842 protein-coding genes, 17 tRNA genes, 6 rRNA genes, 1 other RNA gene, 13 pseudogenes and 1 riboswitch (2 of these 880 cut by a window edge) are annotated in these 903,303 nt (G+C 68.2%); of the genes and pseudogenes, 344 read left to right on the top strand and 535 right to left on the bottom strand.

Annotated elements, in window-relative coordinates; translation table 11 throughout:
* The 4 genes from ACQEVY_RS29585 to ACQEVY_RS29570 all read left to right on the top strand — a co-directional run.
* A protein-coding gene (locus ACQEVY_RS29585) for a hypothetical protein (protein ID WP_432952412.1) crosses the window boundary here: on the top strand, positions 1–236 show its end. It extends 262 nt beyond the left edge of the window; only the last 236 of its 498 coding nucleotides appear in the window; its start codon lies beyond the left edge, outside the window; it ends in the stop codon at positions 234–236.
* Between the two features lie 169 nt (positions 237–405).
* Entirely contained in the window at positions 406–825 is a 420-nt protein-coding gene (locus tag ACQEVY_RS29580) for a VOC family protein (RefSeq protein ID WP_432952411.1), read from the top strand.
* Positions 826–952: 127 nt separating this feature from the next.
* Complete coding sequence (locus ACQEVY_RS29575) at positions 953–1,813, top strand: SAM-dependent methyltransferase (RefSeq protein ID WP_432952410.1); 861 nt, start codon at positions 953–955, stop codon at positions 1,811–1,813.
* Between the two features lie 285 nt (positions 1,814–2,098).
* Positions 2,099–2,845 (top strand): sulfite exporter TauE/SafE family protein, encoded by a 747-nt coding sequence (locus ACQEVY_RS29570; protein ID WP_432955460.1) that lies wholly within the window; start codon positions 2,099–2,101, stop codon positions 2,843–2,845.
* 21 nt (positions 2,846–2,866) lie between these two features.
* On the opposite strand, the gene ACQEVY_RS29565 is transcribed toward ACQEVY_RS29570, so the two are convergent.
* The gene (locus ACQEVY_RS29565; protein WP_432952409.1) at positions 2,867–3,838 is read right to left on the bottom strand and encodes a methyltransferase; all 972 of its coding nucleotides are present in this window, start codon (positions 3,836–3,838) and stop codon (positions 2,867–2,869) included.
* 7 nt (positions 3,839–3,845) lie between these two features.
* Here ACQEVY_RS29565 and ACQEVY_RS29560 point away from each other — a divergent pair, with 7 nt between their 5' ends.
* Together ACQEVY_RS29560 and ACQEVY_RS29555 are read left to right on the top strand one after the other, a co-directional pair.
* Entirely contained in the window at positions 3,846–4,046 is a 201-nt protein-coding gene (locus ACQEVY_RS29560; protein ID WP_432952408.1) for a hypothetical protein, read from the top strand.
* A 94-nt stretch (positions 4,047–4,140) separates the two neighbouring features.
* Positions 4,141–5,112 (top strand): helix-turn-helix domain-containing protein, encoded by a 972-nt coding sequence (locus ACQEVY_RS29555; protein WP_432952407.1) that lies wholly within the window; start codon positions 4,141–4,143, stop codon positions 5,110–5,112.
* Between the two features lie 57 nt (positions 5,113–5,169).
* Here ACQEVY_RS29555 and ACQEVY_RS29550 read toward each other — a convergent pair whose 3' ends face one another.
* From ACQEVY_RS29550 to ACQEVY_RS29530, 5 genes are all read right to left on the bottom strand, one after another.
* A complete protein-coding gene (locus tag ACQEVY_RS29550) occupies positions 5,170–6,006 on the bottom strand; it encodes an MOSC domain-containing protein (protein ID WP_432952406.1) in 837 nt (278 codons plus the stop codon).
* A 57-nt stretch (positions 6,007–6,063) separates the two neighbouring features.
* Positions 6,064–6,828, bottom strand: a complete 765-nt coding sequence (locus tag ACQEVY_RS29545; RefSeq protein ID WP_432952405.1) for an alpha/beta fold hydrolase — start codon at positions 6,826–6,828, stop codon at positions 6,064–6,066.
* A 73-nt stretch (positions 6,829–6,901) separates the two neighbouring features.
* The gene (locus ACQEVY_RS29540; protein ID WP_432952404.1) at positions 6,902–7,354 is read right to left on the bottom strand and encodes a DUF2267 domain-containing protein; all 453 of its coding nucleotides are present in this window, start codon (positions 7,352–7,354) and stop codon (positions 6,902–6,904) included.
* A 297-nt stretch (positions 7,355–7,651) separates the two neighbouring features.
* Positions 7,652–8,071 carry an Hsp20/alpha crystallin family protein gene (locus ACQEVY_RS29535; protein ID WP_328774263.1) on the bottom strand — a complete coding sequence of 140 codons (420 nt, stop codon included), beginning with the start codon at positions 8,069–8,071 and terminating at the stop codon, positions 7,652–7,654.
* A 129-nt stretch (positions 8,072–8,200) separates the two neighbouring features.
* Positions 8,201–9,187 (bottom strand): GlxA family transcriptional regulator, encoded by a 987-nt coding sequence (locus ACQEVY_RS29530; protein WP_432952403.1) that lies wholly within the window; start codon positions 9,185–9,187, stop codon positions 8,201–8,203.
* 186 nt (positions 9,188–9,373) lie between these two features.
* Here ACQEVY_RS29530 and ACQEVY_RS29525 point away from each other — a divergent pair, with 186 nt between their 5' ends.
* Positions 9,374–9,910: a DUF2269 family protein gene (locus tag ACQEVY_RS29525; RefSeq protein WP_432952402.1), complete on the top strand. Its 537-nt coding sequence runs from the start codon at positions 9,374–9,376 to the stop codon at positions 9,908–9,910.
* Between the two features lie 32 nt (positions 9,911–9,942).
* On the opposite strand, the gene ACQEVY_RS29520 is transcribed toward ACQEVY_RS29525, so the two are convergent.
* Both ACQEVY_RS29520 and ACQEVY_RS29515 read right to left on the bottom strand, forming a co-directional pair.
* Positions 9,943–10,302 (bottom strand): VOC family protein, encoded by a 360-nt coding sequence (locus ACQEVY_RS29520; protein WP_432952401.1) that lies wholly within the window; start codon positions 10,300–10,302, stop codon positions 9,943–9,945.
* 51 nt (positions 10,303–10,353) lie between these two features.
* Positions 10,354–11,361 (bottom strand): GlxA family transcriptional regulator, encoded by a 1,008-nt coding sequence (locus ACQEVY_RS29515; RefSeq protein ID WP_432952400.1) that lies wholly within the window; start codon positions 11,359–11,361, stop codon positions 10,354–10,356.
* A 71-nt stretch (positions 11,362–11,432) separates the two neighbouring features.
* Between ACQEVY_RS29515 and ACQEVY_RS29510 the strand changes: the two genes are divergently transcribed.
* Entirely contained in the window at positions 11,433–12,734 is a 1,302-nt protein-coding gene (locus tag ACQEVY_RS29510) for an MFS transporter (RefSeq protein ID WP_432952399.1), read from the top strand.
* Here ACQEVY_RS29510 and ACQEVY_RS29505 read toward each other — a convergent pair.
* On the bottom strand, positions 12,731–14,239 hold the full coding sequence (locus tag ACQEVY_RS29505) for an MFS transporter (protein ID WP_432952398.1): 1,509 nt from the start codon (positions 14,237–14,239) through the stop codon (positions 12,731–12,733). The two genes, ACQEVY_RS29510 and ACQEVY_RS29505, sit on opposite strands and share 4 nt — an antisense overlap.
* A 93-nt stretch (positions 14,240–14,332) precedes the next feature.
* On the bottom strand, positions 14,333–15,718 hold the full coding sequence (locus tag ACQEVY_RS29500) for a DUF445 domain-containing protein (protein WP_432952396.1): 1,386 nt from the start codon (positions 15,716–15,718) through the stop codon (positions 14,333–14,335).
* Positions 15,719–16,117: 399 nt separating this feature from the next.
* Here ACQEVY_RS29500 and ACQEVY_RS29495 point away from each other — a divergent pair, with 399 nt between their 5' ends.
* Positions 16,118–17,452 (top strand): SGNH/GDSL hydrolase family protein, encoded by a 1,335-nt coding sequence (locus ACQEVY_RS29495; RefSeq protein ID WP_432952395.1) that lies wholly within the window; start codon positions 16,118–16,120, stop codon positions 17,450–17,452.
* A 126-nt stretch (positions 17,453–17,578) separates the two neighbouring features.
* Here the strand turns inward: ACQEVY_RS29495 and ACQEVY_RS29490 are convergent, their stop codons facing one another.
* The 4 genes from ACQEVY_RS29490 to ACQEVY_RS29475 are packed head-to-tail and all read right to left on the bottom strand — an operon-like array spanning position 17,579 to position 21,163.
* Positions 17,579–18,475, bottom strand: a complete 897-nt coding sequence (locus ACQEVY_RS29490) for a DUF1707 SHOCT-like domain-containing protein (RefSeq protein ID WP_432952394.1) — start codon at positions 18,473–18,475, stop codon at positions 17,579–17,581.
* Positions 18,476–18,485: 10 nt separating this feature from the next.
* The gene (locus ACQEVY_RS29485) at positions 18,486–19,475 is read right to left on the bottom strand and encodes an ABC transporter ATP-binding protein (RefSeq protein WP_432952393.1); all 990 of its coding nucleotides are present in this window, start codon (positions 19,473–19,475) and stop codon (positions 18,486–18,488) included.
* A 13-nt stretch (positions 19,476–19,488) separates the two neighbouring features.
* A complete protein-coding gene (locus ACQEVY_RS29480; RefSeq protein ID WP_432955459.1) occupies positions 19,489–20,331 on the bottom strand; it encodes an ABC transporter permease in 843 nt (280 codons plus the stop codon).
* 31 nt (positions 20,332–20,362) lie between these two features.
* Positions 20,363–21,163, bottom strand: coding sequence for an ABC transporter permease (locus tag ACQEVY_RS29475; protein ID WP_432952392.1), 801 nt, complete (start codon positions 21,161–21,163; stop codon positions 20,363–20,365).
* A 212-nt stretch (positions 21,164–21,375) separates the two neighbouring features.
* Between ACQEVY_RS29475 and ACQEVY_RS29470 the strand changes: the two genes are divergently transcribed.
* Positions 21,376–23,766, top strand: coding sequence for a transglycosylase domain-containing protein (locus ACQEVY_RS29470; protein WP_432952391.1), 2,391 nt, complete (start codon positions 21,376–21,378; stop codon positions 23,764–23,766).
* Positions 23,767–23,811: 45 nt separating this feature from the next.
* On the opposite strand, the gene ACQEVY_RS29465 is transcribed toward ACQEVY_RS29470, so the two are convergent.
* Both ACQEVY_RS29465 and ACQEVY_RS29460 read right to left on the bottom strand, forming a co-directional pair.
* A complete protein-coding gene (locus ACQEVY_RS29465; protein WP_328828255.1) occupies positions 23,812–24,153 on the bottom strand; it encodes a GroES family chaperonin in 342 nt (113 codons plus the stop codon).
* A gap of 57 nt (positions 24,154–24,210) precedes the next feature.
* On the bottom strand, positions 24,211–24,624 hold the full coding sequence (locus ACQEVY_RS29460) for a DUF3618 domain-containing protein (protein ID WP_432952390.1): 414 nt from the start codon (positions 24,622–24,624) through the stop codon (positions 24,211–24,213).
* 104 nt (positions 24,625–24,728) lie between these two features.
* On the opposite strand from ACQEVY_RS29460, the gene bcp reads away from it, so the two are divergent.
* Together bcp and ACQEVY_RS29450 are read left to right on the top strand one after the other, a co-directional pair.
* Entirely contained in the window at positions 24,729–25,196 is a 468-nt protein-coding gene (gene bcp / locus ACQEVY_RS29455) for a thioredoxin-dependent thiol peroxidase (RefSeq protein ID WP_432952389.1), read from the top strand.
* Between the two features lie 133 nt (positions 25,197–25,329).
* Positions 25,330–25,413: transfer RNA gene (locus ACQEVY_RS29450), tRNA-Leu, on the top strand.
* 62 nt (positions 25,414–25,475) lie between these two features.
* Here ACQEVY_RS29450 and rdgB read toward each other — a convergent pair.
* The 4 genes from rdgB to ACQEVY_RS29430 all read right to left on the bottom strand — a co-directional run bounded on the left by rdgB (position 25,476) and on the right by ACQEVY_RS29430 (position 27,837).
* Complete coding sequence (gene rdgB / locus ACQEVY_RS29445; protein ID WP_432952388.1) at positions 25,476–26,078, bottom strand: RdgB/HAM1 family non-canonical purine NTP pyrophosphatase; 603 nt, start codon at positions 26,076–26,078, stop codon at positions 25,476–25,478.
* Positions 26,079–26,159: 81 nt separating this feature from the next.
* On the bottom strand, positions 26,160–26,564 hold the full coding sequence (locus ACQEVY_RS29440; RefSeq protein WP_432952387.1) for a hypothetical protein: 405 nt from the start codon (positions 26,562–26,564) through the stop codon (positions 26,160–26,162).
* Positions 26,565–26,725: 161 nt separating this feature from the next.
* On the bottom strand, positions 26,726–27,463 hold the full coding sequence (gene rph, locus ACQEVY_RS29435) for a ribonuclease PH (protein ID WP_432952386.1): 738 nt from the start codon (positions 27,461–27,463) through the stop codon (positions 26,726–26,728).
* A 140-nt stretch (positions 27,464–27,603) separates the two neighbouring features.
* Positions 27,604–27,837 carry a glucose PTS transporter subunit EIIB gene (locus ACQEVY_RS29430; protein ID WP_432952385.1) on the bottom strand — a complete coding sequence of 78 codons (234 nt, stop codon included), beginning with the start codon at positions 27,835–27,837 and terminating at the stop codon, positions 27,604–27,606.
* A gap of 322 nt (positions 27,838–28,159) precedes the next feature.
* On the opposite strand from ACQEVY_RS29430, the gene ACQEVY_RS29425 reads away from it, so the two are divergent.
* Complete coding sequence (locus tag ACQEVY_RS29425) at positions 28,160–29,425, top strand: PTS transporter subunit EIIC (RefSeq protein WP_432952384.1); 1,266 nt, start codon at positions 28,160–28,162, stop codon at positions 29,423–29,425.
* Positions 29,426–29,544: 119 nt separating this feature from the next.
* On the opposite strand, the gene ACQEVY_RS29420 is transcribed toward ACQEVY_RS29425, so the two are convergent.
* From ACQEVY_RS29420 to clpS, 8 genes are all read right to left on the bottom strand, one after another.
* Entirely contained in the window at positions 29,545–30,297 is a 753-nt protein-coding gene (locus ACQEVY_RS29420; protein WP_165344311.1) for an MBL fold metallo-hydrolase, read from the bottom strand.
* 677 nt (positions 30,298–30,974) lie between these two features.
* Complete coding sequence (locus ACQEVY_RS29415) at positions 30,975–31,925, bottom strand: PLP-dependent cysteine synthase family protein (RefSeq protein WP_432952383.1); 951 nt, start codon at positions 31,923–31,925, stop codon at positions 30,975–30,977.
* 17 nt (positions 31,926–31,942) lie between these two features.
* Positions 31,943–32,221, bottom strand: coding sequence for a MoaD/ThiS family protein (locus tag ACQEVY_RS29410; protein ID WP_432952382.1), 279 nt, complete (start codon positions 32,219–32,221; stop codon positions 31,943–31,945).
* A gap of 120 nt (positions 32,222–32,341) precedes the next feature.
* The gene (locus ACQEVY_RS29405) at positions 32,342–32,437 is read right to left on the bottom strand and encodes a putative leader peptide (RefSeq protein ID WP_004000920.1); all 96 of its coding nucleotides are present in this window, start codon (positions 32,435–32,437) and stop codon (positions 32,342–32,344) included.
* Positions 32,438–32,516: 79 nt separating this feature from the next.
* A complete protein-coding gene (locus ACQEVY_RS29400; RefSeq protein WP_432952381.1) occupies positions 32,517–32,939 on the bottom strand; it encodes a Mov34/MPN/PAD-1 family protein in 423 nt (140 codons plus the stop codon).
* A gap of 100 nt (positions 32,940–33,039) precedes the next feature.
* Positions 33,040–34,578 (bottom strand): alanine/glycine:cation symporter family protein, encoded by a 1,539-nt coding sequence (locus ACQEVY_RS29395; RefSeq protein WP_432952380.1) that lies wholly within the window; start codon positions 34,576–34,578, stop codon positions 33,040–33,042.
* Positions 34,579–34,848: 270 nt separating this feature from the next.
* Entirely contained in the window at positions 34,849–35,454 is a 606-nt protein-coding gene (locus ACQEVY_RS29390) for a DUF2017 domain-containing protein (protein WP_328771264.1), read from the bottom strand.
* Positions 35,455–35,466: 12 nt separating this feature from the next.
* Positions 35,467–35,784 carry an ATP-dependent Clp protease adapter ClpS gene (gene clpS / locus ACQEVY_RS29385; protein ID WP_328771263.1) on the bottom strand — a complete coding sequence of 106 codons (318 nt, stop codon included), beginning with the start codon at positions 35,782–35,784 and terminating at the stop codon, positions 35,467–35,469.
* Between the two features lie 202 nt (positions 35,785–35,986).
* Between clpS and ACQEVY_RS29380 the strand changes: the two genes are divergently transcribed.
* Both ACQEVY_RS29380 and ACQEVY_RS29375 read left to right on the top strand, forming a co-directional pair.
* Positions 35,987–37,315: a nicotinate phosphoribosyltransferase gene (locus ACQEVY_RS29380; protein ID WP_432952379.1), complete on the top strand. Its 1,329-nt coding sequence runs from the start codon at positions 35,987–35,989 to the stop codon at positions 37,313–37,315.
* Positions 37,316–37,524: 209 nt separating this feature from the next.
* Positions 37,525–38,109, top strand: a complete 585-nt coding sequence (locus tag ACQEVY_RS29375) for a nicotinamidase (RefSeq protein WP_328771261.1) — start codon at positions 37,525–37,527, stop codon at positions 38,107–38,109.
* A gap of 67 nt (positions 38,110–38,176) precedes the next feature.
* Here the strand turns inward: ACQEVY_RS29375 and ACQEVY_RS29370 are convergent.
* Positions 38,177–38,512, bottom strand: a pseudogene (locus ACQEVY_RS29370) (hypothetical protein); the annotation flags it as partial.
* A 489-nt stretch (positions 38,513–39,001) separates the two neighbouring features.
* Between ACQEVY_RS29370 and ACQEVY_RS29365 the strand changes: the two are divergent.
* Positions 39,002–39,259: a hypothetical protein gene (locus ACQEVY_RS29365; protein WP_432952378.1), complete on the top strand. Its 258-nt coding sequence runs from the start codon at positions 39,002–39,004 to the stop codon at positions 39,257–39,259.
* A gap of 33 nt (positions 39,260–39,292) precedes the next feature.
* Here the strand turns inward: ACQEVY_RS29365 and ACQEVY_RS29360 are convergent, their stop codons facing one another.
* From ACQEVY_RS29360 to hppD, 4 genes are all read right to left on the bottom strand, one after another.
* Positions 39,293–39,928, bottom strand: coding sequence for an RDD family protein (locus ACQEVY_RS29360; protein WP_432952377.1), 636 nt, complete (start codon positions 39,926–39,928; stop codon positions 39,293–39,295).
* 144 nt (positions 39,929–40,072) lie between these two features.
* A complete protein-coding gene (locus ACQEVY_RS29355; RefSeq protein WP_432952376.1) occupies positions 40,073–41,677 on the bottom strand; it encodes an RDD family protein in 1,605 nt (534 codons plus the stop codon).
* A 171-nt stretch (positions 41,678–41,848) separates the two neighbouring features.
* Positions 41,849–43,255 (bottom strand): FAD-binding oxidoreductase, encoded by a 1,407-nt coding sequence (locus ACQEVY_RS29350; protein WP_432952375.1) that lies wholly within the window; start codon positions 43,253–43,255, stop codon positions 41,849–41,851.
* 60 nt (positions 43,256–43,315) lie between these two features.
* Positions 43,316–44,461: a 4-hydroxyphenylpyruvate dioxygenase gene (gene hppD, locus ACQEVY_RS29345; protein ID WP_432952374.1), complete on the bottom strand. Its 1,146-nt coding sequence runs from the start codon at positions 44,459–44,461 to the stop codon at positions 43,316–43,318.
* A gap of 124 nt (positions 44,462–44,585) precedes the next feature.
* Here hppD and ACQEVY_RS29340 point away from each other — a divergent pair, with 124 nt between their 5' ends.
* Positions 44,586–45,059, top strand: coding sequence for an Lrp/AsnC family transcriptional regulator (locus tag ACQEVY_RS29340; protein WP_432952372.1), 474 nt, complete (start codon positions 44,586–44,588; stop codon positions 45,057–45,059).
* Between the two features lie 47 nt (positions 45,060–45,106).
* Here the strand turns inward: ACQEVY_RS29340 and ACQEVY_RS29335 are convergent, their stop codons facing one another.
* From ACQEVY_RS29335 to ACQEVY_RS29310, 6 genes are all read right to left on the bottom strand, one after another.
* Positions 45,107–45,898 (bottom strand): S16 family serine protease, encoded by a 792-nt coding sequence (locus ACQEVY_RS29335; protein ID WP_432952370.1) that lies wholly within the window; start codon positions 45,896–45,898, stop codon positions 45,107–45,109.
* Between the two features lie 170 nt (positions 45,899–46,068).
* Entirely contained in the window at positions 46,069–46,716 is a 648-nt protein-coding gene (locus tag ACQEVY_RS29330; protein ID WP_432952369.1) for an IclR family transcriptional regulator, read from the bottom strand.
* A gap of 379 nt (positions 46,717–47,095) precedes the next feature.
* Complete coding sequence (locus ACQEVY_RS29325; RefSeq protein WP_432955457.1) at positions 47,096–48,892, bottom strand: DEAD/DEAH box helicase; 1,797 nt, start codon at positions 48,890–48,892, stop codon at positions 47,096–47,098.
* Between the two features lie 128 nt (positions 48,893–49,020).
* Positions 49,021–49,407 (bottom strand): type II toxin-antitoxin system death-on-curing family toxin, encoded by a 387-nt coding sequence (locus ACQEVY_RS29320; RefSeq protein ID WP_432952368.1) that lies wholly within the window; start codon positions 49,405–49,407, stop codon positions 49,021–49,023.
* Entirely contained in the window at positions 49,404–49,604 is a 201-nt protein-coding gene (locus tag ACQEVY_RS29315) for a hypothetical protein (protein WP_432952367.1), read from the bottom strand. Before ACQEVY_RS29315 ends, ACQEVY_RS29320 begins: the two co-directional genes overlap by 4 nt.
* A gap of 22 nt (positions 49,605–49,626) precedes the next feature.
* Positions 49,627–51,162 carry an MFS transporter gene (locus tag ACQEVY_RS29310; protein ID WP_432952366.1) on the bottom strand — a complete coding sequence of 512 codons (1,536 nt, stop codon included), beginning with the start codon at positions 51,160–51,162 and terminating at the stop codon, positions 49,627–49,629.
* A gap of 229 nt (positions 51,163–51,391) precedes the next feature.
* On the opposite strand from ACQEVY_RS29310, the gene ACQEVY_RS29305 reads away from it, so the two are divergent.
* Positions 51,392–51,466: transfer RNA gene (locus ACQEVY_RS29305), tRNA-Cys, on the top strand.
* 9 nt (positions 51,467–51,475) lie between these two features.
* On the opposite strand, the gene ACQEVY_RS29300 is transcribed toward ACQEVY_RS29305, so the two are convergent.
* The 10 genes from ACQEVY_RS29300 to ACQEVY_RS29255 form a co-directional block, all read right to left on the bottom strand.
* The gene (locus ACQEVY_RS29300; RefSeq protein WP_432952365.1) at positions 51,476–52,135 is read right to left on the bottom strand and encodes an SUKH-4 family immunity protein; all 660 of its coding nucleotides are present in this window, start codon (positions 52,133–52,135) and stop codon (positions 51,476–51,478) included.
* A 200-nt stretch (positions 52,136–52,335) separates the two neighbouring features.
* Positions 52,336–54,648 carry a xanthine dehydrogenase family protein molybdopterin-binding subunit gene (locus ACQEVY_RS29295; RefSeq protein WP_432952364.1) on the bottom strand — a complete coding sequence of 771 codons (2,313 nt, stop codon included), beginning with the start codon at positions 54,646–54,648 and terminating at the stop codon, positions 52,336–52,338.
* Positions 54,645–56,288: a 2Fe-2S iron-sulfur cluster-binding protein gene (locus ACQEVY_RS29290; protein ID WP_432952363.1), complete on the bottom strand. Its 1,644-nt coding sequence runs from the start codon at positions 56,286–56,288 to the stop codon at positions 54,645–54,647. The genes ACQEVY_RS29295 and ACQEVY_RS29290 overlap by 4 nt, the downstream gene beginning before the upstream one ends.
* Positions 56,285–57,178 (bottom strand): FAD binding domain-containing protein, encoded by an 894-nt coding sequence (locus tag ACQEVY_RS29285; protein ID WP_328771245.1) that lies wholly within the window; start codon positions 57,176–57,178, stop codon positions 56,285–56,287. Before ACQEVY_RS29285 ends, ACQEVY_RS29290 begins: the two co-directional genes overlap by 4 nt.
* Positions 57,179–57,455: 277 nt before the next feature.
* On the bottom strand, positions 57,456–59,204 hold the full coding sequence (locus ACQEVY_RS29280; RefSeq protein ID WP_432952361.1) for a beta-N-acetylhexosaminidase: 1,749 nt from the start codon (positions 59,202–59,204) through the stop codon (positions 57,456–57,458).
* A 1-nt stretch (position 59,205) separates the two neighbouring features.
* The gene (locus ACQEVY_RS29275) at positions 59,206–60,072 is read right to left on the bottom strand and encodes a carbohydrate ABC transporter permease (RefSeq protein WP_432952360.1); all 867 of its coding nucleotides are present in this window, start codon (positions 60,070–60,072) and stop codon (positions 59,206–59,208) included.
* Complete coding sequence (locus tag ACQEVY_RS29270; RefSeq protein WP_432952359.1) at positions 60,069–61,127, bottom strand: carbohydrate ABC transporter permease; 1,059 nt, start codon at positions 61,125–61,127, stop codon at positions 60,069–60,071. Before ACQEVY_RS29270 ends, ACQEVY_RS29275 begins: the two co-directional genes overlap by 4 nt.
* Before the next feature lie 5 nt (positions 61,128–61,132).
* Positions 61,133–62,473, bottom strand: coding sequence for an extracellular solute-binding protein (locus ACQEVY_RS29265; protein ID WP_432952358.1), 1,341 nt, complete (start codon positions 62,471–62,473; stop codon positions 61,133–61,135).
* 260 nt (positions 62,474–62,733) lie between these two features.
* Positions 62,734–63,027 carry a DUF3039 domain-containing protein gene (locus ACQEVY_RS29260; RefSeq protein ID WP_165263639.1) on the bottom strand — a complete coding sequence of 98 codons (294 nt, stop codon included), beginning with the start codon at positions 63,025–63,027 and terminating at the stop codon, positions 62,734–62,736.
* 29 nt (positions 63,028–63,056) lie between these two features.
* Positions 63,057–63,629: a YqgE/AlgH family protein gene (locus ACQEVY_RS29255; RefSeq protein WP_328771241.1), complete on the bottom strand. Its 573-nt coding sequence runs from the start codon at positions 63,627–63,629 to the stop codon at positions 63,057–63,059.
* Between the two features lie 290 nt (positions 63,630–63,919).
* Between ACQEVY_RS29255 and murA the strand changes: the two genes are divergently transcribed.
* Complete coding sequence (gene murA, locus ACQEVY_RS29250; RefSeq protein WP_432952357.1) at positions 63,920–65,266, top strand: UDP-N-acetylglucosamine 1-carboxyvinyltransferase; 1,347 nt, start codon at positions 63,920–63,922, stop codon at positions 65,264–65,266.
* Between the two features lie 164 nt (positions 65,267–65,430).
* Here the strand turns inward: murA and ACQEVY_RS29245 are convergent, their stop codons facing one another.
* The 6 genes from ACQEVY_RS29245 to ACQEVY_RS29220 all read right to left on the bottom strand — a co-directional run bounded on the left by ACQEVY_RS29245 (position 65,431) and on the right by ACQEVY_RS29220 (position 73,250).
* Positions 65,431–65,712: an HU family DNA-binding protein gene (locus ACQEVY_RS29245; RefSeq protein ID WP_054220032.1), complete on the bottom strand. Its 282-nt coding sequence runs from the start codon at positions 65,710–65,712 to the stop codon at positions 65,431–65,433.
* Between the two features lie 396 nt (positions 65,713–66,108).
* Positions 66,109–67,542: an NAD-dependent malic enzyme gene (locus tag ACQEVY_RS29240; protein WP_432952356.1), complete on the bottom strand. Its 1,434-nt coding sequence runs from the start codon at positions 67,540–67,542 to the stop codon at positions 66,109–66,111.
* Positions 67,543–67,960: 418 nt separating this feature from the next.
* Positions 67,961–70,489 (bottom strand): HelD family protein, encoded by a 2,529-nt coding sequence (locus tag ACQEVY_RS29235; RefSeq protein WP_432952355.1) that lies wholly within the window; start codon positions 70,487–70,489, stop codon positions 67,961–67,963.
* Positions 70,490–70,571: 82 nt separating this feature from the next.
* A complete protein-coding gene (locus ACQEVY_RS29230; protein ID WP_432952354.1) occupies positions 70,572–71,351 on the bottom strand; it encodes an anti-sigma factor family protein in 780 nt (259 codons plus the stop codon).
* 38 nt (positions 71,352–71,389) lie between these two features.
* Positions 71,390–71,911 carry a sigma-70 family RNA polymerase sigma factor gene (locus ACQEVY_RS29225; RefSeq protein ID WP_010039908.1) on the bottom strand — a complete coding sequence of 174 codons (522 nt, stop codon included), beginning with the start codon at positions 71,909–71,911 and terminating at the stop codon, positions 71,390–71,392.
* A 730-nt stretch (positions 71,912–72,641) separates the two neighbouring features.
* Positions 72,642–73,250 (bottom strand): CGNR zinc finger domain-containing protein, encoded by a 609-nt coding sequence (locus ACQEVY_RS29220; RefSeq protein ID WP_432952353.1) that lies wholly within the window; start codon positions 73,248–73,250, stop codon positions 72,642–72,644.
* 135 nt (positions 73,251–73,385) lie between these two features.
* Between ACQEVY_RS29220 and ACQEVY_RS29215 the strand changes: the two genes are divergently transcribed.
* Complete coding sequence (locus ACQEVY_RS29215) at positions 73,386–73,625, top strand: hypothetical protein (RefSeq protein WP_432952352.1); 240 nt, start codon at positions 73,386–73,388, stop codon at positions 73,623–73,625.
* A complete protein-coding gene (locus ACQEVY_RS29210) occupies positions 73,622–74,017 on the top strand; it encodes a type II toxin-antitoxin system VapC family toxin (protein ID WP_432952351.1) in 396 nt (131 codons plus the stop codon). The genes ACQEVY_RS29215 and ACQEVY_RS29210 overlap by 4 nt, the downstream gene beginning before the upstream one ends.
* Positions 74,018–74,038: 21 nt before the next feature.
* Here ACQEVY_RS29210 and ACQEVY_RS29205 read toward each other — a convergent pair whose 3' ends face one another.
* The 6 genes from ACQEVY_RS29205 to ACQEVY_RS29180 all read right to left on the bottom strand — a co-directional run bounded on the left by ACQEVY_RS29205 (position 74,039) and on the right by ACQEVY_RS29180 (position 82,106).
* Positions 74,039–75,199 carry a uroporphyrinogen-III synthase gene (locus tag ACQEVY_RS29205; RefSeq protein ID WP_432952350.1) on the bottom strand — a complete coding sequence of 387 codons (1,161 nt, stop codon included), beginning with the start codon at positions 75,197–75,199 and terminating at the stop codon, positions 74,039–74,041.
* A gap of 134 nt (positions 75,200–75,333) precedes the next feature.
* The gene (locus ACQEVY_RS29200) at positions 75,334–76,716 is read right to left on the bottom strand and encodes a nitrate/nitrite transporter (RefSeq protein WP_432952349.1); all 1,383 of its coding nucleotides are present in this window, start codon (positions 76,714–76,716) and stop codon (positions 75,334–75,336) included.
* Between the two features lie 321 nt (positions 76,717–77,037).
* On the bottom strand, positions 77,038–78,006 hold the full coding sequence (locus ACQEVY_RS29195) for a hypothetical protein (protein ID WP_432952348.1): 969 nt from the start codon (positions 78,004–78,006) through the stop codon (positions 77,038–77,040).
* A 170-nt stretch (positions 78,007–78,176) separates the two neighbouring features.
* The gene (locus ACQEVY_RS29190) at positions 78,177–80,135 is read right to left on the bottom strand and encodes a zinc ribbon domain-containing protein (RefSeq protein WP_432952347.1); all 1,959 of its coding nucleotides are present in this window, start codon (positions 80,133–80,135) and stop codon (positions 78,177–78,179) included.
* A gap of 286 nt (positions 80,136–80,421) precedes the next feature.
* Positions 80,422–81,462: a hypothetical protein gene (locus tag ACQEVY_RS29185; RefSeq protein WP_432952346.1), complete on the bottom strand. Its 1,041-nt coding sequence runs from the start codon at positions 81,460–81,462 to the stop codon at positions 80,422–80,424.
* Positions 81,450–82,106: a hypothetical protein gene (locus tag ACQEVY_RS29180; RefSeq protein WP_432952345.1), complete on the bottom strand. Its 657-nt coding sequence runs from the start codon at positions 82,104–82,106 to the stop codon at positions 81,450–81,452. The genes ACQEVY_RS29185 and ACQEVY_RS29180 overlap by 13 nt, the downstream gene beginning before the upstream one ends.
* A gap of 587 nt (positions 82,107–82,693) precedes the next feature.
* On the opposite strand from ACQEVY_RS29180, the gene ACQEVY_RS29175 reads away from it, so the two are divergent.
* On the top strand, positions 82,694–82,987 hold the full coding sequence (locus tag ACQEVY_RS29175) for a hypothetical protein (RefSeq protein ID WP_432952344.1): 294 nt from the start codon (positions 82,694–82,696) through the stop codon (positions 82,985–82,987).
* Between the two features lie 317 nt (positions 82,988–83,304).
* On the opposite strand, the gene ACQEVY_RS29170 is transcribed toward ACQEVY_RS29175, so the two are convergent.
* The 5 genes from ACQEVY_RS29170 to ACQEVY_RS29150 all read right to left on the bottom strand — a co-directional run bounded on the left by ACQEVY_RS29170 (position 83,305) and on the right by ACQEVY_RS29150 (position 89,706).
* A complete protein-coding gene (locus ACQEVY_RS29170) occupies positions 83,305–83,526 on the bottom strand; it encodes a hypothetical protein (RefSeq protein ID WP_432952343.1) in 222 nt (73 codons plus the stop codon).
* Positions 83,527–83,555: 29 nt separating this feature from the next.
* On the bottom strand, positions 83,556–85,022 hold the full coding sequence (locus ACQEVY_RS29165) for an acyltransferase family protein (protein WP_432955456.1): 1,467 nt from the start codon (positions 85,020–85,022) through the stop codon (positions 83,556–83,558).
* 221 nt (positions 85,023–85,243) lie between these two features.
* Complete coding sequence (locus tag ACQEVY_RS29160) at positions 85,244–87,463, bottom strand: polysaccharide deacetylase family protein (protein WP_432952342.1); 2,220 nt, start codon at positions 87,461–87,463, stop codon at positions 85,244–85,246.
* The gene (locus ACQEVY_RS29155; protein ID WP_432952341.1) at positions 87,463–88,419 is read right to left on the bottom strand and encodes a hypothetical protein; all 957 of its coding nucleotides are present in this window, start codon (positions 88,417–88,419) and stop codon (positions 87,463–87,465) included. The genes ACQEVY_RS29160 and ACQEVY_RS29155 overlap by 1 nt, the downstream gene beginning before the upstream one ends.
* A 294-nt stretch (positions 88,420–88,713) precedes the next feature.
* Positions 88,714–89,706 (bottom strand): LysR family transcriptional regulator, encoded by a 993-nt coding sequence (locus ACQEVY_RS29150; protein ID WP_432952340.1) that lies wholly within the window; start codon positions 89,704–89,706, stop codon positions 88,714–88,716.
* A 95-nt stretch (positions 89,707–89,801) separates the two neighbouring features.
* Between ACQEVY_RS29150 and ACQEVY_RS29145 the strand changes: the two genes are divergently transcribed.
* Complete coding sequence (locus ACQEVY_RS29145) at positions 89,802–91,184, top strand: MFS transporter (RefSeq protein ID WP_432952339.1); 1,383 nt, start codon at positions 89,802–89,804, stop codon at positions 91,182–91,184.
* A gap of 137 nt (positions 91,185–91,321) precedes the next feature.
* Here the strand turns inward: ACQEVY_RS29145 and ACQEVY_RS29140 are convergent, their stop codons facing one another.
* Entirely contained in the window at positions 91,322–92,734 is a 1,413-nt protein-coding gene (locus tag ACQEVY_RS29140) for a cytochrome P450 (RefSeq protein ID WP_432952338.1), read from the bottom strand.
* 134 nt (positions 92,735–92,868) lie between these two features.
* Here ACQEVY_RS29140 and ACQEVY_RS29135 point away from each other — a divergent pair, with 134 nt between their 5' ends.
* Positions 92,869–93,381, top strand: a complete 513-nt coding sequence (locus tag ACQEVY_RS29135) for a GNAT family N-acetyltransferase (RefSeq protein WP_432952337.1) — start codon at positions 92,869–92,871, stop codon at positions 93,379–93,381.
* Between the two features lie 149 nt (positions 93,382–93,530).
* On the opposite strand, the gene ACQEVY_RS29130 is transcribed toward ACQEVY_RS29135, so the two are convergent.
* The gene (locus ACQEVY_RS29130) at positions 93,531–94,388 is read right to left on the bottom strand and encodes a calcium-binding protein (RefSeq protein ID WP_432952336.1); all 858 of its coding nucleotides are present in this window, start codon (positions 94,386–94,388) and stop codon (positions 93,531–93,533) included.
* A gap of 377 nt (positions 94,389–94,765) precedes the next feature.
* Between ACQEVY_RS29130 and ACQEVY_RS29125 the strand changes: the two genes are divergently transcribed.
* From ACQEVY_RS29125 to ACQEVY_RS29100, 6 genes are read left to right on the top strand one after another with little or no spacing between them, the layout of a single operon-like run.
* A complete protein-coding gene (locus ACQEVY_RS29125) occupies positions 94,766–96,061 on the top strand; it encodes an ABC transporter substrate-binding protein (RefSeq protein WP_432952335.1) in 1,296 nt (431 codons plus the stop codon).
* Positions 96,058–97,023: a carbohydrate ABC transporter permease gene (locus ACQEVY_RS29120; RefSeq protein WP_432952334.1), complete on the top strand. Its 966-nt coding sequence runs from the start codon at positions 96,058–96,060 to the stop codon at positions 97,021–97,023. Before ACQEVY_RS29125 ends, ACQEVY_RS29120 begins: the two co-directional genes overlap by 4 nt.
* On the top strand, positions 97,020–97,844 hold the full coding sequence (locus tag ACQEVY_RS29115) for a carbohydrate ABC transporter permease (protein WP_432952333.1): 825 nt from the start codon (positions 97,020–97,022) through the stop codon (positions 97,842–97,844). The genes ACQEVY_RS29120 and ACQEVY_RS29115 overlap by 4 nt, the downstream gene beginning before the upstream one ends.
* Before the next feature lie 22 nt (positions 97,845–97,866).
* Positions 97,867–100,134: an alpha-xylosidase gene (gene yicI, locus ACQEVY_RS29110; protein ID WP_432952332.1), complete on the top strand. Its 2,268-nt coding sequence runs from the start codon at positions 97,867–97,869 to the stop codon at positions 100,132–100,134.
* Positions 100,134–101,138 (top strand): LacI family DNA-binding transcriptional regulator, encoded by a 1,005-nt coding sequence (locus ACQEVY_RS29105; protein ID WP_432955454.1) that lies wholly within the window; start codon positions 100,134–100,136, stop codon positions 101,136–101,138. The genes yicI and ACQEVY_RS29105 overlap by 1 nt, the downstream gene beginning before the upstream one ends.
* A gap of 60 nt (positions 101,139–101,198) precedes the next feature.
* Positions 101,199–101,432 carry a FitA-like ribbon-helix-helix domain-containing protein gene (locus ACQEVY_RS29100; RefSeq protein WP_432952331.1) on the top strand — a complete coding sequence of 78 codons (234 nt, stop codon included), beginning with the start codon at positions 101,199–101,201 and terminating at the stop codon, positions 101,430–101,432.
* 204 nt (positions 101,433–101,636) lie between these two features.
* Here ACQEVY_RS29100 and ssrA read toward each other — a convergent pair.
* The 5 genes from ssrA to ftsE all read right to left on the bottom strand — a co-directional run bounded on the left by ssrA (position 101,637) and on the right by ftsE (position 105,720).
* Positions 101,637–102,025: a transfer-messenger RNA gene (ssrA, locus tag ACQEVY_RS29095) on the bottom strand.
* 133 nt (positions 102,026–102,158) lie between these two features.
* The gene (smpB, locus tag ACQEVY_RS29090) at positions 102,159–102,692 is read right to left on the bottom strand and encodes an SsrA-binding protein SmpB (RefSeq protein ID WP_432952330.1); all 534 of its coding nucleotides are present in this window, start codon (positions 102,690–102,692) and stop codon (positions 102,159–102,161) included.
* 103 nt (positions 102,693–102,795) lie between these two features.
* Positions 102,796–104,007 (bottom strand): S41 family peptidase, encoded by a 1,212-nt coding sequence (locus ACQEVY_RS29085; RefSeq protein WP_432952329.1) that lies wholly within the window; start codon positions 104,005–104,007, stop codon positions 102,796–102,798.
* A 67-nt stretch (positions 104,008–104,074) separates the two neighbouring features.
* The gene (ftsX, locus tag ACQEVY_RS29080) at positions 104,075–104,992 is read right to left on the bottom strand and encodes a permease-like cell division protein FtsX (protein ID WP_432952328.1); all 918 of its coding nucleotides are present in this window, start codon (positions 104,990–104,992) and stop codon (positions 104,075–104,077) included.
* Between the two features lie 38 nt (positions 104,993–105,030).
* The gene (gene ftsE / locus ACQEVY_RS29075) at positions 105,031–105,720 is read right to left on the bottom strand and encodes a cell division ATP-binding protein FtsE (protein ID WP_033328283.1); all 690 of its coding nucleotides are present in this window, start codon (positions 105,718–105,720) and stop codon (positions 105,031–105,033) included.
* A gap of 258 nt (positions 105,721–105,978) precedes the next feature.
* Here ftsE and ACQEVY_RS29070 point away from each other — a divergent pair, with 258 nt between their 5' ends.
* On the top strand, positions 105,979–106,170 hold the full coding sequence (locus ACQEVY_RS29070) for a hypothetical protein (RefSeq protein ID WP_033328281.1): 192 nt from the start codon (positions 105,979–105,981) through the stop codon (positions 106,168–106,170).
* Between the two features lie 174 nt (positions 106,171–106,344).
* On the opposite strand, the gene ACQEVY_RS29065 is transcribed toward ACQEVY_RS29070, so the two are convergent.
* From ACQEVY_RS29065 to ACQEVY_RS29050, 4 genes are all read right to left on the bottom strand, one after another.
* On the bottom strand, positions 106,345–106,989 hold the full coding sequence (locus tag ACQEVY_RS29065) for a hypothetical protein (RefSeq protein ID WP_432952327.1): 645 nt from the start codon (positions 106,987–106,989) through the stop codon (positions 106,345–106,347).
* A gap of 303 nt (positions 106,990–107,292) precedes the next feature.
* A complete protein-coding gene (gene prfB / locus ACQEVY_RS29060) occupies positions 107,293–108,399 on the bottom strand; it encodes a peptide chain release factor 2 (protein WP_432952326.1) in 1,107 nt (368 codons plus the stop codon).
* 754 nt (positions 108,400–109,153) lie between these two features.
* Positions 109,154–110,386 carry a serine/threonine-protein kinase gene (locus tag ACQEVY_RS29055; RefSeq protein ID WP_432952325.1) on the bottom strand — a complete coding sequence of 411 codons (1,233 nt, stop codon included), beginning with the start codon at positions 110,384–110,386 and terminating at the stop codon, positions 109,154–109,156.
* A 235-nt stretch (positions 110,387–110,621) separates the two neighbouring features.
* Complete coding sequence (locus ACQEVY_RS29050) at positions 110,622–112,331, bottom strand: serine/threonine-protein kinase (protein ID WP_432952324.1); 1,710 nt, start codon at positions 112,329–112,331, stop codon at positions 110,622–110,624.
* Between the two features lie 408 nt (positions 112,332–112,739).
* Here ACQEVY_RS29050 and ACQEVY_RS29045 point away from each other — a divergent pair, with 408 nt between their 5' ends.
* From ACQEVY_RS29045 to ACQEVY_RS29015, 7 genes are all read left to right on the top strand, one after another.
* Positions 112,740–117,338, top strand: coding sequence for an FHA domain-containing protein (locus ACQEVY_RS29045; protein ID WP_432952323.1), 4,599 nt, complete (start codon positions 112,740–112,742; stop codon positions 117,336–117,338).
* Positions 117,339–117,732: 394 nt separating this feature from the next.
* On the top strand, positions 117,733–119,118 hold the full coding sequence (locus ACQEVY_RS29040; RefSeq protein ID WP_432952322.1) for an ABC transporter substrate-binding protein: 1,386 nt from the start codon (positions 117,733–117,735) through the stop codon (positions 119,116–119,118).
* A 27-nt stretch (positions 119,119–119,145) separates the two neighbouring features.
* The gene (locus ACQEVY_RS29035) at positions 119,146–120,486 is read left to right on the top strand and encodes a carbohydrate ABC transporter permease (protein WP_432955452.1); all 1,341 of its coding nucleotides are present in this window, start codon (positions 119,146–119,148) and stop codon (positions 120,484–120,486) included.
* Between the two features lie 116 nt (positions 120,487–120,602).
* Positions 120,603–121,406 (top strand): carbohydrate ABC transporter permease, encoded by an 804-nt coding sequence (locus ACQEVY_RS29030; protein WP_432955450.1) that lies wholly within the window; start codon positions 120,603–120,605, stop codon positions 121,404–121,406.
* A gap of 147 nt (positions 121,407–121,553) precedes the next feature.
* Entirely contained in the window at positions 121,554–123,893 is a 2,340-nt protein-coding gene (locus ACQEVY_RS29025; protein ID WP_432952321.1) for a bifunctional glycosyltransferase/CDP-glycerol:glycerophosphate glycerophosphotransferase, read from the top strand.
* A 60-nt stretch (positions 123,894–123,953) separates the two neighbouring features.
* Positions 123,954–124,898 (top strand): class I SAM-dependent methyltransferase, encoded by a 945-nt coding sequence (locus ACQEVY_RS29020; protein WP_432952320.1) that lies wholly within the window; start codon positions 123,954–123,956, stop codon positions 124,896–124,898.
* A 93-nt stretch (positions 124,899–124,991) separates the two neighbouring features.
* Positions 124,992–126,275 carry a hypothetical protein gene (locus ACQEVY_RS29015; RefSeq protein ID WP_432952319.1) on the top strand — a complete coding sequence of 428 codons (1,284 nt, stop codon included), beginning with the start codon at positions 124,992–124,994 and terminating at the stop codon, positions 126,273–126,275.
* Between the two features lie 48 nt (positions 126,276–126,323).
* Here the strand turns inward: ACQEVY_RS29015 and ACQEVY_RS29010 are convergent, their stop codons facing one another.
* Positions 126,324–126,737, bottom strand: coding sequence for an organic hydroperoxide resistance protein (locus ACQEVY_RS29010; protein WP_432952318.1), 414 nt, complete (start codon positions 126,735–126,737; stop codon positions 126,324–126,326).
* 148 nt (positions 126,738–126,885) lie between these two features.
* Between ACQEVY_RS29010 and ACQEVY_RS29005 the strand changes: the two genes are divergently transcribed.
* From ACQEVY_RS29005 to ACQEVY_RS28985, 5 genes are all read left to right on the top strand, one after another.
* A complete protein-coding gene (locus ACQEVY_RS29005) occupies positions 126,886–127,368 on the top strand; it encodes a MarR family winged helix-turn-helix transcriptional regulator (RefSeq protein ID WP_432952317.1) in 483 nt (160 codons plus the stop codon).
* Between the two features lie 181 nt (positions 127,369–127,549).
* Positions 127,550–129,190: a glycosyltransferase gene (locus ACQEVY_RS29000; RefSeq protein WP_432952316.1), complete on the top strand. Its 1,641-nt coding sequence runs from the start codon at positions 127,550–127,552 to the stop codon at positions 129,188–129,190.
* A 73-nt stretch (positions 129,191–129,263) separates the two neighbouring features.
* The gene (galE, locus tag ACQEVY_RS28995) at positions 129,264–130,244 is read left to right on the top strand and encodes a UDP-glucose 4-epimerase GalE (RefSeq protein ID WP_432952315.1); all 981 of its coding nucleotides are present in this window, start codon (positions 129,264–129,266) and stop codon (positions 130,242–130,244) included.
* Positions 130,245–130,347: 103 nt separating this feature from the next.
* Entirely contained in the window at positions 130,348–131,202 is an 855-nt protein-coding gene (locus ACQEVY_RS28990) for an NAD(P)H-binding protein (RefSeq protein ID WP_432952314.1), read from the top strand.
* Positions 131,203–131,418: 216 nt separating this feature from the next.
* Entirely contained in the window at positions 131,419–132,156 is a 738-nt protein-coding gene (locus ACQEVY_RS28985) for a hypothetical protein (RefSeq protein ID WP_432952313.1), read from the top strand.
* Between the two features lie 86 nt (positions 132,157–132,242).
* Here ACQEVY_RS28985 and ACQEVY_RS28980 read toward each other — a convergent pair whose 3' ends face one another.
* Positions 132,243–132,731 (bottom strand): hypothetical protein, encoded by a 489-nt coding sequence (locus ACQEVY_RS28980; RefSeq protein WP_432952312.1) that lies wholly within the window; start codon positions 132,729–132,731, stop codon positions 132,243–132,245.
* Between the two features lie 222 nt (positions 132,732–132,953).
* On the opposite strand from ACQEVY_RS28980, the gene ACQEVY_RS28975 reads away from it, so the two are divergent.
* Positions 132,954–133,514: a GNAT family N-acetyltransferase gene (locus tag ACQEVY_RS28975; RefSeq protein WP_432952311.1), complete on the top strand. Its 561-nt coding sequence runs from the start codon at positions 132,954–132,956 to the stop codon at positions 133,512–133,514.
* Between the two features lie 10 nt (positions 133,515–133,524).
* Complete coding sequence (locus ACQEVY_RS28970) at positions 133,525–134,307, top strand: phosphotransferase enzyme family protein (protein WP_432952310.1); 783 nt, start codon at positions 133,525–133,527, stop codon at positions 134,305–134,307.
* A gap of 115 nt (positions 134,308–134,422) precedes the next feature.
* On the opposite strand, the gene ACQEVY_RS28965 is transcribed toward ACQEVY_RS28970, so the two are convergent.
* From ACQEVY_RS28965 to ACQEVY_RS28955, 3 genes are all read right to left on the bottom strand, one after another.
* Positions 134,423–134,704, bottom strand: coding sequence for a hypothetical protein (locus ACQEVY_RS28965; protein ID WP_432952309.1), 282 nt, complete (start codon positions 134,702–134,704; stop codon positions 134,423–134,425).
* Positions 134,701–135,057, bottom strand: a complete 357-nt coding sequence (locus ACQEVY_RS28960) for a hypothetical protein (protein WP_432952308.1) — start codon at positions 135,055–135,057, stop codon at positions 134,701–134,703. The genes ACQEVY_RS28965 and ACQEVY_RS28960 overlap by 4 nt, the downstream gene beginning before the upstream one ends.
* 92 nt (positions 135,058–135,149) lie before the next feature.
* Positions 135,150–135,575 (bottom strand): ATP-binding protein, encoded by a 426-nt coding sequence (locus tag ACQEVY_RS28955; protein ID WP_432952307.1) that lies wholly within the window; start codon positions 135,573–135,575, stop codon positions 135,150–135,152.
* Between the two features lie 300 nt (positions 135,576–135,875).
* Between ACQEVY_RS28955 and ACQEVY_RS28950 the strand changes: the two genes are divergently transcribed.
* From ACQEVY_RS28950 to ACQEVY_RS28940, 3 genes are read left to right on the top strand one after another with little or no spacing between them, the layout of a single operon-like run.
* Positions 135,876–136,727, top strand: coding sequence for a Scr1 family TA system antitoxin-like transcriptional regulator (locus ACQEVY_RS28950; protein WP_432952306.1), 852 nt, complete (start codon positions 135,876–135,878; stop codon positions 136,725–136,727).
* Between the two features lie 11 nt (positions 136,728–136,738).
* The gene (locus ACQEVY_RS28945; protein ID WP_432952305.1) at positions 136,739–136,939 is read left to right on the top strand and encodes a DUF397 domain-containing protein; all 201 of its coding nucleotides are present in this window, start codon (positions 136,739–136,741) and stop codon (positions 136,937–136,939) included.
* Positions 136,936–137,622: an ADP-ribosylglycohydrolase family protein gene (locus ACQEVY_RS28940; protein ID WP_432952304.1), complete on the top strand. Its 687-nt coding sequence runs from the start codon at positions 136,936–136,938 to the stop codon at positions 137,620–137,622. Before ACQEVY_RS28945 ends, ACQEVY_RS28940 begins: the two co-directional genes overlap by 4 nt.
* 216 nt (positions 137,623–137,838) lie before the next feature.
* On the opposite strand, the gene secD is transcribed toward ACQEVY_RS28940, so the two are convergent.
* From secD to ACQEVY_RS28920, 4 genes are all read right to left on the bottom strand, one after another.
* The gene (secD, locus tag ACQEVY_RS28935) at positions 137,839–140,127 is read right to left on the bottom strand and encodes a protein translocase subunit SecD (protein ID WP_432952303.1); all 2,289 of its coding nucleotides are present in this window, start codon (positions 140,125–140,127) and stop codon (positions 137,839–137,841) included.
* A gap of 63 nt (positions 140,128–140,190) precedes the next feature.
* On the bottom strand, positions 140,191–140,616 hold the full coding sequence (locus ACQEVY_RS28930) for a hypothetical protein (protein WP_432952302.1): 426 nt from the start codon (positions 140,614–140,616) through the stop codon (positions 140,191–140,193).
* Between the two features lie 85 nt (positions 140,617–140,701).
* On the bottom strand, positions 140,702–141,361 hold the full coding sequence (locus ACQEVY_RS28925) for a response regulator (RefSeq protein WP_033326529.1): 660 nt from the start codon (positions 141,359–141,361) through the stop codon (positions 140,702–140,704).
* Positions 141,354–142,370, bottom strand: a complete 1,017-nt coding sequence (locus tag ACQEVY_RS28920) for a HAMP domain-containing sensor histidine kinase (RefSeq protein ID WP_432952301.1) — start codon at positions 142,368–142,370, stop codon at positions 141,354–141,356. Before ACQEVY_RS28920 ends, ACQEVY_RS28925 begins: the two co-directional genes overlap by 8 nt.
* A 358-nt stretch (positions 142,371–142,728) precedes the next feature.
* Here ACQEVY_RS28920 and ACQEVY_RS28915 point away from each other — a divergent pair, with 358 nt between their 5' ends.
* The 4 genes and pseudogenes from ACQEVY_RS28915 (at position 142,729) to ACQEVY_RS28900 (ending at position 144,413) form a co-directional block, all read left to right on the top strand.
* Positions 142,729–143,058, top strand: a complete 330-nt coding sequence (locus tag ACQEVY_RS28915; protein ID WP_432952300.1) for a TraR/DksA family transcriptional regulator — start codon at positions 142,729–142,731, stop codon at positions 143,056–143,058.
* A 61-nt stretch (positions 143,059–143,119) separates the two neighbouring features.
* Positions 143,120–143,491 (top strand): TraR/DksA family transcriptional regulator, encoded by a 372-nt coding sequence (locus ACQEVY_RS28910; RefSeq protein ID WP_432952299.1) that lies wholly within the window; start codon positions 143,120–143,122, stop codon positions 143,489–143,491.
* Positions 143,492–143,496: 5 nt separating this feature from the next.
* Positions 143,497–143,744, top strand: a pseudogene (locus ACQEVY_RS28905) (hypothetical protein); the annotation flags it as partial.
* Between the two features lie 48 nt (positions 143,745–143,792).
* On the top strand, positions 143,793–144,413 hold the full coding sequence (locus tag ACQEVY_RS28900) for an Rv1733c family protein (RefSeq protein WP_432955448.1): 621 nt from the start codon (positions 143,793–143,795) through the stop codon (positions 144,411–144,413).
* A gap of 347 nt (positions 144,414–144,760) precedes the next feature.
* Here ACQEVY_RS28900 and ACQEVY_RS28895 read toward each other — a convergent pair whose 3' ends face one another.
* On the bottom strand, positions 144,761–144,982 hold the full coding sequence (locus ACQEVY_RS28895; RefSeq protein WP_165345107.1) for a hypothetical protein: 222 nt from the start codon (positions 144,980–144,982) through the stop codon (positions 144,761–144,763).
* Positions 144,983–145,120: 138 nt separating this feature from the next.
* Positions 145,121–145,792 carry a TetR/AcrR family transcriptional regulator gene (locus ACQEVY_RS28890; RefSeq protein ID WP_432952298.1) on the bottom strand — a complete coding sequence of 224 codons (672 nt, stop codon included), beginning with the start codon at positions 145,790–145,792 and terminating at the stop codon, positions 145,121–145,123.
* A 156-nt stretch (positions 145,793–145,948) separates the two neighbouring features.
* Here ACQEVY_RS28890 and ACQEVY_RS28885 point away from each other — a divergent pair, with 156 nt between their 5' ends.
* Positions 145,949–146,881, top strand: coding sequence for an ABC transporter permease (locus ACQEVY_RS28885; protein ID WP_432952297.1), 933 nt, complete (start codon positions 145,949–145,951; stop codon positions 146,879–146,881).
* Positions 146,874–147,683, top strand: coding sequence for an ABC transporter ATP-binding protein (locus ACQEVY_RS28880; RefSeq protein WP_432952296.1), 810 nt, complete (start codon positions 146,874–146,876; stop codon positions 147,681–147,683). Before ACQEVY_RS28885 ends, ACQEVY_RS28880 begins: the two co-directional genes overlap by 8 nt.
* A 42-nt stretch (positions 147,684–147,725) precedes the next feature.
* On the opposite strand, the gene ACQEVY_RS28875 is transcribed toward ACQEVY_RS28880, so the two are convergent.
* The 3 genes from ACQEVY_RS28875 to ACQEVY_RS28865 form a co-directional block, all read right to left on the bottom strand.
* Positions 147,726–148,826: a glycosyltransferase gene (locus tag ACQEVY_RS28875; protein ID WP_432952295.1), complete on the bottom strand. Its 1,101-nt coding sequence runs from the start codon at positions 148,824–148,826 to the stop codon at positions 147,726–147,728.
* A gap of 23 nt (positions 148,827–148,849) precedes the next feature.
* Positions 148,850–151,711 carry a bifunctional glycosyltransferase/CDP-glycerol:glycerophosphate glycerophosphotransferase gene (locus ACQEVY_RS28870; protein ID WP_432952294.1) on the bottom strand — a complete coding sequence of 954 codons (2,862 nt, stop codon included), beginning with the start codon at positions 151,709–151,711 and terminating at the stop codon, positions 148,850–148,852.
* A gap of 96 nt (positions 151,712–151,807) precedes the next feature.
* A complete protein-coding gene (locus ACQEVY_RS28865) occupies positions 151,808–156,748 on the bottom strand; it encodes an NAD-glutamate dehydrogenase (protein ID WP_432952293.1) in 4,941 nt (1,646 codons plus the stop codon).
* Between the two features lie 516 nt (positions 156,749–157,264).
* Between ACQEVY_RS28865 and ACQEVY_RS28860 the strand changes: the two genes are divergently transcribed.
* Complete coding sequence (locus ACQEVY_RS28860; RefSeq protein ID WP_432952292.1) at positions 157,265–157,831, top strand: DJ-1/PfpI family protein; 567 nt, start codon at positions 157,265–157,267, stop codon at positions 157,829–157,831.
* 65 nt (positions 157,832–157,896) lie between these two features.
* Here ACQEVY_RS28860 and ACQEVY_RS28855 read toward each other — a convergent pair whose 3' ends face one another.
* Together ACQEVY_RS28855 and ACQEVY_RS28850 are read right to left on the bottom strand one after the other, a co-directional pair.
* Positions 157,897–158,562, bottom strand: a complete 666-nt coding sequence (locus ACQEVY_RS28855) for an HAD family hydrolase (RefSeq protein WP_432952291.1) — start codon at positions 158,560–158,562, stop codon at positions 157,897–157,899.
* Positions 158,563–158,723: 161 nt separating this feature from the next.
* Positions 158,724–159,239 carry a DUF6912 family protein gene (locus ACQEVY_RS28850; RefSeq protein WP_432952290.1) on the bottom strand — a complete coding sequence of 172 codons (516 nt, stop codon included), beginning with the start codon at positions 159,237–159,239 and terminating at the stop codon, positions 158,724–158,726.
* 323 nt (positions 159,240–159,562) lie between these two features.
* Between ACQEVY_RS28850 and ACQEVY_RS28845 the strand changes: the two genes are divergently transcribed.
* A complete protein-coding gene (locus ACQEVY_RS28845; protein ID WP_432952289.1) occupies positions 159,563–160,111 on the top strand; it encodes an Rv3235 family protein in 549 nt (182 codons plus the stop codon).
* A gap of 339 nt (positions 160,112–160,450) precedes the next feature.
* Here ACQEVY_RS28845 and secA read toward each other — a convergent pair whose 3' ends face one another.
* Positions 160,451–163,303, bottom strand: coding sequence for a preprotein translocase subunit SecA (gene secA, locus ACQEVY_RS28840; RefSeq protein ID WP_432952288.1), 2,853 nt, complete (start codon positions 163,301–163,303; stop codon positions 160,451–160,453).
* A 242-nt stretch (positions 163,304–163,545) separates the two neighbouring features.
* Between secA and ACQEVY_RS28835 the strand changes: the two genes are divergently transcribed.
* Together ACQEVY_RS28835 and ACQEVY_RS28830 are read left to right on the top strand one after the other, a co-directional pair.
* A complete protein-coding gene (locus ACQEVY_RS28835) occupies positions 163,546–164,124 on the top strand; it encodes a GNAT family N-acetyltransferase (protein WP_432952287.1) in 579 nt (192 codons plus the stop codon).
* Positions 164,125–164,296: 172 nt separating this feature from the next.
* Positions 164,297–165,499 (top strand): winged helix-turn-helix domain-containing protein, encoded by a 1,203-nt coding sequence (locus tag ACQEVY_RS28830; RefSeq protein ID WP_432952286.1) that lies wholly within the window; start codon positions 164,297–164,299, stop codon positions 165,497–165,499.
* A gap of 40 nt (positions 165,500–165,539) precedes the next feature.
* On the opposite strand, the gene ACQEVY_RS28825 is transcribed toward ACQEVY_RS28830, so the two are convergent.
* The 7 genes from ACQEVY_RS28825 to mtnA all read right to left on the bottom strand — a co-directional run bounded on the left by ACQEVY_RS28825 (position 165,540) and on the right by mtnA (position 174,161).
* Positions 165,540–166,304, bottom strand: coding sequence for a response regulator (locus ACQEVY_RS28825; protein WP_432952285.1), 765 nt, complete (start codon positions 166,302–166,304; stop codon positions 165,540–165,542).
* A gap of 242 nt (positions 166,305–166,546) precedes the next feature.
* A complete protein-coding gene (gene hpf / locus ACQEVY_RS28820; protein ID WP_432952284.1) occupies positions 166,547–167,239 on the bottom strand; it encodes a ribosome hibernation-promoting factor, HPF/YfiA family in 693 nt (230 codons plus the stop codon).
* Between the two features lie 313 nt (positions 167,240–167,552).
* A complete protein-coding gene (locus ACQEVY_RS28815) occupies positions 167,553–168,320 on the bottom strand; it encodes a ComF family protein (protein WP_432952283.1) in 768 nt (255 codons plus the stop codon).
* A 71-nt stretch (positions 168,321–168,391) separates the two neighbouring features.
* A complete protein-coding gene (locus ACQEVY_RS28810; protein ID WP_432952282.1) occupies positions 168,392–170,230 on the bottom strand; it encodes an LpqB family beta-propeller domain-containing protein in 1,839 nt (612 codons plus the stop codon).
* Positions 170,220–172,316, bottom strand: a complete 2,097-nt coding sequence (mtrB, locus tag ACQEVY_RS28805; RefSeq protein WP_432952281.1) for an MtrAB system histidine kinase MtrB — start codon at positions 172,314–172,316, stop codon at positions 170,220–170,222. The genes ACQEVY_RS28810 and mtrB overlap by 11 nt, the downstream gene beginning before the upstream one ends.
* A gap of 1 nt (position 172,317) precedes the next feature.
* Entirely contained in the window at positions 172,318–173,007 is a 690-nt protein-coding gene (gene mtrA, locus ACQEVY_RS28800; protein ID WP_187822996.1) for a two-component system response regulator MtrA, read from the bottom strand.
* 8 nt (positions 173,008–173,015) lie between these two features.
* The gene (gene mtnA, locus ACQEVY_RS28795; protein WP_432952280.1) at positions 173,016–174,161 is read right to left on the bottom strand and encodes an S-methyl-5-thioribose-1-phosphate isomerase; all 1,146 of its coding nucleotides are present in this window, start codon (positions 174,159–174,161) and stop codon (positions 173,016–173,018) included.
* Positions 174,162–174,301: 140 nt separating this feature from the next.
* Here mtnA and ACQEVY_RS28790 point away from each other — a divergent pair, with 140 nt between their 5' ends.
* The 5 genes from ACQEVY_RS28790 to ACQEVY_RS28770 are packed head-to-tail and all read left to right on the top strand — an operon-like array spanning position 174,302 to position 179,945.
* On the top strand, positions 174,302–175,684 hold the full coding sequence (locus ACQEVY_RS28790; RefSeq protein WP_432952279.1) for a hypothetical protein: 1,383 nt from the start codon (positions 174,302–174,304) through the stop codon (positions 175,682–175,684).
* A gap of 4 nt (positions 175,685–175,688) precedes the next feature.
* The gene (locus ACQEVY_RS28785; RefSeq protein ID WP_432952278.1) at positions 175,689–176,450 is read left to right on the top strand and encodes a DUF4129 domain-containing protein; all 762 of its coding nucleotides are present in this window, start codon (positions 175,689–175,691) and stop codon (positions 176,448–176,450) included.
* On the top strand, positions 176,447–177,646 hold the full coding sequence (locus ACQEVY_RS28780; protein ID WP_432952277.1) for a DUF4350 domain-containing protein: 1,200 nt from the start codon (positions 176,447–176,449) through the stop codon (positions 177,644–177,646). The genes ACQEVY_RS28785 and ACQEVY_RS28780 overlap by 4 nt, the downstream gene beginning before the upstream one ends.
* Entirely contained in the window at positions 177,646–178,635 is a 990-nt protein-coding gene (locus ACQEVY_RS28775; RefSeq protein ID WP_432955447.1) for an AAA family ATPase, read from the top strand. Before ACQEVY_RS28780 ends, ACQEVY_RS28775 begins: the two co-directional genes overlap by 1 nt.
* Positions 178,635–179,945, top strand: a complete 1,311-nt coding sequence (locus tag ACQEVY_RS28770; protein WP_432952276.1) for a DUF58 domain-containing protein — start codon at positions 178,635–178,637, stop codon at positions 179,943–179,945. The genes ACQEVY_RS28775 and ACQEVY_RS28770 overlap by 1 nt, the downstream gene beginning before the upstream one ends.
* A gap of 48 nt (positions 179,946–179,993) precedes the next feature.
* Here ACQEVY_RS28770 and rrf (ACQEVY_RS28765) read toward each other — a convergent pair.
* From rrf (ACQEVY_RS28765) to ACQEVY_RS28750, 4 genes are all read right to left on the bottom strand, one after another.
* A 5S ribosomal RNA gene (gene rrf / locus ACQEVY_RS28765) occupies positions 179,994–180,110 on the bottom strand.
* A 91-nt stretch (positions 180,111–180,201) separates the two neighbouring features.
* Positions 180,202–183,325: ribosomal RNA gene (locus ACQEVY_RS28760) — 23S ribosomal RNA — on the bottom strand.
* Positions 183,326–183,648: 323 nt separating this feature from the next.
* A 16S ribosomal RNA gene (locus tag ACQEVY_RS28755) occupies positions 183,649–185,176 on the bottom strand.
* The 16S, 23S and 5S rRNA genes sit together here, the layout of an rRNA operon.
* A 580-nt stretch (positions 185,177–185,756) precedes the next feature.
* Positions 185,757–186,764 carry a stage II sporulation protein M gene (locus ACQEVY_RS28750; RefSeq protein WP_432952275.1) on the bottom strand — a complete coding sequence of 336 codons (1,008 nt, stop codon included), beginning with the start codon at positions 186,762–186,764 and terminating at the stop codon, positions 185,757–185,759.
* 117 nt (positions 186,765–186,881) lie between these two features.
* Here ACQEVY_RS28750 and ACQEVY_RS28745 point away from each other — a divergent pair, with 117 nt between their 5' ends.
* The gene (locus ACQEVY_RS28745; protein ID WP_432952274.1) at positions 186,882–187,871 is read left to right on the top strand and encodes an RDD family protein; all 990 of its coding nucleotides are present in this window, start codon (positions 186,882–186,884) and stop codon (positions 187,869–187,871) included.
* Positions 187,872–187,891: 20 nt separating this feature from the next.
* On the opposite strand, the gene ACQEVY_RS28740 is transcribed toward ACQEVY_RS28745, so the two are convergent.
* The 9 genes from ACQEVY_RS28740 to ACQEVY_RS28700 all read right to left on the bottom strand — a co-directional run bounded on the left by ACQEVY_RS28740 (position 187,892) and on the right by ACQEVY_RS28700 (position 198,013).
* Positions 187,892–188,506: a hypothetical protein gene (locus tag ACQEVY_RS28740; RefSeq protein ID WP_432952273.1), complete on the bottom strand. Its 615-nt coding sequence runs from the start codon at positions 188,504–188,506 to the stop codon at positions 187,892–187,894.
* 98 nt (positions 188,507–188,604) lie between these two features.
* Positions 188,605–190,062 carry an adenosylhomocysteinase gene (gene ahcY, locus ACQEVY_RS28735; RefSeq protein WP_432952272.1) on the bottom strand — a complete coding sequence of 486 codons (1,458 nt, stop codon included), beginning with the start codon at positions 190,060–190,062 and terminating at the stop codon, positions 188,605–188,607.
* A gap of 409 nt (positions 190,063–190,471) precedes the next feature.
* Entirely contained in the window at positions 190,472–191,449 is a 978-nt protein-coding gene (locus ACQEVY_RS28730; RefSeq protein WP_432952270.1) for a cation diffusion facilitator family transporter, read from the bottom strand.
* Between the two features lie 141 nt (positions 191,450–191,590).
* Positions 191,591–192,742 carry a mannose-6-phosphate isomerase, class I gene (gene manA / locus ACQEVY_RS28725; RefSeq protein ID WP_432952269.1) on the bottom strand — a complete coding sequence of 384 codons (1,152 nt, stop codon included), beginning with the start codon at positions 192,740–192,742 and terminating at the stop codon, positions 191,591–191,593.
* A 69-nt stretch (positions 192,743–192,811) separates the two neighbouring features.
* Positions 192,812–193,939, bottom strand: coding sequence for an SIS domain-containing protein (locus tag ACQEVY_RS28720; protein WP_432952268.1), 1,128 nt, complete (start codon positions 193,937–193,939; stop codon positions 192,812–192,814).
* Between the two features lie 39 nt (positions 193,940–193,978).
* Positions 193,979–194,149 carry a Trm112 family protein gene (locus ACQEVY_RS28715; protein WP_328771134.1) on the bottom strand — a complete coding sequence of 57 codons (171 nt, stop codon included), beginning with the start codon at positions 194,147–194,149 and terminating at the stop codon, positions 193,979–193,981.
* 252 nt (positions 194,150–194,401) lie between these two features.
* Positions 194,402–195,766, bottom strand: coding sequence for a phosphomannomutase/phosphoglucomutase (locus ACQEVY_RS28710; protein ID WP_432952267.1), 1,365 nt, complete (start codon positions 195,764–195,766; stop codon positions 194,402–194,404).
* Between the two features lie 91 nt (positions 195,767–195,857).
* Positions 195,858–197,474, bottom strand: coding sequence for an L-lactate permease (locus ACQEVY_RS28705; protein ID WP_432952266.1), 1,617 nt, complete (start codon positions 197,472–197,474; stop codon positions 195,858–195,860).
* A gap of 167 nt (positions 197,475–197,641) precedes the next feature.
* Complete coding sequence (locus ACQEVY_RS28700; RefSeq protein WP_420907480.1) at positions 197,642–198,013, bottom strand: DUF3499 domain-containing protein; 372 nt, start codon at positions 198,011–198,013, stop codon at positions 197,642–197,644.
* Positions 198,014–198,397: 384 nt separating this feature from the next.
* Between ACQEVY_RS28700 and ACQEVY_RS28695 the strand changes: the two genes are divergently transcribed.
* Positions 198,398–198,859 (top strand): metallopeptidase family protein, encoded by a 462-nt coding sequence (locus ACQEVY_RS28695; RefSeq protein WP_432955446.1) that lies wholly within the window; start codon positions 198,398–198,400, stop codon positions 198,857–198,859.
* A gap of 104 nt (positions 198,860–198,963) precedes the next feature.
* Here the strand turns inward: ACQEVY_RS28695 and ACQEVY_RS28690 are convergent, their stop codons facing one another.
* From ACQEVY_RS28690 to ACQEVY_RS28680, 3 genes are all read right to left on the bottom strand, one after another.
* On the bottom strand, positions 198,964–200,484 hold the full coding sequence (locus tag ACQEVY_RS28690; protein WP_432952265.1) for a DUF5719 family protein: 1,521 nt from the start codon (positions 200,482–200,484) through the stop codon (positions 198,964–198,966).
* Entirely contained in the window at positions 200,481–204,200 is a 3,720-nt protein-coding gene (locus ACQEVY_RS28685) for a glycosyltransferase (protein WP_432952264.1), read from the bottom strand. The genes ACQEVY_RS28690 and ACQEVY_RS28685 overlap by 4 nt, the downstream gene beginning before the upstream one ends.
* Before the next feature lie 179 nt (positions 204,201–204,379).
* Positions 204,380–204,643 carry a WhiB family transcriptional regulator gene (locus tag ACQEVY_RS28680; protein ID WP_119102212.1) on the bottom strand — a complete coding sequence of 88 codons (264 nt, stop codon included), beginning with the start codon at positions 204,641–204,643 and terminating at the stop codon, positions 204,380–204,382.
* Positions 204,644–205,351: 708 nt separating this feature from the next.
* Between ACQEVY_RS28680 and ACQEVY_RS28675 the strand changes: the two genes are divergently transcribed.
* The 4 genes from ACQEVY_RS28675 (at position 205,352) to ACQEVY_RS28660 (ending at position 209,563) form a co-directional block, all read left to right on the top strand.
* Positions 205,352–205,885 (top strand): cysteine dioxygenase, encoded by a 534-nt coding sequence (locus tag ACQEVY_RS28675; protein WP_432952263.1) that lies wholly within the window; start codon positions 205,352–205,354, stop codon positions 205,883–205,885.
* 60 nt (positions 205,886–205,945) lie between these two features.
* On the top strand, positions 205,946–206,905 hold the full coding sequence (gene cofD, locus ACQEVY_RS28670; protein ID WP_432952262.1) for a 2-phospho-L-lactate transferase: 960 nt from the start codon (positions 205,946–205,948) through the stop codon (positions 206,903–206,905).
* A gap of 35 nt (positions 206,906–206,940) precedes the next feature.
* A complete protein-coding gene (locus ACQEVY_RS28665; protein WP_432955445.1) occupies positions 206,941–208,284 on the top strand; it encodes a coenzyme F420-0:L-glutamate ligase in 1,344 nt (447 codons plus the stop codon).
* A 277-nt stretch (positions 208,285–208,561) separates the two neighbouring features.
* Complete coding sequence (locus ACQEVY_RS28660; RefSeq protein WP_432952261.1) at positions 208,562–209,563, top strand: DNA-3-methyladenine glycosylase family protein; 1,002 nt, start codon at positions 208,562–208,564, stop codon at positions 209,561–209,563.
* Positions 209,564–209,993: 430 nt separating this feature from the next.
* On the opposite strand, the gene ACQEVY_RS28655 is transcribed toward ACQEVY_RS28660, so the two are convergent.
* Positions 209,994–211,076, bottom strand: a complete 1,083-nt coding sequence (locus tag ACQEVY_RS28655; RefSeq protein WP_432952260.1) for a sugar phosphate nucleotidyltransferase — start codon at positions 211,074–211,076, stop codon at positions 209,994–209,996.
* Positions 211,077–211,194: 118 nt separating this feature from the next.
* On the bottom strand, positions 211,195–212,679 hold the full coding sequence (locus tag ACQEVY_RS28650; RefSeq protein WP_432955443.1) for a peptidoglycan recognition protein family protein: 1,485 nt from the start codon (positions 212,677–212,679) through the stop codon (positions 211,195–211,197).
* Between the two features lie 111 nt (positions 212,680–212,790).
* Between ACQEVY_RS28650 and ACQEVY_RS28645 the strand changes: the two genes are divergently transcribed.
* The 4 genes from ACQEVY_RS28645 to ACQEVY_RS28630 all read left to right on the top strand — a co-directional run bounded on the left by ACQEVY_RS28645 (position 212,791) and on the right by ACQEVY_RS28630 (position 218,662).
* Positions 212,791–213,546, top strand: coding sequence for a TIGR03089 family protein (locus ACQEVY_RS28645; protein ID WP_432952259.1), 756 nt, complete (start codon positions 212,791–212,793; stop codon positions 213,544–213,546).
* Positions 213,547–213,784: 238 nt separating this feature from the next.
* Entirely contained in the window at positions 213,785–214,939 is a 1,155-nt protein-coding gene (locus tag ACQEVY_RS28640; RefSeq protein WP_432955442.1) for an LCP family protein, read from the top strand.
* A 244-nt stretch (positions 214,940–215,183) separates the two neighbouring features.
* A complete protein-coding gene (locus ACQEVY_RS28635; RefSeq protein ID WP_432952258.1) occupies positions 215,184–216,932 on the top strand; it encodes an LCP family protein in 1,749 nt (582 codons plus the stop codon).
* A 77-nt stretch (positions 216,933–217,009) separates the two neighbouring features.
* Positions 217,010–218,662, top strand: a complete 1,653-nt coding sequence (locus ACQEVY_RS28630; RefSeq protein WP_432952257.1) for an LCP family protein — start codon at positions 217,010–217,012, stop codon at positions 218,660–218,662.
* A gap of 22 nt (positions 218,663–218,684) precedes the next feature.
* Here the strand turns inward: ACQEVY_RS28630 and ACQEVY_RS28625 are convergent, their stop codons facing one another.
* The gene (locus tag ACQEVY_RS28625) at positions 218,685–219,707 is read right to left on the bottom strand and encodes a glycosyltransferase family 2 protein (RefSeq protein WP_432952256.1); all 1,023 of its coding nucleotides are present in this window, start codon (positions 219,705–219,707) and stop codon (positions 218,685–218,687) included.
* 304 nt (positions 219,708–220,011) lie between these two features.
* On the opposite strand from ACQEVY_RS28625, the gene ACQEVY_RS28620 reads away from it, so the two are divergent.
* Together ACQEVY_RS28620 and ACQEVY_RS28615 are read left to right on the top strand one after the other, a co-directional pair.
* Positions 220,012–221,373: an LCP family protein gene (locus ACQEVY_RS28620; protein ID WP_432952255.1), complete on the top strand. Its 1,362-nt coding sequence runs from the start codon at positions 220,012–220,014 to the stop codon at positions 221,371–221,373.
* Positions 221,374–221,598: 225 nt separating this feature from the next.
* The gene (locus ACQEVY_RS28615; RefSeq protein ID WP_432952254.1) at positions 221,599–222,870 is read left to right on the top strand and encodes an LCP family protein; all 1,272 of its coding nucleotides are present in this window, start codon (positions 221,599–221,601) and stop codon (positions 222,868–222,870) included.
* 76 nt (positions 222,871–222,946) lie between these two features.
* On the opposite strand, the gene ACQEVY_RS28610 is transcribed toward ACQEVY_RS28615, so the two are convergent.
* The 3 genes from ACQEVY_RS28610 to ACQEVY_RS28600 all read right to left on the bottom strand — a co-directional run bounded on the left by ACQEVY_RS28610 (position 222,947) and on the right by ACQEVY_RS28600 (position 224,261).
* A complete protein-coding gene (locus ACQEVY_RS28610) occupies positions 222,947–223,312 on the bottom strand; it encodes a four-helix bundle copper-binding protein (RefSeq protein ID WP_328771118.1) in 366 nt (121 codons plus the stop codon).
* A gap of 147 nt (positions 223,313–223,459) precedes the next feature.
* Positions 223,460–223,876 (bottom strand): VOC family protein, encoded by a 417-nt coding sequence (locus ACQEVY_RS28605; RefSeq protein ID WP_328771117.1) that lies wholly within the window; start codon positions 223,874–223,876, stop codon positions 223,460–223,462.
* Positions 223,877–223,886: 10 nt separating this feature from the next.
* Positions 223,887–224,261 (bottom strand): helix-turn-helix transcriptional regulator, encoded by a 375-nt coding sequence (locus ACQEVY_RS28600; protein ID WP_328774249.1) that lies wholly within the window; start codon positions 224,259–224,261, stop codon positions 223,887–223,889.
* A 294-nt stretch (positions 224,262–224,555) separates the two neighbouring features.
* Here ACQEVY_RS28600 and ACQEVY_RS28595 point away from each other — a divergent pair, with 294 nt between their 5' ends.
* Complete coding sequence (locus ACQEVY_RS28595; protein ID WP_432952253.1) at positions 224,556–226,946, top strand: ATP-binding cassette domain-containing protein; 2,391 nt, start codon at positions 224,556–224,558, stop codon at positions 226,944–226,946.
* 88 nt (positions 226,947–227,034) lie between these two features.
* On the opposite strand, the gene ACQEVY_RS28590 is transcribed toward ACQEVY_RS28595, so the two are convergent.
* Together ACQEVY_RS28590 and ACQEVY_RS28585 are read right to left on the bottom strand one after the other, a co-directional pair.
* Positions 227,035–227,697, bottom strand: coding sequence for a response regulator (locus tag ACQEVY_RS28590; protein WP_432952252.1), 663 nt, complete (start codon positions 227,695–227,697; stop codon positions 227,035–227,037).
* On the bottom strand, positions 227,694–228,857 hold the full coding sequence (locus tag ACQEVY_RS28585) for a sensor histidine kinase (protein WP_432952251.1): 1,164 nt from the start codon (positions 228,855–228,857) through the stop codon (positions 227,694–227,696). The genes ACQEVY_RS28590 and ACQEVY_RS28585 overlap by 4 nt, the downstream gene beginning before the upstream one ends.
* Before the next feature lie 713 nt (positions 228,858–229,570).
* On the opposite strand from ACQEVY_RS28585, the gene ACQEVY_RS28580 reads away from it, so the two are divergent.
* Both ACQEVY_RS28580 and ACQEVY_RS28575 read left to right on the top strand, forming a co-directional pair.
* Positions 229,571–231,151 carry an alpha/beta hydrolase gene (locus ACQEVY_RS28580; RefSeq protein WP_432952250.1) on the top strand — a complete coding sequence of 527 codons (1,581 nt, stop codon included), beginning with the start codon at positions 229,571–229,573 and terminating at the stop codon, positions 231,149–231,151.
* A gap of 102 nt (positions 231,152–231,253) precedes the next feature.
* Complete coding sequence (locus ACQEVY_RS28575; protein WP_432952249.1) at positions 231,254–231,865, top strand: DUF998 domain-containing protein; 612 nt, start codon at positions 231,254–231,256, stop codon at positions 231,863–231,865.
* Between the two features lie 54 nt (positions 231,866–231,919).
* Here the strand turns inward: ACQEVY_RS28575 and ACQEVY_RS28570 are convergent, their stop codons facing one another.
* Positions 231,920–233,263: a UDP-glucose dehydrogenase family protein gene (locus ACQEVY_RS28570; protein ID WP_432952248.1), complete on the bottom strand. Its 1,344-nt coding sequence runs from the start codon at positions 233,261–233,263 to the stop codon at positions 231,920–231,922.
* Positions 233,264–233,488: 225 nt separating this feature from the next.
* Between ACQEVY_RS28570 and ACQEVY_RS28565 the strand changes: the two genes are divergently transcribed.
* The 3 genes from ACQEVY_RS28565 to ACQEVY_RS28555 all read left to right on the top strand — a co-directional run bounded on the left by ACQEVY_RS28565 (position 233,489) and on the right by ACQEVY_RS28555 (position 236,409).
* Positions 233,489–234,646, top strand: coding sequence for an acyl-CoA dehydrogenase (locus tag ACQEVY_RS28565; RefSeq protein ID WP_432952247.1), 1,158 nt, complete (start codon positions 233,489–233,491; stop codon positions 234,644–234,646).
* A gap of 115 nt (positions 234,647–234,761) precedes the next feature.
* Entirely contained in the window at positions 234,762–235,397 is a 636-nt protein-coding gene (locus ACQEVY_RS28560) for a hypothetical protein (RefSeq protein ID WP_432952246.1), read from the top strand.
* 76 nt (positions 235,398–235,473) lie between these two features.
* Positions 235,474–236,409 carry a tyrosine-type recombinase/integrase gene (locus tag ACQEVY_RS28555; protein ID WP_432952245.1) on the top strand — a complete coding sequence of 312 codons (936 nt, stop codon included), beginning with the start codon at positions 235,474–235,476 and terminating at the stop codon, positions 236,407–236,409.
* A gap of 58 nt (positions 236,410–236,467) precedes the next feature.
* On the opposite strand, the gene ACQEVY_RS28550 is transcribed toward ACQEVY_RS28555, so the two are convergent.
* The 13 genes from ACQEVY_RS28550 to tsaB form a co-directional block, all read right to left on the bottom strand.
* A complete protein-coding gene (locus ACQEVY_RS28550; RefSeq protein ID WP_432952244.1) occupies positions 236,468–237,796 on the bottom strand; it encodes an RNA polymerase sigma factor in 1,329 nt (442 codons plus the stop codon).
* Positions 237,797–237,858: 62 nt separating this feature from the next.
* Positions 237,859–238,407 (bottom strand): YciI family protein, encoded by a 549-nt coding sequence (locus tag ACQEVY_RS28545; protein ID WP_432952243.1) that lies wholly within the window; start codon positions 238,405–238,407, stop codon positions 237,859–237,861.
* A gap of 37 nt (positions 238,408–238,444) precedes the next feature.
* Positions 238,445–239,434, bottom strand: coding sequence for an LCP family protein (locus ACQEVY_RS28540; protein ID WP_432955440.1), 990 nt, complete (start codon positions 239,432–239,434; stop codon positions 238,445–238,447).
* Positions 239,435–239,721: 287 nt separating this feature from the next.
* A complete protein-coding gene (locus tag ACQEVY_RS28535; protein ID WP_432952242.1) occupies positions 239,722–240,750 on the bottom strand; it encodes a LacI family DNA-binding transcriptional regulator in 1,029 nt (342 codons plus the stop codon).
* A gap of 156 nt (positions 240,751–240,906) precedes the next feature.
* Positions 240,907–243,135 carry a glycoside hydrolase family 3 N-terminal domain-containing protein gene (locus tag ACQEVY_RS28530; protein ID WP_432952241.1) on the bottom strand — a complete coding sequence of 743 codons (2,229 nt, stop codon included), beginning with the start codon at positions 243,133–243,135 and terminating at the stop codon, positions 240,907–240,909.
* 55 nt (positions 243,136–243,190) lie between these two features.
* Positions 243,191–243,955 carry a carbohydrate ABC transporter permease gene (locus ACQEVY_RS28525; protein WP_328774246.1) on the bottom strand — a complete coding sequence of 255 codons (765 nt, stop codon included), beginning with the start codon at positions 243,953–243,955 and terminating at the stop codon, positions 243,191–243,193.
* Positions 243,956–244,113: 158 nt separating this feature from the next.
* Entirely contained in the window at positions 244,114–245,130 is a 1,017-nt protein-coding gene (locus ACQEVY_RS28520; RefSeq protein ID WP_432952240.1) for a carbohydrate ABC transporter permease, read from the bottom strand.
* Between the two features lie 9 nt (positions 245,131–245,139).
* Positions 245,140–246,432 carry an extracellular solute-binding protein gene (locus ACQEVY_RS28515; protein ID WP_432955438.1) on the bottom strand — a complete coding sequence of 431 codons (1,293 nt, stop codon included), beginning with the start codon at positions 246,430–246,432 and terminating at the stop codon, positions 245,140–245,142.
* A 229-nt stretch (positions 246,433–246,661) separates the two neighbouring features.
* Positions 246,662–247,681, bottom strand: coding sequence for a LacI family DNA-binding transcriptional regulator (locus tag ACQEVY_RS28510; RefSeq protein WP_432952239.1), 1,020 nt, complete (start codon positions 247,679–247,681; stop codon positions 246,662–246,664).
* Between the two features lie 199 nt (positions 247,682–247,880).
* Positions 247,881–248,150: a hypothetical protein gene (locus ACQEVY_RS28505; protein WP_432952238.1), complete on the bottom strand. Its 270-nt coding sequence runs from the start codon at positions 248,148–248,150 to the stop codon at positions 247,881–247,883.
* Positions 248,147–249,238 carry a tRNA (adenosine(37)-N6)-threonylcarbamoyltransferase complex transferase subunit TsaD gene (gene tsaD, locus ACQEVY_RS28500; RefSeq protein ID WP_432952237.1) on the bottom strand — a complete coding sequence of 364 codons (1,092 nt, stop codon included), beginning with the start codon at positions 249,236–249,238 and terminating at the stop codon, positions 248,147–248,149. The genes ACQEVY_RS28505 and tsaD overlap by 4 nt, the downstream gene beginning before the upstream one ends.
* On the bottom strand, positions 249,231–249,716 hold the full coding sequence (gene rimI / locus ACQEVY_RS28495) for a ribosomal protein S18-alanine N-acetyltransferase (RefSeq protein WP_432955436.1): 486 nt from the start codon (positions 249,714–249,716) through the stop codon (positions 249,231–249,233). The genes tsaD and rimI overlap by 8 nt, the downstream gene beginning before the upstream one ends.
* 29 nt (positions 249,717–249,745) lie before the next feature.
* The gene (gene tsaB / locus ACQEVY_RS28490; protein ID WP_432952236.1) at positions 249,746–250,399 is read right to left on the bottom strand and encodes a tRNA (adenosine(37)-N6)-threonylcarbamoyltransferase complex dimerization subunit type 1 TsaB; all 654 of its coding nucleotides are present in this window, start codon (positions 250,397–250,399) and stop codon (positions 249,746–249,748) included.
* Positions 250,400–250,522: 123 nt separating this feature from the next.
* Between tsaB and ACQEVY_RS28485 the strand changes: the two genes are divergently transcribed.
* Complete coding sequence (locus tag ACQEVY_RS28485) at positions 250,523–251,077, top strand: hypothetical protein (RefSeq protein WP_432952235.1); 555 nt, start codon at positions 250,523–250,525, stop codon at positions 251,075–251,077.
* 559 nt (positions 251,078–251,636) lie between these two features.
* Here ACQEVY_RS28485 and tsaE read toward each other — a convergent pair.
* From tsaE to alr, 3 genes are all read right to left on the bottom strand, one after another.
* Positions 251,637–252,170, bottom strand: coding sequence for a tRNA (adenosine(37)-N6)-threonylcarbamoyltransferase complex ATPase subunit type 1 TsaE (gene tsaE, locus ACQEVY_RS28480; protein ID WP_432952234.1), 534 nt, complete (start codon positions 252,168–252,170; stop codon positions 251,637–251,639).
* The gene (locus ACQEVY_RS28475; RefSeq protein ID WP_432952233.1) at positions 252,136–253,368 is read right to left on the bottom strand and encodes an alpha/beta fold hydrolase; all 1,233 of its coding nucleotides are present in this window, start codon (positions 253,366–253,368) and stop codon (positions 252,136–252,138) included. Before ACQEVY_RS28475 ends, tsaE begins: the two co-directional genes overlap by 35 nt.
* A gap of 69 nt (positions 253,369–253,437) precedes the next feature.
* Positions 253,438–254,580, bottom strand: a complete 1,143-nt coding sequence (gene alr, locus ACQEVY_RS28470; RefSeq protein WP_432952232.1) for an alanine racemase — start codon at positions 254,578–254,580, stop codon at positions 253,438–253,440.
* 121 nt (positions 254,581–254,701) lie between these two features.
* Here alr and ACQEVY_RS28465 point away from each other — a divergent pair, with 121 nt between their 5' ends.
* Positions 254,702–256,141, top strand: a complete 1,440-nt coding sequence (locus ACQEVY_RS28465; RefSeq protein WP_432952231.1) for an NAD(P)H-hydrate dehydratase — start codon at positions 254,702–254,704, stop codon at positions 256,139–256,141.
* A 30-nt stretch (positions 256,142–256,171) separates the two neighbouring features.
* Here the strand turns inward: ACQEVY_RS28465 and ACQEVY_RS28460 are convergent, their stop codons facing one another.
* Both ACQEVY_RS28460 and ACQEVY_RS28455 read right to left on the bottom strand, forming a co-directional pair.
* Positions 256,172–256,540 carry a holo-ACP synthase gene (locus ACQEVY_RS28460; protein ID WP_432952230.1) on the bottom strand — a complete coding sequence of 123 codons (369 nt, stop codon included), beginning with the start codon at positions 256,538–256,540 and terminating at the stop codon, positions 256,172–256,174.
* Positions 256,541–257,021: 481 nt separating this feature from the next.
* A complete protein-coding gene (locus ACQEVY_RS28455; protein ID WP_432952229.1) occupies positions 257,022–257,246 on the bottom strand; it encodes a hypothetical protein in 225 nt (74 codons plus the stop codon).
* A 173-nt stretch (positions 257,247–257,419) separates the two neighbouring features.
* On the opposite strand from ACQEVY_RS28455, the gene coaA reads away from it, so the two are divergent.
* On the top strand, positions 257,420–258,409 hold the full coding sequence (gene coaA, locus ACQEVY_RS28450; RefSeq protein ID WP_432952228.1) for a type I pantothenate kinase: 990 nt from the start codon (positions 257,420–257,422) through the stop codon (positions 258,407–258,409).
* Between the two features lie 24 nt (positions 258,410–258,433).
* Complete coding sequence (locus ACQEVY_RS28445) at positions 258,434–259,381, top strand: DUF389 domain-containing protein (RefSeq protein ID WP_432952227.1); 948 nt, start codon at positions 258,434–258,436, stop codon at positions 259,379–259,381.
* Here ACQEVY_RS28445 and glmM read toward each other — a convergent pair.
* The 3 genes from glmM to rplM form a co-directional block, all read right to left on the bottom strand.
* Positions 259,378–260,739, bottom strand: a complete 1,362-nt coding sequence (glmM, locus tag ACQEVY_RS28440) for a phosphoglucosamine mutase (RefSeq protein WP_432952226.1) — start codon at positions 260,737–260,739, stop codon at positions 259,378–259,380. The two genes, ACQEVY_RS28445 and glmM, sit on opposite strands and share 4 nt — an antisense overlap.
* 199 nt (positions 260,740–260,938) lie before the next feature.
* Positions 260,939–261,460, bottom strand: a complete 522-nt coding sequence (gene rpsI, locus ACQEVY_RS28435; RefSeq protein WP_432952225.1) for a 30S ribosomal protein S9 — start codon at positions 261,458–261,460, stop codon at positions 260,939–260,941.
* A gap of 41 nt (positions 261,461–261,501) precedes the next feature.
* Positions 261,502–261,945 (bottom strand): 50S ribosomal protein L13, encoded by a 444-nt coding sequence (gene rplM, locus ACQEVY_RS28430; RefSeq protein ID WP_344391399.1) that lies wholly within the window; start codon positions 261,943–261,945, stop codon positions 261,502–261,504.
* 290 nt (positions 261,946–262,235) lie between these two features.
* Between rplM and ACQEVY_RS28425 the strand changes: the two genes are divergently transcribed.
* Entirely contained in the window at positions 262,236–263,105 is an 870-nt protein-coding gene (locus ACQEVY_RS28425) for a hypothetical protein (protein ID WP_432952224.1), read from the top strand.
* 75 nt (positions 263,106–263,180) lie between these two features.
* Here the strand turns inward: ACQEVY_RS28425 and ACQEVY_RS28420 are convergent, their stop codons facing one another.
* The 36 genes from ACQEVY_RS28420 to rpsJ all read right to left on the bottom strand — a co-directional run bounded on the left by ACQEVY_RS28420 (position 263,181) and on the right by rpsJ (position 288,741).
* Complete coding sequence (locus ACQEVY_RS28420; RefSeq protein WP_328771089.1) at positions 263,181–263,942, bottom strand: polyprenol monophosphomannose synthase; 762 nt, start codon at positions 263,940–263,942, stop codon at positions 263,181–263,183.
* A gap of 75 nt (positions 263,943–264,017) precedes the next feature.
* On the bottom strand, positions 264,018–265,910 hold the full coding sequence (locus ACQEVY_RS28415; protein WP_432952223.1) for a glycosyltransferase family 39 protein: 1,893 nt from the start codon (positions 265,908–265,910) through the stop codon (positions 264,018–264,020).
* On the bottom strand, positions 265,907–267,949 hold the full coding sequence (locus tag ACQEVY_RS28410) for a glycosyltransferase family 39 protein (protein WP_432952222.1): 2,043 nt from the start codon (positions 267,947–267,949) through the stop codon (positions 265,907–265,909). Before ACQEVY_RS28410 ends, ACQEVY_RS28415 begins: the two co-directional genes overlap by 4 nt.
* Positions 267,946–269,016 carry a glycoside hydrolase family 26 protein gene (locus tag ACQEVY_RS28405; protein ID WP_432952221.1) on the bottom strand — a complete coding sequence of 357 codons (1,071 nt, stop codon included), beginning with the start codon at positions 269,014–269,016 and terminating at the stop codon, positions 267,946–267,948. The genes ACQEVY_RS28410 and ACQEVY_RS28405 overlap by 4 nt, the downstream gene beginning before the upstream one ends.
* A complete protein-coding gene (locus tag ACQEVY_RS28400; RefSeq protein WP_432952220.1) occupies positions 269,013–270,608 on the bottom strand; it encodes a glycosyltransferase family 2 protein in 1,596 nt (531 codons plus the stop codon). Before ACQEVY_RS28400 ends, ACQEVY_RS28405 begins: the two co-directional genes overlap by 4 nt.
* Before the next feature lie 175 nt (positions 270,609–270,783).
* Entirely contained in the window at positions 270,784–271,644 is an 861-nt protein-coding gene (truA, locus tag ACQEVY_RS28395; protein WP_432952219.1) for a tRNA pseudouridine(38-40) synthase TruA, read from the bottom strand.
* 74 nt (positions 271,645–271,718) lie between these two features.
* Positions 271,719–272,255, bottom strand: coding sequence for a 50S ribosomal protein L17 (gene rplQ, locus ACQEVY_RS28390; protein ID WP_432952218.1), 537 nt, complete (start codon positions 272,253–272,255; stop codon positions 271,719–271,721).
* A 234-nt stretch (positions 272,256–272,489) separates the two neighbouring features.
* Positions 272,490–273,512 carry a DNA-directed RNA polymerase subunit alpha gene (locus tag ACQEVY_RS28385; RefSeq protein WP_003966937.1) on the bottom strand — a complete coding sequence of 341 codons (1,023 nt, stop codon included), beginning with the start codon at positions 273,510–273,512 and terminating at the stop codon, positions 272,490–272,492.
* A gap of 198 nt (positions 273,513–273,710) precedes the next feature.
* On the bottom strand, positions 273,711–274,115 hold the full coding sequence (gene rpsK / locus ACQEVY_RS28380) for a 30S ribosomal protein S11 (protein ID WP_003948617.1): 405 nt from the start codon (positions 274,113–274,115) through the stop codon (positions 273,711–273,713).
* Between the two features lie 68 nt (positions 274,116–274,183).
* Entirely contained in the window at positions 274,184–274,564 is a 381-nt protein-coding gene (rpsM, locus tag ACQEVY_RS28375; RefSeq protein ID WP_119102568.1) for a 30S ribosomal protein S13, read from the bottom strand.
* A gap of 184 nt (positions 274,565–274,748) precedes the next feature.
* Complete coding sequence (rpmJ, locus tag ACQEVY_RS28370; RefSeq protein ID WP_003998809.1) at positions 274,749–274,862, bottom strand: 50S ribosomal protein L36; 114 nt, start codon at positions 274,860–274,862, stop codon at positions 274,749–274,751.
* Positions 274,863–274,920: 58 nt separating this feature from the next.
* Positions 274,921–275,142, bottom strand: coding sequence for a translation initiation factor IF-1 (gene infA / locus ACQEVY_RS28365; protein ID WP_003948620.1), 222 nt, complete (start codon positions 275,140–275,142; stop codon positions 274,921–274,923).
* 445 nt (positions 275,143–275,587) lie between these two features.
* The gene (gene map / locus ACQEVY_RS28360) at positions 275,588–276,424 is read right to left on the bottom strand and encodes a type I methionyl aminopeptidase (protein WP_432952217.1); all 837 of its coding nucleotides are present in this window, start codon (positions 276,422–276,424) and stop codon (positions 275,588–275,590) included.
* A gap of 121 nt (positions 276,425–276,545) precedes the next feature.
* A complete protein-coding gene (locus tag ACQEVY_RS28355; RefSeq protein WP_328771081.1) occupies positions 276,546–277,229 on the bottom strand; it encodes an adenylate kinase in 684 nt (227 codons plus the stop codon).
* Complete coding sequence (gene secY, locus ACQEVY_RS28350) at positions 277,229–278,542, bottom strand: preprotein translocase subunit SecY (protein WP_432952216.1); 1,314 nt, start codon at positions 278,540–278,542, stop codon at positions 277,229–277,231. Before secY ends, ACQEVY_RS28355 begins: the two co-directional genes overlap by 1 nt.
* 245 nt (positions 278,543–278,787) lie before the next feature.
* Complete coding sequence (rplO, locus tag ACQEVY_RS28345; RefSeq protein WP_165337677.1) at positions 278,788–279,243, bottom strand: 50S ribosomal protein L15; 456 nt, start codon at positions 279,241–279,243, stop codon at positions 278,788–278,790.
* A 2-nt stretch (positions 279,244–279,245) separates the two neighbouring features.
* On the bottom strand, positions 279,246–279,428 hold the full coding sequence (rpmD, locus tag ACQEVY_RS28340) for a 50S ribosomal protein L30 (RefSeq protein WP_033319647.1): 183 nt from the start codon (positions 279,426–279,428) through the stop codon (positions 279,246–279,248).
* Positions 279,428–280,036: a 30S ribosomal protein S5 gene (gene rpsE / locus ACQEVY_RS28335; protein WP_005481208.1), complete on the bottom strand. Its 609-nt coding sequence runs from the start codon at positions 280,034–280,036 to the stop codon at positions 279,428–279,430. Before rpsE ends, rpmD begins: the two co-directional genes overlap by 1 nt.
* 39 nt (positions 280,037–280,075) lie before the next feature.
* A complete protein-coding gene (gene rplR, locus ACQEVY_RS28330; protein ID WP_432952215.1) occupies positions 280,076–280,459 on the bottom strand; it encodes a 50S ribosomal protein L18 in 384 nt (127 codons plus the stop codon).
* A gap of 3 nt (positions 280,460–280,462) precedes the next feature.
* A complete protein-coding gene (rplF, locus tag ACQEVY_RS28325) occupies positions 280,463–281,002 on the bottom strand; it encodes a 50S ribosomal protein L6 (RefSeq protein ID WP_432952214.1) in 540 nt (179 codons plus the stop codon).
* Between the two features lie 24 nt (positions 281,003–281,026).
* On the bottom strand, positions 281,027–281,425 hold the full coding sequence (rpsH, locus tag ACQEVY_RS28320; protein WP_015658459.1) for a 30S ribosomal protein S8: 399 nt from the start codon (positions 281,423–281,425) through the stop codon (positions 281,027–281,029).
* Between the two features lie 209 nt (positions 281,426–281,634).
* Positions 281,635–281,820 carry a type Z 30S ribosomal protein S14 gene (locus ACQEVY_RS28315; RefSeq protein ID WP_003956452.1) on the bottom strand — a complete coding sequence of 62 codons (186 nt, stop codon included), beginning with the start codon at positions 281,818–281,820 and terminating at the stop codon, positions 281,635–281,637.
* A 5-nt stretch (positions 281,821–281,825) separates the two neighbouring features.
* Complete coding sequence (gene rplE, locus ACQEVY_RS28310) at positions 281,826–282,383, bottom strand: 50S ribosomal protein L5 (RefSeq protein ID WP_119102577.1); 558 nt, start codon at positions 282,381–282,383, stop codon at positions 281,826–281,828.
* Entirely contained in the window at positions 282,383–282,706 is a 324-nt protein-coding gene (gene rplX / locus ACQEVY_RS28305; RefSeq protein ID WP_053674523.1) for a 50S ribosomal protein L24, read from the bottom strand. Before rplX ends, rplE begins: the two co-directional genes overlap by 1 nt.
* A gap of 2 nt (positions 282,707–282,708) precedes the next feature.
* Complete coding sequence (gene rplN, locus ACQEVY_RS28300; protein ID WP_003998823.1) at positions 282,709–283,077, bottom strand: 50S ribosomal protein L14; 369 nt, start codon at positions 283,075–283,077, stop codon at positions 282,709–282,711.
* A 280-nt stretch (positions 283,078–283,357) separates the two neighbouring features.
* Positions 283,358–283,645, bottom strand: a complete 288-nt coding sequence (rpsQ, locus tag ACQEVY_RS28295; RefSeq protein WP_019526950.1) for a 30S ribosomal protein S17 — start codon at positions 283,643–283,645, stop codon at positions 283,358–283,360.
* A complete protein-coding gene (gene rpmC, locus ACQEVY_RS28290) occupies positions 283,645–283,869 on the bottom strand; it encodes a 50S ribosomal protein L29 (protein ID WP_003974259.1) in 225 nt (74 codons plus the stop codon). The genes rpsQ and rpmC overlap by 1 nt, the downstream gene beginning before the upstream one ends.
* Positions 283,869–284,288, bottom strand: a complete 420-nt coding sequence (gene rplP, locus ACQEVY_RS28285; RefSeq protein WP_328771077.1) for a 50S ribosomal protein L16 — start codon at positions 284,286–284,288, stop codon at positions 283,869–283,871. The genes rpmC and rplP overlap by 1 nt, the downstream gene beginning before the upstream one ends.
* A 5-nt stretch (positions 284,289–284,293) precedes the next feature.
* The gene (rpsC, locus tag ACQEVY_RS28280) at positions 284,294–285,136 is read right to left on the bottom strand and encodes a 30S ribosomal protein S3 (RefSeq protein WP_165261514.1); all 843 of its coding nucleotides are present in this window, start codon (positions 285,134–285,136) and stop codon (positions 284,294–284,296) included.
* Positions 285,136–285,483, bottom strand: a complete 348-nt coding sequence (rplV, locus tag ACQEVY_RS28275; protein ID WP_003974262.1) for a 50S ribosomal protein L22 — start codon at positions 285,481–285,483, stop codon at positions 285,136–285,138. Before rplV ends, rpsC begins: the two co-directional genes overlap by 1 nt.
* A 40-nt stretch (positions 285,484–285,523) precedes the next feature.
* Complete coding sequence (rpsS, locus tag ACQEVY_RS28270; RefSeq protein ID WP_007384069.1) at positions 285,524–285,805, bottom strand: 30S ribosomal protein S19; 282 nt, start codon at positions 285,803–285,805, stop codon at positions 285,524–285,526.
* Between the two features lie 12 nt (positions 285,806–285,817).
* Positions 285,818–286,654: a 50S ribosomal protein L2 gene (gene rplB / locus ACQEVY_RS28265; protein WP_328771076.1), complete on the bottom strand. Its 837-nt coding sequence runs from the start codon at positions 286,652–286,654 to the stop codon at positions 285,818–285,820.
* Between the two features lie 38 nt (positions 286,655–286,692).
* Complete coding sequence (gene rplW, locus ACQEVY_RS28260; RefSeq protein ID WP_165337681.1) at positions 286,693–287,109, bottom strand: 50S ribosomal protein L23; 417 nt, start codon at positions 287,107–287,109, stop codon at positions 286,693–286,695.
* Entirely contained in the window at positions 287,109–287,762 is a 654-nt protein-coding gene (gene rplD / locus ACQEVY_RS28255; protein ID WP_432952213.1) for a 50S ribosomal protein L4, read from the bottom strand. Before rplD ends, rplW begins: the two co-directional genes overlap by 1 nt.
* Before the next feature lie 8 nt (positions 287,763–287,770).
* Entirely contained in the window at positions 287,771–288,415 is a 645-nt protein-coding gene (gene rplC, locus ACQEVY_RS28250; protein ID WP_181659083.1) for a 50S ribosomal protein L3, read from the bottom strand.
* A gap of 17 nt (positions 288,416–288,432) precedes the next feature.
* Positions 288,433–288,741 carry a 30S ribosomal protein S10 gene (rpsJ, locus tag ACQEVY_RS28245; protein ID WP_003948644.1) on the bottom strand — a complete coding sequence of 103 codons (309 nt, stop codon included), beginning with the start codon at positions 288,739–288,741 and terminating at the stop codon, positions 288,433–288,435.
* A gap of 531 nt (positions 288,742–289,272) precedes the next feature.
* On the opposite strand from rpsJ, the gene ACQEVY_RS28240 reads away from it, so the two are divergent.
* Genes ACQEVY_RS28240 through nshR form a run of 3 tightly spaced genes read left to right on the top strand, consistent with a single transcriptional unit; the run spans position 289,273 to position 294,727 of the window.
* Positions 289,273–290,934, top strand: coding sequence for an RNA ligase family protein (locus tag ACQEVY_RS28240; RefSeq protein ID WP_432952212.1), 1,662 nt, complete (start codon positions 289,273–289,275; stop codon positions 290,932–290,934).
* 6 nt (positions 290,935–290,940) lie between these two features.
* Positions 290,941–293,859, top strand: a complete 2,919-nt coding sequence (locus ACQEVY_RS28235; RefSeq protein ID WP_432952211.1) for a poly(A) polymerase — start codon at positions 290,941–290,943, stop codon at positions 293,857–293,859.
* A gap of 58 nt (positions 293,860–293,917) precedes the next feature.
* Positions 293,918–294,727, top strand: coding sequence for an NshR/TsnR family 23S rRNA methyltransferase (gene nshR / locus ACQEVY_RS28230; RefSeq protein ID WP_432952210.1), 810 nt, complete (start codon positions 293,918–293,920; stop codon positions 294,725–294,727).
* A gap of 124 nt (positions 294,728–294,851) precedes the next feature.
* On the opposite strand, the gene tuf is transcribed toward nshR, so the two are convergent.
* The 15 genes from tuf to ACQEVY_RS28155 form a co-directional block, all read right to left on the bottom strand.
* Positions 294,852–296,045, bottom strand: coding sequence for an elongation factor Tu (tuf, locus tag ACQEVY_RS28225; protein ID WP_033319627.1), 1,194 nt, complete (start codon positions 296,043–296,045; stop codon positions 294,852–294,854).
* A gap of 153 nt (positions 296,046–296,198) precedes the next feature.
* Positions 296,199–298,325 carry an elongation factor G gene (fusA, locus tag ACQEVY_RS28220; protein WP_432952209.1) on the bottom strand — a complete coding sequence of 709 codons (2,127 nt, stop codon included), beginning with the start codon at positions 298,323–298,325 and terminating at the stop codon, positions 296,199–296,201.
* A gap of 39 nt (positions 298,326–298,364) precedes the next feature.
* The gene (gene rpsG, locus ACQEVY_RS28215) at positions 298,365–298,835 is read right to left on the bottom strand and encodes a 30S ribosomal protein S7 (RefSeq protein WP_003992340.1); all 471 of its coding nucleotides are present in this window, start codon (positions 298,833–298,835) and stop codon (positions 298,365–298,367) included.
* 2 nt (positions 298,836–298,837) lie between these two features.
* Positions 298,838–299,209, bottom strand: a complete 372-nt coding sequence (gene rpsL / locus ACQEVY_RS28210; RefSeq protein ID WP_003948652.1) for a 30S ribosomal protein S12 — start codon at positions 299,207–299,209, stop codon at positions 298,838–298,840.
* A 253-nt stretch (positions 299,210–299,462) separates the two neighbouring features.
* Positions 299,463–299,930: a DUF1707 and DUF4190 domain-containing protein gene (locus tag ACQEVY_RS28205; RefSeq protein ID WP_432955435.1), complete on the bottom strand. Its 468-nt coding sequence runs from the start codon at positions 299,928–299,930 to the stop codon at positions 299,463–299,465.
* A 271-nt stretch (positions 299,931–300,201) separates the two neighbouring features.
* Entirely contained in the window at positions 300,202–304,101 is a 3,900-nt protein-coding gene (locus ACQEVY_RS28200) for a DNA-directed RNA polymerase subunit beta' (protein WP_432952208.1), read from the bottom strand.
* Between the two features lie 94 nt (positions 304,102–304,195).
* A complete protein-coding gene (gene rpoB / locus ACQEVY_RS28195) occupies positions 304,196–307,684 on the bottom strand; it encodes a DNA-directed RNA polymerase subunit beta (protein WP_432952207.1) in 3,489 nt (1,162 codons plus the stop codon).
* Between the two features lie 630 nt (positions 307,685–308,314).
* On the bottom strand, positions 308,315–308,701 hold the full coding sequence (gene rplL, locus ACQEVY_RS28190; protein WP_165337690.1) for a 50S ribosomal protein L7/L12: 387 nt from the start codon (positions 308,699–308,701) through the stop codon (positions 308,315–308,317).
* 125 nt (positions 308,702–308,826) lie between these two features.
* Positions 308,827–309,369 (bottom strand): 50S ribosomal protein L10, encoded by a 543-nt coding sequence (rplJ, locus tag ACQEVY_RS28185; protein ID WP_432952206.1) that lies wholly within the window; start codon positions 309,367–309,369, stop codon positions 308,827–308,829.
* Between the two features lie 382 nt (positions 309,370–309,751).
* Positions 309,752–310,651: a hypothetical protein gene (locus ACQEVY_RS28180; protein WP_432952205.1), complete on the bottom strand. Its 900-nt coding sequence runs from the start codon at positions 310,649–310,651 to the stop codon at positions 309,752–309,754.
* Positions 310,652–310,813: 162 nt separating this feature from the next.
* Positions 310,814–311,539: a 50S ribosomal protein L1 gene (gene rplA, locus ACQEVY_RS28175; RefSeq protein ID WP_432952204.1), complete on the bottom strand. Its 726-nt coding sequence runs from the start codon at positions 311,537–311,539 to the stop codon at positions 310,814–310,816.
* Positions 311,540–311,636: 97 nt separating this feature from the next.
* A complete protein-coding gene (gene rplK, locus ACQEVY_RS28170) occupies positions 311,637–312,071 on the bottom strand; it encodes a 50S ribosomal protein L11 (RefSeq protein WP_165337694.1) in 435 nt (144 codons plus the stop codon).
* Between the two features lie 191 nt (positions 312,072–312,262).
* Positions 312,263–313,129 (bottom strand): transcription termination/antitermination protein NusG, encoded by an 867-nt coding sequence (nusG, locus tag ACQEVY_RS28165; protein ID WP_432952203.1) that lies wholly within the window; start codon positions 313,127–313,129, stop codon positions 312,263–312,265.
* A 78-nt stretch (positions 313,130–313,207) separates the two neighbouring features.
* Complete coding sequence (gene secE / locus ACQEVY_RS28160; protein ID WP_432952202.1) at positions 313,208–313,495, bottom strand: preprotein translocase subunit SecE; 288 nt, start codon at positions 313,493–313,495, stop codon at positions 313,208–313,210.
* 110 nt (positions 313,496–313,605) lie between these two features.
* Positions 313,606–313,678, bottom strand: a tRNA-Trp gene (locus ACQEVY_RS28155).
* A 202-nt stretch (positions 313,679–313,880) separates the two neighbouring features.
* Here ACQEVY_RS28155 and ACQEVY_RS28150 point away from each other — a divergent pair.
* Together ACQEVY_RS28150 and ACQEVY_RS28145 are read left to right on the top strand one after the other, a co-directional pair.
* The gene (locus tag ACQEVY_RS28150) at positions 313,881–315,107 is read left to right on the top strand and encodes a pyridoxal phosphate-dependent aminotransferase (protein WP_165337696.1); all 1,227 of its coding nucleotides are present in this window, start codon (positions 313,881–313,883) and stop codon (positions 315,105–315,107) included.
* A gap of 158 nt (positions 315,108–315,265) precedes the next feature.
* Positions 315,266–316,282: an adenosine deaminase gene (locus ACQEVY_RS28145; RefSeq protein ID WP_432952201.1), complete on the top strand. Its 1,017-nt coding sequence runs from the start codon at positions 315,266–315,268 to the stop codon at positions 316,280–316,282.
* A gap of 39 nt (positions 316,283–316,321) precedes the next feature.
* Here ACQEVY_RS28145 and ACQEVY_RS28140 read toward each other — a convergent pair whose 3' ends face one another.
* The 9 genes from ACQEVY_RS28140 to ACQEVY_RS28100 form a co-directional block, all read right to left on the bottom strand.
* Positions 316,322–317,425 carry a UDP-N-acetylmuramate dehydrogenase gene (locus tag ACQEVY_RS28140; RefSeq protein WP_432955433.1) on the bottom strand — a complete coding sequence of 368 codons (1,104 nt, stop codon included), beginning with the start codon at positions 317,423–317,425 and terminating at the stop codon, positions 316,322–316,324.
* 15 nt (positions 317,426–317,440) lie between these two features.
* Positions 317,441–317,818: a DUF3291 domain-containing protein gene (locus ACQEVY_RS28135; RefSeq protein WP_432952200.1), complete on the bottom strand. Its 378-nt coding sequence runs from the start codon at positions 317,816–317,818 to the stop codon at positions 317,441–317,443.
* A gap of 94 nt (positions 317,819–317,912) precedes the next feature.
* On the bottom strand, positions 317,913–319,367 hold the full coding sequence (locus ACQEVY_RS28130; RefSeq protein WP_432952199.1) for an MFS transporter: 1,455 nt from the start codon (positions 319,365–319,367) through the stop codon (positions 317,913–317,915).
* Positions 319,368–319,447: 80 nt separating this feature from the next.
* Positions 319,448–320,017: a TetR/AcrR family transcriptional regulator gene (locus ACQEVY_RS28125; protein ID WP_432952198.1), complete on the bottom strand. Its 570-nt coding sequence runs from the start codon at positions 320,015–320,017 to the stop codon at positions 319,448–319,450.
* Between the two features lie 124 nt (positions 320,018–320,141).
* Positions 320,142–320,570, bottom strand: coding sequence for a MaoC family dehydratase (locus ACQEVY_RS28120; protein WP_432952197.1), 429 nt, complete (start codon positions 320,568–320,570; stop codon positions 320,142–320,144).
* 5 nt (positions 320,571–320,575) lie between these two features.
* Positions 320,576–321,028 carry a MaoC family dehydratase N-terminal domain-containing protein gene (locus ACQEVY_RS28115; RefSeq protein WP_033319605.1) on the bottom strand — a complete coding sequence of 151 codons (453 nt, stop codon included), beginning with the start codon at positions 321,026–321,028 and terminating at the stop codon, positions 320,576–320,578.
* 127 nt (positions 321,029–321,155) lie between these two features.
* Positions 321,156–321,320 carry a 50S ribosomal protein L33 gene (gene rpmG / locus ACQEVY_RS28110; protein ID WP_003948671.1) on the bottom strand — a complete coding sequence of 55 codons (165 nt, stop codon included), beginning with the start codon at positions 321,318–321,320 and terminating at the stop codon, positions 321,156–321,158.
* A gap of 89 nt (positions 321,321–321,409) precedes the next feature.
* Positions 321,410–321,482 (bottom strand) — tRNA-Met (locus ACQEVY_RS28105).
* A 44-nt stretch (positions 321,483–321,526) separates the two neighbouring features.
* A tRNA-Thr gene (locus ACQEVY_RS28100) sits at positions 321,527–321,599 on the bottom strand.
* Positions 321,600–321,855: 256 nt separating this feature from the next.
* Between ACQEVY_RS28100 and ACQEVY_RS28095 the strand changes: the two genes are divergently transcribed.
* A complete protein-coding gene (locus ACQEVY_RS28095; protein WP_432952196.1) occupies positions 321,856–323,106 on the top strand; it encodes an amidohydrolase family protein in 1,251 nt (416 codons plus the stop codon).
* A gap of 225 nt (positions 323,107–323,331) precedes the next feature.
* Here the strand turns inward: ACQEVY_RS28095 and ACQEVY_RS28090 are convergent, their stop codons facing one another.
* A complete protein-coding gene (locus tag ACQEVY_RS28090; RefSeq protein ID WP_432952195.1) occupies positions 323,332–324,363 on the bottom strand; it encodes a hypothetical protein in 1,032 nt (343 codons plus the stop codon).
* Between the two features lie 147 nt (positions 324,364–324,510).
* On the opposite strand from ACQEVY_RS28090, the gene ACQEVY_RS28085 reads away from it, so the two are divergent.
* On the top strand, positions 324,511–325,167 hold the full coding sequence (locus ACQEVY_RS28085; RefSeq protein WP_328771055.1) for an SDR family oxidoreductase: 657 nt from the start codon (positions 324,511–324,513) through the stop codon (positions 325,165–325,167).
* 103 nt (positions 325,168–325,270) lie between these two features.
* On the opposite strand, the gene ACQEVY_RS28080 is transcribed toward ACQEVY_RS28085, so the two are convergent.
* Positions 325,271–325,396 (bottom strand): hypothetical protein, encoded by a 126-nt coding sequence (locus ACQEVY_RS28080; RefSeq protein ID WP_432952194.1) that lies wholly within the window; start codon positions 325,394–325,396, stop codon positions 325,271–325,273.
* A gap of 113 nt (positions 325,397–325,509) precedes the next feature.
* Here ACQEVY_RS28080 and ACQEVY_RS28075 point away from each other — a divergent pair.
* A pseudogene (locus ACQEVY_RS28075) lies at positions 325,510–326,139 on the top strand (tyrosine-type recombinase/integrase); the annotation flags it as partial.
* Between the two features lie 82 nt (positions 326,140–326,221).
* Here ACQEVY_RS28075 and ACQEVY_RS28070 read toward each other — a convergent pair.
* Together ACQEVY_RS28070 and ACQEVY_RS28065 are read right to left on the bottom strand one after the other, a co-directional pair.
* Entirely contained in the window at positions 326,222–326,608 is a 387-nt protein-coding gene (locus tag ACQEVY_RS28070) for a hypothetical protein (RefSeq protein ID WP_432952193.1), read from the bottom strand.
* A 202-nt stretch (positions 326,609–326,810) separates the two neighbouring features.
* Positions 326,811–326,892, bottom strand: a tRNA-Tyr gene (locus tag ACQEVY_RS28065).
* 200 nt (positions 326,893–327,092) lie between these two features.
* On the opposite strand from ACQEVY_RS28065, the gene ACQEVY_RS28060 reads away from it, so the two are divergent.
* Entirely contained in the window at positions 327,093–327,581 is a 489-nt protein-coding gene (locus tag ACQEVY_RS28060) for a YajQ family cyclic di-GMP-binding protein (protein ID WP_328771052.1), read from the top strand.
* An 88-nt stretch (positions 327,582–327,669) separates the two neighbouring features.
* On the opposite strand, the gene ACQEVY_RS28055 is transcribed toward ACQEVY_RS28060, so the two are convergent.
* A complete protein-coding gene (locus tag ACQEVY_RS28055) occupies positions 327,670–327,936 on the bottom strand; it encodes a GlsB/YeaQ/YmgE family stress response membrane protein (RefSeq protein ID WP_328771051.1) in 267 nt (88 codons plus the stop codon).
* A gap of 191 nt (positions 327,937–328,127) precedes the next feature.
* On the opposite strand from ACQEVY_RS28055, the gene ACQEVY_RS28050 reads away from it, so the two are divergent.
* Positions 328,128–329,471 carry an APC family permease gene (locus tag ACQEVY_RS28050; RefSeq protein ID WP_432952192.1) on the top strand — a complete coding sequence of 448 codons (1,344 nt, stop codon included), beginning with the start codon at positions 328,128–328,130 and terminating at the stop codon, positions 329,469–329,471.
* 226 nt (positions 329,472–329,697) lie between these two features.
* Here the strand turns inward: ACQEVY_RS28050 and ACQEVY_RS28045 are convergent, their stop codons facing one another.
* The 13 genes from ACQEVY_RS28045 to ACQEVY_RS27985 form a co-directional block, all read right to left on the bottom strand.
* Positions 329,698–330,831 (bottom strand): barstar family protein, encoded by a 1,134-nt coding sequence (locus tag ACQEVY_RS28045; RefSeq protein WP_432952191.1) that lies wholly within the window; start codon positions 330,829–330,831, stop codon positions 329,698–329,700.
* 11 nt (positions 330,832–330,842) lie between these two features.
* On the bottom strand, positions 330,843–331,241 hold the full coding sequence (locus tag ACQEVY_RS28040; RefSeq protein ID WP_432952190.1) for a YccF domain-containing protein: 399 nt from the start codon (positions 331,239–331,241) through the stop codon (positions 330,843–330,845).
* Entirely contained in the window at positions 331,238–332,101 is an 864-nt protein-coding gene (htpX, locus tag ACQEVY_RS28035; protein ID WP_432952189.1) for a zinc metalloprotease HtpX, read from the bottom strand. Before htpX ends, ACQEVY_RS28040 begins: the two co-directional genes overlap by 4 nt.
* Positions 332,102–332,360: 259 nt before the next feature.
* Positions 332,361–333,884, bottom strand: a complete 1,524-nt coding sequence (locus ACQEVY_RS28030) for an NADH-quinone oxidoreductase subunit N (RefSeq protein WP_432952188.1) — start codon at positions 333,882–333,884, stop codon at positions 332,361–332,363.
* Positions 333,881–335,455 (bottom strand): NADH-quinone oxidoreductase subunit M, encoded by a 1,575-nt coding sequence (locus ACQEVY_RS28025; protein ID WP_432952187.1) that lies wholly within the window; start codon positions 335,453–335,455, stop codon positions 333,881–333,883. Before ACQEVY_RS28025 ends, ACQEVY_RS28030 begins: the two co-directional genes overlap by 4 nt.
* A 6-nt stretch (positions 335,456–335,461) precedes the next feature.
* Positions 335,462–337,453, bottom strand: coding sequence for an NADH-quinone oxidoreductase subunit 5 family protein (locus ACQEVY_RS28020; RefSeq protein WP_432952186.1), 1,992 nt, complete (start codon positions 337,451–337,453; stop codon positions 335,462–335,464).
* Complete coding sequence (gene nuoK / locus ACQEVY_RS28015; RefSeq protein WP_432952185.1) at positions 337,450–337,863, bottom strand: NADH-quinone oxidoreductase subunit NuoK; 414 nt, start codon at positions 337,861–337,863, stop codon at positions 337,450–337,452. The genes ACQEVY_RS28020 and nuoK (ACQEVY_RS28015) overlap by 4 nt, the downstream gene beginning before the upstream one ends.
* Positions 337,863–338,543: an NADH-quinone oxidoreductase subunit J family protein gene (locus ACQEVY_RS28010; protein ID WP_432952184.1), complete on the bottom strand. Its 681-nt coding sequence runs from the start codon at positions 338,541–338,543 to the stop codon at positions 337,863–337,865. The genes nuoK (ACQEVY_RS28015) and ACQEVY_RS28010 overlap by 1 nt, the downstream gene beginning before the upstream one ends.
* Positions 338,540–339,169: a 4Fe-4S binding protein gene (locus tag ACQEVY_RS28005; RefSeq protein WP_432952183.1), complete on the bottom strand. Its 630-nt coding sequence runs from the start codon at positions 339,167–339,169 to the stop codon at positions 338,540–338,542. Before ACQEVY_RS28005 ends, ACQEVY_RS28010 begins: the two co-directional genes overlap by 4 nt.
* Positions 339,170–339,171: 2 nt before the next feature.
* Entirely contained in the window at positions 339,172–340,140 is a 969-nt protein-coding gene (locus ACQEVY_RS28000; RefSeq protein WP_033319593.1) for a complex I subunit 1/NuoH family protein, read from the bottom strand.
* A complete protein-coding gene (locus tag ACQEVY_RS27995; protein WP_432952182.1) occupies positions 340,137–341,474 on the bottom strand; it encodes an NADH-quinone oxidoreductase subunit C in 1,338 nt (445 codons plus the stop codon). The genes ACQEVY_RS28000 and ACQEVY_RS27995 overlap by 4 nt, the downstream gene beginning before the upstream one ends.
* Positions 341,471–342,109 carry an NADH-quinone oxidoreductase subunit B gene (locus tag ACQEVY_RS27990; protein WP_432952181.1) on the bottom strand — a complete coding sequence of 213 codons (639 nt, stop codon included), beginning with the start codon at positions 342,107–342,109 and terminating at the stop codon, positions 341,471–341,473. The genes ACQEVY_RS27995 and ACQEVY_RS27990 overlap by 4 nt, the downstream gene beginning before the upstream one ends.
* Positions 342,100–342,522: an NADH-quinone oxidoreductase subunit A gene (locus ACQEVY_RS27985; RefSeq protein WP_432952180.1), complete on the bottom strand. Its 423-nt coding sequence runs from the start codon at positions 342,520–342,522 to the stop codon at positions 342,100–342,102. Before ACQEVY_RS27985 ends, ACQEVY_RS27990 begins: the two co-directional genes overlap by 10 nt.
* Positions 342,523–342,787: 265 nt before the next feature.
* Here ACQEVY_RS27985 and ACQEVY_RS27980 point away from each other — a divergent pair, with 265 nt between their 5' ends.
* The 5 genes from ACQEVY_RS27980 (at position 342,788) to ACQEVY_RS27960 (ending at position 350,063) form a co-directional block, all read left to right on the top strand.
* Positions 342,788–343,984 (top strand): sensor histidine kinase, encoded by a 1,197-nt coding sequence (locus ACQEVY_RS27980; protein ID WP_432952179.1) that lies wholly within the window; start codon positions 342,788–342,790, stop codon positions 343,982–343,984.
* A gap of 277 nt (positions 343,985–344,261) precedes the next feature.
* Positions 344,262–345,635 carry a sensor histidine kinase gene (locus tag ACQEVY_RS27975; protein WP_432952178.1) on the top strand — a complete coding sequence of 458 codons (1,374 nt, stop codon included), beginning with the start codon at positions 344,262–344,264 and terminating at the stop codon, positions 345,633–345,635.
* Between the two features lie 477 nt (positions 345,636–346,112).
* The gene (locus ACQEVY_RS27970) at positions 346,113–346,772 is read left to right on the top strand and encodes a response regulator (RefSeq protein ID WP_432952177.1); all 660 of its coding nucleotides are present in this window, start codon (positions 346,113–346,115) and stop codon (positions 346,770–346,772) included.
* A gap of 287 nt (positions 346,773–347,059) precedes the next feature.
* Positions 347,060–348,991, top strand: a complete 1,932-nt coding sequence (locus ACQEVY_RS27965) for a 2-oxoacid:acceptor oxidoreductase subunit alpha (protein ID WP_432952176.1) — start codon at positions 347,060–347,062, stop codon at positions 348,989–348,991.
* Positions 348,984–350,063 carry a 2-oxoacid:ferredoxin oxidoreductase subunit beta gene (locus ACQEVY_RS27960; RefSeq protein WP_432952175.1) on the top strand — a complete coding sequence of 360 codons (1,080 nt, stop codon included), beginning with the start codon at positions 348,984–348,986 and terminating at the stop codon, positions 350,061–350,063. Before ACQEVY_RS27965 ends, ACQEVY_RS27960 begins: the two co-directional genes overlap by 8 nt.
* Before the next feature lie 96 nt (positions 350,064–350,159).
* Here ACQEVY_RS27960 and ACQEVY_RS27955 read toward each other — a convergent pair whose 3' ends face one another.
* Positions 350,160–350,567 carry a winged helix-turn-helix transcriptional regulator gene (locus ACQEVY_RS27955; RefSeq protein WP_432952174.1) on the bottom strand — a complete coding sequence of 136 codons (408 nt, stop codon included), beginning with the start codon at positions 350,565–350,567 and terminating at the stop codon, positions 350,160–350,162.
* A 90-nt stretch (positions 350,568–350,657) separates the two neighbouring features.
* Here ACQEVY_RS27955 and ACQEVY_RS27950 point away from each other — a divergent pair, with 90 nt between their 5' ends.
* Together ACQEVY_RS27950 and rarD are read left to right on the top strand one after the other, a co-directional pair.
* Entirely contained in the window at positions 350,658–351,512 is an 855-nt protein-coding gene (locus ACQEVY_RS27950; protein WP_432952173.1) for an SDR family oxidoreductase, read from the top strand.
* A gap of 199 nt (positions 351,513–351,711) precedes the next feature.
* Positions 351,712–352,623, top strand: a complete 912-nt coding sequence (gene rarD / locus ACQEVY_RS27945) for an EamA family transporter RarD (RefSeq protein WP_432955431.1) — start codon at positions 351,712–351,714, stop codon at positions 352,621–352,623.
* Between the two features lie 52 nt (positions 352,624–352,675).
* Here rarD and ACQEVY_RS27940 read toward each other — a convergent pair whose 3' ends face one another.
* Together ACQEVY_RS27940 and ACQEVY_RS27935 are read right to left on the bottom strand one after the other, a co-directional pair.
* Positions 352,676–353,899: a 4-hydroxybenzoate 3-monooxygenase gene (locus ACQEVY_RS27940; protein WP_432952172.1), complete on the bottom strand. Its 1,224-nt coding sequence runs from the start codon at positions 353,897–353,899 to the stop codon at positions 352,676–352,678.
* Between the two features lie 49 nt (positions 353,900–353,948).
* Complete coding sequence (locus tag ACQEVY_RS27935) at positions 353,949–355,574, bottom strand: MFS transporter (RefSeq protein ID WP_432952171.1); 1,626 nt, start codon at positions 355,572–355,574, stop codon at positions 353,949–353,951.
* A 182-nt stretch (positions 355,575–355,756) separates the two neighbouring features.
* Between ACQEVY_RS27935 and ACQEVY_RS27930 the strand changes: the two genes are divergently transcribed.
* Positions 355,757–356,221 (top strand): VOC family protein, encoded by a 465-nt coding sequence (locus ACQEVY_RS27930; RefSeq protein ID WP_432952170.1) that lies wholly within the window; start codon positions 355,757–355,759, stop codon positions 356,219–356,221.
* Positions 356,222–356,269: 48 nt separating this feature from the next.
* On the opposite strand, the gene ACQEVY_RS27925 is transcribed toward ACQEVY_RS27930, so the two are convergent.
* From ACQEVY_RS27925 to ACQEVY_RS27900, 6 genes are all read right to left on the bottom strand, one after another.
* Entirely contained in the window at positions 356,270–357,223 is a 954-nt protein-coding gene (locus ACQEVY_RS27925; RefSeq protein ID WP_432952169.1) for an ABC transporter permease, read from the bottom strand.
* Positions 357,210–358,247: an ABC transporter ATP-binding protein gene (locus ACQEVY_RS27920; protein ID WP_432952168.1), complete on the bottom strand. Its 1,038-nt coding sequence runs from the start codon at positions 358,245–358,247 to the stop codon at positions 357,210–357,212. The genes ACQEVY_RS27925 and ACQEVY_RS27920 overlap by 14 nt, the downstream gene beginning before the upstream one ends.
* Positions 358,248–358,323: 76 nt before the next feature.
* The gene (locus tag ACQEVY_RS27915) at positions 358,324–359,550 is read right to left on the bottom strand and encodes a LolA family protein (RefSeq protein WP_432952167.1); all 1,227 of its coding nucleotides are present in this window, start codon (positions 359,548–359,550) and stop codon (positions 358,324–358,326) included.
* A 336-nt stretch (positions 359,551–359,886) separates the two neighbouring features.
* Positions 359,887–360,921, bottom strand: coding sequence for a CHRD domain-containing protein (locus tag ACQEVY_RS27910; protein WP_432952166.1), 1,035 nt, complete (start codon positions 360,919–360,921; stop codon positions 359,887–359,889).
* Between the two features lie 196 nt (positions 360,922–361,117).
* Positions 361,118–362,128 carry a polyprenyl synthetase family protein gene (locus ACQEVY_RS27905; RefSeq protein ID WP_432952165.1) on the bottom strand — a complete coding sequence of 337 codons (1,011 nt, stop codon included), beginning with the start codon at positions 362,126–362,128 and terminating at the stop codon, positions 361,118–361,120.
* A gap of 303 nt (positions 362,129–362,431) precedes the next feature.
* Positions 362,432–363,289 (bottom strand): Cof-type HAD-IIB family hydrolase, encoded by an 858-nt coding sequence (locus ACQEVY_RS27900; protein ID WP_432952164.1) that lies wholly within the window; start codon positions 363,287–363,289, stop codon positions 362,432–362,434.
* 240 nt (positions 363,290–363,529) lie between these two features.
* Between ACQEVY_RS27900 and ACQEVY_RS27895 the strand changes: the two genes are divergently transcribed.
* Together ACQEVY_RS27895 and fahA are read left to right on the top strand one after the other, a co-directional pair.
* Positions 363,530–364,105, top strand: coding sequence for a hypothetical protein (locus ACQEVY_RS27895; RefSeq protein ID WP_432952163.1), 576 nt, complete (start codon positions 363,530–363,532; stop codon positions 364,103–364,105).
* 73 nt (positions 364,106–364,178) lie between these two features.
* Positions 364,179–365,393, top strand: coding sequence for a fumarylacetoacetase (gene fahA / locus ACQEVY_RS27890; protein WP_432952162.1), 1,215 nt, complete (start codon positions 364,179–364,181; stop codon positions 365,391–365,393).
* A 95-nt stretch (positions 365,394–365,488) separates the two neighbouring features.
* Here the strand turns inward: fahA and recQ are convergent, their stop codons facing one another.
* The 15 genes from recQ to ACQEVY_RS27815 form a co-directional block, all read right to left on the bottom strand.
* On the bottom strand, positions 365,489–367,576 hold the full coding sequence (gene recQ / locus ACQEVY_RS27885) for a DNA helicase RecQ (RefSeq protein ID WP_432952161.1): 2,088 nt from the start codon (positions 367,574–367,576) through the stop codon (positions 365,489–365,491).
* Positions 367,577–367,747: 171 nt separating this feature from the next.
* On the bottom strand, positions 367,748–369,397 hold the full coding sequence (gene nuoN, locus ACQEVY_RS27880; RefSeq protein ID WP_165339404.1) for an NADH-quinone oxidoreductase subunit NuoN: 1,650 nt from the start codon (positions 369,395–369,397) through the stop codon (positions 367,748–367,750).
* Complete coding sequence (locus ACQEVY_RS27875) at positions 369,394–370,965, bottom strand: NADH-quinone oxidoreductase subunit M (protein ID WP_432952160.1); 1,572 nt, start codon at positions 370,963–370,965, stop codon at positions 369,394–369,396. Before ACQEVY_RS27875 ends, nuoN begins: the two co-directional genes overlap by 4 nt.
* 5 nt (positions 370,966–370,970) lie before the next feature.
* Positions 370,971–372,917, bottom strand: a complete 1,947-nt coding sequence (nuoL, locus tag ACQEVY_RS27870) for an NADH-quinone oxidoreductase subunit L (RefSeq protein ID WP_432952159.1) — start codon at positions 372,915–372,917, stop codon at positions 370,971–370,973.
* A gap of 14 nt (positions 372,918–372,931) precedes the next feature.
* Positions 372,932–373,231, bottom strand: a complete 300-nt coding sequence (gene nuoK, locus ACQEVY_RS27865) for an NADH-quinone oxidoreductase subunit NuoK (protein WP_033319573.1) — start codon at positions 373,229–373,231, stop codon at positions 372,932–372,934.
* Positions 373,228–374,037: an NADH-quinone oxidoreductase subunit J gene (locus tag ACQEVY_RS27860; RefSeq protein ID WP_432952158.1), complete on the bottom strand. Its 810-nt coding sequence runs from the start codon at positions 374,035–374,037 to the stop codon at positions 373,228–373,230. Before ACQEVY_RS27860 ends, nuoK (ACQEVY_RS27865) begins: the two co-directional genes overlap by 4 nt.
* Positions 374,034–374,675: an NADH-quinone oxidoreductase subunit NuoI gene (gene nuoI / locus ACQEVY_RS27855; RefSeq protein WP_432952157.1), complete on the bottom strand. Its 642-nt coding sequence runs from the start codon at positions 374,673–374,675 to the stop codon at positions 374,034–374,036. Before nuoI ends, ACQEVY_RS27860 begins: the two co-directional genes overlap by 4 nt.
* Positions 374,668–376,065 carry an NADH-quinone oxidoreductase subunit NuoH gene (gene nuoH / locus ACQEVY_RS27850; RefSeq protein WP_432952156.1) on the bottom strand — a complete coding sequence of 466 codons (1,398 nt, stop codon included), beginning with the start codon at positions 376,063–376,065 and terminating at the stop codon, positions 374,668–374,670. Before nuoH ends, nuoI begins: the two co-directional genes overlap by 8 nt.
* A complete protein-coding gene (locus ACQEVY_RS27845) occupies positions 376,062–378,566 on the bottom strand; it encodes an NADH-quinone oxidoreductase subunit G (RefSeq protein ID WP_432952155.1) in 2,505 nt (834 codons plus the stop codon). Before ACQEVY_RS27845 ends, nuoH begins: the two co-directional genes overlap by 4 nt.
* Positions 378,563–379,921, bottom strand: a complete 1,359-nt coding sequence (nuoF, locus tag ACQEVY_RS27840; protein WP_432952154.1) for an NADH-quinone oxidoreductase subunit NuoF — start codon at positions 379,919–379,921, stop codon at positions 378,563–378,565. Before nuoF ends, ACQEVY_RS27845 begins: the two co-directional genes overlap by 4 nt.
* Positions 379,918–380,724, bottom strand: coding sequence for an NADH-quinone oxidoreductase subunit NuoE (gene nuoE, locus ACQEVY_RS27835; RefSeq protein ID WP_432955429.1), 807 nt, complete (start codon positions 380,722–380,724; stop codon positions 379,918–379,920). Before nuoE ends, nuoF begins: the two co-directional genes overlap by 4 nt.
* Before the next feature lie 50 nt (positions 380,725–380,774).
* Entirely contained in the window at positions 380,775–382,097 is a 1,323-nt protein-coding gene (locus tag ACQEVY_RS27830; RefSeq protein ID WP_432952153.1) for an NADH-quinone oxidoreductase subunit D, read from the bottom strand.
* A 52-nt stretch (positions 382,098–382,149) separates the two neighbouring features.
* Positions 382,150–382,893, bottom strand: a complete 744-nt coding sequence (locus ACQEVY_RS27825) for an NADH-quinone oxidoreductase subunit C (protein WP_432952152.1) — start codon at positions 382,891–382,893, stop codon at positions 382,150–382,152.
* Positions 382,890–383,444, bottom strand: a complete 555-nt coding sequence (locus tag ACQEVY_RS27820) for a NuoB/complex I 20 kDa subunit family protein (RefSeq protein ID WP_010041554.1) — start codon at positions 383,442–383,444, stop codon at positions 382,890–382,892. The genes ACQEVY_RS27825 and ACQEVY_RS27820 overlap by 4 nt, the downstream gene beginning before the upstream one ends.
* Positions 383,445–383,476: 32 nt before the next feature.
* Positions 383,477–383,836, bottom strand: coding sequence for an NADH-quinone oxidoreductase subunit A (locus tag ACQEVY_RS27815; protein WP_033319564.1), 360 nt, complete (start codon positions 383,834–383,836; stop codon positions 383,477–383,479).
* An 811-nt stretch (positions 383,837–384,647) separates the two neighbouring features.
* Here ACQEVY_RS27815 and ACQEVY_RS27810 point away from each other — a divergent pair.
* Positions 384,648–385,490, top strand: a complete 843-nt coding sequence (locus tag ACQEVY_RS27810) for a C40 family peptidase (protein ID WP_432952151.1) — start codon at positions 384,648–384,650, stop codon at positions 385,488–385,490.
* Positions 385,491–385,637: 147 nt separating this feature from the next.
* Here ACQEVY_RS27810 and ACQEVY_RS27805 read toward each other — a convergent pair whose 3' ends face one another.
* The gene (locus ACQEVY_RS27805) at positions 385,638–386,942 is read right to left on the bottom strand and encodes a geranylgeranyl reductase family protein (protein WP_432952150.1); all 1,305 of its coding nucleotides are present in this window, start codon (positions 386,940–386,942) and stop codon (positions 385,638–385,640) included.
* A gap of 98 nt (positions 386,943–387,040) precedes the next feature.
* On the opposite strand from ACQEVY_RS27805, the gene ACQEVY_RS27800 reads away from it, so the two are divergent.
* Both ACQEVY_RS27800 and ACQEVY_RS27795 read left to right on the top strand, forming a co-directional pair.
* Complete coding sequence (locus ACQEVY_RS27800; protein ID WP_432952149.1) at positions 387,041–387,547, top strand: GNAT family N-acetyltransferase; 507 nt, start codon at positions 387,041–387,043, stop codon at positions 387,545–387,547.
* A gap of 159 nt (positions 387,548–387,706) precedes the next feature.
* Positions 387,707–388,045 (top strand): PASTA domain-containing protein, encoded by a 339-nt coding sequence (locus ACQEVY_RS27795; protein WP_432952148.1) that lies wholly within the window; start codon positions 387,707–387,709, stop codon positions 388,043–388,045.
* 135 nt (positions 388,046–388,180) lie between these two features.
* On the opposite strand, the gene ACQEVY_RS27790 is transcribed toward ACQEVY_RS27795, so the two are convergent.
* Positions 388,181–388,876 carry a demethylmenaquinone methyltransferase gene (locus tag ACQEVY_RS27790; RefSeq protein WP_432952147.1) on the bottom strand — a complete coding sequence of 232 codons (696 nt, stop codon included), beginning with the start codon at positions 388,874–388,876 and terminating at the stop codon, positions 388,181–388,183.
* A 127-nt stretch (positions 388,877–389,003) separates the two neighbouring features.
* On the opposite strand from ACQEVY_RS27790, the gene ACQEVY_RS27785 reads away from it, so the two are divergent.
* Positions 389,004–390,077 (top strand): hydrolase, encoded by a 1,074-nt coding sequence (locus ACQEVY_RS27785; protein WP_432952146.1) that lies wholly within the window; start codon positions 389,004–389,006, stop codon positions 390,075–390,077.
* 3 nt (positions 390,078–390,080) lie between these two features.
* On the opposite strand, the gene ACQEVY_RS27780 is transcribed toward ACQEVY_RS27785, so the two are convergent.
* The 4 genes from ACQEVY_RS27780 to ACQEVY_RS27765 form a co-directional block, all read right to left on the bottom strand.
* A complete protein-coding gene (locus ACQEVY_RS27780) occupies positions 390,081–390,533 on the bottom strand; it encodes an imidazolonepropionase-like domain-containing protein (protein WP_432952145.1) in 453 nt (150 codons plus the stop codon).
* Positions 390,534–390,550: 17 nt separating this feature from the next.
* On the bottom strand, positions 390,551–391,750 hold the full coding sequence (gene mqnC, locus ACQEVY_RS27775; RefSeq protein ID WP_432952144.1) for a cyclic dehypoxanthinyl futalosine synthase: 1,200 nt from the start codon (positions 391,748–391,750) through the stop codon (positions 390,551–390,553).
* A gap of 70 nt (positions 391,751–391,820) precedes the next feature.
* Positions 391,821–392,486 carry a prepilin peptidase gene (locus ACQEVY_RS27770; RefSeq protein ID WP_432955428.1) on the bottom strand — a complete coding sequence of 222 codons (666 nt, stop codon included), beginning with the start codon at positions 392,484–392,486 and terminating at the stop codon, positions 391,821–391,823.
* A 189-nt stretch (positions 392,487–392,675) separates the two neighbouring features.
* Positions 392,676–395,666 carry a BTAD domain-containing putative transcriptional regulator gene (locus tag ACQEVY_RS27765; protein WP_432952143.1) on the bottom strand — a complete coding sequence of 997 codons (2,991 nt, stop codon included), beginning with the start codon at positions 395,664–395,666 and terminating at the stop codon, positions 392,676–392,678.
* 247 nt (positions 395,667–395,913) lie between these two features.
* On the opposite strand from ACQEVY_RS27765, the gene ACQEVY_RS27760 reads away from it, so the two are divergent.
* The 3 genes from ACQEVY_RS27760 (at position 395,914) to ACQEVY_RS27750 (ending at position 398,574) form a co-directional block, all read left to right on the top strand.
* Positions 395,914–396,549, top strand: coding sequence for a hypothetical protein (locus ACQEVY_RS27760; RefSeq protein ID WP_432952142.1), 636 nt, complete (start codon positions 395,914–395,916; stop codon positions 396,547–396,549).
* Positions 396,550–396,551: 2 nt separating this feature from the next.
* Positions 396,552–397,619: a hypothetical protein gene (locus ACQEVY_RS27755; RefSeq protein ID WP_432952141.1), complete on the top strand. Its 1,068-nt coding sequence runs from the start codon at positions 396,552–396,554 to the stop codon at positions 397,617–397,619.
* Between the two features lie 304 nt (positions 397,620–397,923).
* Complete coding sequence (locus ACQEVY_RS27750; protein ID WP_432952140.1) at positions 397,924–398,574, top strand: hypothetical protein; 651 nt, start codon at positions 397,924–397,926, stop codon at positions 398,572–398,574.
* Positions 398,575–398,635: 61 nt separating this feature from the next.
* Here the strand turns inward: ACQEVY_RS27750 and ACQEVY_RS27745 are convergent, their stop codons facing one another.
* Complete coding sequence (locus ACQEVY_RS27745) at positions 398,636–399,049, bottom strand: ATP-binding protein (protein ID WP_432952139.1); 414 nt, start codon at positions 399,047–399,049, stop codon at positions 398,636–398,638.
* A 238-nt stretch (positions 399,050–399,287) separates the two neighbouring features.
* Between ACQEVY_RS27745 and ACQEVY_RS27740 the strand changes: the two genes are divergently transcribed.
* Together ACQEVY_RS27740 and ACQEVY_RS27735 are read left to right on the top strand one after the other, a co-directional pair.
* Positions 399,288–400,139: a helix-turn-helix domain-containing protein gene (locus ACQEVY_RS27740; RefSeq protein WP_432952138.1), complete on the top strand. Its 852-nt coding sequence runs from the start codon at positions 399,288–399,290 to the stop codon at positions 400,137–400,139.
* 8 nt (positions 400,140–400,147) lie between these two features.
* Positions 400,148–400,351, top strand: coding sequence for a DUF397 domain-containing protein (locus ACQEVY_RS27735; RefSeq protein WP_432952137.1), 204 nt, complete (start codon positions 400,148–400,150; stop codon positions 400,349–400,351).
* Positions 400,352–400,558: 207 nt separating this feature from the next.
* On the opposite strand, the gene ACQEVY_RS27730 is transcribed toward ACQEVY_RS27735, so the two are convergent.
* On the bottom strand, positions 400,559–400,762 hold the full coding sequence (locus tag ACQEVY_RS27730) for a hypothetical protein (RefSeq protein ID WP_432952136.1): 204 nt from the start codon (positions 400,760–400,762) through the stop codon (positions 400,559–400,561).
* Between the two features lie 483 nt (positions 400,763–401,245).
* On the opposite strand from ACQEVY_RS27730, the gene ACQEVY_RS27725 reads away from it, so the two are divergent.
* Together ACQEVY_RS27725 and ACQEVY_RS27720 are read left to right on the top strand one after the other, a co-directional pair.
* On the top strand, positions 401,246–401,878 hold the full coding sequence (locus ACQEVY_RS27725; protein ID WP_432952135.1) for an HAD family hydrolase: 633 nt from the start codon (positions 401,246–401,248) through the stop codon (positions 401,876–401,878).
* Between the two features lie 105 nt (positions 401,879–401,983).
* Positions 401,984–402,307 carry a hypothetical protein gene (locus tag ACQEVY_RS27720; protein WP_432952134.1) on the top strand — a complete coding sequence of 108 codons (324 nt, stop codon included), beginning with the start codon at positions 401,984–401,986 and terminating at the stop codon, positions 402,305–402,307.
* Between the two features lie 4 nt (positions 402,308–402,311).
* Here ACQEVY_RS27720 and ACQEVY_RS27715 read toward each other — a convergent pair whose 3' ends face one another.
* Genes ACQEVY_RS27715 through ACQEVY_RS27675 form a run of 9 tightly spaced genes read right to left on the bottom strand, consistent with a single transcriptional unit; the run spans position 402,312 to position 408,916 of the window.
* Positions 402,312–402,794, bottom strand: a complete 483-nt coding sequence (locus tag ACQEVY_RS27715; protein ID WP_432952133.1) for a TadE/TadG family type IV pilus assembly protein — start codon at positions 402,792–402,794, stop codon at positions 402,312–402,314.
* Positions 402,794–403,231 carry a TadE/TadG family type IV pilus assembly protein gene (locus tag ACQEVY_RS27710; protein WP_432955426.1) on the bottom strand — a complete coding sequence of 146 codons (438 nt, stop codon included), beginning with the start codon at positions 403,229–403,231 and terminating at the stop codon, positions 402,794–402,796. The genes ACQEVY_RS27715 and ACQEVY_RS27710 overlap by 1 nt, the downstream gene beginning before the upstream one ends.
* Before the next feature lie 15 nt (positions 403,232–403,246).
* A complete protein-coding gene (locus ACQEVY_RS27705) occupies positions 403,247–403,696 on the bottom strand; it encodes a TadE family protein (protein WP_432952132.1) in 450 nt (149 codons plus the stop codon).
* A 22-nt stretch (positions 403,697–403,718) separates the two neighbouring features.
* Positions 403,719–403,970, bottom strand: a complete 252-nt coding sequence (locus ACQEVY_RS27700) for a hypothetical protein (RefSeq protein WP_432952131.1) — start codon at positions 403,968–403,970, stop codon at positions 403,719–403,721.
* Positions 403,971–404,012: 42 nt separating this feature from the next.
* Complete coding sequence (locus tag ACQEVY_RS27695) at positions 404,013–404,933, bottom strand: type II secretion system F family protein (RefSeq protein WP_432952130.1); 921 nt, start codon at positions 404,931–404,933, stop codon at positions 404,013–404,015.
* Entirely contained in the window at positions 404,933–405,961 is a 1,029-nt protein-coding gene (locus tag ACQEVY_RS27690) for a type II secretion system F family protein (RefSeq protein WP_432955424.1), read from the bottom strand. The genes ACQEVY_RS27695 and ACQEVY_RS27690 overlap by 1 nt, the downstream gene beginning before the upstream one ends.
* A 44-nt stretch (positions 405,962–406,005) precedes the next feature.
* Positions 406,006–407,316 (bottom strand): CpaF family protein, encoded by a 1,311-nt coding sequence (locus tag ACQEVY_RS27685; protein WP_432952129.1) that lies wholly within the window; start codon positions 407,314–407,316, stop codon positions 406,006–406,008.
* A complete protein-coding gene (locus ACQEVY_RS27680) occupies positions 407,313–408,164 on the bottom strand; it encodes a hypothetical protein (RefSeq protein ID WP_432952128.1) in 852 nt (283 codons plus the stop codon). The genes ACQEVY_RS27685 and ACQEVY_RS27680 overlap by 4 nt, the downstream gene beginning before the upstream one ends.
* 23 nt (positions 408,165–408,187) lie before the next feature.
* On the bottom strand, positions 408,188–408,916 hold the full coding sequence (locus ACQEVY_RS27675; RefSeq protein WP_432952127.1) for a hypothetical protein: 729 nt from the start codon (positions 408,914–408,916) through the stop codon (positions 408,188–408,190).
* Between the two features lie 778 nt (positions 408,917–409,694).
* Between ACQEVY_RS27675 and ACQEVY_RS27670 the strand changes: the two genes are divergently transcribed.
* The gene (locus tag ACQEVY_RS27670) at positions 409,695–410,297 is read left to right on the top strand and encodes a hypothetical protein (protein ID WP_432952126.1); all 603 of its coding nucleotides are present in this window, start codon (positions 409,695–409,697) and stop codon (positions 410,295–410,297) included.
* A 45-nt stretch (positions 410,298–410,342) separates the two neighbouring features.
* On the top strand, positions 410,343–411,086 hold the full coding sequence (locus ACQEVY_RS27665; RefSeq protein WP_432952125.1) for a hypothetical protein: 744 nt from the start codon (positions 410,343–410,345) through the stop codon (positions 411,084–411,086).
* A 91-nt stretch (positions 411,087–411,177) separates the two neighbouring features.
* On the opposite strand, the gene ACQEVY_RS27660 is transcribed toward ACQEVY_RS27665, so the two are convergent.
* Positions 411,178–411,915: a transglycosylase SLT domain-containing protein gene (locus tag ACQEVY_RS27660; RefSeq protein WP_432952124.1), complete on the bottom strand. Its 738-nt coding sequence runs from the start codon at positions 411,913–411,915 to the stop codon at positions 411,178–411,180.
* Between the two features lie 4 nt (positions 411,916–411,919).
* Positions 411,920–412,070, bottom strand: a riboswitch (cyclic di-AMP (ydaO/yuaA leader).
* A gap of 496 nt (positions 412,071–412,566) precedes the next feature.
* Between ACQEVY_RS27660 and ACQEVY_RS27655 the strand changes: the two genes are divergently transcribed.
* Together ACQEVY_RS27655 and ACQEVY_RS27650 are read left to right on the top strand one after the other, a co-directional pair.
* Positions 412,567–413,811, top strand: coding sequence for an FAD-dependent monooxygenase (locus tag ACQEVY_RS27655; RefSeq protein WP_432952123.1), 1,245 nt, complete (start codon positions 412,567–412,569; stop codon positions 413,809–413,811).
* Complete coding sequence (locus ACQEVY_RS27650) at positions 413,811–415,406, top strand: hypothetical protein (protein WP_432952122.1); 1,596 nt, start codon at positions 413,811–413,813, stop codon at positions 415,404–415,406. Before ACQEVY_RS27655 ends, ACQEVY_RS27650 begins: the two co-directional genes overlap by 1 nt.
* Before the next feature lie 145 nt (positions 415,407–415,551).
* Here ACQEVY_RS27650 and ACQEVY_RS27645 read toward each other — a convergent pair whose 3' ends face one another.
* The 3 genes from ACQEVY_RS27645 to ACQEVY_RS27635 all read right to left on the bottom strand — a co-directional run bounded on the left by ACQEVY_RS27645 (position 415,552) and on the right by ACQEVY_RS27635 (position 417,929).
* Positions 415,552–416,607 carry a hypothetical protein gene (locus ACQEVY_RS27645; protein WP_432952121.1) on the bottom strand — a complete coding sequence of 352 codons (1,056 nt, stop codon included), beginning with the start codon at positions 416,605–416,607 and terminating at the stop codon, positions 415,552–415,554.
* A gap of 259 nt (positions 416,608–416,866) precedes the next feature.
* Positions 416,867–417,373 (bottom strand): SMI1/KNR4 family protein, encoded by a 507-nt coding sequence (locus ACQEVY_RS27640; RefSeq protein ID WP_432955422.1) that lies wholly within the window; start codon positions 417,371–417,373, stop codon positions 416,867–416,869.
* Between the two features lie 268 nt (positions 417,374–417,641).
* Positions 417,642–417,929 (bottom strand): winged helix-turn-helix domain-containing protein, encoded by a 288-nt coding sequence (locus ACQEVY_RS27635; protein WP_432952120.1) that lies wholly within the window; start codon positions 417,927–417,929, stop codon positions 417,642–417,644.
* 164 nt (positions 417,930–418,093) lie between these two features.
* Between ACQEVY_RS27635 and ACQEVY_RS27630 the strand changes: the two genes are divergently transcribed.
* The 13 genes from ACQEVY_RS27630 to ACQEVY_RS27570 all read left to right on the top strand — a co-directional run bounded on the left by ACQEVY_RS27630 (position 418,094) and on the right by ACQEVY_RS27570 (position 428,495).
* Positions 418,094–418,390: a hypothetical protein gene (locus ACQEVY_RS27630; protein ID WP_432952119.1), complete on the top strand. Its 297-nt coding sequence runs from the start codon at positions 418,094–418,096 to the stop codon at positions 418,388–418,390.
* A gap of 137 nt (positions 418,391–418,527) precedes the next feature.
* Complete coding sequence (locus tag ACQEVY_RS27625) at positions 418,528–418,755, top strand: hypothetical protein (protein WP_432952118.1); 228 nt, start codon at positions 418,528–418,530, stop codon at positions 418,753–418,755.
* A 264-nt stretch (positions 418,756–419,019) separates the two neighbouring features.
* Positions 419,020–419,676, top strand: a complete 657-nt coding sequence (locus ACQEVY_RS27620; protein ID WP_432952117.1) for a hypothetical protein — start codon at positions 419,020–419,022, stop codon at positions 419,674–419,676.
* A gap of 88 nt (positions 419,677–419,764) precedes the next feature.
* The gene (locus tag ACQEVY_RS27615; protein WP_432952116.1) at positions 419,765–420,928 is read left to right on the top strand and encodes a hypothetical protein; all 1,164 of its coding nucleotides are present in this window, start codon (positions 419,765–419,767) and stop codon (positions 420,926–420,928) included.
* Between the two features lie 138 nt (positions 420,929–421,066).
* A complete protein-coding gene (locus tag ACQEVY_RS27610; protein ID WP_432952115.1) occupies positions 421,067–421,378 on the top strand; it encodes a hypothetical protein in 312 nt (103 codons plus the stop codon).
* A gap of 361 nt (positions 421,379–421,739) precedes the next feature.
* Positions 421,740–422,396 carry a hypothetical protein gene (locus tag ACQEVY_RS27605; protein ID WP_432952114.1) on the top strand — a complete coding sequence of 219 codons (657 nt, stop codon included), beginning with the start codon at positions 421,740–421,742 and terminating at the stop codon, positions 422,394–422,396.
* Positions 422,384–423,418 carry a hypothetical protein gene (locus ACQEVY_RS27600; RefSeq protein ID WP_432952113.1) on the top strand — a complete coding sequence of 345 codons (1,035 nt, stop codon included), beginning with the start codon at positions 422,384–422,386 and terminating at the stop codon, positions 423,416–423,418. Before ACQEVY_RS27605 ends, ACQEVY_RS27600 begins: the two co-directional genes overlap by 13 nt.
* Before the next feature lie 152 nt (positions 423,419–423,570).
* The gene (locus tag ACQEVY_RS27595; protein ID WP_432952112.1) at positions 423,571–424,236 is read left to right on the top strand and encodes a hypothetical protein; all 666 of its coding nucleotides are present in this window, start codon (positions 423,571–423,573) and stop codon (positions 424,234–424,236) included.
* Between the two features lie 291 nt (positions 424,237–424,527).
* Positions 424,528–425,565 (top strand): hypothetical protein, encoded by a 1,038-nt coding sequence (locus ACQEVY_RS27590; RefSeq protein ID WP_432952111.1) that lies wholly within the window; start codon positions 424,528–424,530, stop codon positions 425,563–425,565.
* A gap of 21 nt (positions 425,566–425,586) precedes the next feature.
* Positions 425,587–426,468 carry a hypothetical protein gene (locus ACQEVY_RS27585; RefSeq protein WP_432952110.1) on the top strand — a complete coding sequence of 294 codons (882 nt, stop codon included), beginning with the start codon at positions 425,587–425,589 and terminating at the stop codon, positions 426,466–426,468.
* A 13-nt stretch (positions 426,469–426,481) separates the two neighbouring features.
* A complete protein-coding gene (locus tag ACQEVY_RS27580; RefSeq protein WP_432952109.1) occupies positions 426,482–426,748 on the top strand; it encodes a hypothetical protein in 267 nt (88 codons plus the stop codon).
* A gap of 4 nt (positions 426,749–426,752) precedes the next feature.
* Entirely contained in the window at positions 426,753–427,208 is a 456-nt protein-coding gene (locus ACQEVY_RS27575; protein WP_432952108.1) for an RDD family protein, read from the top strand.
* A gap of 27 nt (positions 427,209–427,235) precedes the next feature.
* A complete protein-coding gene (locus ACQEVY_RS27570) occupies positions 427,236–428,495 on the top strand; it encodes a hypothetical protein (RefSeq protein WP_432952107.1) in 1,260 nt (419 codons plus the stop codon).
* 17 nt (positions 428,496–428,512) lie between these two features.
* On the opposite strand, the gene ACQEVY_RS27565 is transcribed toward ACQEVY_RS27570, so the two are convergent.
* Genes ACQEVY_RS27565 through ACQEVY_RS27555 form a run of 3 tightly spaced genes read right to left on the bottom strand, consistent with a single transcriptional unit; the run spans position 428,513 to position 431,709 of the window.
* On the bottom strand, positions 428,513–429,190 hold the full coding sequence (locus ACQEVY_RS27565) for a hypothetical protein (protein WP_432952106.1): 678 nt from the start codon (positions 429,188–429,190) through the stop codon (positions 428,513–428,515).
* Between the two features lie 53 nt (positions 429,191–429,243).
* Positions 429,244–431,352, bottom strand: coding sequence for a hypothetical protein (locus ACQEVY_RS27560; protein WP_432952105.1), 2,109 nt, complete (start codon positions 431,350–431,352; stop codon positions 429,244–429,246).
* A gap of 39 nt (positions 431,353–431,391) precedes the next feature.
* Complete coding sequence (locus ACQEVY_RS27555) at positions 431,392–431,709, bottom strand: hypothetical protein (RefSeq protein ID WP_432952104.1); 318 nt, start codon at positions 431,707–431,709, stop codon at positions 431,392–431,394.
* Positions 431,710–431,897: 188 nt separating this feature from the next.
* Here ACQEVY_RS27555 and ACQEVY_RS27550 point away from each other — a divergent pair, with 188 nt between their 5' ends.
* Positions 431,898–432,164 (top strand): WXG100 family type VII secretion target, encoded by a 267-nt coding sequence (locus ACQEVY_RS27550; protein ID WP_432952103.1) that lies wholly within the window; start codon positions 431,898–431,900, stop codon positions 432,162–432,164.
* A 126-nt stretch (positions 432,165–432,290) separates the two neighbouring features.
* Here the strand turns inward: ACQEVY_RS27550 and ACQEVY_RS27545 are convergent, their stop codons facing one another.
* The 3 genes from ACQEVY_RS27545 to ACQEVY_RS27535 form a co-directional block, all read right to left on the bottom strand.
* Positions 432,291–436,745, bottom strand: coding sequence for an FtsK/SpoIIIE domain-containing protein (locus tag ACQEVY_RS27545; RefSeq protein ID WP_432952102.1), 4,455 nt, complete (start codon positions 436,743–436,745; stop codon positions 432,291–432,293).
* Positions 436,746–436,903: 158 nt separating this feature from the next.
* Positions 436,904–437,362 (bottom strand): hypothetical protein, encoded by a 459-nt coding sequence (locus ACQEVY_RS27540; protein WP_432952101.1) that lies wholly within the window; start codon positions 437,360–437,362, stop codon positions 436,904–436,906.
* 62 nt (positions 437,363–437,424) lie between these two features.
* On the bottom strand, positions 437,425–439,815 hold the full coding sequence (locus ACQEVY_RS27535) for a protein kinase domain-containing protein (RefSeq protein WP_432952100.1): 2,391 nt from the start codon (positions 439,813–439,815) through the stop codon (positions 437,425–437,427).
* 115 nt (positions 439,816–439,930) lie between these two features.
* On the opposite strand from ACQEVY_RS27535, the gene ACQEVY_RS27530 reads away from it, so the two are divergent.
* Entirely contained in the window at positions 439,931–440,557 is a 627-nt protein-coding gene (locus ACQEVY_RS27530) for a hypothetical protein (RefSeq protein WP_432952099.1), read from the top strand.
* A gap of 18 nt (positions 440,558–440,575) precedes the next feature.
* Here the strand turns inward: ACQEVY_RS27530 and ACQEVY_RS27525 are convergent, their stop codons facing one another.
* Both ACQEVY_RS27525 and ACQEVY_RS27520 read right to left on the bottom strand, forming a co-directional pair.
* A complete protein-coding gene (locus ACQEVY_RS27525; protein ID WP_432952098.1) occupies positions 440,576–442,396 on the bottom strand; it encodes a serine/threonine-protein kinase in 1,821 nt (606 codons plus the stop codon).
* An 80-nt stretch (positions 442,397–442,476) separates the two neighbouring features.
* Positions 442,477–443,325, bottom strand: coding sequence for a menaquinone biosynthetic enzyme MqnA/MqnD family protein (locus tag ACQEVY_RS27520; protein ID WP_432952097.1), 849 nt, complete (start codon positions 443,323–443,325; stop codon positions 442,477–442,479).
* Positions 443,326–443,679: 354 nt separating this feature from the next.
* Between ACQEVY_RS27520 and ACQEVY_RS27515 the strand changes: the two genes are divergently transcribed.
* A complete protein-coding gene (locus ACQEVY_RS27515) occupies positions 443,680–443,883 on the top strand; it encodes a cold-shock protein (protein WP_033319512.1) in 204 nt (67 codons plus the stop codon).
* A gap of 287 nt (positions 443,884–444,170) precedes the next feature.
* Here ACQEVY_RS27515 and ACQEVY_RS27510 read toward each other — a convergent pair whose 3' ends face one another.
* Positions 444,171–446,072 (bottom strand): AMP-dependent synthetase/ligase, encoded by a 1,902-nt coding sequence (locus ACQEVY_RS27510; RefSeq protein ID WP_432952096.1) that lies wholly within the window; start codon positions 446,070–446,072, stop codon positions 444,171–444,173.
* A gap of 395 nt (positions 446,073–446,467) precedes the next feature.
* Between ACQEVY_RS27510 and ACQEVY_RS27505 the strand changes: the two genes are divergently transcribed.
* Positions 446,468–447,391, top strand: a complete 924-nt coding sequence (locus ACQEVY_RS27505) for a MaoC/PaaZ C-terminal domain-containing protein (RefSeq protein ID WP_432952095.1) — start codon at positions 446,468–446,470, stop codon at positions 447,389–447,391.
* Positions 447,392–447,429: 38 nt separating this feature from the next.
* Here the strand turns inward: ACQEVY_RS27505 and ACQEVY_RS27500 are convergent, their stop codons facing one another.
* The 7 genes from ACQEVY_RS27500 to ACQEVY_RS27470 all read right to left on the bottom strand — a co-directional run bounded on the left by ACQEVY_RS27500 (position 447,430) and on the right by ACQEVY_RS27470 (position 452,817).
* Positions 447,430–448,083: a TetR/AcrR family transcriptional regulator gene (locus ACQEVY_RS27500; RefSeq protein WP_432952094.1), complete on the bottom strand. Its 654-nt coding sequence runs from the start codon at positions 448,081–448,083 to the stop codon at positions 447,430–447,432.
* 69 nt (positions 448,084–448,152) lie between these two features.
* On the bottom strand, positions 448,153–448,458 hold the full coding sequence (locus ACQEVY_RS27495; RefSeq protein WP_328770936.1) for a DUF4229 domain-containing protein: 306 nt from the start codon (positions 448,456–448,458) through the stop codon (positions 448,153–448,155).
* 158 nt (positions 448,459–448,616) lie between these two features.
* Positions 448,617–449,150: an N-acetyltransferase family protein gene (locus tag ACQEVY_RS27490; protein WP_432952093.1), complete on the bottom strand. Its 534-nt coding sequence runs from the start codon at positions 449,148–449,150 to the stop codon at positions 448,617–448,619.
* A 112-nt stretch (positions 449,151–449,262) separates the two neighbouring features.
* Positions 449,263–449,913 (bottom strand): UdgX family uracil-DNA binding protein, encoded by a 651-nt coding sequence (locus tag ACQEVY_RS27485; RefSeq protein WP_432952092.1) that lies wholly within the window; start codon positions 449,911–449,913, stop codon positions 449,263–449,265.
* Between the two features lie 471 nt (positions 449,914–450,384).
* Complete coding sequence (mqnE, locus tag ACQEVY_RS27480; RefSeq protein WP_432952091.1) at positions 450,385–451,548, bottom strand: aminofutalosine synthase MqnE; 1,164 nt, start codon at positions 451,546–451,548, stop codon at positions 450,385–450,387.
* A gap of 50 nt (positions 451,549–451,598) precedes the next feature.
* Positions 451,599–452,054, bottom strand: a complete 456-nt coding sequence (locus tag ACQEVY_RS27475; RefSeq protein WP_328770932.1) for an Lrp/AsnC family transcriptional regulator — start codon at positions 452,052–452,054, stop codon at positions 451,599–451,601.
* Between the two features lie 88 nt (positions 452,055–452,142).
* On the bottom strand, positions 452,143–452,817 hold the full coding sequence (locus tag ACQEVY_RS27470; protein ID WP_432952090.1) for a UbiX family flavin prenyltransferase: 675 nt from the start codon (positions 452,815–452,817) through the stop codon (positions 452,143–452,145).
* A 116-nt stretch (positions 452,818–452,933) separates the two neighbouring features.
* Between ACQEVY_RS27470 and ACQEVY_RS27465 the strand changes: the two genes are divergently transcribed.
* Complete coding sequence (locus tag ACQEVY_RS27465) at positions 452,934–453,566, top strand: rhomboid family intramembrane serine protease (protein ID WP_432952089.1); 633 nt, start codon at positions 452,934–452,936, stop codon at positions 453,564–453,566.
* A 114-nt stretch (positions 453,567–453,680) separates the two neighbouring features.
* Here ACQEVY_RS27465 and mqnP read toward each other — a convergent pair whose 3' ends face one another.
* A complete protein-coding gene (mqnP, locus tag ACQEVY_RS27460) occupies positions 453,681–454,583 on the bottom strand; it encodes a menaquinone biosynthesis prenyltransferase MqnP (protein WP_432952088.1) in 903 nt (300 codons plus the stop codon).
* A gap of 67 nt (positions 454,584–454,650) precedes the next feature.
* A complete protein-coding gene (locus ACQEVY_RS27455; RefSeq protein ID WP_328770928.1) occupies positions 454,651–456,111 on the bottom strand; it encodes a menaquinone biosynthesis decarboxylase in 1,461 nt (486 codons plus the stop codon).
* Positions 456,112–456,297: 186 nt separating this feature from the next.
* Between ACQEVY_RS27455 and ACQEVY_RS27450 the strand changes: the two genes are divergently transcribed.
* Complete coding sequence (locus ACQEVY_RS27450) at positions 456,298–456,642, top strand: PLD nuclease N-terminal domain-containing protein (protein ID WP_432952087.1); 345 nt, start codon at positions 456,298–456,300, stop codon at positions 456,640–456,642.
* A 54-nt stretch (positions 456,643–456,696) separates the two neighbouring features.
* On the opposite strand, the gene erm is transcribed toward ACQEVY_RS27450, so the two are convergent.
* Positions 456,697–457,500: a 23S ribosomal RNA methyltransferase Erm gene (gene erm / locus ACQEVY_RS27445; protein WP_432952086.1), complete on the bottom strand. Its 804-nt coding sequence runs from the start codon at positions 457,498–457,500 to the stop codon at positions 456,697–456,699.
* Between the two features lie 242 nt (positions 457,501–457,742).
* Here erm and ACQEVY_RS27440 point away from each other — a divergent pair, with 242 nt between their 5' ends.
* The 5 genes and pseudogenes from ACQEVY_RS27440 to ACQEVY_RS27420 all read left to right on the top strand — a co-directional run bounded on the left by ACQEVY_RS27440 (position 457,743) and on the right by ACQEVY_RS27420 (position 460,767).
* A complete protein-coding gene (locus ACQEVY_RS27440; RefSeq protein WP_432952085.1) occupies positions 457,743–458,201 on the top strand; it encodes a nucleoside deaminase in 459 nt (152 codons plus the stop codon).
* Entirely contained in the window at positions 458,194–459,159 is a 966-nt protein-coding gene (locus tag ACQEVY_RS27435; RefSeq protein WP_432952084.1) for an isopenicillin N synthase family dioxygenase, read from the top strand. Before ACQEVY_RS27440 ends, ACQEVY_RS27435 begins: the two co-directional genes overlap by 8 nt.
* 19 nt (positions 459,160–459,178) lie before the next feature.
* A pseudogene (locus tag ACQEVY_RS27430) lies at positions 459,179–459,316 on the top strand (IS630 family transposase); the annotation flags it as partial.
* Positions 459,317–459,340: 24 nt separating this feature from the next.
* A complete protein-coding gene (locus ACQEVY_RS27425) occupies positions 459,341–459,706 on the top strand; it encodes a MerR family transcriptional regulator (protein ID WP_432955421.1) in 366 nt (121 codons plus the stop codon).
* Positions 459,707–459,753: 47 nt separating this feature from the next.
* On the top strand, positions 459,754–460,767 hold the full coding sequence (locus tag ACQEVY_RS27420) for an NADPH:quinone oxidoreductase family protein (protein WP_432952083.1): 1,014 nt from the start codon (positions 459,754–459,756) through the stop codon (positions 460,765–460,767).
* A 42-nt stretch (positions 460,768–460,809) separates the two neighbouring features.
* Here the strand turns inward: ACQEVY_RS27420 and ACQEVY_RS27415 are convergent, their stop codons facing one another.
* Both ACQEVY_RS27415 and ACQEVY_RS27410 read right to left on the bottom strand, forming a co-directional pair.
* Positions 460,810–461,424 carry a TOPRIM nucleotidyl transferase/hydrolase domain-containing protein gene (locus ACQEVY_RS27415; protein WP_432952082.1) on the bottom strand — a complete coding sequence of 205 codons (615 nt, stop codon included), beginning with the start codon at positions 461,422–461,424 and terminating at the stop codon, positions 460,810–460,812.
* Positions 461,425–461,664: 240 nt separating this feature from the next.
* Entirely contained in the window at positions 461,665–461,892 is a 228-nt protein-coding gene (locus tag ACQEVY_RS27410; protein ID WP_235990170.1) for a hypothetical protein, read from the bottom strand.
* A 141-nt stretch (positions 461,893–462,033) separates the two neighbouring features.
* Between ACQEVY_RS27410 and ACQEVY_RS27405 the strand changes: the two genes are divergently transcribed.
* Positions 462,034–463,050, top strand: a complete 1,017-nt coding sequence (locus ACQEVY_RS27405; RefSeq protein ID WP_432952081.1) for a helix-turn-helix domain-containing protein — start codon at positions 462,034–462,036, stop codon at positions 463,048–463,050.
* Positions 462,992–463,114, top strand: a complete 123-nt coding sequence (locus tag ACQEVY_RS27400; RefSeq protein WP_432955419.1) for a DUF397 domain-containing protein — start codon at positions 462,992–462,994, stop codon at positions 463,112–463,114. Before ACQEVY_RS27405 ends, ACQEVY_RS27400 begins: the two co-directional genes overlap by 59 nt.
* Before the next feature lie 137 nt (positions 463,115–463,251).
* On the opposite strand, the gene ACQEVY_RS27395 is transcribed toward ACQEVY_RS27400, so the two are convergent.
* The 9 genes from ACQEVY_RS27395 to hemL form a co-directional block, all read right to left on the bottom strand.
* Positions 463,252–464,208 carry a CU044_5270 family protein gene (locus tag ACQEVY_RS27395; RefSeq protein WP_432952080.1) on the bottom strand — a complete coding sequence of 319 codons (957 nt, stop codon included), beginning with the start codon at positions 464,206–464,208 and terminating at the stop codon, positions 463,252–463,254.
* A complete protein-coding gene (locus tag ACQEVY_RS27390) occupies positions 464,205–464,819 on the bottom strand; it encodes an RNA polymerase sigma factor (protein WP_432952079.1) in 615 nt (204 codons plus the stop codon). Before ACQEVY_RS27390 ends, ACQEVY_RS27395 begins: the two co-directional genes overlap by 4 nt.
* A gap of 84 nt (positions 464,820–464,903) precedes the next feature.
* Entirely contained in the window at positions 464,904–466,025 is a 1,122-nt protein-coding gene (gene ccsB, locus ACQEVY_RS27385; protein ID WP_432952078.1) for a c-type cytochrome biogenesis protein CcsB, read from the bottom strand.
* Complete coding sequence (gene resB / locus ACQEVY_RS27380) at positions 466,022–467,761, bottom strand: cytochrome c biogenesis protein ResB (RefSeq protein WP_432952077.1); 1,740 nt, start codon at positions 467,759–467,761, stop codon at positions 466,022–466,024. Before resB ends, ccsB begins: the two co-directional genes overlap by 4 nt.
* A 3-nt stretch (positions 467,762–467,764) precedes the next feature.
* Positions 467,765–468,529 (bottom strand): cytochrome c biogenesis CcdA family protein, encoded by a 765-nt coding sequence (locus ACQEVY_RS27375; RefSeq protein ID WP_432952076.1) that lies wholly within the window; start codon positions 468,527–468,529, stop codon positions 467,765–467,767.
* A 6-nt stretch (positions 468,530–468,535) separates the two neighbouring features.
* Positions 468,536–469,177 (bottom strand): TlpA family protein disulfide reductase, encoded by a 642-nt coding sequence (locus ACQEVY_RS27370; RefSeq protein ID WP_432952075.1) that lies wholly within the window; start codon positions 469,175–469,177, stop codon positions 468,536–468,538.
* A gap of 66 nt (positions 469,178–469,243) precedes the next feature.
* Positions 469,244–470,539 (bottom strand): hypothetical protein, encoded by a 1,296-nt coding sequence (locus tag ACQEVY_RS27365; protein WP_432952074.1) that lies wholly within the window; start codon positions 470,537–470,539, stop codon positions 469,244–469,246.
* Positions 470,540–470,697: 158 nt separating this feature from the next.
* Complete coding sequence (locus ACQEVY_RS27360) at positions 470,698–471,372, bottom strand: histidine phosphatase family protein (RefSeq protein WP_432952073.1); 675 nt, start codon at positions 471,370–471,372, stop codon at positions 470,698–470,700.
* On the bottom strand, positions 471,369–472,685 hold the full coding sequence (gene hemL / locus ACQEVY_RS27355; protein ID WP_432952072.1) for a glutamate-1-semialdehyde 2,1-aminomutase: 1,317 nt from the start codon (positions 472,683–472,685) through the stop codon (positions 471,369–471,371). Before hemL ends, ACQEVY_RS27360 begins: the two co-directional genes overlap by 4 nt.
* Positions 472,686–472,832: 147 nt before the next feature.
* Here hemL and ACQEVY_RS27350 point away from each other — a divergent pair, with 147 nt between their 5' ends.
* The 4 genes from ACQEVY_RS27350 to ACQEVY_RS27335 all read left to right on the top strand — a co-directional run bounded on the left by ACQEVY_RS27350 (position 472,833) and on the right by ACQEVY_RS27335 (position 476,251).
* The gene (locus tag ACQEVY_RS27350; protein WP_328770913.1) at positions 472,833–473,492 is read left to right on the top strand and encodes a hypothetical protein; all 660 of its coding nucleotides are present in this window, start codon (positions 472,833–472,835) and stop codon (positions 473,490–473,492) included.
* 242 nt (positions 473,493–473,734) lie between these two features.
* On the top strand, positions 473,735–475,363 hold the full coding sequence (locus ACQEVY_RS27345) for an MFS transporter (RefSeq protein WP_432955418.1): 1,629 nt from the start codon (positions 473,735–473,737) through the stop codon (positions 475,361–475,363).
* An 18-nt stretch (positions 475,364–475,381) separates the two neighbouring features.
* A complete protein-coding gene (locus ACQEVY_RS27340; RefSeq protein ID WP_432952071.1) occupies positions 475,382–475,909 on the top strand; it encodes a hypothetical protein in 528 nt (175 codons plus the stop codon).
* Positions 475,910–476,053: 144 nt separating this feature from the next.
* Positions 476,054–476,251: a hypothetical protein gene (locus ACQEVY_RS27335; RefSeq protein ID WP_031116763.1), complete on the top strand. Its 198-nt coding sequence runs from the start codon at positions 476,054–476,056 to the stop codon at positions 476,249–476,251.
* Positions 476,252–476,360: 109 nt separating this feature from the next.
* Here ACQEVY_RS27335 and ACQEVY_RS27330 read toward each other — a convergent pair whose 3' ends face one another.
* Positions 476,361–477,782 (bottom strand): DUF2252 domain-containing protein, encoded by a 1,422-nt coding sequence (locus ACQEVY_RS27330; protein WP_432952070.1) that lies wholly within the window; start codon positions 477,780–477,782, stop codon positions 476,361–476,363.
* Complete coding sequence (locus ACQEVY_RS27325) at positions 477,779–478,417, bottom strand: potassium channel family protein (RefSeq protein WP_432952069.1); 639 nt, start codon at positions 478,415–478,417, stop codon at positions 477,779–477,781. The genes ACQEVY_RS27330 and ACQEVY_RS27325 overlap by 4 nt, the downstream gene beginning before the upstream one ends.
* A 289-nt stretch (positions 478,418–478,706) precedes the next feature.
* Between ACQEVY_RS27325 and ACQEVY_RS27320 the strand changes: the two genes are divergently transcribed.
* From ACQEVY_RS27320 to ACQEVY_RS27295, 6 genes are all read left to right on the top strand, one after another.
* Entirely contained in the window at positions 478,707–479,366 is a 660-nt protein-coding gene (locus ACQEVY_RS27320; RefSeq protein ID WP_432952068.1) for an HdeD family acid-resistance protein, read from the top strand.
* 115 nt (positions 479,367–479,481) lie between these two features.
* Positions 479,482–480,831 carry a hypothetical protein gene (locus tag ACQEVY_RS27315; protein ID WP_432952067.1) on the top strand — a complete coding sequence of 450 codons (1,350 nt, stop codon included), beginning with the start codon at positions 479,482–479,484 and terminating at the stop codon, positions 480,829–480,831.
* A gap of 3 nt (positions 480,832–480,834) precedes the next feature.
* Positions 480,835–481,698 carry a YhjD/YihY/BrkB family envelope integrity protein gene (locus tag ACQEVY_RS27310; protein ID WP_432952066.1) on the top strand — a complete coding sequence of 288 codons (864 nt, stop codon included), beginning with the start codon at positions 480,835–480,837 and terminating at the stop codon, positions 481,696–481,698.
* A 147-nt stretch (positions 481,699–481,845) separates the two neighbouring features.
* Complete coding sequence (locus tag ACQEVY_RS27305; RefSeq protein WP_432952065.1) at positions 481,846–482,313, top strand: SHOCT domain-containing protein; 468 nt, start codon at positions 481,846–481,848, stop codon at positions 482,311–482,313.
* A gap of 30 nt (positions 482,314–482,343) precedes the next feature.
* A complete protein-coding gene (locus ACQEVY_RS27300; RefSeq protein ID WP_432952064.1) occupies positions 482,344–482,811 on the top strand; it encodes a DUF7144 family membrane protein in 468 nt (155 codons plus the stop codon).
* Positions 482,812–482,832: 21 nt separating this feature from the next.
* Positions 482,833–484,206 carry a diacylglycerol/lipid kinase family protein gene (locus ACQEVY_RS27295; protein WP_432952063.1) on the top strand — a complete coding sequence of 458 codons (1,374 nt, stop codon included), beginning with the start codon at positions 482,833–482,835 and terminating at the stop codon, positions 484,204–484,206.
* A 365-nt stretch (positions 484,207–484,571) separates the two neighbouring features.
* Here ACQEVY_RS27295 and ACQEVY_RS27290 read toward each other — a convergent pair whose 3' ends face one another.
* Positions 484,572–486,974, bottom strand: a complete 2,403-nt coding sequence (locus ACQEVY_RS27290; protein WP_432952062.1) for a non-reducing end alpha-L-arabinofuranosidase family hydrolase — start codon at positions 486,972–486,974, stop codon at positions 484,572–484,574.
* 282 nt (positions 486,975–487,256) lie between these two features.
* Entirely contained in the window at positions 487,257–488,768 is a 1,512-nt protein-coding gene (locus ACQEVY_RS27285) for a sigma-70 family RNA polymerase sigma factor (protein WP_432952061.1), read from the bottom strand.
* Between the two features lie 448 nt (positions 488,769–489,216).
* Here ACQEVY_RS27285 and ACQEVY_RS27280 point away from each other — a divergent pair, with 448 nt between their 5' ends.
* From ACQEVY_RS27280 to ACQEVY_RS27265, 4 genes are all read left to right on the top strand, one after another.
* Positions 489,217–489,528, top strand: a complete 312-nt coding sequence (locus ACQEVY_RS27280) for a trypco2 family protein (RefSeq protein WP_432952060.1) — start codon at positions 489,217–489,219, stop codon at positions 489,526–489,528.
* A gap of 376 nt (positions 489,529–489,904) precedes the next feature.
* A complete protein-coding gene (locus ACQEVY_RS27275) occupies positions 489,905–494,380 on the top strand; it encodes a tetratricopeptide repeat protein (protein ID WP_432952059.1) in 4,476 nt (1,491 codons plus the stop codon).
* 162 nt (positions 494,381–494,542) lie between these two features.
* Positions 494,543–495,319, top strand: coding sequence for a transglutaminase domain-containing protein (locus tag ACQEVY_RS27270; protein WP_432952058.1), 777 nt, complete (start codon positions 494,543–494,545; stop codon positions 495,317–495,319).
* Positions 495,320–495,384: 65 nt separating this feature from the next.
* Positions 495,385–495,588 (top strand): hypothetical protein, encoded by a 204-nt coding sequence (locus ACQEVY_RS27265; RefSeq protein ID WP_328770892.1) that lies wholly within the window; start codon positions 495,385–495,387, stop codon positions 495,586–495,588.
* Positions 495,589–495,608: 20 nt separating this feature from the next.
* Here the strand turns inward: ACQEVY_RS27265 and ACQEVY_RS27260 are convergent, their stop codons facing one another.
* The 3 genes from ACQEVY_RS27260 to ACQEVY_RS27250 all read right to left on the bottom strand — a co-directional run bounded on the left by ACQEVY_RS27260 (position 495,609) and on the right by ACQEVY_RS27250 (position 499,326).
* Positions 495,609–496,826 (bottom strand): MalY/PatB family protein, encoded by a 1,218-nt coding sequence (locus ACQEVY_RS27260; protein ID WP_432952057.1) that lies wholly within the window; start codon positions 496,824–496,826, stop codon positions 495,609–495,611.
* Positions 496,827–497,169: 343 nt separating this feature from the next.
* Positions 497,170–498,615, bottom strand: coding sequence for a HAMP domain-containing sensor histidine kinase (locus ACQEVY_RS27255; RefSeq protein WP_432952056.1), 1,446 nt, complete (start codon positions 498,613–498,615; stop codon positions 497,170–497,172).
* Positions 498,616–499,326 (bottom strand): response regulator transcription factor, encoded by a 711-nt coding sequence (locus ACQEVY_RS27250; RefSeq protein ID WP_432952055.1) that lies wholly within the window; start codon positions 499,324–499,326, stop codon positions 498,616–498,618. It lies immediately after the preceding gene.
* Between the two features lie 213 nt (positions 499,327–499,539).
* Here ACQEVY_RS27250 and ACQEVY_RS27245 point away from each other — a divergent pair, with 213 nt between their 5' ends.
* Complete coding sequence (locus tag ACQEVY_RS27245) at positions 499,540–500,778, top strand: glycosyltransferase family 4 protein (protein ID WP_432952054.1); 1,239 nt, start codon at positions 499,540–499,542, stop codon at positions 500,776–500,778.
* 63 nt (positions 500,779–500,841) lie between these two features.
* Here ACQEVY_RS27245 and ACQEVY_RS27240 read toward each other — a convergent pair whose 3' ends face one another.
* The 3 genes from ACQEVY_RS27240 to ACQEVY_RS27230 form a co-directional block, all read right to left on the bottom strand.
* Complete coding sequence (locus tag ACQEVY_RS27240; RefSeq protein WP_432952053.1) at positions 500,842–501,003, bottom strand: hypothetical protein; 162 nt, start codon at positions 501,001–501,003, stop codon at positions 500,842–500,844.
* Positions 501,003–501,773 carry an SDR family NAD(P)-dependent oxidoreductase gene (locus ACQEVY_RS27235; RefSeq protein WP_432952052.1) on the bottom strand — a complete coding sequence of 257 codons (771 nt, stop codon included), beginning with the start codon at positions 501,771–501,773 and terminating at the stop codon, positions 501,003–501,005. Before ACQEVY_RS27235 ends, ACQEVY_RS27240 begins: the two co-directional genes overlap by 1 nt.
* 149 nt (positions 501,774–501,922) lie before the next feature.
* Positions 501,923–502,288, bottom strand: coding sequence for a hypothetical protein (locus ACQEVY_RS27230; protein WP_432952051.1), 366 nt, complete (start codon positions 502,286–502,288; stop codon positions 501,923–501,925).
* 154 nt (positions 502,289–502,442) lie between these two features.
* On the opposite strand from ACQEVY_RS27230, the gene ACQEVY_RS27225 reads away from it, so the two are divergent.
* Entirely contained in the window at positions 502,443–502,883 is a 441-nt protein-coding gene (locus tag ACQEVY_RS27225) for an ester cyclase (RefSeq protein WP_432952050.1), read from the top strand.
* A gap of 86 nt (positions 502,884–502,969) precedes the next feature.
* Here ACQEVY_RS27225 and ACQEVY_RS27220 read toward each other — a convergent pair whose 3' ends face one another.
* Positions 502,970–503,302, bottom strand: a complete 333-nt coding sequence (locus ACQEVY_RS27220; RefSeq protein WP_432952049.1) for a YnfA family protein — start codon at positions 503,300–503,302, stop codon at positions 502,970–502,972.
* Between the two features lie 97 nt (positions 503,303–503,399).
* Here ACQEVY_RS27220 and ACQEVY_RS27215 point away from each other — a divergent pair, with 97 nt between their 5' ends.
* A complete protein-coding gene (locus tag ACQEVY_RS27215) occupies positions 503,400–503,918 on the top strand; it encodes a MarR family winged helix-turn-helix transcriptional regulator (RefSeq protein WP_432952048.1) in 519 nt (172 codons plus the stop codon).
* Positions 503,919–503,935: 17 nt separating this feature from the next.
* Here ACQEVY_RS27215 and ACQEVY_RS27210 read toward each other — a convergent pair whose 3' ends face one another.
* Positions 503,936–504,343 carry a winged helix-turn-helix transcriptional regulator gene (locus ACQEVY_RS27210; protein ID WP_432952047.1) on the bottom strand — a complete coding sequence of 136 codons (408 nt, stop codon included), beginning with the start codon at positions 504,341–504,343 and terminating at the stop codon, positions 503,936–503,938.
* 137 nt (positions 504,344–504,480) lie between these two features.
* On the opposite strand from ACQEVY_RS27210, the gene ACQEVY_RS27205 reads away from it, so the two are divergent.
* Entirely contained in the window at positions 504,481–505,395 is a 915-nt protein-coding gene (locus ACQEVY_RS27205) for an NADP-dependent oxidoreductase (RefSeq protein WP_432952046.1), read from the top strand.
* 15 nt (positions 505,396–505,410) lie between these two features.
* Here the strand turns inward: ACQEVY_RS27205 and ACQEVY_RS27200 are convergent, their stop codons facing one another.
* Positions 505,411–506,232: an AraC family transcriptional regulator gene (locus tag ACQEVY_RS27200; protein ID WP_432952045.1), complete on the bottom strand. Its 822-nt coding sequence runs from the start codon at positions 506,230–506,232 to the stop codon at positions 505,411–505,413.
* 85 nt (positions 506,233–506,317) lie between these two features.
* Between ACQEVY_RS27200 and ACQEVY_RS27195 the strand changes: the two genes are divergently transcribed.
* Positions 506,318–506,965 carry a TIGR03086 family metal-binding protein gene (locus tag ACQEVY_RS27195; protein ID WP_432952044.1) on the top strand — a complete coding sequence of 216 codons (648 nt, stop codon included), beginning with the start codon at positions 506,318–506,320 and terminating at the stop codon, positions 506,963–506,965.
* A gap of 145 nt (positions 506,966–507,110) precedes the next feature.
* Here ACQEVY_RS27195 and ACQEVY_RS27190 read toward each other — a convergent pair whose 3' ends face one another.
* On the bottom strand, positions 507,111–508,304 hold the full coding sequence (locus tag ACQEVY_RS27190; RefSeq protein ID WP_432952043.1) for an RtcB family protein: 1,194 nt from the start codon (positions 508,302–508,304) through the stop codon (positions 507,111–507,113).
* Positions 508,305–508,474: 170 nt separating this feature from the next.
* Here ACQEVY_RS27190 and ACQEVY_RS27185 point away from each other — a divergent pair, with 170 nt between their 5' ends.
* The 3 genes from ACQEVY_RS27185 to ACQEVY_RS27175 all read left to right on the top strand — a co-directional run bounded on the left by ACQEVY_RS27185 (position 508,475) and on the right by ACQEVY_RS27175 (position 511,973).
* Positions 508,475–509,365 carry a DUF3558 domain-containing protein gene (locus tag ACQEVY_RS27185; protein WP_432952042.1) on the top strand — a complete coding sequence of 297 codons (891 nt, stop codon included), beginning with the start codon at positions 508,475–508,477 and terminating at the stop codon, positions 509,363–509,365.
* A gap of 118 nt (positions 509,366–509,483) precedes the next feature.
* The gene (locus ACQEVY_RS27180; RefSeq protein ID WP_432952041.1) at positions 509,484–510,350 is read left to right on the top strand and encodes a DUF3558 domain-containing protein; all 867 of its coding nucleotides are present in this window, start codon (positions 509,484–509,486) and stop codon (positions 510,348–510,350) included.
* Between the two features lie 237 nt (positions 510,351–510,587).
* Complete coding sequence (locus ACQEVY_RS27175) at positions 510,588–511,973, top strand: DUF2637 domain-containing protein (protein ID WP_432952040.1); 1,386 nt, start codon at positions 510,588–510,590, stop codon at positions 511,971–511,973.
* Between the two features lie 184 nt (positions 511,974–512,157).
* Here ACQEVY_RS27175 and lysS read toward each other — a convergent pair whose 3' ends face one another.
* Positions 512,158–513,903 (bottom strand): lysine--tRNA ligase, encoded by a 1,746-nt coding sequence (gene lysS / locus ACQEVY_RS27170; protein WP_432952039.1) that lies wholly within the window; start codon positions 513,901–513,903, stop codon positions 512,158–512,160.
* A 580-nt stretch (positions 513,904–514,483) separates the two neighbouring features.
* Between lysS and argS the strand changes: the two genes are divergently transcribed.
* Positions 514,484–516,268, top strand: a complete 1,785-nt coding sequence (gene argS / locus ACQEVY_RS27165; protein ID WP_432952038.1) for an arginine--tRNA ligase — start codon at positions 514,484–514,486, stop codon at positions 516,266–516,268.
* A 70-nt stretch (positions 516,269–516,338) separates the two neighbouring features.
* On the opposite strand, the gene ACQEVY_RS27160 is transcribed toward argS, so the two are convergent.
* The gene (locus tag ACQEVY_RS27160) at positions 516,339–516,767 is read right to left on the bottom strand and encodes a peptidoglycan-binding protein (protein ID WP_432952037.1); all 429 of its coding nucleotides are present in this window, start codon (positions 516,765–516,767) and stop codon (positions 516,339–516,341) included.
* Positions 516,768–517,091: 324 nt separating this feature from the next.
* Between ACQEVY_RS27160 and ACQEVY_RS27155 the strand changes: the two genes are divergently transcribed.
* The 4 genes from ACQEVY_RS27155 to ACQEVY_RS27140 all read left to right on the top strand — a co-directional run bounded on the left by ACQEVY_RS27155 (position 517,092) and on the right by ACQEVY_RS27140 (position 520,196).
* Complete coding sequence (locus tag ACQEVY_RS27155) at positions 517,092–517,946, top strand: peptidoglycan-binding protein (protein ID WP_432952036.1); 855 nt, start codon at positions 517,092–517,094, stop codon at positions 517,944–517,946.
* Positions 517,943–518,854, top strand: coding sequence for a helix-turn-helix domain-containing protein (locus ACQEVY_RS27150; RefSeq protein WP_432952035.1), 912 nt, complete (start codon positions 517,943–517,945; stop codon positions 518,852–518,854). The genes ACQEVY_RS27155 and ACQEVY_RS27150 overlap by 4 nt, the downstream gene beginning before the upstream one ends.
* Before the next feature lie 86 nt (positions 518,855–518,940).
* Complete coding sequence (locus ACQEVY_RS27145; protein WP_432955416.1) at positions 518,941–519,192, top strand: hypothetical protein; 252 nt, start codon at positions 518,941–518,943, stop codon at positions 519,190–519,192.
* 77 nt (positions 519,193–519,269) lie between these two features.
* Complete coding sequence (locus tag ACQEVY_RS27140; RefSeq protein ID WP_432952034.1) at positions 519,270–520,196, top strand: phosphotransferase family protein; 927 nt, start codon at positions 519,270–519,272, stop codon at positions 520,194–520,196.
* A gap of 19 nt (positions 520,197–520,215) precedes the next feature.
* Here ACQEVY_RS27140 and ACQEVY_RS27135 read toward each other — a convergent pair whose 3' ends face one another.
* From ACQEVY_RS27135 to ACQEVY_RS27125, 3 genes are all read right to left on the bottom strand, one after another.
* Positions 520,216–521,118: an SAM-dependent methyltransferase gene (locus ACQEVY_RS27135; protein ID WP_432952033.1), complete on the bottom strand. Its 903-nt coding sequence runs from the start codon at positions 521,116–521,118 to the stop codon at positions 520,216–520,218.
* Positions 521,119–521,439: 321 nt separating this feature from the next.
* Complete coding sequence (locus ACQEVY_RS27130) at positions 521,440–522,159, bottom strand: ABC transporter permease (protein ID WP_432952032.1); 720 nt, start codon at positions 522,157–522,159, stop codon at positions 521,440–521,442.
* A 286-nt stretch (positions 522,160–522,445) separates the two neighbouring features.
* Positions 522,446–523,327 carry an ABC transporter ATP-binding protein gene (locus tag ACQEVY_RS27125; protein ID WP_432952031.1) on the bottom strand — a complete coding sequence of 294 codons (882 nt, stop codon included), beginning with the start codon at positions 523,325–523,327 and terminating at the stop codon, positions 522,446–522,448.
* 166 nt (positions 523,328–523,493) lie between these two features.
* Here ACQEVY_RS27125 and ACQEVY_RS27120 point away from each other — a divergent pair, with 166 nt between their 5' ends.
* The 3 genes from ACQEVY_RS27120 to ACQEVY_RS27110 are packed head-to-tail and all read left to right on the top strand — an operon-like array spanning position 523,494 to position 525,477.
* Positions 523,494–523,712 carry a hypothetical protein gene (locus tag ACQEVY_RS27120; RefSeq protein WP_432952030.1) on the top strand — a complete coding sequence of 73 codons (219 nt, stop codon included), beginning with the start codon at positions 523,494–523,496 and terminating at the stop codon, positions 523,710–523,712.
* 22 nt (positions 523,713–523,734) lie between these two features.
* Positions 523,735–524,871 carry a sensor histidine kinase gene (locus ACQEVY_RS27115; protein ID WP_432952029.1) on the top strand — a complete coding sequence of 379 codons (1,137 nt, stop codon included), beginning with the start codon at positions 523,735–523,737 and terminating at the stop codon, positions 524,869–524,871.
* 3 nt (positions 524,872–524,874) lie between these two features.
* Positions 524,875–525,477: a response regulator transcription factor gene (locus ACQEVY_RS27110; protein ID WP_432952028.1), complete on the top strand. Its 603-nt coding sequence runs from the start codon at positions 524,875–524,877 to the stop codon at positions 525,475–525,477.
* Between the two features lie 157 nt (positions 525,478–525,634).
* Here ACQEVY_RS27110 and hemB read toward each other — a convergent pair whose 3' ends face one another.
* Positions 525,635–526,627, bottom strand: coding sequence for a porphobilinogen synthase (hemB, locus tag ACQEVY_RS27105; RefSeq protein WP_432952027.1), 993 nt, complete (start codon positions 526,625–526,627; stop codon positions 525,635–525,637).
* A 187-nt stretch (positions 526,628–526,814) separates the two neighbouring features.
* On the opposite strand from hemB, the gene ACQEVY_RS27100 reads away from it, so the two are divergent.
* Complete coding sequence (locus tag ACQEVY_RS27100; RefSeq protein ID WP_432952026.1) at positions 526,815–528,209, top strand: FAD-binding oxidoreductase; 1,395 nt, start codon at positions 526,815–526,817, stop codon at positions 528,207–528,209.
* A 196-nt stretch (positions 528,210–528,405) separates the two neighbouring features.
* Here ACQEVY_RS27100 and ACQEVY_RS27095 read toward each other — a convergent pair whose 3' ends face one another.
* The 5 genes from ACQEVY_RS27095 to ACQEVY_RS27075 form a co-directional block, all read right to left on the bottom strand.
* Positions 528,406–530,088 (bottom strand): uroporphyrinogen-III synthase, encoded by a 1,683-nt coding sequence (locus ACQEVY_RS27095; RefSeq protein WP_432952025.1) that lies wholly within the window; start codon positions 530,086–530,088, stop codon positions 528,406–528,408.
* On the bottom strand, positions 530,085–531,065 hold the full coding sequence (hemC, locus tag ACQEVY_RS27090; RefSeq protein WP_432952024.1) for a hydroxymethylbilane synthase: 981 nt from the start codon (positions 531,063–531,065) through the stop codon (positions 530,085–530,087). The genes ACQEVY_RS27095 and hemC overlap by 4 nt, the downstream gene beginning before the upstream one ends.
* Positions 531,062–532,777, bottom strand: coding sequence for a glutamyl-tRNA reductase (locus tag ACQEVY_RS27085; RefSeq protein WP_432952023.1), 1,716 nt, complete (start codon positions 532,775–532,777; stop codon positions 531,062–531,064). Before ACQEVY_RS27085 ends, hemC begins: the two co-directional genes overlap by 4 nt.
* Positions 532,774–533,529 (bottom strand): redox-sensing transcriptional repressor Rex, encoded by a 756-nt coding sequence (locus ACQEVY_RS27080; protein ID WP_328770862.1) that lies wholly within the window; start codon positions 533,527–533,529, stop codon positions 532,774–532,776. Before ACQEVY_RS27080 ends, ACQEVY_RS27085 begins: the two co-directional genes overlap by 4 nt.
* 317 nt (positions 533,530–533,846) lie before the next feature.
* The gene (locus tag ACQEVY_RS27075) at positions 533,847–534,146 is read right to left on the bottom strand and encodes a glutaredoxin family protein (protein ID WP_432952022.1); all 300 of its coding nucleotides are present in this window, start codon (positions 534,144–534,146) and stop codon (positions 533,847–533,849) included.
* Between the two features lie 175 nt (positions 534,147–534,321).
* On the opposite strand from ACQEVY_RS27075, the gene ACQEVY_RS27070 reads away from it, so the two are divergent.
* The 3 genes from ACQEVY_RS27070 (at position 534,322) to ACQEVY_RS27060 (ending at position 537,905) form a co-directional block, all read left to right on the top strand.
* Positions 534,322–535,266: an HAD family hydrolase gene (locus ACQEVY_RS27070; protein ID WP_432952021.1), complete on the top strand. Its 945-nt coding sequence runs from the start codon at positions 534,322–534,324 to the stop codon at positions 535,264–535,266.
* 347 nt (positions 535,267–535,613) lie between these two features.
* Positions 535,614–536,393 carry an ECF subfamily RNA polymerase sigma factor, BldN family gene (locus ACQEVY_RS27065; protein WP_432952020.1) on the top strand — a complete coding sequence of 260 codons (780 nt, stop codon included), beginning with the start codon at positions 535,614–535,616 and terminating at the stop codon, positions 536,391–536,393.
* A 267-nt stretch (positions 536,394–536,660) separates the two neighbouring features.
* The gene (locus tag ACQEVY_RS27060) at positions 536,661–537,905 is read left to right on the top strand and encodes a DUF5667 domain-containing protein (RefSeq protein ID WP_432952019.1); all 1,245 of its coding nucleotides are present in this window, start codon (positions 536,661–536,663) and stop codon (positions 537,903–537,905) included.
* An 84-nt stretch (positions 537,906–537,989) separates the two neighbouring features.
* On the opposite strand, the gene ACQEVY_RS27055 is transcribed toward ACQEVY_RS27060, so the two are convergent.
* The 11 genes from ACQEVY_RS27055 to ACQEVY_RS27005 all read right to left on the bottom strand — a co-directional run bounded on the left by ACQEVY_RS27055 (position 537,990) and on the right by ACQEVY_RS27005 (position 550,599).
* A complete protein-coding gene (locus tag ACQEVY_RS27055; RefSeq protein ID WP_432952018.1) occupies positions 537,990–539,054 on the bottom strand; it encodes a lysophospholipid acyltransferase family protein in 1,065 nt (354 codons plus the stop codon).
* A gap of 14 nt (positions 539,055–539,068) precedes the next feature.
* The gene (locus tag ACQEVY_RS27050; protein WP_432952017.1) at positions 539,069–540,130 is read right to left on the bottom strand and encodes an NAD-dependent epimerase/dehydratase family protein; all 1,062 of its coding nucleotides are present in this window, start codon (positions 540,128–540,130) and stop codon (positions 539,069–539,071) included.
* A gap of 443 nt (positions 540,131–540,573) precedes the next feature.
* Positions 540,574–540,672, bottom strand: a complete 99-nt coding sequence (locus ACQEVY_RS27045) for a 30S ribosomal protein bS22 (RefSeq protein ID WP_003948845.1) — start codon at positions 540,670–540,672, stop codon at positions 540,574–540,576.
* A gap of 195 nt (positions 540,673–540,867) precedes the next feature.
* The gene (locus tag ACQEVY_RS27040) at positions 540,868–541,077 is read right to left on the bottom strand and encodes a helix-turn-helix domain-containing protein (RefSeq protein ID WP_093781815.1); all 210 of its coding nucleotides are present in this window, start codon (positions 541,075–541,077) and stop codon (positions 540,868–540,870) included.
* A 129-nt stretch (positions 541,078–541,206) separates the two neighbouring features.
* On the bottom strand, positions 541,207–542,022 hold the full coding sequence (locus ACQEVY_RS27035; RefSeq protein WP_432955414.1) for a phosphatase: 816 nt from the start codon (positions 542,020–542,022) through the stop codon (positions 541,207–541,209).
* Between the two features lie 212 nt (positions 542,023–542,234).
* On the bottom strand, positions 542,235–543,407 hold the full coding sequence (locus ACQEVY_RS27030) for an acetoin utilization protein AcuC (RefSeq protein WP_432952016.1): 1,173 nt from the start codon (positions 543,405–543,407) through the stop codon (positions 542,235–542,237).
* Positions 543,358–544,575 (bottom strand): MFS transporter, encoded by a 1,218-nt coding sequence (locus ACQEVY_RS27025; RefSeq protein ID WP_432952015.1) that lies wholly within the window; start codon positions 544,573–544,575, stop codon positions 543,358–543,360. Before ACQEVY_RS27025 ends, ACQEVY_RS27030 begins: the two co-directional genes overlap by 50 nt.
* Before the next feature lie 139 nt (positions 544,576–544,714).
* Positions 544,715–545,359, bottom strand: coding sequence for an HAD family hydrolase (locus ACQEVY_RS27020; protein WP_432952014.1), 645 nt, complete (start codon positions 545,357–545,359; stop codon positions 544,715–544,717).
* A gap of 61 nt (positions 545,360–545,420) precedes the next feature.
* Positions 545,421–545,537 (bottom strand): 5S ribosomal RNA (gene rrf / locus ACQEVY_RS27015).
* Positions 545,538–545,628: 91 nt separating this feature from the next.
* Positions 545,629–548,752, bottom strand: a 23S ribosomal RNA gene (locus ACQEVY_RS27010).
* Between the two features lie 319 nt (positions 548,753–549,071).
* Positions 549,072–550,599: ribosomal RNA gene (locus tag ACQEVY_RS27005) — 16S ribosomal RNA — on the bottom strand.
* Between the two features lie 755 nt (positions 550,600–551,354).
* Between ACQEVY_RS27005 and trpS the strand changes: the two genes are divergently transcribed.
* Positions 551,355–552,353 (top strand): tryptophan--tRNA ligase, encoded by a 999-nt coding sequence (trpS, locus tag ACQEVY_RS27000; protein WP_432952013.1) that lies wholly within the window; start codon positions 551,355–551,357, stop codon positions 552,351–552,353.
* Between the two features lie 72 nt (positions 552,354–552,425).
* Here the strand turns inward: trpS and proC are convergent, their stop codons facing one another.
* From proC to ACQEVY_RS26970, 6 genes are all read right to left on the bottom strand, one after another.
* Complete coding sequence (gene proC, locus ACQEVY_RS26995) at positions 552,426–553,238, bottom strand: pyrroline-5-carboxylate reductase (RefSeq protein WP_328770851.1); 813 nt, start codon at positions 553,236–553,238, stop codon at positions 552,426–552,428.
* Positions 553,239–553,357: 119 nt separating this feature from the next.
* A complete protein-coding gene (locus ACQEVY_RS26990; RefSeq protein ID WP_432952012.1) occupies positions 553,358–554,155 on the bottom strand; it encodes an ABC transporter permease in 798 nt (265 codons plus the stop codon).
* A complete protein-coding gene (locus ACQEVY_RS26985; RefSeq protein ID WP_432952011.1) occupies positions 554,152–554,985 on the bottom strand; it encodes an ABC transporter ATP-binding protein in 834 nt (277 codons plus the stop codon). The genes ACQEVY_RS26990 and ACQEVY_RS26985 overlap by 4 nt, the downstream gene beginning before the upstream one ends.
* 476 nt (positions 554,986–555,461) lie before the next feature.
* Positions 555,462–556,271: a class I SAM-dependent methyltransferase gene (locus ACQEVY_RS26980; protein ID WP_432952010.1), complete on the bottom strand. Its 810-nt coding sequence runs from the start codon at positions 556,269–556,271 to the stop codon at positions 555,462–555,464.
* Between the two features lie 269 nt (positions 556,272–556,540).
* Entirely contained in the window at positions 556,541–557,074 is a 534-nt protein-coding gene (locus ACQEVY_RS26975) for an EamA/RhaT family transporter (protein ID WP_432952009.1), read from the bottom strand.
* 43 nt (positions 557,075–557,117) lie between these two features.
* Positions 557,118–557,432, bottom strand: coding sequence for an SH3 domain-containing protein (locus ACQEVY_RS26970; protein ID WP_432952008.1), 315 nt, complete (start codon positions 557,430–557,432; stop codon positions 557,118–557,120).
* Between the two features lie 183 nt (positions 557,433–557,615).
* On the opposite strand from ACQEVY_RS26970, the gene ACQEVY_RS26965 reads away from it, so the two are divergent.
* Complete coding sequence (locus ACQEVY_RS26965) at positions 557,616–559,847, top strand: serine/threonine-protein kinase (protein WP_432952007.1); 2,232 nt, start codon at positions 557,616–557,618, stop codon at positions 559,845–559,847.
* Between the two features lie 87 nt (positions 559,848–559,934).
* On the opposite strand, the gene ilvD is transcribed toward ACQEVY_RS26965, so the two are convergent.
* From ilvD to ACQEVY_RS26945, 4 genes are all read right to left on the bottom strand, one after another.
* Positions 559,935–561,788: a dihydroxy-acid dehydratase gene (gene ilvD / locus ACQEVY_RS26960; RefSeq protein WP_432952006.1), complete on the bottom strand. Its 1,854-nt coding sequence runs from the start codon at positions 561,786–561,788 to the stop codon at positions 559,935–559,937.
* A 135-nt stretch (positions 561,789–561,923) separates the two neighbouring features.
* Positions 561,924–562,541, bottom strand: a complete 618-nt coding sequence (locus ACQEVY_RS26955; RefSeq protein ID WP_432952005.1) for a TetR family transcriptional regulator — start codon at positions 562,539–562,541, stop codon at positions 561,924–561,926.
* The gene (locus tag ACQEVY_RS26950; protein WP_328770842.1) at positions 562,538–563,362 is read right to left on the bottom strand and encodes a sugar phosphate isomerase/epimerase family protein; all 825 of its coding nucleotides are present in this window, start codon (positions 563,360–563,362) and stop codon (positions 562,538–562,540) included. The genes ACQEVY_RS26955 and ACQEVY_RS26950 overlap by 4 nt, the downstream gene beginning before the upstream one ends.
* A gap of 171 nt (positions 563,363–563,533) precedes the next feature.
* A complete protein-coding gene (locus tag ACQEVY_RS26945) occupies positions 563,534–564,466 on the bottom strand; it encodes a Ppx/GppA family phosphatase (RefSeq protein ID WP_432952004.1) in 933 nt (310 codons plus the stop codon).
* A gap of 72 nt (positions 564,467–564,538) precedes the next feature.
* On the opposite strand from ACQEVY_RS26945, the gene ACQEVY_RS26940 reads away from it, so the two are divergent.
* On the top strand, positions 564,539–565,453 hold the full coding sequence (locus ACQEVY_RS26940) for a hypothetical protein (RefSeq protein WP_432952003.1): 915 nt from the start codon (positions 564,539–564,541) through the stop codon (positions 565,451–565,453).
* 14 nt (positions 565,454–565,467) lie between these two features.
* Here the strand turns inward: ACQEVY_RS26940 and ACQEVY_RS26935 are convergent, their stop codons facing one another.
* Positions 565,468–567,279 carry a hypothetical protein gene (locus ACQEVY_RS26935; RefSeq protein ID WP_432955413.1) on the bottom strand — a complete coding sequence of 604 codons (1,812 nt, stop codon included), beginning with the start codon at positions 567,277–567,279 and terminating at the stop codon, positions 565,468–565,470.
* Between the two features lie 257 nt (positions 567,280–567,536).
* On the opposite strand from ACQEVY_RS26935, the gene radA reads away from it, so the two are divergent.
* Both radA and disA read left to right on the top strand, forming a co-directional pair.
* The gene (radA, locus tag ACQEVY_RS26930; RefSeq protein ID WP_432952002.1) at positions 567,537–568,946 is read left to right on the top strand and encodes a DNA repair protein RadA; all 1,410 of its coding nucleotides are present in this window, start codon (positions 567,537–567,539) and stop codon (positions 568,944–568,946) included.
* A gap of 81 nt (positions 568,947–569,027) precedes the next feature.
* Positions 569,028–570,152, top strand: coding sequence for a DNA integrity scanning diadenylate cyclase DisA (gene disA, locus ACQEVY_RS26925; protein WP_328770837.1), 1,125 nt, complete (start codon positions 569,028–569,030; stop codon positions 570,150–570,152).
* Positions 570,153–570,206: 54 nt separating this feature from the next.
* Here disA and ACQEVY_RS26920 read toward each other — a convergent pair whose 3' ends face one another.
* A complete protein-coding gene (locus ACQEVY_RS26920) occupies positions 570,207–571,052 on the bottom strand; it encodes a hypothetical protein (protein WP_432952001.1) in 846 nt (281 codons plus the stop codon).
* Between the two features lie 300 nt (positions 571,053–571,352).
* Here ACQEVY_RS26920 and ACQEVY_RS26915 point away from each other — a divergent pair, with 300 nt between their 5' ends.
* Positions 571,353–571,952, top strand: a complete 600-nt coding sequence (locus ACQEVY_RS26915) for a phosphatase PAP2 family protein (protein ID WP_432952000.1) — start codon at positions 571,353–571,355, stop codon at positions 571,950–571,952.
* 36 nt (positions 571,953–571,988) lie between these two features.
* On the opposite strand, the gene ACQEVY_RS26910 is transcribed toward ACQEVY_RS26915, so the two are convergent.
* Together ACQEVY_RS26910 and ACQEVY_RS26905 are read right to left on the bottom strand one after the other, a co-directional pair.
* Entirely contained in the window at positions 571,989–572,648 is a 660-nt protein-coding gene (locus ACQEVY_RS26910) for a response regulator transcription factor (RefSeq protein WP_432955411.1), read from the bottom strand.
* 5 nt (positions 572,649–572,653) lie between these two features.
* A complete protein-coding gene (locus tag ACQEVY_RS26905) occupies positions 572,654–574,210 on the bottom strand; it encodes a sensor histidine kinase (protein ID WP_432951999.1) in 1,557 nt (518 codons plus the stop codon).
* A gap of 729 nt (positions 574,211–574,939) precedes the next feature.
* Here ACQEVY_RS26905 and ACQEVY_RS26900 point away from each other — a divergent pair.
* The 5 genes from ACQEVY_RS26900 (at position 574,940) to cseC (ending at position 579,713) form a co-directional block, all read left to right on the top strand.
* Positions 574,940–575,824 (top strand): A/G-specific adenine glycosylase, encoded by an 885-nt coding sequence (locus ACQEVY_RS26900; RefSeq protein WP_432951998.1) that lies wholly within the window; start codon positions 574,940–574,942, stop codon positions 575,822–575,824.
* Positions 575,825–576,196: 372 nt separating this feature from the next.
* Entirely contained in the window at positions 576,197–576,748 is a 552-nt protein-coding gene (locus tag ACQEVY_RS26895) for a SigE family RNA polymerase sigma factor (RefSeq protein WP_165345478.1), read from the top strand.
* Entirely contained in the window at positions 576,736–577,398 is a 663-nt protein-coding gene (locus tag ACQEVY_RS26890) for a hypothetical protein (RefSeq protein WP_432951997.1), read from the top strand. The genes ACQEVY_RS26895 and ACQEVY_RS26890 overlap by 13 nt, the downstream gene beginning before the upstream one ends.
* Before the next feature lie 136 nt (positions 577,399–577,534).
* Positions 577,535–578,251 carry a two-component system response regulator CseB gene (gene cseB, locus ACQEVY_RS26885; protein WP_432951996.1) on the top strand — a complete coding sequence of 239 codons (717 nt, stop codon included), beginning with the start codon at positions 577,535–577,537 and terminating at the stop codon, positions 578,249–578,251.
* A 16-nt stretch (positions 578,252–578,267) separates the two neighbouring features.
* A complete protein-coding gene (gene cseC, locus ACQEVY_RS26880) occupies positions 578,268–579,713 on the top strand; it encodes a two-component system sensor histidine kinase CseC (RefSeq protein WP_432951995.1) in 1,446 nt (481 codons plus the stop codon).
* 26 nt (positions 579,714–579,739) lie between these two features.
* On the opposite strand, the gene ACQEVY_RS26875 is transcribed toward cseC, so the two are convergent.
* The 3 genes from ACQEVY_RS26875 to ACQEVY_RS26865 form a co-directional block, all read right to left on the bottom strand.
* Positions 579,740–580,186 (bottom strand): VOC family protein, encoded by a 447-nt coding sequence (locus ACQEVY_RS26875; RefSeq protein ID WP_432951994.1) that lies wholly within the window; start codon positions 580,184–580,186, stop codon positions 579,740–579,742.
* Positions 580,187–580,278: 92 nt separating this feature from the next.
* A complete protein-coding gene (locus ACQEVY_RS26870; RefSeq protein WP_432955410.1) occupies positions 580,279–580,737 on the bottom strand; it encodes a helix-turn-helix transcriptional regulator in 459 nt (152 codons plus the stop codon).
* 509 nt (positions 580,738–581,246) lie between these two features.
* Positions 581,247–582,836, bottom strand: a complete 1,590-nt coding sequence (locus tag ACQEVY_RS26865; protein WP_432951993.1) for an MDR family MFS transporter — start codon at positions 582,834–582,836, stop codon at positions 581,247–581,249.
* Between the two features lie 137 nt (positions 582,837–582,973).
* Here ACQEVY_RS26865 and ACQEVY_RS26860 point away from each other — a divergent pair, with 137 nt between their 5' ends.
* Positions 582,974–583,552, top strand: a complete 579-nt coding sequence (locus ACQEVY_RS26860) for a TetR/AcrR family transcriptional regulator (protein WP_432951992.1) — start codon at positions 582,974–582,976, stop codon at positions 583,550–583,552.
* A gap of 16 nt (positions 583,553–583,568) precedes the next feature.
* Here the strand turns inward: ACQEVY_RS26860 and ACQEVY_RS26855 are convergent, their stop codons facing one another.
* Positions 583,569–584,183, bottom strand: coding sequence for a M23 family metallopeptidase (locus ACQEVY_RS26855; RefSeq protein WP_432951991.1), 615 nt, complete (start codon positions 584,181–584,183; stop codon positions 583,569–583,571).
* Positions 584,184–584,998: 815 nt separating this feature from the next.
* Between ACQEVY_RS26855 and ACQEVY_RS26850 the strand changes: the two genes are divergently transcribed.
* Positions 584,999–586,060, top strand: a complete 1,062-nt coding sequence (locus ACQEVY_RS26850) for a PDDEXK nuclease domain-containing protein (RefSeq protein WP_432951990.1) — start codon at positions 584,999–585,001, stop codon at positions 586,058–586,060.
* Between the two features lie 76 nt (positions 586,061–586,136).
* Here ACQEVY_RS26850 and ACQEVY_RS26845 read toward each other — a convergent pair whose 3' ends face one another.
* Positions 586,137–586,625, bottom strand: a complete 489-nt coding sequence (locus tag ACQEVY_RS26845) for a helix-turn-helix domain-containing protein (protein WP_432951989.1) — start codon at positions 586,623–586,625, stop codon at positions 586,137–586,139.
* 163 nt (positions 586,626–586,788) lie between these two features.
* Between ACQEVY_RS26845 and ACQEVY_RS26840 the strand changes: the two are divergent.
* Positions 586,789–587,127: pseudogene (locus tag ACQEVY_RS26840) on the top strand (STAS domain-containing protein); the annotation flags it as partial.
* 141 nt (positions 587,128–587,268) lie between these two features.
* On the opposite strand, the gene ACQEVY_RS26835 reads toward ACQEVY_RS26840, so the two are convergent.
* Positions 587,269–588,771, bottom strand: coding sequence for a carboxylesterase/lipase family protein (locus tag ACQEVY_RS26835; RefSeq protein ID WP_432951988.1), 1,503 nt, complete (start codon positions 588,769–588,771; stop codon positions 587,269–587,271).
* A 119-nt stretch (positions 588,772–588,890) separates the two neighbouring features.
* Between ACQEVY_RS26835 and ACQEVY_RS26830 the strand changes: the two genes are divergently transcribed.
* Positions 588,891–592,019, top strand: a complete 3,129-nt coding sequence (locus ACQEVY_RS26830) for an NACHT domain-containing protein (protein ID WP_432951987.1) — start codon at positions 588,891–588,893, stop codon at positions 592,017–592,019.
* 164 nt (positions 592,020–592,183) lie between these two features.
* The gene (locus tag ACQEVY_RS26825; protein ID WP_432951986.1) at positions 592,184–592,828 is read left to right on the top strand and encodes an HAD family acid phosphatase; all 645 of its coding nucleotides are present in this window, start codon (positions 592,184–592,186) and stop codon (positions 592,826–592,828) included.
* Between the two features lie 99 nt (positions 592,829–592,927).
* Here the strand turns inward: ACQEVY_RS26825 and ACQEVY_RS26820 are convergent, their stop codons facing one another.
* Positions 592,928–595,453 carry an ATP-dependent Clp protease ATP-binding subunit gene (locus tag ACQEVY_RS26820; RefSeq protein ID WP_432951985.1) on the bottom strand — a complete coding sequence of 842 codons (2,526 nt, stop codon included), beginning with the start codon at positions 595,451–595,453 and terminating at the stop codon, positions 592,928–592,930.
* 432 nt (positions 595,454–595,885) lie between these two features.
* Between ACQEVY_RS26820 and ACQEVY_RS26815 the strand changes: the two genes are divergently transcribed.
* Positions 595,886–596,467: an SCO3374 family protein gene (locus ACQEVY_RS26815; protein ID WP_432951984.1), complete on the top strand. Its 582-nt coding sequence runs from the start codon at positions 595,886–595,888 to the stop codon at positions 596,465–596,467.
* Here the strand turns inward: ACQEVY_RS26815 and ACQEVY_RS26810 are convergent.
* The 10 genes from ACQEVY_RS26810 to ACQEVY_RS26765 all read right to left on the bottom strand — a co-directional run bounded on the left by ACQEVY_RS26810 (position 596,446) and on the right by ACQEVY_RS26765 (position 604,334).
* A complete protein-coding gene (locus ACQEVY_RS26810; RefSeq protein ID WP_165338609.1) occupies positions 596,446–596,781 on the bottom strand; it encodes a histone-like nucleoid-structuring protein Lsr2 in 336 nt (111 codons plus the stop codon). The two genes, ACQEVY_RS26815 and ACQEVY_RS26810, sit on opposite strands and share 22 nt — an antisense overlap.
* Positions 596,782–597,019: 238 nt before the next feature.
* Entirely contained in the window at positions 597,020–597,562 is a 543-nt protein-coding gene (locus ACQEVY_RS26805; protein ID WP_328770818.1) for an amino-acid N-acetyltransferase, read from the bottom strand.
* Positions 597,563–597,571: 9 nt separating this feature from the next.
* Positions 597,572–598,006, bottom strand: coding sequence for a BlaI/MecI/CopY family transcriptional regulator (locus ACQEVY_RS26800; RefSeq protein ID WP_432951983.1), 435 nt, complete (start codon positions 598,004–598,006; stop codon positions 597,572–597,574).
* 85 nt (positions 598,007–598,091) lie between these two features.
* Positions 598,092–598,283: a hypothetical protein gene (locus tag ACQEVY_RS26795; protein WP_328770816.1), complete on the bottom strand. Its 192-nt coding sequence runs from the start codon at positions 598,281–598,283 to the stop codon at positions 598,092–598,094.
* A gap of 5 nt (positions 598,284–598,288) precedes the next feature.
* Entirely contained in the window at positions 598,289–598,552 is a 264-nt protein-coding gene (locus tag ACQEVY_RS26790; protein WP_432951982.1) for a hypothetical protein, read from the bottom strand.
* A gap of 328 nt (positions 598,553–598,880) precedes the next feature.
* Positions 598,881–599,678 carry a type III pantothenate kinase gene (locus tag ACQEVY_RS26785; RefSeq protein WP_328770814.1) on the bottom strand — a complete coding sequence of 266 codons (798 nt, stop codon included), beginning with the start codon at positions 599,676–599,678 and terminating at the stop codon, positions 598,881–598,883.
* A gap of 9 nt (positions 599,679–599,687) precedes the next feature.
* Positions 599,688–600,692 (bottom strand): carboxylating nicotinate-nucleotide diphosphorylase, encoded by a 1,005-nt coding sequence (gene nadC / locus ACQEVY_RS26780; protein WP_432951981.1) that lies wholly within the window; start codon positions 600,690–600,692, stop codon positions 599,688–599,690.
* Entirely contained in the window at positions 600,689–602,419 is a 1,731-nt protein-coding gene (locus ACQEVY_RS26775) for an L-aspartate oxidase (RefSeq protein WP_432951980.1), read from the bottom strand. The genes nadC and ACQEVY_RS26775 overlap by 4 nt, the downstream gene beginning before the upstream one ends.
* A complete protein-coding gene (gene panC, locus ACQEVY_RS26770; protein WP_432951979.1) occupies positions 602,416–603,408 on the bottom strand; it encodes a pantoate--beta-alanine ligase in 993 nt (330 codons plus the stop codon). The genes ACQEVY_RS26775 and panC overlap by 4 nt, the downstream gene beginning before the upstream one ends.
* Positions 603,405–604,334, bottom strand: coding sequence for a Rossmann-like and DUF2520 domain-containing protein (locus ACQEVY_RS26765; RefSeq protein WP_432951978.1), 930 nt, complete (start codon positions 604,332–604,334; stop codon positions 603,405–603,407). Before ACQEVY_RS26765 ends, panC begins: the two co-directional genes overlap by 4 nt.
* A gap of 157 nt (positions 604,335–604,491) precedes the next feature.
* Here ACQEVY_RS26765 and ACQEVY_RS26760 point away from each other — a divergent pair, with 157 nt between their 5' ends.
* The gene (locus tag ACQEVY_RS26760) at positions 604,492–605,679 is read left to right on the top strand and encodes a threonine aldolase family protein (RefSeq protein WP_432951977.1); all 1,188 of its coding nucleotides are present in this window, start codon (positions 604,492–604,494) and stop codon (positions 605,677–605,679) included.
* Between the two features lie 45 nt (positions 605,680–605,724).
* Here the strand turns inward: ACQEVY_RS26760 and ACQEVY_RS26755 are convergent, their stop codons facing one another.
* From ACQEVY_RS26755 to ACQEVY_RS26745, 3 genes are all read right to left on the bottom strand, one after another.
* Positions 605,725–606,357 (bottom strand): AAA family ATPase, encoded by a 633-nt coding sequence (locus ACQEVY_RS26755; RefSeq protein ID WP_432951976.1) that lies wholly within the window; start codon positions 606,355–606,357, stop codon positions 605,725–605,727.
* Positions 606,358–606,424: 67 nt separating this feature from the next.
* On the bottom strand, positions 606,425–607,096 hold the full coding sequence (locus ACQEVY_RS26750) for a response regulator (protein ID WP_432951975.1): 672 nt from the start codon (positions 607,094–607,096) through the stop codon (positions 606,425–606,427).
* A gap of 95 nt (positions 607,097–607,191) precedes the next feature.
* Positions 607,192–608,391: a sensor histidine kinase gene (locus tag ACQEVY_RS26745; RefSeq protein ID WP_432951974.1), complete on the bottom strand. Its 1,200-nt coding sequence runs from the start codon at positions 608,389–608,391 to the stop codon at positions 607,192–607,194.
* A 141-nt stretch (positions 608,392–608,532) separates the two neighbouring features.
* Here ACQEVY_RS26745 and ACQEVY_RS26740 point away from each other — a divergent pair, with 141 nt between their 5' ends.
* Complete coding sequence (locus tag ACQEVY_RS26740; protein ID WP_432951973.1) at positions 608,533–609,678, top strand: SAM-dependent methyltransferase; 1,146 nt, start codon at positions 608,533–608,535, stop codon at positions 609,676–609,678.
* Here ACQEVY_RS26740 and ACQEVY_RS26735 read toward each other — a convergent pair.
* Positions 609,643–610,794 (bottom strand): NADH-quinone oxidoreductase subunit D, encoded by a 1,152-nt coding sequence (locus tag ACQEVY_RS26735; protein WP_432951972.1) that lies wholly within the window; start codon positions 610,792–610,794, stop codon positions 609,643–609,645. The genes ACQEVY_RS26740 and ACQEVY_RS26735 overlap by 36 nt on opposite strands.
* Positions 610,795–610,825: 31 nt before the next feature.
* Between ACQEVY_RS26735 and ACQEVY_RS26730 the strand changes: the two genes are divergently transcribed.
* Positions 610,826–611,344, top strand: a complete 519-nt coding sequence (locus ACQEVY_RS26730) for a PH domain-containing protein (protein WP_432951971.1) — start codon at positions 610,826–610,828, stop codon at positions 611,342–611,344.
* The gene (locus tag ACQEVY_RS26725) at positions 611,341–612,684 is read left to right on the top strand and encodes a PH domain-containing protein (protein ID WP_432951970.1); all 1,344 of its coding nucleotides are present in this window, start codon (positions 611,341–611,343) and stop codon (positions 612,682–612,684) included. Before ACQEVY_RS26730 ends, ACQEVY_RS26725 begins: the two co-directional genes overlap by 4 nt.
* A gap of 99 nt (positions 612,685–612,783) precedes the next feature.
* On the opposite strand, the gene ACQEVY_RS26720 is transcribed toward ACQEVY_RS26725, so the two are convergent.
* A complete protein-coding gene (locus ACQEVY_RS26720; RefSeq protein ID WP_432951969.1) occupies positions 612,784–614,547 on the bottom strand; it encodes a hypothetical protein in 1,764 nt (587 codons plus the stop codon).
* Between the two features lie 254 nt (positions 614,548–614,801).
* Here ACQEVY_RS26720 and folP point away from each other — a divergent pair, with 254 nt between their 5' ends.
* From folP to ACQEVY_RS26695, 5 genes are all read left to right on the top strand, one after another.
* Positions 614,802–615,680: a dihydropteroate synthase gene (folP, locus tag ACQEVY_RS26715; RefSeq protein WP_432951968.1), complete on the top strand. Its 879-nt coding sequence runs from the start codon at positions 614,802–614,804 to the stop codon at positions 615,678–615,680.
* A complete protein-coding gene (locus ACQEVY_RS26710) occupies positions 615,677–616,216 on the top strand; it encodes a nuclear transport factor 2 family protein (RefSeq protein WP_432951967.1) in 540 nt (179 codons plus the stop codon). Before folP ends, ACQEVY_RS26710 begins: the two co-directional genes overlap by 4 nt.
* Before the next feature lie 236 nt (positions 616,217–616,452).
* Positions 616,453–616,812: a dihydroneopterin aldolase gene (gene folB / locus ACQEVY_RS26705; RefSeq protein WP_328770798.1), complete on the top strand. Its 360-nt coding sequence runs from the start codon at positions 616,453–616,455 to the stop codon at positions 616,810–616,812.
* Entirely contained in the window at positions 616,809–617,420 is a 612-nt protein-coding gene (folK, locus tag ACQEVY_RS26700; protein WP_432951966.1) for a 2-amino-4-hydroxy-6-hydroxymethyldihydropteridine diphosphokinase, read from the top strand. Before folB ends, folK begins: the two co-directional genes overlap by 4 nt.
* A 58-nt stretch (positions 617,421–617,478) precedes the next feature.
* Positions 617,479–617,964 carry a DUF3180 domain-containing protein gene (locus ACQEVY_RS26695; RefSeq protein ID WP_432951965.1) on the top strand — a complete coding sequence of 162 codons (486 nt, stop codon included), beginning with the start codon at positions 617,479–617,481 and terminating at the stop codon, positions 617,962–617,964.
* Between the two features lie 183 nt (positions 617,965–618,147).
* On the opposite strand, the gene folE is transcribed toward ACQEVY_RS26695, so the two are convergent.
* The 6 genes from folE to dacB all read right to left on the bottom strand — a co-directional run bounded on the left by folE (position 618,148) and on the right by dacB (position 625,939).
* Entirely contained in the window at positions 618,148–618,753 is a 606-nt protein-coding gene (gene folE / locus ACQEVY_RS26690; protein ID WP_432951964.1) for a GTP cyclohydrolase I FolE, read from the bottom strand.
* Between the two features lie 192 nt (positions 618,754–618,945).
* Positions 618,946–620,988, bottom strand: a complete 2,043-nt coding sequence (gene ftsH, locus ACQEVY_RS26685) for an ATP-dependent zinc metalloprotease FtsH (protein WP_432955409.1) — start codon at positions 620,986–620,988, stop codon at positions 618,946–618,948.
* 204 nt (positions 620,989–621,192) lie between these two features.
* Positions 621,193–621,753, bottom strand: coding sequence for a hypoxanthine phosphoribosyltransferase (gene hpt, locus ACQEVY_RS26680; RefSeq protein WP_344387954.1), 561 nt, complete (start codon positions 621,751–621,753; stop codon positions 621,193–621,195).
* A gap of 79 nt (positions 621,754–621,832) precedes the next feature.
* A complete protein-coding gene (tilS, locus tag ACQEVY_RS26675; protein ID WP_432951963.1) occupies positions 621,833–622,894 on the bottom strand; it encodes a tRNA lysidine(34) synthetase TilS in 1,062 nt (353 codons plus the stop codon).
* Between the two features lie 172 nt (positions 622,895–623,066).
* Positions 623,067–624,194 carry a zinc-dependent metalloprotease gene (locus ACQEVY_RS26670; protein WP_432951962.1) on the bottom strand — a complete coding sequence of 376 codons (1,128 nt, stop codon included), beginning with the start codon at positions 624,192–624,194 and terminating at the stop codon, positions 623,067–623,069.
* Positions 624,195–624,379: 185 nt separating this feature from the next.
* Entirely contained in the window at positions 624,380–625,939 is a 1,560-nt protein-coding gene (gene dacB / locus ACQEVY_RS26665; RefSeq protein WP_432951961.1) for a D-alanyl-D-alanine carboxypeptidase/D-alanyl-D-alanine endopeptidase, read from the bottom strand.
* Between the two features lie 79 nt (positions 625,940–626,018).
* On the opposite strand from dacB, the gene ACQEVY_RS26660 reads away from it, so the two are divergent.
* Positions 626,019–626,510 carry an inorganic diphosphatase gene (locus ACQEVY_RS26660; protein ID WP_355780971.1) on the top strand — a complete coding sequence of 164 codons (492 nt, stop codon included), beginning with the start codon at positions 626,019–626,021 and terminating at the stop codon, positions 626,508–626,510.
* Positions 626,511–626,681: 171 nt separating this feature from the next.
* Positions 626,682–628,319 (top strand): threonine/serine ThrE exporter family protein, encoded by a 1,638-nt coding sequence (locus ACQEVY_RS26655; protein ID WP_432951960.1) that lies wholly within the window; start codon positions 626,682–626,684, stop codon positions 628,317–628,319.
* Positions 628,320–628,476: 157 nt separating this feature from the next.
* Here ACQEVY_RS26655 and ACQEVY_RS26650 read toward each other — a convergent pair whose 3' ends face one another.
* The 9 genes and pseudogenes from ACQEVY_RS26650 to ACQEVY_RS26610 form a co-directional block, all read right to left on the bottom strand.
* Entirely contained in the window at positions 628,477–629,460 is a 984-nt protein-coding gene (locus ACQEVY_RS26650) for a DedA family protein (RefSeq protein WP_432955407.1), read from the bottom strand.
* 172 nt (positions 629,461–629,632) lie between these two features.
* The gene (locus ACQEVY_RS26645; RefSeq protein ID WP_432951959.1) at positions 629,633–631,147 is read right to left on the bottom strand and encodes a hypothetical protein; all 1,515 of its coding nucleotides are present in this window, start codon (positions 631,145–631,147) and stop codon (positions 629,633–629,635) included.
* Entirely contained in the window at positions 631,144–631,860 is a 717-nt protein-coding gene (locus ACQEVY_RS26640; RefSeq protein WP_432951958.1) for an ATP-binding cassette domain-containing protein, read from the bottom strand. The genes ACQEVY_RS26645 and ACQEVY_RS26640 overlap by 4 nt, the downstream gene beginning before the upstream one ends.
* A 297-nt stretch (positions 631,861–632,157) precedes the next feature.
* A pseudogene (locus tag ACQEVY_RS26635) lies at positions 632,158–632,904 on the bottom strand (ABC transporter permease).
* A gap of 86 nt (positions 632,905–632,990) precedes the next feature.
* Entirely contained in the window at positions 632,991–633,977 is a 987-nt protein-coding gene (locus ACQEVY_RS26630; RefSeq protein WP_432951957.1) for an ATP-binding cassette domain-containing protein, read from the bottom strand.
* A 119-nt stretch (positions 633,978–634,096) separates the two neighbouring features.
* A complete protein-coding gene (locus ACQEVY_RS26625) occupies positions 634,097–634,738 on the bottom strand; it encodes a PadR family transcriptional regulator (protein WP_432951956.1) in 642 nt (213 codons plus the stop codon).
* Positions 634,739–634,762: 24 nt separating this feature from the next.
* Complete coding sequence (locus ACQEVY_RS26620) at positions 634,763–635,311, bottom strand: DinB family protein (protein WP_432951955.1); 549 nt, start codon at positions 635,309–635,311, stop codon at positions 634,763–634,765.
* Positions 635,312–635,543: 232 nt separating this feature from the next.
* The gene (locus ACQEVY_RS26615; protein ID WP_432951954.1) at positions 635,544–637,004 is read right to left on the bottom strand and encodes an aldehyde dehydrogenase family protein; all 1,461 of its coding nucleotides are present in this window, start codon (positions 637,002–637,004) and stop codon (positions 635,544–635,546) included.
* Positions 637,005–637,130: 126 nt separating this feature from the next.
* Positions 637,131–637,955 (bottom strand): helix-turn-helix domain-containing protein, encoded by an 825-nt coding sequence (locus ACQEVY_RS26610; RefSeq protein ID WP_432955405.1) that lies wholly within the window; start codon positions 637,953–637,955, stop codon positions 637,131–637,133.
* Positions 637,956–638,356: 401 nt separating this feature from the next.
* Here ACQEVY_RS26610 and ACQEVY_RS26605 point away from each other — a divergent pair, with 401 nt between their 5' ends.
* Complete coding sequence (locus tag ACQEVY_RS26605) at positions 638,357–638,854, top strand: ATP-binding protein (protein ID WP_432951953.1); 498 nt, start codon at positions 638,357–638,359, stop codon at positions 638,852–638,854.
* Positions 638,855–638,920: 66 nt separating this feature from the next.
* Here ACQEVY_RS26605 and ACQEVY_RS26600 read toward each other — a convergent pair whose 3' ends face one another.
* From ACQEVY_RS26600 to rpmG (ACQEVY_RS26580), 5 genes are all read right to left on the bottom strand, one after another.
* A complete protein-coding gene (locus ACQEVY_RS26600; RefSeq protein ID WP_165338625.1) occupies positions 638,921–639,142 on the bottom strand; it encodes a DUF397 domain-containing protein in 222 nt (73 codons plus the stop codon).
* A gap of 447 nt (positions 639,143–639,589) precedes the next feature.
* The gene (rpsR, locus tag ACQEVY_RS26595) at positions 639,590–639,823 is read right to left on the bottom strand and encodes a 30S ribosomal protein S18 (protein ID WP_432951952.1); all 234 of its coding nucleotides are present in this window, start codon (positions 639,821–639,823) and stop codon (positions 639,590–639,592) included.
* A 4-nt stretch (positions 639,824–639,827) separates the two neighbouring features.
* Positions 639,828–640,952, bottom strand: coding sequence for a CobW family GTP-binding protein (locus ACQEVY_RS26590; RefSeq protein WP_432951951.1), 1,125 nt, complete (start codon positions 640,950–640,952; stop codon positions 639,828–639,830).
* On the bottom strand, positions 640,952–641,206 hold the full coding sequence (locus ACQEVY_RS26585; RefSeq protein WP_328770779.1) for a type B 50S ribosomal protein L31: 255 nt from the start codon (positions 641,204–641,206) through the stop codon (positions 640,952–640,954). Before ACQEVY_RS26585 ends, ACQEVY_RS26590 begins: the two co-directional genes overlap by 1 nt.
* A gap of 5 nt (positions 641,207–641,211) precedes the next feature.
* The gene (gene rpmG, locus ACQEVY_RS26580) at positions 641,212–641,376 is read right to left on the bottom strand and encodes a 50S ribosomal protein L33 (protein WP_009297985.1); all 165 of its coding nucleotides are present in this window, start codon (positions 641,374–641,376) and stop codon (positions 641,212–641,214) included.
* Positions 641,377–641,447: 71 nt separating this feature from the next.
* Here rpmG (ACQEVY_RS26580) and rpmB point away from each other — a divergent pair, with 71 nt between their 5' ends.
* From rpmB to ACQEVY_RS26565, 3 genes are all read left to right on the top strand, one after another.
* The gene (gene rpmB, locus ACQEVY_RS26575) at positions 641,448–641,684 is read left to right on the top strand and encodes a 50S ribosomal protein L28 (RefSeq protein WP_432951950.1); all 237 of its coding nucleotides are present in this window, start codon (positions 641,448–641,450) and stop codon (positions 641,682–641,684) included.
* A complete protein-coding gene (gene rpsN, locus ACQEVY_RS26570; protein WP_165338561.1) occupies positions 641,684–641,989 on the top strand; it encodes a 30S ribosomal protein S14 in 306 nt (101 codons plus the stop codon). The genes rpmB and rpsN overlap by 1 nt, the downstream gene beginning before the upstream one ends.
* Positions 641,990–642,132: 143 nt before the next feature.
* Positions 642,133–642,651 (top strand): hypothetical protein, encoded by a 519-nt coding sequence (locus ACQEVY_RS26565; protein ID WP_432951949.1) that lies wholly within the window; start codon positions 642,133–642,135, stop codon positions 642,649–642,651.
* Between the two features lie 23 nt (positions 642,652–642,674).
* Here the strand turns inward: ACQEVY_RS26565 and ACQEVY_RS26560 are convergent, their stop codons facing one another.
* On the bottom strand, positions 642,675–643,826 hold the full coding sequence (locus tag ACQEVY_RS26560; RefSeq protein ID WP_432951948.1) for a DUF2786 domain-containing protein: 1,152 nt from the start codon (positions 643,824–643,826) through the stop codon (positions 642,675–642,677).
* A 13-nt stretch (positions 643,827–643,839) separates the two neighbouring features.
* Positions 643,840–644,322, bottom strand: a complete 483-nt coding sequence (locus ACQEVY_RS26555) for a hypothetical protein (RefSeq protein WP_432951947.1) — start codon at positions 644,320–644,322, stop codon at positions 643,840–643,842.
* A 115-nt stretch (positions 644,323–644,437) separates the two neighbouring features.
* Here ACQEVY_RS26555 and ACQEVY_RS26550 point away from each other — a divergent pair, with 115 nt between their 5' ends.
* From ACQEVY_RS26550 to ACQEVY_RS26540, 3 genes are all read left to right on the top strand, one after another.
* Complete coding sequence (locus ACQEVY_RS26550; RefSeq protein WP_432951946.1) at positions 644,438–645,283, top strand: helix-turn-helix domain-containing protein; 846 nt, start codon at positions 644,438–644,440, stop codon at positions 645,281–645,283.
* Positions 645,280–645,537 (top strand): DUF397 domain-containing protein, encoded by a 258-nt coding sequence (locus tag ACQEVY_RS26545; RefSeq protein ID WP_432951945.1) that lies wholly within the window; start codon positions 645,280–645,282, stop codon positions 645,535–645,537. Before ACQEVY_RS26550 ends, ACQEVY_RS26545 begins: the two co-directional genes overlap by 4 nt.
* Before the next feature lie 115 nt (positions 645,538–645,652).
* Positions 645,653–646,249: a TetR/AcrR family transcriptional regulator gene (locus tag ACQEVY_RS26540; RefSeq protein WP_432951944.1), complete on the top strand. Its 597-nt coding sequence runs from the start codon at positions 645,653–645,655 to the stop codon at positions 646,247–646,249.
* On the opposite strand, the gene ACQEVY_RS26535 is transcribed toward ACQEVY_RS26540, so the two are convergent.
* Complete coding sequence (locus ACQEVY_RS26535; RefSeq protein ID WP_432951943.1) at positions 646,246–646,596, bottom strand: hypothetical protein; 351 nt, start codon at positions 646,594–646,596, stop codon at positions 646,246–646,248. The two genes, ACQEVY_RS26540 and ACQEVY_RS26535, sit on opposite strands and share 4 nt — an antisense overlap.
* 22 nt (positions 646,597–646,618) lie before the next feature.
* Positions 646,619–647,068 (bottom strand): hypothetical protein, encoded by a 450-nt coding sequence (locus tag ACQEVY_RS26530; protein WP_432951942.1) that lies wholly within the window; start codon positions 647,066–647,068, stop codon positions 646,619–646,621.
* A gap of 499 nt (positions 647,069–647,567) precedes the next feature.
* Between ACQEVY_RS26530 and ACQEVY_RS26525 the strand changes: the two genes are divergently transcribed.
* Positions 647,568–648,197, top strand: coding sequence for a LysE family translocator (locus tag ACQEVY_RS26525; RefSeq protein ID WP_165338556.1), 630 nt, complete (start codon positions 647,568–647,570; stop codon positions 648,195–648,197).
* A 58-nt stretch (positions 648,198–648,255) separates the two neighbouring features.
* Here the strand turns inward: ACQEVY_RS26525 and ACQEVY_RS26520 are convergent, their stop codons facing one another.
* Complete coding sequence (locus ACQEVY_RS26520; RefSeq protein WP_432951941.1) at positions 648,256–648,621, bottom strand: YybH family protein; 366 nt, start codon at positions 648,619–648,621, stop codon at positions 648,256–648,258.
* 98 nt (positions 648,622–648,719) lie between these two features.
* Here ACQEVY_RS26520 and ACQEVY_RS26515 point away from each other — a divergent pair, with 98 nt between their 5' ends.
* The 3 genes from ACQEVY_RS26515 (at position 648,720) to ACQEVY_RS26505 (ending at position 652,203) form a co-directional block, all read left to right on the top strand.
* On the top strand, positions 648,720–649,601 hold the full coding sequence (locus tag ACQEVY_RS26515; protein WP_432951940.1) for a LysR family transcriptional regulator: 882 nt from the start codon (positions 648,720–648,722) through the stop codon (positions 649,599–649,601).
* Positions 649,602–649,670: 69 nt separating this feature from the next.
* A complete protein-coding gene (locus tag ACQEVY_RS26510; protein WP_432951939.1) occupies positions 649,671–650,405 on the top strand; it encodes a Clp protease N-terminal domain-containing protein in 735 nt (244 codons plus the stop codon).
* A 106-nt stretch (positions 650,406–650,511) separates the two neighbouring features.
* Positions 650,512–652,203, top strand: coding sequence for a bifunctional 3'-5' exonuclease/DNA polymerase (locus ACQEVY_RS26505; RefSeq protein ID WP_432951938.1), 1,692 nt, complete (start codon positions 650,512–650,514; stop codon positions 652,201–652,203).
* Between the two features lie 124 nt (positions 652,204–652,327).
* Here ACQEVY_RS26505 and ACQEVY_RS26500 read toward each other — a convergent pair whose 3' ends face one another.
* A complete protein-coding gene (locus tag ACQEVY_RS26500; protein WP_432955404.1) occupies positions 652,328–653,176 on the bottom strand; it encodes a glycosyltransferase family 2 protein in 849 nt (282 codons plus the stop codon).
* Positions 653,177–653,519: 343 nt separating this feature from the next.
* Here ACQEVY_RS26500 and ACQEVY_RS26495 point away from each other — a divergent pair, with 343 nt between their 5' ends.
* The 10 genes from ACQEVY_RS26495 to ACQEVY_RS26450 all read left to right on the top strand — a co-directional run bounded on the left by ACQEVY_RS26495 (position 653,520) and on the right by ACQEVY_RS26450 (position 667,326).
* Positions 653,520–655,931 (top strand): SpoIIE family protein phosphatase, encoded by a 2,412-nt coding sequence (locus ACQEVY_RS26495; protein WP_432951937.1) that lies wholly within the window; start codon positions 653,520–653,522, stop codon positions 655,929–655,931.
* 134 nt (positions 655,932–656,065) lie between these two features.
* Positions 656,066–656,968, top strand: a complete 903-nt coding sequence (locus ACQEVY_RS26490; protein WP_432955402.1) for a LacI family DNA-binding transcriptional regulator — start codon at positions 656,066–656,068, stop codon at positions 656,966–656,968.
* A 118-nt stretch (positions 656,969–657,086) separates the two neighbouring features.
* Positions 657,087–658,379 (top strand): ABC transporter substrate-binding protein, encoded by a 1,293-nt coding sequence (locus tag ACQEVY_RS26485; protein ID WP_432951936.1) that lies wholly within the window; start codon positions 657,087–657,089, stop codon positions 658,377–658,379.
* A complete protein-coding gene (locus tag ACQEVY_RS26480) occupies positions 658,376–659,350 on the top strand; it encodes a carbohydrate ABC transporter permease (protein WP_432951935.1) in 975 nt (324 codons plus the stop codon). Before ACQEVY_RS26485 ends, ACQEVY_RS26480 begins: the two co-directional genes overlap by 4 nt.
* Positions 659,347–660,174 carry a carbohydrate ABC transporter permease gene (locus tag ACQEVY_RS26475; RefSeq protein ID WP_432951934.1) on the top strand — a complete coding sequence of 276 codons (828 nt, stop codon included), beginning with the start codon at positions 659,347–659,349 and terminating at the stop codon, positions 660,172–660,174. The genes ACQEVY_RS26480 and ACQEVY_RS26475 overlap by 4 nt, the downstream gene beginning before the upstream one ends.
* Positions 660,175–660,306: 132 nt before the next feature.
* Positions 660,307–662,658, top strand: a complete 2,352-nt coding sequence (locus ACQEVY_RS26470) for a hypothetical protein (RefSeq protein WP_432951933.1) — start codon at positions 660,307–660,309, stop codon at positions 662,656–662,658.
* A 5-nt stretch (positions 662,659–662,663) separates the two neighbouring features.
* A complete protein-coding gene (locus ACQEVY_RS26465; protein WP_432951932.1) occupies positions 662,664–665,012 on the top strand; it encodes a hypothetical protein in 2,349 nt (782 codons plus the stop codon).
* 15 nt (positions 665,013–665,027) lie between these two features.
* Positions 665,028–666,638, top strand: a complete 1,611-nt coding sequence (locus tag ACQEVY_RS26460) for an Hsp70 family protein (protein WP_432951931.1) — start codon at positions 665,028–665,030, stop codon at positions 666,636–666,638.
* 44 nt (positions 666,639–666,682) lie between these two features.
* The gene (locus ACQEVY_RS26455; protein ID WP_432951930.1) at positions 666,683–666,934 is read left to right on the top strand and encodes a hypothetical protein; all 252 of its coding nucleotides are present in this window, start codon (positions 666,683–666,685) and stop codon (positions 666,932–666,934) included.
* Positions 666,934–667,326, top strand: a complete 393-nt coding sequence (locus tag ACQEVY_RS26450) for a DNA-binding protein (protein WP_432951929.1) — start codon at positions 666,934–666,936, stop codon at positions 667,324–667,326. Before ACQEVY_RS26455 ends, ACQEVY_RS26450 begins: the two co-directional genes overlap by 1 nt.
* 240 nt (positions 667,327–667,566) lie before the next feature.
* Here ACQEVY_RS26450 and ACQEVY_RS26445 read toward each other — a convergent pair whose 3' ends face one another.
* A complete protein-coding gene (locus tag ACQEVY_RS26445) occupies positions 667,567–668,775 on the bottom strand; it encodes a lipase family protein (RefSeq protein ID WP_432951928.1) in 1,209 nt (402 codons plus the stop codon).
* A gap of 762 nt (positions 668,776–669,537) precedes the next feature.
* Between ACQEVY_RS26445 and ACQEVY_RS26440 the strand changes: the two genes are divergently transcribed.
* Positions 669,538–669,792 carry a hypothetical protein gene (locus ACQEVY_RS26440; RefSeq protein WP_432951927.1) on the top strand — a complete coding sequence of 85 codons (255 nt, stop codon included), beginning with the start codon at positions 669,538–669,540 and terminating at the stop codon, positions 669,790–669,792.
* A 57-nt stretch (positions 669,793–669,849) separates the two neighbouring features.
* On the opposite strand, the gene ACQEVY_RS26435 is transcribed toward ACQEVY_RS26440, so the two are convergent.
* From ACQEVY_RS26435 to ACQEVY_RS26425, 3 genes are all read right to left on the bottom strand, one after another.
* Entirely contained in the window at positions 669,850–670,350 is a 501-nt protein-coding gene (locus ACQEVY_RS26435) for a DinB family protein (RefSeq protein ID WP_432951926.1), read from the bottom strand.
* Between the two features lie 28 nt (positions 670,351–670,378).
* Positions 670,379–671,005: an SAM-dependent methyltransferase gene (locus ACQEVY_RS26430; RefSeq protein ID WP_432951925.1), complete on the bottom strand. Its 627-nt coding sequence runs from the start codon at positions 671,003–671,005 to the stop codon at positions 670,379–670,381.
* A 209-nt stretch (positions 671,006–671,214) separates the two neighbouring features.
* The gene (locus ACQEVY_RS26425) at positions 671,215–671,754 is read right to left on the bottom strand and encodes a tetratricopeptide repeat protein (RefSeq protein WP_432951924.1); all 540 of its coding nucleotides are present in this window, start codon (positions 671,752–671,754) and stop codon (positions 671,215–671,217) included.
* A gap of 6 nt (positions 671,755–671,760) precedes the next feature.
* On the opposite strand from ACQEVY_RS26425, the gene ACQEVY_RS26420 reads away from it, so the two are divergent.
* Together ACQEVY_RS26420 and ACQEVY_RS26415 are read left to right on the top strand one after the other, a co-directional pair.
* Entirely contained in the window at positions 671,761–672,690 is a 930-nt protein-coding gene (locus ACQEVY_RS26420; RefSeq protein ID WP_432951923.1) for a DUF1963 domain-containing protein, read from the top strand.
* A 442-nt stretch (positions 672,691–673,132) separates the two neighbouring features.
* On the top strand, positions 673,133–674,062 hold the full coding sequence (locus ACQEVY_RS26415) for a hypothetical protein (RefSeq protein ID WP_432951922.1): 930 nt from the start codon (positions 673,133–673,135) through the stop codon (positions 674,060–674,062).
* A gap of 64 nt (positions 674,063–674,126) precedes the next feature.
* Here ACQEVY_RS26415 and ACQEVY_RS26410 read toward each other — a convergent pair whose 3' ends face one another.
* Together ACQEVY_RS26410 and ACQEVY_RS26405 are read right to left on the bottom strand one after the other, a co-directional pair.
* Positions 674,127–675,392 carry a hypothetical protein gene (locus tag ACQEVY_RS26410; RefSeq protein ID WP_432951921.1) on the bottom strand — a complete coding sequence of 422 codons (1,266 nt, stop codon included), beginning with the start codon at positions 675,390–675,392 and terminating at the stop codon, positions 674,127–674,129.
* A 70-nt stretch (positions 675,393–675,462) separates the two neighbouring features.
* Positions 675,463–678,216, bottom strand: a complete 2,754-nt coding sequence (locus tag ACQEVY_RS26405; RefSeq protein ID WP_432951920.1) for a hypothetical protein — start codon at positions 678,214–678,216, stop codon at positions 675,463–675,465.
* 1,025 nt (positions 678,217–679,241) lie between these two features.
* Between ACQEVY_RS26405 and ACQEVY_RS26400 the strand changes: the two genes are divergently transcribed.
* Positions 679,242–681,260, top strand: a complete 2,019-nt coding sequence (locus tag ACQEVY_RS26400; protein ID WP_432951919.1) for a hypothetical protein — start codon at positions 679,242–679,244, stop codon at positions 681,258–681,260.
* Positions 681,257–681,730, top strand: coding sequence for a hypothetical protein (locus ACQEVY_RS26395; protein WP_432951918.1), 474 nt, complete (start codon positions 681,257–681,259; stop codon positions 681,728–681,730). Before ACQEVY_RS26400 ends, ACQEVY_RS26395 begins: the two co-directional genes overlap by 4 nt.
* 106 nt (positions 681,731–681,836) lie before the next feature.
* On the opposite strand, the gene ACQEVY_RS26390 is transcribed toward ACQEVY_RS26395, so the two are convergent.
* The gene (locus ACQEVY_RS26390; protein WP_432951917.1) at positions 681,837–682,847 is read right to left on the bottom strand and encodes a tyrosine-type recombinase/integrase; all 1,011 of its coding nucleotides are present in this window, start codon (positions 682,845–682,847) and stop codon (positions 681,837–681,839) included.
* A gap of 467 nt (positions 682,848–683,314) precedes the next feature.
* Here ACQEVY_RS26390 and ACQEVY_RS26385 point away from each other — a divergent pair, with 467 nt between their 5' ends.
* Positions 683,315–684,517 (top strand): caspase family protein, encoded by a 1,203-nt coding sequence (locus ACQEVY_RS26385; RefSeq protein ID WP_432951916.1) that lies wholly within the window; start codon positions 683,315–683,317, stop codon positions 684,515–684,517.
* 23 nt (positions 684,518–684,540) lie between these two features.
* Here ACQEVY_RS26385 and ACQEVY_RS26380 read toward each other — a convergent pair.
* From ACQEVY_RS26380 to ACQEVY_RS26345, 8 genes and pseudogenes are all read right to left on the bottom strand, one after another.
* A pseudogene (locus tag ACQEVY_RS26380) lies at positions 684,541–685,094 on the bottom strand (IS5 family transposase); the annotation flags it as partial.
* Between the two features lie 104 nt (positions 685,095–685,198).
* Entirely contained in the window at positions 685,199–685,663 is a 465-nt protein-coding gene (locus tag ACQEVY_RS26375) for a hypothetical protein (RefSeq protein ID WP_432951915.1), read from the bottom strand.
* A gap of 294 nt (positions 685,664–685,957) precedes the next feature.
* Complete coding sequence (locus ACQEVY_RS26370; protein WP_432951914.1) at positions 685,958–686,971, bottom strand: polysaccharide deacetylase family protein; 1,014 nt, start codon at positions 686,969–686,971, stop codon at positions 685,958–685,960.
* A gap of 495 nt (positions 686,972–687,466) precedes the next feature.
* Complete coding sequence (locus ACQEVY_RS26365; protein ID WP_432951913.1) at positions 687,467–688,681, bottom strand: MFS transporter; 1,215 nt, start codon at positions 688,679–688,681, stop codon at positions 687,467–687,469.
* Between the two features lie 559 nt (positions 688,682–689,240).
* Complete coding sequence (locus tag ACQEVY_RS26360; protein WP_432955400.1) at positions 689,241–689,699, bottom strand: glycine-rich domain-containing protein; 459 nt, start codon at positions 689,697–689,699, stop codon at positions 689,241–689,243.
* Between the two features lie 170 nt (positions 689,700–689,869).
* The gene (locus ACQEVY_RS26355) at positions 689,870–690,079 is read right to left on the bottom strand and encodes a hypothetical protein (protein ID WP_432951912.1); all 210 of its coding nucleotides are present in this window, start codon (positions 690,077–690,079) and stop codon (positions 689,870–689,872) included.
* Complete coding sequence (locus tag ACQEVY_RS26350; protein WP_432951911.1) at positions 690,076–690,390, bottom strand: DUF6415 family natural product biosynthesis protein; 315 nt, start codon at positions 690,388–690,390, stop codon at positions 690,076–690,078. Before ACQEVY_RS26350 ends, ACQEVY_RS26355 begins: the two co-directional genes overlap by 4 nt.
* 62 nt (positions 690,391–690,452) lie before the next feature.
* Positions 690,453–690,662 (bottom strand): hypothetical protein, encoded by a 210-nt coding sequence (locus ACQEVY_RS26345; protein WP_432951910.1) that lies wholly within the window; start codon positions 690,660–690,662, stop codon positions 690,453–690,455.
* Positions 690,663–690,891: 229 nt separating this feature from the next.
* Between ACQEVY_RS26345 and ACQEVY_RS26340 the strand changes: the two genes are divergently transcribed.
* Genes ACQEVY_RS26340 through ACQEVY_RS26330 form a run of 3 tightly spaced genes read left to right on the top strand, consistent with a single transcriptional unit; the run spans position 690,892 to position 692,528 of the window.
* Complete coding sequence (locus tag ACQEVY_RS26340) at positions 690,892–691,152, top strand: hypothetical protein (protein ID WP_432951909.1); 261 nt, start codon at positions 690,892–690,894, stop codon at positions 691,150–691,152.
* Positions 691,124–691,651 carry a DUF6879 family protein gene (locus tag ACQEVY_RS26335; protein ID WP_432951908.1) on the top strand — a complete coding sequence of 176 codons (528 nt, stop codon included), beginning with the start codon at positions 691,124–691,126 and terminating at the stop codon, positions 691,649–691,651. The genes ACQEVY_RS26340 and ACQEVY_RS26335 overlap by 29 nt, the downstream gene beginning before the upstream one ends.
* A 28-nt stretch (positions 691,652–691,679) precedes the next feature.
* Positions 691,680–692,528 carry a helix-turn-helix domain-containing protein gene (locus tag ACQEVY_RS26330; RefSeq protein ID WP_432951907.1) on the top strand — a complete coding sequence of 283 codons (849 nt, stop codon included), beginning with the start codon at positions 691,680–691,682 and terminating at the stop codon, positions 692,526–692,528.
* Positions 692,529–692,586: 58 nt separating this feature from the next.
* Here ACQEVY_RS26330 and ACQEVY_RS26325 read toward each other — a convergent pair whose 3' ends face one another.
* Together ACQEVY_RS26325 and ACQEVY_RS26320 are read right to left on the bottom strand one after the other, a co-directional pair.
* The gene (locus ACQEVY_RS26325; RefSeq protein ID WP_432951906.1) at positions 692,587–693,243 is read right to left on the bottom strand and encodes a DUF4352 domain-containing protein; all 657 of its coding nucleotides are present in this window, start codon (positions 693,241–693,243) and stop codon (positions 692,587–692,589) included.
* 267 nt (positions 693,244–693,510) lie between these two features.
* The gene (locus tag ACQEVY_RS26320; RefSeq protein WP_432951905.1) at positions 693,511–693,978 is read right to left on the bottom strand and encodes a hypothetical protein; all 468 of its coding nucleotides are present in this window, start codon (positions 693,976–693,978) and stop codon (positions 693,511–693,513) included.
* 141 nt (positions 693,979–694,119) lie between these two features.
* Here ACQEVY_RS26320 and ACQEVY_RS26315 point away from each other — a divergent pair, with 141 nt between their 5' ends.
* Positions 694,120–695,205 carry a tyrosine-type recombinase/integrase gene (locus tag ACQEVY_RS26315; RefSeq protein WP_432951903.1) on the top strand — a complete coding sequence of 362 codons (1,086 nt, stop codon included), beginning with the start codon at positions 694,120–694,122 and terminating at the stop codon, positions 695,203–695,205.
* Between the two features lie 88 nt (positions 695,206–695,293).
* Here ACQEVY_RS26315 and ACQEVY_RS26310 read toward each other — a convergent pair.
* The 11 genes from ACQEVY_RS26310 to bldG all read right to left on the bottom strand — a co-directional run bounded on the left by ACQEVY_RS26310 (position 695,294) and on the right by bldG (position 711,902).
* Positions 695,294–695,370: transfer RNA gene (locus tag ACQEVY_RS26310), tRNA-Thr, on the bottom strand.
* A gap of 102 nt (positions 695,371–695,472) precedes the next feature.
* Complete coding sequence (locus tag ACQEVY_RS26305) at positions 695,473–697,143, bottom strand: alpha/beta hydrolase (RefSeq protein ID WP_432951901.1); 1,671 nt, start codon at positions 697,141–697,143, stop codon at positions 695,473–695,475.
* Positions 697,144–697,273: 130 nt separating this feature from the next.
* Positions 697,274–698,479, bottom strand: coding sequence for a DNA polymerase III subunit delta' (locus ACQEVY_RS26300; RefSeq protein WP_432951900.1), 1,206 nt, complete (start codon positions 698,477–698,479; stop codon positions 697,274–697,276).
* A gap of 360 nt (positions 698,480–698,839) precedes the next feature.
* Entirely contained in the window at positions 698,840–702,040 is a 3,201-nt protein-coding gene (gene tmk, locus ACQEVY_RS26295) for a dTMP kinase (RefSeq protein ID WP_432951899.1), read from the bottom strand.
* A 124-nt stretch (positions 702,041–702,164) separates the two neighbouring features.
* Positions 702,165–704,984 (bottom strand): type I DNA topoisomerase, encoded by a 2,820-nt coding sequence (gene topA / locus ACQEVY_RS26290; protein ID WP_432951898.1) that lies wholly within the window; start codon positions 704,982–704,984, stop codon positions 702,165–702,167.
* 343 nt (positions 704,985–705,327) lie between these two features.
* Positions 705,328–705,525, bottom strand: a complete 198-nt coding sequence (locus tag ACQEVY_RS26285) for a hypothetical protein (RefSeq protein ID WP_328770729.1) — start codon at positions 705,523–705,525, stop codon at positions 705,328–705,330.
* Positions 705,526–705,745: 220 nt separating this feature from the next.
* The gene (locus tag ACQEVY_RS26280) at positions 705,746–707,263 is read right to left on the bottom strand and encodes a DUF7059 domain-containing protein (protein WP_432951897.1); all 1,518 of its coding nucleotides are present in this window, start codon (positions 707,261–707,263) and stop codon (positions 705,746–705,748) included.
* A 165-nt stretch (positions 707,264–707,428) separates the two neighbouring features.
* Positions 707,429–708,019 (bottom strand): small secreted protein, encoded by a 591-nt coding sequence (locus ACQEVY_RS26275; RefSeq protein WP_432951896.1) that lies wholly within the window; start codon positions 708,017–708,019, stop codon positions 707,429–707,431.
* A 216-nt stretch (positions 708,020–708,235) separates the two neighbouring features.
* Positions 708,236–710,638 carry a sodium-translocating pyrophosphatase gene (locus tag ACQEVY_RS26270; RefSeq protein WP_432951895.1) on the bottom strand — a complete coding sequence of 801 codons (2,403 nt, stop codon included), beginning with the start codon at positions 710,636–710,638 and terminating at the stop codon, positions 708,236–708,238.
* Positions 710,639–710,973: 335 nt separating this feature from the next.
* Positions 710,974–711,417 (bottom strand): ATP-binding protein, encoded by a 444-nt coding sequence (locus tag ACQEVY_RS26265; protein ID WP_432951894.1) that lies wholly within the window; start codon positions 711,415–711,417, stop codon positions 710,974–710,976.
* A gap of 143 nt (positions 711,418–711,560) precedes the next feature.
* Entirely contained in the window at positions 711,561–711,902 is a 342-nt protein-coding gene (bldG, locus tag ACQEVY_RS26260) for an anti-sigma factor antagonist BldG (protein WP_003975386.1), read from the bottom strand.
* Positions 711,903–711,982: 80 nt separating this feature from the next.
* Here bldG and ACQEVY_RS26255 point away from each other — a divergent pair, with 80 nt between their 5' ends.
* Positions 711,983–714,490 (top strand): DEAD/DEAH box helicase, encoded by a 2,508-nt coding sequence (locus tag ACQEVY_RS26255; protein WP_432951893.1) that lies wholly within the window; start codon positions 711,983–711,985, stop codon positions 714,488–714,490.
* Between the two features lie 222 nt (positions 714,491–714,712).
* On the opposite strand, the gene ACQEVY_RS26250 is transcribed toward ACQEVY_RS26255, so the two are convergent.
* The 6 genes and pseudogenes from ACQEVY_RS26250 to ACQEVY_RS26225 all read right to left on the bottom strand — a co-directional run.
* Positions 714,713–715,165 carry an Rv3654c family TadE-like protein gene (locus tag ACQEVY_RS26250; RefSeq protein ID WP_432951892.1) on the bottom strand — a complete coding sequence of 151 codons (453 nt, stop codon included), beginning with the start codon at positions 715,163–715,165 and terminating at the stop codon, positions 714,713–714,715.
* Entirely contained in the window at positions 715,162–715,572 is a 411-nt protein-coding gene (locus tag ACQEVY_RS26245; RefSeq protein WP_432951891.1) for a TadE family type IV pilus minor pilin, read from the bottom strand. Before ACQEVY_RS26245 ends, ACQEVY_RS26250 begins: the two co-directional genes overlap by 4 nt.
* On the bottom strand, positions 715,559–715,900 hold the full coding sequence (locus tag ACQEVY_RS26240; RefSeq protein WP_432951890.1) for a DUF4244 domain-containing protein: 342 nt from the start codon (positions 715,898–715,900) through the stop codon (positions 715,559–715,561). Before ACQEVY_RS26240 ends, ACQEVY_RS26245 begins: the two co-directional genes overlap by 14 nt.
* A gap of 27 nt (positions 715,901–715,927) precedes the next feature.
* The gene (locus tag ACQEVY_RS26235) at positions 715,928–716,704 is read right to left on the bottom strand and encodes a type II secretion system F family protein (protein ID WP_432951889.1); all 777 of its coding nucleotides are present in this window, start codon (positions 716,702–716,704) and stop codon (positions 715,928–715,930) included.
* Positions 716,701–717,555, bottom strand: coding sequence for a type II secretion system F family protein (locus ACQEVY_RS26230; protein ID WP_432955399.1), 855 nt, complete (start codon positions 717,553–717,555; stop codon positions 716,701–716,703). Before ACQEVY_RS26230 ends, ACQEVY_RS26235 begins: the two co-directional genes overlap by 4 nt.
* 32 nt (positions 717,556–717,587) lie before the next feature.
* Positions 717,588–717,890, bottom strand: a pseudogene (locus ACQEVY_RS26225) (TadA family conjugal transfer-associated ATPase); the annotation flags it as partial.
* Between the two features lie 102 nt (positions 717,891–717,992).
* Between ACQEVY_RS26225 and ACQEVY_RS26220 the strand changes: the two are divergent.
* Together ACQEVY_RS26220 and ACQEVY_RS26215 are read left to right on the top strand one after the other, a co-directional pair.
* Positions 717,993–718,160 (top strand): annotated as a pseudogene (locus tag ACQEVY_RS26220) (helix-turn-helix domain-containing protein); the annotation flags it as partial.
* Between the two features lie 65 nt (positions 718,161–718,225).
* Positions 718,226–719,128, top strand: a complete 903-nt coding sequence (locus ACQEVY_RS26215) for a hypothetical protein (protein ID WP_432951888.1) — start codon at positions 718,226–718,228, stop codon at positions 719,126–719,128.
* Positions 719,129–719,171: 43 nt separating this feature from the next.
* Here the strand turns inward: ACQEVY_RS26215 and ACQEVY_RS26210 are convergent, their stop codons facing one another.
* The 4 genes and pseudogenes from ACQEVY_RS26210 to ssd all read right to left on the bottom strand — a co-directional run bounded on the left by ACQEVY_RS26210 (position 719,172) and on the right by ssd (position 725,406).
* Positions 719,172–721,673 (bottom strand): tyrosine-type recombinase/integrase, encoded by a 2,502-nt coding sequence (locus tag ACQEVY_RS26210; RefSeq protein WP_432951887.1) that lies wholly within the window; start codon positions 721,671–721,673, stop codon positions 719,172–719,174.
* The gene (locus tag ACQEVY_RS26205; RefSeq protein ID WP_432951886.1) at positions 721,670–722,950 is read right to left on the bottom strand and encodes a tyrosine-type recombinase/integrase; all 1,281 of its coding nucleotides are present in this window, start codon (positions 722,948–722,950) and stop codon (positions 721,670–721,672) included. The genes ACQEVY_RS26210 and ACQEVY_RS26205 overlap by 4 nt, the downstream gene beginning before the upstream one ends.
* Before the next feature lie 63 nt (positions 722,951–723,013).
* Positions 723,014–724,171, bottom strand: a pseudogene (locus ACQEVY_RS26200) (TadA family conjugal transfer-associated ATPase); the annotation flags it as partial.
* A 122-nt stretch (positions 724,172–724,293) separates the two neighbouring features.
* Entirely contained in the window at positions 724,294–725,406 is a 1,113-nt protein-coding gene (gene ssd / locus ACQEVY_RS26195; protein WP_432951885.1) for a septum site-determining protein Ssd, read from the bottom strand.
* Positions 725,407–725,967: 561 nt separating this feature from the next.
* On the opposite strand from ssd, the gene ACQEVY_RS26190 reads away from it, so the two are divergent.
* Positions 725,968–726,792: an HAD family hydrolase gene (locus ACQEVY_RS26190; RefSeq protein WP_328770717.1), complete on the top strand. Its 825-nt coding sequence runs from the start codon at positions 725,968–725,970 to the stop codon at positions 726,790–726,792.
* 449 nt (positions 726,793–727,241) lie between these two features.
* Here the strand turns inward: ACQEVY_RS26190 and ACQEVY_RS26185 are convergent, their stop codons facing one another.
* A complete protein-coding gene (locus ACQEVY_RS26185; protein WP_432951884.1) occupies positions 727,242–728,066 on the bottom strand; it encodes an oxidoreductase in 825 nt (274 codons plus the stop codon).
* A gap of 100 nt (positions 728,067–728,166) precedes the next feature.
* Between ACQEVY_RS26185 and ACQEVY_RS26180 the strand changes: the two genes are divergently transcribed.
* On the top strand, positions 728,167–729,147 hold the full coding sequence (locus tag ACQEVY_RS26180; protein WP_432951883.1) for an ATP-binding protein: 981 nt from the start codon (positions 728,167–728,169) through the stop codon (positions 729,145–729,147).
* A 24-nt stretch (positions 729,148–729,171) separates the two neighbouring features.
* Here ACQEVY_RS26180 and ACQEVY_RS26175 read toward each other — a convergent pair whose 3' ends face one another.
* A complete protein-coding gene (locus ACQEVY_RS26175) occupies positions 729,172–730,458 on the bottom strand; it encodes a hypothetical protein (protein WP_432955397.1) in 1,287 nt (428 codons plus the stop codon).
* Between the two features lie 293 nt (positions 730,459–730,751).
* Between ACQEVY_RS26175 and ACQEVY_RS26170 the strand changes: the two genes are divergently transcribed.
* From ACQEVY_RS26170 to ACQEVY_RS26145, 6 genes are all read left to right on the top strand, one after another.
* A complete protein-coding gene (locus ACQEVY_RS26170) occupies positions 730,752–733,259 on the top strand; it encodes a bifunctional SulP family inorganic anion transporter/carbonic anhydrase (RefSeq protein WP_432951882.1) in 2,508 nt (835 codons plus the stop codon).
* Positions 733,260–733,432: 173 nt separating this feature from the next.
* Positions 733,433–735,430 (top strand): acetate--CoA ligase, encoded by a 1,998-nt coding sequence (gene acs, locus ACQEVY_RS26165; protein ID WP_432955396.1) that lies wholly within the window; start codon positions 733,433–733,435, stop codon positions 735,428–735,430.
* 204 nt (positions 735,431–735,634) lie between these two features.
* Positions 735,635–737,044 carry a Na+/H+ antiporter NhaA gene (gene nhaA, locus ACQEVY_RS26160; RefSeq protein WP_432951881.1) on the top strand — a complete coding sequence of 470 codons (1,410 nt, stop codon included), beginning with the start codon at positions 735,635–735,637 and terminating at the stop codon, positions 737,042–737,044.
* Between the two features lie 84 nt (positions 737,045–737,128).
* The gene (locus tag ACQEVY_RS26155) at positions 737,129–737,617 is read left to right on the top strand and encodes a phage holin family protein (RefSeq protein WP_328770712.1); all 489 of its coding nucleotides are present in this window, start codon (positions 737,129–737,131) and stop codon (positions 737,615–737,617) included.
* Complete coding sequence (locus ACQEVY_RS26150) at positions 737,614–738,564, top strand: alpha/beta fold hydrolase (protein WP_432951880.1); 951 nt, start codon at positions 737,614–737,616, stop codon at positions 738,562–738,564. The genes ACQEVY_RS26155 and ACQEVY_RS26150 overlap by 4 nt, the downstream gene beginning before the upstream one ends.
* A gap of 204 nt (positions 738,565–738,768) precedes the next feature.
* Positions 738,769–738,948 carry a hypothetical protein gene (locus ACQEVY_RS26145; RefSeq protein ID WP_078491910.1) on the top strand — a complete coding sequence of 60 codons (180 nt, stop codon included), beginning with the start codon at positions 738,769–738,771 and terminating at the stop codon, positions 738,946–738,948.
* A gap of 21 nt (positions 738,949–738,969) precedes the next feature.
* Here ACQEVY_RS26145 and ACQEVY_RS26140 read toward each other — a convergent pair whose 3' ends face one another.
* The 3 genes from ACQEVY_RS26140 to nth all read right to left on the bottom strand — a co-directional run bounded on the left by ACQEVY_RS26140 (position 738,970) and on the right by nth (position 742,128).
* Positions 738,970–740,169 carry a MarP family serine protease gene (locus tag ACQEVY_RS26140; RefSeq protein WP_432951879.1) on the bottom strand — a complete coding sequence of 400 codons (1,200 nt, stop codon included), beginning with the start codon at positions 740,167–740,169 and terminating at the stop codon, positions 738,970–738,972.
* Between the two features lie 98 nt (positions 740,170–740,267).
* Complete coding sequence (locus ACQEVY_RS26135) at positions 740,268–740,963, bottom strand: NUDIX hydrolase (RefSeq protein ID WP_328770709.1); 696 nt, start codon at positions 740,961–740,963, stop codon at positions 740,268–740,270.
* Positions 740,964–741,015: 52 nt separating this feature from the next.
* Entirely contained in the window at positions 741,016–742,128 is a 1,113-nt protein-coding gene (gene nth, locus ACQEVY_RS26130; RefSeq protein ID WP_432951878.1) for an endonuclease III, read from the bottom strand.
* Positions 742,129–742,379: 251 nt separating this feature from the next.
* Between nth and ACQEVY_RS26125 the strand changes: the two genes are divergently transcribed.
* Positions 742,380–743,054 carry a Crp/Fnr family transcriptional regulator gene (locus ACQEVY_RS26125; RefSeq protein WP_016642758.1) on the top strand — a complete coding sequence of 225 codons (675 nt, stop codon included), beginning with the start codon at positions 742,380–742,382 and terminating at the stop codon, positions 743,052–743,054.
* Positions 743,055–743,302: 248 nt separating this feature from the next.
* On the opposite strand, the gene ACQEVY_RS26120 is transcribed toward ACQEVY_RS26125, so the two are convergent.
* From ACQEVY_RS26120 to ACQEVY_RS26105, 4 genes are all read right to left on the bottom strand, one after another.
* Positions 743,303–744,133, bottom strand: coding sequence for an MBL fold metallo-hydrolase (locus ACQEVY_RS26120; protein ID WP_432951877.1), 831 nt, complete (start codon positions 744,131–744,133; stop codon positions 743,303–743,305).
* A gap of 148 nt (positions 744,134–744,281) precedes the next feature.
* On the bottom strand, positions 744,282–745,151 hold the full coding sequence (locus ACQEVY_RS26115; RefSeq protein ID WP_432951876.1) for an NUDIX hydrolase: 870 nt from the start codon (positions 745,149–745,151) through the stop codon (positions 744,282–744,284).
* A 180-nt stretch (positions 745,152–745,331) separates the two neighbouring features.
* The gene (locus ACQEVY_RS26110; RefSeq protein WP_432951875.1) at positions 745,332–745,799 is read right to left on the bottom strand and encodes a RidA family protein; all 468 of its coding nucleotides are present in this window, start codon (positions 745,797–745,799) and stop codon (positions 745,332–745,334) included.
* Positions 745,796–745,957 (bottom strand): DUF4177 domain-containing protein, encoded by a 162-nt coding sequence (locus ACQEVY_RS26105; protein ID WP_003981536.1) that lies wholly within the window; start codon positions 745,955–745,957, stop codon positions 745,796–745,798. Before ACQEVY_RS26105 ends, ACQEVY_RS26110 begins: the two co-directional genes overlap by 4 nt.
* Before the next feature lie 209 nt (positions 745,958–746,166).
* Between ACQEVY_RS26105 and ACQEVY_RS26100 the strand changes: the two genes are divergently transcribed.
* A complete protein-coding gene (locus ACQEVY_RS26100; protein WP_432951874.1) occupies positions 746,167–747,144 on the top strand; it encodes an ArsA family ATPase in 978 nt (325 codons plus the stop codon).
* A complete protein-coding gene (locus ACQEVY_RS26095; protein ID WP_432951873.1) occupies positions 747,141–748,445 on the top strand; it encodes an ArsA family ATPase in 1,305 nt (434 codons plus the stop codon). The genes ACQEVY_RS26100 and ACQEVY_RS26095 overlap by 4 nt, the downstream gene beginning before the upstream one ends.
* 214 nt (positions 748,446–748,659) lie before the next feature.
* Here the strand turns inward: ACQEVY_RS26095 and wblA are convergent, their stop codons facing one another.
* Positions 748,660–748,998, bottom strand: coding sequence for a transcriptional regulator WblA (gene wblA, locus ACQEVY_RS26090; protein ID WP_033321758.1), 339 nt, complete (start codon positions 748,996–748,998; stop codon positions 748,660–748,662).
* A 408-nt stretch (positions 748,999–749,406) separates the two neighbouring features.
* Here wblA and ACQEVY_RS26085 point away from each other — a divergent pair, with 408 nt between their 5' ends.
* Entirely contained in the window at positions 749,407–751,695 is a 2,289-nt protein-coding gene (locus tag ACQEVY_RS26085) for a transglycosylase domain-containing protein (protein ID WP_432951872.1), read from the top strand.
* 195 nt (positions 751,696–751,890) lie between these two features.
* Here ACQEVY_RS26085 and ACQEVY_RS26080 read toward each other — a convergent pair whose 3' ends face one another.
* Positions 751,891–752,355 (bottom strand): GatB/YqeY domain-containing protein, encoded by a 465-nt coding sequence (locus ACQEVY_RS26080; protein ID WP_432951871.1) that lies wholly within the window; start codon positions 752,353–752,355, stop codon positions 751,891–751,893.
* A 288-nt stretch (positions 752,356–752,643) separates the two neighbouring features.
* Here ACQEVY_RS26080 and ACQEVY_RS26075 point away from each other — a divergent pair, with 288 nt between their 5' ends.
* Together ACQEVY_RS26075 and ACQEVY_RS26070 are read left to right on the top strand one after the other, a co-directional pair.
* The gene (locus ACQEVY_RS26075; RefSeq protein ID WP_432951870.1) at positions 752,644–753,570 is read left to right on the top strand and encodes a metallophosphoesterase; all 927 of its coding nucleotides are present in this window, start codon (positions 752,644–752,646) and stop codon (positions 753,568–753,570) included.
* Between the two features lie 120 nt (positions 753,571–753,690).
* Positions 753,691–753,764 (top strand) — tRNA-Pro (locus tag ACQEVY_RS26070).
* A gap of 77 nt (positions 753,765–753,841) precedes the next feature.
* Here the strand turns inward: ACQEVY_RS26070 and ACQEVY_RS26065 are convergent.
* Positions 753,842–754,527 (bottom strand): annotated as a pseudogene (locus tag ACQEVY_RS26065) (site-specific integrase); the annotation flags it as partial.
* Here ACQEVY_RS26065 and ACQEVY_RS26060 point away from each other — a divergent pair.
* A pseudogene (locus ACQEVY_RS26060) lies at positions 754,526–754,732 on the top strand (NUDIX hydrolase); the annotation flags it as partial. The pseudogenes ACQEVY_RS26065 and ACQEVY_RS26060 overlap by 2 nt on opposite strands.
* Positions 754,733–755,245: 513 nt before the next feature.
* Here ACQEVY_RS26060 and ACQEVY_RS26055 read toward each other — a convergent pair.
* Complete coding sequence (locus ACQEVY_RS26055) at positions 755,246–755,881, bottom strand: hypothetical protein (RefSeq protein WP_432951869.1); 636 nt, start codon at positions 755,879–755,881, stop codon at positions 755,246–755,248.
* 599 nt (positions 755,882–756,480) lie between these two features.
* On the opposite strand from ACQEVY_RS26055, the gene ACQEVY_RS26050 reads away from it, so the two are divergent.
* The 3 genes from ACQEVY_RS26050 (at position 756,481) to ACQEVY_RS26040 (ending at position 760,131) form a co-directional block, all read left to right on the top strand.
* Positions 756,481–756,870, top strand: coding sequence for a hypothetical protein (locus ACQEVY_RS26050; RefSeq protein ID WP_432951868.1), 390 nt, complete (start codon positions 756,481–756,483; stop codon positions 756,868–756,870).
* A 17-nt stretch (positions 756,871–756,887) separates the two neighbouring features.
* Entirely contained in the window at positions 756,888–759,524 is a 2,637-nt protein-coding gene (locus ACQEVY_RS26045; RefSeq protein WP_432951867.1) for a tetratricopeptide repeat protein, read from the top strand.
* A gap of 424 nt (positions 759,525–759,948) precedes the next feature.
* The gene (locus ACQEVY_RS26040; RefSeq protein WP_432951866.1) at positions 759,949–760,131 is read left to right on the top strand and encodes a hypothetical protein; all 183 of its coding nucleotides are present in this window, start codon (positions 759,949–759,951) and stop codon (positions 760,129–760,131) included.
* A gap of 79 nt (positions 760,132–760,210) precedes the next feature.
* Here the strand turns inward: ACQEVY_RS26040 and ACQEVY_RS26035 are convergent, their stop codons facing one another.
* Positions 760,211–761,230 carry a helix-turn-helix transcriptional regulator gene (locus ACQEVY_RS26035; protein ID WP_432951865.1) on the bottom strand — a complete coding sequence of 340 codons (1,020 nt, stop codon included), beginning with the start codon at positions 761,228–761,230 and terminating at the stop codon, positions 760,211–760,213.
* A 288-nt stretch (positions 761,231–761,518) separates the two neighbouring features.
* On the opposite strand from ACQEVY_RS26035, the gene ACQEVY_RS26030 reads away from it, so the two are divergent.
* The 16 genes from ACQEVY_RS26030 to ACQEVY_RS25955 all read left to right on the top strand — a co-directional run bounded on the left by ACQEVY_RS26030 (position 761,519) and on the right by ACQEVY_RS25955 (position 777,007).
* Entirely contained in the window at positions 761,519–761,743 is a 225-nt protein-coding gene (locus tag ACQEVY_RS26030; protein WP_432951864.1) for a hypothetical protein, read from the top strand.
* A gap of 81 nt (positions 761,744–761,824) precedes the next feature.
* Positions 761,825–762,823, top strand: a complete 999-nt coding sequence (locus tag ACQEVY_RS26025) for an LLM class flavin-dependent oxidoreductase (RefSeq protein WP_432951863.1) — start codon at positions 761,825–761,827, stop codon at positions 762,821–762,823.
* A 261-nt stretch (positions 762,824–763,084) separates the two neighbouring features.
* Positions 763,085–764,155, top strand: a complete 1,071-nt coding sequence (gene mpaB, locus ACQEVY_RS26020; RefSeq protein ID WP_432951862.1) for a daptide biosynthesis RiPP recognition protein — start codon at positions 763,085–763,087, stop codon at positions 764,153–764,155.
* Positions 764,155–764,979 carry a daptide-type RiPP biosynthesis methyltransferase gene (gene mpaM, locus ACQEVY_RS26015; RefSeq protein WP_432951861.1) on the top strand — a complete coding sequence of 275 codons (825 nt, stop codon included), beginning with the start codon at positions 764,155–764,157 and terminating at the stop codon, positions 764,977–764,979. The genes mpaB and mpaM overlap by 1 nt, the downstream gene beginning before the upstream one ends.
* The gene (gene mpaD / locus ACQEVY_RS26010) at positions 764,979–766,280 is read left to right on the top strand and encodes a daptide-type RiPP biosynthesis aminotransferase (RefSeq protein WP_432951860.1); all 1,302 of its coding nucleotides are present in this window, start codon (positions 764,979–764,981) and stop codon (positions 766,278–766,280) included. Before mpaM ends, mpaD begins: the two co-directional genes overlap by 1 nt.
* A complete protein-coding gene (gene mpaC / locus ACQEVY_RS26005) occupies positions 766,277–767,479 on the top strand; it encodes a daptide-type RiPP biosynthesis dehydogenase (protein WP_432951859.1) in 1,203 nt (400 codons plus the stop codon). The genes mpaD and mpaC overlap by 4 nt, the downstream gene beginning before the upstream one ends.
* A gap of 90 nt (positions 767,480–767,569) precedes the next feature.
* Positions 767,570–767,716, top strand: a complete 147-nt coding sequence (locus ACQEVY_RS26000) for a daptide-type RiPP (protein WP_432951858.1) — start codon at positions 767,570–767,572, stop codon at positions 767,714–767,716.
* A gap of 68 nt (positions 767,717–767,784) precedes the next feature.
* A complete protein-coding gene (locus ACQEVY_RS25995) occupies positions 767,785–767,931 on the top strand; it encodes a daptide-type RiPP (protein ID WP_165341661.1) in 147 nt (48 codons plus the stop codon).
* Positions 767,932–767,984: 53 nt separating this feature from the next.
* Positions 767,985–768,128, top strand: a complete 144-nt coding sequence (locus ACQEVY_RS25990; protein WP_165341659.1) for a daptide-type RiPP — start codon at positions 767,985–767,987, stop codon at positions 768,126–768,128.
* A 66-nt stretch (positions 768,129–768,194) separates the two neighbouring features.
* Positions 768,195–768,338 carry a daptide-type RiPP gene (locus ACQEVY_RS25985; protein WP_432951857.1) on the top strand — a complete coding sequence of 48 codons (144 nt, stop codon included), beginning with the start codon at positions 768,195–768,197 and terminating at the stop codon, positions 768,336–768,338.
* Positions 768,339–768,492: 154 nt separating this feature from the next.
* Positions 768,493–769,305, top strand: coding sequence for an ABC transporter ATP-binding protein (locus ACQEVY_RS25980; protein WP_432951856.1), 813 nt, complete (start codon positions 768,493–768,495; stop codon positions 769,303–769,305).
* Positions 769,298–770,038: an ABC transporter permease gene (locus ACQEVY_RS25975; RefSeq protein ID WP_432951855.1), complete on the top strand. Its 741-nt coding sequence runs from the start codon at positions 769,298–769,300 to the stop codon at positions 770,036–770,038. The genes ACQEVY_RS25980 and ACQEVY_RS25975 overlap by 8 nt, the downstream gene beginning before the upstream one ends.
* A gap of 230 nt (positions 770,039–770,268) precedes the next feature.
* The gene (gene mpaP / locus ACQEVY_RS25970; protein ID WP_432951854.1) at positions 770,269–771,915 is read left to right on the top strand and encodes a daptide biosynthesis intramembrane metalloprotease; all 1,647 of its coding nucleotides are present in this window, start codon (positions 770,269–770,271) and stop codon (positions 771,913–771,915) included.
* Positions 771,916–771,966: 51 nt separating this feature from the next.
* Entirely contained in the window at positions 771,967–774,732 is a 2,766-nt protein-coding gene (gene lanKC, locus ACQEVY_RS25965) for a class III lanthionine synthetase LanKC (protein WP_432951853.1), read from the top strand.
* A 92-nt stretch (positions 774,733–774,824) separates the two neighbouring features.
* Positions 774,825–775,073 carry a hypothetical protein gene (locus tag ACQEVY_RS25960; RefSeq protein ID WP_432951852.1) on the top strand — a complete coding sequence of 83 codons (249 nt, stop codon included), beginning with the start codon at positions 774,825–774,827 and terminating at the stop codon, positions 775,071–775,073.
* Between the two features lie 293 nt (positions 775,074–775,366).
* Complete coding sequence (locus ACQEVY_RS25955; protein ID WP_432951851.1) at positions 775,367–777,007, top strand: alpha/beta hydrolase; 1,641 nt, start codon at positions 775,367–775,369, stop codon at positions 777,005–777,007.
* A gap of 363 nt (positions 777,008–777,370) precedes the next feature.
* On the opposite strand, the gene ACQEVY_RS25950 is transcribed toward ACQEVY_RS25955, so the two are convergent.
* Entirely contained in the window at positions 777,371–778,039 is a 669-nt protein-coding gene (locus tag ACQEVY_RS25950) for a glycosyltransferase family 32 protein (RefSeq protein ID WP_432951850.1), read from the bottom strand.
* A 347-nt stretch (positions 778,040–778,386) separates the two neighbouring features.
* On the opposite strand from ACQEVY_RS25950, the gene ACQEVY_RS25945 reads away from it, so the two are divergent.
* Entirely contained in the window at positions 778,387–779,142 is a 756-nt protein-coding gene (locus ACQEVY_RS25945; protein ID WP_432951849.1) for a VOC family protein, read from the top strand.
* 78 nt (positions 779,143–779,220) lie between these two features.
* Here the strand turns inward: ACQEVY_RS25945 and ACQEVY_RS25940 are convergent, their stop codons facing one another.
* Entirely contained in the window at positions 779,221–780,312 is a 1,092-nt protein-coding gene (locus ACQEVY_RS25940) for a YihY/virulence factor BrkB family protein (RefSeq protein WP_432951848.1), read from the bottom strand.
* A gap of 152 nt (positions 780,313–780,464) precedes the next feature.
* Between ACQEVY_RS25940 and ACQEVY_RS25935 the strand changes: the two genes are divergently transcribed.
* From ACQEVY_RS25935 to ACQEVY_RS25885, 11 genes are all read left to right on the top strand, one after another.
* Positions 780,465–780,770: a hypothetical protein gene (locus ACQEVY_RS25935; RefSeq protein ID WP_432951847.1), complete on the top strand. Its 306-nt coding sequence runs from the start codon at positions 780,465–780,467 to the stop codon at positions 780,768–780,770.
* 151 nt (positions 780,771–780,921) lie between these two features.
* Positions 780,922–782,595, top strand: a complete 1,674-nt coding sequence (locus tag ACQEVY_RS25930) for an FAD-dependent oxidoreductase (RefSeq protein WP_432951846.1) — start codon at positions 780,922–780,924, stop codon at positions 782,593–782,595.
* Between the two features lie 135 nt (positions 782,596–782,730).
* Positions 782,731–783,183 (top strand): hypothetical protein, encoded by a 453-nt coding sequence (locus tag ACQEVY_RS25925; protein ID WP_432951845.1) that lies wholly within the window; start codon positions 782,731–782,733, stop codon positions 783,181–783,183.
* Between the two features lie 344 nt (positions 783,184–783,527).
* Positions 783,528–784,163: a class F sortase gene (locus ACQEVY_RS25920; protein WP_432951844.1), complete on the top strand. Its 636-nt coding sequence runs from the start codon at positions 783,528–783,530 to the stop codon at positions 784,161–784,163.
* 183 nt (positions 784,164–784,346) lie between these two features.
* The gene (locus ACQEVY_RS25915) at positions 784,347–785,477 is read left to right on the top strand and encodes a SchA/CurD-like domain-containing protein (RefSeq protein ID WP_432951843.1); all 1,131 of its coding nucleotides are present in this window, start codon (positions 784,347–784,349) and stop codon (positions 785,475–785,477) included.
* A gap of 101 nt (positions 785,478–785,578) precedes the next feature.
* A complete protein-coding gene (locus ACQEVY_RS25910) occupies positions 785,579–786,040 on the top strand; it encodes a cupin domain-containing protein (protein ID WP_432951842.1) in 462 nt (153 codons plus the stop codon).
* Positions 786,037–787,302 (top strand): beta-ketoacyl-[acyl-carrier-protein] synthase family protein, encoded by a 1,266-nt coding sequence (locus ACQEVY_RS25905; protein WP_432951841.1) that lies wholly within the window; start codon positions 786,037–786,039, stop codon positions 787,300–787,302. Before ACQEVY_RS25910 ends, ACQEVY_RS25905 begins: the two co-directional genes overlap by 4 nt.
* Complete coding sequence (locus tag ACQEVY_RS25900) at positions 787,299–788,540, top strand: ketosynthase chain-length factor (RefSeq protein ID WP_432951840.1); 1,242 nt, start codon at positions 787,299–787,301, stop codon at positions 788,538–788,540. The genes ACQEVY_RS25905 and ACQEVY_RS25900 overlap by 4 nt, the downstream gene beginning before the upstream one ends.
* 84 nt (positions 788,541–788,624) lie before the next feature.
* Positions 788,625–788,882 (top strand): acyl carrier protein, encoded by a 258-nt coding sequence (locus ACQEVY_RS25895; RefSeq protein WP_432951839.1) that lies wholly within the window; start codon positions 788,625–788,627, stop codon positions 788,880–788,882.
* 1 nt (position 788,883) lies between these two features.
* Positions 788,884–789,363: an SRPBCC family protein gene (locus ACQEVY_RS25890; protein ID WP_432951838.1), complete on the top strand. Its 480-nt coding sequence runs from the start codon at positions 788,884–788,886 to the stop codon at positions 789,361–789,363.
* A 56-nt stretch (positions 789,364–789,419) separates the two neighbouring features.
* Positions 789,420–789,752, top strand: a complete 333-nt coding sequence (locus ACQEVY_RS25885) for a TcmI family type II polyketide cyclase (protein ID WP_328774218.1) — start codon at positions 789,420–789,422, stop codon at positions 789,750–789,752.
* Between the two features lie 84 nt (positions 789,753–789,836).
* Here the strand turns inward: ACQEVY_RS25885 and ACQEVY_RS25880 are convergent, their stop codons facing one another.
* Positions 789,837–790,865: a methyltransferase gene (locus ACQEVY_RS25880; protein ID WP_432951837.1), complete on the bottom strand. Its 1,029-nt coding sequence runs from the start codon at positions 790,863–790,865 to the stop codon at positions 789,837–789,839.
* A gap of 55 nt (positions 790,866–790,920) precedes the next feature.
* Positions 790,921–791,994, bottom strand: coding sequence for a right-handed parallel beta-helix repeat-containing protein (locus ACQEVY_RS25875; RefSeq protein WP_432951836.1), 1,074 nt, complete (start codon positions 791,992–791,994; stop codon positions 790,921–790,923).
* Between the two features lie 210 nt (positions 791,995–792,204).
* Here ACQEVY_RS25875 and ACQEVY_RS25870 point away from each other — a divergent pair, with 210 nt between their 5' ends.
* The 3 genes from ACQEVY_RS25870 (at position 792,205) to ACQEVY_RS25860 (ending at position 794,508) form a co-directional block, all read left to right on the top strand.
* Complete coding sequence (locus tag ACQEVY_RS25870) at positions 792,205–792,915, top strand: hypothetical protein (RefSeq protein WP_432951835.1); 711 nt, start codon at positions 792,205–792,207, stop codon at positions 792,913–792,915.
* Between the two features lie 82 nt (positions 792,916–792,997).
* Positions 792,998–793,612, top strand: a complete 615-nt coding sequence (locus tag ACQEVY_RS25865; RefSeq protein WP_432951834.1) for a sigma-70 family RNA polymerase sigma factor — start codon at positions 792,998–793,000, stop codon at positions 793,610–793,612.
* A gap of 164 nt (positions 793,613–793,776) precedes the next feature.
* A complete protein-coding gene (locus ACQEVY_RS25860; protein ID WP_432955394.1) occupies positions 793,777–794,508 on the top strand; it encodes a DUF1775 domain-containing protein in 732 nt (243 codons plus the stop codon).
* 147 nt (positions 794,509–794,655) lie between these two features.
* Here ACQEVY_RS25860 and ACQEVY_RS25855 read toward each other — a convergent pair whose 3' ends face one another.
* A complete protein-coding gene (locus ACQEVY_RS25855) occupies positions 794,656–795,444 on the bottom strand; it encodes a carbonic anhydrase (RefSeq protein ID WP_432951833.1) in 789 nt (262 codons plus the stop codon).
* Positions 795,445–795,676: 232 nt separating this feature from the next.
* Positions 795,677–796,321 (bottom strand): RsiG family protein, encoded by a 645-nt coding sequence (locus ACQEVY_RS25850; protein WP_432955392.1) that lies wholly within the window; start codon positions 796,319–796,321, stop codon positions 795,677–795,679.
* Positions 796,322–796,499: 178 nt separating this feature from the next.
* Between ACQEVY_RS25850 and dtd the strand changes: the two genes are divergently transcribed.
* Entirely contained in the window at positions 796,500–796,925 is a 426-nt protein-coding gene (dtd, locus tag ACQEVY_RS25845) for a D-aminoacyl-tRNA deacylase (RefSeq protein WP_432951832.1), read from the top strand.
* Between the two features lie 22 nt (positions 796,926–796,947).
* Here dtd and ACQEVY_RS25840 read toward each other — a convergent pair whose 3' ends face one another.
* From ACQEVY_RS25840 to ACQEVY_RS25830, 3 genes are read right to left on the bottom strand one after another with little or no spacing between them, the layout of a single operon-like run.
* Positions 796,948–797,913: a YgfZ/GcvT domain-containing protein gene (locus ACQEVY_RS25840; protein WP_432951831.1), complete on the bottom strand. Its 966-nt coding sequence runs from the start codon at positions 797,911–797,913 to the stop codon at positions 796,948–796,950.
* 34 nt (positions 797,914–797,947) lie between these two features.
* Positions 797,948–798,421: a Fur family transcriptional regulator gene (locus tag ACQEVY_RS25835; RefSeq protein WP_432955390.1), complete on the bottom strand. Its 474-nt coding sequence runs from the start codon at positions 798,419–798,421 to the stop codon at positions 797,948–797,950.
* A gap of 19 nt (positions 798,422–798,440) precedes the next feature.
* Positions 798,441–799,016 carry an FABP family protein gene (locus tag ACQEVY_RS25830; RefSeq protein WP_432951830.1) on the bottom strand — a complete coding sequence of 192 codons (576 nt, stop codon included), beginning with the start codon at positions 799,014–799,016 and terminating at the stop codon, positions 798,441–798,443.
* 293 nt (positions 799,017–799,309) lie between these two features.
* Here ACQEVY_RS25830 and ACQEVY_RS25825 point away from each other — a divergent pair, with 293 nt between their 5' ends.
* Positions 799,310–799,672, top strand: coding sequence for a DsrE family protein (locus ACQEVY_RS25825; RefSeq protein ID WP_432951829.1), 363 nt, complete (start codon positions 799,310–799,312; stop codon positions 799,670–799,672).
* 6 nt (positions 799,673–799,678) lie between these two features.
* On the opposite strand, the gene ACQEVY_RS25820 is transcribed toward ACQEVY_RS25825, so the two are convergent.
* The 9 genes from ACQEVY_RS25820 to ACQEVY_RS25780 all read right to left on the bottom strand — a co-directional run bounded on the left by ACQEVY_RS25820 (position 799,679) and on the right by ACQEVY_RS25780 (position 806,638).
* Entirely contained in the window at positions 799,679–800,062 is a 384-nt protein-coding gene (locus tag ACQEVY_RS25820; RefSeq protein WP_432951828.1) for a VOC family protein, read from the bottom strand.
* 47 nt (positions 800,063–800,109) lie between these two features.
* Complete coding sequence (locus ACQEVY_RS25815; RefSeq protein ID WP_328770673.1) at positions 800,110–800,376, bottom strand: DUF3099 domain-containing protein; 267 nt, start codon at positions 800,374–800,376, stop codon at positions 800,110–800,112.
* A 168-nt stretch (positions 800,377–800,544) separates the two neighbouring features.
* Positions 800,545–800,832 carry a DUF1416 domain-containing protein gene (locus tag ACQEVY_RS25810; RefSeq protein ID WP_190087958.1) on the bottom strand — a complete coding sequence of 96 codons (288 nt, stop codon included), beginning with the start codon at positions 800,830–800,832 and terminating at the stop codon, positions 800,545–800,547.
* A 44-nt stretch (positions 800,833–800,876) separates the two neighbouring features.
* Entirely contained in the window at positions 800,877–801,722 is an 846-nt protein-coding gene (locus ACQEVY_RS25805) for a sulfurtransferase (protein WP_328770672.1), read from the bottom strand.
* Positions 801,723–801,877: 155 nt separating this feature from the next.
* Complete coding sequence (locus tag ACQEVY_RS25800; RefSeq protein ID WP_352376456.1) at positions 801,878–801,961, bottom strand: putative leader peptide; 84 nt, start codon at positions 801,959–801,961, stop codon at positions 801,878–801,880.
* A 269-nt stretch (positions 801,962–802,230) separates the two neighbouring features.
* Positions 802,231–802,980: an LmeA family phospholipid-binding protein gene (locus ACQEVY_RS25795; protein WP_432951827.1), complete on the bottom strand. Its 750-nt coding sequence runs from the start codon at positions 802,978–802,980 to the stop codon at positions 802,231–802,233.
* 558 nt (positions 802,981–803,538) lie between these two features.
* Positions 803,539–804,753: a hypothetical protein gene (locus ACQEVY_RS25790; RefSeq protein ID WP_432951826.1), complete on the bottom strand. Its 1,215-nt coding sequence runs from the start codon at positions 804,751–804,753 to the stop codon at positions 803,539–803,541.
* A 650-nt stretch (positions 804,754–805,403) separates the two neighbouring features.
* A complete protein-coding gene (locus tag ACQEVY_RS25785; RefSeq protein WP_328770670.1) occupies positions 805,404–805,658 on the bottom strand; it encodes a MoaD/ThiS family protein in 255 nt (84 codons plus the stop codon).
* A 68-nt stretch (positions 805,659–805,726) separates the two neighbouring features.
* The gene (locus ACQEVY_RS25780; RefSeq protein ID WP_432951825.1) at positions 805,727–806,638 is read right to left on the bottom strand and encodes an alpha/beta hydrolase; all 912 of its coding nucleotides are present in this window, start codon (positions 806,636–806,638) and stop codon (positions 805,727–805,729) included.
* 269 nt (positions 806,639–806,907) lie between these two features.
* On the opposite strand from ACQEVY_RS25780, the gene ACQEVY_RS25775 reads away from it, so the two are divergent.
* From ACQEVY_RS25775 to ACQEVY_RS25750, 6 genes are all read left to right on the top strand, one after another.
* The gene (locus ACQEVY_RS25775; protein ID WP_432951824.1) at positions 806,908–807,726 is read left to right on the top strand and encodes a response regulator transcription factor; all 819 of its coding nucleotides are present in this window, start codon (positions 806,908–806,910) and stop codon (positions 807,724–807,726) included.
* Between the two features lie 23 nt (positions 807,727–807,749).
* Positions 807,750–808,772, top strand: a complete 1,023-nt coding sequence (locus tag ACQEVY_RS25770; protein ID WP_432951823.1) for a LacI family DNA-binding transcriptional regulator — start codon at positions 807,750–807,752, stop codon at positions 808,770–808,772.
* 234 nt (positions 808,773–809,006) lie between these two features.
* On the top strand, positions 809,007–810,128 hold the full coding sequence (locus ACQEVY_RS25765) for a S1C family serine protease (protein ID WP_432951822.1): 1,122 nt from the start codon (positions 809,007–809,009) through the stop codon (positions 810,126–810,128).
* Between the two features lie 27 nt (positions 810,129–810,155).
* Positions 810,156–810,362: a hypothetical protein gene (locus ACQEVY_RS25760; protein WP_432951821.1), complete on the top strand. Its 207-nt coding sequence runs from the start codon at positions 810,156–810,158 to the stop codon at positions 810,360–810,362.
* Between the two features lie 125 nt (positions 810,363–810,487).
* The gene (locus tag ACQEVY_RS25755) at positions 810,488–811,222 is read left to right on the top strand and encodes a response regulator transcription factor (protein ID WP_165343071.1); all 735 of its coding nucleotides are present in this window, start codon (positions 810,488–810,490) and stop codon (positions 811,220–811,222) included.
* On the top strand, positions 811,219–812,682 hold the full coding sequence (locus tag ACQEVY_RS25750) for a sensor histidine kinase (RefSeq protein ID WP_432951820.1): 1,464 nt from the start codon (positions 811,219–811,221) through the stop codon (positions 812,680–812,682). Before ACQEVY_RS25755 ends, ACQEVY_RS25750 begins: the two co-directional genes overlap by 4 nt.
* A gap of 74 nt (positions 812,683–812,756) precedes the next feature.
* On the opposite strand, the gene ACQEVY_RS25745 is transcribed toward ACQEVY_RS25750, so the two are convergent.
* The gene (locus ACQEVY_RS25745; protein WP_432951819.1) at positions 812,757–813,869 is read right to left on the bottom strand and encodes a CU044_5270 family protein; all 1,113 of its coding nucleotides are present in this window, start codon (positions 813,867–813,869) and stop codon (positions 812,757–812,759) included.
* Positions 813,866–814,543 carry an RNA polymerase sigma factor gene (locus ACQEVY_RS25740; RefSeq protein ID WP_432955389.1) on the bottom strand — a complete coding sequence of 226 codons (678 nt, stop codon included), beginning with the start codon at positions 814,541–814,543 and terminating at the stop codon, positions 813,866–813,868. The genes ACQEVY_RS25745 and ACQEVY_RS25740 overlap by 4 nt, the downstream gene beginning before the upstream one ends.
* 301 nt (positions 814,544–814,844) lie before the next feature.
* Between ACQEVY_RS25740 and ACQEVY_RS25735 the strand changes: the two genes are divergently transcribed.
* The gene (locus tag ACQEVY_RS25735; protein WP_432951818.1) at positions 814,845–816,614 is read left to right on the top strand and encodes an Imm49 family immunity protein; all 1,770 of its coding nucleotides are present in this window, start codon (positions 814,845–814,847) and stop codon (positions 816,612–816,614) included.
* On the opposite strand, the gene ACQEVY_RS25730 is transcribed toward ACQEVY_RS25735, so the two are convergent.
* The 3 genes from ACQEVY_RS25730 to ACQEVY_RS25720 are packed head-to-tail and all read right to left on the bottom strand — an operon-like array spanning position 816,611 to position 817,844.
* Positions 816,611–816,814 carry a DUF397 domain-containing protein gene (locus ACQEVY_RS25730; RefSeq protein WP_432951817.1) on the bottom strand — a complete coding sequence of 68 codons (204 nt, stop codon included), beginning with the start codon at positions 816,812–816,814 and terminating at the stop codon, positions 816,611–816,613. The two genes, ACQEVY_RS25735 and ACQEVY_RS25730, sit on opposite strands and share 4 nt — an antisense overlap.
* Entirely contained in the window at positions 816,811–817,014 is a 204-nt protein-coding gene (locus ACQEVY_RS25725) for a DUF397 domain-containing protein (protein ID WP_432951816.1), read from the bottom strand. The genes ACQEVY_RS25730 and ACQEVY_RS25725 overlap by 4 nt, the downstream gene beginning before the upstream one ends.
* Entirely contained in the window at positions 817,011–817,844 is an 834-nt protein-coding gene (locus tag ACQEVY_RS25720; RefSeq protein WP_432951815.1) for a helix-turn-helix domain-containing protein, read from the bottom strand. The genes ACQEVY_RS25725 and ACQEVY_RS25720 overlap by 4 nt, the downstream gene beginning before the upstream one ends.
* A 137-nt stretch (positions 817,845–817,981) precedes the next feature.
* Between ACQEVY_RS25720 and ACQEVY_RS25715 the strand changes: the two genes are divergently transcribed.
* Positions 817,982–818,194, top strand: coding sequence for a hypothetical protein (locus tag ACQEVY_RS25715; RefSeq protein ID WP_432951814.1), 213 nt, complete (start codon positions 817,982–817,984; stop codon positions 818,192–818,194).
* Positions 818,191–818,505, top strand: a complete 315-nt coding sequence (locus tag ACQEVY_RS25710) for a hypothetical protein (RefSeq protein ID WP_432951813.1) — start codon at positions 818,191–818,193, stop codon at positions 818,503–818,505. The genes ACQEVY_RS25715 and ACQEVY_RS25710 overlap by 4 nt, the downstream gene beginning before the upstream one ends.
* A gap of 260 nt (positions 818,506–818,765) precedes the next feature.
* Here ACQEVY_RS25710 and ACQEVY_RS25705 read toward each other — a convergent pair whose 3' ends face one another.
* A complete protein-coding gene (locus tag ACQEVY_RS25705; RefSeq protein WP_432951812.1) occupies positions 818,766–820,724 on the bottom strand; it encodes a helix-turn-helix domain-containing protein in 1,959 nt (652 codons plus the stop codon).
* Between the two features lie 380 nt (positions 820,725–821,104).
* Here ACQEVY_RS25705 and ACQEVY_RS25700 point away from each other — a divergent pair, with 380 nt between their 5' ends.
* A complete protein-coding gene (locus tag ACQEVY_RS25700; protein ID WP_432951811.1) occupies positions 821,105–821,992 on the top strand; it encodes a hypothetical protein in 888 nt (295 codons plus the stop codon).
* 177 nt (positions 821,993–822,169) lie between these two features.
* Here ACQEVY_RS25700 and ACQEVY_RS25695 read toward each other — a convergent pair whose 3' ends face one another.
* Positions 822,170–823,405: an LmeA family phospholipid-binding protein gene (locus tag ACQEVY_RS25695; protein WP_432951810.1), complete on the bottom strand. Its 1,236-nt coding sequence runs from the start codon at positions 823,403–823,405 to the stop codon at positions 822,170–822,172.
* Between the two features lie 118 nt (positions 823,406–823,523).
* On the bottom strand, positions 823,524–825,350 hold the full coding sequence (locus tag ACQEVY_RS25690; RefSeq protein WP_432951809.1) for a bifunctional metallophosphatase/5'-nucleotidase: 1,827 nt from the start codon (positions 825,348–825,350) through the stop codon (positions 823,524–823,526).
* A gap of 409 nt (positions 825,351–825,759) precedes the next feature.
* On the opposite strand from ACQEVY_RS25690, the gene mshD reads away from it, so the two are divergent.
* A complete protein-coding gene (mshD, locus tag ACQEVY_RS25685; protein WP_432951808.1) occupies positions 825,760–826,686 on the top strand; it encodes a mycothiol synthase in 927 nt (308 codons plus the stop codon).
* A 148-nt stretch (positions 826,687–826,834) separates the two neighbouring features.
* Here mshD and ACQEVY_RS25680 read toward each other — a convergent pair whose 3' ends face one another.
* From ACQEVY_RS25680 to ACQEVY_RS25660, 5 genes are all read right to left on the bottom strand, one after another.
* Positions 826,835–828,403, bottom strand: a complete 1,569-nt coding sequence (locus tag ACQEVY_RS25680) for an ABC transporter permease (RefSeq protein WP_432951807.1) — start codon at positions 828,401–828,403, stop codon at positions 826,835–826,837.
* The gene (locus ACQEVY_RS25675; RefSeq protein ID WP_328770645.1) at positions 828,400–829,278 is read right to left on the bottom strand and encodes an ABC transporter ATP-binding protein; all 879 of its coding nucleotides are present in this window, start codon (positions 829,276–829,278) and stop codon (positions 828,400–828,402) included. The genes ACQEVY_RS25680 and ACQEVY_RS25675 overlap by 4 nt, the downstream gene beginning before the upstream one ends.
* A 64-nt stretch (positions 829,279–829,342) precedes the next feature.
* Positions 829,343–829,522, bottom strand: coding sequence for a hypothetical protein (locus ACQEVY_RS25670; RefSeq protein ID WP_432951806.1), 180 nt, complete (start codon positions 829,520–829,522; stop codon positions 829,343–829,345).
* The gene (locus ACQEVY_RS25665) at positions 829,519–830,361 is read right to left on the bottom strand and encodes a zf-HC2 domain-containing protein (protein WP_432951805.1); all 843 of its coding nucleotides are present in this window, start codon (positions 830,359–830,361) and stop codon (positions 829,519–829,521) included. Before ACQEVY_RS25665 ends, ACQEVY_RS25670 begins: the two co-directional genes overlap by 4 nt.
* Positions 830,358–830,900 (bottom strand): RNA polymerase sigma factor, encoded by a 543-nt coding sequence (locus ACQEVY_RS25660; RefSeq protein WP_328770642.1) that lies wholly within the window; start codon positions 830,898–830,900, stop codon positions 830,358–830,360. Before ACQEVY_RS25660 ends, ACQEVY_RS25665 begins: the two co-directional genes overlap by 4 nt.
* A gap of 147 nt (positions 830,901–831,047) precedes the next feature.
* On the opposite strand from ACQEVY_RS25660, the gene ACQEVY_RS25655 reads away from it, so the two are divergent.
* The 6 genes from ACQEVY_RS25655 to ACQEVY_RS25630 all read left to right on the top strand — a co-directional run bounded on the left by ACQEVY_RS25655 (position 831,048) and on the right by ACQEVY_RS25630 (position 838,819).
* Complete coding sequence (locus ACQEVY_RS25655) at positions 831,048–831,512, top strand: GntR family transcriptional regulator (protein WP_432955388.1); 465 nt, start codon at positions 831,048–831,050, stop codon at positions 831,510–831,512.
* Complete coding sequence (locus ACQEVY_RS25650) at positions 831,509–832,408, top strand: ABC transporter ATP-binding protein (protein ID WP_432951804.1); 900 nt, start codon at positions 831,509–831,511, stop codon at positions 832,406–832,408. Before ACQEVY_RS25655 ends, ACQEVY_RS25650 begins: the two co-directional genes overlap by 4 nt.
* Complete coding sequence (locus ACQEVY_RS25645; protein ID WP_432951803.1) at positions 832,405–833,397, top strand: hypothetical protein; 993 nt, start codon at positions 832,405–832,407, stop codon at positions 833,395–833,397. Before ACQEVY_RS25650 ends, ACQEVY_RS25645 begins: the two co-directional genes overlap by 4 nt.
* A gap of 107 nt (positions 833,398–833,504) precedes the next feature.
* On the top strand, positions 833,505–835,883 hold the full coding sequence (locus ACQEVY_RS25640) for an RNA degradosome polyphosphate kinase (protein ID WP_432951802.1): 2,379 nt from the start codon (positions 833,505–833,507) through the stop codon (positions 835,881–835,883).
* A complete protein-coding gene (locus ACQEVY_RS25635; RefSeq protein ID WP_432951801.1) occupies positions 835,864–836,904 on the top strand; it encodes a CHAD domain-containing protein in 1,041 nt (346 codons plus the stop codon). Before ACQEVY_RS25640 ends, ACQEVY_RS25635 begins: the two co-directional genes overlap by 20 nt.
* A 190-nt stretch (positions 836,905–837,094) precedes the next feature.
* Positions 837,095–838,819 carry a recombinase family protein gene (locus tag ACQEVY_RS25630; protein WP_432951800.1) on the top strand — a complete coding sequence of 575 codons (1,725 nt, stop codon included), beginning with the start codon at positions 837,095–837,097 and terminating at the stop codon, positions 838,817–838,819.
* Positions 838,820–838,930: 111 nt separating this feature from the next.
* Here ACQEVY_RS25630 and ACQEVY_RS25625 read toward each other — a convergent pair whose 3' ends face one another.
* From ACQEVY_RS25625 to ACQEVY_RS25510, 24 genes are all read right to left on the bottom strand, one after another.
* Positions 838,931–839,536 (bottom strand): deoxycytidylate deaminase, encoded by a 606-nt coding sequence (locus ACQEVY_RS25625; RefSeq protein WP_432951799.1) that lies wholly within the window; start codon positions 839,534–839,536, stop codon positions 838,931–838,933.
* A gap of 138 nt (positions 839,537–839,674) precedes the next feature.
* Positions 839,675–840,046 (bottom strand): DUF2493 domain-containing protein, encoded by a 372-nt coding sequence (locus tag ACQEVY_RS25620; RefSeq protein ID WP_432955387.1) that lies wholly within the window; start codon positions 840,044–840,046, stop codon positions 839,675–839,677.
* Positions 840,046–840,306: a hypothetical protein gene (locus ACQEVY_RS25615; protein WP_432951798.1), complete on the bottom strand. Its 261-nt coding sequence runs from the start codon at positions 840,304–840,306 to the stop codon at positions 840,046–840,048. The genes ACQEVY_RS25620 and ACQEVY_RS25615 overlap by 1 nt, the downstream gene beginning before the upstream one ends.
* 11 nt (positions 840,307–840,317) lie before the next feature.
* Positions 840,318–842,108, bottom strand: a complete 1,791-nt coding sequence (locus ACQEVY_RS25610; RefSeq protein ID WP_432951797.1) for a DNA polymerase — start codon at positions 842,106–842,108, stop codon at positions 840,318–840,320.
* 14 nt (positions 842,109–842,122) lie between these two features.
* Positions 842,123–842,461, bottom strand: a complete 339-nt coding sequence (locus ACQEVY_RS25605) for a hypothetical protein (protein ID WP_432951796.1) — start codon at positions 842,459–842,461, stop codon at positions 842,123–842,125.
* A 307-nt stretch (positions 842,462–842,768) separates the two neighbouring features.
* Positions 842,769–843,476 (bottom strand): FAD-dependent thymidylate synthase, encoded by a 708-nt coding sequence (gene thyX, locus ACQEVY_RS25600; protein ID WP_432951795.1) that lies wholly within the window; start codon positions 843,474–843,476, stop codon positions 842,769–842,771.
* A 73-nt stretch (positions 843,477–843,549) separates the two neighbouring features.
* On the bottom strand, positions 843,550–843,996 hold the full coding sequence (locus ACQEVY_RS25595; protein WP_432951794.1) for a hypothetical protein: 447 nt from the start codon (positions 843,994–843,996) through the stop codon (positions 843,550–843,552).
* A gap of 150 nt (positions 843,997–844,146) precedes the next feature.
* Positions 844,147–846,144: a ribonucleoside-triphosphate reductase, adenosylcobalamin-dependent gene (gene nrdJ, locus ACQEVY_RS25590; RefSeq protein WP_432951793.1), complete on the bottom strand. Its 1,998-nt coding sequence runs from the start codon at positions 846,142–846,144 to the stop codon at positions 844,147–844,149.
* Complete coding sequence (locus ACQEVY_RS25585; RefSeq protein ID WP_432951792.1) at positions 846,141–846,692, bottom strand: hypothetical protein; 552 nt, start codon at positions 846,690–846,692, stop codon at positions 846,141–846,143. Before ACQEVY_RS25585 ends, nrdJ begins: the two co-directional genes overlap by 4 nt.
* Positions 846,689–847,498 carry a metallophosphoesterase gene (locus tag ACQEVY_RS25580; protein ID WP_432951791.1) on the bottom strand — a complete coding sequence of 270 codons (810 nt, stop codon included), beginning with the start codon at positions 847,496–847,498 and terminating at the stop codon, positions 846,689–846,691. Before ACQEVY_RS25580 ends, ACQEVY_RS25585 begins: the two co-directional genes overlap by 4 nt.
* Positions 847,495–847,887, bottom strand: a complete 393-nt coding sequence (locus tag ACQEVY_RS25575; protein WP_432951790.1) for a hypothetical protein — start codon at positions 847,885–847,887, stop codon at positions 847,495–847,497. Before ACQEVY_RS25575 ends, ACQEVY_RS25580 begins: the two co-directional genes overlap by 4 nt.
* Positions 847,884–848,492 (bottom strand): RNA ligase family protein, encoded by a 609-nt coding sequence (locus tag ACQEVY_RS25570; protein ID WP_432951789.1) that lies wholly within the window; start codon positions 848,490–848,492, stop codon positions 847,884–847,886. Before ACQEVY_RS25570 ends, ACQEVY_RS25575 begins: the two co-directional genes overlap by 4 nt.
* Positions 848,489–848,875: a hypothetical protein gene (locus ACQEVY_RS25565; RefSeq protein ID WP_432951788.1), complete on the bottom strand. Its 387-nt coding sequence runs from the start codon at positions 848,873–848,875 to the stop codon at positions 848,489–848,491. Before ACQEVY_RS25565 ends, ACQEVY_RS25570 begins: the two co-directional genes overlap by 4 nt.
* Positions 848,872–849,291 (bottom strand): DUF3310 domain-containing protein, encoded by a 420-nt coding sequence (locus tag ACQEVY_RS25560; RefSeq protein ID WP_432951787.1) that lies wholly within the window; start codon positions 849,289–849,291, stop codon positions 848,872–848,874. The genes ACQEVY_RS25565 and ACQEVY_RS25560 overlap by 4 nt, the downstream gene beginning before the upstream one ends.
* Positions 849,288–849,920 (bottom strand): topoisomerase, encoded by a 633-nt coding sequence (locus tag ACQEVY_RS25555; protein WP_432955385.1) that lies wholly within the window; start codon positions 849,918–849,920, stop codon positions 849,288–849,290. The genes ACQEVY_RS25560 and ACQEVY_RS25555 overlap by 4 nt, the downstream gene beginning before the upstream one ends.
* The gene (locus ACQEVY_RS25550) at positions 849,814–850,074 is read right to left on the bottom strand and encodes a hypothetical protein (protein ID WP_432951786.1); all 261 of its coding nucleotides are present in this window, start codon (positions 850,072–850,074) and stop codon (positions 849,814–849,816) included. Before ACQEVY_RS25550 ends, ACQEVY_RS25555 begins: the two co-directional genes overlap by 107 nt.
* Positions 850,075–850,171: 97 nt before the next feature.
* A complete protein-coding gene (locus ACQEVY_RS25545; protein WP_432951785.1) occupies positions 850,172–850,330 on the bottom strand; it encodes a hypothetical protein in 159 nt (52 codons plus the stop codon).
* Positions 850,330–850,620 carry a hypothetical protein gene (locus tag ACQEVY_RS25540; RefSeq protein ID WP_432951784.1) on the bottom strand — a complete coding sequence of 97 codons (291 nt, stop codon included), beginning with the start codon at positions 850,618–850,620 and terminating at the stop codon, positions 850,330–850,332. The genes ACQEVY_RS25545 and ACQEVY_RS25540 overlap by 1 nt, the downstream gene beginning before the upstream one ends.
* Positions 850,621–850,658: 38 nt before the next feature.
* A complete protein-coding gene (locus tag ACQEVY_RS25535; RefSeq protein ID WP_432951783.1) occupies positions 850,659–850,934 on the bottom strand; it encodes a hypothetical protein in 276 nt (91 codons plus the stop codon).
* The gene (locus tag ACQEVY_RS25530; RefSeq protein ID WP_432951782.1) at positions 850,927–851,364 is read right to left on the bottom strand and encodes an endonuclease VII domain-containing protein; all 438 of its coding nucleotides are present in this window, start codon (positions 851,362–851,364) and stop codon (positions 850,927–850,929) included. Before ACQEVY_RS25530 ends, ACQEVY_RS25535 begins: the two co-directional genes overlap by 8 nt.
* Complete coding sequence (locus tag ACQEVY_RS25525) at positions 851,364–851,702, bottom strand: hypothetical protein (RefSeq protein ID WP_432951781.1); 339 nt, start codon at positions 851,700–851,702, stop codon at positions 851,364–851,366. The genes ACQEVY_RS25530 and ACQEVY_RS25525 overlap by 1 nt, the downstream gene beginning before the upstream one ends.
* Before the next feature lie 47 nt (positions 851,703–851,749).
* Complete coding sequence (locus ACQEVY_RS25520) at positions 851,750–852,583, bottom strand: AAA family ATPase (protein WP_432951780.1); 834 nt, start codon at positions 852,581–852,583, stop codon at positions 851,750–851,752.
* 126 nt (positions 852,584–852,709) lie between these two features.
* Positions 852,710–853,471 carry a RecB family exonuclease gene (locus tag ACQEVY_RS25515; RefSeq protein ID WP_432955384.1) on the bottom strand — a complete coding sequence of 254 codons (762 nt, stop codon included), beginning with the start codon at positions 853,469–853,471 and terminating at the stop codon, positions 852,710–852,712.
* Positions 853,472–854,059: 588 nt separating this feature from the next.
* Complete coding sequence (locus ACQEVY_RS25510) at positions 854,060–854,647, bottom strand: hypothetical protein (RefSeq protein ID WP_432951779.1); 588 nt, start codon at positions 854,645–854,647, stop codon at positions 854,060–854,062.
* 393 nt (positions 854,648–855,040) lie between these two features.
* Here ACQEVY_RS25510 and ACQEVY_RS25505 point away from each other — a divergent pair, with 393 nt between their 5' ends.
* From ACQEVY_RS25505 to ACQEVY_RS25365, 29 genes are all read left to right on the top strand, one after another.
* On the top strand, positions 855,041–855,373 hold the full coding sequence (locus tag ACQEVY_RS25505; RefSeq protein WP_432951778.1) for an HNH endonuclease: 333 nt from the start codon (positions 855,041–855,043) through the stop codon (positions 855,371–855,373).
* 22 nt (positions 855,374–855,395) lie between these two features.
* Positions 855,396–855,472 (top strand) — tRNA-Phe (locus ACQEVY_RS25500).
* 5 nt (positions 855,473–855,477) lie between these two features.
* Positions 855,478–855,549: transfer RNA gene (locus ACQEVY_RS25495), tRNA-Asn, on the top strand.
* A 56-nt stretch (positions 855,550–855,605) separates the two neighbouring features.
* A tRNA-Pro gene (locus ACQEVY_RS25490) sits at positions 855,606–855,676 on the top strand.
* A 6-nt stretch (positions 855,677–855,682) separates the two neighbouring features.
* Positions 855,683–855,754: transfer RNA gene (locus ACQEVY_RS25485), tRNA-Gln, on the top strand.
* 4 nt (positions 855,755–855,758) lie between these two features.
* Positions 855,759–855,831: transfer RNA gene (locus tag ACQEVY_RS25480), tRNA-Met, on the top strand.
* 6 nt (positions 855,832–855,837) lie between these two features.
* Positions 855,838–855,910 (top strand) — tRNA-Lys (locus tag ACQEVY_RS25475).
* A 47-nt stretch (positions 855,911–855,957) separates the two neighbouring features.
* Positions 855,958–856,034, top strand: a tRNA-Cys gene (locus ACQEVY_RS25470).
* A 38-nt stretch (positions 856,035–856,072) separates the two neighbouring features.
* Positions 856,073–856,145 (top strand) — tRNA-Pro (locus ACQEVY_RS25465).
* A gap of 114 nt (positions 856,146–856,259) precedes the next feature.
* Positions 856,260–856,439: a hypothetical protein gene (locus ACQEVY_RS25460; RefSeq protein ID WP_432951777.1), complete on the top strand. Its 180-nt coding sequence runs from the start codon at positions 856,260–856,262 to the stop codon at positions 856,437–856,439.
* Positions 856,436–856,861, top strand: a complete 426-nt coding sequence (locus tag ACQEVY_RS25455) for a hypothetical protein (RefSeq protein WP_432951776.1) — start codon at positions 856,436–856,438, stop codon at positions 856,859–856,861. Before ACQEVY_RS25460 ends, ACQEVY_RS25455 begins: the two co-directional genes overlap by 4 nt.
* An 18-nt stretch (positions 856,862–856,879) precedes the next feature.
* Positions 856,880–858,442, top strand: coding sequence for a hypothetical protein (locus ACQEVY_RS25450; RefSeq protein ID WP_432951775.1), 1,563 nt, complete (start codon positions 856,880–856,882; stop codon positions 858,440–858,442).
* Between the two features lie 3 nt (positions 858,443–858,445).
* Positions 858,446–859,873 carry a phage portal protein gene (locus ACQEVY_RS25445; RefSeq protein WP_432951774.1) on the top strand — a complete coding sequence of 476 codons (1,428 nt, stop codon included), beginning with the start codon at positions 858,446–858,448 and terminating at the stop codon, positions 859,871–859,873.
* Positions 859,874–859,942: 69 nt separating this feature from the next.
* On the top strand, positions 859,943–860,524 hold the full coding sequence (locus tag ACQEVY_RS25440; RefSeq protein WP_432951773.1) for a hypothetical protein: 582 nt from the start codon (positions 859,943–859,945) through the stop codon (positions 860,522–860,524).
* Positions 860,525–860,541: 17 nt separating this feature from the next.
* Complete coding sequence (locus tag ACQEVY_RS25435; RefSeq protein WP_432951772.1) at positions 860,542–861,594, top strand: hypothetical protein; 1,053 nt, start codon at positions 860,542–860,544, stop codon at positions 861,592–861,594.
* 34 nt (positions 861,595–861,628) lie between these two features.
* Entirely contained in the window at positions 861,629–862,198 is a 570-nt protein-coding gene (locus ACQEVY_RS25430) for a phage gp6-like head-tail connector protein (RefSeq protein ID WP_432951771.1), read from the top strand.
* Positions 862,191–862,511 carry a phage head completion protein gene (locus ACQEVY_RS25425; protein ID WP_432951770.1) on the top strand — a complete coding sequence of 107 codons (321 nt, stop codon included), beginning with the start codon at positions 862,191–862,193 and terminating at the stop codon, positions 862,509–862,511. Before ACQEVY_RS25430 ends, ACQEVY_RS25425 begins: the two co-directional genes overlap by 8 nt.
* A complete protein-coding gene (locus tag ACQEVY_RS25420; RefSeq protein WP_432951769.1) occupies positions 862,508–862,870 on the top strand; it encodes a hypothetical protein in 363 nt (120 codons plus the stop codon). The genes ACQEVY_RS25425 and ACQEVY_RS25420 overlap by 4 nt, the downstream gene beginning before the upstream one ends.
* A complete protein-coding gene (locus ACQEVY_RS25415) occupies positions 862,867–863,253 on the top strand; it encodes a hypothetical protein (RefSeq protein WP_432951768.1) in 387 nt (128 codons plus the stop codon). Before ACQEVY_RS25420 ends, ACQEVY_RS25415 begins: the two co-directional genes overlap by 4 nt.
* 78 nt (positions 863,254–863,331) lie before the next feature.
* On the top strand, positions 863,332–863,922 hold the full coding sequence (locus ACQEVY_RS25410; RefSeq protein WP_432951767.1) for a hypothetical protein: 591 nt from the start codon (positions 863,332–863,334) through the stop codon (positions 863,920–863,922).
* A gap of 302 nt (positions 863,923–864,224) precedes the next feature.
* On the top strand, positions 864,225–864,530 hold the full coding sequence (locus ACQEVY_RS25405; protein ID WP_432951766.1) for a hypothetical protein: 306 nt from the start codon (positions 864,225–864,227) through the stop codon (positions 864,528–864,530).
* Entirely contained in the window at positions 864,530–864,943 is a 414-nt protein-coding gene (locus tag ACQEVY_RS25400; RefSeq protein ID WP_432951765.1) for a hypothetical protein, read from the top strand. The genes ACQEVY_RS25405 and ACQEVY_RS25400 overlap by 1 nt, the downstream gene beginning before the upstream one ends.
* 9 nt (positions 864,944–864,952) lie before the next feature.
* Positions 864,953–869,680 (top strand): transglycosylase SLT domain-containing protein, encoded by a 4,728-nt coding sequence (locus ACQEVY_RS25395; RefSeq protein ID WP_432951764.1) that lies wholly within the window; start codon positions 864,953–864,955, stop codon positions 869,678–869,680.
* Positions 869,681–869,887: 207 nt separating this feature from the next.
* Positions 869,888–870,688 carry a phage tail domain-containing protein gene (locus tag ACQEVY_RS25390; protein WP_432951763.1) on the top strand — a complete coding sequence of 267 codons (801 nt, stop codon included), beginning with the start codon at positions 869,888–869,890 and terminating at the stop codon, positions 870,686–870,688.
* 9 nt (positions 870,689–870,697) lie between these two features.
* A complete protein-coding gene (locus tag ACQEVY_RS25385) occupies positions 870,698–871,942 on the top strand; it encodes a Gp37-like protein (protein WP_432951762.1) in 1,245 nt (414 codons plus the stop codon).
* A gap of 3 nt (positions 871,943–871,945) precedes the next feature.
* Complete coding sequence (locus ACQEVY_RS25380) at positions 871,946–873,010, top strand: hypothetical protein (protein WP_432951761.1); 1,065 nt, start codon at positions 871,946–871,948, stop codon at positions 873,008–873,010.
* Positions 873,011–873,020: 10 nt separating this feature from the next.
* Positions 873,021–874,598 carry a glycosyl hydrolase family 28-related protein gene (locus tag ACQEVY_RS25375; protein WP_432951760.1) on the top strand — a complete coding sequence of 526 codons (1,578 nt, stop codon included), beginning with the start codon at positions 873,021–873,023 and terminating at the stop codon, positions 874,596–874,598.
* Positions 874,599–874,663: 65 nt separating this feature from the next.
* Entirely contained in the window at positions 874,664–874,948 is a 285-nt protein-coding gene (locus ACQEVY_RS25370; protein ID WP_432951759.1) for a hypothetical protein, read from the top strand.
* Complete coding sequence (locus ACQEVY_RS25365) at positions 874,948–875,853, top strand: peptidoglycan-binding protein (protein WP_432951758.1); 906 nt, start codon at positions 874,948–874,950, stop codon at positions 875,851–875,853. Before ACQEVY_RS25370 ends, ACQEVY_RS25365 begins: the two co-directional genes overlap by 1 nt.
* A 518-nt stretch (positions 875,854–876,371) precedes the next feature.
* Here the strand turns inward: ACQEVY_RS25365 and ACQEVY_RS25360 are convergent.
* The 20 genes from ACQEVY_RS25360 to ACQEVY_RS25265 form a co-directional block, all read right to left on the bottom strand.
* On the bottom strand, positions 876,372–876,527 hold the full coding sequence (locus ACQEVY_RS25360; RefSeq protein WP_432951757.1) for a hypothetical protein: 156 nt from the start codon (positions 876,525–876,527) through the stop codon (positions 876,372–876,374).
* Positions 876,528–876,595: 68 nt separating this feature from the next.
* Complete coding sequence (locus ACQEVY_RS25355; RefSeq protein ID WP_432951756.1) at positions 876,596–876,943, bottom strand: histone-like nucleoid-structuring protein Lsr2; 348 nt, start codon at positions 876,941–876,943, stop codon at positions 876,596–876,598.
* 285 nt (positions 876,944–877,228) lie between these two features.
* Positions 877,229–877,519, bottom strand: a complete 291-nt coding sequence (locus ACQEVY_RS25350) for a hypothetical protein (RefSeq protein ID WP_432951755.1) — start codon at positions 877,517–877,519, stop codon at positions 877,229–877,231.
* Positions 877,516–878,295, bottom strand: a complete 780-nt coding sequence (locus ACQEVY_RS25345) for a hypothetical protein (protein ID WP_432951754.1) — start codon at positions 878,293–878,295, stop codon at positions 877,516–877,518. The genes ACQEVY_RS25350 and ACQEVY_RS25345 overlap by 4 nt, the downstream gene beginning before the upstream one ends.
* Before the next feature lie 15 nt (positions 878,296–878,310).
* The gene (locus tag ACQEVY_RS25340) at positions 878,311–879,783 is read right to left on the bottom strand and encodes a DUF3987 domain-containing protein (protein WP_432951753.1); all 1,473 of its coding nucleotides are present in this window, start codon (positions 879,781–879,783) and stop codon (positions 878,311–878,313) included.
* 107 nt (positions 879,784–879,890) lie between these two features.
* Entirely contained in the window at positions 879,891–880,211 is a 321-nt protein-coding gene (locus ACQEVY_RS25335) for a hypothetical protein (protein ID WP_432951752.1), read from the bottom strand.
* A 4-nt stretch (positions 880,212–880,215) separates the two neighbouring features.
* Positions 880,216–880,734: a hypothetical protein gene (locus ACQEVY_RS25330; RefSeq protein ID WP_432951751.1), complete on the bottom strand. Its 519-nt coding sequence runs from the start codon at positions 880,732–880,734 to the stop codon at positions 880,216–880,218.
* 223 nt (positions 880,735–880,957) lie between these two features.
* Positions 880,958–881,542 carry an Lsr2 family DNA-binding protein gene (locus ACQEVY_RS25325; RefSeq protein WP_432951750.1) on the bottom strand — a complete coding sequence of 195 codons (585 nt, stop codon included), beginning with the start codon at positions 881,540–881,542 and terminating at the stop codon, positions 880,958–880,960.
* A gap of 1,032 nt (positions 881,543–882,574) precedes the next feature.
* Positions 882,575–882,886, bottom strand: a complete 312-nt coding sequence (locus tag ACQEVY_RS25320) for a hypothetical protein (protein ID WP_432951749.1) — start codon at positions 882,884–882,886, stop codon at positions 882,575–882,577.
* A 253-nt stretch (positions 882,887–883,139) separates the two neighbouring features.
* Positions 883,140–883,913, bottom strand: a complete 774-nt coding sequence (locus tag ACQEVY_RS25315) for a hypothetical protein (protein ID WP_432951748.1) — start codon at positions 883,911–883,913, stop codon at positions 883,140–883,142.
* Between the two features lie 15 nt (positions 883,914–883,928).
* Positions 883,929–884,066, bottom strand: coding sequence for a hypothetical protein (locus tag ACQEVY_RS25310; protein WP_432951747.1), 138 nt, complete (start codon positions 884,064–884,066; stop codon positions 883,929–883,931).
* A gap of 186 nt (positions 884,067–884,252) precedes the next feature.
* Positions 884,253–884,621 (bottom strand): hypothetical protein, encoded by a 369-nt coding sequence (locus ACQEVY_RS25305; RefSeq protein WP_432951746.1) that lies wholly within the window; start codon positions 884,619–884,621, stop codon positions 884,253–884,255.
* Complete coding sequence (locus ACQEVY_RS25300) at positions 884,618–884,869, bottom strand: hypothetical protein (RefSeq protein ID WP_432951745.1); 252 nt, start codon at positions 884,867–884,869, stop codon at positions 884,618–884,620. Before ACQEVY_RS25300 ends, ACQEVY_RS25305 begins: the two co-directional genes overlap by 4 nt.
* A 132-nt stretch (positions 884,870–885,001) precedes the next feature.
* The gene (locus ACQEVY_RS25295) at positions 885,002–885,328 is read right to left on the bottom strand and encodes a hypothetical protein (RefSeq protein ID WP_432951744.1); all 327 of its coding nucleotides are present in this window, start codon (positions 885,326–885,328) and stop codon (positions 885,002–885,004) included.
* Between the two features lie 813 nt (positions 885,329–886,141).
* Positions 886,142–886,402, bottom strand: coding sequence for a hypothetical protein (locus tag ACQEVY_RS25290; RefSeq protein ID WP_432951743.1), 261 nt, complete (start codon positions 886,400–886,402; stop codon positions 886,142–886,144).
* A 171-nt stretch (positions 886,403–886,573) separates the two neighbouring features.
* Positions 886,574–886,882: a hypothetical protein gene (locus ACQEVY_RS25285; protein ID WP_432951742.1), complete on the bottom strand. Its 309-nt coding sequence runs from the start codon at positions 886,880–886,882 to the stop codon at positions 886,574–886,576.
* Positions 886,883–888,641: 1,759 nt separating this feature from the next.
* A complete protein-coding gene (locus ACQEVY_RS25280) occupies positions 888,642–889,556 on the bottom strand; it encodes a JmjC domain-containing protein (RefSeq protein ID WP_432951741.1) in 915 nt (304 codons plus the stop codon).
* Positions 889,557–890,097: 541 nt separating this feature from the next.
* On the bottom strand, positions 890,098–890,337 hold the full coding sequence (locus ACQEVY_RS25275) for a DUF397 domain-containing protein (RefSeq protein WP_432951740.1): 240 nt from the start codon (positions 890,335–890,337) through the stop codon (positions 890,098–890,100).
* Between the two features lie 109 nt (positions 890,338–890,446).
* A tRNA-OTHER gene (locus ACQEVY_RS25270) sits at positions 890,447–890,545 on the bottom strand.
* A 1,207-nt stretch (positions 890,546–891,752) separates the two neighbouring features.
* Positions 891,753–892,142: a recombinase family protein gene (locus tag ACQEVY_RS25265; RefSeq protein WP_432951739.1), complete on the bottom strand. Its 390-nt coding sequence runs from the start codon at positions 892,140–892,142 to the stop codon at positions 891,753–891,755.
* Between the two features lie 98 nt (positions 892,143–892,240).
* Between ACQEVY_RS25265 and ACQEVY_RS25260 the strand changes: the two genes are divergently transcribed.
* Both ACQEVY_RS25260 and ACQEVY_RS25255 read left to right on the top strand, forming a co-directional pair.
* Positions 892,241–893,545: an XRE family transcriptional regulator gene (locus tag ACQEVY_RS25260; RefSeq protein WP_432951738.1), complete on the top strand. Its 1,305-nt coding sequence runs from the start codon at positions 892,241–892,243 to the stop codon at positions 893,543–893,545.
* Entirely contained in the window at positions 893,536–894,039 is a 504-nt protein-coding gene (locus tag ACQEVY_RS25255) for a GNAT family N-acetyltransferase (protein WP_432951737.1), read from the top strand. The genes ACQEVY_RS25260 and ACQEVY_RS25255 overlap by 10 nt, the downstream gene beginning before the upstream one ends.
* Positions 894,040–894,490: 451 nt before the next feature.
* Here ACQEVY_RS25255 and ACQEVY_RS25250 read toward each other — a convergent pair whose 3' ends face one another.
* Positions 894,491–894,649, bottom strand: a complete 159-nt coding sequence (locus tag ACQEVY_RS25250) for a hypothetical protein (RefSeq protein WP_432951736.1) — start codon at positions 894,647–894,649, stop codon at positions 894,491–894,493.
* Entirely contained in the window at positions 894,649–895,089 is a 441-nt protein-coding gene (locus ACQEVY_RS25245) for an NUDIX hydrolase (protein ID WP_432951735.1), read from the bottom strand. The genes ACQEVY_RS25250 and ACQEVY_RS25245 overlap by 1 nt, the downstream gene beginning before the upstream one ends.
* A 62-nt stretch (positions 895,090–895,151) precedes the next feature.
* Between ACQEVY_RS25245 and ACQEVY_RS25240 the strand changes: the two are divergent.
* Positions 895,152–895,481 (top strand): annotated as a pseudogene (locus tag ACQEVY_RS25240) (NUDIX hydrolase); the annotation flags it as partial.
* Positions 895,482–895,729: 248 nt separating this feature from the next.
* Here the strand turns inward: ACQEVY_RS25240 and ACQEVY_RS25235 are convergent.
* On the bottom strand, positions 895,730–896,728 hold the full coding sequence (locus ACQEVY_RS25235) for an anion permease (protein WP_432951734.1): 999 nt from the start codon (positions 896,726–896,728) through the stop codon (positions 895,730–895,732).
* Between the two features lie 7 nt (positions 896,729–896,735).
* Entirely contained in the window at positions 896,736–897,356 is a 621-nt protein-coding gene (locus tag ACQEVY_RS25230) for a DUF47 domain-containing protein (protein ID WP_328770634.1), read from the bottom strand.
* 256 nt (positions 897,357–897,612) lie between these two features.
* On the opposite strand from ACQEVY_RS25230, the gene ACQEVY_RS25225 reads away from it, so the two are divergent.
* Positions 897,613–897,969: a metal-sensitive transcriptional regulator gene (locus ACQEVY_RS25225; RefSeq protein ID WP_328770633.1), complete on the top strand. Its 357-nt coding sequence runs from the start codon at positions 897,613–897,615 to the stop codon at positions 897,967–897,969.
* 77 nt (positions 897,970–898,046) lie between these two features.
* Here the strand turns inward: ACQEVY_RS25225 and ACQEVY_RS25220 are convergent, their stop codons facing one another.
* The 6 genes from ACQEVY_RS25220 to pstS all read right to left on the bottom strand — a co-directional run.
* Positions 898,047–898,241, bottom strand: a complete 195-nt coding sequence (locus ACQEVY_RS25220; protein ID WP_432951733.1) for a hypothetical protein — start codon at positions 898,239–898,241, stop codon at positions 898,047–898,049.
* A 132-nt stretch (positions 898,242–898,373) separates the two neighbouring features.
* On the bottom strand, positions 898,374–899,213 hold the full coding sequence (locus ACQEVY_RS25215) for a hypothetical protein (RefSeq protein WP_432951732.1): 840 nt from the start codon (positions 899,211–899,213) through the stop codon (positions 898,374–898,376).
* Between the two features lie 807 nt (positions 899,214–900,020).
* Positions 900,021–900,797: a phosphate ABC transporter ATP-binding protein PstB gene (pstB, locus tag ACQEVY_RS25210; RefSeq protein ID WP_432951731.1), complete on the bottom strand. Its 777-nt coding sequence runs from the start codon at positions 900,795–900,797 to the stop codon at positions 900,021–900,023.
* Positions 900,798–900,847: 50 nt separating this feature from the next.
* Complete coding sequence (pstA, locus tag ACQEVY_RS25205) at positions 900,848–901,903, bottom strand: phosphate ABC transporter permease PstA (protein ID WP_432951730.1); 1,056 nt, start codon at positions 901,901–901,903, stop codon at positions 900,848–900,850.
* Positions 901,900–902,904, bottom strand: a complete 1,005-nt coding sequence (pstC, locus tag ACQEVY_RS25200) for a phosphate ABC transporter permease subunit PstC (RefSeq protein ID WP_432951729.1) — start codon at positions 902,902–902,904, stop codon at positions 901,900–901,902. The genes pstA and pstC overlap by 4 nt, the downstream gene beginning before the upstream one ends.
* Before the next feature lie 105 nt (positions 902,905–903,009).
* Positions 903,010–903,303: the final stretch of a phosphate ABC transporter substrate-binding protein PstS gene (pstS, locus tag ACQEVY_RS25195; RefSeq protein ID WP_432951728.1), read on the bottom strand. It continues 840 nt past the right edge of the window; the window shows 294 of its 1,134 coding nt (coding positions 841–1,134); its start codon lies beyond the right edge, outside the window — the gene reads right to left on this strand; it ends in the stop codon at positions 903,010–903,012.

Here is a 903,303-nt window from a genome sequence, read left to right as displayed (position 1 = left end):
CCATGTTCGTGCCTGGCGCCGGCCTCATCGCCGAGCGCGGCAGCGCTCCGTGGAAGCTCGGCCTCATCCTGCTCGCAGGCCTGAACATCCTGATCTTCCATCGGCGGACCTACCGCAATGTGGCCGACTGGGACATGGAACAGCCGACGCCTGTCGCAGCCCGGCTCGCCGCGGTCGTCTCCCTCACGTCGTGGTCGGGAGTCACGATCGCGGGCAGGCTCCTGGCCTACACCTGACGCCGCCACAGCGGCACACCGCACAGCGACCGCGACCGCCAGTCCTACTGACGCGCTCGGCCTGCTGACCGGCTCGGCCTGCTGCCGCCAACCCCGACCCATTCCGGCGGAGTTGAGCAGCGTTGTGGCTCGATAACGTGAACCCCAACCACGTGAGGAGTCAGAACGCATGAAGCCGAAAACCGTCGTCCTCTCGCTCCCGGTCGCCGACCTCGACCGGTCTCTGCGCTTCTACCGGGACGGACTCGGTCTGTCCACGGAAGGCATCGACGGAGGCGCCATCCTCTTCGAGCTGCCGAACCTGTCGCTCTTTCTGATCGAGCGCGAGGAGTACGGGACGTACACCGACCGTGCCGGTGTCGGCACTCCCGGCGCCGCCGTGCCGGGTGCGTGTGTCATCTCCTGCGCCATCGGCAGCAAGGCGGAAGTCGACGACACCCTCGCCCGAGCCGTGGCGGCGGGCGGGGCGGTTCCCAAGCCCGCGGGCACCTACGACGGGTCGTACATGGGCTACTTCACCGACACCGACGGGCACTTGTGGGAGCTGGTCTTCAACGCCCAGACCCAGTCGGCTCCAACACCGGAGTAACGCCGCAGCGCCCGGGCCCGGGGCGCTCGTAACTGCCGTGCAGCGCCCCGGTGTTGGCCGGGGGCGTAGTGGTGAAAGGTGACTCCCCGTCCTACGTTGGGGGGACGCGGACACCATGGGAGTGGCTATGACTGACGGGTCGACAGACCCTGCGCAGCGGGCGTTGTCCAAGATCGACACTTCGGCGCCGCAGTCGGCGCGGATCTGGAACTACTGGCTGGGCGGCAAGGACAACTACGAGGTAGACCGGGCGGCCGGGGACGCGTTCAAGGAGCTGTTTCCGGGGATCGAGGAGGAGGCCCGGGCCAGCAGGTACTTCCTTGTGCGGGCGGTGCGGTTTCTGGCGGGAGAGCGGGGGATCCGGCAGTTCCTCGATGTCGGGACCGGGCTGCCCACCGTGGACAACACGCATGAGGTGGCGCAGCGGGTGGCCCCCGACGCGCGGGTCGTGTACGTCGACAACGATCCGCTCGTACTGGCCCATGCCCAGGCCCTGCTCACCAGCACCACGCCCGAGGGGAGCACCCTGTACATCGACGCCGATCTGCGGGAACCGGAGCGGATCCTGGAGGCGGCCAGGGAGGCCCTGGACTTCACTCGGCCCGTCGCGTTGATGCTGATGGGCATCCTGGGGCTTGTCGAGGACCACGACGAGGCCTGCTCGATCGTCCGGCGGCTGATGGCGGGGCTGCCGTCCGGCAGTTACCTGGTGCACTACGACGGCGGCAACACCAACGAGGTCTACAACGAGGCCACGCGGCGCTACAACGAGATAAGCGGCGCTCCGTACATCCTCCGCAGCCCCGAGCAGATCGCGCGTTACTACGACGGGCTGGAGCTGGTGGAACCAGGGGTGGTCTCGTGCTCGCGGTGGCGGCTCGACTTCGCTGACGATGGCTGGGGCGGGAGCGGTGGCGGTGATGGCGACGGTGCGGGTGGGCTGCCGCCGGAGGTGAACGAGTACGGCGGTGTTGCGCGCAAGCCCTGACACCGGGGCGTACGACGGCATACGAGGACTCGAGGTCGTACGAGTCCCGAGGTCGTACGAGGTCTCCGGTGACGCGGAGTAGGCGGGGCCGGCTTGCGCGACCATTCGGCGGGCGCCGAAATCTCACCCGTCTAATGTCGGCTGCATGAAGATCTCCTCCGGCCCTGGACGCCGGCGAACAGGACCCATACCGGCGGCCGCGACTGCGACAGCGGCAGTGACTGCAGTAGCGACTGCCGCAGCTGTCATCGCCGTCGGCGGAGCCTCCGCGTGACGCCGGTCGAGATGCTCGCCGTGTTCGGCGCCGGCATGAGCGCTGGTGCCATCAATACCGTGGTCGGTTCCGGGACGCTGATCACCTTTCCCGTTCTGCTCGCCACCGGGCTGTCGCCCGTCACCGCCACCGTTTCCAACGCGCTCGGCCTCGTCCCCGGCGCCATCAGCGGCGTCATCGGCTACCGGAAGGAGCTCGTCGGACAGGGCCGACGCGTTCTGAAACTCGGCGTCGGGGCCGTGCTAGGCGGCGTCACCGGCGCCGTCCTGCTGCTGGCCCTGCCCAGCACCGCGTTCGAGACGATCGTGCCGGTGCTGGTGGGCTTCGCCCTCGTTCTCGTCGTGGTCCAGCCGCTGATCAGCAAGCGGGTCCGCCGCGACGCACCGGGCGACACCAAGCGTCGCGACGGTGGCCCGCTGCTGTTCATCGGTCTGACGCTGGCCAGCGTCTATGGCGGCTACTTCTCCGCCGCCCAGGGAATCATCTACATGTCCCTGATGGGCATCCTCCTCGACGAGAAGATGCAGCGCCTCGTCGCCGTCAAGAACGTACTGGCCGGCATCGTGAACACGGTCGCCGCCCTGTTCTTCCTCTTCGTAGCGGACTTCGACTGGACCGCCGTCGTGCTCATCGCGGCCGGTTCCGCGCTCGGCGGCCAACTCGGAGCCAAGGTGGGCCGCCGCTTCAGCCCCGCGGTGCTGCGAGCGCTGATCGTGACGATCGGAGTCGTCTCCATCGTCCAGCTACTGCTCCGCTGACGGGTCGGGTCGGATCGGGTCTCAGGCGACCGTCGCCTCGATGATCGAGTACGGAGTCGGCGTCGGTACGACCCTGTCGATGCCGACGCCGGCGGCGTTCAGCAGCGACTCGTATTCCGCCTTGGTCCGTTCCATACCGGGACCCATGCCGAGCATCGTGAGGTCGATCATCTTGGCCAGATGGGGTTCGCCGCCGTCCGGCACGATGGTCTCGATGACCAGCACCCGGGCTCCCGGCCCACCCGCCTTGGCCACCGACTGGAGCAGGCGCAGGGCAGAGGCGTCGTCCCAGTCGTGAAGGATGTAGCTGAGTACGTATACGTCCGCGGCGGGCACGCTGTCGAAGAAGTCACCGCCGACGACCTCGACCCGGCCCTCGAGCCCGCGGGCGGCGATGGTGGCCCGCGCCGCCTGCGTCACCGGGGGCAGATCGAAGACGATCCCGCGGCGGTCGGGCAGGTCCTTGATGAGTTCGACCAGCACGCTGCCGTCGGCTCCCCCGATGTCGGCGACGAGCTCGCCCGCGGGCAGCGCGTAGTCGTCGAACATGCCGGTACGAAGGCCCTTGGTGACCGAGGCCATCGCATCGCTGAACTGCTGCGACCGGTCCGGGTTTTCGGTCACCCAGTCGAAGAAGGGCTTGCCGAGGTAGTGGTCGGAGGCGGGCTCGCCCGTCTTCAGCGTGTGGAGCAGATCGCCGAAGGGGGCGTAGTGGGTCTCCATCCACATGAGTGTCGCCGCGTGCATGGAATCGGCGGCGTTGCGGGACAGCGTCGCGCCGATGGGTGCCAGGGACACCTCGTCGCCGTCGAGGGTGAACAGCCCCATCGAAGCGAGGGTGCGCAGCAGACGGCGCAAGTGCTGGACCTGGGCACCGGATCGCTCTGCCAGTTCGCTTACCGTCAGCGGGCCGCCGGCCTCGTCCAGCATCGTCGGCAGGTCCAGCTTGGCGACGACGTAGACGGCCTGGGAGACCTGAAAGCCTCCCGCCATCTGCAACATGACATCTGTCGGCTTCGGTATCGGCATAGGCATCGGCGGATTCATCAGCGCTCTTCTCGTGAAGCCCGTCGGTGACGACGGACTGATCGAACAGTCGACGGTCGGGCGGCGGGACACCGCGGGGCGCACGAGTTTTGTCCGCATTTATGCGGACCGGACCCGGAACCGCCCTGGTTTTGCTCCCCCCGCCGAAGCTTAGGAAGGTCAGCGCAGCACGACCTTGAACCACAGCGGCATCAGGACGGAACATCCGCGCCACGAGACAACGTTGTCGGGGTGCATGGAGGTAGACGATGAACAACGCTGCACCGAAGACCGAGGGGTCGCGCGGGGCGTTCTTACTGGACTCGACCCGCGCGGGCGCCGGGCCGCGCGGGTTCGAGGCCTTACGGCGCGCATGGGAGACGCAGATCGGCGATGTCTTCCGGCTGCCGAGCTTCAGTCCGGCCACGATCGGTGACCTCCGGGTCAAGGGCCGCGCCGCCAAGGTGCGCGACGTGGCCATCTCTGATGTCCGCAGCACGTCGGCCCTGTCGGGCACCCCGGGTGACGATCACGATGCGGTGGTGATGCACGTGGTGCGGCGTGGCAGATGGACGTTGGACGACCTGTCAGATCGCGGCGAACACACGGTTTCCGCCGGGCAGTTCCGCATCCGGCACTTCGGACGCCCCTATGCGTTCGAGACGGCGCCGCATACGACGACGAAGATCCTCGCTCTGCCCGCCGCAAGGCTCAGCCCCGTACTCGGGAACCGGGTCATCACCGGGCCTGCGGACTCACCCGAGGTGCGCCTGCTGGTGGCCCACACGAACATGGTCCACGCGACCATCGCCGACCTCGGCCCGGCCGGTGTGCACGCCGCTCACAGCGCCCTGATCGAGCTGGCCAAGGCGGTGATGCAGGGGCAATTCGACGATGCGGAGCCCCGGTTGGCCCCCGCACTCGCCCAGGCCGCGAAGGACCTGGCCAACAGCCACCTCGCCGACCCCGAACTGTCGCCGGCAATGTTGGCACGTCAACTCAACGTCTCCGTACGGACCTTGCAGCGGGCGTTCGCCGCGTCGGGAGAGTCGGTGTCCGCCTACATCCGCCAACGGCGGCTGGAAGAAGCCCGCCTCGCCCTCACCACCCCGTCCGGCCGGTGGACCATCTCCGAACTCGCCGCCCACTGGCACTTCTCCGACAGCAGCCACTTCATCCGCGCCTTCAAGAAGCAGTACGGCCAGACACCCGCCGAATACGCAGCCACGACCAGGCCCTGACGGTCACCTGTCGGCCGGCCACGCACCCGGCACCCCCTGTCCTCTTTCGCCACCGCGCTACAGCTCAGCCTCGCCCCACAAAGTCACCCGCACCTCGTCGCCCACGGACAGCTTCCCCGGCCGGAGTACGGCGTACTTGGTGCCGAAGGCCACGCCGCCCCCGCCCGAGGCGGCTCGGCGGTAGCTCGCGAGGGTGCGGAGGGGTTCAGGGCCGGTCCTCGTACCGGTTTCCTGGTCGACCAGAGTGACGGCGCAGCGGATGGCGAGCTTGGTGTAGCCGAGTTCCGTATCGGCGATGGCGATCCGGCGGACGCGGTCCTCGGTGTGGGGGTCGTCCCAGCCGCCGATGACGATGTTCGGGCGGAAACGGTCCATGGGGAGCGCATCGCCGCCGCTCTCGGTCAGCCGTCCGTTCAGCAGGTCGAGGGTCGACCGTGACAGGACGTGGACGGCGCTGCTGTCGGCGTAACCGGAGGTGCCGGGGACCTGCCCGTCGGTGACTCGGTCATGCTCGGGCGGTACGCGTACCAGACGGCTCGGCGCACCGAGAACCTCGGACAGCCACGCGGCGGCTTCGTCGCCCTGATCGATCCCCGTGAACGGCGCACCGAACAGGTCCACGTCCCGGCGCGGGCCAGATGCGTCGACGCCGATGTCCAACGCGTACGGGTGACCGGGGGCGCGGAGGCTGAGCCGTTCCCCGTCGGGGCTGATCCCGGGGCGGATCAACGCCAGCCGCGGCCAGCGCCGTTGCGTCCGGTACACGCCTTCCTCGCTGGTGACCATGAAGCTCCGGTCGTGCGCAAGCCCCGCGGACGTCAGCACCGCGTCATGCGCCGAGACGCCGGCGCATCCCTTGATTGGGTAGTACGACAGTTCTACGACTCTGGCCACGCGCTCCCCTTATCTCGTACGCCGTTCATGCCGTACGTCATTCACGCCGTACGTCATTCATTCAGCGCCCCGTGCCAGAAAGCCCCGCACCGCTTCGTACAGCCTCTCCGGCTGATCCAAGTGCACGTCATGCCCCGCGTCCTCGATGACCGCGGTCTCGATCGTCGTCGACGCCGACGCCGACACCGGGCGTCGGGTTCGCATCTCCGCCATCTCCGATGCCGGCATCGTGCCTTGTGCACCGCGTATGACGAAGGTGGGGCAGCGGACTTGTTCCCACTCGGCCCAGTACGAGCGCTGGGCGAGCTCCGCCACCGCGGCCACCATCATGTCCTTGTCCACGAAGGGCACCGGGGACTTGTCCAGCCAACTGGCTATCTCCGTCGGCAGGTTGCGGTTCGGGCCGGACGGGCCCGCCTCGATCAGGATCAGGGTGTCGATGAGGTGCGGGTGGGCCGCCGCGGTGAGGAACGCCGTGTGGCCGCCCAATGACTGGCCCACCAGCGTTACCGGGGCCAGGGACAGGTGCTCGATCACGGCCACAGCGTCCGCCACGTTGGACGCTCTCGTCATGTCCCGTGGGCGGCGCGTACTGGCGGCGTGGCCTCGGGCGTCGTACCTCACCACCCGGTGGCCGTCCACCAGGAGTCGCGCCGCCAGGTCGTCCCACTCCCCCATGTGGCCTGCCAGCCCGTGCAGGAGGAGGAGTGGGGGTGACGGGCTTGACGGGCTGGAGCCGCTTTGGGTGTCGCTGTACGCGATGCGGGTGCCGTCGGGGGTGGTGACGTGGCCGTCCGCCCATGCATCCCTGGGTGAGTCCATCACCGGCATGCACTCCCCCGTCCACTCGCTCCCCAGCGAGTCTGCGCGTGCCCCCTCCGCGTCAACAACTCATTTAGCGGGGCGCCAGCTCAGCTCGGCCGAACAACAAGGCGTACCCCGGCGGAAGTTGGCGCAGGATGCGGACCACGAGGTCGTCGCCCACCGTTGTCGCGAGGACGCTCAGTACTGAGCTGACGTCCCAGCGGGCCGTTGCCGGGGTCGCTCCCTCGATGCGGGCGGCTACGTTGTCCACGAACTCGGCTGCCGTGAGCTGTCGGGTGGCCGGGATCTGGGAGGCGATGACGGTGGCCGCCTCCTCGGGCAGGCGGCGCGCCAGGTCGACGCGTTCGTCGCCGATCACATGGCCGCCGAGGGCGGACAGCACGATGCGGGTGACGCGTTCGGCCTCCGCCGTGGTGGTGTACTGGCCGGATTCCCGTACGGCGTCGATCAGGCGATCCCAGCCGGTCGTGGTCGCGGTTCTCGCCGTCCCGGTCGGTCCCGTCGGTCCCTTCGGCCTGGTCATGGTCGTCCCCATCGATCCCGTCGATCCCATCGATCCCGTCGATCCGGTCGATCCCGTCGATCCGGTCGATCCCGTCGATCCGGTCGATCGCGTCGGCCTCGTCGTCACGGTCGTCATGGTCGTCCCCCTCGTCACGCCTACTTGTCCTCCGTCTCGTCTCAGGGCATGGGCTCCGCCCCGCGGGCGAACCCACGGGGCGGTACGGCCCGCGGCCGTCGCGTTCTGTCAGTTGCCGTCAGTTGCCGTCTGCTGCGGTCAGTTGCCGTCGGCTGCTCAGCCAGCCGGTCAGTCGGCCGCTCAGCTCTTCAGCTGCTTCCGGGAGCTGCCGCCGGAGATCTCGATCCGGCGCGGCTTGGCCTGCTCGGCCACGGGGATGCGCAGGGTCAGGACCCCGGCGTCGTACGAGGCGTCGATGCGCTCCGTGTCGAGGGTTTCGCCGAGGAAGAGCTGGCGGGTGAACGTACCGGTCGGGCGCTCCGTGACGACCGTTTCGGCGCCCTCGGGGGCGGGGGAACGGCGCTCGGCGCGTACGTTCAGCACGTTCCGTTCGACGTCCAGGTCGATCGACTCGGGGTCGATGCCGGGGAGGTCGAAGTGGACGATGAAGTCGTCACCGGACCGGTAGGCGTCCATCGGCATCGCCGCGGGGCGTGCCGAGCTGAAGACCTGCTGGGCGAGCCGGTCGAACTCGCGGAAGGGGTCGGTGCGCATGAGCATCACGGGTCGCTCCTTTCCTGCGGTGGCTGGGTGCGATGCCCTACGACTTCTTATATAACTCCCCGGAGGAAAGTTGACAAGCCCCGACTCAGTCTGAGGCCTGCGGCGCTCTGACCTGCAAGCCCTCCATCAGTTCACGTCCACCGCCGCGCCCTGGAACGCCCTCCGGTACGCCTGCGGACTCGTACCCACCACCCTCTTGAAGCGGTCCCGGAACGCCGTCGGGGAGCCGAAACCCGCCTGCGCGGCGATCCGCTCGACGGGATGCGTGGTGTTCTCCAGGAGGTACTGGGCCCGGCGCACCCGTGCGCGGTGCAGCCACTGCAGCGGCGTCGTGCCGGTCTGCTCGCGGAAGCGGCGGTTGAGGGTGCGGGCGCTGGTGCCCGCGTGGGCGGCGATGTCGTCGAGGGTCAGGTCGTGCTCGGCGTTCTCCTCCAGCCAGCTCAGGAGGGGTTCCAGCGCGCCGCCGGCCGGGGCAGGGGGCTGCGCGTGGACGATGAACTGGGCCTGGCCGCCCTCCCGTTCGAGGGGCATGACGGCGAGGCGGGCCGCGTCCGCGGCGACGGCCGAACCGTAGTCCTTGCGGATCATGTGCAGGCACATGTCGAGGGCGGCGGCGGAGCCGGCCGAGGTGAGGAACTGGCCGTTGTCCACGTACAGGACGTTGGCGTCGACCTCCACGTCCGGGTACAGGTCCGCCAAGTGCGGGGCGGCCAGCCAGTGCGTGGTCGCCCGCAGCCCGTCCAGGAGCCCGGTCGCGGCGAGGATGAACGCGCCCACGCAGACGGAGGCGATCCGGGTGCCGTTCGCGGCGGCCTCGCGCAGCGCCTCCCGTACGCCGGGCGGCAGCGGGACGGTGGGGTCGGCGGTGCCGGGCAGGATGATCGTGTCGGCCTCGGCCAGCGCCTCCAATCCGTACGGCGCCCGCAACGTGAACGAGACCGCGTGCACCGACCCGGATGAGGCGACCGCGCTCACCTCCTCCTGCGGCGCGCAGACCCGCACCCGGTACGCGTCCCGGCCGTCGGGCAACCGGGCGCGCGCGAAGGTGTCGATCGGCGCGGAGAGGTCGAAGGGGATGACCTGATCGAGGGCGAGTACGGCCATGGTGTGCATGGCGAAAGGGTAGGCGGGGCACGGGAATTGGCCAACGGGAGGAGCAGCTGCCAGCCCCCTGTTCAAGGTGCGTAGGCGATACAGAATCCCTGCTGATCAGCGCGTGGAGAGGTGTGGCGAGAATCCGTTGACCCCTGGCAATATCGCCACTTCTCGATGATCCCGTACGCCGCCTACCGTCCTGCCGTGACCAAGTTCCTTCTCTCCGTCCACGTCCTCGCCGCGATCGTCGCCATCGGGCCCGTCACCGTGGCCGCCAGCATGTTCCCGCCCGCCGCACGCCGGGCACTCGCCGAGCCGGGCGACCCGCGGGCGCTGGAGACCGTACGTCTGCTGCACCGGATCTGCCGCGTGTACGCCACCGTCGGCATCGCCGTCCCCGTCTTCGGCTTCGCCACAGGCAGCAGCATGGGCGTACTGGGCGACGCCTGGCTGATCGTCTCGATCGCCCTCACCACGCTCGCGGCCGCCGCCCTCATCGCCCTGGTCCTGCCGCGACAGGAGGCACTCCTCGAAGCGGCGGAGGCCGGCGAAACCGCCGGGGCCGACACCGAGACGGCCGGGTCGGGCGAAGCGTCCACGGACGGCGGGGCGACCACCAAAACAACCCCCGACACCCGCGCCACTGCTCAACTCGCCATGTACACCGGCATCTTCAACCTGCTCTGGGCAACCGTCACCGTCCTCATGATCGTCCGCCCTGGCTCCACCACGGGAGCCTGACCCGGCAGCAACGCCTGCCCCGGACTGCCGGCTCAGCCGCGATGCCCGAGCACATTCACGACGCGCCCGCCCGGGTCCCGTACGAAGAAGCGCCGTACGCCCCACTCCTCGTCCCGGAGGTCTCGTACGATCTCGGCGCCCGACGCGACCACCTCGGCGTACACCGCGTCGACGTCCTCGACCTCGATGCTCAGGTCGGGGACGACCGGCGCGGTGGGCTCCTCGGTGATGAAGATGAGCTGCGCGGTGGGGTTGGAAGGGGAGGCGAGGGTCATGACCCAGCCGAGATTCATGACCTCCTCGAGCCCCAACCGGCCGTAGAAATCACGGTTTTGGGCCATCGACTCCTCGGAGTCGGCCGGAAAGTCGGGGACGATCCTGCGGACGGTCATCGGCCCTGATCAGCTCCTCTCAGATCCACCCTGAGCTCTGCTGCCCAGGCCCTACTCCTCATGCCCCGCGACCGCTCCCCTGAACGTCGCCCGGTACGCCCCCGGTGACACCCCCAGCGCCGTGTGGAAGTGCTGCCGGAGGGACGCGGCCGTGCCGAAGCCTGCCTCCGCCGCGATGCGGTCGACGGTGTGGTCCGTCTGTTCCAGCAGTTCGCGTGCGCGGTCGACGCGGCGTTGGGTGAGCCACTGCATGGGTGTGAGGCCGGTTTCCTCGCGGAAGCGGCGGTTGTACGTGCGAACGCTCATGGCGTCCTGCGCGGCCAGGTCGCGCAGAGTGAGCGGGTCGCCCAGCCTGGCCAGCGCCCACGCGCGCGAGGCGGAGGTGGTCGAGCCCGTCAACTGGGCGTCCGGGACCGGGCGTTGGATGTACTGGGCCTGGCCGCCCTCCCGGTGCGGCGGTACGACGGTGCGGCGGGCCACGTTCGCCGCGATGGCGGCTCCGAAATCCCGGCGGATCATGTGCAGGCACAGGTCGATGCCGGCCGCCTCGCCCGCGGAGGTCAGTACGCGGCCCTCGTCGACGTACAGGACCCCGGGGTCCACGCTCACCGTGGGAAACGTACGCGCGAAGAGGTCCGTCGACATCCAGTGCGTGGTCGCCCGCAGGCCGTCGAGGAGTCCGGCCGCGGCGAGGACGAACGCGCCGGTGCAGATGGAGGCGATACGCGCGCCCCGAGCGCGGTCCAGCGCTTCGGCCAGTTCCGCGCTCAGGCCGCCGGGTTTCAGGTACTCGTCCTCCTCGTGGGACGACGGGACGATCACCGTGTCGGCGGTCGCGAGGGCCTCCGGGCCGTGGGGCGCGTAGATGGGGAAGTCCGCGTCCGTACGGATCATGCCGGGCGTGACGGCGCAGGTTAGGAGCGTGTAGAGCGGCCGGCCGGAGCGTGAGGTCGCGTTGCCGAAGAGCTGGTGGGCCAGGCCCAGCTCCATCGGGAGGACGCCGTCCCGGACGAGGACGGCCACTCGGTGCGTTGCTGCGCTTTCTACCTCCACCGCCATGGCCAGATTCTTGCACATCATGGCCATCTGGCCACTCGTTGCGACGCCCCCGAAAACGGAGGCTCGACGTCATGACCACGAACACGACCCGGACCTCGAAACGCACCCAGACCTCGCCCCGAACCCGGAACCGCACCCCCTGGATCGTCGCCACCGCCGCGGCCCTCGCCATCGTCACCGCCGGGGCCTTCACCACCCTCGCGGGGCTGCTCGTCGGGCCGTTGCACGAGGAGTTCGGGTGGTCGCGGGGCGCGATCGGGCTCGGGACGTTTGTGAGCATGGGGTTGTACGGGGCTACGGCGCCGTTCGCGGCCGCGCTGATGGACCGGTTCGGGATGCGACGGGTCGCGAGCACCGCTCTCGCGCTTGTCGCGGCGGGTGCCGGGCTGACCACGACGATGACCGCGTCCGGCCAATTCGTTCTGTACTGGGGCGTGTTGGTGGGGCTCGGTACGGGTGCCACGGCGACGGCGTTCGCGGCGACGGTCACCGAGCGGTGGTTCGTGGCGCGGCGCGGGCTGGTCACGGGGTTGCTGACGGCGGCCAGCGTGGTGGGGCAGTTCGTGTTCCTGCCGGTGCTGTCGGAGGTGATCGACGCGTACGGCTGGCGGGCCGCCGCGCTGGCCCTGGCCGTGGCGGCGACGGGCGCCCTGCCCCTCGTATGGCTGCTGCTGCGGGACCATCCGGCGGACGTCAACCAACCTCCGTACGGGGCACGGGAGTTCGTACCCAAGCCCGCACCGGTCCCAGGAGCCGCCCGCCGCGCCTTCCGCGTTCTCGCCGACTCTGCCCGCACGGCGCCCTTCTGGCTTCTCGCCGGCACCTTCGCCGTCTGCGGGGCCTCCACCAACGGCGTCATGTGGACCCACTTCGCGCCCGCCGCACACGACCACGGGATGCCGGTGACCGTCGCCGCCTCGCTGCTGTCGCTCATCGGGATCTTCAACGTGGCCGGGACGGTCGGCTCCGGGCTGCTGACCGACCGCCTCGACGCACGCCGGCTGCTCGCCGCGTACTACGCCCTGCGCGGCCTCACCCTCCTCGCGCTGCCGCTGCTCTTCACCGCGACGGTCGGCCCGCCGATCGTCACCTTCGTCATCGTCTTCGGGCTGCTCGACGTGGCGACGGTCCCGCCGACGCTGGCCCTGTGCCGCGCGCACTACGGCTCCGACGCACCGGTCGTCTTCGGCTGGGTCAACGCCGCCCACCAACTGGGCGCCGGACTCGTCGCCTTCCTCGGCGGCGCGGCCCGGGACGCCTTCGGTTCGTACGACCTGGTGTGGGTGGCGGCGGGGGCGCTGTGCGCGATGGGCGCGCTGCTGGCACTCACGATCAGGTGGCCGGCCCAGGACGAACTGACCACCGCGGTCTAGGAGCCGTACCGGACCGCCGTCCCCTGAGCCAGCCCCGTGGTCGCTGTCAGCGGACGGGCGATGTCCTCCAGGGAGCGCCGCTCGGCCCGTATCGCCAGTGCCGCCGCCACGAGCCCCGCCGCGCACATCAGGGCGGCGCCGATCTGGAAGGCGAGGACGGTGTCGGCGACGACGCCCGACTCGGTCAGCTTGGCGAAGAGCAGGGGGCCGCTGATGCCGCCGGCCGCGGTGCCGATGGCGTAGAAGAAGGCGATGGCCATGGCGCGGGTCTCCATCGGGAAGACCTCGGAGACCGTGAGGTACGCACTGGACGCGCCCGCCGAGGCGAAGAACAGCACCACGCACCAGCAGGCCGTCAGAGTCGTCGCGCTGAGCGAGCCCCGGTCGAAGAGCCAGGCCGTGCCGAACAGCAGCAGACCCGAGAGCAGGTACGTCGACGAGATCATCACCCGGCGGCCGACGGTGTCGAAGAGCTTGCCGAGCAGGAGCGGGCCGAGGAAGTTGCCGGCCGCGATGACGGCGAAGTAGTAGCCGGTGTCGGAGGTCGAGACGTCGAAGAACGTGGTGAGGATGGCGCCGAAGCCGAAGGTGATCGCGTTGTAGAGGAACGCCTGGCCGATGAAGAGGGAGAAGCCGAGCACGGCGCGCCGGCGGTACTGGGAGAAGACCGTACGGGCGATGGTGCCGAAGCCGATGCTCTCGCGCTGGCGGATGGTGATCTCCCCTGCGGGGCGCGGGAGTTCGCGGCGGCCGGTGTGCTCCTCGTACTCCTCGGCGACCTGCTCCTCCACCGAGGAGACCAGCCGTTCCGCCTCCTCTTCCCTGCCGTGGATGAGCAGCCAGCGTGGGCTTTCGGGGACGTTGCGGCGGACGAGGAGGATGACCAGGCCGAGGACGACGCCGAGGGCGAAGGTGAGGCGCCAGCCGACGTTGATGGCGAACAGGTCCGTGTTCAGCGCGACGATCGACAGCAGGGAGCCGCCGATCGCGCCGAGCCAGAAGCTGCCGTTGATGATCAGGTCGACCCGGCCGCGGTACTGCGACGGGATCAGCTCGTCGATCGCCGAGTTGATCGCCGCGTACTCTCCGCCGATACCGAAACCGGTGAGGAACCGGAAGGCGAAGAACCACCACGAGTGGAAGGAGACCGAGGTCAGGGCCGTGGCGCCCAGATAGACGGCCAGCGTCACCATGAACAGCTTCTTGCGGCCGAACAGGTCGGTGAGCCGGCCGAAGAACAGCGCGCCCGCGCAGGCCCCGGCGACGTAGAGGGCGGCGGCGATGCCGGTGACCTGCGCGGAGGAGATCGGCAGTCCGCTGCCCTCCTCCGAGAGGCGCCCGGCGATGTTGCCGACGACGGTGACCTCGAGCCCGTCGAGGATCCAGACCGTGCCGAGGCCGATCACCACCGTCCAGTGCCACCGTGACCAGGGGAGGCGGTCGAGGCGGGCAGGGATGGCCGTGGTGACGGTGTTGCTGCTGGCCTGTGGCGCGGTGGCGGACATGGGCTCGGGCTCCCTCCTCGTCGAGCGAACCCGGAACGGGTCCCCGAGGAGGGAGGGGTTACGCCCCCCGAACCAACGCCCAGTTGAGGCCTGTTACGCCCCCAGCGCCCGCGACACCGTATAGATGACCAGCCCCGCCAGCGAGCCCACCACCGTGCCGTTGATCCGGATGAACTGGAGGTCGCGGCCGATGTGTGCCTCGATCTTGCGGGTGGTGTGCTCGGGGTCCCAGCTCGCGACGGTGTCCGTGATGAGGGAGGTGATCTCGTCGCGGTACGTCGTCACCACGTACACCGCCGCGTCCTCGACCCAGCCGTCGATCTTCGACTGGAGGCTCGGCTCGGTGGACATCCGCTGGCCGAGCGACAGCAGCGAGGCCCGTACGCGCAGCCGCAGTTCGCTGCGCTCGTCCTCGGCGGCGGACACGATCATCTGCCGTACGGAGGACCAGGCGGAGGCGATGATGTCCTGCACCTCGCCACGGCCGAGGACCTCGCGCTTGAGGTTCTCCACACGGCCCCGGGTGTCGGTATCGGACTGCAGGTCGGCGGCGAAGTCGGTGAGGAAACGGTCGAGGGCGCCACGGGCCGGGTGGGCGGGCATGTCGCGCATCTCGGTGACGAAGCGCAGCAGTTCCTTGTAGACGCGCTCGCCGACCCGCTTGTCGACGAACCGCGGGGTCCAGCCGGGGGCGCCGCCCTGCACGGCGTCCATCACCTGGTCGTTGTGCAGGACGAGCCAGTCGTGGGCGCGTACGCAGATCAGGTCGACGGCACGTTTGTGGCCGCCTTGGGCGACGATGCCCTCCAGCATCTTCCCGATGCGCGGGGCGATCTCCGCCGAGTCGGCCCGCCGGTTGATCGCCTCCCCCACGATGGCCTGCACATCGGAGTCGCGCAGCACGGCGAGGGCGCCCCGCAGCGCGGTGGACAGTTCCGCGGTGACCCGGTCGGCGTGCTCCGGTTCGGCGAGCCAGGCGCCGAGGCGGCTGCCGATGCCGACGGCGCGCAGTCGTTGCCGTACGACCTCGTGCGACAGGAAGTTCTCGCCGACGAACTCGCCCAGGGAGATGCCCAGTTGGTCCTTCTTGGTCGGAATGATCGCGGTGTGCGGGATGCGCAGCCCGAGGGGATGGCGGAACAGGGCGGTGACGGCGAACCAGTCGGCGAGCGCGCCGACCATGCCCGCCTCGGCCGCCGCCGCGACATACCCGGCCCAGGCACCGGCGCCCGCGTGGGACGCCCATTTGGCGAGTACGTAGATGACGGCGACCAGGAGCAACATGCCGGTGGCCGTGATCTTCATCCGGCGGACGCCGCGGCGCTTCTCCTCGTCGGCGGCGCTGTAGACGCCCATGGCCCGGTTGCTGGTCCGGCCGCCGGTCGTCCCCTTACCGGTCCGGTTAGGGGCGCGGACCGGCTGGGCACTCGGCCCTATGAGCCCGTCACGCTCGACTTCATCCGCTTTCGTACGTTCCATCCACTCCACCGTTCGCAGAACCCGTACCCATTGTCGCTTTCCTGTGCTCCTTTCCCGCGACCGTCCCGATCGTGCTCCCCTCGGATCGGACGTGCTCCCCTCGGACTCGTCGGCGGCTTCGCGCGGCCGCCCGGCCGGACCCCTGGCCGAACCGCCGACCGAACCCCCGAACGAACTCCTGACCGCTCATGGCCGGATTTCCACCGACTTCTGACTGACTTCCGATGACTCCTCCCTTCCTGACCGACTCCTGGAACGGAACAGGAGTTCCCTGCGTCTTCGTTCGGGGGTGCGAGACAGGGCCGGGGGGCCTGTCGGATTCCTCCCCTGCCATGCCTCATCATGAGGTGATCACACCGGAGCCTCGGGCTCCCATTGCCCATAGGAGACCTGCACCGCATGACCAAGCGCCACGGTTGTGCCCTGCTGTCGGCGATCCTCGCCATGATCATGGCCGTTTCCGCGGCCATCTACGTCGGAGTCGGCTTCGACGACGGCGCCGCCCGGGACACGCTGGCGGGCGGACGGGGCCCGCACAACAACCCGGCGGCTCCTGCCTCCGCCGGCGTCTGGGTCGGCACCTGGTCGACGGCCCCGGCCGGTGCCGAACCGGGCACCGAGAGGCACGGCATGGCCGGCCGTTCCGTACGCAACGTCGTGCACGCGGGCGTGGGGGGCACCGCGGCCCGTGTCACCCTGTCGAACCTGTACGGGCAGCAGCCGCTCACCATCACGCACGCCTCGATCGCCGTGGCCGCCACCGCGAACAACGCCGCCGCTGCCGCCGACACCATGCGCCGGCTGACCTTCGGCGGCAGCCCCTCGGTGATAGTGCCGCCCGGGCAGCAGGTCGTCAGCGACGCGGCGCGGCTGGTGATCCCGCACGACACGGACATCCTGGTGACCACGTACTCGCCCACGCCGTCCGGGCCGGTCACCTACCACCCGACGGCGCGGCAGATCTCGTACACCGCGGAGGGCGACCGCACGGAGGACGTCACCGGGGTGCCGTACGCCGCTCAGACGCGGGCCTGGCGCTATGTGACGGCGGTGGACGTGCTGAGCAACGAGTCGGAGGGCACGGTCGTCGTGATCGGCGACTCGCTCACCGACGGCGTGACCTCCAGCATGGGCGAGAACCGGCGCTGGACCGACGCCCTCGCCGACCGCCTGCGCAACCGCGCCCGCGACGACTCGGACGGCCCCCGCTACAGCGTCGTCAACCAGGGCATCAGCGGCAACCGCCTGCTGGCCGGGGGCGGAGGCCGCCCCGCCGGCAACCCGAGCGGCCTGAACCGCTTCGACCGCGACGTCCTCGGCCGCACCAACGTCAAGGCCGTAGTCATCGCCCTCGGCGTCAACGACATCCTGCGCACCCCGCACGTAACGGACGCCGACAAGATCACCACCGGCCTGCGCGAACTGACGCAACGGGCCCACGCCCGCGGCCTACGCGTCATCGGCGCCACCCTCATGCCCTTCCAGGGCCACCGCGGCTACCGCCCGAACCTCGAAGCCACCCGCCAGGCCGTCAACGCCCAGATCCGCTCGGGCGACATCTTCGACGACTACGTCGACTTCGACGAGGCCCTGAGGGACCCCTACAACCCACGCCGCCTCAACCCCCTGTACGACTCGGGCGACCATCTGCACCCGAGCGACCGGGGCTACGAGGAGATGGCGAAGAAGTTCGACTTGGACATGCTGAAGGGGGCGGCTCCGGCGGAGCTGTGAGGCAGGGCTCCAACTCCTGGCGCCTTCCAAAGTCCGGTGCGGTACCGCGCCCCTTAGGGGCGCGGGGAACTGCGCGACCAGCCACGACGGACCCGCAGCCGACATACCGCCTTCTGGGCCGAGCTCTTAGTCCCGCCCGCGGCGCCGCTCGTCACGTTCTTCGTGACGAGCCCGGCGCCGCTCGTCACGCTCCTCGGGACGAGCCGGCCGCCGCTCCTCCAGATGCTGACGCAGCAACTCCCGATGCTGCTCCATCGCATCCCGGTGGATGGACCGAGCCTCGTCCAGCGCGTCCCGGTGCGCGGAGGAGCCGACCTCCAGTTCCCCCTGCTCTCCTCGGCGGCCAGCCTTCCGCTCAAGCTTTTCCTGACGCCGAGCTTCCTTGATCCGCTGCCGCTCCGCGCGGGTCAGCTTCCGCTCAACACCAACGCCGCCCCAGAAGGCGAACCCCGTCACGATCACCCGAGGGGCCCCGGGATCGCCCCGTACACCCTCCTCGCGGTGGTCGAAGCCACCCATGATCCCGATGCCGCGCACGACGACCTCAACGCCAGGCGGCACAACCACCTGCATCCCACCCATGATCGCCACGCAGTTGATGACGACCTCGCGGTCAGCGAAATCCGCCTCGCGCAGATCAATCGTGCCGCCACCCCAGAACGCGAACGCGTTGAACCGCCTCGGCATGGTCCAGCGCCCCTTGCGCTCGAACCCCGACATGATCGCGACGCCCCACTGCGACGAACCCTCACCCCCGACGATCCGCCCCGCCCAGTCACCCGACCCGGACCCGGCGGGCTCCTTGACCATCGACACAGGGGACGGCGGCGTCACCCCGGCGGCAGGCAGATCGCGGGTGATCGGCGCCAATTCCCCGTACGTACGGGCCTTGTACGTCGCGTCGAGCCGTTCCTCGAATTCCTCCATGTCGAGGCGGCCCTCCGCGACGGCCTCCCTGAGCACTTCGGCGACTCGTTCACGATCGGTGTCTGACGCCCGCAATTCGGGGAGTTCTTCGGTCATATACCGAAGCCTACGAGCTTGCCTTCTCCGCGTACATGCGGCTGATGACGGCCTCGATGTCCGGTTCCCGTACCGAGAGGTCGACCAGCGGATACTCGGCGGCGATCCGCGCGACGAGCGGCGCCGCCGACGCCGAGGCCGGGAAGGCGAGCCACTGGCGGGGCCCGTCGATCTTCACCACGCGGGCCGGTTCGACCTCGATGGGCGGAAGTTCGCGTTCCAGGTCGACCACCAGGGTGCGTTCGCTGTCGCCGATCTCGTGGAGTCCGGTGAGCGGGCCGTCGTACATCATGCGCCCGTGGTCGATGACCATCACGCGCGAGCAGAGCTGCTCGATGTCGGAGAGGTCGTGGGTGGTGAGCAGCACGGTCGTCGACCGTTCGGTGTTCAACTCCCGCAGGAACTCCCGCACCCTCGCCTTGCTGATCACATCGAGCCCGATCGTCGGCTCGTCGAGGTAGAGCACCTCGGGGTCGTGCAGCAGCGCCGCCGCGATGTCGCCGCGCATCCGCTGCCCGAGCGAGAGCTGACGCACCGGGACGTCCAACAGGGCGCCCAAATCGAGGAGTTCGACAAGGCGGTCGAGGTTCTCGCGGTAACGGGCGTCCGGGATCCGGTACATGCGGTGCATCAGCTTGTACGAGTCGATCAGCGGGAGGTCCCACCACAGCGTCGTACGCTGCCCGAACACCACCCCGATGCGGTGCGCGAGCCGCGTCCGCTCGCGGGACGGGTCGATGCCGGCGACGCGCAGTCGGCCGCCGCTCGGCGTGAGGATCCCGGTCAGCATCTTGATCGTCGTCGACTTGCCCGCACCGTTCGGCCCGATGTAGCCGACCATCTCGCCGCGCGCCACGGTGAAGGAGATCGAGTCGACGGCGCGTACCTCATGCCGCTCCCGGCGCAGGAAGCCGGTCTTCTTGCGTACGTCGAAGACCTTCTCGACGCGGTCGAGCTCGATGAAACCGTCGGGCACTACACCCGTCACACCGTCTGTCACTGGCTATCTCCCTCTAGCTCCCTGTACTCCGGTACGAACGAAGCCCCGACCGCCACACCAAAGCCGCCACCGCGCAGCACACCCCGGCGGCGAGCGGCGACATGAACGTCACCCATGTCGGCAGGTCGAGCGGATACGGCCGCCCCAGTACGTAGGACGCGGGCAGCCAGTTGACGAAGGCGAGCGGCAGCACGAAGGTCACCCCGCGTACCAGGTCCTTCCCGAACAGCGTCGGGGGGTACTGCAGCAACGTGGTGCCGCCGTACGTGAACGCGTTCTGCACCTGGGCGGCGTCCTGCGCCAGGAACTGGAAAGCCGCGCCCGCAACGAAGATCGCCCCGAAGATCAACGCGCCGCTGACCAGCATCACCGGCACCAGCAACACCTTCGGCGCGGTCCAGTCGACGTCGACGGCGAACAGCGCCCAGCCCAGCACCAGCGACCCCTGGATGATCCGGCCGAACCGTCGCAGCGGGAACTGGTCTGCGGCGACCTGCGCGAGCACCGGTACGGGACGTACAAGCATCGTGTCGAACGACCCGTCGCGTATCCGGGTGCCCAGGACCTCCGACGAGCCGAGCAGCAGGTCCGTGATCCCGAACCCCGTCACGGAGAGGCCGTACAGGAAGGCCACCTCGGGCAGCGTCCAGCCGCCGAGCGAGTCGACCTGCGAGAACATCAGCAGAATCCCGATGAAGTCCAGCCCGGACAGCAGCAGGTTGCCGACGACCGTGACCACGAAGGAGGTGCGGTACGTCATGCCGGCCCGGATCCACATGCCGGCGATCAGCACGTAGGCCCGCAGACCGTCCGCGACCCCGGAGCCGGCCGTGGATGCCGGTATGGATGCCGCCATGGATGTCGTAGCGGCAGGGACCGTGGATTTCTCAGCCACCCTGCACCACCACCCTCCGCGTAGCCGCCGACTGCAGCAGCCGCCCCGCCGCCAGCAGCGCCACCCCCCACACCGCCTGGAATACGTACGCCCCGAGCGCGTCGGCCTCCCCCATCAGGACATCCGCCGGCATCTGGAGCTGCGCGGCCCACGGCAAGGCCTGGACCACGTCGCCGAGCGCGCCCGGGAAGGCGTTCAGCGGGAGTGTCATGCCCGAGCAGAAGATGCCGGTGACCATCAGGGCCTGCGTGACGCCCCTGCCGTCCATCAGCCAGAACACGCTCAGCGCCGCCAGATAGCGGATCCCGAAGCTGACGACCGCCGCGAGCAGCAGGGCGACCAGGAACGCCGCCCAGGTGCCGAAGTCCCGTGGCAGGGCCATCGGGAAGAACAGCGCGCCGAAGACGAACGGGATCACGCCCCGCCCTAAGAACTGGAACAGCATCCGCCCCAAGTCGCTTGCCAGCCACCACAGTTGGAGATCGGCAGGCCGGTACAGATCGATCGCGATCGCACCGGTGCGGATGCGCTCCATCAGCTCGATCTCGAAGCCCCCGCTCTGGATGGCCAGCGCCGCGAACAACGCCTGCCCCAGCCACACATAGGTCACGGCCTGCGCCTGGTCGTACCCGCCGAGATCCGGGCGCTCGTCCCACAGCGCCAGATACGTGTAGACGAGGATCACGCCGAAGACGGTGTTGGTGAACACCCCCGCCGCAGTGGCCACCCGGTACGTCGCGTACCGCCTGAAACTCCCCACCGCGACGGCCGCGTACAACCGCCCCGCGCCCACGACCACACCCCTCCCGCGCACCTGCCCGCCAGACACCGAAGCGCAGGAGCCTAGTCCCAGGGCCGTACCCCGTGCCACGCATTTTCTGTGACCAAACCGTGCGCCTCGTGCCGGGAACGCAACGCACGGTGCAAGAGTCTTCAACAGCGGGCAACAGATAGCTAACGATGGCGTACAGGCACGTACGCCGCGAAACGGGAGTCCGGCACCACATGAACGACCAGCCACAGCCGCAGCCTGAGCCGCAGGCGCCGAGCACCGCGCGCCCGCGGCGGCGCACCGGCTGGCGCCGGCTGCTCCCGACCTGGCGGATGGTGCTCAGCACCTTCATTGGCGCGCTCATGCTGCTCATCGGCCTGTTCGCGCTCGGCTACTTCCTCGTCGAGATCCCCGAGGCGAACGCGGCCGCGACAAAGCAGAGCAACGTCTACCTGTACGCGGACGGCAGCCGCCTCGCCCGCGACGGCGAGGTCAACCGGGAGAACGTCAGCCTCGCCCAGATCTCCAAGGACACCCAGCACGCCGTACTCGCCGCAGAAGACCGGGACTTCTACACCGAGTCCGCCGTCGACCCCCAGGCCATGATCCGCGCCGCCTGGAACACCGTCACCGGCAAGGGAAAACAGTCCGGCTCGACGATCACCCAGCAGTACGTCAAGAACTACTACCTGGCGCAGGACCAGACGGTCACCCGGAAGATCAAGGAATTCTTCATCGCCATCAAGCTCGACCGCGAGGTCAGCAAGGACGAGATCCTCGAGGGCTACCTGAACACCAGCTTCTTCGGCCGCAACGCCTACGGAATCCAGGCCGCCGCCCAGGCCTACTACGGCGTCGACGCCAAGGACCTCACGGCCGCCCAGGGCGCGTACCTCGCCTCGCTCCTCAACGCCCCCAGCGCGTACGACGTGACCGCGCACCCCGAGAACAAACCGGCGGTCGTGGACCGCTGGAACTACGTACTCGACGGCATGGTCAAGAAGAAGTGGCTGACCCCCTTGGAGCGGGCCGGACTGGAGTTCCCGACGCCCAAGGAAGCCAAGGGCTCCGCGGGCCTCTCCGGGCAGCGCGGCTACCTCGTACAGGCCGTCAAGGACTACCTCATCGGCGGCGAGATCATCGACGAGGAAACCCTCGCCACCGGCGGCTTCCGCATCACCACCACCATCCAGAAGGACAAGCAGAACGCCTTCGTCAAAGCCGTCGACGACCAGGTGATGGACCAGCTCGACAAGAAGAACCGCAAGATCGACCGCAACGTCCGCGCCGGCGGCGTCTCCATCGACCCGGCCACCGGCAAGGTCGTCGCGATGTACGGCGGCATCGACTACACCAAGCAGTACGTCAACAACGCCACCCGCCGCGACTACCAGGTCGGCTCCACCTTCAAGCCGTTCGTGTTCACCGCCGCCGTACAGCACGGCTCGACCACGCAGGACGGCCGCCTCATCACCCCTAACACGATCTACGACGGCACCAGCGAGCGGCCCGTCGAAGGCTGGCAGGGCGGCAGGTACGCACCCGAGAACGAGGACCACACCTCGTACGGCCAGATCCCGGTCCGCGAGGCCACCGACAAGTCCGTCAACGCGGTGTACGCACAGATGGCCGTGGACGTCGGCCCCGACAACGTCGTGCAGACCGCCGTCGACCTGGGCATCCCGGCCTCCACCCCCGACCTGACGGCCTCCCCCTCCATCGCCCTCGGCCCCGCCACCGCGAGCGTCCTCGACATGGCCGAGGCCTACGCCACCCTCGCCAACCACGGCAAACACGGCCGCTACTCACTCGTCTCCGACATCACCAAGGACGGCACCGAGAACGCCGTCACCCTGCCCTCCCGCGCCACGGGCGTACGGCAGGCCGTCAGCCGCGAGGCCGCCGACACCACGACAGAGGTCCTACGAGGCGTCGTCGAGGGCGGCACCGCCACCGCCGCCCAGGCCGCGGGCCGCCCCGCCGCCGGCAAGACCGGCACCGCGGAGGAGGACAAGGCAGCCTGGTTCGCCGGCTACACCCCCGACCTCGCCACCGTCGTCGCCATCATGGGCCAGAACCCGAAAACGGGCGCCCACACCCCCCTGTACGGAGCCCTCGGCCAGGCCCGCATCAACGGCGGCGGCTACCCCGCGCAGATCTGGGCCCAGTACACCCAGGACGCCCTCGATGGCACCGAGGTCAAGGACTTCGACCTCCAGGTCCAAGAGGGCGCGGACGAGGAGGAGTTCCCGCCGGAGGACCCCTGGGAGGACCCGCCCTGGGACGGGGGCGAGGAGGACAACGGCGGCACGACGGACGGCATGGACGGCCCCGGCGGACCGGGCGGCTCCGACGGCGGAAACGGCGAGGACGGCGGCACGACCACCGGCGGCGAGGAAACCCCCATCGAGCCACCGTCCCCAACAGCCCCGGACCAGCCGAGCGGCGGCACGACGACCGACGGCGGTACGACGTCCACGGGCGGAACGGACGGAGGAACGCCGACGGTCGGCGGCACGACGGACGGAGGCACGGGGTCGACGGGCGGCGACACGTCTACGGGAGGCGGCGGGGTCACGTCGGGCAGGACGGATGGAGGCGTGACGTTCACGAGGCCCAGATAGCCACGGGCCCATGGCTACTTACGGACCTACGGGCCTACGGGCCGGCTACAGGTACAACCCCGTCGAGTCCTCGGACCCCTCGAACCGGTCCGCCGCCACCGCATGCAGATCCCGTTCGCGCATCAGCACATACGGGACGCCGCGCACCTCGACCTCGGCGCGGTCCTCGGGGTCGAACAGGACACGATCGCCCGGCTCCACGGCCCGTACGTTCTGCCCGACCGCGACGACCTCGGCCCAGGCAAGTCGACGGCCCACCGCCGCGGTCGCCGGAATCAGGATGCCGCCACCGGAACGGCGCTCGCCCTCCGTGGTGTCCTGCCGCACGAGCACTCGATCGTGCAGCATCCGGATGGGCAACTTGTCGTGATGGGTGTTCGCACTCACGCCCTTGAACCTACCTGGCTTTGCGGGGGCCGTACGCGGGAGGGGGCGGGCCGAGGCTCAGCGCTTGCGGCGCCGGGAGCCCAAGGAACCACCGCGCCGAGAGCTCACGGCTCCGCGCCGGGAACCCACGGCGAGCAGCCCGACGACCCCGACCACCACCAGCGCCACCGGCACGATGCGCTCGAGCCGCGGCGCGCCCTCGTCGTTCACCAGCTGGCCCCGCACATCGCTGACCATGCGGTTCACGCCGACGTAGGCGCGGCCGAGGGTGTGGTCGATGTTCGAGACGACCTTGGCCTTCGCGTCGCCGACGATCGTCTTCGGGTGCACCCGCGCGCCGATCTCGTCGAGCGTCTCGGCGAGGGTCTCGCGGCGGCGCTTGATGTCCGCCTCGATCTGCGCCGGAGTTCTGCTGTCCGGCGTGCTCGACGTTTCCGACACCGCGCTGCCTCCAAGGTCGTATGTGGTCATCTGTCCTGGCCGACAGTCTGTCAGCTCCGCTCACCGGACACCCCCCGGGCACCCCCATTACGCTCGGGTCCGTATCCACCACCCCGCAAGGAGACCGAACCGAGATGAGCGAGCGACTCCAGCCCGGCGACACCGCCCCCGCCTTCACCCTCCCCGACGCCGACGGCAACGAGGTCTCCCTGGCCGACCACAAGGGCCGCAAGGTCATCGTCTACTTCTACCCCGCCGCCCTCACCCCCGGCTGCACCAAGCAGGCCTGCGACTTCACGGACAACCTCGACGTCCTGGCATCCGCCGGCTACGACGTCATCGGCATCTCCCCCGACAAGCCGGAGAAGCTGGCCAAGTTCCGCGAAAAGGAGTCCCTCAAGGTCACCCTGGCCGGCGACCCCGACAAGAAGGTCATCGAGTCCTACGGCGCCTACGGCGAAAAGAAGAACTACGGCAAGACCTACATGGGCGTCATCCGCTCCACAATCATCGTGGACGAGGAGGGCAAGGTCGAACGAGCCCTGTACAACGTGCGGGCGGCCGGCCACGTCGCCAAGATCATCAAGGACTTGGGAATCTGAGGAGCCTGCATACTTCCGCACGAGCGGCCCGTACCAGCGTTGTTCACATGGTGCAGAGGGAGACGGGCCAGCGCCAGAACCAGAAGCTGCCGCAGCGCCACAGCCGCCAGCCCGCTACGATGACTGGCGGCTAGCGGCCGTTGCTGAATCGGTATAAGCGAGGGTTTTAGGTGCCCTTGGGAGAAATCCCATGTGGGTTCGAGTCCCACCGGCCGCACGTACACGAAGGGCGCGCACCATCCCGGTGCCGCGCCCTTCGGCGTACTCACCCGCCGGGCGTCAGTCCAACAACTCCCGCAACACCGGCACCAGCCCCCGAAACGCCTTCCCCCTGTGGCTGATCTCGTTCTTCTCCTCCGGGGGCATCTCCGCACACGTCCGCGTATCCCCGTCCGGCTGGAGGATGGGGTCGTAGCCGAAGCCGTGGGTGCCGGCTGGTTCGTGGCGGAGGGTGCCGGGGAGGCGGCCTTCGACTACTCGTTCTGTGCCGTCTGGGAGGGCTAGGGCTGCGGCGCAGGCGAAGTGGGCGGTTCGGTGGGGGTGGGGGATGTCGCTGAGTTGGTCCAGGAGGAGGGTGAGGTTGGCGCGGTCGTCGCCGTGGGAGCCGGACCAGCGGGCGGAGAAGATGCCGGGGGCGCCGCCGAGTACGTCGACGCAGAGGCCGGAGTCGTCGGCGACGGCGGGGTGGCCGGTGGCCTGGGCGAGGGCGTGGGCCTTGAGGAGGGCGTTCTCGGCGAAGGTGACGCCGGTTTCCTTGACGTCGGGGACGTCGGGGTAGGCGTCCGCGCAGACCAGGTCGTAGTGGAGGTCGGCGGCGGCGAGGATCGCCTTGAGCTCGGTGAGCTTTCCGTGGTTGCGGGTGGCGAGGATCAGGCGGGTCATGGCTCTCACAGTAGTCAGGTCATGAGTGGGGGGCGCTCCTCTCGTTCAGGGCGCCCCCCGGTTCCGTAACCCTGGGATCTTCTACGAGGTGCAGACCTTCGTGAGTTCGCCTGCGGCGTCCGTGACCGGGCTGATGTCCGGTGTCTCGTCGCCGTTCTTGATGGATTCGCGGACGTTGGTGACGGCGGTCTGGAGGTCGTCGACGGCCTTGTTGACGTCGGTGTCCTCGGTCTTGTCGCCGATCTCGTTGAGGTTCTTGTCGATGGAGTCGAGCGCTTCGCCGGTCTGCGTCGGGTCGTTCGCCGCGTTTTCGACGGCCTGCTGGAGTTCGGTGACGCTGTCGGCGATGGCGTCGGCGGTCCTGGCGCAGTCCAGCGCCTTGTTGACGGCGTCGCAGCCGGTGGTGAGTCCGGCGGTCAGCGCGACGGCTGCCACTGCGGAGGCGATGGTGATACTGCGACGTCGCGGGCGTCGGCTCGCGGCCATGGAACGGTCCTCCCGTTGCTTTTGCGGGCCTAAGGAGGCCCCGTGTGGTGCGGCGGGGCGTGCAGCGGTGTGCCGTACGCCCGTACTGGTAGGGACGCGGAGACCGCTGCCGTGGTTGCCCGCGGTGCGCGGCCCCTCTCGGTGCGGAATTGACGCGTCCTTTACCTTTCGAGGACCGTATCAAGTGCCTTGCGCTGTACGACAGCGAGTTCTTCGCAGCCTGAAACGGCAAGGTCGAGCAGGGAGTTGAGTTCTTCGCGGGCAAAGGGTTCGGCTTCCGCGGTGCCCTGGACTTCGACGAAGCGGCCGTCGCCGGTGCAGACGACGTTCATGTCGGTGTCGGCGCGTACGTCTTCTTCGTAGCAGAGGTCGAGGAGGGGTACGCCGCCGACGATGCCGACGGATACGGCGCTTACGGTGCCGGTGATGGGCTGGCGGCTGGCCCTGATGAGCTTTTTGGTGCGGGCCCAGGTGATGGCGTCGGCGAGGGCGACGTAGGCGCCGGTGATGGCGGCGGTGCGGGTCCCGCCGTCGGCCTGGAGTACGTCGCAGTCGAGGACGATGGTGTTCTCGCCGAGTTGCTTGTAGTCGATGACGGCGCGCAGGGAGCGGCCGATGAGTCGGCTGATCTCGTGCGTACGGCCGCCGATCTTGCCGCGTACGGATTCGCGGTCGCCGCGGGTGTTGGTGGCGCGGGGCAGCATGGAGTACTCGGCGGTGACCCAGCCTTCGCCGCTGCCTTTGCGCCAGCGCGGGACGCCTTCGGTGACGGAGGCGGTGCAGAAGACCTTGGTGTCGCCGAAGGAGATGAGGACGGAGCCTTCGGCGTGCTTGCTCCAGCCGCGCTCGATGGTGATGGGGCGTAGCTGCTCGGGCGTGCGGCCGTCGATTCGTGACATGGCGTTGAGCCTAGCGGCCTGGAGGGGAGGGGCCGCCTCCGGTAAACGAAAGCGGTCCCTCAGGCCGGCTGGAGCGCGACGGTCCCGCGGGCCGGCTGAAGCGTGAGCGACGCGGCCGGGTCCTGCTGGAGCCCGGTGGCTCACATCATGTCTTCGATGTCCGCCGCGATGGGGTCGGCGTCGGTGCCGATGACGACCTGGATCGCGTTGCCCATCTTGACGACGCCGTGTGCGCCGGCGGCCTTGAGGGCGGCCTCGTCGACCAGGTTCGCGTCCACGACCTCGGTGCGGAGGCGGGTGATGCAGCCCTCGACCTCTTCGATGTTGTCGATGCCGCCGAGTCCGGCGACGATCTTCTCAGCCTTGGTGGCCATGTCGTTCTCCCCTGATCCGGTTGATCCGGCGCGATGTGCCGCGTTGCCGCGTTGTCACTGCGCCGCTGCGCCACATTGCCGCTGCGTCGCAGTAACCCACAGGTCTACACCAGTTTGCAACGGCCGCCAAACACGGGGTTGGCGAGAAAGGAAAAGTGCGGGTTCCTTATCCGCCCTTGACCGTGCTACAACAGGTCTACACCACTGAGTGGTTTAGACCAGGCGGCCGATGGATCATGGGTCGCTCGCATATCGCTCCCATGTCGCTCCGTCGCTCTCACACGGAGACACCACCGTCCCCCCAGGATTCCAGGAGGAAGTTGTGTCCACGGCCAGCGCCGCTCCCGCGGCCGACAAGAAGAAGGGCTCCGGCGCGATGGCTGTCATGCAGCGCATCGGCCGCAGCCTGATGCTGCCGGTCGCCGTCCTGCCCGCAGCCGCGCTCCTGGTGCGCCTCGGCAACGCCGACATGCTCGGCCGCGAGTCGTTCCCCGAGTTCATTACCAAGATCGCCGGCTTTATGTCGGCGGGCGGCAACGCGATCCTCGACAACATGGCACTGCTGTTCGCGGTGGGCATCGCGATCGGGTTCGCCAAGAAGTCGGACGGTTCGACCGCGCTCGCGGCCGTCGTCGGCTACCTGGTCTTCAAGAACGTACTCGCCACGTTCACCGACCCGAACCTGCCGCAGGTGGCCGAGGCCGTCGACGGCAAGGTCGTCATGGTCGACGCGCCCGTGGACGCCAAGGTCCTCGGCGGTGTGGTGATGGGCATCGTCGTCGCCCTGCTGTACCAGAAGTTCTACCGGACCAAGCTGCCGGACTGGGCGGGCTTCTTCGGCGGCCGCCGCCTCGTCCCGATCCTCTCCGCCTTCGCCGGCCTGCTCATCGGCATCGTCTTCGGCTACATCTGGCCGGTCCTGGGCACCGGTTTGCACAACCTCGGCGAGTGGCTGGTCGGTTCGGGCTCTGTGGGCGCGGGCATCTTCGGTGTCGCCAACCGTGCGCTGATCCCGATCGGCATGCACCACCTGCTGAACTCCTTCCCGTGGTTCCAGGCGGGCGAGTACGAGGGCAAGAGCGGTGACATCGCGCGCTTCCTGGCCGGTGACCCGAGCGCCGGCCAGTTCATGACCGGCTTCTTCCCGATCATGATGTTCGCGCTGCCCGCCGCCTGCCTGGCGATCGTGCACTGCGCCCGTCCCGAGCGCCGCAAGGTCGTCGGCGGCATGATGGTCTCGCTGGCGCTGACCTCGTTCGTCACCGGTGTCACCGAGCCGATCGAGTTCACGTTCATGTTCATCGCGCCGGTCCTGTACGCCATCCACGCCGTCCTCACCGGCGTCTCTATGGCGCTGACCTGGGCGCTGGGCATGAAGGACGGCTTCGGCTTCTCGGCGGGCGCGGTCGACTTCTTCCTGAACCTCGGGATCGCGACGAATCCATGGGGCCTGGCCCTGGTGGGCTTGTGCTTCGCGGTGGTCTACTACGTGGTCTTCCGCTTCGCGATCATCAGGTTCAACCTGCCGACTCCGGGCCGCGAGTCGGACGAGGAGCTGGCGGAGCTGCAAAAGGCGGAGGCGAAGTAGGGCTCAGGGCAAGCCTCTGCCCGTACGTACGAGAAGGTCCCCGGAGTCGGACTCCGGGGACCTTCTCGTACGTACGGGCTCTGGATCTCGTATACGAGGATCTCGCATACGTACGGGCTCTAGATCTCGTACGTCACTCGCGGCGTCGCCAGTTCCACCGGACCGGTGTACGTCTCGCGGGCGTCCGCGAGGTTGACCTGGGGGTCCGTCCACGGCGGGATGTGGGTGAGGACGAGGCGGCGGGCGGCGGCGCGGGCGGCGATCTCGCCCGCCTCGCGGCCGTTGAGGTGCAGGTCGGGGATGTTCTCCTTGCCGTGGGTGAACGCGGCCTCGCAGAGGAACAGGTCGGCGTCCCGGGCGAGTTCGACGAGCGGGTCGCAGACGCCCGTGTCCCCGGAGTACGTGAGTGTCCGGCCGCCGTGTTCGACGCGGATGCCGTACGCCTCCACCGGGTGGCTCACCTTCTCGGTGTGCACGGAGAACGGGCCGATCTCGAAGGAGCCCGGCTTGACCGTGTGGAAGTCGAAGACCTCGCTCATGGAGGAGGCGCTGGGGGTGTCGGCGTAGGCGGTGGTGAGGCGGTGCTCGGTGCCTTCGGGGCCGTAGACCGGGATGGGGGCAGCTCGGCCGCCTTCGTGCCGGTAGTAGCGCGCCACGAAGTAGGCGCACATGTCGATGCAGTGGTCGGCGTGCAGATGGCTGAGGTAGATCGCGTCGAGGTCGTAGAGACCGCAGTGGCGCTGCAGCTCGCCTAGGGCACCGTTGCCCATGTCGAGGAGCAGCCGGAAGCCGTCGGCCTCTACGAGGTAGCTCGAGCAGGCCGATTCCGCGGACGGGAACGACCCCGAGCAGCCGACGACGGTGAGCTTCATAAAGCAGAAACCTCCGCTGGCGGGGAGTGAAGTCGGGGGTCGTGCGGTCCGTCGAGCGTAAGGCGCAAAACCTCCGGTCGCTCCTCCATAAGGGGGTCTTGTGGGCGAACTCACCTGCGGCGTCACTGAATCGGGGGTGCTTTCGCCCCTGCCGCCCTTACCCGTCCCATACCAAGGGGCGCTGCCCCTGGGCCCCGCTGGGGCTGCCGCCCCAGACCCCCCTCGGGGCCGCGCCCCAGACCCCGCTCGGGGCTCCGCCCCGGACTCCGGCCATGGGTTGCGCCCCAGACCCCGGCCATGGGTTGCGCCCCTGGACCCGCTCGGGGCTTCGCCCCGGACCCCGTTTCGGGGGCCAGCCCCCGGACCCCCGGTCCTCAAACTCCCCCAGCTACCGCTGGGAGGTGCCCCCAACGGGCTGATTTTGGCCCGGGCTGATGATGGCGCCGCCTCGGTTGAACTCTGCAGCCGAGGCCGGCATTACTCAGCCCGTCCGGCGTTTGAGGACGAGGCCGCTAGGCCGATGCGGGGTCTGGGGCGGCAGCCCCAGCGGGGTCCAGGGGCGGAGCCCCTGGTGGGCTCTGGGCGAAGCCCAGGGGACGATGGGGGTCCCCCCGCTCGAGCGAAGCCGAGAGTGGGGGAGGGTAGGGGCGGCGGGGGCGAAACAACCCCCGCCCCCGCTACGCCCAAAGCTGACCCTGCAGCCTCTCGATGGCCTCCTCCGTCGTCGTCGCCGTGTAGACGCCCGTCGACAGGTACTTCCAGCCGCCGTCGGCGACGACGAAGACGATGTCCGCCGGCTCGCCGGCCTTGACGGCCTTGCGGCCGACGCCGATCGCTGCGTGCAGCGCAGCCCCGGTGGAGACGCCCGCGAAGATCCCCTCCTGCTGCAGCAGCTCCCGCGTGCGCGTCACCGCGTCGGCGGAGCCGACCGAGAAACGCGTGGTCAGGACGGACGCGTCGTACAGCTCGGGGACGAAGCCCTCGTCGAGGTTCCGGAGGCCGTAGACGAGGTCGTCGTAGCGCGGCTCGGCGGCGACGATCTTGACGTCCGGCTTGTGTTCGCGGAGGTAGCGGCCGACGCCCATGAGGGTGCCCGTCGTGCCGAGGCCCGCCACGAAATGGGTGACGGAGGGAAGGTCGGTGAGGATCTCGGGGCCGGTGGTCGCGTAGTGGGCGCCGGCGTTGTCGGGGTTGCCGTACTGGTAGAGCATCACCCAGTCGGGGTGCTCGGCGGACAGCTCCTTGGCGACGCGTACGGCCGTGTTGGAGCCCCCGGCCGCCGGGGACGGGATGATCTCGGCGCCCCACATGGCGAGCAGGTCCCGGCGTTCTTGCGAGGTGTTCTCGGGCATGACGCACACGATGCGGTAGCCCTTGAGCTTGGCGGCCATGGCCAGGGAGATGCCGGTGTTGCCGCTCGTCGGTTCGAGGATGGTGCAGCCGGGCGTGAGGCGGCCGTCCTTCTCCGCCTGCTCGATCATGTGCAGGGCGGGCCGGTCCTTGACCGAACCCGTGGGGTTGCGGTCCTCCAGCTTCGCCCAGATGCGGACGTCGGCGGACGGCGAGAGCCGCGGCAGGCGCACCAGGGGGGTGTTGCCCACCGCGGCCAGCGGGGAGTCGTAGCGCATCAGGGATCAGAGCCCGGTCAGACCATGCCGCCGGCTACCGCCGGCAGAATCGTCACGTTGTCGCCGTCGGTCAGCTTGGTGTTGATGCCGTCGAGGAAGCGGACGTCCTCGTCGTTGAGGTAGACGTTGACGAAGCGGCGCAGCTCGCCGCCGTCCACGATGCGAGCCTGGATGCCCGAGTGGCGGGTCTCGAGGTCGGTGAACAGATCGGCGAGGGTGTCACCGGTGCCCTCCACCGCCTTCTGACCGTCGGTGTACTGGCGGAGGATGGTGGGGATGCGGACCTCGATGGCCATGGTTGCGGGCTCCTGTCGGAAGAAGTCAGGTCGGTGGGCGCGCGACAGCGCGGAATTGCAAGGTGGTACGCGATAAACCGCGCCGCGGCTCTCACAGCAGCCGTACGGCGGCAGGCGGCATCAACAGATGGCGCTGGCGAGTCTGCACAGGTCGACGTGCAGCCGCGCCACGAGCAGCATGCCCGGCGTCTTGTCGCTCACGTCGTGGGAAACCATGGGCTCATCGTATCGATTCCCGGTCCGGGTCCTGGAATGTGATCTCACATCGTGGATGATTTTTGCCCGCATCGCGGGATCAGTAGGCCTGTACGACCTTGACCTCCTCCTCCGTGACCTCGCCCTCGACGATCCGGTACGAGCGGAACTGGAAGTCGCCGAGCCCGTCGGTGTCGGCGGTGGACACCAGCACGTAGTGGGCGCCGGGCTCGTTGGCGTACGAGATGTCGGTGCGGGACGGGTAGGCCTCGGTGGCCGTGTGGGAGTGGTAGATGACGACCGGTTCCTCGTCGCGGTCGTCCAGCTCGCGGTACAGCTTGAGGAGATCGCCGGAGTCGAATTCGTAGAACGTGGGCGACATGGCCGCGTTCAGCATGGGGATGAAGCGCTCGGGGCGGTCCGTGCCCGCCGGGCCCGCGATGACGCCGCAGGCCTCGTCGGGGTGGTCCTTGCGGGCGTGGGCGACGATCTGGTCCACGAGGGCCTGGGTGATGGTGAGCATGCTCGTCAGGATAAGCAGAGGGGCCACCTCGTACCGAGGAGTGGTACGAGGCGGCCCACATGCTGAACTCAATGGCCGCTGAGCTGCGGCGCGGCTCGGATCAGTCGAGCGACTTCGCGGGCTGGGGCTCCTCGGCCACGTCCGGCAGGCCCGCCTTGCGGCGCTTGACGAACTCCAGGAAGGAGTTGAGCTCGCGCTTGACGAAGGGGGTGAGCAGGTAGAGGCCGATGATGTTGAACACCGCCAGCGTGAAGAGCGCCGAGTCGGCCAGGCTGATCAGCGTGTCGAGGGAGAGCAGAGAGCCCGCCACGACGAACACGCTCCACAGGGCCTTGAAGATGGTCTCGCTGGCCTTGCTCTTGCCGAAGAGGTACGTCCACGCCTTGAGGCCGTAGTAGCCCCAGGTCAGGATCGTGGAGAAGGCGAAGAGCAGCACCGCGACGGTCAGCACGTCCGGGAACCAGGGCAATACGGTCGCGAAGGCGTCGGAGGTGATGGTGACGCCGCCGATCTCCTCCGCCTTGCCCTCGCGGGCCTCGAGATAGCTGGGCGGGTTGGCGATGGTGATGGTCAGCGCGGTCATGGTGCAGATGATGACCGTGTCGATGAACGGCTCCAGCAGGGCGACCAGACCCTCGCTCGCCGGGTGCTTGGTCTTGACCGCGGAGTGGGCGATGGGGGCGGAGCCCAGACCGGCCTCGTTGGAGAAGGCGGCACGCTGGAAGCCGACGATCAGGGCGCCGAGCACACCGCCGGTGACACCGGGGGCGTTGAACGCGCCGTCGATGATGTCCTCCACCGCTTGGGGCACCGCGCTGATGTTCCCCACGATGACGACAATGCAGGCCACGATGTACAGGCCGGCCATCGCCGGGACGAGCTTGCTGGTGACCGAGGCGATGGAGCGGATGCCGCCGAGCAGTACGAGGCCGACCAGTGCGGCGACGACCAGGCCGAAGAGGACGGCACCGGCGGAGGAGGCCATGAAGCCGTCCTCGCCGCCGAAGGTCGAAGCGACCTGCGCGTAGCTCTGGTTGGTCTGGAACAGGTTGCCGCCGAACAGGCCGAAGAAGAGGATCATGATGGAGGCCAGTACGGCGAGCACCTTGCCGAACTTGGCGCCCCCCTTACCGAAGCGCTCGGCGAACCCCTTAGGCAGGTAGTGCATCGGTCCGCCGGATACGGTGCCGTCCGCGTGCTCCTCGCGGTACCTCACACCGAGGGTGACCTCGACGAACTTGGTGGCCATACCGAGCAGGCCGCAAAGGATCATCCAGAAGGTGGCGCCGGGGCCGCCGATGGAGACGGCGACGGCGACACCGGCGATGTTGCCGAGGCCGACCGTGCCGGAGACGGCGGCGGTCAGCGCCTGGAAGTGGTTGACCTCACCGGGCGAGCCGTCCTCGTCGTACTTGCCGCGCACGACATCGAAGGCGAGCTTGAACCTGCGTACCTGGATCAGCCCGAACCAGGTGGTGAAGACCAGGCCCGCGATCACGAGCCAGGCGACGATGAGCGGAAGCTCGGTGTCGCCGACGGGCACGGCATAGAAGACGAAATTGCCGACATGCTCGGCGACGGGTTCGAAGAAATCGCTGACGGCGTCGTCGATGGAATTGGTGACGGACTCGAGTGACATGAGGTCTACCTCGGCAGTGCAGGGAACGTGCTGGCGTGACGCAGCAGTTGGGGGGACACGTAAGCAGCGGTGGGGGGACAGGTAAAGGGCCGGTGCGCGCATGGCAAAGGCCGACCCACGAAGGAGTCAGGAAGTCGTATCACGTTCACCACGGGGCCTTGAGTGACCCAAATCACGCAAAGCTGCCCCTGGGGCGCAAACCTCCAGGGGCGGTAACGGGATCGTTATCCGGAATTGAGCGTCTTCTGAGCGAACACCAATTCCTTTGCCTCACGGCATAAGCGTTTCGACGAGCGTCTCCTGGAGCCCGCCCAGCCACAGATACGCCATCACCATCGGCTTGCGCGGATCGTCGTCCGGCAGCCGGTAGAGGAGGTCGGTGTCCTCCTCGTCGACGACGTCGAGCCGGGAGCCGATCGCGAGCCGCAGGTCGTTGAGGGCGCCCAGCCACTGCTGGGACTCCTCCGTCGACAGCTTGAGTACGGCCCCGCCCTCGCCGGCCGAGGCGAGCGCGTCCAGGGAGCGGATCACGGCAAGAGCGTTGTCCCGCTTGCCCGCGCGCAGGTCGTTCTCGGTGAAGCGGCGGAACTCCGCGGAGTACTGGCGCTGCTCCTCGGCCTGCTCGGGCGAGGTGGCCTCTACGTCGGGCCCGCTGTAGGCGTCGGGGAAGAGGCGTTGCAGTACGGGGTCGGCGGGCGGCTCACTGGGGCCCTCCGAGAACAGCTCGGCGAGCGGGTCCTCGGTGGCGTCCTCCGCGGGTCCGGGACCGATGAGCTCCAGGAGCTGAACCGCAAGCGAGCGGATGATGGAGATCTCGACCTCGTCGAGGGCGACGGCCGCGCCGCCGCCGGGGAGCGGTTCGAATTGTCCTGGCATGGAGTGAGTTCGCTACTTCCGGTCCTGCTGGAGGGTGGCCCACAGACCGTAACCGTGCATGGCCTGCACATCGCGCTCCATCTCCTCGCGGGACCCGCTGGAGACGACGGCACGGCCCTTGTGGTGGACGTCGAGCATGAGCTTGGTGGCCTTGTCCTTCGAGTAACCGAAGTACGTCTGGAAAACGTACGTCACATAGCTCATGAGGTTGACCGGGTCGTTGTGCACGATCGTGACCCAGGGGACATCCGGCTCGGGTACGGCGGAGACCTCCTCCGCCGACTCGGTCTTTTCGATCTCTAGAGGTGCGGGAGCCGTCACATGGCCCATGCTGCCACCAGAGGGGGGTACGCGGCCAAACGGCCCCGGCGGGAACGCCGTACGGAAGGCGCCGTGAACCTCACATCGCAGAAATCGTCAGAGTGACGAGATTGGCGGTATCATCCATTGCCATGCTGCATAAACCGGGGGACAACCCCCGGACCCCCGGCCGACCCCGGGGCACCGGAGAGTCACTGCGAGGAGAGCTTTCGTGGGTGTAGCGGAGCTTGGGTTGCCTGTGGACGTCCCGTCGACAGCGCTCTTCACGGATCACTACGAGCTGACCATGCTGCAGGGCGCCCTCGCGGGCGGCACCGCCGAGCGTCGTTCGGTCTTCGAGGTCTTTACGCGGCGGCTGCCCGAGGGACGGCGCTACGGCGTCGTCGCGGGCACCGGGCGAGTCCTTGACGCGGTCGAGAACTTCCGGTTCGACGCGGATGTGCTCGGCTTCCTGCGCGAGCGCCGCGTCGTGGACGAGCCGACCCTCGAGTGGCTGTCCTCGTACCGCTTCAGTGGCGATGTGTGGGGCTATCCCGAGGGCGAGGTCTACTTCCCCGGCTCGCCGATCCTGCGCGTGGAGGGCACCTTCGCGGAATGCGTGCTCCTAGAGACGGTGATCCTGTCGATCCTCAACCACGACTCGGCGATCGCCGCCGCCGCCTCCCGGATGGCCTCGGCCGCGGCCGAGCGGCCGCTGATCGAGATGGGCGCCCGGCGCACCCATGAGCTGGCCGCCGTGGCCGCCTCCCGAGCGGCGTACGTCGGCGGCTTCACGACCACCTCCGACCTGGCCGCGGGCTTCCGCTACGGCATCCCCACCGTCGGCACCAGCGCCCACGCCTTCACGCTGCTGCACGACAGCGAGCGGGACGCTTTCCAGGCCCAGGTGCACTCGCTGGGCCGGGGCACGACGCTGCTGGTGGACACGTACGACGTGGCCGAAGCCGTACGGACGGCCGTCGAGATCGCCGGTCCCGAGCTCGGTGCCGTGCGCATCGACTCCGGTGACCTGCTGCTGGTGGCGCACCGGGTGCGGCAGCAGCTCGACGAGCTGGGCGCCTCCGACACGAAGATCGTCGTGACCTCGGACCTGGACGAGTACGCGATCGCCTCGCTGGCCGCGGCGCCCGTGGACGCGTACGGAGTGGGCACCCAGCTGGTGACGGGATCCGGCCATCCGACGTGTTCGATGGTCTACAAGTTGGTCGCCCGTGCCGAGTCGGCGGATCCGCAGGCTCCGCTCGTGCCGGTGGCGAAGAAGTCGATGGGCGGCAAGACGTCCATCGGCGGCCGGAAGTGGGCCGCGCGGCGACTGGACGAGGAAGGTGTCGCAGAGGCCGAGGTGATCGGCACGGGCACCGTTCCGGCGGAGCTGGCGGACCGTCAGCTGCTGGTGGAGCTGATAAAGGGCGGCGAGGTCGTCGCCCGCGAGGCCCTGGATGTCGTACGGGAACGGCATGCGGCGGCCCGCGCCAATCTGCCGCTGTCCGCGACCCAGCTGTCCCGCGGGGAGGCGGTGATCCCGACCGAGTACGTCTGAGCACGCCCGCGTACGCCCGATGCGTGCGCCTGGGTACGCCCGATTGCGTCCGGCATGTGGGAAGTTCAGGCCAGGGCGTATCCGGCACACAACTCCGGACAGCCTCACCCCGAAGACGAATGAACCGGCGGTGAGGGGGAACAGCAAGGCCAATGCCCGCCCCGGGGCCCCGTATGGGGGTAGGACCTACACAACTTGAGGACACGACCATGCGCCGCGCACTGATCGTCGTCGACGTGCAGAACGACTTCTGCGAGGGAGGCAGCCTCGCCGTGCCCGGAGGGGCAGACGTGGCCGCCGCCATCACGGAGCTGATCGGGCAGGCGCCCGCCGGCTACCGCCATGTCGTGGCCACCCGCGACCACCACATCAACCCGGGCGACCACTTCTCCGAGAACCCCGACTACGAGCACTCCTGGCCCAAACACTGCGTGGCCGGCACGGAGGGCGTGGGCTTCCACCCGAACTTCGCCCCGGCGGTCGCCTCCGGCGCGATCGACGCGGTCTTCGACAAGGGCGCGTACGCCGCGGCGTACAGCGGCTTCGAGGGCGCCGACGAGAACGGCGTCACGCTGGCGGACTGGCTGCGTGCCCGCCAGATCACCGAGGTCGACGTGGTCGGCATCGCCACCGACCACTGCGTCCGCGCCACCGCGCTGGACGCGGCCCGCGAGGGCTTCCGTACGAACGTGCTGCTCGACCTCACGGCCGGAGTGGCCGAGGAGACCACCGAGCGGGCCCTGGAGGAGCTGCGCGAGGCGGGTGTGGAGCTCACCGGGAAGCCCATCGTTTAGCCGGTTCAGCTGGCTTGGCGGGCTTGGCGGGTTTGGCGAGCTTGGGAGCGGCGGGCCTGGAAGCCTGCGCGCCGGGAGCCGTACGCCGCTTCAGGGCGCGGATCGGGCGCCACAGCTCCGTGGTCGTGGCGGTGGTGTCGCCGCCGGGTGGCGTGCGCCATATGAGGCCGTCGGGATGGTGCAGGACCGCGGTGATCTCGTCGGGCGTCGGCGGCTCGGCGTTGCCGCGCAGATAGACCGCCCGCATGCCGAGGTTGCGTACCCGCGTCAGCGCGCGGGCCCGGTTCTGAGCGTGCACGAGTATGCGTACGCAGCCGGTGCCGCCCATGGCGGAGGGGGTGGGCAGATTCAACGCCACCACCACACTGCCGTTCGGCAGCTTGCAGAAACCTCCTACGGCCACATCACACCCCCGTGAGAAACACTGTCAATAAGAGAGCCACAGCAGGCACCTAAACACGATCGGCCGCCAGCCGCCAGAGGCCTCTGGACGATCATGCGCTGACCTGCCGGAACGTCATTTGTTTCGACTTGGTCAAGGCCGTCGCCGTGATCATCGAGGCATTACGAGGCTCCTCTCCGGGCGTGATCTTGATGCCGGTGTCAGTTATCCGCCACGAAGCGCCGCGTGGTTGGTGCAGCGCTCAACCGGCGCGCCGGACCGTCCAGTTGGTGGACTCCATGACTCCGTGCGCCCCCCGTGCAACGGCACCGTGTGTTAGGTCACGCTTACCGCTGGTTCCACTCGGGCAGACAGCCGATAGAGTCGGCTGGCGGCGCGCTGGAGATCAGCGGATTGCCAAGTCGAGACCGTTGTCACCCCCTGATTCGTATCCGCAACCTCCCCCTTGGCGAGAGGCACGGGGGGAGACCCCCGACCCGAGGAACGCTCATGCCTCGTCCGACCGCCGCACAGCTCGCCTACGGCTCCTGCACCGTGATCTTCTCCACCCTCGCCATGCTGCTGCTGTCTCAGACGAGTTCGGGCCCGGGAATCGCGGTGATCGCGCTCTCCGCTCTCGCCCTCGGCCTACTCGTGGCCATGACGGTGCCCGTTCCGAAGAAACCGGCCGCACCGGTCGCCGCGCCCGTCGCCGCCCGGCAGCGTGTCGCCGAATCCGTTCCGGTCGCCAGCGGCAGCGAGCGCTGACCGCGCCGCTCGGCTCACACCGAACCGCCCGACTCAGCCGGTGCTGACCACCACGGTCTTCGCCGGCTTGTCGTGCAGACCCTGCTTGTAGGGCTTGTCGAAGAAGCTCCAGCCGCCCGTGATCGCGGTCCAGATGCAGGCACAGCAGAACGCGAACGGCAGCCACAGGACCAGCGCCCGGGTCAGCGAGTTCTGCCAGGAGGGCGTCGAGCCGTCGTTGAGGTTCGCCACCCGCATACGGAACAGCTTCTTGCCGAGCGTCTGCCCGTCCCTGGCGGTCAGGACGGTGTCGTACGCGACGTAGAGCACCGCGGCGATCACGGACTGGCCGAGGGACTCGCTGTACTGGACGGTCCCGTTCTCCGTGCCGTAGTCGGTGGCGCCGAACGCCCACGCCAGCAGCCATGACACGGCGCCCACCAGGATCATGTCGATGATCCGCGCCAGTACGCGCTTGGGGCTGTCGCCGAGGGGCGGCATCCCGGCGAGGGGTTCGTTGCCGTACGGGCCACCGCCGTAGGGGTCGCCCGCGTACGGCGGGGGTGTGGTCCCCTCGCCCTCCGGGCCCTCCGACGGAGTGCCGTACGGAGAGCCGCCGCCCTCGCCGGGTGGCGGCTGACGCTTCTTGAACGGATCGTCTTCCGGGGGAGGCGGCGGCTCGGTCGTCATACCTCGAGTCGACCGCGAAGCTACCGGCGACGCAATGGGCGGGGAGCCGTCCGGGCTAGCTGCTTCCCAGGGGCCGCGGGCGGGTGGTGCGGGGGTCGCCTCGTGGGTCGGCCCCCGGCTCCACCGGCACCTCAGCCCATTGCGTCAGCCCGCTACGAACGTGTGCGCCGCCTTGTCGTGCCAGCACTGGCGCCACGGGCGGTCGAACAGGCCCCACAGGACACCCAGGACACCGATGCCGAGGAGTCCGGGGACGCTGTAGACGAGCCAGCGGCGCAGGGCCGCGCCGAACGTCGGGGGTTCGCCGCCCTCGATGTCCCGCACCTGGAGACCGCACAGCTTCTTGCCGAGCGTACGGCCCCACTTGGCGGTGGGCAGCGCCTCGTACAGGACACCGAAGAGCAGCATGACGGCGAGGACGATGCCGAGGTACGCGCCCGTCGTGCCGTCCAGCAGCCAGACCGTGACGGTCTCGCCGGACAGCTTGGCCGCGTCGATCTTGTCGTTGACGTGGTCGAGGGCTCTGATGCCCAGCGGCACGGCAGCCGCGCCCGTGACGGCGCCCAGGATCAGCGAGTCCACGAACCGGGCGACCAGCCGCTTGCCGAGCCCGGCGGGACGCGCGGACGCCTGCGCCCGTGCGGCGGCCTGGAACGGGTCCTCGGACACCGGCTTCCAGGGGACGACGGGCGGCTCGTTCTCGGCCCCGGCGAGGCGGTGCACCTGCTGCGCCCAGGAGGGCTGCCCACCGCCGACGCCCGGCGCCATGGGGGTGGACGACTCGGGCGTAGAAGGTGCGGAAGGGGTCGAGGGTGTGGCGGGAGAGGCCGGGGAGTCCGTGGACTGGGCGGGTACGGCAGGGCTCTGCGTACCGGCCGTCGAGGCGGAGGCGCCCTGGGCGAGACCCGTGTGGGCGGCGGCGGTCGGGCTCCCCGCGGCCGGGGCCTCTGTGGCCGGTCCTGTGCCGCCCGCGGTCGGGCCCGGGACCTGCGGGTCGCGCAGCTGCCGCTGCCGCGGTGTGACGGCCCGGAACGCCATCGTGCCCTCGGAAGCGAGAGGGTTACGGGCCTTGGGGACGCCGGAGGCTCCACCGTTGGACCGCGGCGAGCCGGACCCGGGCGAGGCGTCCTGGCGCGCTCCGGACGGCTTCTCCTCCGAGCCCGCGGCCGGTCGCACCCGCCCCGTGGGTCTGCGGAACCGGACGGTGCCGCCGGAAGCCGGAGGCTGCGCGTCCTGGACGTCCCCGGTGTCCCGGGGCTTGTCCTCGATGCGGTCCTCGGACTTGGGCGCGCGGAACGTGACCGTACCGTCGGTGTGCTCGGACCTGCCCTCCGGCTGGGCCGGCTCGGACGGTACGCGCGGGTCGGCTGGCGAACCCCAGGAGACCCGGCGGTCCTGCTCACCGCCGAAACCGGTCTGCCGGGAGCGGTCGGCGCCCCACGCGGCCGCGGGCTCGGGCCTGCTGCCGTGCTGGGCCTCGGCGGGCGAGGGGGCCGCGGCGGGCGGGTCCTCGTCGAAGAAGTGCGGGCCCGTCTCCTCCGTGGCGCCGGGGCCGTTAGCGGTGGCGGCCGGAGCCGCGCGGCCACCGGGTGGCGTCGGCAGCGACTCGCCGGCGGACGGCGCCGGGCGGCTGGTGCCGGGCACCCACGAGGCACCGTTCCAGTACCGGACGTATCCAGGAATGGACGGGTCCGGGTAATACCCTTCGCGGGGCCTGTCGTCGCCGGGGGCCGGGGTTGGGGCGCTCATGTCCGTCGTCCCGTATCTGCTCGGGGGTCGTTTGGGGGATCCACATCTATCAGACCGGAGCAACGGTCACGTCCGGTCCGCCAGTACCTACCCCGTTCGGGCAAGGTTCCGCCACGCCTTCCCGAATACCGGACTGCTCACACACCGGACCGCTCAATATCTGACGGTGGGTCAAAAAACCTTGCCGGGATTGAGGATGCCCAGCGGGTCGAAGGCCGTCTTGATCGCGCGCTGCATCTCCAGGCCCACCGGGCCGATCTCGCGGGCCAGCCATTCCTTCTTCAGGATGCCCACGCCGTGTTCGCCGGTGATGGTGCCGCCGAGTTCCAGGCCGAGGGCCATGATCTCGTCGAAGGACTCGCGGGCGCGGCGGGATTCGTCGGCATCGCCCGCGTCGAAGCAGACGGTGGGGTGGGTGTTGCCGTCGCCGGCGTGGGCGACGACGCCGATGGTCAGCTGGTGCTTCTCGGCGATCCGCTCGACGCCCTCGATCAGATCGCCGAGCCGCGAACGGGGCACGCACACGTCGTCGATCATCGTCACGCCCCGGACCGCTTCCAGCGCGGTGAGGGACAACCGCCGTGCCTGGAGCAGCAGTTCGGACTCGGCGAGGTCGTCGGCCGGGACGACCTGGGTGGCGCCCGCGGCCTCGCACAGGGCGCCGAGCGCGGCGAGATCGGCGGCCGGGTCCGAGGTGTCGAAGCCGGCGAGCAGCAGGGCCTCGGTGGTCTCAGGGAGGCCCATGTTCGCCAGGGCGTTGACGGCCTTCACCGTCGTACGGTCCATCAGTTCGAGGAGGGACGGCACATGCCCGCCCTCCATGATCCGGCACACGGCATCGCAGGCGGCGGACGCTGAGGCGAACTCGGCGGCCAGCACCAGTTGCTGCGGCGGTTGCGGCTTGAGCGCCAGTACGGCCCGTACGACGATGCCGAGCGAGCCCTCCGAGCCCACGAACAGGCGGGTGAGGTCGTACCCGGCGACGCCCTTGGCCGTGCGGCGGCCGGTGGTCATGAGGCGGCCGTCGGCGAGGACGACGTCCAGCCCGAGTACGTACTCGGCGGTGACCCCGTACTTCACACAGCACAGGCCGCCGGAGGCCGTGCCGATGTTGCCGCCGATCGTGCACATCTCCCAGCTGGAGGGGTCCGGCGGGTAGTACAGGCCGTGTTCGTTCACGGCGCGGGACAGCGCGGCGTTGATGACGCCGGGCTCGACGACGGCGATCCGGTCGACCGGGTTGATCTCGAGTATCCGGTCCATCTTGATGAGGGACAGCACGATGCAGCCCTCGGAGGCGTTGGCGCCGCCCGACAGCCCCGTACGGGCGCCCTGTGGGACGACCGGGACGCGCAGCTCGGTGGCGATGCGCATGACGTGCTGGACCTCTTCGACGGTCCGCGGCAGCACGACGGCGGCGGGCGTCCCGGCCTCGCAGAAGCTGGCCATGTCGTTGGCGTACGAGACCGTGACGTCCGGGTCGGTCAGGACCGCCTCGGCCGGCAGCCCCGCGAGCAGACGGTCGAGAAGGTTCCCCGTCACTTCATCGCGAGGGGCTTCGATACGGCTCATGATCACAGCGTCGCATCAAGGGGCACCGGTGTGAACCCCATGAGACGCTCCGCGGTAACCGGCCGGTCAGAGATTGCCCCGCTTCTCCTGCTCCCGCTCGATCGCCTCGAACAGGGCCTTGAAGTTGCCCTTGCCGAAGCCCATCGAGCCATGCCGTTCGATGATCTCGAAGAAGACGGTCGGACGGTCCTGGACCGGCTTGGTGAAGATCTGCAGCAGGTATCCGTCCTCGTCGCGGTCGGCCAGGATCTTCAGCTCTCGCAGGGTCTCGATGGGGACGCGGGTGTCGCCGACCCACTCCCCCAGCGTGTCGTAGTACGAGTCCGGCGTGGCCAGGAACTGGACTCCGGCCGCCCGCATGGTGCGTACCGTCTCGACGATGTCGTTCGTGTTCAGCGCGATGTGCTGGACGCCGGCGCCGCCGTAGAACTCCAGGTACTCGTCGATCTGGGACTTCTTCTTGGCGATGGCGGGCTCGTTGATCGGGAACTTGACCTTGAGCGTGCCGTCCGCGACGACCTTCGACATCAGCGCGCTGTACTCGGTCGCGATGTCGTCGCCCACGAACTCCTTCATGTTCGTGAAGCCCATGACCTTGTTGTAGAAGCCGACCCATTCGTTCATCCGGCCGAGCTCGACGTTGCCGACGCAGTGGTCGATGGCCTGGAACGTGCGATGGGCGGGCGGCTCCACGATCGGGTCGGCGGCCACGAAGCCGGGCAGATACGGGCCGTCGTATCCCGTCCGCTCGACGAGCGTGTGCCGGGTCTGCCCGTACGTGGCGATCGCCGCGAGTACGACGGTGCCGTGCTCGTCCTTCATCTCGTACGGCTCCTCGACCGAGCGGGCGCCGTGCTCGATCGCGTACGCGTACGCCCTGCGCGTGTCCGGGACCTCGATGGCGAGGTCGATCACGCCGTCGCCGTGCTCGGCCACATGCTCGGCGAGGAAGTGGCCCCAGGTGGTGGCGGGCTTGATGACGGAGGTGAGGACGAAGCGCGCCGAACCGTTGGTCAGGACGTACGAGGCGGTCTCGCGGCTGCCGTTCTCCGGTCCGGAGTACGCGACGAGCTTCATGCCGAAGGCGGTGGAGTAGTAGTGCGCCGCCTGTTTGGCGTTGCCCACGGCGAAGACGACCGCGTCCATTCCCTTGACCGGGAACGGGTCTGCGTCGCGCGCGGTACCAGGGGTGTGGTGGATGGTCTCAGTCATGGCGTTACGCTCCCTCCGTTCCGCAAGGTGCGCAATAGTTCGCGTATTCACTGGACAATGTGCGCAGTGAATGGCGCGTACAGTCGGTACTTCTGTACAGGATGACCATCTGCGGAGGCCTCCCATGGGGATCGATCAGCTGGACGGCCGGCTTCTCGTGCTGCTGGCGCGCGAGCCGCGGATCGGGGTGCTGGAGGCGTCCCGGCGGCTGGGTGTCGCCCGCGGGACGGTCCAGGCCCGCCTCGACCGCCTCCAGTCGAACGGCGTCATCCGCGGATTCGGCCCACAAGTGGACCCCGCGGCGCTCGGGTACCCCGTCACGGCGTTCGCGACCCTCCAGATCCGACAGGGCCAAGGCACGGACGTACGCGCCCACTTGGCGACTGTCCCCGAGGTCCTGGAGCTGCACACGACGACGGGCAGCGGCGACATGCTGTGCCGCCTCGTCGCCCGCTCCAACGCCGATCTTCAGCGGGTGATCGACCGGGTCGTGGGCTTCGAGGGCATCGTGCGGGCCGCCACGGCGATCGTCATGGAGAACCCGGTACCGCTGCGGATCATCCCGCTGGTGGAGCAGGCGGCGGAGGATCAGGCGTAGCCGGGCTGGGTGTTCAGCAGCTGGCCAGGCATAGTCGGCCTGGGTGTTCAGCAGCTGGGGACGGAGCCGCGGCCCGTCTCCAGGGCGCGGAGGGATTCGACCGTGCCCTTCAGCGTCGTCACCGGGATCAGCCGCAGCCCCTTGGGCAGCTCCGACTCCGCGTCCGAGCACTCGGCCTTCGGTACGAGGAAGATGGTCGCCCCGTCGCGTTTGGCGGCTTGCGTCTTGAGGGCGACACCGCCGACGGCGCCCACCGTGCCGTCCGCGTCGATGGTGCCGGTACCCGCGATCGTCCGGCCACCGGTCAGGTCGCCACCGCTGCCGTCACCGTCGAGCTTGTCGACGATGCCGAGCGAGAAGAGAAGCCCGGCACTGGGTCCGCCGACGTCGGCGAGCTTCAGGGTGACCTTGATGTCACCGGAGTCCTCGCCGAGGTAGTTCAAGGCGGCCTCGGTGGCGGTGTTCTGGGACTCCCGCATCTCCTCGGCGTTGTACTCCTCGATCTCCTTGACGGTGTCCCCACTCGGATACACGGAGTCCAGCGGCATCACGGCCCGGTCGGTGTCGAACCACCCATCGACCACGTCCACGAGCCGCACATCAGCATCGGGCCCGGTGGCCACGATGGTCGTCATCCGCAACTGCCCACGCGTGTCATGAGTCTCCGCCCCACTGATGGTGATGACGGGCTCCCCCCGGTTCTCCCCCAACACATCAGCGGTCATCCCCGGCTGAGCCACAGCAAACGGCAACGGCACAAAGACCGTCACGGCGAGAAGAGCCACGACGGGCAGAGCGCAGAGGGTAAGGGCCCGGGGACGAGATAGGCGAGAGAGCACGGGATCAATCTAACGTGAGGGGGATTTCCGGCCGTGTGCGCCCCGTAAGGGGCGCGGGGAACGGCGCGACCAGCCACAACGTACTCGCACCCGACATACGGCCCGTGGGGGCCTGGGGGCGCAGCCCCCAGTTTCGGGAAGGGGCGGGGCTGGGGAAAGAAAACCCGCAGCTAGCGCAACGCCTCGGCCACTTCCTTGGCCGCGTCCACAACCCGCGCCCCCACCCTCTCCGGCACGGAATCCGCAAGCATCACAACCCCCACGCTCCCCTCCACCCCGGTAACCCCCAGCAACGGCGCAGCCGCACCACTCGCCCCCGCCTCCAACTCCCCATGCGTAAGCGTGTACCCGGGATCGTCAACGGTCCCCGCAGCCGCCCGCGCCGCAAGAATCGCCTTACCCGCAGCCCCCCGATCCAACGGATGCCGAAACCCCGCCCGATAAGCCACGTGATAATCCGTCCACGTCGGCTCCACCACAGCAACAGCCAACGCTTCCGTCCCATCGACCAGAGTCAGATGCGCCGTAGCGCCAATGTCCTCGGCCAACGACCGCAACGCGGGCAACGCAGCCTCCCGCACCAACGGATGCACCTGCCGCCCCAACCGCAGCACCCCGAGCCCCACCCGGGCACGACCACCCAGATCACGGCGTACAAGCGCATGCTGCTCAAGCGTGGCGAGCAGCCGGTACACAACAGTCCGGTTCACCCCGAGCTTGCTGGACAGCTCGGTGACCGTCAGCCCATGATCGGTGTCGGCGAGCAACTTGAGGACACGCAGTCCTCGGTCGAGCGTCTGAGAGGTCTCCGCGGTCACGACGCCCACTCCTTAGTGGTGAGAGTCGACGGCCCCCTCCGCGGCGGTTGCGTCACCGGTCCCAACGGCGACGCGCTTCAGAGGCCGCCGGTCGGCAAGCGTCCCGGGTACGACCCCGGGCGGGCACCGGCTGCGCTCCGCGGCGGCGCTGCCACGGGGCGTGTGCGTAGCGGGACAGTAGCGACCCGGTTCGCTCAGCGGAAGACTCCGTCCAGAATCCGGTCAGTGTCCAGTGAGAGCGGTGTTGCGTTTGTCCTGGTACGCCCGGCGCACATCACTCCCTGTGCACCACCCCCGCACAACGCGCACACACCAATGCGCCGGTCCCGTACGCAACGAGACCGGCGCCCTGACCCTCGTACACCTGCACGAACATGTGTCACCGCATACGGGTCGCCCACTCCTGCACCTTGGCGATCCGCTGCCTCAACTGCCCCGCCGTCGCCTCCGCGCTCGGCGGCCCGCCGCAGACGCGCCGCAGCTCGGTGTGGATCACGCCGTGCGGTTTGCCGCTCTGGTGGACGTACGCCCCGACCATCGTGTTGAGCTGCTTCCTCAGCTCCAGCAGCTCCTTGTGCGTGACCACCGGCCGCCGCTCGGCGGGGAGTTCGAGGAGGTCGGCCTCGTCGGCGGGCTTCTTGCGGCTGTGCGCGATCTGGCGCGCTTGGCGCTTCTGGAGCAGCATCTGCACCTGATCGGGTTCGAGAAGCCCCGGAATCCCGAGGTAGTCCTGCTCCTCTTCACTCCCCGGATGCGCCTGCATGCCGAACTCGGCGCCGTCGTACAGCACGCGGTCGAAGGTGGCCTCGGACTCCAGCGCCTCGAAGGCGAACTCCTCCTGTTCGCCGGTGTCCTCGTCCTGCTCCTTGTTCGCCTCCTCCATCTCCTTCTCGGATTCGGCGTACGGGTCCTCCTCGCCCTCCTTCTTCGGTTTGTCCAGGGCGTGGTCGCGCTCGACCTCCATCTCGTTGGCGAAGGTGAGGAGGTCGGGGACGGTCGGCAGGAAGACGGAGGCGGTCTCGCCGCGCCGCCGGGACCGTACGAAGCGGCCGACGGCCTGTGCGAAGAAGAGCGGCGTGGAGATGGTGGTCGCGTACACGCCGACGGCCAGCCGGGGCACGTCCACGCCCTCGGAGACCATGCGGACGGCGACCATCCAGCGGTCGTCGCTGTGGCTGAACTCGTCGATCCGCTCGGACGCGCCGGCGTCGTCGGACAGGACGAGGGTCGCCTTGTCGCCCGTGATCTCGCGGATCAGCTTGGCGTACGCCCGTGCCGAGTCCTGGTCGGAGGCGATGACGAGGGCGCCGGCGTCCGGGATGCCCTTCCTCACCTCCGTGAGCCGCTGGTCGGCGGCGCGCAGCACGCTCGGCATCCACTCGCCGCGCGGATCGAGGGCGGTGCGCCAGGCCTGGCTGACGGCGTCCTTGGTCATGGGCTCGCCGAGGCGGGCCGCGATCTCGTCGCCCGCCTTCGTACGCCACCGCATATTGCCGCTGTAGGAGAGGAAGATGACGGGCCGGACCACGCCGTCGCCGAGCGCGCTGCCGTAGCCGTACGTGTAGTCGGCGGCGGACCGCCGGATCCCGTCGTTGCCTTCCTCGTACGCCACGAAGGGGATGGGGTTGGCGTCGGAGCGGAACGGCGTACCCGTGAGCGCGAGGCGGCGGGTCGCGGGCTCGAACGCCTCGAGGCAGGCCTCGCCCCAGGACTTCGAGTCGCCGGCGTGGTGGATCTCGTCGAGGATGACGAGCGTCTTGCGTTGCTCGACACGGTTGCGGTGCAGCATGGGCCGTACGCCCACACCGGCATACGTGACCGCGACCCCCTGGTACTCCTTGCTGAGCGGCCCCGCGCTGTACTCCGGGTCCAGCCTGATCCCTATCCGCGCCGCCGCCTCGGCCCACTGCTTCTTCAGATGCTCGGTCGGCGCGACCACTGTCACCTGCTGCACGACATGGTGGTGCAGCAGCCACGAGGCAAGCGTCAGCGCGAAGGTCGTCTTACCGGCACCGGGCGTGGCAACGGCAAGAAAGTCACGCGGCTGCTCCTGCAGATACTTCTCCATCGCCCCCTGCTGCCAGGCACGCAACTTACTGGCGGTACCCCAAGGGGCACGCCCGGGAAAGGCGGGCGACAGGTGGTGTGAGGAGGGAGTGTTGGCGGTGGTAGTCACGGTCTCCGTGGGGTGGTTGGGCGGCTCGGTGCGTATGAGGGGTGCGTATGACAACCGGGCCACCTTATCGGCGGCCCGGTTGGGGGAACGCGCGGGCTACGCCGCCCGACCCGTGGATGGGATCCACCTCACAGTTCCGCTCGCAGGGCGCGCAGTCGGCCCGCGATCACCCCGATATCACCCTCGGCACCGGACGCCACGTCGATGACCAGGTCGTACGCCACCTCCTGGTCGCATGTCGCGAGGTCCACGCCGTTGGCGGCGAGGAAGGTGGCTGCGGCCAGCCAGGCCGTGCGCTTGTTGCCGTCCACCAAGGGGTGGTTGGCGGCAAGGGCATGAAGGAGCGCGGCGGCCTGCTCGTACAGGTCCTGGTAGGCAGCCGTGCCGAACATGCGGGCGCGCGGCCGGTGCACGGCCGAAGCCAGCAGCCCCGGCTCCCGGGCCTCGGGAGGACGACCGCCGAAGGCGACCTCGGCGATGTCCACGACCTCGGCGACGGTGAGGTGACGGGTCACTCCCCCAACCTCCTCAGCAACTCGGTGTGCTCCTTGGCGATCGGCTCGGCGAGCGAGCGGACGAGCCTGCCCTCCGCGTGCAGATGTTTGCGTACGGCCTCCTCCGCGATCGCTTCGGGCATGCGGCCCTGCGCGTCCGCGAGGTCGTCGAGCGCCTGCCGCAGGGCGGGGTCGAGGCGGAGAGTCAGCTCTTTCATGAGGCGAGGGTAGAGCTCGCGATCACCTGGTTTCGACCGGTTTACGATCACCGCTCCGCAACCGCGTAGTCACCCAAGCCCCCGCCAACGCCACCCCCGCCATCGGCAGAAACACGGCGGCGAACGCGGCCGGTGGTGCGCCCGCGCCAGCGGCCGACGTGGCGGCGTGTGTCACCGTGCCGCCGCCCAGGGCCGCGAATGCTGCCCCGCCCGCTGCCAGCAGAAGGACGTTCGACAGACCGTCGGATATCTGGAGTGCGGCGGAGTTGGCGCCGGCCTCCTGCGGGGCGGAGAGGTGCAGCAGGAGGACGCTGGTGGAAGAAATCACCAGGCCCATCCCGAAGCAGCCGAACGCCCATGTCACCGCCAGCGTCCACACCGGCACCGCATCGATCAGGACGCTCGGAGCGGCGGCGATCGCGGCGGCGACCAGCACCATCCCCAGGCCCATCAGCCCTTCCCGGTACGGCTCCACCCGCGCCCGGGACTGCACGAAGGAGCCCAGCGCCCAGGTCGCCCCGCCCGCCGCGAGCGAGAAACCGGCGAGCGTCGGCGACAACCCCCGCTGCGTGACCAGCATCAGCGGTACGAAGGACTCCGCCGCGATGAACGACCCGGCCGCGACCCCGCGCAACAGCACCACGGACGGCAGCCCGCGCGCCGCCCGGTACGTCCCGCGCGGCAGCAGCCCCAGCACCGCGGGCACCAGTAACGCCGTCCCCGCCACGGCCGGGGCGGCCGACAGCCACCGGGCGCGTTCATCGGACACAGCCTGCGCCGCGTACTGCAGCAGACCCGCGCCCAGCGAGATCCCCAGCGCCAGCCGGATCCGGCGCCGGTCGAAGGGGGCGGCGACGGCACCCTCCGTCGGGCCGGACGCCAGTCGCCGTATCTGCGGCAGGGCGAGCGCCAGCGGGAACACCACCAGGACCGGTATGCCGATGAACACCCAGCGCCAGCCGAGCTGTTCGGTCACCGAACCGGCGGCCAGCGGCCCCACTATGGACGGGATCACCCAGCTCGCCGCGAACGCCGCCATGATCGACGGCCGCAGGTGCTCCGGATACGCCCGCCCCACGACCACGTACAACGCCACGATCACCAGCCCACCGCCGAACCCCTGCACCGCCCGGCCGAGGATGAACAGCCACATCACCCCCGCCGTCCCGGACAGCGCCAGCCCAGCCGCGAACGCCCCGATCCCCGCGGTCAGCGCCGCCAGCGGCCCGTGCCGGTCCGACCACTGCCCGGCCAGCACCATCCCGAACAGGCTTGTCGTGAAGTACGCCGAGAACGCGAACGCGTACAACGAGACCCCGTCGAGCTCCCGCGCCGCCACCGGCATCGCGGTTCCAACCGCGGTCGCCTCGAAGGCGATCAGCAGCACAACGGACACGATCCCGATGCTCAGCGCGCGGTAGGGGCGGCCGAGCACGCTGTCCTCGGCATCGGCATAGGCATCGGCGCCAGTGGTGGCGGTCGCGGTGGCTTCGGGCGGTGCGGCTGGTTCGGCCGCGGTGTCCGCGACGTCGGCGTCGCTCGGTTCCCGGGTGGTCATGGTCGCCAGCGTAAGGGGCACGGCACCCGTTGGCCCCTGTCGCTAGGTGGTGATCGCCTAAGACCTTGGTCGTACGCCCTCGCCCCCCTTTCTTGAGCTTTATGAACGCGGTATGGCAGTCCCATTGCAGCCCTCGTCGATCGCTTGAGCCTCCCCTCACCAGCGGCCTACGGTCGACAACATCGAGTTCGGAACAAGCGATTCGGAAGAAGCGCATCGTTCCCAACCCGGCCGTGTGCCCGAGTGGTTGAGGGGACCGCCTGCAAAGCGGTTTACACCGGTTCGAATCCGGTCACGGCCTCCAGGCCACCGATCACAGCCCCTGCTGCGTCTCCGCGCGACGCAGCAGCCAGAGCGTGAACGCGAGCGTGGATATGTCGGCGTTGAGCGGTCGCAGCCCGGTGTCCGAGGCGGACCACTCGTGGAGCTCTCCGGTGGTGCCGTCGACGAGAAGGTCGGTGTCCTCGACGACGAGACGGTCCGGGCTGCCGAAACAACCAAGGCGACCGAGACGACCGAGGCGGATCAACCGCTCGGCCGCATCCGGGAGTTGGCCCCCAAGGTGCGGAGCCGGGACTTCCTCGGCCGCGTACCGCTCGGCAAGCGTCTGCAGCGGCACGTCCATCTCGAGCTGGAATGTGACGCCGTCCTCCGGAAGACCCGTCTCCCGGAGGAACCGGCGAGTCGGCTCGTGCGTGAGCGTGGCCGGGAAGTCGACGTCCTCGAAGCGCATGATCCCGCCGACGCCGAACTCCTCGTCGAGCAGCCTCGTCGGCAGCTGGAGCCGGAGTCCCGTGCCCGGGTCGGCGATCCGGGTGAGGGAATGGACCAGCGCGGTCATGCGCCAGTACGCCGCCACCTCGCCCCGAACAGCCGTCGCGCCGGCCGCCACCCCCAGCCGACGCCCCGCGCCGCCTCCGCGCTCGTCGTCGGCCAACGCGCAAGCCCCCGTACCGGCGTCAATCGTCCTCATGGCTCCCCCGTACATGTGATCGCACAGTCCATCCCCAGCAGGCCCCAGCCCCGTCCCAGCAGCCGCTCCCCACTGATCGAAAACCATACGCCGCCCCACTGACAACGCCCCAGAACCCAAGCGCCACAAGGCTTCCGGCGCCCATCGCGACACCAGCCACAAACCGTCAACAGCCTCAGACCATCAACAGCCGCAGGCCGTCACTGCCCCGTCGTCACAACGGCCGCCTGGGGCCGGATCGGCAGTCGGTTCACCGGACGCCCCGTCGCCGCTCGCACGGCGGAGGCGATGGCCGCCGGGGTGGTCACCACCGGTACCGCGCTGGCCGACTTCGCTCCGAAGGGGGCGACCACGTCGCGTTCCTCGAGGAGTTTCACGATGCGGATGTCGGGGGTGTCGAGGGCGGTGGGCAGGGCGTAGCCGGTGAGGTCGGGGTGGCGGACCAGGCCGCGTGCGGTGCGCAGGTTCTCGGTGAGGGCGGCGCCCACGCCCTGGGTGACGCCGGCTTCGATACGGGCCCTGAGCTGGGCGGGGTTCAGGATGCGCCCGACGTCCTGGGCGAGCGCCAGTTCGACGACGCGTACGGAGCCCAGCTCGATGTCCACGTCGACGACCGCGCGGATCGCGCAGAAGGCCATGCCCACGAAGGCGTCGCCCTGGCCGGCTTCGTCCAGTGGCTCGGTGGGGTGCGGGCGGCACTGGGCGGTGGCCCACAGTTCCTTGCCGTCCAGGGCCTCCGTGACGGTGGTCGACAGCACGCCGTCGTACGAGGTGATCTTGCCGTCGGTGATCTGGAGCAGCTCCGTGGACATCCCGAACTTGTGCGCAAGGGGCTGCAGAAGTTGCGTACGGACCATCTTCGCGGCCCGTTCGACCGCGCCGCCGGAGACCCAGGTGTGGCGGCCGCGGCAGCCCGGCCCCGCCGGAGGCTGATCGGTGTCTACGGAGGCGACGTGCACCTCTTCGATGCCGAGGGTCTCCTGGACGATCTGCCGGGCCAGCGTGGTGAAGCCCTGGCCGGTCTCCACGGCCGCGCAGAGCACTGTGGCGACGCCGTCGTGGACCTTCACGGTGGCCGTCGAGACCTCGTCCGCGCCCTCGGCGCCGAGCATGTGGACCATGCCCAGGCCGTAGCCGACACCGCGCCGCACCGCGCCCGGTTCACCCGCGCCCTCGGGGCCGCCCGGCAGCAGCCAGTCCTCCTCGGGGGTGTCCTTGGGGAGGGCGGGCAGCGGGAAGTCCCGTACGGCCTGGAGGAGTTCGGCCACAGGGGCCGGGCAGGTCATCGACTGGCCGGTGGGAAGTACGTCCCCTGTAGACATCACATTGCGCATGCGCAGCTCGGCCGGGTCCATGCCCAGTCTCTTCGCGAGCTTGTCCATCTGCGCCTCGTAGGCGGCGCAGACCTGCATGGCGCCCTCGCCGCGCACATGCCCGGAGGGCGGGTTGTTGGTGCGTACGGCCCAGCCCTCGATGAAGGCGTTCGGGACGATGTACGGGCCGCAGGCGAAGGAGACCGCGGCGGCCAGGGCTTCGGACGAGGTGTCCGCGTACGCGCCCGCGTCGAGCAGGATCTGCGCCTCGACCTTCACCAGCCTGCCCTCGGCGTCCGCGTGGTGGCGGTAGCGCAGGAGGGTGGGATGGCGGTGGACGTGTCCGAGGAAGGATTCTTCGCGCGTCGCCGCGAGTTTGACCGGACACCCGGTCTTCAGGGCGAGCAGCCCCAGGGGGAGCTGGAAGCCCTGGTCCTCGCGGTCGGCGGTGGCGCCGGGCACGCCGGTGACGACGACCTTCACGCGCTCCGGTTCGAGGCCGAAGCAGGCGGCGGCGGTGTCGCGGTCGGCGTGCGGGTCGGTGGACGCCAGGTAGAGCTCGACGCCGCCGTCGGGGCGGGGCACGGCGAGGCCGGCCTCGGCGCCGATCGGGGCCGGGTCCTGGCGGCCGATGCGGTACAGGCCTTCGACGACGATCTCGCCGGCCGCCTCTGAGTCGCCGTGCCGCAGCGGGATGTGGCGGATCAGGTTGCCGTCGGGGTGCAGGGGTTCGGCTTCGAAGGCCTGCTCGGGGTCGGTCACCGGGTCGAGTACTTCGTACTCGACGATGACGGCGGCGGCGGCCATCCGCGCGGTGTCCGGGTGGTCGGCGGCGACGGCCGCGATGGGCTCCCCGTGGTGGCGTACGACCTCGGAGGCGAACACCGGGCGGTCGGCCGTACCGCGGCCGTACAACGCGCTGCCCGGTACGTCCTCGTGCGTGACGACGGCCCGTACGCCGACCATCTGGAGCGCGTGGGAGGTGTCGATGGAGACGATGCGCGCGTGCGGGTGCGGGGAGCGCAGCACGGCGGCCCACAGCAGGCCCTCGGCCCACAGGTCGGCCGCGTACGGGAACGTGCCCTCCGTCTTGGCGCAGGCCTCCACGGACGGCAGGGACGCGCCCAGGCCGTGCTGCGGCTCGGGGTCCTGAGCGGGAGCGGCCTCCACGGTGGTCGTGGTGGCGGTTTCGTTGCTCACGCCTGGCCTCCGTCCTGACCGTAGGGCTGCTGACGCGGCGCGGACGCCTCGTACGCCGATGGGTCGACGCTACCCCCGCCGGGGCCCGCCTGGTGCGGGATACGGGCCTCTTCGGCGTCCTGGGCGGCTTCGGCGGACGCGTGCGCCTCGCGTTCGGCGACGACTTCGCGCACGGCGTCGAGGACGCCGCGGTAGCCGGAGCAGCGGCACAGGTTGCCGCTCAGCGCCTTGCGGGTCTCCAGTTCGCTGGGCGCCGGATTGCCCTCCAGGAGGTCGTGCACGGTCATCGCCATCCCAGGGATGCAGAAACCGCACTGCACGGCGCCGCACTTGGCGAGGGCCCGCTGTACGTCCGAGGGCTGCCCGGCGGCGGCCAGGCCCTCGACCGTGCGCACCTCGCTGCCCGCCGTGGTCACGGCGGGCACCAAGCAGGACGCCACGAGCCGGCCGTCGACCTGCACGTTGCAGGCCCCGCACTCACCCTGCGAGCAGCCGTCCTTGGCGCCGGCGAGTCCGAGCCGCTCACGCAGCACGTAGAGGAGCGATTCGCCGATCCAGGCGGCCGTCACGGGCCGGTCGACGCCGTTGACCCGCAGCACGTACGAGGACAGGGGGTGCATCTCGTCGTGCGCAAGCGCACTCGGGGTGTCGCCGTCCTCGGATTCCTCGGCGCTGCCTTCAGGAGTGCCCGCGCCGTCAGCGGACTCCGGAGAATGTTCTGATTCGTCAGGCGCCTCCTGGGGCACCGTTTCGGACTCGGCGCCCGGTTCGTCGGCGTACTCCTGAGAACCGTGCTCCGAAGAATCGTGCTCAGGAGTGCCGTGCTCCGGAGTGGTGCCGTGCCCCTGAGTGTCGTGCTCCGGAGTGCCGTACTCGGGCGACTCCTCCACTGGCTCTTCGCGCTCCACGGAGACGCTCTCCGAAGAGGCGCTCTCCTGTGAATGGCCCTCTACGGAGACGGCGATTTCGTCGGCGTGCTGCCCCGAGACGTCGATGATCTCGGCGGCCTCGGCCGCGCGGGAGGCCGCGGAACTCTCGGCGTGGCGGACGTCCTCGTCCGATGCGAAGAGGTGCTCGGCGGCCTGCGGCTCAGACACGTGCTGCTCGGGCTGCGCCCAGGAATCCTGCGACCAAGGCGCCGCCGCACCGCCGGGCAACGTCGCCGGAGGGCTGCCGCCCCACTGCTCGACCAGGGCCGAGGTCGAGTACTCGCCGGACTCGTCGGGCAGATCACCGTCGGCGACGGGGATGGACCACTCTCCGGTCACGTCGTGTCCGGGAGCGCTCGGGCCGTCCTGTGCGGGCGCTGCGGGCTCCTCGAAGGTCCACTGGCCGGTGGCCCCGGGGCGGTACGAGAAACCGTCGTAAGTGGGCTGCTGCGGCTGTTCGTCGCGCTGTGCGTTCGGATCCGGCCACCGCACTTCCTGCGGCTGCTGCGGCTGCCCCTCCTCGGACTCGATGTGCGGCGGTACGTAGCCATGGCCGGGTGCGGCGAGCGGGGAGTCGGACCGGAGTGCGTCGATGCCCCCTTCGGGGAGCTGGACGAAGGCGGTGGCGCCGTCGTCGTAGTCCCCCTGGGGCAGCGGATCCCAGCGGCTGCCCGGCCGGGGCGTGCCCTCTTCGTGCTGGTCGTCGGTCACGAAAGTGCCCTCCCCAGTGCTCGTCGGGCCAGCGCGGCGACGGTGCGCCGCAGGTGCAGTACAGCGGGTGGCAGTTGCTCCACGGAGCCGTCCTCCGCGGGGGCCGGGTCGGGGATGCAGGCCGCCGCGACGTACTCCCCGAAGGCGTCCCGCGCTTCCGGCACGATCGCCCGGTTGTTGTCCCAGTCGATCAGCGAGGCGACCCACTGCTCGGCCTCCAGGGGCCGCAGCGGCATGGGCGCTATGGCGCCGACGGCGCACCGCACTCCGCGCCGGGCGGGGTCGAGGACGAGCGCCACGGACGCCAAAGCGCGTCCGGGTCCCGTCCGTCCGGTCGCCTTCAGGAAGACCTGTGGGGCGTGCAGCAGCGGCACGCGCACGTACCCGATGAGTTCGCCGGCGCGCAGCATCTCCACCCCGGCGAGCAGATGCGAGACGGGGATCTCACGGCGGGCGCCACCCTGGCCCGCGATGATCAACGTGGCCTCCAGGGCGGCCAGTACCGGAAGCGCGTCTCCCGTAGGGGCGGCCGAGGCGATGTTGCCGCCCAGGGTGCCCGCGTTACGGATCTGCGGCGGGCCCGCGGCTCTCGCGGCGGCCGCGAGCGCCGGGATGAGGGCCGCGAAGTCGGGGCGGCCCATGCGGGCATGCGTGAGTCCCGCGCCGAGCAGCGCGTGGCCGTCCTGGTACTGCCAGCCGCGGATCTCGCTGATCCGGCCGAGGCCGACGAGTGCGGCAGGCCGCATATGCCCGGAATTGACGGAGGTCATGAGGTCCGTGCCGCCGGCCACCGGAACGGCCGCCGGCGTGGCGGCGAGCGCCGCCACGGCCTCGTCCAGAGACGCGGGCAGCGTCACGGTCTGCGCCGCCTGCGGTGCGTGCGTGGTCAAACCGGCTGCCCCTTCCCGCTGTCCCACCTGGTCCCACCTGTGTTGCCGTACGGTACGTGCTGACAGGGCGGACGTGGCAACTCTGGCACATCTTCCCCAGTGCACGATGCGGGGGTCCGCTAGGAGGCTTTCGCACCCGCAACTAGCGGGTTGGTCCGTTTTCGCACGACATCACCGGTCAGGGCGAATTGGCGGACTTCACAGAGCCTTGGGTGCCTTTCGCCCGGGTGCCACCGTTCCAGGGCGGCCGGTTCGCGGCACCCCCTTGAGAGCCGGCTCACACGTTTGGGGGCGCCCCCTCGATCGGGCGTCCGAGCACCCCCGGTCGCCGCTGCCAGGGCAGGGGACCCGTGGGCGGGCGATAGGCCACTCCCAGGGCGTCAAGTCGCTTGTAGTGGGCGGTCATCCGCTGCTCGAAGCCCGCGAAGTCCCGTTTCGCGGGAGCGGGCAGCGCACTCCACGCGACCTCGGCGAAGGCCGCGAGCCGAGGGAACGTCTGATAGTCCACGCGCGCGTGGTCCTCCATCACCTCGGTCCACACGTTGGCCTGCGTGCCGAGGACATGCCGTGCCTGATCAGGGGTCAACTGCGGTGGAACGGGCTCGAAGCGGTAGATGTCCTCAAGGGTGCGTACGTAGCCGATGGGCACCGGTTCGTCGGCGCCGCCGTCCTGGCGGTGGTCCAAGTACACCTGCTGCTCCGGGCACATGACGACGTCGTGGCCCGCCCGTGCGGCCGTAATACCCCCTTGATAGCCACGCCATGACGAAACGGCAGCCCCCGGCGCAAGGCCCAATTTTGTCGTCTCGCCTCCGGGCGCTCTGATCCCCTGTCGACACTCCTCGTCGAGCGGTCGCTTCGCTCCCTCCTCCTCGTCGCTTTCGACAGGGGCGCGCCCTTCGGCTCGACTCCCGCCTTCCAGGATCTCGTCCCAGCCGATCAGACGACGCCCGCGCGCGGTCAGCCAGTTGTCGAAGTGACGGATGAACCACGACTGCAACTCGTCCTCGTCCGCGAGCCCCAGCTCCCTGATTCGCGCCTGCACCGTCGGCGACTGCTTCCACTGTTCCTTGGCGCACTCGTCGCCGCCGACGTGGATGAACTCCGAGGGGAACAGCTCCAGGACCTCCTCGAAGACCTCCTCGTAGAACCGGAGGGTGTTGTCAGTGGGGGCGAGTACGTTCAAGGAGATGCCCCAGTTGTCCCAGACGGAGAGGGAGGTCGTGTCGATGACGTCGGTGTTGCCGAGTTCCGGATACGCGGCGATGGCGGCCTGCGAGTGGCCCGGGATGTCGATCTCGGGGACGACGGAGATATGCCGCTCGGCGGCGTACGCGACGATCTCGCGGATGTCGTCCTGCGTGTAGTAGCCGCCGTGCGGCTTCTCCTCCCAGAAGGGCGAGGCACGATGGCCGAATTTCGTACGCGCCCGCCAGGAGCCGACCTCCGTGAGCTTCGGGTGACGCTTGATCTCGATGCGCCAGCCCTGGTCGTCGGTGAGGTGGAAGTGGAAGACGTTCAGCTTGTGCGCGGCCATCAGGTCGAGATAGCGCAGCACGCCGTCCTTGGGCATGAAGTGCCGTGAGACGTCGAGCATGAGGCCGCGCCAGCGGAAGCGGGGCGCGTCCTCGATCGTGACGTACGGCACGGCCCAGGCGCGGTCGCGCCGGAGCGGTGCCCTGCGGTACGCGTCGGGGCCGAGGAGTTGCCGCAGTGACTGGGCGCCCCAGAACACACCGGCCGCGCTGCCGCCCTCGACGAGGACGCCGGATTCGTCGCTGACGAGGCGGTACTCCTCGGGGCCGAGTGCGGGGTCGAGTTGGAGCCCGATGCCGTCGCCGTTGGTGTCGTCGAGTTCCCGCCCCTCGTGCAGGGGCAGGCCGGTGGCCTCCCGGAGGACGGTGCGCAGCCAGTGGCCGACACCCTCCGTCGCGGTGTCGGCGTAGAGCTGGGAGTGCGCCGTCAGCCGCACCTCGCCGCCAGGACCGGCGACGAGGCTGCGGGGCGCGGGGATCAGTTCACTCACGTCAGTCCTTTACCGCGCCGCCCAGTCCGGAGACCAGCCGTCGCTGTACGAGTACGAAGAAGACCAGCACCGGAATCGTCATCACCGTGGACGCTGCCATGACGCCGCCCCAGTCGGGCTCCTCCGGCTTGTAGAAGACGAGGAGGGCCATCGGCAGAGTCGACTGCGAGGTGTCGCTGATGATGAAGGACTTGGCGAACAGGAAGTCGTTCCAGGTCGAGATGAACGAGAACACACTGGTGGCGACGAGCCCGGGAAAGACCAGAGGGAAAAGGATCTGCCACAGGAATCGCGCCCGGCTCGCTCCGTCGATGTACGCGGCCTCCTCCAGGGCCTCCGGGACCGCCTTCACGAAGCCCCGCAGCATCCAGATGGCGAACGGCAGGGAGAACGCGATGTGCGGCAGGACCAGCGAACCCAGTGTGTTCAGCTGACCGAAGTCCCGCATCAGGAAGAAGAGGGGGATCGTCAGCGCCTCGATGGGCACCATCTGCGCGATGAGGAACATGATCAGCAAGGTCGTGCGGAGACGGAAGCGGAATCGTGTCACCGCGGTCGCCGCGAGGAACGCGATGAGTGCGGAGGCGACGACCACGGCGACCGCGACGGTAAGGCTGTTGAGGAAGTAACGGCCGAATTCCTGCTGCCCGAAGACGCGCCGGAAGGAATCCAGGGACGGGGTGAGCGTCCAGGGACGGGGCTCGGTCGACTCGATCTCGCCGGCCGGTTTGAAGGCGCTCAGCACCATCCAGTAGAGGGGGAACGCGACCACGGCGGCGATCAGCAGAGCCGACGCCTCCGCGGCCAGCCGCCAGGGCCGGCGCACCCGGAACCGTACGGGAAAACGCGACGAACTCAAGGAACTCACAGCTCCTCCCCTTGCCTGCGCAGCAGCCGCAGATAGACGAGTGTGACCGCCAGGAGAATCAGCAGCATCACCACTCCGATCGCCGAGCCGAGGCTGTACTGCGAGGAGGCGAACGCCTTCTGGTACGCGTACACGTTCAGCACGAGGTTCTGTCCGGCGATACCGCCGCCGTTCGTCATGACGTAGATCTGGGTGAAGACCTTGAAGTCCCAGATGACGGACTGGATGGTGACGACCACGAGGATCGGCCGGAGCATCGGCGCGAGCACCGAGCGCCAGATGCGCCACTGCGAGGCACCGTCCAAGGCGGCCGCCTCCAGCACCTCTTCCGGGACGGCGCGGATGCCCGCGTACACCGTGACCATCACGAACGGGAAGGAGCACCAGACGACTTCGAGGAGCACGAGGGCGAAGGCGCTGTAGCGGTCGTACGTCCACGAGTGGTCGCCGAGACCCAGCATGCGGTTGACCGGCCCGAAATCGGGGTCGAACAGGAGCAGCCACACGGTCGAGCCGGTGACCGCGGGCGTGGCCCAGGCGCCGAGCGCGGCCAGCATCAGGGCGAGCCGCGGCACGGCCCGTACGCGCGTCAGCAGCACGGCGAGCGCGCAGCCGACGGCGAGCGTCGACACGACGCAGGCCGCCGCGAACACCATGGTCGCGAGCAGCACTTGCCAGAACTGATCGTCCGCGAAGAGCGTCGCGTAGTTCCCGAACCCCTGGAAGGTCGTCGGTTCCCCACCGCTGACCTGGGCCTGCGTGTACTCGAGGAACGAGATCAGCCCGAGCTGGTAGACGGGGTAGACCAGCAGCCCGCCGAGGACGACGAGGGCGGGCGCGAGATAGAGCCACGGCGTCCATCCACCGCTCCCGCGCCGCCACGTGCGCCCCGGCCGGCCACCACCGCGCGCCGGGCTCCCCGCCACCCGCCGGGCCGGGACCGAAGCCCCGCCGACCGGAGACTTACGGGCCACCCCCACGCCACCGCGCGCCGCACCCCCGGCCGCTGAGCCGTGGCCCGGCGGCGGAGGGCCCGGGAGCGGGTCTTTCGTCATGCGCTTCACCCCGCGGAGCTGAACGCGTCGTTCATCTTCTTCGTCGCGTCCTCAGAAGCCGCCGCCACGTCCTTCTTGCCGCTGATGACCTCCTGGAACATCGTCGGCAGGACGAGCGAGGCGTCGATCTGCGCCCAGGCCGGCGAGGCGGGTACGAACTTGGTGCCGGCGCCGAGCGTCTTCACGAAGGGCTCGACGAACGGCTCCTTCTTCGCGACGTCCGCGCGCACATCCGAGTACGTCGGCAGGAATCCCATCGCGTCGAACAGCTCACCCTGCGTCTTCTTCGACGCGAGCTGCCTCATCAGGTCGACGGCGAGCGTACGGTGCGAAGTGCTCTTCAGTACGCCGATGTTGTTGCCGCCCGCGAAGGCCGGCGCGATCTCGCCCGCCTTCAGACCCGGCAGCGGTACGACGGCGTACTTGCCCTTGACCTTCCCGGCCTCGACCGCCTGGTGGTTGAAGTCACCGCCGATCGCCATGCCCGCCTTGCCGGAGGCGAAGGCCGTGACGGTGTCGTTGCCGCCCATGCTCGCGCACTTGGCGGCCGGACAGTTGTCGTCGCCGAAGAGCGAGGTGTACGCCTTGATGCCCTTCTGGGCCGCCGCGCTGTCGATCGTCGCTGCGTACGAACCGCCCTTGCCCTCGGCGATCTCGCCGCCGTTGGACCAGATGAACGGCATCGCGGCGTACGTGGACGCGCCGCCGACCGCGAGCCCGTACAGATCGGGTTTCGCCTGCCGGATCTCCTTCGCGGTGGCGATCAACTCGCTCTGCGTCTTGGGGACTTCGAGGCCCAGCTCCTTGAAGATGTCGGTGCGGTAGTACAGAGCGCGGACGCCGACGAAGAACGGGGCGCCGTAGATCTTCCCGTCGACCGTCACGGACTGCTTGGCCGTCGGGTCGGTGTCCTTGGCCTCGCTCCAGTCCCCGAACTCCTCGGTGATGTCCGCGAGTCCACCGTCCTTGACGTATCCGGCGGTGTCGGTGTTGCCGTACTCCATGAGGTCCGGCGCGCTCTTGGGATCATTGAAGGCGGCCTTGATCCGCTGGGCGCGGGTCTCGACCGGTATGTACTCGACGTCGACCTTCGTGCCCTCATGGGCCTTCTCAAAGGCGTCCACGGTGGCGTCGACGACCTTCTGCTTCGGCCCGGTGTTGACCTCCTGGAAGAGCCACACGCGCAGCGTCCCGCTCTTCTCGTCCTTGCCGCCGGAACTGTCGGAGGACTGAGGGGCACAGGCGGTCGCGGTGAGAGCGGCGACGACAAGTGCGGCTATGGGGGCGGCTGTTCGGGCGGAACGGCGGGCAGGGAATCTGGCCGGGAGTCTGACGGGGAACTTCATCGGTTTCCTCCGAAAGGGCGAGTGTTGCAACATGCGCAATGCTTGTTTCACTCTGCACAACACGACGGAGGCTAGAAGTTCATGGACATGCAAACAAGACCAACCCAAAGGTCTCTACCACTCTGTGACCGCCGAAAGCGCCCTGTGCAACGGCCCTGGACACACGACGAGGCCGCGGCACCCCGCATTGGGGTACCGCGGCCTCGTTGGGCATGCCGCACTACACGACGTACCGCGGCCTGCCTAAGGGAAAGCGGGCGTTACTTGTCGCCGCCCTTGCCCTGGTCTCCGCCGGAGCCCATGGACTCGTAGATCTCCTTGCACATGGGACACACGGGATACTTCTTCGGATCGCGGCCCGGGACCCACACCTTGCCGCAGAGCGCGACAACAGGCGTGCCGTCCAGCGCGCTCGCCATGATCTTGTCCTTCTGGACGTAATGGGCGAAGCGCTCATGGTCACCGTCACCGTGCGAGGTCTGCGGCGCCGGCTCGACCAGGGTCCCCGTACCAGTCCCGCGCTGAGGCTGGGTCTCAGGCTCAAGAGTGCTCATGACTGCAAGGGTACTGAAGCTCACAGGCATCAGTTGAGCGAAGGGTCGTCCGGGTACGTCGCCACCATCGCCAGCTCGTTGCGCTGCCGGCGGAGCACCTCGCGCCACAGTCGTTCGGGAGACGGGGAGGAGACGTCGCCGGGCTCGGACTCGACGACGTACCAGGCGCCCTCGGTCAGTTCGTCCTCCAACTGGCCCGGGCCCCAGCCGGCGTACCCGGCGAAGATCCGCAGGCTGCCGACGGCCGAGGCGAGCAGTTCCGGCGGGGCCTCCAGGTCCACGAGCCCGATCGCGCCGTGCACCCGGCGCCAGCCGAGCGGTGCGCGCTCCCCCAGGGAGCCGCCGGGGATGACCGCGACGCCGAGCGCCGAGTCGAGCGAGACCGGGCCGCCCTGGAAGACGACTCCGGGCTCCCCGGCGAGGTCCGCCCAGCCCTCGAGGATGTCGCCGACGTCCACCGGGGTGGGGCGGTTGAGGACGACACCCAGGGAACCCTCCTCGTCGTGGTCGAGGAGCAGCACCACAGCGCGGTCGAAGTTCGGGTCCGCCAGGGCGGGAGTGGCCACGAGCAGCCGCCCTGTGAGCGAGGACACCTCGGTCATGCCTGACATGATCCCGCATCTTCCCCCTGGGAGGGGAGGCATTGCCAATGCGGCGGTGAATGCAGCTCAGGGCTCACAGAAGCAGGCGGAGCGCACGCCCCGGGCAGTGACCCCGTGTACCCGCCGGAGAACCGTTCGTGTTGTGGCAAAGCTATGACGGAGCTGAGCCGTACTTGGGCTACCGATACCGGGGTAGGCGCCCATTACGCTTGCTGCTCCGGTTCACGGCCGCCCAGCGAACTTGCCCCTGTGAACCTGCCCCTGTCCAACTTCATCGGAACGCGAGATACATGACCGTCAACGGTTCAGACGACGTCCTGCTTGTCCACGGCGGAACCCCGCTGGAGGGTGAGATCCGTGTCCGTGGTGCGAAGAACCTCGTACCGAAGGCGATGGTCGCCGCCCTGCTCGGCAGTGCTCCGAGCCGGCTGCGCAATGTGCCCGACATCCGTGACGTACGTGTCGTACGCGGGCTGCTGCAGCTGCATGGGGTGACGGTCCGGCCGGGAGAGGAGCCGGGCGAGCTGGTCCTGGACCCGTCGCACGTGGAGAGCGCGAACGTCGCGGACATCGACGCGCACGCGGGCTCCTCGCGCATCCCGATCCTGTTCTGCGGACCGCTGCTGCACCGGCTCGGCCACGCGTTCATCCCGGGCCTGGGCGGCTGTGACATCGGCGGCCGGCCGATCGACTTCCACTTCGAGGTGCTGCGGCAGTTCGGCGCGACGATCGAGAAGCGGGTGGACGGCCAGTACCTGGAGGCTCCGCAGCGGCTGCGCGGTACCAAGATCCGGCTGCCGTACCCGTCCGTGGGCGCGACCGAGCAGGTGCTGCTGACGGCCGTCCTGGCGGAAGGTGTGACGGAGCTCTCGAACGCGGCTGTGGAGCCGGAGATCGAGGACCTGATCTGCGTACTGCAGAAAATGGGCGCGATCATCGCGATGGACACCGACCGCACCATCCGCGTCACGGGCGTGGACAAGCTCGGCGGCTACACCCACGCGGCCCTCCCGGACCGCCTGGAGGCCGCCTCCTGGGCTTCCGCAGCGCTCGCCACCGAAGGCAACATCTACGTCCGCGGCGCCCAGCAGCGCTCGATGATGTCCTTCCTGAACACCTACCGGAAGGTCGGCGGCGCCTTCGAGATCGACGACGAGGGCATCCGCTTCTGGCACCCCGGCGGCCAGCTGAAGTCCATCGCGCTGGAGACGGACGTGGCGCCCGGCTTCCAGACCGACTGGCAGCAGCCGCTCGTCGTCGCCCTGACGCAGGCGACGGGCCTGTCGATCGTCCACGAGACGGTGTACGAGTCCCGCCTCGGCTTCACCTCCGCCCTGAACCAGATGGGCGCGCACATCCAGCTCTACCGCGAGTGCCTCGGCGGCTCCCACTGCCGCTTCGGCCAGCGCAACTTCCTGCACTCCGCGGTCGTCTCGGGCCCGACCAAGCTCCAGGGCGCCGACCTGGTCATCCCCGACCTCCGCGGCGGCTTCTCGTACCTCATCGCCGCGCTGGCCGCCCAGGGCACGTCCCGGGTCCACGGCATCGACCTGATCAACCGCGGCTACGAGAACTTCATGGAGAAGCTCGGAGACCTGGGCGCGAAGGTCGAGCTGCCCGGTAAAGCGCTCGGCTAGGGAAAGCAGCCCGGCCTGGGGGTCCCCCCGCTCGAGCGCAGCCGAGAGTGGGGGAGTTTGAGGCCTCTGTAAGCGCAACAACGTTGGGGCGGCACCCGGAGTCCGGGTGCCGCCCCATTGCGTTGCCTACGTGCCCTACACCCCTCGAGGTATAGACGGCAAGGTCACTGGCCCTTCGCCGCTTCCTTCAGCTTGCTTCCAGCGGAGACCTTCACGCTGTAGCCGGCGGGGATCTGGATCGGGTCGCCGGTCTGCGGGTTGCGCGCGGTGCGAGCGGCACGGTGGGTGCGCTCGAAGGTCAGGAAGCCGGGGATGGTGACCTTCTCGTCGCCCTTGGCGACGATCTCGCCGACGGTCTCGGCGAACGCGGCCAGAACGGCGTCGGCGTCCTTGCGGGTCACCTCGGCGCGGTCGGCCAGCGCGGCCACCAGCTCACTGCGGTTCATGTTGTTACTCCCGTGTTCTTCTTGCCGTTGAGGCGTGCCACGCGGCGGAGCCGCATGATGAGCACCAGCGGAGCCGATGCTGCCAGGGTCCTCGGTCGGTCCCCGGACCCGGGTCCATAGCCAGACCCTCGCGCCCAGAGACGCATCCTGCCCCCACCTGCGGCGGGAAAGCCAATCCGGCACCCCTGGGAGTCACACGAAAAGCGCCACACCCTCGAATCGGTGACGCTCCGTCTGCTCCCGGCAGCAGATCGCAGGGCCTGCAAGGCCTGAGCCTGGCCGACACCCTAGGGGCGGCCAGGGACACCATGTCCCACGACGCGCCGTATCCGGGCCGCCGTGGCGACCATCACAGCGTACGACGCGGCCACTCGGACCGTTCCCGCCGGGGCGGCGTCAGGCCGTCGCGCTGCCCGAGGCCGCCGCGCCCGCCGCCTTCGCCGCGTTGCGTACCGCGCCCGCGACCGCGCCCGCGACCTTGTCGTTGAAGACGCTCGGGATGATGTAGTTCGGGTTGAGCTCGTCCTCGGTCACCACGTCTGCGAGGGCGGTCGCGGCGGCCAGCATCATCTCCGTGTTGACGGTGCGGGACTGGGCGTCCAGGAGGCCGCGGAAGACGCCCGGGAAGACCAGCACGTTGTTGATCTGGTTCGGGAAGTCGGAGCGGCCCGTGGCCACAACCGCCGCCGTCTGGCGGGCGATCGCCGGGTCGACCTCGGGGTCCGGGTTCGCGAGCGCGAAGACGATCGCATCCTCGGCCATCGCCGCCACGTCGTCGCCGTCCAGCACATTGGGCGCCGAAACGCCGATGAACACGTCGGATCCGCGTACGGCTTCCTTCAACGTGCCCGTGACGCCTTCGGGGTTGGTGTTGTCGGCGATCCATCGCAGCGGCGAATCGGGGGCGGCCTGCCTCAGGTCCTCGCGGCCCGCGTGGACGACACCGTGGATGTCGGCGACGACGGCGTGCTTGACGCCCGCCGCGATCAGCAGCTTGAGGATGGCCGTACCGGCCGCGCCCGCACCGGACATGACGACTCGGATGTCGCCGATCGCCTTGCCCGCGACGCGCAGCGCGTTCGTCAGGGCGGCGAGTACGACGATGGCGGTGCCGTGCTGGTCGTCGTGGAAGACGGGGATGTCGAGGGCCTCGCGCAGGCGGGCCTCGATCTCGAAGCAGCGCGGAGCGGAGATGTCCTCGAGGTTGATGCCCGCGAAGCCCGGAGCGATGGCCTTGACGATCTCGACGATCGCGTCCGTGTCCTGGGTGTCCAGGCACAGCGGCCAGGCGTCGATGCCGGCGAAGCGTTTGAAGAGGGCCGCCTTGCCCTCCATGACGGGCAGGGCCGCCTTGGGCCCGATGTTGCCGAGGCCGAGCACCGCCGAACCGTCCGTGACGACCGCGACCGAGTTGCGCTTGATGGTGAGGCGGCGGGCGTCCTCGGGGTTCTCGGCGATCGCCATGCAGACGCGGGCCACACCCGGCGTGTAGATCATCGAGAGGTCGTCACGGTTGCGGATGGGGTGCTTGGACGCCATCTCGATCTTGCCGCCGAGGTGCATCAGGAACGTACGGTCGGAGACCTTGCCGAGCGTGATGCCCTCGATGCCGCGCAGCTTCTCGACGATCTCGTCGGCGTGCGAGGTCGACGTCGCCGCGATGGTGACGTCGATACGGAGCTTCTCGTGGCCGGACGCCGTGACGTCGAGGCCGGTCACCGAGCCTCCGGAGGACTCTACGGCCGAGGTGAGGTGCGAGACGGCGGTTCCGCTCGCGGGCACCTCGAGCCGGACCGTCATCGAGTAGGAGACGCTGGGCGCCGTTGCCATGGCCGACTTCCTCTGCTTTCACCGTGTTCGCTGTGTCGCGTGTATGCCGTCCGATCGTCGCACCTACCGCGGAGTACACGGTAGCCACCCTGGGTTGCGAACGTTTTGTTCGCGCAGGTGGCACGGGGTGCCAGGGAGATTCCGGCGCACTTGGGACACAGAGAAGGGGTCCACGTCACTAGGTGACGTGGACCCCTCTCGGACAAACAATGGCACCGACCCGCCATGCTCGCCTCGCGGCAAGTGGTCGCTCGAAGCGACGAAGGTTGGGCCCGGGGGCTTGGATCGGGTCGGTGCCTCATCCACCGTAACAAAGGATCCCCGCAAGGCAATTCCCGTCCCGCGAGTTGATTTCCGGGCCGGGAGTGCATCTCCGGGCGAAGGAAGGCACCCCGGAGACACCCCTGAGTCTGCGAGGTCAGTCGCGTAGAAGGTCGGGGACTCCGTTCGCGTCGGGCTCGTCGCGGTCCTGGGAGACGACGGTGAGCTGCTGGGTGGCCCGGGTCAGGGCGACGTACAGCACGCGCAGTCCGGCCGGTGACTCGTCGGCGATCTCCGCGGGCGAGACGACGACGGTCGCGTCGTACTCGAGGCCCTTGGCCTCCAGGCTCCCGAGGGCCACGACACGGTCGCCGAGCCCGGCGAGCCAGCGGGCGGCCTCCGCGCGCCGGTTCATGGCGACGACGACGCCGACCGTGCCGTCGACCCGGTCGAGCAGCCGCGCGGCCTCCTCCCGGACGGTCCGTCCAAGCCCGTCCCGTACGACGCTGAAGCGCGGCTCCACGCCCGTCGAGCGCACCGCCGACGGGGACGTCGAGCCGGGCATGGCCAGCGCCAGTACGCGTGCGGCCAGTTCGGCGATCTCGGCCGGGTTGCGGTAGTTGACCGTGAGCTCGAAGCGGCGGCGCGGGCGGGTGCCGAGGGCCTCGTCGCGGGCTTCGGCGGCCTCGTCCGGGTCCGACCACGAGGACTGGGCGGGGTCGCCTACGACCGTCCAGGTGGCGTGCCGGCCGCGGCGGCCGATCATGCGCCACTGCATGGGAGTGAGGTCCTGTGCCTCGTCGACGATGACGTGTGCGTACTCGGTACGTTCCTGAGCCAGCCGTTCGGCGCGCTCGCGCTGTGACTCCTCGCGGACCGGCATCAGCTCCTCCAGGCCGGTGAGTTGATCCAGCGGGTCCGCCTCGCGCTTCTTGCGGGGGCGGGACGGGGTGCCGAGGATCGCCTGGAGCTCGTCGAGCATCGCCACATCGTGTACGGAGAGCCCATCGCGCCCCAGGGAGCGGGCGACACGGCGCACCTCGCCGGGGTTGAGGATCCGCCGGGCCCAGCGCCCGAGCCGCTTCTCGTCGGCCATCGCGGCCAGTACGGCGCGTGGGGTCAGCTCGGGCCACCAGGCGTCCAGGAACGCAATGAAGTCGTCCTCGGAGGAGACGTCCTCGTCGAACGACGACCGCAGCTCGGCGGCCAGCTCCGGGTCGCTGTGCCGGGATCCGGCGCCGGAGCGCTCCCACAGGGCGTCGAGCAGCAGCTTGCGGGCGCGGGGCCGCAACAGGTTGACGGGCGCGGTGCCGGACAGAGCCGTACGCCGGATGCGGTCGAGGTCATCGGCCTCCAGCTCGAGGCGGCGCCCGAAGGCGACGACGCGGAGGCGGGAGGTGGAGACGGTGGGGGCCTGCGGCCCGTCGTCCCCGAAGTCGCGGTCGCCGAGGTCGCCGTCGCCGAAGTCGCGATCGCCGGAGTCGTCGCCGAAAGCAAGCTGTTCCGCGCGCCCGTGGCCGCGCGCCCGCGAGGCTGCTCCGCTGTCACCGTTGCCATTCCGCGCGGAGCGCGAGGACGCGTCGCCGCGCCGGCCGCCCGCGCGCCCGGCACCGCCCACCTCGTCCGCCGCCTCCAGCGCCCCCCGCGCCGCCTTCCGCAGCACCTTCAGCATCCGGTACGAGCCCTTGGCGCGGGCCACCGCCGGAGAGTCGTACAGCGTGGCCTCCGCGCCGTCGACGAGGGAGCCGACCGCGCGGATGGCGACCTGCCCCTCCTCGCCGAGGGACGGCAGGACGCCCTCCGTGTACGCGACGAGCAGCGGGGTCGGCGAGACGATCAGGATGCCGCCCGCGTACCGCCGCCGGTCCTGGTACAGCAGATACGCGGCCCGGTGCAGCGCGACGGCCGTCTTGCCGGTGCCGGGGCCGCCCTCCACGTACGTCACCGAGGCGGCGGGTGCCCGGATGACCTGGTCCTGCTCGGCCTGGATGGAGGCGACGATGTCCCGCATGGTGTGGCTGCGGGCCTGGCCGAGCGCGGCCATCAGCGCGCCGTCGCCGACGACGGGCAGCTTGTGCCCGTCGAGGGAGGCGGTCAGTTCGGGCCGCATCAGGTCGTCCTCGACACCGAGTACGCGACGGCCCTTGGAGCGGATGACCCGGCGGCGTACGACCCGCCCCGGATCGACCGGCGTCGAGCGGTAGAAGGGCGCGGCGGCCGGCGCCCGCCAGTCGATGACCAGCGGGGAGTAGTCCGAGTCGAGGACGCCGATCCGCCCGATGTGCAGCGTTTCCGCGATGTCGGCGGTGTTGTCGGACCGTATGGCGCCCTCGGCGGGCTCGACCGCCGTGTATGCCCCGTCGGGACCCTTCTTGCCGTCCTTGCCGGCCAGCAGGTCGATCCGTCCGAAGAGGAAGTCCTCGAACTCGTTGTTCAGGCGGTTCAGATGGATCCCCGCCCGAAAGACCTGCGCGTCACGCTCGGCCAGCGCGCCCGGCGTGCCGACCTGACCGCGCTTGGCCGCGTCGTTCATCAGGAACTCCGCCTCGTGGATCTTCTCCTCGAGGCGCCGGTAGACCCGGTCCAGGTGTTCCTGTTCGACCCCGATCTCTCGATCCCGTACGGAATCGTGGGCGGATGAGCCGACCGGACCGAGCGCGGCTTCCTGCTGAACCTGAGCGGCCACCGGGCCCCCTTCTGACGTGCATGGCAGCCGTCAACCGTACGCGAAGGGGGCCCTGGAAGCTACGTATGCGCTCCCGGTTTGGTCACGCGTCCACCTGGACCAGACGAGTGCCCTCGAACGTGACGACCTCGAAATGGTCGATCTCGTTCGGCGACATGGCCGCGCCGCCATGCACGTACAGCGGCTTCTGCGCCTTCTCGTTGGTGCTGTTCTCGATGCCGTAACCCCACTTGGGCACGGACCAGGAACTCACCGTCTCCCGATCGCCGTTCTTGCCGACGGCGACGAGGGAGCACTTCTCCGGGCCCTTGAGGTTCTTGAGCTCCAGCACCGCGTGGGTGCCCCAGCCCTTGGTCTCCATGCCGACGGTCGCGCTGACCTTGGTGGTCGGGTCGGTGGCGGAGACCTTGTCCTTCATGTCGTTGAAGAAGGCGTCCTCGGCGGGGCTCGTGGAGTGCGGTGCCGCCGTCACGTTGTTGTTGCTGTCGCCGTCGCCGGTGACCCCGATCGCGGTGACCGGGCCGCCGATGATCAGCGCCGCTGCCGCCGCGACCATGTACATACCGCGCCGCCGCTTCTGAGCACGGCGTTCCGCGACCTCGTCGACCAGCCGGTTGACCAGGCGTGGGCTCGGCTTTGCGGACAGCGATTCGCCGATGGCCGGGGTTCCCTGGGAACCCGGCAGATCCGCGAGGGCGGCCAGCATCGGCTCCATGCCGGCGAGCTCGTCCAGTTGCTGCGCGCACCAGTCGCAGGTCGCGAGGTGCGCCTCGAAGGCGGTGGCCTCGGCGTCGTCGAGGATGCCGAGGGCGTACGCGCCCACGGTCTCGTGCACATCACCCTGACCCTGCGAAGTTTGCATAGGTCCAGGACTACCCGTTCCGTATCCCCCGTATGTACTCATGCCGTCACCCCACGCTCTTCCAGCGCCAGCTTCATCGAACGCAAGGCATAGAAAACCCGGGAGCGCACGGTGCCGCTGGGTATGCCCAGCGTCTCGGCCGCCTCATTGACGGTACGTCCCTTGAAGTACGTCTCGACCAGGACCTCCCGGTGAGCAGGGGTCAGGTCGTCCAGCGCGTCCGACAGTGTCATCAGCCACAACGCCTTGTCGATCTCGTCCTCCGCGGGGATGACCTCCAGCGGCGACGGGTCCACCTCCTGAGGCCGGGCCTGCCGGCTGCGGTGGCCGTCGATGACGATGCGCCGGGCAACCGTCACCAGCCAGGGGCGTACCGAACCGGTAGCTCGGTTGAGCTGACCGGCGTTCTTCCAGGCGCGGATGAGGGTCTCCTGCACCACGTCCTCCGCGCGCTGCCGGTCCCCCGCGACCAGCCGCAGGACATAGGCGAGAAGGGGCCCCGCGTGTTCCCTATACAGCGCACGCATCAGCTCCTCGTCGGGCTCCGAGGGCTGGGACATGCGATGTCGGGCCCTCGGCGGTCGTTCATCGGCCACGGCGGAATCCTTGCGCACGCCTACCTCCGGTGTCCGGGGGTTCCCCCGGTTCAGTCGCTCTCCACCGGGTACGCAGCCGGCCGCCACCCTGTTCAAGATGTGACCCAAGTTTCTTCAACACCCAGGGACCACCCGGACATGGCGCCGCATTCCCGACACTAGGCCTTTACATTCCCGCCACACTGGCAAGATCGCACCGCTGCCCCGAGGACGACAGGAGGAAACACGTTGTTGCCAATGTCACTCCAAGTTGAGGGGCACAAAGGGGACTTAGGGGACGGCGCAGATCGCGCTACGTTCAGGGGGGCGCCCCTTTAGGGGCGCGGGGCTTATCAATTTGCGGCTCCGCCGCGTGGGCGCGACAGGCCACGACAGACCGGCAGCCGCAACGGCGTTCCCCGCGCCCCTGACGGGGCGCCCCGTCAGGGGCGCGGGGAACTGCGCGACAAGCCACGACGGCGCCGCGCCCGAGACACAACTTGTCCTCCCCTTACGGGGGCTCGGGGGCGCAGCCCCAGTCCCGGTCACCCCCACCCCGTTGTGGGGGCTCGGGGGCGCAGCCCCCGGTCCATCATCCGCAGCCCGTTGTAGGGGCCAGGGGCGCAGCCCCAGTTCCGGCTGTCCCCACCCCCGTTGGGGGACCTGGGGGCGCAGCCCCCAGTTTCGGGAAGGGGCGGGGCTGGGGAAAAAACCGTCACGCCCGAGCCAGCGCAGCGCGCCGCCGATGCCGAGCCACCCGCTCCCGGTTCCCACACGTCTCACTGGAACACCACCGACGCCGCCGCCCCCGCGACGTATCGAGGTACACGATGGGACAGTTGTCCCCCTCGCACTGCCGGATGCCCGCCCGGGCGACGGGGTCGGTCAGCAACTCCACGGCATCGCGAGCCACAGCAGCAAGGAGCGCGGCGCACGACGGGGCGCCATCAAGGCCCCGTACAAGAGCCCCCCCGTCATCCCACACCGCACACGGAGCCGGCGGCGCCGCAGCCCGAGCAAGCTCATTGACGCAGGCCAGCGCAATGCCGAAGGCCCGAGACTCCCGCGAGGCCTCCGCGCGCACCAACTGCCCGATATGGCCGCGCAGTTCACGAAAGCCCACCAGCCAGGAAGCGTCGGCCACCGCCAGCGACGTACCCGCCGGAACAAGCCCCGACCCACTGATCCAGGCCCGCAGCGGCTCGACCGAGTCGAACCGTTCCTCCGGATGCGTGGTCGCCAGCAGATCCAGACAGATCCGCCCAGCGTCGAACCGCAGCTCGTACGAGGACGAGACCGGGGCCGCGACTGTGCCCAGTGCCATGTTCCTGTCACCGCCTTGGGGTAACGCCATAAGGGAGTCGGTGAGGGTCGTACCCCTACAGTGCCTCCCCGCGAGCGCGGCCGGAACCCCACGCACCTGGTTGCACCACAACGCTCACGCATGCACAATGCATGCGTGGTGGCTCTGCAGATCCGAGACGTGCCGGACGATGTCCGCGACATACTGGCCGACCGCGCCCAGCAGCTGGGCCAGTCGCTCCAGGCGTATCTTCTGCGCCTCGTCACGGACGAGGCCGCGCGGGCGAACAACATCTCTCTGCTCCGCTCCTTCGAGAACCGCACAGACGGCACACGCGGCACGATGGCCGAGACCGTCGCGGAGATCGAAGCGGCGCGAGAGGAACGTATCCAGTGATCATCGTGGACGCATCGGTGCTGACCATGGCTCTCACCGATGACGACATCGCGGGCAAGGCCGCCCGCTCCCGGCTCATGCGGGACAACCACTGGGCGGCACCGGAGCACCTCGTCGTGGAGACCTTCCACGCGATCCGCGGACGACGGATGGGCACGAAGATCACCCAGGAACGCGCCGACGAGGCGGTGTCCGCCCTGGCGGCGGCCTCGTTGGAGACCATCGACGTGCAGCGACTGCTGCCTCGGATGTGGGAACTGCGTCAGAACGTGTCCGGCTACGACGCCGCCTACATCGCGGCGGCCGAGACGTTCTCCTGCCCTTTGGTCACCGGCGACGCGCGGCTCAGTCGCTGCAACGCCGCCCGGTGCGCGATCGAGGTCATCGGCTGACGCGAAGACCGACCGGCAGCCTCACACGTCCGCGTACTTCGAATCCGCCGCAGGATCAAGCGCAAGCCGATACCCCCGCTTGACCACCGTCTGGATCAACTTCGGCACCCCCAACGCCGTACGCAGCCGAGCCATCGCCGTCTCCACGGCATGCTCATCCCGCCCAGCGCCCGGCAACGCCCGCAGCAGCTCAGCCCGGGACACAACCCACCCCGGCCGCCGCGACAACGCCCGCAGCAGAGACATCCCGGCGGGCGGTACGGGCCGCAGCTCGCCGTCCACCAGCACCGCATGCCCGCGAATCTCCACCCGATGCCCCGAGATCGGCAACGTACGGGCCCGCGAAGGCAGTTCCTGACACAGCAGCTGTACGAGCGGACCGAGCCGGAAGCGCTCCGGCTGAACCGTGTCGATGCCCCGCGCCTGCAACGGCAGCGCGGTCACCGGCCCGACGCAGGCCGCCAGTACATCGTGGTTGAGCGCTGCGAGCAGCTCAGGCAGCAGCCCACGCTCCTCCGCGCGCCCCAGCAGCGAGGCGGCCGCCGGCGCACTGGTGAAGGTCAGCGCGTCCAGCCCGCGGCTGACCGTGGCGTCGAGCAGCCGGTCGACGGGCGCGATGTCCTCCGGCGGCATCCACCGGTAGACGGGCACGCCCACGACCTCCGCACCCGAGTCCCGCAACGCCTCGACAAAGCCGGGCAACGGCTCCCCGTGCAGCTGGATCGCGATCCGCCGCCCGTCGACCCCTTCCTCCAGCAGCCGGTCGAGCACCTCGGCCATGGACTCGGAGGACGGGGACCACTCCTCGGTGAGCCCCTGGGCCCGTACCGCCCCTTTGACCTTGGGCCCGCGGGCAAGCAGTTCGACCCCGCGCAACCGGTCGAGCAGGGCCTCGCCGAGCCCCCAGCCGTCGGCGGCCTCGATCCACCCCCGGAACCCGATCGCGGTGGTGGCGACCACGACGTCCGGCGCCTGGTCGATGAGTTCCTTGGTGGCGGCGAGCAGTTCGCTGTCGTCGGAGAGGGGCACGATACGCAGGGCAGGGGCGTGCAGGACGGCGGCACCGCGCCGCTGGAGCAGGGCACCGAGTTCGTCGGCACGGCGGGCCGCCGTCACGCCGACGGTGAATCCCGCGAGGGGCCCGTGTTCGTGTCGGTCTGGTCGCTGCAGTTCGTCGTGCATCAGCTCTCGCCCCGATGTCGATTCATCCCGCACCGGTCTGTCATCCCGGTCGTACCCGCCGTACATCAGCGGTCGACCGAGCCTGTCAACGGCTCGTGACAGGCTCGGTTCCGCTTGATGTCGGTGGTGTTACGTCACACCTCCGCGTAGCTGAGCTGCGGCTTTGCCTCGGAGGCGGCAGTGGCCTCACTCTTGGCGCCCGCCGGGCGGCGAAGGTATACGGCCCAGGTGACCCCGAAGCAGACCGCGTAGAAGGCGAGGAAGGCCACGAAGGCTCCAGTACCCGATCCCACGCTGAGGAACGACTGCCGGAAGGCGAGGTTGATACCGAGCCCGCCGACCGCGCCGACCGCTCCGATGAGCCCCATGGAGGCACCGGACAGCCGGCGCCCGTACGAAGCCGCTTCCTCACCCTCGAGACCCATGGCGACGGCCTTGGCCTGGAAGATGCCGGGGATCATCTTGTACGTCGAGCCGTTGCCGAGCCCGGTCAGGACGAACAGCGCGATGAAGGCTGTGGTGAAGAGCGCCAGCGACTTCGACATCGAGGCGGAGATGATCACAGTGGTCGCGGCGGCCATGCCGACGAAGTTCCACAGCGTGATCTTCGCCCCGCCGTACTTGTCGGCGAGCCATCCGCCGAAGGGCCGGATCAGCGAGCCGAGCAGCGGACCGATGAAGGTGACGTACGCGGACTCCAGCGGCGTACGCCCGAACTGTGTCTGCAGCACCAGGCCGAACGCGAAGCTGTAGCCGATGAAGGATCCGAACGTCCCGATGTAGAGGAAGGACATGATCCAGGTGTGCGCGTCCTTGACGGCCTCCTTGGCCGCGCCGGTGTCGTTCTTCACGGACGAGATGTTGTCCATGTAGAGGGCGCCGAGGACGGTGGCGAGGACGATGAGGGGGATGTAGATCCCCAGCAGGACACGCGGGCCACCACTGGCCCCGATGACGGCGAGACCGACCAGCTGCACCACGGGTACACCGATGTTGCCGCCGCCCGCGTTCAGGCCCAGCGCCCACCCCTTCTTCCTCAGCGGGAAGAAGGAGTTGATGTTGGTCATGGAGCTGGCGAAGTTACCGCCGCCGACGCCGGCGAGCATGGCGCACACCAGGAACGTACCGAACGACGTCCCCGGCTCCATCACGATGAACGCCGCGATCGTCGGGATGAGCAGCATGCTCGCCGAGACGATCGTCCAGTTCCGCCCGCCGAAGATGGCGACCGCGAAGGTATAGGGGACACGCACGATGGCGCCGACCAGGGTCGCCATCGACACGATGAAGAACTTGTCGGCGGGGGTGAGCCCGTACTCCGGCCCCATGAAGAGCACCATCACCGACCACAGGGTCCAGATCGAGAACCCGATGTGCTCGGACAGCACGGAGAAGAACAGGTTCCGCCGGGCGACCTTCTCGCCGGTCTCTTTCCAGAAGGTCTCGTCCTCCGGATCCCAGTGCTCGATCCAGCGACCTCCCCTGCTCGATGCGGGGGCTGTACTAGGGGCTGTCATGACGCCTCCACGGTTCTCCGGTGCTCAGGTGTGTCGTACGTGGGGATCCGTACGTGGGTGATGAGTCCCGAAGGTAGGGATGGCGCGTTTCCGGCCTGTGCCTGTGAGTGACCGCCCGGGAACTTTGCTCTCACGAGGGGGCGGGGGTGGCGGTGAGGTCGGGAGGGGGGAGGGGTGGGTTCGGTGGGTCTTCGGGTTGCGCCGGGTGGGGTTCGTACGTTGCTGAGTGAGAGTACGTGAGGGGGTGCGGGTGGGTTCAGCAAGCGGAACGCCCCGCCTGGTGGGGCGGGGCGTCAGGCCGATGCTCTCGGTTCAGCCGGTTCAGCGCTGCGGAGGTTGGGGCTGGCCGTAGGGATTGTTCGGCTGGGCGTAGGGCTGAGGCTGGGCGTATGGGCCGGGGGCCGGCTGGACTGGCTGACCCGGTTGACCGCCGTACGGTCCGGGGGCGGGCGCTTGGGCCTGCGGAGCCGCGTACGGCTGCTGAGGTGCGTAGGGCTGCTGCGGTGCGTACGGCTGCTGCTGCGGCTGGTGGGGCTGATGGGGCTGCTGCTGGTAGGGCCCGGGGGCGGAGGGCTGACCGGCGGGCTGCTGACCGGCGAACGGATTGCCCTGCCCCGGATGTCCCGGCTGCCCCTGCATCTGCGGCTGACCCGCGAACGGATTCCCCTGTCCTGGCTGGCCGGCGAACGGATTCCCATGCCCCGGAAGCTGCGACCCCGGAGGCAGATACCGCACCCTCCCCGTCTCATCCGCAACCTGCGCGAACCCGGCGGCCTGCAACCGCGCCGCGAACTTGGCGTTCCGCTTCCGCGTGAAGAGGAACCCGACACCCAGGAGCGCCATAAGGAGCACCCACGTCCCTATGGCGAAGAACACTCCGTCCCCACTGGACCGCGCGACCCCGATGGCCATACCAACGGTGATCCCGATGGCCCCGAACCCCATCCGCTTCTCGGCCATCTTGCCGGTGAGATCGAAGTTGATCCGCGCCTTCAGCAACTCCAGCGCATCAGGCACGAAGGGCGGCAGCGACTTCCCGTTCCCGGCCTGCGGATACTGGGCCCAGTTCTGCGCGGCCCGCATCTGAGCCTGCGGACTGGGATCGGGCACGATGAGCATCCTCAGACCGTTGTTCCCGGCCTGCCGCACGTCGGCGTACTGATACCCGAACTGCTCCGCGACGAAGGCAAGCCGAGCCAGCTTCTTCACGGACGCCATGGCACTGGCGAGCTCAACGGGCTCCCCACTGGCCATGAGCCGAAACATCTTCTGCAACTGCCGCTGACTCACGCCAACCTTCCCCGTACCCATCAGTGACCACCTGTTTGCACACGCACCCTATAGGCCACGGAAGTTGGGGCACAGGGGCGGCCGAGGGCCTGCGCGGGAGGCTTCCGAGCCTGCACGGGAAGGCTCACGCACGTCGGTTCCGCTAGCCGGAATCCAGCTAGCGTCTCTGATCAGCTTAGGGAAACGTAGTCAGGTGCAGCGCCTGGTACGGGTTCCCACCTGGGAGGGGAGGCGTGGGCGTGGAGGTGGAACCCCGCACCCAAGGCTGCTCCGCGTGGCCGGTGTCGGCCGGTGGTGGGTGTGCTGATCGTTGTCACGCCCTGGTTCCGGAGAGCCGCACGCGGCAGTCTGCGGACCGTGTGAGCGTGTCCCTCCGGACGCTGGCCCGCCAGGTCTTGTGGCCTGGTGGGGGAGGGTGTCCGGCGTCGCCTGGGCGTCGGACATGCTGCTTGGTGCCGGGTCGGTCCCGTCTTGGACCGGTCCCGGCCGGTCTGGGCGGCAGCCGGTGTGATGACCGCCTTGGCTTCGAGCCTGTCGGCCACCGAGTGGATCACCATGGCGCCGCTGGCCCGGTCGGTGACCGTCTTGGTCTGGTGGGTCAGGCCGCGTGCGGCGATGCGGCGCCAGGCGCCCTGGTCGCGGTCGCCCTGCCAGGCACAGGAGGGGCAGATCGCCCATTTCCAGCCCGCAACGGTCGGCCGGTCGGGGGCTTTGCGGTGTCGCAGCGGCACCAGGCACTGCGGGCAGTGCTTCGAGGTGTTGCGGGCCGGGACCATCACCACGGCGATGCCGGTCTCGGCGGCCAGGTGCCGCATTCGCTCCACGATCTGCCCGCGTACCGTCTGCGACAGGCGGGTGTTGTGGGTGCGGCCCATGCGCCGGGCCTCCATCGAGCGGAGGTCCTCGACGTAGATGACCGTGGCCCGGGCGGCAATCGCCTGGTCCACCGCCCACCGGGCGGCCGAGCAGGCCAGGGCGTCGTTCAGGTTGGAGCGGCGGTCGGAGACGTGCCGGATCTCGTCGGCGAGAATCTGACGCTTGTCCACGAGAGTACGTCCCTCGCGTTCGCCGATGAGCCGGTCGTACCGGTCGGCCTTCGCGTGCAGGACTTCGCACTGGCGGCGCAGGCGGTGCTGCTTCGACAGGACGCCGGACGCACGGAACGTGCCGCCGGAGCCGAGAGTGGTGATCTTTCCGTCGTCGTGGAGTCGGGTGGCCCCCGCACTGAGCAGGGTGTTCAGTCCCCAGTCCACCCCGAGGGCGACCGTGTGGCCGGTGCGCTGCGTCTTCGGAACGGCGTGGGTGTAGGCGAGGTCGGCATGTACAGCGCCCTGGTGGAGGCGCAGGGTGGGCAGGTGCAGCACCGCGTTCGCCGGGATCGTCGGCGGCAGTGTGATCGGGCAGGCCACCCACGTCCAGTGCGCATACGACTGCGGATCGGGGCGGGTGGGCAGTTGCAGGCGCAGCAGTGCACGGTCCGGTTCATCGGCGCGTTCGATGGTGGCCTGCTGGCCGTCACAGGCCGACAACAGCAGCATCCGGGCAATCCGGGGCGATCCCTCCAGCTCGAACACGTCGACCGGGAGCCGGTCGTGCTTCTTGTGGGAGGCAGAAATCTGCCGGGTGCGGGAGGTGATGATGCTGGACGGCACGTGCTGCCCGCCGGGCACTGCCTCGCGGACGGCATCCCACTCGTCGGCGGTGCGCTTCTTCGGATCCGTAGGCCACGTCTTGAGGACACCGGCGGTCAGGTCGGCCCGCCACTTCGCCGAGCGCAGGGTGCGTCCGGCCTGTTCCTGCGCCATGCGCACGATGCGGTCGTTGGCCTTGGCGCCCGGGGTGACGGTCCAGCCCAGGCGGCGCAGCGCCATCCAGGCATTCGACGGCAGCTTCTGCCCGCCTGCATCCACACCGGAGGCCAGCGCGTTCACGTCGAGGGTGTTCCAGTGCTCGGCCAGCAGATCGGCGACCATGCCGGAGACCAGACCGGCAGCCCAGCCGACCCGCTCGGCCAGCACACCGGCCGACAGGGGCTCGCTGGTCTTCTCCTCCACACCCGTACGCAGCACACCACGGGCGCAGGCGGTGCGGGCCCCCTCCCCCTCACCCAGCGGCAGCCTCCGGCTCACCCATACCCCCCTCCCGCCCACAGTGCTGTCATCCGATCAACGACGCCCCCACCCGAAGGTCACGCACTCGACCCTCGCACCCACATACGACACCCGCACCGAACACCCGACACCATCGGACGAGGCGCGTTGATACGAACCCTGAAGGCGCAAGCGTCCCCGCGCACTACCTGAACGATTGGAAGGTTTGGGACACCCAGAAGCCGCTCCCGGTGTCCCAAACCTTCCAATCACCGACCGCCTGGCCGTTCTCGGGCGGCCAGGCGGTCCGATCCGAGAGCAGCTTTCAGCGGTTGACTGCCTGAATCTCCTGCACGATCACGTCTTGCTGCGCCCCGAACTCTCCATCGGGCAGCGGCTGTTCACCGTTGACGCCGGTACCTACCCAGTGGATCTTCCACGTGACAGTTGCCGTGAGCTTGTACGTGCCGTCACCCGACGAGCGGAGGTACTTCACGCCGCACGGCGGGGTCTCCTCGGCCTTGCCCTTCGCATAGGGCTCACCGATCGAACCGTCCGCGTTGATCTCACACTCACCGGAGGCGGGATACGTGGTGGCGTCATCCGTACCGGGCTCGATCTTCAGCGAGACCGGTTCTGCGGTGGTCGTCGCCTCGATGTCCAGCAGCGGGACGGACGCCGTCACAGACACCGGCTTGAACTCCGCCGCATCCAGCCACGACCACGTCGGAAGGTTCACCTTCGTGGTGCCCTCCGGGGCGAGTTCGACCTTCGTCGACGGCACCTGGATCTCGTTGTAGGCGAGTTGGGCGAGCACCTCGGGAGTGATCGCCTCGGGGACGTCCGCGGGTGGCGGATCACCGTTGTCCACCCAGAACCAGGGCTTGGTGCAGTCGAGAGCGCCAGGGTCGCCCGCACGGCCTTCCGCGACGTACGAGTCCCACCAGTAGCCCTCGCCGGCCTTGTCCTTGTTGAAGTTCTTGTACGGCTCGCCGTTCACGTAACGGTCACGCTGCGAGGCGTCCCATTCATAGCCCGTTGACTCGGACTCCCAAGTCGGCTCCACGTGCTTCTGGAACTGGTCGGGCGTGTACTTAGGGGCGTAATAGCAGGGGGGCGGCGTCCAGTTGGTGTCAGCGGACGTCACAGGGCCTGCGGCTTCTCCGGTGCCGTTCTTGGAGCGGTCGAAGACTACGGCGCCGGCATTCGCGGAGAGATTCCCATTATCGTCGGTGTTGCCGGAAGCGGAGCCGTTGGCATTGTCGCCATAGCCATAGCCAGCGAGCGCCTGCCCCGGGAACACAAGCAGGGCAACGGCTGCCATGGCGACAACAACGGCAGAGTCTCTGCCTTTCAGGGCTGACATACGGAGCTCCCCCTCTGCGACATCAGCTTCTCGGTGACCCAGACGCCTTGCTTGTTGATCCTGAGACGGCTGTTGTACAACACATAGTTTTTGTTCGACTTCGGAGTCACAGCGGTTTTGCCGGTTTTGAGGCTCTTGTTGTAGGCGTTGTTTTGGTCTTCGCAGTAGACGAAACCCGCAGTGCCGTCATCGTTGATCTTCATGTTGGGCTTGAAATAGCGCTTGGCACCAGTGATCCGGTCCTTGTGGTCCACGAATTCCTGGATGAATGTCTCACTGCCCGCCGCCGCCTCCCCTTCGGAGTAGAAGCGGTAAGCCTCGTGCACCGGATCCTGCTCAGCAATCGCCATGTCCACAGCCTTGATGAACTGCTCGCTGTCGCTGAGAACTGCGTCCTTGTCCTTGTCACCGGTCTTCGGCCACTCAAAGGTGTACGTCAGGTCCGACGGCAGCTCGATCTTCGGACGGTCAGCCGCCACCGAAGCCGACGCACTCGGCGACGCCGCCTCCTCACTACCGGTGTCGGCGCCCGCAATCTTGTCGTTGTCCTTGGAACTGTCGCTGTCGCCGCCACAGGCGGACAGCGTCAAGGCCGCAGCGGCGGTCAGCGTGATCGCTGCGAGCAGGGTGGGGCGGCGCTTCACTAACGACTCCCGGTGGGGCGAGGGTTGACATGAGCGGAGTAACGCTATCGATGCAACGGTGGTGACACCAGAGCGAATTACGTCGTCGGCAACTCCGCACCAGCCCCAAAGCACCCATAAGCCCACCAATTGGCAACCACGGGCCTTAGATTGAGTGACCCCCGGGAAGCGGGGCCACTGCCGCCTTGGCCAGTGCAAACCGTAGGACGACGTCGCCCGCACCTGACCCGATCTTCAACGAAGCGGACACAGCTCAGTAACAGACGGAGGCCCCGGTTCACCTCAGGGCTGGCACTTCGCACTCCCCTGTGCGAATCGAGCTTCTCGACAGCCCAGACACCCTGGTCCTTCTGGCGCGACTGGAGGGCGTAGGACAAACCGAACTTCCGTCATGCAGACCACTGACCCAGGATGGCTAATCTGTCTCCCTCCGCCCCCCCGGTGCACCCTGAAGAGTTATAGGGACCCATTGCACGTCGGGGGGGCTACTCTCACCGTTGCCATCCATTCGGCGAACTCGAGACTTGAGAGCGAGGGATCCAGTGCGCATACGAGCAAGGAGCGTCGCGGCTGTCACCGCCATGGGCGTGGCGACCGTGGTCCTAACGGCAGCGCCAGCTTCCGCAGCCAGCGCGGAGTGGGAACGCAGCTGCGGCACCACCTACTACGCCACTGTCACCGAAAACATCGCCTACACCGTCAAGGGCGATCGTGGATCCTGTTCCGGGCATGCATACGTCAAGATCAGGGACGTTACGGGTTGGTATAACTGGAAAAGCGACCCGGACCTTGCTTCAATCTCACGCTACGACGGCTGGAAGATCCTCGAAAGCGCGCACAAGGGCTGCGCAAGTTGCACGCCTATCTACATAAATCCGTGAGTCCTTTCCAACCTCACGGCGATGCTCGCTGGTGACTAACCCGAGCCGAGAAAGCCCCGTCCGGCAGTTACCGGGCGGGGCTCTTTTGTGTTTCGAGGGCAACGACTTCCAAGGTCAGCCGGACTCCAGGGGCTCTACGATACAGCGTGGTTAACTCTGTTATGACCGTCGCCGGGTTGGCGATCCCGACGCGGGCGGCACCTGCATCGCGTAAATGCTGGTCAGCAGCGCGAGTTCTTCTGCGTTCCGGCCGGCGTTTGACGGCTCGGCGCCGAACTCGCCGTTCGGAAGTGGCTGTTAGTGGGACCGGGAGGCAATCACCACGAAGCGCAGATCCTGGAGCGAGCCTCCGCCAGCTCCTCCTCGGTGAAGGCGCCGTGCTCCTCCTGGTGGCGGAGCAAGTCGGCGCCGAGCAGTTGGTGACGTATCTGGCGTGCTACAGCCTCGGCGACATCCCCGGAGACGTTGTCCGTGAGCTTCTTGAGCTCGGTGAGCTGCTCGGTCGGCAGCGTCACTGTGATCCGTGTCGTGTCCGCCATGGCACGAACCTACTGCGATACCGCTGCAGCTACCGCGCCCTGGCCCGCCCCCGCGACCCCGACCCTGACCCAGACCCGGACCGTGGCCCCGAGCCCGACGACCGCCCTCGACCCCCGCCCCTCTTCCCCTTCCCCTTCCCCGCCCTCTTCGCCCCATCCGGCCAAAGCCGAGGCCCCCGCTTGGCAGCCAGGTCCTCCACCCACCCCACACTCACGATCATCAACCCGATCAACGGCCACACCAGGACGAACATCCACAGCGTGTACGTCGTGCTCAACGCGTTGGACAAGCGGTCGTCCATGAACGGGAGTTTGTAGAAGGCGTCCAGTAGCGGGACCGTGGCCATGATCAGGAGGTTGTGCCAGAGGTAGATCGTTACGGCGCGGTTGTTGGACAGGGTGATCAGTTTGTCCCAGTGGACCAGGCGGGCGGGGAGGGTCTGCCAGGACGGGGAGTACTGGAGCAGGATCGCTACGAAGCCCAGGGACCAGGTGGCCTGGGCCAGGGGGATGTCGTTCAGGTTCCAGCCGTCGGGGCCCAGGTGGCCCGAGGCCCACCACAGGCCGAAGGCCATGAAGAGGGAGGCTACGGAGACCACCGCGTAGCGCGGGATCTTCTTCAGTACGCCCTCCTGGTGGGCCATGCCCAGGATCCAGCAGCTGCCGTACACCGCGAAGTCGGTGACCGCGTTGCCCGTTTCGCCGGGGATCGAGACCAGTCCCGTGCCGACCACCGCCGTCAGCGCCAGCGGAGCCAGCAGTGTTGCCCACGGGACCCGGCGGAACGCCCATAGCAGCAGCGGCGAGGCGATCACGAACCACAGGTACGCGCGCAGGTACCACAGCGGGCCTGCCGCCTGGACCGCCCACGTCTGTTCCAGCAGGCCCGACTCGGAGCCGATCTGCCAGGGGTAGGGCGGGGCGCCGATCGGGATGACGTAGTTGACCAGGCCCAGCCAGCCCAGGGCGCCGTCGTCCTTGGACGGGTTCCAGCCGCCCACGAACAGCATCGCGAGCATCACCGCGCTGAACGCCCAGAGCGGCGGCAGGAGTCGGCGGATACGGCCGCGGATCACGCCCCACGCCGGGCGGCTCAGCGAGCGCGCCATCAGGGCGCCGGCCAGCGCGAACATCACGCCCATGGAAGGGAAGACGACCGTCAGCCAGGCCCAGCCGAAGACGTGGTAGGCGACGACTCGGACCAGCGCGATGGAGCGGAGAAGATCGAGATAGCGGTCACGGCCCGAGGGCGGGGACGGTTTGGCCGACGGCGGCTCGGTCTTGGTACGGGACGGGGACTCGGCGGCCGCTACAGACGAGGCCGCCTCGGGCGTACGCCCCGCCGGCCCCGTCGTCCCCGCCCATTCCTCCGGCACCTCCGGCAGCGGCTGGGTCTCATCTGCCCTCTGCTGCGGAATCGCCTGCGTGGCCTGGGGAACCTGGGCAGCCTGGGGAGTCTGCGGGACATGCCCATTCCCGTACCCCTGCCCGGGCATCACCCCGTGCGACTGCCCGTACGCCCCCTCGTACGACTGCCCGTACGCCCCCTCGTGCGGCTGCCCGTTCGACTGCCCGTACGTCTCCTCATACGACGTCCAGTACGGGTTCTCGTACTGCGAGTTCTCGTACTGCGAGTTCCCGTACGGCGAGTCCCCGTACGGCGACGCGTCCGCCCCAGTGCCCTCCCCCGCACCCGCCCCTTCCCCATACCCCGGCGTCATCCCACCGGCCTCCGCTCATCCCCCCGCGCCGCCCGCTGCCCAGGCACCGCACCGGGAACCGACCCACCCGGCGCCGCCCCCACAACCCCGGTACGCCGCAGCTTCTGCCACCGCAGCCGGCCGCCGGTCAGGGCCGTAATCCAGGACTGCAAGAGCACCACGTACATGAGCTGGCGATACAGAAGCTGCTGCAACGGCAGCGAGATCAGGTGTGTCATGCGTTCGCGGTCCAGGCGGAAGGCGTACGCCGCGCAGATCGCCTGGATGGCCAGGACGCCCAGCCAGGCGCCGATCGTCTTGCCCGTGGGGCCGAAGATGAGGCCGTAAAGGAGGAACACGTCGATCAGGGGGGCCAGCAGCGGTGCCACCACCATGAACAGGGAGACCAGCGGCATGCCCACGCGGCCGAAGCGGCCCGAGGGGCCCTTCTCGATGATCGAGCGGCGGTGCTTCCAGATCGCCTGCATCGTCCCGTACGACCAGCGGTAGCGCTGGGACCACAGCTGCTGGACGGATTCGGGGGCTTCGGTCCAGGCGCGGGCGTTCTCCGCGTACACGACCTTCCAGCCGTCGCGATGCATCGCCATCGTGATGTCCGTGTCCTCGGCGAGCGTGTCGTCGCTCATGCCGCCGACGCGTTCCAGGGCCGAGCGGCGGAAGGCACCGACCGCGCCGGGGATGGTCGGCATGCAGCGCAGGATGTCGTACATACGGCGGTCGAGGTTGAAGCCCATCACGTACTCGATGTGCTGCCAGGCGCCGATGAGGGAGTCCTTGTTGCCGACCTTCGCGTTGCCGGCGACGGCGCCGACGCTCGGGTCGGCGAAGGGCTGGACGAGTTCGCCCACCGTGGACGGTTCGAAGACGGTGTCGCCGTCCATCATCACGATGATGTTGTAACGGGCGTTCGCTATACCGCGGTTGAGGGCGGCGGGCTTGCCCGCGTTGAGCTGGCGCACGACGCGTACGTTCGGCAGCCGCAGGCTCTCCACGATGCGGGCCGTGCCGTCACTCGAACCGTCGTCGATGACGATGACCTCGATGGGATGCTCGCTGGCCATCAGCGAACGCACCGTGTTCTCGATGCACTTGGCTTCGTTGTACGCGGGAACCAGCACCGACACCGGTTCGGTGACCGGTCCGCGGGGGCCCCAGCGGAAGCCCTTGCGGCGTACCCGGCGGGCGTGGACCACCGAGAGCAGAAGCATCAGGCCGAAGCGGAGGAAGACCAGGACACCGATGACCGCGAGGCCGACGACGAGGACGCCGGTGATCCGCTCGGAGGCCTGGACCGCGTACACCCAGGCCTTGCCCTTCCACAGCTCGAGGCCGGTGACCTTGGTGTGGGCGCTCTGTGCGCCGAGAGCCTCGGTGAGGTTCTCGAACTCGTACTTCCTGTCCTTCATCTGCGGGATGAACTTGTCGAGCGCGGCCACGGTCTGCGAGCGGTCGCCACCGGAGTCGTGCATCAGGACGATCGCGCCCTTGTCGCCCTTGGGCGTGGCCTTGCGGATGATCTCGTCGACGCCCGGCCTGCGCCAGTCCTCGCTGTCGGTGTTGTTGACGATGGTGATGTAGCCCTTGCTGCCGATGTACTCGGTGACCGGCCAGGACTTGTTGTCCATGGCGTCGGCGAAGGAGGAGTACGGCGGCCGGAAGAGCGAGGAACGGATGCCCGCGGCGCCCGCGAGCGCCAGCTGGTTCTGGGAGAGCTCCCAGTCGATGCGGCGCTGTGACTGGAGGGAGAGATCGGGGTGGTTGAAGGTGTGCAGGCCGATCTCGTGGCCCTCGTCGACCATCCGCTGGACGAGGTCCGGATAGCGCGAGGCCATGGTGCCGGTGATGAAGAACACCGCGTGCGCGTCGTGCTTCTTCAGCACGTCGAGGATCTTGGGCGTCCACTCGGGGTGCGGACCGTCGTCGAAGGTGAGGACGAGACGGCGTTCCGGTACGTCGTCCCGGCCCTCGCCGCCACCGGGGCGCGTGTCGATGACCGGGCCGCCCTTCAGGACCTCCTGGGGCACCCGGTCGTTCGCCGCAGGGGTGTTGACGCGGTAGTCCGCGAGGATCTCGCTGTGGACGAAGCCGCGCAGCATCAGCATCGCCATCAGGGCGACGAGGACGAGCGAGGGCAGCAGATAGCGCAGGGGCAGGCGACGACGACGTACTGCGCCGGAGGCTGGTGCGTCACCGCGACGGCTGGAGCGGAGTGCCATCAGAGGTTGATCTCCGAAGAAGACGGGGCGGGAGGCTGCTCGATGACGTCGATGACGCCGACCGGGTCTACGGGCGTAGCGTCACCGACCGCCGGCGGGGCGGCGACCGGGTCGGTGCCGTCTCCCGGGGGATCGGCCGGGGTCTCGTCCGACGGGGTCGGGTCCGGGTCCGGCGCCGGCGGATCGGCCGGCGGATCGGCGGGCGGATCGGCCGGGGGGTCGTCCGACGCGGTCGGGTCCGGGTCCGGCTTCGTGCTCGGGTCCGTCGGCTCGTCCGACTCCGTGGGCTTGACCGACTTCGTGGGCTTGGGCGACTTGCTCGGCGAGGGGTCGACGTCCGGCAGGGACGACGTACCGTCGGTGGGCTGCTGGTTCAGCCCCGATGTGGGGTTCGCCGGGGCGGACGGTTCCTTGGACGCGGGCGGCAACGACGGGGAGTCGACCTGCCCGGCCGGCTTGTCCTTCTCCTTGCCCGGCACCGGGAGCCACGGAGCGCTGGAGTTGCCCGACATCAGCGTGACGATGATGACGACGGCGTAGACGGCGCAGGCCATGCCGACGGCCATCCCGATACGGCGGTAACGGCGGCTACGCCGACCCGTCTCGTCGACAAAGACCGGACCGTCCGCACCCTCCTGAACGCCCTGACCACCCCGAGGCCTCTTGGCCTGCTGGACCAGCCAGTCCTCCATGTGCGGGCCGACGACGTCGAGCTGGACCGTGACCTCGTCCGGGTCATGGTGATGCTCGGTCGCGTTCTCCGGCAGGGCGAAGAACTGCTGGGTCTCGCCTGCGCGCGGGACGGGGCCCGCCGGCTGCGCGCTGCCTCTGTCCTGCGCGCTGCCTCTGTCCTGCGAGCCATCAACGTCCTGCGCGCTGGCCGTGTCGCTGGCCAGCGCGTCGGCTATGTCCGGCTCGTTGTCGTCGCCGTCTCGACCATCTCGCTGTATGGGCATGGATATATCGCCAGAACCACCATGAAACGAATCCCCCGCATCCACACGGGTCGACGGATAGCCTTCACCCTTGTCCGGCTGGTCGGTATCCGTTCCAGCCGGTTGGGCGTCTTCCCGCCACTTCTCCACGCGCACGTAAATCCCCCCACGGGACCGATCGGGCGCGTACGAGTCCGGGCACTACGTACTTGTTTGTCCGGATCGAGCCCCCACTCGATCCGGGCGCCCCCCTATTACCACACTGCACCCGGCCCATGAATGTAGCGCACATGGGAGTTGTGTGAGTGCCACGTGTCATGCAGATTGCGTCATGACGAGCTCATCGGTGGCCGGAATCCATGCACCGGCAGGACGCCGGAGCCAGCCCTCCGCCTCGGCCAGCTCCGCGGCGGCGGCCTTGAGGGCCTCCAACCCCCGGTGTTGCAGCCCTCTTTTCCACACGAGTGACACAGGCGACAGAGGCACGGGATCGACGAGAGGCCTACGTATCGATTTGGGCATGGCCGGAAAATCCACCACTACGAGGACGGGATTCCGCGTCTTCGCCATGATCCGCTGGAACTCCTGGGTGCCCACGGCGAGCGGCGCGGGCGGCGCGATCTCGATACCGCGACCCTCGAAGAGCTGCCGCGCCAGGTCGGTCCACTCGGGCGTACGGGGGTTGCCGGCGCCGGCGTAGACGTACTCCCCCGCGAGCGCTTCCAGGGGTACAACGTCCAGGTCAGCGAGGTAGTGGTCCTCGGGCAGCAGGACCGCCATCGGCTCGTACCGTACGGGCTGCTGCTCCAGACGCGTACGGATCGCCGGGTCCAGTCCCGCGAACCGGCCGAAGGACGCGTCGAGCCGGCCGGCGAGCAGTTCGGCCGCGGCGCCGGTGAGGCCGCTCTCGAAGCGGGCCATCAGCTCGCAGTCGGGGGCGAGTTCACGGGCTCGCGGCAGGATGCGCTCGCCGACCAGGCCAGGGCTGTTCACATCCACGAGCAGGGGGCGCTGCCCGTCGTCCGCGCCCCGCCCGAACTCGGCCAGCAGCGCGTCCTGCGCCTCCAGCACGCGGCGGGCGTACGGGAGCAGCCGCTGACCGTCGGCGGTGAGGGAGACCCGCCGGGTATTGCGTACAAAAAGGTCCGTCTTCAACTCCCTTTCCAGGCGCCGGATATCGCGACTCAGGGCTTGCTGGGCGACGTACAGCCTGGCTGCGGCGCGGGTGAAGTGCAGCTCTTCGGCGACGGTGAGGAAGGCGCGGAGGAGGCGGGGGTCGACCGCACCGGGACCAGGAGAGGACGGCATCCGCCGAACTTACAACCGAACTCACAACCCAGGTGCGTGAATCGGCCCGAAGCAGGTGTTGGACCGCTGGTCAGGGCACCGACGACGGTTGATCCATGCCGCAACAGTCCCCTGACCGCCGTACGACAGACCGCCGTGCGCCGGAGTGCCGTGCCCCAGACCCCCGTGGGCCAGACCGCCGTACGACGACTCGCCCCACGACCGTCCTCACCGTCACCGCCGACAGCCTGGTGGCCGCCGACTTCGCACCCCGGCGGAAGGCGCCCGGCCCGAGCCGGAAGTCCGGCGCAGCCAACTCCTACCGTCGCCTCTTCACGATCCCGGGCGCCCTCGCCTTCACCATCGGGAATCTGATCGCCCGCCTCCCCATGGGCATGTTCAGCATCAGCGCCGTCATCATGATCGCGGGAGCGCGGGATTCCTACGCCCTCGCCGGCGCCGTCACGGCGACTGGCCTTGCAGCGACGGCGGTCGTCGCGCCCTGGACGGCACGGCTGGTCGACCGTTACGGGCAGGCGCGAATCGCCGTGCCCGCGACGGCGATCGCGGCGCTGGGCTCGCTCGCGCTGCTGCTCTGTGTGCGGTACGGGGCGCCCGACTGGACGCTCTTCGCCGCGTACGCCGCGACGGCCACGACGCCCAACACGGGAGGCATGTCTCGCGCCCGCTGGGCCCACCTACTGAAGGGCGATCCGGCCGGCCTGCACACCGCGAACTCCTTCGAACAGGCCGCGGACGAGCTCTGTTTCATGCTCGGCCCGGTGCTGGCGGCGTTCCTGTGCGGAACGTTCTTCCCGGAGGCGGGCACGTTGGTCGGGGTGGTGCTGCTGCTGACGGGCGTACTGCTCTTCGCGTCCCAGCGGACCACGGAGCCGCCGGTCCGGGGTCGTCCTCGTACGGCCGCCGCATCCCCTCTACGCGCACCCGGCATGCCCCCTCTCCTCATCGGCTTCCTCGCCACCGGCGCCGTCTTCGGGTCGATGGAGGTGGTCACGATCGCGTTTGCGGACGCACAGGGGCACAGGTCGGCGGCGGGCGTGATCATCGCGCTCCAGGCGGCCGGTTCGTGCGCGGCCGGTCTGCTGTACGGGGCGCTGAAGCCGCCGGGTCCGGCCCAGCGGCGCTACCCGTGGACCCTCGCCGCGATGGCCCTCCTCATGTCGGGCCCTCTACTGGCCGCCACGCTCACGGGCTCACTGCTGGTCCTCGCCGGAGCGCTGCTGGTGGCCGGAATGGCGACGGCCCCGACGATGGTCACGGCCATGACCCTGATCCAACACCGCACACCCGAGGGCCGGTTGAACGAGGGGATGACGCTGGCGGTGACGGGTTTGCTGGGCGGGATCGCGTGCGGTTCGGCGGCCGGCGGGTGGGTGGCGGAGCGGGTGTCAGCCGCCGCGGGGTACGGAATCCCGGTCGCCGCGGCGACGGCCGCCCTGCTGATCGCTCTCGCAACAGCGCGACCAGCAGTTCGGTGAACCGCGTGGCCGGATGGTCGATGCGGACGTGGGTGACGCCCTCCGTCCGGCCGTTCCGGTCCAGTTCGCCGAGGTCGCCGAGGTCGCCGAGATCGCCGACAAGGGCGACGCCGCCGCCCGAGCGGGCTAGGGCCGTCCTAAGCCTTCGAGCGGGGTGTGATCCGGCAGCGGACGGGGGCCTTGGGTATCAGGGTGACTGCCGCGCCGAGCGGCACCTCCCCGGTGTCCGTGGCCTCGAACTCGTAGGCCTGGAGGAGTACCGCGAGCCCCAGCACCGACTCCAGCATCGACAGGTGCTGCCCGATGCAGGCGCGCGGTCCGCCCCCGAACGGGAACCAGGCGTAGCGCGGGCGGCCCGCCTCCGCCTCCGGGGTGAAGCGCTCCGGGTCGAAGCGCTCCGGGTCGGGCCAGTAGTCGGGGTGACGCTGGGTGACCCATGGGCTGACCAGGAGGTCGGCGCCGGCCGGTATGCGTACGCCGTCGATCACCGCGTCCGCGACCGCGCGGCGGCCGATGACGGGCGCGGACGGATACAGCCGCATCGCTTCCTTCAGCACCATCGTCAGATACGGCAGCTCCGCCATGTCCGCCGCCGTGGGCGCCCGCCCGCCGGGGCCGCCGAGCACGTGGTCCACCTCGTCCCGTACGCGCTTCTGCTGCTCGGGGTGGCGGGCGAGGAGGTGCAGGGCGAAGGCGAGCGCGGTGGCCGTGGTCTCGTGGCCGGCCAGCAGGAAGATCAGCACCTGTTCGCGGAGTTCGGCGGCGTCGAGGCTGCCGTCCTCGGCGTTCTCGGCACGGACGAGGAGGGTGACCAGGTCTTCGGTGCCGTCGCCCCCGGTGTCGTTCTGCGAGGCATCGCCCCGTCCGTCGCGACGGCTCTCGATGATGGTGTCGCAGAGCGCGAACAGTTCGGCCTGGTGGCGCCCGGCGCGGCGGTTGGCGGGCGTGGGCCAGGTACGAGGCGGCTTGACGGGTGCCATACCCCGCTTCAGTGAGTACTCCTGGAGCAGGGGCATCGTGCGCTCGATCACCTCTGACGCCTTCTCCCCGTCCGTCCCGAACAGGATCCGGCCGACCATGCGGAGTGCGAACCGGCGCATTTCACCGACCAGTTCAAGCGATCCACCGGGCGCCCCGCGCCACGCCTCGGCCACGGCCGCCGCCTCGTCGGCGACCTGGTGCGCATAGCCGTCCACCCGGCGGCGGGTGAACAGCGGCTGGATGAGGCGGCGCTGGCGGAGGTAGGTGTCGTCCTGGCTGGTGAGCAACCCATTGCCGATGGACTCCCGCAGCTCCTCGTAGACGACATTGTCCTTGCGGAAGTCGGCGGCCCGCGTCGCCAGAACCTGTTGCGCGCCCTCGGCCGAGAACACCGCGTAGAGCTCCCGACGCAGCCCCGGCGGCCCGGCGCGGAAGCGCACCACGTCGCCGTACCGGCTCCGCGCCCGCAGATACGCCGCCAGCGGATCGTTCAACAGCTCGCTCATCGAACCGAACAGTGGCGTTCCCGCCACGATCGGCGCTTGCACGCTCGCGATCACGGTCGCCATGATCCGCCGCCTTCCATGGTCGTACGCACGTCCGAACCCCAATAGTCTTGCGGACAAGGCCAGTTGAGGAAGCCCTTATGCGGCGGTTCAAGCGCGCCCCGACGTTGTCAGACCCTCGTCCTAGGGTGACCACCATGGACACCACGGACGCGGGCCAGGTACGGCTGGAACCCTGGGCGGAAGACGACTTCTGGCTGCTCAAGCGGACCAACAGCCCTGAGATGACCGAGCACTTGGGCGGCCCCGAGAGCGAGGAGAAGCTTGCCTCGCGGCACCAGCGCTACCTCGGCATCGAGCGGGGGCAGATGTACCGGGTCCCGCTGGTGGACACCGGCGAGACGGTGGGCTCGATCGGCTTCTGGGAGCGGGTGTGGCGTGACCAGACGGTGTGGGAGACGGGGTGGGGCGTGTTGCCCGAGTTCCAGGGACGGGGGCTCGCGGTGAAGGCCGCTCGCGCGGTGGTGGAGGCGGCGCGGGCCACCGGCGGGCACCGGTACCTTCATGCGTTTCCGAGCGTGGACCATCCCGCGTCGAACGCGGTGTGCCGCCGGGCCGGGTTCGAGCTGCTGGGTGAGGTCGAGTTCGAGTACCCGAAGGGCCACTGGATCATGTCGAACGACTGGCGCGTGGATCTCGGCAGACGCTGACAGGCGCGCTGGGAACCGCCCGGGGAGCTGCGCGAATGACGCGGCAGTTCCCCGGGCGTCGAAACCGGAAGTCAGGCCCGGGCGTCGAAACCCGAAGTCAAAACCGGGCGTCGAACCAGGAAGTCAAACCGGGAGTTGAAGACCGTCCGTCAGTCCTGCACGACGATGTTGTTGCCCGCGCCCCCGGAGAGCGTGTCCGTGTCGGCGCCCCCGTACAGCTCGTCGTCGCCGGAGTTGCCCCACATGAAGTCAGGGCCGCCCTCTCCGTACATGAGGTCGTTGCCCCGGCCGCCCTCCATATGGTCGCCGTCGTCCCCGCCGTACAGCGTGTCGTGGCCGTCGCCGCCCTGCATGCTCTGGTCGCCCCCGGCGCCCCGGAGCAGGTCGTTGCCCGCGCCACCGACGGCGATCACGGCGTCGCCGTTGGCGTAGATCGTGTCGTTGCCCTCGTCCCCGAAGGCGCCCGCGGCCTCGCCCACCGTAATGGTGTCGTCGCCCGCCCCGCCCGAGACGTAGTTGGCGTCGACGCTGCCGAAGCCGGTCAGCTCGTCGTTGCCGGCGCCCAGGTCGATGCTGTTGGTGTAGAAGGCCTGGTCGCTGTTGTTGGTGTAGGTGACGACATCGTCGCTGTCACCGAGGTCCATCACCAGAGCGTCGTACGGGCTCTGGCTGTCCAGCATGACGACCGTGCAGGAGACCTTGGTGTCGTCCGCGCTGTCCGGATGGGCGCAGCCGGTGCCCGCCTCGATCGGGACGCTGTCATCGATGACGAACGTGAGTTGCTCTGCGCCGGTGCGCGACTCGGTGACGGTCACCTGGTTGGTCTGGCCGGCGGCGGCCGTATAGGAGATCTCACGGTCGAAGTTGACTACGGCGGTTGCCGCCGGCGTCGCGGCACCGGCCGTGGTGGCCAGGGCGGTCGGCAGAGCCAGCCCCGCACCGAGAGCCAGCGTCAGCGTGGTGGCCGTACGTAACACGCGGCGGCTGACGAGGTGAGAACGCAACATTTCATGGCCTCCGTGAGGCAAGTCGTGGTCAGTTATGGGCAGTTGAGGTCGGTCGGGCTTCAAAAAGCCCCAACAACCACCTACGACCCCCCAGGCCCACCACTTAGTTGCCCACGGCACAGAAGTTTGAGATCCGTTGAGCCGCAGTTCACCGGAGCTCAGCCGACCCCGCACGACCGAAACCCCCACCTCCACTTCACCCCAATCCAGACGCACCCATTGACGCGTCCCGAGCCCCCACATACCTTGCCCCGTCGAAGCGCTTCGACATCACGCATCGAATCGATTCGACGACCGCTGCGTGATGCCAAACGGACCGGATCAGGACCGGATCAGAACCAGATCAGTGAGCCATCCAACTCCCCTGGAGGCACTGGGTGTTTTCGGCACGAAGGCGTAAGACGGCGGCAGCCGCGGCAGCCCTGAGCGGAGCCCTGCTCCTGGCCTCCTGCGGCGACTCGGACAGCGGGTCTTCCGACGGGAAGACCCTCAGACTGTGGCACTACGAAGCGCCCAACAGCGCGATGGGCGTGGCCTGGAACGAGGCCATCAAGGAGTTCGAGAAGACGCATCCGGGCGTCAAGGTTAAGTTCGAGGAGAAGGGCTTCGAACAGATCCAGAAGACCGCCCCGATGGTCCTCAACTCCGACGATGCCCCCGACCTCATGGAGTACAACAAGGGCAACGCCACGGCCGGCCTCCTCTCCAAGCAGGGCCTCCTCACCGACCTCACCGGCGAAGCCACCAAGCGCGGCTGGGACAAGAAGCTCAGCTCCGGAGTGCGCACCACCAGCCAGTACAGCGCCGAGGGCGTGATGGGTTCCGGCAACTGGTACGGGATCCCCAACTACGCCGAGTACACGATGGTCTTCTACAACAAGGACCTCTTCAAGAAGCACGGCATCGCGGAACCCACCACGCTCGCCGAACTCACCGCCGCCATGGACAAGTTCGTCGACGAGGGCATCACCCCGCTCGCCAACGCCGGCGCCGAGTACGTGGCCCACCAGTACCTCTACCAGCTCGCGCTCACCAAGGCCGACCGCGCCTGGGTCGACAAGTACGAGCTCTACAAGGGCAAGACGGACTTCCACGACGAGGCCTGGACGTACGGCGCGGAGACCTTCGCGGACTGGGTGAAGAAGGGCTACATCAGCAAGAAGTCCAGCGGCACCAAGGCGGAGGACGCGGGCACGGCCTTCATCTCCGGCGAGCACCCCATCCTGTTCTCCGGCAGCTGGTGGTACGGCCGCTTCGCCGAGGAGAACAAGTTCGACTGGGGCACGTTCCTGTGGCCCGAGTCGGACCTGACCCTCGGCTCCGGCGGCAACCTCTGGGTCGTACCCAAGGGCGCCAAGAACAAGGAGCTGGCGTACGACTTCATCGACATCACCATGTCGGAGAAGATCCAGAACCTGCTGGGCAACAAGGGCGGCGTACCGGTGGCCGCCGACGCGTCGGCCATCACGGACCCGAAGGCCAAGAAGCTGATCGGCGACTTCAACACCCTCTCGGAGAAGGACGGCCTGGCCTTCTATCCCGACTGGCCCGTCCCCGGCTTCTACGACGTCCTCGTCTCCGAAACACAGAAGCTGATCACGGGCAGCGGTTCGCCGGACGACTACCTGACGGCACTTCAGGAGGCGTACGACAAGGACGTACCGAAGCAATGACGGTGACCGCCGAACGGGGCGGGCGGGTCGTCGAAAAGCACTCCGGGACCAGGCACCCGCGCCGCCCCCGTGACTCGTACGCCCTCTTCCTGCTCCCCGGAGCGCTCGCCTTCCTCGCGGTCGTCGTCGTGCCGTTCCTGATGAACACGGGGGTGAGCTTCACCGACTGGCAGGGCGTGGGCTCCCCGGAGTGGTCCGGGCTCGCCAACTACCGCGAGCTGATGGACGACAGCGAGTTCTGGGCCTCCTTCCGGCACAGCCTCTTCATGGTCGTCGCCATGGCGGCCGTACCGACGGTCATCGGACTCGTCCTCGCCGCCGCCCTGTTCGACTACGTCGGCAAGCACTTCGGGACGCGGACGGCCGCCGTACTGCGCGCCTGCTTCTACCTCCCGCAGGTGCTGCCGATCGCGGTCGCGGGCATCGTCTGGAGCTGGATCCTGGCTCCGGACAACGGTTCGCTGAACGAGCTCCTCAAGGCCATCGGCCTCGAAAGCCTCCAGCAGGACTGGCTCGGCGACCCCGACTTCGCGCTCTACAGCGTCATGGGCGTCATGGTCTGGGTGCAGATCGGCTTCCCGCTGGTCGTCTTCATGTCCGGACTCCAGCGTGTGGACCCGCAGTTGTACGAGGCCGCCGAGCTGGACGGCGCGGGATGGTGGCGTCGGTTCTGGCACATCACGCTGCCGCAGATCCGCCCCGAGATCTACGTGGTTCTGCTCTGGTGCACGATCGCCGCGCTCAAGGTGTTCGGCGCAGTGTACGTGCTGACCAAGGGCGGGCCCGGCGGGGAGACCAATGTGCCGTCGTACTTCTCCTTCACCACGTTCTTCGAGAAGACGCAGGTCGGTTATGGCGCCGCGATCTCGACCGTACTGACCGTGATCATCCTGGCGCTGGCCCTGATCGGCCTCAAGCTCCAGACCCGCGCGGAGGACGCCGAGGAAGGGCTCATCAGATGACGACAGTCATACGCCGCTATCCCGTCCTCGTCGCCCTGGTCATCGGCGCCCTGTTCATGGTCCTGCCCTTTCTGATCGTCGCGGTCAACGCGGTGAAGTCGCCCGCCGAGTACTCGGCGAACGGCCCCCTCAGCCTCCCCGAAGGCCTCTATCTCGACGGCCTGAAGGACTTCTGGGAGCGCGTCGACTTCGGCCAGAAGCTCGTCAACTCGGTCCTGATCAGCGGGTCGGTCGCGATCGGCGCGGCCGTCCTGTCCGTCCTCAACGCGTACGCGATCGGTATCGGCCGCATCAAGGGCCGTACCTGGGTCCTGGCCTTCTTCGTGCTGGCGAACATGCTGCCGCAGGAGGCGCTGGTCTACCCGATCTACTACCTGAGCAAGGAAGCCGGCATCTACGACACCCGGTTGAGCGTGATCATCGTGTTCACGGTGGTCCAGGCGGCCTTCGGTACGTATCTGCTGTCGTCGATTCTCGGGCAGTTCCCGCGCGAGATCATCGAGGCCGCCCGGATCGACGGGGCGAACAAGTGGCAGGTGCTGTGGCGGATCGTGGTCCCCGTCAGCCGACCGACCATCGGCGTACTGCTGGTCCTCTTCTTCATCTGGACCTGGAACGAGTTCCTGCTGCCGCTGGTCATGCTGATCTCCAACGACAACCAGACCGTCTCGGTCGCACTCGGCGTCCTCCAGGGCCAGCGCCTGATGGACGCCACGATGACGAACGCGGCGGCCCTGCTCGGCGTGCTGCCCGCCATCGTCTTCTTCCTCCTCTTCCAGCGGACGCTCACCCGCGGCATCGCCGTGGGTGCCGTCAAATGACCGTCAACTAAGGGGTGTGCCGGTGAAGTTCAGCGACGGCTACTGGCTGCTGCGCGAGGGCGTGACCGCGGCCCATCCGGTCGAGGTCCTCGATGTCGCCGCCGAGCAGGGCACGTTGGAGATCCACGCGCCGACCCAGCCCATCCGCCACCGTGGCGACCTGCTGAAGGGACCGGTCGTGACGATCAGCGCGCATGCGCCGATGCCCGATGTCATCGGCGTGACGTTCACGCACTTCGAGGGCGAGGAGCCGCGCGGCCCCGAGTTCGAGGTGAACAAAGAGGAGGTTCCGGCGACGGCCTCGTACGACGACGAGTACGCGACCCTCACTTCGGGCGCCCTCTCCGTCAAGGTCTCCCGCGACGGCCCCTGGCACATCGACTTCCTCGCCGACGGCCGCACGCTCACCAGCAGCGGCCGCAAGGGCATGGGCATCATGCGGGACGCCGAGGGCGGCCACTATCTGCGGGAGCAGCTGAACCTCGGGGTGGGCACGCATGTCTTCGGGCTCGGCGAGCGCTTTGGGCCGCTGGTCAAGAACGGCCAGGTCGTCGACATGTGGAACGCCGACGGCGGCACGGCCACGGAACAGGCGTACAAGAACGTGCCGTTCTATCTGACGGACGCGGGCTACGGCGTCTTCGTCGACCATCCAGGCCGGGTGTCGTTCGAGGTCGGCTCTGAGGCGGTGTCACGGGTCCAATTCAGCTCCGAGACACAGCAGTTGACGTACTACGTCATCTACGGGCCGACGCCCAAGGACATCCTGCGCAAGTACACGGCCCTCACCGGCCGTCCGGCTCTCCCGCCCGCCTGGTCGTTCGGGCTGTGGCTGTCGACGTCGTTCACCACCTCCTACGACGAGGAGACGGTCACCTCCTTCATCGAGGGCATGGAGGAGCGCGAACTCCCCCTCTCCGTCTTCCACTTCGACTGCTTCTGGATGCGCGAGTTCAACTGGTGCGACTTCCAGTGGGATCCGCGGGTCTTCCCCGACCCGGAGGGGATGCTGAAGCGGCTCAAGGAACGCGGACTGCACATCAGCGTCTGGATCAATCCCTACATCGCGCAACGCTCCCCGCTGTTCGCGGAGGGACGGGCCCTCGGCCATCTGCTGAAGAAGCCGGACGGCAGCGTCTGGCAGTGGGACCTGTGGCAGCCGGGGATGGCACTGGTCGACTTCACGAGCCCGGCCGCCCGCGACTGGTACGCCTCGAAGCTGGAGGCACTGCTCGCACAGGGCGTCGACTGCTTCAAGACCGACTTCGGCGAACGGGTCCCGCTCGACGTGGCGTACGCGGACGGCGGCGACCCGGAGCGGATGCACAACTACTACACGTACCTCTACAACCGCACCGTCTTCGACGTGCTGCGCAAGCACCGTGGGGAGGGGGAAGCGGTGGTTTTCGCCCGGTCGGCGACGGCCGGCAGCCAGAAGTTCCCCGTCCACTGGGGCGGCGACTGTGAGGCGACGTACGAGTCGATGGCGGAGTCGCTGCGCGGCGGCCTCTCCCTCGGCCTGTCCGGCTTCGGCTACTGGAGCCACGACATCGGCGGCTTCGAAGGCACACCGACACCCGCGCTCTTCAAACGGTGGATCGCCTTCGGCCTCCTGTCCTCGCACAGCAGGCTGCACGGCTCATCGTCGTACCGCGTGCCGTGGCTGTTCGACGAGGAAGCCGTCGACGTACTGCGCCTGTTCACCCGGCTCAAGCTCCGCCTCATGCCGTATCTGTACGAGGCCGCCCGCGCCGCCCACGCGGAAGGGGTGCCGATGATGCGGGCGATGGTCCTGGAGTTCCCTGACGATCCCGGGTGCGCGCATCTGGAGCGTCAGTACATGCTCGGCCCCGATCTGCTGGTCGCGCCGGTGTTCTCCGACGAGGGAGACGTGTCGTACTACGTCCCCGAGGGCACCTGGACCCACTTCCTCAGCGGGCAGACGGTGACCGGGCCGCGCTGGGTGCGCGAGAAGCACGGATTCTCGAGCGTTCCGTTGCTGGTCAGGCCGGGTGCGGTGATTCCGGTCGGGGCCGTCGAGGACCGGCCGGACTATCCGTACGCGGATGGGGTGACCCTGCACGCGTACGGGCTGGAACGCGGCGCGCAGGTCACGGTGCCGGTGGACGGCGTGACCTTCACGGTCGTACGCGAGGGGGACACGCTGCGGGCCTCGTCGAGCGATCCTGCGGCGCCGTGGGGTCTGTCGGCCGGCGGCCGGACGGTGCGGGCGAAGGCCGGGACCGGATTTCTGTCGCTGGAACTGAACTCCCCGGAACAGGAAGGATGATGGTGAAGATCACCGACGTGGCGCGGCACGCGGGGGTCTCCCCCAGCACTGTCTCGTACGCGCTGAGCGGCAAGCGCCCGATCTCGGAGGAGACCCGGCGGCGGATCGAGGACAGCATCCGCGAACTGGGCTACCGGCCGCACGCGGGCGCACGGGCGCTGGCCAGCAGCCGGTCGAACGTGCTCGCGCTGGTGGTGCCGTTGCGGGCGGGCATCCATGTGCCGGTGGTGATGCAGTTCGCGGTGTCCGTGGTGACGACGGCGCGCCGGTACGACCACGATGTACTGCTGCTCACGCAGGAGGAGGGCGAGGACGGCCTGCGCCGGGTCGCCGACACAGCCCTCGTGGACGCACTCATCGTCATGGACGTCCAACTCCACGACCGCCGACTGCCGTTGCTCCGCGCCCTGGACCGCCCCTCGGTCCTGATCGGCTTCCCCGCCAAGCCCGACGGGCTCACCTGCATCGACCTGGACTTCCAGGCGGCGGGCGAGGTCTGCGTCGAGCACCTGGCGGGCCTCGGCCACCGCGTGATCGCCCTGGTGGGCTCCCCGCCCGAGGTGTACGTACGGGAGACGGGCTTCGCCCAGCGAGTAGTACGCGGCTTCACCACGGCAGCGGACCGGCACGGCCTGTCCTCCTCGGTACACCCCTGCGAGGCGGACCCCGCGGCGGCCCGCCAGGTCGCCGAGCAACTCCTGCGAGAACGCCCGGCGTTGACAGGAGTAGTAGTCCACAACGAGCCGGTCGTCGAACCCCTCATCGACGCCTTCGAGCAACTAGGCCTACGCGTCCCCAACGACCTCTCCGTCACAGCAATCTGCCCGGACGAGTTGGCCGCCCGCGTCCGCGTCCCCGTCACCTCGGTCGCCATACCGTCCGCCGAGGTGGGCACCGGAGCGGTGGAGTTGCTGATGAAGAAGCTGGGCGGCACGACCGCGCCGGAGGCAACACTGCTGCCGCCACGGCTGACGGTGCGGGAGAGCACGGGGCGGCGGCCCTGAAGAGAGGCCCACACCAGCGGATGCCAGCAGTTTGCCGGCATCCGCTGCCACACTGCCGGCATGCCATCGATCGTGATCCGGGATGTCCCCGACGACGTTCTGGCCACCCTGAAGAAACGAGCCGCCAAAGAGGGCAAGAGCCTCCAGGCATACATCCTCGAGCTCCTCACCCGCGAGGCGACCACCCCGACCAACACGGAACTGGCCGAACGCATGCGCCACACAGCCGGCCTCGACCTCACCGACACCGACGTGCCCGGTCTCATCGATGCAGAGCGCCAGCGCAGTCCTTGATCGTCAACGGCCACCCGGCGACGGTCAATCCGGCGCTGAAGAGCGACGACACTCATGTCCTCGCCCCGCGCGGTGACAGCCCGCGCCAGGTTCTGGAGGCCGAGGGGGCAGCCCGGAAACGACGAAGGCCCGGTGGTCGTCATGACCACCGGGCCTTCGTCTCACATGGGATGAGGCGGTCTGGGGGGCATGCCCCCCAGACGCTTGTGGAGATGGCGGGAATCGAACCCGCGTCCACCGGTGCAGAATCAGGGCTTCTCCGAGCGCAGTTCGCTGCGATTTTCTCAGCCCCGGAGATCACGCGAACAAGTCTCCGACGGGCTCAGTCACTGTTTGATTTCCCGTCGAACCCCGTGACCGGGCTCGACGGTTTAGTTCCCTAGATTATGCCAGGGTCCGGGTCGGGAACACCCCCGGGCTGACACCCATTAAGGGTCCTTCACTCACTGCTTATTAGGCAGCGAGGGCGAAGGACTGGGAATCGCTCTTGGAATTGGCGATTATTGGTTGCGACATATGGTTAACGAGATCATTGCCGCTTCCTCGGCTCGCTTCCCCTGGTTCGACAGCCGCTGTCGAAACCGATCATCCCCATGTTCATTTTTCAAGCCGGATCTTTCGACCCTCGCACCCTCGGTGAGGTGCAGATGCCATCGTACGTGACCAACGCGCGACGGTGCCACCGTATTCCCGACGGCCGGGCGCCACTCGCCCGCCACCCGTCTGCTACGCGCCCCGCTGCTTCCTCTTCGCCGCCGCGATCGCCCGGTCCGACTCCCGCCGGTCCTGCTTCTCCCGCAGCGTCTGCCGCTTGTCGTACTCCTTCTTGCCCCGGGCGAGCGCGATCTCGGCCTTGGCGCGACCGTCCTTGAAGTACAGGACGAGGGGCACGATCGTGTGCCCCGTCTCCTCGGACTTCGACGCCAGCTTGTCGATCTCCTCGCGGTGCAGGAGCAGCTTGCGCTTGCGGCGCGCGGAGTGGTTGGTCCAGCTGCCCTGGCTGTACTCGGGGATGTGGGCGTTGTGCAGCCACGCCTCGTTCCCGTCGATCTGGACGAAGCCGTCGACCAGCGAGGCGCGGCCCTGGCGCAGCGACTTCACCTCCGTGCCGGTGAGTACGAGCCCGGCCTCGTAGGTGTCGATGATCGCGTAGTCGTGCCGCGCCTTCTTGTTCTGCGCGACGATCTTGCGCTTGCCGTCCTTGGCGTTGCCGGAGGCTCCCCCGCCCTGCTTCGGCTGGGACTCTTTCGGTACGTACATGCCCTTGCTCATAGTGCTGCCATTTTCGCACTAGAGGGGGGTCCCGGGGAAAGCCGATTACCAAGGCCATGACCCGTCGGCCACGAAGGCCGTGCGCGGTCGGCTATGTGGGGTCGCCGAGCCCGCTCAGTACGGCCTCGGCCCGTTCCAGCACGCCTTCCTCGACCTCGAGGTCGGGGCTGATGCCGCTGCCGTCGACGGTGCGCCCGAAGGGAGTGCGGTAGTGCCCGACGGTCAGCTCGGCGACGGAACCGTCCGGGAGTCGGCTCGGCATCTGGACCGAGCCCTTGCCGAAGGTCCTGGAGCCCACGACGACCGCGCGTCCGCGATCTTGCAGGGCGCCGGTGAGGAGCTCTGCCGCGCTCATCGTGCCGCCGTCGACGAGCGCGACCAGGGGTCTGGTGGTGTCGCCGCCCGGCTCAGCGTGCAGGGCGCGCTGCTCGCCGCGTACGTCGTACGTCGCCACCAGGCCGCCGTCGAGGAAGGCGGAGGCGGCGGTGACGGCCTCGGCGACCAGGCCGCCGGAGTTGCCGCGCAGGTCGAGAACGATCCGAGCGCTGGTGGAAGACTCGGCGACAGCGGCTCGTACGAGTTCACCGGAGCCCTTGGTGAAGGCGGCGACCTTGATCACGGTGACGTCGCCGGCGAGTTCCCGTACCGTCACGGACTCCGTGGACAGCCTCGCCCGGCGCACCGTCTCGGTCCACGCGCGCGTGCCGCGTTCCAGACCCAGGGAGACGGCCGTACCGGCGGCGGCGTCGGTGGCGTCGCCCCGGAGTAAGGAGACGACCTCGGTCACCGGCCGGCCGTCGACGCGCTCGCCGTCGATGCTGCGCAGCCGGTCGCCCTTGCGGATCCCGGCGGCGTCCGCGGGCGAACCGTCCCGCACGCGGGCCACCGCGATACGTCCGTCACGCTCGCGCCGGGCGGCCAGGCCGACGCCGGTGTACGCGCCGTCGAGGGCCTCCTCGAACTCCTCGTACTCCCCCGGGGAGTACACCGCGCCCCAGCGGTCGCCGCTGCGGCTCACGGCGCGCTCGGCCGCCTCCACGGGCGACTTGCCGTCGGCCATGGCCTCGGCGGCGGCGTCGGCGACGTCCTCCTGGCGCCCCCCGGAGTCGGCGGACCCCGCAGAGTCGGCGGATCCGGCGGATCCGACCGTCGCTGTACGGGGCCTCTGGGCAGACGATTTCTGGTCGGAGGCGCCGAAGGAGCCGGTCGCGGCACCGGTGGCGAGGACACTCGCGAAGACCAACGTCAGGGCCGCCCCGCGGCGGATACGGCGGGGCGGACAGAACAGGTCGCGGCCGGACATGCCGGTGAGTCTAGGACAACGCAAGGGGCCGTACGCCTCGTTGGCAGTACGGCCCCATTGGCATGCGTCACACCTTCAGGTACTTGCGCAACGCGAAAAACGCGGCAAGCGCGGGCATCAGCAGACTCGTGGCGAGGATGAGCGGCAGCTTGGTGAGGACCGCGTCCCAGCCGATGAAGTTGATGAGGTTCAGCTTCTCGGACAGGGCCAGACCGTGGTCGATGATGAAGTATCTGGCGATCAGCAGGAAGGCACAGGCGACACCACCGCCGATGAGTCCGGCGACGGCGGCCTCCATGATGAACGGCGCCTGGATGTAGAAGCCGGAGGCGCCCACCAGACGCATGATGCCGGTCTCACGGCGGCGGCTGAACGCCGAGACGCGGACCGTGTTGACGATCAGCATCAGCGCGACGACGAGCATCATCGCCATCACCGCGCGGGCCGCCCAGTTCATGCCGTTGAGGAGTTCGAAGAGGTTGTCCAGGTAGCTCTTCTGGTCCTGCACGGACTGCACGCCGTCACGGCCGTCGAAGGCGGTGGCGATGACCTGGTACTTCTCCGGCTCCGTCAGCTTGACGCGGAACGACTCCTGCATCTGGTCCGGCGTGAGCGAGCTGGCCAGCGGGGAGTCGCCGAACTGCTCCTTGTAGTGCTTGTACGCCTGGTCCGCCGTCTCGTGCGCGACGGTGTCGACGACGGACATCTTCTCGAGGTCGCTCTCGATCTGCTTCTTCTGCTCGGTGGTGACCGCTCCCTTGGCGCAGTTGGGGTCGGACTCCGCGTCGCTCTTGTTGCAGAGGTAGATGGAGACGTTGACCTTGTCGTACCAGTAGCCCTTCATCGTGTTGACCTGATCGCTCATCAGGAGCGAGCCGCCGAACAGGGCGAGGGAGAGGGCCACGGAGACGATGACCGCGAAGGTCATCGTCAGATTGCGGCGGAGACCGACACCGATCTCGGACAGAACGAACTGGGCGCGCATGGCGTCTGCTTAAGCCTTTCCGTGAAGCCTGTCGGTCGTCAGTGCTGGTAGCCGTAGACGCCGCGTGCCTGGTCGCGGACGAGGCGGCCCTGCTCCAGCTCGATGACGCGCTTGCGCATCTGGTCCACGATGTTCTGGTCGTGGGTCGCCATCAGGACGGTGGTGCCCGTCCGGTTGATGCGGTCGAGCAGCTTCATGATGCCGACGGAGGTCTGCGGGTCGAGGTTTCCGGTCGGTTCGTCGGCGATGAGCAGCTTCGGCCGGTTGACGAAGGCGCGCGCGATGGCGACGCGCTGCTGCTCACCACCGGAGAGCTCGCCCGGCATCCGGTCCTCCTTGCCGCCGAGCCCGACGAGATCGAGCACCTGGGGCACTGATTTACGGATCTCGCCGCGGGACTTGCCGATGACCTCCTGCGCGAACGCGACGTTCTCGCCGACCGTCTTGTTCGGCAGCAGCCGGAAGTCCTGGAACACCGTCCCCAACTGGCGGCGCATGTGCGGCACTTTCCAGTTGGACAGGCGCGCGAGGTCCTTGCCCAGGACGTGGACCTGGCCGTGGCTGGTGCGCTCCTCACGGAGGATCAGGCGCAGGAAGGTGGACTTTCCGGAGCCGGAGGAGCCCACCAGGAACACGAACTCGCCGCGTTCGACCTCCAGGGAGACATCCCTGAGTGCGGGGCGGGTCTGCTTTGGGTAGACCTTGGAGACGTTGTCGAATCGGATCACGGATGCACCACGAGTCAGCGGGGGTAGGTGAGCGTGACCATACGCGAACCCGGCGGGCGGCTGCAGTCACCGGTCGGGGTTGCGCGAGGCTTGCACGTTTTGTCGTACATGGGAAGGGCTTGAAAGCGCCAGGACCGCGAAGGATAAGGGGACGCGAGCCTAAATCCGGGGAACCTGGCACAGTGGAGGGGAACGTTCTCGTTCCTGAGAGCGTTGAGTGCGTTGTCTACGTGGAACCGGTGCAAGGAGGGCGAGCGCATGACGTACGACCGGTTGGTGTGCGCGAACTGTGCCGCGCCCGTGAATGAAGGCCGCTGCCCTGTCTGTCGTGCCAACAGGGAGCGGCTGCAGCAGGAGAGCCCGTTCGCGGGCCTGAACCCCATGGCGCTCATCGCGCTGCTGGCCGTGCTGATCGCGGCCGTGGCCCTGCTGGCGCACCAGACCGCGTAGCGAGCGGCGAGGTATTTCGTACGGCACATATCAGCTCGTACGGCACATATGGCAAGCGGTATTACGCGTACGACGTGAAGGGCCCGGAGTCCTGGACTGGACTCCGGGCCCTTCTCGCGTTCGTACACCTGCCGTAGGCCGGGACGCCTACGGCAGGTCAGCCGCTGACAGGCGTCAGGCGGCGGCGCCGCGGCCGTTCATGATGCGCGGCAGCATGCGGAAGCCGATACCGCCGGCGATCATCGTGGCCGCACCGACCAGCAGGAAGGTGGTCTCGGCGGCGCCGGTCTCGGCGAGCTCGCCGCCACCGCCGGTGCCCTGAGGGTTGGCGTTCGCGCCCGTGCCGGTACCGCTGCCGGTGTCGGTCAGGCTCTCCTTGCCCTCGCCCTGCTCGACGGGCTGCGAGCCGCCGCCGTCGGGGTCGGTGTCGTTGCCGCCACCGCCGGCGCCGTCACCCGGGTCGGTCGGGTCCTCGGTGGGCTCGTCCGTCGGCTCATCCGTGGGCTCGTCGGTCGGCTCGTCCGTCGGGTCCTCGGTGGGCTCGTCCGTCGGCTCATCCGTGGGCTCGTCGGTCGGCTCGTCCGTCGGGATGTCCGTCGGAATGTCGGTGGGCGGGTCCGTCGGCTCCTCGGTCGGGTCCTTGACACCGAGGCCGACGTCAACGCCGTCCTCGTCGGCGCTCGCGCCGACGTTCAGACCGCCCACCTCGACGCCGACGTCGAGGGCCGAAGCGGCACCCGCGGCGGTCAGCGAAGCGCCGGCGGCGATCACCGCACCGGCGGCCACCCGCGCGACACGGATCCGCGTCTTCTTGGTCATCTGCCTGCTACCCCCAGATAGCTCATCGTCAATGGAGCAGCGCCTGGGGCGACGACATCAGGGACGCTCTCGAAGCCCCCCGGTTCACATGCGCCCCAGAGATTCGCATGCCGCGCGTCAGCCTTCCTGTTCTTCAAAGCATCGTCAAGGTCGTTGCGACCGTGATGTCCAGATCAAGGTCATATGACGGCCGAGACGCAATGTGAGTGTGACGTAAAACCCACCCATTGGGCTGCAGAAAGGGCAACTGCCGTCCATGAGGAGGCAGTTGCCCTGTCGACAAAGCTATGTCCGCGAAGTCGCTTACTTGGACTGCTGCTTGCGCCAGCGAATTCCGGCCTCCAGGAAGCCATCGATCTCGCCATTGAATACGGCCTCGGGGTTGCCCACTTCGTACTCCGTGCGCAGATCCTTGACCATTTGGTACGGGTGCAGGACGTACGAACGCATCTGGTTTCCCCAGGAGTTGCCGCCGTCGCCCTTGAGGGCGTCCATCTTGGCCTGCTCCTCCTGCCGGCGCCGCTCCAGCAGCTTCGCCTGCAGTACGTTCATGGCGGTCGCCTTGTTCTGGATCTGCGAGCGCTCGTTCTGGCAGGAGACGACGATTCCGGTGGGGAGGTGGGTCAACCGCACCGCGGAGTCAGTGGTGTTGACGCCCTGACCGCCGGGCCCTGACGAGCGGTACACATCCACCCGCAGCTCGGACTCGTCGATCTCGATGTGGTCGGTCTTCTCGACGACGGGCAGCACTTCCACGCCCGCGAACGAGGTCTGGCGGCGCCCCTGGTTGTCGAACGGCGAGATCCTGACGAGCCGGTGTGTGCCCTGCTCCACCGACAACGTCCCGTAGGCGTACGGCACCTGGACGGCGAAGGTGGTCGACTTGATGCCGGCCTCTTCCGCGTACGAGGTTTCGTAGACCTCGGTCTTGTAGCCCTGCTGTTCGGCCCAGCGCAGGTACATGCGCTGGAGCTTCTCGGCGAAGTCCGCGGCGTCGACGCCGCCGGCTTCCGCGCGGATGTTGACGAGTGCCTCGCGGGAGTCGTACTCCCCCGACAGCAGCGTCCGGACCTCCATCTCGTCCAACGCCTTCTTGACGGCCGTGAGCTCCGTCTCGGCCTCGGCACGGGTGTCCGGGTCGTCCTCCTCCTCGGCCATCTCGAAAAGCACGCCCAGATCGTCGATCCGGCCGCGCAGGGCTTCCGCCTTGCGGACCTCCGCCTGGAGGTGGCTCAGCTTGCTGGTGATCTTCTGCGCCGCTTCCGGGTCGTCCCACAGGGACGGCGCTGCCGCCTGCTCCTCGAGCACGGCGATATCTGCCCTCAGCGTGTCGAGGTCCAGGACGGCCTCGATCGACTCCATGGTCGCGGAGAGGGACTTGAGCTCTTCGGATACATCGACAACTGCCACGCTCCCCAGCGTACTGGCTCCGCCGAGCGGGGAGGTCGGTGCGCGGCTCCCGAAACCGGGGGCTGCGCCCCCGGGCCCCCTGGCGGGGTGGTTTGTCGGCTGCGGGCCGTCGTGGGTTGCTCGCGCAGTTCCCCGCGCCGCTGGGTGAGTGGGGGCTTGCGCCGTCGTGCGACCCGCGCCCCGTGCGGGCTGGCCAGAGGGCTGCGCCCCCGGCCCCTGGCACGGTCGTATCTCGGCTGCGGGCCGCCGTGCGTTGCTCGCGCCGTTCCCCGCGCCCCTAGGTGGGTGGGGGCTTGCTCCGTCGTACGGCCCAAGCCTCGTGCGACCCGGCCAGGGGCTGCGCCCCCGGGCCCCCCGGCTCGGTCGTGTGTCGGCTGCGGGCCGTCCTGGGTTGCTCGCGCAGTTCCCCGCGCCCCTAGGTGGGTGGGGGCTTGCGCCGTCGTACGGCCCGCGGCCCGTACGGCCCGGCCAGGGGGCTGCGCCCCCGGACCCCCGGCTCGGTCGTGTGTCGGCTGCGGGCCGTCCTGGGTTGCTCGCGCAGTTCCCCGCGCCCCTAGGTGGGTGGGGGCTTGGGCCGTCGTGCGGCCTGCGCCGCCCGGTCCCGCGGCCCGCGCCTCGTTCCGCCCGAGCCCCTCAAGGAGGCCGCAGGCCTCTTTAGGGGCGCGGGGAACTGCGCGATCAGCCACAACGGTCCGCAGCCGCCAATGCACCCCCGACACCCTGCCCAGTGGGCATACCGCCGCGGGGGCGGAGGTTACGGCGTCGCCGGAGCCGAGGCGCCCGGGCCCTGGGGCTTGGCGTCGGCGTTGTCGCCCGTTGTGGCTAGCCATGTGCCGATGCCGACCGCGGCGGCGAGCGCGGCGGCCACCGCGCTGAGCGTGAGGCGGCGGCGTCGGGCCGTGGCTCGGTTGCGGGCGGAGCCGGGGCGGGGGGCGCCGGCGGCGCGGGGTGCGCGGGCGGTGCCGCGGGCGCCGCCCGCCAGTTCGTCCGGCCCGGGCACCCGCATGCTCGTATGCGTGTCCCGGTTCGAGTCGGGCGCCGCCCGCCCCGGCACCAGGGGCACCGCACCCCGCCGTACCTGCTCGACGTCCCGCGGAGCCTCCGGCTCCGCCGGCGCCGCGTCGGATTCCGGCTCCGGCTCGTCCACATCCAGCGGCGGCATCCCCGCCAGTTCCGGCAACTGTTCCCGCAGCCGCGCCGCCAGCTCGGACGCCCGCAACCGCGACGCCGGCGCCTTCGCCAGACACTGCACGAGCAGCTGCCACAGATCGTCGGGAATCCCGGGAAGCGGAACCACCGTCTCGGTGACATGCCGCCGCAGCACCGCCCCCGGGTGACCGCCACCGAACGGCGTGAACCCCGCCAGCAGCTCGTACAGCACGGTCGCCAGCGCGTAGATGTCTACGGCCGCCCGAGGAGGCAGCCCCTCGATGATCTCGGGCGCCAGATAGTCCGGCGTACCGATGATCTTCGTCGCCCGGGTCCGCCGCGGCGAGTCGATGAGCTTGGCCACCCCGAAGTCCGTCAGCAACGCCGGATGCGAGCCGCCGGGACCGAGCGGACCCTGCATGTCCAGCAGTACGTTCTCCGGCTTGACGTCCCGGTGGACGACACCCGCCGCGTGCGCGGCAGCGAGCCCGTCCGCGACATCCGCGACGATCGCGACCGCGGCCTCGGGAGCCATCCGCCGCTCGCGGTCGAGCCGGGTCCGCAGATCCGTGCCCCGTACGAGATCCATGACCAGCGCGAGGTCGTTGCCGTCGACCACCAGGTCACGTACGGAGACGACATGCGGATGATCGAGCCCGAGCAGCGCCGTCCGCTCCTGCACGAAGCGGCCCACCAGCTCCTGGTCGGAGGCGAGGTCCTCACGCAACAGCTTGATGGCGACGGGCCCCTCCGGCCCCTCGCCCAGCCACACCGTGCCGGCGCTGCCCCGCCCCAGAATCTGGTGCGCGGTGTACCGGCTGCCGATCTTCCGTGCCAAGACTGCTCCTACGGACGCGTGTTGTCGCTAAAGCTACGCGCACGGGGGCCCAACCTTCACTCCGGAGACAGAAATCACCCGCCAGGTGTCGACAAATCCCCAGAACCGCACCGCGGTTCCGGGGATTCGGGGAGCAGGAAAGGGGCCTATTCAGTCCTGAACATCACTGAATAGGACTGAACAGGCCCGAAGGGGTCTCAAATGATCTCAACGAACCTGAGACAACAAGAGGGGCCTACTGGCCGGAACCAGTACCCGAGTCCGAAGCCGAGCCGAAGTCCCCCACCCAGTCCGACGCCGTCTGGAACCAGTCCGTGAGCTGCTCCCAGTAGCCCTTGGTCGTCCCGATCCACTCCTGGAGCGGGCTCAGTTCCCAGACCAGCCACCCGGCGACGACCAGGATGATGATCGTGAACAGGCACCCCTTGAGGCACCCGAGCCCGGGAATCTTCATCGGGTTGGCGCTGCGCTGGCGCGGCGGGCGCGGCTCACGCTGCGGCCGGGGCTCGCGAGGCGGCCTCGATGCGGGCTGCTGGGGCGGCGGCGGCGCGGGAGCGTAGCGCTGCGGCTGCTGCTGGGGCTGCCGCTGAGGTGCGTACTGCTGCGGCTGGCCCTGGGGCGGGTAACCCTGCTGAGGTCGCTGCTGGGGCCGCTGTCGCGGCTGCTGCTGCGGGCGGGCGACCTGTCGCTGGGGACGGCGCCGCAGCGGGTCCTGGCCGGGGTCGAGATACGACTGGACCTGTGTCTGCTCGTTGCGGTCGCGGGCCGCGCGCAGCTGGTTCTGCCAGGGGTGCGGGTCCTCCGGGCCGCCGCCGGACGGCGGCTGGTTCGGAGGCATCGGCGGCATCACCGAGGTGGGGTCGGGGCCGCCACCGCGCGGCAGTACGGAGGTGGGGTCGGCGTCTCCGGAGCCGGGGCCGGGGCCGGTGTGCGGCAGGACGCTGGTCGCGCCGTTCGGGTCGTACGAGCCGGCGCCGTGCGGCAGCACCTGGGTGGGGTCGGCGGCGCCGGGCATGCCCGGGACGGTGGCGGGCGCCGGGTCCGGGGCGAGCAGCGCGGCGACGCCCTCGGCGGCGGCGATCTGCGCGGAGTTCGCGTGCACGCCGATGCCCTCGGCGACCGTGCGCAGGCCGCGGGCGAGGTTCTCGGCGCTGGGCCGTTCGTCCGGGTTCTTGCGCAGGCAGCGCTCGATGACCGTCCACAGGGGGTCGGGGATCGTGGAGGGGCGGCGCGGTTCGGCGTTCAGGTGCTGGTGGAGCACCTCGAGGGACGAGCCGCCGGCGAACGGCGGGCGGCCGGTGACCAGCTCGTACAGCATGATTCCGGCGCCGTAGACGTCGACCGCGGACGTCTGCGGGCGGCCCTCGGCGGACTCGGGGGCGACGTACGCGGGTGTGCCGACGAACTCGTGGGTGCGGGTCAGGCCTGGAGAGTCGGCGAGCCGGGCGATGCCGAAGTCGGTCAGCAGCGGATGCATCTGGCCGCCGTCCTGCCGGAGCAGGACGTTCGCGGGCTTCAGGTCGCGGTGGACTACGCCGTCCGCGTGGCTGGAGGCGAGCGCGTCGGCGACCTGGGCGGTGAGGAGGGCGGCGGCGACGGGGCTGAAGGGGCCGTTCTCGCGCAGGTAGCGGTGCAGGTCGGGGCCTTCGACCAGGTCCATGACGAGGGCGAGGAGGTCGCCTTCGACGACGAGGTCGCGTACCCGGACGATGTTCGGGTGGGTGAGGCGGAGCAGGACAGAGCGCTCCCGCAGGAACCGCATCACGACATCCGCGTCGTTGGCGAGCTCCTCCTTGAGGACCTTGATCGCCACGGTCTCGCCGGGCTGGCCCGGAACGGCCGCCTCGGCTCCCGCGGTCTCCCTCTGGCGGGCTCGCCAGACGGTGCCTGTGGCGCCGCGCCCAAGCGGCTCCTCAAGGAGGTACTTGCTCCCTACCGGCCGCACGTCATGCGCTCCCTGCTGCTTGCTTGGCTGGTCCATCACCCTTGCTAAGGGTGTTCCGACCCACTGTAGTGCCGCTGAACTGGCACCGGGTTGTCGTCATCCTGTCGATGCCGTCCTGTGGATTACGTGGGGCGATCCCTTCCGTTTCAGGCAAAGACGCTCACTCCTGGGCGGTTGGTTGCCGGATCTTGGCATGATCGATCTCAAGGGGGCATTGGTCAGGCACTTTTGCGGGCAGAGCCGAGCAATCAAGATCACTTGTTCGTGGGATGCGGGCGCATTGTCAGTGGCAGGTGCGAGGATGCTTCCCGTACTGGCCGACGTGCCCGGTGTGGTGGGGGGAGCTGCGGTGGGGATCGCAGCGGAGCCTCGTCGCGGGCGCCCGCGCAGAAGGGACCGCTGACGGCGATGCAGATCCGGCTGACCGTCGTAGACCCGCTGGGGACGCGCCCCGAGGGGCGTGCCGTGTCCTGCGACGTGCTGGTGACGGCGCCCGCCGGGACCGCGCTCGCAGCGGTGTCCTCCGGACTCGCCTCGGCGGTGGGGGGCGAGGGTCCCGGTGTGCTGTACGCGGGAGCGGAGCGGCTGGACGCGCAGCGCTGCACGCTGGGTGAGCCGCCGCTGATCGACGGGGCGGTGCTGTGCCTCGGCGCTCCGGCGGAGCCCGGCCCCGAGGTCGACGCGGCCGAGGCCCGGCTCCATGTCGTCGCCGGTCCGGACGCGGGCGGCGTCCATCTGCTGCACGGCGGCCGTATCGACATCGGCCGCTCCGCCGACGCGGACGTACCCCTGGACGACCCGGACGTCTCCCGCCTGCACTGCGCCGTCACAGTCGCGGCGGACGGCCGGGTGTCGGTCGCGGACCTCGGCTCCACGAACGGCACAACACTGGACGGCACGCGCGTGGGCGAGCGCCCGGTGCGCTTGGCCCCGGGGGCGCTGCTGCGGGTGGGCGAGTCGGCGTTGCGGCTGGCCCGGGCCGGGGATGCGGAGGCGGTACGGGAGACGGTGCCGGACGGGGAGGGGCATGTACGGGTGCTGGGGGCGCCCGAGGAGCCGCCGCGGCCCAGGGCCGCAGGAACCGTGCCGCACGCGCGCGTGGGGGACGATTCCGGCGCCGGCGATTCCGTCGCCTTAAAGGAGGGCGACACGCACCATGGCTTCGGTACGGCCGGGTGGGGAGCCGCGGAGGACAGCTCCTCCAGGGCGCAGGGGCACGGCTCTGTGGAACCGCCGGTCGCGACCGGTCAGGGCGCGGGGGCGGCACCGGAGGCCGAGAACACCGGGACGGCCGAGGGAACCGGGAGGCCCGGGAGCACCCGGAAGGACACACCGACGAGGGGTACGGCTGTGCCGCCGCGCGGGGCGCGTAAACGCGGCGGGCTCTCGGCATGGGCCCGGCGCCTGGCGGGCGGCCGGGGCGAACAGTCCGGGACATCGGCGTACGAGGAGAGCGCGTACGAGGACGAGTCGGCGCCGCCGCCCGAGCCCGTCGCGGAGGGCGTCCGGGAGCCGGAGCGGTGGCCCGACCCCGCGGCACTGCTCCTGACCGCGCTCGGACCGGGACCCCGGCTGTGGGAGCGCGACCCTGAGCACCCCGAGACGCTCGCGGTGCGGCTCGGTACGGCGGACCGGAGCGCGCCGGACGGTTCTGGCCTGCTGCCCGCGGTGCCGGTGACCACCGGCTTGCGGGAGGTCGGCGCGCTGGGCATCGCCGGGCCGCGTCCCCGCCTCTCCGGGCTCGCACGCGCGGTGGTGGCCCAGCTCGCCGCACTGCACTCCCCCGACACACTGGAGATCGTCCTCCTCAGCGCAGACCGCTCGCGCCCCCTTGAGGACCGCATCACCGAGTGGTCCTGGCTCGGCTGGCTCCCCCACATCCGCCCCGCCCACGGCCAGGACTGCCACCTCCTCATGGCCTACGACCGCGAACAGACCACCTCCCGCACGGAGGAACTCCTCCGCCGCCTGGACGACCACACGACGGATACCGACCGCGGGACAGCACGTCGGCCCTCGTACGCGGTGACCGCGGCTGCGCAGGGGGCTCAGGCCCGCATCACCGCCGCCGCTCCGGATACGACCGGCGCGGTTCCGGCTGCGCGGGGGGCGGGCGACGGCGGCGCGGGGGGCGGGTATGGCGGCTCTAGACCGTCCGCCGATGGCGCCAACGCGGGTCGCCCGTCGGGCGATCAAGGCGCTAGCGGGCGCGCCTACAACGACGCTGCCGCCGACCGGCCCCGGTCGACCGCGGACAGCGCGCACCCAGGTCACCCATCGGGCAACCACGCCAGTGGCGAGCGAGGCTTCCGCGACGGCGCGGGCCGACGTCCCGACCCGTCCGCTGACGGCGCCAACGCGGCCCACCCATCGGGCAGTCAGGGCGCCGACGGGCGCGCCTACAACGACGCTGCCACCGACCGCCCCAGGTCGACCACGGACAACGCCCGCTCAGGCCACCCATCGGGCAACCATGCCGGTAGCGAGCGCGGCTTGGGCGACGGCGCAACCAGCCGCCCTGGGGCAACGGATGCAAGCGCCCACGCGGGTCGCCGGTCGAACGATCCGACCGGCGTCACCCGCGGCGACGGCGCCGGCGGCCGCACCAGCCCGTCCGCCGACGGCTCCTACACCGGCCGCCCATCGGGCAACCACGCCGGTGGCGAGCGCGGTTCCGGCAACGGCACGGGCGCTCGCCCCAGGACGACCGCGGAGGTGGCCCACCCCGATCACCGGCCGGACGTCCGAAGCGGTGCTGGGCGCGACGACACGAGCCATCGCCCCATTCCATCCGCCGAAGGCGCCCACCCAGGAGACCGGTCGGACGACCACGGCTCCGCCTCCGGCTACGGCGGCGGAGCCGCCGAGCGCGCCTCCGATCCGGCCCAGCGCGCCGGCGGCGAGCGCAGCCACGGTTACGACGACGCCCTGGGCCACCGCCCCAAACCGTCCGCCGAAGGCGCCCCTCCGGGACACCAGTCGGGCAACCATGGCAGTGCTGCCCCCGGGATGCCCCTCGACCCGACCACCGCCCCGAACCGACGCGGCGGTGACGAGCCCTACCCCGTCGATGCTGCAGGCGACCACCCCAGGCCAACCCCCGTCGGCGCTCACCCAGGGCACACCCCAAACGACCTCACCGCCCCCGGCAACCCCAACCCCAGCAACGCGCCCGCCGACCCGGCCTCCACACCCGGCCCCAGGCCCCCCGTTCCCACCCGCGACCGCGACGCCACCCACCTGGGAATCCACTTCGGCGGCGGACAAGCCGACGGCACCCCCCGAGGCCGAGCCCGCGACCGTCGCCCCTCCTGGGCCCAGGACGACGAAGGCGGCGACGGCGTCTGGCCCGGGCCGTTCACCGTCGTCGTTGTGGACGGTGACCCAGGGCCCGCTGCCGTGCGGGAAGCCGTGTCGCGGTTGGCTGTTGAGGGGCCTCGGGTGGGGATCCATGTGGTGTGCCTTGCCGAGACGGCGGCCGCTTCGCCCGCCTCGCCGGTGACGGAGACCTACGAGGCGGCCTGTGCGGCTTCTTCCGTGTTCCGGGACTGTGGAGCCGTTGCTCTGCTCAGCGGGGACGTGGCCACGGCGTTGCGGCTGATGCGGGTCGCGCCGGGCGCGCCTGAAGGCGCCGCGCGGACCCAGGCCGCGGAGCTCCCGCGCGGGCCCGTCGGGCATGGCACCGTGGCCGCCGTCGACGCGGTGTCCATGGCCTGGGCCGAGCGGTTCGCACGGGCGCTCGCCCCGCTGCGTACGGACGCCGTCCCCGGCGAGCGGCACGCGCGCGTGTCCGCGCCCTTGCCCCAAGCGGCGCGGCTACTCGATGAGTTGGGGCTGGCCCGGGCCACCCCAGCGTCCCTGATGGCCCGTTGGGCGGACGCCGCCGACGACACGGAGGCGCTCGGCGGTCGCGCGGTGGCCGTGCTCGGCGCCGGGCCACGCGGGCCCGCGAGCGTGGACCTCGCCCAGGAGGGCCCGCATCTGCTGATCGAGGGGCCCTCGGGCAGCGGGCGTACGGAGCTGCTGCGCTCCGTCGCCGCCTCGCTCGCCGCCGCGGAGCGGCCCGACCGGCTGGGCATCGTGCTCATCGACGGATGGGACAGCACCGGTGCCGGCGCCGCCTCGCGCGGTGACGGTCTGCGGGTCTGCACCGATCTGCCCCATGTCACCACGCATCTCGCGGCCCACGACCCGGTCCGTATGCGGGAGTTCGCGCAATCCCTCACCGCCGAGCTGAAGCGGCGGGCCGAACTCCTCGGCCGCCTCGACTTCGCCGAGTGGCACGCCCGGCAGCGGCTCCAGGGCCGCATCGTGGGCCAGCGCTCGGCAAGCACCACAGCGTCCCCCGGAACCGCACCCCCCGGAGCCACAACGCGCTCAGGAGCCCAGACCACCCCAGGCGCCGGCGCCGCAGACCTGGACGCGCCCCCGAGTTCCACCCTCCGCCTGCGCCCCGCCGCGGAGCGGCAGCGGGCGGCGGCGGACGCGGGCCCTCCGCTCCCCCGGCTGGCCGTGATCGTCGACGACCTCGACGCGCTCCTGTCGCCCGCGCTGGGCTCCCCGGGACGCCCGGCCGCCGGTTCCGTCGTACGGGCCCTGGAAGCCGTCGCGCGAAGCGGTCACCGTCTCGGGGTGCATCTGGTGGCGGCCACCGCGGGCGGTCCCCGTAGCGACGAGACGGAGCTGGCCCGGCAGGCGGCCCTGCGTATCGCCCTCGAAGCCCCCTCGTCCGGACCGGAGGATCCCGCCCCGGGACGGGGACGCCTCACCGGCCCCCGCGGCCGGTCGACCCCCTTCCAAGGGGGCCGCGTCACGGGCCGTATCCCCCGTACGTCAACGCTGCGCCCCACGGTCGTCCCCCTCGAGTGGGACCGAATGGGCGACCCGCCCGCCCGCCGCCCCGTACGCGAATTGGGCAACGGCCCGACGGACCTGGCCCTCCTCGCCAGCGCCCTGGAGAGAGCCGCCCGCTCCGTGTCGGCCACGGAGGTGCCCTCGCTGCTCTGACGCAGCGCTGAGCAGCTCCTGAGCTGTTCTGAGGCCCTAAAGTCGCCCTCAAAGCCCCTCTGAAGTCGCCCTCCAAGCCACTGCAGAGGTCGCTCTCGAGCCACCTCCGCAGTCGCCCTCCAGGCCGCCCTCAAAGCCGCTCCGAGGACGCCCCAAAGTCAGCTCCAAGCCCGCAATTCTGTACAGCCCTCAACCACCTAACGACTCCTTACAACCGCACACGACTCACCACAAGACTTCATTCGACTCCATCCCGCATGAGCGCACGTCACGACGCGATTACGATCACGCACTTGACACCGCAGGCGCTCTTGCCGACGCCAAGCAGGCAGGCGTACACCAAGAGCGCACGGGACAGCAGCGCTCGGACGTTCGACGGAGAACGGGGCAAGTCATGCGCAGCACTCTTCGTACACGCAGGCCGATCAGGAAAGGCAGGGCCACAAAGGCCGCAGCCGCCGTCGTCGCGGGGGCGATGGCGCTCGCCCTCACCGCATGTGGCGGCGACGGCAAAGACGACTCAGGAAGCGAAGGCGGCGAGAAGGAAAAAGCGGCCTCCGTGAAGCTCCCCAAGCTCGACGGCCAGAAGCTCGAGGTCGCGGCCGTCTGGACCGGCCCGGAGCAGGAGAACTTCACCAAGGTCCTGGAAGAGTTCGAGAAGCGGACGGGCGCCGACGTCAGCTTCGTACCGACCGGCAACAACACCTCCACCTTCCTGGGCACGAGGATCCAGGGCGGCAAGCCGCCGAACGTGGCATTCCTGCCGCAGGTCGGCGTGCTCCACCAGTTCGCCGACAAGGGCTGGGTCAAGCCGCTGGGCGCCGAGGCGCAGGCGGAGCTCGACAAGAACTTCTCGGCGGGCTGGAAGGACCTGGGCGCGTACAAGGACAAGCAGTACGGCGTCTATGCGAAGGCCGCCAACAAGTCCCTGGTCTGGTACAACACCGCCGCGTTCGAGGCGGCCGGGATCACCGAGGAGCCGAAGACCTGGGACGAGTTCGTCCAGACGGCGCAGACTCTGTCGGACGCGGGTTCGCCCGCGGTGTCCGTCGCCGGGCAGGACGGCTGGACCCTCACCGACTGGTTCGAGAACGTCTATCTCTCGCAGGCCGGACCGGAGAAGTACGACCAGCTCGCCCAGCACAAGATCAAGTGGACGGATCCCTCCGTGAAGGAGGCCCTGACCACGCTGGCCGAACTGTGGGGCAAGGACGAGTTGATCGCGGGCGGCCGGGACGGCGCGCTGCGCACGGAGTTCCCGAAGTCGGTGACGAACACCTTCTCCGGTGACACCCCGGCGGCGATGGTCTTCGAGGCCGACTTCGTCGCGGCGAACATCAACGCCGACACGGACGCCAAGATCGGTACCGACGCCAAGGTCTTCCCGTTCCCGGCGGTCGGCAGCGAGTCGCCGGTAGTCAGCGGCGGTGACGTGGCCGTGGCCCTGAAGGACGACAAGGCCTCGCAGGCCCTGCTGACCTTCCTCGCGTCGACCGACGCGGCCGAGATCTGGGCCGCACAGGGCGGCTTCGTCTCCCCCAACAAGGAGATGGATCTCGAGACATACAAGGACGATGTGACCAAGGACATCGCCGAGGCGCTGCTCGCCGCGGGCGACGACTTCCGCTTCGACATGTCCGACCAGGCTCCCGCCGCGTTCGGCGGCACCCAGGGCCAGGGCGAGTGGAAGGCGCTGCAGGACTTCCTGAAGGACCCGTCGAAGGTGGAGGAGATTCAGCAGCAGCTTGAGACGGCCGCCACCAAGGCGTACGAGGGCTGACGGCAGCCTATGTCGTCCCAGGTGGCGATGGCGGGGGGCTCCACGGGTCCGGTGCCCCCTGCCCGGAAGCGCAAGAGCGTGATGGGCACCCGGCCGTGGGTGGCGGGACTGTTCCTGCTGCCCGCGCTGGTGCTGCTCGGCGCGCTCGTGGTCTACCCGATCGGGTACTCGGTCTGGCGAAGTTTCTACGACGCCGACGGCTCGTCCTTCGTCGGCATGCAGAACTACGGCGACATCTTCACGGACGACGCCACGTTCACCGCCGTCAAGAACACCGCGATCTGGGTCGCGGTCGCCCCCGCCCTGGTCACCGGGCTCGGGCTGATCTTCGCCGTGCTGATGGAGCGGGTGCGCTGGTCGACGGCGTTCAAGCTGGTCATCTTCATGCCGATGGCGATCTCCATGCTCGCGGCGGGCATCATCTTCCGGCTCGTCTACGAGGCGGATCCCGACCAGGGCGTGGCCAACGCCGTGGTCGTGGGGGTGCACGACACCTTCGCCGAATCGTCCGTCTATCCCAACGCGCGCCCGTCGCCGGAGGGTGAACTCGGACTCAAGGCCTCCGGAGGCGGCGCCTTCACGACCACGGACACGGTCAGAGCGGGAGCTCCGGCCCTGCTCCCGCTGGTCGGCATCGCCCCGAACAAGCTGCCCGGCGCTCCCGTGGACGCCAAGCCCGCCGAGTCCGCGGGCGACGAGGTGTCCGGCACGGTCTGGCTGGACTTCAGGCTGGGCGGCGGCGGCCAGAAGGGCGAGATCAACGCCCGCGAGAAGGGCCTCTCGGGCATGAAGGTCGAAGCGGTCAAGGACGGCGAGGTCGTGGCGTCCGCGAAGGCCGCCGACGACGGTTCGTTCCGGCTGCCCGCGGAGGCGGACGGTGCCCAACTCCGGCTGCCCGCCTCGAACTTCTCGGCGCCCTACAACGGCGTCGACTGGCTCGGCCCGAGCCTGGTCACTCCGGCCATCATCGGGGCGTACGCCTGGATGTGGGCCGGTTTCGCGATGGTGCTCATCGCGGCGGGCCTCGCGGGAGTGGACCGCAACCTCCTGGAGGCGGCCCGGGTCGACGGGGCCAACGAGTGGCAGGTGTTCCGCAGGGTCACGGTGCCCCTGCTCATGCCGGTCCTCGTGGTCGTCCTGATCACGTTGATGATCAACGTGATGAAGATCTTCGACCTCATCTTCATCATCGCGCCACAGCCCACCCAGGACGAGGCCAATGTGCTGGCCCTCCAGCTCTACAACGCGGCGTTCACCGGGAGCGGCGACCTCGGCCTCGGCAGCGCGATCGGCATCGTCCTGCTGCTGCTGGTCCTGCCGGTGATGATCGTCAACATCCGCCGACTGCGAAGGGAGCGCCGACGGTGACCGCACCCTCCGTACCCGTGAAAGAACCGAAGGAACCACTGCCGGCGGACGTACCGGACCGGCCCGCCGAGCGTTCGCTCGTCTCCCGGCTCGCGAGCGGCGCGGCCGGCGGCGTGATGCGGATCTTCCTGATCCTGATCGCGCTGATCTGGGTGACGCCGACGGTCGGTCTGCTCGCCTCGTCGTTCCGCGATCCGACGGACATCGCCGAGTCGGGCTGGTGGACCGTCTTCAGCAAACCGGCCCAGCTCACCACCGAGAGCTATTCGACCCTGCTCGGCAAGGAGGAGATCACCGACTCCCTGCTCAACACGATCTGGATCACCGTTCCGGCCACCGCCCTGGTGATCGTCATCGGGGCCATGGCCGCGTACGCGTTCGCCTGGATGGACTTCAAGGGCCGCGACTGGTGGTTCCTGGTCGTGGTGGCGCTGCTCGTGGTGCCGGTGCAGGTCGCCCTGATCCCGCTGTCCTCCCTGTTCGGCGACCTCGGGATCTACGGCAGCATCCTCGGCGTCGTCCTCTTCCATGTGGGCTTCGGCCTGCCGTTCGCGATCTTCCTGTTGCGGAACTTCTTCGCGGAGATCCCCCGTGAACTCCTCGAGGCGGCACGGCTGGACGGCGCGGGCGAGATGCGGCTGTTCGCCACCGTGATCCTGCCGCTGGGCGCACCCGCCATCGCGTCCCTCGGCATCTTCCAGTTCCTGTGGGTGTGGAACGACATGCTGGTGGCACTGGTCTTCTCGGGCGCCGACTCGAAGCCGCTGACGGTCGCGCTGACCGAGCAGACCCGGCAGTTCTCCGGCAACATCGAGACGCTCGCGCCCGGCGCGTTCATCTCGATGGTGATTCCGCTGGCGGTGTTCTTCGCATTCCAGCGGCAGTTCGTGTCCGGTGTGATGGCGGGCGCGGTGAAGTAGCGCTTCCGGACGATCTGTTGAGGGGCGGCCGGTACCCGGCCGCCCCTCATCTCATTCCCGACGTCCCCCATATGCCACATCTGGCGTAACCACGTCACCCCTTCGGCCGTTTCCGGGCAGTCTGCCGCGCCGACCCATGGATGTGACGTGCCCCGGTTCAGTGTCATCGTCCCCGCGTACAAGGTGCAGGCCTACCTGCACGCCTGCCTGGCCTCCGTCCTCGAACAGTCCTATCCGGACCTCGAGTTGATCGCCGTCGACGACTGCTCGCCGGACGCCTGCGGCTCGATCATCGACGAGTTCGCCGCCCGCGACCCACGCGTACGGCCCGTTCACCTCGACGAACACAAGGGCCGCGGTCAGGCCCGTAACGCCGGTCTGGAGCGCGCGAAGGGCGACTACCTGGTCTTCCTGGACGGCTCCGACACCCTCACCCCGCACGCGCTGCACGCGATCGCCGACCGGCTGAAGGAGACCGAAGACCCGGACGTCCTGGTCTACGACTTCGCGCGCACCTTCTGGACGGGCGAAACCGTACGCAACGTCCAGGCGGCGCAGCTCACCGAGCGGGGCCCGGCACCGTTCCGGCTCGACGACCGGCCAGGACTGCTCAAGGTACTCATGGTGGTGGGCAACAAGGCGTACCGCCGGGAGTTCATCGAGCGGGAGGGCTTCACGTTCCCTCCCGGCCACTACGAGGACACCCCCTGGACGTACTCAGTTCTGATGGCCTCCGAGACCATCGCGACGCTCGACCGCGTCTGTGTCCACTACCGCCAACGACGCCAAGGGAGCACAACCGGAACACCCCGCACGACCGGCACCACAGGCACCACCGGCTCCACCGGCCGGGGCCACTTCGACATCTTCGACCAGTACGACCGTGTCTTCGCCCATCTCGACGCCCACCCGGAGCTGGCGCACTGGCGTCCCGTCCTATTCCGCCGCATGGTCGACCACCTCTCGGCCGTGTTCCTCGGACGCGACCGCCTGCCGCGCCGCTCCCGCCCCGAGTTCCTGCGCAGGGCCCGCGCCCACTACGCCCGTTACCGCGTGCCGGGCGCCCGCCTCCCCGCCCGCAACTGGCTGCGACACGTACTCATCCGCCTGGGCAGCCACCGCACGTATCGCACGCTGTGGGCGGCGGCGCAGCTGAAGAGACAGGTGTCGGAAGGCGTCACGGCGGCATTCCACGCCGTACGGGCCATGGCGCTGCGGCTGCACTACCGCGTCCAGCTCCGGCTGCCCGTACGGGCCGACCACGCCGTGTTCTCCAACGGCGACGGACGCGGTTACGGCTGCAACCCGGCGGCGCTCGAGGACGCGTTCCGTACGTACGCCCCCGGCATCCGCACCGCGTGGATCGCGACGCCCGAGCACCACCACACCGTCCCGACCGCGACCCGCAGGCTGACCCCGGACACGGCCGCGTACTGGACGGCGCTCGCCCGCTCCAAGTACCTCGTCAGCAACGTCGACTTCGACCGCAGACTGGTCAAGCGACCGGGTCAGATCCTGGTCCAGACGCAGACGGGCACCCCCCTCAAGCGCATGGGCCTGGATCTCCAGGACCGCCCGGCGGCGGCCCGTGGCACGGACTTCGCCGAGCTGCTGCGCGGCGTCGACCAGTGGGACTACTGCCTGTCCGGCAACCGCCACACCACGCTCGTCTGGGAGCGCGTCTTCCCCTCCGGCTATACGACGCTCGAGTACGGCCAGCCCCGCAACGACGTGTTCCAGCGGGCGACTTCGGCGGACGTGGCCCGGCTGCGCGAGACGCTCGGCATCCCGGAAGGCTCGGTCGCGATCCTGTACGCGCCGACCCACCGCGACTACCGCCGCTCCCAGCCCAGCATGCTCGACCTGGAGCGCATCCTGCGCCAACTCGGCCCGCGCTTCGTGCTGTTGACCCGCGCCCATCCCTCGTACGGGCAGCCGCTGGCCCGCAGCGGCGGCCGGCTGATCGATGTGTCGGGGCATCCGAGCGTCGAGTCCCTGTGCCTGGCCTCGGACGCGCTGATCACCGACTTCTCCTCCCTGATGTTCGACTACGCGAATCTCGACCGGCCGATCGTGATCCACGCGAACGACTGGGCGGCGTACGAGGCGGCCCGTGGCACCTACTTCGATCTGCGCAAGTTCCCGCCGGGAGTCGTCGCGCGCAGCGAGGACGAACTGATCGACATCTTCGCGACCGGCCACTGGCGCGGTTCGCGCTCCGCGCAGCTGAGGGCCGCGTTCCGGGAGCGCTTCTGCCCGTACGACGACGGGCGGGCCGCCGAACGTGTCGTACGCCGGGTGGTGCTCGGCGAGACCGCCGGGCTGCCCGCCGTGGTGCCGCTCGACGAGCGCCATCCGGTGCCGTCGATGGAAGATGGCATTCCGTGGGTGCTCGATTCCACCCGAACCGGGGATTATCCGGCCGCCTCACCACTGGCAACTGTTTCGACATCCGGAGTTTCCGTTCCCGTCGTTGACACCCCCTGAAGCCCTCCGATCCCATCCCTGAACACAGAGAATCCATAGACCCCGCTGTACGGAGTACACATGACCTCCAGCACCACCGAGCTGCCCCGTCCCAGGACCCTGTCGGACGTCAAGGGCTGGTTCCGTGCCGTCGATCAGCAACTGTTCGACTGGTTCCTGTCCCGGCAGCTCGACAGCCAGCAGACCGGCAATCTGCTGGAGCTCGGCGCCTACATGGGAAAGAGCGCCATCTTCATGGGCTCTTACCTGCGTGACGAGGACAAGTTCACGGTGTGCGACCTCTTCGACTCCCCCGCCGAGGACGCGGCCAACAGCAAGGAGATGAACAAGTCCTACTCGACGCTGACCCGGCGGGCCTTCGAGGCCAACTACCTCGCGTTCCACGAGGAGTTGCCCGAGATCATCCAGGCGCCGAGCCAGGTGGTCGCCGACCGTGTCGAGGACAAGAGTTGCCGCTTCGCGCACATCGACGCCTCGCACCTGTACGAGCACGTGAACGCGGATATCGCGGCGGTGCGCGACATCCTGCTGCCCGACGGCGTGGTCGTGCTCGACGACTTCCGCGCCGAGCACTGCCCGGGCGTCGCCGCGGCCACCTGGGGCGCGATTCCCACCTTCGACCTGCGCCCCATTTGCATCACCGGCACCAAGTTCTACGGCACCTGGGGCGACCCCGAGCCGCTGCGCGACGCGCTGCTGGAGTGGCTGGCGGGCCGCGACGACATGTGGCACGAGGTGCAGCAGGTCGCCGGGTACGGGCTGATCCGTATAACCGGTAACAAGGCGACCGAGCCGAAGCAGCCGGTGTCCAAGTACGCGGGCGAAAAGCCGAAGCCGGCCGCCGAGGCCCCCAAGCCCACGCCCGCCCCGAAGCCCGCCTCCGCCACCACGCGGCCCGCCACGGTCAGCGCCGCCAAGCGTCGCCCGAGCGCGGCCAGGCGGCTCGCCAAGGACCTGCTGCCGCCGATCGTCACGAGGGCGATCGTCAAGGCACGCAAGGGCTGAAACCTCTCGGTGGGGCGGGCTGCGGCTCGCCCCACCGTTGTGTGCGGTGGCGGCGGGCTCACCTCAGCAACACCACGTCACTGAAAGAGCCGTATGCCCCGCTTCAAGGCGCGTACCTGGGTGATCGTTCTCGCCGCCGTCTTCGCGCTGCTCCAGCTCGCCAACGACACCGGCCGGGACACTCCCGACACCAGGAACTACCTCTCGTACGCCCTGAGTCTGCGCGGTGACAGCAAGCGCGAGGCCGCTGCCGCCACCATCGACTACGTCTGCGCGAGCCGGCACGCCGAGGCGCGCCGCGAACGGAGCGTCGACGTGGTGCGCTTCCACTCCCCCGGCCCGGTCGGGCGGATCCCCGAGGAGTGCCGGCGCGAGCTGTGGCCGGAGGTGGAACGGCGGCTGCGGAACGGGGAGACGACCGCGCACACGGTGCCGTTCAACTCCCCCCGCTTCATGCGGATCTTCGAGGCGCGGCCCGGATATCCCGCGCTGCTGATGCCCTTCGTCACGGTGTTCGGCGTGACCTGGGGCATCTGGCTGACGAGCGTGTTCGTAGCCGCGGCCGGAGGCGTCCTCGTCTTCCTGATCCTGCGCACCCTGCGCGCCCCGCCCGCCGTGGCCCTCACCGGGCAGGCCCTGTACTACGCCCTGCCGGTCGGCACGACCGCGATGCGCCCCATGACCGAGGGGCTCCAACTGGCCCTGACCTTGGCGGTCTTGTGGGGCTGCGCACTAGCGCTGGACGGCCGAACGCGCGCCGGCGCCACCATGATCGGCGGCTCGCTGCTGCTGCTCTTCACGGTGAAGCACTCGCAGGCGATGTTCCTCGGGCTGTGCTTGGTGGCGGCGTGCGCGGTGATCGCCGTACGGAGGAAGCGAGTTGACCAAGCGCTGCGGGTGATCGCCGTGGTGGCGGGCTGTGCGGCGGTCGGGACCGTGACGGCCGCAGGGCTGCTGAACTACCCCTCCACGAACGAGAGTCTCCAGGACCTGCTCGCCGATCACTTCACGCGACCCGACCGCGCCGAACCCTGGCCGGAGTTCTGGCAACTCGAGTTCAACTTCTGGGCGGAGTGGCTGCGTCGGCAGTTCTTGCAGCCCCTGTTCCTCGTGGCGCTGGCCGCCGGGGCGTGGGGTGTACTGCGGCAACGTCCGGCCTTCGCGGCGTTCCTGATCGCGGCGGCCTTCAGCGGCGTCATCAACCAGGCGGGGCACCCGGACATCACCATCGGCGACCGGCTGATCGTGGTGGCGTGGGTGCTGCCGGTGATCGGGCTGCCGCTGCTGCTGGAGCGGGCGGTTTCGACGATCCCGGCGCTTGAAATGCCGGACGCCCGGCCCGCGTTGGGTGCGGACCGGGCAACAAGCAGGGTTTGACCGGGGGTTACTCGACCGCCCGATTACTCGCCTGCCCGATTAATCGACTTACTCGACGACGAGCTCGACCGGGATGTTGCCGCGGGTGGCGTTGGAGTACGGGCAGACCTGGTGGGCCTGCTCGATCAGCTTGCGGCCGGTCTCGGCGTCCACGGAGTCGGGCAGTTCCACGCGCAGCGTGACCGCGAGGCCGAAGCCCTCGCCCTGCTTGCCGATGCCGACCTCGGCGGTCACCGCGGCCTCGCTGACGTCGACCTTCGCGTTCCGGCCGACCAGGCCGAGGGCGCTGGCAAAGCAGGCGGAGTAGCCCGCGGCGAACAGCTGCTCCGGGTTGGTGCCCTGACCGCTGCCGCCCATCTCCTTCGGGATGCCCAGCTCGAGGTCGAGGCGGCCGTCGTTGGTGAAGGCGCGGCCTTCACGGCCGTGGGTGGCGGTGGCGACAGCGGTGTAGAGCGCGTCCATGGGAGACATCCCTCTCGTCATATGGATCAGAAGCAAGATCGGTCGTGGTGGCGGGCAGGGCCTCTGGGTTGCTCGCCTCACGACCACAAGTAGAGCACACAATTCAGTTGTGCACAATCCAATGGCGTACTCGGGTTATCCTGAAGGCATGACCACTCCGACTCCGACGACCGAGACCCCGACCCCCGAGGACTTCCTCCGTCTCGACCAGCAGATCTGCTTCTCGCTGAACGCCGCCTCGCGCGCCTTCGGCGGCGTGTACCGGGTCGCCCTGAAGGATCTGGGGCTCACGTACCCCCAGTACCTGGTCATGCTCGTGCTGTGGGAGCACGGCGAGCTGCCCGTGAAGAAGCTGGGCGAGCATCTGCGGCTCGACTCCGGAACGCTGTCGCCGCTGCTCAAACGCCTGGAGGCGACCGGTCTCGTACGGCGTGAGCGCAGCGCCCGCGACGAGCGGTCGGTGGTCGTCGGGCTCACGGACGAGGGCGGTGCGCTGCGCGAGAAGGCGCTCGCGGTACCGCGCCGGATCGCCGCCGCGACGAGCTTCGACCTGGACGAGATCCGCGACCTGCGGGCCCGGCTCGACAAGCTCACGGCGGCGCTGGACTCGGCGGAGCTGGAGAGCGACTGACCACTGAGACGCTGCTTCTGAGAGCCGAGACGCAGCTTCTGAGGGCTGAGACGCCGCTTGCGAGGGAGCTTGCGCTCACTGCTGCCCTCTCTCCCCACGGGACAACAAGCACCTCATAACGGAGAATGAGGCGCAAAGCTTCCATTTCTTCCCGTTCGTCCCCGTGGAATCCAGGCACACCATGCGAGCCACGCACCCTCCCCCGTCGCAGGTCTCCGTCATAGTCATCGGCTACGACGACGCCGCCCTTGTGACGGACGCGGTGCGCTCCGCTCTCGTGCAGGGCCCGGCTGTCCGCGAGGTGATAGCCGTCGACGACTGCTCGACGGATGGCAGCCCGGACCTCCTCGACCGGCTCGCGCGCGGCGAACCGCGCCTGAAGGTCGTACGCCGCAAGGTCAACAGCGGCGGCTGCGGCAGCCCCCGCAACGACGGGATCGACGCCGCGACGGCCCCGTACGTGATGTTCCTGGACAGCGACGACGTACTGCCGCCCGGCGCGGTGGACGCGCTGCTCTCCGCCGCCGTCGGTCACGGTACGGAGGTGGCGGCCGGCCTGTGTATCCGCCGCGAGCTGCCGTCCGGACGCGAGATCCCCTGGCGCCCCGAGCTGTACGCGCGTCCCGTCCTCGTCCCCCACCCCTCGCTCCGCACCCGCCTGGTCCACGACACGCTCTGCGTCAACAAGCTGTACCGCACCGGCTTCCTGCGCGAGCACGGCATCCGCTTCCCCGAAGGCCGCTTCCCGTACGAGGACTTCGTGTTCACCGCGCGCGTACTCGCCGCCGGTCCGCGTATCGCGCTGGTCCCCGACCCGGTGTACGTCTGGCAGGTGCGCCGGTCCGCCGAGCGGCTGTCGATCTCGCTGGACCGCGCGGACATGGACAACTGGCGGGCCAGGCTCACGGCCCACGGCATGGCGTACGACACTCTCCTCGGCGCCGGTGAGAAGCGGCTCGCCAGGGCGGCGCGCGCCGCGTTCCTGGACCACAGCCTGCGGATGTACGCGCGCGAGCTGGGGCTGCGCGACTCCGGGTACCGGCGCGAGTGGTGGGCGCTCACGCGCGCGTACCTCGCGGCATTCGACGCGGGTGACTTCGCGGCGGCCCCCGCGCCCGGGCGGGTCGTCGCGCAGGTCGTCCTGGCCTCCGAGGAGCCGCGCGACCTGGACCGCATCAGAGAGCTCGCGTCACGTCCGGCCCGGCTGACGCCGCCGTACGCGCGGGCCGCGGACGGTACGCCGGTGTGGTCCGCCGACTTGCCCCAAGTGGCCTTGGAACACCTGCTGTTCCGGCCTGTACGGCTCCTCCCTGTGGCCGTCGACGCGGAACTGCGGCCACGCGCGCGTGCCACGCGGCTTCGGCTGCGTCTGCATGAGCTGTATGGGCGGATGGGGGAGGCGGGGCCGGAGGGGGTGGAGGTCGAGTTCGTACATCGGGAGGAGGGGCGGGTGGGGCTCGCGGTCAGGGCGGCGCTTGTGCCGGGCGATGGCGCGGACGACTCCGGGGCGAACTCTGGCTTCGGCCCCTCGGTCGGCTGCTGGTGGGCCGAGGTGCCGGTCGACCTCTCCGCGCTCGGCTCGGGCACGTGGGACCTGCGGCTGCGGCTGAGGTTCCGGGACGGTTCGGCCCGCTACACCTCCGCGCACGCAGTCGCCGGGGCTGGGCTGCTGCGTCGTACGGCGGTGTTGAGCGGGCGGCACGGTGTGCTGCTGGTCCAGCCGTACGCGACCCATTCGGGCTCGCTGGCGTTGCGGCTCGCGTCCGGTCGGCGGGGAGTGGCCGCCGTACTGCGGCGACGGCTGAGGCGGCTGCTTCACTGATTGCTCTGATGCAAGACGAGGCCCAGTGACCGACGATGGTCCTACTGACCGACAGACGAGGGGACGGCCGTACATGACCTGGCTGATCACCGGCGGCGCCGGCTACATCGGGGCGCACGTCGTCCGCGCGATGACCGAGGCGGGCGAACAGGCAGTGGTGTACGACGACTTGTCCACCGGGATCGCCGAGCGCGTCCCCGACGGGGTGCCGGTGATCGTCGGCTCGACCCTGGACGCGGATCGCGTGTCCCGCGCACTCACGGACCACGCCGTCACCGGTGTCGTCCACCTGGCGGCGAAGAAGCAGGTCGGCGAGTCGGTCGAGCTGCCGCTGCACTACTACCGCGAGAACGTCGAGGGCCTGCGGGTACTGCTGCAGGCGGTGACGACCGCAGCGGTCCCCTCCTTCGTCTTCTCGTCCTCGGCGGCGGTGTACGGCATGCCGGACGTCGACCTGGTGACGGAGGAGACGCCCTGCGTGCCCATGAGCCCGTACGGCGAGACGAAACTGGCGGGCGAGTGGCTGACCCGCGCCACGGGCCGCGCACACGGCCTCTCGACGGCCTGCCTGCGCTACTTCAACGTGGCGGGCGCGGCGACCCCGGAGCTGGCCGACATCGGCGTCTTCAACATCGTCCCGATGGTCTTCGAAAAGCTGACGGAGGACGCGCCACCCCGGATCTTCGGCGACGACTATCCAACGCCGGACGGCACATGCGTACGCGACTACATCCACGTGGTCGACCTGGCCGAGGCCCACGTAGCAGCAGCCCGCCGCCTGTCCACGTCCCCCGGCACAGACCTGACCCTCAACATCGGCCGCGGGGAAGGCGTTTCGGTCCGCGAAATGATCGACCGCATCAACGACCTCACGGGCTATGACCTGCCCCCGGTCGTCACCCCTCGCCGCCCGGGGGACCCGCCCCGCGTCGTGGCCTCGGCCGCCCGCATCGCCGACGAGCTGGGCTGGAAGGCAAGGTACGACGTGACCGACATGATCACGTCGGCTTGGGAGGGGTGGGTGCGCTTGCATCCGGAGGCACGGCGAGGCTAGATCAGCGCGCACTGTCAGGGTTATGGGCCCTTACGGACCGCGCGCCGGTACTTGTTAGCCTCGATCGTGGCCCCTAGCCCGACGATCCGGTGGACTGTGGATCATGACAGCGACAGCGCCAACAACATTGGTCCTCGCGGGGACAGGCAAGACCGGACGCCGCGTCGTGTCCGGACTCGAAGCGCGTGACGTGCCAGTACGGGTGGGCTCACGGCGCGCCGATCCGCCCTTCGACTGGCAGGACGACACCACGTGGGAACCCGCGCTACGAGGCATGGAAGCGGCCTATGTGGCCTTCTACCCCGACGCGGCGTTCCCCGGCGCGGCCAGGACCGTGGGTTCCTTCGCAAACCTTGCAGTGGCCCGCGGCGTCCGGCGCCTCGTCCTGCTGGCCGACCGCGGTGCCGACGAGGCCGAGCGGTGCGAACAGGCGGTACGGGACTCGGGTGCGGAGTGGACCATCGTACGGGCGGGCTTCATCACGCAGAACTTCAGCGAGGCCTTCCTCGTAGAACTGGTCCGGTCCGGTCTGGTCGCCCTTCCGGCCGGCGACGTCGCGGAACCGTTCACGGACGCGGAGGACATCGCGGAAGTCGCCGTCGCGGCCCTGACCGAGAACGGCCACGCCGGCCGCATCCACGACGTGACCGGCCCACGACTGCTCACCTTCGCCGACGCCATCGCCGAGATAGCGAGCGCGACCCACAGGGACATCCGCTATCTACCGGTCACACCCGACCAGTTCATATCATCCCTGACCGAACGAGGCGTGCCGCCCGAGTACGCAACGCAACTGGCCAACCTGATGACCGAGGTCTTCGACGGCCGCAGGGCCCAGGTGACCGACACCGTAGAGCGCGTTCTCGGCCGCCCGCCCCGCGACTTCGCGGACTATGCCCAGGAGACAGCCACAACTGGTGTCTGGGACGGCCATGCTGCGCCCTCTGGCGAAGCCTGACGCGCTCGGCAAGTCAGAGCACGGCTGAGCCGATCGACGCGAACCGACCCTGAATCCGGCTGAGTTCGATGCCTCTCGGTCGGCCTGGCGATAGGGTCCACACGTGCGTTGATCTTCCGGGCGGCGGCCAAGTGTCGCCGCGGACGGTGCAGGGCGCCCCCGACAGCGGGGCCGCCCCGGCAGGCATACCCGTCACCATCCCACCGGAGATCACACGTGACTGCTCAACAGCCCCTCACTTACGACGCGTTCGTCGAACTCGCCCGCGCCGATTCCGCCGTCGTCGGCATCGTCCTCAAGGGTTCCAAGGCCCACGAGGGCATGACCACCAAGCACTCCGACCACGACCTGTACGTCATCCTCGCCGATGACGCGGCCACGGATCTCACCCGGTTCACAGGCCACCGCACCCCCGAACTCGACCTCGTCATCGTCTCCCTCGCCGAGTTCCGCGCAGCCGGAATGCCCGGCTTCGAGCGCTACGCCCTCGCCCGCGCCCAGGTGGTACTCGACCGGCTCGACGGAAGCATCGCCCAACTCCTGACCGACAAGGCACGTCTCGACACCGATGAAGCCTTCCGGGACTCCCGTGAGTGGCTCGACGCCTATGCCAACTCCCACTACCGCTCCGTCAAAAACGACCGCGACGGCCATTCACTCGCCGCCCACCTGGACGCCGCCGACAGCATTCGCTTCCTGCTGGAGCTGCTCTTCGCTCTCGACCGTCGCCCCCGCCCCTACAACAAGTACCTGGAGTGGGAACTCGCCCGATACCCGCTGCCCGGCTGGGACACCGACATGCTGCTCGGTGCTGTCGCCCACATCTCGGGAACAGGCGACGTGCCCCTGCAACGGCACCTCTTCGCCCGTGTCGAGGCAGCAGCCCGGCGGGCCGGACACGGCGCGGTGCTGGATGCATGGGGCGAGGACCTCGACTTGATGCGGCCGCAGTAGAGGGATGCGGCGGAGGGCGGACTGCGTCCGCTCCAGCACCGTGCTCACAGCAGCCCCGACAAGATCGTCCTACTCATGGACCCGTCTCACCGAGGTGTGACGGATTCCCCGGCCGCCCGTCGCTGGCCGGGCCACATGTCGTCATACGCTGCGTCGAAGAACTGCACCTGCGGCCCGCGCAGCGCAGACACCTCGGCTATCGCACCCCGGGCTGCCTCACCGAGGCGGGCTGCATAACGATAGGCGGCACCCCTCAGTGGCTCACTTCTGGCAGCCAGGTCGATCTCCGCATGAGCCAGCCATAGATCATCGACTAGTTGGTCGAGAACGGGATCGGCCAAACTGTCGCCACTGCCTGAGCGCGCGAACGCCGCCTTCTCCACCTGCGACGCAATGGCTAGGAATTTCAAGACGGCATTCTTGAGCTCCGCGCGGTGCTCGGCCGCTTCCTGCACTTCGACCTGCCGGGTGCTTGCTCGCGAGACGAGATACTGGCCAAACAGCGATCCGCCCGCGCCAAGCACAACACCTGCCAGAGACAACAGCGCCGGCCCCAACGTTCCCCAAGATCCCATAGCTGGAGTCTCTCAACATCGGTTCGCTGCCGTGCGAAGGCGGAGCTTTTCCCGTACCTGTGACCAGCAAGGAGCCTCCAGCGGCCGTTCGGTGGGGAGATAGCGTCCCGTCGGGTGGTGCAGGCCGTGAAGATCTGCGCAGCAGGGCTGGCGTTGGCGAGCACCGTATGGGTTCGCCATAACCGATCGACGCCCTGATCGTGATGGCGTTAGCTGGTCGGCATGCCAGAGCTGCGTACCGATCGTCTCCAGCTCCGCCGGTGGCGGGAGTCCGACCTCGAGCCGTGGGCGGCGATGAACGCCGATCCCGAAGTCCGAGAGCACCTGGGTGAACTGCTGACGCGGGAGCAAAGCGACGCCGCGGTGGCACTCATGCAGGCCGAGTTCGACGAGCGAGGCTTTGGGTGGTGGGCGCTCGAAGCTCGGGAGACCGGTGAGTTCATCGGCCGCGTCGGCTTGGACGAGGTGGACGAGGAGATGCCGTTCGCGGGGGTGGATATCGGGTGGCGGTTGAGGCGTTCGGCGTGGGGGCACGGTTACGCCACCGAGGCTGCCCTGGCGTGCCTGGCCTTCGGCTTCGAGACCCTCGGGCTGCCGGAGATCGTTGCATCGACGACCGCCAATAACCTTCGTTCCCAGGCAGTGATGCGCCGGATCGGCATGACACGGGACCCGGCTGACGACTTCGAGGACCCGAGCGTGCCCGAAGGGCCGCTTCGCCGCTGTGTGCTGTATCGGGCCCCCGCAGAGAAGCCCACGGGCTACACCACGAGGGCTGGCTAGCGTGAACCAAGTGTCGAGCGAGGAAGTGATGCAGGACGGTGCCCACCGCCGGGTGGTTCGGATCGGTGACACTGTCCGCAGGCCGGTCCAGCAGTGGACGCCCACCGTCCACGCATTGCTGCGACACCTGGAGAAGGTTGGCTTCGCCTACGCGCCCCAACCGCTGGGAATCGACGGCGAAGGTCGTGAGGTCCTTACGTACATCGAGGGTGACTCCGGCTCGATGGGTTGGGCCAAGGTCGTGGACGACCAGGACCTGGGCAACTTTGCCCGACTGCTGCGCGAGTACCACGATGCCTGCGAGGGCTTTTCACCTCCACCGGGTGCGAACTGGTCCACGGATGCAGGCGGCAGAGATGCAGGCAGCTCCGACGACGAGGTCGTCTGCCATGGAGACTTCGGCCCCTGGAACGTGGTCTGGCGGGGTAACCAGCCAGTGGGAATCATCGATTGGGACTTCGCTCGCCCGGCACCACGCCTGCGTGACGTGGCATACGCGCTCGAGTACGTCGCCCCGTTCCGCGACGACGCCGAGTGCCTGCGCTGGCTGCACTACCCGGCGCCACCCGACCGCCGTCTGAGGCTGGAGCACTTCTGCAGCGCGTACGGCCTCGACTCGACCGCGGGGATCGTCGACGCCGTCATTGCCAGACAGCAGGACAACGCCGACCTCGTGCGCCGACTGGCCGAGCAGGGGCACGAGCCCCAGGCCACCTGGGCCGCCGACGGGTTCCTGGCCGCACTTGACCGCAAGATCGGCTGGAGCAAGACGCACCGACAACTGCTCGAGTAGCCGATTCACCCGACGCCGACCGCACTTCTCGCTGCCCTGTCCAGCCGTTCATCGGCCTAGACCGACAGGCGTCACCCCGACCCCGGGCCGACATCCGCCTGACCTCGGCCTGGACTCAACCAAGCCAGGTCACCCGCTGGATGTACACCCGCTTGCGGTAGTCGATGATCTGGTACCACACCATGAGCGGACCCATGGCGATCACGCGCAGGCCTTGCGGGTTCGTCACGCTCGCTCCGTCGCCCGGATCCTGGCCCAGTGAGGCGAGTACGACGAGTTCTCTCGCGACTTCCTCGGCGGCTGCGCGTCCTTCGGCCGGCAATTCGCCGACCACCCAGTCCGGGTCCGCGCCGTACTCCCAGGCCCATCCAGGGTCCTGGGGCTCCTGGTCGTTCAAGCCTCGATCTCCCGCTCGGCCTCGCGCAGAATCCTGTTGATCTCCGCCATGGCGACGCGGAACGCGGCTTCGTCGACTGTTTCGTCCTGAGAGACCCGCTCAGCCTCGTGCAGACGAGCCGCTCGTGACGGATCCCTTTCGATCGCCACGAAGACGCCCCAGCGTTTCAGGAAGAGCTGAAGCGGGGCCGTACTCCCGGTCTGGCTGGCTTGGTCGAACGCCCGCCCGGCTTCCAGGTCGAACTGGGGCAGATCCACGAGGCTCACCCGCTTCACCGCCTCACGCAACGCGTCCCTGGTCAGGGGCGGCATCGGGATGATCGGCCCATCGTGATGCACCGGCTGTGCGCTCATCCCTCGATCCCTTCTCGCCGCCCGCTGGTCAGGCCCAGTGTGCTCGTGGTCGTCACGTGCCAGGGTATCCGCGTATGACCACGTCCGGCCCATCATCGGCCGAGGCCGGATGGGCCCGGCGCCCCGAGTTCGAACCAGACGCCCTTCCCTCCCAGGGGAGGGTCGACGGAGTGTGCAGCGTCGGGTTCTGTGCCCCATCTCCCCTCGGTGAGTGCGTCCACGAGCCAGATGCCGCGCCCGCTCTCGCCGTGGCAGCTCTCTCTCAGTACGGGCGGCTGCAGGTCTCCGTCGTAGACGGTGACACGGACCGGAGCGAGCGGTTCACCGACGGCCAGCCGTAACACAGCGGCGGTCCCCTTGGCGTGTACGCAGGCGTTGGTGACGAGTTCGGAGGTGCAGAGGGCTGCGTCGTCGACGAGGTCGCCGAGTTGCTGCGAGCGCAGGACAGAGGCGACGAAGTCGCGGGCGACGCGAGGGGTGGTGTCCAGGGAGGGGCAGAAGAGTGTGTATTCGGGCATGGAGGATCAACTCCGTTGCAGGGATGAGGAAATGGCAGGAGGAGAGGAGAGGAGTAGGCGCCGGTTGGTGTCATTGCCCGTGGGGTCGACTTCGCACGGGTGCGCTTCCAACTGGCCTTGGGCATGGGCGAGTTGAGCAGCCGAACGCTGATGCAACGCAGCGTGTCGGCTTCGGCACTGAAGGTAGGGGACAACCTATAGCCGGAGCAACCTATAGCCACGAATTGGTGACGGCTCTCGTGCCCGTGCCATGCTGGCGCGCGGCAAACTTGTCAGCGGAGCGACCAGGAAGAAGGGACGATGCCGCCAAGGAGCAATCCCACGGCCCGACAAGAGCGCCTGGGTGCCGAACTCCGCAAGATGCGCGAACACGCGGGGATCTCCGCACGCGCCGCTGCCGCGCTGCTCGGGTCGAATCCCATGCACCAGAGTCACGTCGAGACCGGACGCAGCGGCATCAGCGAAGACAGGCTCCGGCGCCTCGCCGCCCACTGCGCGTGCGATGACACCGCGTACGTCGACGCCTTGGTAGCCATGGCTGCCGAGCGCGGAAAGGGCTGGTGGGAGGAGTACCGAGGCATCGTCGCCCCTTCGGGACTGAACCTGGCCGAGCTGGAACAGCACGCCGAGGGTGTCCGGACCTTCCAAATGGCGCACGTACCCGGTCTGTTCCAGACCGAGGATCACATGCGGGCCATGTTCCGTTACGTGTCTCCGGACTGGCCGCAGGAAGACCTGGACGCACACGTCGCGTTCCGCTCTCGACGGCAGCAGATCATCACCGGGGAACATGCCACACCGTACGAGGCGGTCATCCACGAAGCTGCCCTGCGCATCCTCGTGGGCGGCCGCAAGACGACCCGCGCCCAGCTTGAACGCATCCTGGAGCTATCGGACCTGGACAACGTGACCGTTCGCGTCCTGCCCTTCTCCACCGAGGATTTCGCCGGAGCTGGGCACTCCATGCTGTACGTGCACGGCCCGGTGCCTCAGCTCGACACCGTCCAACTGGACACCGCGCACGGCGGCGAGTTCCTCGACAGCGAGCCGCGGCTCAAGCAATACCGGAAGCGCTACGACAGGGTCGTATCCACTGCCCTCGAACCAGGTCCCTCCCGGGACTTCATCACCCAGATCGTCCAGGAACTCTGAAAGGCGCCCCCTTGTCCACTCCTCTCACCTGGCAGAAGTCGTCGTTCTCGGGCGGCGGTTCGGGCGAGGACTGCGTCGAACTCGCCACCGCCGACGACACTGCGATACGCCTCCGCGAAAGCGAACGCCCAACAACCTTCCTCACCACGGCCCCCGCCCCCCTGCGCGCCCTCCTCTCCACCCTCAAGGCCGGCCGCCTCGCCCCACGATGACGCCGATCGACCGCACGTCACGTGCCATCGGAGCCGTCCTCGGCTCCGCCGTCGGAGACGCCCTGGGCGCGCCCTTCGAGTTCGGGCCCGAGGTGGCGTTCTCCGCGCGATTTCCCAAGCCCGGTGGCGGCGGTGAGATGTGCGGAGGAGGCGGCTGGGACCCCGGCGAAGCGACCGACGACACCCAGATGGCCGTGCTCGTCGGGGAGTCGCTCCTGGAGTGTGGTGGGCTCGAACTGGCCGACATCTTCCGGCGGTTCCAGCGGTGGGCGGTGTCCGAGCGGGTGGCTCTGGCCGGGGGCGACCCGCTCGATGCGCTGCCGGGCGCCCTGGATCTCGTACACCCGGATCATCGGGCGCGGTACGCGGTCGTCCTAGCGCCGGACTGGCATCCCGACCAGGCCACCGAGTTCAACGGGGCTGTGTGGCCGTGTCTCGGGTCCGCCGTGTGGGCGCTGCGTACCACCGGTTCGTACGAAGGTGCCGTGCGGGCCGCCGTCGATCTGGGCGGGGACACCGACACCGTGGCGGCGGTCACGGGTGGGCTCGCGGGGGCGGTGTACGGGGCGGACGCCGTCCCGTCGCGGTGGACCGAGCCGTTGCATGTGCCGCTGCCGGGGTTCGACGGGCGGGTGCTGCGGGCGGCGGAGCTGGTGGGGCTGGCGGAGCGGCTGGCTCGGTAGCCGCGGACGCGGAAACGCGGCAACGCCTCGCACGGCTGCTCAGCCGTGCGTTTCCGGCACCGTGATCACACCAGCCCGACCCAGCCCGACAAGATCGTCCTACTCGTGAACCCGTCTCACTGAGTGTGACGGATTCCCGGCCGCCCGTCGCCGGCCGGGTCACATGTCGTCATACGCCGCGTCGAAGACCGCGTTGTTTCCGCCGCATGCGCTGCATCAGGGCGTCTCTGCGCTCTGAGGTCCGCTCGACGGAAGGCGCCCCGGTGGCGGAGTGCTGCGGGAGTGGAGTTCGACGGCCAGCGGCGCTGCGGTGAACATCGAGGAGTAGGTGCCGACGACGATGCCGATGAGCAGGGCGAGGGCGAAGTCGGTCAGGGAGTCCCCGCCCAGCAGGGCGAGCGCACACAGGATGAACGCCGCGCCCATGCCGGTGTTGATGGTGCGCGGGACCGTCTGCAGGATCGCGGTGTTGGTGGCGTGTGCGAAGGGTGTCTTGCGCGGCGCGGCCGCGGTCTTCCTGCCCGGCCACAGTTCCCTGATGCGGTCGAAGACGACGACGGAGTCGTTGACCGAGTAGCCGATGACGGTGAGCAGGGCCGCCAGGAACACCCCGTCGATGGGCTTGCCCAGCCAGGCGAAAATGCCGATGAGGATGAGCGCGTCGTGTGCCATGGCGGCGACCGCTGCGGTGCCGAACGTCCAGCGGAAGCGGACGGCGAGGTAGAGCAGCTGGGCGGCGAGAGCCGCTGCGAGGGCGATGACGGCGCCGCGGCGCAGCTCTGCGCCCAGGCTGGGTCCGATCAGTTCGTCCCGTGTTTTCTCCGCGGTGCCGGCGAGGTCGTCGATCGTCTCGGTGATCCGGGCCTCCTCGGCATTCGAGAGCTCGTCGGTACGCACGGTCAGGGCGCCTTCCCCGGAGGTCTGGACGACGGCGCGAGGGAAGCCCGCGTCGGCCAGGGCATCCCGGGCCCGGTCGGCGGACACCGGTGCGCTGGTGGAGTACTCGATGAGCCGACCGCCGGTGAACTCCACGCCGAAGTTCAGCCCGCGCACCGCGATCCCGGAGGTGGCCAGGACGAGGGCCGCGGCGGACAGGGCCAGCCAGCGGCGCCGGTGGCGCATCAGGTCCGGGCTGCGGCGGGAGATCCAGTCGCGGACGGTGCCGGTGCCGGCGATGCCGGTGAGGCGGGGGCGTTGGCGTACGGCGCGCCGGGTGACGGCGAAGTCGGCAAGGACGCGGGTGATCACCAGGGCGCTGAGCATGGAGGCGAGGACGCCGATGCCCAGGGTGACGCCGAAACCGCGCACGGGGCCGGAGGCGAGGAAGAACAGCAGCCCGGCGGCGATGAGGGTGGTGATGTTGGAGTCGGCGATGGCGCTGAATGCGTTGCGGAATCCGGCCGTCAGGGCGGAGCGCAGGCTCTTGCGGCGGCGGGTGGTGTATTCCTCGCGGGCGCGTTCGAAGACGAGGACGTTGGCGTCGACCGCCATGCCGATGGCGAGGACGAACCCGGCGAGCCCGGGCAGGGTCAACGTGGCACCCAGGGCGGCGAGGGCGGCGTAGGAGATCAGTCCGTAGCAGGCCAGTGCCAGGACGGCCAGCGTGCCCATGAGCCGGTAGACGGCGATGAGGAACAGGGAGGTCAGCACGGTGCCGATGACGGCGGCCTGCGCGCTGGCCCGGATGGCCTGGGCGCCCAGGGTGGGGCCGACGGTGCGCTGTTCGACGGTCTCGACCGGCACCGGAAGTGCACCGCCGTTGACGAGCAGGGCCAGTTCTTGGGCCTCTGACGGGCTGAAGGATCCGGTGATCTGGGTGCTGCCGCCGGTGATGCCGGTGCGACAGGCGACCGAGGGGTCGACCTGCGGGGAGGAGATGACCTTGTCGTCCAGCACGATGGCGACGCGGCGCGTGGGATCGCCGACCGGGGCGCAGGCTGCCGCACCGGTCAGATCCGCCCAGCCGTCCGCGCCCGCGTCTTTGAAGTCGACGCTGACGAACCAACCGCCCACGCCCTGCTGGTCGATCCGCGCTTCGGCGCCGTCGACGTCGGCTCCCGTCAACGCGGAGGCCCCCAGGCGCAGCCGCTGTCCGGATTCGTCGGGCCGGAGGTGTTCCTCCGGCCGCTCGGTCGGTGCCTGTCCCGGTTCGGCGATGCCGAGCACGGGGTGGAAGGTGAGCTGGGCGGTACGGCCCAGGACGTCGGCGGCCTCGCGCGGGTCCTGCACACCGGGCAGTTCGACGATGATCCGGTCGTCCCCGGAACGGGCGATGGAGGGCTCGGCGACGCCGAGTGCGTCGACACGGCGGCGCAGTACCTCCAGGGTGCGATCGGTTGCCGCCGAGTCCGCCTCGGCGGTCGGCGAGTCACGGGTTTCCAGCACGATCTGGGTTCCGCCGCGCAGGTCGAGGCCGAGGCGGACCGGTACGGCTGCGGCGATGTAGAGCGACAGGGCGAGAACAGCGAGGGCGAAGATGGCCCGTACACGCGTGGCGCGCGTCAAGAGTGCCTCCAGCAGGCATACCGCGGCCGCCCCGGGCGGCGCGGGAGAAGACAAGGGGAGATGTCAGAGGCCGGCTGGAGACGGTGGCGCCCGCCCGCTGTGCCGCACGGTGTGCTCATGAGGTCCGGCCGCCTCGGGCGCGGGCGCCGACAGCGCCCCCGGCTCGGGGCGCGGCAGCACGGAGCATCGAGGGACGGGCGTGCCCGCGGTCGGCGGAGCGTGCCGCTCAGCGGTGGTGTCCCGGGATGCTCGCGCCGGGACACCCCAGGTCGTGGTGCACGTGTCGTCGGCGTGCGGGGTGGTACTGCCGCCGCTTCCCTGGGCCACCGCGGGGATCGAAGTCGTTACGCCGCTGGGAGAGGCGGGGGCGGCGGTGCCGAGAATGGTCAGAAGGCCGAGGAGGGCGACCAGTACGGGCAGCAGCCTGCCGGCGGTGTCTGCGCGGCGTGGACAGCCGCATGGAGTGGCGGCGCGACGGGGCTGGGCCATACGCCGCCTCCTTCTCGGGCTCTGGTCGTCATACCCTGATCCGGCACGTGAAACCGGGGGCAAGGTTTCGCGAAGTGCGGGCGGCTCAGGGTTCGATCAGGCCGGCCCGGATGGCATAGCGGGTCAACTCCAGGCGGTCGCGCAGACCGAGCTTGTGCAGCAGGTTCGCCCGATGGCGCTGCACGGTCTTGACACTGATGAACAGCGTCTCCGCGATCTCCTTGGAGGAATGGCCCTCGGCGACGAGTTTGAGGACCTCCTCCTCCCGGGCGGTCAGCACGCGGTCCGGAACCTCCTCGCCCCGGCGGACACGGTCGAGATAGTTGCGGATGAGGGCGGTGACCGCTCCCGGGTAGAGGAACGGCTCGCCGCGCATGGCCGCCCGACACGCGGCGACCAGATCGCGGTCGGCCACTGACTTCAGTACGTAGCCGCAGGCTCCGGCTTTGAGTGCCTCGAAGAAGTACTGCTCGTTGTCGTACATCGTCAGCATCAGGATCCGCAGCTGCGGTTGGCGGGACGACAGTTCCCGTGCGGCCTGCAGTCCCGTCATGCGCGGCATGGCGACATCCAGGACGGCCAGGTCCACTTCGTGCGTGCGGGCCAGGGCGATGGCTTCCGCGCCGTCGCCGGCCTCGGCGACGACCTCAAGGTCTGGTTCACCGTCGAGGATGAGCCGCACCCCGCGGCGGACCAGGGCATGGTCATCGGCGAGCAAGATCCGGATCGGGGCCTGGTCAGCCATGATCGGCGTCCTCTTCCTCTGCGGTGGGCACGGGGTCCTTGGCGGTCTCTGCGGTGGACACGGGGTTCTTGGCGATGGGTGCGGACAGGGCCACGTGCGTGCCACCGGTGGTGCCGGTGTCGATCTCGAGCGTGGCGCCGATGAGCAGGGCGCGTTCGCGCATGCCGCGGATCCCGGCACCTTCCCGGGCGATACCGATGCCTCGGCCGTCGTCACTGATGCCCAGCACCACGGCACCGGCGGTTCGCCACAGCCTCAGCTCGATGCGTTCGGCTTCGGCGTGGCGGGCGACGTTGGTCAGCGCCTCCTGCGCCACCCGGTAGAGCACCAGTTCGATCTGCGGGTCAAGAGGCGGCAGGTCAGCGGCGAAGTGGCGTGTGATCTTCAGCCCTGTGTGGGTGGCGAAGTCGTTGGTCAGTGCTGTCAGCGCGCTGATCAGGCCCAGATCCTCCAGGACGCCGGGGCGCAGCCTGCGCGCGAGCCGGCGTACTTCGTCCAGGCTTTCGCGGGTGGTCTCCTGCACCTGCTGCAGTTCGGCGCGCAGGGGCTCGGGGGCCTGGTCGGCTGCTCGCTTGAGTCCCAGCAGGACCGCGGTCAGGCTCTGCCCGACCTCGTCGTGGAGTTCCTGGGCGATGCGCTGCCGCTCGGATTCCTGGGCGGACAGGGCGCGGGCGCTGCTCGTGGCGCGTTCGGCCTCCAGCCGGTCGAGCATGGCGTTGAAGGTGCGGATCAGCTCGGCCACCCCGCCGTGGCCGGTCACCGGCAGGCGCTGGCCCGGGCGCAGCAGGTCCACCCTGGTCATCAGCCTCGTGAGGCGGTCCAGCGGAGCCAGCCCGATACGCAGCAGGGCGGCGTTGGCCACCAGCATGACGATCAGTCCGCCGACCAGGATCACCGCCTCGGTCAGCAGCACCGGCACCGAGACGGTCACCGGTGCCCACAGCAGCAGCGCGGTGGCCGTACCGAGCACCACGGCGTTGAGCCCGAAGATCCGCCAGAACAACGACACAACCCGTTGAGCCTCCCTCGGAATACGCCCCGTCACCACTATCCGTCAGGCGGGCACGGGTTCCCCTCCGCGCATCACCAGGCTTGCTCGCCGCCCAGGGCCAGCCTGCCTGCGGCGCGATGAGCGTGTCGATGGGGTACAACACCCATCTCCCCTGACGCCTGCATCTCCGAGCCCTCTGTAGATGGGTGCTGTGGCCGATGGTTTCCCCTGACCCGGCGGACCAGGGTGGAGACATGAACCAGACGGCCGCCCCACCAATACGGCCGCAGACAGCTGCGGCACGCAGCCCTACGTGGCCTCCGGGATGCCGCGGACTGGTCCATGGTCACCGCCCCGTTCGAAGGGACTGCTTTCCATGCCACTCGACACCGCCGCGCGCCGCGAATCCGGCCCTGAACGTCTGACGGCGCATGAGGCCCGGCAGCGTCTTGAGCATGAGCGCGCCTCGCGGCTCGTCCAGCTCACCGCGATCGAAGAGGCCGGACCCGAGACGAACGACCACCTCATGGCCGTACAGAAGGACGCCTTGCAGCGCGTACTGAAAGAAATCGACGCCGCCTTCCAGCGCATCGAGGACAGCACGTACGGCATCTGCCAGGACTGTGGCCAGCCCATCCCCGTCGAACGACTGGAGATCCTGCCGTACGCGCGCTGCTGCGTCGGATGCCAGAGCCGAACCACCTGATCGCAGACAGCCGGCGGTATGTGGAACGAGTTCCTTTTCCCGTGTGTGGAGGCATGAGGAAGTGAACAACCAGGTCATCGGCGCCGACAACGCGGGCCTGCGCCCCGAGGATCTCGCCGGGCTCCGCGAGAGCCTGCGTGAGCAGCGACTGTTCCGCGAGGAGCAGCTGCGGCAGATCGCAGCGCCGTCCCAGACGCGGGCCGAGCGGATACGCGGGCGGCAGTCCGCCTCACAGCTCGAGGTCCACGTCAAGCTCGCCGCCTCCGCCCGCATGGTCCTCTCCGATGTGGAAGCGGCACTTCAGCGGATGGTCCAGGGCCGCTACGGCAGGTGCCACCTGTGCGCCCAGCCCATCGCCCTGGCACGCCTGAAGATCGTGCCGCAAGCCCGCTACTGCGGCCGCTGCCACCAGCTCCGAGAAGCAGGACGGTGACGGGTATGTCCGTGTACTTCGCACCCGCCGACGGCCCCACCACCTGGCCGGTGTGCCGACGGTGTCCCGGGATCGCCCTCGACCTGGGATGATCCCGCACCCGCGCCTGGGTGCCCGGCCGCGGGATCATCCTCGACGTCCCCACCATCACCGTCGAGGGCGCCACAGGCTCCCACCCATCCAGCGCGGCACCATCGTCGACCCCGAGGGCACCGCCCGGATGCTGCAGCCTCTTCTGGGCCCTCGCATTCCCCTGCGTCAGCAGGCACCGGCCTCTTCGGCATCGAAGGAGAGAGGCGACGTGACCGACGAGATACCGCAGGCCCAGCCGCCCCCCGCCCCGCGCTCCACCAGACTGTGGCGATGGCGGCGCAGCCCCCTGCGCCGCCCCACCGACCTGGTGCAGGCATGGATCGGGCTTGCCCTGACCCTGGCCGTGCTGGCCGCCACCCCGCCGGCCATGGTGCTGGTGGGCACCATCGTGCACCGCTCCCTGCAGCAGACCGCCGACGAACAGGCCCAGTCACGACACCGCACCCCGGCCGTCCTGCTCCACGACGCCCCCCGCCACCCCGAACCCGGATCGCAGGAAGACCGGCACACCCGCTACCCGGTCAAGGTCCGCTTCACCGACCCCACCGGACACTCCCGAACCGCCACGACCGAAGTACGGCCCGGCCTGCCCGCCAAGAGCACTGTCCAGGTGTGGACCACCGACAGCGGAAAAATCACCGACCCGCCCTGGACCGCCGAGCAGATCCGCAGCCGCGCCCTCGGCTCGGCCGGCGTAGCCGGTGCAGGAGTGCTCCTTGCCGGAGCTCTCGCCTACGCCGCGGCCGCCCGCGCACTGGACCGGCGACGCCTGGCCGACTGGGACAAGGCATGGGCCCAGACCGCACCCCGCTGGACGACATCAACATGACAGCCGCTCCCTGGGGGAATCAGCCGGTGGGAATCATCGACTGGGACTTCGCTCGCCCGGCACCACGCCTGCACGACGTGACCTACGCGCTCGAGTACGTCGCCCCGTTCCGCGACGATGCCGGGTGCCTGCGCCGGCTGCACTACCCGGCGCCGCCCGACCGCCGTCTGAGGCTGGATCACTTCCGCCCGAGAGATCCGCTCCCCCTCGTGCAGACGAGCTGCTCGTGCCGTGGGGCCGGCCGAGCAACTGGTTCTGCAGCCGCGGGCGCAGAGACACGTTCGCCGCGGGCGGGACTGCTGTCCCACTCCGCGGCGAGCGTTGCTGACGAGCCCGTCAGGGTTTCGTCAGAGTTTGTCCATGCGGGTGTAAGGGCTGACGATTCGGGCCTGGCGGGCGCCGAAGTCTACGAGCATCGCGACGCCGTCCTCGACGCCGACGATCGTGCCCAGGCCGAACTGGTCGTGCGACACTCGGTCGCCCAGAGCGAAGTGCTTGGCGACCGGGGCAACCGGAGCTTTGAAGGGACTGGTGGGCAGATGGCGCCGGGGCGCGGAAGGCTTCGTCATCGTGAAACCAGTATGCGCCAGCGCGGGCCCGAGGTGTGAGTCACGGATGACAACGATCCGGCTCCCGGTCTGCAACACGGGCTACCGCACGCCCGGCCACCGCGCGCCCAGCGGCAAGGGCCGCACCGTCTGCAGCGCCTACAGCGCCTTCAGCGCCGCCGCCGTGGCGCGCGTGAGTTTCTCCAGGTAGTCCTTCGGCAGCTTCGGGTCGCGGATCACCACTGAGCGCCAGTAGAGCGGGCCGGAGATGAGGTCTAGGGCCATCTCGTCGTCGATGCCCATACGGACCTCGCCGCGTTGCTCGGCCGCCGCCACGATGCCGCTCGCGACGCCCTCCTGGCCTTCCCGCAGGGCCTTCTGCATGGCCTCCGCGATCTCCGGGTTGCGGGCCGCCTCCGCCTGCAGGTCGGGGATGATCTGCGAGGCCACGGGGTGGCGGAGAGCGCGGGACGTGACCTCGTACAGCAGCCGCAGGTCGCCTTCCAGGGTGCCGGTGTCCGGGTCCGGCAAGCCCTGTACCGCGATCGCCGACACCAGGTCGAGCACCAGGTGCAGCTTGGAACGCCATCGGCGGTAGACCGCCGTCTTGCCTACGCCCGCGCGCCGCGCAATCCCCTCTATGGACATCCGGGCGTAGCCGACTGCGGCGAGTTCCTCGAAGACGGCCGACCGGATGGCTTCCGTCACATCCTCGCGGAGTACGGCCGCCCCGGCGGGAGCCCTTCGGCGCGGCGGCTGGGGGCTCTGGGCGGCTCCGTCGGCATTTCCCTCGGATTTCCCGTCGGGCTTCGTCGTCATGCGGCAGAGCATAAGGGCGTTTCGACGAAACGGTTGCGTTCCGACGGGAGCGTCAGGACGGCTACGTATCGACGAGACGGTTGCGTTTCGACGTCACATCGACCTACGCTCACGTTGCGACGATACGGTCCCGTCGCGACGTAACGCCGCCAAGTGCAAGGAGCGCCCGTGAGCCAGGTCCTCGACATCGCGCCCCCGGCGCCGGCGTCACCCGAAGCCCCACCCGCCGACGACGCCCCCGCAGCACTCGCCGCCCGCTACGGCCTCACCGTCAGCGGCGCCCGCCCCTCGCTCCCCGCGTACGTCCGCCAGTTGTGGGCACGGCGGCACTTCATCACGGCGTTCGCGACGGCCAAGCTCACCGCGCAGTACAGCCAGGCGAAGCTCGGGCAGGTCTGGCAGGTGGCGACGCCCTTGCTGAACGCGACGGTCTACTACTTCATCTTCGGCGTGCTGATGGGCACCAAGCACGACGTGCCGGACTACGTCCCGTTCCTGGTCACGGGCGTGTTCGTGTGGACGTTCACGCAGAGTTCGATCATGGCGGGAACACGGGCGATCTCAGGCAACCTGGGCCTGGTCAGGGCGCTGCACTTCCCGCGGGCCGCGCTCCCGGTGTCGTACGCGCTGCAACAGCTCCAGCAGTTGCTGTTCTCGATGGCGGCGCTGGTCGTGATCCTGCTCTGCTTCGGGGTGCCGGTCGCGGCGTCGTGGCTGCTGGCAGTCCCGGCTTTGGCACTTCAGTTCGTGTTCAACGCGGGCGTGGCGATGATCATGGCGCGGTTGGGGGCGAAGACCCCCGACATCGCGCAGCTGATGCCGTTCGTACTGCGGACCTGGATGTACGTGTCGGGTGTCATGTGGAGCATCGACAGGGTGCTCAGCGCTCACCAGGAGATGCCGCGCGTCGTACTGCTCGCGCTGGAGTGCAATCCGGCCGCGATCTATATCGACCTCATGCGGTTCGCGCTGATCGACAGCTTCAACCACAGCCAGTTGCCGCACCACGTATGGCCGCTCGCGATCGGCTGGGCGCTCCTCGCGGGCGTCGGCGGCTTCATCTACTTCTGGAAGGCCGAGGAGACGTACGGACGTGGCTGAGCACGCGGAGAACCAAACAGAGAAGAACGAGAAGATCCCCACCGTCATCGCCGACCGCGTCGACATCGTCTACCGGGTCAACGGCACCGGCGCCGGCCGCGGCTCCGCCACCGCCGCGCTCAATCGCATCGTGCGCGGCAAGAAGGCGGAGCAGGCGGCGGGCGTACGCAAGGTGCACGCCGTGAAGAGCGTGTCCTTCACCGCGTACAAAGGCGAGGCCATCGGGCTGATCGGCACGAACGGGTCCGGCAAGTCGACCCTGCTCAAGGCGGTCGCGGGGCTGCTGCCCGTGGAGCGCGGCCGTATCTTCACGCACGGCCAGCCCTCCCTCCTCGGCGTGAACGCCGCGCTGATGAACGACCTCACCGGTGAGCGCAACGTTCGCCTCGGAGGGCTCGCCATGGGGATGTCCCGCGAGCAGATCCGCGAGCGGTACGAGGAGATCGTCGACTTCTCGGGGATCAATGAGAAGGGGGACTTCATTACGTTGCCCATGCGCACGTATTCCTCCGGAATGGCGGCGCGGCTCCGGTTCTCGATCGCCGCCGCGAAAGATCACGACGTGCTGATGATCGACGAGGCGCTGGCCACCGGGGATCGCTCCTTCCAGAAGCGGTCCGAGGCCCGGATCCGGGAGCTGCGGAAGCATGCGGGCACGGTGTTCCTGGTCAGCCACAACAACAAGTCGATCCGGGATACGTGCGACCGGGTGCTGTGGCTCGAACGCGGGGAACTCCGCATGGACGGCCCGACCTCTGAAGTACTGGCCGCGTACGAGGAGTTCACCAGCGGGAGGCGGTGACGGAAGCCTCAGGAGCCAGTCCCCCTCAGCGCACCAGGAACCTCAGCGCTCCAGGAACGCGAACAGCTCCTCCCACCGCCGTACGACCTCATCCGCCCCGTATCGCTGAATGTTCGCCCTCGCCGCGTCCCCCATCCGGTCCCGCAGCTCCTTGTCGGACATCAACGTGCCCAGCCTGCGGGCCAGTTCCCCCGTGTTGCCGAGGCGTGCGAGCAGGCCGTCCTCCCCGTCGCGGACGATCTCGCGCACCCCGGGCGCGCAGTCGAACGCCGCGCACGGCAGACCCGTCGCCATCGCCTCCATCAGAGCGAGCGGGAAACCCTCACCCCGCGAGGACTGGACGAAGACCGAACCGCCGCGCAACGCGTCCGCCGCATTGCCCGTACTCCCCATCCACTCAACGCAGTTGTCGAGCCCGAGTGCCGTGCACTGCTTCTTCAGGAGCTCCTCGTCCTCGCCGGAGCCGTAGATCCGCAGGGTCCAGCCGGGGTGGTGCGGAGCGACCTCGGACCAGGTGTCGAGGAGCATGTCGATGCCCTTCTGGTCGTGCAGGCGGCCCATGCTGACGACCACGTTCGCGGTGCGCGGGGAGGGGACGGCGGGCATGAAGGGCAGCGGATTCGGCATGTACGAGACGTTGTTGAGGCCCTGGCCGATCCAGAGGTCGGCGTCCTCGCGGGTCAGGGCGAGCAGGCGGTCGACGTCGCGGTAGTGCTTGAGGACGCGCCGGAAACGTCCGGCCGCCCTGGAGTAGTCGTACGACTCGTGCGTCATGCCGATGACGGTCAGTCCCCGTGTGTCGGCCAGTTCGACCCACTCCATGGCCCACACCTGCGTGACGATGACGACCGCGCCGGGGCGCGACGTCCGGAATAGCGCCGTCAGCCTGGCGGCCTGCTTGCGCATGCTCGCCCGGCGGGCACGGCCGGGGCGGGGCGGCCGTCCGGAGTACAACGTCGTGGTCGGATACGGGAGTTCGCCCAGCTCCTGCTCGACATCGGCCGGAGTGATGCCGACGATGTGCATGCGATGCCCGCGCCCGGTGAACAGCCGGGCCATCTGGTGCGACCAACTCGTCACCCCGCCCAGCTCGTTGACGCTGTTGGAGATGAAGAAGACGTCCCGCTCGGGATACTCCGTCACGCGCGCCTCCACAGGGACCTCCACTAGGACCTCCACTGGGAGAAGAACGGGTCGACGACACTCTGCGCCGCGTTCCCCTTGTCGTACTCGCCGAAGTCCGCGACGAACCGCTCCCGCGCCGCCGCGTACTTGGCCACCTGTTTCTCCAACGACCCGACCACGGCGTGCAGTTCATCCTCGGTGCGCACGACGGGGCCCGGTGCCCGTTCCAGCAGGTCGAAGTAGGTTCCGCGGCCCTCGTACACGTACTCCTCGTAGTCGTACGCGAAGAAGAACATCGGCCGGTCGAGGAGGGCGTAGTCGAACATCACGGACGAGTAGTCGGTGATCAGGCCGTCGGCGAGCGCCAGCAGCGGGGTCACATCGTGATGCGCCGATACGTCGATGACGCGGCCCCGCACGGACGGCGGGAGCACGATGTGGTGGAGGTAATGGGCGCGGACGAGGAGGACATAGCGGTCGCCGAAGGTATCCGCGAAGCGCTCCACGTCGAAGGGCAGCTCGAAGCGGCCCTTGCCGCGTCCGCGGAAGGTGGGCGCGTACAGCAGGACCTTTCTGTCCTCCGGGATGCCCAACTCAGCGGCCAGCGGCGGTCGTTCGGTGGCATGGCGGGCTCGTACGAGCGCGTCGTTGCGCGGGTAGCCCACCCGTAGCAGCGTCTTCTCCTTGAGGCGGAAGGCGCGGGCGAGCGTGCGGACGTCGTGCTCGGTACGGATCAGGAAGTGGTCGAAACGGTCCAGCGTGCGCTGCCGCTCCTCCTGCCCGCGGCGGAACTTGAGCTTCCACTCCGGTTCGTCGAAGCCCATCCGCTTGAGCGCCGAGCCGTGCCAGGTCTGGATGTACGTGGTCTGAGGACGCTTCCTCAGCTTCAGCGGATAGCTCTGGTTGTCGATCCAGAACTCGGCCCGGGCCAGCGCCTGGAGATAGGGCCCCGACCAGCGGCGTACAAGCGTGGCATCGGACGGAAAGCCCGTAGGACTTCCCGTGTACGACCACACCGCCTCGAACTCCAGGCCCTGGCGTCGCATTTCCTCGTAGATGGCCCGCGGGCTGTCGCTGTACTGCCGGCCCAGGTGGCTCTCGAAGACGACGAGGCGTTTCTTCACGGGCAGCCGGCTGAACACCTCGTGGTACAGCCGGATCTTGGTGTCACCGGAGGTCAGCTTCTTGCGCACCGCCTTCGCCTTCCGGTAACCGGACTTGGCGAGCCGGCCGGGCGGCCCCTGCACGCCGCGCGCGACGAACGCGTCCACCTGATCGCGGGACACAAGCCGGAAGCAGAGATGGCCGCGCGCGGAGACCTCGGGCTCGATGTGGTGGGCGGCGAGGCGGGTGAGCCGGGGCCGGACGGGCAACTGGCCCCCGGCCAGGCGGGGTTCGGGGGCGGTGAGCCGGGTTGTGGTGCGGGCGTCGTCGACGTCGAGGTGGAGGCGTACGTCCCATACGGCGTCCACGATGCCCAGCGGACGCAACCCGCGCGCGAGATCCGCCGAAGCCTCCCAGGCGATGGCCTCGCCCTCGTGCCGCAGGGTGGCCACGGGGAAGCGGAAGGTCTGGAATCGCAGGCCCTTGCGGCGGGCGTAGAACTCCAGCTCGGCGGTGAGCCGCGCGCCGGGCGGGACGATGCCGAGCGGGTTGGTGATGCGCCCGGCGAGACGGACCGTGCCGGCCGCTTCCGCGTAGCCGGTCAGGGCGTTGCGCAGGAACATCTTCTCAACCGGCTTGGTGTGGTAGCCGAGTTCGGTGACGTCCATGACCCGGCGCGCGAAGTCGTCGTCCAGGTGCTCGGCGCACCAGTAGATCCGCCCGTCGCGTTCGAGCAGCGGCGAGGAGATCTTGTCGCGGTTGGTGAGCGTGTCCACGGCCAGGAGGAGGTGGTCCCAGTCGCGCTCCCGCAGCAGATAGGCGCAGATGGCGTGGATGGGTTCCACCTCGTCGAACGCGGCACGATCGATCGAGTCGAGGTAGTCACGGGCCAGCGCAGCGAACTCCTGCCGGTAAGCGACGTCCCGGAACGGCAGATCCCGCAGATGCAGCACCAGATCGTGCTTCAGGAACTTGACGTCCTTGTGGAACTTCAGCTCCAACAGGCCCTGTTCCGCGAGCAGTTGGTCGACCCGTCGGTGGATCTCCATCCGTTGCGCGAAGTTGGCGATCTCGTCACGCCGGTTGCTGATCGACTTCGCGGCCGACTTCTCGGCAACGCTCCAGTCGTAGACGCGATTCGGGATCAGGGTGATACGGCGGGCGGCCACGTACGCCTGCGCCGAGAAGAGCAGGTCCTCGTAGTGGATGCCGACGGGGAAGCGCAGGTCCCGCTCCAGCAGGAACTCCCGGCGATAAAGCTTGTTCGTCGACAGGGTGTCGAAGACCAGCAGGTCGGGCAGCTCGGCGATCGACTCCAGGGTGCGGGTGCGCTCGTACAGCCAGGGGTACCACTTGACCTCCTTGCGGCCGCGCGCGTCCACATGTACGCGGACGCACAGCCCGGAGACGAGGTCGGCGCCGGTGGTCTCGGCCGCTTCCAGGAGGTTCCGGCAGGCGTCGCGTTCCAGTACGTCGTCGCTGTCGAGGAAGACGACATACGTACCGCGTGCCTGCGCGAAGCCGTGGTTGCGCGGCGCCCCGCAGCCACCGCTGTTCTCCGGGAGCCGGTAGGCGCGTACGCGATCGGGATGCTCGGCAGCCAGCCGTCGGGCCGTCTCGTACGAGCCGTCCGTGCTGCGGTCGTCCACGATCACGACCTCGACGGCGCGCAGCGTCTGCGCCAGCGCGGAGCGGACGGCCGTGGGCAGGCGGGACGCGTCGTTGTAGACGATGACGACGACGGTGACGTCGGGTACGGCGGGGGTGGCGCCGGGCGGCCGGGACGGATCCAGGTTCACCCCATTGATCCTAAATGTCCCGGTCGCCCCCGTCCTCGTACGTACCGCCGTACGCACCGACGTGCGGACCGCCGCCCGTACCGACGTGCGTCCCACCTACGAATGCGTACGCAACAACGTCCGCATCGTCCGCATCGCCACCGACAGGTTCGCCAGGTCGAAGGACTCCGAGCCCTGGATCTCCTCCAGGGTCGTACGGGCCCGGCCCAGGATCGCCGCGTTCTTCTGCTCCCAGGCCTTGAACCGCTGCTCCGGCGTCGACGTGCCGTTTCCGCAGGCCAGGACGTCGGAGGTGAGCGCCGCATGGGCCGCGTACAGGTCCTCGCGGATGGAGGCGCGGGCCATGGACTGCCAGCGGTCGGCGCGCGGGAGCTCGATGATGCGGTCCATGAGCTGGCTGACGCGGAGGCGGTCGGCGAGGTCGTAGTACACCTCGGCGACGTCCATCGGATCCTTGCCGGTGCGGTCGGCCACCGCGACGACGTCGAGCGTCGGGAAGGCCGCGGAGAACCCGGCGACGCGCTGGGCGAGCTCGTCCGGGACTCCGGCATCCGACAGCTCGTCGAAGATCCGCTGGTACCACTCCAGGTCCGCGCCGCGCAGCAGCTTGGGCAGCTCGGCCCAGACCTGTGCGACTCCCTCGCTGAAGAACTCGATCGTCTCGGCGAGCTGGAGCGGCTGCGGCCGGTTGTTGAGCAGCCAGCGGGTGCCGCGCTCGACGAGTCGGCGGGAGTGCAGGCGGATACGGGTCTGGACGGCCGCGTCGACCCGGTTGTCGATGCTTTCGACCGCGTCCCACACCTCGCTCAGCCCGAAGATCGCGCGGGCCGCGGTCTGCGCCCGGACGATCTCCTCGAGCGAGGCTCCGGTCTCCTCGCGCAGGCGGTGCAGGAAGCTCGTACCGCCCGTGTTGACCGTGTCGTTGACCAGCACGGTCGTGGTGATCTCGCGGTGCAGCGGGTGGTTGTCGATCTGCGTGAGGAACTGTTCGCGCAGCGCGGTCGGGAAGTACGCGTGCAGCAGGCTGCGCAGATACGGGTCGTCGGGCAGCGAGGTGTGCATCAGCTCGTCGGCGACCGTGATCTTCGTGTACGCGAGGAGAACGGCCGTCTCCGGCTGGGTCAGACCGTGCCCGGTGTTGAGGCGCTCCCGGATCTGGCGCTCGGTGGGCATGAACTCCAGGGCCCGGTCGAGGTGACCCTCGCGCACCAGGTGGCGCAGGTAGCGGTGCTGGGCGTGGAGCATGTCCGGGGACTGGGCCTGCGCGTTGGCGAGCGCGACGTTCTGTGCGTAGTTGTTGCGCAGGACGAGTTGGCCGACCTCGTCGGTCATCTCGGCGAGCAGCTTGTTGCGCTGCTTGACGGTCATGTCGCCGTCCGCGACGACCGTGTTGAGCAGGATCTTGATGTTCACCTCGTGGTCGGAGGTGTCCACGCCCGCGCTGTTGTCGATGGCGTCGGTGTTGACCTTGCCGCCGTGCTGCGCGAACTCGATCCGGCCGAGCTGGGTCAGGCCGAGGTTGCCGCCCTCGCCGACGACCCTGACTCGGAGGTCGGCGCCGTCCACGCGGATCGCGTCGTTGGCCTTGTCGCCGACGTCCGCGTGCGTCTCGGTGGACGCCTTCACGTACGTACCGATGCCGCCGTTCCACAACAGGTCGACCGGTGCCTTGAGGATGGCCCGCATCAGGTCGGCCGGGGTCATCTTGGCGACGCGGTCCTCGATGCCGAGGGCCTGGCGGATGTGGCTGTTGAGCGGGATGGACTTGGCGCTGCGCGGGAAGATGCCGCCGCCCTGCGACAGCAGCTCCTTGTTGTAGTCGGCCCAGGAGCTGCGGGGCAGCTCGAACAGGCGGCGGCGCTCGGCGTAGGAGGTGTCCGCGTCCGGGTTCGGGTCGATGACGATGTGCCGGTGGTCGAAGGCGGCGACCAGGCGGATGTGCTCGGACAGCAGCATGCCGTTGCCGAACACGTCGCCGGACATGTCGCCGACGCCGACGACGGTGAAGTCGTCGGTCTGGGTGTTCACGCCCAGCTCCCGGAAGTGCCGCTTCACGGACTCCCAGGCGCCGCGGGCGGTGATGCCCATCTTCTTGTGGTCGTAGCCGGCGCTGCCGCCCGAGGCGAAGGCATCGCCGAGCCAGAAGTTGTAGCTCTGCGCGACCTCGTTGGCGATGTCCGAGAAGGTCGCGGTGCCCTTGTCGGCGGCGACGACCAGGTACGTGTCGTCCTCGTCATGCCGTACGACGTCGGCGGGTGGTACGACCTCACCGGCCACCATGTTGTCGGTGATGTCGAGCAGCGCCGAGATGAACGTCTTGTAGCTGCGGATGCCCTCCGCCAGCCAGGCGTCGCGGTCCACGGACGGGTCCGGCAGCTGCTTGGCGACGAAGCCGCCCTTCGCGCCGACCGGCACGATGACGGTGTTCTTGACCATCTGCGCCTTGACCAGGCCGAGAATCTCGGTCCGGAAGTCCTCACGGCGGTCGGACCAGCGCAGACCACCGCGCGCGACCTTGCCGAACCGCAGGTGGACGCCCTCGACCTTCGGTGAGTACACCCAGATCTCGTACGCCGGACGCGGCGCCGGAAGGTCGGGGATGACCGTCGGGTCGAACTTCATGGAGACGTACTCGTGCGGCTGTCCGCCTCCCGCCTCCTGGAAGAAGTTGGTGCGCAGGGTCGCCTTGATCACGGTCAGGAACGACCGCAGGATCCGGTCCTCGTCGAGGGAGGCGACCTTGTCGAGGGCGGCGTCCAGCTCCTCCAGGAGGGCGTCGGTCAGTTCCGTACCCGCCCGCTGGCGGTCCGGGGACATCCGCGCCTCGAAGAGGGAGACGAGCAGCCGGGTGGTGTGGACGTTGTTGCGGAGGGTGTCCTCCATGTAGTCCTGGCTGAAGGTCGAACCGGCCTGGCGCAGGTACTTCGCGTACGCCCGCAGCACCATCGCCTGCCGCCAGCTCAGCCCTGCGCTCAGGACGAGCGAGTTGAAGCCGTCGTTCTCGGCCTGTCCGGTCCAGGTCGCCGAGAAGGCGTCCTGGAAGCGCTCGCGGGCGTCGTCGGCGAGCGTGTCGCCGCTGCCCTTGGGCGGGGGCACGCGCAGGCCGAAGTCGTAGATCCAGGCGGACGTACGGTCCGAGCAGCGCAGCTCGTACGGGCGCTCGTCGGTGACCTCGACGCCGAGCCGGCTGAGCACCGGCAGGACGGCGGAGAGGGAGACCGGCGCGCCGATGCGGTAGATCTTGAAGCGGCGCTCGCCGGGCCCGGCGCCCACCGGCTCGTACAGGCTGAGCGCGAAGTCCTTGCCGTCGCCGAGCTGCTCCAGGTTGACCAGGTCGGCGACCGCCGTACGCGGGTTGTGGTCGGCCTTGTAGCCCTCGGGGATGGCGTTGCCGTACCGGCGCAGCAGTTCGGCCGCGCGCTCCTCGCCGCACTCGGCGTTCAGCGCCTCGGCGAAACCGTCGGCCCAGGAGCGGGCGGCCTCGGCGAGACGCGCCTCGATGCGCTCCTTGTCGGCGTCGGACAGTTCCGACAGCTCGGTGCCCTGCGGGACGCGGACCACGAAGTGCAGCCGGGACAGGATCGACTCGGTGTTCCAGGCGGTGAAGTCGACGCTGATACCGCCGAGTTCCTCCTTGAGGATGTCGATGATCCTCAGGCGTACGGCCGTGGTGTAGCGGTCGCGCGGCAGGTAGACGAGGGCCGAGTAGTAGCGGCCGTACTCGTCCTGGCGCAGGTAGAGACGAAGCCGCCGGCGCTCCTGGAGGTAGAGCACGGAGGTGACGATGGACCGCAGCTCGTCGACCGGGGTCTGGAACAGCTCGTCGCGCGGGTACGTCTCCAGGATCTGCAGCAGGTCGCGCCCGTCGTGGCTGTTGGGCGAGAAGCCCGCGCCCTTGAGGACTTCCTGGACCTTGCGGCGGATGACCGGCACGCGGCGTACGGACTCGGTGTACGCGGCGGAGGAGAACAAGCCGAGGAAGCGCCGCTCACCGATGACGTTCCCGTTCTCGTCGAACCTCTTCACGCCGATGTAGTCGAGGTAGGACGGCCGGTGCACGGTGGCGCGGCTGTTGGCCTTGGTGAGGATGAGCAGCTTGTGCTCACGGGCCTTGGCGCGGGCGTCGGCGGGGAGCCGGCTGAAGGAGTGCGAGTGGCCGTGGGCGTCGTCGCCGCTGTGGTGCGGGTCCGCGCGCAGTATGCCGAGACCGGTACCGGGGACGGCGGCGAGGGAGTCGTCCTCCGTCAGTTCGTACTCGCGGTAGCCGAGGAAGGTGAAGTGATCGGCGGCCAGCCAGCGCAGCAGCTCGCGGGCCTCCTCGACCTCCTGGTCGCGCAGATCGTCTGCCTTGGGCTCGGCCGGCAGGTCGTCGGCGATACGCAGCGCCGCGTCCCGCATCTTCTCCCAGTCCTCGACGGCCTCGCGAGCGTCGGAGAGCACGCGCAGCAGATCGGCGGTGATCTGCTTCAGATCGGCGCGGTCGGTCTCGCGGTCGATCTCGACGTGGATCCAGGACTCGATGTGGGCGTCGTGCGGCAGGTCTTCGGCGGCGGGCCGGGCGGGCTGGACCTCGATGAGCTTGCCGGTGACATCGCGCCGTACGACGAACTGGGGGTGGATCACGACGTGGATGCCGCGCCCCTGCCGGGACAGTTCATTGGTCACGGAGTCGACGAGGAAGGGCATGTCGTCGGTGACCACTTCGACGACGGAGTGGCTGCAGGTCCAGCCGTTCTCCTCGACGGTCGGGGTGTGGACCCGGACGTTGGCCGTGCCCTGGGGGCGGTTTTCGGCCAGCCGGTAGTGGGAGTAGGCGGCTCCGAAGACATCGACCGGGTCACGGTCGGTGAGGTCCTCCGGGGCGGTGTGCAGGTAGTAGCGCTGGAGGAACGCGAGCACGGTGGCGTGGTCCGGGGTGTCGGTTGTGCCCTCGTCCTGCGCCCTGGTCGGTAGATGCACCCCGGCCGGGCTGTTCTCAGCTACCCGGGCGGCCCGTTCGAGCAGCTCGGCTTTGGCTTCGTCCAGCTTGGTCTGCATTGTCCTCTGGCTCCTGTCGCGCGCCGTTGCGTGACGCCGAAAAACGTGAAGTGACGTAGCGCCGTGACGCGGGGTGTCCGGTCTGCTTCGACGCTATGTCGCGATGAGAGAGGGGCGGGGCGTTATCGGCCATATTCGGCACCGCCGGAGACTGTGAGACTGCTCTCGGTGACTCGTACCGCCCGCGAAGACCAGCGACCGCCCGGCCACGGATGTCGTCCGTGCGGTCCGGGCGCAAAGCGGGAAGACAGACGCTCCCGCGACATATCGCGCTGATCACGTGACAAGGCTATCGCTCCGTATGGGGGGCCCGTCATGGGCCGCATGTGTACAAAAGAGTGGGTGGGATTTTGACAGTCTGCACAGTGCGCGGGGGCTTACGAGCGGGCGCTTGGGGTACCCGAGTCCCTCAGCTCGCTCAGCTCGACGCAAACCCCAGCGCGCAGCCCCCTTGGCAAGGGCCCGACGCGGAGGCACGTTGGGCGGGACGGATCCCGGCGAAGGGAGCGGAGCGCCATGACTGCGAAGATCCTGATCGTCACCGGAGACGCCGCGGAGTCACTGGAGGTGATGTACCCCTACCAGCGCCTGCGCGAAGAGGGCTACGAGGTCCACATCGCCGCCCCCACCCGCAAACAACTCCGCTTCGTCGTCCACGACTTCGAACCCGGCTTCGACACGTACACGGAGAAGCCCGGCTACACCTGGCCCGCCGATCTGGCCTTCTCGGAGGTCGACCCCGGCCAGTACGTGGCCCTGGTGATCCCCGGCGGCCGGGCACCCGAGTACCTCCGCAACGACCTCGAACTCCGCAAGATCCTGAAGTCCTTCTTCGACACGGACAAACCCGTCGCCCAGATCTGCCACGGTCCCCTGCTGACCGCGGCGATCGACGGCCTCCGGGGGCGCCGCGTCACGGCGTACCCGGCGCTCGAGCTGGACATGCAGGCCGCGGGCGCCACCTTCCAGGACGCCGAGGCCGTGGTCGACGGCACCCTGGTCTCGTCGCGCGCCTGGCCGGACCACTCCAGCTGGATGCGGGAGTTCCTTACGGTGCTACGGGCTAAGGCTCCGGTGACCTGACTTCGGCGGGGGCGAGGAGGGCGTCCGTCACGGGCGCCATCACTCCCGTATGCCCATACGCCCCTTCAGGCCGCCAGCCGCTCCGCCTCCACAACCGCTTCCTCCAGGCTGTCCACGACAGGGACCCCTACCGCTTCGAGGCTGGCCCGGCTGTGCGAGCCCCCGGTGTAGAGCACGGCCCGCGCCCCTACGTGCCGGGCCGCTATCGCGTCGTCCGCCGCGTCGCCGATCACGACCGTACGAGCGGGCTCCACGCCGGTCAGCGCCCGCACATGCCGCACCATGTGCTCAGCCTTGCGGCCGCCGGAAGGACCGGTCCGCCCGTCGACCCGTATGAAGTGCGGCTCGATCCCGAAGTCCCGTACGAGCGGGACGAGTTCGTCATGCCGGGCCAGGCTGAGCAGCGACTGGCTGCCGCCGGCCGAAGCCCACTCGGCGAGCAGCCCCGGAACCCCGTCGGTGAGCCCGCAGCCGATCCGGTGCTCCGTGTAGTACCGGTGGAAGGTCTCGTCCATGACCTCCCACTCCGCTTCCGTGGGCAGCCTGCCCATCAGTCGCTCGTAGAACTTCGGCACCGGAACGCAGTACAACTCTCTGTACTGCTCCAGCGTGATCGGCTCAAGGCCCAGCTCGGCGAAGGCCGCGTTGGTGGCCCCGATGACGGCCGTGTTGTCGTGGAACAGGGTCCCGTTCCAGTCCCACACGATGTGCGCTGCGTTGTGCTTCCCCATGCCAAAGAACGTACCCGCCGGCACTGACAACGCCGTAGGCATTTCTTCACCGACGGCCTCGACCCGGTCTCCTCAGTCCCCGAGGCCCGCCAAGTGTCGGGCCAGTCCGGGGCCCCATCGGGTCTCGAATCAGACCGGGGTCCATCCCATCGGGTTTCGGGTCAGTCCCCGAGCCCTACCAGGTTCGGGATCTCCTGCGTGGCGAACCACAGGAGCTCGTGGTCCTCGGCCCCGTCCACGACGAACTGCGCGTCATCGTCGCCCGTGTCCGCCGCGCCCAGCGCGTCCGCCGCCGCCGTGACATCCGCCTCGGCCTCGTCCGAGTCGACGTGCACGGCCGCGGCCTTGGCCAGCTGTACGGGCCCGTCGATCCGCACCTCTCCGAGCGAGCCGGGGTCGAGCCCGCGGTCGGGATCGGCGACGGCGGCTCCCTCCGGGACGTCGAGGGCGACGACGACGCGGCGCCGCAAAGTCCCCGGGTCGAGCGCGAGCAGCCGCAGCGAGGCGAGCGCGGCCCGGTTCAGCGCCGCGTACTCCAACTCCTCGATGTCGTCGGACAGATACCACTCGCGCAACGCGGGCGTGACGGCGTACGCGACGAAGGGCCCGGCCCCGAGCTCGCCCGTCTTGTACGCCTCGGCGAGACCGGAGAGGGTCAGGGGGACGTAGACGCGCATGGCTGGCCGCTTTCGTAGTCGGAGGGCTCCCAGGAGGACTGTCCCGCGCCTCCGGAAGGACCTTCAGGATACGTGCGGGGCGTCCCCTTTCGAGTCGGGTCGACCCCCTCGTGCGACGTCAACCACACCGCGGGGTTCTCACCCTGTCCACCCCAGCCCCGCCAAGGGCCCCGCCCGCCCTCGTCACCCTGATAGGTGAAGTCTCCGGGCGCCACGGCGCGCAGCCAGCGTCCTTGCCGCCGCCCGCTCCGGCCCCGTACAAGATCCCCAACAGCTAGTTACTGCCCGGTATCGACTCGGGCCCAGCGAGCGGGGACAACGCCATGACCAAGGTGATGACCAGGACGAAGCGCAACTCGGGCACCCGCCCGCCCGGCCGCCACGACACCCGCCGCCCCGCCGGAACCACCCCGCGCTCCACACCGGGCAGGGAGACACCGGGCAGCTCACCGCGGAGTGAGAACACGGCGTCCGGCGGGCGCGCCCCTCGCCACAGGGCGCCCGCTCGAGGCCCGCTCAGGACGCCCCCACAGCCGCGTCCCACCGACCTCTTCGCCGACCTCCTACTCGCCGTACTGAGCGGCCAGCGCCCCGTTCACAGCATGCTCCGCCACACGGCAGGCCGCGCGTACGACGAACTGGCCTGGCTAGCCGAACGCGGCCCTCTCCGCACCCGCGGCACCCGCCCGGTCATCCGCGACGTCGGCTACGAGGTCCCCCGCCCCGGCGCAATCGAAGCCTTCGCCCGAATCGGCGCAGGCGACCAACTCCGAGCAATGGCCTTCCGCCTGGAAAAGGGCCAAGACCTCCGCTGGCGCTGCACAGCAGTAGAACTGGGCGGCACGCGCATGCCCCACAGGCACGACAACTAGCGCCCCGTCAGGGACGCGGGGCTGTGACAATATGCGGCTCCGCCGCGCGGGGCGCGATTCAGCGCCCCGTTAGGGGCGCGGGGCTGTGACATGTGCGGCTCCGCCGCGGGGCGCGACAAACCACAACGGGCCCGCAGCGTCACAACGCACCCCTGCCCCCTCAGGGGCGCGGGGCCGTATCAATCTGCGGCTCCGCCGCGCGGGCGCGACAAGCCACGACGCACCCGCAGCTTCAAACCGAGCCCCCGCCCCCCAAAGCCCGAAGGGCCAGGCACCCCAAGGTGCCCGGCCCTTCAAAGCAAACCCCGCTAAACCTGCTGAACCCAGCGGAGCGAACCGTCACTTCTTGCGGCGGCGCCCCTTCTGCTGCTTCCGCCGCTCCGCGCGCGTGAGCCCGTCCGACTCGGAACGCACCGGCTCCCCGTCGCTGGTGAAGTCGCCCTCGACGACACCACCCTCGCCGTCCACGGTCGGCGCGGAGAAGTGCAGCCGGTCCGGCCGCTGCGGAGCGTCGAGCCCCTTGGCGCGGATCTCCGGACGCGCACCCGCGGGCACGGCGTCCTCCTTCTTGTCGAGCGACGGCTTCGCATCCTCGACCGGAACCTCCTCGACCTGCTGCTCGACCTGGACCTCCAGGTTGAACAGGTAGCCGACGGACTCCTCCTTGATGCCGTCCATCATGGCGGTGAACATGTCGAAGCCCTCGCGCTGGTACTCGACCAGCGGGTCCTTCTGGGCCATCGCACGCAGGCCGATGCCCTCCTGGAGGTAGTCCATCTCGTAGAGGTGCTCGCGCCACTTGCGGTCCAGGACCGACAGCACGACCCGGCGCTCCAGCTCCCGCATGATCTCGGAGCCGAGCTGCGCCTCACGGGCCTCGTACTGCTCGTGGATGTCGTCCTTGATGGACTCGGAGATGAACTCGGCGGTGAGACCCGCGCGGTCGCCCACCGTCTCCTCGAGCTCCTCGATGGTGACCTTCACCGGGTAGAGCTGCTTGAAGGCGCCCCACAGCCGGTCCAGGTCCCACTCCTCGGAGAAGCCCTCGGCGGTCTCGGCGTCGATGTAGGCGTCGATCGTGTCGTCCATGAAGTGCTGGATCTGCTCCTGCAGATCCTCGCCCTCCAGGACGCGGCGCCGCTCTCCGTAGATGACCTCGCGCTGCCGGTTGAGGACCTCGTCGTACTTGAGGACGTTCTTCCGGGTCTCGAAGTTCTGCTGCTCGACCTGCGACTGGGCGGAGGCGATCGCGCGCGTGACCATCTTGTTCTCGATCGGAACGTCGTCCGGGACGTTCGCCATCGACATCACGCGCTCGACCATCTGGGCCTTGAACAGCCGCATCAGGTCGTCACCGAGGGACAGGTAGAAGCGGGACTCGCCCGGGTCGCCCTGACGGCCGGAACGACCGCGCAGCTGGTTGTCGATACGACGCGACTCGTGCCGCTCGGTGCCGAGCACGTACAGCCCGCCGAGGTCCGTGACCTCCTCGAACTCGGCCCGCACCGCCTTTTCGGCCCTCTCCAGGGCGGCGGGCAGCGCGGCGGCCCACTCCTCGATGTGCTCCTCGGGGTCGAGGCCACGCTGGCGCAGCTCGGCCTCGGCGAGGTCTTCGGGGTTGCCGCCGAGCTTGATGTCCGTGCCTCGTCCGGCCATGTTCGTGGCAACGGTGACGGCGCCCCTGCGGCCGGCCTGGGCGACGATCGTCGCCTCACGGTCGTGCTGCTTCGCGTTCAGCACCTCGTGCTGGATGCCGCGCTTGCTGAGCTGCTGCGAGAGGTACTCGGACTTCTCGACCGAGGTGGTGCCGACGAGGATCGGCTGGCCCTTCTCGTGCTTCTCGGCGATGTCGTCGACCACCGCGTCGAACTTGGCGACCTCGGTGCGGTAGATCAGGTCCGACTGGTCCTTGCGGATCATCGGCTTGTTGGTCGGGATCGGCACGACACCGAGCTTGTAGATCTGGTGGAACTCGGCGGCCTCGGTCATCGCCGTACCGGTCATGCCGCAGAGCTTGTCGTAGAGGCGGAAGAAGTTCTGCAGGGTGATCGTCGCGAGCGTCTGGTTCTCGTCCTTGATGTCCACCCCTTCCTTCGCCTCGATCGCCTGGTGCATGCCCTCGTTGTAGCGGCGGCCGGCGAGGATACGGCCGGTGTGCTCGTCGACGATCATGACTTCGCCGTCGATGACGACGTAGTCCTTGTCCTTCTTGAAGAGCTCCTTGGCCTTGATGGCGTTGTTCAGGTAGCCCACCAGCGGGGTGTTCACCGACTCGTAGAGGTTGTCGATGCCCAGCCAGTCCTCGACCTTGGTGACGCCGGACTCGTGGATGGCGACGGTGCGCTTCTTCTCGTCGACCTCGTAGTCGCCGGTCTCCTCGATGCCCTTGAGGGTGTTGCCCGCCTCGCCCCTCTTCAGGCGCGTGACCAGCTTGGCGAAGTCGCCGTACCACTTGGTGGCCTGGTCGGCCGGGCCGGAGATGATCAGCGGCGTACGGGCCTCGTCGACGAGGATGGAGTCGACCTCGTCGACGATCGCGAAGTTGTGGCCCCGCTGCACCAGTTCGTCCTTCGACCACGCCATGTTGTCGCGCAGGTAGTCGAACCCGAACTCATTGTTCGTGCCGTACGTGATGTCGCAGTTGTACTGCTCGCGGCGCTGGGCCGGCGTCATGTTGGCCAGGATGCAGCCGACCGACAGGCCCAGGAACTTGTGGACGCGGGCCATCAGCTCGGATTGGCTCTCGGCCAGGTAGTCGTTGACCGTGATCAGGTGCACGCCCTTGCCGGACAGCGCATTGAGATACGCGGGCAGGGTGCCGACCAGGGTCTTGCCCTCACCGGTCTTCATCTCGGCGACGTAGCCCATGTGCAGGGCGGCGCCGCCCATGATCTGCACGTCGAAGTGGCGCTGGCCGAGAACGCGCTTGGCGGCCTCGCGGACGGTCGCGAACGCCTCGGGGAGCAGGTCGTCGAGCGCCTTCTTCAGAACCGCGTCGTGCTTCGACTCGTCGGGCTCGTCGGCGAGCGCCTCGGCGATCCGCTCCTTGTACTCGTCGGTGAGGGCCCGCAGCTCGGCGTCGGAGAGGTCGATGAAGTCCTCTTCGATGGAGTTGACCTGGTCCGCAATGCGGTGCAGTTTGCGCAGGATCTTGCCTTCGCCTGCACGCATGATCTTCGAGAGGACGGACACGGGGGTTTGTCTCCTTGCCGGTCGGGCCGGACGGTCGGGTTCAGCAACAGTTTCAAATCACAGCTTGAGCAACGGCCATCGTAAGCGAGGACCCCACCGCGCCGGGAGGTCTGCCCGTGACAGCCACTAGGACAACGGACGGCAGTTGCGGAAGGTGCCGCACAGGCACAACGAAAAGTAACCGGCCCTTCACGCAGTGCAAAACAATGGCTTCCCTGAGTGAGGCCGAGCAGAATCGGGCAATGGAACCCGTCACTCTGACCTCCGAGCGCCTCCTGCTGCGTTCGGTGGGACCGCACGACACCGACGCCGTGTACGAAGCCTGCCAGGACCCCGAGATCCAGCGCTGGACAACGATCCCGTCGCCCTATCTGCGGGAGCACGCGGTGGGCTTCACGGAGCAGATGGTGCCCGACGGCTGGGCGGACAGCTCGATGTTCACGTTCGGCGTCTTCCTGCCTGCCGCCGGCGAACTCGCCGGCATGCTCGGCATCACGATGCGCTCCCCGGGAGTCGGCGAGATCGGTTTCTGGGCCACGAAGGAACACAGGGGCAACGGCTACGTCACCGAGGCCACTGTCCGCGCGTCCCGTTGGGCGTTCAAGGACATGGCGATCGACCGTGTGGAGTGGCGGGCCGAGGTCGGCAACCGGGGTTCCCGCGCGGTCGCCGAACGCGCCGGCTTCACCATGGAGGGCGTCCTGCGCTCCGGCATCAACAACAAGGGCGTACGCCGCGACTGCTGGATCGGCTCCTTGCTCCCCTCCGACATGGGACTGCCGTCGACAGCGCCGTACCTGCCTGCCCCGCAGCATGCCTGAACCGCCGGGCTGAACGGGCGGGCTGAATCGCCGGGCCGAACGGGCGGGTTGAACGGGCGGGCTGAATCGCCGGTGTCCCGTCGCCCCACTCTCTCCACGTGATCACCACAAGTCAGGGCCGGTTTTCGCAGGTCAGATCCGATTGTCAGTGGCACCGCCTATCGTGCGGGCCATGACGAGTCTCCCTCGCCCCACCGTCGAACTCTCCGCCGACGAGGCCCGCCGAATCGCCCTGCGCGCCCAGGGATTCCTCGGCGCCCCCGACCGCAAGGCCGGCGTGCGCGGGGTGCTGCGGCATCTGGGAGCGGTCCAGCTCGACACGATCTCGGTCCTCGCCCGCTCCCACGAACTCATCCCGTACGCCCGCCTCGGCGCCGTCGGCCGCAAGACGGTGGACAAGGCCTACTGGACCGCGTCATCCCCGGGCACTTCTCCGGCCCGGCCGCACGCCTTCGAGTACTGGTCGCACGCCGCTTGCATCCTCCCCATCGAGGAGTGGCCCCACTTCGCCTTCCGCCGCCGCGCCTACCGCGCCCGCCCGCAGTGGAACCACGAGCTCCCGGACGGCACGTACGACCAGGTCATCAAGCAACTGAAAGCCGAAGGCCCCCTTACGGCCACGGAGTTGGGCGGCGCCAAGAAGACCAGCGAGTGGTGGGATTGGTCGGGCACGAAGGTCGCCGTCGAGCGCGCGCTGATGTACGGCGAGGTGGTGTGCGTGGAACGGCGCGGCTGGAAGCGGGTGTACGACCTCGCCGAGCGCGCCATCCCCGACACGCTGCTCCATGACGAGCTGGACGACACCGAGTGCCTGCGCCGTCTGGTCTGGCTCGCCGGCCAGGCGCTGGGCGTCGGCACGCGCGCGGACATAGCCGACTACCACCGCCTCAAGGGCGAGCAGGTCGACGCGGTGATAGCGGACTCCGGACTGGTCCCGGTGACCGTCTCGGGCTGGGGCAAGCCCGCCTGGGCCGATCCGGCGGCCCTGGAGACCACGCCGCGAGGCCGCCACCGTACGACGCTGCTGTCCCCGTTCGACTCGCTGATCTGGGAACGCGCCCGCACGGAACGGATCTTCGGCTTCACCCACCGCCTGGAGGCCTACGTCCCCAAGCCGAAGCGGGTGCACGGCTACTTCGCAATGCCGGTCCTCGCCGGCGGCCGCCTCGTCGGCCGCGTGGACCCCGCCCGCGAGGGCCGAACGCTCGTGGCCAAGCAGGTGACTTTGGACGGCCCCAAGGCCGTGCCCGCGGTGGCCCAAGCACTCGTCGAGGCAGCAAGCTGGGTGGACTGTGCGGACGTACGCGTGGAGAGGGTGGACGCGCCGGAACTGCGGGAGCCGCTGACGAGAGAGCTGGCACGAGTACTGGCGTGAGTGACCGCATCGCGCCCCTCCAGGGCGCGATGCGAAACGGTCAGCGGATCTCGAGGATCTTCTCCCGCATCGCGTACACCACGGCCTCCATCCTGGAGTGCAACTGCAGCTTCTCCAGGATGTTCCGCACGTGGTTCTTCACGGTGTTCTCGGAGATGAACAACTCCTTGGCGATATCCCGGTTGTTCATCCCGGTCGCGACCAGCTTGAGAACCTCCAGCTCACGATCGGTGAGCCGGGGCGCCGGCACCAGCCGTCGCTCATCCGTGCGCTGGATCATCGACTTGAACTCGGTGAGCAGCTTGGACGCCATCGAGGGGCTGATCTGCGACTGCCCGTCGGCGACGGCACGAATCGCCGTCGCCACCTCGTCCGTGGAGATCTCCTTGAGGAGATAGCCGGTCGCGCCCGCCTTGATCGCGTCGTAGAGGTCGGCCTCCTCATCGCTGATCGTCAGCATGATGATCTTCGCGCTGGGGGCCACCTCCTTGATGGACGTGCACGCCTCGATACCGCCGCGTTTGGGCATCCGTACGTCCATCAGCACGATGTCGGGCAGCAGGTCGGCGGCCTTGTCGACCGCCTCGGCCCCGTCACCCGCCTCCCCGACGACCTGGATGTCCTCCTCGGCGGCGAGCACGATCTCCAGGCCGCGGCGGAAAAGGGCATGGTCGTCCACGACAAGGACCCGGATCGGCTCCTTGCGTGGGGGGCCGGCATTCGGGCCGGAGCCCGCGTCCGGGCCCATGCCGACGACGCCGTCGTCGGCATCTTCGTCCTGCATCGGTCCGAAGCTGTCCGCCATCGTTCCTCCCCCTGAAGGCCGTGGCCTGTGTTCCTGTGCCATCGCCAACCCAAGGCAACGGCCCACCGGTTGGGGCCCGGTTCGGCCATGATTTCATGCCCGGACGACAGTCCGGTGACGCAGCGGGGCGCGAGGGGTCGCATACCGGTGCCCCTGGGGGCGCACGCACACTCGCACGCACGCTCCAGGGGCACCGACTGGTGGTCCCCCGGCCGACGACCGGGGGAACTCATCGGGCGTGGTCAGCCGCCCAGCGTCCCGCCCGTCGAGGGCTTGTGCGCCTGGGCGACCATCGGGTCAGTGCTGAGGTGGATGACGCCGTAGTCGTATGCGTGCCGCCGGTAGACGACACTCGGTTCCTTGGTCTCGGAGTCGACGAAAAGATAGAAGTCATGCCCGACCAGCTCCATCTCGTAGAGAGCCTGGTCGAGGGTCATCGGAGAGGCGACGTGCGTCTTCTCGCGTACGACGAGGGGGCCTTCGCCCTTCACCTCGAGGGAGCCGATCTTCTTGGTCGGCACTCCTTCGGGCTCTTCCTCGTGGACGGCGTTGCCGTTCCCGTTCAGTGTCGCCACACCCGGAACGTGGTCGGGGACCTCAGCTGCCGTGAGCCGACGGGCACCACGGCGCGTGTAGCGCTTGTCGTGCTGCTTGCGCAGCCGGGCTTCGAGCTTGTCCGCCGCCAGGTCCAGTGCCGCATACGCATCGCTGGCCGCCGCCTCCGCCCGGATCACCGGGCCGCGGGAGTGAAGCGTGATCTCCACTCGGTCGGACCGGTCGGCCTGTCGCGGGTTGGGCTCCTTGGACACCTCGACGTCGAGGCTGATCACCTTGGCATCGAGCTTCTGGATCTTCTCCAGCTTCAGCTTCTCGGCCACGTGCTTACGGAACCGCTCTGGCACTTCGGTCTTGCGGCCCTTGACGACGATGTCCACGCAGAACTCCGTTCCCGGATCGCTCCGCAACGGTGCGGAGCAACTCCCTTTTTGCACCAGGCTCCGGTACGTCCCAGAGCCTCGGACTTGGTGACTTCCACCTCCTCCTCCCCCGTGGGCAAGATCTCCACCCCACCGCTGCGGGTGATTGCAGAAACCCGCAGGATGGCAATCCGGTATAGGAGGGACAGCACCCGGCATTCCCTCACAACCGAACATATCTCGCTCGGACGGATGTCGTCACCCTCTACTGCGGTGTACCTCCATTCCAGCGAATGAACCTCTCGCTACCTGCAACGACGCAACTTCCCGATCAGTTCCGGATTATGGCGAACGATGACGGAGACGCGGCGACCACAGCCGCGCTGATCATGTCTCCGGTGCCGTTCGGACCACGCATTTCCGCAGCCGTTTGTGGCCGGTCTCCCGCTTCCGCAAAAGCGGCGCGCAGCGCCCGCGCCGCCTCCGCCAAGGACGCGCCCGTCGTCATCAGGTCGTCGACGAGTACGGCCCGTCCGCCTTCGGCCAGCAACCGGGCGCCCCCGGCGGCCACCTCCAGGGCGCCGGCCAGATTGTCCATCCGCTGCCGGGAGTTGAGCCCCGACTGGTCGGCCACGGCACGCCGCTGCCGCAGCACGGCGAGCACCCGTGCCGGCGTCCCCGCGCGCCGCAGCTCGCCCGCCGCCGCGAGCGCGATCCGCCGCGCCGGGTCATGCCCCCGGGCCCGCACCGCGCGCCGCGCGGAGGGGACGGGAACGAGCAGCACCGGTCCTCCGAGCCCGCCACCGGACGCGAGCGAGGCCCGTACCGCACCCGCGAGCGCCAGTCCCAGCGGCCCTGCGAGCATCAGCGCACCCCGTTCCTTGTGGGCGAGGAGCGCCGCCCGCACTTCGTCCTCGTACGGAGCCGACGCGTGCACCACAGGCAGCCCCGGCGGCTCGGGCATCGGTCGCACCCGGCGCGGCGCGGCCCCCATCAGGGCGGCACGGCACCCCGGGCACAACACCGCACGAGGTCTCCCGCAGCCTCCGCACACGGCCGGCAGCACCAGGTCGGTGAGGTCCTGCCACCACCCGCGCATGCCCACCACTGTGCCAACGCCAGAGCGCTGCGGCCACCCCTGTGGACAAGTCCCTGTGGACAACCGCCTGGCTATCCCGGATAGACCGGCGCCGTCCCCGTCTTGACCACCTTCTGCCACTGCGCACCGGACGAAAGCCGCACAATCCCGTCCTCCGAGTGCGCCACCAGCGGCAGCCGCTCGTCCTCGGAGGCGGCGATCTCCTCCACGCCGGTGAGCGCGGAAGGCGGCGCCCCGACCGGGGTGGAGCCGTCGACCTGGACGTACCGGATCTGCTGCACGCCGCCCTCCTCCTGGCCCACCACGACCAGGCGGCTGTCCCCGGCCCAGGACATGGCCGTGACCTCTTCCAGCTGCGGTGTGACCGAACGCGGGTCGTGGATCGTGACGACAGGCCGCCCATCCGGTCCGTTCTGGCGCTCGATCCGCCCCATGAGCAGCGAGGTCTTGCCGTCCTCCTCGACGATCAACGCGATCCGCACACCGTCCGCGGCCACCCGCACCGCCTCGATCCGCCCCTCGATCCCGGGCGTCCTGACCTCCAGCGGCACACCGCGGCCCTCCTCGAACAGGAGCAGCCGGGAGTTCTTCGGGTCGCGGTCGGCCACCCACAGGTCGCCGCGCACATCCCAGCTGGGCGTCGTCAGCCCGTCGTCCTCCGCCTTGGCCTTGCTCTTCAGCACGGGATCCCCGAGCGAAGCACCGGACGCGAGCGACCCCACGTACAGCGAACGCCCGTCCAGCGAGACCCCGGCCGCGCTCTCCTCGTTCCGCGAGACCGCGGCCGTCCGCAGTGCCGTGTCGCCGGTGCCGAGCGCTCCGGGCACCGGCTCGGCCTCTTGGTCTTCGTCGGCGGGTATCCGTACGAGCCGCTTCTCGCCGTCGATGAAGTACTCGTAGTGGACAGGCTGCCCGGTGCCGTGCGAGGCGATGATCTCGGCGTCGGGCTCATCGATCTCGCACAGCTGTGAGCCGTCGGGGCGCTGCAGTTCGACCTTGTCAATGCCCGTGGGCGTCAGGTCCCTCAGGGTGAAGATGAGCTGGGCCGCCATCTCGGCGCACTGGGTCTGCCCGACGCCCTCGGCCCTCTTGTTCAGCGGCACCCTCAGCCGGTTCTGATCGTCCGGCGCCAGCGTCTTGACGCCCTTCTTGAGTGCCGTTCCCGTGGGGAAGCGCGACCTGACCACCGGCTTGAGCCAGCTCGTGGGCCCGTTCAGCAGTGCCTTGACCATCTGTGTCACGGGGTCGACCTGCTGGCGCACATAGACCGGATCGGCCACGGTTCCGAGCCGGTCGCCGGTCGGCGAGTTCGACGCGAAGTAGTACTTGTTGACGGAGACATAGCGGCGCTGGAAGTCGGAGTTGCCGAGCACCACGCCCTGCGGCGGCACGTCGATGCGCCACTGCTTGCTGCCGTCCGACAGCTTCTGCTCCGTGAGATGCAGCGTCTCCTTGTACGGGCCCTCGGCGGGCTCGTATGCGAACTGCTGGTCCACCTCGGCGACCTTGTCCCCGATCAGCGCGTACGCGTAGTCGCCGGTGGCCTCCCTGCTGCCGCTGTGCTCGGCCAGCGCGGTCGGCCCGTCCGCGAGCACCGTCGTCGAGCGCTCGGGCTGCCAGTCCTTCGAGGCCTCCTCGGTGAGGTACTTGCGCGCCGTGTCGAACTCCGGCTCATCGCTGGTCAGCGCCTCCAGGAAGCCCTGCACGATCTCGAGCGGCTGGGCGTTCTCCCGCGGCGGCATCGCGAAGACCCGGACCGGCGCGTCCGGCCGCTGCGAGGCCTTGACGTCGCGCAGATCCCCGCTGTCCGGCATCGAGGCGCACCCGGCCAGCAGTACGGCTCCACAGCCGACGTACGCCACTACCCGCATCGGACGCCGCCGGCCGCCGCGATCGCCGTCAGCGCCCACGTGATCCCTCCCCTTGCTTCAACTGATCCGGTCCCTCGCCGGTTCCCACGCCCTCCTCGGACGGCGCGTGGCCAGGCTCTTCGCGCTCCCCGGACTCCACGGGCGCGGTCACCGCACGCGCCTCCGCCGCGGGCCGCGGCACCACGCGCGCCCCGCTGCCGGGCAGCGCAGCCGGGTCCACCGCGCCGGCCAGCCTCGGGGCCACCGGCGCCCGCGGCGGCATCGGCGGTACCCCGCGCTCCCCTTGCGACTGCGCCGGCACCGTGGCGAGTTTTTGCGTGCCGCTCAGGGGCAGCCCCGCTTCGTTCAGCCCGCGGTTGCGCCGCGAGTCCTTGGGCTCCAGAGGTATGGGCGAGCCCCGAAGCGGCTCGTCCGCGGTCCGCGGCAACGTCAGCCGGAACTGCGAGCCGCCCCCCGGCTCACCCCACGCCTGCAGCCAGCCGCCGTGCAGCCGCGCGTCCTCCAGGGCGATGGACAGCCCGAGGCCCGTACCACCGGTGGTACGCGCGCGTGCCGGGTCGGCCCTCCAGAAGCGGCTGAACACGCGGGTCGCCTCGCCGGGCTTGAGTCCCACTCCGTAGTCGCGCACGGCGACCGCGACCGCGCCGCCCGCCGCGGCGAGCTTGACGACGACGTCCTTGCCCTCGCCGTGCTCCACGGCGTTGACGACGAGGTTCCGCAGCACCCGCTCCACCCGCCGCGCGTCGGCCTCGGCGACCACCGGCTGATGATCGCCGACGACCTTGATCTGAGTGCCCTTGCGCTCGGCGAGCGGCTCGGCCCCGCTCACCACCCGGCGTACGACCTCGCGCAGGTCTATCGGCTCGGCCTCCAGGGCCGCCGCGCCCGCGTCGAACCGGCTGATCTCCAGCAGATCCGCGAGCAGCGTCTCGAACCGGTCCAGCTGGTCCGCGAGCAGCTCGGCCGACCGCGCGGTCACCGGATCGAAGTCCACGCGCGCGTCATGGATGACGTCAGCGGCCATCCGTACGGTCGTCAGCGGCGTCCGCAGCTCATGAGACACATCGGACACGAACCGCCGCTGCATCCGCGACAGGTCCTCCAGCTGCTGGATCTTCAACTGAAGGTTCTGCGCCATCTTGTTGAAGGCCTCACCGAGCCGCGCGATGTCGTCCTCTCCGGTGACCTTCATACGTTCCTGAAGGCGCCCGGCGGACAGCCGCTCGGCGATGCCCGCGGCCATCCGTACGGGCGTGACGACCTGCCGCACCACGAGCCAGGCGATCGCGCCGAGCAGCACCACGACGAACAGTCCGGCCGTCGCGAGCGTCCCCTTGACCAGGCTGAGCGACTTCTCCTCCTGCGTGAGCGGGAAGAGGTAGTACAGCTGGTACGGCTCGCCGTTCGGGTCGTTCACCTGCTTGCCGATGACCAGCCCCGGCTGGGAGTCCTGGCCGGTCTTGTAGACGATGCGCGTATAACTCTGGGCCGGGAACATGTTCTCGTCGATGCGGCGGCGCAGATCCTCCGGCACGCTCGTCGCCGGATCGACGTCGCCCGACGAACGCGGGCCGCGCCCACCGCTGTCCGCGCCGGCGACCGTGCTGGAGGAGCTGAGCGTGACCACGGCGAAGGCGCCCTGGCCGCCGCTGGCGAGGGACTGCACGAGGTCGCTCAGCCACGCGCTGATGTTCTGGACGGGCCGCTCGTCCGTGCTCGAACCGTCGTCGCCCCCGGCGCTCGCAGCCGCGTCCGCCCGCTGCTTGGCCACGCCGAACCCACCGGTGGCCTGGCTCTCCGCGGCCTTCACCTTGGCGTCCAGCAGGCCGTTGCGCACCTGCCCGATGACGACGAAGCCCAACAGCAGGACCACACCCAGCGACATCAGCAGCGTCGTGACGACGACCTTGAGCTGGATGTTGCGCCGCCACAGCCGCATGACCGGCAGCAGCGGACGCCGCACCCAGCGCATGAAGAGCCGGAGGACCGGGCTGCCCTGGACTCCGCCCTGCAACAGCCAGCCCTCGCTGAACCGAGCCCAGAAGGAGCTCGCGGTCCTCCGGCCGACAGGCCGCGAGCGGCTTCCCGGCTGACCGGGCGCCGAAGCGGCACTGTCCCGGGACATGTCAGCTGGGTCCGGCCTTGTAACCGACGCCACGGACAGTCACCACGATTTCCGGCCGCTCCGGGTCCTTCTCGACCTTGGAGCGAAGCCGCTGTACATGAACATTGACAAGACGGGTGTCCGCCGCGTGCCGGTAGCCCCACACCTGCTCGAGGAGTACCTCACGCGTGAACACCTGCCAGGGCTTCCGGGCCAGCGCCACCAGCAGGTCGAACTCCAGCGGCGTGAGCGCGATCGACTGCCCGTCCCGCTTCACGGAGTGACCGGCCACATCGATGACCAGGTCGCCGATGGCGAGCTGCTCGGGCGCCGGCTCCTCCGACCTCCGCAGCCGCGCCCGGATCCGAGCCACCAGCTCCTTCGGCTTGAACGGCTTCACGATGTAGTCATCAGCGCCCGACTCAAGCCCGACCACCACATCGACGGTGTCGCTCTTCGCCGTGAGCATCACGATCGGCACCCCGGACTCCGCCCTGATCAGACGGCACACCTCGATACCGTCCCGCCCAGGCAGCATCAGATCGAGCAGCACGAGATCGGGCTTGGTCTCACGGAATGCGGCCAGCGCCTTGTCGCCGTCGGCTACGAAAGACGGTTCAAAACCTTCACCACGCAGCACAATGCCGAGCATCTCGGCCAGTGCGGTGTCGTCATCGACGACAAGGACTCGTCCCTTCATGAATGCCATCATCCCATTAACTAAATCGTTACCTGGCGTGACCTGGCACACAGCTCGGCAAGCGCCTCCGCCGTGACGGGCGAAACGGCGCCCTCCTCGGTGACGATCGCCGTCACCAGCTCGGGCGGCGTCACGTCGAACGCCGGGTTGTACGCCTGGGTACCCAGAGGTGCCACCGGAATCCCGCCTCCCGCTTCCGCTCCCGCCACCGGCACCTGTGGTGCGATGAGCTCGGTCACCTCATGACCGGCGCGCTGCTCGACCTCGATGGACGCCCCGTCCGGGGTGTCGGGGTCCACCGTCGTCACCGGCGCCACCACGACGAACGGTACGTGGTGGTACCGGGCCAGCACCGCGAGCGGGTAGCTCCCCACCTTGTTCGCCACCGAACCGTCGGCCGCGATCCGGTCGGCCCCGACCAGCACCGCATCCACCTCCCCCGCCGAGAACAGCGACCCCGCGGCGTTGTCCGTGAGCAGCGTGTACGCCATCCCGTTGCGCGCCGCCTCGTACGCCGTCAGGCGAGCACCCTGCAGCAACGGCCGCGTCTCGTCCACCCACAGCCTCCGCAGCCGCCCAGCCCGGTGCGCGGCGAGCGCGACGGCGAACGCCGTACCCTCCCCGCCGGACACCAGCGCCCCGGTGTTGCAGTGCGTCAGAATCCGGTGGTTGCCCCCGGGCAGCAGCTCGTCGAGCAGCGCGAGACCGTGCTCGGCCATGCGCCTGCTGGCCTCGGCGTCCTCCTGGTGAAGGGCGCGAGCAGCGGCGAGCGCGGCCTCGGCGGCCCGCTTCTGGTCACCGCCGCCGGCGAGGGCGGCACGGTGAGCCGACTGGGCCCTGCGCACGCCATGCATGAGGTTTACCGCGGTGGGCCGTGCGCTCGCGAGCGCGTCGGCGGCGTCATCCACGTCGAACCCGCGCATGGCGGCGAGCGCGACCCCGTACGCCCCGGCGATGCCCAGCAGCGGCGCCCCGCGCACGGCGAGTGTACGGATCGCTTCCACCAGCGCCGGAGGGTCGGTGCACACCAGCTCGACCTCCTCGGCCGGCAGCCGCGTCTGGTCGAGAAGGACCAGTACGGACCCTTCCGGCGGTTCGTCCCACCGGATCGCCGGAATCTCGGTGGGTGCGTTGTCCTCGCGGGAATGCACGTACTGATCGTCCATCCGCCCAGTCTGCCCCTTCCAGGGCGGACAATTGAAGGTGTGCAGCCCATACGGGGGCCGGTCACTTCCCGGCCGCACCGTGGCACGATGGCTGCCAAGCTGCCGCCGCAACCGCGAACGGGCACCGTGAAGGAGCGACGATGAAAGACACTCCGGGCTGGGCATCGCCCGGATCTGCCCCCTCCGACGGAGAGGACGGGCAGGAGCCGAACGCTTCCGGCCCTGCCGAGCCCGCGGACCGGCCCACTGCGCCAGAGCCCACGGACCAGCCGGGACAGCCCGCACCCGACCCGACCGGCCCAGGCACGAAGTGGTCCAAGGAGCAGCCCCCGCCCGCCCAATGGTCCGCGCCCAGCGGCTCCCAGGGCGGCCCGGCCCAGGCCCCGCCGCCTCCGCCCGGCCCCGGCTGGGGCGGACAGCACCCCGGCGGTCCCGGCGGCGGTCCCGGATACGGCGCTCCCGGCGGCCCTGGCGGCTACGGCCCCGGCGGTCACCCCGGGTGGGGAAGCGGCTGGGGCGGCCCTCCGCCCGCCGCCAAGCCCGGCGTGATCCCGCTCCGCCCGCTCGGTGTCGGCGAGATCCTCGACGGCGCCGTGTCGACCATGCGTACGCACTGGCGCACGGTCCTCGGCATCTCGCTGACCGTCGCGGTGTTCACGGAGATCCTCGTGGTCCTGCTCCAGGGCTTCGTCCTGGATGACGCCGCGAGCTCGGACACCCTCAACGACCCGAGCGCCTCCGTCGGCGAACTCACCCGCGCCCTGGGCGACACCCTGCTGGGCTCCAGCGTCATCGTGCTGGTCTCGCTGCTCGGCACCATCGTCGCGACCGCCCTGCTCACGACCGTGACCAGCCGCGCCGTGCTCGGCAAGTCGGTGACCACCGCCGAAGCCTGGCGCGACGCCCGGCCCCAGCTGCCGAAACTCTTCGGCCTTACCTTCCTGCTCCCGCTGATCGGCGTCGCGGTCGTCGCGATAGGCACCCTGCCCGGCGCCCTGATCGCCTACGCCGGCGGTGGCGACGGCGCTGTCGCACTCGCCGTCCTCGGCGGCATGGCCGCGGGTATCGTCGCGATCTGGCTGATGGTCCGCTTCTCGCTGGCCTCGCCCGCCCTGATGCTGGAGAAACAGAGCATCTGGAAGTCCGTGGGCCGCTCCGCGAAGCTGGTCCGCGGCTCCTGGTGGCGGGTCTTCGGCATCCAGCTGCTCGCCACGATCATCGCGAACGTCGTCGCCTCGATCATCGTGATCCCGTTCACCTTCCTCGCCGCCGCCCTGAGCGGCGACGGTGTCAACGGCCTCTTCACCAGCGGCACCGCGGACCTCGGCTGGACCTTCCTCATCGTCAGCGGGATCGGCGCGGTGATCGGGTCGATGCTCACGTTCCCGATCACCGCGGGTGTCGCCGTGCTCCTCTACATCGATCAGCGCATCCGCCGCGAGGCCCTCGACCTCGACCTGGCCCGCGCCGCCGGCGTCCAGGGCTACGGCTCCGACGCCGCCGGCACCACCCCGGGGAGCTGATGCGGTGAGCCCGGCGGGGGGTGTTCTCACAGCGGTGCTCGCGCTGCCGGGCTCCGGCACCGCGGCCGTACTCGTGCTGCCGCGCTCCGCCGACGAACCGCCGGTGACGGTCCCGCGCGACCCCGCACGGGACGCGGCCCGGCGTGAGCTGTCGAAGCGGATGTACCACGAGGACGACCCCAGCTGGTTCCAGCGCGCCCTGGACGCCTTCTGGGAATGGCTCGACAAGCTGTTCAGCGCAGCCTCCGGCGCGACCCCGGGCGGCGCACTCGGCCTCGTCGTCATCGCACTGGCGGCCGCGGCACTGATCGGCGCCCTCTGGTGGCGGCTCGGCACCCCGAGGCGCGGCCCCACCTCGGCCGCCCCACTCTTCGACGACCGGCCCCGCAGCGCCGCCGAGCACCGGGCAGCCGCCGAGAGCCACGCTGCCCAGGGCCACTGGAACCAGGCTGTCCAGGAGCGCATGCGCGCCATCGTCCGCTCCCTGGAGGAACGCGCCCTGCTCGAGCCCCGCCCCGGCCGCACCGCCGACGAGGCAGCCGCCGAGGCAGGCCGTACGCTCCCCTCCCACACGGACCGGCTCAGCGCCGCGGCCCGAGACTTCGACGACGTCACGTATGGCGGACGAACGGCCACATCACAGGCGTACCAGCGCCTCACCGAACTGGACCGCGACGTGGAACGCACCAAGCCCGTCCTCGCGAGCAGCGCCCCGAGCACCCAGAGCACTGCACACAGCACGACGCGCCAGGGGGCCGCCGAATGACCACCGAGGCCACCCCTGCCTCCACCACCTCGGCCTCCCCCACCGCTCGCCAGGTGTGGACCCGCGCGCGCGGTGTTCTGCTCGGGTTCGTGATCCTCCTGGTGGCCGCGATCGCCATCGCCGCGGTCCGCTCCGACGCTCAGCACGGCCGCCTCGACCCTCGCTCCGTCGACGCCAACGGCAGCCGAGCCGTCGCCGAGCTCCTCGCCGACCGCGGCGTGTCCACCCGCGTGGTCAGCACCCTGGAGGACGCGCGCAACGCCGCCGCCCCCGACACCACCCTCCTGGTCGCCGCCCCCGACCTGCTGACCGACCGCCAGCAGACCCGGCTCCACTCGGCATTCGCCGCCTCCGGAGGCCGCACCATCCTCGTCGCGCCCGGCATCCCGTCCGTCGACAGCCTCGCCCCCGGGGTCACCGCCGACCCCACGCCGAGCTACGACACGACGCTCCCGCCCGGCTGCGCCCTGCCTGCCGCCCAGCGAGCGGGCACCGCCGACACCGGCGGCGTCCGCTACACGACGACCGCGCCCGGTGCCGACTCCTGCTACCCCAGCGACGGCATGCCCACCCTGCTGCGCGTCCCGGCACTCGAAGGGGACGGCGACACCGTCGTACTCGGCGCCCCCGACATCCTCCACAACGACCGCCTCGACGAGCAGGGCAACGCCTCGCTCGCCCTCCAACTGCTCGGTTCCCGCCCCCACTTGGTCTGGTACCTCCCCTCGCTCTCCGACGACTCGGCCACCGACGGCGGCGACCGCAGCTTCTTCGACCTGATGCCCTCTGGCTGGCTCTGGGGCAGCCTGCAGCTCTTCATTGCCGCAGTCCTGGCCGCTCTCTGGCGTGCCCGCCGTCTGGGCCCGCTCGTCCCCGAACGGCTCCCCGTAGCGATCCGCGCCTCCGAAACCGTCGAAGGCCGCGCCCGCCTCTACCGCAAGTCCAACGCCCGCGACCGCGCCGCGGCAGCTCTCCGCTCCACCACTCGCACCCGCCTCGCCCCCCTCGTCGGCGTATCCCCCGCCCAGGCGCACGCGCCCGAAGCCCTGCTCCCCGCCCTGTCCACCCGCCTCCACGGCGACGGACAGTCCTCCCCGCACTCCCTTCTCTTCGGCCCGCCGCCCCGCGACGACGCAGCCCTCATCCACCTCGCCGACCAACTCGACGCCCTCGAAAGAGAGGTACGCCGTCCATGATGGACCCGACCACTGACAACGCCGCGGACACCAGGGATCCGGGCGGCGCCCGGGCCTCCCTGGAGGCCCTGCGCGCCGAGATCGCCAAAGCCGTGGTCGGCCAGGACCCCGCCGTGACCGGCCTCGTCGTCGCCCTCCTCTGCCGCGGCCACGTCCTGCTCGAAGGAGTCCCCGGCGTCGCGAAAACGCTGCTCGTACGGGCCCTCGCAGCCGCCCTCGAACTCGACACCAAGCGCGTCCAGTTCACCCCGGACCTGATGCCCAGCGACGTCACGGGCTCCCTCGTCTACGACGCCCGCACCGCCGAGTTCTCCTTCCAGCCCGGCCCGGTCTTCACCAACCTCCTGCTCGCCGACGAGATCAACCGCACCCCGCCCAAGACCCAGTCCTCACTCCTCGAAGCGATGGAGGAGCGCCAGGTCACGGTCGACGGCACCGCGCGCCTCCTCCCCGAGCCCTTCCTGGTCGCCGCAACGCAGAACCCGGTCGAGTACGAGGGCACATACCCCCTCCCCGAAGCCCAGCTGGACCGTTTCCTCCTCAAGCTGACGATCCCGCTGCCCTCCCGCAAGGACGAGATCGACGTCCTCACCCGCCACACCGAGGGCTTCAACCCGCGCGACCTGCGCGCCGCCGGCGTACGCCCCGTAGCCGACCCCGCCGCCCTGGAAGCCGCCCGCGCGGCAGTCGGCAAGACAGCGGTATCCCCCGAAATCACCGGCTACGTAGTGGACATCTGCCGCGCCACCCGCGAATCCCCGTCCCTCGCCCTCGGCGTCTCTCCCCGCGGCGCGACGGCGCTCCTGGCGACCGCCCGCGCATGGGCCTGGCTGACCGGCCGCGACTACGTCATCCCCGATGACGTAAAGGCTCTCGCGCTCCCCACGCTCCGCCACCGGGTCCAACTCCGCCCCGAAGCCGAGATGGAAGGCGTAACCGCCGACTCCGTGATCAACGCGATCCTCGCCCACGTCCCCGTACCGCGCTGATGGCACTCACCGGACGCGCCGCCCTCATCGCGGCCCTCAGCACTCTCCCGGTCGGCATCTGGGCCCCCGGCTGGTCAGGCATCCTCGCCGTGAACATCCCCCTGGCCCTCGCCTGCGCCTGCGACTTCGCCCTGGCCGCCCCCGTACGCCGCCTCGGCCTGACCCGCTCCGGAGACACCTCCGTACGCCTCGGCGAAACTGCCGACGTCACCCTCACGGTCACCAACCCGACCGGCCGCCCCCTACGCGCCCGCGTCCGCGACGCCTGGCCCCCCAGCAGCTGGCAGCCCGGCACGGAAGTCACCGCATCCCGTCACCGACTGACGATTCCCCCGGGCGAACGCCGCCGCATCACGACCCGCCTGCGCCCCACCCGTCGCGGCGACCGCCAGGCAGACCGCGTCACCATCCGCTCATACGGCCCTCTCGGCCTCCTCGCCCGCCAGGGCACCCACAACGTCCCCTGGACCGTACGCGTCCTGCCCCCGTTCACCAGCCGCAAGCATCTCCCGTCAAAACTGGCCCGCCTGCGCGAACTCGACGGCCGCACCAGCGCCCTGACCCGCGGCGAGGGCACCGAATTCGACAGCCTCCGCGAATACGTCCCCGGGGACGACACCCGCTCCATCGACTGGCGCGCCACCGCCCGGCAGACCACGGTCGCTGTACGCACCTGGCGCCCCGAACGCGACCGCCGCATCCTGCTGGTCCTCGACACAGGCCGTACCTCGGCGGGCCGCGTGGGCGACGCCCCACGCCTCGACGCCTCCATGGACGCGGCCCTGCTCCTGGCCGCCCTCGCCTCCCGAGCCGGCGACCGCGTGGACCTCCTCGCGTACGACCGCCGGGTGCGCGCCCAAGTGCAGGGACGAGCCGCGGGCGATGTCCTCCCCTCCCTGGTGAACGCCATGGCCCGCCTCGAACCGGAACTCATCGAGACAGACGCACGCGGCCTCACCGCCACCGCCCTCCGCACAGCCCCACGCCGTTCCCTGATCGTGCTTCTCACCAGCCTCGACGCGGCCCCCATCGAGGAGGGCCTGCTTCCCGTACTCTCCCGCCTCACCCAGCGCCATACAGTCCTGGTTGCCTCAGTGGCCGACCCACACATAGAGCACATGGCCACGGCAAGGGGAAACACAGATGCCGTGTACGAAGCCGCTGCAGCAGCCCAAGCTCAGACAGAACGCCATCGCACCGCCGAACAACTCATCCGCCATGGCGTCACAGTCGTGGACGCGACACCGAACGATCTTCCTCCGGCTTTGGCGGACGCTTATCTGGCCCTCAAAGCAGCGGGACGCCTTTAACGCAAAAATCCCCCGTGCCGAATGGCACGGGGGATTTCTCTACATTTAGTTCGGCGGTGTCCTACTCTCCCACAGGGTCCCCCCTGCAGTACCATCGGCGCTGTAAGGCTTAGCTTCCGGGTTCGGAATGTAACCGGGCGTTTCCCTCACGCTATGACCACCGAAACACTGTGAAACACGCAACCGGCAACCGTCCTGTGGCCCAGGACAGGGGTTGTTCGTGGTTTCAGAACCAACACAGTGGACGCGAGCAGCTGAGGACAAGCCCTCGGCCTATTAGTACCAGTCACCTCCACCCGTTACCGGGCTTCCAGATCTGGCCTATCAACCCAGTAGTCTCCTGGGAGCCTTAACCCCTCATAGGGGGTGGGAGTCCTCATCTCGAAGCAGGCTTCCCGCTTAGATGCTTTCAGCGGTTATCCCTCCCGAACGTAGCCAACCAGCCATGCCCTTGGCAGAACAACTGGCACACCAGAGGTTCGTCCGTCCCGGTCCTCTCGTACTAGGGACAGCCCTTCTCAAGACTCCTACGCGCACAGCGGATAGGGACCGAACTGTCTCACGACGTTCTAAACCCAGCTCGCGTACCGCTTTAATGGGCGAACAGCCCAACCCTTGGGACCGACTCCAGCCCCAGGATGCGACGAGCCGACATCGAGGTGCCAAACCATCCCGTCGATATGGACTCTTGGGGAAGATCAGCCTGTTATCCCCGGGGTACCTTTTATCCGTTGAGCGACGGCGCTTCCACAAGCCACCGCCGGATCACTAGTCCCGACTTTCGTCCCTGCTCGACCCGTCGGTCTCACAGTCAAGCTCCCTTGTGCACTTACACTCACCACCTGATTGCCAACCAGGCTGAGGGAACCTTTGGGCGCCTCCGTTACTCTTTAGGAGGCAACCGCCCCAGTTAAACTACCCATCAGACACTGTCCCCGATCCGGATCACGGACCCGGGTTAGACATCCAGCACGACCAGACTGGTATTTCAACGACGACTCCCCCACCACTGGCGTGGCAAGTTCACAGTCTCCCAGCTATCCTACACAAGCCGAACCGAACACCAATATCAAACTGTAGTAAAGGTCCCGGGGTCTTTCCGTCCTGCTGCGCGAAACGAGCATCTTTACTCGTAGTGCAATTTCACCGGGCCTATGGTTGAGACAGTCGAGAAGTCGTTACGCCATTCGTGCAGGTCGGAACTTACCCGACAAGGAATTTCGCTACCTTAGGATGGTTATAGTTACCACCGCCGTTTACTGGCGCTTAAGTTCTCAGCTTCGCACGCCCGAAAGCGCACTAACCGGTCCCCTTAACGTTCCAGCACCGGGCAGGCGTCAGTCCGTATACCTCGCCTTACGGCTTCGCACGGACCTGTGTTTTTAGTAAACAGTCGCTTCTCGCTGGTCTCTGCGGCCACCCCCAGCTCACCGTGCAAAACGGATCACCAAGAATGGCCCCCCTTCTCCCGAAGTTACGGGGGCATTTTGCCGAGTTCCTTAACCATAGTTCACCCGAACGCCTCGGTATTCTCTACCTGACCACCTGAGTCGGTTTAGGGTACGGGCCGCCATAAAACTCGCTAGAGGCTTTTCTCGACAGCATAGGATCATCCACTTCACCACAATCGGCTCGGCATCAGGTCTCACCCACAAGTGCGACGGATTTGCCTATCGCACGGGCTACACCCTTACCCCGGGACAACCACCGCCCGGGCTGGACTACCTTCCTGCGTCACCCCATCACTCACCTACTACCAGATCGGGTCACCGGCTCCACCACTCCCCTCAACTCCGAAGAGATCAGGGCGGCTTCACGGGCTTAGCATCACTGGATTCGATGTTTGACGCTTCACAGCGGGTACCGGAATATCAACCGGTTCTCCATCGACTACGCCTGTCGGCCTCGCCTTAGGTCCCGACTTACCCTGGGCAGATCAGCTTGACCCAGGAACCCTTAGTCAATCGGCGCACACGTTTCCCACGTGTGAATCGCTACTCATGCCTGCATTCTCACTCGTGAACCGTCCACAACTCGCTTCCGCGGCTGCTTCACCCGGCACACGACGCTCCCCTACCCATCACAGCGGGCGTTGGCCCTCATGCTGCAATGACACGACTTCGGCGGTACGCTTGAGCCCCGCTACATTGTCGGCGCGGAATCACTTGACCAGTGAGCTATTACGCACTCTTTCAAGGGTGGCTGCTTCTAAGCCAACCTCCTGGTTGTCTCTGCGACTCCACATCCTTTCCCACTTAGCGTACGCTTAGGGGCCTTAGTCGATGCTCTGGGCTGTTTCCCTCTCGACCATGGAGCTTATCCCCCACAGTCTCACTGCCGCGCTCTCACTTACCGGCATTCGGAGTTTGGCTAAGGTCAGTAACCCGGTAGGGCCCATCGCCTATCCAGTGCTCTACCTCCGGCAAGAAACACACGACGCTGCACCTAAATGCATTTCGGGGAGAACCAGCTATCACGGAGTTTGATTGGCCTTTCACCCCTAACCACAGGTCATCCCCCAGGTTTTCAACCCTGGTGGGTTCGGCCCTCCACACGGTCTTACCCGCGCTTCAGCCTGCCCATGGCTAGATCACTCCGCTTCGGGTCTTGAGCGCACTACTGAATCGCCCTGTTCGGACTCGCTTTCGCTACGGCTCCCCCACACGGGTTAACCTCGCAACACACCGCAAACTCGCAGGCTCATTCTTCAAAAGGCACGCAGTCACGAGAATGAAGACAAGTCTTCATTCCGACGCTCCCACGGCTTGTAGGCACACGGTTTCAGGTACTATTTCACTCCCCTCCCGGGGTACTTTTCACCATTCCCTCACGGTACTATCCGCTATCGGTCACCAGGGAATATTTAGGCTTAGCGGGTGGTCCCGCCAGATTCACACGGGATTTCTCGGGCCCCGTGCTACTTGGGTGTCTCTCAAACGAGTCGCTGACGTTTCGACTACGGGGGTCTTACCCTCTACGCCGGACCTTTCGCATGTCCTTCGCCTACATCAACGATTTCTGACTCGTCCTGCCGCCGGCAGACGACAGAAGAGAGATCCCACAACCCCGTACACGCAACCCCTGCCGGGTCTCACACGTATACGGTTTAGCCTCATCCGGTTTCGCTCGCCACTACTCCCGGAATCACGGTTGTTTTCTCTTCCTGCGGGTACTGAGATGTTTCACTTCCCCGCGTTCCCTCCACACCGCCTATGTGTTCAGCAGTGGGTGACAGCCCATGACGACTGCCGGGTTTCCCCATTCGGAAACCCCCGGATCAAAGTCTGGTTGACGACTCCCCGGGGACTATCGCGGCCTCCCACGTCCTTCATCGGTTCCTGGTACCAAGGCATCCACCGTGCGCCCTTAAAAACTTGGCCACAGATGCTCGCGTCCACTGTGCAGTTCTCAAACAACGACCAACCACCCACCACCCCGAACCATCCGGTTCGAGTTCACTGGGGCCGGCAACCGAAGGCAACCGGGCTTCCGCCCGTGCCTTCAGACACCCAACAGCGTGCCCGACACCCTCGCCCCTCCTGGTCTGCGGTCCACGCTCCGAAGAGCAGTACTGGCAGCCCGAGTGGGCTGAGTGTGCCGAATAATCAACGTTCCACCCATGAGCTGACCACCGCAGAACATGCGCCTGCGTTGTGGCCCTGGACGCCGACTCCAGTGGAGTGGGCGCCTAGATGCTCCTTAGAAAGGAGGTGATCCAGCCGCACCTTCCGGTACGGCTACCTTGTTACGACTTCGTCCCAATCGCCAGTCCCACCTTCGACCGCTCCCTCCAGACAAGCTGGTTGGGCCACGGGCTTCGGGTGTTACCGACTTTCGTGACGTGACGGGCGGTGTGTACAAGGCCCGGGAACGTATTCACCGCAGCACTGCTGATCTGCGATTACTAGCAACTCCGACTTCATGGGGTCGAGTTGCAGACCCCAATCCGAACTGAGACCGGCTTTTTGAGATTCGCTCCACCTTGCGGTATCGCAGCTCATTGTACCGGCCATTGTAGCACGTGTGCAGCCCAAGACATAAGGGGCATGATGACTTGACGTCGTCCCCACCTTCCTCCGAGTTGACCCCGGCGGTCTCCCGTGAGTCCCCAACCCTCCGAAGAGGTTGCTGGCAACACGGGACAAGGGTTGCGCTCGTTGCGGGACTTAACCCAACATCTCACGACACGAGCTGACGACAGCCATGCACCACCTGTACACCGACCACAAGGGGGCGCCTGTCTCCAGACGTTTCCGGTGTATGTCAAGCCTTGGTAAGGTTCTTCGCGTTGCGTCGAATTAAGCCACATGCTCCGCTGCTTGTGCGGGCCCCCGTCAATTCCTTTGAGTTTTAGCCTTGCGGCCGTACTCCCCAGGCGGGGCACTTAATGCGTTAGCTGCGGCACGGACAACGTGGAATGTTGCCCACACCTAGTGCCCACCGTTTACGGCGTGGACTACCAGGGTATCTAATCCTGTTCGCTCCCCACGCTTTCGCTCCTCAGCGTCAGTATCGGCCCAGAGATCCGCCTTCGCCACCGGTGTTCCTCCTGATATCTGCGCATTTCACCGCTACACCAGGAATTCCGATCTCCCCTACCGAACTCTAGCCTGCCCGTATCGACTGCAGACCCGGGGTTAAGCCCCGGGCTTTCACAACCGACGCGACAAGCCGCCTACGAGCTCTTTACGCCCAATAATTCCGGACAACGCTTGCGCCCTACGTATTACCGCGGCTGCTGGCACGTAGTTAGCCGGCGCTTCTTCTGCAGGTACCGTCACTTTCGCTTCTTCCCTGCTGAAAGGGGTTTACAACCCGAAGGCCGTCATCCCCCACGCGGCGTCGCTGCATCAGGCTTGCGCCCATTGTGCAATATTCCCCACTGCTGCCTCCCGTAGGAGTCTGGGCCGTGTCTCAGTCCCAGTGTGGCCGGTCGCCCTCTCAGGCCGGCTACCCGTCGTCGCCTTGGTGAGCCATTACCTCACCAACAAGCTGATAGGCCGCGGGCTCATCCTTCACCGCCGGAGCTTTTAACCTCCACTCAGGAGAGTGGAAGTGTTATCCGGTATTAGACCCCGTTTCCAGGGCTTGTCCCAGAGTGAAGGGCAGATTGCCCACGTGTTACTCACCCGTTCGCCACTAATCCCCACCGAAGTGGTTCATCGTTCGACTTGCATGTGTTAAGCACGCCGCCAGCGTTCGTCCTGAGCCAGGATCAAACTCTCCGTGAATGTATTCCCGTAATCGGGATGACACCACGAGAGCGGAACCCCCCGCGGAATAAACGGGAAGGGTTCACAGCGTCCTCGCTGTGTTTTCTTCAAAGGAACCTCGTTCCCGACCGAATGGCCGGAGACGGGGTATCAACATATCTGGCGTTGATTTTTGGCACGCTGTTGAGTTCTCAAGGAACGGACGCTTCCTTTGTACTCACCCTCGCAGGCTTTCCTCCGGGCTTCCCTTCGGTGTTTCCAACCTTACCAGAACCCATTTCCGTTCCGTTTCCGGCTCGGAATTCGTTTCGGTGGCCAGTTGGAGGGCCTTGCCTATTCGGTTGCCTTGCGGCTCCCTTTCGGCTGGTCCGACTTTATCAGAAGTTTTCGACCGGCCTGACCGGCCACTCGTTCCTGAATAATCGGGAGGGCTTCGTCGGGAGTGGATCCCAAGAAGCGAGTAGATAGACGCTCACTGTTGCTATCGAAGCTGTCCAGCTCCGCGCAACTGTGTAAATCTACCTCCCCACAGGTCCCGTGTCAACGGCTCCGGCGGGGCGAGATACGAGGCTAACACCTCGGCCGGAGTGCCTGCACATCAGGCTGCGGTCGGTACGGAGGCACTGCGCTCCGTCTCCTCGACGTCGCCCGTGGCGCCGGCGCGTGCCGCGCGACCGCCCAGGATGTACACGTACGCGAGGAAGGCCAGTTCGGCGAGGATGCCGATGGTGATGCGGGCCCAGGTCGGGAGACCGGAGGGGGTGACGAAGCCTTCGATGGCGCCGGAGATGAAGAGGACCAGGGCGAGGCCTATCGCCATGCCCAGGGCGGCACGGCCCTCTTCGGCGAGGGCCGCACGTCGGGAGCGGGGGCCCGGGTCGATCAGAGTCCAGCCGAGGCGTAGACCCGTACCAGCGGCTACGAAGACGGCGGTCAGCTCCAGGAGGCCGTGTGGGAGGACGAGGCCCAGGAAGGTGTCGAGGCGGCCCGCCGACGACATCAGGCCTATGCCCACGCCCAGGTTGAGCATGTTCTGGAAGAGGATCCAGATGACCGGCAGGCACAAGAAGGCGCCGAGAACGAGGCACATGGCTGCGGCTTGGGCGTTGTTCGTCCATACCTGGGCGGCGAAGGAAGCCGCGGGGTGGCTCGAGTAGTACGTCTCGTACTGGCCGCCGGGGCGGGTGAGCTCCCGTAGCTCGCTGGGGGCCGCGATCGAGGACTGGACCTCGGGGTGGGTGCCGATCCACCACCCCAGGATGGCCGCGACCGCGGTGGAGAGGAGTGCTGTGGGGACCCACCAGTGTCGTGAGCGGTAGACCGCGGCGGGGAAACCGTAGGCAAGGAAGTGGGTTACGTCGCGCCAGGAGGCTCGGCGTGTGCCTGTTACGGCACTACGCGCGCGTGCCACGAGTTGGCTGAGGCGGCCGGTGAGTTGGGGGTCGGGTGCGCTGGACTGGATCAGGGAGAGGTGGGTCGCCGTGCGCTGGTACAGGGCGACGAGTTCGTCGGCCTCCGCGCCTGTGAGGCGACGCTGGCGGCGCAGTAGTGCGTCGAGCCGGTCCCACTCGGCGCGGTGGGCGGACACGAAGACGTCGAGGTCCATCGGGTTGGCTGCTCCTCGGCTGTTCGTCGTGTGGTCAGCTTGTCGCACTGCGGCGCGATGTGCCCTCAGCTTGGCAGACTGGCTGTTCTCAGGGCAGTTCGGGGAAGGACGGCGGGCGTGAGTGAGCTTGTGACGGGCGAGGCGGTGGCACTGGAGCTGCGCCCCGCGAAGCTGCCGAGCCGGGCGTTGGCCGTACTGATCGACCTGGTGGCGGCGATGGCCGCGTATATCGCTGTGACGGTGGCACTTGTGGTCTCCACCGCTGGTCTCGATGAGGCGGCGCAGACGGCGGTGTCCATCGCGGCGTTCCTGCTCGTGCTGGTGGGCGGGCCGATCGCGGTGGAGACGCTCAGTCATGGGCGTTCGCTCGGGAAGCTGGCGTGCGGGCTGCGGGTGGTGCGGGACGACGGCGGGCCGATCCGGTTCCGGCATGCGCTGGTGCGTGGGGCGGTCGGTGTGGTCGAGATCCTCATGACGCTCGGGATCGTGGCGTGCATCGCGTCGCTCGTGTCGGCTCGGGGGCGGCGGCTCGGGGATGTGTTCGCGGGGACCCTGGTCGTGCGGGAGCGGATACCTGCCGGGCGTACGCCTTTCGTTCCTCCGCCGCCACCTTGGCTGGCGGGGCGGTTTTCCGGGCTTGATCTGTCCGCGGTTCCGGATGGGCTGTGGCTGGCGGTCCGGCAGTATCTGACGCGGATGCAGCAGTTGGATCCGCAGGTCGGCTGGGCGATGGCGGAGCGGCTCGCGGCGGACGTCGCGGAGCGCACCGGAGCTCCGGCGCCGCAGGGGGTGCCGCCAGCGGCGTATCTGGCGGCCGTGATGCAGGAGCGGCAGGCACGGGAGGCCCGGCGGGCGTTCGGCGGCAGTGAGCCTGTCGGGGGCGGGGCTGGGTCGGCCGACCAAGCCGCCACCCAGATGCCGCCCGCCGCCTCTGCCGCCTATCCGGCGGTGCAGCCGCCGCACTCCGCCTATCCATCGAGCCCGAGCCCGGCGGTTCACCCCTCGGGCTCTGAGTCGACGCCGTCGGCTGGGCAAGGGGCGCCCGCCGCAGCTCCGCGGGATGCCGGGAGTGAGCGCCCCGCCACCGGGTTCGTACCGCCTGCGTGACCTGGACGCCCTGCGGGCGGTCAGGTGAACGACGACGGCGGTGAGTCGAGATCCTCAAGTTCGATGCCGGGTGCGGAGAGCACTACGTCACCGGAGAGGTGGACGGTGTGCTGCTCGCCCGTGTCCAGGGCTGTGACCTGGTATTCGTCCACGGTCAGGGGGTCGTTGTCAGTGGCGTGTGCTTCTCTTTTGATCAGGGCCCAGGACTGGTCGACGGTGCGCGGGGCCAAGACCGGGTCGGTGAAGGCGACGAGGCGTACGCGAGTGGCGGAGGAATCGGGGGTGAGGCGCAGCAGACGCGCGGTGGCGATGAGGAAGGCGGGGGATGTGCCGGTGAAGGCATGGGCGCGGACATTGCCTTCAGTGGCGTGAGTTCCCGTGGGGTCGGTGCGGACCCAGGTGACGCCGTCGAGGGCGGCGCCTCGGACCTGCCAGCTCGCGGCGTGGAGTTCGAGACGGATGGGGCGGCCGAGGTCGTCGAGGGCGAGGTCGACGGAACCGGCCGGGCCGCCGGAGGGGGTGGTCACTTGGGAGACGTAGCGCCAGCCGGAGGGGCCGGGCGCACAGTGGAAGTGCTCTTCAGCGAGGGGGGTGTGGTCGTGCGGATCGTGGAGCGAATATCGGCCGCGGGGCATGGGGGTTCGGTCCTCATCGGGGACAGGCCCCCGCCATGACGGCGAGGGCCTGCTGACATCCGTGCGCCGAGCGGTGGTACCGCTGCTCGGCAGGGTGCTCAGTAGCGGTAGTGGTCCGGCTTGTACGGGCCCTCGACCTCGACACCGATGTAGGAGGCCTGCTCGGGGCGGAGCGTGGTGAGCTTCACGCCGAGTGCGTCGAGGTGGAGGCGGGCGACCTTCTCGTCGAGGTGCTTGGGCAGCACGTAGACGTCGGTCGGGTACTCCGACTGCTTGGTGAACAGCTCGATCTGGGCCAGGGTCTGGTCCGCGAACGAGTTGGACATCACGAAGGACGGGTGTCCGGTGGCGTTGCCCAGGTTCAGCAGGCGGCCCTCGGAGAGGACGATGAGCACCTTGCCGTCGGGGAACGTCCAGGTGTGGACCTGCGGCTTGACCTCGTCCTTGACGATCCCGGGGATCTTCGCGAGGCCGGCCATGTCGATCTCGTTGTCGAAGTGGCCGATGTTGCCCACGATCGCCTGGTGCTTCATCTTGGCCATGTCCGAGGCCATGATGATGTCCTTGTTGCCGGTCGTGGTGATGAAGATGTCGGCCTTGTCGACGACCTCGTCGAGCGTCGTGACCTGGTAGCCGTCCATCGCCGCCTGCAGGGCGCAGATCGGGTCGATCTCGGTGACGATCACGCGGGCGCCCTGTCCGCGCAGGGACTCCGCGCAGCCCTTGCCCACGTCGCCGTAGCCGAAGACGACCGCGGTCTTACCGCCGATGAGGACGTCGGTGGCGCGGTTGATGCCGTCGATCAGGGAGTGGCGGCAGCCGTACTTGTTGTCGAACTTCGACTTGGTGACGGCGTCGTTGACGTTGATCGCCGGGAACAGGAGGGTGCCCTCACGCTGCATCTCGTACAGGCGGTGGACGCCGGTCGTGGTCTCCTCGGTGACGCCGCGGATCTCCGAGGCCAGCTGCGTCCACTTACGGGAGCCGTCCGAAATGGTGCGGTGCAGGAGCTCGAGGATGACGCGGTGCTCGTCGTTCTCGGCGGTGTCGACGGGCGGGACCTTGCCGTCCTTCTCGTACTCGACGCCCTTGTGGACGAGGAGGGTGGCGTCACCGCCGTCGTCCAGGATCATGTTCGGGCCGCCGGTGGGCGCGTTCGGCCAGGTCAGGGCCTGCTCCGTGCACCACCAGTACTCCTCCAGGGTCTCGCCCTTCCAGGCGAAGACCGGGATGCCCTGGGGGTTGTCGGGCGTGCCGTTCGGACCGACCGCGATGGCGGCGGCGGCGTGGTCCTGCGTGGAGAAGATGTTGCAGGAGGCCCAGCGGACCTCGGCGCCCAGGGCGGCGAGAGTCTCGATGAGTACGGCGGTCTGCACGGTCATGTGCAGGGAGCCGGTGATGCGGGCGCCCGCGAGGGGCTGCGCCTCGGCGTACTCCTTGCGGATCGCCATCAGGCCGGGCATCTCGTGCTCGGCGAGGGTGATCTCCTTGCGGCCGAAGTCGGCAAGGGAGAGGTCGGCGACCTTGAAGTCCTGTCGGTTCTCGACAGTCGTCATGCGAGCTGCTCCTCGGATTGGGTCGAGGTGTGTACGGCTGGTCTGCGCGATGGCGAGCATACGAATGCCCGGCGCCTGTGCGCAGCGCAGTCCGTCGGAGGCCCTCTCTCCCTCGGTCGGCCCGCTGGGGCCGCCCGACCGCCATCAGCAGCGACGTCTGGCTCGATGTACGAATCTACACCGATCGGCGCAGCGGACCCCAGTCGGCCTCCGGCCAGATTGAGACAGGGAGATGGAGGCGGAAGGTTCAATCGGGGCCTGAAATCAGCGGTCGTGCGACATCTGCCAGGACGGCGCTGGGCCCGCCGGACAGTTCGGCGGGCCCAGAGTGCGTGTGTGCGTACGAGAGGGGGCGCCCCCTCTCGTACGGAGAACCCGGTGCTCGTACGGAGAATCCGTGCCCGAGGGGTCAGTGCTCGGCCGGTGCCGTCGGGCCTCCCGGGGCTGCCTCGCGGTCTGGGCCCTTGGCTGCTTCGGCTTCGCTGTAGATGTCGGGCTCGAGGTAGATGACCCGGGCGATCGGGACGGCTTCGCGGATGCGGGACTCGGCGGCGTCGATGGCGGCGGCGATCTCGGTGGCCGTGTCGTCGTGCTGGACGGCGATCTTGGCGGCGACCAGGAGTTCCTCGGGGCCGAGGTGGAGCGTGCGCATGTGGATGATGCGGGTGACCGTGCCGCCTTCGACGATGGCGGCCTCGATCTTCTGGACCTCTTCCACGCCGGCGGCCTCGCCGAGGAGGAGCGACTTTGTCTCTGCGGCGAGGACGATCGCGATGAGGATGAGCAGGATGCCGATGCAGAGGGTGCCGATGCCGTCCCAGACGCCGTCGCCCGTGGCCAGCGCCATGCTGACGCCGCCGAGCGCCAGGATCAGACCGACCAGCGCGCCCAGGTCCTCCAGGAGGACGACGGGCAGCTCGGGTGCCTTGGCGTGGCGTACGAACTCCTTCCAGGACTGCTTGCCCCGCACGGTGTTGGACTCCACGATGGCCGTCCGGAAGGAGAACGTCTCGGCGATGATCGCGAAGACGAGGACGCCCACCGGCCAGTACCAGTGGTCGATCTCGTGCGGGTGTTTGATCTTCTCGTAGCCCTCGTAGATCGCGAACATGCCGCCGACCGAGAAGAGGACGATCGAGACGAGGAAGGCGTAGATGTAGCGCTCGCGGCCGTAGCCGAAGGGGTGTTGCGGGGTCGCCTCGCGCTGGGCCTTCTTGCCGCCGAGCAGCAGCAGGCCCTGGTTGCCGGAGTCGGCGAGCGAGTGCACGGACTCGGCGAGCATCGACGAGGAGCCGCTGAAGATGAACGCCACGAACTTCGCTACCGCGATCGCGAGGTTGGCGAGCAGTGCCGCCACGATCGCTTTGGTGCCGCCTGACGCGCTCATGTGTTCCTGAGATCCCTTCGTCTGCCGTCCGGGGCATTCCGCCTGCCGACCGGCTCTGCCCGCCCTTGCGGTGCGCCATTGTTGCAGTCCGGTCCGACAGTGGAGCATCAGCCCGTCGCACTAGCCGTTACGACGGCTGTCTCAGGCCACAACAGTGGCCCGGAAGACCGTGCCGGTCCCGGACACTTCGGCCTTTTCGCCCGCCGGTACGAAGACGGACTGACCGGGGGTGAGGGCGTGCTCGCCCGCCTGTACGGAGCCCGCGGTGCACAGGAGGATCTGCGGGGTGCGGAGGGTGAGTTCGTGGGTCGCGGTGCTCTGCGGCAGGACGTAACGCGAGAGGCGGAACTCGTCGATCGGCGTCTCGTAGACCTCCTCGCCGTCGGGGGATGCCTCGGGGCGCAGTACGCCGGGATCGCTGGCCTCGAAGCGGACGATCCGCAGGAGTTCGGGGACGTCCACGTGCTTGGGGGTGAGGCCGCAGCGCAGGACGTTGTCGGAGTTGGCCATGATCTCGACGCCGAGGCCGTTCAGGTACGCGTGCGGGACGCCGGCGCCGAGGAACAGGGCCTCGCCGGGCTGGAGTCGGACGTGGTTGAGCAGCATCGCGGCGATGACGCCCGGGTCGCCCGGGTAGTGGTGGGCGATTTCGGCGTACGGGGCGTGCGGGCCGCCGAGGCGTGTGCAGGCCGCGGTGGCTTCGGTGACCGTCGTGGCCATCTGCTCGGGGTCCGCGGACAGGACGGCCGTCAGCACCTCGCGCAGGGCGGCGTCCTCGGGGTGGGCGTGCAGCAGGTCGACGTACGGCTTGAGGGAGTCGATCTCCAGGGCCGCGAGCAGGTCCCCGGCCTCGGCCGGGGCCCGGAATCCGCAAAGGCCGTCGAACTCCGTGAGCGCGCAGATCAGTTCGGGCTTGTGGTTGGCGTCCTTGTAGTTGCGGTGCGGGGCGTCGATCGGGACGCCGCGGCGCTCCTCGTCCTCGTAACCCTCCTTGGCCTGGGCCAGGTTGGGGTGCACCTGGAGAGAGAGGGGGGCGCCGGCGGCGAGGATCTTGAGGAGGAACGGCAGGCGCGGGCCGAACTTGGCGACCGTCTCGGCACCCAGTTCGCGCTCGGGGGCCACCTCGATGAGCTCGGTGAGGGGGCCGCGGGCCGTGCGTGAGGGCGCGCCGGGGTGGGCGCCCATCCACATCTCGGCCTGCGGCTCGCCGGTCGGCTCTACGCCCAGGAGCCGCGGGATGGCGGTGGTGGAGCCCCAGGCGTAGGGACGGATGGTGTTGTCGAGGCGGTCCATGGGGTTCCTTCTGCGCTCTCTGTAGTTCTCGCGGTCACGCGTCCACGGTGATCGGCTGCCGGGCAAGCATCAGGCTCCCGCGGTGAGCGCCAGGTAAACAGCGGCGAAATCCGTGATGGCGATCAGTTCCGCGAGGGTCTCCAGGTCGCTGCCGTCCTCGGGTTCGAGTTCGCTGATCGCGGTGTCGTGACTGAGGGCGAGGTCGCGGGCGGCGGGGGCTGCGGTGCGGCCTCCGGCGGGGCGGTCGCGCAGCAGGACCACGCGCGCGTGGAGGGCCTGCGCCTCCTCTACGCGGTCACGGAAGAAGTCGTCGGGGTCGGCGCCGGCTGCCAGCGCACCCGAGAGCAGCACGCTGTGCGCGGCGAGCGCCTCGGGAAGCTCGGCGGTGAGCGCGGGGCGGCCCGCCAGTTCCGCCATCGCGGCGACGAAGCGGCGTCCCGCGGGGCCGGCGGACTGGCCCTCGGTCCAGATGACCGGGAGCGCCTCGGCGAGCTCGGCGGCGAGCGTCTTGGCGGGATTGCTGTACGTCGCGATGGCCGGGCCGCAGCGTTCGGCGACGTGGTCGAGGCGGTCGGCGACCTTCTGCAGGATGTCGGGCGGGGCGGACAGCATGCCCGTACGGTCGAGCAGCGCGAGCAGCGGGGTGAGCAGCGCCCACAGCGAACCGGGGGCCGAGGCGGCGGCCGGTGCCTGCGGCTCGTAGGGGGCGGTCGCCATCGGTACGGCGAGGCCGTGGGCGCCCGTGATCGCCTCGGTCAGCGGGGCGCTGGGCGGGCAGACGGCGACGACGGTGAGGCCGCGTCGGTAGGCCTGCTCGACGAGGATCGACAGGCCGGGTTCGCTGCCGTCGGGCGTGGTGATCAGGAGCAGGTCCACGGGGCCCGCCCAGCCGGGCAGTTCCCAGAGGAGGGCGCCCGCGGCGGGGGCCACGCCTCCCGGGGTGAGCCGGGTGACGGGGCAGGCGGCGCCGGCGAGGGAGCCGAGCAGATCGGCTACGCCGATGGCGGCCAGGCCGGGGCCCGCGGTCAGGATGGCCCTGGGGCGGCCGTCCGGCTTGAGTTCGGCGATTCCTGCCTCGGTGGCGTGCCGGACGGCGGTGCGTACGCGGGCGCCTGCTTCTGCGGCGCCTCGGAGCAGTTCGCGGCGGTCGGCGCGGGCGAGCGCCTCCGGGTCGTCGAGCAGTGATTCGTCGAGCATGTGGGGCAGCCTCCGGGCGCCGGTCGCTGTTGTTGGGGTCTACGCGGGGCGGCGGGCCTCGTCGACCAGGAGGACCGGGATGCCGTCTCGGACCGGGTAGGCCAGGGCGCAGTCCTGTGCCGTGCAGATCAGCTCGGTGTCCTGCTCCTTGAGGGGGGCGTGGCAGGCCGGGCAGGCGAGGATCTCCAGGAGGCCGGTTTCTAGCGGCATTTGGGGTCCCTTCGGGGGTGGGGTGTGGGCGGATGTGGCCTGGTCAGGGTACCGCCGTGTGGGGTGGGTTTTCTTTCCCCAGGCCCGCCCCTTCCCGAAGCTGCGGCTCTGCCCCAGACCCCGGCCGGGGCGGGTGTACGGCGTCGGCTGCTGGCCGGTGGTGGGTCTGTGCCCACCCTCCCCCACTCTCGGCTTCGCTCGAGCGGGGGGACCCCCATCGCCCTGCGGAACGCCTGCCCACAGACCGGGCGCTCAGCCTCTGATGATCGTCAGTGCCTCGTCTCTTACCTTCGTCATCGTTGCCTCGTCGCGGGCCTCTGCGTTCAGGCGGAGGAGGGGTTCTGTGTTGGAGGGGCGGACGTTGAACCACCAGTCGGCGGCGGAGACCGTCAGGCCGTCGAGTTCGTCGAGGGTGACGCCCTCTCGGCCCTCGTACGCGGTCTTGATCGCGGCGAGGCGGGCCTTCTGGTCGTCGACCGTGGAGTTGATCTCGCCAGAGCCGGTGTAGCGGTCGTACTGGGCGACCAGGCCGGACAGCGGGCCCTCCTGGCCGCCGAGGGCTGCGAGGACGTGGAGGGCGGCGAGCATGCCCGTGTCGGCGTTCCAGAAGTCGGCGAAGTAGTAGTGCGCGGAGTGCTCGCCGCCGAAGATGGCGCCGGTCCTGGCCATCTCGGCCTTGATGAAGGAGTGGCCCACGCGCGTGCGTACGGGCGTGCCGCCGTTCTCCCGGACCACCTCCGGTACCGACCACGACGTGATCAGGTTGTGGATGACGGTGCCCTTGCCGCCGTGCTTGGCCAGCTCGCGGGAGGCGACCAGGGCGGTGATCGCGGACGGCGTGATCGGGTCGCCGCGCTCGTCGACCACGAAGCAGCGGTCGGCGTCGCCGTCGAAGGCGATGCCCAGGTCGGCGTCCTCTTCGCGTACGCGCTTCTGGAGGTCGACGATGTTCGCCGGGTCCAGCGGGTTGGCCTCGTGGTTCGGGAACGTGCCGTCCAGCTCGAAGTACATCGGGACGAGGGTGAGGGGCAGGCCGGCGAACACCGTGGGGACCGTATGGCCGCCCATGCCGTTGCCCGCGTCGACGACGACCTTCAGGGGGCGGATGGAGGTCAGGTCGACGAGAGAGCGGAGGTACGCCGCGTAGTCCTCCAACGTGTCGTGCTGCGTGATCGTGCCCGGCGTGGCCGCCCGCTCCGGGGCGCTGGAGTCCGCCCAGGTCTCGACCAGTTCGCGGATCTCGGCGAGGCCGGTGTCCTGGCCGACCGGGGCGGCGCCCGCCCGGCACATCTTGATGCCGTTGTACTGCGCGGGGTTGTGCGAGGCCGTGAACATCGCGCCCGGCAGGCCCAGCGCCCCCGACGCGTAGTACAGCTGGTCCGTCGAGCACAGCCCGATCTCGGTCACGGCGACGCCGCGCGCCGCCGCCCCGCGCGCGAAGGCCCGCGACAGGCCCGGCGACGAGGGCCGCATATCGTGCCCGACCACGATCGCGCTCGCGGCCGTCACCTGCGCGAAGGCCGCACCGAACAGCTCGGCCAGCGGCGTGTCCCACTGGTCCGGGACCACCCCGCGTACGTCATACGCCTTCACGATCTGCGACAGATCAGCAGCCACGGCCGGCCCTCCTGGAGTCCTCATCGATGCCCCAAACTACCCGCCGGGACTGACACTCGCCCGGTCGGTCTCCGAGAGCTTGCACCGGGGCCTACGGAAGCATCCACTCCAGTACGACGGAGCTCTGCCCGACCACGATCAGGCACATGACCAGCAGCAGCCCGAGGCTCCACGGCAGCACCTTGCGCAGCAGGTCCCCTTCGCGGCCCGCGAGGCCGACGGCCGCGCAGGCGATGGTCAGGTTCTGCGGCGAGATCATCTTCCCCAGGACGCCGCCCGAGCTGTTGGCGGCCGCGAGGAGCTCCGGCGAGAGCCCGGACTCCCGTGCGGCGGTGACCTGCAGGGCTCCGAAGAGTGCGTTGGCCGAGGTGTCCGACCCGGAGACCGCGACACCGAACCACCCCAGAACCGGCGACAGGAAGGCGAGCCCCGCGCCGGCCGCCGCTACGAAGTGGCCGATGGTGGCGGCCTGCCCGGAGAGGTTCATGACGTAGGCGAGCGCCAGGACGGATGTCACGGTGAGGATCGCGAACCGCAGCTCATGGACGGTGGCCACCCATTCCTTGACGGCCACGCGCGCGTGCACACCGAGAACGACCGCCGTGCACACCCCGGCGAGCAGCACGAGCGTGCCGCCGGTCGAGACGATCGGCAACGAGAAGACGTTGCCGCTGACGGGCTCCCCGTCCGGGTTCGCGACGTTCAGGAAGGGCCAGTCGAAGGTGCGGGTCGCCTTCGCCAGGAAGTCCTTCACCGCCGGGATCTGGGCCACGGAGAAGATCGCGACGATCAGGGCGTACGGGGCGTAGGCCCGCACCACCTCGGGACGCGGGTCCTCCTCATCCAGGTCCTCACTGCGTACGCCGGTCAGGACAGCCACACGTACGGGCTCGGCGGCGGGCCTGCGCGCCTGGGGGATCGCCACCAGGGCGCCCGCTCCCGCCAGGGCGGCGCCGATGTCGGCGAGTTGGGCGGAGACATAGTTGGAGGCGGCGAACTGGGCCACGGCGAAGGCGACTCCGCACGCCATGGCGGGCACCCAGGTCTCGCGAAGCCCGCGCCGCCCGTCCACCAGACCGACGAGCACAAGCGGCACCACAAGGGCCAGCAGCGGCGTCTGACGGCCCACCACGGAGGCCACCGAGTCCAGGGGCAGTCCGGTGACCTGGGCGAGCGTCACGACCGGCGTGCCCATCGCGCCGAAGGCGACGGGCGCGGTGTTGGCGACCAGCGCGACCACGGCCGCGCGGACGGGTTCAAAACCGAGCGCGACCAGCATCACGGAGCAGATCGCGACGGGTGCGCCGAAGCCCGCGAGGGCCTCCAGGAGCGCGCCGAAGCAGAACGCGACGACGAGGGCCTGGATCCGCGGGTCGTCGGAGAGCCGCCCGAAGGAGCGGCGCAGGATGTCGAAGTGCCGGGTGCGGACGGTCATCCGGTACACCCACAGGGCGTTGACGACGATCCACAGGATGGGGAAGAGGCCGAAGACGGCGCCCTGGGCGGCGCTGGAGAGCGTCTGACCGAAGGGCATGCCGTACGCGAGCGCGGCGACCAGGGCCGCCGCCGCGAGGCCGATCAGTCCGGCCAGGTGGGCCTTCATGCGGACGCCGCCGAGCAGGACCAGGACGAGGACGAGGGGCAGAGCCGCGACTAACGCGGACAGGCCGAGGGAATCGGCCACGGGCTCCAGTTCTTGGACGTACACAGAACCTCCCCGGATTCCGCGATGCGGAAATTGATTTCTCACGGGTGAGGGAATGGTCGTGTCCGCGACAAGCGCTCGTCAATGCCTGTGCAGCATGCACCTACAGCATGGAGTGAAATGCGCACGCGTCAGTGCACCGAGTGAACTTCCCATCAGGGAAAGAGTGTTCAGGAGTCCGGCGAGCGCAGCACCCGCAGGTGGCCGCGGCGTGCGACCTCCATCGGGTCCGCGCCACGCGCTCCGCCGGCCTGCGCCGCACGCTCCTGGGGCCTGGCCGCCTCGCGCACCGCGTTGGCGAGCGCCTCAAGATCGTCACCGCTGGGGCGGGAGGGAGCAGAGCCATCGGCGAGCCGGACGACCTCCCAGCCGCGCGGGGCGGTGAGGCGCTCGGAGTGCTCGGCGCACAGGTCGTAGCAGTGGGGTTCGGCGTAGGTGGCGAGCGGGCCGAGGACTGCGGTCGAGTCGGCGTAGACGTACGTCAGCGTCGCGACGGCGGGGCGGCCGCAAGCGGTGCGCGAACAGCGACGTACAGGGCTCACGACGTTGGACGGTACCGCACTCTTGAGCGGGCCGCGACGGATCTTCTCCAGGTCACCCCACCGTGTCGTCCTGTGACAACGGCCACACGAAAATCCTCACGAGTCCGGCTGACCTGCGCGTACGTTCCTTGCCGAAATACCGGACAGCCCGCACCCGATCACTACTTGGTGCAAACCATGTCAATTGCCGTGAGTTCGACGGTTCGTAGAGATACGGAAACGAGCCCAAGCTTGGCTGGAATGGTCATCAAGCGACATGTCCGGCGACGGCCGCGTGCGGGCGGCGGGACCGGTTCATGGAGGTCGGGCAGCCTCGCGGGGGCGGTCGCGGAGCCGCGTGGAGGCCGGGCACCGCGGGCGTACGGGGACTACGCTTCGTCAGTGATGGACAACCCCGTACCCCCCGTATCGCCCCGCGCCGCCGACCCCAGGCCCCGCCGCCGTGACCGCCACGGCAGGGGTATGCGCGGACCCGTCGCGCCGCCCCAGGTGCCGCTCGCCGCGAGCCGGGCCGAGGTGTTCGCGGATCTGGTGCAGGACTCCGTGGAGCGGCTGGAGCGGCGCTGGCCGCAGCTCGCCGACATCGACTTCGTGATCCTGGAGGTGCCGCGCCTCGAACTGGGGCGGGGCGGGAGCTGGGGTGACGAGGCGGTACCCCTGGGCGGCACGATCGCGGCGCACGACGGCCGGCCCGGACGCGTCGTCGTCTACCGCCGTCCGGTCGAGATCCGCACCAAGGGACGCGACGAGCGCGCCGCCCTGGTCCACGAGGTCGTGGTGGAGCAGGTAGCAGAGCTTCTGGGGCTGACTCCGGAGACGGTGGATCCCCGGTACGGCGAGGACTGACATTCAGCGGACTGGCATCAACCAGAGGACTGGCATCGACAGGGGCAGCGCGTACGAGGCCACGCACAAGTAGCGGCCGAAAATCCCGCACGCGCGCGTGGGCCCTACTTCTGCTCCTGCAGCACCGACAGATCCTGCTCCGCGTCCGGCACCGCCACCATCCCCCGGTCGTCCGGCAGGGTCTGGACCGTGAACATCGGTATGCCGCCCTCGGGGATCTCCAGCGTCCGTGCGGCGTAGACGGGGCCCCCGGAGACGGGCTCGACGGTCAGCGCGTACGAGCCCTCAAGGCCGCTGGGAACGGGCGCCTCGATGTCCTGGGTGGTGCCGCCCTTGACCTTGTACGTCTTGCTCGCGGCAGTGCCGCCCTCGCTGCCGGCGGAGGCCGTGACCTTGACCTCGGCGGCCTCGGTGGGGGCGACCACGGAGAGCGTGGAGCCCTTGGAGCGGTTGTCGGCGGCCGTCGCGCGCGTGCCCACCGGGCGGGTGGCCGGGATGAACGCCGTCTCCTGCTTGTCGCCCTTGCCCCGCACGACCCGCAGCCCCGCCACCACCGGCACGGCCTCCTCGGTCGGCGTCAGCACCAGGGAGCCCGCCTCGCCGCGCGTGACGTCGCCGAGGTCGGCGGCGGCCGTCATTCCGGCCTTCACGTGCAGCGTCTCGTTCCCCGCGGGCGTGATCAGCCCGGACTGCGAGGCCAGTTGCAGCTTCAGGTCGGCGTCCAGGTCGCCGGGCGTGAAGGCGACCAGCCGTACGGATGTCGCGTCCTTGGGAATGCCCGGCAGTACGAGGCTGCCCGCCGGGTCCGCGGAGGCGGCCAGCCAGTCGCCGCCGAGCTTGTCGTCGAGGGCCTGGACGGCGGCGGCGACCCGCCCGCTGCGGACGCTCACGTGCACCGTGAGATCGCTCTGCTGCGCGTCGATCAGCGTGGACAGCAGCACCGGCTCTGTGGAGTGCGGCTGGACCTGAATGCCCTCCCCCGTCGCCGACTTGAGGCTGCCGTCCTTGCCGTACAGCTCGATGTCGACGACGGCTGTGGAGTCGTCGGGGTTGGTGAGGTGCACGTAGTCGGTGCGCTCCTCGGCCGTGCTGGCGCCCGGGAACCAGAAGTCCGTGTCCGGAGCGGTGCAGTTGGCGCCGAGCAGGCCGCGGCCGGTGCCGGATGAGACCTCGGTGGTCTGCTGGACGGTCCAGCCGGGGGCGAAGCCGCCTTCGGCAGTGCCGATCAGCGCGGGCGCGTCGGCACCGGACACCTCGCCGGTGACCGGCTTGCCGGGCTCCTTCGGCGTCAGGAGGGGCTTCTTGGCCCTCTCCTTGTCACTCGCCTTCTCCTTGTCGCCGTTTTCGGAACCGTCCGCCGACTCCTCACCCGCAAGGGCGAGTTCGGCCCTGCCCTTTGCGTCGGCGCCCTCCGTGGCGGGCGTGAACGACGTGTACGCGGTCTCGGCGACATCCGAGGCGCTGGGCTCCGGGCAGAGCAGGCTGGTGCGTTCCACAGGCATCTGGGTGGCCGTCTTCGCCGTCGTGTCCGAGCCGGAGGCCTCCGGCTCGGTGAGTGAGGCGAATCCGGCGACGGCGGCGAGCGCGGCCACGCCGGCGATCAGGGACACGGTGGGGCGGTTCACTGCTGGCTCCCGTCGGGTCGCTCACGGTCGGTGCCGTGCGGCGGCTGCGACTGCTGCTGCGGCTGTTGCTGCTGCTCGGGGTCGTACGACGCCTCGTAGCCCTGGGCGTACGGCTGCTGCGTCGGGTCGTAGGCCGGGGCCCCCGAGCCGTACGCGTACGGGTCGTACTGGCCTGCCTGGTACGGGTCCGTCTGGTACGGCTGCTGCCCATAGGTGCCCGCCTGGTACTGCTGGGCGCCCTGGTACTGATCGCCGTACGTGCCGTAGTCGGAGCCGGTTCCCGCGTACGCCGTCGCTTCCCACTCGCCATAGGGCTGCTGCTGCGGGACGGCGGCCGGGACCGGTGGCTCCTCCGGAGGAGGAGGCGGGGCGTCCGGCGTGAACTGGTCGTCCTGTGCTGTCTGTTCGGCCTCGGCCTGGGCGCGCAGTCGGCGTGCCCTGCGGCCTTCGCCGGCGACGGGCTGGGCGGGGACGACCGGCTCCTCCGGGAGGTCGTCGTCGACGTCGCGGCGGCGGCCGGGCAGGGCGAGCACTACGAGGACGACGGCGAGCGCGCCCTGGGCCCACAGCCAGCCGGTGTGGAGCGCCGGCGGCTCAAAGGTGACGTCCAGCCGGCCGTCACCGGCGGGCAGTTCGAAGCCCTGCGCCCAGCCGTCGAGCGTGGTCCTGGTGAGCGGCTTGCCGTCGAGGGTGGCGGTCCAGCCCTCGTCGGCGGTGTCGGCGAGGCGCAGTACACGCCCTGCCTCGCCGGAGGGGATCGTGGTGTGCACCTCGACGGGTCCGGCGGCGATGGGCTGCGGGTCGCCGGACTCGGGGACGATGGCCGCGCGGGAGACCTGCCGCTCCACACGCCACAGGGCGCTGCCGTCCTGCTGGCTCAGCCGGGTCAGGCCGGGCGTGGCGTCCAGGACGCGGCTGACCTCGCGGGGCGCTCCCTGGTGCACGAGTACGTAGCGCACGGCGAATCCGCCGAGCTGGTCGGTCTGGTCGGCTCCGGAACCGGCCACGAGGTTGGCGACCACGGAGTCGAGTTTCTTGTTCTCGCCGACCGCGGCGGCCAGCTCGGCGTCTCCGAGCCGGGCACCGGAGCCGCGTACGAGTGTGTAGCCGACCCGGGCGGTCGAGTCGCTGTCGAGGACGAGGGTGCGGGCCTGGTCGCGGGTGCCGCTCTCCTCGGCGACGAACGCGGGCACCTGGACGGGGTCACGCCGCTCCAGGGGCCCATCGGCGCCGCCGATCATCCACCCGGCGGCGACCAGCAGCGGGCCCGCGGCGGCGGCGAACGCGATGAGCGCGGCGACCGGCTGACGCCAGCCGAAGCTCTGCTCGGCCACCCGCGAGCGTGCCCCGTCGGCGCCGAGCGCGGCGGCGGCGAGGAGGGCGAGGCCGTAGACGAGCGTGGCGGGCCCGGCCCAGGCGGAACTGTTGGACAGGACGGCGAAAACGAGCCCTACTAGGGCAGCGGCCCAGGCCGTCCAGATTCCCAACTGACGCTCTGTGCGCAGCAGGGCGGCCAGCGCGGCGCACACGATGCCGATGAGCATCAGCCCACTGACGGTGCCGGGGCCACCCGGGCTGCCGCCCAGCAGATCGAGCGCGGACGCCGACCCCTCGCCGAACTCGAGACCGGCCTCCTGGAAGAAGCCGAAGGGCAGCAGCGACAGCGACCAGGGCGCCAGGACCAGCAGCGGAGTGCCGAGCTGCGCCAGGAAACGAAGCCCGTAGGCGACGATTTCACCCCGCCTCACGGCCAGCAGCACGAGGCCGAGGACCAGGGCGATGGGCCACACGATCGGCGTGAAGGCGGTGGCAAGGGTCAGCAGCAACGCATACGCCCAGGTAGCGCGCCAGCTGCCGCGCGCCGTCGTCGAGGCGAAGCCGCTCGCCGCGATGCCCGCGCGCGCGATGAGGGGCAACAGGACGGCGAGGACAGCGGTGCCGATGCGGCCGCCCGCGAGCGCTCCGGTGGCGGCGGGCAGGAAGGCGTACGCGATGGACGCCCAGGCCCGCAGCAGCCGCGACATGACGAGCGGCCGGGAGGCGAAGTACGCGGTGAAGCCGGCCAGCGGCACGGAACCGACGAGCAGGACGGTGACCGCGAGCCCGGTGGAGCCGAACAGCGCACTGGCGAGCAGCGCGACGAGCGCCAGATAGGGCGGCGCGGATTCGGTGCCCCCGGCACCGACGGGGTGCCAGCCGTCCAGGTAGCGCGACCAGAGCGCGGAGGCGTCGGCGGGTGCTGGCAGGAGGGCGCCGCCCGCGAGCGCACCGCCGCCGATCAGTTCACGGCAGGCGATGAGCGAGGCGAAGAGGAGCACGACGAAGAGCACGGGCCCGGGCTTGCGGGCGACGCGCTTGAGCCGGGCGAACTGCTCGATCTCCAGGAAGTCGGCGTCGTCACCGCCGGGCCCGGACTCGACGGCGCCGCCGTGCCGCCCAGCCGCGTTCAGCTCGGGGTCGGAGCTGCCCACGAGGTTGCCCGCGGCCTGCTCGATGGTGGCCCGCACGGTCGCACCCGGCGGCGGGAACAGCGCGCGCAGCTCCCCCTTGTCGACCTGTGGACGACCGCGCCTGCGCCGCCCGGCGATGATCCGCTCGGGCCGCAGCAGCGTCCCCAGAAGACCCCGGATCTCGTCGACGGCCTGTCCGGGAACCTTGCCGACGAGATACGCGACGGTGCGCAGCAGGGTGCCGAGCACGAGCCGCAGCAGCACCCAGGGCAGCACGGCGGTACGGGAGTTGACGAGCAGCGTGTAGACGGCGCCCGCCTTGTCGACCTTGTGCGGGGAGGCGGACGTACGGCCCACACAGTCGACGGTGCGCCGCTCGCGGGAGGCCGCCTCGGCATGACGTACGACCGCTTCGGGGGCGACGAGAACGCGGTGCCCTGCGGCCTGGGCGCGCCAGCACAGGTCGACGTCGTCACGCATCAGGGGCAGCCGCCGGTCGAAGCCCCCGAGCTGCTCGAAGACGTCGCGGCGGATCAGCATGCCGGCCGTGGACACGGACAGCACGGGCCGTACGTGGTCGTGCTGGCCCTGGTCCTGCTCGCGCCGGTCCAGGCCGGTCCAGCGGCGGCCGCTGTTGGCGATGGTGACGCCGACCTCGAGGAGCTGGCGACGGTCGTACCAGCCGCGGAGCTTGGGGCCGACGATCGCGACGTCCTTGCCGAGCTCCTGCTCGTTCTCGACGACCCGGAGGAGCTGGGCCAGGCTGTCGGGCTCGGGGGCGCAGTCGTCGTGCAGGAGCCACAGCCACTGGACGGGCTCGCCGTACGGCAGTTCCGGCATGTCGTACGCGTCGTCGCGCCAGGTCCGCGTCACCGGGTCCCAGCCGCTGGGCCGCTTCAGGTACGGCAGGTCGTCCGGAGTGAGCACGCCAGCCGTGCGGGCGGCCTCCTCGACGGCCTGGCCGAAGCCGGTGCGCCGGGCGAGGTGCAGCACCCGGTCGGCGCCGAGCGCTTCGGTGACCAGCCGGGCGGAGTCGTCCGCGCTCCCGGTGTCGGCCGCCACGGCGTTCTGCACCGGGCGGTCCTGACCGAGCAGCCCGGCGAGGGCGTCGGGCAGCCAGCGGCCACCGTCGTGCGAGACGAGCACGGCGGTGACCACGTGCCGCGGAAACTCGGGGGCGCGGGACGGGTCGAGAGCTGCCGGGCGTGACGGTTCGAACGCTGCGGCTGCGTCGTACTGAGCTGCCGGATGGCTGTGCGCGGACATCGAGGTACGGGCCCCGGTTCGATGGACTGCGGTGGACGCCTGTGCCCTGTGTGGGCACTGGGGTGTCTCGGACGGAGGCCCACACTAACGGCTGGACAAGACCGCGGCCCGCCGCCTGTGGATAACCCACCGGCGACGGGCCGTTCGGTACGAAATCTCCGGACGAGCTGGACGATCTCCTATACGGCTGCCTTCTTCAGGCGGCGCCGTTCACGCTCGGACAGGCCGCCCCAGATGCCGAAGCGTTCGTCGTTGGCGAGGGCGTACTCGAGGCACTCGGAGCGGACCTCGCAGGCGAGGCAGACCTTCTTGGCCTCGCGGGTGGAGCCGCCCTTCTCGGGGAAAAAGGATTCGGGGTCGGTCTGCGCGCAGAGCGCCCGCTCCTGCCAACCGAGCTCCTCGTCGGCCTCGTCGACCAGCAGTTCCTGAAACAGCTCGGTCATGTGCGCCCCTCGTCCGTCTCGCGTCCCCGTGATGCTGCCGTTACCGATTCCGGCTGAACGACACGAGTGAAATTACAAGTGTGCTGCTCCGGGCGAGTCAAGCCGAGATCTGCTATTGGGCCCCTTATTCACTCTGCGGAACCAAGGCCATGCGGAAAGTGTTCAAATCGGCATAAACCCTGACAGCAGGAAGAGACCCAGCCGGGACCGTCGCCCCGCACAGGACCTACACAGGGAAGGACGTCCGGGAGATCGATCTCAGTTCCGTCCGGCACTCGAAGCGAGCTGGATCACATTCCGATCACAGGATCGCAACGAGGTTTGCGTGCCCGGTTGTTGCGCCATGTGTCCCGGCGGACCCCAGAGCAAACCTTTCACCTCCCAGAGGAACCGGAAGGGGTGAAACATCTCGCGCATACGCCGACATAGCGGGCATCGAGTTGACAGTGAAGGGGTGAACCGCTGTCCTTGTGGGCATGCTCGCGAACTTGGCGCTCACCTCGACCCGCACCGCCGGGTCCCTCGGTGCTGCCCACGCTCGCTGTAGCTGTCGCTGTTGTTGTCGCAGCTGTTGAGCCTTCCCAGCGCTCCTGCTGCCGCCAGGTCCATCCGTACCTGGCCGCTGGTCCCCTTCGCCCGTGACTAGGGCGCTCCCAGATCTCCAGCACAGGCCTTCCGGCCTCTTCAGCCGAGGAAACACCGCACTCCATGAACAGCGACAGCGACCTTCAGATCGCCGGCGACATCCTTGAAGTCCCGCATCTCCTCCAGGCGCCGCGCGAGCATCCGTCCACCGTGGCCGAGTTCGTCGGGCTGGCCCGCTCCATCGCCGCCGACCGCTCCCAGTGGGAGCACCTCGTCCAGTACGACGCGACATCCCGGTGGTACCACCGGCTGCGCACCGGCCCCGGTTACGAGGTGTGGCTGCTCTCCTGGGTGCCAGGACAGGGCAGCGGGCTGCACGACCACGGCCCCTCCTCCGGCGTGTTCACGGTGCTGGAGGGCGCACTGACGGAGCGCACGGAGCGCGGCACCCGCGCATTGGGGGTCGGCACTCAACAGGTGTTCGCGCCGGGGTATGTCCACGAGGTGGTCAACGACTCGCTCGAGCCGGCCATAAGCCTGCACGTCTACTACCCCGGGCTGACCGAGATGCCGATGCACACGCACGCCACCCGCTGCGCCGCATCGCGCCCGCAGGAGCACGGGAGCCAGGAGCAGGGGGATGTCGTCAGCGCCTGAGGCAACCGGCTGACGCGACCGCGTGACGCGTTGTCGTACCCGCCTGCAAGACTGAGTCTCATGCGCATTGTGGTTCTGGCAGGCGGCATCGGCGGTGCCCGGTTTCTGCGTGGTCTCAGGCAGGCGGTGCCGGACGCGGAGGTCACCGTCATCGGCAACACCGGGGACGACATCCATCTCTTCGGGCTGAAGGTCTGCCCGGACCTCGACACGGTGATGTACACGCTCGGCGGCGGCATCAACGAAGACCAGGGCTGGGGGCGAGCCGACGAGACCTTCCACCTCAAGGAGGAGCTGGCGGCGTACGGAGTGGGGCCCGAGTGGTTCGGGCTCGGTGACCGGGACTTCGCGACGCACATCGTCCGTACGCAGATGCTGGGCGCCGGCTATCCGCTCAGCGCCGTGACGGAAGCGCTGTGCGACCGGTGGAAGCCGGGGGTCCGGCTGATCCCCATGACCGACGACCGCGTCGAGACACATGTGGCCGTCGAGGTGGACGGCGAGCGCAAGGCCGTTCACTTCCAGGAGTACTGGGTGCGGCTGCGGGCCTCCGTCGAGGCGCATGCGGTGGTGCCCGTCGGCGCGGACCAGGCGAAACCGGCGCCCGGGGTGCTCGAGGCGATCGCCTCGGCCGACGTCGCGATCTTCCCGCCGTCCAATCCCGTCGTGTCCGTGGGCACGATCCTCGCCGTGCCCGGCATACGGGAGGCGATCGCCGACGCCGGGGTGCCGGTGGTCGGCCTCTCCCCCATCGTCGGGGACGCGCCCGTGCGGGGCATGGCCGACAAGGTCCTCGCGGCCATCGGCGTGGAGTCCACGGCCGCCGCGGTCGCCGAGCACTACGGCTCGGGGCTCCTCGACGGCTGGCTCGTCGACACGGTCGACGCCTCCGCCGTGGACCGCGTGGAGTCCGCCGGCATCCGTTGCCGTGCCGTACCCCTCCTGATGACCGATCTGGCAGCGGCGACCCGGATGGCCCGTGAGGCGCTGGCGTTGGCGGAGGAGGTGGGGGGCGCTTGAGCGGCGGGGGTGTTTCGGGGCCGGATGCGCAGGAGTTGGCCGCGGCCGGGGAAGGTCCGGGGCGTGCGGTGCCCGGTTATCGGGTCTGGGCGCTTCCCGGGCTGCCCGAGATTCGTGAGGGGGACGATCTCGCCAAGTTGATCGCCGCTGCCGAGCCGGGGCTGCTCGACGGGGACGTACTGCTCGTCACCTCGAAGATCGTGTCCAAGGCCGAGGGGCGGATCGTCGAGGCCGACGACCGGGAAGCCGCGATCGATGCCGAGACCGTGCGGGTGGTGGCGCGGCGCGGGGCGTTGCGGATTGTCGAGAACCGGCAGGGGCTCGTGATGGCTGCGGCCGGGGTCGACGCCTCCAACACCCCTGCGGGGACCGTGCTGTTGCTGCCCGAGGACCCCGATGCGTCCGCGCGGGCGATACGGGACGGGGTGCGGGACGCGCTGGGCGTCGACGTCGGGGTGCTCGTCACGGACACGTTCGGGCGGCCTTGGCGTACCGGGCTCACCGATGTCGCCATCGGGGCCGCCGGTGTGCGGGTGCTCGACGATCTCCGGGGCGGCACCGACGCGTACGGCAATCCGCTCGGCGCCACCGTCGTCGCCACGGCCGACGAACTCGCCGCCGCGGGCGATCTGGTCAAGGGCAAGGCCGACGGGCTGCCGGTCGCCGTCGTGCGCGGGCTGCCCCACACGGTCATCACGGGCAGCACTGGCATCGATGAAGATGAGGGGGCGCGGGCCATGGTGCGCGGGGCGCGCGACGACATGTTCCGGCTGGGCACCTCCGAGGCCGTACGGGAGGCCGTCACCCAGCGGCGTACCGTACGGGCCTTCACCGACGAGCCCGTCGACCCGGGGGCCGTACGCCGTGCGGTGGCCGCCGCCGTGACCGCGCCGGCGCCGCATCACACGACGCCGTGGCGGTTCGTGCTCCTGGAGTCGGAGGAGTCCCGTACACGGCTTCTCGACGCCATGCGGGACGCGTGGATAGCCGACCTGGAGCGGGACGGGAAGAGCGAGGAGTCCATCGCCAAGCGCGTACGGCGGGGGGATGTCCTGCGCAACGCGCCGTATCTCGTCGTGCCCTGCCTCGTCATGGACGGCTCGCACGCGTACGGCGACGCGCGGCGGGACGGGGCCGAGCGCGAGATGTTCGTGGTCGCCGCGGGGGCTGCCGTGCAGAACTTTCTCGTCGCGCTCGCCGGGGAGCGGCTGGGGTCGGCGTGGGTGTCGTCGACGATGTTCTGCCGGGATGTCGTACGGGACGTGCTGGGGCTGCCGGGTGGGTGGGATCCGATGGGGGCGGTTGCTGTGGGGCATGCGGCGGAGGAGCCTAAGCCGCGGGGTGAGCGGGAGGCGGGGGCGTTTATTGAGGTTCGGTGACGGGTGGGGGTTGGCGTTTGGCGTGCGGGGTCCGGCGCCTGATGCCTGTCGTTTCCGTCTGGCGTCCGGCGTGCGGCCTCTCGACGCCATGCAGGGCGCCTGGATAGGCGACCTGGAGCGGGACGGGAACAGCGATCGGCTTCGGCGGCTGGCGGCTGGCGGTGTCGCCGCGGTCGGGCGCGGACCGTGCGCCGTTTTCGAACCGCGTTGCCAGTGGAGCGCCTAGTCTTTAGGGCGCCTCAGCGCCCCTGCTCCCGATACCCCTAGGACCCCCTCCGTGGCCGGACGTTTCGAGCCCCGACCCACGCGTACGACCGTGCGCGGCGGGCATGTTTCCGGCGCCGGGCGCGTGCCTCGGCAGGTCGCGGCGCCCGGGCGTACGCGTAGCTGGACGCCGCCCGGGCCGCTTGATCTTGGGCTCGTGCTCGGGCCGTTGCGGCGTGGGCCCGCCGATCCGACGTTCCGGGCCATGCCGGACGGGTCCGTATGGCGGGCCAGTCGTACGCCCGCCGGGCCCGGGACCTTGCGGGTTTCCATGCGGGGTGGGGTGGCCGTGGGGGAAGCCTGGGGGCCTGGAGCCGACTGGCTGCTGGAGCAACTTCCTCAGATGCTCGGGGAGTTGGACGATCCCTCCGCCTTCGAGCCGCGGCATCGGCTGGTGGCGCTCGCGCGGCATCGGCGGCCGGGGCTGCGGCTGACGCGTACGGGGCTCGTTATGGAGTCGTTGATTCCGTCGATTCTTGAGCAGAAGGTCACGACGGAGGAGGCGTATCGGGCTTGGCGGCTGCTTGTACGGAAGTACGGCGTGCCGGCGCCTGGGCCTGCGCCCGGGCGCATGTACGTCATGCCGGAGCCGCGGACTTGGGCTCTGATCCCCTCTTGGGAGTGGCATCGGGCCGGGGTGGACAACAAGCGGGCGTCTACGGTTTTGCGGGCGGTTCGGGTGGCTCGGCGGTTGGAGGAAGCGGTGGGGTTCGAGCCGGTTGCTGCGCAGGCTCGGCTTGAGCTTGTGTCCGGGATTGGGCCGTGGACTTCGGCGGAGACCGTGCAGCGGAGTCATGGGGCGGCGGACTCGGTGACCGTGGGGGATCTGCATCTGCCGGGGATTGTGGGGTTTGCGCTGGCGGGCGACCGTGATGCGGATGACTCCGTCATGTTGCGGTTGCTGGAGCCGTATGCGGGGCAGCGGCATCGTGCGGCTCGGCTCATTATGTTGAGCGGCCGCACTCCGCCTCGGCGTCAGCCACGTATGCCCCGCGGGGACATTGGGCGGCTGTGAGTGTTCCGGGTGCGGGTCCGGGTGTTTCGCCCCCGCCGCCCCTACCCGTCCCATCCTCGGGGCTTCGCCCCGAACCCCACCAGGGGCTCCGCCCCTGGACCCCGCTGGGGCTGTGCCCCAGACCCCCATCGGCCTAGCGGCCTCGTCCTCAAACTCCCCCAGCTACCGCTGGGAGGTGCCCCCAGACGGGCTGATTTTGCCCGGGCGGGCGGGAAGGTTCGGGTGGGTGGGGGAACCGCCTGGACGGCCTCGTCCACAAGCGCCCCCAGACGGGCTGGGTTTGCCTGGGGTGGGCGGGAAAGTGCGGGTGGCTGGGTGGCGTGGAGGGTGGGGGGAACCGCCTGGGCGGCCTCGTCCTCAGGCTCCCTCAGCGGCCGCTGGGGCGCCCCCAGACCGGCTGGTCATGCCGGAACTGAGCTCAAAGCAGCGGTCACTGATCCGACGAGAACCGCACCGCCCCCGCCGGCAGTGCCGCATCGCACCACACCCGTACGCCCTCCCTGAGTTCGTTGTCGGGGCCCACCGTTGCGCCGTCGCCCACCACCGCTCCCGTGAGGATCGAGCGCGTGCCTACCTGGGCGCGGGCGCCGATCAGGGAATCCGTGATCACTGCTCCTGGTTCCACCACCGCGCCCGCCAGGATCGTGGAGCCGGAGATCCGCGCGCCCGAGCCGATCACCGCTCCCTCGCCTACCACCGTGCCGCCGGTCAGCTTCGCGTCCGGCGCGACTGTGGCTGTCGGGAGGACCAGGCAGTCGCCGCAGCGGCCGGGGACTGCCGGCGAGGGGGCGCGGCCGAGGACCAGGTCTGCGGAGCCTCGTACGAAGGCTTGGGGGGTGCCCAGGTCCAGCCAGTAGGTCGAGTCGACCATGCCCTGGAGGTGGGCGCCTGAGGAGAGAAGGTCGGGGAACGTTTCGCGTTCTACCGAGACCGGGCGGCCGGACGGGATCGTGTCGATGATCGAGCGGCGGAAGACGTAGGCGCCGGCGTTGATCTGGTCGGTGACGATCTCTTCGGGGGTCTGGGGCTTTTCGAGGAAGGCCTGTACGCGGCCCGAGGTGTCGGTCGGGACCAGGCCGTACGCCCTTGGGTCCTCGACTCGGGTCAGGTGCAGGGAGACGTCCGCGCCCGAGGACTGGTGGGTGGCGACGAGGGCGGGTATGTCGAGGCCGGTGAGTATGTCGCCGTTGAAGATCAGGACGGGGTCGTCGGGGGCGGAGCGGAGACGGGAGGCGACGTTCCGGATGGCGCCGCCCGTGCCGAGGGGCTCGACTTCGGTGACGTACTCGATCTGGAGCCCCAGCGACGAACCATCGCCGAAGTAGGGCTCGAAGACCTCGGCCAGATAGGAGGTCGCGAGCACTATGTGCTCGACCCCGGCCGCTCTGGCTCGCGCCAGCTGGTGCGTGAGGAACGGTACCCCGGCCGCCGGAACCATCGGCTTCGGCGTGTGGACCGTGAGCGGCCGCAGCCGTGTGCCCTTGCCGCCGACCAGGAGGATCGCTTCTGTCACCTGTCGTCTCTGCTTCCCTGTGGGGCCGGCCGAACGTTTGTCGGCCGGCCAGTGTATTCAGCCGTTCGTTGGCCGTGGGGAGCCTCTTGGGTGGCCGTGGGGGGCCGCAGCCCCGACCTCAACGTCCCTGGAAGCGGGCCGAAGTGGTCCTGGCTTGGTGGAGCTTGGCGTACAGCCGTGCGCCCGGGCACTCGGTGGCGAAGCCGTCCCGGTGTCCGGAGATCACGTTCAGTCGCACATTCTTACCTTTTCGGAAGAGGTTGCCACCTCCCGACTTCAGATATGTCTTGCCCGCCGGATTCGCCCCGTAGAGGCCGAGCTTCCACGCGGTGAGTCTGGCCACGCCCTGCACCGCGGCGCTGGGCGGGTTCGTGCCGTTGTAGCTGCCGAGGACGGCGATCCCCATGCTGTTGCTGTTGAACCCGAGCGTGTGCGCGCCCTTGACCGGCTTGGTCACGCCTCCGGCCCGGCCCTCGTAGATGTTTCCGCACTTGTCGACGAGGAAGTTGTACCCGATGTCCCGCCAGCCACTGCTCTTGACGTGGTAGCGGTAGATGCTGCGGATGACCGAAGACGCTTGCGAGCAACGGTAGTTGTTGCCCGAGGCACTGTGGTGCACGAAGGCGGCCCGTACGGACTTGGTGTAGCTGAAGTGCCGCTCGCGCAGGCTCTCGTCCGCGCCCCAGCCGCGGCGGGTGACGATGCGCGGGCGCGGGCCGATGTACGGGTTCGTGGCCGCGCCCTCGGCGGCCTCGATGCCGCGGGTCGCGAGGAAGTCCTCCTGCGTCTGCTTCCGGGTCAGTTCGGGGATGGCGGTGGCGCCGAGCGGTGCGAGGTCGGCGTTGACGGCGGATGCCGCGGCGGACTCGGCGGTGAGTGAGACGGCGTTCGGGGCCTGCAGTTCGGGGCCCTGGGGCGGGGGCTCCTCGCCGGGGTCGACGAGTTCGAGGCGCAGTCCGCTGGGCAGCGGCTGGCTGGTGACGGCCCGTCCGTCTCCTTCGTGGCCCCCTTCGTGTTCGTGCAGCTTGGTCTGTACGCGCACTTCCACGCCGTCCGACTCCCCCACCCACAGCGGTGCCGTTGAGCCTCGTACCCGTCCGGAGGTCCGCTCGTCGGATTCCGGGTCGGCCGCGTGCTCCAGGTTGTGCGTCTCTACGTCCTGCCAGGCGGACCATGTGCCGGTTTCAGCGGAGCGGGTACGGACCTGGACGGTGCCCCGCAGTTCCGTGTCCGGGTCGTCCCAGACGACGCCGACCAGCGAGAAGCGGGGTACGTCGCGCCGGTGCAGCCCCTGCACGGAGGCCGCACCGAGGGAGCGGTCGCTGGAGAGCGGGACGAGGGGGAGCGAGCGGGTGCTGCCGGGGACGGCCGGTGTTTCCGGGCTGGCCGGCCCGGGCACTTCGACGGCCTCCGGTTTCGTGAAGACGGCGGGTCTCGCGACTGCCGCCGATCCATCGGCGTTCACGGATCTCTCCGCGTTCGCGGGTCTCGCGGTGTCCGCCAGAGCGCTGGAGGGGGACGTCAGAGGGAGGGCCAGGGCGGCCGCACACGTCACGGCGATCGAGGAAGCAAGGTATCCACGCATGCCCCTGATCGTGGACATAGTCATACTTATCTGTCCATCCGGGACTTGACGGACCGTCGACCGGCACTCCTCCGAACCGGTGGCCCGGCCTCCCCCGCCCGGCCGAGGGCCCGCGTACGCTTTCCTCTCGTGACCGCCACCGACCGCACCCCTGCCGACCTGCTGCGATCCGCGCTCGCCGCGGACCCCGCGCGCCCCCTGGTGACCTTCTACGACGACGCCACCGGCGAACGGGTCGAACTGTCCGTGGCCACCTTCGCCAATTGGGTGGCCAAGACCGCCAACCTCCTCCAGGACGAGCTGTCCGCCGAGCCCGGCGAGCGGGTCGCGCTGCTGCTGCCCGCGCATTGGCAGACGGCGGTGTGGCTGCTTGCCTGTTCCTCGGTGGGCGTGATCGCGGACGTCGGGGGCGAGGCGGCTGCCGCCGATCATGTGGTCGCGGGGCCCGGCCAGTTCGAGGCGGGGCTCGCCTGCGCGGGCTCGCGGATGGCGTTGTCGCTCGCGCCACTCGGCCGCCGCTTTTCGGCTCCGCCTGCGGGGTACGCCGACTATGCGGTCGAGGTCCCCTCGCAGGGCGACCGGTTCCAGCCGTACGCTCCCGTGGACCCGGAGGCGGCCGCGCTGATCGTGGCCGGGGCGGAGTTCACGGGGGCGGAGGTTGTTGAGCGGGCTCGGGCCGATGCCACGGGATTTGGCCTTACGGGGCCTGGGTCGCGACTGCTGTCGGGGCTGTCTTACGACACGTGGGAGGGGCTCAGCGCCGGGCTGTATGCGCCGCTTGCCACGGGGGCTTCTGTGGTGCTGTGCCGGCATCTGGATCAGCTTGGGGAGGATGCGGTTGCCAAGCGGATCGAGAGTGAACGGGTGACGGCTACGAGGCGGTAGTCGCAGAACGTCTGGGGACTACAGGTCGTATAGCGGCTTTCCGTCCGTCGTGGCTGGTCGCGCAGTTCCCCGCGCCCCTAAAAGACCTGCGACTCCCCTCACCGCCCTCGCAGAGAAGCACCCCTCCCCCATCTGGCCCAGCCCACAGGCCCCCCGCCCCCACCCAGTCCATGGTCGTAAGAGCACGACACGCTCGTACGCCGTGAGGGGTGGAACCGAAGTGAGCGGCAGCCGACGTATGGGACCCGGTCGGGGTGCTTCGCCGACCGGGGCCGGCGGTGTGCGGCGGCGGTGGCTCAGGTATGGGGCTGTGGGGCTGGGGGTCGGGCTGCTCGCTGCTGCGGGGGGTGGGTGGGCCGTGTACGAGAAGCTGGACGGGAACATCACGGCGGACGAGGCTGCCGCGGCCGAGCTCGCTCGGTACGAGAAGGAGCGGCCGACCGCGTTGGTGAAGGACGCGCAGAACATCCTGCTGATCGGGTCCGACTCCCGCGCGGGTGAGGAGAACCGGAAGTACGGGCGGGACTTCGGCATCGAGCGCTCCGACACCGTGATCCTGCTGCATCTCGCGGCGAACCGGCGCAGTGCGACCGCCGTTTCGATACCGCGCGATCTGATGGTGGACGTGCCGGGCTGCCGGCGCCGGGACGGCAGCCGTAGCGAGCCGGCGTTCGCGATGTTCAACTACGCGTTCCAGGCCGGGGGTTCGGCCTGCACGATCCGTACGGTGGAGAAGCTGACGGACATCCGGATCGACCATCACATGGTGGTGGACTTCAGCGGCTTCAAGGACATGGTCGACGCGGTCGACGGCGTCGTGGTCTGCCTCAAGGAACCGATGAACGACCGCGCGGCCAAACTGCGGCTGCCCGCGGGCAAGGTGAAGCTCGATGGCGAGCAGGCCCTCGGCTACGTACGCGCCCGCAAGAGCGTCGGCGACGGCAGCGACACCGAGCGGATGGAGCGCCAGCAGCGGTTCCTGGGCGCGCTGGTCAGCAAGGTCCGCAGCAATGACGTACTGCTGAATCCCGTGAAGCTCTATCCGGTGCTCGACGCGGCGACCTCGTCGCTCACCACGGACCCCGCGCTGGCGAACCTGCGGGGCCTGTACGACCTGGTGCGCGGTCTGCGCGATATCCCCACCGAACGTGTGCAGTTTCTGACGGTGCCGAGGGAGTCGTACCCCAACAACCCCAATCGGGACCAATTGGTAGAAGCCGAGGCGGAGAAACTCTTCGAGCGGCTACGCAGGGACGCTCCGGTCGAAGTTTCGGACAACTCGGGCCGCCAGAACGGCAAATCGGACGGAATGCGGAATGACGGGCCCTCACCGTCCGTAAGCGCCCCACCCACTTTCCGGGGTAACACGGCTGCCGAGGACCCGTGCGGTTAAGCCCCGAACGCGTCTGCGAGTAAAGAGAACGCCAAGCTGGGGAACATTCGTCCAAAAATATGGGGCGGATTGACCGGTTGTAAGACGTGGAATTTGTCACCGGCGTCCCTTGACGGTGATCCGGCCGGATAGTGTGAGCGGTCCGGTGCACCCGGCCATGAGGTCATGCACCTGCTTGAACGAGACCGGGCGCTTTTTGAGGGGAGAAGGCGCCGCGTGGCCCCGACGGAGGACTGACACAACCGTGGACGCGCAAGGCCGAGGGCGGGCGGACAATATCGACCCCGCAGACCAGTGGGTACTCAATCCGAACACCGGTGACTACGAATTGCGACTGGGTCCTTCCACAGCGCAGCCGGCGGTCCCGGGCCCTCGCTCCTCAAGAACCGCGACCGCAGGTACCGCCGCGCCACCGCGCGGCCGTACGGCGCCGGGGCGGGAGTACCGGGGATCGCCGGAGGTGGCGCCGGCGCCCGACGTCGTGCCGGGCCCGCGCAGGCGGCGCCCGCCGCAGGGGCCGCAGCCGAGCCGCCGCAAGGGCAGGCCGCAGAAGCCGAAGGGCAAGAAGATAGCGCTGTGGACCGGCGGCACGATGGCCTTCGCGCTGGTCGCCGTGTCCACCGCGGGCTATGTCTACGTGAAGCACCTCGAGGGCAACGTCTCCACGACGGACGTCGGGAGCGCGGGCGCGGGGAACTTCAGCAAGGACGAGGCCTTCAACATCCTGATCATCGGTACCGACAAGCGCACCGGCAAGGGCAATCAGGGGTACGGCGACACCGGCAACGTCGGGCATGCCGACACCAACATCCTGCTGCATGTCTCCAAGGACCGTACGAACGCGACCGCGATGAGCATTCCGCGCGACCTGATCGTGGACATTCCGGACTGCGAGACCAAGCAGGAGGACGGCTCCACCAAGGTCATCGCCGGCTCGCAGGGCGTCCGCTTCAACACGAGTCTCGGGCAGAGCGGCCGGGACCCGGGCTGCACGATGCGTACGGTCAAGGAGGCCACCGGCATCTCGGTGGACCACTTCATGATGGCCGACTTCAACGCGGTGAAGACGCTGACGTCTGCGGTGGGCGGGGTCGAGGTCTGTCTCACCAAGCCCGTCGACGACCCGGAGTCGAAGCTCAAACTGCCCGCGGGCACGTCGACGGTGGAGGGCGAGCAGGCGCTCGCGTTCGTCCGTACCCGGAAGAGTTTCGGCAACAGCGGTGACCTCGACCGGATCAAGGTGCAGCAGCAGTTCCTGGGTTCGCTCATGCGGAAGATGTCCTCCAGCGACACTCTGACCAGCCCCACGAAGCTGCTGAAGCTGGCGGAGGCCGCCACCAAGGCGCTGACCGTCGACACCGGCATCGGCAAGGTCAGCACGCTCAAGGACGTGGCCCTGGAGCTGAAGAAGGTTCCGCCGAAGAACGTCTCCTTCGTGACCGTGCCGGTGATAGACAACCCGACCGAGCAGGTCAAGGCCACGGTGGTCATCGACGAGACGAAGGGCCCCGAGATCTTCTCGATGATCAAGGACGATGTCTCGCTCACCGAGGTGAAGAAGCAGCAGAAGAAGGAGAAGGACGCGGTCGCCGCCCGCCTCAAGGGGTCCAAGGCCGACCCCGCGGACGTACGCGTACGAATCCTCAACGGCGGCGCGGCGCCCGGCTCCGCGCAGGAAACCCTCACCTACCTGCAGAACGACGAGGGCGTGCTCAAGTCGGAGAACGCGGGTAACGCCGAGACGACCCTGAAGAAGACAACCCTCGAGTACGCTCCCGATCAGGCAGACCAGGCACGCAGGCTCGCCGACATCATGGGCCTGTCCGGGTCGGCCATGAAGCCGGGTGAAAGCGTGACCAACTCCCAGGGGCTACCGGCGATCACGCTGACCCTGGGAGAGGACTTCGAGGGGGCTGGGGAATCCCTCACCGCTCCGTCGACGGCGCCGGATGTGGATAAGTCCACGGCGGACAAAGTCGAGTGCGCCGAGTGACCTGAAGGGCCTGCCATACGTCTACCAAGGCGTATGGCAGGCCTGTTCAGTGGTGCAGGGGTGGGGAGGCAGCGGGCATGACGCAGAGTGGTGTGCGTGGAGAGCCGACGCGACCACGCGTCCAGCAGGCTCAGGAGCTGGGCCGGGACGACAGTCCGCGCGATGACACCGCGCCGGACGGCGGCGGCGACAGCGGGGACGGCGGCGGTGCGGGAGGCAGACGGCGCGGCGGCAGAAGACGGCCACGGGGCAAGCGGGGCATACTCCGCTGGTCCGCGATAACCCTGTCGGTACTGATACTTGGCACGGCCGGCGCCGGATACGTCTACTACTGGCATCTGAACAACAACATCGACAAGGGCGAGCGCAGCAGCGGCGACTCCGACGCCAAGAAGGCGGAGCCGAACGCGGCGGGCCAGACTCCGCTGAACATCCTGCTGATCGGTTCGGACAGCCGTAACTCCGAGGAGAACGTGGAGCTGGGCGGCAGCCGGGATCAGATGGGCAGCAAGCCGCTGGGCGACGTCCAGATGCTCATCCACCTGTCCGCGGGCCGGAAGCACGCCTCGGTGGTGAGCGTTCCGCGCGACACCCGGGTCGACATCCCCGAGTGCGAGGACCCCGAGACCGGCAAGACCTACCCGGCGACCAACGACATCATCAACGTCTCGCTGGCCCGCGGCGGAGCCGGCTGCACGCTCGCCACCTGGGAGAACCTCACCAATGTCTATATCGACCACTGGATGACGATCGACTTCGCGGGCGTGGTGAAGATGGCGGACGCCATCGGCGGTGTCGAGGTCTGTGTGGAGCACAACGTGTGGGACCGGGGCGGCTCCGGTCTCAAGCTGACAAAGGGCAAGCACAAGGTCAAGGGCAAGCAGGCCTTGCAGTGGCTGCGCACCAGGCACGCCTTCGAGAGCGACCTCGGGCGCGCCAAGGCCCAGCACATGTACATGAACTCGATGATCCGCACGCTGAAGAAGCAGAACGTCTTCACCGACGGCGGCCGGCTGATGGGCCTGGCCGAGGCGGCCACGGAATCCCTGAAGGTCTCCGAGGAGATCGGCCAGGTCGATGACCTGTACGGCCTCGGTATGCAGCTCAAGACGGTGCCGACCGACCGCATCACCATGACGACCATGCCGAACGACGTAGACCCGCAGAACCCCAACCACCTGGTGCCGAAGGGCGCGGACGCCGAGCAGGTCTGGTCGATGATCCGCGACGACGTGCCCTTCGACAGCAAGGGCAAGGACGCGAAGAAGAAGCCGGCGAAGGAGCAGGAGCCGGTCTCCGACGACCCTGCCGCCGAGGACGGCGAGATCGGCATCGTGGTGCAGAACGGCACGCGCTCCGACACCCTCGGCCCGGTCGGCGGGCGGGCGAACGCGGTGAGCCAGGCGCTCGTGGAGAAGGGCTTCGGCAGGGCGACGGCGGACGGGACGGTGGCGCTCGCAGAGCCCAAGACGGTCGTCCGCTACCCGAGTGCCGAGTTGGAGGGCGATGCCCAGCGCGTCGCCAAGTCGCTGGGGATTCCGCTGAGTTCGGTGAAGCGGTCGACGGACGTGTCCGGTGTCACGCTCGTCGTGGGCGCCGACTGGCGCGAGGGCACGGCCTATCCGAAGCAGTCCAAGCCCGAGGCCGGGGATGTCCCCGCCTCCGCCGACGCCCTGAACGGCTCGGACAGCGACAAGTGCATGCCCGTGTACGAGCGCTACCGCTGGTAGTTCCCCGGCGCCGCCGCGGTGCTCAGCTCTCCGCGAGTACCGCGGGCCGCCGGGACGCGATGACCTTCCTGGCCAGTGCGCGGGGGCTGGTCAGGAAGCCCCAGCCCCACGACATGTGCATCGTGGCGAGGGCCACGGGGATCTGCAGGCGTGCCTTGAGCGGGAGGCCCTTGCCTGCCGGTACGGAACCGGCGGCGATGGCCGCGAGATAGCCGCCCGGGACGACAAAGCCCCACGGGGTCAGCGCGGCGCCCGCCACCAGGCCCGCCGCTATCCCGCACACCGCCACCGGCGGCGCGAGGTAGCGCAGGTTGATGGAGCCTTCGTGGTAGCGGGCGACGACGTGGCGCCAACGCCCGTAGTCCTTGTACTGCTTGGCGAGCGCGCGCACCGAAGGCCTGGGCCGGTACGACACCTTCAGCTCGGGCGAGAACCAGATCAACCCGCCCGCCTCACGGATCCGGAAGTTCAGCTCCCAGTCCTGGGCGCGGATGAACTCCTCGTTGTAGCCGCCCTGTTGCTCCAGCGCCTCGCGCCGGAAGACGCCGAGGTAGACCGTTTCGGCCGGGCCCGCCTGACCGCCCGTGTGGAAGGCGGCGTTGCCGACGCCGATCTTCGAGGTCATCGCGGCCGCGACGGCACGCTCCCAGTCGTTCTCGCCCTCGGCGTGCATGATGCCGCCGACGTTCTGCGCGCCGGTTTCCTCCAGGAGACGTACGGCCGTGGCGATGTAGTTCGGCGAGAGCATGCCGTGGCCGTCCACGCGGACGACGATCGGATGGCGGGAGGCCTTGATCGCGGCGTTGAGGGCGGCCGGCGTACGGCCCGTCGGGTTCGGGACGGTGTGCACGCGAGGGTCTTCCCGTACGAGTTCGGCGGCGATCTCGTCCGTACGGTCCGAGGAGGGACCGATGGCGATCACGACCTCCATCTCGCCGTCGTACTCCTGGGCGAGGATCGCTTGGACGGCTCCGCGCAGATGCCGCTCCTCGTTGAGGACGGGCATGATCACGGATACGGCGGGGAGGCGCCCGTCGGAATTCACGTGCTGGGGTTCCTTCTCGTCTTTTCGGCAGGGGGTCCGGCCCGCCGCGCAGCGGCTGTCGGGCGCAGCGCCCCCGGGAAATGCGGCATCAGGCCGTACGTTACCGCGAACGGGGGACACCGACGCGCGCCGCCCGGCTTGCTGCGCCGGGCCGCAGATCGTATGGGCCTACCGTTCTCAGCGGTCCCCCACACCCGCCGACGCGGAGGTGTCCCCCTTGCCCACGCCGCCCCGCAGACCCGCTCGCCCGCCGCGGCAGCGCCCAGCGCGGCCGCCCGCTCGGCGCAGGCGGCCGGGGTGGCCCATGAGGGTGGTGACCTCGCTCTCCGTTGCGGTGCTCGCGGCGGCCGGCATCGGGCACGCGGTGGTCTCCGGCGTCGACGCCGACATCGACCGCGTCGACCCCTTCAAGGACATGAAGAACCGGCCCGAGCAGGGCGACGGCATGAACGTCCTGGTCGTCGGCACCGACGGCCGCGAGCGGATCAGCAAGGCGCAGCGCGCGAAGTACCGCCTCGGCGGCGCGCCCTGCCGCTGCACGGACACGATGATGATCGTGCACATCTCGCAGGACCGTAAGCGGGCCAGCGTCGTCAGCCTGCCGCGCGACTCGTACGCCGAGACGCCCGCGCACACCGACCGCACCACCGGCGAACGGCACCGCCCGCACGCCCTCAAGCTCAACGCCGCGTACGCGGAGGGCGGGCCCCAACTGACCGTGCGTACCGTCGAGAACATGACCCGCGTGAAGATCGACCACTACCTGGAGGTCGACTTCACCAGCTTCATCAAGACGGTGGACGAGCTCGGCGGCGTACGGATCTGCACGGTGCGCCCGCTGAAGGACTCGTACACCGGACTGAACCTGCCCGCCGGGACGCACGATCTGAATGGCGGTCAGGCACTTCAGTACGTACGGTCCCGGCATATCGACGGCGCCTCCGACCTCAGCCGGATGCAGCGCCAGCAGCGATTCATGGCCGCGCTGGTCGAGCGGGCCACCTCGACCGGTGTGCTGCTGAACCCGATGAAGTTCCGCGATGTGACGCAGGCCGTGCTCGGATCGGTGCGGGCGGACAAGGGCTTCGGCCCGGACAAACTGGTCGATCTGGGGTGGGCGATGCGGAACTTCTCGCCGTCGTCCTCGGAGTTCGCGACCGTCCCGATCGCGCGGATGGGGTTCCCGGTGAAGGGCATCGGCTCGACACTGAAGTGGGACGCGAAGAAGTCTGAGCGGATCTTCCGTGCGCTGCGCGAGGACCAGCCGCTGGCCCCGCATCACTCCCCTTCCAAGGCCGTACGCGTCGACGTGGCGCCGCAGCAGATCCGCGTCCAGGTCGAGAACGGCACGGCCACGCCGGGCCTCGGCCGCCGCGTCGACGACGCGCTGTCCGCGACGGGCTTCAACACGACGGGCGCCCCGAAGAACGCCCGCGACCGCACCGTCGAGCGCACCCTCATCACGTACGACCCCGGCTGGAACCGTTCCGCCAAGACCTTGGCGGCGGCCCTGCCGGGCAGCCAGTCGCGGGCGGTCAAGGGGCAGGGCCCGACGCTGAAGGTGATCGCGGGCTCGGACTTCCAGCGCGTGACGAAGGTACGGGCGGAGGACGCGCGGCGCGGGGAGGCCGGAGTGGTCACCGGGGACGAGGTGGCGTGTCCGTGAGGCCCCGCCGGCTCGCGAAACGATCGCGCTTGACCGGAAGTGACCGCCCGGCTTGTTCGACCTGACCGGAATATTGCGTTCCGGTCGAGGAGACTGTTCTGTCCTGCCGTTTCTCTTTATGTCAGTCTCTGCAAGGTCCGGTTTGCATCAGCTTTGCAACGGGGGTGGTGTGATTTTCCGTGGACTCTTGTAAGCCGGACAGCTGAGCACTGCACACTGGGGCGCATGAACAATTGGCCCGAGGGATGGCACGGAGACAACGGCGGCGACCGTTACGGCCGCGGCAGCGCGAGCGCCCAGCCCGAGGGCGCCCGCGTGATGCGACAGGTGGGGCGCGGCCCGGGAGTGGGCCCGTCGGCGCCGCCACGGGGCGGGGTTCCACCGCAGCCCACCTACGACGACGGCTACGGGCACCCCGACGACAACTTCAACAGCGACTACAACACCGGCCAGGTGTACGGCTCGCCGGGCGGCGGAGGGCCCGACGGACCGGGGCCCCGCGGCCACCGTCCCGCGCCGAACTGGGGCCGCCGGATCAAGTGGACCGCGATAACCGTGGTCGTACTGCTGGTCGTGGTCTCCATCGGTACGTACTTCTGGGCCGACTCGAAGCTCAAGCGCGAGGTCGACCTGTCCAAGGTGATCGAGCGGCCCGAGGCGGGCGAGGGCACGAACTACCTGATCGTCGGCTCCGACAGCCGCGAGGGCCTGTCCGCCGAGGAGAAGAAGCGGCTCCGTACGGGCTCCGCCGAGGGCAAACGCACGGACTCGATGATGATCCTGCACGTCGGCGACAACGGGAACACGATGATCTCGCTGCCGCGTGACTCGAACGTCGAGATCCCGACGTTCGTCGGTTCCGAGTCCGGAAAGACCTACGAGGGCACCGGCCGCCAGACCAAGCTGAACGCGGCGTACGCGGAGGACGGCCCCGAGCTGCTCGTGCGTACCGTCGAGGCCAACACGGGCCTGCGCATCGACCACTACGCGGAGATCGGCTTCGCCGGCTTCGCGAAGATCGTCGACGCGATCGGCGGCGTGGAGATGACGATCCCCGAGGGCGGCATGAAGGACCCCAAGTCCGGCGCCGACTTCGAGGCGGGCAAGCAGACCCTCAACGGCGAGCAGTCGCTGGCCTTCGTCCGTACGCGGTACGCGCTCAAGGGCAGCGACCTGGACCGGACGAAGAACCAGCAGAAGTTCCTCTCGGCCCTCGCCAGCCAGACGGCGACGCCGTCCACGGTCATGAACCCCTTCAAGCTCTACCCGACCATGGGCGCCGGCCTCGACACCCTCACGGTCGACAAGGACATGTCCCTGTGGAACCTGGCCTCCATGTTCTGGGCCATGAAGGGCGTCACCGGCGGCGAGGGCAAGTCCATGAACATGCCCATCTCCGGCAACGCCGCCAACGGCAACCTCCAGTGGGACGAGGCCAAGCTCAAGACCCTGGTGGAGCAGCTGAAGAACGACGAGAAGGTGACGGTCACGGAGTAAGGGCCCCAAGGGCTCGTACGGCGAAGCCCGCTTCGCAGGCACCTGACGGGTGTCTGGGAAGCGGGCTTTCGCGTGTTCAGGCCGTGGCGCCGGACATCGCGCGGCAGGTCTGCGCGCAGCGGCGACACGCCTCGGCGCAGCGCATCATCTGCGCGTCGTCCGGCATCGCCATACACGCCTCCGCGCACATCTCGCACGCCCGCGCGCACATGGCGCACATCTCGGCCGACATCGGCGACCTGCGCATCATCATGTCCGCGCACATACGGGTCATCTCGGAGCAGTCGATGAGCGCGCGCATGATCTGCATCTGGGCCTGGCCGCCCATCTGCATGCAGGTGCTCATGGTCTCCTCGCACACGTTGTGGCACGTCATGCACGCCTCGACGCAGTCCTGCATCTCCTTGCTCATCGGGCTCATGGTCTCGGGCTGCTGCTGCATGGCTCCTCCTAGAGGGGGCGGGGTCCCAGGGGCGGGTCCCCATGCCCTTCCGTGGTACGCCTGCTGCCCACCGCGCGCCATCCGGCGGACGCCACCAATCCACCACAAAGCCCGCCAAGGCCTCTCAAGAGCACACTTGCCGTGCAGTCACTCCTTGCGCGGCTGGTTGAAACGCAGCATGTTGCCGGCGGGGTCGCGGAAGGCGCAGTCGCGGACGCCGTACGGCTGGTCCATCGGCTCCTGCAGCACCTCGCCGCCCGCGGAGCTGATGCGCTCGAAGGCGGCGTCGACGTCGTCCGTCACGAAGATGACGCCGCGCAGCAGGCCCTTGGCCATCAGCTCCGCCAGGGCTTGTTTGTCGGCCGGTGAGGTGCTCGGGTCGGCGGCGGCCGGTTCCAGGACGATATTCACGTCCGGCTGGGTGGGCGAGCCGACGGTCACCCAGCGCATCCCCTCGAAGCCGACGTCATTGCGTACCTCGAGGCCGAGTACGTCGCGGTAGAAGGCGATCGCCTTGTCGTGGTCGTCGACGGCGATGAAGCATGTGGAGAGTTTGATGTCCATGCCGTTCACGCTACGACCGGGCGGCTGGAGGTGCTTCTCCATTCCTGACCGGTCTGGTGTGGATCTTGGCGATACAGGCCGGGATGGCCGCGCCGTCGTCATGGTTACGGGCCCGGTAGGCGCTCGGGCTCTCACCGACCAGCTCGCTGAAGCGCGAGCTGAACGACCCCAGCGACGTACAGCCGACCGCGAAGCAGACCTCGGTCACCGAGAGGTCGCCGCGCCGCAGCAGCGCCTTGGCGCGCTCGATGCGGCGGGTCATCAGATAGCTGTACGGGGTCTCCCCGTAGGCGGCGCGGAAGCTGCGGGAGAAATGGCCCGCCGACATCAGGGCGTCCCGCGCCAAGGCCGGGACGTCGAGCGGCTCGGCGTAGTCGCGGTCCATACGGTCGCGGGCGCGCCGCAGGCGGACAAGGTCGTCGAGATCCGGCCGTTTCACCCGGCCAGTTTCCCATGGTGGGCGGCCGGACCGGTCAGGAATCGAGAAGCGCGGGCAGCCGGGCCGCTCATAGCCTGTGGATTGCGGCGAACCGTTGCCGTGCACAGCGCCGACGAAGTAGAACCAGACGTACTGCCAGAAAGCCGATCAGATCGAGCCGGGGCGACGCCGACCGAGACCACGTCGACGGCCCGTCCAGCAGAAGCCCCTCACAGGGGTCCAACAGAAGACGGAGACACGATGAACAGGGCCACAAGCACGGGCACGCAGTCGCCTGCGCCGCACGTCGCCGACAGCCACGATCTGATCCGCGTGCACGGCGCGCGCGAGAACAACCTCAAGGACATCAGCGTCGAGCTCCCCAAGCGCCGGCTGACGGTGTTCACCGGCGTCTCCGGCTCGGGCAAGAGCTCGCTGGTCTTCGCCACGATCGCCGCCGAGTCGCAGCGGATGATCAACGAGACGTACAGCGCCTTCCTGCAGGGCTTCATGCCGAACCTGGCCCGGCCCGACGTCGACGTACTCGACGGTCTCACCACCGCGATCATCGTCGACCAGGAGCGGATGGGCGCCAATTCCCGCTCCACGGTCGGCACCGCCACCGACGCCAACGCGCTGCTGCGCATCCTGTTCAGCCGGCTCGGCAAGCCGCACATCGGCTCGCCCCAGGCGTTCTCGTTCAACGTCGCCTCGATCAGCGGGAAGGGCGCCGTCACGATCGAGACCGGTGCCGGCAAGAAGGTGGAGCGGCGCAGCTTCTCGATCACCGGCGGCATGTGCCCGAAGTGCGAGGGCACAGGCCGGGTCACCGACTTCGACCTGACCGCGATGTACGACGACAGCAAGTCGCTGAACGAAGGCCCGTTCAAGGTTCCCGGTTACAGCGCCGACGGCTGGTACGGCCGTATCTACAGCGGCTGCGGCTTCTTCGACCCGGACAAGCCGATCCGCGAGTTCACCGAGCGCGAGCTGCACGACCTGCTCTACAAGGAGCCGACCAAGATCAAGGTCGAGGGCATCAACCTGACGTACGAAGGTCTGATCCTCAAGCTGCAGAAGTCGATGCTGGCCAAGGACCGGGAGGCGATGCAGCCGCACATCCGGGCCTTCGTGGACCGAGCGGTCACCTTCACCGCCTGCCCCGAGTGCGACGGCACCCGGCTCAGCGAAGCGGCCCGGTCCTCGAAGATCAAGGGGATCAGCATCGCCGACGCCTGCGCGATGCAGATCAACGACCTGGCCAAGTGGGTGGGCGGCCTCGACGAACCGTCGGTCGCGCCGCTGCTCGGCACGCTGCGGCACACCCTCGACTCGTTCGTGGAGATCGGCCTCGGCTATCTCTCGCTCGACCGGCCCGCGGGCACGCTGTCGGGCGGCGAGGCCCAGCGTACGAAGATGATCCGCCACCTCGGCTCCTCGCTCACGGACGTCACGTACGTCTTCGACGAGCCCACCATCGGCCTGCACCCGCACGACATCCAGCGGATGAACAACCTGCTGCTGCGGCTGCGGGACAAGGGCAACACCGTGCTCGTCGTGGAGCACAAGCCGGAGACGATCGCGATCGCCGACCATGTCGTGGACCTCGGCCCCGGCGCCGGTACGGCGGGCGGCACCGTCTGCTTCGAGGGCACCGTCGAAGGGCTGCGGGGCAGCGACACCATCACCGGCCGCCATCTCGACGACCGGGCCACCCTCAAGGAGACGGTCCGCAAGCCCACCGGCGCGCTGGAGATCCGCGGCGCGAGCGCGAACAACCTGCAGAACGTCGACGTCGACATCCCGCTCGGCGTACTGACCGTCGTGACCGGCGTCGCCGGCTCCGGCAAGAGTTCGCTCGTACACGGGTCGATCCCGGCCGGCGCGGGCGTGGTGTCGATCGACCAGGGCGCGATCAAGGGCTCGCGACGCAGCAACCCGGCGACGTACACCGGACTGCTCGACCCGATCCGCAAGGCCTTCGCCAAGGCCAACGGCGTGAAACCGGCCCTGTTCAGCTCCAACTCCGAAGGCGCCTGCCCGACTTGTAACGGCGCCGGCGTCATCTACACCGAGCTCGGCGTGATGGCCACCGTCGCCACCCCCTGCGAGGAGTGCGAGGGCAAGCGATTCCAGGCCTCGGTCCTCGAGTACCGCCTCGGCGGCCGCGATATCAGCGAAGTCCTCGCGATGCCCGTGACCGAGGCCGAGGAGTTCTTCAGCACCGGCGAGGCCCGCACTCCGGCCGCGCACAAGATCCTCGACCGCCTCGCCGACGTAGGCCTCGGCTATCTCACCCTCGGCCAGCCCCTCACCACCCTCTCCGGCGGCGAACGCCAACGCCTCAAGCTGGCCACCCACATGTCCGAGAAGGGCGGCACCTACATCCTCGACGAACCCACCACCGGCCTCCACCTCGCCGACGTCGAGCAACTCCTCGGCCTCCTCGACCGCCTGGTCGACTCCGGCAAGTCGGTCATCGTCATCGAACACCACCAGGCGGTCATGGCCCACGCCGACTGGATCATCGACCTGGGGCCGGGCGCGGGCCACGACGGCGGCCGGGTCGTCTTTGAAGGCACTCCGGCCGACCTGGTCGCGGCGCGGTCGACTCTTACAGGGGAGCATCTGGCGGAGTATGTGGGCGGCTGAGGCGGGCCTCCACGGACCACGAACCGCTGCTACCTGATTCAGCGTCAGCCCAGCCCGTTTTCTGTAGGGCACGGCAGGCCGAACGCCCTCACGCCGGGCGGATGAGGCGGGTCTCGTAGGCGAAGACGACGGCCTGGACACGATCGCGCAGTTCCAGCTTCATCAGAATCCGGCTCAGGTGTGTCTTGACGGTGGCTTCCGCGAGGTACAGACGGGCGGCGATCTCGGTGTTCGACAGGCCGCGGCCGACGTGGATGAGCACTTCACGCTCGCGGGAGGTGAGCCGCTGCAGTCGCTCATCCACGTCGGCGCCGCCGTCGCCGGGGAGTTGGTCGGCGAAGTTCTCCAGCAGACGGCGGGTGATCCGAGGGGAGACCACCGCATCGCCCGCGGCGACGCTGCGGATCGCGGTGAGCAGTTCGTCGGGCCGGGCGTTCTTGAGGAGGAAGCCGGATGCGCCGGCCTTGAGAGCGGCGAAGGCGTATTCATCGAGGTCGAACGTGGTGAGGATGAGCACCCGGGTCGTCGGGGAATCCTTGATGATCCGGCGCGTTGCCTCGATGCCGTCGGTTCCGGGCATGCGTACGTCCATCAGAACGACATCGGGGCGCAGTTGCCTTGCGAGCCGGATGGCATCGGCGCCGTCGCCGGCCTCTCCGGCGGGTTCCATGTCCGGTTGGGCCTCCAGGATCATGGTGAACGCCATACGGAGCAGTGATTCGTCGTCGACGAGCAGGACACGGATCGTCATGAGGCGTCGTCCTCGGCTGCGGCGAGCGTGATGTGGGCCGCAACGCGCCAGCCACCGCCCGGGAGAGGGCCGGCCTGGAGGTACCCGCCGTAGGCAGCCGCGCGCTCACGCATGCCTGCGATCCCGTGCCCGGCTGACGGACCGGGGACTCGCGTGGTGTTGCCGTCATCGGTGACCTCGATGGCGACGGCTTCAGGGGAGAAGCGCACCCGCACGTCGGCGCGGGTGCCGGGTGGCGCGTGCTTGAGCGTGTTGGTCAAGGCTTCCTGCACCAGCCGGTAGACGGTGAGTTGTGCGGTGGCGGGGACCGGGTCGGGGTCGCCTTCCAGGCCGAGGCTGGTCCGCAGCCCGGCTGCGCCCATCTGGTCGACGAGGGACTGCAACTGTGCGATGCCGGGCAACGGGTGGCGCTGCGCATCCGGTTCGTCGGCGCGCAGGACGCCGAGGGAGCGCCGCATGTCGGTGAGAGCCTGCCGCCCGGTGTCGGAGATCTGCTGCATGGCGCCGGTCGCTTTGCCGGGTGAGCGGAACTGCGCGAAGACCGCGGCGTCGGCGAGCGCGACCATGGCGGACAGATTGTGGGTGACGATGTCGTGCATCTCGCGGGCGATACGGGCCCGCTCTTCGGCCACGGCGAGCTGGGCCTGTTGGTCCCGTTCACGCTCCAGGCGTACGGCGCGATCCTCCAGGGACGCGAGGTAGACACGTCTGACCCTGATGTTCGTACCCGTGACGGCGACGGCGGTGGCGAGAGCGGTCAGGAAGAGGACGGGGACGAGGAAGCGGCCCTCGGGTGCCCAGCGAGCGGAGGCCAGCAGGATGCCGCCTTCGAGGACGGCTCCGGCCAGCAGCAGGTGCTGCCAGGGAGAGCGCACGGCCACCGTGTACAGGGCGACCAGCAGCGCCACATCGGCCAGCACCGGCTGAACGCCGACGAGCCACTGGCCGAAGGCGGCGGCGGCAACCGCGCCGAACACCGCGAGGGGCGCTCGGCGCCGCCACACCAGGGGCAGGAGCAGCGCCACCGGAAGGATCAGGGATTCCGGGCGGGCCTTGAGATCCAGCCCGGGCCCGACACTCAGGACGAAGAGCAGGGACACCAGCAACGCGTCGAACGCGACGGGTGGGAGCTGGGCCCGCAGCAGTTGTACGGGCCGCACTGAGCGCGCGGAAGCGAAAGCGGCGTTCCTCAAGAGGTGCCCGTCCACTGTCGGCCGGCGAGCCGGGGCACGGCGCCGTGCTGGTGCTGGTGCCGGCGGACGGCGCCCGGGAATGGCACCCCGTTTCCGGAGCGGGAATCCGCCGTCGGTGCCGCCGTCACGGCCACCCCTTTCACCACGCGTCCCGTCGTTCGAGTGCCACCGCGGCCCCGGCGAGGACTACCGCCGCATACAGACAGAACACCGTGAACCCCGCCCCTGGCGCCAACATAGTCGACTCAACTCGCCGCCACGCTAGGCCTCCGGACCCGGCAAGGGCTTGAGCCCACGAGCTGACACCACCTCAGCGGAACTACAACCCCAGGTGGAACGCTCTACGCCCACAGGTGTAGCGAGGCGGGCCGAGCCGGACCGACCGCGTCAACTCGCAGTCGTACACAGGCTTCCCGGACGCCGCTCGCCCGGAGCGGCCAAGTCCGGGAGAAATTGCCGGTCATAGGCCTGCTGAACGGTTGACCGCTCTCCGAAGCACACCGAGACCACGCAGGGTCGGGGAACCGGACCGGGAGCTGACGCGCCGGGCTGACCGAGCGGCCTAGCTTCGGGCACTGGGCGGTGCGGCCCGTGATCCCGACCGGTCGTGGACGCCGCCGGAACAGACGCCGATGCGCCGTGACCAGCCGTCGTGTCCCAGACAACCCAGAGGAGAGTCGATGCGTCGACGAAGGATGGCCATGGCCGGTGCCGCGGTGGCCCTGGCGGGCAGTGCAGTGATCGCCGTGCAGGCGGGTGCCGGTCCGGCCCCGACGAAGGGGGGCAGCCATGCTCCGGACGAGGGGCTGAACCGGTTCCAGCAGCAGAGCGTCGAGTGGCACCGCTGCCGGACCGGCCCGGACGACGCGATCGGCAAGGAACTCGACGACGCGAAGGCCCAGTGCGCCGAGGTCACCGTGCCGTTGGACTACAGCAACCCGGACGGACGGACCATCAAGGTCGCGATGTCCCGGCTGAAGGCCACCGATCCCGAACACCGGAGGGGGACGCTCCTGTACAACCCCGGCGGCCCCGGAGTTCCGGCGATGTACCTCGCGCTGATGGTCAAGCAGGCCGAGCCCACGGTCTCGGCCCGGTACGACCTGATCGGGATGGACCCCCGGTTCGTCGGGCGCAGTACCCCCCTGAACTGCAAGTGGCCCACCGTCAGCATCGGCTCCGCCGGACCTGACCGGCGCACCTTCAACCGGAGCGTGGCCCTCTCCAAAGACCTGGCGGCCCGCTGCGCCGGCCACCGGGATGTGCTGCCCCACGCGTCCACCCGCAACACGGCCCGGGACATGGACGTGATCCGGGCAGCCCTCGGCGAATCGAAACTGTCCTACCTCGGCTCGTCGTACGGCACCTACCTGGGCCAGGTCTACCTGCAGATGTTCCCCCGCCGCGCCGACAGGGTCGTACTCGACAGCGCCTTGAACCCCGACCTCTTCGGCCCCGACCTGTCATCCACGCAGGGCCCGGCCGTGAACGCGACTCTGCGGAACTGGGCAGCCTGGGCGGCCGGCCACCACGACCGCTACCACCTGGGCGCCACCACCGCCGAGGTCATGGCCACCATGGACCGGATCAACCAGGCCGCCACCCGCGGCCCGTTGCGCGTGGGCAGCCACAAGGTCGACAGCCGGCTGCTCCCCCAGATCCTGTGGAGCGTCACCGGTGGGGACAGCGAGCAGGCATACGCCGACTACGCGGCCGACGTCCGGGCCCTGAGCGACGCCGCTCGTGGTCTCGAGGTCACGCCCCCCAAGGCCCTGGATGAGGCCCTGACCGATCTGTCCACCTCTACGGATGCGGACGGAACGTTCAGCGTCCAGACGGCGATCCAGTGCGCGGACCGCGCCGTGTCCCGCGACCCCGAGACCTACTACCGGGACATCCAGGCCCACCGGGCGGACGAGCCGCTGTTCGGACCGCTGACCCGCAACATCAGCCCCTGCTCATTCTGGCCGACCGCCCCGGCGGAACCTCCCACGAAGGTCCACAACGCTGTCCCGGTCCTGATGGTGGGCGCCACCGGCGACCCGGCGGCCGTCTACCCGGGCCAGCAGGTCGCGCACCGGGCCTTGACCGGCTCCCGCCTGGTCACCCTGCGCGGCGCCTTCCGCCACACCGTCTACGCGGGACTCTTCGCCCCCCAGAACAAGTGCATCGACGACACCGTCAACCGCTACCTGATCGACGGCAAACTGCCCAGCACGGATACCACCTGCCCAGTCATGCCATCGCCCAGCGATGGCTGAGCTGGACCAGCGAAACGAACCCGTCGGCGCTCCAGTTGCCGCAGACAATCCCTCCCGTCAATACAAGTTGACAATCCCATGCTGTCAATCTAAGTTGACAGTATGGGGAATCAAGTCCTTCTGGCCTGCGGGGTACTTGCCGGCCCTCTCTTCAGCGCCACGTATCTGCTGGCAGGCGCCACACGGGCGGACTACAAGCCACTGCGACATCCCGTCAGTTCGCTCACCCTCGGCCACGCGAGTTGGGCGCAGACGGTCAGTTTTCTCTGCGCCGGCTTGCTGTCGCTGGCCTTCGCCGCGGGCCTGTGGCAGATCGGGCATTCCCGCTGGGGCGCGCTACTGATCGGCGTATGGGGCATCGGCCTGCTGGGTGCGGGCACCTTCCGGACCGACCCTGTGCGCGGCTACCCTCCCGGCACTCCTGATCAACTCCAGCGCCCCACCCGCGCCGGAGCCCTGCACGATCTGCTCTCCCTCATCGCCTTCCTAGCCCTTGCCGCGGCCTGCCTCGTACTTGCCTCACAAGGCTCACTGGGGTGGACCATCTACTCGATCGCCAGCGCCGTGCTCTTCGCGGCAACCATGATTCTGGCGAATGCCGCGTTCAGCCATAGCCAACGCCTGGCCGCCACAGGCGGGTTGATCCAGCGCGTCTCCATCACGATCGGCTGGACCTGGCTGACGCTGCTCGCCCTCCGGACTTTGCACGCCTGACCGGACCTCGGTAAGTCCGGTCAGGCCCCAGGTGGCCGGGCGTGAACGAGACCGTCAAGCCGACGGACGCCCCATCGCCCGGTACGTCCAGCCGGCCGCGCGCCACACCGCCGGGTCCAGGGCGTTCCGCCCGTCCAGGACAAGGCGGCGCGATACGGCCTCGCCCAGCACCGCCGGGTCCAGTTCCCGGAACTCGCGCCACTCGGTGAGATGCAGGACGACATCGGCGCCCCGTACGGCCTCGATCGCGGAATCGGCGTATCCGAGCGTCGGAAAGAGCCGCTGCGCGTTCGCCATCCCCTTCGGGTCGTACACCGTGACCTGGCCGCCCTGAAGGTGGATCTGCCCGGCGACATTCAGCGCCGGCGAATCCCGTACGTCATCGGAGTCCGGCTTGAACGTGGCGCCCAGCACCGCCACCCGCTTCCCCAGGAACGAGCCGCCCCCCAGCGCCTGACGCGTCAGCTCGACCATCTGCCCGCGCTGCCGCATGTTGATGGAGTCGATCTCGCGCAGGAACGTCAGCGCCTGGTCGGCCCCCAGCTCGCCCGCCCGCGCCATGAACGCCCGGATGTCCTTCGGCAGACAACCGCCGCCGAAACCGATTCCCGCGCGCAGGAACTTCTTCCCGATCCGGTCGTCGTAGCCGATCGCCTCCGCCAGCTTGGCGACGTCGCCGCCCGAGGCCTCGCACATCTCGGCCATGGCGTTGATGAACGAGATCTTGGTGGCGAGGAACGAGTTCGCCGAGGTCTTCACCAGCTCGGCGGTCGGGAAGTCCGTCACCACGAAGGGCGTGCCCTCGGCCAGCGGCGTCGCGTACACCTCGCGCAGCAGCTTCTCCGCGCGCTCGCTGCGCACACCGGCGACGATCCGGTCGGGGTGCAGCGTGTCCTTGACGGCGAAGCCCTCGCGCAGGAACTCGGGGTTCCAGGCGAGTTCGGCGTCCTCGCCCGCGGGCGCGAGTTCGGCCAGCGTACGGGCGAGCCGGTCCGCGGAGCCGACGGGCACCGTCGACTTGCCGACGACCAGGGCGGGGCCCTTCAGATGCGGGGCGAGCGAGGTGAAGGCGGCATCGACGTACGACATGTCACATGCGTACTCGCCATGCTTCTGCGGTGTGTTCACGCATACGAAGTGGATGTCACCGAACTCCGCGACCTCGGCATAGTCCGTCGTGAAGCGCAGCCGCCCGCTGGTGCCCTCGAACCCGGCGACATGCTTGCGCAGCAAGTCCTCCAGACCAGGTTCGTAGATCGGGACCTCGCCCCGCTGAAGCATCTCGATCTTCTCGGGAACGACATCGAGGCCAAGTACCTCGAAGCCGAGTTCGGCCATGGCCGCGGCGTGCGTGGCGCCGAGATAGCCGGTGCCGATCACGGTGATCTTCAGGGCCATGGGTGCTCCAGTAGGTGGCGGGCCGGGTGCGCTGCCTGAGCATAGTCGGGGGTGGCGGGGGCTGGCTGGCGGCTCATCGGGCAACTCTCCCTTGCCGTCCCCGGTTGTTTGTCTGCTCCTGTTTATCTGTCCCGCTGTCGCGAAGCTCACGTATCACTAGCGTGATTGGGCCCCTAAAATTTGAGTTACTTAACGGTAATTAGCGTCCTTGGAGCGTGAGATACCTTGGCCGGATCGGCTGATTTCGACCTGTACCGCCCGTCCGAGGAGCACGACATGCTCCGCGATACGGTCCGCGCCCTCGCGGAGGCGAAGATCGCGCCGTACGCCGCCGCGGTCGACGAGGAATCCCGCTTCCCGCAGGAGGCCCTGGACGCCCTCGTCTCCTCCGATCTGCATGCCGTCCACGTACCGGAGAGCTACGGCGGCGCGGGCGCGGACGCGCTGGCCACCGTGATCGTGATCGAGGAGGTGGCCCGCGTCTGCGCCTCCTCGTCCCTGATACCGGCCGTGAACAAGCTTGGCTCGCTCCCGGTGATCCTCTCCGGCTCGGAGGACCTCAAGAAGAAGTACCTGGGCCCGCTGGCCGCCGGCGACGGGATGTTCTCGTACTGCCTCTCCGAGCCGGACGCGGGCTCGGACGCGGCGGGCATGAAGACGAAGGCGGTGCGGGACGGCGACTCGTACGTCCTCAACGGCGTGAAGCGCTGGATCACGAACGCGGGCGTGAGCGAGTACTACACGGTGATGGCCGTCACCGACCCCACCAAGCGCTCGAAGGGCATCTCGGCCTTCGTCGTGGAGAAGTCGGACGAGGGCGTCTCCTTCGGCGCGCCGGAGAAGAAGCTCGGCATCAAGGGCTCGCCGACGCGCGAGGTGTACCTGGACGACGTCCGCATCCCCGCCGACCGCATGATCGGCGACGAGGGCACGGGCTTCGCGACGGCGATGAAGACCCTGGACCACACCCGCATCACCATCGCCGCCCAGGCCCTCGGCATCGCCCAGGGGGCACTGGACTACGCCAAGGGCTACGTCCAGGAACGCAAGCAGTTCGGCAAGGCGATCGCCGACTTCCAGGGCATCCAGTTCATGCTCGCCGACATGGCCATGAAGATCGAGGCCGCGCGTCAGTTGACGTATGCGGCTGCCGCCAAGTCCGAGCGCGGCGACGCGGATTTGACCTTCCAGGGGGCGGCGGCGAAGTGCTTCGCTTCGGATGTGGCGATGGAGGTCACGGTCGATGCAGTCCAGCTCCTGGGCGGGTACGGGTATACGCGGGACTACCCGGTGGAGCGCATGATGCGGGACGCCAAGATCACGCAGGTGTATGAGGGGACCAACCAGATCCAGCGGATCGTGATGGCGCGCAACCTGCCGTAATCGCTAGTGAGTTGACTGTCGAAGGGCGCCCACCTATTGGGCGCCCTTCACTCTTTCCGGTTAATGGAGACATGAAACATGGCATGAACCGTGTTTCGCGTCTTAATGTTCTGGCGTGGCCGGGGGCTTCCCGGCACACGGTGGCCGTCGTATGCCGCGCTACTTTCGACTTGTGACCAAAGCATCGTCAGGTGGGGAACTGCCCGAAGGATGGCGTCTGGACGGGGACCGACTCGTCCACGAGGCCGAGTTGCATGGCTGGAAACTGACCGTCGTGAGCTTCCTCGATGCGCCATGGGACGGCCCGACAAGCCTCTGCATCGAACCACCTGATGATCCAGACGTCACGGTCGGGACGGATGGCATCACGGCGGAGCTCATGCGATCGATCTCCCTCGCGGAGATCCGCAGGACGGCGAAGGAACTGCGGGCGCGTCTGGGGCACTCGGCTGGCGAGACCGCCGTTGCGGCGGTGCTTCACCGCGTTGAGACAGAGCGGGAATACGCCCTGATGGCGCGTGAGTACGTGCACTTGGTGCAGCAGGGGTACCGCAGCCCCATCACGCGACTGGCGTCTGCGTGGGGGCTGAGTCGGAACACCATCAGCGGCCGCGTGCGGCGGGCGCGTGCCATGGGCTTCCTCGACGGGCCGCCGGGTAAACCCGCGGACCGCCTGACCGACAAGGCCAGGCGGCATCTGGAGGGGGACGATGCATGTGACTCGGAACGGGGCCGGATCGGCGAACGGTGAGCCGCTCGTGGTGGTCTTTGAGCGATGGGCCACTACGAGAGGGGTGGAGAACAGCAGCGTCAAGCAGTATCGGACGATGCTGGACAGGACAGTGGCGCCGTTCTTCGGAGCCGACGGCATCAGAGCCGTTACCTCGTCTCAGATCGAGAAGTGGGTGGAGTGGATGGTCCACTCACGTGGCTACAAGCCCGCCACCATCCGATTCCGCTTCAACATCCTCAGGGGGGTGTTCAGTTGGGCCATGGAGCAGGAGTTGGCCGACACCAACCCGTGCAAGCCAGTGGCTCTCCCTGTCAGCAGCGCTCGTACATACAGGGACCAACGCGCGGAGGTCCACATTCCGAGCACGGAGACCGTACTTGCTGTCATCGCCGCTGCCCCGGAGCGGTACCGGGGGATGCTGTGGCTGATGGCGGGCTGTGGGCTGCGGCTCGGCGAGTCCATGGGGCTCGGCCGTGACCGGATCTCCTTCTCCGACCGGCTGGTCACCGTCGACCGGCAAGTCGCCTGCGACCGGGACACCGGATCGGGACGGTACGGCAGCATGCGGCTGCGTCACGTCAAATGGCGTGAGGACGGGGAGCGCGGCCGTCGCGTCCCGCTGCCCGATGTGGTGGCATTGGCCCTACGCCGTCATCTCAGGGACTATGCCACCTGGGGTGAAGAGGAACTGCTGTTCAGCAACGTGACAGGCACAGGACTGCTTTACACGTACTACTGGTACGGCAGGATCTGGCGTCCCACTCTCGCCGCAGCAGGCGTCGACTATTTCAAGCCGCACAGCCTCAGGCACTTCTATGCTGCCTCCCTGCTCAGCCAAGGGGTGTCGATCACCGAGGTCTCGGCTTGGCTGGGCCACACATCGGTGAGCTTCACCGAGCGGTACTACTCGGACCTGATGCCGGACGCCCCTGACCGCGCGCGGCTTGCGATCGACGGAGCCTTGGGGTCTGGCGAGCAGGATGCTGCCACCCGTGGAATGCCCGGACTCCGCGGAGTGGCGTCCGCGTAGCGAGCCAGTGTGAGCTGCCGAACTGCCAGCCGCGAAGACTGCTTTCCAGAGGGAGCGCTCAGCCGCATTCGTTGGCCCGCGCCAGCAACAACCCCCGCTCCCGCTCATTGCGCGTAAGCGCCGCCGCCCGCTCGAACTCCTCCCGCGCCTCGGCCATACGCCCTACGCGGGCCAGCAGATCGCCGCGCACGCTCGGCAGCAAGTGGTAGTCGCGCAGGGCGGGTTCGGCGGTCAGGGCGTCGACGATGGTGAGGGCCGGTTCGGGGCCCTCGGCCATGGAGACGGCGACCGCGCGGTTCAGTTCGACGACGGGGGACGGTGTGCGGGCGGCGAGGAGGCCGTACAGGGTGGCGATGCGGCTCCAGTCGGTCTCCTCGTACGTGTAGGCGTGGGCGTGGCAGGCGGCGATGGCGGCCTGGAGGACGTACGGGCCCGGACCGCCGCCGGTGGCGACCGACTCGGCGCGGGCGAGGGCGGCGAAACCTCGGCGGATCAGCATGCGGTTCCAGCGGGACCGGTTCTGGTCCGCCAGCAGCACCGGCTCGCCCGACGGCCCGGTACGCGCGGCCGAGCGTGACGCCTGGAGCTCCAACAGCGCGGCCAGACCGTGCACTTCGGGTTCCTTCGGCATCAACTCGGCCAGTACGCGGGCGAGCCGCAACGCGTCCTCGCACAGCGCCGGGCGCAGCCAGTCGTCGCCGGCGGTGGCCGCGTACCCCTCGTTGAAGATCAGGTAGATGACCTCGAGTACGGACCCGAGCCGGGCCTCGCGCTCCGGCCCGTACGGAACCTCGAAGGCGACGCCCTTCGTGGCCAGCGTCCGCTTGGCGCGGACGATGCGCTGGGCGATGGTCGCCTCGGGAACGAGGTAGGCGCGGGCGATCTCGGCGGTGGTCAGTCCACCGAGCAGGCGCAGGGTGAGGGCGATGCGGGCCTCTGCCGAGAGGACGGGGTGGCAGGCGGTGAAGACCAGCCGCAGCAGGTCGTCGTCGATGTCGTCGGGGTCGGATGGTTCGTCGACGTGGCCGTGCGGCGCGGAGGTCTCCAGGTCACGGCCCATCTCCTCCAACTTGCGGGCGTACCGTTCCCGCCGCCGGACGAGATCGATCGCCCGGTGCTTGGCCGTCGCCGTGAGCCAGGCCCCGGGGTTGTCCGGGACGCCGTCGCGCGGCCACTGCTCCAGGGCGGCGACCAGGGCGTCCTGCGCGAGTTCCTCGGCGATTCCGACGTCCCGCACGATGCGGGCGACGCCGGCGATGATGCGGGGCGACTCGATACGGAAGACGGTTTCGATGGTGCGCTGGGCAGCGCCTTCATCGCCGGGAGCGGCGCTGCCGCCGACCGGGCTCGCGGGGTCTGTCGGCTGATCTGTCGACTCTGGTCTCACGCCACACCATCAGACACCCACGAGCCCGTACGGCCAAGCTCAGGCAGACGGATCTTGGTTCATCACCGCCGCCCGCCGAACTCCCACTCGTGCACCTCGATATCGGCGTACCGGTCCGCGGTCAGTACGGCTCGTGCCGTGTCCGAGTCCGGGGCGCAGACCAGTGCTGCCGTGCCCAGCCAGGTGGTGTCGTCGTCGGACAGCAGGGGCCCGTACGCGATCAACTCATCCCGGTTGGGCGGGGCTACGAGGTCGGCGGGCTGCCCCGCGCTGAGACCGAGGACCAGGTAGCGGTTGCCGCCCTCCCGGCCGCCGGGGAAGTCCCACATCGTGCGGCCCAGCAGGTTGCGCCAGCGGCGTAGGAGTACGTCTCGGTATGCGCCGGCCTGGTAGTTGGGCTCGTCGAAGGCGAAGGCGCGGGCGGCTGCGGGGTCCGGCACGTCGACTATGTGGACGCTGCCGGTGGGCGTTTCGCCGTCGGCGGCGAAGGTCGGGCCGCGGGCGATCAGCTGCGTCGCGTAGCCGTCCATGTAGGACCAGTGGTCTTCCTGCAGTTCATGGCGCAGCTTGAGGGAGCCGGGCCGGTCGCGGTGGTAGCAGAAGAACTCCATGCCACAGACTCTCAGGGGCGCGCCCGCCAGAGGCACTTCACCTCAGCGACTCCCACAATTGCGTCGCCTCCGGCTCGTCCGCGATCACTCGGTTGCGGTCGAAGGGGGCCGGGAGTACCGGCATTGTCACCGTTCTGGTGGCGGCCGAGGACAAGCCGTTCAGGCTGCGGCCCAGGCTCATCAGCTCGGTCAGGGAGTCGAGGCCCGTGTCCGTGGTGAGGCTGCCGGTCAAGGTGTCGGCGACGTTGTAGAGCTTGGCCGGGTTGGTGAGGAGGTCGGTGGCGGAGATCTGGTCCAGCAGGGCCTTGACCAAGGTGTGCTGGAGGCCTATGCGGCCGAGGTCGCTGCCGTCGCCTATGCCGTGGCGGGTGCGGGCCAGGGCGAGGGCTTGCTCGCCGTCGAGGTGGTGGGTGCCCGCCTCGAGTTCGAGGTGGCTGTCCTCGTCGGAGATGTCCTCTTCCGTCGTCACCGTGACGCCGCCCAGTGCGTCCACCAGGTCCGCGAAACCGGCGAAGTCGATCTCTATGTAGTGGTCCATGCGGACGTTCGTCAGGGACTCCACCGTCTTGACCGCGCAGACCGGACCGCCCACGGAGTAGGCGCTGTTGAACATCGCGTTGTACGCCACCGACGTCGAACCGCCCGACTCCCGCGGGCAGGCCGGGCGTGTGACGAGCGTGTCGCGCGGGATGCTCACGATCGTCGCGCCCGTGCGGCCCTCGTCGATGTGGACGACCATCGCCGTGTCGGAACGGGCGCCGTCGCCTTCGCCGCCCCCTCCGAGCGTGGCGTTGCGTTCGCCGCTGCGTGAGTCCGAGCCGAGGACCAGGATGTTCAGCGCGCCGCTCGGCAGCGGGGAGGCGGCGCCGTCCGGTGTGACCATGGCGCGCGCGGGGCGGTCGTCGCCGAGCGCGCTGTTGATGTCGACGCTGTCGATGTTGCGGTTCAGGTGCCAGTACGCCCAGGCCGCGCCGGCGAGCGAGGCGACGAGCACGCAACCGAGCGCGATGGACGCGGCCTTGAGCAGCCGTGAGCGCCTGCCGGCACGGCGTCCTACGACGTCGCCGGAGGCGCCTCCGCGCCCGCCGTCGCCGTCGTCGTTCCCACCGCCGCTCCCGGCGTCAGCCCCGCCGCCGGTCCCGCCTTCGCCGTCTCCGCTCACAGAGAGGAACGTAAGTCCGAATTGTTACGGCGAGAAACCCCTAACCGCTTTTACTGAGGAAACTCTCATTTTTCGGTGGTTTTCTCTCAGGCTTTCGAAAGTTTCGCCACGCGCTGGTACATACGCCCCGGCCAGTACGTCTCGCCAGTCGGCTACGCCGAAGGCGCCCCCGTGCTGCTCCGCACCACCAGGCTTGTCGCCAGTTCCACCCTTGTCGCCGTCGTCGGCGGCTCCCCGCGTCCGAGGTCGAGGACGAGCCGGGCCGCCGCCTCGGCCATCTCCGTGAGGGGCTGGCGGACGGTGGTCAGCGGCGGGCCCACCCAGCGGGCGACCGGCAGGTCGTCGAAGCCGACGATGCTGAGGTCCTCGGGTAGGCGGAGCCCCAGCTCGCGGGCGGCTTCGTACAGCCCGAGCGCCTGGAGGTCGTTGCCCGCGAAGACGGCCGTCGGGCGGTCGGGCAGCTTCAGCAGTTCGAGCCCGAGGCGGTAGCCGGCCTCGTGGTGGAAGTCGCCGGTGCGGACCAGTGAGGGGTCGACGGGCAGCCCTGCCGTGTCCAGCGCGGCCCGGTAGCCGTCGAGTCGTGCCCGGCTGCACATCATCCGCGAGGGCCCGCTGATCACGCCGATGCGCCGGTGGCCGAGGTCCACGAGGTGGCGGGTCGCGGCCAGGCCGCCCTGCCAGTTGGTGGCGCCGACGGACGGTACGTCGTCGCCGGGGTCGCCGGCCGGGTCCATCACCACGAACGGGATGGAGCGGCTGGTCAGCAGCGCCCGCTGGGATTCGTCGAGTCCGCTCAGCACGAGGACGACACCGTGCGGGCGGCGGGCCGCGACCTGGTCGGCCCAGGTGCGGCCCGGGGTGAGGCGGCCCGCGCTCTCGGAGAGCACCACGCTCAGTCCCTCGTCCCGCGCGATGTTCTCGACGCCCCGGATGACTTCCAACGCCCAGGCGCTCTCCAGCTCATGGAAGACCAGGTCGATCAGCGGCGACCGGGACGCCTCGGCCCGGCGCCGCCGATAGCCGTGGTGCCGCAGCAGCTCCTCGACCCGCGTACGGGTCGCCGGAGCCACATCGGCGCGGCCGTTGAGCACCTTCGAAACAGTCGGAGCCGAGACTCCCGCCTCGCGGGCGATCTCGGCGAGCGTCGCGGACCGGGCCACGGCGGGATTCGGGTGAGTCATGGGCGCGATCGTATCCCTGCGCACCCTTCTGGCGAAGCCCCTTGACGGCTACACATTCCCGTAATATTCGATACCCAATTCGAAACATTCGGATAGCTTCGGAGGGGGCGGGAAGGACGAGCCTGAACAGGGAAAACGAGGCGCAGCCCGGCCCTCTCACTTCACCCGTACTTCGCACCGCATACGCCGCTCCCTGCCCACGACCCGCTCCGGCCCGGTCAGCGTGACCGGCACCGTATACCGCGCATCCCCCTCGGCGCAGGACGCGGCCAACCGCAGCTCCAGCGCTCCGGGTTCCACGATCCGGTTGCCGTCCGGCCCCGTGTACGCGGCCAGGTCCGCCGGAAACGTGAAATGGACCTCCGCCGACTCTCCCGCCTCCAGCGGCACCCGCGCATAGCCCACCAGTCGGGCCACGGGGCGGGCCACTTTGCCGACCGGGTCGTGGAGATAGAGCTGGACGAGCTCCGCGCCGGGCCGCGTGCCGGTGTTGCGCACCGTCAGACGCAGCGTGGTCTCGCCGTCCGTCGGGAACGCGTCGGCGTCGACCGCCGGCTCCTGCCAGTCGTACGTCGTGTAGGACAGCCCGTGTCCGAACGGGAACAGAGGTGTGGGGTCGAGGCTGCTGGCCTCTCCGCGTTGTCCGAGCGGCGGGGCGAGGTACGTCCAGGGCTGGCCGGCGGGGTCGCGCGGCACGCTCACGGGGAGCCTCCCGGACGGGTTGACCCGCCCCGACAGTACGCCCGCCACCGCGGGCCCTCCCTCCTCGCCCGGGAAGAAGGCCTGAACCACCGCGGCGCACCGGCCCGCCCAGCGTCCGAGTGCATAGGGGCGGCCCGAGAGCACGACCAAGACGACCGGCGTTCCGGATGCCAGCACCTTGTCCAGCAACGCGCCCTGTCCGTCGGGCAGTTCGAGGTCCGCCGCGTCGCAGCCCTCGCCCGACGTGCCGCGCCCGAACAGCCCCGACCGGTCGCCGACCGCGACCACGCACAGCTCGGCGGCCGCGGGATCGTCCACGAACTCCACGTCCGGCAGCTCCGCGCGCAGCGCTTCGAGCAGCGTCGGCACGGCGACCCCCATCGCAACCTCGGGGTGGTCGAGGAGGACGTGGCGGGGGAACGTGTAGCAGCCGAGCATGGCCGCCGGGTCGTCGGCGAGCGGGCCGAGAACCGCGATCCGCCGCGGTTCGGGGGTGAGCGGAAGTGTGCCGTCGTTGGACAGCAGAACGACCGACTCCTCCGCCAACTGCCTTGCCAGTACCCGCATGTGGGGTGGGTCGAGATCGACCGGGGCGGATGGTGACGCGGGCGGCGCCCAGTCGGGATCCAGCAGCCCCAGCTCGCATTTCTGCGTCAGAACGCGCAGCGCCGCCCGGTCCACCAGTTCCTCGTCGAGGGGTCCCGCTCCCATGCACCGGACCGCCGGCAGTTCCACGTCTACTCCCGCAGCGAGCGCGAGCGCCGCGGCTCCCGCCGGGGAGTCCACGAGTTGGTGCGCCGTCTCCAGGAAGGACACGCCGAAGTAGTCGGCGACGACGGTTCCCGTGAACTGCCAGTCGTCCCGGAGGAGTTCGGTGAGCAGCTGACGGTGCGCGTGCGCGGGCAGCCCGTCGATGTCGTTGTACGCCGCCATCACGGACCGTGCGCCGCCGTCCCGTAGGGCCATCTCGAACGGCGGCAGGATGACGTCCGCCAGTTCGCGCGGGCCGATCGACGCGGGCGCGTGGTTGCGGGCGCCGCGCGAGGCGGAGTACCCGGCGAAGTGTTTGAGCGTGGCGACGATGCCCGCCTCCTCGAGGCCCTGTACGTACGCGGTGCCGACGGTCGCCACGAGGTAGGGGTCCTCGCTGATCGACTCCTCCGTGCGGCCCCAGCGCGGATCCCGTACGACGTCGAGAACGGGAGCCAGCCCCTGGTGGATGCCGACCGACTTCATCGAGGCCCCGATCGCCGAGGCCATCTCCTTCACCAGGGCCGGGTCGAAGCTCGCGCCCCAGGCGAGCGGTGTGGGGAAGATCGTGGCCTGCCAGGCGGTGAAGCCGGTGAGGCACTCTTCGTGCGCGAGGGCGGGCAGCCGGAAGCGGTTCGCGCTGCGGACGCGTTCCTGGAGGGAGGCCAGGCGGGCGGCGCCCTCGGCCGGTTCGACCGGTGAGGTGCCGAAGGGGCGGGTCAGCTGGCCGAGGCCGTGTGGGAGCAGCTCGGTGAGGTCCACGTCCTCGGACAGGGCGTGCTGCAGCGGCGCCATGTCCCCGCCCGGGGTCTCGTTCGAGCCGGGCCAGACGCCGTAGAGCTGCGCGATCTTCTCCTGCGGGGTCATGCGGGCGAGCAGGTCGGCGGCGCGGACGCCTGCGGGCAGAGCGGGGTCCTGCCAAGGGTGGATCATGTAACTCCTCACATCCGTAAGGGGATCAAGGGGATTTCGTCCGCCGGGGTTCGGGTCAGCCCTTGGTCGCGCCGAGCGTGATGCCGCCGATCAGCTGGCGTTCGGCGACCGCGTAGAAGGCCAGGGCGGGTGCCATGGCGAGGACCAGGTACGCGAAGATGCGGGCCACATCGGAGGCGTACTGACCCTGGAACTGCTGGATGCCCACCGGGATCGTCCACCACGTGGGTTCGCTGAAGACGAGCAGCGGGAGCAGGAAGTTGTTCCAGCTCCCCACGATGGCGAGGACCGAGACCGTGCCGAGTGCCGGGCGGGCCAGCGGCAGCAGGATGCGCCAGAAGAAGCCGAAGGAGGAGCAGCCGTCGAGCGTGGCGGCCTCCTCCAGTTCCCCCGGTATCTCCCGGAAGAAGCCGCGCAGGATGACGATCGTGATGGGCAGGCCGAAGGCCGCCTGGGGCAGGATCACGCCCCACGGGTTGTCGAGGAGCCCGAAGGAGCGCAGCAGGACGAACAGCGGCAGGATCGCCACCGCGAAGGGGAACATCAGCCCCATGGTGAACAGGGTGAACAGCAACTCCCGTCCCCGGAAGGCGAATCGGGCCAGCGCGTACGCGGCGAGCGCCGCCGCCCCCACCGTCAGTACGGCGGTGGCCAGAGCGATCACGGTGCTGCTGCCGACGGCCCGCCAGAACGCGCCTGAGCCGAGCAGCGACGTGTAGTTCGAGGTCACCCACGGGTCCGGAAGGCCGAAGGTGTTGCTGGAGAGCTGGTCGGTCGATTTGAAGCCGGAGACGAGGGCGTACAGGAGCGGAGTGACCATGAACACTCCGACCAGCCACAGGATCCCGTACACGGGGATGGCGCGGAGCCTTCGGCGGCGTACGACGCTCTTGGGCACGTTCGTCTTCGGTGCGCTCGTCTTCGGCGCGTTCGTCTTCTGCATGTCCGTCTTCTGCATGTCCGTCTTCGCAACCGCGCTCATCGGTTACCTCGCATGGTGGTGATGGCTCCTTCGGTGTCGCGGCGCAGCACGAAGCGCTGGTAGGCGAGGGCGAAGACGAGGCTGATCAGGAACATCGCCACGCTGATGGCGCTGGCGTAGCCCATCTGGTAGCGCTTGAAGCCGTACTGGAAGAGGCTGATGACCATGGTCTCGGAGGCGTGGTCGGGACCGCCCGCCGTGATCACCCACACCAGGTCGAAGAGCTGGATGGCGCCGATCACGGCCAGGAAGACGCTGATCCGCAGCGTCGGCGCGAGCAGCGGCAGCGTGATGTGCCGGAAGCGCTGCCAGGTGCTCGCCCCGTCGATACGCGCCGCCTCGTGCAGCTCGGCCGGGATGCCCTGCAGGCCCGCCAGGTAGAGCATCATGTGGAAGCCGAAGTACTTCCACGTCATCACGAGGAACAGCGTGGGCAGCACGGTGTCCTGGCCCGCGAACCAGTCCCCGCCCAGACCGGCGAGCCCGACCGCACCGAGGACCTTGTCCGCGAGCCCCTCGTCCGGCGCGAAGATCATGCTGAACAGCACGCCGGTGATGACCTCGGACAGGATGTACGGCGCGAAGAACAGCATCCGGTAGACGGCCCGCCCGCGCAGCCTCTGGTTGAGCAGCACGGCCATGGCCAGCGCGAACGGCAGCTGGAGGACGATGGAGAACGCGATGAGCAGGAATCCGCGCCACAGGTCGCCCAGGAAGACCGGGTCGTCGAAGAGCCGCGTGTAGTTGTCGAACCCCACGTTGTCCGTGGGCGTATCGAATCCGCCCCAGTTGAAGAAGCTGATGTAGAACGCGTAGCCCATCGGCACAAGGACGAGCAGGCCGAACAGGACGAGGGCCGGGATCGTGAAGACGAAGGCCGAGAACCAGGCGCGCAGTCGGTGCAGGGCGGACGGCCGGGTCGTCGGTACGGGTGACTCGGGCGCCGCGCCAGGGGACTTGCCGAGCCCCGGCGCGTACGTCGATGTCGATGCGGTCGAGGTGGAGTGAGTCATTGACTGCCGCTAGCCCTCGCTCTTGGCGACCTGCGTGACCGAACGCGTCACCTGCTCGGGCGACTTGGAGCCCGCGATGAGCGCGGCGACGCTGTCGTTGATCTCCTGGCCGACAGCGGGGGCGTAGGCCTGGTCGAGGTAGAGCTGGAAGCCGGTGGACTTGCTGAGCGCGTCCGAGACGGCAATGAGGTTGGGGTCCGTCAGCGCACCCTGCGCGGCCTTGGACACCGGAACCAGACCGGTCTCCTTGACGAGCTTCTCCGCGAACTCCTGCTCCGCGAAGAACTTCAGGAACTCCACCGCGGCGTCCGGCGCCCCCTTGCGCACCGCGTGGCCGTTGCTCCCGCCGAACACGTCGGTGAGCGCGCCCTTGCCGCCCTCCACTTCGGGGAAGGAGAAGAAGCCGAGGTCCTTGCCGAGGCCCTTGCCCGCGTCCTCCTGGACGACCGGCGCCCACTGGCCCATGAGTTCCATGGCTGCCTTGCCGTTGCCCATCGTGGCCGCCTCACCGGTGGGCGTGGAGTAGGCGGCGCCGAGGAAGCCCTTCTGGAAGGGCTTCAGGGCGACGAGTTCCTCGACGTGCGCGCCGGCCTTGACGAAGTCCTCGCCGGTGAAGTCGGCGTCGTCGGCGGCTTTCTGCATCGCGTCGAGGCCGGCGACCCGCATCGAGAGGTACGCCCAGTAGTACATGCCCGGCCACTTCTCCTTGCCGGCCAGCGCGATGGGCGTGATCCCCTCGTCCTTGAGGGCCTTGACGGCGTCGAGGTAGCCGGACCAGGTGGTGGGCGGGGTGGCGATGCCGGCCTGCTTGAAGAGCGCCTTGTTGTACCAGAAGCCGACCATGCCGACGTCGAAGGGGACGGCGTACATCTTGTCGTCCAGCCGGAACGGCGCCACCGAGGCGGGCAGGTAGTCCTTCGTCCAGGAGGAGACCTTGTCCGACAGGTCCTCGACCAGACCGGCGTCGATCTGCTGCTGGAGCACACCGCCGCCCCAGGTGTGGAAGATGTCCGGCAGCTTGCCCGAGGCGGTCTGCGCGGTCATCTTCGACTTGTACGCCTCGTTCTCCAGCGTCACGATCTTGATCTTGACGTCGGGATGCGCGGCCTCGAACTCCTTGGCCCGCTGCGCCCACAGCTTCTTCGCGGGCTGGGTGGTGGTGATGTTCCACCACTCGATCTCGGTCTTGCCGGAGCTGTTTCCACCGCCCGAGGAACCGCACGCGCTCAGGGCGGCGGCCCCCAGGCCGGTCGCCGCGGAGGCCGCCAGGAACCCGCGGCGGGAGAGTGAGGTGTTACCCAACGCTCGCATCGCACACCTTCCGGAAGAGAGCCCGAAAATTATCGGTCGAGTTGCGCACGGAAGTTACGGGCGCGGCGACGGGTATGTCAACGCCCCTGACAAACATCGGAATTATCGAGACCCGGGCGATGCGAGACGGGGTGGATCGAGGCCGGGGGGATCGAGACGGGGTGGATCGAGACCGGGCGGATCGGCAGGCGTCCCAGGTGCTTCAGGAACCTCGGACAGGTCAGGCCAACGGCGCCGTGCTCGCCCGTACGACGAGCTCGGTGGCGAGCTCGACCCGGGGGGACGCGGGCTCTTCGCCCGCGGCAAGGCGCAGCACCGTACGGGTCGCCAACTTGCCCATGTCCGCGAGGGGTTGGCGCACGGTGGTGAGCGGCGGCGCCGACCAGCGGACCTCCGGCAGGTCGTCGAACCCCACGACGCTCATGTCCTCCGGCACCCGGAGCCCTCGGCACCGCAACGCCTCGATCGCGCCGAGCGCCATCTGGTCGCTGGCGGCGAACAGGGCGGTGGGCGGCTCGTCCAGGTCGAGCAGGGCGTTGCAGCCGTCGAAGCCGGACGCGTGGTAGAAGTCGCCCGGCACGATCAGCGCGTCGTCGACCGCGATGTCCGCGCCTTCGAGAGCCGCGCGGTAGCCGTCGAGCCGGGCCCGCGAGCACAGCAACCGCTGGGGCCCGGCGATGAGGCCGATCCTGCGGTGGCCGAGACCGAGCAGGTGTTCCGTCGCGGCCATGCCGCCCGCCCAGTTGGCCGCTCCGACGGTCGGCGCTTCCAGGGACGGCGACCCCGCCGGGTCGACGACGACGAGCGGGACACCGAGCCGCCGCAGCTCCTCGTGCATACGGGGTTCGAGGACGGAGGTCACGAGGATCACCCCGTCCGACGCACGGGCGCGCAGATTGGTCATCCACTGCCGCGCCGAGCCCGACGCGCCGTGGATGGCGGACACCACCGTGCCCACACCCGAGGCGTGCGCGACTTCCTCAACCCCCCGGATGATCTCCACGGCCCAAGGGCTGTCGAGGTCGTTGAAGACCAGGTCGATGAGAACCGCCCGGCCGCCCGGCGGGGAGGACTTGCGCTGGTAGCCATGGTGTCTGAGCAGGTCCTCGATCCGGGCCCGGGTTTCCGGCGACACGTCGGAACGGCCGTTGACGACACGCGACACAGTGGGCACCGAGACCCCGGCCTGCCGGGCGATCTCGGTGATGGTCACCTTGCTCTTGGTGCTCTCCGGGGCCACGCGCCCACCTCCGTTGCCGAAACCTTGCAGCAGTCTTCCGGAAAACCGGGGTCGGCGTGAAGGCTACAGGGGGACCGGGCGGCTTGGGTCAGTCCACCTGGGCGGCGGCGCCTGCGACGAAGGCGCAAACTCCCCGGCCAAGCGGCCACGCCACAGCCGAGTCGCTGTCCCGACGGCTGCCCCGACGACGGTCGGACGATCACCCTCCGCCCTGATCGGCGCCCACACACTCGAACCGCCACCTGTGCACCCCCCGCGTCACCAACGCCCCGTCCGGCTCAGGCAGTTCGGGAAGATCGGCGTCGTACGGAGCATCCCACCAGGTGATGACCAGGACGCGATCCTGCGGCGCCCGGAAGGTCTCCCGGCGCAGGGGTCGCGCCGGGAGGTCCTGCGCCAACGCCCAGGCGAGCAACTCCTCACCCCGGCCAGGAGTGGCGCGGGCCTCCCACATCAGCGCGACCGTCACGAGTACAGGTTCTCCTTGCTCACCTCATGCACATGATCGTGGCCGCTCCCCGGCACATGCGGCTCCGTCACCGGCAACGACGAGTCCGCCGACAGATCCCAGTCGGAGGCAGCCCGGTTCCGCGCCACCATCTCCGCGCCGAGCGCCGCCACCATCGCCCCGTTGTCCGTGCACAACTTCGGCCGCGGCACCCTCAGTTGAAGCCCGGCCGCCTCGCAACGCTCCTGCGCCAGGGCCCGCAGCCTCGAGTTGGCCGCGACCCCTCCGCCGATCATCAAATGCTCGACGCCCTCGTCCTTGCACGCCCGCACGGCCTTACGCGTCAGCACATCCACGACCGCCTCCTGGAAGGAAGCCGCCACATCACGCACCGGAACCTCCTCCCCCGCCGCCCGCTTGGCCTCGATCCAGCGGGCGACCGCCGTCTTCAGCCCCGAGAAGGAGAAGTCGTACGCCGCATCCCGCGGCCCCGTCAGCCCGCGCGGGAACGCGATCGCCTCCGGGTCGCCCTCGCGCGCGTACCGGTCGATCACCGGACCGCCCGGGAAGCCCAGGTCCAGCACCCGCGCGATCTTGTCGAAGGCCTCGCCCGCCGCGTCGTCGATGGTCGCGCCCAGCGGCCGTACGTCGGAGGTGACGTCCGAGGAAAGCAGCAGAGACGAGTGGCCGCCGGACACCAGCAACGCCATGGTCGGCTCCGGCAGCGCTCCGTGCTCCAGCTGGTCGACGCAGATGTGCGAGGCCAGGTGATTGACGCCGTACAGCGGCTTGCCCAGCGCGTACGCGTACGCCTTCGCCGCCGAAACCCCCACCAGCAGCGCGCCCGCGAGCCCCGGACCGGCCGTGACGGCGATCCCGTCCAGGTCCCGCGCACTCACGCCGGCCTCCTTCAGCGCCCGATCGATGGTCGGCACCATCGCCTCCAGGTGCGCACGGGACGCGACCTCCGGGACGACGCCGCCGAAGCGCGCATGCTCGTCGACGCTCGACGCGACCGCGTCCGCGAGCAGCGTGTGGCCGCGGACGATGCCGACGCCGGTCTCGTCACAGGAGGTCTCGATGCCGAGGACGAGTGGTTCGTCAGCCATGGATCTCGGTTCCTTGCACTGAGGTTGAGGGATCTTGCAGACGCATCACGAGCGCGTCGACGTTGCCCGGCTGGTAGTAACCGCGCCGGAAGCCGATCGGCTCGAAGCCGAAGCGCTCGTACAGCTTCTGGGCGCGGATGTTGTCGATCCGGCACTCGAGCATCACTTCGGCGCACTCGAAGGTGGTAGCGGCCCGCAGCAGCTCGGTCAGGATCAGCGCACCGACCCCGGTGCCCCACTGATCACGGGCGACGGCGATGGTCTGTACGTCACCCACGTCCGCGGAGGCGGCAAGTCCCCCGTACCCGACGATCCGCTCACCGTCCGCATCCACCTCCACCGCCACGACATACCGCTTCGTCGCAGTCGGCCCCCGGGAATGGGCCAGCTCGGACCAGAACATCCCCCGCGACCAGGCGTCCTCGGGGAAGAGGGCCTTCTCCAGGTCCAGTACGGGATCGATGTCCCACCAGCGCATCTCGCGCAGCACGGGCGTCGCTACGAGAGTCACTTCGGGGTGACCACCTTGTAGTTCTTGGGCACCTGGGCGTCCGGGCGGCGCAGATACAGCGGCCGGGGAGCGGGGAGTTCCTCGCCCTTGGCCAGCTTCTCGGCCGCGAGGCACGCGAGCGCCGACGCCGAGACGTTCTCGGGCTCGTACACATCCGGGAAGGTGTCCGGGTAGAGCAACGCGCCCGCGCCGACCGCGGGCAGACCCGCGACGGCTTCGGCGATCTCGGCGGGCCGGTCCACGGCGGGCCCGCTGACGCGCGTACGGGAATCCGCGTACCGCGCCCAGTAGACCTCCTTGCGCCGCGCGTCGGTCGCCACGACGAAGGGGCCCTGCATGTCGGCCGCGAACGCGAGACCGTCGAGCGTGCACAGTCCGTACACGGGCACGCCCAGCGCGAGCCCGAAGGTGTCGGCGGTCATCAGGCCGACCCGCAGCCCCGTGTACGGGCCGGGTCCCACGCCCGCGACGATGCCGGTGACGGCGTCCAGCCGCAGCCCGGCCTCGGTGAGCACCCGGTCGACGGCGGGCAGCAGCAACTCCCCGTGCCGGCGGGCGTCCACCTGACTCGACGAGGCGATGACGGACGTCCCGTCATGCAGGGCGACGGTGACGGCGGGGGTGGCGGTATCCAGAGCGAGCAAGAGCACGCGAACAGCCTACGGCGCTCGGGGCGAACGCACCGTCGCCCAGGTCCCATGCGCCCCTGCTGCTACCGTCGCCTCAACTGTCACGTTGACGAACGTATGCCGTACGAGAGGTGGGCACCGAAGGTGGCTAGGAGCAGCTCGGGATTCGTGGCCGGGCTCACGGTGGCGGCGATCGCCGCAGTCGGTTTCCTCGCCTACCAGGCGTCCGCCAATGTGCCGGACACGCTGGGCGCGCCGGATCGGGCGTCGTCGTCGCCCGCGGCCTCCGCCCCATCGCCGCGCGCCGAGCCGAACGCGGCGGCGCTGCCCTCGGCTTCCGGCAGCGGGCGGCGGGTCGTGTACTCGGTGAAGACCGACCGGGTGTGGCTGGTCGCCGCGAACGACAAGGTGACCCGCACGTTCCCGGTCACGCCCGGCACGGTCGACCCGTCACCCGCCGCGTACGCCGTGACCTCGCGGTCCGGCTCCATCACCGGCTCCGACGGAGTCGCCGTCGAACACGTCGTCCGCTTCGCGAACGTGGACGGCACACCGATCGGCTTCAGCGCGGCGGTGGACGGCTCGACGGCCGCACCCGCCCGAGGGAAGAAGCTGGGCGGGATTCGGGAGTCCCGGGCGGATGGGGATGCGATGTGGGAGTTCGCGACGGTCGGAACGAAGGTCGTCGTGGTCGAGTAGCTCGGGGCGCGGGAAGTCGCAGGCCTTTGCTTTAGGGGCGCGGGGCTGTGACATCAGCGGCTCCGCCGCGGGGCGCGACCAGCCACGACGCACCCGCAGCCGCGGCACGACGTGCCGCCCCCCACCCCACGAACCCACCCAGCCGCGGTAGGCGCCTCACCCGCCGGAGGCAGGGGGCGTGGGGGCGCAGCCCTCAGTTTCGGGAAGGGGCGGGGCTGGGGAAAGAAACCCCCTGCTTACGCAGCCTCCCGCTGCCGCCGCCCCTCCGGCGCAGGAGCCCGCGGCGCAGGCGCCGGATCCCGCGGCGGCGTGGACACGACGCGGGCGGCGGCACACGCCGCGAGCAGCTCGCGCACCGACACCGCACCAGCCTCCGCAGGAACCCGCACAGGTTCGCGATCCGACGTCGACATGGCCGCCTCCTGGGGCTCCCGGAGCAGACGTAGTTAGGTAACCCTAACCAGCACCGGTACCCATATGAACACGCCGAACCCACCCCACGCAACCTCTTGCCGACGCCATGTCGGAACGTAACGAAACCCGGCCCTCAAGCCCGCTGTCAGGCCGACAGCACGCTCAGATCCACGGCCGCCCACCGTTCCCCCACCCCGCGGAGCGTCACGTGCCGGACTTCATCCGTCGTATCGCCCACCGCCCGGTGGATGAACACATGCAGCCGCTCCTCGGTCAGCTCCTCGACCTTCCCCTCGCCCCACTCCACGACGATCACCGAATCGGTCAGCGAGACATCGAGGTCGAGGTCCTCCATCTCGTCCAGCCCGCCGCTCAGGCGGTACGCGTCGGCGTGCACGAGCGGCGGCCCGTCGCCGAGGGAGGGGTGGACGCGCGCGATCACGAAGGTGGGGGAGGTGACCGCGCCCCGTACGCCGAGCCCTTCGCCGAGCCCACGGGTCAGTGTCGTCTTGCCCGCGCCGAGTTCCCCGGTGAGCATCACCAGGTCACCGGCGCGCAGAAGCTTGGCCAGGCGGCGGCCCAACTCCTGCATCTGCTCGGGGGAGTTGACGGTCAGCTCGGTGGTGACGTACGGCATCGGGTGATCAGCCGGGCTGTGCGGTGCTGCTGGTGCTTCCATAACCACCCACGGTAGCGCCGGCCGGGACGGCCCCCGCGCGGGTGAGGAGGTCGGCGAGACGGTCCGTGACCACCTCCGGATGCTCCAGCATCACCAGGTGCCCGGCGTCCGGCACGAGCACCAGCTCCGCGTCCGGCAGCAGGTCCGCTATCGCCTCGCTGTGTTCGCTCGGCGTGACCAGGTCCTTGACGCCGGACAGTACGAGGACGGGCAGCTCGGCGAAGTACGCCAGCGCCTCCGTCTTGTCGTGGTCGGTGAACGCCGGATAGAACTCGGCGACCACATCGATCGGCGTGCCCTCGATCAGCCGCTCGGCGAACCGCGCGACCGCCGGGTCGACGTCCCTGGACGCGAACGAGTACCGCTTGATGATCCCGGCGAACAGGTCGGCCGTGGCCCGCCGCCCCTTCTCCACCAGATCGGCCCGCTGCCCCAGAGCCTTCAGTACGCCGGGCAGTACGCGCCGTACCGCGTTGACGCCAGCCACGGGAAGCCCGAAGTTGACCTCGCCGAGCTTGCCCGAGGACGTACCGACGAGTGCGACGCCGACCACCCGCTCGCGGATGAGGTCGGGGTACTGGTCGGCAAGAGCCATCACCGTCATTCCCCCCATCGAGTGGCCGACAAGCACGAGCGGCCCCTCGGGGGCGGCCGCGTCGATCACGGCCTTCAGGTCGCGGCCGAGCTGCTCGATGTCGAGCGGCACATCGTGCTGGACCTGTGCGACACCGCGCCCGGAGCGGCCGTGGCTGCGCTGGTCCCAGTGGACGGTCCGTACGACACCGCGCAGGGCCGCCCGCTGGAAGTGCCAGGAGTCCTGGCTGAGGCAGTAACCGTGACTGAAGACGACGGTGACGGGAGCCGGAGCCTTACGGCCGAACAGTCTGCGGCGGCGGGGGGTGAGCGTGGCGTCCTGCTCCACGTCGTCGATCTCGTAGTAGATCTCCGTGCCGTCGTCCGCGGTCGCCGTGCCGGGCATACCGCGCAGTGCGCCGTACGGGCCTGCCGAGTCGAGGGCGAGGCGGGCCTTCTGGCGCATGCCGCGGCCGACGGTGAGCCGCTCGATCGCGACTCCGGCGGCAGCGCCCGCGGCGACGACGCCTATCGCGGTGCCGACGATGCCCGCCTTGCGCCAGTTCCCGGCGCCCCCCGCGGCGGCGGCCACTGATGCGACGGCCTCCGCCTTGCTCTCGCTCACGTACCGCTCCTCTTCGCAGGTGTGTGGTCCGGGGGCCGTCCCCGGAAAGCTGAGTACCCGTCTTGTGTGTTATTCACTATTCACGTAGACGCGTGGCACGCGGGTTCCGATCCGGGTCACGATTTCGTACGCGATCGTGCCCGCGGCCTGGGCCCAGTCCTCGGCGGTCGGCTCGCCTTCATCGCCAGGGCCGAACAGCACCACGCGTTCCCCCACCGCCGGCTGGTCCCCGCCGAGATCGACGGCGAACTGGTCCATCGCGACCCGCCCCGCAACCGTCCGCCACTTGCCGCCGGCCATGACGGGCCCGGTTCCGGAGGCGTGCCGCGGGATCCCGTCCGCGTACCCCACGGGCACCAGGCCGAGGGTCGTGTCGCCCGGCGTCACATAGTGATGTCCGTAACTGACGCCGTGTCCCGCCGGAACGCGCTTCACCAGCGCGAGCGAGGCCGACAGCGTCATCACCGGCCGCAACCCCAGCTCGGCCGCGGTGCCGAGGGCGGGGCTGGGCGAGATGCCGTACGTCGCGATTCCGGTGCGTACGAGATCGAAGTGGGTCTCCGGGAGGGTGAGCGTGGCGGGTGAGTTGGCGATGTGGCGCACTTCTGGCTGTATGCCCTGTTTCTCCGCGTACGTCACCATCTCGTGGAAGGCGGTGAGTTGGGACCCGATGGAGGGGTGCCCCGGCTCGTCGGCGCAGGCGAAGTGCGACCAGAGGCCGGTGACCCGGACCAGCCCCTCGGCCTCGGCGCGCAGGGCTGCCGCCACCAACTCGGGCCAATCACTTGGCTGACACCCGTTGCGCCCGAGCCCGGTGTCGGCCTTGAGCTGAACCCGAGCCGTACGCCCCGCGGCGCGCGCACCCTCGACGGCTTCGCGCAAGGCCCAGAGCCCACTGACCCCCAGGTCCACATCGGCCTCGACGGCCTCCCGCCACGGGCCTCCCGGCGTCCACAGCCAGCACATGATCCGGCCCGGCAGCCCGGCCTCGCGCAGGGCCAGGGCCTCCTCGGGCGTGGCCGTCCCGAGCCAGGTGGCCCCCGCGTCGAGCGCCGCCCTTGCACACCGCACCGCCCCGTGTCCGTACGCGTCGGATTTCACCACCGCCATCAGGGCGGCATCCGGTGCGCAGGCGCGCAGGGTCCCCACATTGGCCGCCAGAGCGGCCAGATCGATCTCGGCGCGGGCACGCGCGGACGCTGTCTCATTCATTGCGCCCAGTGTCTCAGAGCCCACTGACAGGCCCGCCGAGCCCGTACGTCCGTGAGCAGCGGGCTCGCCCGGGGTGCCGGGTCGCTGCACGCGAGGCCGTCGCGTACGCGAGACTCGGCGTATGCGTAGTGCGTACGGAGTGGAGACGGTACGGGCGGCCGAGCGGGAGTTGATGGCGCGGCTTCCGGAGGGGGCGCTGATGCAGCGGGCGGCGGCCGGACTGGCCGCGGCCTGCGCGGAGTTGATGGGGCGGGTGTACGGCAGCCGGGTCGTGCTCATTGTGGGCAGCGGGGACAACGGCGGAGACGCGCTGTACGCGGGAGCCCGCCTCGCCCGCCGTGGCGCGGGCGTCACGGCCGTACTGCTGTCCCCCGAGCGAACCCATCCCGGCGGCCTGGCCACACTGCGCCGGGCGGGCGGCCGCGTGCACTCCGCCAAGGACAACGCGCCCCTGGAGCGGGCCATCCGTTCCGCCGATCTCGTGGTCGACGGAATCGTCGGGATCGGCGGCAAGGGCGGGCTGCGCCCAGAGGCCGTGCCCTTGGCCGAGTTGGCCGCGTCCTCCCGCGCCGCCGTCGTCGCCGTGGATCTGCCGAGCGGTATCGAGGCCGACACCGGCGAGGTGCGCGGCGCGGCGATCCGTGCCGACCTGACCGTGACCTTCGGCACGCACAAGCCGGGGCTGCTGATCGATCCGGCACGGGAGTACGCGGGTTCGGTACGGCTCGTGGACATCGGGCTCTCGCTGCCCGACGCGGCCGAGGCGGAGGCCCTGCAACATGCCGATGTGGCGGCTCTGTTGCCTGTTCCGGGCGCCGAGAGCGACAAGTACCGGCGGGGGGTCGTGGGGATCGCCGCCGGGTCCTCGCGGTATCCCGGCGCTGCCGTACTCGCGGTGGCGGGCGCGCTGCGGGGCGGAGCCGGGGCCGTACGGTACGTCGGCCCCGCCGGGGACGCCGTGATCGCCCGCTTCCCCGAAACCCTTGTCTCGGACCAGGGGCCGAAGCGGGCCGGGCGGGTGCAGGCCTGGGTCGTGGGGCCGGGGGCCGGTGACGACGCGCAGAGCGTGGCGGAGGTGCTTGCCCAGGACGTGCCCGTCCTCGTGGACGCGGATGGCCTGCGGCTGGCGGACCGTGATCTCGTACGGGGCCGGAAGGCGCCCACGCTGTTGACGCCTCACGCGGGTGAGGCTGCCGCCTTGCTCGGTGTTTCGCGGGAGTCGGTCGAGGGGGCGCGGTTGCACTCCGTGCGGGAGTTGGCGGAGCGGTATGGGGCGGCGGTGTTGCTGAAGGGCTCGACCACGTTGGTGGCTTCGCCTGGGGGCGGGGCGGTTCGGGTCAACGCGACGGGGACGTCGTGGCTGGCCACGGCCGGTAGCGGTGACGTGTTGTCGGGGCTGGCCGGTTCGCTTCTGGCCTCGGGCCTGGGCGCTCTGGACGCCGGGAGTGTCGCGGCGTACCTCCACGGGCTCGCTGGGCGCTTTGCCGCGGATGGGGCGCCGGTGGGCGCGCACGACGTCTTCGAGTCGATCCGCTCGGCGTGGCGGGACGTCATGAGTTGAGGTGGCGCCGACGGGAGCCGCTACGGGCCGCTACCCCTCCGCGATCACCACCGCCGAAGCCACCCCCGCGTCGTGGCTCAGCGACACATGCCATGACCGCACGCCCAGCTCCGCGGCTCGAGCCGCGACCGTGCCCTGCACCCGCAGCCGGGGCTGCCCGCTGTCCTCGACGTACACCTCGGCGTCGGTCCAGTACAGCCCGCTCGGCGCGCCCAGGGCCTTGGCAAGCGCCTCCTTCGCGGCGAAGCGCGCCGCGAGCGATGCGACTCCGCGCCGCTCGCCGCTCGGCAGCCACAACTCCCGCTGGACGAACAGCCGGTCCGCGAGCGCCGGCGTCCGCTCCAGCGATGCCGCGAACCGGTCGATCTCGGCGACATCGATCCCGACTCCGATGATCACCTTGGGCCTCCGGCGGTTGAGCGGTTGGGTTCGTTGTCGGCTGACGGTTCGTTGTGGTTGCTCGCGCCCCGCGGCGGAGCCGCTAATGTCACAGCCCCGCGCCCCTTGGGTGGTTGGTGGGTGCGGGGCCGCGGTCCGGTGCGTCAGCCCGTCGCCAACAGGGCATACGACCCCGTGCTGACACAGGGCGCAGCAGTGCCCAGACAGAACCTACGCGACGGGCATACGACGCACCGGCCCACGTCCCCTCCCGCCGACGGGAAAGTCCAGATTTCGTCGGGGTGCAGGCTTTTTCGGCTCGCTTGCTCGTCGGGGTGCGGCCAGTCGCAGGCTGTTTAGGGGCGCGGGGAACTGCGCGACCAGCCCCAACGCACCCGCAGCCGCGACACGCAGTGTCACCCACCACCCCCTGGCGGGGGCCGGGGGCGCAGCCCCCGTTTCGGGAAGGGGCGGGGCTGGGGAAAAAAACGCAGCCAACCGCTCAGCGGCCCCGCTCAACCCGCTCTATAGCCTCCTGCACCAGCTGCAGGTACTCCACTTCCTCACACCGCGGCTTGCTCCCCATCTCGTACAGGTCGATGCAGTCGTAGAGGTACTCCCCCAAGTCCTCATCCGGCAGATCCACCGCCAGCTCGCTGCTCACCCGCCCCGCGAAGTCCGCGTCGCCGCGCGCCCGTCTCCACCGCACCGCATCACGAATACGCATGGCCACAGCCACCACCCCAAACCCCCAGAAACCGCCGGAAGGCGGCTCGCTCCCGGCTGCCCGGACCGTATCCCCACCGACCCCGCAGGTCCATACTTTCCCCACAAGTAATCCACAGTCAGACGTGACGGACCCCACCCGCCACGGCGCCCCCGGGCCCGTAACAATGGACTGTGATCTCTTCGGTCTCCTCGTCGCCGCGGAGCGCCCACCGGTCCAGGCCGGAGGCGACTCCCTACGTCGACCTCACCCGTGCCGAGTGGAGTGCGCTTCGCGAGAAGACGCCGCTCCCGCTGACCGCCGAGGAGGTCGAGAGACTCCGCGGCCTGGGCGACGTCATCGACCTCGACGAGGTACGGGACATCTATCTGCCGCTGTCCCGGCTGCTGAACCTGTATGTGGGGGCCACGGACGGTCTGCGCGGCGCGCTGAACACCTTCCTCGGCGAGCAGGGCTCGCAGTCCGGTACGCCGTTCGTCATAGGGGTCGCCGGCTCCGTGGCGGTCGGCAAGTCGACCGTCGCGCGTCTTCTCCAGGCTCTGCTGTCCCGCTGGCCCGAGCATCCGCGGGTCGAGCTGGTCACCACGGACGGCTTCCTGCTGCCGACCAAGGAGCTCCAGGCGCGCGGCCTGATGTCGCGGAAGGGCTTCCCGGAGTCGTACGACCGACGTGCCCTGACCCGATTCGTCGCGGACATCAAGGCCGGCAAGGACGAGGTCACCGCGCCCGTCTACTCCCACTTGATCTACGACATCGTGCCGGGCAAGCGGCTCACCGTGCGCCGCCCGGACATCCTGATCGTCGAGGGCCTGAACGTTCTGCAGCCCGCCCTGCCCGGCAAGGACGGCCGCACCCGCGTGGGCCTCGCCGACTACTTCGACTTCAGCGTGTACGTCGACGCCCGGCCCGAGGACATCGAGCACTGGTACCTGAACCGTTTCCGCAAGCTGCGCGAGACGGCCTTCCAGAACCCGTCCTCGTACTTCCGCAAGTACACCCAGGTCTCCGAGGAGGAGGCCCTCGACTACGCCCGGACGATGTGGCGGACCATCAACAAGGTCAATCTGCTGGAGAACGTGGCCCCCACGCGCGGCCGCGCCACCCTCGTCCTGCGCAAGGGCCCCGACCACAAGGTGCAGCGTCTGAGCCTGCGCAAGCTGTAATCAAGCCCGGTTACGCTGCGGGGCATGCTGCATCTGCGCCTGATCACGCCGTCCGACAAGACCGACGACGTGGTCCGCCTGATCGAGGACACCGTCGGCACCACGCATCTCGTCGTGATGCAGGGCGCTGCCCGCAATCCCGCCGGAGATGTCGTGACGTGCGATGTGGCGCGCGAGGCGGGCGACGAACTGCTCGGTGAGCTGCGGGAGTTGGAGATCGACAAGTGCGGCTCCATCGCGATCGAGAACATCGACCTCTCGCTGTCGGAGCGCGCTGACAAGGCGCGCGACGACGCGCCGGGCGAGGGCGCGGACGCGGTCCTGTGGGAGCACCTGGCGGACGCGACCCACGAGGAGTCGACGCTCTCGGTCACGTACATCGCCTTCATCACACTGGCCACGATGATCGCGGCCTGCGGTGTGGTCCTCGACAACGCGATCCTGATCGTGGGCGCGATGGCAGTAGGCCCGGAGTTCGGACCGCTGGCCGGTCTGTGCACGGCACTGGTGCGGCGCACCCCGCGGCTCGCGCTGCGCTCGGCGATCGCGCTGCTCGTGGGCTTCGCCTTCGCCATGGGGGTGACGGTCCTCTTCAGCGACTTCATGGACGCCGTGGGCCTGTTCACGGAGGACCGGCTGGAGAGCGAACGGCCCAACACCGCCTTCGTCTACGCCCCCGACTGGTTCTCCTTCGTCGTGGCCGTCCTCGCCGGTACCGCCGGCACCCTCTCGCTGACCTCCGCCAAGTCGGGCGCCCTCGTCGGCGTCGCGATCTCCGTGACGACCGTCCCGGCCGCCGCCAACGCGGCGGTGGCCCTCAGCTACGGGGACACAAAACAGATGGTGGGCTCCACCGAGCAGCTCCTGCTCAACCTGCTCGGCATCATCCTCGCCGGCACCCTCACGCTGCTCACCCAGGAGTTCTTCTGGGCCAAGCAGCGTGAGCGCAACGCCAAGAAGGCGCAGGCCTAACAGGCCAGCGCGGACTTCACCACATCGGCGAGCCGCTCCGCCACCCTCCGCGCCTGGTCGAGGTCGGCGGCCTCCACCATCACCCGTACCAGCGGCTCCGTACCCGAAGGACGCAGCAACACCCGTCCCGTAGAACCGAGTTCGCGCTCGGCGTCGGCGACCGCGGCGGTCAGTTCGTCGGAGGTGCTGACCCGCGACCTGTCCACGTCCGGCACATTGATCAGTACCTGCGGCAGCCGTTCCATGACGGACGCGAGGTCCCGGAGCGTACGTCCCGTCTGGGCGACCCGGGCCGCCAGCAGCAGGCCGGTCAGGGTGCCGTCGCCGGTGGTCGCGTAATCCGTGATGATCACGTGCCCGGACTGCTCGCCGCCGAGCGCGTAGTCGTGCTTCTTCATCTCCTCCAGTACGTAACGGTCACCAACTGCCGTCTGTACCAAGGAGAGTCCCTCGCGCTCCATGGCCAGCTTGAAGCCCAGGTTGGACATGACCGTTGCGACAACGGTGTCGGAGCGCAGTGCGGAACGCTCCCGCATCGCCAGCGCGAGTACGGCCAGGATCTGGTCCCCGTCGATCTCGGCGCCCGTGTGGTCCACGGCGAGGCAGCGGTCGGCGTCGCCGTCGTGCGCGATGCCCAGGTCGGCGCCGTGCTCGACGACGGCGGCCCGCAGCAGGCCCAGATGCGTGGAGCCGCACCCGTCGTTGATGTTCAGTCCGTCCGGCTCGGCACCGATGGTGACGACCTCGGCGCCGGCCCGGGTGAAGGCCTCGGGCGAGACCTGGGCGGCGGCGCCGTGCGCCTCGTCGAGGACCACCTTCAAACCGTCCAGACGGTTCGGAACCGCCGTGATGAGGTGCGCGACGTACCGCTCGAAGCCCTCGTCGTACGACTTCACACGGCCGACCCCGGCGCCCGTCGGGCGGTCCCAGGGAGCGCCGGTGCGGTGCTCCTCGTACACGGCCTCGATCCGGTCCTCCAGCTCGTCGGCGAGTTTGTGGCCGCCGCGCTCGAAGAACTTGATGCCGTTGTCGGGCATGGCGTTGTGGCTGGCGGAGAGCATCACGCCGAGGTCGGCGCCGAGTGCGCCGGTGAGGTACGCCACGGCCGGCGTCGGCAGCACGCCCACGCGCAGGACGTCCACGCCCGCGCTGGCGAGACCGGCGACCACGGCGGCCTCCAGGAACTCCCCGGACGCCCGCGGGTCCCGCCCGACCACCGCCGTGGGCCGGTGGCCCTCGAAGGTGCCCGCCTCGGCCAGTACGTGCGCCGCCGCGACGGACAGGCCGAGCGCCAGCTCAGCCGTCAGGTCCGCGTTGGCAACACCGCGCACGCCGTCCGTGCCGAAGAGTCGTCCCACTGGTGTCCTCCGAACATGCTCAGAAATTGCGGCTCATGCCGAGTGTCCAGGTAAGGCCTTGATCACGTACATCCTCAGTTCCCAGGCTGACGGACGGTGACGTAAGGCCCTGGTAAATGCCTGCTTGCCGTAAATGCCACGCCCCGGCGGCACGAGAGTGCCGCCGGGGCGGATGCTGCGTGCGGAGCACGCGGTACGACTAGCGCTTGCTGTACTGCGGCGCCTTGCGGGCCTTCTTGAGACCGGCCTTCTTGCGCTCGACCGCACGGTCGTCGCGACGAAGGAATCCGGCCTTCTTCAGGGCGCCACGGTTGTTGTCGACGTCCGCCTCGTTCAGCGCGCGGGCGACTCCGAGACGGAGCGCACCGGCCTGACCGGAGACGCCGCCACCCGAGATGCGGGCGACAACGTCGTAACGGTCGTCGAGCTCGAGCACCTTGAAGGGCTCGTTGACTTCCTGCTGGTGCACCTTGTTGGGGAAGTAGTCCTCAAGGGTGCGACCGTTGATCTTCCACTTGCCGGAGCCCGGAACGATCCGGACGCGGGCGATGGCGTTCTTACGGCGACCCAGTCCGGCGGCCGGCTGCGGCTCGCCGAAGCGGGAAGCCATGGACTCCGAGGTGTACTCGCCCTCGACGGGGGCCTCGGACTCGGTGGTGTACTGCTCGATGTCGACGAGCTCGGTCTCTTCGACCGGCTGCTCGGGAGTGGTCTCGGCCACGATTCTCCTCAGATTCTCTTCAGTCTTAGGGGTGGCCGGACTTACTGCGCGACCTGGGTGATCTCGTACGGCTGCGGCTGCTGCGCGCCGTGCGGGTGCTGGTCACCCTTGTAGACCTTCAGCTTCGAGAGCATCTGTCGGCCCAGGGAGTTCTTCGGGAGCATGCCCTTGACGGCCTTCTCGACGGCCTTCTCGGGGTTCTTGTCCAGCAGCTCGTCGTAACGGACGGAGCGCAGACCACCCGGGTACCCGGAGTGGCGGTAGGCCAGCTTCTGGGTCCGCTTGTTGCCGGACAGGTGGACCTTGTCCGCGTTGATGATGATGACGAAGTCACCAGCGTCGACGTGCGGAGCGTAGATCGGCTTGTGCTTGCCCCGCAGAAGGGTGGCGGCGGTGGTCGCCAGACGGCCGAGAACGACGTCCCGGGCATCGATGACATGCCACTGGCGAGTGATGTCGCCGGGCTTGGGGCTGTACGTACGCACGGTTCGTAGCCTTCGCTTCTTCAGTGAGTGGGTCCTGACAAGGCCACCACGGACGATCACGACAGCCCTGACCGCACGGCGGCGACGCAACCGCATGCAGATCGCTGGTCATCGGCCCCGGTGGACCGGTGTAAGGGCCTCTCACGTGAGAATGAGCAAGCCAATACACATAACGAAGGGCAAGAATAGCTCCGGCGGGCCACACGGGTCAAAACGCGCGAGCGGCCGAGAGTTGGCCCTGTTACTGGTGTGGGACCAGTACACCCCTTGTCCCGTCTAAGATGCGCCCCATGAGCTTTGGGCAGGGGGGACCTCAGTGGGGTCCCGGGGGATCGGGTTCTCAGCAGCCGCAGTGGGGCAGCCAGACCCCCGACTGGGCTGCGCTCGCCGAGGCGTCCGAGTCGCGCAACAGGCGCCGCAGGTGGCTGATGGTGGGCGGTGGCGCGCTGGCCACCGTGGCGATAGGCGCGGCCGTCGCCGTGGCCGTGGTCTCGACCGACGGCAACGGCCAGGCGGCGAACCGGCCTGCCTCCGATCTGCCCGCCACCTCGGACATCCCGCCGGACACCACCGGGCCCGAGCCGACCTTCGCGGAGACCTCGGCGCCGCCGCCGCTGGACCCGAAGGACTTCATCTCCAACGTGAAGAAGGACACGGCTCCGCTCAGCCCGGACATCCTCTTCCCCGGTTCGCGGCTCACGATGGGCGAGAGCCGCTACGAGAAGGGCAAGACCGCATCCACGAAGGACTGCGCGTCGGCCGTTCAGGGCTCGCTCGGCACGGTCCTCACGAAGAACGACTGCACGCGGCTGATGCGCGTCACGTACTCCCTGGACGGTGTGGCGGTGACGGTCGGCGTGGCCGTCTTCGACACCGAGGCCAAGGCGACGAAGGCCAAGAACGACGCCGACAACAAGAGCGTCGTCCAGTCGCTGTCGGGCGACGGAGTTCCCGCGTTCTGCAGCTCGGCGGTCTGCCGCTCGACGACCAACTCGTACGGCCGCTATGCCTACTTCACGGTCGCCGGCTTCACCAACGGCAAGGACGTCACCCAGAAGGACACCAAGGTCTTCTCCACCGGCGACGACCTCGGGGAGTTCACGTTCCGTCAGATCCGCCGCCGTGGCGAGGCGCAGGCCTCGGCCGCGGCCAACGAGTAGCGGTACCGGCAGGCGGGCAACGGGAAAGCGGCGGCCACCCATGGGCGACCGCCGCCAACTGCCCCGTACCGCCCGTTACTTGTGCTTCAGCCGCAGCCGTACGGGCACGACCGCCGACTCCAGCTGCGTACGCAAGGTCATCTTCGAGACGCCCTCGGTGCGCTCCTCGAAGCGGATCGGGATCTCGACGGCGCTGTGACCGGCTCGTACGGCCTTGTACTTGAGCTCGACCTGGAAGCTGTAGCCCGCGCTGTCCAGGGAGTGCAGGTCCACGTCCCGCAGGGTCTGGGCCGACCAGAGGTTGAAGCCGGCCGTGATGTCGCGGATCTTCGTGCCGAGCACGGTGCGCGCGTAGCGGTTGGCGAAGCGGGACAGCAGTACGCGGTGCGCGCCCCAGTCCTCGTCGAGCGAGCCGCCCTGTACGTACCGGCTGCCGACGACCAGGCCGACGCCCGAGGCCACGGCGGTGCCGAGCATCCGTGGGACCGCTTCCACGGGATGGCTGCCGTCGGCGTCCATCTGCACGACGTACTCGGCGCCCTCGTCGACGGCGGCGCTCATGCCCGCCACGTACGCGCGTCCCAGGCCGTCCTTCTCGGTGCGGTGCAGCACGCTCATCCGGGGCCGCCAGGCGGGCTGGTCGGCGTTGTACTTCTCCGCCAGCTCGTCGGCTATTCGCCCGGTGCCATCCGGACTGGAGTCGTCCACTATCTTCAAGTGCAGCCCGCTGAGCGGTAGTTGAAGGACCGCTTCGGCCATTCTCGGCAGGTTGGCCGCCTCGTTGTACGTAGGCATCACCACGGTGACCGCCGCGCCCGCCCCCAGGTCGTACGTCATCTTTTTCCCTCCCCATGTCCCCATACAGGAACCCCTACGGACGCGGGCGTTTCCGGCGTCCGTCCCAAAGCCAGCTCAGGTGTGCACCTTGCGCTTGCCGGCGTCGTCCTTCTCCTCGGTGGAGTCGTCCGTCGCGGCGCGTGTCCTTTCGAGGAGCACGAGCTGGAGACTGTCCAGCTTCCGCGTCTTCGCGGTGCGGAAGCTCTTCTTGATCGCGGTCGCCGACTCCTTCGACATGCCGGTGAACGGATTCCCGTCGTACCCCGTCGCGACGAGCCACAGACGGTCGGCCTTCGCCAGGCACTGCGCGGGATTGGGGCACTCGGCGGCGCCGAACGAGCCCAGCTCCTGCGGCGTGCGGTACATCAGCCAGTCCTTCGGGCGGCCCGCGTCGTTGCGCAACTCGTAGTCCATGGCCCGGCGTTCGGACATCTCACCGCTGAAGACGATGCCGTCGCCCTTCTTCTGCCCGGCCTCGATGATCCGGGCGGCGCCGCGGAAGTCCGGCTCGCCCGCCGCGTTCACCCGGGTCTCACGGATGCCCGGCTGCGCCTGGAAGGCGATCCCGGCGACCGCCGCCGCGGCGAGCACCCAGCCGAAGCCGCGCCGCGCCGCGGCGCCGGAACCGGCCTTCGCCCCGGCGACCGGACCGGCGAGCCGGCACACGGCCACGGCCGCGAGCAGCACCCAGGCGGGCGCCGTGAACAGCAGGTAGCGCGGCAGGAAGAGATGGAGCTGCTCGGCGGTGACGTATGTGGCGAGCGGCGGGAGCACGATCCAGACGGCCAGTGCGAGGGCCCGTTTGCCCGCGAAGAGGAGTCCGAGCGCGCCGAACGCCATCACCGGCACGGCGACCTCCCAGGACCCGAAGAGGTTCTTCGGGAAGAAGATCAGGTCCTTGAGCACGGGGTTGTTCCAGGCGATCTGCCCGCTCTGCCCCGAGCCCGAGACGGCCATGGGTATGACGAAGCACAGACCCAGGGTGCAGGCGGCGGCATACGCCCAGCCCACGATCTTGTCGCCCTCGCGGCGCGCGATGAGGATCATCACCAGATGCGCGCCGAGCACCGCCATCGAAGCCAGATGGCTCCAGCCGATCAGCGGCACCGACAGGGTGTAGGCGACCCACACCTTGAAGGACGGCTCGTCCAGGGCCCGGGCGAGCAGCCAGGTCGACAGCAGCACGGCCGCCACGGCGAAGGCGTACGGCCGGATCTCCTGCCCGTACCGCGTCGCCGCCGGTACGACGGCGAAGGCGAGTCCCGCGAGGATTCCCACCTGGGTGGTGAACAGCCGCCGCCCGAGCAGGGCGAGCAGACCGCAGGACGCCGCCATGGCCACCGCGCCGGGGATCCGCATCGCCGTCGGGGTGTCCCCGGCGACGGCGATCCAGGCGTGCATGAGCACGTAGTACGGCGTGAAGACCACGTCGATGGTGCGGATCAGCATGCTCAGGTCGTGGAACGACAGGGTCGCCGCCCACCAGGTGGCGTGCTCGTCCCGCCACAGCTGCCGCTCGCCGATCCCTCGCCAGATCATGGCGAAGGACAGCACCGTGGGCACCAGGAAGGTCAGCGCACCGGCGAGCCGCGCGCCTTCCGGCTCGTCGGGCTGCTCCTCGTCGGCCTCGGGTTCGGCCTTGGGCTCCTCGGCCTTGGGCTCTTCCGCCTTGGGCGCGCGGTGCCGGGCCGGGGGCGGTTCGACCGGAGCGGGCTCGGGGGTGTAGGTGTCCTGGCCGGGATGGGCGTACGTTCCCGGGGCGGCGTACGTACCGGGGTCGGCGTACTGACCGGGACCCGCGTACCCGCCCTGCGCCGGGTCGGCATAGGCGCCCTGGTTGCCGTAACCGCCCTGGCCACCGGCGTACGAGCCGTGACCCCCGTAGCCGCCCTGACCCGCGTACGGATCATGGTTGCCGTGGGCATCCGGGTATCCGCCGCCGTACGGCGGGGAGGCATTGACGGTCATCGCTTCACCCAAATCCGGTAGGCGCGCTCACCGCTGCTCGTGGTGAAGGGGAGGACGGCGGCCAGCCGGTAGTGGGAGTTGCCCTTCAGGCCCTCCTTGACCGCCTTGAACGTGTCGGGGCTCACCCCGCCGTGCATCACGATCGCGTCGAAGTGCCCCTCACGGACGGCCTGCCGGAAGGCTTCAGGGCCGGAGTACTGCTTCTTGTCCTTCTTGCCCTGATAGTCCATGAAGTAGGAGTTCTGCCACTGCGTCCAGTTCGTCTTGTCACGCAGGTAGTAGCCCGGAACCTCCTGCTCCTCGGCCAGATACTCGCCCTTCTTGTCGACCACCTTGCGCATGTACGCGATCATCTCCGTCGAGTCCGGGAAGCTGTACGCCCGCTGCGCCTGGACCATGCCGAACACCAGCACGAGGGAGTACAGCAGAATCCCGAGCTGCGGATGCCGGAAGTGCGGGCCGACCAGGCGGGCCATGCCGAGTCCGGCCATCGGCGCCGCGAAGAGCAGGCCGAAGCCGACGTGCTTGTAGAGCGAGATCTCGGTCTGGAGGTGGATCTGGTACGCGGGCGCGAGCAGCGCGGTGCCGGTCAGCAGCAGGCCGAGCGAGGCGCGGCGCCAGCGGCCCGGGGTGGTGGTGTCGCCGATCCACGGCATCTCGCCCATCCGGCCGCGTATCACGTACGCGATCGAGCCGCCCAGCGCGGCCAGGAAGACCAGGCCGCCCCACTCCGCGCTGTGCTGGAGCATCGTCGCCGCGGTGTCCTGGCCCTTCGCGCGGTCGGTGGTGGTGGAGCTGATGCCGCCCAGCGGCCCGGAGAAGTAGTAGCCGACGCCGAGCAGCACCACGGTGCCCGCGCCCAGCACCACACCGCGCCACAGCGCGCCGATGCCGCGGTGCCGGTGCGCGGTGACCACCGCGAGGAGTACCAGGGTCGGCAGATAGAGCCCGGAGGCGTACTTCACTCCGAAGGCGAGCGCGGCCGGCGGCGCCGCGAGCAGCACCGCGAAGGCGCCCATCCGGTCGGTGCGCACCACCGCCCAGGCAGCGAGCGCGAGCAGGAAGACCGCGGCGGCGTCGTACGTGGCGAAGTTGCCGAGCACGCTCGTCGACTGGATCACCGAGAACAGCGCGGCCGCTCCGAGTGCGGCACGGAGGTTGAACAGCCGCCGGGTGAGCGAGTAGAGCAGCCCGGTGGAGGCCAGCATGAACGCCAGGCTCACCAGCCGTACGCCGGTCAGCCCGAACTGGCTGTCCACGACCGCCGCGAGCACCGGATACAGCTTGGGGTGGCCGGAGAAGTAGGCCGCGAAGTCGACGGGCAGCTTCGTGCCGTGCAGCAGGTTGGCCAGCTCGTAGTGGCCGGACGCGACATACAGCGCCTCGTCCTGGAAGGCCGTCCCCTTCAGGCGGAGGGACAGCCCGGCCTGCACGAGCAGGATGAACAGCAGCACCGCGCGGCCGAGCAGCTTGCTGCGCCGGGTGTCCACCGACCAGGCCGACTCGGGCACCTCGGGCAGCGTGTACCCCGGCTTCTCCTCCTGCGCCTGAGGTTCCGGCTCGACCGCGGTGAGCTGTGCGTACGGGTCGAAGGGCGCGTAGATCTGGAACGTCGCCTGGTCCAGGTACTTGGACGTCCGGCCGTTGAACCGCCAGGTGCCGGTGTTGGTCAGCTGCCGCCCGCCCGCGGCGCCCTCGTCGTACTCGGGATGGTGCGGGTACACGGGCGGCGGCGCGTTCTGCACGTACTGCCGCAGACTCTCGTTCCCGACCTGCCGCTGCTGCGCCTGGGGGTACGACTGCTGGGCCCCTTGCCCGTACTGCTGCTGCCCCGGCTGCGCGTGTGACTGCTGGTGACCCTGCCCGTACGCCTGCTGGTTCCCCTGCTGCCCGTACGCCTGCTGCTGTCCCTGATACTGCTGCTGATTCCCCTGGTCGTAGGCCTGTTGATTCCCCTGCTCGTACGCGTACGGGCGCTCGTGCCCCCCGCCGCGCAGCTCAGAGTCCTCCGCCCAGGTGGGCGTGCGTCGGTTCGTCATGGCTTGGTCACATCGAATCCGAAGCTGTCGCTCTGGGCCTGCTCCCTGAAGGTCTTCTGGGACAGCGGGCCACTGCTGATGCGCCAGTCGGTCTCCTTGTCGAAGTTGAACCAGACGAACCCGATGACGTCCTTCGCCTTCGCCGTCCCCTTGAAGAGATCCTTGATGTCGGCGGGCTTGCGCTCGCCGGCCTGCGCCGCGGTCTCCGCGATGATGAACGGTTTCTTCGTGAAGGTACGTATCTGGGTCATCGTCGGCCCGTAGAGCTCCGGGTACGTCGAGGGACCCGTGGCCGCGTAATAGCCGATCACGCCGACCCAGTCGACGTACTCGTCACCCGGCCAGTACGGCTCGAGCTTCACCTTCGGCATCGGGTTGATGACGTTCGGGCTCCACACCCAGATGACCTGCGTGGCACCCTCTTCGGCGAACACGTCGTGGATGTGCTTGTACGCGGCGACGAACTCCTCGGCCGTGACCTTCTTGGTGCCCCACGGGTACCAGAAGCCGTTCATCTCGTGCGCCCAGCTGATCGCCACCGGCAGGTTCAGCTTCTTGACGGAGCGCGCGTACTCGCGGATGTACTCGTCCTCCTTGCCGGAGGCGATGTCCTTCAGGGGCGTCTCGAAGGGCTCCCACGCGATGAAGGACACCGCGCCGTAGTCCCAGGAGTTCTTCACCAGACGCGTCTCGTACTGGTCGCCCCAGGCCGAGTAGAACTCGATGAGGTTCGGCTTCTTGCCCGCCTTCTCGGCGAAGTCCTTGACGGCCGTCATCTTGGCGGGCGCCCCGTCGGCGGCCAGCCCCAGGTAGTCCTTGTCCGGCTTCAGCAGCGGTCTGACGTCGAACGGCAGCTCCGGGTTCGCGGACTCGCTCTCCTTCTCCTCGTCGGAGGCGGCGCCTTCGGCCCCTTCGGCAGCGGGCGGCTCCCCCTGGCTGCGCTCGTACTGGTCGCGGCCCTCCTCGGAGAACGTGCTGCATCCGGCGAGCAGCGCACCGGCCAACAGTGCGGCGGCAAGCGCCCGCACGGTCCGGAGCGTGTGGACGGAACGTACGGAGAAAGTCATGCGGTCACTTCCTGCGCTTCCTGGGCACGGGGCTGTACGAGGACGCGGCCGACGACCATCCCGTAGAACAGCCCGGCCGACAGCATCAGCGCGAAGTCCGGCGGATAGAGGGTGAGCATGCGCCAGGCGGCGACGACGATCCAGAGCAGGGCGGTGCCGCCGGTCCAGAAGATCATGCAGTTCCAGTAGCGGCGCATGCCGTTCTTCTTGGCGCCGTCCGAACCCGTGGGCTTCCAGCCCATCGGACGGCCGCGCAGCACGTCCCAGACCGCGAAGACATGCGACCACCCGTACATGATCCGGACGGACCACGCCTCGAGCCGGTACGGCGCCCGGTGCCACAACGGCAGCACCAGCGTCACGTACGCGACACTCGGCAGCACCCACAGCGCGGCCTCGGCCCGCAGCAGATCGGGGCGCAGGATCATCAGCGCGAGCGGGATGACGGGCGCGATGAACGTGGCGAGCGCGGTCTGCAGGTAGTAGAGGAAGCCGGAGACGTAGCAAAGCCGCGTCTTGAACTTCAGGTCCATCTCCCAGAACCGCTTGCTGGTCAGCAGCTCCAGCGAGCCCATGCACCAGCGGTACTGCTGGTTGTGGAAGGCACCGGCCGTGTCCGGGCACACGCCGGCGGACAGCGCGACGGGCACGTAACGCAGCTTCCAGCCCAGCGCCCGCAGATCGAAGCCGGTGTACATGTCCTCGGAGTGCTCGATCAGCGTGATGCCGCCGATCTGCGCCAGGGCCTCACGCCGGTACACGGCGCAGGAGCCCACACAGATGGACCCGTCCTTGTCCTCCCGGGACGTCTGCACGGACCGGTAGAACTGCTCCTGCACGGCGCCGGCCCCGCGCTCGATCCAGTTCTGCCGGTCGACGATGCGGAAGAACTGCGGCGACTGCACGATGCCGATCTTCGGGTCGTCGTCCATGTACGGCAGCAGTTCGTCGAGCAGATCGGCGCGCGGCGCGAAGTCGGCGTCCAGGATCAGGATGTGGTCGCCGTCGGTCTTCTCGAAGGCGTGATTGAGGTTGCCGGCCTTCTTGAACCAGCCCCGGTTGGGCCGCACCACGTAGTTGAACCCGAAGTCGTTCGCCATGGCCCCGACCTCGTCCTCGGCCGCGTCGTCCAGGACGTACGTCTTCACCTCGCCCTGATAGCTGGCCGCGAGCCGGTTCACATGCACCCAGGTGTTGTGCAGCACCTCCAGCGGCTCACCGCACACCGGCAGGAAGATGTCCACGCTCGGGTACACGGCGGGCTGCCACTTGCGGACGAGCCGCTTGTGCCCCTTGAGGTCGAAGTCCTTGCTGAGCCCGTCGAGATACAGCGAGATCAGATAGTCCGCGATGATGAATGCCAGCAGCGGCATCGTCAGCCAGAACCACGGGCTCGACGCCGTGAACAGAAACTGACTCATCGCCAGACACGCGAAACTGATCAGCGAGCCGATCGTCAGCACCCACAGATACCGCCGCGCGTACGAGTACTTCTCCACATCGTCCGGCGGCTGCGGCAGCAGCCCATGACTCTGCGGCGCCCGCCTACGACGTCGGTTCTGTGGAACACGAGCAGTCCCCACTGCACTCATGCACAAACCCCCCGGGCTGGTCAGCCCGCTACCCCCACCCAAGCCCGGCCACAACACATGAAACTCAAAGCCGAGCAGCCGCATCGTAACCGAGTTTCAGTAGGTACACCCGAACATACGTGTTACGCAGGGGTTTCCCTCACCGCCGCAGTGGGCATAAGACGCGCCTTCTCACTCAGCAGCACCCCGCCGTCCCCGGCAACGACCGCCGGTTCCGCGCCTCCTTGTTCCGCGCCGCCAGCAACTCGTCGGCGGGGTACCCGACTTGCTCCAAAGTCAGCCCATGAGGCCGTACGACGTGCACCGCAGAGTCCCGCACCCCGGCGGCGAGCACCTTCCCCGGCCAGTCGGTGCCCCGGTGCCCGTCCCCCACGAACAGCAGCGCCCCGATCAACGACCGCACCATGTTGTGGCAGAAGGCATCGGCCCGCACTGTGGCCGTAATCACCCCGTCCTCCCCGCGCGCCAGGCTCAGCTCCTGAAGCGTACGAATGGTCGTCGCCCCGTCCCGTTTCTTGCAATACGCGGCGAAATCGTGCTCCCCGAGCAGGGGCCGCGCCGCCTCGTTCATGGCATCGACGTCGAGCGGCCAGTCATGCCAGAGGACATGGCTCCGCAACAGCGGATCGACGCCACCCGGGTTATCGGTGACGCGATAGGCGTACCGCCGCCAGACCGCCGAGAACCGCGCGTTGAAGCCGCTGGGCGCCTCCCTGAGAGACCAGACCCGCACATCCTTCGGCAACCGCCCGGCCAGCCGCTTGAGCAGCTTCTCCCGATGCTCGGCCCACAGCCCCTCGGGCAGATCGACATGCGCCACCTGCCCCCGCGCATGCACCCCGGCATCGGTCCGCCCCGCCACGGTCAGCTCGTACGTCGTCTCCCGCGACCGCGTCACCGTACGCAGCGCATCCTCGACCTCCCCCTGCACGGTCCGCCGCCCCCCGGCCTGCTTGGCCCACCCGGAGAACGCGCTCCCGTCATACGACAGATCAAGCCGCACCCGTACGAACCCGGGCTCTACCTCGTCACTCACACCTGGTTCCTTTCAGGGACACGAAAACGGGCCCGCCCCCTCAGGGGCGGACCCGCACGACGCGAGGTGAAACCTCAGGCGTCCTTGGACTCGTCGCCCTCGGCGGCAGCCGGCTTCGCGTCCTCGACGACCTCTTCGGCCTCGGCCTCAGCGGCCTCGTCCTTCTTGAGAACGTCTTCCTTCTTGAAGGCGTCTTCCTTGACGGCACGCTTGGTCGCCGCCTCGGCCTCACCGGTGGCCTCCTGGGCCACGGTCAGCGCCTCCACCAGCTCGATGACAGCCATGGGCGCGTTGTCGCCCCGACGGTTACCGATCTTGGTGATACGGGTGTAGCCACCCGGACGGTTCTCGTACCGCGGGCCGATCTCGGTGAAGAGCGTGTGCACGATGCTCTTGTCCGTGATGACCTGGAGCACCTGGCGGCGGTTGTGAAGGTCGCCCTTCTTCGCCTTGGTGACCAGACGCTCGGCGTAGGGCCGCAGACGGCGGGCCTTCGCCTCGGTGGTCGTGATCCGGCCGTGCTCGAAAAGCGCCTTGGCAAGGTTCGCAAGAAGCAGCTTCTCGTGCGCGGCACTGCCGCCCAGACGGGCACCCTTGGCGGGCTTCGGCATTTCTTTCTCCTTGGTATCTGCCCCGGCCGTATGAGGTACCGAGGTCAGGACCCGGTGAGCGGATGCTCACCGGCAACAACCAGCCCCTCTCGCGAAGAGAGAGGCGGGACCCGCGCCCGTAAGGGGCGAAGCCCCTAAGGGGCGCGGGGCTGTACTCAATTTGCGGCTCCGCCGCGTGGGCGCGACCAGCCACAACGGCCCCGCAGCCTAGAACCGGCAGTCGGTCCCGAGCTCTTAGTACTGCTCGGTCTCGACGAACCCGGCGTCTGCGTCGTCGTCCGCGCCGAAGGCATCCGCGGCGGCGGTCGGGTCGAATCCGGGCGGGCTGTCCTTCAGGGCCAGGCCCATGCCGGCCAGCTTCGCCTTGACCTCGTCGATGGACTTCGCACCGAAGTTGCGAATGTCCAGGAGGTCGGCCTCGGAACGAGCCACGAGCTCACCCACGGAGTGGATGCCCTCGCGCTTGAGGCAGTTGTAGGAGCGGACGGTCAGCTCGAGTTCCTCGATGGGAAGCGCGAGGTCGGCCGCCAGGGCGGCGTCCGTCGGCGACGGACCCATGTCGATGCCCTCGGCGTCGATGTTGAGCTCACGGGCAAGCCCGAACAGCTCAACCAACGTCTTACCGGCGGAAGCCATGGCGTCACGCGGACGCATGGCCTGCTTGGTCTCGACGTCGACGATCAGCTTGTCGAAGTCGGTGCGCTGCTCAACACGCGTGGCCTCGACCTTGTACGTGACCTTGAGGACCGGCGAGTAGATCGAGTCGACCGGGATACGCCCGATCTCCTGACCGACCTGCTTGTTCTGCACGGCGGAGACGTAACCACGGCCACGCTCGACCGTGAGCTCCATCTCCAGCTTGCCCTTGCCGTTGAGCGTGGCAAGAACGAGATCCGGGTTGTGCACCTCGACACCGGCCGGCGGCGCGATGTCGGCGGCGGTCACCAGACCCGGCCCCTGCTTGCGCAGGTACATCACCACAGGCTCGTCGTGCTCACTGCTCACGACCAGCTGCTTGATGTTGAGGATCAGGTCGGTGACGTCCTCCTTGACGCCCGGCACGGTGGTGAACTCGTGCAGGACACCGTCGATACGGATGCTCGTGACAGCAGCACCGGGAATCGACGACAGGAGCGTACGACGCAGGGAGTTGCCGAGGGTGTAACCGAAGCCCGGCTCCAGCGGCTCGATCACGAACCGGGAGCGGAATTCGTCGACGACCTCTTCAGTCAACGAGGGACGCTGAGCGATCAGCATGTGTGGATCCTTTTTTCGTGGACGCCCGCTATTTGACGCCCGACGGAACCGCGCCAACCAGAGCGCGGGTTACTGCAAGGGTACGGGCGATACGGCCCTTTTACGGAGCCGTACCGCCCGGCTGTTACACGTGGGGGCCAACCCCCACACCCCCGGCCGAAAAGCCCGGAGGCGCAGCAAGCCCTTAAGTCGCTGGCGTCAGACGCGACGACGCTTGGGCGGACGGCAGCCGTTGTGCGGGGTGGGCGTGACGTCCTGGATGGAGCCGACCTCAAGACCGGTCGCCTGAAGCGAACGGATGGCGGTCTCACGACCCGAACCCGGGCCCTTGACGAACACATCCACCTTGCGCATGCCGTGCTCCTGCGCGCGACGGGCGGCCGACTCGGCGGCCATCTGCGCGGCGAAGGGAGTCGACTTACGCGAGCCCTTGAAGCCGACGTGGCCGGCGGAGGCCCAGGAGATCACGTTGCCGGTCGGGTCGGTGATCGAAACGATGGTGTTGTTGAACGTGCTCTTGATGTGCGCGTGGCCGTGAGCGACGTTCTTCTTTTCCTTGCGGCGCACCTTCTTGGCAGCGCCCTGACGTCCCTTGGGGGGCATCTATTTCTCCTACGGGGAGGTGGTCGGTCCTACAGCGAAGACCGCTGGACGGCGAAGTCCGCTGCGGACTACTTCTTGCCCGGCTTCTTCTTACCGGCGATGGCGCGACGCGGACCCTTGCGGGTACGGGCGTTGGTGCTGGTGCGCTGACCGTGGACGGGCAGGCCACGACGGTGACGCAGACCCTGGTAGCAGCCGATCTCCACCTTGCGGCGAATGTCGGCCTGAACCTCACGACGGAGGTCACCCTCGGTCTTGATGTTGTTGTCCACGTACTCGCGGATCTTGACCAGCTCCTCCTCGGAGAGGTCGCGAACGCGGGTGTTCGGGTTGACGCCGGTCTCGGCCAGCGTCTTCTGCGAGAGGGTCCGGCCAATGCCGAACACGTAGGTGAGGGCAACCTCCACGCGCTTTTCGCGCGGGATGTCAACACCGGAAACGCGTGCCATTCAATGGCTCCAGTTGTCGTTCGGAGGTCTTCCACAGAACCGGCTCTCAGCCGCCGTACCAGGTACGAACTGAGTCCCCGGCCTCCGACCGGGGGTATCAGGCGATCGCTCGCCCGGGTCCTGCGTATGAACATGTACTACTTGCGTCGCGCGAAGTCTGCGGATGCAGAAGGTTGGTCGTGCGTCAGCCCTGGCGCTGCTTGTGGCGCGGGTTTTCGCAGATGACCATGACCCGACCGTGACGGCGGATCACCCTGCACTTGTCGCAGATCTTCTTGACGCTCGGCTTGACCTTCATTAGGTGAGGTTCTCCGGGTCAGTGCCACCACCCCGCGGGAGCGGGGCACAGGCAAGATCTACTTGTACCGGTAGACGATCCGGCCACGTGTCAGGTCGTACGGAGACAGCTCCACCACGACCCGGTCGTCAGGGAGGATGCGGATGTAGTGCATACGCATCTTGCCGCTGATGTGTGCCAGGACCTGGTGGCCGTTCTGGAGCTCGACCTTGAACATGGCGTTCGGAAGAGACTCGACGACAGTGCCCTCGATCTCGATGGCACCTTGCTTCTTGGCCACGCTTCGCCCTTCGAATCGACTACCTTGATCGGCTCCAACAACCGCATGCAGACATGCGGGTACACAAGAGCCGACGAGTCAGTCTACGTCAGGGCCATCAGAAACACGAATTGAGAGCCTGCCCAAGCAGGAAGATCCTTAAGCGGACGGACGGCGGGCGCCTGTTTTACGGCTCGGCGGGGGCGCCCCTTTAGGGGCGCGGGGCTGTGTCGATTTGCGGCTCCGCGCGATGGGGGTCCCCCCGCTCGAGCGAAGTCGAGAGTGGGGGAGCGACAAGCCACAACGAACCCGCACCGAGCCGCAACCGGTCCCACCCACCAGGCGGTCCCCACCCACCCGTTGTTTCCCGCCCACCTTCTTCTCCCCCGCCCACCCCTCGCGGGGGGCCTGGGGCCGCAGCCCTCAGTTTCGGGAAGGGGCGGGCCTGGGGAAAGAAACCCCTCCGTCACCCCAGCGGATCAGGCGCAGCCACAACCCCATACTCGGCAAGCTTCGCCTTACCCCCGTCCGGAGCCGTCAGCACAAGCGGCCCCGCCTCCGTCAGAGCAACCGAGTGCTCCCAGTGGGACGACCACGTCCCATCCGTGGTGATGACCGTCCAGTCATCCGAGAGAACCTCGGTCTTAGCCGTCCCCAAGGACACCATCGGCTCAATGGCCAGACAGAACCCCGGCACAAGCTTCGGCCCCCGCCCCCGCTTCCGCTCGACATAGTTCAAGAGATGCGGATCCATGTGCATCTCCGTACCGATGCCATGCCCCCCATAGTCCTCAATGATCCCGTACCGCCCACCCCCCGGCTTGGGCTGCCGCCGGATATACGTCTCTATGGCCCGGGACACATCAACAAGCCGATGCCCCACCTTCATCGCAGCGATCCCCGCCCACATCGACTCCTCGGTCACCCGAGAAAGCTCAACGAGCTCGGGCGCATGCCCACTCCCCACAAACGCGGTGTAGGCGGCATCCCCATGCCACCCATCCACAATCGCCCCCGCGTCGATGGAGATGATGTCGCCGTCTTTCAGAACGACGTCGTCACTGGGAATCCCATGAACGACGACCTCGTTCGCGGAGGTGCAGATCGTCGCGGGAAACCCTCCGTACCCCAGAAAGTTCGACTTGGCCCCATGCTCGTCCAGCACCTTGCGAGCAACGTCGTCAAGATCCTTGGTCGTGGCCCCGGGCACGGCCGCTTCACGCGTCGCCTTATGGATGGCGGCAACAACAAGCCCCGCCTCACGCATCTTGGCGATCTGCTCGGGCGTCTTGATCTGCACCATGGGGGGCCTGCGCTCTCCGTCTTCTGTGCCACAAACTGGGCGGCGTCACAAAGTTACGTACACAACAGTACGGCCGCGGTCCCCGGAGGGGGCACCGCGGCCGAACCAACAAGACACACGACTACGCGCTCTCGTCACCCTCAGAGCTCTCGTCGTCCCCACGCTTCAGCGCGTCCATCGCCCGCCGCGTGACCTCGTCCACCTTGCCGAGCGCCGAGATCGTCACGACCAGGCCCTGGGCCCGGTAGTAGTCGATGATCGGCTCGGTCTGCGTGTGGTAGACCTCCAGCCGCTTGCGGACGGTCTCCTCGGAGTCGTCGCCACGCTGGTACAGCTCGCCGCCGCAGACGTCACAGACGTCCTGCTTCTTCGGCGGGCTGTAGATCACGTGGAAGACGTGGCTCGAGTCCTTGCGGCAGGTGCGGCGGCCGGCGATGCGCTTGACCACCTCGTCCTCGGGGACCTCCAGGTCCAGCACCGCGTCCAGCTCCACACCGTCGGCCTTCAGCGCCTGGTCCAGCGCCTCGGCCTGCGAGACGTTCCGCGGGAAGCCGTCCAGCAGGAAGCCGTTCTCGGCGTCCGGCTGCTCCATGCGGTCCCGGGCCATCCCGATCGTGACCTCGTCCGGTACCAGGTTCCCCGCCTCGATGTACGACTTGGCGAGTTTCCCGAGTTCCGTCTTCTGGCTGATGTTGGAGCGGAAGAGGTCGCCCGTGGAGATGTGCGGGATCGACAGATTCTTGGCAAGAAACGCGGCCTGCGTTCCCTTGCCCGCACCAGGGGGCCCAACGAGGACGATTCGCATCAGCGGAGGAACCCTTCGTAATTGCGCTGCTGGAGCTGGCTCTCGATCTGCTTCACCGTCTCCAGACCCACACCCACGATGATCAGGATGCTGGTACCGCCGAACGGGAAGTTCTGGTTTGCCCCGAACCCGGAAAACGCCATCGTCGGGACGAGAGCAATCAGACCCAGGTACAGCGAACCCGGCCAGGTGATCCGGTTGAGTACGTATCCGAGGTACTCAGCGGTCGGTCGGCCAGCCCGGATGCCCGGGATGAAGCCACCATACTTCTTCATGTTGTCCGCGACTTCCTCGGGGTTGAACGAGATCGCCACGTAGAAGAACGCGAAGAAAATGATCAGGAAGAAATAGAGGGTGAGGTGCGCCGGAGCGTCCGTTGCCGCAAGATTCTTCTCGATCCAGGTCTTCCAGCCGGAAGTTCCACCGGCGAACTGAGCGATCAACGCCGGGATGTAGAGCAGCGACGAGGCGAAGATCACAGGGATGATGCCCGCCTGGTTGACCTTCAGCGGGATGTACGTCGACGTGCCGCCGTAGGAGCGGCGGCCGATCATGCGCTTCGCGTACTGGACCGGGATACGGCGCTGGGCCTGCTCGACGAAGACCACGAGCCCGACCATGACGAAGCCGACGGCGACCACGATGCCGAATTCGATCCAGCCGCCGGCGAGGTTGCCCTGCTCCTTGATGGCCCACAGCGCGGAGGGGAAGGTGGCGGCGATCGAGATGAACATCAGGATCGACATGCCGTTGCCGATGCCGCGGTCGGTGATGAGCTCACCGAGCCACATGACGGTGGCCGTACCGGCGGTCATGGTGATGACCATGGTCATCGTCACGAAGATCGACTGGTCGGGCACGATCTGCGTGGCGACGGGGCAGCCCTGGAACAGCGCGCCCGTGCGGGCGGTGGCCACCAGGCCGGTGCCCTGGAGGACGGCCAGTGCCACGGTGAGATAACGGGTGTACTGCGTGATCTTCGCCGTGCCGGCCTGGCCCTCCTTCTTGAGGGCTTCCAGACGCGGGATCACCACGGTCAGCAGCTGCAGAATGATGCTCGCCGTGATGTACGGCATGATGCCGAGCGCGAAGACCGTGATCTGCAGCAGAGCGCCACCGCTGAACATGTTGACCAGGCCCAGCAGGCCCTGGCTCGCGTTGGCGTTGTCGATACAGGTCTGGACGTTCCTGTAGTCCACGCCCGGGATCGGGATATGCGTACCGATCCGGTAGATCACGATGATGCCGAGCGTGAAGAGCAGCTTCTTGCGCAGGTCGGGCGTCTTGAACGCCCGGGCGAACGCGGTGAGCACGGTGCCTCCTGCGACCCCCGCGCAACTGCGTCAGAGGTGACGGTCTTGAGGTTCGACGAGTAAACGGACAGCTAACTAACAGTCAGGAGCCGCCTGAAGTTCCCAGCGGGCACACCAGGCGAAAATGAGCAGTGCTGGCCACCATACCCGCGGCACAGCTTTCCTTGGAACGACCAACCGGGGATGCCCCATTTGTGGGGCATCCCCGGTCGGGTGCGCTCAAGTCATCGAGGCGTCCGTGGAGTTCAGACGAGCTCGGTGACGGTACCGCCGGCGGCGGTGATCTTCTCCTTGGCGGAGCCGGAGGCGGCGTCAACCGTCACCTGCAGCGCCACGGAGATCTCGCCCTGGCCGAGGACCTTGACAAGGCTGTTCTTGCGAACGGCGCCCTTGGCGACCAGATCGGCCACCGTGACCTCGCCGCCCTCGGGGTAGAGGGAGGCCAGCTTGTCGAGGTTCACGACCTGGTACTCGGTCTTGAACGGGTTCCTGAAGCCCTTCAGCTTCGGGAGCCGCATGTGGAGGGGCATCTGCCCACCCTCGAAGCGCTCCGGAACCTGGTAGCGGGCCTTCGTGCCCTTGGTACCACGACCGGCCGTCTTACCCTTCGAGGCCTCACCACGACCGACACGGGTCTTGGCGGTCTTGGCGCCCGGGGCGGGACGGAGGTTGTGGATCTTGAGCGGGTTCTGCTCCGCCATGATCAGTCGACCTCCTCGACCGTCACGAGGTGGCGGACGGTGTGCACCATGCCGCGGAACTCGGGGCGGTCCTCCTTGACGACCACGTCGTTGATCCTCTTCAGACCAAGCGAACGCAGCGTGTCACGGTGGTTCTGCTTACTGCCGATGTACGACTTCGTCTGCGTGATCTTGAGCTGAGCCATTACGCAGCACCAGCCCCGGCACGCGCACGCAGCAGAGCCGCGGGAGCGACGTCCTCGAGGGGCAGACCGCGGCGGGCCGCGATCTCCTCGGGACGCTGCAGACCCTTCAGGGCTGCCACGGTCGCGTGCACGATGTTGATCGCGTTCGACGAGCCGAGCGACTTCGACAGGATGTCGTGAACACCGGCGCACTCGAGCACGGCACGCACCGGGCCACCGGCGATAACACCGGTACCGGGGGAAGCCGGCTTGAGCAGGACGACGCCCGCGGCCTTCTCGCCCGTGATCGGGTGCGGGATGGTGCCCTGGATACGGGGGACCTTGAAGAAGTGCTTCTTGGCCTCCTCGACACCCTTGGCGATGGCGGCCGGCACCTCCTTGGCCTTGCCGTAACCGACACCGACGGTGCCATCGCCATCGCCCACTACGACGAGCGCAGTGAAGCTGAAGCGACGACCACCCTTCACAACCTTGGCGACGCGGTTGATCGCGACGACGCGCTCAACGTACGCGGTCTTCTCGGCGGCAGCTGCGCCGCCGTCACGGCCCTTCCGGTCCCGCCGCTCGCCGCCACCGGCACCGCTTCCGCGGCGCTGGGGTCCAGCCATTGGATTTACCTCTCTCTGTTTCCGCTAGCTACGGCAGGCTCAGAACTTGAGCCCGGCTTCGCGGGCGGCGTCCGCCAGGGCGGCGATGCGCCCGGCGTACTGGTTGCCACCACGGTCGAACACGACGGCCTCGACGCCCGCGGCCTTCGCACGCTCGGCGACCAGGGCGCCGACCTGCTTGGCCTGCGTGGACTTGTCGCCCTCGGCACCGCGGATCGAGGTGTCCAGGGTGGACGCCGACGCAAGGGTGTGCCCCTTGAGGTCGTCGATCACCTGGGCCACGATGTGGCGGTTCGAGCGCGTCACGACCAGGCGGGGACGCTCAGCCGTACCCGAGACCTTCTTACGGATCCGGATGTGACGCCGCTTGATGGCAGCACGCTTGTAGGCGTCGCCCTTGGCGATCTTCTGCCCGTATGCCATGGCTTACTTACCCGCCTTTCCGACCTTGCGGCGGATGACTTCGCCCTCGTACTTGACACCCTTGGCCTTGTACGGGTCGGGCTTGCGCAGCTTGCGGATGTTGGCCGCAACCTCGCCGACCTTCTGCTTGTCGATGCCCTCGACCGAGAACCGCGTCGGGTTCTCGACCTTGAAGGTGATGCCCTCAGGGGCCTCGACCAGGATCGGGTGGCTGTAGCCGAGCGAGAACTCCAGGTTGGAACCCTTGGCCAGGACTCGGTAACCGACACCGCTGATCTCGAGCTTCTTCACGTAACCCGTGGTCACGCCGGTGATCATGTTCGCCACCAGCGTGCGGGACAGGCCGTGCAGGGCCTTGTTCTGACGCTCGTCGTTCGGGCGGGTGACATTGAGAATGCCGTCCTCGCCCTTAGCGATCTCGATCGGTGCCGCAATGGTGTGGGAGAGGGAGCCCTTGGGGCCCTTCACCTGGACCGTACGGCCATCGATGGTGACGTCCACGCCGGCGGGAACCGTGATGGGGAGCTTGCCAATGCGCGACATAGCTGTTTCCTCCGTTCCCTTCCGCTACCAGACGTAGGCGAGGACTTCTCCGCCTACGCCCTTCTTGCCGGCCTGCTTGTCGGTGAGGAGCCCATGGGACGTGGAGATGATCGCCACGCCCAGGCCGCCGAGCACCTTCGGCAGGTTGGTGGACTTCGCGTACACCCGGAGACCGGGCTTGGAGATCCGCTTGATGCCCGCGATGGAGCGCTCACGGTTCGGGCCGAACTTCAGCTCGAGAACGAGGTTCTTGCCGACCTCGGCGTCCTCGACCTTCCAGCCCGTGATGAAGCCCTCCTGCTGGAGGATCTCCGCGATGTGCGACTTGATCTTGCTGTGCGGCATAGCCACGGTGTCGTGGTACGCCGAGTTCGCGTTACGCAGACGCGTCAGCATGTCTGCGATCGGATCAGTCATGGTCATGAATTGGCCTTCGGCCTCTCTCGCCGGGGTTTCCTGGTGCGCCATCCCTCTCCCCGATCCGAGACGGGACGGGTGCGGCGCGGTGGACCTACGGCGTAGTAAGTCGTACGGGCGTCAGGCGCCCAACCCTCCAAGCCTAAGCCATGGAGAGGTGGGCCCCTGACCGAGCCCTTTACTTACCGAGAGTCCTGAAATCCCCTATTTGGGAATTACCAGGAGCTCTTGGTCACGCCCGGCAGCTCGCCACGGTGAGCCATCTCACGAAGGCACACGCGGCAGAGGCCGAACTTGCGGTACACGGAATGCGGACGACCGCAGCGCTGGCAGCGGGTGTACGCGCGCACACCGAACTTGGGCTTGCGGGCAGCCTTAGCGATCAGAGCCTTCTTCGCCATCTCGCTCACGCCTCCTTGAAGGGGAAGCCGAGGTGACGAAGGAGCGCGCGGCCCTCAGCGTCGTTGGTCGCCGTGGTGACCACGGTGATGTCCATACCCCGGACGCGGTCGATCTTGTCCTGGTCGATCTCGTGGAACATGACCTGCTCCGTGAGACCGAAGGTGTAGTTGCCACGGCCGTCGAACTGCTTGGGGGACAGACCACGGAAGTCGCGGATGCGCGGAAGCGCGAGCGACAGGGTGCGGTCCAGGAACTCCCACATGCGGTCGCCACGGAGCGTGACGTGGGCACCGATCGGCTGGCCCTCACGCAGCTTGAACTGCGCGATGGACTTACGGGCCTTGGTGACGGCCGGCTTCTGACCGGTGATCGTGGTGAGGTCGCGGATGGCGCCCTCGATCAGCTTGGAGTCGCGGGCGGCGTCGCCCACACCCATGTTGACCACGATCTTGACGAGGCCGGGGATCTGCATGACGTTCTCGTACTTGAACTCGTCACGCAGCTTGCCCGCGATCTCCTCGCGGTACTTCTGCTTCAGACGCGGGCTGGTGGTGGTAGTCATCAGATGTCCTCACCCGTCCGCTTGGCAACGCGGATCTTGTTGCCTTCGTCGTCGAAGCGGTAACCGACGCGGGTCACGACCTTGTTGCCGTCCTTCTCCACGACCAGCTGGACGTTGGAGACGTGGATCGGCGCCTCGGTGGTGACGATGCCGCCGGCCTGCGAACCGCGAGCCGTCGGACCGGCCTTGGTGTGCTTCTTGACCCGGTTGACACCCTCGACCAGGACACGCTCGTCGCGCGGGTAAGCGGCAATGACCTTGCCCTGCTTGCCCTTGTCCTTACCGGTGATGACCTGGACCAGGTCGCCCTTCTTGATCTTCATGCTTACAGCACCTCCGGCGCGAGCGAGATGATCTTCATGAACTTCTTCTCGCGCAGCTCCCGGCCCACGGGGCCGAAGATGCGGGTGCCGCGAGGGTCGCCGTCGTTCTTGAGAATGACAGCGGCGTTCTCGTCGAAGCGGATGTACGAGCCGTCCGGACGGCGGCGCTCCTTGACGGTGCGAACGATGACCGCCTTGACGACGTCACCCTTCTTCACGTTGCCACCGGGGATCGCGTCCTTGACGGTGGCGACGATGACGTCACCGATGCCCGCGTAGCGGCGACCGGACCCGCCGAGCACACGGATGCAAAGGATCTCCTTAGCACCAGTGTTGTCGGCGACACGCAGCCGCGACTCCTGCTGGATCACGTCTATCTCCTGTTTGTCTGCCGGTTCCCTCCGGGGGTTGAACCGGAGAGCCTGGCGGAACCGTCCTGCGGTTGATTACCGCAGGAATTACTTGTGCCTCAAGAGGCGAAAACCCTCGCTGGGGCTACGGACTTACGGGGCCGAGGGGCTCCCACCCCGCAAGCCCGAGGGCCTGGGGGTGGTGCCCCGTGGGCCCCGCCGGGGCCCTTCGCCCGCCCGGCCCGGGGGCCTGGGGGCGGAGCCCTCAGCGGGGGTCAGCGGGGGTGGAACCCCCGCTTGATTACTTCGCCTTCTCGAGGATCTCGACGACGCGCCAGCGCTTCGTCGCCGACAGCGGACGGGTCTCCATCAGGAGAACCCGGTCGCCAACGCCGGCGGCGTTCTGCTCGTCGTGCGCCTTGAGCTTGTTCGTACGGCGGATGACCTTGCCGTACAGCGCGTGCTTGACGCGGTCCTCGACGGCGACGACGACGGTCTTGTCCATCTTGTCGCTGACGACGAGACCCTCACGGGTCTTGCGGAAGCCGCGCGCGGCCTTCGTCTCTTCAGTCACGTTGTTCTCGCTCATCAGGCGCTCTCCACCGTTTCGATGCCCAGCTCGCGCTCACGCATCAGGGTGTAGATCCGCGCGATGTCCTTACGGACCGCCTTCAGACGGCCGTGGTTCTCGAGCTGACCGGTCGCCGCCTGGAAGCGGAGGTTGAACAGCTCTTCCTTGGCCTCGCGAAGCTTCGCAAGAAGCTCCTCGTTGCCCAGCTCGCGCAGCTCGGACGCCTTGGTACCGGCCGACATCACGCTTCACCTGCCTCGCGCCGGACAATGCGGCACTTCATCGGAAGCTTGTGAGCAGCGCGGGTAAGCGCCTCACGCGCAATCTTCTCGTTCGGGTAGGACAGCTCGAACATCACCCGACCGGGCTTGACGTTCGCGACCCACCACTCCGGGGAGCCCTTACCGGAACCCATGCGGGTCTCGGCGGGCTTCTTCGTGAGGGGACGGTCCGGGTAGATGTTGATCCAGACCTTGCCGCCACGCTTGATGTGGCGGGTCATCGCGATACGAGCGGCCTCGATCTGACGGTTCGTCACGTACGCCGGGGTCAGCGCCTGGATGCCGTACTCGCCGAACGCGACCTCAGTACCACCCTTGGCCATACCACTGCGCTTGGGGTGGTGCTGCTTACGGTGCTTGACCCTACGGGGGATCAGCATGTCGGTCAGCTCTCCTTTCCGGCAGCGCTGGGCTCGGCAGCCGCCGCCGCGGGAGCCTCGGCCTTGGGGGCCTCGGCAGCCGCCGGAGCGGACTGCTGCGGCTTACGGCCGCGACCGCCGCGCTCGCCACCACGGCCACCGCGGGCCGGGCGGTCGGCGCCGCCACCGCGGGCCGGGCGGTTACCCGCACGGGCGGCAGCGTTCTCGGCACGGACCTCGGCGATGTTCTTGACGTCGCCCTTGTAGATCCAGACCTTCACACCGATGCGGCCGAAGGTCGTCTTGGCCTCGAAGAAGCCGTAGTCGACGTTCGCGCGGAGCGTGTGCAGGGGCACGCGGCCCTCGCGGTAGAACTCCGAGCGGGACATCTCGGCGCCGCCGAGACGGCCACCACACTGGATCTTGATGCCCTTGGCGCCGGCCTTCATCGCCGACTGCATGCTCTTACGCATGGCGCGGCGGAAGGAGACACGGGAGGACAGCTGCTCGGCAACGGCCTGAGCAACCAGCTGAGCGTCCGTCTCGGGGTTCTTGACCTCGAGGATGTTCAGCTGGACCTGCTTGCCCGTGAGCTTCTCGAGGTCACCGCGGATGCGGTCGGCCTCGGCGCCACGGCGGCCGATGACGATGCCGGGACGAGCGGTGTGGATGTCCACCCGCACGCGGTCACGGGTGCGCTCGATCTCCACCTTCGAGATACCGGCGCGCTCCATGCCGGACGTCATCATCCGACGGATGGCGACGTCTTCCTTGACGTAGTCCTTGTACAGCTTGTCGGCGTACCAACGCGACTTGAAGTCGGTCGTGACACCGAGCCGGAACCCATGCGGGTTTACCTTCTGGCCCATTACCGGGTTCCTTCCTTGCTGCTGACGACCACGGTGATGTGGCTGGTCCGCTTGCGGATCCGGTAGGCGCGGCCCTGGGCACGCGGACGGAACCGCTTCAGGGTCGGGCCCTCGTCGACGTACGCCTCGGAGATGAAGAGGCTGTCGGCGTCGGTGTGGTCGTAGTTGTGCGCGGCGTTGGCAATGGCGCTGTCCAGCACCTTGCCCACCGGCACGCTCGCGGCCTGCGGGGCGAAACGCAGGACCGCCTGAGCCTCCGTGGCGTCCATGCCACGGATGAGGTCCACCACTCGGCGGGCCTTCATGGGCGTGACGCGGATGTACCGCGCCTGGGCCCTGGCTTCCATGGTTGTCCCTTCAGTGTCTGTCATGGTCATTCACCCCGCCTTAGCGGCGCTTCGACTTCCGGTCGTCCTTGACGTGACCCCGGAAGGTGCGCGTCGGCGAGAACTCGCCGAGCTTGTGGCCGACCATGGACTCGGTGACAAACACCGGGATGTGGGTCTTGCCGTTGTGCACCGCGATCGTGTGGCCCAGCATGGCCGGGACGATCATCGAGCGACGGGACCAGGTCTTGATGACGTTCTTGGAACCGGCTTCGTTCTGGGCGTCCACCTTCTTGATCAGGTGGTCGTCGACGAAGGGCCCCTTCTTGAGACTGCGCGGCATCTAAACCCGCTCCTAGCGCTTCTTGTTCGTCTTGCGGCGGCGGACGATGTACTTGTTCGAGGCCTTCTTGGGCGAACGAGTACGTCCTTCCTTCTGGCCCCAGGGGCTGACCGGGTGGCGACCACCGGAGGTCTTGCCCTCACCACCACCGTGGGGGTGGTCAACCGGGTTCATCGCCACACCGCGAACGGTCGGGCGGACGCCCAGCCAGCGCTTGCGGCCGGCCTTGCCCCAGTTGATGTTGGACTGCTCGGCGTTGCCGACCTCACCGACGGTGGCGCGGCAGCGCACGTCGACCAGGCGGATCTCACCGGACGGCATACGGAGGTGGGCCATCTGGCCCTCCTTCGCGAGCAGCTGCACGGAGGCACCGGCGGAGCGGGCGAACTTGGCGCCGCCACCGGGACGGAGCTCGATCGCGTGGATCGTGGTACCGACCGGGATGTTGCGGAGCGCCAGGTTGTTGCCGGGCTTGATGTCGGCCCCGGGACCGTTCTCCACCCGGTCGCCCTGCCGCAGGTTGCGCGGGGCGAGGATGTAGCGCTTCTCGCCGTCCGCGTAGTGCAGCAGCGCGATGCGCGCGGTGCGGTTGGGGTCGTACTCGATGTGCGCGACCTTCGCCGGCACGCCGTCCTTGTCATGGCGACGGAAGTCGATGACGCGGTAGGCGCGCTTGTGGCCACCACCCTGGTGGCGGACGGTCACACGACCGGAATTGTTACGGCCGCCCTTGCTGTGCAGCGGGCGGACCAGCGACTTCTCCGGCGTGGACCGCGTGACCTCGACGAAGTCGGCGACGCTGGAGCCACGGCGGCCCGGCGTAGTCGGCTTGTACTTGCGGATTCCCATTTCTCAGTCCTCGTCCGATATCGGACCAGGGCACTCCGTTAGGAGGCCTGGCCGAAGATGTCGATACGGTCGCCCTCTGCAAGGGTCACGATCGCGCGCTTGGTGTCGGCACGCTTGCCGAAACCAGTGCGGGTCCGCTTGCGCTTGCCCTGGCGGTTGATCGTGTTGACCCCGGTGACCTTGACCGAGAAGACCGACTGCACGGCCTCCTTGATCTGGGTCTTGTTGGCGCGCGGGTCGACGATGAACGTGTACTTGTTCTCGTCGAGAAGCGCGTAGCTCTTCTCGGAGACGACCGGCTTGATCAGTACGTCACGGGGGTCCGTGTACGACTTGCTCAGCGGAGTCTCGACGGTGTTCTTGCCCTCGGTGGCGTGGCGACGCGCCTTCTTGACGCGCGCCTCCTTGGCCTTCTTGGCGGCCTTCGAGGCGATGGAGGGGTGACGGATAGCCATCAGACCTCGCTCCCTTCAGTGTCGTTGGCCTTCGGGCCGGCGACGAAGGACTCGAAAGCGGCCTGGGTGAAGACCACGTCGTCCGAGACGAGAACGTCGTACGTGTTCAGCTGGCCCGGCTCCAGGATGTGCACCTGGGGCAGGTTGCGGGCGGAGAGCAGCGAGGCCTCGTCCGCGCGGTCGATCACCAGGAGCACGTTCTTGCGCTCCGAGATCTTGCCGAGCAGCGACTTGGCGGCCTTGGTGGAGATCTCGCCCTCGACCACGCCGGTGACGACGTGGATGCGGTTGTTGCGGGCCCGGTCGGTGAGGGCGTGGCGCAGGGCCGCGGCCTTCATCTTCTTCGGGGTCCGCTGCGAGTAGTCACGCGGCACGGGACCGTGCACGACGCCACCACCGGCGAACTGCGGCGCGCGGGTCGAACCCTGACGGGCGCGACCGGTGCCCTTCTGGCGGTAAGGCTTCTTGCCACCACCACGGACTTCGCCGCGGGTCTTGGTCTTGTGCGTGCCCTGGCGGGCAGCGGCCAGCTGCGCGACGACGACCTGGTGAAGCAGCGGAACGCTGACCTTCTCGACGTCGAAGATCTCCGCGGGGAGCTCGACCGTCCCGGTCTTGTCGCCTGCCGGCGAAAGGATGTCAACAGTGCTCATCGGTTACCTCAGGCCCCCTTGGCCGCGGTGCGGACCAGGACGAGGCCGCCGTTCGGACCGGGAACCGCGCCCTTGATGAGCAGCAGACCCTTCTCCGCGTCAACGGCGTGGACGGTCAGGTTCTGGGTGGTGACCCGCTCGTTGCCCATACGACCCGCCATGCGGAGGCCCTTGAACACACGGCCCGGGGTGGCGCAGCCACCGATGGAGCCGGGAGAGCGGTGCTTGCGCTGGGTGCCGTGTCCGGCGCCGAGGCCACGGAAGTTGTGGCGCTTCATGACACCGGCGAAGCCCTTGCCCTTGCTCTTGCCGGTGACGTCGACCTTCACGCCGGCCTCGAAGGTTTCGGCGGTGATCTCCTGCCCGAGCGTGTACTCGCTGGCGTCCGCGGTGCGGATCTCCACGAGGTGACGGCGGGGGGTCACGTCGGCCTTGGCGAAGTGGCCCTTGAGGGGCTTGTTCACCTTGCGCGGGTCGATCTCGCCGAAGGCGATCTGCACGGACTCGTAGCCGTCGGTGTCGTTCGTACGGACCTGGGTGACGACGTTCGGCCCGGCCTTGACGACGGTGACCGGAACAACACGGTTGTTCTCGTCCCACACCTGCGTCATACCGAGCTTCTCGCCCAGGATGCCCTTGATCTGCTTAGCCATTCTCAGATTCACCGGCCTCAGAGCTTGATCTCGATGTCGACACCGGCCGGGAGGTCGAGTCGCATCAGAGAGTCAACGGTCTTGGGCGTCGGGTCGAGGATGTCGATCAGGCGCTTGTGCGTGCGCATCTCGAAGTGCTCGCGCGAGTCCTTGTACTTGTGCGGCGACTTGATGACGCAGTACACGTTCTTCTCAGTGGGCAGCGGCACCGGGCCCGCGACCGACGCACCAGTACGCGTCACCGTCTCGACGATCTTCTTCGCCGAGGAGTCGATGACCTCGTGGTCGTAGGCCTTGAGCCGGATGCGGATCTTCTGTCCCGCCATGGCTACTCCGTAGTCCTGTCTCTCAATAAACGCTCTGGCGACTCGGAAGGTCCGCGTCTCTTTTCTCCGACCCACGCGGTCGGGCGTGTCGCTCCCTCACTGACACAGATATCCACAAGGGATTCCCTGCTAGGGGGTGCGATCATCGACCGCGGATCCGAGGGTGAGACACCCACCGGGCGCCTGGCCGGTACCCCGCTGACACTTCCCGGAAGATTCCCGTACGTCCGCCTCAGCGCTGCCCTGAGAGGCAGTTGAAGCGACGAGTACTGTGGGACTCGCTTCCAGTCCTCCCGGCGGGAGGCGCGCAGCATCGGCACTCAACCGAGCAACCCGGTTAGTCTGCCACACGGGGCGTTGCGCTGGCCAATCGAGCGGTAGAGGGTACCCCCGGAGTGACGTGCGTCAAACACGGGCTCGCACCAAGGGCCGTGTGCGTCACTCGGTAACCGCCGCTAATCCGCTCGCTCCCCGCTCCCCCGCGCTCCTACGCTGATCACGTACGGCGGTTATCACGGGGGAACGTTCATCATGCGTACGCACTATCCACGGACCCGGCATCTGCCCTGGTCGCCCGGCGCCACCGCGGACGACCTCCGGGTCACGGACCTGTCGGGGCTGCGGGGACGCGAGGTCGTCGTCACCGAAAAGCTCGACGGCGAGAACACCACGCTGTACGCCGACGGCCTGCACGCCCGCTCGCTCGACTCGGCGCACCACCCCTCGCGGGCCTGGGTCAAGGCGCTTCAGGGGCGTATCGGTCTTGGCATCCCCGAGGGCTGGCGGGTGTGCGGGGAGAACATGTACGCCCGGCATTCGATCGCGTACGAGGATCTGGAGAGCTGGTTCTACGGCTTCTCGGTGTGGGACGCCGACGGCCGCTGCCTGGACTGGGACCGGACGGTCGCGTATCTGCGCGTGCTCGGCATTCCCGTGCCGCGTGTGCTGTGGCGGGGCGTGTTCGACGAGCGCGCGCTGCGGGCGCTGCGGCTGGATGCCGTGCGGCAGGAGGGATACGTCGTACGGGTCGTCGACGCCTTCGGTGCGCGGGAGTTCGGGCAACGGGTCGCCAAGTGGGTGCGGGCCGGGCATGTGCGGACGGATACGCACTGGATGCACGCGGCCGTCGTGGAGAACGGGCTCGGGGCGAGGGCCGCCCTGTGGACGGTGCGTTCGGGGGCGGCGGTCGACGCGGATGCCTTGACGCATGCGGTGGGGCTGGCCGGTGAGGGGGACCCGGAGGCCGCCGCCCGGCTCGATCTGGTGGGGCGGTCCGGGGACGACCGGCTCGCGGGCGTGCTGGCCGCGCTGCTGCACGGAAAGCAGCGCGCACGGATCGCAGCCAAGATCGCGGCGACGGCGGGCATGCCGCTCGCACGCCGGGTCGCGGACCTCGTCGGGCTGCACCCGGCACTGCACCGGCCGTATCCGGACGAGGACCGGCGGGCCGGCCTGATACGGCTGTCGTATGCCGCCGATCTCGGTCTCCTGCACGCGGTCGCCCGGGCCACGGCGGACACGGACGAGGCACGCGAGCAGGTGGAGTGGTCGGCCCTGCACGCTGAGGACATCGACGGCCTGGACGAGGACGGGCTGCGGGAGGCCTTCGCCGGGCTGCCGGGCGACGCGGCCGTCCGCTGCCGGGCCGAGGCACGCGAGGCGTACGCGCGAGGGCGCATCCACGGTCTCGACGAGGCGGTTGCCGCCACGTGGCGCTGGCGCTCCGGCGACTTCCCGAAGCTGATCCAGACGATCGGCCCCGCGGGCAGCGGCAAGAGCACCTTCGCCCGGGGGCTCCCAGGCGTAGACACGTACATCTCCCTGGACGACCTGCGCGAAGCCCGCGGTTCACGCGCCGACCAGCGTGCGAACGCCGACGTCCTGCGCGAGGGTCTCGACCGGCTGGACACCGCCCTGGCCGCCGGAGGCACTGTGGTGTGGGACGCCACGTCCCTCAACAAGCAGCAGCGCTCGCTCGTCCACGCGATCGCCCACCGCCGCGACGCCCTGCTCACCCACGCCGTGGTCCTGGTCGACGAGGACGAGCTGATACGGCGCAACGCCCACCGCGAGCACCCGGTGCCGCCCGAGGTGCTCACCGCCCAGTTGCGCCGCTTCGGCCCGCCGTACGCGAGCGACACGCACCGCACCTGGTACATCGGAGCGAGCGGGACCATCGAGGAAGAGGTCTGAGGAACGGTGCGTACGAGCGAGGAGATCTACCACCGGGTGCGCTGGGACGCGCGCTTCGACCCGGCCCGCTTCGTGCTGGGAGTCATGCAGCGCGGCGCCGATCCCAAGCGTGTCCCGCTGCCCGCCTTCGTACCGGGCGGCGAGATCCCGTGGCACCGGGTGCTGTTCTTCGAGGCCGACGGCGAGGTGGTGTGGGACCGGACCACGGGCGTGGACCGGATCGACGCGACGGAGGCCGGGCGGGTGCGCGAAGCGCGGCGGCTCCGGGCGCCGTTCTTCACGGCCCGTACGCCGTACGCCTGGGACTGCGCCGACTGGCGGCCCGCGCGCCCACCGCACGGGACCGCACTCGCCCCTGGCCCTGTGCGGGTCCTGACCTGGAACACCCTCTGGGACCGGTACGACGCCGACCGCATCGACAGCGCCCGCCGCAGACCTCTGCTCCTGCGGGCCCTGCGGGACGCCGACGTGGACGTGATCGCGCTGCAGGAGGTCGAGGCGGAGCTGCTGGGCATGCTGCTGCGGGAGCCGTGGGTCCGGGCGGACTGGACGCTCGGCACAGACCCCGGGGCCGGAGACGTGGACGACTGCGGTCTGCTGCTCCTGAGCCGCTTGCCCGTCCGCGAGGCGGCGCACCACGAACTGGCCCCGCACAAAGCGGTGACCGCGCTGGTCGTGGAAACAGGCACAGGCCCCATCGTCGTCGCCGCGACCCACCTCAGCAGCGACCACTCCGAGAACGGCGCCGGCCGCCGCGAAGCCGAACTCGCCCGTATCGCCGAGGGGTTGGCGCCCCTGGAAGACGACCTCGTCCTGATGGGCGACTTCAACGACGGCGGGGACACACCGCAAGTGACCCTCGGCATGCGGGACGCGTGGAGCGAGACGCACGGCGCCGACGACCGGACGCCGACGTTCGATCCGGGCGCCAACCCGTTGGCCGCGGTCTCCTCCCTCACCGGCCGGGCCTCCCGACTGGACCGGGTACTGCTGCGCACGGAGGGCCTGCGCGTACGGCGTGCCGAGCTGTACGGCGACACACCCACGGCCGACGGCCTCCACATCTCCGATCACTACGGAGTACGCGTCGAGTTGACGGCGCACTCGGCGAACTCGGCCGAGACAGGGGCGTACGAGATCCTCGACGCGCGCCCGACGCCCCGTACGGCCCTGGCCTGGATCCCGCCCCAGGAGCTATGGCCGCCCCTCCAGGACATCCGCCGGAACCACGACCCGCAGATCCACCGCTGGCCCCCACACGTGAACGTCCTCTTCGGCTTCGTACCGGAGCACGCCTTCGAGCAGGCGGCATCCGTGCTCGCGGCGGCCAGGACGGCTCCCTTCGACGCCCGGCTGGAGGGCGTGCACTGGTTCGGCCACCGGGATTACGCGACGGTGTGGCTGGACCCGGCGGCGGCCGACGAGGAGCCATGGGCCGAGCTGCACCGCACCCTCGTACGCCACTTCCCCCACTGCCGCGGCCGCCACGCGGCCTTCACCCCGCACCTGAGCCTGGGCCGCACCACCGACCCGAACACCCTGGCCGCCGCCTGCGAGGCCCGACTCACCCCCATGCCGGTCCGGATCGGCGAGCTGGCGCTGCTGTCGCGGCGGGGGGACGAGCCGATGCGGTTGCGGGGGACGGTGACGTTGGGCACGGGAGAGGTGCGGTGGGCGGGGGAGGCCCCGCACCACGGGTACGAGGCTGCCGAGCACTACGGGTACGACGCCGGCGATACGGGCGTGGACTACGAGTTCGGGGACGGGTACGACACCGCCGACATGGACGCAGCCGACGCCGGTGCGGCAGACACCGCCGTTGCCGACGCCGCTGTGGCCGACCGCATCACCCATCGCATCACGCAGGCCCTCCCCAACGGCGTCGTCCACGTCGTCGGCTCCCGGCGCATGGGCTGCGCGCTGCCGGGTGCGGACCTGGATCTGGTGGCGGCACTCCCCGGCACGGTCGAACTCGCCGCAGTACAGGCGAAGTTGACCGAAGCACTGCCCGAGGCGAGCGACGTACGCGAGGTGGTCGGGGCGCGCGTACCCGGCCTGCGGTTGTGGCTGGACGGGCTGGACGTGGACGTGGTCGTCGTGGCCACCGGATCGATGGACCCCACCGAGGCGGTGAACCGCCGGGCCGAGTTGGGCGAGGCGGCGGCGATCGCGCTCAGCGCGGTGAGCGACGCCGACGCACTCCTCGCTTCCGTCGGCAACCACGGACCGGCCTTCGCCCGCCTGGCCAGGCAGGTCAAGGCCTGGGCGAAGGCACGCGGCCTGGATTCGGCACCGTTCGGCGGGCTGCCGGGCCTGGCCTGGTCCGTCCTGGCGGCCCGTACGGTGCGGGAGGCCGGCGAGCTGCCCCCGGCCGATCTCCTACGGCACTTCTTCGCGACGTGGGCGGCCTGGGACTGGCGAGTCCCGGTGGGCGACCCAGGCGAACGGGGCGAACCGTCTCGCCCATCCCTCCCCCTCACGATCACGACACCGTCCGACCCGGTCCGCCCCTGCACGGACCAGGTCACGGCGGGCATGCGAGACCTCATCACCCAAGAGCTGTTCCGTGCCTGGGAGTTGCTGGACGCGACCCCGGACCCGTTCCCCTGGCCCGAGTTGCTGTCCACTCCCCCACTGCACCGCCGCCACGCGGCCTGGGCGGTCGTGGAGTTGGGCCCGGGCGCTGACGCAGGCCGGGTACGGGGCAGGATGCGAGCCCTGCTGACCGACCTGTCGGAAGCAGCCCCGACTACCCACGCCTGGCCCCGCCCCTTCACCACGGCCCCGCTCCGCTACGCCATCGGCCTGGGCCTCAACCCACCGGCTCCGGCCCACCTCGCGGCTGTCGCGGAACGCCGACTGCGCGGCCTGACCGGGGTCACGCTGAGGAGAGTTGAGGGCGGCGAGATCCCGACCCTGCACTGATCTGGGCGTCAGCTTTTCGTCGATATTCGCCGTTACACAGCGCTGTTAGGATCGACACATGAGCGAGCCGGCCACCATCACTTCCCTTTCCGATCCCGCGATGCAGCGAATTCTCGACGTCACCAAGCCGTCGAGAACCAGCATCAAGACGGTATTGATCGAGGACACCGAACCCCTTATGCAATGCCTGGCAGCGGGGGTGGAATTCATCGAGGTGTACAGCAGCGACAGCATTCCGTTCCCGTCCGAACTGCTCGACCTCTGTCAGCAGCGAAAGGTGCCGGTCCGGCTCGTCGAATCGTCGGTCGTCAATCAGCTGTTCAAAGGGGAGCGAAAGGCCAAGACGTTCGGCATCGCACGCGTCCCCCGGCCGGCTCGGTTCCAGGACATCGCGGAGCGCGGCGGTGACGTCGTCGTACTCGACGGTGTGAAGATCGTCGGCAACATCGGCGCGATCGTGCGGACTTCGCTCGCACTGGGGGCCTCGGGAATCGTCCTGGTCGACAGCGACCTCGCCACCATCGCCGACCGGCGCCTGCTGAGGGCCAGCCGCGGCTACGTCTTCTCCCTGCCCGTCGTTCTCGCCAGCCGCGAGGACGCGGCCGCTTTCGTCCGCGACAACGAAATGCCGTTGATGGCCTTCGAAGCGGGCGGCGAACTCACCGTCAAGGACCTCGGCGAAAAGCAGGAACGACTGGCCCTGTTGTTCGGCAGCGAAAAGGGCGGACCCTCCGAATTGTTCAAGAAGACGTCCGCCACAACGGTTTCCATCCCGATGTTCCATTCCACCGAGTCCCTCAATGTCTCGGTCTCGGTCGGTATCGCCCTGCACGAGCGGGCCCAAAGGAATTTCACCGTCAGCCGCTGAGCTGAGTACCGGTAAGCCAAGCACCGGCAAGTCGAAGACGCGCAAACAGCAAAAGGGCCCGTACGACCGAAGTCGTACGGGCCCTTTCAGCAGCTCGCTGAGCTACCAGGTCAAGTCAACAAGCTTACTTGTTGATCTTGGTGACCTGGCCGGCGCCCACGGTCCGGCCACCCTCACGGATGGCGAACTTCAGGCCCTCTTCCATGGCGACGGGCTGGATGAGCTCGACCTTCATCTCAGTGTTGTCGCCCGGCATGACCATCTCCGTACCCTCGGGGAGGGTCACAACACCGGTCACGTCAGTCGTACGGAAGTAGAACTGAGGACGGTAGTTGTTGAAGAACGGCGTGTGACGGCCACCCTCGTCCTTGGACAGGATGTACGCCTGCGCCTCGAACTCGGTGTGCGGGGTGACCGAGCCCGGCTTGATGATGACCTGGCCGCGCTCGACGTCCTCGCGCTTGATACCACGAAGCAGCAGACCGACGTTCTCACCGGCCTGGCCCTCGTCGAGCAGCTTGCGGAACATCTCGATGCCGGTGACCGTGGTGGTGGTCTTCTCCTGCTTGATGCCCACGATGTCAACGGTCTCGTTGACCTTGAGGACACCACGCTCGATACGACCGGTGACGACGGTGCCACGACCGGTGATCGTGAAGACGTCCTCGATCGGCATCAGGAACGGCTTGTCGACGTCACGCTCGGGCTGCGGGATCGCCTCGTCGACGGCCTTCATCAGCTCGAGGACGGAGTTGCCCCACTCCTTGTCGCCCTCGAGAGCCTTGAGCGCCGAGACCTTGACGACCGGCAGGTCGTCGCCCGGGAACTCGTACTCGGAGAGGAGCTCACGAACCTCGAGCTCGACGAGCTCCAGGATCTCCTCGTCGTCCACCATGTCGGCCTTGTTCAGGGCGACGACGATGTAGGGAACGCCGACCTGGCGGGCCAAGAGCACGTGCTCCTTGGTCTGCGGCATCGGGCCGTCGGTCGCGGCGACCACGAGGATGGCGCCGTCCATCTGCGCCGCACCCGTGATCATGTTCTTGATGTAGTCCGCGTGACCGGGGCAGTCGACGTGCGCGTAGTGACGCGTCTCCGTCTGGTACTCGACGTGCGCGATGGAGATGGTGATACCGCGCTGGCGCTCCTCAGGAGCCTTGTCGATCTGGTCGAAGGCCGAGGCCTCGTTCAGGTCCGGGTACGCGTCGTGCAGCACCTTGGTAATGGCGGCCGTGAGGGTCGTCTTACCGTGGTCGATGTGACCGATGGTGCCGATGTTGACGTGCGGCTTAGTCCGCTCGAACTTCGCCTTCGCCACTGGGGTCCTCCTGTGGAGTGGTTCTGTACGCCTTACTCATCGGCGCCAGGTGATCTTTGCTGGAAAGCCGGGGCCCGGGGCACTCCAGCCACGATGGTGACGGAATGCCCCAGCAAGCTCCGGAGTCAAGCCTAAAGCGTGAACTCGGGTGAGTTACTCGCCCTTGGCCTTCGCGATGATCTCCTCGGCGACGTTCCGGGGAACCTCGGCGTAGGAGTCGAACTGCATCGAGTAGCTCGCGCGACCCGATGTCTTGCTGCGGAGGTCGCCGACGTAGCCGAACATCTCCGACAGCGGAACCAGGCCCTTCACAACGCGGGCACCGGCACGCTCCTCCATGGCCTCGATCTGACCACGTCGGGAGTTGATGTCACCGATGACCTCGCCCATGTAGTCCTCGGGCGTGGTGACCTCTACGGCCATCATCGGCTCGAGCAGCACGGGGCTGGCCTTACGCGCGGCCTCCTTGAAGGCCTGCGAACCGGCGATCTTGAACGCGAGCTCGGAGGAGTCGACCTCGTGGTAGGCGCCGTCGATGAGCGTGACGCGAACGCCCGTCATCTCGTAGCCGGCGAGGATGCCGAACTGCATGGCCTCCTGGCAGCCGGCGTCCACCGAAGGGATGTACTCCTTCGGGATGCGACCACCGGTCACCTTGTTCACGAACTCGTACGAGGCGTCGCCGCCCTCGATCGGCTCGACCGCGATCTGCACCTTGGCGAACTGACCCGTACCGCCGGTCTGCTTCTTGTGCGTGTAGTCCACGCGCTCGACGGCCTTGCGGATCGTCTCGCGGTAGGCCACCTGCGGCTTACCGACGTTGGCCTCGACCTTGAACTCGCGCTTCATGCGGTCGACCAGCACCTCGAGGTGCAGTTCGCCCATGCCGCCGATGATGGTCTGGCCGGTCTCCTCGTCCGAGTGGACCTGGAAGGAGGGGTCCTCCTCCGCGAGACGCTGGATGGCGACACCCAGCTTCTCCTGGTCACCCTTGGACTTGGGCTCGATGGCGACCTGGATGACCGGCGCCGGGAAGTCCATGGACTCCAGGATCACCGGCTGCTTGTCGTCGCACAGCGTCTCACCGGTCGTGGTCTGCTTCAGACCCATCACGGCGACGATGTCGCCGGCGCCCACCGCCGCGATCTCCTCACGCTTGTTCGCGTGCATACGGTAGATCTTGCCGATGCGCTCCTTCTTGCCCTTGACCGGGTTCAGCACCGCGGTGCCGGTCTCCAGGCGGCCCGAGTAAACCCGGACGAAGGTGAGCTTGCCCAGGTGCGGGTCGCTCATGATCTTGAACGCGAGGGCGGACAGCGGCTCGTCCTCGGACGGCTTGCGCTTGACGACCAACTCCGGGTCCTTGACGTCGTGGCCCTCGATGGCCTCGACGTCGAGCGGAGTCGGGAGGTAGCGCACGACCGCGTCGAGCAGGGGCTGTACGCCCTTGTTCTTGAACGCGGTGCCACAGAACACCGGGGTGACCGTGGTGTCGTTGGACTTGCCCGAGGCGATGGTGATGCGACGGATCGCGGCGTACAACTGCTCCTCGGTGGGCTCAACGCCCTCCAGGTACAGCTCCATGATCTCTTCGTCGTTCTCCGCGACGGCCTCGAGAAGCTTGCCGCGCCATTCCTCGGCAGCCTCGGCGTGCGTGGCCGGGATGTCGACGGTGTCGTACATCTCGCCCTTCGCCGCCTCGGCGGACCACACGAGCGCCTTCATGCGGACCAGGTCCACAACGCCCTTGAAGTCGGCCTCGGCACCGATCGGCAGCTGCATGACGATCGGCTGGGCGCCCAGACGGTCCGAGATCATGTCCACGCAGCGGTGGAACTCGGCGCCGGTACGGTCCAGCTTGTTGACGAAGCAGATGCGCGGCACGCCGTAACGGTCGGCCTGACGCCACACCGTCTCGGACTGCGGCTCGACGCCGGCGACACCGTCGAACACGGTCACGGCACCGTCGAGTACGCGCAGCGAGCGCTCCACCTCGACGGTGAAGTCGACGTGCCCCGGGGTGTCGATGATGTTGATGGTGTAGTCGTCGTTGTCCAGCGGCCAGTGACAGGTGGTGGCAGCGGAGGTGATCGTGATGCCACGCTCCTGCTCCTGCTCCATCCAGTCCATGGTGGCAGCGCCGTCGTGGACCTCACCGATCTTGTAGGAGACGCCGGTGTAGAACAGGATCCGCTCGGTGGTGGTCGTCTTGCCCGCGTCGATGTGGGCCATGATCCCGATGTTCCGGACCCTGGCCAGGTCAAGTGAAGTGGTAGCCATAAGGCTTCGGTCTTCTCTCGGTCTCGATGTGGGTAGCGACTACCAGCGGTAGTGCGCGAAGGCCTTGTTGGACTCGGCCATCTTGTGGGTGTCCTCGCGCTTCTTGACGGCCGCACCGAGGCCGTTCGAGGCGTCGAGAAGTTCGTTGAGCAGACGCTCGGTCATGGTCTTCTCGCGACGGGCGCGGGAGTAACCGACCAGCCAGCGCAGCGCCAGGGTGTTGGCACGACCGGGCTTGACCTCGATCGGAACCTGGTAGGTGGCGCCACCGACACGGCGGGACTTGACCTCGAGGGTCGGCTTGATGTTCTCCAGCGCGCGCTTCAGCGTGATGATCGGGTCGTTGCCCGTCTTCTCACGCAGACCCTCCATGGCGCCGTACACGATGCGCTCGGCGGTGGAGCGCTTGCCGTTCAGCAGCACCTTGTTGATGAGGGAGGTCACCAGAGGAGAACCGTAGACCGGGTCGATGATGACCGGGCGCTTCGGGGCGGGGCCCTTACGAGGCATTCTTACTTCTCCTTCTTGGCGCCGTAGCGGCTGCGGGCCTGCTTGCGGTTCTTGACACCCTGGGTGTCGAGGGAGCCACGGATGATCTTGTAGCGAACACCCGGCAGGTCCTTCACACGGCCGCCACGCACGAGCACGATGGAGTGCTCCTGCAGGTTGTGTCCCTCACCCGGAATGTAAGCGGTGACTTCGATCCCGCTGGTCAGACGCACACGCGCGACCTTACGCAGGGCCGAGTTCGGCTTCTTCGGGGTGGTCGTGAACACACGCGTGCAGACGCCGCGACGCTGGGGCGAACCCTCGAGTGCGGGCGTCTTGTTCTTCTCGACCTTGTCCTGCCGGCCCTTCCGGACCAGCTGCTGGATCGTAGGCACTACTTCTCCGGTTTCTGTGTGCCGATGGTGAAGCTAACCTGGAACGTCGCCGACCCACGCGGTCGGGTGTGTCGAATGCTGCAGACTCCCGCCGCAAGGCAGAAAGGGCGCAGATTACGGTGGCCGGTGAAGGATCCCGTTGCGGTCTGAAGGCACGCACGGAAGCCAGGGCACACCCCAGGCACAAGGTCTGAGCGTACCTACCTCATACGCTGCGGTCAAAACAAATGGGCGCCGCCCAGGACCTGGGCTGTCAGGCGCCCGACGCCCCCGCCACGATCATGAGCATCAAGAAGAGGCTCCAGCCGGCCACGGACAGCCAGCCGAGGATGAGTCCGGCGATCGCGAAACCGTCACCATTCTCGCCAGTGCGGCGTATCTCGGCGCGTGCCGAATGGCCAAGGATCACGGCGGGCAGGCCCGTGATACCGAGGGTCATCGTGGTGAGCACACCGCAGACCATGGAACCGACCGCCTTGCCGTTCGTGGGCGGCGGCTGGGCGGGCAGGAACGTCCTCGGAACCGGCGGCGCGGCGGCCAGGGGCACCGGCATGGGGCCCTGGGGCAGGTCGGCGACGAGCAGGGCCAGCTCGCCGACCGTACGGGCCTGGTAGGCCCTCGCGATCCGCTTCTCGAGCTCGTCCTGCTGCAGGCGCCCCTCACCGAAGCCCGCTCTGAGCACGTCGACTGCGCGCTCCCGGTCGGCGTGGGAGGCGAGCATCGACGAACTGTTCTGGCCCTGCCAGGGCTGCGGGCTGTTGCCGCCCTGCCACGGCTGCCACTGCGATGGATACGACACGGACACCTCCCCCGGGGCTGAATGCCTCCATCATCCTCTAACGCGCCAATATCGGCATCGGTTCCCTGGCCCGCAATTTCAGTCCCGTAAAAGCACGCAGGCAGGCACCCAGGGCGGGCACGCCGAAGCGCACGCCGAAGGGCGGTCACCCCGTACGAAACGAGGTGACCGCCCTTCAACTCAAGCTGCTCGCTTACTGGTTGTACGGACCGTAGTCGTAGTCCTCCAGCGGAACGGCCTGGCCGGAGCCCGTGCCGAACGGCGAGTAGTCGATGTCGTCGTAGCCGACGGCCGAGTACATCGCGGCCTTGGCCTCCTCGGTCGGCTCGACCCGGATGTTGCGGTAGCGGGACAGGCCCGTACCGGCCGGGATGAGCTTACCGATGATGACGTTCTCCTTGAGGCCGATCAGGGAGTCGGACTTGGCGTTGATCGCCGCGTCCGTGAGGACCCTGGTCGTCTCCTGGAAGGACGCCGCCGACAGCCACGACTCGGTGGCCAGCGAGGCCTTGGTGATACCCATCAGCTGCGGACGGCCGGAGGCCGGGTGGCCGCCTTCCTGGACCACACGACGGTTCTCGGTCTCGAACTTCGAGCGCTCCACGAGCTCGCCGGGCAGCAGCTCGGCGTCGCCGGACTCGATGATCGTCACCCGGCGCAGCATCTGCCGGATGATGATCTCGATGTGCTTGTCGTGGATCGACACACCCTGCGAGTTGTAGACCTTCTGCACCTCGCCGACCAGGTGGACCTGAACGGCCCGCTGACCGAGGATGCGCAGCACGTCGTGCGGGTTGGTGGCACCGTAGGTGAGCTTCTGGCCCACCTCGACGTGGTCGCCCTCCCGCACCTGGAGCTTGGCGCGCTTCGAGATCGGGTACGCCGTCTCGTCGCTGCCGTCGTCCGGGGTCACGACGAGCTTCTTGGTCTTCTCGGTCTCCTCGATCCGTACGCGGCCGGAGGCCTCGGAGATCGGGGCGACACCCTTGGGCGTACGAGCCTCGAAGAGCTCGACGACACGGGGCAGACCCTGGGTGATGTCGTCACCGGCCACACCACCGGTGTGGAAGGTACGCATCGTCAGCTGCGTGCCGGGCTCACCGATGGACTGCGCGGCGATGATGCCGACCGCCTCACCGATGTCGACCAGCTTGCCGGTGGCCAGCGAACGGCCGTAGCACATGGCGCAGGTGCCGACGGCGGACTCGCAGGTCAGGACCGAGCGGGTCTTGACCTCCGCGACACCGTGCCGGACCAGCTCGTCGATGAGCACGTCGCCCAGGTCGGTACCGGCCGGGGCCAGCACCTTGCCGTCGACGACGATGTCCTCGGCGAGGCAGCGCGCGTACACGGACGTCTCGACGTTGTCGTCCTTGAGCAGGTTGCCAGCGGCGTCCCGGGCCGCAATCTGCAGCCTGAGGCCACGGTCGGTGCCGCAGTCCTCCTCGCGGATGATGACGTCCTGCGAGACGTCGACCAGACGACGGGTGAGGTAACCCGAGTCGGCGGTACGCAGAGCGGTGTCCGCCAGACCCTTACGGGCACCGTGCGTGGAGATGAAGTACTCCAGCACGGAGAGACCCTCACGGAACGATGCCTTAATGGGCCGCGGGATGGTCTCGTTCTTGGCGTTCGAAACCAGACCACGCATACCGGCGATCTGACGCATCTGCATCATGTTCCCTCGGGCGCCCGAGTTCACCATCATGAAGATCGGGTTCGTCTTCGGGAAGTTGTCGTTCATCGCCTCGGCGACCTCGTTGGTCGCCTTGGTCCAGATCGCGATGAGCTCCTGCGTGCGCTCGTCCTTGGTGATCAGACCGCGCTCGTACTGCTTCTGGACCTTCTCGTCCTGCGCCTCGTAACCCTTGACGATCTCCTTCTTCGCCTCGGGAACGACGACGTCGGAGATGGCCACGGTGACGCCGGAACGGGTCGCCCAGTAGAAGCCGGCCGCCTTCAGGTTGTCGAGCGTCGCCGCCACGATGACCTTGGGGTAGCGCTCGGCGAGGTCGTTGACGATCTCGGAGAGCTGCTTCTTGCCGACCTCGTAGTCGACGAACGGGTAGTCCTCGGGCAGCAGTTCGTTGAAGAGCGCACGGCCGAGCGTGGTCTTCAGACGGAAGCTGTCACCCTGCTGCCACTCCGGCTCGCCCTCTTCCCGCGCCGGCGGCGTCCAGCCGCGCGGCGGGATGGTGCCGACGGGGAAGCGGATGTCGACCCTCGACTGGAGCGAGAGCTCGCCCGCGTCGAACGCCATGATCGCCTCGGCGGCGGAGCCGAAGGACCGGCCCTCGCCCTTGACGTCCCGCATCTCGCCGTCAGTGGTGAGGAAGAACAGACCGAGGACCATGTCCTGGGTCGGCATCGTCACCGGACGGCCGTCAGCGGGCTTGAGGATGTTGTTCGAGGACAGCATCAGGATGCGGGCCTCGGCCTGCGCCTCCGCGGACAGCGGCAGGTGCACGGCCATCTGGTCACCGTCGAAGTCCGCGTTGAACGCGGTGCAGACGAGCGGGTGGATCTGGATGGCCTTGCCCTCGACCAGCTGCGGCTCGAAGGCCTGGATGCCGAGTCGGTGCAGCGTGGGCGCACGGTTCAGCAGAACCGGGTGCTCCGCGATGACCTCTTCCAGGACGTCGTACACGACCGTGCGGCCGCGCTCGACCATCCTCTTCGCGCTCTTGATGTTCTGCGCGTGGTTCAGGTCAACCAGGCGCTTCATCACGAACGGCTTGAAGAGCTCCAGCGCCATCGCCTTCGGCAGACCGCACTGGTGCAGCTTCAGCTGCGGACCGACGACGATCACGGAACGCGCCGAGTAGTCGACTCGCTTACCGAGCAGGTTCTGACGGAAGCGACCCTGCTTGCCCTTCAGCATGTCGCTGAGGGACTTCAGCGGGCGGTTACCGGGACCGGTCACCGGACGGCCGCGACGGCCGTTGTCGAAGAGGGCGTCAACAGCCTCCTGAAGCATGCGCTTCTCGTTGTTGACGATGATCTCGGGCGCGCCGAGGTCGAGGAGCCTCTTCAGACGGTTGTTGCGGTTGATCACACGGCGGTACAGGTCGTTCAGGTCGGAGGTCGCGAAGCGGCCACCGTCCAGCTGCACCATCGGGCGAAGGTCCGGCGGGATGACCGGGACGCAATCGAGGACCATGCCCTTGGGGCTGTTGGAGGTCTGCAGGAAGGCAGACACGACCTTCAGCCGCTTCAGCGCACGGGTCTTCTTCTGGCCCTTGCCGGTACGGATGATCTCGCGGAGGCGCTCGGCCTCCTCCTCCAGGTCGAAGGACTCCAGGCGCTTCTGCAGGGCAGCCGCACCCATGGAGCCGTCGAAGTACGTGCCGAAGCGGTCACGCAGCTCGCGGTAGAGGAGCTCGTCGCCCTCGAGGTCCTGGACCTTGAGGTTCTTGAAGCGCGTCCACACCTCGTCGAGCCGGTCGATCTCGCGCTGCGCACGGTCACGCAGCTGCTTCATCTCCCGCTCGGCACCTTCGCGCACCTTGCGGCGTACGTCGGCCTTGGCGCCCTCGGCCTCGAGCTCGGCCAGGTCGGTCTCGAGCTTCTTGGCACGGGCCTCCAGGTCGGCGTCGCGACGGTTCTCGACCTGCTGACGCTCCACGGAGACATGCGCCTCCAGGGAGGGCAGATCGCGCGTACGGCGCTCCTCGTCCACGAACGTGATCATGTACGCGGCGAAGTAGATGACCTTCTCGAGGTCCTTCGGGGCGAGGTCGAGCAGGTAGCCCAGCCGCGACGGAACGCCCTTGAAGTACCAGATGTGGGTGACAGGAGCGGCCAGTTCGATGTGGCCCATCCGCTCACGACGCACCTTGGCGCGAGTGACCTCGACGCCGCAGCGCTCGCAGATGATGCCCTTGAACCGGACACGCTTGTACTTGCCGCAGTAGCACTCCCAGTCCCGGGTCGGACCGAAGATCTTCTCGCAGAAGAGTCCGTCCTTTTCGGGCTTGAGCGTGCGGTAGTTGATCGTCTCGGGCTTCTTGACCTCGCCGTGGCTCCACTGACGGATGTCGTCAGCGGTGGCCAGACCGATCCGGAGCTCGTCGAAGAAGTTGACGTCGAGCACTATGCGTCAATCCCTCTCAGGGTTGTAAGTCATGGGGTCTGATACGGGGGTCCTGGGGCCGGCGGCCTTCATGACGAAGGCCGCCGGACTCCCGTCAGACCTCTTCGACGCTGCTCGGCTCACGCCGGGACAGGTCGATGCCAAGCTCCTCCGCAGCGCGGAAGACGTCCTCGTCCGTGTCGCGCATCTCGATGGACATGCCGTCCGAGGACAGCACCTCCACGTTGAGGCACAGGGACTGCATCTCCTTGATGAGCACCTTGAAGGACTCGGGGATGCCGGGCTCGGGGATGTTCTCGCCCTTGACGATGGCCTCGTAGACCTTCACGCGGCCGGTGACGTCGTCGGACTTGATGGTCAGCAGCTCCTGGAGGGCGTATGCGGCGCCGTAAGCCTCCAGCGCCCACACCTCCATCTCGCCGAACCGCTGGCCACCGAACTGGGCCTTACCACCCAGCGGCTGCTGGGTGATCATGGAGTACGGACCGGTCGAGCGGGCGTGGAGCTTGTCGTCGACCAGGTGGTGGAGCTTGAGGATGTACATGTAGCCGATCGAGATCGGCTCCGGGAACGGCTCGCCGGAGCGGCCGTCGAACAGACGCGCCTTGCCGGACGGGAGGACCATACGGTCGCCGTCGCGGTTCGGGACGGTGTGCTCCAGCAGACCGGCCAGCTCGTCCTCGCGGGCACCGTCGAAGACCGGGGTCGCCACGTTCGTACGCGGGTCGACCTGGTCGGCGCCGATGACCTGGAGACGCTGAGCCCACTCGTCGGCGAGTCCGGAGACGTCCCAGCCCTGGCTGGCGAGCCAGCCGAGGTGGATCTCCAGGACCTGTCCCGGGTTCATTCGGGACGGCACACCCAGGGGGTTGAGGATGATGTCGACCGGGGTGCCGTCCTCCAGGAACGGCATGTCCTCGATCGGCAGGATCTTGGAGATGACGCCCTTGTTGCCGTGGCGGCCGGCGAGCTTGTCACCGTCGGTGATCTTGCGCTTCTGCGCCACGTACACGCGCACCAGCTGGTTCACACCGGGGGGCAGCTCGTCGCCCTCCTCGCGGTCGAAGACACGTACGCCGATGACCTTGCCGGTCTCGCCGTGCGGCACCTTCAGCGAGGTGTCACGGACCTCACGGGCCTTCTCACCGAAGATCGCGCGCAGCAGGCGCTCCTCCGGCGTCAGCTCGGTCTCACCCTTGGGGGTCACCTTGCCGACGAGGATGTCGCCCGCGATGACCTCGGCGCCGATGCGGATGATGCCGCGCTCGTCGAGGTCGGCGAGGACCTCCTCGGAGACGTTCGGGATGTCCCGGGTGATCTCCTCGGGGCCGAGCTTGGTGTCACGGGCGTCGACCTCGTGCTCCTCGATGTGGATCGAGGAGAGGACGTCGTCCTGTACGAGGCGCTGCGACAGGATGATCGCGTCCTCGTAGTTGTGGCCTTCCCACGGCATGAAGGCGACGAGCAGGTTCTTGCCCAGCGCCATCTCGCCTTCCTGGGTGGCCGGACCGTCGGCGAGCACTTGGCTCTCCACGACCCGGTCGCCCTCGTGGACGATGACCTTCTGGTTGACCGAGGTGCCCTGGTTGGAACGGGAGAACTTGGCAACCCGGTACGTGGTGTACGTGCCGTCGTCGTTGGCCACGGTGACGTAGTCCGCGGAGACCTCCTGGACCACACCCGCCTTCTCGGCCTTGATGACGTCACCGGCGTCGACGGCGCAGCGGTACTCCATGCCCGTACCGACGAGGGGAGCCTCGGCGGTGATCAGCGGCACGGCCTGACGCATCATGTTCGCGCCCATGAGGGCACGGTTGGCGTCGTCGTGCTCGAGGAACGGGATCATGGCAGTCGCGACCGAGACCATCTGGCGCGGGGAGACGTCCATGTAGTCGACGTCGTCACCGGGGACGTAGTCGACCTCGCCACCACGGCGGCGAACCAGCACGCGGGACTCCTCGAACCGCATGTCGTCCGACAGCGGCGCGTTGGCCTGCGCGATGACGAAGCGGTCCTCCTCGTCGGCGGTCAGGTAGTCGACCTCATCGGTGACGAAACCGTCGGTGACCCGGCGGTAGGGCGTCTCGACGAAGCCGAACGCGTTGACCCGGCCGTACGAGGCGAGCGAGCCGATCAGGCCGATGTTCGGGCCTTCAGGGGTCTCGATCGGGCACATGCGGCCGTAGTGGGACGGGTGCACGTCACGGACCTCGAAGCCGGCCCGCTCACGGGAGAGACCACCCGGGCCAAGAGCCGACAGACGGCGCTTGTGGGTGAGACCCGACAGCGGGTTGTTCTGGTCCATGAACTGCGACAGCTGGCTGGTGCCGAAGAACTCCTTGATGGAGGCGACGACCGGCCGGATGTTGATCAGCGTCTGCGGCGTGATCGCCTCGACGTCCTGAGTCGTCATGCGCTCACGGACAACGCGCTCCATACGCGCCAGACCCGTACGGACCTGGTTCTGGATGAGCTCGCCGACGTTACGCAGACGACGGTTGCCGAAGTGGTCGATGTCGTCGGTCTCGACGACGATCGAGGCGTTGTTGTCGCCCATGACCGTCTCGGTCTCACCGGCGTGCAGCTTCACCAGGTACTTGATCGTCGAGATGATGTCCTCGACGGTCAGGATCCCGGCGTCCAGCGGGGCGTCGCCGCCCAGCTTCTTGTTGACCTTGTAGCGGCCGACCTTGGCGAGGTCGTAACGCTTCGGGTTGAAGTAGAGGTTCTCGAGCAGCGTCTGCGCGGCCTCACGGGTCGGGGGCTCGCCCGGACGCAGCTTGCGGTAGATGTCGAGCAGTGCGTCGTCCTGGCCCTGGGTGTGGTCCTTCTCCAGGGTGGCGCGCATGGACTCGTACTCGCCGAACTCCTCCAGGATCTGCTCGGTCGTCCAACCGAGAGCCTTGAGCAGAACGGTCACGGACTGCTTGCGCTTGCGGTCGATGCGGACACCGACCATGTCGCGCTTGTCGATCTCCATCTCCAGCCAGGCACCCCGGGAGGGGATGACCTTCGCGGAGAAGATGTCCTTGTCGGACGTCTTGTCGATGGAGGAGTCGAAGTAGACACCCGGCGAACGGACCAGCTGCGACACCACGACACGCTCGGTGCCGTTGATGACGAAGGTGCCCTTGTTCGTCATGAGCGGGAAGTCGCCCATGAAGACGGTCTGGGACTTGATCTCGCCGGTCTCGTTGTTGGTGAACTCAGCGGTGACGAAGAGCGGGGCGGCGTACGTGAAGTCGCGCTCCTTGCACTCGTCGATGGAGTTCTTCGGAGGCTCGAAACGGTGGTCGCGGAAGGTCAGCGACATCGACCCGGAGAAGTCCTCAATCGGAGAGATCTCCTCGAAGATCTCCTCCAGGCCGGACTTGGTGGGGACGTCCTGTCCGCTTTCCAGAGCCGCCTCGACACGAGCCTTCCACGCGTCGTTACCGAGCAGCCAGTCGAAGCTCTCGGTTTGCAGCGCAAGAAGGTTCGGAACCTCGAGGGGCTCCTTGATCTTTGCAAAGGAGATGCGCAGCGGGGCAGTGCTGGCGCCGTTGTTCGTATTCGCGGTCGAGGCAGTGCGCGAGGCGGCCAAGAGGGGGTCCTTCCGAGGGCTCGGACTCACTACGCGCGTACCGGTCCCAAGCCGGGCACAGAGACAGACGTTTCCTGATCAGCCAAAGAAGGCCAGGTCAGGTCCGTTTCAATCCACAGTGCTCAAGCGAGGGCATGCCCCTGGTGACGGGCAGGAGGCAGCTAACAGGCAGCGCAAAGGGTCAGTGTAGCCACTAGGCCCACTGATGTCCAGTGCGGGTTTTTGAAGACCCTCGTTGTTCTCAACCCCTGCTGCAAGCCACGCCCTCAATGCACTTCGATGCTTCCCTCTTCGCCGTCGATCCATGCCTCGGATTCGGATCGTTGTGACGACGCGTCCTGAGAATTGCGCGCTGCGTGCGGTTCGTCAAGGCCCCCCATGCCCAAACCGGGTGCTGCCATCGTCACTTGCAGACCGGTCTGCTGCCCGTCACCGAGGCGGCCTGAGGCACAACGAAGATCACCATACTCGCCGCGACCTACAGCGCAAGGCAGCCGCCACGGCACCCCCTCGAACGCCGAAGAGCGACCACCCAACTGGGTGATCGCTCCTCAGTGCGTCCGCGTTACAGCCCTACGGGAGAGCTGTGTCACGGGAAGTCGCCGTGCGGCCGTGGCCGCACTCGGAGACTTACTTGACCTCGACGGAGGCGCCGGCGCCCTTGAGGGACTCGGCGGCCTTGTCGGCGGCGTCCTTGGCGACCTTCTCGAGGACGGGCTTCGGGGCGCCGTCCACGAGGTCCTTGGCCTCCTTCAGACCCAGGGAGGTCAGCTCACGCACGACCTTGATGACCTGGATCTTCTTGTCGCCGGCGCCGGTGAGGATGACGTCGAACTCGTCCTGCTCGGGCTCGGCCTCGGCGGCCGGGGCGGCCGGGCCACCGGCGGCGACGACGGCGGCCGGGGCGGCGGCGGTGACGTCGAACTTGTCCTCGAACGCCTTCACGAACTCGGAGAGCTCGATGAGGGTCATCTCCTCGAACTGCGCGAGCAGGTCTTCCTGGCTGAGCTTCGCCATGATGGGCGATCCTTCCACTAATTCGGCTGGTGCCGGATGTACATGTCGGCGGGCGTACGTTGGGCCCGCTTCGACCGCTGCCTCAGTGCTGCTGCCTTGAGGCCGCGGTCAATGTGCGAGCCGAATTACTCGGCACCGCCCTGCTCGGCCTGCTTGGCACGAAGCGCCTCCGCGGTGCGGACGAACTTCGAGGGAAGCGCCTGGAAGACCGCGGCAGCCTGGGACGGCTTGGCCTTCATGGCGCCTGCCAGCTTGGCGAGCAGAACCTCGCGGGACTCGAGGTCCGCAAGCTTCTTGATCTCGTCGGCGGACAACGCCTTGCCCTCAAGGACACCGCCCTTGATGACGAGAGAGGGGTTGTTCTTGGCAAAGTCACGAAGACCCTTCGCCGCCTCGACCGGGTCACCGGTCACGAAGGCAACAGCGGTCGAGCCCTCGAGGTGCTCGTCCAGGTCGACCCCGGCCTCCTTGGCCGCGATCTGGGTCAGCGTGTTCTTCACCACTCGGTACTGAGCGTTCTCGCCGAGAGAACGGCGGAGCTCCTGGAGCTGCGCCACGGACAGTCCGACGTAAGAAGTCACGACAGCGGCGTTGGAATTACGCAGCTTCGTCGTGATCTCTTCAACGGCTGCGACTTTGTCCTCTGCGACCTTGTTGGACGTCGCCATGAGCCTCGGCCTCCTTCCGGGGTGATGATCCTCGACTGACCTCTCGGTCAGCCGCACGTCGCCGGACCGCCTGAATCAGGCACGCGAGGAAGGGGCTCGTCTCAACATCAAAACGAAACGCCCCGGCGCAGGCGCACGGGGCGTGAACTCGACCGATATCCCTGACGGGATACGGGAGCTCTTCCACAGTCACCTGCGCGGGCCGTCCGCATTTCAGCGGATCCTTCGGCCACCATGTCCTCTTACGAGCACACGGCAACGACCAGCGGTCTTTGGCTTCCGTGGCAGAGTACGCGACCGGCCGAGTGTCAAGCAAATCCGCCGGGAGCGGCCGGCTCACGACCAGCCGGCCGCTCTGGGCACACGCTCACTTGCGGAGCGGTCACGCCGGCGGCTGCTGACCCACCAGGTCCTTGAAGTCCGCGGTGTCGGCGGCCGGAGGCTCCTCGGCGGAGACCTCCACGCCGTAGTCGCTGTAGTACGCCGTGGAGGACATCTCCCCGGTCGCCAGCTTGCCCTTCTCGACCTTCTTCACCAGCAGATCGTCGTCGTCGACCCAGATGTCGACCGTCTCGGTGGTGATCCCGGCCTGCTCCAACTGCCTCTTCAGGTCAGCAAGTTGTCCCTCAGTGAGACTCGAGTTCCGCACCGCGAGATCCGCGACGTCCACCGTCCCCGAGTAGTGCGTGGTCTTCACCCCGCGCACCGTCTCCTCGCCGACCTTCCGCACATCGCCGGAGGCCAGCAGCAGCTTCACCGACTGATTGGGCGTGGTGTTCTGCATCTGGTCCTTGAGATACGCCCCGGAGCCGCCCGCGAGGTCCGCGAGATCGTCGTACGCGTACTTGATCCAGTGCTTGCCGCCCGACTGCGCGGCGAACTGGTCGCCCATCTTCGCGTAGTAGGCGTCCGGCAGATAGCGGGCCTCCATCGATGTGGAGCCCATCTGACGCATCGTGTCGGCCATCGTCCCGCCGGTGTACGTGATCGTCAGATTGCCGGTGAGTCCGTCGGCCCAGCCGAGCGCGCCGTCCGCCTTCATGGACATCATCGAGCCCATGGTCGTCGTGGCCTCGACCTTGGCGGAGTCGGCCTTGTCGGTGGTCGTCTCCACGGAACGCAGGGCCGCTATCGGGCTCACCCGGGTCGGGGCCTTGCCGGCCGCCTTGCCGTCGTCCCCCGAGTCCTTGCCGGAGTCCGAGCCGCTGCAGGCCGCCACCCCCGTCAACGCGGCCACCACCGCGATCGACAGGCCCACGCGGCGCACACTCGTGCTCTTCATTCGTCCCCACCCCTATGTGATTTCTGTGCCAGCACGCTAGCGCAAGCCACTGACACCCGGATCCGTAAAACTACTCAGACCAAAGGGACGGGCCCCGCACCTCGAAAGGTTGCGGGGCCCGCCGACAAGAACGCGTACGCGACTGCCGGTTGAGTCCTGGACTCAGACGGCGGCCGGGTCCTCCTCGACGAGGAGGTTGCGGGTGCGGTTCGGGTCGAGCGGAATGCCGGGGCCCATCGTGGTGGTGATGGCGGCCTTCTTGATGTACCGGCCCTTCGCGGCGGACGGCTTCAGACGGAGGATCTCCTCCAGCGCGGCGCCGTAGTTCTCCACCAGCTTGGTGTCGTCGAAGGACGACTTGCCGATGATGAAGTGCAGGTTCGAGTGCTTGTCGACGCGGAACTCGATCTTGCCGCCCTTGATCTCGGTCACGGCCTTGGCCACGTCCGGGGTCACGGTGCCGGTCTTCGGGTTCGGCATCAGACCACGCGGGCCGAGGACGCGGCCGAGGCGGCCGACCTTGCCCATGAGGTCCGGGGTTGCGACGACGGCGTCGAAGTCCAGACGGCCCTTCGACACCTCGTCGATGAGCTCGTCGGAGCCGACGATGTCGGCGCCCGCGGCAGTCGCAGCCTCGGCACGGTCACCGGTCGCGAAGACCAGGACCCGGGCGGTCTTACCGGTGCCGTGCGGGAGGTTGACGGTGCCACGGACCATCTGGTCGGCCTTGCGCGGGTCGACGCCCAGGCGGAAGGCGACCTCGACGGTGCCGTCGAACTTGGTGGTGGAGGTCTCCTTGGCGAGACGCACGGCCTCGAGCGGGGCGTACAGCTTCTCCCGGTCGATCTTGGCGTCCGCAGCGCGGAGAGACTTGCTGCGCTTGCTCACTGCTGCTCCTGATGTGTTCTGAAGGAGTCGTGGTACGGACCGAGCAGGCCCTTCCACGTGCGGCCTTGCGAGCCGCATGGTTCTACGAAGGTGGGGTTCAGCCCTCGACCGTGATGCCCATGGAACGCGCGGTACCGGCGATGATCTTCGCCGCGGCGTCCAGGTCGTTCGCGTTCAGGTCGGGCATCTTGGTGGTGGCGATCTCGCGGACCTGCGCCTCGGTGATCTTGGCGACCTTGGTCTTGTGCGGCTCGCCGGAGCCCTTCTGCACGCCCGCGGCCTTGAGGATCATCTTGGCGGCCGGCGGCGTCTTGGTGATGAAGGTGAAGGAACGGTCCTCGTAGACCGTGATCTCCACCGGAATCACCGAGCCACGCTGCGACTCGGTCGCGGCGTTGTAGGCCTTGCAGAACTCCATGATGTTGACGCCGTGCTGGCCCAGCGCCGGGCCGACCGGCGGAGCCGGGTTGGCGGCACCGGCCTGGATCTGGAGCTTGATCAGCCCCGTGACCTTCTTCTTCTTGGGAGGCATTCCGGGTCCTCTGCCTTTTCTTGTGTCTTGCCTTGTCATGTTGCCGCGAAGGCAACCGCACCACGATAACGGCCAACGTGGCACAGCCTGAAACCGAGCAGGTCAGGCGACCGTGCGAGCGATCGCCTGACCTGGACGGAAGCGGGTGTTCCAGAAGGTTCCGAGCAGTCGGCCTTCTGGAATCCGGGAAGCTAGTTCTTCTGGATCTGGTCGAAGGACAGCTCGACCGGAGTCTCGCGACCGAAGATCTCGACGAGGCCCTTGACCTTCTTCGAGTCGGCGTTGATCTCGTTGATGGTTGCCTGGAGCGTCGCGAACGGGCCGTCGGTGACGGTGACCGAGTCGCCGACCTCGAAGTCCAGCACCTGGACCTCGACCTTGCGAGCCGGAGTCGGCTTGCCCTCGGCCTCGGCGGCCTCGCGGGCGGCCTTCTCCTCGGCCTCCGGGGCGAGCATCTTGACGATCTCGTCCAGGGTCAGCGGGTACGGGTCGTAGGCGTTGCCCACGAAGCCGGTGACGCCGGGCGTGTTGCGGACGACGCCCCAGGACTCGTTCGTCAGATCCATGCGGACAAGGACGTAACCGGGCAGCTTGTTCTGCCGGACGTTCTTGCGCTCGCCGTTCTTGATCTGGACGATCTCTTCCTCGGGAACCTCGGCCTGGTAGATGAAGTCCTCGACGTTCAGCGAGACGGCGCGCTGCTCCAGGTTGGCCTTTACGCGCTTCTCGTAACCGGCGTAGGTGTGGATGACGTACCACTCGCCGGGCAGCCCGCGGAGCTCCTCGCGGAGGGCGGTGACCGGGTCGACCGGCTCGGGCTCTTCCTCCGCAGCCTCGGCTTCGGCTTCCTCGGGGGCTTCTTCCGCGGCTTCCTCGGCGACGGCCACGTCTTCGCCCGACGCGTCCTCGGCGGCCTCGGTCAGAGCAGCCTCTTCGATGGCCTCAGTGGTGTCGGCGTCCTCGACGTTCTTCTCAGCGTCCGCAGCCTCGACGATGTCGAGCTCGTCCTCAACGGACTCCGCCGACTCGATGGCGTCGTTCAGGTTCGGGTCAGACACGGTGGCTGCTTCTTCCTGGATACATAGGGGTGGAACACGCGAAAGCGGGCGCCGAGTACGGCGCCCTTCGCGCTTGGCTCAGCCGAAGACGTACTTGGCCGCCTTGTCGAGTCCAAAGTCAATCACAGTCACCAGACCGATCATGATGACAACAAAGATGATCACCACGGTGGTGTAGGTCGTCAGCTGGCTGCGAGTCGGCCAGACAACCTTGCGGAGTTCCGCGACGATCTGGCGGTAGAAGAGGGCGAGGCGCTTCAGCGGGCCCTTCTTGGCACGCTTGCCGCCCTTGCGGCCCTTCTTCTTGGACTCCGGCACCTCATCCTGGGCATCAGGCATGTCGATGGAGCCCACGGCGTCCGTCACTCGTCCTCACCTGATTCCGGGTCGTGGCCGTGCCGCGCCCGGTCGAGCCGCACGGCGGGTGCATTGCAGTACGTACATGCGCACACATCCCTGACGAAAGGAGTGTGTAGCAGGGCCGGAGGGACTTGAACCCCCAACCGCTGGTTTTGGAGACCAGTGCTCTACCAATTGAGCTACGACCCTTTGTTTCCCTTCAACGTACCGCATCCGTCCGAGTGCTCGGTGTGCACCCGGTGCGTGCGGCCGGTGAAGGCCAACGAGGTGAGAGTGTACGTGGTCGGCGGCCGGTCGTCGAACAGATAGCGCCCGTACGGGCTTTGGCGGGGCCCGCTCAGTCTGTGAAACCCGTGTGCCGCGGACGTTTCGGGTCTGGAACGATGGGCCCATGAGCGCTGCAACCCCTCCCACCGACCGCCGGGTCTCCGCCCGAGTCGGTGCGATCTCCGAGTCCGCCACCCTCGCCGTGGACGCCAAGGCCAAGGCCCTGAAGGCCGCAGGACGTCCGGTGATCGGCTTCGGCGCCGGTGAGCCCGACTTCCCGACGCCGGACTACATCGTCGAGGCCGCCATCGAGGCGTGCAAGAACCCGAAGTACCACCGCTACACGCCGGCCGGTGGCCTTCCCGAGCTGAAGGCCGCGATCGCCGCCAAGACGCTGCGCGACTCCGGGTACGAGCCCGAGGTCTCGCAGATCCTGGTGACCAACGGCGGCAAGCAGGCCATCTACGAGGCGTTCGCCGCGATCCTCGACCCGGGCGACGAGGTGATCGTCCCGGCTCCGTACTGGACGACGTACCCGGAGTCGATCCGCCTCGCCGGCGGTGTCCCGGTCGAGGTCGTCGCCGACGAGACCACCGGCTATCGCGTCTCGGTCGAGCAGCTGGAGGCGGCCCGTACGGAGAAGACGAAGGTCGTCCTCTTCGTGTCCCCGTCCAACCCGACCGGCGCCGTCTACAACCGCGCCGACACCGAGGCCATCGGCCGCTGGGCCGTCGAGCACGGCCTGTGGGTGATGACGGACGAGATCTACGAACACCTCGTCTACGGAGACGCCGCTTCCGTGTCGCTGCCGGCCCTCCTGCCCGAGCTGCGCGACAAGTGCGTCGTGGTCAACGGCGTGGCGAAGACGTACGCGATGACCGGCTGGCGTGTCGGCTGGATCATCGGCCCGAAGGATGTGGTGAAGGCCGCGACGAACCTCCAGTCGCACGCCACCTCCAATGTGTCGAACGTGGCGCAGATCGCCGCGCTCGCCGCCGTCTCCGGCGACCTGGACGCCGTCGCCAAGATGCGCGAGGCCTTCGACCGGCGCCGCAAGACGATCGTGCGGATGCTGAACGAGATCGACGGCGTCGTCTGCCCCGAGCCCGAGGGCGCCTTCTATGCGTACCCCTCCGTGAAGACCCTCATCGGCAAGGAGATCCGCGGCAAGCGCCCGAAGGATTCGGTCGAGCTGGCCGCCCTGATCCTGGAGGAGGCCGAGGTCGCGGTCGTCCCGGGCGAGGCCTTCGGCACTCCGGGGTACCTGCGGCTTTCGTACGCCCTCGGGGACGAGGACTTGGTCGAGGGTGTCTCCCGGATCCAGAAGCTGCTGGCGGAGGCACGGGCCTGAGTTTTCGTACGTCCTAGGGGCGTCGTTTTTGTTTTCGCGCTCCACGCGCGTGTGCGGGTCGCTTCCCTTCGGGGAGGCGGCCCGCTTCTCAGTGCGAGCAAGACCACGTTCGGGGAAAGAGCTACCGACTCGGCAGCGACGTACGGCAGGATCTTGGGATGCAAGACGTACGTGATGTCTCTGAGTTGCCGAAAGCCCATCTGCACCTGCATTTCACCGGGTCGATGCGGATCACCACCCTGCTGGAACTGGCCGACAAGCATGGGATCCATCTTCCCGACGCGCTGACCAGCGGGGAGCCGCCGAAGCTGCGGGCCACGGACGAGCGGGGCTGGTTCCGTTTCCAGCGGCTGTACGACGCGGCGCGGTCGTGCCTCAGAGAGCCCGAGGACATTCAGCGGCTGGTGCGCGAGGCCGCCGAGGAGGACCTCAGGGACGGCTCCGGCTGGCTGGAGATCCAGGTCGATCCGACCTCGTACGCGCCTCGCCTGGGCGGTCTGATCCCGGCCCTGGAGGTCATCCTGGACGCGGTCGACTCGGCCATGCGCGAGACCGGGCTCGGGATACGGGTCCTGGTGGCCGCGAACCGTATGAAGCACCCACTGGACGCCCGCACGCTGGCCCGGCTGGCCGTGCGGTACGCGGACCGCGGCATCGTCGGCTTCGGGCTCTCCAACGACGAACGCCGGGGCATGGCACGGGACTTCGACCGGGCCTTCGCCATCGCGCGTGACGGCGGGTTGCTGGCCGCTCCGCACGGCGGCGAGCTGACGGGGCCGGCGTCGGTGCGCGACTGCCTGGACGACCTGGACGCGTCGCGGATCGGGCACGGGGTGCGGGCCGCCGAGGACCCGCGTCTGCTCAAGCGGCTCGCGGACCGCGGGATCACGTGTGAGGTGTGCCCGGCGTCGAACGTCGCCCTAGGGGTGTACGAAAAGCCGGAGGACGTCCCCTTGCGCACGCTCTTCGAAGCAGGGGTCCCTATGGCGCTCGGTGCGGACGATCCGCTGCTGTTCGGCTCGCGCCTGGCCGCCCAGTACGAGATCGCGCGCCGTCATCACGGTTTCACGGATGCTGAACTGGCCGAGCTGGCGCGGCAGTCGGTACGGGGGTCGGCTGCGCCTCCGGACGTCAAGAAGAAGTTGCTGTCCGGGATCGACGACTGGCTTGCCTGATCCTTCGGTATGCGCCCCGCCCTGGCGACGGTGGGTCGATCAGAGGTTGACGCCGACCATCACCGGTTCGTTGACCAGTGTGATCCCGAAGGCTGCGTGGACTCCGGCGACGACCTCGCGGGCCAGCGCGAGCAGGTCCTCGGTGGTGGCCTCGCCGCGGTTGGTGAGGGCGAGGGTGTGCTTGGTGGAGATGCGTGCGGGGCCGGTTCCGTAGCCCTTGGTGAAGCCGGACTTGTCGATCAGCCAGGCCGCGGAGGTCTTGGTGTGGCCGTTGCCCGCCGGGTACGCGGGCGGGGTGACGTCCGTGCCCAGACGCGCCCGCACGCGCGCGTGGAACGCCGCGAACTGTTCGTCGGTGAGGATCGGGTTGGTGAAGAAGGACCCTGCCGACCAGGTGTCGTGGTCCTCGGGGTCCAGGACCATGCCTTTGCCGGAGCGCAGCTTGAGGACGGTCTCGCGGGCGTCCGCGAGGGGTACCCGCTCGCCGGCCTCGACGCCCAGGGCGCGGGCGGTCTCGGCGTACTTGATCGGCGCGGAGAGCCCGTCCGCGTCCTCCAGCTGGAAGCGGACGCGCAGGACGACGAAGCGCTCGGGGTCGGCCTTGAAGCGGCTGTGGCGGTACGAGAAGGCGCAGTCGGCGTTCGGAACGGTGACCGTTTCGCGGGCCTTCCGGTCGTATGCGATCACTTCGGTGATCGTCGACGACACTTCCTGGCCGTACGCGCCGACGTTCTGGATGGGTGTCGCGCCTGCGGAGCCGGGGATTCCGGCGAGGCACTCGATGCCTGCGAGGCCCGCCTCGACGGTGCGGGCGACCGCGTCGGTCCATACCTCGCCAGCGGCCAACTCCAGCTTCGTACCGTCGAGTTCGAAGCCGCGGGTGGCGATGCGCAGGGCGGTTCCGGCGAAGCCCTTGTCGCCGATGACCAGGTTGGAGCCGCCGCCGATGAGCAGCAGCGGCGTACCGGTGTCGTCGGCCTCGCGGACGGCGGCGACCACCTCGGCGTCGGTTGACGCGGTGATCAGCCGCGCGGCGGGACCGCCGAGCCGGAAGGTGGTCAGTGGGGCCAGTGGGGCGTCGTGGAGTTCCTGCACGTGCACAAGGGTACGAGAACGGCCCCGCCGGTCAGGGCGGGGCCGTATTCGGTGGGACTCGAGTTACAGGCGCCGGAGCGCGTCCGACCAGTCCAGCGGGAGGTCATCCGTGGTCACCGTCCAGCTGACGAATTTCGCGTCCCGCATCTGAGGGCTGAGCCCTCGGGCGGTCGGCTCATGGGCGCTGGAGCGGGCGAAGGCCTTGAGCGCCGCGGGCGACTCCCAGGCGGACAGCGTCCAGAAGGTCCGCCTCAACGGCGCCGCCTTCAGGGAGGCCCCGTACGCACCCGGCGCCTTGCGCACCTGCTGCCAGACACCCGGCGTCCTGAGGAGGAACTTGAGCGCTCCCCAGAGAGTGCGGGTTTCGAAGCGGGAGGCGAAGACGTGCGCTTCCGTGCGCTCCGGTGGGATGTTCGGCACGGTCCAGGGGAGGGTGGGCATGATCAAACTCCTTCCAGGGTTTGGTTTCCGAACTCACGTGGGTTTGCCATCTGAATCCGTCACGAACCGAAGGTTGGGTTTCCGAACTCAGCTCTCAGCGCGAGGCCGTCTCCAGGACCGGCGCGGGTGCCGCCTCGTCGCCCGGAGTCCGTACCTCGACTGCGCATGGGCGAGCCGGGATGAGCAGTGTCGCGACGCCCGCCATGGCCACGGCGAAGGCGCCGACCCACAGCGCGGGCCTGAGTCCGTCCACGAAGGTCTGGCCGGTCTCGTAGCCACCCTGTGCGGAGAAGATCGAGGCCATCACGGCGATACCGAGCGCGCCGCCGACTTCGCGCAGTGCGTTGTTGGTGCCGGACGCGATCCCCTGTTCCGACCCCCGGACGCTGGACATGACCAGGCTCGAGGCCGGGGCGAAGAAGAGGGACATGCCGATGCCGCTGATGATCAGGGCGGGCAGTTGCCCGGTGAACGAGGTGTCGGTCTCGACGATCGAGGCGAACCAGCCCAGCCCGGCAGCCTGTAGAAACAGGCCCGCGGCGACGACCGGCCGTCCGCCGATCCGGTCGGACAGATAGCCGGCGACCGGCGCGATGAGCATCGGCATGCCGGTCCAGGGCAGCATGCGCAGCCCCGCCTCGGTGGGCGTGTAGCCGAGAACGCCCTGCAGGTACTGACTGAGCAGGAAGATCGAGCCAAACATCCCCAGGAACATCAGCAGGCTGGCCGCGTTGATCCCGGCGAAGGCCCGGTTGCGGAAGAGCCGCATCGGCAGCATGGGGTGCTTGGCATGGATGCCGTGGTACACGAATCCGACGAGAAGGGCCGCGCCCGCGAACAGACCCAGGAGGACGAGTCCGTCGGTCCAGCCGACGACAGGCGCGCGGACCAGTCCGTACACGATGCCGAACAGGCCACCGCTGGCGAGCAGCGTGCCGGTGATGTCGAGCGGTGCACCCGAGCCGTACGACTCCGAGAGGCGCAGCCGGGCGAGCGGCAGCAGGGCCAGGCCGATCGGCACGTTCAGCCAGAAGATCCAGCTCCAGGAGATGTGTTCGGTGAGGCTGCCGCCGATGAGCGGCCCGGACGCGACCGCGAGGCCGTTGACGGCGCCCCAGATCCCGTACGCCATACCGCGTTTGGCGGCGGGCACGGCGGCCGTCAGCAGGGTCAGCGTCAGCGGCATCACGATCGCGGCGCCGACGCCCTGCACCGCGCGAGCGGCGATCAGCGAGTCGATACCGGGCGCCATGGCAGCGGCGGCCGAGGCACCGGTGAAGATCGTGATGCCGACGAGGAAGAGCCGCCGGCGACCGTACCGGTCCCCGAGCGCCGCGCCGAACATCAGCAGCACGGCGAAGGTCAGCGTGTACGCGCTCACCGTCCATTCCAGGTCGTCCATCCCTCCCCCGAAGTCCTCACGGATCGACGGCAGGGCAGTGGTGACGACGAGGTTGTCGAGCGCCGCCATGAACCCGGCGACGCTGGTGATGACGAGGGCCCAGACTGTTCCCCCGCGACGTTCGGTCGGTGCGGTCTTCTGTGACATCGCTCCCCCAACGGCTTGGTTAGTTATTGATGACTAACTTCCACGGGCATAAAAAAGCGAAAGCTTCCCACCGCGTGGTTTCACTTTTGGAGCCGACCCTTGGTACGAGCCTCGGGGTAAAGCCCCTCCCACACCCGGTGTTCGGGCGGAAAGCCCATGGACACCAGGCAGTTGATAAGCATTCCGTAGGCCATGAAGGTCGTGGTTTCGCCCGGGTCGGCGCCGAGCGGCAGCTGTACGGCGTCCCACAGGCGCATCCAGCCGCCTCGCACCGCCTCGCCGAGCTCCCGCTCACCGGCCTGCTCGGCGGCAGCAACGGCGACGTACATCTGCATCTGCATCAGCAATAGTTCCGGACGCGCAGCGATGAGTTCGGTGTACCCATTCGCCATGGAGTCCAGGGCCTCTTCACCCTCCAGCCCCTTGGCGGCCTCCTCGAAGGTGCGGAGAACCTCCTCCATGCAGCGCTCCGCCGCCGCGAGGAAGATCGCCTTCTTGCCCGGGAAGAGCCGGAAGAGATATGGCTGCGAGACCCCCACCCGCTTGGCGATCGCCTCGGTGGACGTGCCGTAGTAGCCGCTCCGGGCGAACTCGCTCATGGCCGCCCGGATGACGCTCTCGCGCCTCTCCTCTGCACTCATCCTGACCACGGGCATTAAGTTAGTGGCCAATCACTACCTACGTCAAGGGGTGTCTTGAGGGCCGTGCTGAGTGCATGAGTAAGGGGCACGCTCAACGGAGGCGTGCCCCTTACTCATGCACTCCTGCATGCCATCAAGCCAGTCGTACGACCGCCCGTGACATCCCCAGGACCTTCTGTCCCGCGCTCATCGCCGTGAGGTCGACGCGCACGGTGTTGTCGTCCAGCTTGGCCCCGACCTTGGCGCTGACCTCGATCGTGGCCCCCTTGTCGTCGTTCGGTACGACCACGGGCTTGGTGAAGCGCACTCCGTACTCGACGACCGCGCCCGGATCGCCCACCCAGTCGGTGACGACCCGGATCGCCTCGGCCATCGTGAACATGCCGTGCGCGATGACATCAGGGAGGCCGACCTCGACCGCGAACTTCTCGTTCCAGTGGATCGGGTTGAAGTCCCCGGAGGCGCCCGCGTACTGCACAAGCGTGGCGCGGGTCACCGGGAAGGTCTGAGCCGGCAGTTCGGTGCCGACCTCGATGTCGTCGTACGCGATATTCGCCGCCATACGTCTCAGCCCTCCTCTGCCGCGCGGGCCACGAGCTTCGTCCAGGCGGTCACCACATGCTCGCCCGCCTCGTCGTGGACCTCACCCCGGATGTCCAGGATGTCGTTGCCCGCCATGGACTTGATCGCCTCGATGGTCGAGACGACCGTCAGTCGATCCCCCGCGCGCACCGGGCGCTTGTAGGCGAACTTCTGGTCGCCGTGCACCACCCGGCTGTAGTCAAGGCCCAGTTGGGGGTCCTGGACGACCTGTCCCGCGGCCTTGAAGGTGATCGCGAACACGAAGGTGGGCGGGGCGATCACATCGGCGTACCCGAGCGCCTTGGCGGCTTCCGGGTCCGTGTAGGCGGGGTTGGGATCCCCCACTGCCTCCGCGAACTCGCGGATCTTCTCCCGGCCGACCTCATAGGGATCGGTGGGCGGGTAGGACCGCCCCACGAAGGACTGGTCGAGCGCCATGGCTCGGTACCTCCTGATGTTCGCTGTGATTGCCCGGAACAAGCATGCGTGACATTCGGCCCGGCGAGCCGACAACGACGCGAGGCCGCCCCCATTAGCTGGGGACGGCCTCGTGTACGAGCCTGTTTTATCGCGTCTCGCGATGCGCGGTGTGCGCATTGCAACGCGGGCAGTGCTTCTTCATCTCAAGACGGTCCGGGTTGTTACGCCGGTTCTTCTTGGTGATGTAGTTCCGCTCCTTGCACTCCACGCAGGCCAGCGTGATCTTCGGGCGGACGTCGGTGGCAGCCACGTGAGTGCTCCTTGACGAACGGATGGGACAGTACAACGCACAGAAGAGTAGCCGATCGAAGGACCGACCCCACAATCGGCTACTGTCAGTAGCGGTGACCGGACTTGAACCGGTGACACAGCGATTATGAGCCGCTTGCTCTACCGACTGAGCTACACCGCTGCGATGCGATCGGACCACCTCACGGCGGAAACCTCACACACCAGAGCCCCAATACGGAATCGAACCGTAGACCTTCTCCTTACCATGGAGACGCTCTGCCGACTGAGCTATTGGGGCGAGCGATGAAGACATTACACGCTCGGCAGCCGTTCGCCCAAATCCGTTTCGCCGTACCTGTCCGCCCCCGTTCCCGGCGTTCTGCGCAGCTCCCAGGAGCTTCACAAGCGCTCCAACAGCCCCCTATGCACGGCGGACCACACCGGTACGACTATTCCGCTCCTCCTCGAAGCGCCCTGCTCGCCACCCTAGGCTCGACTCACGCTGCGTGATCACAGGTTCCCTCTGCGCAGCCGCCCCGAGAGCCAGGAGCACGATGCCCGACAGCCTGCCGCAGCAGCCCCCTCCGTCGTCGGGTTCCTCATCGGGCCGGACCGACGGCTCCGCTCTGCTGCTGTGCGGTGCGCGGCTCACCGACGGCCGGACCGTGGACGTGCGGCTGGGCGGCGGGCGCATCGAGGCGGTCGGCACGGCCGGCAGCCTCAGCATGCACACCGCGCGCGTGGATCTCGCCGGCTACCTGCTCCTGCCGGCCCCCGTGGAGCCGCACGCCCACGGCGACACGGCCCTGTCGGCCGACGGCGACGGTCCGGTCTCGTACGACGACCAGGAGGTCCAGCGCCGCATCACCGAGGCCGCGCTGCTGTACCTCGGGCACGGGGCCACGGCGTTGCGTTCCCATGTACGCATCGGCGACGTTCAGGGGCTCGGCGCGCTGGCGGCGGTGCTCCAGGCGCGGCGCACGTTGCGGGGGCTCGCCGAGCTGACGGCGGTGGCGATGCCGCGGGTGCTGACCGGGCTCGCCGGGGCCGAGGAGCTGGCGATGCTGCGGGACGCGGTGAAAATGGGCGCCTCCGTAGTGGGCGGTTGTCCCGATCTCGACCCCGATCCGACCGGATATGTGGAGGCGGTGCTGGAGGTCGCTTCCGAGCACGGCTGCCCGGTCGATCTGCACACGGACGGTGACGATCCGGCGCGGCTCGCGCGGCTCGCGGCGATGGCGGGCGGGCTACGGCCCGGGGTGACGCTTGGCCCCTGCGGCGGGCTCAGGCGACTGCCCTCGGAGGTTGCGGCGCGGGCCGCGGACCAACTCGCCGCAGCCGGAGTGACCGTCGTCTGCCTGCCCCAGGGCGGCTGCTCGGGCGTCAACCTGCGCGGGACGGCTCCCGTACGAGTACTGCGGGCGGCCGGCGTACGGGTCGTTGCGGGCAGCGGCGCCCTGAGGGACGTATCGAACCCTGTGGGGCGCGGAGATCCGCTGGACGTGGCGTATCTGCTGGCCTCGCGCTACGGGCTCCGGCCCGAGGACGCGTACGACGCGGTGAGTTCGTCGGCGCGAGCGGCGCTCGGGCTGCCCGAGGTGCGGGTGGAGGCCGGATTCCCGGCCGAACTGCTCGCCGTGCGCGGGGACCGGCTGGCGGGGGCGCTGTCGCTGGCGTACAGCCGGATCGTGGTGCACCAGGGGCGGGTGGCGGCACGGACGAATGCGGTGCGGGAGTTCTGCGGCTCGGCTGCGGCTGTGGCGTTGGATCTGCCTCGGCAGGGGCGGGGCGGGGGGCCCTCTTGAGGGTGCACGCGCGCGTGGTGGGGTGATTAGGGTTCACGCGCGCGTGGAGGGTGATTGCGGCCCAGGCGCGCGTGGACATCTTTGAGGTCCACGCGCGCGCGGTCGGTGTTCGGGTACGGGGCTCACGCGTGCGTGGCCGGATGTGAGGTCCACGCGTGCGTGCCGTTGTTCTTGCCTACGCCGGTGGCTTGGGCGCCGACAGGCCTGTTTCGAGGGCTTCTGGGGTCAGAAGCCGCTGCCCAGCATCCCGCCTGTGAACGGGTTGCCGGGGCCCATGAGCTCTCCCGCGGGCACCTCGGTGGCGCCGGACGGGGCGCTGACGTCGGACGCCTTGCCGAAGGTGAGGACGAGCGGGAGTCGGGTGCCCTTCGCGTTGTCCGCGAGGGCGGCGAGGTTGACCGAGACGCGGGTCAGGTCGCCGTTCTTCAGGGAGAAGTTGACGGCGATCTTCTTGTCGGGGGCTTCCTTCAGGTCCTTGTCGGTGGGCAGTTCCGTGCCTGCCGGGAGATCGTCGGCCAGTGGCCGGAGTTTCTTGAAGACACCCGTGAGCAGGTCGCGGAACGAGGCCTTGGCGACGATCTGTTCAGTGCCGTCACTGCCGCCCTTGCTGCTGAAAGTGACCTCGCGTGCGACGACACCGCGTACGGCCTTGAGGATCTTCTGCTGGGTCTTGGTGTCGATCTCCTCGGAACTCGAGGTGCCCTTGCCGGACTTCTCGAGTTCGGAGTTGTCGACCTTGGCCCACTCGCCCTCGAGGACCTTCCTGAGCTCCTTCTCGCTCTCAGGGAGTTCGTCGACCGTGGGGAACGGGACGCCCATCGCCTCGCCGAGCGCCTCCATGTCGGCGCGGTAGTACGTGAAGTCGCCGACGACCCGGAACTCGGCCAGGACACCGTCGGCTCCCGAAACCCGCATGCCCACACCGACGAGGTCCTTCTCCCCCGAGTCGGCGAGCGGCTTCTTCGACTCGACGGACAGTTTGACGCGCAGCCCGGTGAAGAACTTCGCGAACTCGGGCGGCATTTCCTCGCCCCCCTCCGCCTCTGCAGCCAGCTTCGTGAGCGCGGACGGCTTGGCGTGGAGCCCCAACTCGAGGGAGAGCGACTTCTGTTCGCCGAGTTGCTCGACGGCGCGGTCCACCTTCTGCCCGGCGGTGAGGTTCTCGACCGTGCCGCAAGCGGCCGCACCGGCGAACAGTGCGACGGCGCAACCGGCCGCGGTAAGGGGCTTTCGTATGGCAGTCAGGGTTGCGGTCATGGCGAAGACGGTCTCCTTTTGACGCCGCGCGGCGTCGCCCTCGTTATTCAGCGATCGTTGTCGTTGTTCGTTGATCGCTCAGGAGACTCATGAGTTATCCACAGGGTTGTGCGGCGCGTGTCAGTGTCCGGGCGTACGGTCGAAGACATGCGCATTGTCATCGCTGGAGGTCATGGTCAGATCGCGTTGCGGCTGGAGCGGCTGCTCGCCGCGCGCGGTGATGAGGTCGCGGGCATCATCCGCCGCCCCGAGCACGGCGACGATCTGCGGGCGGCCGGCGCCGAGCCGGTCCTGTGCGATCTGGAGTCGGCTTCGGTCGAGGAGGTCGCCGCGCATCTGCAGGGCGCCGACGCCGCCGTCTTCGCGGCCGGCGCGGGCCCGGGCAGCGGCGCGGCCCGCAAGGACACCGTGGACCGGGGTGCTGCCGTCCTCTTCGCGGACGCGGCGGTACGGACCGGGGTGCGGCGGTACGTGATGGTGTCGTCGATGGGCGCGGACCCGTCGCATCCCGGAGACGACGTCTTCGACGTGTACTTGCGCGCCAAGGGCGAAGCCGATGCGTACATACGCGGCTTCAACAGCCTGGACTGGACGATCCTGCGCCCCGGCATGCTGACGAACGACGCCGGCACCGGTCTCGTACGCCTGGAGGCGTCCACCGGTCGCGGACCCATCCCGCGCGATGACGTCGCGGCCGTCATCGCGGAGCTGCTGGACACTCCGGCGACGGCCGGGCTGACGCTGGAGCTGATCAGCGGGTCGGCGCCGGTGTCCGTAGCGGTGAAGTCGGTGGCGGGGAACTGAGGAGGCCAAGTTCCAGGCCCGGCCTAGGTGGTCCAGTGCTGTTCGCTCTCGCCGCAAGGGGCGGCGGCGGGCGTTGGGCCGCTGGTTGCCTGAACACGTCCCTTCAGCCTTTCGCCTGAGCCGAGGAGTTGCCGTGTCCGCCGCCGAGGTTCCCGCCGCGCAGGAGGCCCTGCTGCGGAAGATGTACGAGGTCTTCAGCACCGCTGAACGCGACACGTTCGTCCCGCACTGCCTGTCCCCGGACGTGGACTGGCCGAACGTCGCCGACGGGGTACGCCTGCACGGCCACGACGAGGTACGTGCCTACTTGCGGGGAACTGCGCTCGCGCCACTTCAAGCAAACTCTTGGCCGCCGTACGAGACCAGAGCCCCCGCGGTCGCCGTCTGGTGGGGTTCTTCGGCTGCATGTGCTACGCCGCGGCGCGGCCGGCGGAAGTCATCGGGCTACGGCTCCAGGACTGCGACCTACCGCGCCGCGGGTGGGGCACGCTGCGGCTCAGGGAGACGCGGCCCCGATCGGGCTCAGCGTGGACGGACAGCGGCGAAGCCCACGACACCCGTGGGCTGAAGCACCGGCCGCGAAAGGCGGTCCGACCGGTCCCCATCCCGCCCGAACTGGTCGCGCTGCTGCGGTGGCACGTCACGGCGTACGGCGTGGCCCCGGACGGCCGTCTGTTCCGCACACAGCGCGGCGGGCTGATCCAGGACACCGGTTACGGCGAAGTCTGGGCAGTAGCGCGATCGCGGACCCTGACACCCGCGCACTGCGAATCGTCGATGGCCAAGCGTCCTTATGATCTTCGCCACGCGGCCGTGTCCACATGGCTCAGCTCAGGCGTGGAACCTCAGCTCGTTGCCAAGCGCGCCGGCCACAGTGTCGGCGTCCTCTTCCGGGTGTACGCCAAGTTCCTCAGCGACGGAGACGAGGCCGCGAACGCCAAGATCTCCGCCCGGCTGGGGCAGCACCAGTAGGAGGTTCCTGCACAAAAGCGGGGGAGCGACCGCTCCCGCTGGCGGTTCCCAGACCGCCGGACGGGCTGGCTCCCCCGCGTTGTCAAACTGTCCGCGTCTCGGCGTGGAAGTTTCGGAACATGGCGCGCACGCCGAGGACGATGGCGCTGGCTACGACCAGCAGGGTGCCCGCGAGAATCCAGTAGCCCAGCGACTGGCCTTGCCACAGTGCTGTCCCCACGCCGACGACCGCTCCCAACAGAAGACCGAGAGTGGGGCGCCAGTCTTCCGTGCGGATGACAGGGAAGAACCCTGCGAAGACCGCGAACGCAGAGATCATCGTGGCGGCGAAATACTTACCCGTGCCCGGCGGGGCAGCACAGCGGTTGACGCCCCCGGGGCATGATCCATCCACAAGACCCGATATCCCCCACGCGAGACCCGCCACCGTCACCGCGAATGCCGCGAAGCCCGCCCACTTGAGAATCACACAGGGATCGTAGGGGCCTGCTCGGCCCACGGCCAGGGCCGCGTTCTGCCGGGCGCTCCAGGGGCCCGAGAGCCGTCCACGTCTCGTCCACGCACTTCGAGACGGGGCGTTCGAATGCGAGACAGTACGGCCGTCGCGAGAGCGCATGACAAAGGGCCCTTGGCCTGCGGTTTCCGCAGGCCAAGGGCCCTTTGTTTTCGTGTGGCGGCGCCAGGATTCGAACCTGGGAAGGCTGAGCCGGCAGATTTACAGTCTGCTCCCTTTGGCCGCTCGGGCACACCGCCAGGGGTTGCTGCCCTTGGAACCGCCCTTCGGCGCTGCTCCGTGGCAACGACGTAAACGATACCCGATGCCCAGGGGTGCTTCGCCACCCGATTGATCGGCACTCGGGGGGTGGGGGGTGGCTAGGCTTAAGCGGATGCGGCCGGGACCGAGCCGGGCTCGACGGCCGCCCCACGCACCCCGATACAAGGAGCCACAGGACATGGCCGACTCCAGTTTCGACATCGTCTCGAAGGTCGAGCGGCAGGAGGTCGACAACGCCCTCAACCAGGCCGCCAAGGAAATCTCGCAGCGCTACGACTTCAAAAACGTGGGCGCCTCCATCTCTTGGTCCGGCGAGAAGATCCTGATGGAGGCGAACTCCGAGGAGCGGGTCAAGGCCATCCTCGACGTCTTCCAGTCCAAGCTGATCAAGCGCGGCATCTCGCTGAAGGCCCTGGACGCGGGCGAGCCGCAGCTCTCCGGCAAGGAGTACAAGATCTTCGCCTCCATCGAGGAAGGCATCTCCCAGGAGAACGCCAAGAAAGTGGCGAAGATCATTCGCGATGAGGGGCCGAAGGGCGTGAAGGCGCAGGTTCAGGGCGATGAGCTGCGGGTCAGCTCGAAGAGCCGTGACGACCTGCAGGCCGTAATCGCACTGCTGAAGGGCAAGGACTTCGACTTCGCGCTGCAGTTCGTGAACTACCGGTGAGATCGCGCTCGTTGCGCGTACGGGGAAGGGTGGGCACCGTCGGGTGCCCACCCTTCCCGCCCGCTGGCTGCGGTTTGAGGGTGTGTACTCAGTTGCGCGAGTGGCCGAACAGGATGCGGTAGGCGACCAGCAGGACGAGGGAGCCGCCGATCGCGGCGGCCCAGGTGGCGCCGTCGTAGAAGTCCTTGGTGATCGGGTTGTCCAGCCAGCGGGCGGATATCCAGCCGCCGATGAACGCGCCCGCGACGCCGATGAGCGTCGTGCCGATGAAGCCGCCCGGGTCGCGGCCCGGCAGCAGGAACTTGGCTATGGCGCCGGCCAGCAGCCCCAGAATGATCCAGCTGATGATCCCCATACCGTGAACCTGCCCTTCCGTGCTGTGCCTGTGCTGTGATCTTGCTCTCGCCAGGCTGTGTTCCCGCCGCTGATGTGCTGCTGTTTCGCGGCTTCGCCTGTACTGCGGCTCTTGTCGTTGTTCGTCTGTTGTTGCTGGAGAGGACGCCCCTACGGCGTCGGCCGGTTGCACTGATCAGTAGGGTGCCGCTCATGACACAGTCCGGTTCTGGCCGACCCGGCTCGTCGCCGTCCGGTCCGGGTGCCTCCCGCGCGCGGCAGCCCGGCTCGCCACAGCCCGAGGCGGGGCTACGGCGGACGCTCGGCGTCGGCGACGCCGTGGTCATCGGACTCGGGTCGATGGTCGGGGCCGGAATCTTCGCCGCCCTCGGGCCCGCGGCGCATGCGGCCGGGTCCGGGCTGCTCCTCGGACTGGGCGTCGCCGCTGTCGTGGCGTACTGCAACGCCACTTCGTCGGCGCGCCTCGCCGCCCTCTATCCCGCGTCGGGCGGAACCTATGTGTACGGGCGGGAGCGGCTCGGAGAGTTCTGGGGGTATCTGGCGGGCTGGGCGTTCGTCGTCGGCAAGACCTCCTCGTGTGCGGCGATGGCGCTCACCGTGGGCACGTACGTCTGGCCTGGGCAGGCGCACGCGGTGGCCGTCGGGGCCGTGGTGGCGCTGACCGCCGTGAACTACGGCGGTGTGCAGAAGTCCGCATGGCTGACGCGGGCGATCGTGGCGGTGGTTCTCGCGGTACTCACCTCCGTGGTGGTCGTGTGCCTCTCCTCCGGGGACGCCGATGCCGGGCGGCTCGACGTGGGGGTCTCCGGGGGAGCGGGCGGCGTGCTGCAGGCGGCCGGCCTGCTGTTCTTCGCCTTCGCGGGGTACGCGCGGATCGCGACGCTCGGCGAGGAGGTGCGGGATCCAGCGCGCACCATTCCGCGCGCGATCCCGCTGGCGCTGGGCATCGCGCTGCTGGTGTACGCGGCTGTGGCGGTGGCTGTCCTTTCCGTGCTGGGATCGGGCGGGCTCGGGCAGGCGACGGCGCCGCTGGCCGACGCGGTACGGGCGGCCGGTGTGCCGGGACTCGTCCCGGTCGTACGGGTCGGTGCCGCCGTGGCAGCCCTCGGCTCACTCCTCGCGCTGATCCTGGGTGTGTCGCGGACAACGCTGGCCATGGCCCGCGACCGGCATCTCCCGGGCACGTTGGCCGCCGTGCATCCGCGCTTCCAGGTGCCTCATCGGGCGGAGCTGGCCGTCGGCGCGGTGGTCGCCGCGCTGGCCGCGACGGTGGATGTGAGGGGTGCTATCGGCTTCTCCTCCTTCGGTGTGCTCGTGTACTACGCGATCGCCAACGCCTCGGCTTGGACGCTCAGTTCGGACTTCATGGCGCGCATCGGGCCGGCGGTCGGGGCAGCCGGGTGCGTCACGCTGGCGTTCGCCTTGCCGGGGGTGTCGGTGGGTGTGGGCGCGGGTGTGCTGGGTGTGGGGGCAGCCGCGTATGGAGGGCGGAAGTGGCTTGCCTCGAGGCAGAGCGGGCGGGGCTCCGGCCAGTAGGGCAGCACGGGATGAACGACGCTCGGAGCAGGCGTCGTACAGCGCACGCTACGGAGGTGCGTCCGCGGGCTCGGGGATTGAAGGCTTGCGCCACAGCCTCGAGTTGTGGGCCTCAGTAGCGACACTCGTCATCAATTGTTCGATCTCGGTCATGGGTTCATAGTGCAGGGCGCCACTGACATTCGGGCGGGCTGTGGATACCAGGCTGTGGATAAGTGGTGCGGCGTCAGGCGAGGCGGACCTGGATGCCTTCGGCTGCAAGGAATTCGAGCAGTTCCTCGAAGGTCCAGGGCCGGTTGTCGATACGCGGGGTGAGGCCGAGGCAGGTGCGGGCGACGTCCGCGTCGTGCCAGACCAGGTTGGAGGGCCGGCCGGCTCCCCAGCCGCCGCGGAGGCAGTCGACCAGCGCGTCGAGACCCCAGCCGAAGTAGCCCCCGGGTCCGTTGACCGCCTCTCCGAGTGCGCAGAAGAAGCCGGGCTCGTCGGTGATGTGACGGCCGTCGAGGTGGTACGTGCCGCCGGGCGCGGCGTCGGGTGTCTGCGCGACGTGGTTGTCCCGCACCGTGTCGAGCCAGTAGCGGCGCCCCTCTGTGCCGCACCGCGCCCACGAGTTGGGCTGGGCCGGGCGTCCGTCGTCCCACAGCTGCCAGACCTCCCGGGCAGCGGTCGGCGGCCGCTCGGACCACGGTTCCAGCGTGAGGTCCACCAGGCCGCGGCCGGACGGGATCCAGGCGACGAGCTCGCCTTCGACGGCACACTGAATAGCACGGCCGGATGTGTCGAGACGGATCAGCTTGGCGTGCCCGAGATCCTCCTCCCCCGCGTTCAGTGCCGCACGAAGGGCTCCTTGAGGGGCACAGCCGAGCAGCCGCACGGACGGTTCGGCGAGGTCCGGCCCGCCGTTCTCTACGTACGCCAAATCCCGGCAGCTGCCCCGTGCTTCGTCCTCCGTTCCGAGCAGCCGGTAGCCCGGGGAGAGCGGCGGGCACTGCGGATAGTCGAACGAGTTGTCCGGGGACTGGCGCGCCTCGATCGTGATGTCCAGCAGCGACAGGTCGCGCGCGCATGGGCGGTCGCTGAGGACACGTACGTCCTCCAGGCACCACTCGCCGACCCCGTCGCCTTTCTTGTCGAGGATCTGCAGAGCGAGGAAGCCGAGCGGCGCCGAGCCGTCGGCACGCGCGCGTGCGAGGGCGGTATTCAACTCCCCTTCGGGTGCGCAGCCCAGCAATGCGTACGTCCCGCGCGCAGGAGGAGGCGGATCGCCGAAGAGGTTCTCGGCGTCCGCGCACAGGGCCCAGATCTCGTCGTCTTCGGCCTCGACGTCGTAGGCCGCCAAGGCGTACTTCGGCTGTCGCACCCCGTGCCGCTCTACCAGCGAGACGTCGCGAACGGCTGGTCCGTACGCACGATTTCGCGTCCCAGAGGGACCAGCGAAACGGGGATCAGCTTGAAGTTGGCGATCCCCAGGGGGATGCCGATGATCGTGAGGCACTGCAGGACACCGGTGACGATGTGGGTGAGGGCGAGCCACCAGCCCGCGAGGATCAGCCACAGGATGTTGCCGACGAAAGAGGCCGCGCCCGCACTGGGACGCTCGACCGTCGTATGTCCGAACGGCCACAGGGCGTACACGCCGATACGGAACGCCGCGATGCCAAACGGGATGCCGATGATCGTTATGCACAGCAGCACGCCCGCGAACAAGTAGCCGAGGAACAGCCAGAAGCCGCTCAGTACGAGCCATATGACGTTCAGGATTGTCTTCACTGGTGGTGACCTGCCATCTGCTCGAGCCGGGCAATGCGTTCCGCCATCGGCGGATGCGTGGAGAACAGCCTGGACATCCCCTGGCCCGGACGGAAGGGATTCGCGATCATCATGTGGCTTGCGGTCTCGATGCGCGGCTCGGGGGGCAGCGGAAGCTGCTTCGTGCCCGCTTCGAGCTTGCGCAGGGCGCTCGCCAAGGCCAGCGGGTCGCCGGTGAGCTGGGCGCCGGAGGCGTCGGCTTCGTACTCCCGGGAGCGACTGATGGCGAGCTGGATCAGGGAGGCGGCGAGCGGACCCAGGATCATGATCATCAGCATGCCCAGGAGGCCGGGGCCCTCGTCGTCGTCGGAGCGGCCGATGGGGATCAGCCAGGCGAAGTGGACCAGGAACATGATCACGGAGGCGAGAGCGCCGGCGACCGACGAGATCAGTATGTCGCGGTTGTAGACGTGGCTCAGCTCATGGCTGATGACGCCGCGCAGCTCACGCTCGTTCAGGATCCGCAGGATGCCGTCGGTGCAGCACACAGCAGCATTGCGCGGGTTGCGGCCCGTCGCGAACGCGTTGGGTGCCTCGGTCGGTGAGATGTACAGGCGGGGCATGGGCTGGCGGGCCTGCGTGGAGAGTTCGCGAACCATCCTGTAGAGGGCCGGGGCCTCGAACTCACTCACCGGGCGGGCGCGCATCGCGCGTAGCGCCAACTTGTCGCTGTTCCAGTACGCGTACGCGTTCGTGCCGATCGCTATCAGCAGCGCGACGACGAGGCCCATACGCCCGAAGAGGCTGCCGATGACGATGATGAGTGCGGACAGTCCCCCGAGGAGTACGGCGGTCCTGAGCCCGTTGTGCCGGCGGTGCACGGTACGCCCTCCAAGTTGTGCGGCAGGGGAACCCTTTGCTTGCTGATCTCTGTCACTGACTCCGTGCTTCCACGGTCCAGTGGACCCTCCCTCACTGGTCAACGCCAGGCGGGAAGCCCTAGTTCCCTTGTGCGCGCGGCGGCGAGGGTGGGCCGTCCGGGTGAGTGCGGCAACGCCTGGCACGCGCGCGTGCGGTTCGGGTGCCCCACGCGCGCGTGCCGGATGCCGTCAGCGGCTCAGAAGAGGCGTGTGTCGCGGCTCAGAAAAGGCCGGTGTCCGAGAAGCGCAGGACCAACTGGGGTGCTCCGGAGAGGGCGACTCCCAGGACCGCGGTCAGTGCGATCGCGGCGGTCAGCGGGGCCGGGACGCGATGCCTCTCGGGCTCTCCTTCGGGAGCGCGGAACAGGAGCGTCGTCCACTGGAGGTAGTAGAAGAGCGCGATCACGACGTTGACGGCCATGACCACGGCGAGCCAGCCGAGGCCCGCGTCCACGGCAGCCGAGAAGACGGTGACCTTCGCGAAGAGGCCGATGATGCCCGGCGGCAGGCCCGCGAGGCAGAGCAAGAAGAAGCCCAGTACGAGCGCGGAGAGAGGGCGTGATGCGTACAGGCCGCGGTAGTCGCTGATGCGGTTGAGCGGCTTCGTACGGGCCACGAGGGCGGCGACGGCGAAGGCTCCGAGGTTCACGGCGGCGTACATCAGGGCGTACGCGACGGTGGAGCCGATGGCCTTCTCAGCGTCCTGGGAGTACGCGGCGGCGGCGATCGGCACGAGGAGGTAGCCGGCCTGGCCGACCGAGGACCAGGCGAGCAGCCGTACCGCGCTGTACGCGCGCGTGGACTGCTGCCTCAGGGCGCCCACGTTGCCGATCGTCATGGTGAGCGCGGCCAGGGCGGCGAGCGCCGGGCCCCAGACATCGGCGTACGACGGGAGGGCGATCACTGTGACGAGGATCAGTCCGGAGAAGCCGACCGCCTTGCCGACGACCGACAGGTAGGCGGCGACCGGCAAGGGCGCCCCTACGTAGGTGTCGGGCACCCAGAAGTGGAAGGGCACAGCGGCCGTCTTGAAGGCGAAGCCGACGAGGGTGAGAACGACGCCGGTCTGGACGAGCGTGTGGAGTTGTCCGTCTACGTTCTGGATCTCGGTGGCGATCTGCGTGAGGTACAGGGTGCCTGTAGAGGCGTAGATGAAGCTGACGCCCATGAGGCTCACGGCGGTTGCGGTGACCGAGGACAGGAAGAACTTCAGAGCCGCTTCGGAGGACTTCCTGTCGCCGCGTTTGATGCCGACGAGGGCGAAGGCGGGCAGTGAAGCGACTTCCAGGGCGACGATCAGGGTCGCCAGGTCGCGGGAGGCGGGCAGCAGGGCGGCGCCGGCGGCTGAGGAGAGCAGCAGGAACCAGAACTCCCCTTCGGGGAGTTCCCTGTTGGCGTCCTTCAGGGCGGTGACGGAGAGAAGGGCCGCCAGGAGGGCTCCGCCGAGGACGAGGAACTGGATGACGAGCGTGAACGGGTCCGCCGTGTAGCTGCAGACGTCCGCGTCGCCGGTCAGGCAGAAGGTGGAGCGGTCGCCGTCCAGGAGGGGCAGAAGCATCAGCGTGGACGCGGCGAGTCCAGCGACGGACAGCCAGCCGAGCAGTGCCTTCTTGGCGTCGCCCACGAAGAGGTCGACGACGAGCACCACGAGGCCGACGACCGCCGCGATGGTGGGCGGTGCGATCGCGAGCCAGTCGACGGACTGGACCACGGACTCGGCCAGAGGCTGGGCCAGGTTGCTCATCGGGTGCCTCCTGCGAGGAGCTGCTGCACGGCCGGGTCGGTCAGGCCGAGGAGAGCCTTGGGCCAGAGTCCGGCGACGACGGTGAGGGCGACGAGCGGGGTCCAGGCGGCGAACTCGTACGTCTGGACGTCCGCGAGCCCGGGGCTGTCCTGGGGAACGACGCCCATGCAGACGCGGCGTACCACGATGAGCAGGTACGCGGCGGTGAGCAGGGTGCCGAACGCGGCGATCGCCATGAAGGTCAGGAACGCAGGCCGACTGAGGTCGTCGGCGGGATCGAAGGCGCCGAACAGCGCCAGCATTTCGCCCCAGAACCCGGCGAGGCCCGGCAGCCCGAGCGAGGCGACGGCAGCGAAGGCGAGCAGGCCGCCCAGGCGCGGGGCCTTGCCGTAGAGGGCGGCGCCGGTCTTCTCCGCGAGTGTGTCGAGGTCGGTCGTGCCTGTACGGTCCTTGAGGGCGCCGACCAGGAAGAACAGCAGGCCGGTGATGAGGCCGTGGGCGATGTTGGCGAACAGCGCGCCGTTCACGCCGGTCGGGGTCATGGTCGCGATGCCGAGGAGTACGAAGCCCATGTGGCCGACGGAGGAGTACGCGATGAGGCGCTTGAGGTCGCCCTTCGCGCCCTGCTTGGCGAGGGCTAGGCAGGCGAGGGATCCGTAGATGATCCCGACGACGGCGAAGGCGGCGAGGTAGGGCGCGAAGGTGCGGAAGCCGTCGGGTGTGATCGGCAGCAGAATCCGGACGAACCCGTACGTACCCATCTTCAGCAGGACACCGGCCAGCAGGACGGAGCCGACGGTCGGCGCGGCGGTGTGGGCGTCCGGCAGCCAGCTGTGCAGCGGCCACATCGGCGTCTTGACCGCGAGCCCGATTCCGATCGCCAAAACGGCGATGACCTGCACGGATGCGGTCAGCGACCGGCCGTTGTCAGTGGCGAGTGCCATCATGTCGAACGTGCCGGACTTGAGCCCGACGAGGAGCAGGCCCAACAGCATGACGACGGAACCGAACAGTGTGTAGAGGATGAACTTCCAAGCAGCTTGGGTCCGTTGCTCACCGCCCCAGCGGGCGATGAGGAAGTACATCGGGATGAGCACCATCTCGAACGCGAGGAAGAAGAGCAGAAGGTCGAGGACGGCGAAGGTCGCGAGGGTGCCGGACTCGAGGACGAGCAGCAGCGAGACGAAGGCCTTCGGGGTCGGGCCCGAAGGCATTTTGAAGTAGGAGTACAGCGCGCAGAGGAAGGTCAGCAGCGCGGTCAGGACCAGAAGGGGGAGGGAAATGCCGTCCGTGCCGAGGTGGATCCGCACGTCGAGTGCGGGAATCCAGCTGATGTCCGTCGTGGCCTGCATCTTCGACGGCTGGTCGTGGTCGAAGCCGAGCGCGAGGACGATCGCGGCGATGAGCACGGCGCCGGTGACAGTGACGCCGTGGCGCAGCACGGCCTGCTCGGGGGACTTCCCCTTCAGTCCGGGCGGGGCCGGGAGGAGAGCGGCGGCGGCGCCGAGGAGCGGGCCGACGACGATGAACGCCAGAAGGAACTGCATCACGGACTCGTTGATATCGATCACGCCTGCTCACGCTCCCGTGGCGACTAGGAGGGCGGCGACCGCGAGGACGACGGTGCCGGCGAGCAGCGCGCTCACATAGGTCTGCACATTGCCGGTCTGGGCGCGCCGGACGGCCGCGCCGAGCAGGCGGGGCAGGGCGCCCGCGCCGCGTACGTAGGTGTCGACGACCTCACGGTCGAGGAACCGGACGAGTGTGGCTCCGGACTGGACCGGGCGGACGAAGAGTGCCGCGTAGACGGCGTCGAGGTGGAAGCCGACGGCAGCGTGCCGGTGCAGCGGTCCCAGGAGCAGGCGTCCGGGGTCCGCCGGGTCGGGCGCGGAGGCCACGTTTCCGTACGCGGGCGCGTGGCTGGCGATGGCTTCGGCCTCGACGAGTCCGGCATCCCCCTCGGGGTGGGCAGCGACCGCACCCAGCGGTACGCGGGCCGCGAGCGCCGTGGTGTGCCGCCAGGCGCCGTACGTGACGATGCCGCCGACGAGGGCAACTCCCGTGCCGAGTACGGAGGTGGCGAGGGTCGGGGTCAGGTCGTGCCCGTCGAACCAGTCGGGCAGCAGGCCGGTGGTGAGCCCGAGGGCGAGCGACGGGACGGCGAGTACCCACAGCACTGCGTTCATGGCGAGGGGCTGCCTGCCGTGGTCGGGGGCCTCGGCTCCGTGGCCCCGGAAGGCGAGCAGCCACAGGCGCATCGCGTAAGCGGCGGTGAGCAGGGCCGTGACCAGGCCGGCGACGAGGACGATCCAGCCCGCGGCGCCGGGGATGTTCTCGGCGTGACCGGTGGCGGCGTGCTCGGCGGCGCCCAGGACGGCTTCCTTGGAGAAGAAGCCGCTGAAGGGAGGGATCGCGGCGAGGGCGAGGAGCGCCACGGTCATCGTCCAGTAGGCGTCGGGGACGCGGGCGCGCAGGTCCTTCATGCGGGACATGGCGGCCAGCGAGTTGGTGCCGACGGCGTGGATGATCACGCCTGCGGCGAGGAACAGCAGCGCCTTGAAGGCGCCGTGTGAAAGGAGGTGGAAGACGGCGGCACCGCGGTCGCCGACAGCGAGGGCGCCGGTCATGTAGCCGAGCTGGCCGATCGTCGAGTACGCGAGGACGCGCTTGATGTCGTCCTGGGCGAGCGCGGCGAGCGCCGAGCCGGCCATCGTGACGGCGGCCATGACGGCGAGGACGAGCAGCGCGGCCGAGGAGGCGGCGAAGACCGGAAGGAGCCGGGCGATGAAGTAGACACCGGCGGCGACCATCGTCGCGGCGTGGATCAGCGCGGAGACGGGTGTGGGGCCCGCCATCGCGTCGGGCAGCCAGGTGTGCAGCGGGAACTGCGCCGACTTGCCCGCCACACCGGCGAGGAGCAGCAGGGCGATCAGCGTCGGATGGTCGAGTCCGCCGCTCGCGACCGTGCCAAGGACGGTCCTGATGCGGAAGGAACCGGCGTCGGCGGCGAGCGCGAACAGACCGATCAGAAAGGGGACATCGCCGAGCTTGGTGACCAGGAAGGCCTTCAGGGAGGCGGCGCGTGCTTCCGGGGTCTCCCAGTAGTGGCCGACGAGGAAGTACGAGCAGATGCCCATGATTTCCCAGCCGACCAGGAGCACCATCAGGTCGCCGGAGTAGACGACGAGCAGCATCGCGGAGGTGAAGAGGGAGACGAGAGCGGCGTACGAGGGGTAGCGCGGGTCGTCGCGCAGGTAGCCCGTCGAGTAGATCTGCACGCAGGAGGCGACGACGCCGACGAGGACGGCGACGAGGGCGGCGAAGCCGTCGATGTGCAGGGCGAGTTCGATGGGGACCGAGCCGGTCGGGGTGAGCTCGGTGGCGGCGTCGATGGCCTGGTCGCCGCTCTGGCGTACGGCGATGAGGACGGCGAGCGCCAGGGAGGTCACCGCGGGCAGGACGGCGAGAGGCCGTACGAAACCGGGGGCGGTGCGGCCCAGGAGCAGGCCGGCCGCGGCGCCCAGGAACGGAAGGAGGGGGACGAGGACGGCGAGGGTGGTCGTGGTCACGCGGTGGCCTCAGCCTTCTCGGCCGTCGTGGAAGCGGCGGATCCGGGAGCGTCGTGGCCATCATCGCTGCCGTCGCTGCCGTTGCCGTCACCGGTCTCGGCGGTGTCGCGGAGCTTGTCGATGTCCGAGGTGCCGCGGTTGCGGTAGACGGCGAGGACGATCGCCAGGCCGATGCCGATCTCGGCAGCGGCGATGGCGATGGTGAACAGGGTCAGGGCCTGGCCGGAGTGCAGGGTGTCCTGGGCGGTCTTGCTGAGCCAGACGTCGAAGGCGACCAGGTTGAGGTTGACGGCGTTGAGCATCAGCTCGACGGACATCAGGACCAGGATCGCGTTGCGGCGCGCGAGGACTCCGTACAGGCCCGTGCAGAAGAGGAGGGCGGAGAGCACGGCGGGATAGGCGAGATGCATCAGCGGGCGCCTTCCTTGCCCTGACGCGAGGGCTGCTCGTCGGAGGAGGTGGCCGGGCTCGTACCCGAGGGCCGCTTCCCGGGGGCCGTACTCCCCGTGGGCAGGTTGGAGGCGGCGGCCTTGCGGGAGAGGACGATCGCGCCGACCAGGGCGGCGAGGAGGAGGACGGATAGGGCTTCGAAGGGGAGGACCCAGTTCTGGAAGAGGGCCTTGCCGTTTGCCTCGGTTGAGCCGGCGGCGGCGCCGTCCAGGTCGATCCAGGTCGTCCGGAAGGCGTCGACGACGACCCAGACGAGGGCGGTGGCCGCGGCGATCGCGACGGTCAGGGCGGCCCAGCGGTTGCCGGAATCGGCGTCCGGGGACCGGCCGATGGGGGCCTTGGTGAGCATCAGACCGAAGAGGAGGAGTACGACGACGGAACCGACGTAGATGAGGACCTGCACCCAGGCGATGAACTCGGCGGTGAGCAGGAGATATTCGACGGCGAGGCCGCCGAGCGTCACGACCAGCCACAGGGCGGCGTGGACAAGTTGCTTGGTGGTGACGGTCACGACGGCCGCGCCGAGGGTGACGAGGCCGACGAGGAGGAAGGCGATCTCGACGCCGGTCGGGGAGAGGAAGCCGTTGGTTTCGGCGGCGGTGGTCGTCGCCGTTGATGCGGCGACGGCGGCGAGGCTCACGCTTCTCCCTCCTGCGGCGCGGTCGGCTCCGCCCCGGCTGCCTGTTCGTCTGCCCGGGCTGCCTCTTCCCGGGCTACCTGTTCGGCGGCGAGCTTGTCGGCGGCTTTGCGGGCGGCGGCGAGTTCCTTCGGTTCTTCGGCGGAGGGGTCGAGGGCGGGTGGGGCCGGGACGGTCCACATCCACTCGCGGAGCTTGTCGCGTTCGTGGGTGAGTTCGTGGATGTCGGTCTCCGCGTACTCGAACTCCGGGGACCAGAACAGCGCGTCGAAAGGACACACCTCGATGCAGATACCGCAGTACATGCACAGGGCGAAGTCGATGGCGAAGCGGTCGAGGACGTTACGGCTGCGCTCGCGGCCTCCGGGGGCGGCGGGCGGGACCGTCTCCTTGTGGGAGTCGATGTAGATGCACCAGTCCGGGCACTCGCGGGCGCACAGCATGCAGACCGTGCAGTTCTCCTCGAAGAGGCCGATGACGCCGCGGCTGCGGGGCGGGAGTTCGGGCTGGGCGTCCGGGTACTGCGCCGTGTGCGCGCGCTTCGTCATCGTGCGCAGGGTGACGGCCAGGCCCTTGGCGAGGCCGCTGCCTGGGATGCGAGACCGAGTGGGCGGGAGGGACTCAGCCATGGCTACTGGATCACCACCTTGACGATGCCGGTGAGGGCGATCTGGGCGAGGGAGAGGGGGACGAGGAGGGTCCAGGAGAGTTTCTGGAGCTGGTCCTCGCGGAGACGGGGATAGGTGACGCGGAGCCAGATCACGAGGAAAGCGAGGACCGCGGTCTTCAGCAGGGTCCAGACCCAGCCGAGGCCGTCGGCACCCCACGGGCCGTGCCAGCCGCCCAGGAAAAGGACGGTGGTCAGGCCGCACAGGACGATGATTCCGGCGTACTCGGCGAGGAGGAAGAGAGCGAAACGCAGACCGGTGTACTCGGTGTACGCGCCGAAGATGATCTCCGAGTCGGCGACGGGCATGTCGAAGGGAGGGCGCTGCAGTTCGGCGAGGCCGGCCACGAAGAAGACGAGCGCGCCGACGATCTGCCAGGGCAGCCACCACCACTCGAAGGCGTCGAGGATGCCGGGGAGCGAGACCGTGCCCGCGGCCATCGCGACCGAGGCCGCGGTGAGGAGCATCGGGAGTTCGTAGGCGAGGAGTTGGGCGGCGGTGCGGAGGCCGCCGAGGAGGGAGAACTTGTTGGCCGAGGCCCAGCCCGCCATGAGCGAGCCGAGGACGCCCACGCCCATCACGGCCAGGACGAAGAAGATGCCCGCGTCGATGACCTCGCCGACGGCGCCTTCGCCCGGGCCGATGGGGATGGCGAGGAGGACGAGTAGGTACGGGAGGAGGGCGACGGCGGGGGCCAGCTGGAAGATACGGCGGTCCGCGCCCGCGGGGACCACGTCTTCCTTCTGGGCGAACTTCACGCCGTCCGCGACGAGTTGGGCCCAGCCGTGGAAGCCGCCCGCGTACATGGGGCCGAGGCGGCCCTGCATATGGGCCATCACCTTGTGCTCCGTCTGGCCGACGATCAGCGGGAAGGTGAGGAACACAACGAAGACGATCAGGAGTCGCAGGGCGACGTCGAGCACGTCGTTCACTGCGGGCCTCCTGGGGGGTTGTCGTCGGTGGTGGGCTGGGCTTCGGGGGCGTCGGAGTGTGTCGTCGGTGCTTCCGCGGGCGCCTTAGGAGGCTTGGAAGTCTTCGGTTCGTCGGGTGCCTCGGCAGCCTTGGGAGCGTCGGGCTCGTCGTCCGGTTGCTGCTCGGGCGAGGGTCGCTCTTCAGTGGGCGGCTCCCCGATCCGCGACTCCTCCGTGGGAGGCCCCGTGGGCGGCGTCTGCTCACCGTCATCGAAGGCGGGGCGCGCGTGGTGCCAGGGGGCGTCCGCACTGCGGGCGCGCGCCGGGCGGGCGGGCCGCCCGCCTTCTGGCTGCTGCTCGCCTCCAGGCTGCCGGCCGCCTCCGGGCTGCTGCTCCCCGCCAGCTTCGTCGGCCGGGGCAGCAGCGGACGCCTCGCGCTGCGACGCCGAGCCCTCGCCGACGCTGCGGGCGCGACGCGGCGCCACGGGCGGCGTTTCGGCACCCGATGCCGAGGCGGGCGAGGCCGGAGGAGCACCCGCCGCGCCCGTCTCCGTCCCCTCAGCGCGCTCTGCCCCCTCCGTCCGCTGTGTCGCCGAGCCCTCGCTCACGCTGCGCGCCCGGCGTCCCGCAGGCCTGCCCTCCGCCGCCGTGCCCGTACCCGGACCCGCGGCGGGCGCATCCGAAGCCGGGGCCTGGCTCGCCGAGCCCTCCCCCGCTGTGCGAGTCCGCCGGGCCGGGCGTTCGCCCGCGGCCCGGGCTGCGCCACGGGCAGGGCGGGCCGGGGCAGGCGGGAGTTGGCCCTTCATGGGCCCCCACTCGTTCGGGTCGGGGACGCCGGGTGGCAGCATCTGGCGGCGCTTCGGACCGCCGTGCTCCGACTCCCCCGGTTCCTTCGCGCCGGGCCAGGCCTTGGCGACCCGGGCCGCCAGGACGAAGTCCTTGCGCAGGGGGTGCCCCTCGAAGCCCTCCGGGAGGAGCAGCGGCGCGAGCCCCGGGTGACCCTCGAAGGTGACGCCGAACATCTCGTGGGTCTCGCGTTCATGCCAGGCGGCGCCCGCGTAGATCTCGACGGCGGAAGGGAGTACGGGGGCGTCGTGCGGCACGGTCGTACGTACGAGAAGGCGGCGTACCGGAGCGAGCGCGACCACATGGGCCGCGACGCGGAAGCCCGTGCCGGGCTCGTCGACGGCGCTCAGCCAGTCGAAATACGTGCAGCCCAGTTCGTCGCGCGCGGTCTCCAGGGCGGAGATCCAGGCGGCGGGCGGCACGTCGACGGTCAGGAGCTCGTACGACTCCTCGGCCGTGGCCTCCGTGCCGAAGAGCTCCTCCACCGGGGAGGGCAGCCAGCCGGTCACCGCTCGCCCTCCTCCCCGGCCGGAACCGGCGGCTTCACCAGCCCGCTCTGCAGCGCGCCCGCGGAAGGCCGGGGGCCGGCGGATCCGTAGCGCTGAGATCCGTACTCGGATCCGTACCGCTCCCCCAGCGACTCCCGGGCGATCTTCTCCTGAAGCTTGAGGATGCCCTGGAGCAGTGCTTCGGGCCGGGGCGGGCAGCCGGGGACGTACACGTCGACCGGGATGATCTGGTCGACGCCCTTGGTCACGGAGTACGAGTCCCAGTAGGGCCCGCCGCAGTTGGAGCAGGCGCCGAAGGAGATGACGTACTTGGGCTCCGGCATCTGTTCGTACAGCCGCTTCACCGCAGGCGCCATCTTGTCCGTGACCGTCCCCGAGACCACCATCAGGTCGGCCTGGCGCGGCCCTGGAGCGAACGGAATCACTCCCAGGCGGATGAAGTCGTGCCGGGCCATGGAGGCGGCGATGAACTCGATGGCGCAGCAGGCGAGGCCGAAGTTGAAGACCCACAGGCTGTAGCGGCGGCCCCAGTTCAGGACCACCTTCATCGGCTCGGGGGCGAGACGCGCGAGCGCACCCAGGCGCTTCGGCTCCGGAAGCAGTACAGGCCCCGGCTCGGGCTGGGTCACGTCCATGTGAGGACGCCCTTCTTGTATGCGTACAGCAGTCCCACGGCCAGGAAGCCGAGGAAGATGAACATCTCTACGAGCGTCGTCGCCCCGTAGCCCGGCGCGGCGAAGACCGTAGCCCAGGGGAAGAGGAAGATCGAGTCGACGGCGAAGATCACGTAGAGGAAGGAGTAGACGTAGTAGCGGACCTGGGTGTGGGCCCAGCCCTCGCCGACGGGGTCGACTCCGCACTCGTAGGTCAGGAGTTTTTCGGGCGTCGGGACGACGGGCCGCAGCAGGCGCCCGGCTCCGAAGGCGACGGCGACGAACAGCACGCCGATCACGGCGAGCAGTCCGACGACCGAGTAGGACTGGAAGTAGTCCGCCGCGACCGTGATCCCGGCGGTCCCGGTCCCCGCGCCCCTGGTCGGTTCCGGCACGTCCGCCCCTCGCTCCCTGACCTCGTATGACCGCGTATGACCTCGTGCGCGCCCTGATGTGCGCCGTGCGATGCGCCGTGCTCGACGATCTGTACGCACCGGAGTCTAGGCCCTGCTAAAGAAACGGTAAGCAGCCCGTCACGCCTTGGCATGCGCGGAGGTCGCCGACGGGCGCCCGGCGGGAAGCAGGGGTGGGGTTTTCCCCAGGGGATCCCGGCGGTCCACCTCATGGCGCTCCGGCCTGCGGCCCGGCACGCTAGCCGTTATGACCGAACGCATCATCGCCACCGACACCCGGGACGTCGGCGACCGGCCGCCGCCCGCGCGCTTCGCCTACGACCGGCACACCTGGAAGGAGATCGCGCATCTCCTGGCGAACCTGCCGGTGTCGCTGATCGGTTTCACGTACGTAGTGACGGTCCTGTCCACTGGCGCCTTCCTGACCCTGACGGTGATCGGTCTTCCGCTGCTCGCGGGCGGGCTGATGGGCGCACGTCTGCTGGGCAAGCTGGAGCGGGGCCGGGCCAGGGCGCTGCTGGGAGTACGGGTGGACGAGCCGAGTCCGCTGCCGTGGCGAGGCCGGGGCGGCTTCCTCCCCGCGCTGTGGATGGCGCTGAAGGACCCGGTCGGCTGGCGGACGGTGCTGTACGACTTCATGCGGTTGCCCTGGGGCATCCTCACCTTCACCATCACGCTGACCTCGTTGTTCGTTCTGTGGCCGGTGCTGCCGTTCATCGCGCGCGGGCTCGCCAACGCGGACCGGGCGATGGTCCGCGGACTGCTGTCGCCCTCCGACGAACTGGAGCGGCGCATAGCCGAGTTGGAGTCGGACCGGGGCGTGGTCGTCGACACGGCCGCGGCCGACCTGCGGCGTATCGAGCGGGATCTGCACGACGGAGCGCAGGCACGCCTCGTCAACCTCGCGATGGGGCTCGGTCTGGCCAAGGAGAAGCTCCTGGAGGACCCCGACGCGGCGGCGTCGATGGTCGAGGAGGCGCACGGCGAGGTGAAGATGGCGCTCCAGGAGCTGCGCGACCTGGCTCGTGGCATCCATCCCGCCGTCCTCACCGATCGCGGGCTCGACGCCGCCCTGTCCGCGGTGGCCTCCCGCTGCACGGTCCCGGTCAAGGTGACCGCCGACCTGCCGATGCGCCCCGCCGCGGCCATCGAGGGCATCGCGTACTTCACGGTCTCCGAGCTCCTCCAGAACGTCAGCAAACACAGCGGGGCGCGATCCGCCTCCGTAGACGTCTGGCGCTCGGACAACCGCCTGCTCATACAGGTCTGGGACGACGGCCGCGGCGGCGCCTCCCTCGACGGCGGCACCGGCATGGCGGGCCTCGCGGACCGGCTCGGCGCGGTAGACGGCCTGTTCATCATCGAGTCCCCCGTAGGCGGCCCGACAACGATCACGGCGGAACTCCCGTGGCGGGACCGCACGGAGGAGCCGGCACGGAGGTAGGCGGACGGCTGCGGGCGCGCTCGGGCGGGCGTCTGGGCTACGCGCCGTACGACTGCCTGCCGTACGACTGCGACTGCGACTGCCTGTCGTACGGCACTTCCAGCTGCACGGCCTTCTCCTGCCGTACGCCCCTGCTTGTCGTACGGCTAGGTAGGGAAAACCCCCGCCCCAAGACGCCGACGTACTCCATGGTCGGCGGGCCTGGCACCGAGCAGTGTGGAGCTACGACAGCGGACAACCGGACCGAACAGGAACCGAGTAGAAACGGACGGCAGCCATGGCGACGGAGTACGGACAGGGATACGGGCGAGACGCTGGGCCCGGATTCCTCGGGGAGGGCGTCGAGGGGCGGCGGCACCGGCTCCCGGCCGCACTGCGGGCGCCGTTCGAGGCGCGCAGCTGGAAAGAGTTCGGCTATCTGATGCTGAACCTGCCGGTCAGCATCCTGATGTTCACCTTCGCCGTGACGATGGTGTCGCTGGGCGCGGGCCTGCTGATCACGTTCCTCGGCATACCGGTGCTCGCGGCGGCGCTCGCGGGGTGCCGCGGGTTCGGCGCGCTGGAGCGGGCACGGGCTCGCGGGCTGCTGGGTCTGGACGTCGCGGCGCCGGAGCCGTTGCGGGTCCGGAAGCAGGGCCCGATGGCGTGGATGGGCGCGATGCTCAAGAGCGGGGCGTCCTGGCGGCATCTGCTGTACGCGGTGCTGCACTTCCCGTGGGCCGTGTTCTCGTTCGTGGTGGCGATCAACTTCTGGGCGTACGGCTGGGCCATGCTGACGTATCCGCTGTGGTTCTGGGTCTTCCCGGTATGGGTCGGACAGGACGGGCTTCAGCTGTACGGGGACGAGACGCACCGGATCTACCTGGACAACCCCTTCGAGATAACCGTGACGGCGCTGCTGGGGCTGCTGCTCACGCTGGCCACGCCGTGGATCGTACGGGCGCTGACGCTGGTGGACGGGCTGCTGGTGCGCGGGCTGCTCGGGCCTTCGCGGCTGGCGACGCGGGTCGTGGAGCTGGAGTCGGACCGCGGTGTCGTCATCGACACGGCCGCCGCCGATCTGCGGCGTATCGAGCGGGATCTGCACGACGGGGCGCAGGCGCGGCTGGTCGCACTGGCCATGGACCTGGGGCTGGCCAAGGAGAAGCTGGCGGAGGATCCGGAGGCGGCCGCCCGGATGGTGGGCGAGGCGCACGGCGAGGTGAAGACGGCGCTGCAGGAACTGCGGGACCTGGCTCGTGGCATTCATCCCGCCGTTCTCACCGACCGGGGGCTCGATGCCGCCCTGTCCGCGGTGGCCTCGCGTTGCACGGTGCCGGTTCAGGTCGAGGTGGACCTGCCGTCCCGGCCTGCGCCTGCCATCGAGGGCATCGCGTACTTCACCGCGTCCGAGCTGCTGCAGAACGTCAGCAAGCACTCGCGGGCGACGCGGGCGTACGTCGACGTCTGGCGCGTCGACAACCGCCTGATGCTTCAGGTCGTCGACAACGGTGCCGGCGGAGCGGATGCCTCCGGCGGTTCTGGCCTGGCTGGTCTCGCCGAACGCCTGGACGCGGTGGACGGAATCCTGGTCGTCGACTCTCCGGCCGGCGGGCCGACGCGCGTCACGGCGGAGCTGCCTTGGCGCCATGCGTCCGCCTCCGGCGGTTGAGCAGGGCGCCTACCGGGAGGGTGGGTGGGGTTCATGGGCGGCTGCGGGCCCGTCGTGGCTGATCGCGCAGTTCCCCGCGCCCCTTAAGGGGCGCTCCCCGAGCCGCCAGCCACAACGAACCCGTCACTTACTCACCGGCGGGAGGGGACGTGGGCCGGTGCGTCCTATGCCCGTCGCTTAGCTTCGGTCTGGGCACACCAGCACCCTGTGGAAGCAAGGGGCCGTATGCCCGCCCTGCGACGGGCTGACGCACCGGACCGCGGCCCCGCACCCACCACCCACCCAAGGGGCGCGGGGCTGTGTCAATTTGCGGCTCCGCCGCGTGGGCGCGAGCAACCACAACGCACCCGCACCCGCACCCGACAACCGACAACCGAACCCCCACGAACCCAGACCGCCCAACCACCGGAGGTGAAATGCTGGACCCTTACGCGCAAGCCTGCGCCGACTGGGGGGCCAGAAACCGTGGAGGACAGGGTGCAAGTGGTCATCGCTGAGGATTCGGTGCTGCTCAGGGAGGGCCTGACTCGGCTGCTGACCGACCGGGGGCACGAAGTCGTTGCCGGAGTGGGTGACGGCGAGGCGCTGATCAAGACCATCACCGAACTGGCGGCCCAGGGCACACTGCCGGACGTCGTCGTCGCAGACGTACGGATGCCGCCCACCCACACGGACGAGGGCGTCAAGGCCGCGGTGCAGTTGCGCAAACAGCACCCGGGACTCGGGGTACTCGTGCTCTCGCAGTATGTGGAGGAGCAGTACGCCACAGAACTCCTCGCCGGTTCCAGCCACGGCGTCGGCTACCTGCTCAAGGACCGGGTAGCCGAAGTACGTGAGTTCGTGGACGCGGTCGTACGCGTGGCCCGGGGCGGCACGGCGCTCGACCCGGAGGTGGTGGCCCAGCTGCTCGGCCGCAGCCGGAAGCAGGACGTACTCGCGGGACTCACCCCCCGCGAGAGGGAGGTCCTGGGACTTATGGCCGAGGGACGGACGAACTCCGCGATCGCCCGGCAGCTGGTCGTCAGCGACGGCGCCGTGGAGAAGCACGTCAGCAATATCTTCCTGAAGCTCGGCCTGTCCCAGAGCGACGGCGACCACCGACGGGTCCTGGCGGTCCTGACCTACCTGAACTCGTGATCCGGCCCCACCTGACCCGACAGCGGAACGCCACGTCCGTAGAACAGCGCCCTAGAACCACTCCGCAGAACAACGTCCTAGAACCAAAGGACGAGCCATGAGCGTCCTCAGAAAAAGAGGCCAGAGGGTGAATAAGTCGTGGCAAATCGGGGCGTCCCACGGTCTCAAGGTGGTGTCCATCATGCGAATGGCCGAGGGAAGGCGACCCTTACAGACGTAGGGTTGAAGGTGGGAGCGCTTGCGGGCAGGCCGCTCCCAGACAGCCGCCTCGAGGGAGGTCCAGTTCAGTGACCAGCCAGGTCAGTCCAACCGAACAGGCCGACGGAGCCGTCGTAGGAGAACAGCGCAAACCGGCGGGCGCGGGCGCGAAGGACGTGCGCCGCCTCGACCGGGTGATCATCCGGTTCGCGGGGGACTCGGGTGACGGTATGCAGCTCACCGGCGACCGCTTCACCTCGGAGACGGCGTCGTTCGGCAACGACCTGTCGACGTTGCCGAACTTCCCCGCCGAGATCCGCGCGCCTGCCGGGACCCTGCCGGGCGTCTCGTCGTTCCAGCTGCACTTCGCCGACCACGACATCCTCACCCCGGGCGACGCCCCGAACGTGCTCGTGGCGATGAACCCGGCCGCGCTGAAGGCCAACATCGGCGATGTGCCGCGCGGCGCCGAGGTGATCGTCAACACGGACGAGTTCACCAAGCGCGCGATGGCCAAGGTCGGCTATGCCGCGAGCCCGCTGGAGGACGGCTCCCTGGACGGTTACCACGTCCACCCCGTGCCTCTCACCACGCTGACGGTGGAGGCGCTCAAGGAGTTCGACCTCTCCCGCAAGGAGGCCGAGCGCAGCAAGAACATGTTCGCGCTGGGCCTGCTGAGCTGGATGTACCACCGGCCGACCGAGGGCACCGAGAAGTTCCTGAAATCGAAGTTCGCCAAGAAGCCGGACATCGCAGCGGCCAACATCGCCGCCTTCCGCGCCGGCTGGAACTTCGGCGAGACCACCGAGGACTTCGCGGTCTCGTACGAGGTCGCCCCGGCCACGACGGCGTTCCCGACCGGTACGTACCGGAACATCTCCGGGAACCTGGCCCTGTCGTACGGCCTGATCGCCGCCTCCCGCCAGGCCGACCTGCCGCTCTACCTGGGCTCGTACCCGATCACGCCAGCCTCGGACATCCTGCACGAACTCAGCAAACACAAGAACTTCGGCGTACGGACCTTCCAGGCCGAGGACGAGATCGCGGGCATCGGCGCGGCGCTGGGGGCAGCCTTCGGCGGCTCGCTCGCCGTGACCACGACATCCGGTCCGGGCGTGGCCCTCAAGAGCGAGACCATCGGTCTGGCCGTGAGCCTCGAGCTCCCGCTCCTCGTGATCGACATCCAGCGCGGCGGGCCGTCCACCGGTCTGCCGACCAAGACCGAGCAGGCGGATCTGCTGCAGGCGATGTACGGGCGCAACGGCGAGGCCCCGGTCCCGGTCGTAGCCCCGCGCACACCCGCCGACTGCTTCGACGCGGCTCTGGAGGCCGCCCGGATCGCGGTCACCTACCGCACCCCGGTGTTCCTGCTCTCCGACGGCTACCTGGCCAACGGCTCCGAGCCCTGGCGCATCCCGGACATCGACGAACTCCCGGATCTGCGCACGCAGTTCGCGCAGGGCCCGAACCACACCCTGGACGACGGCACCGAGGTCTTCTGGCCCTACAGACGCGACCCGGCGACCCTCGCCCGCCCATGGGCGATCCCGGGCACGCCCGGCCTGGAGCACCGTATCGGCGGCATCGAGAAGCAGGACGGCACGGGCAACATCTCATACGACCCGGCCAACCACGACTTCATGGTGCGTACGCGCCAGGCGAAGGTCGACGGCATCGACGTCCCGGACATCGAGGTCGACGACCCGCACGGCGCGCGGATGCTCGTACTGGGCTGGGGATCGACGTACGGGCCCATCACCGCGGCCGTACGACGGCTGCGCGCGGCCGGGGAGAGCATCGCGCAGGCCCATCTGCGCCACCTCAACCCGTTCCCGCGGAATCTCGGCGAGGTGCTGGGGCGTTACGACAAGGTGGTGATCCCCGAGATGAACCTCGGTCAGCTCGCCACGCTCGTCCGGGCGAAATACCTGGTGGACGCCCACTCCTACAACCAGGTCAACGGTATGCCGTTCAAGGCTGAGCAGCTCGCCACGGCTCTCAAGGAGGCCATCGATGGCTGAGACGACCACGGAAGGCACGGACACGATCGAGGCGCTTTCCCTTGTGCCCAAGGCCGAGGGCAAGCAGTCCATGAAGGACTTCAAGTCCGATCAGGAAGTGCGCTGGTGCCCCGGCTGCGGCGACTACGCGGTCCTCGCCGCCGTGCAGGGCTTCATGCCCCAACTCGGGCTGGCGAAGGAGAACATCGTCTTCGTCTCGGGCATCGGCTGCTCCTCCCGCTTCCCGTACTACATGAACACGTACGGGATGCACTCCATCCACGGCCGCGCGCCCGCCATCGCAACGGGCCTGGCCTCGTCCCGGCAGGACCTGTCGGTGTGGGTCGTCACCGGTGACGGCGACGCGCTGTCCATCGGCGGCAACCACCTCATCCACGCCCTGCGCCGCAACGTCAACCTCAAGATCCTGCTCTTCAACAACCGGATCTACGGCCTGACGAAGGGCCAGTACTCCCCGACCTCCGAGGTCGGCAAGATCACAAAGTCCACACCGATGGGCTCGCTGGACGCACCCTTCAACCCCGTCTCGCTGGCCATCGGCGCGGAAGCGTCCTTCGTGGCACGCACCGTGGACTCCGACCGCAAACACCTCACCGAGGTCCTGCGCCAGGCCGCCGCCCACCCCGGCACCGCCCTGGTCGAGATCTACCAGAACTGCAACATCTTCAACGACGGCGCCTTCGAAGCCCTCAAGGACAAGCAACAGGCCGAGGAAGCCGTCATCCGTCTCCAGCACGGCCAACCCATCCGCTTCGGAACGGACGGCGCCAAGGGTGTCGTACGGGATCAGCTGACAGGTGACCTGAAGGCCGTCACCGTCACGCCGGAAAACGAGGCACAGATCCTGGTCCACGACGCGCACTCCCCGTCCCCCACGACGGCGTTCGCCCTGTCACGCCTGGCCGACCCCGACACCCTTCACCACACTCCGATCGGCGTCTTCCGGTCGGTGGACCGGCCGGTGTACGACACCCAGATGTCGGACCAGCTGGACACGGCGATCGAGCAGAACGGGAAGGGCGACCTGGCGACGCTGCTGGCGGGCGGGGACACCTGGACTGTCGTGGGCTGAGCGGTAGTTGGGCCTGAGGGCTTGGGCGTTGCGGTACGTGCATGACGTACCGCAAGGGCCAGGCCCTCACGTCACTCGTCGCGGAGCGGAGAGGGCCTACTCCCTGGCGGCGTCATACTCCTCGCGCGCCTTCAGCACCGCGTCCATGCGGCGCGACGTCCAGTCGGCCAGGGCACGCACCTGCTCGGCGGCCTCGCGGCCCAGGTCCGTCAGTGAGTAGTCCACCCTCGGCGGGATCACCGGCTTCGCGTCCCGGTGGACCAGCCCGTCCCGCTCGAGTGTCTGCAAGGTCTGCGTGAGCATCTTCTCGCTGACGCGCCCGATGGCACGGCGCAGTTCGCTGAAGCGATGCGGGCGGTCCAGGAGCTGGATCAGGACTAGGACGCCCCAGCGGCTGGTGACGTGTTCCAGCACGAGGCGATGCGGGCACATCGCCTCGCCCTCGACGTTCCACTTGGTGACGGACGCGTTGACGGGTGTCTTGACGGATGCGCTTACGGCCATGCAAGTACCTTACTTCAAAGTGGGTACTTTCCAATAGTTAGTGCAGCCCCTAGGGTTAGTGCATACCCACCAACAAGGAGCTGCAACATCATGAGCATCGTCGTCACCGGAGCCACCGGACACCTCGGCCGTCTCGTCATCGAAGGCCTGCTGGAGAAGGTCCCGGCCGACCAGATCACGGCTGTCGCCCGCAGCGAGGAGAAGGCCGCCGACTACGCGGCTCGCGGCGTGAAGATAGCCGTCGCCGATTACAGCGCTCCCGAGACCTTCGACAACGTCTTCTCCGCCGGCGACAAGGTGCTGCTCATCTCCGGCAGCGAGATCGGCAACGACCGCGTGGGCCAGCACAAGGTCGTTCTCGAAGCCGCCAAGGCCGCCAGGGTCGCGCTCCTCGCCTACACCAGCGCTCCCGGCAGCCTGACCGCCGCGCTGGCCGACGACCACCGGGGCACCGAGGCCGCGATCCTCGAGTCCGGCGTGACGTACACCCTGCTGCGCAACGGCTGGTACCACGAGAACTACACCGAGAACCTGGCCCCGGTCCTCGAGCACGGCGCCGTCGTCCAGGCCGCCGGCGAGGGCAAGGTCTCCTCGGCCTCCCGCGCGGACTACGCAGCCGCCGCCGTGGCCGTGCTGACGGGCGAGGGCCACGAGAACAAGACGTACGAGCTGGGCGGCGACATCGCCTGGAGCTTCGCCGAGTACGCCGCCGAGGTGGCCAAGCAGTCCGGCAAGGAGATCGCGTACAGCCCCGTATCCGTCGAGGTCTACACGGGCATCCTGACCGGCGTCGGGCTGCCCGAGCCGGTCGCCGCGACCATCGCCGGTGTGGACGCGTCCGTCGAGAAGGGCGAGCTGGTCGTCACCAGCGGCGACCTGTCCCGGCTGATCGGCCGCCCGACCACGCCGATCGCGGACTCGATCGCGCTGGCGCTCAAGGGCTGACCTGCTCGACCTGCCCCGTGGATCCCACCCCCGCTGGTAATGACCGTATCGTGGATACGGCCATGACAGGCGGGGGTGTTCGGCGCTACCGTCGTGAACGGCTGCGCGCTCGCAGCCGCGCGAGAGGGGAGAGGCCGTGCCGGTGGAGTCCAGGGGTGAGCGGCGGATAGGCCTGCTGAACGGCTTCGCGGCGTACGGCATGTGGGGACTCGTCCCCCTCTTCTGGCCGCTCCTCGAGCCCGCCGGAGCGGTCGAGATCCTCGCCCACCGCATGGTCTGGTCGCTCGGGTTCGTCGCGATCGCGCTGCTGGTGATACGGCGCTGGGCCTGGGCCGGCGAACTGCTGCGGCAGCCGCGCAGACTGGGCCTGATCGCGATCGCGGCCACCGTGATCACCGTCAACTGGGGCGTCTACATCTGGGCCGTGAACACCGGCCATGTGGTGGAGGCGTCCCTCGGCTACTTCATCAACCCGCTCGTCACCATCGCGATGGGCGTCCTCCTTCTGAAGGAGCGGCTGCGGCCCGCCCAGTGGGCGGCGGTCGGCATCGGCTTCGCCGCCGTACTCGTGCTGACCATCGGTTACGGGCAGCCGCCGTGGATCTCCCTCTGCCTCGCCTTCTCCTTCGCGACGTACGGTCTGGTGAAGAAGAAGGTCAACCTCAGCGGTCTGGAGTCGCTGGCCGCAGAGACAGCGATTCAGTTCCTGCCCGCGCTCGGCTATCTGCTGTGGCTGGCGGGGCAGGGCGACATGGCGTTCGGAGCCGAGGGCGCCGGGCATGCGGCGCTGCTGGCGGCGACTGGGGTGGTGACGGCGGCGCCGCTCGTCTGCTTCGGGGCGGCGGCGATCCGCGTACCGCTGTCCACGCTCGGGCTGCTCCAGTACCTGGCACCGGTGCTGCAGTTCCTGCTCGGCGTCCTGTACTTCCGCGAGGCCATGCCCGCCGAGCGGTGGGCTGGGTTCGCGCTGGTGTGGGCCGCGCTGTCGCTGCTGACGTGGGACGCGCTGCGGACGTCACACCGGGCGAGACTGACACTGCAGGCGGCGGGGGCCGAGGTGGACGTCCCGGAGATCCAGAGGCCGGCCTCGAGCCCCAGCCCCAGGCTCTGAGGGTCAGTAATCGGCGTCCTTGCCGTCGTCAGTACGTCAGAAATCCAGTACGTCAGTAATCCGCGTCCTTGCCGATATACAGCCCCGCGAACCCGGCAGCGGCGGTGGGCGAGGCGAGGGTCCGTCGCAGCCGGGCCGCGGTGATGCCCGCCCGGAACGGGTCGCCGGACGAGGCGCCGTGGTAGATGTCCGACAGCCACGTCGAGAACTCCTGGTACTGCCACACCCGCCCCAGACAGGCCGCCGAGTAACCGCTGAGCCCGCTCTCGTCGCCCTTGCCGCAGTACGCGACGAGCGCGTCGCCCAGCAGCAGGGCGTCGTGGATCGCGAGGTTCATGCCCTTCGCGCCGATCGGCGCCAGGAGGTGCGCCGCGTCTCCGGCCAGATACAGCCGCCCGTACGCCATCGGCTCCACGACGTAGTTGTGCATGTCCAGAACCCGCTTCTCGATCAGCCGCCCCTCGGTGAGCGGCTGGGCCCCGCCCGCCGAGAGCCGCTCGTGGAGTTCGGCCCAGACGCGTTCGTGGGACCAGTTCTCGGGGTCGTCGCCGGGCGGGCACTCCAGGTAGTAGCGGGTGACCTGCGGGCTGCGGGCCATATGTCCGGCGAAGCCCCGCGGATGGACACCGAAGACGACGCAGTCGTTGGACGGCGGCGCCTCGGCGAGCAACGCCAGCCAGCCGATGCCGTACTCGTGCCGGGCGATGCCGACATGCTCCGGTGGCAGGCACGCCCGGGTGACACCGCGCGCACCGTCGCAGCCCGCGACGGCCGCACAGTCGAGTCGTACGCGCTCACCCGTGTCCGGATCCGTGTACGACACCGAGGGCTGATCCGAGTCGATGGCGCCCAGCTCCACGTCGCGTACGCCAAAACGGATGTCACCGCCCCGCTCATCCGCGTACACGCGCACCAGGTCCGTCACCAACAGCGGCTGGGGATAGGCGAAGTGATGGTGCCCGGACAGGTCGCCGTACCGGAACCTGTGCCGCTCCCCCGCGAACCGGAACTCGCACTCGCTGTGCACCTGGGCGTTCTCCAGCAGCCGGTCGGCAAGGCCACGCCGCTCCAGGGCGCGCACCGCCCACTCCTCCAGGAAGCCCGCGCGAGGCCGCTGCTCGATGAACTCCCTGCTCTCCGCCTCCAGCACCACACAGTCCACGGAGGCGGCACGCAGGATATTGGCGACGGTGAGCCCGGCGGGACCGGCACCCACGACGACGACCGAGGTGCGCTCCGTACGCTCTGTGGAGGTGGGGGCGGTGGTGTCCGTCATGGGGACATTATGTCGGCGGTAACCGCACTGTGCGGCGTGCCGCGCATCCTCAACTCACCGACTTCTGGGCCGGGTTGGCGCCAGTCCCGGCGCTCGCCTCGGCAGTCACTCCGGCCACCCGCCTCCCCCGACCGCCGCGCAGACCGAAGGACGAGAGCAGCGCTCCCAGCGTCACCATCACGACGGGCACGATCAGCGCCGTACGGAACGCGGACAGGGTGGACTCGGGGTCCGAACCCGGGGAGGAGGCCAGGCCATACACCGCCGTCACCGCCGAGATGCCGAGCGCCGCGCCGAACTGGGTCGCAGTGTTCAGCAGGCCGCCCGCCAGGCCCTGCTCGGACTCCGTGACGCCGTCCGTCGCCGCGATCGTGAGCGGACCGTAGGCCAGGGCGAAGGCGATGCCCGATATGAGGAGCGTGGGGAACATCGCGGCGTACGTCCAGTCCATGCCGACCGGCAGGAAGAGCCCGTACGCGACGATCCCCAGGACGAAGCCGCCGAGGATCACCCGGCCGTTGCCGAACCGGTTGACTAGACGGGGCGTGAGCGTCGGCGCCAGAATCGCGTCGCAGCCCATCACCACCAGGGCTATCGCCGTCTGGAGGGACGACCAGCCGCGCAGTTCCTGCAGATAGAGCGTGACGACGAACTGGAAACCGAAGAAGGCCCCGACGAAGAGCAGCGCCCCGAGGTCGGCCCGTACGACCGACGCCTTGCGCAGAATGCCCAGGCGTACGAGGGGCGCAGGGCTGCGGCGTTCGACGACGACGAATGCGGCGACGAGAAGCCCGGCGGCAACGGCTGCCCCGGCCGTCAACTGCCAGCCGTCCAGGCCGTGTTCGAGACGTATGACGGCATACGCAGCGAGCAGCATGGCTCCGGCGGCAGTGACGGCACCGAGGAAGTCGAAGCCCTGGCGACCGGCTGCCGCATGGTGGTCGCTCGCGGCCTGGCGGACAGCTTCGGTCTCGCTGTCGGATGCGGTCTCGCGCTCGACTGCAGTCTCACGGTCGGCAGCGGTCTCGGGGTCGGCTGCGGTCTCGCGGTCGGCTGCGGCTGTTTCTGTCGTACGGGGCTGGGGGCGCCCGTCCGCTACGTCCTGCCGGCCTCCGCCGGTCTGGGCCGGAATCAGGCGCACCGCCGCGATCAGGATCGCCCCCGCGAGCAGTACCGGTGCGAAGAAGACCCAGCGCCAGCCGAGCTGGGTCAGCAGGCCGCCGATGACCAGGCCGAGGGAGAAGCCGCCGGCCCCCGTGCCCGCGAAGACGAGCAGGGCCTTGTTGCGCTGCGGGCCTTCCTCGTACGAGGTCGTGATCAGGGACAACGCGGCCGGAGTCATGAACGCCGCCGAGACGCCCGTGACGAAACGGGCCACGATCAGCATCCAGCCCTCCGTGGCGAAACCGCCGAGCCCCGAGAAAGTGAGGAAGACGGTGAGCCAGAGGAGGAACATCCGGCGTCTGCCCAGGAGGTCGGCCGCCCGACCGCCGAGCAGGGTGAAGCCGGCGTAACCGAGCACGTATGCGCTGATCACCCACGCCGCCGCGTTCGTGGACAGGTCGAGATCGGCCCGGATGGAGGGGATCGCGACGGCCAGCATGGCGACATCGATGCCCTCGAGGAAGATCGTTCCGCAGAGAACGAGCAGCAGGGCCCAGGCGCGGGTGCCCATGGCGGGACTCCTTCGAGAGAGGGCGGCGAGTCACAGGCGGTCACTCGACTGAAGGTCGGTTCTCTCCTGTAGCCACGGCCAGCCTGCGGCAGCTTCCAAGGCTCATCAAACGGATTAGCGAGCTGACTCCACGGCGGGGCAAAAACCCCGTACGAAGCCCTCATCCGTCGTACCGTCCCTCCATGACTCAGTCGCCCACGCCCCTGCACTGGAAGCTCGTCATCGACGCTGCCGACCCGCACGCCCAGGCCGACTTCTGGGCCGCCGCCCTCGGCTACGAAGTCGAGGACAACAGCGCCCTCATCGAACGCCTGCTGGGCTTCGGCGCCGTACCGCCCGAGATCACCGTCGAGTCCCACGGCCACAAGGCCTGGCGCGACCTCATCGCCGTACGGCACCCGGAGGACCCGTACGACAAGGAGAGCGGCACGGGCCTCGGCCGACGGTTCCTCTTCCAGCGCGTTCCGGAGCCGAAGACCGTCAAAAACCGGCTGCACATCGACGTACACACCGAGCCCGGGCGACGCCAGGCCGAGGTCGCGCGACTGACGGACCTGGGAGCGGCCGTAGAGCGCGAGGTGAAGGAACCAGGCGGCGAGTGGGTCATCATGACGGACCCCGAGGGCAACGAATTCTGCGTCCACTGAACGCCCCACCGCCCCACCCATACAAGCCGCCGCTCAGGCGGTGATCGGTCAGGCAGTGATGTCCTTCGTGGTGAACCGCGCCCACGCCGCCGTGCCGAACACCGCCGCGTACAGCCCTTGAAGGCCGAGGTTGCGGAGCAGATCGTCCCAGTACACCGGATCGCGCATCAGGTCCGCGAAGGACAGCCAGTAGTGCGAGAAGAAGTACGGCTGTATCGCGTGGAGTTGGGGTATCTGGTCGAGGATCTGGATGGTGATCAGCAGGCCCACGGTCGTCGCCATCGCCGCTATGCCGCTGCCGGTGAGCGTCGAGATGAACAGGCCGAGCGCCGCTATCCCGATCAGTGACGCGGCGACGATCAGCGCGATCAGAAACGCCCGCCCCAGCCCTTCACCGAAGCTGATCTGCGTGCCGGAGATCGTCGTCAGCTCGCCGAGTGGGAACAGGAAGGCCCCCACGATCAGCGCCGACACGGCCACGACAAGTGTCGCCACGACGCAGAACGCCAGCGTGGTCGCGTACTTGGTGAGCAGCAGCCGCGTACGTCCCGCGGGTGCGACCAGGAGATAGCGCAGCGTGCCGGAGTTCGACTCGCCCGCTATCGCGTCGCCAGCGATGACGCCGATCGCCATCGGCAGGAAGAAGGGCAGCGTCGCGGCCAGCGCCGTGAACACCAGGAACAGTCCGTTGTTGGTGATCTGCGAGACGAACGCCGGTCCCCCGCCGCCTCCGCCCCCTCCCCCACCGTCACTCGTCTCGATCTTCACGGCGATCCCGACGAGCACCGGCACCGCGGCCAGCACTCCCAGCAGCGCGATCGTCCGCCACCGGCGCAGGGTGGTCACCAGCTCGTTGCGCAGCAGGCCGAGGGTCCACAGCGGACTCGGCTTCCGTACGCCGACGACCTCGGCGGTACCGGAGCCGGGGGTGACGTCAGTGACCTCCGAGACCTCAGAGATCCCCGAAACCCCACTGGCCTCGGATGCTTCAGCCCGCGACATCGAAGCCCTCCCCCGTAAGCGCCACGAACGCGTCCTCCAGCGAAGCCCGTTCGAGCCCGAAGCCCCGTACCCGGACACCTGCCGACACCAACGCCGCGTTCACCTCGGCGAGGTCACGGTCGCGGTCGTCCGGAGGCTCGCCGGTCACCCGGTCCTCCTCGACGACGACGTCGGCCACGCCCTGCTCCTTCAGTACGCGGGCCGCATCGCCCGCATCCGGCGTCGTGACGACCAGGCGGCCACGAGCGCCGGCCGCTAGCTCGGCCACCGGGCCCTGGGTGATCAGCCGCCCCTGCGCCATCACCGCAGCGTGCGAGCAGACCTGCTCGATCTCGTCCAGCAGATGCGAGGACAGGAACACGGTCGTACCGTCCGACGCCAACTCCCGTACCAGCGAACGGATTTCGCGCATCCCCTGCGGATCGAGCCCATTGGTCGGCTCGTCCAGGACAAGCAGCCGGCGCGGCTGGAGCAGTGCCGCGGCCAGTCCGAGCCGCTGCTTCATGCCCAGCGAGTAGGCCTTCGCCTTCTTGCTTGCGGCGGCCGTCAGTCCGACCCGGTCGAGGGCTGCCGCGACGCGCGTACGCCGGGTGCGGGGATCGGCGGTCGGGTCGGCGGAGTCGTATCGCAGGAGGTTGTCACGGCCGGACAAGAACCCGTACAGCGCCGGTCCCTCGATCAGCGCCCCCACCTGCGGGAGCACCGTGCGGGTGGCGCGCGGCATGGGCTGTCCCAGGACGCGTGCCGTGCCTGAGGTCGGCTCGATCAGGCCCATCAGCATTCTGATGGTGGTGGTCTTGCCGGAGCCGTTCGGTCCCAGGAAGCCGAAGACGCTGCCCGCCGGTACGGCCAGATCGAGGCCGTCGACGGCAAGTTGCCCGCCGCGGTAGCGCTTGGTGAGCCCACGGGTGGCGATCACCGTGTCCGGTCCGGCATCCGGCCGACTGTCCGGCCCGGAGCCCGATCCCGGACCCGGTCCCGAGTCCGGTCCGGTGTCCGGTTCCGCGGTGGACCGTTCCGCCATCGACTCCCTCAACTCCCTGTTGGCGCCCGGCCAGAATCCTCCGGCCGGGCGCCAACCACCTGTCGTGCTCTGCCTGTTACTTGGCGGCGTTGGCCGCCTTCACCAGTGCGTCCTTCGTGACGGCGCCCGCGTACACCTGGCCGTCGTCCGTGATGAGCGCGTTGACCAGACGGGTCGAGAAGACCGTGCCCGAGCCGAACTTGCCGCTCACCTTCGTGCCCAGCGAGTCGAGGAAGCCGCCCGCGGCGCCGGCCTCCGACGGTATGCCCTCGCCGCCGGTGTCGAACCGGGCGATGGTGGTCCAGCCCTCGCCTATGGTCTTGAGCCCTTCGGCCCCTTCGAACCCTTCGAGCCCTTGGCCCAGGTCCTCTTCGGCCTTCGGGCGCGCGTGCTCCTCGGCCTTCGCCTCGTCACCCTCGGTGACCTTCGCGCCCTTCGGCGGGCTGAAGTCGAACGTGGACGCATCCGGCTTGCTGAAGTCGACCTTGGTGAAGCCGGCGTCCACGACGGCCGCGCCACCGCTCGCCGGTGTCAGCGTGAACTTCAGCGGCATACCGGTCTTGGAGTCCACGGCTATGGTGATCTGACCGACCGTCGAACCGGACTGCTTCGGCTTGATGACCAGCCTGTACGCATCGCGGCCCGCGACCTGGGCGGTGCCGTCGACCTTCACGGACGTCGTGTCGTCGACCGCCTTCAGCGCCTCGTCGGCCATCTCCTTGGGCGTGGTCGGGACGTCCTTCGGCGCCTCTTCCTTCTTGCCCTTGTCCTCGGCGGCACCGGAGGCGTCCTTCATGTGGAAGGCCTCGTTCGACGCGCTGTCGTACGCCCACACCTCGTCGCCGTTGTGGATCAGGCTGTACTCGGCGGCGTCGTCCAGCAGCGACACCTTGTGCTTGTCCGGGCCATCGGTCGCGACCCGCAACGTGTGCGTCCCGGACGCGAGTTCCATGAGCTTGGTCGAAGGATCGGCGGAGGAGCCCTCGTCCTCGGACCCGCCGGCGCCGCCGCCACCCGGAGCGAGGCTGCTCTCCAGACCGCCCAGGTCCGGCAGGCCCAGATTCGTGCTGACCTTCACCGTGCCGGACAGCTGCTGTACGTCGGACGCGGCGATCTTCTCTATGAGTTGCTCAGCGGTGATGTCCGGCAGGTCGGGGTCGCCGGAGCCCGCGAACGCCGGGACCAGCCCGATGGTCGCCGCCGCCAGCCCCACCACCGCGACGGGAACGACGTACCGCGCCGCTTTGCGCCGGCCGGTCCGCAGTTCCTCGCTCGTGTTGTCGTCGGATTCGTACGGTGCCATGTGTGCCCTACCTCCGTCGTCGGCGGCGGCTTACCGTCACGCACTCGTCCACCCCGGCCGCCATTGTCACCCGAACTCCTGTGAAGTGGTGTTTCCAATCAGACCAAATCGGCCGACGAGAAACGTCAGACCTCGGAGCCAACTCTGTGTACTGCTGGGGTATGACGTGAGTGGGCGGCGCCTCCCCCGCCCCGTAGGGGTCGGGAGGGAGACGCCGCCCGTAACGCCGTTCAGAGTCGGTCGGTCACTGCCTCAACAGGCCATGGATCACAGCCTGAACAGGCCGTGAAATCACCGGCTCACCAGCCCTGAGCTGCCGGCTCAACAGCCCGTGGATCACCGGTTGATGAACACGTAGTCCGCCCCGTAAGGCACACCCACGATGGCCCCCTCCTCACAGGACCCGGCAGGAGCCACCCCGCCCACCGTGTTCAGCCGAAGAATCTCGGCCGTACCGGCCAACAGCCCGCGGTGCTTGCCGGACTGAGTGGCCTTGAGGTCCAGCTCCGGGATGTTCTTGTCACCGTTCGGCGTCTTGGAGATCAGCGCACCGGTGACCGCACTGCGGTCGGGCGCGATCCACTGCGGCGTACCGGAGTTGGGCTTCACGAAGAAGTGCGCGATGCCACCGCCGAGTACGGCGCGCACATCACGCTGCGCGAAGGCGGTGGTGCCGTCGTCCGCCTTCTTGCACTCGTAGATCTGCTTGCCCTTGATGACGGAGGCCTGGAAGTTGTGCAGCGCGTTCCTGAAGTCGAAGTCCGTGGTGACCTTGTGGAGTTGGCCGCGGACGGCTCCGCCCGGGAACTCGGCGGTGTGCAGATTGGCGTAGAAACCACCCGGGTTGGACTTCAGCTGGTCGAGCAGCACGGCGTCCTCGACCTTGACCGTGCCGGTGACCGTACGGCCCTTGGCCTTCTTCAGCAGCTTGGTGAAGTCGACCTTGACGCCGCCGTTGACGCCCTTTGCGCCCTGGTGGATGTGGAGCAGGGTCGGCCTGTCGGTGCCGCGCCACTTGACCGCGACGGACACCTTGTCGCCCTTGACCTTCACGAACTGGAGCGCCGCGCCGTCCTTGTCGCCGACGGCAGGGCCGTCCTGGACCGGCACCTCGTTCGCGCCGTTGAGGCTCGCGGCGAGGATGGTGCCGCCGCTGCCACTGCCGCCCGCGAGGCCGCTCTGCACCTCGATGGACTGGCCCCCGTGCTGCGCGTGGTTGGCGCCCTTGCCCTTGGCGTTGCCGTTGGACTGGTTCCCGCTGTCGGCGACCGCCGGGATGACGGCGGCGGCGACACCGGCCGCGGCGACGACCGCGACACCGGAGATGACCAGGCTCTTACGACGCTTCGCGGACGTAATGAATGTCCCCATGATTCTGTTTTCTCCCCGTAACTCAGCTGACACCCCCTGCGTCAGCTTCTGGGCTTTGTTACGGAGTGGATCTGAGTCTGGACTCAATCCAACTATGTGACGTGCATCACTCTGGGTCGAGGCGGTCGAGAAGCTCGAGAAGACCGCAGAAATTGAGGAGATCGAGAGAGGAGATCGAGAAGGGAGCGCGGCAGGGTCAGCCCGCCCGGTGCACCACCGCGTCGCAGAGCTCCACGAGCGCCGCCTTCGCATCGCACTCGGGGAGCGGCGCGAGCGTGGCGCGGGCCTCCTCGGCGTACCGCACGGTGTCGCGGCGGGCCTGCTCCAGGGCCGGGTGGGCGCGCAGGAGGGAGAGCGCCTCGGCATGCCGGGCGTCGTCCGTCAGGTCCGAGTCGAGCAGCTCGGCGAGCGCGATGTCCTCGGCCAGCCCGAGCCGCTCCACGCGCTCGCGCAGCCGCAGCACAGGGAGGGTGGGGATGCCTTCGCGCAGGTCGGTGCCCGGCGTCTTGCCGGACTCGTGCGAATCGCTGGCGATGTCCAGTACGTCGTCGGCGAGCTGGAAGGCGACACCGAGCCGCTCCCCGTACTGCGTGAGCACGTCCACCACGGTCTCGTCGGCGCCCGACATCATCGCGCCGAACCGTCCCGACACGGCGATCAGCGAGCCGGTCTTGCCGCCGATCACGTCCAGGTAGTGGTCGATCGGGTCGCGTCCGTCGCGAGGTCCGGCCGTCTCCAGGATCTGCCCGGTGACCAGGCGCTCGAACGCCTCGGCCTGGATCCGTACCGCCTCCGGCCCGAGGTCGGCCAGGATGTGCGAGGCGCGCGCGAACAGGAAGTCGCCGGTGAGTACCGCTACCGAGTTGCCCCAACGGATGTTCGCGCTGGGCACCCCGCGGCGTACGTCCGCCTCGTCCATCACGTCGTCGTGGTACAGCGTGGCGAGGTGCGTCAGCTCCACGACCACGGCGGAGGGCACGACACCCGGCGCGTACGGGTCCCCGAACTGCGCGGCGAGCATCACGAGCAGCGGCCGGAACCGCTTGCCGCCCGCGCGCACCAGGTGCTGCGCGGCCTCCGTGATGAACGGGACCTCGCTCTTGGTGGCCTCGATCAGGCCTTCCTCGACAGCCGCCAATCCGGCCTGGACATCGGCTTCGAGAGCCTGGTCCCGCACGCTCAGCCCGAACGGCCCGACGACGGTCACGAGGGTCTCCTGTCTGCTGACGCTCTCAAGGGCGGTCTCTGCGTGCTCTTGGTGCTGCTGTGTCTTTGTGTGCTGTTTGCGTTCTATGTGTCGCGCGTGCTGTGAGTGTTTGTCGATGTGTCACTGCTCGCACTCAAGTCAGCGTATCCGGTCGCCTTTCGATCACAGTGAGCGCCCGCCCGTCCAGACCAGGCCCTATCGGATCAATGGCGGTATGTTCCCAGCGACCTGCAACGACAACGAAGCACACGGCACGGAAGGTTCCGCTCCCACCGCCTCGGGATCACCGGCCCGAGGAAGACCTCAGGGCGTACGCCCGCGCACGCGAGGAGCTGCTTCCGTGACGGTCGCCGTAGGGCGGAACAGCCGCTCCAGTACGACCGCGATGCCGTCCTCCTCGTTCGACAGGGTCACCTCGTCGGCCACCGCCTTGAGGCCGGGGTGGGCATTGGCCATCGCTACGCCGTGGGTCGCCCAGTCGAACATGGGGATGTCGTTGGGCATGTCACCGAAAGCGATCGTTGTGGTGCGGCTGAGACCGAGGTGGGCGGCGGCGAGGGCGAGGCCCGTCGCCTTGTTCACTCCACATGGCTGAAGTTCGACGGTGCCGGGGCCGGACATCGTGACGGAGGCGAGGGAACCGACCGCTCCGCGAGCCGCCGACGCCAACTCGTCGTCCGTCAGGCGCGGATGGCGCAGAAGCACCTTGCTGATGGGCTGCGTCCAGAGGTCGTCACGGTGAGGAACCCGAACCGCCGGCAACGTCGGATGCGGCATCTCGTAACCCGGTTCGATCAACGTGAGCCCGTCGACACCGTCCTGGTCCACGGCCGCGTACACGTCCCCGACCTCCGCTTCTATCTTGCCGAGTGCCGTCTCGGCCAACTCCCGGTCGAGGGTCACCGACCACACCATGCGGTGGGCCCCGGCGTCGTACAACTGCGCCCCCTGCCCGCAGACCGCCAGCCCCTGACCGCCCAGGTCCTCGAGCAACGGCTGTACGCGCGGCGCCGGTCGCCCGGTCACGACTATGTGCCGGGCTCCTGCCGTGGCCGCCATCGCCAGCGCGGTCCGTGACCGGTCGGAGAGGGTGTCGTCGCCGCGGAGCAGCGTTCCGTCCAGGTCAGTGGCGATAAGTGAATATGCGATCGGTGCGGCCATGATCAGAGAATACGGACCGAACGGCCCAACGACCCGGCCCGAACCGGACGTCGTCCGAAACCCCGACCATCCCTCACGCCACCACAGTCCGACGGCGATCCCCGCAGGGGCAGACTTGCTCCATGCCGCCGAGTTCCCGGCGTCAACTCCCCTGTGGCGATGCGAACTCGAACTCTTGGAACGGGAGGTGCCCCCGGCCCCTCCCCGCCACTGGCCCGTCTGGACCCTGGAGGAAGGCGTATGACCTCGTTCCAGCAACATCTGCGCACGGCCGCCGCCGAGATCCTGAAACGCTTCCCGGACACACTCAAACCCGAGGTCTACGCCGTCTCCTTCCGCATCTGGCGAATCGACTACGACCCCAGGCAGCCGTACGTCGCGATCGGCTACAACACCGAGAGCCAGTACCGGCGTGAGACCCGGCCGGAGAACCCGGGTGAAGCTCGCTGGAATTACGCCTGCTGGCTGCTGGACGGGTTCGAGATGCTCGGGAATGTTCCTGAGGATCCGGTCGGAAGCCCGCTTTACGTCGACGAGGTGAAGCGGCTCGGCCTCTGGTTCGACGGCGAGGGTGACGACGCGAGCGACGCCCAGTACGAGGCACTGAGCGAGCACTTCGCCAATGCCTGTACAAGCCTCGCCCGCCACCTCCACGACAGTGGCCGGCTCAAGGAGATCCTCGGCCGCCCCGTACCCGTGCAGATCTTCGACATGGACTGCCCGGGCTGGGAGGTAGAGGCCACCCAGGCCGCCAACCCACCCGAACTCGTCGCCGACTTCCTGTCTTGGCAGCGAGCCGCGGCGGGCGAGTCGTAAGCCTCTCGGACGCCCCGCGTGCAACTCCGTCGTAACGTGATCCCCACCCACACGGAAAGCGAGGCAGCACCCCATGCCCCCCTTCGAGGTCCCCGAGGGCGATCCCTTCGGCCCGCACAATCTTCCGTACGGCGTGTTCTCCCCGGCCGGCTCCGAGGAGCGCGGTGTCGGTGTCCGGCTGGGCGACCACGTCCTCGACGTGGGCGGCGCGGCCCGGGCGCTCGGCTCCCCGTACGTCAGGCTGCTCGCCCGCCGCTCGCTCGACCCGCTGCTCGCGGCGGGCCGTACAGCCTGGTCGGACGTGCGACGAGCGATCACGGCGTGGCTGACCGTGCCCGCCCACCGGGAGACCGTCGAACCCCTGATGCACCCGCTCTCCGAAGTCACCCTGCACCTCCCTTTCACGGTCGCGGACTACGTCGACTTCTACGCATCGGAAAACCACGCCCGCAACGTCGGCAAGATCTTCCGCCCCGACGCCGCCGACTCCCTCACCCCCAACTGGAAGCACCTGCCGATCGGTTATCACGGCCGGTCCGGCACCGTGGTGGTGTCCGGCACGGACGTGGTACGCCCCTGTGGCCAGCGCAAAGCACCCACGGACCCCGAGCCGGTCTTCGGGCCGTCCGTCCGCCTGGACATCGAGGCAGAGGTCGGCTTTGTGGTGGGTACGCCCTCCGCCATGGGCTCACGGGTGCCGCTGAGCGACTTCCGCGACCATGTCTTCGGCCTCTGCCTCCTCAACGACTGGTCCGCGCGCGACCTCCAGGCCTGGGAGTACGTCCCCCTCGGCCCCTTCCTCGGCAAGTCCTTCGCCACGTCGGTGTCGGCCTGGATCACGCCACTGGACGCCCTGGACGACGCCCGGGTCGCGCCCCCGTCCCGTACTCACCCCCTGCTCCCCTACCTGGACGACACCTCCGAGGAACCCGGCGGCTACGACCTGCGTATCTCCGTCGCCCTCAACGGCCATGTCATCTCCGAGCCACCCTTCTCCACCATGTACTGGACCGCCGCCCAGCAGTTGGCCCATATGACGGTGAACGGCGCCTCCCTGCGCACCGGTGATCTCTACGGCTCGGGAACAGTGAGCGGAGCCGACGAGCGCGAACGCGGGTCACTGCTGGAGCTGACTTGGAACGGACGCGACACCCTCGAACTACCCGACGGCAAGCGGACGTTCCTCGAGGACGGCGATGTCGTCACGCTGACGGCCTGGGCACCGGGGCCGAACGGAACCCGGGTGGGACTGGGCGAGGTGACAGGGCAAGTCGTACCGAGCGTGTGAGTACCTCTCTCACCCGCCTTGCCTCACCTGGCCAGAGCGTGTGAGTGCCTTGCTCATCCGCTCTGCCTCACCTGGCCGTCCGTCCCACCCGGCCGCTATATCCAGTCGTCCGGCGCGTCCTGCTCATCGGGCTCGCCCCAGTCCTCCGGATCCGGCTCCTGCTCCCCCGAGTCCCCGCCCTCGGCCGCGCCGGCCGGTGACTCGGGCGAGTCCGGAGCCAGGGAGGCAAGCACCCCGAGCACCCCATCCCCGTACGTCGCGAGCTTCTTCTCGCCCACCCCACTGATCGCGCCCAACTCCACGATGGACGTGGGCCCCACCATGGCGATCTCCCGAAGTGTCGCGTCGTGGAAGATGACGTACGCCGGAACTCCCTGCTCCTTGGCCTGCGCGGCACGCCACGTGCGCAGGGCCTCGAAGGTGGGGACCAGCTCCTCGGGCAGCTCGATCGCCGCGGCCTTGGGCTTTCGCTCGCCCCTGGGCGACGCCGACTTCGTGGTCACCGGCTTCTTCGGCTCCTTGCGCAGCGGCACCTCCCGCTCGCGCCGCAGCACCGTGCCGCTCGCCTCGGTCAGCACCAGCGTTCCGTACTCGCCCTCGACCGCGAGCAGCCCCTGCGCCAGCAACTGCCGTACGACACCGCGCCATTCGCCCTCGGGCAGCTCCTCGCCGATGCCGAACACGGACAGCTGGTCGTGGTCGAACTGTATGACCTTGGCGGTTCTGTTCCCGAGCAGAATGTCGACGATTTGGACCGCCCCGAACTTCTGGCCCCGCTCGCGCTGCAACCGCACCACCGTGGACAGCACCTTCTGGGCCGCGACCGTGCCGTCCCAGGTCTCCGGAGGGACCAGGCAGGTGTCGCAGTTCCCGCACGCCGTGGTCTCGGCGTCCTGGCCGAAGTAGGCCAGCAGTTGGGCCCGGCGGCACTGGACCGTCTCGCACAGCGCGAGCATCGCGTCGAGGTGCGCCGCGGCCCGCCGCTGGAACGCCTCGTCGCCCTCACCGGACTGGATCAGCTTGCGCTGCTGTATGACGTCGTTCAGGCCGTACGCCATCCAGGCCGTGGACGGCAGTCCGTCGCGGCCTGCGCGACCCGTCTCCTGGTAGTAGCCCTCGACCGACTTCGGCAGGTCGAGATGGGCGACGAACCGTACGTCCGGCTTGTCGATGCCCATACCGAAGGCGATGGTGGCGCAGACGACCAGGCCCTCCTCGCGCAGGAACCGCGACTGATGCGCCGCGCGCGTGCCCGCGTCCAGGCCCGCGTGGTACGGCACCGCCTCGATGCCGTTGCGACAGAGGAACTCCGCTGTCTTCTCCACGGAGTTGCGCGACAGGCAGTACACGATGCCCGCGTCGCCCGCGTGCTCCTCCTTCAAGAAGGTCAGCAGCTGCTTCTTGGGGTCGGCCTTCGGCACGATCCGGTACTGGATGTTGGGGCGGTCGAAGCTCGCCACGAAGTGGCGGGCGTCCGGCATGCCCAAGCGCTGCGTGATCTCCTGGTGCGTCGCGTCCGTGGCCGTCGCGGTCAGGGCGATCCGCGGTACGTCGGGCCAGCGCTCGCCCAGCAGGGAAAGCGCCAGATAGTCGGGGCGGAAGTCATGGCCCCACTGGGACACGCAGTGCGCCTCGTCGATCGCGAAGACCGAGATCTTGCCGCGGGCGAGGAGGTCGAGCGTCGACTCCAGACGCAGCCGCTCCGGCGCGAGGTAGATCAGGTCGAGCTCGCCTGCCAGGAACTCCGCTTCGACCACGCGCCGCTCGTCGAAGTCCTGCGTGGAGTTCATGAACCCGGCGCGCACGCCGAGCGCCCGCAGCGCGTCCACCTGGTCCTGCATCAGCGCGATCAGGGGCGAGACCACCACACCCGTACCGGGTCTGACCAGGGAAGGGATCTGGTAGCAGAGCGACTTGCCGCCGCCCGTCGGCATGAGGACCACGGCGTCGCCGCCGGCCACCACATGCTCGATGACCGCTTCCTGCTCGCCGCGGAACGCCTCGTACCCGAAGACACGGCGGAGCGTGCCCAGCACCTCGCTCTCCGCGAGCCCCGCGGCCCTGCTCCCGCCGAGCCCCACGGCCTGCCCAGCAAGCCCTGCGGCCTGCCCGGCAAGCTCCGTCACGGCCCCGTCCTCTTCCGTCATCACACCTGTCCCGCCAGTCCCGCCCAGCCCGCTCATTGCTCTGTCCCCCGTCGCACGTCGTGCCTCGACCACTGCGTCCACGATAGGGGTCGCCACTGACAGCCTCAGAGTTATCCACAGGCTGCCTTCAATCACTACTCCCGCCGGACACGCACAAGGCCCCGGCTCCCACGAAGAGAGCCGGGACCCACGCAACGGGTACGCACGTCAGCGCACGAACACTCCCGCCTGTCCTGCCAGATCCAGGAAGTACTGCGGCGCCACACCCAGTACCAGCGTGACCACCACACCGAACGCGATCGCCGTCATCGTCAGCGGTGACGGCACCGCCACCGTCGGTCCTTCCGGCTTCGGCTCGCTGAAGAACATCAGCACGATCACGCGGATGTAGAAGAACGCAGCGATGGCCGACGAGATCACACCGACCACGACGATCGCGCCCGCGCCGCCCTCCGCCGCCGCCTTGAACACGGCGAACTTCCCGGCGAAGCCGGAGGTGAGCGGAATACCGGCGAAGGCCAGCAGGAAGACCGCGAACACCGCCGCCACCAGCGGCGAACGACGTCCGAGCCCCGCCCACTTGGACAGATGCGTGGCCTCGCCGCCCGCGTCCCTCACCAGGGTCACGACCGCGAACGCGCCGATCGTGACGAAGGAGTACGCCCCCAGGTAGAAGAGCACGGACGAGATGCCGTCCGCCGAGGTCGCGATGACACCGGCGAGGATGAAGCCGGCGTGGGCGATCGACGAGTACGCCAGGAGCCGCTTGATGTCGGTCTGCGTGATCGCGACGATCGCGCCGCCCAGCATGGTGACGATCGCGACGGCCCACATCACCGGCCGCCAGTCCCAGCTCAGGCCCGGCAGCACCACGTACAGCAGACGCAGCAGCGCCCCGAAGGCGGCCACCTTGGTGGCGGCGGCCATGAAGCCGGTCACCGGGGTCGGCGCGCCCTGGTACACGTCCGGGGTCCACATGTGGAACGGCACCGCGCCCACCTTGAACAGCAGGCCCATGACGAGCATCGCGGCGCCGATGAGCAGCAGCGCGTCGTTGCCCATGGTCCCGGCGAGCGCCGGTGTGACGTTCTCGATCGAGCCGTCGACGACCTGCGCGATCGTCGCGTACGACACCGAGCCCGCGTAGCCGTACAGCAGGGCGATACCGAAGAGCGTGAACGCGGAGGCGAAGGCGCCGAGCAGGAAGTACTTGACCGCGGCCTCCTGCGACATGATCCGCTTACGGCGGGCCACGGCGCACAGCAGGTAGAGCGGCAGTGAGAAGACTTCCAGGGCGATGAACAGCGTCAACAGGTCATTGGCCGCCGGGAACAGGAGCATTCCGCCGATGGCGAAGAGGAGCAGCGGGAACACCTCGGTCGTGGTGAACCCGGCCTTCACCGCGGCCTTTTCGCTGTCGCTGCCGGGCACGGACGCGGCCTGCGCGGCGAACGAGTCGACCTGGTTGCCGTGCGCCACGGGGTCGAGCCGCCGTTCGGCGAAGGTGAACACGCCGAGCAGACCGGCCAGCAGGATCGTTCCCTGCAGAAAGAGCGCCGGCCCGTCGACGGCGATGGCGCCCATCGCCACGATGCCGGCCTTTGTGGTGCCGTATCCCCTGGTCGCGAGTGCGATGACCGCGGCGAAGGCGGCGGCGAGCGAGACGACGGACAGGAACACCTGGGCGTAGTAACGGGACTTGCGCGGCACGAACGCCTCGAGGAGCACGCCGATGATCGCCGCGCCGATGACGATCAGGGTGGGCGACAACTGCCCGTATTCGATCTTGGGCGCGTCGATCTTCTCGATCGGATCGGCCGCCATTGTCCACAGGCTGTGGACGGCTGTTGCGCTCACTTGGCCGCCTCCACCTCAGGCTTGGGGTCCTGCTTCTGAACGTCGGACATGGTGTGCTCGACCGCCGGGTTGACGATGTCGGTGAGCGGCTTCGGGAAGACGCCCAGGAAGATCAACAGGGCGATCAGCGGGGTGACGACCACCAGTTCCCGCACCTTCAGATCGGGCATGGCCGATACCTCGGGCTTCACCGGGCCCGTCATCGTCCTCTGGTAGAGGACGAGGGTGTAGAGCGCGGCGAGGACGATGCCGAAGGTGGCGATGATCCCGATCACCGGGTAGCGCGTGAACGTGCCGACCAGGACCAGGAATTCACTCACGAAGGGCGCGAGGCCGGGCAGCGAGAGAGTCGCGAGGCTGCCGATCAGGAAGGTGCCGGCGAGTACCGGGGCGACTTTCTGCACTCCTCCGTAGTCGGCGATCAGCCGCGAGCCGCGCCGCGAGATCAGGAAGCCGGCCACCAGCATCAGGGCGGCGGTCGAGATCCCGTGGTTGACCATGTAGAGCGTCGCGCCCGACTGGCCCTGGCTGGTCATCGCGAAGATGCCCATGATGATGAACCCGAAGTGCGAGATCGACGCGTACGCCACCAGCCGCTTGATGTCACGCTGACCGACCGCGAGCAACGCCCCGTAGACGATGCTGATCAGGGCGAGTACGAGAATGACCGGCGTCGCCCACTTCGATGCCTCCGGGAAGAGCTGGAGGCAGAAGCGCAGCATCGCGAAGGTGCCGACCTTGTCGACGACCGCCGTGATCAGTACGGCGACCGGGGCCGTCGACTCCTGCATCGCGTTCGGTAGCCAGGTGTGCAGCGGCCATAGGGGTGCCTTTACGGCGAACGCGAAGAAGAAGCCCAGGAAGAGCCAGCGTTCGGTGCTGGTCGCCATGTCCAGCGTGCCGTTGGCCCGGGCCTCGGCGATCTCCTGGAGCGAGAAGTTTCCGGCCACTACGTAGAGGCCGATTACGGCGGCCAGCATGATCAGGCCGCCGGCCAGGTTGTAGAGGAGGAACTTCACGGCGGCGTACGAGCGTTGGGCCGCCGCCTTCTCGTCCGTGCCCGCGTGGGCGCGGTCTCCGAAGCCGCCGATGAGGAAGTACATCGGGATGAGCATGGCTTCGAAGAAGATGTAGAAGAGGAAGACGTCGGTGGCCTCGAAGGAGAGGATCACCATCGCCTCGACGGCGAGGATCAGGGCGAAGAAGCCCTGGGTGGGACGCCAGCGGCTGCTGCGGGTCTCCAGCGGGTCGGCGTCGTGCCAGCCCGCGAGGATCACGAACGGGATCAGCAGTGCGGTCAGCGCGATCAGCGCCACCCCGATGCCGTCCACACCCAGCTCGTAGCGCACCCCGAAGTCCGCGATCCAGGCGTGGGATTCGGTGAGTTGGTAGCGGTCGCCACCGGGCTCGAAGCGGACCAGGACCACCACGGCGAGTACCAGGGTGGCGAGCGAGACCAGCAGTGCCAGCCATTTGGCGGCGGTGCGGCGCGCGGCCGGCACGGCGGCCGTGGCGATCGCCCCGAGGGCCGGGAGCGCCGCCGTCGCTGTCAGCAGTGGAAAGGACATCGGTATCAGACCGCCCTCATCAGCAGGGTCGCGGCGATGAGGACCGCCGCACCGCCGAACATCGAGACCGCGTACGAGCGCGCGAAGCCGTTCTGCAGCCTGCGCAGCCGTCCGGAGAGGCCGCCCATCGAGGCCGCCGTGCCGTTGACGACCCCGTCGACCAGGGTGTGGTCGACGTACACCAGGGAGCGTGTGAGGTGCTCTCCGCCGCGTACGAGGACGACGTGGTTGAAGTCGTCCTGGAGGAGGTCGCGCCGGGCGGCCCGGGTGAGCAGGGAGCCGCGCGGGGCGACGACGGGCACGGGACGGCGCCCGTACTGGGCGTAGGCGACGCCGACGCCGATGACCATCACGGCCACCGTGGAGAGGGTGACCGTCAGTGCGCTGACCGGCGGGTGCCCGTGCGCGTGGTCGGTGACGGGCTCCAGCCAGTGCACGAACCGGTCGCCGATACCGAAGAACGCGCCCGCGAAGACCGACCCGAAGGCCAGCACGATCATGGGGATCGTCATGGAACTGGGCGACTCGTGCGGATGCGGTTCAGCGTGCTCGCCGTGCGTCTCGGCAGCCGGCTCCACGCTGGGTTCGGCCGGGGACGGCGTCGGAGCGTGCCGCCAGCGCTCCTCTCCGAAGAACGTCATCAGCATCACGCGCGTCATGTAGTACGCGGTGATGGCCGCGCCCAAGAGCGCACAACCCCCGAGGATCCAGCCCTCGGTGCCGCCCTTGGCGAAGGCAGCCTCGATGATCTTGTCCTTGGAGAAGAAGCCGGACAGACCGGGGAAGCCGATGATGGCGAGGTAGCCGAGGCCGAAGGTGACGAAGGTGACCGGCATGTACTTCCTGAGGCCGCCGTACTTCCTCATGTCGACCTCGTCGTTCATGCCGTGCATGACCGAACCGGCGCCGAGGAAGAGCCCGGCCTTGAAGAAGCCATGCGTCACCAGGTGCATGATCGCGAAGGCGTAGCCGATGGGGCCGAGGCCCGCGGCAAGAATCATGTAGCCGATCTGCGACATGGTCGAGCCGGCCAGCGCCTTCTTGATGTCGTCCTTCGCGCAACCGACGATCGCACCGAACAGGAGCGTGACGGCGCCGACGACGGTGACGGCCAGCTGGGCGTCCGGCGCGGCGTTGAAGATCTCGCCGGAGCGCACGATCAGGTACACGCCCGCGGTCACCATCGTCGCGGCGTGGATGAGGGCCGAGACCGGAGTCGGGCCCTCCATCGCGTCCCCGAGCCAGGACTGCAGCGGCACCTGGGCGGACTTGCCGCAGGCGGCGAGCAGCAGCATCAGGCCGATGGCGGTGAGCTTGCCCTCGCTCGTCTCGCCCGTCGCCTCCAGCACGGGCCCGAAGGCGAAGGTGCCGAACCAGGCGAACATCAGCATGATCGCGATCGAGAGGCCCATGTCGCCGACGCGGTTGACCAGGAAGGCCTTCTTCGCGGCCGTGGCAGCGCTGGGCTTGTGCTGCCAGAAGCCGATCAGCAGGTACGAGGCGAGGCCGACGCCCTCCCAGCCGACGTACAGCAGCAGGTAGTTGTCGGCGAGGACGAGCAGCAGCATCGCCGCGAGGAACAGGTTCAGATAGCCGAAGAAGCGGCGGCGCCGCTCGTCGTGCTCCATGTACCCGATCGAGTACACGTGGATCAGCGAGCCGACGCCGCTGATCAGCAGGACGAACGTCATCGACAGCTGGTCGAGCTGGAAGGCGACGTCCGCCTGGAAGCTCTCCACGGGGACCCAGCTGAACAGGTGCTGGGTCATCTCCCGTTCTTCCGCGCCCTTTCCGAGCATGTCGGCGAAGAGGATCGCGCCGATCACGAAGGAGGCGGCCGCGAGGACGGTGCCGATCCAGTGGCCGACGGCATCGAGCCGCCGGCCACCGCACAGCAGTACGGCCGCTCCGAGCAGAGGCGCCGCTACCAGCAGCGCAATCAGGTTCTCCACGATTCAGCGACCCCTCAGAGCTTCATCAGGCTGGCGTCGTCGACCGAGGCCGAGTGGCGGGAACGGAACAGGGACACGATGATCGCGAGCCCGACCACGACCTCCGCGGCGGCGACGACCATCGTGAAGAAGGCGATGATCTGGCCGTCGAGATTGCCGTGCATCCGGGAGAAGGCCACGAGCGCGAGATTGCAGGCGTTGAGCATGAGCTCGACGCACATGAACACCACGATCGCGTTCCGCCTGATCAGGACGCCGGAGGCGCCGATCGTGAACAACAGGGCGGCGAGGTAGAGGTAGTTGACGGGATTCACTTCGTGGCCTCCTCTTCCCGGCCGAGCCGTTCCTCCGCGCGCTGCTCCAGGGCCTTGAGGTCATTGATCGCCTCGTTAGACACATCGCGGATCTGGCCGCGCTCCCGCAGCGTCTTGATGACGGTGAGTTCGGACGCGGTGCCGTCCGGGAGGAGGCCCGCGATGTCCACCGCGTTGTGCCGGGCGTAGACGCCGGGGGCGGGCAGCGGCGGGAGCTGCTTGCCTTCCCGTACGCGCTCCTCGGCCAGCTCGCGCTGGGTCTTGGCCCGCTCGGTGCGCTCCCGGTGCGTGAGCACCATGGCGCCGACGGCGGCCGTGATGAGCAGGGCGCCGGTGAGCTCGAAGGCGAAGACGTACTTCGTGAAGATGAGGGCGGCGAGACCCTCGACGTTCCCACCGGCGTTGGCCTGGCCCAGGCCGTTGAACTCGTTCAGCGAGGCGTTGCCGATTCCCGCGCAGAGCAGGATGCCGAAGCCGAGACCGCACAGGAGGGCCAGCCAGCGCTGCCCCTTGATGGTCTCCTTCAAGGAGTCGGCGGCGGTGACGCCGACGAGCATGACCACGAAGAGGAACAGCATCATGATCGCGCCGGTGTAGACGACGACCTGCACGATGCCCAGGAAGTACGCGCCGTTGGCGAGATAGAACACCGCCAGGATGATCATGGTTCCGGCGAGGCAGAGCGCGCTGTGCACGGCCTTCTTCATGAAGACGGTGCACAGGGCACCGATCACGGCGATGGTGCCGAGGACCCAGAACTGGAAGGCCTCTCCGGTGGAGGTGGTGTAGGCCGCGAGATCCGTCATCGGCCGATCACCTTCTCCGATGCCGGCTCGTCCTCGCCGAAGGTCGAGGCGGCCTCCTGCGGCACCTCGCCCTTGGAGAGGGCCACCTGACGCTCCGTACCCGGAGCGGCCTCCGTGACCAGGCCCCGGTAATAGTCCTGCTCGTCCGTCCCGGGGAAGATCGCGTGCGGAGTGTCGACCATGCCCTCGTCGAGACCGGCGAGCAGCTGCTCCTTGGTGTAGATGAGGTTGGCGCGGCTGCTGTCGGCCAGCTCGAACTCGTTCGTCATCGTCAACGCGCGCGTGGGGCACGCCTCGATGCACAGCCCGCACAGGATGCAGCGGGCGTAGTTGATCTGGTAGACGCGGCCGTACCGCTCGCCCGGGGAGTAGCGCTCCTCCTCGGTGTTGTCCGCGCCCTCCACATAGATGGCATCCGCCGGGCAGGCCCAGGCGCACAGCTCGCAGCCGATGCACTTCTCCAGGCCGTCCGGATGGCGGTTGAGCTGGTGCCGGCCGTGGAATCGCGGGGCGGTGGTCTTCTTCTCTTCGGGGTACTGCTCGGTCAGCCGCTTCTTGAACATGGCCTTGAAGGTCACGCCGAAGCCTGCGACGGGGTTCTGGAAACCGGGTTTGGTCTCCTTCTGCTCATCAGCCATCGGACGCCTCCTTTCCGTCACGAGGTCCATCGGTTCCGTCACTGGCAGTATCGACCCCACCACTGACAATCAACTCCCGCTCCCGGCGCGGGCTTCGCCTCGGCACCGGTGGCAGCGTCTGTCCCGGCAGCGGTGGTACGGGGAATCCGCCCGCCATCGGGTCGAAGGCGGCGGCCTCGGCGGGCGCCTCCTCCGCCTCCTTGGCGGACTTCCGGTCGCGGAACATGTCCACGACGAACGAGAGCAGCAACAGGAAGAGGACCGCTCCGCCGACGTAGAGGGCGATGTCGGCGAAGCCGTAATTCTCGTTGCGCAGCGTCCGTACGGTCGCCACGAGCATCAGCCACACCACGGAGACCGGGATGAGGACCTTCCAGCCGAGCTTCATCAGCTGGTCGTAGCGGACGCGGGGCAGAGTGCCGCGCAGCCAGATGAAGAAGAACAGCAGCAGCTGCACCTTCACCACGAACCAGAGCATCGGCCACCAGCCGTGGTTGGCGCCCTCCCAGAAGGTGCTGACCGGCCATGGGGCCCGCCAGCCGCCCAGGAAGAGCGTCACGGAGACCGCCGAGACCGTCACCATGTTCACGTACTCGGCGAGCATGAACATCGCGAACTTGATGGACGAGTACTCGGTGTTGAAGCCGCCGACCAGGTCGCCCTCGGACTCCGGCATGTCGAACGGCGCGCGGTTGGTCTCGCCGACCATCGTCACGATGTAGATCAGGAACGACACCGGCAGCAGGATGATGTACCAGCGGTCCTGCTGCTGAGCGACGATCTCCGACGTCGACATGGAGCCGGAGTACAGGAACACCGAAGCGAAGGCGGCGCCCATGGCGATCTCGTACGAGATCATCTGCGCGCAGGAGCGCAGACCGCCCAGCAGCGGATAGGTGGATCCAGAACTCCAACCCGCCAGCACGATCCCGTAGATGCCCACCGAGGCGACCGCGAGGATGTAGAGCATCGCGATCGGCAGGTCGGTGAGCTGCATCGTGGTGCGCTGGCCGAAGATCGAGATCTCGTTGCCGGCCGGCCCGAAGGGGATCACCGCGATCGCCATGAAGGCCGGGATCGCGGCGACGATCGGCGCGAGAACGTAGACCACCTTGTCCGCGCGCTTGACGATGACGTCTTCCTTGAGCATCAGCTTCATGCCGTCGGCGAGCGACTGGAGCATGCCCCAGGGGCCGTGCCGGTTGGGGCCGATGCGCAGCTGCATCCAGGCGACGACCTTGCGCTCCCACACGATGGAGAAGAGCACGGTCAACATCAGGAAGGCGAAGCAGAAGACCGCCTTGATGACGACCAGCCACCAGGGGTCGCGGCCGAACATGGAGAGGTCTTCAGCCGCGAGGTACGACGCCGCGGTGAGGTCCGGAGTCATGCCTTCACCTCCTTGGGGGCCTCGGGGGCGAGCGTCGCCGGGCCGATGCGGACGAGGTCACCGGGGATCGCGCCGGTGTCGGAGGCGACGCCTCCTCCGGCGGAGTTCAGCGGGAGCCACACCACGCGGTCGGGCATCTCCGTGATCTGCAGCGGGAATTCGACCACTCCGGAGGGGCCGGTCACGGCCAGCGCGTCGCCTTCCTTGACGCCGGCCTCGGCTGCCGTGGCGGCCGACACGCGCGCGCGTGCGGCATGCCGCGTCCCGGCGAGCGCCTCGTCGCCCTCCTGGAGGCGGCCTTGGTCGAGCAGCAGCCGGTGCCCGGCGAGGACTGCCTCCCCGGCGGCGGGGCGCGGCAGTTGGGCTCCTGTCTCCAGGGGCTCGGTGGCCCGCGCACCGTCCCAGGCGCCGAGCCGGTCGAGCTCCACGCGCGCGGTGCGCAGATCGGGCAGCCCCAGGTGTACGTCCATGGCGTCCGCGAGCATCTGCAGGACGCGTCCGTCGGTCGGTGCCAGCCGGCGGGTCATCTGGTCGGGCTTGAGCGCCGCCTCGAAGGACCGCGCCCGGCCCTCCCAGTTGAGGAAGGTGCCCGCCTTCTCCGCGACGGCGGCGACGGGGAGTACGACATCCGCGTGCTCGGTGACCTCACTGGGGCGCAGTTCGAGCGACACCAGGAAGCCCACTTCGGAAAGTGCCGCACGCGCGCGTGCCGGATCGGGCAGGTCCGCGACCTCGACGCCGGCCACGACGAGCGCGGCCAGCTCACCGGTGGCGGCGGCCTCGACGATCTGGCCGGTGTCACGTCCGTCCCGGAGCGGGAGTTCGGAGACGCCCCAGGCGGCGGCGACCTCGACCCGTGCGCGCGAGTCGGTGGCCGGACGCCCGCCCGGCAGCAGCGAGGGCAGCGCGCCCGCCTCGATGGCGCCGCGCTCCCCGGCCCGGCGCGGGATCCACACCAGTTCGGCACCGGTCGCGGAGGCGGCCCGTACGGCGGCGGTGAGCCCGCCCGCCACGGCGGCCAGCCGCTCCCCTACGACGATCACGGCACCCTCGGCGCGCAAGGCCTCGGAGGCCGTCGCGCCGTCGCCCTCCAGGCCGACGCCGGAGGCGAGGGCGTCCAGCCACTCGGTCTCGGTGCCGGGCGCGGCGGGCAGCAGCGTGCCGCCCGCCTTCTCCAGTCCGCGGGTCGCGTGCGTGGCGAGCGCGAACGTCTTCTGTCCGTGCCCCCGCCAGGCCTTGCGCAGCCGCAGGAAGACGCCGGGCACCTCCTCCTCGGCCTCGATGCCGACGAGCAGGACGGCGGGCGCCTTCTCCAGGGAGGTGTACGTGACGCCCGTACCGTCGAGGTCCCGGCCGTGTCCGGCGACCCGGGCGGCCAGGAAGGCGGCCTCCTCGCCGCTGTGCACGCGCGCGCGGAAGTCGATGTCGTTCGTGTCGAGGGCCACGCGCGCGAACTTGCTGTACGCGTAGGCGTCTTCGACGGTGAGCCGGCCGCCGGTCAGGACACCGGTCCTGGAGCGGGCCGCCAACAGCCCCTCGGCCGCCGCCGCAAGGGCCTCGGGCCACGAGGCGGGCTCCAGCTCACCGGATTCGCCGCGCACCAGAGGCGTCGTCAGACGGTCCCGCTGCTGCGCGTACCGGAAGCCGAACCGTCCCTTGTCGCACATCCACTCCTCGTTGACCTCAGGGTCGGGAGCCGCGAGCCGCCGCATGACCTTGCCGCGCCGGTGGTCGGTACGGGTGGCGCAGCCTCCGGAGCAGTGCTCGCAAACCGAAGGCGAGGAGACGAGGTCGAAGGGGCGCGAGCGGAAGCGGTACGCCGCCGATGTCAGCGCGCCCACCGGGCAGATCTGGATGGTGTTCCCGGAGAAGTACGACTCGAAAGGATCGCCCTCTCCGGTGCCGACCTGCTGGAGTGCGCCCCGTTCGAGCAGCTCGATCATCGGGTCGCCCGCGACCTGGTTGCTGAACCGGGTGCACCGGGCGCACAGCACGCACCGCTCACGGTCGAGCAGCACCTGGGGGGAGATCGGGACGGGCTTCTCGAACGTCCGCTTCTTGCCCTCGAAGCGGGACTCGGCGTTGCCGTGCGACATGGCCTGGTTCTGCAGGGGGCACTCGCCGCCCTTGTCGCAGACCGGGCAGTCCAGCGGGTGGTTGATGAGCAGGAGCTCCATCACACCCTTCTGGGCCTTCTCGGCGACAGGAGAGGTGAGATGGGTCTTGACGACCATCCCGTCCGTGCAGGTGATCGTGCAGGACGCCATGGGCTTGCGCTGGCCCTCGACCTCGACGATGCACTGACGGCAGGCGCCGGCCGGGTCGAGAAGCGGGTGGTCGCAGAAGCGGGGGATCTCGATGCCGAGCTGTTCTGCGGCGCGGATGACCAGGGTGCCCTTGGGCACGCTGATCTCGATGCCGTCGATGGTCAGCGAGACGAGATCTTCCGGCGGAACCGCCGCCTCCCCGCCCCCGGAGGGAGCGCTCGTGGTCACAGTCATGCGTTCACCTCCGCGTGCTTGTCCTTGTCGGCCCAGGCCGTGGACTTGGCCGGGTCGAAGGGGCAGCCCCGGCCCGTGATGTGCTCCTCGTACTCCTCGCGGAAGTACTTGAGGGAGGAGAAGATCGGCGAGGCGGCGCCGTCGCCGAGGGCGCAGAAGGACTTGCCGTTGATGTTGTCGGCGATGTCGTTCAGCTTGTCGAGGTCGGACATGACGCCCTTGCCGGCCTCGATGTCGCGCAGCAACTGCACGAGCCAGTACGTCCCTTCGCGGCAGGGCGTGCACTTGCCGCAGGACTCATGGGCGTAGAACTCCGTCCACCGCGTCACCGCCCGCACGACACACGTCGTCTCGTCGAAGCACTGCAGAGCTTTGGTGCCGAGCATGGAACCCGCGGCACCCACTCCTTCGTAATCAAGAGGGACGTCGAGGTGCTCGTCGGTGAACATCGGGGTCGAAGAGCCGCCCGGCGTCCAGAACTTGAGCCGATGGCCGGGCCGCATCCCGCCGCTCATGTCGAGCAGTTGGCGCAGCGTGATGCCGAGCGGGGCCTCGTACTGGCCGGGACGGGCGACATGGCCGCTGAGCGAGTAGAGCGTGAAGCCCGGGGACTTCTCGCTCCCCATCGATCGGAACCATTCTTTGCCTTTGTGGAGAATCGCGGGAACTGACGCGATCGACTCGACGTTATTCACCACAGTCGGGCACGCGTAGAGCCCCGCGACAGCAGGAAAGGGGGGACGAAGTCGCGGCTGGCCACGGCGGCCCTCGAGCGAGTCGAGCAGTGCGGTCTCCTCACCGCAGATGTACGCGCCCGCGCCCGCGTGCACGGTGACCTGGAGGTCGAGTCCGCTGCCCAGGACGTTCTCGCCGAGGTATCCCGCCGCATACGCCTCCCGTACTGCCTCGTGCAGCCGCCTCAGCACGGGGACAACTTCACCGCGCAGATAGATGAAGGCATGCGAAGAACGGATCGCGTAACAGGCGATCACGATGCCCTCGATGAGGCTATGCGGGTTCGCGAAGAGAAGCGGGATGTCCTTACAGGTGCCCGGTTCTGATTCGTCGGCGTTGACAACTAGATAATGAGGCTTGCCATCACCCTGCGGGATGAACTGCCACTTCATGCCCGTGGGGAATCCCGCGCCGCCGCGTCCGCGCAGACCGGAGTCCTTCACGTACGCGATGAGGTCGTCCGGCGACATGGCCAGCGCCTTGCGGAGCCCCTCGTACCCCTCGTGCCTTCGGTACACGTCCAGCGTCCAGGACTTGTCCTCGTCCCAGAAGGCCGACAGCACGGGTGCGAGCAGCTTCTCCGGGCCGGTGTCTTTGATCTCGGCTGCCAAGGTCATCACTCCCCCTCCTCGGAGACCGGGCCCGCGGGGTGCGCGGGGTCGGAGGCCGAGGTTCGCTGCGGCGCGTCGTGCGAGCTGAGGTGCTCGGCGGGCGGCTGGTCCTGCGGACCGGAGCCCCGCGGGTGCACCACGCGCGCGGGAGTCATCTCGCCCTTTGCCAGCCGGAGGCCGATCAGTGAGGCCGGTCCCGCGCTGCCGCCCGCCTCGACGGCTCCGGGGCGCTCGTCGGGGAAGCCGGCCAGGACCCGTGCGGTCTCCTTGAACGTGCACAAGGGGGCCCCGCGCGTCGGTTCGACCTGTGCACCCGCCCGCAGGTCGTCCACGAGGCGCTTCGCGGTGTCCACGGTCTGGTTATCGAAGAACTCCCAGTTGACCATCACGACCGGGGCGAAATCGCAGGCCGCGTTGCACTCGATGTGCTCCAGGGTGACCTTGCCGTCGTCGGTGGTCTCGCCGTTGCCGACACCGAGGTGGTCCTGGAGGGCCTCGAAGATCGCGTCGCCGCCCATCACCGCGCACAGGGTGTTGGTGCAGACGCCCACCTGATAGTCACCGGAGGGCTTGCGCCGGTACATGGTGTAGAAGGTGGCGACCGCGGTGACCTCGGCCGTGGTCAGGTCCAGCATGTCGGCGCAGAACTGCATGCCGGTGCGCGTCACATGGCCCTCCTCCGACTGCACGAGATGCAGCAACGGCAGGAGGGCGGACCGGGAGTCCGGGTAGCGGGCGATGACCTCGCGCGCGTCGGCCTCGAGCCGGGCTCGAACGTCGTCCGGGTAGTCGGGCGCGGGCAGTTGGGGCATGCCCAGGCTGACACCCTGTGCCTGTACGCCCTGCTCGGAAGGAGTGGTGGTCACCGGTCGACGCCTCCCATCACGGGGTCGATGGACGCGACGGCGACGATGACGTCGGCGACCTGGCCGCCCTCGCACATCGCCGCCATGGCCTGCAGATTGGTGAAGGACGGGTCGCGGTAGTGGACCCGGTAGGGGCGGGTGCCGCCGTCGGACACGACATGCACCCCGAGTTCGCCCTTGGGCGACTCGACGGCGGCGTACGCCTGGCCGGGCGGGACCCTGAAGCCCTCGGTCACCAGCTTGAAGTGGTGGATCAGGGACTCCATGGAGGTGCCCATGATCTGCTTGATGTGGTCGAGGGAGTTGCCCAGTCCGTCCGGGCCGAGGGCCAGCTGTGCGGGCCAGGCGATCTTCTTGTCGGCGACCATGACCGGGCCGGGCTCCAGCCGGTCCAGGCACTGCTCGATGATCCGCAGCGACTGGCGCATCTCCTCCAGGCGGATCAGGAAGCGCCCGTACGCGTCGCAGGTGTCGGCGGTCGGGACGTCGAAGTCGTACGTCTCGTAGCCGCAGTACGGCTGCGCCTTGCGCAGGTCGTGCGGGAGGCCGGCCGAGCGCAGGATCGGGCCGGTGGCGCCGAGGGCCATGCAGCCGGCCAGGTCGAGATAGCCGATGTCCTGCATACGGGCCTTGAAGACGGGGTTCCCGGTGGCGAGCTTGTCGTACTCGGGAAGGTTCTTCTTCATCTTCTTCACGAACTCGCGGATCTGGTCCACCGCGCCCGGAGGCAGGTCCTGGGCGAGGCCGCCGGGCCGGATGTACGCGTGGTTCATGCGCAGGCCGGTGATCAACTCGTAGATGTCGAGAACGAGTTCACGATCACGGAAGCCGTAGATCATGATCGTGGTGGCGCCGAGTTCCATGCCGCCGGTGGCGATGCACACCAGGTGCGAGGAGAGCCGGTTCAGCTCCATCAGGAGCACGCGGATGATGGAGGCGCGGTCGGGGACCTGGTCCTCGATGCCGAGGAGCTTCTCGACGGCGAGGCAGTACCCGGTCTCGTTGAAGAACGAGGTCAGGTAGTCCATGCGCGTCACAAAGGTCGTGCCCTGCGTCCACGTACGGAACTCGAGGTTCTTCTCGATGCCGGTGTGCAGATAACCGATTCCGCAGCGGGCTTCGGTGACCGTCTCGCCGTCGATCTCCAGGATCAGCCGGAGCACGCCGTGGGTGGACGGGTGCTGCGGGCCCATGTTGACGACGATGCGCTCGTCGTCGGCCCGGGCCGCGGTCTGGACGACCTCGTCCCAGTCGCCGCCGGTGACCGTGTAGACGGTGCCTTCCGTGGTCTCGCGGGCGGATGCGGCACTGGTCATCACAGCCTCCCGAAGGGAGTCGTTGAGGGGTGGTGGTCGGGCGACGGGTGGGCGCTCATGAGTAGGACCTCCGCTGGTCCGGGGCGGGGATCTGGGCGCCCTTGTACTCGACGGGGATGCCGCCGAGGGGGTAGTCCTTGCGCTGCGGGAAGCCCTGCCAGTCGTCCGGCATCATGATCCGCGTCAGGGCCGGGTGGCCGTCGAAGACGATGCCGAAGAAGTCGTACGTCTCGCGCTCGTGCCAGTCGTTCGTCGGATAGACGGAGACCAGGGACGGGATGTGCGGATCACCGTCCGGGGCGCTGACTTCGAGGCGGATCAGCCGGTTGTGGGTGATCGAGCGCAGGTGGTAGACGGCATGCAGCTCGCGCCCCTTGTCGCCGGGGTAGTGGACGCCGCTCACCCCCGTGCACAGCTCGAAGCGGAGCGCCGGGTCGTCGCGCAGTGTCTGTGCGACGCGGACCAGGTGCTCGCGCTCGATGTGGAAGGTGATCTCGTCGCGGTCGACGACCGTCTTCTCGATGGCGTTCTCGGGGACGAGGCCCTGTTCCTCCAGGGCGCCCTCCAGCTCGTCGGCGACCTCGTCGAACCAGCCGCCGTACGGCCGGGTGGCGGGCCCGGGCAGCCGGACGGAGCGGACCAGGCCGCCGTAGCCGGAGGTGTCGCCGCCGTTGTCGGCGCCGAACATGCCGCGCTGGACGCGGATTTCCTCGCCCGCCTCGCCTCGCCGGCCGGGGAGGTTGGCGGCGCTGAGGTCCTTCTCGGGGTTGACCCCGTTCGTGCCGTTCGCGTCGCTCACCGCAGCAGGCCCTTCATCTCGATGGTGGGGAGCGCCTTGAGCGCCGCTTCCTCCGCCTCGCGGGCCGCCTCCTCGGCGTTCACGCCGAGCTTCGAGGTCTGGATCTTCTGGTGCAGCTTGAGAATCGCGTCCATCAGCATCTCGGGCCGTGGCGGACAGCCGGGCAGATAGATGTCGACAGGGACGATGTGATCGACGCCCTGCACGATCGCGTAGTTGTTGAACATCCCGCCGGACGACGCACAGACCCCCATGGAGATCACCCACTTGGGGTTCGGCATCTGGTCATAGACCTGCCGCAGCACCGGTGCCATCTTCTGGCTGACGCGTCCGGCGACGATCATCAGGTCGGCCTGGCGCGGTGAGCCGCGGAAGACCTCCATGCCGAAGCGCGCCAGGTCGTAGCGGCCGGCGCCCGTCGTCATCATCTCGATGGCGCAGCAGGCGAGGCCGAAGGTGGCGGGAAAGACGGACGACTTGCGCACCCAGCCGGCGGCCTGCTCGACGGTGGTCAGCAGGAAGCCGCTCGGCAGCTTTTCTTCGAGTCCCATGCTCAGTGGCTCCTCTGTGCCCTATCCGGGGTTCAGTCCCATTCCAGGCCGCCGCGCCGCCATACGTACGCGTACGCGACGAAGACGGTGAGCACGAAGAGCAGCATCTCCACGAGCCCGAATACCCCAAGGGCGTCGAAGGTGACGGCCCAGGGATAGAGGAAGACGATCTCGATATCGAAAATGATGAAGAGCATCGCCGTCAGGTAGTACTTGATGGGGAACCGCCCACCGCCGGCCGGCGTGGGGGTCGGTTCGATACCGCACTCGTAGGCCTCGAGCTTGGCCCGGTTGTACCGCTTTGGACCGATAAGCGTGGCCATGACCACGGAGAAGATCGCAAAGCCTGCCCCGAGGGCTCCCAGTACGAGGATGGGCGCATACGCGTTCACCGCTCCTCGCTCCTCTCAGTCGGCATTGACTGCTTGCGGGGTCCCCCCGGCCGGAGGCTGGGGAGGTTCGTCGGACTTCACCCGCCCCACGAAGCTCACAGGCTCCGTCGGCTTCACGAGACTCGCAAGCCCCGTGCGGCTTCACGAAGATCGCGTACATGTGAAGCAGGTCACAAGCCCAACTGCCACGCATCTTATGCCTGCCGGTCTGTGATCTGCGACACGGGGTACGACAACGCCTTTGTGATCTCCACCACCTGGCATTGGATCATGCAGCCAGAGGCGAGCCGATCTTCACGCAAGAAGCGTCCAAGTGATCACCAGAAGTGACAATTTCGCTCGTTAACGCAGGTCCGGCGGTGCAGCCCTTTACCAAGCGGCGGCACGCACAAGCAAATTGGCCCTGGACATCAACGCTTGGTAGGGGAACTCGTTCACACTTCGGGGGAAGTTGGCTCGCCGGTGTGGACGGGCGTGAGCACGTGCATCCGTTCACGAGCAGAACACGAACTTGAGACCCGAACGAGACACAAGGCTCGTCGCACTCCGGTCAGCACACACGGCGTATCCGCCACAGTGGCCGTTCCGTGACCTGCGTCACACTCGAAGCCTGGGCCGATAAGCGGGGCTTGGCCATCGGTCCCAACGGGTGGTAAGTGGTGGGCAATTCGGACGTAATGCGAAAAGACCTTGCTCACGGGCCAGTTGAGCGGTGTCCGCTTTGCCCGCTACGGCGTCAATAAAGAACGCCACGCCCGGGAATTTGGCGGCCCATTGAACAACTGTGGCGCACCACACGTTTCTTGAAGATATGGAGGAGCCCCTGATACCGGTTGGACTCATGTCCCACACCGCTCACATACCCAGCCACCGGAAGCCCCGGCCTCGCAGCAGTTCGAAGCTCGCGATGCGCGCCGGAGTTGCCGGTGGCGTCCTCAGCACCCTGGCAGTGGGAGCTGCGGCCGGATCGGCGAACGCGTCCGAGCCCGTGACCCAGACGATCGAGCTGCCCACGCTCACGGCCGACCTGTCCGCGACCGTGGCCGAGTCCGCGGCCGCCACCCAGCAGGCCGCGGCCGACTACGAGCTGCTGGCCGAGCGTGACGCGGCCGCCGCCAACGCGGCCAAGCAGGCCAAGGCCGACCTCGCCGAGGCGAAGAAGAAGGCGGAGGCCAAGAAGAAGGCCGAGGCCGAGCGCAGGGCCGCCGCGGAGGCCGCCGCCTCCAGGGCCGCCGAGCGGACCACCCTCAGCTCCTCTGCCTCGTCGAGCTCCGAGACCGATGTCCCGGCCCCGGCCAGCGGCAGCGTCGGTACGGTCATCAGCTTCCTCAAGGCTCAGGTCGGCGACGCCTACGTCATGGGCGCCACCGGCCCCAACGCCTGGGACTGCTCCAGCCTGGTCCAGGCCGCGTTCAAGCAGGTCGGCGTGGACCTCCCGCGCGTCTCGCAGGACCAGTCGACGGTCGGGACCGACGTCCCGCTGTCCGACATCCAGGTCGGCGACATCCTGTACTGGGGCGGCAAGGGCTCGGCGTACCACACGGGTGTCTACATCGGTGGGGGCCAGTACCTGGACGCGGCGAACCCCAGCAAGGGCGTCGTCATCCAGGACCTGTCGGGCTACCCGGCGAGCGGCGCGGTACGCGTCCTCTGACTCCGACTCCGACCGGACCCGGGGGTCCTCTCTGAACCGCTCCGGTCGCGCAACGTGAAGGGCCGCTTCCCCATCGGGGGAAGCGGCCCTCAGCGCGTAGGAGTCGCGCGTGCAGGAGTCACGCCTTGGGTGCGCGTGGGCGGCGGGTCACGCCTTGGGCGCCACCTTGCTCAGCCCGTTGATGATGCGGTCCATCGCGTCGCCGCCCGTCGGGTCCGTCAGGTTGGCGAGCATCTTCAGCGTGAACTTCATCAGCACGGGGTGCGTCAGTCCGCGCTGCGTCGCGATCTTCATGACCTTCGGGTTGCCGATGAGCTTCACGAAGGCGCGCCCGAGGTTGTAGTAGCCGCCGTAGGTGTCCTTGAGGACCTTCGGGTAGCGCTGGAGGGCGAGTTCACGCTGGGCGGGGGTCGCGCGGGCGTGCGCCTGGACGATGACGTCGGCGGCGATCTGGCCGGACTCCATGGCGTACGCGATGCCCTCGCCGTTGAAGGGGTTCACCATGCCGCCCGCGTCGCCGACGAGCAACAGGCCCTTCGTGTAGTGCGGCTGGCGGTTGAAGGCCATGGGGAGGGCGGCGCCGCGGATCGGGATCGTCATGTTGTCCGGGGTGTAACCCCATTCCTCCGGCATCGACGCGCACCAGGCCTTCAGGACCTCACGCCAGTCCAGCTCCTTGAAGGAGGAAGAGGTGTTGAGGACGCCCAGGCCGACGTTCGAGGTGCCGTCTCCCATGCCGAAGATCCAGCCGTAGCCGGGCAGCAGCCGGTCCTCGCCCGGTCCGCGCCGGTCCCACAGCTCCAGCCAGGACTCCAGGTAGTCGTCCTCGTGGCGCGGGGACGTGAAGTACGTACGCACCGCGACGCCCATCGGCCGGTCGTCGCGCCGATGCAGACCCATGGCGAGGGACAGCCGGGTCGAGTTACCGTCGGCCGCCACGACCAGTGGCGCGTGAAACGTGACCTCGCGCTTCTCCTTCGAGTCGACGTCACCGAGCTTCGCGCGCACGCCGGTGATGCGGCCCGTACGGTCGTCGAGGATCGGGGCGCCCACATTGCAGCGCTCGTACAGCCGCGCGCCCGCCTTCTGCGCCTGGCGCGCCAGTTGCTCGTCGAAGTCGTCCCGCTTCCGTACGAGTCCGTAGTCGGGGTATGCGGCGAGATCCGGCCAGTCCAGTTGGAGGCGGACACCGCCGCCGATGATGCGAAGCCCCTTGTTCCGGAGCCAGCCCGCTTCCTCGGAGATGTCGATGCCCATCGAGACAAGCTGCTTGGTCGCGCGGGGCGTCAGCCCGTCACCGCAGACCTTTTCGCGCGGAAACGCCGTCTTCTCGAGGAGCAGGACATCGAGCCCGGCCTTCGCCAGGTAGTACGCGGTGGTGGAACCGGCTGGCCCGGCCCCGACGACGATCACATCAGCGGTGTGTTCGGAGAGGGGCTGGGACTCGGTCACGGCGGGGTCTCCCCAAGACTCGAAATCAACGTGCCGACGGGCACTGGACATGGGCAGTCTATTCAGCGGTACTGATCACCCTGCTGAAGGGCCGCTCCATGAACCGACCTTCCCCCGTGGTACGACTGCGCGTCCCCACCGACGAGGACGCGATCGCCTGGCACCGGATCTTCGACGACCCGGACGTGATGGAGTTCCACGGCGGAAAGCCGGCCGAGCTGTCCGTCTACGAGGAGCTGACCGCGCGGCAGCGCCGGCACGACGCCGAGTACGGCTTCTGCTTCTGGACCATGCTCGACGAGCAGGACGACGTCATCGGCTTCACGGGCGCCCAGCCGTGGCCGCACGACTGGGGCCCGAAGGGCGAGATCGAGATCGGCTGGCGGCTCGGACGGGCGTACTGGGGCAAGGGGTACGTGACCACGGCGGCGTGGAGCACGCTCGACCGGCTGCGGACGGCGGGCGTCCCCAGCGTGGTGGCGATGGTCAACTCCCGCAACGAGCGCTCCATCGCGGTGACCAGACGCCTCGGAATGACTCTCTCCGAGAGGTTCACGTCGCCGAACTCGCAGCAGGTGGGCCACTGCTACCGGCTGGACCTCTGAGACCGGTGACGGCTTCCGGGTCGGCCTGCGAGACCCGTGACGCCCTCCAGGGCCGGGTGTAACGCCTTCCGGGTCGGCCTCCGGGCCGGGTGACGCCTTAGGGCGGCGCCCGGCTTCCGGCGGCGCGCGGCAGGGCTTACTCTTCCGGTACCGCTGGGGGTGACGTCTGTGCGCAAACCACCCGATGTGCGTGTACCGCGGCTCGTCGGCCTGATGGCCGTGGACGCGCGCGAGACGGCCGAGGCGCGTGGCGTGATGCTCGCCGCGCCGGACCGGCCCGACTTCCACCTGACCGTCGTCGACTACGTCGTACGCCAGTACCCGCTGCCCGGCACCGAGGTGCCACGCGGTGCCGTCGTCACTGTGTGGTTCGACTTCGGTGAGGGGGAGGGCGGCGGAGGTTCGGGGGTTCGGGAGCCGCGGCTCCCTCACCCGCCTTCGGGGGGCTTGTACCGCGAACTCGATGAACCGGGCGACCCGTTCGAGGTGTTGCGGTGACAAGCGCGCCGCGGGAGTAAGGCGGTTTCGAAGCTGCGGCTCCGTCGTGGCTTGTCGCGCAGTTCCCCGCGCCCCTAAAAGGAAGGCCTGCGGCCTCCTTCTTAGGGGCGCGGTGCAACACCGAATTTCGCCCGCTCAGCTCTGCTTGAAGCCCCGGTGCAGTGCCACAACCCCGCCCGTGAGGTTCCTCCACGCCACCCTCGACCAGCCGGCCTTGCGCAGGCGTTCGGCCAGTGCGGGCTGGTCGGGCCAGGCGCGGATGGACTCGGCGAGGTAGACGTACGCGTCGGGGTTGGAGGAGACCGTCCTCGCGACCGGGGGCAGCGCGCGCATCAGGTACTCCGTGTATACGGTGCGGAAGGGCGCCCAAGTCGGGTGCGAGAACTCGCAGATCACCACGCGTCCGCCCGGCCTCGTCACCCGGTACAGCTCGCGCAGCGCCGCGTCCGTGTCCTGGACGTTCCGCAGGCCGAAGGAGATCGTCACCGCGTCGAAGGTGTCGTTCTTGAAGGGCAGCCTCGTCGCGTCGCCCGCCGTCAGCGGCAGCCAGGGGTGGTTCCGCTTGCCGACCCGGAGCATCCCGAGCGAGAAGTCGCACGGCACGACGTACGCCCCGGTCCGTACGAAGGGCAGGGACGAGGTGGCCGTACCCGCCGCCAGGTCCAGCACCTTCTGCGCGGGCCGCGCGTCCACCGCCTTGGCGACTTCTTTGCGCCACCGCCGGTCCTGGCCGAGTGACAGCACGTCGTTCGTCAGGTCGTACCGTTCCGCCACGTCGTCGAACATCGAGGCGACTTCGTGCGGCTGCTTGTTCAGGGAAGCGCGGGTCACGCGCCCATTGTGGCAGCCGAGGGCAGAGCCGGGACGCCCGGCCTGCCCGGCCGGGCCCGGATCGACGCCGCCGCCGGTGAGACGTTGCCCGTCCCCCGCCGTACCTCACACGAGAGGTGGATGTGCAATGAAGAGTCTTCTGAAACCGGCTGCCGGGCTTGTCTTCGCGACGGCGCTGACCTGTACGGGGTGCTCCTCGGACCCGTCGCCCTCCCAAGCGGCCCCCACGCTTCCCAGAACGCCCGCACCTCCCGCGGAGACCTCGCCGGACACGCCGGAGTCACCGGATACGCCGTCACAGTCGCCGCCGGAAACCCCCTTACCGGGGCCCGCGTTCGCCCCGTACGTCAGCGCCACCGCGGCCTCCGGCAACGAATCGGCGGGCTCCGCGTCGTCGTACAACCTGGCCTTCGTGATCGCGGGCCGCGGCGGCTGCACGCCGACGTGGGGCAAGTACGGCATCAGCAAGGCGTCGGTGAAGTCCCGGATCTCGGCGCTGAAGTCGTCCGGACGCAGCGTGCGGGTCTCCTTCGGCGGCGCCTCCGGCAAGGAGCTGGCCACGACCTGCAAGAGCGTCCCCAAGCTGGCCGGTGCCTACGCGGCCGCGCTCGACGCCGCCGGTGCGACGGAGGCCGACTTCGACATCGAGGGCCCGCCGTTGTCCGACTCCAAGTCGGTGGCGCTGCGCTCCAAGGCCATCGCCCTGCTCCAGCGGCAACGCCCGGAGATCCGGGTGTCCTTCACGCTGCCCGTGATGCCGCACGGCCTCAACAAGGACAGCCGGGCCGTGCTGAAGTCCGCGAAAGCCGGCGGCGTGAAGGTCTCCGCGGTCAACATCATGACGATGAACTACGGCAGTTCGTACGACGATGACATGGGCACGTACGCGATCAAGGCGGCCAAGGCGACCCACGGCCAGCTCAGGAAGATCTTCGGCCTCTCGCCCGAGGCCGCCTGGAAGGGCCTCGCCCTCACCCCGATGATCGGCGTCAACGACGTCGACAACGAGACGTTCACGGTGTCCGATGCGGCCCAAGTCCGCTCGTTCGCCGAGAAGAAGGACATCGCGTGGGTGTCGATGTGGGCGGCGGCCCGCGACCGCCAGTGCGCACCCGGCAAGGCGAAGCGGAACGTCGCGCAGACGGACTGCAGCGGGGTGAAGCAGCAGGCGGGCGAGTTCGCGAAGGCGTTCTCGAGCTGACCGCTACCTCCGCCGGTGCACCAGCCGCCCCGCGCAAACGGTCGCGACACACGCGCCGGTCTCGTCGAAGACGGCGAGGTCGGCGCGGCCGGTGTCGACGATCGCGGGCCGTCGTGCCGCGCTCACGAGCACGAAGACGTCGTTACGCTCGGCCGCGGCCCGGAGTTCGGCCGTACCGGCGTACTCCTCCAGAACCGCCACCGCGCCGAGCTTCAGCACCGCATGCAGCCGTTCCCGAGGCGTCGGCGCTTCGGGCAGCGGCCCCTCGTGGACGAGGGCGGGCCCGAGCACTCCGGACCACCGCCGTACACGAGCGCCCGGGAAACGTTCCTGGAGGTCCGCTAGCGGCCCCGTCGCCGCAACCCGAGTCCCCTCCACCACGACGGCCCCGTCCTTCACCGGAACGGAGTCGTCCCAGGCGTGACGGAGCTCATCCGCAGCGTGAATCGTCAGCACAGGAAGGCTAGTTGGGGCTAGTTGGAGGCAAGGAGCTTCAGCTCCGGGTGGGCCGTGCCGCCCGCGATCGCCGTGGACGAGATGTGCGACTGGACCCGCTCGTCGACGGGATCGTTCGCCGGGTCGTCGTGCACGACGAGGTGCTCGTATGTCGTCGCGCGCTGGGCCGGGACGCGGCCCGCCTTGCGGATCAGGTCGATGATCTCGAGCCGGTTGGAGCGATGCTTGGCACCGGCCGACGAGACGACGTTCTCCTCCAGCATGATCGAACCGAGGTCGTCCGCCCCGTAGTGCAGCGACAGCTGGCCGACCTCCTTGCCGGTGGTGAGCCAGGACCCCTGGATGTGGGCGATGTTGTCCATGAACAGCCGCGCGATGGCGATCATGCGCAGGTACTCGAAGATCGTCGCCTGTGTACGGCCCTTGAGGTGGTTGTTCTCGGGCTGGTACGTGTACGGGATGAAGGCCCGGAAGCCGCCCGTCCGGTCCTGTACGTCACGGATCATCCGCAGGTGCTCGATGCGCTCGGCGTTGGTCTCGCCCGTACCCATGAGCATGGTGGAGGTGGACTCCACGCCCAGCCGGTGGGCGGTCTCCATGATCTCCAGCCAGCGCTCACCGCTCTCCTTCAGCGGGGCGATCGCCTTGCGCGGCCGCGCGGGCAGCAGTTCGGCACCGGCGCCGGCGAAGGAGTCGAGCCCGGCGGCGTGAATCCGCGAGATGGCCTCTTCCACACTCACCTTGGAGATACGGGCCATGTGCTCGACCTCCGACGCCCCCAGGGAGTGGATGACGAGCTGCGGGTACGCGGCCTTGATGGCGGCGAAGTGCTCCTCGTAGTACTCCACGCCGTAGTCCGGGTGGTGCCCGCCCTGGAACATGATCTGCGTACCGCCGAGTTCGACGGTCTCCGCGCAGCGGCGCAGGATGTCGTCGAGATCGCGCGTCCAGCCCTTGTCGACGGCCTTCGGCGGCGCGTAGAAGGCGCAGAACTTGCAGGCCGTGACGCATACGTTCGTGTAGTTGATGTTGCGCTCGATGATGTACGTCGCGATGTGCTCGGTACCGGCGTACCGGCGGCGGCGTACGGCATCGGCGGCGGCGCCCAGCGCGTGCAGCGGGGCGTCCCGGTAGAGGTCGAGCGCCTCCTCCGGGGTGATCCGCCCACCCTCGGCGGCACGGTCGAGGACGGACTGAAGGTCGGCGTTCTCGGTCACCGGGCGGTCCCTTTCGACAGGGTGTGGACGGACTGATCCAGCGTACGCCAGCCCCTTGCGGCAGTTCGCGTCAGGCCGCGTACGCCCCGATGAGCGTGCCCACAAAGGCACCGCCGATGAGGAAGGGCCCGTACGGCACCGCGGTCTTACGCCCACCCCTGCGCGTAACGACGAGCCCGACCGCGTAGAACCCCGCCAGAAAGAACCCGGCAAAGGCCCCGAGGATGAGCACGGCCCACCCGTACCAGCCGAGGACGGCCCCCAGCCAGATCCCGACCTTCACGTCCCCGAAGGCCACCCAGTTCGGATTGATAAGAAAACAGACAAAGAACCACCCGGCATACGCAAGCCCACCGAGCAGCGCACCGGTCCAGTCACCGCCGTTCTCCGGCACTAGCGCCACAACCCCCAGCAGCCCCAACACGGTGACAGCCACCGGCAGATTCACCACATCGGGCAGCCGATGCACAGAGAAGTCGACGAGGGTAAGCAACACCCCCAGAGGCGCAACCAACAGCCATACGCCCAACTCGGGCCGAGCACCGGTAGCAGCGGCAAGAGCAGCGCAGACAAACGAGGTGGCAACAACAACGAGCGGCGTACTGGGCCCATAAGCCCGCCCCGCACACCGAGCCCACCCGATCCACCCGCTGATGACGTGCCCATCCGGACACTGGCCCCGCCACTCCTCCTCGGGCTCGACGGAAAGCCGATAGGCAGCGCGGGGCACGAGCATCCCGGCGAGCGCACCCCAGAGGGCGGCACCGAGGATCAACACGAGTTCCACGCAAGGCTCCTAGCCGCTACCGCTGTGGGCGGGCGACCCGCCGCCGCAACCGCTGTGGGCAATCGTTCCGCCACCGCTGTGGGCATACGTTCCGCAGGGCGGAACGGGTGGGCACAGCCACAAGCTCTGGGCAACTGCTCACCCAACGGCCGCAACACCACTACGCCAAGAGGGCAGCAACTCATCCAACAAGGCCTCAGTCCGAGGCGGCAGCCCCCGAGCCCCACTCCGCGAAACGAGATCCGCCGCAAGCCGCTGAAGCTGCGCAGCATCCCCGGTGGCATGAGTAGCCCGAAGCAACTCATGCCACAACCGCTCATCCCCAGGCGCGGAGCCAAGCGCAGCGTTCAGCGCCTCAATGGCCTTCCCCGCCCGCCCCTTCTCAAGATGGAACGCCGACAACGCCAGCCCAATATCGGCAACGAGCAAGGGCAGTTGCGCATCAATGATCTCGTGGGTGAGCCACCCATACCGCCCCGCCGGCCGCTCGGCCAACAACGGCCCCCGCACCAACACAAGCGCATCGGTCAGCAACCGCCCCCGCACAGCCCGGCTGTCGACCCCACGCCCCTGAGTCGCCTCGTGGTACAGCGACCGCAGCACATCAAGGTCGGACACCACGGACTTCGCCAGCTTGAGCCGCCCCGTCGAGTCGGTACCGAGCCGCGGCGTACCGTCCGGATCATTGCCCAGCCACGCCCGCAGCCGCTCGACGAGCGCGTCCCGCACATCCTCCGTGACCCCTCGGGGCCACAGCGCGGACGAGAGCACCCGAGGATGGACACCCTCCCGGTGCAGCAGCAGCAACGCCAACGCCTCGTGCAGCAGCGGACTCCGCTCACCGTCCGGCGTATCGAGGCCGATGATCTCGTACGGGCCGACGAGTCGCGCGTACACCGCCGGTCGCCCCTGTTCGCTGATGTCGACGAGGAACGGCGGATCGGCGGCGGGACCGTTCGGCTCGCGCTCGGGGTCCGCCTCGACGAACAGCTCGACGACGGCGCGCTGTTGGGCCACCGGCAGCAGTTGCGCGTCGAGTTCGAGCCCGAGGAGCGGCGCGAGCAGCTTGCCCTCGCCGGTGATCTCCATCTCCCAGGCGGCGCCGGGCAGATCCCCCGACTCCGTACCGACGAGATAGCCGATGCCCAACCGGCTGGCGTCGGAAGCGAGTTCGGCGAGCTTGACCGCGTCCTCGGCGGACGGTTGGGCGGCGAGGAGTACGAGATGTGGGGCCCAACGGGTGTGCTGCGCGGGCCCCGTACGCCCCGTGAGGACGGAGTCGTGACCGGCGGCACCGAGCGCGCCGCGCCGCTGCCGGGTCTCCGCCTCCATGGTCTCGATGAGCGCCTCGATGTCGTCGAGGTGGCGCAGCCGGTTGGGCGCGAGAGGCGTCAGATCCTCCCCGAAGCCGACGAGCGTGATCGTCATGCGGTCGGACCAGCCGTTGGTCGCCAACTCGGCGGCCACGGAGGCAAATACGCCCGCCCGGTCCTCCTCGCTGCCGCTCAGCGAGACGATGCCGGGCACGGACTCCAGGTTGAGCAGCAGCCGCGAGTCGTCCATCGTGCCGAGGCTGACGAGTCCGGGGTACGGGGCTGCCGTGTCGGTGTCCTCGTACCGCTCGGCGTCCGCTCGCGCCAGCATCCAGAACGTCTGGTCCTGCCCGAGCTGCCACGGCACCGGCGGCCTTCCGGCAGGCTGCGCCAGTTGCAGGTGCAAATCTCCGTTGCTCATCCAGGCCGCGTACACGGTCGGCAACGGCCGCGACTCCTCCGCGAGCGAAGCGGCCAGTCCGCGCAACGACCGGTCAAGAAGTCGTACGCCCTCGGGGTCGGCCCCCACGAGCAGCGCGTCCTGCGCATCGGCGGCCGTACCGGTGGGCGTCGGCGGCTCCAGCATGCCGCGCCGCCCCCCGACGGCGGCGAGGGCCGACTGCCACAGGGCCTGACGGCGCCGGCGCCCGAGCGCACCGAGGAGCCCGGCGGCGAGGAGCGGCGCCCCGAGGAGGGCCTGCGGTAGCCCGAAGCCACCGTCGTCGGAGGCGGAGGTGGCGTGCTCGTGCCCCTGCCGGCCTTGGCCCTGCTGTCCTTGGTCCGGAGCGGGCCGCTGCTCGGGAACGGAAATCTGAGCGGTGTCATGATCAACGGCCCCGCTGCCACTGCCACTTCCACTGCCGCCCCGCTGTCCACTCCCCCGCTGTTCCGCGCTCCCGGTCTGGGAGTAGTCGGAGATCTGCTGCTGGACCTCCTTCGACACCTCCGGGGCCTCGTCGGGCATCTCGACGAGGTCGCCGCCGCGGGCGTCGCCGGGCATCTGCAGGATCCAGCCGGGCCGGATGAGGCTGGCCTCGGAGAGCCGCGAACCGTCGGGCTGCGCGCGGTCCTTGTTGAGCTGGTAGATCTCCTTGTACCGCCGCCCGTCCCCGAGGTGCCGCTCGGCGATCTCCCAGAGGGAGTCGTGATGGCGTCCCTCGGGCGGCTGGATCCGGTAGTACTTCGTGTCGCCGCTGTCGGCGGTGCTGCCGCTCTCGGCGGCGTGCGCGGCGTTCGCGGCCTGCTCGGCGAGCGCGGCGGCGGCGCTGGAGGCGGCCTGTTCCTGCTGCCCGAGCAGGCCGGCGGGCGTCTGCTGGGCGGCGGCGACGGTGGGCCGCTGGTTCTCCTGCACCTGCTGCCCGAGCTGCGAGAGCCCGGGCGCGAAGCTGGCCGCGGTAGCGCCGACCAGCAGCAACGCGGCGACGAGCTGCCGCGCGAGCAACTGGCTCGGCCCGGCTCCGGGCACCCGGTTCGGCACTCCGACGCCGGAGAGGGCGGCCTTCATTTCGACGAGTACGCACGCGGTGAACTGGGCCCAGGCGAACCAGACGACAACAGTCAGGACGTTCAGAAAGGTGCCGGCCGTGATCGGCTGCTGCAGCCAGTCCAGACTCGGCATCCCGCTCGGCAGCGGCCACCCCATCTGCGTGGCCAGCGCTCCTGGCACCCCCACCAACAGCACAATCAGGGCAATAAAGGCAAAGAACGCCTTCACGAAGTCCCCGAACGTACGCCGCCGTCGAGGCAATGGCTGCGGCGTCCGATTCCTCGGACCCGGCGAACTGCCCGTCGAGCTGGAAGTGGTGCGTCGCGCCATGGCGGGTGTCCTGATGTCGTGTGTGGAGGGAGGCGTGCGGGGGTGTACTGAGCCTACTGAGATCTTAAGGAGGGTGTCGAAAGCCCGCACCACATCCGGGATGTGAGCCACTTCGCAACTGTCACGTCACACATCTCACGATCCCCACACAATCCCCCATCGCCGCTTCGATACACGCCACTTGCCCCTGATAGCTTCGTTCTCTGTTGCACACGCCAGAGACGCCTGACACAGGGGGAGTTCACCCGTGGCCCGCCGCATCGCGCCCATAGCCGCCACGTTCGCCGCCACGGCGGCGCTACTGCTCACCGCTTGCGGTGGGGGTGACGATTCGTCTTCGACGGATGACATCCAGGGGGCGGATACGGGCTCGAAGAGTCCTTCGGCTTCGGCTTCAGCGGCATCGAACGCGGAGCGCCCCGTCATCAAGCTTCCGGCCAGCTTCCAGGCAAACTTCGAGGGCTGGACGAACAGCGACCCCGAGCTCCAGACCGTCCTCAACGACGGCAAGGAACGCCTCCGCGCTTCGTACGCCGCCATCATCGCCGGTGACCCCGAAGCCGACTCTCTGTCCTTCTACAGCGGGCAGGCAGCGATGAGCACCGGCTCCACCTGGGTCAAGGGCTACAAGGGACTGACGATCACCGGGGAAGTCAAGGTCTACGACCCAGAGGTCACCTACCTGGGCAAGAACAAGACGCGTGCCACGCTCTTCTACTGCGTAGACGAGAGCAAGGGCTACAGCAAGGACCTCAAGACGGGCGAGACCGCGGGAACTCCCGAGGGCGAGTCCCCGAAGGTGCAGTACCGCACCAGCCTCGGGAAGGAAGCGAACGGCGTCTGGAAGACGATGACCGTCGAGACCGAACCGGGAGCGTGCTGATCATGCTGACTCCCCGCAAGACTCTCGGAAGTCTGCTCGCTTCACTGACGCTGGCAGCAGCGCTGGCGCCAGCACCGGCCCTCGCCCTCGGCGAGCCGGGACACGAAGGGGAGACGGGCGCCGACTCCGACGCCAACGGCACCATCTCCGCCTCTGCCCGCAACTCCCGGATCAAGATCACCCAGGTCAGCGGCCCCACCGGAGGCAACACCGGCAACATCTCCTCGACGGACGTGAACTGGGAGCCGCCGCCCTGCTGGTACGAGCCCGCCTTTACGCCCGAGCAGCTCAAGGAGTTCTCGGAGACGAACGGCCAGGGCGACGTCAGCCCCCACGTGGCCTGGTACGGCGAGAAGCTCTGGACGGACCACTACAGGGACCGCCAGGACGCGACCAACTGGCACGACGACGAACTGTCCACCGCCAAGGGCTACGACAACTACAACCTCGGCCAGGACGGCTACTTCTGGCGCGGCGTCGCACCTGACAACACTGACCCAGAGTCATGGGACTGCGATCGCGTCATGTTCTGGCAAGACGCGGGCGAGATCCCCGACGTACCGAACGCTCCCACACCGGAGATCCTCGCCGAGTACGCCTACGACAAGGTGAAGGTCCCCGACACCGAGATCGAACTGAAGCCGGAGGCCAAGTCGACGGTCAACGCGCCCACTTGGGTGTGGCTGGACAAGGGCACGTTCAAGGAGGTCAAGGTCCGCGCCGAGCTGCCCAACACAGGCCTGTGGGCAGAAACGACCGCGAAGCCGATCGCTCTCCACCTGGAGCCGGGCACAGACGACGCAGAGACCTTCCCCTCCTCCGGCGACTGCGCGATCAACGACGACGGCTCCATCGGCACCCCGTACAAGACGGGCGACGCCGGGAAGATCCCACCGTGCGGCATCAGGTACCTACGGGCCACCAACGGCGAACCGTACGAACTGTCCGCCTCGGTGACTTGGGAAATCACCTGGGAAGGCGCGGGCGGCGATGGCGGCGACCTCCCGAACGGCACCTTCGAGACCACCCAGGACATGAACGTCCAGGAAATCCAGTCGATCAACCGCTGATGCATTCCACCTCTTTCCGGTCCGCTGTCCGTCCGCGGCTCACCAAGCCGCGGACGGGGGTGTACCGGCCGTGGTTGTGACACAGCGCGGGAGATCTGCAGCGGTCGCAGATCGACCGACCCCCGGTGTGGCCGCCCGCCAATACGTGCGCGGCGGCCGAACCGAGGTTCTGAGACTCTTCGCAACTGTCATGCCACAGGCCTCACGGCGCCGGCACAGTCCCCAACGCCGCTTCGATACCTGCTACTTGCCCTTGATAGCTTCGTTCTCTATTGCACACGCCTGACACAGGGAGAGTTCGCCCGTGGCCCGCCGCACCGTGCCCACCGCCGCCACGTTCGCCGCAACAGCGGCGCTGCTACTCACCGCCTGCGGTGGGGGTGACGGCACCTCTTCGTCGGATGACGTCAAGGGGACGGATACGGGGGCGAGCAGCCCGCCTGCTTCCGCGTCAGCGTCAACGCCTTCCGAGGCCAAGCGCCCGCAGATCACGCTCCCGAGCTCCTTCCAGCTCCCCTTCGCGAACTGGACCAGCAACGACCCCGACGAGCAGGCCGTCCTCAACGCCAGCAAGGAGGAACTCCGGGCGGGGTACGCGGCCATCATTGCGAACGACCCCGATAGCAAAGCCGTCAGCTACTACCACACCAAAGAGGGACTGTCGCAGGCCCGGGAGTGGATCAAGTCTTACACCGACAAGAACCTCACGGTGATCGGCAAGCTGCCCGTCTTCGACCCCAAGGCCACCATCGGCGACAACAAGACCAGCGCGTCTGTGTCCTACTGCACCGACGAAAGCATGGCGCGCACAAAACACCGCGAGACGGGCAAGGTCGAGGGGAATCCAGCGGGCATGCACCCCGAGGTCTTCTACCTGGTCTCCATGGCCAAGAACGCCCAGGGCGTGTGGCAAACCGTGTCGGTCCGTTCCGAGAGGGGCGGTTGCTCACAGTGAAGCGGCTGCACTTGTCACTGGACACGAACGTCCAGGGAATCCAGTCGGTCAACCGCTGACGCTACGCGGCCCGCAAGTCGCACCACACGTACTTGCCCTTGTCGCCGTCGCGTCGCAACGGATGCCAGCCCCAGTCATCGGCGCAGGCGCGGACGAGTTCGAGACCGCGCCCCGCCTCCGCGTCCACTGCGTGCGCCAACTCCCGTGGAGGCGGCGGCGGTTCAGGGTCGGCGTCCCAGGCCTCGATGCGTAGGACTCCGTCCCGCCAGTGCAGGCGCAGGGACGCGGGCCCTTTCGTATGCCGTACGGAGTTGGAGACGAGCTCGGTTACCAGCAGCTCGGCGACTTCGGTGAGCCGGATCAGCCCGTGGATGGTGAGGATCAGCCGCAAGGTGCGCCGGCAGACGGTGGCGGCTCGAACGTCATGCGGGATGTGAAGCGTGTACCCCCAGGGCTCGTCCATGGGTTTGGGCATGCGTGAACTCCATTTGATGGAAGGAGAGTTGGCGAGAGGGTGCGGCGGTCGACGGGCGATGGCTCGGCCGCAGCCGTCACGGCATGACGGAGCGGTGCACTTTCGGAGCCCCGAGGTTCCGCAGCGTGTGCGACGCGTCACCGACAGTAGAGACCAAAATTGGCTTCTCGCAACCCGCTGCCGTAATCTCACCCCGAACGGGGCACCGTTCCAAGGCCGTTGAGACGAGGAGGAGCCCATGGCACGGAGACGGGAGCCCACCGCACGTCAGATGCGCCTCGGGGCCGAACTACGAAAACTCCGCGAGGCAGCAGGACTCAAGGGTCGCGAGGCCGCAGCGGCACTGGGAACCGACTCGGCACGGCTGAGCCAGATCGAGTCCGGGATCGTAGGCATGAGCGAGAACACCGTCCGTCGGCTTGCCGCCAATTACGCGTGCACGGACCAGGAGTTGGTGGAAGCACTGGCGGCGATGGCGACCGACCGGACGCGCGGCTGGTGGGAGGAGTACCGAGGCCTACTGCCCACGCCATTTCTGGACATCGCCGAAGTGGAGCACCACGCCACGTATCGGTACGACGTCGAGTTCCTGCACGTCCCTGGCCTCCTTCAGACGGAGGACTACGCGCGCGCCGTCTTCTCGTACCGGGTTCCGGAACTCCCCGATACCGACCTGGAGTTGCGCGTCCGCCATCGGATGCAACGGAAGGTCGTCATCGAGAGCCCCGCGGCCATCCCGTACGAAGCGGTGATCCACGAGGCGGCGCTCCGTATCAGGGTCGGCGACCGTGCTGCCGCACGGGCTCAGCTCGCCAGCGTCCTGGAATTCTCCGAAATGGACCACGTCACTGTGCGCGTCATCCCTTTCGACCTGGACGGCTTCGCCGGAGCCTGGAGCGCCATGACGTACGCGGGCGCCAGGGTGCCCAAGCTGGACACTGCGGTACGCGACGCACCCCACGGAACAGCCTTCATCGACTCAGAAGCCCAACTCACCGTCTTTCGAACGCTTTTCCGTAAAGTGGAGACTGTGTCGCTCGAACCCGAGCGTTCGCGCGACTTCATCCACAGGCTGGCGAAGGAACTGTGAGGCGCACCATGACCACCCCTGACAACTGGCAGAAGTCGTCCTTCTCCGGCGGCGGTGACGGCAACTCCTGCGTCGAACTCGCCTCCACCCCCACCATGATCCACCTCCGCGAAAGCGACACCCCCACCACTCAACTCACGACCACCCCCACCCCCCTGGCCAATCTCCTCCACTCCATACGCTCCGGAGCCCTGGCCACACCTTCGACGTAACCGCAACAGGCCCCGGATCAGTCGGCTGCTGTTGGCGAATCCGGGCGACAGTGCGGGCGCATCTCCCGACACCGCCGCCCCCCGGTAGGCAGTCACGGGAATGTGACACTCGCGGGGGTGAGTGTCACATTCCCGCGACCGACCACCTGCCCCGGGAGGACTCGCCAACAGCACCCAGGCGATCCGGGACCTGCGGCACCCGCTCCGTCAGTGCGCGCCGGCGTGAACGCTCACGCCCGCCACGACACCGTCGGCCGAGGCCACGGCAAAGGCGTCGGCGCAGAGGTCGACGTTGACGGGCCCGGCCTGGAGAAGGCCACCGCCGGACACACCGCCTGCGAGGCCGCCGGACACGTTGTCCAAGCCGGCGTCGGAGAGCTCGGCGGTTTCAACCTGGGGGGTGAAGTTCATGGCGCGCGTTTCCCTTCGGATGTGAATTTCGCGATGGCGGAGTTCGCCCGATTCCCAAAAACCGGGAACCATTCCCGGCAACTCACGCCGTGCGCAGGATCAAAGCACGCCTACGAATGCACGGCCAGCCGCTGCCCACCCTTGCGGGACGCATTCCGATGCCCAACTTCACACCCGTGACGACCAACTCACCGAATACACCAACTCCTTCACACACCCGTCCACGCCGGTGCACGCACAACAGTTGCCACCAGGTTTCCAAGCCGGACATCCAACCGCCAAAGCCCCATGCCGCAAAACAGGTGTGACAGCTATTCAGGTTCCGCATGACCTCGCGGTGAATGCTGTGCAGGTTTCCCAGATCTTCCGCCGCAGCCCGACTGTCCGCGCGTCCGGGCGCCGCAGGGCGCAGCCAGTAGTGGGCCGCTCACCATTCGATGACATGAACGACAGCCGGGCTCGTCGCTGTGTTATCCAAGGGCAGTGACGACTTCCAAGACCTCCAGCAGACCCTTCGATGCCGTGCTGTGCGACCTCGACAACGTGATCCGCTTCTTCGACACAACCGAACTGGCACGCCTGGAGCGGGCAGCGGGGCTGACGGAGGGCACAACCGCGAAGGTGGCATTCTCACCGGAGATAGACATGCCCCTGCTCCTGGGCGCGATCACCAAGCAGCAGTGGGTGGAGTCGATCGTGCTCCGTCTCGCCGGAGAGGTGTCGGAGGCCCAAGCGCGCGAGTTGGGTACGGCATTCGCCAAGACGCCGTTCTGGGCCGACGACGTCGTGGTGGACATGCTCCTTCAGGCGCGGCGCCACATGCCCTTGGTGCTGGTGACCAACGCGACCGTGGAACTGGAGGATGAGCTGGCCGGGTTGGGACTGGCGGACCTCGCAGACCACGTCGTCAGTAGCGCACGGGTGGGGGTGGCCAAGCCGGACCGGAAGATCTACGAGATCGCGGCCGAGCGGGCGGGTGTCGCCATGGAGCGGTGTCTGTTCGTGGACGACCTGCCCGAGAACGTCGAAGCCGCAGTCCGGCTTGGGATGACAGGCGTCCACTACCGCGAACCAGCGGACCTGCGTGGGACGTTGGGCTTCCTGCTGGACAGCTGAGCCCGCTCCTCCCGTAGCACTCACGGAGGCGTTCCACGACATCTTCATTGCGGTAGCGGGTAGCTTGCCCGCAGGCGCCACGCACACCACAGGGGGATCGAAGACATGGCCAAGCCCGACCTCGCGCTTCCGCTCAGTGAGCTGGAGGACTACGGGAGCCGACTGCGTGACATCAAGCAGCGTATGAACCACACCAAGAAGCTCTTCGAGTCCTATCGGGACGACGTGGGCGACGGTGGGGTCTACGACAAGCTCGAGGAATTCGAGTCCAACTGGGAGGACGGCCGCGAGGACATCAACCAGCAACTCGATGCCCTGGCCAGCATGTCCGACGCCATTGTCCGCGAGTTCAAGAAGGTCGACGACGACCTGGCGAAGAAGGCCCGCGATGGCGTGAAGACGAAGGAGAAGGGCGGGGGCGACAAGTAGGCCGTCAGCCGACCTCGTTCTCGGCCACCGCTTGGCCGTGGACGACCACGTCTCCGCCGTAGAACATGCCTGTGAAGACCGGGGAGTACGTGAGCTGGACCTCGACCTCCACCTCGTCCGCGTTGGCGGCCACACAATGCGTGGCACCGATGTCCGCGCCGGACATGTCCATCTCGTTGGCGAAAGCCTTCACGCGGGCGTCGCAGTTCTCGAAGTTGATGGGGGCTCCGCCCTCCTGGTTCTGGTACAGAGCTTCGAGATCCACGTCCTGGGCGGCGTAGCGGGCGGCCTGCTCCGCTATGTCGGCTGCGCGTTCGCGTTTCGAGATGGAGAGGCCGCCGTCGATCACGAAGGCCGACAGCGACAGAAACACCAGCGCGAAGATGATGACCGCGCCGGCTCCAGAGCCCCGATCGTCGAGGCGTGCACGGCGCGCGTCCCACCAACCGCGTGCGGCGCACGGGATGCGCCCGCCCATCTCCCCCATCACGCCTTCCTTTTGAAGGGATCCAGCGGTGCCGTGAACGACGCCGTCAGGGTGGTCGGGACGTCCAGGCCGATCATGGCCAGACCTCGCACCTGGCAACTCACCTCGACGGTGAACAGGTCGGCGTCCGCGAAACCGGGGCTCGTCTTGTTCACCGTGACGGGGCCCGAGCAGACATCCTCCAAGTTGGCCTCCGCGGCCTTCCTGGCCTCCGCCATCGCGGGGCCCTCCTCCCGCTGCAGGGACCCGGAGCGTGCCGCATCCCGCGCCGCCCCGTCCAACGCTCCACGACCGTCAACCAGTTGCCCAAAAGCCACCAGGACGAGCAGGAAGAGGATCATCACGGGAGCGAGGATCACGACCTCGACCGTGGACAGCCCACGGTCACGGTCCCCGGAAGCCAGAACCCGCACCCGTGCCCGTACAAACGAGAACATGTCGAAAGAGCGCATCTAGTTCCCGTCATCCTCCACGAACCGCTCCACCGGTCCCGAAGACTCCGCGTGCACCGTCAGATCCAGCCCGGGAAAGACCGACGGCACCTGGGCCGTGATCTCCACGCCCACCGTGTTCTCCTCCGGCTGGAGCATCGTCACGTCGGGCGCGAGGACCAACTGCGGCCCCAGCTGCTCGATATAGCTGTCGACCACGTTCTGCGCCTCGCCCCGCCAGGCGCCCGGCTGCTCGTCGGCCGTCGCGCGCGCTTTCCGCGCGCCCGCCTGCGCCGCCGCCTGGGCCACATGATCGGCGAAGAAGTACAGCGCGAACTGCACCGTCGCGAAGATCATGAAGAAGAGCACGGGCGTGAGCAGCACGAACTCGATCGCGGTCATGCCGGAATCGCCGCGGGCGGAGGCGGCCTCCACCCGGCGGCGCACCCAGCGTCGTACGCTCACCAGCAACCCCGTATGACAGAAGGAGAGTTCAGCAGGTCTTGCCTGCGTCCGCGCCCTCGATGCAGTCGCCCACCTTGTTGGCGCCTTCGCTCAGCGCCTCATTGATGATCGCGGCCACAACGCCGACGATCGCGACGACGACCGCCGAGATGATGACCCACTCCACCGCGGAGGCCCCCCGGTCGAGCTCCCCGGAGCGGGCGCGCTGCACCCTCGCCTGGAGGAAGGTGATCAGGAAGTCCACCCCCGGGATCCCGGTGCTGAAGTTCCGTCCGTTCATGGTGAGTTGTCCTCTCAGTGATCTCGAAAGTAGTGGTCGGCGTCAGACTTGGAACACACGCATCGCGGCCGGAAAGATCAGGAACACGAGGAACCCCGCACACAGCAGCAGCTGTGCCACAAGCATCGACTGCGACTTCTCCCCCGCACTGCCTTCGATATCGGCGAGTTCGCGGTGCCGCATCGTCTCGGCACGCGAAGCGAGGGATTCGCGGACCTTCGCGCCGTCGTCCGCGACGAGCGCCAACGATGCCGAGAGGTCCTTGAGTTCCTCGACGCCCAGCTCCTCGCCGAGCGAACCGAGCGCCTGCCACTGGCTGATGCCGGTGATCCGGGCGTCGGACAGCGCGTTACGGATCCGCTGGGTCGCCCAGCCGTCGGAGATCTCGGCGGCGGCCATCAGGGCCTCCGGGAGACCGCGGCCGCCGGCCAGGCTCATCGACACCAGGTCCAGGTACGCGCCGATCACGCGCCGCAGGTCACGCCGCTTGTCGGCCGCGTCCCGGCGCACCTCCAGATCCGGCAGGAAGAAGAAGAGCACCGCGAAGAGGAGCGCCAGCCAGACCGGGATGATCGGGCTCCTACCCACGCCCAGCGTCCACACCACGGCGAACAGCAGCGGCCCGAAGAACAGACCCGCGGCCCCCAGCAGCACCTTCGTCGCGAGGAACTTCTCCCAACTCCGGTCCAGGACAGCGAGATCGGCCCGCAGCGTCCGCAGCTCCCAGCCCTGCTGCATATAGAACTCGGCGACGCGCTGGCCCACTCCGGCCCGCAGACTGCCCAGCCGCCCGTCGTCGGCGGTGCGATGCGAGGACTCGTACGCCGCGCCCCGCGCCCGCATCGCGTCGATGCGCGCGACCTGGGAAACCGCGCTGCGCTTGGACGGCATCAGGGCCCGTACGAGGACGTAGACGCCCAGGCCGATGGCGGCACCGATCACGATCGGCATGGTCAGGTCCATCAGCGACGCACCCCCTCTTCGGACGGAACCGACGCCTGGCCCGGACCCGACGGTCCCGACGGTGACGGCTGCGACTGGGCAGGCATCCGGGGTCGTACGAACTGGACCGCCGCCTCGTCCCTGACCAGGAACCTTTCCGGCGTCTCGATCGTCGACAGTTTGCGCAGCCACCAGAAGCCGAGCGCGAACAGGGCGCAGACGCAGGCGAGTACGAGCTGTCCGATGGCCGTGCCGTACGGCTCGACGAACTCGCGGTTGAAGATGGACAGTCCAAGCACGAAGGAGATCGAGACGGCGACAACGATCTGTACGGACCGTCGCGTCGAGGCCCGCTGTGCCATGACGCGCTGCCGCATGTCGACCTCCTCGCGCGCCGACTTGGCGAGCGCGCCGAGGACTTGGCGCAGACCCGGGCCGCGCAGCCGTGCGTTGAGGATGAGCGCGGCGACGATGATGTCGGCGGAGGCGTCGTTGATCTCGTCGGCGAGGTGCTGCAGGGCCTCGGGCAGCGGCGTACGGGAGCGGAGCCGGTCGACGAGGGCGTCCAGGTGCGGCCGCAGTACGGGAGCGGACGCTCGCGCGGACGCCGGGATGGCCTGCTCCAGACCGACCGCGCCCGCGATCGTGTCACGCAGCGACTCGGTCCAGGACGCCAGCGCCTCTACGCGGCGCATGGCGGCCTTCTCCTCGGAGGCGCCGCCGAAGAGCTTGTCCCAGAAGAAGACGAGTACGGCGGCGGCGATACCGGCCACCGCCCAGCGGGTGAGCAGCAGGACGACGATTCCGGCGCCCGCCGCGATCGAACCGCGCTGACCGGCGAACTTGATGAGCTCCCCGGCCCTTTCCCCGGACTTGTGCTTCTCGTGCGCGGGCTTGGCGGGCAGCCCCCGCACCGCGACGGCGAACAACGCGAGCCCACCGCCGACGGCGACCCCACACGCCAGCGCGTACAGCACCGTCGTGGAGAAGAGCCCGCCCATGGAGCCGAGCGAACCCAGCGCGGCAAGCTGCACGGCCGACCCCGTCATCTCCCCCGTCGCGTCCATCGCGTACGTCATTTCCGTCATCCCCATCAGCCCCAGTTCCCGGCGGGCCCGCGATACCCGTGCGCGACCAGGTCGTCGAGGCAGGACATGGGCGCATGCGGTACGACCCTGCCGTCGGCCGTCTCGGCGAACACCTCGCTGGACAGGACGCGTCCGTCGACGCCGTTGACCTCACGGATCGAGGTGACCATGCGCTGAAGTCGGCCGCCCGTCTGGTAGTTGTTGCGCCGCTGGATGAACACGACGAAGTTCACGGCGCCCGCCACGAGCATCTGGCTGGCCTCGATGGGCAGCCGCTCGTTGGCCTGGAGCGCGTACGTCGAAATACGGTTGAAGACCTCGCTGGAGCTGTTCGCGTGGATCGTGGACAGCGAACCGTCGTTGCCCTGCGACATCGCGTTCAGCATGGTCACGATCTCGTCGCCGAGGACCTCACCGACGATGACGCGCGAGGGGTTCATACGCAGCGACCGGCGCACCAGCTCGGCCATCGAAATGGCGCCCTGCCCCTCGGAGTTGGGCAGCCGCTCCTCGAACGCGACCACATTCGGGTGCAGGTCGGGGAACTGGTCGAGGCCCAGCTCCAGGGCGCGCTCGACGGTGATGAGGCGCTCGTGCGGCGGGATCTCATTGGCGAGCGCGCGGAGCAAGGTCGTCTTACCGGCGTTCGTCGCGCCCGCGATCATGATGTTCTTACGGGCCCGGACGGCGCAGGCGAGGAAGTGCCCGATCTCGGGTGTGAGCGTCCCGTTGCCGACGAGGTCCGACATGAAGACCTTGCCCATGCGCGCGCGGCGGATGGAGAGGGCCGGGCGCCGGGTGACGTCCATGACGGCGGACAGTCGCGAACCGTCCGGCAGCCGCAGGTCGAGCTGCGGGTTCGCGGAGTCGAAGGGCCGCGAGGAGAGACCGGAGTACGCGCCGAGGATCTGAATGAGCTCGATGAGCTCCTCGTCGTTCTCGGCGACGGGATCGGCCTTGATCTCCTCGCCGTTCGCGTATCCGACGAAGACCTGGTCGTACCCGTTGATGTCGATGTTCTCGACCTCGGGGTTGTCGAGCAGCGGCTGAAGCCGGCCGACCCCGAAGAGCGCGGCGTGCACGGCGGCCGCGTACTGCTCCTCGGTCTCGGCATCCAGCGGCGTACGACCGGAGTTGATCTCCGTACGGGCGTACTCCTCGAGGATCTGGGCGATGACCGCGCGGGCGTACTGCCGCTCGTCCTCGCTGGACATCGGCGTGACGCCGGAGACCTGGTCGAGGCGGCGCTGCTCGGCGATGCGGTCACCGGCCTCCTGCCGGAACCGCTTGACCAGCTGGTGGTCCACCGCGGTCATCGGCCGGCCCCCGCGGTGGGCTGCCCGCCCGACCCGCCGGCCGGTACGGCCCAGGCCGCCCCGAACTGCTGGTAGAGGTCCGCGGTCACCTTGCGCGCCGAGCGGATGAGCAGGGACTTGTCGAGCCGGCCACGCTTGCGTCCGGCCAACTGGTCGGCGCCGGACGGGTCGTCGGCGAGCGTGCCCACCACGCGGGCGCCCGTCTGCGCGGCCACCAGCATGTCGTTGACCTGGTGGACGAGCTTGGCGGAGTCGCCCGGGTCGGCGATGAGGATGACGCCGATGAGCGGGGTGGCGAGGGAGGCCGCGCCGCGGGCGCCGCCGTGCAGCTTGGCGGTGAGGGCGGCGGCCCGGTCGCGTACGCGCGCGATGGCCTCCGGCTCCGTACGGGAGATGAGGAGGACGAGGGCCGCCTGCGAGAACATCTCGACGGCCGGTGTGTCCCCCGCGACCCGGCCGCAGTCGGCTATGACATCGGCGGGCGCGTTCGGCGAGTCGGCGAGATGCGCGAAGGCCCGGCCAAGGGTCGGCCACAGCCCGGCGAGCCCGGCGGCCTGTTCGGCGTTCCCGAGCCCGACCAGCACCTCGAGGCCGCCGCTCAACGGCTGTACGTGGTCCCACAGTTGATCCGGTACGAGTCCCCGGCGCGCGGTGGCGGCGATGGACAGCATGCCGGTGTTGGGGTTCAACGGACCGCCGTGCGCGGCGGCACTGCGGTACACCAGGTCACCGCCGGCCGGATCGGTCTCCGCCAGCAGCACCCGGCGGGGCCAGACCGCGGCGAGGGCGACGGCGGCCGTGGTGACGCCGGGGGAACCCTTGTCGGCGGCGAGAGCAATGAGCGCCATGTCTCTTTTTGTCTCTCTCGCCCTTAGTTGCCGGGCACGAGGACGACGGCGACCTCGCCGGCGGCGGCGGCCTGGGTGAGGGCGGGGACGTCGTCCTGGTCCACGAGCACCGTGATGGCGAGGTTGCCGGTGGTGATGGTGGCGTCGTCGCCGGTGCTCTTTGTGTTCACGCGCGCGTTGTCGACGAGGAGGGTGTCGGTGCCTGTGGCGGTGCCGCCGGACGAGGAGTTGTCGGAGTTGGAGCCGGTGCTGGTCTTGCTGGCCCGGTAGGCGGCGACGGTGTCGCCAACCTTCAGGTTGGCCGGGTACTGGCCCTCCTTGAGGGCGAGGCCTACGGAGGCCTTGCCGGCGGGGAGGGAGGCGGACTTGCCGAACATCTCGCCGACGACGACGGAGCCCCCGTAGATGGTCGACTTGGCCTTGAGCGTCTTGAGGGCGTTGAACTCGGACCACTCGACGTAGTTGACGTCGGAATCCGCATTGACCAATACAGAGGTCACGTTGCTCTTGGAGACGGACTCGCCGGCCTGGATGTCGACGCCCTCCTTCACCTGGATGACCTCAATACGATCCCCGGCGCGCAGCACGAGCATCGTCGCCCCCAGCGCGCCGACCAGGATGAGCAGCACGGCGAGAGCGGCGAGTGCCGGTTTGCGCTCGCGAGGTGGCGTGGGAAGACGCTCACCCATGGCCGGCTGAGCCGGCGCCGCGGAACGGTTGTTACCCGCCCCCGTACGCTCTTGGATCTTCACGCAACCGCTCCCCGTACACCCAAGAAGGTTTCCGTCATTTGGGACACTCCATTCGGCATCGGACGTACCGCCCGACCTGGCCGAATAACCAGCGACTTGAGTGCTGGAATGAGTGTCAAGTCATCGCACCGTATCAGGGGCGCATAAGCCCCTCAAGGCGCGCCAACGATCGCGAACCTCACAGGACTCGACGTTATCCACGCGCAACGAAGGCCGGTTGGTTCCCCGTTGAGTACGGGCCTTGCTGAGCAGGTTTCGCTGTGCGAGCGCGAACGGCGTGACGCCCGCGAGACACGTGATCGCCATGCGGAGGCCACCGTTCCTGCACGAATTACTCACGCGTTAAGGAGCGGGCGGTGTGGGCCGGGGGATGACCTTCCAGGTCGGAGGGCGCCCCGCGACCGCACGCTCGCGCCTCCGGTGACGGTGAGTGTTCAGCCTTGTTGACAGTGTGAGGGGCGGTACCCCAGGATCTGTTGATCGCGTTTCCGCTGGGAGTTCGAGCGGGTCCGCGCACGGGGAACGTCGTCTGCCCGACGAGCAGTTGGGCCTTTCCTGGTGCAACTCCGGTGGCTTGCAGCCCCGTAGAGCACCGGCATCGCAATCGGCACCTCCGACCGCGTAGCGCTGTGTGGCTGTGCCGCGGCTGTGGCTGTCGCTGTGGCTGTTCCGCGTTGTGGCCATGCCGCTGTGGTGCCGTGCCGTTGTGGCGCCGCGCCGCCGTGCTGCCTGCGCGAGTAGATCCCCCCACAATCACAACACCCACAAGGAGCTTGTCTTGCTGCACCAGAAAACCGCCCTGCGCGTCGCCGCGCCCGTCGCCGTTCTCGCGCTCGCGCTGACGGCGTGCGGCGGCGGGGAGGACAAGGCCGACGCGAAGAAGCCCGCCGGCAAGGCGAAGGCGGCGGCGACTCCGGCCGAGGCGGCCTCCGGTGGCGAGATGGCCACGGGCGAGAGCGCCGAGGGCAAGGTCGAGGAAGAGGACGGCAAGGTCACGTACGACATCACCGCCATGAAGGTGGACGTCGGCACCGAGGCCGAGGCTCAGGAACTGGTGCAGGACAAGGCGGAGGCCAAGGGCATGGTGCTCGCGGTCGCGCACCTCAAGTTCACGCACAAGGGCGGCCCGGCCCTGACGTCCGACTCCGACGCGGCCGACGGCACCAGCATCTGGGCGGACGGCAAGCGGGGCACCCTGCTCATCGGCGCCGCCGACGACGCGCCCGGCTGCGAGGACCCGTACGACGTCGAGAGCTGGAAGACGGGCGAGAGCCACACCTTCTGCGACTCGTACCTGATCCCGGCGAACGCCAAGGAGATGGAGGTCCGCTGGGCGGAGGAGGACGGGGAGCCGTTCATCTGGAAGTTCCCCGGCCAGTAGGGCAGTTGCTTCCACCGGCAGCCATCGATAAGGAAAGGAAGAGGAATGAAGAGATCCGCTGCCCTGACCGCCGGCGCCCTCTCCATAGCCGTACTCACCGGCCTGACCGCCTGCGGAGGCGGTGACTCGGAGACGGACGCGGCGGCGGACAAGCCCAAACCTGAGGCCTCGGCCACCCCTTCGAAGGGGCCGAACCCGGCTGATCGCCTGGCGAAGCTCATGGTCACCCAGGCCGAGATAGGCGGTGACTACGAAGTCGCGAAGGCAGACCTGGACCCGGAGTACGCCTTCGCCAAGTCTCAGGACGAGGTCACCCTCGACAAAGAGGTCTGCGCCCCACTGGCGTACGCGATGAACCAGCTCCCGCTGGGCGAACCGCAGGCCTTCCTCACCCATTTCGCGTCGATCAACCCGCTCACCAAACCGTCCAACTACATAACGCTCAACGCCTACGAGGAGGAGGGCAAGGCGGAGTCCGCCATGGCCGGCCTCTCCAAGGCGGTGGACTCCTGCGGCGCCGGCTTCACGGCCAAGGCGAACGGCAACAGCGGCAAGCACGACACCGTCACCGCGGAGAAGACCGATGCGGCAGGCGACGAATCCCTCGCCTTCAAGTCCACGATGACGTTCAGGGGGGTCACGCATACGGTGCACGGCGCGGCCGTACGCAGCGCCGACGTCGTCGCCGTCTACTTCTCAGTGAACGGCTCGGCCATCTCCAAGGGCTACCCCAGCGACACGAAGATCCCGGCGATGATCCTGAAGAAGCAGAACGCGAAGCTCGGTTGACGGGTGTGCGTCGGCCCGGGTACCTGGTACCCGGGCCGGTGTTCTGCTCAGGCCCGATACGGGCCCCGATCCCTCTTGATAAGGGCCGTTCTTAATAAGGGCCGTTGACGTTGTCGATCGAGCCGTATCGGTCGGCGGCGTAGTTGCAGGCGGCCACGATGTTGGCGACCGGGTCGAAGGGGTCCGTCGACGTGCCGGGCACGTGGTAGGCGCTGAAGGTCGGGTCGATGGTCTGCAGGAGGCCCTTGGACGGGGTGCCGGCCGCGGCGTTGGAGTCCCAGTTGTTGATGGCCTGCGGATTCCCGGACGACTCGCGCATGACGTTGCGGTGGATGCCGTCGTACGAGCCCGGAATCCCGTGCTGGGCCATGATGTCCAGGGCTTCCTTGATCCAGCCGTCGAGGTCGTTCGAGTACGTCTTCGCGGCGGCTTGCGTGGCAGCGGCGGGCGCCGCGGACTTGGCGGCCGCCGGGCTCGCGGCCGCCTTCTTCGTACCGACCGTCAGCGTGAGACCCGGCTTGATCATCGACGGGTTGTTCCCGATGACCGCACGGTTGGCCTTGTACAGCCCCTGCCAACCGCCGCTCGTGCCATGCTTCTTGGCGATCTTGGTCAAGGTGTCGCCCTTGGCCACCTTGTGCGTGACGAGCTCTACCTGCGGAGCGGCGGCTTGCGCGACCTGCGTGACCTGCCCCGACGGCTGGGCGGCGTGGGCACCGCTCACCGCCACGAACGGGAGCGCGAGCGCGACGCCACCCGTTCCTACGGGGACGAAGGCGCGGGCGATGCGGCTGACTCTCGTACGGCGGTGCTTACCTCGTGCGGGCATGACGAATTCCTCTCCGGCGCCTGCGAGGTGAGCTGTCGGGTTCGGGCGGGAGCTGCCCGGCCGCGCGGGGAGCGCGACTTCACCCCAAGCCGTTCCGGTTGCCCGGATCGGCGACTTACCTGGGTCCCCCGCTCCTGCCGTAGCGCGTGGACGAATGGGGTTCCGGAGCGGCGGCAGGATTAGGCGTTCCGTCCGGATCGAGACGTGAACGTATGCGAGAGCACACACCCGAAACAAGCCTCGAAATCCCGGTGCGCCCCTTATGAACTCGCTAAAACGAGGGGCAAATCGCCCGATTATTCCGGAACGCGACTCTCAACTTACGTTCTGCAAAGCAGAAGTTGTCGAGGTGCGCCTTCAACGCCCATTCCATCCGCACGTGACCCATTTCACGCGATCAAGTACCACTAAGACTGAACAAAGCGGCAATGTAGGCAACTCGGGCATTGCGCGTTCCTGGGGGCGGTCCGGGGCGGGGCTTGCAGAACCCCTTGCCGGTCGGCCCCTAGGCACGTTGACAGGCGACTGCCGCCATGCTGCGATGAGGCGCTTCCCAGCCGGACCTGCGGACCTGCGCCGCGTCGCATGCCGCTCAGGCACCGGATCGACGGCCACCTGACCGGGCGACGCCCGAAAGCAGAGCGAGGACCCATGCCGCAGCGCGCCGCGACCATCGTCGGCGGCGGAATCGGCGGCCTCGCGGCGGCCATCGCCCTGCACCGCCGGGGCTGGCGCGTCGAAGTCCTGGAACGTGCCCCGGAGTTCACCGAGATCGGCGCCGGCATCTCGCTGTGGCCGAACGCGCTGCACGCGCTTGAGGTGCTCGGCCTGGCCGACGACGTACGGGCACTCGGCGCCGTCGAGGCCGCAGGTGGCGTACGGGACCGCCGGGGCCGCTGGCTGTCCCGTACGGACAACGCGGAGCTGGCGCGCCGCTTCGGCCAACCCCTCGTGGTCCTGCACCGCGCGGACCTGTTGCGGGTGCTCACCGAGGCACTGCCCGCCGACAGCCTGCGGTCGAGCAGCGAGGTGTCCGCGGTCCGCGACGACGGCCACGGTCTGGTCGTCGATCACCGCGGGGGCACAGGGGGCGGGTCCCGGCCCGACGTCGTGGTCGGCGCCGACGGGCTGCGCAGTGCGGTCCGCCGCACCTTGTGGCCTCACGCGGCCGGCCCCAGGTACGCCGGTTACCCGGCCTGGCGCATGGTCACCGAGCCCTTCGCCGAGCCGCCCTCCGAGGGCGCGGCGATCTGGGGCCGTGGAGAGAGGTTCGGCTACACGGCGCTGCCGGGCGGGCGGATGTACTGCTTCGCGACGGCGTCGCTGCCGGAGGGAGCGGCCTCCGGCTCGTCCTCGCCCTCGCTCTCGTCCTCGTCCGAGCACGCCGAACTGCTGCGCCGGTTCGGGTCGTGGCCAGATCCCGTGCCCGCCCTGCTGGCCGCCGTCCCCACGGAGGCGGTGCTCCGGCACGACCTGTACGAGCTTCCGCCGCTGCCCACCTTCGTACGCGGCCGGGTCGCGCTGCTGGGCGACGCGGCCCATGCCATGACCCCCAACCTGGGCCAGGGCGCATGCCAGGCGCTGGAGGATGCGGTCACCCTCGCCCACTGCCTCGACGGCACCCCGGACGTTGGCGCCGCACTCCGCTCGTACGACCTGCTGCGCCGCCCGCGAACCCAGGCAATCACGCGCCGCTCCGCCCGCCTCGGCGCAGTCGGCCAGTTGGCGTGGCCGCCCGCGGTGCTGCTGCGCGACACGGCCGCCCGGCTGACGCCGACGCGGGCGACGCTGCGTTCGATGACGCCGGTGCTCGGCTGGACGGCGCCCGCTGACCCGGCGACCGCGACGAAGAGCGAGAGCAAGAACAAGGGCGAGAGCGAGAGCAAGGGCGACTGATGCCGGACTGGACGTATCACCCGCTGCGCGGCGCGGCCGCCGCTGTCCTCGGCCGTCGCCGTTCGCAGCGCACCGCACTGCGGCTGCTGGCCTCGATCGGCTCCCGTCCCGCCGGCGCACGGCTGATCGCCCGGGGGTTCGGCCACCGCCACCCGCCTGAGCGCCTCGCCGGTGAGATCGCCGGCGTACCCGTGACCGTCCGCCTCGGCATAACCGTCCCGCCCTCGCTCGCCCGCGACACGGTACGGGCCATGCCCCCGCTCGGGGCCGGCGTCGTCGAGGTGTCACCTGTCTCGGCGGCCGATGTGGAGACCGTACGGAAGGCCGCTGCCGGCCGCTCGATCCCGCTGGTCGTCCGCACCGGCGATCCGGAGACCGAGGCCGCCCTCAAGCCGTACGTCGACGGGTTCACGAGCGGCGACGACCCGGACGGCGTCCATGTGTCCGACCCGTACGGTGACAGGTTCACCAGCGGCGACGACCCGCACTTGGTCTACGTGTCCGACCCGTCGGTCACCGCCGCGGCCGCCGCGCTCGAGGAGCCGGGCGCCGTCGTGTTGGCCCGGCCCGAGGTGCTGGTCGAGGCCGGACCCGGCTGGTTCGCACGGGTCACCGAGGCGGCCACGCCCACCGCGCCCCCTCCGCGGCTACGGGACGTCGGCCGCGATCCGCGCCGCTGGCCCGCCTGGTGGTGGGCGCTGCTCGTCGGGCTCGGTATGACGGGCGCCGGACTCGGCGCCGCGGCGATCACACTCGGGCCGGTACTGCTCTGGTACGACCGCGACTACCTCGGCATGACGGTGCATCAACTGCACGCCGCCAACCACCACCTCGTCCACTTCCTCCAGCACGACCGGATCACCATGGCCGGCACGATGGCATCGATCGGCGCCCTCTACACCGGCCTCGCCGTGGGCGGCATCCGACGCGGCTGGCCCTGGGCCCGCGAGGTGTACCTGCTCTCGGGAGCGATCGGCTTCCCCACCTTGTTCTACTTCCTGGCCACCGGCTTCGTAGAACCCCTGCACACGGCCACTGCCCTCGTACTGTTCCCGATGTTCGTGGCCGCGGTCCGCCGCACCCCGCACACACCACGCTGGCACCTGCCCCCCGAGGGCCCGGAACCGGAACGCCGACGGGCCCTGACCGGCCAACTCCTGCTGATCGTCACGGGAGCGGGCCTGTTCATCGGCGGAGCGGTGATCTCGGTGGTGGGCCTGACCGGCGTCTTCGTACCGACCGACCTGACCTTCCTGGGCACGAGCGCGGAGGCGCTGGAAACCCTGAACCCCCGGCTTGTGCCGTTCGTCGCGCACGACCGGGCGGGGCTGGGCGGCGCCCTGATGTCCGCCGCGGTGGCCATCGTCCTGCTCAGCGCGTGGGGGTGGCGGCGGGGCGAGGCGTGGGTGTTCTGGACGCTGACTGCGGCTGCGGCGGCCGGCTTCTTGCCGGCGGTCGTGGTGCACAGCGTGATCCACTACACGGACTTCGTCCACTTGGCGCCGGTCTACTTCGGCATCGCTATTACGGGTACGGGCTTGCTGCTCGCGCGTCCGTACCTTTGCGCCAAGGCGTCGGCGGGGCCAGAGGGCTGACGGTGCGTCTCGGAGAACGCCCTGCCCCAGACACCCCGACCGTCGGCCCAGCCTGAGGGACAGGTCAGGTTCAGCTTTCGCTGGGCCACTCACCCGTCGGCCCACCCGAGCGGCTGGCTCGGCTCTCGCACCCCTAGCGCGGGCACTATCCGACCGGGGCACCGGACGGCAGCCGAACCTCTCCCGTGCCGCCGTCGAGCCGCTCGCGCAGGCACGCGAGCAGGACGCCCATCGGCGCCAGCGCCAAGGGCAGCAGCACAAGCGCCACCGCAACCGGGGTGATGATGACGAGGACGCCGGTGACCCACACGTTGTCCTCGGTGGTGGCCAGCATGAGCAGCCCCGCCCAGTGCGCCACATACGTCCCGAGCCACTTCAGCACGTTGAAGACCACGGCGACCGCGAGCGTGCCCAGCAGGAAGATCCCGGTGGTGTACAGACGTGCCGTACCGGTCAGCGTCCAGGAACGGCGCATCGCCGCCGTTGCCGAGGAGTTGTCCGCCACCCGTACCGCGGTGGCCAGTGAGAAACGGGCCAGAAGGACGCCTCCGAGCGCCCAGATCACGACGGGCAGGATCCGTCCCACCAGGATGAACTGCACGGTCGCGGGATCGTGGTACGTGGGCCACACAACCCCGGGCACCATCTCCAACTCGAGGAGAACCAGGACGAACAGGCCCGCCAGTGCCGGGACGAGGACGCACACCAGGGTCAGCAACTGCACGCGGAACGCGGTCCCGAAGTGCGGACGGCAGCGGCGCCACAGCGCGCGGAGGCCGAGCGCACCTGGGGCCGCGGCAGCGCACGTGCCCGCCACCGCTCGTTCCCGCGCGTACGCGACGGTGACGGCCTGGGCGGTGAGCAGCCATGCGATCAAGACCATGGCGACGAGGAGCAGCAGCGGGAACACGCATAACGCGACGTTGACGAGGCTGTCCTTCTGGTCGGCGTACGCGACATAGGAGTCCTCGGACGCGATGCTGAACTCGGCGTCTCGTCTGGCTTGCAGGAAGAGCCCCCACGACGCAGCGAACGCGCCTGCCACGATCCCCCCTCCGACCAGCAGCGCCACCACGCCGGCCAGAACGGCGGAGCCGAACACCGGGCGCCGGCCACGGCCGGTGATCCGCAGGGCCTTGACCACGACGGAGGTACCGGCCCGACGGTCCTCCGAGCTGATCACTGAACTGTTGCTCGCCATGCCGCACCCTCTCTATTCCTGGGCCCGTAGACGGCGGCGGTGCTCTCCCGGTTCCGCGCAGGCCAGGCAAAATCCTGCCAGAAATTCAGCCGGGAGCTTACTCAGAGCGGAGTAGGCTCCACATTGCGAGCCATTCGGTCTTCTTTGACTGGTACCGCAGATCCGGAACAATACGTGACAGCATTTCGTGCATATACGGGCGATTCATAGGGTTCTGGGGGCGGGTCGTCGGTTCGCCAACAGCAAGGCCTAGAGCGTGTCACACGAAGTCGCCGCTTGGACGGAATTTGTGCTCTGCGACAGGGAGTTCCCAGAGTATCTCTGAGCGTACGTCTCCCTCCAGGACCGCGAGCAAGAAGCTGGTGCAGGTCATCTGGTGGTGTTCCCACTCAGCGCCGCGGCCCTCGTTCACCATCACCGTCCAGGTGTCGGGCTCTTGTCCGAACCGCGCTAACCAGAAGACAAACTCACCATTCTCTGTGGTGGCCCATGGAATGACACGGCTACCCTCTTCTTCCAGCTCACTGGGCTTCTCTTCGCCGTGGCCCCATAGCAACTCAAAGGCTTCCGCGCGCTCTCTTATCTCCGTGAGCAAATCGTAATGCTTGTTTGCACACCCCGGTTCGAGCAGCCAGAGACAGTTATCAAACAGCCCACCCCCATAGGTGTCGATGAGCTCTTTGTAGTCGCGAGGCAGGGATGTCCCAACCTCGTCCTCGATCAGACGCCAGTCCTTCCCCGAAGGCGTTGAGGCAGTGGGAACCAGTCATATCAGCCGCTCAATTGATGCACTCATGCGAATTCAGAAGCCCCAGGGATTCGGGTGCGGCGTGAGGGATGCATCCTCGGACCAGATCAATCGCGCTTCCAAGTCGCTGCCCGGCGTCGCCACAAAGGAGTTGACAGAGCAGGAGCGACGAGACGTCGAAGTCGCTCTCAACCTCTTCTACGGTGAAGAGACATGGTCGTGCTGAATGCGGGCGACGTCCACGTCGAGGCGGCGTGACGGAAGAATGCCGGGGCGGGCGACGCCGTTACTCCTCGCTGTCCTCGGCGGGCTCGTTCGCGTCCGGATACGCGACGAAGGTGCCCTTCGCGGGGAGTGTGACGACGAGGCCGCGGTCGCGGAGTTCGCGGGTGGCGCGGCGAGCGGTCAGGTGGGCGACCCCGTACTCGGCGGCAAGGTCGCGCTCGCCCGGCAGCCGCGCACCAGGTCGCAGCTCCCCTGACTCGATGCGGGCCGCGATGTGGTCCGCCATCTGCATGTAGACGTAGGCAATCTTCGTCGGGTCGATCGGCGACTGCCCTGACTCTCCTGTCATATCGAACAACGTACGACAGCACGTAACTACATGGCTCCTTGGAGCACGGCTAACCGCTATACACCACCCATGTGCACCCTGTACCGTGCTGGTTACTGAACGAGACCCCGGCGACGGAGGCAAGCCGCCCCGGGGCATGGCCGACGCTGAATAGGAGCGCCAGCATGCTGGACCTTACTCTTCGCTTCCTCGCCTGGATGCTGAGCATCTGCACCCCACGCCCCCGAGGCCGCCACCGCCTCGGCTCCGTGCCGCCGCTGCGGTACGTCCCTGCCCCGCCGCCCCGTTTCACCGGCGTGCTCGACGGCAGTGCATCCCGCCTCGTACGCCCTTACGTGCTGGACGCTGCCGAACACCGCCGCCAACGCGAACGCCGCCGCGCCCTCTACCTCGCCACGCTCGGCATCGACGTCGGCCCGACCCGCATCCACGGCATCCGCGTACCGGCGGCCACCCGATGACCCGCCCCGCCATGCGGATGTGCGCCCGCTGCCACCGAACGACAAGCGAACCGGTACTCGTGCACGAGGTACACGCGGCAACTGGTCCCGGCTTCAACGTCTACGCGTGCTCCGAGTGCGCCGACCACTACCCAGCCATGACCGACCCACTGGAACTCGCCGAGACCCCTCGCCGGCGCTCCCGCCTCACCCTGCGCATCTACAAGGTCAACGCCCAAGGCACCATGACCGAGGACCAAGGCAAGGTCGAAGTCCTGACCGCCGCCCGCACCGAACCCGTACCGCGAACGTCGGCCTTCCCACCATGCGAATGCCCGCGCTGTCGGACACAAGCACGCAGCCACGTCGAGGACCTCACCACCTGAACGCCCCGCTTCCGACACCGCAGCGCTTTGCGTCGCGCAGCAACGCGAATCGCTGCAAACACCCCCAACCCACAGCCCCGAACGCTCACCCAGCGTTCGGGGCCGCACTGCACCCAGACACGATCAGGCCACAAGAGCAATCCAGTTGCCCCGATTCATCCCCATCTACCCAGCCATGCAAGGAAGTTCGCTGTGGCGAAACCGTCCGCCCCGCGAATACCGTCGTTGCCCTCGACCGAACCTCTGTCCCACGGGGAGTCCACAGTGAAGCGCCGCCCTTTGCCCGTTGCTGCCGCGCTCGCCGCAACCGCAGCCCTGCTACTGACGGCCTGCGGCAGCGGGGACGGCGGGCCGAAGGACAACGACAAGATCGCGGGAGCCAATCCGGGAGGCTCGGAGGAGTCAGCTTCGCCGAGCGCAAAGGCGCCGGATTCCGCAGAACGACCCAAGGTCACCCTCCCCAAGGACATCACGAACGTCTTCGAGAGCTGGAAGACGGGCGACACGACGAAGGACGCGGTGCTCACCGACATCAGCGAACGCATCAACGCCACGGACGCGGCCATCACGGCCGGCGATCCGAACTCTGCGGCGCTGAAGTTCTACTACGCCGATGAAGCCCTGGTCGACGCCGTGCAGTGGGTCCAGGGCTACAAGAACGACGGCAAGTCGATCACGGGGAAGACTCGCTACTTCAATCCCGAGCTCGAGGTCTTCGACAAGGACACGGCGGCCCTTGCGTACTGCTCGGACGAAAGCAAGGCGTACGACAAGGACCGTAAGACCAACAAGGCCGACGAGACGACCGTGACGAAGAACTCATACGTCACCTACAACGCGCGCGTGCAGAAGAACGAGCAGGGCCTCTGGCAGACCACAAGCCTCCTTTCGGAGAGGGGAAACGCGAAGTGCGCTCCGTGACAGCGCGGAGGTGGTGGCTCGCCGCGGAGGTGGCTGCCACCAGGTTCGTACCCGCTACCTCGTCCGCACGTCACCCCGAGGAACAACCATGGACCTGAACTCGGCCCAGCGCATCGTCGAGGCGGAAGCTGCCCGCACCGGACTCGGCACCGGCCCCAACCGTCGGCTCAGGCTGACCATGCTCATCGGAATGCCCCTGGTTTTTCCGGTGATCGGAATCATGATCCTGGTGCCGAAGTCTCTGATGAACGTGGTTCTTTACGTCTACGAGGCCGGGATCATCGGCTGCCTCCTGCACTATGTCTGGGTCTTCGTGCAGTACCCCCGGTACGACGACCGCCCGCCCTACCTCACCCGGGATCTCGCCATGGGCGGCGGCTTCTTCCTGCCCTCGATGCTCCTCGGTTTCTGGCCGGGCATCTTCGCCGCACCGGCGTGGGCGCTCTTCGTCGGTCTCGCCTTTGTCGTGGAAGGAATCAAGGAGCGTCGTGACCACCGCCGGGCCCCGGCCGGCTTCAACCTGGTCCCGCCGCCCGGCCAGGCCCAACAGCGGGCCCGAAGCGGTGCTGCCCGAACGCTCCCCCCACCCTCGCCCCGACAAAAAAGTCCCTCCATGTCCGCCGCCACCCTGTGGAGCACCGACCTCGGCCCGCTCCACATCGATACGGATGCCAACCCAGGCCTCTGGGAGTACTTCTACCTCCAGATCGACAAGAAGACCTTCAAGGAGTGGCTGGAGGCCTACCTGCCCCATCTGGCCGCCATCCACAACATCGAACTCACCCGCAAACTCCGCAAGTTCCACAAGGATTTCTACGAGCGGACGCTGGTGACTCTCCGGGACAAGCTCCAGGCCGACGAGGCGTTCATTTACCGCCCCGTTCCGCTGACGTACATGCCACTGGTGATGCACGCCACCCGCTTCCACTGCCAGGCCCCTGACGCGGCCTCCTGCGAGGGAATCGCCGCGCTCACGGTGCCGCACCCGGAGATCCCCGAGTGGCAACAGCGCACCAGCAGCGCCGCTTTCGCCTCCCCTTACCTGGGTGGGGACGGGGTCCGGGTCACCCGCTCTTATCCCGCGGACGGCTCCATCATGATGACCTCGGTGACGTACCACTGGCACACCGCGCCCGGCCTCCCCGACGTCTGCCTACGTGGGCACCACGACGATCCGGAAGTGATCGCCGCGGTAATGGAGCCCCTGGACGACTTCGCGCGGACGCTCCGGCTTCCTGGGGCGGCTCATTGAGCGACTCGGTCGGGGTACCTGGTGCCGTTCAGCCTGCCGAGGAAGCCCACTGGATCAACCTGCCTGAGTATGCGCGCATGGACGCGATGAGTACGCCTTCCGATGCCGCGGGCGGTCGGCGTTGATGGGGTAGAGCCCATGACGACGCAGAACGATGCTGTGCAGCTCCCTGCTCCTCACAAGACGTGGTGGAAGGCGCCGCTCGTGACCTCCCTGCCCGGACTGCCGCTCCTCGCCTGGGAGTACAGCCTGTACTGGGCCGACGGCGCCACCAGTGGCTACGGTCTCTTTCTCTACTGGGCCATGGCCCTGTTCGCGCTCGCTTGGGCTCTCCCCCACCGCCGGTCCGTACGGACGTACCGCACGGTGGCGGCGTCGCTCGGGCTCGGGTTCGTGCTTCTGCCCGTAATGCTCGTGCTGCTGCTGGGGGCGGCACTGGCTTCGAGCTGAGCTGAACTGAACTGTCAGAAGCGTTCGACCTCTTCACTGCCCGGTTTGAAGCCGTCCTGCCACGAGTCCCCCCATCGAGGAGTTCCAGATCCGAACGGCCGCCTCACGCCACCACGGAATCCCCGTCGCGCAAGCAATGCCTGAATCCCGGCAAATAGCACCCCACACCCCGCCCCGAACGCGCTTTCCGCGCTCGGGGCCCTCGCGTGCCCAGACACAATCGGGCCACAAGTGCCCTTGCCTTGCCCCGTTTTCTTCCCATCTGCCCAGCCATGCAAGGAAGTTCGCTGTGGCGAAACCGTCCGCCCCGTAGATACCGTCGTTGCTCTTGACTGAACCTATGTCTCACGGGGAGCCCACAGTGAAACGCCGCCCTTTGCCCGTTGCTGCAGCGCTCGCCGCGTCAGCAGCCCTGCTGCTGACGGCCTGCGGCAACGGGGACGAAAAGTCCAGCGAGAACGACAAGATCGCGGGGGCCGACACCGGCGGATCGACGAAGTCGGCTTCGCCCAGTGCGAGCGCGTCGGATGACATCGAACGGCCGGACCTGTCTCTGCCCGACGACGTGAAGGAGGTCTTCGAGGGCTGGAAGACAGGCGATGCGGTCCAAGACGCCGTCCTCTCGGACGCCGGGCGTTCCATGACGGCAGTCGAACGGGCCATCACGGATGGCGACGCCAACTCCCCTGCTCTGACCTTCTATTACGAGGGTGAAGCCCTGGTGGGTGCGGCGAAGTGGGTCCAGACGTTCGTGGACCACAACGCGACGATCAGCGGCACCACGCGCTACTACACACCCGAAGTCAGCCTCTCGGGCGAGAAGACGGCTGCCGTCACGATGTGTGCGGACGAGAGCAAGGTTTTCAACAAGGACCGAAAGACGAAGAAGATCGACAAATCCGCGCCCACGGACGACTCATATGTGTACTACATCAGCCGCCTCGAGCTGAACTCCAAGAAGGTCTGGGTCACCACTGAAGTTGCCTCGAAGAGGGGGAGCGAGAAGTGCACTCCGTGATCACCGCTCGGAAGAGCGCCCTGGCTACACTCACCCTCGCGTTCAGCGTCTTCCTGATCTCGGGAACAGCGCAGGCGGGAATAGGGTTCGGTGGATCCCGCAATGAGGTCGACACCGACAGCGGATCAGACGACCAGACGATCTCGTCTCAGGTCACCTTCGACGTCTCGAAGAACGGCACTGGAAAGTCCACCGGTGCACTTACTGCGGTTGGCGACTATGATCCCCCGGCTTGCTGGTACGAACCGCAGTGGACGCCTGAGGAGTACGAGAAGGAATTCAAGAAGCGCTGGGACGTCGGTCACTTCAGCGGCGCTGCACAGGGATATGCGGGGGAGCAGGCTCGCTACATCGAGGGGAAACCCTACAAGAATTTCAACAAGGACAAGACTGGCGAGGGCATGTTCTGGGGGGCCGTCTACGACTGGGACAGGCTTGAGGGAGACGACTACCTGGCCTGCGGTGGAGCGGACTTCTGGGTTGAGAATGGGGACTTCCCTGACGTCGAAGACGCCATCGACGCAGAGACGCTGGCCATGCTCGCCTACAAGGAGATAAAGGTCCCGGACACGGAAATCTCCCTCGCTCCAGAGAACATCACCAAGGTCAACCTCCCGACCTGGGCCTGGCTCGACAAGGCCGAATTCCACGAGGTGTCTGTCACCGCTTCCCTGAACGTCCCGGGTTGGAACCTCGCCGCCACCACCACCGCCAAACCGGTCTCCCTCAAGCTCGAACCCGGCACAGGCGACGCCACAACTTTCCCCGCCTCCGGCGAATGCGCGATCAACGACGATGGCTCCATCGGCGAGCCTTGGGCCAAAGGCAAGTCCGATGAGACCCCGCCCTGCGGCATCACGTACCTGCGCTCGTCCGGTGAAAACACATACAAGCTCAAGGCCACGGTCACCTGGGAGATCACCTGGGAAGGGACCAATGGCGAAGCCGGAGCGCTTCCTGACGGAACCTTCGGCAGCGAGCAAGACATCACCGTGCAGGAGATCCAGTCCGTCAACAGTTGACGCTGAACTGTGGCCAATGTTGGGGACAGGCGCTCACCCTCATACCCGCGCAAGGCGCTCACGCGCGGGTATGAGAGCACGGCCGACGACCCAGCCCACCCCACTGGCATCATCCTTTTTCTACGAACGCCCACCACCACTGGGAGTGGACAGTGAGCCGCCGCAAGATATCCACTGTTGTCACGCTGATCACAACCACGGCCGTGCTGATTGCGTCATGCAGTGGAAGTAATGAAAAATCTCAAGCTGACGACAATGATGGCAGTCCTGTAGCAACCTCCAGAAACCCATCCCCATCAAATACGAGATCGCTCACCACAATCGACCGACCGAAGATAACCCTACCCCCTGACGTCAGGATGGTCTTCGCTCGCGAAGAGCTGTCCGATCCGGCGCAGAAAGCAGCGCTCAACGACGCAGAGAATTTTCTGCGGTCTATCAACCACGCGACTCTCCGCCAGGATCCGCAGGACCCAGCATACAAGTTCTACAGTTACACCTTGGAAAGTGCCCAGAAATATGCCCACGAAGAGATCAAGAAGCGTGTCAACGGCAAAGCTGGCATCACGGGGCTCCAGATCTTCAGTGGGCACGTGAAGATGCGCAACGACAAGAAGGAGGCCACGGTCTATTTCTGCCGTGATAATTCGAGACTCTACGACGTAAGCATCACGACGGGAAAAGTGTGGCACCGCGAGGAGAGCATCGATGATTACTCTTACCTTCGGATTGAGATGACGCGCTCAGTGCGACAGCAAGACTTGTGGCTAGCCAAGGAAGTTCACGTTGATGAAAAGGTTGCAGAATGCATGGCCTGAGCAGGGAGGAAACTCATGAATAGGCCAACCAACCATGCATCCAAGAGAAAAATGAGCTGCCGCGCGGCGGAGGGCACCGCCTAACCGTCAAGCAAGAAAAAACCCAACGACAAAGATGTAAAAGAAGAATAGGCCAGGCAACACCGGCAGGATGGATAGCTGAATAGATCACATCTAACTGTCCGCGAAAAGTGCCCCTACCGCCACGCTGCTGGAGTTCAGCAGTGAATCACCCAACGATCTCCGCCGCCCGATCGACCCCCTAAAGTGAAGTAGAAAGGGATCATAGCAGTGGGCTTCAAGGGAATGGACGATGTCCAGGCTCCGAAACTGGCCGCCTCCGTTGACGTCTTGGGAGGAACCCTCACCATCCAAGGAGGGCTGATCAGCGGCATTCTCGCGAAATGGGACGCGAAGGCGGAAGGCGTCTCCGATTTCCCCAAGAAGGCGTCATGGGCTCAAGACGAGGCAAAAGACATCCGTCGCCGTCTGGGATTGTCTAAGGACGACCCGGAGGCGGTTCTCACCTTCGCCAGCCTCGCCGGTGCGTTGGAGACGTGGAACGAGTTTAAAGAGGGCACCCTCAAGGACATCAAGACGCCCCTCAAGATCCTCAAGATCCCGACCGCGATCGAAGCTTCGATCCACCTTTACCAGCGGTGGGCCCAGGGACAGAACGTTGCGGGCGCGCGGGCGGTCTGGGAACTCAACAAGTACTTCGGTTCATCGGCCGAGCGCATCAAGGCAAAGCGTGGCGAACTCCTCAAGGAGCTCCTCAAGGACCAGAAGATCCGTAACTGGTACAAGGAGCCCTGGAAGTGGCAGCAGGCGGTGCGGAGAACTGCCATGCGCCTCAAGATCCCGTTCGCCGCAAAGCTCTTCACCAAGGCGCCTGGAGCCGGCTTCCTGGCCCAGCGTGTCTTCCTCCCCTTGAGCATCGTGAGCGGCGTCAAGGAGATGTTCCTCCCAACTCATGGAGGCGCCCAGGGCTGGGTCGACCGCGGCATGGGAGGCGTCCAGGCAGCGGGTGCCGTAGCCGTACTAGGTGGCGCGAGCATGGCCACCGCTCTGGGAGCATCGGCGGCAGTCGCAGCCGCAGTACCCGTCGCGGGCTGGGTCGCTCTTGGCGTGGCCGGTGCCTACTTCCTGGGCAGTTGGGCCTGGGACAAGTGGGGGGACGACATCAAGGACGGTGCCAAGCAGGCTTGGAACGCCACTAAGGAATGGGGCGGCGAGATCAAGGACAAGGGTGCTGAGATCGTCAATGGAGCCAAGAGCGCGGTCACTAACCTAGTCCCCAACACCATCCAAAAATACAAGTTCTGGTAAGCGAGCATCGGACGCACAATCATGCAAAGCCCCGACATTGACATGGACCTTCAGGAGTTCCGCGGAACCCTTGCTGAGGCGCTCGCCGAAGGAGGGACCCAACCTCTCCTAAGGCTCACCGATGAAGAGATCGCCATTCTCGATCCCGACTCATTGAACGAATGTGTCGCCCCCACGCCGCGGATCAGTGAACTCTCCACGCAGGAACGCGAATGGGTCTACGCCACCGCGCTACGATCCCTCGTATCGCGTGAGGCGGTAGAGATCGCCAACATCGACGAACTCGACGCCGTGCTGCGCGCATCGTCCGTGAACTCCGTGCCCGGCGACACGGCCTCCGAGGGCGGTACCGACCCGGCATCCACCCCATCCGGGGTGGACCTCGACATGCGTGTCACCCCCGAGGTAAGCCTCGCGCTGGCCCTGCGGCGAACTGCCGCCCGAGCACTGGCCGTTGAGCAGCACACTTCGAGCGGCATCACTCACATGCTGGTCTACATACATGCCGAGGATCTCTATCTCGTGGAGCGTGTCACCTCCGGTGGCCTCCACATGTTCACTCTCGCCAGTTCGGCCAAGGACGCGGCTGAGATGGTGCAACTCTTCATCGACCCTTTCGAGGTCGCCGACAAGGATGGTCGCGTCCAACAGCTCACTCCGCAGCAGATCAGCGAAGAGAACGTCGGCCGCGCACTCAACGAGGCCATCAACAACGCCCTAGTGGTCGGTCAGACAGTCCTCCTTGCCGACGCTCCCGGCCCACTCCTGACGACGTATGCAACCGATAAGGCCCTGTGGACGGTTTACATCGAGAAGCCGAACGCTGCGACCGGCATTGAAGCGCGCCCCGTCGGCAAGACGACGCTACAAAAGATGATCGCCAAGCTGATCACCCCGAGCTGAGGAAGGCGGAGACATGTCCAGAGAGAGCGATTGCCGTGAGGACGTACGCCTGCTCAAGAAGTACGCGGACGAACTTGAGCGTTCAGTCGACAACGTCCAGAGTCTCTGCGGCACAGACACCTGGAAGGGTCCCAAGAGCGAGCGGTTCCGCAAGGAATGGTCCGGCCACCGGAAGCAGATCAAGGACGCAGTGGCCAACGCCCGCGCCGAAATAGACAAAGCACTCAAGCGCGTGGAGCGGGAAGAGGAAGACAAGAAGAAGACAGGAACCGGGAACTAGCGCCGTGGCCAACCAGCAACGCACTCCCGCTCGCGGCGCAACACCTGCTCAGGCACGCCGGGTCACTGCGGCGGTCATCGACGCGCTCGCCGCCTTGGTGTGCGGCCTCGCGGCCGGAGCTGCAGCTGGCGTGAAGGTGGTCGACGGAGTCGTCGAACTCCGGCCGCAGTCCCCCACAGTGCTGGGAGCAGCACTCGGCGCGGCCATCGGACTCTCCTTTGTCAACCATGTCCTGCTCACGCTGGCGGCTCGGGCCAGCCTCGGAAAGCTGCTCACTGGACTGCGAGTCGTCCGCACGCCCGACGGCGGGCGTCCTCGTCTCTTCCGGCTCATTGGCCGCTGGCTTTTCGGCTTCTACTGGATGGTCGTCTTTGTTCCTATCCATCTGGCAACGGACAGCGATGTTGAGCAGCAGGACTCGGTAGGACTACGTATGGTGCGTCGAGTGACCCGTTCCTAACCTGTTAGTGACGAGAGGCGGAGTCCCTTGAGCGGCTTCAGCTCCTTGCCCCGCGCGCGGCGCCGGGCCATATTCGGCGGCGTCATCGTGATCGTGGCTATTGCCGGATTCGGGATCTATAGCATGGCATCAGATGACAGCACCGATTCACCCTTGAACGTCGACTTTGTGCTCGGCGGAGGGACTGAATCGACCGGCAAGGGTAATCAGTTGGCGGTCCAGGGGAAATTCGGTGGTCTTGGCGCCGCTCCTGATGGCACTGTTTATCTGTTCACTCAAGGGGCAGACGGGATGGTGATGTGGCGGACGGAGAAATCCGGCACCACCGAGCAAATCCCTATCTCCGGTATGGACGGAGTGACGGCAGAGCAAACATCCGTGGCATCCGATGGGTCTGTCTATCTCGCGGCAGATGATCTCTGGAAGGTCAGCCCGGAGGGAAAAGCCGCCAAAGTCATTGACGTATGTGAGGGCAAAGAACCCACACCCCTCGCCACTACGGTCAGCGAGTTCTGCACCGGCCAAGTCACGGGAGTGACGGTTGCCAAGGACGGCGCTGTCTATATCGGCGACCAGGTGAACTGGGGACGCCACGGCTCCTATGTACATAAGGTCGACGGCGACACGATCGAGCTCGTGGCGGGACGCCCGCCCGAGGACGGCGAGTCCTTGAAGCGGTCCAACCTTGCAGTGAGGAACGGCATCAACCCCCCTCCCGGTACCAAGGCGAAGGACGTGTTGGTTCCGGAGGTCACGAACTCGGGTTGGCTCTCGTCCGACAAACAGGGCCTCTATTGGAGGACCGGGTTCGGGATCGTTCGCATCAATCACGATGGCACTCTGAGTCCGTTCGTCGGAGCCAAGTCTCCCAATGAAATCAGCGAGCCGAACGTCCCATTCGACAATGTTGGCCGCGCTCTCGACGCGGCGATCGCACGCAACGCCACCTCCACCGAGCCACGAGGCGACTTGGCCGTCCTTGCGGGACGTGACGAAGTCTATTACTCCGAGGCAGGGGAGGAATATTCACCTCCCTTTACAAAAGCGTACCGTTGGGGAGGATCAGAAACGGCTTCTCAGAAGAAACTCCTGGAGAACTCAGTCGCTGGCAAGCTCATCTATCGAGTGGCTGACGGACAACTGGCCCCCGTGATCGTGGGGGCGCAAGCTATCACAGCCTCTGACGATGCGCTGTACGTTGCAGCGGAATCCAACGACGGGGACAAAGACAATCCTGAGAACTGGAACACGGCAGTAGTGCAGGTGCAACTTCCCAAGAAAAACTAGGCCGAGCGAGCGCCGGTTCACTTAGCCGCTTCATCCAACTTTCGCTGCTGCGCATCAATGATCTTCTGTGGCACAGCAATGAACTTGCTCTCGAACTGACCCGAGGCAGAAATCTTGGTCAACGACGCCCCGTTCTGCACCATCACGTAGCGCATCTTCCGGCCCATTTGGTACTCAAGTGAGAAGTCCACAGCCTTCTCACCGAGCTCGGACTTGTTGACCGCTACTTGGCGAATCTTGTAATCTTCCCCGGAAAGCGTTACCTCGAACCCCGAACCGCAAGAGGAGACGGCGCCTCTCAAGTCCTGCACAGCCTGCTCGGCAGCTGACTCCGACCCGGCGGTTGACAGAACAAGTTGATAGCTCGCTTCCGGGCTCTCGGAACCAGTCGGCGTCTTGACAATACTCCGCAGCGCCAGACGCTCGTCATCCGCCGAAGCCACGGGAGCCATCATTGCAACAATCGGCTGACATGACTTCTTCGCCGCTCGCGCTGACGGGTCGGACTGGACACCGGAGTTGTCGCGGATCGTGTACCCGGGAACGTCCCCCTCGTTCAGTGCTGCTTGCGCTATTTGCGTCTTGGTCAGCGGCTCGTTTTCCGCCGTTCCCTTATCTTCTGCACACGCCGTTGCACTCAACAGAGCCACCGTCACGGCGATGGCCGCGGTAACTCTTTTTTCGAAAATACCCATTGCACGCACCTCAGTTACATCTCTCTCGAGATGAACGGTCTCAGCCCAGCCCATTACCCGTCCTGCCCGGGATAGTCCCGCCCGTCCCTACCTGATGAGAATTCCGGCCAGACCGCGTTGACAACTGCCGGATCTTGCAGCCATTTTCCGTAGGCGGTGCGCTGAGAATTCGTCATGTCGGAAACATCCTTGATTTTACCGTCCTTGTCCAAGAAGTTCCCGTCGCCCTTGGCGTAGTCCTTGGGATCACCCGTGTACTCCTTAGTGGTCTTCTCGCCCTTCTCGCCGTCAGTCACGATTGTTACTTTCTCGATCCTTCCGTGCTCCCGGGCCGCGTCGGCGTTATTCTGGTAGTCGGTCTGCCAAGAGAAATCAGCCGTCGCATCCTTGACTCCCTTGAATTGCTCCTTAAGGCCCTTGGGAGCATCGTTCGGATCGACCTTCGCAAGCTCCTTGATCCACCCAGTAACGATGCCCGATCCCATTCCGTAGGCGACTCCGATGGCTGCACCCTTGACACCCGCCACCCCTGCTCCGCCTGCCGCTCCCAGGGCCACCTCACCAGCTTTATCGATCACCGATGCACGGAAGGTGTTCGTGTCATTGACCCATTTATCGATGTCCATATCGAGTTCGGCCGATGCCGTCTTGAACGTGGTTACATAGAACTGCTGCATCATGCCGCGCTTCATGGAATCATAAGAACCAGCATCCTTTCGGCTCTCGTGAGTTCCGTATGCGTGGTCGAGCTCCTTCTTGTCGTAAGACTGAAAGAGGGCGCTCAGGGTTCCGGCCGCCTTTGGATCACGGGCCGACTCCTCCATGAGTGACCGCCACATACTTGCGGACGCCTCAAGGCCAGGGCGACTGCCATCCTGGCCCTTCATGTAGTCCGCAAGGCTCCATTTGCTGGCATCCTTGAACTTCGCTTCACCTTTGGCGACAATATCGCCTCCCCAAAGGGAATTACCCACCGGTGATGTGACTGCGTGCTCAAGGTCTTTCCAATATGCCGTGATGATGCTCGCGTAGAGAGCCTGAGTCCCGTCGATAGGGTGCATCCCCTTCGTGTCGGATCCGTTCCTGTGCTGATAGTTATCGAATAGAATCCGAGCCGTATTCTTCTCAGCGAGTGACGGGTTCTCCGACTTCAGCTCCACTGTGCCGGCGTTGAGCAAGGCAAAAAATGCTTCCCCGCGCTCTTTCGGCTCGTCCACCTTCCACGGGCCGGTCGGGTAGAGAGCTTTCAGGGCGAACTCATTATTGTGGTCAAACCACTCACCGGAGGCTTCCGGGTTCTGCGCAATGGCGTCGAAGAGTTGCGCGTAGTTGTCTTTGCTCCACTCTCCCTCGCCCAATCCACTGTTTCCGAAGAAGCGGGTCTCGTTGGTCTTCGTGTCCTTATTGAATACTCGGTCCCCAAGGGCCACAAGGAAGTCCTTGTCGTGTGAGCCTCCCTTGAGAAACGGAGTCAGTCGATCTGGACGAAATCCGTCATACTCGTCCATCGCGGAGTCGTCGAACCACTTGTTCCACTCCCGCTGCTTCTCTTTTGCCGTCTTACCTTCAAAAGCAACCTTCGTGTACGTGCCGAATGTATCGGCAATGACTGCCCGGTCCTTCTCCCGCTGGTCCGGGTTATCCTTGTATACGTCGTTGTTGCGGTCGCCCATTTCGTTGGACATCCACATCAGACGCTGCGGACCCAGCGCATTATAGAAAGCCTTTACATAATCCGCATCGGCCTTGTTCGCACGCAGGTCAGCGAACATCTCAGGACTGATGTCGTCCCCGTTGTTCAACTTATCCTTGAACTTGTCACCCAGCTTCTTCCCGTCGGCAAGCGACTTCTTGGTCTGGCCGACCATGCTTTCGTCGATCCGTACCATGCCCTTGTAGCCGTGGCCATATTTTTCATCCTCAGCGATGGAGAGATGATGCCGACGCCTCAGCATGGGAAGCTGATTCTCAGCCCACCCAGCAATGGCAAGCAACTCGGTCAACGGTTCCGTGCCTACCCCGTACCGTTCGAAACTAGACTTGATCCACGTTGCACTGGATTTCAGTTTCTGCTGGTCTTTCTGCAGCGATTGGATAGTCTTTGCCAGGTGTTCTGGATCGATCCCGGAGTATCCGCTACCGCCATCTTTACCGTTTCCCATGAAAGTCTCCCCGTTCTGCGTGAAAATCGATAGCTCAAATCAGTAGCGCAGGTCCATTTGCATCATCTTCGCCTCGGAGAGCGGAACCTTCTCCGGGAGAGAGTCAATCCTCTTCTGCACCGCCGGGATGAGCTTGTCGATCTCCCGGATCATGCGACCGCGGTTGCCTTCGATTTCGTCGTGCCACTTGTTGGCTGTCTTGCCGACCCAGGATTTCTTTTTGTCCCCAACATCCTGAGATGCAGACTTCAGGCACTTTTTCAACTCTTTGACCTCATTCACGAGATCCCCCTTCAATGTCTCAAGGCGGGTTCGATAAGGGTTATCAACCTTCGGCTGCTCGTTCGTGTCCCCCACTGCCCCTCCAGCGTCATGTCAGGCTGTCCTTCGTCAGATTTCCCAAGTTGCTCCTTGTCAAGAATACGGAGCTTTCGATGCTGCGAGCAAGAAGGCTTGGGGCGGATGACGCAGCTCGACCCGTTGCGATAGCATCGGGCCCGGCGGACGGAGGGTTCGTCTAGCTATCGATACACGGGGAGGCAGCCATGGCACAAAAAGGCGCAGATACTACTCGACTTCGGGGTCTTTCCAACACGTTCAAGACCCAGCACGGCAACCTTGACGAACTGATCCGTGCAATCTCGACAGGTACGGGCAACAGTGAGCAATTCTGGAAGGGTGGCCGAGCCAACCGATTCCGGGACGAATGGGACAAGCTGAAGCCGCAGCTCAAGAACTTCCTTCAGTCCCTTGAGAATGCTCGCAAGGAGACGAACGACGCCGCCGACGGCAACGACCGCGTCAACGACTAGTCAAGAGTTAGTCGTAGTTCGGCGCGATCGGTACATCGGGCCTCACTTCGAGCAAATGCATTCGGGCCCGGCAGCTCTAAGGCTGCCGGGCCCGAATGCATTGCTATGCCTTGCGAGCGACTGTTATCAGCCCGGCAGCACCGCCTGCGCCGGCATGGCCTCCCCGCCCTGGACAAAGAGTCCACGACCGGTCGGCCCACCCCCGCTGTTCGAAGGCAGGCGAATGTTGAACATCTCGCCATCCGCCGTACCCTGCGGAGACAGCAGCAGGCCATTGCGCGACCGGCGTGCCTGTACGACGAAGCCCCGGTACTGCGAGGACAAGGTGTCGACAGCACCCGCCGCGATCACACCGAGACCGCCGTCCATACCGCGACGGAGAACTTCCTCCAGCGCCTCGTCGAGCGGCGTATCGTAGATCAACTCCGCATCGTCCACGACGATCACATACGGTCCCCGCGCACTGTCCGTCAGCGCCTCCAGATCGTCACTTGAGCTCTCACTGTCCAGGACGCCGAGCACTCCGGACTCCGAGGACAGTTCTCGCAGCGGCGAACGCCGCGGGGTGATGAGGATGACCTCGGTTTCCCGGCGTAGCAGCGACATGGCCGCGGTCACCAGTGTGCTGGAGCGCCCCGACTTAGGCGGACCCGAAATGACAAAGCCCGGTCCAGATTCCTCCAAATCCATGCCGAGGGGATGCAGTTCGTCTCCGCCGACCGCGAAGAGCGCCCACAGCGACGAGGGCGGAGAGAAGTCGGGCTGCAAGGCCATCGCTTCGGACGCCTTCATGCGTGCAGGAAGCACATCGACGCGGATGGGCCGCTGCTGCGGAGCAGGACGATCGGCGGCCCCCGCCACCACCCGCGCAATCTCCTGGAGTGCGGCCACCTGTGCCTGTCCGCTCGGATTCTCGGCGAGCAGAGCGATCTGGCTCTCCTGCACTCCCTCGTCTGTTGCCTTGAGCGCTCTGCCGGGCGGCACCTCCTTGGGGACGTCCTTCGGGGAGATGCCTGCGAAGGAGTAGTCCGAGGGGTCGGCGAGACGGAGCACGAGCCGTTCGGCAAAGGAACTGGAGATCTCGCCCATGAGACCGCTCCGGTCCGTGGCAAGGACGACCTTGACGCCCACGGCGGCGCCTTCTCGGAACAGCCTCTTCGCCGACTCGACAAGGCGTCCGTAGTCGTAGTTCTCAAAAGCCACGCGGAACGCGTCCCACCCGTCGATCAGTACGACCAGCCACGGCAGACGTTCCGCAGGATCGGCACTTGCACGCTGCTCCGCCGCGCTGGACTGACCCTTCTCCGCGAGGAGCAACTGCCGTCGTGAGACCTCATTGAGGAGTCGGCCGAGAAGCCGGTCGACACGCGCCGTCTGGTCACGGGTCACGACTGCCCCGCAGTGCGGGAGGCCGGTCAGCGGCAGCAGCGCGTTGGCCCCGCAGTCGATGCCGTAGATATGGACGTCGTGCGGCGCGCAGTGATACGCGAGCGATCCCGCGATCGTCCGCAGCGCCGTCGACCTCCCGGAGCGTGGACCACCCGCGATCATTAGGTGCTCCCCGTCGGCCAGGTCGAGCGCGAGTGCGGCGCGCGCCTGCTGGGCCGGCAGGTCGGTTAGTCCGAAGGCCACGGGTCGGATCGTGTCGGCGTCTGGGCCCGCAGCGGGCAGAGCAGGCAGCTCCGATGTCAGCACCTGCGAGGGGATCGGCGGCAACCACGGGCTGCGAGGTGTGGCACAGGCGAGCTGTCGTGCTCCCGCGCCGATCGCATCCACCAGCACGGCCAGGTCGGTGACCATCGTGCCGTCATCTCCGTCGTCCTGCGTGGCTCGCGGCGGCGGATGCCCGTAGGCCACCCAGTCCAGGAGGTTCACTGTGACCTGAGGCGCTGTGTCGAGACCCGGACGACGCCCACCAATACGTGCGGACTGGACGCCGACGAGCGACTGGGCTCCGGACCGTACGTAGCAGCGGCCCGGTGTCGCCTTCGAGATGTTGCCTGAGTCAGGGGCGTCGATGACGTCGCGCGACTCCTCGCCGTTGGTGACGCGCAGCGCAATACGAAGGTTGGTGTTGGCCCGGATGTCCGCGCTGACCACACCTGCCGGGCGCTGCGTGGCAAGCATGAGGTGCACGCCCAGCGATCGGCCACGTCTCGCGATATCCACGAGGCCCGCGATGAAGTCGGGAAGCTCCGCGACGAGCGAGGCGAACTCGTCGATGACGAGCACGAGCCGTGGCATGGGTTCGAGTTCGGGCCGCAGCCTTCGGGCATCGTTGTAGTCCTCGATGTCCTTGGTCTCGGCCTCGAAGAGGATTTCCTCCCGGCGCTTCAACTCCGCAGCGAGCGACGCGAGTGCGCGCTCCGTCAAATGGGCATCGAGGTCACTCACCATCCCGACGGTGTGCGGCAGCCGCGCACAGTCCTGGAAGGCGCTTCCGCCCTTGTAGTCGATGAGGACGAAGTTGAGGGAATCCGGAGTGTTACCCACGGCCAGCGAGGCGATGATGGTTTGCAGCAGCTCCGACTTACCGGCACCTGTCGTGCCCGCGATCAGTGCGTGCGGACCGTCCCGCCGAATGTCCAGGATGAAGGGACCGTCGGCGGCCAGTCCTATCGGCGCCGCCGTGGTCGCCCCGCCCCGCTGCCAGATCGAGGCGATGTCGGCACCGGTTGGGTTCGGCATCTCCAGCAGCTCGAGCAGCCGCGCAGCCGTGGGGAGCGCACTGTCGGCGTCGTCACGGCTCACATCCACCACGGGTGCAAGAGCACGGGCTATACGTTCGCACCAGGCAATGGAGACCTGATCTGCCAGTACGTCGCCGGCGGCCTCGTATCCGTATCCCCGAAGGTGAACCCTGCTCGCCGACTCAGGTGTCCAGCAGATGGCCGTGCGGCATTCTTCCGGCAGAAGCCGCTCATCCTCATCGACGCACAGCGCGAAGATTCCGTGAGCCGGTCCCTCCTGCAGCAGTTGGGGGACACCGGGCACCCTGCGCAGCAACCGCGCGCCGTCAAGGATGAGCAGCACCTGCGGGTCTGGGCGAAGCACATTCAGACCGCCGTTCTCCTTGGCGGCTGCCTGACGCCTGGTGAGTTCCGCGAGGAGCTCGGCAACTCGGCGCGAGATGGACTCCGCATCGGTGCCTATCAAGGCAACGCAATTCTGGCCCTGCTGTGGGCTCGTGTGAGGCAGCCATTGCGCCCAACTCCAGTTCTGCGCCGCGTCCGTCGCGGAGGACAGCACCACTAGGGAGAGGTCACGGGGGCTGTGAAGCACCGCTGCCTGAGCTGCCATCCACCGAGTGCTGGCCACAGCCCGCGGCCGGTCTCCTGCGATGCCGACTACTCCGAGCTCCGCGAAGGGCAGCGTCAGCGGGACGTTGGATACCACCGGAGGCTCCGGTTCGTCCGCGTCCGGGCTGGCGGTACGGGCGTTGGCCAGGTCGATCTCCGCACGGAGATCACTGAAACCGACCCTCAGGTGCATCGCGTCGGGGTCGGTAATCCGCCGTTCCCACAGGCGCCGCCGCGGACCGGTGGCGAACAACAGGAGCTGTCCCGGGTCCGGGTAAGCGTCGCGTCTGCGGCGCTGGTCGTGCTCACTCAGCTGCTCGACCTGGGCTTCATGATCGGCCTTGGCCTTTTTGTACTCCTTCATGGCCGCTCGGTACTTCTTCTTGCCATGACGCCTGTCACTGACCCACTGGCCGACGATCATGATGGGCGACAGAAGGCAGAACAGGAGCATGTAGATCATCTTGGTAACGAAGTACATGCCCACTCCGAAGAAGAGCGGGAGGATCGCGGAAAGGAGCTGGAACCGCTGGGCTTCATCCTTGGTGGGCGGCGCGGGGACAACCAGTCGAGGCTTCGCCCTCGGCGAGGTCAGGCGCGGAGGCCGGTTGTAGGCCAGACCGCCCGCTCCGGCAGGGGAGAGGTGAGCATCGGGTTCGCCGACTTCGGAGAGGCTGAACAACGATTCGCCGGATTTCAGCAGCACGCCCGGCTGCCACTCCTGCGTGCCGGACACCGGCTCGTCGTCCAGGGTGAGTTCGGCGCCATCGCAGGGGGCGATCTCTACACGTCCCTTGACGTCGACGGTCACCCTCGCAGCCATCTGCGCCAGATACGGGTCCTCGACGCAGAGCGTGGCAGTGGGCGCGGAGCCAATCGTGCTGACCCCGGCGGACAGTCGGACCACTCGTCCTGCCCCGGCACCACCGCTGACGGTGACCTCGCACCTGCCGACGGGCTCGCCACTGTCCATGAAGGGGCCTACAGAAGGGTCAGTGGTGAGGCGCACCCCGTCCCTCAGCACACTCCCGATCTTTGCCTCTGGTGCGCAGAACCTGCCGTCCACCCACAGCCCAGCACCAGCAGTCGACCGCTGCCACGAGGGGGCTCGAGCGGGGAGAGGCGTCACCACCCCCTGAGCCGCGAAAGACACAGGGCTGCCCCACCCATGAAGCCGGTCCACCGCCGCCGCCACTTCAGCCGCGGTCGTACCGTCATCAACGTTGATAACCGCGTCCTGTGGTGCGACTCCTTCCCGGACTACGGTCGCCCGCACTCGCATCGGGACGTGTCCCCTCCCCTTCGAATCTTGCCAGTCATGATTTGAAATTGCGTCACTCAGAGCCTAGCCCGCAGTAGTCAGCCATCCAGGTGCAGCATCTGTGCACATATCAGGGAGGGTTCACTAACCACGGAATTGGGATAGATTTCCCATTTCCCCTAATGCTCCGCCGGATTGGCCATCTCCTCCACCGGGACTCTGGGAGCAAACGTGCGCAGGGCCTCAGCCAGACGCTCGCGATCGAGCGCCCACAGGTTGATGTGCCTACTTGCCAGGAAGACCTCGTGATCGACATGCGGTGCCAGGCGGCCAGTCTGCTCCCGGGTCAGGTCGGAGTTGGGACCCGGAAGCGCAGGGGCACCCGCTCGACGGCGAAGGCCCACGTAGCGCATCGGTGTCAACGCAGCGGTGTCTTGCTGCCACAGCACCACCGCTTCGATGTCCCTCCAGGGAACGAAGGCGGTCTGACGCTCGTACCGTGCAGGCGCACCACCCAACGTCACACCTTGATCATCGACGCGGAATGCGACAAGTCGCTTCTTCCACGCGCCGCTGAGGAGCTGAAAAGGCGTCCAGGTGAAGGGGACTTCGTACGATGCCGACGAATCTGCAGACATGACGATCACAATCGCTCGGGTTCGCTGACTACTTACCTGGTAAGCACTGTCTCTGACACATCTCACACCGCAGGCAGAGCGTAGATCTCGTAGCCGTGCGTCACCAGCAGCCGGTTGCCGGATATAGCGACCTGAAATGGTTCCACCGGGTCCTTGTTGTCGTTGTAGACCCAGCGGGGCTTGCCGGTCTTCGCCGCGAGCGCGAAGATGCCGCCTTCGTCCTTGTACGAGGCTCCGTAGAGGGTTGCGCCGGCGCGCAGGAACCTGGTGGGGGCTCTTCTTGCACCGGGGTCCTCGCACAGCCAGATCTTCCTGCCCGTCTTGACGTTGACTGCCCATACACCGTCGTCGTAGTCGCTGACGTACAGCACGCCGTCGATGACCGTGGGATCGTTGAAGCCCCGACGGCCGTTGGGAGACAGCGTCCAGCGGCTCTTGCCGGTTTCCGCATCCAGCGCCGTCAGGTTGTCGCCCGGGAGGAAGACGAGGCCCGAGGCGACAGTGGGTGTCCAACTCCAGTCGTCGCCAAGCTTCTTGGTCCATAGCTGGCTGCCCGTGGCAGTGTCGCGGACGGTGAGGTTGTACTTGGAGTCGGCGTAGACGAAGTACTTTCCGGAGACAGTGCCCTCGACATCCCAGTTGTTGGTACCCCAGTCGCGCATCTGGACCCACGCCGTCTTACGTGTGGTGTGGCTGATGGCGGCAACGCCCATGCGGTAGTCGGTGGCGCTCTTCGCGTCGCTGAAGTCGGTCACCGTGACGTACACGTTCTTCTCGTCGATGGCGATCGTGGCGTCGAGTTTCAGATCCTTGCCGAGGCGACTGCGCCAGGCCTCCTTGCCCGTCCTCACGTCCAGTGCCACGAGTGCGCCGTCGTAGTCGCCGTCGGCCAGGAACAGTTTGCCGCCGGAAAACAGCAGTTGGGCATTCGGCCGGACGACACCAGGGCGGTACCAGCGCTTCTTGCCCGTTTTCACGTCGTACGCCACCAAAGGGTCCCCGCTGATCAGCAGCAGGCCGTCGTGGGTCACCAGCGGAAGGGTGGTGCTGATGCTCTCCTCCGCCACCGACTTGTGCCACAGCGGCTGCGGTGCCGTACCGGCCGGCGGAGTCGTGAAGTCCTCGCCCGCGGGTCCGGCCGAACCGCCCTTGCTGCCCCCTGCGGACGTACCGGGCGAGTCATCGCGCGAAAGCAACCAGGCAGCGCTTCCGCCGACGACCGCGACTCCCGCTACACCGCCCGCCGCCAAGCCCAAGAAGCGGCGCCGGGAGGGGAGAGGGGTGGAGGAGTTCGCGGGACGTGTGCCGAGTTGGACCGTACCTGGCACGGGTGTGTCGGCTGCGTACGGCGACGTCCCGGCCGGTGGTGTGCCGTAACCGGGTGAGGGCAGGCCTGCTGGAGGAGTTCCGTAGCCCGGGACCGGCATGCCCTCGGCGGGATTGCCGTATCCCGGCACGGGCGTGCCCGTACCAGGAGTCCCCGCAGCGGCCGACGACCCGCCCAGCATCGTGGGCGGCCGTCCGAATCCGGGAGCCGGCTGTGCCTCCGGTTCTTCCGGCGCCTCCAGGTCCAGAATCCCCGCCGCGTGCGTCGCGATCGTGGAAGCGACCGCCGACGGCAGCCAGTTCGTCAACAGTCCCTCGACACCGCCGGGCGCCAGGGCCGTCACAATTTCCGCGGGCGCCGGGCGCTGCGCCGGGTCCTTGAGCAGGCAGGCGCGTAGCAGCCCGAGGAGTGACTGCGGGATGCCGGTGAGATCTGGCTCGCCATGAACGACCTGGTAGAGCATCGCGGCGTGCGAGGCCGCGCCCTCGCCGAAGACGTTGCGGCCCGTTGCCGCGAAGGCGAGTACGGCGCCGAGCGAGAAGACGTCTCCGGCGGTCCCGACGTCCTGCCCCAAGGCCTGCTCGGGCGGCATGTAACCGGGCGAGCCGACCACAACTCCCGTCTGCGTCATACGGTTTCCGTCCACCGCCCGCGCGATGCCGAAGTCGATGACGCGGGGACCATCCGCCGCCAACAGGACGTTGGAGGGCTTGAGGTCGCGGTGGATCAGGCCTGCCGCGTGGATCTCCTGGAGCGCGGCGGCAAGGCCCGCGCCCAGTGCGCGGACCGTGTGCTCGGGGAGAGCGCCGTGCGCCTCCACCACGTCGGTGAGGTCGGTGCCCAGTACGTACGAGGTCGCCAGCCACGGCAACGGCGCGTCCGGAGCCGCGTCCACGACCGGTGCCGTATAGCGGCCGGAGACCGCGCGGGCTATCTCCACCTCGTGCTGGAAGCGGCGGCGGAAGTCGCCGTCCGCCGCCAGCTCCGGTCGTACGACCTTCACCGCGACCGTGCGGCCGCCCGGCGAACGGGCGAGGTAGACGCGGCCCATGCCTCCCACGCCGAGCCTCCGCAGCAGCCGATAGCTGCCCAACTCCCGCGGATCGTCCGCCTGCAGTGTCTCCATGGTCGGGCCTTCCCCGTTTCCTCGTCCGCGCGGTAATTTCGTTCACTTGTTTGCAGACACAGTAGTAACGGGAGTGACGGGTGGGAGTGGCCGGGGACGGCAAGGGGGATGGACGGTGAGCGGATCGGCCAGGCCGAAGTGGAGGCGGGCAGCCGGGGCGGCCCTGCGGTACGAGCCTGTGCAGGGGCGGGTGGTGTCGCGGGGGCCGGGGCGCGAGCCGAAGGTGAAGTGGGATGCCGTTCTTCGGTGGGTGATCGCCATCGCCCTCACCCTCGAAATAGCCGGGCTCAGTCTCGTGACGCACTTCTGGGTCCGTAACCACGTGTGGGGCGGACTCGCCCCTGCCTGGCCCGGAGGCCCGTACGGTCTGGCCGCGACCGCCGGCCTCCTCGTGCCCCTCACCATCGCCGCCCTCTTCGTGACGCTGACGCGGGTGAAGTGGCCGCAGGACAAGGTGGGTTCGCTGAAGTGGATCGCCGCTTCGTTGCCCGGCCATGTCATGGCCGCGCTGCTCACCGTGGTGCTCTTCACGGCCATGCGCCCCAGACGCCTTCGCGGTCGCGGTCCCGACTGCTACAGCGAAGGCGGCGCCTGCTGGCTCCGTGAGGAGTATCCGTACATCTGGGCCATCATCTGGGGCACCGCGCTACTCGCGGGCGCGGCCGTGCTCGGCGGGCGTTTCGTGTACCGCCGCCGAAGGGCTGCCATCGGCGGCAACTCTCCTGCTCAGCCCACCACTTGACCTACTCGATCTCTCGACCTACTTGACCTTGTTCATCCGAGCCACCGGATCCCCCGCCTCCTCGTTGTCCGTCTCGTATCTCAGGTCGTCGTCGACCGGGATCAGGCGGACCTCGTGGCGGCCCATTACGCACACCGCGTCCTTGGACTTCTTGGCGACGCTTGTGGCGGTGATCTGTTGCGGGGTGGCCTTTTTGAGGATGAGTACGGTGTCGCAGTGGCCGCCGATCAGGTCGGTCTGGCGGAATGTGGCGAACTGTTCGCCCACGCCGGCCTGGCGGACCGTGACGCGGAACTTGCCCATGGGGAGGGTGCCGTTGAGGGCTACGCCGTCGCCTTCCCAAGTGCCTAGGTAGCGCTTGGGGACGGCCGCTCCGGTGGCCGGTGCGGATGTGGGCGCGGACGCGCTCGGTCTCGCCGCCGTGTCGTCGGCCGCGGGCCCGCCGTCGCCGTCCGAGGCTCCGCCCGGCAGCAGGTCGAAGACGAACACCGAGCCGAACGTCACCGCCGCCAGCGCTCCCGCGACCGCCAGCGCCACCGTGCAACTCAGCTTGCGGCCACGGCCGCCCGCCCCCGGCGCGGACGTCGCGGCCACGGAGACGGTCAGTCTTCCGGGAGCGGAGGGGCCACCAGGGCGCGATTCCAGTCCGGATCCCGGGCCAGGTCCCGAGCCCGAGCCCGAGCCCGTTCCTGGGCTCTCGCCCTCGCGAGGCTCCGGGACATACGTCGGTACGTCCGCCACCTGGGCCGCCGCCCGCCCAGCCCCGTCCCCCATTCCGTACGACGGATCCGGCGGCCCGAACACCCCGGCCGGAGTCGCCGGAGCCGGAGTCGCCGGAGCAGACCCGCTGCCCGCCCCTTCCTCCTTCACCGGCGAAGGCGAAGCAGCATCCACCCCCACCGAAGGACTACTGAACCCCACCACCCCCGAAGGCTCCGCCCCCGTAGCCTCAAGGTTCAGCACCTGGACCGCACTTCGGCTCACCTGTTCCACCAACGACCCTGGCAGCCACCCCGCCGCCACCGCCCGCGCCGCCCCCTCCGGCGCCAGCCGCGCGGCCAGCTCGCCCGGAGACGGACGCCCGCCCGGGTCCTTGGACAGACAGGCCGCGACTACTTCCCGCAACTCCCCGTCCACCGGGCCGAGTTCAGGCTCCTCATGCACCACCTTGTAGAGCAGCGCAGCCGACGAGTCCCCGGGGAACGGAGGCGAACCCGTGGCCGCGTACGCCAATACCGCCCCCAACGAGAAGACATCCGCCGCCCCCGAGGCCCCCTTGCCGAGGATCTGCTCGGGCGACATATAACCGGGCGAGCCCACAGACACCCCTGTGGACGTCAGCGACGCCGTGCCGTCCGTCGCCCGCGCGATGCCGAAGTCGATGAGGAGCGGGCCGTCCAGCGTCAGGAGTACGTTCGAGGGCTTGACGTCGCGATGTACGAGACCCAGGCCGTGCACCGCCGCCAGCGCCTCCGCGAGGCCCGCACCCAGGACTCGTACGGAATGGTCCGGCAGTGGGCCGGCGTCGGCGATGGCCGCGGCGAGCGAAGGGCCGGCGGCGTACGCGGTCGCCACCCAAGGGATCGAGGCATCGGGGTCGGCGTCCAGGACCGGTGCCGTGTACGCGCCGCCCACCCGTCGCGCCGCGTCGACCTCGCGGCGGAAACGGGCGCGGAACTCCTCGTCGAGCGCGAAGTGCGGGTGCACGATCTTGACCGCTACGGTGCGGCCGCCGGCGCTGCGGCCCAGGTAGACCCGGCCCATCCCGCCCGAGCCTAGGCGGCCGAGCAGCCGGTAGGGCCCGACCGTGGTGGGTTCGCCGACATCGAGCGGTTGCATGGCGTGTGCCTCCCCCGGACGCGCTCCACTCCCCACCGGCAAGGGTAGGGACAACCAGCAGGGTAGGCGCTGCTTACGGCTTACGGCTCCAGCAGAGACACCTTCACATCCGCCGGGAAGCCGGTGGTCGGGCCGACGCGGCGGGCGAACTCCGTGACGGCCTCCAACTGGGGCTCGCCGAAACGGAAGTCGAGGGTCGTGAAGTAGTTCTCCAGGACGCTCTCGTCGAAGGCCTCCCAGCGTGCCGCCTGTTCGGCGACCTTGCCGACCTCCTCCAGGGAGAGGTCCCTGGACGCGAGGAAGGCCTCGTGGACCTTGCGCGTGACGACCGGTTCGCGCTCCAGGTACTCGCGTCGCGCCGCCCAGACCGCGAAGACGAACGGCAGGCCCGTCCACTCCTTCCACAGCGCGCCCAGGTCGTGCACGGCGAGCCCGTACTGCGGCCCGTCGAGCAGGTTGGCGCGCAGCGCCGCGTCCCCGATGAGTACGGCGGCCTCGGCCTCCCGCATCATCAGGGCCAGGTCGGGCGGGCACGTGTAGTACGAGGGCTGTACGCCGAACCGGTCGGCCAACAGCAGCTGCGCGAGCCGTACGGACGTGCGCGACGTGGAGCCGAGCGCGACCCTTGCGCCGTCCAGGTCCTCCAGCGGGACCTGGGAGACGATCACGCACGACATCACGGGGCCGTCGCAGCCGACCGCGATGTCGGGGAAGGCGACCAGTTCGTCGGCGTTCTTGAGGAACTCGACGAGCGTGATGGGCCCGATGTCGAGATCGCCACGCACAAGCTGCTCGCTGAGCTGTTCCGGGGTGTCCTTGGTGAGCTCGAAGTCGAGAAGCGTCCCCGTACGAGCGAGCCCCCAGTACAGGGGCAGGCAGTTCAGGAACTGGATGTGGCCGACGCGCGGCCGGGTGCGAGAATTGTCCACATCGCGAGACTAGACCCTTTGGGGTACGGTGCAGGCTTCGGGTCCCGGAGTGGTGGGAGCCATTCCGGAAACCCGCCCGGCCTCTCGTGTCAAGCCCTGTGACACCTGGTCGCCATCCCTACGTCAACCCCTCGGGTGAGCTGCTCAAACCTTTGGGTGACGTGATCTTGACCCCTGTTGCTTTCCGCTGCCTGCATGCTAGGCTCAGCCGCAAGTTGCAGTTTGGTTTCCCTTGCAGTACAGAGCCTGCGGAGCGCATGTGACCGCGGGCTCTCGTCGTTTTCAGACGAATGCAGTTGTTTACACAATCGCTGGTTCTGGAGCAGGGCAACCCTTTGGGCCCAAGGAGGGCTTATGGCTACCGGAACCGTGAAGTGGTTCAACGCCGAAAAGGGCTTTGGCTTCATCGCCCAAGAAGGCGGAGGCCCCGACGTCTTCGTCCACTACTCCGCAATCAACGCGAGCGGCTTCCGCTCCCTCGAAGAGAACCAAGCGGTTACCTTCGACGTCACCCAGGGTCCGAAGGGCCCGCAGGCGGAGAACGTCACACCCGTCTGATCCTTCGGCCTCTAGAGCGGACGCTCTGAGCTCCGGAACGAGTGCAGTACCTAAGGAGCCCCTTCACCTATTCGGTGGCGGGGCTCCTGCCTTTTGCCTCCGGCGGGCGCCTAGTGGGGTGGGTTTTGGGGTTCGTTGGCGGGTGCGGGCTCGTTGTGGCTGGTCGCGCCCACGCGGCGGAGCCGCAAATTGATACAGCCCCGCGCCCCTAAAAAACCTGCGCCTTCCCACGCACATACGAGCCAAAGGCCCCGTTCGCCCTCCGCCGCGCAGCGGCCACGCCCGCCCTACCTCTCGTACAACCCCTCGATCTCCGCCGCGAAGTCCCTTGCGATCGCATCCCGCCGTAGCTTCATCGTCGGCGTCAGGTGCCCGGCCTCCTCGCTGAACCTCCCCGGCAGAATGGCGAAGCGGCGGATCGACTCCGGGCGGGAGACCAGCTTGTTGGCCTCGTGGATGGCGCGTTTGAGGATGGTGTTCAACTCCTCGTCGTCCACCAGGAGTTCGTTGGGCACCGCGTGTTTGTTGTTCATCTGGCGCCAGTGGGTGATGCCTTCGGGGTCGAGGGTGATCACGGCGCTGACGTACGGGCGGCCGTCACCTACGACCATGACGTGGGCTATCAGGGGGTGGGAGCGGAGCCAGTCCTCCAGGGGGGCCGGGGCGACGCTCTTGCCGCCGGCCGTGATCAGGATTTCCTTCTTGCGGCCGGTGATCGTGAGGTAGCCCTCGTCGTCCAGGGTGCCGATGTCGCCCGTCGCGAACCAGCCGTCGGGGGCGGCAGGGGCGACTCCGCCCGCGTGCGGATCCCAGTAACCCCGGAAGACATGGTTGCCGCTCAGCAGGATCTCCCCGTCCGCGGCGATACGGACCCGGGTGCCGGGCAGCGGCCAGCCCACCGTGCCGAGGCGGGGCTTGAGGGGCGGGGTGACCGTGGCAGCCGCCGTCGACTCGGTGAGGCCGTAACCCTCGAAGATCTCTATGCCCGCGCCGGCGAAGAACGCCGCCATCTCGCGGCTGAGCGGGGAGCCGCCGCAGATGGCGTAGCGGACGCGGCCGCCCAGGGCGGCCCGGATGCGGCGGTAGACGAGCGGGTCGTAGAGGGAGCGGGCCGCGCGCAGGGAGCGGCTCGGGCCGGGGCCCAGGCCGTGCTGCTCGGCCTCGATCGCCTCGCCGTACGCGCGGGCGACGCGCGTTGCGCGGTCGAAGGACGAGGCGCGGCCCATGCGTTCGGCGGTCGCGCGGCCCGTGTTGAAGACCTTCTCCAGGACGTACGGGATGGCCACCAGGAACGTCGGCTTGAACGAGGCCAGGTCGGCGAGCAGTTCCTCCGAACCGATGCTGGGCGCATGCCCCAGCCGGACGCGGGCGCGCAGGCAGCCGATCGCGATCATGCGGCCGAAGACGTGGGAGAGGGGGAGGAAGAGGAGGGTGGCCGCCGGTTCGTCGGTGAGGGATCTGAAGGCGGGGTAGAGGAGTTCGATGGCGTTGTCGACCTCGGCGAAGAAGTTGCCGTGGGACAGCGCGCAGCCCTTGGGGCGACCGGTCGTACCCGAGGTGTAGATGATCGTGGCGAGGGTGCCCGGCCCCAACATCCCACGGCGTACGGCGACTTCCGCGTCCGGAACGTTCCTGCCCGACTCGGCGAGCCGCTCCACGTGCCCCTTCTCGAAGACCCACACATGCCGCAGATCCGGGAGCCTCTCCATCTCCGGGCCCAGCGCGGCGGCCTGCGCGGCGCTCTCGACGGCGAGCGCGACGGCCCCGGAGTCCTGGAGGATCCAGCGGGTCTGGAAGAGGGAGGAGGTCGGGTAGATCGGCACGGTCACCAGGCCGGCGGCCCAGGCCGCGAAGTCCAGCAGCGTCCACTCGTACGTCGTACGCGCCATGATGGCGATCCGGTCGCCCGGCATCAGCCCCTCGCCGATCAACCCCTTGGCCAGCGCCAGCACTTCGTCAGCGAACGCGTTCGCCGTCACGTCCAACCAGTCGCCGTCCGGCCCCTTGCGGCTCAGTACGACCTGGGCGGGGGCGTCGCTCGCGTTGTCGAACGGGATGTCCGCGAGCGAACCGTGCGTGATCGGCGCGACGAGCGGCGGCACCGACGCCTCCCGTACGACCCCGTCCAGCCGCTTGAGATCCGGCTCGACGAGGGCTGGTGCAGGGGTGGAGGACTTTCTGGCGGACATGGGGCGGCTCCTCTTCGTCATGCCCGGCGGTCCCCCCGCAAGGCCCCATGGGTGCTACGGGGCTGATCTACCCGGTGTTCAGTGGGAGTGGGTCCATCAACATACGCATTACGACGTACGCGGGTGCCGTGAGCGAACCGTCTTCACCAGCGACGACGCCACCCTCCACACACATTCACAGGCGCCGGGTGCGTCTCGACCACTTTCTGACTTCTGAGTAATCTTACTTTGGAGTAAGCATCACGATCAGATCCAGATCAGAGCCACGACCGGATCCGCGATCAGAGCCCCGATCAGATCTGCGATCAGATCTGCGACCGGATCTGCGACCGGATCCCCACCAGATGCACCACCAGATCCACAACTGCGCCGATCGAGCTGGGAGTTCTTGGACGATGGCCGACCGCCCCATGCGCCCCCTACGCAACGAGACCCTGGCCGCCGCCCCAGCCCTCGCTCCCCTCCTCACCCGCGGCGCGCTCCTCTCCCCCTTCAAGCGGCCCCGGGCAGCCGACGACACGGATCTTCCCCCGACTCGCCTCGTACTCCCCGGAGTTCGCATCGACCTCGCCAAACTCGCCGGGTACGAGCGCGTCTGCGGGTACGGCGTGGGTGCCGACGCGCTGCCGGTGACGTATCCGCATGTGCTGGGGTTTCCGCTGGCCATGCGGTTAATGAGTGAGCGGGCGTTTCCGCTGCCGTTGCTCGGGCTTGTGCACACGTCCGTCGAGATCGTGCAGCGGGAGGGGCTTCCGGCGACCGGGGAGTACGAACTCCAGGCGTACGTCGAGGGGTTGGTGCCCCATCGGCGTGGGACCGAGGCGACGCTCGTCACGGAGGCACGGGCCGGGGGCAGGCTCGTATGGGAGTCGAGGAGTACGTATCTTGCGCGGCATCGGACCTCGCAGGGCACGCGCAGCGCGCAGAGCACGGGCAGTACGCCGCACAGTGCGCAGAGCGCGCGACCTTCTCGGCCCCATCAGCCCCCTCAGCCCCTTCCCGCCATCGCCGAGTGGCGGCTCGGTGGGGATCTCGGGCGGCGATACGGGGCGGCGTCCGGGGATCGGAACCCGATCCATCTGCATCCGGTCACGGCTCGGCTCTTCGGCTTCCGTCGGCCCATCGCGCATGGCATGTGGACCGTGGCGCGCTGCCTGGCTGAGCACGGGGTTCCCGAAGGCGCGTACGTCAAGGCCGAGTTCAGGGCGCCGGTGCTGTTGCCGGGGGTGGTGACGTACGCGGCGAAGGGGGGTGCCTTCGAGCTGCGTGGGGGTGGGGAACGCGTGCACGTCAGGGGCGAGGTGCGGACACTGGCGTGAGGTCGTATCCGGCGTGAGGCGTTGCCTGGCTGGACGCGTTACGGCTTCGGAGGGTTCCAGGCCCGGCCGTCCATGAGGTTTCCGAGGCCCGCCCAGGCGAAGTTCATCAGGGTCGCCGCCGCCTGCTTGGCTGAGACGCCGGGGGTGCTGTTGGCCCAGGCTGCGAGGGACTCGGCCGCTCCGACCAGGGCCTCGGCCAGGCCGGCGACCTCGTTCTCGGCGCGCTCGGGGGGCGGCGGCTCCCGGTTCGCCTCGCGGGCGGCCACCGCTATCAACTGGGTGACGAACGCGACGAGTTCCTCCCGCATCGCGGCGACTTCGGCGGCGAACGGCTCGCCGTGCGTACGGGCCTGGAGGTGCAACACCGCCCAGCCGTCCGGGTTCTGCGCGGTGTGCGTGAAGAACGCCCGCAGGCCTTCCCAGAGTTGGCGGTCGGCGGGCAGACCGGGGTGAACTCCCGCGCGTACGGCGGCCGTCAGGGCGGCGGCCTCGCGGCGGATGCAGGCCGTGAAGAGGTCTTCCTTGGAGTTCAGGTACAGGTACACCAGCGGCTTGGACACGCCCGCCAGATCGGCGATCTCGTCCATCGAAGCGGCCCGGTACCCCCGCTGCCCGAAGGTCCGCACGGCGGCGTCCAGCATCTGCTGTTCACGCACGGCACGCGGCATCCGCTTGTTCTTCACAGCACCCATATGGCTTAGCGTACGGTCCGCCTGGCGGCGAAGGCCGCGTTATGAGGGCCGGGCTTACGAAGGCTGGGTTTACGAAGGCTGGCCCTGTGCGCCGCCGCGGGCCGCGTCGTCCGCGGTGTCCTCCTGGGAACGGTTGCGCTCCAGGTTGGCCTTGGTGCGGTCCACCCGCTCGACGATCTTCGCGGAGGCACGGTCGCGCTCCTTGCGCAGGACCACGAAGCTGATCGGGGCGGAGAGCACGAGGGCGAGCAGGACGATCCACATGCCGTTGGAGTCGCCGAGGCCGCGCGGGGCGATGCCGGAGTAGACGAGGCCCCAGACGACCACGAGGCAGCCCACGAAGATTCCGAGGCGCATCAGCGTGTAGCGGAGCATCTCAATCCACTCTTCCCGTTCGAACGTTCCCAAAGGGCACCCTCCAGTCAAGCATGTTCTGGGTTTGAGCTCGCAGGGGGGCCTGCGGGGGCTCAGCGGGGCCTCCATGGCTTCAAGCTGAGAAGCCTCGGGCGGAGTGGTGCCTCAGGCGGGTGACCTCAGGTGAGGCGGGTGAGTGGCAGCAGCATCGTGATGTCGTCGCGGTCGTCACCGGGGGCTACGCGGATCGCGCCGGGTACGCGGCCGACCTCCTTGTAGCCGCAGGAGGCGTAGAAACGCTCGAGTCCCAGTCCGCCGCGGCAGGTGAGCCGTATCGCGTCGATGCCCTCGAAGCCGGCGGCCGCCTCCGCGGCGGCTGCGAGCAGGTCGCGTCCGTAGCCCTTGCCCTGGTGCTTCGGGTGCACCATCACCGTGTAGAGCCACACCCAGTGCGTCATCAGCCGGTGCGTGTTGAAGGCGAAGAAGGCGGTTGCGGCGATGTCTCCGTCCTCGTCGCGGCCGATCAGCAGCCGCATACGGCCTTCGCTCATCGCGGCCAGGTGCTTGATGAGTTCCGGGCGGATCGCGTCGGGGGCCACGGGTGGTACGAAGCCGACGGCACCGCCTGCGTTGGATACGTCGGCCCAGAGGGTGAGGATGCCGTCGCGGAGGGCGGGGTCTACGGTGGGGTCGAGGGTGAACGTAAGGGGCATGGGGCGAGAGTATCTATTACCGCGTACGAGGCTCAAGGCATTCAGAGGACTCGCGGACGCCCTGCGCGCCAACGGACCGGCGTTCTCCCCTCATTCTCCGCTTGGCCCGCGTTCAGCCCAGTGCCCTTGCCGCCACCTTCAGGTCGGAGACCAGTCCCTGGTACACCGCCTCGCGGTCGTCGGCGCGTAGGGCTGCGGACGGGTGGATGGTGGCGACCACGCGGGTCTGGCGGCCGTGGATCTCCTCCTCCAGGAGGGTTCCGCGTTGCTGCGTGACGCGGAACGAGGAGCCGAGCAGGGCCTTGCCCGCCGTTGCGCCGAGTATGACGATCAACTCCGGGTCCACCAGGGCGAGTTCGGCGGCCAGCCAGGGGCCGCAGGCCGTCATCTCGCGCAGGCTCGGTGCCTTGTGGATACGGCGCTTGCCGGGGCCGGAGCGGGTGAACTTGAAGTGCTTGACCGCGTTCGTGACGTACGTCTGGGTGGGGTCGATGCCTGCCTCGGCCAGAGCGCGGTCGAGCAGGCGGCCCGCGGGGCCGACGAACGGCTTGCCCTGCCGGTCCTCCTGGTCGCCGGGCTGTTCGCCGACGATCAGTACGCGGGCGTCGGTGTCGCCGTTGCCGAATACGGTCTGTGTGGCGTCCCGGTGCAGGGGGCAACCGCGGCAGTCGGCGGCGGCCTTGCGGAGGGCGGCCAGGCCGCCGCGCTCCGGCACGAACGGCTCCGCCGTGTACGCGTCCTCGGGGGCCTTAGTGGTGACCATGCGGCCCGAGTACCCCTGCCGCGCGGTGCCTCACGCGGATTTCTCCCCCACCCCGCCCCTTCCCGTAACAAGGGGCGCTGCCCCTGGACCGCGCTGGGGCTCCGCCCCAGACCCCAATCGGCCTGAACGGCCTCGTCCTCAAACGCCGGACGGGCTGGATTGCCATGCCTCGGCTGAAAAGGTGCCGGTGGGTGGGGGTGGGTGGTGTCGCTGGGGGCGGGTGGGTGAGCGTCGGCCCGAGCGGCCTTGTCGTCTCGCGCTGGACGGGCTGGGGGTGCCTGGGCCCGGCTGAAGAGCGCTGGCGGGTGGAGCGCTGGGGGCCTGGGCTCTGCTGGAGAGCGCAGGGTGCCGTGCGCCCCGTAAGGGGCGCGGGGAACTGCGCGACCAGCCACCAACCACCCGCACCCTCCCGACCACCCCACTTGGCACCCCCGATGGAGCCGGGGGTCAAGAGGGCGGAGCCCTCTTTGATCAGACCCGCATCGGCTGAGGCGACTCGCGACGCGACGCGTCCGGGCCCTCGTACTCGCGGATGATCTCGTACCGCGTGTTCCGTTCCACCGGACGGAACCCGGCGTCCCTGATCAGGTCCAGCAAGTCCTCGCGGGTCAACTTGTTCGGCGTGCCGTAGTTGTCGGCGTCGTGGGTGATCTTGTACTCGACCACCGAGCCGTCCATGTCATCGGCCCCGTGCTGCAACGCCAACTGCGCGGTCTGCACGCCATGCATGACCCAGAAGACCTTGACGTGCGGCACGTTGTCGAAGAGCAGCCGAGAGACCGCGAAGGTCTTCAGGGCTTCCGCACCCGTCGCCATCTGCGTGCGCGCCTGCAGCCGGTTGCGTACCTTGCCGTCCTTCATGTCGACGAAGTCGTGCTGGTAGCGCAACGGGATGAAGACCTGGAAGCCACCCGTCTCGTCCTGCAGTTCACGCAGGCGCAGCACGTGATCAACCCTGTGCCTCGGCTCTTCGATGTGGCCGTACAGCATCGTGCACGGGGTCTTCAGACCCTTCGCATGCGCCAGGCGGTGGATGCGCGACCAGTCCTCCCAGTGCGTGCGGTGGTCGACGATGTGCTGGCGTACCTCCCAGTCGAAGATCTCCGCGCCGCCGCCGGTGAGGGACTCCAGGCCCGCCTCGATCAGCTCGTCCAGGATCTCCGACGCCGACAGGCCCGAGATCGTCTCGAAGTGGTGGATCTCGGTCGCCGTGAAGGCCTTCAGAGAGACGTTCGGCAGCGCCTTCTTCAGCTCCGACAGCGACCGCGGGTAGTAACGCCACGGCAGATTCGGGTGCAGGCCATTGACGATGTGCAGCTCGGTGAGGTTCTCGCCCTCCATCGCCTTGGCGAGCTTCACCGCCTCCTCGATGCGCATCGTGTACGCGTCCTTCTCGCCCGGCTTGCGCTGGAAGGAGCAGTACGCACACGACGCCGTGCATACGTTCGTCATGTTGAGGTGCCGGTTGACGTTGAAGTGGACGACGTCACCGTTCTTACGGGTCCGCACCTCGTGCGCCAGCCCGCCCAGCCAGGCCAGGTCGTCCGACTCGTACAGCGCGATGCCGTCCTCACGGGTGAGCCGTTCACCGGCCCGGACCTTCTCCTCCAGCTCGCGCTTGAGCCCGACGTCCATGCCTTTACCTCTCCTCGAAGACGAACCCTGCCAACCGTACGCCTGAGCCCTTATGCCTCTTCGGGCAGCTCACCCACCCGGTTCTCCCACTTCGTGGAGAGCACGATCGTCGTACGCGTACGGGACACGCCCTTCGTCCCCGACAGCCGCCGGATCGTCTTCTCCAGGCCGTCCACATCCGGCGCCCGGACCTTGAGCATGAACGAGTCGTCGCCCGCGATGAACCAGCAGTCCTCGATCTCGTTCAGGTCCCGCAGCCGGTGCGCGACGTCCTCGTGGTCGGCGGCGTCGGAGAGCGAGATGCCGATCAGGGCGGTGACGCCGAGGCCGAGCGAGGCGGCGTCGACCGTCGCGCGGTAGCCGGTGATGACACCGGCGGCCTCCAGGCGGTTGATGCGGTCGGTGACGCTGGGTCCCGACAGTCCGACGAGGCGTCCCAGCTCCGCGTAGGAGGCCCGGCCGTTCTCCCTCAGGGCCTGGATGAGCTGCCTGTCCACCGCGTCCATGCGATCGATAGCCTTCCGCTGAAGAGTTCTTGAAGTACGAAGTCCTGAAGTGCTGCGTGGGTGCTGCTCGTTGCTCAACCGGTCTTGCTCAGGTGGGGCGTGAGCCGCCGCCCAGTTCGCCCTCCCAGCGGCGGTACAGCGTGTGCTCGACGCCCGCCGCGTCCAGCACCCGCCCGGCGACGAAGTCGACGAGGTCCTGGATGTGGGTGGCGCCCGCGTAGAACGCCGGGGACGCCGGCAGTACGGTCGCGCCCGCGTCGTCCAGGGTTACGAGGTGCCGCAGGGTCTGCCCGTTCAGCGGGGTCTCGCGGACGGCGACGACCAGCTTGCGGCGCTCCTTGAGCGTGACGCTCGCGGCGCGTTGCAGCAGGTCCTTCGAGAGGCCGAGCGCGACCCCGGCGACACAGGCCGTGGACGCGGGCACGATGAGCATGCCTTTCGAGGCGTACGAGCCTGAGGACGGCCCCGCTGCCAGGTCACCGGGACTCCAGTGACGTACGTCCTGGGCCTGGATGTCGAAGGTGCCGGGCTTGCCGTCCGCGCCACGGGCCAGCCATTCGCGCAGGTCCTCGTCCCAGTGGGCGTCCCGGAAGCTGATCCCCGTCTCGTCCAGCAACGTCAACCGCGAAGCCCTGCTGACGATCAGGTCGACGCTGTCCCCTGCATCCAGAAGCGCACGCAGCACAGCAGCGGCATACGGCGTACCGGACGCACCCGAGACCCCCACGATCCAAGGCGTGCGCTGCGTCTGTCCTGGCTTCATGGTGTCGAGCCTATCCGGCGACCCGAAGCGGGAACGGCCCGAGGGGCCCGCCCGTTAATCTGACAGAGCCGGGCGACTGGTGCGTGCGGCACTACGGGTGGACATGGGGGACGGCGATGGCTGGTAAGGACGTCAGTTGGACCCGGAGTGACCGGGGCTGGTCGCAGGGCGAGCGGGCCAAGACGGCTGCCAAGTTGATGGTGGGCTGGGTGGCCTTGCTGTGGCTGCTCGAAGTGGTCGACGTGAGCACGGGTCACTCGCTGGACGGCCTCGGAATCACTCCGCGTACGCCGTCGGAGCTGGTCGACATCGTGCCGGCCTCGTTCATCCATTTCGGCTTCGCCCACCTGGCAGCGAACACGGTTCCGCTGCTCGTCCTCGGCTTTGTCGCGGCCCTCAGCGGGCTGCGCCGTTTCGCCGCCGCGGCCGCGCTGATCATCGTGGCCGACGGGCTCGGCGTCTGGCTGATATCTCCGGCGCACACCAACACCGCCGGGGCCTCCGGCCTGATCTTCGGGCTCTTCGGCTTCCTGGTGATCAGCGGCTTCGTGGAGCGCAGGCCGCTCGGCATCGTGGCCGGGATACTGATCGCGGCGGTCTGGGGCAGCTCGGTCCTCGTGGGCATAGCCCCCACCGACAGCACGGTCAGCTGGCAGGGGCATCTCGTCGGCCTGGTGTCCGGCGTGGCAGCGGCCTTCCTGTTCCGCCGCCGCTCGGCCTCCGGCTCACCCGAAAGGGCCATCCGGTAAGCCGCGTACGGCGCGTATGGCACGTACGGGCGGAACGGTACGAGCCGGTAAGCCGCGTACGAGCGGAACAGTACGAGCTGGCAGGCCGCGTACGGGCAGATCCGTACGAGCCGGTCAGACCGTGAGGCCGCGCACGAGCAGGTCGATCAGGGCGCAGATGAAGAGGCTGATTCCGATGAAGCCGTTCGTCGAGAAGAACGCCCTGTTCACCCGGGACAGGTCGTGCGGCTTCACGATCGAGTGCTCGTAGAGGAACGCGGCGGCGACGATCAGCAGGCCCAGCCAGAAGAAGGCGCCCGCGTCGGTGGCCAGGGCGTACCAGACGAACAGTGCCGTGGTGATGGTGTGGCAGCCGCGGGCGCCCCAGATGGCGGCCGGGATGCCGAAGCGGGCCGGGACCGACATGACGCCGATCTCGCGGTCCGTCTTGACGTCCTGGCAGGCGTAGATCAGGTCGAAGCCGCCGATCCAGATGCCGACCGCGAGGCCGAGGATCACCGCGTCCCAGGACCATTCGCCGGTGATCGCCAGCCAGCCGCCGATCGGGCCCATGGCCTGGGCGAGACCGAGGATGGCCTGCGGGAAGTTCGTGAACCGCTTGCCGTAGGGGTAGACCACCATCGGGATCACGGCGATGGGGGCGAGGGCGAGGCAGAGGGGGTTGAGCAGGGCCGCGGCTCCGAGGAAGAAGACCAGGGCGACCAGCGCGCCCGTCCACGCGTGCCGCACCGTCATCGCGCCGGTGACCAACTCCCGTTGCGCGGTACGGGGGTTACGGGCGTCGATCTCGCGGTCGATGATCCGGTTCGCGGCCATGGCGAACGTACGCAGCCCGACCATCGCGATGGTGACGAGGAGGAGCCGGCCCCAGTGAATGTTCCGGTCGAGCTGGAACATCGCCGTCAACGCGGCGATGTAGGCGAAGGGCAGCGCGAAGACGGAGTGCTCGATCATGACGAGGCGCAGGAACGCCTTCGTACGGCCGGGCTGCGGGATCGCTGCGGATGCGCTGCTCACGAGAGTCCGAACTCCCTTCTGCTGCACGGGCGATACGCGCTGATCACGTTGCTGATCACGTTGCCGCTCACTTGAGTCCGTACTCCTTCCAGCGGCGGTCGACGAGCGCCGCCGTCTCCGGGTCGGACAGCACCATGTCCGGCCAGCCGCCGTCGCGCGTGTAGCCCTCCTCGGGCCACTTCTTCGTCGCGTCGATGCCCGCCTTGCCGCCCCAGAATTGCTGGTAGGAGGCGTGATCGAGGTGGTCGACCGGGCCTTCTACGACCGTGAGATCGCGGGCGTAGTCCGTGTTGCCGAGGGCGCGCCACGCGACCTCGTGCAGATCGTGGACGTCGCAGTCCGAGTCGACGATCACGATCAGCTTGGACAGGGACATCATGTGCGCGCCCCAGATCGCGTGCATCACCTTCTGGGCGTGCTTCGGGTACTTCTTGTCGATCGCGACGATCGCGCAGTTGTGGAAACCGCCCGCCTCGGGGAGGTGGTAGTCCACGATGTCGGGAACGATGATCTTGAGGAGCGGCAGGAAGAACCGCTCCGTTGCCCGGCCGAGAGGTCCGTCCTCGGTCGGAGGGCGGCCGACCACGATCGACTGGAGCAACGGCCGCTTCCGCATCGTCACGCAGTCGATCGTCAGCGCCGGGAACGGTTCCTGCGGGGTGTAGAAGCCGGTGTGGTCGCCGAAGGGCCCCTCCGGGAGCATCTCGCCCGGCTCCAGCCATCCCTCCAGTACGACCTCCGCCTGCGCCGGCACCTGCAACGGCACCGTCTTGCAGTCGACCATCTCGATCCGCTTGCCCTGGAGGAACCCGGCGAAGAGGTACTCGTCGATGTCGCCGGGGAGCGGGGCGGTGGAGGCGTAGGTGACGGCGGGCGGGCATCCGAACGCGATCGCGACCGGGAGCTTCTCGCCCCGGCGCGCGGCCACTTGATAGTGGTTCCGGCTGTCCTTGTGGATCTGCCAGTGCATGCCGATGGTGCGCTTGTCGTGGCGCTGGAGGCGGTACAGCCCGAGGTTGCGGATGCCGCTCTCCGGGTCCTTGGTGTGGGTGAGGCCGAGGTTGAAGAAGGACCCGCCGTCCTTCGGCCAGGTGAAGAGGGCGGGGAGCTGGTCGAGGTCGACGTCGTCGCCCTTGACGACGACCTCCTGCACGGGCGCGTTGTCGGACTTCACCTTCTTCGGCGGTACGTGCGTCATGGCGCCGAGCTTCCCGAAGGCCTCGCGCACGCCGACGAACCCGTGCGGCAGTTCGGGCTTGAGCAGCCCGCCGATCTTCTCGCTGATCTCGCCGTACGACTTCAGGCCGAGCGCCTTGAGCAGGCGGCGGTCGGTCCCGAAGACGTTCATCGCGAGCGGCATGGCCGACCCGCGTACGTTCTCGAAGAGCAGCGCCGGACCGCCCGACTTCTGTACGCGGTCGACGATCTCCCCCACTTCCAGATACGGGTCGACCTCGGCCTTGACGCGCTTGAGGTCACCCTCGCGTTCCAGTGCCCTGAGCAGGGAGCGAAGATCGTCGTAAGCCATGCCGTCAAGTATCGCCGAGGGCAGTCGGAAGCATGCGCGCGCCCCGCGTTCCGGCCGGGGGTCCGGCCCGCCGCGCAGCGGCAATGGGACACAGCGCCCCCCGGGGTAGCACAGCTGCTACGGGCTACCCTGGCCCGGTAACGGGGCCTGGTCCAGCGGCCCCGATCGCAACGCAAGGGAGTGCTCATGCTCAGGGTGCTGATGGTGCTGGTGCCGCTGGGGCTCAGCATCTACGCGTTCATCGACTGCATCAGCACCGATGAGAAGCAGATCCGGTACATCCCGAAGCCGCTCTGGGCCATGCTCGTCCTACTCTTCCCGCTGGTGGGCTCCATCTCCTGGCTGCTGGTGGGCAAGGAGCGCACGCCGCGGCGCCCCGCCGGCGGTGGCCGCCGCGACGGCTGGGTGGCGCCGGACGACAACCCCGAGTTCCTGAAGTCCCTGAAGGACGAGGAACCGAAGGACGAGAAGCACGACGAGAAGCCGGACGAAAAGCTGGACGAAAAGCGAGACGAGGACGGCGAGAAGTGACGCCGGGAGCCGGCGAGAACTGACGGCGAGCTGACCGCGAGCTGACGGCAAGAGCTAACGCTCCTGCCGGAGCCGGTACAGCTCCGCCCACTGCTCCGCGGTAAGGCTCTTCGGCAGGACATGCGGGGCGATCCGGTGGTGGCGCGTCCAGCGGCGGATCCGTTGCCGCGGCAGCTCGGGCGCGGCCGCGGCGAGCATCTCCGGCAGGCCGCGGCCTTTGGCGGTGAACACCCGCTGGACGAAGTCCTGGTAGCGCCGCTGCTCGCGACGGTCGACGAGGGAACGCTCCCGCCGGGACACCGTCATCAGCCCGCCGTCGACACCGGGTCGCGGCCGGAACGCCGCCGCCGGTACGCGTCGTACGAGCCGGAACTCGAACCACGGCCACCACTGCGCCGTCATCATCGTCGCCCCGCCCACACCGGCCCGACGGCGCGCGACCTCCCACTGCACGAGCAGGACGGCGTCGGTCCAGCCGGGGGCGTTGAGGATGCGCCGGAGCATGGCGGTCGTCTGGTGGAAGGGCAGGTTGCCCACCAGGACATGGGGCGTGCTGGGGACCGTATAGCGGAGGAAGTCCGCCCGGACGATGGCGGTCGACGGGCGCGTACGGCGATCGAGGCGGGCCGCGCGCCGGTCGTCGATCTCGATGCCGGTCAGGGGCCTGGCGAGGCCTTGCAGGGGGAGGGTGAGCGCGCCGTCTCCGGCGCCGATCTCGATGATCGGCCCGTCGGTACGGGTCACGAGGCCGACGATGGCGTCGATGACACTCTGATCGACGAGGAAGTTCTGACCGAGCTCGTGACGGCCAGGACGGCCAGGACGCCGGTGTGAGTGCTGATGACGCTGCGTGCGCACAGGATCTCCGCGGCTTCGAAGGGAAGCCGGGCAGCACGGCAGGGGCCGCCCGGCGGGAGGTCTCCGGAGCGGCGGCTGCTCTCGTTACGCGAGATCGTTACGCGTGAGGCGTTACGTCGTGAGAGTGCCCGCCGCTAGAAGCGACGGGTCCTGGTGATTGCTGCGGCTGCGCACATGCCGATCAAGTTACGTCACGCCAAGTACCCCTCGGCAACTCATTTTTCGGTACAACACTGGGGAGCATGGAGCCCATGGATCAGGCACAGGCACGCGCATGGCTCGCCACCGCCGTCCAGGAGGCGCGGGCGGGGCTCGCCGAGGGCGGCATCCCGATCGGCGCCGCGCTCTATGGCACCGACGGGACCGTCCTGGGCCGCGGCCACAACCGTCGCGTCCAGGACGACGACCCGTCCATGCACGCGGAGACGTCCGCCTTCCGCGCGGCCGGCCGGCAGCGGACGTACCGCGGTACGACGATGGTGACGACCCTCTCACCGTGCTGGTACTGCTCCGGCCTGGTGCGCCAGTTCGGCATCTCGCGGGTGGTGATCGGCGAGGCGACAACGTTCCACGGCGGCCACGACTGGCTGGCCGAACACGGCGTGGAGATCGTCCTGTTGAACGACCCCGAGTGCACCGCCCTGATGCACGACTTCATCAAGAACAACCCGGCTCTGTGGAACGAGGACATCGGTGAGTGAGCCCCGCATCCCGACCATCGACCTACGCCCCTGGCTCTCCGGCGACCCCGCGGCCCGCAAGGAGATCGCGCGCACGGTCGACGCGGCCTTGCAGACCGCCGGGTTCCTGCTGGTGACAGGGCACGGCGTGGACCCGGAGCTGCGGACGGCCATCCGGGACTCCGCCCGCGCCTTCTTCCGGCTGCCGGTCGAGGTCAAGCAGCCGTACGCCGCCCAAGTCGGCGGCCGCGGCTGGCTCGGCCCGGGCGCGGAGGCCAACGGCTACGCGGAGGGAACCGAGACCCCACCGGACCTGAAGGAGTCGCTGACGTTCGCGACGCACGAGCCCTTCGAGGACCCGGTCGTGAACGCGGAGTGGTACGCGCCGAACGTCTGGCCCGCGGAGGCCCCCGAGTTGAGGCCGCTCTGCGAGGAGTACCTGGCCCGGATGGCGGCCCTGGAGAACCACCTCCTGAGCCTCCTCGGCGAAGCCCTCGGTCTCGAACCCGCCTTCTTCACCCGTCACATGAGCCACCCCACCTACGGCTTCAACATCAACTGGTATCCGGGCAGGGACGTACTGGGCGTCCCCGAGCCGAACCAGTTCCGCATCGGCCCGCACACCGACTTCGGCACGGTCACGATCCTCGACCGCCAGTCCGGCAAGGGCGGCCTGCAAGTCTTCACAGACGAAGGCGGCTGGGAGAACGCCCCGTACGACCCCGAGGCGTTCACCATCAACATCGGTGACCTAATGGCCCGTTGGACGGGCGACCGCTGGCGCTCGGGCCGCCACCGGGTCCTGCCCCCGCCCGCGGACGCACCCGCCGAGGAGCTGATGTCCCTCGTCTACTTCGGCGAGTGCACACCGGGGACGCTCGTGGAGTCGGTACCGGCGCCGGTCGGGCGGGTGGCGTACGAGCCGGTGGACTCGCACGTATACCTGCGGGAGAAGCTGGACTCGATCACGGTCGGCTGATCACGAAGAAGCGGCAGAGTCGGCCCTTGCCTCCAAAGGCCCAGGCGGCGCCCGCTGCAAGCTCGATGCGGGACAACTGCGCGTGCTGGAGACGGTGTTGGATGCCGGCCCGGCCACCTCCGGCTGGTCCGACCGTAGCGAGTGCTGGAAGGTCGCGGTGTTCCTGGGCGTTGCTTCAGGTATGAAGATCAGCGAAGCTTCCAGAGTCAGCGGTGCGAGTGCGAGATCGTTGCGGCACTACGAGGATGAAGGCTTGATCGTCCCTGGCCGTTTCAGCAATGGGTTCCGCGACTACTGCCAGTCCACTATCGATCGGGTGCTCGTTATCCGCTCGCTGCTGGAGTCCGGGCTGCCTGTGCGGTTGATCAGGGAAGTCCTGCCCCGTCTCACTGACGGATCCGATGCCGGCACCGAAGTGGTGTGCGCGGAGTTCCTGCACGAGGTACAGAGCTTTCGTGATCGGCTCGCTGCTCGCATCGCCGTTCTCAGCGATCAGCAGGCGGCACTGGACTCCTACCTTCGAGAGGCCCGCCGTATTGATCTCTGAACGTTCCCTTGACCTTGACGTAAGTGTCAGATTCCTACGTTCGGTGCATGGAGATCAACGAGCAGCGGCACACCGCTGAGCAGACGGTACGAGCACTGATCCAACGGTCGCACCGGGGACCGAAAGACCTGGCCCTGACGACCGAACAGCGCCGTCCCACTCCGGGGCCCGGCGAGTACCTGATCCGCGTGGGCGCCGCCGGTGTCAACTTCGCTGACGTCATGCAGACGCATGGAAATTACGGTGGAGGCCCGCAGGCGCCCTACGTGGCGGGTTTCGAGGCTGTCGGCGAGATCGTGGGTGTCGGCCCGGACGTCGAGAGTCCTCTCCAACTCGGTACCCACGTCGTCGGCACTGGCCCCGGCGCCTTCGCGCAGTACATGACGATGCCTGCCGCGGGTGTACTCCCCGTGCCTTCCGGCTGGAGCGACGCCGAAGCTCTCGGCCTGGTGCTGAACTGGGTTACCGCGTTGGCGGCACTGAAGACGTTGGGCGAGATCAAGGCTGGTGAGGTAGTCCTCGTACATGCCGCGGCCGGAGGCGTGGGGCAGGCTGCCGTTCGCCTCGCCCGCCACTACGGAGCGCGCGTGATCGCCACGGCGTCACCAGCGAAGCATGACACCGTCCAAGCGCTCGGCGTCGACGAGGTTCTGGACAGTCGACGCCCCGATCTGGCTGAGGAGATCACACGCCTGACCGGCCGTGTCGACCTGGTCCTTGAATCAGTGGGACAGGCCACGTTCAAGGCCAGCCTGTCGGCCACCAAACGCTTCGGACGCATCGTCGTGTTCGGCGCCGCTTCCGGCGATGCCACTCTGACAACGCACGATCTGGTCTTCACCCATCAGGTCCAGGTCAAGGGTCTGCACATCGGTGCGCTGGCGGCCGCAGCACCCTCCCTCTACCAGTCGTTGCTCGTTGAGATCGCAGCCCTCATAACCCACGGCGTGTACCCGCCCGGCACCCCCCACGTCCATCCCCTGGCCGAGGGGCCGGCGGTGCTGCAGCAACTCGAAGCGGGCCAGACCTGCGGCAAGCACGCCCTCGATCCCTGGCGTTAGGAATGCCTGTGATTCACCGTAATACCCCGCAGGCTGAGGCGGTCAGACGCTGGCGAGCAGGCCCTCCAGTGGGGCGGGTACCTGGTCGGGGGCGAGGGCCTCTACTAGGACTCGGCCGTAGTGGATCTTGCGGCCTTTCTTTGTACCTAGGAAGCGGCGCAGCTGCTGGTGAGGGGTGCGGGTCTGTTGGGCGGGTTGTTGGCGGAGGGTTTGTAGGGGGCGCCAGTCGCCTTCTGACTGGATCAGGGCCTCTACTCGGGGTACGCCCAGGGCGCGGATTAGTTCGTCTTCCAGGTCTGCTGTGCAGACGAAGAACTGCTGTGCCGCGCCTGCTCGTTCCAGGCCGCGGGCGTAGTAGCTGCGCTCTCGTTCGTCGCACAGGCCTGTGAGGTTCAGGTTCAGGCCGGGGGGTCCCAGGAGGCCGGCGAAGCGGCCGACGCTCATTGCGCCGCCCATCGGGAGGACGCAGACTCCTTCGGCAGCCAGGTCGCGGCCGCGACTCGCGGCCAGGGCGTCGACCGCTGCTACGTCGCTCGGTCCTTCGAGCAGGACGGCCGCCCGGACCGGTAGTCGCTCGGCCAGTTCGCGTGCGGGGTCGGCGGGGCCACCGGCCGCCCACGCGATGACCGCATCCCGAAACGCCCCCATGTCAGCCATGGGACGAGTGTCCGCCCTATCCGGCCGCGACGGTAGGGAATTACTGCGGGCGGGGGCGGGAGGCGTGGTCGCGGTGTTGGTGGCGACGCAGGAGGACGTCGGCGTCGGTTTCTGCGCTGCGGTTGCCTTGGGCTCGGGCGTCGTCTCGGGTGATGGCGAGCTCCGTGCACGTTGCGCAGCCGGGGGTGGGGACGGGTGGGCGGCTGAGGGCGTCGTCCGACGGAAATGGCTGATGCAGCATCACACCCGCCGCTTCGTACGGTGGTTCGCCGCCCTCAGCGTGGCGTCGATGCGCTCCTCCTGCGTTGCCGGGCGGAGCAGTGCCGGGTCTGCCTCCCACTCGCGGCCGCCGCCGACCGGGCGCAGCATCGCGTACGGGCCCGCCTTGTCGCGGTACTCCCCCACCTTGCGCGTACCCGGGTCGTAGACGAGCGCCCCCGGCCTCAACTGCCCTGCTTCGTCCGCCATTTCCACTCCGTACGTTCTTTGCCATTCGCACCTGCCAGGGGTGCATGACTCGTTACTCTGGGTGAATCAAGCGTTGCGTAGCGGAGCGTGGCGTTTCAACGCCGGACGCGTGCCACTGGCCCACTGTCACGGAGGGAAGTTGTGAGCCGACGTAATGCCGAAGGGGGTTCGGCCGCCACCACCGGGGCCGTTTTCGGGGAGCTGCTCAAGCACTTCCGCGAGGCGGCGGGGCTGACGCAGGAAGGGCTGGCGAAGGAGATCCCTTGCGATCGCTCGCATGTGGCTCGGGTGGAGGCGGGGACGCGGGTCCCGCAGGACACGTTCGCCAAGAAGTGCGATGAAGTCCTGGATACGGGTGGGGTGTTGCTGCGGTTGTGGGGGCGGATTGATTGGTATCCGCAGGTGGAGCATCCGGATTGGTTCAGGCGCAGGGCTGAGATGGATGCGGTGGCCGTTGCCCTGCGGGAGTATCAGGAGCGCGTCGTGCCGGGGCTGTTGCAGACACCGGACTACGCGCGGGCGCTGTTCTCCCGCGTCGCGAGCGGCGACGAGTTGGAGGAGCGCGTTCGGGCCCGGCTGAGCCGACAGCAGCGCTTCCTCGTCGAGGGCGGTCCGCTGTACGTCGTGGTTCTGGACGAGAGCTGTCTACGGAACGTGGTGGGCAGCCCGGCCGTCATGCGTGACCAGTGCGCGCACCTGCTGAGCGTCGGACGGCGCCCCAACATCCGTATCCAGGTCGCCCCGGCAAACATCCCTGAACTCGTCCGCCCCAACGCCCCCTTGTCGTTGATCACGCTGCCCGACGGCCACAGGTGGGTCTACTCGGAATCGCTGGACCGTGGGCATTTCAACGATGATCCAGCCGTCTACACACGCCATGAGCAGACCTATGATGCGCTCAGGGCGGACTCTCTGTCGGCCCATGAGTCTGCCGCTGTGATCGGCGAGACGATGGAAGGATACGGGCGCGATGGACAGGATCGATCTCAGCAGGGCGACCTGGGTCAGGAGCAGCTTCAGCGGCGACAACGGCGGCAACTGCCTGGAAATGGCGACCTGGGTGAAGAGCAGCTACAGCGGCGACAACGGCGGCGACTGCATCGAAGTAGCCCCCGATTTCCCCGCCGTCGTCCCCGTCCGCGACAGCAAAACGCCTGACGGACCGGTCCTGTTGATCAACCGCTCCGCCTGGTCGTCCTTCATCTCAGCCATACGGAACTGACTACGTCCTCTGGCTGGTGGACGTGCAGAGTGCAGGCGTCCCCCTCGGTCCGGCTGGTGCCCTGTTCGATGAACTCGACGAACCCGTCCATGACATGACACCAGCGTGACGCGCGCCCGAGGGGGACCGCACCCATTTCAGGGGCGCTGGCCGACCTTGTCGACGACAGTGCGCTCCAGGATGGCGGTGCGGCTTGTCATCTCGCCCTTCTTGAAGCCGGACTGCATGTCTTCGACCGCGACCCCCCGCTCGCCGAGGAACTCCTTGGTCTTCTTGTCGAAGATCAGCTCGGTCCGCTCCCCATCATCGATCCGGGCCACCGCCACCCCGTGCCGGCCGGCCGCGTCCACCGCGTCGTCGATCACGAAGACGCCGGAGATCTTGGTGGCGGCCCGGTAGAGGGCGGCGGCCTGGGCGGGCGGCATCAGGGACTCGCTGACGAGGTCGCCGACGAGCACGAAGTTGGCCTCGTCCTTGCCGTTGCTGCCTATGCTGACGCTGTTCAGCCACTTGAACATCTTGTCGGGGTCGGTCGGCAGGGTCTGGAGGTGGCGGTAGTTGGTGTTGGACGGGATGCCGGGGGTCTCCTTGTCCAGCGGTTCGTGGTCGGAGCGGCGGTCGGGGTCGTGCAGCATGCCCTGCTGACTGCCATCCACCGACAGCCACACCTCGCGCTGGTGAATCGGCTCGAGCTTGGCGGGCTCTCCATCGTTCTGGACGCTCCAGCCGACCTTGCTCTTGATGTACACGAACTGGTCGTCGCGGATGCCGGTCGGCATATCGGCGTGCTCGGCGGCGAGCGCGATGTCCTCCAGCAGGGCCGCGGCCTCCTGCGAGGCGGGCCGCTCGGAGCGCTCGGTCCGCTCGGTCCGCTCGGTCCGCTCGGACGGCACGGTGAGAGTGACGGTGACGGCGGCGACCGCCGCGACCGCTCCCGCGACCAGGGCAGGGCGCAGCCACCGGGTGCGCGGACGGGCCGTGGTCGTGGCGGTCTGGGTTTCGTCTCGCCGGATCTCGGTCATCAGATGCTCCTTGAGGAGTCGGTGATGGCCCGGCGGAAGGTCTCTCTCGGGAAGTTCCGGGAGTTGGTTCATCGGTTTCCCTCCCTCAGGGGCCTGACCGCTCTGCTGCGGTCACCTCTCATCTGTCCGGCAATTTGCGGCAGTTCCAGTTCTCTGACATGTTTCGCGAGTTTTGTTCTGGCCCGCGAGAGCCGTGACCGCACGGTCCCCACCGGGATACCGAGCGCCTCGGCGGCCGCCGCATAGTCGAGACCGGACCAGACGCACAGGGCCAGCACCTCGCGCTCGGGCCGTCGAAGCTTCGTCAGGGCGGTCCGTACGAGGGCGAGTTGCGCCGAGTCGTCCAGGCGGCCGGCGATCTCGTCGGCGAAGTCGTCCACGACCTCGTCGGACGGCAGGCGGGCCACGGCGGCGGCATGTCTTCGGGCCGCGCGGCGGGTGTTGCGGGTGACGTTGGTGGCGACGCCGAGCAGCCAAGGGCGGAGCGAACCGCCCTCCTCGTCGACCTTGTCGCGCAGCCGCCAGGCGTCCAGGAAGGTCAGCGAGACGATGTCCTGGGCGGTCGTCCACTCCCCCGTGAGGCGAAAGGCATGGTTGTAGACGGAGCGCGCGTACGCGTCGAAGAGCTCACCGAAGGCGTCGTGGTCCCCCGCGCGAATACGCTTCCGCAGATTCGTGTCCACACCCTCTTCCCTGTCCGTACAACGAAGACCGGTTCCATGTGACGTACGTCACGCGGAACCGGTCTCGCGGGTGGTGCGCTGCGCTCAGCCGACGTCGGCGTACGAGTGCTTGCCGCTCACGAAGATGTTCACGCCGTAGTAGTTGAACAGCCAGCAGGCGAAGGCGGCGAGGGCGATGTACGCGGCCTTGCGGCCCTTCCAGCCGGCCGTGGCGCGGGCGTGGAGGTAGCAGGCGTACGCGACCCAGGTGATGAAGGACCAGGTCTCCTTGGGGTCCCAGCCCCAGTAGCGGCCCCAGGCGTCGCCCGCCCAGATGGCGCCCGCGATGATCGTGAAGGTCCACAGGGGGAAGACGGCGGCGTTGACGCGGTAGGAGAACTTGTCGAGAGAGGCGGAGGACGGGAGCCGCTCCAGGACGGAGGTGGCGAAACGGCCCGGCGTGCCGCCGCCCGCCAGCTTGTTCTCGTACGAGTCCTTGAACAGGTACAGGATCGTGGCGACCGCGCCCACGTAGAAGACGGCGCCGCAGAAGATCGCCGTCGATACGTGGATGTAGAGCCAGTACGAGTGGAGGGCGGGAACCAATTGGTCACTGGCGGTGTACAAGACAGTGACGGCTAGTCCGAGATCGAGGAGGACCGAGGTGACCAGGGGGAGGCCGAGCCAGCGGATGTTCTTCTTCAGCGCGAGGAGTGAGAGGTACACGCCTACGGCGACGGTGGAGAAGGTGATGTTGAACTCGTACATGTTGCCCCACGGCGCCCGCTGCACCGAGAGGGCCCGTGCGAGCACTCCGCCGAACTCGATGAGGAAGGCGAGCACGGTGAGCGACACGGCGATACGTCCGTAGAGGTCGCCCTGTTCGTCCCCGCCGTGCGCACCGGGTCCGTCCGGCACGTCCCGCGCACCGGCGGCGGCCCGCGTGACGACCTTGGGCCGCTCCAGTACGGCCGTACCACCGGCCTTCTTCACGGTGACCTCGGGCGCCCCGCCCTTCTTGGCGTCCTTCTTCGCGCCCTTCGCGTCGCTGGTGAGCGCGGCAGCCGTGCGGCTCACCTTGCTGCGGCTGCCGAAGGTCCACTCGGCGATGTAGGCGAAGAAGGCCAGCGTGTAGACGGCCATCGCGGAGTAGATCAGCGTGTTGCTGAGGTTCGCGAGGTTTTCGTTGGTCGCGGCGGCGAGGTCGGTTGCGGCGGCGAGACTCACTTGGGCTCAGCCCCTTCGGCAGGTACGGCTTGGGGGTCGGGGGTGGGGTCGGCGTCTGGATCCGGGGCGCCAGGTGCCGTGTCGTACAGGATGGCCGCCAAGTCCCCCAGTTCCTCCGGGACCTTCGCGGACTCGCTGCGGCCGAGGCCCGCCATTTCGACGACCGTGACGCCGTCGGGGCCGGCGGTGGCGCGGACCCAGACCCGGCGGCGTTGGATGAACAGGGAGGCGGCGAGGCCGAAGATGGCGGTCAGGGCTCCGGCGAGGGCCCAGCCGCTGCCGGGCTGTTGGGTGACCTGGAAGCCGGCCCACTCCTTGATGTCCTTCTCGAAGGTGACCGAGCCGGCGCCGTTCGGGAGCTTCATGGTCTCGCCTGGAAGGAGGCGTTGCTTGAACAGTTCGCCCTTGGAGTCCTTGAACTCCTTCATGTTCTTCGTGTCGAGCTGGTACACGCTCTGCGGGAGGCCCGAGTTGACGCCCAGGTCGCCGTGGTAGGCGGAGAGCGCCAGTACGGGGAAGTCCAGCGCCGGGAACTGGGACTGCATCTGGCCCTGGCCTGCCCCCGCGAAGGTCGGCACGAAGAAGGCGTTGAAGCCGAGCTGTTCCTTCTGGCCCTTGGCGTTGGTGTAGCCGTCGAGGACCTTGATCGCACCGGAGGAGGTGACGTTGGCGTCGAGCGGCAGCATCGGCACGGCCTGGCTGAAGACGACGTCACCCTTGGCGTCGCGGACGGTGACGACGGGGGCGTAACCATGGCTGACGAGGTAGACGTTCGAGCCGTCGATCTTCAGCGGCTCGTTGACCTCGATCGTCCGCGTCTTCTCCTCGCCGTCGGCGCCTTCGCTGTAGTTGACGGCGGCCTCGTAGATGCGCGGGGTGCCCCGGTTGGGCCCTGTCCTCGCGTACGTGCCCTTGAAGTCCTTCAGGGTGAAGCTGAAGGGATTCAGGTTGTCGTTGCTGAAGAGGTTCCCGGACTTGAAGTCGTCGTACTGCGTGAGGGTGTTGGCGAAGCCGTCGCCCTCGATGATCAGCTTGTTGCCCTCGGACTTGAAGAGCTGGCCCCAGGCGAAGGCGATCAGCATCACGATCAGCGCGATGTGGAAGGCGAGGTTGCCGACCTCACGGAGGTAGCCCTTCTCGGCGGCGACGGCGTCACCGGCGGTGTGCGCACGGAAGCGCCGCTTCTTCAGCAGCGTGAGCGCGGCCTCGCGGACCTGCTCGGGCTCGGCCTCGGTACGCCATGTCGTGTAGGCGGGCAGCCGGGTCAGGCGTCGGGGTGCGCCGGGCGGCCGGCCGCGCAACTGGCCGACGAACTGCCAGGTGCGGGGCACGATGCAGCCGATGAGCGAGACGAACAGCAGGATGTAGATCGCCGAGAACCACACGGAGCTGTAGACGTGGAACAGCCCGAGCTTCTCGTAGATCGGCGTCAGCGTCTCGTGATCCTGCGCGAACTTCTCGACCTTCATCTCGTCGGTCCCGCTCTGCGGGATCAGCGAGCCGGGAATCGCGCCGAGCGACAGCAGGAAGAGCAGGAGCAGCGCGACCCGCATGGAGGTGAGCTGCCGCCAGAACCAGCGGGCCCAGCCGATGACGCCCAGCGAGGGCAGGTTGGGCGCGTCCTCGCGGGGGGCGGTGGAGAGCTGCGAGCCGGCGGCGCCGAGCTCGTTGTCGTCCCGTACGGCCGTGTTGTCGTCCTGCGCGGCGGTGCCCTTGCCGGTGTCAGTGGTGCTCATGGATCAGACCCCTACAACGAAGCCGTTGGACCAGACCTGCATCTCCTGCACGAGGCGGTCCCACGCGCCCGTCAGCAGGAGCACTCCGGTCAGGATCATCATGGTGCCGCCGATCCGCATCACCCAGACATAGTGACGTTTGACCCAGCCGAAGGCACCGAGCGCCTTGCGGAAGGCGACCGCGGCAAGCACGAAGGGCAGGCCGAGGCCGAGGCAGTACGCGACGGTCAGTATGGCCCCGCGGCCCGCGCTCGCCTGTTCAAACGACAGGGCCTGCACGGAGGCGAGGGTCGGGCCGATGCAGGGCGTCCAGCCGATCCCGAAGAGCGCGCCGAGGACGGGGGCACCCACCAGACCCGTCACCGGCCGCTTGTGGAACCGGAATTCACGCTGGGTGAGCCAGGGCATCAGGCCCATGAAGAAGATGCCCATGAGGATCATGAGCCCGCCGAGCACTTTGGACAGGGTGCTCTGGTGCTCCAGCAGGGTCGAGCCGAAGTAGCCGAACAGCGCCCCGCCGGACACGAACACGGCGGTGAAGCCGAGTACGAAGAGGGAGGCGCCCACGACCATGCGCCCGCGCCGGGCCTCCGCCAGGTCGGTGCCGGTGACTCCGGTGACGTACGAGAGGTAGCCGGGTACGAGCGGCAGGACGCACGGCGAGAAGAAGGACACGAGCCCGCCGAACATGGCGACCGGCAGGGCGAGGAGCAGGGCCCCGCTGAGGATCGTGGTGTTGGGGTCTGTGGCTGCGGCGAGGAGGGACACGAGCGGTCACTTCTCCGCGAGGATCGGCTTGATCATCTTGCGGAGCGTCTTTTCGCTGAGCGGCTGCAGCGAGCGCGAGGCGATGTTGCCCTCCCGGTCGACGACGATCGTGGTGGGGACCGCCTGCGGGTTGAGCGTGCCCTTTTCGAAGCGGAGCATGAGCTTGCCCGTCGGGTCGTACAGGCTGGGATAGGTGACCCCGTACTCCTTCTCGAAGGCCACCGCGGGTTTGGTGCTGGTGTCGCGGGTGTTGATGCCGACGAACTGTACGCCCTGGTCCTTGAGGTCTTCGGAGACCTTGACGAAGTTCTTGGCCTCCAGGCGGCAGGGGCCGCACCAGGAGCCCCAGACGTTGAGGACGACGATGTCGCCCTTGTAGTCGGCGACATCGAGCTGCTCGCCGTCGATGGTCTTGCCGGACAGCTCGGGGGCCGCTGCTCGCTCGCCCTTCTCTACGGTGGCGATGCCGTCGGTGCCGGTGACGAAGCCGGTGTTGCCCGACCCTCCGGACGTACCCCCGGATCCGCATGCGGTCAGCGCCAGTGCCGCGACGGCGGCCCCGCTGGTGAACAGGGCGGCGCGACTGCGCGTACGACTGGACGGGCGGGTGCGGTTCGAGCGCTGGGGGTCGTGGCTTGCGGCACTCATGTGAAAAGTTTCGCATGTCCGTTCCGGGGATCTTGCGCACCCCCCTCACGGGTGGAAACCCACACGTCAGGCCGCGTTTTCAGACTCTTCCTCGGCCCCGTTCCCGGCGCCCTTCGAGGGGCTCGCGGCGACATCCCCGAGGTAGGCGTTCCAGCCACCCACCGGCTCCTGCCCGACATCCAGCGCCCGAAGCTTCTCGAGCACTTCCGGCTTCTGTACGTCCATCCAGTCCACGAACTGCCGGAACGACACGAGGCGTACGTCCTTTTTGCCGGCCATGTGCTTCAGGGCTCCCTCGACGGCGTCCATATAGATGCCGCCGTTCCAGTCCTCGAAGTGGTTGCCGATGAAGAGGGGTGCGCGATTCGTCTCGTATGCCCGCTTGAATCCGGCGATGTACGCCCCGGTGGCCTGCTTGCGCCAGCCCGGGTAGTTGGCGGGCGGGGCCTTGGTGGAGTTGAGGGACTGGTTGGCGAGGATGTTGTAGTCCATCGAGAGGACCTCGAAGGTGTGGCCGGGGAACGGGATCGACTGGAGCGGCAGATCCCACAGGCCCTGGTTCTTTCCGGGCCACTGCTGGCGGCCGCCGGGCGAGGAGGCGTCGTAGCGCCAGCCGAGTTCGCGGGCGGCGGGCAGCAGGTTCTCCTGGCCGAGCAGACAGGGCGTGCGGCCACCGATGAGTTCCTTCTCGTAGTCGAAGGGCAGCGCGGGCAGATCGGTCCAGCCCGTGTTCGTACGCCATTCCTTGACGAAGGACTTCGCCTGGTCGATTTCGCTGCGCCATTGCTTGGGCGTCCAGTTGGCGACGGTGCCGGTGCCGCCGCAGAAGTGGCCGTTGAAGTGCGTGCCGATCTCATGGCCGTCGAGCCATGCCTGCCGTACGTACTTCAGTGTCGTCTTGATGTGGTCGTCGGTCAGATAACCGATGTCGGAGGCGCCCGGCGCATTGTTCGGCGGAAGGTACTTGCGCTTTTTCGACTCGGGCAGGAGATACAGCCCGGTGAGAAAGAACGTCATGTGTGCGTCGTGCTCTTTGGAGAGGTTCAGGAACCGCTCGAAGAGTCCGTTGCCGACGTCTCCCGCGCCGTCCCAGGAGAACACCACGAACTGCGGCGGGGTCTGGCCGGGTTCGAGGGGTTCGGGCTTGGCGGGCTGGTTGGGCTGCTTGCCGGTGTAGGCGGTGGAGCCGTCGCCTATGGGGCGGTCGGTGCTCCCTTTGCCCTTGTCTTCGCCGGAGTCTTTATCGGAACCTTTGTCACTGCCGAAACCGTTTCCCAATTCGGTACCGCAGCCCGCGAGTCCCACAGCCGCCGCAGCACCGGCTCCGAGTCCCAGCATTCCCCGTCGTGTGATGTGGCGCATTTCCGCCCCGTTCGTCGCGCTGTTCCATGCCGGATGACACCGGATTAGAGGGCGCGACGAACATGGGGGTTGCTGGAAAACGCGTCACAATTACCGTGCGGGACGGGGATGAACTTGTTACAGACGCAATGGAACGAGAGGGCGCGATGAGCCGTCGCCTACGCTCCAAAGGCTTTGTCTTTGCCCTTGACCGGCTTCGCCCCCGCCAGCAGATGCGGAGGTACGAGATCGCGGGCGGGCTCGGTGTAGCCGACGGAGACGATCTTGTCGCCCTGGTAGGTGAAGGTCGTCAGCGAGGCGAGGGTGCACTGGCGCTTGCGCGGGTCGTGCCACAGCCGGCGCCGCTCGACGTAAGAGCGCACGATCCAGATCGGCAACTGGTGCGAGACGCATACCGCTTCATGTCCGCGGGCCGCGTCCTTGGCGGCGTCCAGCGCCCCCATCATCCGTACGACCTGCTCCAGATACGGCTCACCCCAGGACGGCTTGAAGGGGTTGAAGAGATGCTTCCAGTTCTCGGGCCGGCGCAGCGCACCGTCGCCGACGCCGAAGGTCTTGCCCTGGAAGACGTTGCCGGCCTCGATCAGCCGGCGGTCGGTCGCGAGGTCCAGGCCGTGACTCTCGGCGATCGGGGCCGCCGTCTCCCGCGCCCGCTCCAGGGGCGAGGCGACGACATGCGTGATGTCCCGGGGGGCGAGGTGCTCGGCGACCCGCTCGGCCATCCGCAGCCCCAACTCGGACAGGTGGTAGCCGGGCAGACGCCCGTACAGGATCCCGTCCGGGTTGGCGACCTCGCCGTGCCGCACCACGTGTACGACGGTGATGTCACTCATGCTGCCGTGGCCTCCGCTGCTGCCCGTGCCGCCGCCGGAAGGGCGTCGGCGATCCGCTGGACCGCCCGCTCGTCGTGCGCCGTCGAGACGAACCAGGACTCGAAGGACGACGGGGGCAGATAGACGCCCTGCGCGAGCATCGAGTGGAAGAAGGCGGTGAAGCGGTACGACTCCTGTGCCTTCGCGTCCTCGTAGTTCTTGACGGGGCGGTCGGTGAAGAACACGGAGAACATACTGGAGGCGTTCTGCACGCGGTGCGCCACGCCCTCCTTGGTGAGCGCGTCCGACACCAGCGTACGGAGCTGCTCTGACACCGCGTCGACCTTGGCGTACGCCGCGTCGTCGAGAAGCCGCAGCTGGGCGAGCCCGGCGGCGGTGGCGACCGGGTTCCCGGAGAGGGTGCCCGCCTGGTAGACGGGCCCGGCGGGTGCGAGGTGCGCCATGACATCGGCGCGGCCACCGAAGGCGGCGGCCGGGAAGCCGCCGCCCATGACCTTGCCGAAGGTCATGAGATCGGGACGTACACCATCAATGCCGAACCATCCGGACTTGCTGGTACGGAAGCCGGTCATGACCTCGTCCGAGATGTACAGCGCACCGTTTTCCGCACAGGCGTCCTTGAGCCCCTGGTTGAAGCCGGGCTCCGGCGGCACGACGCCCATGTTCCCGGGCGCGGCCTCGGTGATCACGCAGGCGATCTGGCCGGGGTGGGCACGGAAGGCTTCGCGGACGGCGTCGAGATCGTTGTACGGGAGGACGACGGTGTCCCCGGCCTGGGCACCGGTGACGCCGGGGGTGTCGGGCAGCGCGAACGTGGCGAGTCCACTGCCCGCGGCGGCCAGCAGGGCGTCCACATGCCCGTGATAGCAGCCGGCGAACTTGATCACCTTGGCCCGCCCCGTGTACCCGCGGGCGAGACGGATGGCGGACATGGTCGCCTCGGTGCCACTCGAGACGAGCCGAACCTGGGCGACGGGCTCGACCCGGGCGACGATCTCCTCGGCGAGCGCGACCTCGCCCTCACCGGGCGTACCGAAGGACGTACCGCGAGCAACGGCCTCCTGGACCGCCGCGATCACCTCCGGGTGGGAGTGGCCGAGGATCATCGGCCCCCAGGAGCAGACGAGGTCCACGTACTCCCTTCCGTCGGCGTCGGTCAGGTACGGACCGGTGCCGGACACCATGAACCGGGGCGTACCACCCACGGCGCGGAACGCTCGCACGGGAGAGTTCACGCCGCCGGGTGTGACGGCCGCCGCACGGTTGAAAAGAGCATGAGAAACTGGGGCGTCGTATTCGTACGGATAGTTCACACAGCCATGTTGTCAGAGGCCTCGAAGATCCTGCGGACAGGTGTTTCAACGCACGTTTCGGCGCGCGACCGCGGGGGAGGTCACTGACATGATGATCGGGTTGCGTGGCGGGGATGGCGCACCTTAGATAAGCAGTCGGGTGGAGATATGCATCGCGGTGGCGGACTGGGCGAGGGGACCGATGACCTCGGTCCTCGCCGTGCCCGGCGGGGAAGGCACCGGCGCGAGGCTGAAGCGGCGGCCGAGACACGCGAAACCCGCGAGGTACGGCAGACGGAGAGTGAGCCCGAGCCGGGCGAGCGGATCGACGGGCTGAACGGGCTCCGTCGGTTCGACGCCCCACGGGCAGGGAGCAGGAATGGTGGCCGGGTGGGGGTGACGTACAAATACTTCGGGGCTCCGGACGGCGCGACAGCCGCTCGCGTCCCCATCTCCATGCGCCCAGAGGAACTCGGCGGCGACGAGCTCGGCATGAACGGCATGTTCACGAAGATCAAGCCGGAGACGATGGCCGCGATGGTCCTCACCGGCATAGAGGGCGTACCGCTGAACAAGGTCCCGCCGCTCGAACTCGTAGTCCTGCACCCGGACTACGCCGTAGTCAAGCTCCCCATGACGGTCGTAGACCCCCTACGCGGAATAGGCGAGGAGGCAGTCGGCGCGGCAGCCTTCATCTGGTCGACGGTCCCGGACCGGGGCGGCCCGCGGGACGCGTTCAACGTGTACCAACTGCTGCATGAGTGGCAGGACTTCTCGCATCGGTTGCATGAGGCGGGGCATCAGCCTTATTGCCTTGTGTGGCCCTGAGCTGGGGTTTCACTGGTAGCGGGCGGGGTCTTCGGGCCTCGCCTTTTTCAGTGCGTCGGTGAGAGGGTTCGGCACCCGCGTTCCCCACCGGCCGGGCGGCACAGGAGTGCTGACCTTCCCCCGTGGCGGGTGAGGCGCGAGGCGCGTACTTCAGGTGCGATGGGCAGGAGCGGCGGAGTGTGTGCCGGCCACTGCCCGGCCGGCTCCGCCTGCGTACCGGCCGACTCGGCGAGGTGGACACCGTGAAGCAATGGCGGGCGCTGATCGTCCTCGGTACGGCCCAGTTCCTCATGGTCCTGGACACCTCCGTCATGAACGTGTCCATCAGTCAGCTGGTCGAGGACTTCGACACAGAGGTCACCGCCATCCAGGCCGTCATCACTCTGTACGCACTGGTCATGGCGGCGTTCATGATCATCGGCGGCAGGTTGGGGGACATCCTGGGGCGTCGCCGTATGTTCCTTCTGGGTCTCGTCGTCTACGGCGTGGGGTCGGCCCTGACCGCCGTGGCACCCACCCTGTGGGTCCTCACACTGGGCTGGTCCGTCATCGAGGGGCTCGGAGCCGCCATGGTGCTGCCGGCCATGGCCGCCCTCGTCGCGGAGTCGTATCGCGGGAAGGACCGGGCCGTCGCCTACGCGGTGATCGGCGGGCTCGCCGGTGCCGGGATCGCGGTCGGCCCGCTGCTGGGCGGCTGGGTGACGACGTACCTCACCTGGCGGCTGGTCTTCGCCGGCGAGGTCGTGGTCGTCCTGGCCGTCCTGCTGTGCCGCCGGGTGATCGCGGAGTCCCCCCGGACCGGCCCGCCCCCGCGGCTGGACGGCGTCGGCGCCGTGCTCTCCGCGGCCGGACTGGGGCTGGGTGTGCTCGGGGTGCTGCAGAGCAGCACCTGGGGATGGGTGCAGCCCCGCAACCCTCCGTTCACTGTCTTCGGCTTCGCCCCGACGCTGTTCGTCGTCGGCGCGGGGGCGGCCGTCCTGGCCCTCTTCCGGCACTGGGAGCGGCGGCGGGTGCACCAGGGCGCCGACCCCCTCGTGCACCTGTCCCTGCTGGGCAGACCCGTGCTGCGGTCCGGCCTGATGACGCTGCTGAGCCAGAACCTCATCCTGCTGGGGCTGTTCTTCACCATCCCGCTGTACTTGCAGGTGGTCCAGGGATTCGACGCCTTCGAGACGGGGCTGCGCCTGCTCCCCGTGTCCGCCACCATGCTGGTGACCTCCCTTTCCGCGTCCTCGCTGGGACGGGTGTGGGGGCCGCGCCGGGTCGTCCGGCTGGCCCTGGTGACCCTTGCCGCGGCCATCGTGTGGCTGCTGGCCACCATCGACCCGGTCATCGACGACGCGCAGTTCGCCGGAGCCATGGCCCTGCTGGGCGTGGGCGTCGGCCTGCTCGCCTCGCAGCTGGGGAACGTCGTCCAGTCCGGCGTCGGCGAGGAGGAACGCAGTGAGGCCGGAGGACTCCAGTTCACGGCACAGAATCTGGGCTCGGCGCTGGGCACCGCGCTCATCGGGTCTATCCTCATCGGTGCGCTGGCCCACGCCTTCACCACGCAGGTGGCGGACAATCCGCGGCTGTCCGAACAGACCCGTGAGGAAGTCGGTGTCGCCCTCCAGGCGGGGGTCACCTTCGTCTCCACCGATCAGGTGCGCTCGGCGGCCGAGCGTGCCGGGTTGCCATCGTCGGAGGTCGACGCCGTCGCGGACTCCTACGCCTCCGCGCAGCTGGACGGTCTGAAGGCGGCGATCCTTGCCACCGGCGGCATCGCTCTCGCCAGTTTCCTGGTCACTCCGCACCTGCCGACCGCCCGGGACAGCCGTCCGCGGCAGCCGGACACCGATGCTGCGGCCGGGGCGACCGGATCGACGCGCTGAGTCCGGAGGGAGTCACCGGTGTTCAGGACCAGGATCGTCCCGGCCACGGCTCGCGGGGAGCGCCGTGCCGAGCATCGGGCCCGCGCGGACTACACGGGCGGCGTCTACGGATCCATGCTCGCGGCCTCCGTGGTGATCGGCGCCGCCTCCCTGGGCGAGTTCCCGCGCACCGAGCTGGTGCTGCTGCTGTTGCTCACCGGCGTGGTGTTCTGGATCGCGCATGTGCATGCCCAGTTGTTCGGGGCGCGCTTGTCGCAACAGGCTCTGGACCGCCATGTCGTGCTGCACGTGTGCCGTGACGAGTGGCCGATCGTCAAGGCCGCCGTCCCGCCGGCCGCCGCGGTCACCGTCAGCCCGCTCCTGGGCCTGGACGTGCAAGGTGCCCTCTGGCTGGCTCTCTCCGTCTCCGTGGCCGGGCAGGTGGGCTGGTCCGTGGCCGCGGCACGCCGCGCCGGTGCTTCGCGGCGGCTTGTGGCCGCCACCGCATCGGTCAACCTGTTGCTCGGTCTGCTGATCATCTCCTTCAAGATCGTTCTGACGCATTGATCTGTGGCGTCCGTCTTGGTCTGTGGCGTCCGTCGCCGGGCGGCGGTCACCTGTACCGGGTGAGGCCCGAAGGAGCGCGGAAGCGGACGATCGCAGGGAAGGGCGCCGTCCGCCTGTCCCAGGCAGTCGAGGGGAGGACAGCTCGTGCGCTACGAGATCCGAGTCGAAGGCCACCTGTCGGAAACGCTGGCCAAAGCCTTCCCGGAGCTGGGCCACGTGGTGATGTCCGGCCAGACCGTCCTGTTCGGCCCTGTCGTGGACGAGGCGCACCTGTACGGGCTGCTGGCGCGCTGCCAGTCACTGGGACTGCGCGTCTTGGAGATGCGGCAGGTGCCGGAGTGACAGGACCGGGCGGTGTGCGATACCGGATCGCTCGGAGCGCCATGAGCATCCGGCCGGCCCGCTGGACGGCGAACCGTAGCGATCTCGCGTGGTGACCGGGCAGGCGTCCTCAGAGCCGCTCCGCCCTGATCCGACCGGAGCGGCAGGCGGCTTCCAGCGCCTCCGCGTCCCGCTCGTTCTGGTCGGCGTAGGACTGGGCGAACCGAGTGAGCGCGCGGTCGAATCGGTCGCTGCCGCCCAGGTAGGCGGCGAGGGCGAGGGGATCGCCCGAGCGGGCGTGGGCCCGTGCCAGGGATGACCCGCACAGCCGGCCGAAGAGGGAGAGCAGGCGCGGCCCCATGGTCTCCGGCCGTGCGATGCCCTTCCAGTCCCACAGCTGGCGCACATAGAAATCCCTGCCCTGCCCGTCGAGGCCCACGACATGCGTCCAGCCCAGGAAGATGTCGCTGGTGGTCTGCATCAGGCGCTGTCCGGCCACCACCCGGCGGCCCTGGTTGTCGTAGCGCTCACCGCCCGTGTGGGCGGCCAGCACCGACTCCTGGGCCTCCTTGGCCTGCAGCAGCAGGGGATCGTCATCGTCCCTGCCGAGCAGGAGCAGCACCCAGCAGCGCGTACCGACGCTGCCGACGCCCACCACCTTCCGGGCCATGTCCACCAGGTGGTAGTGACGCAACAGGTGCCGGCGTTCGGACGGCAGGGTCCGTGCGTATCCGTCCAGAAGGGTCTGCAGCTCCTTCTCCCGCCCGGCTTCGGACGGGTCGGCCGACAGCTGATCGAGCGGCGTGATCAGCGGTGGGTCCGGGGCGATGCGCCGGCCATCGGCCGTGACGCGGGTGAGCTTCTCGAAGGCCTTCAGGTGCGTCCGCGTGCGGGCCCGCGTCGTGGCCTCGGCCGTACGACGCCTGGCCTCCCTGTCCAGTGACTTGTCGTTCGACGACGCCAGCAGTTCCCGCAGCCGGTCGGCGTCGTCCTGGGCGTACCAGATGTCCAGGGTGCGCATGCCGGCGAACTCGCGCATCCGCTCCCGGTACGCCTCCACGCAGCCCCGCACCGTGCTGTTCTGTTCCTTGAGCGAGAAGCCGTTCGCGCGGGCCACCGTCGCGAAACCGGCCGCCAGCCGCTTGACGTCCCATTCGAACGGCCCGGGCAGCGTCTCGTCGAAGTCGTTGATGTCGAAGACCAGACGGCGCTCCGGCGAGGCGAGCAGCCGGAAGTTCAGGGGGTGGGCGTCCCCGCAGAGCTGTACCTGGAGTCCGGTGTTGGGGAGGGGCGCCAGGTCAGCTGCCATGATCGCGGCCGCTCCCCGGTAGAAGCGGAACGGCGACTCGAGCATGCGGCCGTAGCGGATCGGCACCAACTCTGGTACGCGGTCGGCCGACTGACGCTCAATCACCTCGATCGGGTCCGGTCGCCGCTGCGCCGTCTCGTACCAGCCGTGACACGAGCGCGACGCCCGCCTGCGCGCGTTCCTGCCGTACGCCGCTCGCTCGGCCGGCGACAGGGACGCGGTGAAAGCGCTGGGTACGGTCATGGTCCGGCCTCCCGGTCCGGCGGCGTCCCGGCGTCGGAACGCGGCTGAGCCGACGGTTCTCGGCGCTGCCGGCGCAGCCCCGCCTGGACCGCGCTCGCCAGCACCCGTGCGGCGACGCCCACGAGCAGCAGCCCTCCCGCCATCTGCAGCATCGTCAGCACGCGCCCGGTCTGGGAGCGTGCCGTGATGTCCCCGTAGCCGACGGTGCTGAAGGTGGTGAGAGTGAAGTACAAGGCGTCCGTCCTTGTCATCGGCTCGCTGAAGGAGCCCGGGGTGGAGCGCTCCAGCAGGTAGTAGGCGCCGGCGAAGAGGACCAGGAACAGCGCCAGCGTGGCGGCCAGGGCCTCGACGGCCTTGAGGCGCGGGTGGGGTGAGCGCGCGATGGCCCGCACCTCCCACCCGAACACCAGCAGCACCGCCACCAGACCGCACACGAGCAGCGCGGACGCACCGGCCGTACCGCGCTCGTCCAGGGGCAGCAGGTAGTAGGCGGTGACGAGACCGACGGCGATGAGCACGGCTCGGGCGACGGCGAGGACCGCCGCCCACCGGCGGGGGCGGAGCGGCAGGCGCCGCCGGTGCGCGTCCGGCCCGGACCGGGCGCGGTCCGTCCGGTCGGTGCGCGGATCGCTCATCTCGTGTCTCTTCGTTCCGTTCGGCCGGAAGGCCGATGGGCCGGGGGCCGGGGGCCGGGGGCCGGGCGGGCCTGGGGCCGGGGGCCGGGCGGGCCTGGGGCCGGGGGCCGGGCTCCGGGGGATTCCCACCTCACCGCCACGGAGGCATCGCCGGATCACCCGTGGTGGGTGATCCCGGCACCCGGTGACAGGCGTGAGCCTGGAGCGGTCAGGTCCTCGCACACCGACCCATCACGCTCCGCCCCGTCGGCGGTCCGGAGGCGACCACTCGATCACGCGAGGAGGAGCCATGACCATGCCGCACGGTCCGGCATCGAACACCGGACAGGGACACGAGCCCGACGCGGCGGCCCCCGGCCCGCTGGACGACCCCGCGCAGGCACTGGGGCGGCTCGGCCGTTCATGGACCTGGCTCCTGGGCTCGGCCGTCGCGACGTTGGTGCCGGGCGTCCTGGTACTGGTCTGGCCGGAGGGAACCCTGCACGTCCTGGCCGTCCTCATCGGCCTGTACCTGCTGGTGACCGGGGCGTTCCGGTTCGTGGCCGTCTTCGCGCGGGAGGGGCACGAACGGCTCCCGGGGCTGCTCCTGGCCGTGCTGTACGTGCTGGCCGGGGTGCTGTGCCTGCGGAACCCGCTGCAGACCATCACCGCGCTCTCACTGATCGTCGGGGTCGTCTGGCTGGTGTCCGGCATCCTCACCCTCTACACGGCCCTCGCCACCAAGGACCTGCCGCACCGCGGGGTCGTCCTGGGCGCCGCGGTGCTCGGCATCGTCGCGGGGATCGTGGTGCTCGCCCTGCCGGCCGAGTCGGCCCGCGCCCTGACCCGGCTGCTCGGCCTGTGGCTCGTCCTGCTCGGCCTGGCCGAGGCGGTGGTCGCCCTCGCGTGGCGGGCCGCGCTCCGAAAGACGCACACCACGGGGCCGCACGCCCCCGCCGAGACGGCCTGACACCGCACACCGCACCCCCCGCGGCAGACGCAGCGGACCCGGTCGCTCCCCTCCACACCGTCATCCCGAGCGGCGACCGCCACGGCCGGAGCGGCGCACACGGAAAGGAGCACCCATGAACCCGGCCGCGACGCCGGATTCGCCGGACTCCGGCGGAGCCGCGCACCAGAAACACGTCATGACCGCCGAGGAGCGAGCGGAATACGAGCGACTGCGCCGGCACGCGGCGGTGCGCCACCGACGGGTACGCCGGGCCGGCTCCATCGTCCTCCTCCTGCTGGGCCTGCTGCTCGCGCCCCTGGCCGTGGTCGCGGCCTGGGTCCAGGACACGGTCTCCGACACCGACCGGTACGTGGAGACCGTCGCGCCGCTGGCGTCCGAGCCGCCCGTGCAGGAGGTCGTGATCAACCGGCTCACGGACCGCGTGGTGGCCAACGTGGACGTCAAAGCGGTGACGGACTCGCTCACCAAGGTCCTCCAGGACGCCGGGGCACCACCCCGTGTCGTGGAGGGGGCCGAGTCCCTCGAGGGTCCGCTGCGCAACGCGGTCAGGACCGTCGTGGACCGCACCGTCACCCGCGTGATCACCAGCGACGCCTTCCAGCAGGTGTGGGAGGGCGCCAACCGGCGCTCGCACGCCGCCGTGGTGAACATGCTCACCGGAGAGCGCGAGGGTGCCGTGCGCGCCGAGGGCGACACCGTCCAGCTGAACGTGGGAGAGGTCGTCGACGAGGTTCGGGAACGGCTCGTCGACGCGGGCTTCGACAAGGCGGCCGCCATCCCGGACACGGACAGGACGATCACGCTGTTCCACACCGAGGAACTGGGCAAGGCGCAGGACGCGATGCGGCTGCTGGACATCCTCGGCACCTGGCTGCCCGTCCTGACCGTCGTACTCGCCGCGCTCGCCGTGTGGACCGCTCCGGCACACCGGGTGATGCTGATGATCACCGCGACGGGTGTCGGCGTGATGATGGTGGTGCTGCTCGTCGCACTGGCCGTGGTCCGACGGGTCTATCTGGACTCGGTCCCGCCCACGACGCTGCCCACCGACGCGGCCGCGGCGATCTACGACACGTTCGTCCGGTTCTTGCGCGACAGCACGCGCACCCTGCTGGTCGTCGCGGTGGTCACGGCACTGGTCGCGTACCTGTACGGTCCCGGGCGTCCCGCCCGCGCCGTCCGCACCGCGGCGGTCAGGGGCACGACGGCCGCCGGCCGGGGGCTGCGCCGTGCCGGAGTGCGCACCGGGTCCACCGGACGCTGGCTGGCGGACCACCGGGCATGGACCACCGGTGGCGTCATCGCGGCCGGAGCGCTGGCGCTGGTGCTCTGGAACCACCCCACGGTCGGAGCGGTGGCACTCATTCTGGGCATCGCCCTGGCCGTCATCGTCGTGGCGGCGATCCTCGCGGCCGCCGCGGGCCCGACCGCCGGGCATGAGGACCGGGCGGCGGTCCCGTGAGCCATGGCGAGAAAATCCCGCCCCGCCCCGGCGTCCCGCAGGCGCACGGCGGTGGAGCGGGCCCTGGGGAGCCTGCGGTCCGGTCCGGTGGCCCGGCTGCTTCCCCGCCTGTCGGCGCTCAACGTCGTGGAGGGCTCCGTGAGGCTGGCCGCGCAGGCCTTCATCACCGCGCTCCCGCTGCTGATGACCGTCGCGGCGTTCGCCCCCCAAGGGGTGCAGGACCTGCTGAGCGACTCCCTCCGTGCGGTTCTGGGGGTACGCGGCGACACGCTCGACGAGGTACGCCGTGCCTTCACCGCCACCGGCACACCACGGGACGCCGTCGGAGCTGTGGGCGTGGTGGTGACCCTCGTGTCCGCCACGGCCTTCAGCCGGGCGCTTCAGGCGGTCTGCGAACGGTGCTGGCACCTGCCCCGGACACCGGTGCGGGCCGCGGTCTGGCGCTGGCTGCTCTGGCTGCTCGTCTGGCTGGGCGTCCTCCTGATCCAGGCACCGCTGCGCAGCGGGTTCGGCGGCGGCGCGGTGATCGGAGGGATGCTGTCCCTGCTGTCGGCGACGCTGCTGTGGTGGTGGTCCCAGCATCTGCTGCTGGGCGGCAGGATCGGCTGGCGGAACCTGCTGCCGGGAGCGCTGCTCGCGGGCACAGGCACGGTCGGGCTGAGCTGGGCCGCCGGCCTGTTCGTGCCCACGGCCATGGAGCGCAGTCTGCAGGAGTTCGGGCCGCTGGGGCCCGTCTTCACGTTCCTCTCCTGGTTGATCGCCGTGTTCCTGGTGGCCGTCTCGGGCCTCGCCCTCGGCCAGTACGTCGCCTCCTCCGACTGGTACCGGACAGCGGCCGTCCCCCGCCGTGCACGGGCCGAATCCTGATCCTGCCGCAGGAGCGCATCCGTCGAGTGCCGGGCCGCACGCCCGCAAGGTCACCCGCATCGGGTGAGGCCACCCGGCCCTGGCCGTGCACACGCTGAAGACAGCACACAACGGCGGCCGGGCGAGCGCCCGGGACGGAGACGAGACATGAGCGCGCAGACGTACCTGGCGTACGACTATCCCCTGCTGAGCGTCTTCTGGAGCATGCTCCTGTTCTTCCTGTGGATCATGTGGTTCGTCCTGCTCTTCCGCGTCGTCGTCGACATCTTCCGCGATGACGCGATGAGCGGGTGGGCGAAAGCCGGCTGGCTGGTGCTCACCATCCTGCTGCCCTTCCTGGGCGTCTTCGTCTACGTGATCGCCCGCGGCAAGAACATGGGCCGCCGGGAGATAGCGCAGGCCCGAGCACAGCAGGAGGCCTTCGACGCCCACATCAGGGAGGCCGCAGTCGGCGCGGGCCGGCCCAGCAGCATCGACGAACTCGCCAAGCTGTCCGAGATCCGGGCCCGCGGCGACATCACGGACGAGGAGTTCCGCAGGGCCAAGGATCTGGTCCTGACCGGCCACGGCCCGGCGGAGGACGCCGGCTCCACCGCCCGCACCCACGGTCGCTGAGCATCCGCACACCACGAATCGAGGCGCAAGATGACCGCAACACACACCCGGCCGGAACCTACGGCGAAGCAGGAATGGGCAACCGGCCTGACGGTCTTCGCGGCCGTGATGCTCTTCCTCGTCGGCCTCCTCGACCTCTTCCGGGGCATCATGGCCATCGCCGAGGACGACATCTTCGTCACGACGCGCGATTACGTTTTCGAGTTCGACCTGACCGGCTGGGGCTGGGTCCACCTCGCTCTGGGCGCGGTCGCCGTGATCGTCAGCGTCGGACTGCTCAAGGTCTCGGTATGGGGGCGTGTCGCCGGCGTGGCCATCGCCGGACTCGTCATCATCGCCAACTTCCTCTCCCTGCCGTACTACCCGGTGTGGTCGATCGTGATGATCGCGCTCTCGGGCTTCATCATCTGGGCCCTGTGTGTGGTCCGGCGCGACAACCTCTTCGACCTGTCCGAGGAGCGCCCGCTGTCCGAGGAGCGCCCGCCGCACAAGGTGTGAGGCGCAGGAGAAGGGCCAACGGTGGGACGACACGGCGGGAACACGAGGGGGTCGGGAGAGGCAGGTGCCGCGGCCGTACGCGAGGACAGCGCCGGACGGGCTCGCCTCGCCGTGCTCGCCCTGCTGGGGAGCATCCTGGTGCCGCTCGTGGCCGCCGGTCTGCGGAGCGTGCTGTGGGCCCTGGTCGGCATCGCCGGGCTGGCGCTCGCGGCCGTCGGGGTGTGGTGGACGCTGGCGCACACCGGTGGGCTACGTGCCCTGGGCGCGGCCCTGTCGCTGGCCGCGCCGCTCGCTGTCCTCGCCCTGTTCGCCACGTTCGGCATGCTGGGGCCGGCCTTGGTGTCCCTGGCCCTGTGGGTGCTGGCCCTCACAGCGGCACGTACGGCTCTGGCACCTGGTCACATCGCCTCCGAACAGGCTGTCACCGAGGCGCCCCGCGCCCCCTGGGTCCTCATGAATCCGCGCTCCGGGGGCGGCAAGGTGGACCGTTTCGACCTGGTGGACAAGGCCCGGGCCGCGGGCTGCCGTGTGGTCCTGCTCGACGTGGGCCGGCACCAGGACGTCACCGAACTGGCCCGGCAGGCCGTCACCGAGGGAGCCGATCTGCTGGCGGTGGCGGGCGGCGACGGCACCCAGGCGCTGGTGGCCGAGGTCGCGGCACGCCACGACCTTCCCTTCGTGGTGATTCCCGCCGGTACGCGCAACCACTTCGCCCTCGATCTCGGCCTCGACCGCGACGATCCGGCGGCCGCCCTGGAAGCCCTGACCCACGGCGTCGAACTCCGCATCGACCTCGGGTACGCCGCGGACCGCGTCTTCGTCAACAACGCCTCGTTCGGCACGTACGCGTCCGTCGTCACCGACCCCGCGTACCGGGACGCCAAAGCCCGCACGACCCTGCGCACCCTCCCCGGCCTCCTCACCGGCGAGGACGCGCCCAGGCTGCGGACACGCGCCGACCGGACGTACGTCGACGGACTTCAGGCGCTGCTCGTCAGCAACAATCCCTACGGCCGTGCCGTCGACGCGGCCCATCCGGGGCGCAGGGAGCGGCTGGACTCGGGACTCCTCGGCGTGGTGTGCGTGCGGGTCGCCAGCACCGCTCAGGCGGCGCGCATGGTGCGCGGTCCGCGCTCCGGGGGACTCGTCCGGCTGAGCGCCGGGGAAGTCGTCGTAGAAGCCGACACGGACACCCTCCCGGTCGGCATCGACGGAGAACACGTCGTTCTGCCGTCACCCGTCGTGTGCCGCAGCGCGCCCGGGGCACTCCGGGTCCGCGTGCCACGCCGTCGCCCCCACGCACCGCGGGTCAGCGGCGGGGCGGCCGACTGGCTGCGCGTGGCACGGTTGGCGCTGGGCCGCCTCTCCCCGGGCCGGGGACAAGACGAGCCGTGAATGAGCGGCCCAGGCAGTCCCACGCGTGAGCGATGCGTGAGCGGACGGCCAGGGACTGGCAAGGAAGGCCAGCGCAGGAGGCTTCGGCGCCTCCGCCGGGTCAGCTCAGCCGCTCCGGCTCCCGAGCCCAGCCCATGTGGTCCTGAACTGAGGTTTCATGCACTGCGGCCACGGACTCCACCCGCACGCCGCGCCCTGGCCGGGCTGAATGAGCCGTGGTTGGACCGGATCGCCAAGGCCCGGTGTCCGCGGTGGCGTCGTAGTGCTTCGGTCCGTACCCATGATGAAGGTCCGCGAAAGAGAGGAACCCCAGCCGACGAACGGCTGGGGTTCCTCGACGCGGTGCGTATCGGTCAGCAGGCGGGTCAGCGCTGCAGGGTGAGGACGCCCGGTCGGTACGGCAGGCGGTCGTAGGGGTCGTTCGAGGTGGGCGACTTGCCCTGGTAGAGGAACTGCAGGTTGCAGGGGTCGATGGTCATGGTCTGGTCGGGGTTGTTGCGGACCAGGTCACCGTGGCTGATGTCATTGGTCCAGGTGGCACCGCTGTTGGCCTTGCCGGCGAAAGGGTTGCTCTCGGTGGCTGCCTGCGGGGTCCATGAGCCGTTCAGGCTGGAGGCCGTGAACGAGCGGAAGTAGCGCCCCTTCGCCCCCTTCGCCTCGACGATCATGAGGTACTGATTCTGGCCCTGGACCTTGTAGACCTGTGGGGCCTCGAACAGGTTTGCCTCGGTGTCACTCATGACCGTCGTGTACGACGAGTCGAAGTTGCCCGGGAAGTTCCCGATCGGCATGCTCGCCCGGTAGATCTTGCCGTTGTCACCGGCGAAGAACAGGTACATGTTCTTGTCGTCGGCGATCAGGGTCTGGTCGATCGGGCCGGTGGGCGAGTCGGTGCGGGGGATGCTGCCGGTGAACAGCGGCTGTGGCGAGGACCAGCCGCCCGGGTCGGTGGGGTCGCTCGACGTGCGGTAGATGAAGGGCCACTGGCCCCACTGGTACGCGAGGACCCAGATCTTCTTGGGCGCGAAGTAGAACAGCGTGGGCGCGACCGCGGGCTGGTTCATCGCCTTCTGTCCGGCGGACGCCATGTCCGACCAGTTGGTGAAGGGAGTGAAGGTCATCGAGCCGTACTTCGATCCGTCGAAGTTCGACCCGTAGACCAGGTGCTTGCCGTTGTGCACCACGTTGGTGAAGTCCTTCAGCGAGGCCCACCCGTTCGCCGGCTGCGCCAGGGCACCCGTCGAATTCCACTTGTACGTCGACGGAAGAGCACACGTGCCGCCCGTCGACGCGGGCGTTGTCGGGGTCGGGGTCGACGTCCCGGACAGGCCGGTCCACTTCTGGTTGTTGACGGACGCGCAGGAGTACAGCTGGATCTTGGTGCCGTTGGCCTTGGCCGCCCCGACGGCGTCGAGGCACAGCCCGGACTGGACGCCGGTGATCGTGCCGTTGGTGTTGATGTTCCACTGCTGGCCGGCGCCGCCGTCGCAGTCCCCGATGACCACCGCAGAGCTGTTGCTGGTGCCCTTGGCGTCCAGGCACTTGTTGCCGTAGACCTTCAGCTGCTTGCCGGCGGTGTAGGTCCAGCTTTGGTTGGTCTGTCCGTTGCAGTCCCACAGCTGCGCCTGGGTGCCGTTGACGGTGGTGAAGCCGTTGATGTCGACACAACGGCCGGAGGCCACGCCCTTGATCTCTCTGCTACCGGTACTGGTACCGGTACCGTCGGCCGGCTTGCTCGGGGTGGTGGCCGAGCCGGAATTGAGGGCGTTCACGACGGCGGTGTACGCGGGCTTGGGCTTGCCGTTGTTGTCGAACAGCAGCGCGTTCTCGCCGGTGCGCCAGGAGTCGCTGTCCCGCACGCCCCACACCGTGATGCCGGTGCACCGGGCCACGGACAGGCAGGCCTTGACCGCGTTGGCGTAGTGGGTGGGCGATGCCTGGGCGATGTCCAGCTCGGTGATCTGGACGTCCACGCCCAGGGCGGCGAAGTTGGCCAGGGTGGTCTGGAAGCTCGTCGGCGGGCCGTCCGCTCCGAAGTGGCTCTGGAGCCCGACGCAGTCGATGGGCACGCCGCGGGACTTGAAGTCCTTGACCATTCTGTAGACGCCCTGGGTCTTGGCGTCCGACCAGTTCTCGATGTTGTAGTCGTTGTAACAGAGCTTGGCCGAGGAGTCGGCCGCACGGGCGGTGCGGAACGCTTCCTCGATGAAGCCGTTGCCCAGCACCTTCTGGAACACCGAGCTGCGGAGCTGGCCGCTGGGGCCGTCGGCGAACGCCTCGTTGACCACGTCCCAGGCGTAGATCTCGCCCTTGAAGTGGGTCATCGTGGTGGTGATGTGGCCGTTCATCACGCTGCGCAGCGTGTTCGCGTCGCCGATCGAGCTGACCCAGGACGGGAGCTGCGAGTGCCAGACCGTGGTGTGGCCGCGCACGCGCTGGCCGTTCGCCTTCGCACGGTCGACGATCCGGTCGGCGGGGCCGAAGGTGAAGTTGCCGCGGGACGGCTGGACGGCGTCCCACTTCATCTCGTTCTCCGGGGTGATCATGTTGAACTCCCGGTCGGCGATCGCGGTGTACGCCGAGTCACCGAGTCTGCCGGCGGCCACAGCGGTGCCGAAGTATCTGCCCGAGGGGGCCGCCTCCGTACCCAGTGATGCGGCTCCGGCGGAGTTGGGGAGGATCGTCACGACACCGGCCACCACCGCCGCGGCCGACAGTCCTATCGCCCATGTTCGGCGTCTCCGGCCGAGCCGGTGCAGGCCCTTCATGCTTTTCCTCGGGGGTCGCGGGTGTGTCGCGTCATGGGAGGGACTTTCTTCAGGGGACGTCACAGGGGGCGGGGAGCCTGCCACGCCGGCACGCCATGGTGAGCGGCGGGAAGGGCACCCCACGCAATGGAGGCCTCCGAACCCGCGGTCTCGTAACGGAAAAGTCGCGCCGTCCGGACGAATGCTCAGTGATGCATCTCGCAGGCAAAAAGCGTTACGCCGAGCCCCGCGGTCTGGTCGTCCCTGGAGAAAGGGCGCACCGCCCCGCTCAAGGAGCGGTTCTCAAGCCCAGGCCCTGCGCGCGATGAAGGAAGCCTGGCCGGCGAAGGCCCTCGTGCCGTCGGAGCCGTCCAGCCAGATGCCACCGTCGCGGTGGCGGATGACCGATCCGGGATAGTTGTGCGCGTGCAGGGTCACCGACCCGGCGACCGCCCCGGGGCGCGGACAGAAGGTGGCGTCTTCACGGAACAGTTCGCTGCCGTCGTTGGTGCTCAGCCGTAGCCGCAGCTCACGATGGCGCAGATAGCGGCCGTCGGCGGCGCGGAAGGTGACGCACCGTGTGTCGGCCAGCCCCCGGATGACCGTGAAGGTGACTCGCTGCCGTGTCTGCGCGCTGCTGGACGCAGAGACCCGGCCGAGCGTCGCGAAGTCGCCGGCATACGTGACGTACAGGGCGGGCTGGTCCACGGACTCCAGCGAGTGTGCGCCCAGCGGAACGGTGCCGGCGACGGACGGACTCACCGGGGACGGCGTGGGATTGCCGGCCGTGGGAGCGGCGCTGACGCCGGGTGCCCGCTGCGCCGGTTCGGGCCAGGTCGCGTAGGTGGCGCCTCCGGCGATGAACACTGCGCCGGTGGTGAGGCCCACCAGTGGCTGAGCGGTCACCGCGGAGAGTTTGGCGATCAGCGAGCTGTGCAGACCGCCTGCCCCCGTCGCCGCCGCCGTACCGACGGTGACGTGTGCCGTGGCCAGCCCGGCGGCGCTCGCGGCCGTACCCGACAGCAGGCCCTTGGCGGCCAGCGCGGCGATGAGTCCGGCCGGGACGGCCAGCGGCGCGAGGCTGAGGAGCAGTAGTTCGGCCGGAACCCGTTCTGTCGTCGTCGCCATGCAGACCGGGCAGTCGCGGGTGTGCCGCGCGATCCGCTTGCGCCACACCGATGTACGCAGACCGTCCCAGCCGACGAGGGTCTCGTCCAACTGCGGACAGCGCGGGTCGGCCTCCAGCGCGGCGACGACCGTCCGGCTCAGTTCCAGCTGCTCGCGCATGCGTTGCAGGCGGACTCCGACGTGGGCGACCGTGAGCCCCGTCGCGGCAGCGATGTCGTCACGGCTCAGCGAGCCGGCGCGTTCCTGCCACCACAGCGACAGCAGCACTCGATGGTCCGGGTCGAGCCACCGGCCGGCTTCGACAGCCTGACGGCGCTCGTCGGACACATGCAGACGCAGAATCGTCATGTCCTCAGGTTCAGCGCCGGCATCCGGTATCTCGCGTGCCTCGTCGATGACCGTGGTCCGGCCGGCGAAGGCGCGTTGCCGGGACCAGTGGGTATTGATCTGGCGGAGCGTGATCGACACCAGCCAGGACCGAAAGCTCTCCGGGGAACGCAGGGCAGGCAGGTCACGCACCACGCGCAGCAGGGTTTCCTGGACGACGTCGTCGACGTCGGCATGTCCGCTCAGCGCTCGCCCGACGATGTTGTAGAGCAACGGCAGGTACGCGGCGATCAGCTCCTCGCGCGCCCGATCGTCACCGGCCTGCGCCGCGACAACCAGCCCCGCATGGTCCGCATCCATGAGCCTCATTCCCACCGCCCTCAGGGGAGCGATCCGCCGACCCCGGGCGCCACACCGTAGCGTCGGCAACCGTATGCGGCCAGAGCCTGTGACTTCGGTCACTGGACCGGCCCGCGCCGACTTGGAGGGCCTGCGCCAGACGCCGATACCGCTTTCCAAGCCGCTCGCCCTGTAGGGCCGTCAGGGCACATCCGGGGCACATGAGGCAGCAGGTGCGTGTACGTCCGCAGCGTGCGGCCCGGGTCCGAGTGGCTCGCCGGACTCTACGAAACTTAGGGCAACTCACCAGGGGCGTTCAGTTGCGGCCACCGGCTGCACCGGGTTCAGATCACAGCGTCGCTCCGAGAGAACCTGGCTCACGCACGCCGACTTCCCCTCCCCCTGTGCCCGAGCCTGGCCTCCTGCTACCGTCCGTAGTCTGATTTCAACCCTGAGTGTGAGGTGGGGCGTGACGCAGGATCAGCCCGACGCAGTGCCGCTGGCCGCGGCGATCAGCCAGTTGCGCAAGGAGCTTCAGGAGGCCATGGCGGACGGTGAGGGTCAGCGGCTGCGGTTCGCCGTCGACTCCATTGAGATGGATCTCCAGGTCGCGATCGACACGACCAAGAAGGGCAACGCCTCCCTGTCCCTGTGGCGGGTGCTCTCCCTGGGAGGCGGGCTCGACCACAAGCACGCCACCACGCACCGGCTGACCCTCAGGCTGTCTCCCACGGACACGCTCAACCCGAACTCTCAGACTCTCATCGGCGACGGCGAGTAGCTGGCCCCCGGGACGAGACGGACAAGTCATCGTGAAACCCTGGCCAGGCGATTCCGCGCTGCACCGCACCGTGCTGGTCCATGGGCCAAGAACCGGTGCCGGATACGCGGTCGGACCCGATCTGGTGCTCAGCGCGCAGCATGTCGCCGGCAACCGGGGAACCAACTGCCGGGTACGGCCAATCGGCGGGGATGAGGAACAGGGCTGCGTTGTCTGGGCCGACGAGTCGTTGGACTGCGCGCTGATCAAAGTAGACGCACGGCCCTGGGCTGGGTTGCCGGACCGTGGACGGACCACATGGGCCCGTCTGGTGGGGCTGAGTGCGGTGCGGTGCGCGGCATCGGGATTTCCCTGGGCAGCACAGCAAGCCGGCCCCGTGGCGGGGGACAACGTGGCGGGGCGGCAGCACGAGACGATCCTCGCGGATGTCGTCCCCAGTACGGGGTACGAGCGCAATCGGTACGCCCTGAACGTGATCACGGCCTCCCCCCGGGACCGCGAGCAGACGAGAGAGGGGAAGGCCCTCTCGGCGTGGGCCGGGATGTCCGGGGCGGCACTGCTGTCAGTAGAAGGCCACCACGTCCTCGGCGTGGTCGTGAGCGATCCTCACGCCTATCCCGGCGCACGCATCGAGGCCACCCGGGCCGAAGCGCTCCTGGCCGACGAGGAATTCCGCCGTCTCGTCGGGGCGTCCGCAGACGATCTGGAGGGGCTGCCGCGTCACACGTTCCTCGCCCCGGCTCAGCGGCGGCTGCCTGCGGCTCGTACCGAGGTGGATCTGCTCCTGGCCGCGCACGCGGTCGTGGACTACATCCCGCACATATCGGAAGCAGAAGCATCCGGGCCGGACCCGCTGGATGCACTGACCCACTGGTGCGAGGGCGAGCCCGTCTTCAGAGTCGCCGTACTTACCGGTGACGGCGGAAGCGGCAAGACACGACTGGCCACCGAGTTGTGTCGCACGATGTCTGAGCGTGGTTGGCAGACCGGCTACCTCGACACGGCACGGCCCCAGGCGGGGTGGGAGATCGACGGAGCGACGCTGCTGGTCGTGGATGACGTGGAGTATGCCGCACCAGCAGCGGGGGAGTTACTGCGGCAGCTGGCCGCGCGGCCCGGCGGCCCTCCCGTCCGTGTCCTCCTCGTGGCTCGACGCAGGGCCGGCAGCCACTGGACCATCCAGCTGGGCACGGCGAGCGACGGCGTACTCGAGCGGCACACCGATCTCGAGATCGACCTCAACGCCTTCTGCCTGAGTCCCACCAGCCGACGCCGGCATGTAGCGGAGGCGGCCCGGGCCTTCGCGCGGACTCTGGGCACCGCCGTGCCCGCCTGGCTGCCTGAGGTCGATGATCCTGAGTTCGCCAACCCCTTGCTGACGCACGCGTTGGCACTGCTGACCGTGTGCGGAGAACACGTCGACGTCGGCGGTGACGGCCGGGTGCGCGAGCAGGTCATGCGGACGCTGCTGCACCGTGAGCGCCAGCGCTGGGAAAGCCATCGTGCGGTACTGGGGTTGGGCGAACTCGCCGACCAGCGGGTCCAGTCGGCAGCCGTCATCGTGGTGACACTGACGGCGCCCACCGAGGACGAGGCGGTCGAACTGCTCACGGCAGTCCGCCTGTTCGACGATCTGGGTCCGGGGATCCGGCGTCGGACGGCTACTTGGCTCAGAGATCTCTTTCCGTCCTCGCCGGACGACACGGACGGCCGGATCCGCGGCCCCGCGCTCGACCTCATCGTCGAGGCATTGCTGGCCGAACAGGACCCCGTTTCGACCAAGGATCTGTTGACTCGGCTCTGCACAACGGAGGCCACCACAGGCGACCGGATCGCCCATGCGCTGCAGGTGATCCGGCTCGCCGCCGAGAACCGCGAGGCACCGAGAGAGATTCTCCATCTCTTTCTGGAGCACCACTTGCGCGAACTCGTCCCGCGCACGCTCCAGCCCGGCGGACATCGTCTGGCATCAGCTCTGTCCATGAGCATCGCCTTCACATCCACCCTCGATGGCGTCAGCGCGGCCCTTCTGGACAGTTGCCTGGATGCCGCGAAGCAGCTGCCCCCTCAACGGCCCGGCACGGCAGAACTCGCCGCTACCTTGTACGACATCTATCTGACGTGGCTTGAACATCTCAGCGACAGACTGGCCGAGTTACCCGATAGCGACCTGGTCGATAGCGACTTGGCCGACAAGGCCAAGCCATTCAGACTCGCCGCTTTGCACGAGGCGGGCCTGCGCTACCACGAGGCGGGCCGATGGCGTGACGCCCTGTCCGTCCTGCGTCGCGCCACCGAAGGCTACGAAGAGCTCATGGAGCACAACCCGGAGCGATACCGGGAGCCCTTCGCCACCGCCCTGCAGAACCTGGGCTCGGTCTCCATGAGCTCGCTCAAGGGCAAGGAGCAGTACGCGGAAGCAGCCAGAGTCCTGGAGCGTGCACGCGTTCTCTACGAGCGGCTGGTCGAAGACGATGCCTCGGCGCACAGCCGCCGTCTCGCCGCATGCCTCAACAACCTGTCTCTGTGTCTGCTCCGCCTTGACCGTCATGAAGAGGCAATGGTGTACGGCGGACGCGCCGCGGAGATCTACGAGTGGCTGGCCGCCTCGAGACACGACGAAGACGCCGGCAGCACCGGAGAACTGGCGAACAGCCTCATCGCTCTCAGCATGCTGTACGGGGAGCGCGGCCTTCACGCCAAGGCCGCGGAATGCTGCCGGCGAGCGGTCGACCTGTGCGAGCAGCAGGCCGAGGAAGACGACGCGATCGCCCTCAGACTGGCCGTGGCGCTGACGGAGCTCGGGCGGCACCATGCGGACCTGGGGAGGCCGAGCGACGGAATCGCCTGCAGCCGGCGGGCTGTGGAGATCACTCGAAGCCGGGCCGAGCAACTTCCCGAGCAGTTCCACCATCAACTGGTGGACGCCCTTTCCGTCCTCAACCGCTGCTACGTCAATGCCCGCAGGCCCGGGGAGGCTCTTGAGCACCTTCAGGCGACGATGCCCCTCATCGAGGCCATGGCCGAGACACATCCGTGGCGGTACCTGCCGGCACTCGGTAACGTGCAGGGCCTGCTCGCGGTGGTCTTCGATGCACTCGGCCGGGACACAACCGCTCTGCACTGCGCTGAGCGAGCAGTCGAGGTGTCCAGGCAGCTTTCGGACCAGGACCCGGTGGTGTATCTCCCTGTGCTGGCCGAGGACTTGCGCCGTCTCGCCGATCGATGCCGGGCGGCAGGCAGACTGAGTGAGGCCGTCGACCACGCCCGCCGGTCGGTACAGATCCGACGGCATCTCAGCGACGCCAAACCCGATCGTTACCTGCAGGAGCTCCCGGACAGCCTGCGCACCCTGGCCTGGGTGCTTCGCGACACGGGCATGAGCCCACCCGCAGCGGCGTGCAGCGAACAGGCGGTGGCGATCCTGCGGCATCTGGCCGACAGGGACCCGCTCCGCTTCCGGCATCTGCTCGCGGCCCAGCTGAGCGACCACGGGGTCCACTGCGCCACCGTCGGCCTACGCGAAGAAGCCTTCGACGCGGCTGAGGAAGCGGTAGAACTCTACGAAGCGCTCGCTCAGCGGGACCCGCACCTCCACCGCAGAGACCTCGCCATCTGCCTCGGCAATCTGGGTAACCGTCATCGCCAGTTGGGTGAGGCAAGCAGTGCACTGCCGTACTGCGAAAGGGCCGTTGGGATCTGGGAGGAGCTCTTCACGTATGAGCCTGGGCAGTTCAGGTCCGGCCTGGTCGGCGGCCTGGTGAATCTGAGCGATTGCCTGGCCCAGCTCGGCCGGCACGAGGAAGGCCTCCCGTACTCCGAGAGGGCACTCACCCTGCGCCAGGAAGTCTGTGAGCAGGAGGGGCGTCTCGGAGAGCTGGCCCTTGCCCTGCCGCTGAAAATCCACGGCCGCCTGCTCGCACTCGTCGGCCGCCTCGAGGAGTCGCTCGATGCCGCGATGCGCGTCGCGGAGATCTACCAAGGGGAGTACCGGGCCCGTACGAGCCTGCAGTCCGAGTTCCCAGCCGCGCTGGCCTGGGTCGCAGACCGTCAGGCCCTGCTGGGACAAGAGCGCGAGGCACGCGGGAGCCATCGCTTGGAAGTGACGATCTGGATGGAGCTCGCGCAGCGGGACGCCGGGTTCGCCGGGCAACTGGCGAGCGCCTTCAGACGGTACGCGGACACGATGGAGCGCTTCGGACATGTGGGTGCCGCCCGGCAGCTGCGTGACACAGCTGCCCACCACGACTTGATCGCGCCCAGACGGGCGGAGCAGATGGTCGACCTCGACGACCGCTTCTTCATCGACAGCGGATGGGAGACGGTGGCCGTGGCGATAGCAGCCGCCCAGGGTGGGGACACGGAGGCTGCCACATGGGTGGACGCCTTCCTGGTCAGACGTGCTCAGACGTCCGACTGGACACCGCTGGCCTCCGCGCTTCAGCGCGTACGCCGGGGGGATGGCAACACGGACAGCGATGACCTGTTCGCCGGCCTCGACCCGGATGACACCCTCATCGTGCGTCGCACGCTGGACCTGATACGCCTTCCAGCGAGCGAGCGGCCCGTCTTCACACAGGGCCGAGCGGACGCGGCAGTAGTCACGGCATGGCGGCCGAATATCGAAAGCTTGCTCCTGGCCGCCCAAGGGCAAGCGGAGGAAGACTCGGGCCTGGAAGAATTCCTGACCGAGCTCGACGAGGACCCATTGTGGACACCCCTGGCGGCGCGTATCCGCCGCTTCCTGACTGGCGAGCGTGGTCCGCAACTCCGCACGGGGCTCGATCCATTTGGCCGCGCGGTCATCTCGACCCTGCTCACCCGTGCCGAAGAGTTCATCGCCGAAGCGTAGGGGTTCCGACTGTCAGCGACGCTCTCCCGCAGCGACGCCGGGCTCGGCATGCGCGTTCTACGTCCGTGGCAGAGTGCCTCCGCTCGACACCCGTGCAGAAAGATACGGGTCATGGGACCTTTTCCTCGACGCAAGCGCAGACTGCGCGGTGAAGGGGGAGCGGTGACCAGTCGGTTGTTGATGCCTTGGCGGGGTGCGCACGTGCGGGCGGAAACGGCGGCGGGCGGGGGTGGTTCGACGCGGGCCACCGCCATTCTGGACTGGGATCAGCCCGTCGTGGCGGCGCTCGTGGAGCGCGTACGGCAGCAGGCGGGGGCCGGAGCCGAGGCTCGTGCCGTGCTGCGCGTGGCGCACGGGGTCATCGCGCGGGAGGTGCGGCCCGTGTATTCCGTGGAGGACCGGCATCCGGTCTCGCGGACGCTGCGGTTGGGGCGAGGGTCCTGTAGTCAGCGGATGGGTGTGCTGGAGGCTGTTGCTCGGGCGGTGGGTGTACGGACTCGGGTGCGGGGGCTGATGGTTGACGGGGCCTTCTGGTATCCGCGGTTTCCACGACTCAAGCCCTTCGTTCCGGAGCGGGTACTGCTTGCCTGGCCCGAGTTCCTGATCGGTCGGGAGTGGGTGCCGGTCGGGGAGCTGTTCGACGGGGTGGCTGGAAGCGGCGAGGCCTTCAGTAATCGTGGAGGCGAGACGCTCTTCGATGCGGTGGCGCGGGTCGGCGTGGACTGGAGCGGGTCCGTGAGCTGCGGTGCGCAAGGCGGCATGGCCTGCGATTTGTCCGCCCAAGTCCTCGCCGATCTCGGGTACTTCGACTCTCGTGACGAGCTTTTCGAGCGGCACGGGCAGACGTTGTGCCGCCCGGCTCGCACGTGCTTGGAGCCCGTACTGGGGCGCTGGAGCGCGGGTGCCCGGCTTCTCGCAAGTACGGGTTACCGCCAATAACCGTTCGGCCTCTTTGGTCATCCCGTCTCCTGCGTCTGGGAAGCGGGGATCGTTAGCGTCTCGCCATGACGCGACGTACGCGACGTAAACGGTTCGGGACGCGGCGGATCAAGGCCTTACAGCGGGTGCGGGACCGGGCGCTGCAGCGGCGGGAGGAACGGCGGGCCGGTGGCCGGGTGCGGCGGTTGGGCCGGCGGGCCGAGCGTGCCCGCCCTTGGCTCCAGCTCGTGGCCGACGTCGCCGCCCTCCTCGCACGACTGGTGAGGTAAACCCGTCGATTCGGTAGTGCTCACGCCAGCGCCCGTGCCATCCGTCGCACCGCCTCCGTGAGCAGTTCCCCGGACGTCGCCAGGTTCAGGCGTACGTGTCCTGCGCCGCCCGTGCCGAAGGGGATGCCGGAGTTCAGGGCGACTCGGCCCCGGTCCAGGAAGGCGGATGCCGGGTCGTCGCCGAGGGGCAGGGACCGGCAGTCCAGCCAGGCGAGGTAGGTGGACTCGGAGGGGGCGTAGCCCACAGAGGGCAGATGCTCGGCCAAGAGGTCGGAAAGCAGCCGGCGGTTTTCGTCGAGGCCCAGTAGCAGGGCGTCCAGCCATGGGCCCCCGTCCCGGAGGGCTGCCGTGTGGGCCAGGATGCCCATGTGGCTGGGGCCGTGGCTGACCTCCTCGGGGAGTTCGGCCAGTTCCGCGGCCGCGTCGGGGCCCGCGATGGCCAGGGCCGCCTTCAGGCCCGCCAGGTTCCAGGCCTTGGAGGCGGACATCAGGGAGAAGGCGTTCTCGCCGCCGGGGACCGTCAGGTACGGGACGAAACGGGCGCCCGGCGACACGAGCGGGGCGTGGATCTCGTCGGCCACCACGCGTATGCCGTACGCGTGGGAAAGCCTTGCCACGGTGGTCAGTTCGGCGGTGGTGTGCAGCGTGCCGGTGGGATTGTGCGGGTTGCAGAGCAGGTACGCGGCCCGGCGGCGCCCGCCCTCGGTGACCCGGTCGAAGGCCGACTCCAGTTCCGCGAAGTCCAGGCGGCCGTCCTCGCCCAGCGGGGCCTCGACCACGGTGCGGTCCATGTTCCGTACGAACTGGTAAAACGGCGGATAGACAGGGCAGTTGACGACCACCGGGTCTCCCGGCCCCGTCACCAGCTTCAGCATCTCGACGATGCCCAGCATCACGTCCGGCACGATCGCCGTACGCTCCACGGCGAAGTCGTCCCAGCCCCACCGCTTCCCGGCGAACTCCGCCAGCGCCTCCGCGTACGCCGTCCCGGCCGGATAGCCCGTGTCGCCAAGCGCGATCGCGCCCGTGAGGGCACGTGCGACCGGCTCGGCGAGCGGGACGTCCATCTCGGCCACCCAGAGGGGCAGTACGTCCTCCGGGTAGGCGCGCCATTTCATGCTCGTACGGCGGCGGAGTTCGTCGAGGGAGAGCTGGCCGAGGGGGTTGGGGTGGGCTTCCGGGTGCGCGGGAGCGGCGGGCGCGGCTGGAGTGGCGTCAGGGGTGGTTTTAGGCAGCATGTGGAAGATTCTTCCCCTCTGCGACTCCTTCGTACGCCAGTTCACGCGACCAGCGTCACCGCGCCCACCGCCGGTGTCCGCAGTGTGCGACGGGCCGTGGCGAGGCTGTCACGATGGCGACTATTAGCCCGGCGGGCAGCTGTTGTTTGTCGGGTGCGGGTCCGTTGTGGCTTGTCGCGCAGTTCCCCGCGCCCCTAATTTGCGCGGGCCGTCCGCTTAGTGGGGCGCCCCTCGCTCGGGGGCGACTAATAGCTCGGCGAGCAGCTGTTGCTTGTCGGGTACGAGTCCGTCGTGGCTTGTCGCGCCCGCGCGGCGGAGCCGCAAATTGATACAGCCCGCGCCCCTATGGGGCGCACCCCTCGGCCACCGTGAAGCCGATTGCCGAGCCGCCCCCTTCCCGTCTCCTTGCGAACGGCTCTCCACCATGCGCCGTAGCCACCTCCCGCACGATCGACAGGCCTAGGCCCGAGCCGGGCAGGCTCCTTGCGGCCGGTGCTCTGTAGAAGCGGTCGAAGACTCGCTCAAGGTCCTCTTCTGCGATGCCTGGGCCTCGGTCCAGGACCAGGACCTGGACTCGGACCGACCCGTCGTCTCCCCTCACCTCGATCTCGATCGGGGACGTGCCTTCCCTGTCGAACTTCGCCGCGTTCTCCACCAAGTTGGACAGTGCGCGTTGCAGGGCTGCCGGGCGGCCGTTTACCACCGTCTCGCCAGTTGCCCGTACGACGATCTCCCGGGCCGTTCTCCTTCTCGCCGCTACCGCCACGTCCTCCGCGATGTCCGCGACGGCCACCCGCTGTGGTGGCTCGGTGGCGGGCTGGCCTGCCGCCAAGTCGACCAACTCGTTGACCAGGTCCGTCAGTTCGCGGGACTCGTGGGTCAGGTCCGCTACCAGGTCCTCCCTGGCCGCAGGTGGGAGTTCGTTGATGCGGCGGAGCATCGAGATGTTCGTGCGGAGGGACGTCAAAGGCGTGCGGAGTTCGTGGCCTGCGTCTTGGACCAGGCGGCGTTGGTCTTCCTCGGACTGGGCGAGGCGGCCGAGCATGCGGTCGAAGGAGCGGCCCAGGCGGGCTACCTCGTCGCGGCCCGTCACCGGGACCTGGGTGGCGAGTTGGCCCGTGCGGGCCACGTTCTCGGCTGCGCCCGCGAGGCGGACCAGGCGGGAGGTGATCCGGCGGGCCAGCCACCAGCCGAAGAGGCCCGCGGCGAGCACGACCGCGGACACCAACAGCACGGTCCGCTGCTGGAGTTCGCGCAGCAGGTCCTCCGTACCGGAGAACTCCTGCGCGACCTGCACCGCGCCCCGTCCCTCGCCGAGCGCGACGGTCGCCACCCGGTACACCTCGCCGCCGACCTCGGCATCGCGGTGTTCCACCAGCCGCCCGGCGGTCGATGCCGACGCGATGCGCCGGTCGTCGGCGCCGGCCGGCAGCGGCGGGCTGCCGCGGTCGACGACCGTGCCGTCGGGGCCGAGCACCTGCACGGCCGTGCCGCTCGGCCGGATCAGGTTCTCGCGCGGGCCGTCTTCGGTGCCGGACGCGGCGAAGTCCTCGGGCGTCAGGGCGTCTTGGCGTACCTGGGCGCGCAGGTCCCGGACCACGTTCTCGAACACGGTTCGCTGGTCGACCCGGACGAGCCGGGCGGCAGCGTCGTACGAGAGGAATCCCACGAGTACGGTCACGACCGCGGCGACGAGCGCGAAGGACACCGCGAACCTGGCCCGCAACGAGGACAGCCCCCGCGACCTCGCGAACCACCGCGCCGCCAACCGCCGCCCCGCGGAAGGCACTCAGCCCTCCCTCAGGACGTACCCGACACCCCGCACCGTGTGGATCAGCGCGGGCGCACCCGGCTCGTCGCCGAGCTTGCGCCGCAGATAACCGACGTACACGGCGAGGTTCTTGGAGCCGGGACCGAAGTCGTAACCCCAGATACGGTCGTAGATCGTGGAGTGGTCGAGGACGATGCCGGCGTTGCGGGCGAGGAGTTCCAGGAGGTCGAACTCCGTGCGGGTGAGGTCGATCTCACGCTCCCCGCGCCAGACGCGCCGGGCCGGCGGATCGATGCGCAGCCCCGCCACCGCGACTTGCGCGCCGGGCATGCGTTGCTGTTCCTCGGGTACGCCGACGGCAAGGTCCGTACGTCGCAGCAGTGCCCGCAGTCTGGCGAACACCTCGTCGACGTCGAAGGGTTTGACGACGTAGTCGTCCGCTCCGGCGTCCAGACCGGCGATGCGGTCGGCGGTCTCCACGCGCGCGGTGAGCATCAGGATCGGCGTACGGTCGCCCTCGGCACGCAGCACGCGACACACCTGGAGGCCGTCGATGCCCGGCATCATCACGTCGAGCACGAGGACGTCCGGCGGACTGCGATGGGCCTGCGCGAGGGCCTCCACGCCATCGGCGACGGCCGTCACCTCGTACCCTTCAAGGGTCAGGGCACGTTCCAGGGCGTGGCGGATGGCACGGTCGTCCTCGGCGAGCAGCACGTTGTGGGGCACACGACCAGTCTGCCAAGGCCTGGGATACGTAGTACCTGATGAGCAGGGGTACGACCGGGTCTCTTACCCGGTTCTCACCCCGCTGGGACCGGTGGCTCACCTCGCCCGGCCACTGTCTCCCGGGGACCGGGTCCATCAGAAGGACCCGAGGGCGACCAGAGCCGCGACGGGGAAGGCACGCACGGGATGAAGCGTAGGAAGGCCGCGAAACGCATGAGGATCGTGTTTCTGCTGCACAACGCGTACGCCATCGGGGGCACCGTCCGCACCACACTCAACCTCGCCTCGGCGCTCGCCGACCGGCACAAGGTCACGATCGTGTCGATGTCGCGCCACCGGGACGTGCCGCGCTTCGACGTCGACCCCCGCATCACGCTCGTCCCCCTCGTGGACACGAGGGACGGCAGCGCGGACCTCTCCGACCCCCTGCACGCCGAGCCGGCGACCGACTTCCCCTCCGCCGACAAGCGGTACAAGCAGTACAACCGCCTGACGGACCTGCGCGTACGCGACTATCTGGCGGACTGTGACGCGGACGTCGTCATCGGCACCCGCCCCGGCATCAACGTCTACGTCTCCCGCTTCGCCCCGCCCCGCGCCCTGCGCATCGCCCAGGAACACCTCAGCCACGACGCGCACAGCAAGAAGCTGCGGGCCGTACTGGCCCAGGAATACGGCAGGTTGGACGCACTCGTGACGACGACGAAGGCGGACGCGAAGGTGTACCGGAAGCGGATGCCGCTGCCGGGCGTACGGGTCACATCCGTGCCGAACATCGTGCCCGCGCCGAAGGGCGTGGCACCCTCCACCGGCGACGCGAAGGTCATCGCGGCGGCGGGACGGCTCGTACCCGGCAAGCGGTTCGACCTGCTGATCGAGGCGTTCTCGGCGGTCGCCGCGAAGGAGCCGGAGTGGCGGCTGCGGATCTACGGCGGCGGGGCCCAGAAGGAAAACCTCCAGTCACTCATCGACGGCCTCGGCCTCACCGGCCGCGCCCAGCTCATGGGCCCGCACACCCCCATCGAGGCGGAGTTCGCCCAGTCCTCGCTCGTGGTCAGCGCCTCGGACGCGGAGTCATTCGGGATGACCCTCGTCGAAGCGATGCGCTGCGGCGTACCCGTCATCAGCACGGACTGTCCCCTCGGCCCCGCCGAGATCATCACGTCCGGCGTCAACGGCCGCCTCGTCCCCGTGGGCGACGCCCGCGCCCTCTCGGAAGCGATGCTCGACCTGATCGCGGACGAGTCGGCGCGACGGGAGATGGGGCGGGCGGCGCTGGAGAGCGCGCATCGGTATGACGCGGAGCCGATTGTGGCGCGCTATGAGGGGTTGTTCAGGGAACTGCGGGCTGCTCGGCGCAAGGCCAAGATCGAGGAGTGGAAGCGGAGGGTTCGGCGGGCGGTTCCGGGCCTGGGCGGGCACTCGGAGGGGGCGTCAACTTCTCGCGCTTGACGTCAAGTTCGGGCGCGTGACGTCTACTTCGCGTGCCCGACGTCTACTTCGCGTACCTGACGTCTACTTCGCGTGCGTCACCGCGTAGATCATCACGAACGCCACGATGTGGATGCCGAAGAGGAAGTACGCCAGGTACCACCAGACGTAGCGTTCGTTCTTCTTCTCCTGGGCCAGGCGGCGTTTTTCAGGGGTGTCCGCGGGCGGGTCCTGGGAGTCGGGCATCACAACTCCCTGTGGACCTTCGTGTTGGATGCCTGGGCCCGGGGGCGGACGACCATGAGGTCGATGTTGACGTGGGAGGGGCGGGTGACCGCCCAGGTGATCGTGTCGGCCACGTCGTCGGCGGTCAGCGGCTCGGCCACGCCCTGGTAGACCTTCGCCGCCTTCTCCTCGTCGCCGCCGAAGCGGGTGAGGGCGAACTCGTCCGTCCTCACCATGCCGGGGGCGATCTCGATCACGCGCACCGGGGTGCCGACGATCTCCAGGCGGAGGGTCTCGGCGAGTACGTGCGCGCCGTGCTTGGCAGCGACGTAACCGGCGCCGCCCTCGTACGTGCCATGTCCAGCGGTGGACGAGACGACGACCACCGTGCCGTCGCCGCTCGCGGTCAGGGCGGGGAGCAGGGCCTGGGTGACGTTGAGCGTGCCGAGGACGTTCGTCTCGTACATCTGGCGCCAGTCCGCCGGGTCCCCCGTCGCGACCGGGTCGGCGCCGAGCGCGCCGCCCGCGTTGTTGACCAGCACGCCGATGGTCTTGAAGGCGGTGGCGAACTCGTCGACCGCCGCGCGGTCGGTGACGTCGAGCGCGTACGCCGTCGCCTGGTGGCCCGCCGCCTCGAGCTCCTCCGCCAGCGCCTCGATACGGTCCTTGCGGCGGGCCGTGAGCACCACCCGGTACCCGGCGGCCGCCAGCTGTCGCGCCGTCGCGGCCCCGATTCCGCTGCTCGCGCCGGTGACGACAGCGATACGGGACTTGGCGGCGGGGGCGGTCATGGGCTGCTCCTCGGGCGGGGACGTACGGGCCCGCGCTCGCTCGCGCGAGCCGGCGTTCGAATCCCCGCCAGGATAGGCCGGTGGCCGGCACGGACGTCGAATGCCCCGGCAATGGCCGGCGCCCCCTGAAGCCGCCCCGCCCCGCCCCGTCAGCCCAGCTGTGCCTTCACGTGGTCGATGACCTCGTTGAACTCCTTCGTCGGCGAGAAGTCGATGTATTCGCAGTCCTCGAGGGCTTCCGGGGCGTGCCCGGGCGCCCAGTAGAAGGCCTGTCCGGCCTCGTAGATCTCCTCCCCGCCCTTCGTACGCATCTTCAGCCGGCCCTTGAGCAGGTATCCCCAGTGCGGGCATTGGCAGAGGTCGTCCGGTTGCCCTTTGAGGACGGGCGCCATGTCCGTGCCCTGCGGAAACCGCACGAACGCGACGGACATGTCCCCGCCGATCTCCTGCATGCGCAGCTCCGTGCCGCCGCCTTCGAACGCGACGGGCGTCTCGTTCTGTGTCGTCGCCGTCATGGTTCCTCGCCCTTCTTTAAAGGAGCTCGTCCTTCCAGCTTGGTCCTCATCGGGCTCAGCTGCCTCCTCTGGGCGCGGGCCGGTGACCTGATGCACGGGCCCGGGGACGGTGGGAAAATCGAGGTGGGTGATCCTCTGCGCAGGAGGTGGCTCCATGGGACAGGCACGTGAGGTCATGGACCGGCTCACCGAGGCGGTCACCACACCCCCGGACATCAAGGCCCTCAACGAACTGTTCGCGGCGGACGCGATCGCCGTGACGCCCGACGGCGGAGAGCTCCACGGGCGGGACAACATCGTCGAGTACTGGCGTCAGATGACGGACGCGATCCCGGAGGGCACGTTCGAGTCGGTGCACTCGTACGAGATCGGCAACACCGCCATCGACGAGGGCTTCTTCAGCGGCAGGAACACCGGGCCGATCCACCTGCCCTCCGGCGAGACGCTGCCCGCGACGCAGAGGGAGATCAGGATCCGCGGGATCGACCTCGCCACCATCGACGCGGACGGCCGGATCGCGGACTACCGGCTTTACTTCGACCAGTTGGACTTCCTGGGGCAGCTGGGGCTGCTGCCGGAGGACCTGCCGGCTTGAGGTATTGCCAGCTTGAGGTCTCGTCGGCCTGAGGTCCTGCTGGCCTGGGGACCTTGTCGGCTTGCTGTCCCCGCTGCTTCGGCGGGTCAGCCTCGCGGTGCGTACATGATCACCGCCATGCCCGCGAGGCAGATCAGCGCGCCCGTCACGTCCCAGCGGTCGGGCCGGAAGCCGTCCGCGACCATGCCCCAGGCCAGCGAGCCGGCGACGAAGACTCCGCCGTACGCGGCGAGGATGCGGCCGAAGTTCGCGTCGGGCTGGAGGGTGGCGACGAAGCCGTATGCGCCGAGGGCGATGACGCCCGCGCCGATCCACAGCCAGCCGCGGTGCTCGCGTACGCCCTGCCAGACCAGCCATGCGCCACCGATCTCGAAGAGGGCGGCGAGGGCGAAGAGTGCGGCGGAGCGGGCGACGAGCATGGGGGCAGCTTCGCATGGGGCGGGGGTGTGGCGACGGGCCGATGCCGTCACCTGTTCGCGGGGCTTGTCGGGGGTGCCGGGTGGCATACATCCCCGTATGACCCTGCCCAGGTCCATGTCCACTTCTGGTGTCGCCCCCGGTGCGCGGCGCAGCCGTCTGCTCTCCGAGCTGGCCACCGAGTCGCGCCGCGGCATGGCCCTGTACGCCCTCTTCAACCAGGCCGTCGCCGACCAGCTGAAGCTGCACCCCACGGACCTCCAGTGCCTCAATCTCCTCAGCCTGGAGAGAGGGCCGGTCACGACCGGACGGGTCGCCGAGTTGACGGGGCTGACGACCGGATCGGCGACGCGGCTCGTGGACCGGCTGGAGCGGGCCGGTTATGTCGTACGGCAACGGGATGCCAGCGACCGGCGGCGCGTACTCGTGGCGACCGTGCCGGAGAAGGCCGAGGAGTTCGGCCGGATGTGGCGGCGGCTTAGCGGCGACTGGTACGCCCTCTTCGAGGAACTCGGGGACGACGAACTCGCCCTGCTCATCGGTCACATGAGACGGACGGTGGAGTTCACGGCGACACAGACGGCTCGGCTACGGCGCGGGGAGCTCGACTCGCACTAGGCCGACTCTGGCCGGCTCTAGACCTGCGGAGCCTCCGCGTCGTACCGCTCCCGTGCCTCGATGACCTCCTCGATGTGCCGTTCCGCCCAGGTCTTCACCGCCACGAGGAGGCTGCAGAGGTTCTCGCCGAGCGGGGTGAGTTCGTAGTCGACGCGTACCGGTACGGACGGGGTGACGGTCCGCGCCACGATGCCGTCGCGTTCCAGTGTGCGCAGCGTCTGCGTCAGCATCTTGGGGCTGACGCCCGCGATCTTGCGGCCGAGGTCGCTGTAGCGCTGGGGCCCGGCGGAGAGCGCGGCGACGACGAGGCTGACCCACTTGTCGCTGAGGCGGCCGAGGAGCTGGTTGGTGGGGCAGTTCTTGACGAAGGCGTCGTATTCGATGCGCGCCTGTTCACGCCGCTCGGCCGCTGTCTTGGTCGCCATGGCTCGTCGCCTCCGGGTACCTCTGGGTGACGTACGCACTTTCAGGTGCCTACTTACGAAAAGATAGTAGCTCTTCCTAGGGTTGTCGCAACGGGATGGAAACCCGCACAAATCACCTGTCATTGGGGAGAGTTGTCATGCGTGCAGCAGTGGTTACGGCCTTCGGTGGTCCGGAAGCCGTGGAGATCATCGAGACGGACGTGCCGGAGCCGGCCGCCGGGCAGGTGCGGATCAAGGTCGCGGCCGCCACGCTCAACCCGGTCGACGCGGGAGTGCGCGCGGGAGCATTCGCGGGCCTCTTCGGCAACGCGGGCGAGCGGCACGGTCTGGGCTGGGACGCGGCCGGGACGGTTGACGCGGTCGGCACGACGGCCGGGGCGGCGGGCTGGAGCGTCGGCGACGAGGTGGTCGCGCTCCTGTTCGCCATGGGCGCGTCCCTTGGTACACACGCCGACTACGTGATCGTGGACGCCGCCGCGGTGGCCAAGGCGCCCACGACGGTCGACGCGGTGCACGCCGCCACGCTTCCGCTGAACGCCGTCACCGTCACCCAGGCCCTGGACCTGCTGGACATCCAGAAGGGCCAGAGCCTCCTGGTGACGGGCGCGGCAGGCGCGGTCGGCGGTTACGCCGTCCAGCTCGCCGCCCATCGCGGTATCTCCGTGACCGCCCTGGCCCGGGAGAGCGACGAGGCGCTTGTACGTTCCCTGGGGGCGGCCCACTTCGTGACGTCCGGCGACGTCGAGGCGGGCAGCGTGGACGCGGTGCTCGACGCCGCGATCCTCGGCGAGGCCGCGCTGGAGTGGGTGCGCGACGGCGGCGCGTACGTCGGTGTCATTCCGCAGGGCGCCCCCGCCTCCGTACGCGGGGTGCGGACCGACGCGGTGTCGGTGACCCCCGACGGGGCGCGCCTCGCGGAGCTGGTGGCGCTCCTGGACGAAGGGGTGCTGACGGCTCGAGTTGCCGAGACGTACGCCCTGGACGACGCGGCCAAGGCGCACGCCCGGCTGGCGGAGGGCGGCATCCGGGGACGCATAGTGCTCGTTCCTTGAGTTCCTTGGAGTTCCTTACGGGCTGTGCCCCTGTGCGTACGCCGCCGGGGGCACCCCCACCGTCGCCGTGAAGTCGCGTACGAGGTGGGCCTGGTCGGCATAGCCGAGGTCGGCGGCGAGGGCGGCCCAGTCGATGTCCGACCGGGTGCCGGCCAGTTCCAGGGCCTCGTGGATCCGGTAGCGGAGGATGATCCACTTCGGGCTGACGCCGACGTATGCCGCGAAGAGCCGTTGCAGCGCCCGTACGGACATGCCCTCCGCGCGGGCGAAGTCGGCCACGCGGAGGGTCGAGCGGTCGGTGCGGATGCGGTCGACCAGGGTCATCGCGAGGTCGGCCTTGGGGTCGGGCTGCGGGGCGAGTCCGAGCAGGAACGCGTCGAGGGCCGCGACCCGTGCGTCCTCGTCATCGGGCGTGAGTACGGCCTCGACGGCGCCCGCGGTCGAGAGGGCCGCGGGGAAGACCTCGTCCAACGGCAACCGCCTGCCCGTCCACTCCGTCAGCGCATGCCCCGGCGCGAAGGGCCGGAAGCCGCCTGGCCGGAACTGCACGCCGCACACGCGCCCCCGCCCCTCAAGCTTCTGCGTGAACAACTCCAGGCCGATCCCCGCGACCTCGCCGAACGGCTCACGCCCGGTGAAGGCCTGGAAGACGACGTTCACGGAGGGGTGCGGGACGACCTGGGACTCGTACGGCGTGGGCAGGTCCCAGTCGATCAGCCAGTAGTGCTCCAGATACGGTCGCAGCGGCTCGGCGGGTTCGCGGCGCCGGAAGTGGACGCGTGAGAAGAGCTCGGCGGCGTCGACGATGCCTCGCGTATCACGTCGGGGAGCGGCCATGGCCGGATCGTATGACGTCCGCCACCGCTTGGGGCTGTCGCGTTTCTTCAAGCCGCCGGGGAGGGGGCGTACGTACGGTCGCGTTATGACCCACGAGATCAACCAGATCGACGAGATCAACGAGATCAGTGAGCCCAATGCCGGTGTGCCGTCGCTCGGTGATCTGCTGGGCACGGCCGCCGCCCAGGCCGTTCCCGTCGTACGGGCCATCCCGGACGTGGCCCTCGCCCATCCGACGCCATGCGCCGAATACGACGTGAAGGCACTGGTCAACCACCTCTTCCATGTGGTGGTGGAGTTCCGGGAGCTGGCCGCCAAGAAGCCGGCGGACTTCACCAGTACGCCCGACCGGGTCGGGGCAGGCGACGACTGGCGGGACGGTTTCGCGGAGGCGACGGCTCGACTGGTCGAGGCCTGGTCGCAGCCGGGAGCCGAGGACGGGACGACGGGGGCCATGGAGCTGCCGGCACGGACGGTCGGCTGCCTGGTGCTGCTAGATCTGACGGTGCACATCTGGGACCTGGCACGGGCGACCGGCCAGGAGTACCGGCCGCATCCGGCGGGCACCGGTGTCCTTTCCACGCTCGCCGACACCGTGGCCGAGATGGCACCCACAGCCCGGCAGATGGGCATGTTCGCCGAGCCGCTACCCGCACCGAAGGACGCAAACACCTTCGACCGCCTGCTGACGGAAACGGGCCGCGACCCACACTGGACCCCCACCGGGCGGTAACGGGAGCGGTCCCGGGCGGCCTCTCACCAAAGCCCGGGCCCACGCATCCGAAACGGCGACCGTCACGGCCCGGGGCTGTCGCCGGAAAATGTGACACCTGAGCCATCAGGTGTCACATTTCCCGACGACAGCCCCGCCGGGCGATTCAGCCCTTCACGCACACAACCTGCTTCAGCTTGGCCACGACCTCCACGAGGTCGCGCTGCTGGTCGATGACCTGCTCGATCGGCTTGTACGCGCCCGGGATCTCGTCCACGACGCCGGAGTCCTTGCGGCACTCCACGCCCTGCGTCTGCTGCTCCAGATCCCTTGTCGTGAAGCGACGCTTCGCCGCGTTGCGGCTCATGCGCCGACCCGCGCCGTGCGAGGCCGAGTTGAAGGACTTCTCGTTGCCGAGGCCCTTCACGATGTACGAGCCGGTGCCCATCGAGCCGGGGATGATGCCGTACTCGCCGGAGCCGGCCCGGATCGCGCCCTTACGGGTCACGAGCAGGTCCATGCCCTCGTAGCGTTCCTCGGCCACGTAGTTGTGGTGCGCGCTGATCTCGGGCTCGAAGGTCGGCTTCGCCTTCTTGAACTCCTTGCGGATCACGTCCTTCAGGAGCGCCATCATGAGCGTGCGGTTGTACTTCGCGTACTCCTGCGCCCAGAACAGGTCGTTACGGTACGCGGCCATCTGCGGGGTGTCCGCCACGAAGACTGCGAGGTCACGGTCGACCAAGCCCTGGTTGTGCGGAAGCTTCTGGGCAATGCCGATGTGATGCTCGGCCAGTTCCTTGCCGATGTTCCGGGAACCGGAGTGCAGCATCAGCCAGACAGACCCGGCCTCATCTGTGCAAACTTCAACAAAATGATTCCCCCCGCCGAGGGTCCCCATCTGCTTGGTCGCCCGCTCCTGACGGAACTTCACGGCGTCGGCAACACCGTCGAACCGCCCCCAGAAGTCATCCCACCCCGGAGTACCGAGCCCATACAGCCGCTCCGGGTCAACCGGATCGTCATGCATCCCCCGCCCCACCGGAATAGCCTGCTCAATCTTCGACCGAAGCCGCGACAGATCCCCCGGCAGGTCATTCGCCGTCAGCGACGTCTTGACCGCCGACATTCCGCAGCCGATGTCGACCCCGACAGCAGCCGGGCAGACAGCCCCGCGCATCGCGATGACCGAGCCGACCGTCGCGCCCTTGCCGTAGTGCACGTCCGGCATGACCGCCAGGCCCTTGATCCACGGCAGCGTGGCGACGTTCTGGAGCTGCTGGAGGGCTCCTGCCTCCACTGACGCCGGGTCGGTCCACATGCGGATGGGGACCTTCGCTCCTGGTACCTCTACATACGACATAACGTCCTCAATCCCCCGTAAGGCAAACAAAGTTCGGGCATCGCAAATACCGGGGCCAAGGTCTATGAAAGGGAAGGCGAACCGGCGTTCACGGCCGTGCGTGCGATAGACATTGTGGTCATCGGCCGCCTTCGGGCGGCAAGCGATTAAGCGGAACGAGAGGAGCCCCCGTGCAGCGGAAGGCGTATGTAGTCGGCGTTGCCGCGTTTCTCGCGGCGACGACGGCGCTGGCCGGCTGCACCGGTTCGGACGGCGGTGAGGAGCCGGCGGATTCGAAGCAGGGTGGCTCGGGTTCGGCGGCCGCGTCGGCGGAGCCCGGGCGGTATCGGACGCTGCCGGAGCCGTGTGGTGCCGTCGAGCGGGGCACGCTGGACGCGCTGTTGCCGGGGCTCAAGCAGGTCACGGACAGGGAGCAGCGGGAGAAGGCGTATGAGGGGTCGCCGACGCTGACGTATGACACGGACCGGAAGGTCGGCTGTCGTTGGAGTGCGGAGTCGACGAGTGCGACGGATCGTCTGTGGGTGGACTTCGACCGGGTGACCTCGTACGAGAACGCCGTGAGTGACGACACTCGCGCCTCGGAGCTCTACACGGAGAAGGAAGTGGAGGCGGATCTGCCCGTACCGGCTCCGTCGTCCCCGAGTGCGACGTCCACGGAGTCCCCAAGTGGGGACGAATCCGGCGCATCAGATGAAGCGACAGAGGGTGGCGCGGCAGAGGGTGCGGAGGGCGGCGAGGGCGACGCCGACGGCGACACCGGCTCCCCCACCCCGACCGACGACCCGAGCGGCACCTCGGACGGGACCCCTTCCCCCAGCCTCACCCCCTCCGACCTCCAGCCCCGCACTCTCGACGATCTCGGTGACGAGGCGTTCCTGGACGATGCGCTGAGCGCCTCGCGGCAGCGCACGGTGACTGTGGTGTTTCGCACGTCCAATGTGCTGGTGACGATCCGGTACGACGAGCAGCCGACGAGTACGACGGACGTCCCGAGCAGCGAGGACATGCAGGACAGGGTGCGGGAACTGGCCGATCAGCTCGACGGCACGTTGAACGAGTAGCGGTCGCCGGGGGGCTGTGAGGCTGGGCGGAATGGAAGTCACATCCGCCTCGTAACGCGTACCGTGGCCCCTCGGACCCGACCGCACGCACACAAAACGCGTCTTGAGTGAAGGAACCATGCACCGACCCGCACAGCGACTCCCCCGCATCCTCGTCAGCGCAGCCGTTGTTCCGGTGATGCTCGTCGCCGCAGGCTGCTCCTCGGATTCCGGCTCCGACTCCGGTGACGCAGCGAACAAGGACTCCAGCGCGAAGGCGTCTCCCTCCGCCTCGAAGGCGGCGGTGGTGAAGGAGGCCGCGTACGCGAAGCTGCCCGAGCCGTGCAAGGTGTTCTCGTCGAAGACTCTGGGCGAGCTGGTGCCGGAGGCGTCCAAGTCCGGCAAGGAGGGCAAGTCGGACGACGCGGCGACGCGCGGCAGTTGCTCCTGGGACAGCCTGGAGGACAAGGGCGTGAAGGGCTCCCAGTTCCGCTGGTTGAGCGTGTCCTTGCTGCGCTTCGAGTCGGACCAGACGCGGGGTACGGGCGAGAAGCTGGCGTCGACGTACTACGCCGACCAGGTCCAGGACGCGCGGGCCGAGACCGGCGCGACGAACGCCAAGTCGGAGCCGGTGTCCGGTACGGGCAATGAGGCGACGCAGGTGAGTTACGACCTGAAGAAGAAGGAAGGCACCTTCAAGCAGCAGGTGGTCGTGGCCCGCGCGGAGAACGTCGTCGTGTCGGTCGACTACAACGGCGCGGGTCTCGCGGGTGACAAGGCCCCGAGCGCCGAGGATCTGTCGAAGGCGGCGCTGAAGGCGGCGAAGGAGGCCGTGCAGGCGGTGGTGACCGCCAATCAGGCCGGCGAGTCCGGCGCCGGAGCGGGTTCCGGTTCGGGCGGCAGCGCGAGCCCGAGCAAGAGCCCGAGTCCGAGCAAGAGCGCGAGCGAGAGCCCGGCCAAGGGAACCAAGGCCCCGGCCACCAAGCCCCCGGCGACGAAGAACTGACGAAGGCGGGCGAGCTCGTCTGGACCCGGGAGGGTCCGCCGGCCCCGGGATGGCCCGTCTGGCTCCAACTCGCAGCTCAGCACCGCCTCTTACCGGAGCCTGGCCCGCGCAGGGCCAGGCTCCGGCCGTATACCGAAGCCGTACCGAAGCGGAGGCGACTCCCTTCCGGACACCCGCGAACCGCACACATGTGCCACCCTGTTCCGCGCAACAGGTCTCACAGGGAGGGGAGTACGGGTGGCCGCGCCAATGGAACTCACCAGGACGCACCGGATCCTCATCGGGGTCGTCGTCTTCGGGGCGGTCGTCATCGCCGGTATCGGCTTCGCCGGTTCGTACGCGGCGGTGCGCGAACTCGCGCTGGAGAAGGGCTTCGGGAACTTCAGTTACGTGTTCCCGATCGGCATCGACGCGGGTATCTGCGTCCTGCTGGCCCTGGACCTGCTGCTGACCTGGATCCGCATCCCGTTCCCGCTGCTGCGTCAGACGGCGTGGCTGCTGACGGCGGCGACGATCGCGTTCAACGGCGCGGCCGCCTGGCCGGATCCGCTGGGCGTCGGTATGCACGGCGTCATCCCGATCCTGTTCGTCGTCTCGGTCGAGGCCGCGCGCCACGCGATCGGCCGGATCGCGGACATCACGGCCGACAAGCACATGGAGGGCGTACGCCTCACTCGCTGGCTGCTCTCCCCCATCCCGACGTTCCTCCTCTGGCGCCGGATGAAGCTGTGGGAGCTGCGTTCGTACGACGCGGTGATCAAGCTGGAGCAGGAGCGTCTGGTCTACCGGGCCCGCCTCCGTTCCCGTTACGGCCGCGCCTGGCGCCGTAAGGCTCCGGTGGAGTCGCTGATGCCGCTGCGGCTGGCGCGCTATGGAGTGCCGCTCGCGGAGACGGCTCCGTCCGGTCTCGCGGCGGCGGGCATCGAGCCGGTCCTGCTGCCTCCGGCGCCGCGGCAGCCGGAACGGGAGCTGGAGTCGTCACAGCGGGCCGGGATACCCGGGGCGCCTGCGAGGGAGCAGCGCGGCCCCGAGGCCGACGCCGTTCCGGAGCAAGCCCCGCAGCAAGAGCCGTACGCCCGGCAGCAGGAGCAGGCCCCGGACCCCGACAGCAGCCCCTGGTTCGCGCCCCCGCACCAGGAAGTGGTCTACGAGGGCGGCTACGACCCGTCGTACGAGCCCGAGGAGCGGTACGACGGCGAGCAGTACGACCAGCAGTGGTACGAGGCCCAGCGCCAGGCCCAGGAACAGGGCCAGGCTCCGTACCAGAACCAGGGCCAGGCTCCGTACCAGGGCCAGGAACAGGGCCAAGACCAGGACCAGGCTCAGGAGTACGAGCCCGGCCCCGAGGACACCGGCAGTTGGCGCATCCCGACGGGGCCGGGCGGCCGGACGCGGCAGTTGGGCGAGGGCGGTGGGGCGCCGGAGGGCCCCGAGCCGGACGAGGAATCGTACTACCAGGTCTTCAAGCAGTCGATCAACGGCAGCTACCCCACCCCGCGCCAGTTCAGTGACAACGTCGAGGCGACGTACGGCATCCCCGTCCCGGACCCTGACGCCAAGCGAATGGTCAGCCGCTTCACGAACCGTCACACGGCGGAACTGGAAGAGGACCACATCGCGTAACCGCCGTCGTGCATACGTGGCTGGGGGCGCCCGACCTTGCCGATATGCGGCTACCGCCGCGTGGCACCGGGCGCCCCCAGCGCCCCAAAGGGGCGCGGGGCTGTGTCAATTTGCGGCTCCGCCGCGCGGGCGCGACCAGCCACGACGCACCCGCAGGTGGCGTACCGGACTCCCAGCGGAGCGCTTACGCGCCGAGCAGCTTCCGTACCCGGTCCGCCCCCACCGCGAGCAGCAGTGTGGGCAGTCGGGGTCCGGTGTCACGGCCGACGAGGAGGTGGTAGAGCAGCGCGAAGAACGAGCGCTGGGCTGCCTTGATCTCCGGCGGCAGTTCCTTGGGGGTCGCGTCCGGGGCGAACCCGGCCTGGACCTTGGGCACGCCGTACACGAGGTGCGTCAGGCCGTCGAGGGACCAGTTCGCGTCGAGTCCGTCCAGCAGGAGCCGGAGGGATTCGCGGGCCTGGTCGTCGAGGGACTTCAGCAGTTCGACGTCCGGCTCCTGGCGGACGACGGTGCGCTGCTCGGCCGGTACCTGGGTGTTGATCCAGGCCTCGGCCTTGTCGTACCGCGGCCGTACTTCGTCGAGTGAGGCGAGCGGGTTGGTGGGGTCGAGGTCGCTGAGGATGCGCAGGGCCTGGTCCTCGTGGCCTGCGGTGATGTCGGCGACGGAGGCGAGTGTGCGGTACGGCATGGGCCGCGGGGTCTTCGGGAGTTCGCCCGCGGCGGTCCGTACGGCGCGGGAGTGGGCGGCGATGTCGGCGGGCAGGGCGGAGCCGTCGGCGACCTTGGCGTTGAGCTTGTCCCACTCGTCGTAGAGCCGCTGGATCTCCTGGTCGAAGGCGATCTTGAAGGACTGGTTGGGGCGGCGGCGGGCGTACAACCAGCGCAGGAGCTGGGGCTCCATGATCTTGAGCGCGTCGCCGGGTGTGGGCACGCCGCCCTTCGATGACGACATCTTCGCCATGCCGCTGATCCCGACGAACGCGTACATGGGGCCGATCGGCTGCTTGCCGCCGAAGATGCTGCCGACGATCTGTCCGCCGACCTGGAAGCTGGAGCCAGGCGACGAGTGATCGACACCGGAGGGCTCGAAGACGACGCCCTCGTACGCCCAGCGCATCGGCCAGTCGACCTTCCACACCAGCTTGCCGCGGTTGAACTCGCTCAGCCGGACGGTCTCGGAGAAGCCGCATTCGGTGCAGGTGTACGTCAGCTCGGTGGTGTCGTCGTCGTACGCCGTGACCGTGGTGAGGTCCTTGTTGCAGCCGCCGCAGTAGGGCTTGTACGGGAAGTACCCGGCGGAGCCGGTCCCGTCGTCCTCGGCGGCGGCGCCCGAGCCCTCGGCGGCCTCGAGCTCGGCCTGGTCGACGGGCTTCTGCCCCTGCTGCTTCTTGGGCGGGGCCTTCTTGGTGCGGTACTGGTCGAGGATCGCGTCGATGTCCGCGCGGTGCCGCATGGCGTGCAGGATCTGTTCGCGGTAAGCGCCGCTCGTGTACTGCTCGGTCTGGCTGATGCCGTCGAACTCGACGCCCATCTCGGCCAGGGCCTCGGTCATGGCGGACTTGAAGTGCTCGGCCCAGTTGGGGTGGGGGGAGCCCTTGGGGGCGGGCACGGCGGTGAGGGGGCGGCCGATGTGCTCGGCCCATGACTCATCGATCCCGGGGACGCCGTTCGGCACCTTGCGGTACCGGTCGTAGTCGTCCCAGGAGATGAGGTGCCGGACTTCGTACCCGCGTCGCCGGATCTCGTCGGCGACGAGGTGCGGCGTCATGACCTCGCGCAGGTTCCCCAGGTGGATGGGGCCGGAGGGGGAGAGGCCGGACGCGACGACGACGGGTTTGCCCGGGGTCCGACGCTCCGACTCCTCGATGACCTCATCCGCGTAACGGGAGACCCAGTCGGTGGTCTCGGTGCTCTGACCCACGATCGGCACGTCCTTCTTTCCTCAGGGGTTCCGCCATCGCCCGAGCGCGCTGTTGTCCGCCGGGCTGACCACCCCATTCTCCCAGCTCCACCACCATCCACGAAAACGCCTTTTCATCGCCCCCTCCGCCCTTACCCGTCCCATACCGGGGCCGGCCCCGGGGCCCCGCTGGGGCTGCGCCCCCAGACCCCCTTTCGAGGCTCCGCCCCGGACCCCGTTTCGGGGGCCAGCCCCCGAACCCCCGCTCCTCAAACGCCGGAGGGGCTGAATTGTGCGCGGCGCTCGCTGATGGGCTGAACGTGCGCTGCAATCGCCCGACGGCTGATCTCGCGCGGCCGAGCCTTGTCAGCGTGGGCCCGCATCATTCAGCCCGTCCGGCGTTTGAGGACGAGGCCGCCAGGCCGATAGCGGGGTCTGGGGCGCAGCCCCAGCGGGGTCCAGGGGCGGAGCCCCTTGGTATGGGACGGGTAGGGGCGGCGGGGGCGAAAACAACCCGCCCACCCCCACCCGCGCCCAAAAAAAACCGCTTTACGCCCCATGGGATACTGGCCACATCCACCGAACCCAAGACGAGAACGGCACCCACCCCATGGCCTCGGTCACGTCCCTCACCGCTCACGTCCACCAGCGCCTGGCGGACGCGCTGAACGCCGCCCTCCCCGCGGCGGCGGCCGGCGCAGACACCGACGTCGACCCCCTGCTGCGCCGGAGCGACCGAGCCGACTTCCAGGCCAACGGAATCCTGGCGCTGGCGAAGAAGACGAAGGCCAACCCGCGCGAGCTGGCGAGCGCCGTCGTCGAGCGGGTCGTGACCGGTGATGTGATCAAGGGCATCGAGGTGTCAGGCCCCGGGTTCCTGAACATCACGATCACGGACAAGGCGATCGTCGAGAACCTCGCGCAGCGCGCGGAGGACCCGGTGGCCCGCCTAGGCGTGCCGTACGCCGAGAACCCCGGCACCACGGTCATCGACTACGCCCAGCCGAACGTGGCGAAGGAAATGCACGTAGGCCACCTCCGTTCCGCGGTCATCGGCGACGCCCTGGTCCAGATCCTGGAGTTCGTCGGCGAGACGGTCGTACGCAGGCACCATATCGGCGACTGGGGCACCCAGTTCGGCATGCTCATCCAGTACCTGATCGAGCACCCGCACGAGCTCGATCACAAGGACAGCGAGGTCTCCGGCGAGGAGGCCATGTCGAACCTGAACCGCCTCTACAAGGCGTCCCGTACGCTCTTCGACTCCGACGAGGAGTTCAAGACGCGGGCCCGCCGCAGGGTGGTCGACTTGCAGGCAGGCGACCCGGAGACGCTCGCTCTGTGGCAGAAGTTCGTGGACGAGTCGAAGATCTACTTCTTCTCGGTCTTCGACAAGCTGGACATGGAGATCAAGGACCCGGACATCGTCGGCGAGTCGGGTTACAACGACATGCTGGACGAGACCTGCCGCCTGCTGGAGGAGTCGGGCGTCGCGGTCCGCTCGGAGGGCGCGCTGTGCGTGTTCTTCGACGACATCAAGGGTCCGGACGGCAACCCGGTCCCGCTGATCGTGAAGAAGTCGGACGGCGGCTACGGCTACGCGGCGACCGACCTCTCCGCGATCAGGGACCGCGTCTTCAACCTGAAGGCGAGCACCCTCCTGTACGTGGTGGACGCCCGCCAGTCCCTGCACTTCAGGATGGTCTTCGAGACGGCACGCAGGGCGGGCTGGCTGAACGGCGACACAAAGGCCGTACAGCTGGCGTTCGGCACGGTCCTCGGCAAGGACGGCAAGCCGTTCAAGACGCGTGAGGGCGAGACCGTACGGCTGGTGGACCTGCTGGACGAGGCGATCGACCGCGCCACGGCCGTCGTACGGGAGAAGGACACCCAGGGTCAGCTGTCCGAGGAGGAGATCGCCGAGCGCGGTGCGCAGGTCGGCATCGGCGCGGTGAAGTACGCGGACCTGTCGACGTCCGCGAGCCGCGACTACAAGTTCGACCTGGACCAGATGGTGTCGCTGAACGGCGATACGAGCGTGTACCTGCAGTACGCGTACGCCCGTATCCAGTCGATCCTGCGCAAGGCGGGCTCCACCGAACCGGCCGCGCACCCGGAGCTCGAACTGGCCGACGCGGAGAGGGCCCTGGGCCTGCACATCGACCGGTTCGCGGAGACACTCGCGGAGGCAGCCGCGGAGTACGCGCCGCACAAGCTGACGGCGTACTTGTACCAACTGGCGTCGCTGTACACGTCGTTCTACGACAAGTGCCCGGTCCTGAAGGCGGACACTCCGGCCCAGGTCGAGAACCGTCTGTTCCTGTGCGACGTGACGGCCCGGACGCTGCATCAGGGCATGGCGCTGCTGGGGATCCGGACGCCTGAGCGGCTCTGACCGCGCGACGGTACGAACCGCGGCCCGTCCTCTCCCCCGATGGGAGGGCGGGCCGCGGTGTGTTCAGGTGCTAGGACATGATCCGGTCGGCGAAGTACCTGAACGCGTCTTGGAAGCCTGGTGCGTTCGGGTTGCCGTCGACGGGGCCCTCGTAGCCCCAACCCGAGTGCAGCTGGTGCTGGATGGCCGTCACCGTTTTGGGTCCGGGGTCACCGTCGATCTCGCCGTCGTAGCCGTAGTTGTCCTGGAGGAAGGTCTGGTACTCCTTCCAGCTCTCGACGCCGAGCTTCCCGTCGACCGAGACAGACAGCCAGCGCTGGATGTTGCTGGCCTGCTGTTCGTTCAGGCCGAGGTTGTCGTACGCGGCAGCCTCCGCGCTCGCCACCGTCCTCGTGTCCTGCGCGGGTGCCGCGAAGGCGGTACCCGCGGCGGCCACGCCTCCGGCGGCGATCCCGACGGCGGTGGCGACACTGACGAGCGTCCTGGTCATGGCTCGCATTTCGTTTCCCCTTCCGATGGGCGGAGCCGACCGCACCGACCGGCTCGGCAACGAGACTGCGGGTCGGGAGGCAGGCGTCGCCACAGCTGCCACAGAAGTGACGTCATCGCGGGACGTCACCCACGCCGACCTGCGAGGACGCCGTCCGCCGGGTCGGTACGGCGGGACGACTCCGGCGGGCGGTGACCGATTCCGTACGCGTGCGGGAACCGCCCTCGGGAGGGGTCCGGGGTTCCTGATGCAAGATGCGACGGGGAACGGAACCCGGAACGCGATGAGACGACCCGGACGCACGTCGAGGTCCGCACACGCGAGTGGGGAAACATGCCGCGTTGGAAAGAGCTGCCGACCGAACTTGATCCGCGCGTCCGCCAGTTGGCGGTGCGCCTGCGCCGGCTGAAGGACCACAGCGGGCTGACCATGCGGCAGCTGGCCGCGAAAACGGGGTACAGCGCGAAGTCGTGGGAACGGTACCTGGGCGGCAGAACGCTGCCGCCCCCGGAGGCCGTCGAGGCGCTGGCCCGGATCGGCGGCGACGATCCGACACGGCTGCTCGCACTGCACGAGATCGCCGCCGACGCCTGGGGAGGCAGGCGCGGAGCCACGTCCGTAACCAAAGCGACCCATGCGACGACGGGAACAGCGGAGGCGGCGGAAGCAACCGTGGCCGTGCAGGTGCCGGAGAGCCCGCCGGCCGGGACCAAGAAGACGCGGCGGCGCGTACGTTCACCACGCGTCGCGCTCGTGGCGGGCGCGGTGACGCTGGTGGTGGCCCTCTCCGCGGCGGTCCTGGTGGTCGTACGGCCCCCGGACGGCGTGAGCAGAGCAGCGGCGGCTCCCGTCGCCCCGTCCGCTGCGGCATCGCCGTCGCCGTCGAAGCCCACGTACACCTGCCGGATGGAACGGATCGACGGCCACTGGTACGCGGGCAACAGCCGCACCCAGGACGCCCTCCTGGCGGACGGCTTCGCCGGGCCGAAGGTGGCCGAGGCGCAGTGCCTGCTGCGCCGGGCGGGCATCTCGCCGGGGAAGATCGACGGGATCTACGGTCCGCTGACGCAACGCGCGGTCCAGATCGTCCAGAAGCGGGCCGGGCTGCCCAAGGACGGGCTCGTCGGCCCGCACACCTGGAAAGCCCTCCGGGTCGGCCCGCACGCCTGGAAGGCTCCCCAGCGATGACAGCGGGGACGAAACGGAGTGACACCGGGACGACGCGGACGACACCGTCACCAGAACGCGTACGACTGGCCGCCGCGCTACGGGAGTTGAAGGCACGCACGGGCCTGAGCCTGGCAGGCCTGGCGGAGCGAACCGCGTACAGCAAGTCCTCCTGGGACCGCTACCTGAGCGGCAAAGCGCTGCCGCCACGCCAGGCAGTGCAGGACCTGTGCCGCCTCGCCCGCGAACCGGACGGCCGGTGCCTCGCGCTGTGGGAGATCGCGGAGTCGGGGTGGAGCGGGCGGGCGATGGACGGGGCGGGTGCGGGTCCGCGTACGGGTGCAGGCACAGGTGCGGCTCCGATCCCGGCCCCGGCGCCGAACCTGGACCCGACTGCGGCTCCGGCTCCGAAGGAGGGCATACGTGCTGGTCGCAAGCGTGCGGTCATGGCCGTACTCGCGTCGGTGTGTGCCGTGGCCGTCGCGAGCGTGGCGGCGGCCCTCCTTCTCCCGCCGCGCGAGGAGGCCGAGCCGCCGTCGTCCCGGTCCGCCTCCCCGGCATCGTCGGCCCCCGGACCCCGCTGCCGGGGGAACGCCTGTGAGGCCAAGGACCCGAGGCACATGAAGTGCCGTGACGCGGACTCCCTCGCCGTACGTCGCACGGCCACCGGCGCTTGGGTGGAACTGCACTACAGCGAGAAGTGCGGGGCCAGTTGGGCGCGGACGTGGGGTACGCGCGTCGGTGACCGGCTGGAGATGACGGCGGGCGGTCCCCTCCGCACCGCCGACATCTCGGATGACGTCGACGCGGAGTCGTACGTCATGACGGACATGGCCGCCACCAGGCCCGGAGTTACCCTCCGGGCCTGCCTCTTGGCTGCGTCCGGCGGCGCCAAGCAGTGCGTTAGCGCTCCGCTGGGAGGGCCGTGAATCACCTGCGGGTCCGGTGAGGGCTGGTCGCGCCCCGCGGCGGAGCCGCATATGTCACAGCCCCGCTCCCCTAACGGGGCGCCCATCTGCACCGGAGTTCAGTACAGGCGCTCGCCGAACTCCCCCGCGAAGAGCGCAACTTGGCGTACCTCCACCTCCTGCACCCGGACATCGGCCCCCGCTACCCGGACAGGGACTTCATCGCCCGCGAGATCGTGGGCCATCTCCGTATCGCGGCCGGCCGCCTCCCCGAGGACCCTGACCAGACCCTGCTCGTCTACACCGCCGCTCCCGGTTCCCCGGAGGAGAAGGCAGTGCAAGCCATGGCCAGAGGTTGAAGTGTCTGATCTTGTCCCGAAAGTATTCGATGCTGCATCGCTTTGGATCGCTAGCTGGGAAAGCAGGGAGAGCACCCATGCTGCCACTCGTGGAGACCGGCGAGGAACTTGACGAGGTCGTCGGCGACGAGGCGCTGTTGCGCCCCGCCGTCGCTGACCTGTGTGAACGGCTCGGCCTTGCCGGGCAGCGGATCGTCCGCTTCGAGGAGGGTTCGCTGCCGGTGTACGCCATCGGCGGGGCCCATGTGGTCAAGCTGTATCCCGCCTTCGAGCAGGACGACTGCGTACGGGAGGAGAAGGTGCTGAGCCACCTGTACGGCAGACTCCCGATTCCCACACCGCAGTTGCACTCGGCGGGCGCGTACAAGAACGGCTGGCACTACGTCCTGATGTCCCGCCTGCCCGGCGTGGGCCTCGACCAGGAGTGGCCGCGCATCCCTTCCGCGGAACGGGACCGGATCGTCACGGAGGCCGCCGAGGCCCTCGCGGCGCTGCACTCCGTGGACCCGGCACCGATCGCGACCGCCGTGGGCCCGGCGGACTGGCGCACGCTGATCGCCGGACAGCGGGCGCAGGCGGTCGAGCAGCAGCGGGCCTTCGGCCTCTCGCAGGCGTGGCTGGAACAGATCCCCTGGTTCCTGGACACGGTGCCGCTGCCGCCTCCGCCACGACGCGTGCTCCTGCACACCGAGTTCATGCGCCAGCACCTGATGGTGGACCCCCAAGGCTGGCGCCTGACCGGCCTGTTCGACTTCGAACCGGCCATGATCGGCGACCCGGCGTACGACTTCGCGTCCGTGGGCCTGTTCATGACGAGCTGCGACCCACGCCTGTTCAAGCGGTTCTACGACGCGTACGGCCGCCCCCCGATCAACCCCCGCGTCCTCATGGCGTACGGCCTTCTGCACATCTACAGCAATCTGCCCTACTGCCTCCGCGAACTCCCCGCCCCGCCCAAGCCGACGCTGGACGCGCTCGCGGAGACATGGTTCGGCACGGTCTGATGGCCGGGCTCATCTGTGGTTACGCCTTGCGGCCGGCCGCCCCGTAGACATTGATGTCGGCGTCCGTGACGTCGTTGATGTCCCGATAACGGATCTTCTCGATGTCGTCGAGGTTCTCGAAGTCGGCCGGGTCGATGGTTTCGGGGGCGGGCGCCGGGCTCGGGTGCCAGTGGTGGACGGGGACGACACCGGGCTCGTCGAGCTGGACGCCGGGCGTCTCGGTGAAGAAGCGCTCGACCTCGCCCTTGGTGCGGAGCACGAACGTGAACCCGCGTTCCGTGTACGTCCGTTGCACCGCGCGGATGCTCTCCGCGTTGAGGTCCTCGGTGATGTGGCTGAGCACGAGGCGGCTCCCGGAGGGCAGCGCGTCCATCAGCTCTCGTACGACCGGGTAGGCGTCCTCGTCCTCGACGAAGTGCAGGATCGCGACCAGCGCGAGCGCGACCGGCTCGTCGAAGTCCAGGGTTTTCGCGGCCAGTTCGAGGATCTGCGCGGGGTTCCTGAAGTCCGCGTCGATGTAGTCGGTCCTGCCCTCGGGGCCGCTGGTGAGCAGGGCGCGCGCGTGGGCGAGTACCACCGGGTCGTTGTCGACGTACACGATCCGCGACTCGGGGATGATCCGCTGGGCGATCTGATGGACGTTCTCGCCGGTCGGCAGCCCCGTACCGATGTCGAGGAACTGCCGGATCCCCTCCTCCTGGACCAGCCGGGTCACGGCCCGCCGCATGAAGTCCCGGTTGTGCCGCACATCGAGGTACCCGCGCGGATTGGCCGCGAGCGCCGCAGCCGCCGCGGCGCGGTCGGTCGGGTAGTTGTCCTTGCCCCCGAGGAAGACGTCATAGACGCGCGCAGGGTGCGCCTTGGTCGTGTCGATCCTCTTCCTCAGCTCGGCAGGATCCTGGCTGAGAGCATCACCACTCATGGAGACCTTCCCTCTTCAATTCATCAACCATCAGCTCACCAAATCGGCAACAAGCTAACTCCTGGGGGGACTTGATGGTGCCCGGTCGCTGCGCTCGGCTTGGGCGGGGTTCCGGTGGACCCGCGCCCGAGCCGTGAATGTCGCGCAGGGCCACGGGTTTCGCGAGTACGACTGCTTCTGGCGCGGCCTGCTGCTCGGCGGGCTGCGGCGGACAGCCCTTCAACGCCCCGCACGGCCGTCCCGGTCGCGCCTGGCAGGGGCGACCGGGACGGCTCACGCGCGCCGACGCGGCGCGGTGCGGCGACAGCGGATCAGCGCTGGTCAGCGGCGCGGTTCCCAGCGGAAGAGGCGGGAGGCCAGCGCGACGGCGACGACGACCCAGCTCAGGGTGGGCAGCAGCAGAGGCAGGGAGTCCGCCACCGGAACGCCGCCGTTCCAGGCGTTGAGGACCAGCTCGGTGGCCGAACCGCCGGGGAGCAGCCGCTTGAGCAGGGTGAGCTCCTCGGTGCCGGTGATCCCCACCCAGCTGGCGACTGCGATGGCGCCGAGGCTGACGGGCAGCGTGGTCACCTGGGCGTGCTCGGGGGAGTTCGTCAGCCCCGCCGTGGCCAGTCCCAGGCCGAGCATCATGATCACCGTCGAGAGGACCGCCGCCACCAGGAGGGGAACATTGGTCGGCCCGCCGGCGACCGCGGCCAGCACGATGAGGATCGCGGTCACCTGGACCAGTGCGAGAACGGTGACCGGGAGCATCAGCCCCGAGAGAATGCCGGCGTCGCTCGCCGGGGTGGAGCGCAGCCGCTTGAGAAAGAGGTTCTGACGACGCGAGGCCAAGGTGGTCACCGTGGTGGTGTAGAGCCCGAACGCACCCACGGTGAACATCACCACCGCCGCGATGTACCCGAGGCTGCCCAGGTCCGCAAAGGTTTCGTGCTGGTAGATGAAGTACGCGCTGACCGCCACGGGCATGAGGAAACTGGTGACCAGAACCAGCCGGTTCCGGAAGATCTGGATCAGCTCGCCAAGAGCGATGGAGAACATGGTGAAGGTCCTTTTCTAGGGAAGTTCCGGCGATGGCCTGAGCGGTGCAAGCGAAGTCCGGCGCGGTATCGCGCCCCTAAGGAGGCCGCAGGCCTCTTTCAGGGGCGCGGGGCTGTGACATATGCGGCTCCGCCGCGCGGGCGCGCCCAGCCACGACGGGCCCGCAGCGTCAAACGCACCCCAGCCCCCTCAGGGGCGCGGGGCTGTGACATATGCGGCTCCGCCGCGCGGGCGCGCCCAGCCACAACGAACCCGCAGCTTCAAACCGCCAAACCCAGCGGAGCGCTTAGCTGCCGATGGAGCGAAAGACGTCGTCGAGCCGAGTCGGCCCGGCCTGGAGTTCCCGCAGCTCCACCGCGTTGGTGTGCGCCCAACCGAGCAGGATGTAGAGGTCCTTCGGCAGATCGAAGGTCTGGATGAGGAACGTCCCGTCACTCTCGCGCGTGGCCTGCAGCGGTAGCGCCGGCGCGGGGGCCGGCAGGGAGAAGCGGATGGCGGCCGGCAGAGTCCGCGTCAGCTCGGAGACGGTCCCTTCTTGGTGGAAGGCGCCCTTGTGCATGAGCCCGATGCGATCGGCGCGCTGCTGAGCCTCTTCCAGGTAGTGCGTGGTGAGCACGATGGTGGATCCGTCTTCGCGCAGCTTGTCCACGGCGTCCCACAGAGCGTCCCGGGACTGGATGTCCAGGCCGGTGGTGGGCTCGTCCAGGAAGATCAGCTCAGGCTTCCCGTATACGGCGGTGGCGAAGTCCAGACGTCGCTTCTCACCGCCGGAGAGCTGGGACACCTGAGTGCCGGCCTTGTGCGTGAGGTCGACGATGCTGAGTACGCGTTCGACCCTGTCCCTGCGCTGGGAGAGTTTTCCGATCAGCCGGACCGATTCCCTCACCGTCAGGTCCGGGGAGAATCCGCTCTCCTGCAGCATGATGCCCATCCGGGGCCGCACGGCGCGCCGGTCGCGCGGGCTCTGCCCGAAGACCCGCACGGTGCCCGAGGTGGCCGTGCGGTGGCCTTCGACGGTCTCCAGGGTCGAGGTCTTACCGGCCCCGTTCGTGCCGAGCAGTGCGTAGAGCTCCCCCTTCCGCACCTGGAAGGACAGGTCTTTGACGGCGTGGAAGTCGCCGTAGTTGAGGTTCAGACGTTCAACGTCGATGACGGGTGTCGAGGTCATGCATCGATCTCAGCCGTCATCACGCTCGCCCGGCAGTGGCGTGGCGTCATCACGTCGCCATGACATTCCTGGGGGCAAACCCATGACGCAGTGTCACTGGTGCCACCCACGGAGCCGGAAGAATACTGCGGGGCAGACTCTGCTGTTCGATCACGGAGAGCCGCACATGGACACCGGACCCCTGCGCATTCTGCTGACGGCCAACACGGCCGTCTTCCTTGTGGTCTGCGCGGTTTACTTCCTCCACCACCTCGGCGTCGGTCTCTACCCTGACGGCATGGAGTCCTGGCTCGAGAACAACCAGTGGCTGATGTGGACGGCCGCGGCTCTCACCGTGCCGAGCGCTCTGGCGATCCCGCTGCTCAGCGTGAAGACCCAGCGGTGAGGCCGAAGCGGGGGAACACCTGATGTCCGAGCACCGTGCGGGAACGCGGGAACGGCTGCGCAGACTGAACGTCACCACGATGGTCGCGGTGACCGCTCCCGTAGGGACACTGCTGGTGGCGGTCGATTCCCGGACGTGGTGGCACGCCGTCATCCTGAGCCTGGGCGTGGCCGCGGCGCTGGTGGCTTCCATCCGGTGGACAGCGGACGGCATTCCCCGGGTCGTACTACCGTGCCTGATCATCACCGCGGTGGTGTGGCTCGCCGGGGTGTTGGTGGTGGACGGCCATACGGCGTTCTACGGCATCTCCATCGTGGGACCCCTGTACGCCCCCAAGTTGCCGCGCCACCGCGTCCTGGCCGCCGTCGGGCTGATCGCCTTCGTCGCCGTGGCGGGCGCGGCCAGGCTGTCGGTGTCACCGGCAGATGTGCCCGACACTCTGATCCGCTACGTCCTCGTTCCGGCAGGTGTCACGGTGGTGGTGACGGGCAGCATGTTCGCCGGCCAGGTCTTCTACGACCTCGTCGAGGAACTGGAGCAGTCACGGGAACGCGAAGCGGAGTTGGCCGTCGTCCGGGAACGCGTACGTTTCGCCAGCGATCTGCACGATATTCAGGGCCACACCCTGCATGTGGTGAAACTGAAGGTCATGCTGGCCGAGAAACTGGTGCGCAGCGACATCGGGCGGGCGGAGGAGGAACTCCGGGAGGTGCGCGCCCTGGTCGGCGACACCATCACCCAGACCAAGGAACTCGCCTACGCACAGCGGCGGCTCAACCTGTCCGTGGAGCTGGAGAACGCGAAGAACCTCTTCGAGGCCGCGGGCATCCGCGTACGCGTCAACCGTGAGGCCGACGTCGACGAGCGAGTCAACGGGCTGCTCGGCCAGGTCCTCCGCGAGACGACGACCAACATCCTGCGTCACGCTCAAGCGACGCGGGTGCGGATCACCCTCTCGGAGTCGGGCATCACCATCGTCAACGACGGCGCCCCGGAGGCTCCCCTGCCAGGGCTCAGCGGACTGGCCACCCTCAAGGAACGAGTGGGCGACAACGGAGGCGAACTGACGGTGGAGCAGGAGAACGGGCGCTTCCTCACGGCTGCGGCGTTTCCCTCCCCTCGCTCAACGACGCTGCCCTCCGCGGCGCGGAAGGACTGACCGATGACCACCGTGGTACTCGCCGACGACGAGGCCCTTCTCCGCAAGGCACTGGCGTCGTTGCTGACCCTCGAAGGCGAGATCACCGTGCTCGCCGAAGCGCAGGACGGCGAATCAGCCGTCCAGGCCACGCTTCAGCACAGGCCCGACGTGCTCGTCATCGACCTGGAGATGCCCGGTGTGGACGGACTCGGCGCTGTCGCGGAGATCCGCCGTGCGCGGCCGGACCAGGTGGTCCTCATGCTGACCCGCCATGCCAGGCCCGGGGTGCTCCGCAAAGCCCTGAAACTCGGAGTCCAGGGCTTCGTCAGCAAGTCGGCGGAACCCGCGCACATCACGTCGGTCATCAACACCCTGCACGAGGGCAGGCGTTGGATCGACCCGGACGTCTCCGCACTCGCCCTCGTCGACGACTGCCCCCTCACCGACCGGGAGATCGACGTCCTGCGAGCGACCGGCGCCGGGTACTCCGTCGCCGACATCGCCACCCGCCTCCACCTGGCGGAAGGCACCGTACGCAACTACCTCTCGAACGCCATGCAGAAAACCCAGACCCGAACCCGCCACGAAGCAGCACGCTACGCACGCGAACACGACTGGCTGTAGCGGCGGGCGAGGCTGGCGCGCTACCGCGCCCCGTAAGGGGCGCGGGGCTGTATCGATTTGCGGCTCCGCCGCGTGGGCGCGACCAGCCACGACGCACTCGCAGCCGTCAACGCACAGAACCAACCGAGCTCTCCGAACCGCCAAACCCAGCGGAGCGCTACCGCAACTTCTGCGCAACCTCCGTGGCCCAGTACGTCAGAACGTTCTGAGCCCCCGCCCGCTTGATCCCCGTCAGGGTCTCCAGGATCGCCCGGTCCCGGTCGATCCAGCCCTTCTCGGCGGCGGCCTCGATCATCGAGTACTCGCCGGAGATCTGGTACGCGACCACCGGCACATCCACCGAGTCCGCGACCCGCGCAAGAATGTCCAGGTAAGGCCCCGCCGGCTTGACCATCACCATGTCGGCGCCCTCCTCCAGGTCGAGCGCCAACTCCCGCATGGATTCCCGTACGTTGGCCGGATCCTGCTGATACGTCTTCCGGTCACCCTTCAGCGACGAGGCGACGGCCTCCCTGAACGGCCCGTAGAAGGCGGACGAGTACTTGGCGGTGTACGCGAGGATCGCGACATCCTCCCGCCCGATCTGATCCAACGCGTCCCGGATGACGCCGATCTGACCGTCCATCATCCCGCTGGGCCCCACCACATGCGCCCCCGCGTCGGCCTGCACCTGGGCCATCTCCGCGTAGCGCTCAAGCGTGGCGTCGTTGTCGACGCGGCCCTGCGCGTCGAGGACACCGCAGTGCCCGTGATCCGTCGTCTCGTCGAGGCAGAGGTCGGACATGACGAGGAGTTCGTCGCCGACCTCGGCCCGTACGTCACGCAGGGCGACCTGCAGAATCCCGTCCGGGTCGGTCCCCGGCGTCCCGAGGGCGTCCTTCTTGGACTCCTCCGGAACACCGAACAGCATGATCCCGGAGATCCCGGCCTCCACCGCCTCCAGCGCCGCCTTCTTCAGGCTGTCCCGCGTGTGCTGCACGACTCCGGGCATCGCGGCGATCGGCACCGGCTCGCTGACGCCTTCGCGGATGAACGCGGGGAGGATGAAGTCGGCCGGGTGCAGCCGGGTTTCGGCGACCATGCGGCGCATGGCGGGAGTGGTACGCAGCCGCCGCGGCCGCGTACCGGGGAAGGATCCGTACTTCGTCATGCCCTCTACGCTACGCCCGCCCCAGCACCACCTTTGCCGACGCGGAGTCGGGGATCACCGGGCCGCTTCCAAGCTCCGTTGCCTTCCTCGCGGCCCGCGATCCAGCTCCGCATGCGAACCCCCTACCGCGGGTCCAAGCTGGTGAAAAGGGCCCTCTACGGCTGCCCGCGCTCCCCCGGAGGACGCGATGACCACCGCCGATCACCTCCCCGACCTCTTCGCCCTCTCCGACATCCACGGCCCGGTGCTACGGCCCGACGACCCCGGCTACGCCGACGAGGTCACCGGCTTCAACCTGGCCGCACGGCACACCCCCGACCTGGTCGTGGGGGCGACCGGCGCCGACGACGTGGTGACCGCGATGCGGTGGGCGCACGCCACGGGCACCCCGGTCGCCGTCCAGGCCACCGGGCACGGCGCGAACTTCCCCATCGACAGCGGCCTGTTGATCAACACCGCCCGCATGACCGACGTACGGATCGATCCCCGTGAACGCACCGCGACGATCGCCGCCGGAGCGAAGTGGCGGCACGTCCTGGAGGCGGGCGCCCCGCACGGTCTGGCCGGGCTCAGCGGCTCGTCCACGGACGCGGGCGCCGTCGGCTACACGCTGGGCGGCGGCCTGCCGGTGCTCGGCCGGGCCTACGGGTACGCCGCCGACTACGTACGCTCCTTCGAGGTCGTCACGGCCGACGGAACCCCGCGCGAGACGAACGCCGAGCAGGAGCCGGAGCTGTTCTGGGCGCTGCGCGGCGGCAAGGGCAACGTAGGCGTGGTGACCTCGATGGTCACCGAACTGCTGCCGCTGTCCCGCATCCTCGGCGGCGCAATCTACTGCCCCGGCGAACACGCCGAGCCCCTACTCCACGCCTGGACGGACTGGACCCGCACAGTCCCGAACGAGATGTGCTCGGCGTTCACCCTGCTTCGCCTCCCGCCCCTGCCGGAGATCCCCGAGCCGCTGCGCGGCGGCTTCTGGGCCCGCGTAGCGATCGCCTGGACCGGCGACACGGCCGAGGGCGAACGCCTCATCGCCCCGATGCGCGAGGCCGCGCCCGTGACGGTCGACACGGTGGCGGAGATGGACTACACGTCCATGGACGCCATCTACGCGGACCCACACGACCCGCTCCCCGGCCGGGAGTGCTGCACGCTGCTCCGCGACCTGCCCTCCGACGCGATCCGCACATACCTGGACCACGCCGGCCCCGAGGCGCCCCCCGACTACCCGCTCCTACTGGTCGAACTCCGTCACATGGGCGGCGCGTTGTCCCGCCCCACGGCCATCGAGGACGCGATCTGCGCCCGAGACGCCGAGTACGTCCTGATCTCGGTAGCGGTGATCCCCGACTCCCGAATAGCGACCGCAGCGGAGACAGCCACGTCCGCCCTGCACTCCGCGATGTACCCCTACGGCACAGGCCTGACCATGGTCAACCTCCACGGCCGCCCCGGCGACACCCTGGACCGCTCCCGAGCCTGGACCCCCGAGGTCTACGACCACCTACGCCAAACCAAACAAACCTACGACCCCGAAAACCTCCTCCGCTTCGGCCACACGGTGCCACCGGCAGCGGCGTAAGAGGGGGACACGACCAGCGGCCCCGTAAGGGGCGCGGGGCTGCATCAATTTGCGGCTCCGCCGCGCGGGCGCGACAAGCCACGACGCACCCGCAGCGTCACAACGCACCCCAGCCACCCCAGGGGCGCGGGGAACTGCGCGACAAGCCACAACGAACCCGCAGCTTGAAACTGCCCCCCCCCCCCCAGCGGAGCGATCACGTAGTAGACCGCCGCCGCCGAGCCCCCGGCCTCCGCTCACTGGGCCGCGTAACCGGCCCCCCAGCCTCCACGGCGGCAGCCCTCCGGCGCGAGCCGAAATCGGCAAGCGCCTCCGCCAGCTTGTGAACAGACGGCTCCGGAGCCATCACATCCACCCGCAGCCCATGCTCCTCAGCAGTCTTAGCCGTAGCCGGCCCAATACAAGCGATCACCGTCACGTTATGCGGCTTACCCGCAATCCCGACCAGGTTCCGCACGGTCGACGACGACGTGAACAGCACCGCGTCAAACCCGCCCCCCTTGATCGCCTCCCGAGTCTCCGCCGGCGGAGGCGAGGCCCGCACGGTCCGATACGCCGTGACGTCGTCAACCTCCCAGCCCAGCTCAATAAGACCCGCCACCAACGTCTCCGTGGCGATATCGGCCCGAGGCAGAAACACCCGGTCGATCGGGTCGAAGACCGGATCGTACGGAGGCCAGTCCTCCAGAAGCCCCGCAGCCGACTGCTCCCCCGAAGGCACGAGGTCCGGCTTCACGCCGAAGGCGACGAGCGCCTTCGCCGTCTGCTCGCCCACCGCAGCGACCTTGATGCCGGCGAACGCGCGCGCATCGAGCCCGTACTCCTCGAACTTCTCCCGCACCGCCTTGACGGCGTTCACCGAGGTGAAGGCGATCCACTCGTACCGCCCGGTCACGAGCCCCTTGACCGCCCGCTCCATCTGCTGAGGCGTCCGCGGCGGCTCGACGGCGATCGTCGGCACCTCGTGCGGTACGGCTCCGTAGGACCGCAACTGGTCGGAGAGCGACGCCGCCTGCTCCTTCGTACGCGGCACGAGGACCTTCCAGCCGAACAGCGGCTTGGACTCGAACCACGACAACTGCTCACGCTGGGCAGCGGCGGAATGCTCACCGACCACGGCTATCACCGGCCGCCCGCCCTCAGGCGAGGGCAGCACCTTCGCCTGCTTCAGCGTCTGCGCGATGGTGCCGAGCGTCGCGGACCAGGTCCGCTGCCGAGTGGTCGTACCGGCGATGGTGACGGTCAGCGGCGTATCGGGCTTGCGTCCGGCGGCCACCAGCTCGCTCGCGGCGGCGCCGACGGAGTCGAGGGTCGAGGTGACGACGACGGTCCCGTCGGACGCGCCGACCTCGGACCACAGCCGCTCGGAGGCGGTGGCCGCGTCCACGAACCGCACGTCCGCGCCCTGCGCGTCACGCAGCGGAACACCCGCGTACGCGGGCACTCCGACGGCCGCGGCGATACCGGGTACGACCTCGAAGGGCACGCCCGCGGCGGCGCAGGCCAGCATCTCCTCGGCGGCACAGGTGTCGAGCCCGGGGTCACCGGTGACGGCACGTACCACCCGCCTGCCGCTGCGTGCGGCCTCCATGACAATATGGGCCGCGTCCCTCGACGCGGGGGCACCAGCGGTTGTTGACGCGCCGTCAACTACCGTCAGCTGAGGCGTGTCCGGGCCCGATTCCGTGTCCAGCACGGTCACGCCTTGTCTGGCGTGCGTACGGACGACCTCGAGCACTTCGGGCTCGGCGATCAGGACATCCGCGTTCGCCAGCGCCTGTACGGCGCGCAGTGTGAGCAGTCCCGGATCCCCGGGTCCGGCACCGAGGAAGGTGACGGAGCCGTGTTCCAGGCCGGCGGGAAGGGTGGTGGGGCTCAATGTGCTCGCTCCCCCATCAGACCGGCCGCGCCCTTGGCAAGCATCTCGGCAGCGAGTTCACGGCCGAGCGCCATTGCTTGGTCGTACGTCTCGGGCACGGGACCGGTGGTGGACATCTGCACCAGCGCCGAGCCGTCGGTCGTGCCGACGACGCCGCGCAGGCGCATTTCCTTGACAATCTGCCCGTCGGCCAGAAGGTCGGCCAACGCGCCCACAGGGGCGCTGCAGCCGGCCTCCAGGGAGGCGAGCAGGGACCGCTCGGCGGTCACGGCGGCCCGGGTGACCGGGTCGTCGAGTGCGGCGAGCGCCGCGACCAGTTCCGCGTTGTTCGCGGCGCATTCGATCGCGAGCGCCCCCTGGCCGGGGGCGGGCAAAACCATGTCGACCGAGAGGAACTCGGTCACTTCGTCGATCCGGCCGATCCGGTTGAGCCCGGCGGCGGCCAGTACGACGGCGTCCAGCTCGCCCTTGCGGACGTACCCGATCCGGGTGTCGACGTTCCCCCGGATCGCGACTGTCTCGATGGTCCGCCCGTGGCAGCGCGCGTACGCGTTCAACTGGGCCATGCGCCGCGGCGAGCCGGTGCCCACGCGAGCGCCGTCCGGCAGCTCGGCGAAGCTCAGTCCGTCGCGGGCGACGAGCACGTCCCGCGCGTCCTCGCGCACCGGCACGGCGGCCAGCGCGAGGTCGTCGGGCTGCGCGGTCGGCAGGTCCTTGAGGGAGTGCACGGCGAAGTCGACCTCGCCGCGCAGCAGCGCCTCGCGGAGCGCGGTCACGAAGACGCCCGTGCCGCCGATCTGCGCGAGGTTCTCGCGCGAGACGTCGCCGTACGTGGTGATCTCGACGAGCTCCACGGACCGCCCGGTCACCCGGCTCACGGCGTCAGCCACCTGCCCGGACTGGGCCATGGCGAGCTTGCTGCGCCTCGTCCCCAGCCTCAGGGGGCCGCTCTCCGGCCCCGTTCGCCGCTCAGTCATGCTCGCCCTCGGTTCTTGGCGTTCTCGGTGCTGATGTCATCGGTGGCCCGCGAGACGGAGTCGACCGTCTCCTGGTCCAGGTCGAACAGGGTCCGCAGTGCGTCCGCGTACCCGGCGCCGCCGGGCTCGGCCGCGAGCTGCTTGACCCGTACGGTCGGCGCGTGCAGCAACTTGTCCACCACGCGCCGCACGGTCTGGGTGATCTCGCCCCGCTGCTTCTCGTCGAGCCCGGGCAGCCGTCCGTCGAGCCGTGCGATCTCGCTCGCGACGACATCGGCGGCCATGGTGCGCAGCGCGACGACGGTGGGCGTGATGTGCGCGGCCCGCTGGGCGGCGCCGAAGGCGGCGACCTCGTCGGACACGATCCGCCGGACCATGTCCACGTCCGCCGCCATCGGTACGTCCGCGGAGGCCTCGGCCAGCGACTCGATGTCCACGAGCCGCACGCCGAGCAGCCGGTGCACGGCCGCGTCGATGTCGCGCGGCATGGCGAGGTCGAGCAGCGAGAGCACGGGCGCCGGGCGCGGGGCCTCGACGACGGGCTCGGGCTTACGACGCTCGGGCACCCGCCCGATGGCGGCCGCGGTCGCGGCCAGCGCGGCGATGACAGCGGCGTCGGACTCGGGCGTACGGGCGTCCTGTGCACGTCGGCGGCGGTCGACCGTCGCGTTGTCCACCCAGGCCGCGTGCTGCTCCAGAGCCGCCGCGTCCAGGCCCGCCACGGCGGCCTCCCCCATGACGGAGAAGGCGGCGGCGCCCTGCACGGGCGACAGGTCCAGCGGACAGCCGTCGTCGGTGCCGACGCTGGTGGGCGGCAGGTCCTCGCGTACGACACGGGGGGTGGCCGCGCGCTCCTCGGCGGGCGCTCCCGTACGGCCCTCGACCGCCGCGGCGACCGCCTCTGCGGTCAGGACCAGGCCCGTCGCACCCGTACAGGACACCGCGACATCGGCACGTGTCAGCTCGGCCGGCACCGATTCCATCGGTACCGCGCGGGCCGCCACGTCCGTATCGCCGCCGTCCATCAGGATCTGGGCGAGGCGCTCGGCGCGGTCCAACGTGCGGTTGGCGATGACCACTTCGGCCACCCCGGCGCGCGCGAGCGTCGCCGCGGCCAAGGAGGACATGGAGCCGGCGCCGATCACGAGGGCCCGCTTGCCGACGGCCCAGGCCTGGACGTCCGCGCCCGAGGTCAGCTGCTCCAGGCCGAACGTCACCAGGGACTGCCCCGCCCGGTCTATGCCCGTCTCGGAGTGGGCGCGCTTGCCGACCCTGAGCGCCTGCTGGAACAGGTCGTTCAGCAGCCGCCCCGCCGTGTGCAGCTCCTGCGCGGTGGCGAGCGCGTCCTTGATCTGGCCGAGGATCTGGCCCTCGCCGATCACCATCGAGTCCAGACCACAGGCCACGGAGAACAGGTGGTGAACCGCCCGGTCCTCGTAGTGCACGTACAGATAGGGCGTGAGTTCCTCGAGCCCGACCCCGCTGTGCTGCGCGAGCAGCGTGGAGAGCTCGGCGACGCCCGCGTGGAACTTGTCCACGTCGGCGTACAGCTCGATCCGGTTGCAGGTGGCGAGCACCGCGGCCTCGGTGGCCGGCTCGGCGGCGATGGTGTCCTGCAGCAGCTTGATCTGCGCGTCCGGGGACAGCGCGGCCCGCTCCAGCACGCTGACCGGAGCGCTGCGGTGACTCAGCCCGACGACGAGAAGACTCATGCCGGCATCACGGCGGGGACATCCCCGTCCGGCCCTTCCCTGATCTCCTTGGCCGCCGCGGCCTCGGCCTCGAGCACGGCCTCGGCTTCCTCGCCGGCCTTGCGCTGCTCGTGGAAGGCGAGGATCTGCAGCTCGATGGAGAGATCGACCTTGCGTACGTCGACGCCGTCCGGCACGGAGAGCACGGTCGGCGCGAAGTTCAGGATGGACGTCACACCCGCGGCGACGAGCCGCTCGCAGACCTGCTGGGCGGCGCCCGCGGGGGTCGCGATCACACCGATCGACACACCGTTGTCCTTGATGATCTTCTCGAGATCGTCGGTGTGCTGGACCGGGATCCCGGCGACGGGCTTCCCGGCCATCGCGGGATCGGCGTCGATGAGAGCGGCGACCCGGAAACCGCGCGAGGCGAAACCGCCGTAATTGGCCAGCGCCGCGCCGAGGTTACCGATACCGACGATCACAACCGGCCAGTCCTGGGTGAGGCCCAGCTCGCGGGAGATCTGGTAGACGAGGTACTCGACGTCGTAACCCACACCGCGCGTCCCGTACGAGCCGAGGTACGAGAAGTCCTTGCGCAGCTTCGCGGAGTTGACCCCCGCGGCGGCCGCGAGCTCCTCGGAGGAGACCGTGGGTACCGAGCGCTCCGACAGTGCGGTCAGCGCACGGAGGTACAGCGGAAGCCTGGCGACGGTGGCCTCGGGAATCCCTCGGCTGCGGGTCGCCGGTCGGTGAGTTCGGCCAGTTGCCACGGTGCTCCTGCGGGTAGAGCGGGGCTGCAGGCGGTCACGCGTCCGACCGCCCCGTCGACAGCAGGCTATGTCTTTGTGAATGCATGCACAAAGATGGTGTCCGATTTGCCCGCCCAACGTGACCGGGGTCACGCGACTCCGCCACATGCGTATGGAACCGGCGCAAAGGCACCTTCGTTCCCTGCTTGAAGGGGGCAAAGCCGTACACACTCCTCTACGCTCCCCGCCCCCGAGGCCGAACCGCACCCGATCCTAAGTGACTTTGCGAACCACTTGGAGTGCCCGGAAGGGCCACGGTTCGGTTACGCACACAGTCCTCACCCCGCGAGGGCTTTGCGCAACCGCCCCTCGTCCACCCGCCAGAACGTGTGCTGAGCACCATCCACCAGCACCACCGGGATCTGCTCCCAGTAAGCGCGATGCAGTTCCTCGTCCCGCGTGATGTCCTTCTTCTCCCAGGGCACACCGAGTTCCCCGCAGACTTTCTCGACCACGACCTCGGCGTCCTCGCACAGATGACAGTCGGGCTTCCCGATCAGCGTGACCAGCCGCTCGTGCGGCGCCTTCTTCTCCGTACGGCGGTCAGTACGCCGAAAGATGGGACTCATACGAGCCATTCTCACCCGACACCCGTACCCCGTCAGGTGCGCGGCTTTCCCGCAATTCGGCGTCATCACCGGTGCGCGACCAGTCAGAAACGGCCCGTAGCCGTAACGACACGGTCGCAGAGAGTTCACACCCTTCAAACCTCCCGACTCCGGAAGTAACGCTGAGACTGGCTATGCTCACGCCATGGCCGCTCTCGGATGGCTCACTCCCCGTAGGCGCTCCGCCACGGCGCGGAGCGTGTTGGCAGGCGAGGCCTCGGCGGAGGCAGCGCGCAAGTCCTCCCAGGAACTGGAGGAACTCGCGCACGAAGCCATGCCCGAAACCGCCGCGGAGGAGCCGGAGTTCCCGGTCCTCGGCGACGACAAGGCCGCCGCCTTCTTCGACCTCGACAACACCGTGATGCAGGGCGCCGCGCTGTTCCACTTCGGCCGTGGCCTCTACAAGCGGAAGTTCTTCGAGACCCGCGACCTCTACCGCTTCGCCTGGCAGCAGGCCTGGTTCCGGCTGGCCGGCGTCGAGGACCCCGAGCACATGCAGGACGCGCGCGACTCCGCGCTGTCCATCGTGAAGGGCCACCGGGTCGCCGAGTTGATGTCGATCGGCGAGGAGATCTACGACGAGTACATGGCCGAGCGCATCTGGCCCGGCACCCGCGCCCTCGCCGAGGCCCACCTCGACGCGGGCCAGAAGGTATGGCTCGTCACCGCCGCCCCGGTCGAGATCGCCACGGTGATCGCCCGCCGCCTCGGCCTGACCGGCGCCCTCGGCACGGTCGCCGAATCGATCGACGGCGTCTACACCGGCAAGCTCGTCGGCGAACCCCTGCACGGCCCCGCGAAAGCGGAGGCGGTACGGGCCCTGGCGGCGGCGGAGGGCCTGGACCTGAGCCGCTGCGCCGCGTACAGCGACTCGCACAACGACATCCCGATGCTCTCGCTCGTCGGGCACCCGTACGCGATCAACCCCGACAGCAAGCTGCGTAAGCACGCCCGCACCCTCGACTGGCGCCTGCGCGACTACCGCACCGGCCGCAAGGCGGCGAAGGTCGGCATCCCCGCGGCGGCCGGCGTCGGCGCGGTCGCGGGCGGCACGGCAGCCGCGATCGCCCTGCACCGCCGCCGCCGCTGACACCGGACCCAACCGTCCACAATTGCCCGCGTGTACGAACACGCGGGCAATTCTGCTGTCTTACCCTCACCCCGCCCCCGCCAGTCCCGTTGGCGACAGACGGCCACAACACGCCCCCGGCCTGGCCGGAATGCGAAGCAATTCGATCAACTACCGGTCACTGTGCGGCACTTGATCAGACGCCGATACGTCATAGAAGCGACGGAATCGATGATTTGAGCAACTGGGCGTAGCACTGCCTGTACGAAGCGTTATTCTCCTCAGACGCATGACGGACCTCACACGTCGCTACGACGGGTGAATCATCCGGTACTGCACGTGATGGAAGCTCTGCCTCTGGGAGTCCCGTGTACCCACACGTCGGGGTTGACGCCTCGGGCCTGGCTACGCTCCGCGCGGCGGTCCTCGACCACCTGCGCGGTTTCGTCCCCACCGCGTACGCCGTCCCCGCCCTCGCTGTCTCCGCCGCGCCCCTCAGCCCGTGCTATGCACTGGCCGAGGGCAGCGCGACAGTAGGCAGACGGGGTCGTACGAGCGCGCCGGCCACCACCACCGCCCGCCGCCCTGCCGCGGACAGTGACAGCGCACGGATGATGGACCTCGTGGAGCGCGCCCAGGACGGCGAGGCCGAGGCCTTCGGGCGCCTCTACGACCAGTACAGCGACACGGTGTACCGCTACATCTACTACCGCGTGGGAGGCAAGGCGACCGCGGAAGACCTCACGAGCGAGACCTTTCTGCGGGCCCTGCGGCGCATCGGCACCTTCACCTGGCAGGGCCGCGACTTCGGCGCCTGGCTGGTCACGATCGCCCGCAACCTCGTCGCCGACCACTTCAAGTCGAGCCGCTTCCGCCTGGAAGTGACCACCGGCGAGATGCTCGACGCCAACGAGGTCGAGCGTTCCCCCGAGGACTCCGTCCTGGAGTCCCTGTCGAACGCGGCACTTCTGGACGCCGTACGCCGCCTCAACCCGCAGCAGCAGGAGTGCGTGACCCTGCGCTTCCTCCAGGGCCTCTCGGTCGCCGAGACCGCGCGCGTGATGGGCAAGAACGAGGGTGCGATCAAGACCCTCCAGTACCGGGCCGTGCGCACGCTGGCCCGGCTCCTGCCCGAAGACGCCCGCTGAGAACCCGTATCGCACCTCACCCACCCCCCGCACACCTCCTTACCCTCTGCGACGCTCAACTCACCCTTCGTCGCCGTCTGTTGGTCCCGCGGTCCGATCATCCGTAGTCCGTAACCCAAGTGCCGAGAGGCTCGTTGTGCGGGATACAGGCTCCCTGTGGTCACCTCTGGCCGTCCCCGATCACCCGATCGTGTGGAACCGATCAGAGAGTGCAACCCTCAGGACCCCCTGGGGAGTCGACCGTCATGACGAGAGGAGGTGCCGCCAGTGATCGCGAACGTATCGGCACACCGGCGGGCGAACGCCTTCGCCCAGGCCCTGGAGGAGCAGTCCGACGGGGCCACGGCGGCCGAGCAGTCCGAAGGTCCGGCGGCGGAACCCACGGAGTCGTCCGGCGAGTCCGGTCAGTCCGAGCGGAGCCGGATGCTGTCCCTGGCGACCGGACTCGGCGAGCTGCCCAAGCCGGCGATGGACCCCGAGGTCAAGGTCGTTCAGCGGGCCCAGCTGGTGGCCGCGATGGAGGCCATGCTGCAGGAGGGCACGGCCGCGGGGGGCGACGCGGCGGAACGCTCGGTGCCGGGGCAGAGGGCGCACCGGGGGCGGGGTGCGCATCGGGCGACCGGCCTCGGGAAGTTGCGACCGCGGTCCCGGCTTTCCAAGGGGCTCGCCGCGGGCGGGCTCACCGTGGGGGTGGCGGCGGGAGCGTTCAGCGGCGTCGCCGCCGCCAGCTCCGACGCCCTGCCCGGTGACTCGCTCTACGGGCTCAAGCGCGGCATGGAGGACCTCAAGCGAGGCATGGCCGACGGCGACAACGACCGCGGTCGGCTCTACCTCGACCAGGCCTCCACGCGGCTGAGCGAGGCACGCCGGCTCATCGAGCGCGACCGCTCCGGGCCCCTCGACCACGAGTCCATGGGCGAGATCCGCCGTGCGCTGTCCGGCATGCGCCACGACGCCTCGGAAGGCCACCGGCTGCTGCACGAGGCGTACGAGCGCGACCCCGACTCGCTGGCTCCCATCCAGACCCTCTCGGCCTTCTCCCATTCGCACCGCGACAGGTGGGGCGAGCTGCGCGACCGGCTGCCCGCGCAGCTCGGCGATGTCAGCCGGCAGGTCAGCTCGGTCTTCGACGCCATAGACCTGGAGGTAGATCCGCTGCGCTCGCTGCTGCCGGAGCCCCCCTCACGCGAGGGCACCAGCCGCAGCCCGGACTCCGGCGAGTCCTCCGCCGACTCCTCCGACCGGGACCGCTCGGCCGCCCCCAGCGCCACCGGCAACTCTCCGGGCGGCGGCAACTCCAGCAGCGGCAACCCCGAGCCGTCCACCTCGGACACGGAGGACGACGGCCTGCTGGGCGGCAACACGGGCGGCCTCCTGGAACCGCCCACGGCAGACGCCAGCACGACCCCGTCCGACAACACCACCCCATCGGCCAACCCCGACGTCACGGTCCCGCCGCTGCTCCCGGGGCTCCTCCCCGGGCTGGGAGTGGAGAACGAGAACACGGAGTAGTTTCTGCTGATACGTCGGTGGGGGCGCCCTTTTCGCAAGGGGGCGCCCCCACCGACGTATCCACGCTCCTTCAGAAGCCGACCGTCAGAAGAACACCGACCGCCGCTGCACGAGCAGCTTGTAGAGCGTGTGCTGGATCTGTTCCCTGACCTGGTCCGTCAGGTTGAACATCAGCATGGGATCCTCGGCGGCCTCCGGCGGGTAGCTGTCCGTCGGGATCGGTTCGCCGAACTGGATCGTCCACTTCGTCGGCAGCGGCACCGCACCCAACGGGCCCAGCAGCGGGAACGTCGGCGTGATCGGGAAGTACGGGAAGCCCAGAAGGCGGGCGAGCGTCTTGGCGTTGCCGATCATCGGGTAGATCTCCTCCGCTCCGACGATCGAGCAGGGGATGATCGGCGTGCCCTGGCGCAGGGCCGTCGACACGAAGCCGCCGCGGCCGAAGCGCTGGAGCTTGTAGCGGTCGCTGAACGGTTTGCCGATGCCCTTGAAGCCCTCCGGCATCACACCGACCAACTCGCCGCGCTGCAGCAGCCGTTCCGCGTCCTCCGCGCAGGCGAGCGTGTGACCGGCCTTGCGGGCCAGTTCGTTGACCACCGGCAGCATGAAGACCAGGTCGGCGGCCAGCAGGCGGAGATGGCGGCCGTCGGGGTGGTTGTCGTGCACCCCGACCTGCATCATCAGGCCGTCCAGCGGCAGCGTCCCGGAGTGGTTGGCGACGATCAGCGCCCCGCCGTCGGACGGGATGTTCTCGATGCCCTTCACTTCGACGCGGAAGTACTTCTCGTAGACCGGCCGCAGCATCGACATCAGGACCTGGTCGGTGAGCTCCTGGTCGTAACCGAAGTCGTCGACCTCGTAGTCGCCCGTCAGCCGCCGCCGCAGGAAGGCCAGACCATGCGCGATGCGCTGATCCCAACCACCGCCCTGCCGCTCCGGCTCGGATGCGGTTTCCTCGGGCGTCACCGGCACATCTGTCACAGGAACATCATCCTGCAGAATCGTTCGGCCAGGCAGGGGCTGGACCTCACGTACCCCCGCGGGCTCGCCCTTGAGCCGGCTCCCCGCACCACGGCGCCGCGGCGGCCGGTGTACGGCGCCCCCACGGGACCGGTCGTCGTCGAACGGAATGACCTTGGCGTCCGCCATCGTTGATGCGCTCCTCAGTTGGCGCTCTGCGTCGGGGGGTGGCCACCGCCCAGGAGGGACAGCCCGGCGATCCGGTCGACAGCCCCCGCAAGGGCTTCCGGCGGCAGGAGTCCGGGTCCGCGGCTGCGTGCGAAGTCCGCGAAGGTCTCCGCGGTCGTGTACTTCGGCCGGAAACCCAGCGTCTCGCGCATCTGCTTGGTCGCCACGACCCGGCCATGGGTGAGCAGCCGCAGCTGCTCGGGCGAGAAGTCCGTCATACCCAGCGTACGCACTGCCGTGCCCACCCAGCTGACCGCGGGCAGCGCCAGCGGAACCGTGGGCCGGCCGAGCCTGCGCGCGCACTGCGAGAGCAGCAGGACCCCGTCGCCGGCGATGTTGAACGTCCCGCTGTTGAGCGTCCCGCGCTCCGGCTCGTGCGAGGCGATCCGCAGCACGTCGATCACATCGTCCTCATGCACGAACTGCAGCCGCGGGTCATAGCCGAACACGGTCGGCAGCACGGGCAGCGAGAAGTACGCGGCCAGCGGCGAATCCGCGCTCGGCCCGAGGATGTTCGCGAACCGCAGCACGCACACGGCCACATCGGGCCTACGCCGCGCAAAGCCGCGTACGTACCCCTCGACCTCCACCGTGTCCTTCGCGAAGCCGCCGCTGGGCAGCGACTTGGGCGGCGTCGTCTCCGTGAACACGGCCGGATCCCGGGGCGCCGACCCGTACACGTTCGTACTGGACTTCACGACCAGCCGCTTGACCGCCGGGGACTTCTGGCAGGCGCCGAGCAGCTGCATGGTGCCGATGACGTTGGTCTCCTTGACCGAGGCCCGGCTGCCGCTGCCCAGTGGGGTGCCCGAGACGTCCATGTGCACGACCGTGTCGACGGAGTACTCGGCGAGCAGGCGCGCGATCGTGGGTTGCCTTATGTCGGCCCGTACGAAATCGGCTCCGCCCAGGTGGTGCTCGGGCTGGACCGCGTCCACGGCGACCACCCGGTCCACCTCGGGGTCACGCTGGATCCGCCGTACGAAACGGCCCCCGAGCTGCCGGGCCGCTCCGGTCACGAGCACGATCTTCCCCAAGATCAGCGCCTTCCTTCCAGCCCTAGGTGGCTTCCTGCTCGTACTCTTCGCACTCTGCCGCGTTCCCCGTGGCGGCCCACGTTAGCGGGTAGATGTTGCGCTGTGGTGACCGCTCGATGCACGAAGTCACGACGGACGCGGACGGACGACGAGACCAAGCCAACGACGTTCCACTGGACCCAGCCAACGACATCCCATCGGACGCAGCCAACGACGTTCCGCCGGACGCGATCGGCGACGTACGACCCGAACATGCCGATGTCGTACGACCCGGCCAATCCGACGTCGTACGACCACACCGCACCGACCGGGTATGGCTGTGGCCCCCCACCGATGAGTGGGAGGCCACAGAGCGCCTGCTTTTCGCATCGGCGCGCAACACCGTGGGCACGGCCGTAAGGGCGGGTCCGCCGGGGCGGGTTCACGGCCCTACGACCTACTGCCTACTTCTTGTTGCGACGCTGAACGCGCGTGCGCTTGAGCAGCTTGCGGTGCTTCTTCTTCGCCATCCGCTTACGCCGCTTTTTGATAACAGAGCCCACGACTACCCTCGCTCACTTCTCGGACAACCCCCGCAGCAGCGGGGACAATCACTCGGTGCGGGGCTGCATTGGGGCCCACACGACCTACGGGGGGCCAGCCTACCCCGACAGAGCTCCGAGCTTGTAATCGAGGTGATCCAGGGGGAAACCGGGGACGACCACGAGGGCCGTCACCGGCATCCACCGGAGTCGCCGTCAGGCGGTTTCCACCCCCACGTAGGACTCGCGAAGGTACTCGTGAACCGCTTGCTCCGGGACTCGGAATGACCTCCCGACCCGGATCGCGGGCAGATGACCGCTGTGCACCAGCCGGTACACGGTCATCTTCGACACTCGCATCACCGAGGCGACTTCCGCCACGGTAAGGAACTGAACCTCGTTCAGAGGCCTCTCGCCAGCAGCCATGACACACCTGAACCTTCCGCACTCGACGGTCACCGGCTTCCCCTTCCGGTGACACTTCGTCGTTGCGTGCTCACTCCCCAATGTAGGGGCGGGTGATGCGAGTGGGGAAGAGGGGATGCCATCTGGCAGCTACTGTGACAGACACGCTCGATTGAGTACATAGCGAGTAAGCGGCCGGTAGTAAGCAGACCGCACAGCGTCATCAAGCGGAACGGCGACGGACACCCGCCCCTCCGCCTCCCCGACGAACAGCGCCGGATCGTCCGTATCGCCAAACCCTATGGTGTCGAACCCCAGCTGACCTGCACCGCAGACCCAGCCGTGGTCTCCGATCACGAGTTCCGGGAGGGGCCCGCCGGCTTCCGCGGCGGCCGCCAGCGCCAGTCGAACCGGGAGCGGCGAATGCGAGTGTGCGCCGGTCGCACAACCGGTGGCCTGAGCCCCTGGTTCGCGTACCAGCGCGACACCTTGTACGTAGTCAAGGTTGTGCGTGCGTAGACCGAACCGGGTCGTTATGTCGACACAGCTACCCTGCGCGGGGGTGAGCACGGCACATCCCGCCGCCGACAGGGCGTCCGCGAGAGCGGCGTAGAAACCGAGCAGTCGGTGCGGGTGGCCGGTGCCCAGGAGCACCGGGGAACGGTTACGGGCTGCCACCTGGAGCCGCTCCGCGAAGGCATCAAGAGCCGCCAACGTCCGCTCAGGATCGATCACATCGTGACCGGATGTGTGTCGTGGGTCGCCTGAGACTCCGCACTTGTCAGCCATCAAGGCAATCAAATCCGGCTGTTTCCACGTCCATTCCGGGTCGAGCCCAATCAGCACACGGGGATCCCGAGCCGCGAAGAGCCGATAACTCCGCAGACTCTGCTCCCGCGAGGTAGCCACAGGCCCGGCCAACCGCGCAGCCAGCAGATGCGCACGCAACGCTCCAGCACTCAACACACTCCGATGCTGGCGCATGTGCCACTGGCGCAAGCCGAAAACGCCGAAAGCCCGCACGGTCGGAGTACTGCGCGCTGTGGGCAATCGTTCCGCAGGGCGGAACGGGTGGGCACAGCGACAAGTACCGGGTGCCGGAAAACACGGCCCGACTGCCCGGGGGCTTGGGGCGAAGCCCCAACTTCGGGAAGGGGCGGGCTTGGGGAAGAAAACCCCTACGCCAACAACCCCCGCAGCGGAAACACGGCCCGCCGAGCCGCAACAATCGCCTGGTCAAGCCGGTCGGCAGGGTCGTACCCGTCCTCCCAAGCCTTCCAGGCCACCGGCCACCGCCCATCCGTCATCCGCGCCGGCGCCAACTGCCGCGTACGAGCGAACACTTCCTGCCGCCACTCCTCAGGAATCCCCGCCTCGGGCGCGATCTCCCGCCCCGCGGCAATGGCGACCAGATGCGTCCAGGACCGCGGCACCACATCCACCACCGCGTACCCCCCGCCCCCGAGCGCGACCCACCGCCCCTCGGCATACTCATGCGCCAGGTCATGACAAGCGACCTGCACCGCCCGCTGCGCATCCAGCGAAACGGCCAGATGAGCCAGCGGATCCTCGAAGTGCGTATCGGCCCCGTGCTGAGTCACCAGCACCTGCGGCCGGAAGTCCGCGATCAACTCCGGCACCACGGAGTGAAAGGCCCGCAGCCACCCCGCGTCCCCGGTCCCGGCCGGCAACGCCACGTTCACGGCGGAGCCCTCCGCCGAGTCCGCCCCTGTCTCCTCCGGCCAGCCGGTCTGCGGGAACAACGTCCGAGGATGCTCGTGCAACGAGATCGTCAGCACCCGCGGATCCTCCCAGAACGCGGACTGCACCCCGTCCCCGTGATGCACATCCACATCGATGTACGCGACCCGCTCCGCCCCCAGCTCCAACAGCCGCGCGATCGCCAGCGACGCATCGTTGTAGATGCAGAACCCCGACGCCCCGCCGGGCATCGCATGATGCAGCCCACCCGCGAAGTTCACCGCGTGCGAGACGTCCCCGCGCCACACCGCCTCGGCCGCCCCCACCGACTGCCCGGCGATCAGCGCGGACACCTCGTGCATCCCGGCGAAGGCGGGATCGTCCATGGTCCCCAGGCCGTACGACATGTCCGCCGCCCGAGGATCCACGGAAGCGGCCTTCACCGCCTCGACGTAGTCCGCGCGATGCACGAGCCGCAGCGTCGACTCCCCGGCCGCCTTCGCCGCGACCACGTCCACCTCACGATCGAGCCCGAAGGCATGCACCAGTCGCCGGGTCAACGCCAGCCGGACCGGATCCATCGGGTGATCCGGACCGAAGTCATAGCCCGTTACTGCCTCGTCCCACATCAGCTGTGCGCGGCCGCTCATGCCCGTCACCGTATCGGTCCGGTTGAGGAGCGAACGAACGGGCGTACAGAAGTGTCACCAGCACCAACACCATCGGCACAAGCATCGCCCCGCGATACGACCACGCATCGCCCAGGGCTCCCACGAGGGGCGAACCGATCAAGAAGCCCACATAGTTGAAGATATTCAGCCGAGCGATGGCAGCATCCGCCGCACCGGGGAACAGCCGCCCTGCCGCCGCGAAAGTCTGCGGTACGAGCACGCACAACCCGAGCCCCAGCAACGTAAAGCCGAGCATCCCGACCCACGCCCCAGGCGCCACCGCCACCACCGCGAACCCCACGGCCGCGACGACCGACCCCAGCCGTACGACCGCCACGGCCCCGAACCGCCGCACCCCGAAGTCCCCAATGGCCCGCCCGAGCAGCGTCGTGACCATGTAGACGTTGTACGGCACGGTCGCCAGCTCCTCAGAACTGCCCAGCACGTCCTCCAGATACTTGGCGCTCCAGTTGGAGACGGTCGAGTCCCCGATGTACGCGAAGGTCATCACCAGACACAGCGGCAACAGCAGCTTGAAGGCGACGGGTTGAGCCCCGGCCGCCTCCTTCGGCTCCTCGGCGCCGGGTCCGCCCCCGTCGACGTACCACCGACTCCCCACCAGAGCGACGGGCAACAGCACCACGACGACCGGCAGATACGACACGAACAGGTGCAGATCCCAGTGCGCCCCGACCCACGCGAGCGAGGCCCCGACGATCCCGCCGAGGCTGTACACCGCGTGGAAGCCGAGCATGATGCTGCGCCCGTACGCGTGCTGAAGGCTGACCCCGAGCATGTTCATGGACGCGTCGAGCGCGCCGACGGCCAGCCCGAACGCGGCCAGCGACAACCCGATCTCCCACAGCCCGTCACCGGCTCCGACACCGAGCAGCGCGAGCAGCACGACGGGCTGCGACCAGCGCAGTACGTGACTGGGCGGCACCCGCTTGACCAGCTGCTCCGTGCAGACGCTGCCGACGCCGGCGAGCACCGGCACAGCAGCGAGGAAGGCGGGCAACAGGGCGTCGGATATCCCGTACTGGTCCTGGATCGCGGGAATCCGCGTCACCAGCAGCGCAAAAGCCACACCCTGAGCGAAGAAGCTGAACGCCAACGAAGCCCGGCCGCGCCGCAGCACATCTGTCATGGCGGATCAGCGTACGGGTGCGGCTTACTCGTGGGTAGATAGATCGGAAGATGAATTTTGCTCATCTTCTGAGCAGGTGTCAGGATCCGGATGCTGAGGGGCTTCAGGATCGGTGGGGAGCTTCGCGCTGGAGGGAGCTTCAGGAGATGAGTGCGGGCAGCTCCTGCATCTCGCTGAAGAGTCGGGTAGCGCCCGCGAGCCGCTCGGCGGGCGTCATCGCCGTGAACGCGTACACATCCATGCCCGCCGCGACAGCCGCCCGCACCCCGAGCGGGCTGTCCTCGACGACCACACATCGCTCCGGCCGGACCCCCATCCGCTCGGCCGCGAACAGAAACAGATCCGGCGCCGGCTTCCCCCGCCCCACATCCTGCGAACTGAAGATCCGCGCGTCCTCGAACCACCGCTCGAGCCCGGCCGCCCGATGCCCCACCCGAATCCGCTCATGACTCCCGGAAGACGCCACACAGTACGCAACCCCGTCCGCGGCCAGCTTTTCCAGCACCTCTACGGCCCCGGGGACCGGCCCCAACTCCCGCTCGAATGCGGCGAATACGCGCCCATGGAAGACCTCGTCGAAGTCCTCGGGCAACCGCTGACCAGTCCGTTCCAGTACAAGGTCGTGTACGCGATGCATGGCGGCGCCCATGTAGTCCCGCAGGGAGTCCTCGTACGAGGTCAGGTGCCCGAGCTCGGTGAGATAGGCGGCGAGCAACTTATTGGAAATCGGCTCGCTGTCCACGAGCACGCCGTCGTTGTCGAAGATGACGAGGTCATAGCGCATAACAAAGACTGTAAACGCAGAAAACCCCCTTACCAATGGTAAGGGGGTTTTCTCAATATTTGTTCGGCGGTGTCCTACTCTCCCACAGGGTCCCCCCTGCAGTACCATCGGCGCTGTAAGGCTTAGCTTCCGGGTTCGGAATGTAACCGGGCGTTTCCCTCACGCTATGACCACCGAAACACTATGAAACACTCAACCGGCAACCGTCCTGTGGCCCAGGACAGGGGTTGTTCGTGGTTTCAGAACCAACACAGTGGACGCGAGCAGCTGAGGACAAGCCCTCGGCCTATTAGTACCAGTCACCTCCACCCGTTACCGGGCTTCCAGATCTGGCCTATCAACCCAGTAGTCTCCTGGGAGCCTTAACCCCTCATAGGGGGTGGGAGTCCTCATCTCGAAGCAGGCTTCCCGCTTAGATGCTTTCAGCGGTTATCCCTCCCGAACGTAGCCAACCAGCCATGCCCTTGGCAGAACAACTGGCACACCAGAGGTTCGTCCGTCCCGGTCCTCTCGTACTAGGGACAGCCCTTCTCAAGACTCCTACGCGCACAGCGGATAGGGACCGAACTGTCTCACGACGTTCTAAACCCAGCTCGCGTACCGCTTTAATGGGCGAACAGCCCAACCCTTGGGACCGACTCCAGCCCCAGGATGCGACGAGCCGACATCGAGGTGCCAAACCATCCCGTCGATATGGACTCTTGGGGAAGATCAGCCTGTTATCCCCGGGGTACCTTTTATCCGTTGAGCGACGGCGCTTCCACAAGCCACCGCCGGATCACTAGTCCCGACTTTCGTCCCTGCTCGACCCGTCGGTCTCACAGTCAAGCTCCCTTGTGCACTTACACTCACCACCTGATTGCCAACCAGGCTGAGGGAACCTTTGGGCGCCTCCGTTACTCTTTAGGAGGCAACCGCCCCAGTTAAACTACCCATCAGACACTGTCCCCGATCCGGATCACGGACCCGGGTTAGACATCCAGCACGACCAGACTGGTATTTCAACGACGACTCCCCCACCACTGGCGTGGCAAGTTCACAGTCTCCCAGCTATCCTACACAAGCCGAACCGAACACCAATATCAAACTGTAGTAAAGGTCCCGGGGTCTTTCCGTCCTGCTGCGCGAAACGAGCATCTTTACTCGTAGTGCAATTTCACCGGGCCTATGGTTGAGACAGTCGAGAAGTCGTTACGCCATTCGTGCAGGTCGGAACTTACCCGACAAGGAATTTCGCTACCTTAGGATGGTTATAGTTACCACCGCCGTTTACTGGCGCTTAAGTTCTCAGCTTCGCACGCCCGAAAGCGCACTAACCGGTCCCCTTAACGTTCCAGCACCGGGCAGGCGTCAGTCCGTATACCTCGCCTTACGGCTTCGCACGGACCTGTGTTTTTAGTAAACAGTCGCTTCTCGCTGGTCTCTGCGGCCACCCCCAGCTCACCGTGCAAAACGGATCACCAAGAATGGCCCCCCTTCTCCCGAAGTTACGGGGGCATTTTGCCGAGTTCCTTAACCATAGTTCACCCGAACGCCTCGGTATTCTCTACCTGACCACCTGAGTCGGTTTAGGGTACGGGCCGCCATAAAACTCGCTAGAGGCTTTTCTCGACAGCATAGGATCATCCACTTCACCACAATCGGCTCGGCATCAGGTCTCACCCACAAGTGCGACGGATTTGCCTATCGCACGGGCTACACCCTTACCCCGGGACAACCACCGCCCGGGCTGGACTACCTTCCTGCGTCACCCCATCACTCACCTACTACCAGATCGGGTCACCGGCTCCACCACTCCCCTCAACTCCGAAGAGATCAGGGCGGCTTCACGGGCTTAGCATCACTGGATTCGATGTTTGACGCTTCACAGCGGGTACCGGAATATCAACCGGTTCTCCATCGACTACGCCTGTCGGCCTCGCCTTAGGTCCCGACTTACCCTGGGCAGATCAGCTTGACCCAGGAACCCTTAGTCAATCGGCGCACACGTTTCCCACGTGTGAATCGCTACTCATGCCTGCATTCTCACTCGTGAACCGTCCACAACTCGCTTCCGCGGCTGCTTCACCCGGCACACGACGCTCCCCTACCCATCACAGCGGGCGTTGGCCCTCATGCTGCAATGACACGACTTCGGCGGTACGCTTGAGCCCCGCTACATTGTCGGCGCGGAATCACTTGACCAGTGAGCTATTACGCACTCTTTCAAGGGTGGCTGCTTCTAAGCCAACCTCCTGGTTGTCTCTGCGACTCCACATCCTTTCCCACTTAGCGTACGCTTAGGGGCCTTAGTCGATGCTCTGGGCTGTTTCCCTCTCGACCATGGAGCTTATCCCCCACAGTCTCACTGCCGCGCTCTCACTTACCGGCATTCGGAGTTTGGCTAAGGTCAGTAACCCGGTAGGGCCCATCGCCTATCCAGTGCTCTACCTCCGGCAAGAAACACACGACGCTGCACCTAAATGCATTTCGGGGAGAACCAGCTATCACGGAGTTTGATTGGCCTTTCACCCCTAACCACAGGTCATCCCCCAGGTTTTCAACCCTGGTGGGTTCGGCCCTCCACACGGTCTTACCCGCGCTTCAGCCTGCCCATGGCTAGATCACTCCGCTTCGGGTCTTGAGCGCGCTACTGAATCGCCCTGTTCGGACTCGCTTTCGCTACGGCTCCCCCACACGGGTTAACCTCGCAACACACCGCAAACTCGCAGGCTCATTCTTCAAAAGGCACGCAGTCACGAGAATGAAGACAAGTCTTCATTCCGACGCTCCCACGGCTTGTAGGCACACGGTTTCAGGTACTATTTCACTCCCCTCCCGGGGTACTTTTCACCATTCCCTCACGGTACTATCCGCTATCGGTCACCAGGGAATATTTAGGCTTAGCGGGTGGTCCCGCCAGATTCACACGGGATTTCTCGGGCCCCGTGCTACTTGGGTGTCTCTCAAACGAGTCGCTGACGTTTCGACTACGGGGGTCTTACCCTCTACGCCGGACCTTTCGCATGTCCTTCGCCTACATCAACGATTTCTGACTCGTCCTGCCGCCGGCAGACGACAGAAGAGAGATCCCACAACCCCGTACACGCAACCCCTGCCGGGTCTCACACGTATACGGTTTAGCCTCATCCGGTTTCGCTCGCCACTACTCCCGGAATCACGGTTGTTTTCTCTTCCTGCGGGTACTGAGATGTTTCACTTCCCCGCGTTCCCTCCACACCGCCTATGTGTTCAGCAGTGGGTGACAGCCCATGACGACTGCCGGGTTTCCCCATTCGGAAACCCCCGGATCAAAGTCTGGTTGACGACTCCCCGGGGACTATCGCGGCCTCCCACGTCCTTCATCGGTTCCTGGTACCAAGGCATCCACCGTGCGCCCTTAAAAACTTGGCCACAGATGCTCGCGTCCACTGTGCAGTTCTCAAACAACGACCAACCACCCACCACCCCGAACCATCCGGTTCGAGTTCACTGGGGCCGGCAACCGAAGGCAACCGGGCTTCCGCCCGTGCCTTCAGACACCCAACAGCGTGCCCGACACCCTCGCCCCTCCTGGTCTGCGGTCCACGCTCCGAAGAGCAGTACTGGCAGCCCGAGTGGGCTGAGTGTGCCGAATAATCAACGTTCCACCCATGAGCAACCACCGTCGGACATGCGCCGACGTTATGGCTCTGGACCACCAGACGAGGTCTGGCGGCCAGGTGCTCCTTAGAAAGGAGGTGATCCAGCCGCACCTTCCGGTACGGCTACCTTGTTACGACTTCGTCCCAATCGCCAGTCCCACCTTCGACCGCTCCCTCCAGACAAGCTGGTTGGGCCACGGGCTTCGGGTGTTACCGACTTTCGTGACGTGACGGGCGGTGTGTACAAGGCCCGGGAACGTATTCACCGCAGCACTGCTGATCTGCGATTACTAGCAACTCCGACTTCATGGGGTCGAGTTGCAGACCCCAATCCGAACTGAGACCGGCTTTTTGAGATTCGCTCCACCTTGCGGTATCGCAGCTCATTGTACCGGCCATTGTAGCACGTGTGCAGCCCAAGACATAAGGGGCATGATGACTTGACGTCGTCCCCACCTTCCTCCGAGTTGACCCCGGCGGTCTCCCGTGAGTCCCCAACCCTCCGAAGAGGTTGCTGGCAACACGGGACAAGGGTTGCGCTCGTTGCGGGACTTAACCCAACATCTCACGACACGAGCTGACGACAGCCATGCACCACCTGTACACCGACCACAAGGGGGGCACCATCTCTGATGCTTTCCGGCGTATGTCAAGCCTTGGTAAGGTTCTTCGCGTTGCGTCGAATTAAGCCACATGCTCCGCTGCTTGTGCGGGCCCCCGTCAATTCCTTTGAGTTTTAGCCTTGCGGCCGTACTCCCCAGGCGGGGCACTTAATGCGTTAGCTGCGGCACGGACAACGTGGAATGTTGCCCACACCTAGTGCCCACCGTTTACGGCGTGGACTACCAGGGTATCTAATCCTGTTCGCTCCCCACGCTTTCGCTCCTCAGCGTCAGTATCGGCCCAGAGATCCGCCTTCGCCACCGGTGTTCCTCCTGATATCTGCGCATTTCACCGCTACACCAGGAATTCCGATCTCCCCTACCGAACTCTAGCCTGCCCGTATCGACTGCAGACCCGGGGTTAAGCCCCGGGCTTTCACAACCGACGCGACAAGCCGCCTACGAGCTCTTTACGCCCAATAATTCCGGACAACGCTTGCGCCCTACGTATTACCGCGGCTGCTGGCACGTAGTTAGCCGGCGCTTCTTCTGCAGGTACCGTCACTTGCGCTTCTTCCCTGCTGAAAGGGGTTTACAACCCGAAGGCCGTCATCCCCCACGCGGCGTCGCTGCATCAGGCTTGCGCCCATTGTGCAATATTCCCCACTGCTGCCTCCCGTAGGAGTCTGGGCCGTGTCTCAGTCCCAGTGTGGCCGGTCGCCCTCTCAGGCCGGCTACCCGTCGTCGCCTTGGTGAGCCATTACCTCACCAACAAGCTGATAGGCCGCGGGCTCATCCTTCACCGCCGGAGCTTTTAACCTCCACTCAGGAGAGTGGAAGTGTTATCCGGTATTAGACCCCGTTTCCAGGGCTTGTCCCAGAGTGAAGGGCAGATTGCCCACGTGTTACTCACCCGTTCGCCACTAATCCCCACCGAAGTGGTTCATCGTTCGACTTGCATGTGTTAAGCACGCCGCCAGCGTTCGTCCTGAGCCAGGATCAAACTCTCCGTGAATGTATTCCCGACTGTGCCTAATTAAAGACTGCGGGATGACACCACGAGAGCGGAACCCCCCGCGGAATGAACGGAAGGGTTCACAGCGTCCTCGCTGTGTTTTCTTCAAAGGAACCTCGCCACCAGGAACAATCCCGGTGTCGGGGTATCAACATATCTGGCGTTGATTTTTGGCACGCTGTTGAGTTCTCAAGGAACGGACGCTTCCTTTGTACTCACCCTCGCGGGCTTTCCTCCGGGCTTCCCTTCGGTCTTGCGTTCTCGACTCTACCAGACCCTTTCGGGCCCGATTCCCAGTCGAAAGTGGGCTGTCTTCACGGCTGTTCGGGCCGTTCCGACGAGTGAGACTTTAGCGGAATCTCCGGCCCCGAGCTAATCGGGGTCGCGTCCTTTCGAACGCCGATTCCTCATTCCGTAAACACGCATGAAAACGAGCCGACGACGGATCGTCGTTCGTTAGGTACTTACTGCGGAATGGCCGTCCGGGGACCGACCGGAGTCGGCGCTCACGTCGGACAACTCGGAGAACAGTACGGAGCGGCTTCGGGCGTGTCAACTCGGCGCCGTAGAGCACCCGGGAGGGGTACTCTCGGATCTATGACAACGCATGCGTGCACCCAGCTGTGGTGGGCCGCCTGAGGGCGGCCGAGTTCACGTATGCACTCAACGGCCGCCGCTTCGGCGGCCGTTCTTGTTTCTCCCTCCTGGAGAGCCCGGCCGGCGGGCAGCGGTGGTCCTGACCAGGAGGTAGAGAGATGACGCGGATCTTCAGCGGGGTCAAGCCGACGGGGCATCTGACGCTGGGGAACTACCTGGGGGCCGTACGGCGTTGGGCCGATGTCGATCAGCATCGCGCCGACGCACTGTTCTGTGTCGTCGACCTGCATGCGCTGACCGTGGATCACGATCCAGGGCGGGTGCGCAGGCTCAGTCGGCAGGCGGCCACGCTGTTGTTGGCCTCAGGGCTCGATCCCAAGCTGTGCACCGTGTTCGTACAGAGTCATGTGGATGAGCATGCGCGGCTGTCGTATCTGCTGGAGTGCGTGGCTTCGGACGGCGAGATGCGGCGGATGATCCAGTACAAGGAGAAGGCCGCGCGGGAGCGGACGCGGGGTGGGAGCGTACGGCTGTCGCTGCTGACGTATCCGGTGCTGATGGCGGCGGACATCCTGGCGTACGGGACGGCTGAGGTGCCGGTCGGGGACGACCAGACGCAGCATGTGGAGCTGGCGCGGGATCTGGCGGTGCGGTTCAACCAGCGGTACGGGCAGACGTTCGTGGTGCCTCGGGCCACGCATCCGGTGGTGGCGACGCGGGTGATGAACCTTCAGGAGCCGACGTCGAAGATGGGGAAGTCCGAGGATGTCGGGCCGGGGATCGTGTATCTGCTCGATGAGCCGGAGGTGATCTGGAAGAAGATCATGCGGGCGGTGACCGACAGCGGGCGGGATGTCGTGTACGACCCGGAGGGACGGCCGGGGGTCTCGAATCTGCTGGAGATCCTCGCGGCCTGTGAAAGTGGGAACCCCGAAGGCCTGGCCGGTGTATATGAGTCGTACGGATCTTTGAAGAAGGACACCGCCGACGCTGTGGTCGAGCTCCTCAGGCCCGTACAGGAGAAGCACAGGGAGTTGTGCGCGGACCCTGCGTACGTGGAGGGGGTGTTGCGGGATGGTGCGGAGAAGGCCAGAGAGATGGCGCGGCCGACGGTGGACGCGGCCTACCGGGCGATCGGGTTGCTTTCGCCGGCGTGACGGCTGAGTTGGTCTGAGCGGGCGCCGGGTGTCTGGACGGGCGGGGTCCAGGCCCGGCGCCGGGGGTGGGCGTCAGGTGTTGCTGCCGGAGGCCAGTTCGCGGCCGCGGTCGCGGGCTGCCTCGATTGCGGCGATGAGGGCGGCTCGTACGCCGTGGTTCTCCAGTTCGCGGATGGCGTTGATCGTGGTGCCCGCGGGGGATGTGACGTTCTCGCGGAGTTTCACGGGGTGTTCGCCGCTGTCGCGGAGCATCACGGCGGCGCCGATCGCGGACTGGACGATGAGGTCGTGTGCCTTTTCGCGGGGCAGGCCGAGGAGGATGCCCGCGTCGGTCATGGCCTCGACCAGGTAGAAGAAGTACGCCGGTCCTGAGCCGGAGAGGGCGGTGCAGGCGTCCTGTTGGGACTCGGGGACGCGGAGCGTCTTGCCTACGGCGCCGAAGATCTCCTCGGCGTGGGCGAGGTGTTCGGCGGTGGCGTGGCTGCCGGCGGAGATGACGGACATGGCCTCGTCGACGAGGGCGGGGGTGTTCGTCATGACACGGACGACGGGGGTGCCTTGGGCGAGGCGCTCCTCGAAGAAGGAGGTGGGGATGCCTGCCGCACCGCTTATGACGAGGCGGTCGGCGGGGACGTGTGGGGCCAGTTCGACGAGGAGGGTGCCCATGTCCTGGGGCTTGACCGTGAGGATGAGGGTGTCGGCGGTCTTGGCTGCCTCGGGGTTGGTCACCGGGGTGACGCCGTAGCGGGTGCGGAGCTCTTCGGCTCGCTCCGTGCGGCGTGCGGTGACCAGGAGGTCGGCGGGGGACCAGCCGGCTCGGATCATTCCGCTGAGCAGGGCTTCGCCGATCTTGCCGGTGCCGAGAACTGCGACTTTCTGGGTCATGTTCGGTTGCCCTCCGGGCGGGGGTGGTGCGTCGTCCAGGGCCCATCCTCGCACCGGGGTCGCGGGGTGGGTCGCCGTGTCCGCTGAGCGGGATGGGCGGCACCCCCTGGGCTGGGGCGTCAGGCGGTGCGGCGGCGGAGGGTTGCGGCGCCGAGGGTGAGGACCAGGAGGGCACAGGCGGCGACGATCAGTACGTCTCGGATGAAGTCGGCGGTGACGTCGGTGTGCAGGAGGACTTCGTTCATGCCGTCGACCGCGTACGACATGGGGAGGACGTTGGAGATGCCTTCGAGGACGGGGTGCATGTTGGGACGGGGAGTGAACAGGCCGCAGAGGAGGAGCTGGGGGAAGATCACCGCCGGCATGAACTGCACGGCCTGGAACTCCGAGGAGGCGAAGGCCGAGACGAAGAGACCGAGGGCCGTGCCCAGCAGAGCGTCGAGGAGAGCCACGAGCAGGAGGAGCCAGGCCGAGCCCGTGACGTCGAGACCCAGGGCCCAGACGGCGAGACCGGTGGCGAGGGCGGACTGGACGATGGCGAGGGCGCCGAAGGCGAGGGCGTAGCCCGCGATGAGGTCGGCCTTGCCGAGGGGCATGGCGAGGAGGCGTTCCAGGGTGCCGGAGGTGCGTTCGCGGAGGGTGGCGATAGACGTCACCAGGAACATCGTGATCAGCGGGAAAATGCCGAGGAGGGAGGCGCCGATGTTGTCGAAGGTGCGCTGGCTGCCGTCGAAGACGTAGCGCAGCAGGAACAGCATCACGCACGGGATGAGGATCATCAGCGCGATGGTGCGCGGGTCGTGGCGGAGTTGGCGCAGGACCCGGGCCGCGGTGGCGGTGGTGCGGGAGGCGTTCAGCGCGCTCGTCGGGGCGGGCGCCATGGTCGTGGGCGTACTCGTATTCGTGGTGGTGCTCATCGCGTCGTCTCCTTTGTGCGGCTCGCCGCGACCGCCTCGTCGACCAGGTGCAGGAAGGCTGCCTCGACTGTCTCGGAGTCGGTGCGCTGGCGCAGGGCGTCGGGGGTGTCGTCGGCGAGGATCTCGCCCTCGCGCATGAGGAGGAGGCGGTGGCAGCGCTCGGCCTCGTCCATGACGTGGGAGGAGATCAGGAGGGTGGCGCCGCGTTCTGCGGCGATGGCGTGGAAGAGGTTCCACAGGTCACGGCGGAGTACGGGGTCCAGGCCGACCGTGGGTTCGTCGAGGACCAGGAGTTCGGGGGTGCCGAGGAGGGCCACCGCCAGGGAGACGCGGCTGCGCTGGCCGCCGGAGAGGTTGCCGGCCAGGGCGTCGGCGTGGCTGATGAGGTCGACGTCGGCGATGGCGTGGGTGACGTTCTCGTGCCGTCGCTCGGCGGAGCCGCGGCCGGGGTCCAGGATCGCGGCGAAGTATTCGAGGTTCTGGCGGATCGTCAGGTCGTCGTAGACGGAGGGGGCTTGGGTGACGTAGCCGATGCGGGCGCGGAGGGTGGGGTGGCCGGCGGGGCGGTCGAGGACGTCGAGGGTGCCGGTGACCTTGGCCTGGGTGCCGACGATCGCGCGCATCAGGGTCGACTTGCCGCAGCCGGAAGGACCGAGGAGGCCGGTGACCTCGCCGCGCGGGACGGTGAAGTCGAGACCGCGCAGGACCGTGCGGGGGCCACGGACGACGGTGAGGCCTTCTGCGCGGACGGCGGGGGCGCCTGGTGTGCCGGGTGCCTCGTCGGGGCGGGGTGCTCCCTCGTTGGGTGGCCTGGACGCGTAATTCATCATGTGATGAATAATCCTCGCGGGGGGGTGGGTGCGTCAAGGGGAGGTGTGCGATGGCATGGGGGCGCGTCGAGGTGAGGGCGCGCGTGTGCGTGTGATGCCCGCGGGGGTTAGGGCGCGCGTGGGTGTGAGGCCCGCGTGGTCATGAGGCCCGGTTGGGCGCGACGCCCGCGTGGACATGAGGCCCGGGTGGGCATAAGAGCGCGCGTGGGCGCGAGGGCCCCGTGGGCATGAGGGGAGTCAGAGCGCGGCGCCCGGTGGGCATGGCGGGGGGGGCGGAGTGCGATGGGCCCACGTAGGCGTGAGGGCAGGCGGAGCGCGGGTGGCTCGGGTGGGCATCGCGGGAGGCGGGGCGCGAGTGGGCAGGCGGAGTGCGGGTTATCCGGCAGTTGCCGCTCACCGCCAGGTCGCGATTGTCGGCGGGTCCTTGAGTGCCGGGTGCCGTGCGGTGGGGTTCCAGGCGGGGATGTCAGGTGGGGTCAGGAGGTGCTGGTTGGGGTGGTGGCCAGCAGGAGGATTACGTCGTAGACCTCCTCGACGGTGCCGTCTGGGAAGGCCTTGAGCAGGTGCTGGCGTTCCTCGGCGAGGAAGGCTGCGGTGCGTTCTTCGCCGTTGACGAGGAAGATCGAGTGGCTGCCGATATTCGCGAGGTGGGTGTCGACGGGGACGTGGCGGCTCCAGCGGATCGTGCGGCGGGTGAAGTCGAGGCGGCCGGTGGGGTCGGCGAGTGCGGCACTGACTTCGGGGCCGTTGCCGTTTCGGTCGACCTCGCGGGCGGTGCCGAGGTGGCGCTCGATGCGGGTGGCCTGCTCGGCGATCCACGGGAGTTTCAGGGCGCTGGTGTTCCACCACAGCGCGAGCGAGCCGCCTGGGCGCAGGACGCGGAGTGCCTCCGGAACCGAGCGGGCCGGGTCGGTCCAGTGCCAGGACTGGGCGTAGGTGAGGAAGTCGATGGAGGCGGCGGCCAGGGGAAGGGAGTTGCCGTCGCCACGCAGGAGGGGCACGTCGGGGAGGGTGCGGCGGAACTGAGCTCCCATACCGTCGCCCGGTTCGACCGCGATCACATCGGCGCCACGGCCGTGCAGCAGGGCCGTCGCTATGCCCGTACCGGCGCCGATGTCCGCGACGCGGGAGCCGGCGAGGGGGTGGCCGGCCAGGTCTTCGATCGCGTCGAAGAGGGCGGGCGGGTAGGAGGGACGGTTGGCGGCGTACTGGGCCGCGGCGGCGTTGAAGGAGTGGGCCCGGGTGGCATGGAGGGCGGAAGGCTGTGGCGGGGGCGTCGTGGGCATGTGGCCATGGTGGCCGGGGGTAGGTGGCGGTGACAGTGAGTTTTCAGTGAGAGATGGCCGTGAGTTTCCGGTGAGGGATGGCGGGGCGGTGGTTGGACAGCCAAGTGCTCCGCTGGGTGAGGCGGTTTCGAAGCTGCCGGTCCGTTGTGGCTGGTCGCTCCCCCACTCTCGACTCCGCTCGAGCGGGGGGACCCCCATCGCGGCGGAGCCGCAAATCGATACAGCCGCGCGCCCCTGGAGGGCGCGGTACCGCTCCGCCAGGCGGCTCGCTAAGAACGGCGGCGCTTCTTCGATGGGTTGCCCGTGCGGCGGGTGGTGCGTTTCTCGTGTTGCTTGCGGGCCGTTTCGTATTCCTCGCGGTGGAGTTTTTCGCCGGGGGCCTCTATGAGGGAGCGGAAGAAGTAGGCGAGGAGGGAGCCGATGAAGCCGATGGCCAGGAGGCCGCGGAGGGAGGCCTGGCGTTCGGGGTCGGGGCGGCGGGTGTAGCTGCCCCAGGTGTGGCGGAAGGCCAGCGCGCTGCAGATCGTGAACATCACGACCATGAGGAGCGTGACGAAGCCGCCAGTCTCGGCGATCCGCAGACCCTCGTAGGCGAAGCGGAGGATCAGGCAGGCGGCGGCAGCCGCGGCCAGCGAGCCGGTGGCTGCGGCGATGCGGCGGGCGGCGTAGCCGTGGTCGTGGTTCAGCCAGGTCGTGCCGAAGAAGCGGATGGGTTCGGGGCGGGGGCCGGTGGCAGCCGTGGGGCCCGGGGAACCCTGGGAGCCCGCGGTGGTGGTGTCCGGGGTGCCGTTCTCTGCGCTCACGCGTCTGATTATGGCTCCGGAGTTGCCGCGGGCTCCGCCGGGTTCAGGAGCAGCGCGGTGCTACGTAGCCGTCGCTGCCGGTGTTCACGTACGTATCCGAGATGTACTCGCCGTTCGCGACGTTGTCCCAGATGTTCGACGTGCCGTACGGGCCCGCGACCCGTGTGCCCGGCGTCTGGCAGTGGATGGGCACGCGCGCCCCCTCCGGGAGGACCCGGACGATGCGGTAGCTGGTGCCGGGGCCGCTGCGGACGTTGACCCGGTAGCCGGGCGCGACCGAGTAATAGCGCACGGCCGCGGTGGTGACGTCGTCCGTCTCGTCTCTGCCCGCCACCTCTTCTGCACGGTCAACTGACATGCAAAACCTCCCCCGTTGAGCCCCATGTCTGTCATGGGGTCCCGTTGATTCCCCTAAATCACGTCATGAAACACATGTACACAACTCGCACATGGAGATTAACAAGCCACCTCAGCCCCGTACGAGACATCGACTAGGCTCCGTGCGTCGCGCGCGCGGACGATCAGCACGGGGGTGTTTCCCATGGCGCCACAGCGGGACGCGGGAGCGGGCGCGGAAGCGGAACTTCCCGAGTACGCCGGTCACTACCGGCTCGAGTCCTGCCTGGGTTCGGGTGGCATGGGCGTCGTACATCTGGCCCGGAGCACGTCCGGGATGCGGGTCGCCGTGAAGGTGGTGCATGCCCAGTACGCCAAGGACCGTGAGTTCCGGGGGCGTTTCCGGCAGGAGGTGGCCGCGGCGCGCAAGGTCAGCGGTGCCTTCACCGCGCCGGTCGTCGACGCCGATCCGGAGGCCGAACGGCCCTGGATGGCCACGCTGTTCATCCCGGGTCCGACCCTCGCCGATCAGGTGAAGCGGAACGGGTCCATGCCTCCGGCGCAGTTGCGCCGTCTGATGGCCGGGCTCGCGGAGGCGCTGCGTGACATTCACCGCGTCGGGGTGGTGCACCGGGACCTGAAGCCGAGCAATGTGCTGCTCGCCGAGGACGGACCGAAGGTCATCGACTTCGGTATCTCCCGGCCGAAGGACAGTGAACTGCGCACCGAGACCGGCAAGTTGATCGGTACGCCGCCCTTCATGGCGCCGGAGCAGTTCCGGCGGCCTCGGGAGGTCGGGCCCGCCGCCGACGTTTTCGCGCTCGGGTCGGTGATGGTGCACGCGGCGACCGGGCGTGGACCGTTCGACTCGGACAGCCCGTACATCGTCGCCTACCAGGTCGTGCACGACGAGCCGGACCTGACCGACGTACCGGAAGAGCTCGCGCCGCTCGTACTGCGCTGTCTGGCGAAGGAGCCCGAGGACCGGCCCACGCCCGACGAGTTGATGCGGGAACTGCGGTCGGTGGCGGCCTCGTACGACACGCAGGCGTTCATACCGGGGCAGCGGACGGGGTGGGACGCGCCGGCGCCGAGACCTAAGCCTCGTACGGAACGTACGGAAGAGCCCGTAGGAACCGAAGAAGCGGAACAGGCCCACGAGTTCGCTGCGGGAGCCGGACGGAAAGCAGCAGAACCAGAGGAAGCGGAAGCAGCAGCCCACGAAGCCGGACCGCAGCCCAGAAAGCGCCTCGTCAGACGAGCCGCCCTCGGAGCCGGAGCGCTCGGGCTCGCCGCGCTCGGTGTGCTGGCCTCCGTAACGCTGCTCGATGACGGAGGTGCGGCAACGGCGCCGAAGGGCAACGCGGCGCGGAGCGCACCGGCGCGGTTCAAACCATGGGAAGTGAAGGCAACGTCCGGGGACGGCGGCCAAGGCGCGCCCCAATGCTCGTACGGAGCAGGGAAGTTGCTGTGTGCGCAGACTGGGCTGGTCTTCGCTCTCGATCCTTCTGACGGCCGTCGGTTGTGGCGGCACTCCGTCGCCGACGAGACCTCGAGCGGGCCGCCCCTCCTGTCGGCCGGGCTCGTGCAGGCCTCATTGGACGATCAGGGGCGTCGTACGGCGGCGCTCGACCCCGCCTCCGGCAAGGCCCGCTGGCAGCGGAACCTGCCCGCGCACAACGGCATCGCGAGCGCCGGGGGCATGCTGCTCCTCACGGGCGCCGACGGGACGGTCACCGGGGTGGACGGCGCCTCGGGCGACACGAAGTGGAGCCGTCCGATTCCGGGGCACGCCACGCCGTACTTCACCACGTTCGCCGGGGACCCCCTCGCGTACGCGATGAGCACGTCCGACGACGGGACGAGCACCCACATCACGGCGGTGGATCCGCGGACGGGCGAAGTGCGGTGGGACGCGCGGCTGCAGGGGCAGTTGGAGCTCCTCGGCACGGCGGACGGGCACGCCTTCTTCACCTCGGCAGATGCCCTGTACGGCGAGACGAAGGCCGTCGTCCGTTACACCCCGGACGGCGGAAAGACGCGGCGAGTAGCCCTGCCCGTCGCGCTCTCGGAGGCCCACGGCACCGTGCGCGGAAATGTCGTCCACCTCAGCGGCACCGGCGGAACGCTGGTCGCCGTCGATATGGAAGCGCGCCGGCACCTGTGGCGGCTGGAGACGGGCGCCTCCCGGACCTCAGGTCCCGTGGCCGACGACCGGCATGCGTACGTCAGCGCCCCTGACGGGCGGCTCCTCGCCGCCGACGCCCGCACCGGCAAGCTCCTCGGCCAGACGCCCCCACGGCTCGGCAAGCAATCCGACCGGGTCGCGGGGTCCCTTCCGGAGCCCGTGATCGCCGGCGGTCGCGTGTATGCCAGCGCGCCCGACGGCACCGTGTTCGCCGTCGACGGCGGCGATCCGTCGACCTGGTCGCGTTAGGTACACACAGGAAAGTACGCGAAAGGACCGCCCCCGACGAACAGGAGGCGGCCCTTATTCAGCGTTCAATTAGCGCTCACCTAGGACTCAGCCCAGCATGGACACATCCCGCACAGCGCCCTTGTCCGCGCTCGTCGCCATCGCCGCGTATGCCTTCAGGGCCGCCGAGACCTTTCGGTCGCGGTTCTTCGGGGCGTACGTGCCGTTCAGGGCCGTGCGGCGGGTGGCCAGTTCCTCTTCGGAGACCAGGAGGTCGATCGAGCGGTTCGGGATGTCGATGCGGATGCGGTCGCCGTCCTGGACCAGGGCGATCGTGCCGCCGGAAGCCGCCTCCGGGGAGGCGTGGCCGATCGACAGACCCGAAGTGCCGCCGGAGAAGCGGCCGTCCGTGACCAGGGCGCAGGCCTTGCCGAGGCCGCGGCCCTTCAGGTACGAGGTCGGGTAGAGCATCTCCTGCATGCCGGGGCCGCCCTTGGGGCCCTCGTAGCGGATGACGATCACGTCGCCCTCGGAGATCTGCTTGGCGAGGATCTTCTCGACGGCTTCCTCCTGCGACTCGCAGACCACCGCCGGGCCCTCGAAGGTCCAGATCGACGCGTCGACGCCGGCCGTCTTCACGACGCAGCCGTCCACGGCGAGGTTGCCCTTGAGGACGGCCAGGCCGCCGTCCTTCGAGTACGCGTGGGCGACATCGCGGATGCAGCCGTTCGCCGCGTCCGTGTCGAGGTCCTCCCAGCGCTCGGACTGGGAGAAGGCCTCGGCGGAACGCTTGCAGCCGGGGGCGGCGTGCCACAGCTCCATGGCTTCCTCGGACGCAGAACCGCTGCGGATGTCCCAGGCGTCCAGCCACTCCTTGATGGAGGGGCTGTGGACGGTGTGGACGTCCTCGTTCAGCAGGCCGCCGCGGTAGAGCTCGCCGAGGATCGCGGGGATGCCGCCGGCGCGGTGCACGTCCTCCATGTAGTACGTCCGCGTCGGCGCGACGTTGGGCGCGACCTTCGCGAGGCAGGGGACGCGGCGGGAGACGGCGTCGATGTCGTTCAGGTCGTAGTCGGCCCCGGCCTCCTGGGCGGCGGCCAGCAGGTGCAGGATCGTGTTGGTGGAGCCGCCCATGGCGATGTCGAGGGCCATGGCGTTCTCGAAGGCCGCGTGGGTGGCGATGTTGCGCGGGAGGACGGAGGCGTCGTCCTCGTCGTAGTAGCGCTTGGTCAGCTCGACGACGGTGGCGCCGGCCCGCTCGTACAGCTCCTTGCGGGCCGTGTGCGTGGCGAGCACCGAGCCGTTGCCGGGGAGGGACAGGCCGATGGCCTCGGTCAGGCAGTTCATGGAGTTGGCGGTGAACATGCCGGAGCAGGAACCGCAGGTGGGACAGGCGTTCTCCTCGATACGGAGGATGTCCTCGTCCGAGACCTTGTCGTTGACCGCGTCGGAGATCGCGTCGATCAGGTCGAGCGTACGGACCGTGCCGTCGACCAGCGTCGCGCGGCCGGCCTCCATGGGGCCGCCGGAAACGAAGACCGTCGGGATGTTCAGGCGCAGGGCTGCCATGAGCATGCCCGGGGTGATCTTGTCGCAGTTGGAGATGCAGATCAGGGCGTCGGCGCAGTGGGCTTCCACCATGTACTCGACGCTATCCGCGATCAGGTCGCGGGAGGGGAGGCTGTACAGCATGCCTCCGTGGCCCATCGCGATGCCGTCGTCGACGGCGATCGTGTTGAACTCGCGCGGGATACCTCCGGCCGCCGTGATGGCCTCGCTCACGATCCGGCCGACCGGTGCCAGGTGGGTGTGGCCGGGCACGAACTCGGTGAAGGAGTTGGCGACCGCGATGATGGGCTTCCGGCCGATGTCCGCGCCCGGTACACCGGAGGCGCGCATAAGGGCGCGTGCGCCCGCCATATTGCGGCCGTGGGTGACAGTGCGGGACCTCAGATCGGGCATCGTCGCTCGCTCCTTCAGAGAGTTCTGACAGATTTCGAGCGTACGCCGGTGCTCCGACATCCCGACGGCTCGTCCGGAATACGGGATGTGTGTCTCGGTCGGCGACCGTGACAAAGACTCGTTCGGGGCCCTCGTTCAGGGACCCGTCAGATGCCCCTGAACCACCGGCGCGATCCTCGCGATGACCTGCTCCGGGTCCGCCGACGCCACCGGCTCGATCTTGATCACGTAGCGCATCATCGCGACGCCCACGAGCTGGGCGGCCGCGAGTTCGGTGCGCAGTTCCGCATCCGGTACGTCGAGGCGGCCGGCGATGCGGCGCATCAGTTGCGCGGCGACGAGGCGGCGGAAGACGGCGGCCGCGGTCTCGTTGTTCACCGCCGACCGGACGATCGCGAGGAGCGGCGTACGGGTCACCGGGTTCTCCCAGAGGCCGAAGATGACGCGGGTCATGCGCTCGCCGACCTCGTCGAGGGGGCCTTCGAGGACCACGTCGCGCACCTTCAGGGTGGCGGGCGAGAAGGCGACCTCGACGGCCGCCTCGAAGACCTGCTCCTTGGTGCCGAAGTAGTGGTGCACGAGCGCCGAGTCGACCCCGGCCGTCTTGGCGATGCCGCGTACGGACGTCTTGTCGTAGCCGCGTTCGGAGAACTCCTCGCGGGCCGCCGCCAGGATGCGGTCACGGGTCGCGGGGGCGTCCGCCGACTGCGTACGGGAGGGCCGTCCGCGGCGTCGGGGGGCCGTGTCGGTCATGAGCCGGCGACCCGCAGCGCCGAGGCGAGGTGGAGCCGGGTGAAGGCCAGCGCCTCGGCGAGGTCGGCCTCGCGTTCGGCGCTGGACATGGCGCGGCGGGTGTTGACCTCGATGACGACGTGGCCGTCGAAGCCGCTCAGCGCGAGCCGCTCGAGAAGCTCGGCGCAGGGCTGGTTGCCGCGGCCCGGGACGAGGTGCTCGTCCTTCGCCGAACCCCGGCCGTCGGCGAGATGGACGTGGCCGAGACGGTCGCCCATACGGTCGAGCAACTGCATCGCGTCGGCGCGGGCCGTGGAGGCATGGCTCAGGTCGATCGTGAAGTGGCGGTAGTCGTCCTTCGTCACGTCCCAGTCGGGGGCGTACGCGAGCATCTCGCGGTCGCGGTAACGCCAGGGGTACATGTTTTCGACGGCGAACCGTACGTCCGTCTCGTTGGCCATCCGCCAGATCCCGGTGACGAAGTCGCGGGCGTACTGCCGCTGCCAGCGGAACGGCGGATGCACGACGACCGTCGAAGCGCCGAGCTTCTCGGCGGCGGAGCGGGCGCGCTGGAGCTTGACCCAGGGGTCGGTGGACCAGACGCGCTGGGTGATGAGCAGGCACGGGGCGTGGACAGCCAGGACCGGGATCTGGTGGTAGTCGCTGAGCCTGCGCAGCGCCTCGATGTCCTGGCTGACCGGGTCGGTCCAGACCATGACCTCGACCCCGTCGTACCCGAGGCGCGCTGCGATTTCGAAGGCCGTCGCTGTCGACTCCGGATAGACAGAGGCCGTCGACAGCGCGACCTTCGCATCCGGGATGCGGACCACTGGTTCTGCCACGAAGGACAGAGTACGGGGTGCCTCCGGCGGTTGTGCGGGGGCGGCTCGCGTTGGCCGAAGGGTGCCGGTTCTTGCCGCCGGGTTCGCCTAAACGCCGTTGGGGTTTTCGCCGTGGGCGAGTGCGGGTTCGTTGTGGTTGATCGCGCAGTTCCCCGCGCCCCTATGGGGCGCTTACGTGGGCGCCATTTGATCCAGGCGCCGGAGGATTACGCCCTCCCTGAGAGCCCAGGGGCAGATCTCCAGCGTCTCCACTCCGAACAAGTCCATCGCGCCCTCTGCCACCAACGCGCCTGCCAGGAGTTGGCCTGCTCTGCCCTCGGAGACTCCGGGGAGTTCCGCCCGCTGCTCTGTCGTCATCGTGGCCAGTTGGGGGACCCAGTCCTCCAGGGAGCGGCGTTTTAGTTCGCGTTGTACGTAGAGGCCCTCTGCTGAGCGGGCGGCTCCTGCTATGCGGGCGAGCTGGCGGAAGGTCTTGGAGGTGGCCACTACGTGGTCGGGGGAGCCGAAGCGGGTGAACTCTCCGACCGTGCGGGCGATCTGGGCGCGTACATGGCGACGCAGGGCCTTGACGTCCGCGGGGTCCGGGGGGTCGCCGGGCAGCCAGGCGGCAGTGAGCCGGCCCGCGCCGAGCGGCAGGGACACCGCCGCGTCGGGTTCCTCGTCGATGCCGTACGCGATCTCCAGGGAGCCGCCGCCGATGTCGATGACCAGCAGCTTTCCGGCTGACCAGCCGAACCAGCGGCGCGCGGCGAGGAAGGTGAGCCGGGCCTCCTCCGCGCCGGTGAGGACCTGGAGTTCTACGCCCGTTTCGGTGCGCACCCGCTCCAGTACGTCGTCGGCGTTGGTCGCCTCGCGTACGGCGGAGGTCGCGAACGTCAGGAGGTCCTCGACGCCCTTGTCCTCGGCCGCGTCGAGTGCCTCCCGGACGACGGAGATCAGTTTGTCGACGCCCTCGGGGCCGATCGACCCGCTCTCGTCGAGCAGCTGGGCGAGCCGCAGCTCCGCCTTGTGTGAATGGGCGGGCAACGGGCGCGCGCCAGGGTGTGCATCCACCACCAGGAGGTGCACCGTGTTCGAACCCACGTCGAGGACACCGAGTCTCATGGACGGAACGCTACTGCGAGCCGGGCCCCCTGCTGGTCCCCGGAGCAGTCTTGGGCGACTTACCCTGGACACGTGCCAAAGACGAAAAAGGCGAAGAACGACAAAAGCGCCAAACCGGCAGGCTCGGACACATCGGCCAAGGGTTCTTCGCAGGCGAAGGCAACCGGCAAGACCAAGAAGTCCCCGAAAAAGTCCCCGAAGCTCTTTCCGCAGAGGGCCGCCGTCCCGGCGTCCGAACCGGACGAGAAGGGGCTCGATTTCGCGCGCGCGTGGGTGGAGTTCCCGGATCCGGCCGACGACGAGCAGGTCTTCCGCTGCGATCTGACCTGGCTGACCTCGCGCTGGAACTGCATCTTCGGCAGCGGCTGCCAGGGCATCCAGGCGGGCCGCGCGGACGACGGGTGCTGCACGCTCGGCGCCCATTTCTCGGACGAGGACGACGAGAAGCGCGTAGCAGGGCATGTGGCGAGACTCACGCCGGAGATCTGGCAGAACCACGACGTCGGCGTCGAGACCGGCTGGGTCTCGACGGACGACGAGGGCTCCCGGCAGACCCGCCCCTACCAGGGCTCGTGCATCTTCCAGAACCGGCCCGGATTCGAGGGCGGCGCGGGCTGCTCGCTGCACATCCTGGCGCTGAAGGAGGGCCGCGAGCCCCTGGAGACCAAGCCGGACGTCTGCTGGCAGCTCCCGGTGCGACGGACGTACGACTGGATCGACCGGCCCGACGACACCCGCGTACTCCAGATCTCGATCGGCGAGTACGACCGCCGCGGCTGGGGTCCGGGCGGCCACGACCTGCACTGGTGGTGCACGTCGGCGACGTCCGCGCATGGCTCCGGTGAACCGGTGTACGTCACGTACCGGCCGGAGCTCATCGAGATGATGGGCAAGGCCGCGTACGACCGGCTGGTCGAGCTGTGCGAGGAACGGCTGGCCTCCCGGCTGCCGCTGGTGGCACCGCATCCGGCCGATCCGGTGGATTGAGCCTTCGGTTCGCTTCAGCTGGCTTGAGGGCTCGGGCTGCTGCTGTCACTCGGCGGCGGGGGCGAGCTCTTGGGCTCCGCGGGAGTGGGGGTCGGGTCCGGCTCGGACGCGGGCGGGTCGGTTGGCGTGGGTTCGGGGGGCGAGGGGGGCGGGTCGCTGGGCGTGGGGCCGGGGTCGGACGGCGTGGGAGCGTTTGGGGTCGGGTCTGGAGCAGGGCCTGGGTCCTGGGGTGACGGGCCCGCCGTGCCATAGCCGTTGATCGAGACCGCCGCGCCCGCGGGTGCGATCGACACCCGTGCGCTCCAGGGGCCGTTCGGCTCGCGGAGAGGGTCGACGTACACCTTGATCATGAACGACTCGCCGGGCGACAGCGTTCCCGACGACTGGCTGAAGTAGAGCCAGGAGGCGCCGGTGTGCGCGGACCAGTGGACCGGTGAACCACCGGATGCCCTCAGGGTGATCAGCGTCATGTCGCCGCTGGAATCGGCCTCTACGGAGAGGCCGTTTTTCCGGTCGCCAGAGGCCCCGCCGGTGACTCGGACGGAGACGTCGGACGAACGTTTTCCCTCCCCGGCGCCTTCGCCGATTCCCTTGCTGAGCTGCGGCTCCGGCTTCCCGTCGGCGCGACCCGCGTTCTTGTAGTCGTCCGATTCGGCTGCGCCGTCCGCGTGCTCGCCGCCGAGTGCGGCGGGGCCGTGTGCCTCGCTCGCGGTGATCGGGCGCCCCGGAGAGCCCTCGCCGGTGAGGGGGGCGCCGCGGTAGGCCGCCCACACGGCGAGTACGGGAGCCGCCACCACGGTGACGACGACCGTCGTCGTGACGGCACGCGCGCGAAGGCGGCTACGGCGGGCCGCGTGGACCTTGGGGTCCATCGGGAAACCGCGCCGGTCGAAGCGCGGAGTGGCACCCCGCGCGCGTGGGGCACGCGCCATCGCCCTGGAGAGGGCCGCGCGCGGGGCTTCGAGTACGGGGAGCGCGGCGGGCGTGACGCTCGTGCCGGGCCAGGAGCCGGGGATCGCGCGCTCGGCGGTACGGCGGCAGCGCGGGCAGTCGTCGACGTGTCGGACCAGTTCGCGGCGCACGGGCGTGCTGAGGACCAGCCGGTCTCCGGTGAGCCGGGCGACGCCCGGGCAGGCGCCGGTCTCGACGACGGCGAGGGCCGCACGGGTGCGCTCGATCTCGCAGGCGGCGGCGCCGAGGAGTTCGCGGGCGGCGAGCAGTTCCATACCGAGGACGGCGGCCACCTCCCGGGCGGCGAGCTGGTGCCGTACGGCGAGTTCGAGCGCTTCGCGCTGCTCGGGCGTGGTCCCTGCGGCCTCCGGCCAGGCGAGTAGGGCGAGTTCCCGACGACGACGGTCCTCTTCGGGGTCTTCTACGTCCGATTCGGCGTCCCACGCGCGCGTGCCGCGACGTTTCTGCCCGGCGGGCCCGGTGGCCCCCGTGCCCTGTTTGGCCTGCCGGCCGGACCGCCGATTGCCCTGCCGGTCGGTGTCCTTGTCCGTGCTCTCGGCGAGCTTGCGGAGGCACGCCCAGCGGGCGAGGGCGTACAGCCAGGCCCTGCGCTCGTCGGTGGCCCGCACGCCGCGCGGGCCGCGGCGCTCGGCGAGCGCGAGGGCGTCACCGAGGGCGGCGACCGCCGCGTCGTGGTCGCAGAGCACGGACAGGCAGTACGTGAACAGGCCGTCCAGATACGGCTCGTAGCGCGCGGGCGGGCACTGGGCCGACGTACGGACCGCTGCCCGGCCGGATGCGGCACGGTCGGGTGCGGCACCGTGCGCCGGGAGTGCGCCGGTGGTGTGCGTGGTGGTTTCCGGACTGCGGCTCATCACCCGAGGGACCGTAGGCGCCGGGTGTGGGCCGCTTCCTCCCGCGTGAGCAGTTTTAATCCATACGGGTGAAACGATCCCTCATAAGGGGACAGGAGTGGTTAATTCCGCGGCGCGTTCCGTACGGATTGCGGCCGGTTTGCGACGGGGTGCCCGATCTCGGCGACGAGGCCGGAAGCACGTGGTCATGGGCAGGTTCGACGGCTGCTTCCTGGGCGGGGACGGCGTTGTCAGTGGTGGCGGTTACGGTTTCGTCCATGGCTGCCCGTACGAAGACCGCGAAGGACCGGCCGTCCTACCGCTGCACCGAATGCGGCTGGCAGACGGCCAAGTGGCTCGGCCGCTGCCCCGAGTGCCAGGCCTGGGGGACGGTCGAGGAGTACGGCGCGCCCGCGGTCCGTACGACGACCCCCGGCCGGGTCACGACGTCCGCGGTGCCCATCGGCCAGGTCGACGGCCGCACGGCGACCGCCCGCCCCACCGGCGTACCGGAGCTGGACCGGGTGCTCGGCGGCGGACTGGTGCCGGGCGCGGTCGTGCTCGTCGCGGGCGAGCCGGGCGTCGGCAAGTCCACGCTGCTGCTGGACGTGGCGGCCAAGTCGGCGAGTGACGAACATCGCACGCTCTACATCACCGGCGAGGAGTCCGCGAGCCAGGTCCGCCTCCGCGCCGACCGCATCAAGGCGATCGACGACCACCTGTATCTCGCCGCGGAGACCGATCTGGCCGCCGTGCTCGGCCACTTGGACGCGGTGAAGCCGTCCCTGCTGATCCTCGACTCCGTACAGACCGTGGCCTCTCCGGAGATCGACGGCGCCCCGGGAGGCATGGCCCAGGTCCGCGAGGTGGCCGGAGCCCTGATCCGCGCCTCCAAGGAACGCGGGATGTCCACCCTCCTTGTGGGCCATGTCACCAAGGACGGCGCCATCGCGGGCCCCCGCCTCCTGGAGCACCTCGTGGACGTCGTCCTGAGCTTTGAGGGCGACCGGCACGCGCGCCTCAGGCTCGTACGAGGCGTCAAGAACCGGTACGGCACGACGGACGAGGTCGGCTGCTTCGAACTGCACGACGAGGGCATCACCGGACTCGCCGACCCCAGCGGCCTGTTCCTCACCCGCCGCGCCGAGCCCGTCCCTGGCACCTGCCTGACCGTCACCCTCGAAGGCCGCCGCCCCCTGGTCGCCGAGGTCCAGGCCCTCACCGTCGACTCGCAGATCCCCTCCCCCAGGCGCACGACCTCGGGCCTGGAAACCTCCCGCGTCTCGATGATGCTCGCCGTCCTGGAGCAGCGCGGCCGGATCAGCGCCCTGGGAAAGCGGGACATCTACTCGGCGACGGTCGGCGGCGTGAAGCTCTCCGAGCCGGCCGCGGACCTGGCGATCGCCCTCGCCCTGGCCTCCGCCGCGAGTGACACTCCTCTCCCCAAGAACCTCGTCGCGATCGGCGAAGTGGGCCTCGCGGGCGAGGTCAGACGGGTCACGGGCGTCCAGCGCAGACTCGCCGAAGCGCACCGTCTGGGCTTCACACACGCGCTCGTACCGGGCGATCCCGGCAAGATCCCTGCCGGGATGAAGGTCCTGGAAGTGGCCGACATGGGGGACGCGCTGCGGGTGCTCCCGAGGTCGCGTCGTCGAGAGGCCCCACGGGACGAGGAGGAGCGCCGGTAGACTTTGCCCAGGTCTCGACCGTCCGTACGAACGAAGTATGCGAAACGGGAGCGCCCCAGATCCTGCGACCGGAGGAGTGCAGTGGCAGCCAATGACCGGGCGGCAGCTCCCGGAAAGTCCGGTGGGAGCTCCGGTGCCGATGGGCTGATGCGCGCCTCACTGAGCGCCGTGGCACCCGGCACGGGTCTCCGCGACGGCCTGGAGCGGATTCTCCGCGGCAACACCGGCGGGCTCATCGTGCTCGGCTGGGACAAGACGGTCGAGTCGATGTGCACGGGCGGCTTCGTGCTGGACGTCGAGTTCACGGCGACCCGGCTGCGCGAGCTGTGCAAGCTCGACGGCGGCATCATCGTCGACAAGGACATCACCAAGATCCTGCGGGCGGGCGTGCAGCTGGTGCCCGACCCGACCATCCCCACCGAGGAGACGGGCACCCGGCACCGCACGGCCGACCGGGTCTCCAAGCAGGTCGGCTTCCCCGTCGTCTCCGTCTCCCAGTCCATGCGCCTGATCGCGCTGTACGTGGACGGACAGCGCCGCGTTCTGGAGGACTCGGCGGCGATCCTCTCCCGCGCCAACCAGGCGCTGGCGACGCTGGAGCGCTACAAGCTCCGCCTCGACGAGGTCGCCGGCACGCTCTCCGCCCTCGAGATCGAGGACCTGGTCACCGTCCGGGACGTCTCGGCCGTGGCCCAGCGCCTGGAGATGGTGCGCCGGATCGCCACGGAGATCGCCGAGTACGTGGTCGAGTTGGGCACGGACGGCCGCCTCCTCTCCCTCCAGCTGGACGAGTTGATCGCGGGCGTCGAGCCCGAGCGGGAGCTTGTCGTACGGGACTACGTCCCGGAGCCGACCGCCAAGCGCTCCCGCACGGTCAACGAGGCCCTCTCCGAACTCAATGCGCTCACGCATGCGGAGTTGCTCGAACTGCCTACGGTGGCGCGGGCATTGGGTTACACGGGCGCGCCCGAGACCCTTGACTCCGCGGTGTCGCCGCGCGGCTTCCGGCTTCTTGCCAAGGTGCCGAGGCTGCCGGGCGCGATCATCGACCGGCTGGTCGAGCACTTTGGTGGGTTGCAGAAGCTGCTCGCTGCGAGTGTGGATGACCTGCAGACGGTGGATGGCGTCGGAGAGGCTCGGGCGCGGAGCGTTCGGGAGGGGCTTTCGCGGTTGGCGGAGTCGTCGATTCTCGAACGTTACGTCTGAGGAACCTGGAGTTTCGTACGTCCCTGACGGAGCCTTCCAGGAACGTACGAACCCTCAGTCCTTCGCCAGCACGAACGACGTGCGGGCCGTTGTCAGGCCCGGAACCGTGGCTTCAACCAAGTACGTGCCTGCGGTCGCCGAACCCGCCGGAGGCGTGCCGCACTCGGGGGCGCTGGCCTTGCGGTTCCACTCCAGGGTGCGGGTGACGGTGTCCTGCGCCGGGATGCGGTACAGGACGCTTCCGGCGCCCGTCGGGCAGTCGGAGGAGGACCACATCTCGTCGTCGCCGCCCGCCTGAGTGATCGTCAGCACCGCTTCCTTCGGGCCGAGATCGAGCTTGCAGTCGGTGGCGGAGGAGTTCGTGACGATCAGCTCTACTTTCGGCTGCTCATCGGGGGAGTACGTGTTCTTGACGCTGCGCAGCGTCAACTTGACTGCTCCAGGCGTGCAGTTGGGAAGGCTGGACCCGGCGGGAACCGTATCCCCGGAGACACCGCCGCCCCCTACGCCGGCCGAGCCACCACCGGAACCGCCGCCCGCGCCACCGGAGGAGCCGTCCGCACCACCGGAGCCCGCGGAGTCACCGCCGGAGTCGCCGGACCCGTCGCTCCCTCCATTCCCACCGCTACCGCCGCTGCCCCCGTTCTCCTCGCCCGACTCGTCGCGTCCGCCCGGGGCTTCGCTGATCGCGGGTCCCGAACTGGTGGGGCCGGGCGTGATGGAGGGCGCGGGGTTCTTGCCGTTGGACCCGTTCGCGCCGTTGTTGCCGCCCCCGCCGCCAGAGGTGACGATCCAGGTGATCAGCAACGCCAACAGCGCGACCAAGGACACCAGAACGGCCCTCCGTCGCCAGTAGATGGAGGAGGGAAGCGGCCCGACAGGATTGCGCAGAGATCCCACGGCGCAAACCTTACGAGAGATCGGCGGCTTCGCTGTCCCCACCCGCCGCCGTAAGCCCCAACTTTTCCGGATCATCATCCCGGAGCCAGTGCCTCCGGCGGTTGGGCGGGCGCCTACCGGGTGGGTGGGCTCAGTTCGTTCGCGACTGCGGGTGCGTTGTGGTTGCTCGCGCAGTTCCCCGCGCCCCTGAAGGGGCGCTCCCGGAACCGCAACGCCCCAACGCACCCGTCTTTCGTCAGGTCCAGGTCCCGACGATCGCTGGGTGTGACGGCGTACGGCGTCCGAATACCGTCCGTGACCATGGACTCTGACCTTTACCTAGAGATCAGCGATGCCGCCCACGGCAGCCCGACTTGGGTGCAACACCTGGCCGAATTATGGACGGAGGCCGGACTGCTGCTCTACGGCGTCCTCTTCCTCGTCGCCTGGTGGCGTCGGCGGCGGGGCGAAACGGGGGCGTTCGCGGTTGCGGTGCTTGCGCCTCTGGCTACGGCTGTGGCGTATGTGTGCAGCGAGTTGCTCAAGTCCGTCGTGGATGAGGAACGGCCGTGCCGGGCCGTAGTCGGCGCGACCGCCCCACTCGTCGACTGCCCGCCACACGGCGACTGGTCCTTTCCCAGCAACCACGCCACGATCGCGGGCGCCGCAACAGTGGCGCTGGCGCTTACCTGGCGCGGCATCTTATGGCTGACGGCACCGATGGCCCTGCTCATGGCCTTCTCGCGGGTGTTCGTAGGCGTGCACTACCCGCACGACACGGTGGCGGGCCTGGTCCTTGGCGCACTCGTCGCCGTCGCCTTCGTACATCTGACGGCGCGTCCGGCGGCACGGGTGGCGGAGGCGATGCGGGGGTCGGCGGCGGGGCCGGTGCGGTGGTTCGCGGGGGCCGGTCGGACCTGAAGTGACGTCACTTGTCCCGGCGCCTCCGCTACTCCACTACTCGACCAAGCCAGCCTCGTACGCGACGATCGCCGCCTGGACGCGGTTTCTGACCTCCAGTCGGTCGAGGATCGCGCTCACGTACGCCTTCACCGTGCCCTCGACAAGGTGCAGACGGGCGGCGATCTCGGGGTTCGAGAGGCCGGCTCCGAGCAGGCCGAGGACTTCGCGTTCGCGCGGAGTGAGCTGCGCGACGCGATCACGGGCGGCGGCCTCGCGGCTCAGCCTCCGTCCGGCGCCGAAACCGTCGATCACGTGCCGAGCCACCTTCGGCGAGAGGAACGCTGCACCGTCCGCGACCGCCCGCACCCCCGCGACGAGTTCGTGGGGATCACCCGACTTCAACAGGAATCCCGTGGCACCGCCGCCCAGCGCCCGGGCCACGTACGCGTCCTCTGAGAAGGTCGTCAGGATCGCAACCGCCGTTCCGGGCACGGTCCGTACGATCTCCTCGGCGGCCGCGAGCCCGTCCAGGCGCGGCATACGGATGTCGAGCAGCGCCACGTCGGGCCGGTGCGCCTGCGTCAGCGCGACGGCTTCGCGTCCGTCGGCGGCCTCCGCGACGACCTCGATGCCGCCCCCGCCTCCGGCGTCGAGGATCGCCTTCACACCGGCGCGGACCATCGCCTCGTCGTCGGCCAGGAGTACGCGGATCACCCCGCTCACCGTTCCTTCTCCTCCTTGCGCGTCTGTCCGGCCGTATCGCCTCTGGGGACCACGTCCTTGGCGACCAGCCGCTCCCTGTCGTCGAAGCAGAGCCTGAAGTGCTCGACGGAGACGAAGAGTTCGCTGCTCGCGCGGTAGTAGCGGCAGTCGGTTCCCTTCGGGGCGGCGGGGGCGCGTTCCACCGGTGGGTCGCTCACCGTGCGGTCGGGCAGGACCCGTTCGGCCTCGGCGAGCGCGGTTCCAAGGCGCAGTTCGGCGTAGTCGCCGGGCTTCAGGACCGAGTGGGTCTTCGTGTACGCGTACCAGGCGAAGGCTCCGCCGAGGATCACGGCTCCGACGGCGACGGCACCCGCGAGGGACACGACTACGCGGCGCCGGGCATGCCCGGAGGGGGTGCCCGGCGGTCTCGGTGGGAGGTGCTCGGTGGCCTCCTCACCCGAGGCGACAAGAGCGGCCGATGCGGCAGGTACGTACGCCTCGACCCGGAAACCGTCCCCGTACGGCCCGGCCTCGAACCGGCCTCCGACACCCTCGACCAGCGTCCGCAGCCCCAGCAACCCCGATCCCCCGGACGACGAATCCGCTTCCGTCGGCGCCGCCTCGTTGGCCACGCTCACCTCCGTGCCGTCGGCCTCTCGCCGCACCGTGACGGTGACCGTTGCGCCGGGGGCGTGCCGGGCGGCGTTGGTCAGGGCCTCGCGTACGACCCGGTGGACGATCCGTTCGACGAGCGGCGAGTACGTATCGGCCGTCCCCGTCGCCTCCCAGCGCACCCGGAGGCCGGACTCCGCCGTGCGGGTCACTAGCTCCTCGACGGTCTCGCCGGCCGGGGTCAGCGGGGTCGGCCCGTCGTCGTCCTCTCTCAGGAGGCCGATGATGCGGTGGAGCTGTTCCGTGGCGTCGGAGGCGGCCTCGCGGAGGTCGGCGGCGGCCTTGCGGTGGTGCTCCGCGAGGCCGGGGGCGAGTTGGAGGGCGCCGGCGCGCAGGGCGATCAGGCTCAGTTCATGGCCGAGGGAGTCATGCATGTCCTGGGCGATACGGGCCCGTTCGCGCAGTCGCGCGCGGTCCTCGGCGATGCGTTGTTCCCGCTCCACGTTTTGGCGGCTCTGGCGCCAGTAGCGGCCGCCGAGCCAGGGGAATACGACGCCGAAGTGCAGCGTGGCGATGAGTACGAGCCACTGGGCGGACGGGTCTGCTCCCCGTACCGCGATCTGGAGCGTGCCGATGACGGCGATCGCGCCGAATGCTGTCAGGGCGGGGCGGGTTTGTTGTGCGTGCAGGCCGAGGAGGAGGGCGAAGGTGGCGAGGGCTGGGCCGTAGGAGAGGGTGAGGAGGGCGGGTTCGGAGGCCAGGCTGAGGGCTGCGGTTGCGGCGAAGGCCGTGAGCGGGTGTTTGCGTCGTATCGCTACGGCTGCGGCGAGGGTTGCGGTGCCGGTGAGTTGCTCCGCTGTGGTGCGGGGTTCGTTCAGGCCTATGCGGTCGGCTGTGGCCACCGGGAGGGCCAGGGCTGCCCACAGCAGGGCGTCTGTGGCCCTCCTCCGACGACGTTCCATTGCCCCGACGCTACAAGCGGGCGCAGGGCTGCCGCCCCTGCCGATCGTCAGGGGTCCCCTTCGCGGGGGCTGGGCTGGAGGTTTTTCTTTCCCCAGCCCCGCCCCTTCCCGAAACTGGGGGCTGCGCCCCCAGGCCCCCTGCCTCCGGCGGGGTGGGTGGGTGGGCGCCTACCGCGGGTGGGCGGGGTGCCTACTGGGGTCGTGGGTGACAGTCGTGTCGCGGCTGCGAGTGCGTTGTGGCTGGTCGCGCAGTTCCCCGCGCCCCTAAAAAGCCTGCGACTGCCCGCACCCCCGAAGAGCAAGCGAACCGATATAGCCCGCGCCCAGGAAGGGGCCCGCGCCCCCTACCAGCCCGTGCGGAAAAGCCCGGACCCCCTGCTACCCGCAGCTTCCCGCCGGTGGGAGGGGACGTGGGCCGGTGCGTCCTATGCCCGTCGCTTAGCTTCGGTCTGGGCACAGCTGCGCCCTGTGTCAGCACGGGGCCGTATGCCCTGTTGGCGACGGGCTGACGCACCGGACCGCGGCCCCGCACCCACCACGCACCCAAGGGGCGCGGGGCTGTGTCAATTTGCGGCTCCGCCGCGTGGGCGCGAGCAACCACAACGCACCCGCACCCGCCCAACCGCCGGAGGCACCCCGCGTGGGCGCGACCAGCCACAACGGCGCCGCACCCGAAAACGAACCCATTCCGCCCAACCGCCGGAGGCACGTGGCAGGATCGGGGGCGTCATGACTGCGCCCACCGAAACCCTCCACACCCCCGTCATCCACTGGTTCGAAGAGAACGCCCGCGACCTCCCCTGGCGGCGGCCCGAAGCCGGCCCCTGGGGCGTCATGGTCAGCGAGTTCATGCTGCAGCAGACGCCGGTGAACCGCGTGCTGCCGGTGTACGAGCAGTGGCTCAAGCGCTGGCCCCGGCCCGCCGACCTCGCCGAAGAGTCGCCGGGCGAGGCCGTCCGCGCCTGGGGACGCCTCGGTTACCCGCGGCGCGCGCTGCGGCTGCACGGAGCCGCCACCGCCATAGCGGAGCGCCACGGCGGGGACGTACCCACGGATCACGCGAAGCTGCTCGCCCTGCCGGGCATCGGCGAGTACACGGCCGCGGCCGTGGCCTCCTTCGCGTACGGGCAACGTCACGCCGTCCTCGACACCAACGTCCGCCGCGTGCTCGCACGCGCCGTCACCGGCGTGCAGTACCCGCCGAACGCCACCACCGCCGCCGAACGCAAGCTCGCCCGCGCCCTGTTGCCCGAGGACGAGCACACGGCCTCGCGCTGGGCCGCCGCCTCCATGGAACTCGGCGCACTGATCTGCACGGCGAAGAACGAGAGCTGCGTACGGTGCCCGATCGCGGCCCAGTGCGCCTGGCGGCTGGCCGGCAAGCCCGCGCACGAGGGGCCGCCGCGTCGCGGTCAGACGTACGCGGGTACGGACCGCCAGGTGCGCGGCCGGCTCCTCGCGGTGTTGCGCGAGGCGGTCGGACCGGTTCCGCAGCCGGTCCTCGACCGCGTCTGGAACGAGCCGGTGCAGCGCGCCCGCGCCCTGGACGGCCTGGTCGCGGACGGCCTGGTCGAACCCCTCCCGGGCGGCCTGTACCGACTCCCCCTCACCTGACGGGTACCACCGGCTCCCCCTCACCTGACGGGTACCAACTCTCCCGCCCCACCTGACAGGTACGCCCCTCCCACAGCTGACCCACAGATTCCGGCAGCTTCCGGAGCGCGCATCACAGCACACTGACAGGCAACCGACACCAACGCCGCAGGCAAATCCCCCCAACCCCGCCCCATCCCCCACAGCTCTTTACTCCCGCCCTACTTCCGTTACACAACCGACGGACAGCCGAGCGCTTCTCGCAGGCTCGCTCGGACAGCCTCGTGACAAGCCCTCCGTAGCTTCATAGCCGTACCGCGGACCAGCGGCACACGAAGCAGCGAAACAGCCGACAGCGGGCAGGTCGGAAACGGGGATCGGAGGCGGTTGGACATGGCGCACGGCGAGGTGCTCGAGTTCGAAGAGTACGTACGCACCAGGCAGGACGCGCTGCTGCGCAGTGCCCGCCGGCTGGTGCCGGACCCGATCGATGCCCAGGACCTGCTGCAGACGGCGCTGGTACGGACGTACGGCCGCTGGGACGGCATATCCGACAAGCGGCTCGCCGACGCCTACCTGCGCCGCGTCATGATCAACACGCGTACGGAGTGGTGGCGGGCCCGCAAGCTGGAAGAGGTCCCGACCGAGGCGCTGCCGGACGCGAGCGTGGACGACTCGACCGAGCAGCACGCGGACCGCGCGCTGCTGATGGACATCCTGAAAGTTCTGGCTCCGAAGCAGCGCAGCGTCGTGGTGCTGCGACACTGGGAGCAGATGTCCACGGAAGAGACGGCCGCCGCCCTCGGCATGTCGGCCGGAACGGTCAAGAGCACGCTGCACCGGGCCCTGGCCCGGCTCCGCGAGGAGCTGGAGAGCCGCGGCTTTGAGGGGCGCGCGTTCGTACCGGGCAAGGCGGGTAAGGAGCGGGAGCGTTGCGCGGCCTAGACGCAGGTCCCGGCACGGAGCCCCCACGGGCCCCCGGAGCCCTGAAGGCGGCGATCACGGCAGTGGCTGTGATCGCCGCCCTCGGCCTTTTGGTATCCGCCTGCGCTTCGGGCGGCACCGGTGCCCGCGATGAGGGCCCGGCCCGTTCCGACTCGGTTTCGGTGGGCGCCGTCACGCCCGCGCCCTCGCAGTCCTCGGCCGAGCCGAGCGTGGACGCGGTCCAGCTCCTCAAGGCCGACCCGGAGGTCAGCGCGGCGGTCAAGCGTGATCTGCAGCCGTGTGTCGCCGATGAGTACCCGGTCGACGTGTCGTACGGCAGGCTGACGGGCGGGGCCGTGGACGACATCGTGGTCAACGTGCTGACCTGCGGCGATGCGGTCGGAGTCGGCTCGTATGTGTATCGCGGGCAGGGCGGCGAGTACGAGAACGTCTTCAAGGCCGAGGAGCCGCCGGTCTACGCGGAGATCGACCGGGGCGACCTCGTGGTCACCCAGCAGGTGTACGAGAAGGGCGACCCCGTGGAGTTTCCGTCCGGCGAGGAAGTGATCACGTACAGCTGGATCTCGGGCCACTTCATGGAGCAGGACCGCAATCACAGCGACTACAGCAAGGTGACGGAGAGCGTGCCGCCGTCCCCGGCCGAGGACTGACATCCATAGGAGCGTCTGGCCTTGACTGGAACATGCCCTCTGACCGAAAACTGACCCTGGCTGACGACTGACCCCGCCCCTGACCCGAGAACCGACCCCGACCGACACTCGACCGACGGAGAACTGAGAGCACCGGATGGCAGAGCAGACCCACGTCCTGTTCGTCGAGGACGACGACGTCATCCGCGAGGCCACCCAGCTCGCGCTGGAGCGTGACGGCTTCGTGGTCACCGCCGTGCCCGACGGGCTGGCCGGCCTGGAGGCGTTCCGCGCGGACCAGCCCGACATCGCGCTGCTCGATGTGATGGTGCCGGGCCTGGACGGCGTCTCGCTGTGCCGCCGGATCCGTGACGAGTCCACGGTTCCGGTGATCATGCTGTCGGCCCGCGCCGACTCCATCGATGTCGTACTGGGCCTGGAGGCGGGCGCCGACGACTACGTCACCAAGCCGTTCGACGGGGCCGTTCTGGTCGCCCGTCTCCGTGCGGTGCTGCGGCGCTTCGGGCATGCGAGCGGGCAGCGGGCCGCGGCCGAGGCGGAGGGTTCCTCGTCCGTCGAGGGCGGTGTGCTGTCCTTCGGTGACGGCGATCTGGAGATCGACACGGAGGGCATGGAGGTCCGCAGGGGCGGTGAGCCGGTGGCGCTGACGCCCACCGAGATGCGACTGCTCCTGGAGTTCTCGTCCGCGCCGGGTACGGTCCTGTCGCGCGACAAGCTGCTCGAGCGGGTGTGGGACTACGGCTGGGGCGGCGACACCCGCGTCGTCGACGTCCATGTGCAGCGGCTGCGTACGAAGATCGGCCAGGACCGGATCGAGACGGTCCGCGGTTTCGGCTACAAGTTGAAGGCCTGACCGGATCATGCGGGGCATGCGGGGGACGAGCAAGCGTCCGAACGGGAATCCGAGCGGGAATGCGGGCGACTGCCCGAGCAACAGTCCGGGCGGGATTCCAAGCGGGGATCCGAACGGGAATCCGGAAGGTCGCAGTCCGGAGCGCCGTCGGAGGTTCACGCGACGGCCGATACTGCGTACGGGCCTCAGGTGGAAGTTCAGCGCGGCGATCGCCCTGGTCGGGGCGCTGATGGCCGTCACCCTGAGCGTCGTCGTGCACAACGCCGCCCGGTACTCGGTGCTCTCCAACGCCCGCGACTTGGCGGACACGCGCGTGCAGATCGCGCAGCGGAACTACGAGACGTCCGGGCGGGCCAACTTCCCCGGCATCAAGATCGACGATCCGGACCTGCCGAAGGACCTGCTGGCCAAGGCCGCGGCAGGCCGGCGGGCGACGTACGTGGCGGAGAGCCCCGGCGGGGCGCCCGACATCTGGGCCGCCGTACCGCTCAAGGACGGCCGCATCATGTCGACGCACATGGCCGACCGCAGCGCCACCGTGCTTGACGCCCTCGACAAGGCGCTGCTGATCGGTTCGATCGCGGTCGTCTTCGGCGGCTGCGCGCTCGGCGTCCTCATCGGCGGCCAGCTCTCGCGGCGGCTGCGCAAGGCGGCCACGGCGGCCCGGCAGGTCGCGCGGGGCGAGACGGATGTACGAGTGCGGGACGCCATCGGCGGAGTCGTACGCGACGAGACCGATGACCTCGCGCGGGCGGTGGACGCGATGGCGGACGCGCTCAGCCAGCGCATCGAGGCCGAGCGCCGGGTGACCGCCGACATCGCGCACGAGCTGCGTACGCCGGTGACCGGGCTACTCACGGCGGCCGAGCTGCTGCCGCCGGGCCGGCCGACGGAGCTCGTACGGGACCGGGCGCAGGCGATGCGTACGCTCGTCGAGGACGTTCTGGAGGTGGCGCGGCTGGACAGCGCGTCCGAGCGGGCCGAGTTGCAGGAGATCGCGCTCGGCGAGTTCGTGGCCCGGCGGGTGGCGGCGCGGGACGCGGACATCAAGGTACGGGTCGTGCACGAGTCGCAGGTCATCACCGACCCGCGCCGTCTTGAGCGCGTCCTCATCAACCTGCTGGTCAACGCGGCCAAGCACGGCAGGCCGCCCATCGAGGTCACGGTGGAGGGCCGGGTCATCCGCGTACGCGACCACGGGCCGGGCTTCCCCGAGGAACTGCTCGCCGACGGGCCGAGCCGCTTCCGCACCGGGAGCAAGGACCGGGCGGGCCACGGCCACGGCCTCGGCCTGACCATCGCGGCAGGCCAGGCCCGCGTACTCGGCGCGCGGCTCACCTTCCGCAACGTACGTCCCGTAGGTGCGCCGGAGCACATGCCCGCGGAGGGGGCGGTGGCGGTGCTGTGGCTGCCGGAGCACGCGCCGACGAATACGGGGAGCTATCCGATGCTGCCGGAGTAGGGCGCCGGTGCGGCGCCCCCGGGGCTTCAGCAGCTCCAGTCCTTGTCCAGGTCGAGACCGCCCTCGCGGGGCTGGGTGAACGAGAACCAGTTCCCGGAGTCGTCGCGGAACAGCGCCTCCGTGCCGTACGGCCGCTCCTGGGGTTCCTGGAGAAACTCCACGCCGCGGTCCTTGAGCTTCTTGTAGTCGCCGTGGATGTCGTCGGTGGTCAGCACGCCCGCGCCGAGGGCGCCCTTGGCGACAAGCTTCTTGATCATCTCGGCGGACTCGGGGTCCATCCCTGGCCCGTTCGGCACCATCAGCGTGAGCTCGACGCCGGGCTGATCCGGGGAACCGACGGTGAGCCAGCGCATGCCGCCCTCGCCCATCGTCATGTCCGTACGGACCTCGAGGCCGAGCTTCTCCGTGTAGAACTTCTTCGCCCGGTCCTGGTCGAGGACCCAGACGGTCGAGATGGCGAGACCTTTGATCATGACGTGCTCCTGGGACTGGTGAGTTGCGGACTGCCGGGCCGGGGCTGAGGCAGCGGTTCGTGCTTGTCATGTCACGGTAGGCAGCGGCGCCGTCAGTCCGCTTCTCCAGAATTGCGCTGTGCGTGGGGCTGGGCACTGGATTGCGCGCTGGGCTGTGCGTCGACAGGGGTCGGTCTGAAGCCTCCGGCCCAGTGCATGACGTAGCACCCCGGTATGAGGGCGGTCCCGCGCCCCACGTGCTTCGCCCGGTACTCACTGGGCGTCAGTCCGGTCAGCGCCTTGAAACGGGCCGAGAACGTACCGAGGCTGCTGAAGCCGACGAGGTGGCAGATCTCCGTCACCGACAGATCCGCGGTGCGCAGCAGGTCCTCGGCCCGTTCGATGCGGCGGTGCGTCAGATACTGCCCGGGCGTCTCCCCATACGCATCCTTGAAGGCGCGTATGAAGTGATACCGCGAGTACCCGGCATGCGCGGCCACGGCATCGAGATCGAGCCCGGGCTCCGCCCAGTCCCGATCCATCGCATCCTTGGCCAGCCGCAGCTGCCGCATCTTGTCCATGCGGTCGATGGTGGCACGCGCCACTGACAACGCTCCGCCGCGCGTGTTCCGCCCCCCGCCGCCCTTACCCGTCCCATACCAAGGGGCTCCGCCCCTGGACCCCGCTGGGGCTGCCGCCCCAGACCCCGCATCGGCCTGAACGGCCTCGTCCTCAAACTCCCCCAGCTACCTCCCCCAGCTACCTCTGGGGGTGCCCCCAGAGGGGCCCCCAGACGGGCTGATTGATGCGGGCCTGCGCTGACAAGGCTCGGCCGCGCCAGATCAGCCGTCGGGCGATGGCCGCGCAAGTTCGGCGCTCTGGCGAGCGCCGCGCAAAATCAGCCCCTTGGGGGTCCCCCCAGCGGTAGCTGGGGGAGTTTGAGGACCGGGGGCCCGGGGGCTGGCCCCCGAAACGGGGTCCGGGGCGAAGCCCCGAAAGGGGGTCTGGGGGCGCAGCCCCCAGCGGGGTCCCAGGGGCGGAGCCCCTTGGTATGGGACGGGTAAGGGCGGCGGGGGCGAACTCACACGGCCCCCGCCACCGACGCCCCCTTCGCCCCCACCCCGTCATCCCCCACACCCTCCCCCGCCTCCGGCGCCGCCGCCCCCTTAAGCGGTACCTCCTTCACAAACACCGCCGCCACCAAAGCGACAACAGCCACACCCGCGCCCAACAAGAACGCCGAATGCGTACCGGACGACACCGCATGCTGATACGCGTCCCGCGCCGCCTCCGGCAACCTCGCCATACCCGCCGCGTCCAACTGCGCCGACTGCGAGGTGGCAGCGGACCCCGCCGCCCCGCCCCGCTCGGCCATCACATCCTGGACCCGGCTGTTGAACAGCGCCCCCATGATCGCGACCCCGAAGGACGCCCCGAGCGTACGGAACAGCGTCGTGGACGAGGACGCGACACCCATGTCCTTCATCTCGACGCTGTTCTGCGACACCAGCATGGTGATCTGCATCAGACACCCCATGCCCGCGCCGAGGACCGCCATATACAGACCGGACGTGACCCGCGACGTATCCGTGTCCATCTGCGCGAGCAGAAACAGCCCGATGACCATCAGCCCACTGCCCACGACCGGAAACACCTTGTACCGCCCGGTGTTCGTGGTCACCCGCCCCGCGATCATCGACACGACGAGCATCGCCCCGAGCATCGGCAGCAACAGCAGCCCGGAGTTCGTCGCGGACGCCCCCTGCACGGACTGCTGGTACAACGGCAGGAACAGCGTCGCGCCGAACATCACGAAGCCGACGATGAAGCCGATCACCGACATCAGCGAGAAGTTACGGCTGCGGAAGATGTGCAGCGGCATCACCGGCTCGACGGCCTTGGTCTGCACGAACACGAAGCCCACCAGCGCGGCGACCCCGATCGCGATCAGCTCCATGATCACGGCGGAGCCCCAGGCGTACTCGCTGCCACCCCACGTGGTGACCAGCACGATCGCGGTGATGCCCACGGCCAGCAGCCCGGCCCCCAGATAGTCGATCCGCGCCTGCGCCCGCTTCTTCGGCAGATGCAGTACGGCACTGATGGCGAGAAGCGCCACGGCGCCGAGCGGCAGGTTGATGTAGAAGGACCAGCGCCAGCCCCAGTGGTCGGTGATGGTGCCGCCGACGAGCGGCCCGCCGATCATGGCGAGCGCCATCACGCCGGCCATCATGCCCTGGTACTTGCCGCGCTCGCGGGGCGGTATCAGATCGCCGATGATCGCCATGACACCGACCATCAGACCACCGGCACCGAGCCCCTGAACGGCCCGGAACCCGATCAACTGCATCATGTCCTGGGCCATACCGCTCAGGGCCGACCCGATCAGAAAGAGCACGATCGAGGTCATGAAGATGCCCTTGCGCCCGTACATGTCGCCGAGCTTGCCCCAGATCGGGGTGGAGGCGGCGGTCGCGAGCGTGTACGCGGTAACGACCCACGACAGATGCTCGAGTCCGCCGAGTTCGCCGACGATCGTCGGCATGGCGGTCCCGATGATCATGTTGTCGAGCATCGCGAGCAGCATCGCGATCATCAGCGCGAGCAGCACGACCCGTACGCTCCGGGGTTGCTTGCCCTCGCTGTCCACCACTGCCTCGGTGTCCGCCATGGTCCCCACTCCCTGATGCCCACCCGCCACTAACTTGCCGCCCGGCAAGTTGACTACACTCGGAACGTAGGTGCGGAACTAGCCGGGCGTCAAGTAAGTTTTTCTTTACCCACCACGAACCCCGAGGAGCAGCCACGATGGGCGCCAGCAGGCAGCAACGCGGGCACACCCGCCAGCGCATCCAGGACGTGGCCCTCGAACTCTTCGCCGAGCAGGGCTACGAGAAGACGTCCCTGCGCGAGATCGCGGAGCGGCTGAACGTCACGAAGGCGGCGCTCTACTACCACTTCAAGTCCAAGGAAGACATCCTGATCAGCCTCTTCCAGGATCTGACGCAGCCGATGGACGAGCTGATCGAGTGGGGCAAGCAACAGCCGCGCACCCTCGAGACGAAGCGCGAGATCCTCAACCGCTACAGCGAGGCCCTCACCGACGCGGCCCCGCTCTTCCGCTTCATGCAGGAGAACCAGGCGGCCGTACGCGAACTGCGCTCCGGCGAGGACTTCAAGGAACGCATGCTCCGCATGGTGGACCTGCTCAGGGAGCCGGACGCCACGATGACCGACCAGGTCCGCTGCGTCACGGCCCTGTTCTCCATCCACGCCGGACTGTTCACCCTCAGGGACCTCGAAGGCGACCCCGAGGAGAAGCGCAAGGCCGTCCTGGAGGTCGCCACCGAGCTGATCACCCGGACCCACGAAGCTGAAGGGACCTGAACGCCCCTTCACGTCCTCAGAGGGTTACGCCCTTGGTGCGCAGGAAGCGTACGGGGTCTATCGCGGAGCCGTAGTTGGGGGACGTACGGATCTCGAAGTGCAGGTGCGGACCGCTGGAGTTGCCGGTGTTGCCGGAGAGCGCGATCTGCTGACCGGTCCCGACGATCTGGCCGACCTTCACCTGGACGCGCGACAGGTGGGCGTACTGGGAGTAGGTCCCGTTGCCGTGCTTGACGACGACGGCGTTGCCGTACGCGGGCCCGTCACCGGCGCCGTTGCCGCCCGCCTTGACGACGGTGCCGCCGTGCGTGGCGAAGACCTTGGAGCCGGAGGGGACGGCGAAGTCCTGGCCGGAGTGGGTGGAGTTCCACATGTTGCCGGCCTGGGCGTAGCTGGCGGAAAGCTTGTACTTCTTGACCGGGTCGACCCAGGACGGCTTCGCCGCCTTCTTGACGGCGGCCTTCTGAGCAGCAGCAGCCGGCACCGCCTCAGCGCTCGCCGCACCACCGGCGGCGACCGCGACCCCGGTCCCCAGCGCGACCGACACCCCCAGCCCGGCGGCCAGGACAGCCGCCCGGGCACGGAGCGGGGACGTACCGAGAACGTGGGACTTGGTGATGCGCAGCGACATGGGGACTACCTCCGGGTGACGGGCATGAACACACCCGACGCGCTGTCGATGCGCCGGGCGAGGTCCCTTGGTAACCCGCGATGCCGATGTCCCACAAAGGCCTCATCTACGACCCGAAGTCGTATTTGACGCTGAAACTTCCCCCTTCTTGACACGAACGCTGCCCTGTATTGAATCCTCCGCGTTTCTCGCTGGAAGTCTGGTTTAACCCCACTTCACAGCCTTCCGCTTACGCCCTGACCCCACCCCTCCAAGCCAGACCCGACCGCCTCCGAGACCGCACTACACCCACCGACCCAAAGGTCCGTTTTGCCCCGCACTGCTCCACCACTACTCGCCCTAGTACCGGACAAATCGCCTGTGCGTCATGTCACCGGAGAGCAAGATCCAGAGGCCCTGCGATGTGACGCGCACTACGCATGCGGGGCACGGCGGCCGGCGTTCAGCCGGGCTGGCGTGGCGCCCGCCGCGGTCCAGCCGCAGCTGCCGCAGCCAGGCGAGGTCGCCGTGGCAGCGAACCTGGTCGGCGCACCACCGTTCCTGGTCGGTCACCGCGCCGCCACCACCGGCCGCGTGCAGGGTGACGACGGGGCCGGCGTCGTACCGCGCACCACGCCTTGGCGCACTGCGCGGGTTCTCATCGATGCCTACGACTGCCCGCGGTCATCATTCAGCGAAGCCGACGGCGCCAACTGCCTCTACGCCCCCCACCGGCCTGGCCGCCCTCATACGAACACTCGCACCAACCCAACACGTTCGAGTGACATGAAACGGTTCGCCCCCGCGTAACGATCACCGTGCGCGAGCCTCACCTCATGCACGAGAACGTCGAGGCCAAGCCCGGCCTCCCAGCCCAGCAGAGCGCCTTGCCCTCCTGGTACGGCGACCTGCTCGGCGAGGTCAAGGAGACCGTCGCGGGCGCACGCCTCCGCGCACAGCGGGCCGTGAACACCGAACTGGTCCAGATGTACTGGCAGATCGGCAAGCTCATCCTGGCCCGTCAGGAGCAGGAGGGCTGGGGCGCCAAGGTCGTGGGCCGGCTCGCCGCGGACCTGAAGACGGCCTTCCCGAACCAGCGCGGCTTCTCCCGCCGGAGCCTGATGTACATGCACAAGATGGCCCGCGTCTGGCCGGAGCCAATTGTGCAGCAGCCTGCTGCACAATTGCCGTGGGGTCACATCATGCTCATGCTGGACAGGCTCGACACCCAGGCCGAACTGGACTTCTACGTCACCGAAGCCGTCCGCAACGGCTGGTCCCGAGACCTCCTCAGCCGCTTCATTCACCAAGACCTGCACTTCACCCAGGGCTCCGCCGTGAGCAACTTCGAGGTGACCACCCCGGAGGGCTCGGCCGTCCTCAAGGACCTGGCGCGAGACCCGTACCGCCTCGACTTCCTCGGCCTCGACAAGAACCACACCGAACATGAGCTCGAAGAGGCCATCGTCGCCAACATGGTCCGCTTCCTCACCGAACTCGGCGTCGGCTTCGCCTTCGTCGGCCGCCAGTACCCGGTCCTCATCGGCGGCGAGGAATACCGCATCGACCTGCTCTTCTACCACCTCAAGCTCCACCGCTACTTCGTCTTCGAGCTCAAGACCAAGGACGTACGCCCCGAGCACGTCGGCAAGCTCAACTTCTACGTGAGCGTGGTCGACAAGATGGTCCGCGACGAGCAGCGCGACGACGCGACCATCGGCTTCCTCATCGGCACCCGCCACAACAAGGCCGCCGTCCAACTCGCCCTCGACTCCAGCAACAACCCGCTGGCCGTGACGAACTACTCGACACTCTCCCCGGCCGAGCGCGAACTGGTCCCGACGGAAGACGACTTGAGTCGCGTCGTCCAGGACGCGATCGACTCCGTACAGTCATGAGCGTGCCTGGATGGCCCACACCCGGCGCCGGAGCCGATTGTCCAACAGCTCGTTGGACAATTGCCACGGGGCCACATCACGGCCTCGCTTCACCCGGTCCCCCGGACGCCGCCCCCGGCCCCGCCACCTGCTCCGCCACCGCCCCGATCTTCGCCAGCCGCGCCAGCGTCGGCCTCGACAGGACCTCGCCGATGTCGTGCAGGGCCACGAGCAGCTCGTCGACCCCGTCCAAGGGGGCGTCCTTGCCCGCGTACAGGAGGATCCCGCGGTACTCCTCGGGCGAGATGGTGCGGCCCGGCAGTTCGATCTGTTCCGCTTCCGTGAGGAACAGTGCGGGGACCGAAGTGTCCAGGGCCAGGGCGATGGCGGTCAGTTCGGCTGCGGTGAAGGCGCGGCGGCCGCGTTCGGCCTGGTGGACGGCCTGGCGGCTCCAGGGGCGGTCGAGGTACTGGCCCATCGCCTCGCCCAGTTCCGTCAGCGACAGGCGTCGCGCCTCTCTGAAGCGTGCGATCTGCTTTCCGATGGCCTCTTCGACCCGCACCCGTGCTCCCTCTCCTCGCGTCATCCTCCACACTCCGCTACGTCATCCTCCATGATGACAGCGAAAGTCCACCGTTGACAAGCCTTGCCGACCGACCTACCGTAGTCCCACGCAACTCGTTGTCACTCCACAGAATGACAACACGGTGCCAGCTCATGACGACCCAACGCCGACACAGGAGACCGACGTGCGCGACTTAAACCTGAACTCCATCCCCGCAGGCGGCAATTGCGCCGTCCTCCAGGTCGCCGGCGAGATCGACGTCTATACGGCTCCGACCCTGCGCGAAGGCATCATCGATCTCCTCGACAAGGACGTCGTCCACGTCATCGCGGACATGCGGAACGTGGACTTCCTCGACTCCACCGGCCTGGGCGCCCTCGTGGGCAGCCTCAAACGGCTGCGGACCCACGAGGGCTCACTCCGGCTCGTGATCGACAGCGACCGTATCGTCCGCATCTTCCGGATCACCGGACTCGACCGCGTCTTCTCGATCCACCTCTCGCTCCAGGAGGCGATCACCGCCGACGGACACTGGCGAGCGGCCGTCGAAGGCAGCGGCCGCAACATCGAAGAGTGGTGCCGACAGCACGAGTTGCTCCCGGACTAACCCCCAACGCTGGCACTACCCCAGCGATTCACCCACCAGCGACTGACCACCAAGCGACTAACCCACCAGCGGCAACGCCCCGAACACATGCCCCCGCCAAATCCCCCGCGACGCCTCCTCCGGATACGCCGCCACCGCCGGACTCGTGTCGAAGACCTGGACGAGCCGCTGTTCCAGGTCGTACGCGGGCCAGCCGGGCCCCTCGCCCGAAGCGAAACCCGTCCACGCGGAGCGGAAGCGCGCGGACAGCTCCTCCGCCTCCGGAGGTGGTGTCTCGCCGAGCAGCATCGCGGGCAGACCCCCGTCCAAGGTGCCGAACACCAGCGGCACATCGAGCCCATGGCAGGCGCCCAGCCCTCCGCCCATACCCGGCGCCGCCCACGTCAGCTCGTAGAAGTGCGCACGACCGCCTCCGCCGATCTGCGCCTCGGCCAGCCATAGCGACGGCATACGGAACAGCCAGTCGGAATTGACGAGTTCGTACAGCTCCTCGGGACCGGCGTCCGGGAACGCGGCGCGGTACGCGCCCTCCCTGCCGGGAGCGAACACCTCCAGCGCCACGGCCGCCCGCTCCTCCGTCACCTCACCGAGCATGCCGCCGAGCGCCATGAAGAGGCGGAACTCGTCTCGTGTGTGCCCGACGACGAGATCGATCTCCCGCCCGGCCCCGGAGGCAAGCGCCTGCCACGGATCGACCGGCAGAACGTCTCCGTCGACGACCGGCGCGAGCGGAACCGACGTATGCGCCACCGGCCCCCACCTCTTCAGGGACCCACGCATGGCAGCTCCCACCGCATCTCCCGCCGCGGGCAGCCGACTTGGCGCCACCGTGCCGAAATCGGCGGCGGTCGGCCGTAGACCCAACTCGTCGGCGAAAGCACGGGCGAAGTCGGCCGCGAGCTCGGCGGAGAAGAACGTACCGGGCACACTCTGTGCGACAGCCCGCCGGAACAGCCCGGCCGCGCGCGGCATCGCCAGCAGCGCGGCCACCGACCCGGCCCCCGCCGACTCGCCGAACACGGTGACCTGGTCCGGATCGCCGCCGAACGCCCGGATGTTCTCGCGCACCCACTCCAGCGCGGCGACCTGATCGAGCAGCCCCCGGTTGGCCGGCGCTCCCTCGATGAGCCCGAACCCCTCTATCCCCACGCGGTAGTTGAGCGTCACGACGACCACACCCTCGCGCGCCAGCCGCCCGCCGTCGTACTCGGGCAGACTGGACATCCCGATGCTGTACGCACCCCCGTACAGCCACACCATCACCGGCAGCCCGGCGTCCGAACCCGGGTCGGGTGTCCACACGTTGAGCGTCAGCCAGTCGTCACCGGTGTCCTGGTTCAGCGCGTCCATCCCGAAGGCGGACGCCTGCGGAGGCGGCGGCCCGTACGCCACGGCCTTCCGTACGCCGTCCCAGCCCCGTACGGCCTGGGGCGCCCCGAACCGCAGCGCACCGACGGGCGGCTGAGCGAAGGGGATGCCACGGAACACCGCTAGCCCCGCCTCCCCCTCTCCTCGCAACGCCCCTGCTGTCGTACGGACTTCGGGTTCGTCGGCGCCCATCGCGGCTCCCTCTGTTGGCAGGTCTGGACATCGCGGATCCTCCCGCGAGCGAGCCTGAAGGGCCACTGGGTTTACCAGTTACGCTGATCACCCACCTGCCATGCCCTCGGGGGAGAGACATGGAACCAGCGTCCGTAGGCGTCCGGTTGGCGTCGAGCGTGATCAGCCCGCTCGTCAGGAAGCTGTTCGTGACGGAGGGCCCGGGAGCGGCCCTGGTCGACAAGCCCGTACGCATCTCGGCGTACGTCTCCTTCACCGGCGAGAAACGGTCCCTGACCGAGAAGGACGTCACCAAAGTCGCCGCCGAGCTGGTCAAACGTGCCCTGAAGAGCGGCGAACGCCCCCTCCCCGCCGACGAGGAACAGGCCGTGGTCCACGCCCTGGCCGGCACCCTCCACGCCCTCGGCGACCTCACCATGACGGACGTACAGGCCGTGGAACTGGGCCACGCGGGCCTCGCCCTCCGCCTGCGCCAGGCCGCCGGGAACCCCGACCGCGACCTCGCCTTCGACTCGGCGCTGTTCTACGAACGGCTCCTCGACACGGCCTGCCTGCACATCCTGCACTTCTTCACGCAACGGTCGGCCTTCGTACCCCGCACCCTCGTCGAGCAGACCCGCCGCCAGTCCGAACTCCTGGCGAAAATAGACGAGTTGATCGCCCGAAACCCGCTCCCGGGCAGTGCGGACGCATCCTTCGAGCACCGCTACCTCTCGTACGTAGCGACCAGGCACAGTCAACTCACCATCTACGGCATCGACTTGGCCAACTCCCCTGACCGCTGGCCCCTGGACGCCGCCTACCTCACTCTCCAGGCCCTGCGCCCCACCGACGACCAGGAGCCGGAAGGCGGCGGCTACATCGCCTCGACCGGCAGCCCGCTCCCCGCCGAAGAGGCCTTCGCCGATCACGACCTGGTCCTGCTGCGCGGCGTGGCAGGCTCGGGCAAGACGACGCTGGTGCAGTGGCTCGCCGTGACGGCGGCGCGGGGTGAGCGCGGGGACCGCGTCCCCTTCGTACTGCCGCTGCGTACGCTTGTCCGCCGCGCCGACGGACTGCCCGCGCCCGCCGACTTCCTGGCCGCCGCCCGCGTCCCCCTCCACGGCGCGGCCCCGGACGGCTGGCCGGACCGGGTGCTCACGGCGGGCCGCGGGCTGCTGCTCGTCGACGGCCTCGACGAGATCCCGGAGCCCGACCGCGAACGCACCCGCCACTGGCTGCGCGACCTCCTCGACGCCTACCCGGGCAACCTGTGGCTGGTCACCTCACGCCCCTCGGCCGTACGCAAGGACTGGCTCGCCGCGGACGGCTTCGCCGAACTGGCCCTCGCGCCGATGAGCAGCACGGACGTGGCCGCATTCATCGAACGCTGGCATACGGCGGCCCGTATCGACGCCCCGGACCCGGAACGCCTCACCGCGTACGAGACCTCGCTCATCGAGGCCGTACGCACCAAGCCGGACCTGGGTCGACTCGCCACCAACCCCCTGATGTGCGGCCTCATCTGCGCCCTGCACCGCGACCGGCGCGGCTATCTCCCGCACGGGCGGCAGGAGTTGTACGACGCCGCCCTCTCCATGCTCCTCGCCCGCCGCGACCAAGAGCGCGACATGCTGCCCCGGGATCCGCGCGACGGCATCCAGCTCACCGAACTCCCCCAGATCCAGCTCCTTCAACGCCTCGCCTACTGGCTGATCCGCAACAACCGCCTGGAAATGGACCGCGAACGCGCCGAACGCATCATCGCCGACGCCCTCCCATCCCTGCCGGCCGTGGCGAGCCAGGGAGACGCCCCCGCGATCTACCGCCATCTCCTCATACGAAGCGGCCTGCTGCGCGAACCGGCCCTGGGCACCGTCGAGTTCGTCCACCGCACCTTCCAGGACTACCTCGGCGCGAAGGCGGCGGTGGAGGACGGCGACTTCGGGCTGCTGGTCCGGAACGCGTCCGACTCCCAGTGGTCGGACGTGATCCGGATGGCGGTCGCCCATGCACGGCCTCGCGAACGGGCCGGGTTTCTGCGTGACTTGCTCGCCTCGGCCTCGGGCGACCACATCAGCCCCTGGGCCAGTGCCCGTATCCGGCTCATCGCCCTGGCCTGCCTCGAACACGCCACGGAACTCGACCCGACGGTCCGGGCCGACGTGGAGGAACAGGCGGCCCCGCTGCTTCCGCCGCGTACGACGGAGGAGGCCAAGGAGCTGGCCTCGGTGGGCCCGCTCGTACTGGAGCTGCTGCCCGGCCCAGAGGGCCTGTCCGAGGCGGAGGCCAGGGCGGTGGTGGTCACGGCCTCGCTCGTCGGCACGGACGCGGCGGTCCCGGTCCTGGCCCGCTTCCGCAACCACCCTTCGCTGCCCGTACGTGCTCAACTCACCTGGAGTTGGGATCGGTTCGACACGGAGCAGTACGCCGCCGAGGTCATCGACCACCTCCCCGCCGACGACCTCTACTTCACCACCCACTCGGCCGCCCATCTGCGCGCCCTGCACGCTCTCGGCGGCCGTCCCCACCTCCAACTCGTCGGGGACTTGGAGGAGGCCGAGCTGAGCACCTGGCTCGCGCATGACCAAACGCTCATGCTCGTCATGCAAAAGAACCACAAGCTGGGCAACCTGGACTGCCTTTCAGCGCTGCGCAGCCTCCTTCATCTGGACATCAGTGACTGTCCGGACGTGGAGAGCCTCGCACCCTTGGCCGAAATGCCTCTGCGATGGCTATCTCTGGACCTCATGCCAGGTCTGGAAAAGCCAGATGTGCTCGCACCGCTTTCGGCCTCGGCCACCCTGCGCCGGTTCGATACCGGTGTGCCGCTTCAGAGCGAATCCGTCGACGCCGCACTCCCGGACCTGCCGCTGGAGTATCTGCGATTCACCAAGGACGCCCTCCGGTTCACCGGACTGCGCGGCTTGCGTCATATGCGTTCGGTGAAGGTGCTGAGCCTGGCGGGCATCGTCGAACCACTCAGCCTCGAGGATTACGAAGAGGTCGCGATGCTCCCCGAACTGGAGGAATTGCGACTCAACTGGACCGCTGTGCCCTGGACCGGAGGACCCACGCTGCCGGGTATCAAGCGGCTTTGGCTCACCAATTTCACCGGAAACGAAGATCTCTCAGCGGTACCAACTCTGTTTCCGGGGTTGCATTCGGTCTCATTCCGCCTCGCGTCGGAGGACACCGAAGTGCCGGAGCACACCCTCCAACTCTTCCCGGGCATGCACACGGTCACGAAGACGCACACCGTCCTCTAGCCCAACTCCTCTTCGGCACCCTACAGTTACCAGCCGGTAATGTCATCGCCTCCCTGTGGCCTCACACGCCCGTGACGATGCAGCGCGGCCCATGTACGTCGTAGGACCCGCACCGCCCCTCAATGCTTCGACGCGACGCGACTCAGACGCGAGAGGAACCCCCCATGACAGGAAGAAGCTGGAAGCGACGCCTCGTCGGCGTGACCGCCGCCGCCACGGCCGTCACCGCCGCCCTGGTGACCCCAGTGGCCGCCGCGAGCCCGGCGGCGGCCCCCGCCGCGGCACCGGCCGCAGCCACCACGGCCGCCGCCGCGGACGTCGACTACGACACCTGGCAGAAGGACTGCCAGGCGGTCATGAACGAGGCGTTCCCGTACCTCAAGCAGCGGATCGCGAACACGAAGCCGGGCGAGAAGCAGGCGATCGTCTTCGATATCGACAACACCACGCTGGAGACCGACTTCGGCTTCAGTTACCCGTCCCCGGCCAACGCGCCCGTCCTCGAAGTCGCCAAGTACGCCCAGGACCACGGCGTCGCCCTGTTCTTCGTGACCGCGCGCCCGGACATCATCGGCTCCGTGACCGACTACAACCTCAAGCACCGTGGCTACAAGGTGTCGGGCCTGTACGTCCGCAACTTCGGCGATCTCTTCAGGGACAAAGCCGAGTACAAGACCGCCAAGCGCGCCGAGATCGAGGCCAAGGGCTACACGATCATCGCGAACATAGGCAACACCCCCACCGACCTCTCCGGCGGCCACGCGGAGAAGACGTACAAGCTGCCGGACTACGACGGCCAGCTGTCGTAAGCCACCCGTAGCCCAGCCCGCTATCGGGCATGCGAAGGGGGCCGGTGCTGTGAAAGCACCGGCCCCCTTCTCGGTTCTCTGCGGCTCAACCCCGGAGGGTCAGGCCTCCTTGCTCAGGTTGGGACCAGCCCCACCAGCCGCCTGCTCGATCGGCGGGACGTCCGGCAGTGCCGACTTCTCCTCGCCGCGGAAGGTGAAGGTCTTGGCCTCGCCCTCGCCCTCGGTGTCGACGACCACGATGTGACCGGGACGCAGCTCGCCGAAGAGGATCTTCTCCGACAGGCTGTCCTCGACCTCACGCTGGATCGTGCGACGCAGCGGACGCGCGCCGAGCACGGGGTCGTAACCCTTCTTGGCCAGCAGCTCCTTCGCGGACTGGGAGAGCTCGATGCCCATGTCCCGGTCCTTGAGGCGCTCGTCGACCTTGCCGATCATCAGGTCGACGATCCGCAGGATGTCCTCCTGGGTCAGCTGCGGGAAGACGACGACATCGTCGACGCGGTTGAGGAACTCGGGCCGGAAGTGCTGCTTCAGCTCGTCCGAGACCTTGTTCTTCATGCGCTCGTAGTTGGACTTCTTGTCGCCCGAGGCCGCGAAGCCCAGGTTGAAGCCCTTGGAGATGTCCCGCGTGCCGAGGTTGGTCGTCATGATGATGACCGTGTTCTTGAAGTCCACGACCCGGCCCTGGGAGTCGGTCAGGCGACCGTCCTCCAGGATCTGCAGCAGCGAGTTGAAGATGTCCGGGTGGGCCTTCTCGACCTCGTCGAACAGGACGACCGAGAACGGCTTGCGGCGGACCTTCTCCGTGAGCTGGCCGCCCTCTTCGTAGCCCACGTAACCGGGAGGCGAACCGAAGAGGCGGGAGACCGTGTGCTTCTCGCTGAACTCCGACATGTCGAGGGAGATCAGCGCGTCCTCGTCACCGAAGAGGAACTCGGCGAGCGCCTTGGACAGCTCGGTCTTACCGACACCGGACGGGCCGGCGAAGATGAAGGAACCACCGGGACGCTTCGGGTCCTTCAGACCGGCACGCGTACGACGGATCGCCTTCGAGAGCGCCTTGACGGCGTCCGTCTGGCCGATGACCCGCTTGTGGAGCTCGTCCTCCATGCGCAGCAGGCGGCTCGACTCCTCCTCGGTCAGCTTGAAGACCGGGATGCCCGTGGCGGTCGCGAGGACCTCGGCGATCAGCTCGCCGTCGACCTCGGCGACAACGTCCATGTCGCCGGCCTTCCACTCCTTCTCCCGCTTGGCCTTGGCGGCCAGGAGCTGCTTCTCCTTGTCGCGCAGAGAGGCGGCCTTCTCGAAGTCCTGCGAGTCGATCGCGGACTCCTTGTCGCGGCGCACGCCCGCGATCTTCTCGTCGAACTCGCGGAGGTCCGGCGGAGCGGTCATCCGACGGATACGCATCCGGGAGCCGGCCTCGTCGATCAGGTCGATCGCCTTGTCCGGCAGGAAGCGGTCCGAGATGTACCGGTCGGCCAGCGTCGCGGCCTGGACAAGGGCCTCGTCGGTGATCGAGACGCGGTGGTGCGCCTCGTACCGGTCGCGCAGGCCCTTGAGGATCTCGATGGTGTGCGGCAGCGACGGCTCCGCGACCTGGATGGGCTGGAAGCGGCGCTCGAGCGCGGCGTCCTTCTCCAGGTGCTTGCGGTACTCGTCGAGCGTGGTGGCACCGATGGTCTGGAGCTCACCGCGGGCCAGCATCGGCTTCAGGATCGAAGCGGCGTCGATGGCGCCCTCGGCGGCACCCGCACCGACCAGCGTGTGCAGCTCGTCGATGAACAGGATGATGTCGCCGCGGGTGCGGATCTCCTTGAGCACCTTCTTCAGGCGCTCCTCGAAGTCACCGCGGTAACGGGAGCCGGCGACCAGCGCGCCCAGGTCCAGGGTGTAGAGGTGCTTGTCCTTGAGGGTCTCGGGCACCTCGCCCTTGACGATGGCCTGCGCCAGGCCTTCGACGACGGCGGTCTTGCCGACGCCGGGCTCGCCGATGAGCACGGGGTTGTTCTTCGTACGACGGGACAGCACCTGCATGACCCGCTCGATCTCCTTCTCGCGCCCGATGACCGGGTCGAGCTTGGACTCACGAGCGGCCTGGGTGAGGTTCCGGCCGAACTGGTCGAGGACCAGGGACGTCGAGGGGGTGCCCTCGGCAGGCCCACCTGCGGCGGCGGTCTCCTTGCCCTGGTATCCGGAGAGCAGCTGGATGACCTGTTGCCGCACCCGGTTGAGATCAGCGCCCAGCTTGACCAGGACCTGGGCGGCGACGCCCTCGCCCTCACGGATCAGGCCGAGCAGGATGTGCTCCGTGCCGATGTAGTTGTGGCCCAGCTGAAGGGCCTCGCGGAGCGACAGCTCCAGGACCTTCTTGGCACGGGGGGTGAAGGGGATGTGCCCGGACGGGGCCTGCTGCCCCTGCCCGATGATCTCCTCCACCTGCTGGCGGACCGCCTCGAGCGAAATCCCGAGGCTCTCCAGGGCCTTAGCGGCGACACCCTCACCCTCGTGGATCAGGCCCAGGAGGATGTGCTCGGTGCCGATGTAGTTGTGGTTGAGCATCCGGGCTTCTTCCTGAGCCAGGACGACAACCCGCCGCGCGCGGTCGGTGAACCTCTCGAACATCGTTAATCGCTCCTCAGAGCGGTCAGGCAGTAAGGGGACGCTCCCCTCCCTGTCCTTCCGCAGCTTAGTCCCGCAAGCGGGGACCGCTCATTCCATCTGCCGACACCCGTCCTTGGCCTCCCAATCGCCGAACGCCGACATCTGCTCCAACCCGATGGTGCGAGACGATGTTCCCGCAGGCCAGGCAGATACCCACACCAGCTGTACGCCGATGGCGAACGTGAGATGCCTGAGCCTTGCGTGTCGCCCCTCCCACTAGGGATGTCTTACCCGTACGCACTGACAGTCCATGCCGCGCGCACCCATTCCCTCCGCTATGGGCGAACATCCTTGCGCCGCCGAGCGCTTCCACACGCCCCCGTTTCCTGCACTCGACGTGCACATCCGAACACCCAACGTAACTCGAAGCCTATTTTGACGGTTGCTCCTGGCATGGGCCCCACCGTTCCTCTCCCTCGCCGCCCTCTGGACACCGACGACCAGGTGCGCCATTGGTACGAGAACGAACTGGGCTGGGCGACAGTGCCCGGACCTCCCGTCGAGCTGCTGACGGGCCTGCGCTTCGACGTCCTGGAGGTGCCCGCGGAGGCGGGTCACGCGGCGCTTCGGCATCTGGGCCCCGGCTCTCCGGTGGCCGTACAGGCGGACCGGATGCTGCTTCTGGTGGCCGCGGGAAGCGCGGACGAGCTGCCGGGGCTGCTCGACTGGCTGGAGTGGGGGTCTCTCGCGCTGGATCTCAGGGCGATCGGCGCGGACGGGCGCATCGAGGCGCCGCTGCCACGGCATACAGGGAACGCGCGGGGCAGCGCGGTGGACGGCTCGCAGGGGGCCGCCGTCTGGCTGCGGCCCCCAGAGCCGGACTGCGAGGTGGAGCCTGCGTTGCCGACACTGTCGGCGCTCGGCGGGGGCGGTGGGGGCGCCCCCGATCTCGTACGGCTTGTGGACACGATGGCAACGCAGTGCCACCGGATCCGCCTTCGGCAAGCCCGAACTCAGGCGTTGGCCTTCTCGTAAGCCTCGCGAATGGACGCCGGAACACGGCCACGGTCATTGACCTCGTAACCGTTCTCCTTCGCCCAAGCACGGATCTGCGCGGTGTCCTGACTCCCACCGGAAGCGGCGCGCGCCTTGCCACGCCCCCCGGAAGCGCGGCCTCCGGTACGACGACCGCTCTTCACGTACGGGTCGAGAAGGCCGCGGAGCTTGTCCGCATTGCTGGTGGTGAGATCGATCTCGTACGTCTTGCCGTCCAGAGCGAACGTCACGGTCTCGTCCGCCTCGCCGCCGTCGAGGTCATCGACAAGAAGGACCTGAACCTTCTGTGCCACCGGATTTCCTTTCATCGATAACTTCAGGGCCGAGGGTCCGCGGCGGATGCCGCTGATTCATGCCCCCTGTTATATGCACTACTGCAGTACGTCCGAAAGCAAACCGCTTTTGCTGGAAAAACACAAACCCCTGGGAGAGACCGGGAGAGACCGACCCGACCTGAGAAGACCGAAAACGTACGCGTTTCGGACATAGGGCCCCCGGGCAAGGGGTGCCGGGCGTATTCGAAGTGGACGATCACAGATGCAGAAGCATCCGGCTGTTGCCCAAGGTGTTCGGTTTCACTCGTTCGAGACCGAGGAACTCTGCGACGCCCTCGTCATAGGAACGCAGTAGCTCGGCGTAGACCTCGGGGTCAACGGGAGTCTCACCGATCTCCACGAAGCCGTGCTTCGCGAAGAAGTCGACTTCGAAGGTCAGGCAGAATACCCGGCGAACGCCGAGCCAGCGGGCGGTCTCCACCAACTTCCCCAGCAACTGATGTCCGACGCCGGCGCCCTTGAGCGCGGGATCCACGGCGAGAGTACGGACTTCCGCGAGGTCTTCCCACATCACGTGCAGTGCACCGCAGCCGACCACCTCGGCACTTGCACCGGCATCACGTTCTGCGACCCAGAACTCCTGGATGTCCTCGTAAAGCGTGACCGTGGCTTTGTCGAGCAGGATGCCGCCGCGGACGTAGGCGTCAAGGAGTCGGCGTACGGCGGGGACATCGCTGGTCCTGGCCCGGCGGACAGTGACGGCATTACGGGTGGCGACTTCGGACTGCTCTGCTGGCATGACCGGACGTTATCGCCCGGAGTCGCCCTCGGGGGCGGCGGGGTTCTCGCTTTCGCCGGTCGTCGTTTCGCCGCTCGTCGTTTCCGGGCCTTCCACGATGCGGAGGGCGTCACGCAGTGCCGCGCGCTGTTCCGGCGACATCATGCCGAAGAAGGCGACGAGAGCGGCGGCCGGGTTGTCGCTCCGCGACCAGGCCTCGTTCATCAGGGCGGCCGCGTAGGCGGCGCGGGTGGAGACCGCCTCATATCGATAGGCCCGGCCTTCCGCTTCGCGGCGCACCCAGCCCTTCTGATGGAGATTGTCCAAAACGGTCATCACCGTGGTGTAGGCGATGGACCGTTCCTGCTGAAGATCTTCCAGGACTTCCCGAACGGTCACCGGGCGGTTCCACTTCCACACCCGCGACATGACCGCGTCTTCGAGTTCTCCCAAGGGGCGAGGCACAGCTCTGACCCTAGTGGGACATTCCACTCAAAGCATTACAAACATGGCTTTGATGGATAGTTGTCAACGAAAGGGGCGTACGAGTTCAGGCGTCGGCGTTTCGATCACGGTCGCCGGAAGCCTGGCGGGTGTTCTCGGCACGCGCGAGGGCGGCGTCGACGACCGCGTCTTCCTTGGCCTTGTTGGCGCCGCCCTGGGTCTTCACGATCGTCACGATCAGCGCGGTGAAGAACACAGCCATCACTACCGGGGGCACGAGCGCGGAGACGTAGTCCATGCCTTTCAGAGTAGCCAGGGTGTGGTTGCCAGCTGCTGCGGGGGCTTGCCGGGTGGTGTGGGGGGCTTGCGTCTGGGCGGGAAGACTTCGCCCGGGGTGGGGATGGGGCGGTGCGGCTGCGCCGGCTTGGGGGTGCGCTGCGGCTCGGTTTTCGGCTTCGGCGACGGCGACGGCGACGGCGCGGGCTGAGAGGCGGGCTTCTTCGCCGGCTTCTTCTCGGGGTCCTCGGCGGCGGCACGCGCGCGCGTGCGGGCGTAAGGGGTAGCCATGAGGCCGACGATACGCACTAATCAGACAACCTTCATGGAACGGCTCGCCTCGGGCGGTTGGGTTCATTGTCAGGTGCGGGGCTGTCAGCGGAGTGTTCTTTTCCCCAGCCCCGCCCCTTCCCGGCTGTAACAATTTGCGGCTCCGCCGCGTGGGGGCTGCGCCCCCAGGCCCCTCGCCAGGGGGCGGAGAACACCTCGTGTCGCGGCTGCGAGTGCGTTGTGGCTTGTCGCGCCCGCGCGGCGGAGCCGCAAATCGACACAGCCCCGCGCCCCTACGGGGCGCTTCCGGAGCCCTCAGCCACAGCCGCACCACCCGGGGGAACTCAGCTCACGAACGCGAGACGTTCCGTTCGTAAACCAGCCTTAGCCCGATCAATGTCAGCCACGGCTCGTGTTCGTCGATTACCGAGGACTCGCCCAGGACCATCGGCGCGAGTCCGCCCGTTGCGATGACCGTGACGTCGTCCGGGTCGGTGGCTAGTTCGCGGGCGACCCGGTTCACGACGCCGTCGACCTGGCCGGCGAAACCGTAGATGATGCCCGACTGCATCGCCTCGACCGTGTTCTTGCCGATCACGCTCCGCGGGCGCGCCACCTCGATCTTGCGGAGCTGAGCGCCCCGTACGCCGAGTGCCTCGACCGAGATCTCGATGCCGGGGGCGATGACCCCGCCGACGTACTCCCCGCGCGCACTGACCGCGTCGAAGGTCGTCGCCGTGCCGAAGTCGACGACGATCGCGGGGCCGCCGTAGAGCTCGACGGCGGCGACCGCGTTGATGATGCGGTCCGCGCCGACCTCCTTGGGGTTGTCCATCAGGATCGGTACGCCGGTCTTCACGCCCGGTTCGACGAGGATGGCGGGGACGTCGCCGTAGTAGCGGCGGGTGACTTCGCGGAGCTCGTGCAGGACGGAGGGGACGGTGGCGCAGATGGCGATGCCGTCGATGCCGTCGCCCAGTTCGTCGCCGAGGAGCGGGTGCATGCCCATGAGGCCCTGCAACAGCACGGCCAGCTCGTCGGCCGTGCGGCGCGCGTCCGTCGAGATGCGCCAGTGCTCGACGATGTCGTCGCCGTCGAAGAGGCCGAGGACGGTGTGGGTGTTGCCCACGTCGATGGTCAGCAGCATGACCCGTACCTACTCCGCCGCTCGCAGGTCGAGGCCGATGTCGAGGATCGGCGAGGAGTGGGTGAGGGCGCCCACGGCGAGGTAGTCGACGCCGGTACGCGCGTACGCGGCCGCGTTGTCCAGGGTGAGGCGGCCCGAGGCTTCCAGGTACGCGCGGCCGTCGACGAGGGCGACGGCCTCCTCGCACTGGCTGGGCGTGAAGTTGTCCAGGAGGATCAGGTCGGCGCCCGCGTCCAGGACCTCGCGGAGCTGGTCCAGGGTGTCGACCTCGACCTCGATCGGTACGTCCGGGAACGTCTCCCGTACAGCCTTGAAGGCCTGGGCCACGCCGCCCGCGGCGACCACGTGGTTGTCCTTGACCAGGGCCGCGTCCGAGAGGGACATGCGGTGGTTGACGCCGCCGCCGCAGCGCACCGCGAACTTCTCCAGGGAGCGCAGCCCTGGCGTCGTCTTGCGGGTGTCGCGCACCCGCGCCTTCGTGCCCTCCAGAACGTCCGCCCACGCGCGCGTGGCGGTCGCGATGCCGGAGAGGCGGCACAGGAGGTTCAGGGCGCTTCGCTCGGCCGTCAGGAGGTCGCGGGTGCGGCTGGTGATGCTCAGGAGCTTCTGGCCTGCCGCCACGCGGTCGCCGTCGTCGACATGGCGCTCGACCTCGAACTCGTCCGTGCAGACCACCGAGACGACCGCCTCGGCGATCCTGAGGCCCGCCACGACGCCCGCCTCACGGGCGGTGAAGTCGGCGGTGGAGACGGCCTCTTCGGGGATCGTCGCGACCGTGGTGACGTCCACGCCGTGGTCGAGGTCCTCGTCGATGGCCAGGTGCGCGATGTCCTCCACCTCGACGGGGTCGAGCCCGGCGTCGGCGAGGAGTGCCGCGAGGGCCGGGTCGAGGCCGCACTCCATGGGGTCCGTGTCGTACTCGTCTTCGGCACCTGCGGCACCACAGCCGCAGCCGTCGCCGCAGCCACCGCTGGAGAGGAGGGAAAGATCGGGGGTGCTGCTCACTGCTGTCACTGCTCCTGGGGAGTGCGGGTCGGCCGGGGCTGCCGTGTCGGGGGGAAGTCTGCTGTGTCGGTGGTGTGTACGGCGAGGGTTCGGTCCGGATTCAGCCGTACGACGATGTGGCGGGACCAGTTGTTGTCGTCGCGGTCGGCGTGGTCCTCGCGCCAGTGGCAGCCTCGGGTCTCCTTGCGCAGGCGGGCGGCGGCGACCAGGACGCGGGCCACGCACAGGAGGTTGGTGGACTCCCAGGTGTCGACGCCGGGTTCGGCGGTCTTGCCGTTCTCGGCGAGTGCGTCGCGGGCGTCGGAGTGCAGTTGCTCGAGGCGGTCGGCCGCCCGTTCCAGGGACTCGGCGGAGCGCAGCACCCCGGCGCCGTCGCTCATGACCCGCTGGATCGCGAACCGGGCCTCAGGGTCGAGGAGCGGGTGGACGGGCTGCTCCGGGTAGGCGACCGGCGCGGGCACGCGCGCGTAGAGGCGGTTTTCCTCGCGGCGGGTGGCGATGTCGGCCGCGATGCGCTCGGCGTAGACCAGGCCCTCCAGGAGGGAGTTGGAGGCGAGCCGGTTGGCGCCGTGCACGCCCGTGCAGGCGACCTCCCCGCACGCGTACAGGCCGGGGACGGTCGTACGGCCCTGGGAGTCCGTGCGGACGCCTCCGGAGGCGTAGTGGGCGGCCGGGGCGACCGGGACGGGTTCGGTGACCGGGTCGATGCCGTGGGCGCGGCAGGCGGCGAGGATCGTGGGGAAGCGGTGCTCCCACATGTCGGCGCCGAAGTGCCGGGCGTCCAGGTACATGTGCTCGGCGCCCTGCTCCTGCATGCGGCGCATGATGCCCTTGGCGACGATGTCCCGGGGAGCGAGTTCGGCCAACTCGTGCTGGCCGACCATGAAGCGCACGCCGTCCGCGTCGACGAGGTGGGCGCCCTCGCCCCGTACCGCCTCGGAGACCAGCGGCTGCTGGCCCTCGGCGTCCGGGCCGAGGAAGAGCACCGTGGGGTGGAACTGCACGAACTCCAGGTCGCTGACTTCGGCCCCGGCGCGCAGGGCAAGCGCGACGCCGTCCCCGGTGGACACGGAGGGGTTGGTGGTCGCCGAGAAGACCTGGCCCATGCCGCCGGTGGCGAGGACCACGGCGGGCGCGTGCACGGCTCCCACGCCGTCGTGCTGGCCCTCTCCCATGACATGCAGCGTGACGCCGGCTGTGCGGCCGTCGGCGTCCGTCAGCACGTCCAGGACCAGGGCGTTCTCGATCGTACGCAGCCCACGCGCGCGTACCGCCTCGACAAGGGCCCGGGAGATCTCGGCGCCCGTCGCGTCGCCGCCCGCGTGCGCGATACGGCGGCGGTGGTGGCCGCCCTCGCGGGTGAGCTCCAGGTCGCCCTGCTCGGACTCGTCGAAGTGCGCGCCGGTCGCGATCAGGCGGCGTACGGCGTCGGGGCCCTCGGTGACGAGGAGACGTACGGCCTGCTCGTCGCACAGGCCCGCGCCCGCCACCAGCGTGTCGCCGAGGTGCTGCTCGGGGGTGTCGCCCTCGCCGAGAGCCGCCGCGATGCCGCCCTGCGCCCAGCGCGTGGAGCCGTCGTCGAGCATGGCCTTGGTGACGACGACGGTCCGCAGCCCGGCCGCGTCGCAGCGCAGGGCCGCGGTGAGTCCGGCGACGCCGGAGCCGACGACCACTACGTCAGCGGCGATGAACCAGCCTGGGGCCGGGGCGTGCAGACGTATGCCTGTGCTGGTCACGAGGCGGCTCCGAAGGTCAGCGGAATGTTGTCGATCAGCCGGGTCGTCCCGACCCTGGCGGCGACGGCGAGGATCGCCTCGCCGGTGTAGTCGTCCGGGATCTCGGTGAAGTCGGACGGATCGACCAGCGCCAAGTAGTCCAGGGCGAGCGGGGGGTGCATCCGGGCGGCGTCGTCGAGGACGAGGCGGGCGGCGGCGCGGACCGCGGCGGGGCCGCCCGGCACCGCTTTGGCGACGGCGTGCGCGTCGGCCGCGGCGCGGGACTCACCGAGCGCGCTGAGGGCCTCGGCACGCGCGCGCGTGGTGGGCACTTCGCGGGCACGCGCGCGTAGGGCCTCCTGTGCGGCGTGCCGGTCGCTGCCCGCGAACAGGGCCTGGGAGAGGGCGAGCGCGGTGCGGCGCTCGGCGGCCGAGAGGTAGCGGTTACGGCTGGACAGGGCGAGGCCGTCCTCCTCGCGCACCGTCGGCACGCCGACGATCTCCACCCCGAAGTTCAGATCGCGCACCATGCGGCGGATCAGGGCGAGCTGCTGGGCGTCCTTCTGCCCGTACAGCGCCACATCGGGCCGGGTGAGGTGCAGCAGCTTGGCGACGACGGTGAGCATGCCGTCGAAGTGCCCGGGCCGTGCGGCACCCTCCAAGCGCTCGCCCATGGGGCCCGCGCTGATACGGACCTGGGGCTCGCCACCCGGGTAGACCTCGTCCACGGAGGGGGCGAACACGACGTCCGCGCCCGCCTGTTCGGCGATCTTCACGTCGGCGTCCAAGGTGCGCGGATAGCGGTCGAGGTCCTCGCCCGCGCCGAACTGGAGGGGGTTCACGAAGACCGTGACGACGACGTCTCCGTCGCCGCCCGCGATGCCGCGGGCGGTGCGGATCAGGGTCGCGTGGCCCTCGTGCAGGGCGCCCATGGTCATCACGACGGCACGGCGGCCGGTGCGCACGCGCGCGTGGAGCTCGTCGGCGGTGCGCAGCAGGGCGTTGGTCATCGGGCGTCTCCCTCGGTGCCGTCGGTCCCGTCTGCCAGTACCCCGAGAAGGTCCTCTGCGAGCTCCGGCTTCAGCAATCCGTGGGCGAGGGCCCGGTCGGCGGTCGCGCGGGCCATCGCCAGATAGCCGGCCACGGCCCCCGGCGCGTGCTTGCGCAACTCCGTGATGTGCGCGGCGACCGTGCCCGCGTCACCGCGCGCGACGGGTCCGGTGAGGGCCGCGTCGCCCGACCGGAGGGCATTGTCCAGCGCCGCGCCGAGCAGCGGGCCCAGCATCCGGTCGGGGGCCTCCACGCCCGCCGTACGCAGCAGCTCCATCGACTCGGCGACAAGGGTCACCAGGTGGTTGGCGCCGAGCGCGAGGGCGGCGTGGTAGAGCGGCCGGGCGGCCTCGGCGATCCACTCGGGCTCGCCGCCCATCTCGATGACCAGCGCCTCGGCGGCCAGCCGCAGCTCCTCGGGCGCGGTGACCCCGAAAGAGCACCCGGCAAGCCGCTGCACGTCCACAGGAGTGCCGGTGAACGTCATCGCAGGATGCAGCGCCAACGGCAGCGCACCGGCCCGCAGCGCGGGGTCCAGCACCTTCGCGCCGTACCGCCCGGAGGTGTGCACGAGCAGCTGCCCCGGCCGTACCGCCCCCGTCTCGGCGAGCCCCTCCACCAGCCCCGGCAGGGCATCGTCCGGGACCGTCAGCAGCACGAGCTCGGCCCGCTCCATGACCTGTGCGGGCGTCACCAGCGGTACGTCGGGCAGGAGCTGGGCCGCACGCCGTACGGAGGCGTCGGAGACTCCGGAGACGGCCACCGGCCGATGCCCGGCGAGCTGCAGCGACGCGGCAAGAGCGGGCCCCACGCGGCCGGCACCGACGACGCCGACGGTGAGCCGCGCGGGGCGGTCCTTGGGGTCTGGTTGTGGGACTGTACTCACTCGACGGCGGCCTTCCGTTCCAGTCCGCTCGGGGTACCGGACGATTTCTCGTCATGTTAACGCGATCCGTTCCGGGCCCGTTTTGTTGTCCACAGGCTGTGGGAAATTGTGGGAAATCCACGTGCCCGACCTACAACAGGCCCGGCATGATCCAGGGATGAGCGATACGGCGGAGCAGCGCGAGGCAGAGTCGGCGCAAGAGGGCCCGGCACAGTCGGCCGAGCAGCAGCAGGCGCAGCGCTGGGCTGCCGTGCGAGGAGCCGAACGCACACTGTGGCGGCCCGGTTTCCACGCCACGGTCGGCGAGCGGCTGGCGCGGCTCATGGAGGCGGCACCCCAGGTGTACGACCTGGACCAGCCGGTGGACGTGTTCGGCGACGGGATCGTCGAGACCGTGGAGAAGCGGGTCGCGGGCCTCCTCGGCAAGGAGGCCGCCGCCTTCTTCCCCACCGGAACCATGGCTCAGCAGGTCGCGTTGCGCTGCTGGGCGGGCCGTACCGGCAACCCCGTAGTGGCCCTGCATCCGCTCGCCCACCCCGAGGTGCACGAGCGCGACGCCTTCTCCGCCGTGAGCGGTCTGCGGACCGTCCATCTGACGTACGAGCCCCGGCTGCCGACCGCCGAGGAAATACGGGACTTCGAGGAGCCCTTCGGGGCCTTGATGCTCGAACTGCCTCTCCGGGACGCCGGTTTCATGCTGCCCTCCTGGGAGGAGCTCTCCGAGCTGGTGGACGCGGCTCGGGAGCGCGATGCGGTGGTCCACTTCGACGGGGCGCGTCTGTGGGAGTGCACCCCGCATTTCGGGCGCTCCCTGGAGGAGATCGCAGGCCTCGCGGACAGCGTGTACGTGTCGTTCTACAAGTCCCTGGGAGGGCTGGGCGGCGCGGCGCTCGCGGGCCCGCGGACCCTCGTGGACGAGGCGAAGGCCTGGCGGCACCGGTACGGCGGCCAGGTCTTCCAGCAGTTCCCGACGGCCCTTTCGGCGCTGATCGGCCTGGAGAAGGAGCTGCCCCGGCTGCCGGAATACGTGGCCCACGCGCGCGTGGTCGCCGCGGCGCTGCGTGAGGGCTTCACGGCGGCGGGCGTCCCCTGGAGTCGCGTCCACCCCGAGGAGCCGCACACGCATGAGTTCCGGGTGTGGCTGGCGTACGACCACGAGAAGCTCAACGAGGCCGTCGTACGGCAGGCGGAGGAGACCAAGACGGCACTGTTCCGTCGTTGGTTCCCGGACAGGGTGCCGGGGCTGTCGGTCACGGAGGTGACGGTGGCCGAGGCGGGCCTGGAGTGGACCGCGGAGGACGTCAGGAAGGCCGTAGCCGACTTCGTGGCGCGGCTGCCCGGCTGAGGAGCCTGAACAGCCGGAGCGGGTGCGTCACGGGAGCAGGACCCGTCAGTCGAACCGGATGTGCTTGACCCCGACCCGTATCTGCCGCAGCCGCGTCCGGAACGCGCCCTCCTTGTTCGGCTTGAGGGTCAGCCCGGCCAGTACGGCGATCCGGTCGGCGGTCTTGGGGACCGTCGTGTCGTCCGTCCACAGGTGCTCGGCGAACTCCGGCTCGCGCAGCCTCTCCAGGCAGTGGTCGAGCTGCTCCACCGCCCAACTCTCCCTGCGCAAGGGGGCGCCCTTGCCGGCGACGTACTGGAGGAGGTGGCCGAAGCCGCGCTCGCGGAGCCGCTTCAGGACGGTCTCGCGCTGGGCGAGGAGCGAGAAGTGCCGTACGTCGTGGCCCTTTTCGCGCAGTCGCCCGACGGTCTCGTCGAAGTAGCTGAAGTCCGTGACGGTCATGGGGGCGATCACCACGCCGTCGTGCTTGGTGAGGGCGAGGTCGAGCACCTCGACGACGCCCTGTCGCCAGGACACCAAGTCCTGGAAGTTTCCGCGCAGTTCGGGCGGCAGCGTGCGGCGCAGCCCGAAGCCGATGTGCTCCGGGTCGCAGATGACGCTGCCGGGCAGGCGGCGCTGGATCTCGTGTGCGGTCTGTGTTTTGCCGCCCCCGAAGGGGCCGTTGATCCACAGGAGCATGCGGAGACCTTAGTGGCTGACGGTCACGCCTCGGTCACGTTCGCACAGAACGCCCGCGAGAGCCCGCTCAGCCCTGTCCCCCGGCCCGTACAAGACCCGTCTCGTATGCCAGGACCACGACCTGCACCCGGTCCCGCAGGCCCAGCTTCGTGAGGATGCGCCCCACATGCGTCTTGACCGTCGCCTCCGAGAGGACCAGGCGTGCGGCGATCTCGCCGTTCGACAGGCCCTGCGCGACCAGGATCATCACCTCGCGCTCCCGGTCGGTCAGCCGCTCCAGCTCCTTGTGCTGGGGCTCCTTGCCGCCGCTCGGCAGCATCGGCGCGAACCGGTCGAGGAGGCGGCGGGTCGTGGACGGCGCGACCACCGCGTCGCCGCTGTGCACGGCGCGGATCGCGGCGAGGAGTTCGCCGGGCGGCACATCCTTGAGCATGAAGCCGGAGGCGCCCGCCTTCAGCCCGGAGAAGGCGTACTCGTCGAGGTCGAAGGTGGTCAGGATCAGCACCTTCGGCGGATCGGGCTCCGAGCAGATACGGCGGGTCGTCTCCACGCCGTCCAGCTTCGGCATACGTACGTCCATCAGGACCACGTCCACGGTGGTCGAACGCAGCACCTGGAGGGCCTCGACACCGTCGCCAGCCTCCGCGACGACCTCCATGTCCGGCTGGGCGGCGAGCACCATCCGGAACCCGGTGCGCAGCAGCACCTGGTCGTCGACGAGCATCACGCGGATCGGCATTCCTGGGTCCTCCGGTCGGTTCATGGACGGGCGGTGCGGGTGCGGGCTGTGCGTGGGCGGTCGGTTCGCCGTGCGGTCGGTGGGGCGTGCACGTGTCAATTGGCGGGCTTGAGCGGGAGCAGGGCGCTGATCCGGAAGCCACCGCCCGGGCGCGGCCCCGCGTCCAGGGTGCCGCCGACCATACCGACGCGCTCCCGCATGCCGATCAGGCCGTGTCCCCTGCCGTCGATGCCACCGTCCTCGTACAACTCGTGCGGGGCGCCCTTCCCGTCGTCCTCGACGAGCAGCCCGAGGCCGTCGTCGAAGTAGACCAGGCGCACGCTCGCGCCGACGTTGGGCCCCCCGTGCTTGCGCGTATTGGTGAGCGCCTCCTGGACGATGCGGTACGCGGTGAGCTCGACGCCGCTCGGCAGCGGTCGCGGGGTGCCCTCGATCTTGTAGTCGACGGGGAGACCGGCCGTGCGGACCTCCTCGATGAGGTCGTCGAGCTGGTCGACGTCGGGCTGCGGGACGTATTCGCCGCTCTCCTGGTGCTCGCCGGTGCGCAGCACGCCGAGCAGGCGGCGCATTTCGGCGAGGGCCTGACGGCCCGTTCCCGAGATGGTCTCGAGGGCCTTCTTGGCCTGGTCGGGGGCGGTGTCCAGGACGTACGCGGCCCCGTCCGCCTGCACCACCATCACGGACACGTTGTGCGCGACCACGTCGTGCAGCTCACGGGCGATCCGGGCCCGCTCGGCGGCGACCGCGACCTTGGACTGCGCCTCGCGCTCCCTCTCCAGCCGGTCGGCGCGCTCCTCCAGCTGCGAGAGGTAGGCGCGGCGGGTGCGGACTGAGTCGCCGAGCACCCAGGCGAGCGCGAACGGAACGGTCTGGAAGACCACTATGGCGATGCTGCTCCCGACGCCCTGATCGGCCGGCCAGCGCATTTGTGAGACGGGAGCGGCGCACAGGCCGGCGGTCAGCGCGATCCGGGAGGCCCAGCGGGCGCCGTCCGCCGCAACCGTGTAAATGATCACCAGGAAGGCGAAGTTGGCGGGCAGCGTCCCTGTGTCCGCGATCAGCTGCACCAGGCCGAGCAGCAGCGCCAGGATCAGCATCTTCTCCGGCATACGGCGGCGCAGCGCGACCACCAGGCTCAGGAGGATCATGATCGGAAACGTGACGGCCGGAAGTTCGGCCCCTTGGGCCTCCTCCGTCACCGATCCGCCCAGCACAGAAATCCCGAGCAGGAGGACGGCCCAGAAGCTGTCGACCCACATCGGGTGCCTGCGGAGGAAGTCATAGAGGCGCTGCACGTAACCCAGCGTAGGGAAGGGTGCAGTGTGCAGGGGTCAACCGGAGGGTCGATCCGCGACCACCGTACGTACTCCCCAAGGTGGAGACCTGCTGATTCCCGGCGCCCAAAGCGCGCTTAGCCTGGCGTCGTGGGACAAGCCATGAGACAAGACGCACACGAGGCGGCGGGTGGCCGGCGCGGGTGGCGGCAGGCCGCCGAGGAGGCGCTGTACGGGCCTTCGGGGTTCTATCGGCGGCCTGAGGGGCCCGCGGGTCATTTCCGCACGTCCGTGCACGCGTCGCCGCTGTTCGCGGGCGCCGTGGCCCAGCTCCTGTGCCGGGTCGACGAGGCGCTCGGCCGGCCCGCCGAGCTCGCCTTCGTCGACATGGGCGCGGGCCGCGGCGAACTGGTCACCGGCGTCCTGGAGACCCTTCCCTCCGAAGTGGCCTCCCGCGCGCGCGGGTACGCCGTCGAACGCGCCGACCGGCCCGCCGCTCTCGACCACCGGATCGAGTGGCGCGCAGAGCCTCCGGCGGGGGTCACCGGGCTGCTGTTCGCGAACGAATGGCTGGACAACGTGCCCCTGGACGTGGCCGAGGTGGACGCGGACGGAGTGCCACGACTGGTGCTCGTACGGGAGGACGGCACGGAGTCCCTCGGGGAGCCGGTCTCCGGGGCGGACGCGGAGTGGCTGGCGCGATGGTGGCCGCTTCCTGAAAATCAGCGCCCCGAAGCAAACGAAGCGAATCAGCATCCCGAAGGGCTGCGTGCCGAAATCGGCCTCCCCAGGGACGCCGCCTGGGCATCCGCCGTGGCCACCCTCGACCGGGGTCTCGCCGTAGCCGTCGACTACGCCCACTGCGCGGACGCCCGCCCGCCCTTCGGGACGCTCACCGGCTTCCGCGAGGGGCGTGAGACTGCGCCCGTACCGGACGGGTCCTGCGACATCACCGCGCATGTGGCCCTGGACGCGTGCGCGCTGCCCGGAGCCCGGCTGCTGACCCAGCGGGACGCCCTGCACGCCCTGGGCGTGAGCGGCGGCCGGCCCCCGCTGTCGCTGGCTTCCACGGACCCGATGGCGTACGTACGGGCCCTCGCCGGCGCCGGTGAGGCCGCCGAGCTGACGGCTCCCGGCGGACTCGGCGACTTCGGCTGGCTCGTACAGCCAGTTGGGATTCCGAACCCGCTGCCCGAGCCGATGCCAGATCCGCTGCCCGGCGAAAACAGCCCTCTACGGAGAGCACGGACAGACCGGAGAACCGGAGAAGCCCTACTTGTCGATGTCCCCGACCACGAAGAACAGTGATCCCAGGATCGCCACCATGTCCGCGACCAGCGTCCCCGGCAGCAGTTCCACCAAGGCCTGGATGTTGTTGTACGAGGCCGAGCGCAGCTTCAGCCGGTACGGGGTCTTGTCGCCCTTGCTGACGAGGTAGTAGCCGTTGATGCCGAGCGGGTTCTCGGTCCAGGCGTACGTGTGGCCCTCAGGGGCCTTGAGGACCTTCGGGAGCCGCTGGTTGACCGGACCGGGCGGCAGCTCGGCGAGCCGGTCCAGGCAGGCGTCGGCGAGGTCCAGGGAGTTGTGCGTCTGCTCCAGGAGAACCTCGAACCGGGCCAGACAGTCGCCCTCCTGCCGCGTGACGACCTTCAGGACGTCGCCCAGCTCCCCGTACGCCAGATACGGCTCGTCGCGGCGCAGATCGAAGTCGACGCCGGAGGCGCGGGCGAGGGGACCGCTCACCCCGTAGGCGTGCACCGTCTCCGGGGACATCCGGCCCACGTCGCGCGTGCGCCCGCGGAAGATCTCGTTGCCGAGCACCAGGTTGTCGTACACGTCCATGCGCGAGCGGACGTCCGCGACGGCTGCACGCGCGCGTGCGGCCCATCCGGCGGGGAGGTCCTCCTTGAGGCCGCCGACGCGGTTGAACATGTAGTGCATGCGCCCGCCGGAGATCTCCTCCATGACGGCCTGAAGTTCCTCGCGCTCCCTGAAGGCGTAGAAGACCGGGGTGATTCCGCCCAGCTCGAGCGGGTACGAACCGAGGAACATCAGATGGTTCAGGACGCGGTTCAGCTCCGCGAGGAGCGTGCGCATCCACACCGCGCGGGCCGGGACCTCCATGCCGAGCATGCGTTCCACGGCGAGGACGACACCCAGCTCGTTCGAGAAGGCGGAGAGCCAGTCGTGGCGGTTGGCGAGCACGATGATCTGGCGGTAGTCGCGCGCCTCGAAGAGCTTCTCCGCGCCGCGATGCATATAGCCGATGACCGGCTCCGCATGCTGGATCCGCTCGCCGTCCAGCACGAGCCTGAGGCGCAGTACACCGTGCGTGGACGGGTGCTGGGGGCCGATGTTGAGCACCATGTCGGTGCTCTCCGCGGCGCCGCCGATGCCGACCGTGGTCTCCTTCGTGGGAGTCATGGGAACAGTGTCTCGTACGTACGCTTGCGGAATGGAGACGGGGAGCAGGGGAAACATGGGCACCACCAGGAGCACCGAGTCCGAGCCCGAGCCGGTGTGGACCGGGCTGCCGCCGGGGCTGCTGCGGATGCGCCGGCTGCTGCTCGTGGTCTGGCTGGTTCCGCTGACGCTCGGTACGGGGCTGCCCCTCGGCCTGCTCGTCGGGCCCGGCTGGTCGGCCTTCGCGCTGCTGCCGCTGGCGCTGCTGCTGTGGGGCTGGGCGATGCTGGGCCGCAACTGGCGGTCCTGGCGGTACGCGGAGCGCGCGGACGACCTGCTGATCAGCCGGGGTGTGCTGTGGCGTGAGGAGACGGTCGTGCCGTACGGGCGCATGCAGCTGGTCGAGGTGACCTCGGGTCCCGTAGAGCGGCACTTCGGGCTGGCGAGCGTGCAGCTGCATACGGCCGCAGCGGCGACGGACGCGCGCATCCCGGGCCTCGACCCGGCCGAGGCGGAACGGCTGCGGGACCGGCTCACGGAGCTGGGCGAGGCCAGATCGGCGGGGCTGTGACGACATCAGACATCGGCGACGTCGAGCACGACGTACGCCAGGAGAAGCCCGTGACGGAGCGGCGGCTGCATCCCGTGACGCCACTGCGCCGCGCCTGGGCGCCGATCGCCGTGATCGCCGGCTGGGCGGTGCACGACCCCGACCAGACACAGCGGCAGCTGACCCGGCTGACGACCGGCACCCTGCTGATCGCGATCGCCGTCGTCATTCCGGCCGCCGCCCTGTACGGCTTTCTGACCTGGTGGTTCACCCACTTCGCGGTGACCGACACCGAACTGCGCATCCGTACGGGCCTGTTGTTCCGGCGCTCCGCGCACATCCGGCTCGACCGGCTCCAGGCCGTCGACGTCACCCAGCCGCTGCTGGCCCGCGTCGCGGGCGTCTCCAAACTCAAACTCGACGTCATAGGGACCGACAAGAAGGACGAACTCGCCTTCCTGGGCGAGGACGAAGCCCGCGTTCTACGGGCCGAACTCCTCGCCCGCGCCGCCGGTTTCGCCCCCGAGACGGCACACGAGGTGGGCGAGGCACCGGCCCGGCAGTTGCTGCACGTACCGGCCCGGGTCCTCGCCGTGTCCCTGGTGCTGTCGGGCGCCACCTGGGGGTCCCTGGTCGCCGCGCTCGTCGTACCACCGCTGGTGTGGTGGCTCTCGGGCAGCCTGTGGACGGTCCTCGCGGTCGCACTGCCGCTGCTCGGCGCGGCAGGCGCGAGCAGTGTGGGGCGCTTCGTCGGCGAGTACGACTGGACCGTGGGCGACTCCCCGGACGGGCTCCGTCTCGACCACGGACTCCTCGACCGTACGCACGAGACGGTGCCGCCCGGCCGCGTACAGACCGTCCGCATCGTCGAACCGCTGCTCTGGCGGCGACGGGACTGGGTCCGGGTCGAGCTGGACGTGGCGGGCTCGTCCAACTCCGTGCTCGTACCGGTCGCTCCGCGCGAGGTCGCCGAGTCGGTGATCGCTCGGGTGCTGCCGGGCGTGACGGTGCCGGGCGCGCTGTCGCGACCGCCGCGCCGGGCTCGCTGGTGCATGCCGCTCTGGTGGCGGGGTTACGGACTTGCCGTCACCGACACCGTCTTCGCGTCCCGGCACGGGCTGCTGCGCCGCAGCCTCGCGCTCGTTCCGCACGGCAAGGTCCAGAGCGTACGCATGGAGCAAGGGCCGTGGATGCGCGCCAAAGGGCTGGCCCATGTGCATATCGAGACGGGCGCCAACAATACGGTGACGGCCCAGCTGCGGGACGCCTCGGAGGCGGCGGAGCTGCTGTACGGGCAGGCGGACCGGTCGCGGACGGGGCGGCGGGAGGCCCGGCCGGATCGGTGGATGGCGGGGGCTTGAGCTGTGGACGGCTGAGGGCGCAGTAGACAGGTGAGGGCAGTGGCGCGTTTCGCTGCCACTGCCCTCATGACCTGTTGCCGCACTTATTGCCGCTGACGCTCAGGAAACCGCGCTCCGCAGTTCCGCCACGTCGATCTGCTCGGTCTCGTCGTGCGCGGTCAGGTCGATGACCTGCTGGCCGACGCCCCGGGACTCCTCGTCCGCGGGCTTGAACTGCGCCTCGGACTCGGCCTTGTGGAGAGCGAGCGCCTCCTGGCCCACCACGTCGGCGAGGTCCTCGTTCTGTACGGCCTCCAGGGCGGCCTGGGACGCCTCCTGCTGCGTACCGAAGAAGTCGAAACCGCCCTCTACGGAGGGCCGCCGTACTGGAGAGGCAGGAACGACCGCCACGGCCTTGGGCACGGTGAAGTGCCCGGAGGGAAGGCCGGCCTGGTGGGCGGGCCTCAGATCTGCTGCCTTGGTGGAGGACGCGGCGGGCGCCGGTGCGGCTGCGGTGGCGGGGGTTTCGGCGGGCGTCGGTGCGGCTGTGCGGGCCGGGGACTCGGCGGGCGTCGGGGCGTTCGCGGCGGCCGTGCGCTCATGGCTGCCGACCGCCTGGGGCTTCCCCTGCGTCGCCTCGCCCTCCTTCCCGGCCTCGCCCGTCGTGGGGGCCTTCTTGCGGGAGCCGCCCTTCGGCGAACCGCCTGGCGTGGGCCCGCCCTTGCCGGGGCCGCCCGCCGGGGGCGCGCTCTTCGGCGCACCGGGCTTCGCGGGGGCACTCTTGGCCGCGGCCTTCGCGGGGGCGGCCTTCGGGGACTTGCCGGGCTCGGGCTCGTCGGAGGCCGAACCGCCTTCAGGGGAGCCGCTGTTCGGGGACTCGTTGCCGTCGGGTGTGTCTGCCGCCGGGGCGCTGTCCGTGGGGCTGTCCACCTCGGACGAAGCGGTCGCGTCCTCCGAAGCGTCCAACTCGGACGAACCGGTCGCGTCCTCCGAAGCGTCCAACTCGGACGAACCGGTCGCGTTCTCCGAAGCGTCCGATTCAGGAGCGTCCGATTCAGGAGCGTCCGTAGCGGAATCGTCCTCTGCCGAAACGTCCGTAGCGGATACGCCCGTTGCGGAAGCGTCCTCTGCCAGCGCGTCCTTTGCGGATGCCTCCGTAGCGGATGCGTCCGTCGCCGCCACGGCCTCCGGCGAACTGCCCTCCGCCGAACCGCCCTTCGTCGCTTCGTCCTTCGTAGCCCCGTCCGTCCAAGGCTCGCCCTCGGCCACATCCACGTGCGTGGTGGCCGCCTCTGCCAGCCGGTCCAGCGCCGCGTTGGCCTTCGCGTAGAGCACCGAAGCCGCGGCGCGGGCGGCCGGAGCGGGCTTCTCGGTGGCCTCGGCCACCGGGTCCGCCGAAGCCGCCGCGGGCAGGGCACGAGCCGGAGTCGTCGCCTCTATGGCGAGGCGGCGGCGGCTCTCCAGGACGCTGGCCCGCTCCGTCTCCGCGGTGGCGTACCGCCGCAGCAGGGCGGCGTGTTCGTTACGCAGCCCCTGGAGCTCCGCCCGCTTCTCGCGGAGCCGGTGCTCCAGCTTGGTGCGCAGCTCGCGCGACTCGTCGAGGTCGGTCTCGAGCTCGGCGACCCGCTCCTCGTGGCGCCACTCGTCGCTCGCACGCGCGCGCGTGAGGTCCGCGACGCGTTTGCCCGCGGACACGTCCCAGTGGCGCATGACGACCGCGCCCACGACAGCCGTCGCCGCGGCGCCCGCGGCCAGTCCGCGGAGCACCCACGCGTCCGAGAACAACCAGGGCCCGGCGGCGCAGACGAGCGAGACGCCTGCGATCGCCGAGGGGGGCAGCAGCCGGTGCAGTGGTGGGGAATGACGGTGACGTCCACGTGGCATGGCCAGAAACTTACCGCGCGTAGGCGAATCTTGGAGCCCCGCCCCGTAAAAACCCAGCCACTTCCGGGGATTGACACCACCTCAACACTCAGAGGTCACGCGAAACAGTCACTCCAGTGACAGCGGCACCGCACAGAGGCCCGACAGACGCGCGCGTATGCAAACGCTCCGGCCACCACACGAGGGGGTCACCGCCGGACCCCCTCGGCCCCCGTGGACGAACCGGTCCGACGCCAGAGGCCTACGCTGGGCGTATGACCAAGAACAGCGGGCGAGGCCAAGTGGCAGGGCTCCCGGCATGGGACCGGTGCGCCGTCATGGGGGTCGTGAACGTCACGCCCGACTCCTTCTCGGACGGCGGCCGGTGGTTCGACACGACGGCAGCCGTCAAGCACGGCCTCGACCTGGTCACGGAGGGCGCGGACCTGGTCGACGTGGGCGGCGAGTCCACCCGCCCCGGCGCCACCCGCGTCGACGAGGCCGAGGAACTCAAACGCGTCATCCCGGTCGTACGCGGTCTCGCCTCCGAAGGCGTCACCGTCTCCGTCGACACCATGCGCGCCTCCGTAGCCGAGCGTGCGCTCGCCGCAGGCGCCGCCCTCGTCAACGACGTCAGCGGCGGTCTCGCCGACCCCGCGATGATCCCGGTCGTCGCGGACTCCGGCGCCCCCTTCGTGGTCATGCACTGGCGCGGCTTCCTGGAGGGCGGAAACGTCCAGGGACGGTACGAGGACGTCGTCTCCGAAGTCGTCGACGAGCTGCACGCGCGCGTGGCGGCCGTTCTCGAGGGAGGCATCGCCGCGGACCGCATCGTCGTCGACCCGGGCCTCGGCTTCTCCAAGGAGGCCGAGCACGACCTGACGCTCCTCGCCCACCTCGACCGCCTCCTGGGCCTCGGCCACCCCGTACTGGTCGCCGCGTCCCGGAAGCGGTTCCTCGGCCGCGTACTGGCCGGGCCACAGGGCGCACCGCCGCCCGCCAGGGAACGCGACGCCGCCACCGCCGCCGTCTCCGCGCTCGCCGCCCACCAGGGCGCGTGGGCGGTCCGCGTGCACGAGGTGCGGGCCACCGCCGACGCGGTCCGGGTGGCCAGGGCCGTGGAAAGCGCCCGGGCGGCAGAAGGAGCCCTGTGAGCGCACCCCGCACCGACGTCGAAGAGGTCGCCCGCGTCAACACCGCCTTCTACGAGGCGATGGAACGAGGCGACTTCGAAGAGCTGTCGACGCTCTGGCTCGCCCCCATGGACATCGACGGAGCCGAACACACCGCGGATCCCGAAGACCTGGAGGATGCCGAAACCACCGAAGCCACCGACCGGGGCACCGAGGTCTCCTGCGTCCACCCCGGCTGGCCCGTACTGACCGGCCGCGGCGAAGTGCTCCGCTCGTACGCGCTGATCATGGCGAACACCGAGTACATCCAGTTCTTCCTGACGGATGTGCATGTGTCCGTCATCTCCGACACCGCCCTGGTGACCTGCACCGAGAACATCCTCAGCGGCGGCCCGGCCCCGGAGGACAGCGACGAACTGGGTCCGCTGGTGGGTCAGCTCGTCGTCGCCACGAATGTGTTCCGGCGCACATCCGATGGCTGGAAACTGTGGTCGCACCATGCCTCCCCCGTGTTGGCCGAATCCGGCGAGGAAGAGACCGACGACTCGCCGTCCTGAGTGGGTAGGGGCCAAGTAGTGGTTGGGATCGCGTGGCCCCGGGTATGGGCGGGGACCAGCCCGTGAGCCGCCGGGTCCCTCCAGCCGAACAGCCGATGAAACCTCCTGGCCTGCGCCCCGGCCCGAGCCCCGGTGACGGAGCGTTGTCAGTGCTCGCAGGTAGATTCGACTGTGGCTGGTGTGCCGACCACACATGGCGGTGACCGCTGTTACCGACGACTGCAGGAGTGATTCGCGTGGATCGTGTCGCGCTGCGCGGCCTGAAGGCCCGCGGGCACCACGGTGTCTTCCCCAGGGAACGCGAGGAGGGCCAGACCTTCATCGTGGACCTTTCGCTGGGCCTGGACACCCGGCCGGCCGCTGCCGACGACGACCTGGCGAAGACCGTGCACTACGGCATAGTGGCCGAGGAGGTCGTGGCCGTCGTCGAGGGCGAGCCCGTGGATCTCATCGAGACGCTCGCCGAACGCATCGCTCAGGCGTGTCTGAAACACGACGGGGTCCAGGAGGTCGAGGTCTGCGTCCACAAACCGGACGCGCCGATCACCGTCCCCTTCGACGACGTGACCGTCACCATCACCCGGAGCCGAGTATGACTGCCTCGTTGACCGAGGGTCAGAGCGACCCGACCGTACAGCCGGTGCCCGCCTCCGTCGTGGAACAAGTGGACGCCGCCGACACCACCCTGCACAACCCCAAACGGGCCGTGCTCTCCCTCGGCTCGAACCTCGGCAACCGCCTGGAGACGCTCCAGGGTGCCGTCGACGCCTTGGAGGACACTCCCGGCGTACGCGTCAAGGCGGTCTCTCCGGTGTACGAGACGGAGCCCTGGGGCGTGCAGCCGGACAGCCAGCCGACGTACTTCAACGCGGTCGTCGTCCTGCGCACCACGCTCCCCCCGTCCTCCCTGCTGGAGCGGGCGCACGCGGTCGAGGAGGCCTTCCATCGCGTACGGGACGAGCGTTGGGGCCCCCGCACGATCGACGTGGACATCGTCGCGTACGCCGACATGGTCTCCGACGACCCGGAGCTCACCCTCCCCCACCCGCGCGCGCACGAGCGGGCCTTCGTCCTCGCCCCCTGGCACGACGTGGAGCCGGACGCCCAGCTCCCCGGTGTCGGCCCGGTGGCCGGGCTGCTGGCCGCCGTCCCCCAGGAAGGTGTCGCGCCCCGCGCCGACCTGGAACTACAGCTGCCCGACTAGTCGTTAAGGTCTACCGGATCACCTACCGGACCATCTCCGGCTGCGACGAAGGGGCATCGTGAAAGAGCTGCGCATCAGGACGCTGGCCGGCGTGTTCGTGGTCGCCGGCGTGCTGTCCTGGGCGGGCGCCCGCCTGTGGAACGCGGTGGGCACGCTCCCCCGCGTCCCCCTCGCCGCCCCCATCGTCCTGGCCCTGATCGCAGTGGTCCTCCTGGCCACGGCACTCTCGCTGAGAGCCCGCCTCAAGGCCCAACGCGAACGCCGCCCAGGCGCCACAGGCGTCGACCCCCTGGCAGCGGCCCGAGCGGTGGTTTTCGGCCAAGCCAGCGCCCTGGTAGCCGCCCTGGTAGCCGGCATGTACGGCGGAACAGGCGCCTTCCTCCTGGAGTCCCTGGACATCCCGTCCCGCCGCGACCAAGCGATCTACGCCGGCTTCTCAGTCCTGGCAGGAATCGCAGTAATAGCCGCAGCCTTCTTCCTAGAGCGAGTCTGCAAACTCCCGGAGGACGAAGACACAAACGGCAACGCGGCACCGGCGGCGTAAGGCACGACGAGGGGCCGCGCCCCGTAGGGGCGCGGGGCTGTATCAATCTGCGGCTCCGCCGCGCGGGCGCGCTCAGCGCCCCTTTAGGGGCGCGGGGAACTGCGCGACAAGCCACAACGAACCCGCAGCCCCACACGAACAACAACCAGGCAGACGCGACGGAGCTCTCAGCTCACCCGAGGCTCACCGAGCCAGGATGAGGCTCATCGCCTCGGAACGAGTGGTGGCATCCCGCAACTGCCCACGCACAGCAGACGTCGTCGTCTTCGCCCCCGGCTTACGTATCCCCCGCACCGACATACACATGTGCTCGGCCTCGATGACCACAATGGCGCCCCGCGCCTCAAGAATCCGCATCAGCGAATCGGCGATCTGCGTGGTGAGTCGTTCCTGCACCTGCGGCCGCCGCGCGAACACCTCCACAAGCCGCGCCAGCTTCGACAGCCCGGTGATCTTCCCGGTCTCGGCCGGGATGTACCCGACATGGGCGACCCCATGGAACGGCAGCAGATGATGCTCACACAGCGAGACGATCTCGATGTCCTTCACCAGGACCATCTCGTCATGCCCCAGATCGAACGTCGTCGTCAGCACATCCTCCGGCTCCTGCCGCAACCCGGCCAGCAGCTCCCGGTACGCCCGGGCCACCCGCCCCGGCGTCTCCCGAAGCCCCTCCCGGTCCGGGTCCTCACCGACCGCGATCAGCAACTCTCGTACGGCATTCTCGGCGCGCTTCTCGTCGAACTCGCCGACCTCGCCCTCGCCGTCCAGCCTCACGGGGTCGATCATCTGGTGCCTCGTTCCTGTGCCTCCACGCGTACGGATCACGCGCTGCATGTACGGGCATACGAATATGCCGCGCCCCCCAGGCTAGACCAGGGGGGGCGCGGCATCTGTTCCGGGCCAATTGAGGCCAGTGTCCCGAAGGGACCCCTTGAGGGGTGGTGGTCGGGAGACGGGCGGGAGGACCGGCAGGGTGGGTCAGCTCTCGGGACGATCCTCCGGAGTCGGCTCGGCCACCGGAAGTGCCGCCTCGGCGGCAGGGTTCGACTTCGCGGTGATCGCCGGCGCCGCACCGTTCGCCCCGTTCGTCAGCGACAGCTCCTTGGGGGAGAGCACCGGCGGGCGGGTGGACGGAGTGCGCCTGGAGGAGCCGGTCCACGCGGGGCGGGCCGGACGCTTGACGATGGGGGCGAAGATCTCGGCGATCTGCTCCTTGTTCAGCGTCTCCTTCTCGAGCAGCGCGAGGACCAGGTTGTCGAGGACGTCGCGGTTCTCGACCAGGATCTCCCAGGCCTCGTTGTGCGCCGTCTCGATGAGCTTCTTGACCTCTTCGTCGACGAGCGCGGCGACCTCTTCCGAGTAGTCGCGCTGGTGAGCCATCTCACGTCCGAGGAAGGGCTCGCTGTTGTCGCCGCCGAACTTGATCGCGCCGAGACGCTCGGTCATGCCGTACTGCGTGACCATCGCTCGCGCGGTGGCCGTGGCCTTCTCGATGTCGTTCGCCGCGCCCGTGGTCGGGTCGTGGAAGACGAGCTCTTCGGCCGCGCGTCCGCCCAGCATGTATGCGAGCTGGTCGAGCATCTCGTTGCGCGTGGTCGAGTACTTGTCCTCGTCCGGGAGCACCATCGTGTAGCCGAGAGCACGGCCTCTGGAGAGGATCGTGATCTTGTGGACCGGATCGGAGTTCGGTGAAGCCGCCGCGACCAGGGCGTGACCACCCTCGTGGTACGCGGTGATCTTCTTCTCCTTGTCCGACATGATCCGGGTCCGCTTCTGCGGGCCCGCCACCACACGGTCGATCGCCTCGTCCAGCATGTGGTTGTCGATCAGCTTCTGGTTGCTGCGCGCGGTGAGCAGCGCAGCCTCGTTCAGCACGTTCGACAGGTCGGCGCCGGTGAAGCCCGGCGTACGACGCGCCACTGCGGACAGGTCGACGTCCGGCGCGACCGGCTTGCCCTTCTGGTGAACCTTGAGGATCTCCAGACGGCCCTGCATGTCCGGGCGGTCGACCGCGATCTGGCGGTCGAAACGGCCGGGGCGCAGAAGCGCCGGGTCGAGGATGTCGGGCCGGTTCGTGGCGGCGATGAGAATCACACCGCCCTTCACATCGAAGCCGTCCATCTCGACGAGCAGCTGGTTCAGCGTCTGCTCGCGCTCGTCGTGACCACCGCCGAGACCGGCACCGCGGTGACGGCCCACCGCGTCGATCTCGTCGACGAAGACGATCGCCGGGGCGTTCGCCTTGGCCTGCTCGAACAGGTCACGGACCCGGGAGGCACCGACACCCACGAACATCTCGACGAAGTCGGAACCGGAGATCGAGTAGAAGGGAACGCCCGCCTCACCCGCGACAGCACGCGCGAGTAGCGTCTTACCCGTACCGGGCGGGCCGTACAGCAGTACGCCCTTGGGGATCTTCGCCCCGACGGCCTGGAACTTGGCCGGCTCCTGGAGGAACTCCTTGATCTCGTGGAGCTCCTCGACGGCCTCGTCCGAGCCCGCGACGTCGGAGAACGTCGTCTTCGGGGTGTCCTTGGTGATGAGCTTGGCCTTGGACTTCCCGAAGTTCATGACTCGGGAGCCGCCGCCCTGCATCTGGTTCATCAGGAACAGGAAGACGACCACGATGAGGACGAACGGCAGCAGGGAGAGCAGGATCCCGACGAACGGGTTCTGCTTGGACGGCGAAACGGTGTAGCCGTCCGCGATCTGCTTGTCCTCGTACTTGGTCTGCAATGTGTTGGCGAGATTGGCGCCCTGGTCGCCGATGTAGCTCGCCTGGATCTTTGAGCTGCCCTCGACCTTTTCGCCGTCCTTGAGCTCGACCTTGATGATCTGCTCGTCGCCGGTGGTCAGCTTGGCCGACTCGATCTTGTTGTCACTGATCGCCTGGACGACCTGGCCGGTGTCCACCGTCTTGTAGCCGCCGGACGAGCCGACGACCTGCATCAACACGACCACGGCAAGGACGGCCAGCACGATCCACATGACCGGCCCACGGAAGTATCGCTTCACGTCCATCCATACGGAGCGGTGCCGCCCCGTCCCTCCTGCCATAGTGAGTTTGATAAGACTGTTTTTGACGGTACCCCAGCATTGTCACCCGAAGCCGCACGGTCCGGCTGACAAACCCGTCTACGCATGCTCCAACGGCGCGGAACCCGCAAGGGTTCCCGGACCGTCTTCACACGGAGCGTGGGGTTCGCCACTCTCTACGAGAGTGCCTCAACCACCGTAGACATGAGGCGCGAGCGTACCGACGAACGGCAGATTCCGGTACTTCTCCGCGTAGTCGAGGCCGTAGCCCACGACAAACTCGTTCGGGATGTCGAAGCCGGCCCACTCCACGTCGATCGCGACCTTGGCGGCCTCCGGCTTGCGCAGCAGCGTGCACACCTTGAGCGAGGCGGGCTCGCGCGAGCCGAGGTTGGAGATCAGCCAGGACAGCGTCAGACCGGAGTCGATGATGTCCTCGACGATCAGGACGTGCTTGCCCTTGATGTCGGTGTCGAGGTCCTTCAGGATCCGCACGACGCCGGAGGACTGCGTACCCGCGCCGTACGAGGACACGGCCATCCAGTCCATGGTGACGGGGGTGGACAGAGCGCGCGCCAGGTCCGCCATGACCATCACGGCGCCCTTGAGGACTCCGACGAGCAGCAGGTCCTTGCCCGCGTACTCCGCGTCGATCTTCGCGGCCAGCTCGACCAGCTTCGCGTCGATCTCTTCCTTGGTGATGAGCACCGACTTGAGATCGGTGCCCATGTCTTTCGCGTCCACCCGCATCACTTTCGGTCGTCCCGCATGTATGGCGGCCACTCGGGCCGCCCACGGCCCCCGCAAGGGACCGGCGGAAGGCCCGCATTCAGCCTTGCCGAATCACCAGTCTGCCACCCTGCCGTTGGGCGACGACTTTGCCCGGCAGGTTGATGGCTCCCTGGCCGCGCCAGCCGGTGATCAGCCGGTCGATCTCCTCGATGTGCCGGGCGAACAGTGAACCGGCGGGCGCCCCGGCCTCGATGGCGGCGCGGCGCAGAATCCGGCGGCGCACGGCGGGCGGCAGCGCGTACAGCTTGGCGCATTCCAGGAGGCCGGCGGCGTCCCGCACGGAGGCCTCGGCCTGGCGGGCCCACGCGTCGAGGGCGTCGGCGTCGTCGCGGGACAGCTGTGCCGTACGGGCGAGGGCTTCGACGACGCCCTTGCCGAGCGCCTTCTCCAGGGCGGGCAGGCCCTCGTGGCGCAGGCGTGACCTCGTATAGGCCGGGTCGGAGTTGTGCGGGTCTTCCCAGACGGGGAGCGACTGGACCATGCAGGCCTTGCGGGCGGTGTGCCGGTCGAGCTGCAGGAAGGGGCGGCGGTAGCGGCGGGCGGCTCCCGGGCCTCCGGAGACGGCGGCCATGCCGGACAGGGAGCGGATGCCGGAGCCGCGGGCGAGTCCGAGCAGTACGGTCTCGGCCTGGTCGTCACGGGTGTGGCCGAGCAGGACCGCGGCGGCGCCGTGGCGCTCGGCGGCGGCGTCCAGGGCGGCGTACCGCGCGTCCCGGGCGGCGGCCTCGGGCCCTCCCTCCCGGCCTACGGAGACACCGATGGACTCGACGGGGTCAAGGCCGAGTTCGGTGAGTCTTACGACGACTTCGGCTGCGCGCAGGTCGGAGCCGGGCTGCAGACCGTGGTCAACGGTGATGCCACCGGCGCGGATGCCAAGTTTGGGGGCTTCGAAGGCGAGGGCCGAGGCGAGCGCCATGGAGTCGGCGCCGCCGGAGCATGCCACGAGCACGAGCGGCGGGGGCGACTGCTCGTGCGCGGTGTCGGAGCGCTCAGTGTCGGGTTGGGCGGGCGTGTGGTCGGTGAGGACGTCGTGGAGGATCTCGTGGAGGACGCGGCGGACCGCCAGGCGTATCGCCGCGACCGCTGGATGGGGACCCATGTCCGGTTCCCTTCATGAAATTGTCGGGGGTGAGCCCGATCTTCGGTCACGCAGAGTGCCTAGATGGTGACAGAAACGGGCCGTTCCCCGAGCATTGCACGCCTACCCATGCCCCACGGTCCCTCGGACGGGTGATAGCGGGGGCGCTCACCTGCCCTCGGCCGGATTCAGTTCACGACTCTGCCTTGCGGTGCACCCGCGCAACCCAATCCGCCGGTTTGGAGATCTCCGACTTGGTGGGGAGTGTGTTCGGCGAGGTCCACACGCGGTTGAACCCCTCCATGCCGACCTGGTCCACGACCGCCCGTACGAAACGCTCCCCGTCCCGGTACTGGCGCAGCTTGGCGTCAAGCCCGAGCAGCTTGCGCAGCGCCAGGTCGAGGCGGGAGGCCCCGCGCTGGCGGCGCTGCTGGAACTTCTCGCGGATCTCGGCGACGGACGGGACCACGGCGGGCCCCACGCCGTCCATCACGAAGTCCGCGTGGCCCTCCAGGAGGGACATCACGGCGGTCAACCGGCCGAGGATCTCCCGCTGGGCGGGCGTCTGGACGATCTCGACGAGGGACCGGCCGCCGTCGTCGCCCTCCTCGCCCTCGGGACGGCTGCCGGCGAGGGTCTGCGCGGCCTCCCGGATGCGCTCGAGGACCGTCATGGGGTCGACCTCGGTCTCCTCCAGGAACGACTGGATTTCGCCCTCGAGGTGGTCGCGCAGCCAGGGCACGGCCGTGAACTGCGTCCGGTGCGTCTCCTCGTGCAGACAGACCCAGAGCCTGAAGTCATGGGGCTGTACGTCGAGTTCGCGCTCCACGTGCACGATGTTCGGGGCGACCAGGAGCAGCCTGCCGCCGCCGTTCTCCCCCGCCGGGAGTTCGCGGGTCGCCGGGGCGAAAGTCTCGTACTGGCCGAGCACCCTGGAGGCCAGGAACGACAGGAGCATGCCCAGCTCTACGCCGGTGACCTTGCCGCCGACGGCGCCGAGGACGGCTCCGCCCGGCGAGCTGCCGCGACGTTCCTGCATCTTGTCGAGCAGCGGTTTGAGGATTTCCCGGAACCCAGCGACGTTCGCCCGGACCCAGCCCGGGCGGTCGACGACGAGGATCGGGGTGTCACGCAGGTCCTCGCTGCCCATCTGCGTGTACTCGCGGACGTGCTGCTCCGACTCTTTCGCATGCCGGCGCAGCTCCGCGACGACGGCCCTGGCCTCGTCGCGACTCACCTCTGGGCCCGGCCTTACGAGCCGGGTCGCGGTCGCCACCGCGAGATTCCAGTCGACCATCTCGGCACCACCGATGCTCGTCATGCCCTCAACCGTACGTGAGCGCTGCCGCTGGGTGCAGGGTGTGGGGTTCGTGGGGGTTCCTGGTTGCAGCTCGGCTGCGGGTGCGTTGTGGTTGCTCGCGCCCACGCGGCGGAGCCGCATATGTCACAGCCCCGCGCCCCTGAAAGGAGGGCCTGCGGCCCCCTTTCAGGGGCGCAGCCGCTCCCTCACGCGCCGCAGCCGCAGTTCGCCAGTGCCGAAGCCGCGCCGTCCAGTGCCTTTTGCGTTGCCGCTGGGTCCGTTGGGTGGTCCGTAGACGTCAAGAAAGCGAAGGCCAGTAGGCGGCCCTCGGAGTCCACCACCGTGCCGGCCAAGGCGTGTACGCCCGTCAGCGTGCCCGTCTTTGCTCGTACGACTCCTGTGCCGGGCTGGTCCGTGTAGCGGTTGCGGAGGGTGCCGGTGAAGCCTGCTACTGGGAGGCCGGTGAGGGCGGGGCGGAGTTCGGGGTGGTCGGGGGCGGCTGCCTTGGCGAGGAGGGCGGTGAGGAGGTTCGCGGTGAGGCGGTCGGCTCGGTCCAGGCCGCTGCCGTCTGCGAACTTGACGCCTTCCAGGGGGAGTTCGAGCTTCTTCAGTTGCGTACGGATCGCCGCCGAGGCGCCTTCGAAGCTGGCCTGTTCGCCGGAGGCCAGGGCGGTCTGGCGGGCCAGGGCCTCGGCGATGTCGTTGTCGCTGTTGGTCAGCATGCGCTCGACCAGGGCGGACAGGGGCGGGGACTCGACCTTCGCGAGCGTCTCCGCGCGGCCCGTCGCCTTGGAGGGGCCGGGGGACTTGGTCTTGATGCCGCGGTCCTTCAGGAGGGCCGCGAACTGGCGGGCCGCGTCCGCCGCCGGGTCCCTGCTGCGGTCTGCCGGGCCGGAGGACGAGTCGTCGAGGCGGCCCTCGTCGGTCATCAGGGCGGTGACCGGCGCGAGGTTGGCGTTGTCGGGACCGATGGGGTGCAGCGCGGGGCCGTCGTACAGCGTGGTGTCGTACGAGAGCGTCACCGCGTCCAGCTTGCGGGCCTTGAGTGCGTCGGCGGTCTTGTCGGCGAGCGTACGCAGGCTGGCGTTGCCGTTCGCTTCCTTGCGGGCGGTCAGGGTGGGGTCGCCGCCGCCGACCAGGACGAGTTCCTTGGTGCCGGGTTCGAGGGCTGTGCGGGTCGCGATGCGGTGGTCGGCGCCTGTGGCGGAGAGTGCCGCGACGGCGGTGGCGATCTTCGTGGTGGAGGCCGGTGTCAGCGCCTCGTCGGCGGCCCTGCCGTACAGCTGTTTGCCGGTGGCCACGTCGACGATCGCGGCCGTACGTTCCGAACCCAGCGAAGAGTCGTCGAGCAGAGGGCCGAGGACGTCGCCGAGGGCCTTTTCGGTGGGCGCGGAAACGGAGCCGGTCGTGCCCCCGAGTCCGGCGAGTACAGAGGGGGCGCTGGGTGCGGGACGCGGCGCCTTCGGAGCCGTACCGGATCCGGTGCCGTGATCTGCACCACCTGACCCCTCCCGCGATGCCGCAAAGTCCCGCTCGGCCGTACGCTGACCGCTGGAGTCCCAAGGGCCGGCCGCGGTCACCACGGTTGCCGCGAGTGCGAGGCCGAGGAGGGCGGCGCCCGCCGTGAACTGCACGGTGGTCAACCGTGCGAACCACGGTCGCCTGACGGCTTCCACGGCCCGTACGAGCCACGGCCACACGGCCCGTGCGAACCGCTCCATTTGCGGTCGCGCGGCCCGCCAAGCCTTCAGCTCCGGCACGGACACCAACCCCTTTCGCGATCACACACCTGCGTGAGGGACACTTAACCACCAGACGTATGTGTTGATCATGGAGGAGCCACCGGTGGAGTTCGACGTCACGATCGAGATTCCGAAGGGTTCGCGGAACAAGTACGAGGTGGACCACGAGACCGGTCGGATCCGCCTGGACCGTCGACTCTTCACCTCGACCAGCTACCCGGCCGACTACGGCTTCGTCGAGAACACCCTCGGCGAGGACGGCGACCCGCTGGACGCCCTCGTCATCCTGGACGAGCCGACCTTCCCCGGCTGCCTCATCCAGTGCCGCACGATCGGCATGTTCCGTATGACGGACGAGGCCGGCGGCGACGACAAGCTGCTGTGCGTCCCCGCGCACGACCCGCGCGTGGAGCACCTCCGTGACATCCACCACGTTTCGGAGTTCGACCGTCTGGAGATCCAGCACTTCTTCGAGGTCTACAAGGACCTGGAGCCCGGCAAGTCCGTAGAGGGCGCCAACTGGGTGGGCCGCACGGACGCGGAGGCCGAGATCGAGCGCTCCTACAAGCGGTTCAAGGAGAGCGGCGGCCACTGAGGCCAAGTGATGTACCGGCGGGCCGCGTGACCCAATGGGTGACGCGGCCCGTTCGTGTGTTCTTTCGTGTGTTCTTGCGCTGAGGCGTACATCAGAGATACGGCGTATGGGGGACCCATACGAGAACGGACGTATCAGAAACGGACGTATTGAGAAGTGGGGCGGGAGCTGGTGGCTGAGCCGGACGCGGAGGACCGTAAGCCGCAGTCGGACGAGGCGAGGAGCGCGTTCGCGCCGCCGAGCGGAGTGGCAGCGGCCTTCGAGGACGAGTCGCATACGACGTCGGAGTTCGCGATCCCGGAGGGTCTCGCGCCGCCCGAGCCGCCGTCCGCCGAGCGCGCGGGCTCGGCGTTCAACGCCCCGCGTACGTACCGGGCGCCCGCCTTCACCCCGCCGACCGGCATCCCCGTGGTCAAGCTGACCAAGGAGGTGCCCTGGCAGGACCGGATGCGCACGATGCTGCGTATGCCGGTGGCCGACCGGCCCGTCGCCGAGCCCGTCCAGCGCACGGAGGACGACGGCGGCCCGGCCGTCCCGCGCGTGCTCGACCTGACGCTGCGTATCGGCGAACTGCTGCTCGCGGGCGGCGAGGGCGCCGAGGACGTGGAGGCGGCGATGCTCGCCGTCTGCCGCTCGTACGGCCTGGACCGCTGCGAGCCGAACGTCACCTTCACGCTGCTGTCCATGTCGTACCAGCCGTCCCTGGTGGACGACCCGATCACCGCCTCGCGGACGGTGCGGCGCCGGGCCACCGACTACACGCGGCTCGCGGCCGTGTACCGGCTCGTCGACGACATCAGCGACGACGAGACCGAGGTCTCCCTGGAGGAGGCCTACCGGCGGCTCGCGGAGATACGGCGCAACCGGCACCCCTATCCCGGCTGGGTACTGACCGGCGCCGCCGGGCTCCTCGCGGGGGCGGCCTCCGTGCTCGTCGGCGGTGACGCCATCGTGTTCGTCGCCGCCGCGCTCGGCGCGATGCTCGGCGACCGGCTCGCATGGCTGTGCGCGGGGCGCGGGCTGCCGGAGTTCTACCAGTTCACGGTGGCCGCGATGCCTCCGGCCGCGATCGGCATCGCGCTCACCCTGGCACACGTCGACGTGAAGTCGTCCGCGGTGGTCACCGGTGGGCTCTTCGCGCTGCTGCCCGGGCGGGCGCTGGTCGCGGGCGTCCAGGACGGGCTGACGGGCTTCTACATCACCGCCGCCGCACGCCTGCTGGAGGTCATGTACTTCTACGTGGGCATCGTCACCGGGGTTCTGCTGGCGCTGTACTTCGGGGTGAAGCTGGGCGCGGAGCTGGATCCGGATATCGCCGTGAGCAGCTCCCAGCAGCCCGTGGTGGCGATCGTCGCCTCGATGCTGCTGGCGCTGGCCTTCGCCGTACTGCTCCAGCAGGAACGATCCACCGTCCTGATGGTGACCCTCAACGGTGGCGTGGCCTGGTCGGTGTACGGCGCGATGCACTACGCGGGCGAGTTGTCGCCGGTCGCCTCCACGGCTGTCGCGGCGGGGGTGGTGGGGCTGTTCGGGCAGTTGCTGTCGCGCTTCCGGTTCGCTTCTGCCATGCCGTATACGACGGCGGCGATCGGGCCGTTGCTGCCGGGTTCGGCGACGTACTTCGGGCTGCTGTCCATCGCCCAGAGCGACGTCGACGCCGGCCTTGTCAACCTGTCCAAGGCCGCCGCCCTCGCGATGGCCATCGCGATCGGTGTGAACCTCGGCTCGGAGATCTCCCGGCTGTTCATGCGGCTGCCGGGGGTTTCTACGGAGGGGCGGCGCGCCGCCAAGCGGACGCGAGGGTTCTGACGCCGGGCGCCTTATAGCTCGGGGCTATCGGTTCGCTGGCGACTGCGGGTTCGTCGTGGCTGGTCGCGCCCACGCGGCGGAGCCGCACATCGATACAGCCCCGCGCCCCTTACGGGGGCCTCCGGCCCCCTCAGCGCGCGGAACTGCCCGCGTCCGCTCAGCCCTGCGGGTAGTCCTGCCCCTGGCCGTACGGGTAGCCCTGGCCCTGGGGATATTGCTGGCCCTGCGGGTACTGCTGACCCTGCGGGTACTGCGCGGCGTAAGGCGGCTGGCCCTGCTGCTGCCCGTAGCCCCCCTGGTCCGAGCCGTACGGGGGCTGCTGTTGCGGCTGCTGCTGCGGGTAGCCCTGGCCGCCTTGGGGGCCGTATCCCTGGCCTTGGCCCTGGTGGCCGTATGCGCCCTGGTCCTGGCCCTGATGGCCGTACGTCCTCTGGTCCTGATGGACCGGTGGCACAGCGCGCAGCTGCGTCGTCGCGTCGTCCATCGCGGGCGGTGCCTCCGGAGCCTGCTGCGGGCTCTTCTTCGACTTACCGCGGGCCTTCAGGAGCTCGATGATGATCGGGAGTACGGAGAGGAAGACGATCAGGATGAGGATCGCCTCGATGTTCTTCTTCACGAAGTCGATCTGGCCCAGCCAATGGCCGAGCAGCGTGACGCCCGCGCCCCAGAGGACGCCGCCGATGATGTTGAACGTGAGGAACGAGCGGTACCGCATGCCGCTGACGCCCGCGATGATCGGCGTGAACGTCCGCACGATGGGCACGAAGCGGGCCAGTACGAGGGACTTGGGGCCGTACTTCTCGAAGAAGTCGTGGGCCTTGACCACGTTCTCCTGCTTGAAGAAGCGTGAGTCCGGGCGCTTGAACAGCGCGGGCCCCACCTTCTTGCCGAACATGTAGCCCGCCTGGTCACCGAGGATCGCGGCAACACAGATCAGCACGACGGCCGCCCACAGCGGGAAGTCCAGCGTGCCCTCGGCGATCAGCAGTCCCGCCGTGAACAGCAGCGAGTCACCCGGCAGGAAGAAGCCGATGAGCAGGCCCGACTCGGCGAAGACGATGACCAGGAGGCCCCAGATACCGAACGCGTCGAGGAGATAGTCCGGATCCAACCAGCTTGGTCCAAGGGCAAGCGTCACGATCCGGGCTCCTGAAGGGTGAAGGGAAGATGCAGGCGGTTCTGCTTCGGGCGACTAAAGCTATCAACGCAAAGCGCCTACGCCGGGTTCCACCGACCCTTCCAGGATGCACTGTGAGACAACTGGGACAACCTGGAGGCCGCCCACCGTCCAGCCAACGGTACGGACGTCCAGGTCAGTTGCCAGGCACCTCGTTGAGGAGCTGGTCACGGCGCTCAGCGCGGCCCCTATGGCGGCCGTCATGACCGACCGTGCCGTGAGCATTCCTTCTCCTCGACTCGCTGGTGTGGATTCCTTGCACCGCGTACAGGACGAATGCGACGGCCGCCCCGGCGAGGCAGGACATCACCGCCCAGGGCGGGAGATTGAGCATGCCGAGCCCGATCAGTGACACGCCCAGCACGATGGTGACCACGGACAGCCCCAGGAACACGGAGAACGGATTGTCCTTCTCCGCCGGGAACACGATGCTGATGCACGTGGTCATCACCGCCCCGCCGACGCAGCTGGCCAGAGCCGCCGCGCTGGAGAGAAAGCGGTCCGGGTGGATCGCCGACGTGAGCGCGAGAGCGGGCACGGCGAACACCGTGAGCAGGACCAGCTGCGCCCGTATGAGCCGTGCGTAGACCCGCCAGGCCGACGCCCGAGCGCCGGGCAGCATCCGTAGCGGCTGGGTGGCGGTGAACTGGTACAGGCCGCCGAAGGACAGGGCGGCAAGGCCCCACATCGGGTTCATCGAGGGTTTGGCCAGCAGGAGGTAGCCGAAGACCGCGAGGGCCATCGCGGCGGCGGCAACCGTCTGTGCGCTGCGCAGCAGACACCAGTCATACGGTCCCAGAACGCCTCGCAGCCGCACGCTTCCGGACAGTTTCAGGTAGCGGGACTGGCGAACGTGCTGGTTCGGGGCGAGCGCGAAGACCAGGGCCGTGAGTACGGCCGACAACGCCACCGCGGCGGCCAGGGTCAGCCAGGGCCCGTGCTCGTTCCACGCCCAGGACACCGACGTGATCCACGTGTACTCGGTCCGTTTGTCCAGGTACGCCTCGGAGATGTCCCGGATCATCGGTGTCATCTGCGCGGAGTAGGAGACCAGCAGCGCGAAAAGGACGAGCACGTTGAGGATGCCCGCCATCCGGCTGAGCCCCATCAGCATCCACATCCGGGTCAGCAACTGGTACACAACGGACAGCGCCAGGTAGGTCAGGGCGACCGGCACGATGATCGATGCCGTGATGTATCCGGTCGCGGACGGGCCCAGCAGGATCAGCGCGCTCACTGCGAGGGAGACCAGGCCTGCGGCGGCCACGACGGCCGTCATCGCCGCTTCGTACATGAGGAACGCCGCCGAACGCTCCCGGTTGGTGACCGACAGCTGATAACTGAGCTGGAGCATCCCCTCGGCGTTGATGAACAGCACCTTCACCAGCAGGAACGCGATCTGCACCCACAGCAGCAGCGACACCGTCGAGGTGTTGAACAGCAGCCGCCACACGCGGGCTTCGTCGGCCAGCGGGCGCAGGAAGTAGTACGAGCCGGTGCACATGACGCCCAGCAGCAGCACCGCCACGACCATGACGAACACCCGGACCGGGGTCGATTTCAGGACTCCGGCCCGCAGCACCCGGCGGCGGAAGAAGACGAGGAGCATCTGGGCCAGGACCGCGGACTGCCGCAGCCGTACCGCCGTCATCGCTGGGACGTTTCGAGGTAGTCGAAGACCATGGCGGCCAGCGATCCATGCTCTTCGACCAGGTCCTTCGTCGGCTCGTCGCACACCACGTGGCCCAGGTCGAGGAAGAGGGTGCGGTCGGCCAGGCGTTCCAGTACGGCGAAGTCGTGGGTGCACAGCAGGATCGAGCGGCCCGCGTCGCGAACCCGCCGGAACTCCTTCTCGGCGAGGTGCAGCGCTTCCAGGTCGATGCCGTTGAGGGTCTCGTCGATGACGGTCAGCGGCCGGCGCATGACGAGCGCGGACACCAGCTGCGTCTTCTTGCGCATGCCGTGGGAGTAGTCCTCGATGAGATGGTCGTAGCGACCATCCATGGAGAACCGGCGGAACAGACCGATGGCCTCATCGTGATCGACATCGAGGTCGAACAGCTTGCCCATCATGGAGATGTACTCGCGGGCCGTGAGGAACTCGGGCAGGTAGTCATTGCTGGACAGATACATGCCCAACTGCTTCGCCTCGGGCCGTACGTGCTCATGGCCGCCGATACGGACTGATCCGGCCTGCAGGCGTACGAGGTCGAAGATGTTCCTGATCAGCGTGGACTTGCCGGACCCGTTGGGCCCGACGAGACCGACGATCGCGCCTTCCTCGACCGTGAAGGACACGTCCTGCAGCACGTTGACCGTGCCGTCATAGGAATAGCTGACGTCGTTGACGCGCAGAAGAGCCACCGGCTGTCTCAATTTCGATCCCCCGTTACGACGGGCAAGCGCGCCCGTTCGTCGACTGCACATGGCCCGGACGGTTTGGTCAGAACCGCCGGTTTGTGGCAGCAGTCACCTTAGGCATGGCCTGAACTGCCCGGCAAGATAGTGCCGTTGGGCTGACACCCAGGCAAAAGCCGCAGATGAACCCCGGCGGAATCACGCGCGAACAGCGCCGCGACCCGACCCGTCACGAACGACCGGAGCCCCGAACGCCTTCCGACGACGTCCGGGGCTCCCGCGCGAGACCACACGCTTCCCTGCCTACCGGCTGAGCCGCCCGAACCTCCGTACCGCCAGCGGGAAGAACACCGCCACCAGCGCCACCGGCCAGGCCACCGCCAGCAGTTCGGCGTTCTCAGCGGCCCAGGAGGAGCTGCCCGAGGGGGTGTTGCCGAACAGGCCGCGCACCGCCTCGGCCGTGGCCGACATCGGGTTCCACTCGACGACGGCGCCCAGCCAGGACGGCATGGACTCGGGTGTGGCCAGGGCGTTGGAGAGGAAGGCGACCGGCCAGATCAGGATCTGTACGGCCGTCACCAGCTCCGGCTTGCCCGCGACCATCGCCAGATGGATGCCGATCCACAGCATCGCGAACCGCAGCAGAAGCAGCAGCCCGATCCCGGCGAGCAGCGCCCCGAACGACCCGTGCCAGCGCCAGCCGATCATGAGTCCCACGCTGATCAGCACAAGCAGCGAGACGAACGACTGGAGCATGTCGGCGACCGCACGGCCCACCAGGACCGCGCCGTTGGTCATCGGCATGGACCGGAACCGGTCGATCACGCCCTTGTTGAGGTCCGTGGTCACCGCGACCATCGTGGCGTCGAGGCCGAAGGCCATGGTCATCGCAAGCATGCCGGGCACCAGGAATTAGACGTACTTCCCCTCGATGCCCGCTCCTCCACCGATGAGATAGCTGAACATCAACATCAGCATCACGGGGAAGACGAGGCCCACCACGACCTGCACCGGCTGCCGCGCCCAATGGGCGAGTTCGCGCCGGGTCATGGTCCAGCAGTCGGTGAGGACGTACGTCCACGCACCGTCACGGCTCGTCTCGTACGTCGCCACGCGGCTCTCTTCGTACGTCGTACTCACACGGCCTCCTTCACAGCGTGATCGCGGTGCTCGTCCCCTGTGGATCCCGCGGGGTCGTCTCCCGTGAGGTGCAGGAACACCTCGTCCAGCGTCGGCCGCCGCAGGGCGATGTCCTCCGCCACGATCCCGGCCTCCTCCAGGGCGCGTACGGCCCCGGCGAGTGCCGCCATACGGTCGGTGACCGGGGCGCTGAGGAGGCGACGGTCGGCGTCCACGGAGATGTCGTCCTTGTCGAACGGCAACAGAGCCACGGCGGCACCCAGTTGGCCGCCGTCCCACAGGACCACGTCGATCCGGTCGCCGCCCGTCTTCGCCTTCAGCTCGTCCGCCGTGCCGTCAGCGATGACCCGGCCCCGGTCGACGACCGAGATGCGGTCCGCCAACTGGTCGGCCTCCTCCAGGTACTGCGTGGTGAGCAGTACCGTCGTGCCGCCGCCGACCAGGGAGCGCACCGCGCCCCACACCTCCGCGCGGCCCCGCGGGTCGAGCCCTGTCGTCGGTTCGTCCAGGAAGAGCACCTCCGGCTCGGTGATGAGGGAGGCGGCGAGGTCCAGCCGGCGCCGCATGCCGCCGCTGTACTGCTTCACCGCCTTGCGGCCCGTGTCCGCGAGACCGAAGCGCTCCAGGAGTTCGTCGGCCCGCACGCGCGCGTGCCGGGCGCCCAGGTGGTAGAGGCGCCCGAACATCTCCAGGTTCTGCCGTCCGCCGAGTTCCTCGTCGAGCGCGGCGTGCTGGCCGAGCAGGCCGATGCGTCGCCGTACCCGGCCGGCCTCCCGTACGACGTCGTACCCTGCTACCTCCGCACGCCCCTCGTCCGGCCGCAGCAGCGTGGTCAGCACGCGTACCGCGGTGGTCTTGCCGGCTCCGTTCGGCCCGAGCAGACCGTGCACGGTGCCGCCCCGCACCGCCAGATCCAACCCGTCCAGGGCCGCCTTGTCCCCGTATCGCTTCCGTACGCTCTCGACGACGATCGCGTCGGTCATCCGGCTCCCTTCGATTCAGCTTAGTCAAACTTGACTAGCAGCTTACCGGTGAAGGCTATGCCCGCGCGGAGGTTTAGTCAAACTTGATTAATGCGCCCGGCCAGACAAGCGGACTGAGATCAGCGCGCGTCCCCGGGATGGGACTCCCCCGTCCCGTACGGGTTCTCCTGGTCGTCCGCGAGTACGCCCACGAACGGCTCCCCCTCGCCCGAGAACGTGTACGCCCCGCCCCGGATCCGCTCGATCAGGCCGCGGGTCCACTGGGCACCGGTGTCGGCGGAGGTGACCCAGTAGTTCATGATCTCGCCGATGTGGCCGAGCTGTCCGGGGCCTTCTTCGGGCGTGTAGTACTCGGTGACGCCCTTGCGCCACTCCTCTATGGCGTGCACCCGCTCCTCGAGGAGTTCGAGAACCTCCGCACGGTCCAGGTCGACCATGAAGCCGAGCGCGGCCGTGAGTACGTCCGGCTTCTGGTCGTACGCGGTCAGGTACTGGCGGAGCAGCCCGAGGTATTCCTCGGTGCCCTTCTCCGTGATCTCGTACTCGGTGCGCGGCGGGCCGCCGGCCGTGGAGGGCGCGATCTCGTGCGCGTGCAGCAGCCCTTGCTTCGCCATCTGCTTGAGCGCGTGATAGATCGACCCCGGCTTGGCGTTGGACCACTCGTGCGCGCCCCAGTACTCCAGGTCGTTGCGCACCTGGTAACCGTGGGCGCGCCCGTGCTGCCGGACGGCACCGAGTACGAGAAGACGGATCGCTGACATGGAGCCAGCGTAGAACCGAGCGGTTCAGCTCCAACTCGTGCCCTGCTCCAGGGCGACGAGTTCGAAGGCGGTCTTCCCGTCCAGGGACTCGCGGATGATGTCGGCGTGACCGGCATGCCGGGCCGTCTCGCGGATCAGGTGCAGGCACAGCCAGCGCATGGAGAGCCATTCGTCCTTGGGATTCCAGGACGTCTTCTCCAGCAAGAAGGTGTCATCGAGGCTGGGCACGGCGCGGATGAACGCCTCCGTCTCGGCCGCGACCTTCTCCCAGTACGCGAGTTGCGACTCGAGCGTCTCGTCACCCACGAGCTGGAAGCACTCGTGCCAGTTCGACTCGTCGCGGTGCACCGCGGGGGCCTCCTTCTTGGCCCGCGCGATCCACCCCTGCTCGATCTCGGCAACATGCTTGACCAGCCCCGCGAGCGACAACTCACTGGCGCTGGGCCGCGAAGCCGCCTGCTCGTCCGTCAACCCGAGCACCGCCCGCCGGATGCCTCCGCGCTGCTCGTCCAGAAAGGAGAGCAGCGCCCCGCGCTCATCACCGTGCGCCTCTGCGGAAACGTGAGTGACCATGACCGGCCGCCTTTCGTCGGTACGTCCTCTTGCCTGACACCAACGAAGCTATGGGTTATGTAGGTCAGATTCTGTCCGCGATGCGCTCCGCTGGAAGTGCGGTTTTAGCTGCGGGCTCGTTGTGGCTGGTCGCTCCCCCACTCTCGAATTCGCTCGAGCGGGGGGACCCCCATCGCGGCGGAGCCGCAAATTGATACAGCCCCGCGCCCCTTACGGGGCGCGGTAGCCGCCCTCAGAACGGAAAGAAGCTCCGCCCATGCTGCACCGAGATCCACTTCTGGGTCGTGAACGCCTCGACCGTCGCCTCGCCGTTCAGGCGGCCGATGCCCGAGGACTTTTCGCCGCCGAAGGCGACCAGGGGCTCGTCGTGGACCGTGCCGTCGTTCACGTGGAACATGCCTGAGTCGATCTGCTTGGCGAAGGAGACGCCGCGTTCGATGTTGGCCGTGTGGACGGCGCCGCTCAGGCCGTACGGGGTGTCGTTGACGAGGCGTACGGCCTCCTCCTCGCCGTCGAACGGGATGAGGAGCGCGATCGGGCCGAAGATCTCCTGCTGGAGGATCGCCGCGTCGGCGGGCACGTCCGTCAGGACGCTGGGCTCGACGAGGTTGTCGGTGGTGGAGCCGTGTACGAGCGCGGTGGCACCCTCGGCGATCGCCTGGTCGACGGCGCCCGAAAGGGCGTCCGCCTGCGAGGAGTTGATGACCGGGCCGATGACCGTCTGCGGGTCGCGCGGGTCGCCCGCCTTCAGGGTCTTCACCTTGGCGACGAACTTCTCGGTGAACTCCGCCTCGACCGAGCGGTCCACCAGCACCCGGTTCGCTGCCATGCAGACCTGGCCCTGGTGGACGTACCGGCTGAAGACGGCCGCGTCGACCGCGTAGTCGATGTCGGCGTCCTCGAGGACCACCAGCGCGCTGTTGCCGCCGAGTTCGAGGACGGCGCGCTTGAACTGCGAGGCGCAGACCGTGGCGACGTGTCGGCCCACCTTGTCGGAGCCGGTGAAGGAGATGACCTTGGGGATCGGGTGCTCGATGAAGGCGTCGCCGATCTCCGCGATGTCGGTGATCACGACGTTCAGCAGACCGGCCGGCAGCCCCGCGTCCTCGAAGATCTTCGCGACCAGGGAGCCACCGCAGATCGGGGTGTTCTGGTGCGGCTTGAGGACCACGGCGTTGCCCAGCGCCAGGGCGGGCGCGACGGACTTCAGCGACAGCAGGAAGGGGAAGTTGAAGGGGCTGATCACACCGACGACGCCGGCCGGGACGCGGTAGACGCGGTTCTCCTTGCCGTCGACCGGCGAGGGGATGATCCGGCCCTCGGGGCGCAGCGCCACATGGATCGCCTCGCGCAGGAACTCCTTGGCGAGGTGGAGTTCGAAGCCCGCCTTCAGATGCGTACCGCCGAGCTCGGCGATGATCGTCTCGGCGATCTCCTGCTCGCGGTCCTCGATGATCCGCAGAGCCTTCTCGAACACCCCGCGCCGCGCGTACGCGTTGGTCGCGGCCCATTCCTTCTGGGCGCGAGCGGCCGCCTTGTAGGCCTGATCCACTTCGTCAACCGTGGCTATGGTGATCGACGCCAGCTTCTCGCCGTCGTACGGGTTGAAGTCGATGATGTCCCAGGACCCCGTCCCCGGACGCCACTCTCCGTCGATGTACTGCTGAGCCAGGTCCGTGAAGTAGGACGACATGTGACCCTCAATCCCCGATTCATGGTCAAGGTCTGATCACGCGTCATCGTACTTGTGCCCTAAGGGACTTGGGACACAACTGGGAGAACCTGTGAAACATTCAAGGAAGTGGGCTCTCAGGAAAGCTCAGGAAAGCTGAAGCAGGCCCCGCAGCACGTCCCGGCTCTCGTTCGGCCCCGGACTGTCGTCCTGGAGCTGCTGCATCGCCTTCCCGTACTGCGTGACGTCCTCATGCTTGTCCAGATACAGCGCGCTGGTGAGCTGCTCCAGATAGACCACGTCGGACAGATCGGACTCGGGGAAGGTGAGCACCGTGAAGGCGCCGCTCTCGCCGGCATGTCCGCCGAAGCTGAACGGCATGACCTGAAGCCGTACGTTCGGTCGCTCGGAGATCTCGATCAGGTGCTTGAGCTGACCCCGCATCACTTTCCGGTCGCCGTACGGACGTCGCAGCGCCGCTTCGTCGAGTACGACATGGAAGTCCGGGGCGTTCTCGGACACCAGGTACTTCTGGCGTTCCATGCGCAGTGCCACCCGCTTGTCGATGTCGGAGACGCTGGCGTTTTTCATCCCGCGCTCGACGACCGCGTGCGCGTACGCCTCGGTCTGCAACAGGCCGTGCACGAACTGCACTTCGTACGACCGGATCAGGGAAGCGGCGCCCTCCAGGCCGACGTAGGTCGGGAACCAGGTGGGCAGCACGTCCGAGTAACTGTGCCACCAGCCCGCGACGTTGGCCTCCTTGGCGAGGGAGAGCAGTGAGTTGCGCTCCGTCTCGTCGGTGATGCCGTACAGCGTCAACAGATCCTCGACGTCACGCGTTTTGAAGCTCACCCTCCCCAACTCCATGCGGCTGATCTTCGACTCGGAGGCACGAATCGAGTACCCGGCCGCCTCCCGGGTGATCCCGCGCGACTCCCGCAGCCGCCTGAGTTGCGAGCCGAGCAGCATGCGACGTACCACCGATCCCGACTCTTGCGCACTCACGTTCGTCAGCCTCCCCAACCGTCCTCAGGGGCCGCAGTCTGCCACTAAATCACTCCTCGGTGTACTCGTTCGGTTACACAAACGGCAAGACCTGCGGGGCGGTTGGACAGGAAGTGGCAAGGCGAAGACCGGCCAGAGGGAGGGGGGAAGGAGGGTCGGAGGGGGTTCTGAGAGAGGCCTGAGGGGCGTCAACGGCAAGAAAACGGCAAGAAGATGGCGGAAAAAATGAGCAAGAAGTGGTACGTCAAGGTCCAATTCAGGCGCGTGCACGTGCATCTGCCCTTGCATCTGCCGTAAGCATTCGGAACCATGGTCCCGCGCCACCGCTGCATCGCAACGACCGCGAATTCCCGGGAGTGCCTCGCATGGGGACGAATGGATCGACCATGCTCGAGCCGTTAAGGCAGGGGCTTCCGCCGCTGGATCCCGCGGCCGTGTCCAACGCCGCGTCCTGTGCTCTGCCCGCCCGCTACGAAGCGGTGCGCGACGCACGGAAGTTCACGCGCGGAACTCTGGACGAGTGGGACATAGGCGACCGCTTCGACGACGTCTGCCTGGTGGTCTCGGAACTGGTCACCAACGCGCTGCGGCATGCGCTCCCGTCGGACACCCCGCGCGCACCCGAGCAGGATCCGCCCGTGCGGCTGCACTTGATGCACTGGACCGGAAGACTCGTGTGCGCCGTGCGCGACCCCAGTCACGACAGCCCGGAGGCGCGCGACTCGGACGACTGCTCGGCGGAGTCGGGGCGCGGACTGTTCCTGGTGGACTCGTTCGCGGACAGCTGGGGCTGGCACCCGCTCGCGGGCACGCTCAACGGCAAGGTCGTCTGGGCACTGTTCCGCCTCCATACGGCCGGCTGAGGAACCGCGGCGTTTTTTCGGGCCGCGGTTCTACGCGCGTTACGGTGCGCGAGTGGGCGATCGCCCTCAGTTGCCCGCCACCAGGTGGTCGAACTCGCCGTCCTTGATACCCAGGAGCATGGCCTCGATCTCGGCGCGCGTGTAGACGAGCGCGGGCCCGTCCGGGAAGCGCGAGTTGCGCACCGCCACCTCGCCTCCGGGCAGCCGGGCGAACTCCACGCAGGAGCCCTGGGAGTTGCTGTGCCTGCTCTTCTGCCAGGCCGCCCCATACAGCTCCGTGGCAGCCATGCCGTTGTACACGTCGTGGTCCACAGGTCGCTCCCCGGTGACGCAGTTGGCGTTGTTGGTGCCAGTGGTGCAGTGGTCAATTGACCCGGATCATAGCCCTCTTCACGTGCGGATGCATGGGCAGATGCACGTGCACGCGCGGTGGTCCTGCGGTTACAGCGCCCACGCACGCCTCACACGTTCACAGCCGTACCAGGCGCCTGCCCCGGAGATCGCATGGCATGCGGCCTCCGGCCCCGTACTGGTCTCGTGCCGGTCTCGCACTGGCCTCGCACTGGTCCCGTACTGGTCTCGTACGGGTCGAATCCCTCGTTCTGTAGGAACAGACGTATCTCGCACGGTTTGTGTTCCATTGAACGGTCGCCGAACTGACCGGCCGTCAACGACAGCGGCCCTCCACCCGCGGCAGGAACACCGCTGGTGAAGGGCCGTTGAGACGGCGCGTGACTACCGTGACGCGTACGGCAACAACGCCATCTCCCGTGCGTTCTTGATCGCGCGCGCCAACTGCCGCTGCTGCTGGGAAGAAACCCGGGTGACCCGGCGGCTGCGGATCTTCCCCCGGTCCGAGATGAACTTCCGCAGCAGATCGGTGTCCTTGTAGTCGATGTACGTGATCCCGGCCACGTCCAGGGGGTTGGGACGGGCCTTCTGGGGCTTGCGCTCGGGCTTGCGGGGCATGGGGTCAGACCTCCAGGAGGGTGTCGAAGGCGGGCGGGAGCTGCTTCCAGGCGGTGCGGCCCGCCGCGTACTCCGCCTCGGTCAACAGGCAGGACTCCAGGACCCGTTCAAGGCCCTCGCGGTCCAGGCCCGGGGAGGTGAAGACCAGGTGCTGGCAGCAGTCGCCGTGCTCCGGGTGCCAGTCGAGGGCCGCCGCGGCGCGCCGCACCGGCGGCACCATCTCCCAGGCCGCGTCCGGCAGCGAGGCCAGCCAGGGCCCCGCGTTCTCCACACACAGGGCACCCCCGGCCGCGTCCCAGTGCAGCAGGGTGTCGGGCCGGTCCGCCAGCCAGAACCGCCCGCGACTGCGGGCCGCGGCACAGGTCAGATCCTCCAGCGCCGCATACAGCCGCTCCGGATGGAAAGGACGCCGACGGGTCCATACGAAGGTGGAGACACCGCACTCGTCGGCCTCGGCCGGCAGCAGTGCACAAGCCGGGTGCTGGGCAGCGGCGGCGGCATCCACGTCGAAGCCGGCCAGCGCGGCACCCGCCAAGTCACCGTGGCCGAGCGGGACTTGGCGGGCAGTCGGATGGAGTTGCGCCAGCAGCGCCCGGTCCTCGTCATCGGCCGCCTCGGACTCGACGACGGCGAGCACGGGCGCGTACTCCAGCTGACGCGCGAACGTGTCCGCGATCGTGCGCTGGTCGGTGGCGGCAGCGGCGAGGCCGGCCTCCGCGAGATCGTCGCCGTTGCCGAGATACGGCAGCACCAGCGCGGGGTCGACCGCCGTGATCACGCCGGTGAGCCGGAGCCCGGCGCCCGAGACGACCTCGGCCATCGCCTTGGGCTCGACCGACTCCCACAGCTCCACGACCGCGAGCCGGGTCGTCCCGTCCTCCGCGAGCCGCTCCAGCTCGGGCACCAGGTCCTCGCGCAGCGCACAGCAGGCGCAGTCGTTGACGAGCTGCGCCTCACCGATCGACACCGGCCCGTCGCTGTTGCGGATCGTCCGGACGACCGTGCCCTGTACGGCGGTCGCGAGGTCGTGATGCAGCGCGACGGCCCCCGGCACGTCCGCGAGCAGCCGGTCGACGGCCGCCCTGCGGGCATCGGCGTGCAGTCCGCCGACGATGGCGACGGACAGCATCAGCGGCCCCCGCGCTTCCCGTACCGCTGCTCGAAGCGCTCCACGCGGCCCGCCGTGTCCAGCACGCGGGCCGTGCCCGTGTAGAAGGGGTGGCTGACGTTCGAGATCTCGACGTCGACGACGGGGTACGTGTTGCCGTCCTCCCACTCGATGGTCTTCTCGCTCGTCATGGTCGAGCGGGTCAGGAAGGCGTGGTTGGCGGCACGGTCGCGGAAGACGACAGGGCCGTACGCCGGATGAATCCCCTCACGCATCGGGATCAGCGCTCCTCTCGGAAGTCGACGTGGCGGCCCACCATGGGGTCGTACTTGCGCAGGGTCAGCCGGTCGGGGTCATTACGCCGGTTCTTGCGTGTGACGTACGTGTAGCCGGTCCCGGCCGTGGACCGGAGTTTGATGACCGGACGGAGTTCGTTGCGTGCCATGCGGCTAGTATATGAAAACGGGTCCCGTTTCCAATAACGGGTCGCAAAGCGAACCAGAGAGGTACGTCACCATGTCCGCCCACTGCATGCTGACCGGAGCCCAACCCGGCTTCGGCAACACCATTTCCCACTCCCATCGGCGTACGTCCCGCCGCTTCGACCCCAACATCCAGAGCAAGCGCTACTGGCTGCCGAGCGAGGGCAGGTACGTACGGCTGAAGCTCAGTACGAAGGGGATCAAGACCGTCGACACGATCGGCATCGAGGCGGCCGTGGCCAGGATTCGTGCCCGTGGGGTGAAGGTCTGATGGCAAAGAAGAGCAAGATCGCGAAGAACGAGAAGCGCCAGGAAATCGTCGCGCGGTACGCCGCCCGCCGCGCCGAGCTGAAGGAGATCATCCGCCGGCCGTCCTCCTCGGAGGCCGAAAAGCTCGCCGCCCAGGAGGAACTGCGCAGGCAGCCGCGCGACGCCAGCGCCACGCGCGTACGCAACCGGGACAGCGTGGACGGCCGGCCGCGCGGATACCTGCGCAACTTCGGGCTCTCGCGGGTCAATCTGCGGAAGCAGGCGCACGCGGGCTTTCTGCCCGGTGTGCGCAAATCGTCCTGGTAGACGGCTCCTTACGGTCCTGTCGGTCCTGGGTAGACGGTCCTGGTATACGCACTGGTAGCTTGCGGTCGTTACCAGCTTGCGGTCGATACCGGCTTGTGGTCGTTCGGCGACCCGCTTCTTCGGCCAGACCCTTGGGGGCTTCAGTGACTTCGGCGACCTTCTCGCGCAGGCAGGCGCGGATCGCGTCCGTGGCGGCGGGGCTGGCTGCCGCGCTCGTCCTGACCGGGTGCAGCGGCAGCGATGACAGGGGCGGGGACGAGGCCTCGTCCCCGCAGCCGAGCGCTGCGGCCAGTTCGGCTGACGCCGACGGGGGCTCCGGCGGTGGTTCCGGTGGGGGTGCGGCCGGGGCCGACGGGGTGGAAGGCAGCTGGGTCGCCTCGAAGGAGGGCAAGCTCGTCGCGTTGATGGTCGAGGGTTCGAAGGCCGCGCTGTTCTCGACGGGCGGGTCCGTGTGCAGTGGGACCGCCGGCGGGGCATCGGGCGAGCAGAAGATCGCCCTGAAGTGCACCGACGGCAACAAGGACCGGGCCGCGGGCGTGATCGACTCCGTCAACTCCTCGACCATGAAGGTCACATGGGAGGGGTTCGGCGAGGAGACGTACACGCGGTCGGAGGACGGGAAGTGGCCTGAGGGGCTGCCTACGGCGAGCTTGGGTTCTTGAGTTCTTCCTCCGATGCCTGCTGGTCAGGGAAGTTGCTGATGTCGTCCGACCTGGGCCCGGTCCGCCGCCTCGGCGCCCTGGGTCCAGCCCGCCGCGTCGTTGACGCCGCGCAGGCGGGTCGTGGTGGTCTCCGGGAACATACGGTCCGTTCGGTCGCTGACCGCGGCCTCGCGGGTGGCGAGGACCGGGAGGAGGTCCTCGGTCACCTGGGTTTCGGTGGCGGACTTCAGGCGGGTGGCGATGCGGTGGGCGTACGCCGCCAGGAACGACTGACGGAAGGTCTTCGTACGGCGGCGGCCTGACGCGCGGGCCGCTGCCTCCGCCTTCGTCATCGCGGCGGTGGCCTGCACGAGCAGTGAGGTGTGGAGGAGTTCGACGGCCTCCAGATCCGGCTCGAAGCCGACCACCGTGGAGAAGCCGAGGGCTTCGTTCCACACAGAACGGCAACGGTTCGCGGCGGCGACCGCGTCGAGGAGGGTGGCCTTGGCCGTCTCGTACGGCGGGTCGATCCCGATCCGGCATGCGCCGGGTGCGTCGGCGGATGCGGGGGTGCGCGCCGCGAGCAGGGCCTCGTCGATGCTGTGGCGCGCCATCAGCTCCTGCGCCTTGGCGGTGAGCGCCTCGGCCTCCTCCGGGAAGCCGGTCGCCTCCGCCTTGGCGAGGAGGGCGCGGATTCGGGGGAGTATGCGGGACTCGGGCGCCTGCCGCTCCCCCGGTGTCTTGTGGGTTGGCTTGGCGGTCGGATCCTCGAGTGGTTCGAGGGGCGGTAGGCGGAGGAGCAGCCGGTACAGCTCCAGTACGGCGGTCGCGTACGAGAAGCGGTCAGTACGTTCCGTTCGTACGGTGCTGGGGTCCAGGTCTTCGAGTTGGGCCGACCATCGGCGTCCGCGCGGCTGCTTGTGGCGGGACTCCGCGCTGAGGATCAGGTCGGACACCAGGCGTACGTGCGTCTCGTCCAGCTCGCGTCGCACGATCCGTACGACGTCCGCGGGCTGCCAGCCGCGCCGCCAGGCCGTGGCGATGAACTCCTCGCCGCGCTGGGCGAGTTCGGCGTCCGCCGAGTGGTCGGCGGCGAGCAGGGACGCGCCTGTGTCGAGGGCCGAGTCGGTGTTGGCGTAGAGGGCGGCTTCGAAGGCGCGGTCCACGGTCACGGTGCCGGGCGTACTCGTACTCACGTGTTCGATCGTGTCACGGCTCTTCGGGGTGGAGTGCGCCCCGCAGGAGCAGTGCGTGTACGAGGTGGTCGCGGGACGTCGGCCGGTAACGCCATGTCAGCGGCCAGGTGAGGCCGTTGAGGGCGGGGACCGGGATGTACGAGACGCGGTTCGGGCCGGCGGTGAGACGGGTGACTCCGTCGGGCCACGACCGGTAGGACGTACTGCCGACCGGCACGAGGAAGTAGACCGCGCGCCGCCCGTTCGCCTCCTCGACCACCGGGCCCGGGATGCCGCCGGTCATCCGCGCGAGGCGGTCGGCGAGGGCTCGGCCTTCGTCGCCGTCCACGCGTACGGCGTCGAACTGGACGCCGGCTTTGCGGAGTTGGATGCCTCTGGCGGGGATCCAGTCCGGGATCCCGTCGGGGATTTCGTCAGGGATCTCAGGGTCGGGTTCTGGGATCTCGGGGTCGAGTGGGGGTTCGTCGAGGTTTGCCTCATCACTTTGCGTATTCATGCGGACAGTTTCCGTAGGCGCGGCTAGCGTTTCCATGACTTTGAGTTGCCGGTCGGCCACGGTCGGGAGCGAGTGGGGGCGGGTTGGGACCGGTTGGTTTCGGTTGAGTGCGGAGGTGACCGCAATGGCGCGGGCGGAGAACAAGACGGAAGCGGGCGGTACGGCGCGCATGGTGGCCGCCCTGGCGAAGGCGCTGCGTGAACAACGCGGCCTCTCACAGGAGCAGTTGGGGAAGCTGATCGGGTACACGGCGGCGGCGATCAGCGCGATGGAGACATGCGCGCAACCCGCGAGCGATCAGATGCTCGTCAAGCTGGAGGAGGTGCTTGGGGGTGGGTTGGGGGTTTTCGAGAAGGCGCGGGCGCTGATGCGGTTGGAGAAGTACCCGGCCCGCTTCCGCGGCTTCTCGGAGCTGGAGGCCGAGGCGGTCACGATCTGCTCGTACGAGACGCTGGTCGTCGACGGCCTGTTCCAGACCGAGGAGTACGCGCGGGCGCTGATCGGCGGCAGCTATCCGCCGGTGTCCGAGCAGAAGCGCGAGGAGCTGGTCGAGGCGAGACTGGCCCGCAAGGTCCTCTTCGACCGGGAACCGACCCCGTTGATCGAGCTGATCCTCGAAGAGAGTGTGCTGCGGCGGCCGTTCGCCAGCTGGGAGATCCAGCGCGAGCAGTTGCGGTCGCTCGTCGAGGACGCACAGAGGGACAATGTCTGCGTGCAGGTGCTGTCTCTGGAGCGCGGGCTCCGTGGAACATACGCGGGCGACCGGGGCCCCATGAAGCACGTGGAGACCCAGGACCACCAGCACGTCGTCTATCTGGAGATCGAGGACCAGGGGATTCTGGTCAGCGATCCCCCAGAGGTGTCCCAACTGGCGCACCGCTATGCGAAGATCCGCGCACAGGCACTGAGTCCCGATGAATCGCTGGGCCTCATCGAGAGGTTGGCAGGAGAAGAACGATGACCGGCACCGGAACCCTTCGCTGGTTCAAGTCGAGCTACAGCAATGACAGCGGCGGCGCTTGCCTCGAAGTCGCGTACGACTGGCACAAGTCGTCGTACAGCGACGGCGGCGGTGGCAACTGCGTCGAGATAGCCACCTGCCCCCACGCCACCACCATCCACATCCGCGACTCCAAGAACCCCGGCGGTCCGACCCTCACCGTCACCCGCGACGCCTGGACCCCCCTCCTCACCACCCTGCGCACGAAAATGTGACACTCGCACCCCCATGTGTCACATTTCCGCGCGCACACCCCTACCCCTCTACCCCTCTGGGTGAGCTGCGGCCATTCCGGGCACGGTCCCGCCGTCGTCACGGCAGGCTGCCCGCATGAGCCTCCACGCGCCGCCGGGAGTCGGCACCGTCTACCGAGCCGTACTCGCCACGCTGGCCGAGCACGGCCCGCGCCGTCCGCCCATCGCGGAGATCGCGCGACGGGCCGCCACCAGCCGCCAGTACCTCTACCGAAACTGGCCGGACTCCCAACTCCTCATCCAGAAGGCCTGCGAGTCAGAACTGGCCCGCCTGCTGGACGTGGCAGGCTGCACCGGCGGCACACTGCCCCAGCCCTGCCGCCTACCAGCGCAGATCGTGCACGCGGCCCGGCTGCTACGCGAACACCCCGTAACCCGCGCGACCGCCCGCACCAGCCCCGACCTCCTCCTCGCCGCCCTGACAAGACCGACCACGACACTGCACACCCGAGCCCTGCACTGGCTCCAAGCAGGCCTCTACCTGTGGCGCCCCGGCCCGGACGACGCGGCCCTGGCCCGCACTCTGTTCACCGTGACGGCCCCGTTCGCCCTCGTACCCCCACCATCGGACAACCTCTCCGACCGCCAACTCCTCGACACCCGCCTGACCACGGCCCTGCACTCCTGCCTGGGCCTCGACCCGGCGGCGATGCCGAATTCGCGGAGGTGTTAGTTGCGGACCACACCGCTGGAGTCTGGTGCTCTGCGTTTGGCGTCCACGTGAAACCACTCGATCAAGTGAGTCTCAAACAGCATGGCGGCAAATTCTGGATCCCATCCCGAACTCAAGTCCGGCATTATCCGCTGACTACGGATGAACGTGACCTGGGGAACGGCGTTCATCGTGAAGGTTGCACTGGCCCATACGCCGTCCTCGCGATGCTCAAGAATTAGGTCGTGAAGCGCCCCGGAATCCTCTTCGGAGGAAAGCTGGTTGCGGATCTTCTCTTCCGCGGAACCTTGGAATCTGGCGAGCCACTCTTGTGGTGGTAGTCCATCGTCCGGCTCTTGATCTGCCAAAATCCTGCCTCCTTCTCGAAGGTCACTCCATGAAGGCCGTGATGATGCCTACCGGGCGTCCATCCCGGGAACGGCTGTCCTCTCGCTCCGTAAAGACTACCCGGAACGTTCCGGTGCCGGTGTTGTACCTGACCACCACCTTGCCGTCCTGCGGCCTTCCATAGTTACCGGATTCCAGCGTCTTGTCGATGAACCCGTTCAGGGAAGTGTCGTTGATGGGGTGGCTGTCCTGGATGTGTACGTAGCCGAAATTCGCGTCCCCCTGCCGCAGTGGAATGTCCTCACCTTGTCGCCCAAAGAACGACACTCGGATCCTCCACTTACCTGTCGCCTCCGGTTCCACAGCGTCCCCGAAGTTGACCACTTGAGAACCGGACGTCGACGGAACCGCGTGGGCCGGCGCACTGCTCAACCCAATAACCGTCAGAGAAACAGCGGCCACACTGACAATAAGTTTCCGCAGGCTTCGCACCGACTTCTCCCTCTCAGCTGGTTGACCCGTTTCGAGGGCTAGCCAAGTGGGTTCCCTAAGTGCTTGAAAGGGTGGATCAAGCCCCTGCGTGCATACCGGAACTCATGCATGCGCAACGTTCTGAGAGTTTTAACCTATATGTCCTCTTAGGGGCTATTCGACGCGTTTACCAATTCACGGCCTCGGTCGTTTGAGCTGGCCGTACGCTCAGGTTCAGATTGATGTGTCACTTGAGGTTCCCGTCGTATCCACGCGATGGTCTGACGCCAGCAATGGGGACGGAGCTGGCTCTTTCGCCACCTTGTGATCGATGGGGGCGTTTGCTACGCCTGCCCTCGTTGCGACAGACGAAGGTTCGGTGAGTGATCTCAAGGATTCGATGCCCACCGGGCCGACCCCGAACGTCGCGTGAGGCCGGACCCTAGGGCGGTTCGGGAGGCGTCGTCTCAGCTCGTGAAATTCGGTCGCGCTCCATAGGGGCAGCGAGCAGCATGCGCGCATGGTCGACACATCCCTTTACGCAGCGTTTCTGGTGGCCGCACTCGCGTTGGTTGTGAGTCCAGGGCCCGACATGATGTTCATCGTGGCGATGGGCGGCCGTGGTGGGCCGGTCGCGGGGGTGATGGCGGCGGCCGGGGTGGCGTTCGCGATGCTGGTGCATGCGGTGGCCGCGATGCTGGGGCTCTCGGCCTTGTTCACCGCCCTGCCGACCCTGTACCACGTGCTTCGCTGGGTGGGAGCGGCGTATCTGCTCTACCTCGCGGTCAAGGCGTTCCGGGATCGCTCCGTACCGGTCGAGGAGGGCGGCGCTGTCGGGCCTGGCCGGCGGCGGGCCTTCTGGCAGGGGGCGGTCACCAATCTGCTCAACCCCAAGGTGATCCTCTTCAACGTGGCGTTCCTGCCGCAGTTCGTGAACCCCGAACTCGGCCACGTCATGGGCCAGTTCCTCATCCTCGGCGTCACCCTCGTCGTCATCGGATTCGCCGTCGACGCCTCGGTCGGCCTGCTCTCCGGACGCCTCTCCAACCTGCTGCGCCGCAGTCGGCGGGTGGCCCGGGGGCTGAACATCTTCAGCGGGACGGTCTTCACGGGGCTCGCGGTGCGACTGCTGGTGGCTTCGCCGAAGTAGCAGGCCCGGGCAACAACCGCGAACTTCAGCGCGAAGACGGCGATGTCGCCCGAGGTCTTCAGCGGGTGGGAGGGACGAACTCGGGCTGGTCGAGCAGGCGCAGCCAGCTTCCGTCGGGTTGGCGGCGGACGACCTGGGCTCGGGCGCCGGACCCGTCCTTCGGCGGGGTCGAGGTGAGGGCGATGTCGCCGCTGACCAGCGTTGGCAGCGGTTGTTCCGGCTCGAAGTGGGGGCGGTTGGCCAGCACCTTTTCCCACAGCGCGCGGATCGCTTCCCGTCCCACCGTTTGGTCACCGGGCGGGTAGGCCAGCACTGCGTCCTCTTCGTACAGTGCGGCGACCCCGGCCGCGTCACCGGCGTTGGACCGCTCGACGAACAAGCGGGTGATGTCTTCGGGGCGCATGGCCTTCTCGTACTCCGGCACGGGTACCTCCTGGCGTCGGGCTTCGGCGCTTTCCAGCCTGGTCACCCGCTGTTCAGAAGTCCAACAGATGGTTCTTCTGGAATCTAGAATTCCCAGTCATGGAACTGAGGCAGTTGGAATACTTCGTCGCGGTCGCCGAAGAACAGAGCTTCACTCGGGCGGCCGCGCGGGTACACATCAGCCAGTCCGGCGTCAGCGCCCAGATCCGCCAGTTGGAGCGTGAACTCGGCGCCGAGTTGTTCAACCGGTCAGCGCGCACGGCCACCCTTACTGCCGAGGGAAAGGCCGCGCTGGAACACGCCCGCGCCGCGCTGGCCGCAGCCGGTGCGGTCGGCCAAGCGGTGGGCGAGGTGACCGACCTGATCCGGGGTCGGCTCACGGTTGGGATGGTCATCGGCTGCACCGTCACACCGCTGTTCGACGCTCTCGCCGCCTTCCACCGGGCACATCCCGGTGTGGAGATCTCGCTGCAGGAGGACAACTCCGACCGGCTCGTCGAGGGCGTACGCGCCGGCACCATCGACCTGGCTCTCATCGGGACCGCAGCCCCCACCCCACACGGACTGGACGCGCTGACCATCATCAGCGAGCGGCTCGTCGTGGCAGTTCCGGACGGCCACCCCCTCGCGAAACGGCGGCGGGTCACTCTGCACGACCTGACCGTCCACCCAATCGTCTGCATGCCACCCGGCACAGGCCTGCGCACGGTATTCGACCGTGCCTGTGCTGCACAGTGCCTCCAGCCCGCGATCGCGTTGGAAGCCAGTTCCGCGGATGCCATAGCCGACCTCGCCGCCCGCGGGCTCGGCGTCGCCATCCTCAGCGACTCGATGGCCGCGAATTACGGCGACCGGCTCATCGCCCGCACCATCGATGACGTCGAAACATCAGCGTTGCTCGCCTTGGTCTGGAAGAGCACGCACAGCCCCGCCCTGCGTGAATTGCTCGTGCACAGCCGACAGGCATTCACCGAATCCTGAGGGGGCAGCCGCCCAGACGACTGTCAACTCAGGGTTGACACCCCTCTACTGTCAACCTAAGGTTGACGCATGACCGAGAACTCAGCTGTCACGGCATCCGTACGTCTCGACGACCTCATCGAAGCCATCAGGAAGGTCCACACCGACGCGCTCGACCAGCTCCAGGACGCGGTGATCGCCGCGGATCACCTCGGCGACGTGGCCGATCACCTCATCGGTCACTTCGTGGACCAGGCCCGGCGTTCGGGCGCGTCCTGGACGGAGATCGGCAAGAGCATGGGGGTCACCCGGCAGGCCGCCCAGAAACGGTTCGTACCGAAGGCGGAGTCGGACCTCGACCCCAACCAGGGCTTCAGCCGCTTTACGCCACGGGCCAGGAACGTGGTGGTCATCTCCCAGAACGAGGCCAAGAACGCGGGCAACGACCTGATCCGCCCCGAGCACCTGATCCTCGGCCTGATCGCCGAGCCGGAGGGCCTCGGGGCAAAGGCCATCACCGCACAGGGCGTCACCCTGGACGCCGTACGCGAGGCCGCGACCGCCGCCCTGCCGCCGCGCGCCGATGACGTACCCGCGCTCATCCCCTACGACAGCAACGTCAAGAAAGCCCTCGAACTCACCTTCCGCGAGGCCCTCCGGCTCGGCCACAACTACATCGGCACGGAACACATCCTGCTCGCGCTGCTGGAACACGAGGGCGGCACGGGCCTCCTCAGCGGACTGGGCCTGGACAAGGCGGCCGCGGAGGCCAGCATCGCGAAGTGGCTGGAGAAGGTGACGAAGGCCCTCCAGGAAGAGGCCTGAGTAGGGCCGAGGGAAGGGATTAACGGGCAGGTCACGGGCCTGTCAGGCCCTCAGCCGTCCCGCTGACGCGACCCCGTTGTCAGACCCTCCTGCGAGACTCGCCATCATGAGCGACCGGTGGGCTCTCGCGCCGGCCGAGGAAGGCGGAGCCGAGCTCGCCCCCCTCGGCCCGGACGGGTTGCCCGCAGGGCCGGTCCTGAAGGAGCCGGACCTCGTCGCGGCCGTGCGCACCCGGCCGCAGGTCGCCCGATGGGTGTGGCGGGCGACGGGCGAGGTCTACCCCCGGCTCCTCGACGCGGGCGTCCGAGTGGAGCGGTGTTACGACATTGAGGTCGCCGAGAACCTCCTGCTCGGCCACGAGGGGCGACTCGGCGAACCCCGGTCGGCCGCAGCCGCGTTGGCCAGGCTGCGCGGCGGCCCCGTACCGCCGGATCCACCGCAGCGTTCCGCCGAACCGGGCTCGCAGTCCTCCCTGTTCGAGCCGCGCCCCGTACACGTACCGCTGGAACAGCTCATAGAGGTGTACGCGCACCAGCAGCGGCGGCACGACGCGACCGCGTACCCCGAGAGGGTGCGGCTGCTGACCGCCGCCGAGTCGGCGGGGACGCTGGTGGCCGCCGAGATGAACGCGTCCGGGCTGCCGTGGAGCGCGGACGTGCATCGCGATGTGCTGCACGAACTGCTCGGCGAACGGTATGCGGGCGGGGGCGAGCCCAAGCGGCTTGCGGAGCTGACGGACGAGGTGTCGGCCGCGTTCGGGCGCCGGGTGCGGCCCGATCTGCCCGCCGATGTGGTCAAGGCCTTCGCGCAGTCCGGGATCAAGGTGAAGTCCACGCGGCGGTGGGAGATCGAAGCCGTCGAGCATCCGGCCGTGAAGCCACTGCTGGAGTACAAGACGCTGTACCGGATCTGGGTCGCCCATGGGTGGTCGTGGCTGCAGGACTGGGTACGGGACGGGCGGTTCCGGCCGGAGTACCTGCCGGGCGGGACGGTCACCGGGCGCTGGGTGACCAATGGCGGGGGCGCGCTGCAGATCCCCAAGGTGATCCGTCGCGCTGTGATCGCCGACCCGGGCTGGCGGCTCGTGGTGGCGGACGCCGATCAGATGGAGCCGCGCGTACTGGCCGCGATCTCGCGCGACCCGGGCCTGATGGAGGTCGCGGGCCGGGCCACCGACCTCTACCAGTCCGTCTCCGACCGCGCCTTCGCCGGCAACCGCGACCAGGCCAAGCTCGCGGTGCTCGGCGCGGTGTACGGCCAGACCTCCGGGGACGGTCTGAAGAACCTCGCCGCGCTGCGCCGCCGGTTTCCCAGGGCCGTCGCGTATGTGGACGATGCGGCGCGGGCGGGCGAGGAGGGACGGCTCGTGCGTACGTGGCTGGGGCGGACGTGTCCTCCGGCGGTGGGCGCCGCGGACTCGGGCGAGGAGGCGGGGATTCCGCAGGACGCGCCGCCTGTCGAGGCCGTCGACACGGAGGAGTGGGTGCCGGGGTACGCGTCCACCAACTCCCGGGCGCGGGGCCGGTTCGCCCGTAACTTCGTTGTCCAGGGCAGCGCCGCCGACTGGGCGCTGCTGCTGCTCGCCGCGCTCCGGCGCAGCTGCGCGGAGTTGGCCGCCGAGCTGGTTTTCTTCCAGCACGACGAGGTGATCGTGCACTGTCCGGCCGAGGAGGCGGGCGCGGTGGTCGCGGCGATCCGGGAGGCGGCTGACCTGGCGGGTCGGCTGACGTTCGGCGAGACGCCGGTGCGGTTTCCGTTCACGACGGCGGTGGTGGAGTGCTACGCCGATGCGAAGTAGCTCCGCTGGAGGTGCAGTTATTCGGCTGCCGGCCCGGTGGGGGCTGGTCGCGCAGTTCCCCGCGCCCCTTACAGGGCGCGATAGCGCACCGCACTTCACCAAGGCCAGCCCAAGTCCGCGGACCTCAGATGACTGGCGGTCGCCCCAATCGAGCCAGATGCCACACCGTTCGCCAGCGCATCGGGCGTCGTTCGCCGCCCGGTTGCCTCAGGCCCTCCACGAAGCCGCCGAACCAGGCGCGTAGGCCGCCGACTGAGCGCGTGCGCAGGAGGGTCAGTACGGTCCAGATGGCCAGGTGGACGGGGATGAGTGGGAGGGGCAGGCGGCGGCGGGTCAGCCAGACGCGGTTGCGGGCGGTGACTCGGTGGTAGATGGCGTGCCGGGCAGGTGAGGTCTTGGGGTGCTGGAGGAGCAGCTCGGGTACGTAACGGATGGTCCAGCCGGCGTCCGCGGCCCGCCACGCCAGGTCCGTCTCCTCGTGGGCGAAGAAGAACTCCGCGGGCCAGTCGCCGATCTCCGCCAGCATCCGCATCGACAAGGCGTGCGCGCCCCCGAGGAAGCCGGTCACAAGTCCGCCGCGCAGGGGGTCCTTGGCGCCGAGCCGGGGCACATGGCGCCGCTGGGTCTCGCCGTGCTCGTCGGCGATGCGGAAGGCCACGATGCCGAGGCGCGGATCGGCGGCATACAGGTCCCGTACCTTGCTGAGGACGTCGGTGTCGATGAGCAGACCGTCGTCGTCCAGCTCCACGACGACGTCCACGTCGCCGAACTCCCGCAGCTGCCGCAGCGCTACGTTCCGGCCGCCGGGGCAGCCGAGGTTCTCGTCGAGCTCGATGGTCGTGACCTCGCAGGGGAGGCCGGTGAACTCGGGCAGGGGGCAGCCGTTCCCCACGATGACGACTCTGGCCGGCGGGAGGTCCTGCTTGGCCACCGAGACCAGCAGCGCTTCGACCTCCGCGGGCCGGTTCCCCATGGTCACCACGGCGACAGCGATCCGCGGTTCGACCGACACAATGCCCACCCCACTCACTCGACAACGGGGACGATGCTAGCCGTTAATGGTAAGGACGTCTTAAGTACACCTTGAGTTGGAGGCTGTGTCGGCGGGCCGGAGCGGGCAGCCGATCCAGGCTCCCCTTCGGGGTACGTACGGCGACGAGGATGCGCTCACGGTGCGCGGTCTTCGTAGGGGCCTCGTACGGTCTTCGGCGCATTCGTTCTACACGCGGGTCCGACTTGTCCGTTCAGTCCTGAGCGCGCACGCTGAGGACTAACCGGGACTATCCCTGACATGACTGGCGCGAATTGAGCGAACGATGGACACCGCCGGCACCGCCACCGCCACCATCAGCCCACAGGGCATCGTCACGGGCTGGAGCGAAGGAGCTCGCCGGTTGCTGGGTTACAGCGCGCCGGAGATCGTGGGGCATCGCGCGGCCGAACTGCTCGCCACGGTGGGACTCTCCGACGCCACCGGTTACGCCCTGGCCGCCTCGCGGGAATGGAGCGGCACGGCAGCCCTCCGCCACCACGACGGTCACCGCCTCGACCTGGCGCTTCACTCCATTCCCTCGCTGGACCGGGACGGCGAGACCGAGGCGTACCTCGTGACCGCCGCCACGGACGTGTCCCCGCCGGCGTACGACCGCGAAGTGGACGGCGGCGAGGTGGTGGAGTGGGCCTTCTCTCAGTCCTCGATCGCCCTGTCCGCGTTCACCAAGGACTCGGGCGGGTGGCGCGCTGCCGCGTCAGCACAGTGCGGCGAGGATTACACGAACGAGGGAGCCGAAGAGGACGGAGGGGACGAAGAGGACGCCGGCGACGAGGGCGACGAGGCGTTCCTGCGGCATATCGACCAGGTCGCCGAGGAGGCGGCGCCGACGCGTTACGAGCGCTCCACACCGGCCCGGTCCGCCCTCCGCGAGCACGCCCGCGTCACCGAGATGTGGCCCGTCCGGGATCCCGCCACCGGCCGGGTGTGCGGGGTCGGCACCGCCACGTTCGACAGCAGCGAACAGCACTGGGCGCGGCAGCGGCTGGCCCTGCTGAACGAGGCGGGCACCTGTATCGGGACGACCCTGGATGTGACCCGTACCGCCCAGGAACTCGCCGATCTGGTCGTGCCCCGGCTCGCCGACTTCATCAGCGTGGACCTGCTCGACTCCGTGACCCGCGGGGACGAACCGGTCGCCGGACCCGTCGACGCGGACGTGGAGCTGCGGCGCATCGCGCACGCCTCCGGCTCCCAGGACTCGCCCGAGGCGGCGGTCGACCTCGGCGAGGCCGACACCTATCCCCCGTATTCGCCGCCGGCGCGCTGTCTGGCCACCGGGCGGGCGGTGCTCAGCGGGGCTGACGATCCCGACTTCGTACGGTGGATCGGGCAGAGCGAGGCCAGGAGCGCGAGCGTACGCGGGCACGGTTTCCACTCGCTCATGGCGGTTCCGCTGCGGGCGCGCGGGATCACGCTCGGGGTGGCCGTGTTCGCGCGGGGCCGGTGCTCGGAGCGCTTCGAGGAGGACGATCTGGTGCTCGCCGAGGAGCTGGCGGGGCGGGCGGCGGTCGGCGTGGACAACGCACGCCGTTACACCCGCGAGCGCAGCAACGCGCTCACGCTGCAACGCAGCCTCCTGCCGCGCGACTTCCCCGAGCAGGCGGCGGTCGAGGTCGCGTTCCGTTATCTGCCGGCCGGTTCGGGGGCCGGGGTGGGCGGCGACTGGTTCGACGTGGTGCCGCTGTCCGGAACGCGGGTCGCGCTGGTCGTCGGGGATGTGGTCGGGCATGGGCTGCACGCCTCGGCGACGATGGGGCGGCTGCGTACGGCGGTACGTACGCTCGCCGACGTCGATCTGCCGCCGGACGAGCTCCTCACCCACCTCGACGACCTGGTCACCCATCTCTCCTCGGACGACGACATCCTCTCCGCGGACCTGCCGGACCCCGGTGAGTTCGGCGAGATTGGCGCCACCTGTCTGTACGCCGTCTACGATCCGGTCTCGCGCGTGTGCACCCTGGCCAGCGCCGGCCATCCGCCGCCCGCCGTGCTGCGGCCCGACGGCACGGTCACCCTGGTCGAGCTCTCGCCGGGGCCGCTGCTGGGGGTCGGCGGGCTGCCCTTCGAGTCGACCGAGATCGAACTGCCCGAGGGTTCCCTGCTCGCCTTCTACACGGACGGGCTGATCGAGGCCCGCGACCATGACATCGGTGCCGGAATCGACCGGCTCTGCAAGTCCCTCGCCTCCCCCGTGCCCTCGCTCGACGTCACCTGCGACGCCATCCTCAAGGCGCTGCTGCCCGACACCCGCGACGACGACGTGGCCCTCCTTCTCGCGCGCACCCGCGCCCTGCACGCCGACCAGGTCGCCGCCTGGGCCCTGCCGTCGGACCCGGCGATCGTGGCCGCCGCCCGCGCCCAGACCTCCCGTCAACTGGCGACCTGGGGTCTGGAGGACGCGGCGTTCATCACCGAGCTGGTGGTGAGCGAACTGGTCACCAACGCCATCCGGTACGGAGCCGTCCCCATCGGCCTGCGCCTCATCCGCGACCGCGCCCTGATCTGCGAGGTCTCCGACGCCAGCAACACGGCGCCCCATCTGCGCCGCGCCCGCGTCTTCGACGAGGGCGGCCGCGGCCTGCACATGGTCGCCCAGCTCACCCAGGGCTGGGGCACCCGCCAGACCGCCACAGGCAAAACAATCTGGGCCGAACAACCACTCCCGGCCAGCTGAAGATGAGCGGACAAACGGGCGGGCCGGGGAGAGGGACGGGGGGCGCCGGCCCGGAGCGTGAGGACGGCGGTCCTGGGCCAGGGTCCGGCGGCGACGCACCGGCCCCCGTAAGTGGTCGTACCCACACCCTCGGGCTGCTCTACCCGCCCGCCAGTCGCGGCCGGCACTACACCGGGATGCAGCTCGACTTCATCGGCGGGGTGGCCGAGGCCGCCACGGAGTACGGCTACGACCTGTTGCTCTCGCCGAGCGGGTCCGAGGACGAGCCCTCGTTTCAGCGGATTCTCGCCGAGCGGCAGGTGGACGGGCTGATCGTGATGGAGATCCGGCGGGACGACGACCGGGTCGAGCATCTCGCCAAGGCGGGCTTCCCGTTCGTCACCATCGGCAGGAACCGGCGGGCGGATGAGACCGGATGGGTCGACCTGGACTTCGCGGGGCTGTCGGCCAGTTGCGTACAGCACCTCGTTGACCTGGGGCACAGCCGGATCGCCTTCGTCAATCGGTCGCAGCAGCTCTTCGAGAGCGGCTACGGCTTCGCGCACCTGGCCCTGGAGGGCTACACCGAGGCCATGACGCGGCTGGGGCTCACCCCTCACGCGTACCTCTGCGACGAAGACACCGCCGGAGGCGAGGCGGTATTGGAGCGGATCCTGCGGGACGACCCGGCGACCACCTCGGTCGTCACCATGAACGAGGCGGCCCTCACCGGTCTGTACCGCGGGCTCACCCGGCACGGCCGTGCCGTCCCCCGGGACTTCTCCGTCGTCGGAGTGGCGGCCGGACGCTGGGCGGAGCAGGTGACGCCAGAGCTCACCGCCGCCGAGATCCCCGCCTCGGAGATGAGCCGGGTCGGCGTCGAACTGATGGTGGAACGGCTCACCACACCCGAAGCGCCTCCCCGACATGTGCTGCTGAAGCCGCTGATCTCACTGCGCGCGAGTACCGGCAGGTGCAGGCCGGTGCCCGGTGCGGAGCCGGAGCCGGCACTCCCCGAGTTTCCCGACATACCGGACTTCCCGGGTTCCGATTTCTGAGCCCGAGTACATGCGTTCATGAATCTCTGAGCCGAGTCCATGAAGGGCCGACTCCATGAACGAGTCCATGAAGGGGAGTTCCGCTCCCCGAACTGCGCTGCGCTGATGGGAGCCTCGTATGCCGTCCACCCTTGACTGTCGTGCATGTGACCGCCGTGCGTTTCTGCGTGCCGCGGGGGCGGGAGCGGCCGCCCTCGGCACGGCCGCGGCCCTCGCGTCCTGCGGGAACTCCGAAACCACCGAAGCCGCCGGAAAGCGAAAGCAGGGCCGCGGGGACACCACCACCCTCACCTGGTGGGACTACTTCACCCTGGAGAACTTCCAGCCCGGCATGAGAGCCCTCATCGACGACATCGAGGCGGGCGTCCCTGACGTACGCATCAGACGCCGCACCTTCCCCTTCGCCGACCTGGAACGGCAGATCACCCTGGGCGCGGTCTCCGGCGACCTCCCGGACATCGCCATCGTCGACAACGTATCGATGAACTCCCTCGGCGGCAGCGACCTGCTGGCCGACCTCACCGAGCGGGTCGAGGAGTGGGGGCAGGCAGACCAGTACTACGAGGGCCCCTGGGCCGGCTGCCAGGTCGACGGCAAGACCCTGGGCATCCCCACCAACAGCAACTGCCTCGCCCTCTACTACAACACCGAGATCCTCCGGTCCGCGAACGTGAAACCCCCCACCACCTGGGACGAACTGGCCGCCGCGGCACAGCGGTTGACCAGCGGGAGACGGTTCGGCCTGGCGATGAGCGCGATCAGGACCGAGGAGGGCGTCTTCCAGTTCCTGCCGTTCCTGTGGCAGACCGGCGGCGACCTGGACACCTTCGCCACCGACGGCGAGACCGCGCTGGCCTTCCTCGACGACCTGGTCGCCAAGGGCTCGCTGTCCGAGCAGTGCGTGGGCTGGACGCAGCAGGACGTCAACACCCGGTTCATCGACGGGCGCGCCGCGATGCAGATCAACGGACCGTGGCAGATCCCCACCTTGGAGAAGGCGACGGATCTGGAGTGGAGCGTCGTCGCCCTCCCCCGCGACAAGGAGTCCGCCACCTGCCTCGGCGGCGAGAACTGGGTCGTGATGGCGAACAGCGAGAAACAGGACAAGGCGTGGGAGGTACTGGAGTACACGCAGCGCCGGTCGGTCCTGGTGCCGTACCTGGAGTCGTTCGGCAACCTCCCGTCCCGCAAGGACCTTGCCGACGCGGGCACTTGGGCCTCCGAACCGGCCAAGCGGCTCTTCCTCGACCAGCTGTCCCTCGCCCGTCCGCGCACATACGGGCCGGGCTACCCGGACATCTCCCGTGCCGTCGCCGACGCCGAGCAGGCCGTACTCACCGACTCCGCCGCCCCCTCGGCCGCGGCGCGAACCGCCGCCGGGAAGATCGACGAGGCGCTGGAGCGGCGGTGAGACCACCCCGTACGACCGCACGACGCCGTACCACCGCTTCACACCGCACCTTCGCGCTACGCCCGTCCCGCACGCCCTCGGCCCGCCTGAGACGCACCGGGTATCTCTTCACGCTCCCCGGCCTGGCCTTCCTCGCCCTCTTCCTGGCGTACCCCCTGCTCTACAACGCCTGGACCTCGGTGCACGACGTGGGCCTGAGCGGTCTACTCGGCGGGGCCACGCAATTCAACGGGCTCGCGAACTACCAAGCCACCGTCTCCGACCCGGACTTCTGGCACGCGGCCCGCCTCTCGGCGGTGTTCACCGTGGGCTCGCTGCTGTTCCAGTTCACGATCGGCTTCGCCCTGGCCCTGCTCTTCGCCCGGCCCTTCCCGCTCAACGGCCTGCTCCGGTCACTGCTCCTGGTGGCGTGGCTGCTGCCACCGGTCGTCAGCGGCACCCTCTTCCGCTGGATGCTCGACGGCGAGTCAGGCGCGTACAACGCCCTGCTGCGCGCCATCGGCCCGGACACCCTGGCGCGCGACTGGCTCATCGACCCGGGCACCTCCCTGGCCGGCGTCGTCTTCGCGAACGTATGGGTCGGCGTGCCCTTCAACATGCTGCTGCTCCTGGTCGGACTGCACACCATCGACCCGGAGCTGCACGAGGCCGCCGCCATCGACGGGGCGGGCGCCTGGCAGCGGTTCCGCTGGATCACGCTTCCGCTGATACGGCCCGTCTCGGTGACCGTGCTGCTGCTCGGCCTCGTCTACACCTTCAAGGTCTTCGACCTCATCTTCGTGATGACGGGCGGCGGCCCGGTCGACGCCACCACCGTCCTGTCCCTCTATGTGTACGAGGTCTTCTTCAGGTTCTTCCGGTTCGGCGAGGGAGCGGCTGCCGGACTGCTGCTGCTCGTCGTACCGCTGCTCGCGGGCATCGGCTACGTACGGCGCCTGCGCCGGGAGGAACGGGAGGACGGGGCCGTATGAAACCGGCGCGCCGCCCCTGGCTGCTCACCGCGACCGCCACGCTGATCTGCGCCGCCTTCCTGCTGCCGGTCTACTGGATGCTCAACACCAGCCTCACGGAGCCGGACCGGATTCTGGGCGAGTCCCCGCAGTGGATCCCCGCCCCGGCCACCACCGAGAACTACTCGGCGGCACTGGACGACGACGCCCTCCTCCAGGCCCTCTCCAACAGCCTGGTGATCTCCAGCGGAGTCGTCGCGCTCACCCTGCTCTTCGGCGTCCCCCTCAGCTACGCACTCGCCCGGGTCCGGATGCGCGGCTCCGGCACCATGGTGCTCGCGCTGCTCGTCGCCCAACTGCCGCCCAGCATCGTGCTGGCGGCCCCGCTGTTCATCCTCGAACGCCGGGCCGGCATCGACGACACGTACCTCGGCCTGATCTCCGCAGACACCACCCTCACCCTCCCCTTCGCGGTGATCGTGCTGCGCCCGGTGCTGCGGGGCGTGCCTCGGGACGTGGAGGAGGCCGCGCTGGTCGACGGCTGTGGGCTGATGGGCGTACTGCTCCGGATCGTCCTGCCGCTCATGGTGCCCGGTCTGGTGGCGGTGGCCGGGCTGTCCTTCCTCATCGGCTGGGGCGAGTTCGTCTTCGGCCTCACCCTCGCCCAGGAGCCCTCCGTACAACCCGTCACCGTCCTCCTCAACTCCTTCGTCGGCCAGCACGGGACCGCGTGGGGAGCACTGATGGCCACGGCGACGGTCGTCTGCGTTCCGGTGGTGTGCGTCTTCGCGATCTTCCAGCGGTTCATCGTGGGCGGGCTGACGGCGGGGAGCATCAAGGGCTGAGGGTTTGGGGGGAGTTGGCGCGGGGGTGGGCGGGCGCCGGGACCGGTCCCGGGGGTCTTGTACGACGCTGATGGGGCTGTGTCGCTGTGGGGCTGCGGGCCGTGAGCGCTCGGAGAGGGGTGGGTGAGGCTGATGCGGCTGTGGACCGCCTCCTTGCTGCTGCGTCTGCCGCTCGGGGAACTGTCCCGACCGGGCCGCTGGGCCCTGGAGACGGTGCTGCGCGCGGCGGACTCCGGTGAGCCGACGGCCGTACGCGCCCTCGGCCACGTCATCAGCTCCAAGGGACACGAAGCCGTCTGGTCGGCCTGGCTGCGGCCGTCAGTGTCGGGGGCCGGAACACCGGTACGGCGCTGGGACTCCCCCGTCCTGGCGGAGTTGGGGGCCGATGTCTCGACGATTCCCGGCTGGGTCGTCGCCCTCGCGTGGAACACGTGGCTGAACGAGGCCGACCCCGATGCCGCGCTGTGGTCCCGGCTGAAGAAGTGGAACCTCCCCGCCGGGCCCAGGGCTGATTACCGCACGCGTGCGATCAGCCGACTGGCGCTCGGCGACGACAAGACGTCGGTGGATTCGCGTCTGCTGGTGGACACCGCCCTACGCTTCGACCACCCCGTCGGCGAGTTGGCCCGCACCCGCCTGCTCGCTCTCAGCGACGCGGAGGCCGTCGACCTGTACTGCGCGGCGGCCATCGGCTCCCGCGACGCGACGGAGTTCTGCATCGCACACCATCTCGCCCCGGCCGACGAGGTGCAACGCGCCGCGTTCTTCGTACGCACCGGTCAGCAGGAGCAGTACGAAGCGCAGGACCCCGACGGGACACTCCTCGGCCTCGCCTACCGCAGCGCGTCGGCGGAGGACCGGGCGGAGTTGCGGCGCGCGATGACCGCCCTCAGCGGCATCGACACGCTGCGGGTGCTGGCCGGGCAGCGTTCCGAACGGCAGGACTTCGTCGCCGTCAGTGCTGGTGAACGGCGTTATCTCGTACGACAGTTGAGAGAACGGGGCGAGTGGGACCGGCTGTGGCGCCTGGTCCCGCTTATGACCTTGCCCGAGGCCGTCGCAACGGTCCGGGTGTTCGGCAGATGGCGGCCGTCCGCCGCGGAGGACCACGAACTCTTCGAGGCGCTGCGGACCGCGAACCCAGCGGTCGTCAACGACGGGCTGAGCGCCGTGTCCTCCATGCCGTCGCGCATCGAGCCGATTCCGGTCACGCTCGGCGGTGACCTCACGGCGTTTGCCGTCCATGCCCTCGACTTCTCCTCGGACGGGAGGCAAGTCGCCTTTGTCGCGAGCCTTCAGGATCGCCGCTTCTTGGCCGGAGTCGTTGACGTCCACAGCAATGAGGTCTCGCAGCTGCACACCGAATTCCCGCATCGCCTGACCCACGTCGTGCATGTGGGCCCGGACACCGTCATCGTCGCCGAGGACTACTCGAGGGCGGTCGGGCCGGCGGACGGGAAGAAGCTCTACCACGCCGATGACCGCGGGGTGCGGGCGCTCGATTTCCGGGCCGGCCGTTACTGCGGGCTGGAGCGTGTCGCCGGGGATCTGGCGTTCATGGTGGGTACGGAGCGGCGGTCGTTCGCGGAGTTCGACGTGTTCATCGGTGCGGGCGACGGGCCGCTCACCCAGAGTCGCCTGCCTAGCGGGATGTACGGGTGGCATCCGTCGTACGGAAAGCATCCGTGGGTCAGCGCTGTGCATCCCGACGGCCGGCTGATCGCGGCTCTCGGCCCGGAGGACGTCGTGGTCGCCGACCTGGCCGACGGCAGGGTCAACAGGCTGGAGTACGGCCGTCACGGCACCGAAAGTCAGACTCCCAGCCGGGAAAGTGCTTTCTCGCCTTCCGCCCTGGTCCGCATCTCGCGCTCCGGTGCTCTGAGCGTGTGGCACGACCCGCTCACCACCGGCAGGACACCGGCCACCGCCCAAGTCTGGACCGGGGCCCCGCTCTGGACCGGCGCCCAGTGGTACCGCGACCCGCTCGTGACCGGTCTCTCCTGGTCGCCCTCCCTGCACCGGTTCCTGACGGTCAACGACGGACACCTGGAGATCCTCGCCGTGCCACCGACGGCCGACACCCCTATGCCCCACCAGCTCATACACGAGCGGATCGAACTCGTCGGCACCGGTCGCGTACAGCCGCCCTGCGCACGCCTGTCGCCCAAGGGCAACGTCCTCGCCGTGGCGGGCGAGGGCACCTCCGTCAACCTGTACGACCTCACGCCCCAGGACTGGGTCGCCTCCAGAACCATGGGTGCCCTACGACGCCACGACCTGGCCGAGGTGACCAGGCTCCAGCGCTACCCGGGCCTCGGCCACACGGCCCGACAGGCCCTGGACCTCCTGTCGGCCTGCCTGATCCACCGCTTCCAGCACGACATCGGCATCGGGGACGAGGCGGATACCGCGGTCCTGTCCGACTACGACATCGCGCTGGGCGGGGACGGATACCTTTCCCTCGGCGGGGAGGGAACGGGGTGAGGCCGATGCGGCTGCGGATCGCTGTGCTGGTGTTGCGACTGCCGCTCGGGCGGGCGTCCCGCTGGCGCCTCCGGTCGCTGGTGACCGTGCTGCGCGCGGCCGACGCCGGTGACCCGACGGCCGTACGTGCTGTCGGGGACGCCCTCGCCCTCGATTCCCTCGGCCCCGAGAGGGTGTGGCGTACGTGGACGGAGCCGCCGGTGGCCGAACCGACCCGGCGGCAGTGGGCCTCCCCGCTGGTGGCAGAGCTGCCGGCCGATGCGACGCAGGTTCCCGACGTGCTCGTGGACGCCGCGTGGCGCGACTGGCTCGATGCCCATGAGGCCAGGTTGTGGTCACTGCTGAGACGTTGGAACCGTGCCGCGACGGCCGCCGAGGGCGAGAAGGTGCGCGTCCTCAGCCGTCTCGCACTGGGCGACGAAGACGTGGCTGTCGAGCCGCAGTTGCTCGCCGATACCGCCACCCGCTTCGATCACCCCATCTGTGAACGGGCCCGGGCCCGACTGCTCGCACCGGGTGCCCCCGAGGCTGTCGACCTGTACTGCACGGCGGCGCTCAACTCGTCGGAGGTGGCGGCCTTCTGCGCCGAGCATCACCTGGCGCCCGCCGATGAGGTGCAGCGCGCCGTCTTCTTCGTACGGACCGGTCAGCACGAGCAGTACCGGGCGCTGGATCCTGAGGGCGCGCTGCTGTCGCTCGGGTACCGGGGTGCGCCGCCGGACGTCCGCTCGGCGCTGCGTACCGCGATGACCGGGCTCGGGGACATCGACGTGCTGCGGGTGCTGGCAGGACAGCGTTCCTCGCAGGGCGACTTTGCTTCGCTCAGCAAGCAGGAACGCGCCTACCTGGTACGCCAGTTGCTGGACCTGCGCGACTGGGAACGCCTGTGGCCGCTCGTCCTGCTGATGCCGCTGACCGAGGCCGTGATGGCTGTCCGCGGGTTCGCCGACTGGCGGCCCTCCGGCGAGGACGACCGCCGCGTCTTCGAGGCACTGCGCGCCGCGGATCCACAGGCTGTTGACGGCTCCATGAGCATCCTGTCCGGAGCGGCCGAACCTTCGCCCGCCCCGCACACCCGGATCAGGCTCGCCGACCTCGACGAGCGGCTCGTTGGTATCACTGAACTCGATTTCTCGCCGGACGGTACCCAACTCGCCTTCGTGGGCGAGGGCCCTGCCGGCGAACCGCTCCCCGCCCGGGCGGGAATCGTGGACCTTGGCAGCGGAACGCTGTCGCGGCTGCATTGCGACTTCACAGATCCGCTGAACCGAGTCGCGCATCTGGGCTCCGGGACCATGGTCGTCGCGGAGCCCGATCCGTACTACGTGGATTACCGCGCGGAGGGGGAAAAATACCGCAGGCCGAAGATCCACCACGTGGACGGCAGCGGCGTACGGGCACTTGACCCGGGAGTCGACGAAATCATGGGCTTGAAGCGCATTGCCGGAGACCGTGCCTTCGCTGTGTCCGCAATGGTCAGCGAGACGCTTTTTTCCGAGCATCCGATGTTGTTCATCGGCGGGCCCCATGGTGACCTCACCGCCAACGGAGTACTGGACGGTCTGGGCGAAGACTTCGAACCGCTGATCGCCGCGGTGGATCCCGAGGGTCGGCTCATCGCCATCATCGACGTCTTTGAAGCTGCCGTGGTCGCCGACCTCGGCGGCTTCGTGGTGAACAAGCTCGACGACAGCTCGGAAACGCTGGAGAACATCCCCAAACCACCCGTCGCCCTGTCGCCTTCCACCCTCGTCAGCTGCACCGATATGGGCGAACTGAAAGTGTGGCACGAGCCGCTCACCTCCGCCGAACCTTCGATGACCATCCCCGTCTGGTCACCTTCGGTGGTTCTGACGGCCCTCGCCTGGTCGCCCGCGCTGAACCGGTTCGTCGCGGTCAACTTCACCCACGAGCTGCACCTGGAACTCCTTGATGTGCCGCCGACCCGCGACGCTCCCGTGCCCGACGAGCTCATATCCGAGCGAATAGCCCTCGATGACGACGTAAGCACGACCCTCATCACGCGACTGTCGCCGGGCGGCGATGTGCTGGCCGTGGGAAGTGCGGACGGCACGATCGATCTTTACGTCCTGACCACCCTCACCCTGCGCCCGTTCATCGCCCGGCCCATGGGCCTGATGGCTCATCAAGAACTGGCCCAAGTGGTCGAGCTGCAGAAGCAGCCGCTGCTCGACGACGGCTCCCGCACGACGCTGACGCTCCTACGGACCTGCCTGGAGCACCGTTTCCGGCACGACGTCGGGATCGGCGAGGCGGCGGGGGTGACAGCTCCGGGGGACGACGAGATCTCGCTGGGCGAGTGCCAGGAACGTAAGCCGGCGGCAGAAACGTAAGGGAGACGCGGACGCATGACCACCCGTATCGGCATCGACTTCGGCACCGCCAACACCGTCGTGGCGGGCTGGGACCACGAGGCGGGCCGCGGTGTGCCGATCCCGTTGCCCGGCGTCGATGTGCTGCGTGAGGCGGGGCCGGGGCCCACCCAGCGGGTGGTGCCGTCGCTGATCGCCTACTTCGACGACGGCGGTACGCGCCGGCTGGGCGCGCAGGTCACTCCGGAGCTGTACGAGACGGCGGGGGTCACCGTCTTCGCCTCCACGAAGATCAATGTCGCGGGGCATGTCTATGACGCGGCCCGTCCGGTCGGTGATCGCAAGGTCACCGGGCGGGAGGCGGCCACCCAGTTCCTCAGCGACATCATGGCGCTGGCCCTGCTCACCGTGGAGGACGACGACCTGGAGATCGTGGCCACCGCGCCCGTCGAGTCCTTCGACGGCTACCGCGACTGGCTGGTGCGGGAGGTACGCGAAGGGCTGCCGACCGCCCGGCTGCGGGTGGTCGACGAGGCGACAGCCGCCGCCGTGGGCTACAGCGCCCGGCTCAACCCCGGCGACGCCTTCGCCGTGTTCGACTTCGGCGCGGGCACCCTCGACATCTCGGTCGTACGGGTACAGGAACCCGACGCCGCGGGGTCCGGCGCCGGCGTACGCACCCTCGCCAAGAAGGGCCTGGACCTGGGCGGCAACCATATCGACGCGCTTCTCGCCGAACACGCCCTGGCCCAGCTGTCCCTGCCGCCGGGGGACCAGATCGGCCGCAACAAGGTGTTCCGCCGCCTCCTGGGCTCCGCCGAGCAGGCCAAGCGCACCCTGGCCGGCGCCGACCGGGCCACCATCACGGCCCGCGACGCCCGCACCGACATCGAGCACCAAGTCGCCGTCACCCGGGGCGAGTTCGAGGCGCTGCTGCGGGACAAGGGCGTACTGCGCCGGGTGAACCAGGCGCTGCGCTCCTGCCTGGACGCGGCCTCGGCGCGCGGTTTCGGCGTCGACGACATCCGGCAGGTGTTCCTGGTGGGCGGCAGCTGCCTCATCCCCGCCGTGCAGGACGTGGTGCAGCTGCACTTCGACCCCGAAGTCGTACGCCTCGACCGGCCGTTGGAGGCGGTGGCGGCGGGCGCGGCCGGTATCGCGGGCGGCAGCGAACTGTACGACCACATCCAGCACGACTACGCCATCCGGCACGTCAACCGGGACACCGGTGCCTACGAGTTCGAGGCCCTGGTGGAGGCGGGCACCGCCTATCCCACCGAGGACCCGGTGAAGACCCTCACGGTCAAGGCGGTGCACGAGGGCCAGCGCCGACTGGGCCTCGCCGTCTACGAACTCGCCCACGCCACCTACCGCGACGCCGGCGCCGACCTGGAGATCACCTTCGACGCGGGCGGCGGCGCCCGCACCGTGGCGGTCACCCCGCAGCAACGCCAGCAGCGCTCCATGCTCTGGCTCAACGAGGACAGCCCCACGTTCCTGGAGGCCGACCCTCCGGCCACCGCGGGCGAAGACCGCTTCCGCCTCGAGTTCCGCATCGACACGCACAAGAGGCTGACGGTGACGGCGTACGACTTGCGACGCCACGCGGTGGTCCTGAACCGGCAGCCGGTGATCCGGCTGGCTTGACGGGACCAGGACGCTGCCTTCCTACCCTTGGTAGGATCTGAACCATGAGCGGTAGCAAGAAGTACTCCATCAGCCTTCCCGAAGACCTCGCGGAAACCGTACGGACCCATGTCGGCCCCGGCGGCTTCTCCGCCTACGTAGCCGAGGCGCTGGAGCAGCGTGTGGCCATGGACAAGCTTCGTGAGATCGTCGCGGACTTCGAGACCGACAATGATCCGTTGTCGCGGGCAGAGATCGAGGCGGCCCGCACCCTGCTGCGCCACGATCAGCGTGACTCGGGCGGTGCCGCCGCCTGATGCCCGGCACGCTCCTGCTGGACAGCGAGGGCCTGTCCAAGCTCTACCTCAAGGACCGCACTGTCCTGGCCCTCGTCCAGGCATCCTCGGAAGAGGGCATCCGGGTGGCCACCACCGCCATGACCACCCTCGAGGCGGACTGCGAACGCATCCACCCCGCCCGCATCCGGTGGGTGCTCTCCCGAATCGACGTCCATGACGTCACCAAGGACGTCACCGACCAAGCCGCGGCACTGTTGCGCGGCCACGGTCTCAGCGGCCACAAGTACGCCATCGACGCAGTCCTCGCCGCGATCGCCCGCTCCGCACCAGGACCGGTCACCGTCCTCACCTCCGACCCCGAGGACATCACCCTGCTCTGCGGACCGGCCATCGAGGTCATCAAGGTCTGACATCCCGCCAGTACGGAGCGCGTCAAGGGCGCTGCACGGGAAGGCGGGCCGGGAACCCAGGTTGGGCTCGAACTCGTCCTCGGCCCCGGCATCGAACCGCATCAGCATGCCCCCCACGTTCCGCAGCGCTCCTTGCCACGCCACGCCACGTTTTCGCGACAACGCGGAGTCCCCGTCAGCAAACTGACGGGGACTCATGGAGAGTGATGCCTGATCGAAATCAGTCGAACGATCGAGCTCTCAATCGCCGAATTCATCCGATACGCGCCCCGGGGTCAGCGCCCCGATGTAATGCGCGGGAAGATGGTCCTCCAGCGAGTACACGACGGGAAGCGCCCGCAGGATCTGAGATTTCCGTGCGGCCAGCGTCGTCGCGCCCAGCGCGAAGCCGAGGAAGCTCGACATCTGTGACGTGTAGGTGTTCGTCTCGCGCCACGCCCCGGTCTGCGGCTGGTACGAGGACCCCAGGTATCTCAACCAGCCGGCCACGCTCTGCTGAAGGTGCGAGATCCGGTACCGGTACTCGCGCCCGAAGTGTTCGTACGGCCCTGCCGTCACCGGCGGGAAATGCGGGATGACGTCGTCGCCGTGCACGTACCGGATGATCTTTCTGCTGAATTCCGCGTCGTTCTCGCAGGCTCGGGCGAAAGTCGGGTCGCCGATCATCGGCTGACCGAACGTGTAGACCCCCTTGAGGAGTTCGGCGACAGCCGCGTACTTCTTCTCGTGCCGCAGCATCACGGCCATCATCGAGGCCATGGCGCCTCCGAGACTGTGCCCGGTGATGTACAGCGCCTCGAGTTTCCCCGGCATCTCGTCGGATTCGCCCTCCACCGGTTTACGCACCGATCGCCCCGCCACCGCGCGCCGCAACGCCTCCATGACCTCGTGGCGCGTGGCCCGGACATTCCGGTAGAAGCCGGCGTGCACGCTGGCGCAGGGATCCTCGAACTGGTAGTTGATCCGCTCCGGTTCGACATCGACGTCGGTCAGTCCATTGGCCAGATTTGTCGGTTCGGTGCCTCTGTAGCAGAGGATGACCACCTTCCCGTCGCCGCTCTGGATCACAAACGCCCTGGAACAGATGAACATGGCGTCGACGGTTGCCGAGATCAGGCGGCAGTGGTTCTTGTCGAGCCCCATCCTCGCCATGATCATCGAGACGGTTTCCGCCCCTGAATAGGCGTATCCGGAACAGACGGCCATGACATGGGCCGCTACCGGATCGGGATGCTGCTCGATGCCCGTCAGATTCGCCAGATGCGTAGACAGGCCTTTGTGGACCGGGAATCCGTCAGTCTCCCAGTACGCGGCGCTCGCGTCTTCGCCGGCCTCCGCGAGCTGAGCGGACAGCGCCCCGTCCGGCTGATTGAACGGCCGGAGCTGCCGGTACGACGGAGCCTGGGTGTCGACGGTCCACAGCCCGCCGGTTTCCAGCACAGATCGCATCGTCCGCACGTCATGCCCATCAGGGGAATGCATGTCGGTCGCTGTCGCTGTCTGGGGGTTCTGCGTCAAGGAGCCCACCTCCGGGGCAGGGGGAATTCGGAGAATTCCCATGCATTCCGTGCGGGCACGGTTCCGAATCCCGGATGCGCAGGCAATCACCCATTTGGCCTCATACAGTCGCCTACGTCCTCATGTTGCACGCCGCCGTCCCTGCACTGAAGCTCGATGCCGTGCGCCAAAAAGCGCCCGATAGCACTTGCTGCTAACACCTGATCCAAGGACGTGGCGGAACTCGTCCCGCACACAGAAGACACGGCGGAGCCATGACGAAGGGAGGCTGGGACGAATGCGCCAGAGTCATGACGCGCTCGTGGTCGGCACCGGTTTCGGCGTCGCGGTATCCGCCTGCCGACTGACTTAGGCGGGCCTGCGGGTCGGAGTTCTGGAGCGCGGGCGGCGCCATCCGCTCGGGGGTTTCCCACGAGACTGGGACAACCCGTTGAACAGCTGGCTGTGGGAAAGGACCTGGGCCTTTTCGACGTACGGCCCTTCAGCGAGATGACCGTGGTCCAGGGCGCGGCCTACGGCGGCGGCGGGAGTGCTCCGGCTGACCGTGCCGGATTTGCTGAGGGAACTCACCACGTTCCGGGTGGAGGGTTCCTCCCCTGCCGCCCGCGCCGCGGGGCTGGGCACGTTGGGCCTGCTGTTCCTCGAGAGGTTGTGGGACGTGAACGCCAGGCCGGTTCTCCACCCTGGCCCTTTTTGACGCTTCTGCCTCAGGCGAACGCCGCGACCGGTCGGCGGGAGCGGAAGTCGGCCCTTGAACAGGCGGGCGGACCCAAGGCGCTGGTCTCCTCGGCGTTGCCCGTCCTGGGCCGCACGCTGCTCGCACAAGCGCCTGAAGGCCGTCGGGCTGCTGCCGGCCGCCGGACGCGCCGTACGGCCGTACACGCGCATGACGGCCGTACGTCACTCGCGATCAACTCGCGATCAGGTGCGGGCGAGCCTCTGGCGTAGGGAGTGTTGCGAAAGTCCCCTCACCCACCCCGGGTTGACACCCACTACAAGCCCGCGTCAGCGTCCGGTCGCACCGTCGATCAGTTCGCGGAGGATGTCCGCGTGGCCGGCGTGACGGCCGGTCTCCTCGATCATGTGGGTGAGCGCCCAACGGACGCTGGGAGCGGGGCTGTTCGGCCGGGGGCGGGGTACCGGTGCGGCGAGGTCGGTGCAGCCGTCGAGTACGTCGTTCGCCTGCGCGACCACCTCCCGGTAGCGGGCGACGACGTCGGCGACGCTGTCCGCGGGTGCGGCGTGGAAGGTCGCCGGCCAGTCGGTGACCCGGTCCCCGAGGAACGTCGCCCGCTCGACGAAGGTGAGGTGGTTCAGCAGGCCGAGCAGGTTCGTACCGGACGGCACTGCGGCAGTGCGGGCTTCCGGTTCGGGGGCGCCCTCGACCTTCGCGGCGATCGAGCGGCGAAGGTAGTCGAGGAAGCCGCGCAGCACCTCGGTCTCGCTGCTTCCGGTCCGGGGCGGCGGGGTGTCGCCGCGGCGTGTGCGGCGAGGGGTGGTGGACATGGTGACTCCTCGCGGAAGCCGCGCCGCTTCAGGCGGTGCGGCGGATGATCAAGACGTGGTCGGTGACCTCGGCGGTACGCCCTCCTGGTCCGGTCGCGATCCGGCGGGGCGCGTCGGCCCGCTCGACCGTCCACGTCGCCGGGTCCAGACCGATGTCCGCGGCGACCTCCTGCGGGGTCGGGTACCGGATGTCGGGATCCTGGTTCCACGACCACGGAGCGGTCGATCCATGGTCGACGACCAGCAGCCGTCCGCCCGGACGCAGCGCGTGCGCGGCCGCGCGCAGGACGCTCGCCCTGTCCAGGTCGAAGGGGGTGTGCAGGTAGTGGGCGCAGACGAGGTCGAATGCACCGTCCGGAAAGGACTCACGCAAGTCATGCCGCTCGGCGACGATCCGGTCGCCCAGGCCACGGGAGTCGGCAAGGCCGGTGAGCCGCTCGATGGCCAGGGCCGAGACGTCAACGGCGGTGACGTGCCACCCCCGGCCGGCAAGCCACAGCGCGTCGCCGCCCTCCCCGCATCCGAGGTCCAGCACATCGCCGGGCGGCAAACCCGTGACGGTCTCGGTGAGCCGTACGTTCGGCCGCGGATCGGCGGCCGTCGACCGGGCCGCGTAGACGCCGTCCCAGAACGTGACCGCGTTGGTGCTGCTCATGAGGGGCTCCTTTGTCTGGGAAAGCGTCGTCCGGCTACGGGGTACGCGTCTGACGGCCCGGGACGCGTTCGGCTACCCGGGGTGCCCCGGACGCGTCCGGCTGTCGGAGAACGCTCTGAGTCTTGCCCGGCTCCCAGCGATGCGGCACGCCATATTGCCGTTCTGGCAACATGCGCCGCGCGGCGCAGAGCGTACGAGACTGAGCCTGCTCAATCCGGGATCGGGACCTCAATCCGGGGTCGGGACCTCGATCGGGATCGGCTCGCCATGGTGCATGAGCTGGCAGGACCCTTGTGCACCGCCTGGTGAGCGCGGTCAGGGGAGGCCCCCCGATGCCCCTCGCCGACATTCGGGGCGTGGTCGCGGCGGGCGCGCAACGTCTCGGGACGGTCGGGCCCCAGGACCCGTACGTAGTCAAGGACCATCTCCGCCAGCAGACGTGCCGCCTCCGCGCGTTCCCCCGCCTCTCCGAGGTAGTAGACATGGTCGTTGCGGGCCATCGGCGTCTCGGGACGGTCGGACCCCAGGACCCGTACGTAGTCAGGGACGACCTCGGCCAGCAGGCGGGCAGCCTCCCTACGTTGCCCCGCCTCTCCCACATTCCGGGCGTGATCTTCCGCGTCGCCGAGGGGGGCGACGGAGTTACACACACGCAGAGATCGAGCGCTTCCGGGCCCGTCCGAGCCACTGGCTGACGTCTGGCGGGGCGCTGCCCGTCCGGGCAGTGGAAGACGCGGTGCTGAGATCATGTGGCCATGGACCAGCGAGAACGCTTTCGCATACTTGCGGCAGAACGCCGTTTTCCGGCCGATGAAGTCGAGCACTGGCTGGCAGCCGTGCGCCTCTACGCCAATCTGTCACCCGGCCTCTTAAATCCACCGGCGAATCACCCCCAACCATCCGCGATTCCCTGGCCGGGAAATCTGGCAGGCCGCATAGGCGGCCTGCCGAGACTCCCTGCCGAGGTCCCCTGGCCGACGGTCAAACTCGAGGAAGGCTTTGAAGGCTGGCCAATCCCATACGTCGGTTCGGTCGACTGCGCCGGCCTGCCGCCGGGAACCGACGTGACCTTCCCCGCCGACGGCACACTGCTCTTCTTCGCCGAGGAAGACTTTCAGGATCCGACGGGCAGCGTGATCTACGTACCGGCGGGAGTAGAGACCACCGAGGTGTCACCGCCTGACACAGAGGAGGTGGCGATCCAGCCTGAGCAGGACCTGTACGCCTCCCTGATGTGCCACTGGCCCTCGTGGCTTACCTGGACAGACACCGAGGTCCCCTACCTGCGGCCCGCGGTCGCGGAACTCCGCGACCACGTGCCACGGCCGGACGACCTGCTCGCCCTGGCACACGAGATCTGGCCGGACGACCGGACGCTGGAACGGGGCATTGCCATGGGTGTGCGCAACGACCCGCCCCAAGAATTCCCGGAGTACACAATCGCCGAAGAAGAACTAGCCGCAGAAAATAACTGTGCATCAGTCCAGGAATTCTTCGACACAGTCGCAGAAGCAGAAGATCTTGTATCGAAACGCGGATGGCAACTCGTCCTCAAACAGGACTGGGTGACCCTGGCCACCTTTGAGATCCCGGAGCACGAGTCGTTCTTCGCGCGTTTCGTCATCCACCGGGACGACCTCGCGGCTCTGAACTTCGACAGAGTCCGGTACTTCCAGGAGCATTGACAATCTGCGACTCAAAGCCGCCCCGGTCACACGGCACCGCGGCCCGCTCACGCAGACCCGATCGAAGCAAGCCACCGAACCGCTCCGCTCACGCATCTCTCACGCAAGCCATCCCGCGGCACCCTGACCATGTGACACGTCACGCTCCCAGCAACACAAAAGGCCAGGTCACGGGCTATGTGACCTGGCCTTTACCGGAGCCGCCTTCGGGATTCGAACCCGAGACCTACGCATTACGAGGTCTTTCAAGGTGGTAGATCCACCAGCACAAATGAGCTAACAGGCCGGTTGACCAGCGGAAACACATCCCTCGTTGTCTCTCGCTATCCCGGCCCATCTCGCAGCCATGTGTACGGCATGTGTACTGCGGAGCAGCGCGGCGCACCTGGTGATCTGACCACCGAACCGCGCTTGGAGCCGGACTCCACACGAAGGAATCACCGTGAAGCTCCGCACCGAGAACCGCACCCGCCAGGTACCGCACACCATCGACGGCGTCACCCACGATGTCCCCGAGCACTACGCCGTCGCCCTCCCTGTCCTGCCCCGCGACTGGGACCGGGTTGCCCTGCGGGCCGCCGCAAGTCTGGTCCTCGCCCTCACCCTGATCTCAGTCATCTGGTCCACCTACAGCATCGGCGTCCTACTAGGGCGTGGGATCGGGTTCGCCGCCGCAGTGGTCTTCGACCTGGCCTGGATGGTCAACATCCTTCTGGAGTGGCTGAGTCGCTTCGATCCGGCCAAGCGTGGCTTCTCCAAGCGCCTCGGCTGGGCGCTGCTCGCTGCGACGATGGGCGCCATCCTTTGGCACGGTCTGTCCCTGGGCAGCCCGGCCCTGGGTGTCGTCGGAGCCGCGGTGAGCCTGTTCGCGAAGACTCTGTGGTTCGGGGTCATGCGCTTCATCGACCGGGATCTGTCGGAGGCCGATGCCGCGTGGGTACAGCAGGAGATGTCCCGTGCGAACGCCGCTCTCGCCGTCGCGGATGTCCGCCGCCAGGTTGCGCGTGCGGAGGACCGGGCTGCCGCGGAACTCGTCGCCGCCGAGCAGATCCGCACCCGATTCTCCAACTCGCCACACAGGGTGTTTGCGTCTCCGGCGAACACGGCTGCCGAACAGCCGAACATCGTTAGCGAACAGGATGGGAACGAGGAACCCAAGCGGCCAACCAACGCACCCCTGAACAGCGCGAACACCCGCGAACACTCCGAAACACCCCCGAGCATCGCCCACCTCGCTCGCGAACAACTGCACTCCGGTGTCAGCAACCCCGTGGCTGTCGCGAACATCCTCCAGGTTCGCACCGACGCCAATCCGGACTCCGTCGGCGCCACTGTCCGACGTGAGCGCTCCAAGGCAGCCGGATATCTCTGACCGTCGAGTGGTCGCGCAGCTGCTCGTGTCGGCGCGGCCGCTGTGCAGATCGGCTCCTGGGATGTTAGGGGGTTGGGGAGCGCAGCAGTTCTTCCGGGGACTGCTCTGTGAGTGTGCTGAACCACTGCATGACGAGGTCCGCCCGGACTGCCAGGGCGGCGCTGTCCGCCGATGTACCGAGCGTTTCGACGATGCGGTCCAGGAAGGTCTTCGGGGCACTACCCCTTCCTGCCGCGATGAAGGTCTCCACTTCCCGCGGTGACGGCGGTCCGAAAGTACCCGGGTAGGCGCCGGGCAGTCGGACCTGCTTCGGAAAGCGGCGTGCCCAGGCTTCGGCCAGTGGGCCGAAGCGGGCCGCCAGGTACTGCCGGTGCTTATCCGGCACAGGGAAGAGCAGCCCGTACGGGAGCGGCGGCCCCTCGTAGTAGTCTCCGTACACTTCGCGCACTTGCTTCAGTTCCTCCTGCCGCTGCTGCAAAAGCCCGCGGGTCGATAGGAGTTCTGCCCAGATTCTGGCGGCGGACAGGATCTGGTAGACGTCAAGCATGGCGCCGTAGTCGATTGGGATGGGTGGGCCGATGTCCTCCAGGATGTCGGCAGCCCGCTCGGCGGTCAGCTGTTTGTCCCGGGCGATCAGGGCCTCGTAGAGCTGTTCCTGGAAATGCGACTCCTCGATCAGCGCGCGTGCGTGCTTCTCCACCTGGGCGCGGAACGTGACTCCATAGGGGATCCCCGACTCGGGCGGCCCCGAGGACCTGTCCGGCTGCTGGTGGCGGACGTTGATGTAGGCCGACACGTACTCCGGCAGATCTGGCAGCCGTATGCCACGCAGAGCCAGGGCGGTTCGGCGCAGGCTCGCCTTAGCGTCCGTGATCTTCTCGAGTTCCTTCTGCCCGGCCTGGCAGTGTTCGATGGCGCGCTGGGCACGTTGCTGACGCCCGTGGCCGCCGCGGCTTGCGGCTTCGATCCTCTTCTGCGCCTTCCTGGAGCGGGATTCGACGATGCGGCGCGCCTCGAGAAGCCCTGGAAGGTTGGCGTCCTTGTCGCCGGCGACAAGGCGGCCGTAGGCACGGGCCTGCAGGCGGAGCTTGCGTTCCAGTGCGTTGGCCAGCATCTTGCGAGCGACACCCAGGAGGATGGCCACCAGTGGCCCCTCAAGCGACCACATCACGATGAGCAAGAAGGTGTCGACCAAGGGGTTGGCCTCGGGTGGTGTTTCGAGGGCTCTCAGCCGCTGGTCCTGCACCTCTTCCGCCCCCAGTTGGACTCCGGAGCGGATCGTTTCCCACATGGCGCGATCAGCTTGGAAAGCGAGCCGGACATCGGCCACGAGGTGGTCGCGCTCGTGCGGCAGCAGGGGGAGCTTCTTCGGGGGCAGCTGATCGCCCGGTGGCGGGGAGTCACTCATGACCGACCGTGTCGTCGGCCACTGTGGGCGCGCCGCCCGCATCGCACAAGCGTGCCCGTGAATCTGCCGGCCGGTCCAGGCGCGGATGCGGATTGACCTTCGGCAGCGTCGGATCCGAGTCGAGCCAGATCAACGTGGTAGGCAGCCGCACTTCCCAGGACTCGTGCGGTTCGCCCTCATCGGGAGCCTGGTTGAGGGCCCTGATCTCATCGGCGATGGACACATACGCGTCCTGGTCAGGGGCGGGTGCGCAGCCGCCTCCCCATGGGCGCCCGAACCACAGCCAGTGGTTGACCGCGTTGTCGTAGCCGGGCCGGGCCGCGACCACCACGCGGGCTGAGCCAGCGCGCAGAAAGCGGGTGAATTCCGGGTCAGCCCCTTGCAGCGGCTGCAGGTCGGCCCACTGGCTGCTCTCAGCCCAGTAGTAGGGGTAGAGGACGTACGTCATCTTGTCCCACTCGAAGATCTGTTCAAGGAACTGGATCTCGGGCGCCGCCGCGAGCGCCGCATCCAGATCGGTGACCGGGACCGTCCCGGCCACTGGCCGGGTGACCGCGGCCTTGCCGGTGAAGTTGGCCCCGTACAGCATCTCGATGACCTGGCGCTTGAGTTCTTCACGAATCACGTCACGGTTGCGTGCAGGTGAGGCGCCGGGGATCACGATGCCCGATCGGGCCTGGATCGCCCGGACATCGTTCTCGTAGCGGGCCTGCCAGTCGCGGTGGGCGTTTAGGAGCGTCGTGTACGTGTCCATGCGCCACCGCTCCGTAGCGGCCCGGGTGAGTGTGCACTTGAGTGCCACGGAGACCGAGCCCTTGTACGCGCCTCCGAAGGTGATTCCGACCGCCACTTCACGTTCCGGACGGCTGGGCAGCTCGACCTCGCCGGACGTAGTGGAGAGCCAGGCGTCGAAGTATTGAGGGAGGGGGGCATCCTGGACCGGCATGACGGTGGCGTTGTTGGCGAACCCGTTGTCGAGGGAGACGGTTGTGCCGCCGACCGTGGCTTCCGCACGGATACTGTGATAACCGTCCCGATAGGTCCAGCCATCGTTCTGCACGATGTTCCAGCCTTCGGGGTGGTCCTGCCAGTCGGCGTGGATCGGGGGTCCCGCGGCAGCCACACGGACCGCGGTAGCGACGTACCCGTCGGGCACAACGAGCGTGATCGTGTTACTGCTTGAGGGAGGCGTGCCCAGCGTCAGCACCGAAACGGCAGCGCTCTCCGGCTCGGTGAGAGCGATGGGCAGGGACCCGGACACCCACACTGCGGCCTCGGGAGGAGGATCGACATCGGCCTGCCAGCGGGCCGCGTGGCGGCCGTAGTCGTCGACGCCGAACGAAGACACCGTGAAGAGGTTGCTTTCGTCGGCTTTTAGGGGCTGACGATCGGTAGTGAACGGTGGCGGCGGCGGAGTGGTGGGTTGTGGCTGCTTTTCATGCTCGGCGAACCACCGGATGAGGGCGGCTGGTTCGGGCACCTGGAACTCGAGCAGATAGCGGTTCGGGTACCTGAAGAGCTGCATCCGCTGAATCTTGTCGACCCATCGGTACACCCCCACGACGTGACCTTGAGGATCCTTGCTGTTGTTGATCTCGTGGAGATTGGTTTCCTCGATACGGGTCAACGTGCGCTGAATGCGTTCGGTGCGCACCCTTTCCTCCGTGCGCCGTACAGCCCGCTCGATGCTTTCGTGGGCGGTCTCGGTCGCGTGGCGGTTAGCTTCTTGCACCGACCAGTCCAGACTGCCCGCGACGTGTGTCTGCAGCTGCGTCGCCCCATACTGGCCACTGGTGTCGACCTGCGCGTCGACGTGGACAGCCAGTGAACTGTTCCGGGCCGCTTCCTCGGTGAGCTGGAACCGGTCGGTCGTCTGCGTGTCAAGCTCGGTGGACTTGCGGGTCTCGGTCTCCGTGGTCTCTGTCGTCTCGGTCTCATCGATGCGTTTGTGTGTACGTTTGCGGCGCTCGCCCTCCAGCACGTTCTCGATGTGCGCGATTTCTCCTGGCTGGTAGCAGGACCATTCGTCCTGTACGACCCACAGGTCGCCGAAGCCTGCCCGCTGGGCCAGCTGAGCGCGACGCCGAGCCGATGACGACTCCACGTCGATGATGGGAAAGGGAGGATTCGGGACGACCACAAAGCGGTGCTGTAGGAGGTTCCGGACAGCCTCAGCGGACTGCGGCCGCAAGGTGCGGTCAGTGAGAGCCTCGACCAGGCTGGCGATCAACAGGAGCCGCTGCAGTTTGCCGGCGCTCTGCGATGACACTTCACCGTCATCCAGGTTCGAGGCGAGCACCGCACAGAAGCTACGACGCAGACAGTTCCACGCGCTGTGCCATCGTTCGTTGGTGACCAGTGCCGCGACGGTCCGCTCGGCGTCATCGCCGCTGTCGCCGTCGCACCCGCCCGGAGCGTCACCGTCCACAATGTTCTGTGCCAGGCGAGCGATCACGTCAACGAGCCGATCTACCTCCGGGGCGTGTGCCCGCGTCACCAGCCACACGTCCAGACGCCGCAGTACATCGATCACTACGGTGAACGGGCGCAGCTTCTCGGACCACGGTTCGTGCGGCGTACCAAGCTGCTCGGGATCGGCGTAATACGAGCCGTCTGCGCGCCAGCCGTTGGCGGCGTCAATCACCGCCTGCCCCGGGTACCGACCCGGATCAGGTGGTTCCACCCCTTCCCTGGCAAACAGCTCGACCGGGTCGACAGGCGCCTCGAACAGGACGAGCCGGTCCACGCGACCGGGACTACGGCGCTGAGCCCCTCGGGCAACCTGAAACCTTAAAGTTTCACTCATGCACGCACGGGGCGCCACAGCGCGACGGCTGCGGGCCCCCTCCCTCCCCTGCAGGTGCGGCGCTGCGTCAGCCTTAACGGTGCTGTGTTGAAGGATGCACGCGGGCTAGGGCCAACTGAAGAGTTCTGACCGGCTGTCCGAGACAGCTACGCCGGTATGGGGACCGAAAGCGCACCGTCGGACTGATATCTCACGGAGACGCGGTTAGAACCAACTGAGTTGTAATCGCGCTTCCAAGATGACTACGGCTGGAGGAGGATGCGGGCCCTAAGAGGGGTCCAGCCAAGGTGAGCCCAAAAGCCGCCACGGGATGATCTTGAAGGTCTGAATCCCTGCTGCTTCCTTTACCACCATGGAACGGCTCGTGTCCCGAATTCGGGCGTTCTGATCTTTCCTGGTTAGGGCCTGGAGGAAGAGTCCAGCCCGGCCGAGGTCGCCGAACGGCTAGGCGGGAAGGTCTCGCCGGCGTTCCTGCTGCTGGTCGAGGGGCTGATGCTGCAGTCAAACGGCCTGGGCTCGCTGCTGTCGGCGGTGGACGGGCTCGACGGGTTCGAGGCCCAGTACGCGCAGATCGAGAAAGGTCTCCGCCCATCACGGCGACAACTGGGAGGTGCTGCTGCACGGGCACCTTAAAGTTGAACCGTTTGTAGAGCTGGTCCTGACCGGCTGCACTGACGGTGTATTGGTTCCTGACCTAACAGCCTGTTACCTTCCTTTTAGCTGGCGATAGTTCGCCGGGAACGCCCAAGGCGCCGCCGCGTGAATCCTGTTCACGCGGCGACGAGAACCGCACGGCCCTGCCGTGGCTGCCGAACCCTGGGACCGAGCCCGAGCGCGCTCCGGCCAACCGGCCCGCTCCTCGGGACCGCGAGGTTGGGAACGTCCGGGGCACCGTTGCCTGTGCGTTGATCGCACGCCCTCACCGGCGTGCTAGACCCGCACGCCCCGACCGGCGGAAGACAACGGTGAACCAGACCCTCATGACCGACTCCACGATCAACGACGCCATCTCCGACGACGCCGAACTGCGCCTCCGCGCCGAGCAGATCAAACCTCTCTCGTGGGCACAGCACAAGGCCCTGCGCGAGGCCCTGATCAGTGCTGGTCTCCCCCCGGTGTCGGCCTCCACCATCCCGCTGACCATCGCGAATCCCCAGCACATGCTGGACCAGCTCAAGCGGCGCCGCCCCGAGCTGCTGGCCCCCGGCGTGATTGCCCACTCGGTCAACACCGACATCCTGGTGGCGGGCCTCATGCGAGCCCCGGAGAACCTGCGCATGGAAGAGCAGCGCTGGTCCGGCAGATTCGAGATGCCCCGCTACACCACGTACACCGAGAACGACACCGCCGCGTGCATGCTCGACCTGACCGATCCGCACCTGGGACTGGACAAGGAGAAAGGCACCGCGTTCTTCTTCGACCAGCTCAGGTTGATCGACACTGAGATCGAGCTGAAGAACAAGTACGGCGCGGACATCTGCGCGCACGGCATCCGCATCGGCGGCACCCTGTTCCCCTTCCTCCTGCGCTTCCCTGGCCGCGTCCCGATCGGCGGCCTAGAGACCGGCGACTGCTACGGCCGCGCCTACTTCATCCAGGAGAAGGAGGGCATGACCGCCTCCAAGGTCCTCGCCGCCCTGGAGAAGGTGCCCACCAAGGCCATCGAGTTGCGCGAGCACCCCCTCCAGAAGCACCGCGCCAACCTCCTCGCCATCGCCGGAAAGATCACCGCCCCCCAGCCCAGGCCGATCACCGAACGCGAACGCCTCATGCTCGTCCGCGCGGTCATGCCCTCCACCAGGATCGTCCTCAAGGTGAGGGACATCTCCCTCGCCGAGGCCAGGCGCCGCATCGTCTCCCAGCACCACATCGAGCAGCCCACCCCCTTCAGCTCCGACTCCGCCTGGCAGATCCGCGCTGGGGCCGTACTCGACCGCCTCCAGGCCAAAGGTCACCTGAAGACCCACCCCGGCACCAGTGCCGCCGAGACCCGCCGCTGGTTCGACAACCCCACGGAGATCCCCACCCACATCGCGTACCGCGACGACATCGCCGCCCTCGTCGCCGCAACCCTCCTGCTGGACACGGACACCACCGGCGACCGGCACATCACCGCCGCGCTGCGCACCCGCGGCGTGGTCGGCCGCGACCGCACCCGCGCCCGCAACTTCCTCACCGCCGCCGTCATCGCCCGCGCCGTCCCCGGGCAGGCCGGCCGCCAGTCCGCCCTGGAGCGCGCCCTGAACGCCAAGGGCCTGCGCAGCATGGAAGTCGACACCAGGCCCATCGAAGAGATCCTCGCCGACGCCCGCGCCGAGCTCGCCGCAGCCAGGCTCCAACGCGCAAGGGGCAACACGGACATCCCGCCGATGGGACCCGCCACCCAGCAGATCTCGCTGCGCGGCGCGTTCTACCTCACCTGCGGCACCGGCGACACCGTCCTGCTGGAGCGCAGCGCACTCAACGCCAAGAAGGGCGAAGCCCAAGAGCCCGGCCAGCTGCTGGCCTTCCTCGCCGCCACCCGCCAGGGCCTGGAGCAGCTCGCCCAAGCCATCTTCGACGGGCGCCGCGGCTACCCGGTGCGCCGCTTGGAGAAGAACCAGAGTGCCGCCGACCTGACCACGCCCCCGACGGACGACAAGATGATGACCGCTCCGAACCTGCGGACGCTCGCGCTCGCCTCCGACGACTCGGTCAAGGACCAGTCCGCATCCGCGATGCTCGCCGAGGACGGCGACGAGCTGCGCCGCAGGGTGGCTGACGTCACCACTCTCCTGGGAACCATGGAGGGGCGCAGCGACGACGACAAGACTCCCACTATCGTCCAGCAGCGCGGCTGGAAGGATCCGCGCGGCACGATCGCGCCCGATCTGGAGAACGCGGCCAGGCTTGTGCGTAAGTGGGAGATGCTCCACGAGATCATCGGACAGAGCTCCAGCGGCAACCTCCAGTACGGCGAAGGCGACACCGGGGCGGACCTGTGAGCAGCCTGATCGCCCGCCAGCCTGTCGAACTCACCTCCGACATCGCCGACCACCTGGATGCGCTGATGCGCCTCGATGTCGCCACTGGCGGCATCGTGCGCGGCGTCGCCAACCCGCTCATCGTGCCGACCACCGAGGTGACCCGCAATGGCCACTGGTCGAACGTCCGTACCGGCATCTACCTACCCTGCACCGCCGCACGGACAGTTCGGTACGTCGGCAGCGTCCACCGTACGGCCCCTGCCATCGCCGCTCGGCTGCGCGAGCACTTCACGGAGCACCCCGAGCGGGAAGCCACCTGGACGCACATGGCGCTGATCACCCTGCCGACCACGATCACCCTCGCAGCACTGCGCCGTTGCGAGGGCCGCGCAGGCCGTGCCCTCGACCCGCTGGACAACACCAGGCTGCCAGCCGTCCCCGGACGACCGGCGTGGATCCCGCGCCCCGGGTGCGGCCTGACCTCGTAAACATCGGTGCCTCCGTCCTCCTGGACGGAGGCACCGAGTAGGAACGGGCCAGGAAACCGGTGTCGATTCCGTGAGAGAGCGAGCCTACGGAGCTACGGTTGACGGCTCAGCTTTCCTCGTCGCGATGGTCCAGCCGACCCGCCATCGACGCCGCCACGGCGTACGCCGGGTGCCCGTCCAAGCGGCGCCGGGCCCGGTTGTATCGCTGGGTCGTACGTGGATCCTTGTGGCCAGCCGCGTCCTGGACAAGGTGCAGCGGCACGCCCTGGTCGAGAGCATCCGTGATGAACCCGTGTCGCAGCACGTGCGGGTGGATCGTGTCGGCCTGCGGCAGGCCAGCGCGCTTGGCTAGGCGGCGCAGCATCTTCCACACCTCAGGCTCGCGCAATCGGGCCCCGGTACGGGTGATGAACAGCGGCCCCTCCGTCCGCCCCGTCAGGTAGCCGTCCAGGGCGTCGACCGTGATGGGCGGCAGCGGCAACTTCGCTGTAGCCCCGCCCTTTTTCGTGATGGTCAGCGTGCGGTGCCCGCGGTCGTAGCCAAGCGACGAGACGTCGGCAGACAGCGCGCCGTCCACCCGTAGGCCGAGGGTGTAGAGGAGCAGCACCAGGGCGTACGCGCGCGGCGAGAGCTCTCGTGCAGCGGCGATCAGGCTCGCCGTCTCCTTCTCCGTCAGGCCCTCGGTTGCCGAGTGATCCGGGTCGACGGTCGGCCGATCGACGTCGGCGAAGGGGTTGCGATCGGTGGTCTCGACGCTGATCGCATACCGGTAGAAGGAGCTGGCGGTGGAGAGGGCATGTGCCACGGAGGTCGACGGCACACCGGATGCTTCCAGGCTGCGCATGTAGGCGTCGGCGTGCGGTCGGCGCGCGGCCATTGGGTGAGTGTCGAGGGAGCGACAGAACGCGGCCCAGTTTCGGAAGCTGCGGGCGTAGGCGCGACGGGTGTGGGCGGAGCGCTTGGACATCAGCCACATGGAGACCAGTCGGGGCAGGTCGTCCGAGTAGTGGATCTCCAGGCCGGTGCGGGCTTCTTCGGCCTCCGGGGGTTCGACCGTTTGTACGGTCATCAGAGCTGTAATTGCGGTGCCGGGTACGTCTGCTGACGGATCGTCCACGAGGGAAGGATAAACAGTAATTATCCTTCCCTTGCCGCCCGGGCTGTCCTGGGATCGGTTCGCAGATGACTTCTCTGTCAAGTTCAGCGTGTTGAGTTGAGTGCGACCGACGCCTGTGGCGACCACGAGCGCGGGGCCACCGCTGTTGTCAGCGACGGCCCCGGCGTACTCTGAGATGGGTAACTTCATTGGTGGTTGACAAGCCACTGCGCCAGGCTCAGGTTCACGGCGGCAACCGTGATCAGGGCACACAGGCGATAGGTCCGGGGCCAGCTTCTCATCGCGTCCCGGACCGTCTGCCCCATCTCCTTCCAGAGGTTCATCCTCGTAGTCACCTCCCTCCAAGGTCTGTCGTACTGCAATGGAAAGGGCCTGCCCCGATCGGCGGCTACAGTTCTGGACGGGCGTGGAGGCACTCGGACAGTCGTGGACACCAGCGTCACACCGAGTTCGCGCTCGAACACCCGATGCCTGGGAGGGAAGCTGTGGCCAACGGGGGCGAGATGGCTGTGCGGCAATTCTCCGCGGAACTAAGGGAACTGCGGGTAAGCGCAGGCTCGCCTTCCTTCCGTAGTTTGGAACGCCTCGCGGAGCCGCGCGGAGCCTTGCCGCGCAGTACAGCAGCTGAGGCGGTGGCTGGCAGGAGGCTGCCCTCGCTGCCTTCGACAATGGCATTTGTGTCTGCCTGCGTTGCATACGCGGCCGAAAATTCGATTTCGTTAGCCCCTGAGGCACAGGACTTTGGCCGGTGGCAGCAACGCTGGATCAGGGCGAAACGTGCGGTGGACAAGCTTCGATCAGGTACCACAGCTGGCGGCCACGACGACTCGGAGCCTGCTGAGGAACCAAGTGGCGGGTTTCGGGAACAGGACGGCCCTCCACCGGCCAGTAGCCAAGGACCCTCTCCCTCTTTCGCTCCTCTGAGCCCCCCATGGGGGAGACCGCGGCTCCCTGACCGCTCACGCTCCTGGGCCATCGTGATGGGCACAGGGCACTACGAGAGTGCTCAGCTGCCACAGTTGCCAGCTGTACAGGAGAACGTGGAGGCGGTGGCGGATACGCTCACATCTCCCGGACTGGGTGGCTTCGATAAAGATCGATGCACGGTGCTGCTTGACGCACCAGACCTCACCAGCGTCGGCAGCGCCCTGGTGGACGCAACGAGATCGGTTCACGATGTCCTGCTCTTTTACTACTCCGGTCATTCCCTGCTGGATGACGACGGAGACCTGTACCTGACGCTTTCCAGGTCCGAATATACGAGTCCGTATTTCACGGCGGTGTCATTCACCAGGCTTGCGAAGGAGTTGGCGAACGCGTGGGCAGAGCACACCGTGATCATTTTGGACTGCAATTTTGCTGGCCGTGCTCTGCAAACTGGCGCAATCGGCGACAACACGTTTGTGCTGTGCGCAACAAGCCCTACTCAGTATGCCCTGGCCCCTACCGGTGAGCGGTTTACGGCGTTCACGGGCGACCTTCTGTATGCCCTTCGCGGTGGCTTGGCGCCTCATGAGCTGGATGAGGCTCTCCCTCTGGATTGGATCTATACACACGTGGCTCGCCAAGATGAGAACAAGGGGCGTTCCATGCCTCAACGGCTCAGTACGGGAGACACTGGACAGCTGGCACTCACACGCGTGGTGCCTCCAGAACCGACCGGCACCTGAGAAGTACCAGCTTAGAAGCCATCTCATTTGGCGAGCCTGCGGCAGCAGATGAGGGTGCAGGCGATGGCCGTGAAGGCGAGGAAGTGGTCGGCTTTGCGTTCGTAGCGGCGGTGCAGGCGGCGGCAGCCGGCGAGCCAGGCCATCGTGCGCTCGATCTTCCAGCGGTGACGGCCCAGTCGTTGCGAGGTCTCGATGCCCTTGCGTGCGATGCGGTGGGTGATGCCGCGCTTGCGTAACCATCGGCGCAGGTGGGCGTAGTCGTGACCCTTGTCGGCGTGGAGCTTGGCGGGCTTGCGCCGACGGGGACCACGGCGGGAGCGGATCGGCGGGATCCCCCACACGAGCGGCTGAAGGGCCTGGCTGTCGTGCAGGTTGGCGCCCGAGATGCCGACGGAGAGGGGCAGTCCGGACCGCTCGGTGATCAGATGGATCTTCGAGCCATTCTTGCCCCGATCCACAGGATTCGGACCCGTCAGGTCCCCCCTTTCAAGGCCCGCATGTTCACCGAGTCGATCGCACACCGCGACCAGTCCAGCTCTCCCCGTGCGCCGAGTTCATCCGGCACCAGACGCTCCACGATGTCCACGACCACAGACTATCGAACACGCCAAATGAGATGTCTTCTAAACCGGCTCATCGCAATCGAGGGTGTAGCGGCGAGACGCCGGTCTCTCGGTATCGTCAGGAGTCGGTGGACTCGACCGACTCCTCTTTCGCCAACCCGTTCCGCAGTTTCTTCGCAGCAGGTTTCACCTTGTTGTTCCAGAAGGGCTTGACACGAGGAGCGATGAGAAGAGCACCTACTATGGCTCCGCCGATTGCCAACTCTTTCCAACTGGGCTGAGGGTCGTCGTCATCGCCACTGCCGCTGTAGTCCACGACAGGCTCGTACCCGAAAGCGTCCTCCTCTTCAGTGGGAGAGTTTCCTGCGTCGAAGCCTCCGGGGTTGGCTTCCATGTCAGTCTTGAGCGCCGCTGCCGTCTCATCGCTCCAGGTGCGAGTTTCCCAGCTTGGGTTGTACTGTGCGGAACCGCCCGTGCCGCGCGAGTGGTACTTCTCCTCCGCGTACTGCTGCCCCTTCTCGGTGAGCCCATACGCGCCGGGGTTTCCGTACAGGTAGCCGTGGTCCTTAAGGAGCTCATTCATTTCGCGAGCCGTTCGGCCAAACTCCCGGCCCAGCACCCGTGCTGATTTTCCCATGGATCGGCGCCCCCTCTTCCCCTCAGCAGTAACCTGCGCGAGGCGTGCATCGTATCCGCGCAACATGCGGCGGCGTAAGCCTGAGTGATGAACCTGTAGACCCCGGCGGGATGCCGCCTGGACGCCACCGAGCCGGCCGATTTCTCTACCCTCGTACTCCGCGGCTTCCACGGCTTGGCCGGTGCCGGGTCCCTGCGGCTTGCCGGGCGTCGGCGGGGCGCCGCCCGACCGGCCAGGCGATCAGGCGTAGTTGCGAATCACGTCGCCGACGGGAAGCACCGGGATACCCCGGGAGTTGATCCCCGCCATCACCGACTGGAAGTTGGCCAAGCTGCACTGAGTCACGGCCGACTCGGAGTCGGACACGATCTCGTGGAAGGTCAGGATCAGCCAGGAGCCGGAAAGCTGGCACCGATCGAGCAGACCGCCGTTGCTGGTCAGCTTGGTGACGTTGGCCGGGTCCCCGGCGGAGATGTTCCCGGAGATGGACGACAGGGCCCGCATACGGCGAGGCATGGCGGCCGGGAACATCTCCGTCGTGTTCAGATAGTTGATCGATCGGCCGGAGTTGAAATACCGGCCCACCAACTGATCCACGGGGACGCCGTCTGTGGTCGGACCGAATTGCCCGCCGGGGTACGCGAAAGCGTCGGAGGTGAATTCGTTGGTGACGAGCCAGGACTTCAGGTTCCGCAGTTCGTTGTCGACCTGCTCCGCCGTCATATTGGTGTACCGGGTTCCGTGAGCCGCGTTGGTGTACGCGTGCCCGGCGACTTCCCAACCGGAAAAGTCCTGAACGGCTCGAAGGTTCGCCATGCTGAGCCGAGCCGGTGTATCGACGGAGTCGGCGATCGTGTACGTCGTTCCCCGGTAGCCGTAGCTGTCCATGACCGGCCGGGCCAGGTCATGAACGGACTGCCACGAATCGTCAAAGGTGATCGACACCACACCGTTCGGGAAAGTCGTGGTGGTGTCCTGAATGATTTCCACGGACTGAAGGTGTGCCGTCACCGTTCCGGCCGCGTCATCAATGACCTGGAACATCATGTCCGTGAAGCCCGTAGTAGTGGACGGCACACCATTCGCGGAGAGGGAGTACGTGCCGAACGCTGAATTCACGTCTGTCCATTGAAGGGTGACCGTCACCCATTCGTCCGCCTGAATGATGGAGCTGGAGGCAGTGACGTTCCATGCCTTCCACTTGAAGTAGCTGGCCAGGCTAGATATGCCGACGTAGAAGTTCAGACTGCTCACGTGCGTGATGGTGTCTAGCTTCAGCGTGAGCCGGATTGCCTTGCCGGTCAGGTCGAAGGACGGCTGACCGAATTTGGACAGGTTTCCATTCCCGCCCGTCCCGTTGCTGGTTATGGTCGCGCACTGAGTACCCCGTACGAACGTGGAAGTGTCGTTCAGGGCGGAGTTGCTGACATTGGTGACTGTCCAGCTGTGGCCGGTCTGGAAGTTCTGGAATGACGACGCCGTCCGCCAGGCCGCGCGCCTCGGTGTCGGCGCTGCTAATAACGGCTGAGTCGGTTGCGGAAGTATGTAGACCATTCTGGTGCTCCAAATTCAGCGGGATCGGTACTCCTATTATCCCGCTTTCGCACCCATTTACTTAGCCTTCTCATGTCCGAATTACAACGGCTAACACAACGAGCCGAGTGGTCAGTGGCTGACCGAGCGGAAGTCAGGTCGAGGGCCATGCGCTAAGCGTTCGACAGAAGCATCCGTGGGCGAATCTCTGTGTGTTCAGGACCGCTCGTTGCCGTCCGGCCCGACGAGGCGTGCCCCTACTGCCAGGACCATGAGCACTGCGGTGCAACCGCCTAGCAGCATGACCGCGGACGGAGAGGTGCGGTCCAGGATGACTCCCCCTACGAGTGCACCAATCGAGATCGTTGCCTGAAAAGAGGCGGTGAACAGGACCGATGCCGCTTCCGGGGCGTGCGGTGCCGCCCTGGAGAACCAGGTCTGCGACGCGACTGGTACGGCGCCATACGCGATGCCCCACACGATCAGCAGCATCACCGCGCCGGTCTCCCAGCGGCCCAACGCTGGAAGCAGGAGGGTCACCGCGGCGATCAGGGCGGCCGCGAGCCCGAAGACGGTCCGCGGATACCGGGCCACCCAGGCGCCGCCCAGGAAATTGCCGAGGATGCCAGCGGCACCATAGAGCAGCAAGAATGTAGTGATCAGACCACCGCTGGCGTGGGTGACCTGTTCCAAAAATGGTGTCACGTAGGTGTAGGTGCCGAAGTGAGCCAGCACAACAAGGAACGTCAGCTGGAGTGCGAAGCGAGTGTTGACGCTGCGGAGCATGCCGTTGAGCACGCCCAGCCGTGTGGCCTGGACCGGAGGAAGCGGCGGCACAAACAAGAGCAGCATGCCCAGTACGCCAACCGTCAGGGCTCCCATGACGGTGAAGGCCGTTCGCCACCCAGCGAGATCTCCGATGAGGGTGCCCGTCGGCACGCCGAGGACGGAGCCCAGCGGGACGGCAGAGAAGATCACAGCAGTCGCCCTGCCGACCGAGGCCGGCGGCACCAGTCGTTCAGCCAACCCGGCTCCGATCGACCAGAAGCCGCCAATCGTGATCCCGACCATGATCCGGGAGGTCAGTACGAGCCAGTAGTCGGGTGCCGCGGCGGCAAGGAAGTTCGCCAGTGCCAGCAAGAGCATGAAGACGCACAGCATCACTCGGCGGTCGAAGCGTGCCGTGGCCACAGTGACCAGCGGAGCGGCGATCGCCGCCAGGAAGCCCGGCATGGTCATCATCAGTCCAGCCATCCCGTCCGAGACGGTGAAACTGGATCCGATCGAGGTCAGCAGACCGATCGGCAGGATCTCGGTGGTAACGATGACGAAGATTCCCAGCATCACCGAGACCACGGCCAGCCACCCCATCAGCGGGGACCGAGGGGGTAAGAATTTGCCGTTGACTGAAGCGGTGGTGGTTGCCTGCATGGCGTTCCGTCCTGTGAAGGCAGCGCGTTTCGCGATGAGTCCAGCAGGTCTCATCGAGAGGTGGCTGGCAGATCCGCGACTGCACCCTTGCTCTTTACGCGTGATGTCGCATTCCGGCTAACAACAGTCAACGCAGTGAGGCGCCTTGGCCCTGGCTGTGGTGTCCGCAAGGCGGGCTGAGCATTCTGATCACGTGGGCGCCATCCACAAGGCGCCGGTCGGTGGATCGAGGCTTAGTCGGCGGACGTGCGGCTGTAGGAGTGATACGACTGGCCGCTCATCGCGGAGGACCCGAACGCCCAGCCCAGCGACCACGGTGTGCAAGTACGCCCCGGCGTCATCGAATACGGCCTCGGGCGACATGGAGCGGCCCCGGCCGGAGACTGTCCTCCAGCCGAGGCCACCGTGCCCCTCAAGCCTTGCGCGGGACGATAAAGCCCCTCACCGGCTTGGGACCCTGCGGGCTACGCGACTCCGGTTCCTGCGAGCGCTTCCACGCCGCCACCAGGTCCGCGTATCGCGGGTCAATCCATTCAGCCATACGGCGCACCTCCAGCGCTCAGGTTACGGGCGGCTGAGGGGTCGGCATTGGGCGGATCGTGCATTCCGGCGCATGCTGACACTTCGCCGCCACGGACACGAGCGTGTCGTCCGTCGGCGGTCCCCACAGTTCCTCGTCCGCTTCCCAGCCGAGTGCCGTGATCTTCTCGCGGGTACGGTCCAGGATCGGCGGGTCATAATTCGTAGGGTCGTACCCCGGGTAGTGGTGCACGAAGCTGCCGAGCGACTCGCACAACTCGGCGTACATTGCGGTGTGCAGGATCAGGGCGTGCCAGCCCTCGTCGACGATCCGCGACGGGGCGAGTCCAACGCCCGGGTTCTTCGCGCAGGCCGCGACGAACTTCAGACCTTCCTCGATGATCCGGCTGGCCATCTCCTCGGCCATGTCCGGGTTCGCGTCCATGACGGTCATGCGGCAGCTGACGAACCGCTCATCGGGGATGAGCATTCGGGCCATGACGGGGATCGGATCTGGGTCGGGCCCGGGGTTCGGAGGTACGCTCACGATCATCTCCTTCGCTTGTTGCGGTTGGGGATGGGCCCGCCCGGGCCGGAGGTTCTTCGCGGGATTCACCGGCTGGGCGGGAGCTCTTGAAGGTCAGGCACATCTCGGTGGCGGGCGGGCGTTCAGGTGCCGGGCTGTCCGGCACGGTGTGCGTGGATGCGGTCCAGCAGCAGGAGCGGACGCGGGTCCGGCTTCACCAGGTGCGCGTGCTCGTTGTGTGCCCATACCTCGTAGCCGGGGCCGGACATGCCCGGCTCGAACGCGACCGGCTTTCCCGGCGCCTCGTCCGTGATGAGTCCGTCGCAGTAGCGGCAGACGTGAAGGGCTGTCACGCGTGATCACCGCCCAGGTTCTGGTAGTGGTCGCACAGGGCGTTGACGACGCGGGAGAGACGTCGGGCATACGCGAGGCCCTCGCTCAGTGCGGGGCCCGGCCTCAGGTCGAGCTTCATGCGTGCCTCACCGACGCAGGCGAGTGCGCAGTAGCGGGGGATGTCGTCGTAGGGGAGTCGACCGGCCGCCTGCTCGACTTCCGGCACGAGCACGTTGATGTGCGTGCGCAACTGGAGGGTGAGGGTGTCCAGTTCCTCGAAGGCCGCAGGCTCGGCGTTCTCGGCGAGGACACGGCCCGCAGCGGCGCGCATCAGCTCAATGTCGGGCGGCGGCTGATCCTCAACTTGCTCCACTGTGAAGCGGCGGGGCGCCTTCACCGGACAGCACCCTTGCGGTGCAAGGGGCAGGCGCACGCGGGGAACTCGTGGCCGTTGTCGCCCAGCGGCGGAAGCGGCTCCGGACCGTACGGGACAGCCACGACGGCACGGGGCTCGCTCACCACTCCGGCTCTGTCGACCGTGTAGATCCGCATAGTCATCTTGGCTCGTTCGCGTGCCCGCGTCGGAGTTGTAGCGTGCGTCATGTCGGCGCTCCTCAGCAGCGTTGACCACGCCCCGGGAGGCGACCACCTCGCCGGGGCTTGTCGTATCTGGCGACGCTAGGAGCGTGACGCGCACCACAGCCAGTGATGTTCACGAATGTTCAGAGGTATCTGCTGCACCTGCTCAGTGGCGAGTTCGCTCCCTTGACCAAAGCCCCCATCAGGATGAGTGTGTGAACATCCGTGTACACGTAGAGCGTTGGAGGCGGCAGTGTCACTACGGTTCATCGGGATCGACCCGAACACCGGGCAGGGCGAGAGCCCGACCGTGTGGGTCGACGAGAGCAGAAGCGAACTGGTCATCCAAGGGTGGAAGCCCGATGCGGCAACGGAGGCCGAATGCGCTGCCTTCAAGGTGGCGGGCCACGCGGTCGGCATCCCCGATCACGAACAGGTCGTGCGGGTACCGGCCCGCATGGTGTCGATTCTGAGGGAGGCGTGCGATGCCGCAGAGCGTGCCCAGCTTCGCTGAACTGCTGGACGGCGCCCGCAAGTCGGCCGTCCACCTGGAGATGCGGGACGCGTATGGCGTAGCGAGCGAGGCCGATGCGTTCGCCCGTTGGAAGGAGACCGGGGCTGTCGACGACGATCCCGATTCGCCGTACTGGGCGCCGTGGACGCAGCTGATCCGTCGTACCGTCGCGCGCGGCGTGGCCGTTCGGCGGGCCCGGATCGTGTCCGAGCCGGCGAGCGACTACATCCGGTACGAGCACGCGGGCACGGTGGTGAACGTCGAGGCCGGCGAGCAGGTCCGCTGGCTTCCCCGGCGGCAGGCCAGCGATATCGCCCTGCCCGGCAATGACTTCTGGCTGATCGATCGGCGTCTCATCCGCTGGAACCACTTCACTGGTGACGGCGCCTCCGCAGGCGGTGAGATCAGCCAGGACTCGGCCGCCGCCCGCCTGTGCGCCGACGCCTTCGAGACGGTGTGGGCGCGCGCGATCCCGCACGACGAGTACAAGATCAGCTAGAACGACATGAAGGGTCCAGCCGCAGCACATGGCCACCTCCCCGTCCTCCTCGGCCCAGGCCGCCCGCGAACGCGTCGCCCGGCGGCTGGGCGACCTGCGGGCCGACGCGGGCCTGACAGGCAGCGAGCTGGCCGCGCGCTGCGGCTGGACCCACCCCAAGACGTCCCGCCTGGAGAACACCCGCACACCACCGACACCCGACGACATCCGCCGCTGGTGCCACGCATGTGGCGCCGACGACCAGGCCGAGGACATCATCGCCCAGTCCCGGGACGCCGAGTCGGCGTACATGGAGTGGCGGCGGCAGGTGCGCGCCGGGCTCAAGCGGCTCCAGGACAGCTACCTCGACCTGTACCGGGCCACTGAGCTGTTCCGGATCTACTCACCCACCCTCGTGCCCGGCCTGCTCCAGACGGAGGGCTATGCCCGCGCGGTGCTGTCCGGCGTCGCCGAGCTGTACGACGTCCCCAACGACGCCGACCAGGCCGCAGCCGCGCGCATGGAACGCTCGAAGATCGTGCACGAGCCGGGCCACCGGTTCGTCATGGTGATCGAGGAGGGAGTCCTCTACTACCGGCTGGGCGACGCAGACGCCATGGCCGCACAGCTCGGCTACCTCCTCACCGCTGGCGCCCTACCCTCGGTGTCCCTCGGCGTCATCCCCAAGACTGCGCAACGGACGCTGTGGCCGCAGGAGTTGTTCCATGTCTACGACGACCAGGTGGTGTCTGTGGAGCTGATGTCAGCACGGGTCCGTGTCACGCAGCCGTCCGAGGTTGCCCTGTACCTGCGGGCGTTCGACCAGTTGCGCGGCATGGCCGTGTATGGGGCGGACGCGCGGGCCCTGATCCTGAAGGCCATAGAGGCCCTGCACTGACCCCGGACGCGACGAAACGCCCCCTGAACGGCAGTCATACCGTGCAGGGGGCTTCTGGCTACGCCTTGCCGACTTGCCACTCCACCGGCTCGTCCACATCCGACGGCGAGTACAGGACCCGCTCCGGCCGCCCCTCCTCCGGTACCTGGAACGTGATGTTCCCGCGCACGCAGTCCCCGCCCTTCACCTTCGCCTCCAGCGGATACAACGGCTGCGGCAACTCGCCCCCGCTCACGTGAGTCGGCTCCACCCGCGCCCCGTCCTCGTAGGCCAGCGACCACGGGAACGGGCTCACCTCAAGCGGCTCGTCGCTCTGGTTGCACACCTTCACCTCGACCACAGCCCACTTCTGCCCCGCCGACAGCAGGCCCGGCCCACTGGTGATGCCCTTGTCCTTGTAGGCGAGAGCGGCCGCCGAGAGGTCTACGCTGCTGGTGGTGATGTTGGCGGTGTCGCCGATGTTGAACGTCTCCTGACGGGGGGTGGGGCTCGGCTTCGCGGAGCTGGCCGACGACGGCTCGGAGCTGGCCGCGGTGACTCTGCTGCCGGTGTCGTCCTTGTCGTCCTGGGACTGCGCCACGACAACCCCTGTGGTGACGATCGCGGCGATGACGGCAGCGGCTGAGGCGATGATGATCGCGTTGGTGTAGCTCTTCTTCGGCGCCGACGGTGGTGGCGGGAAGTCGGGCAGGGGTGGTGGCGTGGTGTCCGTCATGGTCCCCCCAGGGCTTTGATGTGCAGGAGGGCATCATGCGCCCAGGTGAGGGTGGCGTGAAGGCTACGTGTCTGTGTTGTGACCCCGGATGGGTGAGACCCTGCCTCCCGCTGGGCGACGCTCGATAGAGCGCCTCTAACCGCACAGGGGACGCGGTTGGTTGGCCACTGACCTGCTGTTTCCCAGGCGGATGGCACGGCCCTGGCACGCCTCTCGCCGGACGTGTGGAGGGCTGAGCACACATCGGGCGTTGCCGTGGAGTCGCTTTTAGAGAATCTGGGCAGCCGCTTCTGTCAGAAACCTGTCCAAGGCGAGGCGCGCCACCTTCCCGCGTTCTGCGCGGTCCTGTTCATTCCGGGCCAAGTGCACTGCGGTAGCGGCGTCCAGAGCATCCTGAGCAAGCTGGCCTAGGCCAGCGTCTCCGCAGACAAGTCGTACGCGGCAGAGCGCTGCGGTGGCGTCTGCTCGACGCTGGTAGGACTCTTCACGCGCCTTCACGAACTCGCTGCTGGTTTGGTCTGCCTGCTCCAAGTGCCAGCGGTCGTTCTGGCTGCGCCGGAAGTCTGTGAGGGCAGCCGCCAGTTCGCTGTAGGCGGTGGTCCGTTCGTTCCATAGCTGCTGGCTTCGGGTGAATCGTTCGCCCTGTCGGGCAATGTGCCGCTGAAAGATGAAGGTGAGCGTGGAACCAGCAAGGGTGCCGAACACCGCGACCAGGCTTGTCAGCACGGGGTTCATGGCCGCAGCCTCTCGTGCGGGAGCGAACGCCGATAGGCCGAGAGTGGCATCTCTCTGGGAGGGAGTCAACGTGCACCGTTCTCGTAGTGGCGGGACGCGAAAAAGTCCGGCAGCAAGCGCGAGCCGCCCGGCCGCTGGCGGGTGCGCTGGTACGACCCGGACGGGAAGCCGAAGGCAAAGACGTTCGCCAAGCTGCCGCAGGCCGAGGCATGGAAGCAGTCGCTCACTGGACGGCTCGACAAGGGCTCATACCGCGACCCGCAGTCGGCGAAGGCCGCATTCGCGGTCGTGGCCGAGGAGTGGTTCAACGCGCTGCAGAAACAGGGACGCACGACACGCAGGGACTACCGCGAGCTGCTCGACCTGTACGTGATCCCGAAGTGGGGCACGTGGCAGGTCGGGGCGGTCCGGTGGGAAGAAGTGTCCGACTGGGTCAAGGAATTGCGGGAGAAGCCGGGGGCGCGCGGGAAATCACTCAGCCCTGCCCGGATCATCAAGATCTACCGCGTGTTCGGCATGGTGATGAAGCGCGCGGTGCAGTCTGGCAGGACCGCGGCCAGCCTCGCCGTTGACCACGACCTGCCGCGTGTCGAGGACGACGGCGAACATGTCTACCTCACGCATGACCAGCTTGAGACGCTTGCCGATGTGGCAGGGGCCTACCGGCCGATGCTGCTGGTCCTCGGCTACTGCGGCATCCGGTGGGGCGAAGTATCGGCGGCGGCTGGCGGACAGCTGGACATCGACCGGCGGCGACTGCGGATCCTCCGGGCTTACTCGGACGTGAAAGGCGTACTTGAAATCGGGCCGGTGAAGAACCATGAGAAGCGGTCGGTGCCGCTGCCCCGGTCAGTTGCCGACGAACTGCGGCCTCTGGTCGAGCACCACGGCCGCGAGCAACTGCTGTTCACTGCGCCGGAGGGCGGGCCACTTCGGTACGGAAACTTCCGGAACCGGGTTTTCGACAAGGCAGTGAAGGCTGCGGGACTCAGCGACCTGGGCGTCACGCCGCACAAGCTTCGGCACACTGCGGCGTCGCTCGCTATCGCGTCTGGCGCTGATGTCAAGGTCGTACAGACGATGCTCGGCCACAAGACGGCGACGATGACCCTCGACCTGTACGGGCACCTCTTCCCGGACCGGCTGGACGAGGTGGCCGACCGGCTAGATGCAGGCCGTCTGACCGCACTCGCCAAACGCAATGCGCCAGTCACACGCGGGGCGTGATCAGATCCATGTGTACTAAATGTGTACTGCCCGCTCGGAGTCCTCCGAACGGGCAGCGGGAAACCGGCCTGTGACCAGCTTCTTTGTATGGAGCCGCCTTCGGGATTCGAACCCGAGACCTACGCATTACGAGTGCGTTGCTCTGGCCATCTGAGCTAAGGCGGCGGGCTGCCCGCACTATGGTGCGATCGGCAACGTCGGTAAGTCTACACAGTTTCCGGGGGTGCTCCGTACGGACCCTGGGGGCACCCCCGGTGGGCCTCGTGATCAGGTGGCTGAGCAGCGCTTTCCCTGGGGTGGAGGGGTGCCTGCGAGGAGGTAGCGGTTGAGCGTGGAGTCGATGCAGGAGCTTCCTCGGCCGTATGCCGTGTGGCCGTCGCCGTCGTAGGTCAGCAGGGTGGCGGAGGAGAGCTGGGCGGCCAGGGACTGGGACCAGGCGTAGGGGGTCGCGGGGTCGCGGGAGGTGCCGACCACGACGATGGGGGCGGCGCCCTTCGCCTCGATGCGGTGGGGTTCGCCGGTCGGGTGGACAGGCCAGTACGTGCAGTTCAGGGAGGCCCAGGCCAGGGTTTCGCCGAAGACCGGGGAGGCCTTCTCGAAGGAGGGGAGGGCTTCTTCGAGCGCTTCGGGGGAAGAGAAGGCGGCGGGGGAATCCAGGCAATTGACCGCCGCGTTCGCGGACATCAGGTTCGCGTACCGGCCGTCGAGGCCGCGCTCGTAGTAGGTGTCGGCGAGGGCGAGCAGGCCCGCGCCGTCCTTGTTCTTCATGGCCGAGGTCAGGGCCTCCCGCAGTCGTGGCCAGGCCGCCTCGTCGTACATCGCCGTGATGACGCCCATCGTCGCCAGCGACTCCCCGAGCTTGCGGCCGTCCGGGTCGTCGGCCTCGATGGGCGCGGCGTCGAGCTGCCGGAAGAAGGCCCTCAGGTTCTTGCCGACCTGGTCAGGTGTGGTGCGCACGTCGCCCAGCGGGCAGTCCGATCTGCGTACGCAGTCCTTTGCGAAGGCCCGGAAGGCCGTCTCGAAGCCGGCCGTCTGATCCTCGTTCATTCGGCGCGCGGGCAGCGACGGATCCATCGCGCCGTCCAGGACCAGCCGCCCCACCCGGTCCGGGTACAGACCCGCGTACGTCGCCCCCAGGAACGTCCCGTACGAGGCACCGACGTACGTCAGCTTCTCGTCGCCCAGTACGCCCCGCAGGATGTCCATGTCGCGGGCCGCCTCAACCGTGGACACATGCCGCAGCACTCGGGCCGAACGCCGCCCGCAGCCCTCCGTGAACTCCTTGACGGCGTCCACCAGTTGGCCTTTCTCGCGCCGGTTGTCGGGAGTGAGGTCCGTCTGCGTGTACGCGTCCATCTCGCGGCCGGTGAGGCATTCGATCGGTTCGCTGCCGGCGACGCCGCGTGGGTCGACGGCGACCATGTCGTAGCGGGAGCGGACCTCCTTCGGGTATCCGACACCCGCGTACGACTGGAGGTAAGCGGTCGCCGAGCCGCCCGGGCCTCCCGGGTTGACCAGAAGCGAACCGAGGCGCTTGCCCGGGCCCGTGGCCTTCTTGCGGGTGACGGCCAGGCTGATGTCGCCGGAGGCCGGCTTGGCGTAGTCGAGCGGGGCCTTGAGCGTGGCGCACTGGAAACCGGGGGCGCCGCAGCCGCGCCACTTCAGCTTCTGGCCGTAGTACGGAGCGAGCGCCGCCGGTGTGGCCTTGGGCAGCGCGGCCAACGCCGAGACTTCCGCCCGGCTCGCGGAGGTCGTCGAACTCCCCATGGAACAGGCGGAGATGAGCAGTCCGCCGATGGCGAGCAGCGTGCCCCACAGATGGAGGAGGCGGCGGGACGCGCAGGATGAGCGGAAGTGGTGGGAGGAGTGGGAATCGCAGGGATGGCCGGTACGGGTTGATCTGGCCCGGGTTGCCCTGAACTGGCGCCTGATGTGCATCCAGCGAGCGTAACCCTGTGCGACGGATCGACCACCGAAGGTCGCCGCAGCATCTCGTACGAGTGACCCCGTCAACTCTCTGCACTGCAACCCCCTGAGCCCACCCACTACCCCCGTATTCCCGTACTCCTCACCCCGCCCGCAACGCCATCGTCATCGCCTCCACCGCCAGCAGCGGCGCCACATTGCGGTCGAGGGCCTCGCGGCAGGCGGCGATCGCTTCTATGCGGCGCAGGGTGGTCTCGGGGGTCGTGCCGCGTGCGAGGCGCTCCAGCGTGTCCTGCATCTCCGTGTTGGCGAGGGCACGGTCGCTGCCGAACTGGAGGGCGAGGACGTCGCGGTAGAAGGCCGTGAGGTCGATCAGGGCCAGGTCCAGGCTGTCGCGCTGTGTGCGGGTTCTGCGGCGCTTCTGCTTGTCTTCCAGTTCCTTCATCACGCCCGCCGTGCCGCGCGGCATCCGGCCGCCCTGGGCCGCGCCGAGCGCCGCCTTCAACTCCTCCGTCTCCTTGGCGTCGATCTCCTCGGCCATCTGCTTGGCGTCCTCGGAAGCCGCGTCGATCAACTCCTGGGCCGCCTTCAGGCAGCCGCCGACGTCGTCGATACGGAGTGGGAGCTTGAGGACGGCGGCGCGGCGCTCGCGGGCGCTCGGGTCCGTGGCCAGGCGGCGGGCGCGGCCGACGTGGCCCTGGGTGGCGCGGGCGGCGACGGCCGCTACGTCGGGTTCGATGCCGTCGCGGCGTACGAGGATGTCGGCGACCGCCGCCACGGGAGGCGTCCGGAGCGTGAGGTGGCGGCAGCGGGAGCGGATGGTCGGCAGGACGTCCTCGAGGGAGGGCGCGCACAGGAGCCAGACCGTGCGGGGGGCGGGCTCCTCGACGGCCTTCAGCAGGACGTTGCCCGCGCCCTCTGTGAGGCGGTCGGCATCTTCCATGACGATGACCTGCCAGCGGCCTGTGGCAGGCGACAGCTGGGCACGGCGCACCAGGTCACGGGTCTCTCTGACGCCGATCGAGAGGAGGTCGGTGCGGACGATCTGCACATCGGCGTGCGTACCGATCAGGCTCGTATGGCAGCCGTCGCAGAACCCGCAGCCAGGGGCTCCGCCGAGGGCACGGTCCGGGCTCACGCACTGGAGGGCGGCGGCGAAAGCCCTCGCCGCCGTGGAACGGCCGGAGCCCGGCGGACCCGTGAACAGCCAGGCGTGCGTCATCTTCGACGTCTCGGGCAACGGGGTGTCGGCGGCCACCGCCGTGACCAGGGCGTCTGCGTCCCGGGCGGCGGCGTCGAGCTGCTCGCTCACCTTCTCCTGACCCACCAGGTCGTCCCATACGGGCATGGGTTGCCGCCCCTCCGTCGCACATCTGCCTTGCCGCGTCCCATTGTGCGGGAGGGCACTGACAACGGGACTTCACGCGTCCGCGTCAGCGCTCACACCCTCACGTCAGCGCCCGCGACACAGCGGTGCCTGCCGCGTCGCAAGCCCGCGAGCCCATGACGCAAGCCCGAGCGCCCATGACGCAAGCCGTCAGCGCTCGCGCCTGGCCTGTCTCTCAACGCCCCGCGACACCGCCCGCGCGCCCGTGACACAAGCTGTCAGCGCCCGCGCCTTCTCGTCAGCGCCAACGAAACAAGCCGGGCAAGCCCGCGTCGCAGACCGCGCGCCTATGAAGCAATCCGCGCGCCTGCGACCGAGCCGTCAGCGCCCCCGACGCCCCCGCCGCCCGCGACCCTCATCGATGTCATCGTCCTCACGCGGGCCCAGCAACTCGTCCGCCAGCGACGGAAGATCGTCCAGCGGTGTCTCCTCGGCCCAGTCCGAGCGGTTCCGCCGACGCGGGCCGCCTTCGGCCTCGAACTGGGGCAGCTCGCGGGTGCGGGCGTCGGAGCCGTCGGGCGCCGGCCGCTCGTCGCGGAAGTACCCCGGGGGCACCCGGTCCGCCGGGCCACCGCCCCGCTGCTCGCCGCCACGGTCGTCCCGTACGGCCTGGTCCTCCCTTACGGGAGGAAGGACAGCCGTCTCGTCCGCGTCCGGGCCCACCGGAGGCAGTACCGCCGTCTCGTCGGCAGCCCCCGGTGGCGCGGGAGGCTGCGGCAGCACGGCCGTCTCCTCCGCGTCGGGCCCGGCTTCGGGAGCGTCACCGGGCGGCACAGGGCGCAGCACGGTGGTCTCGTCGTCCGCCGGTCCGCCGGGAGCGTTCGTCGGCGGCACGACGGGCGTGGGCGTCGGCACCGTGACCTCGTTGTCGGGGGTGGTCGCGCCGGAACCAGCCGCTCCATCAGCCGGAGTGCCGGAACCCGAAGCCTCCGCACTGGCAGCAGCCGCAGCCGCCGCTCCCCTGCGAGCCTCTTCGGCCCGGAGCAACGCCTCCTCGGCCTTCCGCTGCTTCTCCAGGCGCCGCGCCTCGGCCTCGGCCCGGAGCCGCGCCTCCTCCTCGGCCTGCTTGCGCAGACGCTCCTGCTCGGCCGCGCGCGCCTGTTCCTCCGCGAGCCGCCGCTTCCGCTCCTCCTCGGCCCGCCGACGCGCCTCTTCGGCCTGCTGCCGGGCCACCTCGGCCTGCCGCTCCAGCTCGCGCCGCTGGGCCTCCTCAAGCTCGCGCCGCTTGCGTTCCTCTTCCTCCGCGCGCAGCCGGGCGAGCTGCTCCTGCCGCTCGCGCTCGAGGCGCTCCTCCTCGGCCTTGCGGGCGGCCTCTTCCTCGGCGCGCCGCCGCGCCTCCTCCTCGGCCGCCTTACGGGCCTCCTCCTGGGCCTTCACCTCGGCCTCGGAGAGGGGCAGCATCACGTCGAGACGGTGCCGTATCACCGTCGTGACGGCGTCGGACTCCTGCCCACCGTCGACCACCAGGTAGCGCGTGGGGTCGGCTGCGGCGAGCGTCAGGAAACCGGCCCGCACGCGCGCGTGGAACTCGGCGGGCTCCGACTCCAGCCGGTCCGGCGCCTCCGTGAACCGCTCCCGGGCGGTCTCCGGCGACACATCGAGCAGCACGGTCAGATGAGGCACCAGCCCGTTGGTCGCCCATCGCGAGATCCGCGCGATCTCGGTCGGGGACAGATCGCGACCGGCCCCCTGGTACGCCACGGACGAGTCGGTGTAGCGGTCCGAGATGACCACCGCGCCCCGCTCCAGCGCGGGCCGCACCACGGTGTCCACGTGCTCGGCGCGGTCGGCGGCATACAGCAGCGCCTCCGCGCGGTGGGACAGCCCGGCCGACGACACGTCCAGCAGGATCGACCGCAGCCGCTTGCCCACGGGCGTGGCACCCGGCTCACGCGTCAGCACGACTTCGTGCCCCTTGGAGCGGATCCACTCCGCGAGCGCCTCGGCCTGCGTCGACTTCCCGGCCCCGTCACCGCCCTCCAGGGCGATGAAGAACCCGTTCGCGGCCGGTGCCGTCGCGGGCTCGTCCCCGCCCCTCAGCGCGTCCCGCAGGTCGTGCCGCAGCGGTACGCCGGACCGGTCGTCGACCTTGGCCAGCACCAGCGCGGCGACCGGCAGCAGCAGTGCGCCGATCAGCATCAGGGTGAAGGCGGCGCCGCCGTGCGCGAACACGAACTTGCCGTTTTCCAGCCGGTGCGGCCCGATCGCCGCCGCCAGCACGGGGGCCACCAGGGCACCCAGGGCGACGTAGACCCGTACGACCGCGTGGAGATGCTCCGTCGTACGCGCCCGCCGGTGGTCCTCGGCCTCCTGGTCGAGCAGCGTGTGCCCGGTATTCGCTGCGACGCCCGCGCCGATGCCCGCGAGCGCCGAGATCAGGATCACCGTGGTGACGTCCGGGACGAGCCCCGCGGCGAGCAGCGCCAGGCCCGTGAAGGCGATGGCCAACGAGAGCAGCCGGCGCCGCGACAGCGGAGGCAGCAGCTTCGGAGCCGTACGGATGCCCAGGACGACGCCGCCCGTCAGGGCCGCCACCAGCAGCCCGTACAGCACCGGCCCGCCGCCCAGGTCCTTGGCGTGCAGCACGGATACGGCGACCGCGGCGGCGATCGCGGCGGCGACGGCCGCGCAGGCCAGGACCAGCAGCGGAAACGAACCCGTACGCCCCTTGTCGACGCCGGTGCCCGACTTGGGGCGGCGCAGGCCCTCGAGCGGCGACCGCGCGCGCGGGGTGCGCGCGTCGGGCAGTTCGAGAACGGTCAGCACCGACAGGGAGGCGGCGAACAGGCCCGCCGCGACATAGGACGCGAGCGCCGCCTGATGCTGGTCGAACCAGGCGATTCCGGCGCCCAGCAGGTTGTTGAGCAGCCCGGCCACGACGAGAGCGGCGGCCGCCAGGGGCACCGCCACGAATCCCGTACGCAGCGACAGGCGCCGCAGCGTCTCCGTGTGGTCCGGCAGCGGACGCACCGCCGCGCCCTCAGGGGGAGCCGCGGGCAGCAGCGCGGGCGCCGCGCTCTCCCGGCACACCGTCCAGAAGCGCTCGGCGACCCCGGTGACGAACGCGGTCACCAGGATCACGGCCAGCGCATCGTCGGGCGTCCAGTCGATCCACAGGGGCGCGATGATCAGCAGTACGACCCGCACACCGTCCGCCGCGACCATGGTCCAGCGGCGGTCGAGCGGCCCGTCCTGGGAGGTCAGGGAGGTGAGCGGTCCGAGGAGTACGGCTCCGAAGAGCAGCGTCGCGAGTATCCGCGCCCCGAAGACGGCCGAGACGGCGAAGGCCACCCCGCGGTAGTTGCCCCCGAAGGACCCCGCCGCGACCGCCGCCTGAAGCGCGAGCACGACCAGGACGAGCAGTGCGAGGGCGTCGCCGACGCTGCCCACGAGCTGAGCGCTCCACAGCCGCTTCAACTGCGGCAGGCGGAGCAGCGCGCGGACAGCGCGCTCTCGTGAATCTGCGACCAGGGCGTCGTCTGGGGCCGGGGTGTGGGCCGTTGGCTGCTCCGCTCGCGTCATGCGTTCAGCCTATCGGGAGGCGCCGACAACCCCGAAGGGGCGCCCACACATACGGATGCGAGGCCTCCGCACGACGCCGGAACCCACCCCGGGACGCTGAAGCACAGCCCCGGGGCGACCAGGCTCAGCCCTCCGAAGCCGCCGCCTTCTTGGTGGCTGCCTTCTTGGCCGGAGCCTTCTTGGCGGCAGTCTTCGAAGTCGTCGTCTTCTTGGCTGCCGTTTTCTTCGCAGGTGCCTTCTTGGTGGCCGTTTTCTTGGCCGCGGCCTTCTTCGCCGTCTTCTTGGCGGGTGCCTTCGCGCGCTTCTCCGCGAGCAGCTCGTAACCCCGCTCCGGGGTGATGTCCTCGACGCTGTCGCCGGACCGCAGGGTCGCGTTGGTCTCGCCGTCGGTGACGTACGGCCCGAAGCGCCCGTCCTTGACGACGACCGGCTTCTCACTGACCGGGTCCGTGCCCAGCTCCTTGAGCGGCGGCTTGGCGGCGGCCCGCCCGCGCTGCTTGGGCTGGGCGTAGATGGCGAGCGCCTCTTCCAGCGTGATCGTGAAGAGCTGCTCCTCGGACTGCAGCGAACGCGAGTCCGTGCCCTTCTTCAGGTACGGCCCGTAGCGCCCGTTCTGCGCGGTGATCTCCACGCCCTCGGCGTCCTTGCCGACGACGCGCGGCAGCGACATCAGCTTGAGCGCGTCCTCCAGAGTCACCGTGTCCAGGGACATCGACTTGAAGAGCGAGGCCGTACGCGGCTTGACGGCGTTCTTGCCGGTCTTCGGGGTGCCCTCGGGGAGCACTTCGGTGACGTACGGCCCGTAGCGCCCGTCCTTGGCGACGATCTGGTGGCCGGTGACCGGGTCGGCGCCCAGCTCGAAGTCGCCGCTCGGCTTGGCGAGCAGTTCCTCCGCGTACTCGACCGACAGCTCGTCCGGAGCGAGATCGTCCGGGACGTCGGCGCGCTGGTGGTTCTCAGAGTCCTTCTCGCCGCGCTCGACGTAGGGGCCGTAGCGCCCGACGCGCAGCACGATGTCGTTGCCGACGGGGAACGACGACACCTCGCGGGCGTCGATCGCGCCCAGGTCGGTGACGAGCTCCTTGAGGCCGCCCAGGTGGTCCCCGTCGCCGTTGCCCGAGTCGGCCGCGCTGCGGTCGCCGTTCGCGCCCTCACCGAAGTAGAAGCGCTTCAGCCACGGCACGGCACGCGCCTCGCCCCGCGCGATGCGGTCGAGGTCGTCCTCCATCTTGGCCGTGAAGTCGTAGTCGACGAGCCGCCCGAAGTGCTTCTCCAGGAGGTTGACCACGGCGAAGGACAAGAAGGACGGCACCAGGGCCGTGCCCTTCTTGAAGACATAGCCGCGGTCGAGGATAGTCCCGATGATCGACGCGTACGTCGACGGGCGGCCGATCTCGCGCTCTTCGAGCTCCTTGACCAGGCTGGCCTCGGTGTAGCGGGCCGGCGGCTTGGTCGCGTGGCCGTCGACCGAGATCTCCTCGGCGGACAGTGCGTCGCCCTCGGCCACCTGGGGCAGCCTGCGCTCGCGGTCGTCGAGCTCGGCGTTCGGGTCGTCGGCGCCCTCGACGTACGCCTTCAGGAAGCCGTGGAAGGTGATGGTCTTGCCGGAGGCGCTGAACTCGGCGTCCCGGCCGTCCGCGGCGCGGCCACCGATCTTCACCGTGACAGAGTTCCCGGTCGCGTCCTTCATCTGGGAGGCGACGGTCCGCTTCCAGATCAGCTCGTAGAGCCTGAACTGGTCGCCGGTCAGCCCGGTCTCGGCAGGCGTACGGAAACGGTCCCCGGAGGGGCGGATCGCCTCGTGCGCCTCCTGCGCGTTCTTGACCTTCCCGGCGTACGTACGCGGCCGGTCCGGCAGGTAGTCGGCGCCGTACAGCTGCGTGACCTGCGCGCGGGCCGCGGCGACCGCCGTGTCCGAGAGGGTCGTGGAGTCCGTACGCATGTAGGTGATGAAGCCGTTCTCGTACAGCTTCTGAGCCACCTGCATCGTGGCCTTCGCGCCGAAGCCGAGCTTGCGCGAGGCCTCCTGCTGCATCGTCGTCGTACGGAACGGTGCGTACGGGGAGCGACGATACGGTTTCGACTCGACGGACCGTACGGAGAAATCGGTGTTCTCCAGGGCGGCGGCGAGCGCGCGGGCGTTCGCCTCGTCCAGGTGAAGCGTGTTCGCGCTCTTGATCTGACCGAGCGAGTCGAAATCGCGGCCCTGGGCGACACGCCTGCCGTCGACCGTCGTGAGACGCGCGACCAGGGAGGACGGGTCGCTCCGGTCGCCGGCGCGGCCGGTGCCGAAGGTGCCCGTCAGATCCCAGTACTCGGCGGAACGGAACGCGATGCGCTCGCGCTCCCGCTCGACGACCAGGCGGGTCGCCACGGACTGGACGCGGCCCGCCGACAAGCGCGGCATGACCTTCTTCCAGAGGACCGGCGAGACCTCGTAGCCGTAGAGGCGGTCGAGGATGCGGCGGGTCTCCTGGGCGTCGACGAGCTTCTGGTTGAGCTCGCGCGGGTTGGCGACGGCGGCCTGGATCGCGGCCTTGGTGATCTCGTGGAAGACCATCCGCTTGACCGGGACCTTGGGCTTGAGCACCTCCTGGAGGTGCCAGGCGATGGCCTCGCCCTCGCGGTCCTCATCGGTGGCGAGGTAGAGCTCGTCGGAGTCCTTCAGCAGGTCTTTGAGCTTCTTGACCTGGGCCCTTTTGTCGGCGTTGACGACATAGATGGGCTGGAAGTCGTGTTCGACGTCCACGCCGAGGCGGCGCACCTCGCCGGTGTACTTCTCGGGCACCTCCGCGGCGCCGTTGGGGAGGTCGCGGATGTGCCCGACGCTCGCTTCGACGACGTAGCCAGGGCCGAGGTAGCCCTTGATCGTCTTCGCCTTGGCAGGCGACTCGACGATGACGAGTCGGCGGCCGCCGTGTGCGGTCTCGCTGGTCGGGGACAACTTCGCTCTTCTCTCCGGTCGACGCAGGGGGTCTCGCCCCGGTCCTTCGTCCCGGGGGTCGGATCGTGCTGACGCTGCGGAGTGTGACGGTACATCCCGCCCCCGTGTCAAACGGGAAAAGCCCGCAACGGCCACTCGAACGGTAACCCGACTCCCGGCATTCCTGCCGCCCGGAGTGTGGACCTGCCGTTTCGGCTCTAAACGGAGCGTGATCTCTCAGTTACCGAAACGGCGGAATCATGCCGGGCGGAGATCTTGCCTTCGACCCTTCGGAGGCACCAACTCCGGTTCACCGGCGGGCATCCGTCCGCAAACGCGGAGTCGCACCGGAACACGCGCCTCCTCAGATGCGTGTGAAGCACCACACCGCGAGCAGCAGCGCGGCCGTCCCGGCGAAGCTCGCCACCGTCGCGGACACGGCCGGGCTCATCCCCTCGGCGACGGGTTCGCGGTGCCGCAGCCGGGCCGCGGTCCACACCAGCAGTCCGGCTCCGAACAGGGCGAACACCGATCCCGCGAAGACCGCCGGTCCGTTCTCCATGGTTCGTTCCCTTCGCCCTTGGGTGCCCAAGGACGGGAGGCTGACACCTCCGGGAGGCCAGCACACGAACCCACGGTGAACGCACGGCGGACAGACCCGCGCGACTCCCCGCACATCGCACCCGCGCCGCAGTGCCGCCCCGGTTCGAATGTGCGGACGCGGCGATTTCGCGCCATCCATGACGACTCGGCTGTCGCGGGGCTCCCGCTCGTCGGGTTGCTCAGCCGGCGGGCTCGAGGAACCCCTGCTCGATCAGCAGCCGGATCTGCGCGGGCGTACGGTCCCGCAGCAACACCGGGTCCTCACCGATCAGTTGGGCGATGGCGTCCAGAATTCGCCCCGCGCTGAGCTGGCCGTCGCACACACCCGCGAAGCCCGCGCCCACCGTGTCCACCCTGGTGGCCCGCCGCATCCCGCGGTTCTGGCGCAGTACGACATGCTCCGGATCCTCGGCGCCGGGCAGCCCGACCTGCTCCTGCACGATCTCCCCCGCGAGCTTGAAGTGCCCGGCGAGCAGCGCCGCGTCGTCGTGCGCACGCAGATAGTCCACGCGGTCGAAGTGCGCGCGCACCGTCTCGCCGAGCGGCTGTTCGACGGGATGCGGCCACTCCTCCACGACGACCGAGGGCTGCGCGGCCCCCGACTTGCGCAGGGTGATCCACCCGAAGCCCACGGCTCTGACCTTCCGCGCCTCGAACTCGTCGAGCCAGGCGTCGTAGCGCGCCTGGTACTCCACCGGATCCGAACGATGATCACCGGCGTCCCGCAGCCACAACTCGGCGTACTGCATGACGTCCTGCACTTCGCGCTGCACGACCCACGCGTCACAGTCGCGCGGCACCCAGGACCGCAGCCGGTCCTGCCAGTCCTCCCCCTCCACGTGCTGCCAGTTGGCAAGGAACTGCGCATATCCCCCTTCGTTGAGGTGAGCGCCCGCCCCTTGAACGAGCGCCCGGCACAGATCGTCCCCGCCCATCCCGCCGTCCCGGTAGGTGAGCCGGGCGCCGGGAGAGATGACGAAAGGCGGGTTGGAGACGATCAGGTCGTACGTCTCCTCGCCGACGGGCTCGAAGAGCGAGCCCTCGCGCAGATCGGCCCCCTGTGCGCCGGACAGGGCGAGCGTGAGCGCGGTGATGTGCAGCGCGCGCGGGTTGACGTCCGTGGCGGTCACGCGCGTGGCGTGCTGTGCGGCGTGCAGCGCCTGAATACCGGAGCCGGTGCCGAGATCGAGCGCCGACTGCACGGGCGTACGCACCGTGATGCCCGACAGCGTCGTGGACGCGCCGCCCACTCCGAGTACGACCCGTTCATCACGGCTGCCGATGCCTCCGGCTCCGCCGACCGCGCACCCCAGGTCGGCGACGATGAACCAGTCCTCGCCGCCGGGTCCGCCGTACGGCCGGACATCGACCGTCGCCGCGACCTCGTCGCCGCCGGTCCTGGTCAGCCAGCCGCCCTCCAGGCAGTCCTGAACGGGCAGTACGTCCACCACGCGCGCGTGCGGCACGGGCTGCTGCAACAGGAACAGCCGTACGAGCGTCTCCAGCGGCGTGTCGCCCCGGGTCGCCCGGAGTGCGGGCACGGTCTCGCTCCGGGCCAGTGCCGCGTACGCGGAGGCGCCCAGCAGATCGAGCAGGCCGTCGGCGCTGAAGGAGGCACCCAGGAGGGCGTCCCGCAGCCGCGCGGTGACGTCGGAGCGGTCGGTCGAGGGCAGCGTTGCCAGGCTGGTGTTACTCACGCCTCCATTGTTGCCGCTCCCGCCGACGGGGCGCTTGCCCCTGTGGACAACATGCCGCCTGTGGACAAGCGACATGTCGAGAACAATCCGCCCACCACATGCCGAGGGCCCGGCACGCGCGCGTACCGGGCCATTTCTCGGTTGACGGAGATCGGTCTCCTGGGGTCAACCGTTGGTCGCCGACGGCGACCCGGCGGCGGACTTGCAGCTCTCCTGCTTGGCCATCGCCTTGCCCACCTCGCCCTCCTGCAGCTTGTTCAGGGCGACGTTGCCGCTCTGGCCCAGCTTGTCCAGCTCGGTGGCGATGTCCTTGAGCCCGTCCGCGAACTTCCCCTGGTCCTTGGTGTCGAGCGCGTCGACCTGCTTCTTGAGGTCGGCGTACGACGTGGAGATGCCGTTGAGCTCCTTGACGGCGTCCGTCTGCTTCTTCTTGCCCTCCTCGACGTCCGGCGCCCCGGCCTTGCTCACGGCGGCGCCGATCGCCTTGTAGGCGTCGGACATGTCCTGGAAGGCCTGGGAGTCCGTCTTCTGGACGTCGGCCGGCGTGCTGTTGTCCGAGGTCTGCTTCTGGATGGAGGTGTTGGCGGCCTCGATCTTCTTCGCCTGCGGCTGCACCTCGTCACAGACCTCTTTGGCCCAGGAGTTCAGCTTGTCGCTGCTGTCGTCTCCGCCACATCCCGACAGCGCCAGTACCAGTACCGCACCGCCGGACAGTGCGGCCGCGAGCTTCTTGTTCACCGGATTGGTCCCTTCCATGGCTCTCGGCCCCGGAACATACACGCCAAGTGGGCGGCACCCACGAACTGGAAGTCCGATTTGTTAAATATTGTAGCCATTTGCACCAAGCGAGAGAAGGCTCACGAACCCGGCGCTAAAACCCTCGAGCGGGCGGACGGCGCGTCAAGACGCGCTGCCCGCCCGCTCGTTGAGCGGAACCTGACCAGCCGTAAGGCCAAGCCGTGGAGCGATCGCTCAGGAAACCACCGCCGCATCCGGCGATTTGGAGGCCGGTTCGGAGTTGTCTTCGTCACCCACGGCGATACCGCGCCGCTTGGACACGTACACCGCGCCGACGATCACGGCGAACGAGAGCACCGCGATGAGTACGCGCATGCCCACGCTCTTGTCCTCCCCGTACGAGAACTTGACGACCGCGGGCGCGATGAGCAGCGCCACCAGGTTCATCACCTTCAGCAGGGGGTTGATCGCGGGACCGGCGGTGTCCTTGAAGGGGTCGCCGACCGTGTCGCCGATCACCGTGGCGGCATGGGCCTCGCTGCCCTTGCCACCGTGGTGACCGTCCTCGACGAGCTTCTTCGCGTTGTCCCAGGCGCCGCCGGAGTTGGCGAGGAAGACCGCCATCAGCGTGCCCGTGCCGATCGCGCCCGCGAGGAACGAGCCGAGCGCACCGACCCCGAGCGTGAACCCGATCGCGATCGGCGTCAGTACGGCGAGCAGACCGGGCGTGGCCAGCTCGCGCAGCGCGTCCTTGGTGCAGATGTCGACGACGCGCCCGTACTCGGGCTTCTCGCTGTAGTCCATGATCCCGGGGTGCTCGCGGAACTGCCGCCGCACCTCGTAGACCACGGCCCCGGCGGACCGCGACACCGCGTTGATCGCCAGCCCCGAGAAGAGGAAGACGACCGCGGCACCCGCGATGAGCCCGACCAGGTTGTTGGGCTGCGAGATGTCCATCATCAGGTTCAGTGGCGCGTCCTCGCCGGTGACCGTCTCGCCCACTTCGTTCGCGGCCGTGAGGATCGCGTCACGGTACGAGCCGAAGAGCGCCGCAGCCGCCAGTACGGCCGTGGCGATGGCGATGCCCTTGGTGATGGCCTTGGTGGTGTTGCCGACGGCGTCCAGGTCGGTGAGCACCTGCGCGCCTGCGCCCGTGACGTCACCGGACATCTCAGCGATGCCCTGCGCGTTGTCGGAGACCGGCCCGAAGGTGTCCATGGCGACGATCACGCCGACCGTGGTGAGCAGGCCGGTACCGGCCAACGCCACCGCGAAGAGCGCCAGCATGATCGACGTACCGCCGAGCAGGAAGGCCCCGTAGACGCCGAGGCCGATCAACAGGGCGGTGTAGACGGCCGATTCGAGACCGATGGAGATACCCGCGAGGACGACGGTGGCCGCACCGGTGAGCGAGGTCTTGCCGATGTCCCGTACGGGACGACGGGTGGTCTCGGTGAAGTAGCCGGTCAGCTGCTGGATCAGCGCGGCCAGGACGATGCCGATCGCGACGGCGACGATCGCGAGGATCCGCGGGTCGCCGCCCTTGTCGAGGACTTCCGTGTTCGCGCCGTCCAGCTCCGCGTACGAGGACGGGAGGTAGACGAACACGGCCACGGCCACCAGCGCCATCGAGATCACCGCGGAGATGAAGAAGCCGCGGTTGATGGCGCTCATGCCGCTTCGGTCGGCCCGGCGCGGCGCCACCGCGAAGATGCCGATCATCGCGGTGATCACGCCGATCGCGGGCACGATCAGCGGGAAGCCGAGCCCGTAGTCGCCGAACGCCGCGCTGCCGAGGATGAGTGCGGCGACGAGCGTGACGGCGTACGACTCGAAGAGGTCGGCGGCCATGCCGGCGCAGTCGCCGACGTTGTCGCCCACGTTGTCGGCGATGGTCGCGGCATTGCGCGGGTCGTCCTCCGGAATGCCCTGCTCGACCTTGCCGACCAGGTCGGCGCCGACGTCGGCGGCCTTGGTGAAGATGCCGCCGCCGACACGCATGAACATCGCGATCAGCGCGGCACCGAGACCGAAGCCCTCCAGGACTTTCGGTGCGTCGGCCGCGTACACCAGCACCACACAGGAGGCGCCCAGCAGACCGAGCCCCACCGTGAACATGCCGACGACGCCGCCCGTTCGAAAAGCGATCTTCATGGCTTTGTGCGAGACGGCGGTGAGATCCTTTTCGGGTTCACCTTCCGCTGGAGTCGCTTCCCGTGCCGCGGCGGCCACGCGGACATTGCTGCGTACGGCGAGCCACATGCCGATATAGCCGGTGGTCGCCGAGAACGCCGCGCCGATCAAGAAGAAGACCGATCGTCCGGCGCGCTGATTCCAGTCGTCCGCGGGCAACAGCATGAGCAGGAAGAACACCGCGACGGCGAATACGCCCAGGGTGCGCAACTGGCGCGTCAGATAGGCGTTCGCGCCTTCCTGGACCGCCGCCGCGATCTTCTTCATGCTGTCGGTGCCCTCGCCGGCCGCGAGAACCTGGCGTACCAGGATCCCGGCGACCACGAGAGCCGCCAGGGCCACGACCGCGATGAAGATCACGATGAGGCGGTTGTCGTCGGTCAGAACCGCGGCCGCGAGGGTTGTGGGCTGGTCAAACTGATGAGGGGTAGAAAGCCCCGCCATTCGTCCTCCTTGACGCTTGGGCTGAGCTCAAGATGTGGACGGATTGTAGGTAGCTGAACCTGATCAAAACAGTGCGCGGTAAGCGGAATCCGCCTTCACATGCTCTTCAGTAAATGATCCACGGACCCTCATGGAACCCGAAAGCGGTAATGCCCCAAAAGCATTGACGCTTGATCCGTTGACGCGCGACAGCGGTAAACCCGATCATAATGCTGATCGTGAATTCATTCACGATAACGCGCGCGCAATCCATGTGCACGGGCGGGCACGAACACGCACAACGAGAAAGGGCCCCGCTGAGCAGGGCCCTTTCCGTTACTGCGTGGGTGAGGGAGTCAGGGAACGAGCGTGGCCGGCGGCGTGGTGGGCCAGCTCATCCTGATCAGTCCGCCGTTCTCACCGGCGGTGACCTCCACGTCGTCGACGAGACCGCTGATGACCGCGAGACCCATCTCGTCCTCTTCGGTCTCCGCGTCCGGATCGTCGGCTCCGCCTTCGGCGCCCGACGTCTTCTCGCCGGGAGTCGCATGCGGCGCCTCGTCGCCGACCTCGATGGAGAACTGCTTCTCCTCCTCGATCAACAGCACCCGCACCGGCGCCGAGATGCCGCCGCTCTGGTGCAGCCCAACAGCCCGCGTACAGGCCTCGCCGACGGCGAGCCTGACCTCGTCGAGGACGGCCTCGTCCACTCCGGCCCTGCGCGCCACCGCTGCCGCCACCAGTCGGGCGGTCCTGACGTGCTCGGGCAGCGCGCTGAAGCGGAGTTCAACGGTGGCCATGCATCCCCCTCGGAACTACGGGCGTGCTGTCAGGGGGCCGGGCCGCGAGGCCCGAACCCCCCTCGTTGACTTTCTTCCGTCCCGGACCCACGGCCCGGAACCGGCCTTCGGCCAAGGGCCGCTCGGTCACGACCGAGGACCGCTCAGTCAGTGGCCGCTACCGCTTCCTCGACCGAGGTGTGGATGGGGAACACCTTGGTGAGGCCGGTGATGCGGAAGATCTTCAGAATGCGCTCCTGGTTGCAGACCAGTCGCAGCGAGCCCTCGTGGGCACGCACCCGCTTCAGGCCGCCGACCAGCACGCCGAGTCCGGTGGAGTCGAGGAAGTCCACGCCCTCCATGTCGACGACAAGATGAAAACTGCCGTCGTTCACCAGCTCGACCAGCTGCTCGCGCAGCTTGGGCGCGGTATATACATCGATTTCGCCACCGACTTCGACGACCGTACGATCGCCGACGGTACGTGTCGACAGGGACAGGTCCACGGATCCTCCAGCACCTTGCTATCGAGCGGTCGCCCCTCGGGACACCTCGGCGGCGCCCCCGGGACTGTTCGCCAGCCGCGATGGCATTCAATCACTTACCGGCAGGCGTGCACGACGCCTTAGGCCCATTGTCCGTCACGCCAGTGACACACTCGATGCCGATGGCCAAGAATCCCCGGTCCGATCGACCCTCGACGGACACCGCTTCCCGACCCGCTCCGAGCACGGTTCTGAACCGGCTCGCCTCGGGGCCGAGCCGGGCTTCGCGCATCACTCATACGGAGCACTTGCCCGCACGTGAGGGCCGCCATGCCGTCTGGCCGGACCGGATCCGCTCCGAGGTGATCGCGGCAGTGCAGGCCGCGGGCATCGAGCACCCCTGGGCCCACCAGGCACAAGCCGCCGAGCACGCCCTGGACGGCGACTCAGTGATCGTCGCCACAGGCACCGCCTCGGGCAAGTCGCTGGCGTACCTGGCCCCGGTGCTGTCGTGTCTACTCGATGGCTCCGAAGCCGCCAACGGCCGTGGCGCCACCTCCCTCTACCTCGCCCCGACCAAGGCCCTCGCGGCGGACCAGTGCCGATCCGTGAAGGAAATTTCACATCCTCTGGGCAATGCGGTGCGTCCTGCGGTCTACGACGGGGACACTCCCGTCGAGGAACGCGAGTGGATACGCCAGTACGCCAACTACGTCCTGACCAACCCCGACATGCTGCACCGAGGGATTCTGCCCTCCCACCCTCGCTGGTCCTCCTTCCTGCGCGCGCTGCGCTATGTCGTCATCGACGAGTGCCACACGTACCGCGGCGTCTTCGGCTCGCACGTCGCCCAGGTACTGCGCCGGCTGCGCCGACTGTGTGCTCGGTACGGCTCCTCGCCCGTCTTCCTCCTCGCCTCGGCGACCGCCGCCGAACCGTCGGTGGCCGCTCGCCGGCTGACCGGTCTCCCGGTCGTCGAGGTCGCGGACGACGCCTCACCGCGCGGCGAACTGGTGTTCGCCCTCTGGGAGCCCCCGCTCACCGAACTCCACGGCGAGAAGGGCGCCCCCGTCCGCCGTACCGCCACCGCCGAGACCGCGGACCTCCTCACCGACCTGACCGTGCAGGGCGTCCGCTCGGTCGCGTTCGTACGCTCCCGCCGGGGCGCGGAGCTGATCTCGGTGATCGCCCAGGAACGGCTCGCCGAGGTCGACCGCTCCCTGGCCCGGCGCGTGGCCGCGTACCGAGGCGGCTACCTCCCCGAGGAACGCCGCGCCCTCGAGCAGGCCCTCCACTCCGGCGAACTCCTCGGCCTCGCCGCCACCACCGCCCTCGAACTCGGCATCGACGTCTCGGGACTGGACGCCGTCGTCATCGCGGGCTACCCCGGCACGAGGGCCTCGCTGTGGCAGCAGGCGGGCCGCGCGGGACGCTCCGGGCAGGGCGCCCTCGCGGTTCTGGTGGCCCGCGACGACCCACTGGACACGTTTCTCGTCCACCACCCGGAGGCCCTGTTCGACCAGCCCGTGGAGTCCACCGTCCTCGACCCCGACAACCCGTACGTCCTCGCACCCCACCTGTGCGCCGCCGCCGCCGAACTCCCTTTGACGGACGAGGACCTGCCGCTCTTCGGTCCGGCCGCCGCCGATCTGCTTCCGCAACTGGAGGCCGCGAAGCTACTGCGCCGCCGTACGAAGGCGTGGCACTGGACGCGCCGGGAACGAGCCGCCGACCTCACGGACATCCGTGGCGGGGGCGGCAGTCCCGTACAGGTCGTCGAGGCCGGCTCAGGGCGGCTGCTGGGCACGGTCGACGCCGGCGCCGCGCACACCAGCGTCCACGACGGGGCGGTCCACCTCCACCAGGGCCGTACGTACCTGGTGAAGGAACTGGACCTCGAGGACTCGGTCGCCCTGGTCGAGGAGGCCAGCCCGCCGTATTCGACGGTCGCCCGCGACACCACGGCCATCTCCGTCCTGGAAACGGACGTCGAAGTCCCCTGGGGCGCGGGCCGGTTGTGTTACGGCTCCGTCGAGGTCACCAACCAAGTCGTCTCCTTCCTGCGTCGTCGTGTCATCACCGGCGAAGTGCTCGGCGAGACGAAACTCGATCTCCCTCCTCGTACGCTCCGCACACGCGCCGTGTGGTGGACGGTCACCGAGGACCAGCTCGACGCAGCCCGTGTGACCCCGGAGATCCTCGGCGGAGCCCTGCACGCCGCCGAACACGCGTCGATCGGCATGCTCCCGCTGTTCGCCACCTGCGACCGCTGGGACATCGGCGGCGTCTCCGTCCCTCTGCATCCGGACACCCTCCTCCCGACGGTCTTCGTGTACGACGGCCACCCCGGCGGGGCAGGCTTCGCCGAGCGCGCCTTCCACACGGCTCGCGAGTGGCTCACGGCCACCCGCCAGGCCATCGCCTCCTGCGAGTGCGAGGCCGGCTGCCCCTCCTGCATCCAGTCCCCCAAGTGCGGCAACGGCAACGACCCATTGCACAAGCGGGGGGCTGTGCGATTGCTGACGGTTCTGCTGCGGGGTGCTCCGGAGGGACAGGCGTCCGGGGCCGCCTCGCGAGCAGGAGCCGGGGGTGAGGCGGCGGACGGGTAGCTCGCGAGAGCGTCGGCTTCCTGGCGTCGGCCCCAACAGCGGGCCCTGGCCAAGCGGCGCGCCCGGACCGGCGGCCGGAAACGGAGTTACGGCGTCACCCCCGGTGCGGAGCTGGCCTCACTCCCAGGTGCACGGTGGGCTCTTCGCGAGCTCCGTGCGAGACCGATCCTCCGCTTCCCAAGCCGGCGAACGTGGCGCCACGCACCGGGTCCCTCCACGGGTTCACCCCCTCTCCGGCTCCGCCGCCTCACCCCCGAGGTGAGGCGGCGCCATCACCCCCTCAGGTCCGGCCGGAGGCTTCGGCCCCGCCGGTCCCGCCCGAGACCTGACCTCCGCTGTGAACGGCCCTCGTCCCGCCGCGACCCTGACGTCCGAGATCTCGCCGTAGACGGCGCACCGGACGATGCGGGTGCCCTGTGCCCGCGCCACCCGGTCCGCCTGGGCGCAGGCCGCCGTACCGCCCTCCATCCAGTGGTCGGCCGCCGCGAGCGCCGCCAAGTCGGCGGCGCCGCCCGCGTGGTGACGGGTCATCACCGCTTGGCTCATCGCGAGGATGGCGCCGAAGAAGACGCACAGCACCGCGATGACGCCCACCGCCAAGACGGTCGCCGAGCCCCGGTCCGAGGAGAACGCTCTCCTGCGCGAAACCCACCATCGTTCGCTTCCCTTCGTCATCCGCCCGTCCCCACCGTCTCCTCTGCCAGGGCCACAGCCTCGTGCTCCAGGTCGAGAGCCAGCGCGTCGGGCCCCGGAGGCTTCGCCGCGACCCGCACGCGCACCAGGTCGCCCTCGCGCCGAACCGTGACCTGCGCCCCGTCCGGCGCCGTCTCCCTGGCCACCGTCGTCACCGTGCCCGGCGGGTCCTGGCGGGCCGCCGCACGTGCCCCCGCCCGGGCTGCGTCCACGCACTGGATGTGCGCGGACGCGGCCAGCAGGGCCCAGACCAGTGCCAACGCGAACGCGATCAGCACGGGCAGCACCATGGCCGCCTCCGCCGTCACAAACCCTCCGTCCCCGGCCAGCCGCCGGAACGGACCCCGGCGCCGTACCGGACGGGCCGACTGCTGCTCAGAACTGGCCATTGAGCGCTCGCTCCACGATGTCTTGCAGAGCCCCCTTGACCTGCCCACTGGTCACCACCTCGTAGAGCAGCGCGGCGAACCCCACCGCCGCGATCAGGCCCATCGCGTACTCGGAGGTCACCATTCCGGCATCCCTCCGCGCCGCCGAAGCCCTCCGCACCACCCAGGCAGTCGGCAGCGCCCATGCCCTGCCCGCCAGCGCCTGCATCCGTCCGGCCCGCACTCGTACCCGCATTGCCTTGTTCATCCGAACCCCCGTGTAGATCCGCACTGTCGCCTCGTCCGACTCATTCACTTCGCCCGGCTGTGCCGGACCTGTTCCGTTCATCGCTCGCCCTTCACAACTCCTCGCCGGTCACCCACCACCTCCCAACACCCCGTCCGCGAGCCCGATCACCACAGGAAGCACTCCGATCGCGATGAACGCGGGCAGGAAGCACAGCCCCACCGGCGCGGTGACCATGACGGCCGCCCGCCGCGCACGAGTGGTGGCGGTACGCCCCCACTCCGCGCGAGCCTCCGCGGCGAGGCGCCCGACGGGATTCGCCGCCGGTACGCCGGACTCGCCGGCCCGCTCCAGCAGCCGGGCCAGTGCCCGGGCGCCGGGCAACGCGGCCAACCCCCGCCATGCCTCGGCCGGTTCACCGCCGAGCCGAACCTCGGCCGCGCCCCGCGCGAGCCGTTCTCCCACAGGCCCTTCCAGCGCCTCCCCCACGGCCTGAGCAGCCGCTACGGGACCGGCACCGGCCACAATGCAGGCAGCCAACAGATCGGCAGCGAGGGGCAGTTGCCGCTCGGCCAGTCCGGAGTCAGGCTCCTCCGCCGGAACCGGTCTACGCTGCCACCGCCTCACCCCGAACCCGGCCACGAGCCCCACAACGATCCCGGGAACGCCGCCGACGAACACCCAGCAAGCGCTGACGGCGCCCACCACCGGCAGCCACTCCCGCATCGGGGCCCGAACGTCGAAGCGTCGTCCGGTAGGCGTCGGTTCCACGACGACCAGCACCGCTCGCAGCCGCCTGCGCACCCGCCGCTCCCGCCGCGCGGTCCGAAGGACCCACGCGAGCGACCACAGTCCCGCGACCAGGCACAGGGCCACCCCCAGCCTGTGGACAGCCTCCGTACTCATCCCGCCTCCGCCTTCCGTACGATCCGCAGCGCCCACCACACCCCGGCGCCCTCCAGCGCCCCGCCGACCACCAGACAGCCCAGGCCCGCGCCGGTGTGCAGGACGACATGCAGCGGATCGGCACCGAGCGCGGTACCGAGGAGCAGACCCAACAGGGGCAATCCCGCGAGCAGCACTGCCGTCGACCGTGCCCCTGCCAACTGGGCGCGCAGATCGGCCCGTTGATCCCGCTCCGCGCGGAGCGCCGCCTCCAGACGGTCGAGCCCGGCCGCGAGTCCAGCACCCCGGTCCACGGCGACCCGCCAGCACGCGGCGAGCCCCAGCAGTCCCTCGGCACCCGGCCGCCGTGCCGCATCCGTGAGCGCGCCGGGCACATCCCCGCCGAACCGCGCCGCCGCCAGCACCACCGCCTGCGCCTCGCCGAGCCCGCCCGAATCACGAGCGGCCCGCAGCAGCGCCTCGCCCGGCTGCCGCCCGGCGCGCACCTCCCCCGCGAGCGCCCCGCACAGCGCGATCACCGCGTCGGCCCTCCGCTCCCGGATACGGCGCGCCTGACTCACCCGCCGAGCCCGCCTCACCAGCGGCACCCCGAGCGCGCCCACGACGAGCGGCACCACGGACGCCCCCAGCAGAGCGACCACCAGCCCGGCAACCAGCGACCACCACTCGCCCCGTCGCCGATGCAGCCGCCGTAGCCACTCCACAGCCGGTGCGGCCCGCTCCCGCGCCCTTCGCTCCCACGTCGACGGTCCGGATCCCGCCAACCCGCCACCTGCGCAGAGCAGTTGAGCCCGCCGAGCGCCTGGCCCCTCGCCACTCATCAGCCAGGCCGCCGCCCCGGCACACACCATCGCCGCAACCCCCGGCACCTCGCCGACCCCCGTCACAGGCCCTCACTCCTCTCACCGAGCAGCCCCCGCAGCCGCTCCCAGCCCTGCTCATACGCGAAGGCCTCCGCGCCCCAGCGCAGCGCCGGCACCGTTACCACGAGCCCCGCCGGATCCCGCTCCAGCACATGAACTTCGGCGATGCGCCGCCGCCCTGCCCGGTCGCGTACGAGGTGGAGCACCACCGAAAGGGCTGCCGCGACCTGGCTGTGCAGGGCGGCCCGGTCGAGCCCCGCTGCCGTACCCAGCGCCTCCAAACGGGCGGGCACCCCGGCCGCGGCGTTCGCGTGGACGGTGCCTTCTCTGAACTAAGAATTGAGGCCTGGTAGTTGCTTAGGTTGAGCTCGTAGCGTCGTAGGAGCTGACGGCTCGCGGTCGGCTCCGGTATCACCGAACATGCGATAGCCACAAGGGGCGGGCTGACCACCGACCGGCAGTAGTTCCGCGAGGGGTTACGACTCGAAGCGGCGGAGCGACTCGCTCGAGGTGCGGCGAGTTCGGTGATCGCCAAGGACCTGCGGGTCAGTGTCAGGTCGATGCAACGGTGGCGGCGGATGTGGAACGAGGGCCGTCCGTGAGCCCTGCGGAAGCGCCTCAGTTCCCGACATGCGGAGTCTTAGGCCATAGTACGTTCATGACCTTCATTTTTCGCGTTAAAGTTCCATTCGATGCACTCATCCTCGAGACCGAGGAGACGAGTATCCAATCATCAATTCCAGAATTCAGCGCGGGGGGCATGACCGTACGCGAGTCCAGCCCTGGTGAGTACTGTTCTGAAATGGAGGTTAGCGCAGCAGACCCCGTGACTGCCATGCGCATGGCAGTGATTCAGACGGAGAGGCTACTCAAGCTACTTGCCGCATCTAATCATGGATTCGGCATTCGATCATCTCTGATCAAGGCGGAGCCAGTTGATGGCGCGGCGGCGGAGCCATCCGTCAACCCAGAAGGAAATCCTGAAGTCCTCGCAGGGGATGTCGCCTTCTTGAGAGAACATGGCGGCATATTGAAAATCACTGATCATCCCAGTCGAGAGATTTCCGTCCTCGATAGGTACGATGACCTTGAACAATATGTTCAGGACTGCCTTGACATCAATCAGCTTCTGGTCACCTCCGACCGGCCGCAAGTTCGATGGCTGCTTGCAGTTACCGGGCTTCAGGCTATGACAGATGGTGCGATCGGCCCCCAGCGGAAGCTCGGCGATGACCTAACCAAGGCCACTAAGCGGGCACTTCGGAGCGGCGTGAAAAGCCATTTCATGCAAGCGGGCATCAATGATGCTCTGCAGGATCGAGCGAACGAACAAATCCTGCGCACAACCCACACCCCGGTCGCTCGCCATATCCTTAAGTATCTAACCGAGTCAGCGGGTATCAATGATGCGACTGAGTCCGAAATTGGCGAATGGTGGCTGACTAGAGGAAAAATTGCCCATGGCGCGGCCGTGGAAATTGATCTCGTAGCACTAAATCGGCTCATCGTCACGTTTCAGCAGGCTTTGCGTAAGGCGGCTGGCTTGGAGGGCCTTCGTTGATGGTGAGCGTTGGCTCGCTCAGAGTGGCAAGCTCTGGGACTCGTCATGCGGGTTCCTGAGGTGCAGTGACGGTCGAGATGCGGGCGGCGAAGTCGCGGAAGGTGGGCATCCCCAGGTCGACAGCCTGCCGTGCTCTGGCTTCCTGGGAGTCGAGTTGAGCAAGTTTGTCTTTGGCCCCAGCGAGGCTGAGTTCCAGGCCTTCGACATCGCCGAGCCAGCCCTCGCGTTCGGCCTCGGCGAGTCGAGCGATTAGGTTGTCGTGATACTCGGCCAGCCGGGGACGCTGAGTCAGCTCGGGCCGGAGCATCGGGCAGCGGATGCAGGCATGCTCGTGGATGCAGGACGTGCCGTAGGCCCGTCCGCAGGTGCCGACAGAGAGCTTCCGTCGCTCGAAGTGCCCGAGGAAGGAATCCCACTCGTCGGGAGTCGGTGTGCGGTATTCCTCGCTGGGCCGCAGAGCCCGTCGGCGGGCGATGAACGCCCGGTGGGCCTGGATAGCTTCGAGCGGGTAAGTCGCCTTGTAGCCCATAGTGGTCGAAATGTGTTTGTGACCGCAGATGATCTGGGCGATGTGGGGTGGCAGCCCGCTCAGGATGGCGTCGGTGACGAAGATCCTTCGGAAATCGTGTGGCTGGAAGAGCAGCGGCTGTCCGGCGGCGTCGGTCAGGCCGGTCGCTGCGAGGGTCTCGTCGATGGCCTTGGTGACGGTCGCGTAGGAGATCGGGCGGTTCTCACCGTTCAAGGTCCACTGGAACAGCAAGGGCATTGGAGGGTTCCAGACCCTCTCGGCAGTGTCGAATGCGGCGACCAGCGGGATGGTGCCGGTCTTGGGGTCGCGGACCCGGCTGACGACGATGCTGAGGACGTCGGCTAGCTCCGGGGAGACGAGCAGGACGCGTTCCTCATCGGTCTTCGACGGTGCAATCTGCAGCAGCGGGACGACTTCGCCGGTGCTGGGCAGCTTGTATTGGACGATGCTGTGGTGGCTGGACTCGAGCATTTCCTCGATGCGGCATCCGGTGTGCCGGAAGAACTCGATGGCGGCCCAGGCGCAGAAGGCCCGGTGCTCGGCCTTGCCCAGATCCCGTCTCCGTCCGTCGGCGCCGCGGACGATGGTCGAGCTGTCCGAGTTGCTCCGTCGGCTTGTCCGGGCTTTTGTGAGGTTCTCGCCGAGGACGGTGAATGCACTTCCTCCGGGCGCCGCCTGGACGGCCTCCAGGCGGGCCTGGGCGTCCTCGAGGCGCTGGCCGGCGACCCTGACCAGCTCGGGAACACCAGGGAGGCGTGACCGGGTGCGTTCGTCGGACCTGGCCTTCTGCTGGCGGGACGCCTTCCGGTGGGCGGCCTTGGTGTCGCCGATCGGAGATCGCGCGGCCCATCTGCTCCACTGGCCGGGGTCTTCGACGGCCCACTGCGCGATGTCGAGGTAGAAGGCGCGGACCTTCATCATCACGTCGACCGCGCTGGCCCGAGGGCTGGTGATCTCGATGGCTGTCCCGTCCGGTTGCCTCCGATGCTCGGTTTTGAACCGAATTCGCTCCTTCCAGGCCGCAGCCACTTCCGGGGCAAGGGCGAGCGAGTCGATGCCGGGGTGGTGTTTCTCAAGGTCAGCCCAGAAGAGGTTGGCCAGGATCCTGGACTGATCTTCCAAGGACGTGTAGTCCAGCGCCGGCTGCCGTTCGGTGAGGTAGGCGACGAGGGCGTCCCGAACGTTCTGGCTCTTCAGCTGGTAGCGGTCGACGAGCTCCGCTGGGGTGCGGCGCCCGTGGTACGACTTCGACCGCGAGATCGTCGTCGGTGCGTCGTGCGGGAAGATGCCCAGCCCATGGAGCCAGGCGTAGAACATCGACGGGTGCAGGCCGCCCTCCGTCTTGTGAGCTTGTGCCCGCGCATCCCGCAGTTCCAGGCAGTCCCCGACGGTGATGTCGGAGATCCTGCCGCCCTTGGCAATGAGGATCTGAGCGATCTGTCCGCGGATGGCGCTGCCCAGGTGCGACGACCACATCTCGGGGTCGACCGTGGCCTCCAGTTGGGCGAAGCCTTCCGGGTCACGGGTCTGTGAGATCAGTTCGCGTTGGTAGCGGGATCGGCGCTGGACCAGCCAGCCGAGGTCGGGGCGGACCACGTCCAGGGCCAAGATGGCGAGGGTGCCGGCGTTAAGATCGCCGCTGCGGACATACGCACTGTCCGGGTCGTGGCCGGAGACGGCGCCCAAGAGCCACTTCGGATCGTGTTCCGAGATACCGCTGGCCATCCAGCGTTCCTGCCAAGACTCCCCCGGGAACTGCTCCAGCCATTCCAAGATCCGTCGGGCGCCCCGCTTGCGTGACCACCGCGTCAGTTGGTTGTCGGCCCGAATCGGCGGCTCGTCCAGGCGCTCGAGAAGCCTTGCCGCGTCCACTGTGGACTCGGGCCAGCTCCTGGGGACCGCCCGGGGCGGATACTTGGCTCGGAGCTCGTCAACGCCGGCCTGCGGGAAATAGCGGCTCAGCCCTTTGGACTGCGTGCCGGGTGCCTCCGGCTCCACGAGTACTTCCAGGCTCACTGGGCTCCTCCGAACAGGACGTTGAGCGACGCCGCGTTGTAGCCCGCCGCCGGGGGCGGTGGGAGCGGCTCAGGCTGACGGGTCCGCCGCAGGAAGTGGGCCCGGAGATGCTCGATCACCTCGTCCTCGCTTGCGGTGAGGTAGATCTGGGTTGTGGTCAAGTGACGGTGGTTGAGGATCCATTGGACGTCCGTCAGCGGGAGCTCCGGGTCCCGAGCCATTCGGTAAGCCGCGGTGTGGCGCAGGTCGTGGAGGGTCCAGTTGGAGCCCAGCAACTTGTTGACGCGCACGAACATCGCCCTGGCGGCGTGGTAGTTCAGCGGACGCCACGGCCGGCGCAAGGTCCACCACAGCGTCTGGTGGCGTCCGCGGGGTGCCCCCTTGGCCCATGCCTGTTCCTGAGCGAGCCGGATCCAGACAAAAGCGTCTGGGGAAGCCGGAATCTGCTGATACTCACGTGTTCCCTTGCGGGTCACTCCAATGAGCTGCTGGCCCGGCAGGGCGTCCTTCTCACAGCTGTCGAGGAGTTCCTCGGCGCGGGCCCCGGTAGAGACCCAGGAGGCCAGCAGGGCCCGGTCACGGTCGTGGTTCAGCGCGGCGAAGAGTGCGTTGAACATGTCGTCCGGGATGCGCTTGGGGATGCGCTTCGGGACCGTCGGCCGGTAGCGGCCCGTGCGCTCCTGGGTGAAGGGGTCCATCGGATTGTGGTGGGCCCGGGCGCGGCCGGACTGGCGCGACCGGTCGAGGGGGAACGGGTTGAGGATGGGGCCGGAGCCCTCTTCCCTGTGGAAGTCGTAGAAGATCCGGAGCACTGTCTCGCTGTGTGCACGGGTCGACGCCGCGTACTTCTTGCCCGGCGTCGGCTTCCCGGTCACCGCGTTCGGTGTTCCCGGCGGAACGTTGGACGCCTTTGGCATGGACGGAACGGCCCCCGGCTTCCCGCGGTGACGCCAGTGGACCCGCGCCGGCTTGTCCGCCAGCTGCATCCATCGGGTGAAGTCGCGGGCATCCGCCCTCGTCACCCGGTTCCACTCGAGCCCGAGCACCCACAGAAACCGCCACCACCGCAGCAGATCCAGGCCGTATGACCGGAGGGTCGAGTTGGGCTTCTGCATCGCCTGCAACTCGGCGAAGTAGACCGCCACGGGCGCAACCTCTGCACCAGACGGGTCGAGCAGCTGATACGGCCGCCACGAGTCCCCGGTCTCGTACAGCTGGCCTACATCCGGCACGACGAGGGCAGCCAGATCCCTCTCAGGTAACTCTGATCCAAGCATGCACGGAAGCTAGCAGATACCTCGCTTGACCTGCGAGAACAGTCAATTTAGTTCAGTTAACAGGCCGCAGCCGCCCTCGTGCCCGGTGTTCAAAGCCGCCAGCAGATGGACGACTTCGGGCCCGCGCACCTCGCCGACGACCAGCCGGTCCGGGCGCATCCGCAGGGCCTGGCGCACCAGGTCCTGGAGCGTGACGAGTCCGGCGCCCTCCTGGTTGGCGGGTCTGGATTCGAGGCGTACGACATGGGGATGGTCGGGGCGAAGCTCCGCCGAGTCCTCGGCGAGCACGATCCGCTCACCTGGTCCGATCAGCCCCAGAAGGGCACTCAAGAGGGTTGTTTTGCCGCTGCCCGTACCACCGCTGATCAAGAAAGACAGCCGGGCATCGAGCAGTGCCCTCAACACCCGGTCCCCACCCGGGGGTACCGTCCCCGCCGTCACCAACTCGTCGAGTGTGAACGCCCTCGGCCGCACGACCCGCAATGACAGGCACGTCGAGCCGACCGCGACCGGTGGCAGCACGGCATGCAGACGCGTGCCGTCCGGAAGCCGGGCGTCGACCCAGGGGTGCGCGTCGTCGAGCCGCCGCCCGGCCACGGCCGCGAGGCGCTGCGCGAGCCGGCGTACGGCCGCCGCGTCCGGAAAGGAGACGGCCGTCAGCTCCAGGCCGCCACCCCGATCCACCCACACCCGATCGGGCGCCGAGACCAGCACATCGGTCACCGAGGGATCGGCGAGAAGCGGCTCCAGCGGACCGGTCCCGACCAGCTCGGAGCGCAACCGCTCGGCCGCGCCGAGCACTTCGGCATCCCCCAGCACCCGCCCCTGGTCCCGCAAAGCCTGCGCCACCCGGGCTGGAGTCGGCTCGGCCCCACTCTCGGCCAGCCACTGCCGCACCCCGTCCAACAGCTCTTCATCGGCAGGCCACTTCACGCCAGCACGCCCGCCGCCCAGCCTCGCGTCCGCCGGAAGTCCCACGTCGGCACGTCCACCGACCGACCCCGCAACCGCGGACCGCCGCACTCCCGCACGCCTGCCGACCGGCCCCGTCTCCACAGACCAGCCCACGCCCGTACGACCACCCGCCGACCTCGCGCCCGCCGGCAAACGCACACCCTCACGCTCACCGACCGACCCCGCAACCACAGACCACCCAACTCCCGGCCGCCCGCTGGACGACCCCGCATGCGCAGGCCAGTTCACGTCAGCACGGCCATCCATCAGCCTCGCGCCCGCAGACGAATCCGTATCCGCGCGCCCGCCCAACGCCCCAGCATCCACAGGCAACCCGGCAACACCCGTACGTCCACCGAGCCCTCCGCCACGCACGCGCGTGCCCCCGCTCATACGCCCCCTCCCGCCATCGCGGCCCGCTCCCAGAACGCGGAGCAGAAGCGAGCAAGCGGTCCCCGTGCGTCGGCTCCGGGCGGAGCCCCGCGTTCCTGGGCCACCGGCAGTCCCGCCTCCACGGGGACCTCGCCCGCCAGGGGGAGCCCGAGCAGTCGGGCCACCTCCTTGTCGTCCAGGCCGGGTGCGTACGGCCCTCGTACCGCGACCCGCAGATCGCGCAGGACCATGCCGACCACGGACGCCACCCGCCCTGCCGCCGCGACGGCGCGCAGTTCGGCGGGGACTACGAGGAGCCCGAGGTCCAGTTGGGCGAGAACCTCCGCGACGCCTTCGTCGATCCGGCGCGGCAGGTCCACGACCACCGTGCCGCCTCGCCGTCGGGCCGCGGCCAGCACAGCCCGTACGGCCTCGGGCGCGATGACGACACAGTCGCCGCGATCCCAGCTGAGGACACGCAAGGCGTGCAGCTCGGGCAGCGACTCCTCCAGAGCACCGCCGCCGACCCGGCCGCGCGAGCCGGCGAAGGCAGGCCAGCGCAGGCCCTCGGCCGTCTCACCACCGAGGAGTACATCGAGTCCGCCACCCAGCGGATCCGCGTCCACGAGCAGGGTGCGCCGCCCCTCGCGCGCCGAGGTGACCGCGAGCGCGCAGGCGAGCGTGGACGAACCGGCCCCTCCGCGACCGCCGATCACGCCGACGGTGAGCGCGGGCGGGCCGACTCCTTCGGCCACGTCGGCGATCCGGTCGACCAGCCATTGCTCGCCATCGGGCAGCAGCAGGACATGATCGGCGCCGATCTCCACGGCCCGCTGCCACACCCCCGGATCGTCCTGATCCCGCCCTACCAGCACCACTCCGCGCCTGCGCCCTGCCCCGCGCACCCGCCGCGCGGCATCATCGCCGACCAGTACCAAGGGCGCCGTGTCCCAGCCGCCTCCGCGCTCCGGCACCCCGTGGTGCACCTCGGGCCTTGCGCCCGCCGCGGCGCACAGCCGCAGCAGGTCGTCCAGCAGTTCGACATCCTCCGTGACGATCAACGGCCTGCCCTGTCGCCCCTCGGCGGCCGACGTCCGGTCGTATGTGATGGCTCCCGCCACGATCTCCATCCCCCTTCGCTGCTTGCTCGCGAAGCCCCCGCGGCCCCGCGAATCCCGCCGCGCACAAGAACCGGCAACCGGTCCTCCATATGAACCGCCGATACGAACCGGCCATAGGCTCCGGACAAACAGAACCGGCCATGAACTCGCACCCGGCGGCACGCGCTGGAATCACGGTGCAGCGATCCCGGAAATCGTGTGGATCTTGGTCGATAACTGTGGACGACCCGATGGTTGTGAATATCGCGTTCACCCAAACCGGTGACGCTTGTACGACTTCCAGAGAGCAGCGCGACGACTACGCACGGTGACGAATCATGCGTACACACGAAGAAGCACCGCAGCCCGCACAACGGACCCGGTGCTCGGTGAAGGAAGAGAGAAAACCCACCCGGACATGCGACGACCCCCGCCGGGGGGGAGAGCGGGGGTCGTCCCCACGGCCGACTCGGGGGGGAGGAGCCGGACCGGGTTAGCACGGTCGCGAACGATCCGTGACTTCCATGGTGTACCCGAGAGCCTTCTCAGGCAAACCCACGCGCCTCACCTTACGCCGAATGGTGGGCGCCTATGCTCACCCTCGTGGAAAACCACTCCTTGCCCCGCACAGCGGCCTTCTTTGATCTGGACAAGACGGTCATTGCGAAGTCGAGCACGCTCACGTTCAGCAAGTCGTTCTACCAAGGTGGACTGATCAACCGCCGGGCTGTGTTGCGTACCGCATATGCCCAGTTTGTCTTCCTTGCGGGCGGCGCCGACCACGACCAGATGGAGCGGATGCGCGAGTATCTGTCCGCGCTGTGCCGCGGCTGGAACGTCCAGCAGGTCAAGGAGATCGTCGCCGAGACGCTGCACGACCTGATCGACCCGATCATCTACGACGAAGCGGCATCCCTCATCGAGGAGCACCACCTCGCCGGTCGCGACGTCGTGATCGTCTCCACCTCCGGGACGGAGGTCGTCGAGCCCATCGGTGAACTGCTCGGCGCGGACCGGGTGGTGGCGACCCGCATGGTCGTGGGCGACGACGGCTGCTTCACAGGCGATGTGGAGTACTACGCGTACGGTCCGACGAAGGCCGAGGCGATCAAGGAGCTGGCCGCGTCCGAGGGGTACGACCTCTCGCGCTGCTATGCCTACAGCGACTCCGCGACCGACATCCCGATGCTCGAAGCCGTAGGCCATCCCCACGCAGTCAATCCCGACCGCGCCCTGCGCCGCGAGGCCACTACGCGCGCGTGGCCCATACTCGACTTCCACCATCCGGTGCGGCTCAAGCAGCGGCTGTCCGTGCCGCCCCGGCCCGCCCTGGTCGCGGCGGCGGCGATAGGTGCGGCGGCGGCCACCGCGGGCCTCGTCTGGTACGCGAGCCGGCGCCGTTCGGTGGTGGGCTGAACCCGCCGAATCACCCCGTGACGATCCGGGTGACCGATTCAGTCCTCTTTGAACCCAAAAGTAAAGAAGCGCAGCTAGGGGTTCCGCTTCCTCCGGTCCAGGAGTACAAAGAAGTTAACGGCCCGCGAGACCAAGGATCATCCGAAAGGATCACCTTTAAAACGCAACCAAGGCCCCACGGACCGAGCATGAACACTGGGCACCCACGCGACGTCGACCCGTCGATTACGGGCCAGCCGCACCAGGCGACGGGCAAAGTTCCCGACCTGATGGGCAATATCTCGAGGACGCTTGGTAACCCGGTGAACGTGCCAGCGGCGGTACGAACTCTCGTACCGCCGCAACCCTGTTCAGGGAGTTTCTCGCCCTCCTAGGAGGCTCATTTTCGAGCCCCGGAGCGCAGAAGACCGCGCCGCGAGGCCAGATGTGACGGCGCGAGATGCCGAACGTCACGCCGCCCCGCGCTGCAGCGCCTCGCACACCGCCGTCGACTCCCGCGCGCCCAGCTCAACCGCCTTGCCACAGTGGGCGATCCAGGTCGCCATGCCCTCCGGGGTGCCGGAAACGTAGCCCTCGAAGGCGGCCAGATAGGCCGCGCGGCCCTGTTCCGCCTGGCCGACTTCGGCCGGGCAGACGGACTTCGGGTCGAGGCCACTGCCGACCAGGACGATGCGTTCGGCCGCGCGCGCGACCAGGCCGTTGTGGGAGACGAAGGGGCGCAGCGCGAGGAGTTCGCCGTGCACCACGGCGGCGGTCACCAGGGCGGGTGCGGAGCTGCCCGCGATGACCAGCTGCGCGAGGCCGTCGAGGCGGCCCCCGACCTCGGCGGTGTCGGGCAGCGGCAGTTCGATCAGCGGCTCGTCGACGGATTCGCCGTCCTGCCGCGGCCGGCCCACCTCGTCCGCCTTGTCCGCGGCCGCCACCAGGTGCAGCCGCGCGAGTACCCGAAGGGGCGACTGCCGCCAGATGGACAGGAGTTGACCCGCCTCAGCGGTCAACCGGAGGGCCGCGCCCACCACTCTGGCCTCGTCGTCAACACTGAAGTCGGTGCGTCGGCGCACCTCTTCGAGTGCCCAGTCGGCGCCGGACAGCGCGGCGGAGCCTCGCGCGCCGCGCAGTGCGGCCTCGGAGGTGATCTCGTTACTGCGGCGCCGCATGATGCGATGCCCGTACACCCGGTCCACGGCCTTGCGCACGGACTCCACGGATTCGGCGACACCGGACAGCGAGCCCAGGGTCGCGAGGGGGTCGGCGTTCGCACCTGTCGTACTCATGGGTACGACACTACGCATCACTGTGACCATCCCCACGATGGAGTGGTCTTCTTCACGTTGGCGGCGACTCAACGTGATTTGACCACTAGGCTTACTGAACATGAAAATTGCTTTCGTTGGGAAGGGCGGCAGCGGCAAGACCACCCTGTCCTCGCTCTTCATCCGTCACCTCGCGACCACGGGATCGCCGGTCGTCGCGGTCGACGCCGACATCAACCAGCACCTCGGGCCCGCCCTCGGACTGGACGAGGCGGATGCCGCCGCACTGCCCGCGATGGGCGACCGGCTCCCGCTGATCAAGGACTACCTGCGTGGCTCCAACCCGCGTATCGCCTCCGCCGAGACGATGATCAAGACGACTCCTCCCGGCGAGGGCTCCCGGCTGCTGCGGGTGGTCGAGAACAACCCGGTGTACGACGCCTGTGCGCGAGCCGTGGAACTCGACGGCGGGGCCGTCCGTTTGATGGTCACCGGCCCGTTCACCGAGGCCGATTTGGGAGTGGCCTGCTACCACTCCAAGACCGGTGCAGTGGAGCTCTGCCTGAATCATCTCGTCGACGGCCAGAGCGAGTACATCGTCGTCGACATGACGGCGGGCTCGGACTCCTTCGCGTCCGGCATGTTCACCCGCTTCGACATCACGTTCCTCGTCGCCGAGCCGACCCGGAAGGGGGTCTCCGTCTACCGCCAGTACAAGGAGTACGCGCGCGACTTCGGCGTCACCCTGAAGGTCGTCGGCAACAAGGTGCAGGGCCAGGACGACATCGACTTCCTCCGCGACGAAGTCGGTGACGACCTCCTGGTGACGGTCGGGCACTCGGACTGGGTGCGCGCCATGGAGAAGGGCCGGCCGCCCCGCTTCGAGCACCTGGAGGACGTCAACCGCCGCGCCCTGCAGGCACTTCACTCCGCTGCGGACGCCACCTACGAGCTGCGCGACTGGGAGCGCTACACGCGTCAGATGGTGCACTTCCACCTGAAGAACGCGCAGTCCTGGGGCAACGAGCGGACGGGTGCCGATCTGGCCGCCCAGGTCGACCCCGACTTCGTACTGCGTGAGGCCGAGACCGCCACGGCGTGACGGCTCGCGTCAGCCGACCGGGCGCTACGGCTTTCCTGCCGTGGCGCCCGCGGCTCCCTTCGAGGCAGGGGCGGGCCGCTCCGGCCTGGCGGTGAGGAACGACGTCCAGCCCTGCTTCGGGGCCTGGCCGACCTCGAGGGTGCGGAGCTTGGCCAGGGTCCGCGGGTCCTGGGCGTCGAGCCAGTCGGCGAGTTGCCGGAAGGAGACGCAGCGCACCTCACTCCGGGTGCAGACGCGCTCGATGGTCTCCTCCACGGCGCGCATGTAGGTGCCGCCGTTCCAGGACTCGAAGTGGTTGCCGATGATCAGGGGTGCGCGGTTGCCTTGGTAGGCGCGGGCGAAGCCCCTGAGCAGGCCGTCACGCATCTGGTCGCCCCAGTACTCGTGCTGGGCCCGGTTGCCCCGGGATGTGGGGCCCGACTGGTTGACCATGAAGTTGTAGTCCATGGCCAGCGTCTCGAAGTCGCGTCCAGGGAAGGGGACCAGCTGCATCGACAGGTCCCACAGGCCCTGCTGCTTCTTGGGCCAGACCTGGTCGTTGACGCCGCTGGTGTCGTAGCGGAAGCCCATCTCGCGGGCTGCGCGCAGGAAGTTCTGCCGGCCCTCCAGGCATGGCGTGCGGGCGCCGATCAGTTCCTTGTCGTAGTCGAAGGGCAACGGGGACGCCTGCTGTGTGCCCGTGTTGGTCTTCCAGGACTTCACAAACGACTTGGCCTGGGCGATCTCGCTCTTCCAGTCCTCGGCCGACCAGTCGCCGACGCCACCGCTGCCGCAGAAGTGGCCGTTGAAGTGGGTGCCGATCTCGTTGCCCTCGAGCCAGGCGCCGCGCAACTGCTCTGCCGTGTCCCTGACGCCCTGCTCGTCATTGAAGCCGATGTCGGAGCGGCCGGCTGAGCGCCCTGGGGGACGGTAGAGGGCGCGCTTCTCGTCCGGCAGCATGTACACGCCGCTCAGGAAGTACGTCATCGTCGCCTTGTTGTCCCGGGCCACCTCGCGGAAGTGGGAGAACAGCTTCTGGCTGTCCTCGCCCGCGCCGTCCCACGAGAACACCACGAACTGCGGCGGCTTCTGACCCGGCCTCAGCCGCTCGGGGCGGGGCAGACGCGGCTGTGCGCCGGTGAAGGCCGTGGAGCCGTCGCCGATCAGACGGAGCACGCTCTTCGGCGCCTGGGCGCCCGCCGCAGCGCTCTTGGACGCCCGGGCGCCCACTGCCTTCTTCGCGCCGTCTTCGCCGGTCGCACAACCCGCGAGCGTGAGCCCGCAGAGCGCGGTGACCGTGAAGCCAATGGCGATTCTCTGGGTGGCGCCCACCATCCGCCCACCTACTTCCTTCAGATCCGGGAAAACCCGGGCGAACACCGACAGCGCCGCCAAGGTCGCACGAGGGTCCGAAGGAATTAGTGCGACAAGCCGATGAAAGTACGCATTAACTCGCCAGGGTGAATCACTAGCCCATTTGCGCCATTTTCCACCACCTGGCCTTTACTCTCCATTACCATTCATTTACCGAGAGTTGAGAAATCCCGCAACTGTAACGCCGTGTCCCACGGCCGCACTCAGAAGCCCATTTGCGACCGCGTAGTCCCAGAGGAGACGGGAACCAAATGTCCACTTGCACCACCCCCCGAAGCGACGACTCCTCGCATCTGCCCGACGATGGGAGGCCGCACAGCCCGCCCTCCGCCCGCCGCCGCGGTCCCCGGATCGCGGCCGCCGATGTATCCGCTTCGATCGCCGTCTTCCTGATCGCGCTGCCGCTGTCCCTCGGCATCGCCCTGGCGACCGGGGCGCCGTTGCAGGCGGGCCTCGTCGCAGCCGCCGCCGGCGGGCTCCTGGTCGGCCGGCTCGGTGGCGCGCCGCTCCAGGTGAGCGGGCCCGCTGCCGGGCTCACGGTGGTCACCGCCGACCTCATCCAGCAGTACGGCTGGCGTACGACCTGTGCCATCACGGTGCTCGCCGGGCTCACCCAACTCGCCCTGGGCTTCCTGCGGGTGGCGCGCTCGGCACTCGCCGTGAGCCCCGCGATCGTGCACGGCATGCTGGCCGGCATCGGCATCACCATCGCCGTCGCCCAGTTGCACATCGTGCTCGGCGGCTCACCTCACAGCTCCGTCGTCGACAACGTCCGCGAGCTGCCCGCCCAGTTGGCCGACCCACATCTGGCGGCGCTGTCGACGAGCGCCCTGACCCTGGCCGTACTGCTGCTGTGGCCGCGCATTCCCGGGCGGGCGGGGCAAGTTGTCCGTAGAGTGCCGGCGGCGCTCGCCGCGGTCGCGGCGGCCACGGCGGCAGCGATGGTCGCCGGGCTTCGGCTGCCCCGGGTCGACCTGCCCTCCTGGAACAACCACACGCTCGCCGGGCTGCCGGAAGGGCCCGCACTGGGCATCGCCGCGGCCGTGCTGACCATCGCGCTCGTCGGCAGCGTCGAGTCGCTGCTCTCCGCGGTGGCCGTGGACAAGCTGGCCGCCGCCCGCAAGAAGGGGCCACGCATCCCGCGCGCGGACCTCGACCGGGAGCTGCGCGGCCAGGGCGCGGCGAACATCGTCTCCGGGGCGCTGGGCGGACTGCCCGTCACGGGCGTCGCGGTGCGCAGCGCGGCCAACGTCCAGACGGGCGCCGTGAGCCGCAACTCCACGATGCTGCACGGCCTGTGGATCGTGATCGCCGCACTGCTGCTGGTGCCCGTACTGGACCTGATCCCGCTGGCCGCGCTCGCCGCGCTGGTGGCGGCCGTCGGCGTACAGATGGTGTCGATCACCCACATCCGCACCGTCACCCGCCACCGCGAGATCCTGGTGTACGCGGCCACCACGGCGGGCGTGGTGCTCCTCGGTGTCCTCGAAGGCGTGGGGATCGGCGTCGCCGTGGCCGTGGCCGTGGCGCTGCACCGACTGACCCGTACGCGCATCACCCGCGAAGAGGACGAGGACGGCGTCCACCATGTGCGCGTCCGCGGGCAGTTGACGTTTCTCGCCGTGCCGCGGCTCAGCCGGGCGCTCCATCGGGTGCCCCAAGGCGCCCATGCCGTCGTGGAGTTGGACGGCTCCTTCATGGACCACGCGGCGTACGAGTCGCTGCAGGACTGGCAGACCTCGCACGCCACGCACGGCGGATCGGTGGAGCTGACCGGGCGGGGAGGCACGAGGATCACCGAGCCAGCGGGCGCCACCCAGTGCCACTGCCGACCCTGGACACCCTGGCGCAACCACCAGTGCGCGCAGCCGTCGCGGACCGCGCCGCCGGACGGGGGCGCGGGCGAACTGGCCAGCGGTATCAGCGCGTTCCAGCGCAACACCGCTCCCCTGGTGCGCGGCGAGCTGGCCCGGCTTGCGCGGGAGGGGCAGCAGCCCTCGCAGCTCTTCCTGACCTGCGCCGACTCCCGGCTGGTCACATCGATGATCACCTCCAGCGGCCCCGGCGACCTCTTCGTCGTACGCAATGTCGGCAATCTCGTGCCGCCGCCCGGCGAGGAGAGCGGGGACGACTCGGTGGCGGCCGCGATCGAGTACGCGGTGGAGGTGCTCAAGGTGAGATCCATCACCGTGTGTGGACACTCCGGATGCGGGGCGATGCAGGCGCTGCTGCACGCCGAACCCACCGGTGGGCGGACGCCGTTGAAGCGGTGGCTGCGGCATGGGCTGCCGAGTCTGGAGCGGGTATCCGCGAAGGACGGGCCGCTGGCGCGGATCGCCGGACGGGCGCCCGCCGACGCCGTCGAGCAGCTCTGTCTGACCAACGTGGTGCAGCAGCTGGAACATCTGCGGGCCCACGAGTCCGTGGCACGGGCTCTGTGGGCGGGCGAGCTCGAACTGCACGGGATGTACTTCCACGTGGGTGAGGCCCAGGCGTATCTGCTCACGGACGCGCCCGAAGGCCAGAGGTCACCCGAAGGCCAGAGATCACCCGACAGGCAGGAGTCGTCCGACAGGCAGAAGTCGTCCGACGGTCAGAAGTCGCCCGAGAAGCAGCAGGCACCGGACACGCAGCAGACGCCCGGCGGCCGGTCCGAGGGCGAGTCCGGCCACGAGCCCGGCGGCATGGTGTTCGACCGGGTAGAGGCGAGAGCGCTGTACGAAGTCGGGGCCTCGACCCAACCCGCGAACAGCCCTTAACCAGCCGCAAACACCCCACCGCGGCCAGGCTCGCCCGCCCGCGAGCCTGAACCGCATGCCTCCCCCGTCCGTGAAAACGTGTGGCCCCTGTGTGCAGGGGCCACCACCGCCCCAAACAGGTCTAAACCAATTTCGGCGACGGCCCTTGTCACCAGGGGTCCGCGTCTGATGAGCTGGCCTGGGACACAACGGACACCCTGGGAAAGGGAGATGTCGTGAGCAACGAAAGCCTGGCCAACTTGCTTCGTGAGGAGCGCAGGTTCGCGCCGCCCGCCGACCTGGCCGCGAACGCCAACGTCACTGCGGAGGCGTACGAGCAGGCCAAGGCTGACCGGCTCGGTTTCTGGGCCGAGCAGGCGCGCCGGCTGACCTGGGCCACCGAGCCGACCGAGACGCTGGACTGGTCGAACCCGCCCTTCGCCAAATGGTTCGCGGACGGAAAGCTGAACGTCGCGTACAACTGCGTAGACCGCCATGTGGAGGCCGGGCACGGCGACCGGGTCGCGATCCACTTCGAGGGCGAGCCCGGCGACAGCAAGGCCATCACATATGCCGAGTTGAAGGACGAGGTCTCCCGGGCGGCCAACGCCCTTACAGAGATCGGAATTGAGAAGGGCGACCGGGTCGCCATCTACCTGCCGATGATTCCCGAGGCCGTCGTCTCGATGCTGGCCTGCGCCCGCATCGGCGCCGCGCACTCGGTCGTCTTCGGCGGCTTCTCGGCCGACGCCATCGCCACCCGTATCGAGGACGCCAGCGCGAAGCTGGTCATCACCGCGGACGGCGGTTACCGACGCGGCAAGCCCTCCGCGCTCAAGCCCGCCGTCGACGAGGCGGTCGCCCGGGTCGACGGGGTCGACAAGGTGCTGGTCGTGCGCCGTACGGGCCAGGAGGTCGACTGGACCGAGGGCCGCGACATCTGGTGGCACGAGATCACGCAGAAGCAGTCCGCGGAGCACACTCCCGAGGCGTTCGACGCCGAGCAGCCGCTGTTCATCCTCTACACCTCGGGCACGACGGGTAAGCCGAAGGGCATCCTGCACACCTCCGGCGGCTACCTCACGCAGGCCGCGTACACCCACCACGCTGTCTTCGACCTCAAGCCGGAGACCGACGTCTACTGGTGCACGGCCGACATCGGCTGGGTGACGGGCCACTCGTACATCACGTACGGGCCGCTGGCGAACGGCGCGACGCAGGTGATGTACGAGGGCACGCCGGACACCCCGCACCAGGGCCGCTTCTGGGAGATCATCCAGAAGTACGGCGTGACGATCCTCTACACCGCGCCCACCGTGATCCGCATGTTCATGAAGTGGGGCGACGACATCCCCGCGAAGTTCGACCTGTCCAGCCTTCGCGTGCTGGGGTCGGTGGGCGAGCCGATCAACCCCGAGGCGTGGATCTGGTACCGCAAGCACATCGGCGCCGACAGGTGCCCGGTCGTGGACACCTGGTGGCAGACCGAGACCGGCGCGATGATGATCTCGCCGCTGCCGGGCGTGACGGAGGCCAAACCCGGTTCCGCGCAGCGCGCGCTGCCCGGCATCTCCGCGACGGTCGTCGACGACGAGGCGAACGAAGTGCCGGACGGTGGCGGCGGCTACCTCGTCCTCACCGAGCCGTGGCCGTCGATGCTGCGCACCATCTGGGGCGATGACCAGCGGTTCCTCGACACGTACTGGTCGCGGTTCGAAGGCAAGTACTTCGCCGGGGACGGCGCCAAGAAGGACGAGGACGGCGACATCTGGCTGCTCGGCCGGGTCGACGATGTGATGCTCGTGTCCGGGCACAACATCTCCACCACCGAGGTCGAGTCGGCGCTCGTCTCGCACCCCTCCGTCGCCGAGGCGGCGGTCGTGGGCGCGGCGGACGAGACCACCGGCCAGGCGATCGTGGCCTTCGTGATCCTGCGCGGATCGGCGGCGGAGACCGCGGACCTGGTGGGCGAGCTGCGCGCCCACGTCAGCAAGGCCCTCGGCCCGATCGCGAAGCCCAAGCGGATTCTGCCGGTGGCCGAGCTGCCCAAGACCCGCTCCGGCAAGATCATGCGCCGTCTGCTGCGCGACGTCGCCGAGAACCGCGAGCTCGGTGACGTCACCACGCTCACCGACTCCACGGTGATGGACCTGATCCAGACGAAGCTCCCGTCGGCGGCCAGCGAGGACTGACGGTCGTACGGACGAGGACAGTCACAGTCGTACGTACGGCCCGAGAGTCGTCCGTACGAAGAGAAGGGCACCCGGCTGCGCGCCGAGTGCCCTTCTTAGGTAGGCTAAGGAAAACGTCAACAACGCGACAAGAAGCCTCAGGTGCGCCGGGAAGTCTGGTCGGCATGTGCTCTGCCCTGCCTACCGACCGGAGGTCGAATCCACGTGCCCGCGCCCCCGCCCGCTCCCACCGCCATCAAGCGCAAGGTCCTCGGACGGCTCTCGCTCCCCGAGCGGAACTTCGTCGCGGAAGCCCTGCGCACCGAAACCCTCGGCGGCGTACTGCTGCTGCTCGCCGCGATCGCCGCGCTGATCTGGGCGAACTCCGGCTGGAAGGACAGCTACGAGTCCGTCCGCGACTTCCACTTCGGGCCCGCCTCGCTAGGCCTCGACCTGTCCATCGGGCACTGGGCCGCCGACGGACTGCTCGCGGTCTTCTTCTTCGTCGCCGGTATCGAACTCAAGCGTGAGCTGGTCGCCGGTGATCTCAAGGACCCCAGGGCCGCCGTACTCCCGGTCGTCGCCGCGCTCTGCGGCATGGCCGTACCCGCGCTCGTCTACACGCTGGTCAGCAGCACAGGCGGCGGCTCGCTGGCCGGCTGGGCCGTGCCGACCGCGACCGATATCGCCTTCGCGCTCGCCGTTCTCGCCGTCATCGGTACGTCGCTGCCCAGCGCCCTGCGCGCGTTCCTGCTCACCCTCGCGGTCGTCGACGACCTCTTCGCGATCCTGATCATCGCGGTGTTCTTCACCGACCACCTGGACTTCGCGGCCCTCGGCGGCGCCGTCGTCGGCCTCGCCATCTTCTGGCTGCTGCTGAGGAGGGGCGTACGCGGCTGGTATGTGTACGTTCCGCTCGCCCTGGTCATCTGGGGGCTGATGTACAACAGCGGCATCCACGCCACCATCGCCGGTGTCGCGATGGGCCTGATGCTGCGCTGCACGACACACGAGGGCGAGGCACACTCCCCGGGCGAGCACATCGAGCATCTCGTACGGCCCTTGTCGGCGGGCTTCGCCGTACCGCTGTTCGCGCTGTTCAGCGCGGGGGTCGCTGTGTCGGGCAACGCGATCGGCGAGGTGTTCACGCGGCCGGAGACGCTGGGTGTCGTGCTTGGTCTTGTCGTCGGCAAGGCGGTCGGCATCTTCGGCGGTACGTGGCTGGCGGCCCGCTTCACCCGGGCCGAGCTTTCCGAGGACCTGGCCTGGCCGGACGTCTTCGCGGTGTCCTCCCTCGCGGGCATCGGCTTCACCGTCTCGCTGCTCATCGGCGAACTCGCCTTCGAGGGCGACGAGGTGCTCACCGACGAGATCAAGGCCGCGGTCCTGACGGGCTCCCTGATCGCGGCCGTCTTCGCGAGCGTCCTGCTCAAGGTACGGAACGCCAAGTACCGCAAGCTGTGCGAGGCCGAGGAGCTGGACGAGGACCTCGACGGCATCCCCGACATCTACGAGCAGGACAACCCGGAGTACCACCTGAGGATGGCGGACATCTACGAGCGGAAGGCCGCCGAACATCGCAGGCTTGCCGAAGTGACCGCCGGGGCAAGCGAGGAGAACAACGGTCCGGCATGATCTGACACACACGCAAAACGCCCCAAGAGTCCAAGAGTCCAGAGGCTCAGGGGTCGAGACGCCCAAGAGAACAGGGAGAACGCGATGAGCGCACCCGACGGCAGCCCGGTCGGCGCCGAACGCAGCATCGGCCAGCTGTTCGCCTCGGCGACGACCGAGATGTCCGCGCTGGTGCACGACGAGATCGCGCTGGCGAAGGCCCAGCTCAAGCGCGACGTCAAACGCGGTGCGGTGGGCGGCGGCGCTTTCGCGGCGGCCGGGGCGGTACTGATCTTCTCCCTGCCGATGCTGAGCTTCGCGCTGGCGTACGGGATCCGCACCTGGAGCGACTGGAACCTCGCCGTCTGCTTCCTGCTGTCGTTCGCCGCGAACGTGCTGGTCGCGGGCGTGCTCGCACTGATCGGCGTCGTCTTCGCGAAGAAGGCGAAGAAGGGCAAGGGCCCGCAGAAGACGGCGGCTTCGGTCAAGGAGACCGCGGCCGTCCTGCAGAACGCGAAGCCGCACCCCCGTCAGGTGAACGAGACCGACCGGGTCGGTGAGGGCGTCAAGGCTGTGGCACGCTCGTCCTCATGACGGACCCCGACACACCCTCGGCGCTCCCCACTTCGGTCGTACGGCTCGACGTGCCCGGCGCGAAAGAGGTACGTCACCGGGATGTCGCCGCCAACGGTGCGCGCTTCCACATCGCGGAAATGGGTGACGGCCCCCTTGTCCTGCTGCTGCACGGCTTCCCGCAGTTCTGGTGGACCTGGCGGCATCAGCTGGTCGCGCTCGCCGACGCCGGCTTCCGCGCGGTCGCGATGGATCTACGGGGCGTCGGCGGAAGCGACCGCACGCCCCGCGGCTACGACCCGGCGAACCTCGCCCTCGACATCACCGGGGTCGTACGGTCCCTCGGCGAGCCCGACGCGGCCCTGGTCGGCCATGACCTCGGCGGCTATCTGTCGTGGACGGCGGCCGTGATGCGCCCCAAGCTGGTGCGCCGGCTCGCGGTCGCCTCGATGCCGCACCCCCGGCGCTGGCGCTCGGCGATGCTCAGGGACATGAGGCAGACCAAGGCGGGCTCGTACATCTGGGGCTTTCAGCGGCCCTGGATCCCGGAGCGCCAACTCGTCGCCGACGAGGGCGCCTTGGTGGGCCGTCTCGTACGGGACTGGTCCGGGCCTCGGCTGCCGGACGACGAGGACGTCGCCATGTACCAGCGGGCGATGCTCATCCCGTCGACGGCGCACTGCTCGGTCGAGCCGTACCGCTGGATGGTGCGTTCGCTGGCCCGGCCGGACGGCATCCAGTTCAACCGCCGGATGAAGCGGCCGGTGCGGGTGCCGACGCTGCACTTGCACGGCTCGCTCGATCCGGTGATGCGCACGCGCAGCGCGGCGGGCTCCGGGGAGTACGTCGAAGCGCCGTACCGCTGGCGGCTGTTCGACGGGCTGGGGCACTTTCCGCACGAGGAGGATCCGGTGGCGTTCTCCACGGAGCTCATCAACTGGCTCAAGGATCCAGAACCGGATCGCTGAGCGCTTGGCTAGAACAGGGTCAAAGCTGCGGGTTCGTTGTGGCTGGTCGCGCAGTTCCCCGCGCCCCTGAGGGGCGCTGTACCGCACCGGACTTCGCCCGTTCACGGGAACACCTGTCCTACGAACGGCCAATGCCTGGCGCATAGGCCAATTGGGGGGCATGGGGGCGGTTATCGACCTTGGGGCAGGGGCAGGGGTCGGAGTATGGGCTGGACGCACGACTACAGTGACGCAGCACGCAACCGCCGCTCGGCCGGTGGTCTGAGTTCCCACCAGAGGGGTGCCCCGCAGATGCAGGGCACGGACCCTCGGCTGGGCATCCCGCGCATTCTGAGGCGCCGGGCCCGCTGGGTCTCGGCGCGTCTGCGCCACCCTCGCGGCTGACTCCGCTCGCGACACACCCGGTTACAGCGCGCAGCTATCGCTGTCCACCTGCTGGACAGCGATACGGCCCTTGGCGATGTCCTCCTGGACCTCGTCCGCGGTGAGCGCGTACCCCGTCTGCGGGTCGTCGAGGGACTTCGCGAAGACCACCCCGTACACCTTGCCGTCCGGGGTGAGCAGCGGGCCGCCGGAGTTGCCCTGGCGCACGGTCGCATAGAGCGAGTAGACGTCGCGGCGCACGGTGCCCCGGTGGTAGATGTCCGGGCCGGTGGGCGCGATGCGTCCGCGTACGCGCGCGGAGCCGACGGTGTACGAGCCGTTCTCCGGGAAGCCCGCGACGATCGCGCTGTCGCCGCCCGCGGCGTCCTCGGACGTGAACTGGAGGGCGGGCGCGCGCAGTTCGGGTACGTCGAGTACGGCGATGTCGCGCTTCCAGTCGTAGAGCACCACCTTGCCGGCGTACCGCTTGCCCTCGCCGCCTATCTGGACGTACGGCTCGTCGACGCCGCCCACCACGTGCGCGTTCGTCATCACGCGACGCTGATCGAAGACGAAGCCGGTGCCTTCCAGGACCTTGCCGCAGCTCTGGGCGGTGCCGGTGACCTTGACGATGGAACGCTGGGCGCGGGCGGCGACCGGGCTGTTGACGAGGGCCGGGTCTGGGGCCTGCACCTCGTTGATGGGCTCGTTCGAGAACGGGCTGAAGACCTGCGGGAAGCCGTTCTGCGCGAGGACCGAGGAGAAGTCGGCGAACCACGTGTCGGCCTGATCGGGAAGGGCCCGCGACACGCCCAGCAGCACCTTGGAGTTACGGACCTCCTTGCCGAGCGTCGGCAGTGTCGTACCGGCGAGTGCCGAGCCGATCAGCCAGGCGACCAGCAGCATCGCCACGACGTTCACCAGGGCGCCGCCCGTGGCGTCCAGGGCGCGGGCCGGGGACCAGGTGATGTACCGGCGCAGCTTGTTGCCCAGGTGGGTGGTGAGGGCCTGGCCGACGGAGGCACAGACGATCACGACGACCACCGCGACGACGGCGGCCGTGGTGCCCACCTCGGCGTCATCGGTCAGGGCGTCCCAGATGACGGGCAGCAGATAGACGGCGACGAGACCGCCGCCCAGGAAGCCGATCACCGACAGGATGCCGACGACGAACCCCTGGCGATAGCCCACGATCGCGAACCACACGGCGGCGACCAGCAGCAGGATGTCCAGCACGTTCACTGATTCAAGCCTCGCCTCGTCACTTCACGTTTCGCCATCGCCCGGCCGGGAGCCCGGGGGGTTACTCCCCGGGAAGACACAGCACGGGTGCCACCCTGTCATGCGCGCCAGTCGAGCGGGACCTGCTTAGTGCGGTCCCAAGGTCGTTCCCAGCCCGAGTAGTGCAGGAGGCGGTCGATGATTCCGGCCGTGAAGCCCCAGACGAGGGCCGATTCGACCAGGAATGCCGGACCTCGGTGGCCGCTGGGGTGGACGGTCGTCGCGCGGTTGGCGGGGTCCGTGAGATCCGCCACGGGGACCGTGAACACCCGCGCCGTCTCGTTCGGATCGACGACACCCACCGGCGTACGTTCCCGCCACCAGCCCAGCACCGGGGTGACCACGAAGCCGCTCACCGGGATGTAGAGCGCGGGGAGTACGCCGAAGAGCTGGACGCCGCTCGGGTCGAGCCCGGTCTCCTCCTCGGCCTCGCGGAGAGCGGCCCGCAGCGGCCCGTCGGCCTTCGGGTCGCCGTCCTCGGGGTCGAGGGCGCCACCGGGGAACGACGGCTGCCCCGCATGCGATCTGAGCGAACTGGCCCGCTCCATGAGCAGCAGCTCGGGGCCGCACTCCCCCTCGCCGAAGAGGATCAGTACGGCGGACTGGCGGCCCGCGCCGTTGGCCGGCGGCAGGAAGCGGCTCAGCTGGAGCGGCTCCACCGTCTCCACGGCGTGCACCACCGGGTCCAGCCAGTCGGGCAGGCCCTCCTTGCTCAGGCTCAGTTGGCCGCCTCGCATATCACTCGCGTGCGTCATCGACACCCCCGTTCTGCTGATCTCAACGCCCGTGGCCCGTCCGATCGTTCCGTCATCCCGAATCCGCTGCGGTCGGGTTCGGTACGGGCGCCCCGAGGGGCGGCGCGGGGAGGCCGCCCGCGTCCAGGTACGCCTGCGGGGGCTTCAGGCGCTGGCCGGGGAAGCCGCCCTTCTCGTACTTCAGAAGCTTCCTGGCCTTCTCCGGGTCCGTCTCGCCCTCTCCGTACGCCGGGCAGAGCGGGGCGATGGGGCAGGCGCCGCAGGCGGGTTTGCGGGCGTGGCAGATCCGGCGGCCGTGCCAGATCACGTGGTGGGAGAGGTCCGTCCAGTCACTCTTGGGAAAGAGCGAGCCCACGACCGCCTCGATCTTGTCCGGCTCCTTCTCGTCGGTCCACTGCCAGCGGCGGACGAGCCGCTGGAAGTGGGTGTCCACGGTGATTCCCGGCCGCCCGAAGGCGTTGCCGAGCACCACGAAGGCGGTCTTACGGCCCACTCCGGGAAGCTTGACCAGATCCTCCAGGCGTCCGGGGACCTCGCCGCCGAAGTCGTCCCGCAGGGCCTTGGAGAGCCCTATCACCGACTTGGTCTTGGCCCGGAAGAACCCGCACGGCCGCAGGATCTCCTCGACCTCTTCAGGGTTCGCGGTGGCCAGGTCCTCTGGGGTGGGGTACTTGGCGAAGAGTGTCGGTGTCGTCTGGTTCACCCGCAGGTCGGTCGTCTGGGCCGACAGGACGGTGGCGATCACGAGCTGGAAGGGATTCTCGAAGTCCAGCTCCGGGTGGGCGTACGGGTAGACCTCGGCGAGCTCGCGGTTGATACGGCGGGCGCGGCGGACGAGGGCCGTGCGGGATTCGTTACGGGGCGGGGTGGCGGCCGGGGCTTTGACGGGTGCGTCCTTCTTGGTGGCTGTTTTCGCGGGTGCGGGCTTCTTGGCAGTGGCTGTCTTTTTGACGGCGGCTGCCTTCTTGGCTGTGGCCTTGATGGCAGCGGCCTCCGGCCCCGTCCGGGCAGCGTTTTTCGCGGGCGCGGCCTTCTTCGTCGTAGCCGTTGCCTTCTTCGCGGCACCCGGCGTCCGCTTGGCCGGTGCCGGATGTGCCGCCTTTGCCGTTTTCTTCGTTCCGTCGGGGCTCTGTTCGCCCACAGCGGAATCGCGACGTGCAGCCACCCGTTCAGCCCCCTTGGCCTGTGCTCTCACCGGCGATTTGGACACCCGGCCAGCCTAAAGCCCACCACTGACAAACGCCCCGGCCCTCCGGGATCGGACGCCAATTGGCCCCCTGCCGCACTGTCCGGCACGTACGTGCGGCAGACTTGTGACTGATCACACTGTTTGGACCGTCCGGCAATATGGGGAGCACCGTCCCCTGGTACACGGGGGAGCAAGATCCCCTGAGCAGGTCGACAAGGAGAGAACTCGTGGACGACGTTCTGCGGCGCGCCCCGCTCTTCGCGGCGCTCGATGACGAGCAGGCCGCGGAGCTCCGCGCCTCCATGAGTGAGGTGACCCTCGCGCGCGGCGACGCGCTCTTCCACGAGGGTGACCCGGGTGACCGCCTGTACGTGGTCACCGAAGGCAAGGTCAAGCTCCACCGCACGTCCCCTGACGGCCGCGAGAACATGCTGGCCGTCCTTGGTCCCGGCGAGCTCATCGGCGAGCTGTCGCTGTTCGACCCGGGTCCGCGTACGGCGACCGCCAGCGCGCTGACCGAGGTCAAGCTGCTGGGGCTGGGCCATGGTGACCTTCAGCCGTGGCTGAACGCGCGGCCCGAGGTGGCGGCCGCGCTGCTGCGCGCTGTCGCGCGGCGGCTGCGTAAGACGAACGATCAGATGTCCGATCTGGTCTTCTCGGATGTTCCCGGGCGGGTTGCGCGCGCGCTGCTCGACCTTTCGCGCCGCTTTGGTGTGCAGTCCGAAGAGGGCATCCATGTGGTGCATGACCTCACGCAGGAGGAGCTTGCCCAGCTGGTGGGCGCCTCGCGTGAGACGGTCAACAAGGCGCTTGCCGACTTTGCCGGGCGTGGGTGGCTTCGGTTGGAGGCGCGTGCGGTGATTTTGCTGGATGTGGAGCGGTTGGCCAAGCGGTCGCGCTGACGCTGGGTCTTGGCCGTACGGCTCTGGGGTCCCGCCCTTTTGTTGGGCGGGGCCCTTTTGTTGTCGCCCGCCGGGTGGGCGGGGCGGGATGGGTCTCGCCCCCGCCGCCCCTTCCCGTCCCATCCCTCGGGGCTGCGCCCCGGACCCCCGCCAGGGGGTGGGGTGACAGGTCGTGTCGCGGCTGTCGGCCTGTCGTGGTTGCTCGCGCAGTTCCCCGCGCCCCTTACGGGGCGCTGCCCTTGACCTTCCTAGATGAGGCCGTGCTCCCGCAGATAGTCCAGCTGTGCCCGTACCGACAGCTCTGCCGCTGGCCACAGCGAGCGGTCCACGTCGGCGTACACGTGGGCCACTACCTCGCTCGGCGTGCGGTAGCCGTCCTCGACCGCTGTTTCGATCTGGGCCAGGCGGTGGGCTCGGTGGGCCAGGTAGTACTCGACGGCTCCCTGGGCGTCGTCCAGGACGGGGCCGTGGCCCGGTAGGACCGTGTGTACGCCGTCGTCGACTGTCAGGGACCTCAGTCGGCGCAGGGTGTCCAGGTAGTCGCCGAGGCGGCCGTCGGGGTGGGCGACGACCGTGGTGCCGCGGCCCAGGATCGTGTCGCCGGTCAGGACTGCCTGGTCGGCGGGCAGATGGAAGCACAGCGAGTCGGCGGTGTGCCCGGGCGTCGGTACGACGCGCAGTTCCAGGCCGCCCGTCCTGACCACGTCTCCGGCCGCCAGGCCCTCGTCGCCGAGCCGCAGCGCCGGGTCGAGCGCCCGTACCTTCGTGCCGGTCAGCTCCGCGAACCGGGTGGCGCCCTCGGCATGGTCGGGGTGCCCGTGCGTCAGGAGGGTCAGTGCGACCCGCTTGCCCGCCTTCTCGGCGGCGTCCACGACATTGCGCAGGTGTACGTCGTCCAGGGGCCCCGGATCGATCACCACCGCGAGCTCGGAGTCCGGCTCGGAGACGATCCACGTGTTCGTTCCGTCGAGCGTCATCGGGGACGCGTTGGGCGCGAGAACGTTGATCGCACGCGGCGTGGCGGGACCGTCGAGAACCCCGCCCCGCGGCTGGCCAGGGAGGGCTGCTGCGTCCGTCATGTGTGGGCGCCTTCCGTCTCGGGCGGCAGCACATCACGTCGTCGGCCGGAGGCCGACGCAGCGCCCAGAAGCCCGCGAAGCGGTGCGAGGGACGCACGAAGAAATGGGCCCCCGCCCCGCGGCTGGCCGGGAAGGGCTGCTGCGTCCGTCATGCGGGGGCTCCACCGGTTGGGATGTGCTTGGTGAACTCGTCGTGGCCCGGCCAGGTCAGCACCAGTTCGCCGTTCTCCAGGCGGGCCTGGGCCAGGACGGGGGCCAGGTCGCGCCCGGGTGCTGCGGCGAGGGCCTCGGCGGCAGTGGCGTACGAGCGGAGCTGGCGCAGCGTCGCGATGGTGGGCGGCATCATCAGGAGGTCGCCCTTGTCGTAGGCGTCCGCCGCCTCGCCGGGGCGGATCCAGACGGTGCTCTCGGCCTCCGTGGAGGCGTTTCGGGTGCGCTGGCCCTCCGGGAGGGCGGCCACGAAGAACCATGTGTCGTAGCGGCGCGGTTCGAACTCCGGGGTGATCCAGCGCGTCCACGCCCCCAGGAGGTCGGATCGCAGCACGAGTCCCCTGCGCTCCAGGAACTCGGCGAAGGAGACGTCCCGGGCGACCAGGGCCTCCCGGTCCGCCTCCCAGTCGTCGCCCGTGGTGTCGCCGACAACGCTGTCCGGGGTGGGGCCGGCGAGCAGCACGCCCGCCTCCTCGTACGTCTCGCGCACCGCCGCGCAGACGATCGCCTGGGCGGAGGTCTCGTCGACGCCGAGCCGGGACGCCCACCACGCGCGCGTGGGACCCGTCCAGCGGATCTGCCGCTCGTCGTCCCTGGGGTCCACGCCGCCCCCGGGATAGGCGTACGCGCCTCCGGCGAAGGCCATGGAGGCGCGTCTGCGCAGCATGTGTACGGCGGGAGCGCCGTCGGTGTCCTTGAGCAGCATGACGGTGGCCGCCCGCTTGGGGACGACCGGTGTGAGCCTGCCCTCCGCGAGCGCGCGGATACGGTCCGGCCACTCCGGTGGATACCACTGCCCATTCGCCATGCGCGGAGGCTATCCCGTAGAGAGCTGATGTTCGAGAGGCAACAATCGCCTGCTCCAAGGGCCGCCCGGAGGAACCAATGCGGAACCAACGCTCCCAGGGAGCCCGATTCGCCAACGATCACCGACCGACCGGCTCCCCAGGGGGCCCGATTACGCCTCCATCAGGCCCAGAGCACCGGACTACGCCTCCGTCAGCTCCACCTGGATCTCGACCTCCACCGGCGAGTCCAGCGGCAGCACCGCCACCCCGACCGCACTTCGCGCGTGTACGCCCTTGTCGCCCAGGACCGCGCCCAGCAGCTCGCTCGCGCCGTTCACCACGGCGGGCTGGGCCGTGAAGTCGGGGGCCGAGGCCACGAAGCCGACGACCTTGACCACGCGCGCGACGCGGTCGAGGTCACCCGCGATCGACTTGACCGCGGCCAGGGCGTTCAGCGCACAGGTGGCGGCCAGTTCCTTGGCCGCCTCCGGGGTGACCTCCGCGCCCACCTTGCCGGTGGCCGCGAGCTTGCCGTCCACCATGGGGAGCTGGCCGGAGGTGTAGACGTACACCCCGCTCTGCACGGCGGGCTGGTACGCGGCGAGCGGCGGCACCACCTCGGGCAGGGTCAGCCCGAGTTCGGCCAGCTTGGACTCGACGGCGCTCATGCCTGCTTCTCGCGCTTCAGGTAGGCCACCAGTTGCTCGGGGTTGTTCGGCCCGGGCACGACCTGGACAAGCTCCCAGCCGTCCTCGCCCCAGGTGTCCAGAATCTGCTTCGTGGCATGGACGAGCAGCGGCACAGTCACGTATTCCCACTTGGTCATGTGGCCGACTGTATCCGCTGCCCCGCACGGCCTTCCGCTCGCCCGACGGCCGGGGTTCCGCGTGCCTAGCGGCCAGGGTTCCGCGTGCCTTGCAGCCTGCCTCCGCGCACCTCGGCACCCAGCTCCCCCGCACGTTCTCCACAGCCTCTGCCACCCGTTGTCCACAGCCACCTGCGTAGCCCGGCCGCCGACTGGTTAGGCTCGAAGATGTGAGCAGGCTCCAGGTCGTCAGCGGCAAGGGCGGTACCGGTAAGACGACGGTCGCCGCAGCCCTCGCGCTCGCCCTCGCCACGGAGGGCAAGCGCACCCTCCTGGTCGAGGTCGAGGGCAGGCAGGGCATCGCGCAACTCTTCGAGACGGAGGCTCTGCCCTATGAGGAGCGGAAGATCGCCGTCGCACCCGGGGGCGGGGAGGTGTTCGCCCTCGCCATAGACCCCGAGCTGGCGCTTCTCGACTACCTCCAGATGTTCTACAAACTGGGGGGCGCCGGACGGGCCCTGAAGAAGCTCGGCGCCATCGACTTCGCCACGACGATCGCGCCCGGCCTCAGGGACGTACTCCTGACCGGCAAGGCCTGTGAGGCGGTCCGCAGGAAGGACAAGACCGGGCGGTTCGTGTACGACTACGTCGTCATGGACGCCCCGCCGACGGGCCGCATCACCCGCTTCCTGAACGTGAACGACGAGGTGGCGGGCCTCGCCAAGATGGGCCCCATACACAACCAGGCCCAGGCGGTCATGCGGGTCCTCAAGTCCCGTGAGACGGCCGTGCACTTGGTGGCCCTCCTGGAGGAGATGCCCGTCCAGGAGACCGTCGACGGCGCCTCCGAACTGCGTGCCGCGAAGCTCCCGGTGGGCAGGATCATTGTGAACATGGTGCGGCCCACGATCCTCGACGAGGACGACCTGGCGCTCACCCGCGAGGTGCCGCGCACGGCCATCGCCAAGTCGCTGTCCGCGGCCGGACTCGGCGGCGCTCGCCGCGGCGGGGTCGCCGAGCGGCTCGTGGAACCGCTGCTCACCCAGGCGGACGAGTATGCCGAGCGGTACGCACTGGAGCGCGAGCAGCGGGCCGTACTCCAGGAGCTCGGCCTCCCGCTGCACGAACTCCCGCTGCTCGCCGAGGGACTGGACCTCGCGGGCCTGTACGAACTCGCCACCGAACTGCGCCGGCAGGGGATCTCATGAGCTTGGACCCGGTTCGCGTCCTGGACGTCGACCCGCTGCTCGACGACCCGAAGACCCGCATCGTGGTCTGCTGCGGGGCGGGCGGCGTCGGCAAGACCACCACCGCGGCGGCCCTCGGGCTGCGGGCGGCCGAGCGCGGCCGGAAGGTGGTCGTCCTGACCATCGACCCGGCGCGCAGGCTCGCCCAGTCGATGGGCATCGACGCGCTCGACAACACCCCACGCCGGGTGAAGGGCATCGACGACTCCGCGGACGGCGAACTGCACGCGATGATGCTCGACATGAAGCGCACCTTCGACGAGATCGTCGAGGCGCACGCGGACCCGGAGAGGGCCGCCGCGATCCTGGGCAACCCCTTCTACCAGTCGCTCTCGGCGGGCTTCGCGGGCACGCAGGAGTACATGGCGATGGAGAAGCTGGGCCAGCTGCGGGCCCGCGACGAATGGAACCTGATCGTCGTCGATACGCCCCCGTCTCGCTCGGCGCTCGACTTCCTGGACGCCCCTAAGCGGCTCGGTTCCTTCCTGGACGGCAGGCTGATCCGGCTGCTGACCGCGCCGGCGAAGCTGGGCGGCCGGGCCGGGATGAAGTTCCTGAACGTCGGGATGTCGATGATGACCGGCACCCTGGGCAAGCTGCTCGGCGGCCAACTCCTCAAGGACGTCCAGACGTTCGTGGCCGCGATGGACACCACCTTCGGCGGTTTCCGTACCCGCGCGGACGCCACGTACAAGCTCCTCCAGGCGCCCGGCACGGCCTTCCTGGTGGTGGCGGCCCCGGAGCGGGACGCGCTGCGCGAGGCCGCGTACTTCGTGGAGCGGCTGGCCGCCGAGACCATGCCGCTGGCGGGTCTGGTGCTGAACCGGGTGCACGGCAGCGGCGCCACTCAGCTGTCCGCCGAGCGGGCGCTCGCCGCCGCGGAAAATCTTGCGGAAGCCCGCATTGTCGATCAGGAGGCTGGGAAAGCTGGCCTTCGTAACTCTCCCGACACGGATGACAGTTCAGAATCTCCCGCTTCCGCCGTTCCCGAGGCTCCCGCACCCGACGCAGGCTCCCCCGCCGCGGACCGGATCGACGCCGAAGGAGCAGGGACGGCCCGGACCGTCGAGCAACTCACCGCAGGCCTGCTGAGGTTGCACGCCGAGCGCATGCGGCTGCTCTTCCGCGAGCAGCGCACGCGCGACCGCTTCACCGCGTTCCACCCGGAGGTGGCGGTGGCAGAAGTGGCCGCGCTGCCCGGCGATGTGCACGACCTCGCAGGGCTGCGGGACATCGGGGACCGGCTCGCGGCCGGTTCGTAGTGCGTGTCCGGCCGGAGCTGCGTGAGCCTCTCGGGGTCGCCTGACCCCGGCTGCGTACGGGAACCTCGCGGACCCCTGTTCGCAGACAGCGTCGTATACGACCCGTACGGCAGCAGTCGTGGACGGCTGCGCACGGTGCTTGTAGGTACGCGCGACCGCGGCGGTACGTACCTGACGTGACCGCGGTTCCGCGGGAGGTGACCGCGGCGAGCGGTCAGCCCACCGCCGCGTAGTGCTCGTACACCTCTTCCTCGTCGAGGGGCAGAATGCCCGCCCCCCGCTCGTACTCAGTGCGCGCTGTCTCGAGCAGCCGGCGCCAGGAGGTGACGGTTGGCCGCCTGCGCAGCAGTGCGCGGCGCTCCCGCTCCGTCATCCCTCCCCACACGCCGAACTCGACGCGGTTGTCCAGCGCGTCGGCAAGACATTCCGTACGCACCGGACATCCGGTGCACACTGCCTTCGCCCTGTTCTGCGCTGCTCCTTGAACGAACAGTTCGTCCGGATCGGTAGTGCGACAGGCCGCCTGCGCACTCCAGTCGGTTACCCAGCCCATACCGGCGCCGTCCTCTCCCGAATCGAGGCTCCCCCACGGCGGCAGCGGCATATTCACCGCCGCCAGTTGAGGACGTTACGGAAGGTGGGCACAGTCAACCAGCCCCTGCGGGCCCAATCTTGAATGGCCCGAATGGACTATGGGTACGCGGCAGATCACCCAACGGAGTGACCTGACGGCATACGTAACCTTCCTGGCAAACCAGGACAGTTGAGCTGCGTCACAACGGACGCCAAGTGACACATGAGGCGGATTCGGGCACGAGCCCAACAAAAAAGTTGGGAATCGACTGGAACGATTCGGGGTCGCCAGCCGTATTGATACGTAGCCCTGCTGCTGTGACAGTTGTGAGCAGCTTAGGCCAAGGCCTATACGCGTGTCCGGCGAATGAGAACGTAGGCTGCCCTCATGGCAAACAAGCGATCGGGTGGAGGCCTGTCTCCGGTTCAGCAGGCCGCCAAGTTCCTGGGTGTCAGCGTGCTCGCCGGAGCCGTCGCGGCGGGCATCGCGCTGCCCGCGGCCGGCGCTCTGGGGCTGGCAGCCAAGGGCTCGGTCGAGGGCTTCGACGAGATCCCCACCAACCTCAAGCGTCCGCCGCTGAGTCAGCGCACCACGATCCTGGACAACCAGGGCGGGCGGATCGCCACGGTGTACTCACGCGACCGCACCGTGGTCGAACTCAAGGACATCTCGCCGGTCATGCAGCAGGCGATCGTCGCGATCGAGGACTCGCGCTTCTACAAGCACGGCGCGGTGGACCTCAAGGGCGTTCTGCGCGCGCTCAACCGGAACGCGCAGAGCGGCGAAGTGACCCAGGGCGCGTCCACGCTGACGCAGCAGTACGTGAAGAACGTCTTCGTGGAGGAGGCCGGCAACGACCCGACGCTGGTCGCCCAGGCCACACAGCAGACCCTCGGCCGCAAGATCAAGGAACTGAAGTACGCGATCCAGGTCGAGGAAGAGCTGGGCAAGAAGAAGATCCTCGAGAACTACCTGAACATCACGTTCTTCGGCCAGCAGGCCTACGGCGTCGAGGCCGCGGCCCAGCGCTACTTCTCCACGTCCGCCAAGGACCTGAACCTGGAGCAGGCCGCGCTGCTCGCCGGCGTCGTCCAGTCCCCGACCCGCTACGACCCGGTCAATGACGAGCAAGAGGCGATACAGCGGCGCAATGTGGTCCTCCAGCGCATGGCCGACCTGGGCAACGTCTCCCAGGCGGAGGCCGACGAGGCCAAGGAGAAGCCGCTCGGCCTGAAGGTCAGCAAGCCGAACAACGGCTGCATCACGGCGGTCAAGGGCGCCAGCTTCTTCTGTGACTACGTCCGCGAACTGGTGCTGAACGACAAGGTCTTCGGCAAGACCAAGAAGGCCCGGGCGAAGCTCTGGAACGAGGGCGGCCTGACGATCCGTACGACGCTCGACCCGCAGGCACAGGACTCGGTGCAGGCCTCGATCAAGAACCACGTCAGGAAGTCGGACAAGGTCGCCACGGCCACCACGCTGGTCGAGCCGGGCACCGGCAAGATCCTCGGCATGGGCCAGTCGAAGCCGTTCGGCTACGGCAAGAACGAGACCGAGCTCAACTACTCGGTCGACAACCGCTTCGGCGGCTCAGCCTTCGGCTTCCCGACCGGTTCGACCTTCAAGCCGTTCCTGGCCGCGGCCGCCCTCGAGGAGGGCACCCCGCCGATCCAGGAGTACCCGGCACCGTACGAAATGTCGTACCCGGAGACGGTGCAGACCTGTGACGGGAGTCCGTGGCGGAACACGGGCAAGGACACGGTGGAGAACGAGGACGAGTCCGAGGTCGGCCCGTACCGCCTGCGGGAGGCGATGGAGAAATCCGTCAACACCTACTTCGTGCAGATGCTCGGGGACATCGGCATGTGCCCGGTGTCCAAGCTCCTCGACAAGATGGGCGTGGTGCAGGGCAACGGCGACAAGCTGCCTGAGCGGCCCGCGTCTCTCACCCTCGGCTCGACCGGCATCTCGCCGCTGACGATGGCGAGCGCGTACGCGACCTTCGCCAACCGCGGGACGTACTGCACGCCGATCGCCATCGAGTCGATCAACCGGCGGATGGGCGGCGAGACCAAGTCGATCGAGGTGCCGAAGTCGACCTGCAGCAGGGCGATGTCCGAGACCACGGCGGACACCATCAACCAGCTGCTGGGCGGAGTGGTCGACTCCGGTACGGGACAGCAGGCCGGCCTCTCCGACCGCGACAACGCGGGTAAGACGGGTACGACCGACGAGCGCAGGAACGCCTGGTTCGTCGGCTACACGCCGAACATGTCCGGCGCCGTCTGGGTCGGCAGCGCCACCCAGGCCGTCAAGATGTCGAACATCACGATCGGCGGCCAGTGGCACGAGAAGGTCTACGGCGGCAGGGTGCCCGGCCCGATCTGGAAGGACGCCATGACCGGCGCCCTGGAGGGCAAGGAAGCCCCGAACTTCAACCCCGTCCACATCCCCGACCCGCCCAGCGATGATGACAGGGACCGCCCGGGCGACGGCGACGACGGCGAGAACCCCGGGAACGGGAACGGCGGGAACGGCAACGGTGGCATAGGTGACATCCCCCCCTTCCCTCAGCCGTCCTTCTCGATCCCGGAGGAGTGGACGATCGGCGGCGGCAACGGGAACGGCGGGAATGGCGGGAATGGCGGGAATGGGGACGGCGGTCAGTTCCCGTAGGCCGTAGGCCTCTTGGCCGTTGACGGTCAGCCTCCTGGCCGTTGATGCCGCACGACGGCATTGATGCTCGTACGACGGTGGGGGCGCCCCTTGTTGCAAGGGGCGCCCCCACCGTCGTATCGGCGTATCCGCCTACGGCTGGCCGTGCAGGCCTCGGCCTCGGATTGCGGCTGTGCCGCCTCGGAGTCCGGAGCCTCAGCCCGCGAGCTGCTTCTTCACCAGTGCGGCGACGCGGCCGCCCTCGGCAAGGCCCGCCACCTTCGGGTTCACGATCTTCATGACCTGGCCCATGGCGCGCGGGCCCTCGGCGCCGGCCGCCTTCGCCTCCTCGACCGCCTGGGCGACGATCTGCTGGAGCTCGTCGTCGGACAGCTGCTTGGGCAGGTAGTCGGCGAGGATCTCGCCCTCCGCCTTCTCCCGCTCGGCGGACTCGGCGCGACCGCCCTGCGCGAAGGCCTCGGCGGCCTCACGGCGCTTCTTCGCCTCACGGGTGATCACCTTGGTGATCTCCTCGTCGGAGAGCGCGCGCTTCTCCTTGCCCGCGACCTCCTCCTTCGTGATCGCGGCGAGGGTCAGCCGGAGCGTCGAGGAGCGGAGCTCATCGCGCTCCTTGATCGCGGCGTTGAGGTCTTCCTGCAGCTTCGACTTGAGCGTGGTCATGGGGCGATTGTCGCAGGTGTGGTGGGACAACGGCCCGTCGTTTTCCGGCGGCACGCCTTCGGTTGCCCGGGGGGGGGTCGTGCGACTTCGGTCGTACGGCCCTGGGGAGCGCCGTGCGGCTTCGGCGTACGGCAGTGGGGACAGCCGTGCGGCTTCGGTCGTACGGTCGTGGGGGCAGCCGTGCGGCTTCGGTCGTACGGTCGTGGGGGCAGCCGTGCGGCTTCGGTCGTACGGTCGTGGGGGCAGCCGTGCGGCTTCGGCGTACGCGCCGTCTGACACGATGGACGTATGCGCGCGCGATACGGAGTACCCCTGGGAATCACGGCGGCCGGGGCCGCCGGGCTGGTCTACTCGGTGGGTTTCGAGGCCCGTTCCTTCCGCCTGCGGCGGGTGACGGTGCCCGTGCTGCCGCCGGGCATGCGCCCGCTCCGCGTCCTCCAGGTCTCTGACATCCACATGGTGAGCGGCCAGCGCAAGAAGCAACGCTGGCTGCGCTCGCTGGCGGGGCTGCGCCCCGACTTCGTGATCAACACGGGGGACAACCTCTCCGACTCGGAGGCGATCCCGGAGGTCCTGGACGCGCTCGGCCCGCTGATGGAGTTCCCCGGCGCGTACGTCTTCGGCTCGAACGACTACTACGGGCCCAGACTCCGCAACCCCGCCCGGTACTTGCTGGAGAAGGTGCAGGGACGGCACGGGCTGAACGGCAACCCGCCCGTCGTCGGCGCCCTCCACAACCCATGGGAGGACCTGCGCGACGGCTTCGACTCGGCGGGCTGGCTGAACCTGACGAACGTCCGGGGTTCGCTGAAGATCGACGGCCTGGAGATCGAGCTGACCGGCCTGGACGACCCGCACATCAAACGCGACCGGTACGAGCGCGTGGCCGGCGGCCCCTCCGACGCGGCCGACTTCTCGATGGGCATCGTCCACGCCCCGTACCTGCGCGTTCTCGACGACTTCACCGCGGACGGCTACCCCCTGACCCTGGCCGGCCACACCCACGGCGGCCAAATCTGCCTCCCCTTCTACGGCGCCTTCGTCACCAACTGCGACCTGGACACGGACCGCGTGAAGGGCCTGTCCACGCATACGTCGGGCGGCCGGACGTCGTACCTGCACGTCTCGGCAGGCTGCGGCACGAACCGCTACACGCCGGTTCGGTTCGCCTGCCCGCCGGAGGCTACGTTGCTGACGCTGACGGGGCGGGAGTAGCGGCCGGGTCCGCACCGCCGGCTCCCGAAAAACCGGATTTCGCCTCCAGCCACCAGTGGGCTAAAGTAATCGACGTCGCCACGACACAGCCCACTCGAAGTGGCCTGCTCAAAGCGACACCGGGGTGTAGCGCAGCTTGGCAGCGCGCTTCGTTCGGGACGAAGAGGTCGTGGGTTCAAATCCCGCCACCCCGACAGTGAAACACCAGGTGAGCCACCTAGGAACGTTCCTAGGTGGCTCACCTGTTTCGTCTGCATGCCTATCTGCGTGACTACCGCTCCGGACCCCGCTTGAAGATGCCGTCCATGACCACGGCCCCGGTCTGGATCACGGGCCGGATCTGCTTCCGGTACACCTCCTCAGTCACGGCCGTGCCGGAGTGGCCGACGAGCCGGGAGATCTCTTCCAGTGGGACGCCACGGTCTGAGAGCAGGGACACGAAGCTGTGCCGGAGCTCCCGAGGCGTCCACTCGTCGGCGTTGATTCCCTCGGCATCCTTGAGCGCCTGGCGGAAGGCCCACCGGACGTTGGTCGCGTCGAGCGGCTTGCCCACGGCCGACGAGAAGACGAGCCCGTGTTCCTCCCACTTGTCGCCAGCGGCGAGCCGATCCCAGCCCTGGTCTTCGAACTGATACCAGAGCACATCGACGCAACGTGCCGGCAGAGCGAGCGTGCGCCGGGACTTCGGGGTCTTGGTGTCCCCACCACGCCGGACCGAGCGCCACACCGCGACGTGCGGAAGCTGCGGCGGGTCGGCGTCCGGCTGACCCTTCAGGAAGACGTGGTCCCAGGTGAGGGCTCGCAGTTCCTCCGTGCGGGCACCGGTCAGCAGGGCTACGACGATGTACGCGTGCATCGAGGTCCCCTCGGCCGCCTTGAGCACCGCCTCGGCTTGGGCGAAGGTGAGCGCCTGGAGGGACGACCCGTCTGCCTCTGCGGCACGGAGCACAGCTCCAAGAACACCACCAGGGCCATCGTCGCCCTGGTCTTCCGCTGCAAGCCCTCCGGCTGCCACGAGCGCACGTCCAGCGAATCAACCGCCGTCGACCGGCTCACGCGCGAAGAGGTCAGCGAGCGCATGGCCGAGGTCTACGCGATCCGACTCCTGGACGCCCTGGACAGCAGCGGCCCACACGTGCGGAGCCACGACGCAAGCGCCTGATCTCAGCGCGGTAGAACTTTCCCTACTTCATCAAGCCCCGGCTGCGCTCCGCTCCGCCGGGCGCGCTTCCCGGCTCTGGCTGCGCCCGCGCTCCTGCCTTCGGCCCGCTCGGCGCTGCCGTCGCCGACGCGCGCCCACATGTGGATAGGGCCCGGAGGCCATGAGTCGATCACCGCCTAGAGCGGTCTGCGGTCAAGACAGTGCCTCCGGCGGGGGATCGGCCGGCACCGGGATGAAGGGGGCGCCGTTCCCGTCTGCGGGTCCGTAGTGGCATGCGCGGGGAGCTCCCATCCCGTCCGCCATCGACCCAGGCAAAGCCGAGCAGACGCGGCCCATGGCGTCCAGGTCGTTCGTACAGTGGCGCGCTCCACCTGGACGCCATGAACCACGCCCGCTCCACGGTGTGTGGGTCGACGGCGGACGGGATGGGAGCTGGGGTGAGTGGTGGGTTACGGCCGGAGCAGCTCCAGGCCGAAGTCGTTCCGCCGATCACGCCTGGAGCTTCCCGTTCAGTTACGCCGGGTACTTCACCATCAAGGCCCGGACGCCGTCGATGAAGAGCCGGACCTGCGCCTTGTCGTAATCGCCGTAGTTCCCGTGCGCGGCCTTGTTGCGCAGATCCATCCAGGCCGTGACCTGCTTCTGCTGCAAGCCGTCGTAGACGCCCGCCTTCTTCAAGTCAGCGTTCATGGTGTCGGCCTTCTTGGGCTTACCCCCAGCATCCGTAGCAATGCCGGACTTCACGCACAAAGCTCGCACGTGGACTTCGAGGGACGTTCCGGTGATGACCGCCGCCGGGTCTTTGTATCCCGAGTCGAGGAGCGACTCCGCCATCTCCAAGTAGTCGCTGTGCATGTCGGCATGGACCAATTCCACAACCGAGTCAACCCACCCTGACCGGATGTCGTCGCGGAGCCCGACCGCGATGCCGTGGAGGGCATCCAGCCTCCAACCGTCTGATGCCCTCTCCAACCGAACTTCTGTCAGTTGCTTGGCGTACGTGCTCCCGGGAAGCGAAGCGCGCTCAACGGCGGCCTCAAGCCGATTCTTGAGGATCCGCACATTCTCGCCCGGCCCAGGTCTGCTCATCCTGTCGTACTCGTCGATGAGGCTGTCCAGCTGCTCAGCCATCTTCTCAAGATCAGTCAACTCAACACCTTCGTCCGTGGCTTCGGCTCCCTAGGCCGAACGGATCAGAATACAGCCAGTTACCGCCACGAAGCACCTGGTTATCCTCGGACCCCGAGGTGCGGCCGGGCACCGGGCGGAATGTGGTTCTGTCAAGTCACCCTGTGTCGGCTGACACCAACAGAGCCGCACAGCGGTGGTCAGCGCCGAACCTCAACGGACCGGCGGTCGGGAACTCTGGCCGGTTGACCGACATCACGGACCACCCATGATCGACCTGATAAGGATGCGGGCCGAACTCAAAGCCTGTGCGTGGTCGTGCCCCATCCGTGCCCGATAGACCGGGAACTCACGGGGAACTGCGGTCACCAACAGGCAACCTGCATGACGAAGGCCCCTGACCGATGTTCCTGGTCAGGGGCCTTCAACCTGCGGTGGGTGTGGGATTTGAACCCACGGTGACATCGCTGCCACGACGGTTTTCAAGATCGATCATGGGTTTGACTCACCCAGTGAGATTCCACCGGCCGCGATGTCACAGTGCCGGTGGCCGGCCGGTCCGGATTCCGGCTTCTTCTGGTTCGTGTAGGCGTCTGCGTGCCAACATGAGCTGTTTGAGCATGTGTTGGCTGGATAGCTCGGGGGCGAGTGTGCAGGCTGCGGTGCGGTGGCTGGTGGCGGTGGCGGGGTCGCTCGTGGCGTTTGTCGCGGTGGCGGTTCCGTGGGCGGTGCTGTCGGACGGGGGTGACGATCCGTGGGACGTGATCGGTCCGGTGGCCGGTGTGGTCGCCGCAGGGGCTCTGGCCGCGCTGGGCTGGTGGGCGTCGCAGGCCGACGGGTCCGGGACGCGTCGGGTTCGGCAATCGGCGCGCGGCCGGGGCGGTATCCGGCAGACAGGGGGCAGTGTGGGGGGCGGGGGGCCCGTCGGCGCGGCGCGTGCGGACGTGCGGCAGAAGGCCCGCAGCGACGGCAGCGGTGACATCGATCAGGTCGGCGGGGACCGCAGCTGAGGCCGGGGGGACCAGTCGTGGAGCATTCGGGACAGCGCCGTACCCGGCAGCAGGCACGGGCGGAGGGGGATGTCACCCAGGTCGCGGGGGATATGCATGTATATCCCCCGCCGGTGCCGGGACCGTCGGTGGAGTGGCCGGTGTGGGTGGGGAGTGTGCCGCGGCTGGCTGCGGCGTTTCAGCCGCGCACGGCCGTGCGCGAGAGGGCGGAGGAGGCGCGGTCCGGGGGCAGTGAGGTGGTGCTGTCGGGGGCCGGTGGGGTGGGCAAGAGCCAGCTCGCGGCGTCCCTGGCGCGGGATGCGCGGGACCGGGAGCGTTCCGGGGGAACGGGTCTGGACGTTCTGGTGTGGGCAAGAGCCACCGACCCGGACCAGATCATCACCGCCTACGCGGAGGCGGCCGAGCAGCTGTGTCTTCCCGGGGTGTCGCGGGATGACAGCACTGCGGCGGCGCGGGCGTTTTTGAGGTGGCTGGAGGCGACGGGGCGGTCCTGGCTGGTGGTTCTGGACGACATCACTGACCCGTTGAAAGTCGAGGCATGGTGGCCCGACAGTGGTGCCCGAAACGGCTGGGTCCTAGCCACCACCCGACGCGACGACGCCCGGCTCAGCGGCCAGGGCCGCACTCTCATCCGGCTCGGTCTCTACACGGCGGAGGAGGCCCGCGCCTATCTGCGCCGTCGTCTCACCGACGCGGGTCACCCCCACCTCCACGACGCCGACCAGGCGGACGACCTCACCACAGAACTCGATCACCTCCCGCTCGCCCTCGGCCACGCCGCCGCCTACCTCATCAACAAACGCTGCACGATGACGGACTACCTCACGCTGCTGCGTGATACCAGCAGCAGGCTGGGCGATCTGCTCCCACCCAGCGCGGACACCGAAGGCTACGGACGCCCCGTCACCGCCTCCCTGTTGATCTCCCTCGAAGCCGTGGAGGAAGCTGACACCACCCGCCTCGCCCGGCCCCTGCTCTACCTGCTCTCCCTTATGGACCCCCTCGGCCACCCCGTCGACCTGTGGACCACACCCCCCGCCCTCCACCACCTGCGCACCGCCCGCCCCGCACAACGCCGCAGGCTGCGCCGACAACGCCCGGCCGTCACCGAGCCGGAGATCCGCAGCGCACTGCAATGCCTGCGCACCTACGCCCTCATCACCCAGGACACCGACACCGCACCCGTGCGGATGCACGCGCTGACCGCTCGCGCCGTTCGCGAGACCATCTCGCCCCCCACCGTGCCTGCTATCGCCCGTGCCGCGGCTGACGCGATCCGCAGTGTCTGGCCCGCTCTCGATCATGAGGACCGGGAACTGTCAGCAGTCCTGCGTGCCAACACCGTCCGTCTCGACCAGCACACCCACCCGGCCCTGTGGCAGCCCGCCACCCACCCGTGCATCTACCGAGTCAGCGGCAGCCTCACGGACGCGGGTCTCTACCGGCAGGCGATCGAGTACGACGAGGGAACCGTTCGGCGAAGCAACGAAATCCACGGCTCCGACCACCCCGACACCCTCGAAGCCCGCAGCAACCTCGTCGTCTCCTATCGCGATGCGGGGCAGGTGCAGGACGCCCTCGACCTGGGCGAGCGGGTCCTGGCCGACTACGAGCGGATCCTGGGCGAGGACCACCCTGCTACCCTCAACGCCCGCAACCACCTCGCCAACTCCTACGGCGATGCGGGGCGGGTGCAGGACGCCCTCGACCTGGGCGAGCGGGTCCTGGCCGACTACGAGCGGGTCCTGGGCGAGGACCACCCCGACACCCTCACCGCCCGCAACAACCTCGCCGTCTCCTACCGCGATGCGGGGCGGGTGCAGGACGCCCTCGACCTGCGCGAGCGGGTCCTGGCCGACTACGAGCGGATCCAAGGCTCCGACCACCCCGCCACCCTCACCGCCCGCAACAACCTCGCCGTCTCCTACCGCGATGCGGGGCGGGTGCAGGACGCCCTCGACCTGCGCGAGCGGGTCCTGGCCGACCGGGAGCGGATCCTGGGCGAGGACCACCCCAATACCCTCGACGCCCGCAACAACCTCGCCAACTCCTACAGCGATGCCGGGCGGGTGCAGGACGCCCTCCATCTGCGCGAGCGGGTCCTGGCCGACCGGGAGCGGATCCTGGGCGAGGACCACCCCGACACCCTCAGCGCCCGCAGCAACCTCGCCGTCTCCTACGGCGGTGCGGGGCGGGTGCAGGACGCCCTCGACCTGGGCGAGCGGGTCCTGGCCGACCGGGAGCGGATCCTGGGCGAGGACCACCCCGACACCCTCAGCGCCCGCAACAACCTCGCCAACTCCTACAGCGATACGGGGCGGGTGCAGGACGCCCTCGACCTGCGCGAGCGGGTCCTGGCCGACCGGGAGCGGATCCTGGGCGAGGACCACCCCAATACCCTCGACGCCCGCCACAACCTCGCCGTCTCCTACGGCGGTGCGGGGCGGGTGCAGGACGCCCTCGACCTGGGCGAGCGGGTCCTGGCCGACTACGAGCGGATCCTGGGCAAGGACCACCCCGACACCCTTGACGCCCGCAGCAACCTCGCCAACTTCCGCGATGCTGCGGCAGGCGTACAGCAACCGGGTACCGCAACTCCAGCAACTCCCCCCGACCTCCAACCGCCCTCAGACCCTCCGGCGCAACCGGTATGACCCTTACCGACCGATCCATACAGAGCTACGGATCAGAAGGTGAGACGTACCAAGCTCAACCCGGTGAGTGTCTAACTGCGTGACAACGCAAGCGGACAGCGGCGAACGTCCACGCACACCGACGGACCATCGCAGCAGCTCAGAGCGACCCGGGCCCAAGGTCGAGCCCCCATCCAAGTTGCTTCGGGACGAAGAGGTCGAGGGTTCAAATCCCGCCACCCCGACAGTGAAGTACCAGGTCAGGGCCTGATCCGCGAAAGCGGGTCAGGCCCTGAGTCGTTGTGATTCCCGTCCGCTCGGCACCGCATGTTCGCAGGATGCTGCGAGCCCGCTCGCAGGAAGCTGCGCCTCTTTCGGAGCGAGGGGGCAAGGGGGCGCTGGGACAGTGGAATGACCAATCCCCCTTACAGAAGGAGCCGGCGCGATGGCCCAGAAATCCACGGGTGGGAGTAAGCGGAATCCGTTGGCCGGGATGGCCGGGCTGCTGATCGCTCTCGCCTGTTCTCTTGTGATCTTCGACGGTGCGGTGAAGGTTGTGGCGGTGTCCGTGTTCGCCCTTGGGGCGCTCTTCTGCGCCCGTTCGCTGACGCGGGCCGGCGGGCAATAAGCGCGACGGCGACCGGTACGACGGGGGTCGGAGCACCGTGACCAGGTGCTCCGGCCCCCGTCGTATCGGTTGCGGGCTCTCAGATCCAGCCGCGTTCGCGGGCGAGCAGCGCGGCCTGGAAGCGGCTGGACGCGCCCAGCTGGTGCATCAGCGACGCCACGTACTTGCGGTACGTACGGACCGACATGCCGACGTCACGGGCCCCGGTCTCGTCCTTGTCCGCCATGCACAGCGATTCCAGTATCTTGCGCTCGATCTCGCCAGGGCGGTGGTCGGCCGGCTCCGCGCCGACGCCCTCGCCGGATGGCGGGGGGAGTTCGTGGGCCTGGCCCCACATACGGTCGAACAGCGAGACGAGGGTGGCGACGAGCCCGGGTTCCCGGGCGAGCAGGGCGCCGCGGCTGCTGTCGGCCGGGTCGAGGGGAGTGAGCGCGGCGGCCCGGTCGAAGATCAGGACACGTTCCAGAGGGAGTCGGGAGATCCTGACCTCCGCTCCCTTGGCCTTCAGTTCCCGCAGGTACGCCATGGTGCCGGGGTCGTCCAGCGCGGCGGACCCGATCAGGCTGCGCATCCGGATGCCACGGCGCAGGATGCGTTCGTTCGGTGACCGGGACGCCGCGATGGCCTGAGGGGGGATCCGTCCGCTCGGCCAGGTGGTCAGGCTCTCCGTGCGGGTGAAGAAGGTCAGTTCGTCGATGGCGGCGCGGACCCGGTCGATTCCCTCCAGGCGTTCCATCGTGGGCCGGTCGGTTCCGGCCACGGCGTCGCTCACCGGTGCGGCGTCCCGTTCGGCGAGCAGCGAGGTGACGATGTCGTGCTCGGCGGCCGAGTTCTCCAGTTCCTCCCGGGCCAGGGTCACGCGGCGGTCGATGAGGGCCTCGATCGCCTTGGCGGGTGCCGCGGGGCGCAGCAGGCCGTCGGCGACGGTGGCGAGCCCCAGTTCGCAGGCCCGCTTCTGCAGTGACCGCGTCGACTCCTCGTCCGGGGAACTGTTCTCTGCCGCTTCTTTCACGTCGACACCGCCGGTCCGCAGCAGCATGCGGTAGAAGGCCTCTTCCTCGGATCTGACGCCGAGAAAATCAAGACTCGGATGCGGCATAGCTCCCCCCAGGGTCTACACGGTGGTCAGTCGCGTACATAGGTCTACCGGGCTGAGCAGGGAAAAACTACGTAGATCGACATGTCCGTTCAGATCGGTGACAGAACACGCGCATGAAGTGACATGGCAGCGCGCAGCAAGCTGCGCGCAAGACCTCTCCAACTCGGGCTTCCCGAACGGCAGAGTTGTGGTCACAAGGAGCCCACGGGAACACCCCGGAAGCTCCACAGAATCCCGGCCGGACTGACCGGATTCCAGATCCACGCATCTCGACCAGGGGGAACCGTCATGAAGAAGCGCTTCGCCACCTCGCTCGTCGCCGCCGCCGCTCTGCTGGGCCTCGCCGGCACCGGCACCGCCCAGGCAGCCGAGGGTGCGGCCGGCACTCCGGCCCAGGTGGCCGCCACCACCACTCCGATCACCGGTTCCGCCCTTACCGATCTGTCCTCTCTCCCCGCGCTGATCCTCGGCGAAGTGGTGCCGGTCGGCCGCCTGATCCTCGACTGGGACTAGTAGCCCGTACGAGTTCAGCCCGTACGACTTCACCCGCCCGTCAGCCGAAGCCCCGGCCAGGAGACAAGGAGAGAACCCCCGATGACCGCCTACTCGGTCCTCGTACCGTTCGTCCCGAGCAGACCCGAGCAGATGCTGCCGTTCGCGGGACTCGTGCACTGGACCGGCGCCCACCGGCTGTGGCAGGGACAGAGCCTCGCCACCGAGTCCCACCAGGGATTCGCCCATGCCGCCGGTGCGGGGTTCCGGGTGCCGGCGGGACTGGGGGTGACCCTGATGCCTCTGCGGCATCCCACGGAGGCCGCACTCCAGGCACGGTCGCTCTCCCTGATGACCGGCGAGTCGGTTCTGGCGGGGTACGGGCCCGGAGCACCGAGTGTGCAACAGGCCCTGCTCGGCGCCCCGTACCGGAGTCCGCTCACCGCGGCCCGCGAGTACCTCACCGGCGTACGGTCCGCGCTGACGGGGAGTCCGGAGGTGCTGGACGGTGAGTACGTGCACCAGGAGGCACTGCTGCGGGCGATGCCGGGACCGAAGGTGGAACTCGGACTCGGGGTGCTGCGCCCCGGTATGGCCCGGGTGGCGGGCGAGGTGGCCGACGCGGCCATCACCTGGCTGACGCCCGCCCGCTATCTACGGGACCACATCGTGCCCGCGGTGCGCGAGAGCGCGCAGCAGGCCGGCCGGCTCGCTCCCCGCGTGGTGGCCATGGTGCCCGTCGCTCTGGCCGCCCCCGACCGTGACCCCGTACAGCTCGCCCTCGCCTCGAACCGGAACCATCTGCGCGCACAGCACTACCGCGACATGCTCCGGCGCGGCGGTGTGGACCTGCCGGACGACATACCGGAGGGCACCGGCCCACCCGGCCCCGACGAAGCCGTGCAGGGCAAGGCCCTGGTCGCCGGCGACGCCTTCCTGTACGGCGAACCGGACGAACTGCTGGCCAAGTTCGACGCCTACCGGGAGGCGGGGGTCGACGAGATCGTCCTCAACGTCACCGGTGTGGCCCACCTCTTCGGACCGCAGACCGCCACGCAGGAGCTGCGCAAGCTGCTGACCCTGCTGGACCTGGTCGTCTGACACCGCGGCACCCCCGGCCCTCCCACGCCCAGCCCTCCCACCCGCGGGCATGTCCCGCCCCCTGACTTCGCAGACCCACCGCCCCGTCCGATGACCTCGTGGGCGCGCCGCCGACCGACCGCGCCCGGCGCCGCGCCGCCTAGGTCCTGTCTCCCCGATCTTCGCGAAGACAGGACCTGATTCCGAGGCACGCTCCGCCCCCCAAACTTCGCAGGCACGCCCCTGCCACCGGCTCTTCACGCTCTCACGTTAGGCATGCTCATGACACACGCACTCGTCAAGGCCCACGCCTTGCAGTGGGGCACGGGACGCCCCGTGGCCGCCCTCGCCCCCCGCCCGCCGTACACCTCGACCGTCGTCCTGGAGGACGCCGGCCACCTCAACGCCCTGCTCGGCTCGGGTGTGGCCGGTCCCGGCACCGTCGTCCTCGTCCCCGGTGACGAGCCGAGCGCCGAGCCCGTACGGCATGAGGCGTCCGGCGCCGAGGTCATCACCTGGCAGGGATCGCTCGGCGAGCCCGGCGCGGAGGCGGGGCTGCACCCCGACTTCTACCTCCAGGTGCAGGCCTACTCGATCACCCCGTATCTCTCGGTGCTGGGCCCGACGTTGGTCCGGGTCGCCGAGGAGGCCGACTTCCAGGCGTACCTCGACGACGCCGAACAGGCCCTGAACGAGGGCGAGTTCTCCGAGTTCCTGACCCATCCCGCGGTGCAGCTCGGTGACCTGTCCGCGCTGGGCGGCGGACCCGAGGGCGACGGCCCCGGCCTGCGGCTGTACGTCGCCGCGGACGGCACCGTCCGCGTCTCCCCCGCCGGCGCCCCGCTCGGCTCCGTCGGAACCCCGCGCGACGAACTGCACCGTGCCTGGCAGGAATCCGCCGACGCCCTCGGCGCACTGCCGGACGGCACCTCCCGTACGCGGCGACTGGCGGACCGGCCCTGGATCGGCCGCTACCTTGCAGCCGTGGGCGCCGCCAGGGAGGCCGTGACCCGCGGTGTGAACCAGCCGCGTGTCTCCGGGTTCGGCGGGCGCATGGTCTCCGCGCTGAACCACGTCGCCGACCTCCGTGACCGGTCCGCCACGGCCCCGCTGCTGCTCTGGAACGACGAACGCGCCCTGATCCACCACCCCGTGGACCGCCGCACCGTCGCCCTCTCCACGGACGCGGCCCGCGCCGCCGAGGCGCTGCTGGTCACGGGCTCCGCACAGGAGGCCGCCCGGTACGCCGATCCGGGCACCGTCGACGCCGTCGCCGCCTACTTCGCCGGCATCGAACTGCCGCTCACCGAATCCGCCGAGCCCCGCAGCCTCACCGAGGAGGTGACCGTCTGATGGGCGCCATGCTGCTCAGCCCCGCCCTCGCGGGCACACCGCTCACCGGCCGCGCCGCCGACGCCGTCGCCGAACTCGGAGAACGGGCCGTCCTGTGCGACCTGTACGACGAGGCGGGCGCCCCCGTCTACCACGACATCGCCGGCACCACCCCGCACGAGGTGCGCGAACTCCTCACCGCCCTGCGCCGGTTGCCCGGCGCGGTACTCGACCTGGCGGCCGGCTCGGGCCGGCTGACCTTCCCCTTCCTCGGCCTCGGCCGGGAGGTCACCGCCCTGGAACTGTCCGGCGACATGATCGGACTGCTCCGCGAAAGGCTGGCCGCCGCCCCTCCCTCGCTGCGCGAGCGCTGCACCCCGGTCCAGGCCGACATGAGCGACTTCGCCCTCGGCCGCCGCTTCGGCGCCGTCGTCCTCGGCACCACCTCCATCTCGCTGCTGCCGCCCGACGCCCGCCCCGGCCTCTACCGCTGCGTACGGGAGCACCTCGCCCCCGGCGGACGCTTCCTGCTCACCACGGTCGAGGTCGATCCGGCCGCCGACGGCACGGACGAGTCCGAGATCCTCGCCGAGGGCCAGAGCGGCCGCGGCTACCGCATGATCGAACAGTGGAGCGCCGGCGCCAGCACCCGCACGGTCACCATGATCCCGGTCGAGCCGCCCGCCGAGGGCCCCGTCACCGTCGCCACCACCACCATCGGCGTCCTGCCCGCACCCCGGCTCATCGCCGAGCTGGAGCAGGCCGGTTACGCCGTCCGCTCCCGCACCCCCGTCCCCGGCGGCGGACGCCACCACGACGTCCTGCTCGAAGCGGAGGCTCTGTGATGACCGAGACGACCCTGACCAACCTGACGGAAGGGACCGGCGCGCAGGACCACCCCGCGCTGTGGACCTCCCTCCTCCCCCCGTCCGCCCACGGCGACGACAGCATCTGTGCGGTCTCCGCCCAGGGCATGCGCGTACGCTTCGCCGACGGAACCGAACTCCTCGACGGCGACTCGGGGTTGTGGAACGCCAACCTCGGTCACGGCAACGAGAACATCGCCCGCGCCGCCTACGAAGCCCTCCGCGACGCCTCGTACCTGAGCGTCTTCCGCTACGAGCACACATACGCCCGGCGCGCCGCCGAGGCCCTGGTGGAGCTGTGCGGCCCCGACCACTTCGCCCGGGTGCTGTTCTCGACCTCCGGGGGCGCCGCCAACGACCTGGTCATGAAGACCGCCCGGCACTATCACGCCCTCCGCGGGCAGCCGTCCCGCAAGCTCGTCGTCGGACTCCGCGGCAGCTACCACGGCCTGACCTTCGGCGGCTTCGCCCTCACCGGGGAGAACCTCGGGCAGCAGGTGTACGGCGTCGACCAGCGCCTGGTCCGCCATGTCACCCCCAACGACCCCGGCGACATCGAGAAGCTGATGCGGGCTCAGGGCGGGCAGGTGGCCGCCGTCGTGGTCGAGCCGGTGCTCGGCAGCGGGGCCGTGCCCCTGACCGACGAGTACCTCGACACCCTGCTGAGACTGCGGGACGAGTACGGGTTCCTGCTCGCCGCCGACGAGGTCGCCACCGGGTTCGGCCGCACCGGAGACATGTTCGCCTCCCAGCGCTGGAGCGGGCGCCCCGATCTGCTGGTCACGTCCAAGGCACTGACCAACGGGACCTGCGCCGCCGCGGCGGTGATCGTCTCCCGGGAGATCGCCGACGCCTTCCGCGCCGAGAACGCCACGCTCACCCACGGCGAGACACAGGCCGGCACCCCGGTGACCTGTGCCGCGATCCTCGCCACCATCGAGGAGATGCGACGGCTGGCCGCGGTGGCCCACGGCCGGCGCGCGGCCGGGGTCCTCGGTGCCGCGCTGGACCGGCTCGTCGCCGAGCACCCCCTGTTCGACTCCGCCGACGGCATCGGGCTCTTCCGGTCCCTGCGGATCCGTACCGCCGACGGCGAACTCCTGCCGCAGGCCGAAGTCCTCGACCAGATCGCCGCCATCCGCGAGGCGGGCGCGATCGTCCACGCGGGCATCCACGGTGTGCAGTTGATGCCGCCGCTCACCGCGACCGACGCGGAGATCCTGGAACTGACCGAGGCCGTACGCACCGGTGTCGAGCGGTACGCGGGAGGCACCCGGTGAACATCGCCTGGTCCGGTTCCACCCGGCTGCTGACCGGCCCCGCGGGGCTCGCCGACTGGCTGGACGACTTCGACGACGCCCGGGGGAGGGCGGGTTCCCCCGACACCGCTCTGCTGCTCGACCCGGCCGTCACCGAGAGCCGTATCACCGCCCTGGTGACCGCGGAACTGGACCGGGCCGGCCACACCACCCGGCGCATCGTGCCCGGCGGGGACGGCGGCCCGGACGAGATCCTCGCCCTGGCCGACGCCACCGCCGACGCCGACCTGATCGCCGTGATCGGCGGAGGATCCGTGATCGACCGGGCGAAGCTCCTCGCGGTCGCCCACGAGGACCGACGGGCCCGCGCCGATCTGCGCACCACCGGCCGCAGCGGACTGCTGACCCTCGACGCGCGCACCCGCCGGGCCCGCCCTCTGCTGGCGGTGCCCACCACCGTCGGCACCGGCGCCGAACTCAGCCGGGTCGCCTGCCTCCCGCACAACAGCGGGAAGCGGCTCGTGATGAGCGACGCGCTGGCCCCGGACGCGGCACTGCTCGACCCCGCGGCGACCGAGACCCTGCCGGCCGAACTCCTCGTCGAGGGCGCGCTGGAAGCCCTCTTCCGCACCGTAGGCCCGTACGTCGGCAATCTCCTGGACCGCCCGGTCGAGGACGCCCTCGCTCAGTCGGCCGCGGTGCAACTGGCCCGGCTGGGCGGTGAGACGGCCCGGCAGCTCGCGGCGGGGCGCACCCCCGACGCCGAACTGCGGATGGATCTCGCCCGGCTCAGCGGACTCACCCAGTCCACCTGGCTCTCGTACGGCCGCGACCTGTTCAGCACGGAGGGCTGGATGATCGCGAACGAGCTGTCCAGCGCGCTCGGCACCCGCAAGATGACCGCGGTGGCCGCCCTGCTGCCGCCCCTGTGGCAGGCGGTCCTCGCCGGGGACACCCGGCTCGGCTCCGCCCCCCGCCTGTGGCGGATCTGGGACCTGCTGCGCTCGGCCGACAGCAGCGGCGACCCGCTGCCCGCCGAGCCGGCGGCAGGCATCACCGCCCTGATGGACCGCTGGGGCGTGGCACGGGACCTCACGCTCCCGCCGCCGCTGCTCGAAACGGTGGCCCGCCGGACGGTACGCACCTGGGGCGCCGGGCTCCCCATGCTCGGCGGACTGCGGACGGCGGACGTGAGCGCCCTGCTCACCGCGGCTGCCTGAGCCCGCCCGCGCCCGCCCCACCTCACAGACTTCCGCGCCGGCCCGGCGCGGGGAACGCACCACCTCACCAACTCACCAAGGAGAAAAGTCATGAACGAGCAGTTCGAGAACACGGCCTTCGACACGGACAACCTGGAGCTCGGTCTGCAGGAGCTGGAGGCCATGGAGGCCCCGGGCTGGTGGACCACCGGCGGCGTCGTCGTCGGCATCTCCCTCGTCTCCGTGGTCATGACCTGATCCGACCGGATCAGCAGGCAGCACCCCAACACACCGCGACAACACACCACTCACGGAAGGAAGCCGCCATGAACGAGCGCTTCGAGAACGCCGCGATCGACACGGACAACCTGGAGCTCGGTCTCCAGGAGCTGGAGGCCATGGAGGCCCCGGGCTGGTGGACCACCGGCGGCGTCGTCGTCGGCATCTCCCTCGTCTCCATCGTCGCCACCTGATCCACCCGAATCAGTCCGCCATCCCAACACCCCATCCAACAAAGGAAGTTGCCATGAACGAGAAGTTCGAGACCGTCGCGGTCGACACGGACAGCCTGGAGCTCGGCCTGCAGGAGCTGGAAGCCCTCGAGGCCCCCGGTTTCTGGGAGGGCGTCTCCATCGGCATCGCGATCAGCACGGTCGTCGTCGCCACCTGATCCACCCGGATCAACGGACCCTCGCCTCACCTCAACTCAACGCACATCAAACGAAGGGAAGTTGCCATGAACGAGAAGTTCGAGACCGTCGCGATCGACACGGACAGCCTGGAGCTCGGCCTGCAGGAGCTGGAGGCCCTCGAGGCCCCGGGCTTCTGGGAGGGCGTCTCCATCGGCATCGCGATCAGCACGGTCGTCGTCGCCACCTGATCCATCCCCGGCACCAGCCGGAACGGATCGAGTGGACCGGGCCCGGCCGGGAGAACTCCCGGCCGGGGCCCGGCCCTCGTCCCCACCCTCTCCCCCCACGCACCACCAGAACCTCCGGAGCACCCCATGACACGACACGACAGGAGCGGCCGCGATGACCACCAATGACACCGCCGTCTCGCTGAGCGGCCTCACCAAGACCTACAAAGGCGTCACCGCCGTCGACGACCTGACCGTCGACATCCGCGCCGGTCGCGTCACCGGTCTGCTGGGCCGCAACGGAGCGGGCAAGACCACCACCCTGCGGATGCTCCTCGGACTGGCCGCCCCGACCGCCGGCACCGCCACCATCCTCGGCAGGCCGTACGCCGAACTGCCCGACGCGGCCCACCGGGTCGGCGTCAGCATGGACGGCATGGGCGGCGTTCCCGGCGCCACCGTCCGAAGCGAACTCCGCATCTGGTGCACCGTGCTCGGGCTCCCCGCCACCCGCGCCGACGAGGTCATGGAGATCACCGGGATCGCCGACGCCGCCACCCGCCCCGTCAAGGGCTGCTCGACCGGTATGCGACAGCGCCTGGCCCTGGCGGCCGCGCTGCTCGCCGACCCCGAGGTGCTCGTCCTCGACGAGCCGGCCAACGGCCTGGACCCGGACGGCATCCGCTGGCTGCGCGACACGCTGCGCTCCCTGGCCGGAGAGGGCCGTACGGTCCTGGTCTCCAGCCACCAGCTCGCCGAGCTGGAGCAGACCGTCGACGACGTGGTGATCATGCAGCGCTCGCTGCGGTACGCGGGCACGCTCGCCGACCTCACCGGTCACGGCGCCAGCCGGCTGGAGGACCGCTTCTTCGAGCTGGTCGACCCGGCCGCCACGTCCCCCGCCGGTACGGACCTCGCAACCGCGACACACGCCATCGCGGCTCCGGCCGCCGTCCGCACTCCGGAAAGGATCACGTCCCGTGCGTAACCTCGTCGCCGGTGAAGCCCGCAAGGCCCTGACCGGACGCATCTGGTGGTACCTGCCGCTCGCCGGCGCGTGGCTCTGCCTGATCACCACCTTCGGATACGTCTCCGAAGGCGAGAAGGCCATCGCGTCCGGCTCCACCGCTCTCGCCGTCGGCCAGGACGTCGCCCGCGCCTGGATGATGATGTTCCTGCTGGCCGCCGTCTTCGGCGCGGTCGCCGTCACCCGCGACTACGGCTCCGGGACGATGGTCCGCTCCGTCCTCCTGGCCGGCTCACGGACCCGCCTCTTCGGCGCCAAGCTGATCGTCTCGACCGTGGCGGGCGCCCTGTTCGGCCTGGTCGCCGCGGCGCTCGGCACCGCGAGTATCTACCTCGCCCCCGTGCCGTTCGGCTTCGAGGCCGCCGCGGACGGCGAGACCGCCCTGATCCTCTTCGGCGTCTTCGCCTGCTGCACGCTGGCCGGACCCTGGGGCGCGCTCGTCGGCTGGATCGTACGCAACCAGACAGCGGCCGTCGTCACGCTGCTCGTCCTCACCCTCCTCGTCGACCCGGGGCTGCAGCGCATCGTGCCCGACGCGTCCAAGTACCTGCTCACCATCGCGATGAGCTCGGTCTACCGCGACGTGAAGCCCGACCTGCTCTCGCTGCCCATGGCGTACGCCGTGATCGCCGCCTGGCTGGCCGCCGCCTTCTTCGTCGGCCGCCGCCTGGTCCGTACTCGCGACATCGCCTGACCGCCAAACGCTCCGCTGGATGGGCAGTGACGCTGTGTCGATTTGCGGCTCCGCCGCGGGCGCGGGCCGGTCGCGCCCACGCGGCGGAGCCGCAAATCGATACAGCCCCGCGCCCCTTCAGGGCGCTGCCGAACCGCAACGGAATTCACCAAGAACGTTCAGACCATGGCCGCCCCCGACCCGCGCCACCACCCCATGCCCTCCGTCCGCCGATCCGAGGTGCTCTCACCATGCCCGCAACCAAGACCGCCGCCGCCCCCGACCTGGAGCGGCCCCGTACCGCCGGCGACGTCGCCGTGCACGAGCCGCTCAGCGACGGCGCCCCCTGGGTGATCCAGCGCGGCGAGCACCAGCACTTCCGTACCAGCGAGAACCTGGCCCGGCTGGTCCGCCTCCTCGACGGCAGCCGCGACCACGACCAGCTCGCCGACGAACTCGGCCGCCCCTGGACGCCGGACCACGTCGACCGCGCGATCCGCAACCTCGCCGACTCCCAGCTCCTCGACGACGGCCGGCCCACGCAGCGCGTGCGCCGGGTCCGCTTCGCCGGGCCGCTGACCATCCAGTTCACCCTGCTCAGGCCGGAGCGGATGCTCCGCCGCCTCACCCCGCTGATCCGGCCGCTCGCCCACCGCGCCGTCCTCGCCGGCGCTGCGGCGGTCACCCTGCTCGGCGTGCTGGCCCTCGCCGCCGCCGGTCCCACCCTCGGCGCGGCCCTCAGCCGCCCGATGCCGCTGTGGTCGTACGCAGCGGTGATGCTCGGTGTTCTGCTCACCACCGCCGTCCACGAGGTCGCGCACGGTGCGGTCCTCACCCACCACGGCGGCCGGCCCAGCCGGATGGGCTTCATGCTCTTCTACATGTCGCCGGCCTTCTTCTGCGACGTGTCCGACGGCTGGCGGCTGCCCAGCCCCCGCCAGCGCGTCCAGGTCGCCCTCGCCGGCATCGGCGTACAGGCCGTGGCCGCCGGTTCCGCCGCCCTCGCCGCGCTTCTCGCGCCCGCCGGACCGCCGCGCGACACCCTGCTGCTCGTCTCCCTCGTCAACTACCTGACCTGCGCGGTCAATCTGCTGCCGCTGGTGAAGCTGGACGGCTACATCGCGTTGATGAGCCACCTCGACATCTCCCACCTGCGGGAGAAGGCCATGACGGACGCCCGCCGGTTCCTCGCCGGGCTGATGTTCGGCGGCCGCGACTACGGGCGTGAACTGCCCGGGCGCGGCTGGGCGGTTCCGTACGGGATCGCCTGCCTGCTGTTCCCGCTGTATCTGGTGTCGACCGCGCTCACCCTGTGGGGCTCGATCCTCCAGCGGCTCGGCATCGCCGGCTCGGCACTGATGGTGTGCGGACTCGGATACCTGCTGTGGCGGCTCGGCAAGGGCACCGCCGCCCTGGTCAAGGAGGCGCTCAGGGCGGGCGCCCGCCCGCTTCGTATCGCCGCTGCCGGAACGCTCGCGGCTCTCTCGCTCGGCCTCGCCGCCACGCTCGTCCAGGTCCCCGCCACCGTGTCGGCCGGCTACACCACGAACCGCGACGGCAGCCTCAGCCTGCTGGTCGCCGAGGGCGGTGCCGGCTTCGACCTCACGGAGGGCACCCCGGTGACCCTGCACCGCTCGGGCCTGTTCAGCCGTCCCGAGGTCGGCACCGCCCGGCTCGGCGAGCCTGTCGGGCACGACACGCTGGCGCCGCTGACCGCGATGCTCCCGGTCGACAACGAGCGCCCGTGGCTCGCGATGAGGGCGTACCCGCTGGAGCGCGGCACCACGACGCCCGCCGCCGACGGCGCCGACCGGACCGGCGTCGCCGAGGTGCAGGCCGGAGACCAGCCGCTGTGGAAGTGGTTCGCGGTCTCCTACCTCGGCCCGCTGCTCCCCTGACCTCCCACTCTTCGACTTCTGGTACCCCGCCCGTTCCCGGAGGACCCCGCCATGTCCCTGCGCCATGTTGCCCACTGCCCGCCGGGCACCCCTTTCTACGACCGCCCCGCCGGCGTCGCCGGTGAGGACGCCTTCCCCCTCGCGGCGACCGAACCGCCCGCCGGCTGGACCCGTGAGGCGATGGGCGAGTGGACCGTACTGACTCCCGCGGATCCCCGGCTCCCCCCGCAGGGCTGGAAGATCCACGTCTCGGCGACGGCCGACAGCGCGCCCGAGGTGCTGGACGCCGTCCGCGACTACTGCTTCCGGAGGTCGCTGCTGTTCAAGTTCCTCACCAGCCCGGGGATGCTGATGCTGCGCAACAGCAAGTACGGGGACCGGGGCAGCAGCGGCAAGTTCATCACCGTGTACCCCCGTGACGAAGCCGAACTCCACACCGTCCTCGAGGAGTTGGACGCCCTGATCGGCGGCCGTCCCGGTCCCGCCGTCCTCAGCGACCTGCGCTGGCGCCGCGGCCCGCTGTACGTCCGCTACGGCGGGTTCACGCTCCGTATGGGCCGCGGCCCTTCGGGCGAGTCCGTTCCCTGCATCGAGGATCCGGACGGCAAGCTCGTCCCGGACGTACGAGGTCCCGCCTTCCGTCCGCCGGCCTGGGTGCGGCTGCCGCCGTTCATCGCGCAGGCACTGGCCGACCGCAACAAGGGCGGCGGACTCGGCTCCTTCCCCTTCAAGATCACGCAGGCGCTGCACTTCTCCAACGGCGGCGGCGTCTACCGGGCCACCGACACCCGCGACGGCCGGCCGGTCCTGGTCAAAGAGGGCCGCCCGTACGCGGGCCTGGACGACACCGGCGCCGACGCGGTCGCCCGGCTCCGCCACGAGCACGACGCGCTGGTCGCACTCGACGGACTCCCCGCGTTCCCGGGCGTCCTGGACTGGCGCAAGGGCAACGAACACTGGTTCCTGACGAGGGAGTTCGTGGTAGGCGAGCCACTCGGCAAGGAGGTGACCGCCCGCAATCCGCTGGTCCACGCCGTCACCGCGCGGCACACGGCGATGTCCGTCGCCGCGTACACCCGCTGGGCTCTGGACGTCCTCGACCAGACCGAGGCCGCCGTCACCTCCATGCACGAACGTGGCCTGGTCTTCGGTGACCTGCACCCCAACAACGTTCTGATACGTCCTGACGGCACCGTCGCCTTCATCGACCTGGAGACCACCCGCCCCATCGGGGGCCACACCGGCCAGGCCATCGGCGCCCCCGGTTTCGCCGCCCCCGCGGGCACCACAGGACCGGCCGTCGACCGCTACGCCCTCGGCTGCCTCCGCCTCAGCTCCTTCCTCCCTCTGACGGCGCTGCTGTCGTGGGCACCTCAGAGAGCCGAGGAGCTGATCGCCCGGATCGCGGAGGACTTCCCGGTGCCGGAGGGGTTCGGGGCACAGGTTCGCGCGGATCTGGGCCTCGGCGCCGGGGCTTCCGCCGTACGCATGGCGTCGGCCGCGGCGTCGGCTTCGGCTTCGGCTTCGGCTTCGGCTTCGGCTTCGGCTTCGGCTTCGGCTTCGGCTTCGGCTTCGGCGACAACGGCGGCGGCCCCCCAGCCGTCTGTCGCGCCCGAGAAACCCGCGGCACTCGTGGACGACCCGCTGGTTTCCGTCGGGCGGATCGGTGCGGGCGTGCTCGCCTCCGCCACGCCCGAGCGGACGGATCGTCTCTTCCCCGGTGACGCCGACCAGTTCAGCCATCCGGACGGCGGCCTGAACATCGCCAACGGTGCGGCGGGCGTCCTGTGGGCGCTACACGGCGCGGGCATCGCCGTACCCGAGCCGCACGTCGACTGGCTGGCCGCAGCCGCCCGCCGCCTGGACACGGCCCGACCCGGGCTCTACGACGGGCTGGCCGGAATCGCCTGTGTCCTCCAGGAGTTGGGCCGCCCCGACGAGGCCGCCGAGCTGCTGGACCGCGCCCTCACCGGCCCTCGCGAACATCACCGGGACGGCAGTGTCGACCACAGCCTCGCGGGCGGCACGGCGGGGCTCGGCATGGCGCTGCTGCACCTCGCCGACCGCCGCGGCGACGACTCGCTGGCCCGGGAGGCACACCGGCTCGCCGACGAACTCGCCGACGAACTGACGGCCCGGCTCTCGGCCGACACATCGTCACCGGCCGTGCTGGACCCGGCGTCCGGTCGGCGTCCCGGTCTGCTGCGCGGCGGTTCGGGCGAGGCGCTGTTCCTTCTCACCGTCCACGGCCCGGATCGCGACCTGCTCGACGCGGCCCATACGGTCCTCACCCACGACCTGCTGGTCTCCGGCCGACTGCCCGGCGAGCCGAGGACTCCGGCGCCGGCGCCCTGGCACGGGCACCAACTGGCGTACGGCGGAGCGGGCCAGGCCATCGCGGTGCACACCTTCCTGGCCCATCGCCGGGATCCGCGGCTCACCGCCGTGCAGGACGCCCTGCTGACCGACCTGACCTCGCAGTTCCATCCGGCCTGCGGGCTGTTCACCGGCAAGGCGGGCGCACTCGCGGCTCTGGTCCACACCGACGACGGCTCGGAGGCGACCCGGCGGGCGATCCGTGCCCTGACCGCCGGCCTGGACCTGTTCGCGGTACCGCAGGAGGGCGGGACCACCGGTTTCCTCGGCGACCACCTGCTCCGGCTGTCCACGGACCTCGCCACAGGCTCCGCGGGAGTCCTGGCCGCGCTGAACGCGGCCCGCACGGGAGCCGGCGCCCTGCCCTGCGTACCGTTGACGCCGGGTGCTCCGTCCGAACTCACCGGGCCGGAGCCGATCCCGGCCACGGCCGTAGGGTGACCGCTCCGGCGGCTTCGCCCACCCTGTTCCACCGCTGATCGCCGTCTCACCGGCCGTGTGCCGGTACGGCCCCCCCACCTCCCGGAGTTCTCATGTCCACGCAATTACTGGTCAGCATCCGCAAGACGGAGGACGCTCTGCCCTCGGCGGCGCCGGAGACCGCGGTCGTCCGCCTCGTCTCGGTACTGCCCGGGGACTGGGTGGTGAGGCCGGCCGGTACGACGACGGACGCCGCCACCGTGGCCGTCACGGCTCCGGCCGGCACTGCGGCACCCGAGGCCCTGCGCACAGTGGACGAAGCCCTCTCCACTCCCCCCATGCAGGGCTGGATCCGCGACTGAGCCACTACGTGCCGCACGAGCCTGCGGTGTCCGCGAAGGATGTGCATCGCGATCCGGGGGTGGACGCCAAGTCGGCTCGCTCTACTGGCCGCGCATGGAAGGGGCGGCACCGGAATTCTCCGGTGCCGCCCCTTCCGCCTGACTGTCTGAAGGGTTGTTGACGAACTGGTTGAGGCGATCCGCATTGAGACGATCCGCGCCGACCTGATGAGACGTCATTTTGCTTGTTCCGCAAGAGCGTTGGAGCCATGCTGTGATCCGTCTGCGAACTCCTGTTTCCTGGAGGATCACCCGTGCCACCCAACCCCCCACTGGCACCGCGCGCGAGACGACGCGGAAGGCTGGCCGTCGGAGTGCTGGTCACCGCGCTGTTCGGTCAGTTACTCGCCGGGACCGCCGTAGCCGCCCCTGATGCCACACCCCCCTCAGCCGAGACCCCTTCAGCCAAGACACCGTCAGCCAAGGCTCCGTCGACCGAACGAATAGCCTGGAAATCCTGCGAGTCGCCCTCCGGCGAGGGCACCTTCGAGTGCGGCACCCTCAAGGTGCCCGTGGACTGGAAGCAGCCGCACGGCGCCACCATCGATCTCGCGCTCGCCCGGCACCGGGCCACCGACCCCGCACGCAGGATCGGCTCGCTGCTCATCAACCCCGGCGGGCCGGGAGGCTCCGGCGTGGACTTCGCGTTCGGTGCGCCCGAGTCGTTCTCGCCCGACCTGCTTGAGCGGTTCGACATCGTGGGCTTCGACCCGCGCGGTGTCGGCCTCAGCAACCCGGTCAAGTGCGACGAGGACCGGGTGAACGCCCAGGACGCGCTGCTCTACCCGGACAGCGCCGCCTCCTTCGCCGCCCTCCGCGAGGCGAACCGCGCGCTCGGCGAGAACTGCCGCGACCTCACCGGACCGCTCGTCGACCACATGGACACCGCGAGCGTCGTCCGCGACATGGACGCGATCCGCGCCGGCCTCGGCGAGAAGCGGATCAGCTACTACGGCGTCTCCTACGGCACCGCGATCGGCCAGCAGTACGCCGAGCGCTACCCGCACCGCGTCCGCGCGATGACGCTCGACTCCAACATGGACCACAGCCTGGGCAGTTGGGACTTCCAGAAGACCGAGGCCATCGCGGTGGAGGAGTCGTACGGCCAGTTCGCCGACTGGTGCGCCCGTACTCCCTCCTGCGCGCTCCACGGCCGGGACGCCCGCGGCCTGTTCGACGCGCTCTACAAGCGCGCGGACGCCGGTGACCTGGTCCTGCCGGGCGACCCGCCCGAGCCGGTCACCCCCCAGGACCTTCAGGACCTCGCGATGGGCAACATGTACGACCCGGCCGGCTGGTTCAGCTTCGCTCAGCTCCTCGCCGACATGGACGCCACCGACCCCGCGGCGGCACGGTCCCTCCGGGAATACGGCGAGCCGACAGAGTTCCCGTTCTACCCGGTGATGTGCCAGGACTACGACCTCGGCGTCCCCTCGTACGCCACCCTGAACCACATGGAGCGCGAACTCGCCCGCCGCGCCCCCGTCACCCGCTTCAGCACCCTCGCTTGGACGGTCCAGACCGGCTGCCAGGACTGGCCGACGAAGGTGACCAACCCACAGCGCAAGCTCGACGTCGACGGCACGCCGCCGATCCTGATGACCAACAGCCGTTACGACCCGGCCACGGCGCACTCCTGGGGCGTCAACGCCGCCCGCCAGATAGGACGCGAGGCCGTCTTCCTCACGTACGACGGTGTCGGCCACGGCGACTACTGGCTGAGCCCCTGCGCACGCGACGCCATCGACACGTACCTCGTCACCCTGAAGACCCCCCGCAAGGGCACCCACTGCCCCGCGGTCTGGCCGACCGAGCCCTCCGACCAGCGCCAATCGCCAACCGGCGGCCTCGTCAACCCACTGCCCGAACTGCTGGGCAAGGGAACGTACGGGTGAACCGTGTGACGCGACCCGACGGGATGCGGGTGCGGCCCTGAGCGGAACGCACCAGGCTCGTGAGCCGGTTCGGGGTGCTGGAAGGGGCGGGCCACTCGGGTCCGCCCCTTCCGGCGTCGGATCAGGATGCTTTCGCGGCCCGGTTGATATCACGAGATCGAGCACCTGACGCGCCGGACGAGCTGACCTCAGAAGTTCTCCACGAGCAGGGTCGCCAGCCACAGCAGCAGCGCCAGGGCGGCGAGCAGGCTGATCGCCTGGGCGAGCCGGCGAGGGAATCCGGACATCCGCGTACCTCCTCACCTCGGGAGCTCGGGTGCTGCCCGGCTTATACCCGGCGTCCCCGAAGCAACCCTGCCGGGTTCAGCCGCTTTCGGGGCAGGCCGGGGTCAGGCTGATCCGGTTGTCGCCGTCCGGCTTTTTCCAGGTGGTGGCGTTGGCGTGGACGATGTAGGCCTCGCTGGTTTTGTCCAGGCCCTCGACGACTATCAGGCGGCGGCTTCCCTTGGCCGCGCCCATGTCGATCTGGGTGAAGCCGGGGAAGGAACGCAGTATGGGGGTGATGTAGCGGGTGCCGAAGACGTCGAAGACCTGGTACTTCTCGGTCTTGTTGCGCTTTTGGTAGGCCAGGCGGAGATAGCGTGCTCCGGCGCCTTCGACGGCCATGCGGTAGGCGGGGTGGTTCCGGACGGCGCCGAGGGTGGCGTTCTGGACGTTGCCGTAGTTGCCGGTCATGCCGAATAAGGGCAGGTCGTCGATCAGCGGGCCGATGGGCTGGGTGCACCAGGAGTCGGCGTCGGTGTAGACGCCGCCGTACTGGGCGAGGATTTCGAGGCGAAGCAGGTCGGCCCGTACGGCGGGCGGCTGGTCGGCGAGGGCGTCGTAGACCCACTGGTTGTGCAGGGCGGGGAGGTTCTTGTCGGTCCAGAGTTGGACCCGGTAGTCGGGGTGGTGCTTCTTCCAGGTGCGGAAGTTGTCCCGGTACGGGAAGGCCTGCTCGCCGATCCAGATGATGTGGATCAACTTGGGCACGCCTGCCTGCGTGGTATCCCCTGCATCCCCGGCATCCGCGGTGTTGATGACGGATCTACGGAATCTGCTGCGGATCACGGTTCCTCTGCCCTCCCCCAGTTCCACCGGCCCCCAGGCGCGTGGAATGGACTCGATGCTAGGACCGTCGGCGGGGCGGGACAGGACCTCACGTGTTGCTTTTGGGTTCCATCGGTGTGACACGGACACCGGCAGATCACGGGCGGATATGCGGCAGACACGGGGCAGATAACGGGGCCGATATAGGACCGATATAGGACAGAATTCGGCCTATACGGCTCCTACTGTCGGTGGTGGATTCTCGCTCGTCCGACATCAGGGAGCACGCGATGAGTTACGTCAGCAGCATTCAGCCGGACGGTACGCCCACGTGGATCGACCTCCGGGTGCCGGATCGGGAGCGCGCGATGGGGTTCTACGGTGCGCTCTTCGGCTGGGAGTACGACACCAAGGGCGCGGAGACCGGCCTCGGCACCGTGTGCCTGCTGCGCGGCCGGCCCGTCGCGGCCCTCGCTCAGGCCCCGGCCACCACGGGCTTCGGCTGGACCATGTACTTCGCCGCCGCGGACTGCGACGGCACCGCCAAGCGCATCGTGGACGCGGGCGGTTCCCTGCTCAAGGCACCGACGGACGTCGCGGACCAGGGCCGTATGGTCATCGCCGAGGACCCGGTCGGCGCCCGCTTCGGTCTCTGGGAGGGGCGGGCACACGTCGGCTGCGAGGTCGTCAACGAGCCCGGCTCGCTCGTACGGAACGACCTGGTCACCCCCGACCCCGAACCCGCACGGGCCTTCTACACGGCCGTCTTCGACTACACCCTGGACCTCAACGAGACCCTCCCCGACTTCGACTTCACCTTCCTGCGCCGCGGGGACGGCAAGGAGATCGGCGGCATCTTCGGCTTCCCGGGCGCCCCGAATTCCGTCTGGGCGACCACGTTCGAGGTGGCCGACACGGACGCGGTGGTGGAGCGCGCCCGCACGGAGGGCGCCACCGCCGACGCCCCCGAGGACACCCCTTACGGCCGGAGCGCCACCATCACGGACCCCTTCGGAGTGGAGTTCTCCGTCATTACGAGGCCCTGAGCCCATCACCAGGCTCCTGAGTCTGCGGCTCCCCGCCGGCCAGCAGGGAGCCCCAGCGGTGAGCCGCGACCTCAGACCTCAGGATTCAAGACGCCGGCGGTCCTCCTCGTCCCACTTCCGGGTGTCGCGCGGCTGGACATACGGCTCCTTCCCGGCCGGGTGGCCGCCCGCGACCGCGCGCTGGCGGGACAGTTCCGCGTCGAACTCCAGGCCCAGCAGGATCGCCAGGTTCGTGATCCACAGCCACACCAGGAAAATGATCACGCCGGCGAGGGTGCCGTACGTCTTGTTGTACGAGCCGAAGTTGGCGACGTACAGCGCGAAACCCGCCGAAGCGATCAGCCAGAGCGCCAGCGCCAGGAAGCTCCCCGGTGTGATCCAGCGGAAGCCGCGGACCCTCGCGTTCGGGGTCGCCCAGTACAGGATCGCGATCATGATCGTGACCAGGACCACCAGCACCGGCCACTTCGCGATCGACCACACCGTCAGGGCCGTGTCACCGAGTCCCAGCGTGGCGCCGGCCTGCCGGGCGAGACCGCCGGTGAACACGACGATCAGCGCGCTGACCACGGCCATGATCATCAGCGCTACGGTGACCCCGACCCGTACCGGCAGGACCTTCCACACGGGACGGCCCTCGGGAACGTCGTACACCGCGTTCGCGCTCCTGATGAACGCGGCGACATAGCCGGAGGCCGACCACACCGCGAGCACCAGACCCACGATCGCCATGACGGAGCCGATCCCGGCGTTGCCCTGCAACTGCTGCACCGCGTTGCGCAGGACGTCCTGCGCGGCCCCCGGCGCGAGATTCTCGATGTTGTCCAGCACCTGCCGCGTCGCCGACTCTCCGGCGACCCCGATCACCGAGATCAACGCCAGCAGCGCCGGGAACAGCGCCAGGATTCCGTAGTACGTCAGCGCCGCCGCCCGGTCGGTCAGCTCGTCCTTCTTGAACTCCGTGAGGGTGCCTTTCACCACCGCCCACCAGGAGCGCTTGGGCAGATCCGTCGGAGTGTCCGGCGCCTGCCGCTCCACCTGCTCATCCGGCCCGGCGTCCGGCCCGGCCTCCGGGGCCCGTACGGTCCCGGCCTGCTGGTCGGCCGTACTGTGCCCGGCGTGCGTGCCGTGTCCGCCGTGCCTTCCATGCCGTCTCAGTGTCCGTACCATGCCGCACGGGTATCCGGCTGAGCGCCCACCCATTCGTGCCGCGTATGCCTACTTTTACGGCATTCGAGGGATAGCCGGGGAATCACGCAACCAGCGGCAGCCACCGGGCGACTTCAACGGGCAGACACACACCCGAGCAAGGGAGATCCGCGGTGACCGCATTCAGCGACACCCTCGCCCCGACCGAGGACGTCTGGCCCAGCTACGCCCCTATCTGCGACCCCGTCCGCGACCCCATCGGCAGCGGTGACCACTTGCTGCCGCCTCCCGATCCCGCTCAGCGTCTGGACTTCACCGTCCTCAGCGCCGCCGACCAGCGCCGGCTGGACCTGTACGCCGCGCTCACCGTCCGCGGTATCGCACCGCGCCCCGGCGACCGGTACGCCGTGGACGCCATCAGCTCCCTCGGCGACGCGGTCACCGATTCCGTCCTCCGCTGGATCACCCACCGTTCCTGAAGTGACTGGAAGGACCAGGCCGCGAGTGAGTCACCGCCGGCACCCCGCTCCTGGGTGAAGCCTGAGCCACCCTCCGCGCCGCGGGGCATGCATGGAGATCCCGGCCGGATTCGGCCGAGTCGGTGGACACGAAACACCCTGGAGGCGCGTGATGAACGTAAGAGCCGATCGAGCCGGCCCGAGAACCCACCAAGTGCCGGTCCTCATCGTCGGCGGTTCCCTCGTCGGCCTGTCGACCTCGCTCTTTCTCGGCCGGCTGGGCGTGCGGCACACGCTGGTGGAGCGTCATGCCGGTACGTCCATCCATCCCCGCGGCCGCGGCAACAACGTACGCACGATGGAGCTGTTCCGGGTGGCCGGTGTCGAGCCGGCCATCCGGAAGGCCGCGGAGACCCTCGCCGAGAACCACGGCATCCTGCAGACGCCCACCCTCGTCGGCGACGCGGGCGAGTGGCTGTTCAAGGAGATCGACCCGGGCGGCGGACTGGCCCGCTTCAGCCCGAGTTCCTGGTGTCTGTGCAGTCAGGACGACCTGGAGCCGGTCCTGCTCGAGCGGGCTACGGCTCTGGGCGGCGACCTGCGCTTCTCCACCGAACTGATGTCGTTCGACGCCGACTCCACCGGAGTCAGCGCGGTGGTCAAGAGCCGGCAGACGGGCGAACACACCACCATCCGCGCCGACTACCTCGTCGCCGCCGACGGCCCCCGCAGCCCCGTACGGGAACAGCTCGGCATCGGCCAGAGCGGCCCCGGCGACCTGTTCCACAACATCAGCGTGACCTTCCGCTCCCGTCGCCTCGCCGAGGTGGTGGGCGACCGCCGCTTCATCGTCTGCTACCTGACCAACCCGGACGCCGACGGGGCACTGCTGCCCGTGGACAACGGCGGCAACTGGGTCTTCCACGCCCCCTGGCACCCCGAACAGGGCGAAACCCTCGAGGAGTTCACCGACGAGCGCTGTGCCGACCACATCCGCCGCGCGGTCGGCGAGGCGGACCTCGACATCGAAATCACCGGCAAGGCGCCCTGGCACGCCGCCCAACGCGTGGCGCGCGGCTACCGGTCGGGACGCGTCTTCCTGGCCGGCGACTCGGCCCATGAGATGTCCCCGACCGGCGCCTTCGGCTCCAACACCGGGATCCAGGACGCGCACAACCTCGCCTGGAAGCTGGCCGCGGTGCTCGGCGGCTGGGCAGGGGAGGGGCTGTTGGAGACGTACGACATCGAACGGCGTCCGGTGGCGGAGGCGACCAGCGCCCGCGCCGCCGTCCGGTCGGCCGAGCACAGCCACCCCGGTTTCGCCCCGCCGCCCGGCGTCGGCGGCGGACCGCGGCAGGGCATCCTCAACGTCGTCCTCGGCCACCGTTACCCGCAGGGCGCCGTCGTCGGCGCCGATCCCGCGGCCCCGGTCGTCCCGGAGAAGCTCGACCTGACCGGAGAGCCCGGCAGCCGGGCGCCTCACCTGTGGGTACGGCACGAGGGCAGGCGCGTCTCCACCCTCGACCTGTACGAGCGGTCCCTGGTCCTGCTCAGCGATGCCGGCGCCAACGCCGAGGCCGACGAGGCGAGCGGCTGGCATCAGGCCGCCCTCCGCATCGCCGAGGACTCGCCGGTGCCGCTCGTCTCGTACCGGCTGGGCACCGGAGACGACTGCGAGCTGACGGTCGAGGACGGTGCGGATTGGGCGGAGCGCCATGGCACGACACGTACGGGCGCCGTGCTCGTACGGCCCGACGGGTTCGTCGCTTGGCGGTCGTCAGGTCCCGTACACGATGCGGAGTTGACGCTGCGCCAGGTGCTGACGACGGTCCTGGCACTGGGCTGAACGGTACCGGCGATCACCCGGCTGAGCGTCCCGAGTGGTGGGCGGCTGACAACTGACTGACGGTGGTTCACATCGGGGTCGGGTGACTCAGCTGACGCAGTGTCAGCTGCCCGGCCACGGCGGAAGGAACGTCAGATGCGCTCTGCTCGAATGATCCTGGCCACCGCGGCGGCTTCGGCCGTCCTGGCTCTTGGCGCTCCCGGCGCCTACGCGAGTGACTGGGACCCGTCCTCCAAGGGCGAGAACTCCTCCTCCTACGGCAAGGAGCACGACAAGCACGACAAGCACGGCAAGCACGACTGGCCGCACGGCGGTGTGAAGGCCGGTGGTGGCGCGCTGACCTCGGTCGGCGCGGACGACTGGAGCAAGGAGAACGGGGACAAGGGGTACGGCAAGGACGGGCACAGCAAGGACGGGTACGGCAAGGACTGGAAGGACAAGCACGACAAGCCGCACGGTGGCGTGCACACCGGTGGGGGCGGGCTTTCCGAGCCGTCGGTGACGGCGGGTGGGCTGGCCGTTCTGGGCGTTGCCGCCGCCGGGCTTTTTGCGGCTCGTCGCCGGAAGAGCGCCGAAGGTGTCGCCTGACGTCGGGCCATCTGACATAGCCAAGCGCTCCGCTGGAAGTGCGGTTCGAAGCTGCGGGTCCGTTGTGGCTGGTCGCGCAGTTCCCCGCGCCCCTAAAGGAAGGCCTTCGGCCTCCTTTAGGGGCGCGGTACCGCAACCAGCCTCCCCGAGCCCCCTCCCTTGCTGCCGCGTCCGAATGAGGTGGTCCCCGAATGGCAGCCCCCCCTTCCTCTTATCCGCCCCCTCCTCCTTATCCGCCCGCTCCTCCGCCCTATCCCCCCTCTGCCGACAGCGCCCCCTTCACCAACACCTCCCCCAGCGACGACCCGCCCCCGCCCCCGAGCCGGCTCCGTACCGCCCTGACCATGCTCTTCGCCGCGGTCTTCGTCGTCCTCGCGGCCACCCTGTACGAGGGCTTCAACTCGGCCTCCGAGACCCCGCAGCGCTCCCTTGTCCCGCCCACAGCCCAGCAAGCCCCGCCTGCCGCGCCCCAGGCGGAGACGCCCACGCCCCAGGCGCCTCCCCAGGCTGTGAAGCCGGAGAAGCAGCTGCCTCGCTCGCAGCCCACTCGGCTGCAGATCCCGAAGATCTTGGTCAACGCGCCGTTCACCGACCTCGGCCTCGACGCCAAGGGGCAGCTTGAAGCTCCGCCCGTCAACAACAACAACCTCGTCGGCTGGTACGCCGCGGGGGCCTCGCCCGGTGAGCTGGGTACGTCGATCATCGCGGGGCATGTCGACACCACCACCTCCGCGGCCGTGTTCGCGCGGCTGCGTGAGCTGAAGAAGGGGGATGTCTTCCACGTCGCGCGGGCTGATGGGCGTAAGGCGTCGTTCGTGGTCGACAGTGCGGAGACCTTCAAGAAGGACAAGTTCCCCAACGATCGGGTCTACGGCGACACGAACCGGGCCGAGGTACGGCTCATCACATGCGCGGGTATCTACGACCGTTCGGTCAAGGACTACCCGGAGAACCTGGTGATCTTCGGCCATCTCGTCTGAACCCCGGCATCCGAAGCCCCGGCCACCTCAGTGCAGTTGGGTGCCGGGGTTCCCTCATGGCCCATCACCCGCGTAGTCCATACGAGTCGCGCGCTCCCGCGGGCGGACACAGGATCGAGGCACGCCGATGTCGCAGCACCGCGGCCGACGTCCACCTCTGCCCGCGAAGGAGAAGTGAGCAGGATGACCACCACGTCCGCACCTGCTTCAGAACGGCTGACGCGCAAGGTCTCGCAGCGTGTCTCCCAGTCCGTGTTCGACGGCTCCCGGCTACGTGTCGTCCTGCTGGTGGACGTCCATGACGGAGCCCAGCAGCAGTTCCTGGAGGCGTACGAGCAGCTGTGCAACCAGGTCGCGTCCGTTCCCGGGCATGTCAGCGACCAGTTGTGCCAGTCGATCGAGAACCCCTCCCAGTGGCTGATCACGAGTGAGTGGGAGAGCGCCCCGCCGTTCCTCGCCTGGGTGAACAGCGAGGAGCACGTCCGGATGGTGGAGCCGCTGCACAGTTGTGTACGGGACACCAGGTCGCTGCGCTTCCATGTCGTACGCGAGACCGGGGGCCCGGCGGAAGCCACTCCCGCGAAGCGCCGGCTGCAGGCCTCGCCGCGGATCGGTGACGGGGTGATCCGGCACGCGCTCACCTTCACGGTGAAGCCGGGCAGTGAGGCGGCCGTCGCGAAGATCCTCGCCGACTACGCCTCGCCCGAGCCGCGGGTCGACGACACGACCAGGCTGTGCCGTACGTCGCTGTTCATGCACGGCAACCGGGTCGTGCGGGCCATCGAGGTGCGCGGCGACCTGCTCACCGCGCTGCGTCATGTCGCCCGGCAGCCCGAGGTACGGGCCGTGGAGGAGGCCATCAACCCCTACCTGGAGCAGGACCGGGATCTCGACGACCCCGAGTCCGCGCGGGTCTTCTTCACCCGGGCCGCGCTGCCCGCCGTACACCATGTGACGGCGGAACAGGAGAACCCGCGGGCCGAGCGGCATGCGCTGTACTACCCGGCGCGGCCCGGTCTCGGCATGCGGCTGGCGGAGGTTCTGGCGCGGCAGGACGAGGCGGCGGCGGGCAGTCCGTACAGCCCGATTCTGCGCAGCACGATCTTCCACCGCGGCGATGTGGTGGTCCGGCTGATCGATGTGCTCGGCGGGCTCGAGGCGGCCGACCCGGTGCTGGCCCTCGGCCTCCCGGACCCCGGCCCCGCGGCCGAGCTGACGACGCTCGTGGACAAGGCAGCCGACACGGACCTCAAGCGCCTCATCGGCCTGGCCCGGATGGACCTCGTCACCGACCGCCGCTCGCCCGAAGTCTGACTCGACCGAAGCCTGATCCGTCCACCACGCGGGTCGCGGCGACCACGGCCCTCAAGCCGACCGGCTCTCAGGTCGGCACAGCACACGATCGGAGCAACGTCGTGATCAAACCCCGTCCCAGAATCGTGGATCTCAGCGAGGTTGAGCCCAACACCCGGCGCGGCGGCGATCTCCGCGCCATGCTCACCCCCGCGACGGTCGGCTCCACCAGCGGTTTCATGGGCGTGGCCATCGTGCAGCCCGGCGACCGCATCGGTGAGCACTACCACCCGTACTCCGAGGAGTTCGTGTACGTCCTCTGCGGGGAGCTGGAGGTCGACCTGGACGGCGACCCGCTTCCGCTGCGGCCCGAGCAGGGGCTCATGATCCCCATTCGTATGCGGCACCGCTTCCGCAATGTCGGCAAGGTCGAGGCGCGCCTCGTCTTCCACCTCGGTCCGCTGGCGCCGAGCCCGCCGCTCGGTCACGTCGACACCGAGGGGACCGAGGCCGTCGCGGTCGCGTCGGAAGGGGCCGGCACGACCGGAGGCCGTACGGTCGACCGACGCAAGGTCGGTTCATGACCGGGCGCGTGGCGGTCACCGGCATAGGCGTCGTCGCCCCGGGCGGCATCGGTGTACCGGCGTTCTGGGATCTCCTGGCGGGCGGGCGTACCGCGACCCGGGGCATCACCTTCTTCGACCCGACAGGCCTGCGTTCGCGGATAGCCGCCGAATGCGACTTCGATCCGGCGGCCCACGGGCTGGACGCGGAGCAGATCGCGCGCTCGGACCGGTACGTACAGTTCTCCCTGGTCGCCGCCCAGGAGGCGATACGCGACGCCGGCCTGGACCTCGGCCAGGAGGACCCCTGGCGGGTCGGGGTCTCGCTCGGGACCGCGGTGGGCGGCACCACCCGTCTCGAGCACGACTACGTCCTGGTCAGCAATCGTGGAGAGCGCTGGGACGTGGACCACCGGGAGGCCGGCCCGCATCTGCACCGCGCGTTCTCGCCGAGCACACTCGCCTCGGCGGTCGCGGAGCGGTTCGGGGCGCACGGGCCGGTGCAGACCGTCTCCACCGGCTGCACCTCGGGCCTCGACGCGGTCGGCTACGCCTTCCACACCATCGGCGAGGGCCGGGCGGACATCTGCATAGCCGGCGCCTCGGACTCGCCGATCTCCCCGATCACCATGGCCTGCTTCGACGCCATCAAGGCCACGTCCGCGAACAACGACGACCCCGCCCACGCCTCCCGCCCCTTCGACGCCAACCGTGACGGGTTCGTCATGGGCGAGGGCAGCGCCGTACTCGTCCTGGAGAAGCTCGAACACGCCCTGGCCCGCGGCGCCCACATCTACTGCGAGCTCAGCGGCTACGCCACCTTCGGCAACGCCTACCACATGACCGGCCTGACCAAGGAGGGCCTGGAAATGGCCCGGGCGATCGAGTCCGCCCTCGGCCACGCGGGGCTCGCCGGCACGGCGATCGACTACGTCAACGCGCACGGCTCGGGCACCCAGCAGAACGACCGGCACGAGACCGCCGCGGTGAAACGAGCCCTCGGGCAGCACGCGTACGACATCCCGATGAGCTCCATCAAGTCCATGGTGGGCCACTCGCTCGGCGCGATCGGCGCGATAGAACTCGTCGCCTGCGTGCTGGCCCTGACCCACCAGGTGGTCCCGCCCACCGCGAACTACGAGACCCCGGACCCCGAGTGCGACCTGGACTACGTCCCGCGCGTCGCACGCGAACGGAGACTCAACAACGTGCTCTCCGTAGGCAGCGGGTTCGGCGGATTCCAGTCCGCGGTGATCCTGACCCGGCCAAGGGAGGCACGATGAGCGAACCGCAGCCACGGCGTGCGGCCGTCACCGGAATCGGTGTGATCGCGCCCAACGGACCCAGCACCGAGTCCTTCTGGAAGTCCACGCAGGAAGGCATCAGCGTCCTCGACCGGGTCACCCGCGAGGGCTGTGAGCACCTGCCGCTGCGGGTGGCGGGCGAGGTACGGGGCTTCGAGGCCTCGGAGGCGGTCGAGGAACGCCATCTCGTACAGACCGACCGGTTCACGCACTTCGCGCTGGCCGCGTCCGACCTCGCGCTGGACGACGCCCGCCTCGGCCAGGCCGACACCGGCGAATCGCCGTACTCCGTGGGCGTGGTCACCGCGGCGGGCTCCGGCGGCGGCGAGTTCGGGCAGCGCGAGCTGCAGCAACTGTGGGGGAAGGGCAGCCGGTATGTCGGCCCGTACCAGTCCATCGCCTGGTTCTACGCCGCCAGCACCGGCCAGATCTCCATCCGCCGCGGCTTCAAGGGCCCCTGCTCGGTCGTCGCCGCCGACGAGGCAGGCGGTCTGGACGCCCTCGCGCATGCGGCGCGGGCCGCGCGACGCGGCACCGACGTGATCGTGGCCGGTGCGACCGAGGCACCGCTGGCCCCCTACTCGGTGGTCTGCCAGCTCGGCTACCAGGAACTGAGCACGGCTCAGGACCCGGCGCACGCCTACCGCCCGTTCACCGCCGAGGCCTGCGGATTCGTGCCCGCCGAGGGTGGCGCCATGCTCGTGGTGGAGGACGAGCGTACGGCCCGGGAGCGGGGCGCGAGCGTACGGGCCACCGTCGCCGGACACGCCGCCACATTCACCGGCGCCTCCCGCTGGGCCGAGTCCCGGCAGGGGCTCGCCCGGGCCATCGGCGGCGCCCTGGAGGAGGCGGGCTGCGCCCCCGGGGAGATCGACGTGGTGTTCGCCGACGCCCTCGGCGTACCGGAGGCGGACCGTGCCGAGGCGCTGGCCATCGCCGACGCCCTCGGCGCGCACGGCGGACGCGTACCCGTGACCGCCCCCAAGACGGGTATCGGCCGCGGCTACTGCGCGGCGTCCGTGCTGGACACCGCGGCGGCCGTACTCGCGATGGAGCACGGCCTCATCCCGCCCACCCCCAACGTCTTCGACGTCTGCCATGACCTCGACCTCGTGACCGGCCGGGCCCGCGCCGCCGAGTTGCACACGGCGCTGATCCTCAGCCGGGGCCTCATGGGGTCGAACTCGGCGCTCGTACTGCGGCGTGGCACCCCGTAGACGAACGACCAGAAAGATCGAGTCTCGACACCGGCTCCAGCCCTCCGTAGGCGAACGACCCAACAAAGAAGGAGATGAAACGGCATGAGTGATCACATCACCGTGGAAGAGCTGTCCGAACTCATGAAGAAGGCGGCCGGAGTCACCGTCGCCCCCGGCGAACTGCAGGAGCGCAGCGACTCCGGCTTCGACGCCCTCGGCATCGACTCGCTCGGTCTGCTCGGCGTCGTGGGCGAGTTGGAGAAGCGGTACGGCACCCCGCTGCCTCCCGACGCGGAGCGCTGCAAGACCCCGCGGCAGTTCCTCGACCTCGTCAACGGTGCCCTCGTGGCGGGAGCGTGACATGACCGGACACACGGAGAACGACATCGTCATCGCCGCCCCGCTGGACCTGGTCTGGGACATGACCAACGACGTGGCGAACTGGCCTCAGCTGTTCAGCGAGTACGCCTCCGTCGAGATCCTCTCCCAGGAGGGGAACAAGACCACGTTCCGGCTGACCATGAAGCCCGACGAGAACGGCACCGTCTGGAGCTGGGTCTCGGAGCGCGAGACGGACCGCGACGCGCGCAGCGTGCGCGCCCGCCGCGTCGAGACCGGCCCCTTCGCGTACATGAACATCCGCTGGCAGTACGAGAAGGTGCCGGAGGGCACCCGGATGGTGTGGACGCAGGACTTCGCGATGAAGCCGGACGCCCCGGTCGACGACGCCTGGATGACGGACAACATCAACAAGAACTCCAAGGTCCAGATGGCCCTGATCCGGGACCGCATCGAACAGGCCGCCACTCAGCGCCGCCGCGAGCCGTCCCTCACCGACTGACCCGGACGGAGAACAGGTCGATGCCCCAGTCCAAGCCCAAGCCCAAGTCCAAGTCCATGCACCAGAGCCTGATCGTCGCCCGGATGACGCCAGGCTCTGCCCCCGACATCGCCAAGATCTTCAAGGAGTCCGACCGGGGCGAACTGCCGCACCTAGTGGGAGTCGCCCGCCGCAGCCTTTTCCAGTTCGGCGAGGTGTACCTGCACCTCATCGAGTCCGAACAGGACCCCGGCCCAGCCATCGCCAAGATGGCCGGACACCCTGAGTTCCGGGACATCAGCGAGCGTCTGTCGGCATACGTCACCGCGTACGACCCCGCGACCTGGCGCTCCCCGAAGGACGCGATGGCCCACTGCTTCTACCGCTGGGAGCGTGACCCCACCGCCTGAACCGCACAACACCGAACGGCCGCCGGGCCCGCGACAGTCAGTAAGTCGCGGGCCCGGCGGCCGTCGGTCAGTGAAACCGCGTGCTCAGCCGGGCACGGTGCAGTCGAACGCATGCAGATACGGATTGACCGGCCGTACGTCCTCGATGACCAGCCCCGCATCGGTCAACCGCCGGGTCATGCTCTCGGTGGTGTGCTTGGCCCCGCCGACGTTGAGCAGCAGCAGCAGGTCCATGGCGGTGCTGAACCGCATGGACGGCGTGTCGTCGACGAGGTTCTCGATGACCACGACCCGCGCCCCCGGCCCGCCCGCCTCGATGACGTTGCGCAGGGTCCGGGCAGTGCTGTCGTCGTCCCACTCCAGGATGTTCTTGATGATGTACGCGTCTGCCCTGACCGGAACGGCCACCCGGCAGTCCCCGGCCACGATGCGCATCCGGTCCCCGAACTCGCCGCCCACACGAAGCCGTGGATCGGCGTTGTCCACCACGCGCGGCAGATCGAGCAGTGCGCCGTGCATCGAGGGGTACTTCTCCAGCAGGCTCGCCACCACATGCCCCTGACCGCCACCGATGTCGGCCACCGATGAACTCCCCGATAGATCAAGGAAGTTGGCGACGTCCCGCGCGGACTGCACGCTGGAGGTCGTCATGGCCCGGTTGAAGACGTCGGCCGATTCCGGGGCGTCCTCGTTGAGGTAGGTGAAGAACTCTTTGCCGTACAGCTCCTCGACGACGTTGCGGCCGGTGCGTACCGCCTCGTCGAGCCTGGGCCACGCGTCCCAGGTCCATGGCTCCGTACACCACAGCGAGATGTTGCGCAGGCTGTGTGGGTCGTCCTCGCGCAGCAGCCGGGACATGTCGGTGTGCTCGAACGTCCCGTCCGGCCGCTCGGCGAAGACGCCGTAGCAGGACAGGGCCCTGAGCAGCCGTCGCAGCGGCCCCGGTTCGGCCTTCACCGCGCCCGCGAGATCTTCCACACTCGCGGGAGCGTCACCGAGAGCGTCGGCGACGCCAAGCCGGACGGCGGCGCGGAGGGCGGCGGCACATGCCGCTCCGAACACGAGCTCCCTCAGCCTCATGGGCGGCGGTGGGGCGGTCTGTGCGGTCGTCATGTGCCGCGTTCCTTCCTTCACTTCTCTTGATCCTCGGGTGGATACGGCCGGCCGGTCAGCACAGTCCCGCGGGCCTGGAGGCCACGCAGGAGTTGCCTTCGAAGGTGTTGCCCTTGCCGGCGGTGTCCGTGTTGACGATGTCGGCCGGGGCGTTGCCCTCCAGCCAGTTGCCGCTGATCCGGTTCCGCTCGCTGGTGACGCCCACCATGCTCTTGAACAGGACGATGCCGCCCGACAACGGCGAGGTGCCGACGTTCTCCGAGATCTCGTTCCCGCTCACGAGCGTCTGCTCGGCGCCGGTCAGGACGATGCCGGAGCCCTGCAGGAAGGGCAGCCGTTCGGTCTTCGGGCAGTACGCGTTGTTCCGCGAGATGTGGTTGTCGCGTACGGCCAGGTCGCCGGCCCTCGGCTTGTTCTCGTCGCCGACGACGAAGACTCCGGCGCAGTTGCCGGTGACGTGGTTGCCCACGACGCCGAGGTTGCGCAGGCGGCGGACGGTGACGCCGATGCGGTTGTCCTCCAGCCGGTTGTGCTCCACCACCGTTTCCCGGCTGTCCGCGGCGCCCTTCTCGGCCGTGACCGTGTTGGCGAGGAACAGGCCCGCGTCACCGTTGTCCCGGGCGGTGTTCCAGCGGAACACACCGCGTACGGAAGTCTCCTGGGCGATGCCCCACACCCCGTTGTTCTCCGCGGTCACGTTGCGCACGGTCAGGTGGTCCGTTCGCGCGCTGTACACGCCGTTCTTGGCGAAGCCGGCCACCTTCAGCGAGGCGATGGTGACGTCCTCGACCCTGCGGGTCTTCGTCCCCACCACACAGATGCCGTTGCCGTTCGCGGCACAGCTGTTGGCGGCCTTCTTCGCGCTGGGCTTCGCGCCGGGCCTGATCACGACGCCATGCTCCAGGCCGCGCAGCGTGAGCCCGGGTGTGCTCACGTTGACGCTCTCGCGGTAGGTGCCGCGTCTCAGCAGAACGGTGTCTCCCGGTTCGGCGGCGTCCACCGCCTTCTGGATCGACTGTCCCGGGTGGACCACGTGGACCGCATGGGAGGCGGCCGGCGGGGCGGCCCCGAGCCCCGTCCCGATGACCGCTGCTGCGCACGCCAGGTAGGCGATATTACGTTTCGTCATATTCCGCACTTTATGCACCAGTTGCGGCAGCGCAGTCCGGATGCGCCATCCGGCGGCGTGTCCCGTACGGCAGCGGGGTGGACAGCGACATCACCGGCGCCCCTGGATCACCAGTGGCCTGGATCACACGTACCGGATTGAGTGGCCCACCCGGTGGTTGTCCGTATTGGGCTGTGACGGCCCAGTTGCCGGTGCAAGGATGAAGCCGCCATGAGTGCTGGACGGAGTGTTCGTACGCTGAGGGCCGCGATGTTCGCGGTCGTCTGCGTGCTGTTCGCTGTCCAGGGGCATGTGATGACCTCCGGTGTCGCCGTGCCCGGCTGGGCGCTGGCCGCCGGAGCCGTGGCCGCCGGCGGCATGGCCTGGGGTCTGGCCGGCCGGGAACGCGGACTGTTCGTGGTCGGTTCCCTCGCGGTCGCCACCCAGGTGGTCCTGCACGGGGTGTTCTCGCTCGCCCAGGCGGTCGTACGGCCCGATTCGGCGTCGTTCGCCGAGAGTTGGATGCGCCATCTGCTGTGCACGCCGCCGGAGAGCGGCACGCACTCCCATGAGGCTTCGGCGGGCGCGCACTCCATGAGCCACGACATGGCGGGCATGACGTCCTCCATGGACGCGTCCACGGCCCACGCGGGTCATCTGATGGACGGCATGTCCACCACGAGCATGCTCGCCGCGCACCTGGCCGCCGCCCTGCTGGGCGCACTGTGGCTCGCCCACGGTGAGCGCGCCGCCTTCCGTATCCTGCGGGTTTTCGCCGGGTGGCTCGTCGCACCGCTGCGGCTGCCGCTCCGGCTGCCCGCGCCGCCGTACCGCCCGCGCGTCCGTGCCCGCCGGGGCCGTACGGCTGACGCGCTGCGGCAGCTCCTCCTCGTATACGCGATCACTTCTCGGGGTCCGCCCGCCGGTCCCGCTGTCGCCTGACGACAGCCGGAGCCACCCACAGTCACCGGAACCGCCGAGCCCTGTGCTGCGGCCTGGTTCCCGGACCCCGAGAAGGACACCCGTGTTCACTCCTGCTCTGCACAGCACACGCAGCGCCGACGGCCCGCACGACGAGTCGATAACGTCCTGGGCGCTCGCCGCCCGTGGCGGTGACCTGGACGCCGTCGAGAAGTTCGTGCGCGCCCTCCACCGGGACGTCATCCGTTACGTGACGTACCTCGGCGCCGACCCGCAAGCCGCCGACGACCTGACCCAGGACACCTTCCTGCGGGCTCTCGGCAGCCTGCACCGTTTCGAAGGCCGTTCCTCGGCGCGGAGTTGGCTGCTGGCCATCGCGCGCCGCGCGGTCGTCGACAACCTCCGGTACGCCTCCGCCCGACCCCGCCTGTCGGACCGGGACAACTGGCAGTCGGCCGCCGAACACGCCCAGCCGCGCGGCCTGCCCGGCTTCGACGACGGCATCGCCCTCGCGGAACTCATGGCCGCACTGCCCGACGACCGCCGCGAGGCCTTCGTACTGACCCAGATGCTGGGCCTTTCCTACGAGGAGGCGGCACGGTTCAGCGGCTGCCCGGTCGGCACGGTGCGCTCACGCGTGGCCCGCGCCCGCAGCTCACTGATCGAGTCACTGTACGAGGCCGAAGGCCACGCGCCGCTGGCCGCGGTGGCCGCCTGATATTCCGTACGGCCCCTGTGCGGCCGTACGTCGCTGCCGCCGCCTGGCCTCATGGGCTGGGCGGCGGCGCCCCCGAGACCCGAACCAATCCCCCTACACCACCGCTACTAGGAGCCCCAGTGCAGTACGCGAGCCGTGCCCTCCCCCTCCCCCTTCCCCGCAGCCTGCGCCGAGTTGGCACTCTCGGCGGCCTCACGGCAGCCGCGTTCGCGGTCGCCGTCGTCACCGCGGGGCCGGCCGCCGCCCATGCGCACGTCGAGGCGGAGGGCGCCCGGGCCCTCGACCAGAACGTTCCGCTGACCTTTTCCGCCGCGTCGGAGTCCGGCACGGCCGGCATCAGCAAGCTGGAGGTGATCCTGCCGAAGGGCATCGCGCCCGGCGACGTCACCTACAAGAAGGGCCCGACCGGCTGGAAACTCACCGCCACCGACCGGGGTTACACCGTCTCCGGGCCGAAGCTGGCCGTCGGGGAGGACGCCGAATACGTCGTCAACGTACGGCAGTTGCCGGACGCCAAGTCGCTGGTCTTCAAGACGGTGCAGAGCTACAGCGACGGCAAGGTGGACCGCTGGATCGAACTCGAGGAAGAAGAGAGCTCGGACGGTCACGGCCACGGTCACCCCGCGCCCCGCCTGGACCTGAAGCCCGCCGCCCCCGGTGCCAAGCCCGTGAGCCCGAGCCCCTCGGAGGAGCCCACACCCTCGGCCCCCTCGTCCGACGCAGCCGCGGGCGAACCGAAGACCGGCACGTCGACCCCGGCGGCGGAGCCCGCGGCGAACAACGCGGAGGGCGACGACGGCATGCCCGTCGCCGTACCGGTCGGCATCGCCGCGTCCGTGCTCGTGCTCGGCGGCGGGGCGTGGTGGCTGCGCAGCCGGCGCGGCGAATCGGCCTGAGGCCGAGTGCGCTCGCCCGCGCCCTTGAAGGAAGCCTGCGGGTCCGTTGTGGCTGGTCGCGCCCGCGCGGCGGAGCCGCAAATGGACACAGCCCCGCGCCCCTTTAAACGAGGCCTGCGGCCTCTTTAAAGGGGCGCGGGGAACGCCTCAGCTACTCGGCGCCCCCGTCAGCACCTCCACCCGCCCCGAGTCCAGCGAGTAGTAAGCACTGACGACCGCCAGCTCGCCCTTCTCCACCAGCGGCCCCAGATCCCTGTTGGACCGCAGGTCGGCCGAGGTCTGCTTGATGTGCACCCGAGTCATGGCGTCGACCGGATCCGCGTGCTTCTCCTTGGCGATCACCTCGTACGCGGGGCGCAGAGCTTCGGCGATCGACTGGAGGTTGCCGGGGAGCGGCTTGTTGTCCTTCAGGGCCTTGTGCGCCGCCTTGACCGCGCCGCAGCGCTGGTGACCGAGTACGACGATGAGCGGGGTGCCGGAGGTCATGGGGCCGTACTCGACGGAACCGGTGACCACGTCGCCGACCACCTGGCCGCCCGTACGCATCACGAACAGGTCCCCCAGCCCGGTGTCGAACAGCAGCTCCGGCGGCACCCTGGAGTCGATGCAGGAGAGGACCACGCCGAACGGGTCCTGCTCCTCGGCGACGAACTCACGCCGACGGGGATCCCGGTCCGGGTGCCGAAGCTGCCCGTCCACCCAGCGCTCGTTGCCCTCCATGAGCCTCGCGAACGCCGCCCAGGGCGAGTCCGGCCGCTCGCCCGCAGCCGGTGGCCGCGTGGCGGGACTCTTCTTCGCCGCCCCCGCGGCCGCAGCCTGGCCCGCCGCCCCGCCGCCGTCCGTCTTCGACGAACAGCCGGTGAGGAAGGCCGCGGCGGCCGCCGCCAGTCCTCCGGTGAGAATGGCCCTGCGCTCTGGTCGCACAGCACTACGCATGTGTCTTGCCCCTTCCAGTGTGGTGCGGGAAGGCCACTCTGGCGGGCTGTCGATCAGCGTCCGCACCGCTCTGAAGCAGGGCGAAAGAAGGGCTCGGCCAACGCACCCGGCGTCACATCGGGTGACGCCGGGTAACCCAGGCCGAGCAGGGCCGAACCAGGCCGATGATCGTCACTCGTACGGGCGGTGCGGCTCGACGCCGACAAGAACTCGACGCCAACTCGACGCAGCCTCAGACGAGCAGGTCGTCCACGCGTGCTTCGCCGTCGCGGTACCGGCGCGCGATCTCCGCGCCGCAGTCGTCGGCCGTCCGCTGCAACTGGCGGCGCCGGCGCGAGACTTGCTGCTCGTACCGGACGAGGCGGCCCATCGCGGTGTTCAGCTCCAGATCCGTACGGGCCTCGAGGTCGGACAGCCCCACCTCCGCGAGCATGTCCGCGGCCTGCCGCCGGTACTCCTCGCCGTGCGGCGTGCCGAGCGTGACATGCCGGGCCGACGAACGCTGCCGTGCGGGCATGTCCGTAAGGATCTCCGACAACCGCGCCACAACAGATGAGACAGAAGAGACGGATGAGCCGACCGCCTCCCCCTCGGCAGCCGTTGCCGCGGCGGACGACCCGGCGTCCCGGGCAGGCTCGGCCCGTCGCCCCAGTTCCGCGCGCAGGATGTCGATCCGCCCCTGGACGAGCCGCCGCACGTAGCTGAGATCCGCCTCGTCCCGCTGCGCGCCCCGCCGCATGGTCCGCAGTTCGGGCAGCCCCAGCCCGCACAGATCGCGTTCGACCGGCGGGCTGTCGGTCCGCTGCGCGGGCGGTCGTACCCCCGCGATGGCCCCCGTGACCGCAGGTGGTGACTGCCCCATACCCGATGTGCTCATGGTGCTCATATGCCTCAACCGTCCCCTCGACCGGCGTGTGGATGCATCGTGCCAGCTCCGCAGGCTGCTATGAGCCGGAGTGCATCCGATACGCCCCAGATGGAGGCTTAAGGAGTGATAAACAGACCTCAGAGAACCCCCTACGGAGGTCAAGCCGACGCACGGCATGATGGTCCGTATGCGTGCGGTGGTACAGAGGGTTGACGGCGCGAGTGTGGTCGTTGACGGCGAGACGGTCGGAGAGATCAACGGCGAGGGGCTGTGCGTCCTGGTGGGCGTCACCCACGAGGACACCAAGGAGAAAGCGGCCCAACTGGCCCGAAAACTCTGGTCGATCCGGATGCTGGACGACGAGAAGTCGTGCAGCGACATCGACGCGCCGCTGCTCGTCATCAGCCAGTTCACGCTTTACGGCGACGCCCGCAAGGGCCGCCGCCCCACTTGGAACGCTGCCGCCCCCGGCGATATCGCCGAGCCCCTCGTGGACGAGGTCGTCGCCCAGCTCCGTGCCCTCGGCGCGACGGTGGCGACGGGCCGCTTCGGCGCCAAGATGCGCGTATCGCTGACGAACGACGGCCCGTTCACGGTCCTGCTCGAGATGTGAACCCCGCGAAAGATCCCGGGCCCTACACCTCGACGACGGCCTCCTGCGAGGCAGCCGTCGAGTCCGCCATCAACGGTGCGTCGACCGGCACGTTGCGCTTCACCAGCGCCAGGGCGATCGGACCGAGCTCGTGATGGCGTACGGACGTCGTGATGAAACCGATCTTGCGCCCCTCCGGGCCCTCCTCCGCGAGCCGGATCTCGGTCCCGTGCGGCGGCAGATGCACCTCGCTGCCGTCCAGGTGGAGGAAGACCAGCCGACGCGGCGGCTTGCCCAGGTTCTGCACACGGGCAACGGTCTCCTGTCCCCGGTAGCAGCCCTTCTGCAGATGCACAGCCGTACCGATCCAGCCCAGCTCGTGCGGAATGGTCCGGTGGTCGGTCTCGAACCCGAGCCGCGGCCGATGCTGCTCGACGCGCAGCGCCTCGTACGCCAGGATCCCGGCGACGGGCCCGCTCGTCGCCGCGTACGACTCCAGATCGCCGCGCGGCAGGAACAGATCACGCCCGTACGACATCTCCCGTACGACGACACCGTCCGGCACCTCGGCGATGGAACCGGCCGGCAGATGCACGACCGCGAACTCGCTTGTCCGGTCCGCGACTTCGACCCGGTAGAAGAACTTCATCGACTCCAGGTACGCGATCAGCGCCTCCTGCGTACCCGGCTCCACATGCGCCCACGTGGTCGTCCCGTCGTCGACGAGATACAGCGCGTGCTCGATATGGCCGTTCGCGGAGAGGATCAGCGCCTCGGTGGCGTGGCCGGGCGGGAGGTCGGAGACGTGCTGGGTGAGCAGCAGGTGCAGCCAGCTGAGCCGGTCCTCGCCGGTGACGGTGATGACGCCGCGGTGCGAGAGGTCGACGAGACCCCTGCCGTCGGCGAGGGCACGCTGTTCGCGGAACAGGTCGCCGTAGTGCGCGGCGACGCCTTCGTCCACGCCCTCGGCGGACACGGCACCGGGCAGGGACAGCAAGGGGCTCTTCATGGGCATACACCCTACGACCGAGTAGTTGCGTGTTTTATTTCCTGCTCGCGCTCTTGGCCGTGCAGTCCTTGCACCGGCCGAAGATCGCGAAGTGCTTCATATCGGTGTCGAACCCGAAGCTCTCCCGCAGTTGCGCCGTGAAGTCGGCGGCGACCGAGACATCCGCCTCGATGACGTTCCGGCAGTCCCGGCACACCAGGTGGAGGTGATGATGACGGTCGGCGAGATGGTACGTGGGCGCCCCGTGCCCGAGGTGGGCGTGCGAGACGAGCCCGAGCTCCTCGAGAAGCTCCAGCGTCCGGTACACGGTGGAGATGTTGACCCCCGACGCCGTCTTCCGCACTTCCCCGAGGATGTCGTCGGGCGTCGCATGCTCCAGCGAGTCCACAGCCTCCAGCACAAGCTGCCGCTGCGGCGTCAGCCGGTACCCGCGCTGCCGCAGATCACTCTTCCAGTCAGTGCCTTCGGCACTGCTTCCGGTGCTTCCGGTACTGCTCTGAGTGCTCACCACACTGGAAAGTCTATGGCTACTTGAAGAAGGCGATCCCGTCGTCCGGCATGTCGTCCGGGAGGGCCTTGGCCCAGCGTTCGACGTCCTCGGGGCTGACGACCTTCTTGAGCTGGGCGGACATGTAGGGGCGGAGGGGGACCTCGGGGGTCTGCTTCTCGCCGACCCACATGAGGTCGCTCTTGACGTAGCCGTACAGGCGCTTGCCGCCGCTGTACGGGCCCGAGGCCGCCGTGCGCGCGACCGCGTCCGTCACCAGGTCGATCTGGGGCTTCTTGTCGGCCAGCTCGCCGTACCAGACCTCGACGACGCCGTCGTCGCGGACCATCACGACCTCGACCTTGCGGTCGGAGTCGATACGCCAGTAGCCGGTCTCGGTCTCCAGCGGCTTCACCTTGTTGCCCTCGGAGTCCAGGACCCACGTACGCGAGTGGTACTCGAGGAAGTCCCGCCCGTCGTGGCTGAAGCTGACTTCCTGGCCGAAGTTGCACTTCTCGGCACCGGGGAAGTCGTGGACACCCGCGCCGGTCCAGCTGCCGAGCAGGAAGGCGAGGGGGACCAGGTCCTTGTGGAGGTCGGACGGGATCTCGATCATGATCAGCTCAGAAGTCTCGTACGTGGGTGATGGGGGCGTCCGTGACGGCGCTCAGCGCTGGCCCTGGTACAGCTTCTTCACGGTCAGCCCGGCGAAGGCGAGAACGCCGACGCAGACCAGGATCAGCAGAACCTCGAAGAAGATCTCAAGCACAGGGTGCTCCTTGAATGAGCGGGGTTGGGCGTAGGGCCCGTACACAGAGCCGGGCTCCAGCTTACGCGGCCGTGCTTCGGCTCTTGGTGTGAGGTCGCTCGCGAGGTAGCGCGTGAGGGGGCGCGACTAGGCTGCCTCCTATGGCGAAGAAGCTCGTGATCAAGGTGACAGCCGGGGCGGACGCTCCCGAGCGGTGCTCGCAGGCGTTCACGGTGGCGGCGGTCGCCGTGGCCAGCGGGGTGGAGGTCTCACTCTGGCTGACCGGTGAGTCGGCGTGGTTCGCGCTGCCGGGCAAGGCCGCCGAGTTCGAGCTGCCGTACGCGGCTCCGCTCCCCGACCTGCTCGAATCGGTACTGGCCGGCGGCCGGCTCACACTGTGCACGCAATGCGCGGCCCGGCGGGACATCACCGAGAAGGACGTGATCGAGGGCGTACGGATCGCGGGAGCGCAGGTCTTCGTGCAGGAGGCGCTGGCGGACGACACCCAGGCGCTCGTGTACTGAGCCGCCCTACTCCGGCGTCTCCACCCACAGGCAGAAGGGGTGACCGGAGGGGTCCAGCAGTACCCGTACGTCGTCCTGCGGCTGATACTCGGCGAGCGTCGCGCCCGCCGCGACGGCCCGTGCGGTCTCGCCCTCCAGGTCGTCGACCTCGATGTCGATGTGCAGCATCATCTGCTGGTCACCGGGTTTGCGCGTGGGCCAGACAGGCCGGACGTACTCCCGCTCGGTCTCGAAGGCGAGCGAGACGCCGTCCCCGTCCCGGGGCCCGATGAGCACCCAGTCAGGCTCGTCGCCACGTACCTCGTACCCGAGCAACCGCACGTAGAAATCGGCCAGTTGATGCGCGTCGTGCGCGTCGAGCACGACGGTGGACACCTTCGTACGAGTCATGACCCAGTTCTAGCGGCGGCGCTTCGTACCGTCGAGTCCTACCGCTCTTACCGTCCAGGCCGCCGCTTCTTGCCGTCCAGCTCGTCCCACCACTCGTCGGACTTCGGGTCTCCGGAGGGGTCGTCCCACCAGCGGTCGTCCGGGCCGCGCCGGTTGGCGACCATGGCGGCGAGGGGCGGAATCACCATCGCCACGACGCACATCCCGACGGCCACGGGCATCGACCAGAGCCGCACGACTCCCCAGGCCAGGACGAAGAGGCCGATGCACGTGCCCATCATGGCGAAGTAGGCGTGGCGCCGTCGTGCGTACATACATCCAGCGTAGGCCCGGAGAGGCCCGGAGTTCCGGGCAGGCCGAAGGGCCGCACCCCGACCAAAAGTGGTGGCGTCCAACTCCCAGGGGTGCGGCCCTTCGGCCCTTTCATACGGCGCGTGCCGTCGGACCGTTCAAACGGCGATCCGACGGCAATCAGGCGTCGTTCAGACGGCGATCGCGACCTCGGACAGCCCGCCCGTCTGGGCGACGACCGTACGGTCCGCGGTGCCGCCCGGGACCAGGGCGCGTACGGTCCACGTGCCCTCGGCCGCGTAGAAGCGGAACTGTCCGGTCGCCGAGGTCGGGACCTCGGCGGTGAACTCGCCGGTCGAGTCAAGCAGGCGGACGTAGCCGACCACGGGCTCGCCGTCCTTGGTCACCTGGCCCTGGATGGTGGTCTCACCGGGCTTGATCGTCGAGGCGTCGGGGCCGCCGGCCTTCGCTCCACACATGTGCTGCTCCTGAGAGTCTGAGAGGTAGTTGAAAGGTCGGGGGCTTACTTGTTGGCGCCGAGCTCGATCGGCACGCCGACGAGGGAGCCGTACTCGGTCCAGGAGCCGTCGTAGTTCTTGACGTTCTCGACGCCGAGCAGCTCGTGCAGGACGAACCAGGTCAGGGCCGAGCGCTCACCGATGCGGCAGTACGCGATGGTGTCCTTGGCGAGGTCGACCTGCTCCTCGGCGTAGAGCTCCTTGAGCTCGTCGTCCGACTTGAAGGTGCCGTCGTCGTTGGCGTTCTTGGACCACGGGATGTTGCGGGCGCTCGGCACGTGGCCGGGGCGCTGCGACTGCTCCTGCGGCAGGTGGGCCGGGGCGAGCAGCTTGCCGCTGAACTCGTCGGGCGAGCGGACGTCGACCAGGTTCTGGGCGCCGATCGCGGCGACGACGTCGTCACGGAAGGCGCGGATCGAGGTGTCCTGCGGCTTGGCCTTGTACTCGGTCTTCGGGCGGTTCGGCACCTGGGCGCCGTCGACGAGGTCGCGGGAGTCCAGCTCCCACTTCTTGCGGCCGCCGTCGAGGAGCTTGACGTTCTCGTGGCCGTACAGCTTGAAGTACCAGTAGGCGTACGAGGCGAACCAGTTGTTGTTGCCGCCGTAGAGGACGACCGTGGTGTCGTTGGCGATGCCCTTCTCCGACAGGAGCTTCTCGAAGCCCTCCTGGTCGATGAAGTCACGGCGGACCGGGTCCTGGAGGTCCTTGGTCCAGTCGATGCGGATCGCGTTCTTGATGTGGTTCTTGTCGTACGCGGACGTGTCCTCGTCCACCTCGACGACGGCCACACTCGGGTCGTCCAGGTGCTCCTGGACCCAGTCCGCGTCAACCAGGACGTCGCTGCGGCTCATTCTGTTTCTCCTCCGGAGCAGTTACGGCGGGGCGGTACGTCGATGAGTGGGTGCGGTACGCGCAGGACAGCGGCGGCGTACGTGGCGCACGGGGGTGGCCCTGACCTGGTGAGCGCGTCAAAGGGCCCGGGGATCGCGGAAGACGGCGCTTCCGCTCAGAAGGTGCGACAGAGCATGGCGGCGACACGGCACAGGTCTACTGCCCGCCGCTTCGTCAGATCCGCCTGCTGTCGCTTCATGGGGTCGATCGTAGGGAGGGTGGGGCTGGCATGTCACCGGCGTGTCGGATGATGAGACGCGATTGTCCGCGATGCGGGATGGAGGAGCGGGTGGAGTGGCGTCCGGTCGCGTTCGTACGGGCCTTGCAGACGCGTCGTCTTCATCGCATCTGCTAGGCGGACGGGGGCGTCTCGCCTTTCGGACAGCGGGGGTTTGGTACGCGCACCGCCGCCCCGCATCGACTGCCGTCCTACATCGACTCGACTGCCGTCTTACATCGACTCCCGTCCTACCCGGCGAGTGTGACGTCCGAACCCTTCACCGTGATGTCGACGCCCTTCGGGGCCGCTTCGACCTTGTCGAGCTTGATGCCGCCGGGGAGGCCGTCGATGCGCTGCTGGAAGTCGGTGACCGTGCGGGCCTTGTCCTCGGCGAGCTGGACGCCGAGGTCGGGGAGCGAGTCGGCGCGTGCCCTGACGACGTCGCCCTCGACGCTGACAGTGCTCAGCACGGAGACCGGCCGGGGGAGCTTGTTGCCGAGCACCGTCGCCTCGACCTCGACCTTGATCTTGCCGTTGCCGCCGTCCGAGAGGCCTACGACCTTGGCGGTGACGCCGCTCACGAGCTGTACCGGTTCCGACTTGGCGGCCTTGAGGAGTTCGTCGTACGAGATCGTGGCCGTGCCGGTGGCCGAGTCGGCGGTGGCGGAGCTGTAGTCGCCGGAGAAGGCGACGCCGCGCATCTGGGCGGTGAGGTCGTCGATACGGATCTTTTCGGGGCCGGTGTTCTGGGCGGTGCCGCCGGTGTCCGCCTCGTAGTTCTGGATGCCTACCTCTATCTCGTCGAGTTCGCCGCCGACGACTTGGGTGAGGAAGGGGAAGCCCTTGATCGACACGTTGGGGGTGCTGGCGAGGCCCTCGCTGGTCTTCAGCTGGTCCGCGGCCTCGTCTTCGGCGAAGCCGACGGCTACGCGGTCGGCGATGACGAAGAGTCCGCCGAGGATGACGGCGACGATCAGGAGTATTCGCAGTGCGCGCATGTCTTGGTGTTTCCCCCACCTCGGCATCGACGGCCTCTGGTGGCCGTCGAGCGAGGGTAACTCGGGTGGGGGGTTGGGGGGTGGGGGTGGGGTGGGTTGTCGATCAGCTGTGACGGTTGGTTCGGCGGGTTGTTTTCGCCCCCGCCGCCCTTACCCGTCCCATACCAAGGGGCTCCGCCCCTGGACCCCGCTGGGGGATCCGCCCCCAGACCCCTCGGGGCTGCGCCCCTGGCCCCGCTCGGGGCTCCGCCCCGGACCCCGTTCGGGGGCCAGCCCCCGAACCCCCGCTCCTCAAACTCCCCCAGCTACCGCTGGGGGGACCCCCAAGGGGCTGATTTTTGCGGCCGAACTTTGTCAGCGCAGGCCCGCATCAATCAGCCCGTCTGGGGGCACCTCCCAGCGGTAGCTGGGGGAGTTTGAGGACGAGGCCGCCAGGCCGATGGCGGGGTCTGGGGCGCAGCCCCAGCGGGGTTCCAGGGGCGGAGCCCCTGGTGGGGTTCGGGGCAACGCCCCGAGGATGGGACGGGTAGGGGCGGCGGGGGCGAGAAAACCCCGCCCTCAGCCCAGCGCCCTGCCCAGCAAGTACACCGCTGGAGCCGCCGCCGCCAGCGGCAAGGCAACTCCCGCCGTGAAGTGGACGAAACGGGACGGGTAGTCGTAGCTGGCGACCCGGTGGCCGATCAGGGCACAGGCGCCGGCCGCGGCCCCGAGGAGGGCACCGTCCATGCCCAGGTCGGTCAGACCACCGGCCACGAGGCCAACACCCGCCGCCGCCAGCAGGGCAACCAGCACCGACGCCGGCGTCGGCAGAGGAAGCGCGCGGGCAAGGATCGCCGCCGCAACCGCCGCCCCACCCACCGTCACCGCGTCCGGGACCGCCGCGAGATGCCCAGTCGCGAGGATGGCCAACGCCGTCGAAGCGACCGTGGCCATCAGGCCGTACATCCGCTCGTCGGGTTCGGCCCGGCTACGGAGCTGGAGGACCAGTACGAGCAAAACCCACACGCCGAGCGTGCCGAGAATCGCGGCGGGGGCGTGTTCACGCCCGGCCGAGAGCAGCACGGCATCCGCCGTGAGCGCGCCCGCGAAGGCCAGCGCGATCCCTTGCCGGGCGGGCCACATACCGTTCAGCCGGAACCAACCCGCCGCGGTGACGGCCTGCAAGATCACCAGCGGAACGACGAGTGCGTACTCGCCGACCGCCGCCGTTCCCGCGAGCAGCAACCCGAGTACCGCCGTCAGCACGGCCGGCTGCCCGCCCGGTTCGATGATCGGCGAACGCCCTTCGGCTCGGGCCCGCTGGGCGTCGGTGACGCGGGGGTTGCCGGTGAGGGTGGGCGGTCCGTAGCCGGGGGCGGAACCGGAGGCAGGGCCAGCGGCAGCCGGATCGCCAACTGCCGCCGACGCGGGCGCAGTTGCGGGCACGGACGCAGGTGCAGCGGCAGACGCGGGCGCGGGCGCGAAGTCCCCGTACGCGGGCCCCTGCACGTACCCCTGGCCCTGGTCCGCTTGATCCCAAGCCGAAGCCTGGGCCCCGTACCCCTGGGACGACTGGTCCGAAGCCGGAACATGAGCCCCGTACTCCCGGGACCGCTGGTCCGAAGCCGGGGTGGGAGCCCCATATCCCTGAGGCCGCAGATTCGAAGCCGGAGATTGAGTTCCGTACCCCTGGGACCGCTGGTCCGAAGCCGAACCCGGAGCCCCGTACCCCTGAGACGGCAGATCCGAAGCCGGAACCCCGTACCCCTGGGCCTGGGACCGCTGGTCCGACACCGGAGCGGGAGCCCCAAATCCCTGGGACCGCCGATCCAAATCCGGAGATTGAGCCCCGGACTCCCGGGACCGCTGATCCGCCGACGGCGCCGCATAACCCGACGCCTGGCCCTGAGCCCCGTACTCCCCAGCCCCGCGATCCCACCCGGAACCAAGAACCCCGTACCCCTGCCCCGTCCCATACACCGGCTCAGCCGGAGCCTGATCAGGAGCCGGAGCCGGACCCGGATTCGAACCCGGAGTCGGAGCCGGACCCGCATCCGGCGCTGCAGCCGGAACCGCGTTCGGCGCCGCAGCCGGAGTCGGGGGCCGAGCCGAAGACGGCCCCACACCCGCACCCGGAGGCGGAGCCGCAGCCGCATTCGGCCCCCCGGCCGGAGGCGCAACCCGCACCGGACGCGCATGCGTCTGCGTGTCCCACGTCTGCCCCTCCCACTGCTGCGTCTGCTGCTGCGGGTCCTCGTCGGAGGCCTGCTGCCCGGGCCAGCGGGGCTGCTGCTGATGGGAGCCGTGCCCCTCACGGGAGCCGCGGCCCTCGTGGGAGCCATGCCCCTGAGGGGAGCCGTGGCCCTCCTCGGACCCACCCTCGCCCCTGCCCTCGGCGTCGCTCGAGCGGGGCGACCCCCACTGCTGGTTGCTCATGATGCCCGTCACCCTCCTGCGAACGGCGGGAGCACCTCGACCGTGCCGCCCTCGGCCAGCCGTACCGTCTCATGCCCGCGGGTGCCCACGGGGTCACCGTCGATGAGGAACGAGCATCGCCGCAGGACGCGGACGAGTTCGCCGGGGTGTCGTTCGCGCGCCGCGTCGAGCGCTTCGGCGAGGGTCTCCGCGTCGTACGGCTCCTCGGCGACGCCGGCGGCGGCCTTGGCGGCGGCCCAGTAACGCACCGTGCCCTGTGCCATCAGGTTCCTCGATCAGTGAGTCAGTGAGTCAGTCGGTAACTGTCATGGTTACGGTCGGCACGAACAGGCTAGTGCGCGGCCGACGCCGCCCACGCACCGATCCGCCCCAGCAGCGCATCGTCCGCCGCGTGCTCCGCGTGCCCCATACCCGCCTCCAGCCACAGCTCGGCGTGGCCCTTGCCCGCGGCGGCCAGCATCCGGGGGTGGTCCAGCGGGAAGTAGCCGTCGAGTTCGCCGTGGACGATGAGCAGGGGGATCGGGGCGATCAGCGGGACCGACTCGACCGGGGAGAGCGGGACCGGGTCCCAGTCGCGGTGGTGGATCCGGGTGCGCAGGCCGTAGCGGCTGATCGTGCGGCCGAGCGGGCGGGTCACCACCCAGTGGAGGCGGCGCATGGGCTTCGTACCGCGGTAGTACCAGCGCGCGGGGGCGCTCACCGACACCACCGCGTCCGTATACGCTCCCGTGCGCCCCACTTTCTCCTGGGCTGCCCCTCGGCGGTGCATCGCCGCATGCCGGAGCACCACCGATCCGCCCATCGAGAAGCCGACCGTGGCGACGCGGGTGTGGCCGAGCTCTCGTGCCCAGGCGACCGCCGCCGCCAGATCGAGCACCTCCCGATCGCCCACCGTAGAGAGCCCGCCTGAGGCCCCGTGGCCCCGAAAGGAGAACGTGACGACGGCCGCGTGCTCCGCGAGAAGACCTGCCACCCGACGTACGTGTGGCCGGTCGAGATCCCCGGTGAACCCGTGCGCGACGACGATCGCGGGGTCGCCGGAAAGACGGCTGGAATGATCGCCGGACGGAGCCCCCGAAAGCTCGGAAGGCGGCGCTGACGTGCCCCTTCCAGGCTCGTACAGGGCATCGATCGTGACCCCGTCGACCGTGCGCAGAAACGTCCGCTGTTCGGCTCGCGGGGCTGTCTCAGGTAGTGGACGATTGAAAGATCGCGTCACATGACCTGCCGGACCTTGGTTCATGTGGGCTATTCTGCTGGGCATGAAGGACTCGGGCAGCGTAGCCCCCGGGTCCTTTTGCGCTTTCTGGAGCGATGTATACGAACGCTGTATACGACGCGAAAGTACGACGTGAAGTCGTGAGAGCGCGAGCCGCGGCGCCCGGGGGCGCGGGAGCCGCACAGTGTTCGAAGCAGTGCCGTAAACGTCCTCGCAGGGACCGAGGAGGAACCAGACGTTATGGGCGAGCGAACCATGCACGACCGTAGGACGACCCGGGTAGGTGGGACACGATGAGTTCTCTGCTGCTCCTGACCAATGCCCTTCAGCCGTCGACGGAGGTGCTCCCCGCTCTCGGCCTGCTTCTGCACAATGTGCGCGTGGCTCCGGCTGAGGGCCCCGCTCTCGTCGACACCCCTGGTGCCGATGTCATCCTCATCGACGGCCGCCGTGATCTGCCGCAGGTGCGCAGCCTGTGTCAGTTGCTGCGGTCGACCGGTCCCGGCTGTCCGCTGATCCTCGTCGTGACGGAGGGCGGCCTCGCGGCCGTCACCGCGGACTGGGGCATCGACGACGTGCTGCTCGACACCGCCGGTCCGGCGGAGGTCGAGGCGCGGCTGCGGCTGGCCATGGGCCGCCAGCAGATCGTCAACGACGACTCCCCGATGGAGATCCGCAACGGCGATCTGTCGGTGGACGAGGCGACCTACAGCGCCAAGCTCAAGGGCCGGGTCCTGGACCTGACCTTCAAGGAGTTCGAGCTGCTGAAGTATCTGGCCCAGCACCCTGGTCGCGTTTTCACTCGCGCCCAGCTCCTGCAGGAGGTCTGGGGTTACGACTACTTCGGCGGTACGCGCACGGTCGACGTGCACGTGCGGCGGCTGCGCGCGAAGCTCGGTCCGGAGCACGAGTCGCTGATCGGGACCGTCCGGAACGTCGGTTATCGATTCGTTACGCCGGAGAAGCTGGACCGCACCGCGACCGAGGTCAAGGCCCCGGCAGAGCGGTCAAATCCGGAGGATACGGACGAGACGGCGCACCTGGACGCCACCTCGGACGCCGGGCTCACGACGGAGGCCGAGGAAGCCGCCGTACGACCTGCCCAGAGGTAGGTCCATCCGCGTAGACTCCGCGCGTGGCCAAGGTGACTCGGGATGATGTGGCGCGACTGGCGGGTACTTCCACCGCCGTCGTCAGCTATGTCATCAACAACGGACCCCGGCCGGTCGCCCCGGCCACGCGCGAGCGTGTACTCGCCGCGATCAAGGAGCTGGGGTACCGGCCCGACCGGGTCGCCCAGGCCATGGCCTCGCGGCGGACGGACCTCATAGGCCTGATCGTGCCGGACGCGCGCCAGCCGTTCTTCGGCGAGATGGCGCACGCGGTCGAACAGGCCGCCTCCGAGCGCGGAAAAATGGTGCTCGTCGGCAACTCCGACTACGTCGGCGAGCGCGAGGTCCACTATCTGCGGGCCTTTCTCGGGATGCGGGTCTCCGGGCTGATCCTCGTCAGCCATGCGATGAACGACCTCGCCGCCGCCGAGATCGAGGCGTGGGACGCCCGGGTGGTGCTGCTGCACGAGCGGCCCGAGGCGATCGACGACGTCGCGGTCGTGACGGACGACATAGGCGGCGCGCAGCAGGCCACGCGCCACCTCCTGGAGCACGGTCACGAGTACGTCGCCTGTCTGGGCGGCACCCCGGAGACGCCCACCGTCGGTGACCCGGTGTCCGACCATGTCGAGGGGTGGCGGCGTGCGATGCAGGAAGCCGGCCGGTCGACTGAGGGCCGCCTCTTCGAGGCCCCCTATAACCGTTACGACGCCTACAAGGTGGGCCTCGAGCTGCTGTCCGGGCCGCAGCGGCCGCCCGCGATCTTCTGCTCCACCGATGACCAGGCGGTCGGTGTGATGCGGGCGGCGCGTGAGCTGCGTATTGATGTGCCGGGGGAGTTGGCTGTCGCCGGGTTCGACGACATCAAGGAAGCGGCGCTTACTGATCCGCCGATGACGACGGTCGCCTCCGACCGGTCGGCGATGGCTCGAGCCGCCGTCGACCTCGTCCTGGACGACGGGCTGCGGACGGTCGGCTCTCGCCGGGAGCGGTTGAAGCAGTTTCCTTCGCAGTTGGTTGTGCGGCGGTCCTGCGGTTGCGGGTAGCTCCGCGAGTTAGCTCCGCAGGGAGGGCAGTTTTCGGGTGCGGGTCCGTTGTGGCTGGTCGCGCAGTTCCCCGCGCCCCTAACGGGGCTCAGGGAGCCGCTTGCTTTCAGAGCCGCATGATGTGACAGTCCCGCGCCCCTTGCGGGGCGCTTTTATATCGGGCAAACGCGGTTCTGGTGGGCTTCTCAGGAGGGACTCAGGGAGCTCTCATGGTTGGGGGCCAAGCTCTGAGTCATGACCGAGAGCTTCCGCCGCAACGGCGAGTACCCCCAGGGCGAACAGCAGCAGTCCGCGTACTCCCAGCAGGAGCACGCCACTTCCCAGCAGGAGCCCGCCGCTTTCGCGGGAACCTCCGCGGGATCCCCCGTAAACCCGGAGTGGCCGCCTCCGCCGGCGCACGAGCCGCAGCATGGCCCGCAGGCCGCCGCCCCCACCGCTCTCCTCAACGAGCCGGTCTCCTCCCGCGCCGCCCGCCGCGGGCGTGCTCGAGGCCCGCTGGCGTTGCTGGCCGCCGTGGCGATAGCCGCCGCGGCTGTGGGCGGCGGTACCGCGTACGCCTTTCAGGAGCTGAGCGGGAACGACACCGGGGTGACCACCAGTTCCACCGCGAACGTCGTGCCCACCGCTCAGAAGGGCACCGTCGCCGGGGTCGCCCAAGCGGTCAGCCCGAGCATCGTTGAGATCAATGCGACCTCTGCGGTGGGCGAGTCCACCGGGTCCGGCGTGATCATCACCGGCGACGGCGAGATCATCACCAACAACCACGTCGTCTCCGGCGCCGACTCGATCAAGGTGCGGACGAGCGACGGCAAGTCGTACTCCGCGGAGGTCGTCGGCACCGACAGCAAGAAGGACCTGGCGCTGATCAAGCTGAAGGACGCCTCCGGGATGAAGGCCGCGACGCTCGGCAACTCCGACGGCGTCAAGGTGGGCGACCAGGTCGTGGCGATCGGCTCCCCCGAGGGCCTGACCGGCACCGTGACCAGCGGCATCATCTCCGCGCTCGACCGTGACGTCACCGTCTCCACGGAGCAGGACCAGGGTCAGGGCCAGGGCCAGGGCGGCGGCAACGGCCAGTGGCCGTTCGGCTTCGGCGGCCAGGAGTTCAACGGTGACACCGGTTCGTCGACGACGACGTACAAGGCGCTCCAGACGGACGCCTCCCTCAACCCCGGCAACTCCGGCGGCGCGCTGATCGACATGAACGGCAACATCATCGGCATCAACTCCGCGATGTACTCGCCGGCTTCGGCCACCTCGGCGAACGCGGGCAGCGCCGGTCTCGGCTTCGCCATCCCGATCAACACCGTCAAGTCCGACCTGGACACGCTGCGGGCCGGCGGTTCCGACAGCTGAACCCCCTCCGACCGGTAGGAGTACGTCATGATCAAGCAGGTTTCGCACACGGCGGCCGGCACCGACCCGGCCGGGTTCGCCCTGGCCCTTGAGGTGGCGTACGCACTGCACGCGCCGCAGACGCGGGCGCCGGAGGTGTCTGCGGCCCCTCAGATGATGGGCCTGCGCACCACTGCCGCCCGCCCGCACCGCCGCAAGGTGCCGCTGAACCGGCTCACGACGCTGCGCGGCTGATCCCGCCCGGCTCCTCCCGCCCTTTACGCGCCCACCGGGAACCATGCGACGCTGACAGCGTTCAGCACCTTCAGTCGTCCCATGTCGTCCCATGTCGTCCACCGCACCCGAGGAACCCGAAGCCCATGAGCCCCGCCGAAGGCGACCGTGACATCCAGCGCATCCTGATCGTCGACGACGAGCCCGCCGTGCGTGAAGCACTCCAGCGCAGCCTCGCCTTCGAGGGATACGACACGGAGGTCGCGGTCGACGGCGCGGACGCGCTGGAGAAGGCGACCGCGTACCAGCCCGACCTGGTCGTCCTCGACATCCAGATGCCCCGCATGGACGGCCTGACGGCCGCGCGCCGCATCCGCGGGGCCGGCGACATGACGCCGATCCTGATGCTGACGGCCCGCGACACGGTCGGCGACCGGGTCACCGGGCTCGACGCCGGCGCCGACGACTACCTGGTCAAGCCCTTCGAACTCGACGAGCTCTTCGCCCGGATCCGCGCCCTGCTGCGCCGCAGCTCGTACGCGGCGTCCATCGCGGGCGCCACCCAGGACGACGAGGCCATGACCTTCGCCGACCTCCGCATGGACCTCGCCACGCGCGAGGTCACGCGGGGCGGGCGGCAGGTGGAGTTGACCCGTACGGAGTTCACGCTCCTGGAGATGTTCATGGCGCACCCGCGCCAGGTCCTCACCCGCGAACAGATCCTGAAGGCGGTCTGGGGCTTCGACTTCGAGCCCTCCTCCAACTCCCTTGACGTGTACGTCATGTACCTGCGCCGCAAGACCGAGGCGGGCGGCGAGCCGCGCCTGGTGCACACGGTGCGGGGGGTCGGGTATGTGCTGCGATCGGGCGGCGCGGAATGAAGGGAGTCCCGAAGGTCGTACGGCGCCTGCGGTCGCTGCCGATTCGCTCGCGCTTGGCGTTGCTGGTGGCCGCAGCGGTGGCGTTCGCGGTGGCGGCGGTTTCGGTGGCTTGCTGGTTCGTTGTGCAGACGAAGTTGTACGACGAGCTGGACGACGACCTGATGGGGAAGTCACACAAACCACAATCGATCGCAGAGATCCAGAGGCTCCTCAGCACCTGCCCCGAGACATCGAGCGACACGGATGGCTACCAGCGCCGGAGCGACTACTACTTCCAGTTGGTCAAGGCCGATGGCACCCCCTGCGCCTTTGGCGACTCCGCGGGCACGGTGAAGGTCACCGACAGCGACATCGATGCGATCGAGAACGCCTCCTCCGGCGGGCGATTCCGCGACGGCACCGACAGCGACGGCAATCACGTACGCGTGCTGACGATTCCCCTCGGCGAGGTGAGCATCGGCGACCAGGTTGTGTCCGAGGGCACCGCCCTCCTCATCGCCTACCCCCTCCACAGCACCGAGTCCACCCTCAATGAACTCGCCCTGCTCCTCCTCGCCGTCTCCGGTATCGGAGTGGCGGGCGCGGGAGTGACGGGCCTGTGGGTCGCCCGAGCAGGCCTCCGCCCCGTCGACAATCTCACCGAAGCCGTAGAACACGTGGCCCGCACCGAAGACCTCACCATCCGCATCCCGGTAGAGGACGCCAGCGAGGACGAGATCGCCCGCCTCTCCCGCTCCTTCAACTCGATGACGGCGTCCCTGGCTTCGTCCCGCGACCTGCAACAGCAGCTGATCGCGGACGCGGGCCATGAACTCCGTACGCCACTGACCTCGCTCCGTACGAACATCGAACTCCTCAGCCGCAGCGAGGAGACAGGCCGGGCGATCCCGCCGGAGGACCGCAAGGCGCTGCTCTCCTCCGTGAAGGCCCAGATGAGCGAACTGGCGTCTCTGATCGGCGACTTGCAGGAACTGTCGCGCTCGGACTCGGGCCAGCAGGGCGACCGCGTGCAGATCCTGGACCTCCAGGAAACGGTGGAGTCGGCCCTGCGCCGCGCCCGCCTGCGCGGCCCGGAACTGACGATCACGGCAGACCTCCAGCCCTGGTACGTACGCGCCGAACCGACAGCGCTGGAGCGGGCGATCGTGAACGTCCTCGACAACGCGGTGAAGTTCAGCCCCGACGGCGCCACGATCGACGTAAACCTCAAGGCCGGCGAACTGACGGTCCGCGACCACGGCCCCGGCATCCCCACCGAAGACCTCCCCCACGTCTTCGACCGCTTCTGGCGTTCCCCGTCCGCCCGCGCCCTCCCAGGCTCTGGCCTCGGCCTGTCCATCGTGGCCCGCACAGTCCAACAGGCGGGCGGCGAGGTGACATTGACCCCGGCGGAGGGCGGCGGAACGGTGGCGACCATCCGGTTGCCCGGCGCCCCGACACCGCCGCCCGCGCTGGACTGAGCCGGTCCTTCCGGACCGCGCCGGACGGACGCGGCCCGGAAGGACCGGACGGACGCGGCCCGGAAGGCTCGGTCTCAGCTCGCCTGTGACGGTGTCTGCTTCATGCCGTCGACCACGGCGCGGTTCTTGATGGCCATGGTGAAGTTCACCGTGCCGGGCTTGATCAGGGCGTCCACTCCGTTGAGCTGCTTCACCTGGACATTGCGCGAGCCAAGGAAGACATGGGTCTTCTTGTCGAAGATCCACTCCTCGCGCTGCCCGCTCGTCTCGTCCAGCCGGGCCACCGCCACCCCGTGCCGGCCGGCCGCGTCCACCGCGTCGTCGACGACGACGACGCCGGGAATCTTGGCGGCGGCCTCGAACAGTGTCGAGTAGAGCTCCGGCGGCGGGTAGCTCTCACCGAGCAGGTCACCGATGGTGGTGAAGGCCTGCTGATCGGGGGTGTTCCCCTGGCCCTTGGTCTCCTTGTAGATCTTGGCCAGCAGTGCGTCGGGGTCCGTAGTCAGCTTGGCCAGGTAGTCGTACGACGGGTTGCTGAGATCCGCCTTCGGGGTGTTGCCCTGCTCGTCGGGCAGGCTCAGGGTCTCGCCCTCCGGGCTGCGGTTGACGGCGGGGTCGATCAGCCAGCCCTTGACGCCGTCGGGGGACTGCCAGATCTGACGGCGGTGCAGTTTGTGGCTGGCCAGGCTGGTCTTGTCGTCGACGGTCTTCAGGAAGGTGTCGGCCGCCACGGACTCGATGTAGATGTACTGGCCGGGCTTGACGGCCGGGTGATCGCTTTTGGCCGCCAGTGAGATCTGGTCGATCAGCTGGGGCACTCCCTTCGTGGTCGCGGTACCGACGTCGGTGGTCAGGGCCGGGCCGGTGGCGAGGCCGCTCTCCCGCACTCCCTCGCCACCGCCGGATGTCACCATGCCGCCGACGACCACCGCGGACAGGGCGGCCGCCATCGCGGGCAGCGTGATCGCCGGGCGCGGCAGCCGGAATCGCCGTACCTTCCCGGGCGTCGCCGTGGCCGCCGTGGGCGCTTCCCGCTCTTCGCGCTGGATCTGCTCGTGGATCTGGGCCATCAGATGCTCCTTGTGGAACTCGTGGCGGCCCGTCGGCAGGTCACGCGCCGTCTGGGAGAGGAGCTGTGCCTCCCGGTCCCCCTCGGCAGGGTGCTGCCGGGACGTGTTCGCGTTCATCGGTTTCCTTCCTGTGCGGGCCGGATCGCGTTTATGTGGTCGCCTCTTGTCTGTCGGGCGGGGCGGGGGCCTTCCCGTTTTCCACGAACTTTCTCGAGTGCGGTTTCCGGAGCGGGGCGACCCAAGTCGCTTACGGGGCGCGCCAGTTGGGCCTCAGCGATCGCGCGCAGCTTCTTGCGGGCCCGGGAGAGCCGGGAGGCGACGGTGCCGACCGGGATGCCCAGTGCCTCCGCCGCGGCCTCGTAGTCGAGGCCCTCCCCCAGGCAGAGCGTGATGACCTCGCGTTCGGGTCTGCGCAGGGCCGCCAGCGCGGTGAGGGCGGTGGCGAGGCGGTGCCGGTCGTCGACGCGGTCGGCGACCTCCTCGGCGTGGTCGGGCACGGAGAGTTCCGCCGCCGCGGCGGCGTTCGCGGCACGGCGGTAGCGCCGGTTGCTGCGGTACTGGTTGCGTGCCGTGTTCGTGGCGATGCCGAGCAGCCAGGGCCGTAGGGAGCCGCCCTCGGGGTCGACTCTGTCCCGCAGCCGCCACGCCTCCATGAAGGTCGCGGCCATCACGTCCTCGGCCGTCGACCAGTCCGCGGTCAGCCGGAACGCGTGGTTGTAGACCGCGCGGGAGTACGTGTCGAAGAGCTCGGCGTAAGCGCTCGGATCCCCGGCCCGTACCCGGGTTCGCATATGAGTGGTCACTTCTATGAGCTGTACGGCACGGGGTACCGCCTTCCCGTGACGTGCGTCACGCCTCGTCCATCAACTGCCCGGTGGGGGGCAGGGCTGTTGCGGGAACTTGTGACACTTACACGTCCAAGTGTCACAAGTTCCCGCAACAGCCCACCCACCCCCACCCCTCAGCAGACGACGCGGTCTGAGCCCTGAACGCCGTCCACGTGATCTCACCCCGCCGAAAGGCCGCTGCCGACGCGATCTAGGCTGGGGCCGGATCTTGAAGAGGGGGACACGGGGACAGGGGGAGCGGGCAGTGCGGGTGGAGCGGATAGAGCGGCATCGGGTCGGTGAGGCGGCGGTTTCGGCCGTGCGGGAGGACTTCAGCAACCGCATCGGCTCGCGGGTCCATTCGATGTCGAAGGCCGGGCCGGTGACGTCGTACGAGTGGTGGATGCTGGCCGAGGAGTTCGTCGACTACCTGGGTGCGCTCTCCGTAGAGACGCCGGATCTCCACACCCCGGAGGCGAAGGCGGTGTTGCAGGACGCCGCCGAGGCCGCCGCCGGAGCCGTGGCGTATGCGGCGTACTACCCGCACGCCCAGTTCCAGGTCTTCCTCAACTACGTCAACTGGGGCATGACCTACGACGCCGGTTCCGAGGGCAGCCCCACGTCCGTCACCGCTACCCAGTGGCTCGACGCCTTCTGCCTGTCCGTTCTCGCCGACAAGGCCCAATGGCACGGCGAGGCCTTCCACTTCGCCCGCGAACATCCCCAGAAGGGCGGCGCCGGACGCCCCGACGCCGAGCTGATCAACGGCTTCATGGCGTACGTCCTCGGCGACACCGGAGACGACGACGCGAACCACCCGACGTCCCGCGAGGAGAAGCTGGCGGCAATCAACGCCGCGCTGGCCCGAATCTGGCTCCTGGACGCCGAGGTGACCGAAGAGCTGCTCGACCGGCCACACACCACCGCGCTGTACGCCCTGCGGGCCCTCACCGTGGGCGACCAGGAAGCCTTCGGCACCGCGGTCGTGAGCCTCCTCCTTCCGCACGCCACCCTCCCCGGCCCGGGCGCCTCCCCGAGCACCCTGCTGCCGCTTCTCCCCCTCGCCCTGACGGCCCTCGCCCACCGCCGCGAGGGCTGGCCGCTCCCCGTCGACACCGACTACCTCCCGCACGCGCTGATCACCGGTTTCGAGACCGCGCCACCGAGGGTGGGCCCGTACGGCCGTGACCGGCGCCCGGACGCGATCACCGAACTGGCCCACGGTGTGGTCGAGTTCGAGCGTCCCGTGGATCCGCAGCCGTTGACCCTGGAGAGCGCGGCCCAGTTCGAGCGGTTCACCAGGGAGGCCTTCACGCCGGTGCCCGGTGAGCAACTCGCCGTCTGGCAGCTGACGCACGCGATGACCGACCAGGAGATCCTCTTCAAGACCCGCGCCTCGCACTCCGCCGACGTCACGGACCTCCAGCTCGGAAATCTGCGGCTAGCAGCGGAGTTGGGCGCCGCGCTCTTCCGTACGACGCTCGCGGAACCCGGTACCGACGTCGAGGTGACGATCGACGGTACGACGGTGAGGTATCCCGCGGGCCTCGACGAGGAAGCCGACCCCGGCGCCTGGCACAAGGCCGTCGACTTCGCCCTGATCACAGGCCGCCGCGAAGACCTGGCACCGCTCGTCCTCGCCGGCCCGACGTGCGCCCGCAAGGACGGGTCCCTCTTCGCCTCGTACCGCGAGGCCCTGCACGACTACCTGCGCGGCGAGGACCCGGAACCCGCCACGGACCGCGCGCTACAGGACTGCGAGAAGGCGAAGAACCAGACCTTCCTCCCGCCCCCGGCCGTCCTCTTCTCCCAACTGGTCGAAGGCGACGAGCAAAGCTTCAACCTGGCTCTCCTGGACGCCCTCGAAGCCCACCGCGACCACCACCGCATCGCCGACCGCGCCACAGACTGCGACGCCGCGATCAACCTGGACATCCTGGCCCTGACCTGCCACGCACGCCGCCGCGGCTGGAACATCCGGGTCACGTCGCCGTACCTGCCGGCGCGGATCCTGGCAGCGGCGGAGCCGTTCTAGGCCCGCACTCCGCGCTTGACCTGTGTCACGAACGACGCCCATGAGGTCGCGCCGAAGACGAGTACGCCGCCGTCCGGGGCCTTGCTGTCGCGGACCGGCACTATGCCGGGGTAGCCGTCTGCGACCTCGACGCAGTTGTTGGCTCCCCCGTCGCTGTAGGACGACTTGCGCCAGGCGGCGGCCCTGGGGTCGGGGATCACGCGGTCTCCTTCACTCCGACCACGAACGCGGACCACGACGACGTCCCGAAGACCAGCACGCCGCCGTCCGGGGTCTTGCTGTCGCGGACCGGGACTATGCCGAGGTGGCCGTCGGCGACCTCGACGCAGTTTGTGCCGCCACCATCGCTGTATGACGACTTGCGCCACACGGCCGCGCTGAGGTCGAGGGTTCGCTTCATGATCTGCACTCCTCCAGAAGGCGCTTGATAAACGCCGTCGACTCCGCGGGAGTCAGCGCCGCATCCCTGACGAGATCGTAGGACAAACGAAAGGCCAGAACCTTGTCCGGATCTTCGATCAGCTCGCCGACACCGTTGCCCTCCACGTAGGCAACGGGCTCCCCGACTCGCTGCCAGAGGAGCCAGAGGTGACTGTCCATGAGGTCGTGCACACCGGCCGTGAAAGGCAGCACTTGCAGCGCGACATTCGAGAGTTCCGCTGCGTCCACGAGGTGTGACAGCTGGGCCGCCCAAACCTCCGCGTCGGGAACCGGTCGCCGCAGAGCCGACTCGTCCAGAATCACGCGCACGCTCGGCGCCGGCCGCCGGTGCAGCAGTTCCTGCCGTCCGATGCGCAGAGCGACCTGCTCCTCAACTTCCTCATCGTTGTCAGCCGTTGTCTGAGCGCCAGACAACCCTGACAACACCGCTCGGGCGTAGTCCTCGGTCTGCAACAGACCCGGCACCCGAAGTTGGAACAGCCACATGACGCGCGCCGTGGCTTCCAGTTCCATGAAGGCCTTGTACTTGTCCTTGATGACCTCCTGGCGCGCGTCGCGCCACAAGCGAACCAGCAGGTCATCTGTGCCGTGATACCTGTCCAGGTCCTCCATGACCGCCCGTTTGGAGAGCCGTTCCCCCGTTTCCAGGCGGTACAGATAGCTCTTGTCGTACGCCGTCTCCTCGGCCAACTGCCCCAGCGACTTACCGGCCTTCTCCCGCAGGAGCCGCAACGTCCGCCCGAGGGCCGCGCGCCGCGACTGCCCTTCCGCGTCAACCTGTTCGTCCATGTCACCCCTCGCCGTTGCCTGGGCGCCAGACAACGCCCATCCTCTTCCGCAGCGTACGTCCGAGCAGTGACGATCGAGACACGAACGGTAATCACCGCTCGTCACGACGACGCCAACCGGCAAGAAGGAGCCCCGGCATGAGCACACGTATCGCGGAACTCTGCGAGTCCCTGCTGACGTGTTTGCTACACGTACTGCTGCCCGCCCGCGGCCGCCACCGAGCCGCCCCGCCCCAACTGACCTACCGCGAACGGCGTTTGCAACGCCGTCGCCGCCGCGAGCTCTGGCTCGCAGTGCAGGGCATCGACATCGGCCCCCGCTGCATCCACGGAGTGGAGCTCCGCGTATGACGCCCCTCCGCCTGCTGCCCTGGACCACCCCCGAGGGCAAGCCCTGCTACCTCAGCACCGACAACGACGAGAGCATGCTCTCCCTACTCGCCGACGACGTAGAAGAAGCCCAACTCCACTCCGGAGAACAGGTACTCGCAGGAGCCAAAGCAGTACTGGCAGACACAAAGTCCGGCGAACGAGCCGTCCGCTTCGCCCTCACAAGGGCAACGGAATCCCTGAGCGACGTCCTGCGCATCGCGACCAGCCGAGGCGCGCGCATCCAGACGACGGATGCCGACGAGACGAGTACACCGTCGCGTATACCGTGACGCCGCGCACCCGCCGCCCGGCCACCCCCCCTCGGGCCGCCCCGTCATCCGTATGTGCGGGGCGGAGGTGTGATCACCCCGCCCCGGACATACGTTCCCCCGTCTCCGTCCCCCGTTCTCCCCCGGCAATGGGACGGACAACGCACACGCTAGGCAGCGGGGAGCGGTCCGTGCCATGTCACGTGTGCACGGTTACCGGGGGTCGCACCCAGCCGGTGCACGGGCGGTGGCCCTCGCGCACAACCGGAGGGGTGAAGTCCTCAGGCGTGCACAGGGCGGGACGGCAGGTGTGGGCGGCCGGTGGTGGCGTGGAGGGCGAAGGCGAGGGGGCGTACTCCGCTCAGTACGTGGTCGTCGTCGTCGGGGAGGGTGTCGCCGTCCAGGTCCAGGGTGAGTTCGCGTTGGATGAGGGGGGCGGCGGTGCGCAGGTGGGCGCGTACCGTCACCGGTGAGATGCCGAGCGCCGTGGCCGTCGACTCCACGTGGGTGTCGTTCTCCAGCCAGGCGCGCAGCGTGCGCGGGAGGTCACGCGGGTCGTCCTTCAGCGGGCGCAGGAACGACTCCGCCCAGGCCCGCACCTCGGGTACGGACACCATCGCCGCGAAGTCGGCCTCCGGGTCGGCCGAGAGGTCGTCGTGGCCGTGCGCCATGACGATCTTGAGGGCCGTGGACACCGCGATCTGGTTCAGGACGCGGTCGCGGTCGAGGCCGAGCAGGTCGAAGCAGGTGTTCATGCGGTGCGTCACGGTGTTGCGGTGAACGCCCAACAGGCGGCCGGCCGCCTTGTGCCGGACCTCCAGGCCCAGGTCCAGCGTGCGCAGCAGCTGGTCGCGGCGGCTCATGGGCAACGTCAGCAGGGGATGCAGCAGGGTTCCGGCCCAGCGGCGCGCCGTCTTCGGAGGCAGTACGTCCACCAGATGCATCCGGTCCTCGCCGAGCGCGACCCGGTCGGGCAGCCGGCTCGCCTGCGCGAGGGCGTTACGCGCCTCCTCGTAGGCGTCCGCGACCTCCCCGAGCTGGCGCACCCGGCTGCCACCCATACGGTGACTGGACAGCGAGGTGACGATCCGGCGCAGCTCTTCGGCCGTCTCCGATGGCGTGGACAGCGGGAGGCCGGAGGGGTCGTACGTGTTCCCGGAGGCGCCGTCGCGCGCCGGGTCCAGCACGATCAGGTGGTTGAAGGCGGGGCAACGCACCATCAACGCGTGGTCGGCGACGGCACGTTCGGCGAGCCGGGCGGTGATCTCGCGGTCCTCGTCCGCGCAGTCGATCACGTAGACCCGTAGGGATTCCATGTCCAGCAGTCCCGGAGCGAGCGGAGCCATCACCCGCTGGGCGGCGGCTTCCTCGCCGATCATGAGGAGCTGGAAGGCGCTGAGCCTCAACTGCCGTTCGGAGTCGGCCACTTGGTGGTGTCGTCGGCCGGCCTGGTCGATCAGGCCCAGCACCTTGGCCGCATGCCGCGTCAGATCCGTACCGGCATCGTCGAACGGGCGGCTCGCGGTCACCGCAAGGACCGCGCCCGACCCCGCCCCGGCGAGCGGCACGAACCGCGTGTTCGGCGACACGGCACCGGACGGCTCCACACTCCGCCCCACCAGCAGCGGCGCGAACGTCCCCGCCGCCGTCGCCGGCGACGCGGCCAGCACACCCCGCTGCGGATCGCTGACCAGCACCTCTCCCTCCAGCGCCGCCGCCAGCCAGTCGGCGACGTGCTGCATCACGGCCGCGTCCGCGGCCTCGAGGCGGTCGGGCAGCCGGTTCAGGAGGGCGGCGAGCTGTTCGGCCTGCCACTCCGCGTGGCGGCGCCGGTACTCACGTACCCGCGGCGCCAGCTCGCTCCACTGCTGAAGCGACTTGGTCGTGGTCAGCAGCGGCAGGCTCAGCCGGGCCGCCGAGACGCGGATCGCGGCGGGAACGGCCGCGGCTCCGTGCCGGTCAACGGCCACGACCAGGGCCGTGGCCCGCTGCCGCGCCAGTTCGCGCAGCAGCCGCTCGGCCGCTTCCCTGGCCTTGCCCTTGCCGTTGCCTGTGCCCGACTGCCGGTCGGCGGGTCCGTCCGCGAACGGGCGGATCACCACCAGCTCGTCGCCGACATCCGCCAGCGGATCACGTTCCCAAGAGGTCCCCGGCAGCACCCGTACGGCATCGACGACCCGGTCGGCGGCCGGCGGACTGCCGTCGACGATACGCAGCGAGAAGTCAGGCTCCGCACACATATCGCCCAACGTGAGCATGACGTCCTCTCTCCGGGATGCCCGGTGACCTGGCGGTTTCGCGTAGTCCCCTGGACCACGCGAAGCGGTCATTGTCGCCTAGTCGACTCCAGGAAGCCACAGGGCATCGGGCCGCCGCAGCAGTCGTACGCGGCCGAATCTGCGGACGTACGGACTCACAGTCAGCCCACGTTTCCTGAGACGTCTCTGATGAAACCGTGATGGCGCCGTGAAGTACGTCCGCTTCACTGGCACTTGACCGGCGGCCCCCGCACCTCTTCTCGGCTTCTCAGCCTTTCCGACGCCGTCGGGCTCTGCTTTTCCCCCACGTAAGGCAAGACCGGCGTCATCCGGTGCCGGTGAGCAAGCAGGAGCGTACATACGTGAAATCCGCACTCAAGTCCGTGCTGAAGAGGGGCGCCCTGGTCACGATGACCACCGCCCTGGCCGTCACCGGCCTCGCGGCCACCGCCGGTCCCGCCAACGCGGCTCCGGGCGGCCCGGGCGGCTCGACGAACATCCGGGGTGTGGACCCCGGCGACACGGACCTCATGATCGAGCGGCTCTGCAGCCAGGAGGCCGACGACGACGGCCGGGTCTACGGCAGCCTCAACGTCGAGACCGGGCAGTTCCGGACGTACGACGAGATGTTCGCCGAGGCCGAGCGCCTCGGTCACTCCCCCACCGCTCCCTGGGAGTACTTCAGCGGGTACTGCACCTACCCGCAGTCCTCGACCTGGTCCATCAAGGGCGAGACGGTCCGCACCTCCCGCTGGATCGGCAACCAGGGCACGACGGACGACAAGGAAACCATCGTCCGGAACTACACCACGAAGACCTCCGCCAAGAAGAGCGTGGGCGCCAAGATCAGCCTCTCCTTCGCCAAGGGCCTCTTCGGCGGTGGCGTGGAGAGCAGCTTCAGCTACGAGTGGGGCTGGGAGAAGAGCTCGTCCTTCGAGCTCCGCAGCGAGAAGTCCATCCCGGCGTGCGCCCAGATCGCCACGACGTGGACGCCGTACCAGCGCGTGGTGCGCGTGAACCCCGTCTTCAACGTCACCAGCTACAGCTGGCACAAGGGCGGCGACCCGAACGACTCGGACAGCTGGGAGAACACCACCACCTGGCGCGGCCGCGACGCCTCCTGGCAGAAGATCTACTCCCACGGCTACTACATCGACGGCATCTCCGACAAGCTCCTCCCGGACGGCTCCCCCGACGGCCGTGAGGACAAGATCCAGGAGAACCTCGACCCGGCGACCTGCGCCAAGTGACGTAGCCTGCACCGCCCTTCACAGCAGCGTGCCTCCGCCCGAACCTGAACTCGGGGCGGAGGCACGCTGGCGCTCCGCTGGGGATGCAGTTCGAATCTGCGGGTCCGTTGTGGCTGGTCGCGCAGTTCCCCGCGCCCCTAAGGGGCGCGATGCCGCACCGGAGTTGGGCAAGTACGCCTAGCCTCCGACCGACAAACCCTCCCCAGTAACCCTGACCCGGATCCCGTCCTTCTGTACCCGTACGTCCTGCAGTCGTACGTCCCCGTCCGCCGGCTTCGGGAGGCGGAAGCCGAGGGAGAGGCGGTCGACCAGCACCGGGCGGGTGAGCTGGGTGAGGCCGTCGAGGAGGGCCGGGTCGAAGCCGAGACGCTTCAGGAGCGCGGGGTTGTCCGCGGCGATGTCGATGAGGTTGAGGTTCATCGCCTCGCGGGCGAAGTCCGAGGAACCGGTGAGTTCAGCGAGCTTCGTGTCGTCGCGGAGCGCCTCTTGCACCGCCGACCGCGGGACGCCGAGGCGTTCGACGATCGCGGGGATGGCGAGCAGGGCCTTGGCCTTCTTGGTCTCCTTGGCCAGGCGCTCGGCCGACGTGGACGTCAGGTGCAGGCCCTCGGAGGGGCGGGAGCCCGGCCGGTAGGTCGCCAAGTCGCCGATGTCCAGGCGCATTCCGTCGATCTCGGTCGAGATTCCACGGTCGCCGTCCCGCTGGATCCGCGCGTCGGCGCGCAGCCGCAGATTCTGCCCGGCGACGGGCAACGTGCCGCGCGCCCGCACCTCGTCCGTGCCGTGACCGGTGAACGTGACCTGGGACGCACCGAGTTCACGGTTCAGGTCCGCGAAGGAGAGCAGCACCTCGCCCTGCAACTGAGGGATGGTGGCGCCCCGTACGGACGTGAGGCCGCCCTCGATCCGGATGCCCGTGGCCGTGGCCGACACCTTCGCCAGGGAGACCCGGTCCGCCGCCACGTCCGGCACGGTCACCTTCACCGTGTCGACCCGGCTGTCGGCGAGCTGCGTAAGGAAGGGGAAGCCGCCGATCTCCACCTCGGGCGCGGCGCTCAGGTCCAGCTGGTTCTTGAGTTTGTCGGCTGCCGCGTGCTCGGCGTAGAGGAGGGCCCAGCGGTCGGCGAGGGTCAGGAACGCCGCGAGGACGACGAGCCCGACCACGGCCTTTAAGGCGAGGGGCAGGCCCGCGAAACGGTTCTTCCGGCGGCGAGTACGGGCGCCCCGGCGGTGGTTGGGCGGGGCCCAGTCCTCACCGGTCTCATCGGAGGCCTCACGATCTTCGTAGTCGTCGTGCTCCTCGTGCAGAAACTCCTCCAGCGGCCCGTCGTCCAGGGCGCCGAGTTCGTCGTACGGGTTCGTATAGGGAGGCGTCGCTGCGGGATGCGTCTCTATGGGGTGGGGGGTACGCATCGGCTCATCTCACCATGCGTACCGACCCCACCCGCAAGTTCTACTGCTAGTAAGGGAGATTCCTCACGGGATCCCTCAGGAGAATCCTGAGGGATCCCTGACGAGGGTCCTCACGACGTCACTGCACGACCGTGATCCGGTTCGCCGCGGGGGGCGAAATCGGGTTCGTGGCCGAGGAGTTGGCGGTGAGGTACTTCTCCAGGGCCGTCAGGTCGTCGGAGCCCACGACGTCGTTCGTGCCCTGACCCAGCGTGGTGAAGCCGTCGCCGCCGCCCGCGAGGAAGCTGTTGGTCGCGACGCGGTAGGTGGCGGCCGGGTCGATGGCGGCACCGTTCAGCTTGACCGAGTCGGCGACGACACGGTCCGCACCGGTCTTCGTCAGGTCCAGCGTGTACGTCAGACCGTCGGAGACCTGAAGGACCTTGGGTGCGGCCGCATTGGCGCCGGTCACCTGCTCCTGGAGCACCTTGATGAGCTGGGCGCCCGTGAAGTCCTGGAGGTTCACCGTGTTGGCGAACGGCTGCACCGCGAAGCCCTCGGCGAACGTGACGACCCCGTCGCCCTCGGCGCCCTTCGCCGCGAACGTCAGGCCCGTACGGATGCCGCCCGGGTTCATCAGCGCGAGATCCGTCTCGGGGTCCAGCTCCTTGCCGTGCGCGAGCTGCGCGTCCGCGATCAGGTCGCCGAGCGGGGACTCGGTGCCGGTGGCGGGGATGTCGGCGGAGATATGGCCGATGGCGCGGTTGCCGATCGGCGCCGCGAGGGTGTTCCACTTCTTGATCAGCTCGGTCATGTCGGGGGCCTTCTCGACATTCCGGGTGACCACGTGGTTCGCGGAGTCGACGGCCGTACGGGCGATGTCGCCGGTCCAGCGGTCGTACGTCAGCGTCGTGTCGGTGTAGAGCCGACCGAAGGACGCGGCCGAGGTGACCGTACGCGGCTTGCCCGACGGGTCGTTGATCGTGCAGGCGTACGCGGTGTGCGTGTGGCCGGTGACCAGGGCGTCGACCTTCGGCGTGATGTTCTTCGCGATGTCCACGATCGGGCCGGAGATACCGTCACCGGCGCCCGGGGAGTCGCAGTCGTAGTTGTACGCCGTGGAGGCCGGGAAGCCGCCCTCGTGGATCAGCGCGACGACCGACTTGACGCCCTGCTTCTCCAGCAGCTTGGCGTACTTGTTGATCGTCTCGACCTCGTCCTTGAACTTCAGGCCCTTGACGCCCTCCGCGGAGACGATGCCCGGGGTGTCCTCCAGGGTCACGCCGATGAAGCCGACCTTGACGCCGTTCTGCTTCCACACCCAGTAGGGCTTGAGGATCGGCTTCTTGGTCTTCTCGTCGAGGACGTTGGCGGCGAGGTACGGGAAGTCGGCGCCCTTGAACTTCTTGCCCTCGACATAGCAGCCGTCGGTGGGGTGGCAGCCGCCCTTCTGCAGGCGGGCCAGTTCCTTGGCACCCTCGTCGAACTCGTGGTTGCCGACGCTCGTCACGTCCAGGTCGAGCTTGTTCAGCGCCTCGATGGTGGGCTCGTCGTGGAAGAGCCCGGAGATCAACGGGGAGGCGCCGACCATGTCGCCGCCGGCCGCGGTGACCGAGTACTTGTTGCCCTTGCGCGCCTGGCGCAGGTGCGTCGCGAGGTACTCGACACCACCGGCGTCGATGGTCTCGGTGTGCCCGTCCTCGTGCACCTCGGTGACGCGGCCGGACGAACCGGACGGCGGCTCCAGATTGCCGTGCAGGTCGTTGAAGGAGAGCAGTTGCACGTCCTGGTACCGGCTCGGCTTGTTATAGCCCCCGGGCTTCTTGCTCTTGGCTTCGCTCCCGGTCTCGCCCGCCACCGCCGGCAACGCGGCGATCAGCGCACCAACGGTGGCGATACCGGCGGCGGCCGCGACGAGCCGCCGGGTCCGGCGTCTCCGGTGGTGCGGCTGAGGTTTGGCTGACATGTGCCCCCCTGTGGGTCGGCTGAGTTCTGGGCCCCGTCCGGCGGCAGCCTAGAGTCAACGCGCGTAGCGCGAACAGGGGTTCAGGGTTACGGACTGGTTGCCGTCTGGGACGATTCGCCATGAACGGGACAGGTTGTCCGCCACGGGTCCTGCAAACTGAGCGCACTTTCGAAGTCCGGTGCGCTTCCGAGCCCCGTCAGGGGAGCGGGGCTGTCACATCAGGCGGCTCCGCCGCGTGGGCGCGACCAGCGCCCCGTAAGGGGCGCGGGGCTGTGACATATGCGGCTCCGCCGCGATGGGGGTCCCCCCGCTCGAGCGCAGCCGAGAGTGGGGGAGCGACCAGCCACAACGAACCCACAGATACGAACCCACATATCCAGTAGGACGCACCACCCTTACCCTCATACTCATGACCAGCGACGACACGGCCCCCGCCGTCCCCACTCGCACCCTCGACACCCTCTCCGAGCTGACCCCCGCCCAGACCGAGGCAGTCCTCGCCCTCCTCGAGGAGTCCGCCCGGACCGACGGTCAGCAAGCGGTGTCCGAGCAGGGTCGGCTGCAGCTGACCGGAGGCCCCCGCGTGGGCGTACGGCACCTGCTGCTCACCGTGCAGGGCCAGCTCGTCGGCTACGCCCAGCTCGAGGACACCGACCCGGTCGAGGCCCCGGCCGCCGAGCTGGTCGTCCACCCGTCGCACCGCGGCCGCGGTCACGGCCGAGCCCTCGGCAGCGCCCTGCTCGCGGAGTCCGGCAAACGGCTACGCGTCTGGGCCCACGGCGGCCACTCCGCCGCCCGCCACCTCGCCCAGGTCCTCGGCCTCACCCTCTTCCGCGAACTGCGCCAGCTACGGCGCCCGTTGACCGACTTCGACCTGCCCGAGCCGACGCTTCCCGAGGGCGTGACGGTACGCACCTTCGTCCCCGGCGAGGACGACGCGGCCTGGCTCACCGTGAACGCCGAAGCCTTCGCCCACCACCCCGAACAGGGCTCCCTCACCCAACGCGACCTCGACGACCGCAAGGCCCAGCCCTGGTTCGACCCCTCCGGCTTCTTCCTCGCCTTCCGCGGCGACGAACTGATCGGCTTCCACTGGACGAAGGTCCACGCGGAGGAGGGCCTCGGCGAGGTCTACGTCCTCGGCGTACGCCCCGGCGCCCAGGGCGGCGGCCTCGGCAAGGCCCTCACCACGATCGGCCTCCGCCACCTGGCGGCCCAGGCCCTGCCCACGGCCATGCTGTACGTCGACGCGGACAACACGGCCGCGGTGACGGTGTACGAACGCCTGGGCTTCGTGACGTACGAGACGGACCTGATGTACCGGACGGAGTCGTAGAACCGCCTGCACTGGACGGGTCGTAGCACCGCCTGTACCGGACGGAGCCCTAGCGCCGCACATGGCACGCGAGGCTCTAGCAGCCGCGACGGCCGCCTGATCGCCCGGTGCGGTTGCCGTCACTTGCCGTCACTTGCCGCCAGTGCCGTCATCTGTACGCAGCCGTCTCGCAGTCCCCCTTCTCGTTCACCCCGTCGTCCCCCTTCGGCACAGGCACATCCAACAGCTCCGCCGCCCGCGCCACCGAAGTCTCCGGAGACGTCAACTCCGTCCAGTGGGCCTTCACCTTCGCCGCGACGCTGTAGCGCGGCCGCTGGAGCAACTCCTTCACCACCTCCGTCTGTTGGGCCGCCATGGACAAGGGATTCGTGGGGGTACTGACAACGGCGCCGCCCATGTCACTGCCGTCGAGCCGCAGAGCGCGGAGTTTCGCCATCGGGTAGTCCATCGTGCCGAGGGCCAGCCACATCACCGGGATGACACGGGCATCGCACAACAGGGAGCCGGCTTCCTCGTTGCCCGCGACCAGCACGGAGGAGACCCCGACGGCGAACTCGGATGTGTAGTTGCCGCCCCACAAGGTGCGGACGGTGACCTGGCCCGGCGTACGGGAGGGGTCGATCGCCGCGCTGCCGGTGATGCCGTAGACGAGGTTGACGCGCTGGCGAACCGTCAGCTTCGTACCCGCGGCGGAACCGCCCGCGAGGGACTGCACGCGCCGGACGACCGAGGCCCAGTCCCCGGTCTGCCCCTCCCACTCGGGGAACGCGCAGTACGTCGACCGGCCGTGCGGAACGCACGTCTGGAACTCCTCCGGCGCCACCGAGGCCCGCTTCCGCTCCGCGAGCAGCTCGGGCGACTCGCCCCGCGACTGGCCCGCCGCCCCTACCAGGGTCAACGCCGCCGCCCCCGCAGCGACAGCCTTGACCACACGCGCCCGCCCGCCGCTGACCAGCACCGCGGCGCACGCCGCCAGCACGATCAGCCCCAGCAGATACAGCGCGTGCCACTCGGCGGGACGGCCCAGCAGATCGGAGGGCACGGGTATGGACTGGTTGCTTTCGACGACCGGCATCAGCCATTGCACCCAGTGCGCGTCGTCCGTGGCCGAGGTCAGCGACTCGGCCGCGACAAAGGCGCCCACCACAAGCAGCGGCACGGCGAACGCCGACGGCACCACCCGCGCGAGCAACACCCCGACGACACCGAAGAACAGAACGGACAGCGGCCCCACGACCAGCTCGAAGAACGAACCCGAGCCGACCGCTCCCGGCTTCACCGCCGCCCAGGTGTACTGCACGGCCACCACCAGTGCGGTGGCCAGGGCGAACGGCACCACCGACAGCGCATGCGCCACCGTGCGCCGCCACGGCTCCATGACCAGGGTTTCGATGTGCCGGTCCGTGCCCTGCTGACGGGAACGCAGCACGGCCCGGTGGACACATATCACCAGCGCTATCCACAGGAGCACCGACGACCACTGCGTGGAGCGATCCACGTCCTGGAGCACCGGGTACGGCCCCGCCTCGTCATCGCCCCGCCACAACTCCCAGCCGGCCGCGACCACATAGCCCAGGAACAGGATGAACACCGGGATCTGCAGGAACAGTTCACGCGCCTCGAAACGGGCGAGCGCGATCACGGCTCTCCAGCGCTTGCGGGAGTCCGGGACCACCGCCGACCCGGCGGACCGTACCTCCGAAACCTCCGTACTCACGCGGCCACCCCCGAGTCCTCAGAAGCCTCAAGGGCCAGCAAGTACCCATCCTCCAGCGTGGGTTCGAGCAGCGACGCCCCCTCCGGCGGATCCCCGAGGTGCCGGAAAGCCCCCGTCCCCGTACGCCAGGCGGCCTTCGCCCGTGGATCCCGCTCCGTACCGCTCCACACCCGGCCCTCCGCCCTCGCGGTCAGCTCGGCCGGGGTGCCATCGAAGCGGACCCGGCCGCCGGCCAGGACGATCACGCGGTGGCAGAGCATCGCGACGTCCTCGGTCTGGTGGGTGGAGAGCAGGACCGTACGCCCCTCGCCCGCCGTGGCGATCAACTCCCTGAAGCGCATGCGCTGTTCGGGATCGAGCCCGACCGTCGGCTCGTCCAGTACGAGGAAACCGGGGTCGCCCACGAGCGCGGCGGCCAACGCGACCCGCTGCCGCATTCCGCCCGACAGCCGACGGATCCGCAGGCCGCGGTGGTCCCCGAGATCGACCGCCTCGAGCACGCGCCGCACCTCTCGGTGCCGGGCCGCGCGGTCGGTCATCTCCTTGAGGATCGCCACATAGTCGACGGAGGCGAAGGCCGTGAAGTCCGTATGGAAGCCAGGCGTCTGTGGCAGATAACCCAGCCTGCGCCGCACCTCCTGGCGCCCCGCCGCGGTGGCCGGATCGTGCCCGAGCACGGTGAACGCGCCCCGGTCGGGGGGCACGGCCGTGGCCAGCACCCGCAGCAGCGTCGTCTTGCCCGCGCCGTTCGGCCCGAGCAGCCCGGTCACGCCGGTCGTGAGCCGCAAGGACACGTCGTCGAGGGCGGCCGTTCTGCCATAGCGCAGGGTCAGCCCGGAGGCGGACACCGTGGGTGTCGTACGGAGGTCGGTCATACGGAGCTCCTACGGAAAGCGAGAGGGAGGGGAGAGGCGAAGGCAGGAGCGGACGCTGTTGCCCTCATCCGTCGTCCCCTCCACTGGAGGAGGACCCCCGGCCGCGGGACGACGACTGCCCGAATATGAGCACGAGCTCGAGCACGAAACGCAGCACCCAGACGACAACCGACGCGATCATCACCACCGTGGCCTTGAGCAGCTTCCACGTCTTGCGTGAGGCGGTGGAGAAGGTGAGGTTCATACGGCACTCCCGGTGCTCCCGTTGGAGAAGTCGAAACGATCACGTACGTAGTAGAGAAGCCAGCTGGCGAGACCCGCGACCAGTGCCGCGGCCCCCTGCCCCTGAGCTGTGAACGGCGCGAGTGTGCTGCCCGAGGACGCCATCAGGTGGGCCACCACCAGCAACACCACCCAGCCCCCACCGACCAGGGCGGGCGCGGTGCCGGGGCCGAGTCTCGGGGTGAGCGCGAGAGCGAGGGCCGTGAGCGCCAGCGCCGGCAGCAGCCAAGCCGCCGCGAGCAGGCCGTACGAGGGCATGGCCAGGCTCGCCAGGCCGTTGACCCCGAGCCCGACCGGCAGCACCGCCAGCGTTCTGATCATCAGCAGCCGGAAGCCGTGTACCGGTGAGACCACGGCCATCTCGTACGTCGGGTCCAGCACGGGCCCGTACGACAGCGCGACCCCGGCGAGCGGCAGCAGCGGTGCGAGGGCGAGGAACAGCGTGGGCGAATCCGCGGACTGTACGGAATGGGTGGCCACTATCGTCATGACCAGCACGGCGATGAGCGCGCTCAGCCAGGACAGCCGCAGCACGGGCGTGGCCGCGAGCAGCCGCGCGGTGTCGTCCCCGACGCCGAGCCGCACAAGGAGCGCCTCGACGAACCCGGGCATCGGCGCGTCCAACTCGGCGTCCAGCCGCTCCCAGCCCTCGTCGAGCGCCACCGAGTCGCCGACCTCATTCAGCACGGACCGGCACTCGGCGCAGGCGGCGAGGTGCGCGTCGGCGGACCAGAGCATGGGCGGCGCCAGTTCGCCCCGTACATAGGCGCGGAGATCGTCCTCCGCTACATGCCAGCTCATGCCAACTCCTCCCGCAGCTGCTTGCGGGCCCGCAGCGCCCGCGTCTTGACCGTGCCGGGCGGGATGCCCAGCAGGACGGCCGCTTCCCGGGTGGTCAGCCCGTCGATGACCGTGGCCTGGAGGACGGCCCTCAGCTCCGGCGACAGCCGGACGAGGGCGCCCGCGAGGTCCCCGTGCTCAACCCCCGCGAGCACGCGCTCCTCCGCGGACGCCTCGTCCCGGTGCCGCAGCCGGGCGAGCGCCTGCCGCAGTCGGCCCCGCGCCCCGTCGTTCCGCAACGCGTCGATCAGCCGGCGCGAGCCGATCCGCCACAGCCAGCCGGCCACGTCGCCGTCCTCCCGATAGCGGGCGGTGCCCCGCCACACGGCGAGAAACGTCTCCTGCACGACGTCGTCGACGACCCCGGCATCGGCGCATCGCCCGCGCAGCCGTGCGGTGAGCCACTGCGCATACCTCCGATACAGCTCTTCGAAGGCGCGCCGGTCCCCGTCGGCCGCGACCGCCCGCAGCAGCTCCCCGTCGCTTCGTTCTTCGCTCACATCTCCTCATCGGACGAGCCCCGCCGATCGGTTCACGGATCGGTTCACATGATCCGGAAGAATCCTCGGGATCCTGAAAGACCTTGACACCCAACCCCACTTGCACCACCCTTTCACTACTCAATTAGTGAAAGGGTGGTTGTCCGAGTGGTCGCGTACCGCATCCACCGGCGCACTGGCGTCGCCACCTACGTCCAGATCGTCCAGCAGACCAAGCAGGCCCTCCGCCTGGGCCTGCTCGAACCCGGCGACAAGCTCCCCACAGCCCGCGAGGTCGTGGAGGCCACCGCCATCAATCCGAACACCGTCCTGAAGGCCTACCGCGAACTGGAGCGCGAGGGCCTGGTCGAGGCGCGGCGCGGCCTCGGCACGTTCGTACGGCGCTCACTGGGGGCCGCCCGGGCGGACTCACCGCTGACGGCCGAGCTGTCCGACTGGGCGTCCCGCGCCCGCGCGGAGGGCCTGGACCGCGACGACGTGGCCGCGCTCTTCACGGCCGTACTCGACGAACAGTTCGCCGCGGAAATCAACGAAGACCACGAAGACCCCGAAGACCCCGAAGACCACAAGCACGAAGACCACAAGGAAGATCTCAAGGGGGACCAGGAATGACCGACACCGCCATCGAGGCGGCCGCGCTGGGCAAACGGTTCGGGCGGCGGGGAAAGTGGGCGCTGCGCGACTGCACGCTCCGGCTCCCGGCCGGACGCGTCTGCGCGGTCGTCGGCCCCAACGGCGCGGGCAAGACGACGCTGCTCGCCGTCGCCGCAGGCCTGCTCGGGCCGACCGAGGGTTCGCTCACCGTGCTCGGCACGCACCCCACCGAGGCCCGCGCGCGCATCGCGTACGTCGCCCAGGACAAGCCCCTGCACCTCCAGCTCACCGTCGCCGACACACTGCGCCTCGGCCAGGAGCTCAACTCCGGCCGGTGGGACACGACCGTGGCCGAACGAGTAGTGGCACAAGGGGACTTGGACCCCAAGGCGCGCGTCCGTTCCCTCTCCGGCGGCCAGCGCACCCGCGTCGCGCTCGCCCTCGCGCTCGGCAAGCGCCCCGAACTCCTCCTCCTGGACGAGCCGATGGCCGACCTCGACCCGCTGGCCCGCCACGAACTGATGGGCACCCTGCTCGCCGAGGCCACCGAGACCGGCACCACGGTGGTGATGTCCTCGCACGTCGTCGCCGAAATCGAGGGCTCCTGCGACTTCCTGCTGCTGCTCGGCGCCGGCCGGGTGCGCCTCGCGGGCCCGCTGGAGGACCTGCTCGCCGCGCACACCCTGCTCACCGGGCCGGCCGACGCCCTCGACACCCTCGCGCCACACACCGTCGTCGAGTCCCGCACCACGGGCCGCCACCTCTCCGCCCTCGTCCGCGCGGCCGGACCGCTGGACGGCGCCTGGCAGACCGCCGAGCCTTCCCTCGAAGAGCTGGTCCTCGCCCACCTCCGCAGCCCGGACGCCCCCGCGCTGACCCTCGACCCCGCCGCCGCCCGGGAGGCCGCCGTATGACCGCCCTCGACGCCGCCCCGACGGCCGCCCGCCGCCGGCTCGCACCACGCGGCCTGACCTGGTCGGTGCTGCGCCTGCACCGCACGGCGCTGTACGTCGGGGGCGCCGCCCTCGTGGCCTTCGCGGCCGCCATGGTCTGGATGTACGTCATCGGGGACACCGCCCGCGCGAGCACCGGCCCCTGCATCACTCCCGCGCCCTGCTTCGAAATGACCGCGTCGACCTTCGACGACACGACGTACCGCCGCATCGTGTCGCGGACGGCCGAGGCACTGTCGTACCTGATGTTCCCCGTCGCCGCCTGGGCGGGCGGCGCGCTCATCGGCCGGGAGCTGGAGAGCGGCACCGCGCGACTGGCCTGGACCCAGTCGGTCACCCCGCTGCGCTGGCTCGCCGCCAAGCTCGCCGTCCCGGCCCTGCTGCTGACCGCCGGCACCACCACTGCCGTCCTGCTGAACGTCTGGGCCCGCCAGGACGGCGGCCCCGACCTGGCCCTGGACTGGTACTCCACCGACACCTTCATCACCACCGGCCCGACCGCCGTCACGTATGCCCTCGCGGGCCTCGCCCTCGGAGCCCTCGCCGGGCTGGTCACGAAAAGGGCCCTGCCCGCCGCCGGCCTCGGCTTCGCCGCCGCCCTGGCCTTCTTCAACCTCATGGACTGGTACCGGTGGCACCTGTGGCCCACCTCGTCCGGGACGGCCTCCGGCCCGGACGGGTACCAGCTGCCACAAACGGCCCTCCACATGAGCAGCGGATACGTGCTCACCTCCGGCGAACGGCGCGAGGGCGCCCTCCTCTGCACCAACTTGCCGAGCCCTGGCTGCCTGAAGGAAGGGGATGTCGCCGCGCGCTACACCGACTTCCATCCCCAGTCCCACCACTGGCCGCTCCAGCTCATGGACGCCGGCATCGCGCTGGCCCTCGCGGCCCTCGCCACCGTCGTCGCCTTCTGGCTGCTGCGGCGTAGTACGCCCTCACGGGGGTAGGGCGTCTCCGGCTCCCGGGGGTGCGGACCCCCGGGAGACGCCCCTCCATGTCCCGTACGTCATGTTGCCGTAACCATCGATTCAGACGAACTTGCGACGCTCAGTGAATGAGCCCCTCCGTCCCCGAGCCTTCGCCTCCTCCGGAGAACGAGCCCCCACCGGTACAGGAGAGCAGGAGCCTGCAGTTCGTCGCCGCGCTCCCGCCCGCTTCTTCTGACGCGCCCGTTTCGGTTCCGACGCGGAACAATGGGTTCATGACCCAGCCCGACCTCCAGGTCCAGCACGCCCAGCCCTCCGTCGGCTCCATCGCCGCGCACCGACCGCACACCGTGTCGGCCGTGGTCTCCGACCTCGAGCCCGACATCGACGCCGACCTCGACGCGTACGAGGAGACCGACGGCGTCGGCCCACAGCTCCCGCCGAACCGCTTCCTGGACCGGGAGCGCAGCTGGCTCGCGTTCAACGAGCGCGTCCTGGAGCTCGCCGAGGATCCGGACACGCCCCTCCTGGAGCGGGCGAACTTCCTCGCGATCTTCGCCAGCAACCTGGACGAGTTCTTCATGGTCCGCGTGGCAGGCCTGAAGCGGCGTATCGCGACCGGCGTCGCCACCCGCTCGGCCTCCGGTCTGCAGCCGCGCGAAGTGCTGGAGATGATCTGGGCCCGCTCCCGTGAGCTGATGGCCCGGCACGCCGCCTGCTACCAGGAGGACGTGGCCCCCCAGCTCGCGGAGGAGGGCATCCACCTGGTCCGCTGGAACGAGCTGACGGAGAAGGAGCAGGCCCGTCTCTTCACGCTGTTCCGCAACCAGATCTTCCCGGTCCTCACGCCTCTCGCGGTCGACCCGGCGCACCCCTTCCCGTACATCTCGGGTCTGTCCCTGAACCTCGCGGTCGACCTGAGGAACCCGATTTCCGGCCACCGCCACTTCGCGCGCGTCAAGGTCCCGCCGCTGCTGTCCCGCTTCCTGGAGGCCTCGCCCGGCCGTTACGTCCCCCTGGAGGACGTGATTTCCGCGCCGGCCCACCTGGAGGAGCTGTTTCCGGGAATGGAGGTCCTGGAGACCCACATGTTCCGGGTCACCCGGAACGAGGACCTGGAGGTCGAGGAGGACGACGCCGAGAACCTCCTCCAGGCCCTGGAGAAGGAGCTCATGCGGCGCCGCTTCGGGCCGCCGGTGCGCCTGGAGGTCGAGGAGTCCATCGACCCGTACGTCCTCAATCTCCTGAGGCGTGAGCTGAAGGTCTCCGAGGCCGAGGTGTATCCGCTGCCCGGCCCCCTGGACCTCACCGGCCTCTTCGGCATCAGCCGTCTCGACCGGCCCGAGCTGAAGTTCCCGAAGTTCGTCGCGGGCACCCATCGCGATCTCGCCGAGGTCGAGTCGGCGTCGGCGCCGGACATCTTCGCCGCCCTGCGGGAGCACGACGTCCTGCTGCACCACCCGTACGACTCCTTCTCGACGTCCGTGCAGGCCTTCCTGGAGCAGGCCGCGACGGACCCGGACGTGCTCGCGATCAAGCAGACGCTGTACCGCACCTCCGGCGACTCGCCGATCGTGGACGCGCTCATCGACGCCGCCGAGTCCGGCAAGCAGGTCCTCGTCCTGGTCGAGATCAAGGCGCGCTTCGACGAGCAGGCCAACATCAAGTGGGCCCGCAAGCTGGAGGAGGCGGGCTGCCATGTCGTGTACGGGCTGGTCGGCCTGAAGACGCACTGCAAGCTGTCGCTGGTGGTCCGCCAGGAGGGCGAGACGCTGGCCCGCTACTCCCATGTGGGCACGGGCAACTACCACCCGAAGACGGCTCGCCTGTACGAGGACATCGGCCTGCTGACCGCCGACGCCCAGGTCGGCGCGGACCTCTCCGACCTCTTCAACCGGCTCTCCGGCTACTCCCGCCGCGAGACCTACCGACGCCTCCTCGTGGCCCCCAAGTCCCTGCGCGACGGCCTGATCGCGCGGATCAACAAGGAGGCGCAGCACCATCGCGCCGGGCGTCCCGCGTATGTCCGTATCAAGGTCAACTCGATGGTGGACGAGGCGATCATCGACGCTCTCTATCGCGCGTCGCAGGCGGGCGTCCCGGTTGACGTGTGGGTACGCGGCATCTGCGCGGTACGGCCGGGAGTGCCCGACATGTCGGAGAACATACGGGTACGTTCCGTCCTCGGCCGTTTCCTCGAGCACTCCCGCATCTTCGCCTTCGGCAACGGCGGCGAACCGGAGGTGTGGTTCGGCAGCGCCGACATGATGCACCGCAACCTCGACCGCCGGATCGAGGCCCTGGTCCGGGTCAAGGACCCGGCCCACAGGGCCTCGCTCAACCGGCTCCTCGAGACCGGCATGTCCGACAAGACCTCCTCCTGGCACCTAGGCCCCGACGGCGAGTGGACTCGCCACGCGACCGACGGCGACGGCCAGCGGCTGCGCAACGTCCAGGAGATGCTCATAGACGCCCGGAGGCGCCGGCGTGGCAAAGCAACACCTTGACCCTGCGGCGGGACCCGTGGCCGGGGACTCCCTGGAGGCCTACCTCCAGGCCCAGGCCACGGAGTTCCTCCGCGCGCTGCGGCAGCACCGCGAGACGGGCGGCAGCACGGCGTCGGGCGGCAACGGCGGCGGCAACGGCACGGCGGAGACCGTCGACGCGGCCCGCGCCCTGCGTCGCTCGGCCCGCCGTATCAGCGGCACCCTGCACACCTTCCGCCCGCTCCTGGACACGGACTGGTCGGAGGCCATGCGCCCCGAACTGGCCTGGCTGTCGGGCACGCTGGCCCGCGAGCACGCGTACGCGTCCCGCCTCGAGCGCCTGCTCGGCGCCCTGAACCGGCTGTCGGGCTGCTCCCCGATACCAGCGCAGGCGACGTCAGAACAGCGTCAGGAGAAGAGCACCCTCACCGTGGGCGCGGCCAAGGCGGGCGCCCTCCTGGAACGCCAGCTGACCCTGGCCCGGACGCGCGCCCACTCCGCGGCCCTCCAGGCACTCGGCTCCAGCCGCTTCCACGCCGTCGCGGACAGCGTCGCCGTGCTGGCCAGCGAGGTCCCGCTGAGCCCGGCCGCGACCGGTGCAGGCCTCAAGCCCCTCGCGGCAGCCGCGGAGGACCGCCTCAGCGACGCCGTCGCCGGACTGCCCCTGGTCAGCGCGGGCCACCCGTACAACGCGGAAGCCCTTGTCCACGGCCTCTCCGCGGACCCGGCCCCGCAGCCGCAGGACGCCCCCTGGCACCAGGTCCGCCTTCTGCTGCGCCTGCACCGATACGCCCGCGAGGTCCTGTACGGCACGGAAGCCCCCGTAGACGTACGCCTGTTGGACGCGGGCCAGGCCCTGGACCGGCACCGGGACGCGGCGGAGGCGGCCACGGCGGCGGCATCGGCGGCCCGTACCCCGCGGATCGCCCCGGCGACGGCGTACGCGCTCGGGGTGCTGCACGCGGACCAGCGACACGAGGTGGAAGCGTCCAGGTTCGCGTTTCGGCAGGCCTGGTTAAGGGAGACAGTCGGTACTTCGTGACCCAGGGAGGGACTGTGCAGACGACCGACGGCAACCCCGTTCTCGCGGCGGGCTGCGTCCTGTGGCGCCGCTCGCCCGTAGACAGCGAACTGGAGATCTGCCTGGTCCACAGGCCCAAGTACGACGAATCGTATCATCGGGGACTACGGTGGACTAGATAAATGACAGGAACGCAACTAACGTACGGCCTGTGATCGACACTAGGAACCCGGCACGTCCGTCCAAGACGTTCTCCCGCTCCTACGTCGCTCCCGAGCTGCAAGCCCACCTAGACCAGGGGGGAACAGTGGAGGAGTGGCTAGGCGGGAGAACCCCCATCGCATCCCTAGCCCGCATCTCTGCGGACCACCTTGACGGCGACGCCATCGGCGTTGGCCGCCAACACAAGAACAACACCCGGAACGCAGCCCTGCACGGCTGCGCAGTCGTCGTGCACTACGAGGACAACAACATCACTGCCGCCAAGCGCGAGGTGGTCCGCCCCGCGTTCGTGCAGATGATCAGAGACATCACGCACGGCCACGAAGAAGAGACAGGCATACCCCTGAGAGGCTGCGTTGCAGTCGAGAGGGAGCGTGTCTACCGACTGCCGCGCGACTTCATCGCCCTGCAAGACGCCTTGACGATGGTGGGCGAAGGCGTCTTCATCGAAGACAAGAACCTTCTTGATCTCGTCAACGATGACGGAGCGATCCTCTCGGGACTGGTGCTCTCTGGCACAGGAGAGGCAGAGGTCCGGAAGATCCGTAAGCGGACCAAGCGCAACGCGGGGGACCGCGCTGAGGAGGGAGCCATCTACAGCGGCCCTCGCCGCTTCGGCTGGCTCGGCGCCTCCAAGGACCCTTACCGGTTCGGCAACCACAAGAAGGACCCGAAGGAGTGGCCCGAACTCCTGCACATGATCAAGCTGCGGGCAGGGGGCCGCTCCTGGCGAGGCATCACGGGCGAGATGAACCGCAGGCGGGTTCTGACGGCCCGAGGGGGCCGATGGTCCGAACAAGGCGTCAAGGGTGCCGTGACGAACCCTGCATGGTGGGGCGGTCGTGTCCTCAACGGGGCGCTAGTCACCAACACCGAGACAGGCGAACCCGTCATCGGCAAGTGGGACCACTTCGACCCCCGCCCAGAGGAGGAGGGCGGGGATGGGGTCGGCTATGAGACCTGGAAGCTCATCATGGCTGGAGTGGAGGCCAACCGCCTTCACCGTGGCATGAAAAAGGCCCCCGCATCTGAGGGGGCTGAGGAGAAACTTCGCACTGGGAGCTACAAGTTCTCCGGTGTGCTTCGTTGCGGCCGTATCAATGAGCTGGGAGAGACGTGCTACAGCAAGCTGTCCGGAAACAAGGCATCCGGTGTTAACGCCAAGTACGGCGACTACTACCGGTGCGGAGACCCCAACTGCAAGGGCCTTGGGCGACGGGTTGCCCCCGTTGACGAGTTCCTTGAGGAACTGATGTTGTCCTACCTGGACAAGCATTTCTCAGGCACCAAGCCCACAGTGGTTCCCTGGCGAGGCCAGGACAAGCTAAAGGCACTGATTCAGCAGCGAAAGGCCATCAAGGCCTCTGTTGCTGATGGAGAGGCCGACTGGGGTGATGTGCACGACATGCTGACTCGCCTCAATCGCAACATCAAGGCACTTCAGGACGAGGAACAGGATCACCTGAAGAAGGAGAGGAAGCGGAACCTTCTCCGAGGGTGGAGCCGAGAAAAATGGGGCCAAATGGAGCTAGACGAAAAGCGAGAGGTAATCACTCAAGTCCTCGCCTCAGTTGTCGTCATGCCAGTCCCTAAGGACCGGAGCGACAAAGCCCCATTTGACCCCAAGCTACTGGTCGTGTCTTGGCGGAAGGAGAAGAAGGCTAAGCCTTCAGATCAAGCCCCAGAAGAAACGCCAGTCGTTCAAGCTGCTTAGGGCCCGGATCGGGCGCCGTAGATAGCTGACTCTGGACCCATTCTTCCTTGGAGACGGTGGAACGACCACTCCATGCCCCCGGCTTCGTGCCGGGGGTTTCCTCTTTCTGCACTACTTCCTCCCCCAGTCCAACACTTTCGCGTCCCACCCCGTTTCAGTCCGCCACACCACGCGGAACACACCAGCCGACTTAAGACGAGGCAAGCACCGGTAGCACGGGGCACGGGTTATGTAGACCGTGCCGCCTTCCAGGTCTTCACGCCTCGCATTGATCAACAAGTTCTCTTCGGCATGGATCGCAATGCAGTTCCCGTAATCACTGCCAGCGGGGATCTGCTCGTACGTGGCCCGCCCTCGGGGACAGGCGCCCGCTAGACAGCCCTTCTCGCCTGGAACCGTGCCGTTCATCCCCGACATGACTACGCGCCTTCTACGGTCCAGGAGGACCGCACCAACACGTGATCTGGTGCAGTCCCCCCGAGGAGCTACCGCGTCAGCAATGCCGAGAGCCCAGTCATCCCAAGAGGGACGATCAGAGGGCTTACTCACAGTCGAACTCCCCCGCACCCCTCCAAGGAAGGTCTTCCTGAAGCGTCCCCGCTTCCACTCGGTACAGCAGCTTCCAGGAGTGGCCTTCTCGCTCGTACACCTCGCCACCCCGAACGCCTCGGTATTGCCAGGACCGCGTTTCGTAGTTGTATCGAGAGGGCCGCTCATATGCGACAGCAGACTTAGCCCTGTGAAGCCCGTTGTGATACTTCAGCGCTGGACTGCGGTCAGGAACAATGGAGGCATAGGGCAACCCCTTGAGCCCGCTCCTCCACAGATCGCAGCGTTCTTCCATCTCTGATGGCACTAGTCCCCCTGAATAAAGACGTTGGTAGGTATTCCAGCCTTCATGGCCAGATCAGCAGTCATAGAAGCCCCCGCACTGCCACCCCTGATGAAGGCAAAGCACAAGTCGGCCCCCGCTCGAACCATCTCGGCATTGCGCCGGAACCCAGCGCTCTTCCCGTAGGCGTCCCAGTCAGCCGGGTGCCGGCTGACCCGCATCCCGATCTCTCGTGCGAACCGGTCCGCCATTGCATCGGCCCCCCGAGGGCAGGCCCCGTGAATCAGAAGCACGTCACGGGGCCTGTACCTCCCGAGCCACAGCACTTCTCCGATGACCCCTTCTAGGAGGCCAACGTCAGTCCACGTGCGAGAGCCAGTGACGAGAAGCCGGATCAGCCCTGAGCCTCTGTGTCCTCCAGGAGCGGGTGGAAGCCCATGATGGAATTCCAGGTGTCGCCTGCCATCTCCTTGGCAAGCTCATGAGGAACACCAGAGGCCACAGCCTCAGTAAGGACAGTCCCCGAGATTCGGGCAGCAGTGATGGCATACGCCCCCTGCTTGTGCAGTCGCTCAGCGTTCATCTGGTTCTCGATGCCCGAGATCAGTTCCTCAAAGGAGCCCGCGGCTTCCTTGTCCTGCTCGTTCTCGCCCATGATTTCTCCCCCTAGTGCTTACTTTCTTCAAGTTCAAGGACGCTCCCCCAGGAGCGCTTACCTATCTCGGCATCAGCCGGAATCAGGAGACCGTTAACGGTGAACTCCATGAGTCGTGCGGCCTCTCGCGCCATCTCAGGCGCTTCCTTCTCCGGGAACGAGAAAACGATCTCGTCATGAATTGGGAGGCGCATGAAGGGCGTAAAACCAGCCTTGTCGAGTCTCAGGAGCGCCCTTGCGGTCACATCCCGAGATCCGCCCTGTACGTAGTAGTTGAGAGCCCGGAACCACTTGCCGGGGTCAACCGGCAGACGCCTACCAGTAGCCGTGTAGACGAAGCCAGTTTTACGGGCCTCATCCGCCAGCCGTTTACCGAAGGCACCGACCCCCGGATACGTCCTGGCGAAGGCGTCCAGAACCTTCCTGGCCGTCTCCTCATCGATGTGGGCTTGCTCCATGAGGGCAGCCCAGCCACCCCCATACACGGTCAGGAAGTTCGCCATTTTGCCGATCTTGCGGGCAACGTCCGCAGCATCAGCAGTTATCTGGTGCAGATCCAATCCGTTGAGGAACGCGTTCAACATCGTTGGGTCACGCGAGAAGGCAGCCAGATACCGGAGTTCCATATTGCCGAAGTCGATGGAACACGAGACGTGCCCCTCATCGGCAAGGAACATGTGCCGTACGTAGCCATCCCCCGAGGGGAATGTCTGTGCCGGAATGCTGCCCGAAATGCTCATCCGGGACGTCCTGGCCAGGAGAGAATTTATCGATCCGTGCACCCGGTCATTCGAGTCACGCCCATTCAGCGCCCTCTCAAACCACGTCTTCCGCCATTTGCCAGCCTTCTTAGCCCGAACCACGGCATGCGCAAGATCGTGCCCAATGGCCGAGAGGACATCATCGTCAATCGACAGATTGCCCTTGGCTGTCCGCTTGGTGAGCTTCACACCGAGGTCAGTGAATACGTCAATGAGCTGCTGATTGCTGTTGACGTTCTCGACGCCAAACGATTTGGCGACGATTTCCCATCGCTGCTGTTCCGCCGACAGTTCCGCACACCGGGCCTCGGCGTACTCAACATCAAGCAGGTAACCCGTCCGCTCCATTTTTGCGGTCACATGGGCTAGCCGGTGTTCCCAGCCGATAAGTCCCTGAGACTTAGACCGAGCGGGTACAAGGCGATAGAGGATCTGGAAGAGGCGATACGCAAGAGCCGGGTCCATTCCCGCATAGAGAAGGAAGTCCGTATCCGAAAGATCAACCAGCTTCCAAATCTTCTCCTTCGTGGTCTTGTACCGCTTTGCAATCTCCCGCATCGAACCTTTGACCTCATCTGCTGTCTTCTCGCAGATGTAGAACTTGGTCAACTCTTCAAGCTTGAGGCCTGGACCTTTTTCCTTAACGGCTCGACCGTCCACGAGGTGAGCCAGAAGCCTGGTATCCCACATCTTCGGAGCAAGCTCCTCCATGGGGATTCCTAGAGTGGCCTCCACTACGTGGAGATCAAAGGTGCCGTTGTGGGCAATCAACCATTCAAGGCGGAGGAGAGCCCTACGCACGGCTTCAGCGAACGCAGGGCCCTTCTCCACGGGGATGACCCATGCTTCAGAGCCCGTGCCGAACTGAGCCAGCCGGCACCTGAAATCTTGGGCCCACCAATCGAGCCCTGTGGTCTCCGTGTCGAACCCCAGGATTCGATGCCGAGAGATGAACTCCTCGAACTCGGGGAGGTCCCTTTCAGTCTCGACAACCCGAATAGATATCGACTGGCCTTTGAGCCTGTAGGCAAGATTCAGCAAGGTACCTCCCCCGTCTAGCCCAGTTGTTCAATGAATGCCCTTCCTACGTACTCCGCGTAGGAAGGCGGGATGCACTCACGAATTCCTTCGCGAGACATCCAAGGAACGCCAAGATCCTGTTTGGCGTCGTCAACGCCGATGAAGTTGCCGACGTAATAGCCCATCTCGTCCGGCTTGCGCCTGCGGCCCATCTTCGTTTGGCGTCTTACATGCTCCGGGTGATCCGGCTGCTTTAGCTCCCACCCGCCCGTCTCGAAGAGGCGATGGCGATACGTGTTGAGCTGAAAGTAGGCGCCACACAAGAGAACCGGGTCACGCATTTCTGGCTGGGCCCCCATCACGTTCTCGATCACCCAGGGGACGCCTACGGCGTTAAGGGCATCCCGAGTGGGGCCCAATAGGTCTGGGTGGTCGTTCTGCATGATGCGTTGGGTCTTGCTATAGAGCTGACATGGCGGCGAGGCGTGTATGAAATCGAACCGGTGCCCATACGTAAGGAGGAACTGAATTGCTTCAGCTCTCACGAACTCGAATGGGTACCGAGGCTGCGGAGCGATGTCCACACCTACGACTTCAAAGCCCGCGTTGTGGTATCCCTTTCCTGCGCCCCCCTGGCAGCAGTAAAGGTCAAGTAGTCTCGGAATCCCCCCGTGCCCCCCTCTACGGCGCTACGCGACCGTGCTTGACGAAGGCGGCATGAGTGTGAGGCATCGACTCCCGAAACTCCCGCTCCATCCTCTCTGCGACCATCTCAATCTCCCGCTGAGGGAACGAGGGGAAACGAGCACCCTCGGAGATTGTTCGGAGACTCAGGAAGTGCATGAGCGACCTTGCATTACACGTCGCGTAGTACGACGTGAAGATGCCGACAGGAAGAACCATGCGGGCCACTTCTCGGGCAATGCCCGCCTTCAGCATTTCCTTATAGGCGGCGAAGGCCTCCCCGTATGCCTCCAGCATGTTGGAAGCCATGCGCGCGAAGTGGGCATCACTGCCCGCCTTGAAGACGTACGCGCCCGGCTTACCCTCCTGCAAAAGGGCTCGCTCCTTGGCAGGCACATAGAACGCGCCCTCAAGTTCCTTGTAGCGCCCTGACTCCTCGTTGTAACTCCACCCAGCCCTGTGTCTCATGTGTTCTCGGGCTACGAATATCGGGGCCTCTACGAGGAAAGTGAACGTGTTGTGTTCAAATGGGGAACCGTGACGGTCACGCATCAGGTAGTTGATAAGACCTTCGGTCGGTAGATCGTCGGCAGCCGATTCCTTTCCGATGGTCGATACGCGTGCAGCCTTGGCAACCATTGCGTCGTTGGCCGATAGGTTGACCAACTTCACGGTTACGTCAGACCGAGTGGTGATGTCTGCCACTGAATGACTCCAAACGAAAAGGGGCCGGGTTTCCCCGGCCCCTGTCTCGGTGCCTATGTAAAGCGGCTAGCTGTTACTTGAACTCGCCGGTCTTCTGGTCCTTCCACAGCGGGTCACACTGCGAGCCCTTCGGGGCATTGCAGAACAGGGCCGCCCAAGCGCCCTTGGCGCCCTGGCCCTCACGCAGAGTCCGGCCGTGCGAGCAGTTGTCACCAGCAGGACCCGAAGGAGCCGCGGACTGCACCTTGCCGCCCTGGAAAGTCTTCGGGGCGGAGTTCCCGCCCTTGCCTGCGGTGGGCTGGTGGGTGTCACGCATTTTCACGGCCGCAGACGACACCAGCTCGATCACGCCGTTGTCGGCAAGTGCCTGCACCAGCTCACGAACGCGCTTCGCGGTCTCGTCCGCAGTGGCACCGAACACGGTGGGCGTGAGCCATTCGGCGTCATAGCCCGCAGCGGCCTTGAGGGTAATTCCGATCTTGAAGGGGTTCGGGGCAACAGCGGCAACGGCATCGGTCATAGGCTTGATCTCCTTGGGAGTTTCCGGCTCGCCCCACGGGGAGGCGCCATCGAACGGATTCGGGAAGCTCATTCAGCTCTCTTCGTCGTTGTTGAGAGTGCGCCCACACACGACAGGAACGCAACTTACTTTCCATGAAAAAAGGGGCCCTCAGATCGGGCAGGCGCCCGAGGCACAGATTTCGTCGTACGAGGTATCCGAGTTCTCGATGCCTACGGCTGCCGCAAGCTCCTCGTACTCCTCCTTGCTGATGCGCTCATACGGAGGCTGCTCGAAGGACAGCTCAGGGAAGATGGTGGTTCCCTTGAGCTGGGAGAGGAACGGAGTCAGGGCCTCAACGAGGTCATCAACCGTGTACTCCTCCGGGTCGACGTTGGCTGTGTAGGACACAGCCTGATCCGCCCAATGCTTCTGGTAGAGAGCCTGGACCGAAAGCATGTCCCTCAGCGTCAGGTCTCCCGCGTGCTGGAAGATTCCTCCCCCTGCATCAACAAGCGGGTCTTTCGTCGGGATGGTCACGACGCTGGTATTCGCAGCGTACTTGTCCGGCTCGACGTGGTAACCCTTGCGCCTGTACTCCTCCACCTGAGCCTTCTCAGCAGGTTCCAGGTCACTGAACCGTATGCGCCTCTTGAAGTAGCCCGCGAAAGGAGCGTGTACCGCCTCGCCCGAGGTGCCGGCGAGCTTGGAAGTGGTTCCCGTAGGAGCGATGACCCGAGTCTTGATCGGCACAGGGATACGGAGTTCGTTTGCGTACTCCCTTGCCGCAAGGTTCACGGTCTGAGCCATGACATCAAGCTCAAAACCGATACCGCCTTGCGCCGCCCTGGAGTACTTGACTCCTAGCTTCACCAGGAAGTCAGCGAAGCCCAGATGCCCAACGCCTATGCGCCGGTATCGAGCAATGGCCTCAGCAGACTTCGGATCAGCCACCTTGGCAAACGTTGCTCGAATCAGGTATCTCGTGAGGTACCGGTGCGCATTCCTCAGGCCGTCGTCGTCGATCTCACCCAAGTCGCTCACGAACGCGCCGAGGTTGACGGAACCCAGATTGCAGGGCTCCCACGCGGTCAACGTCGCCTCACCGCACGGATTCGTGGTGTAAGTGCCGTCAACTTCCCCAACAGCCGTCAGAGACGAGTTCCACACACCCGGCTCACCGTTCCGAAGCATCCCCTTAGCGATCTCCCGGAGGATCGGCATGGAAGGACTCGACATCTTGCGGAGAAGACGGGTGAAGTCGGTGTCAATCTCCACACTGATGTTGGTCGTCCAGTGCCCTCCCTCCGCCTTGATTTGAAGGAACGACCAGATGAGCGGGTCCCGCCAATGCATGATGCTCATCCGTGCGGATCGACGGACACCACCAGAGACGATGCACTGAGCGATCTCGTGATCAATCCGCATGGCGTCGATACCGTGCAGCGGGCGCCCGTGCGCCTCCTTGAGCACCTGGCCCACGGCCTTGAGCATCCGGCCGAAGGGCTCAGGTCCCGAGGCCGTTCCGCCGAACTGCTTCAGCGGGCTCCCCTTCGGCCGTACACGGCTCACGTCGTAGACACGAGCTGCGTGACGCGTCGCCGGGTCGTGCGCTGTACGGATCAGGTCCCCTAGGGCCTCAGCCCAGCCCTCACGGCTGTCCTGGACCTGATAGGCGCCCGTCCACTCGTGGCTGTACTCGGTACTGATCAGCCCAGCCTCAACGAGGTCGAGATAGTCAGCATGGTCCGGGTCACAGACGACGTGGACCTCTACCGGGATGACCAGTTCGGGGAAGCCCTCGAAGTACCGGGAGGAGTAGTTAGCCCCCACACCTCCGCCCTCCGCCAGGCGGAGAAGGGTGAAGGTGAAGTGTTCCGAAGGATGCGCGGAGTCCCAGCCAGCCGCCCAACAGTTGTTCAGGGCAAACGGGTTCACCCCTGAACTCTTGAGGTGCCGGCCAGCAGGCAGCACCTTGAAGGAGCCGATCAGGTCGAGCAGCGCAGTCCGCTCGCCCTCCTCCTGGTACCGCTCGGGCACGAGACCGAGATTGCCGTCAACGACGCGCTCAACGGTCTCCTCCCAAGTCTCCTGCTGCCCATTGGGCTTCACCCGAGAGTAGGTTCGTTCATAGACGGTCTTGGCCGTCTCGGTCGGGAATGACGTCATGCAGTCACCTTTCGTAGGTCACGGTTCATTTGCCTGGCGAGTGAGTCGAGCCCGCGGTTGCTCGCCTTCCGCTCCGTGTCGTCCTTCGGCGGAAGCCCGAAGACATACCGCCGCATCAGTACGGCTCGCTGAGTCTTGGGAAGCCGGTTGAGCGCCAGAGAAGCATCAAGACGAGCGGAGACGAGATTGTCAGTGATACGGCAGGAAAGAAGGTCGTCCTCCTTGCCCAGCATCTGACCTAGCTCCTCGTCCGAGTAGACGAAGGTGGCAAGGGCCAACTTCGCCTCATCGGGCGTGTAGTAGTAATTCCCGTCCTCAACGTCCCTCGCGTCTCGTTCCTTTGAGGCGTACTGATTTCCAGCGGTCTTACAGAACACCCAGAGGAACGAGTCCTCATAGTGCTTCTCGATGAGCGTGCGACGCTCGTATGCATGGAGGAGGATCGCTTGTTTCACGTCGTCCTTCTCCACGACGCTCCAGGCCGAAGCTATTGATCTCGCGGTCTTGTCCGCGATCTCAGCCACGTGAGCCCAGTCGATCTCAGTCACGTGGTGCCCCCCTTCTTCACGAAGCGTCCCCCGACGCCTCGAACGATCTTCCCGTAACGCTCGCCTTCCACGACGAACGAGCCATCTCGACGGATGTCAATGGGATAGGGGGATACGTCGTGGTCTCCGACGTACAAAATGCCGAAGCCCATTTGCCAATTTGCAACGGCCCCAGGACCGAGGTATTGAGCCTTTCGCGGGTCCATGATGTGCCCGACTTCGAAGCCCCAGCGCATTCCCCCGAGATGGCTGGGGCCATGGCGTCGAACGCCAAGCCGGTGGGTGTGGCCCATGACGAGATTTGTGGTGGCCTTGCTCGCGTGCCCGTAGGCAGTGGTGCCGGCGATGCTGGACAGGCCCTTGATCTCGTGCCCGTGGATGAGTGCGGTATCCGGTCCCACCTTGTGAAACGGCGGAGTCAGGCTGATGCCGAAGCCGTCGAAGTCCAGCAGCCTGGAGAAGTGGAAGTCACTCGCGTACTCGGCCAAGGCCGGAGCCTTGGCGCTGAGATACGTTCGAGGACGAAGGTCGTGGTTGCCTTCCAGGATTCCGAACGGGCCGTCATAGACAGCCCGGATCGGCTCGAACACCGCCCGCTTGGTCTTCTCGGACTCGCTCTTGACCTGCTGCTGATATTCGTACCGCGTCCCCTCATTCCAGCGCGAGGGGGTTTCATAATCGTTCAGGTCACCGATCTGGTACAGCTCATCGGGCTGGTAGTGCCCGATGAAACCGATCAGATTGTTCAGTGCCTTCGGATCGTGGTACGGAACCTGAAGGTCTGAGATGACGACTACACGCTTCAAAGAGTCTCCCCCGTGGCCTTCACGTAGGACTCACCCCAGGTCTCTCCGTTGTCCTGATGCATCTGCATCCGGTTGAGGGTGTCCCTGGTCTTGGTCGAGATGCCGGGGACAGCAACGTTGACGAGCTGGTAAGCGGTCTTGCCCTCGTGCCTCACCAGTTCCTCAAGTGGCATACCGAGCCGGTGAAGGACAACACCGATTGCACACCCAGGACTCACGATCGTGCCGTCTTCATCCTTGTGGACGTAGAAGCATGAATCGTCGTTTGCGTCTTCCTGCATGTACTCCGGAGACGAGTAGGCGTAATCGGGCTTCTCGGCCACGACCTCACGCAGTTTCGACAGAACGGCCTCGTCAGAGAATGTCAGGGTGTCGGTACCGGTGCTCACTTTGCGTCCTTTCCGGTCTGGTCATGCTCAAAGGTGGCCTTAAAAACTGTGCCGTTGGCCTTGTGGTAAATGCATACGCCTTCCGGGTCCATGAAACCGGGGGCCGCGAAAGAACCCACACGCTTCAGCTTGGCCATTGCCAAGCCGACTGCCATGGTGGAGAAAGGGCCCTCGTAAACGGTGGGAACAACGCTGAGGTCTGCATCTCCAAGCGTTGCGCTCAGTCCCCACCACTTGCCCGTATTGAACAGGGAGAAGGTTTTTCCCGCCTGTCCATATCGGCGTTGGATTCCAGCACCCCACCATTCACCGAAGTGCAGGCCCTCCCCCAGCAGCTCGACCAGCCCGGCCGCGTTCTTATAGACCCATCCGGCAAAACCGAAGCTGTCCGCCTTCGGAGTGATGATGTGATTCCGGGACTGGGCATACACGCAGTAATGCCGATCGCCCACCTTGACGTGATTGCCCAGGTTCTGAAGGGCAGTTTCGTCGGTGCCCGGCACGATGCCGATAGCAGCGTTAGTGCCGTCAAGTTTCTCGGTGATCACGCAATCTCGGAAGATCCGGGCCGTCTTGGGCCACTTCTGAAACTGGATCTCCGTCACGCCTGCTCCCCGAACTCGGCGTAGTACGCCTGGCCCCAGGTGTGTCCCCTGTCCTGCGCCATCTGGACGCGGCGGAGCTGGGCGCCCATGTGTGTGTCAGGGTCCAGATCAAGGCCCGTCAGAGCGCCAGGAGCGCTCAGCCCTTCCACCTGGCTCAGGGCCTCAAGGGAGATGCCCAGGCGGTGAAGGACCGTGCCGACGATGCAGCCGGCACCGAGCTGGTTGCCCTCCTCGTCCTTGTGGACGTAGAAGCACGACCCGAAGCCCTCGGGGTCCATGTGCTTCGGAGCCACGTAGACCTTGTCAGGGTTCTCCTTCACGACCTCCCGAAGAGTGGCCTTGATGGATTCCTTGGTGATGGCTGGAATGGTCTCGGTAGTCACTTGCTCTGCCCCTTTTCAATGCGCTGAATCTCGCGGTCGACGTACCAACGAGCTTTCTTGAGGTCTTCCAGCTCAGTAGCCGGGTTCTTGTGCCCGGCACGAGCGAGGTACTTGACGGCATTGCCCCGGTTGAAATTCAGGTGCTCTGTGAGGTCGATGACCTCAAGGCCGTTCGGCAACCAGGTGTAATGGCTCGGGTGGTTGACTGAATCCGTCTTGCCCAGGGGATTTCTCGCGTCCAGGTCCGGCCGCAACTCGTCTTCCGCGTACCAGACGTAGCGGACGATTGAGGTATAGACCTTGACGTAATAAGGGCGAGGAGCGGAAGACCGCTCCGAGATGCTGGCTATTTGGCCTCTGTGCCCGGAGTGTTCGCCAGTGGCTATCCGGACCTTGTCGCCAATCTTGAGCTTCACAACCCGATCCGTTCTTTCAGGGCCTCGGGCCCGTAGTCGAGAAGGACCGCATTCGAGTCCAAGTCGTCGGTCATCTGAATGACCTTGCCGTTGGGCAGTTCACTCGCCAACTCATCCATGAACGTGACTCCAGGGCCGTCCTCAGCGATGAGAAAGACGGTCTCGTAACCGAGGAGTGCAGGCGTCCAGTAGTCGCGCCATGTGCCTGTACCAGGAGCCCCCACAGAAGGGATTCCTGATAGGTCCCAGGACATCGTGTCGAATTCGCCCTCAACGACGACCAGGACCGCACTTGTCTGGATGAGCGCGTTGGTATTGAAGAGCCGCGGTGGATCTCCGGGGAGGCTCATGTATTTGCCTCCCTTGTGGTCGTGCTTCTCCTTCATGCGCTTCTCGAAGAAGTACGAGCCGTCAGAGTCCTTTACGCACTCGTCGGCGATGCACCGGAAACGGTTAGTAGCAACTCCGTCGTCTCCACCAGCCGGGCGGAGATACGGGATGCAGAGGCTCCCCGCGTACCGCTCATGACCAGGTTGAGCCGAAAGGACGTAGCCCAGACCGAACTTGCCGGCGACTTCCCCGAGGCCCCGAGCCGTTACGTACTCCTCGGCTGGGCTCCCCGGATACATCTGGTGGTACGTCTTGGCTATCTCCACCGAATTCGCGATGTGCAAATTCTTGGGCTTCAAGGAAGCCACAGTTCCTCTCTCTCATGATCACTGCATATGAGTCCTCTGACAGGTTGCAGACAAAGCAGTTCCAGCGATCCGTGTCGAGATTCACCGACGCTGACGGGTTGGAGTCAGCATGGAGGGGACAACAGACTTTCTGTCGTCCCCTCGTTGCCGTGATATTCAGCCCGTAGAAGTGCGCCAGGACCCTAGCGATTGCTGGCTTCGGCGGGCTGCTTCTCGTTGTCACCGATACGCCTTACGGTCACCGGAAAGTCGTACTTGCGGGCAGCGGCCTGCCACGTGAAGTAGTTGCCGCGCCAGTTCCGGGAGAACGACGGGTCAGAACCCGTGTACGTGTCGCTCATCAGAAGGGGAAGACGGAAGACTTCTTGTTGCTGAAGAACAGAGCCCCGCTCCCGAGGTACTTGAAGGGGTGCTCACCACCCACCATGTAGTCACGAACACCAGCGTCCCGGAGGGCCTCGGTAACAGCCGCGTAGTGCTTGCGCGGGCTGTGCTCAGGGTCGCCACCGATCTTGGCGCCCACGGCCATCAGCGTTTCCGCCTCTTCGATGGAGACAGTGAGAGTGATCGCAGGGACCTTCTCAACCCGCTCGATCGTCTTGGAAACGGTCGTCTTTGCAGCCTCAGCCATTTTCAGTTCCTCAGTGTCGAGTGTTCAGGGGCGGGGAGTCAGTACGAGTAACGCTTGGGCTCGGTGAGCCAGCGCTGAGAGCCGTTGAGCTGACGCAGAAGGTCAGTGCCGAGAAGGCTCAGGCCCGCATTGCGGAGCGAGTTGTAAACGGCATCCGTGTGCTTGCGCGGGGACCCGACGCTGTCACCCGTGACGTTGCCTACCAGGGCCATAACCGCCAGGGCCTCGTCCTTGGAGAGGGTCAGCGTGTATGCCGGAACCTTCTCGGTCTTCGTGACGGTCTTCTCAACAGTGGTGCGCTTGGCCTCAGCCATTTTCATTCCCCTTGTCGTGGGTGTATCTGGGTCCGAGAACTTTCCAGGCCGGATAGTCCTCTAGGTAATCTGCGGCCCGCCGTAGAACCTCTGGCCGGTCCCTAGCCCCCCGTGCTAGGAGCTGGCTATTGCAGCGGGCACAAAGAAGGCCGCGAACCGCCTCTGTCTTGTGACAGTGGTCCACGGCCAGATTGGTCTTACGGGTTTCTCGGCAGATTGCGCATTTGCCGCCCTGCGCCTCAAGGAGGCGCTGATAGTCCTCGGCGGTCAGCCCGTAGGTTGCCTGGATACGCGTGTTACGCGCTGCTTGCCGGCGACTGGTCTTGCGGCAGGAAGAACAGACCTTCCCCCGAGAGGAGGTGTAGAACCTCTCAGACCTGTTCTTCCCACACTTTGCGCACTCCCGGAATCCCTTTCGGGATGCCGCCATTAGACCCCCGTCCTTATGGCGGCCTCCAGCTTGCGCATTTCCTTGAGTCGCGAGTACTCGTCAACCAGGGCGAAGAAGTTGAAGAGCGGGATTGCCGCCTGCATGCTCCTGCCCTTGAAGTCGATGACAGCCGTCCTGACTCCCCCCTTGGCTGCACCGATGAGAACTCGGGAAAGCTGGTGCAGGTTCAGGCGCCTCGGGTTGTCGATCTCGACCACGATCGCAACACCCCCGGTGTCTACCCCCGACAGGTCCAGTTGAGGGAAGCGTGTATCGAGCGCAAACCCGAATTCTCGCTCAGCCTTGAATCCGCCTTTGATGCCTTGAACCGCTGCCATGCTTTCCATTTTCAAGGTACGCCCTTCGGTGACAGTAACGCAACTTATTAAGCAGCGAAAGAACCCGGAAGCTCCTCGTCAAGCTCCTCCAACCGCAGGTTCGAGCGGTTGAGGCGGAAGCTTGCGAAGGTCCCCCCGGAGGAGTCTTCGAATCCTTCGCGATTCTTCACCGGGCTCACATTGAGGATACGGGAGTTAATTCCGTCAACCTCTTTGTGAATGGTGAGGATGAGAGAGGGGACACGGTGGACCTTGCCCTTGACTCCGCTCAACGGAATGGGGCTGAGTCCGTCCGAGTGCTCTCCCGTCACATGATGCAGCCCGAGGACGTGAGCATTCGTCTCCCTGGCCATCTCAGAGAGGTATTCACACAGTCCCTCAAGACCAAATGTGTACGACTCCGCATCGCCCACATTGCCGGTATCAACGTTCGTGATGTTATCCACTACTAGCAGATGAGGAGTGCATCCGTAGACCTCTAGATAACACAAGAGATAAGTCTCTACCTCCTGCTGGGTGGGCCGCGCGGAGAAGTTAAATCGGGACCACCAGCGCTTTCCTAGAGCATCCTCGTACTCGGAGAAGTCACTTTCCAGGAGCGCCTCCTTGATGACCTTGGAGTCCTCGCCGGTAATCATTGCCGTGGCCCTGGCCACCTGAGTTGCCGCGCTGGAGTCTGCGGAGAAGTACAGGACCGGTACGTTAGCCACCACGGCCAGGAAGAGCGCAAACAGGCTCTTTCCCGTACCAGGGCCCGCGACCACTAGCGACAGCTCGGCCCGTCGGAACTCGACTTCGAGTCGCTTGAGGGATTTGAAGGCGTTGGGAATCGGCTCCCCGGCCGCCCCTCGAATCCCTACCGACTGCGTCAGCGAAAACATGTATCCACCTCCTTTCCACTTCTGCCGTTTGACAGTAACGCAACTTACTGGGGCAAAAAAATGCCCCGGAGGGCGTCCTTCTACTTCGAGCGTAAGCCAGGGTCGCTCATTCAGGCAACGAGGTTTCTACCCTCGCCGGGCTGAACACGCGTGGGAGACATCACAAAACCTACAGTGATAGCCCGGCCTGGCGGGGAAGTCCCCTGCCTTCACTCCCTGGTCCAGGCTGACGAACTGCTCGGCAATGTATTCCTCCGTGACCTCAGCGAGGTCTACGGGCCTTGAAGGCTTGCCCGTCCGCGCCATGTACCAATCTGCGTCATTGACTTCCACCCCCAGAACTTTCCTCGCCAGAACGCCATAGGTCTGGAGCTGGAACTTGCTCTTCGTGCTGCCTGTCTTGAGGTCCCGCACTCTCACCGAGCCGTCAGGCTTGGCTAGAAGCTGGTCCACGTAGCCCTGAACAGTGACCCCAGCGAGGTCCGCCGTCAAGTGCCTTTCGATGCCCGGCCCCTGCTCGTCCTTCCAGATGACGGGCTCGTTCTCCTCCGCCCACCGGACGTAGGCACGAGTCTGCTCCATCCCGAGGACGTACCTCGCCTCAATGTCCGACTGCCCATCGGTGCCGGCTGTCATCCACCAGTCTAGATTGGGCTCGTCCTTGAGGCTCTTGTTCACGAGGGCCGTGTAATCCGCGTGGAAGAGGTCTGCAACCTGATCCGCGGTGAGCCTCCGACCACCTTCCTCGTACGTTTCGATCGCCGCATGAAATGCCGATCCCTGATGAGACCAAGCAGCGGGCCTAGGAGTTACTCCCCTGACCCGCTGTAGTTCGTACTGGTGTGGGCACTTGTCGTACTGATCACGCTGACTTACGGAGCGAGCCATAGTCATAACTCGCGTGAGCCTGTCTGCCATACGCCTGCCATTCGGGCCTGTACTCCGGGTGCACTAAATGCACCTGGAACGTGTTGGACAACGGAAACCATTTGTGAGGGTGACTGTAGAAGTCGGTTTCCGCAACCCGTTTTCTCCAGGGCCCTGCCAGCTCCCCGTCAAGCTGCCGAAGGGCCGTGTGGTCCTCCGGGAACAACACATCTGACTCAGTGACGATGAAGTACGTCCCTACCGTCAGCGTGGCCACTCGCTTGATACGCAGGGCCTCGGAGCCGTACACGTCCGCCCGCTGCACGGGCAGGGCCTCCCCCATCGCCCGTCGCAGTTCCGCCCCTGTCCTCCAACGTGAAGCCACGCCCCCTAAAACCATGAGCACCACACGCTCCCCGTTGCCTTATCCAGTGCATCGAACGACTGTGCGATAGCTCGTCCGTGAGACGAGCGTAACCCTGCAAAGTCGTGAAGCAAATGTGAAGACTGCTGTGTCGTGGATCACAGAGAGCGCTTGCCTCGAAGCGCGCAACCAAAAAGGGCCCTCGCAGGTCGAAGCCTGTTCGGGCCAAACTTGTTGACGATTTGTCAGCTATCGTCAGCGACGTCCTGACCTGCTTCCCAGTGGAACAGGTCAGTCCGGTCGCCCTTCGGAACCTTCGCAGGCCACCGGATGACGAGTGATCCGTCTCTCACAGGGTCACGCTGCACGTAGCGGGCGCCCTCGGCGTCGTCCAGCTCCAGGACCTCACCGCGCTCCACATGGTTCAGGAAGGCCCTGAGGTCTTGCTGTGACCGCCTGGAAACCTCCAGGCCCATCCGTTCCCGCAGGAAGGCCCTCAGTCCTAGAAACGACCGCTGGCAACTGATCTTCTGCTTTTGCGGGTGATTGGAGAGGTCCCAAGGGAGCACGGAAGTTACATCCGACTGAGGACCCTTGCGGTATTCACCCATGGAATTGAAATGCTTAGTAACGGCTTGGTGAGAAACGCCGTATTCCTTGGCAATGTCCTCATGAGTCATGCCAGCTTCGACCTTCTTTAGAAGCTCAGCATTGTCGGGAAGAACGCGCTTCCTCATCCCAATCTCCCGGTTGTCTGTTTCGGCTCCACTCACCTCCAGCGGGTTGACGCGCGGAGAGTAGCCGCACTCTACCGCTACCGGCAACACCTCCACACCAACGTTTCACAGTCGTGTGATCTAGGTCTCAGTCAGACCGGCCTACGTCCGGTATGGCCATACAGGACACGTACATACTTAGTGAGAGCAAAAGACAGAACATTACTGCTAAGAAGTAACTTCAGTCACACCAATCTCACCCTGAGTGACTCTGCCAAGTTGCCTTAGCAGTGGAGCGAGTGAGGCCGCCACAGGCGAGCCTTCCCCTCTGTTGAGTCTCCCTGATGGTCCTAGCGGCCCAGGTTAGAGAGCCAGAAGGGGCGGTGGCCCCGGCGCCAGAATAGAAGCCTCCGGGGCCACCACTCAAGACCGCCTCCCCCGCCTTAGCTCCCATCCGCGTCAAGGCGGAATCACAGTCCGAACATCAGTCGAACAGGGGCAGGTGGACTCATGCCAAGAGCTGCGTCTATCTGCCTGGTGTCCGGATGCACGGCGAAAACTAGCCACTCTGGCCGATGCGCCGAACACGCTCCGCCTCAGCGTCCTTGGGCCCGCAAGAGTGTCAGGAACCAGCTCCGGGATAGCCGTTGGGAACGACACATCAGGCCAAGGGCACTAGCCCGAGACGCCTTCGCTTGTGTCGTCTGCGGTGAGCGTGAGCGCCTGGAGGTCGACCACGTTGTACCCATCGCCAAGGGCGGGACGTGGACACTCGACAACGCCCAAACCCTGTGCAAACCGTGTCACGACGCTAAGACACTTCGGGACAGACGAACAGCTTGATGCCCTCGTTGTGCGAGGGAAGCGGCCCCTAGCTCAGTCAAGCGAAAGAGCGCCGGATTGAAACCCCGGAGGTCACCGGTTCAAGTCCGGTGGGGCCGACTCAATGACGTGTAGCTCAATGGCAGAGCAGTGGACTGTTAATCCGCGGGTTGCTGGTTCGAGTCCAGCCATGTCAGCAGTGGGGTAGCTCCCCTGTCTCTGAAACTCCCCCTGATCAGGGGACGGAGGAGACGCGCGCTTCTTCTAGCGGTCTAAGAACCCTCCGTGGAGGAGGTAACGCGGGTTCGAATCCCGTAGCGCGCCTAGCTTTCCCTGTTGGTGCAATTGGCAGCACGCCGGGCCCTGGACCCGGAAGTTGGGGTTCGAGTCCTTGACGGGGAGCCGTAGCGGGGTGGCGCAGTTGGTAGCGCAGCGGGCTCATAACCCGAAGGTCACCGGTTCGAGTCCGGTCCCCGCAACTATCTGAATCTGTAGCTCAGTTGGTAGAGCACGGGGCTCTTAACCCTGGTGCCGAAGGTTCGAGTCCTTCCAGATTCACATAGGGGCGTTCCGTGTGTGGCTGATCAGCGCACGCCCAAATGAAGGCAACGTGAGGGTAGCTCAGCGGCCCAAAGCACCCGACGCAATCGGGGGACGCCGGTTCGAATCCGGCCCCACTGCATGTTGTTGCTGTCCGACGACGGAACCCGGACGGCACCCCTGGTCATAGCTCAGTCGGAAGAGCGCCCGCTTTGGGAGCGGGAGGCCGCAGGTTCGAGCCCTGCTGACTAGACAGAGAAGAACCCCCCGGTCTGCGTTCCGGGGGGTCCCCCCGACGTTAGCAGCGTCCGCAGCGTGATCGCGGCCTCTTCCAAAGTTGTTGTTACCCCTAGGAAGTGATGCACCAATGCACGAGGGCCAGGACGAGCCCGAAGGCCCTCGCCTGAGGGCCGCTGACCAGCCCAACAGGGCACAGCGCAAGGCCAGTTGGCGTCAGGATGCGCTCTTCGAACTGGAGGAGCTGGGCGACCTCTTCAACCTCCCCGCCTCCGTGCGGCACGTCGACCCTCCGGGGGTTCGGCTGTGACCAGAGGACCAGCCCCCAAGGAGAACGCGGCACGCCGCAACGTTCACCAGCACGCGCAGCAGCTCCCCGCCGGCACTCAGCCCGGCCGCGAGCTGCCGAAGGGGCTCGGCATCACGACCCCTGGCGCGAAGCGCTTTTGGAAGACGTGGAGTCAGGCCCCGCAGACAGCTGCATGGACTGAGACGGACTGGGCCGAGCTTGAGCTGACTACGAAGCTCGTTGACGGCCTTTTCCTGGGTGACCTGAAGCTTGCCGGTGAGATCCGGCAGCGAGTTGCCAAGTGGGGCGCAACGGTCGAGGACCGCGCCCGACTCCGAATGACTTTCGAAAAGACCGATGAGAACGAGCCCGCGGCGCCTTCTGAGGCCCCTACGGAGGTCGACATGGACGAGGAGCTTTACAAGCTGCTGAACGGCTCCTAGATAGGCGGGTGAGGCCCTGTGCAGACAGGAAACCTCCCCGCAGGAGTACCGAAGCCGACTGAGACTCTGGGATACCAGATCATTCGCTGGGCTCAGAAATACATCGTCCAGCCTGATGGAGACCGAGCCGGGGAATCCTGGCAGTTCACACCCGAGCAGCTGCGCTTTGTGTTGTGGTTCTACAGCATCCGGCCAGACGGAACCTGGACGTACAGCGCGGCCACGCTTCGACGCGCAAAGGGCTGGGGGAAGACGCCTCTCCTCGCGGCCTTGGCCATCGTGGAATTCCTCGGGCCCTGCCGCTTCAGCCACTTCGACGCCTTCGGGCTGCCAGTCGGCAAGCCGGTCCCTCTCCCTGTTGTGCAGATCGGTGCTACGGCGCTCGACCAGACGGACCAGACGCTAGACATGATCCGAGGAATGCTCTCGGAGTCTCCCGCAGAGTCTGAGTATGGCTTGGACATCGGTAAGAGCATCGTCCAGTTCAAGTCTGGCAAGCCCGGCTCTATCAAGCCGAAAGCGACTGCCGGCCGAACCAACGAGGGCAACAGGCCGACGTTTGCACTCATGGACGAGGTCCACCACTGGGTTTCCAGCAATGGCGGTCCGGACTTCTACCAGACCATCAAGCGAAACATTGAGAAGACGACTAAGGCGGGTTCGCGTTGGGTCTGTACGACGAATGCGTACAACCCCAACGAGGACAGCGTTGCCCAGATCATCCATGAGTCCGACATGGTCACTCAGGGGTATTGGCTGTACGACTGCCTAGAGGGCTCCATCGACGTTGAGGACATCAGAGATGAAGCCTTGGTTCGAGCGTCCCTGATAGAGGCGTATGGAGACGCGACATGGGCCGACATCGACGGCCTGACGCGAACCATCCTGTTTGACCGCACGACTCCTGACAGCACCTATTGCCGGTTCTTCTTCAACCAGATCGCCGAGTCTTCAGACGGCTGGATGAGTAAGGCCGAATGGGATGCCTGCCTGGACGAGGACGACCCTATAGAGCCCGGCGATCAGATAGCCGTGGGCTTTGACGGGTCGATCCGTGGTGATGCTACGGGCCTTGTCGGAGTCCGCTTGCGGGATGCGAAGTTGTTCGTCCTCGGTGTCTGGGAGCGTCCTGAGCACGCTCCCGATGACTGGGAAGTCGACGTTCTCTCAGTAGAGGCCGCCGTGAATACGGCCTTCAAGACGTACCGCGTTGAGTGGTTCTACGGAGACCCGCCTTACTGGCAAGAGAACATCGGCCGTTGGTCCATCGAGCATGGCGAGGACTATGTCTTTGAGTTCTGGACGAATAAGCCAACGAGGATGGTCCAAGCCGTCGAGCGTTTTCGCACTGCCGCCATGGTGGGCGATGTGAAGCATGACGGAGACCCGCGCCTTACCCGGCACGTCCTGAATGCCGTGACCCGTGAAGTACCTCAGGGCCTCCTCATTACGAAGGACAGCCCGAGATCCAAAAGGAAGATCGACCTTGCCGTATGTGCCGTGCTCGCTCTTGAGGCGAGAGCAGACGCCATCGCTGATGGCCGTATGCAGATCCGGAGGTCCAGAGTAGTGGGGTGGTAGCCGTTGGCCGATATTGAAGTTGGATCTCCACCCAATACGCCCTCGGGCTGGGTCGACTGGCTACACGCAAAGCTACTCAGGCGCCGAACCTATCTGCGGTTCTGCTCGGACTACTACGACGGCAAGCATCAGAAGATGATGTTCGCTCAGGCCAAGTATCAGAGTGAGTTTGGACGCCTCTTTGAGGCATGGTCCGATAACTTCTGTGGCCTGATCGTGGACAGCGTCAATGAGCGAATGTTCATCGACGGCTTCCAGATGAGTGACGAGCCAGGCGGAGACAAGGACGCTCGGGAGATTTGGCAGCGGAACCACCTGGATGCCGAGTCGAATGCAGCCCACCTTGACGCCATGGTCCACGGAGTCTCTTACGCCGTTGTCTGGGCCGACTCAGACGGACAGCCGACAATCACTGTCGAGTCCGCTGAAAGCGTCGTAGTGCAGCACAAGCCCGGTTCACGCTGGGATATCGAAGCCGCGGCGAAGTTCTTCACAGATGACTGGGGCCGAGAGTTCGTCACCCTCTGGTGGAACGGCAAGGTCTACACAGGCACCGGAATGACTGGGGCATGGGGCGATTACAAGGAAGCCCCTAACCCTCTGGTCGAACCTCCCGTTGTGCCGATCCCGAATCGCAGCAGGCTTGCCGGCCCTCACTTGTCCGACCTCGCGGTTGTCATCCCGCTTCAGGATGCGGTCAACAAGACCGTTGCTGACGCGCTGGTTGCATCTGAATTTGCCGCCTGGCCTCAGCGCTACGTGACGGGTCTTGAGATCCAGGAGGACGAGCAGGGCCGACCAATGGAGCCTTACAAGGTTGCCGTTGACAAGCTCCTCCAGGCCGAGAACCCAGAGGTGAAGTTCGGCCAGTTCGAAGCCGCAGACCTGAAGAACTACGTGAACTTGGTCAACATGCTGGTTCAGCATATGGCCTCTATCTCCCGTATCCCGTTCCACTACTTCCTGTTGAACGGCGGTACCGCTCCGTCTGGCGAGTCCATTACTTCTGCTGAGGCCGGACTGATCGCCAAGACGCGTGAGCGAATGCTGCATTTCGGAGAGGCTTGGGAGCGCATTATGCGCCTCGCCTTCCGTGTACTCAAGGACAAGAGGGCGGAAGCCCACGGCGCTGAAGTCATTTGGCGTGATCCTGAGAACAGGACCGAAGCACAGCACATGGACGCACTTCTCAAGGCACAGATGATCGGTGTCCCGAGAGACCAACTCCTTCTTGATGCGGGTTATACCCCGCAGCAGATCGAGCGCTTCCGCACTATGCGGGAGCAAGACGCCAAGGACGCAATGGAACTGGCGAAGAAGTACCCGGCCCCACAGCCGGAACAGCCCAATGACCCAAAGGCTAAGGCCGAGTCAACGGCTCGCAAGGCCCCACAGGGCAACTCGGGTAACGCAGCCCGCAAGGCTGCATAACTCAATCACTCACAAGGACGGCTCCCGCAATGGGGGCCTTTTTTGATGCCACCGAAATGGAAGGCTCCCATGGACGACACCACGCAGAACCAGAACGACCAGCAGAACACCCCCGACCCAAAGACCTCTGAGGGCGTGCCCGATGTGGCAGCCCTTCAGGCAGATGTCGAGCGGTGGAAGGCCCTCTCTCGTCAGAACGAGAAGAACTACAACGAAGCTCGCACTGAGCTTTCTTCGCTGAAGGAAGCCCAGATGACGGATGCCGAAAAGGCCATTGAGGCCGCGAGGACCGAGGCGCGGAATGCGGCTCTCTCCGAGGTCGGTTCGCGTCTCGTTGACGCTGAGCTTCGAGTTCAGGCTGCGACTGCTGGTGTGACGCTTCCGCCCGCCGAATATCTCAACACCACTGCCTTTGTCGGTGCTGACGGTGCGGTGAATACCGACGCCATCAAGGCGTTCGTGTCGTCCCTCCCCAAGCCGTCCAACTCCCCCGAATTTGCCCAGGGGATTGGCCTTGGCCGTCAGGGCGATTCCGGCTCTTACGCAGCCGGTCAGATCGGCCGTGACGCCCTTTCTCGAATGTCTCCCCAGGAAATTGCTGCTGCCCGCAAGGCGGGCAAGCTCGACGCACTGATGAAGGGGGACCTCTGACCTAAAGAGGTACCACATTGACTTTTACTACTCAGGCCGGTAACAACGCTGGTGCCGGTGCACTTCAGGCCCCTGGTGGCCATTTCATTCCCGAGATTTGGACTTCCCAGCTCCTTGAGGACCTGGATGACAATCTCGTTCTCGGTTCCCCGGAGATCGTGAATCGCCAGTATGAGGGCGAGTTCCGGCGTGAGGGCGACGTTGTTCGCATCCCTCACTTCGTTGACACCGTGACCGACAAGGGAATTGTCAAGGCATACGGGTCCATCGGTACGGCTGACCACGCGGCCCTTGAGTACATCAAGATGACCGTTGCGAAGGGTTCGAGCTTCCACCTGGAACTTGACAATTTGCACCAGCTCCAGACCAAGACGGGCATTGACCTGATGAGCAACCTCATCAAGCAGCGCGCTCGGACTCTGGCGAACACCATGGATTCCCTCATTGCCAAGACGATTCTTGCGGCCGTAGCTGGCAAGGACCTGAACGGCACCGAGAACCGCAACGCCACCGTCACCAGTCTGCCTGCTCTGCACGGCTCCATTGACAAGATCGTTGACGGGGACTTCTCGGCGGCCATCGACATCAGCGTCTATGACTTCGTCGTGTCGATGCTCGAAAAGCTCGACATCAAGGGCGCCCCTCAGGACCGGTTCCTGTTCATCTCCCCGAAGCTTCGGTCTGCGCTTCTGCGTGACCCGAAGTTCATTGATGCCTCTCACTTCGGTGGGGGCGCGGTTATGCCGACCGGCGTTATCGGCACCATTCTGGGTGTCCCGGTTCGAGTTGCGAACACCCTCGGCTCTCACACTCGGAGCACTGAAAAGCTGGTCAAGAACCGTCACACGGACTTCTCCAGCGTCGACATGTTCATGGGCTCGACTGCTGCGGTTTCGCTCATCGTTCCGTTCGCGGAGATGCAGGCGTACCAGCCCGAGGTGAAGTTCACCAACGCCATCAAGTCGCGAGTTATCTACGACGCGAAGGTGATTCGGCCCGAACAGCTCGTTGTGGCTCAGAACGTCGAGACGCTGATCTCGACCCACAACACGGCTAACAACGGCGCGTAAGGAGGCCCTTTTGCCTCTGGCTACCGTTGACGATGTGGCCGCCCGTATTGGGCGGCCCATTGCCGCAGACGAAACAGCTCGTGTCAGCGCCTTCCTGGTCGACGTGACTGGCCTCGTTGAGGACTACTGCGGCAGAGACATGGACAGGCGGAGTGGCCAGAGCATCACCCTCTACCCGGAGGGTGGTTGTGTCCTCCCTGTCCCCGCTCGCTATCTGACCTTCCTCACGGTGTCCGCTGTCGAGCAGGACGACCAGGCCGTGACTGACTACTCATTCAACGGCCGTCAGCTCGTCCGTGAGTCGGGCTGGGGCGAATCCGCGGTGACCCTCACAGCCTCCTGGGGCTACGAGGTAACTCCCGCTTCGCTCAGGGCTGTTGCGTGTTCCGAAGTGATCCGCTGGCTTGCTCTCTCCCCTGGTGTGGAGAGGGAGCGAGTGGGAGAGGTGGAGGTTGAGTTCTCAGGCGCCAGCTCGGCGCAGACGCTCTCTCCGCCGACCAGGACCAGCCTCCGCCCGTACAGGCGTGGTGGTGCTGGTTCCCTGACGCTTCGGAAGGAAGGGCCCGTCCTCGACCTGAGGGGGCCCGTTGTTGTCCATGACTGATCCGGTGGAGGTCTGGCGGACCTCCACACAGGTCAAGAACGCGTATACCAGCCGCCCTGACTGGGACCAGGCCGTGAAGGTCTGGGACGGCTTCGCCAGTGTCCAGCCGGATAGGGCGTATGAGTCCTACTCCCCCGAGAGGGACCAGTCTCAGGAACGGCTCTCGCTGTTCGTCCCCTATACAGCCGTCGTCGCGTCTGGCGACAGAGTCAAGCTCGATGGCCACATGTACGAGGTCGACGGGGAGCCCGAACGGTGGGGCTACACGTCCCGCCGGCACCTGAAGCTCTCCATCTGGAGGGCACTTCGATGACCACTCCCAAGGGTGCCCGTACGAAGTTGACACTCCATCAGGGTTGGCAACGCGAGGCCCTGGCCCTCCCTGGCGTCCGGGAGCTGGTAGCCAAGCACACAGGCGAGCTGCTGCACCGTGCCATCACTGACGCTCCCCGAAGGGGACACCGGTCCCTTCCCTGGAACGCCATCAAGAAGAACCTTGAGGCGTACGTCCAGCTCGACCACAACGGTTGGTTCGGCAACGTCGTGATCGAGGACGATCCCAAGGTCCGACACGCGATGCTCCAGGAGCGAGGGTTCACCACTCCTCGGGGACGCAGGGTTAAGGGCCGTAGGTACCTCAAGGGCGCCCTGTTGAAAATGAGGGTGCAATGAGGATTGACCCGATTGAGTTCCTGGTCACCTATCTCGACTCCCTCACGGACATCCCTGATGGATCGGTGCTGGGTGACCTCAACAACCATGTCACTGGCGAAACCGCAATATACCTAGAGCACATGGGCGGTTTCCGAGTCGTCCGAGACCGGATGGACCGGATTGACGTTGAGTACGCCGCTTACTCGATGGACCGTAAGGAAGCCGTTGATCTCGTCCTTCTCGTCCGCGAGAAGTTCCTAGAGGCCCTGCCCAACACGTCTGTTGGTGGCGCCCTGGTGCTCGACGTCGAAGAGATCGACTCCCCGAAGTACGACCCTGACGAGTCCTCGCGCGAGCACGTGTATTGCGGGCAAGTAGCGGTCTTCTACACCGCAGCCTGACAACCCCTCCGAGCCTCTAGGACTCGGATTGAAGCCCCCGTCTCCGGGGGCTTTTTTGTTTCCCCGAGGAGATCCCATATGGCCAATGATGCAAAGAAGATTCGATTTGCGCCGAACGGCGCGATCTACGTAGCGCCTGCGAGCGAGAGCCTTACCCCGCCTGTCGACCTGGGCACCGTCGACACCCCGCCTACCGGTTACAAGGCGCTCGGCTATGTCGATGAGGGCGGCGTGACGCTCACCCCCGCGATTGAGACTCAGCCGGTCAATGCCTGGCAGTCGGCTACGGCAGTTCTCTACAACGTCACCTCTGCGAGTTTCAGCGTGAAGGCGACTCTCCAGGAGACCAACGAGATTACGACTGAGCTTTTCTGGGGCGCTGAGTGGGTTGAGGTCATGTCGACTGACCCGACTCCTGTTGGCACGGGAGTTTTCCGGCTTGACCTCTCGTCCACTCCGGACCTGAAGGAACTGTCTCTCGTCGTGGACTGGCAGCAGGGCGCCATTCGGAGCCGTTGCGTGATTCCTCGCGCGATGATTTCGGACCGAGGTGCTATCCAGCTCAGCCGTACCGAGAACGGTAAGTACGAGCTGACGATTGAGGCACTGGACTCGGCCGGAAAGCTCGCTTACGTGCTGACCAACGACGACATCGTTGCAGCTGCCTAAGAGTCGCCTCTAAGCAGGGGCGGGGCTACGTCCCTGCCTCTGCGGCGTCCTCCGCCAATAAAGTTACGCACTCCGGACAGTCGACTTCACCACGGCCCGGCACCTCAGGTATCCGCCGACCACACCAGGAAACCGCCTGGATGATCTGACCCGCAGACGGCTTCATAAGCCTGTGGGTAAGCCGGTCACCCCCAAATCCCGTGGGTTCCTCACTGGCGGGCGCAGTCATCAGATTGCCCCTGTGGTCAAGCCAATTGGTCGTCTCGCTCATATCTCTCTCTTACCCCACCCAAGGAGTACCCATGTCCACTCAGAAGAAGTCTGGCCCAAAGAAGAACGGCGCCAAGAAGGTTGCTGCGGCTGCTGCTGAGGCCAAGAAGACCTTTGCCACGTTCGAGCACCGCGGACTTACCTTCAAGATTCCCCACCCGAAGAACTTCCCTCTTGAGGTTCTGATGACGGATGACGAGCTGGTTGCTACTCAGCTCATCCTTGGTGAGGATCAGTGGGCGGCGTATCTCTCGACCCGTCCAGACATCGAGGACTTCGGCGAGTTCGCTAAGGCGATGTCTGAGGCCCAGGGACGGGATGAAGACTCGGGAAACTGATGGCAGTCGTCCGCGTCATTCAGGAGTTCCCCGATGAACTAGAAGCTGACTTGCTTGAGTTCTTCGGGGTCGACCTCCTGAACCTGTGGCGTGGACGGCTTTCCTTGCGTCGTATCGGCGTCCTCATCAATTCCCTGATGAACAAGCCTGGACGCTCAACTCTTCTCATGGCCATGGACGAACGTGCCAAGTGGTCTGAGCGTGAATACCTGCTCGCGCGTATGTCTGACGCGCTTGAGCTTTCCAACTTCCTTTTCCTCAAGGCCAACGTCCCTGACGAGGACGCACGGGACCTTGAGTTTCCTGCACCGATTCCACGGCCCGGTGAACCGGAGCCGCAGCCCACGTCAAAGGTCGAGTTCAGCGATGCAGCAGAACTCACCACCTTCTTTGGGCGGCTGAACAGCGTCTAAGGGGGCTCCATGGCTGAGGGACGCGGACCTATCAAGGTCGGCACCGGCTTCATCGAAATCATTCCCAAGGTCCTTCAGAAGGACGTGGAAGACCTTCGCCGCAAGGTCTCTGGCGAGATGGCGAAGCTCGGCGCCAAGGCTGCCAAGGATATTTCCGAGGGCGCGAAGAAGGGCCTTGCGGCTCTGCCGGCTGAGGTAGACAAGGCTGCGAAGAAGGCCAACGAGCAGACCAAGAAGCGCAAGAAGGAATCCCAGAAGGATATCCAGCGCATTGAGGCTCAGATCACCCGTGAGTTTGGCGAGGAAGCCGCTAAGCGCTTCCGTGCCTTCCGGGACCTTGAGCAGAAGAAGGAGAAGGCTCTTCGTAAGACCTCTGCGGCTACGAAGACGGCTCTGCGTGAGACGGTGCGCCTGGAGGAGACTGCCGCACGACAGAGGCAGGCTGCCGCTGAGCGCCTGGAGAGAGACCGTGTGAGGGCCCTCCGGGCAACTCAGGCCGAGCACGCACGTATTGAGCGGGACAAGACCCGCCTTGAGCAGGCTCAAGAGCGTCTGAGGATTCAGGCTCTCCGTGAGGCTAACCGCGTGCAGGTGGCCGAGCAGCGCGAGGCTACTCGTCTTCAGATTGCGCAGATGCAGCAGGCCACGGCTATGCACCGCGCACAGATGCAGCAGCAGACCGCAAATCAGCGCATGGCCCTTCAGGCGCAGGTCCAGGCTCAGAGGACTGCGGTACAGGCTCAGATAGCTGCTCTCCGGGAACAGGCTGCCGCACAGCGGGCCACCCTTCAGGACGGCATTGCTGCCCAGCAGCGACGTATGACGGACCTCCGTGACCGGATGCGCGATATTCAGCGCGACATCAACACGACCAACACCACGACGACGAGCTATTTCAAGAAGACTGAGACGTCTCTTAGGCGTATGGGTACCTGGTTTGATCAGGTGGGTATGTCGATCAATGAGGCTGGAAACATCCTCTCAACTCGTTTCCTCGCCCCTCTGGCGGCTGCTGGTTCTGCCCTTACTGCTATCGGTGTCGAGAACGCCGATAAGAGGTTGCTGGGTCAGCTCGGCCTTTCCTCTGCGGGTGTCTCTAAGAGTGTGTCTGCTGCGCAGATGGCAGCCATCCAGAACTTCGCAATCGACACTCCTTTCAGCATCGATGTCATGCACGAATATCAGATGAAGCTGATTCGCTCCGTCGCTGGTGCTGACAAGGATTGGTACAGCAAGGACGCTTCAACGCGGACGGGTGCAGCCAACAATGCTGCGTCGAGAACGACTGACTTGATTATGGCCATCGGTGACTCGATGGCCCGAGCCGGAAACCTGAATCCACAGCAATTCCAGCGCGCCATGTACGCGATGGACATGATCATGGATATGGATCGGGCGCCGACAAAGAATGTCAAGCAGCTCGCAGCGGCCTCCGGTATGCCTGCTTCTGAACTCGCAATGCTGCTTGGCTTCGAGAACGCTCAGGAGATGTGGAAGGTCATCGGTACTCCTGCCGCTAAGGGTGGCGGTGTCAGCGGTACCGAGATCATGAACGCGATGCTCAACTACTGGAATCCCGAGAAGTACAAGGGGTCTCAGACGGGTTCGGGTTCGCGTGGCTTCGCTTCCAAGATGACCAGCGAGACCATTACTGGTCGCCTTCAGCAGATGAAGGAAAGGGCCTCGTTCGAACTCGGAAATCTCTTCGTTGAAGAGGGCAAGGACGGGACGTACCAGTACACGGATCTTGGTAACAAGATTGCGGGTACTGGTGGACTCCTGGATCAGGTGCAGGAGCTTGCAAAGAAGTGGGCTCCGAAGGTTGACGACTTCCTGACCCTGTTCCTTGATGGTGTCGAGACGTTCATAAGCACCATCGACCGAGCCGCTACCTGGATCGAGGAGTCTGGGCTAGGCGAACTGGCAGGGCCGATCACTGAGTTCCTGCTCCAGTGGGGACCCCTGATCCTGGCTGTAGGGCTCCTGTCCAAGGTGCTCGGTAAGGCCGTTGGTCTTGTCGGTCGGGCCTTCGCTCCTGCTGCTGCTCTGACACGAGCTGGTGTGAGCGCGTACGAGGGACAGCGGGACATCCGTAGCCAGCGGCGTGCAGCTCGGGACGCTCGGAACGAGGCTCGGGGCAACGGGGCTTCCCGCCGTGACGTTCGTCAGGCAGGCCGTGAGGCTTACCAGCAGCAGCGCACCACCAACCGGAACGGCGACAGCCGTACGACTGGCAGGCGGCTCCTCGACGGCTTCATGGGCCGTGACTCCCGAGAGCAGGACGGACAGCGCCAGATCCGGGAACTCGAGAATCAGATTCGTGAGGCCCGTGACGAGGCTTCGCGGCTCCGGGACGAGCTGCGCGAGGCAAACCGGGAGTCCATGCGGCAGATCACTGCGGCCCTCGCCGGCAACGGCAACGCCTCTGTGCAGGGGGCTGCCAACGCAGCTCAGAACGCGGTCAACCAGATCCAGACCCAAGCTCAGCAGGCCAACAGCACCTCTCTGGCCCAGCTCCACCAGGAGCTAGACAAGGTCAAGAAGGCCGCGCGGGACGTTGTTTCGGAGCTGGGCAAGGTCAACAGCCAGAACCTCAACTCGGTCACCGCGGAGTTCACTGCCCTGAAGTCTGCGGCTGAAGAGGCCGGTAAGCAGATCACCAGTGACAACACCCGTGTTGGAAACCTGGATGGCAAGGATCTCAACAAGATCACCTCTGAGTTCAACGGCCTCAAGACGGCTGCACAGAACGCGGGCAAGGAGATCACTTCCGACAACACCCGTGTCGGGAACCTCAACGCGAAGCGGGTTACGGACGTCACGGAGTCCGTCAACAACCTCCGGAACGCTGCCAAGCGGGCTGCGGATCAGATCGGTGACGGAGGCATGTCCTCGTCCACCTCTGGACGCACGGCGAACCTCAACAAGCGTCGCCTGACCGACGTCATCCAGGAGTTCAGGAAGCTGACCAGTGCAGCGGACGGGGCTTACGACAAGATCGGGCAGGGCACAGGTGCCGGCTCTCTCGCGGGCCGTGTCGGGCTCCTCAACAACCGGTCCCTCAAGGACCTGATAAACCGGGTCAAGGATCTGGCTAACAAGCTGGAGGACGCCAAGAAGGAAGCCCAGGGCCTTGATACTTCTCTCGGGAATATCTCGAAGAAGTCTCCTGGTGGAGGCGGCAGCGGGGGCAATTCCAGGAAGGCCCGCGGTGGTGTTGCCAAGCGGTCTGAGCCCTCCTATGCGGGTGTCATGCCCGGTTATCAGCCGTGGGCGGACAAGATTCCGACTCTGCTTACTCCTGGCGAGGCGGTTCTTCGCCCCGAGGTCGCGAGCCAAATTGGCGAGGAGACCATCAACACATGGAACTCTCTCGCCATTCGAGGGAAGATCTCGCGTCACGCTCGCGGTACTAGCGGCGGCGGTGGAAAGTTCGACCTTGACCAGATCAGGGAGCTAATCAGTCTTCAGAACATCGCGCCAGTCGGTAAGGCGATGCTCAAGACAATGAAGCTCGATGGGACGTCTAACCCTCTGGGTGGAAGTGTTCAGGGCGGAATTCTCCGCACTGGTGATCACTCCGCCAGGATCGGTGGCGCGGTCGGTGCCCAGAAGTTCAAGGGCATGTATGACTGGATGACCGAGGACGTTTACACGCTCCTCAAGAAGGTCCCGTCTGGAATCGGTCAGATCGCCGGTATCCTCGGCGGAACCCTCAGCCCTGTCATCGGTGATTACTTCTGGGATGACGTCTGGAAGGGCCGTGGAGACATTGTCGATCGCGGAAAGACCTACCTCAGCCACCTATTCAGCACGGAGACATTGGGCAAGGTTTGGGACAACCTTTGGGGTGGCGCGACTGACTCTCTCGGCGCCATCTGGGACATGGCCACAAACCCTATCGACACCTTCACAGGTTTGTTTGACGACATCGGAGAAATCGTCTCCGGGAGTTACAACAACCTGATTGGGATGGTCTCGACCGTCAAGGACATCAAGGGCTCTCCACTTGGCTATGCCAGGCGGGTCTATGACGGCTTCATGAGCAATGCCCAGGAAGCGATGCCCAATACCAAGGGCCTGTTTGATTTCTCCAGCGGGGCAAAGCTGAGCGCCAAGGTTCCTGACTTCGGAGCCGACATGGTCTCTGCTGGCAAGGGCTCCGGGGCCCAGAGATGGGCCCCCGTTGCGGCTCAGGCCCTCTCCATGCTCCGCCTCCCTGGGACTGCCCTGAGCACGGTTCTGCACCGTATTCAGATGGAGTCGGGTGGAAATCCAAACATCGTCAACAAGTGGGATTCCAACTGGGCAGCAGGGCATCCATCGGTCGGTCTTATGCAGGTCATCGGCCCAACGTTCAAGGCGTATGCCGGGATGTTCAAGAAGACGGGTCCTTTCCTATATGGAACGTCGGTCAACCCTCTCGCCAACATTTACGCGGGCCTCAACTATGCGCGAAACCGCTATGGCTCGCGCTGGCAGTCGGTACTTGCAGGGAACACGGGATATGCGACGGGCACCATGTCTGCTTCTCCTGGCCTCGCAATGGTCGGTGAGAGGGGTCGTGAACTCGTCGCCTTTGGCGGGGGTGAGCGGGTCTTCGACAACGAGGACACCGAAGCCCTGCTGAACGGAAAGAAGTACGAAATCCACGTACACGAAGCACGCATGGAGCCGACTCCTGCGGCAGTGCTCAGGGCTCTCCAGACAGCGGAGGCTCTTTACACGAATCTGTAGTAAGGGGGCTCCATGCCAATTCCGGTGAAGGTCAGGCCAGCGCCACCAGTGGTCACCCGACCAACGGCGCCGGCACCCGTCACTTGGGGCCGGACGAGCGTTTCAATCGTAGGGAACAACGGTCAGGGGGAGGAAATCCCTCTGACCGCCTTCGACAACTCGGCTTGGCCATCCATCATCATGCAGCCCGGAGCTACCGGGCTCGACATGCCTGCATTCGGTCTCTTCTCTGATGAGTCCCCGAATCTCGACGGCTCTATATACCGGTCTGCTCGGGCTGCTGCCCGAGAGATCATGATTCCGGTCTACCTTCACGGCATTGATCGACAGTCCGTCAACCAACTGAAGCGCAAGCTATTCCAAGCCCTCAACCCCAAGCGGGGTTACTGCCTCCTTAAGTTCACCGAGGGCAACAATAGGACTCGGCAGATATCTGCTTACTACAAGGGCGGTATGGAGGGGGCCGAAGGGGAGACGGCTGGCTTCACGTGGGCTAGGTACGGCCTCAATTTCACCGCTATGGACCCCTGGTTTTATCCGAGTCGCCTTCAGTCCGTCCGGTGGGACTTCGGCACTGGCGAAGCTCTGCTCAGCACCACCACGGGATTCTTCCCCCTGCACCTCAGTGACGGTGTGATGGGTGGTCCTGGAGAAAGCCTCATCATAGATAATCCAGGGGATATCGAGGCGTGGCCCATCTGGGAGCTTCATGGGCCCATCAAGTCGTTCAACCTAACCGGCCCGACTGGAGAAGTCGTCAAGGCTTCTCCTCCCTCTGATGGTAGTGATCTCGTGCCCTCCGGGCGAGTGCTCACCATCGATACGAGGCCCGGCAAGAAGACCGTGAAAGACAACACGGGCGTTAACTATTGGTCCAAGTTGGAAACCAATCCACAGTTCTGGCCGGTCGAGCCCGGCGATACGAATGCAAGCGTGTCCGTAGTAACCGGTGCAGGCAAGGCCGCGGTGGTCCTGTCCTTCTACCCCCGGTACGCGAGCTACGTGTAAGGGGGAGCCTTGGGCTACCGAGTTGAGGTATTCGACAAGAACCTGAAGCGCATTGGCGAGATTGATGAATGGATCTCGCTTGATTTCACCGTACGACTGGCCCAAGAGGGAATCTGGCAACTCCTAATCAAGGACGACACGCCTCAGTCGGATCTCATCGAGAAGGGCGGGGGCATCGCCATTTGGCAGGACGGTGTTTCTAAGCCGCTGCTGTCGGGGCAGGTAGATGTGTTCCAGAAGTATTGGACGAAGGTCCAGCACACGGGGCCCGGCTCTCTCTACATCGGAGGCAAGTGTCATAACGCGCTGACCTACCGCCGATTGGCCTTTCCTGATCCCTCTAAGGCCGTCTCTCAGCAGTACCTAGCGAGGCTGCCTAGCCGTCTGGTCCGAAAGACGTACGGTCCTTCCGCCATCTATGAGGAGCTTTACAACGCGCTTGGCAGCGGGGCCCTCGCAAATCGGCGGGTAAGCGGCCTCAACATGACTGCACCTGTTGAGCCTCCCCTTCCGGCTTACCCCATCACAGACACTCTTCGATTCGATGTGATCGGCGCAAAGCTTGAGGAGTGGTTCAAGGCCCGCAACGTGGCCTATCGCTTCATCTACAACGCCACTACGCAGTTGGTTGACCTTGAGATTTTTACTCCTCGGGATCGCTCCAAGGAGATCCGGTTCAGCCCGGAACTGGGGAACCTTCGCGAATACATCTGGACCCTCAATGCGCCGAAGGTCACCAGGGCCATTGTCGGCTGTGCTGGCGAGAACCTGGACCGGTATTACTACCAGAAGGTTGACTCTGCCGCTGAGGCTGAGTGGGGAATGCAGGTCGAGCAGTTCATTGACCGTCGAGACATTCAGCTTGTCGTGGATAAGGCGACGGGACAGCCGAAGAAGTCCGACGCGACGATGACGGCTGCGGACTTTGAGAACGCCAAGGAAGCGGCCGAGGAGGCTGCCTCAAACGCCCTTGAAGAGGGCGTGATGAGTGGCAACTTCCAGATTTACCCGATCGACACAGCCGACTGCCTCTTTGGTCGAGATTACTTTGTTGGCGACAAGGTGACGGTGGCCGTAGACGGCACCGAGTACAGCGATGTCGTACGTGAGGTCACGATCTCCGTTGACGACGGTGGAAATACCCAGGACGTGAATCCGAAGATCGGCCAGCAGGGAAGCGGTGAGCCGCTGAATCTCTACAAGACCGTTTATGACATGCAAAAGAAGTTGCGCAAGCTAGAGGCGAGGATGTGACGAATGGCAGAGATTAGCTACCCATTCAATGAGGACAACGCCAACGGCGGCGCAAAGGTCGTGTCTCAGACGCAGTGGCAAGCCATGGCAAAGCTCTGGGGACCGGACCGAGTTGACTTCCAGCTCACTGCCAACACGTACGGAAGCACCAGCCTTCCCTTTTGGGCGACCATCGTGAACGGGCGCACAGTCCAGGTTAACCCTGGAAAAGCTTGGGTCGGAGGCTTCTATTACAGCCTTACAGCCACGCAAGGCGTGACAGTGCCTAACAACTCCACGACCAGGCCGCGTAAGGATCTGATTGTCCTTCAGGCGGACATGGCCAAGGGTGCAGTGAATCTCGTCATCGTCACGGGTACGCCTGCCGCTTCTCCTGTAGCGCCACAGCCACGGCGCCAGGCAGGCGGACTCTGGGAAATGCCTCTGTACGAGGTCGACGCAGCGGCGAACAATGCATCGGTCACGATCGCTGGTCGCATGCCTTTCGACTCGGCTCCTAGCGTCTCAGTCCCTTGGAATGCTGGAAATTCGGCTGCGTTTCTTCCTCGCGGCTCGTTCGTCGTCAACATGGACAATGCCAACGGGGATGCGCAGACCGAGAGCTTCAACGGCAGGGACGCGTATCTCGTCACTCGCCATCTCGGTAAGTCCAAGACCTACACCCCCAGTGTTCTCAACGTCAGTGCCCTGCCAACCAACTTCCGTACTGGACGCTGGCGTTGGATCGCTCCTAATACGTTTTGGTTCTCTGCACGAATCGATGTAGACCGTAACTCCGGTGCTTGGGTCAGTGGCTCTAATTGGCGCTCCGGGATCACCCTGCCTGTGGCCTCGAACAAGAAGGCCATACAGGTGCTGCACGGGTACATGGCCAACCCGGAAAGAAGCGCGGGCCTGCCGAACATGCTCTCAATCACGGCGACTACCGAGCCGGGGACTTCCGCTCTCCTCCTGCACGTACCCAACGTCGAGACCGCAACTGGCGGACTCGACGGCCTCAGGGGCTTTCCTGCTCGCTCAACATTCTCGATCTCTGGAGTCATCGAGTCGAACCAGATCACTGAATAGGCGGTAATTCATGGCACGAAATATCTTCGGTGGTACCGCCTCTGATGTGGCAGAGGACGCCTCCGGCGTCCGGGTTCCTGGTGCTACGGGAACGGTCTGGGACGGCCCCTCTGAGGGCGCAACACAGGTAACCGACCTCCTCAGCCCAGAGGGCGGCGCGATCACCGAACTCGTGGCCGACGAGTACGGGATGATCTCGGAGTTCCAGGGACCTGACGACGGCTCAGAACGGCTGTGGCTCGACTTCGGGGGCGGTCGAGTGGCCGTCACCTCAAGCACTGTTGGCGAGCGCCTGAGTGCCCATCTGGCTGCCGAGGACCCACACGGCAGCAAGGACCAGGCCCTTGCCGAGTTCAATGCCCAGAAGGGGGCCGCTAACGGCCTGGCGACGCTGGACGCCTTCGGCCTGGTCCTGGAGGAGCAGCTTCCTTCCGTGGCCAAGACCCCGAGCATGGTCGACTGGGTCAACGTTCGGGCTCCTGCCTACGGGGCCAGGGGCGACGGCACGACGGATGACACGGCAGCCATCAGGGCAGCCATCCGGGCAGCCGGCACCGGTGGTGTCGTGTACTTCCCCAGGGGCGTTTACCGCATCTCTGGAACGCTCGACCTTCCCCGCGGTGTGACTCTGATGGGCAGTCACTCGAATCTCATGATCGGCCCTGGGATGGGAGACGACGATTTCCCCTGCTACATCCAGGCCCTTCCGAGCTTCACCACTGGCGCCATGATTCAGATCATTGGAGACGCTGACGGAACTCACCCTGCAATCAACGGCGAACAGCGCATCTTCAACTTGATGCTCGACGGCTCCAAGGTGCCTACCGGCACCCTTGACGGTATTTATGCCGAGGGCAATGTACAAAACGTCGTCATGAGGGACGTATGCATTCGAAAGATGCCGAACAATGGCATCATCACTGGCTCAAATGCGGGCGGTGAATGGCCGTACTCTTGGCGCCTTCACTCTGTCATGGTGGACAACTGCAAGGCGAACGGCATTGTTTTTGATCGCCAGACTGACCTTTCAATGCTTGATGTTCAGGTTATTGGCTGCTGGTCCACTGGTATCCGTCTCTCCAATTCCGCTAACACGATCCTTGAAGCCTGCCGAGTGGAGTGGTGCGGAGGCTACGGATTCCACATCACTGGCGATTGGGGTAACTGGCCCGGCAGCGGTTCTATGACTATGTCTGCTTGCTCGACAGACCGTAATGGGTGGGACGGAGTGAGGGTCGACGCGACCGGTAACGGGCCCTTCATCATCAACGCTCTTCAGACGCGCCGTGATGGGCGCAACGGTGGTCCTGGTGGTGGAAAGTTCGCGGGCCTGGCCCTGCTCAACCGTGCTCCGGTCATCGTCACCGGTCTTGGCTGCTACGTAGGCACGGACGACCAGGGCACAGCTAATACGAGTCCTCAGTACGGCCTCAGGGTTGCCGATGCCCGAGACGTGAATGTCACTGCGGCTTACCTGCACGGCCTAACGGCTGGCGTGTTCCAGGAAGGCACCAACGAACGAGTCCGGCTGACCGGCATTACGACCGTGGCCGGCAACAACTATTCCGAGGACCGCGTACAGGTCTGATTTCCCTCAGGGCGGTCCTGGACTTCGGTCCGGGGCCGCCTTTGTGCTGCCCTCCTGGAGCCCCTATGACCCTTTCAAATTTCTTCTCGATCTCGGGGACTCTTGCGACCTTCGTTGCGGCTTTGGTTGTCGTCCTCGCAAGCCACAGAACCAGCGCCGCGAAGGTCTGGCGCGAGGAGGCAGAGGCCCAGAAGGAACGGGCTGACCGCCTTGCCGGCGACCTGACCGAGATCAAGAACCGCCTTACTCGGATTGAGCAGGAAAACGCCCGGCTGATCCAGCTCCTCACCTCTCTCGACCCTGCCCGCCTTGCCGTTGTCCGGCTGGCGGATAACCCAACGGAGGATTAATGGCAACTCCCATGACTCCTGCGCAGATTAAGGCGCAGCTCAAGAAGTTCGGTGTTTCGTTCAAGGAATACAAGGACTGGTCGACCCACAACCGGAACCATAAGGGTTCCTGGGGTCCCGTTCACGGCCTGATGGTCCACCACACTGGCTCTGACTCCAAGGATCAGCGACAGCTCCTGTACGCGGGCACTGCGGCTCTTCCTGGTCCTCTGTGCCAGTTCGGCCTTAGCCAGGACGGCACGATTCATCTCGTCGGCTGGGGCCGAGCAAATCACGCAGGCGCCGGGGACGATGACGTTCTTCACGCCGTTAAGAACGAGCTGAAGCTTCCCGTAGATAACGAGTCCAACACTGACGGCAATAGGCATTTTTACGGTGTTGAGATTTGGTACAGCGGTAGTCACGAGATGACCGATGCACAGTACGCGACGCTGCGAAAGCTCGCTGCGGCTATTTGCGACTTCCACAACTGGAACGAGAAGTCAGTCATTGGTCACGGTGAATGGGGCAGCCCTGGTAAGTGGGACCCCGGATACAAGCCGGGCAAGATGATGGACATGGACGAGGTCCGGGCGGACATCAAGGCAACCATTGCCAAGACGGAGCCAGAGACCCCCTCTAAGCCCACTTCCCCGAGCAAGCCGAAGCCTGCTCCGAAGCCTGTTACTCCGGCCTTCCCTGGCGCGTATTACTTCCGCCCTGGGGCTCGTAACTCATATGTCACCACGCTCGGAAAGCAGCTCGTCAAGAAGGGTTACGGCAAGTTCTACAAGCAGGGTCCTGGCCCTCATTGGACTGCCGTTGACCGAGCCGCGGTGAGGGCATTCCAGAAGGCACAGGGGTGGACGGGTAGCAACGCTGACGGCTACCCAGGCCCTGAGACCTGGAAGCGCCTGTTCTCCTGATCTCTGCACACTAAGGAGTGATGCATCATTAACGTTATCGGTTCGTTTCTTTCCAAGCACGGGGTACGGATCTATGCGGCGCTCTCGGCGCTCGTTCCCGTCCTCCTGATCATCTGGCCAGGAGTCCCGTGGGAAGCCGTCGTGGCGTCCGCTGCGGCTCTGCTCGGTGTCGGTGTAGCTGCGGCCTCGCACGAGGACACCAAGACTCTCAAGGCCCTGTACGAGGACTCTCCGTTTGCCGCTGAGCTTCGCGGACAGTCGGGCGAGTAGCCCGACCATGAACTAGGTGCAGGGGTGCACCTGGGGTAGAGAGAAACAAAAAGGCCCCCTCCCGAAAGGGAGGGGGCCTTTTCTTCGTTTGCCTAGATTGCGTCCTTGCCCTCACGGGCTCCACCGTGGCCCCAACCACAATTCAGGTTGATGCACTTAGAACAGTGACGACATTCGACGCGTGTACTTCCTTCCGGCAAGAAGCCGGAACAGTCAGCGCACTTGTGCCGTTCCTTCTCGCTCACTCGTCACTCCCCCGGCTTCACAGCCACGATGCGGACGCTGCTGACACCCTCGGTGTCCTCCAGTTCCTCCGCGCGCTGCTTGGCGCTCGGGTCGTCGTAGGCAGAGACAGACGTGCGTTCCTCGCCGCCCTCGGTCCAAGTGACTCTGTAGTTCTTCACGATGCTCCTACGGGAGAGGCCCGCCCCACTCGGGACGGGCCTCACACGGTATCTAGGGGGTCTGACAATCAGGCGTTGGCCGCCGCGTACGCTTCCTTGACCGAGGCGGGAACGCGGCCTCGGTCGTTGACGTCAAGGCCGTTCTTTCTGGCCCATGCGCGGTACTCCTCCGGAGTGGGCTCACCATCGGGGCGGGCAGGCTTGCTGGCCGCCCGGCTGCGGGTGCCGGCAGCAGCTCGGCCACCGGTCTTGCGCCCGGCCTTCACGTACGGCTCCAGAAACTTGCGGATCTCGGCCGCCTTGTCGCTGGTCAAGTCGATCTCATACGACTTGCCGTCCAGAGCAAACGTCAGCGTCTCGTCCGCCTCCTTGCCGTCGATGTCGTCAAGGAGGAGAACCTGAACCTTCTGGGCCATGCCTGTTTCCTTTCGCTACCGGTTGAATGACCGGCTGTCGTGTAGGGGGTGGTATCCGGGCATCCCTACCGGACACCAAACCCCGTCTCTTTACTGCGTCTTGGGACTCAAAGCTGTCACGGTGAGGTTGTCATATGCCCCTCACATACTCAACTTCGTTTCATTCTCTCCACTTCCCTTCACACCACTTCCGGCAGAGAGCCTCATAACGGCCCTGCACTGCATGTGCAGTTGCCTTGTGCACTTTGGGCATAGAAGAAGGGGCCGCAGGCTTACCCTTCACGGTCACCATGATCCGTCCGCTTTCAGGCGCGTACGCGCCTCACTCATGGCTACGCGGTAACGAGCCAGGCCCGCCGAGTCCATGAGGACCAGAGCCATGAGCGTGCTGAACTCCGGGCGGATCTCACCACGACCAGCCAAGATCCGGTAGGCGTCCATCACTCCGAGGCAGTACCCCGCCACCTCCATAAGGGAGTTGGGGTCGACCTCCACCAAGAACGCCCCCTCGGTGACCTCTCTTACGTAAGCGGCTGCTTCTTGAGTCGCCTCTTCCGTGGTCCACTTCACGGTCATCGCACCTCTCCCTGCGCCGCTACGAATTGCGAGTGGTCAGCGGTGAGCCAGCCGATAACTCTTCTGCGGCTGTTGTCCACGACCGTCCATCGGCCGTCTCCGGGGTCTTGCTCACCGGTCAGCCAACCCTCGAAAAGCACGCCCCGGCGTGCGGTGCTGACGGACTGTGGAGCTTGCTCGGGCTTGGCCTCTTCGTCACCCTGGTCTTGGTCCTGGTCCTCGATGGCCTCGGGCTCCTGGTCCTGGCGCTCGTCCTCCTCCGGAGCGTGCGCCCACCAGACCTGAGACTGAAGCGAGCCCGTGAAGATCACCTCTCCCGACTCCACGGCCCGAACCTCGTACCGTGCAGCTCCCGCGTAACTGATCTCGGCAAGGGTGCCGTCGTCCTTCGGCTCGGAGGACCGCTTGCCCCCCTTCCCGCCGAAGAGGAGCCGTGCGTTGACGTCCAACCGAGCGGACCGCACAGCGGGAATGTTCCTGATCTCCCCGTGAATCCACTCGCCCGGCTTCGGGGGCTCGGCGTGACGAATGAACCCGTGCTCGGGGATGAGTGTTGTCCAGGTCTGACGTGTAGCCGGGTCGGTGCCCTTCTCCCCGACGCAGACACGAACGGCCTTGACCTTGACCCCGTTGTGGGTGGCCTTCATCTCCTTGGGCTCGGCCAGCAGGGTTCCGACTCGGGTCACTTCGTGCCCTCGGGTGTCCTTCCCGAAGGCGGTCACGTAGTCGCCAGGCTTCACCTTGGCGAGCTGCTTCTTGAGGTCGTCTGCGGACATGATCCGTTCCTCTCCTTAGTTCCCAGCCGGAACAGGCTGGGTGGTCCTCTTCTTGGGTGCGGCAGCCTTCTTCGTGGTGGCCTTATTCACCGCCTTGCGACGGGGTGCCGGCGGGGAAGCCGCGGTGGCCTTCTTCGCAGGAGCCGCAGCCGTCTTGGCGGGTGTCTTCCTCGTGGAAGCCGCCTTCTTCGCGGGAGCCTTCCGGGCAGGCGCCCGACGCTGAGCGGGGACCGCTACGGGCTCGGGCTCAGGTTCCGGCTTGGGCTCGACCAACCGGAAGAACGTGGGGTTCTGCCCAGGGCGGTTCACCCGAACCTGAGTCGTCTCGACATCCGGCATCTCCTCAGCCATGGACTGAAGTTCAGCCGCAGGGAACCGGGAGCTGAGGGCCCGATAGAGCTGACTCGACGTCTGAGGCCCCTTATCCCGGAGTACCCGCCTAATCCGCTCATCAAGGGGGGCCGCTGTCCGCCCCGAAGCGGCCGGAGACTGGGCAACCAGTTGCAGCACGGAGTTAACGCTGTACTCGACGAAAGCTTGTGCCGCCTTCACGGCCTCCACGCTGATTACGGTCTTACGCGCTGCTGCTGTGAGGACGCAGGCAATCCGCATGACTTGCTCATCGGCCCGTTCCACGTAAGCGGCTCGGTCCTCCGGCATATCTTCCAACAGCTCTTCGTACTTTTCCGCCAACGCGTCGAAGTACTTTGCCGAAGCGTCGCTCAGCTCCATGTCTCGGACCTCTTCACGAGCCCAATCGTAAGCGGCTTTCAGGGGTTGAGACGGGGCCACGAAGTCCAAAGGCTTACCCTTGAACTTCGCCTTAGGGAGCTTCTTGCTCTTACGCACAATTACCGGAAGCAGCCGGTTGTACGTACCCCCCGCAGCGTCCTTATCTTTGACGTACTGCCCCCAAAGCCTCGGCTGAATGTGTGCGTGGAATCCCAGAGCGGGAGACTCTACGGCCTGCACAACCGTTTTGCCGTCCTTCTTCGTGACGTTGCGGATCGCCTTGCCGTCCCACGCAGTACGCAGAACGCCCGGATACTTCGGGCATCGGGCCGTCAGTTGCAGTGTGGTCGGCCACTCCTCGTCTACGACCAATGTCCGGTTATCGAGACCGCCTTCACTAGTCAGTGATTCCTGTTCATTCTCATAGACGGTGGAGATCAGCGACGGTCCCGACGACTGCCCACCCGTACGGCGGAGCTTCAGGAACTCTCCGATCGACTTGGACAGAATCGCCTCTGCCGTAGCCAGGGCAAAGCCCTTACGCGCCAACTTTGAGCGCCCCGCAAGTACCGTCCAGACGACTACAGGGCGGCCGTCCGGCTGAAATACGGTGCCACCGAGGGCCGTCGAGTAGAGGGCATACACAGCCGCCAGAACTCCGATGGGGTCTGCTTCTGTGAAGGGATCAGCATCTTTCACCGCCTTGCCGATAGGCCCATAGGCCATCTGATCAAATGACGGGGTTTCCTGGAACACTCCAGACCTCCGATATCTAGCGGTTTTATTGCACGTCCACACCTTGGGTGTGAGCGTCCATGGATCAGGGCCGGAGCAGCTTCCCTTCCGGCCCTCACCAAAGAGGCTCAGCCCTGCTTGTCGTCCTCGTCGGGACCAAGTACGGCGTTGAGAATGTCGTCAGATGCCTTGCGGGCGGACGCGACACTCTGACGGCACATTTCCGCCAAGTGCTTGTATCCGAAGTTGGTCACGTAAGACTTGTCCTGGGCGGCCTTCACATCGGGGTTGGCCTGGCCCGCCTCATAGGCGGCCTGAGCCTCCTTGGCGCCCTCCTCCATCCGTTCCACGTAGACCTGAAGCGCGGTTCGTATGATGGTTTCGTGCTCGACCACCACCGCGTGATAGCGGGCAACTTCCTTTTCCATCCCAGAGTCGATGTATCCCATTGCCTCAGAACTCCTTTGCTTCCTCGATGTTCAGCAGACCCTTATGGCCCATGGCGCGGGCCATCCAGGTTGCTGCGTCCTTCTGGGAGGCGAACCCTCCCTTATGTGGGAGCGGGTGAGCTTCGGACTCGTCCCACTCCGTACAGTCGATCCAAAACGTGCTGCCCTGTTGCCCGATTCGGGCACCACCGTTCGGCAGGGTGACGAGCGCCTTACCCGGCTCGAACTCGTCAACGTAAATCTTGATCGGCGCACATTCGCGCTCCTCCAACACGGATGCAGAGAATTGGATGATGCGCGTATGTCTGTGCTCGTACTGGATCGTTTCGAGAGACGCCCGAGCTTGCGACTCGGCCGCTTCACACGCTGCCCTGTTCTGGCCAATCCAGATCCCGAGCGTGGCCGAGTGCTGCGAGACGGGAACGAACTCCCACTTATCCGTGTCCTCCTTGGCGTACTCCACCTGATAGACGACACGATGAGTGGTATTGCCGCTGAGCTGAGCAAGCGTTTCGAACTCCACTACACACGTACCTTTCTCGACTCGTCTACGAATGCCCGAGCGGCCTCGCTCACCAAGGCGCGAGCGGCAGTGAGCGGGCAGGCGTAGCCGTTGGCCACGTCGCCCAGCTCGGCGCAGAGGTCCCGAAAGGCACCCAAGCGCGCACACAAATCCGCGGTGCCGGCTGCTCCCCTACCGCGAGCCCGAGCGTCTTCCACGTCCAGGAGCCAGGCCTTGATGCCGCTCACTGAGCACCACCCACCCCGAGCTGGTTGCCGACGAGCCGCAGCCCACTGCGATAGGGGACGGTCCGACCGTCCGCAGGGCCCCAAGCGATGCTGTAGACGTACTCAGGCGCCCACTTCTCCCGCTCGACACTCACCACGTGCCCTATGCGCTCGGGGAAGCGAGAGTGAGAGACACGGTCCCCGGTCTTGAACTCAGGGCCAGACAGGTGGAGTTCACCCTTCTCGGCAGCCTCCACGAACGCCACCAGGACGGCCGCCGGAACTCGGCCCCGCTGCCCAACTCGGAAGCCGTTCCGCTGAGCCCACTCGCGAGCCGCTTGTGTACGGAAAGCCTCCGACGCAACCCACGCCCTACGGCTCCGCTCGGCCTCCCTGGCTGCCTCGTCGTGCTTCCGGTACTCCACCCGAACGGCAACCTCCTTCAGCCGCCGTTCACGCTCCATCTCGTACCTGTAGAGCCGGTACTCAGGAGGGGTTACAGGTGAACCATCGTCCTCACCCATCAGCAGCCCTCGCTTGACGATCCAGGCCCGGACAACGGCAGGATCAAGCTGCTCTTCGTCTGTTGCTGCCGTGTTCACGCAGCCTCACCGCGCCCGAGCTGCTGACTGTCAGTCCGGTACACGGGCCACAGCCCACGAGACAGCGGCACAGGGCCGACGCCATGCCTCCACCGGACCCAGTAGACCCAGTAACGACACGGCCATAACCCGCGCTGCTCGATGCTCACGACCTTGCCCGCGTTACCGGGCTCACGGAAGTGCGAGACCCGATCGCCCGGCATGAACTCAGGCTTTCTCACTTGCTTTCCCTCCCCTTTCTAGTGGCTCAACACAACCGACCGGACGGCATCCCTTTCGTACGGTCGATCATGTGAAGCACTAGCTAGGACTCTTAGCGCATTCGTCGCACACGTACAGCTTTTCCGAGACCTTCCCGCATATCTCGCATTCGCGCGTACCTCCGGGTGTCCCGTCCGTGTTGTACTTCGGCTGTACCCGCTCCACCTTCCATCCCTCGTACTCCCACACAAGGCGCCCGAGAGTCCTTAGGCCCTGGGGAACTATCTGCTCCCAAGCCCCCTCCATGACTTCTGCCGACTCACAGACGACCCTTTCGGCCTCTGTCAGGGTCGGCACGGATTCGATGATCTCGCCGTTGCGGCAGACGTTAAGCATTGCTCCCCTTGCCTTTACTCAGCGAACTTTTCGGTTTTCCAGTCCCAGCCCCACTCAGTTGAGAAGTGGGCCGCACACGAGACTGAATCGGTAGTCCAGCCCCTTCCGACCTTGCGGTAAGGGCTGAGAGACGACGACACGAGACGATCTAGCTCGTCATCGGGCAAGGTTTCCCCCGGCATGGGATCTGCCGTCTGTGCGTCCCATGCGCCGTATTCCTCGGTCATGTCCTCATTCTTGAGGACGATCCGGAATCCCCTCTCACCCGCACGCCAATAGATGGACACGCGCAAGTCCAGAGGTTCCCTGATGATGCCCACTGCCGCATGAGTGGCAGTGGCTTCGGTCACTCCCATTTGTGATCCCTTCACTAGTCGACCGAGCAAAGGACGTGGGGGAGCATCCCTAATCCACCACGTCCCAAGCTCACCCCGACTACTTGCGGGCGTTGTTCAGTGCCGCAACGGCCTTCTCCTGGAGGTCCTTAGGAAGGCACCCCGCGTGCCGTCGGGCTCGGCGCATGTGGCTGTAGAACATGACGCCTTCCCAGTTCGCGCCACCCTCGGCGCATCCCAGAAGGCAACGCACCTTCCAGTGGGTGTCACTTCCGGGGTACGCGGCAAGCGGCTGCCAGCCCAGCTCACGAATTCGCGCGAGCGCCTTTTCAGCACTCGCAATGTTGCGCTTGCTCATTCCCGTCTTCAGTACGGGGTCCAGCTCGGGGAGTTCGGGGGCCTGGTCGGTCATTGCGTGTGTCCCTTTCTCGGTTAGATGTCGTCTGCGTGGCGTCGTGCATGAACGAGGTCAACGCCACCATCAGGGCAGTGCGGGCACGGAACCGTGTTCTCTTCCCTCCACTGCTTTACGGTGACCAGGACCAGCCCGTCACACGCTCCACAGGTCATGTGCACCATGCGGTTTCCCTTCGTTAGAGGCAAAGCAAAGGGCACGGACGCGCATCCCTATCCGTCCGTGCCCCAAACTGCGCCGCTAGCGACCGCTAGAACGGCAGGTAGAGAACCGGCACAGCCGAGTCATGTTCGGCCAAGTACGTTGCCCCGCCATTGCAGCTGAAGCGGTAATGCGTTCCGGCGCCTGGAATCTCGATGACGTCAACGGACTTCACTTCAAAGGCTCCGGTCCCCTTGAACACGACCAGGTCACCCGTGCTCACGAAATCATCGGCGCCCGTGCCAATCGCAGCCATGACGTCCTGAGCCAGCTTCATTCCGAGGACGTGACTCCCCCAGTCGTCACCCCAGATAACGGGCTGAGACAGGAAGTCACTCCTCTTGACGGGAGCCATTGCGGGAGAGATGCGCTCTCCGATGATGGGGCCGGATTCGTGGGTGATCGGGCCGTTTCCGGTCTCCCACTCCTCCACGGACACGCGGAACGCGTCCGCGAATGTCTTGACCTTGTGCACACGGCACAGGAGGAGCCCGCGAACGGGCTTATCGTCCTCCCACGAATACGTGACGACGCATGCCCGTTCCGGGCAGTGGCCGAGGTACTGATTGACGAGTACCTCGCACTTATGGCCACCGGGAGTCACGTTCTCCAGTGCCTTACGGGCCTCCTCCACGGTGCCCGCATACGTCACCGCGTGGTCTTCCTCGGTCCACGGATCACGTGGGCACACGGCCCACTTACCAGCCATGCGCCCCGAGGACTCCCGGACGATGCACCCCCGATAGGTGGGGTCAGTCAGCCACCCCCCGAGGTACTGAATGCTGTCCGTGTGCGGGTTGATCTTCCACTCATTCGCCGACATTGCGTCTCCCTAGCCTTAGATTACTTCCATGGACAGCACGCGGTTTACGTGAATGTCCTCGTGCAGCCGCATGTCCGTGCGCGCGGAAATCCGGCTACCGATGCCGACCACTCGCCCCTTGAGGATCACGTCACCGTCAATGAAGGTGATCACCAGGGACTCATCTTTGCCCGACCCCCACCATGTCCGCTTAATGGTCTTCAGAGTGAGCAACGCTCCCCCTCTCTGCTGAGCCTCTGAGCTTGTCTCTAGAGACTGGCCGAGTAGGGCATGAGTGATCCGGTCCGGAATTCCGGGTGATACTTCCCATGCCCTCTACGGTCAATCGCTAGCTACGGCTCACGCGCCGTTGCGCTCCTGGATTCCGTCCCCGACACATGCCGGGCATTCGCAGTAATGCACCTGGTGCAACTCTCGCGGGTAGAAGATGGCGTCAAGCTGCCACGGGGCACTGTCTGTTTCCCACGTGTACCGAACCTTGACCATGTCGGGCAGGAATACGTCCGTAACGCGCGCTTCGAAGACGAACGGAGAACGCGCACGCGTAAGTCCATTCCGCCTGTCAGGCACGCTGTAATACGGCCGGACGTTGACCAGTTGCCCCACAAGGGATTCCGGCGAGTCCCCCTCGTGTGTCTTCGGATCTCCGATGGGGCGCACTTCTGCATTTCCCCATCCGTCGCGCTTGACGTAGGTCTGTTTACTCATGCCACAACCTCCCCAGTGATGTACTCACGCTCAAACTCCCGCTTACTCGTCACGAGGTCGTCAAAGGAAGTGAACGGGAACGGAATGAACCCGGTTTCGCCATTCCTACGGACATAGTGCAGCCCAACCCGTCCGTCTCGGAGCTGCACGACGCTATCCCTTTCCAGGACCTGACTCTTGCCGAGAATGAGCGTGTGCCTACGGGTGACCTTTGCCAGGACGAGACCGCCTGTACGCGTGTTCTTCATTGCCTTGTCTCCTGTCTCCCGCTCCTGTGAGCGGGCATGGAAAAGGCACGGAAGTGCATCCCTAAACCTCCGTGCCCAACGGTCCTACTGGTGCGGTTACGCGGTGCCGGCGGAGACTACTCCGAGTGATCGTTACAACTCGGTGGCGTCGCCTGCTGCCATGCTGAGTTCATGGTCGATCCGCTCGACAACTTCCCTGGAGACTCCGTTCCTCCGGTCGGTCACGGCTTCACTGAGAAACCCGTAGTCCTCTTCCGTGAGGTGGAGTACGTACCTGAACTCATTCCCGTCAGGGATACAGTCCGCTGCTGCCTCAGTCATGGCGGAGCGAACGCGCTCGGCCTGGTCAAGTCGTGAGGCCGCCCGGAAGCGCCGTACGCGATTCTCATATCCGGTTACCGCACTCTTCCAATCGTCTTCGGTTAGGAAGACGGGATACCGGTACAGTGCAGCGCTCATCAGTAGTTCGCGGGCATCTTCTGAGGGACGCTTGCGAAGTAATCCCGGTTGTACGTGGCCACGTTGATAACGTGCCCTTTCTGGTCGTCAGCGTCGAACTCGGTCACTTGCGCGCACACGTACTCTCGGCACTGGGTCAACCCGCGCTGAGCCCGCCACTTAGCGAACTGGTGAGGGTCCTCAATACGGCTCGGGCACAGTGCAGAGTCGTAATGCGTCGTCCCCTTGGTACTGATGAACGTCACCCGAAACATGATGTTCATTGCTATTCCCATCGTTTGCCAGTGCGCCTATACGCAGTGGACAGAAGGGCACACGGGAGCATCCCTAATCCCATGTGCCCGTACTGACGACTACGGCCTAGCTATGCACCGGTAAGTCGTGTCCTGTTCGCCTTCCTTCCTATGTGTCTCGCATCGAGCCTGACAGTGGTGGTGCTTATCTCCCCGGACCTCAACACATGCCCAGTGCGTTACCGCCTCTTCACAGAAGGGGATGCACTTAATCCCCTCTGCCGCTGCATAGCTGCTGTAGTGAACGCCTACTCTGTTGGACATTTCTGCCCCTCCTTAGTGCAGTGACATGCAGTGGTTGTCTGGCGGGCCCATACGGACACCCAGACGTTTGAACTGGGAAGCGAGTAGTTCCCCGCTTTCCTTAAGCGCGCTCACGAGGGTGTCAATGTCCCATCCCTCGTAATTCCAGAGAGCCCCCTTACAGTCCTCAGCCGTTTCGGGGAACCAGCCTCCCAACGATTCCGCCATGTGCTCAGCGCACGCGGTGAAGTCGGCAGGCTCGTAATAGAAGTAGCGCTCAGACACTGGCGTTTCCTCCTGCCACCGGGCGCCCGGAAAGGCTTGCCGCCATCTCGTGCGCGTCGCGCTCACTCAAGCCACGTCCGCCGTAGAACGGGGTCTGTCCGGTCGCGTTGTACCGCACCACCATGAACAAGCCTTCGTCGTCACTATCCGGCTTGACTCGGTAGCCTTCTGCCCCGGTAAAAACCCACCGGTTACAGATGAATGACATGCCGTCCGGGTTGCCCGTCGGATAGTCAGTAATGCCCTGGCTCATATTCGTTCCTCCCCTTACTCCATTACGACTGTTCGCAATGGGTGAGAGGGCACACAGAAGAGCATCCCTAATCCGCTGTGTGCCCGACTCCCCTACGACGTCAGTGCATAGAGATGATGAGTGCCGCTACGGTGAGCGCCACCAGAAAGAGGACGACGAACGGCTTAGCGCTCATGCCTCCTCCAGTGGAGTCACACGCACGTTGAAGCCGTTCACCAGGGCATAGCCCGTGCGGTAGATGTCCGCTATTCCACGGGTGCTTTCGCCCTGCTCACCAATGGACTCAGTGAAGGTGCGCACGGAGAAAACCATGTTTCCCCACGAACGCACGGGATAGACGAACGGCTTACTTCCGTCCCGTCCCATGACGCTCACTGCAAATACGCCATGGTTCCGGTAGTCCGTCCAGAACGAGAACTTATGGAGTGGCACGGCGCCCCGTACTCGTCCGCTGGACTGTGCCTCTGTCGCTACTTCCATTGCTTCCCCTTAGGGATCGCAGTACGGCCCACACGGACCCTTGCAAGTGCCTAACCGACACTCCCCCCGACTCACTCACGGTGGACGCTTAGAGACACGCTCAGTCGGCCAGTGAGTATCAGTCACCGTGCCGCTAGCACGCTTGCCGCAATCCGTTGTGTGTGAGCCGTAGGCAATCTCAGTTGTGCGTTACGTGCTTCCCTCATGCTTTGCGAGCCGCACTGTTTCCACTTGTGTTGGTTGGTCCCGTGGGAACCGCGCAACGGCTTTCACAGCTTGGCTCGCATCACAATCGCTAGGCATGCAGGTCTATTCATCCCGGATGACCAATCCCGGTTATGGGTTGCAGGTTGGCAGCCTGCCCCCTATGGATGCTCACTCGGAGAGTGAGAGGACGCGCGTCGTCGTTTCAGCCTGCCTCTTATGTCATCCCGTCAATGCGTTTTCGCTAGCCCTTGCCACGGCAGGCAAGACCCCATCAAATGCCCTGAGGCTGCGTTCTAAGCCTCTTGCAGGTGCAGCATGGGCCCACGGCCCACCTGTGAAGCTGCAAGCGCTCAGAACGCCACTCAAGGCACGTCACATACTCACGCTCAGAGAATGACCAGTCAGCCGACTGCCACTCAGACTCGCTATCCAGTTATCAAGGATCGGTTTCTCTGGTGTCACCCGTCGTATTCACGTCCGGACCACCACCAGGGCTGGTCACTCATCAACCCCAAAACCTTCTGCGCCTGAATCCCGGTCTCTGCGTGAACTCCGTTTCCGCTTCCCCTTCTGGGGCGGTACTCCGGAGCCGCTTCCGTTCGGCGCGGTCGGTGTTGCATGGAGAACACTCCTCCGGTCATGACAGGAACGCAACTTTGGGTTCAGGGTTCAGAGAGAGACGCGCACGCGCGCGTTGGGCCACGAAAACCGCAGGTCAGAGGGCATGGGCACCCTGGCCGGCAATCCGGACATAAGGGTGCGAAACAGGGCACCGACAGGAACTCAACTTATTTGCATGCCCTTTACCTTTACATCCGTCATAAAGGTGCATAGCAGGCGGGCATGTTATGCGTCTGTGATATGCAGGGTTGCTGCATATATACCCATGGCAGGTATGCAAGTCCACGCATATTGGACATGAGGCAATGCGCATTGTGTCCGCATTGATCTAGCTATGTCCGTGACCCACATCACGCAATTGGTCAAGGGCTGAGCGCTCGAATGCACCACCAGCAGGCGCCCTATGTTCACAAGGGCACAAAGAATGCATTCGCATGGTCACGAGGAATGCACGCCTATTGATGCCTCACGTGGTGGTGCATCATTATCATTCACAAGCACACAAGTGTTTATTGTTACCTCACCCCATGTGGTGCATGAATACGGGGGGTAATATAACGAAAATGCTGTCACGAGGACCGCAGGGGCGCCTTCCTTCCAGCGTGTACGGGTTTAACAACTTTCACAAAGGCACAAGCGCACTGTTCCGCTGGAGCTTCCTTCAGGTCCCTTAGCGCCCTCCAGGCGCCGGCACCCCTAGCCGCGGCCTCTCTGAGAGGTCGAGCCGGGCATCTATTGATGCATCACTTGGGTGCGGTAACAACATTATTGTGGGCTCGACCACACTTCGAGCCTCCTGTGTCCTGGTTCTGGTCAGAGGACACGTACTTACTTAGTGAGGGGGGTTTTATACCCCCCGCCGAAAACCTCTTGACACAGCAGAAGGCGCCCCCGCAGGAGGGGCGCCCTCGGTGACTCCAGATTTCGGGACCTACGTCGTGTACTCCAGCTCTGTGAGGGCCCTCTCTCGGACAGATTCCGCCTTCTCGTCCATGTCTAGGGCCTCCAGGTACTCAATGAGGTCCCTCCGAGTCTCCCTCAACCGCTCTCGGAGTGCTTCACCGTGGATTTCAGCCGGAAGGAGAACTGTTCGGAACTCCTCATCCCGGATTACGCCGGAAATTAGCTGGTCCACCAGCCAAATAGGCGTTCGCTCTCGAATCGCGAAGGTGAGATGAACACTAGGCTCGTCGGCGGTGAGGGAATGAGGGTTATGCACCCATCCCCGAGGCAGGATCATTGATTGTCCGGCCCTCAGGTCATATACCTGATCCGGCCCCTTCTCGATCCATTCTTGTTGCCAGCGGACATCCCATACTTTCGTGGAATCCAGATGGTCACGGACCGGGTCCCTGAACTTGGGTTGCCACAGCTCCCACGTTTTCGTGCCGGAAATCTGCACGATCACGGCCATCTGCTGATCCCAGTGGTGCCGAAGCCCCTGCCCTCCCGGAGGAGTAAGGAAGGCGTGCAGGTAATTGGAGTAACCCGTTTCCGTCTGGATCTTGCGAGAGACCTCGTGTATTGCGGGGATGACCCTCTGAAGATTCCCCAGCCGGATTGTGAAGCCCTGTTCGTAGTAGCGCCGAAGTTTCGCGCCGTCTGTGCGTCCGTTGGTCATGAACCCGATGGGGTTGATGCTCGGCCTCGGAGGGTTGCCGCCAAGGTTCATGACGGCCACCTCGGGTGCCGGCGTGCAACCGCTGAACGCCCACGTCTCGAAGAAGTCCGGAGTGACGAGCTGGTCAAGCTCTGTGGCGCCTCGCTCGTACACGCTCGGTTCGTCGGGCCATGAGCCCAGGAGTTCAGTTACGCCGTCCTCGGGGAGCAAGAGATGCAGGGACATTGCGGATCTCCTTGTGTGCTCTGGGATTACGAGGGTGGAAGAGGGCAGGGGATTTCCGGGTGGAAGTGATTCCGGCAGCACACCACGGAAAAGGAGGCTCGTAGCTTGCTGTTGGTCCAATAGCCCCAGTTGGTGTCTACGCATCGCGGCAATCGGTCAATCGCCCCGGCTAGCCAGGATTCCCGGCTGCTGTATGCCTGCAACCCATCGTCGCGCGTAAACGGAGGGTTCTCGTCGTACTGTGCGGCCAGCCAGTCAACCGCGTCCTTCACATCGGTCCAGGTGCGGTCTTGCGTCGTCTGAGCGCGTCTCAGTAGCCAGTGGCCAGTCATGAGGGGCGGATACTTCAACTCTAGGAACGAGGCCACTCCAGGACGTCTCAGGCCGTCTCTGAGGTCATCACCCCGGCCCACCCAGCCGTAACCGTGCCAGTGTCCGGGGTTTCCTCCAGGCCAACCCATGCATGCCTCCAAGGCTGAAGCGGGCCGCCCTCGTTCGTGCTGAGGACGGCCCGCGATATCTGCTGAGGGGAGGCCTCAGACTAGACCGTCAGGCCACGGTCCTGGACCCACTTGACGGCCCACGTGTCCAGCTCCGAGCCGTCGAAGCGCAGGTCACTGCTGGGGGCGCCGGGCTTGTTGTCCCGGAGGGCGAACGCCTCGCTCGCGCCGGGGATGGCAGCGACCTCAACGCACGTCTCGTTGTCCCCGCCCAGGTTCCCGCCGCAGTACGCCGTGAACTCAGCACCCTCGGTTGAGAGGCTGTAGAGGTCAACACTCATGGTTCCTCCAAGGTGCATCAGTCTGCGGAGAGTCGTTCTCCGCGCCGTCGTGCACTTGTTCACCCGCTTTGGTCGTCGTCCGCCGTCGAAGGACGACTAAAGCGAGCAGTCCCCTTGCCCGGACTCGAACCGGGGTCTCTGGCACGCGGGAAATACATGCAAGTAAAGCGCGCAAACCCAGTGCTCTTCCTGACTGAGCTACAAGGGGTTGGGGGTTACACGATCCTCGGAGCCCCATCAGGGACATCGATATCGCGCCCAATGGACCGGGCGTCGTCCGGGTGCCCGTAGTTCTTGTGCGCGATCATGGCTCCCTGAACGGCTTTAGCTCCGGCCTTGTCCCTCTTGCGCGTAACAGCACTGAGCCTCTTACGTAGGGTCTTGCACTGAACACAAGAGTCCGGGTCGACTTCACCCCCTCTCGGTGCGATCAGATTCAACAGCTCTTGAACCGACACGTCTTCTCACTCCTTCTTCTTGCCTGGTCTGATTAGTGCCCCGCCCGGATTCGAACCGGGGTCTCCGGAGTGCGGGAGCGCGGGTAGTGCGTCCACACTCGATCGCCCAATTAATCTTGCGGATTACGGTTTCCCGTTTGGGCGTCACCAACGGGTGGTTGTTGGTCGGGCTCTTCCTGACTGAGCTATAGGGCCTTGCACCGCCCCTGCCGGGTTTCCGATGAGAAGTCGGGGGAACCTTCATCCGGTACGTCCGGCAGGGACGGAGTCTGAGTAGCAGGCACCCGGAACGGGCGCCTGACACGCAACGGAACGCCAGGGATGCACAGTCGCCGCCGCGTTGGTGGGTTGGGTAGCGGCTGCTGCTCCGGCAGCTTGCCGCCGACACTCAGCCGAGCACGTTCGGCCTCGACCCAATGCAGTTGTTCGATACGGAAGATGCACCAGTGACATGCCATGAAATCGACCGCCACGCCTCGGTGCTCCATGGTCCCCAGGCATGCGACGGGTAGCCCGGTACGTTCGCAGCGGTGGCACGATCCGCGGTGAAACTGGAATCGGCCCCACAGCTCCATCGGCTTTACTCCCATGGCGCACCCCCGCCCGCGCCGTGCGGGGTAGGTGTACCGCCGATGAAGGGCAAGAAGGTGACCGGCCTAGCAGTCCACTCAAATCGCGCTTCGCCGCAGGACACGGCGAATTGGAACGGCTCGCCACGGCCTAGTGCGGCCTCCGCGTTGCGGGAGTCCGATCCCAACCAGCCGTATACGTAGGCCGACGCCGGTTCCTCAAGGGCGGACACGATCATGAGCAGTTCGACGCGCGCCCACCGGATGGCATTCGACGGTGAGGCGACGGGGCACGACCCGATACGGCGCGGTTCTGGCGTACCGGTATCCGATACCCACCACTCACACCAGTACCCGGCAACCGCCTTCCCGGACATCGTCGGCATTGTCATCGCGCCGCGCTGGCTCGCGCGAGGTCGGAGTTCTGCACCTCAAGGAACCCGCCCGCACTTTCGATCTTGCGGTTCACCTCGTTGTACTCCCGCTGAACCGGCGAGATCATCGACCGCCAGGGCGTCAGCAGTGCGCCCGCTTCTCCGCCCCTGATGCGCTCGATAGCCTGTGCCAGTCCAACACGACCATCGGGTTCGTTGAGTCCGTCGTGGTCCTCGATCTCTGCCGTGATCTCCCACCCGAACGCCTCGGCGTACTCGCGGCACTTGCGGCGCGGTGCGCTGATGTCCGCGTTCGGGGCCCCGCAAAGGTAGAGGACAACCCGGAGTCTCCCGACTGATGTTGGCGCTTCGTCAGTCGGGGTGGGAATGGTCTGATCCGTCATGGCGCTTGTTCCCTCCGTTGCCCCTTGCTGCCTGGCCTTGTCTAGTCAACGGCGGTCGAGGCGTCCGAGACAGGTGAAACAGGGGGGAACGCCATCGCATGACACCGGTGATTTTTACCTTCTTCCGTGTGTCTGAGGTCGCTCAGAACTACCGTGGAGGGATGCCAGAGGAGAACCGGAAGCTCGCAGCCCGGATGGATCAACTCGGCCTCAAGCAGGCTGAGTTAGCACGTCTGGTCAATGCTGAGATCGAACTTCTTACGGGCAAGCTGGGTAAGGTCACCGACGCGGACGTACGCCGATGGCTCCGAGGTCAGACAAAGTGGCCGCAGGATCGCATCAGGATTCCCCTGGAACGGGTGCTCTGTGCCAGTGCCGAGGATCTAGGGTTCGTGCCCCGCAAGAAGGAGGCAGATCCCGTGCACCGTCGTACGTTCCTCAACGCAGCGAGCGGTTCAGTCTTGGCCATTGGGACCTCAGGCGCTAGCGACCATGGACGACTTGGTGTCAATGATGTCCGGCGCTTCCATCAGGACTATGTGGCCATCCTTCGGCAGGACGATGCTGGTCGAGGCCCACAAAAGGTGGAGAACCTTGCGGTTGAGCTGGCTTCTCGAATCCAGTCCGCTCTAGCCATGTCTACGGCCTCAACTCGCGTGAGGGACATGCTTCATCGGCTCGCAGCGGAGGTCATCAGCTCGGCTGCCTTCGCCTCGATCGACGCCAGCGCAACGCAGCGAGCACGCGCACATCTCGACAAGGCCCTGACCTTCGCTGGGCTGTCTCGGGACAGTGAGGCGATGTATCACGTCTGGAACTACATATTTCTGACGTCTAGTCAGTCAGAGAACCACGCTGAAGCGGTCGCAGGTGCAGAGGTTATGAAGCGGTCGTCAATCGCACGACGGGACCCGCTGTACGCCTCTCTCGGGCACATGCGCAACGCCAACGGGCTAGCGCGCTTGCGGCAGCGATCTGAGTCTTTGCGTGCCCTCAAGGATGCCGAGCGGGCTTTTGCGCGGGCCACCGACGAACAGCGGCCCGAGTGGGTCAGGTTCTACGACAGCAGCGAGGTTGACGCTCTGTCCTCGTTCGTATGGACGGCACTCGGGGATCATGGAAGGGCTGAATACTGCCTGCACCGCACCCTTGCGACCATTCCAGACGAATTGGTCCGTAATCGAGCCTTGTATACCGCACACCTGGCCCTCGCTCAGGCCAGGCAAGAGGAGCTAGAGCTTGCCTGTGCCACCAGCCGGCAGGCGTACACAATGCTTCCCTCCTCGTCCGGATCACAGCGCACGGCTAAGACCCTGGCTGCCACACGCAATGTGCTCGTAGCCTCGGGCTCGAAGGCGCCCGAAGTTGCCGAGTGGATCGAGGAGTCCGCCCAATGGATCTGAAGTTCTACACGCACTCAGACGCACGGGACGTGCGTTCTCTGCTGCTGGACATCCATGACGAGGCATACGCCGACGATCCGAACCCTTTCCACTCGCGTGAACGCTTCTCCTACTTCGTTGATCTCTGGTCGTCGCGGGAAGATTGGCAGTGCGTTTCAGGCTGGGAGGACGGTGGCCCGGTTGGCTACGCCTACGGCTCCATGCTCAAGCCGGGTGGCTGGTGGAAGGGGCACCAGCGTCCCTCAGACCTCAGGGGCTCCGTGTTCGCACTGTCGGAACTCATGGTGATCCCCAAGTGGCGCGGTACTGGTCGAGCACAGCAGATTCATGACGCGCTACTCAAAGAGGTGACAGCCGACATGGTCACGCTCCAGGTGGAGGCTGAGCACCCCCGAGTTCAGGCCCTCTACGAGCGTTGGGGCTACAGCAAGGCAGGCGAGACGCAGCCCTCCGAAGACTCCCCGCTGTATGCCGTCATGGTCCGGAAGCTGTGAGCGGCTGCCCGCCGCCGCAGGCATGCCCCCAGCGTCTGATCCCCTAAACTGACAGACGACGGCTCCCCACAGCATCCCTGTGGGGGGCCGTCATCGTGTGATGTGGCGGGCCTCTGGGCCCTGGTACCTCTTCTCTGGCTCTGGGGTGCACACACCCTCTGACCTGCGTCATACCGCTGTCATACATGCCTCTGCGGGCGGTTGGTGGGGCGCCGATACTGCGCCTGCATCTCCGGAATGATGCCCTCGGGAACAACCCCCTGGGCCCACGCATGACGGAGGCAGTGAGCTGCCCACCCGAAGGCCCAACGGGTTGCATCAGCTTGGCTCAAGCCGGTCTGAAGCACCGTCTCCAGGCTCTTGCTCAGGTCCCCGTTCGTACGGACTGAGAGGAGCTTGGGAACCTTGGGGCCAGGGTGATCGGTCGTCTCCTCCGTCCTTCCGTTCGCGGTCATGCGGCCGTGGTGGACGTTGCAGTGTTGAACAGGGCCGACAGTGCGCCTCGCTGCTCGTCGCTGGGCTCGGGTGCCCGCTCCAGCTCTGCGGCCACCCATTCGGCGATGCTCATCATCGACGGCCCATCCCATCGACGTTCCTGCGGCTCAGTCATCACAGTTCCCCCTGAGTCATGCCGAGAGTGGCGAGCAAGATCGGGATCAAGTCCTTGTCCCTGTCCTGGGTGAGTCGTTCGCGGGCTGCCTGAGGAGTCAGCCAGTCGAGAGCGCTGACCTCTTCGTTCGGCTCGAACGTGCCGCTGATTGCCTCTGCTGCCCAGTACCGGACGGTCTTCGGTCGGCCTTGGTGGTCGGTGTAGTGCGCTGAGGGGAGTTCCGTGCCCAGACGGCACGTCATGCCTGTCTCTTCCAGGACCTCACGGACTGCTGCGCTTCGGGCGGTCTCACCCTGCTTGAGCTTGCCCTTGGGCCAGGACCAATCCGCCCACTTGGGCCGGAAGACCAGGGCCAGTTCGATGCCGTGCCCGGAGGTCGAGTGACGCCACAGCACACAGCCAGCCGCACGGACCACAGATGCTCTCTCCATGGTTTCCATGCTGCCCTGTAGCGCCGAAACGACCCCTGACCTGCGGTGTTGTTCACCGTGGTTAAGGTTCATACGACGACTGGTCACACCCCAAGGGCAAACTGAAGCACGACGAAGACCCCCTGGCAGGAGCGGTACGGGAGGTCGAGGAGGAAACAGGCTTCGCCTGCGTCCCCGGCCCCCGCCTCCCCACAGTCCACTACCTGGCAAACGGCCGCCCCAAAGAGGTCAGCTACTGGGCAGCCGAAGCAACAGAGGGCCACTTCACCCCCAACAACGAGGTAGACCGCCTCCGCTGGCTACCCCCGACAGAGGCCAGGGCCCGCCTGACGCAACCACGCGACCAGCTACTGGTGGACGAACTACTGGCAGTACTACGCCACGCAAGGGGCGCCCCGTAAGGGGCGCGAGGAACTGCGCGCTCAACCACAGCACACCCGCAGCGAAGACACGACCCGTCGAGAGCGCCCCGTAAGGGGCGCGGGGAACTTCGCGACCAACCACAACGCACCCGCAGCGAAGACACGACCTGTCGAGGGGGTCCGGGGCGCAGCCCCGAAGGGGGCCCGGGGGCGAAGCCCCAGCGGGGTCCAGGGGCGGAGCCCCTTGGTATGGGAAGGGTAAGGGCGGCGGGGGCGAAAAACCCCGCCTACAGAAACGCCAGGTTCACAACCCAAAAGCTCAGCGCAGCAACCAGCGCCGCCGCCGGCATCGTAATGAACCAGCCAAGAACGATGTTCTTGGCAACCCCCCACCGCACGGCATTCAGCCGCTTCGTAGCCCCCACCCCCATGATCGCCGACGTAATCACATGCGTCGTAGAAATCGGCGCCTTGAACAGAAACGCCGTGACGAACATGATCGACGCCCCCGTAGTCTCCGCAGCAAACCCCTGCGGCGGATCAAGCTCAATGATCTTCCGCCCCAGCGTCCGCATAATGCGCCAGCCCCCCGCATACGTCCCCAGCGACAACATCACCGCACAGGCCACCTTCACCCACACCGGTATCGGATCGCCGTACTCCTCGACATCGGCGATGACCAGCGCCATCACCACGATGCCCATCGTCTTCTGCGCGTCCTGAAGCCCGTGCCCCAGCGCCATCCCCGCCGCCGACACCGTCTGCGCTATACGAAAACCCCGCTTCGCCTTGTGCGGATTCGCATGCCGGAAGATCCACATGATCGCGGTCATCACCAGATAGCCCACGCCCAGCCCCACCAGCGGCGAGACGAACATAGGGATGACGATCTTCTCCAGCACCCCGGACCAGTACACGGTCGTACCGCCGGCCAGAGCCGCCCCGACCATGCCACCGAACAGCGCATGGGACGAGGACGACGGCAGCCCGAAGTACCAGGTGATCAGGTTCCACGTGATCGCGCCGACCAGCGCCGCGAAGAGAATCCCCATCCCCTTCGAGCCCTCAGGCGTGGAGATCAACCCTTCGCTGACGGTCTTGGCGACCTCGCTGCCCAGAAAGGCACCCACGAGGTTCATCACCGCGGCCATCGCGAGTGCGGCCTTCGGCGTCAGCGCCCGCGTCGACACGGACGTGGCGATCGCGTTCGCCGAATCGTGAAAGCCGTTGGTGTACGTGAAGAAGAGCGCGACCCCGATGGTCACGACCAGAGCGAAGGTGTCCATGGAGTGCTCAGGACTCCTTGACGGCGATCGTCTCCACCGTGTTCGCCACGTGCTCGAACGCGTCCGCCGCCTCCTCCAGCACATCCACGATCTGCTTGAGCTTGAGCACCTCGATGGCGTCGTACTTGCCGTTGAACAGGTGCGCAAGAAGCTTTCTGTGGATCTGGTCGGCCTGGTTCTCCAGCCGGTTGACCTCGATCCAGTACTCGGTGAGGTTGTCCATCGTGCGCAGATTCGGCATGGCCTCGGCCGTCAGCTCGGCCGCCCGCGCCAGTACCTCGATCTGCTGCTCGACGCCCTTCGGGAGTTCCTCGACGTTATAGAGGACGACCAGGTCGACGGCCTCCTCCATGAAGTCCATGATGTCGTCGAGGCACGAGGCGAGTTTGTAGATGTCCTCACGGTCGAACGGCGTGATGAACGAGGAGTTCAACTGGTGGAAGATCGCGTGTGTGGCATCGTCACCGGCATGTTCCGCGGCCCGCATACGCTCGGCGATCTCGGTCCGGCCGGAGGCGTCAGCCCCGAGCAGTTCCATCAGGAGCTTGGAGCCCGTGACGATGTTGTCCGCGGAAGCGGCGAACATGTCGTAGAAGCTCGTCTCCCTGGGGGTCAGACGAAATCGCACGTGGGTTCCTCGGATTGCTTCGGTTTCGGTCAGGCTGATGCTAGGTGCACCATCCAGCCACGGGAAACGGGCCGTCCCCCAGTGTCACCCATCAGGCAAAGTGCTCCGCACACGGTCCATTGAGTGGTCGACTGGGGGTATCGGCGCATGGGCCAAGAGCCGTATACCCAGCAAAATTCGTTACCATATACCCATCCCGGGTATACGTACCCCGACGAACCAGGCACGTTCGCCGGACAGAGCACAGGAGGACGCGATGACGACGACCGAGGCCGGAAACACCGCGCCCTCCGCGGGCGCCCCGGACGTGGTGACCGACCACGACCGCGGGATCCACGGCTACCACAAGCAGAAGGACGAGCACCTCAAACGCCTGCGCCGGATCGAGGGCCAGATCCGCGGACTGCAGCGGATGGTCGACGAGGACGTCTACTGCATCGACATACTCACCCAGGTCTCCGCCTCCACGAAGGCCCTCCAGTCCTTCGCCCTCCAGCTCCTCGAGGAACACCTCCGCCACTGCGTCGCGGACGCGGCCCTCAAGGGCGGCGCGGAGATCGACGCGAAGGTGGAGGAGGCGACGAAGGCGATCGGCCGGCTGCTGCGGACGTGACATTCGGGCTTGTACGTACGTACCTGCCGCATCGGAGGCGTACGCGGCAATGTGGCGCGGGGGGAACCGCGCCACGCCTACTTCTCGGCGTCCTCGCCGTACTCCTCGAGGAAGCGCTCCTCCGCCAGCTTCAGCACCTCGTCGATGCGGGCGGGGCTGAGCCGGTCCTCACCGGCGGCCGAGGCCGCGATGATCAGGTCGCCGCACAGCTCGATCTCGGCGAGGGCCACGTGGTCCTGAACTGCCGTACCGTGCGCCGGAGCCACGTGCATCACCTCTTCCTGCCGTCACCGACTTCCTAGAGTAGGGAGCGGCCTACACACAGCGCATGGCACCAACGGACCATTTCCGGCCCCGCACATTCCGGCCGTGCCGGGCTGCTCCGGGCATCCACAGGGCCCTGACTACTCGGCGATCTTTCCCGCGTAGATGTCCCCGGCATCCGGCAGTCGTACGTCGACGGGGGCGCCGAAGTCGTACAACAGCAGCGTCGAGGCGACCGCGACCGTACCCTCCTGCTGCCCGTTCACAAAGCTGAACCTGTGCCGGAGCTTCCGGATGCGCCCTTCTTCGTCGAGGTAGGCGTCGAAGGGGACGTCGGCCGTGGCGAACCCCTTCGCCGCCGCCCGCAGGGGTCCGCGGTTGCCGTCCGAGGCCCGCTCGGCCGCCTTGTCGAGGTCGGCGGTGCCGCGATAGTGCCGTACGGAAGTGCCGGCCACGCTCGTCGTCCCCACGTATGTCGCCTCGCGCGTGCCCCGCAGCACCTCGGCGGCGGCGAAGGGATCGGTGGCACCGCCGGTGACGAGGTTGCCGTCGGACAGGGTGGCGGTGTCGACGCGGACCCATTTGTCGGCGGGCACTCCGGCTCCGCGGTTCTTCATGTAGAGGGCGCCCGGAGCGAGCAGTTCGGTGATCGGGCGATGCCCGTCGGCACCGGCCGGATCCTCGGGGAGCCGCACCTTCAGTCGGCCGACCTGCCGCCGATAGTCGTAAACACCCTCGCCGCGAATGGTGACGCGGGTGCCACCGGTGGCCATCTCCATCGAGGTGTGCGCCTTGGAACTCCCCGCACGCACAAGGCTCTTGGAGGCCTGCCGCAACACCTCGGCCGGAGCGGCAGCGGTGTGAGAGCTCTCAGCGGCGGCTCCACTGCCCGTGCACCCGGTGGCGCACACCATCACCCCCGCCACCGTGGCGGCCAGGGCAACCACCCCGACCCCACCCCTGTGCTGCCGCTCCACCATCGCCTGCCTACCCCCAGCCGGGCCGTCCTCAGCGCGCCTCCTGTCGTTGCCCTTAACGACGACTCAGGGACCCCGTCACGCCGCAACGCCCCTTGAGCAAGCGTTTACTCAACCCTCTGTACGGTGGTGACGTGGCAGAGCAGTCCGAAGCCGACCCCCCGGAACACCACACAACAACGGTCGACGAGGGCCACTTCTGCGTAGCCCGCTGCACCTGCGGCTGGCGAGGCCCAGCAAGAAGAGCAAGAAGCCTGGCAAGAAGAGACGCCGAGACCCACGCAACGGCACCGCGTTAGGGGCGCGAGGAACGGCGCCCCGCAAGGCGCGCGGGCACCCATTAGGCGCGCGAGGACCTGCGCCCCGTAAGGGGCGCGGGGAACTGTGCCCCGTAAGGGGCGCGGGGAACTGTGCCCCGTAAGGGGCGCGGGGAACTGCGCCCCGTAAGGGGCGCGGGGAACTGCGCGACCAGCCACAACGAACCCGCAGCCGCGCCACGACGTGTCCCCCACCCCCCTGGCGTGGGGTCTGGGGCGCAGCCCCAGGGATGGGACGGGAAGGGGCGGCGGGGGCGAAAACCCTTGGTGGCACCCAGGGGCGGAGCTCCAAGTGGGGCCGGGGCGCAGCCCCAGCAAGGTCCGAGGCGCAGCCTCAAGTGGGGCGAGGGGCGAAGCCCCAAGGGGGTCCGGGGGCGCAGCCCCGCAGGGCCCCGGGGGCGAAGCCCCAAAGACGGACCCGCCCCCGGGAGCCAGGGGCGGGCCCTATCAACCTCGCGGTGGCACCGCCATGCAGCACCGCGAGGGGCTTACGTCAGCCGAAGCGACCAGAGATGTAATCCTCGGTCGCCTGAACAGACGGGTTAGAAAAGATCCGCTCCGTCTCATCGATCTCAATGAGCTTCCCCGGCTGCCCGACCGCCGAGAGGTTGAAGAAGGCCGTACGGTCAGAAACCCGAGCCGCCTGCTGCATGTTGTGCGTCACGATGACAATCGTGAACCGCTCCTTCAGCTCCCCGATCAGATCCTCGATCGCAAGCGTCGAGATCGGGTCGAGAGCCGAGCAGGGCTCGTCCATAAGCAGCACCTGCGGCTCGACCGCGATCGCACGAGCGATGCACAGCCGCTGCTGCTGACCACCGGAAAGCCCCGAACCGGGCTTGTTCAGCCGGTCCTTGACCTCGTTCCAGAGATTCGCCCCCTTGAGGGACTTCTCGACGACGTCCGCCAGCTCGGCCTTCTTGTACGAGCCGTTGAGCCGAAGCCCCGCCGCGACGTTGTCGAAGATCGACATCGTCGGGAAGGGGTTCGGCCGCTGAAAGACCATGCCGATGGTGCTGCGCACGGCGACGGGGTCGACCCCGGCCCCGTACAGGTCCTCGTCGTCGAGCAGCACCTTGCCCTCGACCCGGCCACCGGGGGTGACCTCGTGCATACGGTTCAGCGTGCGCAGGAACGTCGACTTACCGCAGCCGGACGGGCCGATGAAGGCCGTCACGGAGCGGGGCTCGACGGTCATGGAGATGTCTTCGATCGCCTTGTGGGCGCTGTAGTAGGCGGTCAGACCGCTTACGTCGATTCGCTTGGCCATGGGGATCACTGCTTCTTTCGGGAGTTCAGTCCGGTCGCTGTATGGCCGCGTCAGCGACCAGCCTTCGGGGCCTTCCAGCGGGCGATGCCGCGAGCCCCGAGGTTGAGAATCATCACGATGGCGATCAGCACGAGCGCGGCCGCCCAGGCACGGTCGTACGCCGGGGTCCCGCCCGCCCCGTACTGCTGGTAGATGTAGAGCGGCAGCGCCTGCTGCGCGCCCTCGAACGGGTTCGTGTTGATGAAATCGGCGCCGAACACCAGCAGCAGGATGGGCGCGGTCTCACCGGCGATACGGGCTACCGCCAGCATGATGCCGGTGGTGATGCCGCCGATACAGGTCGGCACGACCACCTTGATGATGGTGCGCCACTTCGGAACGCCCAGCGCGAGGGAGGCCTCGCGTAGCTCGTTCGGCACGAGCTTGAGCATCTCCTCTGTGGAGCGGACCACCACCGGCATCATCAGGATGGCCAGCGCAAGCGATCCGGCGAAGCCGAAGTAGCTCATGTCGAGGATCAGAATGATGCTGAGGATGAACAGGCCCGCGACGATCGACGGGATACCCGTCATGACGTCGACGAAGAAGGTGACGGACTTGGCGAGCTTGCCGCGTCCGTACTCCACCAGGTAGATCGCGGTGAGCACACCGATCGGCGCACCGATCAGGGTGGCGATGCCGACCTGCTGCAAGGTGCCGATGATGGCGTGGTTGATACCGCCGCCCACCTCGTCGTCCGCGACCACACCCATCGAGTGGGTCAGGAAGTAGACGTCGAGGACCTTCACACCGCGCACGATGGTCGTCCAGACCAGGGAGACCAGCGGGACGACGGCGAGCAGGAAGGCCACCCAGACCACGGAGGTCGCGACGCGGTCCGTGGCCTGCCGCTTGCCCTCGACCTTCGTGGAGATGACGTACGTACCGAGGACGAAGAGGATCGAGGCGATCAGGCCCCACTGGATCTTGCTGTGCAGGCCGGCCGCCAGGCCGATGCCGACGGCGAGGGCGAGGGAGCCCGCTGCGGTCGCCCAGGGGAACCACTTGGGGAGGTGGGCGCCGCGCAGGGTGCTGGGGCGCTTGTCGGTGACGGCTGCGTGGCTCATGCGTTGGCCCCCGAGTACTCCTTGCGGCGGGCGATGATCGCGCGGGCCGCACCGTTGACCAGCAGGGTGATGACGAACAGGACCAGACCGGAGGCGATGAGCGCGTCCCGGCCGAACTCCGTCGCCTCGCTGAACTTGCTGGCGATGTTCTGGGCGAAGGTGCCGCCGCCCGGGTCGAGCAGGCTGGCGTGGATCTTGAAGTCCGGCGACAGCACGGTGGCGACGGCCATCGTCTCGCCGAGCGCGCGGCCGAGGCCGAGCATCGAGGCGGAGATCACGCCGGAGCGGCCGAAGGGCAGCACCGCCATGCGGATGACCTCCCAGCGCGTGGCGCCGAGAGCCAGGGCCGCCTCCTCGATCATCTGCGGGGCCTGGCGGAAGACCTCACGGCTCACGTTCGTGACGATCGGCAGGATCATGATCGCGAGCAGGATGCCGACGGTGAGCATCGAGCGGGGAGCGCCTTGCTGCCACTCAAAGATGCCGGTCCAGCCGAAGTATTCGTTCAGCCAGCTGAAGAGGCCGTTCAGATGCGGTACGAGGATGAGGGCGCCCCACAGGCCGTACACGATGGACGGCACCGCGGCGAGCAGGTCGATCACATACGCGATGGGGCCGCTGAGGCGGCGCGGGGCGTAGTGCGTGAGGAAGAGCGCGATGGCCACCGCGATCGGGACCGCGATGACCATGGCGATGATCGAGGAGACCACCGTGCCGAAGGCCAGGACGGCGATGCCGAAGACCGGCGGGTCGGCGGAGGTGTTCCACTCGAGGGTGGTGAGGAAGTTGCCCTCGTTGTCGCTGAGCGCGAGCGAGGCGCGATAGGTGAGGAAGACCGCGATGGCGGCCATGATCACCAGCAGCAGGATGCCCGAACCGCGGGTGAGACCGAGGAAGATCCGGTCTCCGGGCCGGGTGGCGCCGCGGGCCGCTCGCTTCTGTTCGGTCGCGGAAGGCTTGGGGGTGGGGGGAGGCGCTGTGTCTTGTGTCGATATACCCATCGGGTTCTCCGGTCTGCGGAGCCGTCCGTGGTGAGCGGCTCCTGGCGGCGGTGCACCGGAAAGTGCGGCCCGGCCCGGTCACAACGGGGCCGGGCCGCACTCAGGTCAGCTCAGACCCTCGACGGTCGTACGGACCTTGGCGATGATCTCCGGGGGGATCGGCGCGTAGTCGTTCTCTTCGAGGATCTTCTGGCCGTCCTCGCTCGCCATGTAGCGCAGGAACGCCTTGGTGGCGGGCAGGGTGTCGGCCTTGTTTCCCTTGTCGCAGACGATCTCGTACGTGACCAGGATGATCGGGTAGGCACCCTCGGCCTTGGTCGCGTAGTCCAGCTCCAGCGCCAGGTCCTTGCCGGTGCCGACCTGCTTGGCGGCGGCGATGGCCTTGCTGGCGTTGGCGAT

This window comes from Streptomyces sp. CA-288835 (assembly GCF_050936385.1).
GTDB lineage: Bacteria > Actinomycetota > Actinomycetes > Streptomycetales > Streptomycetaceae > Streptomyces.
This window is presented reverse-complemented; position numbering and strand designations above follow the sequence as displayed.

Excerpts from the sequence above, each read along its gene's own strand:
- ACQEVY_RS29270 (WP_432952359.1), bottom strand. The coding sequence starts at position 61,127 with ATGACGAAAGACCCGCTCCCGGGCCCTCCGCCGCCGGGCCACGGCTCA.
- tmk (WP_432951899.1), bottom strand. The coding sequence starts at position 702,040 with ATGACGCGAGCGGAGCAGCCAACGGCCCACACCCCGGCCCCAGACGAC.
- ACQEVY_RS26255 (WP_432951893.1), top strand. The coding sequence starts at position 711,983 with ATGGCATTCAATCACTTACCGGCAGGCGTGCACGACGCCTTAGGCCCA.
- ACQEVY_RS29115 (WP_432952333.1), top strand. The coding sequence starts at position 97,020 with ATGACGACAGTCATACGCCGCTATCCCGTCCTCGTCGCCCTGGTCATC.
- ACQEVY_RS28615 (WP_432952254.1), top strand. The coding sequence starts at position 221,599 with ATGAACAATTGGCCCGAGGGATGGCACGGAGACAACGGCGGCGACCGT.
- tsaD (WP_432952237.1), bottom strand. The coding sequence starts at position 249,238 with ATGGCTGACGAACCACTCGTCCTCGGCATCGAGACCTCCTGTGACGAG.
- ACQEVY_RS25290 (WP_432951743.1), bottom strand. The coding sequence starts at position 886,402 with ATGAGCCAGGGCATTACTGACTATCCGACGGGCAACCCGGACGGCATG.
- ACQEVY_RS26630 (WP_432951957.1), bottom strand. The coding sequence starts at position 633,977 with ATGACCGACGCGATCGTCGTCGAGAGCGTACGGAAGCGATACGGGGAC.
- ACQEVY_RS28420 (WP_328771089.1), bottom strand. The coding sequence starts at position 263,942 with ATGACGTACGACCTGGGGGCGGGCGCGGCGGTCACCGTGGTGATGCCT.
- rpsJ (WP_003948644.1), bottom strand. The coding sequence starts at position 288,741 with ATGGCGGGACAGAAGATCCGCATCCGGCTCAAGGCCTACGACCACGAG.
- ACQEVY_RS27615 (WP_432952116.1), top strand. The coding sequence starts at position 419,765 with ATGGACCTGAACTCGGCCCAGCGCATCGTCGAGGCGGAAGCTGCCCGC.
- ACQEVY_RS29030 (WP_432955450.1), top strand. The coding sequence starts at position 120,603 with ATGCGGATCTTCCTGATCCTGATCGCGCTGATCTGGGTGACGCCGACG.
- ACQEVY_RS26385 (WP_432951916.1), top strand. The coding sequence starts at position 683,315 with ATGCCTGGGAGGGAAGCTGTGGCCAACGGGGGCGAGATGGCTGTGCGG.
- ACQEVY_RS26855 (WP_432951991.1), bottom strand. The coding sequence starts at position 584,183 with ATGTCGCTGCGCATCACCAAGTCCCACGTTCTCGGTACGTCCCCGCTC.
- ACQEVY_RS25520 (WP_432951780.1), bottom strand. The coding sequence starts at position 852,583 with ATGTTTTCGCTGACGCAGTCGGTAGGGATTCGAGGGGCGGCCGGGGAG.
- ACQEVY_RS26760 (WP_432951977.1), top strand. The coding sequence starts at position 604,492 with ATGAGCGATACGGCGGAGCAGCGCGAGGCAGAGTCGGCGCAAGAGGGC.
- ACQEVY_RS26970 (WP_432952008.1), bottom strand. The coding sequence starts at position 557,432 with ATGTCAGTTGACCGTGCAGAAGAGGTGGCGGGCAGAGACGAGACGGAC.
- ACQEVY_RS25740 (WP_432955389.1), bottom strand. The coding sequence starts at position 814,543 with ATGCGAACCCGGGTACGGGCCGGGGATCCGAGCGCTTACGCCGAGCTC.
- ACQEVY_RS29010 (WP_432952318.1), bottom strand. The coding sequence starts at position 126,737 with ATGGACGCGCTCTACACCGCTGTCGCCACCGCCACCCACGGCCGTGAA.
- rpsQ (WP_019526950.1), bottom strand. The coding sequence starts at position 283,645 with ATGAGCGAGAACAACGTGACTGAAGAGACGAAGGCCGCGCGCGGCTTC.
- ACQEVY_RS26040 (WP_432951866.1), top strand. The coding sequence starts at position 759,949 with ATGGCCCAGAAATCCACGGGTGGGAGTAAGCGGAATCCGTTGGCCGGG.
- tsaE (WP_432952234.1), bottom strand. The coding sequence starts at position 252,170 with ATGGAAGCACCAGCAGCACCGCACAGCCCGGCTGATCACCCGATGCCG.
- ACQEVY_RS28950 (WP_432952306.1), top strand. The coding sequence starts at position 135,876 with ATGCCGCCAAGGAGCAATCCCACGGCCCGACAAGAGCGCCTGGGTGCC.
- ACQEVY_RS25305 (WP_432951746.1), bottom strand. The coding sequence starts at position 884,621 with ATGAGTAAACAGACCTACGTCAAGCGCGACGGATGGGGAAATGCAGAA.
- ACQEVY_RS26900 (WP_432951998.1), top strand. The coding sequence starts at position 574,940 with ATGACTGCGCCCACCGAAACCCTCCACACCCCCGTCATCCACTGGTTC.
- ACQEVY_RS28445 (WP_432952227.1), top strand. The coding sequence starts at position 258,434 with ATGCTGCATCTGCGCCTGATCACGCCGTCCGACAAGACCGACGACGTG.
- ACQEVY_RS26305 (WP_432951901.1), bottom strand. The coding sequence starts at position 697,143 with ATGCACATCAGGCGCCAGTTCAGGGCAACCCGGGCCAGATCAACCCGT.
- ACQEVY_RS26465 (WP_432951932.1), top strand. The coding sequence starts at position 662,664 with ATGCGGCTGCGGATCGCTGTGCTGGTGTTGCGACTGCCGCTCGGGCGG.
- ACQEVY_RS27990 (WP_432952181.1), bottom strand. The coding sequence starts at position 342,109 with ATGGACGTGACCCAGCCCGAGCCGGGGCCTGTACTGCTTCCGGAGCCG.
- ACQEVY_RS25365 (WP_432951758.1), top strand. The coding sequence starts at position 874,948 with ATGGCAACTCCCATGACTCCTGCGCAGATTAAGGCGCAGCTCAAGAAG.
- ACQEVY_RS26735 (WP_432951972.1), bottom strand. The coding sequence starts at position 610,794 with ATGACTCCCACGAAGGAGACCACGGTCGGCATCGGCGGCGCCGCGGAG.
- ACQEVY_RS27100 (WP_432952026.1), top strand. The coding sequence starts at position 526,815 with ATGACCACCGCCGATCACCTCCCCGACCTCTTCGCCCTCTCCGACATC.
- ACQEVY_RS27580 (WP_432952109.1), top strand. The coding sequence starts at position 426,482 with ATGTCCAGAGAGAGCGATTGCCGTGAGGACGTACGCCTGCTCAAGAAG.
- ACQEVY_RS29310 (WP_432952366.1), bottom strand. The coding sequence starts at position 51,162 with ATGACCACCCGGGAACCGAGCGACGCCGACGTCGCGGACACCGCGGCC.
- rplK (WP_165337694.1), bottom strand. The coding sequence starts at position 312,071 with ATGCCTCCCAAGAAGAAGAAGGTCACGGGGCTGATCAAGCTCCAGATC.
- ACQEVY_RS28680 (WP_119102212.1), bottom strand. The coding sequence starts at position 204,643 with ATGACCGAGCTGTTTCAGGAACTGCTGGTCGACGAGGCCGACGAGGAG.
- ACQEVY_RS28580 (WP_432952250.1), top strand. The coding sequence starts at position 229,571 with ATGCGTCGACGAAGGATGGCCATGGCCGGTGCCGCGGTGGCCCTGGCG.
- ACQEVY_RS28675 (WP_432952263.1), top strand. The coding sequence starts at position 205,352 with ATGAACAGCGACAGCGACCTTCAGATCGCCGGCGACATCCTTGAAGTC.
- ACQEVY_RS28830 (WP_432952286.1), top strand. The coding sequence starts at position 164,297 with ATGACGAGTCTCCCTCGCCCCACCGTCGAACTCTCCGCCGACGAGGCC.
- folP (WP_432951968.1), top strand. The coding sequence starts at position 614,802 with ATGACCAAGAACAGCGGGCGAGGCCAAGTGGCAGGGCTCCCGGCATGG.
- ACQEVY_RS26085 (WP_432951872.1), top strand. The coding sequence starts at position 749,407 with ATGGCAAACAAGCGATCGGGTGGAGGCCTGTCTCCGGTTCAGCAGGCC.
- ACQEVY_RS27395 (WP_432952080.1), bottom strand. The coding sequence starts at position 464,208 with ATGAACCAACTCCCGGAACTTCCCGAGAGAGACCTTCCGCCGGGCCAT.
- ACQEVY_RS28115 (WP_033319605.1), bottom strand. The coding sequence starts at position 321,028 with ATGGCGCTCGACCAGTCCTTCGTGGGGCGGTCCTACCCGCCCACCGAT.
- ACQEVY_RS26365 (WP_432951913.1), bottom strand. The coding sequence starts at position 688,681 with ATGCAGGCAACCACCACCGCTTCAGTCAACGGCAAATTCTTACCCCCT.
- ACQEVY_RS28555 (WP_432952245.1), top strand. The coding sequence starts at position 235,474 with ATGCTGGACAGGACAGTGGCGCCGTTCTTCGGAGCCGACGGCATCAGA.
- ACQEVY_RS26515 (WP_432951940.1), top strand. The coding sequence starts at position 648,720 with ATGGAACTGAGGCAGTTGGAATACTTCGTCGCGGTCGCCGAAGAACAG.
- ACQEVY_RS26945 (WP_432952004.1), bottom strand. The coding sequence starts at position 564,466 with ATGAGACTCGGTGTCCTCGACGTGGGTTCGAACACGGTGCACCTCCTG.
- ACQEVY_RS27545 (WP_432952102.1), bottom strand. The coding sequence starts at position 436,745 with ATGCGAGTGCGGGCGACCGTAGTCCGGGAAGGAGTCGCACCACAGGAC.
- ACQEVY_RS28180 (WP_432952205.1), bottom strand. The coding sequence starts at position 310,651 with ATGAAGAGCACGAGTGTGCGCCGCGTGGGCCTGTCGATCGCGGTGGTG.
- pstB (WP_432951731.1), bottom strand. The coding sequence starts at position 900,797 with ATGGCCAAGCGAATCGACGTAAGCGGTCTGACCGCCTACTACAGCGCC.
- ACQEVY_RS28930 (WP_432952302.1), bottom strand. The coding sequence starts at position 140,616 with ATGGCCCAGCCCCGTCGCGCCGCCACTCCATGCGGCTGTCCACGCCGC.
- mpaP (WP_432951854.1), top strand. The coding sequence starts at position 770,269 with ATGCCCGCAACCAAGACCGCCGCCGCCCCCGACCTGGAGCGGCCCCGT.
- ftsH (WP_432955409.1), bottom strand. The coding sequence starts at position 620,988 with ATGGACGTGAAGCGATACTTCCGTGGGCCGGTCATGTGGATCGTGCTG.
- cseC (WP_432951995.1), top strand. The coding sequence starts at position 578,268 with ATGCGGGGGACGAGCAAGCGTCCGAACGGGAATCCGAGCGGGAATGCG.
- ACQEVY_RS26825 (WP_432951986.1), top strand. The coding sequence starts at position 592,184 with ATGACAGGAAGAAGCTGGAAGCGACGCCTCGTCGGCGTGACCGCCGCC.
- ACQEVY_RS26325 (WP_432951906.1), bottom strand. The coding sequence starts at position 693,243 with ATGACGGACACCACGCCACCACCCCTGCCCGACTTCCCGCCACCACCG.
- ACQEVY_RS27475 (WP_328770932.1), bottom strand. The coding sequence starts at position 452,054 with ATGGACGCGGTGGACAGGCAGCTCATCCAGGCCCTGAGGGAGAACGGC.
- ACQEVY_RS27610 (WP_432952115.1), top strand. The coding sequence starts at position 421,067 with ATGACGACGCAGAACGATGCTGTGCAGCTCCCTGCTCCTCACAAGACG.
- fusA (WP_432952209.1), bottom strand. The coding sequence starts at position 298,325 with ATGGCTACCACTTCACTTGACCTGGCCAGGGTCCGGAACATCGGGATC.
- mpaM (WP_432951861.1), top strand. The coding sequence starts at position 764,155 with ATGGGCGCCATGCTGCTCAGCCCCGCCCTCGCGGGCACACCGCTCACC.
- ACQEVY_RS27455 (WP_328770928.1), bottom strand. The coding sequence starts at position 456,111 with ATGGCTTACGACGATCTTCGCTCCCTGCTCAGGGCACTGGAACGCGAG.
- ACQEVY_RS27740 (WP_432952138.1), top strand. The coding sequence starts at position 399,288 with ATGGCACGGAGACGGGAGCCCACCGCACGTCAGATGCGCCTCGGGGCC.
- ACQEVY_RS27365 (WP_432952074.1), bottom strand. The coding sequence starts at position 470,539 with ATGCGCCACATCACACGACGGGGAATGCTGGGACTCGGAGCCGGTGCT.
- ACQEVY_RS29520 (WP_432952401.1), bottom strand. The coding sequence starts at position 10,302 with ATGACCGTCCGCAGGATCGTCCCCGACTTTCCGGCCGACTCCGAGGAG.
- ACQEVY_RS26795 (WP_328770816.1), bottom strand. The coding sequence starts at position 598,283 with ATGGACTACGTCTCCGCGCTCGTGCCCCCGGTAGTGATGGCTGTGTTC.
- mshD (WP_432951808.1), top strand. The coding sequence starts at position 825,760 with ATGACCAGCGACGACACGGCCCCCGCCGTCCCCACTCGCACCCTCGAC.
- clpS (WP_328771263.1), bottom strand. The coding sequence starts at position 35,784 with ATGGGCCATGTGACGGCTCCCGCACCTCTAGAGATCGAAAAGACCGAG.
- ACQEVY_RS29430 (WP_432952385.1), bottom strand. The coding sequence starts at position 27,837 with ATGGCCACCAAGGCTGAGAAGATCGTCGCCGGACTCGGCGGCATCGAC.
- rplQ (WP_432952218.1), bottom strand. The coding sequence starts at position 272,255 with ATGCCGAAGCCCGCCAAGGGTGCCCGTCTGGGCGGCAGTGCCGCGCAC.
- ACQEVY_RS26025 (WP_432951863.1), top strand. The coding sequence starts at position 761,825 with ATGACCGCCTACTCGGTCCTCGTACCGTTCGTCCCGAGCAGACCCGAG.
- ACQEVY_RS25960 (WP_432951852.1), top strand. The coding sequence starts at position 774,825 with ATGTCCACGCAATTACTGGTCAGCATCCGCAAGACGGAGGACGCTCTG.
- ACQEVY_RS25745 (WP_432951819.1), bottom strand. The coding sequence starts at position 813,869 with ATGAACGCGAACACGTCCCGGCAGCACCCTGCCGAGGGGGACCGGGAG.
- rplL (WP_165337690.1), bottom strand. The coding sequence starts at position 308,701 with ATGGCGAAGCTCAGCCAGGAAGACCTGCTCGCGCAGTTCGAGGAGATG.
- ACQEVY_RS28855 (WP_432952291.1), bottom strand. The coding sequence starts at position 158,562 with ATGGGGAAGCACAACGCAGCGCACATCGTGTGGGACTGGAACGGGACC.
- ACQEVY_RS27665 (WP_432952125.1), top strand. The coding sequence starts at position 410,343 with ATGAAGAGATCCGCTGCCCTGACCGCCGGCGCCCTCTCCATAGCCGTA.
- ACQEVY_RS25335 (WP_432951752.1), bottom strand. The coding sequence starts at position 880,211 with ATGGGATACATCGACTCTGGGATGGAAAAGGAAGTTGCCCGCTATCAC.
- ACQEVY_RS27190 (WP_432952043.1), bottom strand. The coding sequence starts at position 508,304 with ATGTCGTATGTAGAGGTACCAGGAGCGAAGGTCCCCATCCGCATGTGG.
- ACQEVY_RS28085 (WP_328771055.1), top strand. The coding sequence starts at position 324,511 with ATGCGCATTGTCATCGCTGGAGGTCATGGTCAGATCGCGTTGCGGCTG.
- rplO (WP_165337677.1), bottom strand. The coding sequence starts at position 279,243 with ATGGCGGAGCAGAACCCGCTCAAGATCCACAACCTCCGTCCCGCCCCG.
- ACQEVY_RS27540 (WP_432952101.1), bottom strand. The coding sequence starts at position 437,362 with ATGTCTGCAGATTCGTCGGCATCGTACGAAGTCCCCTTCACCTGGACG.
- ACQEVY_RS28960 (WP_432952308.1), bottom strand. The coding sequence starts at position 135,057 with ATGAGCGCACAGCCGGTGCATCACGATGGGCCGATCATCCCGATGCCG.
- ACQEVY_RS29540 (WP_432952404.1), bottom strand. The coding sequence starts at position 7,354 with ATGACCAGGCCGAAGGGACCGACGGGACCGACCGGGACGGCGAGAACC.
- ACQEVY_RS25255 (WP_432951737.1), top strand. The coding sequence starts at position 893,536 with ATGGATCTGAAGTTCTACACGCACTCAGACGCACGGGACGTGCGTTCT.
- ACQEVY_RS26545 (WP_432951945.1), top strand. The coding sequence starts at position 645,280 with ATGACCGGCACCGGAACCCTTCGCTGGTTCAAGTCGAGCTACAGCAAT.
- ACQEVY_RS29230 (WP_432952354.1), bottom strand. The coding sequence starts at position 71,351 with ATGCAAACTTCGCAGGGTCAGGGTGATGTGCACGAGACCGTGGGCGCG.
- ACQEVY_RS28030 (WP_432952188.1), bottom strand. The coding sequence starts at position 333,884 with ATGAGCAACCTGGCCCAGCCTCTGGCCGAGTCCGTGGTCCAGTCCGTC.
- ACQEVY_RS28630 (WP_432952257.1), top strand. The coding sequence starts at position 217,010 with ATGACGCAGAGTGGTGTGCGTGGAGAGCCGACGCGACCACGCGTCCAG.
- ACQEVY_RS26420 (WP_432951923.1), top strand. The coding sequence starts at position 671,761 with ATGGACCAGCGAGAACGCTTTCGCATACTTGCGGCAGAACGCCGTTTT.
- ACQEVY_RS28130 (WP_432952199.1), bottom strand. The coding sequence starts at position 319,367 with ATGTCACAGAAGACCGCACCGACCGAACGTCGCGGGGGAACAGTCTGG.
- ACQEVY_RS28770 (WP_432952276.1), top strand. The coding sequence starts at position 178,635 with ATGGCACTCACCGGACGCGCCGCCCTCATCGCGGCCCTCAGCACTCTC.
- ACQEVY_RS29405 (WP_004000920.1), bottom strand. The coding sequence starts at position 32,437 with ATGGTTTCCCACGACGTGAGCGACAAGACGCCGGGCATGCTGCTCGTG.
- rpsE (WP_005481208.1), bottom strand. The coding sequence starts at position 280,036 with ATGGCTGGACCCCAGCGCCGCGGAAGCGGTGCCGGTGGCGGCGAGCGG.
- dtd (WP_432951832.1), top strand. The coding sequence starts at position 796,500 with ATGCGTGCGGTGGTACAGAGGGTTGACGGCGCGAGTGTGGTCGTTGAC.
- ACQEVY_RS27265 (WP_328770892.1), top strand. The coding sequence starts at position 495,385 with ATGACGCGACGTACGCGACGTAAACGGTTCGGGACGCGGCGGATCAAG.
- ACQEVY_RS27305 (WP_432952065.1), top strand. The coding sequence starts at position 481,846 with ATGAGCGCGCAGACGTACCTGGCGTACGACTATCCCCTGCTGAGCGTC.
- ACQEVY_RS27715 (WP_432952133.1), bottom strand. The coding sequence starts at position 402,794 with ATGGGGGAGATGGGCGGGCGCATCCCGTGCGCCGCACGCGGTTGGTGG.
- ftsX (WP_432952328.1), bottom strand. The coding sequence starts at position 104,992 with ATGCGCGCCCAGTTCGTTCTGTCCGAGATCGGTGTCGGTCTCCGCCGC.
- ACQEVY_RS29440 (WP_432952387.1), bottom strand. The coding sequence starts at position 26,564 with ATGGCCGCGAGCCGACGCCCGCGACGTCGCAGTATCACCATCGCCTCC.
- proC (WP_328770851.1), bottom strand. The coding sequence starts at position 553,238 with ATGACCCAGAAAGTCGCAGTTCTCGGCACCGGCAAGATCGGCGAAGCC.
- ACQEVY_RS27350 (WP_328770913.1), top strand. The coding sequence starts at position 472,833 with ATGCATCGCGGTGGCGGACTGGGCGAGGGGACCGATGACCTCGGTCCT.
- ACQEVY_RS26990 (WP_432952012.1), bottom strand. The coding sequence starts at position 554,155 with ATGAGCACCACCACGAATACGAGTACGCCCACGACCATGGCGCCCGCC.
- ACQEVY_RS27680 (WP_432952128.1), bottom strand. The coding sequence starts at position 408,164 with ATGGCGCTCATTGCTCTCGCCGCCGACAAGGGTTCCCCCGGCGTCACC.
- ACQEVY_RS27900 (WP_432952164.1), bottom strand. The coding sequence starts at position 363,289 with ATGGCCGCACCGATCGCATATTCACTTATCGCCACTGACCTGGACGGA.
- ACQEVY_RS28780 (WP_432952277.1), top strand. The coding sequence starts at position 176,447 with ATGACCACCGAGGCCACCCCTGCCTCCACCACCTCGGCCTCCCCCACC.
- mpaB (WP_432951862.1), top strand. The coding sequence starts at position 763,085 with ATGACACACGCACTCGTCAAGGCCCACGCCTTGCAGTGGGGCACGGGA.
- ACQEVY_RS26435 (WP_432951926.1), bottom strand. The coding sequence starts at position 670,350 with ATGTCCACCACCCCTCGCCGCACACGCCGCGGCGACACCCCGCCGCCC.
- ACQEVY_RS26035 (WP_432951865.1), bottom strand. The coding sequence starts at position 761,230 with ATGCCGCATCCGAGTCTTGATTTTCTCGGCGTCAGATCCGAGGAAGAG.
- ACQEVY_RS25890 (WP_432951838.1), top strand. The coding sequence starts at position 788,884 with ATGACCGGACACACGGAGAACGACATCGTCATCGCCGCCCCGCTGGAC.
- ACQEVY_RS28775 (WP_432955447.1), top strand. The coding sequence starts at position 177,646 with ATGGACCCGACCACTGACAACGCCGCGGACACCAGGGATCCGGGCGGC.
- ACQEVY_RS27560 (WP_432952105.1), bottom strand. The coding sequence starts at position 431,352 with ATGGGAAACGGTAAAGATGGCGGTAGCGGATACTCCGGGATCGATCCA.
- ACQEVY_RS26820 (WP_432951985.1), bottom strand. The coding sequence starts at position 595,453 with ATGTTCGAGAGGTTCACCGACCGCGCGCGGCGGGTTGTCGTCCTGGCT.
- ACQEVY_RS27910 (WP_432952166.1), bottom strand. The coding sequence starts at position 360,921 with ATGGGGACATTCATTACGTCCGCGAAGCGTCGTAAGAGCCTGGTCATC.
- ACQEVY_RS27765 (WP_432952143.1), bottom strand. The coding sequence starts at position 395,666 with ATGGCGCGACGCACCACTTCCAGCTCGACGGGCAGTTCGCCGGGTCCG.
- ACQEVY_RS25250 (WP_432951736.1), bottom strand. The coding sequence starts at position 894,649 with ATGACTGAGCCGCAGGAACGTCGATGGGATGGGCCGTCGATGATGAGC.
- ACQEVY_RS27710 (WP_432955426.1), bottom strand. The coding sequence starts at position 403,231 with ATGTTCTCGTTTGTACGGGCACGGGTGCGGGTTCTGGCTTCCGGGGAC.
- ACQEVY_RS26870 (WP_432955410.1), bottom strand. The coding sequence starts at position 580,737 with ATGCGGCAGCTGCGGCTGGCCAAGGATGCGATGGATCGGGACTGGGCG.
- ACQEVY_RS25555 (WP_432955385.1), bottom strand. The coding sequence starts at position 849,920 with ATGTATCCGGGGAGCCCAGCCGAGGAGTACGTAACGGCTCGGGGCCTC.
- ACQEVY_RS28740 (WP_432952273.1), bottom strand. The coding sequence starts at position 188,506 with ATGCCCCGCGGCCGATATTCGCTCCACGATCCGCACGACCACACCCCC.
- ACQEVY_RS25235 (WP_432951734.1), bottom strand. The coding sequence starts at position 896,728 with ATGGACACCTTCGCTCTGGTCGTGACCATCGGGGTCGCGCTCTTCTTC.
- hemB (WP_432952027.1), bottom strand. The coding sequence starts at position 526,627 with ATGACGAAGTACGGATCCTTCCCCGGTACGCGGCCGCGGCGGCTGCGT.
- ACQEVY_RS27110 (WP_432952028.1), top strand. The coding sequence starts at position 524,875 with ATGACCACCGTGGTACTCGCCGACGACGAGGCCCTTCTCCGCAAGGCA.
- ACQEVY_RS25540 (WP_432951784.1), bottom strand. The coding sequence starts at position 850,620 with ATGGCTGAGGCTGCAAAGACGACCGTTTCCAAGACGATCGAGCGGGTT.
- ACQEVY_RS28150 (WP_165337696.1), top strand. The coding sequence starts at position 313,881 with ATGAGCGCTGCAACCCCTCCCACCGACCGCCGGGTCTCCGCCCGAGTC.
- ACQEVY_RS25820 (WP_432951828.1), bottom strand. The coding sequence starts at position 800,062 with ATGACTCGTACGAAGGTGTCCACCGTCGTGCTCGACGCGCACGACGCG.
- ACQEVY_RS25990 (WP_165341659.1), top strand. The coding sequence starts at position 767,985 with ATGAACGAGAAGTTCGAGACCGTCGCGGTCGACACGGACAGCCTGGAG.
- rdgB (WP_432952388.1), bottom strand. The coding sequence starts at position 26,078 with ATGACCCGCCTGATCCTCGCCACCCGCAACCACGGAAAGCTCACCGAG.
- ACQEVY_RS28845 (WP_432952289.1), top strand. The coding sequence starts at position 159,563 with ATGACCAAGGTGATGACCAGGACGAAGCGCAACTCGGGCACCCGCCCG.
- rplR (WP_432952215.1), bottom strand. The coding sequence starts at position 280,459 with ATGGCATACGGGCAGAAGATCGCCAAGGGCGACGCCTACAAGCGTGCT.
- ACQEVY_RS25245 (WP_432951735.1), bottom strand. The coding sequence starts at position 895,089 with ATGGAAACCATGGAGAGAGCATCTGTGGTCCGTGCGGCTGGCTGTGTG.
- ACQEVY_RS25795 (WP_432951827.1), bottom strand. The coding sequence starts at position 802,980 with ATGCGCGCACTGCGAATACTCCTGATCGTCGCCGTCATCCTCGGCGGA.
- ACQEVY_RS28425 (WP_432952224.1), top strand. The coding sequence starts at position 262,236 with ATGAGCTTTGGGCAGGGGGGACCTCAGTGGGGTCCCGGGGGATCGGGT.
- ACQEVY_RS25215 (WP_432951732.1), bottom strand. The coding sequence starts at position 899,213 with ATGGTGGAGCGGCAGCACAGGGGTGGGGTCGGGGTGGTTGCCCTGGCC.
- rpsK (WP_003948617.1), bottom strand. The coding sequence starts at position 274,115 with ATGCCCCCCAAGGGACGTCAGGGCGCTGCCAAGAAGGTGCGCCGCAAG.
- ACQEVY_RS25705 (WP_432951812.1), bottom strand. The coding sequence starts at position 820,724 with ATGTGTGCGGAGCCTGACTTCTCGCTGCGTATCGTCGACGGCAGTCCG.
- rplE (WP_119102577.1), bottom strand. The coding sequence starts at position 282,383 with ATGACTACCACCACCAGCCCGCGTCTGAAGCAGAAGTACCGCGAGGAG.
- ACQEVY_RS29530 (WP_432952403.1), bottom strand. The coding sequence starts at position 9,187 with ATGCACACCATGGCCGTACTCGCCCTCGATCAGGTCATCCCCTTCGAC.
- panC (WP_432951979.1), bottom strand. The coding sequence starts at position 603,408 with ATGACCAACGCCCTGCTGCGCACCGCCGACGAGCTCCACGCGCGCGTG.
- ACQEVY_RS26030 (WP_432951864.1), top strand. The coding sequence starts at position 761,519 with ATGAAGAAGCGCTTCGCCACCTCGCTCGTCGCCGCCGCCGCTCTGCTG.
- ACQEVY_RS29570 (WP_432955460.1), top strand. The coding sequence starts at position 2,099 with ATGCTCGCCGTGTTCGGCGCCGGCATGAGCGCTGGTGCCATCAATACC.
- ACQEVY_RS27465 (WP_432952089.1), top strand. The coding sequence starts at position 452,934 with ATGGCTGGTAAGGACGTCAGTTGGACCCGGAGTGACCGGGGCTGGTCG.
- ACQEVY_RS29470 (WP_432952391.1), top strand. The coding sequence starts at position 21,376 with ATGAACGACCAGCCACAGCCGCAGCCTGAGCCGCAGGCGCCGAGCACC.
- ACQEVY_RS28890 (WP_432952298.1), bottom strand. The coding sequence starts at position 145,792 with ATGCTCTGCCGCATGACGACGAAGCCCGACGGGAAATCCGAGGGAAAT.
- ACQEVY_RS27650 (WP_432952122.1), top strand. The coding sequence starts at position 413,811 with ATGCCGGACTGGACGTATCACCCGCTGCGCGGCGCGGCCGCCGCTGTC.
- ACQEVY_RS28590 (WP_432952252.1), bottom strand. The coding sequence starts at position 227,697 with ATGACGATCCGTGTCCTGCTCGTCGACGACGAATCACTGCTCCGTATG.
- ACQEVY_RS28535 (WP_432952242.1), bottom strand. The coding sequence starts at position 240,750 with ATGACTCACCCGAATCCCGCCGTGGCCCGGTCCGCGACGCTCGCCGAG.
- ACQEVY_RS29560 (WP_432952408.1), top strand. The coding sequence starts at position 3,846 with ATGACATCTGTCGGCTTCGGTATCGGCATAGGCATCGGCGGATTCATC.
- ACQEVY_RS25715 (WP_432951814.1), top strand. The coding sequence starts at position 817,982 with ATGAGCACACGTATCGCGGAACTCTGCGAGTCCCTGCTGACGTGTTTG.
- rpmC (WP_003974259.1), bottom strand. The coding sequence starts at position 283,869 with ATGTCGGCCGGTACCAAGGCGTCCGAGCTGCGCGAGCTGGGCAACGAG.
- ACQEVY_RS29410 (WP_432952382.1), bottom strand. The coding sequence starts at position 32,221 with ATGGCCATCGAGGTCCGCATCCCCACCATCCTCCGCCAGTACACCGAC.
- cseB (WP_432951996.1), top strand. The coding sequence starts at position 577,535 with ATGGCAGAGCAGACCCACGTCCTGTTCGTCGAGGACGACGACGTCATC.
- cofD (WP_432952262.1), top strand. The coding sequence starts at position 205,946 with ATGCGCATTGTGGTTCTGGCAGGCGGCATCGGCGGTGCCCGGTTTCTG.
- ACQEVY_RS27630 (WP_432952119.1), top strand. The coding sequence starts at position 418,094 with ATGCTGGACCTTACTCTTCGCTTCCTCGCCTGGATGCTGAGCATCTGC.
- ACQEVY_RS28695 (WP_432955446.1), top strand. The coding sequence starts at position 198,398 with ATGGACAACCCCGTACCCCCCGTATCGCCCCGCGCCGCCGACCCCAGG.
- ACQEVY_RS29040 (WP_432952322.1), top strand. The coding sequence starts at position 117,733 with ATGCGCAGCACTCTTCGTACACGCAGGCCGATCAGGAAAGGCAGGGCC.
- ACQEVY_RS29260 (WP_165263639.1), bottom strand. The coding sequence starts at position 63,027 with ATGAGCACTCTTGAGCCTGAGACCCAGCCTCAGCGCGGGACTGGTACG.
- ACQEVY_RS29510 (WP_432952399.1), top strand. The coding sequence starts at position 11,433 with ATGACCACGAACACGACCCGGACCTCGAAACGCACCCAGACCTCGCCC.
- ACQEVY_RS27925 (WP_432952169.1), bottom strand. The coding sequence starts at position 357,223 with ATGTCGCGGGCTGAAGCATCCGAGGCCAGTGGGGTTTCGGGGATCTCT.
- ACQEVY_RS29085 (WP_432952329.1), bottom strand. The coding sequence starts at position 104,007 with ATGTCCGGCCGCGACCTGTTCTGTCCGCCCCGCCGTATCCGCCGCGGG.
- ACQEVY_RS28055 (WP_328771051.1), bottom strand. The coding sequence starts at position 327,936 with ATGGGGATCATCAGCTGGATCATTCTGGGGCTGCTGGCCGGCGCCATA.
- ACQEVY_RS26475 (WP_432951934.1), top strand. The coding sequence starts at position 659,347 with ATGAAACCGGCGCGCCGCCCCTGGCTGCTCACCGCGACCGCCACGCTG.
- ACQEVY_RS29200 (WP_432952349.1), bottom strand. The coding sequence starts at position 76,716 with ATGACAGCCCCTAGTACAGCCCCCGCATCGAGCAGGGGAGGTCGCTGG.
- ACQEVY_RS26505 (WP_432951938.1), top strand. The coding sequence starts at position 650,512 with ATGAGCGACCGGTGGGCTCTCGCGCCGGCCGAGGAAGGCGGAGCCGAG.
- ACQEVY_RS25650 (WP_432951804.1), top strand. The coding sequence starts at position 831,509 with ATGACCGACACCGCCATCGAGGCGGCCGCGCTGGGCAAACGGTTCGGG.
- ACQEVY_RS25265 (WP_432951739.1), bottom strand. The coding sequence starts at position 892,142 with ATGACGGATCAGACCATTCCCACCCCGACTGACGAAGCGCCAACATCA.
- ACQEVY_RS25275 (WP_432951740.1), bottom strand. The coding sequence starts at position 890,337 with ATGAGTGTTGACCTCTACAGCCTCTCAACCGAGGGTGCTGAGTTCACG.
- ACQEVY_RS29160 (WP_432952342.1), bottom strand. The coding sequence starts at position 87,463 with ATGGCACTCCGCTCCAGCCGTCGCGGTGACGCACCAGCCTCCGGCGCA.
- ACQEVY_RS28610 (WP_328771118.1), bottom strand. The coding sequence starts at position 223,312 with ATGCAGCAGCAGCCCGAGACCATGAGCCCGATGAGCAAGGAGATGCAG.
- ACQEVY_RS28825 (WP_432952285.1), bottom strand. The coding sequence starts at position 166,304 with ATGGCGGACAGCTTCGGACCGATGCAGGACGAAGATGCCGACGACGGC.
- ACQEVY_RS27980 (WP_432952179.1), top strand. The coding sequence starts at position 342,788 with ATGACCGAACGCATCATCGCCACCGACACCCGGGACGTCGGCGACCGG.
- ACQEVY_RS26615 (WP_432951954.1), bottom strand. The coding sequence starts at position 637,004 with ATGTCGTCCTACTTCACGGACCTGGCTCAGCAGTACATCGACGGAGAG.
- ACQEVY_RS25545 (WP_432951785.1), bottom strand. The coding sequence starts at position 850,330 with ATGAGCGACACGTACACGGGTTCTGACCCGTCGTTCTCCCGGAACTGG.
- mtrB (WP_432952281.1), bottom strand. The coding sequence starts at position 172,316 with ATGTCCCGGGACAGTGCCGCTTCGGCGCCCGGTCAGCCGGGAAGCCGC.
- wblA (WP_033321758.1), bottom strand. The coding sequence starts at position 748,998 with ATGGGCTGGGTAACCGACTGGAGTGCGCAGGCGGCCTGTCGCACTACC.
- ACQEVY_RS26835 (WP_432951988.1), bottom strand. The coding sequence starts at position 588,771 with ATGGGCGCCGACGAACCCGAAGTCCGTACGACAGCAGGGGCGTTGCGA.
- ACQEVY_RS25320 (WP_432951749.1), bottom strand. The coding sequence starts at position 882,886 with ATGACCGACCAGGCCCCCGAACTCCCCGAGCTGGACCCCGTACTGAAG.
- ACQEVY_RS25925 (WP_432951845.1), top strand. The coding sequence starts at position 782,731 with ATGCGCTCTGCTCGAATGATCCTGGCCACCGCGGCGGCTTCGGCCGTC.
- ACQEVY_RS27745 (WP_432952139.1), bottom strand. The coding sequence starts at position 399,049 with ATGCCCAAACCCATGGACGAGCCCTGGGGGTACACGCTTCACATCCCG.
- ACQEVY_RS26345 (WP_432951910.1), bottom strand. The coding sequence starts at position 690,662 with ATGACGCACGCTACAACTCCGACGCGGGCACGCGAACGAGCCAAGATG.
- ACQEVY_RS26785 (WP_328770814.1), bottom strand. The coding sequence starts at position 599,678 with ATGCTGCTGACCATCGACGTGGGCAACACCCACACCGTCCTCGGCCTC.
- ACQEVY_RS28355 (WP_328771081.1), bottom strand. The coding sequence starts at position 277,229 with ATGCGAATCGTCCTCGTTGGGCCCCCTGGTGCGGGCAAGGGAACGCAG.
- ACQEVY_RS27245 (WP_432952054.1), top strand. The coding sequence starts at position 499,540 with ATGAGGATCGTGTTTCTGCTGCACAACGCGTACGCCATCGGGGGCACC.
- ACQEVY_RS28860 (WP_432952292.1), top strand. The coding sequence starts at position 157,265 with ATGACTGCGAAGATCCTGATCGTCACCGGAGACGCCGCGGAGTCACTG.
- ACQEVY_RS26110 (WP_432951875.1), bottom strand. The coding sequence starts at position 745,799 with ATGAGCGCCGTCGAGTCCAAGCTGGCCGAACTCGGGCTGACCCTGCCC.
- nshR (WP_432952210.1), top strand. The coding sequence starts at position 293,918 with ATGAGCGAGCCGGCCACCATCACTTCCCTTTCCGATCCCGCGATGCAG.
- ACQEVY_RS28050 (WP_432952192.1), top strand. The coding sequence starts at position 328,128 with ATGACACAGTCCGGTTCTGGCCGACCCGGCTCGTCGCCGTCCGGTCCG.
- ACQEVY_RS28525 (WP_328774246.1), bottom strand. The coding sequence starts at position 243,955 with ATGGTCACTCCGCTCCTGTACGCCCTCGTCTCCGGCTTCAAATCGACC.
- nuoE (WP_432955429.1), bottom strand. The coding sequence starts at position 380,724 with ATGCCCCAACTGCCCGCGCCCGACTACCCGGACGACGTTCGAGCCCGG.
- ACQEVY_RS25930 (WP_432951846.1), top strand. The coding sequence starts at position 780,922 with ATGAACGTAAGAGCCGATCGAGCCGGCCCGAGAACCCACCAAGTGCCG.
- ACQEVY_RS26285 (WP_328770729.1), bottom strand. The coding sequence starts at position 705,525 with ATGGAGAACGGACCGGCGGTCTTCGCGGGATCGGTGTTCGCCCTGTTC.
- ACQEVY_RS29580 (WP_432952411.1), top strand. The coding sequence starts at position 406 with ATGAAGCCGAAAACCGTCGTCCTCTCGCTCCCGGTCGCCGACCTCGAC.
- ACQEVY_RS25460 (WP_432951777.1), top strand. The coding sequence starts at position 856,260 with ATGCACGAGGGCCAGGACGAGCCCGAAGGCCCTCGCCTGAGGGCCGCT.
- rph (WP_432952386.1), bottom strand. The coding sequence starts at position 27,463 with ATGTCACGAATCGACGGCCGCACGCCCGAGCAGCTACGCCCCATCACC.
- ACQEVY_RS29155 (WP_432952341.1), bottom strand. The coding sequence starts at position 88,419 with ATGCCCATACAGCGAGATGGTCGAGACGGCGACGACAACGAGCCGGAC.
- ACQEVY_RS27030 (WP_432952016.1), bottom strand. The coding sequence starts at position 543,407 with ATGAGCGGCCGCGCACAGCTGATGTGGGACGAGGCAGTAACGGGCTAT.
- rpsN (WP_165338561.1), top strand. The coding sequence starts at position 641,684 with ATGGCAAAGAAGAGCAAGATCGCGAAGAACGAGAAGCGCCAGGAAATC.
- rplC (WP_181659083.1), bottom strand. The coding sequence starts at position 288,415 with ATGGCTAAGCAGATCAAGGGCATCCTGGGCGAGAAGCTCGGTATGACG.
- ACQEVY_RS25895 (WP_432951839.1), top strand. The coding sequence starts at position 788,625 with ATGAGTGATCACATCACCGTGGAAGAGCTGTCCGAACTCATGAAGAAG.
- ACQEVY_RS25725 (WP_432951816.1), bottom strand. The coding sequence starts at position 817,014 with ATGAAGCGAACCCTCGACCTCAGCGCGGCCGTGTGGCGCAAGTCGTCA.
- ACQEVY_RS28400 (WP_432952220.1), bottom strand. The coding sequence starts at position 270,608 with ATGAGTGCAGTGGGGACTGCTCGTGTTCCACAGAACCGACGTCGTAGG.
- ACQEVY_RS28730 (WP_432952270.1), bottom strand. The coding sequence starts at position 191,449 with ATGAGCGCGTCAGGCGGCACCAAAGCGATCGTGGCGGCACTGCTCGCC.
- nuoK (WP_432952185.1), bottom strand. The coding sequence starts at position 337,863 with ATGCATCTCGCCTATCCCGCCGTGCTCTCCGCCCTCCTCTTCTGCACG.
- ACQEVY_RS28955 (WP_432952307.1), bottom strand. The coding sequence starts at position 135,575 with ATGCCCGAATACACACTCTTCTGCCCCTCCCTGGACACCACCCCTCGC.
- ACQEVY_RS27720 (WP_432952134.1), top strand. The coding sequence starts at position 401,984 with ATGGCCAAGCCCGACCTCGCGCTTCCGCTCAGTGAGCTGGAGGACTAC.
- ACQEVY_RS27130 (WP_432952032.1), bottom strand. The coding sequence starts at position 522,159 with ATGTTCTCCATCGCTCTTGGCGAGCTGATCCAGATCTTCCGGAACCGG.
- ACQEVY_RS27025 (WP_432952015.1), bottom strand. The coding sequence starts at position 544,575 with ATGACAGATGTGCTGCGGCGCGGCCGGGCTTCGTTGGCGTTCAGCTTC.
- ACQEVY_RS27020 (WP_432952014.1), bottom strand. The coding sequence starts at position 545,359 with ATGCGCTATGACCTCGTCATCTTCGACAACGACGGCGTGCTCGTGGAC.
- ACQEVY_RS27950 (WP_432952173.1), top strand. The coding sequence starts at position 350,658 with ATGAGCATCGTCGTCACCGGAGCCACCGGACACCTCGGCCGTCTCGTC.
- ACQEVY_RS25280 (WP_432951741.1), bottom strand. The coding sequence starts at position 889,556 with ATGTCCCTGCATCTCTTGCTCCCCGAGGACGGCGTAACTGAACTCCTG.
- ACQEVY_RS25710 (WP_432951813.1), top strand. The coding sequence starts at position 818,191 with ATGACGCCCCTCCGCCTGCTGCCCTGGACCACCCCCGAGGGCAAGCCC.
- ACQEVY_RS27525 (WP_432952098.1), bottom strand. The coding sequence starts at position 442,396 with ATGCAACCGCTCGATGTCGGCGAACCCACCACGGTCGGGCCCTACCGG.
- ACQEVY_RS29100 (WP_432952331.1), top strand. The coding sequence starts at position 101,199 with ATGCCATCGATCGTGATCCGGGATGTCCCCGACGACGTTCTGGCCACC.
- ACQEVY_RS25225 (WP_328770633.1), top strand. The coding sequence starts at position 897,613 with ATGACGACGACCGAGGCCGGAAACACCGCGCCCTCCGCGGGCGCCCCG.
- ACQEVY_RS26275 (WP_432951896.1), bottom strand. The coding sequence starts at position 708,019 with ATGGAAGGGACCAATCCGGTGAACAAGAAGCTCGCGGCCGCACTGTCC.
- rplV (WP_003974262.1), bottom strand. The coding sequence starts at position 285,483 with ATGGAAGCCAGGGCCCAGGCGCGGTACATCCGCGTCACGCCCATGAAG.
- ACQEVY_RS26170 (WP_432951882.1), top strand. The coding sequence starts at position 730,752 with ATGTCCACTTGCACCACCCCCCGAAGCGACGACTCCTCGCATCTGCCC.
- hemC (WP_432952024.1), bottom strand. The coding sequence starts at position 531,065 with ATGACTGAGCGGCGAACGGGGCCGGAGAGCGGCCCCCTGAGGCTGGGG.
- ACQEVY_RS29135 (WP_432952337.1), top strand. The coding sequence starts at position 92,869 with ATGGACACCACGGACGCGGGCCAGGTACGGCTGGAACCCTGGGCGGAA.
- ACQEVY_RS29490 (WP_432952394.1), bottom strand. The coding sequence starts at position 18,475 with ATGACCGAAGAACTCCCCGAATTGCGGGCGTCAGACACCGATCGTGAA.
- ACQEVY_RS27220 (WP_432952049.1), bottom strand. The coding sequence starts at position 503,302 with ATGCTCGTCGCCCGCTCCGCCGCACTCTTCGCCCTCGCCGCCCTCTTC.
- ACQEVY_RS26190 (WP_328770717.1), top strand. The coding sequence starts at position 725,968 with ATGCTCACCCTCGTGGAAAACCACTCCTTGCCCCGCACAGCGGCCTTC.
- ACQEVY_RS25375 (WP_432951760.1), top strand. The coding sequence starts at position 873,021 with ATGGCACGAAATATCTTCGGTGGTACCGCCTCTGATGTGGCAGAGGAC.
- ACQEVY_RS29065 (WP_432952327.1), bottom strand. The coding sequence starts at position 106,989 with ATGACCAAGAAGACGCGGATCCGTGTCGCGCGGGTGGCCGCCGGTGCG.
- ACQEVY_RS28060 (WP_328771052.1), top strand. The coding sequence starts at position 327,093 with ATGGCCGACTCCAGTTTCGACATCGTCTCGAAGGTCGAGCGGCAGGAG.
- ACQEVY_RS26445 (WP_432951928.1), bottom strand. The coding sequence starts at position 668,775 with ATGCGATCTGTGCTGGAAACCGGCGGGCTGTGGACCGTCGACACCCAG.
- ACQEVY_RS29415 (WP_432952383.1), bottom strand. The coding sequence starts at position 31,925 with ATGCGCTACGACTCCCCGCTGGCCGCGGTGGGCAACACCCCCCTGGTG.
- ACQEVY_RS26105 (WP_003981536.1), bottom strand. The coding sequence starts at position 745,957 with ATGACCAAGTGGGAATACGTGACTGTGCCGCTGCTCGTCCATGCCACG.
- ACQEVY_RS25840 (WP_432951831.1), bottom strand. The coding sequence starts at position 797,913 with ATGAAGAGCCCCTTGCTGTCCCTGCCCGGTGCCGTGTCCGCCGAGGGC.
- ACQEVY_RS29130 (WP_432952336.1), bottom strand. The coding sequence starts at position 94,388 with ATGTTGCGTTCTCACCTCGTCAGCCGCCGCGTGTTACGTACGGCCACC.
- ACQEVY_RS28940 (WP_432952304.1), top strand. The coding sequence starts at position 136,936 with ATGACGCCGATCGACCGCACGTCACGTGCCATCGGAGCCGTCCTCGGC.
- ACQEVY_RS28545 (WP_432952243.1), bottom strand. The coding sequence starts at position 238,407 with ATGGAGTTCTTCTGCTACCACCGCGACCGGCCCGGCTCCCTCAAGCTG.
- ACQEVY_RS25530 (WP_432951782.1), bottom strand. The coding sequence starts at position 851,364 with ATGGCGGCATCCCGAAAGGGATTCCGGGAGTGCGCAAAGTGTGGGAAG.
- ACQEVY_RS27290 (WP_432952062.1), bottom strand. The coding sequence starts at position 486,974 with ATGAAGGGCCTGCACCGGCTCGGCCGGAGACGCCGAACATGGGCGATA.
- ACQEVY_RS25940 (WP_432951848.1), bottom strand. The coding sequence starts at position 780,312 with ATGGTACGGACACTGAGACGGCATGGAAGGCACGGCGGACACGGCACG.
- ACQEVY_RS25900 (WP_432951840.1), top strand. The coding sequence starts at position 787,299 with ATGAGCGAACCGCAGCCACGGCGTGCGGCCGTCACCGGAATCGGTGTG.
- nuoH (WP_432952156.1), bottom strand. The coding sequence starts at position 376,065 with ATGACTCCGGACCTCACCGCGGCGTCGTACCTCGCGGCTGAAGACCTC.
- ACQEVY_RS27315 (WP_432952067.1), top strand. The coding sequence starts at position 479,482 with ATGAACCCGGCCGCGACGCCGGATTCGCCGGACTCCGGCGGAGCCGCG.
- ACQEVY_RS26240 (WP_432951890.1), bottom strand. The coding sequence starts at position 715,900 with ATGAACGGAACAGGTCCGGCACAGCCGGGCGAAGTGAATGAGTCGGAC.
- ACQEVY_RS29245 (WP_054220032.1), bottom strand. The coding sequence starts at position 65,712 with ATGAACCGCAGTGAGCTGGTGGCCGCGCTGGCCGACCGCGCCGAGGTG.
- ACQEVY_RS25880 (WP_432951837.1), bottom strand. The coding sequence starts at position 790,865 with ATGACGACCGCACAGACCGCCCCACCGCCGCCCATGAGGCTGAGGGAG.
- ACQEVY_RS29140 (WP_432952338.1), bottom strand. The coding sequence starts at position 92,734 with ATGGCGACCGTGATCGCGAGCGTGCAAGCGCCGATCGTGGCGGGAACG.
- ACQEVY_RS28405 (WP_432952221.1), bottom strand. The coding sequence starts at position 269,016 with ATGACTTTCTCCGTACGTTCCGTCCACACGCTCCGGACCGTGCGGGCG.
- mtrA (WP_187822996.1), bottom strand. The coding sequence starts at position 173,007 with ATGATGGCATTCATGAAGGGACGAGTCCTTGTCGTCGATGACGACACC.
- ACQEVY_RS28750 (WP_432952275.1), bottom strand. The coding sequence starts at position 186,764 with ATGGACCTCGACGTCTTCGTGTCCGCCCACCGCGCCGAGTGGGACCGG.
- ACQEVY_RS28815 (WP_432952283.1), bottom strand. The coding sequence starts at position 168,320 with ATGCGCGGGTGGTGGCAGGACCTCACCGACCTGGTGCTGCCGGCCGTG.
- ACQEVY_RS26610 (WP_432955405.1), bottom strand. The coding sequence starts at position 637,955 with ATGCTGCTCGGCTCGCAACTCAGGCGGCTGCGGGAGTCGCGCGGGATC.
- ACQEVY_RS26755 (WP_432951976.1), bottom strand. The coding sequence starts at position 606,357 with ATGCTCCTGTGGATCAACGGCCCCTTCGGGGGCGGCAAAACACAGACC.
- ACQEVY_RS27960 (WP_432952175.1), top strand. The coding sequence starts at position 348,984 with ATGGCTGAGACGACCACGGAAGGCACGGACACGATCGAGGCGCTTTCC.
- ACQEVY_RS28120 (WP_432952197.1), bottom strand. The coding sequence starts at position 320,570 with ATGGCGGCGAATATCGCGTACGACGACATCGAGGTCGGCACCGAACTG.
- ACQEVY_RS26135 (WP_328770709.1), bottom strand. The coding sequence starts at position 740,963 with ATGACGCACGCGAGTGATATGCGAGGCGGCCAACTGAGCCTGAGCAAG.
- ACQEVY_RS25800 (WP_352376456.1), bottom strand. The coding sequence starts at position 801,961 with ATGAAGCGACAGCAGGCGGATCTGACGAAGCGGCGGGCAGTAGACCTG.
- ACQEVY_RS26740 (WP_432951973.1), top strand. The coding sequence starts at position 608,533 with ATGAGACAAGACGCACACGAGGCGGCGGGTGGCCGGCGCGGGTGGCGG.
- ACQEVY_RS25785 (WP_328770670.1), bottom strand. The coding sequence starts at position 805,658 with ATGGCACAGGGCACGGTGCGTTACTGGGCCGCCGCCAAGGCCGCCGCC.
- smpB (WP_432952330.1), bottom strand. The coding sequence starts at position 102,692 with ATGTACGTACCGAAAGAGTCCCAGCCGAAGCAGGGCGGGGGAGCCTCC.
- ACQEVY_RS25815 (WP_328770673.1), bottom strand. The coding sequence starts at position 800,376 with ATGTACGCACGACGGCGCCACGCCTACTTCGCCATGATGGGCACGTGC.
- ACQEVY_RS28315 (WP_003956452.1), bottom strand. The coding sequence starts at position 281,820 with ATGGCGAAGAAGGCTCTGATCGCTAAGGCTGCCCGCAAGCCCAAGTTC.
- rpsG (WP_003992340.1), bottom strand. The coding sequence starts at position 298,835 with ATGCCTCGTAAGGGCCCCGCCCCGAAGCGCCCGGTCATCATCGACCCG.
- mpaD (WP_432951860.1), top strand. The coding sequence starts at position 764,979 with ATGACCGAGACGACCCTGACCAACCTGACGGAAGGGACCGGCGCGCAG.
- ACQEVY_RS26750 (WP_432951975.1), bottom strand. The coding sequence starts at position 607,096 with ATGCCGATCCGCGTGATGCTCGTCGACGACCAGGTGCTGCTGCGCACC.
- ACQEVY_RS27310 (WP_432952066.1), top strand. The coding sequence starts at position 480,835 with ATGGCGAGAAAATCCCGCCCCGCCCCGGCGTCCCGCAGGCGCACGGCG.
- ACQEVY_RS26235 (WP_432951889.1), bottom strand. The coding sequence starts at position 716,704 with ATGAGTACGGAGGCTGTCCACAGGCTGGGGGTGGCCCTGTGCCTGGTC.
- ACQEVY_RS27370 (WP_432952075.1), bottom strand. The coding sequence starts at position 469,177 with ATGAGTGCCGCAAGCCACGACCCCCAGCGCTCGAACCGCACCCGCCCG.
- ACQEVY_RS29515 (WP_432952400.1), bottom strand. The coding sequence starts at position 11,361 with ATGGCGGTGGAGGTAGAAAGCGCAGCAACGCACCGAGTGGCCGTCCTC.
- ACQEVY_RS28640 (WP_432955442.1), top strand. The coding sequence starts at position 213,785 with ATGGGACCCGGTCGGGGTGCTTCGCCGACCGGGGCCGGCGGTGTGCGG.
- ACQEVY_RS25405 (WP_432951766.1), top strand. The coding sequence starts at position 864,225 with ATGTCCACTCAGAAGAAGTCTGGCCCAAAGAAGAACGGCGCCAAGAAG.
- ACQEVY_RS26270 (WP_432951895.1), bottom strand. The coding sequence starts at position 710,638 with ATGGCGGGGCTTTCTACCCCTCATCAGTTTGACCAGCCCACAACCCTC.
- ACQEVY_RS26875 (WP_432951994.1), bottom strand. The coding sequence starts at position 580,186 with ATGATCAAAGGTCTCGCCATCTCGACCGTCTGGGTCCTCGACCAGGAC.
- ACQEVY_RS29575 (WP_432952410.1), top strand. The coding sequence starts at position 953 with ATGACTGACGGGTCGACAGACCCTGCGCAGCGGGCGTTGTCCAAGATC.
- ACQEVY_RS25410 (WP_432951767.1), top strand. The coding sequence starts at position 863,332 with ATGGCCAATGATGCAAAGAAGATTCGATTTGCGCCGAACGGCGCGATC.
- ACQEVY_RS25595 (WP_432951794.1), bottom strand. The coding sequence starts at position 843,996 with ATGACCGATGCCGTTGCCGCTGTTGCCCCGAACCCCTTCAAGATCGGA.
- ACQEVY_RS27215 (WP_432952048.1), top strand. The coding sequence starts at position 503,400 with ATGACCCTGCCCAGGTCCATGTCCACTTCTGGTGTCGCCCCCGGTGCG.
- ACQEVY_RS27550 (WP_432952103.1), top strand. The coding sequence starts at position 431,898 with ATGGCACAAAAAGGCGCAGATACTACTCGACTTCGGGGTCTTTCCAAC.
- ACQEVY_RS28685 (WP_432952264.1), bottom strand. The coding sequence starts at position 204,200 with ATGTCCGCGCACAGCCATCCGGCAGCTCAGTACGACGCAGCCGCAGCG.
- ACQEVY_RS29315 (WP_432952367.1), bottom strand. The coding sequence starts at position 49,604 with ATGAAAGAGCTGACTCTCCGCCTCGACCCCGCCCTGCGGCAGGCGCTC.
- ACQEVY_RS27260 (WP_432952057.1), bottom strand. The coding sequence starts at position 496,826 with ATGCTGCCTAAAACCACCCCTGACGCCACTCCAGCCGCGCCCGCCGCT.
- ACQEVY_RS25415 (WP_432951768.1), top strand. The coding sequence starts at position 862,867 with ATGAGGATTGACCCGATTGAGTTCCTGGTCACCTATCTCGACTCCCTC.
- rpmB (WP_432951950.1), top strand. The coding sequence starts at position 641,448 with ATGTCCGCCCACTGCATGCTGACCGGAGCCCAACCCGGCTTCGGCAAC.
- ACQEVY_RS27125 (WP_432952031.1), bottom strand. The coding sequence starts at position 523,327 with ATGACCTCGACACCCGTCATCGACGTTGAACGTCTGAACCTCAACTAC.
- ACQEVY_RS28520 (WP_432952240.1), bottom strand. The coding sequence starts at position 245,130 with ATGACTCACTCCACCTCGACCGCATCGACATCGACGTACGCGCCGGGG.
- ACQEVY_RS26860 (WP_432951992.1), top strand. The coding sequence starts at position 582,974 with ATGGGCGCCAGCAGGCAGCAACGCGGGCACACCCGCCAGCGCATCCAG.
- rpmJ (WP_003998809.1), bottom strand. The coding sequence starts at position 274,862 with ATGAAGGTCAAGCCGAGCGTCAAGAAGATCTGCGACAAGTGCAGGGTG.
- ACQEVY_RS25850 (WP_432955392.1), bottom strand. The coding sequence starts at position 796,321 with ATGAGCACATCGGGTATGGGGCAGTCACCACCTGCGGTCACGGGGGCC.
- ACQEVY_RS28095 (WP_432952196.1), top strand. The coding sequence starts at position 321,856 with ATGCCCGACAGCCTGCCGCAGCAGCCCCCTCCGTCGTCGGGTTCCTCA.
- ACQEVY_RS29070 (WP_033328281.1), top strand. The coding sequence starts at position 105,979 with ATGACGTACGACCGGTTGGTGTGCGCGAACTGTGCCGCGCCCGTGAAT.
- ACQEVY_RS26335 (WP_432951908.1), top strand. The coding sequence starts at position 691,124 with ATGCCGCAGAGCGTGCCCAGCTTCGCTGAACTGCTGGACGGCGCCCGC.
- ACQEVY_RS26115 (WP_432951876.1), bottom strand. The coding sequence starts at position 745,151 with ATGGCGAATGGGCAGTGGTATCCACCGGAGTGGCCGGACCGTATCCGC.
- ACQEVY_RS28005 (WP_432952183.1), bottom strand. The coding sequence starts at position 339,169 with ATGGCTGAGTCCCTCCCGCCCACTCGGTCTCGCATCCCAGGCAGCGGC.
- ACQEVY_RS26450 (WP_432951929.1), top strand. The coding sequence starts at position 666,934 with ATGCCCGGCACGCTCCTGCTGGACAGCGAGGGCCTGTCCAAGCTCTAC.
- ACQEVY_RS29495 (WP_432952395.1), top strand. The coding sequence starts at position 16,118 with ATGACCAAGCGCCACGGTTGTGCCCTGCTGTCGGCGATCCTCGCCATG.
- ACQEVY_RS27155 (WP_432952036.1), top strand. The coding sequence starts at position 517,092 with ATGCCGCGTTGGAAAGAGCTGCCGACCGAACTTGATCCGCGCGTCCGC.
- ACQEVY_RS25690 (WP_432951809.1), bottom strand. The coding sequence starts at position 825,350 with ATGTCAGCCAAACCTCAGCCGCACCACCGGAGACGCCGGACCCGGCGG.
- ACQEVY_RS28650 (WP_432955443.1), bottom strand. The coding sequence starts at position 212,679 with ATGTCCACGATCAGGGGCATGCGTGGATACCTTGCTTCCTCGATCGCC.
- recQ (WP_432952161.1), bottom strand. The coding sequence starts at position 367,576 with ATGAGCGGGCTGGGCGGGACTGGCGGGACAGGTGTGATGACGGAAGAG.
- ACQEVY_RS27320 (WP_432952068.1), top strand. The coding sequence starts at position 478,707 with ATGACCATGCCGCACGGTCCGGCATCGAACACCGGACAGGGACACGAG.
- ACQEVY_RS27660 (WP_432952124.1), bottom strand. The coding sequence starts at position 411,915 with ATGCCCGCACGAGGTAAGCACCGCCGTACGAGAGTCAGCCGCATCGCC.
- ACQEVY_RS29120 (WP_432952334.1), top strand. The coding sequence starts at position 96,058 with ATGACGGTGACCGCCGAACGGGGCGGGCGGGTCGTCGAAAAGCACTCC.
- ACQEVY_RS27690 (WP_432955424.1), bottom strand. The coding sequence starts at position 405,961 with ATGACGGGGTCGGCCGTGCAGCTTGCCGCGCTGGGTTCGCTCGGCTCC.
- lanKC (WP_432951853.1), top strand. The coding sequence starts at position 771,967 with ATGTCCCTGCGCCATGTTGCCCACTGCCCGCCGGGCACCCCTTTCTAC.
- ACQEVY_RS25315 (WP_432951748.1), bottom strand. The coding sequence starts at position 883,913 with ATGTCGGCGAATGAGTGGAAGATCAACCCGCACACGGACAGCATTCAG.
- ACQEVY_RS29545 (WP_432952405.1), bottom strand. The coding sequence starts at position 6,828 with ATGGACTCACCCAGGGATGCATGGGCGGACGGCCACGTCACCACCCCC.
- ACQEVY_RS27210 (WP_432952047.1), bottom strand. The coding sequence starts at position 504,343 with ATGGCGACCAAGACAGCGGCCGAGCGGCGTGAACAGGCGCGCATCGAA.
- ACQEVY_RS28895 (WP_165345107.1), bottom strand. The coding sequence starts at position 144,982 with ATGACGAAGCCTTCCGCGCCCCGGCGCCATCTGCCCACCAGTCCCTTC.
- ACQEVY_RS27655 (WP_432952123.1), top strand. The coding sequence starts at position 412,567 with ATGCCGCAGCGCGCCGCGACCATCGTCGGCGGCGGAATCGGCGGCCTC.
- ACQEVY_RS28925 (WP_033326529.1), bottom strand. The coding sequence starts at position 141,361 with ATGGCTGACCAGGCCCCGATCCGGATCTTGCTCGCCGATGACCATGCC.
- ACQEVY_RS26845 (WP_432951989.1), bottom strand. The coding sequence starts at position 586,625 with ATGACGCGAGGAGAGGGAGCACGGGTGCGGGTCGAAGAGGCCATCGGA.
- ACQEVY_RS29400 (WP_432952381.1), bottom strand. The coding sequence starts at position 32,939 with ATGCTCACCATCACCCAGGCCCTCGTGGACCAGATCGTCGCCCACGCC.
- ACQEVY_RS25675 (WP_328770645.1), bottom strand. The coding sequence starts at position 829,278 with ATGACCGACCTCCGTACGACACCCACGGTGTCCGCCTCCGGGCTGACC.
- ACQEVY_RS25220 (WP_432951733.1), bottom strand. The coding sequence starts at position 898,241 with ATGCACGTGGCTCCGGCGCACGGTACGGCAGTTCAGGACCACGTGGCC.
- ACQEVY_RS26590 (WP_432951951.1), bottom strand. The coding sequence starts at position 640,952 with ATGCTGTCCGTCGCCATCGTCGGCGGACTGCACGCCGATGCCCGCAGG.
- ACQEVY_RS27505 (WP_432952095.1), top strand. The coding sequence starts at position 446,468 with ATGGCCGACCGCCCCATGCGCCCCCTACGCAACGAGACCCTGGCCGCC.
- ACQEVY_RS29185 (WP_432952346.1), bottom strand. The coding sequence starts at position 81,462 with ATGTCAGCCCTGAAAGGCAGAGACTCTGCCGTTGTTGTCGCCATGGCA.
- ACQEVY_RS25395 (WP_432951764.1), top strand. The coding sequence starts at position 864,953 with ATGGCTGAGGGACGCGGACCTATCAAGGTCGGCACCGGCTTCATCGAA.
- ACQEVY_RS26980 (WP_432952010.1), bottom strand. The coding sequence starts at position 556,271 with ATGCCCACGACGCCCCCGCCACAGCCTTCCGCCCTCCATGCCACCCGG.
- ACQEVY_RS27420 (WP_432952083.1), top strand. The coding sequence starts at position 459,754 with ATGGAGATCAACGAGCAGCGGCACACCGCTGAGCAGACGGTACGAGCA.
- ACQEVY_RS25920 (WP_432951844.1), top strand. The coding sequence starts at position 783,528 with ATGCTCTTCGCCGCGGTCTTCGTCGTCCTCGCGGCCACCCTGTACGAG.
- ACQEVY_RS26915 (WP_432952000.1), top strand. The coding sequence starts at position 571,353 with ATGGACTCTGACCTTTACCTAGAGATCAGCGATGCCGCCCACGGCAGC.
- folK (WP_432951966.1), top strand. The coding sequence starts at position 616,809 with ATGACTGCCTCGTTGACCGAGGGTCAGAGCGACCCGACCGTACAGCCG.
- ACQEVY_RS28850 (WP_432952290.1), bottom strand. The coding sequence starts at position 159,239 with ATGCGCGTCTACGTCCCCCTGACCCTCTCCGGTCTCGCCGAGGCGTAC.
- ACQEVY_RS27490 (WP_432952093.1), bottom strand. The coding sequence starts at position 449,150 with ATGCCCCTTACGTTCACCCTCGACCCCACCGTAGACCCCGCCCTCCGC.
- rplX (WP_053674523.1), bottom strand. The coding sequence starts at position 282,706 with ATGAAGATCAAGAAGGGCGACCTGGTCCAGGTCATCACCGGTAAGGAC.
- ACQEVY_RS29355 (WP_432952376.1), bottom strand. The coding sequence starts at position 41,677 with ATGAGCGCCCCAACCCCGGCCCCCGGCGACGACAGGCCCCGCGAAGGG.
- ACQEVY_RS28605 (WP_328771117.1), bottom strand. The coding sequence starts at position 223,876 with ATGGACATCAAACTCTCCACATGCTTCATCGCCGTCGACGACCACGAC.
- ACQEVY_RS28455 (WP_432952229.1), bottom strand. The coding sequence starts at position 257,246 with ATGCGTATTCGTGATGCGGTGCGGTGGAGACGGGCGCGCGGCGACGCG.
- ACQEVY_RS26955 (WP_432952005.1), bottom strand. The coding sequence starts at position 562,541 with ATGACCGACACGGCCCCCCGACGCCGCGGACGGCCCTCCCGTACGCAG.
- ACQEVY_RS25720 (WP_432951815.1), bottom strand. The coding sequence starts at position 817,844 with ATGGACGAACAGGTTGACGCGGAAGGGCAGTCGCGGCGCGCGGCCCTC.
- ACQEVY_RS25425 (WP_432951770.1), top strand. The coding sequence starts at position 862,191 with ATGACTGATCCGGTGGAGGTCTGGCGGACCTCCACACAGGTCAAGAAC.
- ACQEVY_RS25625 (WP_432951799.1), bottom strand. The coding sequence starts at position 839,536 with ATGAGCGGCCCTCTCGATACAACTACGAAACGCGGTCCTGGCAATACC.
- ACQEVY_RS26350 (WP_432951911.1), bottom strand. The coding sequence starts at position 690,390 with ATGCGCGCCGCTGCGGGCCGTGTCCTCGCCGAGAACGCCGAGCCTGCG.
- ACQEVY_RS26525 (WP_165338556.1), top strand. The coding sequence starts at position 647,568 with ATGGTCGACACATCCCTTTACGCAGCGTTTCTGGTGGCCGCACTCGCG.
- ACQEVY_RS26430 (WP_432951925.1), bottom strand. The coding sequence starts at position 671,005 with ATGAGCAGCACCAACGCGGTCACGTTCTGGGACGGCGTCTACGCGGCC.
- ACQEVY_RS27285 (WP_432952061.1), bottom strand. The coding sequence starts at position 488,768 with ATGGATGCGGACCATGCGGGGCTGGTTGTCGCGGCGCAGGCCGGTGAC.
- ACQEVY_RS25825 (WP_432951829.1), top strand. The coding sequence starts at position 799,310 with ATGGCGAAGAAGCTCGTGATCAAGGTGACAGCCGGGGCGGACGCTCCC.
- ACQEVY_RS29005 (WP_432952317.1), top strand. The coding sequence starts at position 126,886 with ATGACCACTCCGACTCCGACGACCGAGACCCCGACCCCCGAGGACTTC.
- ACQEVY_RS28915 (WP_432952300.1), top strand. The coding sequence starts at position 142,729 with ATGCCACTCGACACCGCCGCGCGCCGCGAATCCGGCCCTGAACGTCTG.
- ACQEVY_RS26320 (WP_432951905.1), bottom strand. The coding sequence starts at position 693,978 with ATGAACCCCGTGCTGACAAGCCTGGTCGCGGTGTTCGGCACCCTTGCT.
- ACQEVY_RS27810 (WP_432952151.1), top strand. The coding sequence starts at position 384,648 with ATGGAGGAGCCCCTGATACCGGTTGGACTCATGTCCCACACCGCTCAC.
- trpS (WP_432952013.1), top strand. The coding sequence starts at position 551,355 with ATGACGCGGATCTTCAGCGGGGTCAAGCCGACGGGGCATCTGACGCTG.
- ACQEVY_RS29505 (WP_432952398.1), bottom strand. The coding sequence starts at position 14,239 with ATGTCCGCCACCGCGCCACAGGCCAGCAGCAACACCGTCACCACGGCC.
- ACQEVY_RS29035 (WP_432955452.1), top strand. The coding sequence starts at position 119,146 with ATGGCGGGGGGCTCCACGGGTCCGGTGCCCCCTGCCCGGAAGCGCAAG.
- ACQEVY_RS28205 (WP_432955435.1), bottom strand. The coding sequence starts at position 299,930 with ATGCTCGCCTCCCACGCCGACCGGGAGCGCGCAGTCGACGTGCTCAGA.
- ACQEVY_RS27415 (WP_432952082.1), bottom strand. The coding sequence starts at position 461,424 with ATGGCTGACATGGGGGCGTTTCGGGATGCGGTCATCGCGTGGGCGGCC.
- ACQEVY_RS29165 (WP_432955456.1), bottom strand. The coding sequence starts at position 85,022 with ATGCCCGGGCAGGGGTACGGGAATGGGCATGTCCCGCAGACTCCCCAG.
- ACQEVY_RS27425 (WP_432955421.1), top strand. The coding sequence starts at position 459,341 with ATGAAGATCAGCGAAGCTTCCAGAGTCAGCGGTGCGAGTGCGAGATCG.
- ACQEVY_RS26815 (WP_432951984.1), top strand. The coding sequence starts at position 595,886 with ATGGGCCCCACCGTTCCTCTCCCTCGCCGCCCTCTGGACACCGACGAC.
- ACQEVY_RS27930 (WP_432952170.1), top strand. The coding sequence starts at position 355,757 with ATGACTCAGTCGCCCACGCCCCTGCACTGGAAGCTCGTCATCGACGCT.
- ACQEVY_RS28975 (WP_432952311.1), top strand. The coding sequence starts at position 132,954 with ATGCCAGAGCTGCGTACCGATCGTCTCCAGCTCCGCCGGTGGCGGGAG.
- ACQEVY_RS27235 (WP_432952052.1), bottom strand. The coding sequence starts at position 501,773 with ATGACCGCCCCCGCCGCCAAGTCCCGTATCGCTGTCGTCACCGGCGCG.
- ACQEVY_RS26050 (WP_432951868.1), top strand. The coding sequence starts at position 756,481 with ATGTGTTGGCTGGATAGCTCGGGGGCGAGTGTGCAGGCTGCGGTGCGG.
- rplD (WP_432952213.1), bottom strand. The coding sequence starts at position 287,762 with ATGAGCACTGTTGACATCCTTTCGCCGGCAGGCGACAAGACCGGGACG.
- ACQEVY_RS26790 (WP_432951982.1), bottom strand. The coding sequence starts at position 598,552 with ATGGCTACCCCTTACGCCCGCACGCGCGCGCGTGCCGCCGCCGAGGAC.
- ACQEVY_RS29300 (WP_432952365.1), bottom strand. The coding sequence starts at position 52,135 with ATGAGGACGATTGACGCCGGTACGGGGGCTTGCGCGTTGGCCGACGAC.
- ACQEVY_RS27300 (WP_432952064.1), top strand. The coding sequence starts at position 482,344 with ATGACCGCAACACACACCCGGCCGGAACCTACGGCGAAGCAGGAATGG.
- ACQEVY_RS26720 (WP_432951969.1), bottom strand. The coding sequence starts at position 614,547 with ATGCCACGTGGACGTCACCGTCATTCCCCACCACTGCACCGGCTGCTG.
- ACQEVY_RS25355 (WP_432951756.1), bottom strand. The coding sequence starts at position 876,943 with ATGGCCCAGAAGGTTCAGGTTCTCCTCCTTGACGACATCGACGGCAAG.
- ACQEVY_RS29535 (WP_328774263.1), bottom strand. The coding sequence starts at position 8,071 with ATGCTCATGCGCACCGACCCCTTCCGCGAGTTCGACCGGCTCGCCCAG.
- ACQEVY_RS25300 (WP_432951745.1), bottom strand. The coding sequence starts at position 884,869 with ATGAAGAACACGCGTACAGGCGGTCTCGTCCTGGCAAAGGTCACCCGT.
- rarD (WP_432955431.1), top strand. The coding sequence starts at position 351,712 with ATGTGGGGACTCGTCCCCCTCTTCTGGCCGCTCCTCGAGCCCGCCGGA.
- ACQEVY_RS27635 (WP_432952120.1), bottom strand. The coding sequence starts at position 417,929 with ATGACAGGAGAGTCAGGGCAGTCGCCGATCGACCCGACGAAGATTGCC.
- ACQEVY_RS27785 (WP_432952146.1), top strand. The coding sequence starts at position 389,004 with ATGAAGAGTCTTCTGAAACCGGCTGCCGGGCTTGTCTTCGCGACGGCG.
- ACQEVY_RS29360 (WP_432952377.1), bottom strand. The coding sequence starts at position 39,928 with ATGACGACCGAGCCGCCGCCTCCCCCGGAAGACGATCCGTTCAAGAAG.
- ACQEVY_RS25615 (WP_432951798.1), bottom strand. The coding sequence starts at position 840,306 with ATGGGCGAGAACGAGCAGGACAAGGAAGCCGCGGGCTCCTTTGAGGAA.
- ACQEVY_RS25670 (WP_432951806.1), bottom strand. The coding sequence starts at position 829,522 with ATGAACCTCACCTTCTCCACCGCCTCACGCAAGACGTGGAAGCTGCTC.
- ACQEVY_RS26485 (WP_432951936.1), top strand. The coding sequence starts at position 657,087 with ATGCCGTCCACCCTTGACTGTCGTGCATGTGACCGCCGTGCGTTTCTG.
- ACQEVY_RS28790 (WP_432952279.1), top strand. The coding sequence starts at position 174,302 with ATGAAAGACACTCCGGGCTGGGCATCGCCCGGATCTGCCCCCTCCGAC.
- ACQEVY_RS27860 (WP_432952158.1), bottom strand. The coding sequence starts at position 374,037 with ATGACGGATCTCGCGGCCTACACCACCTCCACCGGAGAGGCCTTCCAG.
- ACQEVY_RS26095 (WP_432951873.1), top strand. The coding sequence starts at position 747,141 with ATGAGCTTGGACCCGGTTCGCGTCCTGGACGTCGACCCGCTGCTCGAC.
- ACQEVY_RS25995 (WP_165341661.1), top strand. The coding sequence starts at position 767,785 with ATGAACGAGCGCTTCGAGAACGCCGCGATCGACACGGACAACCTGGAG.
- ACQEVY_RS26080 (WP_432951871.1), bottom strand. The coding sequence starts at position 752,355 with ATGACCACGCTCAAGTCGAAGCTGCAGGAAGACCTCAACGCCGCGATC.
- ACQEVY_RS29020 (WP_432952320.1), top strand. The coding sequence starts at position 123,954 with ATGACCTCCAGCACCACCGAGCTGCCCCGTCCCAGGACCCTGTCGGAC.
- ACQEVY_RS28135 (WP_432952200.1), bottom strand. The coding sequence starts at position 317,818 with ATGCCCACCCTCCCCTGGACCGTGCCGAACATCCCACCGGAGCGCACG.
- ACQEVY_RS26850 (WP_432951990.1), top strand. The coding sequence starts at position 584,999 with ATGCACGAGAACGTCGAGGCCAAGCCCGGCCTCCCAGCCCAGCAGAGC.
- ACQEVY_RS29265 (WP_432952358.1), bottom strand. The coding sequence starts at position 62,473 with ATGAAGTTCCCCGTCAGACTCCCGGCCAGATTCCCTGCCCGCCGTTCC.
- ACQEVY_RS26075 (WP_432951870.1), top strand. The coding sequence starts at position 752,644 with ATGCGCGCGCGATACGGAGTACCCCTGGGAATCACGGCGGCCGGGGCC.
- ACQEVY_RS29255 (WP_328771241.1), bottom strand. The coding sequence starts at position 63,629 with ATGACCGAGGTGTCCTCGCTCACAGGGCGGCTGCTCGTGGCCACTCCC.
- ACQEVY_RS25980 (WP_432951856.1), top strand. The coding sequence starts at position 768,493 with ATGACCACCAATGACACCGCCGTCTCGCTGAGCGGCCTCACCAAGACC.
- ACQEVY_RS27645 (WP_432952121.1), bottom strand. The coding sequence starts at position 416,607 with ATGGCGAGCAACAGTTCAGTGATCAGCTCGGAGGACCGTCGGGCCGGT.
- ACQEVY_RS26360 (WP_432955400.1), bottom strand. The coding sequence starts at position 689,699 with ATGGCCCGAATGCTCATCCCCGATGAGCGGTTCGTCAGCTGCCGCATG.
- hpt (WP_344387954.1), bottom strand. The coding sequence starts at position 621,753 with ATGCGGGTGGACGCGAAAGACATGGGCACCGATCTCAAGTCGGTGCTC.
- ACQEVY_RS27625 (WP_432952118.1), top strand. The coding sequence starts at position 418,528 with ATGACCGACCCACTGGAACTCGCCGAGACCCCTCGCCGGCGCTCCCGC.
- ACQEVY_RS26510 (WP_432951939.1), top strand. The coding sequence starts at position 649,671 with ATGACCGAGAACTCAGCTGTCACGGCATCCGTACGTCTCGACGACCTC.
- ACQEVY_RS26265 (WP_432951894.1), bottom strand. The coding sequence starts at position 711,417 with ATGGCCACCGTTGAACTCCGCTTCAGCGCGCTGCCCGAGCACGTCAGG.
- rplB (WP_328771076.1), bottom strand. The coding sequence starts at position 286,654 with ATGGGAATCCGCAAGTACAAGCCGACTACGCCGGGCCGCCGTGGCTCC.
- ACQEVY_RS26375 (WP_432951915.1), bottom strand. The coding sequence starts at position 685,663 with ATGAATGAGCTCCTTAAGGACCACGGCTACCTGTACGGAAACCCCGGC.
- ACQEVY_RS27135 (WP_432952033.1), bottom strand. The coding sequence starts at position 521,118 with ATGAGTGGTGATGCTCTCAGCCAGGATCCTGCCGAGCTGAGGAAGAGG.
- ACQEVY_RS27075 (WP_432952022.1), bottom strand. The coding sequence starts at position 534,146 with ATGGCTCGTATGAGTCCCATCTTTCGGCGTACTGACCGCCGTACGGAG.
- ACQEVY_RS29220 (WP_432952353.1), bottom strand. The coding sequence starts at position 73,250 with ATGGCACTGGGCACAGTCGCGGCCCCGGTCTCGTCCTCGTACGAGCTG.
- ACQEVY_RS27845 (WP_432952155.1), bottom strand. The coding sequence starts at position 378,566 with ATGACTGTGACCACGAGCGCTCCCTCCGGGGGCGGGGAGGCGGCGGTT.
- ACQEVY_RS25915 (WP_432951843.1), top strand. The coding sequence starts at position 784,347 with ATGACCACCACGTCCGCACCTGCTTCAGAACGGCTGACGCGCAAGGTC.
- alr (WP_432952232.1), bottom strand. The coding sequence starts at position 254,580 with ATGAATGAGACAGCGTCCGCGCGTGCCCGCGCCGAGATCGATCTGGCC.
- ACQEVY_RS25420 (WP_432951769.1), top strand. The coding sequence starts at position 862,508 with ATGACCACTCCCAAGGGTGCCCGTACGAAGTTGACACTCCATCAGGGT.
- ACQEVY_RS26585 (WP_328770779.1), bottom strand. The coding sequence starts at position 641,206 with ATGCGTGAGGGGATTCATCCGGCGTACGGCCCTGTCGTCTTCCGCGAC.
- ACQEVY_RS26540 (WP_432951944.1), top strand. The coding sequence starts at position 645,653 with ATGAGCCTCCACGCGCCGCCGGGAGTCGGCACCGTCTACCGAGCCGTA.
- ACQEVY_RS27440 (WP_432952085.1), top strand. The coding sequence starts at position 457,743 with ATGGAGCCCATGGATCAGGCACAGGCACGCGCATGGCTCGCCACCGCC.
- ACQEVY_RS25805 (WP_328770672.1), bottom strand. The coding sequence starts at position 801,722 with ATGAGCCGCAGCGACGTCCTGGTTGACGCGGACTGGGTCCAGGAGCAC.
- ACQEVY_RS26180 (WP_432951883.1), top strand. The coding sequence starts at position 728,167 with ATGAAAATTGCTTTCGTTGGGAAGGGCGGCAGCGGCAAGACCACCCTG.
- ilvD (WP_432952006.1), bottom strand. The coding sequence starts at position 561,788 with ATGCCCGATCTGAGGTCCCGCACTGTCACCCACGGCCGCAATATGGCG.
- ACQEVY_RS27770 (WP_432955428.1), bottom strand. The coding sequence starts at position 392,486 with ATGCTCGTGCCCCGCGCTGCCTATCGGCTTTCCGTCGAGCCCGAGGAG.
- ACQEVY_RS26645 (WP_432951959.1), bottom strand. The coding sequence starts at position 631,147 with ATGACGGCGGTACGGCTGCGGCAGTCCGCGGTCCTGGCCCAGATGCTC.
- ACQEVY_RS25695 (WP_432951810.1), bottom strand. The coding sequence starts at position 823,405 with ATGCGTACCCCCCACCCCATAGAGACGCATCCCGCAGCGACGCCTCCC.
- ACQEVY_RS25985 (WP_432951857.1), top strand. The coding sequence starts at position 768,195 with ATGAACGAGAAGTTCGAGACCGTCGCGATCGACACGGACAGCCTGGAG.
- rplF (WP_432952214.1), bottom strand. The coding sequence starts at position 281,002 with ATGTCGCGCATTGGCAAGCTCCCCATCACGGTTCCCGCCGGCGTGGAC.
- ACQEVY_RS26620 (WP_432951955.1), bottom strand. The coding sequence starts at position 635,311 with ATGGTCACTCACGTTTCCGCAGAGGCGCACGGTGATGAGCGCGGGGCG.
- ACQEVY_RS26555 (WP_432951947.1), bottom strand. The coding sequence starts at position 644,322 with ATGAATACGCAAAGTGATGAGGCAAACCTCGACGAACCCCCACTCGAC.
- ACQEVY_RS26455 (WP_432951930.1), top strand. The coding sequence starts at position 666,683 with ATGAGCGGTAGCAAGAAGTACTCCATCAGCCTTCCCGAAGACCTCGCG.
- ACQEVY_RS27515 (WP_033319512.1), top strand. The coding sequence starts at position 443,680 with ATGGCTACCGGAACCGTGAAGTGGTTCAACGCCGAAAAGGGCTTTGGC.
- ssd (WP_432951885.1), bottom strand. The coding sequence starts at position 725,406 with ATGGAGATCGTGGCGGGAGCCATCACATACGACCGGACGTCGGCCGCC.
- ACQEVY_RS26205 (WP_432951886.1), bottom strand. The coding sequence starts at position 722,950 with ATGCTTGGATCAGAGTTACCTGAGAGGGATCTGGCTGCCCTCGTCGTG.
- ACQEVY_RS27055 (WP_432952018.1), bottom strand. The coding sequence starts at position 539,054 with ATGGCGGACGCCAAGGTCATTCCGTTCGACGACGACCGGTCCCGTGGG.
- ACQEVY_RS29390 (WP_328771264.1), bottom strand. The coding sequence starts at position 35,454 with ATGCCAGGACAATTCGAACCGCTCCCCGGCGGCGGCGCGGCCGTCGCC.
- ACQEVY_RS28990 (WP_432952314.1), top strand. The coding sequence starts at position 130,348 with ATGACAGCGACAGCGCCAACAACATTGGTCCTCGCGGGGACAGGCAAG.
- fahA (WP_432952162.1), top strand. The coding sequence starts at position 364,179 with ATGCCCCCCTTCGAGGTCCCCGAGGGCGATCCCTTCGGCCCGCACAAT.
- ACQEVY_RS25760 (WP_432951821.1), top strand. The coding sequence starts at position 810,156 with ATGATCAAGCAGGTTTCGCACACGGCGGCCGGCACCGACCCGGCCGGG.
- ACQEVY_RS25750 (WP_432951820.1), top strand. The coding sequence starts at position 811,219 with ATGAAGGGAGTCCCGAAGGTCGTACGGCGCCTGCGGTCGCTGCCGATT.
- ACQEVY_RS25810 (WP_190087958.1), bottom strand. The coding sequence starts at position 800,832 with ATGTGTGGAGCGAAGGCCGGCGGCCCCGACGCCTCGACGATCAAGCCC.
- ACQEVY_RS29395 (WP_432952380.1), bottom strand. The coding sequence starts at position 34,578 with ATGTCACTCGAGTCCGTCACCAATTCCATCGACGACGCCGTCAGCGAT.
- ACQEVY_RS28595 (WP_432952253.1), top strand. The coding sequence starts at position 224,556 with ATGAACAGGGCCACAAGCACGGGCACGCAGTCGCCTGCGCCGCACGTC.
- ACQEVY_RS27735 (WP_432952137.1), top strand. The coding sequence starts at position 400,148 with ATGACCACCCCTGACAACTGGCAGAAGTCGTCCTTCTCCGGCGGCGGT.
- ACQEVY_RS25370 (WP_432951759.1), top strand. The coding sequence starts at position 874,664 with ATGACCCTTTCAAATTTCTTCTCGATCTCGGGGACTCTTGCGACCTTC.
- ACQEVY_RS25870 (WP_432951835.1), top strand. The coding sequence starts at position 792,205 with ATGAGTGCTGGACGGAGTGTTCGTACGCTGAGGGCCGCGATGTTCGCG.
- ACQEVY_RS29150 (WP_432952340.1), bottom strand. The coding sequence starts at position 89,706 with ATGCCGTCCTCTCCTGGTCCCGGTGCGGTCGACCCCCGCCTCCTCCGC.
- ACQEVY_RS29145 (WP_432952339.1), top strand. The coding sequence starts at position 89,802 with ATGCCGCAACAGTCCCCTGACCGCCGTACGACAGACCGCCGTGCGCCG.
- ACQEVY_RS25645 (WP_432951803.1), top strand. The coding sequence starts at position 832,405 with ATGACCGCCCTCGACGCCGCCCCGACGGCCGCCCGCCGCCGGCTCGCA.
- ACQEVY_RS25905 (WP_432951841.1), top strand. The coding sequence starts at position 786,037 with ATGACCGGGCGCGTGGCGGTCACCGGCATAGGCGTCGTCGCCCCGGGC.
- ACQEVY_RS28865 (WP_432952293.1), bottom strand. The coding sequence starts at position 156,748 with ATGCAGACCAAGCTGGACGAAGCCAAAGCCGAGCTGCTCGAACGGGCC.
- ACQEVY_RS29170 (WP_432952343.1), bottom strand. The coding sequence starts at position 83,526 with ATGGCGGACACGACACGGATCACAGTGACGCTGCCGACCGAGCAGCTC.
- ACQEVY_RS26905 (WP_432951999.1), bottom strand. The coding sequence starts at position 574,210 with ATGGAACGTCGTCGGAGGAGGGCCACAGACGCCCTGCTGTGGGCAGCC.
- rplJ (WP_432952206.1), bottom strand. The coding sequence starts at position 309,369 with ATGGCGACGTCCAACAAGGTCGCAGAGGACAAAGTCGCAGCCGTTGAA.
- ACQEVY_RS29225 (WP_010039908.1), bottom strand. The coding sequence starts at position 71,911 with ATGTCCCAGCCCTCGGAGCCCGACGAGGAGCTGATGCGTGCGCTGTAT.
- ACQEVY_RS27800 (WP_432952149.1), top strand. The coding sequence starts at position 387,041 with ATGAACCGACCTTCCCCCGTGGTACGACTGCGCGTCCCCACCGACGAG.
- ACQEVY_RS28410 (WP_432952222.1), bottom strand. The coding sequence starts at position 267,949 with ATGACGAACCGACGCACGCCCACCTGGGCGGAGGACTCTGAGCTGCGC.
- ACQEVY_RS27500 (WP_432952094.1), bottom strand. The coding sequence starts at position 448,083 with ATGGGTGCTGTGAAGAACAAGCGGATGCCGCGTGCCGTGCGTGAACAG.
- ACQEVY_RS27450 (WP_432952087.1), top strand. The coding sequence starts at position 456,298 with ATGCTCAGGGTGCTGATGGTGCTGGTGCCGCTGGGGCTCAGCATCTAC.
- ACQEVY_RS27140 (WP_432952034.1), top strand. The coding sequence starts at position 519,270 with ATGCTGCCACTCGTGGAGACCGGCGAGGAACTTGACGAGGTCGTCGGC.
- ACQEVY_RS28465 (WP_432952231.1), top strand. The coding sequence starts at position 254,702 with ATGCGTAGTGCGTACGGAGTGGAGACGGTACGGGCGGCCGAGCGGGAG.
- ACQEVY_RS25775 (WP_432951824.1), top strand. The coding sequence starts at position 806,908 with ATGAGTTCTCTGCTGCTCCTGACCAATGCCCTTCAGCCGTCGACGGAG.
- ACQEVY_RS29480 (WP_432955459.1), bottom strand. The coding sequence starts at position 20,331 with ATGGCGGCATCCATACCGGCATCCACGGCCGGCTCCGGGGTCGCGGAC.
- ACQEVY_RS25260 (WP_432951738.1), top strand. The coding sequence starts at position 892,241 with ATGACACCGGTGATTTTTACCTTCTTCCGTGTGTCTGAGGTCGCTCAG.
- ACQEVY_RS29365 (WP_432952378.1), top strand. The coding sequence starts at position 39,002 with ATGCCTCGTCCGACCGCCGCACAGCTCGCCTACGGCTCCTGCACCGTG.
- ACQEVY_RS26330 (WP_432951907.1), top strand. The coding sequence starts at position 691,680 with ATGGCCACCTCCCCGTCCTCCTCGGCCCAGGCCGCCCGCGAACGCGTC.
- ACQEVY_RS27325 (WP_432952069.1), bottom strand. The coding sequence starts at position 478,417 with ATGAGCGATCCGCGCACCGACCGGACGGACCGCGCCCGGTCCGGGCCG.
- ACQEVY_RS28835 (WP_432952287.1), top strand. The coding sequence starts at position 163,546 with ATGGAACCCGTCACTCTGACCTCCGAGCGCCTCCTGCTGCGTTCGGTG.
- ACQEVY_RS27940 (WP_432952172.1), bottom strand. The coding sequence starts at position 353,899 with ATGACGGACACCACCGCCCCCACCTCCACAGAGCGTACGGAGCGCACC.
- ACQEVY_RS26470 (WP_432951933.1), top strand. The coding sequence starts at position 660,307 with ATGCGGCTGTGGACCGCCTCCTTGCTGCTGCGTCTGCCGCTCGGGGAA.
- ACQEVY_RS25285 (WP_432951742.1), bottom strand. The coding sequence starts at position 886,882 with ATGGAAGTAGCGACAGAGGCACAGTCCAGCGGACGAGTACGGGGCGCC.
- ACQEVY_RS25350 (WP_432951755.1), bottom strand. The coding sequence starts at position 877,519 with ATGACCGTGAAGTGGACCACGGAAGAGGCGACTCAAGAAGCAGCCGCT.
- ACQEVY_RS27230 (WP_432952051.1), bottom strand. The coding sequence starts at position 502,288 with ATGACGGCGACGACACAGAACGAGACGCCCGTCGCGTTCGAAGGCGGC.
- ACQEVY_RS25885 (WP_328774218.1), top strand. The coding sequence starts at position 789,420 with ATGCACCAGAGCCTGATCGTCGCCCGGATGACGCCAGGCTCTGCCCCC.
- ACQEVY_RS27510 (WP_432952096.1), bottom strand. The coding sequence starts at position 446,072 with ATGTCCGCCAGAAAGTCCTCCACCCCTGCACCAGCCCTCGTCGAGCCG.
- pstA (WP_432951730.1), bottom strand. The coding sequence starts at position 901,903 with ATGAGCCACGCAGCCGTCACCGACAAGCGCCCCAGCACCCTGCGCGGC.
- radA (WP_432952002.1), top strand. The coding sequence starts at position 567,537 with ATGGCTGCCCGTACGAAGACCGCGAAGGACCGGCCGTCCTACCGCTGC.
- ACQEVY_RS25440 (WP_432951773.1), top strand. The coding sequence starts at position 859,943 with ATGGACGACACCACGCAGAACCAGAACGACCAGCAGAACACCCCCGAC.
- ACQEVY_RS27150 (WP_432952035.1), top strand. The coding sequence starts at position 517,943 with ATGACAGCGGGGACGAAACGGAGTGACACCGGGACGACGCGGACGACA.
- ACQEVY_RS26145 (WP_078491910.1), top strand. The coding sequence starts at position 738,769 with ATGGGCTGGACGCACGACTACAGTGACGCAGCACGCAACCGCCGCTCG.
- ACQEVY_RS27205 (WP_432952046.1), top strand. The coding sequence starts at position 504,481 with ATGCGTGCAGCAGTGGTTACGGCCTTCGGTGGTCCGGAAGCCGTGGAG.
- ACQEVY_RS25875 (WP_432951836.1), bottom strand. The coding sequence starts at position 791,994 with ATGACGAAACGTAATATCGCCTACCTGGCGTGCGCAGCAGCGGTCATC.
- ACQEVY_RS27730 (WP_432952136.1), bottom strand. The coding sequence starts at position 400,762 with ATGAACTTCACCCCCCAGGTTGAAACCGCCGAGCTCTCCGACGCCGGC.
- map (WP_432952217.1), bottom strand. The coding sequence starts at position 276,424 with ATGGTGCAGATCAAGACGCCCGAGCAGATCGCCAAGATGCGTGAGGCG.
- ACQEVY_RS27120 (WP_432952030.1), top strand. The coding sequence starts at position 523,494 with ATGGACACCGGACCCCTGCGCATTCTGCTGACGGCCAACACGGCCGTC.
- ACQEVY_RS27240 (WP_432952053.1), bottom strand. The coding sequence starts at position 501,003 with ATGCCCGACTCCCAGGACCCGCCCGCGGACACCCCTGAAAAACGCCGC.
- ACQEVY_RS25765 (WP_432951822.1), top strand. The coding sequence starts at position 809,007 with ATGACCGAGAGCTTCCGCCGCAACGGCGAGTACCCCCAGGGCGAACAG.
- ACQEVY_RS29205 (WP_432952350.1), bottom strand. The coding sequence starts at position 75,199 with ATGCACGACGAACTGCAGCGACCAGACCGACACGAACACGGGCCCCTC.
- rpmG (WP_009297985.1), bottom strand. The coding sequence starts at position 641,376 with ATGGCACGCAACGAACTCCGTCCGGTCATCAAACTCCGGTCCACGGCC.
- tilS (WP_432951963.1), bottom strand. The coding sequence starts at position 622,894 with ATGGGTCCCCATCCAGCGGTCGCGGCGATACGCCTGGCGGTCCGCCGC.
- ACQEVY_RS26895 (WP_165345478.1), top strand. The coding sequence starts at position 576,197 with ATGGCGCACGGCGAGGTGCTCGAGTTCGAAGAGTACGTACGCACCAGG.
- ACQEVY_RS26215 (WP_432951888.1), top strand. The coding sequence starts at position 718,226 with ATGACCTTCATTTTTCGCGTTAAAGTTCCATTCGATGCACTCATCCTC.
- galE (WP_432952315.1), top strand. The coding sequence starts at position 129,264 with ATGACCTGGCTGATCACCGGCGGCGCCGGCTACATCGGGGCGCACGTC.
- ACQEVY_RS26300 (WP_432951900.1), bottom strand. The coding sequence starts at position 698,479 with ATGCCCGTATGGGACGACCTGGTGGGTCAGGAGAAGGTGAGCGAGCAG.
- ACQEVY_RS25380 (WP_432951761.1), top strand. The coding sequence starts at position 871,946 with ATGGCAGAGATTAGCTACCCATTCAATGAGGACAACGCCAACGGCGGC.
- ACQEVY_RS28980 (WP_432952312.1), bottom strand. The coding sequence starts at position 132,731 with ATGGGATCTTGGGGAACGTTGGGGCCGGCGCTGTTGTCTCTGGCAGGT.
- resB (WP_432952077.1), bottom strand. The coding sequence starts at position 467,761 with ATGAGCACCACTGACACCGGCAAGGGCACCGCCGCGCAGGACGACAAC.
- ACQEVY_RS28240 (WP_432952212.1), top strand. The coding sequence starts at position 289,273 with ATGCGTACGCACTATCCACGGACCCGGCATCTGCCCTGGTCGCCCGGC.
- ACQEVY_RS27410 (WP_235990170.1), bottom strand. The coding sequence starts at position 461,892 with ATGGCGGACGAAGCAGGGCAGTTGAGGCCGGGGGCGCTCGTCTACGAC.
- ACQEVY_RS27195 (WP_432952044.1), top strand. The coding sequence starts at position 506,318 with ATGACCCACGAGATCAACCAGATCGACGAGATCAACGAGATCAGTGAG.
- ACQEVY_RS25755 (WP_165343071.1), top strand. The coding sequence starts at position 810,488 with ATGAGCCCCGCCGAAGGCGACCGTGACATCCAGCGCATCCTGATCGTC.
- ACQEVY_RS28145 (WP_432952201.1), top strand. The coding sequence starts at position 315,266 with ATGCAAGACGTACGTGATGTCTCTGAGTTGCCGAAAGCCCATCTGCAC.
- ACQEVY_RS29015 (WP_432952319.1), top strand. The coding sequence starts at position 124,992 with ATGCCCCGCTTCAAGGCGCGTACCTGGGTGATCGTTCTCGCCGCCGTC.
- ahcY (WP_432952272.1), bottom strand. The coding sequence starts at position 190,062 with ATGACGACTGTCGAGAACCGACAGGACTTCAAGGTCGCCGACCTCTCC.
- murA (WP_432952357.1), top strand. The coding sequence starts at position 63,920 with ATGACCGTCAACGGTTCAGACGACGTCCTGCTTGTCCACGGCGGAACC.
- rpsC (WP_165261514.1), bottom strand. The coding sequence starts at position 285,136 with ATGGGCCAGAAGGTAAACCCGCATGGGTTCCGGCTCGGTGTCACGACC.
- ACQEVY_RS28415 (WP_432952223.1), bottom strand. The coding sequence starts at position 265,910 with ATGACCGTCAATGCCTCCCCGCCGTACGGCGGCGGATACCCGGATGCC.
- ACQEVY_RS28620 (WP_432952255.1), top strand. The coding sequence starts at position 220,012 with ATGAGGGTGGTGACCTCGCTCTCCGTTGCGGTGCTCGCGGCGGCCGGC.
- ACQEVY_RS27330 (WP_432952070.1), bottom strand. The coding sequence starts at position 477,782 with ATGACCGTACCCAGCGCTTTCACCGCGTCCCTGTCGCCGGCCGAGCGA.
- ACQEVY_RS27820 (WP_010041554.1), bottom strand. The coding sequence starts at position 383,444 with ATGGGACTCGAAGAAAAGCTGCCGAGCGGCTTCCTGCTGACCACCGTC.
- ACQEVY_RS25535 (WP_432951783.1), bottom strand. The coding sequence starts at position 850,934 with ATGGCTGAGGCCAAGCGCACCACTGTTGAGAAGACCGTCACGAAGACC.
- ACQEVY_RS27685 (WP_432952129.1), bottom strand. The coding sequence starts at position 407,316 with ATGACCGCGGTGGACCACCAGCTGGTCAAGCGGTTCCGGCAGGAGGCC.
- ACQEVY_RS29000 (WP_432952316.1), top strand. The coding sequence starts at position 127,550 with ATGCGAGCCACGCACCCTCCCCCGTCGCAGGTCTCCGTCATAGTCATC.
- ACQEVY_RS29555 (WP_432952407.1), top strand. The coding sequence starts at position 4,141 with ATGAACAACGCTGCACCGAAGACCGAGGGGTCGCGCGGGGCGTTCTTA.
- ACQEVY_RS28575 (WP_432952249.1), top strand. The coding sequence starts at position 231,254 with ATGGGGAATCAAGTCCTTCTGGCCTGCGGGGTACTTGCCGGCCCTCTC.
- ACQEVY_RS26425 (WP_432951924.1), bottom strand. The coding sequence starts at position 671,754 with ATGATCTCAGCACCGCGTCTTCCACTGCCCGGACGGGCAGCGCCCCGC.
- hppD (WP_432952374.1), bottom strand. The coding sequence starts at position 44,461 with ATGACTGAGACCATCCACCACACCCCTGGTACCGCGCGCGACGCAGAC.
- ACQEVY_RS28385 (WP_003966937.1), bottom strand. The coding sequence starts at position 273,512 with ATGCTGATCGCTCAGCGTCCCTCGTTGACTGAAGAGGTCGTCGACGAA.
- nrdJ (WP_432951793.1), bottom strand. The coding sequence starts at position 846,144 with ATGACGTCATTCCCGACCGAGACGGCCAAGACCGTCTATGAACGAACC.
- ACQEVY_RS27585 (WP_432952110.1), top strand. The coding sequence starts at position 425,587 with ATGCAAAGCCCCGACATTGACATGGACCTTCAGGAGTTCCGCGGAACC.
- ACQEVY_RS28530 (WP_432952241.1), bottom strand. The coding sequence starts at position 243,135 with ATGATCCACCCTTGGCAGGACCCCGCTCTGCCCGCAGGCGTCCGCGCC.
- ACQEVY_RS26730 (WP_432951971.1), top strand. The coding sequence starts at position 610,826 with ATGGAGACGGGGAGCAGGGGAAACATGGGCACCACCAGGAGCACCGAG.
- ACQEVY_RS27535 (WP_432952100.1), bottom strand. The coding sequence starts at position 439,815 with ATGGAGACACTGCAGGCGGACGATCCGCGGGAGTTGGGCAGCTATCGG.
- ACQEVY_RS27895 (WP_432952163.1), top strand. The coding sequence starts at position 363,530 with ATGACCTCGTTCCAGCAACATCTGCGCACGGCCGCCGCCGAGATCCTG.
- mqnE (WP_432952091.1), bottom strand. The coding sequence starts at position 451,548 with ATGGACGTCGGGCTCAAGCGCGAGCTGGAGGAGAAGGTCCGGGCCGGT.
- ACQEVY_RS27115 (WP_432952029.1), top strand. The coding sequence starts at position 523,735 with ATGTCCGAGCACCGTGCGGGAACGCGGGAACGGCTGCGCAGACTGAAC.
- ACQEVY_RS26500 (WP_432955404.1), bottom strand. The coding sequence starts at position 653,176 with ATGGGGAACCGGCCCGCGGAGGTCGAAGCGCTGCTGGTCTCGGTGGCC.
- ACQEVY_RS25780 (WP_432951825.1), bottom strand. The coding sequence starts at position 806,638 with ATGAACCAAGGTCCGGCAGGTCATGTGACGCGATCTTTCAATCGTCCA.
- ACQEVY_RS27160 (WP_432952037.1), bottom strand. The coding sequence starts at position 516,767 with ATGCGAGCCATGACCAGGACGCTCGTCAGTGTCGCCACCGCCGTCGGG.
- ACQEVY_RS26150 (WP_432951880.1), top strand. The coding sequence starts at position 737,614 with ATGACGGACCCCGACACACCCTCGGCGCTCCCCACTTCGGTCGTACGG.
- ACQEVY_RS27955 (WP_432952174.1), bottom strand. The coding sequence starts at position 350,567 with ATGGCCGTAAGCGCATCCGTCAAGACACCCGTCAACGCGTCCGTCACC.
- ACQEVY_RS26935 (WP_432955413.1), bottom strand. The coding sequence starts at position 567,279 with ATGAGCCGCAGTCCGGAAACCACCACGCACACCACCGGCGCACTCCCG.
- ACQEVY_RS28090 (WP_432952195.1), bottom strand. The coding sequence starts at position 324,363 with ATGACCGCAACCCTGACTGCCATACGAAAGCCCCTTACCGCGGCCGGT.
- ACQEVY_RS26250 (WP_432951892.1), bottom strand. The coding sequence starts at position 715,165 with ATGACGAAGGGAAGCGAACGATGGTGGGTTTCGCGCAGGAGAGCGTTC.
- ACQEVY_RS25830 (WP_432951830.1), bottom strand. The coding sequence starts at position 799,016 with ATGATCGAGATCCCGTCCGACCTCCACAAGGACCTGGTCCCCCTCGCC.
- bcp (WP_432952389.1), top strand. The coding sequence starts at position 24,729 with ATGAGCGAGCGACTCCAGCCCGGCGACACCGCCCCCGCCTTCACCCTC.
- ACQEVY_RS27975 (WP_432952178.1), top strand. The coding sequence starts at position 344,262 with ATGGCGACGGAGTACGGACAGGGATACGGGCGAGACGCTGGGCCCGGA.
- nuoI (WP_432952157.1), bottom strand. The coding sequence starts at position 374,675 with ATGGCTGATGAGCAGAAGGAGACCAAACCCGGTTTCCAGAACCCCGTC.
- ACQEVY_RS27700 (WP_432952131.1), bottom strand. The coding sequence starts at position 403,970 with ATGAACGGACGGAACTTCAGCACCGGGATCCCGGGGGTGGACTTCCTG.
- ACQEVY_RS27485 (WP_432952092.1), bottom strand. The coding sequence starts at position 449,913 with ATGGTCACCACTAAGGCCCCCGAGGACGCGTACACGGCGGAGCCGTTC.
- mtnA (WP_432952280.1), bottom strand. The coding sequence starts at position 174,161 with ATGGACGATCAGTACGTGCATTCCCGCGAGGACAACGCACCCACCGAG.
- ACQEVY_RS27180 (WP_432952041.1), top strand. The coding sequence starts at position 509,484 with ATGCACCGACCCGCACAGCGACTCCCCCGCATCCTCGTCAGCGCAGCC.
- rplW (WP_165337681.1), bottom strand. The coding sequence starts at position 287,109 with ATGGCTATCCGTCACCCCTCCATCGCCTCGAAGGCCGCCAAGAAGGCC.
- ACQEVY_RS27755 (WP_432952141.1), top strand. The coding sequence starts at position 396,552 with ATGCTGACTCCCCGCAAGACTCTCGGAAGTCTGCTCGCTTCACTGACG.
- ACQEVY_RS25400 (WP_432951765.1), top strand. The coding sequence starts at position 864,530 with ATGGCAGTCGTCCGCGTCATTCAGGAGTTCCCCGATGAACTAGAAGCT.
- ACQEVY_RS29340 (WP_432952372.1), top strand. The coding sequence starts at position 44,586 with ATGGGGATCGATCAGCTGGACGGCCGGCTTCTCGTGCTGCTGGCGCGC.
- rpmD (WP_033319647.1), bottom strand. The coding sequence starts at position 279,428 with ATGGCTCAGCTCAAGATCACGCAGACGAAGTCGTACATCGGCAGTAAG.
- ACQEVY_RS25345 (WP_432951754.1), bottom strand. The coding sequence starts at position 878,295 with ATGTCCGCAGACGACCTCAAGAAGCAGCTCGCCAAGGTGAAGCCTGGC.
- ACQEVY_RS27915 (WP_432952167.1), bottom strand. The coding sequence starts at position 359,550 with ATGGCACCGTACGAATCCGACGACAACACGAGCGAGGAACTGCGGACC.
- ACQEVY_RS29460 (WP_432952390.1), bottom strand. The coding sequence starts at position 24,624 with ATGACCACATACGACCTTGGAGGCAGCGCGGTGTCGGAAACGTCGAGC.
- ACQEVY_RS29240 (WP_432952356.1), bottom strand. The coding sequence starts at position 67,542 with ATGGCAACGGCGCCCAGCGTCTCCTACTCGATGACGGTCCGGCTCGAG.
- rplP (WP_328771077.1), bottom strand. The coding sequence starts at position 284,288 with ATGCTGATCCCCCGTAGGGTCAAGCACCGTAAGCAGCACCACCCCAAG.
- ACQEVY_RS27040 (WP_093781815.1), bottom strand. The coding sequence starts at position 541,077 with ATGGCTGCTGGCGAGAGGCCTCTGAACGAGGTTCAGTTCCTTACCGTG.
- rpsS (WP_007384069.1), bottom strand. The coding sequence starts at position 285,805 with ATGCCGCGCAGTCTCAAGAAGGGGCCCTTCGTCGACGACCACCTGATC.
- ACQEVY_RS27225 (WP_432952050.1), top strand. The coding sequence starts at position 502,443 with ATGGGACAGGCACGTGAGGTCATGGACCGGCTCACCGAGGCGGTCACC.
- ACQEVY_RS28570 (WP_432952248.1), bottom strand. The coding sequence starts at position 233,263 with ATGGCCCTGAAGATCACCGTGATCGGCACCGGCTATCTCGGCGCCACG.
- argS (WP_432952038.1), top strand. The coding sequence starts at position 514,484 with ATGGCCTCGGTCACGTCCCTCACCGCTCACGTCCACCAGCGCCTGGCG.
- ACQEVY_RS27360 (WP_432952073.1), bottom strand. The coding sequence starts at position 471,372 with ATGAGTGACATCACCGTCGTACACGTGGTGCGGCACGGCGAGGTCGCC.
- manA (WP_432952269.1), bottom strand. The coding sequence starts at position 192,742 with ATGGACCGCCTCGACAACACCATCCGTCCCTACGCCTGGGGCTCCACC.
- ACQEVY_RS26185 (WP_432951884.1), bottom strand. The coding sequence starts at position 728,066 with ATGAGTACGACAGGTGCGAACGCCGACCCCCTCGCGACCCTGGGCTCG.
- rpsM (WP_119102568.1), bottom strand. The coding sequence starts at position 274,564 with ATGGCACGCGTTTCCGGTGTTGACATCCCGCGCGAAAAGCGCGTGGAG.
- ACQEVY_RS25505 (WP_432951778.1), top strand. The coding sequence starts at position 855,041 with ATGCCAAGAGCTGCGTCTATCTGCCTGGTGTCCGGATGCACGGCGAAA.
- ACQEVY_RS29565 (WP_432952409.1), bottom strand. The coding sequence starts at position 3,838 with ATGGCGGGAGGCTTTCAGGTCTCCCAGGCCGTCTACGTCGTCGCCAAG.
- ACQEVY_RS25945 (WP_432951849.1), top strand. The coding sequence starts at position 778,387 with ATGAGTTACGTCAGCAGCATTCAGCCGGACGGTACGCCCACGTGGATC.
- ACQEVY_RS26605 (WP_432951953.1), top strand. The coding sequence starts at position 638,357 with ATGGGGACGAATGGATCGACCATGCTCGAGCCGTTAAGGCAGGGGCTT.
- rpsH (WP_015658459.1), bottom strand. The coding sequence starts at position 281,425 with ATGACCATGACTGATCCGATCGCAGACATGCTGACGCGTCTGCGTAAC.
- ACQEVY_RS25515 (WP_432955384.1), bottom strand. The coding sequence starts at position 853,471 with ATGGCTCGCTCCGTAAGTCAGCGTGATCAGTACGACAAGTGCCCACAC.
- ACQEVY_RS29105 (WP_432955454.1), top strand. The coding sequence starts at position 100,134 with ATGGTGAAGATCACCGACGTGGCGCGGCACGCGGGGGTCTCCCCCAGC.
- ACQEVY_RS26155 (WP_328770712.1), top strand. The coding sequence starts at position 737,129 with ATGAGCGCACCCGACGGCAGCCCGGTCGGCGCCGAACGCAGCATCGGC.
- ACQEVY_RS29420 (WP_165344311.1), bottom strand. The coding sequence starts at position 30,297 with ATGAAGCTCACCGTCGTCGGCTGCTCGGGGTCGTTCCCGTCCGCGGAA.
- ACQEVY_RS25640 (WP_432951802.1), top strand. The coding sequence starts at position 833,505 with ATGAGCCCCTCCGTCCCCGAGCCTTCGCCTCCTCCGGAGAACGAGCCC.
- ACQEVY_RS27695 (WP_432952130.1), bottom strand. The coding sequence starts at position 404,933 with ATGGACCTGACCATGCCGATCGTGATCGGTGCCGCCATCGGCCTGGGC.
- ACQEVY_RS26830 (WP_432951987.1), top strand. The coding sequence starts at position 588,891 with ATGGAACCAGCGTCCGTAGGCGTCCGGTTGGCGTCGAGCGTGATCAGC.
- ACQEVY_RS26600 (WP_165338625.1), bottom strand. The coding sequence starts at position 639,142 with ATGGCTGCCACGGAGCTGTATGGGGCGGCCTGGCAGAAGAGCAGGCAC.
- ACQEVY_RS25295 (WP_432951744.1), bottom strand. The coding sequence starts at position 885,328 with ATGAGCGCTGCACTGTACCGGTATCCCGTCTTCCTAACCGAAGACGAT.
- ACQEVY_RS29045 (WP_432952323.1), top strand. The coding sequence starts at position 112,740 with ATGCAGATCCGGCTGACCGTCGTAGACCCGCTGGGGACGCGCCCCGAG.
- ACQEVY_RS25855 (WP_432951833.1), bottom strand. The coding sequence starts at position 795,444 with ATGCGTAGTGCTGTGCGACCAGAGCGCAGGGCCATTCTCACCGGAGGA.
- ACQEVY_RS28600 (WP_328774249.1), bottom strand. The coding sequence starts at position 224,261 with ATGGACCGCGACTACGCCGAGCCGCTCGACGTCCCGGCCTTGGCGCGG.
- ACQEVY_RS27200 (WP_432952045.1), bottom strand. The coding sequence starts at position 506,232 with ATGGCCGCTCCCCGACGTGATACGCGAGGCATCGTCGACGCCGCCGAG.
- ACQEVY_RS28715 (WP_328771134.1), bottom strand. The coding sequence starts at position 194,149 with ATGCCGCTAGAAACCGGCCTCCTGGAGATCCTCGCCTGCCCGGCCTGC.
- ACQEVY_RS27565 (WP_432952106.1), bottom strand. The coding sequence starts at position 429,190 with ATGGGTATTTTCGAAAAAAGAGTTACCGCGGCCATCGCCGTGACGGTG.
- ACQEVY_RS26805 (WP_328770818.1), bottom strand. The coding sequence starts at position 597,562 with ATGCCAGCAGAGCAGTCCGAAGTCGCCACCCGTAATGCCGTCACTGTC.
- ACQEVY_RS27875 (WP_432952160.1), bottom strand. The coding sequence starts at position 370,965 with ATGTCCTTTCCACTGCTGACAGCGACGGCGGCGCTCCCGGCCCTCGGG.
- ACQEVY_RS26245 (WP_432951891.1), bottom strand. The coding sequence starts at position 715,572 with ATGGCCAGTTCTGAGCAGCAGTCGGCCCGTCCGGTACGGCGCCGGGGT.
- pstC (WP_432951729.1), bottom strand. The coding sequence starts at position 902,904 with ATGGGTATATCGACACAAGACACAGCGCCTCCCCCCACCCCCAAGCCT.
- ACQEVY_RS26965 (WP_432952007.1), top strand. The coding sequence starts at position 557,616 with ATGGCGCCACAGCGGGACGCGGGAGCGGGCGCGGAAGCGGAACTTCCC.
- ACQEVY_RS29375 (WP_328771261.1), top strand. The coding sequence starts at position 37,525 with ATGCGCCGCGCACTGATCGTCGTCGACGTGCAGAACGACTTCTGCGAG.
- ACQEVY_RS25665 (WP_432951805.1), bottom strand. The coding sequence starts at position 830,361 with ATGAGCTGGCATGTAGCGGAGGACGATCTCCGCGCCTATGTACGGGGC.
- ACQEVY_RS26120 (WP_432951877.1), bottom strand. The coding sequence starts at position 744,133 with ATGACGGACGCAGCAGCCCTCCCTGGCCAGCCGCGGGGCGGGGTTCTC.
- ACQEVY_RS26625 (WP_432951956.1), bottom strand. The coding sequence starts at position 634,738 with ATGTCAGCGATCCGTCTTCTCGTACTCGGTGCCGTCCGGCAGCACGGG.
- ACQEVY_RS27920 (WP_432952168.1), bottom strand. The coding sequence starts at position 358,247 with ATGGCGGAACGGTCCACCGCGGAACCGGACACCGGACCGGACTCGGGA.
- ACQEVY_RS27935 (WP_432952171.1), bottom strand. The coding sequence starts at position 355,574 with ATGGGCACCCGCGCCTGGGCCCTGCTGCTCGTTCTCTGCGGAACGATC.
- ACQEVY_RS27470 (WP_432952090.1), bottom strand. The coding sequence starts at position 452,817 with ATGAAGCCAGGACAGACGCAGCGCACGCCTTGGATCGTGGGGGTCTCG.
- ACQEVY_RS29500 (WP_432952396.1), bottom strand. The coding sequence starts at position 15,718 with ATGGAACGTACGAAAGCGGATGAAGTCGAGCGTGACGGGCTCATAGGG.
- ACQEVY_RS26865 (WP_432951993.1), bottom strand. The coding sequence starts at position 582,836 with ATGGCGGACACCGAGGCAGTGGTGGACAGCGAGGGCAAGCAACCCCGG.
- ACQEVY_RS27495 (WP_328770936.1), bottom strand. The coding sequence starts at position 448,458 with ATGCTCCGCTACACGCTGATGCGCCTCGGAATCTTCGTGGGCTGCCTC.
- ACQEVY_RS25525 (WP_432951781.1), bottom strand. The coding sequence starts at position 851,702 with ATGGCAGCGGTTCAAGGCATCAAAGGCGGATTCAAGGCTGAGCGAGAA.
- ACQEVY_RS27085 (WP_432952023.1), bottom strand. The coding sequence starts at position 532,777 with ATGAGTCTTCTCGTCGTCGGGCTGAGTCACCGCAGCGCTCCGGTCAGC.
- ACQEVY_RS26000 (WP_432951858.1), top strand. The coding sequence starts at position 767,570 with ATGAACGAGCAGTTCGAGAACACGGCCTTCGACACGGACAACCTGGAG.
- folE (WP_432951964.1), bottom strand. The coding sequence starts at position 618,753 with ATGATCGACCCCGTGAGGCTGGACGGCGAGGGCGAGGTCGGCGAGTTC.
- ACQEVY_RS26670 (WP_432951962.1), bottom strand. The coding sequence starts at position 624,194 with ATGACGAGCATCGGTGGTGCCGAGATGGTCGACTGGAATCTCGCGGTG.
- ACQEVY_RS28720 (WP_432952268.1), bottom strand. The coding sequence starts at position 193,939 with ATGCTCGACGAATCACTGCTCGACGACCCGGAGGCGCTCGCCCGCGCC.
- ACQEVY_RS27070 (WP_432952021.1), top strand. The coding sequence starts at position 534,322 with ATGGCCGCTCTCGGATGGCTCACTCCCCGTAGGCGCTCCGCCACGGCG.
- ACQEVY_RS25390 (WP_432951763.1), top strand. The coding sequence starts at position 869,888 with ATGCCTGCATTCGGTCTCTTCTCTGATGAGTCCCCGAATCTCGACGGC.
- ACQEVY_RS26495 (WP_432951937.1), top strand. The coding sequence starts at position 653,520 with ATGGACACCGCCGGCACCGCCACCGCCACCATCAGCCCACAGGGCATC.
- ACQEVY_RS26985 (WP_432952011.1), bottom strand. The coding sequence starts at position 554,985 with ATGATGAATTACGCGTCCAGGCCACCCAACGAGGGAGCACCCCGCCCC.
- ACQEVY_RS26460 (WP_432951931.1), top strand. The coding sequence starts at position 665,028 with ATGACCACCCGTATCGGCATCGACTTCGGCACCGCCAACACCGTCGTG.
- ACQEVY_RS26230 (WP_432955399.1), bottom strand. The coding sequence starts at position 717,555 with ATGGTGTGTGCCGGGGCGGCGGCCTGGCTGATGAGTGGCGAGGGGCCA.
- rimI (WP_432955436.1), bottom strand. The coding sequence starts at position 249,716 with ATGCGCTGGTGGGACATCGATCCCGTACTGGACCTGGAGAAGGCCCTC.
- rpsR (WP_432951952.1), bottom strand. The coding sequence starts at position 639,823 with ATGCCCCGCAAGCCCGAGCGCAAGCCCCAGAAGGCCCGTCCCAACCCC.